Annotated in this window: 780 protein-coding genes, 26 tRNA genes, 9 rRNA genes, 1 other RNA gene, 8 pseudogenes, 4 riboswitches and 1 other annotated feature (1 of these 829 cut by a window edge); of the genes and pseudogenes, 453 read left to right on the forward strand and 371 right to left on the reverse strand. The window is 60.0% G+C overall.

What is annotated here, in order from left to right; all coding sequences use genetic code 11:
• The first annotated feature begins 117 nt into the window (after positions 1–117).
• The 4 genes from L1P05_RS00550 to L1P05_RS00565 all read left to right on the forward strand — a co-directional run bounded on the left by L1P05_RS00550 (position 118) and on the right by L1P05_RS00565 (position 530).
• A tRNA-Arg gene (locus tag L1P05_RS00550) sits at positions 118–194 on the forward strand.
• A 58-nt stretch (positions 195–252) separates the two neighbouring features.
• Positions 253–328, forward strand: a tRNA-His gene (locus tag L1P05_RS00555).
• A gap of 14 nt (positions 329–342) precedes the next feature.
• Positions 343–429 (forward strand) — tRNA-Leu (locus L1P05_RS00560).
• A gap of 24 nt (positions 430–453) precedes the next feature.
• A tRNA-Pro gene (locus tag L1P05_RS00565) sits at positions 454–530 on the forward strand.
• Positions 531–1,136: 606 nt separating this feature from the next.
• Here L1P05_RS00565 and hemY read toward each other — a convergent pair.
• The 4 genes from hemY to hemC are packed head-to-tail and all read right to left on the reverse strand — an operon-like array spanning position 1,137 to position 5,212.
• Positions 1,137–2,336, reverse strand: a complete 1,200-nt coding sequence (gene hemY, locus L1P05_RS00570; RefSeq protein ID WP_012846995.1) for a protoheme IX biogenesis protein HemY — start codon at positions 2,334–2,336, stop codon at positions 1,137–1,139.
• 2 nt (positions 2,337–2,338) lie between these two features.
• Entirely contained in the window at positions 2,339–3,487 is a 1,149-nt protein-coding gene (gene hemX, locus L1P05_RS00575) for a uroporphyrinogen-III C-methyltransferase (protein ID WP_012846996.1), read from the reverse strand.
• A gap of 18 nt (positions 3,488–3,505) precedes the next feature.
• Complete coding sequence (gene hemD, locus L1P05_RS00580; protein WP_012846997.1) at positions 3,506–4,252, reverse strand: uroporphyrinogen-III synthase; 747 nt, start codon at positions 4,250–4,252, stop codon at positions 3,506–3,508.
• Between the two features lie 6 nt (positions 4,253–4,258).
• Complete coding sequence (hemC, locus tag L1P05_RS00585) at positions 4,259–5,212, reverse strand: hydroxymethylbilane synthase (protein ID WP_012846998.1); 954 nt, start codon at positions 5,210–5,212, stop codon at positions 4,259–4,261.
• A 302-nt stretch (positions 5,213–5,514) separates the two neighbouring features.
• Here hemC and L1P05_RS00590 point away from each other — a divergent pair, with 302 nt between their 5' ends.
• Positions 5,515–8,070, forward strand: coding sequence for a class I adenylate cyclase (locus tag L1P05_RS00590; protein ID WP_012846999.1), 2,556 nt, complete (start codon positions 5,515–5,517; stop codon positions 8,068–8,070).
• Between the two features lie 7 nt (positions 8,071–8,077).
• Here L1P05_RS00590 and cyaY read toward each other — a convergent pair whose 3' ends face one another.
• The gene (gene cyaY / locus L1P05_RS00595) at positions 8,078–8,401 is read right to left on the reverse strand and encodes an iron donor protein CyaY (protein ID WP_012847000.1); all 324 of its coding nucleotides are present in this window, start codon (positions 8,399–8,401) and stop codon (positions 8,078–8,080) included.
• Between the two features lie 77 nt (positions 8,402–8,478).
• On the opposite strand from cyaY, the gene lptM reads away from it, so the two are divergent.
• The 8 genes from lptM to L1P05_RS00635 all read left to right on the forward strand — a co-directional run bounded on the left by lptM (position 8,479) and on the right by L1P05_RS00635 (position 16,586).
• Entirely contained in the window at positions 8,479–8,706 is a 228-nt protein-coding gene (lptM, locus tag L1P05_RS00600) for an LPS translocon maturation chaperone LptM (RefSeq protein ID WP_012847001.1), read from the forward strand.
• Positions 8,707–8,763: 57 nt separating this feature from the next.
• Complete coding sequence (dapF, locus tag L1P05_RS00605; protein ID WP_012847002.1) at positions 8,764–9,588, forward strand: diaminopimelate epimerase; 825 nt, start codon at positions 8,764–8,766, stop codon at positions 9,586–9,588.
• Positions 9,589–9,601: 13 nt separating this feature from the next.
• Positions 9,602–10,306 carry a DUF484 domain-containing protein gene (locus L1P05_RS00610; protein WP_012847003.1) on the forward strand — a complete coding sequence of 235 codons (705 nt, stop codon included), beginning with the start codon at positions 9,602–9,604 and terminating at the stop codon, positions 10,304–10,306.
• Entirely contained in the window at positions 10,303–11,214 is a 912-nt protein-coding gene (gene xerC / locus L1P05_RS00615) for a tyrosine recombinase XerC (protein WP_012847004.1), read from the forward strand. Before L1P05_RS00610 ends, xerC begins: the two co-directional genes overlap by 4 nt.
• Entirely contained in the window at positions 11,214–11,930 is a 717-nt protein-coding gene (gene yigB / locus L1P05_RS00620) for a 5-amino-6-(5-phospho-D-ribitylamino)uracil phosphatase YigB (protein WP_012847005.1), read from the forward strand. Before xerC ends, yigB begins: the two co-directional genes overlap by 1 nt.
• A 76-nt stretch (positions 11,931–12,006) precedes the next feature.
• A complete protein-coding gene (uvrD, locus tag L1P05_RS00625) occupies positions 12,007–14,166 on the forward strand; it encodes a DNA helicase II (RefSeq protein ID WP_012847006.1) in 2,160 nt (719 codons plus the stop codon).
• Positions 14,167–14,469: 303 nt separating this feature from the next.
• Positions 14,470–15,420: a magnesium/cobalt transporter CorA gene (corA, locus tag L1P05_RS00630; RefSeq protein WP_015460687.1), complete on the forward strand. Its 951-nt coding sequence runs from the start codon at positions 14,470–14,472 to the stop codon at positions 15,418–15,420.
• A 110-nt stretch (positions 15,421–15,530) separates the two neighbouring features.
• Positions 15,531–16,586, forward strand: a complete 1,056-nt coding sequence (locus tag L1P05_RS00635) for an AbrB family transcriptional regulator (protein WP_012847008.1) — start codon at positions 15,531–15,533, stop codon at positions 16,584–16,586.
• On the opposite strand, the gene rarD is transcribed toward L1P05_RS00635, so the two are convergent.
• The gene (gene rarD / locus L1P05_RS00640; protein WP_012847009.1) at positions 16,575–17,465 is read right to left on the reverse strand and encodes an EamA family transporter RarD; all 891 of its coding nucleotides are present in this window, start codon (positions 17,463–17,465) and stop codon (positions 16,575–16,577) included. The genes L1P05_RS00635 and rarD overlap by 12 nt on opposite strands.
• 207 nt (positions 17,466–17,672) lie before the next feature.
• On the opposite strand from rarD, the gene pldA reads away from it, so the two are divergent.
• Both pldA and recQ read left to right on the forward strand, forming a co-directional pair.
• Positions 17,673–18,560 (forward strand): phospholipase A, encoded by an 888-nt coding sequence (gene pldA, locus L1P05_RS00645; RefSeq protein WP_012847010.1) that lies wholly within the window; start codon positions 17,673–17,675, stop codon positions 18,558–18,560.
• 68 nt (positions 18,561–18,628) lie between these two features.
• Positions 18,629–20,458, forward strand: a complete 1,830-nt coding sequence (gene recQ, locus L1P05_RS00650) for an ATP-dependent DNA helicase RecQ (protein WP_012847011.1) — start codon at positions 18,629–18,631, stop codon at positions 20,456–20,458.
• 6 nt (positions 20,459–20,464) lie between these two features.
• On the opposite strand, the gene L1P05_RS00655 is transcribed toward recQ, so the two are convergent.
• Positions 20,465–21,364, reverse strand: a complete 900-nt coding sequence (locus L1P05_RS00655) for an SAM hydrolase/SAM-dependent halogenase family protein (protein WP_012847012.1) — start codon at positions 21,362–21,364, stop codon at positions 20,465–20,467.
• Between the two features lie 155 nt (positions 21,365–21,519).
• Between L1P05_RS00655 and rhtC the strand changes: the two genes are divergently transcribed.
• Complete coding sequence (gene rhtC / locus L1P05_RS00660; protein WP_012847013.1) at positions 21,520–22,128, forward strand: threonine export protein RhtC; 609 nt, start codon at positions 21,520–21,522, stop codon at positions 22,126–22,128.
• A 73-nt stretch (positions 22,129–22,201) separates the two neighbouring features.
• Here rhtC and gntU read toward each other — a convergent pair whose 3' ends face one another.
• The 3 genes from gntU to gntR form a co-directional block, all read right to left on the reverse strand.
• Positions 22,202–23,539, reverse strand: a complete 1,338-nt coding sequence (gene gntU, locus L1P05_RS00665; protein WP_012847014.1) for a gluconate transporter — start codon at positions 23,537–23,539, stop codon at positions 22,202–22,204.
• 11 nt (positions 23,540–23,550) lie between these two features.
• Positions 23,551–24,081, reverse strand: coding sequence for a gluconokinase (gene gntK, locus L1P05_RS00670; RefSeq protein WP_012847015.1), 531 nt, complete (start codon positions 24,079–24,081; stop codon positions 23,551–23,553).
• Between the two features lie 219 nt (positions 24,082–24,300).
• Positions 24,301–25,299 carry a gluconate operon transcriptional repressor GntR gene (gene gntR / locus L1P05_RS00675; RefSeq protein WP_015460691.1) on the reverse strand — a complete coding sequence of 333 codons (999 nt, stop codon included), beginning with the start codon at positions 25,297–25,299 and terminating at the stop codon, positions 24,301–24,303.
• Positions 25,300–25,522: 223 nt separating this feature from the next.
• Between gntR and L1P05_RS00680 the strand changes: the two genes are divergently transcribed.
• The 5 genes and pseudogenes from L1P05_RS00680 to L1P05_RS00700 form a co-directional block, all read left to right on the forward strand.
• A complete protein-coding gene (locus L1P05_RS00680) occupies positions 25,523–27,829 on the forward strand; it encodes a zinc/cadmium/mercury/lead-transporting ATPase (RefSeq protein ID WP_012847017.1) in 2,307 nt (768 codons plus the stop codon).
• 137 nt (positions 27,830–27,966) lie between these two features.
• On the forward strand, positions 27,967–29,043 hold the full coding sequence (locus L1P05_RS00685) for a hypothetical protein (RefSeq protein WP_041692475.1): 1,077 nt from the start codon (positions 27,967–27,969) through the stop codon (positions 29,041–29,043).
• Positions 29,043–30,176: a BamA/TamA family outer membrane protein gene (locus L1P05_RS00690; RefSeq protein WP_012847019.1), complete on the forward strand. Its 1,134-nt coding sequence runs from the start codon at positions 29,043–29,045 to the stop codon at positions 30,174–30,176. The genes L1P05_RS00685 and L1P05_RS00690 overlap by 1 nt, the downstream gene beginning before the upstream one ends.
• Entirely contained in the window at positions 30,176–31,309 is a 1,134-nt protein-coding gene (locus L1P05_RS00695) for a DUF4056 domain-containing protein (RefSeq protein ID WP_012847020.1), read from the forward strand. The genes L1P05_RS00690 and L1P05_RS00695 overlap by 1 nt, the downstream gene beginning before the upstream one ends.
• 119 nt (positions 31,310–31,428) lie before the next feature.
• Positions 31,429–32,187, forward strand: a pseudogene (locus tag L1P05_RS00700) (carboxylate/amino acid/amine transporter); the annotation flags it as partial.
• A 19-nt stretch (positions 32,188–32,206) separates the two neighbouring features.
• Here L1P05_RS00700 and metR read toward each other — a convergent pair.
• A complete protein-coding gene (metR, locus tag L1P05_RS00705; RefSeq protein WP_014524152.1) occupies positions 32,207–33,169 on the reverse strand; it encodes an HTH-type transcriptional regulator MetR in 963 nt (320 codons plus the stop codon).
• Positions 33,170–33,292: 123 nt separating this feature from the next.
• On the opposite strand from metR, the gene metE reads away from it, so the two are divergent.
• The gene (gene metE, locus L1P05_RS00710) at positions 33,293–35,569 is read left to right on the forward strand and encodes a 5-methyltetrahydropteroyltriglutamate--homocysteine S-methyltransferase (protein WP_012847022.1); all 2,277 of its coding nucleotides are present in this window, start codon (positions 33,293–33,295) and stop codon (positions 35,567–35,569) included.
• 46 nt (positions 35,570–35,615) lie between these two features.
• On the opposite strand, the gene udp is transcribed toward metE, so the two are convergent.
• Positions 35,616–36,383: a uridine phosphorylase gene (gene udp / locus L1P05_RS00715; protein ID WP_012847023.1), complete on the reverse strand. Its 768-nt coding sequence runs from the start codon at positions 36,381–36,383 to the stop codon at positions 35,616–35,618.
• 367 nt (positions 36,384–36,750) lie between these two features.
• On the opposite strand from udp, the gene L1P05_RS00720 reads away from it, so the two are divergent.
• The 11 genes from L1P05_RS00720 (at position 36,751) to hemB (ending at position 47,526) form a co-directional block, all read left to right on the forward strand.
• A complete protein-coding gene (locus L1P05_RS00720; protein ID WP_012847024.1) occupies positions 36,751–38,559 on the forward strand; it encodes a carbon starvation CstA family protein in 1,809 nt (602 codons plus the stop codon).
• A 118-nt stretch (positions 38,560–38,677) separates the two neighbouring features.
• Positions 38,678–39,205, forward strand: a complete 528-nt coding sequence (locus L1P05_RS00725; protein ID WP_012847025.1) for a DedA family protein — start codon at positions 38,678–38,680, stop codon at positions 39,203–39,205.
• Between the two features lie 147 nt (positions 39,206–39,352).
• Entirely contained in the window at positions 39,353–40,717 is a 1,365-nt protein-coding gene (gene rmuC, locus L1P05_RS00730; RefSeq protein WP_071818495.1) for a DNA recombination protein RmuC, read from the forward strand.
• Positions 40,718–40,839: 122 nt separating this feature from the next.
• A complete protein-coding gene (gene ubiE, locus L1P05_RS00735; protein WP_012847027.1) occupies positions 40,840–41,595 on the forward strand; it encodes a bifunctional demethylmenaquinone methyltransferase/2-methoxy-6-polyprenyl-1,4-benzoquinol methylase UbiE in 756 nt (251 codons plus the stop codon).
• 15 nt (positions 41,596–41,610) lie between these two features.
• On the forward strand, positions 41,611–42,216 hold the full coding sequence (gene ubiJ / locus L1P05_RS00740; protein WP_012847028.1) for a ubiquinone biosynthesis protein UbiJ: 606 nt from the start codon (positions 41,611–41,613) through the stop codon (positions 42,214–42,216).
• Positions 42,213–43,844 (forward strand): ubiquinone biosynthesis regulatory protein kinase UbiB, encoded by a 1,632-nt coding sequence (ubiB, locus tag L1P05_RS00745; RefSeq protein WP_012847029.1) that lies wholly within the window; start codon positions 42,213–42,215, stop codon positions 43,842–43,844. Before ubiJ ends, ubiB begins: the two co-directional genes overlap by 4 nt.
• 112 nt (positions 43,845–43,956) lie before the next feature.
• Positions 43,957–44,226: a Sec-independent protein translocase subunit TatA gene (gene tatA, locus L1P05_RS00750; protein ID WP_012847030.1), complete on the forward strand. Its 270-nt coding sequence runs from the start codon at positions 43,957–43,959 to the stop codon at positions 44,224–44,226.
• 3 nt (positions 44,227–44,229) lie between these two features.
• Positions 44,230–44,754 carry a Sec-independent protein translocase protein TatB gene (tatB, locus tag L1P05_RS00755; RefSeq protein ID WP_012847031.1) on the forward strand — a complete coding sequence of 175 codons (525 nt, stop codon included), beginning with the start codon at positions 44,230–44,232 and terminating at the stop codon, positions 44,752–44,754.
• Positions 44,744–45,532, forward strand: a complete 789-nt coding sequence (gene tatC / locus L1P05_RS00760; protein ID WP_012847032.1) for a Sec-independent protein translocase subunit TatC — start codon at positions 44,744–44,746, stop codon at positions 45,530–45,532. The genes tatB and tatC overlap by 11 nt, the downstream gene beginning before the upstream one ends.
• 173 nt (positions 45,533–45,705) lie before the next feature.
• On the forward strand, positions 45,706–46,488 hold the full coding sequence (gene tatD, locus L1P05_RS00765; protein WP_012847033.1) for a 3'-5' ssDNA/RNA exonuclease TatD: 783 nt from the start codon (positions 45,706–45,708) through the stop codon (positions 46,486–46,488).
• Between the two features lie 15 nt (positions 46,489–46,503).
• Positions 46,504–47,526, forward strand: coding sequence for a porphobilinogen synthase (gene hemB, locus L1P05_RS00770; protein ID WP_012847034.1), 1,023 nt, complete (start codon positions 46,504–46,506; stop codon positions 47,524–47,526).
• Positions 47,527–47,597: 71 nt separating this feature from the next.
• Here hemB and rfaH read toward each other — a convergent pair whose 3' ends face one another.
• Positions 47,598–48,089, reverse strand: coding sequence for a transcription/translation regulatory transformer protein RfaH (gene rfaH / locus L1P05_RS00775; protein ID WP_012847035.1), 492 nt, complete (start codon positions 48,087–48,089; stop codon positions 47,598–47,600).
• Between the two features lie 250 nt (positions 48,090–48,339).
• Here rfaH and pepE point away from each other — a divergent pair, with 250 nt between their 5' ends.
• From pepE to rrf (L1P05_RS00830), 11 genes are all read left to right on the forward strand, one after another.
• Positions 48,340–49,065 carry a dipeptidase PepE gene (pepE, locus tag L1P05_RS00780; protein WP_012847036.1) on the forward strand — a complete coding sequence of 242 codons (726 nt, stop codon included), beginning with the start codon at positions 48,340–48,342 and terminating at the stop codon, positions 49,063–49,065.
• A 118-nt stretch (positions 49,066–49,183) separates the two neighbouring features.
• Complete coding sequence (ubiD, locus tag L1P05_RS00785; protein WP_012847037.1) at positions 49,184–50,671, forward strand: 4-hydroxy-3-polyprenylbenzoate decarboxylase; 1,488 nt, start codon at positions 49,184–49,186, stop codon at positions 50,669–50,671.
• Between the two features lie 38 nt (positions 50,672–50,709).
• The gene (fre, locus tag L1P05_RS00790) at positions 50,710–51,411 is read left to right on the forward strand and encodes an NAD(P)H-flavin reductase (RefSeq protein WP_041692476.1); all 702 of its coding nucleotides are present in this window, start codon (positions 50,710–50,712) and stop codon (positions 51,409–51,411) included.
• Between the two features lie 142 nt (positions 51,412–51,553).
• Complete coding sequence (gene pepQ / locus L1P05_RS00795) at positions 51,554–52,885, forward strand: Xaa-Pro dipeptidase (RefSeq protein WP_012847039.1); 1,332 nt, start codon at positions 51,554–51,556, stop codon at positions 52,883–52,885.
• Positions 52,885–53,499, forward strand: coding sequence for an IMPACT family protein (locus L1P05_RS00800; protein ID WP_034168195.1), 615 nt, complete (start codon positions 52,885–52,887; stop codon positions 53,497–53,499). Before pepQ ends, L1P05_RS00800 begins: the two co-directional genes overlap by 1 nt.
• A 52-nt stretch (positions 53,500–53,551) precedes the next feature.
• Positions 53,552–55,003: a Trk system potassium transporter TrkH gene (trkH, locus tag L1P05_RS00805; RefSeq protein WP_012847041.1), complete on the forward strand. Its 1,452-nt coding sequence runs from the start codon at positions 53,552–53,554 to the stop codon at positions 55,001–55,003.
• A gap of 17 nt (positions 55,004–55,020) precedes the next feature.
• On the forward strand, positions 55,021–55,569 hold the full coding sequence (gene hemG, locus L1P05_RS00810; protein ID WP_012847042.1) for a menaquinone-dependent protoporphyrinogen IX dehydrogenase: 549 nt from the start codon (positions 55,021–55,023) through the stop codon (positions 55,567–55,569).
• A gap of 375 nt (positions 55,570–55,944) precedes the next feature.
• A 16S ribosomal RNA gene (locus L1P05_RS00815) occupies positions 55,945–57,488 on the forward strand.
• Between the two features lie 82 nt (positions 57,489–57,570).
• A tRNA-Glu gene (locus L1P05_RS00820) sits at positions 57,571–57,646 on the forward strand.
• 189 nt (positions 57,647–57,835) lie between these two features.
• A 23S ribosomal RNA gene (locus L1P05_RS00825) occupies positions 57,836–60,743 on the forward strand.
• 90 nt (positions 60,744–60,833) lie between these two features.
• Positions 60,834–60,949, forward strand: a 5S ribosomal RNA gene (gene rrf / locus L1P05_RS00830).
• The 16S, 23S and 5S rRNA genes sit together here with 1 tRNA gene alongside, the layout of an rRNA operon.
• A 257-nt stretch (positions 60,950–61,206) precedes the next feature.
• On the opposite strand, the gene L1P05_RS00835 is transcribed toward rrf (L1P05_RS00830), so the two are convergent.
• Positions 61,207–62,372 (reverse strand): IS3 family transposase gene (locus L1P05_RS00835; protein WP_109913384.1). Its coding sequence is split into 2 segments (ribosomal slippage): positions 61,207–62,108 and positions 62,108–62,372, totalling 1,167 coding nucleotides; the frame shifts between segments, so codons are not numbered across the junction.
• A gap of 257 nt (positions 62,373–62,629) precedes the next feature.
• Between L1P05_RS00835 and murB the strand changes: the two genes are divergently transcribed.
• Complete coding sequence (murB, locus tag L1P05_RS00840) at positions 62,630–63,667, forward strand: UDP-N-acetylmuramate dehydrogenase (RefSeq protein ID WP_012847045.1); 1,038 nt, start codon at positions 62,630–62,632, stop codon at positions 63,665–63,667.
• Positions 63,664–64,623, forward strand: a complete 960-nt coding sequence (gene birA / locus L1P05_RS00845) for a bifunctional biotin--[acetyl-CoA-carboxylase] ligase/biotin operon repressor BirA (RefSeq protein WP_012847046.1) — start codon at positions 63,664–63,666, stop codon at positions 64,621–64,623. The genes murB and birA overlap by 4 nt, the downstream gene beginning before the upstream one ends.
• Before the next feature lie 75 nt (positions 64,624–64,698).
• On the opposite strand, the gene coaA is transcribed toward birA, so the two are convergent.
• Positions 64,699–65,646, reverse strand: a complete 948-nt coding sequence (gene coaA / locus L1P05_RS00850; RefSeq protein ID WP_012847047.1) for a type I pantothenate kinase — start codon at positions 65,644–65,646, stop codon at positions 64,699–64,701.
• Between the two features lie 430 nt (positions 65,647–66,076).
• Between coaA and L1P05_RS00855 the strand changes: the two genes are divergently transcribed.
• From L1P05_RS00855 to rpoC, 13 genes are all read left to right on the forward strand, one after another.
• Positions 66,077–66,152, forward strand: a tRNA-Thr gene (locus tag L1P05_RS00855).
• Between the two features lie 21 nt (positions 66,153–66,173).
• Positions 66,174–66,258 (forward strand) — tRNA-Tyr (locus L1P05_RS00860).
• A 124-nt stretch (positions 66,259–66,382) separates the two neighbouring features.
• Positions 66,383–66,457, forward strand: a tRNA-Gly gene (locus L1P05_RS00865).
• Between the two features lie 7 nt (positions 66,458–66,464).
• Positions 66,465–66,540 (forward strand) — tRNA-Thr (locus L1P05_RS00870).
• Between the two features lie 127 nt (positions 66,541–66,667).
• A complete protein-coding gene (gene tuf / locus L1P05_RS00875) occupies positions 66,668–67,852 on the forward strand; it encodes an elongation factor Tu (protein WP_012847048.1) in 1,185 nt (394 codons plus the stop codon).
• 294 nt (positions 67,853–68,146) lie between these two features.
• Positions 68,147–68,530: a preprotein translocase subunit SecE gene (gene secE / locus L1P05_RS00880; protein ID WP_015460707.1), complete on the forward strand. Its 384-nt coding sequence runs from the start codon at positions 68,147–68,149 to the stop codon at positions 68,528–68,530.
• A gap of 1 nt (position 68,531) precedes the next feature.
• Positions 68,532–69,077 carry a transcription termination/antitermination protein NusG gene (gene nusG / locus L1P05_RS00885; protein ID WP_005280494.1) on the forward strand — a complete coding sequence of 182 codons (546 nt, stop codon included), beginning with the start codon at positions 68,532–68,534 and terminating at the stop codon, positions 69,075–69,077.
• 160 nt (positions 69,078–69,237) lie between these two features.
• Entirely contained in the window at positions 69,238–69,666 is a 429-nt protein-coding gene (gene rplK / locus L1P05_RS00890) for a 50S ribosomal protein L11 (RefSeq protein ID WP_012847051.1), read from the forward strand.
• A gap of 3 nt (positions 69,667–69,669) precedes the next feature.
• A complete protein-coding gene (gene rplA / locus L1P05_RS00895) occupies positions 69,670–70,374 on the forward strand; it encodes a 50S ribosomal protein L1 (RefSeq protein ID WP_012847052.1) in 705 nt (234 codons plus the stop codon).
• 316 nt (positions 70,375–70,690) lie between these two features.
• A complete protein-coding gene (gene rplJ / locus L1P05_RS00900; protein WP_005280485.1) occupies positions 70,691–71,188 on the forward strand; it encodes a 50S ribosomal protein L10 in 498 nt (165 codons plus the stop codon).
• A 66-nt stretch (positions 71,189–71,254) separates the two neighbouring features.
• Positions 71,255–71,623 carry a 50S ribosomal protein L7/L12 gene (rplL, locus tag L1P05_RS00905; RefSeq protein WP_014524156.1) on the forward strand — a complete coding sequence of 123 codons (369 nt, stop codon included), beginning with the start codon at positions 71,255–71,257 and terminating at the stop codon, positions 71,621–71,623.
• Positions 71,624–71,954: 331 nt separating this feature from the next.
• Entirely contained in the window at positions 71,955–75,983 is a 4,029-nt protein-coding gene (gene rpoB / locus L1P05_RS00910; protein ID WP_012847053.1) for a DNA-directed RNA polymerase subunit beta, read from the forward strand.
• Between the two features lie 79 nt (positions 75,984–76,062).
• On the forward strand, positions 76,063–80,283 hold the full coding sequence (gene rpoC, locus L1P05_RS00915; RefSeq protein ID WP_012847054.1) for a DNA-directed RNA polymerase subunit beta': 4,221 nt from the start codon (positions 76,063–76,065) through the stop codon (positions 80,281–80,283).
• 111 nt (positions 80,284–80,394) lie between these two features.
• Here rpoC and thiE read toward each other — a convergent pair whose 3' ends face one another.
• Both thiE and thiC read right to left on the reverse strand, forming a co-directional pair.
• A complete protein-coding gene (thiE, locus tag L1P05_RS00920; protein WP_012847055.1) occupies positions 80,395–81,039 on the reverse strand; it encodes a thiamine phosphate synthase in 645 nt (214 codons plus the stop codon).
• A complete protein-coding gene (gene thiC, locus L1P05_RS00925; protein WP_012847056.1) occupies positions 81,039–82,970 on the reverse strand; it encodes a phosphomethylpyrimidine synthase ThiC in 1,932 nt (643 codons plus the stop codon). Before thiC ends, thiE begins: the two co-directional genes overlap by 1 nt.
• A 110-nt stretch (positions 82,971–83,080) precedes the next feature.
• A riboswitch (TPP riboswitch) is annotated at positions 83,081–83,196 on the reverse strand.
• Positions 83,197–83,363: 167 nt separating this feature from the next.
• On the opposite strand from thiC, the gene nudC reads away from it, so the two are divergent.
• From nudC to L1P05_RS00955, 6 genes are all read left to right on the forward strand, one after another.
• Positions 83,364–84,137, forward strand: coding sequence for an NAD(+) diphosphatase (gene nudC, locus L1P05_RS00930; protein WP_012847057.1), 774 nt, complete (start codon positions 83,364–83,366; stop codon positions 84,135–84,137).
• 47 nt (positions 84,138–84,184) lie between these two features.
• Complete coding sequence (gene hemE / locus L1P05_RS00935) at positions 84,185–85,249, forward strand: uroporphyrinogen decarboxylase (RefSeq protein WP_012847058.1); 1,065 nt, start codon at positions 84,185–84,187, stop codon at positions 85,247–85,249.
• Positions 85,250–85,263: 14 nt separating this feature from the next.
• Positions 85,264–85,950, forward strand: coding sequence for a deoxyribonuclease V (gene nfi / locus L1P05_RS00940; RefSeq protein ID WP_012847059.1), 687 nt, complete (start codon positions 85,264–85,266; stop codon positions 85,948–85,950).
• Positions 85,951–86,055: 105 nt separating this feature from the next.
• Positions 86,056–86,646 carry a YjaG family protein gene (locus L1P05_RS00945; RefSeq protein WP_012847060.1) on the forward strand — a complete coding sequence of 197 codons (591 nt, stop codon included), beginning with the start codon at positions 86,056–86,058 and terminating at the stop codon, positions 86,644–86,646.
• A gap of 189 nt (positions 86,647–86,835) precedes the next feature.
• Positions 86,836–87,108, forward strand: coding sequence for a nucleoid-associated protein HU-alpha (hupA, locus tag L1P05_RS00950; protein ID WP_012847061.1), 273 nt, complete (start codon positions 86,836–86,838; stop codon positions 87,106–87,108).
• 43 nt (positions 87,109–87,151) lie between these two features.
• Positions 87,152–87,826, forward strand: coding sequence for a DUF1481 domain-containing protein (locus tag L1P05_RS00955; RefSeq protein ID WP_226064171.1), 675 nt, complete (start codon positions 87,152–87,154; stop codon positions 87,824–87,826).
• A 34-nt stretch (positions 87,827–87,860) separates the two neighbouring features.
• Here the strand turns inward: L1P05_RS00955 and purD are convergent, their stop codons facing one another.
• Positions 87,861–89,138 carry a phosphoribosylamine--glycine ligase gene (purD, locus tag L1P05_RS00960; RefSeq protein WP_012847063.1) on the reverse strand — a complete coding sequence of 426 codons (1,278 nt, stop codon included), beginning with the start codon at positions 89,136–89,138 and terminating at the stop codon, positions 87,861–87,863.
• 41 nt (positions 89,139–89,179) lie between these two features.
• On the reverse strand, positions 89,180–90,769 hold the full coding sequence (purH, locus tag L1P05_RS00965) for a bifunctional phosphoribosylaminoimidazolecarboxamide formyltransferase/IMP cyclohydrolase (protein ID WP_012847064.1): 1,590 nt from the start codon (positions 90,767–90,769) through the stop codon (positions 89,180–89,182).
• 561 nt (positions 90,770–91,330) lie between these two features.
• Here purH and L1P05_RS00970 point away from each other — a divergent pair.
• The 4 genes from L1P05_RS00970 (at position 91,331) to rrf (L1P05_RS00985) (ending at position 96,335) form a co-directional block, all read left to right on the forward strand.
• Positions 91,331–92,874: ribosomal RNA gene (locus L1P05_RS00970) — 16S ribosomal RNA — on the forward strand.
• A gap of 82 nt (positions 92,875–92,956) precedes the next feature.
• Positions 92,957–93,032 (forward strand) — tRNA-Glu (locus L1P05_RS00975).
• Positions 93,033–93,221: 189 nt separating this feature from the next.
• Positions 93,222–96,129, forward strand: a 23S ribosomal RNA gene (locus tag L1P05_RS00980).
• Positions 96,130–96,219: 90 nt separating this feature from the next.
• Positions 96,220–96,335 (forward strand): 5S ribosomal RNA (gene rrf, locus L1P05_RS00985).
• 280 nt (positions 96,336–96,615) lie between these two features.
• On the opposite strand, the gene satP (L1P05_RS00990) is transcribed toward rrf (L1P05_RS00985), so the two are convergent.
• Both satP (L1P05_RS00990) and acs read right to left on the reverse strand, forming a co-directional pair.
• Positions 96,616–97,179, reverse strand: coding sequence for an acetate uptake transporter (gene satP, locus L1P05_RS00990; RefSeq protein WP_012847065.1), 564 nt, complete (start codon positions 97,177–97,179; stop codon positions 96,616–96,618).
• A gap of 85 nt (positions 97,180–97,264) precedes the next feature.
• The gene (gene acs / locus L1P05_RS00995) at positions 97,265–99,220 is read right to left on the reverse strand and encodes an acetate--CoA ligase (RefSeq protein ID WP_012847066.1); all 1,956 of its coding nucleotides are present in this window, start codon (positions 99,218–99,220) and stop codon (positions 97,265–97,267) included.
• Between the two features lie 500 nt (positions 99,221–99,720).
• Between acs and gltP the strand changes: the two genes are divergently transcribed.
• Positions 99,721–101,040, forward strand: a complete 1,320-nt coding sequence (gene gltP, locus L1P05_RS01000; RefSeq protein ID WP_015460712.1) for a glutamate/aspartate:proton symporter GltP — start codon at positions 99,721–99,723, stop codon at positions 101,038–101,040.
• A gap of 74 nt (positions 101,041–101,114) precedes the next feature.
• On the opposite strand, the gene tolC is transcribed toward gltP, so the two are convergent.
• Positions 101,115–102,542: an outer membrane channel protein TolC gene (tolC, locus tag L1P05_RS01005; RefSeq protein WP_012847069.1), complete on the reverse strand. Its 1,428-nt coding sequence runs from the start codon at positions 102,540–102,542 to the stop codon at positions 101,115–101,117.
• A 215-nt stretch (positions 102,543–102,757) separates the two neighbouring features.
• On the opposite strand from tolC, the gene nudF reads away from it, so the two are divergent.
• From nudF to metH, 9 genes and pseudogenes are all read left to right on the forward strand, one after another.
• Positions 102,758–103,387 carry an ADP-ribose diphosphatase gene (gene nudF / locus L1P05_RS01010; protein ID WP_012847070.1) on the forward strand — a complete coding sequence of 210 codons (630 nt, stop codon included), beginning with the start codon at positions 102,758–102,760 and terminating at the stop codon, positions 103,385–103,387.
• Positions 103,388–103,564: 177 nt separating this feature from the next.
• Positions 103,565–103,615, forward strand: a pseudogene (locus L1P05_RS17540) (DUF1249 domain-containing protein); the annotation flags it as partial.
• A 198-nt stretch (positions 103,616–103,813) separates the two neighbouring features.
• Positions 103,814–104,641: a 3',5'-cyclic-AMP phosphodiesterase gene (gene cpdA / locus L1P05_RS01015; RefSeq protein WP_012847071.1), complete on the forward strand. Its 828-nt coding sequence runs from the start codon at positions 103,814–103,816 to the stop codon at positions 104,639–104,641.
• 2 nt (positions 104,642–104,643) lie between these two features.
• The gene (gene yqiA / locus L1P05_RS01020) at positions 104,644–105,225 is read left to right on the forward strand and encodes an esterase YqiA (protein WP_012847072.1); all 582 of its coding nucleotides are present in this window, start codon (positions 104,644–104,646) and stop codon (positions 105,223–105,225) included.
• Positions 105,226–105,331: 106 nt separating this feature from the next.
• Positions 105,332–107,227 (forward strand): DNA topoisomerase IV subunit B, encoded by a 1,896-nt coding sequence (parE, locus tag L1P05_RS01025; RefSeq protein ID WP_012847074.1) that lies wholly within the window; start codon positions 105,332–105,334, stop codon positions 107,225–107,227.
• 185 nt (positions 107,228–107,412) lie between these two features.
• Positions 107,413–109,689, forward strand: a complete 2,277-nt coding sequence (gene parC, locus L1P05_RS01030) for a DNA topoisomerase IV subunit A (RefSeq protein WP_012847075.1) — start codon at positions 107,413–107,415, stop codon at positions 109,687–109,689.
• Between the two features lie 90 nt (positions 109,690–109,779).
• Positions 109,780–110,523, forward strand: a complete 744-nt coding sequence (locus tag L1P05_RS01035) for a 1-acylglycerol-3-phosphate O-acyltransferase (protein WP_012847076.1) — start codon at positions 109,780–109,782, stop codon at positions 110,521–110,523.
• A gap of 48 nt (positions 110,524–110,571) precedes the next feature.
• Positions 110,572–111,990: a cell division protein FtsP gene (gene ftsP / locus L1P05_RS01040; RefSeq protein WP_012847077.1), complete on the forward strand. Its 1,419-nt coding sequence runs from the start codon at positions 110,572–110,574 to the stop codon at positions 111,988–111,990.
• A 262-nt stretch (positions 111,991–112,252) separates the two neighbouring features.
• A complete protein-coding gene (metH, locus tag L1P05_RS01045) occupies positions 112,253–115,957 on the forward strand; it encodes a methionine synthase (protein ID WP_041692477.1) in 3,705 nt (1,234 codons plus the stop codon).
• Between the two features lie 47 nt (positions 115,958–116,004).
• Here the strand turns inward: metH and lysC are convergent, their stop codons facing one another.
• Entirely contained in the window at positions 116,005–117,354 is a 1,350-nt protein-coding gene (lysC, locus tag L1P05_RS01050) for a lysine-sensitive aspartokinase 3 (RefSeq protein WP_012847079.1), read from the reverse strand.
• An 823-nt stretch (positions 117,355–118,177) separates the two neighbouring features.
• On the opposite strand from lysC, the gene pgi reads away from it, so the two are divergent.
• Entirely contained in the window at positions 118,178–119,827 is a 1,650-nt protein-coding gene (gene pgi, locus L1P05_RS01055; protein WP_012847082.1) for a glucose-6-phosphate isomerase, read from the forward strand.
• A 60-nt stretch (positions 119,828–119,887) separates the two neighbouring features.
• Here pgi and L1P05_RS01060 read toward each other — a convergent pair whose 3' ends face one another.
• Entirely contained in the window at positions 119,888–121,135 is a 1,248-nt protein-coding gene (locus L1P05_RS01060; protein ID WP_012847083.1) for a dicarboxylate/amino acid:cation symporter, read from the reverse strand.
• A 233-nt stretch (positions 121,136–121,368) separates the two neighbouring features.
• Between L1P05_RS01060 and psiE the strand changes: the two genes are divergently transcribed.
• Complete coding sequence (psiE, locus tag L1P05_RS01065) at positions 121,369–121,776, forward strand: phosphate-starvation-inducible protein PsiE (protein ID WP_012847085.1); 408 nt, start codon at positions 121,369–121,371, stop codon at positions 121,774–121,776.
• A gap of 88 nt (positions 121,777–121,864) precedes the next feature.
• Here psiE and malG read toward each other — a convergent pair whose 3' ends face one another.
• The 3 genes from malG to malE form a co-directional block, all read right to left on the reverse strand.
• Complete coding sequence (gene malG / locus L1P05_RS01070; RefSeq protein WP_012847086.1) at positions 121,865–122,755, reverse strand: maltose ABC transporter permease MalG; 891 nt, start codon at positions 122,753–122,755, stop codon at positions 121,865–121,867.
• A gap of 14 nt (positions 122,756–122,769) precedes the next feature.
• Positions 122,770–124,341 (reverse strand): maltose ABC transporter permease MalF, encoded by a 1,572-nt coding sequence (malF, locus tag L1P05_RS01075; RefSeq protein ID WP_012847087.1) that lies wholly within the window; start codon positions 124,339–124,341, stop codon positions 122,770–122,772.
• 137 nt (positions 124,342–124,478) lie between these two features.
• The gene (gene malE, locus L1P05_RS01080; protein WP_012847088.1) at positions 124,479–125,672 is read right to left on the reverse strand and encodes a maltose/maltodextrin ABC transporter substrate-binding protein MalE; all 1,194 of its coding nucleotides are present in this window, start codon (positions 125,670–125,672) and stop codon (positions 124,479–124,481) included.
• Between the two features lie 483 nt (positions 125,673–126,155).
• Here malE and malK point away from each other — a divergent pair, with 483 nt between their 5' ends.
• From malK to L1P05_RS01110, 6 genes are all read left to right on the forward strand, one after another.
• Positions 126,156–127,265 (forward strand): maltose/maltodextrin ABC transporter ATP-binding protein MalK, encoded by a 1,110-nt coding sequence (gene malK / locus L1P05_RS01085; RefSeq protein ID WP_012847091.1) that lies wholly within the window; start codon positions 126,156–126,158, stop codon positions 127,263–127,265.
• A gap of 64 nt (positions 127,266–127,329) precedes the next feature.
• Positions 127,330–128,610, forward strand: a complete 1,281-nt coding sequence (locus L1P05_RS01090; RefSeq protein WP_015460724.1) for a maltoporin — start codon at positions 127,330–127,332, stop codon at positions 128,608–128,610.
• Between the two features lie 99 nt (positions 128,611–128,709).
• Positions 128,710–129,612: a maltose operon protein MalM gene (gene malM / locus L1P05_RS01095; RefSeq protein WP_041692478.1), complete on the forward strand. Its 903-nt coding sequence runs from the start codon at positions 128,710–128,712 to the stop codon at positions 129,610–129,612.
• 265 nt (positions 129,613–129,877) lie between these two features.
• Positions 129,878–130,381, forward strand: a complete 504-nt coding sequence (gene ubiC, locus L1P05_RS01100; RefSeq protein ID WP_034168365.1) for a chorismate lyase — start codon at positions 129,878–129,880, stop codon at positions 130,379–130,381.
• Positions 130,374–131,270, forward strand: a complete 897-nt coding sequence (gene ubiA / locus L1P05_RS01105; protein WP_172454885.1) for a 4-hydroxybenzoate octaprenyltransferase — start codon at positions 130,374–130,376, stop codon at positions 131,268–131,270. The genes ubiC and ubiA overlap by 8 nt, the downstream gene beginning before the upstream one ends.
• A 288-nt stretch (positions 131,271–131,558) precedes the next feature.
• Complete coding sequence (locus L1P05_RS01110; RefSeq protein WP_012847096.1) at positions 131,559–133,235, forward strand: OFA family MFS transporter; 1,677 nt, start codon at positions 131,559–131,561, stop codon at positions 133,233–133,235.
• A gap of 57 nt (positions 133,236–133,292) precedes the next feature.
• Here the strand turns inward: L1P05_RS01110 and plsB are convergent, their stop codons facing one another.
• Complete coding sequence (gene plsB / locus L1P05_RS01115; RefSeq protein WP_012847097.1) at positions 133,293–135,749, reverse strand: glycerol-3-phosphate 1-O-acyltransferase PlsB; 2,457 nt, start codon at positions 135,747–135,749, stop codon at positions 133,293–133,295.
• A gap of 125 nt (positions 135,750–135,874) precedes the next feature.
• Between plsB and L1P05_RS01120 the strand changes: the two genes are divergently transcribed.
• Complete coding sequence (locus L1P05_RS01120; protein ID WP_015460730.1) at positions 135,875–136,237, forward strand: diacylglycerol kinase; 363 nt, start codon at positions 135,875–135,877, stop codon at positions 136,235–136,237.
• A 122-nt stretch (positions 136,238–136,359) separates the two neighbouring features.
• On the opposite strand, the gene L1P05_RS01125 is transcribed toward L1P05_RS01120, so the two are convergent.
• Genes L1P05_RS01125 through citC form a run of 7 tightly spaced genes read right to left on the reverse strand, consistent with a single transcriptional unit; the run spans position 136,360 to position 143,087 of the window.
• Positions 136,360–137,817: an anion permease gene (locus L1P05_RS01125; protein WP_012847099.1), complete on the reverse strand. Its 1,458-nt coding sequence runs from the start codon at positions 137,815–137,817 to the stop codon at positions 136,360–136,362.
• 29 nt (positions 137,818–137,846) lie between these two features.
• Positions 137,847–138,758 (reverse strand): triphosphoribosyl-dephospho-CoA synthase CitG, encoded by a 912-nt coding sequence (gene citG, locus L1P05_RS01130; protein WP_012847100.1) that lies wholly within the window; start codon positions 138,756–138,758, stop codon positions 137,847–137,849.
• Positions 138,736–139,284: a citrate lyase holo-[acyl-carrier protein] synthase gene (citX, locus tag L1P05_RS01135; RefSeq protein WP_226064226.1), complete on the reverse strand. Its 549-nt coding sequence runs from the start codon at positions 139,282–139,284 to the stop codon at positions 138,736–138,738. The genes citG and citX overlap by 23 nt, the downstream gene beginning before the upstream one ends.
• A 6-nt stretch (positions 139,285–139,290) precedes the next feature.
• Positions 139,291–140,811 carry a citrate lyase subunit alpha gene (citF, locus tag L1P05_RS01140; protein ID WP_012847102.1) on the reverse strand — a complete coding sequence of 507 codons (1,521 nt, stop codon included), beginning with the start codon at positions 140,809–140,811 and terminating at the stop codon, positions 139,291–139,293.
• A 10-nt stretch (positions 140,812–140,821) separates the two neighbouring features.
• Positions 140,822–141,718: a citrate (pro-3S)-lyase subunit beta gene (citE, locus tag L1P05_RS01145; protein ID WP_012847103.1), complete on the reverse strand. Its 897-nt coding sequence runs from the start codon at positions 141,716–141,718 to the stop codon at positions 140,822–140,824.
• Positions 141,715–142,014: a citrate lyase acyl carrier protein gene (gene citD, locus L1P05_RS01150; RefSeq protein WP_012847104.1), complete on the reverse strand. Its 300-nt coding sequence runs from the start codon at positions 142,012–142,014 to the stop codon at positions 141,715–141,717. The genes citE and citD overlap by 4 nt, the downstream gene beginning before the upstream one ends.
• Entirely contained in the window at positions 142,011–143,087 is a 1,077-nt protein-coding gene (gene citC, locus L1P05_RS01155) for a [citrate (pro-3S)-lyase] ligase (RefSeq protein ID WP_012847105.1), read from the reverse strand. Before citC ends, citD begins: the two co-directional genes overlap by 4 nt.
• 387 nt (positions 143,088–143,474) lie before the next feature.
• On the opposite strand from citC, the gene dpiB reads away from it, so the two are divergent.
• From dpiB to dinF, 4 genes are all read left to right on the forward strand, one after another.
• The gene (dpiB, locus tag L1P05_RS01160; RefSeq protein WP_012847106.1) at positions 143,475–145,118 is read left to right on the forward strand and encodes a sensor histidine kinase DpiB; all 1,644 of its coding nucleotides are present in this window, start codon (positions 143,475–143,477) and stop codon (positions 145,116–145,118) included.
• Entirely contained in the window at positions 145,111–145,797 is a 687-nt protein-coding gene (dpiA, locus tag L1P05_RS01165; protein ID WP_012847107.1) for a two-component response regulator DpiA, read from the forward strand. Before dpiB ends, dpiA begins: the two co-directional genes overlap by 8 nt.
• 120 nt (positions 145,798–145,917) lie before the next feature.
• Entirely contained in the window at positions 145,918–146,526 is a 609-nt protein-coding gene (gene lexA / locus L1P05_RS01170) for a transcriptional repressor LexA (RefSeq protein WP_012847108.1), read from the forward strand.
• A gap of 155 nt (positions 146,527–146,681) precedes the next feature.
• Complete coding sequence (dinF, locus tag L1P05_RS01175) at positions 146,682–148,013, forward strand: MATE family efflux transporter DinF (RefSeq protein WP_012847109.1); 1,332 nt, start codon at positions 146,682–146,684, stop codon at positions 148,011–148,013.
• Between the two features lie 16 nt (positions 148,014–148,029).
• Here dinF and zur read toward each other — a convergent pair whose 3' ends face one another.
• Positions 148,030–148,503, reverse strand: a complete 474-nt coding sequence (gene zur / locus L1P05_RS01180; protein ID WP_012847110.1) for a zinc uptake transcriptional repressor Zur — start codon at positions 148,501–148,503, stop codon at positions 148,030–148,032.
• A gap of 441 nt (positions 148,504–148,944) precedes the next feature.
• Between zur and L1P05_RS01185 the strand changes: the two genes are divergently transcribed.
• From L1P05_RS01185 to alr, 6 genes are all read left to right on the forward strand, one after another.
• Complete coding sequence (locus L1P05_RS01185; RefSeq protein ID WP_012847111.1) at positions 148,945–149,616, forward strand: hypothetical protein; 672 nt, start codon at positions 148,945–148,947, stop codon at positions 149,614–149,616.
• Between the two features lie 138 nt (positions 149,617–149,754).
• Positions 149,755–150,792 carry a tRNA dihydrouridine(20/20a) synthase DusA gene (dusA, locus tag L1P05_RS01190; protein ID WP_045474796.1) on the forward strand — a complete coding sequence of 346 codons (1,038 nt, stop codon included), beginning with the start codon at positions 149,755–149,757 and terminating at the stop codon, positions 150,790–150,792.
• Positions 150,793–150,955: 163 nt separating this feature from the next.
• Complete coding sequence (gene pspG, locus L1P05_RS01195) at positions 150,956–151,168, forward strand: envelope stress response protein PspG (protein WP_012847113.1); 213 nt, start codon at positions 150,956–150,958, stop codon at positions 151,166–151,168.
• Between the two features lie 88 nt (positions 151,169–151,256).
• Entirely contained in the window at positions 151,257–151,640 is a 384-nt protein-coding gene (locus L1P05_RS01200; protein WP_012847114.1) for a NirD/YgiW/YdeI family stress tolerance protein, read from the forward strand.
• A 181-nt stretch (positions 151,641–151,821) separates the two neighbouring features.
• Entirely contained in the window at positions 151,822–153,234 is a 1,413-nt protein-coding gene (dnaB, locus tag L1P05_RS01205; protein WP_012847115.1) for a replicative DNA helicase, read from the forward strand.
• Positions 153,235–153,375: 141 nt separating this feature from the next.
• Complete coding sequence (gene alr, locus L1P05_RS01210; RefSeq protein WP_012847117.1) at positions 153,376–154,467, forward strand: alanine racemase; 1,092 nt, start codon at positions 153,376–153,378, stop codon at positions 154,465–154,467.
• 72 nt (positions 154,468–154,539) lie between these two features.
• Here alr and yqhD read toward each other — a convergent pair whose 3' ends face one another.
• Positions 154,540–155,697 (reverse strand): alcohol dehydrogenase, encoded by a 1,158-nt coding sequence (gene yqhD, locus L1P05_RS01215; RefSeq protein ID WP_012847118.1) that lies wholly within the window; start codon positions 155,695–155,697, stop codon positions 154,540–154,542.
• A gap of 209 nt (positions 155,698–155,906) precedes the next feature.
• Between yqhD and L1P05_RS01220 the strand changes: the two genes are divergently transcribed.
• Together L1P05_RS01220 and L1P05_RS01225 are read left to right on the forward strand one after the other, a co-directional pair.
• A complete protein-coding gene (locus L1P05_RS01220) occupies positions 155,907–156,818 on the forward strand; it encodes an AraC family transcriptional regulator (RefSeq protein WP_015460740.1) in 912 nt (303 codons plus the stop codon).
• A gap of 58 nt (positions 156,819–156,876) precedes the next feature.
• Positions 156,877–158,166 (forward strand): alpha/beta fold hydrolase, encoded by a 1,290-nt coding sequence (locus L1P05_RS01225; protein WP_012847122.1) that lies wholly within the window; start codon positions 156,877–156,879, stop codon positions 158,164–158,166.
• A gap of 46 nt (positions 158,167–158,212) precedes the next feature.
• On the opposite strand, the gene L1P05_RS01230 is transcribed toward L1P05_RS01225, so the two are convergent.
• A complete protein-coding gene (locus L1P05_RS01230) occupies positions 158,213–158,845 on the reverse strand; it encodes an outer membrane protein (RefSeq protein ID WP_012847123.1) in 633 nt (210 codons plus the stop codon).
• A gap of 935 nt (positions 158,846–159,780) precedes the next feature.
• Here L1P05_RS01230 and sodC point away from each other — a divergent pair.
• Complete coding sequence (gene sodC, locus L1P05_RS01235) at positions 159,781–160,308, forward strand: superoxide dismutase family protein (RefSeq protein WP_012847125.1); 528 nt, start codon at positions 159,781–159,783, stop codon at positions 160,306–160,308.
• 59 nt (positions 160,309–160,367) lie between these two features.
• Here the strand turns inward: sodC and narI are convergent, their stop codons facing one another.
• Genes narI through L1P05_RS01260 form a run of 5 tightly spaced genes read right to left on the reverse strand, consistent with a single transcriptional unit; the run spans position 160,368 to position 168,338 of the window.
• Complete coding sequence (gene narI / locus L1P05_RS01240; protein ID WP_012847126.1) at positions 160,368–161,048, reverse strand: respiratory nitrate reductase subunit gamma; 681 nt, start codon at positions 161,046–161,048, stop codon at positions 160,368–160,370.
• Positions 161,049–161,058: 10 nt separating this feature from the next.
• Entirely contained in the window at positions 161,059–161,715 is a 657-nt protein-coding gene (narJ, locus tag L1P05_RS01245; protein WP_012847127.1) for a nitrate reductase molybdenum cofactor assembly chaperone, read from the reverse strand.
• Positions 161,716–161,718: 3 nt separating this feature from the next.
• Complete coding sequence (gene narH / locus L1P05_RS01250) at positions 161,719–163,239, reverse strand: nitrate reductase subunit beta (RefSeq protein ID WP_012847128.1); 1,521 nt, start codon at positions 163,237–163,239, stop codon at positions 161,719–161,721.
• Positions 163,240–163,265: 26 nt separating this feature from the next.
• Positions 163,266–166,937 carry a nitrate reductase subunit alpha gene (locus L1P05_RS01255; RefSeq protein WP_012847129.1) on the reverse strand — a complete coding sequence of 1,224 codons (3,672 nt, stop codon included), beginning with the start codon at positions 166,935–166,937 and terminating at the stop codon, positions 163,266–163,268.
• 18 nt (positions 166,938–166,955) lie between these two features.
• Positions 166,956–168,338, reverse strand: a complete 1,383-nt coding sequence (locus L1P05_RS01260; RefSeq protein ID WP_014524159.1) for a NarK family nitrate/nitrite MFS transporter — start codon at positions 168,336–168,338, stop codon at positions 166,956–166,958.
• 347 nt (positions 168,339–168,685) lie between these two features.
• Between L1P05_RS01260 and L1P05_RS01265 the strand changes: the two genes are divergently transcribed.
• Positions 168,686–168,847 carry a hypothetical protein gene (locus tag L1P05_RS01265; RefSeq protein ID WP_162467507.1) on the forward strand — a complete coding sequence of 54 codons (162 nt, stop codon included), beginning with the start codon at positions 168,686–168,688 and terminating at the stop codon, positions 168,845–168,847.
• Positions 168,848–169,368: 521 nt separating this feature from the next.
• Positions 169,369–170,823 carry an anion permease gene (locus L1P05_RS01270; protein WP_012847132.1) on the forward strand — a complete coding sequence of 485 codons (1,455 nt, stop codon included), beginning with the start codon at positions 169,369–169,371 and terminating at the stop codon, positions 170,821–170,823.
• 1,053 nt (positions 170,824–171,876) lie between these two features.
• Here L1P05_RS01270 and L1P05_RS01275 read toward each other — a convergent pair.
• The 4 genes from L1P05_RS01275 to L1P05_RS01290 all read right to left on the reverse strand — a co-directional run bounded on the left by L1P05_RS01275 (position 171,877) and on the right by L1P05_RS01290 (position 175,169).
• The gene (locus L1P05_RS01275) at positions 171,877–172,821 is read right to left on the reverse strand and encodes a hypothetical protein (protein ID WP_109913382.1); all 945 of its coding nucleotides are present in this window, start codon (positions 172,819–172,821) and stop codon (positions 171,877–171,879) included.
• A 112-nt stretch (positions 172,822–172,933) separates the two neighbouring features.
• Positions 172,934–173,830 (reverse strand): hypothetical protein, encoded by an 897-nt coding sequence (locus L1P05_RS01280; RefSeq protein WP_146203341.1) that lies wholly within the window; start codon positions 173,828–173,830, stop codon positions 172,934–172,936.
• An 868-nt stretch (positions 173,831–174,698) separates the two neighbouring features.
• Positions 174,699–174,774: transfer RNA gene (locus L1P05_RS01285), tRNA-Phe, on the reverse strand.
• Between the two features lie 68 nt (positions 174,775–174,842).
• Positions 174,843–175,169 carry a hypothetical protein gene (locus L1P05_RS01290; protein WP_146203340.1) on the reverse strand — a complete coding sequence of 109 codons (327 nt, stop codon included), beginning with the start codon at positions 175,167–175,169 and terminating at the stop codon, positions 174,843–174,845.
• A gap of 122 nt (positions 175,170–175,291) precedes the next feature.
• Here L1P05_RS01290 and speFL point away from each other — a divergent pair, with 122 nt between their 5' ends.
• From speFL to nikR, 4 genes are all read left to right on the forward strand, one after another.
• Positions 175,292–175,396, forward strand: coding sequence for a leader peptide SpeFL (gene speFL / locus L1P05_RS01295; protein ID WP_015460746.1), 105 nt, complete (start codon positions 175,292–175,294; stop codon positions 175,394–175,396).
• Between the two features lie 306 nt (positions 175,397–175,702).
• Complete coding sequence (speF, locus tag L1P05_RS01300; RefSeq protein WP_109745950.1) at positions 175,703–177,865, forward strand: ornithine decarboxylase SpeF; 2,163 nt, start codon at positions 175,703–175,705, stop codon at positions 177,863–177,865.
• Between the two features lie 88 nt (positions 177,866–177,953).
• Positions 177,954–179,273 carry a putrescine-ornithine antiporter gene (gene potE / locus L1P05_RS01305; RefSeq protein WP_034168124.1) on the forward strand — a complete coding sequence of 440 codons (1,320 nt, stop codon included), beginning with the start codon at positions 177,954–177,956 and terminating at the stop codon, positions 179,271–179,273.
• Between the two features lie 121 nt (positions 179,274–179,394).
• Positions 179,395–179,838 carry a nickel-responsive transcriptional regulator NikR gene (gene nikR / locus L1P05_RS01310; RefSeq protein WP_172454874.1) on the forward strand — a complete coding sequence of 148 codons (444 nt, stop codon included), beginning with the start codon at positions 179,395–179,397 and terminating at the stop codon, positions 179,836–179,838.
• A 15-nt stretch (positions 179,839–179,853) separates the two neighbouring features.
• On the opposite strand, the gene mltC is transcribed toward nikR, so the two are convergent.
• Genes mltC through mutY form a run of 3 tightly spaced genes read right to left on the reverse strand, consistent with a single transcriptional unit; the run spans position 179,854 to position 182,344 of the window.
• Positions 179,854–180,933, reverse strand: a complete 1,080-nt coding sequence (gene mltC, locus L1P05_RS01315; protein WP_012847141.1) for a membrane-bound lytic murein transglycosylase MltC — start codon at positions 180,931–180,933, stop codon at positions 179,854–179,856.
• A gap of 47 nt (positions 180,934–180,980) precedes the next feature.
• Positions 180,981–181,253, reverse strand: coding sequence for an oxidative damage protection protein (locus tag L1P05_RS01320; protein WP_012847142.1), 273 nt, complete (start codon positions 181,251–181,253; stop codon positions 180,981–180,983).
• Between the two features lie 2 nt (positions 181,254–181,255).
• The gene (gene mutY, locus L1P05_RS01325; protein WP_012847143.1) at positions 181,256–182,344 is read right to left on the reverse strand and encodes an A/G-specific adenine glycosylase; all 1,089 of its coding nucleotides are present in this window, start codon (positions 182,342–182,344) and stop codon (positions 181,256–181,258) included.
• 289 nt (positions 182,345–182,633) lie between these two features.
• Between mutY and trmB the strand changes: the two genes are divergently transcribed.
• From trmB to L1P05_RS01350, 5 genes are all read left to right on the forward strand, one after another.
• Positions 182,634–183,350, forward strand: a complete 717-nt coding sequence (gene trmB, locus L1P05_RS01330; protein ID WP_012847144.1) for a tRNA (guanosine(46)-N7)-methyltransferase TrmB — start codon at positions 182,634–182,636, stop codon at positions 183,348–183,350.
• Entirely contained in the window at positions 183,350–183,676 is a 327-nt protein-coding gene (locus L1P05_RS01335; protein ID WP_012847145.1) for a YggL family protein, read from the forward strand. Before trmB ends, L1P05_RS01335 begins: the two co-directional genes overlap by 1 nt.
• A gap of 198 nt (positions 183,677–183,874) precedes the next feature.
• Positions 183,875–184,801, forward strand: a complete 927-nt coding sequence (gene glsB, locus L1P05_RS01340) for a glutaminase B (protein ID WP_012847146.1) — start codon at positions 183,875–183,877, stop codon at positions 184,799–184,801.
• A gap of 10 nt (positions 184,802–184,811) precedes the next feature.
• Positions 184,812–185,540 carry a YggN family protein gene (locus L1P05_RS01345; protein WP_014524161.1) on the forward strand — a complete coding sequence of 243 codons (729 nt, stop codon included), beginning with the start codon at positions 184,812–184,814 and terminating at the stop codon, positions 185,538–185,540.
• Positions 185,541–185,632: 92 nt separating this feature from the next.
• A complete protein-coding gene (locus L1P05_RS01350; protein ID WP_014524162.1) occupies positions 185,633–187,282 on the forward strand; it encodes an ABC transporter substrate-binding protein in 1,650 nt (549 codons plus the stop codon).
• A gap of 45 nt (positions 187,283–187,327) precedes the next feature.
• Here L1P05_RS01350 and hemW read toward each other — a convergent pair whose 3' ends face one another.
• The 11 genes from hemW to L1P05_RS01405 all read right to left on the reverse strand — a co-directional run bounded on the left by hemW (position 187,328) and on the right by L1P05_RS01405 (position 195,328).
• Positions 187,328–188,458, reverse strand: a complete 1,131-nt coding sequence (hemW, locus tag L1P05_RS01355) for a radical SAM family heme chaperone HemW (RefSeq protein WP_012847149.1) — start codon at positions 188,456–188,458, stop codon at positions 187,328–187,330.
• A complete protein-coding gene (locus tag L1P05_RS01360; protein ID WP_012847150.1) occupies positions 188,451–189,044 on the reverse strand; it encodes an XTP/dITP diphosphatase in 594 nt (197 codons plus the stop codon). Before L1P05_RS01360 ends, hemW begins: the two co-directional genes overlap by 8 nt.
• 81 nt (positions 189,045–189,125) lie before the next feature.
• Positions 189,126–189,416 carry a DUF167 family protein YggU gene (gene yggU, locus L1P05_RS01365; protein WP_012847151.1) on the reverse strand — a complete coding sequence of 97 codons (291 nt, stop codon included), beginning with the start codon at positions 189,414–189,416 and terminating at the stop codon, positions 189,126–189,128.
• Positions 189,413–189,967 (reverse strand): YggT family protein, encoded by a 555-nt coding sequence (locus L1P05_RS01370; protein ID WP_005296070.1) that lies wholly within the window; start codon positions 189,965–189,967, stop codon positions 189,413–189,415. The genes yggU and L1P05_RS01370 overlap by 4 nt, the downstream gene beginning before the upstream one ends.
• A 105-nt stretch (positions 189,968–190,072) precedes the next feature.
• The gene (locus L1P05_RS01375; RefSeq protein ID WP_012847152.1) at positions 190,073–190,783 is read right to left on the reverse strand and encodes a YggS family pyridoxal phosphate-dependent enzyme; all 711 of its coding nucleotides are present in this window, start codon (positions 190,781–190,783) and stop codon (positions 190,073–190,075) included.
• A 170-nt stretch (positions 190,784–190,953) separates the two neighbouring features.
• Positions 190,954–191,376, reverse strand: coding sequence for a Holliday junction resolvase RuvX (ruvX, locus tag L1P05_RS01380; protein WP_012847153.1), 423 nt, complete (start codon positions 191,374–191,376; stop codon positions 190,954–190,956).
• The gene (locus tag L1P05_RS01385; RefSeq protein WP_012847154.1) at positions 191,376–191,939 is read right to left on the reverse strand and encodes a YqgE/AlgH family protein; all 564 of its coding nucleotides are present in this window, start codon (positions 191,937–191,939) and stop codon (positions 191,376–191,378) included. The genes ruvX and L1P05_RS01385 overlap by 1 nt, the downstream gene beginning before the upstream one ends.
• A 227-nt stretch (positions 191,940–192,166) precedes the next feature.
• Positions 192,167–193,117 carry a glutathione synthase gene (gene gshB / locus L1P05_RS01390; RefSeq protein ID WP_012847155.1) on the reverse strand — a complete coding sequence of 317 codons (951 nt, stop codon included), beginning with the start codon at positions 193,115–193,117 and terminating at the stop codon, positions 192,167–192,169.
• A gap of 32 nt (positions 193,118–193,149) precedes the next feature.
• A complete protein-coding gene (gene rsmE, locus L1P05_RS01395; protein WP_012847156.1) occupies positions 193,150–193,881 on the reverse strand; it encodes a 16S rRNA (uracil(1498)-N(3))-methyltransferase in 732 nt (243 codons plus the stop codon).
• Between the two features lie 103 nt (positions 193,882–193,984).
• Positions 193,985–194,698: a deoxyribonuclease I gene (endA, locus tag L1P05_RS01400; RefSeq protein WP_012847157.1), complete on the reverse strand. Its 714-nt coding sequence runs from the start codon at positions 194,696–194,698 to the stop codon at positions 193,985–193,987.
• Positions 194,699–194,812: 114 nt separating this feature from the next.
• Complete coding sequence (locus tag L1P05_RS01405; protein ID WP_015460760.1) at positions 194,813–195,328, reverse strand: SprT family zinc-dependent metalloprotease; 516 nt, start codon at positions 195,326–195,328, stop codon at positions 194,813–194,815.
• 373 nt (positions 195,329–195,701) lie between these two features.
• Here L1P05_RS01405 and cadB (L1P05_RS01410) point away from each other — a divergent pair, with 373 nt between their 5' ends.
• Both cadB (L1P05_RS01410) and L1P05_RS01415 read left to right on the forward strand, forming a co-directional pair.
• Positions 195,702–197,021: a cadaverine/lysine antiporter gene (cadB, locus tag L1P05_RS01410; RefSeq protein ID WP_012847160.1), complete on the forward strand. Its 1,320-nt coding sequence runs from the start codon at positions 195,702–195,704 to the stop codon at positions 197,019–197,021.
• 73 nt (positions 197,022–197,094) lie between these two features.
• Positions 197,095–199,245: a lysine decarboxylase CadA gene (locus L1P05_RS01415; RefSeq protein WP_012847161.1), complete on the forward strand. Its 2,151-nt coding sequence runs from the start codon at positions 197,095–197,097 to the stop codon at positions 199,243–199,245.
• A gap of 73 nt (positions 199,246–199,318) precedes the next feature.
• On the opposite strand, the gene L1P05_RS01420 is transcribed toward L1P05_RS01415, so the two are convergent.
• The 8 genes from L1P05_RS01420 to L1P05_RS01455 form a co-directional block, all read right to left on the reverse strand.
• Positions 199,319–200,479 carry a glutathionylspermidine synthase family protein gene (locus L1P05_RS01420; RefSeq protein ID WP_012847162.1) on the reverse strand — a complete coding sequence of 387 codons (1,161 nt, stop codon included), beginning with the start codon at positions 200,477–200,479 and terminating at the stop codon, positions 199,319–199,321.
• A 3-nt stretch (positions 200,480–200,482) separates the two neighbouring features.
• On the reverse strand, positions 200,483–201,160 hold the full coding sequence (locus L1P05_RS01425) for a DUF1190 family protein (protein WP_012847163.1): 678 nt from the start codon (positions 201,158–201,160) through the stop codon (positions 200,483–200,485).
• A gap of 169 nt (positions 201,161–201,329) precedes the next feature.
• Entirely contained in the window at positions 201,330–202,067 is a 738-nt protein-coding gene (gene fucR, locus L1P05_RS01430; RefSeq protein WP_012847164.1) for an L-fucose operon activator, read from the reverse strand.
• A gap of 54 nt (positions 202,068–202,121) precedes the next feature.
• On the reverse strand, positions 202,122–202,544 hold the full coding sequence (gene fucU, locus L1P05_RS01435; RefSeq protein ID WP_012847165.1) for an L-fucose mutarotase: 423 nt from the start codon (positions 202,542–202,544) through the stop codon (positions 202,122–202,124).
• A complete protein-coding gene (gene fucK / locus L1P05_RS01440) occupies positions 202,538–204,001 on the reverse strand; it encodes an L-fuculokinase (RefSeq protein ID WP_012847166.1) in 1,464 nt (487 codons plus the stop codon). The genes fucU and fucK overlap by 7 nt, the downstream gene beginning before the upstream one ends.
• Before the next feature lie 48 nt (positions 204,002–204,049).
• Positions 204,050–205,831 carry an L-fucose isomerase gene (locus L1P05_RS01445; protein WP_012847167.1) on the reverse strand — a complete coding sequence of 594 codons (1,782 nt, stop codon included), beginning with the start codon at positions 205,829–205,831 and terminating at the stop codon, positions 204,050–204,052.
• Positions 205,832–205,919: 88 nt separating this feature from the next.
• Positions 205,920–207,224 (reverse strand): L-fucose:H+ symporter permease, encoded by a 1,305-nt coding sequence (gene fucP, locus L1P05_RS01450; protein ID WP_012847168.1) that lies wholly within the window; start codon positions 207,222–207,224, stop codon positions 205,920–205,922.
• A gap of 59 nt (positions 207,225–207,283) precedes the next feature.
• Entirely contained in the window at positions 207,284–207,664 is a 381-nt protein-coding gene (locus tag L1P05_RS01455) for a hypothetical protein (RefSeq protein ID WP_155278331.1), read from the reverse strand.
• A 578-nt stretch (positions 207,665–208,242) separates the two neighbouring features.
• Between L1P05_RS01455 and fucA the strand changes: the two genes are divergently transcribed.
• A complete protein-coding gene (gene fucA / locus L1P05_RS01460) occupies positions 208,243–208,890 on the forward strand; it encodes an L-fuculose-phosphate aldolase (protein WP_012847170.1) in 648 nt (215 codons plus the stop codon).
• 12 nt (positions 208,891–208,902) lie between these two features.
• The gene (fucO, locus tag L1P05_RS01465; RefSeq protein WP_012847171.1) at positions 208,903–210,051 is read left to right on the forward strand and encodes a lactaldehyde reductase; all 1,149 of its coding nucleotides are present in this window, start codon (positions 208,903–208,905) and stop codon (positions 210,049–210,051) included.
• Positions 210,052–210,113: 62 nt separating this feature from the next.
• On the opposite strand, the gene L1P05_RS01470 is transcribed toward fucO, so the two are convergent.
• Positions 210,114–210,683 carry an HdeD family acid-resistance protein gene (locus L1P05_RS01470; protein WP_012847172.1) on the reverse strand — a complete coding sequence of 190 codons (570 nt, stop codon included), beginning with the start codon at positions 210,681–210,683 and terminating at the stop codon, positions 210,114–210,116.
• 401 nt (positions 210,684–211,084) lie between these two features.
• Here L1P05_RS01470 and L1P05_RS01475 point away from each other — a divergent pair, with 401 nt between their 5' ends.
• On the forward strand, positions 211,085–212,002 hold the full coding sequence (locus L1P05_RS01475) for a bestrophin family protein (protein WP_034168123.1): 918 nt from the start codon (positions 211,085–211,087) through the stop codon (positions 212,000–212,002).
• A gap of 68 nt (positions 212,003–212,070) precedes the next feature.
• Here the strand turns inward: L1P05_RS01475 and torD are convergent, their stop codons facing one another.
• From torD to torC, 3 genes are read right to left on the reverse strand one after another with little or no spacing between them, the layout of a single operon-like run.
• Complete coding sequence (gene torD / locus L1P05_RS01480) at positions 212,071–212,754, reverse strand: molecular chaperone TorD (protein ID WP_012847174.1); 684 nt, start codon at positions 212,752–212,754, stop codon at positions 212,071–212,073.
• Complete coding sequence (gene torA, locus L1P05_RS01485; protein WP_012847175.1) at positions 212,751–215,300, reverse strand: trimethylamine-N-oxide reductase TorA; 2,550 nt, start codon at positions 215,298–215,300, stop codon at positions 212,751–212,753. The genes torD and torA overlap by 4 nt, the downstream gene beginning before the upstream one ends.
• 14 nt (positions 215,301–215,314) lie before the next feature.
• Positions 215,315–216,472 (reverse strand): pentaheme c-type cytochrome TorC, encoded by a 1,158-nt coding sequence (gene torC, locus L1P05_RS01490; RefSeq protein ID WP_012847176.1) that lies wholly within the window; start codon positions 216,470–216,472, stop codon positions 215,315–215,317.
• A gap of 137 nt (positions 216,473–216,609) precedes the next feature.
• On the opposite strand from torC, the gene torR reads away from it, so the two are divergent.
• Positions 216,610–217,299 carry a two-component system response regulator TorR gene (torR, locus tag L1P05_RS01495; RefSeq protein WP_015460770.1) on the forward strand — a complete coding sequence of 230 codons (690 nt, stop codon included), beginning with the start codon at positions 216,610–216,612 and terminating at the stop codon, positions 217,297–217,299.
• Positions 217,300–217,306: 7 nt separating this feature from the next.
• On the opposite strand, the gene torT is transcribed toward torR, so the two are convergent.
• The gene (gene torT, locus L1P05_RS01500; protein ID WP_012847178.1) at positions 217,307–218,341 is read right to left on the reverse strand and encodes a TMAO reductase system periplasmic protein TorT; all 1,035 of its coding nucleotides are present in this window, start codon (positions 218,339–218,341) and stop codon (positions 217,307–217,309) included.
• A gap of 79 nt (positions 218,342–218,420) precedes the next feature.
• Here torT and torS point away from each other — a divergent pair, with 79 nt between their 5' ends.
• Both torS and L1P05_RS01510 read left to right on the forward strand, forming a co-directional pair.
• The gene (gene torS / locus L1P05_RS01505) at positions 218,421–221,213 is read left to right on the forward strand and encodes a TMAO reductase system sensor histidine kinase/response regulator TorS (protein ID WP_012847179.1); all 2,793 of its coding nucleotides are present in this window, start codon (positions 218,421–218,423) and stop codon (positions 221,211–221,213) included.
• 99 nt (positions 221,214–221,312) lie between these two features.
• Positions 221,313–221,453, forward strand: a complete 141-nt coding sequence (locus L1P05_RS01510; protein ID WP_012847180.1) for a hypothetical protein — start codon at positions 221,313–221,315, stop codon at positions 221,451–221,453.
• Positions 221,454–221,800: 347 nt separating this feature from the next.
• Here L1P05_RS01510 and L1P05_RS01515 read toward each other — a convergent pair.
• Positions 221,801–221,876: transfer RNA gene (locus tag L1P05_RS01515), tRNA-Phe, on the reverse strand.
• 559 nt (positions 221,877–222,435) lie between these two features.
• Here L1P05_RS01515 and L1P05_RS01520 point away from each other — a divergent pair.
• Complete coding sequence (locus tag L1P05_RS01520; RefSeq protein WP_012847183.1) at positions 222,436–223,077, forward strand: YfdX family protein; 642 nt, start codon at positions 222,436–222,438, stop codon at positions 223,075–223,077.
• A 107-nt stretch (positions 223,078–223,184) separates the two neighbouring features.
• Here L1P05_RS01520 and dicD read toward each other — a convergent pair whose 3' ends face one another.
• From dicD to aspA, 5 genes are all read right to left on the reverse strand, one after another.
• Positions 223,185–223,760, reverse strand: coding sequence for a division control transcriptional repressor DicD (gene dicD, locus L1P05_RS01525; protein WP_012847184.1), 576 nt, complete (start codon positions 223,758–223,760; stop codon positions 223,185–223,187).
• Between the two features lie 32 nt (positions 223,761–223,792).
• Positions 223,793–225,511, reverse strand: coding sequence for a protein-disulfide reductase DsbD (locus L1P05_RS01530; RefSeq protein ID WP_012847185.1), 1,719 nt, complete (start codon positions 225,509–225,511; stop codon positions 223,793–223,795).
• Positions 225,487–225,855 (reverse strand): divalent cation tolerance protein CutA, encoded by a 369-nt coding sequence (gene cutA / locus L1P05_RS01535; RefSeq protein ID WP_012847186.1) that lies wholly within the window; start codon positions 225,853–225,855, stop codon positions 225,487–225,489. Before cutA ends, L1P05_RS01530 begins: the two co-directional genes overlap by 25 nt.
• Positions 225,856–225,991: 136 nt before the next feature.
• Positions 225,992–227,293 (reverse strand): anaerobic C4-dicarboxylate transporter, encoded by a 1,302-nt coding sequence (locus tag L1P05_RS01540; RefSeq protein ID WP_012847187.1) that lies wholly within the window; start codon positions 227,291–227,293, stop codon positions 225,992–225,994.
• A gap of 115 nt (positions 227,294–227,408) precedes the next feature.
• The gene (gene aspA / locus L1P05_RS01545; protein WP_012847188.1) at positions 227,409–228,845 is read right to left on the reverse strand and encodes an aspartate ammonia-lyase; all 1,437 of its coding nucleotides are present in this window, start codon (positions 228,843–228,845) and stop codon (positions 227,409–227,411) included.
• 364 nt (positions 228,846–229,209) lie between these two features.
• On the opposite strand from aspA, the gene L1P05_RS01550 reads away from it, so the two are divergent.
• The 3 genes from L1P05_RS01550 to groL all read left to right on the forward strand — a co-directional run bounded on the left by L1P05_RS01550 (position 229,210) and on the right by groL (position 231,899).
• The gene (locus L1P05_RS01550) at positions 229,210–229,686 is read left to right on the forward strand and encodes an FxsA family protein (RefSeq protein WP_012847189.1); all 477 of its coding nucleotides are present in this window, start codon (positions 229,210–229,212) and stop codon (positions 229,684–229,686) included.
• A gap of 216 nt (positions 229,687–229,902) precedes the next feature.
• Entirely contained in the window at positions 229,903–230,196 is a 294-nt protein-coding gene (locus L1P05_RS01555; RefSeq protein WP_005296032.1) for a co-chaperone GroES, read from the forward strand.
• Positions 230,197–230,255: 59 nt separating this feature from the next.
• Positions 230,256–231,899, forward strand: a complete 1,644-nt coding sequence (groL, locus tag L1P05_RS01560; RefSeq protein ID WP_012847190.1) for a chaperonin GroEL — start codon at positions 230,256–230,258, stop codon at positions 231,897–231,899.
• Between the two features lie 296 nt (positions 231,900–232,195).
• Here the strand turns inward: groL and L1P05_RS01565 are convergent, their stop codons facing one another.
• Positions 232,196–240,283 (reverse strand): Ig-like domain-containing protein, encoded by an 8,088-nt coding sequence (locus L1P05_RS01565; RefSeq protein WP_012847191.1) that lies wholly within the window; start codon positions 240,281–240,283, stop codon positions 232,196–232,198.
• A 222-nt stretch (positions 240,284–240,505) separates the two neighbouring features.
• On the opposite strand from L1P05_RS01565, the gene L1P05_RS01570 reads away from it, so the two are divergent.
• From L1P05_RS01570 to L1P05_RS01595, 6 genes are read left to right on the forward strand one after another with little or no spacing between them, the layout of a single operon-like run.
• Positions 240,506–240,949, forward strand: a complete 444-nt coding sequence (locus tag L1P05_RS01570) for a hypothetical protein (protein ID WP_034168126.1) — start codon at positions 240,506–240,508, stop codon at positions 240,947–240,949.
• Positions 240,950–242,050, forward strand: a complete 1,101-nt coding sequence (locus L1P05_RS01575) for a hypothetical protein (protein ID WP_012847193.1) — start codon at positions 240,950–240,952, stop codon at positions 242,048–242,050.
• The gene (locus L1P05_RS01580; RefSeq protein ID WP_012847194.1) at positions 242,040–243,263 is read left to right on the forward strand and encodes a TolC family protein; all 1,224 of its coding nucleotides are present in this window, start codon (positions 242,040–242,042) and stop codon (positions 243,261–243,263) included. Before L1P05_RS01575 ends, L1P05_RS01580 begins: the two co-directional genes overlap by 11 nt.
• A gap of 2 nt (positions 243,264–243,265) precedes the next feature.
• On the forward strand, positions 243,266–244,501 hold the full coding sequence (locus L1P05_RS01585) for an HlyD family secretion protein (protein WP_014524164.1): 1,236 nt from the start codon (positions 243,266–243,268) through the stop codon (positions 244,499–244,501).
• A gap of 8 nt (positions 244,502–244,509) precedes the next feature.
• Positions 244,510–244,920, forward strand: a complete 411-nt coding sequence (locus L1P05_RS01590; protein ID WP_226079118.1) for a hypothetical protein — start codon at positions 244,510–244,512, stop codon at positions 244,918–244,920.
• Complete coding sequence (locus L1P05_RS01595; RefSeq protein WP_012847198.1) at positions 244,910–246,877, forward strand: ATP-binding cassette domain-containing protein; 1,968 nt, start codon at positions 244,910–244,912, stop codon at positions 246,875–246,877. The genes L1P05_RS01590 and L1P05_RS01595 overlap by 11 nt, the downstream gene beginning before the upstream one ends.
• A 1,211-nt stretch (positions 246,878–248,088) precedes the next feature.
• Here the strand turns inward: L1P05_RS01595 and L1P05_RS01600 are convergent.
• Positions 248,089–255,168, reverse strand: coding sequence for an invasin domain 3-containing protein (locus tag L1P05_RS01600; RefSeq protein WP_012847199.1), 7,080 nt, complete (start codon positions 255,166–255,168; stop codon positions 248,089–248,091).
• Between the two features lie 467 nt (positions 255,169–255,635).
• On the opposite strand from L1P05_RS01600, the gene L1P05_RS01605 reads away from it, so the two are divergent.
• From L1P05_RS01605 to L1P05_RS01615, 4 genes are all read left to right on the forward strand, one after another.
• A complete protein-coding gene (locus L1P05_RS01605) occupies positions 255,636–255,926 on the forward strand; it encodes a hypothetical protein (protein WP_146203335.1) in 291 nt (96 codons plus the stop codon).
• Between the two features lie 32 nt (positions 255,927–255,958).
• Positions 255,959–256,204 carry a hypothetical protein gene (locus L1P05_RS01610; RefSeq protein WP_012847201.1) on the forward strand — a complete coding sequence of 82 codons (246 nt, stop codon included), beginning with the start codon at positions 255,959–255,961 and terminating at the stop codon, positions 256,202–256,204.
• A gap of 77 nt (positions 256,205–256,281) precedes the next feature.
• A complete protein-coding gene (locus L1P05_RS17545; RefSeq protein ID WP_109579745.1) occupies positions 256,282–256,500 on the forward strand; it encodes a helix-turn-helix domain-containing protein in 219 nt (72 codons plus the stop codon).
• A 736-nt stretch (positions 256,501–257,236) separates the two neighbouring features.
• Positions 257,237–257,584, forward strand: a complete 348-nt coding sequence (locus tag L1P05_RS01615; protein WP_012847203.1) for a DUF4156 domain-containing protein — start codon at positions 257,237–257,239, stop codon at positions 257,582–257,584.
• An 83-nt stretch (positions 257,585–257,667) separates the two neighbouring features.
• Here the strand turns inward: L1P05_RS01615 and L1P05_RS01620 are convergent, their stop codons facing one another.
• From L1P05_RS01620 to epmB, 5 genes are all read right to left on the reverse strand, one after another.
• Entirely contained in the window at positions 257,668–258,363 is a 696-nt protein-coding gene (locus tag L1P05_RS01620; RefSeq protein WP_012847204.1) for a LutC/YkgG family protein, read from the reverse strand.
• Complete coding sequence (locus L1P05_RS01625; protein ID WP_012847205.1) at positions 258,363–259,784, reverse strand: LutB/LldF family L-lactate oxidation iron-sulfur protein; 1,422 nt, start codon at positions 259,782–259,784, stop codon at positions 258,363–258,365. The genes L1P05_RS01620 and L1P05_RS01625 overlap by 1 nt, the downstream gene beginning before the upstream one ends.
• A gap of 10 nt (positions 259,785–259,794) precedes the next feature.
• Positions 259,795–260,514, reverse strand: a complete 720-nt coding sequence (locus L1P05_RS01630; RefSeq protein ID WP_012847206.1) for a (Fe-S)-binding protein — start codon at positions 260,512–260,514, stop codon at positions 259,795–259,797.
• A gap of 49 nt (positions 260,515–260,563) precedes the next feature.
• A complete protein-coding gene (locus L1P05_RS01635; protein ID WP_012847207.1) occupies positions 260,564–262,117 on the reverse strand; it encodes an L-lactate permease in 1,554 nt (517 codons plus the stop codon).
• A 238-nt stretch (positions 262,118–262,355) separates the two neighbouring features.
• Positions 262,356–263,384 (reverse strand): EF-P beta-lysylation protein EpmB, encoded by a 1,029-nt coding sequence (gene epmB / locus L1P05_RS01640; RefSeq protein WP_012847209.1) that lies wholly within the window; start codon positions 263,382–263,384, stop codon positions 262,356–262,358.
• A 42-nt stretch (positions 263,385–263,426) separates the two neighbouring features.
• Between epmB and efp the strand changes: the two genes are divergently transcribed.
• Both efp and sugE read left to right on the forward strand, forming a co-directional pair.
• A complete protein-coding gene (gene efp, locus L1P05_RS01645; RefSeq protein ID WP_012847208.1) occupies positions 263,427–263,993 on the forward strand; it encodes an elongation factor P in 567 nt (188 codons plus the stop codon).
• A 193-nt stretch (positions 263,994–264,186) separates the two neighbouring features.
• Positions 264,187–264,504 (forward strand): quaternary ammonium compound efflux SMR transporter SugE, encoded by a 318-nt coding sequence (gene sugE / locus L1P05_RS01650; protein WP_034168764.1) that lies wholly within the window; start codon positions 264,187–264,189, stop codon positions 264,502–264,504.
• 68 nt (positions 264,505–264,572) lie between these two features.
• On the opposite strand, the gene frdD is transcribed toward sugE, so the two are convergent.
• From frdD to frdA, 4 genes are read right to left on the reverse strand one after another with little or no spacing between them, the layout of a single operon-like run.
• A complete protein-coding gene (frdD, locus tag L1P05_RS01655; RefSeq protein WP_015460788.1) occupies positions 264,573–264,929 on the reverse strand; it encodes a fumarate reductase subunit FrdD in 357 nt (118 codons plus the stop codon).
• Between the two features lie 16 nt (positions 264,930–264,945).
• Positions 264,946–265,344, reverse strand: coding sequence for a fumarate reductase subunit FrdC (gene frdC, locus L1P05_RS01660; protein WP_014524167.1), 399 nt, complete (start codon positions 265,342–265,344; stop codon positions 264,946–264,948).
• Positions 265,345–265,360: 16 nt separating this feature from the next.
• Positions 265,361–266,095 (reverse strand): succinate dehydrogenase/fumarate reductase iron-sulfur subunit, encoded by a 735-nt coding sequence (locus L1P05_RS01665; RefSeq protein WP_012847213.1) that lies wholly within the window; start codon positions 266,093–266,095, stop codon positions 265,361–265,363.
• Positions 266,088–267,887 (reverse strand): fumarate reductase (quinol) flavoprotein subunit, encoded by a 1,800-nt coding sequence (gene frdA / locus L1P05_RS01670; protein ID WP_034168765.1) that lies wholly within the window; start codon positions 267,885–267,887, stop codon positions 266,088–266,090. Before frdA ends, L1P05_RS01665 begins: the two co-directional genes overlap by 8 nt.
• A 468-nt stretch (positions 267,888–268,355) precedes the next feature.
• On the opposite strand from frdA, the gene epmA reads away from it, so the two are divergent.
• Positions 268,356–269,333 carry an elongation factor P--(R)-beta-lysine ligase gene (gene epmA, locus L1P05_RS01675; RefSeq protein ID WP_012847216.1) on the forward strand — a complete coding sequence of 326 codons (978 nt, stop codon included), beginning with the start codon at positions 268,356–268,358 and terminating at the stop codon, positions 269,331–269,333.
• 55 nt (positions 269,334–269,388) lie between these two features.
• Here the strand turns inward: epmA and mscM are convergent, their stop codons facing one another.
• The 3 genes from mscM to rsgA form a co-directional block, all read right to left on the reverse strand.
• Complete coding sequence (gene mscM / locus L1P05_RS01680; protein ID WP_012847217.1) at positions 269,389–272,712, reverse strand: miniconductance mechanosensitive channel MscM; 3,324 nt, start codon at positions 272,710–272,712, stop codon at positions 269,389–269,391.
• A gap of 56 nt (positions 272,713–272,768) precedes the next feature.
• Positions 272,769–273,668 (reverse strand): archaetidylserine decarboxylase, encoded by a 900-nt coding sequence (gene asd, locus L1P05_RS01685; protein ID WP_045474227.1) that lies wholly within the window; start codon positions 273,666–273,668, stop codon positions 272,769–272,771.
• A 124-nt stretch (positions 273,669–273,792) separates the two neighbouring features.
• Positions 273,793–274,836 (reverse strand): small ribosomal subunit biogenesis GTPase RsgA, encoded by a 1,044-nt coding sequence (gene rsgA / locus L1P05_RS01690; protein WP_034168767.1) that lies wholly within the window; start codon positions 274,834–274,836, stop codon positions 273,793–273,795.
• Between the two features lie 149 nt (positions 274,837–274,985).
• Here rsgA and orn point away from each other — a divergent pair, with 149 nt between their 5' ends.
• The 4 genes from orn to L1P05_RS01710 all read left to right on the forward strand — a co-directional run bounded on the left by orn (position 274,986) and on the right by L1P05_RS01710 (position 276,038).
• Complete coding sequence (orn, locus tag L1P05_RS01695; RefSeq protein ID WP_012847220.1) at positions 274,986–275,531, forward strand: oligoribonuclease; 546 nt, start codon at positions 274,986–274,988, stop codon at positions 275,529–275,531.
• Positions 275,532–275,712: 181 nt separating this feature from the next.
• Positions 275,713–275,788: transfer RNA gene (locus L1P05_RS01700), tRNA-Gly, on the forward strand.
• A gap of 47 nt (positions 275,789–275,835) precedes the next feature.
• Positions 275,836–275,911: transfer RNA gene (locus L1P05_RS01705), tRNA-Gly, on the forward strand.
• A gap of 51 nt (positions 275,912–275,962) precedes the next feature.
• Positions 275,963–276,038, forward strand: a tRNA-Gly gene (locus L1P05_RS01710).
• 290 nt (positions 276,039–276,328) lie between these two features.
• Here L1P05_RS01710 and queG read toward each other — a convergent pair.
• On the reverse strand, positions 276,329–277,468 hold the full coding sequence (gene queG / locus L1P05_RS01715; protein WP_012847222.1) for a tRNA epoxyqueuosine(34) reductase QueG: 1,140 nt from the start codon (positions 277,466–277,468) through the stop codon (positions 276,329–276,331).
• Here queG and nnr point away from each other — a divergent pair.
• The 9 genes from nnr to hflC all read left to right on the forward strand — a co-directional run bounded on the left by nnr (position 277,467) and on the right by hflC (position 288,185).
• Positions 277,467–278,963, forward strand: a complete 1,497-nt coding sequence (gene nnr, locus L1P05_RS01720; protein ID WP_012847223.1) for a bifunctional ADP-dependent NAD(P)H-hydrate dehydratase/NAD(P)H-hydrate epimerase — start codon at positions 277,467–277,469, stop codon at positions 278,961–278,963. The two genes, queG and nnr, sit on opposite strands and share 2 nt — an antisense overlap.
• A 30-nt stretch (positions 278,964–278,993) precedes the next feature.
• Positions 278,994–279,458: a tRNA (adenosine(37)-N6)-threonylcarbamoyltransferase complex ATPase subunit type 1 TsaE gene (gene tsaE / locus L1P05_RS01725; RefSeq protein ID WP_012847224.1), complete on the forward strand. Its 465-nt coding sequence runs from the start codon at positions 278,994–278,996 to the stop codon at positions 279,456–279,458.
• 13 nt (positions 279,459–279,471) lie between these two features.
• Positions 279,472–281,130, forward strand: coding sequence for an N-acetylmuramoyl-L-alanine amidase AmiB (amiB, locus tag L1P05_RS01730; RefSeq protein WP_034168774.1), 1,659 nt, complete (start codon positions 279,472–279,474; stop codon positions 281,128–281,130).
• Between the two features lie 17 nt (positions 281,131–281,147).
• Entirely contained in the window at positions 281,148–283,067 is a 1,920-nt protein-coding gene (gene mutL, locus L1P05_RS01735; RefSeq protein ID WP_012847226.1) for a DNA mismatch repair endonuclease MutL, read from the forward strand.
• On the forward strand, positions 283,060–284,013 hold the full coding sequence (gene miaA / locus L1P05_RS01740; protein ID WP_012847227.1) for a tRNA (adenosine(37)-N6)-dimethylallyltransferase MiaA: 954 nt from the start codon (positions 283,060–283,062) through the stop codon (positions 284,011–284,013). The genes mutL and miaA overlap by 8 nt, the downstream gene beginning before the upstream one ends.
• 162 nt (positions 284,014–284,175) lie before the next feature.
• Entirely contained in the window at positions 284,176–284,484 is a 309-nt protein-coding gene (gene hfq / locus L1P05_RS01745; protein WP_014524170.1) for an RNA chaperone Hfq, read from the forward strand.
• 98 nt (positions 284,485–284,582) lie between these two features.
• Entirely contained in the window at positions 284,583–285,863 is a 1,281-nt protein-coding gene (gene hflX / locus L1P05_RS01750) for a ribosome rescue GTPase HflX (protein WP_012847229.1), read from the forward strand.
• 58 nt (positions 285,864–285,921) lie between these two features.
• The gene (hflK, locus tag L1P05_RS01755; RefSeq protein ID WP_015460797.1) at positions 285,922–287,181 is read left to right on the forward strand and encodes an FtsH protease activity modulator HflK; all 1,260 of its coding nucleotides are present in this window, start codon (positions 285,922–285,924) and stop codon (positions 287,179–287,181) included.
• Positions 287,181–288,185: a protease modulator HflC gene (hflC, locus tag L1P05_RS01760; protein WP_012847231.1), complete on the forward strand. Its 1,005-nt coding sequence runs from the start codon at positions 287,181–287,183 to the stop codon at positions 288,183–288,185. Before hflK ends, hflC begins: the two co-directional genes overlap by 1 nt.
• A gap of 403 nt (positions 288,186–288,588) precedes the next feature.
• Here hflC and L1P05_RS01765 read toward each other — a convergent pair whose 3' ends face one another.
• Entirely contained in the window at positions 288,589–289,701 is a 1,113-nt protein-coding gene (locus L1P05_RS01765) for an acyltransferase family protein (RefSeq protein WP_012847232.1), read from the reverse strand.
• Positions 289,702–289,892: 191 nt separating this feature from the next.
• Here L1P05_RS01765 and L1P05_RS01770 point away from each other — a divergent pair, with 191 nt between their 5' ends.
• From L1P05_RS01770 to rlmB, 5 genes are all read left to right on the forward strand, one after another.
• The gene (locus L1P05_RS01770) at positions 289,893–290,093 is read left to right on the forward strand and encodes a DUF2065 domain-containing protein (RefSeq protein WP_015460798.1); all 201 of its coding nucleotides are present in this window, start codon (positions 289,893–289,895) and stop codon (positions 290,091–290,093) included.
• 98 nt (positions 290,094–290,191) lie between these two features.
• On the forward strand, positions 290,192–291,490 hold the full coding sequence (locus tag L1P05_RS01775) for an adenylosuccinate synthase (protein WP_012847234.1): 1,299 nt from the start codon (positions 290,192–290,194) through the stop codon (positions 291,488–291,490).
• A 305-nt stretch (positions 291,491–291,795) separates the two neighbouring features.
• On the forward strand, positions 291,796–292,218 hold the full coding sequence (gene nsrR / locus L1P05_RS01780) for a nitric oxide-sensing transcriptional repressor NsrR (RefSeq protein ID WP_015460799.1): 423 nt from the start codon (positions 291,796–291,798) through the stop codon (positions 292,216–292,218).
• Between the two features lie 39 nt (positions 292,219–292,257).
• On the forward strand, positions 292,258–294,708 hold the full coding sequence (rnr, locus tag L1P05_RS01785) for a ribonuclease R (protein ID WP_012847236.1): 2,451 nt from the start codon (positions 292,258–292,260) through the stop codon (positions 294,706–294,708).
• A 90-nt stretch (positions 294,709–294,798) separates the two neighbouring features.
• Complete coding sequence (rlmB, locus tag L1P05_RS01790; RefSeq protein WP_012847237.1) at positions 294,799–295,542, forward strand: 23S rRNA (guanosine(2251)-2'-O)-methyltransferase RlmB; 744 nt, start codon at positions 294,799–294,801, stop codon at positions 295,540–295,542.
• 27 nt (positions 295,543–295,569) lie between these two features.
• Here rlmB and L1P05_RS01795 read toward each other — a convergent pair whose 3' ends face one another.
• Both L1P05_RS01795 and bsmA read right to left on the reverse strand, forming a co-directional pair.
• Positions 295,570–295,845: a YdgH/BhsA/McbA family protein gene (locus L1P05_RS01795; RefSeq protein ID WP_012847238.1), complete on the reverse strand. Its 276-nt coding sequence runs from the start codon at positions 295,843–295,845 to the stop codon at positions 295,570–295,572.
• 176 nt (positions 295,846–296,021) lie between these two features.
• Positions 296,022–296,333, reverse strand: a complete 312-nt coding sequence (bsmA, locus tag L1P05_RS01800; RefSeq protein WP_012847239.1) for a biofilm peroxide resistance protein BsmA — start codon at positions 296,331–296,333, stop codon at positions 296,022–296,024.
• Between the two features lie 168 nt (positions 296,334–296,501).
• Between bsmA and yjfP the strand changes: the two genes are divergently transcribed.
• Positions 296,502–297,251, forward strand: coding sequence for an esterase (yjfP, locus tag L1P05_RS01805; protein ID WP_012847240.1), 750 nt, complete (start codon positions 296,502–296,504; stop codon positions 297,249–297,251).
• Positions 297,252–297,289: 38 nt separating this feature from the next.
• On the opposite strand, the gene L1P05_RS01810 is transcribed toward yjfP, so the two are convergent.
• Positions 297,290–297,559: a YdgH/BhsA/McbA family protein gene (locus L1P05_RS01810; RefSeq protein ID WP_012847241.1), complete on the reverse strand. Its 270-nt coding sequence runs from the start codon at positions 297,557–297,559 to the stop codon at positions 297,290–297,292.
• A 301-nt stretch (positions 297,560–297,860) separates the two neighbouring features.
• On the opposite strand from L1P05_RS01810, the gene rpsF reads away from it, so the two are divergent.
• The 5 genes from rpsF (at position 297,861) to L1P05_RS01835 (ending at position 299,890) form a co-directional block, all read left to right on the forward strand.
• Positions 297,861–298,256, forward strand: coding sequence for a 30S ribosomal protein S6 (rpsF, locus tag L1P05_RS01815; RefSeq protein ID WP_012847242.1), 396 nt, complete (start codon positions 297,861–297,863; stop codon positions 298,254–298,256).
• A gap of 8 nt (positions 298,257–298,264) precedes the next feature.
• Complete coding sequence (priB, locus tag L1P05_RS01820; protein WP_014524173.1) at positions 298,265–298,582, forward strand: primosomal replication protein N; 318 nt, start codon at positions 298,265–298,267, stop codon at positions 298,580–298,582.
• Between the two features lie 4 nt (positions 298,583–298,586).
• Positions 298,587–298,814 (forward strand): 30S ribosomal protein S18, encoded by a 228-nt coding sequence (gene rpsR, locus L1P05_RS01825; protein WP_000135199.1) that lies wholly within the window; start codon positions 298,587–298,589, stop codon positions 298,812–298,814.
• Between the two features lie 42 nt (positions 298,815–298,856).
• Positions 298,857–299,306 carry a 50S ribosomal protein L9 gene (gene rplI, locus L1P05_RS01830; protein WP_012847243.1) on the forward strand — a complete coding sequence of 150 codons (450 nt, stop codon included), beginning with the start codon at positions 298,857–298,859 and terminating at the stop codon, positions 299,304–299,306.
• A gap of 215 nt (positions 299,307–299,521) precedes the next feature.
• Positions 299,522–299,890, forward strand: a complete 369-nt coding sequence (locus L1P05_RS01835) for a DUF488 domain-containing protein (RefSeq protein WP_012847244.1) — start codon at positions 299,522–299,524, stop codon at positions 299,888–299,890.
• Here L1P05_RS01835 and L1P05_RS01840 read toward each other — a convergent pair.
• Positions 299,874–300,518, reverse strand: a complete 645-nt coding sequence (locus tag L1P05_RS01840) for a LysM-like peptidoglycan-binding domain-containing protein (RefSeq protein ID WP_012847245.1) — start codon at positions 300,516–300,518, stop codon at positions 299,874–299,876. The two genes, L1P05_RS01835 and L1P05_RS01840, sit on opposite strands and share 17 nt — an antisense overlap.
• A 248-nt stretch (positions 300,519–300,766) precedes the next feature.
• Between L1P05_RS01840 and L1P05_RS01845 the strand changes: the two genes are divergently transcribed.
• The gene (locus tag L1P05_RS01845) at positions 300,767–301,387 is read left to right on the forward strand and encodes a BamJ family beta-barrel-assembly machinery protein (RefSeq protein WP_012847246.1); all 621 of its coding nucleotides are present in this window, start codon (positions 300,767–300,769) and stop codon (positions 301,385–301,387) included.
• A gap of 54 nt (positions 301,388–301,441) precedes the next feature.
• On the opposite strand, the gene ytfE is transcribed toward L1P05_RS01845, so the two are convergent.
• Positions 301,442–302,107, reverse strand: a complete 666-nt coding sequence (gene ytfE / locus L1P05_RS01850; protein WP_012847247.1) for an iron-sulfur cluster repair protein YtfE — start codon at positions 302,105–302,107, stop codon at positions 301,442–301,444.
• 242 nt (positions 302,108–302,349) lie between these two features.
• On the opposite strand from ytfE, the gene cysQ reads away from it, so the two are divergent.
• Entirely contained in the window at positions 302,350–303,090 is a 741-nt protein-coding gene (cysQ, locus tag L1P05_RS01855) for a 3'(2'),5'-bisphosphate nucleotidase CysQ (protein ID WP_012847248.1), read from the forward strand.
• 313 nt (positions 303,091–303,403) lie between these two features.
• The gene (locus L1P05_RS01860; RefSeq protein WP_012847249.1) at positions 303,404–303,610 is read left to right on the forward strand and encodes a DUF1107 domain-containing protein; all 207 of its coding nucleotides are present in this window, start codon (positions 303,404–303,406) and stop codon (positions 303,608–303,610) included.
• Between the two features lie 48 nt (positions 303,611–303,658).
• Here L1P05_RS01860 and paeA read toward each other — a convergent pair whose 3' ends face one another.
• Both paeA and msrA read right to left on the reverse strand, forming a co-directional pair.
• Positions 303,659–305,005 carry a polyamine export protein PaeA gene (paeA, locus tag L1P05_RS01865; RefSeq protein ID WP_012847250.1) on the reverse strand — a complete coding sequence of 449 codons (1,347 nt, stop codon included), beginning with the start codon at positions 305,003–305,005 and terminating at the stop codon, positions 303,659–303,661.
• 273 nt (positions 305,006–305,278) lie between these two features.
• Positions 305,279–305,845: a peptide-methionine (S)-S-oxide reductase MsrA gene (gene msrA / locus L1P05_RS01870; RefSeq protein WP_012847251.1), complete on the reverse strand. Its 567-nt coding sequence runs from the start codon at positions 305,843–305,845 to the stop codon at positions 305,279–305,281.
• A 352-nt stretch (positions 305,846–306,197) separates the two neighbouring features.
• Between msrA and tamA the strand changes: the two genes are divergently transcribed.
• The 3 genes from tamA to L1P05_RS01885 are packed head-to-tail and all read left to right on the forward strand — an operon-like array spanning position 306,198 to position 312,045.
• A complete protein-coding gene (tamA, locus tag L1P05_RS01875) occupies positions 306,198–307,934 on the forward strand; it encodes an autotransporter assembly complex protein TamA (RefSeq protein ID WP_012847252.1) in 1,737 nt (578 codons plus the stop codon).
• Positions 307,931–311,698 (forward strand): autotransporter assembly complex protein TamB, encoded by a 3,768-nt coding sequence (gene tamB, locus L1P05_RS01880; protein ID WP_012847253.1) that lies wholly within the window; start codon positions 307,931–307,933, stop codon positions 311,696–311,698. The genes tamA and tamB overlap by 4 nt, the downstream gene beginning before the upstream one ends.
• Positions 311,699–311,700: 2 nt before the next feature.
• Entirely contained in the window at positions 311,701–312,045 is a 345-nt protein-coding gene (locus tag L1P05_RS01885; RefSeq protein WP_012847254.1) for a gamma-glutamylcyclotransferase family protein, read from the forward strand.
• Positions 312,046–312,093: 48 nt separating this feature from the next.
• On the opposite strand, the gene ppa is transcribed toward L1P05_RS01885, so the two are convergent.
• Together ppa and fbp are read right to left on the reverse strand one after the other, a co-directional pair.
• Positions 312,094–312,624 (reverse strand): inorganic diphosphatase, encoded by a 531-nt coding sequence (ppa, locus tag L1P05_RS01890; RefSeq protein WP_012847255.1) that lies wholly within the window; start codon positions 312,622–312,624, stop codon positions 312,094–312,096.
• A 104-nt stretch (positions 312,625–312,728) separates the two neighbouring features.
• Positions 312,729–313,733, reverse strand: coding sequence for a class 1 fructose-bisphosphatase (fbp, locus tag L1P05_RS01895; RefSeq protein WP_012847256.1), 1,005 nt, complete (start codon positions 313,731–313,733; stop codon positions 312,729–312,731).
• Positions 313,734–313,899: 166 nt separating this feature from the next.
• On the opposite strand from fbp, the gene mpl reads away from it, so the two are divergent.
• Positions 313,900–315,276 carry a UDP-N-acetylmuramate:L-alanyl-gamma-D-glutamyl-meso-diaminopimelate ligase gene (gene mpl / locus L1P05_RS01900; protein ID WP_012847257.1) on the forward strand — a complete coding sequence of 459 codons (1,377 nt, stop codon included), beginning with the start codon at positions 313,900–313,902 and terminating at the stop codon, positions 315,274–315,276.
• A 111-nt stretch (positions 315,277–315,387) separates the two neighbouring features.
• Here mpl and L1P05_RS01905 read toward each other — a convergent pair whose 3' ends face one another.
• Together L1P05_RS01905 and argR are read right to left on the reverse strand one after the other, a co-directional pair.
• Positions 315,388–315,663 carry a YdgH/BhsA/McbA-like domain containing protein gene (locus tag L1P05_RS01905; protein ID WP_012847258.1) on the reverse strand — a complete coding sequence of 92 codons (276 nt, stop codon included), beginning with the start codon at positions 315,661–315,663 and terminating at the stop codon, positions 315,388–315,390.
• A gap of 344 nt (positions 315,664–316,007) precedes the next feature.
• The gene (argR, locus tag L1P05_RS01910) at positions 316,008–316,478 is read right to left on the reverse strand and encodes a transcriptional regulator ArgR (RefSeq protein ID WP_012847259.1); all 471 of its coding nucleotides are present in this window, start codon (positions 316,476–316,478) and stop codon (positions 316,008–316,010) included.
• A 463-nt stretch (positions 316,479–316,941) separates the two neighbouring features.
• Here argR and mdh point away from each other — a divergent pair, with 463 nt between their 5' ends.
• Complete coding sequence (mdh, locus tag L1P05_RS01915) at positions 316,942–317,880, forward strand: malate dehydrogenase (protein WP_012847261.1); 939 nt, start codon at positions 316,942–316,944, stop codon at positions 317,878–317,880.
• Between the two features lie 105 nt (positions 317,881–317,985).
• On the opposite strand, the gene L1P05_RS01920 is transcribed toward mdh, so the two are convergent.
• Together L1P05_RS01920 and ispB are read right to left on the reverse strand one after the other, a co-directional pair.
• Positions 317,986–318,270 carry a helix-turn-helix domain-containing protein gene (locus L1P05_RS01920; protein WP_012847262.1) on the reverse strand — a complete coding sequence of 95 codons (285 nt, stop codon included), beginning with the start codon at positions 318,268–318,270 and terminating at the stop codon, positions 317,986–317,988.
• 196 nt (positions 318,271–318,466) lie between these two features.
• Entirely contained in the window at positions 318,467–319,438 is a 972-nt protein-coding gene (ispB, locus tag L1P05_RS01925) for an octaprenyl diphosphate synthase (protein ID WP_012847263.1), read from the reverse strand.
• Positions 319,439–319,697: 259 nt separating this feature from the next.
• Here ispB and rplU point away from each other — a divergent pair, with 259 nt between their 5' ends.
• From rplU to cgtA, 4 genes are all read left to right on the forward strand, one after another.
• A complete protein-coding gene (gene rplU, locus L1P05_RS01930) occupies positions 319,698–320,009 on the forward strand; it encodes a 50S ribosomal protein L21 (RefSeq protein WP_005281302.1) in 312 nt (103 codons plus the stop codon).
• A gap of 18 nt (positions 320,010–320,027) precedes the next feature.
• Entirely contained in the window at positions 320,028–320,285 is a 258-nt protein-coding gene (gene rpmA, locus L1P05_RS01935; protein WP_012847264.1) for a 50S ribosomal protein L27, read from the forward strand.
• Positions 320,286–320,372: 87 nt separating this feature from the next.
• Positions 320,373–321,308, forward strand: coding sequence for a DMT family transporter (locus tag L1P05_RS01940; RefSeq protein ID WP_012847265.1), 936 nt, complete (start codon positions 320,373–320,375; stop codon positions 321,306–321,308).
• A 48-nt stretch (positions 321,309–321,356) separates the two neighbouring features.
• A complete protein-coding gene (gene cgtA / locus L1P05_RS01945; protein ID WP_012847266.1) occupies positions 321,357–322,535 on the forward strand; it encodes an Obg family GTPase CgtA in 1,179 nt (392 codons plus the stop codon).
• Between the two features lie 45 nt (positions 322,536–322,580).
• Here cgtA and pmrB read toward each other — a convergent pair whose 3' ends face one another.
• From pmrB to dacB, 3 genes are read right to left on the reverse strand one after another with little or no spacing between them, the layout of a single operon-like run.
• Positions 322,581–323,654: a two-component system sensor histidine kinase PmrB gene (pmrB, locus tag L1P05_RS01950; protein ID WP_012847267.1), complete on the reverse strand. Its 1,074-nt coding sequence runs from the start codon at positions 323,652–323,654 to the stop codon at positions 322,581–322,583.
• Complete coding sequence (pmrA, locus tag L1P05_RS01955; protein ID WP_012847268.1) at positions 323,651–324,313, reverse strand: two-component system response regulator PmrA; 663 nt, start codon at positions 324,311–324,313, stop codon at positions 323,651–323,653. Before pmrA ends, pmrB begins: the two co-directional genes overlap by 4 nt.
• A gap of 9 nt (positions 324,314–324,322) precedes the next feature.
• On the reverse strand, positions 324,323–325,756 hold the full coding sequence (gene dacB / locus L1P05_RS01960; RefSeq protein WP_034168262.1) for a serine-type D-Ala-D-Ala carboxypeptidase: 1,434 nt from the start codon (positions 325,754–325,756) through the stop codon (positions 324,323–324,325).
• Between the two features lie 248 nt (positions 325,757–326,004).
• Between dacB and greA the strand changes: the two genes are divergently transcribed.
• On the forward strand, positions 326,005–326,481 hold the full coding sequence (greA, locus tag L1P05_RS01965; protein ID WP_012847270.1) for a transcription elongation factor GreA: 477 nt from the start codon (positions 326,005–326,007) through the stop codon (positions 326,479–326,481).
• A 142-nt stretch (positions 326,482–326,623) separates the two neighbouring features.
• On the opposite strand, the gene yhbY is transcribed toward greA, so the two are convergent.
• Positions 326,624–326,917 (reverse strand): ribosome assembly RNA-binding protein YhbY, encoded by a 294-nt coding sequence (gene yhbY, locus L1P05_RS01970; RefSeq protein WP_012847271.1) that lies wholly within the window; start codon positions 326,915–326,917, stop codon positions 326,624–326,626.
• Between the two features lie 130 nt (positions 326,918–327,047).
• Between yhbY and rlmE the strand changes: the two genes are divergently transcribed.
• The 19 genes from rlmE (at position 327,048) to L1P05_RS02060 (ending at position 348,258) form a co-directional block, all read left to right on the forward strand.
• Positions 327,048–327,674 carry a 23S rRNA (uridine(2552)-2'-O)-methyltransferase RlmE gene (rlmE, locus tag L1P05_RS01975; protein ID WP_012847272.1) on the forward strand — a complete coding sequence of 209 codons (627 nt, stop codon included), beginning with the start codon at positions 327,048–327,050 and terminating at the stop codon, positions 327,672–327,674.
• Between the two features lie 56 nt (positions 327,675–327,730).
• Positions 327,731–329,671: an ATP-dependent zinc metalloprotease FtsH gene (gene ftsH / locus L1P05_RS01980; protein WP_012847273.1), complete on the forward strand. Its 1,941-nt coding sequence runs from the start codon at positions 327,731–327,733 to the stop codon at positions 329,669–329,671.
• Positions 329,672–329,762: 91 nt separating this feature from the next.
• Positions 329,763–330,596 (forward strand): dihydropteroate synthase, encoded by an 834-nt coding sequence (gene folP / locus L1P05_RS01985; RefSeq protein ID WP_012847274.1) that lies wholly within the window; start codon positions 329,763–329,765, stop codon positions 330,594–330,596.
• Between the two features lie 7 nt (positions 330,597–330,603).
• Positions 330,604–331,941 (forward strand): phosphoglucosamine mutase, encoded by a 1,338-nt coding sequence (gene glmM / locus L1P05_RS01990; protein WP_012847275.1) that lies wholly within the window; start codon positions 330,604–330,606, stop codon positions 331,939–331,941.
• A 186-nt stretch (positions 331,942–332,127) separates the two neighbouring features.
• Complete coding sequence (gene secG, locus L1P05_RS01995; protein WP_012847276.1) at positions 332,128–332,463, forward strand: preprotein translocase subunit SecG; 336 nt, start codon at positions 332,128–332,130, stop codon at positions 332,461–332,463.
• Positions 332,464–332,516: 53 nt separating this feature from the next.
• Positions 332,517–332,603: transfer RNA gene (locus L1P05_RS02000), tRNA-Leu, on the forward strand.
• Between the two features lie 56 nt (positions 332,604–332,659).
• Positions 332,660–332,736, forward strand: a tRNA-Met gene (locus L1P05_RS02005).
• Positions 332,737–332,951: 215 nt separating this feature from the next.
• Positions 332,952–333,404 (forward strand): ribosome maturation factor RimP, encoded by a 453-nt coding sequence (gene rimP, locus L1P05_RS02010; RefSeq protein WP_015460817.1) that lies wholly within the window; start codon positions 332,952–332,954, stop codon positions 333,402–333,404.
• Between the two features lie 21 nt (positions 333,405–333,425).
• Positions 333,426–334,913, forward strand: a complete 1,488-nt coding sequence (nusA, locus tag L1P05_RS02015) for a transcription termination factor NusA (RefSeq protein ID WP_012847278.1) — start codon at positions 333,426–333,428, stop codon at positions 334,911–334,913.
• A 24-nt stretch (positions 334,914–334,937) separates the two neighbouring features.
• Entirely contained in the window at positions 334,938–337,643 is a 2,706-nt protein-coding gene (infB, locus tag L1P05_RS02020; RefSeq protein ID WP_012847279.1) for a translation initiation factor IF-2, read from the forward strand.
• A 96-nt stretch (positions 337,644–337,739) separates the two neighbouring features.
• Positions 337,740–338,138: a 30S ribosome-binding factor RbfA gene (gene rbfA, locus L1P05_RS02025; protein ID WP_012847280.1), complete on the forward strand. Its 399-nt coding sequence runs from the start codon at positions 337,740–337,742 to the stop codon at positions 338,136–338,138.
• Positions 338,138–339,100, forward strand: coding sequence for a tRNA pseudouridine(55) synthase TruB (gene truB, locus L1P05_RS02030; RefSeq protein WP_012847281.1), 963 nt, complete (start codon positions 338,138–338,140; stop codon positions 339,098–339,100). Before rbfA ends, truB begins: the two co-directional genes overlap by 1 nt.
• A gap of 148 nt (positions 339,101–339,248) precedes the next feature.
• Positions 339,249–339,518 (forward strand): 30S ribosomal protein S15, encoded by a 270-nt coding sequence (gene rpsO, locus L1P05_RS02035; protein WP_005281373.1) that lies wholly within the window; start codon positions 339,249–339,251, stop codon positions 339,516–339,518.
• A gap of 255 nt (positions 339,519–339,773) precedes the next feature.
• Positions 339,774–341,897: a polyribonucleotide nucleotidyltransferase gene (gene pnp / locus L1P05_RS02040; protein ID WP_012847282.1), complete on the forward strand. Its 2,124-nt coding sequence runs from the start codon at positions 339,774–339,776 to the stop codon at positions 341,895–341,897.
• Positions 341,898–342,016: 119 nt separating this feature from the next.
• Positions 342,017–342,901: a lipoprotein NlpI gene (gene nlpI, locus L1P05_RS02045; protein ID WP_012847283.1), complete on the forward strand. Its 885-nt coding sequence runs from the start codon at positions 342,017–342,019 to the stop codon at positions 342,899–342,901.
• Between the two features lie 103 nt (positions 342,902–343,004).
• Positions 343,005–343,082, forward strand: coding sequence for a protein YrbN (gene yrbN, locus L1P05_RS17550; RefSeq protein WP_109579756.1), 78 nt, complete (start codon positions 343,005–343,007; stop codon positions 343,080–343,082).
• Positions 343,075–344,979: a DEAD/DEAH family ATP-dependent RNA helicase gene (locus L1P05_RS02050; protein ID WP_012847284.1), complete on the forward strand. Its 1,905-nt coding sequence runs from the start codon at positions 343,075–343,077 to the stop codon at positions 344,977–344,979. Before yrbN ends, L1P05_RS02050 begins: the two co-directional genes overlap by 8 nt.
• Before the next feature lie 586 nt (positions 344,980–345,565).
• Entirely contained in the window at positions 345,566–346,897 is a 1,332-nt protein-coding gene (locus L1P05_RS02055) for an SLC5/6 family protein (protein WP_041692481.1), read from the forward strand.
• A gap of 44 nt (positions 346,898–346,941) precedes the next feature.
• Positions 346,942–348,258, forward strand: a complete 1,317-nt coding sequence (locus tag L1P05_RS02060) for an L-cysteine desulfidase family protein (protein ID WP_012847287.1) — start codon at positions 346,942–346,944, stop codon at positions 348,256–348,258.
• Positions 348,259–348,318: 60 nt separating this feature from the next.
• Here the strand turns inward: L1P05_RS02060 and L1P05_RS02065 are convergent, their stop codons facing one another.
• Together L1P05_RS02065 and ubiU are read right to left on the reverse strand one after the other, a co-directional pair.
• The gene (locus L1P05_RS02065; protein ID WP_012847288.1) at positions 348,319–349,197 is read right to left on the reverse strand and encodes a U32 family peptidase; all 879 of its coding nucleotides are present in this window, start codon (positions 349,195–349,197) and stop codon (positions 348,319–348,321) included.
• A gap of 11 nt (positions 349,198–349,208) precedes the next feature.
• A complete protein-coding gene (ubiU, locus tag L1P05_RS02070) occupies positions 349,209–350,204 on the reverse strand; it encodes a ubiquinone anaerobic biosynthesis protein UbiU (RefSeq protein WP_012847289.1) in 996 nt (331 codons plus the stop codon).
• Between the two features lie 303 nt (positions 350,205–350,507).
• On the opposite strand from ubiU, the gene ubiT reads away from it, so the two are divergent.
• From ubiT to putP, 3 genes are all read left to right on the forward strand, one after another.
• Positions 350,508–351,029, forward strand: coding sequence for a ubiquinone anaerobic biosynthesis accessory factor UbiT (gene ubiT / locus L1P05_RS02075; protein ID WP_012847290.1), 522 nt, complete (start codon positions 350,508–350,510; stop codon positions 351,027–351,029).
• Positions 351,023–351,526 (forward strand): GNAT family N-acetyltransferase, encoded by a 504-nt coding sequence (locus tag L1P05_RS02080; protein WP_012847291.1) that lies wholly within the window; start codon positions 351,023–351,025, stop codon positions 351,524–351,526. The genes ubiT and L1P05_RS02080 overlap by 7 nt, the downstream gene beginning before the upstream one ends.
• Before the next feature lie 329 nt (positions 351,527–351,855).
• Positions 351,856–353,340: a sodium/proline symporter PutP gene (gene putP, locus L1P05_RS02085; RefSeq protein WP_012847292.1), complete on the forward strand. Its 1,485-nt coding sequence runs from the start codon at positions 351,856–351,858 to the stop codon at positions 353,338–353,340.
• On the opposite strand, the gene L1P05_RS02090 is transcribed toward putP, so the two are convergent.
• Positions 353,261–353,755, reverse strand: coding sequence for a GIY-YIG nuclease family protein (locus tag L1P05_RS02090; protein ID WP_370686069.1), 495 nt, complete (start codon positions 353,753–353,755; stop codon positions 353,261–353,263). The genes putP and L1P05_RS02090 overlap by 80 nt on opposite strands.
• Between L1P05_RS02090 and L1P05_RS02095 the strand changes: the two genes are divergently transcribed.
• Both L1P05_RS02095 and L1P05_RS02100 read left to right on the forward strand, forming a co-directional pair.
• Complete coding sequence (locus L1P05_RS02095; protein ID WP_012847293.1) at positions 353,727–354,182, forward strand: YhbP family protein; 456 nt, start codon at positions 353,727–353,729, stop codon at positions 354,180–354,182. The two genes, L1P05_RS02090 and L1P05_RS02095, sit on opposite strands and share 29 nt — an antisense overlap.
• Before the next feature lie 107 nt (positions 354,183–354,289).
• Complete coding sequence (locus tag L1P05_RS02100) at positions 354,290–354,964, forward strand: NAD(P)H-binding protein (RefSeq protein WP_012847294.1); 675 nt, start codon at positions 354,290–354,292, stop codon at positions 354,962–354,964.
• On the opposite strand, the gene nrdG is transcribed toward L1P05_RS02100, so the two are convergent.
• The 11 genes from nrdG to L1P05_RS02155 form a co-directional block, all read right to left on the reverse strand.
• Complete coding sequence (gene nrdG, locus L1P05_RS02105; protein ID WP_012847295.1) at positions 354,952–355,416, reverse strand: anaerobic ribonucleoside-triphosphate reductase-activating protein; 465 nt, start codon at positions 355,414–355,416, stop codon at positions 354,952–354,954. The genes L1P05_RS02100 and nrdG overlap by 13 nt on opposite strands.
• An 83-nt stretch (positions 355,417–355,499) precedes the next feature.
• On the reverse strand, positions 355,500–357,638 hold the full coding sequence (gene nrdD / locus L1P05_RS02110; protein WP_012847296.1) for an anaerobic ribonucleoside-triphosphate reductase: 2,139 nt from the start codon (positions 357,636–357,638) through the stop codon (positions 355,500–355,502).
• 409 nt (positions 357,639–358,047) lie between these two features.
• On the reverse strand, positions 358,048–358,335 hold the full coding sequence (locus tag L1P05_RS02115; RefSeq protein ID WP_012847299.1) for a YqjK family protein: 288 nt from the start codon (positions 358,333–358,335) through the stop codon (positions 358,048–358,050).
• Entirely contained in the window at positions 358,332–358,736 is a 405-nt protein-coding gene (locus tag L1P05_RS02120; protein WP_012847300.1) for a phage holin family protein, read from the reverse strand. Before L1P05_RS02120 ends, L1P05_RS02115 begins: the two co-directional genes overlap by 4 nt.
• Positions 358,736–359,041, reverse strand: a complete 306-nt coding sequence (locus L1P05_RS02125; protein WP_012847301.1) for an ElaB/YgaM/YqjD family protein — start codon at positions 359,039–359,041, stop codon at positions 358,736–358,738. The genes L1P05_RS02120 and L1P05_RS02125 overlap by 1 nt, the downstream gene beginning before the upstream one ends.
• 272 nt (positions 359,042–359,313) lie before the next feature.
• Positions 359,314–359,676 (reverse strand): EnvZ/OmpR regulon moderator MzrA, encoded by a 363-nt coding sequence (gene mzrA / locus L1P05_RS02130; RefSeq protein WP_015683225.1) that lies wholly within the window; start codon positions 359,674–359,676, stop codon positions 359,314–359,316.
• A gap of 52 nt (positions 359,677–359,728) precedes the next feature.
• Positions 359,729–360,409, reverse strand: coding sequence for a DedA family protein (locus tag L1P05_RS02135; RefSeq protein WP_012847303.1), 681 nt, complete (start codon positions 360,407–360,409; stop codon positions 359,729–359,731).
• A gap of 100 nt (positions 360,410–360,509) precedes the next feature.
• Positions 360,510–360,974, reverse strand: a complete 465-nt coding sequence (locus tag L1P05_RS02140) for a hypothetical protein (RefSeq protein WP_012847304.1) — start codon at positions 360,972–360,974, stop codon at positions 360,510–360,512.
• A 190-nt stretch (positions 360,975–361,164) separates the two neighbouring features.
• Positions 361,165–361,554 carry a fluoride efflux transporter CrcB gene (crcB, locus tag L1P05_RS02145; protein ID WP_012847305.1) on the reverse strand — a complete coding sequence of 130 codons (390 nt, stop codon included), beginning with the start codon at positions 361,552–361,554 and terminating at the stop codon, positions 361,165–361,167.
• Positions 361,555–361,656: 102 nt separating this feature from the next.
• A riboswitch (Fluoride riboswitch) is annotated at positions 361,657–361,804 on the reverse strand.
• A 34-nt stretch (positions 361,805–361,838) separates the two neighbouring features.
• Entirely contained in the window at positions 361,839–362,606 is a 768-nt protein-coding gene (exuR, locus tag L1P05_RS02150) for a transcriptional regulator ExuR (protein ID WP_012847307.1), read from the reverse strand.
• 172 nt (positions 362,607–362,778) lie between these two features.
• The gene (locus L1P05_RS02155) at positions 362,779–364,074 is read right to left on the reverse strand and encodes an MFS transporter (protein ID WP_012847308.1); all 1,296 of its coding nucleotides are present in this window, start codon (positions 364,072–364,074) and stop codon (positions 362,779–362,781) included.
• A gap of 511 nt (positions 364,075–364,585) precedes the next feature.
• On the opposite strand from L1P05_RS02155, the gene uxaC reads away from it, so the two are divergent.
• The 4 genes from uxaC (at position 364,586) to L1P05_RS02175 (ending at position 369,672) form a co-directional block, all read left to right on the forward strand.
• The gene (uxaC, locus tag L1P05_RS02160; RefSeq protein ID WP_012847309.1) at positions 364,586–365,995 is read left to right on the forward strand and encodes a glucuronate isomerase; all 1,410 of its coding nucleotides are present in this window, start codon (positions 364,586–364,588) and stop codon (positions 365,993–365,995) included.
• A gap of 106 nt (positions 365,996–366,101) precedes the next feature.
• Entirely contained in the window at positions 366,102–367,580 is a 1,479-nt protein-coding gene (locus L1P05_RS02165; RefSeq protein WP_012847310.1) for a tagaturonate reductase, read from the forward strand.
• Positions 367,581–367,598: 18 nt separating this feature from the next.
• Complete coding sequence (locus L1P05_RS02170; protein ID WP_012847311.1) at positions 367,599–369,089, forward strand: UxaA family hydrolase; 1,491 nt, start codon at positions 367,599–367,601, stop codon at positions 369,087–369,089.
• Between the two features lie 61 nt (positions 369,090–369,150).
• Positions 369,151–369,672 carry a YgjV family protein gene (locus tag L1P05_RS02175; RefSeq protein ID WP_012847312.1) on the forward strand — a complete coding sequence of 174 codons (522 nt, stop codon included), beginning with the start codon at positions 369,151–369,153 and terminating at the stop codon, positions 369,670–369,672.
• A gap of 109 nt (positions 369,673–369,781) precedes the next feature.
• Here the strand turns inward: L1P05_RS02175 and sstT are convergent, their stop codons facing one another.
• On the reverse strand, positions 369,782–371,023 hold the full coding sequence (sstT, locus tag L1P05_RS02180) for a serine/threonine transporter SstT (protein WP_034168227.1): 1,242 nt from the start codon (positions 371,021–371,023) through the stop codon (positions 369,782–369,784).
• Between the two features lie 351 nt (positions 371,024–371,374).
• Positions 371,375–372,343 carry a TerC family protein gene (locus L1P05_RS02185; RefSeq protein ID WP_012847314.1) on the reverse strand — a complete coding sequence of 323 codons (969 nt, stop codon included), beginning with the start codon at positions 372,341–372,343 and terminating at the stop codon, positions 371,375–371,377.
• 384 nt (positions 372,344–372,727) lie between these two features.
• On the opposite strand from L1P05_RS02185, the gene L1P05_RS02190 reads away from it, so the two are divergent.
• Entirely contained in the window at positions 372,728–373,636 is a 909-nt protein-coding gene (locus L1P05_RS02190; RefSeq protein ID WP_012847315.1) for a DMT family transporter, read from the forward strand.
• 34 nt (positions 373,637–373,670) lie between these two features.
• Here L1P05_RS02190 and L1P05_RS02195 read toward each other — a convergent pair whose 3' ends face one another.
• Entirely contained in the window at positions 373,671–374,651 is a 981-nt protein-coding gene (locus L1P05_RS02195) for a Gfo/Idh/MocA family protein (protein WP_012847316.1), read from the reverse strand.
• A 55-nt stretch (positions 374,652–374,706) separates the two neighbouring features.
• Positions 374,707–375,210, reverse strand: coding sequence for a M48 metallopeptidase family protein (locus tag L1P05_RS02200; protein WP_012847317.1), 504 nt, complete (start codon positions 375,208–375,210; stop codon positions 374,707–374,709).
• 77 nt (positions 375,211–375,287) lie between these two features.
• Here L1P05_RS02200 and rlmG point away from each other — a divergent pair, with 77 nt between their 5' ends.
• Both rlmG and L1P05_RS02210 read left to right on the forward strand, forming a co-directional pair.
• Positions 375,288–376,433 carry a 23S rRNA (guanine(1835)-N(2))-methyltransferase RlmG gene (gene rlmG, locus L1P05_RS02205; RefSeq protein ID WP_012847318.1) on the forward strand — a complete coding sequence of 382 codons (1,146 nt, stop codon included), beginning with the start codon at positions 375,288–375,290 and terminating at the stop codon, positions 376,431–376,433.
• A gap of 182 nt (positions 376,434–376,615) precedes the next feature.
• Positions 376,616–377,773: a pyridoxal phosphate-dependent aminotransferase gene (locus tag L1P05_RS02210; protein ID WP_012847319.1), complete on the forward strand. Its 1,158-nt coding sequence runs from the start codon at positions 376,616–376,618 to the stop codon at positions 377,771–377,773.
• A gap of 27 nt (positions 377,774–377,800) precedes the next feature.
• Here the strand turns inward: L1P05_RS02210 and qseC are convergent, their stop codons facing one another.
• Together qseC and qseB are read right to left on the reverse strand one after the other, a co-directional pair.
• The gene (qseC, locus tag L1P05_RS02215) at positions 377,801–379,165 is read right to left on the reverse strand and encodes a quorum sensing histidine kinase QseC (RefSeq protein WP_012847320.1); all 1,365 of its coding nucleotides are present in this window, start codon (positions 379,163–379,165) and stop codon (positions 377,801–377,803) included.
• Positions 379,165–379,824 (reverse strand): quorum sensing response regulator transcription factor QseB, encoded by a 660-nt coding sequence (gene qseB, locus L1P05_RS02220; RefSeq protein ID WP_012847321.1) that lies wholly within the window; start codon positions 379,822–379,824, stop codon positions 379,165–379,167. Before qseB ends, qseC begins: the two co-directional genes overlap by 1 nt.
• Positions 379,825–380,037: 213 nt before the next feature.
• On the opposite strand from qseB, the gene L1P05_RS02225 reads away from it, so the two are divergent.
• On the forward strand, positions 380,038–380,439 hold the full coding sequence (locus tag L1P05_RS02225) for a YgiW/YdeI family stress tolerance OB fold protein (RefSeq protein WP_015460839.1): 402 nt from the start codon (positions 380,038–380,040) through the stop codon (positions 380,437–380,439).
• A gap of 58 nt (positions 380,440–380,497) precedes the next feature.
• Here L1P05_RS02225 and L1P05_RS02230 read toward each other — a convergent pair whose 3' ends face one another.
• Both L1P05_RS02230 and L1P05_RS02235 read right to left on the reverse strand, forming a co-directional pair.
• The gene (locus L1P05_RS02230; protein WP_012847323.1) at positions 380,498–382,930 is read right to left on the reverse strand and encodes a formate C-acetyltransferase/glycerol dehydratase family glycyl radical enzyme; all 2,433 of its coding nucleotides are present in this window, start codon (positions 382,928–382,930) and stop codon (positions 380,498–380,500) included.
• Positions 382,931–382,934: 4 nt separating this feature from the next.
• Positions 382,935–383,834 carry a glycyl-radical enzyme activating protein gene (locus L1P05_RS02235; RefSeq protein WP_012847324.1) on the reverse strand — a complete coding sequence of 300 codons (900 nt, stop codon included), beginning with the start codon at positions 383,832–383,834 and terminating at the stop codon, positions 382,935–382,937.
• Positions 383,835–383,977: 143 nt separating this feature from the next.
• Here L1P05_RS02235 and fsa point away from each other — a divergent pair, with 143 nt between their 5' ends.
• Positions 383,978–384,640 carry a fructose-6-phosphate aldolase gene (fsa, locus tag L1P05_RS02240; RefSeq protein ID WP_012847325.1) on the forward strand — a complete coding sequence of 221 codons (663 nt, stop codon included), beginning with the start codon at positions 383,978–383,980 and terminating at the stop codon, positions 384,638–384,640.
• A gap of 229 nt (positions 384,641–384,869) precedes the next feature.
• Here fsa and L1P05_RS02245 read toward each other — a convergent pair.
• Positions 384,870–384,945, reverse strand: a tRNA-Ile gene (locus L1P05_RS02245).
• 135 nt (positions 384,946–385,080) lie between these two features.
• Here L1P05_RS02245 and mug point away from each other — a divergent pair.
• A complete protein-coding gene (mug, locus tag L1P05_RS02250) occupies positions 385,081–385,593 on the forward strand; it encodes a G/U mismatch-specific DNA glycosylase (RefSeq protein WP_012847326.1) in 513 nt (170 codons plus the stop codon).
• A 102-nt stretch (positions 385,594–385,695) separates the two neighbouring features.
• On the opposite strand, the gene rpoD is transcribed toward mug, so the two are convergent.
• The 3 genes from rpoD to rpsU all read right to left on the reverse strand — a co-directional run bounded on the left by rpoD (position 385,696) and on the right by rpsU (position 389,918).
• Positions 385,696–387,531, reverse strand: a complete 1,836-nt coding sequence (gene rpoD, locus L1P05_RS02255; protein WP_012847327.1) for an RNA polymerase sigma factor RpoD — start codon at positions 387,529–387,531, stop codon at positions 385,696–385,698.
• Positions 387,532–387,766: 235 nt separating this feature from the next.
• Positions 387,767–389,515 carry a DNA primase gene (gene dnaG, locus L1P05_RS02260; RefSeq protein ID WP_012847328.1) on the reverse strand — a complete coding sequence of 583 codons (1,749 nt, stop codon included), beginning with the start codon at positions 389,513–389,515 and terminating at the stop codon, positions 387,767–387,769.
• 187 nt (positions 389,516–389,702) lie between these two features.
• Complete coding sequence (rpsU, locus tag L1P05_RS02265) at positions 389,703–389,918, reverse strand: 30S ribosomal protein S21 (protein WP_005295814.1); 216 nt, start codon at positions 389,916–389,918, stop codon at positions 389,703–389,705.
• Positions 389,919–390,131: 213 nt separating this feature from the next.
• Here rpsU and tsaD point away from each other — a divergent pair, with 213 nt between their 5' ends.
• The gene (gene tsaD / locus L1P05_RS02270; RefSeq protein WP_012847329.1) at positions 390,132–391,157 is read left to right on the forward strand and encodes a tRNA (adenosine(37)-N6)-threonylcarbamoyltransferase complex transferase subunit TsaD; all 1,026 of its coding nucleotides are present in this window, start codon (positions 390,132–390,134) and stop codon (positions 391,155–391,157) included.
• A gap of 21 nt (positions 391,158–391,178) precedes the next feature.
• On the opposite strand, the gene plsY is transcribed toward tsaD, so the two are convergent.
• Positions 391,179–391,841, reverse strand: a complete 663-nt coding sequence (gene plsY / locus L1P05_RS02275) for a glycerol-3-phosphate 1-O-acyltransferase PlsY (RefSeq protein ID WP_012847330.1) — start codon at positions 391,839–391,841, stop codon at positions 391,179–391,181.
• Between the two features lie 178 nt (positions 391,842–392,019).
• Between plsY and folB the strand changes: the two genes are divergently transcribed.
• Together folB and bacA are read left to right on the forward strand one after the other, a co-directional pair.
• Positions 392,020–392,385 (forward strand): bifunctional dihydroneopterin aldolase/7,8-dihydroneopterin epimerase, encoded by a 366-nt coding sequence (gene folB, locus L1P05_RS02280; protein WP_012847331.1) that lies wholly within the window; start codon positions 392,020–392,022, stop codon positions 392,383–392,385.
• 48 nt (positions 392,386–392,433) lie between these two features.
• Positions 392,434–393,252, forward strand: coding sequence for an undecaprenyl-diphosphate phosphatase (gene bacA / locus L1P05_RS02285; protein ID WP_012847332.1), 819 nt, complete (start codon positions 392,434–392,436; stop codon positions 393,250–393,252).
• A 34-nt stretch (positions 393,253–393,286) separates the two neighbouring features.
• Here the strand turns inward: bacA and L1P05_RS02290 are convergent, their stop codons facing one another.
• The 4 genes from L1P05_RS02290 to L1P05_RS02305 form a co-directional block, all read right to left on the reverse strand.
• Positions 393,287–394,531, reverse strand: coding sequence for a multifunctional CCA addition/repair protein (locus tag L1P05_RS02290; protein ID WP_012847333.1), 1,245 nt, complete (start codon positions 394,529–394,531; stop codon positions 393,287–393,289).
• 121 nt (positions 394,532–394,652) lie between these two features.
• Entirely contained in the window at positions 394,653–395,270 is a 618-nt protein-coding gene (locus tag L1P05_RS02295; RefSeq protein ID WP_012847334.1) for a TIGR04211 family SH3 domain-containing protein, read from the reverse strand.
• Positions 395,271–395,479: 209 nt separating this feature from the next.
• Positions 395,480–396,745 carry an inorganic phosphate transporter gene (locus L1P05_RS02300; protein ID WP_012847335.1) on the reverse strand — a complete coding sequence of 422 codons (1,266 nt, stop codon included), beginning with the start codon at positions 396,743–396,745 and terminating at the stop codon, positions 395,480–395,482.
• Positions 396,746–396,767: 22 nt separating this feature from the next.
• On the reverse strand, positions 396,768–397,448 hold the full coding sequence (locus L1P05_RS02305; RefSeq protein ID WP_012847336.1) for a TIGR00153 family protein: 681 nt from the start codon (positions 397,446–397,448) through the stop codon (positions 396,768–396,770).
• Positions 397,449–397,598: 150 nt separating this feature from the next.
• Between L1P05_RS02305 and L1P05_RS02310 the strand changes: the two genes are divergently transcribed.
• Both L1P05_RS02310 and glnE read left to right on the forward strand, forming a co-directional pair.
• On the forward strand, positions 397,599–398,903 hold the full coding sequence (locus L1P05_RS02310; RefSeq protein ID WP_109913374.1) for a CYTH domain-containing protein: 1,305 nt from the start codon (positions 397,599–397,601) through the stop codon (positions 398,901–398,903).
• A gap of 79 nt (positions 398,904–398,982) precedes the next feature.
• Entirely contained in the window at positions 398,983–401,820 is a 2,838-nt protein-coding gene (gene glnE, locus L1P05_RS02315; protein ID WP_012847339.1) for a bifunctional [glutamate--ammonia ligase]-adenylyl-L-tyrosine phosphorylase/[glutamate--ammonia-ligase] adenylyltransferase, read from the forward strand.
• A gap of 10 nt (positions 401,821–401,830) precedes the next feature.
• Here glnE and L1P05_RS02320 read toward each other — a convergent pair whose 3' ends face one another.
• Positions 401,831–402,760 (reverse strand): Kdo(2)-lipid IV(A) acyltransferase, encoded by a 930-nt coding sequence (locus L1P05_RS02320; RefSeq protein ID WP_012847340.1) that lies wholly within the window; start codon positions 402,758–402,760, stop codon positions 401,831–401,833.
• Between the two features lie 106 nt (positions 402,761–402,866).
• Here L1P05_RS02320 and hldE point away from each other — a divergent pair, with 106 nt between their 5' ends.
• On the forward strand, positions 402,867–404,300 hold the full coding sequence (hldE, locus tag L1P05_RS02325) for a bifunctional D-glycero-beta-D-manno-heptose-7-phosphate kinase/D-glycero-beta-D-manno-heptose 1-phosphate adenylyltransferase HldE (protein ID WP_012847341.1): 1,434 nt from the start codon (positions 402,867–402,869) through the stop codon (positions 404,298–404,300).
• Between the two features lie 31 nt (positions 404,301–404,331).
• Entirely contained in the window at positions 404,332–405,579 is a 1,248-nt protein-coding gene (yjeH, locus tag L1P05_RS02330) for an L-methionine/branched-chain amino acid transporter (protein ID WP_034168197.1), read from the forward strand.
• A gap of 20 nt (positions 405,580–405,599) precedes the next feature.
• Here the strand turns inward: yjeH and ubiK are convergent, their stop codons facing one another.
• Positions 405,600–405,866, reverse strand: a complete 267-nt coding sequence (gene ubiK, locus L1P05_RS02335) for a ubiquinone biosynthesis accessory factor UbiK (RefSeq protein ID WP_012847343.1) — start codon at positions 405,864–405,866, stop codon at positions 405,600–405,602.
• A gap of 215 nt (positions 405,867–406,081) precedes the next feature.
• Positions 406,082–406,238, forward strand: a riboswitch (FMN riboswitch).
• Between the two features lie 113 nt (positions 406,239–406,351).
• Between ubiK and ribB the strand changes: the two genes are divergently transcribed.
• Positions 406,352–407,011 carry a 3,4-dihydroxy-2-butanone-4-phosphate synthase gene (gene ribB / locus L1P05_RS02340; protein ID WP_015460883.1) on the forward strand — a complete coding sequence of 220 codons (660 nt, stop codon included), beginning with the start codon at positions 406,352–406,354 and terminating at the stop codon, positions 407,009–407,011.
• Between the two features lie 66 nt (positions 407,012–407,077).
• Here the strand turns inward: ribB and zupT are convergent, their stop codons facing one another.
• Entirely contained in the window at positions 407,078–407,845 is a 768-nt protein-coding gene (gene zupT, locus L1P05_RS02345; protein ID WP_012847345.1) for a zinc transporter ZupT, read from the reverse strand.
• Between the two features lie 217 nt (positions 407,846–408,062).
• Between zupT and ygiD the strand changes: the two genes are divergently transcribed.
• Positions 408,063–408,848: a 4,5-DOPA-extradiol-dioxygenase gene (gene ygiD, locus L1P05_RS02350; protein ID WP_012847346.1), complete on the forward strand. Its 786-nt coding sequence runs from the start codon at positions 408,063–408,065 to the stop codon at positions 408,846–408,848.
• Between the two features lie 177 nt (positions 408,849–409,025).
• Here the strand turns inward: ygiD and L1P05_RS02355 are convergent.
• The 4 genes from L1P05_RS02355 to rsmC form a co-directional block, all read right to left on the reverse strand.
• Positions 409,026–409,112: transfer RNA gene (locus L1P05_RS02355), tRNA-Leu, on the reverse strand.
• Between the two features lie 33 nt (positions 409,113–409,145).
• Positions 409,146–409,232 (reverse strand) — tRNA-Leu (locus L1P05_RS02360).
• A gap of 35 nt (positions 409,233–409,267) precedes the next feature.
• Positions 409,268–409,354, reverse strand: a tRNA-Leu gene (locus tag L1P05_RS02365).
• Between the two features lie 176 nt (positions 409,355–409,530).
• Entirely contained in the window at positions 409,531–410,571 is a 1,041-nt protein-coding gene (rsmC, locus tag L1P05_RS02370) for a 16S rRNA (guanine(1207)-N(2))-methyltransferase RsmC (RefSeq protein WP_034168858.1), read from the reverse strand.
• Positions 410,572–410,766: 195 nt separating this feature from the next.
• Here rsmC and L1P05_RS02375 point away from each other — a divergent pair, with 195 nt between their 5' ends.
• From L1P05_RS02375 to L1P05_RS02400, 6 genes are all read left to right on the forward strand, one after another.
• Positions 410,767–411,177, forward strand: coding sequence for a DNA polymerase III subunit psi (locus L1P05_RS02375; RefSeq protein ID WP_012847348.1), 411 nt, complete (start codon positions 410,767–410,769; stop codon positions 411,175–411,177).
• A complete protein-coding gene (gene rimI, locus L1P05_RS02380) occupies positions 411,137–411,583 on the forward strand; it encodes a ribosomal protein S18-alanine N-acetyltransferase (RefSeq protein ID WP_012847349.1) in 447 nt (148 codons plus the stop codon). The genes L1P05_RS02375 and rimI overlap by 41 nt, the downstream gene beginning before the upstream one ends.
• Positions 411,584–411,778: 195 nt before the next feature.
• Complete coding sequence (prfC, locus tag L1P05_RS02385; RefSeq protein WP_012847351.1) at positions 411,779–413,368, forward strand: peptide chain release factor 3; 1,590 nt, start codon at positions 411,779–411,781, stop codon at positions 413,366–413,368.
• Positions 413,369–413,592: 224 nt separating this feature from the next.
• Entirely contained in the window at positions 413,593–414,594 is a 1,002-nt protein-coding gene (locus L1P05_RS02390) for a patatin-like phospholipase family protein (protein WP_012847352.1), read from the forward strand.
• Positions 414,594–415,382, forward strand: coding sequence for a TatD family hydrolase (locus L1P05_RS02395; RefSeq protein ID WP_034168833.1), 789 nt, complete (start codon positions 414,594–414,596; stop codon positions 415,380–415,382). Before L1P05_RS02390 ends, L1P05_RS02395 begins: the two co-directional genes overlap by 1 nt.
• A gap of 255 nt (positions 415,383–415,637) precedes the next feature.
• On the forward strand, positions 415,638–416,903 hold the full coding sequence (locus L1P05_RS02400) for a NupC/NupG family nucleoside CNT transporter (protein WP_172454876.1): 1,266 nt from the start codon (positions 415,638–415,640) through the stop codon (positions 416,901–416,903).
• A 60-nt stretch (positions 416,904–416,963) separates the two neighbouring features.
• Here the strand turns inward: L1P05_RS02400 and L1P05_RS02405 are convergent, their stop codons facing one another.
• Positions 416,964–417,827, reverse strand: a complete 864-nt coding sequence (locus L1P05_RS02405; protein WP_012847355.1) for a YjjW family glycine radical enzyme activase — start codon at positions 417,825–417,827, stop codon at positions 416,964–416,966.
• Complete coding sequence (locus L1P05_RS02410) at positions 417,799–419,349, reverse strand: YjjI family glycine radical enzyme (RefSeq protein ID WP_012847356.1); 1,551 nt, start codon at positions 419,347–419,349, stop codon at positions 417,799–417,801. The genes L1P05_RS02405 and L1P05_RS02410 overlap by 29 nt, the downstream gene beginning before the upstream one ends.
• Before the next feature lie 473 nt (positions 419,350–419,822).
• On the opposite strand from L1P05_RS02410, the gene deoC reads away from it, so the two are divergent.
• From deoC to L1P05_RS02440, 6 genes are all read left to right on the forward strand, one after another.
• Positions 419,823–420,602, forward strand: a complete 780-nt coding sequence (gene deoC / locus L1P05_RS02415) for a deoxyribose-phosphate aldolase (RefSeq protein WP_034168340.1) — start codon at positions 419,823–419,825, stop codon at positions 420,600–420,602.
• A gap of 108 nt (positions 420,603–420,710) precedes the next feature.
• Positions 420,711–422,033, forward strand: coding sequence for a thymidine phosphorylase (deoA, locus tag L1P05_RS02420; RefSeq protein ID WP_012847359.1), 1,323 nt, complete (start codon positions 420,711–420,713; stop codon positions 422,031–422,033).
• Positions 422,034–422,133: 100 nt separating this feature from the next.
• Positions 422,134–423,357, forward strand: a complete 1,224-nt coding sequence (gene deoB / locus L1P05_RS02425; protein WP_012847360.1) for a phosphopentomutase — start codon at positions 422,134–422,136, stop codon at positions 423,355–423,357.
• Positions 423,358–423,423: 66 nt separating this feature from the next.
• On the forward strand, positions 423,424–424,149 hold the full coding sequence (deoD, locus tag L1P05_RS02430) for a purine-nucleoside phosphorylase (protein WP_012847361.1): 726 nt from the start codon (positions 423,424–423,426) through the stop codon (positions 424,147–424,149).
• A gap of 172 nt (positions 424,150–424,321) precedes the next feature.
• Positions 424,322–424,708 carry a cytochrome b562 gene (cybC, locus tag L1P05_RS02435; RefSeq protein ID WP_012847362.1) on the forward strand — a complete coding sequence of 129 codons (387 nt, stop codon included), beginning with the start codon at positions 424,322–424,324 and terminating at the stop codon, positions 424,706–424,708.
• A gap of 6 nt (positions 424,709–424,714) precedes the next feature.
• Complete coding sequence (locus L1P05_RS02440) at positions 424,715–425,224, forward strand: cytochrome b/b6 domain-containing protein (protein WP_034168338.1); 510 nt, start codon at positions 424,715–424,717, stop codon at positions 425,222–425,224.
• 35 nt (positions 425,225–425,259) lie between these two features.
• Here the strand turns inward: L1P05_RS02440 and rnk are convergent, their stop codons facing one another.
• From rnk to L1P05_RS02500, 12 genes are all read right to left on the reverse strand, one after another.
• Positions 425,260–425,670, reverse strand: coding sequence for a nucleoside diphosphate kinase regulator (gene rnk, locus L1P05_RS02445; RefSeq protein ID WP_012847364.1), 411 nt, complete (start codon positions 425,668–425,670; stop codon positions 425,260–425,262).
• Between the two features lie 169 nt (positions 425,671–425,839).
• Entirely contained in the window at positions 425,840–426,112 is a 273-nt protein-coding gene (gene npr, locus L1P05_RS02450; protein ID WP_012847365.1) for a PTS phosphocarrier protein NPr, read from the reverse strand.
• A 7-nt stretch (positions 426,113–426,119) separates the two neighbouring features.
• Positions 426,120–426,971 (reverse strand): RNase adapter RapZ, encoded by an 852-nt coding sequence (gene rapZ, locus L1P05_RS02455; protein WP_012847366.1) that lies wholly within the window; start codon positions 426,969–426,971, stop codon positions 426,120–426,122.
• Between the two features lie 108 nt (positions 426,972–427,079).
• Complete coding sequence (ptsN, locus tag L1P05_RS02460; RefSeq protein ID WP_071818497.1) at positions 427,080–427,544, reverse strand: PTS IIA-like nitrogen regulatory protein PtsN; 465 nt, start codon at positions 427,542–427,544, stop codon at positions 427,080–427,082.
• A 119-nt stretch (positions 427,545–427,663) separates the two neighbouring features.
• The gene (hpf, locus tag L1P05_RS02465; RefSeq protein WP_012847368.1) at positions 427,664–427,951 is read right to left on the reverse strand and encodes a ribosome hibernation promoting factor; all 288 of its coding nucleotides are present in this window, start codon (positions 427,949–427,951) and stop codon (positions 427,664–427,666) included.
• A 21-nt stretch (positions 427,952–427,972) separates the two neighbouring features.
• Positions 427,973–429,442 carry an RNA polymerase factor sigma-54 gene (gene rpoN / locus L1P05_RS02470; protein ID WP_034168337.1) on the reverse strand — a complete coding sequence of 490 codons (1,470 nt, stop codon included), beginning with the start codon at positions 429,440–429,442 and terminating at the stop codon, positions 427,973–427,975.
• Between the two features lie 124 nt (positions 429,443–429,566).
• Positions 429,567–430,292: an LPS export ABC transporter ATP-binding protein gene (gene lptB, locus L1P05_RS02475; RefSeq protein ID WP_012847370.1), complete on the reverse strand. Its 726-nt coding sequence runs from the start codon at positions 430,290–430,292 to the stop codon at positions 429,567–429,569.
• Positions 430,293–430,298: 6 nt separating this feature from the next.
• A complete protein-coding gene (gene lptA / locus L1P05_RS02480; RefSeq protein WP_012847371.1) occupies positions 430,299–430,856 on the reverse strand; it encodes a lipopolysaccharide ABC transporter substrate-binding protein LptA in 558 nt (185 codons plus the stop codon).
• Positions 430,831–431,403, reverse strand: coding sequence for an LPS export ABC transporter periplasmic protein LptC (gene lptC, locus L1P05_RS02485; RefSeq protein WP_015460892.1), 573 nt, complete (start codon positions 431,401–431,403; stop codon positions 430,831–430,833). Before lptC ends, lptA begins: the two co-directional genes overlap by 26 nt.
• Positions 431,400–431,966: a 3-deoxy-manno-octulosonate-8-phosphatase KdsC gene (kdsC, locus tag L1P05_RS02490; protein WP_012847373.1), complete on the reverse strand. Its 567-nt coding sequence runs from the start codon at positions 431,964–431,966 to the stop codon at positions 431,400–431,402. Before kdsC ends, lptC begins: the two co-directional genes overlap by 4 nt.
• A gap of 15 nt (positions 431,967–431,981) precedes the next feature.
• Complete coding sequence (kdsD, locus tag L1P05_RS02495) at positions 431,982–432,968, reverse strand: arabinose-5-phosphate isomerase KdsD (protein WP_012847374.1); 987 nt, start codon at positions 432,966–432,968, stop codon at positions 431,982–431,984.
• Between the two features lie 54 nt (positions 432,969–433,022).
• Positions 433,023–434,012, reverse strand: a complete 990-nt coding sequence (locus L1P05_RS02500) for a calcium/sodium antiporter (RefSeq protein WP_012847375.1) — start codon at positions 434,010–434,012, stop codon at positions 433,023–433,025.
• Positions 434,013–434,292: 280 nt separating this feature from the next.
• On the opposite strand from L1P05_RS02500, the gene mlaF reads away from it, so the two are divergent.
• The 7 genes from mlaF (at position 434,293) to murA (ending at position 439,130) form a co-directional block, all read left to right on the forward strand.
• Positions 434,293–435,123, forward strand: coding sequence for a phospholipid ABC transporter ATP-binding protein MlaF (mlaF, locus tag L1P05_RS02505; protein ID WP_012847376.1), 831 nt, complete (start codon positions 434,293–434,295; stop codon positions 435,121–435,123).
• Positions 435,113–435,895 carry a lipid asymmetry maintenance ABC transporter permease subunit MlaE gene (mlaE, locus tag L1P05_RS02510; RefSeq protein WP_012847377.1) on the forward strand — a complete coding sequence of 261 codons (783 nt, stop codon included), beginning with the start codon at positions 435,113–435,115 and terminating at the stop codon, positions 435,893–435,895. Before mlaF ends, mlaE begins: the two co-directional genes overlap by 11 nt.
• A gap of 4 nt (positions 435,896–435,899) precedes the next feature.
• The gene (gene mlaD / locus L1P05_RS02515) at positions 435,900–436,433 is read left to right on the forward strand and encodes an outer membrane lipid asymmetry maintenance protein MlaD (RefSeq protein WP_012847378.1); all 534 of its coding nucleotides are present in this window, start codon (positions 435,900–435,902) and stop codon (positions 436,431–436,433) included.
• Positions 436,434–436,453: 20 nt separating this feature from the next.
• Positions 436,454–437,104 carry a phospholipid-binding protein MlaC gene (gene mlaC, locus L1P05_RS02520; protein WP_012847379.1) on the forward strand — a complete coding sequence of 217 codons (651 nt, stop codon included), beginning with the start codon at positions 436,454–436,456 and terminating at the stop codon, positions 437,102–437,104.
• Positions 437,101–437,415, forward strand: a complete 315-nt coding sequence (gene mlaB, locus L1P05_RS02525; RefSeq protein WP_012847380.1) for a lipid asymmetry maintenance protein MlaB — start codon at positions 437,101–437,103, stop codon at positions 437,413–437,415. The genes mlaC and mlaB overlap by 4 nt, the downstream gene beginning before the upstream one ends.
• Positions 437,416–437,555: 140 nt before the next feature.
• Positions 437,556–437,810 carry a BolA family iron metabolism protein IbaG gene (ibaG, locus tag L1P05_RS02530; RefSeq protein WP_012847381.1) on the forward strand — a complete coding sequence of 85 codons (255 nt, stop codon included), beginning with the start codon at positions 437,556–437,558 and terminating at the stop codon, positions 437,808–437,810.
• A 63-nt stretch (positions 437,811–437,873) separates the two neighbouring features.
• Entirely contained in the window at positions 437,874–439,130 is a 1,257-nt protein-coding gene (gene murA / locus L1P05_RS02535; protein WP_012847382.1) for a UDP-N-acetylglucosamine 1-carboxyvinyltransferase, read from the forward strand.
• 362 nt (positions 439,131–439,492) lie between these two features.
• On the opposite strand, the gene degS is transcribed toward murA, so the two are convergent.
• From degS to zapG, 3 genes are all read right to left on the reverse strand, one after another.
• Positions 439,493–440,554, reverse strand: coding sequence for an outer membrane-stress sensor serine endopeptidase DegS (degS, locus tag L1P05_RS02540; RefSeq protein ID WP_012847383.1), 1,062 nt, complete (start codon positions 440,552–440,554; stop codon positions 439,493–439,495).
• 91 nt (positions 440,555–440,645) lie between these two features.
• On the reverse strand, positions 440,646–441,941 hold the full coding sequence (locus tag L1P05_RS02545; protein WP_012847384.1) for a Do family serine endopeptidase: 1,296 nt from the start codon (positions 441,939–441,941) through the stop codon (positions 440,646–440,648).
• A gap of 155 nt (positions 441,942–442,096) precedes the next feature.
• A complete protein-coding gene (gene zapG, locus L1P05_RS02550) occupies positions 442,097–442,489 on the reverse strand; it encodes a Z-ring associated protein ZapG (RefSeq protein ID WP_012847385.1) in 393 nt (130 codons plus the stop codon).
• A gap of 197 nt (positions 442,490–442,686) precedes the next feature.
• Here zapG and zapE point away from each other — a divergent pair, with 197 nt between their 5' ends.
• From zapE to sspB, 5 genes are all read left to right on the forward strand, one after another.
• Complete coding sequence (zapE, locus tag L1P05_RS02555; RefSeq protein WP_392439942.1) at positions 442,687–443,820, forward strand: cell division protein ZapE; 1,134 nt, start codon at positions 442,687–442,689, stop codon at positions 443,818–443,820.
• 256 nt (positions 443,821–444,076) lie between these two features.
• Positions 444,077–444,505: a 50S ribosomal protein L13 gene (rplM, locus tag L1P05_RS02560; RefSeq protein ID WP_012847387.1), complete on the forward strand. Its 429-nt coding sequence runs from the start codon at positions 444,077–444,079 to the stop codon at positions 444,503–444,505.
• 14 nt (positions 444,506–444,519) lie between these two features.
• A complete protein-coding gene (gene rpsI / locus L1P05_RS02565; RefSeq protein WP_005281735.1) occupies positions 444,520–444,912 on the forward strand; it encodes a 30S ribosomal protein S9 in 393 nt (130 codons plus the stop codon).
• A gap of 335 nt (positions 444,913–445,247) precedes the next feature.
• Positions 445,248–445,889 carry a stringent starvation protein SspA gene (gene sspA, locus L1P05_RS02570; protein ID WP_012847388.1) on the forward strand — a complete coding sequence of 214 codons (642 nt, stop codon included), beginning with the start codon at positions 445,248–445,250 and terminating at the stop codon, positions 445,887–445,889.
• Positions 445,890–445,891: 2 nt separating this feature from the next.
• A complete protein-coding gene (gene sspB, locus L1P05_RS02575; protein WP_012847389.1) occupies positions 445,892–446,383 on the forward strand; it encodes a ClpXP protease specificity-enhancing factor in 492 nt (163 codons plus the stop codon).
• A gap of 218 nt (positions 446,384–446,601) precedes the next feature.
• Here sspB and nanQ read toward each other — a convergent pair whose 3' ends face one another.
• The 6 genes from nanQ to L1P05_RS02605 all read right to left on the reverse strand — a co-directional run bounded on the left by nanQ (position 446,602) and on the right by L1P05_RS02605 (position 452,053).
• Positions 446,602–447,078, reverse strand: a complete 477-nt coding sequence (gene nanQ / locus L1P05_RS02580; RefSeq protein WP_012847390.1) for an N-acetylneuraminate anomerase — start codon at positions 447,076–447,078, stop codon at positions 446,602–446,604.
• Positions 447,075–447,950 carry an N-acetylmannosamine kinase gene (gene nanK, locus L1P05_RS02585; RefSeq protein WP_012847391.1) on the reverse strand — a complete coding sequence of 292 codons (876 nt, stop codon included), beginning with the start codon at positions 447,948–447,950 and terminating at the stop codon, positions 447,075–447,077. The genes nanQ and nanK overlap by 4 nt, the downstream gene beginning before the upstream one ends.
• Entirely contained in the window at positions 447,931–448,638 is a 708-nt protein-coding gene (locus L1P05_RS02590) for an N-acetylmannosamine-6-phosphate 2-epimerase (protein WP_012847392.1), read from the reverse strand. Before L1P05_RS02590 ends, nanK begins: the two co-directional genes overlap by 20 nt.
• 165 nt (positions 448,639–448,803) lie before the next feature.
• Complete coding sequence (gene dsbI / locus L1P05_RS02595; protein ID WP_012847393.1) at positions 448,804–449,505, reverse strand: protein-disulfide oxidoreductase DsbI; 702 nt, start codon at positions 449,503–449,505, stop codon at positions 448,804–448,806.
• 16 nt (positions 449,506–449,521) lie between these two features.
• Complete coding sequence (locus L1P05_RS02600) at positions 449,522–450,193, reverse strand: thiol:disulfide interchange protein DsbA/DsbL (RefSeq protein ID WP_012847394.1); 672 nt, start codon at positions 450,191–450,193, stop codon at positions 449,522–449,524.
• A gap of 63 nt (positions 450,194–450,256) precedes the next feature.
• The gene (locus tag L1P05_RS02605; RefSeq protein WP_034168334.1) at positions 450,257–452,053 is read right to left on the reverse strand and encodes an aryl-sulfate sulfotransferase; all 1,797 of its coding nucleotides are present in this window, start codon (positions 452,051–452,053) and stop codon (positions 450,257–450,259) included.
• 395 nt (positions 452,054–452,448) lie between these two features.
• Between L1P05_RS02605 and L1P05_RS02610 the strand changes: the two genes are divergently transcribed.
• On the forward strand, positions 452,449–453,450 hold the full coding sequence (locus tag L1P05_RS02610; RefSeq protein ID WP_012847396.1) for a LysR family transcriptional regulator: 1,002 nt from the start codon (positions 452,449–452,451) through the stop codon (positions 453,448–453,450).
• Here the strand turns inward: L1P05_RS02610 and L1P05_RS02615 are convergent.
• Together L1P05_RS02615 and gltB are read right to left on the reverse strand one after the other, a co-directional pair.
• Positions 453,435–454,853, reverse strand: a complete 1,419-nt coding sequence (locus L1P05_RS02615) for an FAD-dependent oxidoreductase (protein WP_012847397.1) — start codon at positions 454,851–454,853, stop codon at positions 453,435–453,437. The genes L1P05_RS02610 and L1P05_RS02615 overlap by 16 nt on opposite strands.
• A 15-nt stretch (positions 454,854–454,868) precedes the next feature.
• On the reverse strand, positions 454,869–459,326 hold the full coding sequence (gene gltB, locus L1P05_RS02620) for a glutamate synthase large subunit (protein WP_012847398.1): 4,458 nt from the start codon (positions 459,324–459,326) through the stop codon (positions 454,869–454,871).
• 680 nt (positions 459,327–460,006) lie between these two features.
• On the opposite strand from gltB, the gene mnmL reads away from it, so the two are divergent.
• The 4 genes from mnmL to mtgA all read left to right on the forward strand — a co-directional run bounded on the left by mnmL (position 460,007) and on the right by mtgA (position 465,197).
• Positions 460,007–460,912, forward strand: a complete 906-nt coding sequence (gene mnmL / locus L1P05_RS02625) for a tRNA modification radical SAM protein MnmL/YtqA (RefSeq protein WP_015460901.1) — start codon at positions 460,007–460,009, stop codon at positions 460,910–460,912.
• A gap of 188 nt (positions 460,913–461,100) precedes the next feature.
• Complete coding sequence (gene arcB / locus L1P05_RS02630) at positions 461,101–463,437, forward strand: aerobic respiration two-component sensor histidine kinase ArcB (RefSeq protein ID WP_012847400.1); 2,337 nt, start codon at positions 461,101–461,103, stop codon at positions 463,435–463,437.
• Between the two features lie 375 nt (positions 463,438–463,812).
• Complete coding sequence (elbB, locus tag L1P05_RS02635; protein WP_012847402.1) at positions 463,813–464,466, forward strand: isoprenoid biosynthesis glyoxalase ElbB; 654 nt, start codon at positions 463,813–463,815, stop codon at positions 464,464–464,466.
• Entirely contained in the window at positions 464,463–465,197 is a 735-nt protein-coding gene (mtgA, locus tag L1P05_RS02640; protein WP_012847403.1) for a monofunctional biosynthetic peptidoglycan transglycosylase, read from the forward strand. The genes elbB and mtgA overlap by 4 nt, the downstream gene beginning before the upstream one ends.
• Positions 465,198–465,258: 61 nt before the next feature.
• Here mtgA and dolP read toward each other — a convergent pair whose 3' ends face one another.
• Genes dolP through L1P05_RS02660 form a run of 4 tightly spaced genes read right to left on the reverse strand, consistent with a single transcriptional unit; the run spans position 465,259 to position 468,919 of the window.
• Complete coding sequence (dolP, locus tag L1P05_RS02645; protein WP_012847404.1) at positions 465,259–465,849, reverse strand: division/outer membrane stress-associated lipid-binding lipoprotein; 591 nt, start codon at positions 465,847–465,849, stop codon at positions 465,259–465,261.
• A gap of 10 nt (positions 465,850–465,859) precedes the next feature.
• Positions 465,860–466,450 (reverse strand): DnaA initiator-associating protein DiaA, encoded by a 591-nt coding sequence (gene diaA, locus L1P05_RS02650; protein ID WP_012847405.1) that lies wholly within the window; start codon positions 466,448–466,450, stop codon positions 465,860–465,862.
• Positions 466,451–466,496: 46 nt separating this feature from the next.
• Positions 466,497–466,883, reverse strand: a complete 387-nt coding sequence (locus L1P05_RS02655; RefSeq protein WP_012847406.1) for a YraN family protein — start codon at positions 466,881–466,883, stop codon at positions 466,497–466,499.
• Positions 466,841–468,919 (reverse strand): penicillin-binding protein activator, encoded by a 2,079-nt coding sequence (locus L1P05_RS02660; RefSeq protein ID WP_012847407.1) that lies wholly within the window; start codon positions 468,917–468,919, stop codon positions 466,841–466,843. The genes L1P05_RS02655 and L1P05_RS02660 overlap by 43 nt, the downstream gene beginning before the upstream one ends.
• Positions 468,920–468,979: 60 nt before the next feature.
• Between L1P05_RS02660 and rsmI the strand changes: the two genes are divergently transcribed.
• Both rsmI and rnpB read left to right on the forward strand, forming a co-directional pair.
• Positions 468,980–469,849 carry a 16S rRNA (cytidine(1402)-2'-O)-methyltransferase gene (rsmI, locus tag L1P05_RS02665; protein WP_012847408.1) on the forward strand — a complete coding sequence of 290 codons (870 nt, stop codon included), beginning with the start codon at positions 468,980–468,982 and terminating at the stop codon, positions 469,847–469,849.
• 25 nt (positions 469,850–469,874) lie between these two features.
• Positions 469,875–470,253, forward strand: an RNA gene (gene rnpB / locus L1P05_RS02670) — RNase P RNA component class A.
• Between the two features lie 34 nt (positions 470,254–470,287).
• Here rnpB and L1P05_RS02675 read toward each other — a convergent pair.
• A complete protein-coding gene (locus L1P05_RS02675; protein ID WP_015460906.1) occupies positions 470,288–470,968 on the reverse strand; it encodes a YtjB family periplasmic protein in 681 nt (226 codons plus the stop codon).
• A gap of 106 nt (positions 470,969–471,074) precedes the next feature.
• Between L1P05_RS02675 and serB the strand changes: the two genes are divergently transcribed.
• Both serB and radA read left to right on the forward strand, forming a co-directional pair.
• Positions 471,075–472,052: a phosphoserine phosphatase gene (serB, locus tag L1P05_RS02680; protein ID WP_012847410.1), complete on the forward strand. Its 978-nt coding sequence runs from the start codon at positions 471,075–471,077 to the stop codon at positions 472,050–472,052.
• Positions 472,053–472,106: 54 nt separating this feature from the next.
• Positions 472,107–473,495: a DNA repair protein RadA gene (gene radA / locus L1P05_RS02685; protein WP_012847411.1), complete on the forward strand. Its 1,389-nt coding sequence runs from the start codon at positions 472,107–472,109 to the stop codon at positions 473,493–473,495.
• Positions 473,496–473,557: 62 nt separating this feature from the next.
• Here radA and ettA read toward each other — a convergent pair whose 3' ends face one another.
• On the reverse strand, positions 473,558–475,225 hold the full coding sequence (gene ettA / locus L1P05_RS02690; protein ID WP_012847412.1) for an energy-dependent translational throttle protein EttA: 1,668 nt from the start codon (positions 475,223–475,225) through the stop codon (positions 473,558–473,560).
• A gap of 395 nt (positions 475,226–475,620) precedes the next feature.
• Between ettA and sltY the strand changes: the two genes are divergently transcribed.
• Both sltY and trpR read left to right on the forward strand, forming a co-directional pair.
• A complete protein-coding gene (sltY, locus tag L1P05_RS02695; protein WP_172454878.1) occupies positions 475,621–477,540 on the forward strand; it encodes a murein transglycosylase in 1,920 nt (639 codons plus the stop codon).
• 91 nt (positions 477,541–477,631) lie between these two features.
• Positions 477,632–477,964, forward strand: a complete 333-nt coding sequence (gene trpR, locus L1P05_RS02700) for a trp operon repressor (protein WP_012847414.1) — start codon at positions 477,632–477,634, stop codon at positions 477,962–477,964.
• Here trpR and yjjX read toward each other — a convergent pair.
• On the reverse strand, positions 477,955–478,491 hold the full coding sequence (yjjX, locus tag L1P05_RS02705; protein ID WP_012847415.1) for an inosine/xanthosine triphosphatase: 537 nt from the start codon (positions 478,489–478,491) through the stop codon (positions 477,955–477,957). The two genes, trpR and yjjX, sit on opposite strands and share 10 nt — an antisense overlap.
• Positions 478,492–478,654: 163 nt before the next feature.
• Here yjjX and gpmB point away from each other — a divergent pair, with 163 nt between their 5' ends.
• On the forward strand, positions 478,655–479,302 hold the full coding sequence (gene gpmB, locus L1P05_RS02710; RefSeq protein ID WP_012847416.1) for a 2,3-diphosphoglycerate-dependent phosphoglycerate mutase GpmB: 648 nt from the start codon (positions 478,655–478,657) through the stop codon (positions 479,300–479,302).
• Here gpmB and robA read toward each other — a convergent pair.
• Positions 479,299–480,189 carry an MDR efflux pump AcrAB transcriptional activator RobA gene (robA, locus tag L1P05_RS02715; RefSeq protein WP_012847417.1) on the reverse strand — a complete coding sequence of 297 codons (891 nt, stop codon included), beginning with the start codon at positions 480,187–480,189 and terminating at the stop codon, positions 479,299–479,301. The genes gpmB and robA overlap by 4 nt on opposite strands.
• A 194-nt stretch (positions 480,190–480,383) precedes the next feature.
• Here robA and creA point away from each other — a divergent pair, with 194 nt between their 5' ends.
• Entirely contained in the window at positions 480,384–480,872 is a 489-nt protein-coding gene (gene creA / locus L1P05_RS02720) for a protein CreA (RefSeq protein ID WP_012847418.1), read from the forward strand.
• A 70-nt stretch (positions 480,873–480,942) separates the two neighbouring features.
• Here creA and proS read toward each other — a convergent pair whose 3' ends face one another.
• From proS to metN, 6 genes are all read right to left on the reverse strand, one after another.
• Positions 480,943–482,661 carry a proline--tRNA ligase gene (proS, locus tag L1P05_RS02725; RefSeq protein WP_012847419.1) on the reverse strand — a complete coding sequence of 573 codons (1,719 nt, stop codon included), beginning with the start codon at positions 482,659–482,661 and terminating at the stop codon, positions 480,943–480,945.
• A 118-nt stretch (positions 482,662–482,779) separates the two neighbouring features.
• Positions 482,780–483,484: a tRNA (N6-threonylcarbamoyladenosine(37)-N6)-methyltransferase TrmO gene (gene tsaA / locus L1P05_RS02730; RefSeq protein WP_012847420.1), complete on the reverse strand. Its 705-nt coding sequence runs from the start codon at positions 483,482–483,484 to the stop codon at positions 482,780–482,782.
• The gene (gene rcsF, locus L1P05_RS02735) at positions 483,481–483,903 is read right to left on the reverse strand and encodes an Rcs stress response system protein RcsF (protein ID WP_012847421.1); all 423 of its coding nucleotides are present in this window, start codon (positions 483,901–483,903) and stop codon (positions 483,481–483,483) included. The genes tsaA and rcsF overlap by 4 nt, the downstream gene beginning before the upstream one ends.
• 110 nt (positions 483,904–484,013) lie before the next feature.
• Positions 484,014–484,829: a MetQ/NlpA family lipoprotein gene (locus L1P05_RS02740; protein WP_012847422.1), complete on the reverse strand. Its 816-nt coding sequence runs from the start codon at positions 484,827–484,829 to the stop codon at positions 484,014–484,016.
• Positions 484,830–484,891: 62 nt separating this feature from the next.
• Positions 484,892–485,545, reverse strand: a complete 654-nt coding sequence (locus L1P05_RS02745) for a methionine ABC transporter permease MetI (RefSeq protein WP_034168685.1) — start codon at positions 485,543–485,545, stop codon at positions 484,892–484,894.
• On the reverse strand, positions 485,538–486,569 hold the full coding sequence (gene metN, locus L1P05_RS02750; RefSeq protein ID WP_012847424.1) for a methionine ABC transporter ATP-binding protein MetN: 1,032 nt from the start codon (positions 486,567–486,569) through the stop codon (positions 485,538–485,540). Before metN ends, L1P05_RS02745 begins: the two co-directional genes overlap by 8 nt.
• 191 nt (positions 486,570–486,760) lie before the next feature.
• Between metN and gmhB the strand changes: the two genes are divergently transcribed.
• The 5 genes from gmhB to rrf (L1P05_RS02775) all read left to right on the forward strand — a co-directional run bounded on the left by gmhB (position 486,761) and on the right by rrf (L1P05_RS02775) (position 492,712).
• On the forward strand, positions 486,761–487,324 hold the full coding sequence (gene gmhB / locus L1P05_RS02755; protein WP_012847425.1) for a D-glycero-beta-D-manno-heptose 1,7-bisphosphate 7-phosphatase: 564 nt from the start codon (positions 486,761–486,763) through the stop codon (positions 487,322–487,324).
• 383 nt (positions 487,325–487,707) lie between these two features.
• A 16S ribosomal RNA gene (locus tag L1P05_RS02760) occupies positions 487,708–489,251 on the forward strand.
• An 82-nt stretch (positions 489,252–489,333) separates the two neighbouring features.
• A tRNA-Glu gene (locus L1P05_RS02765) sits at positions 489,334–489,409 on the forward strand.
• A 189-nt stretch (positions 489,410–489,598) separates the two neighbouring features.
• Positions 489,599–492,506 (forward strand): 23S ribosomal RNA (locus tag L1P05_RS02770).
• Positions 492,507–492,596: 90 nt separating this feature from the next.
• Positions 492,597–492,712 (forward strand): 5S ribosomal RNA (gene rrf / locus L1P05_RS02775).
• 136 nt (positions 492,713–492,848) lie between these two features.
• Here rrf (L1P05_RS02775) and L1P05_RS02780 read toward each other — a convergent pair.
• The 5 genes from L1P05_RS02780 to trxC all read right to left on the reverse strand — a co-directional run bounded on the left by L1P05_RS02780 (position 492,849) and on the right by trxC (position 500,060).
• Positions 492,849–494,495 carry a mechanosensitive ion channel family protein gene (locus tag L1P05_RS02780; protein WP_012847426.1) on the reverse strand — a complete coding sequence of 549 codons (1,647 nt, stop codon included), beginning with the start codon at positions 494,493–494,495 and terminating at the stop codon, positions 492,849–492,851.
• Between the two features lie 109 nt (positions 494,496–494,604).
• Positions 494,605–495,960: a CDP-diacylglycerol--serine O-phosphatidyltransferase gene (pssA, locus tag L1P05_RS02785; RefSeq protein ID WP_012847427.1), complete on the reverse strand. Its 1,356-nt coding sequence runs from the start codon at positions 495,958–495,960 to the stop codon at positions 494,605–494,607.
• Between the two features lie 134 nt (positions 495,961–496,094).
• Complete coding sequence (locus L1P05_RS02790; RefSeq protein ID WP_012847428.1) at positions 496,095–498,767, reverse strand: bifunctional acetate--CoA ligase family protein/GNAT family N-acetyltransferase; 2,673 nt, start codon at positions 498,765–498,767, stop codon at positions 496,095–496,097.
• 73 nt (positions 498,768–498,840) lie between these two features.
• Positions 498,841–499,530, reverse strand: a complete 690-nt coding sequence (locus L1P05_RS02795) for a tRNA-uridine aminocarboxypropyltransferase (protein WP_015460915.1) — start codon at positions 499,528–499,530, stop codon at positions 498,841–498,843.
• Positions 499,531–499,628: 98 nt separating this feature from the next.
• Positions 499,629–500,060, reverse strand: coding sequence for a thioredoxin TrxC (gene trxC, locus L1P05_RS02800; protein ID WP_012847430.1), 432 nt, complete (start codon positions 500,058–500,060; stop codon positions 499,629–499,631).
• Between the two features lie 206 nt (positions 500,061–500,266).
• Between trxC and L1P05_RS02805 the strand changes: the two genes are divergently transcribed.
• The gene (locus L1P05_RS02805; RefSeq protein WP_012847431.1) at positions 500,267–501,448 is read left to right on the forward strand and encodes a tRNA/rRNA methyltransferase; all 1,182 of its coding nucleotides are present in this window, start codon (positions 500,267–500,269) and stop codon (positions 501,446–501,448) included.
• 73 nt (positions 501,449–501,521) lie between these two features.
• On the opposite strand, the gene arcA is transcribed toward L1P05_RS02805, so the two are convergent.
• Positions 501,522–502,238 carry a two-component system response regulator ArcA gene (gene arcA, locus L1P05_RS02810; RefSeq protein WP_012847432.1) on the reverse strand — a complete coding sequence of 239 codons (717 nt, stop codon included), beginning with the start codon at positions 502,236–502,238 and terminating at the stop codon, positions 501,522–501,524.
• Positions 502,239–502,340: 102 nt separating this feature from the next.
• Between arcA and yjjY the strand changes: the two are divergent.
• The 6 genes and pseudogenes from yjjY (at position 502,341) to thrC (ending at position 508,646) form a co-directional block, all read left to right on the forward strand.
• Positions 502,341–502,483: pseudogene (gene yjjY / locus L1P05_RS02815) on the forward strand (YjjY family protein).
• A 403-nt stretch (positions 502,484–502,886) separates the two neighbouring features.
• Positions 502,887–503,594, forward strand: a complete 708-nt coding sequence (locus L1P05_RS02820) for a tRNA/rRNA methyltransferase (RefSeq protein WP_012847434.1) — start codon at positions 502,887–502,889, stop codon at positions 503,592–503,594.
• Positions 503,595–503,810: 216 nt separating this feature from the next.
• Complete coding sequence (gene thrL / locus L1P05_RS17555; RefSeq protein ID WP_071818548.1) at positions 503,811–503,882, forward strand: thr operon leader peptide; 72 nt, start codon at positions 503,811–503,813, stop codon at positions 503,880–503,882.
• Positions 503,824–503,940: a sequence feature (Thr leader region), on the forward strand. It overlaps the preceding gene by 59 nt.
• A 22-nt stretch (positions 503,941–503,962) precedes the next feature.
• Positions 503,963–506,425: a bifunctional aspartate kinase/homoserine dehydrogenase I gene (thrA, locus tag L1P05_RS02825; RefSeq protein WP_012847436.1), complete on the forward strand. Its 2,463-nt coding sequence runs from the start codon at positions 503,963–503,965 to the stop codon at positions 506,423–506,425.
• A 1-nt stretch (position 506,426) separates the two neighbouring features.
• The gene (gene thrB, locus L1P05_RS02830; protein WP_041692482.1) at positions 506,427–507,356 is read left to right on the forward strand and encodes a homoserine kinase; all 930 of its coding nucleotides are present in this window, start codon (positions 506,427–506,429) and stop codon (positions 507,354–507,356) included.
• A 3-nt stretch (positions 507,357–507,359) separates the two neighbouring features.
• The gene (gene thrC, locus L1P05_RS02835) at positions 507,360–508,646 is read left to right on the forward strand and encodes a threonine synthase (protein WP_012847438.1); all 1,287 of its coding nucleotides are present in this window, start codon (positions 507,360–507,362) and stop codon (positions 508,644–508,646) included.
• Positions 508,647–508,703: 57 nt separating this feature from the next.
• Here thrC and yaaA read toward each other — a convergent pair whose 3' ends face one another.
• Together yaaA and L1P05_RS02845 are read right to left on the reverse strand one after the other, a co-directional pair.
• Positions 508,704–509,501 carry a peroxide stress protein YaaA gene (yaaA, locus tag L1P05_RS02840; RefSeq protein WP_012847439.1) on the reverse strand — a complete coding sequence of 266 codons (798 nt, stop codon included), beginning with the start codon at positions 509,499–509,501 and terminating at the stop codon, positions 508,704–508,706.
• A gap of 111 nt (positions 509,502–509,612) precedes the next feature.
• On the reverse strand, positions 509,613–511,046 hold the full coding sequence (locus L1P05_RS02845; protein WP_012847440.1) for an alanine/glycine:cation symporter family protein: 1,434 nt from the start codon (positions 511,044–511,046) through the stop codon (positions 509,613–509,615).
• Between the two features lie 430 nt (positions 511,047–511,476).
• On the opposite strand from L1P05_RS02845, the gene tal reads away from it, so the two are divergent.
• From tal to L1P05_RS02870, 5 genes are all read left to right on the forward strand, one after another.
• Positions 511,477–512,430 carry a transaldolase gene (gene tal, locus L1P05_RS02850; protein WP_012847441.1) on the forward strand — a complete coding sequence of 318 codons (954 nt, stop codon included), beginning with the start codon at positions 511,477–511,479 and terminating at the stop codon, positions 512,428–512,430.
• Positions 512,431–512,562: 132 nt separating this feature from the next.
• On the forward strand, positions 512,563–514,011 hold the full coding sequence (gene gabD, locus L1P05_RS02855; protein ID WP_034168352.1) for an NADP-dependent succinate-semialdehyde dehydrogenase: 1,449 nt from the start codon (positions 512,563–512,565) through the stop codon (positions 514,009–514,011).
• Positions 514,012–514,181: 170 nt separating this feature from the next.
• Positions 514,182–514,838 carry an HAD family hydrolase gene (locus tag L1P05_RS02860; RefSeq protein ID WP_012847443.1) on the forward strand — a complete coding sequence of 219 codons (657 nt, stop codon included), beginning with the start codon at positions 514,182–514,184 and terminating at the stop codon, positions 514,836–514,838.
• A complete protein-coding gene (mog, locus tag L1P05_RS02865; RefSeq protein WP_012847444.1) occupies positions 514,835–515,422 on the forward strand; it encodes a molybdopterin adenylyltransferase in 588 nt (195 codons plus the stop codon). The genes L1P05_RS02860 and mog overlap by 4 nt, the downstream gene beginning before the upstream one ends.
• Positions 515,423–515,543: 121 nt before the next feature.
• Entirely contained in the window at positions 515,544–516,854 is a 1,311-nt protein-coding gene (locus L1P05_RS02870) for an MFS transporter (RefSeq protein ID WP_012847445.1), read from the forward strand.
• An 84-nt stretch (positions 516,855–516,938) separates the two neighbouring features.
• Here the strand turns inward: L1P05_RS02870 and satP (L1P05_RS02875) are convergent, their stop codons facing one another.
• Positions 516,939–517,508, reverse strand: a complete 570-nt coding sequence (gene satP / locus L1P05_RS02875; RefSeq protein ID WP_034168347.1) for an acetate uptake transporter — start codon at positions 517,506–517,508, stop codon at positions 516,939–516,941.
• Between the two features lie 316 nt (positions 517,509–517,824).
• Between satP (L1P05_RS02875) and dnaK the strand changes: the two genes are divergently transcribed.
• The 4 genes from dnaK to nhaR all read left to right on the forward strand — a co-directional run bounded on the left by dnaK (position 517,825) and on the right by nhaR (position 523,523).
• Positions 517,825–519,732 carry a molecular chaperone DnaK gene (gene dnaK / locus L1P05_RS02880; RefSeq protein ID WP_012847447.1) on the forward strand — a complete coding sequence of 636 codons (1,908 nt, stop codon included), beginning with the start codon at positions 517,825–517,827 and terminating at the stop codon, positions 519,730–519,732.
• A 110-nt stretch (positions 519,733–519,842) separates the two neighbouring features.
• Complete coding sequence (gene dnaJ / locus L1P05_RS02885; protein WP_012847448.1) at positions 519,843–520,979, forward strand: molecular chaperone DnaJ; 1,137 nt, start codon at positions 519,843–519,845, stop codon at positions 520,977–520,979.
• Between the two features lie 247 nt (positions 520,980–521,226).
• On the forward strand, positions 521,227–522,405 hold the full coding sequence (gene nhaA / locus L1P05_RS02890; protein ID WP_012847449.1) for a Na+/H+ antiporter NhaA: 1,179 nt from the start codon (positions 521,227–521,229) through the stop codon (positions 522,403–522,405).
• 215 nt (positions 522,406–522,620) lie between these two features.
• On the forward strand, positions 522,621–523,523 hold the full coding sequence (nhaR, locus tag L1P05_RS02895) for a transcriptional activator NhaR (protein ID WP_012847450.1): 903 nt from the start codon (positions 522,621–522,623) through the stop codon (positions 523,521–523,523).
• A 69-nt stretch (positions 523,524–523,592) separates the two neighbouring features.
• Here the strand turns inward: nhaR and rpsT are convergent, their stop codons facing one another.
• Positions 523,593–523,856: a 30S ribosomal protein S20 gene (gene rpsT, locus L1P05_RS02900; RefSeq protein ID WP_015460922.1), complete on the reverse strand. Its 264-nt coding sequence runs from the start codon at positions 523,854–523,856 to the stop codon at positions 523,593–523,595.
• Between the two features lie 411 nt (positions 523,857–524,267).
• On the opposite strand from rpsT, the gene ribF reads away from it, so the two are divergent.
• The 5 genes from ribF to ispH are packed head-to-tail and all read left to right on the forward strand — an operon-like array spanning position 524,268 to position 529,999.
• Positions 524,268–525,230 carry a bifunctional riboflavin kinase/FAD synthetase gene (gene ribF, locus L1P05_RS02905; RefSeq protein WP_012847452.1) on the forward strand — a complete coding sequence of 321 codons (963 nt, stop codon included), beginning with the start codon at positions 524,268–524,270 and terminating at the stop codon, positions 525,228–525,230.
• Positions 525,231–525,254: 24 nt separating this feature from the next.
• Positions 525,255–528,101: an isoleucine--tRNA ligase gene (ileS, locus tag L1P05_RS02910; protein ID WP_012847453.1), complete on the forward strand. Its 2,847-nt coding sequence runs from the start codon at positions 525,255–525,257 to the stop codon at positions 528,099–528,101.
• Positions 528,101–528,598 (forward strand): signal peptidase II, encoded by a 498-nt coding sequence (gene lspA / locus L1P05_RS02915; RefSeq protein WP_015460924.1) that lies wholly within the window; start codon positions 528,101–528,103, stop codon positions 528,596–528,598. The genes ileS and lspA overlap by 1 nt, the downstream gene beginning before the upstream one ends.
• Positions 528,598–529,065 (forward strand): FKBP-type peptidyl-prolyl cis-trans isomerase, encoded by a 468-nt coding sequence (gene fkpB, locus L1P05_RS02920; protein WP_012847455.1) that lies wholly within the window; start codon positions 528,598–528,600, stop codon positions 529,063–529,065. Before lspA ends, fkpB begins: the two co-directional genes overlap by 1 nt.
• Positions 529,046–529,999: a 4-hydroxy-3-methylbut-2-enyl diphosphate reductase gene (gene ispH, locus L1P05_RS02925; protein WP_012847456.1), complete on the forward strand. Its 954-nt coding sequence runs from the start codon at positions 529,046–529,048 to the stop codon at positions 529,997–529,999. Before fkpB ends, ispH begins: the two co-directional genes overlap by 20 nt.
• A 95-nt stretch (positions 530,000–530,094) precedes the next feature.
• Here the strand turns inward: ispH and L1P05_RS02930 are convergent, their stop codons facing one another.
• The 4 genes from L1P05_RS02930 to xdhA all read right to left on the reverse strand — a co-directional run bounded on the left by L1P05_RS02930 (position 530,095) and on the right by xdhA (position 534,500).
• On the reverse strand, positions 530,095–530,649 hold the full coding sequence (locus L1P05_RS02930) for a YbhB/YbcL family Raf kinase inhibitor-like protein (protein ID WP_012847457.1): 555 nt from the start codon (positions 530,647–530,649) through the stop codon (positions 530,095–530,097).
• 192 nt (positions 530,650–530,841) lie between these two features.
• Positions 530,842–531,327, reverse strand: a complete 486-nt coding sequence (gene xdhC / locus L1P05_RS02935; RefSeq protein ID WP_012847458.1) for a xanthine dehydrogenase iron sulfur-binding subunit XdhC — start codon at positions 531,325–531,327, stop codon at positions 530,842–530,844.
• On the reverse strand, positions 531,324–532,202 hold the full coding sequence (xdhB, locus tag L1P05_RS02940) for a xanthine dehydrogenase FAD-binding subunit XdhB (protein ID WP_012847459.1): 879 nt from the start codon (positions 532,200–532,202) through the stop codon (positions 531,324–531,326). The genes xdhC and xdhB overlap by 4 nt, the downstream gene beginning before the upstream one ends.
• Positions 532,203–532,208: 6 nt before the next feature.
• Positions 532,209–534,500, reverse strand: coding sequence for a xanthine dehydrogenase molybdenum-binding subunit XdhA (gene xdhA / locus L1P05_RS02945; RefSeq protein WP_012847460.1), 2,292 nt, complete (start codon positions 534,498–534,500; stop codon positions 532,209–532,211).
• A gap of 447 nt (positions 534,501–534,947) precedes the next feature.
• Between xdhA and dapB the strand changes: the two genes are divergently transcribed.
• The 6 genes from dapB to folA all read left to right on the forward strand — a co-directional run bounded on the left by dapB (position 534,948) and on the right by folA (position 542,698).
• The gene (dapB, locus tag L1P05_RS02950; RefSeq protein ID WP_012847462.1) at positions 534,948–535,766 is read left to right on the forward strand and encodes a 4-hydroxy-tetrahydrodipicolinate reductase; all 819 of its coding nucleotides are present in this window, start codon (positions 534,948–534,950) and stop codon (positions 535,764–535,766) included.
• A gap of 465 nt (positions 535,767–536,231) precedes the next feature.
• The gene (gene carA, locus L1P05_RS02955; RefSeq protein ID WP_034168344.1) at positions 536,232–537,389 is read left to right on the forward strand and encodes a glutamine-hydrolyzing carbamoyl-phosphate synthase small subunit; all 1,158 of its coding nucleotides are present in this window, start codon (positions 536,232–536,234) and stop codon (positions 537,387–537,389) included.
• 19 nt (positions 537,390–537,408) lie between these two features.
• Positions 537,409–540,630 carry a carbamoyl-phosphate synthase large subunit gene (gene carB / locus L1P05_RS02960; protein ID WP_012847465.1) on the forward strand — a complete coding sequence of 1,074 codons (3,222 nt, stop codon included), beginning with the start codon at positions 537,409–537,411 and terminating at the stop codon, positions 540,628–540,630.
• 222 nt (positions 540,631–540,852) lie between these two features.
• Positions 540,853–541,623, forward strand: coding sequence for a threonine/serine exporter family protein (locus L1P05_RS02965; RefSeq protein ID WP_012847466.1), 771 nt, complete (start codon positions 540,853–540,855; stop codon positions 541,621–541,623).
• On the forward strand, positions 541,623–542,087 hold the full coding sequence (locus tag L1P05_RS02970) for a threonine/serine exporter (RefSeq protein ID WP_034168342.1): 465 nt from the start codon (positions 541,623–541,625) through the stop codon (positions 542,085–542,087). Before L1P05_RS02965 ends, L1P05_RS02970 begins: the two co-directional genes overlap by 1 nt.
• A 128-nt stretch (positions 542,088–542,215) precedes the next feature.
• Positions 542,216–542,698 carry a type 3 dihydrofolate reductase gene (folA, locus tag L1P05_RS02975; protein WP_012847468.1) on the forward strand — a complete coding sequence of 161 codons (483 nt, stop codon included), beginning with the start codon at positions 542,216–542,218 and terminating at the stop codon, positions 542,696–542,698.
• A gap of 248 nt (positions 542,699–542,946) precedes the next feature.
• Here the strand turns inward: folA and apaH are convergent, their stop codons facing one another.
• From apaH to lptD, 6 genes are all read right to left on the reverse strand, one after another.
• Positions 542,947–543,786: a bis(5'-nucleosyl)-tetraphosphatase (symmetrical) ApaH gene (gene apaH / locus L1P05_RS02980; protein ID WP_012847469.1), complete on the reverse strand. Its 840-nt coding sequence runs from the start codon at positions 543,784–543,786 to the stop codon at positions 542,947–542,949.
• A gap of 4 nt (positions 543,787–543,790) precedes the next feature.
• Complete coding sequence (apaG, locus tag L1P05_RS02985; RefSeq protein WP_012847470.1) at positions 543,791–544,168, reverse strand: Co2+/Mg2+ efflux protein ApaG; 378 nt, start codon at positions 544,166–544,168, stop codon at positions 543,791–543,793.
• A gap of 24 nt (positions 544,169–544,192) precedes the next feature.
• Positions 544,193–545,008, reverse strand: coding sequence for a 16S rRNA (adenine(1518)-N(6)/adenine(1519)-N(6))-dimethyltransferase RsmA (gene rsmA, locus L1P05_RS02990; protein ID WP_015460934.1), 816 nt, complete (start codon positions 545,006–545,008; stop codon positions 544,193–544,195).
• Positions 545,001–545,993 carry a 4-hydroxythreonine-4-phosphate dehydrogenase PdxA gene (gene pdxA, locus L1P05_RS02995; RefSeq protein WP_012847472.1) on the reverse strand — a complete coding sequence of 331 codons (993 nt, stop codon included), beginning with the start codon at positions 545,991–545,993 and terminating at the stop codon, positions 545,001–545,003. The genes rsmA and pdxA overlap by 8 nt, the downstream gene beginning before the upstream one ends.
• A gap of 4 nt (positions 545,994–545,997) precedes the next feature.
• Positions 545,998–547,305, reverse strand: a complete 1,308-nt coding sequence (gene surA, locus L1P05_RS03000) for a peptidylprolyl isomerase SurA (RefSeq protein WP_012847473.1) — start codon at positions 547,303–547,305, stop codon at positions 545,998–546,000.
• 120 nt (positions 547,306–547,425) lie between these two features.
• Positions 547,426–549,813, reverse strand: a complete 2,388-nt coding sequence (gene lptD, locus L1P05_RS03005; RefSeq protein ID WP_012847474.1) for an LPS assembly protein LptD — start codon at positions 549,811–549,813, stop codon at positions 547,426–547,428.
• A 157-nt stretch (positions 549,814–549,970) separates the two neighbouring features.
• Here lptD and djlA point away from each other — a divergent pair, with 157 nt between their 5' ends.
• Complete coding sequence (gene djlA, locus L1P05_RS03010; RefSeq protein ID WP_012847475.1) at positions 549,971–550,807, forward strand: co-chaperone DjlA; 837 nt, start codon at positions 549,971–549,973, stop codon at positions 550,805–550,807.
• A gap of 76 nt (positions 550,808–550,883) precedes the next feature.
• Here the strand turns inward: djlA and rluA are convergent, their stop codons facing one another.
• The 7 genes from rluA to sgrR all read right to left on the reverse strand — a co-directional run bounded on the left by rluA (position 550,884) and on the right by sgrR (position 562,376).
• Entirely contained in the window at positions 550,884–551,591 is a 708-nt protein-coding gene (gene rluA, locus L1P05_RS03015) for a bifunctional tRNA pseudouridine(32) synthase/23S rRNA pseudouridine(746) synthase RluA (protein WP_012847476.1), read from the reverse strand.
• Positions 551,591–554,497, reverse strand: coding sequence for an RNA polymerase-associated protein RapA (gene rapA / locus L1P05_RS03020; protein ID WP_012847477.1), 2,907 nt, complete (start codon positions 554,495–554,497; stop codon positions 551,591–551,593). Before rapA ends, rluA begins: the two co-directional genes overlap by 1 nt.
• Before the next feature lie 263 nt (positions 554,498–554,760).
• Positions 554,761–557,100, reverse strand: a complete 2,340-nt coding sequence (locus L1P05_RS03025) for a DNA polymerase II (protein ID WP_012847478.1) — start codon at positions 557,098–557,100, stop codon at positions 554,761–554,763.
• A 126-nt stretch (positions 557,101–557,226) separates the two neighbouring features.
• Positions 557,227–557,940 (reverse strand): thiamine ABC transporter ATP-binding protein ThiQ, encoded by a 714-nt coding sequence (thiQ, locus tag L1P05_RS03030; protein WP_012847479.1) that lies wholly within the window; start codon positions 557,938–557,940, stop codon positions 557,227–557,229.
• A complete protein-coding gene (gene thiP, locus L1P05_RS03035) occupies positions 557,937–559,544 on the reverse strand; it encodes a thiamine/thiamine pyrophosphate ABC transporter permease ThiP (protein WP_012847480.1) in 1,608 nt (535 codons plus the stop codon). Before thiP ends, thiQ begins: the two co-directional genes overlap by 4 nt.
• Complete coding sequence (thiB, locus tag L1P05_RS03040) at positions 559,520–560,515, reverse strand: thiamine ABC transporter substrate binding subunit (RefSeq protein WP_012847481.1); 996 nt, start codon at positions 560,513–560,515, stop codon at positions 559,520–559,522. Before thiB ends, thiP begins: the two co-directional genes overlap by 25 nt.
• A 40-nt stretch (positions 560,516–560,555) precedes the next feature.
• A riboswitch (TPP riboswitch) is annotated at positions 560,556–560,655 on the reverse strand.
• Between the two features lie 41 nt (positions 560,656–560,696).
• The gene (gene sgrR / locus L1P05_RS03045) at positions 560,697–562,376 is read right to left on the reverse strand and encodes an HTH-type transcriptional regulator SgrR (protein ID WP_012847482.1); all 1,680 of its coding nucleotides are present in this window, start codon (positions 562,374–562,376) and stop codon (positions 560,697–560,699) included.
• A gap of 334 nt (positions 562,377–562,710) precedes the next feature.
• Here sgrR and L1P05_RS03050 point away from each other — a divergent pair, with 334 nt between their 5' ends.
• Positions 562,711–564,183 (forward strand): DASS family sodium-coupled anion symporter, encoded by a 1,473-nt coding sequence (locus L1P05_RS03050; RefSeq protein WP_012847483.1) that lies wholly within the window; start codon positions 562,711–562,713, stop codon positions 564,181–564,183.
• A 42-nt stretch (positions 564,184–564,225) separates the two neighbouring features.
• Here the strand turns inward: L1P05_RS03050 and L1P05_RS03055 are convergent, their stop codons facing one another.
• Positions 564,226–566,055 (reverse strand): ABC transporter ATP-binding protein, encoded by a 1,830-nt coding sequence (locus tag L1P05_RS03055; RefSeq protein ID WP_012847484.1) that lies wholly within the window; start codon positions 566,053–566,055, stop codon positions 564,226–564,228.
• 111 nt (positions 566,056–566,166) lie between these two features.
• On the opposite strand from L1P05_RS03055, the gene L1P05_RS03060 reads away from it, so the two are divergent.
• From L1P05_RS03060 to L1P05_RS03075, 4 genes are all read left to right on the forward strand, one after another.
• On the forward strand, positions 566,167–566,940 hold the full coding sequence (locus tag L1P05_RS03060; protein ID WP_012847485.1) for an ABC transporter ATP-binding protein: 774 nt from the start codon (positions 566,167–566,169) through the stop codon (positions 566,938–566,940).
• The gene (locus L1P05_RS03065; protein WP_012847486.1) at positions 566,940–567,863 is read left to right on the forward strand and encodes an ABC transporter substrate-binding protein; all 924 of its coding nucleotides are present in this window, start codon (positions 566,940–566,942) and stop codon (positions 567,861–567,863) included. The genes L1P05_RS03060 and L1P05_RS03065 overlap by 1 nt, the downstream gene beginning before the upstream one ends.
• Positions 567,860–569,854, forward strand: coding sequence for a Fe(3+)-hydroxamate ABC transporter permease FhuB (gene fhuB / locus L1P05_RS03070; protein WP_012847487.1), 1,995 nt, complete (start codon positions 567,860–567,862; stop codon positions 569,852–569,854). Before L1P05_RS03065 ends, fhuB begins: the two co-directional genes overlap by 4 nt.
• A gap of 111 nt (positions 569,855–569,965) precedes the next feature.
• The gene (locus tag L1P05_RS03075) at positions 569,966–572,131 is read left to right on the forward strand and encodes a TonB-dependent receptor (protein ID WP_041692484.1); all 2,166 of its coding nucleotides are present in this window, start codon (positions 569,966–569,968) and stop codon (positions 572,129–572,131) included.
• A gap of 39 nt (positions 572,132–572,170) precedes the next feature.
• On the opposite strand, the gene leuD is transcribed toward L1P05_RS03075, so the two are convergent.
• Genes leuD through leuA form a run of 4 tightly spaced genes read right to left on the reverse strand, consistent with a single transcriptional unit; the run spans position 572,171 to position 576,871 of the window.
• A complete protein-coding gene (leuD, locus tag L1P05_RS03080) occupies positions 572,171–572,773 on the reverse strand; it encodes a 3-isopropylmalate dehydratase small subunit (protein ID WP_012847489.1) in 603 nt (200 codons plus the stop codon).
• The gene (gene leuC / locus L1P05_RS03085) at positions 572,766–574,181 is read right to left on the reverse strand and encodes a 3-isopropylmalate dehydratase large subunit (RefSeq protein ID WP_012847490.1); all 1,416 of its coding nucleotides are present in this window, start codon (positions 574,179–574,181) and stop codon (positions 572,766–572,768) included. Before leuC ends, leuD begins: the two co-directional genes overlap by 8 nt.
• A 2-nt stretch (positions 574,182–574,183) precedes the next feature.
• Positions 574,184–575,275, reverse strand: coding sequence for a 3-isopropylmalate dehydrogenase (leuB, locus tag L1P05_RS03090; protein ID WP_012847491.1), 1,092 nt, complete (start codon positions 575,273–575,275; stop codon positions 574,184–574,186).
• A gap of 15 nt (positions 575,276–575,290) precedes the next feature.
• Entirely contained in the window at positions 575,291–576,871 is a 1,581-nt protein-coding gene (leuA, locus tag L1P05_RS03095; protein WP_012847492.1) for a 2-isopropylmalate synthase, read from the reverse strand.
• Positions 576,872–577,508: 637 nt separating this feature from the next.
• Here leuA and leuO point away from each other — a divergent pair.
• The 21 genes from leuO (at position 577,509) to lpxC (ending at position 603,169) form a co-directional block, all read left to right on the forward strand.
• On the forward strand, positions 577,509–578,468 hold the full coding sequence (gene leuO, locus L1P05_RS03100) for a transcriptional regulator LeuO (protein WP_015683230.1): 960 nt from the start codon (positions 577,509–577,511) through the stop codon (positions 578,466–578,468).
• A 261-nt stretch (positions 578,469–578,729) separates the two neighbouring features.
• Complete coding sequence (locus L1P05_RS03105) at positions 578,730–580,532, forward strand: AMP-dependent synthetase/ligase (RefSeq protein ID WP_012847495.1); 1,803 nt, start codon at positions 578,730–578,732, stop codon at positions 580,530–580,532.
• Between the two features lie 324 nt (positions 580,533–580,856).
• The gene (gene ilvI / locus L1P05_RS03110; RefSeq protein WP_012847496.1) at positions 580,857–582,575 is read left to right on the forward strand and encodes an acetolactate synthase 3 large subunit; all 1,719 of its coding nucleotides are present in this window, start codon (positions 580,857–580,859) and stop codon (positions 582,573–582,575) included.
• 2 nt (positions 582,576–582,577) lie between these two features.
• Positions 582,578–583,069: an acetolactate synthase small subunit gene (ilvN, locus tag L1P05_RS03115; protein ID WP_012847497.1), complete on the forward strand. Its 492-nt coding sequence runs from the start codon at positions 582,578–582,580 to the stop codon at positions 583,067–583,069.
• 201 nt (positions 583,070–583,270) lie between these two features.
• Positions 583,271–584,275: a catabolite repressor/activator gene (cra, locus tag L1P05_RS03120; protein ID WP_012847498.1), complete on the forward strand. Its 1,005-nt coding sequence runs from the start codon at positions 583,271–583,273 to the stop codon at positions 584,273–584,275.
• A 974-nt stretch (positions 584,276–585,249) separates the two neighbouring features.
• Entirely contained in the window at positions 585,250–585,708 is a 459-nt protein-coding gene (gene mraZ, locus L1P05_RS03125) for a division/cell wall cluster transcriptional repressor MraZ (RefSeq protein WP_015460947.1), read from the forward strand.
• Positions 585,709–585,710: 2 nt separating this feature from the next.
• Positions 585,711–586,652 carry a 16S rRNA (cytosine(1402)-N(4))-methyltransferase RsmH gene (gene rsmH / locus L1P05_RS03130; protein WP_012847500.1) on the forward strand — a complete coding sequence of 314 codons (942 nt, stop codon included), beginning with the start codon at positions 585,711–585,713 and terminating at the stop codon, positions 586,650–586,652.
• Entirely contained in the window at positions 586,649–586,969 is a 321-nt protein-coding gene (ftsL, locus tag L1P05_RS03135) for a cell division protein FtsL (RefSeq protein WP_012847501.1), read from the forward strand. Before rsmH ends, ftsL begins: the two co-directional genes overlap by 4 nt.
• 38 nt (positions 586,970–587,007) lie before the next feature.
• Positions 587,008–588,771 carry a peptidoglycan glycosyltransferase FtsI gene (locus L1P05_RS03140; RefSeq protein ID WP_012847502.1) on the forward strand — a complete coding sequence of 588 codons (1,764 nt, stop codon included), beginning with the start codon at positions 587,008–587,010 and terminating at the stop codon, positions 588,769–588,771.
• Positions 588,758–590,245: a UDP-N-acetylmuramoyl-L-alanyl-D-glutamate--2,6-diaminopimelate ligase gene (gene murE, locus L1P05_RS03145; protein WP_041692485.1), complete on the forward strand. Its 1,488-nt coding sequence runs from the start codon at positions 588,758–588,760 to the stop codon at positions 590,243–590,245. Before L1P05_RS03140 ends, murE begins: the two co-directional genes overlap by 14 nt.
• A complete protein-coding gene (murF, locus tag L1P05_RS03150; protein WP_012847504.1) occupies positions 590,242–591,618 on the forward strand; it encodes a UDP-N-acetylmuramoyl-tripeptide--D-alanyl-D-alanine ligase in 1,377 nt (458 codons plus the stop codon). Before murE ends, murF begins: the two co-directional genes overlap by 4 nt.
• A complete protein-coding gene (gene mraY, locus L1P05_RS03155) occupies positions 591,612–592,694 on the forward strand; it encodes a phospho-N-acetylmuramoyl-pentapeptide-transferase (protein WP_012847505.1) in 1,083 nt (360 codons plus the stop codon). The genes murF and mraY overlap by 7 nt, the downstream gene beginning before the upstream one ends.
• 1 nt (position 592,695) lies before the next feature.
• Positions 592,696–594,012 carry a UDP-N-acetylmuramoyl-L-alanine--D-glutamate ligase gene (gene murD / locus L1P05_RS03160; RefSeq protein WP_012847506.1) on the forward strand — a complete coding sequence of 439 codons (1,317 nt, stop codon included), beginning with the start codon at positions 592,696–592,698 and terminating at the stop codon, positions 594,010–594,012.
• Between the two features lie 71 nt (positions 594,013–594,083).
• On the forward strand, positions 594,084–595,271 hold the full coding sequence (ftsW, locus tag L1P05_RS03165; RefSeq protein WP_034168165.1) for a cell division protein FtsW: 1,188 nt from the start codon (positions 594,084–594,086) through the stop codon (positions 595,269–595,271).
• Positions 595,268–596,347, forward strand: coding sequence for an undecaprenyldiphospho-muramoylpentapeptide beta-N-acetylglucosaminyltransferase (murG, locus tag L1P05_RS03170; RefSeq protein ID WP_012847508.1), 1,080 nt, complete (start codon positions 595,268–595,270; stop codon positions 596,345–596,347). The genes ftsW and murG overlap by 4 nt, the downstream gene beginning before the upstream one ends.
• A 60-nt stretch (positions 596,348–596,407) precedes the next feature.
• A complete protein-coding gene (gene murC, locus L1P05_RS03175) occupies positions 596,408–597,871 on the forward strand; it encodes a UDP-N-acetylmuramate--L-alanine ligase (protein ID WP_015683232.1) in 1,464 nt (487 codons plus the stop codon).
• A 6-nt stretch (positions 597,872–597,877) separates the two neighbouring features.
• Positions 597,878–598,798 (forward strand): D-alanine--D-alanine ligase, encoded by a 921-nt coding sequence (locus L1P05_RS03180; protein ID WP_012847510.1) that lies wholly within the window; start codon positions 597,878–597,880, stop codon positions 598,796–598,798.
• A 1-nt stretch (position 598,799) separates the two neighbouring features.
• Positions 598,800–599,663 (forward strand): cell division protein FtsQ, encoded by an 864-nt coding sequence (gene ftsQ, locus L1P05_RS03185; RefSeq protein WP_015460953.1) that lies wholly within the window; start codon positions 598,800–598,802, stop codon positions 599,661–599,663.
• On the forward strand, positions 599,660–600,916 hold the full coding sequence (ftsA, locus tag L1P05_RS03190) for a cell division protein FtsA (protein ID WP_012847512.1): 1,257 nt from the start codon (positions 599,660–599,662) through the stop codon (positions 600,914–600,916). The genes ftsQ and ftsA overlap by 4 nt, the downstream gene beginning before the upstream one ends.
• A 69-nt stretch (positions 600,917–600,985) precedes the next feature.
• Positions 600,986–602,146, forward strand: a complete 1,161-nt coding sequence (gene ftsZ / locus L1P05_RS03195; RefSeq protein ID WP_012847513.1) for a cell division protein FtsZ — start codon at positions 600,986–600,988, stop codon at positions 602,144–602,146.
• A 105-nt stretch (positions 602,147–602,251) separates the two neighbouring features.
• Complete coding sequence (lpxC, locus tag L1P05_RS03200; RefSeq protein ID WP_012847514.1) at positions 602,252–603,169, forward strand: UDP-3-O-acyl-N-acetylglucosamine deacetylase; 918 nt, start codon at positions 602,252–602,254, stop codon at positions 603,167–603,169.
• 9 nt (positions 603,170–603,178) lie between these two features.
• Here lpxC and L1P05_RS03205 read toward each other — a convergent pair whose 3' ends face one another.
• Positions 603,179–603,715 carry a DUF721 domain-containing protein gene (locus L1P05_RS03205; RefSeq protein WP_012847515.1) on the reverse strand — a complete coding sequence of 179 codons (537 nt, stop codon included), beginning with the start codon at positions 603,713–603,715 and terminating at the stop codon, positions 603,179–603,181.
• 45 nt (positions 603,716–603,760) lie between these two features.
• Between L1P05_RS03205 and secM the strand changes: the two genes are divergently transcribed.
• The 3 genes from secM to mutT all read left to right on the forward strand — a co-directional run bounded on the left by secM (position 603,761) and on the right by mutT (position 607,545).
• Positions 603,761–604,261, forward strand: coding sequence for a secA translation cis-regulator SecM (gene secM, locus L1P05_RS03210; RefSeq protein ID WP_012847516.1), 501 nt, complete (start codon positions 603,761–603,763; stop codon positions 604,259–604,261).
• A 71-nt stretch (positions 604,262–604,332) separates the two neighbouring features.
• Entirely contained in the window at positions 604,333–607,041 is a 2,709-nt protein-coding gene (gene secA, locus L1P05_RS03215) for a preprotein translocase subunit SecA (RefSeq protein WP_012847517.1), read from the forward strand.
• Positions 607,042–607,134: 93 nt separating this feature from the next.
• Positions 607,135–607,545: an 8-oxo-dGTP diphosphatase MutT gene (gene mutT, locus L1P05_RS03220; RefSeq protein WP_012847518.1), complete on the forward strand. Its 411-nt coding sequence runs from the start codon at positions 607,135–607,137 to the stop codon at positions 607,543–607,545.
• Positions 607,546–607,602: 57 nt separating this feature from the next.
• On the opposite strand, the gene yacG is transcribed toward mutT, so the two are convergent.
• The 3 genes from yacG to coaE are packed head-to-tail and all read right to left on the reverse strand — an operon-like array spanning position 607,603 to position 609,202.
• Positions 607,603–607,803, reverse strand: a complete 201-nt coding sequence (yacG, locus tag L1P05_RS03225) for a DNA gyrase inhibitor YacG (RefSeq protein ID WP_012847519.1) — start codon at positions 607,801–607,803, stop codon at positions 607,603–607,605.
• Between the two features lie 23 nt (positions 607,804–607,826).
• Positions 607,827–608,579 carry a cell division protein ZapD gene (gene zapD / locus L1P05_RS03230; RefSeq protein WP_012847520.1) on the reverse strand — a complete coding sequence of 251 codons (753 nt, stop codon included), beginning with the start codon at positions 608,577–608,579 and terminating at the stop codon, positions 607,827–607,829.
• Positions 608,576–609,202 (reverse strand): dephospho-CoA kinase, encoded by a 627-nt coding sequence (coaE, locus tag L1P05_RS03235; RefSeq protein WP_012847521.1) that lies wholly within the window; start codon positions 609,200–609,202, stop codon positions 608,576–608,578. Before coaE ends, zapD begins: the two co-directional genes overlap by 4 nt.
• Before the next feature lie 309 nt (positions 609,203–609,511).
• On the opposite strand from coaE, the gene L1P05_RS03240 reads away from it, so the two are divergent.
• A complete protein-coding gene (locus L1P05_RS03240) occupies positions 609,512–610,558 on the forward strand; it encodes a GMP reductase (protein WP_012847522.1) in 1,047 nt (348 codons plus the stop codon).
• Between the two features lie 53 nt (positions 610,559–610,611).
• Here the strand turns inward: L1P05_RS03240 and L1P05_RS03245 are convergent, their stop codons facing one another.
• Genes L1P05_RS03245 through ppdD form a run of 3 tightly spaced genes read right to left on the reverse strand, consistent with a single transcriptional unit; the run spans position 610,612 to position 613,576 of the window.
• The gene (locus L1P05_RS03245; protein WP_012847523.1) at positions 610,612–611,754 is read right to left on the reverse strand and encodes a type II secretion system F family protein; all 1,143 of its coding nucleotides are present in this window, start codon (positions 611,752–611,754) and stop codon (positions 610,612–610,614) included.
• A gap of 50 nt (positions 611,755–611,804) precedes the next feature.
• The gene (locus L1P05_RS03250; protein WP_012847524.1) at positions 611,805–613,127 is read right to left on the reverse strand and encodes a GspE/PulE family protein; all 1,323 of its coding nucleotides are present in this window, start codon (positions 613,125–613,127) and stop codon (positions 611,805–611,807) included.
• The gene (ppdD, locus tag L1P05_RS03255) at positions 613,124–613,576 is read right to left on the reverse strand and encodes a prepilin peptidase-dependent pilin (protein ID WP_012847525.1); all 453 of its coding nucleotides are present in this window, start codon (positions 613,574–613,576) and stop codon (positions 613,124–613,126) included. Before ppdD ends, L1P05_RS03250 begins: the two co-directional genes overlap by 4 nt.
• A 247-nt stretch (positions 613,577–613,823) precedes the next feature.
• On the opposite strand from ppdD, the gene ampD reads away from it, so the two are divergent.
• Together ampD and ampE are read left to right on the forward strand one after the other, a co-directional pair.
• Positions 613,824–614,402 (forward strand): 1,6-anhydro-N-acetylmuramyl-L-alanine amidase AmpD, encoded by a 579-nt coding sequence (ampD, locus tag L1P05_RS03260; RefSeq protein WP_041692486.1) that lies wholly within the window; start codon positions 613,824–613,826, stop codon positions 614,400–614,402.
• A gap of 17 nt (positions 614,403–614,419) precedes the next feature.
• A complete protein-coding gene (gene ampE, locus L1P05_RS03265; protein ID WP_012847527.1) occupies positions 614,420–615,274 on the forward strand; it encodes a beta-lactamase regulator AmpE in 855 nt (284 codons plus the stop codon).
• A gap of 82 nt (positions 615,275–615,356) precedes the next feature.
• Here ampE and L1P05_RS03270 read toward each other — a convergent pair whose 3' ends face one another.
• Positions 615,357–616,730, reverse strand: a complete 1,374-nt coding sequence (locus L1P05_RS03270) for an amino acid permease (protein ID WP_012847528.1) — start codon at positions 616,728–616,730, stop codon at positions 615,357–615,359.
• A gap of 619 nt (positions 616,731–617,349) precedes the next feature.
• Between L1P05_RS03270 and pdhR the strand changes: the two genes are divergently transcribed.
• The 4 genes from pdhR to lpdA all read left to right on the forward strand — a co-directional run bounded on the left by pdhR (position 617,350) and on the right by lpdA (position 624,511).
• Entirely contained in the window at positions 617,350–618,114 is a 765-nt protein-coding gene (gene pdhR, locus L1P05_RS03275) for a pyruvate dehydrogenase complex transcriptional repressor PdhR (RefSeq protein WP_012847529.1), read from the forward strand.
• Between the two features lie 149 nt (positions 618,115–618,263).
• Positions 618,264–620,927, forward strand: a complete 2,664-nt coding sequence (gene aceE, locus L1P05_RS03280) for a pyruvate dehydrogenase (acetyl-transferring), homodimeric type (RefSeq protein WP_012847530.1) — start codon at positions 618,264–618,266, stop codon at positions 620,925–620,927.
• 13 nt (positions 620,928–620,940) lie between these two features.
• On the forward strand, positions 620,941–622,815 hold the full coding sequence (aceF, locus tag L1P05_RS03285; RefSeq protein ID WP_012847531.1) for a pyruvate dehydrogenase complex dihydrolipoyllysine-residue acetyltransferase: 1,875 nt from the start codon (positions 620,941–620,943) through the stop codon (positions 622,813–622,815).
• Positions 622,816–623,080: 265 nt separating this feature from the next.
• Positions 623,081–624,511, forward strand: a complete 1,431-nt coding sequence (gene lpdA, locus L1P05_RS03290) for a dihydrolipoyl dehydrogenase (RefSeq protein WP_015460964.1) — start codon at positions 623,081–623,083, stop codon at positions 624,509–624,511.
• Positions 624,512–624,573: 62 nt separating this feature from the next.
• On the opposite strand, the gene L1P05_RS03295 is transcribed toward lpdA, so the two are convergent.
• The gene (locus L1P05_RS03295) at positions 624,574–624,831 is read right to left on the reverse strand and encodes a hypothetical protein (protein WP_012847534.1); all 258 of its coding nucleotides are present in this window, start codon (positions 624,829–624,831) and stop codon (positions 624,574–624,576) included.
• A 284-nt stretch (positions 624,832–625,115) separates the two neighbouring features.
• Between L1P05_RS03295 and acnB the strand changes: the two genes are divergently transcribed.
• The 3 genes from acnB to yacL all read left to right on the forward strand — a co-directional run bounded on the left by acnB (position 625,116) and on the right by yacL (position 629,046).
• Positions 625,116–627,713 carry a bifunctional aconitate hydratase 2/2-methylisocitrate dehydratase gene (gene acnB, locus L1P05_RS03300; protein WP_012847536.1) on the forward strand — a complete coding sequence of 866 codons (2,598 nt, stop codon included), beginning with the start codon at positions 625,116–625,118 and terminating at the stop codon, positions 627,711–627,713.
• 145 nt (positions 627,714–627,858) lie between these two features.
• Positions 627,859–628,500 (forward strand): tellurite resistance TerB family protein, encoded by a 642-nt coding sequence (locus L1P05_RS03305; RefSeq protein WP_012847537.1) that lies wholly within the window; start codon positions 627,859–627,861, stop codon positions 628,498–628,500.
• Between the two features lie 183 nt (positions 628,501–628,683).
• Positions 628,684–629,046 carry a protein YacL gene (gene yacL, locus L1P05_RS03310; protein ID WP_012847538.1) on the forward strand — a complete coding sequence of 121 codons (363 nt, stop codon included), beginning with the start codon at positions 628,684–628,686 and terminating at the stop codon, positions 629,044–629,046.
• On the opposite strand, the gene yddG is transcribed toward yacL, so the two are convergent.
• Both yddG and L1P05_RS03320 read right to left on the reverse strand, forming a co-directional pair.
• Positions 629,043–629,942 carry an aromatic amino acid DMT transporter YddG gene (gene yddG / locus L1P05_RS03315; RefSeq protein ID WP_012847539.1) on the reverse strand — a complete coding sequence of 300 codons (900 nt, stop codon included), beginning with the start codon at positions 629,940–629,942 and terminating at the stop codon, positions 629,043–629,045. The two genes, yacL and yddG, sit on opposite strands and share 4 nt — an antisense overlap.
• A gap of 138 nt (positions 629,943–630,080) precedes the next feature.
• Positions 630,081–630,428 (reverse strand): YacC family pilotin-like protein, encoded by a 348-nt coding sequence (locus tag L1P05_RS03320; protein WP_015460968.1) that lies wholly within the window; start codon positions 630,426–630,428, stop codon positions 630,081–630,083.
• 305 nt (positions 630,429–630,733) lie between these two features.
• Between L1P05_RS03320 and hpt the strand changes: the two genes are divergently transcribed.
• Complete coding sequence (gene hpt, locus L1P05_RS03325) at positions 630,734–631,270, forward strand: hypoxanthine phosphoribosyltransferase (protein WP_012847541.1); 537 nt, start codon at positions 630,734–630,736, stop codon at positions 631,268–631,270.
• A 133-nt stretch (positions 631,271–631,403) separates the two neighbouring features.
• Here the strand turns inward: hpt and can are convergent, their stop codons facing one another.
• Together can and L1P05_RS03335 are read right to left on the reverse strand one after the other, a co-directional pair.
• Positions 631,404–632,066 (reverse strand): carbonate dehydratase, encoded by a 663-nt coding sequence (gene can, locus L1P05_RS03330; protein ID WP_012847542.1) that lies wholly within the window; start codon positions 632,064–632,066, stop codon positions 631,404–631,406.
• Between the two features lie 87 nt (positions 632,067–632,153).
• A complete protein-coding gene (locus L1P05_RS03335) occupies positions 632,154–632,837 on the reverse strand; it encodes a winged helix-turn-helix domain-containing protein (protein ID WP_012847543.1) in 684 nt (227 codons plus the stop codon).
• Positions 632,838–633,045: 208 nt separating this feature from the next.
• On the opposite strand from L1P05_RS03335, the gene L1P05_RS03340 reads away from it, so the two are divergent.
• The 9 genes from L1P05_RS03340 to L1P05_RS03380 all read left to right on the forward strand — a co-directional run bounded on the left by L1P05_RS03340 (position 633,046) and on the right by L1P05_RS03380 (position 641,865).
• Positions 633,046–633,972, forward strand: coding sequence for an ABC transporter ATP-binding protein (locus L1P05_RS03340; RefSeq protein WP_012847544.1), 927 nt, complete (start codon positions 633,046–633,048; stop codon positions 633,970–633,972).
• Positions 633,969–634,739 (forward strand): ABC transporter permease, encoded by a 771-nt coding sequence (locus L1P05_RS03345; RefSeq protein WP_015683236.1) that lies wholly within the window; start codon positions 633,969–633,971, stop codon positions 634,737–634,739. The genes L1P05_RS03340 and L1P05_RS03345 overlap by 4 nt, the downstream gene beginning before the upstream one ends.
• 199 nt (positions 634,740–634,938) lie before the next feature.
• Positions 634,939–635,379, forward strand: coding sequence for a PTS sugar transporter subunit IIA (locus tag L1P05_RS03350; RefSeq protein ID WP_012847546.1), 441 nt, complete (start codon positions 634,939–634,941; stop codon positions 635,377–635,379).
• Positions 635,380–635,778: 399 nt separating this feature from the next.
• Positions 635,779–636,552 carry a transcriptional repressor AgaR gene (agaR, locus tag L1P05_RS03355; RefSeq protein WP_012847548.1) on the forward strand — a complete coding sequence of 258 codons (774 nt, stop codon included), beginning with the start codon at positions 635,779–635,781 and terminating at the stop codon, positions 636,550–636,552.
• 122 nt (positions 636,553–636,674) lie between these two features.
• Positions 636,675–637,853 (forward strand): SIS domain-containing protein, encoded by a 1,179-nt coding sequence (locus L1P05_RS03360; RefSeq protein WP_012847549.1) that lies wholly within the window; start codon positions 636,675–636,677, stop codon positions 637,851–637,853.
• A gap of 3 nt (positions 637,854–637,856) precedes the next feature.
• On the forward strand, positions 637,857–638,339 hold the full coding sequence (gene agaV, locus L1P05_RS03365) for a PTS N-acetylgalactosamine transporter subunit IIB (RefSeq protein WP_012847550.1): 483 nt from the start codon (positions 637,857–637,859) through the stop codon (positions 638,337–638,339).
• 16 nt (positions 638,340–638,355) lie between these two features.
• The gene (gene agaW, locus L1P05_RS03370; protein ID WP_012847551.1) at positions 638,356–639,144 is read left to right on the forward strand and encodes a PTS N-acetylgalactosamine transporter subunit IIC; all 789 of its coding nucleotides are present in this window, start codon (positions 638,356–638,358) and stop codon (positions 639,142–639,144) included.
• Complete coding sequence (locus L1P05_RS03375; RefSeq protein ID WP_012847552.1) at positions 639,134–640,027, forward strand: PTS system mannose/fructose/sorbose family transporter subunit IID; 894 nt, start codon at positions 639,134–639,136, stop codon at positions 640,025–640,027. The genes agaW and L1P05_RS03375 overlap by 11 nt, the downstream gene beginning before the upstream one ends.
• 521 nt (positions 640,028–640,548) lie before the next feature.
• Positions 640,549–641,865, forward strand: coding sequence for a polysaccharide deacetylase family protein (locus L1P05_RS03380; protein ID WP_012847554.1), 1,317 nt, complete (start codon positions 640,549–640,551; stop codon positions 641,863–641,865).
• Here L1P05_RS03380 and L1P05_RS03385 read toward each other — a convergent pair.
• The 10 genes from L1P05_RS03385 to thpR form a co-directional block, all read right to left on the reverse strand.
• Positions 641,836–643,344, reverse strand: coding sequence for a glycosyltransferase family 39 protein (locus tag L1P05_RS03385; protein WP_012847555.1), 1,509 nt, complete (start codon positions 643,342–643,344; stop codon positions 641,836–641,838). The two genes, L1P05_RS03380 and L1P05_RS03385, sit on opposite strands and share 30 nt — an antisense overlap.
• A 156-nt stretch (positions 643,345–643,500) precedes the next feature.
• Entirely contained in the window at positions 643,501–643,881 is a 381-nt protein-coding gene (gene panD / locus L1P05_RS03390) for an aspartate 1-decarboxylase (protein ID WP_015460975.1), read from the reverse strand.
• Positions 643,882–644,014: 133 nt separating this feature from the next.
• Positions 644,015–644,875 carry a pantoate--beta-alanine ligase gene (gene panC / locus L1P05_RS03395; protein WP_012847557.1) on the reverse strand — a complete coding sequence of 287 codons (861 nt, stop codon included), beginning with the start codon at positions 644,873–644,875 and terminating at the stop codon, positions 644,015–644,017.
• Positions 644,876–644,934: 59 nt separating this feature from the next.
• Complete coding sequence (gene panB / locus L1P05_RS03400; protein ID WP_012847558.1) at positions 644,935–645,729, reverse strand: 3-methyl-2-oxobutanoate hydroxymethyltransferase; 795 nt, start codon at positions 645,727–645,729, stop codon at positions 644,935–644,937.
• A 192-nt stretch (positions 645,730–645,921) separates the two neighbouring features.
• Complete coding sequence (folK, locus tag L1P05_RS03405; RefSeq protein ID WP_012847559.1) at positions 645,922–646,425, reverse strand: 2-amino-4-hydroxy-6-hydroxymethyldihydropteridine diphosphokinase; 504 nt, start codon at positions 646,423–646,425, stop codon at positions 645,922–645,924.
• Positions 646,422–647,825, reverse strand: coding sequence for a polynucleotide adenylyltransferase PcnB (pcnB, locus tag L1P05_RS03410; protein ID WP_071818498.1), 1,404 nt, complete (start codon positions 647,823–647,825; stop codon positions 646,422–646,424). The genes folK and pcnB overlap by 4 nt, the downstream gene beginning before the upstream one ends.
• Before the next feature lie 118 nt (positions 647,826–647,943).
• Entirely contained in the window at positions 647,944–648,870 is a 927-nt protein-coding gene (gene gluQRS / locus L1P05_RS03415; protein WP_012847561.1) for a tRNA glutamyl-Q(34) synthetase GluQRS, read from the reverse strand.
• A gap of 127 nt (positions 648,871–648,997) precedes the next feature.
• Entirely contained in the window at positions 648,998–649,453 is a 456-nt protein-coding gene (gene dksA, locus L1P05_RS03420; protein WP_012847562.1) for an RNA polymerase-binding protein DksA, read from the reverse strand.
• A gap of 195 nt (positions 649,454–649,648) precedes the next feature.
• Complete coding sequence (gene sfsA / locus L1P05_RS03425; RefSeq protein ID WP_012847563.1) at positions 649,649–650,353, reverse strand: DNA/RNA nuclease SfsA; 705 nt, start codon at positions 650,351–650,353, stop codon at positions 649,649–649,651.
• Positions 650,354–650,370: 17 nt separating this feature from the next.
• A complete protein-coding gene (gene thpR, locus L1P05_RS03430; protein ID WP_012847564.1) occupies positions 650,371–650,901 on the reverse strand; it encodes an RNA 2',3'-cyclic phosphodiesterase in 531 nt (176 codons plus the stop codon).
• Positions 650,902–650,971: 70 nt separating this feature from the next.
• On the opposite strand from thpR, the gene hrpB reads away from it, so the two are divergent.
• Positions 650,972–653,455, forward strand: a complete 2,484-nt coding sequence (gene hrpB / locus L1P05_RS03435; protein ID WP_226081916.1) for an ATP-dependent helicase HrpB — start codon at positions 650,972–650,974, stop codon at positions 653,453–653,455.
• A gap of 85 nt (positions 653,456–653,540) precedes the next feature.
• Positions 653,541–656,024 (forward strand): bifunctional glycosyl transferase/transpeptidase, encoded by a 2,484-nt coding sequence (mrcB, locus tag L1P05_RS03440; RefSeq protein ID WP_012847566.1) that lies wholly within the window; start codon positions 653,541–653,543, stop codon positions 656,022–656,024.
• 67 nt (positions 656,025–656,091) lie between these two features.
• On the opposite strand, the gene L1P05_RS03445 is transcribed toward mrcB, so the two are convergent.
• The 3 genes from L1P05_RS03445 to L1P05_RS03455 form a co-directional block, all read right to left on the reverse strand.
• Positions 656,092–657,219, reverse strand: coding sequence for a porin (locus L1P05_RS03445; RefSeq protein WP_012847567.1), 1,128 nt, complete (start codon positions 657,217–657,219; stop codon positions 656,092–656,094).
• Positions 657,220–657,816: 597 nt separating this feature from the next.
• Positions 657,817–658,608, reverse strand: a complete 792-nt coding sequence (locus L1P05_RS03450; RefSeq protein ID WP_012847569.1) for a DUF2076 domain-containing protein — start codon at positions 658,606–658,608, stop codon at positions 657,817–657,819.
• 255 nt (positions 658,609–658,863) lie between these two features.
• The gene (locus L1P05_RS03455; RefSeq protein ID WP_012847570.1) at positions 658,864–659,880 is read right to left on the reverse strand and encodes an aminopeptidase; all 1,017 of its coding nucleotides are present in this window, start codon (positions 659,878–659,880) and stop codon (positions 658,864–658,866) included.
• Between the two features lie 443 nt (positions 659,881–660,323).
• Here L1P05_RS03455 and L1P05_RS03460 point away from each other — a divergent pair, with 443 nt between their 5' ends.
• The 12 genes from L1P05_RS03460 to recD all read left to right on the forward strand — a co-directional run bounded on the left by L1P05_RS03460 (position 660,324) and on the right by recD (position 676,853).
• Positions 660,324–660,650: a DUF3561 family protein gene (locus L1P05_RS03460; RefSeq protein ID WP_034168753.1), complete on the forward strand. Its 327-nt coding sequence runs from the start codon at positions 660,324–660,326 to the stop codon at positions 660,648–660,650.
• Positions 660,651–660,770: 120 nt separating this feature from the next.
• Entirely contained in the window at positions 660,771–661,139 is a 369-nt protein-coding gene (locus L1P05_RS03465; RefSeq protein WP_012847572.1) for a FlxA-like family protein, read from the forward strand.
• Positions 661,140–661,366: 227 nt separating this feature from the next.
• Positions 661,367–662,236, forward strand: coding sequence for a prolipoprotein diacylglyceryl transferase (lgt, locus tag L1P05_RS03470; RefSeq protein ID WP_012847573.1), 870 nt, complete (start codon positions 661,367–661,369; stop codon positions 662,234–662,236).
• Positions 662,237–662,264: 28 nt separating this feature from the next.
• Positions 662,265–663,059 (forward strand): thymidylate synthase, encoded by a 795-nt coding sequence (gene thyA, locus L1P05_RS03475; RefSeq protein WP_012847574.1) that lies wholly within the window; start codon positions 662,265–662,267, stop codon positions 663,057–663,059.
• Between the two features lie 166 nt (positions 663,060–663,225).
• Positions 663,226–663,711, forward strand: a complete 486-nt coding sequence (locus L1P05_RS03480) for a prepilin-type N-terminal cleavage/methylation domain-containing protein (RefSeq protein ID WP_012847575.1) — start codon at positions 663,226–663,228, stop codon at positions 663,709–663,711.
• On the forward strand, positions 663,657–664,259 hold the full coding sequence (locus tag L1P05_RS03485) for a peptidase (RefSeq protein WP_226079122.1): 603 nt from the start codon (positions 663,657–663,659) through the stop codon (positions 664,257–664,259). The genes L1P05_RS03480 and L1P05_RS03485 overlap by 55 nt, the downstream gene beginning before the upstream one ends.
• On the forward strand, positions 664,256–664,699 hold the full coding sequence (locus L1P05_RS03490; protein WP_012847577.1) for a DUF2509 family protein: 444 nt from the start codon (positions 664,256–664,258) through the stop codon (positions 664,697–664,699). The genes L1P05_RS03485 and L1P05_RS03490 overlap by 4 nt, the downstream gene beginning before the upstream one ends.
• 4 nt (positions 664,700–664,703) lie before the next feature.
• Complete coding sequence (locus L1P05_RS03495) at positions 664,704–664,994, forward strand: prepilin-type N-terminal cleavage/methylation domain-containing protein (protein WP_015460988.1); 291 nt, start codon at positions 664,704–664,706, stop codon at positions 664,992–664,994.
• A 70-nt stretch (positions 664,995–665,064) separates the two neighbouring features.
• The gene (gene recC, locus L1P05_RS03500) at positions 665,065–668,451 is read left to right on the forward strand and encodes an exodeoxyribonuclease V subunit gamma (RefSeq protein ID WP_012847579.1); all 3,387 of its coding nucleotides are present in this window, start codon (positions 665,065–665,067) and stop codon (positions 668,449–668,451) included.
• An 80-nt stretch (positions 668,452–668,531) separates the two neighbouring features.
• Entirely contained in the window at positions 668,532–671,414 is a 2,883-nt protein-coding gene (gene ptrA, locus L1P05_RS03505; RefSeq protein WP_041692572.1) for a pitrilysin, read from the forward strand.
• Positions 671,414–675,007: an exodeoxyribonuclease V subunit beta gene (recB, locus tag L1P05_RS03510; protein WP_045474447.1), complete on the forward strand. Its 3,594-nt coding sequence runs from the start codon at positions 671,414–671,416 to the stop codon at positions 675,005–675,007. Before ptrA ends, recB begins: the two co-directional genes overlap by 1 nt.
• On the forward strand, positions 675,000–676,853 hold the full coding sequence (recD, locus tag L1P05_RS03515; protein WP_012847581.1) for an exodeoxyribonuclease V subunit alpha: 1,854 nt from the start codon (positions 675,000–675,002) through the stop codon (positions 676,851–676,853). Before recB ends, recD begins: the two co-directional genes overlap by 8 nt.
• Positions 676,854–676,874: 21 nt before the next feature.
• On the opposite strand, the gene argA is transcribed toward recD, so the two are convergent.
• On the reverse strand, positions 676,875–678,200 hold the full coding sequence (gene argA / locus L1P05_RS03520; RefSeq protein ID WP_015683239.1) for an amino-acid N-acetyltransferase: 1,326 nt from the start codon (positions 678,198–678,200) through the stop codon (positions 676,875–676,877).
• Between the two features lie 238 nt (positions 678,201–678,438).
• Between argA and amiC the strand changes: the two genes are divergently transcribed.
• Positions 678,439–679,701 (forward strand): N-acetylmuramoyl-L-alanine amidase AmiC, encoded by a 1,263-nt coding sequence (gene amiC, locus L1P05_RS03525; RefSeq protein WP_015460994.1) that lies wholly within the window; start codon positions 678,439–678,441, stop codon positions 679,699–679,701.
• 105 nt (positions 679,702–679,806) lie between these two features.
• Here amiC and L1P05_RS03530 read toward each other — a convergent pair.
• From L1P05_RS03530 to L1P05_RS03540, 3 genes are all read right to left on the reverse strand, one after another.
• Positions 679,807–679,883 (reverse strand) — tRNA-Met (locus L1P05_RS03530).
• Positions 679,884–679,921: 38 nt separating this feature from the next.
• Positions 679,922–679,998 (reverse strand) — tRNA-Met (locus L1P05_RS03535).
• 40 nt (positions 679,999–680,038) lie between these two features.
• Positions 680,039–680,115, reverse strand: a tRNA-Met gene (locus tag L1P05_RS03540).
• A gap of 220 nt (positions 680,116–680,335) precedes the next feature.
• Between L1P05_RS03540 and mltA the strand changes: the two genes are divergently transcribed.
• Positions 680,336–681,487, forward strand: a complete 1,152-nt coding sequence (mltA, locus tag L1P05_RS03545; RefSeq protein ID WP_012847584.1) for a murein transglycosylase A — start codon at positions 680,336–680,338, stop codon at positions 681,485–681,487.
• A 102-nt stretch (positions 681,488–681,589) separates the two neighbouring features.
• A complete protein-coding gene (gene tcdA, locus L1P05_RS03550) occupies positions 681,590–682,405 on the forward strand; it encodes a tRNA cyclic N6-threonylcarbamoyladenosine(37) synthase TcdA (protein WP_012847585.1) in 816 nt (271 codons plus the stop codon).
• Here tcdA and csdE read toward each other — a convergent pair.
• A complete protein-coding gene (gene csdE, locus L1P05_RS03555; protein ID WP_012847586.1) occupies positions 682,384–682,830 on the reverse strand; it encodes a cysteine desulfurase sulfur acceptor subunit CsdE in 447 nt (148 codons plus the stop codon). The genes tcdA and csdE overlap by 22 nt on opposite strands.
• On the reverse strand, positions 682,827–684,035 hold the full coding sequence (gene csdA, locus L1P05_RS03560; protein ID WP_012847587.1) for a cysteine desulfurase CsdA: 1,209 nt from the start codon (positions 684,033–684,035) through the stop codon (positions 682,827–682,829). The genes csdE and csdA overlap by 4 nt, the downstream gene beginning before the upstream one ends.
• A gap of 527 nt (positions 684,036–684,562) precedes the next feature.
• Here csdA and L1P05_RS03565 point away from each other — a divergent pair.
• Genes L1P05_RS03565 through rlmM form a run of 3 tightly spaced genes read left to right on the forward strand, consistent with a single transcriptional unit; the run spans position 684,563 to position 687,035 of the window.
• On the forward strand, positions 684,563–685,510 hold the full coding sequence (locus tag L1P05_RS03565) for a transcriptional regulator GcvA (RefSeq protein ID WP_012847588.1): 948 nt from the start codon (positions 684,563–684,565) through the stop codon (positions 685,508–685,510).
• Between the two features lie 12 nt (positions 685,511–685,522).
• Positions 685,523–685,918, forward strand: a complete 396-nt coding sequence (locus L1P05_RS03570) for a DUF423 domain-containing protein (protein ID WP_015460996.1) — start codon at positions 685,523–685,525, stop codon at positions 685,916–685,918.
• Positions 685,911–687,035 (forward strand): 23S rRNA (cytidine(2498)-2'-O)-methyltransferase RlmM, encoded by a 1,125-nt coding sequence (gene rlmM / locus L1P05_RS03575; protein WP_034168545.1) that lies wholly within the window; start codon positions 685,911–685,913, stop codon positions 687,033–687,035. The genes L1P05_RS03570 and rlmM overlap by 8 nt, the downstream gene beginning before the upstream one ends.
• Positions 687,036–687,063: 28 nt before the next feature.
• On the opposite strand, the gene xni is transcribed toward rlmM, so the two are convergent.
• The 3 genes from xni to queF form a co-directional block, all read right to left on the reverse strand.
• Positions 687,064–687,825, reverse strand: a complete 762-nt coding sequence (xni, locus tag L1P05_RS03580) for a flap endonuclease Xni (RefSeq protein ID WP_012847591.1) — start codon at positions 687,823–687,825, stop codon at positions 687,064–687,066.
• A 49-nt stretch (positions 687,826–687,874) separates the two neighbouring features.
• Positions 687,875–689,239: a nucleotide 5'-monophosphate nucleosidase PpnN gene (gene ppnN / locus L1P05_RS03585; RefSeq protein WP_012847592.1), complete on the reverse strand. Its 1,365-nt coding sequence runs from the start codon at positions 689,237–689,239 to the stop codon at positions 687,875–687,877.
• Between the two features lie 183 nt (positions 689,240–689,422).
• Complete coding sequence (gene queF, locus L1P05_RS03590; RefSeq protein ID WP_012847593.1) at positions 689,423–690,268, reverse strand: NADPH-dependent 7-cyano-7-deazaguanine reductase QueF; 846 nt, start codon at positions 690,266–690,268, stop codon at positions 689,423–689,425.
• A gap of 198 nt (positions 690,269–690,466) precedes the next feature.
• On the opposite strand from queF, the gene syd reads away from it, so the two are divergent.
• The 4 genes from syd (at position 690,467) to L1P05_RS03610 (ending at position 693,339) form a co-directional block, all read left to right on the forward strand.
• Entirely contained in the window at positions 690,467–691,021 is a 555-nt protein-coding gene (syd, locus tag L1P05_RS03595; protein ID WP_012847594.1) for a SecY-interacting protein, read from the forward strand.
• Between the two features lie 632 nt (positions 691,022–691,653).
• Positions 691,654–691,983 carry a YqcC family protein gene (locus L1P05_RS03600; protein WP_012847595.1) on the forward strand — a complete coding sequence of 110 codons (330 nt, stop codon included), beginning with the start codon at positions 691,654–691,656 and terminating at the stop codon, positions 691,981–691,983.
• A 90-nt stretch (positions 691,984–692,073) separates the two neighbouring features.
• Entirely contained in the window at positions 692,074–692,871 is a 798-nt protein-coding gene (gene truC / locus L1P05_RS03605; RefSeq protein WP_041692573.1) for a tRNA pseudouridine(65) synthase TruC, read from the forward strand.
• A 15-nt stretch (positions 692,872–692,886) separates the two neighbouring features.
• Positions 692,887–693,339, forward strand: coding sequence for a flavodoxin (locus tag L1P05_RS03610; RefSeq protein ID WP_012847597.1), 453 nt, complete (start codon positions 692,887–692,889; stop codon positions 693,337–693,339).
• Positions 693,340–693,371: 32 nt separating this feature from the next.
• Here the strand turns inward: L1P05_RS03610 and L1P05_RS03615 are convergent, their stop codons facing one another.
• From L1P05_RS03615 to map, 7 genes are all read right to left on the reverse strand, one after another.
• Positions 693,372–693,758 (reverse strand): DUF3461 family protein, encoded by a 387-nt coding sequence (locus L1P05_RS03615; RefSeq protein WP_012847598.1) that lies wholly within the window; start codon positions 693,756–693,758, stop codon positions 693,372–693,374.
• Between the two features lie 232 nt (positions 693,759–693,990).
• A complete protein-coding gene (locus tag L1P05_RS03620) occupies positions 693,991–695,052 on the reverse strand; it encodes a YncE family protein (RefSeq protein ID WP_012847599.1) in 1,062 nt (353 codons plus the stop codon).
• Entirely contained in the window at positions 695,042–695,431 is a 390-nt protein-coding gene (locus tag L1P05_RS03625) for a DUF305 domain-containing protein (protein ID WP_012847600.1), read from the reverse strand. Before L1P05_RS03625 ends, L1P05_RS03620 begins: the two co-directional genes overlap by 11 nt.
• A 56-nt stretch (positions 695,432–695,487) precedes the next feature.
• Positions 695,488–695,700, reverse strand: coding sequence for a hypothetical protein (locus tag L1P05_RS03630; protein ID WP_012847601.1), 213 nt, complete (start codon positions 695,698–695,700; stop codon positions 695,488–695,490).
• A gap of 432 nt (positions 695,701–696,132) precedes the next feature.
• Positions 696,133–696,957 (reverse strand): 2,3,4,5-tetrahydropyridine-2,6-dicarboxylate N-succinyltransferase, encoded by an 825-nt coding sequence (gene dapD, locus L1P05_RS03635; RefSeq protein WP_012847603.1) that lies wholly within the window; start codon positions 696,955–696,957, stop codon positions 696,133–696,135.
• A 74-nt stretch (positions 696,958–697,031) separates the two neighbouring features.
• Complete coding sequence (gene glnD / locus L1P05_RS03640) at positions 697,032–699,686, reverse strand: bifunctional uridylyltransferase/uridylyl-removing protein GlnD (RefSeq protein WP_012847604.1); 2,655 nt, start codon at positions 699,684–699,686, stop codon at positions 697,032–697,034.
• 89 nt (positions 699,687–699,775) lie between these two features.
• Positions 699,776–700,582, reverse strand: coding sequence for a type I methionyl aminopeptidase (map, locus tag L1P05_RS03645; RefSeq protein WP_012847605.1), 807 nt, complete (start codon positions 700,580–700,582; stop codon positions 699,776–699,778).
• Between the two features lie 336 nt (positions 700,583–700,918).
• Between map and rpsB the strand changes: the two genes are divergently transcribed.
• The 24 genes from rpsB (at position 700,919) to L1P05_RS03765 (ending at position 730,506) form a co-directional block, all read left to right on the forward strand.
• Positions 700,919–701,644, forward strand: coding sequence for a 30S ribosomal protein S2 (gene rpsB / locus L1P05_RS03650; protein ID WP_015461006.1), 726 nt, complete (start codon positions 700,919–700,921; stop codon positions 701,642–701,644).
• A 162-nt stretch (positions 701,645–701,806) separates the two neighbouring features.
• Positions 701,807–702,664: a translation elongation factor Ts gene (gene tsf, locus L1P05_RS03655; protein WP_012847607.1), complete on the forward strand. Its 858-nt coding sequence runs from the start codon at positions 701,807–701,809 to the stop codon at positions 702,662–702,664.
• 139 nt (positions 702,665–702,803) lie between these two features.
• Complete coding sequence (gene pyrH, locus L1P05_RS03660; RefSeq protein WP_012847608.1) at positions 702,804–703,529, forward strand: UMP kinase; 726 nt, start codon at positions 702,804–702,806, stop codon at positions 703,527–703,529.
• A gap of 130 nt (positions 703,530–703,659) precedes the next feature.
• Positions 703,660–704,217, forward strand: coding sequence for a ribosome recycling factor (frr, locus tag L1P05_RS03665; protein WP_012847609.1), 558 nt, complete (start codon positions 703,660–703,662; stop codon positions 704,215–704,217).
• A gap of 235 nt (positions 704,218–704,452) precedes the next feature.
• Positions 704,453–705,652 carry a 1-deoxy-D-xylulose-5-phosphate reductoisomerase gene (gene ispC, locus L1P05_RS03670; RefSeq protein WP_012847610.1) on the forward strand — a complete coding sequence of 400 codons (1,200 nt, stop codon included), beginning with the start codon at positions 704,453–704,455 and terminating at the stop codon, positions 705,650–705,652.
• 285 nt (positions 705,653–705,937) lie between these two features.
• Positions 705,938–706,699 carry a (2E,6E)-farnesyl-diphosphate-specific ditrans,polycis-undecaprenyl-diphosphate synthase gene (gene ispU / locus L1P05_RS03675; RefSeq protein WP_015461007.1) on the forward strand — a complete coding sequence of 254 codons (762 nt, stop codon included), beginning with the start codon at positions 705,938–705,940 and terminating at the stop codon, positions 706,697–706,699.
• Between the two features lie 9 nt (positions 706,700–706,708).
• The gene (cdsA, locus tag L1P05_RS03680) at positions 706,709–707,566 is read left to right on the forward strand and encodes a phosphatidate cytidylyltransferase (protein WP_236888276.1); all 858 of its coding nucleotides are present in this window, start codon (positions 706,709–706,711) and stop codon (positions 707,564–707,566) included.
• An 18-nt stretch (positions 707,567–707,584) separates the two neighbouring features.
• Positions 707,585–708,940: a sigma E protease regulator RseP gene (rseP, locus tag L1P05_RS03685; protein ID WP_012847613.1), complete on the forward strand. Its 1,356-nt coding sequence runs from the start codon at positions 707,585–707,587 to the stop codon at positions 708,938–708,940.
• 34 nt (positions 708,941–708,974) lie between these two features.
• Positions 708,975–711,362 (forward strand): outer membrane protein assembly factor BamA, encoded by a 2,388-nt coding sequence (bamA, locus tag L1P05_RS03690; RefSeq protein WP_012847614.1) that lies wholly within the window; start codon positions 708,975–708,977, stop codon positions 711,360–711,362.
• A 210-nt stretch (positions 711,363–711,572) separates the two neighbouring features.
• The gene (skp, locus tag L1P05_RS03695; RefSeq protein WP_015461009.1) at positions 711,573–712,070 is read left to right on the forward strand and encodes a molecular chaperone Skp; all 498 of its coding nucleotides are present in this window, start codon (positions 711,573–711,575) and stop codon (positions 712,068–712,070) included.
• A 3-nt stretch (positions 712,071–712,073) separates the two neighbouring features.
• On the forward strand, positions 712,074–713,096 hold the full coding sequence (gene lpxD / locus L1P05_RS03700) for a UDP-3-O-(3-hydroxymyristoyl)glucosamine N-acyltransferase (RefSeq protein ID WP_012847616.1): 1,023 nt from the start codon (positions 712,074–712,076) through the stop codon (positions 713,094–713,096).
• A 106-nt stretch (positions 713,097–713,202) separates the two neighbouring features.
• Positions 713,203–713,658: a 3-hydroxyacyl-ACP dehydratase FabZ gene (gene fabZ, locus L1P05_RS03705; RefSeq protein ID WP_005282947.1), complete on the forward strand. Its 456-nt coding sequence runs from the start codon at positions 713,203–713,205 to the stop codon at positions 713,656–713,658.
• Positions 713,659–713,661: 3 nt separating this feature from the next.
• Entirely contained in the window at positions 713,662–714,450 is a 789-nt protein-coding gene (gene lpxA, locus L1P05_RS03710; protein ID WP_012847617.1) for an acyl-ACP--UDP-N-acetylglucosamine O-acyltransferase, read from the forward strand.
• A 3-nt stretch (positions 714,451–714,453) separates the two neighbouring features.
• Positions 714,454–715,638: a lipid-A-disaccharide synthase gene (lpxB, locus tag L1P05_RS03715; RefSeq protein WP_012847618.1), complete on the forward strand. Its 1,185-nt coding sequence runs from the start codon at positions 714,454–714,456 to the stop codon at positions 715,636–715,638.
• The gene (gene rnhB / locus L1P05_RS03720) at positions 715,631–716,224 is read left to right on the forward strand and encodes a ribonuclease HII (protein WP_012847619.1); all 594 of its coding nucleotides are present in this window, start codon (positions 715,631–715,633) and stop codon (positions 716,222–716,224) included. The genes lpxB and rnhB overlap by 8 nt, the downstream gene beginning before the upstream one ends.
• Positions 716,225–716,280: 56 nt before the next feature.
• A complete protein-coding gene (dnaE, locus tag L1P05_RS03725) occupies positions 716,281–719,769 on the forward strand; it encodes a DNA polymerase III subunit alpha (protein ID WP_012847620.1) in 3,489 nt (1,162 codons plus the stop codon).
• 12 nt (positions 719,770–719,781) lie between these two features.
• Positions 719,782–720,741 carry an acetyl-CoA carboxylase carboxyl transferase subunit alpha gene (gene accA / locus L1P05_RS03730; protein ID WP_012847621.1) on the forward strand — a complete coding sequence of 320 codons (960 nt, stop codon included), beginning with the start codon at positions 719,782–719,784 and terminating at the stop codon, positions 720,739–720,741.
• Between the two features lie 146 nt (positions 720,742–720,887).
• The gene (locus tag L1P05_RS03735; protein ID WP_012847622.1) at positions 720,888–721,274 is read left to right on the forward strand and encodes a VOC family protein; all 387 of its coding nucleotides are present in this window, start codon (positions 720,888–720,890) and stop codon (positions 721,272–721,274) included.
• Between the two features lie 114 nt (positions 721,275–721,388).
• The gene (cadC, locus tag L1P05_RS03740) at positions 721,389–723,041 is read left to right on the forward strand and encodes a lysine decarboxylation/transport transcriptional activator CadC (RefSeq protein ID WP_012847623.1); all 1,653 of its coding nucleotides are present in this window, start codon (positions 721,389–721,391) and stop codon (positions 723,039–723,041) included.
• A 418-nt stretch (positions 723,042–723,459) separates the two neighbouring features.
• Positions 723,460–724,791, forward strand: a complete 1,332-nt coding sequence (gene cadB, locus L1P05_RS03745) for a cadaverine/lysine antiporter (protein ID WP_012847624.1) — start codon at positions 723,460–723,462, stop codon at positions 724,789–724,791.
• 148 nt (positions 724,792–724,939) lie between these two features.
• Positions 724,940–727,084: a lysine decarboxylase CadA gene (locus tag L1P05_RS03750; RefSeq protein WP_012847625.1), complete on the forward strand. Its 2,145-nt coding sequence runs from the start codon at positions 724,940–724,942 to the stop codon at positions 727,082–727,084.
• A 78-nt stretch (positions 727,085–727,162) separates the two neighbouring features.
• Positions 727,163–728,644: a dipeptide permease DtpD gene (gene dtpD, locus L1P05_RS03755; RefSeq protein ID WP_012847626.1), complete on the forward strand. Its 1,482-nt coding sequence runs from the start codon at positions 727,163–727,165 to the stop codon at positions 728,642–728,644.
• 180 nt (positions 728,645–728,824) lie between these two features.
• Entirely contained in the window at positions 728,825–730,144 is a 1,320-nt protein-coding gene (gene tilS, locus L1P05_RS03760) for a tRNA lysidine(34) synthetase TilS (protein ID WP_012847627.1), read from the forward strand.
• A gap of 32 nt (positions 730,145–730,176) precedes the next feature.
• Positions 730,177–730,506 (forward strand): c-type cytochrome, encoded by a 330-nt coding sequence (locus L1P05_RS03765; protein ID WP_012847628.1) that lies wholly within the window; start codon positions 730,177–730,179, stop codon positions 730,504–730,506.
• A gap of 57 nt (positions 730,507–730,563) precedes the next feature.
• Here the strand turns inward: L1P05_RS03765 and rof are convergent, their stop codons facing one another.
• Together rof and L1P05_RS03775 are read right to left on the reverse strand one after the other, a co-directional pair.
• Positions 730,564–730,824, reverse strand: coding sequence for a Rho-binding antiterminator (rof, locus tag L1P05_RS03770; RefSeq protein WP_012847629.1), 261 nt, complete (start codon positions 730,822–730,824; stop codon positions 730,564–730,566).
• Positions 730,811–731,011 (reverse strand): YaeP family protein, encoded by a 201-nt coding sequence (locus L1P05_RS03775; RefSeq protein ID WP_012847630.1) that lies wholly within the window; start codon positions 731,009–731,011, stop codon positions 730,811–730,813. The genes rof and L1P05_RS03775 overlap by 14 nt, the downstream gene beginning before the upstream one ends.
• 219 nt (positions 731,012–731,230) lie before the next feature.
• On the opposite strand from L1P05_RS03775, the gene L1P05_RS03780 reads away from it, so the two are divergent.
• The 3 genes from L1P05_RS03780 to nlpE all read left to right on the forward strand — a co-directional run bounded on the left by L1P05_RS03780 (position 731,231) and on the right by nlpE (position 732,976).
• Positions 731,231–731,779, forward strand: coding sequence for a YaeQ family protein (locus L1P05_RS03780; protein ID WP_012847632.1), 549 nt, complete (start codon positions 731,231–731,233; stop codon positions 731,777–731,779).
• Between the two features lies 1 nt (position 731,780).
• Complete coding sequence (gene arfB, locus L1P05_RS03785) at positions 731,781–732,197, forward strand: alternative ribosome rescue aminoacyl-tRNA hydrolase ArfB (RefSeq protein WP_012847633.1); 417 nt, start codon at positions 731,781–731,783, stop codon at positions 732,195–732,197.
• 101 nt (positions 732,198–732,298) lie between these two features.
• A complete protein-coding gene (gene nlpE / locus L1P05_RS03790) occupies positions 732,299–732,976 on the forward strand; it encodes an envelope stress response activation lipoprotein NlpE (RefSeq protein ID WP_012847634.1) in 678 nt (225 codons plus the stop codon).
• Positions 732,977–732,997: 21 nt separating this feature from the next.
• On the opposite strand, the gene L1P05_RS03795 is transcribed toward nlpE, so the two are convergent.
• Both L1P05_RS03795 and L1P05_RS03800 read right to left on the reverse strand, forming a co-directional pair.
• Positions 732,998–733,258, reverse strand: coding sequence for a YfhL family 4Fe-4S dicluster ferredoxin (locus L1P05_RS03795; RefSeq protein ID WP_012847635.1), 261 nt, complete (start codon positions 733,256–733,258; stop codon positions 732,998–733,000).
• Between the two features lie 125 nt (positions 733,259–733,383).
• Positions 733,384–734,235 carry a MurR/RpiR family transcriptional regulator gene (locus L1P05_RS03800; protein WP_015461014.1) on the reverse strand — a complete coding sequence of 284 codons (852 nt, stop codon included), beginning with the start codon at positions 734,233–734,235 and terminating at the stop codon, positions 733,384–733,386.
• Positions 734,236–734,411: 176 nt separating this feature from the next.
• Between L1P05_RS03800 and yfhb the strand changes: the two genes are divergently transcribed.
• The gene (gene yfhb / locus L1P05_RS03805) at positions 734,412–735,035 is read left to right on the forward strand and encodes a phosphatidylglycerophosphatase C (protein WP_012847637.1); all 624 of its coding nucleotides are present in this window, start codon (positions 734,412–734,414) and stop codon (positions 735,033–735,035) included.
• 31 nt (positions 735,036–735,066) lie between these two features.
• On the opposite strand, the gene yiaY is transcribed toward yfhb, so the two are convergent.
• Positions 735,067–736,218 (reverse strand): L-threonine dehydrogenase, encoded by a 1,152-nt coding sequence (gene yiaY / locus L1P05_RS03810; RefSeq protein WP_012847638.1) that lies wholly within the window; start codon positions 736,216–736,218, stop codon positions 735,067–735,069.
• Positions 736,219–736,488: 270 nt separating this feature from the next.
• Complete coding sequence (gene pspE / locus L1P05_RS03815) at positions 736,489–736,827, reverse strand: thiosulfate sulfurtransferase PspE (RefSeq protein ID WP_012847639.1); 339 nt, start codon at positions 736,825–736,827, stop codon at positions 736,489–736,491.
• 196 nt (positions 736,828–737,023) lie between these two features.
• On the opposite strand from pspE, the gene tadA reads away from it, so the two are divergent.
• Entirely contained in the window at positions 737,024–737,536 is a 513-nt protein-coding gene (tadA, locus tag L1P05_RS03820; RefSeq protein WP_015683243.1) for a tRNA adenosine(34) deaminase TadA, read from the forward strand.
• Between the two features lie 16 nt (positions 737,537–737,552).
• Here tadA and mltF read toward each other — a convergent pair whose 3' ends face one another.
• Positions 737,553–738,977: a membrane-bound lytic murein transglycosylase MltF gene (gene mltF, locus L1P05_RS03825; RefSeq protein ID WP_012847641.1), complete on the reverse strand. Its 1,425-nt coding sequence runs from the start codon at positions 738,975–738,977 to the stop codon at positions 737,553–737,555.
• Positions 738,978–739,257: 280 nt separating this feature from the next.
• Here mltF and purL point away from each other — a divergent pair, with 280 nt between their 5' ends.
• The 8 genes from purL to L1P05_RS03865 all read left to right on the forward strand — a co-directional run bounded on the left by purL (position 739,258) and on the right by L1P05_RS03865 (position 750,885).
• On the forward strand, positions 739,258–743,148 hold the full coding sequence (purL, locus tag L1P05_RS03830; RefSeq protein WP_109745732.1) for a phosphoribosylformylglycinamidine synthase: 3,891 nt from the start codon (positions 739,258–739,260) through the stop codon (positions 743,146–743,148).
• Positions 743,149–743,633: 485 nt separating this feature from the next.
• Complete coding sequence (locus tag L1P05_RS03835; protein ID WP_015461017.1) at positions 743,634–745,049, forward strand: sensor histidine kinase; 1,416 nt, start codon at positions 743,634–743,636, stop codon at positions 745,047–745,049.
• 74 nt (positions 745,050–745,123) lie between these two features.
• Positions 745,124–745,783, forward strand: coding sequence for a two-component system QseEF-associated lipoprotein QseG (gene qseG, locus L1P05_RS03840; protein ID WP_012847644.1), 660 nt, complete (start codon positions 745,124–745,126; stop codon positions 745,781–745,783).
• A 3-nt stretch (positions 745,784–745,786) separates the two neighbouring features.
• Positions 745,787–747,127, forward strand: coding sequence for a two-component system response regulator GlrR (gene glrR / locus L1P05_RS03845; RefSeq protein WP_012847645.1), 1,341 nt, complete (start codon positions 745,787–745,789; stop codon positions 747,125–747,127).
• 150 nt (positions 747,128–747,277) lie between these two features.
• Entirely contained in the window at positions 747,278–748,900 is a 1,623-nt protein-coding gene (locus L1P05_RS03850; protein WP_012847646.1) for an NAD+ synthase, read from the forward strand.
• Between the two features lie 13 nt (positions 748,901–748,913).
• On the forward strand, positions 748,914–749,252 hold the full coding sequence (gene glnB / locus L1P05_RS03855) for a nitrogen regulatory protein P-II (RefSeq protein WP_005283058.1): 339 nt from the start codon (positions 748,914–748,916) through the stop codon (positions 749,250–749,252).
• A 239-nt stretch (positions 749,253–749,491) separates the two neighbouring features.
• The gene (lpcA, locus tag L1P05_RS03860) at positions 749,492–750,073 is read left to right on the forward strand and encodes a D-sedoheptulose 7-phosphate isomerase (protein WP_012847647.1); all 582 of its coding nucleotides are present in this window, start codon (positions 749,492–749,494) and stop codon (positions 750,071–750,073) included.
• Positions 750,074–750,117: 44 nt separating this feature from the next.
• Positions 750,118–750,885 (forward strand): class II glutamine amidotransferase, encoded by a 768-nt coding sequence (locus tag L1P05_RS03865; RefSeq protein WP_012847648.1) that lies wholly within the window; start codon positions 750,118–750,120, stop codon positions 750,883–750,885.
• Here L1P05_RS03865 and dpaA read toward each other — a convergent pair.
• On the reverse strand, positions 750,856–751,578 hold the full coding sequence (gene dpaA / locus L1P05_RS03870; RefSeq protein WP_012847649.1) for a peptidoglycan meso-diaminopimelic acid protein amidase: 723 nt from the start codon (positions 751,576–751,578) through the stop codon (positions 750,856–750,858). The genes L1P05_RS03865 and dpaA overlap by 30 nt on opposite strands.
• A 307-nt stretch (positions 751,579–751,885) precedes the next feature.
• Between dpaA and L1P05_RS03875 the strand changes: the two genes are divergently transcribed.
• On the forward strand, positions 751,886–752,932 hold the full coding sequence (locus L1P05_RS03875) for an FAD:protein FMN transferase (RefSeq protein WP_012847650.1): 1,047 nt from the start codon (positions 751,886–751,888) through the stop codon (positions 752,930–752,932).
• A gap of 66 nt (positions 752,933–752,998) precedes the next feature.
• On the opposite strand, the gene L1P05_RS03880 is transcribed toward L1P05_RS03875, so the two are convergent.
• The 3 genes from L1P05_RS03880 to L1P05_RS03890 all read right to left on the reverse strand — a co-directional run bounded on the left by L1P05_RS03880 (position 752,999) and on the right by L1P05_RS03890 (position 757,838).
• Positions 752,999–754,453 carry an amino acid permease gene (locus L1P05_RS03880; RefSeq protein WP_012847651.1) on the reverse strand — a complete coding sequence of 485 codons (1,455 nt, stop codon included), beginning with the start codon at positions 754,451–754,453 and terminating at the stop codon, positions 752,999–753,001.
• A gap of 51 nt (positions 754,454–754,504) precedes the next feature.
• Positions 754,505–755,956: a glutamine/gamma-aminobutyrate antiporter GadC gene (gene gadC / locus L1P05_RS03885; RefSeq protein ID WP_012847652.1), complete on the reverse strand. Its 1,452-nt coding sequence runs from the start codon at positions 755,954–755,956 to the stop codon at positions 754,505–754,507.
• Between the two features lie 169 nt (positions 755,957–756,125).
• Positions 756,126–757,838 (reverse strand): pyridoxal phosphate-dependent decarboxylase family protein, encoded by a 1,713-nt coding sequence (locus tag L1P05_RS03890; protein ID WP_012847653.1) that lies wholly within the window; start codon positions 757,836–757,838, stop codon positions 756,126–756,128.
• A 723-nt stretch (positions 757,839–758,561) separates the two neighbouring features.
• On the opposite strand from L1P05_RS03890, the gene dinB reads away from it, so the two are divergent.
• The 4 genes from dinB to blc all read left to right on the forward strand — a co-directional run bounded on the left by dinB (position 758,562) and on the right by blc (position 762,998).
• The gene (gene dinB / locus L1P05_RS03895; RefSeq protein ID WP_012847655.1) at positions 758,562–759,620 is read left to right on the forward strand and encodes a DNA polymerase IV; all 1,059 of its coding nucleotides are present in this window, start codon (positions 758,562–758,564) and stop codon (positions 759,618–759,620) included.
• Positions 759,621–759,719: 99 nt separating this feature from the next.
• A complete protein-coding gene (pepT, locus tag L1P05_RS03900; protein ID WP_012847656.1) occupies positions 759,720–760,973 on the forward strand; it encodes a peptidase T in 1,254 nt (417 codons plus the stop codon).
• Positions 760,970–762,331 (forward strand): C4-dicarboxylate transporter DcuC, encoded by a 1,362-nt coding sequence (gene dcuC, locus L1P05_RS03905; RefSeq protein WP_012847657.1) that lies wholly within the window; start codon positions 760,970–760,972, stop codon positions 762,329–762,331. The genes pepT and dcuC overlap by 4 nt, the downstream gene beginning before the upstream one ends.
• A 133-nt stretch (positions 762,332–762,464) precedes the next feature.
• Positions 762,465–762,998 carry an outer membrane lipoprotein Blc gene (gene blc, locus L1P05_RS03910; RefSeq protein WP_012847658.1) on the forward strand — a complete coding sequence of 178 codons (534 nt, stop codon included), beginning with the start codon at positions 762,465–762,467 and terminating at the stop codon, positions 762,996–762,998.
• An 88-nt stretch (positions 762,999–763,086) separates the two neighbouring features.
• Here blc and pepD read toward each other — a convergent pair whose 3' ends face one another.
• Entirely contained in the window at positions 763,087–764,547 is a 1,461-nt protein-coding gene (pepD, locus tag L1P05_RS03915) for a beta-Ala-His dipeptidase (RefSeq protein ID WP_012847659.1), read from the reverse strand.
• A 393-nt stretch (positions 764,548–764,940) separates the two neighbouring features.
• On the opposite strand from pepD, the gene gpt reads away from it, so the two are divergent.
• From gpt to proA, 5 genes are all read left to right on the forward strand, one after another.
• Positions 764,941–765,399, forward strand: coding sequence for a xanthine phosphoribosyltransferase (gpt, locus tag L1P05_RS03920; protein ID WP_012847660.1), 459 nt, complete (start codon positions 764,941–764,943; stop codon positions 765,397–765,399).
• A 184-nt stretch (positions 765,400–765,583) separates the two neighbouring features.
• A complete protein-coding gene (frsA, locus tag L1P05_RS03925) occupies positions 765,584–766,849 on the forward strand; it encodes an esterase FrsA (RefSeq protein ID WP_012847661.1) in 1,266 nt (421 codons plus the stop codon).
• Positions 766,850–766,910: 61 nt separating this feature from the next.
• Positions 766,911–767,312 (forward strand): sigma factor-binding protein Crl, encoded by a 402-nt coding sequence (gene crl, locus L1P05_RS03930; protein WP_012847662.1) that lies wholly within the window; start codon positions 766,911–766,913, stop codon positions 767,310–767,312.
• Between the two features lie 194 nt (positions 767,313–767,506).
• A complete protein-coding gene (gene proB, locus L1P05_RS03935; protein WP_012847663.1) occupies positions 767,507–768,613 on the forward strand; it encodes a glutamate 5-kinase in 1,107 nt (368 codons plus the stop codon).
• A gap of 9 nt (positions 768,614–768,622) precedes the next feature.
• Entirely contained in the window at positions 768,623–769,876 is a 1,254-nt protein-coding gene (gene proA / locus L1P05_RS03940) for a glutamate-5-semialdehyde dehydrogenase (RefSeq protein WP_012847664.1), read from the forward strand.
• A gap of 70 nt (positions 769,877–769,946) precedes the next feature.
• Here proA and L1P05_RS03945 read toward each other — a convergent pair whose 3' ends face one another.
• Complete coding sequence (locus tag L1P05_RS03945) at positions 769,947–770,978, reverse strand: NADP-dependent oxidoreductase (protein ID WP_012847665.1); 1,032 nt, start codon at positions 770,976–770,978, stop codon at positions 769,947–769,949.
• Positions 770,979–771,194: 216 nt separating this feature from the next.
• On the opposite strand from L1P05_RS03945, the gene L1P05_RS03950 reads away from it, so the two are divergent.
• From L1P05_RS03950 to L1P05_RS03965, 4 genes are all read left to right on the forward strand, one after another.
• A tRNA-Thr gene (locus L1P05_RS03950) sits at positions 771,195–771,270 on the forward strand.
• Positions 771,271–771,432: 162 nt separating this feature from the next.
• Positions 771,433–772,605: a tyrosine-type recombinase/integrase gene (locus tag L1P05_RS03955; protein ID WP_041692487.1), complete on the forward strand. Its 1,173-nt coding sequence runs from the start codon at positions 771,433–771,435 to the stop codon at positions 772,603–772,605.
• A gap of 36 nt (positions 772,606–772,641) precedes the next feature.
• Complete coding sequence (locus L1P05_RS03960) at positions 772,642–774,297, forward strand: AAA family ATPase (protein ID WP_012847667.1); 1,656 nt, start codon at positions 772,642–772,644, stop codon at positions 774,295–774,297.
• Positions 774,294–775,202: an HNH endonuclease gene (locus L1P05_RS03965; protein WP_012847668.1), complete on the forward strand. Its 909-nt coding sequence runs from the start codon at positions 774,294–774,296 to the stop codon at positions 775,200–775,202. Before L1P05_RS03960 ends, L1P05_RS03965 begins: the two co-directional genes overlap by 4 nt.
• A gap of 208 nt (positions 775,203–775,410) precedes the next feature.
• Here the strand turns inward: L1P05_RS03965 and L1P05_RS03975 are convergent, their stop codons facing one another.
• Both L1P05_RS03975 and L1P05_RS03980 read right to left on the reverse strand, forming a co-directional pair.
• On the reverse strand, positions 775,411–775,671 hold the full coding sequence (locus tag L1P05_RS03975; protein ID WP_231941981.1) for a phage polarity suppression protein: 261 nt from the start codon (positions 775,669–775,671) through the stop codon (positions 775,411–775,413).
• 25 nt (positions 775,672–775,696) lie between these two features.
• A pseudogene (locus L1P05_RS03980) lies at positions 775,697–776,356 on the reverse strand (recombination-associated protein RdgC); the annotation flags it as partial.
• A gap of 379 nt (positions 776,357–776,735) precedes the next feature.
• Between L1P05_RS03980 and L1P05_RS03985 the strand changes: the two are divergent.
• Positions 776,736–777,245 (forward strand): DUF2975 domain-containing protein, encoded by a 510-nt coding sequence (locus tag L1P05_RS03985; RefSeq protein ID WP_012847671.1) that lies wholly within the window; start codon positions 776,736–776,738, stop codon positions 777,243–777,245.
• A gap of 12 nt (positions 777,246–777,257) precedes the next feature.
• On the forward strand, positions 777,258–777,485 hold the full coding sequence (locus tag L1P05_RS03990) for a helix-turn-helix domain-containing protein (RefSeq protein WP_005285579.1): 228 nt from the start codon (positions 777,258–777,260) through the stop codon (positions 777,483–777,485).
• Between the two features lie 217 nt (positions 777,486–777,702).
• Here the strand turns inward: L1P05_RS03990 and istB are convergent, their stop codons facing one another.
• From istB to L1P05_RS04005, 3 genes and pseudogenes are all read right to left on the reverse strand, one after another.
• The gene (gene istB / locus L1P05_RS03995) at positions 777,703–778,485 is read right to left on the reverse strand and encodes an IS21-like element ISSen3 family helper ATPase IstB (RefSeq protein WP_012846920.1); all 783 of its coding nucleotides are present in this window, start codon (positions 778,483–778,485) and stop codon (positions 777,703–777,705) included.
• Complete coding sequence (istA, locus tag L1P05_RS04000) at positions 778,482–779,504, reverse strand: IS21 family transposase (RefSeq protein ID WP_012846921.1); 1,023 nt, start codon at positions 779,502–779,504, stop codon at positions 778,482–778,484. Before istA ends, istB begins: the two co-directional genes overlap by 4 nt.
• Positions 779,505–779,590: 86 nt before the next feature.
• Positions 779,591–780,109: pseudogene (locus L1P05_RS04005) on the reverse strand (tyrosine-type recombinase/integrase); the annotation flags it as partial.
• A 7-nt stretch (positions 780,110–780,116) separates the two neighbouring features.
• Between L1P05_RS04005 and L1P05_RS04010 the strand changes: the two are divergent.
• Positions 780,117–780,359, forward strand: a pseudogene (locus L1P05_RS04010) (integrase core domain-containing protein); the annotation flags it as partial.
• A 334-nt stretch (positions 780,360–780,693) separates the two neighbouring features.
• On the opposite strand, the gene L1P05_RS04015 reads toward L1P05_RS04010, so the two are convergent.
• On the reverse strand, positions 780,694–781,758 hold the full coding sequence (locus L1P05_RS04015; protein WP_012847674.1) for an IS110 family RNA-guided transposase: 1,065 nt from the start codon (positions 781,756–781,758) through the stop codon (positions 780,694–780,696).
• Positions 781,759–781,980: 222 nt separating this feature from the next.
• Here L1P05_RS04015 and L1P05_RS04025 point away from each other — a divergent pair.
• A pseudogene (locus tag L1P05_RS04025) lies at positions 781,981–782,106 on the forward strand (IS3 family transposase); the annotation flags it as partial.
• A gap of 25 nt (positions 782,107–782,131) precedes the next feature.
• Here the strand turns inward: L1P05_RS04025 and L1P05_RS04030 are convergent.
• The 33 genes and pseudogenes from L1P05_RS04030 to dsdC all read right to left on the reverse strand — a co-directional run bounded on the left by L1P05_RS04030 (position 782,132) and on the right by dsdC (position 818,818).
• Positions 782,132–782,647, reverse strand: coding sequence for a hypothetical protein (locus L1P05_RS04030; RefSeq protein ID WP_129985700.1), 516 nt, complete (start codon positions 782,645–782,647; stop codon positions 782,132–782,134).
• A 72-nt stretch (positions 782,648–782,719) separates the two neighbouring features.
• A pseudogene (locus tag L1P05_RS04035) lies at positions 782,720–783,163 on the reverse strand (transposase); the annotation flags it as partial.
• Positions 783,100–783,666: a hemagglutinin repeat-containing protein gene (locus L1P05_RS04040; RefSeq protein ID WP_306304638.1), complete on the reverse strand. Its 567-nt coding sequence runs from the start codon at positions 783,664–783,666 to the stop codon at positions 783,100–783,102. The gene L1P05_RS04040 and the pseudogene L1P05_RS04035, both read right to left, overlap by 64 nt.
• Before the next feature lie 338 nt (positions 783,667–784,004).
• The gene (locus L1P05_RS04045) at positions 784,005–784,271 is read right to left on the reverse strand and encodes a hypothetical protein (protein WP_071818503.1); all 267 of its coding nucleotides are present in this window, start codon (positions 784,269–784,271) and stop codon (positions 784,005–784,007) included.
• Positions 784,268–784,528: a glycine zipper 2TM domain-containing protein gene (locus L1P05_RS04050; protein WP_012847679.1), complete on the reverse strand. Its 261-nt coding sequence runs from the start codon at positions 784,526–784,528 to the stop codon at positions 784,268–784,270. Before L1P05_RS04050 ends, L1P05_RS04045 begins: the two co-directional genes overlap by 4 nt.
• A gap of 77 nt (positions 784,529–784,605) precedes the next feature.
• The gene (locus L1P05_RS04055) at positions 784,606–784,833 is read right to left on the reverse strand and encodes a hemagglutinin repeat-containing protein (RefSeq protein ID WP_012847680.1); all 228 of its coding nucleotides are present in this window, start codon (positions 784,831–784,833) and stop codon (positions 784,606–784,608) included.
• A 99-nt stretch (positions 784,834–784,932) separates the two neighbouring features.
• Positions 784,933–785,166, reverse strand: coding sequence for a hypothetical protein (locus L1P05_RS04060; RefSeq protein ID WP_012847681.1), 234 nt, complete (start codon positions 785,164–785,166; stop codon positions 784,933–784,935).
• Entirely contained in the window at positions 785,163–787,160 is a 1,998-nt protein-coding gene (locus L1P05_RS04065) for a VENN motif pre-toxin domain-containing protein (RefSeq protein WP_336886335.1), read from the reverse strand. The genes L1P05_RS04060 and L1P05_RS04065 overlap by 4 nt, the downstream gene beginning before the upstream one ends.
• Before the next feature lie 340 nt (positions 787,161–787,500).
• Positions 787,501–788,181, reverse strand: a complete 681-nt coding sequence (locus tag L1P05_RS04070; protein ID WP_012847683.1) for a hypothetical protein — start codon at positions 788,179–788,181, stop codon at positions 787,501–787,503.
• Entirely contained in the window at positions 788,171–788,458 is a 288-nt protein-coding gene (locus L1P05_RS04075) for a hypothetical protein (RefSeq protein ID WP_012847684.1), read from the reverse strand. Before L1P05_RS04075 ends, L1P05_RS04070 begins: the two co-directional genes overlap by 11 nt.
• Positions 788,445–796,046, reverse strand: a complete 7,602-nt coding sequence (locus L1P05_RS04080) for a two-partner secretion domain-containing protein (RefSeq protein ID WP_080783500.1) — start codon at positions 796,044–796,046, stop codon at positions 788,445–788,447. Before L1P05_RS04080 ends, L1P05_RS04075 begins: the two co-directional genes overlap by 14 nt.
• Positions 796,047–796,101: 55 nt before the next feature.
• Positions 796,102–797,865 carry a ShlB/FhaC/HecB family hemolysin secretion/activation protein gene (locus L1P05_RS04085; protein ID WP_012847686.1) on the reverse strand — a complete coding sequence of 588 codons (1,764 nt, stop codon included), beginning with the start codon at positions 797,863–797,865 and terminating at the stop codon, positions 796,102–796,104.
• Positions 797,866–798,572: 707 nt separating this feature from the next.
• Entirely contained in the window at positions 798,573–799,802 is a 1,230-nt protein-coding gene (locus L1P05_RS04090) for a beta-ketoacyl-ACP synthase (RefSeq protein WP_012847688.1), read from the reverse strand.
• Entirely contained in the window at positions 799,799–800,530 is a 732-nt protein-coding gene (locus L1P05_RS04095) for a 3-ketoacyl-ACP reductase FabG2 (protein WP_012847689.1), read from the reverse strand. Before L1P05_RS04095 ends, L1P05_RS04090 begins: the two co-directional genes overlap by 4 nt.
• Positions 800,527–801,003 carry a hotdog family protein gene (locus tag L1P05_RS04100; RefSeq protein ID WP_012847690.1) on the reverse strand — a complete coding sequence of 159 codons (477 nt, stop codon included), beginning with the start codon at positions 801,001–801,003 and terminating at the stop codon, positions 800,527–800,529. The genes L1P05_RS04095 and L1P05_RS04100 overlap by 4 nt, the downstream gene beginning before the upstream one ends.
• Positions 801,000–802,169, reverse strand: a complete 1,170-nt coding sequence (locus tag L1P05_RS04105; RefSeq protein ID WP_012847691.1) for a beta-ketoacyl-[acyl-carrier-protein] synthase family protein — start codon at positions 802,167–802,169, stop codon at positions 801,000–801,002. The genes L1P05_RS04100 and L1P05_RS04105 overlap by 4 nt, the downstream gene beginning before the upstream one ends.
• Position 802,170: 1 nt before the next feature.
• Positions 802,171–802,755 (reverse strand): DUF3261 domain-containing protein, encoded by a 585-nt coding sequence (locus L1P05_RS04110; RefSeq protein ID WP_012847692.1) that lies wholly within the window; start codon positions 802,753–802,755, stop codon positions 802,171–802,173.
• Positions 802,752–805,073, reverse strand: a complete 2,322-nt coding sequence (locus L1P05_RS04115) for an MMPL family transporter (protein WP_041692491.1) — start codon at positions 805,071–805,073, stop codon at positions 802,752–802,754. The genes L1P05_RS04110 and L1P05_RS04115 overlap by 4 nt, the downstream gene beginning before the upstream one ends.
• Positions 805,042–805,647 carry an outer membrane lipoprotein carrier protein LolA gene (locus L1P05_RS04120; RefSeq protein ID WP_012847694.1) on the reverse strand — a complete coding sequence of 202 codons (606 nt, stop codon included), beginning with the start codon at positions 805,645–805,647 and terminating at the stop codon, positions 805,042–805,044. The genes L1P05_RS04115 and L1P05_RS04120 overlap by 32 nt, the downstream gene beginning before the upstream one ends.
• Positions 805,644–806,066 carry an acyl-CoA thioesterase gene (locus L1P05_RS04125; protein ID WP_012847695.1) on the reverse strand — a complete coding sequence of 141 codons (423 nt, stop codon included), beginning with the start codon at positions 806,064–806,066 and terminating at the stop codon, positions 805,644–805,646. Before L1P05_RS04125 ends, L1P05_RS04120 begins: the two co-directional genes overlap by 4 nt.
• 3 nt (positions 806,067–806,069) lie before the next feature.
• On the reverse strand, positions 806,070–807,761 hold the full coding sequence (locus L1P05_RS04130) for a glycosyltransferase family 2 protein (RefSeq protein WP_015461049.1): 1,692 nt from the start codon (positions 807,759–807,761) through the stop codon (positions 806,070–806,072).
• On the reverse strand, positions 807,752–808,105 hold the full coding sequence (locus L1P05_RS04135) for an ApeI family dehydratase (RefSeq protein ID WP_012847697.1): 354 nt from the start codon (positions 808,103–808,105) through the stop codon (positions 807,752–807,754). The genes L1P05_RS04130 and L1P05_RS04135 overlap by 10 nt, the downstream gene beginning before the upstream one ends.
• Positions 808,092–809,453 carry an AMP-binding protein gene (locus L1P05_RS04140; protein WP_012847698.1) on the reverse strand — a complete coding sequence of 454 codons (1,362 nt, stop codon included), beginning with the start codon at positions 809,451–809,453 and terminating at the stop codon, positions 808,092–808,094. The genes L1P05_RS04135 and L1P05_RS04140 overlap by 14 nt, the downstream gene beginning before the upstream one ends.
• On the reverse strand, positions 809,450–810,031 hold the full coding sequence (locus tag L1P05_RS04145; RefSeq protein WP_012847699.1) for a COG4648 family protein: 582 nt from the start codon (positions 810,029–810,031) through the stop codon (positions 809,450–809,452). The genes L1P05_RS04140 and L1P05_RS04145 overlap by 4 nt, the downstream gene beginning before the upstream one ends.
• A gap of 4 nt (positions 810,032–810,035) precedes the next feature.
• The gene (locus L1P05_RS04150) at positions 810,036–810,287 is read right to left on the reverse strand and encodes an acyl carrier protein (RefSeq protein WP_012847700.1); all 252 of its coding nucleotides are present in this window, start codon (positions 810,285–810,287) and stop codon (positions 810,036–810,038) included.
• 13 nt (positions 810,288–810,300) lie between these two features.
• Positions 810,301–810,558 carry a phosphopantetheine-binding protein gene (locus L1P05_RS04155; RefSeq protein WP_012847701.1) on the reverse strand — a complete coding sequence of 86 codons (258 nt, stop codon included), beginning with the start codon at positions 810,556–810,558 and terminating at the stop codon, positions 810,301–810,303.
• Positions 810,539–811,351: a lysophospholipid acyltransferase family protein gene (locus L1P05_RS04160; RefSeq protein WP_012847702.1), complete on the reverse strand. Its 813-nt coding sequence runs from the start codon at positions 811,349–811,351 to the stop codon at positions 810,539–810,541. The genes L1P05_RS04155 and L1P05_RS04160 overlap by 20 nt, the downstream gene beginning before the upstream one ends.
• Entirely contained in the window at positions 811,348–812,073 is a 726-nt protein-coding gene (locus L1P05_RS04165) for a beta-ketoacyl synthase chain length factor (RefSeq protein ID WP_012847703.1), read from the reverse strand. The genes L1P05_RS04160 and L1P05_RS04165 overlap by 4 nt, the downstream gene beginning before the upstream one ends.
• Positions 812,074–812,139: 66 nt before the next feature.
• Entirely contained in the window at positions 812,140–813,198 is a 1,059-nt protein-coding gene (locus tag L1P05_RS04170; RefSeq protein WP_012847704.1) for a class I SAM-dependent methyltransferase, read from the reverse strand.
• Between the two features lie 65 nt (positions 813,199–813,263).
• Positions 813,264–813,653, reverse strand: a complete 390-nt coding sequence (locus tag L1P05_RS04175) for a hypothetical protein (RefSeq protein ID WP_012847705.1) — start codon at positions 813,651–813,653, stop codon at positions 813,264–813,266.
• Between the two features lie 779 nt (positions 813,654–814,432).
• On the reverse strand, positions 814,433–815,683 hold the full coding sequence (tnaB, locus tag L1P05_RS04180) for a low affinity tryptophan permease TnaB (RefSeq protein ID WP_012847707.1): 1,251 nt from the start codon (positions 815,681–815,683) through the stop codon (positions 814,433–814,435).
• Between the two features lie 84 nt (positions 815,684–815,767).
• A complete protein-coding gene (tnaA, locus tag L1P05_RS04185; protein WP_012847708.1) occupies positions 815,768–817,183 on the reverse strand; it encodes a tryptophanase in 1,416 nt (471 codons plus the stop codon).
• Between the two features lie 693 nt (positions 817,184–817,876).
• A complete protein-coding gene (gene dsdC / locus L1P05_RS04190; protein ID WP_012847710.1) occupies positions 817,877–818,818 on the reverse strand; it encodes a DNA-binding transcriptional regulator DsdC in 942 nt (313 codons plus the stop codon).
• 226 nt (positions 818,819–819,044) lie between these two features.
• Between dsdC and dsdX the strand changes: the two genes are divergently transcribed.
• Complete coding sequence (gene dsdX, locus L1P05_RS04195) at positions 819,045–820,382, forward strand: D-serine transporter DsdX (RefSeq protein WP_012847712.1); 1,338 nt, start codon at positions 819,045–819,047, stop codon at positions 820,380–820,382.
• Between the two features lie 17 nt (positions 820,383–820,399).
• Positions 820,400–821,728 (forward strand): D-serine ammonia-lyase, encoded by a 1,329-nt coding sequence (gene dsdA / locus L1P05_RS04200; protein ID WP_041692578.1) that lies wholly within the window; start codon positions 820,400–820,402, stop codon positions 821,726–821,728.
• A 123-nt stretch (positions 821,729–821,851) separates the two neighbouring features.
• Here dsdA and L1P05_RS04205 read toward each other — a convergent pair whose 3' ends face one another.
• Positions 821,852–822,028 carry a hypothetical protein gene (locus L1P05_RS04205; protein ID WP_012847714.1) on the reverse strand — a complete coding sequence of 59 codons (177 nt, stop codon included), beginning with the start codon at positions 822,026–822,028 and terminating at the stop codon, positions 821,852–821,854.
• Between the two features lie 425 nt (positions 822,029–822,453).
• Between L1P05_RS04205 and L1P05_RS04210 the strand changes: the two genes are divergently transcribed.
• Genes L1P05_RS04210 through L1P05_RS04220 form a run of 3 tightly spaced genes read left to right on the forward strand, consistent with a single transcriptional unit; the run spans position 822,454 to position 824,203 of the window.
• Complete coding sequence (locus L1P05_RS04210; protein ID WP_012847715.1) at positions 822,454–823,053, forward strand: cytochrome b/b6 domain-containing protein; 600 nt, start codon at positions 822,454–822,456, stop codon at positions 823,051–823,053.
• 9 nt (positions 823,054–823,062) lie between these two features.
• The gene (locus L1P05_RS04215; RefSeq protein WP_012847716.1) at positions 823,063–823,851 is read left to right on the forward strand and encodes a molybdopterin-dependent oxidoreductase; all 789 of its coding nucleotides are present in this window, start codon (positions 823,063–823,065) and stop codon (positions 823,849–823,851) included.
• A 43-nt stretch (positions 823,852–823,894) separates the two neighbouring features.
• Positions 823,895–824,203: a pentapeptide MXKDX repeat protein gene (locus L1P05_RS04220; RefSeq protein WP_012847717.1), complete on the forward strand. Its 309-nt coding sequence runs from the start codon at positions 823,895–823,897 to the stop codon at positions 824,201–824,203.
• Between the two features lie 138 nt (positions 824,204–824,341).
• Here the strand turns inward: L1P05_RS04220 and guaD are convergent, their stop codons facing one another.
• From guaD to L1P05_RS04355, 27 genes are all read right to left on the reverse strand, one after another.
• Positions 824,342–825,691 carry a guanine deaminase gene (gene guaD, locus L1P05_RS04225; protein ID WP_012847718.1) on the reverse strand — a complete coding sequence of 450 codons (1,350 nt, stop codon included), beginning with the start codon at positions 825,689–825,691 and terminating at the stop codon, positions 824,342–824,344.
• A gap of 177 nt (positions 825,692–825,868) precedes the next feature.
• Positions 825,869–826,897: a TyeA family type III secretion system gatekeeper subunit gene (locus L1P05_RS04230; RefSeq protein ID WP_012847719.1), complete on the reverse strand. Its 1,029-nt coding sequence runs from the start codon at positions 826,895–826,897 to the stop codon at positions 825,869–825,871.
• Entirely contained in the window at positions 826,890–827,555 is a 666-nt protein-coding gene (locus L1P05_RS04235) for a type III secretion protein (protein WP_012847720.1), read from the reverse strand. The genes L1P05_RS04230 and L1P05_RS04235 overlap by 8 nt, the downstream gene beginning before the upstream one ends.
• Positions 827,552–828,106: a type III secretion system domain-containing protein gene (locus L1P05_RS04240; protein WP_012847721.1), complete on the reverse strand. Its 555-nt coding sequence runs from the start codon at positions 828,104–828,106 to the stop codon at positions 827,552–827,554. The genes L1P05_RS04235 and L1P05_RS04240 overlap by 4 nt, the downstream gene beginning before the upstream one ends.
• On the reverse strand, positions 828,103–828,834 hold the full coding sequence (sctJ, locus tag L1P05_RS04245; RefSeq protein WP_012847722.1) for a type III secretion system inner membrane ring lipoprotein SctJ: 732 nt from the start codon (positions 828,832–828,834) through the stop codon (positions 828,103–828,105). The genes L1P05_RS04240 and sctJ overlap by 4 nt, the downstream gene beginning before the upstream one ends.
• Positions 828,831–829,082 carry a type III secretion system inner rod subunit SctI gene (gene sctI, locus L1P05_RS04250; protein ID WP_012847723.1) on the reverse strand — a complete coding sequence of 84 codons (252 nt, stop codon included), beginning with the start codon at positions 829,080–829,082 and terminating at the stop codon, positions 828,831–828,833. Before sctI ends, sctJ begins: the two co-directional genes overlap by 4 nt.
• The gene (locus L1P05_RS04255) at positions 829,079–829,345 is read right to left on the reverse strand and encodes an EscG/YscG/SsaH family type III secretion system needle protein co-chaperone (protein WP_015461061.1); all 267 of its coding nucleotides are present in this window, start codon (positions 829,343–829,345) and stop codon (positions 829,079–829,081) included. Before L1P05_RS04255 ends, sctI begins: the two co-directional genes overlap by 4 nt.
• Positions 829,346–829,349: 4 nt before the next feature.
• Positions 829,350–829,571 carry a type III secretion system needle filament subunit SctF gene (gene sctF, locus L1P05_RS04260; RefSeq protein WP_012847725.1) on the reverse strand — a complete coding sequence of 74 codons (222 nt, stop codon included), beginning with the start codon at positions 829,569–829,571 and terminating at the stop codon, positions 829,350–829,352.
• A gap of 18 nt (positions 829,572–829,589) precedes the next feature.
• Positions 829,590–830,282, reverse strand: coding sequence for a helix-turn-helix domain-containing protein (locus tag L1P05_RS04265; protein WP_012847726.1), 693 nt, complete (start codon positions 830,280–830,282; stop codon positions 829,590–829,592).
• An 84-nt stretch (positions 830,283–830,366) separates the two neighbouring features.
• On the reverse strand, positions 830,367–830,591 hold the full coding sequence (locus L1P05_RS04270) for an EscE/YscE/SsaE family type III secretion system needle protein co-chaperone (RefSeq protein WP_012847727.1): 225 nt from the start codon (positions 830,589–830,591) through the stop codon (positions 830,367–830,369).
• Between the two features lie 10 nt (positions 830,592–830,601).
• Complete coding sequence (gene sctD, locus L1P05_RS04275) at positions 830,602–831,792, reverse strand: type III secretion system inner membrane ring subunit SctD (protein ID WP_012847728.1); 1,191 nt, start codon at positions 831,790–831,792, stop codon at positions 830,602–830,604.
• A gap of 7 nt (positions 831,793–831,799) precedes the next feature.
• On the reverse strand, positions 831,800–833,284 hold the full coding sequence (locus L1P05_RS04280) for an EscC/YscC/HrcC family type III secretion system outer membrane ring protein (RefSeq protein WP_012847729.1): 1,485 nt from the start codon (positions 833,282–833,284) through the stop codon (positions 831,800–831,802).
• Positions 833,281–833,682, reverse strand: a complete 402-nt coding sequence (locus L1P05_RS04285; protein ID WP_034168276.1) for a hypothetical protein — start codon at positions 833,680–833,682, stop codon at positions 833,281–833,283. The genes L1P05_RS04280 and L1P05_RS04285 overlap by 4 nt, the downstream gene beginning before the upstream one ends.
• 116 nt (positions 833,683–833,798) lie before the next feature.
• Positions 833,799–834,695, reverse strand: coding sequence for a hypothetical protein (locus L1P05_RS04290; RefSeq protein WP_012847731.1), 897 nt, complete (start codon positions 834,693–834,695; stop codon positions 833,799–833,801).
• A gap of 10 nt (positions 834,696–834,705) precedes the next feature.
• Positions 834,706–835,197, reverse strand: coding sequence for a tetratricopeptide repeat protein (locus L1P05_RS04295; RefSeq protein ID WP_012847732.1), 492 nt, complete (start codon positions 835,195–835,197; stop codon positions 834,706–834,708).
• Between the two features lie 155 nt (positions 835,198–835,352).
• A complete protein-coding gene (sseE, locus tag L1P05_RS04300) occupies positions 835,353–835,736 on the reverse strand; it encodes a type III secretion system effector protein SseE (RefSeq protein WP_012847733.1) in 384 nt (127 codons plus the stop codon).
• Between the two features lie 10 nt (positions 835,737–835,746).
• Entirely contained in the window at positions 835,747–836,328 is a 582-nt protein-coding gene (gene sseD / locus L1P05_RS04305) for a type III secretion system translocon protein SseD (protein ID WP_012847734.1), read from the reverse strand.
• Positions 836,329–836,343: 15 nt separating this feature from the next.
• Positions 836,344–837,780: a type III secretion system translocon protein gene (locus L1P05_RS04310; RefSeq protein WP_012847735.1), complete on the reverse strand. Its 1,437-nt coding sequence runs from the start codon at positions 837,778–837,780 to the stop codon at positions 836,344–836,346.
• Positions 837,777–838,244, reverse strand: coding sequence for a SycD/LcrH family type III secretion system chaperone (locus L1P05_RS04315; protein ID WP_012847736.1), 468 nt, complete (start codon positions 838,242–838,244; stop codon positions 837,777–837,779). The genes L1P05_RS04310 and L1P05_RS04315 overlap by 4 nt, the downstream gene beginning before the upstream one ends.
• A 10-nt stretch (positions 838,245–838,254) precedes the next feature.
• Complete coding sequence (sseB, locus tag L1P05_RS04320; protein ID WP_012847737.1) at positions 838,255–838,851, reverse strand: type III secretion system translocon protein SseB; 597 nt, start codon at positions 838,849–838,851, stop codon at positions 838,255–838,257.
• Between the two features lie 24 nt (positions 838,852–838,875).
• Positions 838,876–839,223 carry a hypothetical protein gene (locus tag L1P05_RS04325; protein WP_012847738.1) on the reverse strand — a complete coding sequence of 116 codons (348 nt, stop codon included), beginning with the start codon at positions 839,221–839,223 and terminating at the stop codon, positions 838,876–838,878.
• A 303-nt stretch (positions 839,224–839,526) separates the two neighbouring features.
• Complete coding sequence (locus L1P05_RS04330) at positions 839,527–840,441, reverse strand: translocation protein in type III secretion (RefSeq protein ID WP_012847739.1); 915 nt, start codon at positions 840,439–840,441, stop codon at positions 839,527–839,529.
• Positions 840,419–840,892, reverse strand: a complete 474-nt coding sequence (locus L1P05_RS04335; RefSeq protein ID WP_012847740.1) for a hypothetical protein — start codon at positions 840,890–840,892, stop codon at positions 840,419–840,421. The genes L1P05_RS04330 and L1P05_RS04335 overlap by 23 nt, the downstream gene beginning before the upstream one ends.
• Positions 840,889–841,257, reverse strand: coding sequence for a hypothetical protein (locus L1P05_RS04340; RefSeq protein WP_012847741.1), 369 nt, complete (start codon positions 841,255–841,257; stop codon positions 840,889–840,891). The genes L1P05_RS04335 and L1P05_RS04340 overlap by 4 nt, the downstream gene beginning before the upstream one ends.
• Positions 841,251–842,567, reverse strand: coding sequence for a FliI/YscN family ATPase (locus L1P05_RS04345; RefSeq protein ID WP_012847742.1), 1,317 nt, complete (start codon positions 842,565–842,567; stop codon positions 841,251–841,253). Before L1P05_RS04345 ends, L1P05_RS04340 begins: the two co-directional genes overlap by 7 nt.
• Entirely contained in the window at positions 842,554–844,611 is a 2,058-nt protein-coding gene (locus tag L1P05_RS04350) for an EscV/YscV/HrcV family type III secretion system export apparatus protein (protein ID WP_012847743.1), read from the reverse strand. The genes L1P05_RS04345 and L1P05_RS04350 overlap by 14 nt, the downstream gene beginning before the upstream one ends.
• Positions 844,595–844,975 carry a type III secretion protein gene (locus L1P05_RS04355; RefSeq protein ID WP_012847744.1) on the reverse strand — a complete coding sequence of 127 codons (381 nt, stop codon included), beginning with the start codon at positions 844,973–844,975 and terminating at the stop codon, positions 844,595–844,597. Before L1P05_RS04355 ends, L1P05_RS04350 begins: the two co-directional genes overlap by 17 nt.
• A gap of 179 nt (positions 844,976–845,154) precedes the next feature.
• On the opposite strand from L1P05_RS04355, the gene sctR reads away from it, so the two are divergent.
• Genes sctR through L1P05_RS04385 form a run of 6 tightly spaced genes read left to right on the forward strand, consistent with a single transcriptional unit; the run spans position 845,155 to position 851,317 of the window.
• Positions 845,155–845,802, forward strand: a complete 648-nt coding sequence (gene sctR / locus L1P05_RS04360; RefSeq protein WP_012847745.1) for a type III secretion system export apparatus subunit SctR — start codon at positions 845,155–845,157, stop codon at positions 845,800–845,802.
• Between the two features lie 18 nt (positions 845,803–845,820).
• Positions 845,821–846,090 carry a type III secretion system export apparatus subunit SctS gene (gene sctS, locus L1P05_RS04365; RefSeq protein ID WP_012847746.1) on the forward strand — a complete coding sequence of 90 codons (270 nt, stop codon included), beginning with the start codon at positions 845,821–845,823 and terminating at the stop codon, positions 846,088–846,090.
• Positions 846,090–846,872, forward strand: coding sequence for a type III secretion system export apparatus subunit SctT (gene sctT / locus L1P05_RS04370; protein ID WP_012847747.1), 783 nt, complete (start codon positions 846,090–846,092; stop codon positions 846,870–846,872). The genes sctS and sctT overlap by 1 nt, the downstream gene beginning before the upstream one ends.
• Entirely contained in the window at positions 846,869–847,927 is a 1,059-nt protein-coding gene (locus tag L1P05_RS04375; RefSeq protein WP_012847748.1) for an EscU/YscU/HrcU family type III secretion system export apparatus switch protein, read from the forward strand. The genes sctT and L1P05_RS04375 overlap by 4 nt, the downstream gene beginning before the upstream one ends.
• A complete protein-coding gene (locus L1P05_RS04380; protein ID WP_012847749.1) occupies positions 847,920–848,570 on the forward strand; it encodes a lytic transglycosylase domain-containing protein in 651 nt (216 codons plus the stop codon). The genes L1P05_RS04375 and L1P05_RS04380 overlap by 8 nt, the downstream gene beginning before the upstream one ends.
• Positions 848,571–848,581: 11 nt before the next feature.
• Complete coding sequence (locus tag L1P05_RS04385; protein WP_012847750.1) at positions 848,582–851,317, forward strand: two component system sensor kinase; 2,736 nt, start codon at positions 848,582–848,584, stop codon at positions 851,315–851,317.
• Here the strand turns inward: L1P05_RS04385 and L1P05_RS04390 are convergent.
• Positions 851,314–851,943: a two component system response regulator gene (locus L1P05_RS04390; protein ID WP_196796971.1), complete on the reverse strand. Its 630-nt coding sequence runs from the start codon at positions 851,941–851,943 to the stop codon at positions 851,314–851,316. The genes L1P05_RS04385 and L1P05_RS04390 overlap by 4 nt on opposite strands.
• A 625-nt stretch (positions 851,944–852,568) precedes the next feature.
• On the opposite strand from L1P05_RS04390, the gene eseJ reads away from it, so the two are divergent.
• Complete coding sequence (gene eseJ, locus L1P05_RS04395) at positions 852,569–856,645, forward strand: type III secretion system effector EseJ (protein ID WP_012847753.1); 4,077 nt, start codon at positions 852,569–852,571, stop codon at positions 856,643–856,645.
• 129 nt (positions 856,646–856,774) lie between these two features.
• Here the strand turns inward: eseJ and katG are convergent, their stop codons facing one another.
• On the reverse strand, positions 856,775–858,949 hold the full coding sequence (gene katG / locus L1P05_RS04400; RefSeq protein WP_012847754.1) for a catalase/peroxidase HPI: 2,175 nt from the start codon (positions 858,947–858,949) through the stop codon (positions 856,775–856,777).
• A gap of 903 nt (positions 858,950–859,852) precedes the next feature.
• Here katG and tdcA point away from each other — a divergent pair.
• The 5 genes from tdcA to pflB all read left to right on the forward strand — a co-directional run bounded on the left by tdcA (position 859,853) and on the right by pflB (position 866,798).
• Positions 859,853–860,794, forward strand: a complete 942-nt coding sequence (gene tdcA, locus L1P05_RS04405; RefSeq protein WP_015461074.1) for a transcriptional regulator TdcA — start codon at positions 859,853–859,855, stop codon at positions 860,792–860,794.
• 96 nt (positions 860,795–860,890) lie between these two features.
• Positions 860,891–861,880, forward strand: coding sequence for a bifunctional threonine ammonia-lyase/L-serine ammonia-lyase TdcB (gene tdcB / locus L1P05_RS04410; protein ID WP_012847759.1), 990 nt, complete (start codon positions 860,891–860,893; stop codon positions 861,878–861,880).
• Between the two features lie 21 nt (positions 861,881–861,901).
• Entirely contained in the window at positions 861,902–863,233 is a 1,332-nt protein-coding gene (gene tdcC, locus L1P05_RS04415) for a threonine/serine transporter TdcC (protein ID WP_041692492.1), read from the forward strand.
• 29 nt (positions 863,234–863,262) lie between these two features.
• Complete coding sequence (tdcD, locus tag L1P05_RS04420; RefSeq protein WP_012847761.1) at positions 863,263–864,471, forward strand: propionate kinase; 1,209 nt, start codon at positions 863,263–863,265, stop codon at positions 864,469–864,471.
• Positions 864,472–864,503: 32 nt separating this feature from the next.
• Positions 864,504–866,798 (forward strand): formate C-acetyltransferase, encoded by a 2,295-nt coding sequence (pflB, locus tag L1P05_RS04425; protein ID WP_012847762.1) that lies wholly within the window; start codon positions 864,504–864,506, stop codon positions 866,796–866,798.
• A gap of 34 nt (positions 866,799–866,832) precedes the next feature.
• Here pflB and L1P05_RS04430 read toward each other — a convergent pair whose 3' ends face one another.
• The 3 genes from L1P05_RS04430 to L1P05_RS04440 all read right to left on the reverse strand — a co-directional run bounded on the left by L1P05_RS04430 (position 866,833) and on the right by L1P05_RS04440 (position 870,212).
• Positions 866,833–867,468, reverse strand: coding sequence for a hypothetical protein (locus L1P05_RS04430; RefSeq protein WP_012847763.1), 636 nt, complete (start codon positions 867,466–867,468; stop codon positions 866,833–866,835).
• 349 nt (positions 867,469–867,817) lie between these two features.
• Positions 867,818–868,918, reverse strand: a complete 1,101-nt coding sequence (locus L1P05_RS04435) for a glycerol dehydrogenase (protein ID WP_012847764.1) — start codon at positions 868,916–868,918, stop codon at positions 867,818–867,820.
• 532 nt (positions 868,919–869,450) lie between these two features.
• Positions 869,451–870,212, reverse strand: coding sequence for a substrate-binding domain-containing protein (locus tag L1P05_RS04440; RefSeq protein WP_012847765.1), 762 nt, complete (start codon positions 870,210–870,212; stop codon positions 869,451–869,453).
• Between the two features lie 949 nt (positions 870,213–871,161).
• Here L1P05_RS04440 and traT point away from each other — a divergent pair.
• Positions 871,162–871,899, forward strand: coding sequence for a complement resistance protein TraT (gene traT / locus L1P05_RS04445; RefSeq protein ID WP_012847767.1), 738 nt, complete (start codon positions 871,162–871,164; stop codon positions 871,897–871,899).
• 174 nt (positions 871,900–872,073) lie between these two features.
• Here traT and L1P05_RS04450 read toward each other — a convergent pair whose 3' ends face one another.
• The 6 genes from L1P05_RS04450 to L1P05_RS04475 form a co-directional block, all read right to left on the reverse strand.
• A complete protein-coding gene (locus L1P05_RS04450) occupies positions 872,074–872,988 on the reverse strand; it encodes a metallophosphoesterase (protein WP_012847768.1) in 915 nt (304 codons plus the stop codon).
• Positions 872,988–873,836, reverse strand: coding sequence for a carbohydrate ABC transporter permease (locus L1P05_RS04455; RefSeq protein WP_012847769.1), 849 nt, complete (start codon positions 873,834–873,836; stop codon positions 872,988–872,990). The genes L1P05_RS04450 and L1P05_RS04455 overlap by 1 nt, the downstream gene beginning before the upstream one ends.
• Positions 873,833–874,726 (reverse strand): carbohydrate ABC transporter permease, encoded by an 894-nt coding sequence (locus tag L1P05_RS04460; RefSeq protein ID WP_012847770.1) that lies wholly within the window; start codon positions 874,724–874,726, stop codon positions 873,833–873,835. The genes L1P05_RS04455 and L1P05_RS04460 overlap by 4 nt, the downstream gene beginning before the upstream one ends.
• Positions 874,727–874,738: 12 nt before the next feature.
• Complete coding sequence (locus tag L1P05_RS04465; RefSeq protein WP_012847771.1) at positions 874,739–876,013, reverse strand: ABC transporter substrate-binding protein; 1,275 nt, start codon at positions 876,011–876,013, stop codon at positions 874,739–874,741.
• 30 nt (positions 876,014–876,043) lie between these two features.
• Positions 876,044–877,141, reverse strand: a complete 1,098-nt coding sequence (locus L1P05_RS04470; protein WP_012847772.1) for an ABC transporter ATP-binding protein — start codon at positions 877,139–877,141, stop codon at positions 876,044–876,046.
• A gap of 156 nt (positions 877,142–877,297) precedes the next feature.
• Positions 877,298–877,708, reverse strand: a complete 411-nt coding sequence (locus L1P05_RS04475; RefSeq protein WP_012847773.1) for a hypothetical protein — start codon at positions 877,706–877,708, stop codon at positions 877,298–877,300.
• 560 nt (positions 877,709–878,268) lie between these two features.
• On the opposite strand from L1P05_RS04475, the gene L1P05_RS04480 reads away from it, so the two are divergent.
• The 5 genes from L1P05_RS04480 to L1P05_RS04500 all read left to right on the forward strand — a co-directional run bounded on the left by L1P05_RS04480 (position 878,269) and on the right by L1P05_RS04500 (position 889,701).
• The gene (locus L1P05_RS04480; RefSeq protein WP_012847775.1) at positions 878,269–879,948 is read left to right on the forward strand and encodes a ShlB/FhaC/HecB family hemolysin secretion/activation protein; all 1,680 of its coding nucleotides are present in this window, start codon (positions 878,269–878,271) and stop codon (positions 879,946–879,948) included.
• 42 nt (positions 879,949–879,990) lie between these two features.
• A complete protein-coding gene (locus L1P05_RS04485; protein WP_012847776.1) occupies positions 879,991–884,832 on the forward strand; it encodes a hemagglutinin repeat-containing protein in 4,842 nt (1,613 codons plus the stop codon).
• A gap of 337 nt (positions 884,833–885,169) precedes the next feature.
• Positions 885,170–886,333, forward strand: a complete 1,164-nt coding sequence (locus L1P05_RS04490) for a serine hydrolase (RefSeq protein WP_012847777.1) — start codon at positions 885,170–885,172, stop codon at positions 886,331–886,333.
• 229 nt (positions 886,334–886,562) lie between these two features.
• Entirely contained in the window at positions 886,563–888,860 is a 2,298-nt protein-coding gene (locus L1P05_RS04495) for a formate C-acetyltransferase (RefSeq protein WP_012847778.1), read from the forward strand.
• Complete coding sequence (locus L1P05_RS04500) at positions 888,826–889,701, forward strand: [formate-C-acetyltransferase]-activating enzyme (RefSeq protein WP_015683278.1); 876 nt, start codon at positions 888,826–888,828, stop codon at positions 889,699–889,701. The genes L1P05_RS04495 and L1P05_RS04500 overlap by 35 nt, the downstream gene beginning before the upstream one ends.
• A 17-nt stretch (positions 889,702–889,718) precedes the next feature.
• Here the strand turns inward: L1P05_RS04500 and L1P05_RS04505 are convergent, their stop codons facing one another.
• On the reverse strand, positions 889,719–890,546 hold the full coding sequence (locus L1P05_RS04505) for a helix-turn-helix transcriptional regulator (protein WP_012847780.1): 828 nt from the start codon (positions 890,544–890,546) through the stop codon (positions 889,719–889,721).
• 220 nt (positions 890,547–890,766) lie between these two features.
• On the opposite strand from L1P05_RS04505, the gene nfsB reads away from it, so the two are divergent.
• Both nfsB and L1P05_RS04515 read left to right on the forward strand, forming a co-directional pair.
• On the forward strand, positions 890,767–891,420 hold the full coding sequence (nfsB, locus tag L1P05_RS04510) for an oxygen-insensitive NAD(P)H nitroreductase (RefSeq protein WP_012847781.1): 654 nt from the start codon (positions 890,767–890,769) through the stop codon (positions 891,418–891,420).
• Between the two features lie 173 nt (positions 891,421–891,593).
• A complete protein-coding gene (locus L1P05_RS04515; RefSeq protein ID WP_012847782.1) occupies positions 891,594–892,082 on the forward strand; it encodes a hypothetical protein in 489 nt (162 codons plus the stop codon).
• 45 nt (positions 892,083–892,127) lie between these two features.
• Here L1P05_RS04515 and murQ read toward each other — a convergent pair whose 3' ends face one another.
• Positions 892,128–893,036: an N-acetylmuramic acid 6-phosphate etherase gene (murQ, locus tag L1P05_RS04520; protein ID WP_041692579.1), complete on the reverse strand. Its 909-nt coding sequence runs from the start codon at positions 893,034–893,036 to the stop codon at positions 892,128–892,130.
• Between the two features lie 193 nt (positions 893,037–893,229).
• Between murQ and hypT the strand changes: the two genes are divergently transcribed.
• Entirely contained in the window at positions 893,230–894,156 is a 927-nt protein-coding gene (gene hypT, locus L1P05_RS04525) for a hypochlorite stress DNA-binding transcriptional regulator HypT (protein ID WP_012847784.1), read from the forward strand.
• A 42-nt stretch (positions 894,157–894,198) separates the two neighbouring features.
• Here the strand turns inward: hypT and L1P05_RS04530 are convergent, their stop codons facing one another.
• Both L1P05_RS04530 and cuyB read right to left on the reverse strand, forming a co-directional pair.
• Positions 894,199–895,500: an anaerobic C4-dicarboxylate transporter gene (locus L1P05_RS04530; protein ID WP_012847785.1), complete on the reverse strand. Its 1,302-nt coding sequence runs from the start codon at positions 895,498–895,500 to the stop codon at positions 894,199–894,201.
• Between the two features lie 76 nt (positions 895,501–895,576).
• Positions 895,577–896,296 carry a cysteate racemase gene (cuyB, locus tag L1P05_RS04535; RefSeq protein ID WP_012847786.1) on the reverse strand — a complete coding sequence of 240 codons (720 nt, stop codon included), beginning with the start codon at positions 896,294–896,296 and terminating at the stop codon, positions 895,577–895,579.
• A gap of 457 nt (positions 896,297–896,753) precedes the next feature.
• On the opposite strand from cuyB, the gene L1P05_RS04540 reads away from it, so the two are divergent.
• The 5 genes from L1P05_RS04540 to L1P05_RS04560 all read left to right on the forward strand — a co-directional run bounded on the left by L1P05_RS04540 (position 896,754) and on the right by L1P05_RS04560 (position 900,104).
• Complete coding sequence (locus L1P05_RS04540; RefSeq protein WP_012847788.1) at positions 896,754–896,999, forward strand: DinI-like family protein; 246 nt, start codon at positions 896,754–896,756, stop codon at positions 896,997–896,999.
• Between the two features lie 230 nt (positions 897,000–897,229).
• A complete protein-coding gene (gene modA / locus L1P05_RS04545; RefSeq protein ID WP_041692493.1) occupies positions 897,230–897,976 on the forward strand; it encodes a molybdate ABC transporter substrate-binding protein in 747 nt (248 codons plus the stop codon).
• 6 nt (positions 897,977–897,982) lie between these two features.
• Positions 897,983–898,771, forward strand: coding sequence for an ABC transporter permease (locus L1P05_RS04550; protein ID WP_012847790.1), 789 nt, complete (start codon positions 897,983–897,985; stop codon positions 898,769–898,771).
• Entirely contained in the window at positions 898,758–899,378 is a 621-nt protein-coding gene (locus L1P05_RS04555; protein ID WP_012847791.1) for an ABC transporter ATP-binding protein, read from the forward strand. Before L1P05_RS04550 ends, L1P05_RS04555 begins: the two co-directional genes overlap by 14 nt.
• An 81-nt stretch (positions 899,379–899,459) precedes the next feature.
• Positions 899,460–900,104, forward strand: coding sequence for a YoaK family protein (locus tag L1P05_RS04560; RefSeq protein WP_034168422.1), 645 nt, complete (start codon positions 899,460–899,462; stop codon positions 900,102–900,104).
• A 12-nt stretch (positions 900,105–900,116) separates the two neighbouring features.
• Here the strand turns inward: L1P05_RS04560 and L1P05_RS04565 are convergent, their stop codons facing one another.
• The 5 genes from L1P05_RS04565 to L1P05_RS04585 form a co-directional block, all read right to left on the reverse strand.
• Entirely contained in the window at positions 900,117–901,007 is an 891-nt protein-coding gene (locus L1P05_RS04565; protein ID WP_012847793.1) for a dihydrodipicolinate synthase family protein, read from the reverse strand.
• A 170-nt stretch (positions 901,008–901,177) separates the two neighbouring features.
• On the reverse strand, positions 901,178–902,068 hold the full coding sequence (locus L1P05_RS04570) for a MurR/RpiR family transcriptional regulator (RefSeq protein WP_012847794.1): 891 nt from the start codon (positions 902,066–902,068) through the stop codon (positions 901,178–901,180).
• A 143-nt stretch (positions 902,069–902,211) separates the two neighbouring features.
• Positions 902,212–903,693: a sodium:solute symporter family protein gene (locus tag L1P05_RS04575; RefSeq protein ID WP_012847795.1), complete on the reverse strand. Its 1,482-nt coding sequence runs from the start codon at positions 903,691–903,693 to the stop codon at positions 902,212–902,214.
• A 357-nt stretch (positions 903,694–904,050) separates the two neighbouring features.
• Entirely contained in the window at positions 904,051–904,746 is a 696-nt protein-coding gene (locus L1P05_RS04580; protein ID WP_012847796.1) for an oligogalacturonate-specific porin KdgM family protein, read from the reverse strand.
• A 112-nt stretch (positions 904,747–904,858) separates the two neighbouring features.
• Positions 904,859–906,016: an N-acetylneuraminate epimerase gene (locus tag L1P05_RS04585; RefSeq protein WP_012847797.1), complete on the reverse strand. Its 1,158-nt coding sequence runs from the start codon at positions 906,014–906,016 to the stop codon at positions 904,859–904,861.
• A 314-nt stretch (positions 906,017–906,330) separates the two neighbouring features.
• Between L1P05_RS04585 and L1P05_RS04590 the strand changes: the two genes are divergently transcribed.
• The 3 genes from L1P05_RS04590 to L1P05_RS04600 are packed head-to-tail and all read left to right on the forward strand — an operon-like array spanning position 906,331 to position 909,449.
• Positions 906,331–906,570, forward strand: a complete 240-nt coding sequence (locus tag L1P05_RS04590; RefSeq protein WP_015461094.1) for a DUF1656 domain-containing protein — start codon at positions 906,331–906,333, stop codon at positions 906,568–906,570.
• A gap of 6 nt (positions 906,571–906,576) precedes the next feature.
• Complete coding sequence (locus L1P05_RS04595) at positions 906,577–907,434, forward strand: efflux RND transporter periplasmic adaptor subunit (protein WP_012847800.1); 858 nt, start codon at positions 906,577–906,579, stop codon at positions 907,432–907,434.
• A gap of 14 nt (positions 907,435–907,448) precedes the next feature.
• A complete protein-coding gene (locus L1P05_RS04600; RefSeq protein WP_012847801.1) occupies positions 907,449–909,449 on the forward strand; it encodes an FUSC family protein in 2,001 nt (666 codons plus the stop codon).
• Here L1P05_RS04600 and L1P05_RS04605 read toward each other — a convergent pair.
• Positions 909,446–909,760, reverse strand: coding sequence for a hypothetical protein (locus tag L1P05_RS04605; RefSeq protein WP_012847802.1), 315 nt, complete (start codon positions 909,758–909,760; stop codon positions 909,446–909,448). The two genes, L1P05_RS04600 and L1P05_RS04605, sit on opposite strands and share 4 nt — an antisense overlap.
• Before the next feature lie 607 nt (positions 909,761–910,367).
• On the opposite strand from L1P05_RS04605, the gene yjjG reads away from it, so the two are divergent.
• A complete protein-coding gene (yjjG, locus tag L1P05_RS04610; protein WP_012847804.1) occupies positions 910,368–911,042 on the forward strand; it encodes a pyrimidine 5'-nucleotidase in 675 nt (224 codons plus the stop codon).
• Between the two features lie 216 nt (positions 911,043–911,258).
• Here yjjG and L1P05_RS04615 read toward each other — a convergent pair whose 3' ends face one another.
• Positions 911,259–911,462 carry a hypothetical protein gene (locus L1P05_RS04615; protein ID WP_005296746.1) on the reverse strand — a complete coding sequence of 68 codons (204 nt, stop codon included), beginning with the start codon at positions 911,460–911,462 and terminating at the stop codon, positions 911,259–911,261.
• A 176-nt stretch (positions 911,463–911,638) separates the two neighbouring features.
• Between L1P05_RS04615 and L1P05_RS04620 the strand changes: the two genes are divergently transcribed.
• Both L1P05_RS04620 and L1P05_RS04625 read left to right on the forward strand, forming a co-directional pair.
• Positions 911,639–911,926 carry a DUF2623 family protein gene (locus L1P05_RS04620; protein ID WP_012847805.1) on the forward strand — a complete coding sequence of 96 codons (288 nt, stop codon included), beginning with the start codon at positions 911,639–911,641 and terminating at the stop codon, positions 911,924–911,926.
• Between the two features lie 103 nt (positions 911,927–912,029).
• The gene (locus tag L1P05_RS04625; RefSeq protein ID WP_012847806.1) at positions 912,030–912,458 is read left to right on the forward strand and encodes a TOBE domain-containing protein; all 429 of its coding nucleotides are present in this window, start codon (positions 912,030–912,032) and stop codon (positions 912,456–912,458) included.
• Positions 912,459–912,570: 112 nt separating this feature from the next.
• Here L1P05_RS04625 and L1P05_RS04630 read toward each other — a convergent pair whose 3' ends face one another.
• The 5 genes from L1P05_RS04630 to L1P05_RS04650 form a co-directional block, all read right to left on the reverse strand.
• Entirely contained in the window at positions 912,571–913,938 is a 1,368-nt protein-coding gene (locus L1P05_RS04630; RefSeq protein ID WP_012847807.1) for an APC family permease, read from the reverse strand.
• A gap of 611 nt (positions 913,939–914,549) precedes the next feature.
• Positions 914,550–915,902, reverse strand: a complete 1,353-nt coding sequence (yegD, locus tag L1P05_RS04635) for a molecular chaperone (protein ID WP_012847809.1) — start codon at positions 915,900–915,902, stop codon at positions 914,550–914,552.
• Positions 915,903–915,935: 33 nt separating this feature from the next.
• Positions 915,936–918,965 (reverse strand): diguanylate cyclase domain-containing protein, encoded by a 3,030-nt coding sequence (locus L1P05_RS04640; protein ID WP_041692494.1) that lies wholly within the window; start codon positions 918,963–918,965, stop codon positions 915,936–915,938.
• A gap of 177 nt (positions 918,966–919,142) precedes the next feature.
• On the reverse strand, positions 919,143–920,594 hold the full coding sequence (locus L1P05_RS04645; RefSeq protein WP_012847811.1) for a magnesium transporter MgtE N-terminal domain-containing protein: 1,452 nt from the start codon (positions 920,592–920,594) through the stop codon (positions 919,143–919,145).
• A gap of 128 nt (positions 920,595–920,722) precedes the next feature.
• Positions 920,723–920,902 carry a YfgG family protein gene (locus tag L1P05_RS04650; RefSeq protein ID WP_225857575.1) on the reverse strand — a complete coding sequence of 60 codons (180 nt, stop codon included), beginning with the start codon at positions 920,900–920,902 and terminating at the stop codon, positions 920,723–920,725.
• Between the two features lie 361 nt (positions 920,903–921,263).
• Here L1P05_RS04650 and L1P05_RS04655 point away from each other — a divergent pair, with 361 nt between their 5' ends.
• Positions 921,264–922,746: the 5' portion of an EAL domain-containing protein gene (locus tag L1P05_RS04655; RefSeq protein WP_045474895.1), read on the forward strand. Its footprint extends 743 nt past the window's final position; only the first 1,483 of its 2,226 coding nucleotides appear in the window; the start codon lies at positions 921,264–921,266; its stop codon lies beyond the right edge, outside the window.

A 922,746-nucleotide genomic window follows, 5' to 3' on the forward strand; every position in this document is an offset into this window, starting at 1 on the left:
GCGGCGTGTGCTTTTACAGCAGAGTGCGCAAAGTGTAGCCAAACGCGATATTTCTGCAAAAAAGCGCTGGACAGCATGGCCTTAAGCCCGTAGTATCCACCCCCGCAACGGCGCTGAGCGCCCGTAGCTCAGCTGGATAGAGCGCTGCCCTCCGGAGGCAGAGGTCTCAGGTTCGAATCCTGTCGGGCGCGCCATTATTGCTTAAGGCGCAAGAGCTGCGGTGGTATCATTACCGCGTTAAGAAGTACATTGGTGGCTATAGCTCAGTTGGTAGAGCCCTGGATTGTGATTCCAGTTGTCGTGGGTTCGAGTCCCATTAGCCACCCCAGATTTAAGTGGCATGCGAAGGTGGCGGAATTGGTAGACGCGCTAGCTTCAGGTGTTAGTGTCCTAACGGACGTGAGGGTTCAAGTCCCTCTCTTCGCACCACACCCTACTGGGACTAAAATGAATCGGCGAGTAGCGCAGCTTGGTAGCGCAACTGGTTTGGGACCAGTGGGTCGGAGGTTCGAATCCTCTCTCGCCGACCACCCCATCTCCTCGCATCGCGAGGTTTTTTTGTATCTCAATTTCCGTTAGTCCCACCGGCTCCCTGCCGCGCACCTTCTCTCTCGCTCCCGTATCTCTCGCCCTCACCGTATTGCGGCGGATCTTTACCCCTGTCTTTTTCCCGTCGCCTTTTCCCGACGGCGCCCGCTCGGGATGTCGCTATAAAGAGACATTTAACTCTATGTTTTAAAACAATAAAAAATAAATCGCCAGATCGGCGTCTCCGAAAGGCGACATCGCCGCGCCGCGCGCGCGCAACAGGGGCGGTGGGCGGCGGGTTTTAATGTTGGCATGGTTTATGCAATACTTGCGTCGTAGATGCTCATTCGCCCCCTTATGTTTGCGTAAGCTTCATAAATCTGAGAATGATGCAGAGCCGACTTGTGGTGCCTATCGTCCGAATCGTGCTGTCCTTAACGCCAGCATGCCACGGACACGTCGTTGAGTGAGGCACCGATCAGTTGTCTTAAGATCTGATTGTCCTTTTTCAACACTTGCCTGTCGGCAGGTGTTTTTTTTGCCAAAAAAAGGCCCGCGGTGAGCGGGCCTGATGATGATGTTGGCGCTCTCCTGAGCGCGGGGAGGACTCAGGTGGTCGGCTGATCCTGGTGTAGGGTGAGCAGCAGGCCGTCGCGCCGCATCTGTGCGGCCTCCTCCGGGCGGTGTAGCTTGTCCAGCGTATCGGCGAGCCAGGCGTAGTCATAGGCATCTGGACGCTGCTTGAGCGCGGCGCGCAGCGCCTCTGCCGCCTGTTGCCACTCCCCGTGGCGCATTAGCAGCTGTCCCAGGGTGCTGTTGAGCAGCGCGCTGGCGCCATGCTGACGGATCTGCTGCTGCAGCAGCTTCTCCAGCTGTTCGGGATTACCGGACTTCAGTCGCGGCATCAGCTGTACCAGGCGCTCATCAAAGCGGCGTTTCAGCCCATCGACGACGATTTGCTGCGCGGCCCCGTGATCGTCACACTCGATCAGGTGTTCGGCCAAGGCGACCTGCAGCGCGGTTTCATGACGCGTTTTACGCGCCTGCGCTTTCCACCACTGTTTCAGCCCCTCGCTGCCGCCGTTGGCCATCGCCTGATCCATCAGGCCGATATAGGCTCGGATCTGCAGTTTCTCAATATCATCATCGCTGTGCAGCCCCTGTTTGGCCAATGTGGGCAGGATCTCCAACAGCGGGCCGAAGGCATCGGTACGCAGGTAGGCCTGTTCTGCCAGACGCAGGACTTCGGGATGGCGCGGCGCATAGTTGAGCAGGGCATCCACCCCATGGCGGGCGGCATGATTCTCCCCGCGCGCCAGCTGCAGACGTACGCGGGTGATATCGACCGGCAGCGGATCGCTTCCGGCGACCTCGGCGGCGCGCTCCAGATATTGATTGGCGCGCAGCTCATCGCCGCGCTGCTGTGCGGCTTCGGCCGCCAGCAGGTAGTTCACCAGCGGCTGATCGGCGTGATCGGCATTACGCGCCAGCAGCTTTTCAACCTGGCCGTAGTCGCCCTCCGTCAGCTTGAGCAATCCTGCGCGGGTTTGGCGGCGCGCGCGGGTGCGCTTACGTCCCATAAACCAGCCGCGGGTACGGGCACCGGTGCGCAGCAGCCGGCGCAGCAGCCACTCCAGGGCAAACAGCACGAGCATCAGCAGGATCAGCATGATCACCAGCGAGGTTACGCTGGTCTCAATATTGTAGCTGTCGGTCTGGATCAGCACATACCCTTGATGGCCGGCCAGCATCGGGCCGAGCACGATGCCGGCGATCAGAATGATAAACAGCAGTAGGACCTTGAGCATGGTCATTCCCCCTGCGTCGCGGGCGCGGCCGGCGCGGCGGTCAGCGCGTTGCTCCGGGCGTGCAGCAGTTTATCCAGCAGCGGCTGACTCTTCAGGGCATCGGGCAATATCATGCTGACGGACTGCTGGCTAAGGGCGTCAATCTGGTTTAAAAACGCCTTGGTGCTCGGATCGTTGACGTCAAAATAGGCGCGAACCCAGGCTGAGACGCTTTCCAGCGACTGCTGGTAGATTTGATTCTGGTGGCGCGGTACCGCCTGAGCGGCGATCAGCAGGCGAGAGCGGATATTCTCACGCAGGTATACGTCCTGGCTGGGCGCCAGCAGGGGCTCAGCGCTGCTATCGCGACGACGGATGGTGATAAATTCAGAGATGAAGCTGTGCCAGCTTTTGGCCAGGTTCTGTCGCCATTGACTCAGCGAGGCGCTCAGCTCACCGTCGTCCTGATCCATCGGCGCTTCGTCGCTGTCGTTATCCGCCAGCCGCAGATCGTCCACCTGATTGGCCAGCTGATTCAGCTGGAGGATGATGCCGTCAAAGTCGATCTGGTTGAGCGTGGAGAGAGTGGAGATATCCTCCGTCAGCGCGCGGCGTACGCCCAGCAGACTGGGGTCATCCAGGCCGGCCAGGGTGGCGTCGGCACTCTTCAGCAGGGCGATGGCGGTGGTGACGTCCTGATCGCTCCACAGCTTACGCTCGGCCAGCTTCACCATAAAATCGGCCTGCGCCAGCTTCCAGGTGTTGGCGTCATTGCCGGAGATCGCCGCGACCTTTTGCTCCAGCTCCTTGAGCTGCTGTGACTGGCTGGCCTGCAGCTGCGTCGCGACATCCAGCGCCTTCGCCTGTTTATTCAGCAGCGCCTCCATCCGCAGTTTTTCCTGTGCCTGCGCGGTATGCAGCGCGCTGAGCTGCTCCTGCAGGCTTTGTTCGCTGGCTTGCTGCCTCTGTGCCTGTTGATGCCCGTGGTAATAAAGGCCGGCACCGAGGGCGATCACCAGTACGATGGCAATGGCGCCGAGCGCCGGGCCACCGGCGGCGGATTTTTTCACGATCTGCTTATCCTGTTTGTGAGCGCGCTCCAGCGGCTGCGCCTGCTCGGTAGTCGTTTCGGCGGCGGCCGCCTTGTCTGGCGGGGTAGTGGGTTCCGTCATCGTGGCATTATCCCATGGTCAGTTGATCTGTAGCGTACGCAATAGCGCATCATTGTTGGCGCTTTCCGCCACCCGGATCTCCTGCCATCCCAGATCCCGGGCGCGCTGTGCCAGACGTTCGCTGACGACGATCAGCCGGCAGCTGAGGAGCCAACGTTGCCGATCGTATTCAGGAACTAAATCATAGAGCTGTTGCAGCATTTCACCACTGGTCACTACCAGTGTCGAGACTTTCTGTTGCCGCCAGCGCGCGCAGAGCTCGTCACCGGGGTAGGCGATGGCGACCCGGCGATAGCATTCGCATAGGGTGACCGAAACGCCGCGCGCGCGCAGGGCATCGGCGATCAGGTCGCGCCCGCCGTTACCGCGCAGGATCAGGGCCCGCCGGGCCCGCAGCTGCCGTATGGCGGGCAGCGCCAGCAGCGCCTCCGAGGTTTCCGGCGCTGGCGGAAAGATCACCGACTGGTGACAGGCGGCCCCTAGCGACTGTGCGGTACTGTGCCCGATAGCGGCGTAGCGCGGGGTCGTGGGCCAGCCGCGACCGGCCAGTCGCAGCGCCTCTGCGGCGTAGAGGACGGCGTGGCGAGAGACGGCCAGCAGCAGATCGCCCCGCTGCAGCGCGGCCACGGCCTCCGGCAGCAGCGCCAGCTGCCGACCGGGGGCAACGTCGATCAGCGGCGTATGCCACGCCTCCATCCCCAGCGCTCGCAGGCGCTCGACCAGCTGTTCACCGGCGGGGGAGGGGCGGGTCACCAGAATGCTCATGGTCGCTTACGCTTTCTGGCAGTAGACGGCGTCGAGGATCGTGCGCGCGCCGCGCGCCAGCAGCTCATCGGCCAGCGCGGTGCCCATCGCCTCCGCCTGCGTCAGCGGACCGCGCCGTTCGCCGCGAATGATCCGCGAACCGTCCGGCGCGCCGACCAGCGCGCGCAGCCACAGCTGATCGCCGTCGATTTCGGCATAGCTGCCGATAGGAACCTGGCAGCCGCCCTCCAGACGCGTGTTCATCGCTCGCTCGGCGCAGACGCGCAGCGCGGTATCGGCATGGTTGAGCGGAGCCAGCAGGCGGCGGGTGGCGTCGTCCGCCAACCGGCACTCGATACCGACCGCGCCCTGGCCAACGGCGGGCAGCGACTGCTCCGGCGTCAGCGGCGTACGGATGCGATCGTCCAGCTGCAGGCGCTTCAGACCGGCGGCGGCCAGAATAATGGCGTCATAGTCACCGGCATCCAGTTTAGCCAGGCGGGTACCGACGTTGCCGCGCAGATCGCGAATCTGCAAATCCGGACGCGCCGCGCGCAGCTGACACTGGCGGCGCAGGCTGGAGGTGCCGACGACGCTGCCGGGCGGCAGCTGCTCTAGCGAGGCAAAGCGCGGTGAGACAAAGGCATCGCGCGGATCTTCGCGCTGGCAGATGGTCACTAGCCCCAGGCCATCGGGGAAGGCGACCGGCACATCTTTCATGGAGTGCACGGCGATATCGGCCCGTCCCTCCAGCAGCGCCAGCTCCAGCTCTTTCACGAACAGCCCCTTGCCGCCGACTTTGGCCAGCGGGGTATCCAGCAGAACGTCGCCCCGGGTGACCATCGGCACCAGTTCTATCGTCAGCTGCGGCCAGTGGGTCAGCAGCTGATCCCGGACATAGTGTGCCTGCCACAGTGCCAGCGGGCTCTGGCGCGTTGCGATACGCAGCGTGGGCTGCGTTGCCGTTGTCATTGATTGCATGTGAATATCCCTTATTTGCCTAGGCATCATCCTACCATGTTGTCGCATAGGCATGCAGCGTGCGCGCACTGAAGGTGAGCATGGAAGGGGGCGGGAAAATGCGTTGGAAAAGCCGGAAAGATCAATGATAAGAGGAGCGCAATATTAAGTGTGTGGTTTTTGTATCTTTACGGTCAATCGGCAAGGTGTTAAATTGATCACGTTTCCAGCAATTTCCCATCTATCATTACTATTAATAAAACCATCGTTGGGGCGTGGAAACAAGTCTCCCTTCGTACACCGGAAAAATCAGGCGAAACGTCTTGTACCTCTATATCGAGACACTGAAGCAACGACTGGACGCGATTAACCAACTGCGGGTTGATCGGGCGCTGTCGGCGATGGGCCCCGCGTTTCAGCAGGTATATACGCTGCTGCCTACCTTATTGCATTTTCACCATCCGCTGATGCCGGGCTACCTGGAGGGCAACGTTCCTCACGGGATCTGTTTCTTTACGCCGGATGAGCCGCAGCAGAACTACTTGCTGCACCTGGAGCAGCGTGCGCCGGGCAGTATTCCACCGGTGACGGGGTCGGATCAGATGCCGATTACCGGACTGTACACTATGGGCAGCACCTCCTCTATCGGCCAGAGCTGTAGCTCTGACTTGGATATCTGGGTCTGTCACCACTCTTGGCTCGACGCCAGCGAGCGTAGTCAGCTGCAGCAGAAGTGCACGCTGCTGGAGGAGTGGGCGGCGTCGCTGGGCGTGGAGGTCAGCTTTTTCCTGATCGACGAGAATCGGTTTCGTCACAACGAAAGCGGTAGCCTGGGGGGAGAGGACTGCGGCTCAACTCAGCATATTCTGCTGCTAGACGAGTTCTACCGCACCGCTGTTCGCCTGGCCGGCAAGCGCATTCTGTGGAGCATGGTGCCCGGAGAAGAAGAGGAGCACTACGATGAGTATGTGCTGTCGCTCTACGCGCAGGGGGCGCTGACGCCCAACGAGTGGCTCGATCTCGGCGGGCTGAGCTCGCTGTCGGCGGAGGAGTACTTTGGCGCCAGCCTGTGGCAGCTGTATAAAAGTATCGACTCCCCCTATAAGGCAGTGCTGAAGACCCTGCTGCTGGAGGCCTACTCTTGGGAGTATCCCAATACCGAGCTGCTGGCGATGGACATTAAGCAGCGCCTGCATAAAGGGGAGATCGTCTCTTTCGGCCTCGATCCCTACTGTATGATGCTGGATCGGGTGACCCATTATCTGGAGCAGATCGGCGATCACGCCCGACTCGACCTGGCGCGACGCTGTTTTTATCTCAAGGTGTGCGAAAAGATGTCGCGCGCCCGCGCCTGCGTCGGCTGGCGTCGGGAGATCCTCAGTCAGCTGGTCGCTCACTGGGGCTGGGATGAGGCGCTGATCCGTTCGCTCGACAACCGTGCCAACTGGAAGATCGGTCAGGTGCGCGAGGCACACAATGAGCTGCTGGATGCGATGATGCAAAGCTACCGCAACCTGATCCGCTTTGCGCGCCGCAATAACCTGAGCGTCAGCGCCAGTCCGCAGGATATCGGGGTGCTGACCCGTAAGCTGTACGCCGCCTTTGAGGCGCTGCCGGGCAAGGTGACGCTGGTGAATCCGCAGATCTCGCCGGATCTGTCCGAACGCGATCTGACCTTTATCTATGTGCCGGTTGGCCGCGCCAATCGCAGCGGCTGGTACCTGTACAACCAGGCGCCGACCATCGACAGCATCGTCAGCCATCAGCCGCTGGAGTATAACCGCTACCTGAATAAGCTGGTGGCGTGGGCCTATTTTAACGGTTTGCTGACGGAAGAGACCCGTCTGCATATCAAGGCGAACAGCAGCCAGTGCGATCTGAACAAGCTGCGCGAGCTGGTGCGCGATGTCTCTAACCATTTCCCGCTGCGCCTCTCTGCGCCGACGCCTAAGGCGCTGTATAGCCCGTGCGAGATCCGCCATTTGGCGATCATTGTTAACCTGGAGCACGACCCTACCGCCACCTTCAGCAATCAGGTGGTGCACTTTGACTTCCGTCAGCTGGATGTCTTTAGCTTTGGCGAGCAGCAGCAGTGCCTGGTCGGCAGCGTCGATCTGCTGTACCGCAACTCGTGGAATGAGGTGCGAACCCTGCACTTTAGCGGCGAGCAGGCGGTGCTGGAGGCGCTGAAGACTATCCTGGGTAAGATGCACCAGGACGCCGCGCCGCCGGAGGCCGTCGAGGTGTTCTGCTATAGCCGCCACTTGCGCGGGCTGATCCGCACCCGGCTACAGCAGCTGGTTTCGGAATGTATCGATCTGCGCCTCTCCAGCAGCCGCCAGGAGCCGGGGCGCTTCAAGGCGGTGCGGGTGGCTGGCCAGACCTGGGGGCTGTTCTTCGAACGGCTGAGCGTGTCGGTGCAAAAGCTGGAAAATGCGGTCGAATTTTATGGCGCGATCTCCAACAACAAGCTGCACGGCCTGTCGATGCAGGTGGAGACCGATCAGGCACACCTGCCGGCGGTGGTCGATGGCTATGCCAGCGAGGGGATCATTCAGTTCTTTTTTGAGGACGGCGAGCGCGACGGCTTTAATATCTACATTCTGGATGAGTCCAACCGCGTCGAGGTGTACCACCACTGCGAAGGCAGCAAAGAGGAGTTGGTGCGCGACGTCAGCCGCTTCTATTCGTCATCCCACGATCGCTTTACCTATGGATCCAGCTTTATCAACTTCAACCTGCCGCAGTTTTACCAGATCGTCACGGTAGAGGGACGGGCGCAGGTGATCCCGTTCCGCAGCAAGGCGGTGACGCCGCCCGGCGCAGAGACGGAAGGCGACGGCGACGCCGCGCCGCGCCAGCAGTTCAAGGTGTATTAACCCCCGTTTAGCGATCCAGCGTTACCGGCACACCGGCCTGTGCGCTGCATGCCTCATTCAGTACCTGATGCAGGGGCGCGCCGCTGCGCGAGCAGCGCCATTGTCCGTCTCGGTAGTCAAAGTGATAGCCACCGGCGCGCGTCGCCAGCCAGATCTGGTGCAGGGGCTCTTGGCGATTAATCACAATTTTACTGCCGTTCTCAAAGCTCAGCGTCATGACGCCGCCGTTGGTCTCACAGTCAATATCCGCGTCGCTCTGGCAGGCGTCCAGGGCTTCTTCCAGCGCCTGCATCAGCCCGTCGGCCAACAGATGAAACTCGCTGTCATTCATAATCATTTCCTATTGCTTTTCAGTATCCAACTGCGATTATAGAAAGCTTGAACCGAGGAATCACAGGCATTAATACAATGAACAGACAATTCCGTAGTGCGCTGTTGGTGCTGTGCGCCGCGACGCTGGGCGGATGCGGGCTGAAAGGGCCGCTGTACTTCCCGCCTGCGCAGCAGGCTCCGGCGGCGCAAAAGGCGCCGGACGCCTATAGCGTGCAGGCGCCGTCTCATGAGCCGGTCGCCCAGACGCCGAATACGCAGACGCCTAACACGGCACCCGCCGCCGAGGCCGGGAAAGCCCACTGAGTTGCGCACCGTGTGCCAAGGGTAGACGTTTGCAGGTATTCATCAAGGGGTAGGGACATGCAGTTTGCCAAGATGCACGGGCTGGGTAATGATTTTATGGTGGTGGATGCCGTCACCCAGAACGTTTACTTTTCACCGGAGTTGATCCGCCGCCTGGCCGACAGGCATACCGGCGTCGGCTTCGATCAGCTGTTGGTGGTGGAACCGCCCTACGATCCCGATCTGGACTTTCACTATCGCATCTTTAACGCCGACGGCAGCGAGGTTGCGCAGTGCGGCAATGGCGCGCGCTGCTTTGCCCGTTTTGTTCGGATCAAGGGGCTGACCAACCGGCGCGATATCCGCGTCAGCACCCAGAATGGCCGCATGACGCTGCACGTAGGCGAGGACGATCGGGTGACGGTCAATATGGGAGAGCCGCAGTTTGAGCCGGGGCGTATCCCTTTCAAAGCCGCCAAGGCGGAGAAAACCTATATTTTACGCGTGGCGCAGCAGACGGTGCTGTGCGGCGCGGTCTCGATGGGAAACCCTCACTGTGTCCTGCAGGTTGAGGACGTCAGCCGGGCTCAGGTTGAGCTGCTGGGACCGGTGCTGGAGAGCCATGAGCGCTTTCCTGAGCGGGTAAACGTTGGCTTTATGCAGGTGGTCGAGCGTGACCATATCCGGCTACGGGTATATGAGCGCGGCGCCGGCGAGACGCAGGCCTGCGGCAGCGGCGCCTGTGCGGCGGTCGCCGTGGGGATCCAGCAGGGGCTGCTGGATGAGCAGGTGCAGGTGGATCTGCCCGGCGGTACTCTGCACATCCGTTGGCCGGGGCCGGGAACGCCGCTGTTGATGACCGGACCTGCCGCCCACGTCTATGATGGATTCATCCATTTGTAAACGGTAGGTAGCTATGAGCGAGAGGGATAGCCGCGACCTCCTTCAGCCGTCGCTGGCGGATGAGCAGGTTGTGGCCTATTTGCAGCAGCATCCTGATTTTTTTATTCGTAATGCCCGCCAGGTGGAGCAGATGATGATCCCGCACCCGGTGCGGGGGGCCGTCTCTTTGCTGGAGTGGCAGCTGGGCCGCCAGCGCCGGCAGATCGCCGCGCTGGATCAGGAGATCGAACAGCTCATCACGCTGGCGCGAGATAACGAGCGGCTGTTCGGCAGCCTGCTGGCGCTGCAGAGCCATTTGGCCTCGGCGCAAGACATGGACGACTTTCTGCAGCGCCTACAGCGCTGGGCCCGTTCGCTGGGGCTGTCCGGTGCCTATATTCGGCTGTTCGCCGATCGCTGGCGCCTTGGCGCGCCGTCGCGCTTTTCCCACCTGGCGATCGCCCGGTCAGACGTAGAGCTGCTGCGCATTCAGCGCCTGGGCGATGCCAACCACTATCTGGGTAGCCTGAATGGCCAGGAGCTGCTGCTGCTGCTGCCGCAGGCGCGCCACGTGGGGTCGGTCGCCCTCTCGCTGATGGGGGATTTCGCCGATCTGGGGCTGCTGGTGTTTACCAGCGCTGATGCGCAGCACTATCAGCAGGGAATGGGAACAGCGCTGCTGGAGCAGCTGGCGCGGCTGATCCCGCCGATGCTGACCCGCTGGATTGAGCGGCAATGACGTCCCTGCCCGAGGCGCTGAGTACGCCCGTCGCCGCGTTTCTACAGATGATGCGCGTTGAGCGTCAGCTCAGCCCGCGCACGGTTGAAACCTATCGTCGCCAGCTGGCGGCGAGCGCGGCGCTGCTGCTCGAAGGCGGTCTCTGCGACTGGGCGGCGCTGGATACGACGCGGGTGCGTTCGCTGGTGGCGCGCAGCCGCCGTCAGGGACTGGAGCCGGCCAGCCTGGCGCTGCGTCTGTCGGCGCTGCGCAGCTTTCTGGACTGGCAGGTCAGCCGTGGCGCTCTGACGGCCAATCCGGCCAAAGGCGTCGCTGCGCCGCGTCAGGGGCGCCACCTGCCCAAGAACCTGGATGTGGACGATGTTAATCGGCTGCTGGATATCGATGAGGGCGATACGCTGGCCGTACGCGATCGCGCGATGCTGGAGGTGATGTACGGCGGCGGTCTGCGTCTGTCGGAGCTGGTCGGTTTGGACTGTCGCCACGTCGATCTGACGACGGGTGAGGTCTGGGTGCTGGGGAAGGGCAGCAAAGAGCGTCGGCTGCCGGTGGGGCGAGAGGCGGTGCGCTGGCTGCAGACGTGGCTGTCGCTGCGTTTGTCGCTGCAGCCGCAGGATGATGCGCTGTTTGTCTCGCGTCTCGGCGGGCGTATCTCACCGCGCAGCGTGCAGAAGCGTTTTGCGGAGTGGGGCGTGAAGCAGGGGGTGACCAGCCATATTCACCCCCATAAACTGCGTCACTCCTTTGCCACCCATATGCTGGAGTCCAGCGGCGATCTGCGCGCGGTGCAGGAGCTGTTAGGACACGCCAACCTCTCGACGACGCAAATCTATACCCATCTCGATTTTCAGCATTTGGCTACCGTGTATGATGCCGCGCATCCGCGCGCCAAAAGAGGGAAAACGTGATGCACTTTTATCGCCCGTTACAGCGTCCTGCCGCGCTGACCTTTGATTTGGATGATACGCTGTACGATAACCATCCGGTGATCGTCCGCAGCGAGCAGGCCGCGTTGGATTTTTTACGCCGCCGCTTCCCCGCCCTGCAGGATTTCCAGAGCGCTGACTGGCAGCGCCTGCGCGCTGAACTGCGTGCCAGCGATCCGGAAATCTACCATGACGTGACTCAGTGGCGCTGGCGTACGGTGTACGAGGCGCTGTGGCGCGCCGGGCTGAGCCCGACGTACTGCCACGACGGCGCCGATGAGGCGATGGCCCACTTTGCCCAATGGCGCAGCCGTATCACGGTCTCCACCGAAACGCACCAGATACTGGCGGCGCTGGCGGCGCGCCTGCCGCTGGCGGCGATCACTAACGGCAACGCCGATCCGGCGCGCTGCGGTCTGGGCGCGTACTTTCGCTTCGTGCTGCGCGCCGGGCCGGACGGGCGCGCCAAGCCCTACAGTGACATGTACCTGGCCGCCGCCCGGCACTTCAACCTGGCGCCCGGGCAGATCCTGCACGTGGGCGACGACCTGACGACCGACGTCGCCGGCGCCGTGCGCAGCGGTATGCAGGCCTGTTGGGTGAACGATCGCGGTCGCTCGCTGCTGTGCGCCGCCGATGGGCGTCTGCTGCCCCACGTCGAGATTTCGCGGTTGGATTCGCTGCTCGCACTGATATAATTCCCGACAGCTTCTGTATAAATCTCCAGTAAAATGGTGCCGACGGCGCCATTTTCCCAGCCAAAAGACGGTGCCTATGGACGTATCTGACCTGCTTGACAGCCTGAACGATAAACAGCGCGAGGCGGTAGCCGCGCCGCGCAGCAACCTGCTGGTGCTGGCCGGCGCAGGCAGCGGTAAGACCCGCGTTCTGGTGCACCGTATCGCCTGGCTATTGGCGGTAGAAAACTGTTCGCCGTTCTCCATCATGGCGGTCACCTTTACCAATAAGGCGGCGGCGGAAATGCGGCACCGTATTGAGGCGCTGATCGGCACCAGCCAGGGGGGGATGTGGATCGGTACCTTCCACGGCCTGGCGCACCGCCTGCTGCGCGCCCACCATTTGGACGCCGGTCTGCCGCAGGACTTTCAAATCCTCGATAGCGAAGATCAGCTGCGTTTGCTGAAGCGCCTGATCAAGGCCATGAATCTGGATGAGAAACAGTGGCCCGCGCGTCAGGGCATGTGGTACATCAACGGCAAGAAAGATGATGGGCTGCGTCCGCAGCACATTGAAAGCTATGGTAACCCGGTGGAGCAAACCTGGCTGCGTATCTATCAGGCCTATCAGGAAGCCTGCGATCGCGCGGGTCTGGTAGACTTTGCCGAGCTGCTGCTGCGCGCGCACGAGCTGTGGCTGCACAAGCCCCAGATCCTGGAGCACTACCGCGCCCGCTTTAACAATATCCTGGTGGATGAGTTCCAGGATACCAACCGTATTCAGTATGCCTGGATCCGCATGCTGGCCGGTGACAGCGGCAGGGTGATGATCGTCGGCGATGACGATCAGTCGATCTATGGCTGGCGCGGTGCCCAGGTAGAGAACATTCAGAAATTCCTCGATGATTTCCCCGGCGCGCAGACGATCCGCCTGGAGCAGAACTATCGCTCCAGCGGCAATATCCTGCGCGCGGCCAACGCGCTGATCGAAAACAACGATGGTCGCCTGGGTAAAAAGCTGTGGACGGAGGACGGTGAAGGGGAGCCGATCTCCCTGTATTGCGCGTTCAACGAGCTGGATGAGGCGCGCTTCGTGGTTAACCGAATCAAGGCCTGGCAGGATAACGGCGGTGCCTTGAAAGAGTGTGCCATCCTGTACCGCAGTAACGCCCAGTCCCGCGTGCTGGAGGAGGCGCTGCTGCAGGCGGCGACGCCCTATCGGATTTACGGGGGAATGCGTTTCTTCGAGCGCCAGGAGATCAAGGATGCGCTGGCCTATCTGCGCCTGCTGTCCAACCGTAACGATGACGCCGCCTTTGAGCGGGTGGTGAATACGCCGGTGCGCGGTATCGGCGATCGGACGCTGGACGTGGTGCGTCAGACGGCCCGCGATCGCCAGCTTACCCTGTGGCAGGCGACCCGCGCACTGCTGCAGGAGCAGGTGTTTCCGGGGCGCGCCGCCAACGCGCTGCGCCGCTTTCTGGAGCTGATTGAGGCGCTGGCGCAAGACAGCGACGATCTCCCGCTGCACGTGCAGACCGATCGGGTGATCCGTGACTCCGGGCTGCGTCAGATGTATGAGCAGGAGAAAGGCGAGAAAGGGCAGACGCGCATCGAAAACCTGGAGGAGCTGGTGACGGCGACGCGCCAGTTCAGCTATGAGGACGACGATGATCTGTCGCCGCTGCAGGCGTTTCTGTCTCATGCCGCCTTGGAGTCCGGCGAGGGGCAGGCCGACGCCTATCAGGATGCGGTACAGCTGATGACCCTGCACTCTGCCAAGGGACTGGAGTTTCCCCAAGTTTTCATCGTTGGGATGGAGGAGGGGATGTTCCCCAGCCAGATGTCGCTGGATGAAGGCGGGCGACTGGAAGAGGAGCGGCGTCTGGCCTACGTCGGCGTGACCCGGGCGATGCGTAAGCTGACCCTGACCTATGCGGAAAGCCGACGCCTGTACGGCAAAGAGGTGTATCACCGTCCGTCGCGCTTTGTCGGCGAACTGCCGGAGACGTGCGTAGAAGAGGTGCGCCTGCGCGCCAGCGTGACGCGCCCCGTCAGCCATGCGCGTATGGGGACGCCGTTAAGCCAGAGTGACAGCGGCTATCGCCTGGGGCAGCGCGTCGCCCATGCCAAATTCGGCGAGGGGACGATTATCAACCTGGAGGGCAGCGGGGAGCATACCCGCTTACAGATCGCCTTTAAGGGCGAGGGGATTAAGTGGCTGGTCGCCGCGTATGCCCGCCTTGAGGTGCTGTAGGGACGGCGCCGAGTTGTGCAAGCCTGTTGACAGGCTTTTTCCTGTCGGCGTAACATGCGCGCACGATTAATCTGTGAGGACATACGCCTTGGACACACCCAGTAGATGCTGGCTCATTGGACCCGTACGCGGGTACAACTTCTAAGGCTATCCACCGATGCTGATGGCCTTAGTGGTTGTCAGCGACCTTTAATGCGTCGCAGAGTCAGATCTTATATGGTCTGAAACAGGCAGGTGACGTATCCCCGGTTTGTTTCCCGTGCTCCATGCGTGATCCTGAAGTCACCGCAACGGAGTTAAAGCATGCTAAGTGCATTTCGTTTAGACCACGGTCGCTTATCCCGTATGGAGCTGGATGACACGGACCATCTCACGGCGTCGCTGTGGGTGGATCTGGTCGAGCCCGAAGAGGATGAGCGCCGGCGCGTACAGAGTGAACTGGGGCAGAGTCTGGCCACCCGCCCGGAGCTGGATGATATCGAGGCCTCCGCGCGCTTCTTCGAAGATGAGGATGGCCTGCATATTCACTCCTTCTTCTATTACGAAGATGCGGAAGATCACGCCGGTAACTCCACCGTCGCCTTTACCATCCGTGAAGGGCGCCTGTTTACCCTGCGTGAGCGCGAGCTGCCGGCGTTTCGTCTGTACCGGATGCGAGCGCGCAATCAGATGCTGGTGGACGGCAACGCCTATGAGCTGTTGCTGGATCTGTTTGAAACCAAAATCGAGCAGCTGGCCGACGAGATCGAAAACATCTACAGCGATCTGGAGAAGCTGAGCCGAGTGATCATGGAGGGGCAGCAGGGCGATGAGTATGACGATGCGCTCTCGACGCTGGCCGAGCTGGAGGATATCGGCTGGAAGGTTCGCCTGTGCCTGATGGATACCCAGCGCGCGCTAAACTTCCTGGTGCGTAAGGCGCGTCTGCCCGCCAGCCAGCTGGAGCAGGCCCGTGAGGTGCTGCGCGATATCGAATCCCTGCTGCCGCACAATGAATCCCTGTTTCAGAAGGTCAACTTCTTGATGCAGGCGGCGATGGGCTTTATCAATATCGAGCAGAACCGCATCATCAAGATCTTCTCGGTGGTCTCTGTGGTCTTCCTGCCGCCGACGCTGGTCGCCTCCAGCTATGGGATGAACTTTGAGTTTATGCCGGAGCTGAAGTGGTCGTTTGGCTATCCCGGCGCCATCCTGCTGATGATCCTGGCGGGCCTTGCGCCCTATCTCTACTTTAAGCGTAAAAAATGGCTCTGAGCCCGCGCGCCTGTTGGTGAGTAACGGCCCCGCTGGGGCCGTTATTTTTTGTACATCTTCACGGGGAAAAATGCTTATCATAGCGTGAGGTGATCGGGGCAGGAGGCGCGGTGGAGCGTTTGGCGCACGCTGAACAGTGGAGCATATTGGCGGTCCTGTCGCTGGGGCTGGGGGGGCTATTCCTGTGGCTGCGTCTGCCCGCGGCGCTGCTGCTGGGGCCCATGCTGGCCGCCGTCGCGCTGGGGCTGCGGGGGGCGACCATTCGGGTGCACCGGCTGGCAATGCCGATAGCCCAGGCGATCCTCGGCTGTATGATCGCTCGCGCGCTGTCGCTGTCGCTTCTGTCGCCGCTGCTGGATGACTGGCCCGTGGTTCTGCTGGTGCTGCTGTGCACTCAGCTGTGCAGTGCGATCACCGGTTGGCTGCTGGTGCGCCTGAGCGATCTGCCCGGTCCCACCGGCGCCTGGGGATCGTCGCCCGGTGGGGCATCGGCGATGGTGGCGATGGCGGGGGAGTTTGGCGCCGACGTGCGGCTGGTGGCCTTTATGCAATACCTGCGGGTTTTGTTTGTCGCCGCGGCGGCGGCGCTGGTGGTCCGGGTGGGTTTGGGCGATGCGCCGCAGGGGGTGCCGCTGGCTCCCCCTTGGTTTCCCGCGCTGGGGTGGGCGTTTGTTGCCACGCTGCTCCTCGCAGGCGGCGGTGCCTGGCTGGGACGCCGCCTGCGTATTCCCGCAGGGGCCCTGCTGCTGCCGATGCTGATCGGCGCTCTGTGTAATACCACCGGTGTCATGACGCCGCAAACCCCGGAGTGGCTGCTGGCCATCGCCTATGCCCTGATCGGTTGGCAGGTCGGTCTGCTGTTTACCCGTACTCTCTTTGTCTTGGCGCTGCGCGCCCTGCCGCAGATCATTTTGTCAATTGCGGCTCTGATGCTGTGTTGCGCGTTGATGGCCTGGGGGCTGACGCAGGTGCTGCCGATCGATCCGCTCAGCGCCTATCTGGCAACCAGCCCCGGCGGGCTGGACACCATTGCCATTATCGCCGCCGGTAGCCAGGTGAATTTGGCCTTTGTCATGGCCCTGCAGATGCTACGCCTGTTTACCATTCTGCTGATGGGGCCGGCCGTTGCGCGCTGGATCTCGCGTCACGCCGCTTCAGCGCCGTAGGCGGCGCTGGGTGTAGAGCGCATCGATAATAAACAGCAGCAGCGCGCTCCAGATAAAGCCAAAGGCGATGAGCTTGTCGCGCGTCATCTGCTCGCCATAGCAGAGGGTCGCCAGCAGGAACATCAGCGTAGGGCCGAGGTATTGGAAAAAACCCAGGGTAGAGAGACGCAGACGGGTCGCTGCCGCGGTGAAACAGAGCAGTGGAACGGTGGTGACGACACCGGCGGCGATCAGCAGCAGGTTTAGCGACAGCGGATTAGCACTGAGGTGGCTGGTGGGCGAGTCGGCGGCGACGAACAGGTAGTACAGCGCCAGCGGCAGCAGCCATAGGGTTTCCATCAGCATGCCGCTCTGCGCATCGATGGCGATCTTTTTGCGCAGCAGGCCGTAGAAGGCGAAGCTGAAGGCCAGCCCCAGCGCGATCACCGGAACGGAGCCGAACTGCCATAGCTGAACCATGACGCCGACGATGGCCAATGCGACCGCCAGCCACTGCATCCGGCGAAAGCGTTCGCCGAGAAACAGCATCCCCAGCAACACATTGACCAAGGGATTGATAAAATATCCCAGGCTGGCTTCCAGCATGTGGTTATGATTGACGGCCCAGATATACAGCAGCCAGTTGCCCCCGATCAGGCAGGCGCTCAGCGCCAGCAGGGCAATTTTGTAGGGCGTATGGCGCAGGGCGTAAAGTTGACGCCAGCTGCGGCCAATGGCCAGCAGGATCAGCATAAAGAAAAATGACCAGATGACGCGGTGGGTCAGGATTTCCGTTGCGGGAACCTGCTGCAGCAGTTTGAAGTAGATGGGGGCGATGCCCCAGATTAAATAGGCCGTCAGTGCCAGAATGACTCCCTGGCGGGTGTGCTGTGTATCCATATTATTTTTCCGCGCTTCCCGCTGAATGTAGCGAGGGAGTGTACTGTATTTTTCATTTTATGCTCAGGGCTAAAATGGCGGTGCCGCGATGTCGGCAGGGCGGTGGCGAACGGCGTCATGGTCAGGCGTGTTAATGGTACCACCTGGGATGTGCGCGGCAGATCAGCTGCCCGCGGTGGACAGAGTATTTCAGAGAGCGATGTAGTGATGAATGCGTGTAAAAAATATTTAATGGCCGGAGTGGCGGCGTTGCCACTGGTGGCGCAGGCGGCGCCGAGTGCGAGTGAAAGCGGTGCGGCTCCCGCGCTGAGTGATAATGAGGGGGTGATCGCCAACATGCTGCGGCATTACGATAACCCGTTTACGCTCTATCCTTACTCCACCAACTATGTGCTGTATACCCAGACCAGCGATATCAATAAAGAGGCCATCAGCTCTTACGACTGGGGCGATCAGGCTAAAAAGAACGAGATTAAGTTTCAGATTAGCCTGGCATTCCCCATCTGGCGCGGTATCGCCGGCGATAACTCGGTGCTCGGCGCAGCCTACACTCAGCAGTCCTGGTGGCAGGCCTTTAACCGCAGCGAATCTTCTCCGTTTCGCGAAACCAACTATGAGCCGCGCCTGTTTTTAGGCTGGGCGACCGACTATCCCTTGTTCGGCGGCTGGGTGCTGCGCGATATTGAGGCGGGCGGAGTGCACCAGTCTAATGGCCGGTCGGATCCGACCTCGCGCAGCTGGAACCGCGTCTATACCCGTTTTCTGGCGCAGAACGGGAATTTTCAGGTTCAGCTGATGCCGTGGTATCGCATTCCGGAGAGTCCGAACAAGGACGATAACCCCGATATCACCAAGTACATGGGCTACTACGAAGCGGAGATGGGCTATCGCCTGGGCGAGAGCGTCTTCAGCCTACGTGGGCGCTACAACTGGAACAGCGGCTATGGCGCGGCCGAGCTGGGCTGGAGCTATCCGCTGACCCGCCACGTCCGTTTCTATACCCAGCTGTTCAGCGGCTACGGCGAGTCGTTAATCGACTATAACTTCCGCCAGACCCGCTTCGGCGTCGGCGTCATGCTGAACGATATCCTGTAACGCGGGACAAAATCGGCGCGTACGCCTAAAATAGCGCCGGTGTTTTTTTATGGTTTACGGGGAGCAGCGTGGCAACGGCAGCGGTTATTAATACAGAGAGGCTGGCAGAGGGGGTGCTTAAAGACACCTTCGGCTATCAGCAGTTCCGCCCGGGACAACAGGCCATCGTCGAGGCGGCGATAGCCGGGCGCGACTGTCTGGTGGTAATGCCAACCGGGGGCGGAAAATCCCTGTGTTATCAAATACCGGCGTTAGTGCGGGATGGGTTGACCATCGTCGTTTCTCCGCTGATTTCCCTGATGAAGGATCAGGTCGATCAGCTGCAGGCTAACGGGGTAAACGCCGCCTGCCTGAACTCGACCCTGAACCGTGAGCAGCAGCAGGCGGTCTACGCCGGCTGCCGCAGCGGGGAGATCCGTCTGCTGTACATCGCCCCAGAGCGGCTGATGATGGATAACCTGCTGGATACGCTGCCGCAGTGGAATCCTACGCTGCTGGCGGTTGATGAGGCGCACTGTATCTCCCAGTGGGGGCACGATTTCCGGCCGGAATACAGCGCGCTGGGGCAGATTAAGCGCCGTTTCCCGCAGATGCCGGTGATCGCGCTGACGGCAACCGCCGATGACGCGACCCGCCAGGATATCCTGGGCCTGCTCGATCTGCGCGATCCGCTGGTACAGGTCAGCAGCTTTGACCGCCCCAATATCCGCTATACCCTGATCGAAAAATTTAAGCCGCTGGATCAGCTGTGGCACTTTGTGCAGTCGCAGCGCGGGAAGTCAGGCATCATCTACTGCAACAGCCGCGCCAAAGTAGAGGACACCGCCGCGCGCCTGCAAAGCCGTGGCCTGAGCGTCGGTGCGTATCACGCGGGGCTGGACAATGGTCGCCGCGCCGAGGTGCAAGAGGCGTTTCAGCGCGATGATTTGCAGATTGTGGTGGCGACGGTGGCCTTTGGCATGGGGATCAACAAGCCCAACGTTCGCTTCGTGGTGCACTTCGATATTCCGCGCAATATCGAATCCTACTATCAGGAGACCGGGCGTGCCGGGCGCGACGGGCTGCCGGCGGAGGCGCTGCTGTTTTACGATCCGGCCGATATGGCCTGGCTGCGCCGCTGTCTGGAGGAGAAGCCAGAGGGCGCACAGAAGGAGATCGAGCGTCACAAGCTGAATGCGATGAATGCCTTTGCCGAGGCGCAAACCTGTCGTCGTCTGGTGCTGCTGAACTACTTTGGCGAGGGGCGACAGGAGAGCTGCGATAACTGCGATATCTGCCTGGATCCGCCCAAGCGCTACGATGGCCTGCTCGATGCGCAGAAGGCGCTGTCGACCGTGGCTCGCGTCGGGCAGCGTTTTGGCATTGGCTATGTGGTCGAGGTGCTGCGCGGCGCCAACAGCGCCCGTATCCGCGAATGGGGGCACGATAAGCTGTCGGTCTACGGCATTGGCCGCGAGCACAGCACCGAGCACTGGGTGAGCATTCTACGCCAGCTGATCCACCTGGGGCTGGTGACGCAGAATATTGCCCTGCACTCGGCGCTGCAGCTGACGGAGGCGGCGCGCCCGGTCCTGCGGGGAGAGGTCGCCCTCCCGCTGGCGGTTCCCCGGGTCATCAACCTCAAGGCGCGCAGCAGCGCACAGAAGAGCTATGGCGGCAACTATGACCGCAAGCTATTTGCCAAGCTGCGCAAGCTGCGCAAGGCGATCGCCGACGAAGAGAATATCCCGCCCTACGTCGTGTTTAACGACGCGACGCTGCTGGAGATGGCGGAGCAGATGCCGCTGCGGGCGGGCGATCTGCTCAGCATCAACGGCGTTGGCCAGCGTAAGCTGGAGCGCTTTGGCGCGCCGTTTATGACCCTGATCCGCGAACATCTGGATGAGGGGCAGGACTAGAGACGATCAGCGGCACTTTTGCAGCGTTATCTGCCACTCCGCGCCGGCGGCGATGCGCTGCTTTTCGGCAAAGCTGTCCATATTTAGCGCGACGGCGACGTTGAGCAGGCTGTTGAGATAGACTAGCGGTTGCCCCGGCGGCACATCGGCGAAGCTGTGCACATAGGGCGCGTGCCCCTGATAGCGCGTCTGACCCTGTTGGGCTATCGTGATGCACAGTCGATCGTTGAGCGCGATCCCCGCCTTTTCCAGCATCTCATCCCCGATATTGCTCCATAGATTGCCATACTGAACGTCCAGAATGGCAATGGTGCCGCTGACTTTCCCCGGCTGCCACTGCGCCTGCTGATAGGGAATTTCGGTTATCTGGTTCGGCAAGCGTGGGCCAACCTGCTCGAAACGGATAGTGCCCGAGGCCAGCCGAGCACCGGTATAGGCGTACACATCACGGCCGTGGAAGGTATATGACTTTTCCGACCCCTGCAGCCGGTTGGTCTGCTCATCGATCTCGCGCACGCTGTCGATCCCCAGCGTCTGGGCGACCAGCGTCAGCGTGCCATTATCCGGCGAGACGAAAAACTGGCCGTTTTTGGTCTTCAGCACTACGGAGCGCCGCTCGCTGCCGACGCCCGGATCGACCACGCTGACAAAAACGGTGCCTGCCGGCCAGTAACGGGCGGTCTGATGTAGCCGGTAGGCCGCCTGCCAGATGTCGTAGGGGGGGATCTCATGGGTCAGGTCAAAGAGGTGAATCTGGCTATCGACGCCGAAGGCGACCCCTTTCATCGCGGAGACGGCGCCATCTCGCAGGCTGAAATCGGTCTGCAGTACCAGCGCCTGCGCCGCCAGCGCGCCATGGATATAGAGCGTGCCGAGCAGCAGCAGGGTGAGTCGGATGATGCGCATGATTTTTTCCTCATTCCTTGAGTGACGTGGTAGCCCGCGCGGTGAGGGGCGGACTCGCGCTGTCCAAATAATGGACAGATCGGTTATTAATCAGTGCGCACATTATTTGTCAACGATGTTAGCATGGAGAAACCTTAATTCATGAGTTACCTCACATGATGCTGTTTCTAACCGTCGCGGTAGTCCACCTGCTGGCGTTAATGACGCCGGGACCTGACTTTTTCTTTGTTTCACAGACGGCGCTGAGCCGCTCCCGGGCCGAGGCGCTACGCGGCGTTGCCGGTATTTCGCTGGGGATCGTCATTTGGGCCGGCGTGGCGCTGATGGGGCTGCATCTTCTGTTAATGAAGATGGCCTGGCTGCACAGCATCATCACCGTCGGCGGTGGACTGTATCTGTGCTGGATGGGGCTGCAAATGCTTCGCGCCGCCCGCCGTCCTCAGGGCGATGCCCCGCAGGGGGTGACATCGCTGCACGGCGGCGCCTTCTGGCGCGGTTTCCTGACCAACCTCTCCAACCCCAAGGCGGTGATCTATTTTGGCTCGGTCTTCTCCCTGTTCGTCGGAGATGAGGTCACCGGCGCTCAACGCATCGGGCTGTTTATTCTGATCGTCAGCGAAACCTTTATCTGGTTCAGTCTGGTGGCGTCGGTATTTGCGCTGCCGGTCATGCGGCGTGGCTATCAGCGCATGGCGCGCTGGATCGACGGCGTGGCGGGGACGCTGTTCGCCGCGTTTGGCCTGCACCTGATCCTGAGTCGCTAATACGCGAGGGGTTACTGCATCAATAAAAAAACGGGGCGCGAATATCGCGCCCCGCTGTCATCGGTCGTCGGCGTTACAGCGCCATGAAGAACAGCATACCGACGATGGCGCCGGTGGTGCCGAGGATGGTTTCCATGACAGACCAGGTTTTCAGGGTCTGGGCTTCGGTGGCGCCGGTGAACTTACCGTACAGCCAGAAGCCGGAGTCGTTAACGTGGCTCAGGACGATGGAGCCGCCGGCGATGCAGACGGACAGGGCCGCCAGCTGTGCGCCGCTGTAGCCCAGCTCGCCGATGACCGGCAGAACCAGGCCGACGGTGGTCAGACAGGCTACCGTTGCGGAGCCCTGGATGACGCGTACGGCGGCGGCCAGCACGAAGCAGGCGACGGCGATGGGCAGGCCCGCGCCAATCAGCGAGTTCCCCAGGGCTGGGCCTACGCCGGAATCCACCAGAACCTGCTTAAACACGCCACCGGCACCGGTGACCAGCAGAATGATACCGGCGGGTTGGATGGCCGCGGAGCAGATATCCATCACCTTCTCTTTGCTCATGCCGCGGCGGATAGCCAGGCCATAGGTGGCCACCAGGCAGGCCAGCAGGATAGCGGTGAACGGATGGCCGATGAACTCCAGCCACTTGTACAGCTCGGACCCCTGCTCAACGAAGCGGGCGCCGATGGTTTTCAGGCCGACCAGTACCAGCGGGAACAGCACCAGCGCCAGGCTGAAGCTAAAGGAGGGCAGCTGCCCTTTGCCCAGGCTCGGCTCCTGAATATCTTTCGGCAGCGCCAGGGTGACGTGCTTGCTGATGAAGTTACCGTACAGCGGACCGGCCAGAATCATACCCGGGATGGCGGCGCACAGTCCGATCAGGATCATCCAGCCATAGTCGGCGCCCATCTGGGAGGCCAGCAGCATCGGGGTCGGCCCCGGCAGCAGGAAGGCGGCAGCCCCGGCTACGCCGGCAAACAGCGGAATGGCCAGCTTGACCACGTTGCCACCGGTGCGGCGCGCGACGGCGAACACGACGCCGATCAGCAGTACGATAGCGACGTCAAAGAACAGCGGCAGGGCGCACACCAGACCGGCGATGCCCAGCGCGTAGTGGGCACGCTTTTCACCAAAGCTCTTCAGCAGGCGGGCGGCGATCTGATCCAGTGCACCGGTTTCGTGCAGGATTTTACCGAACATGGCGCCCAGTGCGACCACGATAGAGAGGAAGCCCAGCGTGCCGCCCATCCCGTTTTGCATGGTCTGGGCAATTTTATCGATGGGCATACCGGAGAAGATACCGGCGCCGATAGAGACCAGCATCAGGGCCACAAAGGCGTGCATGCGCGCCTTCATGACCAGGAACAGCAGCAGCAGCACGGAGCCGACTGCGGTCATTACGAGGGTTAACGTACTCATCGTCGGTGCTCCTAGGCAATGATGGATTTAATGGTATTCAGGGTATCGGCCACCACGCTGTCCAGCGGCTGGCTGATGTCGATGGCGTATACGTCGCGCTCTTCGGTCGTCGGCTCTTCCAGGGCCGCAAACTGGGAAACCAGCATCTGCGGTTTGAAGAAGTGTCCTTTGCGCGCCAGCAGGCGGCTTTCGATCAGGGCGAAGTCACCCTGCAGGTAGATGAATGAGAGGTTGGTGTTACCGTCGCGCAGCATGTCGCGGTAACGCTTTTTCAGCGCCGAGCAGACGATCAGCGAGACGTCGTTGGTGCGCTGCATGGCGAAGACCGCATCGTTGAGGGCCTGGAGCCACGGCGTGCGATCGTCATCGTTCAGCGCGTGGCCGTCGGCCATCTTGCTGATGTTGGCGCGCGGGTGTAGGAAGTCGCCGTCCAGAAAGGCGGCGCCCAGCCGTTGGGCGACGGCGTTGGCGACGGCGGACTTGCCGCTGCCGGAAACGCCCATCAGAACAAAGACGTGTTTTTGCTGTTGGCTTTCGCTCATGCTGTATTCCCCGGTGGGCGGCACGTCGCCGCGCAATGCAATGTTACTGGTAACTGTTATGGGTAACATTCTCTGGTGCGCTGGAGAAATTAGCAACGAATGTTAAATGGTATGATTAATAACTGTGATGCTACTCGCAGTTGTTAGGGAGATGTAGGCAGGGCGCGCCGCGTAGCGGCAACCGCGATCGCGCCGGAGCGCAGCGGTGCGCGCGGGGGGTTAAATGCTGCCGCCGTGCAGCAGGGTAAAGCCGACATCGATGGCGGCGGCCTCGACGCTGCGCTCACCGCGCAGGCGCGCCAGCAGACGCTCGGCGGCCAGCTGGCCCATGCGCTGACGTGGGGTGAGCACGCTGGCGAGCTGCGGCTCCATCACTTGGCCAATATCGTGTCCATGGAAGCCGGCGATGGCCATATCCTGCGGGATGCGCAGTCCCAGGCGTTGGCATTCAAAGGCCGCGCCAACGGCCAGGTCATCGTTGGTACAGAAGATGCTGTCCATATCGGGGTAGCGCTTCAGCGCTTCGCGCAGCAGCTCGCCGCCGACGGAGTAGGAGGAGCTGCGCGGGATCATGACACTGCGCGGCGTCAGATCGGCGGCGCGCATTGCTGCTTCATAGCCCCGCTGCTTCATCACCGTACGCTCATCGAGCCGGGCGCCAAAGTAGACGGTGCGGCGGTGGCCGCGCGCGATGATGGCCTGGGTCATTGCTCGCGCGGCCTCCACGTTGTCGAAGCCCACGGCCATATCCAGGCAGGGGGAGACGCTGTCCATCAGCTCGACCACCGGGATGCCGGCGACCTCGATCATCTTCAGGGTGCGCGGGGTATGGTCGCGCTCGGCCAGGATCAGCCCGTCGATGTTGTAGGAGAGCAGGGAGGTGAGACGCTCCTCCTCTTTTTCTTTGCGGTAGCCGTAGTGGGCCAGCATGGTCTGGTAGTGGTGCTGGTCGGTGACGCTTTCGATACCGCGCAAAACCTCAGCGAAAACCTGGTTGGTTAGCGAAGGCAGCAGCACGCCGATAGCGCGGCTGGTCGCGTTAGAGAGAATATCGGGCGCCCGGTTGGGTATATAGCCTAGCTCATCCAGCGCCGCGGCGATTTTGCCGCGCAGAGGCAGCGAAACCAGCTCGGGGTTGCGCAAGTAGCGGCTGACGGTCATTTTGGTGACGCCGACGCGATCGGCTATATCCTGCAATACGGGGCGCTTTTTCTTCATTTTCAATGAAATATATACTCTTTATCGGAGGGCATCAGTGTAGCAAAAAATCAGTCGCCGGGCATGGGTCGCGCATGGTTTTCTACCCGAGGTTCCTGGACGCGCGACGGCGTAGGTGCGAGTAAAAAGGAATGGATCTCATTTGTGGCTTGACTCTGGAGTCGACTCCAACGTGTAAAGTCATCAGTAATAGCAAGATGAGTAATGATGCGAGGAGGAACCGATGACCCATAAACATATTCACTCCGGCGGGCCCGATGCCGCCTGTGGCTGCGGCCATCAGCATGCGGCGATGCAGCATGGCTGTAGCCGTCCGGCGCACGGTGCGCTGAAGATCAGTATGGCGTCGCCGTTGACGCCGGCCGCCGACGGTGCCTGCTGTATGGCGATCCACGATCATGATGGCGTCGAGGAGGACGCCGATCCCCACCCCTTGCCTCCCCTGGCGTCTGGGCGCCAGCGCTTCAGCTGGCGGGTGGAGGGGATGGATTGTCCCAGCTGCGCCCGCAAGATAGAAACGGCGGTCGCCCAGATTAGCGGCGTGGAGCGCGCTGCGGTCCTGTTTGCGACCCAAAAGCTGGTGGTGGATGCTCAGCAGGATCTCTCCCCGACAATTGAGCGGGCGGTACGCCAGGCGGGCTTTAGCCTGCAGGCCGTGGGCGCCAAGCGTGCGGAGAGCGCCGCGCTGCGTTGGCATGAGGTGATGCCGCCGATCGCGCTGGCGCTGCTGATGCTACTGAGCTATGGGCTGACGTTGATGGACCCGTCGCTGGGCCGGGTGGCCTTTATCGCCACAACGCTGGTCGGGCTGGCGCCGATCATGCTAAAAGCCATGCGCCTGATGCGCAGCGGCAGCTATTTCGCTATTGAAACCCTGATGAGCATTGCCGCGTTGGGGGCGCTGTTTATCGGGGCGACGCAGGAAGCGGCGATGGTCTTGCTGCTGTTTATGCTGGGCGAGCGCCTGGAATCCTATGCGGCTAACCGGGCTCGCAAAGGGGTCAGCGCCCTGATGGCGCTGGTGCCCGATGACGCGGTGGTGATTGAGCAGGAGCGGCGGCGCACCCTGGCCGTCTCTGCGCTGCGCCCCGGCATGGAGATCGAGGTCGCGCCGGGCGGTCGTTTGCCCGCCGATGCCGAGCTGCTGCAGGAGAGCGTGAGCTTTGACGAGAGTGCGTTGACCGGCGAATCGCTGCCGGTCGATCGTCAGCCGGGGGCGCGGGTTCCGGCCGGCGCGCTGGTCGTCGATCGGGTGTGCCGACTGCGGGTGATCTCACAGCCCGGACAAAATGCCATCGATCGCATTCTGCAGCTGATCGAAGAGGCCGAGGAGCGTCGGGCGCCGATCGAGCGGTTCCTGGATCGCTTTAGCCGTTACTATACGCCGGCGATCATGGCGCTGGCGCTGCTGGTGATCCTGATCCCGCCGCTGGCCTTTGCCCAGCCCTGGGACACGTGGATTTACCGGGGACTCACGCTGCTGTTGATCGGCTGTCCCTGTGCGCTGGTGATTTCAACGCCGGCGGCGATCACCTCCGGTCTGGCGGCGGCGTCACGTCACGGTGCGCTGATTAAGGGCGGGGCGGCGCTGGAGCAACTGGGGCGCGTGCGCACCATCGCGTTCGATAAAACCGGGACCCTGACGCAGGGGACGCCGCAGGTGAGCGGCGTATTCGGCGTGGAGGGCGTGTCGGCTGAGCGACTGCTGACGCTGGCGGCGGCGGTGGAGGTGGGCTCTCACCACCCCTTGGCCAAGGCGGTGATCCTTGCCTGTGAGCAGCGCGGCCTGCCGGTGGTGCAGGCTCAGGCCCGTCAGGCACAGGCCGGCATTGGCGTCGCGGGAGAGGTCGATGGCGTGGCGGTACAGGTCGCGGCGCCGAGTCGCCTGGCGCCAGAGACGCTGTCTGAGGCCTTGCTGACGCAGATCGCGGCGTGGGAGGCGCTGGGGCAGACGGTCGTGGCGGTCTTGTTGGATGGCGTAGCCATCGGGGCGATCGCCATGAGCGATACGCTGCGCCCGGACGCCGCGGAGGCGCTGGATGCGCTGCGGGCGCTGGGCATTGAGGCCGTGATGTTAACGGGGGACAACCCGCGCGCGGCGGCGGCCATTGCCGGCTCGCTGGGGATCGATTTTCGGGCCGGGCTGCTGCCGCAGGATAAGGTGCATCAGGTGGAGGCACTCAGCCGCCGGGCGGATACCGCGATGGTCGGTGACGGGATCAATGACGCGCCGGCGATGAAGGCGGCCAGTATCGGTATCGCCATGGGCGGGGGGACGGACGTCGCGCTGGAGACGGCGGATGCGGCGCTGACCCATAATCGACTGATCGGACTCGCGCAGATGATCGCCTTATCTCGGGCGACCCACGCCAATATTCGCCAGAATATTACGCTGGCACTGGGGCTAAAAGGGGTCTTCCTGATCACCAGCCTGCTGGGGATAACCGGGCTGTGGCTGGCGGTGTTGGCTGACTCTGGCGCCACGGCGCTGGTGACGGCGAATGCGCTGCGCCTGTTGCGCCGCCGTTAAGGCTGCCTGAGCAATAATTAACGTGCGTATCGTTACCGGAGAATGATACGCACGTTATGTTGCACGAAGTTACACTCATTTACTGCTATACTCCGCACCCTGCTTTTATTTCCACTCACTTTATAACACTTAACAATATGAATAATCGTGCATTGCTGTCCTGTCTGTCCGGCGTGCTGATGAGCGGTGTTACCCATGCGGCCACTCAGGATAATACCACCGAGCTCAGCAGCACCCTTCCCACCTACTATGGCTTGCCCCAGTCGCAGGCCCATGCGGCGGACAGCGTGCCAACGGCCCAGACGTCGGCGCCAGAAGCGCAAAAGGGCTCGATTCTGCCGATTTGGGGCGACGAGGCGCGCGCGCGCGGCTACGATCTGCCAGAGCCCTTCGGTATTAATGTTAACTATATGAATATGCGCCAAAATATTGTGGTGGATAGCATTAGTTTTAGCGGGTTGGGCTGGGACAGCTATTCGCTGCCGACGGATCTGTTCAACATTAAGGTGGGGAGTACCCGTCAGCGTAGCGTGACTCAAACGATTAAGCTGGATGCGTGGGTACTGCCTTTCATGAACGTCTACGGCATCGTAGGCAAGACGCGCGGCAGCTCGTTGTCCAAGGTCTCTGTCGATGCCGATCCCAGCCAATATCCGCTGGGCAGCATGGATTGGATCATCGCCACTGTCGTTAAGGGAATGAATAAGAGCGGACAGCTGCGCGATCTGGATTTCCAGCTGAACTTTAAGGGTACCACCTACGGCGCCGGTACGGTGCTGGCCGGCGGCTATGGCAACTGGTTCGGCCTGGTGGATATGAACTATACCCAGACCCGCTTCGATATTCTCGACGGTAGCATCGACGCCTTTACCCTGTCGCCGCGCGTCGGCTACCGTTTCACCACCCCCGGCATCGACGCCGTCGGCCTGCCGGACGGCAAGCTCAGCCTGTGGGTCGGCTCTATGTATCAGGATGTGCAGCAGGAGTTTAAGGGCAGCCTCAGCGATCTGTCGATGCCGGGCGGATTATCTGCGCTGATGGAGATTGCCAACAAGCAAGGTCAGGGCCGTTTCGATGTGCGCCAGCATCTGTCGTCGCCGTGGAACGTGCTGATCGGCGCACAGTATGAGATCACCCGTAACTTTAACCTGACCACAGAAGTGGGCTTTGCCGAGCGCAATAGCTTCTTTATCGCCGGGGAGTACCGCTTCTGATGCGCCGCCCCCTGATGACGCTGGCGCTGGTCTGCGCGCTCTCGCCGCTGGCGGGACAGGCGGCGCTGTTGCCGACGCGCGCGCAGATCGATGAGTGGCTGGGGCATCTGGGCGGCGACGATCGCTTCGATCCGGACAAGGGGATCGACTGGGGGATACTGCCGGGGCCGTTTTTCAATCCTGAGCTGGGGCTGGGGATCGGCGCCGCGGTGGCCGGGCTGTATCGCCCGGATCCCTCGGATACCACCAGTCAGAACTCCAGTATCACGCTGAGCGGCTACCTTAGCTCTACCGGCGCCTTTGGGCTGGGAGTCCGCAGCTACAGCTTTTTTGACAACGATCGCTGGCGTATCTTTGTCACCGGAGGGATCAGCGATACGCCGACCTACTACTGGGGACAGGGCTTCCGCGCCGGGGCCGACGACGACGGTCGGCAGAAATACACGGCGCAGTCGCTGCGGCTACAGCCAGAGGTGCTGTACCGGGTAGCATCTCAGACATACCTTGGCGTCGGCTGGTCGCTGTCGGCGATGCATGCCGCCGATGTGAAGCAAACGGATCGCCTGGCGCAGATTCACTATGGGCGTTCGGTATTCAGCTCCGGCCCCAGCCTATCGCTGCAGTATGACAGCCGGGACTTTGTACCCAATCCGCGCCGGGGGATGCTGGCGAGCCTACGCTACACCCACTATACGCCGGAAACGGGCAGCGATACCCGCTTTGATAACCTGACGACCCGCTTCAGTACCTACCACGCGCTGGATGAGACCCGCGTGCTGGCGTGGGAGATCGACGGTGAGTTCACCCAGGGGGCGGTGCCGTGGAATATGCTGCCGTCGCTCGGCGGCGATCAGCGGATGCGGGGTTACTACCAGGGGCGCTACCGCGATCGTAATCTGATTAGCTCACAGCTGGAGTACCGGCAGAAGCTGAGCTGGCGCCACGGCGTGGTGGCCTGGGCCGGCGCCGGCACGATGGGGCCAAACGTCAGGGAACTGGGCAGCAGTCGCTGGCTGCCCACCGTGGGGGTCGGCTACCGCTTCGCCTTTAAGCCCGGAATTAATATTCGTTTGGACTATGGCATTGGTCGCGGCAGCAGCGGTTTCTATTTTCAGGTAGGAGAGGCATTTTGATGGCGGTGGTTCGGGGATGCTGTGTAGCGCTGCTGGCCTGGTGCGGTTTGGCCGGGGCGTTTGGCCTGCCGATGAGCCTTGATCTGGCGCAGCTGCAGCCCCTGCAGGCGGCTCATGCCTGGCCGGTGAGCGCGCCTTTGCCGCCGCCGGATGGGCTGCGTCCCTGCTGCGCCTTCGGTTATGACCTGAACGCTGAGGCGCTGGGCGTCCCCATTCCCTTTTACCGTTTGAACAATGTGGTTGAGGCGGATGCGCTGGGTGGCCATCGCTACAACGATAGCCTGTTTGGCGCACTGGCCAGCCTGGCCGGCCTGGGCAGCGAGCGCAATGGCCTGGTATATACGCGTCGCGGGGGATTCCTGGATCTGGCGCACGTGCGCGATAGCGCGGATATGACGGTATACATCTTCAGCCATCTGTATCCGCGGCTGGGGCAGCCTTTTCACCTTGCGCTGGGCGATGAGCTCGCGCAGCGTCAGCTGGTGTTCTCTGCCTTTACGCCTCCGTCTGCGGCGCGGGAGCGCTACACCCTCGCGGCCTATTTAGCCGCCCGCCTGGCGTTTGAGGTAGCGGCCTGGCATGAGATTGCCCAGTGGTATGGCTATGAGTCTATCCCCGGCTTTTCGGAAGGGGTCTCGGCGTTTTCTCCGGAGGATCTCTATTCTAATCTGCTGGGAACGCGACTGGCCCTGACGCTGATCTTGAATGGGCATGCGGCCTCGCTGGGGCAGTACAGCGCGGCGCTGACGACGCTGCTGCCGCAGGCGCTGTGCCAGCTGCAGGCGCAGCCCGCCGTATTGACGCGTTTTCAGTTTGATATGCTGGACGGTAAATGGTGGGACAGTCGTCAGGCCGTACCGCAGAAGTTTCTGGTGCTTAAGCGCAACTATGATACCCGCGACGATCGCCTGCCCACCCCGGTTTCCGGGGAGCTGACGCCGCCGCTGCGCCTGATGCTGCCGGGGCAGGTGTACCGTTACGATCTGGCCACGCTGGCGGAGCTGCGCCTGCTGCCGGGCACGTCAATGAAGCGTCTACCCGCCCCGCCGCACTATTACACCTGGCGTGACTTCGCGCATTTAGCGGCATTCGCCGGTACACAGGATGCGCTGCAGCTTTCGCGTAAGCGTTAGAGGCGATGTCGATGTCTGTTTGTGCTTTGTTTGACCAGATGTAAACTCACTCCGGGCGGCGGTCGGCGTCGCCCTTGGGTAGAATAGCGCCCATCAACTGTATCGAATGGATATCTGCCGTGTTTCTACTGCTGGCGACCACGCTGCTGTGGGCCTTTTCGTTTAGTCTGATCGGCGTGTACTTGGCCGGTCAGGTCGATAGCTGGTTTGCCGTGCTGGTGCGGGTTGCGCTGGCGACGCTGGTCTTTCTCCCGTTTCTGCGCTGGCGCGGGGTGCGTCCGCGTCAGGCGCTGGCTTACATGCTGGTGGGCGCTTTTCAGTTGGGGCTGATGTACCTGTTCTACTATCCTGCGTTTCTGTATCTGACGGTGCCCGAGGTGCTGCTGTTTACCATTTTGACGCCGCTGTATGTCACGCTGATTTACGATCTGCTACAGGGGCGACGCCTGCGCCCAGGCTATTTGGGCAGCGCGCTGTTGGCGGTGCTGGGGGCGCTGATCATCCGCTATAACCCACTCAGCTCTCAGTTTTTACTGGGCTTTGCCCTGATCCAGGGGGCCAATCTCTGCTTTGCGCTGGGGCAGGTGGGATACAAGCGCCTGATGGAGGTGATGCCGCTGCCGCAGTATCGCGCCTTCTCCTGGTTTTATCTGGGAGCGCTGACGGTTGCACTTCCGGCCTGGTGGCTGTATGGCAATCCGCAGATGCTGCCGACCACCTCGCTACAGTGGGGCATTTTGCTGTGGCTGGGCGTCGGTGCTTCGGGGCTGGGGTATTTCATGTGGAACTATGGCGCGACGCAGGTGGATGCCGGTACGCTGGCCATCATGAACAATGCGCTGATCCCGGCGGGGCTGCTGGTGAATCTGGCCATCTGGCAGCAGCATCCTGACTGGTTCAGGCTGACGCTGGGTGGGACAGTGATCGCCCTGTCGCTTTGGGTGCACCGGCGTTGGATCGTACCACATCACGGACAAACGGCAGGGCGTCGCAGGCGTGGCGGCGCGCCAGCTGAATAAAGCCGTCCATCACCGACTGGCGCTGTTCTCCCGTGCGCAGCGCCGCATACAGTCGACGCCATAGCCCCTCACCCAGCGGTCGGGTAGTCAGCGCGCCCTGGCGCTCGGCGCTCTCCGCGACCCAGTGCGGCAGCGCGGCGATGCCCATTCCCGCGGCCGCCATCTGCAGCAGCAGCAGCGTATTGTCGACCTGTTTTAGCCGGGGGGCGATGCCGGCGGGCTGGAGAAAGTGGTTCCAGACATCCAGACGCTGCCGGGCCACCGGATAAATTAACAGCGTCTCCTGCGCCAGATCCTGTGGCCGAACCGCACCTCTGCGGGCCAACGGGTGCCCGGGGGCCATCACTAAACGCACTTCATAATCGAACAGCGGCGCATAGTACAGCGTGTCGCGCGGCAAAATATCCGAAGTCAGCACCAGATCCAGCTCCCCCTGCTGCAGCGCAGGCTGGGGATCGAAGGTGACGCCGGAGCGAAAATCGAGCGTGACCTGGGGAAACTGCGCCTGAAACTGGGTCAACGCCGGGGTCAGCCACTGAATACAGCTGTGACACTCAATGGCCAGACGCAGCGTCTGCTGCGGCGGTACCTGGCATGTCTGTAGGGCCTGCTGCACCTGGGGCAGCACCTGCTCAGCCAGCGCCAGCAGGATCTCCCCCTGGGGGGTAAAGCGCAGGGGCTGGCTCTTCCGAACAAACAGACGGTATCCCAGACGCTGCTCCAGTTCACTGAACTGATGGGAGAGGGCCGACTGGGTTTGGTGTAGCCGGGCGGCGGCGGCGGCCAGTGAACCGCCGCCGCGCAGAGCCTGCAGCGTTCTTAGGTGCTTCAGCTCGATCATGAGAAACCCTCAGTTAACAGGTGAACAGATTGCGCTTGAGTCCCCTACCTTACCCGCTGATTATAGATGTGTAAACATCTGGACATCTAAACATCCATAATCAGCATTGCGAGGTAAAAGAGGATGCAGGTAATCAGTCATACCCTGGGGTTTCCACGCATAGGGCTGCAGCGTGAGTTGAAAAAGGCACTGGAGGCCTATTGGTCGGGCAGTGCGCCCCAGAGCGCGCTACTGGCCTGCGGTGCCGAGCTGCGCGCCCGCCATTGGCGGCAGCAGCATCAGGCGGGAATCGATCTGCTGCCGGTGGGCGATTTTGCCTGGTATGACCATGTGTTGGCGACCAGTCTGATGCTGGGGAATGTCCCAGCCCGCCACCGGCGCGCCGATGGCGTGATCGATCTGGATACGCTGTTTGGGATTGCGCGTGGCCGGGCGCCCGGAGGAAAGCCCGCGGCGGCGGCGGAGATGACAAAATGGTTTAACACCAACTATCACTATATCGTGCCTGAGTTTACCCGGGGGCAGCGCTTTTCCTTTGGCTGGCGCCAGCTGCTAGAGGAGGTGGATGAGGCGCTGGCGCTGGGATACCGGGTAAAACCGGTGCTGCTGGGGCCGCTGACCTACCTGTGGCTCGGCAAGGTAAAAGGGGCGCCTTTCGATCGTCTCAGCCTGCTGGAGGAGGTACTGGCGGTATACCGTCAGGTGCTGGCCGCGCTGGCCGAACGCGGGGTTGAATGGGTGCAGGTGGATGAGCCGGCGCTGGTGCTGACGCTGCCGCCGGCGTGGCGCGATGCCTATCAGCATGCGTATCAGGCGCTGCGGGGGCCGGTGAAGCTGCTGCTGACCACCTACTTTGGCGATATCGGCCACCACCTGCCGACGATCTGCGCTCTGCCGGTGCAGGGGCTACACGTCGATCTGGTTCAGGGCGCGGGCGATGCGCTGGCGCTCCACCGTCAGCTGCCCGCCGACTGGGTGCTATCGCTGGGCGCGATCGGCGGCCGTAACGTCTGGCGCGCCGATCTGGCCGACTGGCAGACGCGTCTGCAGCCGCTGGTCGGTCAGCGGCCCGTCTGGCTGGGCAGTTCCTGCTCCCTGCTGCATACGCCTATCGATCTGAGCGCCGAAACCCAGCTGGATGAGGAGGTGAAAAGCTGGTTTGCCTTTGCCCTGCAGAAGTGCAGTGAGCTGGCGCTGCTGACCCAGGCCCTGAACGATCCGGCGTCGCGGCGGGAGGCGCTGCTGAGCTACAGTGCGCCGCTATACCTGCGACGTCGCTCGGAACGGGTTCATAACCCGGCGGTGACCGAGCGCCTGGCCGCACTAAGCGACGCGGATACGCAGCGTACCAGCGCATACCCCCAGCGCGCTCGGCGTCAGCGCCAGCGTTTTGCTCTGCCGCTCTGGCCGACGACGACCATCGGTTCATTCCCGCAGACGCCGGCTATCCGCACCCTGCGCCTCGACTTTCGCCGCGGTCAGCTGACCCCGCAGCACTACCATCGGGGGATCGCTGAACATATCCGTCAGGCGATTCGCGAGCAGGAGCGACTGGGGCTGGACGTACTGGTGCACGGCGAGGCCGAACGTAATGATATGGTGGAGTATTTCGGTGAGCAGCTGGCGGGGTTTGTGTTTACCTGTAACGGTTGGGTACAGAGCTATGGCTCACGCTGCGTGAAGCCGCCGGTGATCGTTGGGGATATCAGTCGGCCCGCGCCGCTAACCGTCGAATGGACCACCTTTGCTCAGGCTCAGACCTCCCGGCCGGTGAAGGGCATGCTGACCGGTCCGATAACGATGCTGTGCTGGTCGTTTGCTCGTGAAGATGTGCCGCGAGAGGTGATCGCTCGTCAGCTGGCGCTGGCGCTGCGCGACGAGGTAGACGACCTGCAGCGCGCGGGGATCGGCATCATTCAAATCGACGAGCCCGCGCTGCGCGAGGGCCTGCCGCTGCGTCAGGATGAGTGGCAGGCGTACCTGGCGTGGGCCGTGGCGGCGTTTCGCCTAACGGCGGCGGTGGCGTACGATGATACCCAGATCCATACCCATATGTGCTACTGCGAGTTCAATGACATCATGGCGGCGATTGCGGCGCTGGATGCCGACGTGATCACCATTGAAACGGCGCGATCGGATATGGAGCTGCTGGAGGCCTTTTCTCGCTTCGACTATCCCAATGAGGTCGGCCCCGGGGTGTACGATATCCACTCACCGAACGTGCCGACGCAGGCGGCGATGGTCTCGCTGCTGCGTCGGGCGGCACAGCATATTCCCGCCGAGAGGCTGTGGGTGAATCCGGACTGTGGTTTAAAGACGCGCGGCTGGGAGGAGACCCGTCGTGCGCTGAGTAACATGGTGGCGGCGGCGCGTTTGCTGCGCGCGCAGACGCAGGCGTAAAAACGGGCGGGAGCGACGGCTCTCGCCCGCAATACCGTGGAGATACTTAGTCCTGCAGCAGACGGCGTGCGGCATCGACGACGATTTTTACCGCGTGCGATTCGGTCTGCTTCATGGTTTCCGCGTTAGGGATCTCTTGCTGGGTGCGGTTGACGATGACCCCGGCGACCATCCCGGCGCGCAGCCCCTGGCTGGAGCACATGGTCAGCAGCGTGGCGGACTCCATCTCGAAGTTCATCACGCCCATCTCTTGCCACTCTTTCATCGAGCCGCGGAAACGGCGGGTGACGCGGCCTGAGAAGGTGTCATAGCGCTCCTGACCCGGGTAGAAGGTGTCGGAGGAGGCGGTGATCCCGACGTGGGTCGCGGCGCCGACGGCGCGGGCGGCATCGACCAGCGCGGTGGTGCAGGTGAAGTCGGCAACGGCCGGGAACTCCATCGGCGCGAAGTGCAGGCTGGCGCCGTCAAGGCGTACGGAGGCGGTGGTGACCAGCACGTCGCCGACGTTGATGTGCGGCTGAATGGCGCCGGTGGTCCCGACGCGCAGGAAGGTACGGATACCCAGCTGTGCCAGCTCTTCCACGGCGATGGAGGTCGACGGACCGCCGATACCGGTGGAGCAGACGATGACAGCCTTACCGTCCAGCTCGGCGCGCCAGCTGGTGAATTCACGATGGGAGGCCAGCTTGACCGGGTTCTCCATCAGTTTGGCAATTTTTTCCACGCGCTCCGGGTCGCCGGGCACGATGGCCAGCGTAGCACCGTGCAGATCGCTTTTGGCCAGTCCGAGGTGGAATACTTCAGGTTTAGACATCGCTGCTGACTCCTGTGTCATCGTTATCCTCCGCTGAGGAACAAGGGATCACTCTACTGAAATTCGTAGGATAAATGCGTGACTCAAGTCACTTGGTGTGAAGAAACGGTATCATGATCGACAAAAAACTGTGATTATTTTCACAATATATGGCTATAACGTAGGAATTTTAGACAGATTCCTGTGATGAGCATGGCAGATCTTTCGCCTCTGCGCCGCTCCGCGCGTCGCCTTCCCGCGGCTGCCGCTCGGGGGCGTTTTTCGACCGTTTAATTCGCCCGGTTGCCGCTGGGCGATCTGCGATGACGCTGGCGGCGCCAAAGTGGTTAGGGTGATCCCTGAAAAATCCTCAGGGGAGATAATAACCATGCAACATGCGATTACCTTCGTGCTGGCAACGCTGTGTATTCTTGCTATTTGCTACCGTCTGTACGGCCTGTTCTTCGTGCGAAAGGTGCTGCGTGCCGACGATAGTGAAGTCACACCCTCACATACCTATGAAGACGGCAAAGACTATGTACCGACCAAGAAGTGGGTCAACTTCGGCAGCCATTTTGCCGCTATTGCCGCCGCGGGGCCGCTGGTCGGGCCGGTGCTGGCCGCGCAGTTTGGCTATCTGCCGGGCTTCCTGTGGCTGCTGATCGGCTGCGTCATCGGTGGGGCGGTACACGATACGGTGGTGCTGTTCGCGTCGATGAAGCATCAGGGCAAGTCACTGTCCGAGGTGGCTAAATCGGAGCTGGGGCCGATTGCCGGCTGGTGTACCGGTTTGGCGATGCTGTTTATCATCACCATTACCATGGCCGGCCTGTCCATGGTGGTGGTTCATGCCCTGGAGCGTAACCCGTGGGGGACCTTCGCCGTCTTTATGACTATCCCGATCGCCATCTGCGTCGGGCTGTGGGAACGCATTACCGGCAGCATGAAAGGGGCGACCTATGCCGGGATTGCCGCAATTATTCTGTGCGTTTTTGCCGGACCCTACATTCAGCACACGACCTTCGGTGAGTGGCTGACCTGGAAGTCCTCAACCGTAAGCCTGCTGCTGCCGGCCTATGCTTTCTTTGCGACGGCGCTGCCGGTCTGGATGCTGCTGACGCCGCGCGGCTACCTGTCTAGCTTTATGAAGATTGGGGTCTTCGGCGCGCTGGTGGTCGGGGTGGTCTTTATCAACCCCGAAATTCAGTTTCCGGCGATCACCCAGTTTATTCACGGCGGAGGCCCGGTACTGTCTGGGCCGGTATGGCCGTTTATCTCCATCACCATCGCCTGTGGCGCTATCTCCGGTTTTCACGCCTTTATCGGCTCCGGCACCACGCCGAAGCAGATCGACAAATGGAGCGACATTCTGCCGGTGGGCTTTGGCGCGATGCTGGCGGAGTGCGTCGTTGGGGTGATGGCGCTGATCGCCGCCACCTCGCTGCACCCGGCGGACTACTTTGCCATTAACTCCAGCGCGCAGGCCTGGGCCGGGCTGGGGATGGAGGTCGTCCACCTGCCGCAGCTGAGCCAGGAGATTGGCCTGGATCTGTACGGGCGGACCGGCGGGGCGGTGACCCTGGCGGTCGGGATGACGGATATCTTTATTCGGGTGCCGTGGTTTAGTAGCCTGGCTTCCTACTTCTTCCAGTTTGTCATCATGTTCGAAGCGGTCTTTATTCTGACGGCCGTCGATTCCGGTACCCGCGTGGCGCGCTACCTGCTGCAGGACTTCTTGGGCGATCTGTGGGCGCCGCTGAAGCGTACCGACTGGCTGCCCGGCTCGATTTTCTGCTCTGTCGTTGCCTGCCTGCTGTGGGGGTATCTGCTCAACTCCGGCGATATCAACTCGGTATGGGCGCTGTTTGGCGTCTCTAACCAGCTGATGGCCTCCGTTGGCCTGATCATCGGTGCCACCATCATTCTGCGTCTGGCGACCAAGCGTATTTACATGCTGACCTGTATCATTCCGCTGGTTTATCTGTTTATTACGGTGAACTACGCCGGTTACTGGATGGTGAAGCACGTGTACTTTAACCCGCAGGCGGCGGGCTATAACCTGTTCAACGGGACGATCTCGATCATCATGCTGGTGCTGGGCATGGTGATCCTGCTGTCGGCCCTGCGCAAATGGCGTGAGCTGTGGATTAAACGCGGCGATGAGCTGGCCGCGGCGCAGGCGGAGGCAACGGCCTGATCTCGCGCTGCCATACGCGCTTTGATAACAACCGACGGTCGATTTAACGGCCGTTGGTTTTTTATCGGGGTGACTACGGGTAAGCTGGACGCTTGACCGTCGTAGGAGGAATGAGGGCGTGCTAGACAGCATTATTCAAGGGACCATCGAGTTTGTCCGCCTGCATCAGGGCTGGGCGGTACCGCTGGTATTTTTCCTGGCCTTTGGCGAATCGCTGGCCTTTATCTCCCTTTTACTGCCGGCGACGGTGATCCTCTTTGCGCTGAGCGCCCTGCTGGGCGAGGGCGGCGTTCCGTTTGTCCCTGTCTGGCTGGCGGCCGCAGGCGGCGCCTTTCTCGGCGACTGGCTTTCCTATTGGCTTGGCTACCACTATCAGCATCAGATCGGCCATATGTGGCCGCTGTCGCGCAGCCCGCAGATACTGCAGCGTGGCCACCGTTACTTTGCGCGCTGGGGATTTTGGGGCGTCTTCTTTGGCCGTTTCCTGGGGCCCCTACGGGCCGCCGTGCCGCTGGTCGCCGGGATCTGCGCCATGCGGCAGCGCTATTTTCAGCTGGCCAATCTGCTTTCTGCGCTGATCTGGGGCGCGGGGATTCTGGCGCCGGGCATGCTGGGCATACGCTGGCTGGGCCAGTGGATAGGGTAGCATTTTGCTGTGCGCCGTTTCGCATTCTGAACGGGTAATCTCTGGACATCCATACAGTTGCTGATTACCGTGTCGGGCAGGGATCTCACGGGGAGAGGCAGGGTGGAGAACGTAACGCTTTGGATACTGGCGGCATCGCTAGCCGGGATGGCCATCGGTTGGTTGGCGGCGGCCCTGCGGGCGCAGCAGGCGCGGGTTGCCCATGAGCAGGCGCTGGGTGCGCTGGATAGCCAGCTCGCCGCCGCCCAAGAGCGGATAGCCCAGCAGCGGCTGTGGCACGAGGAGTGCGAGCGTCTCAACCAGGAGCTGCGCGCTCAGCGTGACGTCAATAGCGCCCAAGAGGCCGAGCTGCGCGAGGTGACGATCCGGCTGGAGGAGACGCGCATGGGCGCAGAAGAGAAGCAGCGTCTGCTGCTGAACGCGGAGCAGCGCCTGAACGTCCAGTTTGAGAATCTGGCTAACCGTATTTTTGAGCACAGCGGTCGGCGGGTAGAGGAACAAAATAGGCAGAGCCTCGATGCCCTGCTGACGCCGCTGCGCGAACAGCTCGATGGCTTTCGTCGCCAGATCAACGATAGCTTTGGCCAAGAGGCCCGCGAGCGCCACACCTTGACCCACGAGATCCGCAGCCTGCAGCAGATGAACGCCCAGATGGCGCGCGAGGCGCTTAACCTGACGCGTGCACTGAAGGGGGACAACAAGATGCAGGGCAACTGGGGCGAGGTGGTGCTGAGCCGGGTGCTGGAGTCCTCCGGCCTGCGCGAAGGGCATGAATACCGCACTCAGGTCAGCGTGCAAACGGAAGAGAGCGGGCGCATGCAGCCGGATGTGGTGGTACACCTGCCCCAGGGAAAAGATGTGGTGGTGGATGCCAAAATGTCGCTGGTGGCCTATGAACGCTTTTTTAACGCGGAGGATGAGCGTGAGCGTGAGCTGGCGCTGCAGCAGCATATTCTGTCGCTGCGGGCCCATATTCGCCAGCTGGGGCGAAAGGATTATCAGCGGCTACCCGGCCTACGCACCCTGGACTATGTGCTGATGTTTATTCCCCTCGAGCCCGCCTTTTTGGCGGCGATCGAGCGCGATCCCGAGCTGATTAGTGAGGCGCTACGTCACAATATTATGTTGGTAAGTCCGACAACATTGCTGGTGGCTTTGCGCACCATCAATAATTTGTGGCGCTACGAGTACCAAAGTCAAAATGCGCAAAAAATCGCTGATCGTGCAGCCAAGCTATACGATAAAGTGCGCTTGTTCGTCGATGATATGTCCACGCTTGGGCAAAGTCTGGAGCGAGCTCAGTCAAGTTATCGCCAGGCGATGAACAAACTGAGCCACGGGCGTGGTAATCTGATAGGCCAAGTGGAAAGTTTTCGCGGGCTGGGCGTGGAGGTGAAACGTCCGATCAGCCCGGCGCTGGTACAAGAAGCCTGCCAGCTGCCACAGGACGGAGATCCCGCAGCGGTATCCGGCGAGGTGGTGGCGCATCACGGGACTCCCTCTGTGCAGTAAGGGCCCGCGCCGTCCGCGCTCCACCCTATCGTTGACACTGTGTTGCCCGCAGAGGGCGACGTTGAGGCTTCCGCGCCGCATGCGGAGGCCATGCGACCACCAATTTTAGGCTAAGGAAAGAAATGGTAGATCAAACGCCGGAAACCACTCACTTTGGTTACAAGACCGTCGCCGCCGCTGATAAGGCGGGGAAAGTAGCGCAGGTGTTTCACTCCGTGGCGGGCAAGTACGACCTGATGAATGATCTGATGTCATTCGGTATTCACCGCCTGTGGAAACGCTTTACCATCGACTGCAGCGGCGTACGCCAGGGGCAGCGCGTTCTCGATCTGGCCGGGGGTACCGGCGATCTGGCCGCCAAGTTCTCGCGTATGGTCGGCGAGCAGGGGGAGGTGGTACTGGCCGATATCAATGATTCGATGCTGAAAATCGGGCGCGAAAAGCTGCGCAATATGGGGATCGCCGGCAACCTGAACTACGTGCAGGCCAACGCCGAGGCGCTGCCGTTCCCAGAGAACTATTTCGACTGCATTACCATCGCCTTTGGCCTGCGTAACGTAACGGACAAAGACAAGGCGCTGCGCTCCATGTTCCGGGTACTGAAGCCGGGTGGACGCCTGCTGGTGCTGGAGTTCTCCAAGCCCCAGTTCGCCGCGTTGAGCAAGGCCTATGACGCCTACTCTTTCCATATTCTGCCGCGCATCGGTGAAATGGTGGCGCACGATGGCGACAGCTACCGCTATCTGGCGGAGTCCATTCGTATGCATCCGGATCAGGAGACCCTGAAAGGGATGATGGCGTCGGCCGGGTTTGAAAACACCACCTACGATAACCTGACCGGCGGTATCGTTGCGCTGCATCGTGGCTACAAATTTTAATCTGAAGGAATCGGCATGCTGACCCCTTTGTGCACAGCGCTGCTGGAAACGGCGCTGAACGCTGCGCTGTATCGGGATCGCGCGCTTCAGTCTGCCCGCCAGCGTCTGGCTGGCCGGGTGCTGCAGATTTCGCTGGCGGAGCTAGAGGATCCTTTTTTCCTGATCTTTAGTCAGCGTCAGGTCGATGTGTTGGCCCAGTGGGAGGGCGCCGTCGATTGTCAGGTGACGACGCGGCTGTCCGTGCTGCCCCAGCTGCGCGCACGCCGCCAGCTGGCGGCATTGATGCAGTGCGGTGATCTGCGCGTCGATGGCGATATTCAGGTCGTGCAGCAGCTGGTTGCTCTGCTGGATTTGGCCGAGTGGGCGCCGGCTGAGCTGCTGGCACCCTATACCGGTGATATTGTGGCACAGGGGCTGTGCTCTGTGGCTCAGCGGAGCGGGCATGCGCTGCTGGGGTCCCTGCGGCGCCAGCGCCACTACGCGCGCGATGCGCTGATCGAAGAGTGGCGTTTAGCACCCGGTACGCTGGAGTTTACCTGGTTTCAGGAGGAGGCCGCTGCCCTGCAGCGCCAGGCATCGGCGCTTGAACAGCGTCTTGCCCGACTGGAGAAATGCGTATGACGCCCAGTGAACTGCGCCGACTTTGCCTGATTATTCGGGTCTTTCTCGCCTATGGTCTGGATGAGCTGATCCCCCCAATGCGGATTACCCTGCCGCTGCGTATCGGGCGTCGCTGCCTATTCTGGATGCGTAACCGTCACGGGGACAAGCCGCTGGGAGAGCGGCTGCGCCTAGCGCTGCAAACGCTGGGGCCGGTGTGGATCAAGTTTGGTCAGATGCTGTCGACCCGGCGCGATCTGTTTGCGCCAGCCATCGCCGATCAGCTCGCGCTGCTGCAGGATCGGGTCGCGCCGTTTGACGGTGCGCTGGCGCGGCGGCAGATTGAGGCCGCGCTGGGGGGGCCGCTGGAGCAATGGTTTGACGATTTTGACAGCCAGGCGCTGGCGTCGGCCTCTATTGCGCAGGTGCATACCGCGACGCTGCGTGAGAATGGCCGAGAGGTGGTGCTTAAGGTGATCCGTCCTGATATTCAGCCGATTATCCGGGCGGATGTACGCCTGATGTACCGGCTGGCGGGATGGGTGCCCAAGCTGTTGCCTGACGGGCGCCGCCTGCGTCCGCGGGAGGTCGTCCGTGAGTACGAAAAGACCCTGCTGGATGAGCTGAATCTGCTGCGCGAGGCGGCGAATGCGATCCAGCTGCGGCGCAACTTCGATGCCAGCCCGATGCTGTATGTGCCGGAGGTGTTTTCCGACTATTGCCGTGAGTCGGTACTGGTGATGGAGCGGATTTACGGGGTGCCGGTATCCGACATTGCAGCGCTGCGTGCGCAGAACACCAATATGAAGCTGTTGGCTGAGCGTGGGGTGCAGGTCTTTTTTACCCAGGTGTTCCGCGACAGCTTCTTCCATGCCGATATGCATCCGGGCAATATCTTTGTTAGCTATGAACACCCGCAGGATCCGCAGTATATCGGGATCGACTGCGGCATTGTCGGCAGTCTGAACAAGGCGGACAAGCGCTATCTGGCTGAAAACTTTATTGCTTTCTTCAATCGGGATTACCGTAAGGTTGCAGAGCTGCACGTCGACTCGGGCTGGGTGCCGCCGGATACCAATGTCGAAGAGTTTGAGTTTGCTATCCGCACCGTATGTGAGCCGATCTTTGAGAAGCCGCTGGATCAGATTTCGTTTGGTCACGTGCTGCTCAACCTGTTCAATACCGCACGGCGTTTTAATATGGAGGTTCAGCCTCAGCTGGTGCTCCTGCAGAAAACGCTGCTGTACGTCGAAGGGCTGGGGCGTCAGCTGTATCCGCAGCTGGATCTGTGGACCACCGCCAAGCCCTTCTTGGAAAACTGGCTGCACGATCAGGTCGGACTGCCGGCGCTGATGCGGGCGCTGAAGGCTAAGGCGCCCTACTGGAGCGAGAAGCTGCCGGAGCTGCCGGAGCTGCTGTATGACAGCCTGCAGCAGCAGCGTCGTCTACAGCACAGCATGGATAGCATGACGCACCGCCTGGGGCAGCAGGGCAACAGACAGGGCCGCGCGCGCTATCTGTTCGGCATTGGCGCAACCCTGTTGCTCAGTGGTACCATCCTGACCATGGCGAATATTGCGCTCTGGCCGATAGGGCTGTATGTTGCTGGAGTCGTGATCTGGCTCGCAGGCTGGCGTTATACCCGGTGATCCATACCCCGAATTAGGGAGATGTCGAAGGCCGAAAGGCGTTCAAAATGACGATGTGTACCGTATAATGCGGCGTCACGAATATAACCCCTTGCGATAGAGGTGAGTAAAAATGGGCGGTATCAGCATTTGGCAGTTGTTGATTATTGCAGTGATCGTGGTGTTGCTGTTTGGCACCAATAAGCTGCGTACTCTGGGTTCGGATCTGGGCGCATCGATCAAAGGCTTTAAGAAAGCCATTGGCGATGAAGAAAAAACGCCTCCCTCCACCAATGCAAACAGCAGTGCGGCACCTCAGGATGCAGATTTCAAATCGATCGTTGAGCAGCAGCCTGAAGTGAAGAAAGAAGAGTCCAAGAGTCAGAATAAAGAGCAGGTGTAAACCGTGTTTGACATCGGATTTAGTGAACTGCTGCTGGTAATGGTCATCGGCCTGGTGGTGCTTGGGCCGGAGCGGTTGCCGGTAGCGGTGCGTACGGTTGCGGGATGGATCAGGGCGCTGCGTTCGTTGGCAACGTCGGTTCAGAACGAACTGTCGCAGGAATTGAAGCTGCAGGAGTTGCAGGACAGTCTCAAGAAGGCCGAATCGGCCGGCTTGCAGAATTTGACGCCGGAGCTGAAGGCCTCCATGGATGAACTGAAGCAGGCGGCCGAATCAATGAAACGCAGTTATCATTCAGAGATCACTGGATCCGATACGGAAAAGGAGCCTTCGGCGGCGGAAACGATCCCACATGCGGATATGCCCAAGCCGGAGGCTGACGCAGCGCTCGCGCCGCGTCAGAGCGCGGTGCAGGAAGCACCGGCTGCGCAGGCCGCCCCCGCCACCCACGCCGATGCCGTGACTGCCAGTGCGCAGCCCGCATCTTCTCCTTCCACCTCACACGATAGTTCGCAGCATGGCCGTTGAAGATACCCAGCCGTTGATTAGTCATTTGATCGAGCTGCGTAAGCGGCTGTTGAATGCAATTATTTGTATCCTGGTGGTATTCCTGGCACTGGTCTACTTTGCCAATGATATCTACCACCTGGTTTCTGCCCCGTTGATCAATCAGCTGCCGCATGGCGCCAGCATGATCGCGACCGACGTGGCGTCCCCCTTCTTTACGCCGATTAAGCTGACCATGATTGTGTCAGTTTTCGTCTCCGCGCCGTTTATCCTGTATCAGGTCTGGGCCTTTGTGGCGCCGGCGCTGTACAAGCATGAGCGCCGGATGCTGACGCCGCTGCTGGTCTCCAGTACGCTGCTGTTCTATATCGGCATGGCGTTTGCCTATTTTGTGGTCTTTCCGCTGGCGTTTGGCTTTTTTGCCAAAACCGCGCCGGCCGGGGTGACGATTGCTACCGACATCAATAACTACCTCGACTTTGTCATGGCGCTGTTTATGGCGTTTGGCGTCTCGTTCGAGGTGCCGGTTGCTATTATTCTGCTGTGCTGGACTGGCGTTACCACCCCGGCAGAGCTGAAGAAAAAGCGGCCCTACGTTGTCGTCGGCGCCTTCGTTGTTGGCATGCTGCTGACGCCGCCGGACGTCTTTTCGCAGACGCTGCTGGCGATCCCGATGTGTCTGCTGTTTGAAGTCGGCGTCTTCTTCGCGCGTTTCTATGTCGGCAAGCGCCGTCGCGATCCGGAAGAAGAGGATGAAGACGAGGCGTCACACGATGAAGAACAGCCCAAAGCGAGCTGATTCTCCCTTTACTTCACAGGCCGCCCTTAGGGCGGCCTGTGTGCTTTGGTCGGGACGCAGGCGATGGCGCTTGTTGTCCCGGTGCCGATGCGCAGCTACGCTGCCGGAATGAGCCGTCGTGGATGCCACTCCCGTGGCGAAGTGGCGCTCTTAGCACTAGGAGGAGTAGACCGATGCTGGATATCGGTGTCAATCTAACCAACGGCCAGTTTAGCGGCGATGTGCCGCAGGTGGTTGCTCGAGCGCGTCAGGCGGGATTAAATGGTATGATAATTACCGGTACTAACCTGACGGAAAGCGCGCAGGCTCTGCATCTGGCGCAGGCATACCCTGACTTTTGCTGGGCGACGGCCGGCGTGCATCCCCACGATGCCCATCGCTGGAATGAAAATAGCGCCGCCGATCTTGAACCGCTGCTGCGTTCACCGGCGGTCGTTGCCGTCGGCGAGTGCGGGTTGGATTTTGCCCGTAACTTCTCGACGCCGGCGCAGCAGGAGGCGGCCTTTGAGGCGCAGTTAGCGCTGGCGGCCCAGATCGGGAAACCCGTATTCCTGCACTGCCGAGAGGCTCACGCGCGGTTTATCGCGCTCTTGCGTCCCTGGCTGAGCCGTCTTCCCGGTGCGGTACTGCACTGTTTTACCGGTACCCGCGACGAGCTGGATGCATGCCTGTCGCTGGGGCTGTATATTGGCATTACCGGCTGGATCTGCGATGAACGGCGAGGCATGCCTCTGCGGGCGCTGCTGCCGCACATTCCCGCTGAACGATTGCTGCTGGAGACGGATGCCCCTTATTTATTGCCGCGCGATATACAACCCAAACCGAAGTCGCGGCGTAATGAACCCTGCTTTTTGCCCCACATCGCGGAGCAGGCGGCTCGCTGGCGTCAACAGGATGCCAACTGGCTGAAGCAGGTGACTGAAAACAATGCCCGCCAACTGTTTAGGCTGGCATAAGTAGAGGAGATTACCGTGAGCTATGCATTTCCAGGCGCCTTTCCGGGGCGTCGCCTGCGCCGTCTGCGCCGGCATGATTTTAGTCGCCGTCTGTGTGCCGAAAACGTGCTGACGGTTGACGATCTGATCTATCCGGTGTTTGTGATGGAGGGGAACAACCATCAGGAGGCGGTCTCCTCCATGCCGGGGGTTCAGCGCATGACCATCGATGTCCTGGTTCGTGAGGCCGAGGCCGTCGCTAAGCTGGGCGTGCCGGTGCTGTCGCTGTTCCCGGTGGTCGGTACGGATAAAAAATCGCTGTATGCCGAAGAGGCGTACAGCAGCGATGGTCTGGTGCAGCGCGCGGTGCGGGCTCTGAAGGATGCGGTGCCTGAGCTTGGCATCTTAACCGACGTCGCGCTGGATCCGTATACGACGCACGGCCAGGATGGCGTGATCGATGAGGACGGCTACGTCGTCAACGATATCACGAAAGAGATCCTGGTGCGTCAGGCCTTATCCCATGCCGAGGCCGGTGCCGATATCGTGGCGCCGAGCGATATGATGGATGGCCGCATTGGCGCTATCCGCAGCATGCTGGAGAGCCAAAAGCTGGTCAATACCCAGATCATGGCTTACTCCGCGAAGTATGCCTCTTGCTACTACGGTCCGTTCCGCGATGCGCTGGGCTCCTCTGGGAACCTGAAGGGCGGCAACAAGAAAACCTATCAGATGGACCCGGCTAACGGGGATGAGGCGCTGCAGGAGGTGGCTCAGGATCTGCAGGAGGGGGCCGATATGGTGATGGTTAAACCAGGTATGCCGTATCTGGACGTATTACGCCGAGTGAAAGATACCTTTGGCGTGCCGACCTTCGCCTATCAGGTCTCCGGTGAGTATGCCATGCATATGGCTGCGATCCAGAACGGTTGGCTGCAGGAGAAGCCGGCGATCATGGAGTCCCTGATTTGCTTCAAGCGGGCGGGCGCCGATGGCGTGCTGACCTATTTTGCCAAGCGTGTGGCACAGTGGCTGCATGATGCAGAGATGACGCGCTGACTCTTTTCTGACGGTGATAAAGTAAAAAGCCCGCGGATGCGGGCTTTTTGTTACCGGTATATTCGGTCAGCTCAGAGGATCTTTTCAAACGCGCTGTTACTTAGCGTATGGCTCACCTCTTGATTCAGCAGGTTAAGCAGTAAGATCGCGCGTTTTTCCCCGTCGCTTTCGCGGTAAATCGCCTCCATGCCGCTGAAGGCACCCTGGGTAATGCGCACCCGATCGCCGGGGATCGGCGTTTGCGGCGCGATCGCGGTAGGCGTGGGCGCCATCATCAGCTGCTTAACGATGCTAAAGGGCACGGTGGCGGGTAACTTGCCAAAGCGGACAAAGTGGCTAACGCCGCGGGTCGACTGTACCGTGGTGGTATGGATCCGCTCGGGATCCAGCTCAATAAACATGTAGTTGGGGAACATGGGTTCCTGCACCTGCGTACGTTTGCCCCGCACTACCTTTTCCAGGGTGATCATGGGCGTAACGCAGGGGATCTCCTGACGCGTCAGGTGCTCACGCGCCCGGGTTAACTGGCCCCGTTTGCAATATAACAAATACCAGGATTCCATACGCTCATACTCCTCTTATACCGCGCAGCCTATCATATTCACGGCTGCCCGCAGAAGCGACCTGCGTCGGCATGTGCGCATTTGCTCACCAACTGCGTGTTTTGACCTGCTTTTTTACTAAGGGCTGGCATAAGATCACATCAATAAGCCGGATGTTTAGTTATAAAGGCCGGGAAAAATGACCGCGTATCGCCGGAGGGCGCCATAGGGTGGCGTTCGACGGCGGCTACGCACTACCTCGGGGGAGATCATGGAGTTATTTTTACTGAGTAATGGCAAAGTATCCGGTGAGTCTGAGCTGCTGGGCTATGCCAAAGGGATGATCCAGTCAATGCTGCTGGAGAAGAAGATCCGCCGGGCTCTGCTTATCCCATATGCCCTGATCCGCAGCAGCTATGATGCCCGTGCCGCTGAGCTGGAGCATTCGCTGGGGATTACCGTGGAGAGCATTCATCACCACGCCGATCCGGTCAAGGCGCTGGAGGAGGCGGAGTGTATCCTGATCAGCGGTGGTAATACCTGGGTACTGAATCAGATGCTGCATGAGCATGGCCTGATCGTGCCGATCCAGCGGGCGGTGCGTGAGCGCGGCATTCCCTATATTGGCTGGAGCGCCGGCTGTAACGTGGCTACGCCAAGCATCCGTACCACTAACGATATGCCGGTGCGTAACAGCGTGGTGCTGCCATCGCTGGGACTGTTTCCGGTGCAGATTAACCCGCACTATATCGATGCTCACCTCAGCGGACATATGGGGGAAACGCGCGATGAACGCATCGCCGAGTTCTGCGCGGTGAACCCCAGCGAGTCCGTGATCGCCCTGCGCGAAGGCAGCCTGCTGCACGTCAGTGGTGAAACCCTGCAGTATTACAGCGCTAAGGCGCAGGGCTACAAGGTCTTTCGCCACGGCGAGGAGACCCACGAGTACCATGATACGCAGGCGTTAGCCGCGCTGGTGCCGTTCCACTGCCGTTAAACGGGCGCCGCGAGCGACGCGTTTCTTGCCGTATGGGTTACTCGATTGTAACAAAAGTACAGCAAGTCGGGTGAAGAACGCTTATAATGGGCTCTTCACCCGAATCGATAAGAATGCTATGAAATACCGTGACTTGCGTGAATTCATTGCCTTGCTTGAACAGCGGGGTGAATTAAAGCGTATCCAACAGTCCATCGATCCCTATCTGGAAATGACCGAGATCGCCGATCGCACTCTGCGCGCCGGTGGCCCGGCGCTGCTGTTCGAAAACCCCAAAGGCTACGATATTCCGGTGCTGTGTAACCTGTTCGGTACGCCACAGCGGGTGGCCCTGGGCATGGGGCAGGAGGAGGTGGGTGCGCTGCGTGATGTCGGTAAGCTGCTGGCCTTTCTGAAGGAGCCGGATCCGCCGAAAGGGTTTCGCGACCTGGTGGAGAAGCTGCCGCAGTTTAAGCAGATCTTAAATATGCCGACCAAGCGTCTGTCCAAGGCACCCTGTCAGGCGCGGGTATTCCAGGGCGACGATGTCGATCTGGCCACGCTGCCGGTGATGCACTGCTGGCCGCAGGATGTCGCTCCGCTGGTCTCCTGGGGGTTAACGGTGACCCGGGGCCCCTGTAAGTCGCGTCAAAACCTGGGGATCTATCGCCAGCAGGTGCTGGGTAAAAATAAGCTTATCATGCGTTGGCTGTCCCATCGCGGCGGCGCACTCGATTTCCAGGAGTGGTGTCAGGCGCATCCCGGTGAGCGTTTCCCGGTGGCGGTGGCGCTCGGCGCCGATCCGGCAACGCTGCTTGCGGCGGTTACGCCGGTGCCGGACTCGCTGTCGGAATACGCCTTTGCCGGCCTGCTGCGTGGCCATAAAAGCGAGGTCGTCAAATGCCTATCCTGCGATTTAGAGGTTCCGGCCAGCGCCGAGATCGTCCTGGAAGGCTACATTGAGCCGGGGGAGACGGCGCCAGAGGGGCCCTATGGCGACCATACCGGATACTATAATGAAGTGGAGCGTTTCCCGGTATTTACCGTGACCCACCTGACGCAACGCGATCGGCCGATTTATCATTCGACCTATACCGGCCGTCCTCCCGATGAGCCAGCGGTGTTGGGGCTGGCGCTGAATGAGGTGTTTGTTCCCCTGTTGCAGAAGCAGTTTCCGGAGATCGTGGACTTTTATCTGCCGCCGGAGGGGTGCTCCTACCGTATGGCGGTGGTGACGATGAAGAAGCAGTATCCGGGGCACGCCAAGCGAGTGATGATGGGCGTGTGGTCATTTCTGCGTCAATTTATGTACACCAAGTTTGTGATTGTCTGTGACGATGATATCAATGCCCGTGATTGGCAGGATGTGATCTGGGCGCTGACGACGCGAATGGACCCCGCGCGTGATACGCTGTTGATCGAGAATACCCCGATAGACTATCTGGACTTTGCCTCGCCGGTGTCCGGCCTAGGATCGAAGATGGGGCTGGATGCCACGAACAAGTGGCCGGGCGAAACCCAGCGGGAGTGGGGACATCCTATCGTGATGGATGAGGCCGTACGCGTGCGGGTAGATACCCTGTGGAATGAATTGGACATTTTTGCTAACGACAAGGATGCGCAGTGAGCCTGAGTGCTGCGCTAATGACCCAATAGAGTAATCACATGACAACGTTGAGCTGTAAAGTTACTTCAGTAGATGCCATCACGGATACCGTGTACCGCGTACGTCTGGTGCCGGGGCGTGCCGTCGATTTTCGCGCTGGTCAATACCTGATGGTCGTGATGGATGAGCGGGATAAGCGCCCGTTCTCTATGGCATCCACGCCGCTGCAGAGCGATTGCATTGAACTGCACATCGGCGCTTCGGAGCTTAATCTCTACGCCATGGCCGTCATGGATCGCATCCTGCAGGATCGCACGCTGTGCGTCGATATGCCTCACGGCGATGCCTGGCTGCGCGAAGACAGCCTGCGCCCGCTGGTGCTGATCGCCGGCGGCACCGGTTTCTCCTATACCCGCTCGATTCTGCTGATGGCGCTGTCTCAGCAGCCGCAGCGTGAGATCTCTCTCTATTGGGGCGGACGCGAGCTGAAGCATCTGTATGATCTCAATGAGCTGTATGCGCTGAGTGCGCGTTATCCCCAGCTGAAGGTAATCCCGACCGTAGAGCAGCCGGATGCCGATTGGCAAGGGCGAAGCGGCACGGTGATCAGCGCCGTGATGCAGGACTTTGGCTCATTGGCCCAGCACGATATCTATATCGCCGGGCGTTTCGAGATGGCTAAGATTGCTCGGGAGCGTTTCTGTGCCGAGCGTGAGGCCAATCCAGATCATATTTACGGCGATGCCTTTGCCTTTATCTGATGCGCGAGGGCGCGGCGTCGTATCGTTTGTATCGGGACGGCGCCTCGCACTTTACCCCCCAGACCGCCCTGCGGTCAGGGGGAGTTTTGTGCAATACCCTGTGCTAAGATGACGCCAATCGACGTCTGTAAAGGGTAATGACATGGACACTCTGGCCTCACTCTATACGAAGCACCTCGCCACGCTGCAGCAGCGCGCGCGTACCATTCTGGAACGCCATCAGCTGGATGCGCTGCTGATTCACTCCGGCGAACCTATCGCGCGTTTCTTGGACGATCAGGATTACCCTTTCAAGATCAACCCGCATTTTAAAGCCTGGGTACCGGTGACCCAGGTGCCGAACTGCTGGCTGTGGATCGATGGTGTCAACAAGCCCAAGCTGTGGTTTTACGCTCCCCAGGATTACTGGCACAGCGTTTCGCCGCTGCCGCAGGCATTTTGGACCGAGCAGGTAGAGATGACGGCGCTGCGTCATGCCGATGATATCGCCGCTCTGCTGCCCGCCGCGCGCGGCAACGTCGCGTATATCGGGCCGAACGCGGATCGGGCGCGCAGCCTTGGCATCGATGAGGCGCATCAGAACCCGCAGGCCGTGCTGAATTTCCTGCACTATCACCGCGCGTACAAGAGCGAGTATGAGCAGGCCTGCATGCGTGAGGCGCAGAAAATCGCCGTGGATGGCCACCAGGCTGCACTGGAGGCCTTCCGCGCAGGCATGAGCGAATTTGATATCAATCTCGCCTATCTGAGCGCGACCGGGCAGGGAGAGAATGACGTACCGTACGACAATATCATCGCCCTGAACCGGCATGCCGCGGTGCTGCACTATACGCACCTAGAGCGGCGAGCGCCGTCTGAGATGCACAGTTTTCTGATCGATGCGGGTGCGGAGTTTCATGGCTATGCCGCCGATCTAACGCGCACCTATGCGGCCAACGGACAGAGTGACTTTGCCGCGCTGGTCGCAGAGGTGAATCAGGCTCAGCAGGCGTTAATTGCCACGCTGCAAACCGGCGTGCGTTATACCGATTATAATTTGCAGTTCCATCAGCGTTTGGCCGCGATCCTTCGTCATCATCATATCCTGACCGGTATCAGCGATGAGGCGGCCGTCGCCCAAGGGCTGACCACGCCGTTCCTGCCGCATGGGCTGGGGCACCCGCTCGGTCTGCAGGTACATGATGTGGCAGGTTTTATGCAGGACGAGCTGGGGACGCAGATGGCGGCGCCGGATCGGTACCCCTATTTGCGCTGCACCCGAATCATGGAGCCAGGCATGGTAATGACCATTGAGCCGGGCCTCTATTTTATCGATACGCTGCTTGCTCCTTGGCTCGAGGGGGAGTTTGGCCAGCACTTTAACCGTAGTCGCATCGACGCCCTGCGCCCCTATGGCGGCATTCGCATTGAGGATAATGTGATCTTCCATGCGCACGGCGTAGAAAATATGACGCGCGACCTGCATCTCGCCTGATGCCACATTCGTACCCCGTGCCTGCGCAGCCGGTCAGCGTCTGTGAGGAGATAAAGAAAAGCCGCTTCATTACGTTACTGGCTCACACGCCGGGGGTTGACGCGGCGAAGGCGTTCGTCCAGGAGACGCGGCGAGCGCACCCTGATGCGCGCCATCACTGCTGGGCATTCGTGGCCGGTGCGCCGGGGGATACTCAGCGGCTGGGTTTTTCAGATGACGGTGAGCCGTCTGGTACGGCGGGAAAGCCTATGCTGGCCCAGCTGATGGGCAGCGGCGTAGGCGAGGTGTGTGCGGTCGTCGTGCGTTACTACGGTGGGATCAAGCTGGGCACCGGTGGATTGGTCAGGGCCTATGGCAGCGGAGTTCAGCAGGCGCTACAGGCGCTGGTCCGTCGGCAAAAGGTGCCTATGGCAGCGTATACGCTGTGCTGTGACTATGCCCAACTGACGCTGGTGGAGGGGATTGTGGCGCAGGCGGGCGGCAGCGTGCTTGACAGTGCGTTTTCCGCTCAGGTGATGCTGCGGCTGAGCCTGCCGCTTGGCAGTCAGGATGAAGTGGATGAAAAATTGCGCAACGCCAGCCGTGGAGCATTGCAATTACAGGCGACTTCGTAATAATCCGCGCTCTCCCGTTATTTAGTGCTTATTGAGCAAGGAATGTGTCCGGATGCATTTTCGCGCCATCATTCGAATCGTCGGCCTGCTGGTCATCCTGTTTTCCGGCACCATGTTTGTCCCCGGACTGGTGGCGCTGATCTACCGCGATGGCGCCGGACGTGCGTTTGTCGAAACGTTTTTTGTCGCCCTCGGCATCGGTATGCTGCTGTGGTGGCCCCAGCGTAAGCAGAAGCATGAGCTGAAGCCGCGCGAGGGGTTTCTGATCGTCGTGCTGTTTTGGACCGTGCTGGGCAGCGTCGGTGCGCTGCCGTTTCTGTTTTCAGAGCGTCCGAATCTCAGCGTCACCGATGCGTTCTTCGAGTCGTTTTCCGGTTTGACCACGACCGGTGCCACAACGCTGGTCGGGCTAGATGCGCTGCCGAAGGCGATTCTGTTCTATCGGCAGATGCTACAGTGGCTCGGCGGTATGGGGATCATTGTGCTGGCGGTGGCCATTCTGCCTATTCTTGGCGTTGGTGGCCTGCAGCTATACCGGGCCGAGATGCCGGGCCCCCTTAAAGATAACAAGATGCGCCCGCGTATTGCCGAAACGGCCAAAACGCTGTGGCTTATCTATGTCATGCTGACCATTGCCTGCGCCATCGCCCTGTGGGGGGCGGGAATGGATGTGTTTGACGCTATTTCTCACAGCTTTTCGACTATCGCCATCGGCGGGTTCTCAACCCATGACGCCAGCATCGGCTACTTCAACAGTCCGACCATTAATACCATCATCGCCGTTTTTCTGCTGATTTCCGGGTGTAACTTTAGCCTGCACTTTGCTTTTCTCAGTGGACGCAGTCCCCGGGTGTATTGGCGCGATCCGGAGTTCAGGATGTTCATCGCCGTGCAGCTGACGCTGGTCAGCGTCTGTACGCTGGTTTTGTGGCTGCATAATGTGTACGCCAGCGGATGGCAAACGCTCAATCAGGCCTTTTTTCAGGTGGTCTCGATGGCGACTACCGCCGGTTTCACCACCGACAGCATTGCCAAATGGCCGCTGTTTTTACCCGTGCTGCTGCTGTGCTCCGCGTTTATCGGGGGCTGCGCTGGCTCTACCGGCGGTGGGCTTAAGGTGATCCGCATTCTGCTGCTGTTCCTACAGGGGTCACGTGAGCTCAAGCGGCTGGTACACCCCAATGCGGTATATACCATCAAGCTGGGAAACCGCGCCCTGCCGGAGCGGATTCTGGAGGCTGTCTGGGGATTCTTTTCAGCCTATGCCCTAGTGTTTATCATCAGTATGCTGGCGATCATTGCGACCGGTGTCGATGATTTCTCCGCCTTTGCAGCGGTGGTCGCAACCTTAAATAACCTTGGCCCCGGGCTGGGGGTCGTGGCGGATAACTTCACCTCAATGAATGATGTCGCTAAATGGATCTTGGTGGTGACCATGCTGTTTGGCCGTCTGGAGGTGTTTACATTATTGGTGCTGTTTACGCCAACGTTTTGGCGTAACTGACGGAATAGGGATCAACGATGAAAACGTTAGTGCTGTATTCAAGCCACGATGGACAAACTAAAGCGATCGCCACCGCGATTGCGACGGCGATGTCTGAGACGTTGGACTGTGAGCTGAGGGATTTAGAACAGGCGGGCGATATTGACCTGAACGCTTACCAGGCGGTGGCGATTGGCGCCGCGGTACGCTATGGCCACTTTCCCCGCGCGCTGTACCGCTTTGCCAGTGACCATACTTCGCAGCTGAATACGATGCCGAGCGCATTTTTTGCCATTAACCTGACGGCGCGCAAGCCAGAGAAGCGAACCCCGCAGACTAACGGCTATACGCGTAAATTTTTGCTGTCGACGCCGTGGAAGCCCGCCCAGTGCGTGGTGTTTGCCGGCGCGCTGCGCTATCCCCGCTATGGCTGGCTGGATCGCACCATGATTAAGATGATTATGAAGATGACCGGCGGCGAGACCGATACGACAAAAGAGGTCGAGTATACGGACTGGCAGCAGGTCGACCGCTTTGCCCGTGATTTTGCGCGCTTCGTGAGCACATTAGCTAAAGAAACTGCATGAAATCCAGGTTTTGTTGAAAAAAAAACCGAACGATATAAATTTTAAAATTAAGACTTGTCACGTCGCGAGAAGTCCCTATAATGCGCCTCCACTGACCGGGAACAACGACCGATACGTCGCCCAGTCAGGCAGAGAAAGCGAAAATAAACGCTTGACTCTGCGGGCGAAAAGCGTAATATACGCAGCCCACGCCGGTGATAACTCAACGGGTTTTCACGGCGACGCTCTTTAACAAATTATCAGACAATCTGTGTGGGCACTCGCAAGATTCGTATTACGCATTCCTCGGAATGCGAAAATATTTAAAGTCTTGAAGAGTGACAGCAGTTAATTCATTACGAATAAACAGTTTAATTTCTTTGAGCATCAAGCTTTTAATTGAAGAGTTTGATCATGGCTCAGATTGAACGCTGGCGGCAGGCTTAACACATGCAAGTCGAGCGGTAGCAGGGAGAAAGCTTGCTTTCTCCGCTGACGAGCGGCGGACGGGTGAGTAATGTCTGGGGATCTGCCTGATGGAGGGGGATAACTACTGGAAACGGTAGCTAATACCGCATAACGTCGCAAGACCAAAGTGGGGGACCTTCGGGCCTCATGCCATCAGATGAACCCAGATGGGATTAGCTAGTAGGTGGGGTAATGGCTCACCTAGGCGACGATCCCTAGCTGGTCTGAGAGGATGACCAGCCACACTGGAACTGAGACACGGTCCAGACTCCTACGGGAGGCAGCAGTGGGGAATATTGCACAATGGGCGCAAGCCTGATGCAGCCATGCCGCGTGTATGAAGAAGGCCTTCGGGTTGTAAAGTACTTTCAGTAGGGAGGAAGGTGTGAACGTTAATAGCGCTCACAATTGACGTTACCTACAGAAGAAGCACCGGCTAACTCCGTGCCAGCAGCCGCGGTAATACGGAGGGTGCAAGCGTTAATCGGAATTACTGGGCGTAAAGCGCACGCAGGCGGTTTGTTAAGTTGGATGTGAAATCCCCGGGCTTAACCTGGGAACTGCATCCAAGACTGGCAAGCTAGAGTCTCGTAGAGGGAGGTAGAATTCCAGGTGTAGCGGTGAAATGCGTAGAGATCTGGAGGAATACCGGTGGCGAAGGCGGCCTCCTGGACGAAGACTGACGCTCAGGTGCGAAAGCGTGGGGAGCAAACAGGATTAGATACCCTGGTAGTCCACGCTGTAAACGATGTCGATTTGGAGGTTGTGCCCTTGAGGCGTGGCTTCCGAAGCTAACGCGTTAAATCGACCGCCTGGGGAGTACGGCCGCAAGGTTAAAACTCAAATGAATTGACGGGGGCCCGCACAAGCGGTGGAGCATGTGGTTTAATTCGATGCAACGCGAAGAACCTTACCTACTCTTGACATCCAGCGAATCCTGTAGAGATACGGGAGTGCCTTCGGGAACGCTGAGACAGGTGCTGCATGGCTGTCGTCAGCTCGTGTTGTGAAATGTTGGGTTAAGTCCCGCAACGAGCGCAACCCTTATCCTTTGTTGCCAGCGGTTCGGCCGGGAACTCAAAGGAGACTGCCAGTGATAAACTGGAGGAAGGTGGGGATGACGTCAAGTCATCATGGCCCTTACGAGTAGGGCTACACACGTGCTACAATGGCGTATACAAAGAGAAGCGAACTCGCGAGAGCAAGCGGACCTCATAAAGTACGTCGTAGTCCGGATTGGAGTCTGCAACTCGACTCCATGAAGTCGGAATCGCTAGTAATCGTGGATCAGAATGCCACGGTGAATACGTTCCCGGGCCTTGTACACACCGCCCGTCACACCATGGGAGTGGGTTGCAAAAGAAGTAGGTAGCTTAACCTTCGGGAGGGCGCTTACCACTTTGTGATTCATGACTGGGGTGAAGTCGTAACAAGGTAACCGTAGGGGAACCTGCGGTTGGATCACCTCCTTACCTGAAGATACGAAATTGTGTAGTGCTCACACAGATTGTCTGATAGATGTTCGAGCAAACGCGTCTGCGAAGCCGACCCTGTGTCCCCTTCGTCTAGAGGCCTAGGACACCGCCCTTTCACGGCGGTAACAGGGGTTCGAATCCCCTAGGGGACGCCATTTGCGGTATCGGGTGAAAGACGATGCCAACTGTATTGCAAAACGGACTTACGAGTCATGTTTGCAATATTTGCTCTTTAACAATCTGGAACAAGCTGAAAATTCGAAAACAATCGAATTGCTTTTAATAAGTGATTCGAGAGTCTCTCAAATGCTTACAGCACGAAGTGAAACACCTTCGGGTTGTGAGGTTAAGTGACTAAGCGTACACGGTGGATGCCTAGGCAGTCAGAGGCGATGAAGGACGTGCTAATCTGCGATAAGCGTCGGTGAGCTGATATGAAGCGTTATTAGCCGGCGATGTCCGAATGGGGAAACCCAGTGCAATCCGTTGCACTATCGTTAAGTGAATACATAGCTTAACGAGGCGAACCAGGGGAACTGAAACATCTAAGTACCCTGAGGAAAAGAAATCAACCGAGATTCCCCTAGTAGCGGCGAGCGAACGGGGAAGAGCCCAGAACCTGAATCAGTTTGTGCATTAGTGGAAGCGTCTGGAAAGTCGCGCGATACAGGGTGATAGCCCCGTACACGAAGGTGCACAGCTGTGAGTTCGATGAGTAGGGCGGGACACGTGTTATCCTGTCTGAATATGGGGGGACCATCCTCCAAGGCTAAATACTCCTGACTGACCGATAGTGAACCAGTACCGTGAGGGAAAGGCGAAAAGAACCCCGGCGAGGGGAGTGAAATAGAACCTGAAACCGTGTACGTACAAGCAGTGGGAGCATCCTTCGGGGTGTGACTGCGTACCTTTTGTATAATGGGTCAGCGACTTATATTTTGTAGCAAGGTTAACCGAATAGGGGAGCCGTAGGGAAACCGAGTCTTAACTGGGCGTCTAGTTGCAAGGTATAGACCCGAAACCCGGTGATCTAGCCATGGGCAGGTTGAAGGTTGGGTAACACTAACTGGAGGACCGAACCGACTAATGTTGAAAAATTAGCGGATGACTTGTGGCTGGGGGTGAAAGGCCAATCAAACCGGGAGATAGCTGGTTCTCCCCGAAAGCTATTTAGGTAGCGCCTCGTGAACTCATCTTCGGGGGTAGAGCACTGTTTCGGCTAGGGGGTCATCCCGACTTACCAACCCGATGCAAACTACGAATACCGAAGAATGTTATCACGGGAGACACACGGCGGGTGCTAACGTCCGTCGTGAAGAGGGAAACAACCCAGACCGCCAGCTAAGGTCCCAAAGTCATGGTTAAGTGGGAAACGATGTGGGAAGGCATAGACAGCCAGGATGTTGGCTTAGAAGCAGCCATCATTTAAAGAAAGCGTAATAGCTCACTGGTCGAGTCGGCCTGCGCGGAAGATGTAACGGGGCTAAACCATGCACCGAAGCTGCGGCAGCGACGCTTAGGCGTTGTTGGGTAGGGGAGCGTTCTGTAAGCCTGCGAAGGTGGCCTGTGAGGGCTGCTGGAGGTATCAGAAGTGCGAATGCTGACATAAGTAACGATAAAGCGGGTGAAAAGCCCGCTCGCCGGAAGACCAAGGGTTCCTGTCCAACGTTAATCGGGGCAGGGTAAGTCGACCCCTAAGGCGAGGCTGAAAAGCGTAGTCGATGGGAAACAGGTTAATATTCCTGTACTTGGTGTTATTGCGAAGGGGGGACGGAGAAGGCTAGACCGGCCGGGCGACGGTTGTCCCGGTTTAAGCGTGTAGGTGGGGTAACTTGGCAAATCCGGTTACCTTTAACACTGAGGCGTGATGACGAGGCACTACGGTGCTGAAGTGGTTAATGCCCTGCTTCCAGGAAAAGCCTCTAAGCTCCAGATAACACTGAATCGTACCCCAAACCGACACAGGTGGTCAGGTAGAGAATACCAAGGCGCTTGAGAGAACTCGGGTGAAGGAACTAGGCAAAATGGTGCCGTAACTTCGGGAGAAGGCACGCTGGCACGTAGGTGAAGTCCCTCGCGGATGGAGCCGAAGCCAGTCGAAGATACCAGCTGGCTGCAACTGTTTAATAAAAACACAGCACTCTGCAAACACGAAAGTGGACGTATAGGGTGTGACGCCTGCCCGGTGCTGGAAGGTTAATTGATGGGGTCAGCCGCAAGGCGAAGCTCTTGATCGAAGCCCCAGTAAACGGCGGCCGTAACTATAACGGTCCTAAGGTAGCGAAATTCCTTGTCGGGTAAGTTCCGACCTGCACGAATGGCGTAATGATGGCCAGGCTGTCTCCACCCGAGACTCAGTGAAATTGAACTCGCTGTGAAGATGCAGTGTACCCGCGGCAAGACGGAAAGACCCCGTGAACCTTTACTATAGCTTGACACTGAACATTGAACCTTGATGTGTAGGATAGGTGGGAGGCTTTGAAGTGTGGACGCCAGTCTGCATGGAGCCGACCTTGAAATACCACCCTTTAATGTTTGATGTTCTAACCTGGTCCCGTGATCCGGGATAGGGACAGTGTCTGGTGGGTAGTTTGACTGGGGCGGTCTCCTCCCAAAGAGTAACGGAGGAGCACGAAGGTTAGCTAATCCTGGTCGGACATCAGGAGGTTAGTGCAAAGGCATAAGCTAGCTTGACTGCGAGAGTGACGGCTCGAGCAGGTGCGAAAGCAGGTCTTAGTGATCCGGTGGTTCTGAATGGAAGGGCCATCGCTCAACGGATAAAAGGTACTCCGGGGATAACAGGCTGATACCGCCCAAGAGTTCATATCGACGGCGGTGTTTGGCACCTCGATGTCGGCTCATCACATCCTGGGGCTGAAGTAGGTCCCAAGGGTATGGCTGTTCGCCATTTAAAGTGGTACGCGAGCTGGGTTTAGAACGTCGTGAGACAGTTCGGTCCCTATCTGCCGTGGGCGTTGGAAGATTGAGAGGGGCTGCTCCTAGTACGAGAGGACCGGAGTGGACGCACCGCTGGTGTTCGGGTTGTGATGCCAATTGCATTGCCCGGTAGCTACGTGCGGAAAAGATAAGCGCTGAAAGCATCTAAGCGCGAAACTTGCCTCGAGATGAGTCTTCCCTTGGACCTTGAGTCCACTGAAGGAACGTTTAAGACTAAGACGTTGATAGGCTGGGTGTGTAAGCGTAGCGATACGTTGAGCTAACCAGTACTAATGATCCGTGAGACTTAACCTTACAACACCGAAGGTGTTTTAGAGAGACGAATGAAGCTTGTTCAAGATTGATACCGATGGCCAGTGATGGCGGTTGGTAAAACAGAATTTGCCTGGCGGCGATAGCGCGGTGGTCCCACCTGACCCCATGCCGAACTCAGAAGTGAAACGCCGTAGCGCCGATGGTAGTGTGGGGTCTCCCCATGCGAGAGTAGGGAACTGCCAGGCATCAAACAAACAAAAAGACCTCATGCGAAAGCATGGGGTCTTTTTGTTTATCGGCGTGTTGCCGGGAAGCGGATGACTCTCGAGGCGAACCGCGACGCCGGCGGCGCATCTGAACGTCGCGAGAACGTCGCGAGAAGGCCGCGCGCGATAGCCTGAAGGGCGCCGACGGACAGGATCCCCACCGTCAACGGCCGTGGAACAGGACGGGGCGTCGAGGAAGCGACGTCTGAAAGCCGGGGCTGTAGTGGATCACAAAATCAGGACACTGTAATAACCTGTTTCCACTTTTCTTCATGCAAGCAAGGCGATAAACCACCATTGTTTGTATGAGGTCGATAAACGTTGTAATAACCATTTATCCACTGGTTTATATCGCGTACTGCATGGCTAAAATCACCATAGCCACCTTTCGGAAGCCATTCACTTTTAAAGCTGCGAAAGACTCTTTCCATCGGCGAATTATCTAGGCAATTCCCTCTGCGACTCATACTTTGCATTACCCCATAACGCCAGAGTAACCTTCTGTATTTATTGCTTTTATATTGAACACCTTGATCTGAATGAAACAGCAGACGGCCATCACGCGATCGTGTTTCCAGAGCATTACGCAAAGCCCTGCACGCCAGATCAGCATCAGCGGTTAATGAAAGGGCTGAACCGATAATTCGACGTGAATATAGATCAACAACAAGCGCGAGATGACACCGTCTGTCCCGCAGGCGAATAAAGCTGATGTCGCCGCACCAGACGCGGTTTGGTGCGGTGGGGTTAAACTGCCGGTTCAGTAAGTTTGGCAATGGCGGACTGTTGTCTTCGTTTACCCGGTAGCGATGTTTAACCGGCTGTCGACTTGTCAGCCCGCATTCCCGCATCAGTTGTCGTGCCAGCCACCGGACTGCATTAACACCACTCTGGCGCAACATCTGGCTGATTGCCCGGCTACCGGCAGCGCCACGACTGAGAGCATGGAAAGCCCTCACCCGGCTTCGTAATTCAATTCTTTGCACATTAACAGGACGCTTCACCAGCGCGTAATAAACGCTACGGTGAATACCGAATAAATGACAAAGAATCCGCACTGGCCACTTTGCTTTCTGCCGTGTGATTAGCGCGACAGCTTGCCGGGGATTTCGCTCATCAGCACGGCAGCCTGCTTTAGGATTTCTTTTTCCATCTCAAGACGCTTTATCTGCGCTTTAAGCTGCTGAATTTCTCGCTGTTCAGGGGTAATGGCATTACCAGTGGGCTCAATACCCTGAAGTTCTTGCTTATACAGACGTATCCATTTGCGCAAATGGTCAGGGTTGAGCTCAAGTGCCAGAGCGACTTCTCTGACATCGCGCTGGTATTTAACCACTTGCTCGATAGCTTCGAGCTGGAACTCCGGGGAAAAGGTGCGTTTAGTTCGACGAGTTTTGAGCATGCATCACCTCATGTTCACTGTTTTAACATTAACAGGATTTCGAGGTGTCCTGAATTACCGATCCACTACAGGCCTTGGGTTTATCCGCCCGGCGGCTTTTTGCCTTACCGTGGGATATCCAGTGTATCTATCCCTGGCGTCCTGCTGTGGACTGACCCGTCCGCTGAAATTCCGCTATCCATACTGATTTATCCACGGTATAGCGCAGATAATCGGGTAGACTAGAGACTGTTTAGTCAGGATGAGATAGCCGTTTCATGTCCAAGCACCTTACATCACTTACCGAATTTACCACCTTCGGTCTTCCTGCTCGGGCCGAGCAGATCCTTACTGCGGACAGTAGCGCAGCGCTTCTGTCCCATTGGCAGGCTGCGACGGCGCGCCGACAGCCGGTTCTGATTCTGGGCGGCGGCAGTAATGTCCTGTTCATGGAGGATTTTGCCGGCAGCGTGATCCTTAATCGTATTCCCGGGATCCAGGTTGATGAGGATGAGGAGAGCTGGCATTTACACGTGGGGGCCGGTGAAAACTGGCACGATCTGGTGCGCTATACCCTGGATCACGGAATGGCGGGTCTAGAGAATCTGGCGTTGATCCCAGGCTGCGTAGGCTCTGCTCCCATCCAGAATATCGGTGCCTACGGCGTAGAGCTACAGCATGTCTGTGACTACGTCGACGCGATGGATCTGCGCAATGGCACTCTGCAGCGTCTGCCCGCCGCCGCGTGTGGCTTTGGCTATCGAGAGAGCATTTTTAAACATCGCTATCGCGATGGGTATGCGATCGTCGCCGTGGGATTGCGCCTGAGCAAACGCTGGCAGCCGATGCTTAGCTACGGTGATTTGACTCGTCTTGATGCGATGACCGCGACACCGCGGGCCGTATTTGACGCGGTCTGCCATATGCGTAGAACCAAGTTGCCCGATCCGGCGCAGCAGGGTAACGCGGGGAGCTTCTTCAAGAATCCGGTGGTGAGCGCAGAGGCCGCCGAGGCTATCCGTGCGCGCTATCCACAGGCGCCCTGCTACCCGCAGGAAAATGGCGAGGTGAAGCTGGCGGCAGGCTGGCTCATCGATCGCTGTGAGCTTAAGGGATATCAGATCGGCGGTGCGGCGGTGCACCGTCAGCAGGCGCTAGTGCTGATTAATCAGCATCAGGCTAGCGCCCAGGATGTTATCGCGCTGGCGCGCTATGTGCGTCGTCGGGTTGGCGAGGCGTTTTCTGTGTGGCTAGAGCCCGAGGTCCGCTTTATCGCCGCTCAGGGCGAGGTTAACGCCGTTGAGGTACTGTCATGAAAGATATTACGGTTCCACTGAAACTGATTTCGCAGCTGGCCGATGGCGATTTTCACTCCGGTGAGCATTTAGGTGAGTCGTTGGGCATGAGCCGAGCGGGGATCAATAAGCATATTCAGACCCTGCGCGACTGGGGTATTGATGTATTTACCGTTCCCGGGAAAGGCTACTGTCTGCCGACGCCCATGCAGCTGCTGAATGCGGATACGATCGGCACCTTGCTGCCCCAGGGGCGGGTAACGGTACTGCCGGTGGTGGATTCCACCAATCAGTACCTGCTGGAGCGAATTGGCGAGTTGGCTTCCGGCGACGCCTGCGTTGCCGAGTATCAGCAGGCTGGACGCGGGCGCCGCGGCCGTCACTGGTTCTCACCCTTCGGCGCTAATCTGTATCTCTCCATGTACTGGAAGCTGGAGCAGGGGCCGGCCGCCGCAATGGGGCTGAGCCTGGTGATCGGGATCGTCATGGCGGAGGTCTTGCAGGCGCTGGGTGCCGCCGGTGTTAAGGTCAAGTGGCCGAATGACCTCTACCTTAACGATCGTAAGTTGGCCGGTATTCTGGTTGAGCTGACGGGAAAAACGGGCGATGCGGCGAATATTGTGGTCGGCGCCGGGATCAACCTGATGATGCGCAATCCGGATACCAGCGTCGTGGATCAGCAGTGGATCAATCTGCAGGAGGCCGGGGTCAACATCGATCGAAATCAGCTGGTAGCCTGCCTGCTGAGCCGCCTGCGCAGTACGCTGGCCGATTTTGAGGTGCGCGGTTTATCACCGTTTATCGCTCGCTGGCGGGCGCTGGATAACTTTATTGACCGTCCGGTACGGCTGATCATCGGGGAGCAGGTGATTCACGGTATTGCACGAGGCATCGATGCTCAGGGCGCGCTACTGCTGGAGCGCGACGGCGTTATCACCCCTTTTATCGGTGGTGAGATCTCCTTACGCGCAGGCTGAGCGGGCGTATCTGCCGAAGGCGGGGGAGCGCTGGCTCCCCCCGACGATTTTTGCCGCCGCGCGCCGTGGGGCTACCTATTTGCGCAGACGGACGCTCTCAATGGCGTGATTGCTGCCCTTGGTCATGATGAGGCTGGCCCGCTCGCGGGTTGGCAGAATATTTTGGCGCAGGTTTAATCCGTTAATTTCATTCCATAGCCCGGTGGCAATCGCGATGGCCTCAGACTCCGGCAGCTGTGAGTAATGATGGAAGTAAGAGTCCGGGTTGGAGAAGGCCCCTTCGCGGAACTTGAGAAAGCGGTTGATATACCAGGCCTGCAGCTGATGCTCATCAGCATCAACATAGATGGAGAAGTCGACAAAGTCGGATACGAATACCCGGTGCGGATCGTGTGGATAGTCCATCCCGCTTTGCAGCACGTTCAATCCTTCCAAGATCAGAATATCGGGTTGCTCAATCACCTTACGGCTGTCCGGGATCACATCGTAAATCAGGTGAGAGTATTGGGGGGCGGTCACCCGCGGCACGCCTGATTTTATATCTGAGACAAACTTCACCAGACGGTGCATATCGTAGGATTGGGGAAAGCCTTTCTTTTTCATCAGCCCCCGCTCCTGCAGTACTTTATTGGGATGCAGGAATCCGTCGGTGGTGATCAGTTCGACCCGGCGGTGCTCTGGCCACTGGCTAAGCAGCGCCTGCAATACGCGGGCCGTCGTGCTCTTGCCGACCGCGACGCTGCCTGCAATGCCGATAATATAGGGGATGCGTGGGCTATGGGTGCCGAGGAACTTTTCCAGCACGGCCTGTCGACTGACGCTGGAGCTGAAATAGAAATTCAGTAAGCGTGAAAGGGGCAAATAGATCTGGGCAACCTCATCCAGCGAGAGATCTTCATTTATCCCTTTGAGACGGGCAATCTCTTCTTCGGTGAGAGTTAACGGGACGGAATTACGCAATGCCGCCCACTGGTGGCGATCAAACTGCAGATAGGGGGTCGCCAGGGATTGCTCTTTCTTCATATGCCTGTGTCTGCCTGTCAGCGCGGGATGGAAACGGCGCGGACGCCAACTCCAGAGAAAACGAGTCGCTTATTATAGACAGCTTCGGTTGGGGCGCAGCGCTTTTTTCCAAAAGTTGTTTCAATCTACGTGATGGTTTGTATGCGATCAAGCCATCTGTCGTCGCGAGGCGCGTTATCTACATCGGAGCGTCAGTTTCCGTGGCGTTACGCGTTGCGGGGAAAAGTTGGCACAATGGACTTTCTTCTGGCGGTGGATTGGATTATTCTTTAGCGCGATGTGCTGCGGCGAACGGAAATCAGTCGCTTCTTGATCGAGGCGCAGAGGCGTGAATTCGTCTGTTCTGCGTGTTTTATGAGCGAAGAAGCGTAAAATCGAATTTTTTTGTTGCATAGCTGACGATCACTACCTAGAATGCGCGCTACTTGATGCCGGCTTAGCTCAGTAGGTAGAGCAACTGACTTGTAATCAGTAGGTCGCCAGTTCGATTCCGGCAGCCGGCACCATCAAGTAAGACAATCCGGTGTGGTGGGGTTCCCGAGCGGCCAAAGGGAGCAGACTGTAAATCTGCCGTCTCAGACTTCGAAGGTTCGAATCCTTCCCCCACCACCATTTATTCAGCCTTAGCAATAGGGCTTGGGGTGTAAGCAGTCGGTACATTCCAGAATACAGCGGCACGCGCAGCAACGGCGTCCGGTGTAAACTCTACAGAACAATCAGGTAGCCGGGTTCAGGTGCGGGCATCGTATAATGGCTATTACCTCAGCCTTCCAAGCTGATGATGCGGGTTCGATTCCCGCTGCCCGCTCCAAACATGTGCTGATATGGCTCAGTCGGTAGAGCGCACCCTTGGTAAGGGTGAGGTCCCCAGTTCGATTCTGGGTATCAGCACCATCTCTCTTTTCCCCCTTCTGGTTTCTCTGTAATAAATTTCAGCAAGCATATAAACAGCCATTTAGCGTTATTTGCTTGGTTGATGTGGTGATATCACCGATTTATCCGTGTATTAGAGGGACAATTAATGTCTAAAGAAAAGTTTGAACGTTCAAAACCGCACGTTAACGTCGGTACTATCGGCCACGTTGACCACGGTAAAACTACCCTGACCGCTGCTATCACCACCGTTCTGGCTAAAACCTACGGCGGTAGCGCTCGCGCATTCGATCAGATCGATAACGCGCCGGAAGAAAAAGCACGTGGTATCACCATCAACACCTCTCACGTTGAATACGATACCCCGACCCGTCACTACGCTCACGTAGACTGCCCGGGGCACGCCGACTATGTTAAAAACATGATCACGGGTGCTGCGCAGATGGACGGCGCAATCCTGGTTGTTGCTGCGACTGACGGCCCGATGCCGCAGACCCGTGAGCACATCCTGCTGGGTCGCCAGGTAGGCGTTCCGTACATCATCGTGTTCCTGAACAAGTGCGACATGGTTGATGACGAAGAGCTGCTGGAACTGGTTGAGATGGAAGTTCGTGAGCTGCTGTCTCAGTACGACTTCCCGGGCGACGATACGCCGGTAATCCGCGGTTCTGCGCTGAAAGCGCTGGAAGGCGAAGCCGAGTGGGAAGCTAAGATCATCGAACTGGCTGAAACTCTGGACTCCTACATCCCGGAACCTGAGCGTGACATCGACAAGCCGTTCCTGCTGCCGATCGAAGACGTATTCTCTATCTCTGGCCGTGGTACCGTTGTTACCGGTCGTGTAGAGCGCGGTATCATCAAGGTAGGTGACGAAGTTGAAATCGTTGGTATCAAAGCGACGACCAAAACTACCTGTACCGGCGTGGAAATGTTCCGCAAACTGCTGGACGAAGGCCGTGCTGGTGAGAACGTTGGCGTACTGCTGCGTGGTACCAAGCGTGACGAAATCGAACGTGGTCAGGTACTGGCTAAGCCGGGCTCCATCACTCCGCACACCAAGTTCGAATCAGAAGTGTACATCCTGAGCAAGGATGAAGGCGGCCGTCATACTCCGTTCTTCAAAGGCTACCGTCCGCAGTTCTACTTCCGTACTACTGACGTAACGGGCACCATCGAACTGCCGGAAGGCGTAGAGATGGTCATGCCGGGCGACAACATCAAGATGGTTGTTACCCTGATCCACCCGATCGCCATGGACGATGGTCTGCGCTTCGCAATCCGCGAAGGCGGCCGTACCGTTGGTGCGGGCGTTGTTGCTAAAGTTATCGAATAAGATTTGACGCAGCACGTGATAAAAGGGCATCATTTGATGCCCTTTTTCTACGCGGTTTGACAAGAACCTATCTCATCAGTGGTTTTTTCTACATAATTACTGGTGAGATAGGCTCTGGCGATACGGCGTATGGTGCCGAACTGTGGATTGCCGCGCAAACACGCGAGCAACATCGCTTTTTGCAGATATAAATGTGATATCCACATTGGTATCTCGTAAGATTCTCATTCGGTTTGGTTTGCCTCGCATTGCGGGGCAAAGTTGTTTTTCTGGAATCTAGTGACAGGTTGGTTTATGAGTGCGAATACCGATGCTCAAGGGAGCGGGCGTGGCCTGGAAGTCATGAAGTGGCTGGTCGTCGCCGTTCTGCTGATCGTAGCCATCGTCGGTAACTATATTTACCGTGATGTGAGTCTGCCACTGCGTGCTCTGGCCGTTGTGGTTATCATCGCTGCCGCGGGCGGCATCGCCTTGATGACAGCGCAGGGTAAGGCGACCGTGGCATTTGCCCGCGAAGCGCGTACCGAAATGCGTAAAGTGATTTGGCCGACACGCCAGGAAGCGCTGCATACGACTTTGATCGTCGCCGCAGTGACCGCCGTTATGGCACTGATTCTGTGGGGACTGGATGGTATTCTAGTCCGTCTGGTTTCCTTTATTACTGGCCTGAGGTTCTAAAATGTCTGAAGCACCGAAGAAGCGTTGGTACGTCGTTCAGGCGTTTTCCGGTTTTGAGGGTCGCGTAGCACAGTCGCTGCGCGAGCATATCAAACTGCACAATATGGAAGAGCTGTTTGGTGAAGTCATGGTGCCGACCGAGGAAGTGGTTGAAATCCGTGGCGGCCAGCGCCGCAAGAGTGAGCGTAAGTTCTTCCCGGGCTATGTCCTGGTGCAAATGGTAATGAACGACGCCAGCTGGCATCTGGTGCGCAGTGTACCGCGTGTGATGGGCTTTATCGGTGGGACGTCCGATCGTCCTGCGCCGATCAGCGATAAAGAAGTGGATGCGATTATGAACCGCCTGCAGCAGGTGGGTGATAAGCCGCGTCCGAAGACGCTGTTCGAGCCGGGTGAAATGGTTCGCGTCAACGAAGGGCCGTTTGCCGACTTCAACGGCGTGGTCGAAGAGGTGGATTACGAGAAGAGCCGCCTGAAGGTATCTGTCTCTATCTTTGGCCGTGCTACGCCGGTAGAGCTGGACTTCAGCCAGGTCGAAAAAGCGTAATAACGCACGCGATAGCAAAATCTGCATTGCCATAGGCGCGAAATTGAACTACAATTTCGCGCCTTTTGTATTTATGGGCTGATGCTTTTTTCAGCCCATAAACGTTTTACCATCGCGGGGAGCCTCTCTGAGGCGATATTACCCAACTGAGGATATTTACATGGCCAAGAAAGTCCAAGCCTACGTGAAGCTGCAGGTTGCAGCTGGTATGGCTAACCCGAGCCCGCCGGTCGGTCCGGCTCTGGGTCAGCAGGGTGTTAACATCATGGAATTCTGTAAGGCGTTCAATGCTAAGACTGACAGCATTGAAAAAGGTCTGCCGATTCCGGTTGTTATTACCGTTTACTCTGACCGTTCCTTCACTTTCGTTACCAAGACTCCGCCGGCTGCCGTTCTGCTGAAGAAAGCGGCTGGTGTTAAGTCTGGTTCCGGTAAGCCGAACAAAGACAAGGTCGGTAAAGTGACCCGTGCTCAGGTACGTGAAATCGCAGAAACTAAAGCTGCGGACATGACTGGTTCTGACGTTGAAGCGATGGCTCGCTCAATCGAAGGTACCGCTCGTTCCATGGGCCTGGTAGTGGAGGACTAATAGATGGCTAAGCTGACCAAGCGCATGCGCGTGATCCGTGAGAAAGTTGATGCGACTAAACAGTACGACATCAACGAAGCCGTTGCTCTGTTACAAGAGCTGGCCACCGCTAAATTCGTTGAAAGCGTAGACGTTGCCGTTAACCTCGGCATCGACGCGCGTAAATCTGACCAGAACGTACGTGGTGCAACCGTCCTGCCGCACGGCACCGGCCGCACCGTACGCGTTGCCGTATTTACCCAGGGTCCGAACGCTGAAGCGGCTAAAGCTGCTGGCGCTGACCTGGTAGGTATGGAAGACCTGGCCGATCAGATCAAGAAAGGCGAGATGAACTTCGACGTTGTTATTGCTTCTCCGGATGCAATGCGCGTTGTAGGTCAACTGGGCCAGATCCTGGGGCCGCGTGGCCTGATGCCGAACCCGAAAGTGGGTACCGTTACGCCGAACGTAGCCGAAGCGGTTAAGAACGCTAAAGCTGGCCAGGTTCGTTATCGTAACGACAAGAATGGTATCATTCACAGCACCATCGGTAAGGCGAGCTTCTCTGCTGAGCAGCTGAAGGAAAACCTGGAAGCACTGATGGTTGCCCTGAAGAAGGCGAAGCCGGCAACTGCCAAAGGCGTCTACATCAAGAAAGTTTGCCTGTCCACCACCATGGGCGCTGGCGTAACGATTGATCAGGCTACCCTGAGCGCAGTGGCTAACTAATCCTGCGGGATTAGTCTTGCCTTTTCGCTTTACGCGGGCGTCGGTTTTGTCTAAAATCTAACGCCCGCGCATTCTCGGAATGTAAAGCGAACGAATTTTCGGTTGGAGTCTGGCCTTTTCCAGACCTCCGTCCAAGACCGCAGGTGTTTCGTAAGAGACTTAATTTCCCTGCGTAGACGGTGACAGAGCCCGAAGAAATCTTTTTAGATGTCTGGATTCTGCTCACCGTGTTTCTATGCTCGCCGCGGCCTCGGCCGTAAGCGAGTGAAGTGAGTTCCGGAGTCATTCTCCGGCAAAAATCCAGGAGCACAAGCTAATGGCATTAAATCTTCAAGACAAACAAGCGATTGTTGCTGAAGTCACCGAAGTAGCCAAAGGCGCGCTGTCTGCTGTCGTTGCGGATTCCCGTGGCGTAACCGTAGACAAAATGACCGAACTGCGTAAAGCAGGTCGTGAAGCTGGCGTATACATGCGTGTTGTTCGCAACACGCTGATGCGCCGCGTCGTTGAAGGTTCTCAGTTCGAGTGCCTGAAAGACACGTTTGTTGGTCCGACCCTGATTGCATTCTCTATGGAACACCCGGGCGCTGCTGCTCGTCTGTTCAAGGCTTTTGCCAAAGACAATGCAAAATTTGAGGTCAAAGCTGCAGCCTTTGAAGGTGAGCTGATCCCGGCGGCCCAGATCGACCGTCTGGCAACTCTGCCGACTTACGAAGAAGCAATCGCACGCCTGATGGCGACCATGAAAGAAGCCGCTGCCGGCAAATTGGTCCGTACTCTGGCTGCTCTGCGCGATCAGAAAGAAGCTGCTTAATCGCTGCTTTGCTACTGTCGCACTTGCTAACGTATAAACTATTTCTGATTTTTAGGAACAATTGTCATGTCTATCACTAAAGAACAAATTCTGGATGCAGTTGCAGAAATGTCCGTAATGGACGTTGTTGAACTGATCTCCATGATGGAAGAAAAATTCGGTGTTTCTGCTGCTGCTGCTGTAGCTGTTGCCGCTGGCGGCGCTGCTGAAGCCGTTGAAGAAAAAACTGAATTCGACGTAGTTCTGACCGCTGCTGGCGGCAACAAAGTTGCTGTCATCAAAGCTGTCCGCGGCGCAACCGGTCTGGGCCTGAAAGAAGCCAAAGACCTGGTAGAATCTGCTCCGGCAGTTCTGAAAGAAGCGATCAGCAAAGACGACGCTGAAGCTCTGAAGAAAACTCTGGAAGAAGCTGGCGCTTCTGTTGAAGTTAAATAAGTTTAACTTCCTGGAGTACAGTCTGTGCTAACAGACTGATGGCTGGTGACTTTTTGGTCACCAGCCTTTTTGCGCTGTAAAGGATGCCGGTGGTGTTTCACACTGTTTAGCCAGCGGTTATCCCCAATACTTGTTTCTATCGACGCCTTAATATACTGCGTCAGGGCCGTGAGTTACGGCGCCTGTGTAAAGCGCAATGAAATGGTTTAAGAGTGATAGAAACAAGTATTGCGAAGGGGGTCTCACCCTTTCGGTCACAAAACGGTGTCGCATGAACTGTCCTATCAGGACGGACAGAATGGGTCGACTATTCAGCGAGCTGAGGAACCCTATGGTTTACTCCTATACCGAGAAAAAACGTATTCGTAAGGACTTTGGTAAGCGTCCCCAAGTGCTGGACGTACCATACCTCCTTTCTATCCAGCTTGACTCGTTCCAGAAGTTTATCGAGCAAGATCCGGAAGGTCAGTACGGTCTGGAAGCGGCTTTCCGTTCCGTATTCCCGATCCAGAGCTACAGCGGCAACTCCGAGCTGCAGTATGTCAGCTATCGCCTGGGTGAGCCGGTATTTGACGTCAAAGAGTGTCAGATCCGCGGCGTAACCTATTCCGCTCCGCTGCGCGTTAAGCTGCGTCTGGTGATCTACGAGCGTGAGGCGCCGGAAGGCACCGTTAAAGACATCAAAGAACAAGAAGTTTACATGGGTGAAATCCCGCTGATGACCGAAAACGGCACCTTCGTCATCAACGGCACCGAGCGTGTTATCGTGTCTCAGCTGCACCGCAGCCCGGGCGTATTCTTCGACAGCGACAAGGGTAAAACCCACTCTTCAGGTAAGGTGCTGTATAACGCACGCATCATTCCTTACCGCGGTTCCTGGCTGGACTTTGAGTTCGACCCGAAAGACAACCTGTTTGTCCGTATTGACCGCCGCCGTAAGCTGCCGGCTACCATCATCCTGCGCGCGCTGGATTTCACCACCGAGCAGATCCTCGATCTGTTCTTCGATAAGGTGATCTTTGAAATCCGCGACAATAAGCTGCAGATGGAGCTGGTGCCGGAGCGTCTGCGCGGTGAGACCGCCTCTTTTGATATTGAGGCCAACGGTAAGGTCTACGTTGAGAAAGGCCGCCGTATTACCGCCCGCCACATCCGTCAGCTGGAAAAAGATGACGTTAAGCTGATCGAAGTACCGGTTGAGTACATCGTCGGTAAAGTGGCCGCCAAAGATTACATCGACGAGAGCACCGGTGAGCTGATTTGCGCCGCCAACATGGAGCTGTCGTTGGATCTGCTGGCCAAGCTGAGCCAGTCTGGTTACAAGCGTATCGAAACGCTGTTCACCAACGACCTGGATCACGGTCCGTACATGTCCGAGACCCTGCGCGTCGATCCGACCAACGACCGTCTGAGCGCGCTGGTAGAAATCTACCGCATGATGCGCCCGGGCGAGCCGCCGACCCGCGAAGCCGCCGAAAACCTGTTCGAGAACCTGTTCTTCTCTGAAGATCGCTACGATCTGTCTGCGGTTGGCCGCATGAAGTTCAACCGTTCTCTGATGCGTGACGAGATCGAAGGTTCCGGTATCCTGAGCAAAGACGACATCATCGAGGTGATGAAGAAGCTCATCGATATCCGTAACGGTAAAGGCGAAGTCGATGATATCGACCACCTGGGTAACCGTCGCATCCGCTCCGTGGGCGAGATGGCGGAGAACCAGTTCCGCGTTGGCCTGGTGCGCGTTGAGCGTGCGGTGAAAGAGCGTCTGTCTCTGGGCGATCTGGATATGCTGATGCCGCAGGACATGATCAACGCCAAGCCGATTTCGGCGGCGGTGAAAGAGTTCTTCGGCTCCAGCCAGCTGTCCCAGTTTATGGACCAGAACAACCCGCTGTCTGAGATCACCCACAAGCGTCGTATCTCTGCGTTGGGCCCGGGCGGTCTGACCCGTGAGCGCGCCGGCTTTGAAGTTCGAGACGTACACCCGACCCACTATGGTCGCGTATGCCCTATCGAAACGCCGGAAGGTCCGAACATCGGTCTGATCAACTCCCTGTCCGTGTACGCACAGACTAACGAGTATGGTTTCCTGGAAACCCCGTACCGCCGCGTGCGTGACGGTATCGTGACCGACGAAATTCACTACCTGTCTGCTATTGAAGAAGGCAACTTCGTTATCGCCCAGGCGAACTCCAACCTGGATGAAGAAGGCCGCTTCGTAGAAGATCTGGTTACCTGTCGTAGCAAGGGCGAATCCAGCCTGTTCAGCCGTGACCAGGTCGACTACATGGACGTTTCCACCCAGCAGGTGGTTTCCGTCGGTGCGTCCCTGATCCCGTTCCTGGAACACGATGACGCCAACCGTGCTCTGATGGGTGCGAACATGCAGCGTCAGGCCGTGCCGACCCTGCGCGCTGACAAACCGCTGGTAGGTACCGGTATGGAGCGCGCCGTTGCGGTTGACTCAGGTGTAACCTCCGTAGCCAAGCGCGGCGGTATGGTGCAGTACGTGGATGCGTCCCGTATCGTCATCAAGGTTAATGAAGATGAGATGTTCCCGGGCGAAGCCGGCATCGATATCTACAACCTGACCAAATACACCCGTTCCAACCAGAACACCTGCATCAGCCAGATGCCGTGTGTTTCTCTGGGTGAGCCGATTGAGCGCGGCGACGTGCTGGCCGACGGCCCGTCCACCGATCTGGGTGAGCTGGCGCTGGGTCAGAACATGCGCGTCGCGTTCATGCCGTGGAACGGCTACAACTTCGAAGACTCCATCTTGGTCTCCGAGCGCGTGGTACAGGAAGATCGCTTCACCTCTATCCATATCCAGGAGCTGGCCTGTGTGTCTCGTGACACCAAGCTGGGGCCGGAAGAGATCACTGCCGACATCCCGAACGTCGGTGAAGCAGCGCTCTCCAAGCTCGACGAATCCGGTATCGTGTATATCGGCGCCGAAGTGAAGGGTGGCGACATTCTGGTCGGTAAGGTAACGCCGAAGGGCGAAACCCAGCTGACGCCGGAAGAGAAGCTGCTGCGCGCGATCTTCGGTGAGAAAGCGTCTGACGTTAAAGACTCTTCTCTGCGCGTACCGAACAGCGTTTCCGGTACCGTTATCGACGTTCAGGTCTTTACCCGCGATGGCGTGGAAAAAGACAAGCGTGCGCTGGAAATCGAAGAGATGCAGCTGAAGCAGGCCAAAAAAGACCTGACTGAAGAGCTGCAGATCCTGGAAGCCGGTCTGTTTGCCCGTATTCACGATGTGCTGGTTGCCGGCGGCGTGGAAGCGGAGAAGCTGGAAAAACTGCCGCGTGACCGTTGGCTTGAGCTGGGCCTGGCCGATGAAGCCAAGCAGAATCAGCTGGAGCAGCTGGCTGAGCAGTATGACGAGCTGAAGGCCGAGTTCGAGAAGAAGCTGGAAGCGAAACGCCGTAAGATCACCCAGGGCGACGATCTGGCGCCGGGCGTGCTGAAGATCGTTAAGGTGTACCTGGCGGTGAAACGTCAGATCCAGCCGGGCGATAAGATGGCAGGTCGTCACGGTAACAAGGGTGTTATCTCTAAGATCAACCCGATCGAAGATATGCCTTACGATGAGAACGGGACTCCGGTCGACATCGTACTGAACCCGCTGGGCGTACCGTCGCGTATGAACATTGGTCAGATCCTGGAAACCCATCTGGGTATGGCGGCGAAAGGTATCGGCGATAAGATCAACGCCATGCTTAAGCAGCAGCAGGAAGTGGCCAAGCTGCGTGAGTTTATCCAGAAAGCCTACGATCTGGGTGATCACACCCGTCAGCAGGTGGATCTGAACACCTTCACCGACGAAGAAGTCCTGCGTCTGGCCGAAAACCTGAAGAAAGGTCTGCCGGTTGCAACGCCGGTGTTCGACGGTGCTAAAGAGCGCGAAATCAAGGGCCTGCTGGAGCTGGGTGGTATCCCGACCTCCGGTCAGATCACCCTGTATGATGGTCGTACCGGTGAGCGTTTCGAGCGTCAGGTAACCGTGGGTTACATGTACATGCTGAAGCTGAACCACTTGGTCGACGACAAGATGCATGCGCGTTCCACCGGCTCCTACAGCCTGGTTACCCAGCAGCCGCTGGGTGGTAAGGCGCAGTTCGGTGGTCAGCGCTTCGGGGAGATGGAAGTGTGGGCGCTGGAAGCCTACGGCGCCGCCTACACCCTGCAGGAAATGCTCACCGTTAAGTCTGATGACGTGAACGGCCGTACCAAGATGTATAAGAACATCGTGGATGGCAGCCATCAGATGGAACCAGGCATGCCGGAATCCTTCAACGTACTGTTGAAAGAAATCCGCTCGCTGGGCATCAACATCGAGCTGGAAGACGAGTAAGCACTCGAATCCGTACCGATCACAGGGCGCCCGTTACGGCGGGCGCCTTAAGAGTTCTCACTCCGACGGGAGCTAATCCGTGAAAGACTTACTGAAGTTTCTGAAAGCGCAAACTAAGACCGAAGAGTTTGACGCGATCAAAATTGCGCTGGCTTCGCCAGACATGATCCGTTCCTGGTCTTTCGGCGAAGTTAAGAAGCCGGAAACCATCAACTACCGTACGTTCAAGCCGGAACGTGACGGTCTTTTCTGCGCCCGTATCTTCGGGCCGGTGAAAGATTACGAGTGCCTGTGCGGTAAGTACAAGCGCTTGAAACACCGTGGCGTCATCTGTGAAAAATGCGGCGTTGAAGTGACCCAAACCAAGGTGCGCCGTGAGCGCATGGGTCACATCGAGCTGGCTTCCCCGACCGCGCACATCTGGTTCCTGAAGTCCCTGCCGTCCCGTATCGGCCTGCTGCTGGATATGCCGCTGCGCGATATCGAACGTGTTCTGTACTTTGAATCTTATGTCGTCGTCGAAGGCGGGATGACCAACCTGGAGCGTCGTCAGATCCTGACCGAAGAGCAGTATCTGGACGCACTGGAAGAGTTCGGTGACGAATTCGATGCCAAGATGGGCGCCGAGGCGATCCAGGCTCTGCTGAAAGGGATGGATCTGGAAGCCGAGTGCGAGCAGCTGCGTGAAGAGCTGGGTGAGACCAACTCTGAAACCAAGCGTAAGAAGCTGACCAAGCGTATCAAGCTGCTGGAAGCGTTCATTCTGTCCGGTAACAAGCCGGAGTGGATGATCCTGACTGTGCTGCCGGTACTGCCGCCGGATCTGCGTCCGCTGGTTCCGCTGGACGGCGGCCGTTTCGCGACCTCCGATCTGAACGATCTGTACCGTCGCGTGATCAACCGTAACAACCGTCTGAAGCGCCTGCTGGATCTGGCTGCGCCGGATATCATCGTACGCAACGAAAAGCGTATGCTGCAGGAAGCGGTCGATGCCCTGCTGGATAACGGCCGTCGCGGTCGTGCCATCACGGGCTCTAACAAGCGTCCGCTGAAGTCTCTGGCCGACATGATCAAAGGTAAGCAGGGTCGTTTCCGTCAGAACCTGCTGGGTAAACGCGTCGACTACTCCGGTCGTTCCGTTATCACCGTAGGCCCGTACCTGCGTCTGCATCAGTGCGGCCTGCCGAAGAAGATGGCGCTGGAGCTGTTCAAGCCGTTCATCTATGGCAAGCTGGAGCTGCGTGGTCTTGCTACCACCATCAAAGCAGCCAAGAAGATGGTTGAGCGTGAAGAAGCCGTGGTATGGGATATCCTCGACGAGGTGATCCGCGAGCACCCGGTAATGCTGAACCGTGCGCCGACCCTGCACCGTCTGGGTATCCAGGCGTTCGAACCGCTGCTGATCGAAGGTAAAGCGATTCAGCTGCACCCGCTGGTGTGTGCGGCATACAACGCCGACTTCGACGGTGACCAGATGGCGGTACACGTACCGTTGACCCTGGAAGCCCAGCTGGAAGCGCGTGCGCTGATGATGTCCACCAACAACATCCTCTCTCCGGCGAACGGCGATCCGATCATCGTTCCGTCTCAGGACGTTGTATTGGGTCTGTACTACATGACCCGTGACTGCGTGAACGCCAAAGGCGAAGGCATGGTGCTGAGCGGCCCGAAAGAGGCCGAGCGTATTTATCGCGCCGGTCTGGCGTCGCTGCATGCCCGCGTTAAAGTGCGTATCACCCAGTACAGCAAAAGCGCCGATGGTGAGATGGTTCCGAACACCGGGCTTATCGACACCACCGTTGGCCGCGCCATCCTGTGGATGATCGTACCGAAAGGTCTGCCGTACACTATCGTTAACCAGCCGCTGGGCAAGAAAGCCATCTCCAAGATGCTGAACGCCTGCTACCGTGCGCTGGGTCTGAAGCCGACCGTTATCTTCGCTGACCAGATCATGTATACCGGTTTCGCCTATGCGGCGCGCTCCGGTGCGTCTGTCGGCATCGACGACATGGTGATCCCGGAGAAGAAAGCGGGGATCATCGCCGAGGCCGAAGCCGAAGTGGCCGAGATCCAGGAGCAGTTCCAGTCTGGTCTGGTAACCGCCGGCGAACGTTATAACAAGGTCATCGATATCTGGGCCGCTGCGAACGAGCGCGTGGCCAAGGCGATGATGGAAAACCTGTCGACTGAAACCGTTATCAACCGCGATGGCGAAGAAGAGCGTCAGGTCTCCTTTAACAGCATCTTTATGATGGCCGACTCCGGTGCGCGTGGTTCTGCCGCCCAGATTCGTCAGCTGGCCGGTATGCGTGGCCTGATGGCGAAGCCGGATGGCTCCATCATCGAAACGCCGATCACCGCAAACTTCCGTGAGGGTCTGAACGTACTGCAGTACTTCATCTCAACGCACGGTGCGCGTAAAGGTCTGGCGGATACCGCACTGAAGACGGCGAACTCCGGTTACCTGACCCGTCGTCTGGTTGACGTGGCCCAGGATCTGGTGGTTATCGAGGACGACTGTGGTACCCACAACGGCATCGTGATGACCCCGGTTATCGAAGGTGGCGACGTTAAAGAGCCGCTGCGCGATCGCGTTCTGGGTCGTGTGACGGCAGAAGAAGTGCTGAAGCCGGGTACGGCGGACATTCTGGTGCCGCGTAACACCCTGCTGAACGAAAAATGGTGTGACCTGCTGGAAGAGCACTCTGTCGACAGCGTGAAAGTGCGCTCCGTCGTAAGCTGTGAAACTGACTTCGGCGTGTGCGCCCACTGCTACGGTCGCGATCTGGCCCGTGGTCACCTGGTGAACAAAGGCGAAGCCATCGGCGTTATCGCGGCACAGTCCATCGGTGAACCGGGTACCCAGCTGACCATGCGTACCTTCCACATCGGTGGTGCGGCATCGCGTGCGGCGGCTGAGTCCAGCATCCAGGTGAAGAACAAGGGTAACCTGAAGCTGACCAACGCTAAGTTCGTGGTGAACACTGACGGTAAGCTGGTTATCACTTCACGTAATACCGAACTGAAGCTGATCGACGAGTTTGGCCGTACCAAGGAAAGCTACAAGGTGCCTTACGGTGCCACGCTGGCCAAGGGTGACGGTGCCGAGGTGAACGGCGGTGAGACAGTGGCTAACTGGGATCCGCATACCATGCCGGTTATCACCGAGGTTAGCGGCTTCATCCGCTTCGCCGATATGATCGACGGCCAGACGGTAACCCGTCAGACCGACGAGCTGACCGGTCTCTCCTCTCAGGTGGTTCTGGATTCTGCAGAGCGTACCGGTAGCGGTAAAGATCTGCGTCCGGCGCTGAAGATCGTCGACGCCAACGGTGATGACGTGCTGCTGCCGGGTACCGATATGCCGGCCCAGTACTTCCTGCCGGGTAAAGCGATCGTACAGCTGGAGGATGGCATTGCCATCAGCGCCGGTGACACCCTGGCGCGTATTCCGCAGGAATCCGGCGGTACCAAGGATATCACCGGTGGTCTGCCGCGCGTTGCCGACCTGTTCGAAGCCCGTCGTCCGAAAGAGCCGGCAATCCTGGCCGAGATCAGCGGCGTTGTTTCCTTCGGTAAAGAGACCAAGGGCAAACGTCGCCTGGTGATCACGCCGCTGGATGGCAGCGATGCCTACGAAGAGATGATTCCGAAGTGGCGTCAGCTCAACGTGTTCGAAGGCGAACGCGTGGAACGCGGCGACGTGATCTCCGACGGTCCGGAGTCTCCGCATGACATCCTGCGCCTGCGCGGCGTGAACGCGGTAACGCGCTATATCGTTAACGAAGTCCAGGACGTATACCGTCTGCAGGGCGTTAAAATTAACGATAAGCACATCGAAGTTATCGTGCGTCAGATGCTGCGTAAGGCGACCATCGCCAATGCCGGTAGCTCCGAGTTCCTGGAAGGCGAGCAGGTGGAAGTGTCCCGCGTCAAGATTGCCAACCGCCTGTTGGAGTCTGACGGTAAGATTGCCGCGACCTATATGCGCGATCTGCTGGGTATCACCAAAGCCTCTCTGGCGACCGAGTCCTTCATCTCCGCGGCCTCCTTCCAGGAGACCACCCGCGTGCTGACTGAAGCGGCCGTTGCCGGTAAGCGTGATGAGCTGCGTGGCCTGAAGGAGAACGTCATCGTTGGTCGTCTGATCCCGGCGGGTACGGGTTATGCCTACCACCAGGATCGCATGCGCCGTCGCGCTGCCGATACCTCTAGCGCCCCGCAGGTGAGCGCGGAAGAAGCCAGCGCCAACTTGGCCGAGCTGCTGAACGCCGGTCTGCTGGGTGGCAATGACGAATAACTCGTCCGTGTAACAGCATGAAAAACCGCTCTTCGGAGCGGTTTTTTTTTGCCTATTTACCCCCCTGCGACGCTGGGGGCGTCGGTGAGGCGGGGGAGGGGCTGTGGGACGTTAGGCGTCGTTTGCGTGCCGTCCCTCGATCAGCTGCAGCAGGGTATCGGTCGCCGCCAGCCAGTCCGGCGCCCGGGTAATGGCGCTGACCAGCGCGATGCTGCCAACGCCGCAGGCCAGAACATCCGGGACGCGGGCGATGCTGATCCCGCCGATGGCGACGCTGGGATAGGTGCCCAGGCGCGCCACCTGGCGCCGCAGGTCGCTCAGTCCCTGTGGCGCCGTCGCCATCTGTTTGCTGTCGGTGGGAAAGACGTGGCCGAGCGCAACGTAGGAGGGCCCTGCTGCGAGCGCGCGATCCATCTCGGCATCGTCGTGCGTGGAGAGGCCCAGGCGCAGCCCGGCGCGGCGAATGGCGGCCAGATCAGCCCGATCAAGATCCTCCTGGCCCAGGTGTACGCCGTAGGCGCCGAGGCGGATCGCCTGGCGCCAGTAGTCATTGATAAACAGCCGTGCCTGATAGTGGTGCCCTAGGGCAATCGCCTGGGCAAGCTCATCGCCGATCTGATCCTCGCGACAATCTTTGATGCGTAGCTGCAGGGTGCGAACTCCGGCGCGCAGAAGGCGCTCGATCCATTCAACGCTGTCGACGACCGGATACAGCCCCAGGCGCGTCGGAACCGGAGCAAAGAGAGGCTGACGCATTACGACTCCTTACGCGACGGTGCGCTGTCGGTGACGTCCGCCAGATAGATTTCGCCGCCCTGATCTCGGAACTGCTGCGCCATTTGTGCCATGCCGGGGTCGGCCGCCTGCTGGCGCGCGGCGTGCTCACGAACCTCTCGAGAGATCTTCATGGAGCAGAACTTTGGCCCGCACATCGAGCAGAAGTGAGCGAGCTTGCCGGATGCCTGCGGTAGGGTGGCATCGTGATAGGCGCGCGCCGTCACCGGATCGAGCGCCAGATTGAACTGATCCTCCCAGCGGAATTCGAAGCGGGCCTTGGACATGGCGTTATCGCGAATCTGTGCGCCGGGATGTCCCTTGGCCAGATCGGCGGCGTGGGCCGCGATCTTATAGGTGATGAGTCCCTGCTTGACGTCATCCTTATCGGGCAGCCCCAGATGCTCCTTGGGCGTGACATAGCACAGCATCGCGCAGCCGAACCAGCCGATCATGGCGGCGCCGATGCCGGAGGTGAAATGGTCGTAGCCGGGGGCGATGTCGGTCGTTAACGGCCCCAGCGTATAGAAGGGAGCCTCGTGGCAGTGGCTGAGCTCCTCCTCCATATTTCGCTGAATCATGTGCATGGGGACGTGGCCCGGACCTTCGATCATCACCTGCACATCGTATTCCCAGGCGATTCGGGTCAGCTCGCCAAGGGTATGCAGCTCGGCGAACTGTGCCGGATCGTTGGCATCCTGGATCGATCCGGGCCGCAGGCCGTCGCCGAGTGACAGCGCGATGTCATAGGCGCTACAGATCTCGCAGATCTCGCGGAAGTGCGTATAGAGGAAGTTCTCCTGGTGGTGCGACAGGCACCATTTGGCCATGATGGCGCCGCCGCGCGATACGATGCCGGTCAGGCGCTCGGCGGTCATCGGAATGAAGCGCAGCAGCAGGCCCGCGTGCAGGGTGAAATAGTCCACGCCCTGCTCCGCCTGTTCTAACAGCGTATCCCGGACCAGCGGCCAGTCAAGGTTCTCGGCGATGCCGTTGACCTTCTCCAGCGCCTGGTAGATGGGGACGGTACCGATAGGCACCGGGCTGTTGCGGAGGATCCACTCGCGCGTCTCGTGAATATAGCGGCCGGTAGAGAGATCCATCACGGTATCGGCGCCCCAGCGGGTGGCCCACACCAGCTTTTCGACCTCTTCCTCTATCGAGGAGGTGACAGATGAGCTGCCGATGTTCGCATTGACCTTTACCAGAAAGTTACGCCCGATAATCATGGGCTCTGACTCGGGGTGGTTAATGTTGGCCGGAATGATGGCGCGCCCGGCGGCGACCTCGTCCCGGACAAACGCTGGCGTGATATTGTCCGGCAGGTGGGCGCCGAAGGCGATCCCCGGGTGCTGCTGACGTAAGACGGCACTGCGAATGCGCTCGCGCCCCATATTTTCACGCAGCGCGATAAACTCCATCTCTGGGGTGATGATACCCTGTCTGGCATAGTATAGCTGCGTGACGCGATGTCCCGGTCGCGCGCGCCGCGCGGATGAGCGCTGTTCAAAACGCAGCGTCTCCAGATCCCGATCGGCCTGGCGGCGGCGAGTATAGTCTGAGCTGCGCCCCGGCAGGATCTCGCTGTCGTTGCGCTCCGCGATCCAGGCGCTGCGTATGGCCGGCAGTCCGCGGCGTAGATCGATCTCCGCCTGCGGATCGCCATAGGCGCCGGAGGTGTCATACACCGCAATCGCTTCATTATCACGCCACTGCGGCTGCTCTGGCGTTCCGCCGATCAGGGTTGGACTTAAGCTAATTTCGCGCAGGGGGACGCGGATATCCGCTCGCGAGCCCTGCAGGTAGATGCGTTGGGAGCTGGGATAGGCTTGCGCCTGGAGATTATCGATAAAGGCCTGAGCCTGGGCCCGGCGCTGGCGACGCGGCGCGTCGCGGTGAGTAAGGGTAGACATAGCAAATTCCTGCCATCAACGGTGTTACAGGGAAAAATTGCTTGTCTGGAGCTCGGAGAGGAGTAATGAATAGTGGTGAACGTTTCAAAAGGGCCTGAGCCCGGTTCAGCGTGATAATTACTCTTGTTCCCTTCGTGGGTATTAGCCCAATCAGGTTCCGCGGATCCCGAATCAACGGTCTCAGCCTGTGATACGGCGTATCAGCTAGGCACTCCGACAAGATAGCGCGCAGCGCAGGCTGCGCCTACGATGCGGGAGCCAGTGTAAGGAGCGGCCTGCGAAACTGCAAGCATTGTTAATAATATGTTTAGTAATGACGTAGACTTGATGCGCGCTGCCTGCGCGGGGGAAGCCGGGCGCGTCCATCGAGCGTAAGGGGTTTATACGGTGACAGTGGCACAGCAATTGAGTGACAGCGATAGCGGCTGGTGGGTGGTCAGCGATCGGGGACGTATCTGGCTGCCGGAGGGCGAGCTGCCCTACGGTAGCGCCGCTCAGTGGCATTTGGTCGGCGAGACGGCGTATCGCATCGGTGAGTGGCAAGGCATGCCGGTATGGCTGCTGTGTCTGACGTATCCGCAGGACATGACGTCGGTTCGCCAGCTGATCGATGCCGATCGCGGCCTGTTTCAGCTGGCCGGGCGCGGCGTGCAGCTGGCGGAGTTTTTTCAGTCCCACCGTTTCTGCGGCTCCTGCGGGCACCCGATGCACGCGAGCCAGCAGGAGTGGGCGCGTCTATGCGCTCATTGTCAGCAGCGCTATTACCCACAGATCGCCCCCTGCATCATCGTTGCCATTCGCCGTGATGATCACATTCTGCTGGCGCGGCATAATCGCCACCGTAACGGAATCTATACCGTATTGGCGGGCTTTGTCGAAGTGGGGGAGACCCTGGAGCAGGCGGCGGCGCGGGAGATTTTTGAGGAGAGCCGACTGCAGGTGAAGAACCTGCGCTACGTGACCTCGCAGCCGTGGCCGTTTCCCCATTCGCTGATGATGGCCTTTCTGGCCGACTATGCCGCCGGCGACCTGTGCCACGATCCTAAAGAGCTGCAGGAGGCCGATTGGTATCGCTATGATCGTTTGCCGCAGCTCCCCCCGGCCGGCACCGTAGCCCGCCGTCTGATCGAAGACACCGTCGCGCTGTGCCGGGCGCAGCATGAATAAGCAGACCGCATGTTACAATGCCATCAAATAATAATGGGAGCCGAAGGATGACCGAACTGAAAAACGATCGCTACCTGCGCGCGCTGCTGCGCCAGCCGGTCGATGTGACCCCGGTATGGATGATGCGTCAGGCGGGGCGCTATCTGCCGGAGTACAACGCCACCCGCGCGCAGGCCGGTAACTTTATCGCCCTGTGTAAAAATGCCGAGCTGGCCTGCGAGGTGACGCTGCAGCCGCTGCGTCGTTTCCCGCTGGATGCGGCTATTCTGTTTTCTGACATACTGACCGTGCCAGATGCCATGGGGCTGGGCCTCTATTTCGAGGCCGGCGAGGGGCCGCGTTTTACCCATCCGGTGACCTGTCACGCCGATATCCAACGGCTCCCGATCCCCGATCCTGAACAGGAACTGGGCTATGTTATGGACGCGGTGCGTACCATTCGTCGCGATCTGCGCGGCGACGTGCCGCTGATCGGCTTCTCCGGCAGCCCCTGGACGCTGGCGACCTATATGGTAGAGGGCGGCAGCAGCAAGGCCTTTACTAAAATCAAGAAGATGATGTACTCCGATCCGGCGGCGCTGCATCTGCTGCTGGATAAGCTGGCGCAAAGCGTCATTCTGTATCTGAATGCGCAGATCCGCGCCGGGGCGCAGGCGGTCATGATCTTTGATACCTGGGGAGGCGTGCTGACCGGGCGCGACTATCGCGAGTTCTCTTTGCGCTACATGCACCAGATTGTCGATGGCCTACAGCGCGAGAGCGAAGGCCGCCGGGTGCCGGTGACCCTGTTTACCAAGGGCGGGGGGCAGTGGCTGGAGGCGATGGCTGATACGGGCTGCGATGCTCTGGGACTGGACTGGACCTGCGATATTGCGGACGCCCGCCGCCGGGTTGGCGATCGGGTGGCGCTGCAGGGCAATATGGATCCTTCGCTGCTGTATGCGCCGCCGGCGCGCATTGAGCAAGAGGTCGCGACGATCCTGGCCGGCTTTGGCCAGGGCGAGGGACACGTGTGTAATCTGGGTCACGGCATTCATCCGGATGTCCCTCCCGAGCACGCCGGCGTGTTTGTCGATGCGGTGCACCGACTGTCTGTACCTTATCATCGCTGATGGGACATTAACCGATGGATTTGCAGGCGTTACGCAGTGAGCAGCGGGCCCGGGCTGTACAGGTGGAGCGGGCGGATCGCTGGGAGGCCCCGGTATTGATCGCCGGCGCCGACGTGGGGTTTGAGCAGGATGGCGCGGTGACCCGCGCCGCGCTGGCCGTACTGTGCTACCCCGAGCTGACGCTGGTGGAGTATCAGGTCGCCCGCATTGAGACCCAGATGCCCTATATTCCCGGCTTTCTCTCGTTTCGTGAGTATCCGGCCCTGCTGCAGTCGTGGGGGCAGCTACGGCATCGCCCCCAGCTGGTGATGGTGGACGGTCACGGGATCGCCCACCCGCGTCGCCTTGGGATCGCCAGCCATTTTGGCCTGCTGGTCGATGTGCCCACCATCGGGGTTGCCAAACGGCGTCTATGCGGGCAGTTTGCGCCGCTGGATGAGACGCCGGGGTCGACGGTGGCGCTCATGGATGGGGGCGAGCAGCTTGGCTGGGTGCTGCGTAGCAAGGCTCGCTGTAATCCGCTGTTTATCTCCGGCGGCCATCGCGTGAGTACGGACAGCGCACTGGCGTGGGTACAGCGCTGCCTGCGCGGATACCGTCTCCCAGAGCCGACCCGCTGGGCCGATGCCATCGCCTCGCGACGGCCGGCCTTTCTGCGTTGGCAGTCTGCTCAGCCGCGATCGGCGGTTCAGGTGGAATGAATATAAACGGGCGATGGATAAAGATTCCTATAATCAGGCGCAGCCGTAGGGTTTTTCCCGCAATTCGGTTAGACTGCGCCGCAGATAATCGAGAGAGACTTCAGCATGCTGCGTAATCCCATTCATAAACGTCTGGAAAAGTTGGAAAGCTGGCAACAGCTGACCTTTATGGCTTGCCTTACTGAGCGGATGTACCCCAACTACCAGGCTTTTTGCCAGCAGAGCGCCTTTGGCGAGGCGGCGGTGTATCGCCGTATTCTGGATCTGGTCTGGGAGCTTTTGACGGTTAAAGACGTCAAAATTAACTTCGACAGCCAGTTGGAGAAGTTAGAGGCGGCGATCCCCGATGCTGATGCCTACGATATGTACGGCGTCTATCCGGCGATCGATGCCTGCGTTGCGCTGAGTGAGATCCTGCACGCGCAGCTGGGCGGCGAGATGCTGGCGCACGCCATTGCCGTGAGCGAAACCTCTCTGTATACCGTTTCCATGCTGGAAATGACGCAGTCTGGGCGTGAAATGAGCGACGACGAACTGAAGGCATTACCGGCAATCCAGGATGAATTAGACATTCAGTGGGAGATTTATCGCCTGCTGAGCGAAGCGGAAGAGCGCGATCTGGAACTGATAAAAGGGCTGCGTGCAGACCTGCGTGAGGCAGGTGTGAGCAATATTGGTATTGAATTAGCGCAATAAGACGGCAAAACGTGATTTAACACCTGATTTGTCGCCCTATAAGGCTTCACATTCGCCCCCCGCTTGTTCTACATTTGGGGGGCGTAAAAGAAGTGGCTATCGGTGCGTGTATGCAGGAGAGTGCTGTCAATCGGCATATCCGTCGCACTCGATGCTTTGCAAACGATAAACACACTGTAAGGATAACTTATGAATAAGACTCAGCTGATTGATGTAATTGCAGACAAGGCCGATCTGTCTAAGACCCAGGCGAAAGCCGCTCTGGAGTCTACCCTGGCTGCCATTACTGAGTCTCTGAAAGCAGGCGATGCTGTACAATTGGTTGGTTTCGGTACTTTTAAAGTGAATCATCGTAACGAGCGCACTGGCCGTAACCCGCAGACCGGCAACGAGATCAAAATTGCCGCCGCCAACGTACCGGCGTTCGTTTCTGGCAAGGCATTGAAAGACGCGGTTAAGTAATAAGCCACGCGTGGTAAGCGCAGAATATGTAGTTGAGGGGGCGATGACGCCCCTTTTGTCTATGTGCCGTCGGGTACGTGGGCTGCTGCCGGTCGCACTGCTGCTGACCGGCTGCCATTCCACGGCGCCGGTTGCGCCGTTTACCGCGACGGGCTATATCGCGGACGGTGGGATCGTTCGACTCTGGCGTCTGGAGGGGGCAGGGCATCAGCCCCAGGCGATGATGCGGGTATTCACCCCGCTGGATGGCACCGAGACGCAGATCGATCGCTATACCTACCGCGATGGACATCTGTACCAGATCCGGCAGCAGACGGGGCAGGGTAACGACGATGTGCTGCAGCTGCGCTTCGATATGCAGGGTTCGCTGAGCTATATGCAGCGCCTGCGCAACGGGAGCAAGGAGATGCCGGGGAGCGACGAGGTCGCTAAAGCCCAGTACCAGGCCCGTCATGCGCAGGAGATGGCGACGACGCTGGCAGCCGGTGGGGTTAACCTCATTCAGGGGCGTTGGCAGGGGGGAATATTTACGCGCTGCGATGGTCAGGTCGCGCCGCTGCCGCTCTCCGGCTGGCAGGCGGCACAGCTGGCGCGGCGAGAGGCCAATAGCCGTGGTCCGCTATGGGTGGCCTGGCTGTCGGCTCCGGAGGGGGCACAGCTACTGCAGGTTGCTAATCATAATATCTGCGCCTGGGCCCCGACGGAAAAAACGGTGTAAAAGCCGGCCTTGCGCCGGCTTGATAGTCTGAGCGCTAGCGCTGTAGCGCCCGGTAGCCGATATCGCGGCGGCAGAACCCGCCCTCCCAGCTCAATGCATCGGCCAGACGGTAGGCATTGCGCTGCGCTTCGGCAATGTCCTCGCCCAGCGCTGTCGCACACAGCACCCGTCCGCCGCAGGTTTCGACCTCACCCTGAGCATTCAGCCGGGTTCCGGCGTGAAACACTTTGGCCTGCGCGGTTCCCTGGGTGAGACCGTGAATGACGTCGCCTTGACGATAGTCGCCCGGGTATCCACCTGCGGCTAATACGACGCCCAGCGCGGGGCGTGGATCCCATGCCGATGACTGCTGGTCCAGGGTGCCGTTGGCACCGGCCAGACACAGCGCGACCAGATCGGACTGCATGCGCATCATGATGGGCTGGGTCTCCGGATCGCCAAAGCGACAGTTAAACTCAATGACCTTGGGCGCGCCGTCGGCCGAGATCATCAGGCCGGCATACAGGAAACCAGTATAGGGGGCGCCCTCCTGTGCCATACCGCGTACGGTTGGCCAAATCACCTGCTCCATTACCCGCTGATGCACCGCATCGCTGACCACCGGCGCCGGGGAATAGGCCCCCATTCCGCCGGTATTGGGGCCGCTGTCGCCATCGCCAACTCGCTTATGATCCTGGCTGGTGGCCATCGGTAGCACGTGTTCGCCGTCGACCATAACGATAAAGCTGGCCTCTTCTCCCTCCAGAAACTCTTCAATGACAATGCGATGCCCGGCGTCGCCAAAGGCGTTACCGGCCAGCATATCGTGGACGGCCGCTTCGGCCTCCTCCCGCGTCATTGCGACGATCACCCCTTTACCTGCGGCCAGGCCATCGGCCTTGATCACGATCGGTGCCCCCTGCTCACGCACGTAGGCCAGCGCCGGCTCGACCTCGGTGAAATTGCGGTAGGCGGCGGTAGGGATGCGCTGACGCGCCAGGAAGTCTTTGCTGAACGCTTTGGAACCTTCGAGGCGGGCGGCGCTTTGGCTCGGGCCAAAGATCGGCAGCCCCGCCGCGCGGAATGCATCGACCACCCCGAGCACCAGCGGCGCCTCTGGACCGACGATCGTGAGCCCGACCTGATGGCGCAAAGCAAATGCAACTAACGCATCGATATCGGTCGCGGCGATATCGATATTCTCTAGCGCGGGTTCCAGCGCAGTGCCGGCGTTACCCGGCGCGACAAATACGCGTTCGGCCAGCGGAGATTGGGCCGCTTTCCACGCCAGGGCATGTTCACGCCCGCCGCTGCCGATAATCAAAATATTCATGATGGTCACCTGTGAGCCGCGGGAGGCCCGCGGCGATTAGCTTAGTGGCGGAAGTGGCGCATGCCGGTAAAGATCATGGCGATGCCGTGTTCGTTGGCGGCGGCGATGACCTCGTCATCACGAATGGAGCCCCCCGGTTGGATGACGCAGCGGATGCCGACGGCGGCGGCGGCATCGATACCGTCACGGAACGGGAAGAAGGCATCGGATGCCATCACGGAGCCGGCGACCGGTAGACCCTCGTCCGCGGCTTTGATACCGGCAATTTTGGCTGAATAGACCCGGCTCATCTGTCCGGCGCCGATGCCAACGGTCATGTTATCCCGTGCGTAGACGATGGCGTTGGACTTCACAAACTTGGCGACCTTCCAGCAGAACAAGGCATCGCGCAGCTCCTGCTCACTGGGCTGGCGTTCGGTGACCACGCGCAGATCGGCGACATCCACCATTCCGAGATCGCGATCCTGCACCAATAGCCCGCCGTTGACCCGTTTGAAGTCCAGACCGGGGATGCGTGCATCCCACTCGCCGCAGGCCAGAACGCGCACGTTTTGCTTAGCGCTGAGGAGATCCAAGGCATCCTCGGTCACATGGGGGGCGATGATCACCTCAACGAACTGGCGCGCGATGATGGCCTGAGCGGTCTTGGCATCCAGCGTACGGTTAAAGGCGATGATGCCGCCAAAGGCGGAGGTGGGATCGGTCTGGTAAGCGCGCTCATAGGCATCGAGCGGATCGTCGCCGAGCGCAACGCCGCAGGGGTTCGCATGCTTAACGATGACGCAGGCCGGTTCGGCAAAGCTCTTGACGCACTCCAGCGCGGCGTCGGTATCGGCAATGTTATTGTAGGACAGCGCTTTCCCCTGAAGCTGCTGGGCTGTCGCGATGCAGGCTTCAACCTGTGGCTCCTCTATATAGAAGGCCGCCTGCTGGTGGCCGTTCTCGCCGTAGCGCATATCCTGTTTTTTTATTAGGTTAAGGTTTAGCGTCCGCGGGAAACGACCGCTTGGGCTCTGGGTATCGCCGTGGTAAGGCGCGACCAGCGTACCAAAGTAGTTGGCGATCATACTGTCGTAGGCGGCCGTATGCTCAAAGGCCTTAATGGCCAGGTCGAAGCGGGTGGCCTGCGTCAGGGCACCGTGGTGGGCGTCCATTTCGGCAATGATGTTATCAAAATCGCCGTTGTTAACCACGATAGCGACATCGTTATGGTTCTTTGCCGCGGAGCGCACCATGGTTGGTCCCCCGATATCGATATTCTCCACCGCCTCTTCCAGCGTGCAGTCGGGACGCGCAACGGTTTGAGCAAAGGGATAGAGGTTGACGACCACCATATCGATGGGCTGAATACCATGCTGCTGCATAACGGCAGCGTCGCGATCGCGGCGTCCGAGGATCCCACCGTGAACTTTGGGATGCAGGGTCTTGACGCGTCCGTCCATCATCTCAGGAAAGCCTGTGTAGTCGGAAACCTCGGTAACCGGCAGACCGGCCTGTGACAGAAGGCGGGCGGTACCGCCGGTGGAGAGCAGCTCAACGCCGCGCAGGTGTAACGCCTGGGCGAATTCGACGATACCGGATTTATCGGAGACACTCAGCAGTGCGCGGCGAACAGGACGACTGTGTTGCATGGTGGTTATATCCCTCGGCAATGGATCGCAGTAAACCCTACTTATATACCTATTAGAATTTGCTACGAATGAAGCGGAATGTTGATGCGCGATGATTTTAACGAAAACGTTTGCGTAAAGCTCGACAAATTTTTGCCGGCGCGGTCTTTGTGGATAACTCTGTGCGTAATGGGGTATAAGCAGTTCAATTGCTGTGTAATGCATCATTCGGTTCATTTGGGGCAAAATAGCGGTTGCGCCCGGTAAAACAGGCCCTATAATGCGCCTCCATCGACACGGCATATGTGAACAACATCACAGGATGAGCCGGGGAGAGTGAGAGAGAAACGGCAAATTAAACGTTGACTCTCACCGAGGAAAGCGTAATATACGCCACCTCGACTTGGTAAGGAAAACTTGCTAAGTCACTGCTCTTTAACAAATTATCAGACAATCTGTGTGGGCACTCGCAAGATTCGTATTACGCATTCCTCGGAATGCGAAAATATTTAAAGTCTTGAAGAGTGACAGCAGTTAATTCATTACGAATAAACAGTTTAATTTCTTTGAGCATCAAGCTTTTAATTGAAGAGTTTGATCATGGCTCAGATTGAACGCTGGCGGCAGGCTTAACACATGCAAGTCGAGCGGTAGCAGGGAGAAAGCTTGCTTTCTCCGCTGACGAGCGGCGGACGGGTGAGTAATGTCTGGGGATCTGCCTGATGGAGGGGGATAACTACTGGAAACGGTAGCTAATACCGCATAACGTCGCAAGACCAAAGTGGGGGACCTTCGGGCCTCATGCCATCAGATGAACCCAGATGGGATTAGCTAGTAGGTGGGGTAATGGCTCACCTAGGCGACGATCCCTAGCTGGTCTGAGAGGATGACCAGCCACACTGGAACTGAGACACGGTCCAGACTCCTACGGGAGGCAGCAGTGGGGAATATTGCACAATGGGCGCAAGCCTGATGCAGCCATGCCGCGTGTATGAAGAAGGCCTTCGGGTTGTAAAGTACTTTCAGTAGGGAGGAAGGTGTGAACGTTAATAGCGCTCACAATTGACGTTACCTACAGAAGAAGCACCGGCTAACTCCGTGCCAGCAGCCGCGGTAATACGGAGGGTGCAAGCGTTAATCGGAATTACTGGGCGTAAAGCGCACGCAGGCGGTTTGTTAAGTTGGATGTGAAATCCCCGGGCTTAACCTGGGAACTGCATCCAAGACTGGCAAGCTAGAGTCTCGTAGAGGGAGGTAGAATTCCAGGTGTAGCGGTGAAATGCGTAGAGATCTGGAGGAATACCGGTGGCGAAGGCGGCCTCCTGGACGAAGACTGACGCTCAGGTGCGAAAGCGTGGGGAGCAAACAGGATTAGATACCCTGGTAGTCCACGCTGTAAACGATGTCGATTTGGAGGTTGTGCCCTTGAGGCGTGGCTTCCGAAGCTAACGCGTTAAATCGACCGCCTGGGGAGTACGGCCGCAAGGTTAAAACTCAAATGAATTGACGGGGGCCCGCACAAGCGGTGGAGCATGTGGTTTAATTCGATGCAACGCGAAGAACCTTACCTACTCTTGACATCCAGCGAATCCTGTAGAGATACGGGAGTGCCTTCGGGAACGCTGAGACAGGTGCTGCATGGCTGTCGTCAGCTCGTGTTGTGAAATGTTGGGTTAAGTCCCGCAACGAGCGCAACCCTTATCCTTTGTTGCCAGCGGTTCGGCCGGGAACTCAAAGGAGACTGCCAGTGATAAACTGGAGGAAGGTGGGGATGACGTCAAGTCATCATGGCCCTTACGAGTAGGGCTACACACGTGCTACAATGGCGTATACAAAGAGAAGCGAACTCGCGAGAGCAAGCGGACCTCATAAAGTACGTCGTAGTCCGGATTGGAGTCTGCAACTCGACTCCATGAAGTCGGAATCGCTAGTAATCGTGGATCAGAATGCCACGGTGAATACGTTCCCGGGCCTTGTACACACCGCCCGTCACACCATGGGAGTGGGTTGCAAAAGAAGTAGGTAGCTTAACCTTCGGGAGGGCGCTTACCACTTTGTGATTCATGACTGGGGTGAAGTCGTAACAAGGTAACCGTAGGGGAACCTGCGGTTGGATCACCTCCTTACCTGAAGATACGAAATTGTGTAGTGCTCACACAGATTGTCTGATAGATGTTCGAGCAAACGCGTCTGCGAAGCCGACCCTGTGTCCCCTTCGTCTAGAGGCCTAGGACACCGCCCTTTCACGGCGGTAACAGGGGTTCGAATCCCCTAGGGGACGCCATTTGCGGTATCGGGTGAAAGACGATGCCAACTGTATTGCAAAACGGACTTACGAGTCATGTTTGCAATATTTGCTCTTTAACAATCTGGAACAAGCTGAAAATTCGAAAACAATCGAATTGCTTTTAATAAGTGATTCGAGAGTCTCTCAAATGCTTACAGCACGAAGTGAAACACCTTCGGGTTGTGAGGTTAAGTGACTAAGCGTACACGGTGGATGCCTAGGCAGTCAGAGGCGATGAAGGACGTGCTAATCTGCGATAAGCGTCGGTGAGCTGATATGAAGCGTTATTAGCCGGCGATGTCCGAATGGGGAAACCCAGTGCAATCCGTTGCACTATCGTTAAGTGAATACATAGCTTAACGAGGCGAACCAGGGGAACTGAAACATCTAAGTACCCTGAGGAAAAGAAATCAACCGAGATTCCCCTAGTAGCGGCGAGCGAACGGGGAAGAGCCCAGAACCTGAATCAGTTTGTGCATTAGTGGAAGCGTCTGGAAAGTCGCGCGATACAGGGTGATAGCCCCGTACACGAAGGTGCACAGCTGTGAGTTCGATGAGTAGGGCGGGACACGTGTTATCCTGTCTGAATATGGGGGGACCATCCTCCAAGGCTAAATACTCCTGACTGACCGATAGTGAACCAGTACCGTGAGGGAAAGGCGAAAAGAACCCCGGCGAGGGGAGTGAAATAGAACCTGAAACCGTGTACGTACAAGCAGTGGGAGCATCCTTCGGGGTGTGACTGCGTACCTTTTGTATAATGGGTCAGCGACTTATATTTTGTAGCAAGGTTAACCGAATAGGGGAGCCGTAGGGAAACCGAGTCTTAACTGGGCGTCTAGTTGCAAGGTATAGACCCGAAACCCGGTGATCTAGCCATGGGCAGGTTGAAGGTTGGGTAACACTAACTGGAGGACCGAACCGACTAATGTTGAAAAATTAGCGGATGACTTGTGGCTGGGGGTGAAAGGCCAATCAAACCGGGAGATAGCTGGTTCTCCCCGAAAGCTATTTAGGTAGCGCCTCGTGAACTCATCTTCGGGGGTAGAGCACTGTTTCGGCTAGGGGGTCATCCCGACTTACCAACCCGATGCAAACTACGAATACCGAAGAATGTTATCACGGGAGACACACGGCGGGTGCTAACGTCCGTCGTGAAGAGGGAAACAACCCAGACCGCCAGCTAAGGTCCCAAAGTCATGGTTAAGTGGGAAACGATGTGGGAAGGCATAGACAGCCAGGATGTTGGCTTAGAAGCAGCCATCATTTAAAGAAAGCGTAATAGCTCACTGGTCGAGTCGGCCTGCGCGGAAGATGTAACGGGGCTAAACCATGCACCGAAGCTGCGGCAGCGACGCTTAGGCGTTGTTGGGTAGGGGAGCGTTCTGTAAGCCTGCGAAGGTGGCCTGTGAGGGCTGCTGGAGGTATCAGAAGTGCGAATGCTGACATAAGTAACGATAAAGCGGGTGAAAAGCCCGCTCGCCGGAAGACCAAGGGTTCCTGTCCAACGTTAATCGGGGCAGGGTAAGTCGACCCCTAAGGCGAGGCTGAAAAGCGTAGTCGATGGGAAACAGGTTAATATTCCTGTACTTGGTGTTATTGCGAAGGGGGGACGGAGAAGGCTAGACCGGCCGGGCGACGGTTGTCCCGGTTTAAGCGTGTAGGTGGGGTAACTTGGCAAATCCGGTTACCTTTAACACTGAGGCGTGATGACGAGGCACTACGGTGCTGAAGTGGTTAATGCCCTGCTTCCAGGAAAAGCCTCTAAGCTCCAGATAACACTGAATCGTACCCCAAACCGACACAGGTGGTCAGGTAGAGAATACCAAGGCGCTTGAGAGAACTCGGGTGAAGGAACTAGGCAAAATGGTGCCGTAACTTCGGGAGAAGGCACGCTGGCACGTAGGTGAAGTCCCTCGCGGATGGAGCCGAAGCCAGTCGAAGATACCAGCTGGCTGCAACTGTTTAATAAAAACACAGCACTCTGCAAACACGAAAGTGGACGTATAGGGTGTGACGCCTGCCCGGTGCTGGAAGGTTAATTGATGGGGTCAGCCGCAAGGCGAAGCTCTTGATCGAAGCCCCAGTAAACGGCGGCCGTAACTATAACGGTCCTAAGGTAGCGAAATTCCTTGTCGGGTAAGTTCCGACCTGCACGAATGGCGTAATGATGGCCAGGCTGTCTCCACCCGAGACTCAGTGAAATTGAACTCGCTGTGAAGATGCAGTGTACCCGCGGCAAGACGGAAAGACCCCGTGAACCTTTACTATAGCTTGACACTGAACATTGAACCTTGATGTGTAGGATAGGTGGGAGGCTTTGAAGTGTGGACGCCAGTCTGCATGGAGCCGACCTTGAAATACCACCCTTTAATGTTTGATGTTCTAACCTGGTCCCGTGATCCGGGATAGGGACAGTGTCTGGTGGGTAGTTTGACTGGGGCGGTCTCCTCCCAAAGAGTAACGGAGGAGCACGAAGGTTAGCTAATCCTGGTCGGACATCAGGAGGTTAGTGCAAAGGCATAAGCTAGCTTGACTGCGAGAGTGACGGCTCGAGCAGGTGCGAAAGCAGGTCTTAGTGATCCGGTGGTTCTGAATGGAAGGGCCATCGCTCAACGGATAAAAGGTACTCCGGGGATAACAGGCTGATACCGCCCAAGAGTTCATATCGACGGCGGTGTTTGGCACCTCGATGTCGGCTCATCACATCCTGGGGCTGAAGTAGGTCCCAAGGGTATGGCTGTTCGCCATTTAAAGTGGTACGCGAGCTGGGTTTAGAACGTCGTGAGACAGTTCGGTCCCTATCTGCCGTGGGCGTTGGAAGATTGAGAGGGGCTGCTCCTAGTACGAGAGGACCGGAGTGGACGCACCGCTGGTGTTCGGGTTGTGATGCCAATTGCATTGCCCGGTAGCTACGTGCGGAAAAGATAAGCGCTGAAAGCATCTAAGCGCGAAACTTGCCTCGAGATGAGTCTTCCCTTGGACCTTGAGTCCACTGAAGGAACGTTTAAGACTAAGACGTTGATAGGCTGGGTGTGTAAGCGTAGCGATACGTTGAGCTAACCAGTACTAATGATCCGTGAGACTTAACCTTACAACACCGAAGGTGTTTTAGAGAGACGAATGAAGCTTGTTCAAGATTGATACCGATGGCCAGTGATGGCGGTTGGTAAAACAGAATTTGCCTGGCGGCGATAGCGCGGTGGTCCCACCTGACCCCATGCCGAACTCAGAAGTGAAACGCCGTAGCGCCGATGGTAGTGTGGGGTCTCCCCATGCGAGAGTAGGGAACTGCCAGGCATCAAACAAACAAAAAGACCTCATGCGAAAGCATGGGGTCTTTTTGTTTATCGGCGTGTTGCCGGGAAGCGGATGACTCTCGAGGAAAACCGCGGCGCCGGCGGCGCATCTGAACGTCGCGAGAAGGCCGCGCGCGATAGCCTGAAGGGCGCCGACGGACAGGATCCCCACCGTCAACGGCCGTGGAACAGGACGGAGCGTCGAGGAAGCGACGTCTGAAAGCCGGGGGCCTTGGGTTTATCCGCCCGGCGGCTTTTGATCTTTGGCGCACCCACGCGCGTTATCGGGGCTCTCCGATGGGCAGCACGCAGCGGCCGAGCTGGCCATTGATCACCTCGGCCATGGCCAGGTAGATGGCGCTGGCGCCACAGATAATCCCTTCAACGCCGGCGATATGGAGCAAACCCGCATTACCGGTCAGATTGCCGTAGGCCAGCATAAAAAACAGGAGGGTGAGGCTGGCAAAGACAAACTGCAGTGCCCGGTTAGCGCGCAGGGTGCCAAAGAACATGAAGAGCGTGAAGATCCCCCATAGCGCCAGATAGGCCGCCAGCGACGGCGGCGTGACGGCATCCGCCAGCCCCATTTTAGGCAATAACAGTAGGGTAACCAGCGTGAGCCAGAATGCGCCGTAGGCGGTAAAGGCGGTCAGCCCGAAGGTATTGCCCTTGCGAAACTCCAGCAGTCCGGCGAAGATCTGCGCTAGCCCGCCAAAAAAGATCCCCATTGCGAGGATCATCGCATCCAGTGCGAATATGCCTGCATTGTGCATATTGAGCAGCACCGTGGTCATTCCGAATCCCATTAGCCCCAGCGGCGCGGGATTAGCCAGTTCGTTGTGCATAAAGACTCCTCGTACCGTAGCCGATAGTATTGGCCTGTGCGGTGTTATGAATGAGGCGGAGCGCGCTTCCCCGCCGTAAGCGACGTTAACGCGGCTGCATAGCCTGTTTCTCCTCCAGCAGTTTTTCTACGACGCCAGGATCGGCCAGCGTAGAGGTATCGCCCAGATTGCTGATATCGCCGCTGGCAATTTTGCGCAGGATGCGGCGCATGATCTTGCCGGAGCGAGTTTTGGGCAGCGCATCGGTCCAGTGCAGGATATCCGGTGTGGCGATGGGACCGATCTCTTTACGTACCCAGTCTCGGACCTCGGCGTACAGCGCGGGCGATGGTTCCTCGCCTACGTTCAGCGTGATATAGGCATAGATTGCCTGCCCTTTAATGCTGTGGGGGATCCCGACGACGGCCGCCTCGGCGATCTTCGGGTGCGCGACCAGCGCAGATTCGATCTCCGCTGTGCCCAGGCGGTGTCCTGAGACGTTGAGTACATCGTCGACGCGACCGGTTATCCAGTAATAGCCGTCTTCGTCACGTCGGGCACCGTCGCCGCTGAAATACATCCCCTTAAAGGTGGAGAAGTAGGTCTGTTCAAAGCGTTCATGGGCGCCAAACAGCGTACGTGCCTGCCCGGGCCAAGAGTCCAGGATCACCAGATTGCCTTCACTGGCGCCCTCCAGGATCTCCCCGCTGTTATCGACCAGGGCGGGCTGTACGCCAAAAAAGGGGCGGGTGGCCGATCCGGCTTTAAGCTCGGTGGCTCCGGGCAGCGGGGTGATCATAAAGCCGCCGGTTTCGGTCTGCCACCAGGTATCCATGATCGGGCAGTGGCCGTTGCCGATGGTATGGTAATACCACTCCCAGGCCTCGGGGTTGATCGGCTCACCGACCGATCCCATTATGCGCAGCGAGGTCCGCTGGGTGTCGGCGACGGCGCGCTGTCCCTCTGCCATCAGCGCGCGGATCGCCGTCGGCGCGGTATACAGAATATTGACCTGATGCTTGTCTACGATCTGGCTGAGGCGATTAATGCCGGGATAGTTGGGGACCCCCTCAAACATCAGCGTTATGGCGCCGTTGGCCAAGGGGCCATACAGCAGATAGCTGTGGCCGGTGACCCAGCCGACGTCCGCCGTACACCAGTAAATATCGCCGGGATGGTAGTCAAACACATACTTAAAGGTGGTCGCCGCGTATACCAGATAGCCGCCGGTACTGTGCAGTACGCCCTTCGGTTTACCGGTCGATCCGGAGGTATACAGAATAAACAGCGGATCTTCGGCGTTCATCTCCACCGCGGGGCAGTGTTCATCGGCCTGGGCCATCAGCTCATGCCACCAACGATCGCGGCCGCTGTCCCATTCGCCGGCGCCGCCGGTACGGCGGAATACCACGACATGGTGCACGCTGTTGACCTGAGGATGCTGCAGCGCTTCGTCGACGTTGCGCTTGAGTGGAATGGTTCGCCCGGCGCGAACCCCTTCATCTGCCGTGATCACCAGTTTGGCTCCGGAGTCGATAATGCGCCCGGCAACCGCCTCTGGGGAGAAGCCACCGAAGATCACCGAGTGTACGGCGCCAATTCGCGCGCAGGCCAGCATGGCAACCGCCGCCTCGACCACCATGGGCATATAGATCGCGACGACGTCGCCCTTTTCTACCTGCAGTGATTTCAGCACGTTGGCGAAGCGGCACACCTCACCGTGCAGCTGACGATAGGTTACTCTGCGGCTCTCCTGCGGATCGTCGCCCTCCCAGATGATGGCCGTCTGTTCGCCGCGTTCGGCCAGATGGCGATCCAGGCAGTTGGCCGCCAGGTTGAGGGTGCCATCCTCAAACCAACGGATATTGATATGGCCTGGATCGAAGGAGGTATTCTTAACCCGGCTATAGGGGGTTATCCAGCTGATGATCTGTCCCTGCTCCGCCCAGAACGCCTCGGGGTCCTCGACAGAGGCCAGATACATTTCACGATACATTTCCGCATTGATAAAGGCATGCCGGGCAATATCCGCCGGAACAGGGTAGGTATGGATCTGGCTCATGCTGCGTCTCCGCGCCGATGTTAATGATATGTCAATATAGAGTTAATTTTAGCCTCGGTTAGCGAGTTGTGCATTTTTTGCGCGCACGATCACGTAATAAAGCGCAGCGCGGCAGCGCACCACGGAGAATGCCCGGATGAAGCGAGCGCGTGCTGAACGACAGTGCACTGCACCAACTTAGCGCCCTAAATTAGTGCGTGTGAGATACCGCGTCGAGGAGAGAAGGGCCATCGGGGGTCATGGCGCGTTGCGCTATCGTTAAGATTGCCTCTGGTTTTATTCACCGGCGAATTATTGGCTATATAACAGCATATTGTTCTTTTATTCAGGTTGAATTATCGCCATCTGGAGTGATATGCCGTTTGGTGGCATAAATTATGCTTATCCCTCTATGTGTGCGACGTACAGCGGGACAGGCTGTGGCGGGTAATCGCCGTCGGGAAGTGGCAAGAGATAAAAAAGGGCGCTGCGGCGCCCAATAAGAATGAGGTTATAGCGTGATGAAGCGATTTACATTGACCCTGGCGTGGCAGATTGTCATTGCACTGATTTTAGGGATTGCGGTGGGTGCGGCGCTGCATGATCAAACCGAGTCGCGCCAGTGGCTGGTCAGCAACGTGCTGGGGCCCGCAGGCGATATTTTTATTCGCCTGATTAAGATGATTGTTATCCCGATTGTTATCTCGACGCTGATCGTCGGGATTGCCGGCGTCGGCGATGCGAAAAAGCTGGGACGCATTGGCCTGAAGACAATCCTCTATTTCGAGCTGATCACCACGGTGGCCATCGTCGTGGGCATTACGCTGGCTAACCTGTTTCAGCCGGGCCTGGGCGTCGATATGAGCCATCTGGCGGCGGTCGATATTTCACAGTATGAGCGGACCACTGAGCAGGTGCAGAGCGGGGCACACAGCCTGGTCGGTACGCTGCTGGCCCTGATACCGGCAAACCTGTTCTCTGCCATGGCAAAGGGCGAGATCCTGCCGATTATTTTTTTCTCGGTGCTGTTTGGCCTGGGGCTCTCTTCTCTGCCGGCAGATCATAAGGAGCCGCTGCTGCGGGTGTTCCGTGCGGTTTCCGAAAGCATGTTTAAAGTAACCCATATGATCATGCGCTATGCCCCGATCGGGGTCTTTGGCCTGATCTCGGTAACGGTGGCTAACTTTGGCTTTGCTTCGCTGATCCCGCTGGCCAAGCTGGTGCTGCTGGTCTACGCGGCGATCCTGTTTTTTGCCCTGGTGGTGTTAGGCACCGTAGCTCGCCTGTGCCACCTGCGTATCTGGACGCTAATCGTGATATTGAAAGATGAGCTGATCCTCGCCTACTCCACCGCCAGCTCCGAAACCGTGCTGCCGCGCATTATGGAAAAGATGGAGGCCTATGGCGCGCCGAAGTCGATCACCAGCTTTGTGGTGCCGACGGGCTATTCGTTTAATCTGGATGGCTCGACGCTATACCAAAGCATCGCCGCGATCTTTATCGCCCAGCTGTACGGTATTCAGCTGTCGCTCGGTCAGGAGATCATCCTGGTGCTGACCCTGATGGTGACCTCGAAAGGCATCGCTGGCGTCCCCGGCGTTTCGTTTGTGGTGCTGCTGGCGACGCTGGGCAGCGTCGGTATCCCGCTGGAGGGACTGGCCTTTATTGCCGGGGTCGATCGGATTCTGGATATGGCGCGCACGGCGCTGAATGTGGTGGGCAACGCATTGGCCGTACTGGTGGTAGCCAAGTGGGAGCATCAGTTCGATCGTACGAAGGCGCACGCCTATGAGGCGCGAATGCATACTCCGCAGGGCGTTGCCCAGCAGGATTTATTGTAATCACGCGGCGACGTTGAAAAAAAAGGGCGGAAAATCCGCCCTTTTTTATCTTTTGTCGTTTGCGCCGCCGCTATTTAGCGTACGCCGCCGCCGGGGATCGGTCCATTGGCTTTGGCGGCCTGGGCCGCATCGTCAGGGGCAATGCTGTCGGCCGCCGTCGGGACTGGTTTACTCAGATCGCCGTTGAGCGCCAGCAGATCGTTCTGGTTGAGCGTGCCCAGCGCATACTTGATGTTCAGCTGGCTGATCAGGTAGTCATAGCGCGCGTTGGCCAGGTTCTGCTTGGCGTTGTACAGCGCCGTGGTGGCGTTCAACACATCAACGATGGTGCGGGTACCCACCTGATAGCCGGCCTGGGTGGCGTCCAAAGAGCTTTGGGCTGAGACCACGGCCTGCTTATAGGCCGATACGCCGCTGATGGCGGCAGAGATGTTGTTGAAGGAGGAGCGGACATTCTGCACCACGCTGCGGTGGGCGCTGTCCAGGGCCTCGCTGGCGCCGACAAAGTTGTACTGCGCCTGTTTCACCTGTGAGTTGGTGGCGCCGCCGGAGTACAGCGGCAGGTTAAAGCTCAGGCCCACGGTGTTCTGTCCCTGATAGCTGCTACCGTTGCCACCCCGCAGCGTTTCTTTCTGCGCGTTGGAGAGGGAGTTATAGTCGGTATTGCTGACGCCGGTGGAGGCCGTCAGGTTCAGGGTCGGCATATAGCCGGTTTCGGCATACTTGATCTGCTGACGCGCCAGGTCCTGGCTCAGACGGGCGCTTAACAGCTGCAGGTTGCGCTTCTCTGCCTCTTGCAGCAGCGCTTTCACATCGTCAGGGCGCTTGGTGCTGAAGCGATCGATATTCAGGGCGGAGAGCTGTGGATAGTACTGACCGGTGATCTGGCGCAGGGCCTCCAGCGAGTTATCCAGATTGTTGCGTGCGCTGACCTCTTGGGCCAGCACCTGATCGTACTGCGCGCGGGCGTTCTGTACGTCGGTAATGGCCACCAGGCCGACGTTGAAGCGCTGGGTTGTCTGATCGAGCTGATTGTAAATCGCCTGTTTGTTGGCTTCGGTATACGTCAGCTGATCGATGGCGCGCAGCACGTTAAAGTAGGCGGTGGCAGTATTCAGCATCAGCGTCTGTTCAGAGGACTGATAGGAGACATCCTGAATCCCGGCCTGCTTTTCAGTCAGCGAGAGCTGACGCCATTTGGACATATCGAAGATTGTCTGCGTCAGCGCCAGGCTCGCCCCGTAATTATTTGAGTTCAGGCCGCTGCTGTCGCGAAAGCCGTTGGTATAGGTATAGTCAGCGCCCAGCCCCAGCTGCGGCAGCAGCGGGCTGCGGGACTCATTGATCTTTTCAAACGCAGCGTCGCGGTTAGCGGCGGCCTGACGGAGATCCGGGTTGCTTTCTTTGGCCTGCTGATATACCTGCATCAGGTTTTCTGCCTGACTTAATGCACTGAAGCCACTGAGGCTTAGGCCAATAAGAAGAGGGAGCAGTTTCTTCATTTGCATTCCTTGTTATGCAGAAAATATGGTTAGCGTGGCACAGACCTAACGTCTTAGACTGCTAATTTTACCAGAGAGCGTCCTCTGGGACGGGTGGCCGAATGTGCCATTCTTGCTAAATCATCCAAGTTTAAGAGCGCTAACCGTCTCGTTAAAGTGTACGACTTACTTAGGTTCAGGTCCGGTGCTCTTTCAATCAGTAAGGATATTACGTTATGTGTGTCGACAAACCCAGCCCCGTCACCTTCGGTAAAGATGATGTGGAAATTATTGCACGGGAAACCTGCTACCGTGGTTTTTTTTCACTCGATCGCTACCGTTTCCGTCACCGTCTGTTTAACGGCGAAATGAGCGGCGAAGTGGTGCGCGAGGTCTTTGAGCGCGGTCATGCGGCGGTGCTGCTGCCTTATGATCCGCGCCGCGATGAAGTGGTATTGATTGAACAGCTGCGGATGCCCGCCTACACCAGCAGCCGCACACCCTGGCTGTTGGAAATGGTCGCGGGGATGATTGAGGTGGGTGAAAGCGTAGAGCAGGTGGCCCGACGTGAAGCGCAGGAGGAGGCCGGGATCACCGTGGGGCGCTGTCAGCCGGTGCTGAGCTATTTGGCCAGCCCGGGAGGCACCAGCGAGCGGTTGTCCATTGTGGTCGGTGAGGTTGATGCGGCCACGGCATCCGGGGTGCATGGACTGGCGGAGGAGCATGAGGATATTCGCGTCCACGTGGTCAGCCGTGAGCAGGCATACCGCTGGGTCGAACAGGGGGTCATCGACAACGCGGCGTCGGTGATCGCCCTGCAGTGGCTGGCGCTGAATCATTCGCGTTTGCGGGCGCAGTGGGCCTGAGCGGACGGCGAGCGTACGGATCTGTAAAAATTCAGACTCTCGGGGGATTGCCGGATTGGCGCGAGAGCCGATACCATTAACGCGACTCTCTGCCGTGGCCGGGCACCTCGCGGGGCCGTGGCCGACAGCCTCTGTCCCGGCGCGTTGCCGGCGACGCAATGGCGCGCATACCGTGTTATGGAATTGTGTGCAATACAGCAGATCTCCCGATTTAAAGCACGTTATGATAACCCGAATAAAAAGTTGCATCAGTGCGATGAAAAGCATCAAATTAACTGGATTTCGGCAAACGGATGCTCCGCAGGGGGGGGGCGCAGACGCCGGGGTGGCGCTTATGCCGAGCGTTTTTTTAACTGTTCATTTCGATTTAGCCGTGTAACCACTGTTTTGCAGGTTCTGACAGACTCAAGTCATAAAGGACGTTATTTGGAAAGCCTGTTTCATCTGGCCGTAGCGAGTGGGGCGCCGGTCAGAATATTGCAAATTACTGATACCCACCTATTTGCAGGGCAGCAAGAGACCCTGCTGGGGGTCAATACCTACCGCAGCTATCAGGCCGTGCTGGCGGCGATCCGCGCCGAGGCGCATCCGTTCGATCTTATCGTCGCGACGGGAGACCTCGCGCAGGATCACTCCGCTGCCGCCTATCAGCATTTCGCCGCGGGTGTTGCCGCGCTGCACAGGCCCTGCCTGTGGCTGCCGGGGAATCATGATTTTCAGCCAGCGATGGTCGACGCGTTGGCGCAGGCCGGTGTACACGCAAACAAGCGGGCTCTGCTGGGGGACCGCTGGCAGATCGTATTGCTGGACAGCCAGGTCGTTGGCGTGCCGCACGGCGAGCTGAGCGATTATCAGCTCGAGTGGCTGGAGCAGACGCTGGCCAGTGAACCGCAGCGCCACACGATGCTGCTGCTGCATCATCATCCGCTCCCCTCAGGCTGTACCTGGCTGGATCAGCACAGTCTGCGCAATGCGCACGCGTTGGATGAGATCCTGCGGCGCTATCCCCAGGTCAACACGCTGGTGTGCGGCCACATTCATCAGGAGCTGGATCTGGACTGGAACGGCTGTCGCCTGCTGGCGACGCCGTCGACCTGCGTTCAGTTCAAACCGCTGTGCACTAATTTTACCATTGATACCATTTCTCCGGGCTGGCGCTATCTGACCCTGTATCCTGACGGGCGTGTGACCACGGCGGTGCATCGCCTGGCCAGCAGTGAGTTCAGGCCGGATTTGGACGCAGACGGCTATTGATAATGCCTACTCTTCTCTATCTTCACGGTTTTAACAGTTCTCCCCGCTCTGCCAAAGCGACGGCGCTGCAGCGCTGGCTGGCCGAGTACCACCCACAGATAACCATGCTGATCCCGCAGCTGCCGCCGTACCCCGCCGATGCGGCGCAGATGCTGGAGGAGCTGGTGATGGAGCGCGCGGGGCGTCCCCTAGGGCTGGTAGGCTCCTCTCTTGGGGGGTACTATGCCACCTGGCTTTCCCAGTGCTTCACCCTGCCGGCGGTGGTCATTAACCCGGCGGTAAAGCCCTTTGAGCTGTTGCTGGACTTTTTGGGGCAGAATGAGAACCCCTACACCGGGCAACAATATGTGCTAGAGTCACGCCACGTCTTTGATTTGAAGGTGATGCAGGTGGACCCTCTGGAGTCACCGGATCTGATCTGGCTGCTGCAGCAGACCGGTGACGAAGTACTGGATTACCGCCAGGCCGTGACCTACTACACGCCATGCCGCCAGACCATTGAAGAGGGTGGCAATCACGCCTTCGTCGGGATTGAGCGCTTTTTCCCGCAAATCATAGACTTTTTGGGGCTGAGCGCGGAATAGCGCGCCACCGGCCGATACCGACGGGTGGGTAAAGCAGGGGATGCGCTAACGGTCTCCCCTGCTTTTCCCATCTGATTGATAAACATCTACTTTTACGAATCATAAGATGACGCAATCCAGCTATAACGCTGACGCCATTGAGGTGCTCAGCGGTCTTGAACCCGTGCGCCGCCGTCCGGGAATGTATACCGATACCACCCGCCCCAACCATTTGGGACAGGAAGTGATCGATAACAGCGTTGATGAGGCGCTGGCCGGTCACGCGACGCGTATTGAGGTGATCCTGCACCCCGATCAGTCGCTCGAGGTGATCGATAACGGGCGCGGGATGCCGGTCGACATCCACCCGGAGGAGGGCGTTCCAGCCATTGAGCTGATCCTGTGCCGCCTGCACGCCGGGGGAAAATTCTCCAACAAGAACTACCAGTTTTCCGGCGGCCTGCACGGCGTGGGGATTTCGGTAGTCAACGCCCTGTCCCGCCGGGTCGAAGTGAGCGTACGCCGCGATGGTCAGATCTATCAGATGGCGTTTGAAAACGGTGAAAAGGTGGAGGATCTGCACGTCAGCGGCACGGTGGGGCGGCGTAATACCGGCACCAGCGTACACTTCTGGCCCGATGCGCAGTTCTTTGACTCCGCCCGCTTCTCGGTTTCGCGTCTGACCCATTTGCTGAAGGCGAAAGCGGTGCTGTGTCCCGGCGTGGAGATCCTGTTCCGCGATCTGGTCAACGGCAGCGAACAGCGCTGGTGCTATCAGGATGGTCTGACCGACTATCTGATGGAGTCGGTCAATGGGCTGGTGACGCTGCCGGAGCAGCCGTTTACCGGTACCTTTGCCTCCGATACCGAGGCGGTCGACTGGGCGCTGCTGTGGCTGCCGGAGGGCGGGGAGCTGCTGACGGAGAGCTACGTTAACCTGATACCGACCCCGCAGGGCGGAACCCACGTTAACGGCCTGCGTCAGGGGCTGCTGGATGCGATGCGTGAATTCTGCGAGTTCCGTAACCTGCTGCCGCGCGGCGTCAAGCTGACCGCCGACGACATCTGGGAGCGCTGCGCCTATGTGCTGTCGGTTAAAATGCAGGATCCGCAGTTTGCCGGGCAGACCAAAGAGCGTCTCTCCTCACGCCAATGCGCTGCCTTCGTCTCCGGGGTGGTCAAGGATGCCTTTAGCCTGTGGCTGAACCAAAACGTGCAGTCGGCCGAGCTGCTGGCCGAGCTGGCGATCAACAGCGCCCAGCGCCGCATGCGCGCGGCAAAGAAGGTGGTGCGTAAGAAGCTGACCAGCGGGCCCGCGTTGCCGGGTAAGCTGGCGGACTGCAGCGCTCAGGATCTGAACCGCACCGAGCTGTTCCTGGTCGAAGGGGATTCGGCGGGCGGCTCGGCTAAGCAGGCGCGCGATCGTGAATATCAGGCGATCATGCCGCTGAAGGGAAAGATCCTGAATACCTGGGAGGTCTCTTCCGATGAGGTGCTGGCGTCGCAGGAGGTGCACGATATTTCGGTCGCTATCGGTATCGATCCGGACAGCGATGACCTCAGCCAGCTGCGCTACGGCAAAATCTGTATCCTGGCCGATGCGGATTCGGATGGACTGCATATCGCCACGCTGCTGTGCGCGCTGTTCGTTCGCCATTTCCGCCCGCTGGTGCAGGCGGGCCACGTCTATGTCGCGATGCCGCCGCTGTACCGTATCGATCTCGGCAAAGAGGTGTTCTACGCCCTGAGCGAGGAAGAGAAGGCCGGGGTGCTGGAGCAGCTGAAACGCAAGAAAGGCAAACCCAACGTACAGCGCTTTAAAGGGCTGGGCGAGATGAACCCGCTGCAGCTGCGTGAAACCACGCTGGATCCCAATACTCGCCGTCTGGTACAGCTGACCATTGAGGATGAGGATATGGAGCGTACCGTTGCCGTCATGGATATGCTGCTGGCCAAAAAGCGCGCCGAAGATCGCCGCAACTGGCTGCAGGAAAACGGCAATCTGGCTGAGCTGGACGTGTGACGCATCCCGCCATACATCCGACAGGCTGCCCGCGGGTGGCCTGTTCTGTTTTCTCCTTAAACGGCGCCGCCCTGCGCGACGCGCTGTGACAGTCGGACAAAAAATACGTTACTATCGCGGCCATTGCATGATTTTACTGCGATCGTCTGTCCTGCGGGACAGCGGCCGCGTCCAGAGGATGACCAATGAGCGATCTGACTCATGACAACAGTGAGCGTGTAGCGCTCCATGCGTTTACTGAAGACGCCTATCTGCAATACTCCATGTACGTCATCATGGATCGCGCGTTGCCCTTTATCGGCGACGGGCTGAAGCCGGTTCAGCGCCGCATCGTGTATGCGATGTCTGAGCTGGGGCTATCCGCCAGCGCAAAATTTAAAAAGTCGGCGCGCACCGTCGGTGACGTGCTGGGTAAGTACCACCCCCACGGCGACAGCGCCTGCTATGAGGCGATGGTGCTGATGGCGCAGCCCTTCTCCTATCGCTATCCGCTGGTGGATGGGCAGGGGAACTGGGGGGCGCCGGACGATCCGAAATCGTTCGCGGCGATGCGTTATACCGAGTCACGTCTGTCGCGCTACGCGGAGATTTTGCTCAGCGAACTGGGTCAGGGCACGGTGGACTATGTCGCCAACTTCGACGGCACGCTGCAGGAGCCGAAATTCCTGCCGGCGCGGCTGCCCAACATCCTGCTGAACGGCACGACCGGCATCGCGGTCGGCATGGCGACGGATATTCCGCCGCACAACGCGCGTGAGGTCGCGGCGGCGCTGGTGGCTCTGCTGGACAATCCGCAGAGCTCGCTGGACGATCTGCTGACGCACATTCAGGGGCCGGATTTCCCGACCGAGGCAGAAATCATCACGCCGCGTGACGAGATCCGTAAGATCTACCGCACCGGTCGCGGATCGGTACGCATGCGGGCGGTATGGCGCAAAGAAGAGAGCGAGATCGTGATCAGCGCGCTGCCGCATCAGACCTCCGGCGCCAAGGTGCTGGAGCAGATAGCCAGCCAGATGCGCGCGAAGAAGCTGCCGATGGTCGACGATTTGCGCGATGAGTCGGATCATGAAAACCCGACCCGTCTGGTGATCGTACCGCGCTCGAACCGAGTCGATCTCGATCAGCTGATGAATCACCTGTTCGCCACCACCGATCTGGAAAAAAGCTACCGTATCAACATGAACATGATCGGTCTGGATCGGCGTCCGGCGGTGAAAGATCTGCGTGAGATCCTCAGCGAGTGGCTGAGCTACCGCCGTGAGACGGTGCGTCGCCGCCTGAACTACCGTCTGGAGAAGGTGCTGAAGCGCCTGCATATTCTAGAGGGTCTGCTGTGCGCGTTTTTGAATATCGACGAGGTGATCCACATCATCCGCAGCGAGGATGAGCCCAAGCCGGTGCTGGTGGCGCGCTTTGGCCTCAGCGATACCCAGGCTGAGGCGATTCTGGAGCTCAAGCTGCGTCACCTGGCCCGTCTGGAAGAGGTGAAGATCCGGGGCGAACAGGACGCGCTGGCGCAGGAGCGGGATCGCCTGCAGACGCTGCTGGCCTCCGAGCGTAAGCTGGGCACGCTGATCAAGAAAGAGATCATGGCGGATGCCGAAACGTACGGCGACGCACGGCGTTCGCCGCTGCAAGAGCGTTCTGAAGCGCGGGCGATGAGCGAGCACGACTTTGTCCCGAGCGAACCGGTGACCATCGTCCTGTCCGAAGGGGGCTGGGTGCGCAGCGCCAAGGGGCATGATATTGATCCGAGCGGGCTGAACTATAAGGCCGGCGACGCTTTCCGCGCCGCCGCGCGCGGCAAGAGCAACCAGCCGGTGGTCTTTATCGACTCCAGCGGACGCAGCTATGCCCTCGATCCGCTGACGCTGCCGTCGGCGCGCGGGCAGGGTGAGCCGCTGACCGGTAAGCTGACGCCGCCGCCGGGGGCAACCATCGAACACGTACTGATGGCTGCGGACAATCAGAAGCTGCTGATGGCCTCCGACGCCGGCTATGGCTTTGTCTGCACCTTTAGCGATCTGGTCGCGCGCAACCGCGCAGGCAAGGCCATGCTGACGCTGCCGGAAAATGCCAAGGTGCTGACGCCGCTGGAGATTAACGGTGACGATGACATGCTATTGGCCATTACCGAGGCCGGACGGATGCTGATGTTCCCGGTGCACGATCTGCCGCAGCTCTCCAAGGGCAAGGGGAATAAGATCGTCTCCATCCCCGCGGCACAGGCCGCCGCCGGTGAGGATACGCTGAAATGGCTGCTGGTGCTGGCGCCGCAGACATCGCTGACGCTGCATGTCGGTAAGCGTAAACTGGTGATGAAGCCGCAGGATTTGCAGAAGTTCCGCGCCGAACGCGGGCGTAAGGGAACCCTGCTGCCGCGGGGGCTGCAGCGCATTGAGCGGGTGGATGTGGATGCGCCGCAGTCGCTGCGTCTGGACGCCGACGGCGACGCGTAATTCCAAGGCCGCCCAGCGGCGGCCGAAGAGGGCCTGCGCCGCGGCGACCGCGCCGGGCGTGTGGCCCGCTATTCTGTTTATGAGGTTGTTATGCTATTCATTTTCCGGGTCATACTGATCACGCTGCTGTGTCTCGTCATCTGCATTGTCGGCTCGCTGTATTGCCTGTTCAGCCCGCGCAACCCGCGCCACGTCGCGCGCTTTGGCCACTGGTTCGGCCGCTTATCGCCGCTGTTTGGCCTGAAGGTTGAAACGCGTCTGCCGCCGGACGCCGCGACCTATGGCAACGCTATCTATATCGCCAACCATCAGAACAACTACGACATGGTGACCGCCTCGAATGCGGTGCAGCCGAACACGGTGACCGTCGGTAAAAAGAGCCTGGCCTGGATCCCTTTCTTTGGGCAGCTGTACTGGCTGACCGGTAACCTGCTGATCGACCGTAAGAACCGTACCAAGGCGCACAATACCATCGCCGCCGTAGTGGAGCAGTTCCGTACCCGTCGCATCTCATTCTGGATGTTTCCCGAGGGGACCCGCAGCCGCGGGCGCGGCCTGATGCCGTTTAAAACCGGGGCATTCCACGCGGCGCTGGCCGCCGGGGTGCCTATCGTGCCGATCTGCGTCTCCAGCACCCACGATAAGGTGAAGCTCAATCGCTGGAATAATGGCGTGGTGATCGTGGAGATGCTGCCGCCGATCGATACCAGCCGCTGGGGTAAAGATCAGGTGCGTGAGCTGGCTGAACACTGTCGTACCCTGATGGCCAAAAAGATAGAGCAGCTGGATGCCGAAGTCGCGGCGCGCGAGGCGCAGGCGGGTAAACGCGCCTGACGTCGGCGTGGTCTGGCCGGACGCTATTTTTGATTTACGGGAGAAGTTATGTCACTCAGTCGACGTCGGTTTATTCAGGCCTCCGGGCTGGCGCTGTGCGCCGGCGGACTGCCGCTACAGGCTCGGGCGAGTGGGGCGCAGGCCGTGCTGCCGGTGCCGCCGTTGTTGGAATCACGCCGCGGTCAGCCGCTGTTTCTGTCGCTGGAGCGTACGCATTGGGCCTTCATGGGGGGGCGCAAAGTGGGCACCTGGGGCGTGAACGGCGTATATCTGGGGCCGACGGTCAGGGTGCACAGCGGTGACGATGTGAAGCTGATCTACAGCAACCGGTTGAGCGAGTCCGTAGCGATGGAGGTCGCCGGTCTGCTGGTGCCCGGCCCTCTGGCCGGGGGGCCCGCGCGCCAGATGTCGCCCGGGGTCGATTGGTCTCCGGTTCTGCCCATTCGCCAGGCGGCGGCGACGCTGTGGTATCACGCGGATACGCCGCGGCATATGGCGCCCCAGGTCTATAGTGGCCTGGCCGGCCTATGGCTGGTGGAGGATCAGTACAGCAAGAATGCACCGCTGCCGAATCACTATGGGGTGGATGATTTTCCGCTGATCCTGCAGGACAAGCGTCTGGATAACTTTGGGGTTCCCGAATACGATCCCCCCTCTTCCGGCGGTTTTCTGGGCGATACCCTGCTGGTCAATGGCGTACAGGACCCTTATGTTGAGGTATCGCGCGGATGGGTACGCCTACGCCTGCTCAACGCCTCCAACGCGCGCCGCTACCTGCTGCAGCTCTCCGATGGGCGACCCTTCTTCGTGATCGCCAGCGATCAGGGGCTGCTGCCGGCGCCGCTGCAGGCCGACACCCTGCCGCTGGCGCCGGGCGAGCGCCGGGAGGTGCTGATCGACATGAGCAAAGGCGAGGAGATCTCTATCACGGCCGGCGAGGCCGCCGGGATAATGGATCGCCTGCGCGGGCTGTTTGAACCGTCGTCGATGCTGGTGTCTACCCGGGTGTTGACCCTGCGTCCTACCGGGCTGCTGCCGCTGATGACCGATACCCTGCCGGCGCGTCTGGCCGCCGATCCGCTGCCGGAGGGGGACGTCGTCAATAACCGCAGCATCATGCTGGGCAGTGCCTCCAGTCCGGGGATTAACGGGGCGCTGTGGGATCCGGGGCGTATCGATGTACAGGCGCGCCAAGGTACCTGGGAGCGTTGGACGGTGCGCGCCGATACGCCGCAGTCTTTCTACATTCAAGGGGCCCAGTTCCTGGTGAAAAGCGTCAACAACGCGCCGCCGCTGGTGGAGGATCGCGGCTGGAAAGACAGCGTCTGGGTTGACGGCGAAGTCTCGCTGCTGGTCTATTTCCCGCAGCCCTCATCCGAACACTTTCCGTTTCTGTTCTACAGTGGAACCCTGGAGCTGGCCGATCGCGGTAGCGTCGGCCAGATGGTGGTTCAGCCCGCCCAATAGCGGTCGATCTCCCCCGCGGGCGCAGTGCGCCGTTCGCGGGGGTGTCCATTGCGGCGCGCGCTTTAGCGCCTACGCGCCGGATCCTTCCCCTACGTCGTCGCGCGATGCTGACGATCTCCCCCGCCATTCCTCCGCCCTCCGCTACATGAAAAAGCCTCAACTGCCGCGCCGTCGCTATCCACTTCAGCTGTGCTAGGATGGAAAAAACGGCGGTTTTGCGGGTAAAACCGTCAGCGGGCTTATCGGGCAGCGTGCTGCCGACATGACGGGACAAGGAGTGAGTGTGAATACGACGCTTGAACGGTTGCGCCGCCGGCTGGAGAAACGGATTTTGGTGTTGGATGGCGGCATGGGAACCATGATCCAGCGTTACGGGCTGAGCGAACAGGATTTCCGCGCCGAACGCTTTGCCGATTGGCCCTGCGATCTGAAGGGAAACAACGATCTGCTGGCGCTGACCCGCCCCGATATCATCAGCGCGATTCATTATGCCTACCTGGAGGCGGGCGCCGACATTCTGGAAACCAACACCTTTAACGCAACGCGCATCGCCATGGCGGACTACCGCATGGAGGCGCTGGCGCCGGAGATAAATTATCGGGCCGCCTGCCTTGCGCGGGCCTGTGCCGACGAGTGGACGGCGCGCACGCCGCACCAGCCGCGCTTCGTGGCGGGCGTGCTGGGGCCGACCAACCGTACGGCGTCGATCTCGCCGGAGGTCAACGATCCCGCCTGTCGCAATATTACCTTCGATCAGCTGGTGGCGGCCTATCGCGAGTCGGCGCGGGCGCTGATTGAGGGCGGCGTCGATCTGCTGATGATCGAAACCGTCTTTGATACTCTGAATGCCAAGGCGGCGGTTTATGCGCTGGAGTGCGAGTTTGCCGCGCTGGGCGTCACGCTGCCGGTGATGATCTCCGGCACCATTACCGATGCCTCCGGGCGTACCCTGTCGGGGCAGACGACCGAGGCGTTTTATAACGCCCTGCGCCACGCCCGTCCGCTCTCTTTCGGTCTGAACTGCGCTCTGGGCCCGGAGGATCTGCGCCAGTACGTGGCGGAGCTGTCCCGGGTCGCCGAGTGCCACGTCAGCGCCCACCCCAACGCCGGGCTGCCCAATGCCTTTGGCGAGTATGATCTCTCGCCGCAGGCGATGGCGCAGCAGATTGCCGAATGGGCCCGCGCGGGCTACCTGAATATCGTCGGCGGCTGCTGCGGTACCACGCCGGAGCACATTGCCGCCATCAGCCGGGCGGTGCAGGGCATCACACCGCGCGCCCTTCCCACGCTGCCGGTGGCCTGCCGTCTGTCCGGTCTGGAGCCGCTGACGATCGATGAAACGAGTCTGTTCGTCAACGTGGGCGAACGCACCAACGTGACCGGCTCTGCTAAATTTAAGCGACTGATTAAAGAGAATAAATATGATGAGGCGCTGGACGTGGCACGTCAGCAGGTGGCGAGCGGCGCGCAGATCATCGATATCAATATGGATGAGGGCATGCTGGATGCCGAGGCGGCGATGGTCCGCTTCCTCAACCTGATTGCCGGCGAGCCGGATATCGCCCGGGTGCCCCTGATGATCGACTCCTCCCGCTGGTCGGTGATCGAGGCGGGGCTGAAGTGCATCCAGGGGAAAGGCATCGTCAACTCGCTCTCTCTTAAAGAGGGAGAGGCGAACTTTCTGGAGCACGCCCGTCAGGTTCGCCGCTTTGGCGCCGCGCTGGTGGTGATGGCCTTCGATGAGCAGGGGCAGGCGGATACCCGAGAGCGTAAGGTGGCCATCTGCCGTCGCGCCTATCAGCTGCTGACCGAGCGCATCGGTTTCCCGCCTGAAGACATCATCTTTGACCCCAATATTTTTGCCGTGGCCACCGGCATTGAGGAGCACAGTAACTATGCCGTCGATTTTATCGCATCCTGCGCGGAGATTAAGGCGCAATTACCCCACGCCCTGATCTCCGGCGGGGTGTCGAACGTCTCTTTTTCCTTCCGCGGTAACGAGGCGGTGCGAGAGGCGATCCACGCGGTCTTTCTGTATCACGCGATTCGCCACGGCATGGACATGGGGATCGTTAACGCCGGACAGCTGGCTATCTATGACGACCTGCCGGACGATCTGCGTACGGCGGCCGAGGCGGTGATCCTGAACCAGAGCCCCGACGCCACCGATCGCCTGCTGGCGCTGGCGGAGCGCTACCGCGACACGCAGGGCAGCGCGCAGGCGGAGGCGCAGCAGGCCGAGTGGCGCAGCTGGCCGGTGGCCCAGCGCCTGGAGTATGCCTTGGTCAAGGGCATCGGCGAGTTCATTGCGCAGGATACCGAGGCGGCGCGTCTGGAGGCCGACAGGCCGATTGCGGTGATCGAAGGGCCGCTGATGGCGGGGATGAACCGGGTCGGCGATCTGTTTGGCGACGGTAAGATGTTTCTGCCGCAGGTGGTGAAGTCGGCGCGAGTGATGAAGCAGGCGGTGGCCTATCTGTCGCCGTTTATCGAGGCCAGCAAGCAGCGCGGCAGCAGCGCCGGTAAGGTGCTGCTGGCGACGGTGAAGGGCGACGTGCACGATATCGGCAAGAATATCGTCGGCGTAGTGCTGCAGTGCAATAACTATGAAATTATCGATCTGGGGGTGATGGTGCCCGCCGAGCGAATCCTGCGGGTGGCGCGCGAGGAGCGGGTCGATATCATCGGGCTGTCGGGGCTGATCACCCCCTCGCTGGATGAAATGGTCAACGTGGCCAGCGAAATGGAGCGGCAGGGGTTCACGCTGCCGCTGCTGATCGGTGGGGCGACGACCTCCAAGGCGCATACGGCGGTGAAGATTGCGCCCGCCTACGGCGGGCCGACGGTCTATGTGCAGAACGCGTCGCGCACCGTCGGCGTGGTGGCCGCCCTCCTGTCGGAGGCGCAGCGGGGTCCGTTTATCGACCGGACGCGCCGGGAGTATGAGGCGGCTCGTGCCCAGCATGGTCGCCAGACGCCGCGCACGCCGCCGGTGACGCTGGCGCAGGCGCGCGCCAATGGCGTCGTCACCGACTGGTCAGCCTGTCCGCCGCCGGTGCCGCTGCGCTTAGGGGTACAGACGGTGCAGCCGGGGATTGCGCGTCTGCGCGACTATATCGACTGGACGCCGTTTTTCCTCACCTGGTCATTGGCCGGGAAATACCCGCGGATCCTGCAGGATGAGGTGGTCGGCGAGGAGGCGCGGCGCCTGCTCGCGGATGCCAATGGGTTACTGGATAGGCTGGAGGCGTCCGGTAGTCTGACGCCGCGCGGGGTGTTCGGCCTGTTCGCGGCGAACCGGCGGGGGGACGATGTGCTGATTTACCGCGACGAGAGCCGCCGCGAGGTGCTGGCCGTCAGCCACCATCTGCGCCAGCAGAGCGATAAACGCGTGGGGCCCAACTACTGCCTGGCTGACTTTGTCGCCGCCGCGGATGAGGGGATCGCTGACTATATCGGCGCCTTTGCCGTGACCGGCGGGCTGGAGGAGGAGGCGCTGGCGCAGGCCTTTGATGCGCAGCACGATGACTACCATAAAATCATGGTGAAGGCGTTAGCGGATCGTCTGGCGGAGGCCTTTGCCGAATACCTGCATCAGCAGGTGCGCAAAGTGCACTGGGGCTATGCCGCCGATGAGGCGCTGGACAACGAGCAGTTGATCCGCGAAAACTATCGCGGCATTCGCCCGGCGCCGGGCTATCCGGCCTGTCCGGAGCACAGTGAAAAGGCCACGCTGTGGCGTCTTTTAGACGTCGAACGCCACACCGGCATGCGGCTGACGGAGTCTTACGCGATGTGGCCGGGCGCCTCGGTGTCCGGCTGGTACTTCAGCCACCCTCACAGCAAGTACTTTGCCGTCGCGCGCGTGCAGCGCGATCAGGTGGCGGACTATGCCGCGCGTAAAGGGATGACGCTGGCGGAGGCCGAGCGTTGGCTAGCGCCCAATCTGGGCTATGAGGTGGCGTAAGCTCTCGCGTATCCGGCCCAAGAGGGCCGGATGACCGCCCCGCCGGGCTATTCGAACAGCCGCGCGTGCAGGGTGCGCACCACCGCATCGGCGTCGTTGCCCGGCACCAGGAAGCACAGGTTATGGCTGCTGGCACCGTAGCAGATCATGCGGATATTGAACGGCTCCATCGCGCCGAATACCTGGCGACCCACGCCGCAGGCGCTGCTGAGCTGGTTACCGATCAGCGCCACCAGCGCCAAATCCTCTTCAACCTCTACCCGGCACTGGGCGGAAAGCTCGGTCAGCAGGGCGCTGGTCAGCAGGCTGGCGCCGCCGGTGCAAGAGCCGGTGGTATCCAGCGTTAGCGCGATACTGACCTCTGAGGTGGTGATCAGATCCACGGAGATGCGGTGGCGGGCCAGAATACCGAACACCTCGGCCAGAAAGCCGCGGGCGTGCAGCATATTCAGGCTGTGCAGCGTCAGCAGCGTTTGGCTGCGCCGCAGCGCCAGCGCGCGGAACAGCGGCGGCTGCGCACTTTTGTTGCATACCAGGGTGCCGCCGGCGCCGGGATCGCGGCTGGAGCCGACGAAAACCGGGATATCGCTGCGTACCGCCGGCAGCAGGGTGGCCGGGTGCAGCACCTTCGCGCCGAAGGTCGCCATTTCGGCCGCCTCGGAAAAGGCGATCTCATCGATGCGCCGGGCGGCGGGGACGATGCGCGGATCGGTGGTATAGATCCCCGGCACATCGGTCCAGATATCGACGCGCGCCGCGTCCAGCGCCTCGGCCAGCAGGGCGGCGGTGTAGTCGCTGCCGCCCCGTCCCAGGGTCGTGGTGCGACCTTTGCGTTCGCTGCCGATAAACCCCTGGGTAATGATCAGGTGCGTGGTCAGGCGCGGCGCCAGAGACTGCTGCGCCAGCGCCTGCAGCTGCTCCCGATCCGGCTCAGCTTTGCCAAAGCGGTCATCGGTGCGCATGATCCTGCGGATATCAAACCACTCCACGCTGACGCCGCGGACGCGCAGCAGCTCGCTGAACAGCAGCGTCGACATCAGTTCGCCGTGGCTGACCAGCTCATCGGTCAGCGCCGCAGAGGTGGCCAGCGCCGCGGCTTCGGCCAGCATGGCGATATTTTCCAGCATGCGTTCAATTTCACTGCGTACCACGACGCCGTCGGGGAGCGCCGCCAGGATCGCATCGTGAATTCGGCGAACCTCGCCTATCAGGCGCAGCCGTTCCGCGGCCTCTTGCCCCTCGGCCAGCGCGATGAGGTGGTTGGTGACGCCCGCGGCGGCGGAAAGCACCACCACGCGTACGGCGGGATTGGAGAGAATGATGTCAGCGCAGCGCAGCATGGCGTCGGCGTCGGCTACGCTGGTGCCGCCAAACTTTGCAATGATTGTCTGTTGCATATGATGCCTCGTGTCAGGGGCCGGTGTCCGTGTTGTCCGGCGGGTCAGTCCATTAGCCCGGCGCCGGGCGCGCTAAACGGTACGGGGCGGCGTATGCGCGCTCCGCAGGTACTCCACCTTACCGTTCCTTCCACCGAGGCAGGGGGACGAGGTGACAGCCCAAGGGGGTGCCCAGAAGGCCGCTGCGCGCTGGCCCGGCGATCCGGGGCCGCGTTGCTGAAGGGCGATGCCGGGGGCGGCGTGCCGCCACGATTTGCGCAGACGGGCCTGTACACGGGATGTACAGGGCATTTTTAGAAATAACGGCTTATGCCGGGTGTGTCAATGGCATTGGGATGAGTGATTTTCAATTTGACCCGCGCAGTATTACCGTTACTGATTATTGTTTTTATCGCATTGAAATATATGAAATAAAAATAATTACTTGGTAATTAGGTCGCGCGGGATCGCGGCGTATAGACATCGTATTCGCTAATGCTGCCGCCTAAAAAATCACCGCCGCCTCTTGGCGTTCCGACCGTTCACACCCGCGGACTCTCGCGGATGACGCCGTGATTTTCCGCGCGGGAAACAAAGGTTGCTGAATGGAGTCAGTATCAGGCAGTATCAGGGGTGAGAGTTTTAGTCGATCGCAATAAAAGGGATCGCAACACGGCGTGAAATGGATACAATTTAACGCACGTAGGAAAAGATGAACCGGTACCCTATGCCGTCATCCCTGTCGTTCCCGGGAGCGGCGATTATCCGGAATGTGCGGGGCGCGTTCAGCCGCTGAACGGCGCCTCGGAAACCACCGACCGTTACTCAAGCATAAGGCGTCGCTATGAAAAATATCAACCCGACCCGTACTGCTGCCTGGCAAGCGCTGCAGCAGCATTTCGAGCAGATGAAGTCCGTGCAGATGCGCGATCTGTTCGCCGCGGATGCCGACCGTTTCTCTAAGTTCTCTGCTACCTTCGACGATCAGATGCTGGTCGATTACTCCAAGAACCGGATTAACGCAGAGACCCTGGAAAAGCTGCAGGCGCTGGCCCGTGAAACCGATCTGCAGGGCGCTATCGCCGCCATGTTCGCCGGTGAAAAAATCAACCGTACCGAGGATCGCGCCGTGCTGCACATCGCACTGCGCAACCGTAGCAATACGCCGATCTACGTCGACGGTAAAGACGTGATGCCGGAGGTTAACGCCGTACTGGCTAAGATGAAGCAGTTCTGTGTGCGGGTGATCGACGGCGAGTGGCGGGGTTACACCGGTAAGACGATTACCGACGTGGTGAATATTGGTATCGGCGGCTCCGATCTCGGCCCTTACATGGTGACCGAGGCGCTGCGCCCTTACAAAAATCACCTGGCTATGCACTTTGTCTCCAACGTCGACGGCACGCACATCGCCGAGACGCTGCAGCGCCTGAACCCGGAGACGACCCTGTTCCTGGTGGCCTCGAAGACCTTCACCACCCAGGAGACCATGACCAATGCCCACAGCGCTCGCGACTGGTTCCTGCAGGCGGCCGGCGATGAGCGCCACGTAGCCAAGCATTTTGCCGCGCTCTCCACCAATGCGCAGGCGGTGGCGGCGTTCGGTATCGATACCGCCAACATGTTTGAGTTCTGGGACTGGGTCGGCGGCCGCTACAGCCTGTGGTCAGCCATCGGGCTCTCTATCGCTCTGAGCATCGGCTACGATAACTTTGAGCAGCTGCTGGCCGGCGCCCACGCCATGGACCGCCACTTTGCCAGCGCGCCGCTGCAGCAGAACCTACCGGTACTGCTGGCGCTGATCGGCATCTGGTATAACAACTTCTTCGGTGCCGAAACCGAAGCTATTCTGCCCTACGATCAGTATATGCACCGCTTCCCGGCCTATTTCCAGCAGGGTAATATGGAGTCGAACGGGAAATATGTCGATCGCAACGGTCAGGCCGTGGATTACCAGACCGGCCCCATCATCTGGGGCGAGCCGGGCACCAACGGCCAGCACGCGTTCTATCAGCTGATCCACCAGGGTACTAAGCTGATTCCCTGCGACTTTATCGCGCCGGCCATCAGCCATAACCCGCTGGGCGATCATCACAGCAAGCTGCTGTCCAACTTCTTTGCCCAGACCGAGGCGCTGGCGTTCGGTAAATCTCGTGAGGCGGTCGAAGAGGAGTTTGCCAAGGCGGGCAAGAGCGCGGCAGAGGTGCAGCATATCGTGCCGTTTAAGGTGTTTGAGGGGAACCGCCCGACCAACTCCATCCTGCTGCGTGAAATCACGCCGTACAGCTTGGGGATGCTGATTGCGCTGTATGAGCATAAGATCTTCACCCAGGGCGCCATTCTGAACATCTTCTCCTTCGATCAGTGGGGGGTTGAGCTGGGTAAACAGCTGGCTAACCGTATCCTGCCGGAGCTGGAGGATGCGCAGCCGGTACGCAGCCACGATAGTTCGACCAATGCCCTGATCAACCGTTTCAAGGCCTGGCGGGCATAACGACGCGCAGCCAAAGAAAAACCCGGACTTGTCCGGGTTTTTTTACGTCTGGTGCCGGCGTTACTCCGCCGTTTCCCATTGGCGCTGTAGCCACGCCTTACCCTCAACAAAGCGGGTGACCAGCATGGCGCAGACCGTATTGCCGGTGGAGTTCAGTAGGGTGGCCGGAATATCGATGATGGTGCTGATGATCATGATGGTGCCGACCAACTCCGGCGAAAAGCCGAACACGGCGCAGATCATCAGTTCGCCGGTCATGCCGCCGCTGGGAATAGCCCCCATGACGGCGCCGACCAGGAACGCCACGCTGATGATGGCCGCGATGCTCATCGGATCGCTCATGTCGCGGCCGAACAGCGTGAACAGAAAGACGATCTTGATGATGCCGCCGATAACCGAGCCGTCCTTATGGGTGTTGGCACCCAGCGGGATCACCGTCTCGGCGATATCCGCCGGTACGCCCATCTTCTTGCTGGCCACCAGATTGACCGGAATGCAGGCGGCGCTGGAAGCGGTGGCGATGGCGGTGATGGCCGGTGTAAATACGTTGCCCCAGAAGAGACGGACGGCGGGGCGCCCTCCGGCGATAAAGGCGTACAGCGTATTGGCACCGAAGAAGTAGATCACCGTCAGGACCACGTACAGCAAGAAGGCATTCAGATAGCCGTGGATGATTTGCGGCCCCAGCGCGCCGACCGTGGCGGCAAAGTAGCAGCCCAGTCCCAGCGGCGCCGCGTACATAATGATCTTGACCATCCTCAGGATCACCGTGGTTCCGGCGCTGAGAAACTGGGCGACGGGACGGCCCTGCTCACCGCTGAAGGCCGTGGCCAGGCCGAACAGGATAGAGAAGACGATCAGCGGCAGCAGGTTGGACTTGGTAAACAGCTGTAGAAAATCGGGTACGGTGAAGGTGGAGACGATCACCTCGCCCAGCCCTTTGCTCTGCTCCTGCGGCGCCGGAGGCAGGTGGGCTATCAGCGATTGGGTATCCACGTTGTGGAACGGATTAAACAGGTGGGTGGCGACAAAGCCGATCAGCGCGGCGAACAGGGCGGTGGCGATAAAGACCGAGAAGACCGTTCCCATGATTTTGCCCAGGCGCGACATCTGCCGCATGTCGGCGATAGAGGAGGCGATGCTGAGGAACACCAGCGGAACGATCACTACGAACATCAGGTTCAGGAACAGTTCGCCGATGGGTTGAACTAGGGTCGCCCGTTCGCCAAACAGGATGCCGGCCAGCCCGCCGAGGATAATGCCCAGTAGCAGGCAGAGGGTAAACGTATAGTGTCGGAGTATATGCATTGTGTGGGTATCCCAGTCGAGCCCTTTCTTGCCACCGCGCGGCGGCGGAGGGTGTGTTGATCCTGGCGGATTATGCTAATTATCTGCCCTTGTCGCCGCCGGCGCCAAATTTGTGTGACGCTCGCCGCGCCGCATGCGACGTCGGCGGTTTTTTGGCGCCGGGGGATAGACGGCAAAACGGCAATATTGTTAACTAGCTCACATTATAAAGCTATTACGCAAGGAGTTACTTTATGCCGGGAACCGAGCGCGCAAACCGTGTCGCCACGGTATTGCAGTGGATACTGAACATCGGCCTGATGGCGCTGGCGGCGATTCTGGTGATTTTTCTGGCGAAGGAGACGTTCACGCTGGCCGGGGTGCTGTTTGACGCCAACCAGAATGCGTCGACCTATATGCTGGTGGAAGGGATCGTGATCTATTTTCTGTATTTCGAGTTTATTGCATTGATTGTTAAATATTTTCAATCAGGCTATCACTTTCCGCTGCGCTACTTTATCTACATCGGCATCACGGCGATCATCCGGTTGATTATCGTCGATCACGAAAGCCCCAACGATACGCTGATCTACTCTTTCGCCATCCTGGTACTGGTGATCGCGCTGTACCTGGCTAACACCGATCGCCTGAAGCGCGAATAGACGCCGTAGGATACGGACATAAAAAGGGCGGCCCGTAGGCCGCCAGTTACGCACACAGGTTACTGCTTTTTTAAGGGTAACGCATAAACTAGCCTTTCACGCCGCCGGCGGTCAGACCGCCCACCAGCCAACGCTGCGCCAGCAGGAAGACGGCGGTTATCGGCATCGCCGACAGCACCGCCGCCGCGGCAAAATCCCCCCACAGGTAGTTCTGCGGATTGAGATACTGCTGCATGCCGACCGCCAGCGTATAGGTGTTGACGTCGCGCAGCAGCAGCGAGGCGACCGGCACCTCGGTGATGGCGGCGATAAAGGAGAGGATGAACACCACCGCCAGTATCGGTACGGAAAGCGGCAGCAGTACCAGTCGGAACGCCTGCCACGGCGTGGCGCCATCCAGCGCCGCCGCCTCCTCCAGCGAGCCGTCGATGGTTTCAAAGTAGCCCTTGATGGTCCAAACGTGCAGGGCGATACCGCCCATATAGGCGAAGATGACGCCCCCCAGGGTATTCAGGCCAAGGAACGGCACATACTGGCCGATCCGATCGAACAGGGCATACAGCGCGACCAGCGACAGTACCGCCGGGAACATCTGGAAAATCAGCATCCCTTTCAGCAGCGAGGATTTGCCGCGGAATCGCATGCGGGCGAAGGCATAGGCGCAGGTGGTGGAGAGCGTCAGGATACCCAGCGCGGTGGTGACAGCGACCTTGATCGAGTTCCACAGCCACAGCAGCACGGGAAACGGCGGCGGGGTCACGCGGCCGTCCGGCGCCGTCACGCTGATGCCCAGCGCCAGCTTCCAGTGCTCCCAGGAGATCTGGTCCGGGATCAGGCTACCGGTGGCAAAGTTGCCGGCGCGCAGCGAAATGGCGATCACCATCAGCAGGGGGAACATGATCAGCGCGATAAACAGAATCATCAGCAAATGGGTGAGCCATAGGCGATAGCGCAGGGATTGGGGTTGAACCATGGCCATAGTCAGGCGTCTCCTTAGTCAAAATTCATTTTGCTGGCTTTCAGATTGAGGATCGCCAGCGCCCCGACCAGCAGGAAGATCAGGGTCGCGATGGCGGCAGCCAGGCCAAAGTCTTGTCCGCCGCCGCCCTCGAAGGCGATGCGGTAGGTATAGCTGACCAGCAGGTCGGTATAGCCGGCCGGCGTCGAGGTTCCCAGCATATCCGGCCCCCCGTTGGTTAACAGCTGGATCAGCACAAAGTTATTAAAGTTGAAGGCGAAGCTGGCGATCATCAGCGGCGTCAGCGGCTTGATCAGCATCGGCAGCGTAATCCGGAAGAAGTTTTGCAGCGGCCCGGCGCCGTCCATGGCCGAGGCCTCATACAGATCCTCGGGGATCGCCTTCAGCAGCCCCATGCACAGGATCATCATGTAGGGATAGCCGAGCCAGGTGTTGACGATCAGGATCATGCACTTGGCGGTGAGCGGATCGCTGAACCAGGCCGGGCGAATGCCGAACAGCTGGCTGAGCATCATGTTGATCTCGCCGAAGCTCTGGTTGAACAGCCCCTTGAAGATCAGGATGGAGATAAACGCCGGCACCGCATAGGGCAAGATCAGCAGCACCCGATAGGCGGCGCGTCCGCGCAGCGCCTCCCACTGTACCACGCAGGCCAGCACCATCCCGACGGCCACGGTGAAGATGACGGTCAGCACCGAGAAGACGAGGGTCCAGATAAAGATGCTGATGAAGGGCTGGCGGATTCCTTCATCGTCGAGCACCCGCAGAAAGTTTTTCCAGCCGGTGGTCACGGTAAACCCCGGGCTCAGGCGCTCGCTGCGCCAGTTGCCGTCGGCGTTGACCGCCTGATAGAAGCCGCTTTGCATATTGGGGCGGTAGGCGATGCCGCTTTGGTTGTCCGTCAGGGTGCGGCCATCGTCGCCCAAGGTGTAGAGCGGGCGGCTGGCGGCAAACTGGCGCAGTGAGCTCATGCGCAGCGCGGCGCCGTCGGGCAGCAGGGCGACCAGGCTGTTCAGCGTCTGCCGGTGCTGGGTCACGGTGCGCAGCGTGGCAGCGCTGCCCTGTGGCGCGCCGTCTGCCGGCGCCATCGAAATCTGTAGGTCGGACTGGCTCAGCGTAAAGGGGCCGGAAAGGTAGCGTTGACCGTTCTGGGCATCGGTGAGCTGCAGGCGCCACTGGTCGCCGTCTGGATACAGGCTGAACGCGTAGGTCTGGCCGCTGGTGAACATGCGCTGCAGCAGGACCGACTGGGCGCGCTCCTGGCTGAGCTGGTTGGTGCTGCTGTAGTTGGTAAAGGCGATGGCGATGGTGCAGATCAGCGGAAACAGGACGAACAGCCCCATGCCGGCCAGCCCCGGATAGACATAGCGCCAAGCGTAGGCGCGCCGATTGGCGAAGATATACAGTCCGCCCCCCAGCAGGATCAGGGTTAGCATCGCGAATAGGTATTCGCCTTGGGCATACATGACGATAGTCAGATAGCCGGTCAGCAGCGTCAGCAGGCCGACCGCCAGCCATTTTAGCCCGGTGCGCGGGCAGAGCCGACGCGGCTCGCTGGCCGGATATTCAGTTTGAGATAGTGACATGGACACGCCCTCGTTTTACTTGCCACACCGGTGACGGCGCGCCGTTCGGGCGCGGTTGGCATCAGGTTAATACGGTGATGAGCCCGCCGCGTCCGTCTGCGGGGGAACAGACGGGCAGGCGGCGGGTCAGCCGGAGATTATTTTTTGAGGATCCGCTCCTTGGCGCTTTCCAACGCCTGCGTCACGCTCTGACGGCCGTTGATCGCGTTGATGATCGCGGCGCGCTCGGCGTACCAGAAGGCGCTCATCTGCGGGATATTCGGCATGATCTCACCGTTTTGCGAGTTCTGCATGGTGGCGGCGATGCGCGGATCCTTCTCCAGGATCTCCTGATACGACTTCAGCGCCACGGCGCCCAGCGGCTTGTCTTGGTTGACCATCGCCAGGCCGCTGTCGGTCAGCAGGTAGTTCTCAATGAACTCGGTCGCCAGCTCTTTGTTCGGGCTGGCCGCGTTGATCCCCGCGCTCAGCACGCCGACGAAGGGCTTGGAAGGATGTCCCTTGAAGGTCGGCAGCAGGGTGATACCGTAGTTGATGCCGCTCTTGTCGATATTGGACCAGGCCCAGGGGCCGTTGATGGTCATGGCGGTCTGCCCTTTGTTAAAGGCCGCCTCGGCGATGGAGTAGTCGGTATCGGCGTTGATATGCTTGTTTTTCACCATATCGACCAGGAACTGCAGACCGGCGCGCGATCCGGCGTTGTCGACGCCGACGTTATTGGTCTCGTAGCGGCCGTTGGCATACTTGAAAGCGTAGCCACCGTCGGCGGCGATCAGCGGCCAGGTGAAGTAGGGCTCCTGCAGGTTCCACATGATGGCGCTCTTGCCCTGGGCGCGCAGCTTGCTGTCCAGTGCCGGGATTTCTTCCCAGCTCTTGGGCGGGTTGGGCAGCAGATCTTTGTTATAAATCAGCGACAGCGCCTCGACGGCGATGGGGTAGGCGATCAGCTTGCCGTTGTAGCGCACGGCGTCCCAGGTAAAGGGGTAGAGCTTCTCCTGAAACGCTTTGGACGGATGGATTTCGGCCAGCAGGCCGGACTGGGCATAGCCGCCAAAGCGGTCATGGGCCCAGAAGATAATGTCTGGTCCGTCACCGGTGGCCGCAACCTGGGGGAATTTCTCCTCCAGCTTGTCCGGGTGCTCTACGGTGACCTTGATACCGGTCTCCTGCTCGAACTTCTTGCCCACGTCCGCCAGACCGTTATACCCCTTGTCACCGTTGATCCAGATGACCAGTTTACCCTCTTCGATCTTGGCCAGCGCCGGCGCAGAGATGACCAGTGCGGCCAGTGCGCTAAGAGCGATGGTTTTTATAGCGGATGTCTTTGTCATAGTGCAGTCCTTGTAGTCCTGTCGGGGGAGTTTACGAACGCGGGTCGGGGGTCGATGGCCGCGTATCGTACGCTGCGTTCATGGGGCTATCGCCGTGTTCCGGCCGGTCGCCGGGGGCAGGAGCGCCGATGTTGTGTCATAGTCCGCGAGAGCCGCCCGATTCTCATCCTCCCCCGCTCTACGCCCTGTGGGGCTTTCTTGTGATCTGCTTAACACAACTTGGCAATATGTGGTGAATGGCACGAAATCTCTGGGTCGATTTTGCAGCCACGATCACGATTCTTCCACCGCCGCGGCGTCCTTCGCCCCGATCCGGCGCGCGCTATCCTCCCGCCTCCTCCGCCAGCAAAAAAGCGCCGATGGATGATCCGCGGGTGCGGGTTTTTCGCGCACTATCATGTCCATTCATTGAGGCGCAGCGCCCTTTCCCCCGCCGTCTGCGGCGCGCTGCGGCCATCCCATGACAACGGACAGGAGCGGCGCATGGCGAACGTATCACTGCGTAATGTGTATAAGGCGTACGGTGAGGCCGTGATCTCCCGGGATATTAACCTGGACATTGAGGATGGCGAGTTTGTGGTGTTCGTTGGCCCCTCGGGCTGCGGTAAATCGACGCTGCTGCGCATGATCGCCGGCCTGGAGGACATTACCTCCGGCGAGCTGCAGATCGCCGGGGTGCGGATGAACGATGTGCCACCGGCGAAGCGCGGCATCGGCATGGTGTTTCAGTCCTACGCCCTGTATCCGCACCTGTCGGTCGCGGACAACATGTCGTTTGGCCTCAAGCTGGCCGGCGTCAACAAGGCGGAGATCCAGCGGCGGGTGAATCAGGTCGCGGAGATCCTGCAGCTGGCGCATCTGCTGGATAGGCGCCCCAAGGCGCTCTCCGGCGGCCAGCGTCAGCGGGTGGCCATTGGCCGTACCCTGGTGGCGGAGCCGGATGTCTTCCTGCTGGATGAGCCGCTCTCTAACCTGGATGCCGCGCTGCGGGTGCAGATGCGCATCGAGATCTCCCGCCTGCATAAGCGCCTGCAGCGCACCATGATTTATGTCACCCACGATCAGGTTGAGGCGATGACCCTGGCAGACAAGATTGTGGTGCTGGACGCCGGGCGCATTGCTCAGGTTGGTAAGCCGCTGGCGCTGTATCACTATCCCGCCGATCGGTTTGTCGCCGGTTTTATCGGCTCCCCCAAAATGAACTTCCTGCCGGTCAAAGTGAGCGAGGCGCAGCCGCAGCGCGTACGGGTTGAGCTCCCCAACGGCCAGCATATCTGGCTGCCGGTGGCGGGAGAGGGACTGCGTCCCGGCAGCAACCTGTCGCTGGGGATCCGCCCCGAACATCTGGTGCCCAGCGCCGCGGCCGATGTGACGCTGTCGGGCGAGGTTCAGGTTGTCGAACAGCTGGGTAACGAAACCCAGATCCATATCCAAATCCCGGCCCTGCGTCAAAACCTGGTGTACCGCCAGAACGACGTGGTGTTGGTCGATGAAGGCGCCACGCTGGCCATCGGCCTGCCTGCGGAACGTTGCCACCTGTTTCGAGAGGACGGCAGCGCCTGTCAGCGGTTGTATCAGGAGCCGGGAGTGTAGCTCCTACCCTGTGACAACGCATTGAAAAGCAATAATAACGCCGTTAGGCACCCCTAACAGGAGATTGATGATGAATATGCGCAAACTTCCGCTGGCGCTGGCCGTTGCCAGCGTCGTGCTGTCGGCTCAGGCCATGGCGGTCGACTTTCACGGCTACGCCCGTTCCGGCATCGGCTGGAGCTCAAAGGGCGGCGATCAGAAGTGTTTTCAGGCTGATGGCGCCGGTTCCAAATACCGTCTTGGCAACGAGTGTGATACCTACGCCGAACTGAAGCTGGGCCAAGAGCTGTGGAAGAGCGGCGATCAGAGCTTCTACCTGGATACCAACGTGGCCTACGGTATCGATCAGGCCAACGACTGGGAGTCCACCTCTCCGGCGTTTCGTGAGATCAACGTGCAGGGCAAGAACGTGATTACCTGGCTGCCCGGCTCGACCCTGTGGGCCGGTAAGCGTTACTACCAGCGTCATGACGTTCATATGATCGACTTCTACTACTGGGATATCTCCGGTCCGGGCGCCGGTCTGGAAAATATCGACCTCGGCTTCGGTAAGCTCTCTCTGGCGGTGACCCGTAACACCGAATCCGGCGGCTCTTACTCCTACTTTGTGAATCAGAGCAACGAGAAATATATCCGCAATACGGCTAACGATGTGTATGACATCCGCCTGGCCGGGCTGCAGACCAACCCGGGCGGCTCGCTGGAGCTGGGTTTCGACTATGGCCGCGCCAATCTGGACGACGGTTATCACCTGGCACCGGGCGCGACCAAAGATGGCTACATGTTCACCGCCGAGCATACCCAGTCGCTGTGGGGCGGCTTTAACAAGTTTGTCGTGCAGTATGCGACCGACGCGATGAGCAACACCAACAATGCGGGCCACTCCAGCGGCTCTAGCGTTAACAACGACGGTCACCTGATCCGCGTACTCGACCACGGTGCGATGGATTTCAACGATAAGTGGGGCCTGATGTATGTCGCGATGTATCAGGATGTCGATCACGATGTTCAGAACGGTTCGACCTGGTATACCGCCGGCGTGCGTCCGATGTACAAGTGGACGCCGACGATGAGCACCCTGTTTGAAGCGGGCTATGACAATGTGAAATCGCAGAAAACCGGCGCGCGCAACGAGCTGTACAAGCTGACGCTGGCGCAGCAGTGGCAGGCGGGCGACAGCGTGTGGTCGCGCCCCGCTATCCGTATCTTCGCCACCTATGCGAACGGTAAGAACAACTGGAATACCGATAAAGACGGTATCCAGGTCAATACTCAGCCGGGCGATATTCGCGCTGAGGGGGTTCCAGGGTGGTCGTTCGGCGCCCAGATGGAAGCCTGGTGGTAAGGGCCTGAGGCGGTGCCTGCACCGCCCGGATTGCACGCCGGCGTCCCTTGCCTGACGCCGGCTGTGCCGTATGAAAGAAGGATAATAAGGATAATAATGATGAAAACCGCCTTAAACCGTCTCTCCCGCGGTGTACTGCTGGCCTGTGCACTCTGCAGCGCGCCGCAGGCGTTCGCCGATACGCTGCTTCCAACGGATGTGGCCGCCGCGCCAGAACTGAGCCATACCGCTCTGCAGGCGCTACGCTGGCAGCCGCTGACGCCGCCGGTGGATACCACTATCACCCTGGGCCCCGACAGCCAGACGCTGGCGCAGGGGGATATTCAGGGCGCCGTCGCCGCGCTGGCTCTGCCGGCGAATCGGGGCTCGCTCGAGATAACCTTAAGCAGCCGACTGCACAATAAACGGCTGTATGTTCCCAATGTGCTGGTGCTCGATCAGCATCTGCGCCCGGCGGCCTACTACCCCGGCAGCTACTTTACCTACCGCCAGCCCGGCGTGATGAGCGGCGATCGGCTAGAGGGAACGCTGAAGCTGACGCCGGTGCTGGGTCAGCAGCAGATTTATCTGCTGATTTATACGACCCGTCAGGATCTGGCCACGACGACCCGCATGGTTAACCCCGCCAAGGCCTATGCCGCCGGCGTCGGTAACGCGGTGCCGGATATCCCCGATCCGCAGGCGGCGCACGCGTCACAGGGGGGGCTGAGCATTCAGGCCAGGGTTGAACGGCAAAGCGGCAATGTGATGATCGGCGGGCTGTTGCCGGGTGGCGATACGCCGGCCGACGTGGCGGTCGGCAGTCCGGCGAGTGCGGCCGCCGTCGCCGCCCCTGCGACGCCGATGCTGGATGACACCGCTGCCTATTTCGATCGCAGCATCCGCAGCGCGGTACGCCAAGGCGATATCGATAAAGCGCTGCGCCTGATGAATGAGGCGCAGCGACTGGGGTCGACGACGGCCCGGGAAACCTTTATCCGCAGCGTAAAAGGCAAGGGTTAAGCGGCGGGGCGCAAAGGCGCCCCGCCGTACTGCGTTACGGATGTGGCTTGATGACTGGTGCGCAGCGGCGCACCTTTTTTTTATTTATTCCCGCCCGCGCAGGCGTTTGCGCGCTTGTTGTGGTTTCCACTTTCTTTTGTTAGCCAAATGCTCATGGATTGCTGCGAGAGTGCCCCAGACGGTGAATCTGCGGTACACTGAAACGTAATAAGGCGCGCCGCGGATAGCGCAGCGACGCAGGAATTGAGACGATGGGGTGTATGGCATGGCAGAACATTCTGCTGCGCTGGCGAATATCGACTGGCAGCCGTTGGCTGACGCGGCGGCGCCGGCGGACTACGGCAGCTGGCTGGCGGAGCAGGGATCGATGACCCGCCGCCTGGAGCAGCGGTGCGACAGGCTACAGGTGACGGTGCTGCGCGAAGGGCCGGTGGACGCTACGCAGCTGAGCGACGATGAGCGCGGGCAGCTGTCGCCCTGTGCGCAGTATTGGCTGCGAGAGGTGATCCTGCTCGGCGATGGTATCCCTTGGCTGTTTGGCCGAACCCTGACGCCTTCCAGCACGCTGCAGGGCGAAGGCGAGGCGCTGCGGCGGCTGGGGAATACCCCGCTGGGGCGCTATCTGTTCAGCGGGGTCGCCCTGGAGCGCGAGTCGCTGCGGGTTGGCTGTCTGGGCCCGCTCTGGGCCCGTCGCAGCCGACTGCGCGTCGCCGGTCAGCCGCTGTTGCTGACGGAGCTGTTCTTGGCCGATGCCCCTATCTATGGATAACGCACGTAAGCGGAGAGAGCAAGGCGTGGAGGGATGTGTGACCCAAAGCAAGTGGCTGGCGTATTGCCGCCTGATGCGGATCGACAAGCCCATCGGTTCGCTGCTGTTGCTGTGGCCGACCTATTGGGCGCTGTGGCTGGCAGGCGGCGCGGCGCCGGGGGGAAAGCTGCTGCTGGTTTTCACCTGCGGGGTGTTTTTTATGCGCGCCGCAGGCTGCGTGATTAATGATTTTGCCGATCGTCACTTCGACGGTCATGTCAAACGTACCTGTCAGCGCCCGTTACCCTGCGGTGCGCTGTCCGAGCGCGAGGCCAAAACGCTGTTCGTGCTGCTGGTGGCGCTCTCTTTTGCCCTGGTGCTGACGCTGAATGCGATGACGATCTGGCTGTCGGTGGCGGCGCTGACGCTGGCCTGGCTCTACCCCTTTATGAAGCGGTTCTCCCATTTGCCGCAGGTGATCCTGGGCATGGCCTTCGGCTGGTCGATACCGATGGCCTATGCGGCCGTCGGCGAGAGTCTGCCGCTCAGCTGCTGGCTGCTGTTTGTGGCCAATATCTGTTGGACGGTCGCCTATGATACCCAGTACGCCATGGTGGATCGCGACGACGATCTGCGGATCGGCATCAAGTCGACGGCGATCCTGTTTGGCCGTTACGATCGTCTGATGATCGGCCTACTGCAGTTCGCTACGCTGCTGCTGCTGCTGTGGGTCGGCGATCTGAATCAGCTACAGGGCGCCTACTACTGGGGCGTACTGCTGGCCGCGGCGCTGTTCGTTTACCAGCAGCGGCTGATTGCCCGGCGGGCGCGCACCTCCTGTTTTCGGGCGTTTATGAACAATAACTACGTCGGGCTGATCCTGTTTCTGGGGATCCTGCTGGCGCTGTAAACGAGATGGCGGGCATGATGCCCGCCATTTTTCTCATAATCGCCACGCAATTATCATTTTTCCATCCATTTTGACCCACATTGATAGTCTCATCCTCGTCGAGTAGCGCGAAAGTCGAACGCTAAAATGAAACTGTAATTTAACATTTCACCTTTCTTTGTTACCTGTCACAAAGCCAGGATGAATTTTGTCGTCGCACAAATTTTGACCAGTCATGGTACGCCTTCTGCTATGTCAGGATGCGCCGCTCACCATAGCGGCAACGCATTCAGGATCAGGAGAAGCATAATGAGTGTCGATAATTCAGTGCCGACGCCGCGGGACGGTGAGCGGAGGGCGGCTGACGTCCGTCCCGGTTTTTTCAGTAAGGCGCGTATCATTGCCCGCCCGGGGTTTAACCGTTGGCTGGTTCCGCCGGCGGCGCTGGCGATCCACCTGTGCATTGGCATGGCCTATGGCTTTTCCGTCTTCTGGCTGCCGCTGTCGCAGGCGCTGGGGGACGGCGCGGCGCGCGCCTGTCCGGCGCCGATGTCCGCCTGGCAAGAGCTCTTTACCACCCAGTGCGACTGGCGCATCTCCATGCTGGGCTGGACCTATACTCTCTTCTTTATCTTTCTGGGCTGCTCGGCGGCGCTGTGGGGAAGCTGGCTAGAGAAGGCGGGGCCGCGTAAGGTCGGGGTCGTCGCGGCCTGCTGCTGGTGCGGTGGCCTGATGTTTTCCGCGCTGGGGGTCTACCTGCATCAGCTGTGGATGCTGTGGCTGGGGTCTGGGGTTATCGGTGGTATTGGCCTGGGGCTCGGCTATATTTCACCGGTATCGACGCTGATCCGCTGGTTTCCCGATCGGCGCGGCATGGCGACGGGGCTGGCGATAATGGGCTTTGGCGGCGGCGCGATGGTGGGGGCGCCCCTGGCGAACAGCCTGATGCATTTCTACGCCGCAGCCGGGGGCGTCGGCGTATGGCAGACCTTTCTGACGCTGGCGCTGATCTACTGGGTGTTCATGCTGTCCGGCGCGTTGGCCTATCGCATTCCACCCATCGGCTGGCGTCCTCAGGGGATGGCGGCAGCGACGGCGACGCCCGCGGCGCGGGGCTTCACGCACGTGGAGGTGCACGTCAGCGTGGCCTGCCGTACGCCGCAGTTTTGGCTGGTGTGGGCGGTGCTGTGTCTCAACGTCTCCGCGGGTATCGGCATTATCGGCATGGCCTCCCCGCTGCTGCAGGAGGTCTTTGCCGGGCGACTGCTGGGGGGCTCGCAGACCTTTGCCGAGCTGTCCAGCGCCCAGCTGGCGCAGATCGCCGCCATCGCCGCCGGGTTCACTGGCCTGCTGAGCCTGTTCAATATCGGCGGGCGTTTTTTCTGGGCCTCGCTGTCCGATCGCATCGGGCGTAAGAGGACGTTTTTTCTCTTTTTTACCCTCGGCGTGGCGCTGTATAGCCTGCTGCCGACGCTGGGTGCGCTGGGTAGCGTAACGCTGTTTGTTCTGGCGTTTTGCCTGATCGTGTCGATGTACGGCGGTGGCTTTGCGACGGTGCCGGCCTATCTGGCGGATCTCTTCGGTACCCAGATGGTGGGGGCGATCCATGGTCGCCTGCTGACCGCCTGGTCGGCGGCGGGGATCCTGGGGCCGGTGCTGGTCAACTATCTGCGTGAGTATCAGCTCAGCCGCGGCGTCGCCCGCGCGCAGGCCTATTCCGAGACGCTGTACATCCTGGCGGGTCTACTGCTGGTCGGCCTGGTGTGTAATCTGCTGATCCGCCCGGTCGATCGACGCCATTCGATGAGCGAGGCTCAGCTGGCGCAGGCGCGCTCTCTGTATAAGGTGAACCCGAATGCCCAGCTAAGCTGGGCGGCGGACGCCGGCAGCCGGCCGTGGGTCGCGCTCTCCTGGCTGGCCGTGGGGCTGCCGCTGCTGTGGGGATGCTGGATTACGCTGCTGCAGGCCGGACAGCTGTTTGGGTAGGCGAAGATAAAAACGCCCGGCGCAGGCCGGGCGTTGTCGAGGGGATCGTCGCGTGCGTTACGCCGCGCCGTCGCTCGCGCCGCTGGCATCCTCCAGCGCAGCGATGCTGACGCTTTCGATGGTCAGGCGGATCTCCGGGGTCAGCAGATCGGCAAGCAGGTTATAGATCTCCAGCGTCTGCTCGCGCACCGCATCGCCGACGTCGTTGATATAGCCCTCCGCGCGCAGCGTCGTCACCAGGGTGGCGAAGACCGCCTTGTCGAAGAACTCCGGCGCATTGATACCGTGCAGCACCGACAGACGCTGGGCCAGGATCCGACTCTCTTTCTCCAGGGCACCGCGGCTGATGCTGGGGTTGGCGCTCAGCAGCGAGAACGTGATGGCATAGCGCTGCAGGGTTTCACGCACCCCGGCGGCCAGCAGCTGCAGGGCGCGGATACGCGGCGGGTTAATGCTCAGGGTGTCATCCTGCAGGCTGATCAGCTGCTGGCGACACAGTTCATCGATGACCGGGCTCAGCACCTGCGGCAGCGTTTCCGGCGCGTAGTGCATGAACAGCTCCTGCTTCAGCATCGGGTAGATCACCGCCGCCTGGCGCAGCAGCTCGCCGCGTGAGATTTGGCGATGGTGGATAACCATGCTGGCAACCAGCGATGGCAGCACCAGCATATGCTGAATGTTATTGCGGTAGTAGGTCATCAGCACCGCCTGCTCGCGCGGCAGAATGATCAGATCGCCGATGTTATCCTTTTCAACCTCAAACTTGTTCATCTGCAGGGCGTGGTCCAACAGCTCCTGCGGCGTGCGCTGCGGCAGCGTCGCATCCGGTGCGTAGGGCACGTTTCGCAGCAGCTGCAGATAGCACTCCAGCTGCTCCAGCAGCTGCTCGCGAGTCAGCGCGCGCTGACGCGAGGCCAGCAGCGCCGTGGCGCACAGGTTCATGGCGTTAGCGGCGGCGGCCTTATTGATGTTGACCATCACTTCGCCGGCGATGCTGTTGACGCTGGGCGTGAGCCAGTGCGGGCGCTGGGCCTCGATAGGATCGATAGCCTCACGCCACTCCGGTACGTGCTGGTTGAGCCAGACGTTCAGGGAGATTGGCTCGCCAAAGTTGACGTAGCCCTGACCCAGATTGCGCAGCTTACGCAGCCCGCGCACCATCTGCGGCAGGCTCTCTTTCTCTTTCGTCGCCCCGCGCAGCTCTTTGGCGTAGGTGGCGACCTCCATCACGTGCTCGTAGCCGATATAGACCGGTACCAGAGTGATCGGACGCTTACCGCCGCGCAGCATGGCCTGCAGCGTCATGGCCAGGGTGCCGGTTTTCGGCTCCAGCAGGCGGCCGGTACGTGAGCGCCCACCCTCCATAAAGTATTCGACGGAGTAGCCGCGGCTGAACAGCTCGCCGAGGTATTCGCGGAACACCGTGGAGTAGAGCTTATTGCCCTTAAAGGTCCGGCGGATGAAGAAGGCGCCCAGCCGACGGAAGATCGGCCCGGCCGGCCAAAAGTTCAGGTTGATGCCGGCGGCGATATGCGGCGGCACCAGCCCCTGGTGGTAGAGCACATAGGAGAGCAGCAGATAGTCCATGTGGCTGCGGTGGCAGGGAACATAGACTATCTCGTGACCGTCCTGGGCCAGTTGGCGCACGCGCTCGGCGTTATGGACGTTAATCCCTTGGTACAGGCGGTTCCAGGTCCAACTGAGTACGCGGTCGGAGAGACGCACCGCCTCATAGGTAAAGTCAGCCGCAATCTCTTCCATCAGCGCGACCGCATTCTGCTGGGCCTTCTCGCGGGAGATTTTCTTGCTGCGGGCTTCGTCTTCAACGGCCTTTTCAATGGCCTTGGAGCCGAGCAGCTTATTGAACAGCGCCTGTCTGTCCGGCAGGCGCGGGCCGACGGCGGCCAAGCGCAGGCGAGAGAAGTGCATACGCGCCACGCGCGCCAGCTTCTGGGCGATGGTTTTGTCGGTGCCGTGCTCATCGGCCATGTAGCGCAGTGAGACGGTATTGGAGAAGCGCACAAAGCTGTCGCGTCCCAGCCACAGCACGGCGAAGAATTTCTGAATACCGTTGAGCAGGCGCAGCTGCGGGGCGCCCTTGTGGTCCTCGCGGCCCGGCGCGCGGCCAAACATCACGGAGACCGGTATCATCTGAATATCCAGCGCCGGGTTACCGCGGTGCAGATCCAGATAGTCGAGGAACAGTTTGACCGACGCCTGCTTGGGCGCGTAGTAGCGGAAGACCCGCGGGCCATCGTCTATAAAAACATAGCGCGGCAGGATGACGCCGTCGATTTCATTGTCATCCAGCGGGTCGGGCAGATCCAGCGCCAGACAGCGATCGCGTAGGGTCAGTAAGTCCGCCTTAGAGTTGTAGGGCAGAACATAGAAGACCGGCCGGGTGGTGTCCAAACGCAGTTCGGCCACCGGATCGGTGGGGATAACTTTACTTTTTACAAGTAATTTAAGCGGTAAATTCAACAGCTTATAATATATTTTACGCCATCCAGACATAAAAGTATCAGCCTCTTGTTAGCAATGCGCGGCAAGAATACCAGAAAGCGGCCCTGAGATCTGTGGTGCCGGGATCTCGGGAAGCAGCTAAAATGCCCGCCAATGCTCATCGTTATGGATTATCTATGAATAGTACTACAGGTTTGACTCGAATCATTAAAGCGGCCGGTTACTCGATCAAAGGACTGCAGGCGGCATGGCGCCATGAGGCGGCGTTCCGTCAGGAGAGTCTGCTGCTGGCTGCCGCGGTGGCGCTGGCCTGCTGGCTTGACGTCACGGCGGTCGAGCGCATTTTGCTGATCGGCAGCGTGACGCTGGTGGTGATCCTGGAAATCCTCAACAGCGCCATAGAGGCGGTGGTGGATCGGATTGGCAGCGAGCGCCATGAGCTGTCCGGCCGCGCCAAAGATATGGGATCGGCGGCGGTATTCGTGGCGCTGTGGCTGGCGCTGTTTGTTTGGGTCAGCATTCTGTGGACGCATTGGTAACCGAGGTGTCGTTTAGAGGGGGGCCCATGGATTTATGCTCAGTTGCCCGCGTCGGAAAATATAACCCCCCGCGCTGATGCGCAGGGGGTTATGACATAACACAATGGGCGTTAGGCGAGTGGTTAGTTCCACATGGCCATGATAGGCCAACCGATGCCCAGCAGCGCGGCGATATAGATAACCCCAAAGATGGCGCCAAGTCGCCAGTAATCCTGAGATTTCACATAGCCACAGCCGTAGATGATGATCCCCGGGCCGGTGGCGTAAGGGGTCAGACAGCCCATCAGGCCGATAGAGAGCACCAGCAGCAGACACAGTTGGTCCATCGGAACCCCCGGAATGCTTTGGGCGACGGCCAGGATCACCGGCAGCATGGTGGCGGTGTGGGCGGTCAGGCTGGCGAACAGGTAGTGGGCGAAGTAGAACACCAGCACCAGGGCGATGACCGTCGCGGTCGGTGAGAAACCGGCCAGATGGGTGCTCATGGTTTTGGCGAACCATTCGATAAAGCCGGAGCGGGTCAGCCCGTTGGCCATCACCACCAGGGTAGACAGGTTGACCAGGGTATTCCAGGCGCCGCTGTACTTGGTGACATCCTTCCACGGCACCACGTGCAGCGCCAGCATCAGGGCAACCGCCAGCAGGGCGACGGCGGTGGCGTTGATGAAATCATCACCAAAGACCCACAGCGCCAGGCTCAGCAGCACCAGGCAGATCAGGGTGATTTCACGGCGGGTCAGGGCGCCCATCTCTTTCAGCGCGCTACCGGCCCAGGTGGCGACCTGCTCGCTGTGGGTCACGGTCGGCTTGTACAGCACGTAGGAGAGCCACGGGGCGACGATCAGCAGCAGCAGCCCCACCGGCAGGAAGCCGAGGAACCACTGCATCCAGGAGATCTGGATACCGGCGATTTTACTGACAAACTCCAGGCCCAGTACGTTCGGCGCGGCGCCGGTGACGAACATGGAGGAGCTGATGCTGGTACTGATCACCATCATCCACATCAGATAGCTACCGATGCGGCGTGAAGAGGGATCGTTGGGATGGGAGTCGAACAGCGGCGGCAGGTTTTTGATCACCGGAAAGACGGTGCCGCCGGTACGCGCGGTGTTAGACGGTGTAAAGGGCGCCAGCAGAATATCAATGATGACGATGGCGTAGCCGAGAGTGAGCGTTCGCTTACCCATGAACTTGACCAGCAGCAGGGCGATACGCCGACCCAGTCCGCTGACCTCATAGCCCAGGGCAAAGATAAAGGCGCCGAACACCAACCACACGGTGGTGCTGGAGAAGCCGGCCAGGCCCCACTTCAGCGCCTGTTTACTGGCGTTGAAGGCGGGATCGGCCAGCTCTTTGGCGTCAAACAGCAGGAACTGGTTACCGATAACGACGATGGTCACGGCGATAAAGCTGATGGCGGTGGCCGGGATGGGCTCAAGGATCATCCCGACGATCATGGCGACAAACACGGCAAAATAGTGCCAGGCCTGCGGCGGCATGCCATCGGGGACTGGGATCATAAACATAATCCCCATCACCACGAGGGGCGCGAGTAGTTTCCCTATTTTCTCTTTGGACATAACTGATGACTCCGGTAAGGATGATATTTTTAATGTTCAGCTTGCAAAATCGGGTAACAGAGGTGAGCCAGAAACCAGGTGAGGATCAGCAGATCCGCGCTGCCGCCCGGGCTCAGGTGACGGTCAATACACTCGGCGTCAAAGCGGTGTAGCGCCTGCAGATCGGCCGGGGTGCGGATGCCGCCGGTTGCCAGTAGCGCGGCGGCGCGCTGCTGCATCCAGCGCAGCCCGCCCTCGCCGCCGCGCGCCGCGACATTGGTATCCTGGTTATGCGCCATCAGCTGCACCAGGGTATCGAGCAGCGCCAGCTCCGGATCGCGTCCGGCGGCCAGCGTCCGCTGGTAATGGGGAAGCGCCAGATTCAGCACCAGGGGGTAGCCGGCCTCCGCCTCGCCGCGGGCGCCGGTAATGCCCAGCGTCATAAACAGACGCTGTCCGGCCGTGGACGCCTGCGCCGGGCGCAGGGGAGCCAGCTCGCGCGCGACCAGCCCGCGGCAAAACTGAGCCGCATAGCCGCACAGCCGCGCGGGGGTAATGGGGTGGCCGCGCTGGTGGCTGCGCCCGGCGGCGGCGCACAGCAGGCCGAGAGAAAAGATGCTGCCCTTATGGGTATTGACGCCGGCGGTCGCGCGAAACATGTCCGCCTCGCAGGCGATGCCGAGCGCGCGCAGGCCGGGCAATACGCTGCCGCCGTCCAGCGCGGCGCTGTCGGCGCCGTATTCGACAAAGCGAGCCAGCCAGGGGGCGATGGCATCGGCGCTACGCACAAAGTCGCTGTGGGCCATGTCGCGGTGGGCGCCGCTGTTGTGGCGATCGACCAGCCCTGGCTTGGGCGTCAGATTGACCTCGGCCAGCATGGCGCGCCAGCCCAGCGTGGCATAGTGGCGACAGGCCTGGCTCAGGGAAAGGCGATGCGGACTATACGTTGTCGGGTGTTGCATCGTGAACCAGTGCCTCCATATGGGCGAGAAGTTGGGCCACGTCGTGGCGGCGCTCGCGGGCGCACAGCACGGCGGGGCGTTGGCAAATCAGGCAGCGGCGGGCCGGCAGCTGATAATCGCTGCGCGACAGGATCTGTCCGTCGCTGGCCAAGACATCCATATCCCAGAGCCGACCCAGGGGGTGGGCCTGCTCCAGTGCGATGGCCGCCCGTTTGACCTGCTCGGCCGGCGCATCGATGGCCATCAGCCCTTCCGGGCCGGTGGCTAACTCCAGTGAACGCTGCTCCCGCAGGGGCCATTCCTGACGCTGTGCTAGCTGGTTCAGCGCCGCGATGCCCGCATTGAAGATGCGGCGCGTCAGCGGGCTATCCTTGACCGGGCCGGGGGCGACCACGGTAAAGGAGATCAGCGTACAGGTATGGCGGGTCAGCCATGCCGCCTGCCGGGACTGCCTGCATTCACGGCTGAGGAGCAGTTCCGGTAGGGTGACGGTATGGCTGGCCGCCAAATGGGGGAGCAGGGTCATCATCGCTTATTCCTTGACCTGGCGAACCACGTCAATAACGCTGCCATCGCGGTAGCGCACCACGGCCACAACCTTGTCGGTAAAGGCGATCGGCTTCGGCTCGCCGGTTAGGGAGAGCGCGCGATCGCGCAGCCACTCGATGCTGACCAACGGCAGGCCGGCGTCGCGCAGACGCTGCGCCAGCTCCGGGCGCGCCGGGTTGACGGCGATGCCGTGGTCGGTGACCAGGATGTCGATACTGGAGCCGGGGGTGACGCAGGTCAGCACGCTATCGACGATGGTCGGTATGCGTCCGCGCACCAGCGGCGCCACGATGATGGAGAGCGCGGAGCCGATGGCGGTGTCGCAGTGGCCGCCGGAGGCACCGCGCAGAACGCCGTCGGAGCCGGTCAGGACGTTAACGTTGAAGTGAGTGTCCACTTCCAGCGCGCTCAGCACCACCACGTCAAGACGGTCGACCGATGCGCCTTTGGAGCTCCAGTTGGCGTATTGGTTGGCGCTGATTTCGATGTGGTTCGGGTTGCGTGCCAGGGAGCCCGCGGCGGCGCGGTCGAAGCTCTGCACATCGAGCAGCTTACGGATGTATCCCTTCTCGTGCAGATCGACGATGGTGGAGGTAATGCCGCCCAGGGCAAAGTCGGCGCGAATATCGGCGCGACGCATCTTGTCTTCCAAGAAGCGGGTCACGGCCAGTGAGGCGCCGCCGGTGCCGGTCTGCAGCGAGAAGCCCTCGTTAAAGTAACCGGAGTGAGCGATTACTTCTGCTGCGCTGCGGGCGATCAGCAGCTCACGCGGGTTAGAGGTCATGCGGGTGGCATCAGCGCCGATCTTGCTGGCGTCGCCGACGTGATCGATCTGGACGATCAGATCGACCTGGTCTTGCGTCAGGCTGGCCGGGTTGTGCGGGTAAGGCAGAATCTCCTCGGTCAGCAGGACGACGCTGTTGGCCGCTTCGGCATCGGCGCGGGCGTAGCCCAGCGACCCGCAGCAGGCGTTGCCGGTATAGCCGTTGGCGTTACCGAAGGCGTCGCAGGCCGGCACCCCGAGAAAGGCGACGTCGATGCTCAGCTCGCCGCTGTCGATCAGGTGCACTCGGCCACCGTGGGAGTGGATCTGCACCGGTTCGTCGAGCAGGCCGTGGGAGACGGCGTCAGCCAGCGGGCCGCGCAGGCCAGAGGTGTAGATCTTGCGTACCACGCCATTGCGAATATGGCCGACCAGCGGCGCATGGCAGTCGCTCAGGGAGCTGGAGGCCAGGGTCAGATCTTTGAAGCCCATGGCGGCGATGGCGTCCATCACCTGATTCAGGGTCAGATCGCCGCCGCGGAAGGCGTGGTGGAAGGAGATGGTCATGCCGTCGCGCAGGCCGCTGCGACGGATGGCCTCTTCCAGAGAGGTGCACAGCTTGCGATCGCGCGCGCGACCGTCGTGGTACTGCGCCTTGCTGACGTCGTTGAAGGCCGGCAGCGCGCCGTCCCGTTGGCTAAAGGCGGCTACGCGGGCGTTTCGTTGGGTATCTTGTGTCATCTTTATCGCCTTATTCTTCACGGATGCCGGACAGGGCCGCGCGGGAAAGTACCAGACGCGCGCGCTCGATCACCGGGCTGTCAACCATCTTGCCGTTCAGGGAAACCACGCCGCGTCCTTCGCGGGCGGAGGCTTCGGCGGCGTCGACCACCAGACGGGCGTGATCGACCTCTTTCTGCGTCGGCGCGTACAGGTTGTGCAGCAGCTCGATCTGACGCGGGTTGATCAGCGATTTACCGTCAAAGCCCAGCTGTTTGATATGGGACGCTTCGCGCAGGAAGCCCTCATCGTTGTTGGCATCGGAGTAGACGGTGTCAAAGGCCTGGATGCCGGCGGAGCGGGCCGCCTGCAGGATGCTGCAGCGGGCGAACAGCAGTTCGATGCCCTCTGCCGAGCGCTCCGTGCGCAGATTGCGCACATAGTCTTCGGCGCCGAGCGCAATCCCGATCAGGCGCGGGGAGGCGTGGGCGATGGCCACGGCCTGGGTGATCCCCTGGGCTGACTCGATGGCGGCCAGCAGGCCGGTGCTGCCCACCTCGCGTCCGCAGGCACGTTCGATGCGGGCGATTTCGTTTTCGATAGCGATGACGTCGTCGGCCGAGTCGGTTTTCGGCAGGCGCACGACGTCAACGCCGGCGCGCACGACGGCCTCGAGATCGGCGACGCCGTACGCGGAGTCCAGGGCATTCACGCGCACGATGGTTTCGATATCGTGGTACAGAGGATGCTGCAGCGCGTGGTAGACCAGACGGCGGGCGGCGTCTTTTTCACGCAGCACCACGGAGTCCTCCAGGTCAAACATCAGCGCATCGGCTTTATAGATAAAGGCGTTGCTCAGCATGGCGGCGTTGGAGCCGGGAACAAACAGCATGCTGCGACGGGTGCGGGTTTTCTGTTGCGGTGTCATGCGCGATCCTCCCAAGGCAGGCTGACCAGATCGGCGGCGCGCGCCAGCAGGGTTTCCAGACGTGCGCGCAGGACACAGTCGAGCGCGCCTTTATCGTCAACGATCAGCTGTACGCCGCGAACCTGGTAGCGGTTGAGGACGTCCAGCACGGTGGCGCGGATGGCGTCGCCAAACTGTTTTTCGACGCTGCTGCTAATTTGCAGATCGAGAGCCTGGTCGTCTTCAATGGGCGCGATGCGCACCATCACGTCGCTCGACTCTAGGGTGCCGGCGACGGCTGCGTGGTTTATTTTCATTTGTCACCTGTAACTAAGACGGATTCCTGGGGCCGGCGCTCCGCACCCGCCGGCATCGATGCGATCAGCCGGGCCAGATAGGCCCGCGTCGCGTCGGGTACCAGTGGGGTGATTGCCGGAAGATCTTTGCGTACCAGCAGCTTGCGTACCCAAGAGGCTGAAATGGGGGTGTTGTGATAGGTCAGCCTGGCCACTTCAACCAGATGGATCGGCGGAGAGGGCAGCGCCGGAGTTTCCAGCCAGTAACGCATATCCTGATTGTATTTGGCGGTGACCGGGCAGAAGGGCTCCGTCCCGACGAAGCGGTGGGTAATGCCCAGTGCCGGCGCCAGATACTGCCGGAATATCTTGATATCGATTTCGGTGTAGCAGTTGTCGGCTACCCCCTGCTCTTTAATGAAATAGCAGGGGAAGGTGGCGCGGGAGATGATGTATTCAGAGCCCGGGTGCAGCGTGATATTGGCGATATCACTAACGCCGGAGCGTACCAGCGCCAGCCGATCTTCATAAGGAAAGCGTGAGGTATCCTCACGGACTAAAAACAGGTGTAGCCAGTCGCATTGACTGGCGGCCTGTCGGACGAGGTAACGGTGTCCGTTGGTGAACGGGTTAGCGTTCATCACGATGGCACCGATTTTTTTCCCTGGGTGGCGCAGCGTCGCTAATGTTTCGGCATAGCGTTGAAGACGTACTTTACTGTTTTCCATCAGAACCATAATCCCGGGAACCCGGGTAATGGTAGAGAAACCGCACTGGTGGAACATCTCTTCGTTTTCTTCTTTTGTATAGATGAAAAGATTATTCCGTCCTAATTCATAGGCCAGGTTGACCAATTCGGTGGCCAGCGTCAGGGCTAATCCTTCGCCGCGGGCGGTGGCGCTGATGGCGACACACTTTATGATATCGCCGGCGATACCGCCGCAGGCGATGATTTTGTTATCCCGCTGTGCGCAAATAAATATTTCTACTGATGTATCAATGTTGAGGCCATTTTCACGCAGAAAATGAGTGATGTCGGCAATCCTTTTTTGCTCAGAGCGCTTAATCTGGGTGAAAACAGTATTGCTGAACATAAGGATTCCTGCTCTGCGTCGCGATGGTTACGTTAAATAAATGTATCTTTTATCAACTCAATAACTTTTCATTTTCAATCAAAGGTAATAAAACTTTTCTGCCTATTTTTATTCCCCTTGGCTGTTGTTAAATTAATCCTAAATAGGAATCGGGTGGGAATTTTTGACCTGATTCACAAACGGAAAGCAGTTTTAAATCGCCTTAATAGTTTTTATCTTCGTAATTTAAAATAAAGATTTTTATAGACTGGTTTTTATTTGCTTAATTAGTTTAATAGCGATAATCTGCAAAAGTAGAAAAGCATTATGGCCAGAGTGTCAGGAAACAAAACGATTACATTTGAGTCGTTCAAAGGTAAGCGAAACGTATTAAAAGGTGAGGTAACGATGGTAAGAATGCCGAATAACAGTGCGGTGAATTTCTTTCGCCGTATGGCGTTCCCCCTGCGTATTTTTTTACTGTTACTGCTGGTTTCCTGCTGCCTGTTTGCCGCGCTGGGGAAGTACCTGTCAGCCAGCTTTGAAGACTACATGATGAGGCAGGTGCGTGATATGGCGATGAACCAGGCCAAGATCATCGCATCGATGGACAGCATCGTGGATGGGGTGAAGGATCGCGATACCCACCGTCTAGCGTTGATTGCCGATCGTCTGGGAACCGGGACTGACTTTGACTATGTGGTCATCGGCGATCGGAACGCTATTCGTCTGTATCACCCCAATCCGGCTAAAATCGGCCACAAGATGCAGTTCAATAAGCCGGGCGCCATTGAAAAGGGCGAGAGCTACTTTATCTCAGGCAAAGGCTCTCTGGGCCAGGCGCTGCGCGCGAAAACGCCCATTTTCGATCATCAGGGGCAGGTGATCGGGGTCGTTTCCCTGGGCTATCTGGTCAGCAAGATCGATAGCTGGCGCCTGGACTTTCTGCTGCCCATGGCCGGGGTCTTCGTGTGCGTGCTGCTGCTGCTGATGCTGCTCTCCTGGCTATTTGCCGCGCATATCCGACGACAGATGATGGGGATGGAGCCGCGCCAGATAGCCCGGGTGGTGCGTCAGATGGAGGCCCTGTTCGGCGCGGTCTTTGAGGGCCTGATTGCGGTCGATCCTGACGGACAGATCACGGCAATAAATCGCAATGCTCGCAAAATGCTGGGGCTAAGCGCGCCGGGTCGCCAGTGGCTGGGGCAGCCGATAAGCCAGGTGGTTTCGCCGTCGGGCTTTTTCACCGATCGCATCAATGAAGATCGGCGCGATGCCATTCTCACCTTTAACGGGCTGAGCGTGATAGCCAACCGGGCGACCATCCGCTCCGACGACGGCGATACGCTGCTCGGCGCGATTATCAGCTTCCGTAGCAAGGATGATATCAATACGCTTAACGCCCAGCTGACCCAGATCCGTCAGTATGTCGACAGCCTGCGCACCGTGCGCCATGAGCACCTCAACTGGATGTCGACGCTAAGCGGGCTGCTGCAGATGAAGGAGTACGATCGGGCGCTGGAGATGGTGCGCGGTGCATCGCAGGCGCAGCAGCAGCTGATCGACCGTCTGCGCGATGCGTTCAGCGACAAGGTGGTCGCCGGGCTGCTGTTTGGTAAAGTGCATCGGGCGCGCGAGCTGGGGCTGACGCTGACCATCGTCGACGGCAGCCAGCTGCATGCGCTGCCGGCGGGGCTGGACAGCACGGAGTTTGCGGCGGTATTGGGCAATCTATTGGATAATGCCTTCGATGCCAGTTTGAAGAACCCACAGGGGGGCGGCTGCGTGGAGGTCTATCTGTCGGATGAGGGCAGCGAGGTCATCATTGAAGTGGCCGATCAGGGCTGCGGCGTCCCGGATACCCTGAAAGACAAAATTTTTGAGCAGGGCGTGAGCACCAAGGCGGAAGAGCCGGGGGAGCACGGCATTGGCCTGTACCTTATTGCCCGCTATGTCGGGCGTTGCGGAGGCACCATTACGCTGGAGGACAACCAGCCCTATGGCACTCTATTTTCTGTTTTTATCCCGAAGGTGAAGAGTGAACATGAATAAAATCAATATATTAATCGTCGAGGATGAAACGCCGCTGGCTGAGATGCACGCGGAGTTTATCCGCAATCATCCCTGCTGCGGCCAGCTGTGGCTGGCCGGCAATCTGGCTCAGGCCCGGGCGATGATTAAAAGTTTTCACCCGGATTTGGTGCTGTTGGATAACTATTTACCGGATGGCGTCGGGGTGCATCTGCTGCATGAGCTGACCCAGCAGCGCTATCCGGGCGGGGTGGTGCTGACCACCGCCGCCAGCGACATGGACACCGTCTCCGAGGCGGTACGCAGCGGCGCCTTCGACTACCTGATCAAACCCATCGCCTACGAGCGCCTGGGGCAGACGCTGGAGCGCTATCAGCAGCGCAACAGCATGCTCAGCGGGCATCAGAATGCTAGCCAGCGTCAGATAGACAGCATGTATAACGCCTATGCGCGCGGCGACAGCAAAGAGGATCTGCCGGTCGGCATCGATGCCCTGACGCTGGAGAAGGTGCAGGGGTTGTTTGTGGACGATACGGTACGCCATACCGCCGAAAGCGTGGCGCAGAGCCTGATGCTGAGCCGTACGACGGCGCGGCGCTACCTGGAGTTCTGTGCGGCGCGTCAGCAGATTGTGGCGGAAATCGTCTATGGCAAGGTGGGCCGTCCGCAGCGTATTTACCGAGCGCAGGGGAAAAGCTGAGCGCCGTCTGGCGGCGGCGGAAAGCACGCCGGGGCCGGCGTTTTGTGTATTTCGCGGTTTTAAATTATCCGCTACCTGTATATACTCACAGCAAAACTGTATAAACGAACAGGGGGCGGAATGAAAGCACTTACGGCCAGGCAGCAGCAGGTCTACGATCTGATTCGCGATCATATCGAACAAACCGGCATGCCGCCGACGCGTGCCGAGATTGCCCAGCGCCTCGGTTTCCGTTCACCCAACGCCGCCGAGGAGCACCTGAAGGCGCTGCAGCGCAAAGGGGTGATCGAGATTGTCTCCGGCGCGTCGCGCGGTATCCGCCTGCTGATGGAAGATGAGACGGGGCTGCCGCTGATTGGCCAGGTGGCCGCCGGCGAGCCGCTGTTGGCGCAGCAGCATATCGAAGGATTTTACCAGGTCGACCCGTCGCTGTTTAAGCCCAGCGCCGACTTCCTGCTGCGGGTCAACGGCATGTCGATGCGCGATATCGGTATCCTGGACGGCGACCTGCTGGCGGTGCACAAGACCCAGGATGTCCGCAACGGTCAGGTGGTCGTCGCGCGCATTGAGGATGAGGTGACCGTTAAGCGCCTTAAAAAACAAGGGAATATGGTGCAGCTGCTGCCGGAAAATAGCGACTTCCAGCCTATCGTCGTCGATCTGCGCGAGCAGAACTTCACCATTGAGGGGCTGGCCGTCGGCGTGATCCGCAACGGCGACTGGATCTAGGCTGTACCCCGCCCCGGAGCGTAGCGCCTCTGCGCCTCCAGGCCAGCGCGTTACCCCGGCCCCCACCCCGCGATCCTTCGGCTCGCGGGGTCTTTTTTTTTGCGGCGTCAGCGCGCCGCGCCGGCGCGATCCGGCCCAACGATGAGAGCGATGTGATGCGAGGCTTTTTCCAGGAAGACAAGGCGCTGTGGCGCCTGGCGCTGCCGATGATTCTGTCGAATGTCTCCGTTCCCCTGCTGGGTATCGTCGACACGGCGGTGATCGGCCATTTGGACTCGCCGGTTTATCTGGGCGGCGTGGCGGTGGGCAGCATGGCCACCACCTTTTTGTTTATGCTGCTGCTATTTTTGCGCATGAGCACCACCGGGCTGTGTGCCCAGGCGTTTGGCGCCGCCGATCGCCCGGCGCTGGCGCGGGCGTTGGTGCAGCCGCTGATCATGGCCCTGCTGGCCGGGGTGGGCATCATCCTGCTGCGTCAGCCGCTGAGCGCGCTGATGCTGCAGATCGTCGGCGCCGAGGCCGCGATACAGACGCAGGCGCAGCTGTTTATGCAGATTCGCTGGCTGAGCGCGCCGGCGACCCTGGCCAACCTGGTGATTCTGGGCTGGCTGCTGGGGGTGCAGTACGCCCGGGCGCCGGTGCTGCTGCTGATCGTCGGCAACGCGGTGAATATCGCGCTGGATCTGTGGCTGGTGGTGGGACTGGGCTGGAAGGTGGCCGGTGCCGCCTGGGCGACGGTGATTGCCGACTATGTCACGCTGCTGATGGGGGTCGCGCTGCTGCTGCATGTGATGCGCCTGCGCGGGCTACGTCGGGCGCATTTCCGGCGCGCCTGGCGTGGAAACCTGCGCCGCCTGCTGGCGCTGAACCGCGATATCATGCTGCGCTCCCTGCTGCTGCAGCTGTGTTTTGCCTCGCTGACGGTGATCGGCGCGCGGATGGGGGCCGACGTCGTGGCCGTCAACGCGGTGTTGATGAATCTGCTGACCTTTACCGCCTATGCGCTGGATGGTTTTGCCTATGCCGTCGAGGCTTACTCCGGTCAGGCCTATGGCGCCCGCGACGCCTCGGCGCTGCGTCGGGTATGGCGCGCCGCCTGCCGCCAGGCGGGGGCGGTTGCACTGCTGTTTGCGCTGGCCTACGGCCTGTTTGGGCGCGATATCGTCAATCTGTTGACCTCTTTGCCGCAGGTACAGTCTCTGGCGCTCGACTACCTGCCTTGGCAGGTCGTGCTGCCGCTGCTGGGGGTGTGGTGTTACCTGTTGGACGGCATGTTTATCGGTGCGACGCGCGGGGCCGATATGCGTAACAGCATGGCGGTAGCGGCCCTGGGATACGGTATGACGCTGCTGAGCATACCGTGGTTGGGTAATCACGGGCTGTGGCTGGCGCTGGCGGTGTTTTTGACGCTGCGCGGCCTGTCCCTGTGGCTGATCTGGCGCCGCTGCTGGCGCGCGCAGCGCTGGTTCCCCGCCGGGGCGGCGTAGTCCGCCGCCGATGGCGTTAGCGGGCCGACGTTTCGCCGTCGGGCGCCTGGGCACAGGCGTGACACAGGCCATGGGCCTCGATGACGCTGTGCTGCAGGGTAAAACCGGCCTGCTGTGCCAGCGTTTCCAGCTGCTGCTGCAGGAGGTCGGCCGAACGCTCATGAACCTGGCCGCAGCGGTGGCAGATAAACAGGGCTGAGGTGTGACACGGCTCATCGAGATGGTGGCACATCACATAGCTGTTGGTTGATTCGACCTTGTGGATAAAACCCTGCTCCAGCAGGAAATCCAGCGCCCGATAGATGGTCGGGGGCTTAGCCTGGGGCTCGGATACCCGTAGCAAATCCAGCAGATCGTAGGCGCTGATGGCGCCCTGCTGAGCGGCCATCAGGCGCAGCACCTCCATCCTCTGGGGCGTCAGGCGGACATTGCGCTGCCGACAGATCTGTTCTGCCTGGGCCAGCAGTCGCTGCAAAGTGGGGGTGGTCATGGTCGCGGTTCCCTGCCAATAGTGTGACGCCATTTTACCACAGTTAGCGCGATGCCCCGAAGCGCCTCGCGGCCGCTTCGGCGTCGGTCCGTTGTTTAAACCTTGTTATTTTATCATCTGAAATACATATCGACGGCAGACGCTGACGTACGGAGCGGGTAATTTAGCCCTGCGCTGCTCACCGTTGGCAATGGATCAGGCTGTGACGCGAACGCGCCCATTCGATAATTACATTATTCGTATATCTCTAAGCGAGATAATAAAAATAACTAATATTTAAAAGTAATAATGATTCACCGGTCCGTAGAAATAAAAATATAAACAACAAAAATATATAATGCCGCGCTTTTATAAAAATAACTTTTATATCAACGCCGTCGTAGGGACGCTGCGTAAAACTGAGCGCGCGCGATATCGGTCTCAGGGAAGGGTAAAGTAGACATGGATCTTATTTTAGCGATCGAACACTGGCCGCTGCGTCAGGCGATAGTGGCGCTGTACCGGCGGCAGTTCACCATTATTTCGCTGCCGGACGCGGTTCCGTTTTCCCCCCGCATACTCAGTGCGCTGCAGCGGACCGGCAGTCTGCTGGTGACGGATCGGCAGCGTAATCATTTGCTGCAGACCGTGGAGAGGGTGCGCCGTCATAGCCTGACGCCGGTGATCATCATTAATCGGCGGGAGAGCTATCTGACTCAGCTGATTGCCCGTTTTTTTAATAACGCCCACGCGCTGAGCTACGATGGGTTTTACCGCCATATTCAGCGGCGGACGTTTCATCCGCTGGATCTCTATTTTCTGCCCTATTCGCGCGGCGCGCCGGACGCCTGCTGGGGCGCCGGCGAGACGGTGCACGCCCGGCTAAATGCCTTTGGCCTGATGACGCTCTACCAGCGCGGGGTCACCCTGCGCGAAGCCGCGGTGCTGCTCAGCCTCTCTTACCATAACAGTACGGCCATGACCGCTCGCCTGCTGGGGATCCATGAGCAGGCGGTGGTGTACTGCAAGCGAACGCTGGGAAATAAGCTGGGGCTGGACCATAACCGGCCCGACTTTATCAGCCACATTTTCCTCTCGCCGGGCGCGCGGCAGGGGGCGCGTGCGACGGAGTAGGGCGTAGCGCGGGGGAAGGGCCCGATGTGCGCTTTTTGCGCGCAGGGCAGGTATGCTAGAATCGCCGCCCCGTGCGCTACCCGGCGCGACGGTGGGTAAATGAGGCACATCTATCATATGGGATACGGCGAACAAGCAATGACTCAGGCAGCACATATTGAACAAGCGACGGGCGCCCGCGGGCGGGATCAGGCGGGTGTATTCCCCTCACAGCGGTTCTCCATCGCCCCGATGCTGGATTGGACCGATCGCCATTGCCGCTATTTTCACCGATTGCTGAGCCGTCAAACCCTGCTGTATACCGAAATGGTGACCACCGGCGCGATTATCCACGGTAAGGGTGACTATCTGGCCTACAGCGAAGAGGAGCACCCGCTGGCGCTGCAGCTGGGCGGCAGCAACCCGGCCGATCTGGCCCGCTGCGCCCACCTTGCCGAAGCGCGCGGCTACGATGAGATCAACCTGAACGTAGGCTGTCCGTCGGATCGGGTGCAAAACGGCCGCTTTGGCGCCTGCCTGATGGGCGAGGCGCAGCTGGTGGCCGACTGCGTGAAGGCGATGCGCGATGTCGTTTCGATCCCGGTGACCGTAAAGACCCGCATCGGGATCGATGCGCAGGATAGCTACCCGTTTCTGTGCGATTTTATCGGCACCGTGGCCGGTCAGGGGGAGTGCGATACCTTTATCGTCCACGCCCGCAAGGCGTGGCTGTCGGGGCTGAGTCCCAAGGAGAATCGCGAGGTGCCGCCGCTGGACTATCCGCGGGTGTATCGCCTCAAGCAGGATTTTCCGCAGTTCACCATCGCCCTTAACGGCGGCGTAAAGCGTCTGGATGAGGCGCTGACGCACCTGCAGCACGTCGACGGGGTGATGATGGGGCGCGAGGCCTACCATAATCCGGGCATCCTGGCCCAGGTCGATCGTCAGCTGTTCGATGCCGACGCGGCGGTGCCGGACAGCGTGGCGGTGGTGCGGGCGCTCTATCCCTATATCGAGCGAGAGCTGGCGCAGGGGACCTACCTGGGCCATATCACGCGTCATATTCTGGGGCTCTTTCAGGGGATCCCCGGCGCGCGCCAGTGGCGCCGTCACCTGAGCGAGAACGCCCATCGCCCGGGCGCCGGTATCGACGTCGTGGAGCAGGCGCTGCGCTTCGTGGATCGCCGCGCTGAGTAATTTGACCAACAGTTGGTGATTTTCATCACAATCGATACCCCTCTGCCAGCGCGATGTCGCTGGCATTTTTATTGAATCAATGGGTTAACGCTGTTTTAAACATTGGCATGGATTTTGGATATTCTCGGAGAGACCGTCGTCGTGACGGAATGGAGAGAAGTCGATGCTGGAAGTGATGTTTGTCCTGGCTTTTTTTATGATGCTGCTGCTGACCGGCATATCGCTGTTGGGGGTGATTGCCGCGCTGGCCGTCGCGGCGCTGTTGCTGGTATTTGGCGGGCTGTTTGTCCTGGTCATCAAGCTGCTGCCGTGGCTGGCCTTGGCGATCGTGGTGGTCTGGCTGTACCGCGCGCTGCGAAAACCTGCGTCTTATTAACCACATTTCCTCATGATTTAATTAATAATTTCTTAAGATCTTATTGTAAAAATAGCGGCTCAATACCACGGAGAGTAAGGAGCCATATATGTATAAAAAAGGTGCTGTATTATTGGTCTTATTATTGAGCGTGCATGCTTATGCTGGATTCAACGGGAGCGCCGCAGGCTATGGCTCCGGGGGATTCTCTGGGCCGGCGGCGGGGGCCGTGAGCACCGCAGAGATTAATGGGTATACGTGGATGCAGGACGATAAGCCGGTCGTGTTAGAGGGGAAGATCGTCCGTAGCCTAGGCGGAGAGCATTACGTATTCAGCGATGCGAAGGGTGAAACCATGGTTGAAATTGATAACGATGAGTGGCGGGGGATTCAGGTCACGCCGCAAAATCGCCTGCGTTTGTATGGAACGGTGGATAAGGAGATGGCCGAACAGAGCAGCGTCGATGTCGATCGGATCGAGATCCTGCGCTAAGCCTTTGGAGCCATGGTCACACGGGCTCCCGTTTTAATTTTATCGCCCCATATGCCATATGGGGTGGTATATCCCCCCCTGTTCCTCCCGATGAACGCCTATGACTTATCCATGCGCCGGGCGTCGGCATTGGTTATACTGTCGCGCGTCACAGGCTCACAACAGGTAAAGCATTTCCACTATGGCAGGAAACAATCCCGGCAGTAAATCCCGCGAGGCACCCCGCGATCGCCAGATGGAGGGGCTTAAGCTGCCCCCGCACTCTCTGGAGGCTGAACAGTCCGTTCTCGGCGGCCTGATGCTGGATAACGAACGCTGGGATCATGTGGCCGAGCGGGTGGTCTCCAATGACTTTTACAGTCGCCCCCATCGCCTGATCTTCGGCGAGATGCAGCGCCTGCTGGAGCAGGGGCGCCCAATCGATCTGATCACCCTGTCGGAGTCGCTGGAGCAGCAGGGACACCTGGATAGCGTCGGCGGCTTCGCCTATCTGGCCGAGCTGTCCAAGAATACCCCCAGCGCCGCCAACATCAACGCCTATGCCGATATCGTACGCGAGCGCGCGGTGGTGCGGGAGATGATCGCCGTTGCCAATGAGATCGCCGACGCCGGCTACGATCCGCAGGGGCGCAGCAGCGAAGATCTGCTGGATCTGGCCGAGTCTCGGGTGTTTCAGATCGCGGAAAACCGCGCCAGTAAGGATGAGGGACCGAAGAGCATCGACCGCATCTTGGAAGATACGGTGTCGCGTATTGAGCAGCTGTACCAGCGTCCTCACGACGGGGTGACGGGGGTATCGACCGGCTACCAGGATCTGGACAAAAAGACCGCCGGGCTGCAGAAGTCTGATTTAATCATCGTGGCGGCGCGTCCGTCGATGGGTAAGACCACCTTCGCGATGAACCTGTGTGAAAACGCGGCGATGACGCAGGAAAAGCCGGTGCTGATCTTCAGCCTGGAGATGCCCGGCGAACAGATCATGATGCGTATGCTGGCGTCGCTCTCCCGCGTCGATCAGACCCGTATCCGTACCGGGCAGCTGGACGATGAGGACTGGGCGCGGATCTCCAGCACCATGGGGCTGCTGCTAGAGAAGCGCAATATGTATATTGACGACTCCTCTGGCCTGACCCCGACGGAGGTGCGTTCGCGCGCGCGGCGCATCTTCCGCGAACATGACGGCTTAAGCCTGATCATGATCGACTACCTGCAGCTGATGCGAGTGCCGTCGCTGTCGGATAACCGTACGCTGGAGATCGCTGAGATCTCCCGCTCGCTCAAGGCGTTGGCCAAAGAGCTGCAGGTGCCGGTGGTGGCCCTGTCGCAGCTGAACCGTTCATTGGAGCAGCGCGCCGATAAGCGCCCGGTCAACTCCGACCTGCGCGAGTCCGGCTCTATCGAACAGGACGCCGACCTGATCATGTTCATCTATCGCGATGAGGTCTATCACGAAAACAGCGATCTGAAGGGCATTGCCGAGATCATCCTTGGCAAGCAGCGTAACGGCCCTATCGGGACGGTGCGTCTGACCTTTAACGGTCAGTGGTCGCGTTTTGATAACTACGCGGGCCCGGCCTATAACGATGAAGACTAAGCGCCCGATGCGCGCGGCGCCACGGGACGCATGCGCCCAAGGCGGATCGCACGCTCGGCCCGTGGGACAATTTCATGAGCCGGGCGCCGTGCGCCCGACCCGATATCCAACCAAGCTCATTAATGGAACCAAGGAAGCAACATGAAAGCGGCAACCGCCATCATTGATCGCCGCGCTCTGCGACATAACTTTCAGCAGATTCGTAAGTTTGCGCCGCACAGTCGCCTTATTGCCGTGGTGAAGGCCAACGCCTACGGGCATGGCCTGCTGGAGACCGCCAAAATCCTCCACCAGGCCGACTGCTACGGCGTGGCGCGCATCGGCGAAGCGCTGATGCTGCGCTCCGGCGGGATCGTCAAGCCGATCCTGCTGCTGGAGGGCTTTTTCTCCGCCAGCGATCTGCCGGTGCTGGTGGCCAATAACATCGAAACGGCGGTACACAGCGAAGAACAGCTGCAGGCGTTGGAGAATGCCCGTCTGGAGCGCCCGATTAAGGTATGGATGAAGCTGGACACCGGCATGCATCGCCTTGGGGTGCGCCCGGAGCAGGCCGAGGCGTTTTATCGTCGCCTGTGCACCTGTCCTAACGTGGCCCAGCCGGTAAACTTTATGAGCCACTTCAGCCGCGCCGATGAGCCGGAGTGCGGGCGCACCGAGCAGCAGCTGGCCTGTTTCGACGATTTTGTGCAGGGGAAAGCGGGCGAGCAGTCTATCGCCGCCTCCGGCGGGATCCTGCTGTGGCCGCAGTCGCACCGTGACATGGTGCGGCCGGGAATTATTATGTACGGCGTCTCGCCGCAGGCGGATCTGTCGCTGGCGGCCGATCACTACGGGCTGCAGCCGGCGATGACCCTTCAGTCTAGCCTGATCGCGGTGCGCGAACATAAGGCCGGCGAGCCGGTGGGCTACGGCGGCGCCTGGGTGGCGCAGCGTGATACCCGTCTCGGGGTGGTGGCGATAGGCTACGGCGACGGCTATCCGCGCAGCGCACCGTCGGGCACGCCGGTGCTGATCAATGGCCGAGAGGTGCCGATCGTGGGGCGGGTCTCCATGGATATGATCTCGGTCGATCTGGGGCCGCAGGCGGCGGATCGCGTGGGTGATAATGTGATCATGTGGGGACCGGGGCTGCCGGTTGAAAAAGTGGCCGCCTGTACCGGTATCAGCGCCTATGAGCTGATCACCAAGCTGACCTCACGCGTTGCGATGGAATATATCGGCGAAGAGGCGTAGCGCGCGTCGCTGACGCCTCAACGATAGAGCGGGCCGGCATTTGCCGGCCCGCTCTGTTTGTTGCGCGCGGGATCAGCGGGCCGCGTGATAGATCTGGCGGCTCTGCTCCAGCGTGATGTCGCCGTGCTCGCCCAGGGCGGTCATGCGGTGCTCCTGCAGCTTATCGAGCAGCGCCGGAATGGTGCTGCCGTCCAGGCCGTAGTCGCTCAGGCGAGTTTTTACCCCCATCTGCTCAAAGAAGGCTCGCGTCGCGTCGATGGCGGCGTCAATGCGCTGCTCGTCGCTGCCGCTGTGGATATTCCAGACCCGCTCGGCGTACTGCAGCAGCTTGGTGTGTTTTTTATCGCGCTTCAGCTGCAGCACGTTGGGCAGCACGATGGCCAGGGTCTGGGCATGATCCAGCCCGTGCATGGCAGTCAGCTCATGGCCGAGCATATGGGTAGACCAATCCTGCGGAACCCCGGCGCCGATCAGCCCGTTGAGCGCCATGGTGGCACACCACATGATATTGGCGCGCACCCCATAGTTTTCCGGCTCCTGCAGCGCTCGCGGACCCTCTTCGATCAGGGTCTGCAGCAGTCCTTCCGCGAAGCGATCCTGCACGCGGGCATCGACCGGATAGGTCAGATACTGTTCCACGATGTGTACAAAGGCATCCACGACCCCGTTGGCGATCTGACGTGGCGGCAGGGTGTAGGTGACCTGTGGATCCAGCACGGCAAAGCGCGGCATGACAAAGGGGGACATAAAGTGCAGCTTATCACCGGTTGCGCTGCGGGTGATCACGGCGCCCATATTCATTTCAGATCCGGTGGCCGGCAGGGTGAGAACCACCCCCATAGGAATGGCGCGGGTGACGTCGCTGCCGACGGTTTCCATGATGTGCCAGGGATCGCCGACGTAGTCTGCGGCGGCGGCGATAAACTTGGTACCGTCAATGACCGAGCCGCCGCCGACGGCGAGCAGGTAGTCGATCTTCTCGTTATGCACCATCTCCACCGCCTGCATCAGGGTTTCGTAGTGGGGATTCGGCTCAATGCCGCCAAACTCGAAGACGTGACGGCCGTGCAGGGCGGCGTGCACCTGATCCAGTACGCCGTTACGTTTAATGCTGCCGCCGCCGTAGGTGATCAGGACGCGCGCCTGCGGCGGAATTTCATCGCGCAGGTTGGCAATCTGATCTCGGCCGAACAGAATTTTGGTCGGGGTGTGAAGAACAAAGTTTTCCATGATGCAACCCTCACTCATATACCTAAAAAGCATGAATATGTCCGGCGTCAGCGCCGGTATGAAATTTGAGTGCTATTGTGGGCGCATTGCGCCATCGGCTCAATGCACATTTCTGTAGGTTGTTTGCCTATTCCTGCAAAAAACTGTAGAAAAATATGTTAAACAGGCAGAATAATTGCCAATTAAGTTGGTTGTATGGAGACCACCGCATGGTTATCGACGATAGATGGAAACAGTTGGCCGCACAGGTTCAGCGCCTGCATCAACAGCCGGGGGTCAAGCCCTCGCCGGTCGAGCATGTTAACCTCATCTATGTCAACGCACATCAACCCCGCACGCCGGTCATGTATCAACCCAGTCTGATCATTATATTGCAGGGGCGCAAAGTCGGGTATCTGGGGGAGCGGGTGTTTCACTATGACCCGAGCAATTATTTGCTGATGACGCTGCCGTTGCCCTGCGAATGTGAGACCTTTGCCTCGCCGCAGGAGCCGTTGATCGGCCTGGCGCTGCGGGTTGACGTGCAGATGCTGCAGGATCTGCTGATGGATATCGGCGATGGGATGCGTACGGCGGTGCGTCCGCACGCCGATGGGGTACGCTCGGTCGCGCTGGACGATGCCATGCTGTGCGCCTGCGAGCGCCTGGTGGAGGCGATGGAGGATCCCCTACATGCGCGGGTGCTCGGCCCGCAGATCGTTCGCGAGATGCTGTTCCACGCCCTGTGCGGGGCGGGCGGCGACGCCCTGCTGGCGCTGGCCAGCCGCCATAGCCACTTTAGTCAGATAGCCAAGGCGCTGCGCCTGATTGAGCAGAACTATGCCAGCAGCCTGAACGTCGACAGGCTGGCGCAGTCGGTCAATATGAGCATCTCGTCGTTTCACCACAACTTTAAGGCGGTGACGGCGACCTCGCCGCTGCAGTACATTAAATCGTATCGGCTACATAAGGCGCGCATGATGATCCTGCACGATGGGCTAAAGGCCAGCACGGCGGCGAGTCGGGTCGGCTATGAGAGTCCGTCGCAGTTTAGCCGTGAATACAAACGGTTTTTTGGCAATACCCCCAGCGATCAGGCCAGCCGCTACCGCAGCGGTGGACTGCGCATCGCGGAACTGTGAGTCTGGACAGACCGATACCCGTCGGGAGAGTGGTCTGCATGCCAAGGAGTGTCGACAGATGATTGAACGAGCGTTTTTAGTACCGGGGATGGCGGTGCGGGAGTTCCGTACCGAGGTGCCGTTGAACTGGCGCGACCCCAGCGACGGGCGGCGGCTGACGCTGTTTGCCCGCGAGCTGTGCGCCCCGGGCCGCGAGGCGGATGAGATGCCCTGTCTGCTGTTCCTGCAGGGAGGTCCCGGCGGCAAATGCCCGCGCCCGACCTCCCACAGCGGCTGGCTGGCGGAGGCGCTGCGCGATTACCGGGTGATCCTGATGGATCAGCGCGGCACCGGCAACAGTAGCCGGATCGAGGCCAGCGTCCTGCGCGATATGACCCCAGAGCAGGCGGCGGACTACCTGAGCCACTTCCGCGCCGATGCCATTGTGCGCGACGCGGAGCATCTGCGACTGCGCCACTTTGGCGGTCGGCGCTGGACGACGCTGGGGCAAAGCTACGGCGGTTTTATTACGCTGACCTACCTATCCCAGGCGCCGCAGGGGCTGCATGCCTGCTATATCACCGGCGGTCTGCCGGCGATAGCGCCGGATGCCACTCGGCTGTACGAGGCGACCTATCGTCTCGTGGCGCAGCGCAATCAGCACTTTTTCACCCGTTATCCGCAGGCGCGCGAGCAGCTCGATCGTATCGTGGCCCTGCTGCGTGAGCAGGCGGTATATCTACCCGACGGCGATCTGCTCAGCGTAGAGCGTCTGCTGACGCTGGGGCTGGATATGGGCATGAGCGAGGGCTATGAACGCCTGCTGTGGCTGCTGGATGAGGCCTTTAACCAGGAGGGGGAGCTGAGTGATACCTTCCTGAATCAGGTGATGCAGCGCAGCGGTTTTGCCGACAATCCGCTGTACGCGGTGCTGCATGAGAGTATCTATGCCGATGCGGACAGCGGTGCGACCCGCTGGGTCGCTCAGCGGGTGCGTGACGACCTACCGGCGTTCTCTCCGGAGCGGAGTTCGCCGCTGCTGACCGGCGAGATGATCTACCCGTGGATGTTTGATCAGATGCAGTCGCTGCGTCCGTTTCGCGCGGCGGTAGAGCTGCTGGCCCGGCGTGAGACGTGGCCGGTGCTGTACGATGCCGCGCGTCTGCGCGACAACGACATACCGGTGATGGCGGCGGTGTATTATCACGACATGTATGTCGACGTCGGTCTATCGCTGGAGAGCGCGGCGCAGATCGGCAATCTCCAGACCTGGATCACCAGCGAATACGATCATAACGGCCTGCGCGTAGCGCCGGTGTTTCGGCGCCTGCGGGACATGATGGCCGAGCGCGGCGTCGCGACCGAATAGCAAAACGGCTCCCATTGGGAGCCGTTGGTTTTCGCGACCGAACCACTTAGAAGTAGTAGTTCACACCCAGCGTAACGTCATGGGTCGTCACTTTGGCCTGGGAGTTACCGGCGCTGGCTTTGCCTGCGTCCAGGTATTTGTAGCCCAGATCCAGATCCAGACGCTCGTTAACGTTGTAGATCACACCGGTGCCGACGCTCCAGGCAAAGTTGTTGCTGTTGCTCTGGACGTTGTCGCCGTTCATGTCGTTTTTCAGGCTGACGTTAGCATAACCGATACCGGCGCCGACGTAAGGGGTGAACGGGGTACCGGTTTTAATGTCATAGTAACCGTTAACCATCAGCGTCTGCAGACCCAGACGGCTGTCGTTGGTCTCTGCGGCATCGTTGGTATGGCTAGAGGTGGCGTTAGCGCGGAAGGTGTAGTCCAGCTCGGCGCGAACCGGCAGGCTGAATTGGTTTTCGAAGTTATAGCCAAAAACCAGACCGGCGTTACCAACGCCTTTGTTATCGTTGCTCATGCCATTGCCGTTAACATCTTTCTGATCGAACAGATGCTCGGCGCTGATACCCATTTTGGCACCGGCATAGTAACCTGTGTTGTTGATGCCTGCGGCGTTGGCCAGAGTAGCGCCGGAGACCAGACCTACGAACAGGGCCAGTTTAGTGAATGCTTTCATGATGGATTCCTGATTATCAACTATCGCGTGACAGAGGACCTATCGGGTGACCTGTGTCACAAAAAAAGAACACGCGGCATAATGATAGCCAGCAATGAAGAAAATTTGAATTTATTTAATATGAATAAAATCAAAGGGAAAAATAAAATTGTATCGAATGTTTTCCATTCGTTGAAAATAACATGAGAAGCGCGGGAGAGAACGCGATAAAAACGGTTTACGGGCGCTCACTATTTACCCTGCTGGTTGCGTTGCCAAGGCGTAGAAATATGCACTGGTTAGCTTCTTAGAGAATTAAAATAAATCCCGATATAACTTATAAAGCTGAGTTAGTCCATCTTATCGCCAGGCTAACGTTTATTTTTGGCGGTGATGGGGGGCATTCCTCTTATTTTCTCTGTCGGCGCGGTGCCTCAGCGCGCAGCGGCAGAGCGTCTCAGCACTCCCGCGAAGGGAGCTGATGCCAACCTCGGCGAACGTACGGCTTGCCGATCAGATAGGTGCGCTTTGCTCGGCCGGTCTATTGCCGTCGCTGAGCACGAGTAGCCATGCGTTTATTTTTCATTTGTCCAATACCTATTTCTTTCTGTTTTAAGCAAGTATAGAAAAATAATTTCTTGTGTCTCGCGGCGTGGACCCCGATTCCATTTTTCCTCACCTGATAGCGCAGTAAGGGGGTATGGGCGTGCGCCGAGTAAAGCAACTCATATTCGGAATATTCTTGGCGTTGGGCCGAAAAAATAACGACGCGGCTCTTTTTTATCTGTCATTTCATAGCGTCACATTGACCGGCGTCGCGTGAGGGTGGACACGGGTAGAGTGACTTTTGTCACCCTTATGTCAATACGGCCTGTTTTTTGTTAGTAAACGGTTTTTTTTTTGTTAGCATGAAAATGGACTGCAGAGATTACATGAGACAATATGGAGATAACGATATGAAAAAAATGAAAATATTGGTACTGGCCACCGCGTTGATGAGCGGGGCTGCCTACAGCGCCTCTGAGTCGATAACGCTGTATGAAGCGGGGCCGCAGGGGGCGGGGCCGGCGATCGGTGAGGTGACGGTCAGCGAAACGCCCTATGGTCTGCTGTTTACGCCCAGCCTGCACGGTCTTCCGCAGGGGATCCACGGTTTTCATGTCCATGAAAACGCCAGCTGCCTGCCGGGCGTCAAAGAGGGTAAACCGGTGCCGGCCCTGATGGCCGGTGGCCACTGGGATCCCGAGAAGCGCGGTAAGCATATGGGGCCCTACAGCGATGCCGGGCACCTGGGCGATCTGCCGGGACTGGTGGTCAATGCGGACGGTACGGCAAACTATGCCGTGCTGGCGCCGCGTTTGAAATCGCTCTCCCAGCTGAAGGGACATGCGCTGATGGTGCACGTCGGCGGCGATAACTATGACGATCATCCGCACGCGCTGGGCGGCGGCGGGGCGCGTATGGCCTGCGGCGTTATTCAGTAATGCGGACGGCGGCGTCAGTGGGTTGAGGGCTGGCGCCGCGTCGGGGCGGAGAAGCGCGTTTAGCGCAGGGTTTTAACGACCTGGCGTCGCCGCAGGAGATAGCCCAGCGGCAGGCTGCAGATATGCACCAGGCGAGTAAAGGGGAAGATCAGGAAAATGGTCAGCCCCAGCACCATATGCACCTTGAACAGCCAATTGACCTCTTGCAGATACTGGGCCGGATCGGGACGGAAGGTCACGATCCCCTGGCTCCAGCTGATCAGGTTTTGCAGCGTGGCGCCGGAGGGGTGCAGCAGATCGACCGGGATCGTCAGCATGCCCAGGCAGATCTGGATCGTCAGCAGGATCAGGATCAGCTTGTCGGAAAACGACGAGGTGGCGGCGACCCGGGCGCAGAAGAGGCGGCGGGCCAAGAGCATCAGCGCGCCGATCAGTAGCAGGGTGCCGAAGAAGCTGCCGGCGATCAGCTCCAGGATCTGATGCGTCTGGCTGGAGATATAGGCATCATACCAAGAGCGTGGCGTCAGCAGTCCGGCCACGTGGCCGAAGAAAACCCCCAGCATGCCGACGTGAAACAGGTTAAGCGCATAGCGGCTATAGCGCCCGTTGGCCATCAGCAGCGAAGAGCCGCTTTTCCACGTGTATTGGCCATAGTCGAACCGATAGAGGCACCCCAGCAACAGCACCGTGATGGCGATATAGGGGTAGATGTTGAATAAAAAATAGGACAGTGCGGACATTCAATCCTCCTTATCGCTCAAGATCCAGGTAGTGAACCGGCGCCGGGCGACCCTGGGGTATATCGGGGAGCTCAACGCGGGCCGGAGCGTGTGCGCGATCCCACTCCGCATCGATCGCCGCCGTCGGCGTGCCGTCGGCCTCTGGCACCAGGCCATCGGTCTCTCTGCCGGCCAGCTGCAGTAGCAGCTGAAACAGCACGCCGTACATACCGTCGTGGGTGCGGCGATACAGAATCTCCGCCACCTCGGCAATCTGCGTCAGGATACGCCGGCCCTCCTCAGGCTGCTGCTGTGACCGCAGATAGGCAAACTCCAGCACCATCGGCAGATAGTCGGGCAGCTCCCGCGGCGCGGGCTCCAGCGCGGCCTGGCGATAGTGGCTCAGGATATTAACCATCGCCTGCCCGCGGTTTTTAGACTCGGCCAGCTGGTGCTCACACAGATACAGGGCGCAGCGGCGGGTATGATCGAACTGCGCAATGTAATCGCTTTGACGGCTTGCCAGCGGGGCCTCCCAGTAATGGGCGATAAACGCCTGCAGGCGCTTCTGCTGCGCCGCCGTCATTTCGCGACACTGCGGCAGCGCGGCCTCCAGCTCACCGCGCGCCTGCCACAGCGCCTCATCGGGGTAGTCCAGCAGGCGGGCCAACATTAACAGGCTCAGCATGGCTTACTCCTTGCTATGGGTGTTGATCACCAGGCGATCGTCGGGGCGATAGCCGGTGAGGTTGGTACCGTCGGTATCGTGGGGCGTATTGAAGCTGAAGCCGCAGCTACCGTGCTCAATATATTCGCGATCGCTTCCCGGGCGATGCATCCCGGTGGGGATCACGAAGCGTTCATGGTACGGCGCCAGCGCCAGAAGGCGGTACATGGCCTCGGCCTGTGGAGCGCTGAGATCGGCCTGCTGCAGCCACTGCGGCGCCTGTGGACTGAGCAGGCTGCGGCGGTAGTGACGCAGGGCGATCAGGCGGGTCAACGCCGCCTCTACCGGCTTACGGTTACCGGCGCACAGCAGGTTGGCCAGGTAGTCGATCGGAATACGCATCTGCGCGAGCTCCGCCAGGCGGATATCGTGGGGCTCGGCCAGGCTGGCGTCATCGAAGCGGATCGGCGACAGGGGCGGCACGTACCACACCATCGGCAGCGTACGGAACTCCGGATGCAGCGGCAGCGCTAGGCGCCACTCTTTAATCAGGCGGTAGACCGGCGAACGCTGGGCATGCGCCAGGATCTCATCGCTGATGCCGTCGCGGCGGGCCTGTGCCAGGATGTCCGGATCGTTGGGATCGAGGAAGATCTTCATCTGCGCGTCGTACAGCGCCTGCGGATCCTCTTCTGCTGCCGCGGCGGGGATCGCCTCGGCATCGTACAGCATGACGCCGATATAGCGGATACGTCCGACGCAGCTCTCGGAGCACAGGGTTGGCAGTCCGGCCTCGATACGCGGGTAGCAGAAGATACACTTCTCCGATTTCCCGCTTTTCCAGTTGTAGTAGATCTTCTTGTAGGGGCAGGCGCTGACGCACATGCGCCAGCCGCGGCACTGATCCTGATTGATCAGCACCACGCCGTCTTCGGCCCGTTTATAGATGGCGCCGCTGGGGCAAGAGGCGACGCAGGCCGGGTTAAGGCAGTGCTCGCACAGCCGCGGTAGGTACATCATGAAGGTCTGCTCAAACTGGGCATACAGCTGCTTGTCCAGCCCATCAAGATTGCGGTCGCCCTGACGGACGCGGGCTTCGCCGCCCAGGTCATCCTCCCAGTTGGCGCTGCCCTCAATTTTCTCCAGCGTCTTACCGGTGAGCAGCGAATAGGGGCGCGCCGTCGGCTGGTGGCGTGCGCCGGCGGGGGCGTTGTGCAAATGCGCATAGTCGAAGGAGTAGGGTTCATAGTAGTCCCCTACCGCCGGCATATGCGGATTGGCGAAGATTTTGGCCAGCAGGCTGAGCTTGCCGCCCATGCGCGGCGTCAGCTGGCCGTTGACTCGCTGCCAGCCGCCGTGCCACTTATCCTGATCCTCCCAGTCGCGGGGAAAGCCGCGCCCCGGCTTGGTCTCAACGTTGTTGAACCAGCCGTACTCAATGCCCTCGCGGCTGGTCCAGACGTTTTTGCACACCACCGAGCAGGTGTGGCAACCGATGCACTTATCGAGGTTTAGCACCATGGAAACCTGTGCACGAATTTTCATTTTTTTCTCCCTCTTCCCGATCGGTTTCAGTCCCACTCCACCCGGTTAAGCCTGCGAATAATCACAGTTTCATCCCGGTTGGAGCCGATGGTGCCGTAATAGTTGTAGCCCCATGACAGGTGGGCATAGCCGCCGATCATGTGGATCGGGTTGGGACAAATCCGGGTAATGGAGTTGTGGATCCCACCGCGCTCCCCGGTGACCTCCGACAGGGGCATGTTCAACGTACGCTCCTGGGCGTGGTACATCAGCGCCAGCCCGGCGGGAATGCGCTGGCTGACCACCGCGCGCGCCACCATGGCGCCGTTGCCGTTAAACAGCTCGACCCAGTCGTTGTCGGCGATGGCGCCGCGCTGCGCATCGTGCTCGCTGATCCAGATGAGCGGGCCGCCGCGCGACAGGGTCTGCATGATCTGGTTGTCGGTATAGGTGGAGTGGATCCCCCATTTCTGGTGGGCGGTGCCAAAGTTCAGCACCAGCTCCGGCTGCCCGTTGGCCGTATGTTCGCGTACGCTGCGGCAGCTTTGGGTATCCAGCGGGGGTTTATAGCAGGCGAAGCCTTCGCCGAAGGCCTGCATCCAGGCGTGATCCTGATAGGCCTGCTGACGGCCGGTCAGGGTGCGCCAGGGGACGGCGTGGGTGATGTTCAGGCTGCCGGCGGTGTAGGCGTGCCGATCGCTGTCAATGCCCGACCACAGCGGGCTGGCGATCACCCGTCCCGGCTGGCGCTGAATATCGGCGAAACGGTAGTGCACGCCTTTCTTGTCGGCGGCTAGGTCGGCTATCTCTTGCTGACCGGTTTTGGCGGCCAGATCGCGCCAGGCGCGATCGGCGACCTGGCCGTTGGTTTCCGGCGCCAGGGTGAGAATGGTCTCCAGCGCCTGGGTGGCATCCTGCATGTTGGCACAGGGGCCGACGCCGTCCAGCGTCTCGCTGCCGTGACGCGCGCACAGGCTGTCGATCTCGGGGCGGGTGTCCCAGTGAACGCCCTTGCCGCCGTTGCCGTGGGCCGCCAGCGCCGGGCCGAGGTGGGTATATTTAAAATAGGTCTGCGGATAGTCGCGCTCCACGACGGCGATGGCGGGCGCGGTTTTCCCGGCGACAAAGGTCTGCGGATCGTTTTTCCAATCGCTGACGCCGCAGGCCTGGCCCAGCTCTGCCGGCGAGTCATGCAGCAGCGGCGTGAGCATGACGTCGCGCTCTTTGCCCAGGTGCCCCGCGCACAGAGCGGAGAACTGCCGGGCGATCCCTTTGAAAATCTCCCAGTCCGAGCGCGCCTCCCACATGGGATCGATGGCGCGGGTAAAGGGGTGAACGTAGGGGTGCATGTCGGTACTGCTGAGGTCCTCCTTCTCATACCAGGTGGCCGACGGCAGGATCACGTCTGAATAGAGACAGGTCGTGGACATCCGGAAGTCGAGCGTCACCAGCAGGTCAAGCTTGCCCTCGACGCTGTCGCGCCAGGCGACCTGCTGCGGCAGCGGCAGCCCCTTTTGCTGCAGATCCTGCTCCATGACGCCGTGGCGGGTGCCCAGCAGGTGTTTCAGAAAGTATTCATGCCCTTTACTGGAGGAGCCGAGCAGGTTGGCGCGCCAGACAAACAGTACGCGCGGATAGTTTCCCGGCGCGTCGGGATCTTCGCTGGCGATGCGTAGGGTGCCCTGTTTCAGCGCCTGCGCGACCTCGGCCTTGACGTCGCCGTCCGCCGCCTCGGCGGCCAGCGTGAGCGGGTTGCGATCCAGCTGGGGAGAAGAGGGCAGCCAGCCCAGGCGTTCGGCGATGACGTTGAAGTCGATCAGGCTATGGGGGAACTGGTCACGCTCGGCCAGCGGCGACAGCAGCGTATGGGCATCCACGTTTTCATAGCGCCACTGGCTGGTGTGATTGTAGAAGAACGAGGTGCCGTTCATCAGGCGCGCCGGGCTTTGCCAGTCTCCCGCCAGGGCGACCGGCGCCCATCCGGCCAGCGGCCGCAGCTTTTCCTGACCGACATAGTGCGCCCAGCCGCCGCCGTTGACGCCGATGGTGCCGCACATCATCAGCACGTTGATGATGCTGCGATAGGTCATATCGCTATGGAACCAGTGGTTGATCCCGGCTCCGACGATGATCAGCGAGCGGCCATGGGTTATGCGGGCGTTGGTAGCAAACTCCTGCGCCAGACGGATGATCTGCTGGCGCGGTACGCCGGTAATGGCCTCGGCCCAGGCCGGAGAGCAGGGCGCATCTTCCGCGGGGATCTCTCCCGCGCGCGGGCGCAGGCCGTAGTGGGCCAGCATCAGATCGAAGACGGTGGCGACGGCGACGCGCTCGCCGCGGGTCGTGGTGATCCAGTGCACCGGTACCTGACCGAGGGTATAGCGGTCGTTGGCGTTGTCATGGCTGAAGTCAGGCTGAACGACGCAGACCTCGTCTTCTCCCAGCGTCTGCAGGCTAAGCAGCGGATCGATGGCGGCGCCGCTGAGGGCATCCTGCTGTACGGTGTTCCACTGTCCCCCCTGATCCCAGCGAAATCCCGCCGAGCCGCGGGGAATGACTATCTGCTGTGAATCTTGGTCGAATGCCAGGGTTTTCCACTGGGCCAGCGGCTGGTCTTGCCACGTCGCCAGATCGGCGGCGCGCAGGTAGCGTCCTGATTGATAGGTGTTTTCTTGGCCGGCGCAGGGCGTCAGCATCACCAGCATTGGGAAGTCGGTAAAGCGTTTGGCATAGCGGATAAAGTAGTCGCAGGGCTGCTGTAGGTAAAACTGCTGCAGAATAACCTGGCCTAATGCCAGCGCTAGCGCGGCATCGGTGCCGGCCCGCGGCGCGAGCCACTCATCGGCGAACTTGCAGTTTTCCGCATAGTCGGCGCTGACGGCCACTACCTTGGTGCCGTTGTAGCGTGCCTCGGTCATAAAGTGGGCGTCCGGCGTGCGGGTTTGCGGCACGTTAGATCCCCACATCACTAAATACTGTGCGTTATACCAGTCGGCGGACTCCGGCACGTCGGTCTGTTCGCCCCAGGTTTGCGGCGAGGAGGGCGGCAGATCGCAATACCAGTCGTAGAAGCTCAGGCAGGTGCCGCCGATCAGCGACAGGTAGCGGGAGCCGGAGGCGAACGAGAGCATGGCGTGAGCCGGGATCGGCGAAAACCCGGCGACGCGATCGGGGCCAAAGCGTTTGACGGTGGCGACATTGGACGCCGCGATCAGCTCGTTGGCCTCTTGCCAGGAGACGCGGACTAGGCCGCCCATACCGCGCTCGCGCTTATAGCGCTGGCTCAGCTCGGGGTTGTCCAGAATGGCCTGCCAGGCGTCAACGGCGTCGGGGTGCTGCGCTCTTTGCTCACGCCACAGATCCAGCAGCGCCCTGCGCATCAGCGGGTATTTAATCCGGTTGGCGCTATAGATATACCAGGAGTAGCTGGCGCCGCGCGGGCAGCCGCGCGGCTCGTGATTTGGCAGATCGATGGGCGTTTCCGGGTAGTCGGTATACTGCGTCTCCCAGGTAATCAGCCCGCTTTTCACGTAGATTTTCCAGCTGCAGGAGCCGGTACAGTTCACCCCATGGGTGGATCGCACCACCTTATCGTACTGCCAGCGGCTGCGGTAGCTCTGCTCCCAGTCGGAGCTGTCCTGCAGGTAGAGCTCATGGGCATTGGCGGCCATGGGCTTGCCTGCGGTGAAGTAGCGGATCTTTTTCAGAAAGGTACTCATGTCCGTTTCTCCCGACGATTAATGGTGCCTTCCATAGGACAGCCAGGTGACGCCCATGCACAGCAGGTAAAAGACGCTGAAGCAAACCAGCGGCAACAGCACGGAGTGGGTCAGGGTAATCGCGCTGCCGAAGGTTTTGGGAATGATAAAGCCGCCGAAGGCGCCGATGGCAGAGGTAAAGCCGAGCGCCGCAGAGCTCATCACATCGGCATACTGATCGACATGTTTCCCCTGCATCCCCTGTTGCTGCGCCTCCTGCGCGGATTTCTGATGGAAAATCTGCGAAATAAGCTGGAAGCTGGAGCCGCTGCCGAGGTTGGTAAAGATAAACAGCCCCATGAAGACGATGTAGAACAGAATAAAGGAGCCGCTGCTGTGCTCGCTCGGCAGGGTCGGGACGATCAGCAGGCTGAAGATAATCATGAAGAAAAAAGCCACCTGCGTGATGCGATAGCCGCTAAATTTATCGGAAAGCCGACCGCCGATGGGACGGGCGATGGCGCCCAGCAGCGGGCCGACAAACGCGTAGTCGATGATGTCGATATCCGGAAACTGGGTCTTGGTCAGCAGGGCAAATCCCGCGGAGAAACCGACAAAAGAACCGAAGGTGGCCAGGTAAATCAGGCTGGTTATCCAGGTATCTTTCTTACCCAAAATGACGAACTGGGAAGAGAGCGATGACTGCATACCCGCAATGTCGTTCATCATGAACCAAGAGAGCAGGCAGGCGATAATAATAAAGGGAACCCAGAGGAAGGCCGCATTTTGTAGCCAAATCATCGTATTATAATCAACATGCTGCGGCGCGCCGCCCAGGCTACCGAACAGGCCGATGCCGATGACCAGCGGGACGCACAGCTGCACGACGCCGATCCCGCCATCGCCCAGCCCGCCGTTGATCCCCAGGCCATAGCCCTGCAGGCGTTTAGGGAAAAAGAAGCTGATATTCGCCATGCTTGAGGCAAAGTTACCGCCCCCGATACCGCACAGGATGGCGATACAGGCAAACGAATAGAACGACGTCTGCGGATCTTGAATTGCGAAGCCCAGCCAAATGCTGGGGATCAGCAGTAGCGCGGTGCTGATCGTGGTCCAGCGGCGTCCGCCAAAAATGGGAACGACGAAAGAGAACGGAATACGCAGAAGGGCACCGGAGATCGAGGGTAAGGCCGCCAGCCAGAAGAGTTGATTGGTCGTAAAATCAAATCCGATGTGATTAAGCTTGATAACGACAGAACTGAATACCATCCAAATACAGAACGCCAGTACTAGACAGAATACGGAGACCCATAGATTTCTTTTTGCAATGCTGTTTCCCGTTGCGTTCCAAAAGGTTTCATCTTCAGGATCCCAATTTTTTAATACGCGCGCGTTTTGGCTCTCTAACGGTTGATTACTCATATCGACACCTTTTTTTTGCATATCGATGATGCTTTTAGTCTGTGAAGCCGCGTAACAACCTGTTTAGCTGCGAGCAGACCTGCCCACGCTCAGCGCCGCCCATTTATGTTTCCCCGACTTATCCGTTTCACAATATCGCGTTATACCGATGATTACAAAGTGACACCCATTTATGAAATAGCATAGATAGCGGAATTAGCCAGTGAGAAAAACAGTTATAATTTCAGTATGTTGATTGAGGGTAATAGGGTTCTACTCCAGCGTATAATTCGCATGGGCTAACTGAGTGATTATATTAGGGTAAAATCATTGCCGCTGGATAAGCAAAGCAAATGCTTGGTTATTCAGTGGCTGATATCGATATAGTACGGCGCGATATGGCAGCTTTTCTTTCCGCACAGATTGATCAGAACAGCGCCGTGACTCTGAATAAAAGAGATATTAATGAAAATAAGAATTATTATTTTTTTGCCATAGATGAGTGTGGCGTCATCAGCGATATCCAATGAATCCGAGCGATCATCGGGGAACGGGGTACAGATAGGGTACCGCCTTTGTATTTCGCTACCCACGGTAGCGCCCTCCTTCCGTAATCTCTGTGACCCCTTTCACAGGATCTCCGCAGAGTAGGTGAATTGCGCCGTCATGATGAATCAGATACAGATAGCGCGATTAGTTTACAAATAGTTTCGGATTGTCACTGTCGCCAAGAGTAGGGTTAATAAATAACTATGCAGTCGATGTGCGTTTAATTAGCATTTTATTGTTTTAACGTATGGAAATACGCTTCTATCTATTTCAGCAGAGCCATAGACGAAGGGGGTGAATGCCCTCTGTATTCATGCCTATTCTGCGGCACCTTATCGCGCTGCCCGTTATTGATCTCAACGAATAGGGTGAATATATATTGATTAGTACTTGAGTAAATAGCTCAAGTATTGTGTAGGGACGACAGGAAGCGTGGTCCGTCAGGGAGGTTAGGGAGGTATTTGGCAAGTGGTGTTATTAAATTATATTTTCTGAGGTTAGTATGAAAAAGGGTTATTCGATCCTAATACCTTTTATCGTGGGCGGCGCATTGGCCTGTCTGCCCGCTCCGGCGGGGCTTAGCCACCATGCATGGCTCTATTTTTCTATTTTTATCGGCTCAATTGTCGGGTTGATTATAGAACCCTTACCGGGCGCGGTTATTGGTCTGATCGCCATCGTTATTATCGCCGGGCTGGGACGCTGGGTGCTATTCTCTCCGGAGCAGGTGGCGCTGCCGCATTTTCACGCGGCGTCGGCGGCATTTAAGTGGGCGGTTTCCGGCTTCTCCAATTCAACGGTATGGCTGATCTTCAGCGCCTTCATGTTTGCATTGGGGTATGAAAAGACCGGGCTAGGCCGACGTATTTCGCTGCTGCTGGTAAAATCCCTGGGACGGCGCTCGCTGACCCTGGGATATGCTATCGCCATTGCCGATTTGGTACTGGCCCCCTTTACGCCGTCGAATACGGCGCGCAGCGCCGGAACCATCTACCCGGTGATCAGTAATCTGCCGCCGCTGTATGACTCGAAACCCAACGATCCCAGCGCCCGTCGGATCGGCTCCTATCTGATGTGGGTTTCCATTTCGATCACCTGCGTTACCAGTTCAATGTTTCTTTCCGCCCTGGCACCCAATCTGCTGTCCAGCGCATTGATTAACCAGATGACGGGGCTACAGATTTCCTGGGGTAGCTGGTTCATTGCCTTTTTACCGTGCGGGATTGTTCTGTGGCTGCTGACGCCGCTGCTGGGCTACTGGCTGTATACGCCAGAGGTAAAAATAAATGATGAGGTTCCGAAATGGGCCAAACAGGAGCTGGAGAATTTAGGGGGGCTGTCGCGCCGTGAGAAATTGCTGCTGCTGTTCGTCGCGCTTGCGCTGCTGCTGTGGGTATTTGGCGGGGGATTAATCAACTCAGCCATCGCGGCGCTATTGGTTATTGCGCTGATGTTGATAACTAATGTGATTAGCTGGGATGATGTTATCGGCAATAAGGCGGCGTGGAATACGCTATTCTGGTTCGGCACGCTGGTCTCTCTGGCCTCCGGGCTGTCCACCGTCGGCTTCGTTCATTGGTTCGGGCTCGTTATCTCTCATTATCTCAATGGGATGTCCGTGGCGGTTGCCAGCGTATCGCTGCTTCTGTGTTTTTATCTATTGCACTACTTCTTTGCCAGTACGACGGCTCACGCCACGGCGCTGATCCCGGTGATGATCGCAGCCGCTATGGATATTCATGGGATTAATATGATGGAGTTTTCTCTGGCTATCTCTCTGTCATTGGGGATCATGGGGATTATCACGCCCTATGGAACGGGGCCAAGCCCAATCTATTTCGGCAGCGGCTATCTTCCCTCTAAAGACTTTTGGCGGCTGGGTGCCATATTTGGCCTGGTCAATCTGTTGGCATATCTATTTATCTGTTTACCCTGGATTAACTACCTTTATCGTTAATTTATGTCTCTCGCTTAAAAAGCGGCGATAGATGCGAAGCGGCCACCCTAAAGGATGGCCGCTTGAGTCACCTGAGGCTGATTCCTGGTAACGATAAAAGTAAAAAAAACCATCAGGATGGTGGTTCTGAGTCACCTTGGCGCCATTGGCTTGTGTATTACCCTTAATTCCAATGGCCCAGTCTACGGGGGCTTTCTGCGATGCATTACACGTCACTGCATGATTTGTCATGTTAATACTGGCTATCTACAGCCGTTTCGATGGGTGGCAATGGGCGTTGATGCGGGCATCCGGCCAGTGACATGATGGCCATACCGGCCAGAATAGAAAAGATAGAACGCTTTATATAATTCGCCTTGCGGGTTGAATGGGAATACTTAAAGAGGGCGTTATCAGTAATTGAATATCCATGCCTTTACATCGTTGCAAACATCGATAGCGCGCTAAATGCCCGGTCCTGCCGGGCGTAGTTGGTCAGTGATACGCGGCATATCGTGCTCTGGTAGTGTAATTATTCAAAAAATGTGATTTTTCACGCGGATGGGAGGGCGACTATCGCTCAGCGGTTTATTCGGATTTGCGGAAACGGAATAATTTGTGCAGAGGGGTGGGTGAAAAATAACATTATTCTAATCACGTGGGAAATCGCCTTGACATCATTGATGGTGAGGTGTATCGGTGGTGCACGCTTTACCCATCGGTAGGTGATACGAGTTGTGACGTTTAATTATGCCATACATTATTACAATCTCTGGTAACACCGATTGTATCGGCAGTTAGTGTAATATATCGAAAGTTGAAAAATCAATTCGTGTAGTGTTGTTTATATCCTCGCTAGGATCAGAATTTCCTGTGAATTGAAAGATGTAATACCTATAATAGGTGGCGCGATGTTTTTTCTACATGCTTATCAGCATGCCATCTCTGCTAATTAGAACTATCCTGTGATATTTTTAAAAATCACGCAAGGACTCGAATATTGCGACTGATTAAATATGGCATCTTATATCCTTACTAATATGGATATAAGATGCGTTAAGTAAAATATTCAAATTAGAATGACAGCTTAGTTAATGTTAATGCCGGGTGTATCCTTTTTGACGGAATTTCAGAGAGTAAGTGTTTGTTATAAACAGAGTAGTAACTAATGCTACCATCCCCCATACCATCATTCATTACGGCATATTTAACGCTGAGCGGGTAGGTATAGTCAAAAGAAAGTGACATTCCACATGATAGCAGGAAATCAATAACTGGTTCTTTTTCATACATCTCATCATCCCGCGCTCCCTGTTTTACAGCAATATAGTCGAGACATATATTGATGCTGAAAGGGAAGTCGTCAAGAACTTTATTATCTAGCAGTAAATCAAATCCTTTGCTTGAGTCATGTTCACTAATAAATGATGATTGATTTAATACTTCAATCGTTAAGTTCTTGGCGATCGTGAAGATAAAGCCATTATCAGTTATTTTGTCTTTAACGCCATAATCAATATGAGATGTTGCTCTTTTTGGCCAAACTGATTTCTCAAAGCGACCATCTTGTGTTTTCTTGAAGTTATTGGAGATTAAGCAATAATTAAGCGATTCAAATAATTCGCTATCATCAATCTCAGTCAGCACCGCAAGAGTTCCGGCTAACAAGACTATTTTACCAAATTGACTTTCTGGAAGGTTGAGCATGATAAACTCTTGCGCATCAGAAAGTTTTTCGAGCATATGGTCAGTCAAAAAATATAGTTCATCCTTACTCCTTAACACGTTGAGTCTTACGTTCCAAAAAAACTCAGGTAAGGTAAAAAACAATGGAATATTTTTATCCTTATTCCTTGTCGCCTCTATTACCTGTTCTATAACATAATTTGCTCTAAAGTTTATCTCTTTAGATACATAATCTTGAATACTTTGATCTTTGGCTCTCTCACTAGATAATTCTGAGTGAAAGGTTCCTTGCCGTAGAGAAGCAATATAAACTTCTTTATTCTTTTTATCCATCGTTTTGGTGCCCTCAATAGTATGATGCATATATGAAGTTAAAATATAGTAAGTTATGCTTTAATAAGTTAAATAGCTAACGTGAAATAATGAGTGGGTTATCTAACACTTATTAGAAATAAAAATTATTTAGTCTGTTTTTTGTTCTCTCTATCGCAATGTTAAATACAGGCCCCATTTTTTCAAGTTTTTCAACGGCTGCATTTGCAACTAGAGATGCCTCTGAAGGACTTTGCTGCAGCAACGTATTAGACCCGCCAAGCAAAGGTGGTTTTCCCTTGAATTTATGAGCATCAAGACGCTCTTGTAATCGCTGGATAGCTGCTGAATATGCTGTATCTTTCGCTGTCCAAACGTTGATATCAATAGAGCCATCTGAGAGCTCATCAATTAATGCTGCCTGAAGTGTTTTCATATGAATTAGTGACTGTGCATCAATAAGCGCTGAGTTAAACTCAGCCTGACTTTTAATATCATCAATGCTCTGTATAAAACAATAGTAAACAGCGGTTGAGCATACTGCTTCAGTACCATATGTATCCTCATCTAAAATATTTACAGTGGTCGCATACAGAAATGAAAACATCCCCGGAGAAAGGCGAGTCATTGAAAATGATAAACTTGCAGCAGCTTTTGATGATGATTTTGCTGCTTCAGCGACTGAGTTAACTAAATCTCCATAAGCAGCTAATGCATCAGGTGACGTGGCTGGATTTGGAACTAATGGGTCGGTGGCTTTTGCCACAGCATCGAGAGCTTTAATAACGACATTAGCTATCTTGTCTAGACTGAACTCACTCGTGTACTCAGTTTTTATATCTGAGTTAGATGATATTTGACGGCCATCAAGAATATTTGCTTGTGCTAAATTATCGTTAACTAACGCTATAAACTTCTCTTTATGAGCGGCATCCTGTGACGATAACATATCTTGTAACTTCTCAATTTGTTGGCGCGCAGCCACAGATTTATCTGCAACGCTTTCTACGGAACCTGAGCAACAAGTCATAAACCACTCTCCTATGAATTAATATATTAAAATATCCTTGCTTCATTTTAAGGGTAGCACAGCATTTACGTAACACGACATGGTAACCTGGAAAGAAAAGTCTTAAAGTTTTTAGTTTGATTATTGCCAAGTTAATTTATGGCTCGTTTTATATAACAAAATCAGAGTGCTGTGTTACCTGTTTGCAATTTAATGTATATATAAGCAAAATGATAAATCTAGTAATGGCTACCTATGTGTTAGGTTATATGACGTGCTGTATAGTAAAAATGGAGCTTTAAATAAATTCAAATTTTACAATATGATAGAGTAAGAATATACAGGTATGCCGAGGATAAGTCGGTGGGGTAATCGGTGGGGTAATGTGGTTGGTCAGTTCGCTGAAAAAGAGCGCATCAGAATATGTGTCTATCAAATCCAGGAACGTGTCCGGGTGGATATCTTCGATGACATTGACGTCTCCTACAACCGATCCGCTACCACTGTCACCCGGGAGGCGTCAGTCTATTTAGCTGGAAGTGAGCAGATCATTTGCGAACAGCGCTCGGGTAAAATGAAGTCATACCAGGCGCAGTTACGCACATGCTCTGGAGCGAAGCAATTAGGTTTCGCCAGACCGGACAAAGGCCGGATTCTGTCTTACTGTTATGACGTCACCAGCCAGGTATGCATGCTGAAAATATTATTTATTAGCAGGTTGGAAACCAGTAGGCGCTGGCACTGTAATCGGAAGGCTGGAGTCGCTAAAGGGGAATGCTCGCGCTGGATAGAAGAGTTGAGTTGTGGCGGATGCGTTCAGCAACGACCAGAAGTTAACTTGAACTCAAAAAGCAAAAACCCCGCCATAAGGCAGGGTTTTCAGAAGAAGTGGTGCCCGGACTCGGAATCGAACCAAGGACACGGGGATTTTCAATCCCCTGCTCTACCGACTGAGCTATCCGGGCAACGAGGCGCATTAAACCTGATTCTGGCCTCGGCGTCAACGTTATTTCCCGCCGTGCCGTGCGAGTGCCTATTTATTGCGCTGGCGCTGGCGCTGGCGGTGCGTGGCGGCTGCGTTTGCCAGCGACGCGCGGCGCACTGACGTCGTAATGGCTATTTCTACGATCTTTATCACAGAATAGAATAGTATATAAAATAATAAGCATGAATATTTATTCATTAAAAATGGTTTGTTATCAATGGTGTCGGCGTTGATTTTCGGTGTGGGTTTTGTTGTTGTGCGGTGATGTTTGGTAGTGGTTTGCTGTTCCGTGCGTGGGTGGCATGGCGCATACTTATGTTGCAAAATAGATCTATTGGCTGATGAGTGGCTATTTTTAAGTGAATTTGTATTCATTGTGGCTTGTTTTTTAGATCGATATATCGCCACGGTGGCAATCTCTTAGTGATATGTATCACAGCAGTCCACTCGCCGTTGGTTACAATAGAGCCAGTTTCCAGGTAAAAGAGGAAATTAAAATGGAGAATAACAATCGATTTTGGCCACATATCCGGCGGGTGACCCACATCATGATGATGGCGCACCGCAGCTGTTTTGATTTTCATCTGTTCAACGCAAGATAATTCTCTTCATGTCATGACATCCGTTGTCGCGGAGTGTCATGTCTCTTCTTCCGTTTACGTATTTCTGCGCGTGAGCCGTAGGGTACTTATGCGGACAGGTCTCTATTGACACACCACGATAAACGCTTGTCGTCACGGTAGCTGCTTGCTGCCTGGCATGGCATATTTCCATTAATAACAATGATTTAATTATATTAATCGTTGCGGGAAAGTCTTGCCGTGAGAAAATGCTGTGGATTATGGATTTAATTAAATTTAAATCCACGGGATTGTTTTGCTCAAAATAAATACATGAGAGTGAGTGATATGAATAGCTTAAAAATTGCAGTAAGTCTAAATGTCATTGCGTATTTTAATACCTCACGTACAACGGTAGATATTAATGATAGCGACCTTACCGACGTTGCCGCCGTGGTACTGTCGGTACAGGATGCGCTGGGCGGTGCGCTGGATAAGGTCGAGCAGAGCGCCTTTGGCCTGCCTGTCTTTGTCGCCGAGGCGTGCGATCAGCGCCTACCGGCCGAGTATCTGCCGCGTCTGACCGGCGTATTTGCCTGCGGCGATGGCAATCAGGATTTTTATGGCAAGCAGCTGGAAAGCGCGGCGCAGAAATATGAGGCCGAGCTGCTGCCGCCGTTTTTCGGCAGCCTACAGGCCTATGTCCAGCAGGGCAACGCCGCCTTTGACTGCCCGGGGCATCAGGGCGGTCAGTTCTTCCGCCGCCACCCCACCGGCCGCCAGTTCTTCGACTACTTCGGCGAGGCCCTGTTCCGCGCCGATCTGTGCAACGCCGACGTCTCCATGGGCGATCTGCTGATCCACGAAGGCGCCCCCTGTGCCGCCCAGCAGCACGCGGCCAAGGTGTTCAACGCCGACAAGACCTACTTTGTGCTCAACGGCACCTCCTCTTCCAATAAAGTGGTGCTCAACGCACTGCTGGCGCCCGGTGATCTGGTCCTCTTCGACCGTAATAATCATAAATCTAACCACCACGGCGCATTGATTCAGGCCGGCGCTACGCCGGTCTACCTGGAAACCGCGCGTAACCCGTTCGGTTTCATCGGGGGCATCGACGCACACTGCTTTGAGGAAAAATACCTGCGTGACCTGGTGCGTGACGTCGCCCCGGCGCGCGCCGGGGAGCGGCGGCCGTTCCGCCTGGCGGTTATCCAGCTGGGCACCTATGACGGCACCATCTACAACGCCCGTCAGGTGGTGGACAAGATAGGTCACCTGTGCGACTACATCCTGTTCGACTCCGCCTGGGTCGGCTATGAGCAGTTCATCCCGATGATGAAAGAGTGCTCGCCGCTGCTGCTGGAGCTGAACGAGAACGATCCGGGGATCCTGGTGACCCAGTCGGTGCACAAACAGCAGGCCGGCTTCTCCCAGACCTCGCAGATCCACAAAAAGGACCGGCATATCAAGGGGCAGGCGCGCTATGTCAACCATAAGCGCCTAAACAACGCCTTTATGATGCACGCCTCCACCAGCCCGTTCTACCCGCTGTTCGCCGCCCTGGACGTCAACGCCCGCATGCACACCGGCGACAGCGGTAAGCGCATGTGGATGGAGTGCGTCCGGGTGGGCATTGAAACCCGCAAGCTGCTGCTGCAGACCTGCCAACACATCCGCCCCTTCGTTCCGGAGACCGTGGACGGCCGCCCGTGGGGCGCCTTCGACACCGAAGAGATGGCCAACGATCTGCGCTTCTTTAACTTTATCCCCGGCGAGCGCTGGCACGCCTTTGAGGGCTATGCCGAGCACCAGTACTTTGTCGATCCGTGCAAACTGATGCTGACCACCCCGGGCATCGACGCCAAGAGCGGCGAGTACCAGTCCTTTGGGGTGCCGGCGACCATTCTGGCCAACTTCCTGCGCGAAAACGGCATCGTGCCGGAGAAATGCGACCTGAACTCGATCCTGTTCCTGCTGACCCCGGCGGAGGACATGGCCAAGATGCAGCACCTGGTGGCCCAGATCGCCCGCTTCGAGCGGCTGCTGGAGCAGGACGCCCCGCTGGCCGAGGTGCTGCCGTCCATCTACCGCGCCAACGAGGCGCGCTACCGCGGCTACACCCTGCGCCAGCTGTGTCAGGAGATGCACGACCTGTACGTCAGCCACGACGTGAAGCAGCTGCAGAAGGAGATGTTCCGCAAGGCGCACTTCCCGCGGGTGGCGATGAACCCGCAGCAGGCCAACATCGAGTTCGTGCGCGGCAACGTCGAGCTGGTCTCCCTGGCGCGGGCCGAAGGGCGCATCGCGGCGGAGGGGGCGCTGCCGTACCCGCCGGGGGTGCTGTGCGTGGTGCCGGGAGAGATCTGGGGCGGCTCGGTGCAGCGCTACTTCCTGGCGCTGGAAGAGGGCATCAACCGGCTACCGGGCTTCGCGCCGGAGCTGCAGGGGGTCTACATCCAGCAGGATGAGGATGGCCGCAAGCGCGCCTATGGCTACGTGATCAAGCAATAAGCGGAACGCGATGAACTGGGCAAAGTGGTTTTTCCGCTAATAAGCATCGCGGGGGGCTTGGCTCCCCGCGTACAGAGAGGGACGGATTATGAGTACTTCAGGCAAGAATAAAATGGGCGTGGTGCAGCTCACCATACTGACGGCGGTGAACATGATGGGCTCCGGCATCATCATGCTGCCGACCAAGCTGGCGGAGGTGGGCACCATCTCCATCGTCTCGTGGCTGGTGACCGCCGTGGGCTCGATGGCGCTGGCCTACGCCTTCGCCAAGTGCGGAATGTATAGCCGCAAGTCCGGCGGGATGGGCGGCTACGCCGAGTATGCCTTCGGCAAGTCCGGCAACTTTATGGCCAACTATACCTACGGTGTGTCGCTGCTGATCGCCAACGTGGCTATCGCCATCTCCGCCGTCGGCTACGGCACGGAGCTTATCGGCGCCTCGCTGAGCCCGATGGGGATCTGTCTGGCGACCATCGGGGTACTGTGGCTGTGTACCGCCGCCAACTTCGGCGGGGCGCGCATTACCGGGCGTATCAGCAGCGTGACGGTCTGGGGGGTGATCATCCCGGTGGTCGGTATCTCGGTGATCGGCTGGTTCTGGTTCAGCCCCACGCTGTACGTCGACTCCTGGAACCCGCATCACCTGCCGACCTTTGAGGCCATCGGCTCCTCTATCGCCATGACTCTGTGGGCGTTTCTGGGGCTGGAGTCCGCCTGTGCCAATACCGACGTGGTAGAGAATCCGGAGCGCAACGTCCCGATCGCCGTACTCGGCGGCACCCTGGGCGCGGCGGTGATCTACATTGTCTCTACCAACGTGATCGCCGGTATCGTACCGAATATGGATCTGGCCAACTCGACCGCGCCGTTCGGCATGGCGTTTGCCCAGATGTTTGATCCGACGGTGGGTAAGATCATCATGGCGCTGATGGTGATGTCCTGCTGCGGCTCCCTGCTGGGCTGGCAGTTCACCATCGCGCAGGTGTTTAAATCCTCCGCCGATGAGGGCTATTTCCCGGCGATTTTCCGCAGGGTCACCCAGTCCGGTGCACCGGTGAAAGGGATGTTGGCCATCGTCGCGATCCAGAGCGTGCTGTCGCTGATGACCATCAGCCCGTCGCTCAATGCGCAGTTTAACGTGCTGGTTAACTTGGCGGTGGTCACCAACCTGATCCCTTACATCCTCTCCATGGCGGCGGTGCTGATCATCCAGCGCGTCGCGGGGATCGATCCGGCCAAGGCGCGTCTGCCCAATATCCTGGCCTTTGTCGGCGCGATGTACAGCTTCTATGCGCTCTACTCCTCCGGTGAACAGGCGATGATGTGGGGGGCGATCGCCACCTTCCTCGGCTGGACGCTGTACGGTTTTGTCTCCCCGCGCTTTGAGATGCGTGACAGGCAGGTCTGAGCCGCGGCGTACGCGCCGTGAGATTGTCCTTTCCGACCGGCGTTGCGCGCTGCGCGCGCCGGTTTTTTCGCGCATGGATCTTTGTCATACTGCGGCATCAAACTGTGATAGGAGCCGAATGATGCAACGCGTAACCCTTTCTCTCGATGACGATCTGATGGCGGAAATCGATGCCATCATGAAAGCGCGCAACTACCAGAACCGCTCCGAGGCCATCCGCGATCTGGCGCGGGCCGGGCTACAGAGCATGACGGAGGCACCGTCACAGAGCAGTCACTGCGTGGCGGCGCTGTTCTATGTTTACGATCATGAATCGCGCGAACTCTCCAAGCGCCTGACGCGCACCTTCCACGATCATCACGATCTTTCGCTGGCCAGCCTGCATGTGCATCTGGATCACGGCCGCTGCCTGGAGGTTTCGCTGCTGAAGGGGGCGGGGGGCGAGGTGACGCGCTTTGCCGAGCAGGTGATCGCCGAACGCGGGGTGCGTCACGGTAAGCTGGTGGTGGTGCCGGGGGACGACGGGGAGGCGCATGCACATCCCCATCTCCACGCGCATGACTGAGGCGCCGCCGCGCCCTTAGCGGATGCGGCGGTAGTTTTTCTGGGTGCTGTTGACCTTATACAGATAGCGGCGCGACTCGGCGGAGGGGTGACGCTGGGTCAGCGCCTCATACACATCGCCGGGCGACATCTGGTTGATGATGCTGACCGCCTGCCCTTTATCGCTGGAGAAGACGCGCAGCACGCTGCCGGCGCCGCCGTTGTAGGCGGTGATCACCGCGTAGCGGCGTGAGGTGGCGTTCTGGATCCCCCCCAGGTAGGTGTTCTGCAGGATAGCCAGGTAGGCGGTGCCGGTATCGATGTTTTTCTCTGGGTCAAACAGATAGCTGCGGCTAGGGGTGCCCCACTTACCTTTGGAGACGAACACGTCCTTACCGGCGGTGTGCTGCATCACCTGCATTAGCCCCAGCGCGTCGGAGCGGCTGACGGCGTAAGGGTTAAAGCTGGACTCCGTCTGCATGATAGCCAGGATCAGCGACTCGTCGACGCCATAGCGCTCCGAGGCGCGCCGCACCATCCCCAGATATTTGTGCGCCCGCTTATCCAGATGGTTGGGTACCAGCTGAATGGTGACGGAGTAGATGACATGCAGCCCAGAGGTGCGCTTCATCAGCTTGTTTTGCAGCAGATAGCTGGCGAAGCTGTTGGCGCGTCCAGACCAGCGGATCGGCTGGCCGGTGTTGTCCAGCACCTGGCCGTAGAGGAAGGGCTCTCGGCTGGGCTTGATGTCGTTGGCATCGGAGTAGAGATCGATCGCGCCGGGGTCGTCGCCCATCAGCAGGGTGGTGACGATGGCCTGACGCAGGCTTTCCGCCGGGTCAAGGGTGGCGATGGTCTCGATGGTGATCTGCCCGGTCTCAAAGTTGATATGGCTACGGGTCAGATAGCGATCGCTGTATTTTACATAGTCCTTGGGCCCGGCGATCAGAACCTCGTTAATCCCCCAAATATTCTCAATATTGTGGGCAAACTGCCCCATGAGAATATCGAACCCGTTGGTATCTTTTATATATTCTTCACCGTTGCTATCGGGCTTCTTGCCGGAGCAGGAGATCAACAACGGGGCGATTAACGCCAGCGCAAGGACTTTCTTCATTGTAACAGCCATATCTGAATGACATCAGGGCGCGGCTGCGCCCGCTTTTACTGACTCGGCGGCGTATAGCCTTCGATGTGGACGTCGTGGCCTTCGAACAGAAACTTCTCCATCTCCAGGGCCAGCAGGCTACGGTCATCCGGGTTCATCATATTCAGTTTCTTTTCGTTGATCAGCATGGTTTGCTTGGCCATCCACTGACCCCAGGCCTCTTTAGAGATGTGGTCATAGATGCGCTTGCCCAGATCGCCGGGGTAGCTTTGAAAGTCCAGCCCCTCGGCCTCACGGTTTAGGAACGTACAAAACACGGTTCTGCTCATGCTTACTCCTTCTCTGTCGCATCGCCGGCCGTCGCGCTGGCCGGTGGCTGCTTGCGCAGCTGCTGTAAAAGACGCTCGGTTGGCGCCGCCAGCCCTACGGAGGGCGGCTGCGCTAAGTTATACCAGAGTCCGTCACCTTCATCCATGCAGGCCGACGCCGTCGTGTAGGCTGACCATACCGGGATGATATCCAAATGAAAATGGCTAAACGTGTGGCGGAACGCCGTCAGGGTTTGGGCCGCGTCAGGATCCTGCCCCAGGCGGTACAGCTGAGCGCGCAGCGCCGCCTCGCTGTCATACTGGGGAAAGCAGAACAGACCGCCCCACAGGCCGCTGGCGGGTCGCTGCTGTAGCCATACCGTCTCACCGTGCTGCAGCAGCAGCAGGTAGGCCTGGCGCTCGGGCAATGTCTGCTTAGGTTTCTTGCCCGGGAAGTCAGCCCAGCTGCCGTCGGCATAGGCGAGGCAGCCCGCGTTGAGCGGACACAGCTCGCACTTGGGGCGGCTGCGGGTGCACACCAGCGCGCCGAGATCCATCATCGCCTGGTTAAACTGGCTGACGCCGTCGGCCGGGGTAACCTCGCCGCTCAGCTGCCACAGACGCGTTTCGACCTCTTTACGCCCCGGCCAGCCGGGGATGGCGTAGCAGCGGGCCAATACCCGTTTGACGTTGCCGTCCAGGATCGGGTGATGCTGCCCCAGCGACAGCGAGAGAATGGCGCCGGCCGTCGAACGACCAATCCCCGGCAGCGCCGCAACCTGCTCAAAGTCTTGCGGAAACTCGCCGTGATGCTGCGAGACGATGAGCTGGGCAGCCTTATGCAGGTTACGCGCCCGGGCGTAGTAGCCCAGTCCGGTCCACAGGTGCAGCACTTCATCCAGGGGCGCCGCCGCCAGCGCCTGCACATCGGGAAAGCGTTGGGTAAAACGCTGGAAATAGGGCAGCACCGTGGCGACCTGGGTCTGCTGCAGCATCACCTCGGAGAGCCATACCCGATAGGGGGTCTTGGGGTGTTGCCACGGCAGCGTTTTGCGCCCGAAGCGCGCGTACCAGGCCAGCACGGCGTGGGCGAACTGTTGCGCCTGCATCATAAGCCAGTCATATCCTCAGTGTGGAGCGCCGAAAACGGGACAGGATTGCAGCACAGCCTGTCCGGCCTGTAAACCGGATCTTGCCCGTGTTACGCGCTGGCGGCACGGAGAGGGCGCTACGGCGCGCGGGTTTCCACGCTCAGTGGGGGCAGCGCGGCACAAAATGTGGGGGCGACGGCATGGATTTTCCCCGCTGCATTAGCGTTGCTGGTAAAATCAGCGCTTGTGTAAACGGGGTAACTTTGCATAATGCCCTGACCTTGATTATCCAGACAGATGAAAACGCGACATGAATGATGTGATCACAGCGGAATTTGATGAAAACGGCCGGGCTATTCGCCGTATTCGCAGCTTTGTACGCCGTCAGGGGCGCCTGACCAAAGGGCAGCAGCTGGCGCTGGAGCAGCACTGGCCGCTGATGGGTGTCGAGTTTACGCCCGAGGCGCTGGATCTGCCGGCGCTGTTTGGTCGCCAGGCGCCGGTAGTGCTGGAGATCGGCTTCGGCATGGGGGCCTCGCTGGTCGCCATGGCGCAGCAGCACCCGGAGCGTGATTTCCTGGGGATCGAAGTGCACTCGCCGGGCGTCGGCGCCTGCCTCTCCTCTGCCCATGAGGCTGGAGTAAACAACCTGCGCGTGATGTGTCACGACGCGGTAGAGGTGTTGGAGCGAATGATCCCGGACGGGTCGCTGGATATGGTGCAGCTGTTTTTCCCCGATCCCTGGCATAAGGCGCGTCACCATAAGCGCCGTATCGTGCAGCCGGCGTTTGCCGAGCGGATCCGCGGTAAGCTGAAGATCGGCGGCGTCTTCCATATGGCGACCGACTGGGAAAACTACGCCGAGCATATGCTGGAAGTAATGAATCATGCGCCGGGCTACAGAAATCTGTCCGACGATAATACCTATGTCCCGCGTCCTGACTCGCGTCCGGTCACCAAGTTTGAGCTGCGCGGTCAGCGTCTGGGGCATGGCAACTGGGACCTGATGTTTGAGAGGGTAGAGTAATGGCGAAAAATCGTAGTCGTCGTCTGCGCAAAAAGCTGCATATTGACGAGTTTCAGGAAGTGGGCTTCAGCGCCAGCTGGCGTTTTGCCGATGGTACGCCGGTAGAGACGGTGGATACGCTGCTCGATCGTCTGATCGATGAAGTGATTGAGCCGAATGGCCTGGCGTTTGACGGCAGCGGCTACCTGCGCTGGGAAGGGCTGATCTGCCTGCAGCAGATTGGCCGCTGCACCGATGAGCAGCGTCAGCTGGTGAAAGGCTGGCTGGAAAGCCAGGGTATGCTGGACGTTGTGGTCAGCGACCTGTTTGATGTGTGGTGGGAGTAACCCCCGCCTTTGGCGCCGCCGCACCGGCGGCGCTGTTCTCCCTCCGCTGTTCCGTACTCCCTCATTGTCTCTCCTGCGTCTGGCTCTCTGCGTCGGGAGACGCCGCGTCGGGAAAATAGGGGACCTCAGCCGGACGGCGTTTGTCGTAACCCTAGCGTAATGGCGCCCCGGGCGTCGCGTGGAGTCAATGGCCTTGCCATGCAAACTGAATTAAGCGATCAACTGTTAGACGAGATCTTGGATCAGGTTCGTCCGCTGCTCGGGCAGGGGCGGGTCGCCAACTATATTCCGGCGCTGGCCGAGGTTGCGCCGGACAGGCTGGGTATCGCGGTCTGCACCGTCGACGGACGGATGTTCAGCGCCGGCGACGCCGGCGAACGCTTCTCCATCCAGTCGATCTCCAAGGTGCTAAGCCTGACGCTGGCGATGCATCGCTACAGCGAGGCCGAGATCTGGCAGCGGGTCGGCAAGGAACCCTCGGGACAGCCGTTTAACTCGCTGGTGCAGCTGGAGCTGGAGCAGGGTAAGCCGCGTAACCCCTTTATTAACGCCGGCGCGCTGGTGGTGTGCGATATGCTGCAGTCGCGTCTGAGCGCGCCGCGTCAGCGCATGCTGGAGGTGGTGCGGGCGCTGAGCGGCAGCGCGGACATTTGCTATGATGCCCGGGTGGCGCGCTCCGAGTTTGAGCATTCGGATCGCAATGCGGCGATCGCCTATCTGATGAAGTCGTTTGGCAACTTCGATAACGACGTGATTACCGTCCTGCATAACTATTTCCACTACTGCGCTTTAAGAATGAACTGTATGGAACTGGCGCGCACTTTTGTTTATCTTGCCAATCGGGGGCGCGCGTTGGCGCTGGATGAGCCGGTGATCGGCGAGCGTCAGGCGCGCCAGATCAATGCGCTGATGGTGACCAGCGGCCTGTATGACGGCGCGGGCGAGTTCGCCTATCGCGTCGGGATGCCGGGGAAGTCCGGCGTCGGCGGCGGCGTGGTGGCCGTGGTGCCTCAGGAGATGATCATCGCCGTTTGGAGTCCGCAGCTGGATAGCTGCGGTAATTCACTGGCCGGAATTGCGGCGCTGGAGCTGTTGGCTCAGCGCATTGGCCGCTCAATATTTTAACGAGGTCATGATGGGTAAATGGGGATGTTCCCTGCTGTTGCTGCTGACTGCCGCACAGGCGCAGGCCGCCTGGCAATGCCAGGTTAAACCGCAGGACGATATCATTATCAGCGCGCAGCAGGTACAGATCGTCGGCGCCAGCGGCAATCTGCAGATATCCCGTGACGGCGCGGTGACGCGGGACGGTCATCCGCTGGCGCTGAGCGCCGACGTCCGCCGTCAGGCCGAGACGCTGCAGCGGGATCTGCGGCGCGACGTGCCGTGGATCGACCAAGGGGTGCAGACGCGGCTGGATCGCGCGCGCGGCGCGCTCGACAATATCATCGTCGAGCAGCTGGGCAGCGACAGCAACGTACGTCATCGTCTGAGTACGCTGGATACCCAGCTTAAGGCGCAGATGAACCGGGTGCTGGAGAAACGCAGCGACGGTTACGCCTTCCACCATCAGGCGATCGCTCAGGTCGAGAAAGAGGGCCAGACGCTGGTCAATCAGACGCTGGGCGGCGTGCTGCAGGACAGCATCAACGAGATGGGGGCCAAAGGGCTGCTGAAAGCCGGTCAGTCAGAGAACCCGCTGCAGGCGGTGTTGGGCAACCTCGGCGGTCTGCAGCAGTCTATCCGCACGGAGTGGGATAAGCAGGATAATGATTTACGCGCTTTCGGCCAGCAGGCCTGTGAGCGGGTGCAGGCGCTGGACACGCAGCGTAAGGCGCTGCTGAAGGCGCTGCCCGCCTCCTGAGAGAGACATCCCGAGCACACCCGGCCCGCCCGCGCGCGCCGGGTTTTTTTGTGCCACTTTTTGCCCTGTGCATGGCGAGCTTTGCTGTTTTAATGTCATCGACGCTGGTCATGGAGGGTAACGATATGAAAATTAAATATAATTTATTTTTTGGATTCGGTGTTTTTATGTTTTCGCTCGGCGCACCGCTCGCCGCCGAGGTGCCGCCGGGCGTGTCGCTGGCGGCAGCCCAGACGCTGACGCGCAATAACGGCAGCGAGCCGGCCTCTCTCGATCCGCACCGGTCGGAAAGCGATGTCGAATTCAACATCCTTCGCGACTTCTTCGAGGGGCTGCTGACGCTCGACGGCGAGGGGCATCTGCGCCCGGGGCTGGCGGCGCGCTGGCAGCATAGTGAGGCGGGGCGGGTATGGACCTTCTCGTTGCGCCCCGATTTGCGTTGGTCTAACGGCGAGGCGCTGACGGCACAGGATCTGGTCTTTAGCTGGCGGCGGCTGATCGACCCGGCGACCGCCTCACCCTACGCCACCTTCCTGGTCAACATGGGAATAAAGAACGCCGCCGCGATCCAAGAGGGCGCGCTGCCGCCCAGCGCGTTGGGCGTCGCGGCGCCGGATGCGCGTACATTACGCGTCACGCTGGATCAGCCCCTGTCGACCTTCCTGCCGATGATGGTGCATCCGACATTGGTGCCGCTCAACCCACGGGTACTCGCCCGCTACGGCGACAAATGGACTCAACCGGGCCACTTTGTCGGTAACGGAGCCTATACGCTGAAGCAGTGGGTGATCAACGAGCGCCTGGTTGGTGAGCGCAATCCGCACTACTGGGACGACGCGCACACGGTGATCCATCAGGTGGTCTATTTACCGATTGTCTCTGAAACGGCCGGGGTGAACCGCTATCGCGCGGGAGAGCTGGATATGACCCCCCTTCCCAGTGCGCTGTTCGCGTCGCTGAAGCAGTCACTGGGCGAGCAGGTTCAGATCTTCCCTAAGCTCGGGACATACTACTATCACTTCAACACCCGCAGGGCGCCCTTCGACGATGTGCGGGTGCGTCAGGCGCTTAACCTGGGGCTGGATAAAGAGATCATTGCGCAGAAGGTGCTGGGGCAGGGGCAACGTCCGGCCTGGCTGTTCGGCTCGGATGATATCGGGGGGATGGCGCTACGGGCGCCGGACTACGCCCGCTGGCCGCGTGAGACGCGCCTCGCGCGCGCAAAGGCGCTGCTGGCCGAGGCTGGGTTTGGGCCCGGAAACCCGCTGCGTTTTACGCTGCTGTATAACACCTCTGAGGGGCACCAGCGTATTGCCATCGCCGCCGCCTCCATGTGGAAGAAGAACCTGGGCGTGGAGGCGACGCTGAATAACCAGGAGTGGAAGAGCATGCTGGATACCATGCGCAGCGGCCACTTCGACGTGGTGCGTAACGCCTGGGTCGCCGACTATGACGATCCGGCGGCGATGCTGAATACCTTTCGCAGCGGCGACAGCAATAATACCCCGCAGTACAGCAACCCCCGCTTCGACGCCGTGCTGGCGCAGGCGTCGGCCAGTCAGGATCCGGCGGCGCGCCAGCGGCTGTTCCAGCAGGCAGAGGCGCTGCTGGCCGAGGATGTGCCGACCATTCCGCTATACCACTACGTCAGCGTGCGGCTGGTGAAGCCCTATGTCGGCGGGTACCAGCCCGGCAACATGGACTACCTCTATAGCAAGGACATGTATATCCGCGCTCACTGACGCGCTCAGGCGCGGCCCGATCGCGGGGGCCGCGCGGCGCGACGTCTACAGAAACAGCTCCAGCAGGGAGTTGAGGAACAGCTTGCCGTGGGGGGTGACCTGCCAGTGGCTGGGGGTCTCGCTGATGTAGCCCTGCGCCAGCGCCGCCTCCAGCTGCGGGCGAATCGTGGCTTCGTCCACGCCGGTATAGGCGCTGAAGTCGGCGCGCGGCGCCGGTTCCAGCAGACGGAAGCGGTTCATAAAGAACTCAAACGGCCTCTCCGCCATGGCCACCTGCTGCCGTTGATCCAGGTAGTTGCCCTGCATATAGCCGCGCGGGTGGCGGGTTTTGGCGCGTCGCTCAATGCGTCCGTCGGCGAAGGTCAGCTTGCCATGCGCGCTGCAGCCGATCCCCAGATAGTCGCCGAAGCGCCAGTAGTTGAGGTTGTGCTGGCACTGACGTCCCGGCAGGGCATAGGCGGAGGTTTCATACTGCTGGTAGCCCGACGCGCGCAGCAGACGATCGCCCTGCTCAAAGATCTCCCACAGCGCATCGTCGTCCGGCAGGCGCGGCGGGCGCGAGCCGAACAGGGTATTGGGCTCGATGGTGAGCTGATACCACGACAGGTGCGGTGGGTTCAGGGCGATGGCCTGGCGCAGATCGTCCAGCGCCTCCTCCTGGCTCTGCTGCGGCAGGCCGTGCATTAAGTCCAGATTAAAGCTGCGCAGCCCCAGCGCAGTGGCCAGGCGGGCGGCGGCGATGGCCTCCTGCGGCCCGTGAATCCGCCCCAGGCGCTGTAGCTTGTCGGCGCTGAAGCTTTGTACTCCGATGGAGATGCGGTTGACCCCGGCGCGCTGGTAGGCGCTGAAGCGCTCGGCCTCCACGGTGCCCGGGTTGGCCTCCAGGGTTATCTCGGCGTCGGCGGCCAGCGGCAGGCGGGCGCGTACGCCGTCCAGCAGGCGCTGCAGCGCTTCGCCGCTGAGCAGGCTGGGCGTTCCGCCGCCGATGAACAGGGTGCTCAGCGGCCGTCCGGCGACCCGCGGCAGCTCCTGATCCAGATCGGCCAGCAGGTGATCGACATAGGCCTGCTGGGGGATTTCGCCCTTCTGCGCGTGGGAGTTAAAGTCGCAGTAGGGGCATTTCTGCACGCACCACGGGATGTGGATATACAGGCTGAGCGGCGGCAGCTTAAGCATGGCGCATCCGATCCAGCAGCTGCTGTAGGGCCTGACCACGGTGGGAAATGGCGCGCTTTTGCTCCCGGCTCAGCTGCGCCGCGGTGCAGCCCAGCGCCGGAACGAAGAAGATGGGATCATAGCCAAAGCCACCGTCGCCGCTGGGCGCATCGGCGATCTCGCCCTCCCAGACGCCGTGGCAGACCAGCGGGGTCGGGTCGTCGGCATGACGCAGGTAGACCAGCACGCAGTGGAAGCGCGCCTGGCGCTGACCGGCCGGAACATCGCGCAGCGCGTGCAGCAGCTTTTCCAGATTGGCGCGATCGCTGGCGTCCTCTCCTGCGTAGCGCGCGGAGTAGATCCCCGGCGCTCCGCCCAGCGCGTCCACCGCCAGGCCCGAGTCGTCGGCGATCGCCGGCAGCCCGCTGAGGCGCGCGGCGTGGCGGGCTTTGAGGATGGCATTTTCGATAAAGGTCAGCCCGGTCTCCTCGGCGCCCTCGATGCCCAGCGAGCTCTGGGCGACGATATCCAGGCCAAAATCGGTCAGCAGGGAGGCGAGCTCTCGAACTTTACCGGCGTTACCGGTGGCGAGTACGACGTGTTGCATGATGTGGGTCCTATTGATGGCAACGGCAGGCCGTCGTGGCCTGCCGCTGTGTCGTGTCAGTGTGTGGCGAGCGCGTCCCGCTTATTCGAGCGCTGCCGCTACCGCGTCGGGGATCTGCTGCGGCTGGCTGATGCGCAGCTGTTTATGGCGTCCCAGCTCGCCCTTTTCCAGCGTGATGCGACTTTTGGCGACGCGAAACTGTTTGGCGATGAATTTTAGCAGGTGGGCGTTAGCCTGACCATCGACCGGCGGCGCGGTGATGGCGACCTTCAGCTCATCGCCGTGCAGCCCGATGATGAGGTCCCGACTGGCCTTCGGCTGAATATACAGTCGCAGGATCCAGTCGTCGCCCTCTCGGCTGACTGCGCTCACAGCAGGAACCACAGCTGGCCGAACAGATCGATGCCCAGGTAGTTGAGCAGGTACAGCACCAGGATCACCACCATGGCGGAGAAATCCAGTCCGCCCATCGCCGGGATGATGCGACGGATCGGCGCCATCATCGGCTCGGTCAGCTGATAGAGCACGTAGTCCATCGGGCTGCGTCCCTGGCTAATCCAGCTCATGATCGAACGGATGATGATCACCCAGAACACCAGGTAGCCGGCAGACTTGACCACCGATATCAGACCAAACAGCAGGTTATAGGGGCTAAGGGAGAGGGAGCCGCTCTGGATCAGCAGTAGCAGCGGGTATTTGACGGTCATCAGGATGAACGCCAGCAGCAGCGAGGCTGAGTCGATAGGCCCCAGGGGCGGCAGAATGCGGCGCAGCGGCGCCACCACCGGCTGGGTCAGCTTCACGATAAACTGCGAAAGCGGGTTGTAGAAATCGCTGCGCGCCCACTGCATCCAGATGCGCAGCAGCAGCACCATGACATACAGATCGAGCAGCGTTTTGACCAAAAACGTCAGTGTTAGCATGAAAAGCCCTTTTTCCGTCGGTAGTAAAGCTTACCCGCCCGCGATCTGGCGCCGGGGGTAAGTAAAAAGCGCTGCCAGCGGCAGCCGTGGGTAGCCGCGCCGCGTTTAGGCTGTGCCGTAGTCGCGGGCGCCGAAAATGGCGGTACCGATGCGTACCAGGGTACTGCCGGCCGTAATGGCGGCCTCCATATCATGGGTCATCCCCAGCGACAGGGTATCCAGCTGGGGGTAGCGCCGCTGCAGGGCAGACAGCGCCTGCGCCATGCGGGTACAGACCGCCAGCTGGCGGGCCGGATCGTCCTCCGGCGCCGGAATGGCCATCAGGCCGCGCAGGCGCAGGCGGGGCAGCTGACTGATGGCGTCGGCCAGCGCGTCGATCTGCTCCAGCGTGATGCCGGACTTGCTCTGCTCATCGCTGATATTTACTTGAATCAATACGTTAAGCGGCTCAAGCTCCGCAGGACGCTGTTCGTTTAAACGCTGGGCGATTTTCACACGATCGACGGTGTGGATCCAATCAAAATGCTCGGCCACCGGGCGGCTTTTATTGGACTGCAGCGGTCCGATAAAGTGCCATTCCAGCGCGTCGCCCTGCGGCTGCTGGCGGTAGTGCTGGATTTTACTGACGCCCTCCTGCACATAGTTTTCGCCAAAGGCGCGCTGTCCTGCGGCGATGGCGGCGTCGATGTCCTCAATGGGTTTGGTCTTGCTGACGGCCAGCAGGGTGATGTCCCGCGGGTCGCGTCCGCACTGTTCGGCCGCGCGGACAAGGTGCTGCCGGACCGCGTCGAGATTGTGTTTAATGGTGGTATTCATGGTGCCTCGTCCCGGGGAGTGGGAAAAACGTCGCGGCCAGCGTCGTGGCCGCGAACCGTGCTGTGTAGTGTAAAGCAAAACGGCGCCGCGCTGCACCTTTGCCGCCGGCGCCGCCCTGTGCAGTGTACATGGGGGCAATTATGGCGGAGTCAATCCGTGCCCGGCGCGCATCAGTATGTCTGATGCTCGAACCAGCTCTCCAGGATCAGCGCGGCAGAGGCGGCGTCGACGCGGCCTTTCTCCAGCGCGCGGTAGCCGCCGCCGGCAAACAGGTGGGCACGGGCCTCCACGGTGCTCAGGCGCTCATCCTGCAGGGCTATCTGCACGCCAAAGCGGCCATGCAGGCGATTGGCGAACTTACGCGCCATCTGCGTCAGGGGCTGCTCGCTGCCGTCCATGTTCAGCGGCAGGCCGACCACCACCAGATCCGGCTGCCATTCGCGCAGTACCTTTTCAATCTGCTGCCAGTCCGGGGCGCCGTCGTTGGCCTTGAAGGACTGCAGCGGGCGGGCGCTGCCGGTGAGCTCCTGTCCGATGGCGCAGCCGATGCTGCGGGTGCCGAAGTCGAAGGCGAGAATAGTACGGGGATTCATCAGGCGTGTCCTGCGTTACAAGGCATATTACGGATATCGACCCCCAGCTTTTTCGCCGCGCAAATCCAGCGGTCGGCCAGCGGGGTATGAAATAGGATCTGGCTGTCGGCCTCTACCGTGAGCCAGGCGTTGTCCAGCAGCTCCTGCTCCAGCTGCCCCTTGCTCCAGCTGCAGTAGCCCAGGGTGACCAAAATCTCCTGCGGCTGGCGGTCGGTGCCCAAGGTTTCCAGTACATCGCGCGAGGTGGTCAGCATACAGCCCGGACCAATGTCGGCGCTGGAGCCAAAGGTATCCGTCGGGCTGTGCAGGACAAAACCGCGATCCTCCGCCAGCGGACCACCGGCTAGCACCGGCTTGTCCAGGCGGATGGCGGCATCGCGCGGGGAGGGGGTAATGTCGAGCTTTTCCAGCAGGCTGGACAGCGTGAGCTGCTCCAGGGGTTTATTGATGATCATGCCCATGGCGCCATCCTCATTGTGTTCGCACACATAGATGACGGTGCGTTTGAAGCGACTGTCCTGCATGGCGGGCATGGCAATCAGAAAATGGTGCGCTAGTTTCATGGTGATATTTTCAACTCGCTGTTTTTGTAGGTATCAGTATGCGAATTTTTCCTGCTCAAGTCACGGGGGGCACGGCGGCTATTCGACCTTGCGCATGTCTTGGCCGTCGGATGGCCCAGGCGGCCGCGCCGCTGATAACGCGATAGGCGACGGTGCGCCGGAAAAGCGGAGAGGATAACGCGGGGCACGCGGATACGCGCCCCGCCGGTCGGCGAATGCCGCGGGGATCAGCGAGCGGCCAGACGCGCCTCAATGGCGTCCATCAGCATGCCGGTGATGGAGACCGGGAAGGCCGCCTCGATCTCGCGGGCGCAGGTCGGGCTGGTGACGTTGATCTCGGTCAGGCGATCGCCAATGATGTCGAGCCCGACGAAGATCAGCCCCTTCTCTTTGAGCATCGGGGCCACCTTACGTGCGATGGCCCAGTCGCTCTCGCTCAGGGGGCGCGCCTCGCCGCGGCCGCCGGCCGCCAGGTTGCCGCGGGTTTCGCCGCTTTTGGGAATGCGCGCCAGGCAGTAGGGCACCGGTTCGCCGTCGATGACCAGAACGCGCTTATCGCCGTCGACGATCGCCGGCAGGTAGTTCTGCGCCATACAGAAGCGTTTACCGTGCTCGGTGAGGGTTTCGATGATCACCGACAGGTTGGGGTCATCCTGCTGGATGCGGAAGATGGAGGCGCCGCCCATGCCGTCCAGCGGCTTGAGGATCACGTCGCCGTGGCGGGCGTGAAAGTCGCGCAGGTGCGCGGCGCTGCGGGTGACCAGGGTGTCCGGCGTCAGGTCGGCGAACCAGGCGGTAAACAGCTTTTCATTGCAGTCGCGCAGGCTTTGCGGTTTGTTGACGATCAGGGTGCCGCGGGCCTCCGCGCGCTCCAGAATGTAGGTGGCGTAGATAAACTCGGTGTCGAACGGCGGGTCCTTACGCATCAGGATCACGTCGAGATCGGCCAGGGCAATATCCTGTTCGCCGTCGAAGCGGTACCAACTGGCCTTGTCATCGCTGACGCTGAGCAGGCGGGTCTGCGCGCGCGCCTCTCCCTGCTGCAGATAGAGTGAGTCCATCTCCATATAATGCAGCTGGTAGCCCCGACGCTGGGCCTCCAGCAGCATGGCAAAACTGGTGTCTTTCTTGATGTTAATGGAGGCGATGGGGTCCATTACAATACCGAGCTTAATCATACTATTCTCCTGTCTCTTTCGCGGATTCTGCCTCAGCCCAAATCGCCAAAGCGGACCTGAAGTGCGGTGATGGCGGTAAGCGCCGTCGTCTCGGTGCGCAGTACGCGCGGTCCCAATAGGATATCAGTAAAGCGGTAGTCGGCGGTCATGGCAATCTCTGCCGCCGACAGGCCGCCTTCGGGGCCGATCAATAGCCGAACGCGGGTCAGGGGCTGTGGCAGGGTGTTGATGCTGGCGCTGGCGCGCGGGTGCAGGTTCAGGCGCAGGCAGTCGTCCTCTTCGGCACACCAGGCCTCCAGATCCATCGCCGGACGGATCTGGGGAATGCGGTTGCGCCCGCACTGTTCGCAGGCGGCGATGGCGATTTTCTGCCACTGCTGCTGCTTTTTGGCCATCCGTTCGGCATCCAGACGCACCCCACAGCGCTCGGAGATCAGCGGCGTAATGACGCTGACGCCCAGCTCGATCGACTTCTGAATGGTGAACTCCATTTTTTCGCCGCGCGACATCACCTGGCCTAGATGCAGGTGAAGAGGGGACTCGCGATCCGCCTCTTGCACGTGATTAAGACGTACGCGCACGCTTTTTTTGTCTGCGCTAATGATCTCGGCGTCGAAGACCCGGTTGCTGCCATCGAACAGCTGCAGGGCCTGGCCGGGCCCCATGCGCAGTACCCGGCCAACGTGGTTGGCGGCATCGTCGCACAGGCTGACTTCGCCGGGAATGCTCAGGGGCTGTGGGTGGTAAATACGGGGAATTCGCATGGGGGATCCTCAGGCAGGGTGAAAGGCGTACGCCGGTACGCCGATAGATACAGGGTGCGATTATATACCCGCCCTGCGCCGAGTGGCAGCGGCGGGATCGGGGCTACGGTTTACGCGCGGCGCAGGCCTGCTGCACATAGGGGTTATGGTTTCCCTGCACCGCGGCGACGCGCGCTTCGCGCTGGCACTCCCAGTCGCTGACCGGATACTGGCGATCCCAAACCTCAAACAGGCGGGTCTGCTGCGGGGAGAGGCGGATGTGGTAGCGATCGCGCATATAGAAGTAAGTGCGGGCGATGGCGCCGCGCGCGCGCTCCGGCGGTTCGGCCTGCTTGTTTTTGAAATCGACCTTCATGGTGCACTGGCCATACTGACCCTCGCCGCCGCGCCACTGGCTAAAGGCGAAGTTATTGCGATCGCCGTTGACCTCGCCGATGGCCGGCTGCAGGTTGTGCAGATCGGTCTCGATGCGCACATAGTTGGGGTTCTTGGCGCAGTTTTTCCGACCGCCCTCCTGCCAGCACTGCAGCTGGTGGCCGAATTGCCAGGCCGGCATGACGTGCTCCCACTCGATACGCTCGGCGCGGTGGGCGTTTTTACGCACCTGATAGCCGCAGCTGGCCAGATCGGGGGTGCCTTTTTTCCCCTGCCAGTCGATGCGGCAGCCGCAGTAAAAGGTGCCGGGGGCATCGCGGTTGATTTTGACCGCGGCGGCCTTGGCCTGGGAAAAATTATGGATGGTTTCTGCCTGGGCGCCTGACGTCAGCAGCAGGCTGCCCAGCAGGGTGGAGAGAGCGATGAAGGATTTGGGCGACATATTCTAAAACGGTGTTGGAATGAGAAAGTCAGCAGGGTAGACAATACGCGGTCTGCGGGCAACCTTTTGCGCCCGGCGCGCTTAATTTTTAGAAAACGTGGGAAAGCGTCGCGCCTACGCCGGCGTCGCGTCGGGGGTGAAGCTCAGCGCGGCGCCGCACTGACGGCAGCGGTAGCTGGACTCGCCGCGCTGAACGCGGTTATGGCGGCGCAGGGTCAGCTGGTGCTGCTGGCAGGCGCAGCGGTAGGTGAAGGTGCGTCCGCGCACCGAATCAACGCTGAAGCGGTGGGTTCGCTGCGGCTCCACGCCCAGTATCTCCGCCATCATCCAGCGCCACTCTCTGCCGTGGGGCGCGACGCGGCCAAAGCGGCGGTAGACCAGCAGATGCGCCAGCTCATGGGGGATGACGCTGTCGATAAACGCCTGCCCGTTCTCCTGCAGCAGCACCGGGTTCAGCCGGATTTGCCACTGCTGTGGCCAGGCGGTGCCCGCGACGGTGCCGCGCTGGCGGTAGTCAATCTGGGGCAGCGGGAGGGGTTGATTCAGTCGCTGTTCGGCCAGGCTAAGGCAACGACGCAGGGTGTGCATGACGGCCTGCTGCAGGGCGATGGGGAGTCGTGGCGTGTTCATGGCGGCCAGCATAGCGGTGACGGGGAGGATGTTCAAGGGGCGACGCGCCGTCAAAAAATCGATTAATTAATTTACACAGTTCAGCGTCTCCGCGCGTATCGACGGGAAAAAGGGGGCGTCGTCTGGCGTGCGTCGTCGGGGGAAATAATTATCTTGATGATTATATTGTATATTTATTTCCGTTTATTTTGTGCGGGAATGTGTCTGTGCAATGTGTTGAATTTAAAGGTGAAAAATGATTGTAAAAATATTGTTTATCACGGGAAAAGATTACTTTCTTTTCTATAATTATCTGCGGAGCCTGCCCGTTTACTGACATGCGCTCCAGTGGGCCTGCGTCATGGCCAGTCATCATCATAGGGGAGCGCAGACTATGGCTTCTGTAAAAAAAATCGGGCTTATCGCCTGTACCGGGGTGGTTGCCGGGAACATGATGGGCAGCGGTATCGCGCTGCTGCCCGCCAACCTGGCAAGCCTAGGGTCAATTGCCGTATGGGGCTGGCTGATCGCGCTGGTGGGCGCCGTTTCTCTGGCCTATGTGTATGCCCGACTGGCCACCAAAAACCCCCAGGAGGGTGGTCCGGTTGCCTACGCCGGTGAGGTCGGTGCCGCCTTCGGGTTCCAGACCGGGGTGCTGTACTACCACGCCAACTGGATCGGTAACCTGGCTATCGGTATTACCGCCGTCTCTTATTTATCGACCTTCTTCCCGGTGCTTAACAGCCCGGTACCGGCGGGTATCGCCTGTATCGCTATCGTGTGGATTTTCACCTTCGTTAACATGCTGGGGGGCGCCTGGGTCAGCCGCCTGACCACCTTGGGGCTGGTGTTGGTACTGATCCCGGTTATCGGGACCGGGATCGCCGGCTGGTTCTGGTTTGAGCCAACGACCTATATGGCGAACTGGAACACCTCCGGCGGCACGGATTATCACGCTATTATTAAAAGTATTCTGCTCTGCCTGTGGGCGTTTATCGGGGTGGAGTCTGCGTCCGTCAGTACCGGGATGGTGAAGGATCCGCAGCGTAACGTCCCGCTGGCAACCATGATGGGGACTTTCCTGGCCGGTATCGTCTATATTGCGGCGACGCAGGCTATCGCCGGGATGTATCCGGCCCATCAGATGGCCGCCTCCGGCGCGCCGTTCGCCATCAGCGCCTCGACCATGGTGGGCAGCTGGGCTGGCCCGGTAGTGTCCGCCTTCACCGCCTTCGCCTGTCTGACGTCGTTGGGCTCCTGGATGATGCTGGTCGGTCAGGCCGGCGCGCGTGCGGCCCATGACGGTAACTTCCCGAAAATCTACGGTGAGCTGGACAAGAATGGCCTGCCGAAGAAAGGGCTGTTCCTGGCCGCGCTCAAGATGACCGTTCTGATGGTGCTGATCACCGTGATGAACGCCAGCGGCGGTAAGGCCTCTGACCTGTTCGGCGAACTGACCGGCATCGCGGTGCTGTTGACCATGCTGCCTTACTTCTACTCCTGTATTGACCTGATCCGCTTTGATGGAGCCAACATCAAGAACGTACTGAGTCTGCTGGCGTCCATTCTCGGCTGTGTGTTCTGCTTTATCGCTTTGATGGGGGCCAACTCGATCGAGCTGTCCGGTACCTTTATCGTCAGCCTGATCATTCTGATGTTCTACTCACGTAAGCTGGGCTCCGCACAGGATAAAGGCAGCGCCCCGCGTACTTAACCTCAACCGTGGTTAACCCACCGGCGGCCCCTGCGCCGCCGATGAAGCCAGTGAATTGGTCTGGAGTGTTCGCATGAATATCATTGCCATAATGAATGACATGAGCGCGTATTTTAAGGAAGAGCCGCTGCGCGAGCTGCAACAGGAGCTGGAGAAGGCGGGCTTTCGCATCGCCTATCCGCACGATCGCAACGACCTGCTCAAGCTGATAGAGAACAACGCCCGCCTGTGCGGGGTGATCTTTGACTGGGATAAGTACAACCTGGCGCTGTGTGAGGAGATCAGCGCCCTGAACAAGATGCTGCCGATCTACGCCTTCGCCAATACCTACTCCACGCTGGACGTGAGCATGAGCGATCTGCGTCTGAACGTGCGCTTCTTTGAGTACACCTTAGGCAGCGCGCAGGACATCGCCCTGAAGATCCGCCAGAGCACCGATCAGTATATCGATGCCATAATGCCGCCCCTGACCAAGGCGCTGTTTAAGTATGTTCATGAGGAGAAATACACCTTCTGTACCCCGGGGCACATGGGGGGGACCGCCTTTGAGAAAAGCCCGGTCGGCACCCTGTTTTATGATTTCTACGGCGAGAATACCCTGCGCTCCGACATCTCTATCTCGGTCGCCGAGCTGGGATCGTTGCTGGATCACAGCGGCCCGCACCGCGAGGCGGAAGAGTATATCGCCCGCACCTTTAACGCCGATCGCAGCTATATCGTCACCAACGGGACCTCGACGGCCAACAAGATCGTCGGGATGTATTCGTCGCCGGCGGGCGCCTCGATCCTCATCGATCGTAACTGCCATAAGTCGCTGACCCATCTGATGATGATGAGCAGCGTGGTGCCGCTGTATCTGCGTCCGACCCGTAACGCCTACGGCATTCTGGGCGGGATCCCGCGCCAGGAGTTCACCCGTGAGGCCATCGAGGAGAAGGTGCGTAATACCCCGAACGCCACCTGGCCGGTGCATGCGGTCGTCACCAACTCGACCTATGACGGGCTGTTTTATAACACCGACTATATCAAGCAGACCCTGGACGTGAAGTCGATCCACTTCGACTCCGCCTGGGTTCCCTATACCAACTTCCACCCCATCTATCAGGGTAAGGCGGGGATGAGCGGTGAGCGGGTGCCGGGTAAAGTGATCTATGAAACGCAGTCGACCCATAAGCTGCTGGCGGCGTTCTCTCAGGCATCCATGATTCATGTGAAAGGGATCATCAATGAGGAGACCTTTAACGAAGCCTATATGATGCACACCTCCACCTCGCCTCACTATGGCATTGTGGCGTCGGCCGAGATGTCGGCGGCGATGATGAAGGGCAATACGGGTAAGCGACTGATCGCGAACTCGATCGAGCGTGCGATCCGCTTCCGTAAGGAGATCAAGCGTCTGCGTACCGAGTCGGAGGGATGGTTCTTTGATGTCTGGCAGCCGGACAATATCGATGAGGTGGCCTGCTGGCCGCTGAATTCGCGCAACGACTGGCACGGCTTCAAGAACATCGACGACGATCATATGTACCTGGATCCGATCAAGGTGACGCTGCTGACGCCGGGGATGAAGGCCGACGGCACCATGGACAGCTGGGGGATCCCGGCATCGATCGTTTCCAAGTATCTGGATGAGCACGGGATCATCGTAGAGAAGACCGGGCCGTATAACCTGCTGTTCCTGTTCAGTATCGGGATCGATAAGACCAAGGCGCTCAGTCTGCTGCGCGCTCTGACGGACTTTAAGCGGGTGTACGATCTCAACCTGCGGGTGAAGAATGTGCTGCCGTCGCTGTATCAGGAGGCGCCGGAGTTCTATGAGAACATGCGCATTCAGGAGCTGGCGCAGGGGATCCATACGCTGACCAGCGAGTCTCGCCTGCCGGATCTGATGTACAGCGCATTTGACGTGCTGCCGACGCTGGTATTGACGCCGCACGACGCCTTCCAGGAGGAGGTGCGCGGCAATATTGAAAGCTGTCCGCTGCAGCAGATGATCGGTCGGGTCAGCGCCAATATGATCCTGCCCTATCCTCCGGGCGTTCCGCTGATCATGCCGGGCGAGATGATCACCGAGGCCAGTAAGCCGGTGTTGGACTTCCTGCAGCTGCTGTGCGACATCGGCGCCCACTATCCGGGCTTTGAAACCGATATTCACGGGGTGCAGTGTAACGGGAAAGGCGAATATGAGGTGGTGGTGCTGAAGAATCACGGCGCGCAGGGATAACCCGACGTCGCTGTAGCGAAAAAGGCACTGCCCGTTAGGGCGGTGCCTTTTTTATCGGCCGCGGTTCGCGGCGCTAGTCCAGAATGATGTGCGGGTAGTAGCGCGACAGATCCTGGGTGATGCGGCTGCGATCCTCGCGCAGGCCGATGCCGGCCGGGCTGTCGTTGACCAGCCAGCTGCCGATCAGGGTGTAGCTGTCGCCAAACTGGGGCAGCGGGTGGTACTGCTGCACAATCATGCCCTCTTCGCCGTAGGGGCCGTCGACCCGCTCGATCTCCTGACCGTTTTCGACGATGCGGATGTTGGCGCCCTCGCGGGAGAACAGCGGTTTCACCACATAGCGATCCAGCGGCGGCTGGCTGCCGTCGGCAAAGTAGGCCGGCAGCAGGTTGGGGTGATTGGGGAACATCTCCCACAGCATCGGCAGCAGGGCCTTGTTGGACAGAATGCTCTTCCAGGCCGGCTCCAGCCAGCGCACCCCGGCGTCCTCCAGCTTGGTGGAGAAGATCTCGCGCAGCATAAACTCCCAGGGATAGAGCTTGAACAGGTTGCTGATCACCTGATCCTGGGGGTCGGTAAACTGTCCCTTCTCGCCCAGGCCTATCTCGTCCATGTACAGGAATTCCGTGGCCAGACCGGCCTCTGCGGCGCAGTCCTGCAGGTACTGTACCGTACCGCGATCCTCGTCGCTGTCCTGGCAGCAAGCCATGTGCAGCAGCTGGAAGCCGTGGTTAGCCTTCAGCTCGGCGAAGCGGGCGATCAGCTGCTCCTGCAGGCTGTTGAACTGATCCGCCGCCGCGGGCAGCTTACCGGCGCGCACCTGATCCTCTAGCCAGATCCACTGGAAAAACGCGGACTCATACAGCGAGGTCGGCGTATCGGCGTTATTCTCCAGCAGCTTGGCCGGCCCCTGACCGTCGTAGGCCAGATCGAGGCGCGAATAGAGCGACGGCTGGCCGGAGCGCCAGGAGGCGCGCACAAAGTCCCAGGTATGTTTGGGGATCTGGAAGCGGCTCAGCAGCGCTTCGCTGTCGACGACCTTCTCTACCACCTGCAGACACATCTGGTGCAGTTCGGCGGTGGTCTGCTCCAGGGCTTCTACCTGCGCCATGGAAAACTGATAGTAGGCATCCTCACACCAGTAGGGCTCGCCGTACATGGTATGAAACTGGAAGCCGAACTCGCTGGCTTTGGCGCGCCAGTCCGGGCGCTCGCTGATGGCAATACGTTTCATTGCTTAGCCGCCCATGCTGCGTGAGCCGGTGCCCGTGCCGGACGCGCTGCTGCGCTGCAGGCTGTTCTGCTTGGCGACCGTTTCGCCAAAGCCGCCGCGGGTGACCGTGGTGGTGGTCGCCGGCTTGGGCGCCATCGCTGTTTTAGGCACGTTCATGGTACGGCCGCCGGCGGTAGCCGGGCCGTAGCTCTTGCCGCTGGCGTCGACGAACTGGCCGTTGGCTGGGCTAGCGGCGCCGCGCGGGGTAAACAGCGGCTGCTGGTTAAAACCGCCGCCCATCAGACGCCCCATCATGTAGCCGGCCATCAGCGGCATCCAGAAGCTGCCGCCGCTCTGGGCGGCCTCGGCATTGGTGTTGCCCGTTGTCGGCGCCATGCCCGCCTGCGCCGGCGTCTGAGTGCACTGGCCCTCGCCGAATTCGGCGATGCAGTCCTCGCGCGTGGCGTACTTGGGCGCGGTTTTCGCCGCCTCTTTCAGCGCGTCGTCGTAAGAGGTCTTGCACTGTGCGCTCATGGAGGGGTTCGCTTTGCTGCAGTCGTCGGCGTTTTGATACAGCGATACCGTTTCATCGCTCTTTTCACAGCCGGCCAGCAGGAATACCGCGCTGACGGCCAGCGCCAGCGGTGCCATCTGCCAGCGCTTGCGGAATGCGCTGCGATTAATGTGTTTGGTCCGTTTCATGATGAGGTTCCCCGTTGCGAGCCAAGCAAAAGCCGTGCCCGTCTTTCCCAGATTGCCGATAGCATAGGGGAAAGCTGGTTACATTTAAAGCGCGCCGGGGCGGCGGCGGCGGGATTTACATACGCTGAAGCGGGAATGTGCCGCAGCTCTCTCTTTCGCCCCGTCGCCGTTAGACGCCGCCGTCGGGCAGCGACGCGTCGTCGTCGTGCATATCGGAGATCACCTGCGCGACGTCGTCCAGCGTGCCGATTTGGATTTCGCCGGCGCGGTTGAACTTGCTCTTGTCGATCAGCAGCAGGGACTGCGCGGCGCGCTTGAGCAGCAGCGCCTTGAAGTCGGCGTTATAGGCATTGGACTCCCATAGCCCGCCGCGTCCATCGATCCCCTCACAGGAGAAGATGAACAGATCGATCTCCAGCGCCTTGAGCTGGGAGAGGATTGCCGGGTTGACGTAGCAGGCGTATTTGCGCTGCAGCAGGCCGCCGGAGCTGATCAGCTGAATACGCTGGCGTTTGGCCAGCGCCTGACAGATACGCAGGCTGTTGGTGAATACGGTGATCTCCACGTCGGGGAGCTGTTTGGCCAGGTAGTAGCAGGTGGAGCTGGCATCGAGGGCGAGGGTCATGCCGCTGTCTATCCACTCCAGCGCCTGACGGGCGATCTCCGCCTTGCCGGAGAGGTGGCTCTTGAGCCGGGCGTTGAACGGGTCGCCGCTGTCCTGGGTTTCCCCCCCAAGGCCCGTGGCGCGCCCGTGACGACGCACGATTTTCCCCTGCTTTTGCAGGGTATTCAGATCGCGGCGAATGGTTTCACGGCTGACGTCCAGGCGCTGCGCCAGGGCCTCGGTGCTTAGCGTTCCGTGCTCGGCCACCAGTTGGACGATGGCCTGATGACGATCGTGTTTCATCTTCTGCTCCCGGGAGAGGCCGCCCGCGTCATGGCGGGCGGCGACGGGGAGAGATTACGGGGTCACGCCTTTTTTTAACAGGATATTGCCATACTTGGCACGCTCTCCTGTGATAACGATCGCAAAGGCCTGCTGCGCGCGCTGGTAGAAGGCGAAGCGGTCGATGCGGGTCACCGGCTGCGCCGGCGCGTCGGCAAACAGGGCCGTGAGGTAGCGCGCCTCGACGGCCGGATCGAGCGTGTCGCCCTCGACCGCCGCCATCATCACCAGCGGCGGCGCATAGCTGTCCAGCTCGAACAGCGGGATGATCGCCGCCAGCAGATCGCTGACGCTCAGGCCGTCGGCGCGGATCACCTGCGGTCCCATGGCGTGGGCTGGAAAGTGGGCGTCGGCGAAGATGATTTCATCGCCGTGGCCCATCTCGGCCAGGGTTTTCAGCAGCTGAGGGGAGATCAGCGGGGAGATATTTTTCAGCATGTGTGGCTCCTGATGGGCGCCGTGGGCTGCAGCGCCTGATACTGCGCCCGCTGTTCGCCCGGGATGTAGTCGTGATAGGTAAAGGTGACGGCTTCGCGCGCCCGATCGGCCGAGGCGTAATAACCGGCGCCGCTCCAGGCGAACAGCGCCGCGCCCAGCACGGTGGTTTCCGCGTTGGCCAGCACGCGCACCGGAATGCCGAGAATATCGGCCTTAATCTGGTTCCACAGGGCGTTGCGACTGCCACCGCCCACCAGCAGCAGGCTCTGAGCCTGAAAGCCCCCCAGGGTCTGTAGGGTGTGCAGGTTGTGGCGTAGCTGCCAGCCCAGGCTTTCCAGCGCGGAGCGGTAGAAGTGGCCGCGCCCGCTGTTGAGGGTGACCCCCTGCCAGCCGGCGCGTCCGTCGGACAGCAGCAGCTGGCTGTTCATCCGCAGTCCATCACAGCCCGGGGCGACGGCGGCGGCTTCGGCGATCATGCTACGGTAGGCCTCCTGGCGCGCCGCGTCGGGCCAGTAGAGCTGGCGGATCCACTCCAGGACGCCGGAGGCCAGCCACTGCAGTCCGGGGTTAAACAGCCCTTGGCAGCTGTCCAGCTCACAGGTGGAGCCGCGGTGCTGCGGCAGCAGGGCGGTGTTGACCTGCGGGGTGCGCACCATCAGGATCTCCCAGGTACCGGAGGAGAGCACCGGCTGCTCCAGCCCGGCGCCGGAGCCGAACAGGGCGAACTGGGTGTCGTGGCCGGCGGCGATCACCGGGATCCCCGTCGGCAGGCCGAGGAACTGCGCCATCGTCGGCAGCAGGTGGCCGATGTGCTCTCCGGCGGCGACCATGCGCGGAAACAGGTCGCTGCGCAGGCCGGTGCTGCGCAGGATAGTATCGCTAAAGAGTTCGTTGCGTACGTCCAGCAGTTGGCTGGTTCCGGCCATGGTGCGGTCGGTGGTGAACTCGCCGGTCAGGCGCTGGTTGATCAGCGAGGAGATGAATAGCCAGGCGTGCGCCTTCTCCAGCAGCTCCGGGTGGTGGTGTTTGAACCACAGCAGTTTGTACAGGGTATTAAAGCTGAACTGCCCGATCCCCGACAGGGTCTGCAGCGTTTCGGCGGAGATATAGCGTTCGATCCCCTCCATTTCGGCGGTGGTGCGCGGGCATTTCCAGCTGATGACCGGGTAAAGCAGCTCACCGTGCCGATCCACCAGGGCGCCGTCGACGCCAAAGGTGGTGACCGTCAGCGCATGTATGCGCGCGTTGGCGAGCTGCGGTGCAATCTGGCGGCAGCAGTCGGCGAAGCGCTGCAGAATGGCCTCCAGCGACCAGACATGCCAGCGGGCGTCTTCGGCTCCGGCCTGGCTGGCGTTGGCCTGCGCGGCCTGGGCGACGACGTTGCCGTGCGCATCGACGGCGATGGCGCGCACGTTGGTTGCGCCGCAGTCCAGAACCAAAACAACATCATGAGTCATACCGCCTCCTTGGCAAAAAAGCGGGCGGCGTAGCGCCGCCCGGCAGCATCAGGCGCGCTTGTACAGCGGGCCGTAGTTCTGGCAGGCGCGGTAGTCCTGACCTTCGCTGTCCATCCCGTGGGCGGCCCAAGCGGAGGGACGGTAGATGGCGTCATCGGTGACGTTGTGCATGCATACCGGAATGCGCAGCATGGAGGCCAGGGTAATCAGGTCCGCGCCGACGTGGCCGATGGTCAGAACCCCGTGGTTGGCGCCCCAGTTGGCCATCACCGAGTAGACATCCTTGAACGGGCCATTGCCGGTCAGGCGCGGCACGAACCAGGTGGTCGGCCAGGTGGCGTTGGTGCGGTTGTCGAGGATATCGTGCATCTCCTCCGGCAGCTCGACGCTCCAGCCTTCGGCGATCTGCAGCACCGGCCCGACGCCCTTGATCAGGTTGACGCGGCTCATGGTGAAGGGGACGCCGCCGCGGGTCAGGAAGCGGGAGGAGAAGCCGCCGCCGCGGAAGTATTCGTGGATGGCCGGGCACCACTCCGTCGCGGCCAGGCAGGCGTCGGCCTCCTGCTGGCTGATCTGCCAGTGTGGCTTGATGGTCGGGTGCCCCTCGGCGTCCTGCTGACGGCAGGTGCCGTCCAGCGCGGCGGAGCCGGAGTTGATCAGGTGGATGATGCCGTGCTCGGCCAGCCCCTCCAGCCTCTGGCCGGTGACGCGCTCGACCGCCTGCGGCGACCAGTAGGTGCGGACGTCGGCAAAGATCTGGGCGGTGCCGGTGAGCATGTGGCCGAACAGCATGGCGACGCCGTTGAGGCTGTCATTTTCGGTCGCCACCACCAGCGGACGGCGTACGCCGTGCCAGTCAAAGGCGCTGTTGAGCAGCGCTTCGGCGGTGTCGCCGTTGGGGTATTGATCGGTCCAGTGGCGCTGCCCTTGGAACCCGGCGGCCACGGCGTTATAGCCCAGCGCCTCCTCCTCCCAGCCCCGTTCGGCCAGCTTCGGGTTGCCCTGCATCATGTCGCGGATGCAGATCGCCATCAGCAGGCTTTCGCGCAGCACGCGGCGGTTCTCCTCCGGCGAGCGACGATACTGCTCGGCGTTGAGATCCGGGCCGTAGCGGAAGTGAGCATCAGCCCACTCAAGGGCCAGGGCCAGCTCGTCTTGGTCATAGATTTGGTTATCGATGCGGCGGCGCAGCTCGGTCATATCGACGGCCTGCACCTTCATGCCCAGCCAGGACTCAAAGAAGTCGTGATCGACGATGGAGCCGGCGATGCCCATCGACACGCCGCCCAGCGACAGGTAGCTTTTCCCTTTGATTCCGGCCACCGCCAGCCCGGCGCGGGTAAAGCGCAGCAGCTTCTGCTGCACGTCGGCCGGGATGCTGTCATCGCCGGAGTCCTGCACGTCATGGCCATAGATGGAGAAGGCCGGGATCCCTTTCTGGCTGTGGGCGGCCAGCGCGGCGGCCAGATAGACTGCGCCGGGGCGCTCGGTGCCGTTGAAGCCCCAGATGGCCTTGGGACGCAGCGGATCCATGTCGATGGTTTCGCTGCCGTAGCACCAGCAGGGGGTCACGGTAATGGTCAGACCCACGTTGCTGCGGCTGAATTTCTCTTCGCAGGCGGCGGCTTCGGCCATGCCGGCGATGCAGGTATCGGCGATCACGCATTCGACGGGGGCGCCGCAGGGGTGGCGCAGCTGTTCGCTGATCAGGCGGGCGGTCGCCTGCGCCATCTCCATGGTCTGTGCCTCCAGCGATTCGCGAACGCCCATACGGCGGCCATCGATGGCCGGACGGATACCTACTTTCGGCAGGCTGTGTTGCTTGTTCATGCTGTTACCTCGTCGTAATCGGTGAGTGCTAATCAGGGTCGGCATCGCGGCGCGGGGCGGGGATGCCGACAGCGTCGGTGTTGGGGCGTTATGCCCGGTGGCCTTTAAAGCCAAAGTGAATCAGATAGACGAATCCCAGCAGCGGGATAAGGAAAGCCATGCGGATCCCGGCCATATCGGAGATTTGGCCCATCAGGGCGGTCAGCACCGCGCCGCCGAGGATCGCCATGATCAGGCAGCTGCCGCCGAACTGGGTGTCTTTACCCAGTCCGTGCACCGACAGACCGAAGATGGTCGGGAACATCAGGGACATACAGGCCGATACGGCCACCAGACCATAGACCCCGGCGATGCCGCCGACGAACATCACCAGCAGCAGGCTGGCGGAGGCCAGGCTGGCCAACAGGCCCAGCAGGATGGCCGGAGAGACGAATTTCATCAGGGCGGTACAGACGAAGCGGAAGGCCGAGAACAGCACGATAGAGAGCAGCAGGTAGGTGGAGGCTTCGGCCTCGTTGCCGCCCATCTCCGCCATAACGTAGCGGATGGTATAGGACCAGCAGCCGATCTGGGCGCCGACGTAGAAGAACTGCCCCACGACGCCGCGGACGAAGTACCCCTTGCTGAGCAGGCGACTAAAGCTTTGTTTCAGCGTACTTTCTGCGCTGCTGCTGTCGTGGGCGACCGGCATACGGGTAAAGGCGATGGCCAGCCAGACCATGATGATCACCAGGGCGACGACAACGTAGGGCCCCATCACCGCGGAGAGTTCGGCGGACTGGATAGAGGCCAGCGCATCGGGATCCATGACGGTACGCTCGGCGTCGGTGGCCGGGTTCAGCTGGGCCAAAATATAGAATTTGCCGATCAGTACGCCGGTGATCGAGCCGATGGGGTTAAAGGACTGCGCCAGGTTAAGGCGGCGGGTCGCGGTCTCCTGGGGGCCCATCGCGATGATATAGGGGTTGGCGCTGGTCTCCAGAATGGACAGACCGCCGGCCAGGATAAACAGGGCCAGCAGGAAGGGACCATAGGCCATGATCTGGCTGGCCGGGTAAAACAGCAGGGCGCCGCTGCAAAACAGCCCCAGCCCCAGCAGAACGCCGGCCTTGTAGCTGAAGCGTTTGATAAACAGCGCCGCCGGCAGCGCCAGGCAAAAATAGGCGCCATAGAATGCGGTCTGTACCAGGCCTGACTGCATGTCCGTCAGGGTGAAGACCTTACGGAACTGGGCAATCAGCACATCCGTCATATTATTGGCCAGCCCCCACAGGGCAAAGCAGCTGGTTAATAAGACAAAGGGGATTAAAATATTTTTAGGAACGACGGCGATTCGCTGTGCCGCCGAGGCAATGTTTCCTGCGCTAGTACTCTTGCTCGTTATATCGGACATGACTAACACTCCACATTTGTATCGGGTAGGGTGGGTCTAATTATTTTGCGGAGATAGGATTAATCGTCCGCTTCAGTATAATCGGTATGGCTGCTAATGATTTGGCCAACAGGTGCGACGTTTGTTAAGCTGGGCTTACCTATTTTTCGCCTATTCGATGTCAGCATGTCGTTATCCTTGACATCAATAAGCGACGGCGTGGTTTTTGCGCAAAATACATTCGATAAAAAAGAGAATATATTTAATAAATTAATACGCGATACCCTGCCGTGTAGCCTGAGGCGCACCTCTGCCGCGATAGCGGTGCCTTGGTCGACGCGACGTAGAATAATGAGCAGGCTTATCAGCGCTATGTTCGGCATCGTCCGCGGCGAATTTTCGCCGTCGCCGCTGACGGATGTGTTTGCATAACATATTGATGATAATGCGCTTGCTCTCATTCTTCCCTCATCTCTTTTGGCCTGGGAAACGCGAGATTTCTTTGGCCAGCACCGTTTATGGGTATGCGGCATCCATCCGCTGACAAATGCGCCTACATCATGCCCTGTTGCCGTAACGCAGAGCTATTTTCAAAATAAAAAAGGTTCGAAAATATGAATCAAATCACATTTGATCCTCGCGGGTGGGGAAGTGTGAAGGGAGTCACTCTATGTCGATTAAATAGATGACCGTTTTCGTCGCTATTTAATTTAAATACACACATTGAATGACCGAATAGGCATTTTTTATTTTAAACGGTCAATTGTTAACAGCGCACAAATAATTGCCCGTTTAGTCGCTCTTTGACTGAAACGGACATTTTTTACGGCGGAAATTGGTCTGTTTTTAATTAAGGTGGCAAATAGTCTTGATGACGGTCACAAAATAATGCGCTGTAGTTTCCTCTTTCGTTATTCAGGCGAAATATGTGCACAGACAAATAGCGAACTTACCGCGATAGGTCTCTGCCGATCGCCCTGCGCCCACCGCAGGCGTGGGCAGGCAGACGTGTCCGGTATCACCCTGAGAGAGGTTAACCATGGAAAGAGAAACACTGGCGCGCGCCATTATTGATACCTGCCTGGAGATGACGCGTCTTGGGCTGAATCAGGGCACGGCAGGCAACGTCAGCGTGCGTTACCGCGACGGCATGCTGATTACCCCGACCGGTATCCCCTATGAGCAGCTGCGCTGCGATCAAATCGTCTATGTGGATGGCGAGGGGCAGCATGAAGAGGGCAAGCTGCCCTCCAGCGAATGGCGTTTTCATCTGGCCGCCTATCAGGCCCGCCCTGATGCCAATGCGGTGGTCCATAATCACGCGATTCACTGTACCGCCGTGTCGATCCTGAACCGACCGATCCCGGCGATCCACTACATGATCGCCGCCGCCGGCGGCAACACGATCCCCTGTGCCCCCTACGCGACGTTTGGTACCCGTACCCTGTCGGATTACGTGACTGAGGCGCTGAAATACCGCAGGGCGACGCTGCTGCAGCACCACGGCCTGATCGCCTGTGGAGAAAACCTGCAGAAGGCGCTGTGGCTGGCGCACGAGGTCGAGGTGCTGGCCCAGCTGTACCTCGCCACCCTGGCGATCGTCGATCCGGTGCCGGTGCTCTCCGATGAGGAGATCGCGGTGGTGCTGGAGAAATTCAAAACCTATGGCCTGCGTATTGAAGAGTGAGGGGGAGTGACCATGGCACATCGCATGATCCTGAACGAAACGGCCTGGTTTGGCCGCGGCGCCATCGCCGAGCTGCCTGCGGAGATCCAGCGGCGCGGCTACCGTAAGGCGCTGATCGTCACCGACGCCACGCTGGTCGCCTGCGGCGCCGTCGCCCGGGTGACAAAGCACCTGGATAGCGCCGGCCTGGCCTACGCCCTGTTCGACGGGGTGGTGCCCAACCCGACGATCCGGGTGGTACAGCAGGGGTTGGCGGTATTCCGCGACAGCGGGGCCGACTACCTGATCGCCATCGGCGGCGGTTCGCCGCAGGATACCTGCAAGGCGATCGGGATCATCAGTAATAATCCGGCGTTCGAGGATGTACGCAGCCTGGAAGGGTTGTCGCCGACCACGCGTCCGAGCGTGCCGATTCTGGCGGTGCCGACCACCGCGGGAACTGCGGCGGAAGTGACCATTAACTATGTGATCACCGATGAAGAGCAGCGGCGTAAGTTTGTCTGCGTCGATCCGCATGACATTCCCCAGGCGGCCTTTATCGATGCCGATATGATGGACGGTATGCCGCCGGCGCTGAAGGCGGCCACCGGCGTCGATGCGCTGACCCATGCGATAGAGGGCTATATCACCCGCGGCGCCTGGGCGCTGACCGACGCGCTGCACCTGAAGGCTATCGAGATGATCGGCGGTGCGCTGCGCGCATCGGTGAACGGCGATGCCGAGGCGGGCGCGACGATGGCGCTGGGGCAGTACGTCGCCGGCATGGGCTTTTCCAACGTGGGGCTGGGGCTGGTACACGGCATGGCGCATCCGCTGGGCGCGTTTTATAACACGCCGCACGGCGTGGCCAATGCCATTTTGCTGCCCCACGTAATGCGCTATAACGCCGGCGCCTGCGGCGAGAAGTTCCGCGATATCGCCCGCGCGCTGGGGGTCGCCTGCGACGATCTTAGCCTGGATCAGGCCGCGGCGGCGGCGATCGCCGCGGTCGAGGCGTTAAACCGGGACGTAGGGATCCCGCCGAGCCTGCGTGAGGTCGGGGTATGTGAAGAGGATATCGTGCGTCTGGCGGAGGCCGCGCTGGCGGACGTCTGCACCGGCGGTAACCCGCGCAGCGCGACGCTGCGGGATATCGAGCAGCTTTACCGTCAGGCTTACTGAGTCGGCGTGTTTAAAAGCAACGGGGCGCCCTATCGCGCCCCGTTAGTCATGGGAGAGGGCGCTTAGCGTTGCTTCAGCAGCTGGGCGACCTGGAACAGGCTGAAAGAGCTGAACAGCATTTCGATACCGACGATCATGGTGACCAGCAGTATGGAGCCCTGTGGTCCGGCGCTTATCAGCATCCAGGCGATCAGGAGATCCAGCAGGCCGATGATGACCTGCAGCCAGCCGCCGTGGGCGCCCTTGAGCTTAACGCCGGCCATCAGGCGGGCGATCCCCCCCAGCGCAAACAGGGTCGCGACCAGGACCGCGACGGTGAACAGGCCGACCTCTGGGCTGCGGATGAAGATAAAGCCCATCACCAGATAGGCAGCGCCCATTAATATCCCACCGATCATCGGCCAGAGGTTATTGGCCCGATTGGCAATCATGCCGATGATAAGCCCTACGCCGCTGAGCAGCAGCAGAATGCCGACCACGGCGCTCAGGGCGTTGCCGGAGGCCAGCGGACGGAACAGGCAGAACAGGCCGCCGAGCAGCAGCAGCAGCGACAGGATCAGCAGTGAGACGCGCTGTTGCTTAAGGAAGCGCGGATCCAGCTGCAGCAGACGGTTGCGATCGAAGTAAATCATGGTGACTCCCTAACCCGCCAAACGGGCGTTCCTGACAGGGGACCCGGTGCCCCGCTGTCCCGTTAGATGGTGCATCACACCGTCGCATACGTTAACGGTATGTTTGCTATTAATAATCCATGATCGGCCAGGCTGCAAAAAAAGAGTGCAGTCGCAGGAGAATGGCCCTGGCAACGGTGACTTCCAGCGCGTAACCGTGAAGCGACAGTATTTTCTGCCGGGAGTATAGGCAGTATGGCGTTTTTTTCCTCACCCGTTCGCCGCGGAGGGATCTGCCTGTTGCCGCTGCGCGCGACACAGGCGTACACTGGCGCGCCGCCGCCCCGTACCGCGCAGGGACGGCCGTCGTAGGGATGTTCCCCCAGTCATGTGCGCGGTGTCGTTTTTCCGAGTAATTCAGTATGATCGTTAGACCCCCCCAGCACTGGTTCCGGCGCCTGTTCGTCTGGCACGGTTCGGTGTTGCCGAATATTCTTTTTCGTCTCAGCCTTAATTTCATGGTCTCTTGCCTGGCGGTGATGTGCTACCTGTGGCATGAGGATTTTAACGTTAACCTGACGCTGGGCCCCTTCAGCCTGCTGGGGGTGGCCATCGCCATCTTCCTCGGCTTTCGCAATAACGCCAGCTATGCCCGCTTTATTGAGGCGCGGGTGCTGTGGGGATCGCTGCTGATCACCACCCGCTCTCTGATGCGCCAGGCCATCAGTCTGATGCCGCATCCGGGCGGCGAGCATCGGCGCTTCGCCATGCTGCTGACCGCGTTCTCCTATGCGCTGAAGCACCATCTGCGCCATGAACCGATGGCCATGGAGCTGACCCGTCTGCTGCCCTCGCAGGATAAGGCGGCGGTGCTGGGGAGCTGCTCCCCCTGTAACCGGCTGCTGCAGCTGATGGGGCAGTGGCTGGGCGAGCAGCGTCGGCGCGGCTACCTGAGCGATATCGACTTCCAGACCATCGACACTAACCTGAACCAGCTGTCGGTGATCCTGGGGGGCTGTGAGCGCATCTCCAATACGCCGATCCCGTTCGCCTATAGCCTGATAGTCCATCGCACGGTGTATGTGTTCTGCGCGCTGCTGCCCTTTGCTCTGGTCTCCGATCTGCACTATATGACGCCGCTGGTTTCGGTGTTTATCTCGTATACCTTCATCGCCCTGGATGCCCTGGCGGAGGAGCTAGAGGACCCGTTTGGCATCGAGGCCAACGACCTGCCCCTGAACGCGATGGCCCATACGATCGAGGCGAACCTGCGCGATATGATCAACGATCATACCCACCTGGCGCGTATCTGCCCCGACAGCCACTGTCGGCTGGACTGAGTCTCTCCCGCGCAAAAAAAAACGGGCGGATAATTCCGCCCGAAATCGATTTTCGTCTGTTTTTATTGTTATCCGGCAATGGGCCCTGGTGTGGCGGCCGGTGATACGCGCTCGACGGCGTTGAGGTCGGCATCCTGCTGAACCAGCGCCAGCAGCAGCTGGCTCAGGGCGCCGTAGAAACCAAACGGATCGTAGCGGACACAGCGTGCGCTGAACGCCGGCAGCCAGCCGAGCAGCAGGTTCAGGGTGGTACGGCGTAGCTGCATCCGTTCGCTCTCCTGGTGCTCCGGCTGCTCTGCGCTGGCGAAGCTCAGATGGCTGAGCAGCTCCAGGAAGATGGACAGGTGATCCTCCGGCTCGTGAAAGTCGGCGTTCAGCTGCATGCCGGCCTGGCGCAGCAGGGACTGCATCTCCACGCAGATCGCCTGGCGAAAGCGCGGCGTCTCTCCCTGATAGCAGGAGGCATAGGGCAGCGCCGCCCGCTTCTGCGACAGCAAAAACAGACCGGCGAAGTCTGCCGCCAGCTCCAGACGGGCGTCCGGGCGCGTCTCCAGCGCGGCGAGCGCCGCCTGCAGGTGCTGCAGCGCCGGGCGCAGGGGCGCCTGCTGGCAGAGCAGGTCGAGCCAGGCCTGCGTATCGGGCGAGCGCAGACGGGCCAGCTGCGCCTCGTCCGCTTCGTGGGCGAACAGCCCGGCCAGCCAGGCGTACAGGCAGGCATAGTGCTGCGCCGTCAACGGGCCGGCGGTGCTCATGGCGTCTCCTCCGTCTGCAGTGGTACGTACTGACACTGCGCCACCATCTCCTGCGGGCCATTGAAGGCGGTGACCGGATCCAGCGGGCCGCGGTACTTCTCCACCTCAACGATGGCGGTATGGGCGCTGGTGGCCTGGGCCAGCCGCGAAGAGCCGATATCCAGCGTCAGGACATTGGGGTTGCCGTATTTACACAGGGCCCCCGCCACGCCGCCGCGGTCCGGGTCGTACCATGCGCCTTCGTGGATGCGGATCACCCCGGGCACATAGCGATCGGAGACCACGGCCCCGGCCAGAACCTGGCCGCGATCGTTGAATACCCGGACGATATCGCCGTTGCGGATCCCGCGCGCGTCGGCGTCCTGCGGACTGATAAAGACCGGCTCGCGTCCACCGACGCTGTAGTGCGCCCGCAGCGTCGGCGATTCGCACAGCTGCGAGTGCAGACGGAAGTCCGGGTGCACCGACTGCAGGTGCAGCGGAAAGCGCGCCGAGCCGGGGCCGCCGTGGGAGCGTTCGGCCTTTTCGAACCACATCGGGTGGCCCTGGCAGTCGCCGTAGTGCATATCGGCAATGCTCTTGGAGTAGATCTCGATCAGGCCGCTCGGGGTGCCCAGCGGCTCCAGATCCGGATCGTCGCGGAAGGCCTGATGACGCACGAACAGCTGCGGATCGTCAAACTCGATATAGCCGCTGCCGTTCCAGAAGGCGTCAAACGTCGGCAGGTGGATCCCGCGGCCTTTGCCCTGCTGCGCGCCCTCTTGATAGATCCGCTTGATCCAGCCCATTTCGTCCAGCCCTTCGGTGAAGGCCTGCTCACGGTTAAAGCGTCGGCACAGCTCGCGGAAGATATCGAAGTCGCTACGCGCCTCAAACTGGGGCGGTACCAGCTGTTTCATCGCCAGAATGCCGCGGTTGGAGTGGTTGCCGTACTGATCCAGATCGTTGCGCTCAAACTGGGTGGTGGCCGGCAGGACGATGTCGGCGAAGCGGCAGGTGGAGGTCCACTGGTTGTCGATGGCGACGACGGTCTCCAGCGTCTGCCAGCCGGCGATCATGCGGTTGATCTGCTGGTGACGGTGGAACGGGTTGGTGCCGGCGAAGACGCACATTTTCAGCGCCGGTAGGGTCACCTGTTTACCGTTCCAGTCGATTTTTTTGCCCGGCTCCAGCATGGCATCGATAAAGCGGGCGATGGGAATGGTGCTGCTGGCGCCGCGGTAGTCGCTGCTGTTGTGCAGCGGCGGGATGGTGGTGGCGCCGGAGAAGCCGCTGAGGATGATCCCTTTGCGGCTCGGGGTGCCCGCGCCGTTGTAGTGCCAGCCAAAGCCAAAGCCGCCGCCCGGCAGGCCGATTTGTCCCAGCATGGCGGCCAGCACCACGATCATCCACGACCACTGCTCGCCGTGCTGCATACGCTGTACGCACCAGCCGGCGATGATCTGAGTCCGTCCGGCGGCCATCTGGCGCGCCAGGGCACGGATGGTTTCGGCGTCGATGCCGGTCAGTTTGGCGGCCCACTCGGCATCCTTCGGCTGGCCGTCCTGCGTGCCCAGCAGATAGGGCAGGAACTGGTCGAAGCCGACGGTGTAGTTGTCCAGGAAGTGGGCGTCGTACAGCTTCTCGCTGTACAGGGTATGAGCCAGCGCCAGCTGCAGCGGCACATCGGTCTGGGGATTGACGGCGATATGCTGCACCTTGTCGCGCCCCAGGTAGTCATGGGTAGAGGAGACCACGGTATCGATGCTGACGACGCGGATCTCACCGTTTGCGACCTTCTCTTTCAGTTGGGCATAGTACTGATAGACATCGTGATCTGGGCACCACCAGTTGGCCTGCTGGTTCTTCAGCAGATCGGAGCCCCACAGAATAATGGTCTTGCTGTTTTTCAGCACCAGCGGCCAGGAGGTCTGCTGCTCATAGACCTCCATGGAGCCGACGACCCGCGGCAGGATCACCTGGGCGGCGCCGGTTGAGTAGTCACCGCCGGTGCCCACGCTGTTACCGTGCAGCGCCAGCGCCCGTCCCATCATGCCGGCGGCGTTGTGGAACATGCCGGTCGACTGCCAGCCGCTGCCGCTCAGCAGGGCGCTGGGGCCATAGGTGGTCTGGATGCGCTCCAGCTCCTGGTAGAACAGATCCAGCGCCTCGTCCCAGCTAACGCGGACGAAGCGGTTATCGCCGCGCTGGCGCGTATCGCTGAGGTGGCGCTTGCGCATCCAGTCGATCCGTACCATCGGGTAGCGGATACGGGCCGTATTGTGTACATGATCCGGCAGACCGGCCACCATCTTGGAGGGGTAGCTGTCCTTCTCAAAGGGTTTGGCGGCGACAAAGCGGCCATCCACCACCGTGGCGCGGATGGCGCCCCAGTGTGAACCGGTCAGGATCCCTTCCTGTACGCCGCCCGCGGCGGCCGTACCGGCCTGTGCCTGCGCGTCGCGGCTGACCAGCAGGGAGGGGCCAAACATGCCCAGGGCGGTGAGTCCGCCGAGCTGTGACAGAAAACGGCGGCGTGATATGCGGACACTTTCGTTATGGTTCATCGATTGTCTCTCCCTTAGTGTTTCTGATCGGCGCCGCCGGTGTCTGAGGCGTTCATTTGCAGATATTTGAGCAGGGTGCGCTCTTCCCGCTTGTCCAGGCTGGTGAAGCCGATCATGCCGTTGAGGGTGCCAATCCAGCCGTTGGCGTCAAAGTGTGCTTTCTCCGGCGCGCCGTGGCACTGGTTGCAGGTGCCGTTGTACAGCGCATCGGCATAGGCCCAGATCGGCTTGATGTTATTGACCAGGTCGCCTTTTTGTACCCAGGCGGTGGTCTGCAGCTTGCTCCACTCTACGCCGGTGGCGGCGACGGTGGTTTTCTCCAGCGTCTTGGCGTTCTGCTGTACCTGGTCACGGATAGAGGAGACGAAGATACGTTTGCCCGGCAGCAGGGACAGCACGCGCTGGCGGCCATTGGTCTCCGTCCAGCCTTCGATCTGCACCTGCAGCCAGTCGCCGTCGCGCTTCAGCACGGTGACTTCGGAGGCGGGCAGCAGGGAACCGGCCGGCTCTTTGTCGCCTTTGGCGGCGTAGATCGGCTTCATATCCAGGGTGTACAGGGTGTTGCCGTCATCGCTGGCCGTCTGACGTAGCTCGGCAAACTGCTTGCGGAAGCCGCTGCTCATGTCCGGCAGCTGATGCGCAATGCCCTTATGACAGTCGATGCAGGACTGATTATCCTTGGCGGCGATGGCCATCTGCTTGGCGGCCTCTGGATGCTGCTTGGCGTGATCCATCGCATCATAGTTATGACAGGAGCGGCAGGTCGCCGAGTTATTCTCTTTCATCCGCTTCCACTCCCGCTCGGCCAGCTCGGCGCGCTTGGCCTCGAACTTCTCCGGGGTGTCGATCGAATGGGCGATGAAGGTCTGGTAGATATCATTACTGGCTTCCAGTTTACGTTTCACCATGCCCGGCACATCGGGGGGAATGTGGCAGTCATGGCACTCGGCGCGCACGCCGGAGGCGTTTTTGAAATGTACCGACTGCTTATACTCTTGGTAGACCGGCTGCATGCTGTGGCAGCTGACGCAGAACTCGGTGCTGCTGGTCAGCTTGATGCCGACGTGCGGCAGAACGATCAGCGCCAGGCCGATGACGATGCCCAGCGCCAACAGCGCCAGTACCGACCAGCGCGCGCTGGGGCGATTCAGCCTGTTCCATAGATTTTTCATCGCAAGATCCTGTCATGATGAGGGAATTGGGGTTATACGCGATCTTATTGTTTAAATATGAACAGGGTCACTGGTCAGCGTGAACACGATACGTCAGAATATGAACAGATATGAACAGCTAACGGTGGGCCGTGGCCATGACGCACCACATTGTGATTGTGGAAGATGAGCCGGTGACGCAGGCGCGTTTGCGCGACTACTTTGTCCAAGAGGGATACCAGGTCTCGGTGACCGCCAGCGGCGCTGGGCTGCGCGAGCTGATGCTGCTGCAGCCGGTCGATGTGATCCTGCTGGATATCAATCTGCCCGATGAGAACGGACTGATGCTGACGCGTGCGCTGCGCGAGCGCTCGACGGTGGGGATCATCCTGGTCACCGGCCGCTGCGATCGCATCGACCGTATCGTCGGTCTGGAGATGGGGGCGGATGATTACGTCACCAAGCCGCTGGAGCTGCGCGAGCTGGTGGTTCGGGTGAAGAACCTGCTGTGGCGCATCGATCTGGCGCGCCAGGCGCAGCCCGCGGCGGATAACTGCTATCTGTTCGCCGGCTACTGCCTGAACGTGTCGCGCCATACGCTGACGCTGGACGACGAGCCGATCCGGCTGACGCGCGCCGAGTATGAAATGCTGCTGGCCTTTGTGACCAATCCCGGCGCAATTTTAAGCCGAGAGCGGCTGCTGCGCATGCTTTCATCGCACCGGGTCGACAGCCCCGATGTGCGCACGGTGGATGTCTTAATCCGCCGTCTGCGCGCCAAGCTGCGCCCCGATCTGTTCGTGACCCAGCACGGCGAGGGCTATTTTCTGGCGGCCGAGGTCGCCTGACCGCGTCTTACTCTGCCTTCGGCGCGGGCTGATAGAGGTAGACCGGGCGAAAGCCCAGGGGAGAGAGCGAGCGGCGAACCAGCGCGCTGCTGACGTTGCGCTGGGTGAGCACCAGGATCGGCGGGCTGACGTTGTCCGGCACGCGCTCTCCCTGCAGCGTGCGCAGGGCTTGTTCGACGGCCAGCTCGCCCTGCCACACCATCTGGTCGCTGGCGGCGGCCAGAATGCGTCCGCGCTTCAGGCCGCGGTAAACCTGGTGCGAGAGATAGAATGAGACGATGGTCAGCGGCGTGGCGCGGTTACGCCCCTCGCCCATGGCGACTTCGGCGGCGATCGCGGTACCGGCCACCACATCGATATCCGGGTGGCGCTCCAGCATGTCCTGCAGCAGATTGCGCTGCACCTCGATGTCATTGTCGCCGTAGGCGACGTCCACGATCTGCAGGCGGCTGCCGCTCAGCGCCGCCTTAAAGCCATCGCTCATCTCCCGGCTGCCGCCGGCGTCGCGCGGGCCGGGCATCAGCAGAACCTTGAGCGGGCGCTGGCCGAGGCGCTGCGCCAGATAGCGTCCCGGCTGATAGCCCATCTGGAACCACGGGACGCCGATCCGGGTGCGGATGGCGGGATCGTGCAGGGCGTTGACGACCTCGATCAGCGGGATCCCTGCGGCCAGCGTCGCCAGCGCCGGGAAGCGGGCCGTGCTGCTGCCGATCAGTATGGCATCGGCCCCCCAGTCGCGACACAGGGCCATCTGCTCGCGCTGGGTCGCCTGCTGACGATAGCCGCCGGCCTCGAATACCTTCAGCGTCACGCCCAGTCGGTCGGCGGCCCGGATCATTCCATCGTTGATCGAGAGCCAGTAGGCATCTTTTAGGCTGGGGTAGAGGGCGCACAGCTTCCAGCGCTTAACCGCGTGCAGCGGGGGTTGGCGCAGCTGAACGGACTGACGATCCGACGGCCAGCGCAGCAGCGGAGCATCGGCGTGCGCCGTCGCGGTGGACAGCCAAAGCAGACATAGGAACAGGGTGTGCCGTCGGTACATAATAGCCTCGTGATGGGTAAGCCTTTATGCTAGTGCCTTATCACGGATTAACTCAACGTTTTTACGACGCGGGAGCGCTATGGGGACGCCTTCTCTGACTCGCCGGCTATGGCTGGCTTTTGCGCTGATGGCGGCGTTAACCTTGGGCAGCGTGCTGGTGGGCTGGTTTAGCCTGCACTACGTGGGCCGGGTGGAGCAGGCCAATACGCAGGCCCTGCTGCCGACCATGAACATGGCGCGCCAGCTGAGCGAGGCCGGTGCCTATGAGCTGTTTTCGGCCCAGAGCCTGAGCAATGCGGACAGCGAACGGGAGTGGCTGGCTCAGGGGCAGATGTTGACGGCGCAGAGCCTGAAGATCAGCCGTCTGCTGGATGAGCTGCGCCGCCAGGGATTCGATATCGATACCATCGCCCAGCAGGAGACGGAGATCACCCGTTCGCTGGGAGAGCAGGGGGCGCTGGTGGGTCAGCGTCTGCAGCTGCGTATGCGTGCGCGGGCGCTCAGCGCGCAGGTGGCGGCGGCGGCAGAGCAGATTGCCGAGCTGGCCAAAGGGCAGGCCAGCAACGCGGCGACGGCCGCCGGTGCGACCCAGGCGGGTATCTATGATCTGATTGAGCAGCGACGGGCAGCGGCGGCGGAGCAGGCGCTGGATCGGCTGATCGATATCGATCTGGAGTACCTGAATCAGATGAGCGAGCTACGCCTGAGCGCGCTGCGGGTCCAGCAGATGATCATGGCGCTGGAGAGCGACAGCGGCCGTCTGGCGCTGAGCGAACAGGAGGAGCGCTTGGCACAGGCGCTGCGCATCCTGCAGCGCCGCCAGCAGCGGGTTGAGGATCCGCGCATTCGCGCCCAGATAGCGCAGGCGCTGGGGCAGGTTGCGCAGTACCGTACGCTGGTCGATCTGTACCGCCAGGATAATGATATTTACGCCCGGCTACAGGCGCTGTCACAGAACAATCTGGATCTCTTTACCCGCTTTAGCGCGGAGATAAGCCGCCAGGTGAGCGATATTGAGCTGCGCAATGCCGCCGCACTAGAGCACCTGCAGCAGGCGCGTCGTCTGGGGTTGACCTGGCTGACGCTGCTGGGGGGCGCCGGGCTGCTGGCGCTGTGCCTGATCCTGTGGCGCGTGGTTTACCGCTCGCTCTCTCAGCCGCTGGCCCATCAGACGGCCGCGCTGCAGCGCCTGCTGGACGGCGACTTCGACTCCCCCTTTCCCGATCGCGCCGGGGTGCGCGAGCTGGATACTATCGGACGTCTTATGGAGGCATTTCGCACCAGCGTACGCGCCCTGCGTCATCAGCGTCAGCATCTGGCCGATCTGGTACAGATGCGCACCGCCGAGCTGCAGGCGCTGGTGGTTGAGCACCGTCAGGCCCGCGCAGAGGCGGAGAACGCCGATCGGGCCAAGTCGGCGTTTCTGGCGGCGATGAGCCACGAGATCCGTACGCCGCTGCACGGCATTCTGGGCACCGCCCAGCTGCTGGCAGAGCAGCCGATCTCTCCCCAGAGCCGGGGCTATGTCCAGGCGATCAACGACTCCGGTGAGTCGCTGCTGGCGGTGTTGAACGATGTGCTGGACTATTCGGCTATCGAAGCCGGCAGCAGTAGCGTGGTGCTAAACGATGAGCCGTTTTCACCGCGCCAGCTGCTGGACAGTCTGCTGCGTCTGGCGGAGGGGCGGCTGCGCGAGCGTCCGCTTCGCCTGGCGCATGACTACGCTGATGCGTTACCGGCCTGGCTGCAGGGCGATCCGCGCCGGATTCGCCAGATCGTCATGAACCTGCTGAACAACGCCCTGCGTTTTACCGAGCGCGGGGTGATTTGCGTGAGCTGCGGCTGCGATGAGACGCACTGGTGGATAGCGGTTCAGGACAGCGGCTGCGGCATCGACCCGGCGCAGCAGGCGGCCATATTTCAGCCATTTGTGCAGCTGAGCGCCCGACGCGGCGGTACGGGGCTGGGGTTGGCCATCTGCCGCGGCCTGGCGCAGGCCATGGCGGGAAGTCTGGAGCTGAGCAGTACCCCGGGCAAGGGGAGCCGCTTTTGCCTGCGTTTACCGCTGCGTCGGGCGGCGCTGCCGCCGCCGGAGGCGCCTGCGCAGGCATGGTCGCTGGTCGGTCGCCGTCTGCTGCTGATCGAGGATAATCCGCTTAGCCAGCGTATCAGCGCAGAGATGCTGCAGAGCGCGGGCGTTCAGGTTCATATCGCCGGTAGCGCCGCGGAGGCGCAGGCCTTACTGGCGCGGGATACGGCGTTCGATGCGGCGCTGGTGGATTTTGATCTGCCGGACAGCGACGGACCTACGCTGGCGCGCCAGATGGCAGAGGCCTACCCGCAGCTGAAGCGCATCGGTTTTAGCGCGCATGTGCTGGATGAGGCTCAGCATCGACGGATCCGTCCACTGTTTTGCGGCATGATCCAAAAGCCGGTGCCGCGGGCAGAGCTGTGTCGCTTGATTGCCCATGCGCTGGCCGACGGTGAGCACAGTACTGTGCGACCGACCCGCATAGTGCGGCAGATCGCAGCACCGCTGGATGACGAACAGCTAGCGGAGGATGTGGCGACCTTTGGCCAGCCGTGCCTGACGGAGTGGCTGGCGCTGTTTCGTCAGCACTCGCTACCGCTGCTGGCTGAGATTGCAGCGGCCCGCGCCGCGGGAGACGCCGACCAGGTGAAGGGGCTTGCGCACCGCCTGAAGAGCAGCTGTGCTAGCCTGGGAATGCGCGGCGTAGCGGATGCCTGCCTGGCGCTGGAGCGAGCCCCGCTGACGGCGGCGGCGCTTGACGAGCCGATCCGGGAGGGACTGGCGGCGCTGGAGGCATGGCTGGCGAAAGTCTCAGAATCGGATGACGGCAAGATAACGTGATTACCAGTATGATGAGAGGAGATATCATGGTATTGGTGCCCGGCGTCGAGGTGCCGTCACGGAGCGATGGCGAAGCGTCTACGGGATAAGGAGCAAAGGATGTGGCAGTTAAAGCGGCAGGCGCCGGCGTTGCATAAAAAAACGCGGCGGATAAATCTCGGCTGGGCGATCGCCCTGCTGCTGCTGGGAGGCAGCATGGCGCTAGCCGCCGTGATCTACCTGATTATCAGCGCGCTATAGCGTCTGTGGGCCCTTGCCCTACCACGAGGTCGGGGCATGGGCCAACAGCCGGAGACTCGCACGATCTTCATGACGAGGCTCCCGGGGATTTTGCCTCTTCAAGGTGTTCCGTTTCACGGTCACGCTTAAGCTCGCCTTTGCCGATAGTGGGGTATCGCGCCTGGAAAACCACGCTTCAGATGTCATCTGCTGCCGTTTCGGTCTTTGCTGGGCTTTATCGTGAGGCTTATTCGGTACTGCTGGGACGTGGGACTGGAGAAGGGTGAAGATGCTAACGACAGGGATGCCAGCAATCTCCCGATTCAAAAAGCAAAAACCCCGCCATAAGGCAGGGTTTTTAGAAGAAGTGGTGCCCGGACTCGGAATCGAACCAAGGACACGGGGATTTTCAATCCCCTGCTCTACCGACTGAGCTATCCGGGCAACGGGGCGCATTAAACCGTATTGCGCCCGGCGCGTCAACGATTTTATCGGCCTGGCAGTTCATCTGGAGATAAAATCAGCGTTTCCCCCACGGCCAGGCGAGAGCCGCGGCGCCTCGTTGTCAGCGCCTTATCGGGGGCTTGGCTACGGGCGTCGTACATTGTGCTCGCCGCCGTTTTGTCAGCTTTTGTCTCTGGGGTATCTGGAATCGCTGTTTTTCAGGCTAATGGCGATATCAACGCAGATGTTGAACGCGGTGCTAGCGCCGCAGGGGTAGCTAAGCGTGCTATTCTGTTAACGCTAGAAATAAATAATATGATTTAAAACATTAGGTTATTTATCTATGTAATGAAGATTAAATTTTGGACCCGCGCTGTACGCGGTGCAGGCCGGGGAGTGTGCGCTTTTTTTGCCGCTGAATGGCAGGGGAGGTGATGCAATTGACATGACTTGGTCGGCGTCTATAACTAAATGGGTCAGCGGGAGGAAAGTGTATAGCGCCTCCGCTGCAACGAGCGAGTTAACGATTTAACCAGTATGGGATAAACGGGCCAAGATTATGAAACGTATTTTGACAGCAACTGCTCTTTCTCTGGCGATGTTTTCTACCTTTACCTGGGCGGCCGACGCCGCGCCGACCGCGCCAGCGAGCGCCGCTGCAGCCGCCGCCGGTTTGTCTGCCCAACAGGTGCAGGATGTGGCTAAAGTGGCTCAGCAGGGCTTTACGGCAATGCGTGATATGCAGTATGCGCGCGTTGCGCTGTTCCGCGGCTATCCGGATGTTGCGACCAAGCTGACCGATCAGTCTGCGGGTCTGCTGGCCGACGATAGCACCGACTGGAAGTCCTTTATCAAGTCGGATAAAAAGGCGCCGCTGGCCGGTGATAACTATGTGATCATCAACGCGTCGATTGCGCTGTCTGAAGACTTTGTGGCGACGCCGGAGAAACAGAAGGCGATCGCCAAGGCGAACGAAAAGCTGAGCAAGGGCGATCGTAAGGGCGCGCTGGAAGAGCTGCGCTTAGCCGGCGTGGGGATTACCGAAACGCAGTATCTGATGCCGCTGAAGCAGACCCGTCAGGCCGTCGCTCATGCGCAGAGCCTGCTGAAGGCGGGCAAGTACTATGAGGCTAACCTGGCGCTGAAGGGCGCTGAAGAAGGGATTATTACCGACAGCGTAACGCTGGTCGACGGCAAATAATCGCCCGCGGTTTCCGTAGTGTGTTGTGTATGCCACCTCCTAGAGAGGTGGCTTTTTTGTGTCGTGAACCCCCGACTGTGCCGGGGGATATTTATGTTTTACGCGGCTTAGCTCAGGGCGTCATGCCGTCGGCAGTGGGCGATGTGCAGGATGTCCTGCGCCAGATGCAGCGCGATATCGACATCCTCACGTCGGCGGCTGACCAGCAGCCGGTTCAGACATCCCTCCTGCACCAGCTCCATCTGGTGTGCGACCAGTGAGGCATCGCCAATCTCACTCTCCTGCAGCAGGTGCAGCGTAAAATCAAACGACGCCTGCTTTTGCCGAGACGCCAGCTGATGGATCGGGTGGTCGGCGGCGGGGTACTGGATGCAGGCCGAAATAAACAGACAGCCGGGGAAACGCCCCTGCTCGACATGCTCTGCCAGCACCGGATAGCGGGCCAGGATTTTGTCATCGTGGCTCAGGGTGTCATTTAGCAGGAGCTGTCGGCGCCAGGTATCGATCTGCTGGCCGTGAAAACGCAGACAGTCGTACAGCAGGGCCTCGCTGTCTGGCCAGTAGCGGCGCGCCTGATCAAGGGGCAGCGTTTCGCTATCGATCAGGGCGGGCAGCGTGGCGTCGGCCAGACCATGTTGCTCCAGGCGCCGCAGCGCCTGCGTCAGGATGTGCTCCCGTTGCATTCGGTTCTCCTCATGATGAAGGGCGTCGCCCGTCACTGCGCCTGCGGCAGCTGCCGCAGGTGCGCCAGAAAACGCTCGGCGTCCATAAAACCGGTGACGCGTGCGTTGTCTAACGGCTGCCCATCGGGAGTGAAAAACAGGATCGACGGCAGTCCCAGTACGTTAAGCTGCTGCAGCAGCTGGGCGTGCTGCTCGGTATTGGCGGTCACGTTTGCCTGCAATAGCAGGGTGCCCGCCAGCTGGCTACGCACAGCATCATTGCTGAAGGTATATTTCTCAAACTCTTTGCAGGCGGTGCACCAGTCGGCATAGAAGTCCAGCATCACCGGCTGCCTGCGGGCCTTGGCCTGCGCCAGCGCCTGAGCCAGCTGCTGTGGGGAGTCGATAGGCTGGAACGCCAGGGTTTCATTGACGCCGGTGCTGGCGCGCGGCGCACCGTCGAAGACCCAATCCTGCAGCGGGCGGGCGCAGATCAGCGCGGCGCCCAGCAGCAGGATCTGCCAAAGGCGGGTACCGCGGCGGCGTGCGTGCAGGGAGAGGCTGAATCCCCACAGGAAGAAGGCGATGCCAAGCAGGCTCCACAGTCTCATGCCCCAGGCTTCGCCCAGTATACGCTCCAGCAGAAAGACCGGCAGCGCCAGGATCACAAAGCCAAATCCCTCTTTCACATGCTGCATCCACGGCCCGCTGCGCGGCAGCAGCCGGTTACCAAACAGCGTGACTGCGATAAGCGGGATCCCCATGCCCAGCGCGTAGAGGTAGAGCGTACCGCCGCCGACCCACAGGTTACCGCTTTGGGCGATATACAGCAGAATGGCGCTGAGGGGCGCGGTGGTGCAGGGAGAGCAGATCAGGCCGGCGAGGGCGCCCATCACGAAGACGCCGAGCAGCGACCCGCTGCGCTGGCGGTTGCTCCATAGCGTCAGCCGGGTTTGCAGCGAAGCGGGCAGCTGCAGGGTGAACGCCCCGAACATGGAGAGCGCCAGCAGGATAAACAGCAGCGAGAGGCCGATCAGCACGTAGGGGTGCTGAAACGCGGCCTGGAAGCGCAGCCCGGCGGCGGCCACCACCATGCCCAGCACGGTGTAGGTAATGGCCATTCCCTGTACATAGACCAGCGCCAGCAGGGCGGTATGCCCCCAGCCGTGGCGCTGTTTCTGGCCCAGGATCAGCGCGGATATCAAGGGGTACATCGGCAGGACGCAGGGGGTAAAGGCGATGCCGATGCCGATCAGCAGCGCCCACAGCGCCGGAAAGGGCAGCGTTGGCGCGTGCTCCGTGTTCGCCGTCGCCGCGCCGGGGGACGGTAAGGCGCCGGCGGTCGCGGTTATCGCCTCAAGGGGAATGCGCCGCGTCTCCGGCGGGTAGCAGAAGCCCGCGGCGGCGCAGCCCTGGTAGGTGACGCTTATCTCGCCCCCCGCCGCGGCGCTGAGCAGGGGCAGCGTCAGGCTGAGGCCGTCGCGGAAGATGGCGGTCTCCCCCTGAAACTCGTCGTGATGGGGGATCCCCGGCGGTAGCTGCCAAGGACCTAGCTGGGCCTGATGGGGCGTAATCCGGATCTGTTGACGGTACAGGTAATAGCCGGGCTGGATCTGCCAGCGCAGCGTCAGATGCTCGCCCCGTTGCTGAAAGTCAAAGGCAAAGGCCTGATTGACCGGAACAAAGCGAGGCTGCTCGCCGAACAGGGAGGCCTGGGCGGGCAGCAGGGTCGTAATAAACAGCGCAATCAGCGCAAAGATGCGTTGAGCCATGATAGGTAGTCTTGATCTCCTGCCTGCACCGGAATGACCAGTAGCTCCGGCGTTTGGTAAGGATGCTGATGTTTCAGATAGGCGAGCAGGGCCTGCTGATGGCGCCGTTCGCTTTTGATGATCATCTGTACTTCATACTCCTGCTCAAGCTTTCCTTCCCAGTAGTAGAGGGAGGTGGCGCCGGGGATCAGGGTCACGCAGGCCGCCAGCTTTTCGCCGAGCAGGGCGGCGGCAAGCTCCTGCGCGCAGGCTTCGTCCGGCGCAGTGCACAGAACCACGACGGCATCGCTGTGGTCAACGGGAACCGCCGCAGCGGCGGTAAAGGGAGTCACGGTCTGGGACATAGTGGACCTCGCGGCGTTGCCAGTGTTGATGATGATTTCGACACTATACCGTGAGGGGGGCGGGCTTGTCAGGCGCAAACGGGCGCAAAAATGACAACGGGGCGCAGTGCGCCCCGTTAACGTGATGTGTGCGAGATTACAGCATAACGCTGCCCAGCAGGAAGCCGAAGCAAACTGACAGGGCCACACCCAGGGTACCCGGGATGAAGAACGGGTGGTTAAAGACCAGTTTACCGATGCGGGTTGTACCGGTGTCATCCATCTGTACTGCGGCGACCAGCGTCGGGTAGGTCGGTAGGATGAACAGGCCAGACACCGCGGCGAAGGAGGCAACGGCGGTCAGCGGAGAGACGTTCAGGGCCAGGGCCATCGGCATCAGCGCCTTCGCGGTAGCGGCCTGAGAGTACAGCAGGGCAGAGGCGAAGAAGAAGATGACGGCCAGCAGCCACGGATGATTCTGGATAACGGTACCGGCGGTTTCTTTGATCCAGTCGATGTTGGCAGAAACGAAGGTATCGCCCAGCCAAGCCACGCCCAAGATACAGATACAGGCGCTCATACCGGCTTTGAACGTGCTGGAGTTCAGTACGTTATCGGTATCGACACGGCAGATGATGGTGGTCAGGGTGGCCACGCTCAGCATGATGATCAGGATGGCGTTGGTGGTGTTCATCAGCGGTTTGGCAACCAGGCCCAGGCTCGGGCTGTTGATGATGGCATAGGCCACCACGGCAACAACGCCCAGCAGGAACAGCCATACAGAGGTCTGTGCGCCTTTTTTGATTTCAATCTGCTTGTCGCCGCGCAGCGTGATCAGACCCTCTTCCAGACGCTTGCGGTATACCGGATCGTTGGACAGTTTGGAGTCAAAGCACCAGGAGACGATCAGAGACATCACCAGGACCGCCAGGAAGGTGGACGGCAGCACAACCATCAGCAGATGGAGGTAGCTGATACCGTGGCCTTCCATCACGGAAGACATGTAAACCACGGCGGCAGAGATCGGTGATGCGGTAATGGCGATCTGTGCGGATACCACGGCGGTGGAGAGCGGACGGCATGGTTTGATACCCTGCTCTTTAGCGACTTCGGCGATAACCGGCAGCGCAGACAGGGAGATGTTGCCGGTACCGGCGAAGATGGTCAGGAGGTAGGTGACGATCGGCGCCAGAATGGTGATGTATTTCGGGTTCTTACGCAGAACTTTTTCAGTCTGGTGAACCAGGTAGTCCATACCACCGGCAACCTGCATTGCAGAGATAGCGGCGATAACGGCCATGATGATAGAGATTACGTCGAACGGAATTTTACCCGGTGCAACGCCGATGGCGGCCAGCACCAATACCCCGAGACCACCGGCGAAGCCGATCCCGATCCCGCCCAGTCTGGCCCCCAAGAAAATCGCCAGCAGAACAATTACCAGTTCTAGAACTAGCATAGTGTTTCTCCTTAAAATGTAATGATAATAATTCTTGTTTTACTCTCAACTCTGTCAATAAAAAGGCACGGCTGACCATGGGACCAGACGTGCCTTTAACAATCCGATGCGTTAATTATTTTTCGCTTTCATCGGTATAGCGTTTAGCTTTGTAAGCCGGGTGCATCAGGTTTTCAACAGAGAAAATGTCGTCCAGCTGCGCTTCAGTCAGCAGGCCGCGCTCCAGCACAACTTCGCGTACGCTCTTACCGGTTTCAGCACAGATTTTACCTACGATATCACCATTGTGGTGACCGATGAACGGGTTCAGGTAGGTAACGATACCGATAGAGTTGAAGACGAATTTTTCGCAGGTTTCTTTGTTGGCAGTGATGCCGTCGATGCATTTCTCACGCAGGTTGTAGCAACCGTTGGTCAGCAGAGAGATGGATTCGAACATAGCCTGGCCGATAACCGGCTCCATAACGTTCAGCTGCAGCTGACCGGCTTCTGCTGCCATGGTGACGCAGGTGTCGTTACCGATGACTTTGAAGCACAGCTGGTTAACCACTTCCGGCACAACCGGGTTAACTTTAGCCGGCATGATGGAGGAACCCGCCTGCAGCTCCGGCAGGTTGATTTCGTTCAGGCCAGCGCGCGGACCAGAGGAGAGCAGACGCAGGTCATTACAGATTTTGGACAGTTTAACCGCGGTGCGTTTCAGCGCGCCGTGAACCATCACGTAGGAACCGCAGTCAGAGGTGGCTTCGATCAGGTCTTCAGCCGGTACGCACGGCAGGCCGCTGACTTCAGCCAGCTTCTGCACGGCCAGTTTCTGGTAGCCTTCCGGCGTGTTCAGACCGGTACCGATAGCGGTAGCGCCCAGGTTGACTTCCAGCAGCAGTTCAGCGGTGCGCTGCAGGTTTTTCACTTCTTCGTTCAGCAGTACGCTGAATGCGTGGAATTCCTGGCCCAGGGTCATCGGTACGGCGTCCTGCAGCTGGGTACGGCCCATCTTCAGGATGTTTTTGAATTCGTCAGCTTTACGGTCAACGCCTTCACGCAGGTTTTTGATCGCGTCGATCAGCTTCATGATGGAAGCGTAAACGGCGATGCGGAAACCGGTCGGGTAAGCGTCGTTGGTAGACTGGCATTTGTTCAGGTGGTCGTTCGGGTTCAGGTACTGGTATTCACCTTTTTTGTGACCCAGCAGCTCCAGACCGATGTTGGCCAGCACTTCGTTGGTGTTCATGTTAACGGAGGTACCGGCGCCGCCCTGGAAAACATCTACCGGGAACTGGTCCATGCATTTGCCGTTGTTCAGGACTTCGTCGCAGGCCAGGATGATGGTATCAGCAATTTTACGCGGGATAGTCTGCAGTTCACGGTTAGCCAGCGCTGCCGCTTTTTTAACCATAACCATGCCGCGAACAAATTCAGGAATATCGCTGATTTTGTCGTTGCTGATGTAGAAGTTTTCCATCGCACGCAGGGTGTGAACGCCATAATAAGCGTCTGCGGGAACTTCACGAGTGCCTAATAGATCTTCTTCAATACGGATGTTATTTGACATGAGAACCTTCTTTCATTGATGCCGAATAGTAAATTAGCTAATAAATTAATTTTCTTTAAGGAACAACAGAGAGAATTCACCGTTCTCTCTTTTATGGACACGATCATATGCTGCTAGGAGGGAAAAGTATGAACCTAGATCACTATATGGTGTATCTTATCCCTTTGATTCTCATATCTGTGATAATACTCACAGATAATGTAAATAACTAACAAGAGTTAGCGAAAAAACAGCGATTAAAATAACACCATACGAATTATATGGACGTTTTTTTTGACTCCAATATAATTTTATTTTTAAAGTACTCGTTTTTTATTTACATTCGTGTAAACAATGAAACAGTCGTTTAAATAGGAGACACCGTTTGCGCTGGTTGCCCTTTATCCTGATATTTTTTTATGTCTATATTGAAATATCGATCTTTATCAAAGTCGCTGCCGTTTTAGGCGTTGCATTGACGCTGCTGCTGGTGATCTTGACCTCCTGCCTCGGTGCATCGCTGGTGCGTAATCAGGGAATGAAGACGCTGATGCAGATGCAGCAGAAGCTGGCGATGGGGGAGAGCCCCGCCGCAGAGATGATTAAAAGCGTGTCGCTGGTGATGGCGGGTCTGCTGCTGCTGCTGCCGGGGTTCTTTACGGACTTCCTCGGCCTGCTGCTGATGCTGCCGCCGGTGCAGAAGCGCTTGGCGCTGAAGCTGCTTCCTTATTTCCGTATCTACCGCAGCGGTGGTCCGGGCGATGGCGGCGGACCGGGCGGTGGACCGGGCGGCGGCGGCCATACCTTTGACGGTGAGTTTGAGCGCAAGGATGACGATCGTCAGCGTCTGGATAATAAATGAATCCCCTCGGCCCGCCTTTCCGGCGGGCCGCTGTCATTTCTGGGTTGCATCTTCGGCTTTCGCAGGTTAAAAAAAAGCGAATTTTTTTGTCGCGCCCCCTTGAAGGTGGGAAGCGGCGCCCCAATCTAGCAAAGCATGAGTCCGGAGCGTGGCGTCATCGCCCGTGTCTGGCTTTCAACCCTAAACGATATGGACTTTCTCAAAGGAGAGCTATCAATGAAAATTCGTCCATTGCATGACCGTGTGATCGTCAAGCGCAAAGAAGTTGAGTCCAAGTCTGCTGGCGGCATCGTTCTGACCGGTTCCGCAGCGGGCAAATCCACGCGTGGTGAAGTCATCGCCGTGGGTCATGGTCGCATTCTGGAGAATGGCGACGTGAAACCGCTGGACGTGAAGGTCGGTGACACCGTGATTTTCAACGATGGTTATGGCGTGAAAGCCGAGAAGATCGACAATGAAGAAGTGTTGATCATGTCCGAAAGCGACATTCTGGCCATCGTTGAGGCGTAATCGCCGCATCCGCATAGCGCTCGCAATATCCAATTGAACGAATTTAAGGGACAAAGATAATGGCAGCTAAAGACGTAAAATTTGGTAATGACGCCCGCGTAAAAATGCTGCGCGGCGTGAACGTTCTGGCAGACGCAGTGAAAGTGACCCTGGGTCCGAAAGGCCGTAATGTGGTCCTGGATAAATCCTTCGGGTCTCCGACCATCACCAAAGACGGCGTGTCCGTTGCGCGTGAAATCGAACTGGAAGACAAGTTCGAGAACATGGGCGCGCAGATGGTGAAAGAAGTCGCCTCCAAGGCGAATGACGCCGCCGGTGACGGCACCACCACCGCAACCGTACTGGCACAGGCTATCGTTAACGAAGGTCTGAAAGCCGTGGCTGCGGGTATGAACCCGATGGATCTGAAGCGCGGCATCGACAAAGCCGTGACCGCCGCCGTTGAAGAGCTGAAGGCGCTGTCTGTACCGTGCTCTGACTCTAAAGCCATTGCGCAGGTAGGGACCATCTCCGCCAACGCCGACGACACCGTGGGCCAGCTGATCGCTGAAGCCATGGAAAAAGTGGGTAAAGAAGGCGTTATCACCGTTGAAGAAGGCACCGGTCTGCAGGACGAGCTGGACGTGGTTGAAGGTATGCAGTTCGATCGCGGCTACCTGTCTCCGTACTTCATCAACAAGCCGGAAACCGGCGCCGTTGAGCTGGAAAGCCCGTTCATTCTGCTGGCTGACAAGAAGATCTCCAACATCCGCGAAATGCTGCCGGTGCTGGAAGCCGTTGCTAAAGCCGGTAAGCCGCTGCTGATCATCGCCGAAGACGTTGAAGGCGAAGCGCTGGCGACCCTGGTGGTCAACAACATGCGCGGTATCGTGAAAGTGGCTGCGGTGAAAGCGCCGGGCTTCGGCGATCGTCGTAAGGCGATGCTGCAGGATATCGCTACCCTGACCGCCGGTACCGTTATCTCTGAAGAGATCGGTATGGAGTTGGAAAAAGCGACGCTGGAAGATCTGGGCCAGGCTAAACGCGTGGTCATCAACAAAGACACCACCATTATCATCGATGGCGTGGGCGAAGAGTCTGCCATTCAGGGTCGTGTTACTCAGATCCGTCAGCAGATCGAAGAAGCGACCTCTGACTACGATCGTGAAAAACTGCAGGAGCGCGTGGCTAAACTGGCGGGCGGCGTAGCCGTTATCAAGGTTGGCGCGGCAACTGAAGTTGAAATGAAAGAGAAGAAAGCACGCGTAGAAGACGCCCTGCACGCAACCCGTGCTGCGGTGGAAGAAGGCGTGGTGGCCGGCGGCGGCGTGGCGCTGGTTCGCGTAGCGGCCAAGCTGGTTGATCTGAAAGGCATCAACGAAGAGCAGAACGTCGGTATCAAGGTTGCGCTGCGCGCGATGGAAGCGCCGCTGCGTCAGATCGTGGCCAACGCCGGTGAAGAGCCGTCAGTGGTCACCAACAACGTGAAGGCCGGCGAAGGTAACTACGGCTATAACGCGGCGACCGAAGAGTACGGCGACATGATCGATATGGGTATCCTGGATCCGACCAAGGTAACCCGCTCTGCGCTGCAGTACGCTTCCTCTGTTGCCGGTCTGATGATCACCACCGAGTGCATGGTGACCGATCTGCCGAAGGAAGAGAAAGCTGACCTGGGTGCTGCCGGTATGGGTGGCATGGGCGGTATGGGCGGCATGATGTAATGCGCCGCGCGCCGCTGCTAGCCTAGCGGGCAGCGCATCGTGACCATGTCCCTCACCGGCCGTGGTCACGGCGTTGCCGCGGAAGCAGCACGAGAAAAAACGAATCCGGGCCTGAATACAGGCCCGGATTTTTTTTGCCATGTTGGCGCCCCCTGGCCTTAAGGCCCGTCGCCGAGGGCGATGAGATGAGAGACCGAGCGCTTGGCATGGGGAGGTCGATATACCCACATCAAACGCTCTGTCCGTCACACGCAGGCGGCGTTTACGCCGCTTGCGCCCGGGGCGTGACGGCGGTTCTATAGCTCATAATGCTCCGCCTCAACGTTAATGTGATCCGTCACAATTGCGCTCAGCGCCGCCATATCCTGCGCCTGATAATCGGTATGCGGCGGCGTGTCGCTGGTGCTTGCCTGGGTGAAGGTGCCGCTGGCGGTCGCCGTATTGCCCGCCGCGTCGGTCGCGGTGATGGTGTAAGGATTCTCGCCCGGTTTGACCTCCTGCGATGGCAGAGCGACCTGCCAGTTTTCACCGTCGATGCTGGCCTGATAGTCATGGCCATTCAGCGTCACCGTGATCTGTACGCTCTCCTGAGCGTCCACGGTACCTTTTAGGGTCACCGAGTCATCGAGGGTGTTGGCCTCAGCGTGCGCATTGGGCTGCGTGGGGGGAAAGGTATCGACGGTTAACTGATGGTGCAGCTGACTTGCGTTACCTGCCGCATCTTTAGCCGTAATCGTATAGTCATAGGTGGCATCGGTAAGGGGATGATCGACCGTCAGTTGCCACTTCCCGGCATCATCTGCCGTCGTGACATACTCTTTATGGTCAATGGACAGGGATATTTCAGCATGGGCTTCCGCGCTCCCGGAAAACGTCGGCGTATTCTGCTGGGTGATACCCTCGCTAAGCGCTCCGCCGTCGGCGTCGGGCACCAGCGCTCCCTGCAGAGGCTCAGGGGGACGGGTATCAATGGTGAGAGTGTGGGTGGTAAGCGCGGAGGTATTCCCCGCGACATCGCTGGCCTGCAGCGTGTAGTGGTAGGTGCCGTCGCTCAGCGACGCGCTCTCGGGCAGCGTAAAATACCATGCGCCGCGGTTGTCTGACGGGATCAGATAGGTCTTCTGGTTGAGCGTCAGCATGATCATGGCATTCGGCTCCGTGGTTCCATTAAATACCGGCGTGGCCACCGCGATGATATTGTCACCGTCCGGATCCACCAATGCGCCGCCGTCAGGCGCCGCCGGTGCCTGGGTGTCAATGGTGATGCTGCCCTGGGTCTGCGCGGATACATTCCCCGCCTTATCGCTGGCCTGCAGCGTATAGTGGTAGGTGCCATCGCTCAGCGCCGCGCTCTCGGGCAGGGTAAAGCGCCAGGTTCCATCATCCGCGGCAGAGAAGCGATAGGTCTGATTATTGAGCGTCAGCGCGATCGTGGCATTCGGCTCGGTGGTTCCATTAAACATCGGCGTGGTGACCGTTGTAATATTGTCGCCAACGGTGCCGCTATCCGACGTTGATGACAATCCTCCGCCCGGCGCCGATGGTGCCTGGGTATCAATGGTCACCTGCGCGGTGGACGAGCTGGTGTTGCCGGCGTTATCGGTAGCGACCACGTGGTAGTCGTGGCTCCCCTCGTCCAGAGGACGGGTAAGGGGAATGCGCCATTGGCCACTGGCGTCGGCCGTCGTCGTATACAGATTGCCGGCGATGGTCAGCGTAATCGTCGCATGGGCGCTGCTAAGCCCGATCAGCGTTGGCGTGGTGTTGTTGGTGATACCATCTCCCACCGTGCCACTGTCGCTCTCGCTGGCCAATCCTCCGCCCGGCGCCGATGGTGCCTGGGTATCAATGGTCACCTGCGCGGTGGACGAGCTGGTGTTGCCGGCGCTATCGGTGGCGACCACGTGGTAGTCGTGGTTCCCCTCGCCCAGGGGATGGGTAAGGGGAATGCGCCATTGGCCGCTGGCGTCGGCCGTCGTCGTATACAGATTGCCGGCGATGGTCAGCGTAATCGTCGCATGGGCGTCGCTCAGTCCGATCAGCGTTGGCGTGGTGGTGTTGGTGATGCCATCCCCCACCGTGCCACTGTCGCTCTCGCTGGCTAATCCTTGTACCTGCAGATGACAGGCACGGTCCAGGGTGAGACTGCCGGTAAGCGGCGCGGACTGATTACCGGCGACATCTTTAATCACGATCTGGTAGGGATGGTCGCCTTCACTCAGGGGCGTCGTCACGGCAAGCTTCCAGTGGCCGCTCTGATCGGCAACGGTACGGTAGGTTTTCCCATCGATGGTGACAATAACGGTGACCCCGGCGGGCGCGGAGCCCGAGAAATTGGGGGTGGCGTTGTTGGTGATGCTGTCCTCCAGAGTGCCTGAGTCACTGTCTCGATCCAGCCCCCCGGTCACTTGGCCGATCAACGCCTCGGTTTTTATTGTGAGCGCCCCCTCGACGGGGGTACTGCTGTTCTCTGACCGATCCGTGACCGATACCCTGTAGTCGTGCTCTCCCTCGCCCAGCGGGGTGGTTACGGTGATTTGCCAGTTTCCGGCATGATCGGCGACCGTCGTATAGTCGTGACCGTCGATGTGCAGGGTGACGGTGGCACCAGGCTTGGTCTGTCCGATAAAGGTGGGTTTGTCTACATTGGTGATCGCGTCACCGGATACGCCGCTGTCTGACGCCGCACTGAGCCGTACCGTGGTCGTCGGCGGAAGATCGTCGATGGTGAACTGTCCATTGATCGCGGCGGTGGTGCCTGCCGTATTGGTGGCGGTAATGGTATAGGCATAGTGGCCATTCGGCAGATCCGGTAAGTCCAGCGTCCATTCCCCCGTGGCCGACACGACCGGCGTATAGGAAATGCCATTCAGGACGATCGCGATGACGGCGCCAGGCTCGGTGATGCCCTTGAGCGTCTGATGATGATTATTGGTCCATCCATCAACCACATTGGGATCGGCCTGACTATCCAACCCACCATTTAAGACGAGGCTGGCGCTGTCTATCGTTACACTGCCCGATATCGTTGCACTGTTGCCCGCTTTATCGACGGTGGTGATCTGGTAATCGTAGGTACCATCGGCGAGGGCGCGTGGAACCGTAAACTGCCATTGCCCTGAGTCATCGGCGTTCACGGTATAGGATTGACCCGCTAGCGTGATGGTGACTTTCAAGCCGGGTTCCGTGGTGCCTTTTAACGTGGGGCGGTCTACGTTGGTAATCCCATCGCCCGCGATCCCACTGTCGCTCAGGGGATCCAGTTCGCCGGTTAAGGACGGCGGCGTGACATCGGGGATCATATTGATAACATAGGTGTTTTGAATACCATAGCTATCAGTGACGGTCAGCGACCAGTGCGTCGCTCCCAGCGCGGGGATGCCGGAGGGAAAGAGCTCCGGCGGCAGGTCTATCTTCCATGTGCCGTCGGCGTTAACGGTGGCCGTATAGGCCTGGCCATGCTCGGTGAGGGCGGAAAGGGTAATGGTATCGCCTGGCGTCCCATGGCCGATAAGGGGGGGGGAGGACGTGTTATAGAACACCTCGTTGACTTTATCGCTCTCGCCTCCTAAGTAATCTTCGTGGGTACCGAAGCTGACGAGCGGCGGCTGGACATGGCCGTTGCTGATGGTGCCGGTATATTGCCCGGTGTTCCCCGCGCTATCCGTGGAGGTAATGGTGTACTCATAGGATTGTCCCGGCTGCAGGTTGCTATCCAGGGTGATCGACCAAAAGCCATTGGCATCCGCGGTGGTGGTAAAGCGTTTACCATCAATGAGCACGGTCACTTCGCGGTGAGGCTCGACGTGCCCCTGCAGCGTCGGGTTAGGGTTGGTGGAGGCGCTGGGATCGTTCGGGGCCTGATCCTGCGTCGATAATCCTCCGCTCACCTCCGGTGGGGTGAGGTCGACGGTAAAGGTGCCGTTGAAGGTGGTGGTGTTTTGCCCCGCGCTCTCCGTCAGCTTGTAGGTGTACTCCCCCTCTGCCAGCGGGGCGCCGGGGAGCGGGAATGTCCATATTCCGTTGGCATTCACCGGGATATCGTATTCGCGTCCGGCAAACTCGATGCGCAGCGTCGATCCGATCGTCGCCTTGCCACTCAGCGCCGGGGCGGTATTGTTGGTGATATTATCGCCGGCAATACCGCTATCATCATTGAAATCCAGGTTCCCCGAGAGCATGGTGCGCGTAATGGTGGCCGTGTGGGTGGTTTCCGTGCCGAATTTATCCACCAATGTCAGGGTGTACTCGTGAACCCCAAAGCTCAGCGCTGCGTCGGCCGGCAGGGAGAAAGACCAATGGGTTCCGCCATCGGTAATGGTCAATGGATAGGTTTTGCCGCCGATCGTGATGGTGCCGTGGAGATTGTCCGAGGCGGCACCACCGCTGATGGTTCCCTGCAGCGTGGGGTTGGTGACCGAGGTCAGCTTATCGCCTTTGGTATCCGAGTCCGTCTCTTCGGAGAGTCCATCGGTAATGGTTAGCTTACGCTTGGCGATAAAAATGGCATCGACGGTGCCGGCGCTGTTGCCGGCGCTATCGGTCGCGGTGACCCAATATTTAATCTCCTGCTCTAGACCATTATCCAGGGCGATGCCATGCGGTAGCTGGAATCGCCAGGTGCCATCACTCGAGATATCCGTAATATCGTATATATTTCCATTGATACTGATGGTGAGTTTTACACCCGGTTCGGCCCAGCCTTTAATCGTTGGCGTAAGCAGATTCGTCCAGTATCTATCCTGTACCCCGGTATCATCGATCTCGTTCAGGGCGGCGTTGTTCATCCGCGGCGTGGAGCTATCAATGGTGATGTTTCCCTGGGTGGTGTTTTGATTCCCCGCGATATCCGTCATGATCACGGTGTAGCCTAGCGTGCCGTTAGGGAGCGTATGTGAAGGGCCTAAAAGCCAGTTGCCGTTTTGATCGGCCGTCGTCGTGAAGGTCACACCATCAATGATGAGGGAGACGGTGGCTCCCGGCTCGGTTTTACCGGTAAACTGGGGACGTCTATCCGAGGTGATCATATCCCCTTTAATATAACTGTCGCTTGCATCGGTTAATACAACCGTGGCACCGGGCGCGAGTGAGTCAATAAAGATATTGTTATTGATAGTGGATGATAATCCACTGTTGGGATCGGTGGCGACGACCGTATATCCATTGTGGCCTTCGTTTAACGGCTGTGAAATATCGATAGACCATGAGCCATCGGCCGCCGCAATCGTCGTATAGCTGTTGCCGGCAATGGTGAGTAATATCGTAACGCCGGGCGTTGCCTGACCCACGATTGTGGGTTTTTTGACATTGGTGATGCTATCGCCCTGGATCCCGCTGTCGCTATCGGGATCCAGTTGGGCTGAAACCTTAGGGGGCTGGTTGCCGGAGGGAATATAGGTAAACTGGCCTGTCACGGTCGATATATTCCCGGCGAGATCCTCCGCGGTTACCGTGTAGCTATTGGTGCCCGGTACGGCATCGCTCGGCAGCGTCAGCTGCCAGTTACCCAGCTCATCAACGGAGGCACTATAGCTGTGACCATTGAACTCCACGGTGACCAGGCTACCGGGTTCGGCTTTCCCGCTTAGCTTCGGCCTTATTTGGTCTGTGGTACTGTCATTATCCCCGGGGATCGCGCTGGTGAAATCAAGCCGTGCATCGACGTGTGACAGCGTATCGATAGTAAAATGATGTTCGGCAGTCGAGGTATTGCCTGCACTATCCGTCGTTTTTACCGTGTAGGTATAGGTACCGTCGCTCAGCGAATCCTTCAGGCTGATACTCCACATCCCATCAGCGTCGCTAGTTTGGCTATAGAGAGTATCGTTAAAGGTGATTTCAACTCGGGCGCCGGGTTCGCTATGTCCCGTCAATGTCGGCTTGACCACATTGGTAATGCCGTCCTGCGGGTCTCGACCGCTGTCAGATGCCTCATCCAGACCGGCGTCAGCCGGCGGCGGTGTGGTATCAATGACGAGGGTACCGTCGATCGTGGTCGTGCTTCCGGCGGCATTTTCAACGGTTATGGTGTAGTGATAGCTATCATCCGCCAAGGGTTCATCGATCGGTAAACGCCACTGGCCATCGGCCCCGACCTCAATACGGTATGCGTGATTATTGATGGTGAAGAGCAGCGTGGTATTCGGCGTAGCGCTGCCATGAAACGTTGGCTGATTGACGGCGGTAATTCCGTCACTCTGGCTGCTGCCGCTATCATCGCCCTCGGCGAGCGTCACCGTGACCTCAGGCGTGCGGGTATCAATGACTAACGTCATTTCTCCCGACGGTTTGCTGATATTACCGGCCTGATCTTCTGCGGAAACGGTGATGGTGTGGGTGCCATCGCTGAGGGTATCTAGGAGTAAATGCCATTCTCCCGTTTCATTGGCCTGCGTCTGATATGTCTTCCCATCGATGGTTACGTGGATAATCGCCAAGGGTTCGGACTGGCCGACCAATGTTGGGGTGGCCACATTGGTTATCATGTCATCGAGGCTGCCTGAGTTACTCTCATCGCTCAGGGTTGCCGTTGGCGGCTCTGGCGGCTCTGGCGGACTGGTGTCTAGCGTAAACTCGCCCTGATAAGGCGTGGAGAGTTTATTTCCGGCCGTATCGGAGACCGTCAGTTGATAGGGGTGCGTGCCATCGGCCAATGATAGGTTTTCGGGGATGGCCCAGGACCAGTGTCCATTTTCATCGGCCTTAACGGAATAGTGCTCACCGGCAAAGGTAATGGTGATCACGGCCAGAGGCTTAGTGTATCCAGTTAATACCGGATGGGCGTTATTGGTTATATTATCTGTCTGGCTGCTGCCGGAATCGCTGTCTGATGAGAGAGATGCCGTTATCGTCGGCGCTTGTGTATCAATGGTCAGGTTTCCGCTTTGACTGGATACGTTACCTGCAATATCGGTAATCTGAACAGTAAATTCATGATTTCCATCACCCAGTGCCGGGTTAATGGTTAACTCCCAGTTTCCCTGTGGATCGGCGATGATCTCATAGGCGTTCCCCCACAAGCGCACGATAATCGTCGCGCCGGGCTCCGTCGATCCGGTCAGCACCGGCTGAGTTATATTGGTCGTAAAATCACCGGCAATGCCGGAGTCCGTCGCCGCTGAAAGGGAAAATACGATGCCTGGGGCCGTAGTATCGATCGTTAATGTATTCTGTGTGGTGGTGCTATTGCCGGCCTCATCGGTGGCTGTAACGATATAGTCATAGCTACCGTCAGGCAGGTTGCTCGACGGTGAAACAGACCAGTTTCCCTCGGCGTCGGTAATGGTCGTCAGCGTGAGGCTGCCGATGACAACCTTAATGATTGCGCCGGGCTCCGCTGTGCCTAAAAGGATTGGCTTGGAATTATTGGTGATTGCGTCATTGGCTACCCCGCTATCGCTATCAGGATCTAACATGGCGGTCAATTCATCAATTTGACTATCGATGGTAATTTTTATCGTCGTGGTGGCGGTCTTGCCATTGCCATCGACGATATTGAGCGTCACATCATAGGCCCCGTCGGGAAGCCCCGGTTGAATTTGTAGTGCCCATTTCCCTTCACTATCAACCGTCAGTGGATAGGGGGTCCCATTAATCGTCAGCGTTGCCGTTGCGCCCGGCGTAGCATTACCGATGAAGGTCGGCGTAGTTAAATTGGTCAGCCCATCACCGATTTTGCCCGAGTCAGACTTTTCATCGAGTGCGCCAGAGATGAAGAGCGGAAGATCGGATAGCGCAGGTTTGGCCTCTACGTCATTTTGTTTACCCGATGCGTTCTCTGATGCAGAAGAGGAGGAGGACGAAAGCGGCGCCGGCGGGATAGGCGGTTTCGGCGGTGCTTCCTGGACATCCATCTCATGCGGCTTTAAATTTGTAGACAGCGTTGATTTCACCTTTTTATCAATGATTTCCTTTTGCTGTTCTACCTTATCCTTTTCTTTGACTATTTCGCGTAACGCATCCTCTTGTTTTTTGAGAAGCTCGTCATATTCACTGATCTTCTTTTGCAGGTTCTCCTGCTGAATTTTTTCTATCGCGGGTTCATCTACACCGGGAAGTTCTGAGAATTGTGCAGGGGTTTCACTCTCGGTGCTTTTGTCTTTATCTTCAATTTTATCAGCAAGGTATACGGTATCTAACCCTAGCTGTATGGTATTGATGGATGAAATAACCTGACTTTGGGTGATCTCACTCCCTGTAGTATCACTCAGCTTGATATTTCCAAGCACTAAATCAGTCAGCCCATCCTTTACCGTTGAAACACGGCCGTCGGCAAAGGTGATGACTAAATCAAAGCCACTTACTGTAAATGCTTTAACATTATCGATATGATTATTTGCAGTAGGGTTATTGTTTAATGTCGCACTCTTGCTATCTGTTGTCATGGACAACGCTCCCAGTGTCAGTGTGTTTTCAATATGTTATGGAGATAAACTGAGTCATATTTATCTAAAGGGGAATAATTCTACAGCCTATCAACAATTAAATGAATTGCACCAACCAACAATGAGCCAATAGTATTGTTAGCCAAGCCTATTATACTCACCCTGTTTTTATTTTATTGTTATTTTATGTCCATAGATTATTTTCATTGTTTGGATTTGGTGATGGAAGACAGTAGCGTTGATGACGATTTAGCACCGATGGTGGATGGATTGAGTGGCGCGCTATGTGCACTTATTTTAGTCTGTGTTGTCTTTATTATATCTGCTACTGATGTAATTACTGCATCCCGTAGTAATAATCTGAGTTTCCGTGACTCCACCGTGGACTTTAGTAAAAAGACTATTTTCTACAGCGGAGCTCTCTCTCTTTCTGACACCGATGTTTTAGATATTCGCGATGACTTCCTCTCTCAAAAGTATAGTGTGATAACATTTTACGGAGCTATATCTGATAAAATTTCAAGTCATTCTGAGAAGAATACATATAATCTTCTGAAATTATATGCGAAGTTGGAATTGCCTAAGGATATCGAGGTTAAATTTAAGCAGGGCGACGTTTCCTTGTGTGGGAATAGCTTGGCGTGTATCTATTGGAGTGCTAATTAAATGTATTGGTTAGGTTTGTTGTTTTATATCTTATCTGGTCTGAGCTATGTGGCTTTTCCTGCTGTAAAAAACATGGTCAATCAGGCTCTCCTTCTGGCACCACAGATTTCTTATGCGTGCGCCGTATTGTTTATTTATCCACTGGCTATTTTTCTCTGTCATCTGATTTTTAGGATAAAAAGTAAAAAATATTATTTGTTATTGGCAACACAGACAAAGCTTGCCGCGTCAATCGCTGTCTCATTAGGTCTTATTGGTACATTTATAGGACTTACCGATATGATATTGGCGATCTCCAGTTCACTGGGGGGCGATGGTAACCTCGCGACAAAAATGAATGCGATGATTTCATCGATATCAACAGCGTTAGGCGCGATGTCTTATGCCTTTCTTACCTCTATCGTGGGCGTATCTATTTCAGTCTTGCTGTTGATTAGCTTGAGCTTTTGGGCTTTCTATTATAAGTCGGAAAAGGAAGATGACAGTAAACCGGAGAGAGAGCGCTCTCTAGAGTTGCAGGAGCTATTGAAACGAATATCAGTTATTGAGTCTGTGAATGTCAATATTGCCAATAAATTAATCGCTATCCCAGAAAATACGCAACTGACTGAGATGTTAGCTAAAAATAGTGCGGATATGGTGATGCATCTGGGAAAAATTGAAGAAGGCCTACAAACCATTGGCCATTCGATAAAAAAAGTTGGTGAAGAGAATATCGAAAAATCGAGTCATATGTTAGAGATCTTATCGGGTATTGAAGGTAATGGCATTTCTACCGGTAATAAACTTGAACGCTGCATTGAGCGCCTGAGTGAATTTAACATACAAATGAATGTTCAGCGGATTATGTTTAAAGAGCATTTTGAGAATGTTTGTGATTCAGGGATAAGTAATGCTAAGAGTATCAATGAAATGCTTGCTGCCCAAGCAACTCAGACAAACCTGTTTAAGGAACATTTTGAATTTGTTCAGAAAATGAGTCATGCAAATCATGAACAACTTAAAAACATTATCGACTCTCAAGCCAACTATATTAATGAACAGGGAAGATTTAAAAATAAGTTAAAAGATGTATTGAAGGTAATTGCAAATGAAAATTAAATCTCTAGCTATTATCCTATGCGCTATTATTGCGAGCCCATTTGCTCAGGCAAAGCAGGCGACTGAGAATTACGTTGATTTTATTAATAGCGTCTATGACCAGTCTGATATGATTCATATTAAAATATTAGAGCTAGAGTCTGAGTTGCTGCGCTCTAAACAAACTAATTTTTATTATTCACCCAAGGTTTCGGCAGAAAGTAAGTATAAAACAGATAACTCGCGCGGGGAGATATTTGACTCTAAGGTGATGGTGAATTCACTTATTTATAGCTCATCGCTTCCTGAACGCTTTAAAGAGAAGGATAGCCGGATCCGCAGCGCCGAGCTTGGATTGTTAAAAGAAAAAGAGAATTTATACAAGTCAACAATGGAGAATCTTGTTGGCATTAAATATTATAGTGATTTAGATCTCAAGGCACAAAAGCTAGAGAGAGAGGCGATTAGTTTATATAACCAAATAGAGGGGCGGTATCTTTCAGGCATTGCCAAGGCCAGCGACGTAGAGCAAGCCAAGTTGCTTATTCAGAGAATAAAAACAGAGTCGGAGGGCATTAACAAAGAGATTGAACTGCTGAAGGCAAACATAGAGCTGTCTACGGGGATTCAATACCCCGCGCAGGGAGTTTATTTGCCAGACACTATTCTGAATAAAATTAATAGCTATAAGGCGGATGAAAAGAAAATATATAACAATCTTGATTATCAGCTTATTGGTGAACAAGCTGAATCGGCAAAGTTTAACGCTCAGCAGCAAGATAATTTAATGCAGCTTAGTTTGGTTGCTGAAGAGCGTTATAATAACCGGCGGCGCGTTGATAATGATTCTTATGCTGGTATCCAAGTATCGGTAAATGTGTTTGATCTTGATCGGAAAGTGGCTAAGCAGACGGGCATGAAATCATATGAAGTGCTGAAAAGACGCATGGACTTTAAATATAAAGAGTCGATGGCGAAGATCAGGACACTGCAGCTGACGTCAAACTCCAATCAAAAAGAAATAAAAGGAATGGAGGATCAGCTTAATACGACAAGTATTATTATTGCCAATCAAAAGCAAGAGTATAACATATCACAATCTTCATATTATGAAATGCTTAATACCCAGTATGATTATTTTTCGTTAGAACGAAGGATTACGGATATGAAGATTAGTGAGACGATCAATAAAATATCTTTATTGCAGGTTACTGGAAATCTATTAAGCCTATAAAAATGAGTGATAGCATAATTTCTCGTAAGCTTATGATTTTATTGGGTGTAATGCTGGTGCTTGTTTTTTATATCTGCATTGCCAAAATAGACATTGTAACGCCTGGCACCGGTGTTATTACTGGCGCCGCTGATAAGCTTGTTATCGTGAGTCCTGACTCAGGGTTTATTAATAAGTTCGATCTCAAAACGGGGTCTTTAGTTAAACAAGGAGATATTTTATTTTCTTATACCAATCTTGAGGTGTTTCATCAAGAGAAGACCCTGAATGAATTAGTCTTGTTTGCTGATACGCGCATCCATAATCTAGAAGAGGATCAGCGATTACTCAAGATGATATTAGATGGCAATGTCTCTAAAGAGAAAGGATTTTCATCCCAGAATACCTCTATTCCAGTACAGGAGTTAAGTGCGTTTAAGTTGCTTAATGAATATTTTTCCCTTAAGAATGAAGAGGATAATCTAAAACTTCGCGAGCAAAAAATGTTGGAGGAAAAGGATGATCTTAATCATCGAGTTCTTCTTCTGAAGAGGAAGGGAGGCCTGTTGAGATCGGCAAAGGCTCCTGAGATCGAGATTATAAATAATCAATCGGAAGTTAGTCAGATTATCTCTCAGATAACATCTGGAGACATTAGCTTGCTCTCATTGCAGAATGATATGAAGGCGGCCAGCAACAGGTTTCGCAGCAGCGTTCTTGAGCAGCTAAATAATAATTCTGATCAGCTTCAGGTGCTGCGTAGAGAGCGCCTTGAAAATATTGGCCGCCTTGAGTTGTTAAGAAGTAAAATCATAGCAAATAGCGTTGTATCACCGATTAATGGCGTCGTTCTGAGTATTGAGCGGAATTTTGATAAAGGATCCTATGTTGAAAATTCACAGCCTGTAATGACGATCAAGAAAAATAATGAAAATAAGGTGATTGATGCAAAAATTTTATCAAAATACAGGCCGTTTATATATGCAGATGCCTCGGTGAAGATTGTTATAAACTCACCAGGGTATAAAAATAATATAAATGGTCACATTGCTAAAATTAGCGCCGATTCTTTTTCTGATGATGAGGCGAGAGGCGGTGAGCGCTATTATAAAGTAGAGATTAAACCTGATGATAAGGCCGTGGTTCCTCCTGAGCTTGAAGGCGTTCAGGTTAATGTTTATGCATTAAGCAAAAAGATAACTCTGCTGAATTATATGACGGCATTGGTCGGTGATAACATAACCTTTAATGTTTGGTGATATTGATTATGTTGGGATTTGTTTCTGCTTTATCATCTGCAGTCGCGATAATGATATTGTTAATGTCAATATTGCTAGCTAATACTATTGCCATTCTTTTAGAGAATGAAAATGAAATTAATGTAGCGAACTTAATATATGACAATCCGGAACAGTCTGTCGCTATAATTGGCGCAGAGCAAGGCTATTCAATATCAGCTAAAGATATCTTGCCATTAGCGGACAAAGATTCATCGGTGAAGTTGTATTGTACCTACGGTTATAACTTGAATATGGAAATGGCAAGGAAATACCTTACATATAATTATCTTGTGCTTAAGGTGGCATTAAAAGATAAAACTATAATAGTTGAGCAGCCTATTTATAAACCGCTCAGTAAAAATAATTGTGTTGTGGAAGAGTTGAGCGATGAAAAATAATTTTTTTGATATCATGCGTAAATATTGTTTCATCGAAGGTGAGCGCTTTAATACGAAAAATAAAAGCACCGAAATGCAGGATGTTATCATTAATATTAATGAGTATATTGTTAATTATTTTTTTGAGTTCACTGTTACCTCTGTCTCATATCAGAATAACATGTCACTGCCAAAAACATTTGTGGTCGAGTGGGGCGAGTCCAACTATATTATTTTGCAGAGGGAGAGTAATAGGCTAATTAACTTAACATCATCCATCACCATTGCAAACGATGACTTAATCAACAAGAGAGTGTTCTTTTTATCGAAAGAGCTAAAAAAAATAGATGATAATGATGCTTTCTCTGCCATAAAAAAAATGACACCGAGAGCTAGTTATTTTTCATTGGGGTTGATATTTTTTGCATTAATCACCCCGCTGTACTCCAACTTGTTTAACACACGATTGATTTACAGTGATTCATACAATTCGATATTTTTTGTGACGGGAGTGTTCATCCTTTTTGTCATACTGGAGTTGTTGCTTAAAAGTATTGTGTATGCGAAAACGGCCCAGCAAGTTAAAACAAACAACATCACATGCAATGCGTTCTATTTATATTTGTTGAAGCTATCTAACTGTCGTAATGCAGCGGTAAAAATTAGAACAATAGACTCATCTGCCACCGCCCTATGGGAGTCATATCCATTGATTCCCGTTGATTTTTCTTTGGCTCTTTTGTTTCTTGTTTGCCTGTTTTCCATGATGAGCATATATGCCTTTCCGCTTTTTATTTACTATATCATATTGACTTTTTTATGTGTTTACGTGCGTTTTTCTGCATATAAGAAAACGTTGCAAACGAACACCTCTAGCTATGAAAAAATGTCCACATTGATTTCTTTGGAAGAGAAAAGGAAAGAGCTGAAGTTTTTACGCGGAAATTTCTGTGAGAAGTTGTTAATGGATAAGACCACTAAAGATGAATATACCAAGATGGAGATGAATATTGATAATCACCACTGGGCTGAGTTGATAAAGTCCAATTCGTTTGTCTCCATGGTGGTTATGTTCATTTGCTCTTATTTTGCAGTGGTCAATGGTGCGCTAACTACCGCATCTATTATTGCTATCATGATAATCAATTCTCGCCTATCTGGTGCGTTAGTTGGTGGTATCAATAAGATGTATTTATCTAAACTCCATGCCTTTCATATCAAGAGTAGTTTGGGGGAGTTATTAAAGGATCGAGATCAATGTATTTCCCATAATGGTATCGCCATCTCTCACATAGAAAACTTTTCCGTTAGTCATCTAACCATTCCATTTCTTGATAGCGCTCTGGTTAACGGGTTGTCTTTAAGTGCGGTGCCGGGCGATATCATTGGTATCACCGGGGCCTCAGGGACAGGTAAGTCATCATTAATAAAAGCATTGTCGAACTCATTTAATGATTACTCTGGTACGATTAAATTAAATAATGTCGATATAAAGAATGTGTCCGCGGACTATATTAATAACTGTATATCCTATCACTCGACAAATAGCCGCTTTATCAAGGGAACGTTGCGTGAAAACTTTATGGTCTATGGCATTGTTAACGATCAGGATATCATCGACATCTTATCGTTGTGCTGTAAGAAACTCACGCTTTCTCGAGAAAATATAGATGAGAAATATGTGGATGAGCTTAACTTGTCCAACGGTGAAAGGCAGAAGGTCTTGCTGTGCATGGCATTGTTTAAAAAACCAGAGGTTATCTTCTTAGATGAGTCGACATCTTTTTTATCATCCGCTGATGCTATCACCTTTCTTGAGGAGATCAAGAGTTGCTATGCGCACGCCATTGTATTTTTTGCGACGCATGATATCGCGTTGAAAAATATGTTTACCCAGATAGTGACATTGCCATATGGCGAGGTGATGAGTCACAATGATTCTGTAATCAATATACCCATGCTAAAAATTAAACGCTAGGGATGTAGGCTGCGCTGTTAGCGGCGCGCCTCCCTGTTTTGCTGCGTGGTGACATCAGCGGAATGCACTTTTTTACAGACTTCGGATACGTTGCTCCGGCGTCTGGTTCTTTTCCGGCGCATCAGGGCTATGTCGGGTATCCTCCCGTTATGATTCCGCGATATTTACCGATGTAGCCCCCTACGGCAGACGCCAAATTACGCTCGGCTCATCGCGAAAACCGCCGTTAAATGACGCGAGCGGGGCATTCTCTGCTGACTTTCCCGGGCGGTGAATCGTCTTAAGGGGGAGCCGGTGTGTAGACAGAATGACCACCGTGACCCCTTCGAAACCCTTCCTGTATTCTCCGTGATGACCCTTCTTAGCGCGATGATACTCCCCTTTGACGCGGGGGTAGGCATTCGCGATTAACGCTATCGACGGCGGCTAACGTGGACGGCAACGTTCGGAACGGATTACCGGCAATAACGTTGGTGCTCTGCTCAGCCCCACGCCGGTATCTCTGGATGCACGCAGCGTGAATGACCCTCATGGCCCATCGAGGGAAACGCTGTGCGCTGGCATATCCCTTCGTGGCAAATAAATACGGCGTGTTTGCTTATGGCGCATCTAACCAGTCTCTCCTCAAGAGAGGGCATATGCATGCGTTGAACCGCGTGGCGAATATGGGTTTGCGCTATTTTTCTTATTCACTATCGCTATGACGACGGCGACAGTGGTACGGCGTACGGTTTTATATCATCCGACGACGGCCATGACGTGTGCCAATAGGATAGGCTACCGGCCATCGGGCGATGGGATTGCGCTTTTGCGCTGGACGCCATAAATACGCTTGGTCCGGGATGACATCAGCCCGGCCGAGGTTCTAGGGACGGATTTTGGCGTCCAAGTCTGACGACGGCAGTATCGCGCTATCTCGTCTGAGGGTTCCCATTTCCGCCTGATCGCCTGTCAACGTCGACTGGATTTAGAGTGAAGTCGTCCACTCGTGGGTATCTCGCGACGTTGTTCTGCCTGGTACCGTTGTCTTGCCGGGGAAGGGCAGGCCGAAGGCTCGGTGGGACACTGGCTATGAAGCAAAAGGTGGGGGGGTAATCAGCCTGGTCTATCAGACGATGAGTCGCGGCGTATTTCTCTAATAAAGAAACCCCAGGGGGCGAACCATCGCAACCCCTGAGGTTTATGTTTACTGCTTTAATGTATAGCCTGTTTTATAGGCAGGTTTTCACTATGGAGCAGTCGAGGCTAGCCATGGTCGGCACTGGATAATCGACAGATGTCGTGTTATTCCACAGGCGTGTCCCTACGTCATAATGTCGGGCTGTATTATCCAATAATGTATTCCACCCCACCAACGCCTCGGCATAGTTCCTCTTAAGTTGATATTTGTAGATTGCCCATCGATAGGCTCCCGCGCCATTTGAGGCTAAGACACTGTACTCATCGCTATCAGAGAGTCCGTTACCTATATCGAATGCCCCCCACTCACTGCTGTTGACGCCATAGCGTGCCGCTAATACCTTGTTGTCACTGTTCCTCAGCAGATAAAGATTGGTTGCGGTCGGTCTAGAACCCTCCGTTCCGGGATTAACTGACAGCTGATTATTTTGGGTTTTTGTATCTGAAATCACTACGTTCATTGCGGTAAATGTCGCCTTTTCAGTGAGCGTAGCAAGCGCTGTGCCATTCACTTCGACTGAAATATCGATACTTCCCGGAATGATATTAGATACCGTCGCCGTATAGACGCCGTTTCCATCATCTCTCACCGCCCCGAACGTGGAGTACTCCGGTGCGCTACTGATAAATTTCACGCGCTGTCCGCTTACCGGATTACCATGTGTATCCTTCAATGTCAGGGTTAATGCGATGGGTGAATTCGCCTCCGCGGTAGCGTTATCGAGTGCCAGGGTTGACTGTGCACTATCCAGGTGATCCTTATTGCCATTCAGCGTTACCGTAGTATGCAGCGATGCATTCATCGGATTGCCATTCACCGTCACGGTGATGGTGGTTGTGAACGCTTCGGTCCCCGCGAGAGTTGCATGGTAGGTACCGTCATTCAGGGGTGTCGTGGAGCTGATAGTAATACCATTGGTTTTACTGCTGATAAATTTCACATCCTGACTCGAGATAGGATTTAGGTGTGCATCCCTCAAGGTCAATTTTAATGCGGATGTCTCTACGCCGTTGGCCACGATCAGGTTTGGCGTTGCTTCGAAGCTCGATTTGCTGGGGTCTGGCGCGGAGCTATCGCCATTGATGGGAACCTCCAGATTGAGCGGGAATGCGCTGCCATTTAGCTGGGTGGTCACATGGGCGATCCCCGCCGCGGTGCCGGCATAGATCGTCGCCGTATAGGTACCGTCGGCATGGCCGGTCGTCCTACCCCCATCGCTGATGGAGCCTAAATCGGTGGACAGAACGACCTCTTGTCCGGCGATAGGATTACCATGCACATCTTTCAGGGTCAGGGTCAATGTTGCTCTCCCCGAGGCTCCCGTCGTTGCCTCAAGGTTATACGGATTAGCCTCCAGGGTGGATAGCGTGGCGTCGGGTTTACTGCTGTCGGCGATGAGCGTCACCGTCGCCGCATGCACGGCCAGCGCTTTGCCGCCGACGGTAACGGTTATCTCGGTCGTGCCCGCGCGGGTACCGGTCAGGGTCGCGCTATAGCTACCGTTACCTTTTTCCGCGGTGGCCGTGAGATGAATACCGTCCTTTTCACTGCTGATAAACGCGACATCCTGCCCACTAATCGGGTTGTCGTTGATATCCTTCAGCATCAGCATCAGCGTCAGCGTCGAGGCCTGGGTGCTGTCGGTCACGATCTGCGTTGGCGCAGCTACCAATGTCGATCTGGCGCTATCGGGGTGGCTGCTGTCGGCGGTCAGGGTCACCGTCGCCGCGCTCACCGCGAGCGGCTGGCCATTCACCGTTACCGTTATCTGCGTGCCGATGGCGCGGGTTCCCTGCAGCGTCGCGCTGTAGTCGCCATTCCCGTTATCGGTCGTACCGCTTACCGTGATGCCGTCGTGCTCGCTGCTGATAAAGGCGACCGTCTGACCGCTAATCAGGTTGCCGTTGACGTCCTTAAGCGTCAGCGTCAGCGTCGAGGCATCGCTCCCGTTGGCCACGATAGTCTTGGGGGTGGCCTTAAGGCTGGACTTGGCGGCATCGGGATTGCTGCTATCCGCCGTCAGATTGACGGTCTTCGCATCGATAGCCAAGGCGACCCCATTAACCGTTACCGTAATCTGGGTACTGACGGCGTGGGTACCGCTCAGGGTGGCGCTATAATTACCGCTACCGTCATCCGTGGTACTGCTGACGGTGATACCGGTATTCTCGCTGCTGATAAAGGCCACGCGCTGCCCGCTGATCGGGTTATCGTGGATATCCTTCAGCGCCAGCGTCAGCGTGGAGGCCTCTATCCCATTGGCCACGATCTGCTCAGGCTTGGCCGTCAGGGTCGACAGAGCGGCGTCGGGCTTACTGCTGTCGGCGGTCAGGGTCACCGTCACGGCGTTCACCGCCAGCGGATTGCCATCGATCGTCACCGTCACCTGGGTCATACCGGCTCGGGTGCCGCTCAGCGCGGCGCGATAACGGCCGTTACCCTCGTCGCTGGTATTGCCGACGCTAATTCCGCTCTTTTCGCTGCTGACAAATTTCACGTTCTGCCCGCTGATCGGGTTGCCGTTGATATCCTTCAGCGTCAGCGTTAGCGCCGCGGCCTCAGTCCCGTTAGCTACGATCTGATCGGGCTTCGCTGCCAGGGTCGACTTGGTGGCATCGGGCTGGCTGCTATCGGCGGTCAGGGTCAGGCTGGGCGCATTCAGCCGCAATTCATTGCCGTTGACCGTGGTGAGGATGCGTGCACTACCCGCGGTGATACCGGCGGTGAGTACGGCGCTATAGGTACCATCGCCATGATCCACCGTGCGTCCAACGACGATACCCAGATCGCCGCTGAATGCGACCGTTTGTCCGGCCAGCAGGTTACCGTTCACGTCCTTCAGCGTGAGCGTCAAGGTGGCGTTATCCTTACCATTGGCAACGATACGCGACGGATCGACAACCAGTGCGGATTGCCCCGCATCCGGATTGCTGCTGTCCGCCTTCAGGCGGACGGTCTCTGCCGCGACGCCCAGCGTGACGCCATTGACCTTCACGGTAATCTGGGTGCTGACGGCGCGGGTGCCGGTCAGCGTCGCGCTATAGCGACCGTTCCCCTCATCGGCGGTGGTAGTGATGCTAACACCGTTCGTTTCGCTGCTGATAAACGCCAGGTTCTGAGCCGCCAGTGGATTATCGTTGATATCCTTCAGCAGTAGCGTCAGCGTGGCGGCATCGCTCCCATTGGCGACGATCTCATGTGGATTAACCGCGAAGCTGGACAGGCTGGCGTCGGGTTTACTGCTGTCGGCATGCAGCGTTACCGTTACGGCACTCACCGCCAGCGGTTTGCCATCGACGGTCACCGTTACCTGGGTCATACCGGCACGGGTGCCGCTCAGGGTGGCGCTATAGCGGCCGTTGTCCTCGTCGGTGGTCTGGCTGATGCGAACGCCGTTCTTTTCGCTGCTGATAAAAGCTACGCTCTGCCCGCTAATCGGGTTGCCGTTGATATCCTTCAGGATCAGCGCCAGCGCGGCGCTATCGGCTCCGTTAGCCACGATCTGGTTGGGGGTCACCGCCAGGGTCGATAGAGTGGCATCCGGCTTACTGCTGTCGGCGGTCAGGGTTACCGTCGCGGCGCTCACCGCCAGCGGCTTGCCATCGACCGTCACCGTTATCTGTGTCGCGCCAGCCCGGGTACCCTTTAGGGTGGCGCTATAGCGACCGTTGCCCTCATCCGTCGCGCCGCTGATGACGATGCCGGTGTTTTCGCTGCTGATAAAGGCGATGCGTTGTCCGCTAATCGGGTTGCCGTTGACATCTTTCAGCATCAGCGCCAGTGCGGCGGCCTCCGTTCCGTTAGCCACGATCTGGTTGGGTTTAGCCTCCAGGGTGGACAGGGCGGCATCCGGTTTACTGCTGTCGGCGGTCAGGGTCACCGTCGCGGCGCTCACCGCCAGCGGATTACCATCGACCGCCACCGTTACCTGAGTGATACCGGCACGGGTGCCGCTCAGGGTGGCGCGATAGCGACCGTTGCCCTCGTCGGTGGTATTGCTGATGTGAACGCCGTTCTTTTCGCTGCTGATAAAGGCCACGCTCTGCCCGCTAATCAGATTATCGTTGATATCCTTCAGCGTCAGCGTCAGCGTGGCGGCATCGACGCCATTGGCCACGATCCGGCTGGGGTTGGCCTCGAGGATCGATTTGTCGGCATTCGGGTTGCTGCTGTCCGCCGTCAGGGTCACCCGCGCGGCGTGTACCGCCAGCGGTGTGCCATCGATCGTCACCGACACCTGGGTGATGCCCGCGCGGGTACCGCGCAGGGTGGCCGTGTAGCGGCCGTTGCCCTCATCCGTCGCGCTGCTGACGGTGATGCCGGTATTTTCGCTGCTGATAAAGGCGATGCGCTGCCCGCTAATCAGGTTGCCGTTGACATCTTTCAGCGTCAGCATCAGCGCGGCGGCCTCTGTCCCGTTAGCCACGATCTGGCTGGGCTTGGCTTCCAAGAGTGAACGGGTTGCATCAGGCCTGCTGCCGTCGGCGCTCAGAGTGACCGCTGCGGCGCTCACCGCCAGCGGTTTGCCATCGACTGTCACCGTCACCTGGGTTGTGCCCGCGCGGGTACCGTTCAGGGTGGCGCTGTAGCTGCCGTTGCCATGGTCGGTGGTGTGGCTGATAGCGACGCCGTCACGCTCGCTGCTAATGAACGCCACCTTCTGCCCGTCGATCGGATTGTCATTGATATCCTTTAGCGTCAGCGTCAGCGTTGCGGCGTCTGTCCCGTTGGCCACGATATGATCGGGCGTGGCTGTCAGGGTTGACTTGGCGGCGTCGGGCTGGCTGCTGTCGGCTGTCAGGGTTACTGGCGCGGAGCGCCCTAGCAGCGGCTTGCCATCGATCGCGACCGTTATCTGGAGGGGACCCGCGCGGGTTCCGCTCAGGGTGGCGCTGTAGTTGCCGTTACCGCTGTCGGTGGTGCTGCTGACCGTGATGCCGCTGCTTTCGCTGCTGATAAAGGTCACGCTCTGCCCACTAATCGGGTTGCCATAGGCATCCTTCAGCTGCAGCGTCAGCGCCGTGGCGTCTTTACCGTTGGCGACGATGCTCTTGGGGCTGGCCAGGAGTATCGACTTATTAGCATCGGGATGTGCGCTGTCCGCGATAAAATTCACTGACTGCGTTTGGCTTACGCCATTCACGGTTGCCGTGATAAGCGTCGCGCCCGCCGCCGTATTCGTGACATTCAGGCGCGCTACGCCATGCTGATCCGTATTTATCTCAGCATTGCTTGGTTTAGCGCCATTATTGGTCGTCATCAGGATCGTTTTATTCGCGACGCGGCCCCCGCTCTCATCGGTGAGGATGTAATCCACGCTGATGGCGTCGCTGCCATTCGCTACGGCGTTATCATGCTGAACTTCGAACTTACCCTGAAAAACGGTCGGTGGCTCAACGGTAACCGTCAGATTGATGGTGTTGGATTGATTTCCTTTCGTATCAAATGCCGTGGCGCTCAGGTGATAAGTATTGGCCGCGATTTCAGCTTGCGCTGTCGCGTGGCTGCCGCTGCGCCTTGCCGTAGCGCTATAGCGATAAGAGGGTAGGGTTAGGTTGAAGTGGGTTTTGTCCTGGCGCTGTAGCTTTCCGCCCGCTGAAATAAACTCAGCGTCCTGCCAAACAATATCCTGCAAGCCATATTTAGTTTGCAATATGGCACTGATCATATGCTCCGAGCCCGGCTGCCCACTGAGGGTGTCGCTGGGCAGGGATAAATGCATAATATTCTGTTTTTGGTACTCTAAGACGATATTGTTGTTACGCTCAACCAGATTATAGCGGCTCTCGGAAATCAGACGAGAATGGGGAACGGCGGAGGGATCAACCTGAGCTCGCCAGTCATCGCCAATACGATAGTTTAGCTGTACATTGAATTGGGTATCATGCTCGCTATTTTTACCCAAACGCTGGTCAACACCCAACGTTAATAGGGGGAAGGGGGTATAGTTTACACCTACGGTAAAGGCGTAAGGGTTACGCTGTAAGTTATCCTTACCAAATAGCCCTACCGCATCCCCGAAGTATTGCTCATACATTAACTTCCCGCCTAACTGTGGCAATGTAGGCATCCAGGCATTGGCTCTGACATCGAAGCCATTTGCCGGGCGTTCATTATAATCAGCCAGATCACGTGACTGATGCCAGTCGCTCAGGCGTAGGTAACCATTAAGTGAGAGTTGTAAATAGTCGGTCCATGCCTCGCTCCCTAGGCCAAGGCGTGAGTTTTTTCCGCTCAGGTCATGATCGTAAAAGGCATTTACCCCGAATAACCAATTGTTGGATAAGGTACGAGTACCAATACCGATATTTAGCGTATTGCGATGATCTCTATTGCGAAAGCCTAACTGGGTAAAGGTTGTTGTTGTCGGTGTGTCGTAAAACGGCAATAGCCAGTCAAGTGCGCTTCCATCAAGCGAAAAGTTTTTATCGATATTAAGTTGAAGTTGCGCGGTGCCGTATTTACTTAACCATTTGACGATTTCATCATTGGCGGCAGCCGTGGCCCAAGATCGCGCCATTTCCGATGCAGCATTGGATGACTGGGGCGATGCCAGTACGCGCCCTACGCCCATCAGTTGGCCTGCAACTCGGCTCTCTCTTTCCGATGTATCGGCGTGCGGAGAGAGCGGCGTTGCGGCAGCAGGTGAGCCCGGCTTGGTCAGCGAGGAGCCTGAGTGGGGAATATCAATTTCATCGCCGGCACCGATCTTGTCGATACCGTGGGCGAACTTACGAAACTGGTTTATTTTTTTTAGTTGGCTAACCGTTACGCCCAGTTTTTTCGCGACGCTGCCTACCGTTTCACCCTTTTTTAAAATATAGGGTTCAGTTGATTGTGCGTGTATTTGCATCGAACTGCGCTGCGCGGCCGCAAGACTCATACTTGGCGAAAATGAAATCGCGATAGGGAATAGTATCTGAGTGATAATATTACACCACGCCATCACCTTAATCTTGATGGGCTGTGGTGGCGTCGCCATTTTACGTGCGATGGGTTTATTCGACGATGTGCTGTTGGACTTTCTGGGACGTCCATTGATTAATGGCAGTATGGAACTTAGCCTTTTCTTGCTTATTAAGTTCAATATGTCATATGTATATTTAAACATACTCGTTTACACCTGTTCCATTCGTAATAAACAACCATGCGGCTATGCGAAGACATGGCTAAAGTAACAATGTCAAGATAAAAATTGTTTTTCTAGGGTAGCGTAATGGTCTGAAAACGGTGAGCGTGATTGGATTGATCTCTGAACCATTTGGCTCATTTTTGTGTTTTTTGAAATTTAACCATAGATATATCAGGTTTTTTTATCGATTCGTGGTGTGTTGAGCTAATGATTTTGATTGTTTAGCCAAAAATACAAGGTTAATGTCATTTTGCTAATATATAGTGTGCCAAAAAGAATCATTAACTAATGAGATAGAATTGTAATTATATATTTTAATCTATTATATTTATGGCGCATTATTTATGACTCATTGTCACACAGGTGTAATTGGACTCGTTATCGGCAATAACAAAAACATGACCGATATGTAACTATTTGATAGTAGTGGATTTTATGGAGTAACCATGATGACGTGTGATGAACAAGAAATAACTATTTCTCAAGGAGTGAAAAGCAGTGATGCTTATCTTTGTGTGCCCATGGATAGATATAAAAATAGAGTGAATGTTTTATCATCTCTCTTTAGTCTAAAGATATTTAAATCTATCTTGATACGGCTAACTGAGGGCGAAATGACAATTTATAGTGAAAACGCTAAGGAGAAAACGGTATCTGGCACATCGTTACTTTTTTTGGCTAAAAACCAAACGGTCATCATCGCATTGAAGGCGGATGAAAAAAAAACCACTGTATGATATTTTAGAGTTGGATACCGAGACGATAAAAAATGCATACCGATATTTTTTTTGATGTCGAGAATGAGTTGGCCTTAAGAAAGCGTGTGATGGTTAATTTCTTATCTACCAAGATGGATAGAGAAGCCCTGATAGCCTTTCAGCTTTTTAAAAAAAAGACACAAACTCAATCCTTATCGAAGGAAAAAAAGCAGCCTATCTTTTTTTTCTACTCTCTTACTTTGTTAGAGAGGCAGATGCGCTATCTCTCTTTAGAGGGGCGTCCTCTTACTTACTAAGAGATAAGGTGTATGACATTATCATAACGAACATTAGCTATAAATGGTCGCAGCAGGATATAGCGGATAGGCTCTTCATGAGTAGAGCTACGCTAAAAAGAAAGCTATTGTCGGAAAAAACAACGTTTAGTGATATTTATCTTAATGCAAGAATGAACCAGGCGATAAAGCTTTTGCGCATTGGCGAGTATAATATATCGCAAGTGGCAAACATGTGTGGTTATGAAAGCATCTCTTATTTTGCCAGGGTATTTAAATCATTCTTTAACAGAAAACCATCTGAATATATGTTGTAATTTAATTTTTCTTTACGCCTTCCATCATATTCATGGTCAAGTATCGCTATAATATGAAGGCTGATAGCGTGTCTTGTTGCATTAAGCTTTCCCGATAGCTTAATTTGGCCTGATTTAGGCTGCCGAGACACGCTTTTCGTCTTACCGCGTTAACCATTAAGATAAATAGTAATGGAATGGCAAGGCAGCGAATGAACGCTGGCGTTCATGTCTCCTGACGGGCGAGTATATTGCCGAGGGAGTTTGTCTGCGTGAGGTCGTCAGTGATGCTCCTAGGGGCGCCGAGGTGTATAGCGCGGCGGCTGAGGAGGTCATGCAGTATTAAAGCCGATATGGCCGAGATAGGGGCCATGTTGAAGCCCGTACGTATATCGGCAACGGTGGATTTTCAGGGCCATCCTCTGTGGTGTCGCGGGGGTGAGCGCTGGTATTTGAGGCGAGTTTCCATTGGCGTCATGACGCTGTATGGTTGAAAAGGGGCGCACGCCGAGCACCTGACGGCATTGTGACGCAATGGGCGTGGCTTACGTTTTTATGTCCGGCGTATGATGTCGCGCGAAATTTTGTCATCGCATTGTGGCCTCGCGGGTTTCAGATACACTAGTATGCGGTGATATACCGGGATCGGCCGGAGGGCTCCCGAGCCGTCTGTGCGCCAGTACGCCACATTTATTCAGTGTTACCAACGGATTCTGGTATTATTCGGATAACATTTACACATCAAATGGGGAATAAGATGCGGATTAAAGGGTTACTGGGTCTGGCAGCCGTCATGCTGCTGGCAGGGTGCAGTACCATGACTCAGCTGTCTTCCGCCGGGCAGCAGGTGAAGTTTACCGATACGAAGCCGGGCACCGAATGCCAACTGCTGGGCGAAGCGGTGGGGACCCAGAGCAACTGGCTATCGGGTCAGGGCGGTGAAACCAGCTCCATGCGCGCCGCCGCTAACGATCTGCGCAACAAGGCTGCCGCAATGGGGGGCAACGTGGTCTACGGCGCCGTCAGCCCGAGCGAAAGCTTCTGGTCCAGCTTTGCTCCGCTGGATAGCAAGATGAGCGGACAGGTTTATAAATGCCCGAACTGAGTGATGGTGACAGGGAGCGTCGGTTCAAAAAAGCCGCGGCCTGAGGGCCGCGGCTTTTTTAGTGAGGGCGCCGACGTCGCCGTTTAGCAGTCTTCAACGATCAGATAGGCGGCGTTTACCGGTCCGTGCACCCCGACGACCTTAATCAGCTCGATATCTGCGGTCGAACTGGGTCCTCCGATCAGGTTGATGCAGGATGGCATCCGCTCCCCCCGCTGCGCGCGCTGGTGCAGCAGGCTGGCCAGCTGCGCCACCCGCGGTAGAATGGTGCTCTTACGCAGCACAAAGACGGAGGACTCCGGCAGCAGGCTTAGCGCCCGCCCGCGCAGCGCCGAAGAGAACAGCACCACGCCGCCGGACTCGGTTAGCCCATATTCGGCGTAGACTACGCCAACCTTGGCCTGCTCCGCCATACGCAGATTCTCTGCGCCGAGCGCCGGATCCCATACCGTCGCCGGACACTCTCTCACCAGCGTTTCGGTGATCCCCAGCTGCGCCAGGCGTTGATCCCCGCTGACGAGGGTTGGCGTCTGGCCATAGCGCTGGCACAGGCGCAGCGCCGCTTGGGCGGCCTCGGCCTCGCTGCAGCGCTCACAGTGCGCCAGCATCACGTTGCTAGCGACGTCGATAAAGGCGTCGCAGCGCTGCTGTGGGCTGAGCTCTGTCAGACGGGTTTGGGCATAGTCATTGATGGGCTGGGGCCGAGGCTGTGGAGTATGACGGACTTCGCGCCCCAGTTGGCGGGCGATCGTGGCCAGAAATTCATCGCGATTATTCATTATTTATTCCCCTGCGCCTTGTGCTGTTTAAACCAACTGCGGAAGCTCTCGCCATCGGCCTGCGGCAGATCGCGCGCGGCGGTCCACTCCGCCAGCGCCCCAGCGTTGATGGGCGCCTTGCCGCCTTTAATGAACCAGCTGGCGGCCCTGGCGCCGGCGATCATGCCGACCTTCCACAGCCCAGGGTGGCTGTTGGCATAGGTAAACAGCCGGGTCGCGCGCTGCTCCGCCTTCGGCGGCAGGCCGGCTTCGACCATGGCCTGACGATGACGCAGGATCAGTTTGGAGAGCGGGATATTGACCGGGCAGACGCTGTCGCAGGCGGTACACAGCGAGCAGGCGTAGGGAAGATCCTTAAAGTTCGCATAACCGCCCAGCAGCGGTGAGATCACCGCCCCAATCGGCCCCGGATAGATGGAGCCGTAGCCGTGACCGCCAATGTGACGATAGGCCGGACAGGTGTTCATGCAGGCGCCACAGCGGATACAGCGTAGAACGGCGCGGAACGGCGAGCCGAGAATGCTGGAGCGGCCATTATCGACGATCACCAGGTGGAACTCCTGTGGACCGTCAAGGTTGTCCGCCTCGCGCGGGCCGGTCAGCCAAGTGTTGTAGCCGGTCAGTCTGGCGCCGACCGCGCTGCGCGCCAGCATGGTGATCAGCACATCCACCTCTTCGAAGGTGGGGGCAATGCGCTCCATCCCCATTACGGCGATATGGGTCGGCGGCAGGGTCGTGCACATCCTGGCGTTGCCTTCGTTGGTCACCAGACAGACCGAGCCGGTTTCGGCGACGGCAAAGTTACAGCCGGTGACGCCGATGTCGGCGCTGAGGAAGTCCTGGCGGATCTTCTGGCGGATAAACAGGGTCATTGCCTCCGGCGTCTCTGGCCCGTCGTATCCCAGAGTCTCATGCAGTACCCGACGGATCTGGGTGCGATCCTTGTGGATCGCGGGCACCACCACGTGGGAGGGCGGATCTTGATCCAGCTGCAGAATGTATTCGCCCAGATCGGTCTCCACCACCTGGATTCCCGCCTGCTGCAGCGCGTGGTTCATGCCGATCTCTTCGGTGACCATCGACTTGGCTTTCACCACCTTTTTGGCGTTTTTGGCCTGAGCAACCTGCAGAATGTAGCGGGTGGCGTCTTCTTTGGTCTTGGCAAAGTAGACCTTTCCGCCGTTCTCCGTCACCTTTTCCGCCAGCTGGTACAGGTAGGCGTCCAGGTTATCGAGCACGTGATCGCGGATCTGTTCGGCGCGTTCGCGCCACTCATCCCAGTGCCCCAGCTCATCCACCATTTTTTGTCGGTTGGCGCCGATGCGCTCCTGGGCGTTGGCTACCGCCTTACGCATGACCGCATCATCCAGCTGGAGCCGAATGCGATCCTTAAATTTTACGTCGCTGGTTTTCAATGACATGACATCCCCCTTAACGGCTCATCAGCACTTCGGCGATGTGCATCACCTTGACCGGTAGCCCTTCGCGCTGCAGGCGGCCGCCAATGTTGATCAGGCAGCTGATATCGGCGCCGATCAGATACTCCGGCTGGACCTCCATCATGTGGCTGACCTTCTCCTTCACCATCTCACCGGAGATCTCGGCCATTTTTATGGAGAAGGTGCCGCCAAAGCCGCAGCAGGTTTCGGCGGCGGGGAACGGCAGCAGCTCTAGCCCGCGGACGTGGCTCAGCAGCGTCAGGGGCTCCTCGCGGACCTTCATTTTGCGCAGCAGGCTGCAGGAGGGGTGGTAGACCGCCCGTCCCGGCAGACGGGCGCCCACGTCCTGAACGCCGAGGGTATTGACGATAAAGGAGGTGAGGTCGACCATCCGGTTGGCGACGCGCTCGGCGCGCAGCGCCCACTCAGGCTCGTCGCTCAGGTAGCTGGGATAGCTCTTGACCGCATAGGTGCAGGAGCCCGCCGGCGAGATGATCGGGTCGTCGTTCTCCTCCAGCGCGCGGATCAGGGTCTTCATTCCCGGAATAGCATCCTTAACGTAGCCGCCGTTGATGGCCGGCTGGCCGCAGCATCCCTGCTTTTCCGGGAAGTGGACCGTACAGCCCAGCTGCTCCAGCAGCAGTACGCTGTCGCGCGCCATACGCGACTTAAGGGCGTCTCCAAGACAGGTGACGAAAAAGTTGACGTTCACGACAGAAAATCTCCATTGCAGAAAATAAAATATTATTTAATTCAATTGATTAAGACATAAATAGGTAATAGACCAGACCGACCTTCAGCCCCAGAATAACGATATAGGCGCAGCAGTACTTCAGGGTTCCGGACATGATGGCGCTGCCCTGGCCATCCATGCGGGTCGCCGAGACGGCAATGGCGATGCTCTGCGGCGAAATCATCTTGCCGCCGGTGGCTCCCGAGGTATTGGCGGCCGCCAGCCACAGCGGATCGACGTGCAGCTTTTCCGCCGCCATGGTCTGCAGCTTGCCAAACAGCACGTTGGAGTTGGTGTCGCTGCCGGTGACAAAGGTCCCCAGCGCGCCGATGATCGGGGCGATAAACAGATAGCCGCCGCCGGTGACGTTAACCAGAGTCTGTGCCAGGGTGGCGATCAGCCCGCTGACGTCCATGACCGTCGCCATGGCGACGATAGCGCTGATGGCGATGATGGAGTTTTTCAGCTGCTTCACCGTGGCGACGAAAACCTGCAGCATCTGGCGCAGGGCGGCGCCCTGAATCACCCCGCCTATCAGGGTGGCGATGATGATCAGAACGCCTGGCGTCGCGATCCAGTCGATCTTCAGCTTCAGCACCTGGCCGTTGGCCAGCGGGAAGGGCAGAACGCTGGCGACCTGGGCGACGGTCGAGCGGATCGCCGGAAACAGCGGTGAGCACAGCAGAATGAAAATAAAGATCAGTAGGTAGATTGCGCAGGCGCGCAGCAGCTGTGGGGCGGAATAGCGGACGTTGCCCTTGAGATGGGCGCCGTCAATACGGTATTCGGCGGCGGTCTCGCCGCGCCGCGCCTTGGCCATCAGGGTGACAACGATCAGACTGACCAGGCTACCGGCAAAGGCGGGCAGCTCGGCGCCCAGCTTGATAGCGACCAGGTACTGCGGAATCAGGGTCGAGATGCCGCACAGCAGGGTCAGCGTGAAGACGCCGCGCAGGGCTTTGACACCGCCGCCGATGATGGCGACGATGACAAACGGCAGCAGAATATTAAACAGGGCCAGCTGGGAGATGATGGTTCCGCTCAGCGCGGTGACCGGCAGATTGACCTGCTCAGCCAGAATCGAGACCGGGATGCCGACGGCGCCAAAGGCGGTCGGTACGGTATTGGCAACCAGCGAGGCGATGGCGGCCTTGAGTGGGTTAAAGCCCAGCGCGATCAGGATCCCGATGGGGATAGCCACCGCCGTACCGTAGCCGGCGGCCGCCTCCAGGAAGCCGCCGAAGCACCAGGCGATCAGCAGAACCTGAATGCGCTTATCGTCGCTGACGGCGGCCAGTACGTCGCGCAGGATGTCCATGCTGCCGGTCTTTAGCATCAGGTTATAGCTGTAGATAGCGCCCAGGATCACGATGACGATCGGCCACAGTCCTTTTAAGGCTCCATAGATCAGCGCAGATCCCAGGGTTTGCAGCGGCGTATGCCAATACAGGCCGGTGACCGCCAGCGTCAGCGCCAGCGTGATCAGTACGGCGAGATGGATCGGGGTTTTCAGTTTCAGGATCAGGATGATCATGACAGCAAGCGGCAGGATACCCAGAAAAAATGGTAAGTATGCAGGCATAAATTTCCCTAACAAACACAGATTAACATTATTGGTATGATGAATTATCGCGGTGTATTTATAACGTAAATGGTCGGTTAAAGCATATGGCTGGATCGCTTCAGTTTAACAAATAGTTAAAATTTATGGTTATTAGCACTATTTTGTTTCTGAAGTGTGATGTTTGTTGCCGCTTGCGTGGCTATGGAGAGGCGGCCTGCCCGCCGAAGGCGCAGGCCGATACAGCGTTTGCGGGGAATTATTGCTGGCGCAGATGCAGATCCAGCTGGGTTTTGCTCGGTTCGCCGCCGATTTCGCGGGTTAGGCGCGGTACCAGATAACCGGAGACCTGGGCCAGCAGCCCATGCATCAGGCGACGCGCCTCATCATCCGGCACCATAAAGTGGGCACCGCCCTGCACCTTGTCTAGAACGTGCAGATAGTAGGGCAGAATGCCGGCGTCAAACAGCGCATTGCTCAGGGCCGCCAGCGTATCGGCGCTGTCGTTAACGCCGCGCAGCAGTACGCTCTGATTCAGCAGGGTCACGCCGGCCTGCTTCAGTCGCCCCATGGCCTCGCTCAGCGCTTCATCAATCTCATTGGCGTGGTTAATATGGGTGACCAGCACCATCTGCAGACGGGAGTCCGCCATACGTTGGCACAGCGCATCGGTCACGCGTGCCGGGATCACCACCGGCAGACGGCTGTGGATACGCAGGCGCCGGAGGTGCGGCAGCTGCTCCAGCTGGGTGAACAGCCAGTCCAGCTCGTGATCTTTGGCCATCAGCGGATCGCCGCCGGAGAAAATGATCTCATCCAGCTCCGGGTGTTCATGCAGATACGCCACCGCTCGCTGCCAATTGGCGCGGGTTCCCTGGTTTTCTTGATAGGGAAAGTGGCGGCGGAAGCAGTAACGGCAGTTGACCGCACAGCCGCCTTTGACCAACAGCAGCGCACGATTTTGGTACTTGTGCAGCAGACCGGGAACGACGCTGTGCTGTTCCTCCAGCGGATCGGTGGAGAAACCGGGGGTTTCAATAAACTCGGCGGCGTCACTCATCACCTGGCGCAGCAGGGGATCGTTAGGATCGCCGCGGCGGATCCGGCTGATGAAGGCGCGCGGTACCCGCAGAGGAAACAGGCGACGAGCCTCGCAGCCTGCCAGCCACTGTGGATGGTCAGAAAGGCCCAGCTGGGCCAGTAAGTCGGCGGGGTCGGTGACAACGTCGGCAAGTTGTTGCAGCCAATCTTCTCTCGGCTGCCCTTTTTGGGTTACAATATGTGCCATTTTTTTGGCTAAGCTACCAAGTAAATTATTCAGAGGGCCTTTATGGCAACGTATTCTAGCAACGATTTCCGCTCCGGTCTTAAAATCATGATGGACGGTGAACCTTACGCCGTTGAATCCAGTGAATTCGTCAAACCGGGTAAAGGCCAGGCCTTTGCCCGCGTTAAGCTGCGCCGTCTGCTGACCGGCAAGCTGATCGAAAAGACCTTCAAGTCGACCGATAGCGCCGAAGGCGCCGACGTGATGGATGTGAACCTGACTTACCTGTACAACGACGGTGAGTTCTGGCACTTCATGAACAACGAGACCTTTGAGCAGCTGGCTGCCGATGCCAAAGCCGTTGGCGACAACGCTAAGTGGCTGCTGGATCAGGCCGAGTGCGTGGTTACCCTGTGGAACGGCCAGCCTATCGCGGTTACCCCGCCGAACTTCGTTGAGCTGGAAATCGTTGAGACCGATCCGGGCCTGAAAGGGGATACCGCCGGTACCGGCGGCAAGCCGGCAACCCTGACCACCGGCGCCGTGGTTAAGGTTCCGCTGTTCGTTCAGATCGGCGAAGTCATCAAGGTGGATACCCGCTCTGGCGAATATGTCTCCCGCGTGAAGTAATCCCTCTCGCTGAAGAAAACCGCGCCTGGCGCGGTTTTTTTTTGCTCATCGCGGCGCATGGCGTTCCCATCATCGGCCGGGAAGGGTATGGTAGAGAAACACCTGGGGATGCCGCCTACGGCTCCTCCTGTGCGGGACGACCCGCACATGCCGCTTTTTTCAGGGACGCCCCTGCCCGTCGTTGGACACCATCATGTCTTGGATTGTATTGCTGATAGCCGGCCTGCTCGAAGTGGTCTGGGCCATCAGTTTAAAGTATTCCCATGGATTTACCCGTCTGTGGCCCAGCGTGGTTACGCTGCTGGCGATGGCCGCTAGCGTGCTGCTGCTGGCCCATGCGATGAAAACCCTGCCAGCCGGTACCGCCTATGCGGTCTGGACCGGCATTGGCGCCGTCGGCGCCGCGATCATGGGGATTATCCTGCTGGGCGAGTCGGCCAGCCCTCTGCGTCTGTTGAGCCTGGGGCTTATCCTCTGCGGGATACTGGGGCTTAAGTTTAGCCACACCTAGCGCCCGCCGCGCGGATGCGGCCCCATAAAAAAAGCCTCCCGCAGGAGGCTTTTTCGTCACAGGGCGGATTACAGGGTAAAGATCCCGATCAGCGCCACTACGCTCAGAATGGCCGCCAGGCCATAGAATACCCAGCTGGCTGCCGGCACGTGGATCTTCAGATCGTGCATCATGTGATGCAGACGGTGCAGACCACACCACAGCGGCAGAATGATCATCAGCAGCCAGAAGATACGGCCAATGATGCTCTGGCTGAAGCTCAGGGCGCGCTCAAAGGTCAGCGCATCCGGGAACATCCCCAGCGGCAGCAGAATGCCGACGATCAGGATCACGGCCGGCGCGAAGATAGCTCCCCACATACCGCCTGCGCCAAACAGACCCCAAAAAACCGGCTCGTCAGAACGTTTGTAGACTTTATTGTTCATCATGCATTCTCCTCGGTTACAGCAGGGCCAGGCCCAGAACCACCACGGTAGCGACGATAGTGACAACCCACAGCGCCTTGATAATCGGTGCCGGGCCCATCTTCTCATCGTTTACCACGATGTTGGCCGCCTTCGGCGCCAGCTCAAACCAGGTCTTGGTATGCAGCACGGCCAGCAGCAGGGAGATGATATTGAGGACCAGTACCAGCGGGTTTTGCAGGAAGGCAACGAAGCTTTCCCAGCCTGCGGCACCGTCTTTCAGCGAGAATACGCCGTAGATCAGCACAATGCTGAACCAGACGTTTTCCAGCGCCGAACTTTCGCGCAGCATGTAGAACTTATAGAAACCCAGCTTTTGCCACCAGTTGGATGACATACCCCGCACATAGGGTTTGCGTTTGGTTGAAGTCGTCATTGCAATCGAGTCTCCCTTATTGCGGTTTCAGCATTGCGATCATGAAGTCTTTGGCACTTTCTACCTTGCCCTGCTGGATGGCCGCAGCCGGATCCACGTGTTTCGGGCAGACTTCAGAGCAATAACCGACGAAGGTACAGCTCCAAACACCGTTTTGGGTGTTCAGTACCGGCATACGCTCTTTCTTACCGTGGTCGCGGTTGTCCAGGTTGTAGCGGTGAGCCAGGGTGATCGCGGCCGGGCCGATGAACTCCGGATTCAGACCAAACTGCGGGCAGGCGGCATAGCACAGGCCACAGTTGATGCAGCCGGAGAACTGATGGTATTTCTCCATCTCCGCCGGGGTCTGCTTGTTGGTACCGTCTTCCGGTTTGCGATCGTTGCCGATGACGTACGGTTTGATCGCTTCCAGGCTCTCGATAAAGTGGGTCATATCGACCACCAGATCGCGCTCAACCGGGAAGTTGGCCAGCGCCTCAACGCGCATCCCGTTCGGGTGGTCGCGCAGGAAGGTCTTACAGGCCAGTTTCGGTACGTTATCGACCATCATCCCGCAGGAGCCACAGATAGCCATGCGGCAGGACCAGCGGAAGGAGAGGTCCGGCGCCAGATTGTCCTTCACATACAGCAGGGCATCCAGCAGGGAAGTGGTGTCATCATACGGCACCTCGTAAGTCACAAAGCGCGGCTCGGCATCCTGTTCCGGGTTGTAGCGCATGACTTCCATTTTCAGGTTTTTCATCTCAGCCATTCGCTTTTTCCTCTTTCTTCTTGGCTTCCTGAGCTTCTGCTTCGGCACCGTATACACGTTTGGCCGGCGGCAGCTTGGTGATCTTCACATCGCTGTACTCAATGCGCGGGGCGCCGCTTTCATTGAAGTAGGTCAGCGTATGCTTCAGGAAGTTTACGTCATCACGCTCGGTGCAGCCTTCATCCAGGCGCTGGTGAGCACCGCGGGATTCGCGACGGTTAATGGCGGAGTGCGCCATACATTCGGCGACGTTCAGACCGTGCTCCAGCTCGATGGCATACAGCAGTTCGGTGTTGAATACGCTGGAGGTATCGGTGATCTTGACGCGTTTGAAGCGCTCTTTCAGCTCGGCCAGTTTGTCGACCGTCTTCTGCATCAGATCGGTGGTACGGTAGATACCGCAGCCTTCTTCCATGGAGGTGCCCATTTCATCGCGCAGGGTCGCCCAGTTTTCGTTGCCTTCCTGGTTAACCAGCGCTTTGAGGTTGCCCTCGATGTCTTTCACCTGTGCGTCCAGCGCCGTGCCGTTCGCCGGGGTGACATTCTGCAGATGCTGCAGGGCGCTTTCACCGGCGACGCGGCCAAAGACCACCAGCTCAGCCAGGGAGTTGGAGCCCAGGCGGTTGGCGCCGTGCAGACCGACAGAGGAACATTCGCCGACGGCGAACAGGCCCTTGATGCGGGTTTCGCAGCTCTGGTCGGTTTCGATACCGCCCATGGTGTAGTGCGCGGTCGGACGTACCGGGATCGGCTCATTGACCGGATCGACGCCGACGTAGGCCTTGGCTAGTTCACAGATGAACGGCAGACGCTCGTGCAGCTTCTTGGCGCCGAGGTGACGCAGATCCAGATAGACTACATCGCCACGCGGGGTAGAGATGGTGCGGCCTGCGCGCCATTCGTGCCAGAAAGCCTGAGACACTTTGTCGCGTGGCCCCAGCTCCATGTACTTGTTCTTCGGCTCGCCCAGCGGGGTTTCCGGCCCGAGGCCATAATCCTGCAGGTAACGGTAGCCGTCTTTGTTGACCAGAATACCGCCTTCGCCGCGGCAGCCTTCGGTCATCAGGATACCTGAGCCCGGCAGACCGGTCGGGTGATACTGAACGAACTCCATGTCACGCAGCGGAATGCCGTGTTTGAAGGCCATGCCCATACCGTCGCCGGTGACGATGCCGCCGTTGGTGTTGTAGCGGTATACGCGGCCTGCGCCGCCGGTCGCCAGGATAACGGCGTTGGCGCGGATCTGCACCATGGTGCCTTCCATCATATTGATGGCGACGACGCCGCGGGCCTGACCGTCATCCACCAGGATATCCAGCACGAAGTGCTCATCGAAACGCTGGATCTGCGGATACTTCAGTGAGGTCTGGAACAGGGTGTGCAGCATGTGGAAGCCGGTCTTATCCGCGGCAAACCAGGTGCGTTCAATCTTCATGCCACCGAAACGACGTACGTTGACCGAACCGTCAGGTTTACGGCTCCACGGACAGCCCCACAGCTCCAGCTGGGTCATTTCGCGCGGGCAGTTATGTACGAAGTGATCGACGACGTCCTGCTCACACAGCCAGTCACCACCGGCAACGGTATCGTGGAAGTGGAAATCGAAAGAGTCATGAGCCTGAGTGACGGCCGCGGAACCGCCTTCCGCCGCCACGGTATGGCTGCGCATCGGGTACACTTTTGAGATTAAGGCAATCTTCAGTTGAGGGTTGGCCTCGGCGGCGGCAATCGCTGCTCGTAAGCCAGCACCCCCAGCCCCGACGATGGCAAGGTCTGCGTTAAAGGTTTGCACTGCATTCCTCCGGGTGTTCAATGGTAAAGTAACGTTTAAAAACGAATAACCATTCCAGAATACGTATTAAAGAAAGGTAGCATAGATGTAGCCGCTGTCCTTATTACGCATGGGAATGGTTATGTTTTATAAGTTCGAATCCGAAAATTATACCCATATTGAAGTAGTAGAAAATTGACGTGGTTGGGTGTTTTATCCTTTTTAGGGCGGGAAAATATAGTAAAACGTGATCTTAATAATGTTTCTGTCGTTATATTCTATTTTTTAATATGTTTTATTTGCTTTTTAGAACAATGTAAATAATTTGCGGATACATCTATTAGGAAGCTAGTCGCTATCCATCGCCGTTGACGGTGCGCCGTGGGCGATGAGACGGGAGTGGGCCCGGCGCACCCCGGCGACGAAAACTGTCATCTGCGCTGAGAAGCGGGTAGACTGCCCATCCTGTTTTATTTCGGAGTTATCATCATGAGCGATACGGCAAGCTGGCAGCCCAGTGCACCTGTGGCCAATTTGTTGAAGCGCGCCAGCATCCTGTCCACCATCCGGCGGTTTTTCTCAGATCGCGGCGTGCTGGAGGTCGACACCCCGTCGATGAGCCAGGCCACGGTAACGGATGTTCACCTGGTTCCCTTTCAGACCCACTTTGTCGGTCCCGGGGTAGCGCAGGGGATGACGCTGTATCTGATGACCAGCCCGGAGTATCACATGAAGCGGCTGCTGGCCGCCGGCAGCGGCCCCATCTATCAGCTGTGCCGCAGCTTCCGCAATGAAGAGTCCGGACGCTATCACAATCCGGAATTTACTATGCTGGAGTGGTATCGTCCGCATTACGATATGTATCGGTTGATGAATGAAGTGGATGATTTGTTGCAGCAGGTGCTCGAATGTGAAAGTGCCGAAACGCTCTCTTATCAGCAGGCCTTTATTCGTCACCTGGACGTCGATCCGCTCTCTGCCGATAAAACGCAGCTGCGTGAGGCGGCGGCAAAACTGGATTTAAGCAATGTCGCCGATAATGAAGAGGATCGCGACACGCTGCTGCAGCTGTTATTTGCCTTTGGCGTCGAGCCCCATATTGGTAAAGAGCGTCCGGCGTTCGTCTACCATTTCCCGGCCAGCCAGGCATCGCTGGCGCAGATCAGTACCGAGGACCACCGCGTCGCGGAGCGCTTTGAGGTTTACTACCGCGGCGTAGAGCTGGCCAACGGTTTCCATGAGCTGACCGACGCGGCGGAGCAGCGCCTGCGCTTTGAGCAGGATAATCGCAAACGGGCGGCGGCGGGGCTGCCGCAGCAGCCGATCGACGAACACCTGCTGGCGGCGCTGGAGCACGGGATGCCGGACAGCTCCGGGGTCGCGCTGGGCGTCGATCGCCTGATCATGCTGGCGCTGTCGGCCGAGCGCCTCAGCGAGGTGATCGCCTTCTCCGTCGATCGCGCCTGAGCCGAATCACGGCAGCCTTCCAGACCCGCGCTCGGCGCGGGTTTTTTTATGTCCGTCATACGCCGCCGGCGCTAAAGCCGCGCCGTTGACCGCCGCGGACCTGGCGCAGCGAGTCGCTGCCGATTTGGATCGGCGGGAACGGCAGCACCAGATCGTGCTGGCGGTAGGCGGCCAAGATCAGCTGGTGCAGCTCGTGGCGCAGCGGCATACGGTGCGCCATCTCCGAGGCGTAGATGCGCAGTTCGAAGATCTGGATCCCCTGCTGAATATCGACCAGATAGACCTCCGGCGCCGGGGTCGCCAGCACCAGTGAACACTGTCCGGCCGCCTGCAGCAGCAGCTCGGTTACCCGCTGGCTGTTGGCGCTGGCCTCCGCGGGCACCGTCAGCACCACGCGGGTGATGGGATCGCTTAAGGACCAGTTGATAAACTGCTCCATGATAAAGGCCTTGTTGGGCACGATGATCTCTTTACGATCCCAGTCAGAGATGGTGGTGGCCCGGGTATTGATACGGGTGATGGTCCCGGTCAGATCGCGAATGGTTACCGTATCGCCGATGCGGATCGGTTTTTCAAACAGGATGATCAGGCCCGAGATAAAGTTGCCGAAGATCTCCCCAAGGCCGAAGCCCAGGCCGACGGTCAGCGCCGCCACCAGCCACTGCAGCTTAGACCACTCGATCCCCAGCAGCGAAAAGCCGATCAGGCCGCCGACGATCATCAGCAGGTATTTGGTGATGGTGGTGATGGCATAGCCGGTGCCGGGGCTCAGCTCTAAGTGCTGCAGTAGCCCCAGCTCCAGCAGGGCCGGCAGATTTTTGACCAGCTGAATGGTGACCAGGATCACCAGAATGGCGATCAGCACGGCGCCCAGGGTGATCGGCTGCAGGGTCTCGCCGCCGACGCCGCTGGCGGTGACGTCCCACAGGCGAATGTTCTCTAGGAAGGCGAAGGCTGAATGCAGCTCTGACCATAGCCAGATCAGCGAAACCAGCGCGATCATCGTCAGGATCGATCGCACCAGCCGCAGGGAGCGCTCGCTGATGGCGTCCAGATCCACCACGCTCTCGTCGACCTCTTGGCTGCCTTCGACGCCGGCGGGATGTAGGCCATCCTCATCATGGCGGCTGCGCTTCTCCAACCGCTCGGCGCGCCGCTGCTTGGCCCGTTCGAAGGCGATGCGCCGGCGTTGGATTAACATCCAGCGTCGGATCACCGAATAGACCATCAGCAGGCAGAACCAGATGGCGACGGAGGTCTCCAAGCGCGCCAGCAGTACCTGCGCCGCGCCGAGGTAGCCGAGCAGCGCGGCCAGGATCGCCGCCGCCGGCGCGCATAGCAGTCCTCCCCACAGCAGGTGATTCAGCAGATTTTCACCGGAGCCTGCGCGATTGAGGTAGAGCGGAATGCCGGCGCGGCGCAGGCTGGTGGTCAGCAGCAGCAGAGCCAGGCACAGCATGATGAAGCAGGCGCGGCCGAGGGTCGCGGTAAAGCTGCGATCGGCCAGATTGTTGAAGGTCACCACGGCCATCAGCAGCGGTACGATAAGCCAGATAGACATGCGGTAATAGCGCATGGCGCGCCGCACCTGACGTTCGCCCCAGCCGAAGTGGACAATGAACAGCCCACTGTCGCGGGAGAAGGCGGCGCTGATCATAAAGGCCCACAGCACCGGCAACGCTGCGCTGACCCCTTCGCCGATGGCGACGGCCACCGGATAGGGCCAGGCGTTGCTCAGCCCGTAGCCTACGGCGGCCCACAGCACCGGCAGCGGCAGCGCGACCAGTATCGACCACAGCAGGGTACGCAGGGTCAGCGAGATGTGATCCTGATTGACCTTGCCGACGCGCCCGGCGGCGCGCGCCAGAAACGCGCTGTAGTAGCGGCGCGAATAGACGCTGAACCCGACGAGCAGCAGGGCCGCACACAGCGGCAGCAGAGTGGTGCGGTCGGTCAGCATCATCATGGTGGCCTGGCTGAGCTGGGACAGGGTGTCCAGCGACAGCAGACGATCCAGCGCCCGCAGGGTGGTCAGCAGGTAGCCCAGCCCGACCGGATCGATGTCCGCCGCCCAGAACAGGTAACGGTGGGTTGCCTCGCGCACCTCCGTCAGGGCCTCGATGAGCTGGGTATTGGCGACCTTGAGCTTGGTCAGCTCCAGAATTTGGCTATCGCAGCCTGACAGCAGGGAGTTGAGCAGCTCGCGCTGGGTCGCCAACTGGGGGGCCAGCAGGCGCTGCTGTGCGCCGCTGAGCGGCTCGCCGTCGTTTTGGCGATAGTCGCTGGCGGGGGCGAGTTTATCCAGCAGCGCCTCATAGCGTAGGCGCTGAACGCGCAGGCGCGCCATGTCGCTGTCCAGCTGCTGCGGCTTGGGCATCTCCGGCAGCCGCGCCAGGCGATCGCGCAGCGTCTCACCCAGCGCTGGCGAGACGCTCAGCCACTGCGCCTGCTCACGCAGCGTGTTGAGGGCCAGGCGAACCTGCTGGGTCTGCCCGGCGATAGTGCGCTGGCGCCCGGCGATATCGTCCAGCCGCTGCGCCTGGTGGTTGAGATCGCGCGACAGGGTCTGGTTGATGGTGAGCTGCTCAACGATCGAGCGCGGCAGGTTGTCGCTTTGCTCGACTAGGCGACGGGTGCGCTCCAGCGCCTCCTCGGCATCGCGCTGGCGCTGGCTGTTGAGGCTGTTGCGTAGCCCCTGCAGCTGCAGATCGAGGCGCTCATGACGCCGGCTGAGCACTTCGCTCTGCAGGCGGATCAGCTCCTGGCGATTGTTGGCCGATAGCTGCTCCAGCTCTAGCTCATCGACCTGCGCCTTGCGGGCGGCGACTTCGGCCTGCAGCTGGGCGGACTGGGCCTGGGAGAGCGCCGTCTCCGTGACGGTCAGCGCCTGCAGGCGGCGCTCTGCCTCGCTCAGCGCTTTACGCGTCGCGGCCTGTTTTTGCGCCACCTGGCTCAGGGAGTCGCTGATGTCGCGCGCGCGATCCTGCTCCTGCTGGAGCTGGCGGGCGACCTCCAGCAGCTGGCTGCTGATCTGTAGCATGCGCTGCTCCGCGTCGCTGGCGGGCGGCAGGGCGGCTGGGGCGGGCGGCTGGCTTTCATCGCTGAGCTGCTGACGCAGTTCGCGGGTCAGGCGTGGAAAATCACTGATGGCGCGGCGGTATTGCTGGGTGCGCTGGGCGGAGGCCTTGGCCTCGTCTATCCATCCGAGGGCGCTTTGCAAGGCGTCGACGGTTTCGGCCTGTGCGGGCGCGCTTTTGGCCGCCTCGGCTTGCTTGAGATCCAACGCCAGCTGGCGTTCATTCAGCGTCGCCTGCGCCAGCCCCGGTAGCAGTAGCAGCAACAGGCCGCTCAGCAGAATACGTTGGAGGATCTGGCGCATGGTCGGCCCTCGCCGTTGCTGGGTACGGGCGCGGCGATAGGCGCCGCGCCGGGGGATTATGCGGACTCTGGGTCGGCAGCGGATTCCTGCGCGGCGGCCGGTGCATGGCCCAGTTCACGCCCCATCCGGGTGATGCTGCCGGCGCTCAGGGCGCGGTCAAACTGGATGCGGCCGGGGGCGAATAGGTTGATCACCGTTGAGCCCAGCTTGAAGCGGCCCATCTCCTGGCCCTTCTTCAGCGCGACGGCGTGCTCGCCTTCGGCCGGATAGGTCCAGCGGCGGATAATACCGGCACGCTCGCTGTTTACGCAGCCGCCCCAGACGGTTTCGATGCTGCCGACGATGGTTGCGCCGACCAGGATCTGTGCCAGAGGGCCGAAGGCGGTATCAAAGATACAGATCAGCCGCTCGTTGCGGGCGAACAGATTGGGCACGTTGGCGGCGGTCAGCGGGTTGACGGAGAACAGATCGCCCGGGACATAAATCATTTCGCGCAGCTGACCATCGCAGGGCATATGCACCCGGTGATAATCGCGCGGTGACAGGTAGGTGGTGACGAACTGACCGCCGCGGAAGGTGTCCGCCAGCGGATACTGTCCGGCCAGCAGCGCCTCCAGCGTATAGTCATGGCCCTTGGCCTGCAGGATGCGATCCGCGTCAATGGGACCCAGCTGGCTGATGGCTCCGTCGGCGGGCAGCACGACGCCATCGTCAAACTCGGCGAGGGGGCGTACCCCGTCGCGCAGCGGGCGGACGAAGAAGTCGTTGAAGGTCTTGTAGTGCGCCGGATCAGGGTAAAGCGCTTCCTGCATATTGATGCCGTAATAGCGGGCAAAGCCCTTGATGGCGCTCTGGGTCAGCCAGCCGGCCTGTTTATCGGCGGCCCAGCCGGCCAGGCGCGTCAGCCCCTGTTTCGGCAGTAGATATTGCAGTCTGATTTTAATGCTATCGAGCACGTTAGCCTCTTTATCCAACAGAAGAATCTACCGGCTATGCGTAGCATAGCCGGATAATACATTGTTCACGCCCGCGCGGGGCACCTGTGACGTCATGTCGGCCACCGCGGGCCGGGCAGCGGCGTTAGCTGTCGCCGTTGCCGAAGTTCTTACGCAGTTTAACCTGCGCCATCCCCTCAAGAATACGATGATAGTTGTCAAAGCGCGTTTCTGCGATATCGTCGCGCGCGACCGCCTCTCGCAGGGCACAGCCCGGATCGTTGCCGTGTTTACAGTCGCGGAACTTGCAGCTGCCCAGGTAGTCACGGAACTCAATGAATCCTTGGGTTATCTGCTCCGCATCCAGATGCCACAGACCAAATTCACGGACGCCGGGCGAGTCGATCACGTCACCGCCGTGCGGAAAGTGATACAGGCGGGCCGCGGTGGTGGTGTGCTGGCCCAAACCGGAGTTATCGGAGACGGCGCCGACCTCGATCTGGCTCTCCAGCGCCGGCAGCAGCGCGTTGAGCAGGCTGGATTTGCCCACGCCGGATTGGCCGGCGAAGATGCTGATGCGCTGGGTGAGCAGCGCCTGCAGCTGCGCCATGCCTTCGCCGCTGTGGCTGGAGACCAGTACGACCCGGTAGCCGATGTGGCGGTAGATCGCCATCGCCTGTTCGACAAACTCGCGCCCCTCGTCGTCCAGCAGATCGACCTTGTTCAGCACGATCAGCGGCTCGACGCAGAGGGTTTCACAGGCGACCAGATAGCGATCGATGATGTTCAGCGACAGCTCCGGCAGGATAGCCGAGACGATGACGATCTGATCGATATTGGCGGCGATGGGCTTTACCCCATCGTAGTAGTCCGGGCGCGTCAGTACCGAGCTGCGCGGATGAACGGCCTCGACGATCCCTTTGCTGCCGGCCTGCAGCGCGGCGCGCCAGACCACCCGATCGCCGGTCACCAGCGATGGCAGGGTACGGCGGATGTTGCAGCGCTGCTGAGTGCCATCGGCGGCCTCAACGTCGGCATGTTTGCCGAAACGGCTGACGACAATCCCGTCCTGGGCGTCACCGAACAGGCTGTCGTCCATCTCTGCGCTATTGTCCGTCTGCTGCAGACGACGCTGGTGATTGGCATGCACCCGTCGCTGCTGGCCGTGCGATAGTCTTTTCTTACTCAACTGCGCCTCACTCTGTTTTTGATGCGCTGCGGCGATCGCCCGCAGCGCGTAAAGTGTCTATGATACACGCTGGGCTGTGTCCCGCAATTGAGCGTCATCGCGATCGCGCGGACACGCCGTGCCATTGAATACTATTTGCCGGGGGAGCTATGAGTGCAAGTGAAACGCGTTTGATTTGGATCGATCTGGAAATGACCGGACTGGATCCGCAGCGCGACCGGATCATCGAGATCGCGACGCTGGTGACGGATGCCGATCTGAACGTGCTGGCGGAGGGGCCGGTGATTGCGCTGCATCAGGATGACGCCCAGCTGGCGCTAATGGATGAGTGGAATGTGCGTACCCACACCGCCAGCGGGCTGGTGGCGCGGGTGAAGGCCAGTCAGTACGATGACGCGGCGGCGGAACAGGCGACCCTCGACTTTTTGCGTCAGTGGGTACCCGCCGGTGTCTCTCCGATCTGTGGCAACAGCGTCGGTCAGGATCGTCGCTTTCTGTTCCGCTATATGCCGGAGCTGGAGCGCTATTTCCACTATCGCTATCTGGACGTGAGTACCCTGAAAGAGCTGGCGCGTCGTTGGAAGCCGGAGATCCTGGAGGGGTTCAAGAAGAAGAATACCCATCAGGCGCTGGACGACATTCGTGAATCGGTGGCTGAACTGGCGTATTACCGTACGCATTTTATCCAGCTATAGCGCCGTGGCACGCCCGGGCGTCGATAATCTGCGCATCCGGGCGTTTTTATCGTCAGTCAGTCGATTTATACGATTTTTTCGCGAAAGGGGCTTGCGGGGGACGAAAATCTCCGTATAATGCGCTCCCCGTACCGAGACGGAATTGTGAAGTTTTTCAAACGCACACCGTCCGCTATGCGACGCGGGAATAGCTCAGTTGGTAGAGCACAACCTTGCCAAGGTTGGGGTCGCGAGTTCGAGTCTCGTTTCCCGCTCCAAATTTAGAAGGCCGCCGTGCGGCTGGATGAAAAAAAGCAGTACCATTGCGGGAATAGCTCAGTTGGTAGAGCACAACCTTGCCAAGGTTGGGGTCGCGAGTTCGAGTCTCGTTTCCCGCTCCAAACTTCTAAACACCGTTACTGTTATGGTGTCGATGCCAGAAGCATCACTCTGCGGGAATAGCTCAGTTGGTAGAGCACAACCTTGCCAAGGTTGGGGTCGCGAGTTCGAGTCTCGTTTCCCGCTCCAATTTTCTTCTTTTGTTTTCCTCATCTGATTTATCAACAGCGTCGAGAGACGGTGCCCGCCGTGACTGTTCACACTTTCATAAACAGACTTATCCACAGCTTATGCGCTTTCCCTCACCGTGCACGTCGGCGTACAAAAAACGCACCGCAATATAAGTCATTGATATAAAATAATAAATTGAAATGAAAATAGCGATGTGGAACGTTTGCGTCCGCAGTGTGGATTGAATAACAAAAGAATTCTATTTTTATGCACAGCGCTGCGCCAACCGGCCCAGCGCTTTTTTGTCATTAGGCGTCGCGCGGCAGCCCTTTATCTACCGCACGAATAAGCCGGCGCTGCTGACTGCTGATGACCTCTACCGCTTGCGCCGCGCGTTTTTGCCGCTGCTGCGCCAGCGCCCAGTGAATATGCTCATCCAACAGCGCGCTGATGCCCAGGCGCTGCTGTAGCAGGGTGACGATATGGGCATCATAGGGCGCGTTGCCCAGGGCGACGCTCAGGTTGCGCAGCCAGCGCTGATAGCCGATGCGTCGAATGGGCGAGCCTTCGGTCATCCGCAGAAAGGTCGACTCATCCCAGGCGAACAGGGTGGTTAGCGCCGGTGCGTGCAGCGCCGCCCGCGGCAGAAAGTCGGCCTCCTCGCTCAGCGGAGCCAGGCGGTTCCACGGGCAAATCATCTGGCAGTCATCGCAGCCGTAGATGCGATTACCGAGCAGGGGTCGCAGCGCCTCGGGGATGGGACCCTCCAGCTCGATCGTCAGGTAGGAGATGCAGCGGCGCGCGTCGACCTTATAGGGGGCGACGATGGCGTCGGTCGGGCAGGTGGTGATACAGGCGACGCAGCGGCCGCACTGCGCCGTCTGCGGCGTATCGACGGGCAGCGGCAGATCGATTAACAGTTCGCCAAGAAAGAACCAGGAGCCGGCCTGCGGGTTGAGCAGCAGCGAATGTTTTCCTGTCCAGCCCAGTCCCGCCTTGGCGGCCAGCGGGCGCTCCAGCAGCGGCGCCGAGTCCACGAAGGGGCGGAAATGGAGCTCACCGCAGTACGCCTGGATCATCTCACCCAGCTTTTTGAGCCGAGCGCGCAGCACCTTATGGTAGTCGCGGCCCAGCGCATAGCGGCTGATGTAGCCCAGCGTCGGATCTTTCAGGGTCGAGGCAAAGGCGGCGCTGGGCGGCAGGTAGTTCATGCGTACGCTGATCACCCGCAGCGTGCCGGGCAGCAGCTCGTCCGGCCGGGCGCGCATCATACCGTGGCGCGCCATCCACTCCATCTCTCCATGGTAGCCGCTGTCCAGCCACGCCTGTAGCGGCGCCTCTTCGGCGCGGAGATCCGTGTCGCTGATCCCGACCTGCTGGAAGCCTAGCGATAGACCCCATTGCTTGATATGTTGGGCTAACTGATGCAGATCGAGGGGATGAGTCATGATGGGCCATTCTTGCAACCGGAACGCCGACAGTTTATCACACTATGTGGCGCCCGCGGACTGGGTTCGCAACGCCGAGGCGCGCGCGGCCGCGGCGCAGGGGATCACGCTGGCGACGCTGATGCAGCGCGCTGGCCTGGCTGCTTTTAACCGTGGGCGCCAGTGCTACCCCACCTCCCGCCGCTGGCTGATCCTGTGCGGTCACGGTAATAACGGCGGCGATGGCTATGTGATCGCACGCCTGGCGCGCGCCAGCGGCCTGCAGGTCACGCTGATGGCGGTGGCGGGACACTCTCCCCTGCCGCCGGAGGCGCAGCAGGCCCGTGCGCAGTGGCTGCAGTGCGGCGGCAGTGAGATCGCGGCATCGCTGCCCCTGCCGGCGGCAGAGGTGATCGTGGATGCGCTGCTGGGCATCGGTCTGTCGGCCGCACCGCGGGCCCCCTATGACGGGCTGATTACCGCGATAAACGCCCACCCTGCGCCGGTGCTCTCCGTCGATCTGCCCTCCGGGCTGAATGCCGATACGGGCGCGGCGGCCGGAGCCGTGGTGCGGGCCGATCATACCCAGAGCTTTATCTGTCTCAAGCCGGGGCTGTTGACCGGGCTGGCGCGGGCGGTCGTCGGGCAGCTGCACTGCGATCCGTTGGGGTTGACGCCGTGGCTGGCGCAGCAGGACTGGCCGCTGCAGCGCTTGGATGGACACTGTCTGCCGCGTTGGCTGGCACCGCGATCGCCGCTGGCGCATAAGGGGGACAACGGTCGACTGCTGCTGATCGGCGGCGACAGCGGTATGGGCGGCGCGATTCGTCTGGCCGGGCAGGCCGCGCTGCGCAGCGGTGCCGGGCTGGTCCGGGTATTGACCCGGGCGGAGCACGTCGCCCCGCTGCTGGCCGCGGCGCCGGAGCTGATGGTGAAAGCGCTGAGCCCGGATACGCTGAAGGAGGCGCTGAGCTGGGCCGAGGTGGTGGTGGTGGGCCCGGGGCTGGGGCAGGGCGAGTGGGGGCAGAGGGCCTTGGCTGCGCTGGCGTCGGTGCGTAAGCCGATGCTGTGGGATGCCGACGCCCTGAACCTGTTGTCCGGTGCGCCCAGCGTCTGTGAATGGCGAGTGATGACGCCGCACCCCGGCGAGGCGGCGCGTCTGCTCGGCTGCGGTATTGCCGATGTGGAAAACGATCGGCCCGCGGCGGTACGGGCGCTGCAGCGACGCTATGGCGGGGTGGCGCTTCTCAAGGGCGCCGGTACGCTGATCGCGGATGACGCGCGCTGCGCAATTGCTGATATCGGTAATCCTGGGATGGCAAGCGGCGGTATGGGTGACATACTCTCTGGTATCATTGGCGGTTTGCTGGCGCAAAAGCTCACGCTGTATGATGCAGCCTGCGCCGGCGCCGTGTTACACGGCGTGGCTGCCGACGCCGCTGCGCGGCGCGACGGCGAGCGGGGTATGCTGGCCAGTGACCTACTGCCTGAGATCAGGCGTTGGGCTAATCCTTGAATTTGAACTACCAGAACGCACAACACAACTATGACAAGTATCGTACTGCAACTGCCGGATGAAGCGGCAACCATTGCCCTGGGCGGCGCGCTGGCGCGGGCCTGCCAGCGCGCCACTGTAATTTATCTGTACGGCGATCTGGGGGCGGGTAAAACCACCTTCAGCCGCGGTTTCCTGCAGGCCATGGGGCATCAGGGAACGGTGAAAAGCCCGACCTATACGCTGGTGGAGCCCTATCTGCTCGCGCCGCGTCCGGTGTATCACTTTGATCTGTATCGCTTGGCCGATCCCGAAGAGCTGGAGTTTATGGGGATCCGCGACTACTTTGCCCAAGATGCGCTGCTGCTGGTGGAGTGGCCGCAGCAGGGCATGGGCTTTTTACCGGAGCCTGATATCACCCTGCATCTGACCTATACCGGCGGCGGCCGCCAGGCGGTGATTGAAGCGCACAGCGTACACGGCCAGAGCGTTTTGGCCGCATTGAACGGGCAATAAGGGACGGGCACGGATGAGGGTGTTGCAGCGGTTTTTGCGCATTACGTTACCCCTGGCGCTGGGATGGTGTCTGGCTACGATGGCCGGAGCCGCCCAGCTGACCAATATTCAGGTGAGCAACGGTGATCGTCAGGCGGTGGTGACGCTGACCTTTAATGCCCCCCCTGAGCTGAGTCATCGTATCGAGCGTAACCCGGATCGGGTGCTGGTCGAGATCGCCGACAGCAAGCGGATCACCGGCGGACTGCCGATGCAGTTCAGCGGAGAGAATATGCTCAGCCGCATCCGGGATGGCGGCGAGCAGCGCGCCGGCAAGGTGCTACTGGTGCTGGACACGACGCAGCGTCCCCGGGTTTCGGTGGCGCGCAGCGGTAATCGCGCCGTGCTGACGCTGCGGGCGGAAAGTCGGGCGGCCGTGGCTCCCGCCTCTCCTCCCGCCTCGACGGGCAAAAACCCATTCCACTCTCGTCCGCGTCAGGCGGCGGCACCCGCGCTTGCGCCCGCCGCGGCGCCGCTGCCATCGGTACCGGTGAGCGCGGTAAAAAAATCCGGGCGCTATGACGGCTCGAAGATCGTCGTGGCGATCGATGCCGGACACGGGGGACAGGATCCCGGCGCCATCGGCCAGGATGGACTGCGGGAAAAAGAGGTGACGCTGGCGATCGCGCGACGCCTGCGGGGGCTGATGGATGACGATCCGATGTTTCAGCCGGTGCTGACTCGCAGCGGCGACTACTTCATCTCCGTGATGGGGCGTTCGGACGTCGCCCGTCGCCAGAAGGCGAACCTGCTGATTTCGATCCATGCCGATGCGGCGCCCAATCGCAGCGCGAACGGCGCCTCCGTCTGGGTGCTCTCGAACCGACGAGCCAATAGCGAGATGGCCGGGTGGCTGGAGCAGCATGAGAAACAGTCCGAGCTGCTGGGCGGCGCCGGCGACGTGCTGGCGAACAGTAATCAGGATAAATACCTGAGCCAGACGGTGCTCGATCTGCAGTTCGGCCACTCGCAGCGGGTCGGCTATGACGTGGCGGTGCAGGTGCTGCGCCAAATGCAAAGCGTGGTGCGCCTGCATAAGCGCCATCCGGAGCATGCCAGCCTTGGGGTGCTCCGTTCGCCGGATATTCCCTCCCTGCTGGTGGAGACCGGATTTATCAGCAACAGCGAAGGGGAGCGCCAGCTGGGAAATGGCCAGCATCAGGAGCGGATTGCCCGGGCGATCTATCTGGGGGTGCGCAGCTACTTCCTGGCGCATCCGTTGCAAAGCGGCCCAAAGGTGGAAAACCGGCCGCAGCCAGCCAGCGCGGCCGGTAACGTCGCGGCGGCCGCGGCGGTAGCCCCTTCCGCCAGCGAGATCCACGTGGTGAAGCGCGGGGAGACGCTGCTGGGGATCGCCAATCGCTATGGCTCGACCCTGAGCGGGATGATGCGGCTCAATAACCTGAAAAAAGAGGGGGTCTGGGTCGGGCAGCGCCTCAAGGTGCCGAGCGCCGGCGGTAGTGCCCAGCCCGCCGCGGCCAGCGCCCCGCGTATCCATCTGGTGAAGCGCGGCGATACCCTGACGCGCATTGCGGCCCACTATGGGGTCAGCATGGATGCCCTGCGTCAGGCCAACAAGATGAAGAGTGACGAGGTGCAGCTGGGGCAACGGCTGCGCATTCCGTCGCGTTAACCCCGAAGGAGATCCCTATGCCGATTCAGATCCTGCCGCCGCAGCTGGCGAACCAAATTGCCGCCGGCGAGGTGGTGGAGCGTCCGGCATCGGTGGTCAAAGAGCTGGTCGAGAACAGCCTGGATGCCGGTGCGACGCGCATCGATATCGACATTGAGCGCGGCGGCGCCAAGCTGATCCGTATCCGGGATAACGGCAGCGGCATCGGCAAGGCGGAGTTGGCGCTGGCGCTGGCTCGGCATGCTACCAGTAAGATCAGTACGTTGGATGATCTTGAGGCGATCGTCAGCCTGGGATTTCGCGGTGAGGCGCTGGCTAGCATCAGCTCGGTATCCCGTTTGACGATGACCTCGCGCCCTGAAGGGCAGGCGGAGGCCTGGCAGGCCTATGCCGAAGGGCGAGAGATGGCGGTGACGGTCAAACCGGCGGCGCACCCGGTTGGCACCACGCTAGAGGTGCTGGATCTGTTTTATAACACCCCGGCCCGGCGCAAGTTCCTGCGCACCGAGAAGACCGAGTTTGCCCATATCGACGAGGTGGTGCGGCGGATTGCCCTGGCCCGCTTTGACATAACCCTGACGCTGCAGCATAACGGTAAGACGGTGCGCCAGTACCGTGCGGTCAGGGAGGGCGATGCGCGGGAGCGTCGTCTGGGGGCGATCTGCGGGACGGCGTTTGTGCAGCATGCGCTGGCGCTGGCGTGGCGCCATGACGATCTGGCCATTCACGGCTGGGTGGCCGCGCCGCAGGCTATCCGCCAGATAGGCGAGCTGCAGTATTGCTATGTTAACGGACGGATGATGCGCGATCGGCTGATCACCCATGCCATCCGTCAGGCTTACCAAGATCGCCTGAGCGATGAGCTGCCGCCCGCCTACGTGCTGTATCTGGAGATCGACCCCCGCCAGGTGGATGTCAACGTCCACCCGGCCAAGCACGAGGTGCGCTTTCATCAGGCGCGTCTGGTGCACGATTTTATCTATCAAGCCGTCGTCGACGTGCTGCAGCAGGCGCAGGTTGCCAGCGCTCAGGATGACCCGACGCTAGCCACCCCAGGAGCGGCGTTGGACGAGGGGCCGCGGGGCGTCGAAAACCGGGCCTCTGCGGGGGAAAACCGGTTTAACCGCCCGGCCTCTTCGCCGATCGCGTCAGCGCCGCGCCCGGCGCATGCGGCCGCGCCGCGTATGCCCGCCGGCGATATTTTCCGCCGCCGGGAGGGCGAACTGTACCAGCGTCTGCTGGCGGCAAGCCCGACCCCGGCGGGGGAGACGGATAGCGCGTTTGTCGCCGCGCCCAGCGCGCCGCTGCCGGCGGCCGAGCCGCCCGCAGTGGCGGTCTCTACCGCCGCGGAGCGCGCGGCGCCGGGCGACAGCCTGGGGCGGGTGCTGACGCTGTGCGCCGATGGGGTCGCCTTGACCGAGTGTCGCCGCGGCGTGGCGCTGGTCAGCCTGTCCTATGCGCGGCGCTGCCTGCTGCGCGCCCAGCTGCAGCCCTCGGATGAGGGGCTGAAGGCGCAGCCTCTGCTGGTACCGCTGCGTCTGACCCTTGAGGCCGCGGAGCGGCAGGCGCTGCAGGCGCAGCAGCCGCTGCTGCAGCAGATGGGGATCCGTCTGCAGCCTGAGCGCCAGCATGCGCAGCTGCACGCGGTGCCGCTGCCGCTGCGGCAGCAAAATCTGCCGCGTCTGATCCCGCAGATGCTGCGCTATCTGGCGACGGCTCCTGCGTGCGACGCCGCATCGCTGGCGGACTGGCTCGCTGTGCATTGGCACAGCGCTGACGAGGCACCTTGGACGGTGGCGCAGGCGGTGCAGCTGTTGGCCGATCTTGAACGACTCTGTCCCCAGCTGGTACAGTCGCCGCCCCGCGCGCTGCTGCAGCCGCTGAATTTACAGCCCGGCGTCGAGCGATTGCGCCAGGAAGAACAACTGAATGAGTAACGACAAGCAGATGCAAAAACTCCCCCCGGCTATTTTCATCATGGGGCCGACCGCCTCGGGCAAGACCGCGCTGGCCATGGCGCTGCGCGAGCGTTTCCCGGTGGAGATCATTAGCGTGGACTCGGCGCTGATCTACCGCGGCATGGATATCGGCACCGCCAAACCCAGCGCCGAAGAGCTGGCGCGGGCGCCGCACCGACTGATCGACATTCGCTCTCCGACGCAGAGCTACTCCGCCGCCGATTTTCGCGCCGATGCGCTGCGCGAGATGGCGCAGATCAGCGCTCAGGGGCGCATTCCGCTGCTGGTGGGCGGCACCATGCTCTACTATAAGGCGCTGCTGGAGGGGCTGTCGCCGCTGCCGCCGGCGGATGCCGCGGTGCGGGCACGCATTGAACAGCAGGCTCGCGAGCAGGGCTGGGAGGCGCTGCACCGTGAGCTCGCGCGGATTGATCCGGTCGCCGCCGCCCGTATTCATCCGAATGATCCGCAGAGACTGAGTCGCGCACTGGAAGTTTTTTTCGTTTCGGGTAACACTTTAACTGAACTGACCCGCGTGAGTGGGGAGGCGTTGCCCTACGCCGTCAGCCAGTTTGCCATCGCGCCGTCGAGCCGTGAACTGTTGCATCAGCGTATTGCGCTGCGCTTTCAGCAGATGCTGGAGGCCGGGTTTGAGCAGGAGGCCCGCAGGCTGTTTGCCCGCGGCGATCTGCATCCGGATCTGCCTTCGGTACGCTGCGTCGGCTACCGCCAGATGTGGTCCTATCTGGCCGGTGAAATTGATTATGATGAGATGGTTTATCGTGGCGTATGCGCCACTCGTCAGTTGGCGAAGCGGCAGATGACCTGGCTGCGCGGATGGGAGTCAGTGCAATGGCTGGACAGCGACAAGCCCGCTGAGGCGCTGGATTGCGTGGCACAGGTTGTTAGTGCATCGCTTGACTGATTGTGTACAATTGGGCTATGGCTGTGCGTTTGCCCGGCCTTGTGAACCCATTAGTACACCGTGCGCATTTTTTACGCAGTTTTTTTGATTAGAACCATCGGGTTCTTAGTACTGAACGATTGTTATATACAACAAGCAACTAGCAAATAAGGAAAAGATAGAATGGCTAAGGGGCAATCTTTACAAGACCCGTTCTTGAACGCGCTGCGTCGTGAACGTGTCCCAGTTTCGATCTATTTGGTGAATGGTATTAAGCTGCAAGGCCAGATTGAGTCTTTTGATCAGTTTGTCATTCTGTTGAAGAACACGGTCAGCCAGATGGTCTACAAACACGCGATCTCTACCGTTGTTCCGTCCCGCCCGGTTTCCCACCACAGTGGCAATGCGGGTACGGGCAGCGCAGGCAGCAGCTACCATCACGGTGGTCAGGCCGCGTCTCAGCCCACTCAGGGCAGTGATGACGCTGAATAAGGCGTATTGTTGGTCAGTCCCGTCGGGGAGCCGTGATGGCGTGCCGTCATCTGTGCTCTCCGTTCTCATCGGACTATGCCGTTTGAGAGGTTCCTCCTTTGTTTGACCGTTACGAAGCCGGTGAACAGGCCGTATTGGTTCATATCTATTTTTCTCAGGAAAAAGATAGCGAAGACCTGAGCGAGTTTGAATCGCTGGTCTCCTCCGCCGGCGTACAGGCGCTGCGCGTAATTACCGGTAGCCGCAAGGCGCCCCATCCCAAATATTTTGTCGGCGAAGGCAAGGCGCAGGAAATTGCCCAGGCCGTCGCCGAAACCCAGGCCTCCGTCGTGCTGTTCGACCACCCGCTGTCGCCAGCGCAGGAGCGCAACCTGGAACGTTTGTGCCAGTGCCGCGTCATCGATCGCACCGGACTGATTCTGGATATCTTCGCCCAGCGGGCGCGTACCCATGAAGGTAAGCTGCAGGTTGAGCTGGCGCAGCTGCGTCATCTGGCGACTCGCCTGGTGCGCGGCTGGACGCACCTGGAGCGCCAGAAAGGGGGGATCGGCCTGCGCGGTCCGGGTGAGACCCAGTTGGAGACCGACCGTCGCCTGCTGCGCGATCGCATCCATTTGATCATCGGGCGTCTGGAGAAGGTAGAGAAACAGCGAGAGCAGGGGCGTCGAGCGCGCGTACGCGCCGAGATCCCGACGGTGTCGCTGGTGGGCTATACCAACGCGGGGAAGTCGACGCTGTTCAATACGCTGACGTCGGCGACCGTCTATGCCGCCGATCAGCTGTTCGCGACCCTCGATCCTACCCTGCGCCGCGTCGAGGTTAATGACGTGGGGCCGACGGTGCTGGCCGATACGGTCGGCTTTATTCGCCACTTGCCGCACGATTTGGTCGCGGCATTTAAGGCAACGCTATTGGAAACCCGTCAGGCTTCACTTTTATTACACGTAGTGGATGCATCGGACACGCGGGTCGATGAGAATATTGACGCGGTCAATACCGTACTGGCGGATATCGGAGCCGATGAGATTCCGGTACTGCTGGTGATGAACAAGATCGACATGCTGCAGGACTTTGTCCCGCGCATCGATCGCGATGAAGAAAACCGTCCGCTGCGGGTCTGGGTTTCTGCCCAGCAGGCCAGCGGGATGGATTTGTTATTCCAGGCGTTAAGCGAACGTCTGGGCGGCGAGATTGCCAGCTATACGCTGCGTCTGCCGCCGGCGGCGGGGCGTTTGCGCAGCCGTTTTTACCAGCTTCAGGCAATCGAAAAGGAATGGATTGAAGAGGATGGCAGCATCGGACTACAGGTCCGTATGCCGGTCGTTGACTGGCGTCGTCTCTGCAAGCAGCAGCAGGAATTGATAAACTTTATCGTTTAGCAATTGCCTGATAGATTGAGTCCTGGGGAACACCAATCAATGAAGAATGGAGCGAAGCATGGCGTGGAATCAGCCCGGTAATAACGGACAGAACCGCGACCCGTGGGGGAGCAGCAATAACAATGGCGGCAACTCCGGCGGCAACAATAATAAAGGGGGGCGCGATCAGGGGCCTCCGGATCTGGATGATCTGTTCCGTAAAGTGAGTAAGAAGCTGGGCGGACTGGGCGGCGGCAAAAGCGGCGGCTCGGGCTCGGCAGGAACCCCGCGTTCGTCTATCGGCGGTAAAAAAGTGGTGGGGCTGGCCGTCGCGGCGGTGGTGGTTATCTGGGCCGCCAGCGGCTTCTACACCATCAAGGAAGCGGAGCGTGGCGTCGTGACCCGCTTTGGCAAGTTCAGCCACCTGGTTCAGCCGGGTCTGAACTGGAAGCCGACCTTTATCGATGACGTCATTCCGGTTAACGTCGAGTCGGTGCGTGAGCTGGCCGCCTCCGGGGTCATGTTGACCTCTGACGAAAACGTCGTGCGCGTTGAGATGAACGTGCAGTACCGGGTGACCAATCCGGAAGAGTACCTGTTTAACGTGACCAATGCCGACGACAGCCTGCGTCAGGCTACGGACAGCGCCCTGCGCGCGGTGATCGGCAAGTACACCATGGACACCATCCTGACGGAAGGGCGTACCGTTATTCGTAACGATACCCAGAAGGTGCTGGAGGAGATCATCCGTCCGTACCACATGGGGATCACCATTCTGGACGTGAACTTCCAGGCGGCCCGTCCGCCGGAAGAGGTGAAGGCTGCCTTTGACGATGCCATTGCCGCGCGTGAAAACGAACAGCAGTACATCCGTGAGGCTGAAGCCTACGCTAACGAAGTCCAGCCGCGCGCCAACGGTCAGGCTCAGCGTATCTTGGAAGATGCGAAGGCATATAAAGATCGTACCGTGCTAGAGGCTCAGGGTGAGGTGGGTCGCTTCTCCCGTCTGCTGCCGGAATACAAGGCATCGCCGGAGATCACCCGCGAGCGTCTGTATCTGGAGACCATGGAGCGCGTGCTGGGGCATACCCGCAAGGTGCTGGTGGATGACAAGAGCAACAACCTGATGGTGCTGCCGCTGGATCAAATCATGCGCTCGGGCGATAAAGGCGCCAGCCAGGCCGGAGACAGTAAAGATACCAGCCTAATCCGGCTCAATCCGCCGCAGGCCAGCAGCAAGCCGGCCAGCGCGGGCAGCAGCACGGACAGCAGCGTGATGGACCAGCGTCGCGTCAACGCACAGCGTAACGATACCACTCGACTGGGGAGAGATTATTAATGCGTAAGTCTTTGTTAGTGATTCTCATCGTCGTGCTGGTGGCGCTGTACGCTTCACTGTTTGTGGTTCAGGAGGGACAGCGCGGCATCGTGCTGCGTTTCGGTAAGGTACTGCGTGATGATGAAAACAAGCCGCTGGTGTATGCGCCGGGCCTGCATCTCAAGATACCTTTTATCGAATCGGTTAAGACGCTGGATGCCCGTATCCAGACGATGGACAACCAGGCCGACCGCTTCGTGACCAAAGAGAAGAAAGACCTGATCGTTGACTCCTACATCAAGTGGCGCATCAGCGATTTCAGCCGCTACTACCTGGCGACCGGCGGCGGCGATGTGTCGCAGGCAGAGGTGCTGCTGAAGCGTAAGTTCAGCGACCGTCTGCGCTCCGAGATCGGCCGTCTGGATATCAAGGATATCGTGACGGACTCGCGCGGTAAGCTGATGGAAGACGTGCGTAATGCCCTGAACACCGGTACGGTGGACGATGCGGCGGCGCCGACGGAGGCCGATGACGCCATCGCTAGCGCGGCGGCGCGCGTGGCGCGGGAGACCAACGGCAAGCAGCCGGCGGTGAACCCCAACAGTATGGCGGCCCTGGGGATCCAGGTAGTGGACGTGCGTATCAAGCAGATCAACCTGCCGACCGAGGTGTCCGACGCTATCTATCAGCGTATGCGCGCCGAGCGTGAAGCGGTAGCCCGTCGTCACCGTTCACAGGGGCAGGAAGAGGCTGAGAAGCTGCGCGCGACCGCAGACTATGAGGTGACCCGTACCCTGGCGGGCGCGGAGCGTGAAGGACGCATCATTCGCGGTGAGGGTGATGCCGAGGCGGCGAAGCTGTTTGCCAATGCCTTCAGTAAGGATCCGGATTTCTTTGCCTTTATCCGCAGCCTGAAAGCCTATGAGAATAGCTTTAAGGGGGGGCAGGATGTGATGGTACTGCGCCCGGACAGCGACTTCTTCAAGTATATGAGGTCGCCGGACGGCGGCAAAAGCGCAAAGTAAGCGCGGGTTAAGCGTTAGGTGAGAAGGGATGCCGGTGCGGCATCCCTTTTTTTGTCTGTTGAAAACTGCGGCTATGCCGGGGGAATTTTGTCTCTTAAAAACCCACGGCGAGATGGGGCGCTTCTCGGCATCGCCCCTGCCTGCGTAATCTGGGCGGCGTAATGCGGTGCGCGGGGCTGGTGTTCCGGAGCCTGGGCGACGCGAGGGATGGGCGGTCGCTGCTGGCGCTTAACCCTAACCCTAACCCTAACCCTAACCCTAACCCTAACCCTAACCCTAACCCTAACCCTAACCCTAACCCATGCGCGTTGCACCCGTGCTCTGGCGGGGGGCATCGCTGCCTCAATGAAAAAAGGGATACCCTAGGGTATCCCTCTTGCATGCAGGCGGCCTAGCCTTCCTGTCAGGCGGCCGGCATGTGCCCGGCGCTGCGCCGCAGTGTCTTGTTCATCAGTAGCCGTTCAGTTTTCACCGCCAGCGGTTTGAACAGGACCGACAGCCGTTCAATAGTGACCAGCACGATCAGGTACAGGGCGATGGCCTGGGTGGCGTTGAGCACCGACATGTCCATATTGACGCTGAGGAAGATGACGATCACGTGCTGCAACAGCATGATGATATAGGCGCGGGAGGCCAGGCTGAGCAGTATCTGGCTGACCCGCGGCCGACTGAGCCACGGATGCAGCAGCTGATAGGCGCCTTGAACGATAAAGAAGAAGGCGACGGCAAACAGCAGGCTTACCGGCGCCAGCGGGAACAGCACCTCGCGCACCGGCTGGTGGCTGATATGGGCCCAGCTGACGCCGGCGACGATCAGCAGGGCGCCGATCAGCGCCAGCGGCCGCACATAGCGGGTGAACTGCGCCTGCAGGTGGATAAACAGCATCCCGAAGGTAAAGTCGCTGATCCGCACCTGGGCAGACCAGTAAGGGTTGGTGACGCGGGTGTCATAGGCCATCAGTGTGATAGCGACGGTAGCCAGCATGGTCCACATCGGGTAGCGTACAATGGCGCGGTAGATCAGTGGTGAAATGACATACAGCAGGATGATGCAGCCGATAAACCACTCTCCGGTAAAGTACACCGTCTTAATTTCATAAACGCCGTGCAGATAGTGGTCGAAGCCGAGTACTGAGGGCAGCATATCCAGCACCGAGCGGGTGCCGTTGGGGCCAACCTCGACCAGCGGATTACCGGGATAGGTAAAGAAAACCCCCAGCGCCAGCAGCAGCAGAGCCATACCAAAGTAGGCGATGTTATAGGGGATCAGCACCGAGTAGACGCGGCGCAGATAGTATTCGGGGGCCGCGTATTTGCGCAGCGACAGATAGGCGAGCGCGCCGGAGATCATAAAGAAAAACGAGACGCCCAGGCGGCCGATGCCCGCCGTCAGGTATTCGCGTGGGAACGTCAGAACGGTGCTGCTATCGAACATATAGCTGTAGTGCGAGGTGATCACAAAGAGCACCGATACGACGCGCAGAATGTCAAAGAAGTGGTTGCGCCCAGGTTTCATATCGCCTCCAAAAAAAAGTTGGCGGATTATAGCGGATGTCGCGCGAGATTGGCTAAGGAGTGTTCTTAAAATTCCACCCTATTGCGACATGCTGCGGATAGCGCAGGTTTTATTTTTGCATTCCATCGTGTCGATTATAGAATCGCGCTTTTATTCAGACACTCGGTCTGTGCGACCGTTCGCGGGGAAAAATGAATTCGACGATTTGGATGGCATTGGCGCTGGTTTTGGTCGTTGAAGGGCTGGGGCCGATGCTATTTCCACAGGCCTGGCGGCGGATGATCGCCACGATGGCGCAGCTGCCTGATGGTTTATTGCGCCGCTACGGCGGAGGTCTAGTGGTTGCAGGGCTGGTTATCTACTACATGTTGCGTAGTCGCCTCGGCGGCTGATATGTCAGACAAAATTTGCGCAATCGTGTGCGAAAAATGCTGAAAGCTGAAAAATGAGGTGGTAGAATCCATTTTTAACAACGTGGTGAATAGCTAAAATGGGCAAGAACGTCGTCGTACTGGGCACCCAATGGGGTGACGAAGGTAAAGGTAAGGTCGTAGACCTCTTAACTGAACGGGCCAAGTATGTTGTACGCTATCAGGGCGGGCACAACGCGGGCCATACGCTAGTCATTAACGGTGAAAAAACCGTTCTGCATCTGATTCCCTCAGGTATTCTGCGCGAAAATGTCGTCAGTATTATTGCCAACGGCGTTGTTCTGGCGCCGGATGCGCTGCTGCGCGAAATGACCGAGCTGGAAGCGCGCGGTGTACCGGTGCGCGAGCGCCTGCTGCTCTCTGAAGCCTGTCCGCTGATCCTGCCGTATCACGTTGCGCTGGACAATGCGCGAGAGAAAGCGCGCGGTGCCAAGGCTATCGGCACCACCGGTCGCGGCATCGGCCCGGCCTATGAAGACAAAGTCGCTCGCCGCGGCCTGCGCGTCGGCGACCTGTTTGATAAAGAAAGCTTCGCCGTTAAGCTGAAAGAGATTATGGAATACCATAACTTCCAGCTGGTGAACTACTACCACGTCGATGCCGTTGATTACCAGCGCGTGCTGGACGAAGTGATGGCGGTTGCCGACCTGCTGACCAGCATGGTGGTTGACGTTGCCGATCTGCTGAACAAGGCCTATCGCAACGGCGAATATGTGATGTTCGAAGGTGCCCAGGGCACTCTGCTGGATATCGACCACGGTACCTATCCGTACGTGACCTCCTCCAACACCACCGCCGGTGGCGTGGCGACGGGTTCCGGCGTCGGTCCGCGCTGTGTGGACTATGTGCTGGGTATCGTGAAAGCGTACTCTACCCGCGTGGGCGCGGGTCCGTTCCCGACGGAGCTGTTCGATAGCGTCGGCGAATTCCTGTGCGAGAAGGGCAACGAGTTTGGTGCCACCACCGGCCGTCGCCGTCGCACCGGCTGGCTGGACGCCGTTGCCGTGCGCCGCGCCGTCGAGCTGAACTCGCTGTCTGGCTTCTGCCTGACCAAGCTGGATGTGCTGGATGGTCTGGATGAAGTGAAAATCTGCGTAGGCTATCGCCTGCCGGATGGCCGCGAAGTCGACGTAACGCCGCTGGCTGCCGAGGGCTGGGAAGGCATTGAGCCGATCTACGAAGTGCTGCCGGGCTGGAAAGAGAGCACCTTCGGCGTGAAGCAGCGTGACGGTCTGCCGCAGGCGGCGCTGAACTACATCAAACGCATTGAAGAGGTTACCGGTGTACCGGTCGATATTATCTCTACCGGTCCCGACCGCGAAGAGACGATCGTTCTGCGTCACCCGTTCGACGCGTAATGACCCGATGCGTTATCCAACAAACCGGCCTTATGGCCGGTTTGTTGTTTTGAGCGACTCCCCACCGTTGCGATATCCACCGTTCTTATTAAATAAATTAGTCGCTTTCATCCGGCTGGTTTATTATCCAGTATAGGGTGTGCCTCGCCGCAGCGCCCGCCGCACGCAGCGCCCGCCGCATGCGGTGATCGTGGGCAGACCGGGCGGGGTGCGTTTCCCGCATTGACGGACGAGGTGAGCGGGCCTGCGCGCCGCTCCCCTCTTCGTTACCGGCCGGTAACGCGGCGTGATGAATAGAGGTATTCGTGCAGTTAACCAGTTTTACCGATTTTGGATTGCGCGCCTTGGTATACATGGCGGCGCTGCCGGAAGGGCAGATGACCAGCATCACTCAGGTGACGGAGGTCTATGGGGTGTCGCGCAATCATATGGTCAAGATAATCAACCAGCTGAGTCGGGCCGGCTTCGTGACCGCGGTGCGCGGTAAACATGGCGGGATCCGCCTGGGGCGGCCGGCGAGCGAGATCCGCATCGGCGACGTGGTGCGGGAGCTGGAGCCGCTGACGCTGGTTAACTGTTCGCAGGCGTTTTGCCATATTACCCCGGCGTGCCGTCTGAAGCAGGTGCTGCATCGGGCTACGGACGCCTTTCTGGCGGAGCTGGATCAATGCACCCTGGCCGATCTGATCGAGCACAACCCACCGCTTTATAAACTGTTGCTGGTATAGCGCCGGCGGCAGAATGCTGATGACAACGGAGGAACCCCAATGTCACAAGATCCCTATCTGGAACGTGAAGCTGAAAAGTACGCCTCCCCGATCCCCAGCCGTGAATTTATCCTGATGCACCTGGCCAAGCGCAAGACGCCCGCCAGCCGAGAAGAGCTGGCCCAGGAGCTGGCGCTGAGCAGCGAGGAGGATCTGGAGGCATTGCGTCGTCGCCTGCGCGCCATGGAGCGCGACGGGCAGCTGATTTTTACCCGCCGCCAGTGCTATGCGCTGCCGGAGCGTCTTGATCTGATTAAAGGAACGGTGATTGGTCACCGCGATGGCTTCGGCTTCCTGCGCAGCGAGGGGCAGAAAGACGATCTCTATCTGTCGCCGGAGCAGATGAAGATGTGCATGCACGGCGACGTGATCTTGGCGCAGGTGACCGGCACCGATCGGCGCGGGCGCAAAGAGGTGCGCGTGGTGCGCGTGGTGGAGCCGCGCACCGGGCTGATCGTCGGGCGCTACTTTACCGACGCCGGTACCGGCTTTGTGGTGCCGGACGATGGCCGTCTGAGCTTTGATATCCTGATCCCGTCGGATGCCATCGCCGGCGCCCGCATGGGCTATGTGGTGGTGGTCGAGCTGACCCAGCGTCCGACGCGGCGCACCAAGGCCGTCGGCAAGATCGTTGAGGTGCTCGGTGACAATATGGGCACCGGCATGGCGGTCGATATCGCCCTGCGCAGCCATGATATTCCCCACTCTTGGCCGGAGCAGGTCGAGCGTCAGGTGGCCGATCTGAGCGAAGATGTTCCCGAGGCCGCGAAGGTGGGACGTATCGATTTGCGCGATCTGCCGCTGGTCACCATTGACGGTGAGGATGCGCGTGACTTCGACGATGCGGTGTACTGCGAGAAGAAACGCGGCGGCGGCTGGCGCCTGTGGGTTGCCATTGCCGACGTCAGCTACTATGTGCGACCCAATACCGCGCTGGACCACGAGGCGCGCAGCCGCGGTAACTCGGTGTACTTTCCCTCTCAGGTCGTACCGATGCTGCCGGAGGTGCTCTCCAACGGGCTGTGCTCGCTGAACCCGCAGGTCGATCGTCTGTGTATGGTGTGTGAAATGACCATCGCGGCCAGCGGACGCCTCTCCTCCTATAAGTTTTATGAGGCGGTCATGAGCTCCCACGCGCGTCTGACCTACACCAAGGTGGCGCATATCCTGGCCGGCGATCCGGATCTGCGCGCGCAGTACCATGCGCTGGTCAAGCCGCTGGAGGAGCTGCACGCGCTGTATAAGGCGCTGGATCACGCCCGCGAAGAGCGCGGCGGCATCTCCTTTGAAACCGAAGAAGCTAAGTTTATCTTCAACGCTGAGCGGCGCATCGAGCGTATCGAGCCCACGGTGCGTAACGATGCCCATAAGCTGATCGAAGAGTGTATGATCCTGGCCAATATCTCGGCGGCGCGCTTTATGGAGAAAAACCACGAGCCGGCGCTGTTCCGTATTCATGACAAGCCCAGCGAAGACCATGTGATGGCGCTGCGCAGCGTCCTGGCGGAGCTGGGGCTCTCCCTGGGGGGCGGAACTCAGCCGGAGCCGAAGGACTACGCTCTGCTGATGGATAAGGTGGCGGATCGTCCCGACCATGAGATGCTGCAAACGATGCTGCTGCGCTCCATGAAGCAGGCCGTATACGATCCGGAAAACCGCGGTCACTTTGGTCTGGCGCTGCAGGCCTATGCCCACTTTACTTCGCCTATCCGGCGCTATCCCGACCTGTCGCTGCACCGTGGCATTAAGTACCTGCTGGCGCGCGAGCATGGCCACGCCGAGCGCTGGACGCCGAGCGGCGGCTGGCATTACCACACGGAAGACATGCTGCAGCTGGGGGAACACTGCTCCATGACGGAGCGGCGCGCCGATGAGGCGACGCGCGATGTCTCCGACTGGCTGAAGTGCGACTTTATGCAGGATCACGTCGGTCAGACCTACGGCGGTATCATCACCAGCGTTACCGGCTTTGGCTTCTTTGTCCGCCTCGACGATCTGTTTATCGATGGGCTGGTGCATGTATCGACCCTGGATAACGACTATTACCGCTTTGATCAGATCGGCCAGCGCCTGATCGGGGAGTCCTCCGGCCAGGTATATCGGCTGGGCGATAAGGTGGAGGTGAAGGTCGATGCGGTACATCTGGATGAGCGCAAGATCGACTTCGCCCTGATCTCGACGGCGCGCGGCGTGCGCGGCGCGGGTAAGACGGCTCGGAACAAGGCGCGTCAGGCGAACGGTGGGGCGGAGAATAAGCCGTCGCGCAGCGCTCGGCGCGGTGGTAAGATGCCGGCCAATTTTGCGCCGGATAGCGTCCAGCGCCGCGGCGATGAGGCCGCCCCTGCCCAGAAAGGCAAGGGAAAAGGCAAAGGTAAAAAGCCGTCGGCTCAGACGCGTAAAATCGCCGCGTCGACCAAGGCCAAGCGGGCGCGGAAGAAAACGACCGACTAATGCGCGATACGGACGATATCCCTATTGTCCATTAACCCATCATAACGCCGGCCCCGTGGGGGTCGGCGATGAGCAATAAACCAAATAATTATGAGTGAAATCATTTACGGTATTCATGCCGTTAAGGCCCTGCTGGAGCAGGATCCGCAGCGCTTCCTCGACGTATTCGTGATGAAGGGGCGTGAAGACCGCCGGCTGCTGCCGCTGCTGCAGCAGCTGGAGGAGTGCGGTATCCGGGTACAGGTCGCCCAGCGCCAGTGGCTGGATGAGAAGGTCGAAGGGGCCGTGCATCAGGGGATCGTGGCGCGAGTGAAGCCGGGACGACAGTATCAGGAAAACGATCTGCCGGACCTGCTGGCCGGGCTCGATCATCCGCCGTTCCTGCTGATCCTGGATGGCGTCACGGACCCGCATAATCTGGGCGCCTGCCTGCGCAGCGCCGACGCCGCCGGCGTGGATGCGGTGATTGTGCCGCGCGACCGCTCCGCTCAGCTGAATGCGACCGCCAAAAAGGTTGCCTGCGGCGCGGCGGAAAACGTGCCGCTGATCCGGGTCACCAATCTGGCGCGCACGATGCGTCTGCTGCAGCAGGAGAGCATCTGGATCGTCGGCACCGCCGGCGAGGCAGATCACAGCCTGTATCAAAGCCGAATGACCGGCGCGATGGCGCTGGTGATGGGGGCGGAGGGTGACGGTATGCGCCGCTTAACCCGTGAGCACTGCGATGAGCTGATCAGCATTCCGATGGCGGGCAGCGTCTCGTCGCTTAACGTCTCGGTGGCGACCGGTATCTGCCTGTTTGAAGCGGTGCGTCAGCGTAGCGCCAAGGCCTAACGACGCGCGTCGTGAGCGGCGTGCGGCTCAGCGGTAGAGCGCGGCCGTCGCCTGCCACCCTTGCTGACCATCGCTTTCCCACATGTGTAGAATGCGGTAATAGCGGGCACCGCGCTGGTCTGCCTGGTGGGCAATGCGCCGTTCGACATCCTGGGGATTGCCCACGATCCCCCTTAGGGAGATCATCCCCATCCTGCTGAGATCGGTGACGAGGTCGGCGCGGGCATATTCGGCCGACTGCGCCGAGGTGCCGATCAGGCCAATAGAGAAAAGCAGCGATGTGAGTAGCGGGGAACGGCTCATGGCAGCCTCCAGGTAAGGGTCCGTTATGGACGTGGACTTTGGCTGCGCCGTCCCTCCTCATTGCTTCACCGTGACGCGGTGAACGCGCGGCCAAAAAATCTACACAGCCGTTTTATAATGAAACAGTGGGTGTAGACTTTTATTGGCAGTATGTAAATTTTGTTAAAAACAGCAGGTTAGCGGTACAGCGTCGCCACGCTATACCACTGCCCCGGCACCCCGGTCTCCTGCAGCATCACAATATAGTAATAGCGGGCGCCGGCGGCATCCGCCCTCTGCTGAATAACCTCCTGAACATTCATCGGGCTGCCATAGACACTGGCGCTAATATTCCACATTTTGCTTAGCCCTTCGGTCTGGTTACGGCGCAGCTCCTGCGCGTGGCCTGCGATCGGCGGCGGCGGCGGCATCGGCTTGCCATCCATTACGCTGCAGGCTCCCAGCAGCAGGGTCAACAGCAGGGTCAGGGTCAGTTTGCAGGTTTTCATCGGGCGGTCCGTTGGCTGGGAAAAGGATAGTGATGATTATCTTAGCGCTGTCTGACGCGGATTTCCTGGAGAAACGCCGCATTGCGCGCGCAGAAGCGTCGGGGGCTTGTCTGCGTGCGCTCGCCGGGCGATGATGCGCTTTTGCCGATGTGTATCGAGAGGCTGTCGATGGTTGAAATGTTCGAACAGACGGTAGGCGGGATCCCGCTGCTGCACGCCGTACCCGCGGGTCAGCGCGACAGCGCTTTGCCAACGATCTTTTTTTATCATGGGTTTACCTCCTCTAAGGAGATGTACTCCTATTTTGGCTATGCCTTTGCCGCCGCGGGATTTCGCGTACTGCTGCCGGAGGCGGATATGCATGGCAGCCGCTATGACGGCGATGAGCGTCGCCGTCTGGCCCATTTCTGGGACATCCTAAAATCGAATATCGATGAGCTGCCGTCGCTGTATGACCATTTCCTGCGCGCGGGGCTGATTCTGGACGGGCGGGTGGGGGTTGCGGGCGCCTCGCTGGGCGGAATGACGGCGCTGGGCGCCAAGGCTCGCTATCCCTGGCTACGCGCCACCGCCAGCTTTATGGGGTCGGGCTTTTATCTGTCCCTGTCGCAGCGCCTGTTTCCGCGTCAGCATCAGCCAACGGAGGATGAGCGGGCGTGGGTTCGCCAGCGGGTGAGTGCGCTGGCCGACTATGACGTCAGCGGGTGTCTGGCGCAGCTGGCGGATCGGCCGCTGCTGATTTGGCACGGTTTGGCGGATGATCTGGTGCCCGCGGCGGAGAGTCAGCGTCTGGCGCAGGCCCTGGCGTCGCAGCATCTGATGGATAACGTCAGCGTGGTGACCGAGCCGGGGATTGCCCATAAGATCACGGCGTCGGCGCTGGACTGCGGTACGGCGTTTTTCAGCCGCTGTCTGTAAAATAGCGCCGCGCCCTACGGCGCGGCGGTAAGGGGGCGTCAGTGGTAGAGTACGGCGCTGACGTGGATTTGCCCGTGAGAGAGCGGTTCATGAATCGCGATGATCTGGTAGTAGGCGGCGCCGTCGGCGTCGGCCTGCGCCCGAATATCGCTCATGGCATCCTGCACGTTAATGACATCGTGATTGACGCTGATGACGGCAAACTCGCTGGCCGGCATCGCGTTTCCCTGGCTGGCGCTGATTTCAGTGGCCGCCGCGGCGCTGCCGCACAGCAGACACAGTGTGATGAAAGCGAAGGCAGGTTTCATCGGAGGCTCCTTACGGATGGGGTCCGCATTGTCTGATGAGCATCGTCCTGATGATATGTGATTTGCATCACGGTTTAACCCTCTACCTTAACTGTAGCAGCCTCCCGACGGGTGTCCGTTCGTCTTTTGTATCCAATTGTCTCCGGCGGCGCAGAATTAATTTGCGCGATGGCTTGAGTTTCCTCCCCAGCATCAGTATTATGACGCGTCATTTTTCAGCCGCCCACAAATACGTTCCTTGCCTCCATGGGCTGCGGCTGACCCCGACAGGAGGCTGAATAATCCGTAAGGAGCAATTTCGATGCGTCATTACGAAATCGTTTTTATGGTTCATCCTGACCAGAGCGAACAAGTTCCGGGCATGATCGAGCGTTACACTGGTGCCATCACTGGCGCAGAAGGCAAGATCCACCGTCTGGAAGATTGGGGCCGCCGTCAGCTGGCTTACCCGATCAATAAACTGCACAAAGCCCACTACGTTCTGATGAACGTTGAAGCTTCGCAGGAAGTGATCGATGAGCTGGAAACTAACTTCCGCTATAACGACGCCGTTATCCGCAGCATGGTTATGCGTACTAAGCACGCCGTAACCGAAGCTTCTCCGATGGTTAAAGCGAAAGACGAGCGCCGTGAGCGTCGCGAAGATTTCGCTAACGAAACCAGCGAAGAAACTGAAGCTGGGGATTCTGAAGAGTAATTGTCGCAATGACCGTAAATCGTTTGGTGTTGGCTGGCACGGTGTGCAAGGCACCCATACGAAAGGTCAGTCCCTCCGGCATTCCTCACTGTCAGTTTGTGCTTGAGCACAGATCGCAACAGCAGGAAGCCGGATTCAGCCGACAAGCATGGTGCAGAATGCCCGTGATTGTCAGCGGAGCGGGGCTCGAGGCAATGACCCACAGATTAACGGTCGGCAGCGCACTGCGAGTGCATGGCTTCGTCAGTTGCCATATGGGTCGAAATGGCCTGAACAAGTTAGTGCTGCATGCCGAGCAGATTGAATTGATTGATTCTGGAGACTAGCCAAATGGCACGTTATTTCCGTCGTCGCAAGTTCTGCCGTTTCACCGCGGAAGGCGTTCAAGAGATCGACTATAAAGACATCGCTACGCTGAAAAACTACATCACCGAAAGCGGTAAGATCGTACCGAGCCGTATCACCGGTACCCGTGCAAAATACCAGCGTCAGCTGGCTCGTGCTATCAAGCGCGCACGCTACCTGTCCCTGCTGCCGTACACTGATCGCCATCAGTAATCGGCCGCGTTGTCAATTAACGACTTTTGAGAGGATAAGGTAATGCAAGTTATTCTGCTTGATAAGGTAGCAAACCTGGGTAGCCTGGGTGATCAGGTTAACGTTAAAGCAGGTTACGCTCGTAACTTCCTGGTTCCGACGGGCAAAGCTGTCCCGGCAACCAAGAAAAACGTCGAGTTCTTTGAAGCACGTCGCGCAGATCTGGAAGCCAAACTGGCTGAAACCCTGTCTGTTGCTGAAGCACGCGCTGTCAAGATCAATGAACTGGCCACCGTTACCATCGCGTCCAAAGCGGGCGACGAAGGTAAACTGTTCGGTTCTATCGGTACCCGTGACATCGCCGATGCAGTGACCGCTGCCGGTGTTGCAGTCGCGAAAAGCGAAGTTCGCCTGCCGAATGGCGTGCTGCGTACCCTGGGTGATCACGAAGTTCACTTCCAGGTTCACAGCGACGTATTCGCACAGCTGAACGTCGTTGTTGTTGCTGAGTAATTTACTCGCGCAATAACCCAAAACGCCGGCCCTGCGCCGGCGTTTTGCTTTTCTGGCCGTCCTGCGGCATGTACCATGGTAACTTCTGACGGCTGTCTCAGCGGCAGGGCGCGTCGCGACGGTACGTCAGCGCGTATCCCTGGCCATCGGCGCCGGCGCCCCCGAGCGTCTGCGCGGCGGCGGGACACCGGTATCTCATCTGCGGAGGCAATATCATGGCATCGATCGCGCTGCAGCGGGTGTATGACGTGCGGGCACCCTTTTCTCCCCATACCTTTCTTACCGATCGCCTGTGGCCGCGCGGCATCGCCAAGGCGCGCCTGGACGGCGTCAACTGGCTGAAAGAGGTCGCTCCGTCGACGGCGCTGCGTCAGGCGTTTCATCATGCGCATCTAGACTGGCCCACCTTCGTCGCTCGCTACCGAGACGAGCTGGCGGCCAATCCGCAGGCCTGGCAGCCGCTGGTGCAGCTGCTGCGTCAAGGTGAGTCGCTGACCCTGCTGTACGGCAGCCGCGATAGCCAGTGCAATCAGGCCGTGGCGCTACGCGACTGGCTGCTGGCGCAGCTTAGCGCAGGCGAATAAAGCTGCCGTCGCTTTCTCGACGGAAGGCGATCTGCCGATCGTCCGTGGTCTCGAGTTTCAGGGCGAGCATTTGCCCCTGGGGGCCGCGGCGGATCATGACGTGCTGTCCGGCCTTGAGGTTGCTCAGCGGGCGATCATCGCCTTCGACCCGCGCCATGGCAAAGGCATCGGTGACGTCAAGGTTATGCTCCCGCAGCAGCTGGGCTAGGGTCTGTCCCGGCAGGATCGGGTAGGCTTGCCAGTCGTTGGCATCCGAGGGGGTTGGCGCTTCGCGCTGCGGCTGCAGCGTGGCTTGCATCGGCGATGCCGTCGTTTGGAGCGCGGGAGACGGTCTGGGCGGGGCCGCGTCATCGCTGGGCCACAGTAGCGCCAGCAGTAGCACGGCGCAGGCGACGGTGAGCCAGCGACGGTGAAGGGCGGGCAGCGGCGCCATCCAATCGATGTGATCCGGCCAGTGCCAGAGCGTGCGCAGCGCCGTCCGGCACCGCCGTGGTATACGGCGTAGATCCGCTTTCCGCAGCCGCACGGCGGACAGGGCGATCCCCTGGCGCAGACGCCGCCATATATCCTGGATCGCTACGCCGCTATAGGCGGGTACCTTGTGCTTTTTGGGCGCAATTCTGCCCATGTTAACCTCTCTACCATGACAGGCCGCTATCTCCGTGACCACGCTCAGCCTATACGCTTTGGGACGACAGAAACAGGATAACAATCCGAAAGATCCGACCGCATTAGGGGCGGCGGGCGCCGGCGGTATGTTTACGGCTATTGTTTCTTTTTCGCTGACAAAAGTCACCCTTACGGCGACAAGATTTTACCCACTGCGGCCGCGCTGTTATGCTGCGCGTTCTACTTTCAGTGACTAAAGGAAACATCATGTCGACCCCTGCTTTTGACAGTATAGAAGCGCAAGCAAGTTATGGTATTGGCCTCCAGGTCGGTCAGCAGCTTAATGAGTCCGGTCTGCAGGGCCTGCAGCCGGAAGCGCTGCTGGCGGGGCTGCGCGATGCGATGGAAGGCAATGCGCCGGCGGTACCGGTAGAGACGGTTCACCGCGCGCTGCGTGAGATCCATGAGCGTGCTGACGCGGTGCGCCGCGAGCAGCAGAAAGCGCTGGCGGAAGCCGGTGAGCGCTTCCTGGCGGAGAATGCGCAGCAGGATGACGTGACCGTTACGGAGTCAGGGCTGCAGTTTAAAGTGCTGAAGCAGGGTGAAGGCGCGATTCCGTCTCGTCAGGATAAAGTTCGGGTGCACTACACCGGCCGTCTGGTCGACGGTACGGTGTTTGACAGCTCTGAGCAGCGCGGTGAGCCGGCAGAGTTTCCGGTGGGCGGCGTTATCGCCGGATGGATTGAGGCGCTGAGCATGATGCCGGTCGGCTCACGCTGGCAGCTGTATATTCCGCATCAGCTGGCCTACGGCGAGCGCGGTGCCGGTGCCGCTATCGCACCGTACAGCGCGCTGGTGTTTGACGTCGAACTGCTGGATATCCTGTAATTCGGCTCTATTGCGGAGTCGCACGCCGTGCGGCCCCGTTTTTTTAGGTCGCCTTCAGGTGTCGTTGAGCGCGCGTGGAAACAGCAGATTATTTTCCAGGCTGATGTGCTCCATGAGATCGTTAATCAGCTCGCTAATGCCGGCATACAGCGCGCGCCAGGTTGTACAGGCCCCCGCCGGCGGTGTCATGTTATCCGTCAGGAAGCGGATGACCTCCAGCCGTTCTCCCGCGTCGCGATGCTCATGTTCCATTACCGAGATGGGTCCCTGGCAGCGGGCACCCTCCCCCTGTTCGATCAGCGGAAACAGGATACGCTCTTCCTTCATCATATGGCCGTCCAGCTCCTGGCGTAGCGAGTCGAGCTGTTTAGCGAGCCCCCGTGGGCAGCCCACCTTGTCGGTATGCACGCGCTCGACCTTCTGTGCCATCAATACCAGTTCGGGCAGCTGCTCGCGGTGACGCTGATGATAGCGGGTGACGATAAAGGCGGTTAGCTCAGCCAGGGGCGCCTGTTGCCAGTCCCGATGCGGCTGTGGTGCGCTGTCCAGCTCGGCCAGCTGACTTTCCAGCATGGCCAGGTCCAGCGATTGGCGGGCCGCCGCGCGCTGGAGCGTCTGCTTACCGCCGCAGCAAAAATCTAACGCGTGGTGGCGGAATAGACGCGTGGCGCGTGGAATGCTGATGGCCAGTTCACCGAGCGGGCGATCGCGGTATGTCATGATGTGCTCCTTAACGTGTGCTCTATAAGGTGTATTTTAAATGCAATTTATATTGTGCGCCATCCCTTTTGTGGCGTGCAGCGGAATTGCCGTATTTCCCGGGGAAAATTATCGCTTGCGCTGGCGTTTATCGGTGGCAAAACCCATGATGAGCACAGTGGGGTACGCCTACGCATTCTGCGAGCGTCGCATGGTGCAATGACGCAGGTGTATCCGTATCCGAACCAGGGGGAGGAGAGCGTATGTTAGAGCAGATTTGTCAGCTGGCGCGCGATGCGGGGGCGGCGATAATGACGGTATATCAGGGCGATCAGCCGCTGGCGCTGGCCTATAAGGGCGATCAGTCCCCGGTCACGGCCGCCGATCTGGCGGCGCATGAGATAATCAAGGCAGGATTACTGCGCATTACCCCGGCGATCCCGCTGCTGTCGGAGGAGGCGCCGCCGGCCTGGCCGCAGCGGCGCGACTGGCAGCGTTATTGGCTGGTCGATCCGCTGGATGGCACCAAGGAGTTTTTGCAGCGCAACGGTGAGTTTACCGTCAATATTGCGCTGATCGAACAGGGGGTACCCACGCTGGGAGTCGTCTACGTGCCGACCAGCGGTGTGCTGTACTGTGCCTGCGACGGTAAGGCCTGGAAAGAGCAGGATGGGGTGCGCATGGAGATCGGGGTACGTAACGCGATCCCCCCGCTGGTGGTGATCAGCCGTTCACACGGCGACGCGGAGCTGACGGACTATCTGCAGCAGCTGGGCGAACACCAGACGATGATGGTGGGATCATCGCTGAAGTTTTGTTTGGTGGCGGAGGGGATCGCGCAGCTTTATCCGCGCTTTGGGCCGACCCATATCTGGGATACGGCGGCCGGTCATGCCATCGCTTTCGCCGCGGGAGCTCAGGTGCGAGACTGGCAGGGTAAAACGCTAAGCTATATCCCCGCGGAATCATTGTTGAATCCGGGGTTCCGGGTATCGCTGTATTAAGCCCTCGGCGGCGTTCGCGCGGGCGCCGCCGCACGCCGTCATTCTATCGTGCACTGGCGCGCGCCCTCTCCACAGATAAATCTTCCGATTTTTCACGATAAAACCTTACTAATTGCATATAAATTTTACGAATGCTATTACTTTTTGCATACCATTCTGTCAGCTAAGGTAAATTTAGAGAAATATTCGGTATCGGTTGCACTAACGGAAGGTAAAGCTGTCTATAGTTATCGTTCATCGTGCGCTACGTTCGCATGCCGGTTTGGCCGGGGGAAAGTTGCCCCGCTGCGAATGTCACTGAGGGAGAGGTAAAATGAAAATTTTTCAGCGGTATAACCCGCTGCTGGTGGCCAAATACGTGAAGACGCTGTTTCGCGGCCGCCTGTATATTCAGGGGGTCGGGGCGTTTGAGTTTGATATGGGGCGTATTTTACTGCCCAAGGTGAGGGATAAACGCCATCTCAGCGTCATGTCGGAGATCAATCGTCAGGTGCTGCGCCTGCAGGCAGAGATGGCCTGAGGCGCAGAATGGGCATGGCGGCTTGGCGTTAGCGTCACCGCCCGCCGATTATTTGTCCGCCTGCTGCGACGCCTCTGCGTCGCCGTCTGCGTCCGGCGACATCGGCGGTAGCCGTTCGGCGAGACGCGTCACCAGCAGCTGATCGATCTTGTAGCTATCGATATCCACCACCTCAAATTTGTAGCCGGCGTATTTCACCGCATCGGTACGTTTGGGGATCTTCCGCAGCATATACATCATAAAGCCGCCGATGGTTTCATAGTTGCTGGACTGGGGAAACTCTTCGATATCCAGCACCCGCATCACATCGTCGATGGGCGTCACGCCCTCGACCAGCCAAGAGTTTTCATCACGAGCGATGATTTGCTCCTCCTGTCCCTGGCCGACCAAGTCCCCCATCAGCGTGGTCATTACGTCGTTCAGGGTGATCACCCCGACGACCAGCGCATACTCGTTGAGGATGACGGCGAAATCTTCACCTGCGTTTTTGAAGCTCTCCAGCGCTTCGGACAGCGTCAGCGTATCCGGGACGATCAGCACGTTACGGATCTGTACTCCGCTGCTGAGCACCAGGCTCTGGTTACCCAGCACCCGGTTGAGCAGATCTTTGGAGTCGACATAGCCAACGACATGATCGATGGCGCCGTCGCAGACCAGAAACTTGGAGTGGGGGTGGGTGGAGACCTTCTCTTTAATGCTATCTTCCGTTTCACCCAGGTCGAAATAGACGATGCTTTCACGCGGCGTCATTGAGGAGGGAACGGTGCGGGACTCCAGTTCGAACACATTCTCAATGATCTCATGCTCCTGCTTACGCAGTACGCCGGCCAGCGCGCCGGCCTCGACCACGGCATAGATATCGTCCGGGGTTATATCGTCCTTACGCACCATCGGGATCTTGAACAGGTGAAAGATCAGGTTGGCCAAGCCGTTAAAGAACCAGACCAGCGGACGGAACAGCAGCAGGCAGAAACGCATCGGGTTGACAATCCGTACGGCAACCGCTTCGGGGGCTATCATACCGATGCGCTTCGGCGTCAGGTCGGCAAACAGAATAAAGCAGCCGGTGACCAGTACGAAGGAGCATATAAAGCTAGCCTGCTGGGAGACCTCCAGCGGCATAAAGCGGTCGAACAGCAGACGGAACGCCGGTGAGAATGCCGCGTCGCCGACGATACCGCCGAGGATGGCGACGGCGTTGAGGCCGATCTGAACGACGGTAAAGAAATAGCCTGGCTGATCCTGCAGCGCCATGACGCGCGCTGCATTTATATCGCCCTCATCTGCCATGGTTTTCAGCTTTATTTTCCGCGAGGCTGCCAGGGATATTTCCGAGATCGAGAAAAAGGCACTGATCGCTATCAGTAAAATAATCAGTAATATACTGTTTAACATAATCTATCCGTATTAACCGGGAACAGTCCGGGAGGCCGGAGAGGCGGTATGACGCCATCGGGAGTATATCGGGGCCGGTAGAAGATCCCCCCGGAGTCTACCGGGCCGTCTTGGCTGGCCCGGGTCAGGCGCTGCGCCGAGCCGGACAGGGTGGCGAGGCAGCGCACAACCCGGTTAGTATAGCAGGAGCAACAAGCAACCAGCTAGTGGTGAAAATGTGCACGCCACGTCGCTAACCCTTTGCTATGCCGCCAGTTAGCGGCGATAGCGCGCTTAATCGGGCAGACAGACGCCTATCCCGCCCAGCCCACAGTACCCGTGCGGGTGCTTGTGCAGATACTGCTGGTGCTCCTCTTCGGCATAGTAAAATGGCCCGGCAGCGCAGATCTCCGTGCTGATCGGGCGCAGGTCGCCGGCCTGACGCATGGCCTGGGCAAAGCGGGCTTGGCTGGCCTGCGCGGCCTGCATCTGCTGGGGCGTCACGGGGAACAGCGCAGAGCGATACTGGGTGCCGATGTCGTTGCCCTGACGCATCCCCTGCGCCGGATCGTGGTGCTGCCAGAACAGGCGTAGCAGATCGTCATAGCGGATAAGGGCGGGGTCAAACACCACCCGCACCGTTTCGGCGTGTCCGGTCTGCCCGCTGCACACTTCGCGATAGGTTGGATTGGGGGTCAGACCGCCGCTGTAGCCTGCCGCGGTGCTGTAGATCCCCGGCTGCTGCCAGAACAGGCGCTCTACGCCCCAGAAGCAGCCCATGGCGAACAGGGCCTCCTCCATACCGGCAGGGAGGGCATACATATCGTGGCCGTTAAGCGCATGTATTCCTGAGAGGCTCATGGCCTGCGTGCGTCCAGGAAGCGCCTGCGCAGGCGTGAGCGGTGCAGGGGTACTGTCGTTGTGATGGTGCAAAATACCCTCCAATCGTTAATAAATGAGCAGTTGATGGGTGAAAAATCTGAAAACGCAGACGCAGATGTCATACGCTATATGTGAATCGTTATAGTGTGAGACACAGTCTAACGTCGAATAATTGTTATTTTCCTGTTTCGTTGTATCCCACGCAGGCTTTACGCACAATATGTCCGTGTTGTGCGGCCGCAGTAGGAGAAAGCATTCGGCCTGGCGGGTCACGCTGGGATGATGCACTGCGGCGGAAAGTGTTACCGATAAGTTTAATGCGGGAGTTTGCATGCCACGATTGCGTAGGATAGGCCTGCTGTGTCTATTATTGGCGGCGCCGCTGGCGCATGCCGCTCAGGTCAGATTGGTGGTAGAGGGGTTGAGCGGACAGCTGCAGCAGAATGTGCGGGCCACGCTGTCGACCATCGACGAAGATGAAATCAGTAACGATGGACGTTTTCGAGTGCGTGCGGCGGATGCCATTCGCCAAGGGCTGCGGGCGCTGGGCTATTTTCAGCCGACCATTGAATTTGAGTACCGGCCCGGATCGACCTTTTCCCGTCCTCAGCTGATCGCTAACGTAACGCCCGGTGAGCCGGTGCGTATCGCCGGGCTCAATGTGCGTATTCGCGGGGCGGCGAAGGACGATCCAGCCTATCAGGCGCTGCTGGCCAAGTCGCTGCCGCCGATCGGCAGCGTGCTCGATCAGGGCGACTATGACAATCTGAAAAATGCCTTGAACTCGCTGGCGCTGCAGCGTGGCTACTTTGGTGCCACCATGCCGGTGCATCAGCTCGGGGTTATCGAGGATCAGCACAAGGCATTCTGGGATATCGAATTCGACAGCGGGCCTCGCTATCGCTTTGGCGACGTGCGGTTCAGCGGCTCGCAGATCCAGACCGCCTATTTACAAAACCTGCGCCCGTTTAAGTCCGGGGAGTATTACAGCGCCGATGACTTGGCCAAGTTCAGCGGCAACCTGTCGGCGACCAACTGGTTTAACTCGGTGGTGGTGTCGCCCGATTTTAAGGCGCTGGGGGCGGATCAGACGCTGCCGCTCCAGGCGGTGGTGACGCCGCGCAGCCAGAATATGGTCGATCTGGGGGGCGGCTATGCGACGGACGTCGGTCCGCGGATGAAGGTCAGCTGGAAGCGCCCCTGGATGAACTCCTATGGCCACAGCCTGGATACCTCGCTGAATCTCTCCATGCCGGAGCAGACGGCGGACTTCAGCTATAAAATTCCGCTGCTGAAGGCCCCGCTGGAGCAGTACTATCTGGTGCAGGGCGGTTTTCAGCGCACCGATCTGAACGACACCCAGTCCGACTCGACCACCCTGAATCTGGCGCGTTACTGGGAGCTCTCCAGCGGCTGGCAGCGCGGCATTAATATGCGCTGGAGCCTCGACCACTTTACGCAGGGGAATCTCACCGAGACCGCCATGCTGCTGTATCCCGGCGTCAGCGTAAACCGCACGCGCTCGCGCGGCGGGCTGATGCCGACCTGGGGAGATACCCAGCGCTACTCGGTGGACGTGTCCAACCGCTATTGGGGGTCATCGGTCGACTTTGCGGTGTTTCAGGCGCAGAACGTCTGGATCCGCACGCTGGCGGAGCGGCACCGTTTCGTGGTGCGCGGCAATCTGGGCTGGATAGAAACCAACGATTTCAATAAGGTGCCGCCATCCCTGCGCTTCTTTGCCGGGGGCGATCGCAGTATCCGCGGCTATAAATATAAATCGATCTCGCCTAAGGGCAGCGACGGTAAGCTGACCGGCGCCTCGCGTCTGGTGACCGGCTCGCTGGAGTACCAGTACAACCTGAGCGGCAAGTGGTGGGGCGGCGTGTTTATCGACTCCGGTGAGGCCGTGAACGATTTTACCAAGAGTGACTTTCACACCGGGACCGGTGTTGGGGTGATCTGGGTGTCGCCGGTCGGCCCCATTCGCCTCAACCTTGGTGTGCCGGTAGGGCGTGAAGATAAGCACGATGTACAGATTTATATCGGACTGGGGCCTGAGCTATGAGGTGGTATAACATCCGGCGCTATGCGCTGATGCTCCTGCTGGGGCTGTTCCTGCTGCTGGCGCTGCTGCTGGGGGGGATGATGACTCAAAGCGGGCTGCATCTGGCGCTCAATGCCGCCGCCCGCTGGGTCCCTGGGCTGGAGATTGGTCGGGTGGAGGGGGGCTGGCGCGATCTGACCTTGCGCGATGTCGGCTACCGGATGCCTGGGGTTGATGTCGCCGTGGGGCAGTTTCATCTCTCGTTGGATATCAGCTGCCTGAAGCGCAGCGAGCTGTGTCTGAACGTGCTGAGCGCCCAGCGGGTGCGGGTGAATGTCGATACCCAGGCGCTGCCGCCGAGTGAGCCGCAGGCGACGCCATCAGCCCCGCTGGGGCGCTTGAGTACCCCCTATCCCTTAGTGCTGCGCCTGCTGCGCCTTAACGACGTGCAGGTGACGGTAGACGGCACGGCGATCACGCTGGATGCCTTGCGTAGCGGGGCGGAGTGGCGCGGATCGCAGCTGCGTTTACAGCCCAGCGATATTCAGGGGCTACGGGTGTCGCTGCCGCCTTCGCCGGCCGCCTCTTCGTCAGCGGAGAGCGCCGTGCCGACGGTCCCGTCCACGCCGCTGGGGGAGACGCTGACGGCGCTGTTTTCTCGGCCGCTGCTGCCAGCGGCGATGAGGCTGGATCTGCCGCTGGATCTGCAGGTGAGCCGTATTTCCGCGCGCCAGGTGCAGATCCGGGCGGCGACCGATCTGGATATCACGTCTCTTGAACTGCGCGCGGCGTTGGATCAACAGCGCCTGGCGCTGCATACCCTGAAGGTCCAGGCGCAGCAGGGGAGCCTGTCGGCGCGCGGCAGTGCGACGTTCAGCGGCCGTTGGCCGCTGGATCTGCAGCTGAACGCCAGCGTGAATCAGGCGCCGCTGAAGGGCGAAAAGCTGCGCCTGGCGCTGAAGGGGGCGATGTACGACACGCTGGCTCTCGATGCCAACCTGTCCGGTCCACTGAGGGCGACCCTGAAAGGGGATACTCGCCTGGCCGACGCCGGCCTGCCGCTGTCGCTGTCGCTTGATAGCCCCAGCCTGCGGTGGCCGCTGGGGGGAACGCCCGACTATCAGGTGAACAATATGGCGCTGCGCCTGACGGGAAGCGCCCATGATTACCGACTGCAGCTGCGCGGCGCGTTTAGCGGCCAGGGGCTGCCGGATGCGGCGCTGGATCTCGCGGGAAAGGGTAACGAGCGTCAGTTTACCCTGAGCCAACTGCAGCTGGCGACGCTGGGCGGCAAGGCCGATATGCAGGCGCTGGTCGACTGGAGCAAAGCGATAAGCTGGCGCAGCAGCCTGACGCTGACGGGGATCGATACCGGGCGTCAGTGGCCGGCGTGGCCGTCGAGCCTGAACGGTAAAATCGAGACCCGCGGTAGCCTGTATGGCGGCAGCTGGCAGCTGCAGGTACCGCAGCTGAAGCTGACGGGGCGAATCAAACAGAATGCGTTGGATGTTGGCGGTCAGCTGCGCGGCAATCAGGCCGGGCAGTGGCAGATCCCCCAACTGCACATCGCGCTGGGGCGTAACCGGATTGAGGTGAACGGCGATCTGGCGCAGAAGCAATGGTCTCTGGACGCGCGTATCGATGCCCCGCGCCTGGATGGAACGCTGCCGGGGCTGGCGGGGACCGCGCGCGGGACGCTGAAGCTGCGCGGTGATCGTCAGGCGCCCCAGCTGCTGGCCGATCTGCAGGCCCGCGGGCTACGTTGGCAGGCGTTGACCATTCAGCGCGTCGCGCTGCTGGGGGATATTCGCTCGGATCAACAGATTCAGGGGTCGCTGGATCTGCGTGTGGACAGCCTAAAGCAAGGCGATATTGATATCAGCCAGCTGACCTTGCGTGCCGCCGGTAATGAACGTAAGCACCGGCTGCAGCTGGTGATGCAGGGGACGCCGCTGGCTGGCCGTTTGACCCTCAACGGCAGTTTGGCGCAGGATCGGGCGCGCTGGAGCGGCACGCTGACGGATACCGACTTTACGACGCCGGTCGGCGAGTGGCGCCTTACCCGCCCCATCGCGCTGGACTATGGCGTCGACAAACAGCAGATGGCCATCGGTCCCCACTGCTGGGAGAACCCCAACGCACGTCTGTGCGTTCCGCAGACCATCGAGGTGGGGGAGAGCGGCAATGTCAGCGTGGTGCTGGAGCGGTTTGATCTGGCGATGCTACAGCCGTTTCTGGGGCCGGATACCCAGCTGCACGGACGCTTCAGCGGACGGGCTCAGGCCCGCTGGCAGGCGGGAGAAGGGCTGCCGCAGGCGCGGATTACGCTCAGCGGCGACGGCGTTAAGCTAGCGCAGCAGGTACAGGGAAATACGCTGCCGGTGGCCCTGAGCACGGTCACGCTAGAGGCCAGCCTGGCCCAGGGGCAAGCTCGCCTTAACTGGCTGATCGGCATCGAGGGCAACGGCCAGCTGCGCGGCGATGTGCGCGTCGCAAACCTGCAGGGGGCGCGTAATCTCTCCGGCAATGTGGATATTCAGCGCCTTTCGCTGGCGCTGCTCAATCCGGCGCTGATGAAGGGGGAGAAGGCGCAGGGTATGCTCAATGCGTCGCTGCGCCTGGGCGGCACGACGCTGCACCCGCAGCTGTATGGCCGTCTGGCGCTGGATGGCGTGGACATCGACGGGCAGTTCATGCCGTTCGATGTCACCGATGCGAACCTCGCGATCAACTTTGACGGCATGAGCTCGGTGCTGCAGGGGGTGATCAAGACCTCGCAGGGACAGCTGAATCTGTCCGGTAATGCGGACTGGCGTAATATGAATGCCTGGCGCGCCCGCATCGCCGCCAGCGGTACGCGCCTGCGGGTGACGGTGCCGCCGATGGTTCGGCTGGATGTCTCGCCGAATATCGTGTTCGATGCCTCCCCAAGCCAGCTGGCGCTGAGCGGGCGGGTGGATATTCCCTGGGCGCGTATCACGGTGCAGGATCTGCCGGAGAGCGCGGTCGGCGTATCCTCCGACGAGGTGATGCTGAACAATGCGCATCAGCCGATCAGGCCGGTCTCCGCCTCGATCCCGCTGCATACCGATCTGACCATTGCCATCGGCAACAACGTTCGCCTCTCCGCCTTTGGTCTCAAGGCCGCGCTAAAAGGCGAGCTGAAGGTGAGCCAGAATCAGAACGGCCTGGGACTGAACGGGCAGATCATGATCCCGCAGGGGCGTTTTGCCGCGTATGGACAGGATCTGTTGATTCGTCAGGGCGAGCTGGTCTTCGCCGGGCCGCCGGGGAATCCACTGCTGAATATTGAAGCGATACGCAATCCGGAGTCGACGGCGAACGATGTTACTGTGGGTGTTCGCGTTACAGGACTTGCCGAGCAGCCGAAACTGGAAGTATTCTCAGATCCGGCAATGTCACAACAAGAAGCCCTTTCCTACCTATTGCGCGGTCAGGGGCTGGACAGCAGCGGCGCAGACAGTAATGCGATGACGTCGATGCTGATCGGCCTGGGCGTCGCGCAGAGTGGTAAACTGGTAGGTAAAATCGGCGAAACCTTCGGCGTCAGCAATCTAACGCTGGATTCGCAGGGGGTTGGTGACAGTTCTCAGGTGGTAGTCAGCGGCTATGTCTTGCCGGGGCTGCAGGTGAAGTATGGCGTGGGGATCTTCGATTCGCTGGCCACGCTGACGCTGCGTTACCGTCTGATGCCGAATCTGTATCTGGAAGCGGTGTCTGGCGTAAATCAGGCACTTGATCTGCTCTATCAGTTTGAGTTTTAACCATGCGAGTGATTGTCTACGGAAGTCTGCGCCGTAAGCAGGGCAACAGCCATTGGATGACCAATGCCACCTGGCTGGGCGATTATGTGCTGGAAGGCTATGATCTGTACGATCTTGGCCATTATCCGGCGGTGGTTCCGGGAGAGGGAAGGGTTTACTGCGAAGTGTACCGGATTACCTCGTCGATCCTGGCGGAGCTGGATGAGCTAAAGAGCAACAGCAAGGATTATCGCCGCGAACTGATCAAAACGCCCTATGGCTGTGCCTGGATCTACATCTATCTCAACGGGGTAGAGGGGCTGCCGCGCATTGCCAGCGGGGACTGGCTAAAGCGTGAGGAAGACTGAAAGAAAAACACCGCCATGAGGCGGTGTTTTTTTATCTGCGTCAAGGTATTACTTGTTCTTGGCGCGTTCGAAAGAGGCGATGATTTCCGCTTTGGCCGCGGCGGCGTCAGCCCAACCCTCGACTTTGACCCACTTGCCCTTCTCCAGATCTTTGTAGTGCTCAAAGAAATGGGCGATCTGGGCGCGCAGCAGCTCAGGCAGGTCGTTAACGTCCTGAATGTGATCGTACTCTTTGGTCAGCTTGCTGTGGGGAACGGCAACCAGCTTAGCATCTTCACCGGCTTCGTCGGTCATCTTCAGTACGCCGACCGGACGGCAGCGGATCACGGAGCCCGGCTGCAGCGGATACGGCGTCGGGACCAGCACGTCTACCGGATCGCCGTCCAGAGACAGGGTGTGGTTGATGTAGCCGTAGTTGCATGGATAGAACATAGCGGTAGACATAAAGCGGTCTACAAACAGGGCGCCAGTGTCTTTATCGATTTCATATTTGATCGGATCGGCGTTGGCCGGAATTTCGATCACTACATAGATATCTTCCGGCATATCTTTACCGGCCGGGACGTTGATCAAGCTCATGTCGGTTTCCTTTCATCAAACCAGAAATGGAGTGACGGCTATTATAGCCGCCACTCCAAAAATGAACAGCGCGCGACGCGCAATGCCGCGCGCCGATGCGGGGATTATGCGTCGGGGAACTGATGCATGAAACGTTCGGCGTCTTCTACCATGGCGCAGCTGCCGACAAAGAACGGGCAGCGCTGATGCAGTGCATCCGGCACGATATCCAGGATGCGGCGGAAGCCGTCGGTGGCCTTGCCTCCGGCCTGCTCTGCCAGGAATGACATCGGGTTGCACTCATACAGCAGGCGCAGCTTACCCTGCGGATGGCTGGCGGTGCTCGGATAGATATAGATGCCGCCCTTCAGCAGGTTGCGGTGGAAGTCCGCCACCAGGGAGCCAATATAGCGGGAGGTATAGGGGCGCTGCGTGGCGCTGTCCTGCTCCTGACAATACTTGATGTACTTCTTCACGCCCAGCGGGAACTTGATGTAGTTGCCTTCGTTGATGGAGTACATGTTGCCGCTGTGCGGGAAACGCAGCCGCTCGTGGGACAGGCAGAAGACCCCAAGGGAGGGATCGTAGGTAAACGCGTGTACGCCGTTGCCGGTCGTGTAGACCAGCATGGTGGAGGAGCCGTAGACCACATAGCCGGCGGCGACCTGGCGATTGCCCGGCTGCAGGAAGTCTTTGCGGGTGACCGGTGTGCCAAGCGGGGTAATCCGGCGATAGATGGAGAAGATGGTACCGACGGAGACGTTAACGTCGATATTGGACGAACCGTCCAGGGGATCCATCAGCACCACGTACTTGGCGTTATTGGCGCGATCGCCTTCGAAGATGACGATGTCATCCTCCTCCTCTGAGGCGATGCCGGCCACTTCACCGCGCGCTTTCAGCGCTGCCTTGAGCTTCTCGTTGGCGTACAGATCCAGCTTCATCTGCACTTCACCCTGAATATTTTCCGCACCGCTGGCGCCGATGATATCGACCAGCCCCGCCTTGTTGATATCGCGGTGGATAATTTTGGCACCCAGCTTGATTGCGGAGAGAAGAGCGGTAAGCTCACCGGTAGCGTGAGGAAAATCCTGCTGTTTTTCGACGATAAACTCGCCTAGCGTTTTCATGACACATTCCCTGATTGTGAGGAGCAGCGGTTTTTTTACAAACCGCCAACGTTTTCGCAGCGCATTTTAGCTAATGTATCGGGGCATTCCTAGGCAATTTCCTTTCGTCTGCGCTGAACTCAGCGTTAGAATGTGAACTAAATCAATGCAATCTACTGGAAGTATTATGCGCATTCATATTCTTGGAGTCTGCGGCACGTTTATGGGGGGGCTGGCGTTATTGGCTCGCCAGCTGGGGCATGACGTTACCGGGTCGGATGCCAATGTCTATCCGCCGATGAGTACGCTACTGCAGCAGCAGGGAATTACGCTGCTGGAGGGCTATGATCCTGCCCACCTAGAGCCCCAGCCGGATCTGGTCATCATTGGCAATGCGATGGCGCGCGGTAACCCGTGCGTCGAGGCGATTCTGGAGCGTAATATCCCCTACGTTTCCGGGCCGCAGTGGTTACATGATGAGGTTTTGCGTCACCGCTGGGTGATCGCCGTTGCCGGCACCCACGGGAAGACCACGACCGCCGGGATGGTGAACTGGATCCTAGAGTCCTGCGGCTATGAGCCTGGTTTTGTGATTGGCGGCGTACCGGGGAACTTCAGCGTATCGGCGCGCCTGGGTAAGAGTCCGTTCTTCGTTATCGAGGCGGATGAGTATGACTGCGCCTTTTTCGATAAGCGCTCTAAGTTCGTCCACTACTGCCCCCGCACCCTGATCCTGAACAATCTGGAGTTTGATCATGCGGATATCTTCGACGATCTGCGGGCGATCCAGCGGCAGTTCCACCATCTGGTGCGACTGGTTCCGGGCCAAGGGCGGATTATTTTACCGGCCGGCGACGCCAACCTGAAGCAGGTGATGGCGATGGGCTGCTGGAGCGAGCAGGAGCTGTGCGGCGATGAGGCCGCCTGGAGCGCGACGCGTCTGTCGACGGATGCCAGCCGCTTCAGCGTCTCTCTGGACGGTGAGTGCGTCGGCGAGGTCGAGTGGGCGCTGGTAGGGGAGCACAACATGCACAACGGGCTGATGGCGATCGCCGCGGCGCGTCATGTCGGCGTTCCTCCCGCAGAGGCCTGCCGGGCGCTAGGGAGCTTTATTAACGCACGCCGTCGCCTAGAGCTGCGCGGGCAGGCCTATGGCGTCAGCGTGTACGACGATTTCGCTCACCACCCGACGGCGATACTGGCGACGCTGGCGGCGCTGCGCGGTAAGGTAGGCGGCACCGCCCGTATTCTGGCCGTGCTGGAGCCGCGATCCAATACCATGAAGATGGGGGTGTGCAAGAATGAGCTGGCGCCTGCGCTGGGTCGGGCCGATGAGGTATTTCTTTATCAGCCACAGCATATTCCCTGGCAGGTGGCAGAGGTGGCAGAGGCCTGTGTACAGCCCGCGCACTGGAGCGCCGATCTCGGTACGCTAGTGGAGATGATCGTGAAAAACGCGCAGCCGGGCGATCACATTCTGGTGATGAGCAACGGGGGCTTTGGCGATATTCACGACCGTTTGCTGCAGGCGCTGGCGCAAAAGTCCGCTGCGCATCAGGCGTGACTCGCGCAACGTCGAGCGCCGCTATCGGATAAACAAAACCGCAGCTCAGGCTGCGGTTTTGCTTTTTGGGGAATGAGCCCTGACGGGCTCGCTCGCGCCTCAGAGAGAGAATCAGCGGTAGATCAGCGCCGTAGCGTGATAGTTGCCGTCGATACGCTCCTCGATAATACGGAAGGCGCTGGCGCCCTGGGACTGGGCCTTGGTCGCCAGCTGCTGATCGATATCGGCGATGGAACCGTCCAGTCCGCTGACCGTGATAACGCCCATCGGCTGCATGTCGCAGGCCTGAGCCGTCGTGATTTCCTGGGCCGGGGGCTGGGCGGCAGCGGCGCCGAATGAAAGGGCGCAAAGGGTAGCTAACGTGGCGATAGTCGCTTTAATTTTCATTGTGTTATGCCTCTGTTGTGACGGGATGTCGTCGTAAAAATGTGATTTGCATCTCATTGTCGAGTATAACGCAATAACTCAATGAATTAATATCACGCTAATTATTTGTTATGTTATTTTAACGTCGCGTAGGGCGTAGATAGATCTTAATGCGCTAAAAACGGTGTAAAAAAGATACAGGAATATAAAAACCGAATACATAACAGAGAATTATATGATTTTGGCGAAAAGTGCGATTCCCTCGCGAAGGGCGGCGATGCTCGGTAGGGATTCTGAGAAAAAAGCCCGCGGGCGGGCTTTATCATGGCGTAGGGCTGAACGGTTGCCGCTGCCTGCGGCGGTGATTACAGCTCTTGCTCAAACAGCGCCAGAATGGCCGCATAAAGCTGTTCGACGGCAAATCCTTTGGCGGGCGTGGTGAAAATGGTGTCATCGCCGGCGATGGTGCCCAGAATCCCCTCGGATTTCCCCAGCGAATCGAGCAGGCGAGCGATCAGCTGCGCCGCGCCGGGGCTGGTATGGATAACCACGATGGCGTCGTTGTGATCGACGTCGAGCACCAGATTCTTCAGCGGGCTGCTAGTGGTTGGCACCCCGAGTTCGGCCGGCAGGCAATAGACCATTTCCATTTTGGCATTACGCGTCCGTACGGCGCCAAATTTGGTCAGCATACGCGATACTTTGGACTGGTTGATATTGTCGAAGCCCAGCTCCTGCAGCGCCTGTACGATCTCTCCCTGAGAGCTGAATTTTTCTTCCTTGAGCAGCGCTTTGAATGCCTTAGTCAGGTCTTCTTGTTTGGTCGTGTTTCGCATTCTTCACCGTAAGGTAGCTATAGACCTGGTTATTATGCGTATTCGTGAATTTTTATGCAATTTAGTCTGTAAATATCCGTGTCATTCGCGCATGAGCGGCGCAAACGGCGTAAAGCGGACGGATCATAAAGCCGTCACCGCGCGTGGATCGGGAAAAAGAGAGCAAACGCACGGAAAAGGTAAATGAAATGTTATTAATATGATGTTGTTGTAATGTAAAACACAGCGTGGATGTAACGCAGGCGTAATCCGACGTAAAGCATGTGCGGATTTTGCGCACAAATTATTGCTATATCTTTCATCGATAAGTCATTTTTTCTAGAAACCTTGCAGCAGAGCATGGAATTAGTGTGTCAGCTCGCAATCTGAGTGTTAACAGATTGTTTTTTATAAAGTGATCTACTAATGTGCGTAGTAATGCATTCACGGCATTCTCCATTTAAATAGTAACAAGGAGTATAGAATGAAAGTTGCGGTTCTCGGCGCAGCGGGTGGCATCGGCCAGGCGCTCGCTCTTCTGCTTAAGACTCAGCTGCCTTCAGGTTCAGAACTCTCCCTTTACGATATCGCCCCGGTAACGCCGGGCGTCGCCGTTGATCTCAGCCATATACCTACGGCGGTCACGGTGCGCGGTTTCGGCGGTGAGGATGCCTCCCCCGCCCTAGAGGGCGCGGATATCGTGCTGATTTCTGCCGGTGTGGCCCGTAAGCCGGGGATGGATCGTTCCGATCTGTTCAACATTAACGCCGGCATCATCCGTAACCTGATCGGACAGGTTGCGCGTACCAGCCCGAACGCCTGCATCGGTATCATCACCAACCCGGTGAATACCATGGTGCCGATTGCGGCTGAGGTGCTGAAGAAGGCGGGGGTATATAACCCGAACAAACTGTTCGGCGTGACGACGCTGGATATCATCCGCTCCAACACCTTCGTCGGTGAGCTGAAGCACCTGGATCCGACAACGCTGGATATTCCGGTGATTGGCGGTCACTCCGGCGTAACGATTCTGCCGCTGCTCTCGCAGATCCCGGGTGTCAGCCTCAGCGAACAAGAGGTGGCTGATCTGACCAAGCGTATTCAGAACGCTGGCACCGAGGTGGTAGAGGCTAAGGCCGGCGGCGGATCGGCAACCTTGGCCATGGGCCAGGCGGCGGCGCGCTTCGCACTGTCGCTGGTGCGGGCGATGCAGGGCGATGAAAACGTCGTGGAGTGCGGCTACGTCGAGAGCGACGGCGAATATGCCCGCTTCTTTGCTCAACCGCTGCTGCTGGGTAAAGAGGGGCTGGTACAGCGCCTGAATATCGGCACGCTGAGCGCCTTTGAACAGCATGCGTTGGAGAGCATGCTGGAGGTGCTGCGTAAAGATATCGCGCTGGGCGAAGACTTTATCAATAAGTAAGTCTGAGCACGAACCCTTGAAAACCGCAGGCATTGCCTGCGGTTTTTTTGTATCGGCAAGAGTGCCGTGCGCGGCGGGGCTGCGGTGTGGACGACCGGGCGTGGCTCAGATCTTTTTGATCGCGGCGGCGTCGCGGATCAGGCGCTTGCGATCCAGCAGCTCATGGGTGACGGGATCGTAGTAACGGCTGGGCCAGATCTCGCTGGGATGGATACTGAGGGCCTCGGCGATTAGCCATTCGCCTTTGGGCCAGGGACGCGTCAAGGCGTTGGCCAGCGTCGAGCTGGACAGACCGGCGTTACGCGATACCTGAGTGAGCGTCAGCCTGCGCTTATGCAGTGCGGCAATGATCTCTGCCGGGTGCCAGTCTTCCGGGAGCGTTTTTTTCATCGGTGGTTTCCTTATCACTGAAAGTACCTTCATGGCGCCTGCTTAAAAAACTCCTCGGTACTATCTGAAAACCCCTTCTTCTTTTCAATTACTTTCTAACTAATGCGATTAATAGAAAGTTAAAACTGTGATGATGGCTGCAGCGCCACATGCAAAAAAAAAGCGCCCGCAGGCGCTTAGACTCGATGGGAGCCGCTTAGAAACTGCGGTTGACGGCCAGGTTCGCCAGTCCAATCAGGGCCTGTTTATGGGGGCTGTCCGGCAGCGGCGCCAGGGCGGCGATGGCTTTGTCGGCCTCTTCTTCTGCTCGGCTGCGGGTGTAGTCCAGCGAGCCGGCCTGTTGCATGGTTTCCAGCACCGGTTCCAGCAGATGACGGCCATTGCCCTGCTCGATCGCCTGGCGGATCATCGCGGATCGCTCGGCGGATCCGTGGTGCATGGCGTGCAGCAGCGGCAGGGTCGGTTTGCCCTCGTTGAGATCGTCACCGGTATTCTTGCCCAGCGTCTTGCCATCGGCATCGTAGTCCAGCAAATCATCGATCAGTTGAAATGCGGTGCCCAGATAGCGTCCGTAATCCTGTAGCGCTTGCTCCTGCGCGGTATCTGCTCCGGCGAGGATCGCCGAACACTGCGCGGCCGCCTCGAACAGACGGGCGGTTTTGCTGTAGATCACCTGCATGTAGTTTTCTTCGCTGATGTCGGGATCATTGACGTTCATCAGCTGCTGTACCTCGCCCTCTGCGATGACGTTGGTGGCCTCCGACATCAGCGCCAGGATGCGCAGCGACTCTAGGCTGGTCATCATCTGAAAGGCGCGGGTATAGATAAAGTCGCCGACCAGTACGCTGGCGGCATTGCCGAAGGCTGCGTTGGCGGTGGCCTTACCGCGGCGCATATCCGACTCATCCACCACGTCGTCATGCAGCAGCGTCGCGGTGTGGATAAATTCGATCAGCGCGGCGATGGTGACGTGGCGATCGCCCTGATAACCGAGCGCGCGTGCGGCCAGTACGGCGATCATCGGGCGGATCCGTTTGCCGCCGCCGCTGATGATGTAGTAGCCAAGCTGGTTGATAAGCGCGACGTCTGAATTTAACTGGTGAAGAATTCTCGCGTTCACATCCGCCATATCCTGCGCGGTTAACTCAGTAATTTGTTCTAAATTCATTGTTTTATTTCAACTGTGTATGGATGTCCCGCCAGGCGGCAGCCCTTGCCAGGCTGCCATGGGCAGCCAACTATAGTATGATTGTACTTGAAAAATGATTTAGATAAACGGCGGGGAGAAAACTGTGCTTTTTTTCTTCTTTTCTCCTGATTCTACCCTTGTCTTCTGAATGATTTTTGCGTAGAATTCGCGCCCTATTGTGAATATTTATAGCGCGTATCGGACTATGAGCCATGCGTGCGGAAATGCGGAGTTTTATATGTACGCGGTTTTCCAAAGTGGTGGTAAACAACACCGAGTAAGCGAAGGCCAGACCGTTCGCTTGGAAAAGCTGGACATCGCAACTGGTGAAACTGTTGAGTTTGACCAGATTCTGATGGTCGCTAACGGCGAAGACATCAAGATTGGCGTTCCTTTTGTAGCTGGCGGTAAAGTTAAGGCTGAAGTTGTTGCTCACGGTCGTGGCGAGAAAGTGAAGATCGTCAAGTTCCGTCGTCGTAAGCATCATCGTAAACAGCAGGGTCACCGTCAGTGGTTCACTGACGTGAAGATCACTGGTATCAGCGCTTAATTTTAGGAGAGCGGATTAATGGCACATAAAAAGGCTGGCGGCTCCAGTCGCAACGGTCGCGATTCCGAAAGCAAACGCCTGGGCGTAAAACGCTTCGGCGGTGAATCAGTTCTGGCAGGCAGCATCATCGTTCGTCAGCGCGGCACCAAGTTCCACGCTGGTAGCAACGTAGGTTGCGGTCGTGACCACACTCTGTTCGCTTTGGCTGACGGTAAAGTTAAGTTCGAAGTTAAAGGCCCGAAAAACCGTAAATTTATCAGCATCGTTGCTGAATAAGTTTTTCGCGTCCTGAATGATGTAAGGCCCCGCAATACTTTGCGGGGCTTTTTTGCGTTATGAAGACAGAGAGGGACAGGGGCGTCCATGGAGAGTAAACAGAGTGCGGCGCTGGGCATCTCGCTGGCGCTGACGACGGCGATTTTCTGGGGCGCGCTGCCGATCGCGATGAAGCAGGTTCTGCCTGACATGGCGCCTGAGACCATCGTTTGGTACCGTTTCTCCATGGCGGCATTAGGGCTGGGCAGCGTGCTGTGCCTGCGTGGTCAGCTGCCGCCGCTGCGCGTATTTCGACAGCGACGCTGGCTGTTGCTGCTGTCCGTGGCGACGGCGGGGCTGCTGGGGAACTTTATCCTGTTTAGCACCTCGCTACAGTATTTGAGCCCAACCACCTCGCAGGTGATTGGACAGCTTTCTCCGGTCGGTCTGATGTTCGCCAGCGTACTGGTGCTGAAAGAGCGGATGCGGCCAGCGCAGGTGATTGGCGCGGCGCTGCTGATCGGTGGGCTGCTCCTGTTTTTTAATACCAGCCTGGCGGAGATTTTTACCCGTCTAACGGACTACACGCTGGGCGTGTTACTCGGGATGGCGGCGGCCGGGGTCTGGGTATGCTATGGCATCGCCCAGAAAGTATTATTGCGTCGCCTGGCCTCGCAGCAGATCCTGTGTCTGTTGTATGCTTTATGTGCGATCTGCCTGTGGCCGTTAGCGCAGCCGGGCCAGATTTATCAGCTGAGCGGCTGGCAGCTGCTGTGCCTGCTGTTCTGTGGGGTCAATACGCTGGTCGGTTACGGCGCGCTGGCCGAGGCCATGGTGCGCTGGCAGGTGGCGAAAGTGGGGGCGATAGTGACGCTGACCCCGCTGTTTACCCTGATGTTTTCTGACGTTTTAGCGCTAGCCTGGCCGGAAACCTTTATGACGCCCAGCCTGAATACGGTGGGGTATATCGGCGCTTTTGTGGTGGTTGCCGGCGCCATGTTTTCTGCGATTGGTCACCGTTGGTGGCCGCGCCAGCGCGCATAAACCGGATTGCCAGCGGGCGGTCCGGTCACTGATTTACGGAGACAGTAAATGAAATTTGTAGATGAAGCCGTGATCCACATCGAAGCAGGTGATGGTGGCAATGGCTGCGTCAGCTTCCGCCGCGAGAAGTATATCCCGAAAGGGGGACCGGACGGCGGCGACGGCGGCGACGGCGGTGACGTATACCTGCTGGCCGATGAAAACCTGAACACGCTGATCGACTATCGCTTTGAAAAGTCTTTCCGCGCCGAACGCGGCCAGAATGGCCAGAGCCGTGACTGCACCGGTAAACGTGGTCAGGATGTAACGATTAAGGTCCCGGTCGGCACCCGGATAACGGACGTCGATACCGGCGAGGTGCTGGGCGATATGACGCGTCACCAGCAGAAGCTGATGGTCGGCAAAGGGGGATGGCATGGCCTGGGCAACACCCGCTTTAAATCCTCTGTTAACCGTACGCCGCGCCAGAAAACCAACGGAACGCCGGGGGATAAACGCGATCTGAGCCTGGAGCTGCTGCTGCTGGCCGACGTCGGCATGCTGGGGCTGCCCAACGCCGGTAAGTCCACCTTTATCCGCGCGGTCTCTGCCGCCAAGCCGAAGGTGGCCGACTATCCGTTTACCACGCTGGTGCCAAGCCTGGGCGTCGTACGCATGGACAGTGAGAAGAGCTTCGTGGTGGCAGATATTCCGGGGCTGATCGAAGGCGCATCAGAAGGCGCTGGCCTGGGGATCCGTTTCCTGCGTCATCTGGAGCGCTGCCGCGTGTTGCTGCACCTGATCGATCTCGCGCCGATCGATGAGTCCGATCCGGTCGAGAATGCCCGGGTGATCATCGGTGAGCTGGAGAAGTACAGCGAGAAGCTGGCTCAGAAGCCGCGCTGGCTGGTGTTCAATAAGACGGACCTGCTGGCGCCGGAGGAGGCGAAGGCGCGCGCTCAGGCGATCGCCGATGCGCTGGGCTGGGAAGGCGAACACTATCTGATCTCTGCGGCCAACCGCGAAGGGGTGAACGCCCTGTGCTGGGATGTGATGAACTTCTTGGAAGCCCATCCGCGCGAAGCGGAAGTGGAAGAAGAGAAAGAGAAGGCCAAGAAAGCCGAGTTCATGTGGGATGACTACCATCGTGAACAGCTGGAGCAGGCCGAAGCCGAGTGGGAAGAGGAAGAGGATGACGACTGGGATGAAGACGACGACGAAGGCGTCGAAATCATCTATCAGCGTTAATCAATCCGCGCGGAATCTGGGGCTGCCTGTAGGGCAGCCCTTTTTTTAACCGAAATCCTGCGGCGTCAGCGGCAGACGGCAGCAGGCGTTGAGCCCCGGCCCCGGGCGGTTATTACGCAGGGTGAGCTGCCCCTTGTGCAGCTGTAGGATGCGCACCACGATATTCAGCCCCAGGCCGCTGCCGCCGAAGCGCCGATCAAGGCGGTGAAAGGGCTCGGTCAGCTCGCTGGCCCGCGATTCATCGATACCGGGCCCGCTGTCGATGACCTGCAGGATACAGCCGTGTTCGTCCGCGCTCAGCGTGACCCGCAGGAGAATATCGCTGCCTTCTGGGCTGTAGCGGTGGGCATTCTCCACCAAATTACGCAGCATCAGGCGGAGCAGCATCGCATCGCCGTGCATCGCTAGCTGTGACGGCGTCTCCAGCCGAAGGTGCTGTCCACGCAGCGCCAGCATCTCGCACAGCTCGCTGCGCTGGGCGAGCACCACCTCGCTTATCAGCTCCAGCTGCAGGTAATGGCCGCTGGCAAAATTCTGTCCGACGCGCGACAGCATCAGCAGCTGCTCGACCGTGTGCATCAGCTGATCGATGCGCTGCACCAGCGTAGTGGCCTCCGGCACGCCGCTCTGCTCCATCAGCTCAAGGTGTAGGCGTACGCCGGCGAGGGGGGTGCGTAGCTCGTGTGCGGCGTCCGCCGTGAACAGACGCTCCTGGCGCAGGGTGTGCTGCAGGCGGCTAAACAGGTGGTTGAGGGTACGGGTGATCGAGGTGATCTCCGTCATACTGCTGTCGATATCGATGGGCGTCAGGTTACTGGGCGAACGTTTCTCTAGCCGCGCCTGTAGCTGGTTAAGCGGGCGGACTATCCAGCTGACGGCCAGCCAGGAGAGCAGCAGCGTGACGGCCATCATCACCAGGGAGGGGATCAGCAGGGCGGCAATGGCCTCGCGGATCTCTTTATCAACCTGCTCCGTGCGCACCTTGGCGCTGAGGGTTTCGTTAACCAGAAAGCTTATCTGCTCCCGGCTTTCGTGCCATAGCCACAGCGCGCTGACCAACTGGGTGACCAGCAGGATCAGCGCCAGCATAATGAGCAGCGTACGGCGCAGGCTGATCACGGCGTTTTCTCCAGCCGATAGCCGACGCCGCGCAGGGTTTTGATCCGGTTTTTCCCCAGCTTGCGCCGCAGGTTATGGATATGTACCTCCAGCGAGTTGGAGCTGAGCTCATCCTGCCAGGAGTAGAGATCCTGCTGGAGAACTTCGCGGCTGATGGTCTGCCCGGCGCGCATCATCAGGCGCGTCAGGATAGCGAACTCTTTGGGGGTGATCTCCAGCGGCAGGCCGCCGCAGCTGACCTGCTGGCTGGAGAGATCCAGATGGATATCGTCGACCTGCAGAGCGTTGTTGCACAGTCCCTGCATGCGACGGATCAGGGCACGGACGCGCGCCAGCAGCTCGGCCAGCGCGAAGGGTTTTACCAGATAGTCATCGGCGCCGGCGTCCAGCCCGCCGACCCGATCGCTGACGGTATCCCGGGCGGTCAGGATCAGCACCGGCGCGTCGATGCCCTCGCGTCGCCACTGACGCAGCGCGCTGGCACCGTCCATACCGGGCAGCCCCAGATCGAGGATGATCAGGCTGTAGTGACCGCTCTGCAGCAGCGCGCTGGCGCTCGCCGCGTTGCCCGCACAGTCACAGGCGTAGTTCTCCCGCGCCATCGCCTGGGCCAGTCCCTGCTGGATCAGGGTATCGTCTTCCACGATCAGAATTTTCATAGCGGCCCGTTAGTTATTGCGGTAAATATCGCGGTACAGGCGGCTTTCAAAGCGCACCAGCGGCTGACGGCGGGTGCGCTGATCCTGCGGTGGAACCGCATAGCCGGATAGGTACTGCACAAAGGCCATACGCTGTCCGCTGGCGGTGGTGATGAAACCGGCCAGGTTATACACCCCCTGCAAGGAGCCGGTCTTGGCGGAGACCTTGCCGTCAACGCCCGCCTCATGTAGACCGCCGCGGTACTGTAGCGTTCCATCGTAGCCGGCCAGCGGCAGCATGCTGATGAAGTTCAGCTGGCTGTCATTTTGGGCGATGTACTGCAGGACCTCCATCATGGTCGCCGGGGAGATCAGGTTATGGCGCGACAGGCCAGAGCCGTCGACCACCACGGAGTTGCCCAGGTTGACCCCCGCCTTTTTGCGCAGGATCTGACGCACCGCATCGGAGCCGGCGCGCCAGGTGCCGGGAACGTTAAAATAGCTGTGGCCAATGGTGCGGAAGACGGTATCGGCAATCATATTGTCCGATTTTTTCAACATCACGCGCAGCAGATCGTGCAGCGGCGCCGACTGGGTCTGTGCAAGTATGGTGCCCTGCGGGGTGACCTGGGTTTCTCGGCGCAGATGGCCGGCAATATCGATGTTGGCCTGCTGTAGCTCGTCTTTGACGATGGCGCCGGCGTAGGCGGCGCCGTCCTGTACGGCGAAGGCCAGCGGCAGCGGGTCGGCGCGCTGGGTCAGGCAGCCGGTCAGGGTGTAGCGGTTGAGTTCGCCGGGGACGACGTCCAGCTCGCAATAGGGGGCCTCAGCAGAACCGCGAGCCAGGGTTTTCACCTCGCTGAACATGTGCACCGGATAATAGGAGGCGACGCGGATAAACGCGCGATCGCCGGCTTTCGGGGCGCTGTACAGCGAGATGGAGAAGCAGTTGCGATCGACGATGGCGGCGGCCGGCGGTGCGCTGAAGCACTGGGTCAGATCGTTCCAGGGCCAGCCGGGGGCTTTGTCATGGCTGGCAAACACCGAGGTATCGATGAGAATATCGCCGCTGATGCGCGTGACGCCCTGTTTCTTCAGGGCGGCGACCATGTTGCGGATATTCTGGCGGCGCAGCGTCGGATCGCCGTCGAAGCGCACGATAAGGTCGCCGTTTAGGGCGCCTGCGCTGATCTGTCCACGGGTCTCAAAGGTGGTATTAAAGCGGAAGTCCGGCCCCAGCTGTAGCAGCGCCGCCAGCGCCGTGATCACCTTCTGGGTGCTGGCGGGCAGCGCCATCTGCTGACCGTGATAGTCGATGGTCGGCGTGGTTGAGCCGACTTTTTGCACCATCAGCGCCAGATTGGTGCCTTCTGGCAGATATTGGGCATAGTCTTGCACCGGTGTTGCTTGGACGCTGAACACCAGTGCACAGGCCAGTCCACTCAATAATCGTGAAAATCGCATAGTCCCGCGGAAGCCGATAAGTGAATCGAATAAGTGATGTGCCTGTCATACTAAGGCGCAATGTGGGTCAAAGTAAACGATGATACTTCGCTGACTCTAGGCTAGAATGGCCGACAAAAGACAGCATAGTGCCTGACCGGGATCGCCGTTCTGGTCAGGTTTCTTTTGTATGGCGCCGGGCCGGATGGGCGCTACCCGTGCCGTGGCTTCCGGGCGCCGACAAAGCAGATTTCGAGGTGACTAAAACAATGAATCAGATTCCGATGACGTTGCGTGGTGCAGAGAAACTGCGTGAAGAGTTAGATTTTCTGAAGGGAACCCGTCGTCCACAGATTATTGCGGCCATCGCCGAAGCGCGTGAGCACGGCGACCTGAAAGAGAATGCGGAGTATCACGCCGCGCGTGAGCAGCAGGGTTTCTGCGAAGGCCGCATTCAGGAGATCGAAGCCAAACTGTCCAATGCCCAGGTGATTGACGTGACCAAGATGCCCAACAATGGCCGGGTTATCTTTGGATCAACCGTCAGCGTGGAGAATCTGGATACGGAAGACCAGCAGACCTACCGCATCGTGGGCGACGATGAGGCGGATTTCAAACACAATCTGATTTCGGTCAACTCGCCGATTGCGCGTGGTCTGATCGGGAAAGAAGAGGGTGACGTGGTGACGATCAAAACGCCGGGCGGTGAGGTTGAGTACGAAATCCTTAAGGTTGAGTATCTCTGATCTTTTACCCGCTCTGCGCCCCTCGTCCGTGCAGCAGCGTGTCCGCTAGTGTAAAGATAGGAAAAGGCCGCGTTGCGGCCTTTGCGTTATGCTGAGAAAGCACGTCTTTCTGTGTTATATCTTTTCTTTATACGAAAAGAGATTAACGGGGTAAACTGATCTTGCGTTCTTCGCTCGGGCGGTAAATCACCAGGATGTTACCGATCAGCTGAACGTTGCACGCACCGGTTTCACGGACGATGGCGTTGGCGATCAGGGTTTTGGTTTCGCGCTCTTCAGCGGCGATCTTCACCTTGATCAGCTCATGGTGCGCCAGCGCCTGTTCAATTTCTGCGAGCACCCCTTCGGTAAGGCCGTTCGCGCCGAGTTGCACAACAGGCTTCAGCGAATGGGCCAAGCTTTTCAGGTGCTGTTTTTGCTTGTTAGTCAGATTCATCGTCTTTTTTGCTTAGGTTGGGATTGAAAACGGTACATTCTAGCGCCATCTCAGCATTATCACCAAATCGGTCTTGCGCCGCCTCGGTGTTTTCAAAGCAGATGAACCTGTGATTTAGTGAGTATTCAAGATGGGTAAAAAACGTTCGGCCAGTTCGAGTCGCTGGTTACAGGAACATTTTAGCGATAAATATGTGCAGCAGGCACAGAAAAAGGGGCTGCGTTCGCGCGCCTGGTTTAAACTGGACGAGATCCAGGGCTCGGATAAGATCTTCCGACCAGGCATGACCGTGGTAGATTTGGGCGCCGCTCCCGGGGGATGGTCACAGTATGTGGTCACACAAATCGGCGATAAAGGCAGGATAATTGCATGTGATCTTTTGCCTATGGATCCTATCGTCGGCGTCGATTTCCTCCAGGGGGATTTTCGTGATGAATTGGTGCTGGGCGCACTGATGGAGCGAGTTGGCGATGCTAAGGTTCAGGTGGTGATGTCGGATATGGCGCCGAACATGAGCGGCACGCCGTCTGTGGATATCCCGCGCTCCATGTACCTGGTTGAGCTGGCGCTGGAGATGGCCAAGGATGTTCTGGCGCCCGGCGGTAGTTTTGTGGTGAAAGTCTTTCAGGGAGAGGGGTTTGACGAGTATCTGGGCCAGATCCGCTCCCTGTTTACGAAGGTTAAGATTCGTAAGCCGGATGCTTCGCGCGCGCGTTCGCGGGAAGTATACATCGTAGCGACAGGGCGGAAACTGTAGTACCCTAACGCTGTTTGTTAACACAGTTGTAAAAAGAGGTTAATCCCTTGAGTGACATGGCGAAAAACCTAATTCTCTGGCTGGTCATCGCGGTCGTGCTGATGTCGGTTTTCCAGAGCTTTGGGCCCAGCGAATCAAATAGCCGTAGGGTGGACTATTCGACGTTCCTGACCGAGGTTAACCAGGATCAGGTACGCGAGGTCAGTATCGACGGGCGTGCGATTAACGTTACCAAGAAGGATGGTAACCGTTATACAACCTATATCCCGATTAACGATCCTAAACTGTTGGATTCCCTGTTAACCAAGAATGTAAAAGTGATCGGTGAGCCGCCGGAAGAGCCGAGCCTGCTGACCTCCATCTTTATCTCCTGGTTCCCGATGCTGTTGCTGATCGGGGTGTGGATCTTCTTCATGCGCCAGATGCAGGGCGGCGGCGGGAAAGGCGCCATGTCGTTCGGTAAGAGCAAGGCGCGCATGCTGACGGAAGACCAGATTAAAACCACCTTTGCCGATGTGGCCGGCTGCGATGAGGCCAAAGAGGAAGTGGGTGAGCTGGTGGAGTACCTGCGCGATCCGAGCCGTTTCCAGAAACTCGGCGGCAAGATCCCCAAGGGTATCCTGATGGTGGGGCCGCCGGGGACCGGTAAGACCCTGCTGGCTAAAGCCATTGCTGGTGAGGCCAAGGTTCCATTCTTTACCATTTCCGGCTCTGACTTTGTGGAGATGTTCGTTGGCGTCGGCGCCTCGCGCGTACGCGATATGTTCGAACAGGCCAAGAAGGCGGCACCGTGCATTATCTTTATCGATGAGATCGACGCCGTGGGTCGCCAGCGTGGCGCAGGCCTGGGCGGCGGCCACGATGAGCGTGAGCAGACCCTGAACCAGATGCTGGTCGAGATGGATGGTTTTGAGGGTAACGAGGGTATCATCGTTATCGCAGCAACCAACCGTCCGGATGTGCTGGACCCGGCGCTGCTGCGTCCCGGCCGTTTTGACCGTCAGGTGGTGGTAGGCCTGCCGGACGTGCGTGGCCGTGAGCAGATCCTGAAGGTGCATATGCGCCGCGTTCCGCTGGCGACCGATATCGACGCGTCGGTTATCGCGCGTGGTACGCCGGGCTTCTCCGGTGCCGATCTGGCTAACCTGGTCAACGAAGCGGCGCTGTTTGCCGCCCGTAACAACAAGCGCGTGGTGTCGATGGTCGAGTTCGAGAAGGCCAAAGACAAGATCATGATGGGGGCCGAGCGCCGTTCCATGGTGATGACCGAAGCGCAGAAAGAGTCGACGGCGTACCACGAGGCCGGGCATGCGATCATCGGCCGCCTGGTGCCTGAGCACGATCCGGTGCATAAGGTCACCATCATCCCGCGTGGTCGTGCGCTGGGGGTAACCTTCTTCCTGCCGCAGGGCGACTCTATCAGCTACAGTCGTCAGAAGCTGGAGAGCATGATCTCCGTGGCCTACGGCGGTCGTCTGGCTGAAGAGCTGATTTACGGCACTGAGCACGTTTCTACCGGCGCCTCGCAGGACATCAAGCAGGCGACGACGATCGCCCGTAACATGGTGACCCAATGGGGCTTCTCCGAGAAGCTGGGGCCGCTGCTGTATGCGGAAGAAGAGGGCGAGGTGTTCCTCGGTCGCTCTGTCGCCAAGACGAAGCATATGTCCGATGAGACGGCCCGCATTATCGATCAGGAAGTCAAGGCACTGATCGAGCGTAACTATCAGCGTGCCCGCCAGCTGCTGGCCGACAATATGGATATCATGCATGCTATGAAGGATGCACTGATGAAGTATGAGACTATCGATGCACCGCAGGTCGACGATCTGATGGCGCGCCGCGAAGTTCGCCCGCCGGCCGGTTGGCTGGACGAGCAGGCTAATCGCCAGGCGCAGGCCCAGCAACCGGCAGCTCAGCCTGCCGCTGCGGAGCAGGCCGCGGATAGCGACGCCGCGCGTAGCGATGACGATCGGCATAACGACGGCGAAAAGTAATTACGCCGTCGCGCATGGAAACCCCGGCTTGCCCGGGGTTTTTTTTTGCGTTCCAATAACGCATGATTTTTCTTTTGCACAGGTGTCATCGATGCTGCTTAGGTCACGTGAACTCACCCTGAATCTCAACTATCCCCAGGTGATGGGGATCCTGAACGTCACCCCCGACTCGTTTTCTGACGGAGGGCGTCATAACGCGCTGGATGCCGCGCTGCGACACGCGGAGTCGATGATCGTTGCCGGGGCGACCATCATCGATGTGGGCGGGGAGTCGACTCGGCCGGGTGCCGCCGAGGTGAGCGAGGCTGAGGAGCTGGCGCGGGTGGTGCCGGTAGTGGAGGCGCTGACGCAGCGTTTTGAGGTCTGGGTGTCGGTCGATACCTCCAAGGCGGCGGTGATCCGCGCCTGCAGCGCCGCCGGGGCCGATATGATTAACGACGTCCGTTCACTGAGCGAGCCGGGGGCGCTGGCGGCGGCGGCGGAGAGCGGCCTGCCGGTCTGTCTGATGCATATGCAGGGCGAGCCGAAGGGCATGCAGCATAGCCCCCACTACAGCGATGTGGTGGCGGAAGTGGACGCTTACCTCAGTGCGCAGATCGCGCGCTGCGTGGCCGCCGGGATCGCCCGGGAGCGGCTGTTGCTCGATCCCGGCTTTGGCTTCGGTAAGAACTTGACGCATAATTACCGCCTTCTGGCTAACCTGGCGCACTTTCATCACCACGGTCTGCCGCTATTGGTGGGAATGTCGCGTAAGTCTATGGTCGGACAGCTGCTGAATGTGCCTCCCGCGCAGCGGGTGGCGGGCAGCGTCGCCTGTGCCGTGATCGCCGCCATGCAGGGGGCGCAGATTATCCGGGTACACGACGTACGTGAAACGGTTGATGCCATGCGCGTGGTGGAAGCCACGCTTTCAGCAAAGGAATAATAAAGAGATGAGCGAACGTAAATATTTTGGTACCGATGGTATTCGCGGCAAAGTGGGCAGCAGCCCGATCACCCCGGATTTTGTTCTGAAGCTGGGCTGGGCCGCAGGTAAGGTGCTGGCGCGTCACGGCTCACGCAAGATCATCATCGGTAAGGATACCCGTATCTCCGGCTATATGCTGGAGTCCGCGCTGGAGGCTGGATTGGCGGCGGCCGGTCTGTCTGCCGCCTTTACCGGGCCGATGCCGACTCCGGCGGTGGCTTACCTGACGCGCACCTTCCGCGCCGAGGCCGGTATCGTTATTTCGGCCTCCCATAACCCGTACTACGATAACGGGATCAAGTTTTTTTCCATCGACGGTACCAAGCTGCCGGATGAGGTCGAGGCCGCGATCGAGGCCGAGCTGGATAAACCCCTGACCTGCGTGGAATCCGCTGAGCTGGGCAAGGCGAGCCGTATCGTTGACGCCGCCGGGCGCTACATCGAATTCTGCAAGAGCACCTTCCCTAACGCGCTGAGCCTGAGCGGCCTGAAGATCGTCGCCGACTGCGCCAACGGCGCCACCTATCATATTGCGCCGAACGTGCTGCGCGAGCTGGGGGCGGAGGTGATCACCATCGGCACCTCGCCGGACGGGATGAATATCAATAAAGAGTGCGGGGCGACGGATGTCCGCGCGCTGCAGGCCCGCGTCGTGGCGGAAAACGCCGATCTGGGCATGGCCTTCGATGGCGACGGCGATCGCCTGATCATGGTCGATCACCGCGGCGACAAGGTCGACGGCGATCAGATCCTGTATATCGTGGCGCGCGAGGCGCTGCGCCAGGGTAAGCTGCACGGCGGCGTGGTCGGCACCCTGATGAGCAATATGGGGCTGGAGCTAGCGCTGAAGCAGCTGGGGATCCCCTTTGCGCGCGCTAAGGTGGGCGACCGCTATGTGCTGGAGACGATGCAAGAGAAGGGATGGCGCATGGGGGCTGAAAACTCGGGCCATGTCATCATCCTCGATCAGACCACGACCGGCGATGGGATCGTCGCTGGCCTGCAGGTGCTGGCGGCGATGGCGCGTAACCATATGAGCCTGGCCGATCTGTGCAGCGGCATGACCCTGCTGCCGCAGGTGCTGATCAACGTCCGCTTTGCCGGGCAGTGCGATCCGCTGCAGGATGCCGCGGTGCAGCAGGCCTGCGCCGAGGTCGAGCGGCAGTTGGCCGGGCGAGGCCGCGTGCTGCTGCGTAAATCCGGTACCGAACCGCTGATCCGCGTCATGGTGGAGGGCGAGGATTTGCAACAGGTTACCGATCTGGCGAACGTCATTGCCGATGCGGTGAAGGCGGCCAGCTAAGGGCGAGTCGACCGGCGAAAGCTCGCTTTTGCCGGTTTTTTCTCCAATCACGTCGGCGTGGAAAATTTACCCTTGCGCCCTATGACGGCATTGGGTAGTATTCACACCCGCTTCAGTGGATGTTTTATCCATGGGTTCGATAGAAGCTTTTGACTGCGGATGGGCCGCAAGGAATCAGGTACGACTATGTATGAAGCTCTTTTGGTAATTTTCCTGCTGGTGTCTGTGGCGCTGATCGCCCTGATTATGCTGCAGCAGGGTAAAGGTGCTGACATGGGCGCTTCATTTGGCGCAGGCGCCTCAGCGACGCTGTTTGGCTCCAGCGGTACCGGTAACTTTATGACCCGTACTACGGGCATCCTGGCCACGCTGTTTTTCGTGCTGAGCCTGGTGCTGGGCAACCTGAGCGGTCATCAGAGCAAGCAAGGCAGTGAGTGGGATAACCTGGGTCAGCCTGTGAAGACTGAACAGCCTGCGACTCCGGCAGCGCCGGCTACGCCGAGCAGCGATATTCCGAACTGATCGTACCCACAGAGAGTTTTGCCATGATGCGTCAGGCGTCATGGTGCCAAAATGCCGAGGTGGTGGAATTGGTAGACACGCTACCTTGAGGTGGTAGTGCCCAATAGGGCTTACGGGTTCAAGTCCCGTCCTCGGTACCAATCCTAGATATGTTGTTTTTTCTACGCTGTTAGAGTAGAATTCGCCACGATTCGGACGCGGGGTGGAGCAGCCTGGTAGCTCGTCGGGCTCATAACCCGAAGGTCGTCGGTTCAAATCCGGCCCCCGCAACCAATTTCCTTCAGTATCTGTTTTCAAATATACTGTTAGCGCAGAGCCTCGGGCCGCGAAGTATCATTTGAAAAATATACTTGCGAGACTGGCTTCGAATCCCGCTTGGCGGTATATAGGGTCCAGTTGCATAAAGCCCCGATTATTCGGGGTTTTTTGTTATCTGACAACAGAATCACTGGGCTATAAGGCCCTTTTTTTATGTCTTGGGGGTGGGCTTGTCCACATTAGAGCAAAAGTTAACAGAGATGATTACGGCGCCGGTAGAAGCCTTGGGCTTTGAGCTGGTTGGCATTGAGTTCATCCGTGGTCGCCATTCAACGCTGCGAATCTATATCGATAGTGAAGAAGGCATCACTGTTGATAATTGTGCTGATGTTAGCCACCAGGTCAGCGCTGTTCTTGACGTAGAGGATCCAATTTCGGTCGCCTATTACCTGGAAGTCTCCTCACCGGGGATGGATCGCCCCCTGTTTACCGCCGAACATTACACCCATTTTCTGAATGAGGAAGTGACGCTGGTACTGCGGATGGCGATGCAGAACCGCCGGAAGTGGCAGGGTATCATCAAGGCGGTAGACGGCGAGATGATTACGGTCACGGTTGATGGCAAAGATGAAGTGTTCGCGCTGAGCAATGTCCAGAAAGCGAACCTGGTACCCCACTTTTAACGTTCGGATGAGGCAACTAGGATGAATAAAGAGATTCTGGCTGTTGTGGAGGCCGTTTCCAACGAAAAGGCGCTGCCGCGCGAGAAGATTTTTGAGGCGCTGGAAACCGCGCTGGCCACGGCCACCAAGAAAAAATATGAGCAAGAAATCGATGTGCGTGTCGCCATCGATCGTAAATCCGGTGACTTCGACACCTTCCGCCGCTGGCTGATCGTTGACGAAGTGACCCAGCCGACCCGTGAAATCACGCTGGATGCGGCGCGTTTTGAAGATCCGGCGCTGGATCTGGGCGACTATGTAGAAGATCAGATTGAATCAGTGACCTTCGACCGTATCACCACCCAGACCGCCAAGCAGGTTATCGTACAGAAAGTACGCGAGGCCGAGCGTGCGATGGTGGTTGATGCGTTTCGTGAGCACGAAGGCGAAATCGTCACCGGCGTAGTCAAGAAAGTTAACCGTGACAGCATCTCCCTGGATCTGGGCAACAACGCGGAAGCGGTGATTGGCCGTGAAGACATGCTGCCGCGCGAAAACTTCCGTCCGGGCGACCGCATTCGCGGCGTACTGTATGCCGTGCGTCCGGAGGCCCGTGGTGCGCAGCTGTTCGTCACCCGCTCCCGTCCGGAGATGCTGATTGAACTGTTCCGCATCGAAGTGCCGGAGATCGGCGAAGAAGTGATCGAAATCAAGGGCGCCGCGCGCGATCCGGGCTCCCGAGCCAAGATTGCCGTGAAGACCAATGATAAGCGTATCGATCCGGTCGGCGCCTGCGTTGGTATGCGCGGTGCGCGCGTGCAGGCCGTTTCCAGCGAGCTGGGCGGCGAGCGTATCGATATCGTGCTGTGGGATGATAATCCGGCGCAGTTCGTCATTAACGCCATGGCGCCTGCCGACGTTGCATCCATCGTGGTGGACGAAGACAAGCACACCATGGATATCGCTGTAGAGGCCTCCAACCTGGCTCAGGCCATCGGCCGTAACGGTCAGAACGTTCGTCTGGCGTCTCAGCTGAGCGGCTGGGAGCTGAACGTGATGACGGCGGAGGATCTGCAGGCTAAGCACCAGGCGGAAGCCCATGCGGCCATTGATACCTTCACCAAGCATCTGGATATCGATGAAGAGTTCGCTACGCTGCTGGTCGAGGAAGGCTTCTCCACGCTGGAAGAGCTGGCCTACGTACCGGAGCGCGAGCTGCTGTCCATCGATGGTCTGGATGAAGAGACCGTCGAGGCGCTGCGCACCCGTGCCAAGAACGCGCTGACGACGCTGGCGCTGGCGCAGGAAGAGAGCCTGGGCGACAACAAACCGGCGGACGATCTGCTCAATCTGCCGGGGATGGAACGCAGCGTGGCCTTTAAGCTGGCCGCACGCGGTGTATGCACGCTGGAAGATCTTGCCGAGCAGGGTGTCGACGACCTGACCGATATTGAAGGCCTGAACAATGAACAGGCGGGCGAGCTGATTATGGCTGCGCGTAATATCTGTTGGTTTGGCGATAGTGAATAATGAACTGTAGCAGGAAGGAACAGCATGGCAGAAGTAACGGTAAAATCACTGGCAGCAGAGATCCAAACTTCGGTTGAGCGCCTGGTACAGCAGCTGGCTGACGCAGGCATTAATAAATCACCCGACGACTCTGTGAGCCCCCAGGAACGCGAAGCGCTGCTGGCTCATTTAAACCGTGAGCACGGCGGATCTTCCGGTAAACTGACGCTGCAGCGTAAAACCCGCAGCACGCTGAGTGTCCCGGGCACCGGCGGCAAAAGCAAGTCAGTGCAGATTGAAGTCCGTAAAAAGCGCACCTATGTGAAGAGCGACGCGGCGGCCCAGCAGGCGGAAGCCGAGGCATTGGCGAAGCGCGAAGCGGAAGAACAGGCGAAACGCGAGGCAGAAGAGCAGACACAGCGCGAGATGGCCGAACAGGCCAAGCGTGAAGCTGCAGAGCAGGCCAAGCGTCAACAAGAAGAACAAGCCAAACGTGAGGCCGCTGAAAAAGCTAAGCGTGAAGCAGCGGAAAAAGAAAAAGTGACTAACCAACATATCGACGAAAAAACTAAAGCTGCGCAGGCGGAAAAGGCCAAGCGCGAAGCTGAAGCCGCTGAACTGAAACGCAAGGCTGAAGAAGAAGCGCGCCGCAAGCTGGAAGAAGACGCCCGTAAGGTGGCTGAAGAAGCCCGCCGTATGGCCGAAGCTAACGAAGGCAAGTGGACCGAAAACGCCAGCGAAGAAGATAACAGCGATTACCACGTGACCACCTCTCATCACGCGCGCGAAGCGGAAGATGAGAACGATCGCCAGGTTGAAGGCGATCGTCGTGCACGCGGTCGCGGTGGCAAAGCGGCTAAGCAGAAGAAAGGCAGCAAGCTGTCTGAGTCTAAGGCCGATCGCGAAGAGGCCCGTGCGGTCAACCGCGGCGGTAAAGGCGGTAAGCGCAAGCCGAGCTCGCTGCAGCAGGGCTTTACCAAACCGGCCCAGGCGGTTAACCGCGACGTGGTGATCGGTGAAACCATCACCGTGGCCGAACTGGCCAACAAGATGGCGGTGAAGGGTTCCCAGGTTATCAAGTCGATGATGAAGATGGGCGCAATGGCGACCATCAACCAGGTTATCGATCAGGAAACCGCTCAGATGGTCGCTGAAGAGATGGGCCACAAGGTAATCCTGCGTCGTGAGAACGAGCTGGAAGAGGCGGTGCTGAACGATCGTGATACCGGCGCAGCGGCTGAGCCGCGTGCACCGGTCGTGACCATCATGGGCCACGTTGACCACGGTAAAACCTCTCTGCTGGACTACATCCGCTCCACCAAGGTGGCGGCAGGCGAAGCCGGCGGTATTACCCAGCACATCGGTGCGTATCACGTACAGACCGATAACGGCATGATCACCTTCCTGGATACCCCGGGGCACGCCGCGTTTACCGCAATGCGTGCGCGTGGCGCCCAGGCGACCGACATCGTCGTGCTGGTAGTGGCTGCCGATGACGGCGTGATGCCGCAGACCATCGAAGCGATCCAGCATGCCAAAGCCGCCGGCGTTCCGCTGGTGGTGGCGGTGAACAAGATCGATAAGCCGGAAGCCGATCCGGATCGCGTGAAGAATGAGCTGTCCCAGTACGGCGTTATGCCGGAAGATTGGGGCGGTGAAGCTCAGTTCGTCCACGTATCTGCCAAGGCCGGTACCGGGATCGATGACCTGCTGGACGCCATCCTGCTGCAGGCTGAAGTACTGGAGCTGAAAGCGGTACGTAACGGCATGGCCAGCGGCGTGGTGATCGAGTCCTTCCTGGATAAGGGCCGTGGTCCGGTCGCGACGGTGCTGGTACGTGAAGGTACCCTGCACAAGGGCGATATCGTTCTGTGTGGCTTTGAGTATGGCCGCGTGCGCGCCATGCGTGACGAACTGGGCCGTGAAATCACGGAAGCCGGTCCGTCCATTCCGGTTGAGATCCTCGGGATGTCCGGTGTGCCGGCGGCCGGTGATGAAGCGACCGTGGTGCGTGACGAGAAGAAAGCCCGTGAAGTGGCGCTGTACCGTCAGGGCAAGTTCCGCGAAGTGAAGCTGGCGCGTCAGCAGAAAGCCAAGCTGGAGAACATGTTCTCCAACATGGTGGAAGGCGAAGTGTCCGAGCTGAATATCGTGCTGAAAGCCGACGTTCAGGGCTCTGTCGAGGCGATTGCCGACTCTCTGCGCAAGCTGTCTACCGACGAAGTGAAGGTGAAGATCGTGGGCTCTGGCGTAGGTGGTATCACCGAAACCGATGCGACCTTGGCCGCGGCGTCCAACGCCATTCTGCTGGGCTTCAACGTCCGTGCCGACGCCTCTGCCCGCCGCGTGGTGGAAGCCGAGAACCTGGATCTGCGCTACTACTCCGTGATCTATGATCTGATCGACGAAGTTAAGCAGGCGATGAGCGGTATGCTGGCGCCGGAGTACAAGCAGGAGATCATTGGCCTGGCGGAAGTTCGCGATGTGTTCAAGTCACCGAAGTTTGGCGCTATCGCCGGCTGTATGGTGACCGAGGGCGTAGTCAAACGTCACAGCCCGATCCGTGTTCTGCGCGAGAACGTGGTTATCTACGAAGGCGAGCTGGAATCCCTGCGTCGCTTCAAGGATGACGTCAACGAAGTGCGTAACGGCATGGAGTGTGGTATCGGCGTGAAGAACTACAACGACGTCCGTCCGGGCGACGTGATCGAAGTCTTCGAGACCATCGAAGTGAAACGCTCTATCGACTAAGTCTGTCGCACCGCCCGCGTCGGGCGGTGATATGCGTTACAACAGCATAAGCTAATCGGGGGGCTCTGGCCCCCCTGTTTGTCTGGAGAAACTATCATGGCAAGAGAATTTAGCCGTACTCAGCGCGTGGCGCAGGAAATGCAGAAAGAGATCGCCATTATCCTGCAGCGTGAGGTCAAAGATCCGCGGGTTGGCATGGCGACGGTATCCGGCGTCGAAGTCTCACGCGATCTGGCCTATACCAAGGTGTTTGTCACCTTTTTGAACGACGGTGAGCCGGAGACGGTAAAAGCCGGTCTGAAGGCGCTGCAGGATGCGTCCGGTTTTATCCGTATGCTGCTGGGCAAAGCGATGCGTCTGCGCGTGGTGCCGGAGCTGACGTTTGCCTATGACGCCTCGCTGGTTGAGGGGATGCGCATGTCCAATCTGGTGAGCAACGTGGTGAAAGACGATGAGGCGCGCCGCACCGCCGCCGATCGTGATGAGGAGGCGTAATGTCTCGACCCCGTCGCCGCGGCCGCGATATTAACGGCGTCCTGCTGCTGGATAAAGGGCAGGGGATGTCCTCTAACGATGTGCTGCAGAAGGTAAAGCGCATCTATAACGCCAACAAGGCGGGGCATACCGGTGCGCTGGATCCGCTGGCGACCGGGATGCTGCCGATTTGCCTGGGCGAAGCGACCAAGTTTTCTCAGTTTTTGCTGGATGCCGACAAGCGCTATCGTGTCATCGCCCGCCTGGGGCAGCGTACCGATACCTCTGACGCCGATGGTCAGGTGGTGTGTGAGCGACCGCTGAGCTTTAGCGAGGCCGAGCTGGCGCAGGCGCTGGAAGGGTTCCGCGGCCCTGGCCGCCAGGTGCCCTCCATGTACTCGGCGCTCAAGTACCAGGGGCGCCCGCTGTACGAATATGCCCGCCAGGGGATCGACGTGCCGCGCGAATCGCGTGAGATCACGGTGTTTGAGCTGCGCTTTATCCGCTGGGAAGGGGATGAGCTGGAGCTGGAGATCCACTGCTCCAAGGGCACCTATATTCGCACTATCATCGACGATCTGGGCGAAGTGCTCGGCTGCGGCGCGCACGTTATCTATCTGCGGCGTCTGCAGGTTTCCGGCTATCCGAGCGAGCGGATGGTTACGCTGGAGCAGCTGCAGGCGCTGTTGGCGCAGGCGCAGCAGCAAGAGCGCGATCCTCGCCTGCTGCTCGATCCGCTGCTGCTGCCGATGGATACGGCCGCCGCGCACCTGCCGGAGGTGAATCTGTCGGAGATCGTCGCTGGCTATGTACAGCTGGGGCAGCCGGTACAGACGCCGGACCTGCCGCAAAGCGGAATGGTGCGCATCAGCGTCGGGGCTGCGCACCGCTTTATCGGCGTCGGCGAAGTGGACGATCAGGGGCGCCTGGCGCCGCGTCGTATGGTGGTGGAGTCGCGCCTCTCCGAGGACGATCCGACCTGAGATTTTCGGCGTGCCAACCGCGCTCAGAATCGGCTGATTTCTTGCCAATGAGCGGGGTGCAGAGTAGAATGGCGCGGCTTATACATTGGGTTGCTGAATTAGAGATCGGCGCCCGTTTTTTTAAACTTTTCAAATTTGGAGTTCTATAATGTCTCTAAGCGTTGAAGCGAAAGCTAAAATCGTTGCTGAGTTCGGTCGTGATGCCAACGACAGCGGTTCCACCGAAGTGCAGGTTGCACTGCTGACCGCGCAGATTAACCATCTGCAGGGCCACTTTGCTGAGCACAAAAAAGATCACCACAGCCGTCGTGGTCTGCTGCGCATGGTTTCCCAGCGTCGTAAGCTGCTGGACTACCTGAAGCGTAAAGATGTAGCACGTTACTCCAGCCTGATCGAGCGTCTGGGTCTGCGTCGCTAATCTAACGATTTTCTGAAGCAAAGGGGCCAACGTTGGCCCCTTTCTTCTAGGAAGCAATGGCAAATCAGGTTAATGTATTGTCGTTGCAGATAAAAAGGGTGTAGCCGGCGTCTTGTTACAGAGGTTCGCGCGGCTAATGCAAGCCGCCGTCTGGGACGGCGCTTTGCATTAGTCGCGAGAATGTGGCAACGCCTCCGGTTATATGAAGGCACCGTTCCGCAGGGGCGGTGCGCGATTGATACAAGGAAAATGACTTTGTTAACGCCAACCGTTCGCAAATTCCAATACGGCCAGCATACCGTTACGCTGGAAACCGGCATGATGGCCCGCCAGGCCACCGCAGCCGTGATGGTTACCATGGATGACACCGCGGTATTCGTTACCGTGGTGGGGGCGAAAAAAGCCCGTGAAGGTCAGGACTTCTTCCCGCTGACCGTTAACTACCAGGAGCGCGCCTACGCGGCCGGTCGTTTCCCCGGCGGCTTCTTCCGCCGTGAAGGCCGTCCGGGTGAAGGTGAGACCCTGACCGCGCGTCTGATCGACCGTCCGATCCGTCCGCTGTTCCCGGAAGGCTTCCTCAATGAGGTGCAGGTCGTTGCGACCGTGGTTTCCGTGAACCCGCAGGTCAGCCCGGATATCGTGGCGATGATCGGCGCATCCGCCGCGCTGAGCCTGTCTGGGATCCCGTTCAACGGCCCGATCGGCGCCGCTCGCGTAGGTTACATCAACGATCAGTACGTGCTGAACCCGACCATGGATGAGCTTAAGCAGAGCCGTCTGGACCTGGTGGTAGCCGGTACTGATAACGCCGTGCTGATGGTGGAATCTGAAGCCGATCTGCTCAGCGAAGATCAGATGCTGGGCGCGGTGGTCTTCGGCCACGATCAGCAGCAGGTTGTGATTGAAAATATTAAGGCGCTGGCGGCTGAAGTCGGTAAACCGCGCTGGGAATGGCATGCGCCGGAAGTGAACGTTGCGCTGCAGCACCGCGTGGCCGAGATGGCCGAAGCCCGCCTGGGTGAAGCCTATCACATCACTGAAAAGCAGGCCCGCTACGCGAAAGTTGACGAGATCAAAGAATCCGTCATCGTCGATCTGCTGGCAGAAGACGATGCGCTGGATGCCGGTGAGATCAGCGACATCCTGGGTGCGCTGGAGAAAGCCGTGGTGCGTGGCCGCGTTCTGCGCGGTGAGCCGCGTATCGATGGCCGTGAGAAGGACATGATCCGTGCGCTGGACGTACGTACCGGCGTGCTGCCGCGTACCCACGGCTCTGCGCTGTTTACCCGCGGTGAAACGCAGGCGCTGGTGACGGCGACCCTGGGTACCGAGCGCGACGCACAGAACATCGATGAGCTGACCGGCGAGCGTACTGACCGTTTCCTGCTACACTATAACTTCCCGCCGTACTCCGTCGGTGAAACCGGGATGATGGGCTCACCGAAGCGCCGTGAAATCGGCCATGGCCGTCTGGCTAAGCGCGGTGTGCTGGCGGTAATGCCGTCTCAGGATGCGTTCCCGTACACGGTGCGTGTGGTCTCTGAAATCACTGAATCCAACGGTTCCTCTTCTATGGCCTCTGTCTGCGGTGCCTCTCTGGCGCTGATGGACGCCGGTGTGCCGATCAAAGCCGCCGTGGCTGGTATCGCCATGGGTCTGGTGAAAGAGCAGGATAACTTTGTCGTTCTGTCTGACATCCTGGGTGACGAAGACCACCTGGGTGATATGGACTTTAAAGTGGCCGGTAGCCGCGACGGCGTGACCGCGCTGCAGATGGATATTAAGATCGAAGGCATCACCCGCGAGATCATGCAGGTTGCCCTGAACCAGGCCAAGGGTGCGCGTCTGCATATCCTGGGTGTGATGGAGCAGGCGATCAATGCACCGCGCGGCGATATCTCCGAGTTCGCACCGCGTATCCATACCATTAAGATCAATCCTGAGAAAATCAAGGACGTGATCGGTAAGGGCGGCTCTGTGATCCGTGCGCTGACGGAAGAGACCGGCACCACCATCGAAATCGAAGATGACGGTACCGTTAAGATCGCAGCGACCGACGGTGATAAGGCAAAACACGCCATTCGCCGTATCGAAGAGATCACCGCCGAGATCGAAGTTGGCCGTATCTATCAGGGTAAAGTGACCCGTATCGTTGACTTTGGCGCCTTTGTGGCCATTGGCGGCGGTAAAGAAGGTCTGGTTCATATTTCTCAGATCGCCGACAAGCGCGTAGAGAAAGTGACCGACTACCTGCAGATGGGTCAGGAAGTGGCTGTTAAGGTGCTGGAAGTCGACCGTCAGGGTCGCGTACGTCTGAGCATCAAGGAAGCCAACGCCAGCGCAGCTGCGGGTCAGGACGCACCGGCTGACGCAGAGTAATCTCGTTGGTATTACGGCTTCCCGTTTTCGGGAAGCCGTTTGTTACGCTATCGCCGGATGTGGTGGCACGTTGATGGATGATAGGATGTTTATCCGTGTTGGTCTTCGGGAGTTGGGAAATGAAGCCTATCTTGCGCTGGTGTTATGTTGCGACAGCAATTCTGTTGGCAGGATGCAGCAACGCTGATTGGCGCCAAAACGAAGTACTGGCCATTCCTTTGCAGCCGTCGCTGCAGCAGGAAGTAATGCTTGCGCGCATGGAGCAGATCCTTGCCAGCCGAGCATTAACGGATGATGAACGCGCACAGCTTCTCTATGAGCGCGGAGTACTGTATGATAGTCTCGGACTGAGGGCATTAGCGCGTAATGATTTTTCGCAGGCGCTGGCCATTCGTCCTGATATGCCAGAGGTTTTTAACTATCTGGGTATTTATTTAACGCAGGCGGGCAACTTTGATGCCGCCTATGAAGCGTTTGATTCTGTACTAGAGCTTGATCCAACTTACAGCTATGCGCGTTTAAATCGCGGTATTGCCCTCTATTACGGCGGGCGGTATTCGCTAGCGCAAGATGATCTGCAGGCGTTTTATCAAGACGATCCCAACGATCCGTTCCGGTCGTTATGGCTTTACCTGGCTGAGCGTGAGCTTAACCAGGAGCAGGCGCTTACGGCGCTGAGCCAGCGCTACAATAAAGCGAACCGGAGTCAATGGGGATGGAATATTGTCGAATTCTACCTGGGCAAAATCAGCGAGAAAACGCTGATGGAACGTTTACAGGCAGATGCAACGGATAACACTTCGCTCGCTGAGCATCTCAGTGAAACTGACTTCTATTTAGGTAAACATTACCTGAGTCTGGGGGAAAAGAGCAGTGCTTCTGCATTGTTCAAACTGACGGTGGCCAACAACGTTCATAACTTTGTTGAGAACCGTTACGCACTGTTGGAATTGGCCCGCTTGGGTCAAGAGCAAGACGACATACCAGAATCGGACCAGCAATAAGCTGACGGGCATTTATATCCTTAAATCATTGATTTAATCGTCCTAACGGGCGAGGTTTTTTTGTTCGTCATTTCATCTAATTTGAGCCGGTTCACACTTTTCAATGAAAAATGTTGTTCGTTTTCTAGACGAGTTATGCAGACTGGCCGCCATTGCATATGAGGCACGTTTACATGGCTGAGTTCGAAACTACTTTTGCTGACCTGGGGTTAGCTGCACCTATTATTGAAGCCCTGAATGATTTGGGCTATGAGAAGCCGTCACCGATTCAGGCGGCCTGTATTCCTCACCTGCTGAACGGGCGCGACGTGCTGGGCATGGCGCAGACCGGCAGCGGTAAAACGGCGGCGTTCTCTCTGCCGCTGCTGAACAATATCGATCCGTCGTTGAAAGCACCGCAGGTACTGGTGCTGGCGCCGACCCGTGAGCTGGCGGTACAGGTTGCTGAAGCTATGGCGGATTTTTCTAAGCATATGCACGGCATCAACGTGGTCGCCCTGTACGGTGGCCAGCGCTATGACGTTCAGCTGCGCGCCCTGCGTCAGGGGCCGCAGATCGTGGTCGGTACGCCGGGCCGTCTGCTGGATCACCTGAAGCGCGGTACGCTGAGCCTGACCAGCCTGCGTGGCCTGGTGCTGGATGAAGCCGACGAAATGCTGCGTATGGGCTTTATTGAAGACGTTGAGACCATCATGGCGCAGATCCCGGCGGAGCATCAGACCGCTCTGTTTTCTGCCACCATGCCGGAGGCTATCCGTCGTATTACTCGTCGCTTTATGAATGAGCCGCAGGAAGTGCGCATTCAGTCCAGCGTGACGACCCGCCCAGACATCAGCCAGAGCTACTGGACGGTGTATGGGATGCGTAAAAACGAAGCGCTGGTGCGTTTCCTGGAAGCGGAAGACTTTGATGCGGCGATCATCTTCGTGCGCACCAAGAATGCCACCCTGGAAGTGGCCGAAGCGCTGGAGCGTAACGGCTACAGCAGCGCGGCGCTGAACGGCGACATGAACCAGGCGCTGCGTGAGCAGACCCTGGAGCGTCTGAAAGACGGTCGTCTGGATATCCTGATTGCGACCGACGTGGCTGCCCGTGGCCTGGACGTCGATCGCATCAGCCTGGTCGTTAACTACGATATCCCGATGGATGCCGAATCCTACGTGCACCGTATCGGTCGTACCGGCCGCGCCGGCCGTGCCGGTCGTGCGCTGCTGTTCGTTGATAACCGTGAGCGTCGTCTGCTGCGCAACATTGAGCGCACCATGAAGCTGACCATTCCGGAAGTCGAACTGCCGAACGCCGAGCTGCTCAGCACTCGCCGTCTGGCCAAGTTTGCCGCCCGTGTTCAGCAGCAGCTGGAGAGCAGCGATCTGGATCAGTACCGTGCGTTGCTGGCTAAGCTGCAGCCGGAAGACGAGCAGGATATGGAAACGCTGGCCGCTGCGCTGCTGAAGATGGCGCAGGGCGAACGTCCGCTGATCCTGCCGCCGGACCCGGTTGTTGAGCGTCGTCCGCGTCGTGAATTCCGCGAGCGTGATGAGCGCGGTGGCGATCGCTTCGCCCGTCGCGAGCGCGATGAGCGCGGCGGCGATCGTCCGCGTCGCGAGCGTCGCGAAGTCGGTGATATGGAGCTGTATCGCATCGAAGTGGGTCGTGACGATGGCGTTGAAGTTCGTCATATCGTGGGTGCTATCGCTAACGAAGGCGATATCAGCAGCCGCTATATTGGCAACATTCGTCTGTTCGGTTCGCACTCCACCATCGAGCTGCCGAAAGGCATGCCGGGCGATCTGCTGACGCACTTTACCCGTACCCGCATCCTGAACAAGCCGATGAACATGCAGCTGATCGGTGATGCGCCGGCGCGTGAGCAGCGTCGCGAGCGCAGCGGCGAACGTGGTGGTGAGCGTCGCAGCTTCGGTGGCCGCGACGGCGGTCGTGATGGCGATCGCCGCAGCTTTGGCGGTCAGCGTCGTTTCTCTGACGATCGCCGCGGCGATCGCGGGTTCAATCGCGATAGTCGTAGCACCCGCTCAGACGACAACGGCCACAGCCGTCGCCGTTTTAACGATGCGTAATCGGCAGCGATAAGCGCGTAACAGGCCAGCCCTCGGGCTGGCCTTTTTTATGGTCCAGCCGCAGGCATGTTGATAGTGTTTTATTTTGAAATTTAGTTAAATAATAAAAAAAACAGCACAATCAACTAAAATGTGCGCTATATCTATAAAAAACTGGGATCGCCGGCACACTTTTTTTTCCCGATGCATTTTTTCTCGTTCACCCCCTCCGCCTTCGCTTCGATAGAAAAAGAAGCAAGATATCAATAAATTATTAATATATTTCTTATTCATATAAAAAATAATTTTACCTTTACCTCTTTCTGTAGGTAAATATTCAAAATATTCCCCTTTTTAGAGAAAATTTTTTATGTAACCCCCGATAGCAGAGCGATGAGTTGAAAAAATTTTCTCCCGCGACAGCGCTATGATCACATCACAATAATAACGCCTGCACCTACTGATGTTATTGCGCCATCGCTCTGCTGCGCGGCATCCGACTCTGTAAATCATAACGATGATAATTCCCTACAGGCGGCTCCGGCACGGTAGAGACAGACTCCTATTGGCCACGGATCCCGCCGTTGAATGGCAAGTGAGAGCGACGATGGAAACGACACAAATGAGCAGTGTGGCACTGACGGATCACCCCGCCGTCACCCGGGACGGTATGAGCGACAGCGAGTGGCGGGAGGCCACCCGTTTTGACAGTACCGATGTGGGATGGGTGATTATGAGCATCGGGATGGCGATCGGGGCCGGTATCGTCTTTTTGCCGGTTCAGGTTGGGCTGATGGGACTGTGGGTTTTCCTGCTGTCGTCCGTCGTGGGCTACCCGGCGATGTATTTGTTTCAGCGCCTGTTTATCAACACGTTGGCTGAGTCGCCGGAGTGTCGCGATTATCCCAGCGTGATCAGCGGTTACCTGGGGAAAAACTGGGGGATCTTGCTGGGGGCGCTCTACTTCGTGATGCTGGTGATTTGGATGTTCGTCTATTCCACCGCCATTACCAATGACAGCGCCTCTTACCTGCACACCTTCGGCGTGACGGAGGGGCTGCTCTCGGAGAACCCCTTTTACGGGCTGGCGCTGATCTGTGTCTTGGTGGCCATCTCATCGCGCGGTGAGCTGCTGTTGTTTAAGCTGTCCAGTTTTATGGTGCTGACCAAACTGCTGGTGGTGGCCGCGCTGGGGATTGCCATGGTCGGAGTGTGGCATCTGTATAACGTGGGCGCGCTGCCGCCGCTGGGGCTGCTGGTGAAAAATGCGGTGATCACGCTGCCGTTTACCCTGACGTCGATCCTGTTCATTCAGACGCTCAGCCCGATGGTTATCTCATACCGGGCGCACTGCAAATCGCGCGAGGTGGCACGCTATAAGGCGCTGCGCGCGATGAACATCGCCTTTGGCGTTCTGTTTGTGACGGTCTTCTTTTATGCGGTCTCCTTCACGCTGGCGATGGGGCATGATGAGGCGGTGAAGGCCTATCAGCAGAATATTTCCGCGCTGGCCATCGCCGCGCAGTTCATCGACGGCGGAGCCGGCAACTGGGTCACCGTGGTGAGCGTCATCCTGAATATCTTCGCGGTGATGACGGCATTCTTTGGGGTGTATCTGGGCTTTCGCGAAGCCACTCAGGGAATCGTGATGAACCTGCTGCGGCGCATGATGCCGCCGGAGCGAATCAAGGCGCGTTGGGTTCAAAACGGCATCATGGTGTTTGCCGTCCTGCTGGCCTGGGGCGCGATTATCCTTAATGCGCCGGTGCTGAGCTTTACCTCCATCTGCAGCCCGATCTTCGGCATGGTGGGATGCCTGATCCCCGCCTATCTGGTGTACCGGGTTCCGGCGCTGCATAAGTATAAGGGCGTATCCCTGCTGGTGATTATTATCACCGGGCTGCTGCTGTGTATCTCACCGCTGCTGGCCTTTTCCTGAGGGATAACGTGCAACGATAGCGGTAATAACCAAAGGTTTGAAGCATGAATACGATACAAAACGCCTGTGATACTGACGCGCTGTGGGCGGAGTTTATTCGCGCCGTGCGTCAGGAGGTCAAGCCGGCCGTCGGCTGTACCGAACCGGTCTCTCTGGCCCTGGCCGCCGCCATCGCGGCGCGTCAGCTGGCAGCGCCGGTGGATCGCATTGTCTGCCGCGTGTCGCCGAACCTGATGAAGAACGGTATGGGCGTCACGGTGCCGGGGACCGGGATGGTCGGCCTGCCGATCGCGGCGGCGCTGGGGGCGCTCGGGGGTGACGCGGACGCCGGACTGGAGGTGATTAAAAACGCCTCCGCCGCGTCGGTGGCGGCCGCCCGTGCGCTGCTGGCAGAGGGCCGGGTCAGCGTCGGTATGGAGCAGCCCTGCGAGCAGGTGCTGCTCTCCTGCGCTCGGGTTTACGCCGGTGAGGCGTGGGCGGAGGTGACCATCGCCGGCGATCATACCCGCGTGGTGCGTATCGTGCATAACGATCGCGAGATCTTTCGCGCTGCCGATGTGGCGAACGCCGCGACGGAGGCGGGATACTGTTTGGCCCAGGCCTCGCTGGCGCAGGTCTACCGTTTTGCCTGCGATGTCCCGCTGGAGCGTATCTCCTTTATTCTGGATGCGGCGGAGCTGAACGGCGCGCTGTCGCGAGAAGGGCTGCGCAGTCGCTATGGTCTGCACATCGGCGCTACGCTGGCCCAGCAGCGTGAGCGTGGCCTGCTCTCTCACGATCTGCTCAGCGAGATCATGATCCGCACCTCCGCCGCCTCCGATGCGCGTATGGGGGGGGCGGTGTTGCCGGCCATGAGTAACTCCGGCTCGGGCAATCAGGGGATCACCGCGACGATGCCGGTGGTGGTGGTCGCCGAGCATATGCAGGCTTCGCAGGAGCAGCTGGCGCGAGCGCTGATGCTGTCGCATCTGACGGCGATCTACATCCACAGTAAGCTGCCGACGCTGTCAGCCCTGTGCGCCGCCACGACGGCGGCGATGGGCGCGGCGGCCGGCATCGCTTGGCTGATCGACGGTCGCTATGAGGCGGTCGCCATGGCGATCGGCAGCATGATCGGTGACGTGAGCGGAATGATCTGCGATGGGGCTTCCAACAGCTGTGCGATGAAGGTCTCCACCAGCGCCAGCGCCGCGTTTAAGGCGGTGCTGATGGCGCTGGACGACAGCGCGGTGAGCGGTAACGAGGGGATCGTGGCGCACGACGTGGATCAGTCGATCGCCAACCTGTGCGCGCTGGCCAGCGGCGCGATGCGCCAGACGGATACCCAGATTATTGAGATCATGGCGCGCAAGGCCTCGTGAGCCACGGCGGTGACGCAAAAATTAAACGGGCGCCCTGTGCGCCCGTTTTTCCAGGCCGCCTCAGCTTGACAGGGTCAGCCCGGCCAGCTGGTTCCAGTAGCCGTTGCATTCAGCCTGACGCGCCAGCGTCAGCGGCGCTTCTCCCTGCTGGTTCGCCCGGAAGCGGCTCAGCATCTCCAGCGTCTCTTCTCCCTGCGGTGAGAGGCGTACGATATCGACCAATCCCTGCATTTCCCGCAGCTGGTTGCCCAGATTGTAGCAATAGCCGCTCAGGGTCTGGATCCCGTTGAGGACGAAAACCTGCTGCTGCTCCTGCGACAGGACCCGTCGCCCTTGGGGATAGCGGATGCAGCAGGTGTCGCACTCATCCTTGGGCAGGTTTTCAGCGCGGGCGGTAAAGCAGCGGGCGGAGTAGGCCAGCGGCAGATGGCCGTAGGCGAAGACTTCGGTCTCAAACTGCCCGAGGATCCCCAGTTCATCGCACTGTTGGCGAATGTTGCGCAGCCAGTCGCGCGACAGCTCCACCGGCATGCACCAGCGTACCATCCCTTGTCGCAGCAGCAGCCGCAGCGTGACGGCGTTATAGCAGTTGAGCGCCGGGCCGGCGACAAACGGCAGGTGCCGCTCGGCGGCCAGGTTGACCGCGGCCAGATCGTTGGCCTCGATCAGAAACTCTCCGTTCTCGATATAGCGGCGTAGCTCGCTCAGTTCCGAGGGGGCCTGCAGCAGCGCCAGGGTTGACAGGACCACCTGTTTGCCGCTGTCAGCCAGCGTCCGGGCCAGAGCCAGCCAGTCGCTGGACTTGATGACCCGCCGTTTGCTGCAGACCGTTTCGCCCAGATAGACGATGTCGGCCTCGCTGGCGGCGGCGGCCCGATAGAATGCCTCTAGGCGGGCCTGTGGCCAGCAGTACAGTACTGCGCCGAGTGCGAATTGCATGGTCGGACTCCTTACTGCCATCGGCGATGATAGGCGCCGAGGGTGGTCTGCGCGCCTTCTGAAACGGCGTCGAGCGCCTCCATCCAGGCGGCGTCGGGGGTGAAGTGTTCAGGATCACGACGGCAGCGATCGATAGCCTGTCGCCACACCCGCGTTACCTGGCTGACGTAGGCCGGGCTGCGCTGGCGCCCCTCGATTTTGACTGAGGCGATATTGGCCTCCATCAGCGCCGGCAGCAGCGCGAGCGTATTCAGGCTGGTCGGCTCCTCCAGCGTATGGTAGCGCACGCCGTCGACCAGGTAGCGCCCCTTGCACAGCGTGGGATAGCCCGCATTTTCGTCATTGGCATAGCGATCGATCAGGACGTCGTTGAGGCGGGACTCCATGCCCTGCGGGGTCTGCTGCCAGCGTACGAAGCGGGCGGGCGAACAGGCGCCGACGGTGTTGGGAGACTCTCCGGTCAGGTAGGAAGAGAGGTAGCAGCGCCCCTCGGACATGATGCACAGGCTGCCGAAGGCGAAGACCTCCAGCGGCACCGGACTGCAGCGCGCCAGCTGTTTTACCTGATGCAGCGAAAGAACGCGCGGCAGCACCACGCGCGCGACCGCAAAGTGACGCTGGTAGAAGCGGATCGCCTCTTCGTTCGTCACCGATGCCTGTACCGAAACGTGGCGCTCAATGTGAGGGTAGCGTTCGGCGGCGTACTCCAGCATGGCCAAATCGGCGAGGATCAGCGCGTCAGCGCCCAGCTGGGCGGCCATATCTACCGCCCGTTGCCAGCGGCTATAGCCGTCGGGGTGGGCAAAGGTGTTGATAGCGATATGCAGCTTACGGCCGCGTTGGTGCACATATTCCAGCGCCTCCTGCAGCTTTTTTTCATTAAAATTGAGGCCGGCGAAATGGCGGGCGTTGGTATCGTCTTTCAGTCCAATATAGACAGCGTCGGCACCATTCTCTACGGCCGCTTTGAGGGCGGGCAGGTTACCGGCGGGGCACAGCAGCTCCATATGTGAATTCCTGAGTTTGGCCACGGATAACGCCGGGCGTGGCGTGTTAGGGGATGGATATCGACACCGCGGCCCGGGCGGTGTTCTGTCCGCTAGGGTGTCATTCTAGATAAGACGTTATGTAATTGTTTTGATTTCAGGCAGTTTCCGGCGTGTTGAATCACTGTTACCAGATGGCCTGCGCAACGGCGGCGGCGGCGTATTAATCCGTGACAATGACGGGCCTTTTTGTTGATATAAGACGCAGTCTGCATGGGCGGTTGTGGCAGAATAGACGCTGTCTGATCAGAAGGAGTCACTGCGGTGTTGGAACAATTGCGAGCACGCATCGTGCGTCAGGGGCCGGCATTCTTGAGCCTGCCGTTAAAAGTTACGCCGTTTGTCCTGCAGCGGCATGTGTTGGAGCAGCTGCTGGCCTGGCAGTTTCGCCAGGCGCTGGCTGAGGGCGAGCTGGCGTTTCTCGACGGGCGCTGGCTGCAGGTTGACGTGCGCGATCTCGGTCTGCGCTGGTTTGTCACCGTGCAACAGGGGACGCTGCGCGTGGGGCGTCAGCAGCAGGCGGATGTCAGCTTCAGCGCGGACGCTAACGATCTGATCCTGATCGCCGCCCGCAAAGAGGATCCCGATACGCTTTTCTTCCAGCGTCGTCTGCGTATTGAGGGCGATACCGAGCTGGGGCTGCAGGTTAAAAATCTGATGGATGCCATCGATCCTGAGCTGATGCCGGCGCCGCTGCGCCTGGCGCTGATGCAGCTGGCTGATTTTGTCGAGGCCGGTCTGCGGGAGGGCACGCCGATCGATGCGCGTGCGGTAACGTCATGCTGATCCGGGCGGAGATCCCCGTCGATGCGCCGGGCATTGATCGGCTGCTGCGCCGCTGTTTTCCGGGCGCGGACGAGGCCGAGCTGGTTTCTTGCCTGCGCGAGGATGGGCTGCTGACCCTCGGGATCGTTGCCACGGATGATGAGGGGGGCGTGGTCGGCTATGCCGCCTTCAGCCCGGTGACGGTCGACGGTGAGGAGTGCCAGTGGGTTGGCCTGGCGCCGCTGGCGGTGGATGAAGCCTACCGCCGTCAGGGGATCGCGGAGCGGCTGGTTTATGAGGGGCTGGATACCCTGAATGAGTTCGGCTATGCCGGCGTGGCGGTGCTGGGTGACCCGCGCTACTATCAGCGCTTTGGCTTTGTTAACGCGGCGCAGAACGATCTGCACTGTCGCTGGCCGGAATGCGATACGCTCTTTCAGGTGTACGCGCTGGCGCCGCAGGCGCTGGAGCAGGCCCGTGGGCGTATCGAGTACGCCGAACCGTTTAACCGTTTTTAAGCCTGTGCGGCGGGTGACGATCCCGCCGCTTATCTTCTGAACGCTTGTCGTTCTTCCCCGCTGGGTCTATCATGCTTCCCCCCCGTTCGCCTGCCGGCGGGCGGGGGAGTAAGTCTGCCTGCTCCACGCATTTATCGCCATCGTCTGCGCCTCTCGCCGCGCCTGATCGCGTATTGGGCGTTTCACTGCCGTACTGCCGTACGCATCCGGGCCATAGCCCAGACAGCGGCGGTATCATCTGTGTTTCGCCCGCAGCTCCGCGCCGTGGACAGTGCCTCCTTTAACAACAAAAAAAACGGTGCGTGACACCGTGATGACAGGGGTACAGGATGAGTGTTAATACACCGACACTAATCACGTTTCTAATCTATATCTTCGGCATGATCTTGATTGGTCTGCTGGCCTATCGCGCCACCAATAACTTCTCTGACTATATCTTGGGAGGACGCCGTTTGGGCAGCGTGGTGACCGCGCTCTCCGCCGGTGCGTCGGACATGAGCGGCTGGCTGCTGATGGGGCTGCCGGGCGCGATCTTTGTCGCTGGTCTGTCGGAGAGCTGGATCGCCATCGGGCTGGTGCTAGGGGCCTACCTCAACTGGCGTATCGTGGCCGGGCGCCTGCGGGTGCACACCGAGCTGAACAATAATGCGCTGACGCTGCCGGACTACTTTACCCAGCGTTTTGAGGATAAGCAGCGCATTCTGCGTCTGATTTCAGCGTTGATTATTCTGGTCTTTTTCACCGTGTACTGCGCCTCCGGCGTCGTCGCCGGGGCTCGTCTGTTTGAAAGTACCTTTGGTATGAGCTACGAAAGCGCGCTGTGGGCCGGCGCGGCGGCGACGATTGCCTATACCTTTATCGGTGGTTTCCTGGCCATCAGCTGGACGGATACCGTGCAGGCGACCCTGATGATTTTTGCCCTGATCCTGACGCCGGTGATGGTGGTGGTCAGCGTCGGCGGCTTTGACGATGCCATGAACGCCATTGCGCAGCGCAGTCCGGCCTATCTGGACCTGTTCCGCGGGCTGGACTGGGTGGCGATCGTCTCCCTGATGGGATGGGGCCTGGGCTATTTTGGGCAGCCGCATATCCTGGCGCGATTTATGGCGGCGGACTCCCACCATACGATCCGTAAGGCACGCCGAATCAGCATTGTGTGGATGATCTTCTGTCTGGGGGGCGCGGTTGCGGTTGGCTTCTTCGGGATCGCGTTCTTCTCTACGCATCCCGAGCTGGCGCTGGAGGTGCACGAAAACAAAGAGCGAGTCTTTATCTCCCTCTCCAAGCTGCTGTTTAATCCATGGATTGCCGGGATCCTGCTGTCGGCTATTCTGGCGGCGGTGATGAGCACCCTGAGCTGCCAGCTGCTGGTGAGCGCCAGCGCGGTGACCGAAGATCTGTATAAGGCGTTTTTGCGCAAGCATGCCAACCAGCGGGAGCTGGTGATCGTCAGCCGTACCATGGTGATGCTGATCGCGCTGATCGCCATCGGCCTGGCGGCCAACCCGCACAACTATGTGCTCGATCTGGTGAGCTATGCCTGGGCTGGCTTTGGCGCCGCCTTTGGCCCGGTGATTATTATCTCCCTGCTGTGGCCGGGCATGACGCGTAACGGCGCGCTGGCCGGTATGCTGGTGGGGGCGGCCACCGTGGTCGTGTGGAAGCAATACGCCTGGTTCCACCTGTATGAGATCATTCCCGGCTTTATTTTGGCCTCGTTGGCTATCGTGCTGGTCAGCCTGGTGGGCAAAGGGCCGTCGCCGCAGATGCGGGAGCGTTTTGCGCAGGCGAATACGATTTACCTGACGAAGTAAGGTAGCCGCCGTCGGCTAACCACTGCAACAGACAGAGAGGCTGGTCGGCGACCAGCCTCTCTTTTTGTTTCTTGCTTAGCTGCTTAACGCGATACTCCAGCCGAGCGGCCAGCTCATGCGAGAGCGCGCACTGGTACGCCAGCGTCAGCGGTCCTTTACCGCGCAGCGCCTTGGCTCCCCGACCAGACTGATGCTGGTGGAGGCGACGTGCGACGTCGGTGGTGATACCGGTATACAGCGCACCACCGGCGGTACGCAGCATGTATAGATACCACGCATTATGCGCTACAGTATCCTGCATTGGGATCTCTCGGTGGGAAACGGTGGGATCAGTGTACGCGACGACGGCGCTGGGGACGAGTCCCGGCGCGGCGGTAGGAGAGGGAATGAGCAACGACGATACGCTGGCGGCCATCCGGCGTTTCCTGGCCCGTCAGCACGTTGTGACGCTGGCCGTCGGGCAAGGGGAGGCGCTGTGGTGCGCCGACTGTTTTTATGCGCTGGATGCGCCGACGATGACGCTGTACCTGCTGACCTCGCCGACCTCCCATCACGGACGGCTGATGTCGGTCAACCCACGGGTCGCCGGGACGGTGGCTCACCAGACGCGCAGCGTGGCGAAGATCCAGGGGATACAGTTTCACGGCCGGGTTGCGTGCCTTGAAGGAGAGGCGGCGGCGGCGGCGTATGCGCTCTACTACCGCCGTTTCCCGCTGGCGAGGGCCAGGCCATCGCCGGTCTGGGGGCTGCGCCTGATGCGGGTGAAGATGACCGACAATACCTGCGGCTTTGGCCATAAGCGTCACTGGGCCCGCCAGGGCGAGCCAGTGGGGGTATACTAAGAGAAGCTATCGCTGTGCGAGACGTCGGCGCGGAACGGGCGACCCCTTCCGGCGTTGACGGTGTATACCGTGGCGGAAGGCGCCAAAAAAATAGGGAGGAGTCACCGATGAACGTATTGCTTCTTGGGGCGACCGGTCTTATCGGGCGTGCGCTATTGACGCGGTTGACGTCGGAGCCCCGTGTTACCCAGATCTATGCGCCGACGCGTACGGCGCTGCCGGCGTCGGCCAAGCTGATTAACCCCGTCGGCGCAGATATCTGCCGGGCGATGCTGGAGTGGGATACCCCCTGTGACGTGGCCTTTTGCTGCCTGGGAACCACCCGCAAAGCGGCCGGCAGCGACAGCGACTTTCGCTATGTGGACTACTCGCTGGTGGTCGAGTGCGGTGCGGTCGCGCTGCAGCACGGCTGCCGCCACTATGTGGTGGTCAGCGCGCTGGGAGCCAACGCCCAGTCGCCGTTTTTGTACAGCCGCACCAAGGGGGAGATGGAGCAGGCGTTAGAGCTGCAGGCCTGGCGACGGCTCTCTCTGCTGCGTCCCTCACTGCTGCAGGGAGAGCGGGCTAAGCCGCGCCTGCTGGAGCAGATCTCCGAGCCGCTATTTCGTCTGCTGCCGGAGAAATGGAAGGCGATCGAGGCAGACAGCGTGGCGCGTGCCATGCTGCACTGTGCGCTGTATCCGGCGGAGTATCGTCTGCAGATCCTGGAGTCTGAGCAGGTGCAGCGTCTGGGCGAGACGGCGACGGGAGGGGCTGATACCGGCGCGGATCAGCGCAGGTAGTGGACGATTTGATTGCTGCTGCCGCGCCAGATCAGCATGGGATCTTTGAGATCCTGTACAAACTTGCCGTCCACCAAGACATTGATCAGCGCCACCACGGCCTGCTGCTCCGCCGTGAGCTCCTCTAGGCGATAGCCCGTCCACAGCCAGATGTCTTTGCCGCGGCACTCGGTGCGAACCCGCTGTACCAGGTGCAGGATCGTTGCCACGTTGTGCGGGTGCAGCGGGTCACCGCCCGAGAGGGAGAGTCCCTGATGGTTAATCCGGGTATCGTTGAGATCGGCAATGATGCGATCCTCCAGCGCCGTCGTAAAGGGTACGCCGGAGTCCAGGCGCCAGGTGGCTTTGTTATAGCAGCCGGGGCACTGGTGGACGCAGCCCGCAACGAACAGCGTGCAGCGGGTGCCCGGGCCGTTGACGACATCGACCGGATAATACTGATGGTAATTCATTATGTTTGTCCTGCGGGGCGCCCCCCGCAAAAGCAACCGGGCAGCGGGCTGCCCGGGATGGGATGACGATCGCCTAGGCGCGTTTAGCCTATCTGACCGTTGTTCAGATGCTTGATGCGGCGCTTCACTTCTTCCTGCTTACCGGCGTTGAACGGACGCGCGTCCGGGCTGCCCAGATAACCGCAGACGCGGCGGATAACCGACACCTTGGTGGAGTCATGGTTACCGCATTTCGGGCAGGTAAAGCCTTTGCTGGTACACTCAAACTCACCGGTATAGCCACACTCATAGCACTCATCGATCGGCGTGTTGGTTCCGTAGTAGGGGACTCGGCTATAGCTGTAGTCCCAGACATCCTCCAGCGCCTTCAGGTTGTGCTGCAGGTTAGGATATTCGCCGTAGCAGATGAATCCACCGTTAGCCAGCGGCGGATACGGCGCCTCAAAGTCCAGCTTGTCGTAGGGGTTGACCTGCTTTTCCACGTCCAGATGGAAGCTGTTGGTGTAATAGCCCTTGTCGGTGACCCCCTCAACGAGGCCAAACTCGGCGGTATCCAGTCGGCAGAAACGGTCGCACAGGTTTTCACTCGGCGTGCTGTACAGGCTGAAGGCATAGCCGGTCTCCTGTTTCCAGGTATCGGTAGCCTGACGCAGACGCTCGACGATGGCGATCGCCTTGGCGCGCAGCGCCGCGTCGTCAAAAACGTGCGTCTGGGTGCCAAACAGGGCGTTGATGGTCTCATGGATCCCGATATAGCCCAGCGATACGGAGGCGCGGCCATTTTTAAAGATGTCGGCGATGGCGTCATCCGCTTTCAGGCGCACGCCGCAGGCCCCTTCCATATACAGGATCGGCGCAACGCGGGCCTTCACCCCTTCCAGACGCGCGATGCGGGTCATCAGCGCCTTGCGAGCCAGCGCCAAACGGCGGTCGAGCAGTTTCCAGAAGGCCGCCTCATCACCCTGCGCCTCCAGTGCAATGCGCGGCAGGTTAAGGCTGATGACCCCCAGGTTATTACGCCCGTCGTGGATCATCTCGCCGTTCTCTTCGTAGACGCCAAGGAAGCTGCGGCAGCCCATCGGGGTCTTGAAGGAGCCGGTGACGTTGACGACCTGATCGTAGTTGAGAATGTCCGGATACATGCGTTTGCTGGCGCACTCAAGGGCCAGCTGCTTGATATCGTAGTTCGGGTCGCCGAATTTGTGATTGAGTCCGTCGCGAATAGCGAATACCAGCTTGGGGAATACCGCGGTCTTGCGGTTTTTACCCAGGCCAGCGATACGGTTCTTCAGGATCGACTGCTGGATCATCCGCGACTCCCAGCTGGTGCCCAGCCCGAAGCCAAAGGTGACAAACGGAGTCTGCCCGTTGGCGGTATGCAGGGTATTTACCTCATACTCCAGCGACTGGAACGCATCGTAGCACTCTTTCTCGGTACGCGCGTGGGCATAGCCTTCTACGTCGGGGATATTCCACTGCTCGGCGATTTGGCGATGCTTGGCGAAGCTGGCGCTGACGAAGGGAGCCAGCACCTCATCGATGCGGTTGATGGTCGTTCCGCCATAGATATGGCTGGCAACCTGCGCGATGATCTGTGCGGTAACGGCGGTGGCGGTAGAGATGGATTTCGGCCGCTCGATTTCTGCGTTACCCATCTTAAAGCCGTTGGTCAGCATGCCTTTCAGATCGATCAGCATACAGTTGAACATGGGAAAGAACGGCGAATAGTCGAGATCGTGGTAGTGGATCTCTCCGCGCTCATGGGCCTGCACCACGTCACGCGGCAGCAAATGCTGTTTGGCATAGTGTTTGGCGACGATCCCCGCCAGCAGATCGCGCTGGGTTGGGATAACCTTACTGTCTTTGTTGGCGTTCTCATTGAGCAGGGCCGCGTTGCTCTGTTCGATCAGTCCGCGAATATCCTGATTAAGACGGCCACGCTGCTCACGGGCAACGTCACGATCGTGACGGTACTCGATATAGGCGCGCGCAAGCTGCTTATAGTTGCCCGCCATCAGTTGGTTTTCTACGGCGTGCTGGATGTCGTTGATATCCACACGCTCGCGATCGGCCATCTGCATAGCGACTACGCGGGCAACGGTTGCGCAGTAATCGGCATCATCCACGTCAGCGGCCAGCGCTGCACGCAGCACCGCTTCCTTGATACGCTGTTCGTTGAAGGGTACCTGACAACCGTCCCGTTTAATCACTATAGGTTTCACCGTTTTCTCGCTCCTGTGATTGTGGTGTGCATCCATCTACCGGTTATCCACAGCACAAAGCCGCGTGAAATCAGGCTTTACGCGCGTTGTGTGGATGCTTTGTGGATAACTACTATATATAGGTGTTCGTTTACGTCAGAGACACTATATATGGGAATGGCGATTTGATAAAGTAAATTTTATTGACCTGAATCAATGATTTTTAGCATCGGTAGAATCGTTATACAGAGGGTGATCAGCACCGTTTTTTAATAATGTAATAATGATTTTTTGTATAAAAAATGCGCTAATGGTCACGTGGGGTAGGCTATGGGCGCGTATGTACCCCCGCATCAGCGCGGGAACGCGTGGTGGGTAAGGGGGCATCAGCGACGCGCAGCGGGTCCGTACGCGAAGATGCCGGCGGCGATCATGGGTAGAAGGTGCGGCGTGCCAAACGCAGGGTGCTCCACAGGCCTACGGCCCGTTTTATACCGCTTAGCAGACGGGAGGGATGACGGGCGGCGTAAACGGCGGCCAGGCCAGCGGCCAGCGACAGGGTACGCCGCAGACGCCACAGCGTGGTCAGGGTGCGGTCCACGTTGATACACAGCTGCTCGGCGCGCAGCGATTCGGTATGCAGATCCACGCGCTGCTGCGCGATTTTTTGCAGCAGCCGCGCTTTTTCAGCGGCCAAGGACTGACGTTGGCGGTTCATGGCTTCTCCCGACGCTCCAGCAGCTGACGATCGATCTCAAGCTGTTTGCGGGTGGCCAGCAAAAAGGTAGAGCGGCGCGCTTTTGTCAGCGTCCAGATCGCGCCGACGCAGGCCAGCAGCAGCAGCAGAGCGGTGGCTATCCCTAAGGCCATCAGGCGATAGGCTGGTTCGACGGCCCAAAACAGCAGTACCAGCAGGCACATCAAACCGAAGGCGGTAAACAAGAGCGTGACGCCAGCCATCAGCAGCAGCTGAATGAGGTTGGCTTTCTCCTCTTCCAGCTCGACAACCGCCAGGCGTAAACGGGTTTCCGTCATACCGACCAGCAGGGTGACGATGCGTCGGGCTGTACCCAGGATCCCGGCGGCGGAATCCTGGGTGGGGGAGGTGTCGCCTGCCATTAGCGACGGGCCAGCAGCACGCCAAGCACGACGCCGACGGCGGCGCCGATGCCAACGCCGGTCCAGGGATTATCCCGGACATAGTCATCGGCTCGCCCGGCCATTTCCCGGGTCTGGGTCGCCACGTTTTCACCGGCCTGGCTCAGGCGTTCACGGCTGTTGTGCAGCGCGTCATGGGCGCGGGCGCGCAGTTTTTCCAGTTCGGCCTTGGGCTTATCGGTGGATGAGTTGAGCACATCTTCCAGCGCGTCAGCCAGGGACTTCAGCTCGGCACGCAGATGTTCAGCGGTGGAATCGTTAGTCATTCTTACGCTCCTTCACGTTACTGATTAGGACTTTCAACATAGCGGGCTTTTACAGAGAGTGCAAAGGGTATATCTAGATAACATTCTGTAATAACTTAGCTTTGTCGTCATATATTGTAGACGGTCAGCGTCGCGCCGCAGGGATTCTGCCAGGCAGAGATCGCCCCTCCATCCTCTATCATAGTTGTTCTTGGGCACCCTATGGGCGGAAATAATCTCACTTTTAGCCCAAGCGGGAGGAGCGGTGCGGGAAAGTCTCTTCCCGCCGGGGATTAGCTGTTGCGGCCAGCGCTGTAAGAAAGGGCGGCGGCGGGGCGTTCGCTCTTATGAAACAGCGAGCGATGCAGGATTTTATCAGCGATGCTATAGCCGGGCGGCAGCTCACGCTGCAGCACCTGCAGCGCCAGCGCCTGCTGTTCGGGGTGCGCCAGACGTACCACCAGCCCCTCCCTGTCCGGGGTGATGCTGGTGATGCTGACGCCGTTCTCGTCCAGCTTTTGATAGACAAAAAAGCCGTCGGGCGTGGCCAGGCCGCTGTGGGTCGCCCGGATCTGCAGGGAGACCTCTTTATGGCCCAGCTGCGGTAAGATCACCGCCGTGAGGGCGGCGACGATGAACAGTAGTAGGCCCAACATGCGTTTCCAACCCTGCCGACGGGTAAATGGCTGTGAGTTTGCCTGGTTCACGTCATTTCCTCGGGCTTTTACCGGTGGCATGGGCGTGTTTTTTCCGCCACAGCACCAGCAGGGAACCGCACAGGCCAAAGACCAGCAGCACCAGCGGCAGCAGCATCAGCAGGTTCATCAGCTGATCCTCATAGCGTAGGAACAGCGGCGTTTTGCCCAGCACATAGCCCAGGGAGCTTAGGATCAACACCCACAGCAGGCCGCTTATCCAGTTGAAGAACTGAAAGCGCGGACCGTTCAGCCCGGAGAGGCCGGCAATCAGCGGCAGAAGGGTGCGAACGAAGGCGAGAAAGCGCCCAATCAATAGCGCGGCCAGGCCATGGCGATGGAACAGCTGGTGAGCACGCTGATGGTAGTGGGCGGGCAGATGTGAAAGCCATTTCTGGACTAAGTGGGTATTGCCCAGCCAGCGTCCCTGTAGGTAGCCCACCCAGCAGCCGAGGCTGGCGGCGGAGGTCAGCACCAGCAGCGTCAGCGGAAAATCCATGGTATCGCGGGCGATCAGCACCCCGACCAAAATAAGCAGACTGTCTCCGGGCAGGAAAGCCGCTGGCAGCAGGCCGTTTTCCAGAAAAAGGATCACGAACAGAATGCCGTAAATCGTCCAGACCAGCGAAGGGTTCGCCAGCGTCTCATAGTCCTGATGCCACAGGGCAGTGATTAATTCTCTAATAATATCCATCGCGAATTCCTAGCAGAAACCTCGGAGATCGTTTGCCGGTCTGGCGCTGTGATAGCGCCGGGCGATCCGCTAACGTATCACCTGATACAACACCGTCAGTTTAGGCGAGCGCTGGGTGATAGGTGACCTGACCGCGGTAAAGGATATTACTCTCTTTCCATCCCCCCAGCCGATTTTGGTGGGGCGGTAGCTGCAGCGTTCGCAGCAGAATGCGCGATAGGCGCGCATAGTGGCCGTCGTTGCCCGGCGCCTGGGGGCGATAGGGCTGACGGGTCTCCGGCGGCGGGACGTCCGGTGGGATAAGGCCGTTGCGCACCACCTCGCTGCCGCCGCAGATATGCAGTCGGATCAGCGCGGTGATCTTACGATTGTGCGGTATCCGGCTCAGGCAGTGGCTGCCCGCCGGATCGCGGTAGTTTTCGCTGAAGACCGCCGTATTGCAGGGAAACTGGCTCAGCGGAAGCGTGGTGACGGCCTGAGAATGCCATGCGCCTATTTTGCCGATGGCCGTGGCGGCCCAGCAACACAGTAACAGCAGCAGAGAGGCAGAGGTTACACGCTTCAATATTTTGTCGTTTCCGGATACAGACAGAAAAACAGGCGCTCACTTTAGCAAAATCGCCCACCTGGAGACAGCACAAAATGGGGGTTTCCTGGCCAAATCAGGTGAAATCCGATGTTTTTTCTCCGGCGGTTTTGTCCTACAAAATCGCCGGAATGGACTGATATGGCGCGGATTATCCGCTACCAGCGCGTCAGGCGCTGCGGGACAGTAACAGATAGTAACCTGCGCTCACGGCCGCCATACACAGGATCAGATTGAGTACGACGTTTAGCATCGCCTTCATCCAGAAACCTTCGCTAAACAGGGCGAATGTATCAAATGAGAAGGTGGAAAAGGTGGTCAGCGCACCGAGAAAGCCAACGCCAATCAGCGGGCGCCAGTGCGGCGCGATCAGGGTACCGCTGTTCAGCATTGAGACCAACGCCCCCATGATGAAGCAGCCAATGACGTTGACCGTGAGCGTGGCGTAGGGAAAACCGCTGCCAAACCACGCGCTGAACCAGTTGGTGATTTGAAAACGGCTAATGGCGCCGAGCGCGCCGCCGCAGGCGACGACCAGCAGCGTGAGGCCATAATTCATGGCAGACTCCTTTACAAACCTAAGCTGGGGGAATGCGCAGGCCACGGAAAACGATCTCGCCGGGCAAACGCAGGCCACCCATTAATTAATGGGAAACACACCGTTTTGCCAGGCGTCATCAGCACAGGATTAGGCGAGGTTGCTCGCTACGACGGCAGTGCGACCCATATCGGCTCGCGCTGCCGGCTATCCCCGGCGGTTTTTAATTCATTTTTTGAATTAAAGGTGGAACACCATCACCGGTAGATATTATAGGAGCCTATTTATCTCAGATACAATGGGGATTACTTACCGCCGTTGGCCACCGCGTCAAGATGCACGACGGGGTTCTCGGCAAACAGGTAGCGATCGACGTTGAACTCAAAGTCGTCGGTCGTGGCGTGGAACAGCATCTGCTTGGTGTTCTCCAGGTGCTGCCACATGGCGATTTTGGCGCCATAGGGATCTTTACGGATCAGCGCCTTAAGAATTTTATCGTGATCCTCGCACCAGCTTTCGATCGATTTGTCATCGATATGCTCGTGCAGCTTTAGCCAGTAGGGATTATGGGTACGCTGGCTCCACATCTTTTCTACGATGGTGGCCATGGCGCTGTTCTGGGTCGCCAAAGCCACCTGGACGTGGAACTTGAGATCCCACTCCGAGTCGCGGAAGCGATCTTCCTGGCGCGCCCGCTCCTGGATCTCCATCAGCGCGACGATATCCTGCTTGGTAACCTGGGTCGCGGCAAATTCGGCGATATTGCTTTCAATAAGCTGGCGCGCCTGCAGCAGTTCGAACGGTCCGGCGCTGGCAAACTCAATGGCGTTGTCCGGCTGAATCAGCGACTTGGGCTGATTATTGATGACATGAATGCCGGAGCCTTTACGCACCTCAACATAGCCTTCGACCTCCAGCATGATGATGGCCTCCCGCACGACGGTACGGCTGACGTCCATCTCTTCGGCGATAAAACGCTCGGCGGGCAACTTATCGCCGACGGGATAAACGCCGCCTTCAACGCGCTGTTTCAGTTCGGCGGCAAGCTGTTGGTAGAGTCTCGTGCATTCCATATTCGTGCTCGGCTAGGGTTGGTAACGCGGGTGGCTCAGGGCCACGGTGCGAGTTGTTATACCACTTTCATCGGGCAGTCACCAGCGGCAAGCATACAGAGTGTGAGCCTTCGTGGACAAAATCCGTGCGGAAAAGGGTCCGCCCGCGGGGGGACCCTTTGACATGAATAGGTTAGGCGTTTGCGTTAGCCGGGCGAGGGATCGGCTGCGGATCGTTGGCGGTACGGTTTTGCAGTACGGTCCAGATGATCAGGGCGCCCAACAGATCAAAGACGGCCAGGGCGGCGAACAGCGGGCTGAAGCCCAGGGTATCGGCCAACGCGCCGACCACTAAGGCAAACAGGGTACTGGCGGTCCAGGCTGCCATGCCGGTTAGGCCGTTGGCCGTGGCGACCTCATTGCGGCCAAAGACATCGGAAGAGAGCGTGATCAGCGAGCCGGAGAGCGCCTGATGGGCAAATCCGCCGATGCACAGAAGGGCGATGGCGATATACGGGCTGCTGAACAGACCGATCATGCCGGGGCCAATCATCAGTACGGCACCCAGTGTGACGACCAGCTTACGGGAGACGATCAGGTTGACGTTGAAGTACTTCTGAAACAGCGGCGGCAGGTAGCCGCCGATGACGCAGCCCAGATCGGCGAACAGCATCGGCATCCAGGCGAACATGGCGATCTCTTTCAGATTGAAACCGTAGGCCTTAAACATAAATAGTGGGATCCAGGCGTTAAAGGTGCCCCAGGCCGGCTCTGCGAGGAAGCGCGGCAGGGCGATACCCCAAAACTGGCGGTTACGCAAAATCTGCCAGGCCGACATGCGGGTGGCGTTATCGCCCTTATGCTGCGCCTCTTGACCGCTCAGAATGTACTGGCGTTCTTCGTCGCTCAGGCGCTTTTGATCCTGGGGCTGCTTGTAGAAGATAAGCCAGCCGATCGCCCACAGCAGGCTCAGGGCACCGGTAATGATAAAGGCCATTTCCCAGCTGTGGACCATGATGGCCCAGACCACCAGCGGTGGTGCAATCATGCCGCCGATAGAGGAGCCTACGTTGAAATAGCCGACGGCGATCGAGCGTTCTTTGGCCGGGAACCACTCTGACGAGGCTTTCAGACCCGCCGGGATCATGGCGGCCTCGGCCATCCCTACCGCGCCGCGGGCGATAGCCAGGCCACCCCAGCTGTTGGCCAGCGCCGTTCCCATGCAGAACAGCGCCCAGAGTACAGCAAAGACCGCATAGCCGACTTTGGTACCCAATAGATCCAGCACGTACCCGGCCACGGGTTGCATGATGGTATAGCAGGCAGAGTAGGTCGCGATGATATAGGAGTACTGTTGGGTTGTGATGTGCAGGGTGTCTTCCAGCGCGGGTGCGGCCACGGCAATGGCGTTGCGCGTCAGATAGCCTAGCACCGTACCAATGGTGACCAGGCCGATCATGTACCAGCGTAATCCTTTAATTTTACGCATTTAAACTCTCTCCCCGTTTAAGGTATTACCGATAGTGCACGCGTGACGGATACGGGGCGGCCAAGACCCATATCCGCGTCGGCGGGTGCTCGTTCACTTTCCTGCTGGAAAGACATGGTTGGCGTATACCGAGCGCTCCCGTGGCCCTGACAGTGGCTGGGGGGCGTGCGGAGATCGCCGCGACGGTACGCCGATGGATGATTGGCCAAACCACAATGGGCTAAATTGGTTGACCTACAGCCGGGTTAGTGCGACGGCTAAGATAACTTGTCATACAGATTCAAAGGTTGAGAGCTATCACAAAAACCATAATTGGATTGCTGAATAATAATTGGGATGACCAACGGTCGTGAAAGTGAGCTGAATGGCGCTTTTAGCACCGTGACGCGACGTTTTTTGTCATGCAGTCCGCAAACCTGGATAAAGTTCTGGACTAACTTTTAAATTGGTGTGATAACTTCCGCTAGCGCCCCCGTGCGAGCGCATCAACCGCATCTGAGGAACCCCGATTATGTCTCCGTTTTTGACCGAAGATTTTTTGCTTGATACCGAATTTGCCCGCCGTTTGTACCACGATTATGCGGCAGAACAGCCTATTTTCGATTATCACTGCCACCTTCCGCCGGAGCAGATCGCCGAAAACTATCGTTTCAAAAACCTGTATGACATCTGGCTAAAGGGTGACCACTATAAGTGGCGTGCGATGCGCACCAACGGGGTAGCGGAGCGTTTTTGCACCGGAGAGGCCAGCGATCGCGAGAAGTTTCAGGCGTGGGCCGAGACGGTGCCGCACACCATCGGTAATCCGCTGTACCACTGGACCCATCTGGAGCTGCGTCGTCCCTTCGGCATCACCGATACGCTGCTGTCTGCCGCGACGGCCGAGGATATTTGGACCCGCTGCAACCGAATGCTGGCGGAGGATAGCTTTACGGCGCGCGGCATCATGGGCCAGATGAATGTGAAGATGGTGGGCACCACCGACGATCCGATCGACGATCTGCGCCATCATCGGACGATCGCCGCCGACAGCAGCTTTACGACCAAAGTGCTGCCAAGCTGGCGCCCAGATAAAGCGTTTAATATCGATGCCGCGCTGTTCTCTGACTATATCGCGAAGCTGGGCGCCGTGGCCGACGTCGATATCACCCGCTTTGCCGATCTGTGTCAGGCGCTGAAGGTGCGCATGGATTACTTTGCCGCCCACGGTTGTAAGGTCTCTGACCACGCGCTGGATGTGGTGGTCTACGGCGAGGCGGATGATGCGACCCTGGATGGGATCCTGGCCCGCCGTCTGAGCGGCGGTACGCCGAGCGAGACCGAGGTCGCTCAGTTCAAGACGGCCGTGCTGCTGTTCTTGGGCCGCGAATATCAGCAGCGCGGCTGGGTACAGCAGTACCACATCGGCGCGCTGCGCAACAACAATACGCCGATGTTTGCGCGTCTGGGAGCGGATATCGGCTTTGATTCGATTAACGATGCGCCGGTCGCGCAGCCGCTGTCGCGTCTGTTGGATGCCCAGAGCCGCAACGGCGGACTGGCGAAAACCATTCTGTACTGCCTGAATCCGCGCGATAACGAAGTGCTGGGAACCATGATCGGCAACTTCCAGGGCGAGGGAATGCCGGGCAAGATGCAGTTTGGCTCAGGCTGGTGGTTTAACGATCAGAAAGACGGTATGCAGCGCCAGATGACGCAGCTGGCGCAGCTGGGGCTGCTGAGCCGCTTTGTGGGAATGCTGACCGATAGCCGCAGCTTCCTCTCCTATACCCGTCATGAGTATTTCCGCCGCATCCTGTGCCAGATGATCGGGCGCTGGGTCGCGCAGGGTGAGGCGCCCGCCGATATTGCCCTGCTGGGGAGCATGGTGAAGAACATCTGCTTCGACAACGCGAAAAGCTACTTCGCCATTGAGCTGTAATCGCTGACCTACGGCAGCCGGCGTTCGCCGCCCGCTGCCGCTAAATCCAAATTTGACTGTGACGGGCCGCCGCAGGGCGGAGGGCCCGCTATTGAGGTGGATCCTGATGCAAACCCTGAACCGTCGTGATTTTCCTGGCCGCCAGCACCCGGATAAAGTGATCCAGTTTGGCGAGGGTAACTTCCTGCGCGCCTTCGTCGACTGGCAGCTGGATCTGTTGAATGAACATACCGATCTGGATGCCGGGATCGTGGTGGTCCGCCCGATCGACAGCGATTTCCCGCCGTCGCTGAACTGCCAGGACGGTCTGTATACCACCATCGTGCGCGGGTTGAACGAACGGGGAGAGGCGGTATCGACCAGTCGGGTGATCCGCAGCGTTAACCGTGAGTTGAACGTCTATCGCGAGTTTGATGCATTTCTGGCGCTGGCGCGCGATCCGAACATTCGTTTTGTCTTCTCCAATACCACGGAGGCGGGGATCAGCTATGCGCCGCAGGATCGCCTGAGCGACGCCCCGCCTTCTAGCTTTCCGGCCAAGCTGACGCGCCTGCTGTATGAGCGCTTTTGTCACTTTGACGGCGCCGCGGATAAAGGCTGGGTGCTGCTGCCCTGTGAACTGATCGATTACAACGGTGAGGCCTTGCGCGAGCTGGTGCTGCGCTACGCCGAACAGTGGGATCTGCCGCCGGCGTTCACCGTCTGGCTGACCGAGCACACGACGTTTTGCGCAACCCTGGTTGACCGCATTGTCACCGGCTATCCGCGCGATGAGGCCACGTCACTGTGCGATGCGCTCGGCTACCAGGATAGCTTCCTGGATACCGCAGAATACTTCTATCTGTTTGTGATTCAGGGACCGCAGTGGCTGGCGCAGGCGCTGCGCCTGGATGCCTATGCCGCCACGCAGGGGCCGTTGAATATCCGTATCGTTGAGGATATTCGCCCTTATAAAGAGCGTAAGGTGGCGATTCTGAACGGCGCACATACGGCGCTGGTGCCGGTAGCCTACCTGGCCGGTCTGGATACCGTGGGTCAGAGCATGGACGATGCCCAGGTGGCTGCATTCGTCGAGCAGACGATCGCCCAGGAGATTATCCCGCAGCTGGATCTGCCCATCGAGGAGCTCAACGCTTTTTCCGCGGCGGTAATTGCCCGCTTCCGTAATCCCTATATTCAGCACCAGCTGCTGTCGATAGCGCTTAACGGGATGACCAAATTCCGGACCCGGATCCTGCCTCAGCTACTCTCTTACCGCGCCCGCCAGAACGCGGTGCCGCTACGCCTGAGCTTTGCGCTGGCGGCGCTGATCGCCTTTTACCGCGGAGAACGCGACGGCCTGCGCTATCCGCTGCAGGATGATGCCCATTGGCTGGCGTTTTACGCCGCGGGCTGGGAGGCGGTGCGCGCAGGGGAGCAGACGCTGGAGCAACTGGTCAGCGCGGTGTTGGCGCAGTCGGCGCACTGGGGCGAGGATCTCAACGGTGTCCCCGGGCTGACGCAGCAGGTGAGCCGCGCGCTGCAGGCCATTGAACAGCAGGGAATGCGCGCCGCGCTGGGCGCGCTGCTGGCATCATCTTATTAACGGAGCGGGTCGAGTCATATGCAAAGTATCATTAAGATCCACCCTCAGGATAACGTGGCGGTCGCCCTGCGCGATCTTGCGGCCGGAGAGACGATAGCGCTGGACGACGGTGCGCTGACGCTGCGCGACGCGGTGCCGCGCGGGCACAAGGTCGCGCTGTGCCACCTGGCGCCGCAGGCGATGGTGATAAAGTATGGTTTGCCGATTGGCCATGCGTTGACGCCCATCGCCGCCGGCGATCACGTGCATGCCCAGAACCTGCGTACCAACCTCAGCGATCTGGACAGCTACCAGTATCAGCCGGACTTCGCCGCGCCGACGGCGCAGCCGGCGGATCGCGCGATCTCCCTGTATCGGCGCGCCAGCGGCGAGGTGGCCATTCGCAATGAGCTGTGGATCCTGCCGACCGTCGGCTGCGTCAACGGCATGGCTCGTCAGATGCTGCAGCGCTTTCTGCGTGAAAGCGACGGAGCATCGGCGATCGATGGCGTCCATCTGTTTACCCATCCGTTCGGCTGTTCACAGTTGGGCGATGATCACCAGAATACCCGTACCCTGCTGCAGAATATGGTGCACCACCCGAACGCCGGCGGCGTGCTGGTGGTCGGGCTCGGCTGTGAGAATAACCAGATCGCAGCGTTTCGCGAGACGCTGGGCGACTATGATCCGGCGCGGGTGCGCTTTCTGGTGTGCCAGCAGCAGGATGATGAGGTGGAGGCCGGAACTGAGGCGCTGCATGAGCTGTATGGCGCCATGCGCGGCGATCGTCGGGAGCCAGGCCGTCTCAGTGAGCTGAAGTTTGGCCTGGAGTGCGGCGGTTCGGACGGCTTCTCCGGCATCAGCGCCAACCCGCTGCTGGGGCGTTTTTCCGACTATGTGATCGCCCACGGTGGCACCAGCGTACTGACCGAGGTCCCGGAGATGTTCGGCGCTGAGCGGATCCTGATGAGCCGCTGCCGCGATGGGGAAACCTTTGAAAAGACGGTCGCGATGGTCAACGATTTCAAACGCTACTTCATCGATCATCAGCAGCCGATCTATGAGAACCCCTCGCCGGGCAATAAGGCCGGCGGCATCACAACCCTGGAGGAGAAATCCCTCGGCTGTACGCAAAAGGCCGGGCAGAGCCAGGTGATGGATGTACTGCGCTACGGCGAGCGTCTGCATACGCCGGGGCTGAACCTGCTCAGCGCGCCGGGAAACGATGCGGTCGCCACCAGCGCGCTGGCCGCCGCCGGGTGCCATATGGTGCTGTTTAGCACCGGCCGCGGTACGCCCTACGGCGGCTTTGTACCGACGGTGAAGCTGGCGACCAACACGCCGCTGGCGGCGAAGAAACCGCACTGGATAGATTTTGACGCCGGTCAGCTGCTGCAGGGCAAGCCGATGGCGCTGCTGCTGAGTGAGTTTATCGATCTGATCGTGGCGATCGCCGACGGCAGACAGACCTGTAACGAGAAGAATGACTTTCGTGAGCTGGCCATCTTTAAAAGCGGCGTAACGCTGTAACCGCCGTCGGATCGCGGGGGCCGCCGCGGGGCGAGCTCCCGCCCCTTAAGGGATTAACGCTATGAGCGGTGAGCTTCTGTTTGCCCAGGGGGTAGGCATCGTCGCCTTTCTGGTCGGGATTACGACGTTTTTCAACCGCGATGAGCGCCGTTTCCGTCTGCAGCTGGCGCTGTACAGCGCGATCATCGGCGCCCATTTTTTTCTGATGGGCGCCAGCGCCGCCGGGATGAGCGCCGAGCTGAACGCGATCCGTTCGGTGGTGGCGACGCGTACGCGCAATGTCTGGATTATGGCGCTGTTTATTGCGCTGACCCTCGGGCTGGGCGGCTGGGAGCTGAAGCACCCGGTTGAGGTTCTGCCTATCGTGGGTACGATTGCCAGCACCTGGGCGCTGTTCCGCTGCCGCGGCTTGACCACCCGCTGCGTCATGTGGTGCTCCACCGCCTGCTGGGTGATCCACAATCTGTGGCTGGGCTCGCTGGGGGGCTCGCTGATCGAGGGCAGTTTCCTGCTGATCAATGGCTATAACATCGTCCGCTTTTACCGCATGCAGCGGCGCGGCATCGATCCCTTCCGCTCGTAGCCTCCGGCGAGGCGTCGTCAGGCGAAACATCGCTATCCCCCGCATCGTCGGGAGCATTCAACCGACAAAAAACGGGCGCCGCGGCGCCCGTTATGCCATGTCATGGGGGTTAGCCCAGCTCTGCGGCGCTATCGCCGGTGCTCTCCTCTGCTGCCACGCAGGCGGCCGCGGTGAACAGAACGTCCGTTGAGGAGTTGAGGGCGGTTTCACAGGAGTCCTGCAGGACGCCGATGATAAAGCCGACCGCGACGACCTGCATGGCGATATCACTACTGATACCAAACAGGCTGCAGGCCAGCGGGATCAGCAGCAGGGAGCCGCCGGCGACCCCGGAGGCGCCGCAGGCGCAGACCGCCGCCACCAGGCTGAGCAGCAGCGCCGTCGGCAGGTCGACGCTGATCCCCAGGGTATGCGCCGCCGCCAGCGTCAGCACGGTGATGGTGATGGCCGCACCGGCCATATTGATGGTGGCGCCCAACGGAATGGAGACCGCATAGGTATCCTCATTGAGCTTCAGCTTCTTACACAGCTCCATGTTTACCGGGATGTTGGCGGCCGAGCTACGGGTAAAGAACGCCGTCAGACCGCTTTCACGCAGGCAGGTGAACACCAGCGGATAGGGATTACGTCGGATTTTCCAAAACACGATTAAGGGGTTGAGAACCAGGGCGACCAGCAGCATGGCGCCGATCAGCACCATCAGCAGGTGGGCATAGCCCCACAGGGCGTCGAACCCGGTTTCAGCCAGCGTCGAGGAGACCAGCCCGAAGATACCCAGCGGCGCAAAGCGGATGACCACGCGAACGATAAAGGTGACGCCGTAGGAGAGGTCGCCCACCACGCGTTTGGTGGTATCAGAGGCATGGCGAAGGGCGACGCCCAGACCGATGGCCCAGGCCAGAATACCGATGAAGTTGCCGTTGGCCAGAGCGCGGAACGGGTTATCCACGACGTTCATCAGCAGGGACTGCAGCACCTCGACGATCCCGCCCGGCGGGGTGATATCGTTGGTGTGGCTGACGAGCGCCAGCTGTGACGGGAAGGCGAAGCTGACCACCACGGCCACCAGTGCGGCGGCGAAGGTGCCAAGCAAATACAGCAGCACGATAGGCCGCATGTTGGTTTTTTGTCCCTGACGGTGGTTGGCGATGGAGGCCGCCACCAGAATGAAGACCAGCACCGGCGCGACGGCTTTCAGGGCGCTGACGAACAGTGTACCCAGCAGCCCGGCGGCGATGGCGCCGGATTGGGAGAACGAAGCCAGCGCGATCCCCAGTACCAGCCCTACCAGGATCTGGCCGACTAGGCTACCGCGCGTAATGAAACGCACGAATCCAGATTGTCTTTCCATAATCGATTACCCACTTGTTATATTTTTGGATTACATGTCATGCATGCAATCTGTAACTAAATGTGTTTGCCACCCCAGTATAGGGAAATCGACTCAATTGGGAACGCTGAATTTATAAAATTCTGTCGCCACGCTATAAATTTAACTCTAATTTAACTTTTTATTGCATTTATTAACGATAGCGTCGAAATGTAGGGAAAAAAGCCAACTGTGCTCACATGGCAAACCGTGCCTCTAGAATAATTTACTGAAAAAGTGTCTATATCAAAGAATTATTCCAAATAGATTTCGGGGGTTTCTGACGTTTTGTCAGGTAAAACTCCCCGGTATTAGCATACCGGGGAAGGGGCGTTATCGGGGGGCGCGCGATGCCCGGCGATGGTTGACCCCGGCGTTAATCAGCAGGGTCAGCGCCAGAATCCCGGCGACGATGCCCAGGGAGAAGGCGATGGGAATATGGTAGAAATCGACGATCAGCATCTTGATGCCGATGAAGGTCAGAATGGCTGCCAGCCCGTACTTTAACAGCGTAAAGCGCTCGGCTACGCCGGCCAGCAGGAAGTACATGGCGCGCAGCCCCAGAATGGCGAACAGGTTGGAGGTCAATACCAGGAACGGATCGGTGGTCACGGCAAAGATCGCCGGAATGCTGTCGACGGCAAAGATCACGTCGCTCAGTTCGACCAGGATCAGCACCAGCAGCAGCGGGGTGGCGAACAGCGTACCGCTGCGGCGGGTAAAGAAGTGCTCGCTTTCAATGCAGTCGGTCATCCGCAGGTGGCGGCGCAGCCAACGCACCAGCGGGCGATCGCCGAGATCGCCGTCATCGTCGTGGGCCATGGCCATCTTAATACCGGTAAACAGCAGGAAAGCGCCAAACAGGTAGAGGATCCACTGGAACTGGGTCACCAGCCAGCTACCGGCGAAGATCATGATCGTACGCAGAATGATCGCCCCCAGCACGCCGTAGACCAGCACCCGGCGCTGCATGTTGGCCGGCACGGAGAAATAGCTGAACAGCATCAGCCAGACAAAGACGTTATCTACCGCCAGCGCCTTTTCGATCAAATAGCCGGTGAGGAATGCCAGCGCCTGCTGATCGGCCGCCGCGCGTCCCAGGGTTTCACTCAGATAGAGCCAAAGACCGGCGTTGAACAGCAGCGCCAGGCTGACCCAGACCAGCGACCAGACGGCGGCCTGGCGCATGGTCATCGCCTGGGCGCCGCGCCGCCCCTGCAGCAGTAGATCGATAGCCAGCATAATCAGGATGATCAGGGCGAAGCTCCCCCATAGCCAGGGGGTGCCAACAGAGTTGAGCATGGAAGTCTCCAGTAAGGTTAATCAATAACGGGTGTCGGAGGGCGAACACCGTGCGTGCATTTATTAACCACGCGTTGCCTGTACCTCGCCTTCCGGCAAGGTCTCACTTACAACGCATCCACGGGCGGGAGCCCGCGAGGTTGCCCGGTAACCGGGTGCTGCGCACCGTAATGACGATTAACCGGCAAATAAGAAGTTACTCCCCTTTGCTGCGCAGAAAATAATGCAAAATGTGTCATTGGTCAATCCCTGTTCGCTGTTCAGGATAGGCATGAACCGCCGTTCTCTCAGATCGAGATGGCATAAGCAATCCGGGGGCTATCCATGCATCGTCGGGCGGAAGCCGCTATAGTGCCTGTGGGATAAGAGAAGGGTGGCAATGTCATGGCAGTTGCAAGAAAAACCAATCCACTGGCGATAGCGGGTCTGATCGCCTTGACGCTGATCTGGAGCTACAGCTGGATTGCGATGAAACAGGTAACGCAGTATATCGGGGCGTTCGACTTTACCGCGCTGCGCTGCGTCTGCGGCGCGCTGCTGCTGCTGGTGGTGCTGCATCTGCGCGGACGCGGTATGCGGCCGACACCGTTTGGCTATACGCTGGCCATCGCGCTGCTGCAGACCTGCGGTATGGTCGGCTTGGCCCAGTGGGCGCTCATGAGCGGCGGCGCTGGCAAGGTGGCTATTTTAAGCTATACTATGCCGTTTTGGGTGGTGATCATGGCCGCCCTGTTTCTCGGCGAGCGGATGCGGCGCCTGCAGTATGTCGCGATTGCGGCGGCGGCCCTGGGATTGCTGCTGGTGCTGCAGCCGTGGAAGCTGGATCTCTCCTCGCTGCAAAGTGCGCTGCTGGCGGTGCTCTCCGGCATCAGCTGGGGGGCGAGCGCCATCGTGGCCAAGCGAATGTATGCTCGCTATCCGGGCATTGATTTGCTGGGGCTCACGACCTGGCAGATGCTGTATGCCGCCGTGGTGATGAGCGTGGTGGCTTGGCTGGTACCGCAGCGCAGCGTGGACTGGCAGCCCTACGTGTTCTGGGCGTTGGCCTACAGTGCGATTCTGGCGACGGCGCTGGCCTGGAGTCTGTGGCTGTTCGTGTTGAAAAATCTGCCGGCCGGGATCGCCAGTCTGAGCACCCTGGCGGTCCCGGTCTGCGGGGTACTGTTTTCCTGGTGGCTGCTGGGCGAGAACCCCGGCCCGGTGGAGGGGTGCGGTATTGTGCTGATCGCGCTGGCGCTGGCGGTGATTAGCATCAAGAGGCAGGGACCCCAGGCGCAGAGCACCCGTCGATAGCGCTGGGCCGGCCGCGTCGGCGGCCGGCGCGGTATCAGGCGCGATCGGCGGGAAAGACCACCCCGGTTTGGCGGCGTATCTCGTCCAGCAGGCGGGCCGTGCTGAGCGCGCGCGCCACCCCGGCGTGGGCCACCCGGCCCTCTCGTATCAGGCGGGCGAAGGCCTGCGCTTCATACTCCATGGTATTTTCACGCTGAACGACGCCAATCTCTTGCGCCACGCCGCCGCGCGGGATCAGGGTTACCCGCTGGCATTGGGAGAGGTGCTCGATCACCAGGCTGCCCTCCTCGCCCTGGATCTCGCTGGGCAGCGCTGAATCGCTGACCTTGGAGTGAAACAGCAAGACCTCAAGGCCGGGATAGCGCATGGCGACGTGGCCATGGGCGTCAACGCCGGAGTCCAGCAGTACCGCCTCGGCGCTCACCCGCTGCGGCTCGCCGAACAGCGCGACGCCGCTGGCCAGACAGTAAAAACCGATATCCATGATAGATCCGTTGGAAAAGGCCGGATTAAAGGTATTGGGGTTTTCACCGTTGAGATAGCGAGGATAGCGGGAGGAGTATTGGCAATAGTTGAGAAAGGCCTTACGCAGGCGCCCAAGGCGCGGCAGCGCGCTGCGGATGACGTCAAAGTTGGGCAGATAGGCGGTTTTAAAGGCTTCGAATAGAACGACGCCGTTGGCGCGGGCGCAGTCGAACGCGCGCTGGGCCTCCGCGTGGGTCGAGGCCAGCGGTTTCTCACAGATGACGTGCTTACCATGGCGCAGCATCAGCAGCGTCTGGGCGCAGTGCAGGGCGTTGGGGCTGGCGATATAGACCGCGTCGACCTCTGGGCTGCAGGCCAGCGCGTCAAGGCTGTCAAAGCAGTGTACTGCCCCGTAGGGCGCGGCAAAATCGGCGGCCTGTTCCAGGCGGCGTGAATAGACGGCGCTGAGGCGATATTGGCCGCAGGCCAGCGCGGCATCGACAAAGCGCCGGGTAATCCAGTTGGTTCCGATGATAGCGAGGCGGATCATGGCAGTCTCCCTGAGGATAAAAATTACCCGTCAGGCTAACACACTCGCTGTACGATCAATATACGCTGCCCTCAACATCCAGGCAGGTCAGGTAGAGCCGGGCATCAAACTCCAGCTGGTGATAGTCGGGCTCCATATGGCAGCACAGACTGTAGAAAGCCTTGTCGTGATTTTTTTCGCGCAGGTGGGCCAGTTCGTGCACCACGATCATCCGCAGCAGGGCCTCTGGCCCCTGACGGAACAGGCTAGCGATACGGATTTCCGCTTTGGCCTTCAGCCGGTTGCCCTGAACGCGGGATACGACGCTGTGCAGGCCGAGCGCCTGCTGGATCACCTGAATGCGGCTATCGTACTGTACCCGGCTAAGGGGCGGGGTATTGCGCATATAGAGATTTTTCAGGCTGTGCGCATAGTCATACAAGGCCCGGTCCGTGGTGATCGTATGGCGCTCGGGGTAGCGGCGGCGCAGCGTATCGCCCAGGCGCCTTTGCGCCAACAGGGTACGAACCTGCGCCAGCAGGGGCTCCGGATAGCCGGCAAGGTAACTCAGGTGCGTCATTTGGCCCTCCTTCAGGTACAATGGCGGGCTATTGTACTTTATGCCCGCCTACGGCGGGGCACTTTTGCGGAGGGGCGATGAGCCAACTCGAATCCAGCGCCGGTTGTCCGGCTATCACCGGCCTGACGCTGGCGCGTTTTCCCCGTCAGTCTGACGATCCTTCCCTGCAGGCCTGGGAGGCCGCGGACGAATATCTGCTGCAGCAGATCGATCTGACCCAGGCGCAGGGACGCCCGACCATCATCTTTAACGATGCCTTTGGCGCGCTGGCCTGTGCTCTGCACGAGCTGCGTCCCTACTCGGTGAGCGACTCCTACGTCAGCCAGCTGGCGACGCGCCATAATCTGCAGCTTAACGATCTGGACGAGGATGCCGTTACCCTGCTGGACAGCCTGAGCCCGCTGCCGGAGGCGCCCGCGCTGGTGGTGATTAAGCTGCCTAAAATGCTGGCGCTGCTGGAGCAACAGCTGCACGCGCTGCGGGCGGTGGTCGCGCCGGATACCCGCATTATCGCCGCGGCCAAGGCGCGCGATATTCATACCTCGACCCTACAGCTGTTTGAGTCGATCCTGGGGGAGACGCATACCTCTCTGGCGTGGAAAAAGGCCCGCTTGATTTACTGTCAGGTGGGCGAGCGCGCGGTGACGCCGGCGCCGGCTACGACCGTTTGGCCGCTGGAGGGTACACCTTACACTATGCATAATCATGCAGGAGTATTCTCCCGCGGCAGCCTGGATATCGGTGCGCGTTTTTTCCTGCAGCACCTGCCGGAGGGGATACAGGGTGAGGTGGCCGATCTGGGCTGCGGCAACGGCGTCCTGGGACTGGCGGCGCTGAGCAGCAGCCCGCAGGCTCGGGTGCTGTTTGCCGATGAGTCCTATATGGCGGTGGCCTCGGCGCGCCTGAACGTGCAGCATAACCGTCCGCAGGATTTGGCGCGCTGCGAGTTCTGGGTCGGTAACGGGCTGGCGGGGCGCGAAGGCGGCACGCTGGACGCGGTGCTGTGTAACCCGCCGTTTCATCAGCAGCATTCGATTACCGATCAGGTGGCGTGGGACATGTTCGTCGCCGCGCGGCGCTGTTTGAAGCGCAACGGGGCGCTGTATATCGTCGGCAACCGTCACCTGGACTATTATCCGAAGCTGCGTCGTCTGTTTGGCAACTGCGCTACCCTGGGAATGAACCGCAAATTTGTGGTGCTCAAGGCGGTGAAAACGGCCTGAACGCCGCGCTATATTGAAATAAATACGCATGGAAAGTGAATAAATATTGGTCATGGCATGATTTTTGGTTATGCTGAACGCGGTTATCCTCGCTCAACCGTTATCCCAATATTGTCTTCCGACGCCGACCGAACCGGGGCTCCCCCGCGTCGGTCGAGCCGGAAAAAGAAAAGGACTTTGCCATGGATCGTCGCACCCTGCTTAAATCCTCTGTCGCCCTGCTGGGCGCGCTATCGCTCTCAGGCCCGGGCTCGCTGGCCCGGGCGCAGTTTGTCGCCCAACGGCCCGCCGCGCCCGATGCTGACCATCCGCTGGCGCTGAATTTTAACGAGAATGCTCTCGGTATGTCGGCGCAGGCGCACCAGGCTATCGCCGCCGCGCTGCCCGGCGCCTTTCGTTACCCCGATGCGGCGCGGGAGGCGCTGATTGCCGCGCTGGCCAGCGAGATGGCGCTGACGCCGGCTCACCTGTCGTTAGGCAATGGCTCCTCGGAGTGTATTCGCGCCATTCTGCAGGCGCAGGCGATCGCCGCACAGCGCCAGGGAAAGGCGGTGCAGCTGGTGGTGCCGGATCCCACCTTTAACTACGCAGAGCTGTATCTGCAGCCGCTGGGTGTTGAGGTGGTCAAGGTGCCGCTGGATGCGCAGCTGGGGTTCCCGCTGGCGGAGATGCAGCGCCGCACTCGCGCCTTTAACGGCCTGTCGCTGGTCTATCTGTGTAATCCGAATAACCCGACGGCGACCCTTACTCCGACCGATGCGCTGGCGGCGTGGATCACCCAGGCGCCGCCGGATACCTTCTTTGTCATCGATGAGGCCTATGCCGAGTTCGTCAACGATCCGGCCTTTCGCAGCGCCGTGGCGCTGGTGCAGGCGGGGCATGAGAACCTATTGGTGACGCGCACCTTCTCTAAGCTGTATGCGCTGGCCGGGCTGCGGGTGGGCTATGGGGTCGCGGCGCCGTCGGTGGCCGCGCAGAGCGAGGCGCTGATGTCGCTGGATAATACCAACAGCGCGGGCGCCGCTGCGGCGCTGGCCTCTCTGCAGGACCGCGCTTTTGTAGAGCACAGCCGTAAGACGACGGATCTCTCGCGGCAGATCGTGTGCGCGGCGCTGGATGAGCTGCAGCTGGCCTATCTGCCGTCGCAGGCCAACTTTATTTTTCACCAGGTTAACGGTGATGCCGCGCGCTACCAGGCGCGAATGAAGCAGCACCATATCCTGGTCGGCCGCCCATTCCCTCCGTTAAATAACTGGAACCGCCTGACGCTGGGGACGCCGCAGGAGATGCAGCTGTTTGTCGCGCAGCTGCACGCGTTCCGCCGTCAGGGGTGGGTCTGAGCCACGGAGAGCCTTAGCGCGCGTCGCTTACCAGCGCAGTGTGGCCTGAAATCCCCCGCCCGGCGCGTGGTCAAACTGCACCTGCATCCCATGCAGGGAGGCTATTTGACGGACGATAGAAAGTCCCAGTCCACTGCCGGTTTTCTCCTGGCCCGGCGGGCGATAAAAGCGCTCGCCCAAGCGCTGTAGCACGGCATCGCTGACGCCTGCGCCGTTATCGGTGATCTGCAGACGATGGCTGGTCAGCCGCAGGGTGACCTGGCTGCCCGTCGGGCTGTAGCGGATCGCGTTATCCAGCAGGTTGCGGATCAGCAGGGAGAACAGCAGCGGCTGGATACGTCGGCATACCTTGGGATCGTCCACCGACAGCGCCAGGGCAACCCCTGCGGCATGGGCCTTTGCGTCCATGTCGATCACCGCTGTCTGTAGGAGTTCGGCCAGCGCTCGCGGCTGCACATCGTCCAGCTGGGAGAGTGAATCAAGGCGCGACAGGGTCAACAGCTGATCCACCAGTCGGGTCGCGCGATCGATCCCCTGCTCCAGCTGGCCCAGCGCGCGCTGACGCAGGGCGAGATCATCCTGCGCCAGCTGTACCACTTCGGCCTGAACCCGCAGCGCCGCCAGCGGGGTTCGCAGCTCATGGGCGGCGTCAGAGGTAAAGCGCCGCTCGCGCACCATCTGCGCGTTGGTACGGGCAAATAGGGTGTTGAGCGAGGCGACTACCGGCCAGACCTCGCTGGGAATGGCCTCGCGGGGTAACGGGGTGGCATCGTCCGGGCGGCGTCGTCTCAGCGCCGCCGCCAGGCGGTGCAAGGGCGCCAGTCCGCGGCTGACCACCAGCAGTAGCAGGATCACCATGACCGGCAGCGCCACCAGCCAGGGCACCATCTGCGCCCCGACGATGCTCAGCGCCATGTCGTTGCGATAGTCCCACTCCTGGCCGACTAAAATCCGGTAGCGTCCGTCCGGGGTGGTGAGCCACAGCAGCCGCCAGCTGTCATCGTCGTTATCCAGATAGCCATCGGTAAAGCCGTCCCCCTGGTAGCGGTACACCAGATTATCGCCGTTGTCTCCGTCGTTGAGCAGCATACGTCCATCGGCGTTGAAGATGGCGAACGCCAGCGCGTCCTTGTCCTGATCTCCGCGGTGTTTACGTAGTAAATCATGGCTTTGCGGTAGCTGCAGCGGGTGCTTTAGCTGGCTGAGATCGAAGGCCAACAGGCGCTTGGCAAACAGCATCTGCTGGGTGTCGAACAGCTCGTTGAGCGCATCGCGCGTTTGATACCAGGTCAGGGCGCTGGCGCTGCTCCAGACCAGCAGTACCAGGATCAAAAAGCCGCCGGTCAGCCTGGCGCGCAGGCTGTGGGTCAGCTGGCGGGACAGATGGCGCATCAGGAGTCTCCCAGCGTGTAGCCGACGCCGTGCACGGTGCGGATAAAGTGGCTGCCCAGCTTGCGGCGCAGGTGGTGGATGTGGACCTCGACGGCGTTGCTGGAGACATCGTCATCCCAGCTGTAGAGCTTTTCCTCGATCAGCGAGCGCGGCAGCACGCGCCCGGCGTTGCGCAGCAGCAGCTCCAGCAGGGCGAACTCCTTGGGCTTTAGCGGCAGCGATGCACCGTCGAGGGTCGCGGTGAGGCTCAGGGGATCGAGGCTCACCGCGCCGTGGCTGAGCAGGGTCTGGGCCTGGCCGTGGTTGCGCCGGATCAGCGCCTGCAGGCGCGCGGCGACCTCGATCAGGGCGAAGGGCTTACACAGATAGTCATCTGCGCCCTGCTGTAGCCCGGTCACTCGCTGCTCCAGGGCATCGCGGGCGGTCAGGATCAGAACCGGCTCCGCGTGCCCGGCTTCGCGCCAGCGGCGCAGAATTTCCAGCCCGTCGATGCCCGGCAGGCTCAGGTCGAGGATCACGGCGTCATAGGGCGCGCTCTCCAGCGCCGTCATGCCTAGCTGCCCGTCGGTAAACCAGTCCAAGGTAAATCCCATCTTACTCAATCCGGCTTTAATACCGTCGCCGATCAGGCGATCGTCTTCAATTAACAGTACGCGCATATGCTCATTTTCCCTTGGCTATTGCGCCTGATTTAACCGTGTGGCAAGCCTTTTGTACAGCGTTAGCGCTGCGTAATCGCCTCCTATCGGCGGTGATAAAAAAAATTGAGCGCTATGATACATACTTAAGATCTTGTTAAGGACTGTTTGGTGTAATGCACTCATCGGCAGTCAGTGAGGCTGCTTTCTGAATTCCATAACGGGAGAACAATGATGAAAAAAAGTGCTGCTATTTTCGCTATTCTGGCCCTGTGCAGTGCACCGGTTCTGGCTCAGACAGGTGGATTCTCTGGCCCGGGTGCGACGCAACAGGTTCAGAATACCCAGCAGAGCGGCGGCTTTGTCGGCGGTCAGCAGGCGGTAACCACCGTGGCGAAGGCGAAAGATCTCAACGATAACAGCTGGGTTGTGCTGCAGGGCAACATTGAACAGCGCGTGCGCGGCGACCACTACACGTTCCGCGATGCCACTGGCACCATTGAAGTTGAGATCGACCACAAGTACTGGAACGGGCAGACCATAACGCCGAAAGACAAGGTGGAGATCCAGGGTGAGGTCGACAAAGATTGGAACACCACCAAGATTGATGTTAAGCGCCTGCATAAGATGAACTGATTAATGCAGCGAAGGTGAGTATGGCGGCGCCGTCCCGGTTGGACGGCGCCGTTTTTTATTACAGCACGTGTTCGGTGCGGGCGATGATATCGTCCTGGGTATCCGGCGACAGCGCGGTAAAGAATGCCGAATAGCCGGCGACGCGCACCACCAGATCGCGGTAGCGTTCAGGGTGCGCCTTGGCATCGAGCAGGGTATCGCGTGAGACGATGTTGTACTGGATATGCCACCCCTTATGGACCTCAAAGAAGGTGCGCAGCAGCAGCATCAGCTTTTGGCGATCGCGCTCATTCTCCAGCGTGGCAGGGTTGAGCTTCTGGTTCAGCAGTACTCCGCCCAGAATGGCCCGGGTCGGCAGCTTGCCGACCGATCCCATCACCGCCGTCGGTCCGATGCGGTCGGTGCCGGAGGCGGGGCTGGCGCCCTCCGCCAGCGGCGTATGGGCCTTGCGGCCGTCCGGCGTGGCCAGCGTGGCGGCGCCGAAGGGGACGTTGGCCGAGATCGATGAGGTGCCGGCGTAGTAGCCGCCGCCGACCGGCCCGCGACCGTGACGTGGGTTGCGGTAGTGGGAGAGCTCATCAATATAGCTGTCATAGGCCCGCACCAGCAGTGCGTCCACGCTGTCATCGTCGTTGCCGTACTTGGGCGCGCCGTTGAGCAGGCGCTGGCGCAGCAGTTCATACTGCGGGCCGTTAAAGTCCTGCGCCAGCGCGTCGGCCAGATCCTGCTGGCTGATGCTGCCCTGTTCAAAGACAAGCTTTTTCACCGCGGCCAGACTGTTGCCCAGGTTGGCGATACCGACCTGCAGACCGGAAACCCAGTCATATTTGGCGCCACCCTGTTTGATGCTCTTGGCACGCTCAATGCAGTCATCCACCAGCGCCGAGCAGAGAATGTCGTGGGCGTTCTCCTCCAGCGCCGTATCAACCACGTATTCGATCTCGATAGATTTGCGCGTGTAGTAGCGGATCTGGCGCTCCCAGGCGGCCATGACCTGTTCGAAGTCCGCGAAGTTCCCCAGCGACAGCGCCTGCGGCTGCGGTAGGAAAACGTCGCCGCTGGTGGCATCGCGTCCCCCCTCCAGCGCCGCCAGCATGACGCGAGCAACGTTGATAAAGCTCATCCCGGTGCAGCGGTAGCCCCATTTGCCCGCCACGGCGGTCTCAATGCAGCCGATAGCGGCGTACTGATAGGCGTCCTGTGGCGCGACGCCAAGGTCGATAAAGGCGGGAATGACGATCTCATCGTTATTGAACGCCGGCATACCAAAGCCGCAGCGGATCACCTGAGTGCAGGCCTCGAGGAAGTCGTCGCTGATCCCGGCATGGTAGCGTACGCTCAGATTGGGCTGGGTGGAGCGCAGGCGTCCGCAGGACTCTAGAATGGCGTAGGAGAGCGGATTAACCGCATCCTGCGGCGTGCCGTCCACCAGATTCTGGCCGCCGATGGTGACGTTCTGGTAGAGCGGGCTGCCCGCTGAGGCCTTGGAGTGGGTGCCGGAGCGGATCTTGTTGACTTCCAGCAGCTTCAGCCAGCAGCTTTGCAGTAGCTCAATGGCCTGCTCGCGGCTGAGGCGCTGCTCCAGCTCGACATCGCGGCGATACCAGGGGTAGAGATACTGATCCATGCGGCCAAAGGAGACGGAGTGGCCGTTCGATTCGATCTGCAGCAGCAGCTGAATAAAGTAGCACAGCTGCAGCGCCTGCCAGAAAGTCTGCGGTGGGCGGTGGGCGATGTGTTCACAGCCGTCGGCGATGGTGAGCAGTTCGCTGCGCCGTTCGGCCCGGGGCTCATCGACGACCATGCGTCGGGCCAGGGCGGCGAAACGCAGACAGTGCTGGCTAACCGCCTCAAGCGTGATATCGACAGCCTTGAGGAACTGTTCGCCGTGCAGATCGTCCAGCTGTGTCAGATCGATGCGGCGCCGGCGCGCGGCAACCCGCTCGCGTAGCCCATCCAGCCCGAGATCCAGCAGCAGCGGATAGTTGACCGCCAGGTGGGCGTCGCCGGAGGTCATGTTGCCCTCCGCCTTGATGATGCCGCTGGCCAGCAGCGCCTTCTGTTCATCGGTAAACATACCGTAGCAACGATCCTGTACGGTTTGCCCGCGCCACCATGGGCAGACGCGGTGCAGAACCGCTTTATCCTCTTCCGTGACGCTGAAGCCGGCGCCGGGGCGATCGGCCAGATCGTCGATCTCCTTCTCGATCCAGCTGACCGTATACTCGGGGAAGATCGGCGCCGCGCGTACTCGGCTGGCCTGATTACCTACGATCAGCTCATCATGGTTAATCCAAATGGTGCGACGGGCCAGGTGCTCCGCCAGCGCCAGCGCGCGGCGTACCGGCACCGGCTTGTCCAGATGACGCTGGTAGGCCTCGGTGTAGTGAACCGCCCGCTCGGTGCAGATCGGCGGCGTGACGATATGGATCAGCGCCTCTTTATGCGCCCGGATACGTTCACTCAGGGTGTTCAGCTGCAGTATGGTCATCGTATTATCCTCCCAGAATCACGCTCAGACCGCGCTGGCACGCATAGTCGCGCGCCGCATCGAGCAAAGCGGGATCGTTTAGTGGCTGCGCCGGCGCCAGATAAGGCTGACCGAGCAGACGGTATTTATTGCGCCCCAGGGTGTGGTAGGGCAGAAAATGGATCTCGCGGACGGTGAGCGCGACGGCGGCAAAGTCGACTATCCGGCGGATATCATCGAGGTTGGCATTAAAGCCAGGGATCAGCGGTACGCGCAGGATCAGCGTCGCCCCTGCGGCGGCCAGGCGCGTCAGATTATCCATAACTCGCCGCGCGCTGCCGCCGGTCCACTCGCGAAAGCGCGCCTCGTCTACGTGCTTGAGATCCGCCAGGAACAGATCGGTATAGGGCAGCGCCGGGGCGATATAGCGCCAGGGCACATGCAGACAGGTCTCAACGGCGGTGTGGATCCCCGACTGATGACAGCGCCGGAGCAGCGTTTCGGCCAGCGTCGGCTGCATAAAGGGCTCGCCGCCGGAGAGCGTGATGCCGCCGCCGCTGCGTTGATAGAAAGGGCGATCGCGTTCAGCCTGGCGTAGGATCTCCTCGACGGCGAGCGCCTCACCGCAGACCGTGAGCGCCTGGCTGGGGCAGCAGTCGCGCAGACGCTCAAGGGTATCGGCATCGGCCCGTTGGCGTAGCAGAGTAAGGCCCTGGCCAGTGCGTATCGCGACCGCGGGTGCGGCCTGCTGACACAGTGAGCACCCCGTCAGACAGCTGCGCTCGTCATACAGCAGCTGGGGCGTCCGGGTCAGACTCTCCGGGTTCTGACACCAGCGGCATGCCAGGGAGCAGCCTTTGAGGAAGATCACCGTGCGGATCCCCGGGCCATCGTGAGTGGAGTAACGCTGGATGTTGAAGATCATCGTCAAGGCTCCATTTTCTTCTTATGAAGATTAAATAACTTTCGAACGAAAGTTGATTTGATTTTGATCAATAATTGGAGCGCTTTTCGCCGCTATACTGAACAAAAATTAGCCCTGCGTCACCGTTGATTAAGGACATAAGCATGGAACTCTATCTCGACACAGCCGACTGCGCGGCCGTTCAGCGCCTGGCCCGTATCCTGCCGCTGGCGGGCGTCACCACCAACCCCAGCATTCTTGCCCGCAGTGGCTTGTCGCCCGCGCAGGCGCTACCGCGCCTGTACGATGCGCTGGGGGGCCACGGCCGTCTGTTTGCCCAGGTGATGGCGAACGATGCGCAGGGCATGGTGAGCGAGGCGCGTGCGCTGCGCGCCATCGTGGACAATCTGGTGGTGAAGGTGCCGGTGACGTCGGAAGGGTTAGCGGCAATTAAATTGTTGAAACAGGAAGGGATACCTACGCTTGGCACCGCGGTATACGGCGCCGGACAAGGACTGCTGGCGGCGCTGGCCGGCGCCGACTATATCGCGCCCTACGTTAACCGCCTGGATGCGCAGGGGGGTGATGGGATTAAGACCGTAGAGGCGCTGCAGCGCCTGCTGACCCTGCATGCGCCGCAGGCCTCGGTGCTGGCCGCCAGCTTTAAGAATGCCCGTCAGGCGCTGGACTGCCTATTGGCGGGCTGCGGCGCGATTACGCTACCGATAGAGGTCGCCGAGCAGTTTATCAGCGCCCCTGCCGTCACGGCCGCGGTTGCCCAGTTTGAGCAGGATTGGCAGGATGCCTTTGGCCGTCGTACGCTGTAATCATCCCTTTCCGCGCGTATTCTCACTCGGCGGCGCCGCGCCGCCGGCGTCTCGTTCTTTCGAATCGTTATTTTCCTTTCCCGCCGCGTAGATAATAGGGGCTATGCCGTTATACGCATCGCTTGCGCGCGTGGTGGGAGGCGGGGGCGAAAAGGGGACTGCGCGGTTTACCAACAAAAAAGTCACCCCGTTGATGATGGCTTAATTGATTGAATCTAAAGCTAAAATTTGGTGGCCCCTGTTGGGTTTGAACCAACGACCAAGCGATTATGAGTCGCCTGCTCTAACCACTGAGCTAAGGGGCCGAATGGCGAGGATTATAGAGTAAATCAAGGGGGAAGATCCAGTGCTCGCGCAGCGGACGCCGCTTTTTTGAACATGGCTAGCCCGTTGTTATTACGGTAAGATTTCAGGTACGACGAGAATGCAAAGGCGACGTGATGAGCGTGGACATTTTGGCACCCGGGCTACGGGTGGTGTTTTGCGGTATCAACCCAGGATTGAGCTCGGCCCATACGGGCTACCATTTTGCCAATCCGCGTAATCGTTTCTGGTCGGTGATCCACCTGGCGGGCTTTACCGATCGCCAGCTGGCGCCTCAGGAGGAGCGTCATCTATTGGATACCGGCTGTGGGATCACCGCGCTGGTACAGCGCCCGACGGTGACGGCCGCTGAGCTAACGGCGGCGGAGCTGCGCGCCGGGGGCGATGCGCTGCAGGCGAAGATCGCGCGCTATCAGCCGCGGGCGCTGGCGGTGTTGGGTAAGCAGGCCTTTACCCAGGCGTTTGGGATTCGCCGCCCCGCCTGGGGACGCCAGGCGCTGCGTATCGGCGATACGATGCTGTGGGTGCTGCCAAACCCCAGTGGCCTGAACCGGGCGACGCTGGCCGCGCTGGTAGAGAGCTACCGGGCGCTCTATCTGGCGCTGACGCCGCAGGAGCGCGGGGCATAGCCTGCGGCTTGGCGATACCTTGACGGACGCGCCGCGGCGCTGAAAAAGAAAAACCCCGGCCAGTAGGCCGGGGTGGGTATGCGTAGCGAGGTCGAGACGGCTTTAGTCGTCCAGGAAGCTGCGCAGGACTTCAGAGCGGCTCGGGTGGCGCAGCTTACGCAGCGCCTTGGCTTCGATCTGGCGGATACGCTCGCGGGTAACGTCGAACTGCTTGCCGACCTCTTCCAGGGTGTGGTCGGTATTCATATCGATACCAAAGCGCATGCGCAGGACTTTCGCCTCGCGGGCGGTCAGCCCGGCCAGCACGTCGCGGGTAGCGGAGCGCAGGCTTTCCGAGGTCGCGGAGTCCAGCGGCAGCTCCAGAGTGGTATCTTCGATAAAGTCACCCAGATGCGAATCTTCATCGTCACCGATCGGCGTTTCCATGGAGATCGGCTCTTTGGCAATCTTCAGCACCTTGCGGATCTTGTCTTCCGGCATCATCATGCGCTCGGCCAGCTCCTCCGGCGTCGGCTCACGCCCCATCTCCTGCAGCATCTGACGTGAAATACGGTTGAGCTTATTGATAGTCTCAATCATATGCACCGGGATACGGATGGTGCGTGCCTGATCGGCGATAGAGCGGGTGATCGCCTGACGGATCCACCAGGTCGCGTAGGTGGAGAACTTGTAGCCGCGACGGTACTCAAACTTATCGACCGCCTTCATCAGACCGATGTTGCCCTCCTGGATCAGATCCAGGAACTGCAGGCCGCGGTTGGTGTACTTCTTGGCGATGGAGATAACCAGACGCAGGTTAGCCTCAACCATCTCTTTCTTCGCGCGACGCGCTTTGGCCTCGCCGATGGACATACGACGGTTGATGTCTTTGACCTGCTCGATGGTCAGACCGGTCTCTTCTTCAATCTGGTGCAGCTTCTGCAGGCTGCGCTCCACGTCTTCACGCATATCCTTGAGCTTTTCGCCCCAGGGTTTGCCCATGGCCAGCGCGGCGTCAAACCAGGTGATGCTGGTTTCGTTGCCGGTAAACAGGGTGATGAAGTTTTTCTTCGGCATCTTGCTCTGCTCAACGCACAGCTTCATGATCAGGCGCTCCTGACCACGTACGCGATCCATCATTTCGCGCATGTTGCTGACCAGATAGTCAAACTGCTTCGGCACCAGGCGGAACTGCTTGAAGATTTCAGACAGATTCTGGATCTCTTCCTGCGCCTTACCGCTGCTGCGCCCTTCGGCCTTGATAGCCAGACGGGTTTTTTCGTACTGTTCGCGCAGCTCAACGAACTTCTGACGCGCCAGCTCCGGATCGATGCTGTTGTCATCGTCGCTGTCGTCGTCTTCGTCTTCGTCCTCATCCTCGTCGTCGTCCAGCTCCTCTTCCGGCAGCTCGGAGCCCACGTGGGTTGCGGTCGGGGCCATATCCTCTTCGGCGTTAGGATCGACAAAACCGGTGATCAGGTCGGACAGACGCGCTTCGCTGGCTTCGACGCGGTCATACTGCTCCAGCAGGTAGGTGATGGCCTCAGGGTATTCGGCAACGGAGCACTGAACCTGGTTGATACCGTCCTCGATACGCTTGGCGATATCGATTTCCCCTTCGCGGGTCAGCAGCTCAACGGTGCCCATTTCACGCATGTACATGCGTACCGGGTCGGTGGTACGGCCAATTTCGGATTCGACGCTGGACAGAACCTGTACCGCCGCCTCTGCGGCGTCTTCGTCGGCAATGTTCTCCGCCAGCATCAGGTCATCGGCATCCGGTGCTTCTTCCATCACCTGGATGCCCATGTCATTAATCATTTGGATGATGTCTTCGATCTGATCGGAGTCGACGATATCTTCCGGCAGATGGTCATTGACCTCAGCATAGGTCAGGTAGCCTTGCTCCTTGCCCTTGGTAACAAGAAGTTTGAGCTGTGACTGCGGGTTTTGCTCCATAAGACGGTATCCACACTTCAGAGTTTGAATTGGTGTTGGTCGGATTATCTATGACCGCCAACGATGCTTAAGGCCCGGATTATCAGGGCCGTACGCGGGTTACTTTCATTCGTCGCCGCTCCCCGGTATTGCGGCATGCAGGGGCTACATCCTGCGTGGTATCGGCAATCAAGCCGCTAAATTTATTATTAAGTTTAGTCACCGCCCTATTAATACCGACGGTGTTTATTATGCGTTAGTTCTTTTTGGCCAGCGCCTCATTCAGTGAGCGCACCTCTTCGCGCTCCGCAGGCGTCAGCCCGTCGGTTCTGGCTCGGGCGATGAGCTGCTCCAGGCGCTGCTCCAGCACGGCGTCGTACAGACTGCCGAGGGTATCCACGAAGGTTTCGAGCACCATGGGCTCAATAATCATGTGGTTCCACGTTGCCAGCGTTTCAAGCTGCGACGCATATTTATTATCGCGATACAGCTCCAGCAATTGCCCGGTAGTCAGTCCCGGCTGCGCCAGACAGGTTTCTACCAGCTCGATAAACAGCGGTAGGCCCGGTAACGGGTGCTGGCGTAATCCGTCCAGCGTCGGTACTTCGGCGGCTAACGCCGGGTTTTGTACCAACAATGCTATAAGTATACGCATAGTCGTTGGTTTTAACCGCGGCGGCTGATAATTCTTTACCGCTTCGCTGCGCCGAGGCAGCAGTTTTTCCAGCTGGCTATCGTCGAGTATTCCCAGCTTCTGTCCCAGCGACTGGCGCAGATACAGACGCAGCGTCTCGCCGGGCACCTGGCCGATGAGCGGCAGCGCCAGCGCACTCAGCTTGGCTCGGCCATCCGGGGTACTCAAATCGACCTGCGGCAGCAGGCTGTCGAACAGAAAGGCGGACAGGGGATGCGCATCGTTCATTCGCCGTTCGAAGGCCTCGGCCCCCTCTTGGCGGATCAGCGTATCCGGGTCTTCCCCCTCGGGTAAAAACATAAACTTCAGCTGACGGCCGTCGCTCAGGTAGGGCAGTGCGGTCTCCAGCGCGCGCCAGGCGGCCTCGCGCCCGGCGTTATCGCCATCGTAACAGCACACAACGCTGTCGGTATGGCGGAACAACAGTTGGATATGCTCAGCGGTCGTGGAGGTTCCCAGCGAGGCCACCGCATAATTGACGCCATACTGCGCCAGCGCGATGACGTCCATGTAGCCTTCGACGACCAGCAGACGCTCCGGCTGCGCAGCGTGCTGCAGCGCCTCATACAGGCCAAACAGCTGGCGGCCTTTATGAAAAATTTCTGTCTCGGGCGAGTTCAGGTATTTAGGCGTGCCGTTGCCCAGAACCCGCCCGCCAAAGGCGATCACCCGCCCGCGTTTGTCACGGATAGGGATCATGATGCGGTCTCGGAAACGATCGTAGCTACGGCCGTTCTCGTTATTCACCAGCATCCCGGCGTCGTTGAGCGCCGTGCGACCGCCCGCGTCGCGGCCAAAGCGTTTGAGGGCGTTGTCCCAGCCCTGCGGCGCGTAGCCGATGGCAAAGCGATCCATAATGGCCTGGCTCATGCCGCGCCCGGTCAGGTATTGCTGCGCCTGCGTCGCGCCCGGCTGGCGCAGGGACTGCTGATAGTAGCCGCACAGACTATCCATCAGCTGATACAGATTCTGGCGCTGATGCCGCTCCATCTGGCTCGGCCCGCTGCCGGACTCATAGGGCACTTCCAGCCCCGCCATGGTCGCCAGCTCTTCTATGCTTTCGACAAACTCAAGCCGGTCATAGTTCATCAAAAAATCAATGGCGTTGCCGTGGGCACCGCAGCCGAAGCAGTGGTAAAACTGTTTGTCCGCGTTAACGGTAAACGAGGGCGTTTTTTCCGAGTGGAATGGACAGCAGGCGTGGTAGTTCTTCCCCTGCTTCTTAAGTTTCACACGCGCATCGACCAGCTCGACAATATCGGTGCGAGCCAACAGATCGTTGATAAATACGCGTGGGATTCGTCCAGCCATAAGCCCTTTACAGTGGTTGTCCGCCGTCGACCCTGAGCGGGCGACAGGCAAACAGTTTTACAGCCTCTAAACGAGAACAAGCCGCGCATTCCTTTCGGAAGGCACGGCCTTCGTATGTCATTGCCCGTGCGATACAAACAACGACATGGTCTGTGACCTGGATTCGGCGGGGAAAACCCCGGTCAAATTAGTACAGACGAGTGCGGCGTGCGTTTTCGCGAGCCAGTTTCTTGGCGTGACGTTTAACAGCAGACGCTTTAGCGCGCTTACGTTCGGTGGTCGGTTTTTCATAGAATTCACGACGACGAACTTCGGCCAGGATGCCTGCTTTCTCGCAGGAACGTTTGAAGCGACGCAGAGCTACGTCGAACGGCTCGTTTTCACGTACTTTAATTACCGGCATGTGCCTCTCACCTCGATAAAAATCGGTATTTTCGCTGGCCATGCGCCAGCTGTTCAAAAATGGTGCGGAATTTTAATCCGAACAGCACCCGCTTGTAAAGCGCTGTCTCATCCTTCAACGGCGATGAGCCGCAGTAAGAAAGCGAAGTAGTATAGCAGAATTGTGCTATTATGCGCCACTTTGAGTTGTACTGAACGTGTTGTTGGAGCCGCCATGCGTATTCTGGGGATCGAAACCTCCTGTGATGAAACCGGTATCGCCATTTACGACGATGAAAAAGGGATCCTGGCCAATCAGCTGTATAGCCAGATTAAGCTGCACGCTGACTATGGCGGTGTGGTTCCCGAGTTGGCGTCGCGTGACCATGTGCGCAAGACCGTACCGCTGATTCAGGCGGCGCTGCGTGAGGCGGATCTGACCCCGGCGGATTTGGACGGCGTGGCCTATACCGCCGGTCCGGGGCTGGTTGGGGCGCTGCTGGTCGGGGCGACCGTCGGGCGGTCGCTGGCGTTTGCCTGGGGCGTGCCGGCGGTCCCGGTTCACCACATGGAAGGGCATCTGCTGGCGCCGATGCTGGAGGAGAATCCTCCGGCGTTTCCGTTTGTCGCGCTGCTGGTCTCCGGCGGCCATACTCAGCTTATCAGCGTCACCGGCATCGGCGAATATCGCCTGCTGGGCGAGTCGATTGACGACGCCGCGGGGGAGGCCTTTGACAAGACGGCCAAGCTGCTGGGGCTGGATTATCCCGGTGGGCCGGTTCTCTCCAAGATGGCGCAGCAGGGCGTGGCGGGACGCTTCGTGTTCCCGCGTCCGATGACCGATCGCCCAGGGCTGGACCTCAGCTTTTCCGGCCTGAAGACCTTTGCCGCCAATACGATTCACGCCAACGGTGATGATGCGCAAACCCGCGCCGATATTGCGCGCGCCTTTGAAGATGCGGTGGTGGATACGCTGGCGATCAAGTGCCGTCGTGCGCTGGATCAGACCGGGTTTACGCGTCTGGTGATGGCCGGCGGCGTGAGCGCAAACCGTGCGCTGCGCGCGCGTTTGGCGCAGATGATGCAGCAGCGCGGCGGCGCGGTGTTCTACGCCCGTCCGGAGTTCTGCACCGATAACGGCGCGATGATCGCCTATGCCGGCATGGTGCGTCTGAAGAGCGGCGTCGATGCCGACCTGTCTATCAGCGTACGCCCGCGCTGGCCGCTGGCGGAGCTGCCGCCGGTGGCGGCCGACCGTTAACGCTTCGCGACGTACGCCTATTTAGCGCGGCGTCGGCGGTTCGTCATCGCGGGGAGGCGTGGCCTGTCTCTCGCTATCCTGGGCGCCTTTGGCGCCCTTTTTCTTCCAGATTTTCCCCTCTTTTCCACGCCACAGACGCTGGATGTTGTCGTGGTGACGCACCAGGATCAGGCAGGAGAGCATCGCCACCGGGAAGGTAAACTGCGGCTTAAACCACCAGACGTAGAAGGGGGCGATCAGCGCGCTGACGATGGCGCCAAGGGAGGAGTACCCGCTCAGCAGCACGGTCAGCAGCCAGGTGCCGACCATCAGCCCGGTCAGATCCCAGCCGATGGGGGCGATGGCGCCAAAGGCGGTGGCGACGCCTTTACCGCCGCGGAAGCGAAAGAATACCGGGTAAATATGGCCCAGGCAGGCCGCGATGGCCGTCAGACCGAGATAAAAGGGGGACACCTCGAGCTTATAGGCCAGCCAGACCGGGATCATTCCCTTAAGCACATCGAAGATCAGCACGGCGGCGGCGGCTAAGCGGCCGCCGATGCGCAGCACGTTGGTTGCTCCGGGATTACCAGAACCATTTTCCCTTGGGTCGGGGAGTCCGGCCGCTTTGCAAACCAGAATGGCGCTGGAGATGGAGCCGCACAGGTAGGCGAAAATGATCATGCCTAACGCAGTCGCACTCATGGATTCATCTCCGTCTTGAGTAAAAGAGAAATCAGGGTGTTGAGCCGCCGTACGCCCGCTGACCGGTCACCCATGCCGCAGCATGGATTAGTGCGCGACAGCGTCGGATATCTGTGGATAATACGCACATTCTACAAGAAGTGGTATCCGAAGCAGGCTAAAAAACGGGAATCGCGTGATGGACATCGTATTTATCGAAGGGTTGACCGTCGTCACCACGATCGGGGTATTTGAGTGGGAGCAGACGATCCGTCAGAGGCTGGTGTTTGATGTCGAGCTGGGCTGGGACAACCGCCGCGCCGCGCAGAGCGACGATGTGGCGCACTGCCTGAGCTATGCTGAGGTGAGCGAGGCTATCCTACAGCACGTAGAGCCGAATCGCTTTGCCCTGGTCGAGCGGGTGGCCGAAGAGGTTGCTGCCCTATTGATGGCGCGCTTTAACACCCCCTGGGTTCGCCTGCGGGTGAGCAAGCCGGGCGCGGTCGCCCAGGCACACAGCGTTGGGGTGGTGATTGAGCGCGGTTGCCGCACGGCAGACGTTTAACGTTTTACGGCCCACAGGCCGTCTGTACTAAGAAGAGAATGAGAGTATATGGATCTGCATACGCTGCTTAATGCGTTTATTCTGGGCGTTGTCGAGGGATTGACGGAGTTTTTACCGGTTTCTTCCACCGGCCATATGATTATTGTTGGCCACTGGCTGGGCTTTGAAGGGGATAAGGCGAAAACGTTTGAGGTGATTATCCAGCTGGGCTCGATCCTGGCGGTGGTGGTGATGTTCTGGCGCCGTCTGTTTGGACTTATCGGCATCCACTTTGGTCGCCCGGTGGCGCGCGAAGGGTGCGGTCAGGGGCAGCTGAAGCTGGGCCATATTGTGCTGGCGATGATCCCGGCGGTAGTGCTGGGGCTGCTGTTCCATGATTTTATCAAGAGCCTGTTTACCCCGCTGACGGTGGCCTACGCCCTGGTGGTGGGCGGTTTGCTGCTGCTGGCCGCTGAGTGGCTCAAGCCGACGCAGGCACGGGCGGTCGGGCTGGATGATATCACCTACCGTCAGGCTTTTATGATCGGTTGCTTTCAGTGCCTGGCGCTGTGGCCGGGCTTCTCCCGCTCAGGGGCGACGATCTCCGGCGGTATGCTGATGGGCGTGAGCCGCTACGCCGCGTCAGAGTTCTCCTTTCTTTTAGCGGTGCCGATGATGATGGGCGCCAGCGCGCTGGAGCTGTACAAAAGCCTGCCCTATCTGTCGCTGGGCGATCTGCCGATGTTCAGCGTGGGCTTTGTTACCGCGTTTGTCGTGGCGCTGATCGCGATCAAGACCTTCCTGAACGTGATCAAGCGGATCTCCTTTGTGCCTTTCGCCATTTATCGCTTTATTGTGGCGGCGGCGGTCTACCTGGTCTTCTGCTGATCGGGCGGGCGGATGCCCGCTGCCGTTTTCTCCGCTATTCCGCGTTTAAGGCCGCCTCTTGGGCGGCTTTCCATCGTTTGAGCACCTGTAGACGCCGCGTCTGCAGCTCTTCGCGGATCGCAGCCCCCTGAAAACCGTCGGCGATAACCTCGCGTACGGCAACCTGTGCGACCTGGTGGTAGGCGGCGCGCAGATAGTCAGCCTGTGGGTAGGGTTGCTCCTCCAGACCGGTGCGCCCGCGGGCGTCGGCCTCGCTGCACAGGATCATGTGCTGCAGGCGCTGGGGACGGCGCCAGACGTCAATGGTGTCGAGCAGCTTGAGCAGCGTCGCGGGGCGAAGGCGCTCCACCGTGTGGATCAGATCGTGATATTCGGCGACCAGCAGCGCCAGATCGCGCACCGGGTTTGGCGTGCGTAGGCGCTGGCACATCTCCCGCACCAGGCGTACACCTGCCGGCCCATGGCCGTGATGGTGGGGCCAAAAATTGGGGTTAGTCAGCCCCTTGCCCACATCGTGGGTCAGCGCGGCAAAGCGCACGGCGACGTCGTCGCTCAGATGGCTGGCCATGGCCAGGGTAAGCAGGGTATGGATGCCGGTGTCGATCTCCGGGTGCCACTGGGCGGGGGCCGGCACCCCGAACAGCCGATCGATCTCGGGGAACAGCACCGCCAATGCGCCGCAGTCGCGCAGCACCTGGAAATAAACCTGCGGCGCGGGGCCGGACAACGCTTTCTCCGTCTCTAGCCAGACCCGCTCCGGCGTCAGGTGGGCCAGCTCGCCGCGCTGGCTCATTCGCTGCATCAGCGCCAGCGTCGGCGCGGCGACCTGAAAACCCAGCGGAGCGAAGCGGGCGGCAAAGCGGGCGACGCGCAGCACGCGCAGCGGGTCTTCGACAAAGGCCTCCGAGACGTGGCGCAGCTGACGCTGCCGCAGATCCTGCAGGCCGCCGTAGGGATCGATCAGCTGACCTTCATCGTCTTCCGCCATCGCATTGATGGTCAGATCGCGCCGCAGCAGATCCTGCTCCAGGGTAACGTCTGGGGCGAAATAGGTGCTAAAGCCGGTGTAGCCCTGGCCCGCCTTGCGTTCGGTACGCGCCAGGGCGTACTCCTCTTTGCTGCGCGGATGCAGAAATACCGGGAAATCCTTGCCGACTTGCTGGTAGCCCTGTGCCAACAGCGCCTGCGGCGTCGCGCCGACGACGACCCAGTCACGATCCTGGGTAGGAAGCTGTAGATACTTGTCGCGCACGGCGCCACCGACCAGATATGTCTTCACGTGCCAACCTCGGTAGAGAGCCGATTAAATGTTAACCTCATGTTACTGCAAGCGTTCATGGACGGCAATCGGCCGCCCCAGAGAAAAGAAAAAACGCCGCGGGCGGCGGCGTTGTGGGGGATCAGTTCATCCAGCGCGCTTTTTGGCGCCGGGGCAGCAGGCGCGGGAGCAGCAGGCCCAGCAGCAGGCCAGCGCCGGCGACGCCGCCGCCGTACAGGAACCACTGCAGGATAATGGCCCGCTTTTTGTCATCCAGCTGCGAGTTGAGGGCGCCGAGGCTTTTTTGCGCGCTGCTCAGCTGTTGACGCAGCTGCTGATTCTCCGCCTGCAGGCGGGCGATCGCATCGTCGCTGCCGGCGACTTTGCTCTGCATCTCTGCGGTTTTCTGCTGCCATTCGCCGTCGATATGGCTGAGCTTGGCCGTCAGGGCTGAGAGCTGCGCCTCCAGCGCCGGTACGCGCGTGCGCAGGCTGGGCTGGTTACTGAGCTGATCGAGGGGAAGCCAGACGCTGCGCCCTTTGGCGTCGCGGATCTGGGCAAACTGGCTCTGTTGATTAATGCCCAGCAGCGTGACCGGATCGCCTGCGTTGATCGTGCCGACGATGCGGTATTGGTTACCCGGCCCGCTGTGTACATAGGTACTGAGCGCATCGGAAATAAAGCGCTGTTCTTCGGCGTGGCTCTGAAAGGCCAGACAGAGGCTGAGCAGGGGCAGGAGTAACCGGCGGAATAGGTGCATGGCGATAATCGGTTCGTTGGTTGAGGGAATTGGGCTGATAGTAAGGGGAAGTATACAGTGAGGCAATGAAAAATCTTAAAATGAGAACTGTCCGAGCTATTTATCGCGTAGCTCCGGCGTCTGGCGCGGTAGCGGTTATAAAAAAAACGGCCGCAGAGGGAGACTCTGCGACCGGTTTATTGCTACTTATTGGCGCCATAGGCAGATAATTAGCCGAAGACCGCCTGCAGCAGATAAAATAGGGCAATGGAGAGCGCGGCTCCCGCGGGCAGGGTCACAATCCATGACGCGACAATGTTACGTACCACGTTAAGGTTCAGGGCCGCAATGCCGCGGGCAAAGCCGACGCCTAGCACGGCGCCGACTAGCGTCTGGGTGGTGGAGATCGGCAGGCCGGTGCCGGAGGCGATCACCACCGTTGAGGCGGTGGCGAACTGAGCGGCAAAGCCACGGCTCGGGGTCAGATCGGTAATACCGGTTCCCACGGTTTCCATGACGCGACGGCCCATCAGCGCCAGACCCACGACGATACCGATACCGCCCAGCGGCAGGATCCACCAGACGATGGGGGAGGTGCCGGCCAGTACGCTCGGATCGCGTACGATGGCGACGATGGCAGATAGCGGACCAATGGCATTGGCGACGTCGTTAGAGCCGTGGGCAAAGGCCATGGCACAGGCGGTGATGACCATCAGCAGGCTGAATACCCGCTCAACGCCGCGGAAGTGATCCTGCTCGTCTGCGTCATCGGTAAAGGATTTGCGCGACAGATACAGATAGCCGCCGAGCATGACCAGCAGGGACACCAGCAGTGAAACCAGCCAGGTCTCGCCGTCCGTCAGGTGCAGGCCGACGTGCTTTAACCCTTTCTTGATGGTGACCAGTGAGATAACCAGCGCGGTCAGGAACATATACACCGGGCCAAAGCGGCGGGCGTTAGCGAACGGGTTCTCGGTGTTAAAGATCAGCCGCTGGGCGCTGAGGAAGATGCCATAGGCCACCACCCCGGAGATCAGCGGTGTGATGATCCAGCTGCCGACGATACCCTTCACGCCGCCCCATTCGACCGCTTCAGGGCCGACCGAGACGCAGGCAAAGCCGATGATGGCACCGATGATAGAGTGGGTGGTGGAGACCGGCCAGCCCATCAGCGAGGCGACGATCAGCCAGATGCCGGCGGCCAGCAGCGAGGCCATCATCCCGAAGACCAGCGTCTGGGGATGACCGGCGAAGGCACTGGTATCGATGATGCCGCTGCGGATAGTTTGGGTGACTTCACCGCCGGCCAGGTAGGCGCCGGCGAACTCGAAGATCATGGCGATGACGATCGCCTGACGGATGGTAACGGCGCGGGCGCCTACGGAGGTTCCCATCGCGTTGGCGACGTCGTTGGCGCCGATGCCGATAGCCATCAGCAGGCCAAAGAAGGCCGCCACTATGATCAGTAATGAGCCGTGATTGGCAATGATTTCCATCTATTGTGTCCGGGTGTGGTGATTAACTACGGGCCAGCATCAGTTCCAGTCGGGAACCCACGCGCAGCGCTTTATCGGCAAGGCCGCCGACCCACTCAATGATTTGATAGAGAAACATAATGTCGACGGGGTTGAGCTGATGTTCAAGGGAGAGCAGGGTCTGGCGTAACAGGATCTGCTGATGGTCGGTATCATCCTCAATATGATCCAGCTCCATCACCATCTGCTCGACCAGATCGGCTTCGCGGCCGCGAAAGCCGGTCTCCAGCAGCTCGTCCATTTCGTGAATAACCTTGCTGGAGAGCGCGGTCGCATCCAGGCAGCGCTGCAGGTAGCTCACAAAGTCAGCCTGCATGACGGCGGGGATTTGCAACCGGCGGCCGATGACCCGACCGGCGATGTCTTTGGCGCGGTTGGCCAGACGATCCTGTTGGGTAACCAGCTCCAGCATATCGCCGCGATCGACCGGCAGAAAAAGACCACGTGGTAATTTCAGTCGGATTTCGCGCTTCAGCGTGTCGGCCTGTTTTTCCAGATTGGAGATCTGTTCACGGATCTCCTGTGCCTGATCCCACTGCTGCTGCGCGGTGGCGGCAAAGAAGGGAACCAGCAGGCTACAGCATTCGTGCACGCGGCTAGCGTGCTCTTGAAGCGGTTTGAGCGGAGACTTGGCAAACAAGCCTAAAATAGTATTTACTGGCATCACTCATGCACCTTAAATTGATGGTTTTCTGCGCATAGTTCGTCAGAAAGGTGCGCATGGTAACTGATGTGCCCGGCATTGGACACCGTTTTTACATTTTTTACCGAGCAATGCTGAACACCTCGGTAAAACCTTAATATGACAGAAAAAATGACCGTGGAAATTGAACTGAAATTCATCGCCCTCCCGTCCGCTGTACACGCATTGCCCGCGAGCCTGGCCCGTTGGCCTCTTCAGCATACGCCCGCCCAGACACTGAGCAATATCTATTATGAGACGGCGAGCCAGACTTTGCGTCGCCATGATATGGGGCTGCGGATCCGCGGCTGCGACGGCGCCTATGAGATGACGCTGAAGACCGCCGGCAGCGACGTCGGCGGCCTGCATCAGCGCCCGGAGTACAACGTCGCGCTGGATGCCCCGCAGCTGGATCTCCGCCGCTTTCCGGCGCAGGCGTGGCCGGAGGGCTGCGACGTCGATGCGCTGCAGACGGCGCTGCAGCCGCTGTTCTCGACCGACTTTCAGCGGGAGCGGTGGGAGGTGACCTACCGTGAAAGTCAGATTGAAGTGGCGCTTGACCGGGGCGACATTCGCGCCGCGGGGGAGAGCGAGGGGCTGCATGAGATCGAGCTGGAGCTGCTGCGGGGCGAGCGGGACGATCTGTTCGCTTTTGCCGAACAGTTGCTGACGCTGGAGGGGATCCGGATGGGGGCCATGAGTAAGGCCGCCCGCGGCTACCGCCTGGCGGCGGGCAATGCCGCGCTGCGGCGGCGGGCGTTTCCGCTGCTGCGGCCCGCGGCCCGCGCCAGCGTCGAACAGGGGATGTCTGCCGCGCTGGCGCAGATCCTGGCGCACTGGCAATACCATGAGGAGGCCTGGCTGCGGGGCGACGCGGCGTCCCGGGGCGGAATCCAGGAGGCGCTGACGGCGCTGCGGCAGAGTTTGACCCTCTTCGGCGGTATCGTGCCGCGTAAGGCCAGCGCGACGCTGCGCGCCGGTCTGAGCGCGCTGGAGGAGCAGATACAGCAGCCGACGTGCGTAGCGCAGACGCTGTGCTATGGCCGGGAATCCCTGACCACCCAGTGGGCGCTCACTCGCTGGTTAGCCGAGTCCGGCTGGCGAGCCTATCTCGATGCGGCGGGAAGCGCCAAGCTGTCCGGCTCGTTCAAGCGCTTTGCCGACATCATGTTGGGACGCTGCGGCGCTGAACTGAAGGCGCTGTTCGCTCAGGTTCGTCACCCCCAGGAGTATCAGGATAAACTACCGCGTCTGCAGCACCAGATTCTGGCGATCCGCCTGCTGGGCGGCGCATATGGCGAGGCGGCGGTAGAGGACTATCTGGCGCCGTGGCAGACGCTGGCGCAGGCCATTGTCCATCCCGCCGCGGTGACAGCGGAGGCCGCCTGCGCGCAGGCGCTGCATCAGCCGGCCTTTTGGCGCAACGGCGCGCATTAATGCGGTGATATCCCGCCGCGCGCGGGCGACGGTCTAATCCAGGCGGCGTTGGCGCCGCCGCATTCAGCAGGGAGTGAATATGTCTGAGACTCGGGCGCTGCCGGCGCTGCTGCACAGTCAGGGAGCGCGTCAGGCCGCGCGGCTGCGGGACGCGACGTCGGCGGCGCTGCCGGCGCTGGCGCTGAGCGACTTTGTCGCCGACAGTCTGGCCGCGTATCCCGCATGGTGGCAGCAGCTGCAGCAGCTGCCGCCGCAGGTGCAGGAGTGGCAGCAGTATGCCGGATGGCTGGCGGAGCGCCTGGCGCAGGTGCAGGATGAGTCGACGTTGATGCAAGCGCTGCGCCTGTTTCGTCGCCACATGCTGACGCGGATTGCCTGGATGCAAGCCCGCGCCCAGGCCGACTGTCAGCAGACCCTGCTCCAGCTGAGCGCGCTGGCGGAGACGCTGGTTATCGGCGCGCGCGACTGGCTATATCATCGCGCCTGTCAGGAGTGGGGCGTTCCCTGCAACGCCGCCGGTGAAGCCCAGCCGCTGCTGATCCTGGGTATGGGCAAGCTGGGCGGCGGCGAGCTGAATTTCTCCTCGGATATCGATCTTATCTTTGTCTATCCGCAGTCCGGAGCCACCCGCGGCGGCCGCCGCGAGCTGGATAATGCCCAGTTTTTCACCCGCCTCGGCCAGCGCCTGATTAAGGCCCTGGATCAGCCGACGGAGGATGGCTTTGTCTATCGGGTCGACATGCGTCTGCGCCCCTTCGGCGACAGCGGTCCTCTGGTGCTGAGTTTCTCCGCGCTGGAAGACTATTACCAAGAGCAGGGGCGCGACTGGGAGCGTTACGCCATGGTGAAGGCGCGTCTGCTGGGCGAAGGACAGGATCGCTATGGGCAAGAGCTGTACCGTCTGCTGCGCCCGTTTGTGTTTCGCCGCTATATCGATTTCAGCGTGATCCAGTCGCTGCGCAATATGAAGGGCATGATAGCCCGAGAGGTGCGCCGCCGCGGGCTGAAGGAGAATATCAAGCTTGGCGCTGGCGGGATCCGCGAGATCGAGTTTATCACGCAGGTGTTCCAACTGATCCGCGGCGGGCGCGAGCGCAGCCTACAGCAGCGTGCGCTGCTGCCCGCGCTGGCGGCGATCGGCGAGCTGGGGCTGCTGACGGCGGCGCAGGTGGCGGCGCTGCGCGACGCCTATCTCTTTTTACGCCGTCTGGAGAATCTGCTGCAGGCGATCGACGATCAGCAGACGCAGACCCTGCCGTCGGACGATCTCAACCGAGCCCGTCTGGCCTATGGTATGGGCCTGGCGGACTGGGCCGCGCTGAGTCGGGCGCTTCAGGAGCATATGGCGGCGGTGCGCGCGATCTTCAATGCGCTGATCGGCGATGACGATCAGGATGAAGAGGAGCGCGGCGACGACGCGGCGCTGCGCTTTGCGCCCCTGTGGCAAGAGCGTTTGGACGAGAGCGAGCTGGCCGCGCTGATGCCGCAGCTCGACCCGGCGCAGCGCCTCCGGCTGCAGCAGACGCTGGAGGCGTTTCACCGCGACGTGGACAAACGCACCATCGGCCCGCGTGGGCGAGAGGTGCTGGCGACGCTGATGCCGACGCTGCTGGCGCAGGTGTGCGTGCGCGATGACGCGCTGGTGCTGCAGCAGCGCCTGATGCCGCTGCTGCTCAACATCGTGACCCGCACGACCTATCTGGAGCTGCTGATGGAGTTCCCGGCGGCGCTGCATCAGCTGATCCGTCTGTGCGCGGCCTCGCCGATGCTGGCCGAACAGCTGGCTCGCTATCCGCTGCTGCTCGATGAGCTGCTCGATCCTGTCACGCTGTATCGCCCGGTGGATCAGGGCGCCTACCGCGACGAGCTGCGTCAGTATCTGCTGCGCATTCCGGATGATGAGGAGCAGCGCCTGGAGGCGCTGCGTCAGTTTAAGCACGCGCAGCAGCTGCGCATCGCCGCCAGCGATATCGCCGGCGCGCTGCCGGTGATGAAGGTGAGCGATCACCTGACCTACCTGGCCGAGGCGGTGATCGAGGCGGTGGTGCAGCAGGCCTGGGAGCAAATGGTGGCGCGCTACGGCCAGCCGACGCATCTGGTTGACCACGGGCAGCGTGGGTTTGCGGTGATCGGCTACGGTAAGCTGGGGGGTTGGGAGCTGGGCTATGGCTCGGATCTGGATCTGGTGTTTCTGTTGGACTGCCCGGCGGAGGTGATGACAGACGGGCCTCGCTGTATCGATGGGCGCCAGTTTTACCTGCGTCTGGCGCAGCGCATTATGCACCTGTTTAGCGCCCGTACCGCCTCCGGCATCCTGTACGAGGTGGACGCGCGCCTGCGGCCCTCCGGCGCCGCCGGTATGCTGGTCAGCACCCTGACCGCCTTCGGCGACTATCAGCGCAGCGAGGCTTGGACCTGGGAGCATCAGGCGCTGGTGCGGGCGCGTCCGGTTTACGGCGACGTGCAGATGCACCGCCAGTTTGACGCCATTCGCCGCGAGATCCTGTGTCGCGAGCGCGATGCGGCGACGCTGCGGTGCGAGGTGGCTGAGATGCGTGAGAAGATGCGAACCCATCAGGGCAGCCGTGACGCGGCACAGTTTGACATCAAGGCCGATCGCGGCGGTATCGTGGATATCGAATTCATCGCGCAGTATCTGGTACTGCGCTACGGCGCCGAACAGCCGGACCTGACCCGCTGGTCAGACAATGTGCGCATCTTTGAACTGATGGCGCAGTACGCGGTGATGCCACAGGCTGAGGCCGATGCGCTGACCCATGCCTATGTGACGCTGCGTAATACGCTGCACCATTTGGCGCTGCAGGCGCAGCCGGGGGTGGTGGAGAGCACCCGCTTTGCCGATGCGCGGGCGCGGGTCTGCGAGAGCTGGCAGCGCTGGCTGGGGACGGCGCGCTGAGCGCCTGGCCTCAGTAGCGGGAGGCGACGCCCGGCGGACAGGTTTTGAAGCGGCGATGTAGCCACATGTACTGGGTCGGTGCCAGCATGATTTCACGCTCCACCACCCGATTCATATAGGCCGCCGTCGTCGTTTGGTCGTCCAGCGGAACGTCCTGCAGCATCGGTTGAATACGCAGGGTATAGCCGCTGCCGTCCGCGTTGCGCAGCGGTATAAAGGGGAGGAGCGTCGGTTGGCCCATGCGGGCCAGGATATAGGTCCCGGTGGTGGTCGCCGCCTGCGCTACGGCAAACAGTGGGACGAATACGCTGCTGCGCGGGCCGTAGTCATGATCCGGCGCGTACCAGACGATTTCGCCCTCTTTCAACGCTCGGATCATCCCCTTCACATCGCGGCGATCGAGCATATATTTGTTGGATCGCAGCCGGCCCCAGGTCTGTAGCCAGTCGAGAACCGGGTTATCGTTAGGGCGGTAGACGCCGACGCCTGGGTTGTGCATTCCGAAGATGCGCGCGCCCAGCTCCAGCGTAAGAAAATGCATTCCAATCAATAAAATGCCTTTTCCTGTCTGCTTGGCCTGGCGCAGGTTTTCTTCGCCTTCGACCCGGCACCAGCGGCGGATGCGCCAGTCGGGCCAGAACCAGGCCATGCCGGTCTCGACCAGCGCCATGCCGACAGACTCAAAGTTCTGCCTGACCCACGCTTCGCGCTGCGCCGCCGGCATCTGTGGGAAGCAGAGCGCCAGATTGCGTCGGGTCACCTCTACACGCTTTTTCATGAAGCGCATCGCCGTTTTCCCCAGCATCTTGCCCAGGCGATAGAGCCAGGGATAGGGCAGCAGCATCACCAGGTAAAAGATCCCGATGCCCAGCCAGGTCAACCAATAGCGGGGGTGCAGCATGCTGCGCTGAAACTGCGGGTAAACGTGATTGTCAGACATGGCTATCGTTAATGTATTCTCGTAAATAGATTTAGATTGCTAGTGTAATTGATATCAGGACGATTGTGATAACATTGCGCCCATCTTGATATGTAGGAGTCTGGGGATGAAAGTAACCCTGCCTGATTTTCGCCGCGCCCAGGTATTGGTGGTGGGCGATGTGATGCTGGACCGCTATTGGTATGGGCCGACCAGCCGGATCTCACCGGAAGCGCCAGTGCCGGTGGTGAAAGTGGAAACCATCGAAGAGCGCCCCGGCGGCGCGGCCAACGTGGCGATGAACATTGCCTCCCTGGGCGCCAACGCGCGCCTGGTCGGTCTGACCGGCGTTGATGACGCCGCCCGCGCGCTGAGCGCGCGTCTGGATGAGGTGCATGTCGAGTGCGACTTCGTTGCGATCCCAACCCAGCCCACCATCACCAAGCTGCGCGTTCTGTCGCGTAATCAGCAGCTGATCCGCCTGGACTTTGAAGAGGGGTTCGGCGGTGTCGATCCCGAACCGATCCTGGCGCGTATTCGCCAGGCGCTGCCGCAGCTGGGGGCGATGATCCTCTCTGACTATGCCAAGGGGGCGCTGGCGTCGGTGCAGGCGATGATCCGTCTGGCACGCGATGCCGGCGTGCCGGTGCTGATCGATCCGAAAGGCACCGACTTTGAGCGCTATCGCGGCGCGACCCTGCTGACCCCCAACCTGTCTGAGTTTGAAGCCGTGGTCGGGCGTTGTCACAGCGAACAGGAGATCGTGGATCGCGGCCTGGCGCTGATGGATCGCTTCGATCTGACGGCGTTGCTGGTGACGCGCTCTGAGCAGGGAATGACGCTGCTGCAGCGCGGCATTGCGCCGCTGCATATGCCGACGCAGGCGCAGGAGGTCTATGACGTAACCGGCGCCGGCGATACGGTGATCGGGATGCTGGCGACGTCGATTGCCGCCGGGACGTCGCTGGAAGAGGCCTGTTTCCTGGCCAACGCCGCCGCCGGCGTCGTCGTGGGTAAGCTGGGAACCTCGACCGTCTCTCCCATCGAGCTGGAGAATGCCATTCGCGGCCGCGCCGATACCGGCTTTGGTGTGATGACCCAAGAGGAGCTGAAAACGGCGGTTCTTCAGGCGCGTCAGCGCGGCGAGAAGGTGGTGATGACCAACGGGGTCTTCGATATTCTGCACGCCGGTCACGTCTCCTACCTGGCCAATGCCCGCAGGCTGGGCGATCGCCTGATCGTGGCGGTGAACAGCGATGCCTCTACCCGCCGCCTCAAGGGGCCGGAGCGTCCGGTTAACCCGTTGACTCAGCGTATGCTGGTGCTGGCGGCGCTGGAGTCGGTCGACTGGGTGATCCCGTTTGAGGAGGATACGCCGCAGCGAATTATCGCGGAGATCCTGCCTGACCTGCTGGTTAAAGGGGGAGACTATCGGCCAGAGGAGATCGCCGGGGGCAAAGAGGTGATCGCCGCCGGCGGTGACGTGCGGGTCCTGAACTTCGAGGATGGCTGCTCGACGACCAATATCATTAATACCATCCGTCAGGGTCAGAACGACTGAGCCGCCTATCGCGTCTTGGCAGGATAGGGCAGTGGCTACGTTAAAACAGGAGTTAGGGCTAGTGCAGGGGGTGGGGATGCTGTCCACCTCCCTGCTGGGAACCGGGGTTTTTGCGGTTCCGGCGCTGGCCGCCCAGGTCGCAGGCGACGATAGCCTGTGGGCCTGGCCATTATTGATCGTTCTGGTTTTTCCCATCGCTATCGGCTTCGCCGCACTGGGGCGTCATTTCCCCAGCGCCGGTGGCGCCGCGCATTTCGTCGGTAAGGCCTTTGGCCCGCACATGGCGCGGGTTACCGGCTGGCTTTTTCTGTCGGTGATCCCGGTGGGACTGCCCGCGTCGCTGCAGATCGCCGCCGGCTTCTGGCAGGCGCTGTTCGGCTGGCAGGGCGCGCCCCTGCTGGCGGTTGAGCTGATTACGCTGCTGGCCGTGTGGCTGCTGGGGACGCGGGGGGCGGGCTCCAGCGCCAATCTGCAGACCCTGATCGCGCTGTTGGTGGTGCTGCTGATTGCCGCCGTTTGGTGGCGCGGCGGGATCTCGCCGACGCAGATCCCGTGGCCGGTGCCGTCGCAGCTGTCGCTCTCGCCCCTGACGGGGGCGCTGGCGGTGATGTTTTGGTGCTTTGTCGGGCTCGAGGCCTTTGCCCATCTGGCGTCGGAGTTTCGTCATCCGCAGCGTGATTTCCCGCGGGCGCTGCTGCTGGGGCTACTGTTAGCCGGGGCGGTCTACTGGGCCTGCAGCGTGGCGGTGCTCCACTTTCACGCCTTCGGCGATGGACGGGCGGCGGCGGCGTCATTGCCGGGGATTGTGGTGCAGCTGTTTGGCCGCCATGCGCTGTGGATAGCCTGCGTCATCGGTTATTTGGCCTGCTTTGCCAGCCTGAACGTTTATATCCAGAGCTTCGCCCGGCTGGTGTGGTCGCAGGCGCAGCGCCGACCGCAGAGCCGTCTGGCGCAGCTCTCTGCCCGTCAGGCGCCGGTCAATGCGCTGACGTCGGTGATGCTGTGCTGTTTACTGTGCTCGCTGCTGATTTACCTCAGCGGTCTGTCGCTGGATGCGCTGATCGTGTATGCCAACGGCGTATTCATCATGATCTATCTGCTGTGCATGCTGGCCGGATGCCGTCTGCTGCGCGGTCACGCCCGGCTGATGGCGCTGACGGGCAGCGTGCTGTGTCTGCTGCTGCTGGCGATGGTGGGGGTGAAGAGCCTGTATGCGCTAGGGATGCTGCTGGTCTTGTATCTCCTGCTGCCGCGCCGCGCGGCGTCGCACGGCGGGTGATCGTCACGGGGATGGCGGGACTAGGCCTGCCCGTCCTCGGCATCGTTCAGGCGCGCCTCAAGGGCGGCGACGCGCTGCTCCAGCAGCGCCAGCTTTTCGCGGGTGCGCAGTAGAACCTGCGTCTGGATCTCAAAATCTTCCCGGTTGACCAAATCCAGTCGGCTGAGCTGCTGTTGGAGGATTTGGCGCACGCGCTTCTCCATATCATCGCCGAACTCGCGCAGTCCTTTTGGCATGGATTGATGCACCTGACGGGCAATCTGTTCAATTTTCTTGGGATCAATCATGGAGCGTTCCTTGGGCTTCAGAGCAGTTATGCGGTAGCCGATACGTTACCGTAGTGTCATGGCGGATGCCAGAGCGGGTCGTAATTATCCCCCCAGGCCGCGGCATAAGGATAAAAAATGCGCGATAACGAGCCTGTATTACGCTGTTTGTGAGCGAACGCCAATAATCGGCAATGGTGATTGCCCGCTACTGGCTTTGGCGCTATAGTCGGTTTGCTTATTCTCAGGGCGGGGTGAAAGTCCCTACCGGCGGTAAATTGGTACGCTTCGGCGTCACTGAAAGCCCGCGAGCGCTCGCACGACCATGCGGGGTCAGCAGATCCGGTGTAATTCCGGGGCCGACGGTTACAGTCCGGATGGGAGAGAGTAACGATATCTGCCGGGATTCACCCGCTCGCGTTATTTTGGCCGCGCCGCTGCGTGTGCCGCTCCTCAAATTTGCCCTGGTTCTGGTAATTCATACGATTATTGATGAGGTTTTTACCATGAATCAGATTCTGCTTTCCGATTTCGGTACCCCGATGGAGCGCGTTGAGCGCGCCTTGTCCGCACTGCGCGATGGCCGTGGCGTCATGGTGTTGGATGATGAAAACCGTGAAAATGAAGGCGACATGATCTTTGCCGCCGAGAAGATGACCGTGGAGCAGATGGCGCTGACCATCCGCCACGGCAGCGGTATTGTCTGCCTGTGTATCACCGAAGCGCGTCGCCAGCAGCTGGATCTGCCGATGATGGTGAGCAATAACACCAGCCACTACGGCACCGCCTTCACCGTGACGATTGAAGCGGCGGAAGGGGTGACCACCGGGGTCTCCGCGCAGGATCGCCTGACCACGGTACGCGCGGCCATCGCCGACGGTGCCAAGCCGAGCGATCTCCATCGTCCCGGGCATGTTTTCCCGCTGCGCGCTCGCCCCGGCGGCGTACTGGCGCGTCGGGGTCATACCGAGGCGACGATCGATCTGGTTTCGCTGGCGGGATTCCGCCCTGCCGGCGTGCTGTGTGAACTGACCAATGATGACGGCACGATGGCGCGCGCTCCGCAGGTGATGGCCTTTGCGCGCCAGCATGGGATGCCGGTGGTGACCATTGAGGATCTGGTGGCCTATCGTCAGGCGCATGAGCCGCAGGAGCAAGCCTGCTAATTCGGCCGCATCGTTAACGCGATCGCAGATATATCAAGGGATAGCCAGCGGCTATCCCTTGCGCTTTTATAGCGGCGTCGCCTGCAGCAGGGCCAGACTCAGCCCCATGACGGTCATGCCGCACAACACCCCGCGGCTGGGATTGCTGTGCGGATCGATCTCCCGCGCCAGCGGCATAAGCTCATCCACCGACAGCGCGACCATGATCCCGGCCACCAGCGCCATGATCGCCGCCATCCCGACCGGCGATACCGTCGGCCCCAGCAGGGTAAAGGCCAGCAGCCCACCGAGGATCTCTGCCACGCCCGACAGGCTGGCCCACCACAGCGCGCGCAGGCGCGAGCCGCTGGCAGCATACACGGGACCCGCGACGGCCAGCCCCTCGGGAATATTATGAATGGCTACCGCCAGGGCGATGCCCATCCCCAGCTCCAGATCGGCGCTGGCGGTGACGTAGGTGGCGATACCCTCGGGAAAATTGTGCAGACTGATGCCCAGCGTAAGCAGCAGCGCGGTGCGTTTTAGACTCCGCGGCGTTCGATTCCCCAGCGGGACCATATCGTGGGCGTGCTGGTGGGGCAGCAGGCGATCCAGTAGAAAGTATCCGACCAGACCGAGGATAAACATCGCGTAGCCGAGCAGCGGCGGCATCTTCGGCGTATTCAGCGCCGCGGGCAGCATCTCCATCAGCGAAATAAGCAGCATGATCCCGGCGGCGAAGCCGAGCGAAAAGGCCAGCACGCGATTGGAGGGCCTTTGCCCGATGATGGCCAGCAGAGCCCCAACGGCGGTGGCGCCGCCGGCAAGCAGCGTCAGAAGCAGGGGAATGGACATGGACACGCCTCGTAGTTGATGATAATGATTTTCATTATTTATTAAGTGTGAGCAGAAGTAAATAAATGTGAGCGTGTTATATACAATTCCACCGATTGTCTGTGCCTATTCTATGCTTCTGGCTATCGAGCGAGGGGCTGTCGCGTACTCCGTGCGCGGAGCCGTTTTTTATGACCGGCGCTGCAAGCGACGGGCGAGCAGGGTGAGGCAATACACTATGAGCGAGGCGACGATGCCGGCGCTGTTTCTGGCGCACGGGAGTCCGATGAACGCCATCGAGGATAATCCGTTCAGCGCCCTATGGCAGCGTCTGGGGCGTGAGTTGCCGCGGCCAAAGGCCATTGTGGTGATTTCCGCCCACTGGTGTACCCAGGGGCTCTGGGCCACGGCGATGGCGCAGCCGCGTACCCTGCATGACTTTGGCGGCTTTCCGCCGGCGCTCTCTGCGCTGCGCTATCCGGCGCCCGGCAGTCCGGCGTTGGCCCGGGAACTGCAGTCTTTACTGGCGCCGCAGTATACGCTGTCGCTGGATGAGGGCGGCTGGGGGCTGGATCATGGGGCGTGGAGCCTGCTGGTTCACCTGTATCCCCAGGCCGATATTCCGGTGATACAGCTCAGCCTCGATCCGCGTCAGCCGGCGGCGTATCACTATCAATTGGGGCAGGCGCTCGCCCCGCTGCGGCAGCGCGGTGTCCTGATGTTGGGCAGCGGTAACGTGGTGCATAACCTGCGTACGCTGCGCTGGGAGGCTGAGGCCGAACCTTATCCCTGGGCGCGGCGCTTTGAAGACGTTGTCCGCCAGGGGCTGCGTGAACGCGGTGAGGATGCCGCATTGCTGCGGTTTGCCGATAATCCGGATGCTACGCTGGCCAATCCGACACCGGAGCACTTTCTGCCGCTGCTGCCTGTGCTGGGCTGCTGGGATGGCGCGGAGCCGCTGCGGGTGTTTGAGCAGGGGATCGTCATGGGGTCGCTGAGCATGCTGTCGCTGCAGGTAGGCTAAGCGCAGCGTTGGGTCGGGATGAGGCGGTACGGTCGAGACGTTATCGGCGATGAGCGACGAGCGCGATATATCGACGGCGTTGAGTCTCTGTCTGGATAGCGATAGCAGGATAGGTCAACTGCGGGAATCAAGCGTAAAACAGGGAGAGGATGACGAGATGCAGAAGAAAAACAAGAGTGGTGCGAAGAGAGGGACTTGAACCCTCACGTCCGTTAGGACACTAACACCTGAAGCTAGCGCGTCTACCAATTCCGCCACCTTCGCACACGGGTGTTGCTGATTGTCGCTCGTCGGCTTTGGTGCGAAGAGAGGGACTTGAACCCTCACGTCCGTTAAGACACTAACACCTGAAGCTAGCGCGTCTACCAATTCCGCCACCTTCGCAAGGTGCCGTCAAAGCGCAATCAATCGTGGTTATGTGGTGCGAAGAGAGGGACTTGAACCCTCACGTCCGTTAAGACACTAACACCTGAAGCTAGCGCGTCTACCAATTCCGCCACCTTCGCATACCGTTGCGTTACTGCTGGAGTAACGTAACCACGGAGGCGAATTCTAGAGATTTTCGTCGCGGCGTCAACAGTTATTTCCTGAATTTTCTGCGATCGGTGCAAATTTGGGCGCGTGAGGCGTAATTTGACCGTTTTGCGCTGAAAAAAAGGCCGACGTACGCCGGCCCCGGGGTCTATCGACGGCTGTGCTCCAGCGCCGCCCGATCGAGAATGGCGGAGTACACCTTGAATTTCCCGGTCTGGGCCACGACCTCATGGCGACCGAATACGGCATCCAGCACCTGCGGATAGGGCAGGAAGGCGTTGGCGACGATCCGCAGCTCACCGCCCAGCTGCAGGTGGCTGACGGCGCCGCGGATCAGGGTCTGTGCGGCCAGCAGGCTGGTCTGTACACCATCATGGAACGGCGGGTTAGAGATGATCAGATCGAAGCGACCGCTGATATCGGAGAAGACGTTACTGGCGAGCACCTCGCCGTCGATCGCATTCTGCGCCAGCGTTTGCCGGCTGGCGGTCAGGGCAGCGGCGTTCACATCGCTCAGGGTGAGACGGGTCTCCGGCGACATGCGGGCGATGGCGGCGGATAACACCCCGGCGCCGCAGCCGACGTCCAGGACGTTCCCTTTTAGGCCGTGGGGCAGCGAAGAGAGCAGCAGATGACTGCCGATGTCTAGCCCGTCGCGGCTGAATACGCCCGGCAGCGTGGCGATGCGCAGACTGCCGGTGTCATAGGACATCCACCAGTCGTTCAGATCGAAGCGGGGCGGCTGGGCCAGCTGACCGTGATACAGGCCGCAGCGGCGGGCGCTGTCTATCTTGTTCAGCGTCAGCATGTCGGACGCCAGCTCTTCGGCGCTGCGGACGCCGGCGCGGTTTTCACCGACGATAAACACATCGCAGCCGACCGGCAGCTGCGAGAGTAGCTGAGTCAGCTGGAACAGCGCCTCTGGCTTGCTCTTGGGCCAGAAGTAGATCAGGGTATCGATGCCGGCGGCGAACTCTGCCGTGATGGTCAGAGAGAACAGGCAGCGCTCGCCCATGGCGGGATGCAGCGCCTGCCAGTGATGGTACTGGGTGGTGTGGGCGCGGACTTCAACGGCGTTAAACTGCGCGGGCAGCGTATCCTGCAGATCGCCGGCGAACAGGACGCGGCGGGGCTCAAACTCTTCGCCGTGGCGAAGCACGACTTCGCTGGCCGGGGTAAAAGCGGACATGGCACAAAACTCCTCAATAGGCTGACCGGTGATTATAGAGCTTTCACCGGCGTTCTGAAACGCGCCATTCATCGCGGCGGTGGCGATCCGCTGCACGGTGCGATGGTGCCGTCGCGACGGGTTTGTTAGCATAGTAGCGCAGACAGGTATCACGGGATTTCGGCGCCGCGGCGGCGCATAACAGACAGGGGCAGTATGACTTCGCGACGCGATCAACTTTTACAGCAGCTGGGGATAACCCAATGGGTCCTGCGTCGCCCGGCGCTTCTGCGCGGCGAGGTCGCCATTACGCTGTCGGCGCAGACACGGCTGCTTATCGTGTCTGAGGCTCCCCTGTCGCCGGATGATCTGTTACTGTGCGATATTCTACGCGCGCTGTCGCTGACGGCGGAGCAGGCGGTGATCCTGACGCCGGAGCAGTATGAGATGCTCAGCGATCGCCAGCGTTACCTGTGTTGGTGGCTGGGGGAGTCCGCCTCCTCTGAGGCTTGCCTCCGCTCTCCGGCGCTCGGTGCGCTTTACCATAACCCCGGCGCCAAGCGCGCCCTGTGGCAGCAAATTTGTCATGAGCAACATCATTTCTTCCCTGACCCCGGCGGACACTGATGCCGCCTATGCCGTGGAGTGCGCCAGTCACGCATTTCCTTGGACTCACAGCACCTTTCTCAGCAATCAGGGCGAGCGTTACTATAACCTGAAGCTGGAGTCACAGGGGCAGCTGGCCGCCTTTGCCATTACGCAGGTGGTGCTGGATGAGGCGACGCTGTTCAACGTTGCCGTCGCCCCCGCCTATCAGCGTCAGGGGCTGGGGCGTACGCTGCTGCTGCGTCTGATTGACGATCTGACCGAGCGCGGCGTGGTGACGCTGTGGCTGGAGGTGCGAGACTCCAATCGGGCCGCCATCGCGCTGTATCATGCGCTGGGGTTCAATGAGGTGTCGCTGCGGCGCAACTACTATCCGACCGCGGACGGACGTGAGGATGCCCGCATCATGGCGCTGCCGCTGGGGTAGCCGTCGTTTTCGCGCGCCCGCGGCGCGATAGTATTCCCCCTGCCTGCGGCAGGGCGCCTGAAATTGCGCGTTGTCTAACCTGAATAAATCAGGGAAAATAGCGCGCTGATTACCCATTTACGCCTGTGTTGCCCGCCGATGGCCGCCGTTTGCGCGCGTTCGCGGGCAGGGCAGCTCAATACAGAATAGAAAATCATGTCGCCAAGTGAATACGCCCGCGAAGTCGCCAAACGGCGCACCTTTGCCATTATTTCTCACCCGGATGCCGGTAAAACCACCATCACCGAAAAGGTGCTGCTGTTCGGACAGGCGATCCAGGTCGCCGGGACGGTAAAAGGCCGCGGCTCCAGCCAGCATGCCAAGTCAGACTGGATGGAGATGGAGAAACAGCGCGGTATCTCCATTACCACCTCGGTGATGCAGTTTCCGTATCATGACTCCCTGGTCAACCTGCTGGATACCCCGGGGCACGAGGATTTCTCCGAGGATACCTACCGAACCCTGACGGCGGTGGACTGCTGCCTGATGGTGATCGATGCGGCTAAAGGGGTCGAGGATCGCACCCGTAAGCTGATGGAGGTCACCCGTCTGCGCGATACGCCGATCCTGACCTTTATGAACAAACTCGACCGTGACATCCGCGATCCGATGGAGCTGCTGGACGAGGTGGAGAGCGAGCTGCGGATCGCCTGTGCGCCGATCACCTGGCCTATCGGCTGCGGTAAGCTGTTCAAGGGGGTCTACCACCTGTACAAGGATGAAACCTACCTGTACCAAAGCGGCAAGGGGCATACCATCCAAGAGGTTCGGGTGATTAAGGGGCTGGATAACCCGCAGCTGGATGCCGCGGTGGGCGAGGACTTGGCGGTCCAGCTGCGCGAGGAGCTGGAGCTGGTGCAGGGGGCGTCTACCGAGTTTGAAGAGGAGGCCTTCCTCAACGGTCAGCTGACGCCGGTCTTCTTCGGGACTGCGCTGGGTAACTTTGGCGTGGATCATATGCTGGACGGTCTGGTGGCCTGGGCGCCGGCGCCGATGCCGCGGATGACCGATGTGCGCAAGGTCAGCGCCGACGAAGAGAAATTCAGCGGCTTTGTGTTTAAGATCCAGGCGAACATGGATCCGAAGCACCGCGATCGCGTCGCCTTCATGCGCGTGGTCTCCGGTCGCTATGACAAGGGGATGAAGCTGCGCCAGGTTCGCACCGGTAAGGATGTGGTGATCGCCGACGCGCTGACCTTTATGGCCGGCGACCGCGCCCACGTAGAGGAGGCCTACCCGGGCGATATCATCGGTCTGCATAACCATGGCACCATCCAGATCGGCGATACCTTTACCCAGGGCGAAGAGATGAAGTTCACCGGGATCCCCAACTTTGCCCCGGAACTGTTCCGCCGCATCCGTCTGCGCGACCCGCTGAAGCAGAAGCAGCTGCTGAAGGGGCTGGTTCAGCTGTCGGAAGAGGGAGCGGTACAGGTGTTCCGTCCGGTGGCCAATAACGATCTGATCGTCGGTGCGGTCGGCGTGCTGCAGTTTGACGTGGTGGTGGCTCGCCTGAAGAGCGAATATAACGTTGAGGCGATCTACGAGTCGGTTAACGTTTCTACCGCGCGCTGGGTCGAATGTGATGACGCGAAGAAGTTCGACGAGTTTCAGCGTAAGAACGAACTGCACCTGGCGCTGGACGGCGGCGATAACCTGGCCTATATCGCCCCGACTATGGTGAACCTGAACCTGACCCAGGAGCGTTATCCTGAGGTGCGCTTCCGTAAGACGCGCGAACACTGATCGGCCTAGCCCTTTTTTGGGGCGTTGGCGGGACGATCGCGGCGGGCCTTGTGGCCCGCCGTCTTATTTGCGCCGCGTCGTCCGTTAAAGCGGACAGAATGATAATATTTCCCCCCTGCGCTGGACTTATCCCGAGGCCTTATCCAAGGTATGCTTAATCTATGTGAGTCGCCTCGTTTGTCGGGGCGGCAGACCGGCTGAGCGTGTTGTCATGAGGTTGTAGAGTGGGATACAGAATACCGATTACGCTGGGCAACATTGAGCCCCTGGCCTATAAACCCTACCATCCGGGCCGCATTGCGCTGGTGTGCGAGGGCGGCGGACAGCGGGGTATTTTTACCGCCGGGGTGCTGGATGAGTTTCTGCGTGCGCGCTTCAACCCCTTCGATCTCTATTTGGGTACCTCCGCCGGCGCCCAGAACCTGTCGTCCTTTGTCTGTGGTCAGGCGGGATATGCCCGACGCGTGATTACGCGCTATACCACCCGCAGCGAGTTTTTTAACCCGCTGCGCTTTGTCCGCGGCGGCCATCTCATTGATCTGGATTGGCTGGTGGATTGTACCCACCGCGAGATGCCGCTGGCCTTCGATCGCGCCGAGCGTATGCTGGGACAGCAGCGCCAGTTCTATATGGTCGCCAGCCGTAGCGATGACTTTAGCGCGGCCTATTTTCCGGCGCAGCGCGATAGCTGGCTGCAGGTGATCAAGGCCAGCAGCGCCATCCCCGGCTTTTACCGCAGCGGGGTGGAGCTGGACGGCGTGGTCTACCAGGACGGCGGCATCGCCGACGCCGTGCCGGTGCGCGAGGCGTACCGACTGGGCGCTGATACCATCGTGGTGATACGCACCGTGCCGTCTCAGATGTTCTATACGCCCCGCTGGGTGAAACGCATGGAGTCTCTGCTCAGCGAGAGCAGCCTGCAGCAGATGGTGCGGATGATGCAGCGCCATGAGAAGAGCTACCGTCGCACCCAACGTTTTATTGAGCAACCGCCGGGCCGTCTGCGTATCTTTGAAATTTACCCCCCCAAGCCGCTGGCGAGCCATGCCTTGGGCAGTACGGTGGCATCGCTGAACACGGATTACCATCTGGGACGGCGCTGTGCCCGCTATTTTCTGGCGGCCGTTGGGCACTGGCTGCTACCGCGTGACCTGCCGGCGCATGCCCATGGCCCGGCGAGGCTGACCCACCAAGCCGCGCGTCAGCCTGCAGGGGAAACGCTGTGATTGCCGCGGCGCTGATCGACACCCACTGCCATTTTGACTTTGCCCCCTTCTGTGGCGATGAGGCGGCAAGCCTGCATCGCGCCCGGGCGGCGGGGATCGGCGATATCATTGTGCCCAGCATCGAGGCCTCCCGTTTTGCGTCGGTGCTGGCGCTGGCCCATCGCTATCCGATGCTGCATGCGGCGCTGGGGCTGCATCCCCTGTACATCGAACATCATCGGGATACGGATATTGCGGCGCTGGATACGCTGCTGGCCCAGGCCGACCCGGCGGTGGTCGCGCTGGGTGAGATCGGGCTGGATCACTACGGTGACGTCCGCCAGCCGGCGCGTCAGCTGAGCCTGCTGCAGGATCAGCTGGCCCTGGCCCAGCGCTACGATCTGCCGGTGATCCTGCATTCACGCCGCAGCCACGATCTGCTGGCGAAGATACTGCGCCAGCGGCGGCTGATGCGCACCGGCGTGGTGCACGGTTTTTCCGGCAGCCTGGCTCAGGCGCAGGCCTTCGTGCGTTTGGGGTATGCGATTGGCGTCGGCGGCACGATTACCTACGCACGGGCGAACAAGACCCGTGCCGCGGTGGCGGCGCTGCCGCTGGAGGCGCTGCTGCTGGAGACCGATGCGCCGGATATGCCGCTGTTCGGTTACCAGGGCGCGCCCAATCGTCCGGAGCAGCTGACGCGGGTCTTTGCGGCCCTGTGTGCGCTGCGCAGTGAAACGCCTGCGCAGATAGCCCAGGCGCTGTATGACAACACGCACCGTCTATTTCACTTCCCCCCGCGTTCCTGACGCGTTCCGCCGGTTTTTTGCGCGCGTAAACGATTAAATGATGTGATATGCATCACTTTTTAACAATTTAACTTGCTTCAAGTTGTATAAATTTGTGAGCAATACGCGCAAACATCGCGGATGCCCCGTTATAATCCGCCCGCCGGCGATGGACCCCTCCTGTTTTTTGCCTGGCACCAGGAGACGGCTTGCGCCATTGGGCGTGTAAGCCTTATTAAGACTCACACAACAGGGATAATAACCATGCAACTTTTAATGGGTGTTGTGGGAATGGTCACGCTGATCCTGCTCGGCGTACTGCTTTCCAACAACCGCCGCGCCATTAGGGTGCGTACCGTGGCCGGCGCCTTCGCCGTTCAGGTATGCCTTGGCGCCTTTGTGCTGTATGTGCCCGCTGGGCGCGATATGCTGGGCGCGATGTCTACCGGTGTAGCAAACGTTATCGCCTATGGTAATCAGGGCATTTCGTTTATGTTCGGTGGGCTGGTATCCGACAAGATGTTTGAGCTGTTCGGCGGCGGCGGGTTTGTCTTTGCCCTGCGCGTACTGCCGGTGATCGTCTTCTTCTCGTCGCTGATTGCCGTGCTCTATTATCTGGGGATCATGCAGCTGGTGATCCGCGTGCTGGGCGGTGCGCTGCACAAGCTGCTGGGCACCTCCCGTACCGAGTCGCTGTCGGCGACGGCCAATATCTTCGTCGGTCAGACCGAAGCGCCGCTGGTGGTACGCCCCTATATCGCCACCATGACCCAGTCCGAACTGTTCGCGGTCATGTGCGGTGGCCTGGCCTCCGTTGCCGGCTCGGTGCTGGCCGGCTATGCCCAGATGGGCGTGCCGCTGGAGTATCTGATCGCTGCGTCCTTTATGGCGGCGCCGGGCGGCCTGCTGTTTGCCAAGCTGATCGTACCGGAAACCGAGCAGACCCACGATCGTGAAGATGCTACCGCGCTGGTGGCGGCAGAGGATCGTCCGGCCAACGTGATTGACGCCGCCGCCTCCGGTGCGGCCTCGGGTCTGCAGCTGGCGTTGAACGTCGGCGCGATGCTGCTGGCGTTTATCGCCCTGATCGCTCTGCTGAATGGCATGTTGGGCGGGATTGGCGGGTGGTTTAACTACCCGCAGCTGTCGATGGAGCTGATCCTGGGCTGGGTATTCTCTCCGCTCGCCTTCCTGATCGGCGTGCCCTGGAACGAGGCGCAGATCGCCGGCTCTTTCATCGGGCAGAAGCTGATCGTTAACGAGTTCGTCGCCTATATGAACTTTGGCGAATACCTGAAGGCGGATGCCGAGGTCGCGGCGGCCGGTCTGCAGGTGCTTTCCGGCCATACCAAGGCGATCATCTCTTTCGCGCTGTGCGGCTTTGCCAACCTTTCGTCGGTGGCGATCCTGCTGGGCGGACTGGGCAGTATGGCGCCGAAGCGTCGCCATGAGATTGCCCGCTTCGGCCTGCGTGCCGTCGCTGCAGGTACCCTCTCCAACCTGATGAGCGCCACCATCGCCGGGTTCTTCCTGGCGCTGTAATCCTGCGCTGTGCAAGGTGGTCACGCGCCTTCGCCGTCACTGGCCGGGGCGCGTTTTTATTTATAGGTAGAGCGCCGGGCGGATCACCGCGCCGACGCCGCGGGTCTCCAGCGCCTGAGCCAGTCGTTCGACATCGTCCTTTGCGGCGGGCTGCCACGCTGACGCCGGACCATAGACGCCGTGATGATGGAAGGCATTGAGGCGTACGGGCACATCGCCCAGCGACAGGATAAACTCGGCCAGTGCATCGATGTGGGTCAGGTAGTCGCTGTGCTGCGGGATCACCAGCAGGCGCAGCTCCGCCAGGCGTCGCCGCTGCGCCAGCCAGCGAATGCTGTGCAGGATGCGCCGATTGCCGCGCCCGGTCAGCCAGCGGTGGCGCTCGTCGTCCCAGGCTTTGAGATCGACCATGACGCCGTCGCACCACGGTATTAGCCGTGTCCAGCCGGGCTCTGACAGTTCACCGTTGCTGTCGACCAGACAGTCAAGCGCCTGCAATCCCGGATCGCGGCGTATCGCCTGAAACAGCGCCAGCAGGAAAGGCAGCTGCAGCGTCGCCTCTCCACCGCTGACGGTGATTCCCTTGATAAACGCCGCCTGGCGGCGCAGCTGCATCAGCACATCGTCGACGCTGAGGGAGAGCGCCATGGGGCTCGCCTGACGTGGGCAGCCCTGCAGACAGGTATCGCACTGCTGGCAGGCGAGCGCATCCCAGAGCACTTTTCCCGCCTGCAGCGACAGCGCCTGATGCGGGCACGTCGCCACGCACTGGGCACACTCGTCGCAGCGGCCAATGGTGTAGGGGTTATGGCAGCTGCGGCAGCGCAGGTTGCAGCCCTGCAGAAACAGAACCAGGCGACTGCCCGGCCCATCCACGCAGGAGAAGGGCAGCAGCTTACTGACTAAAGCGCGTCTGTTGTTCATGGCTTATCACGCGCGCCTGGCGCTCTAGCATCCCCGTATTGCGCGCCGCCTCTTCCGCCAGCCAGGTGGTGTTCAGCCGCGACCCTTCCTGCTCATAGCGCGCCAGATCGGACAGGCGCACCATATAGCCGGTCACCCGCACCAGATCGTTGCCGCTGACGTTGGCCGTGAATTCACGCATCCCGGCGGAGAACGCGCCGAGGCACAGCTGCATCAGGGCCTGCGGGTTGCTTTTTACCGTGGGATCCAGGGTCAGAATGTCGCTGATCCCGGCGGGATAATAGGCGTGGTGCGGCGCGACGGCCATCAGATGGCCGATCGGATCCGGCTCGCTGCCGTAGGGAAGGCGGGCGCCGGGCGTCGTGCCCCGATCGCTGCTGATCCCGGATTGGGCATGCAGCAGCGCGCGCTGCTGCCAAGCATGGGGGAGCGGGGTCGCGCGGACAAACGCGTCCAGCCAGGCGCTGATCCGATAGCCTAAGGCGTTGGCCGCCTCATCCTGACCGTAGCGGGCGGCGACGCCGCTCTGCTGACACAGAATATCGACCGCCTCCGCCAGGGCAAAGATGCCGAACATCGGCACAAAACGCTGGGCGTCGATCAGCCCCTCATGCACCAGGAAGCTCTGGCTGAAGAAATGGGAGCGGGTGAACAGAAAGTCGCTGCGGGCGCGGAGAATCTCGGTCTGGCGCTGGCAATAGTCAGGCAGGGTGCGGGTAAAGAAGTCCTCCTCTCCCCGGCTGCGCAGGGCCACCTCTTTCAGGTTCATCCGAACCAGGGTGCTGCCGCCGCCGCCCAGCGGCAGCGCGTTGTAGCAGCTGACAATGCCGTAGCCGCCCGCTGTGAAAATATTATCATGCAGCGGCGCGTTGGCGATGTGCGGTTTACTGCAGGCGCAGATGTTTTCAATGGCCTGCTGCAGACGCTCTGCGGGCGTGATCTCAGGGTGGTAGAGGAAGGTCAGGTTGGGGACGACCTGAGCTAGCTCCGCGTCCGCGCGTAAAAATAGACGCGTCAGGATGTTATCGGACGGTCCCAGGTTCGCGTGCATAAAGGCATCGGGAAAAGTGCGATCCAGATAACGCCAAAAGCGTTTTATGCGGATATATAATTCGTTCTCTGTTAAAATTCCAACATATGGAAGCAATAGTTGATCTAAATGCCCCAAAAATACCGGCATAGATGTGACGGATGGGACATGGTGATACAGGATGGTCAACATGGAGAGCGCGTCGTCAAAGTCCTGCGCCGGCTCCAGCTCCAGCCACTCAGAGCCGTTGGCCAAGAAGCGGGCGTAGTCCGGCAGTACGTAGCGGGGCTTATAGGGCGCATGGCCTTCAAACATATCGCAGATGACGCCTTCGTCCAGCGCCTGGCGAGCCGCTTCCGGTAGGGCGGGGTAGGGCAGATCGTTTTCGGCCTCCAGCGCAAGGAAGTGGCGTTTTTGCAGGGCAGAGAGATGGGGATCGCAGGCGATAGCCATACAGCGCGAGTGCAGTGCGTTGGCAGAGGTTTCAGGCATGATCGTTGTCCATGGCGATGAGAGCGATGATCAGGATGAGCGTAGGGCTGTGTCCTGTAACGGTATGAAATCCCGGCGTCGCGCCTGCGGGGTTCACCGGCGGACGGCGGAGCGTGGTCAGTGTAAGGCCGTGGGCTGCGCGCGTTCGCACGTTAGCATCGGTTTTGACGATAGTTATGATTTATATGTGATATTGATCATATATCGCGATCCTATGTTACATTCTGATTTTCATCTAATGTGACAGTGAACACAAATATGACGGAGGTTTTGTGTTCAAATAATCACACCAGAAGGGCTGTGTGCGGTGAGATGGATCTCAATGACATACCGGTGTGGCCGGGTGTCTCTTCAGGGAACCAAGTCCGCTCGCCAACGTGTGGGATCGCTTTACGGCGCAGGCCGTTAAAACCTTCGTCCCGTTTTTTTTGATTGAACCGGCATGGGCCGCGTTCAGCCAGTTGGAGAGTATTATGACCGAGTTACAAACTGCCGCTCAGCGCGCACTGCGCCTGATGGATCTGACAACCCTGAATGACAACGATACCGACGAGAAAGTGATCGCGCTGTGTCATCAGGCCAAAAGCCCGGCGGGCAATACCGCTGCGGTGTGCATTTATCCCCGTTTTATCCCCATCGCCCGTAAAACCCTGCGTGAACAGGGTACGCCGGACGTACGCATTGCAACGGTGACCAACTTCCCGCACGGTAACGATGATATCGAGATCGCGCTGGTGGAAACCCGTGCGGCGATCGCCTACGGGGCGGATGAAGTGGATGTGGTCTTCCCGTACCGTGCCCTGATGGCGGGCAACGAGCAGGTGGGCTTCGATTTGGTGAAAGCCTGTAAAGAGACCTGCGCCGCCGCCAATGTCTTGCTGAAAGTGATTATTGAAACCGGCGAGCTGAAAGACGCTGCGCTGATCCGTAAAGCGTCTGAAATTTCAATTAAGGCCGGGGCGGACTTTATTAAGACCTCCACCGGTAAGGTGCCGGTTAACGCCACGCTGGAGAGCGCTGAAATCATGATGAGCGTGATCCGCGATATGGGCGTGGCGAAGAGCGTGGGCTTCAAGCCGGCCGGCGGCGTGCGTACGGCGGAGGATGCGGCGCAGTATCTGGCGCTGGCCGATCGTCTGCTGGGTGAAGGGTGGGCCGATAGCCGCCACTTCCGCTTCGGCGCTTCCAGCCTGTTGGCTAGCCTGCTGCAGACCTTAGGCTATGATGCCAAGGGCACCGGCAGCAGCTACTGATGCGGGAACAGGCCGCCTGCGGGCGGCCTGACTGACGTCAAGGGCATTTACCTCTCACGGATCGCGCAGACGATCCTAGCCTAATAATCAGTCTAACAGGGGGTTACCTTGTTTCTGGCTCAAGAAATTATCCGCAAAAAGCGCGACGGCCATGCGCTGAGCGAAGAAGAAATTCGCTTTTTCATCAACGGGATCCGGGATAACACGATCTCCGAGGGACAGATCGCCGCGCTGGCGATGACGATCTTTTTCCACGATATGGCCATGCCGGAGCGCGTGGCGCTGACCATGGCGATGCGGGACTCCGGCACCGTGCTGGACTGGAAGTCCCTGAATCTGAACGGGCCGATTGTCGATAAGCATTCGACCGGTGGCGTGGGGGACGTGACCTCACTGATGCTGGGGCCGATGGTCGCCGCCTGCGGTGGCTATGTGCCGATGATCTCCGGTCGCGGCCTCGGGCATACCGGCGGCACGCTGGATAAGCTAGAATCGATCCCAGGGTTCGACATTTTCCCGGACGACAGCCGTTTCCGCAGCATTATCGCCGATGTCGGCGTCGCCATTATCGGGCAGACCAGCTCGCTGGCGCCGGCGGATAAGCGTTTTTATGCGACGCGCGATATCACCGCGACGGTCGACTCTATCCCGCTGATCACTGCCTCTATTCTGGCCAAGAAGCTGGCCGAGGGGCTGGATGCGCTGGTGATGGATGTGAAGGTTGGCTCCGGCGCCTTTATGCCGACGTTCGCGCTGTCTGAGGCGCTGGCGCAGGCGATCGTTGGCGTGGCCAACGGCGCAGGCTGCCGCACCACGGCGCTGCTGACCGACATGAATCAGGTGCTGGCCTCCAGCGCCGGTAACGCGTTGGAAGTGCGCGAGGCGGTGCAGTTCCTGACGGGCGAGGCGCGCAATCCGCGTCTGTTCGAGGTCACCATGGCGCTGTGCGTTGAGATGCTGATCTCCGGCAAACTGGCCGCAGATCAGACGGAGGCCCGCAATAAGCTGCAGGCGGTACTCGACAACGGTAAGGCGGCAGAGATCTTTGGCCGAATGGTGGCGGCGCAGAGCGGTCCGTGTGACTTCGTTGAGCGCTATGACCACTATTTGCCACAGGCAGTGCTGTGCAAACCGGTATTTGCCGAACAAGCTGGTATTATCACAGCAATGGACACCCGTGCGCTGGGGATGTCCGTTGTCGGGCTGGGCGGCGGTCGCCGTCAGGCCAGCGATAGCATTGATTACAGCGTAGGGCTAACCGAGATGGTTCGTCTGGGTGATTCGGTCGATGGGCAGCGCCCGCTGGCCGTGGTTCATGCCCGCGATGAAGCGAGCTGGCAGCAGGCCGCCGAGGCGGTGCGCGCCGCGGTGACGCTGGGAGAGCGTGCGCCTGAGCCGACGCCGGTGGTGTATCGCCGTATCACGCAGTAAGGGTTACGCCAATACCAAACCGAGTCTGATGATTTTGGCCCGTTCGCGCCGTCCCCGTGACGCCGTTCGGGCGCTTGGCGCGCAAGCGCGGGAGAGTAAGATGAAACGTGCATTTATCATGGTACTGGATTCCTTTGGCATCGGTGAGGCCAAGGATGCAAAAAGCTTTGGCGACGAAGGCGCCGATACCCTGGGCCACATTGCCCGTGCCTGTGCACGCGGTGAGGCTGATATCGGGCGCCAGGGGCCGCTGCATCTACCGAACCTGTGCCGTCTGGGGCTGGGTAAAGCTGCGTTGGCGTCAACCGGCCGTTTCCCGGAAGGGTTGGATGAAAACGCTGAGATTATCGGTGCCTATGGTTATGCCAACGAACTCTCCTCTGGTAAAGATACGCCGTCAGGCCACTGGGAAATCGCCGGTGTCCCGGTGCTGTTTGACTGGGGGTATTTCCACGAGCATCAGAACAGTTTCCCGCAGGCGCTGCTGGATACGCTGGTCGAGCGCGCCAATCTGCCGGGTTACCTGGGCAACTGCCACTCGTCCGGTACGGTGATCCTCGATCAGCTGGGCGAGGAGCACATGAAGAGCGGTAAGCCGATTTTTTACACCTCCGCAGACTCGGTGTTCCAGATCGCCTGCCACGAAGAGACATTCGGGCTGGAAAGACTGTATGAATTGTGCGAGATTGCGCGCGATGAACTGAACAAGGGCGGCTATAACATCGGGCGCGTTATCGCCCGGCCGTTCGTCGGCGACAAAGCCGGTCATTTCCAGCGCACCGGCAACCGCCATGATCTCGCGGTAGAGCCGCCGGCACCGACCATGCTGAAGAAGTTGGTGGATGAAAAGCAGGGCGAAGTGGTATCCATCGGTAAAATTGCCGATATCTATGCCAACGTCGGTATCACCAAGAAAGTGAAGGCGACCGGTATCGATGCGCTGTTTGACGCCACGCTGCAGGAGATGCGTCAGGCGGGGAATGACACCATTGTCTTTACTAACTTCGTCGACTTCGACTCCTCGTATGGTCACCGTCGCGATGTGGCTGGCTATGCCGCCGCGCTGGAGCTGTTCGACCGCCGTTTGCCGGAGATGCTGGCGCTGGTGAAAGAGGATGATATCCTGATCCTCACCGCGGACCACGGCTGCGATCCGACCTGGCATGGCAGCGATCATACCCGCGAACACATTCCGGTGCTGGTCTACGGGCCGAAGGTGAAGCCGGGCTCCCTGGGTGAGCGCGATACTTTCGCCGATATCGGCCAGACCGTCGCCCACTATTTCGGGCTGTCGCCGATGGCTTACGGTAAGCCGATGTTCTGATTGTCAGCGCCATCCATGAGGATGGCGCTTTCTTGTCTATTGCGTTAAGAGAGAAGGATTAAAGTTATGGCTACGCCGCATATTAATGCCGAAATGGGTGATTTTGCCGATGTCGTTCTGATGCCGGGCGATCCGCTGCGTGCGAAACACATTGCAGAAACCTTTTTGCAGGATGTCCGCCAGGTCAACAACGTGCGCGGTATGCTGGGGTTCACCGGGACCTATAAGGGCCGTAAGATCTCCGTTATGGGCCATGGCATGGGGATCCCCTCCTGCTCCATCTATGCCAAAGAGCTGATCACCGACTTCGGCGTGAAGAAAATCATCCGTGTAGGCTCCTGCGGCGCCGTCCGTATGGACGTGAAGCTGCGCGACGTCGTGATCGGTATGGGCGCCTGCACCGACTCCAAGGTGAACCGTCTGCGCTTTAAAGACAACGACTTTGCCGCCATCGCTGACTTCGACATGGTGCGTAATGCGGCCGATGCCGCCAAGGCGAAGGGGATCGATGTCCGCGTGGGCAACCTGTTCTCCGCCGATCTGTTCTACTCTCCGGATCCGACCATGTTCGACGTGATGGAGAAATATGGCATTCTGGGCGTAGAGATGGAAGCCGCCGGGATCTACGGCGTAGCCGCGGAGTTTGGCGCGAAAGCGCTGACCATCTGCACCGTTTCTGACCATATCCGTACCCACGAGCAGACCACGGCCGCGGAGCGTCAGACGACGTTCAACGACATGATCGAAATCGCGCTGGAGTCTGTGCTGCTGGGTGACCAGGAGCAGGCATAACGCGCAGCGCGTTCGCCGCGAGCGTAAGGGGACCCTAGGGGTCCCCTTTTTGTTTTTGTGCAGCGATAGGTAATACCATCATCGTTGCTTCTGTCAGAGGCTTGCCTATTTCCCCTAGACTCTTTATGTTTATTAGCGTGATTAAATGTTAATAAAACGTGAGGGTGTAAGCATGCGTAAGAGCGTATTGGCATTGGCGGGTTTGGCGATGATGGCGGGCAGTGCCCTGGCACAGGCGGCCAGCGTAAGCGAAGATATGGATGTCATCAATCAAAGCTATCGACAGGCGCAGCAGGCAACGACGGCGCAGGACTTTAAGCAGGCGCTGACGGCGATGCGTGCGGCGGCGACGGCGGCGAAGTCAGAGGCACCCAGCAAGCTGCAGGGACAGGCGTCTGACAGTGCGGACATGAAGGATTATCGTCACGGTCTGGATCTGCTGATCGGTCAGATAGACAAGGCGGAGAAGCTGGCGGACGCTGGCCAGCTGGATCAGGCGAAGACCGAGGCGCAGCAGATGCTGCAGACGCGCAACGTCTACCATAAAAAGTACCGTTAAGCCTCGATGCATTGGGATGCCGTCGTGCGCCTGACGCACTGGAGCGTGGCGCTGGGCTTTCTGTGTAACCGCCTGTATCTGACGGTGCCCGGTAGTACGCCGCACCAGCTCATTGGCCTGACGGTTGCCGGGCTGGTGCTGCTGCGCCTGCTGTGGGGCGTGACGGGGGCGCGTGGGGCGGCGCGTCTGTCGGCGTTCATTCCAACGCCGAGTGCGCTGATCCACCATCTGCATGAGCTGCGCACCCGTACGGTGCCGCAGGCGCCGCACCACAACCCATTGGGCGCAATCGGTATCTGGGCAACCTGGCTGCTGCTGTTACTGATTGCGCTGACGGGCTGGGGGCAGGGGAACGACCTGGCTTTTCGCTGGCCGCTGGACGTATGGCATGTTTGGTTGGTCGATGCGTTGACGCTGGTGGTTTGCGTGCACATCGCGGCGGTATTTGCGATGTCGTTTTGGCTGCGGCGGAATCTGATCGGCGCGATGCTGCCGGGGCGCCGCGGCGGGGAGTAGGTCGTCGTAAACGCCCACCGCGGCGGGCGTGAGCCTTAGCGCAGCAGCTCGCCGGCCGCCTCCGGCTGGTACAGCAGCGCCAGCACTTCAATATGGGTCTGATTGCCGTTGGGCAGCGTCCAGCGAATCGCGTCGCCGACGCGCAGCCCCAGCAGCGCGGCGCCGATCGGCGCCATCACGGACAGACCGTCTTCAGCGCTATCCTGCAGATGGGGATACACCAGGGTGCGGACATGCTCTTCATTGGTATTCAGATCGCGGAAGCGTACGCGGCTGTTCATGGTCACGACGTCGGCGGGCATCGCCGCCGGTGCCAGCAGCTGGGCGCGATCGAGCTCTTCATTCAGCGCCTGGGCGACGGGCTGAGCGGCAAAGGCCGGCCGCTCCAGCAGCCTGTCGAGGCGTTCAGCGTCCAATTCATTGATGATAATGGCTGGTCGGGACATTGTTCTCTCCATGGTATGACGCATGGCTGCGTCCTGTCTCGTCACAAAAGAAAACCCTCACCGTTCCGACATGGGCGGCGAGGGCTATTCATGATGCGATCATAGTAAGCCGATAGGGCTTTTAAAAGAGAGCTGGCTCACAAATTGGGGAGTCCCCGGCCGGCCGGGGCTACTCTTCGTCGAAGCCGGCGTTGAACAGCGAGACGACGGCGTCCAGCGCCTGGCGCTCGTCTGGGCCGGTGGCCTGAATCTCTATCTGCCCCCCCTGCGCGGAGTCGAGCATCAGTAGGGCTATCACGCTGTTGGCTTCGGCCTCGATGCCGTTTTCATTGCGCAGAATGACGTCGGCATCGAAGGTTTGCACCAGCTCGAACAGCTTCATGGCCGGGCGGGCATGCATACCCAGGCGGTTTTTGATCTCTACGGTTTGCGTCACGCTCATGGTCGGCCTACCTGCGTTTTTCCAGGGTGCGGTGACGGGACTGCACGTTCTTGCCGCGCGAGCGGAAGTAGTCCGCCAGCTGCTCGGCGACGTAGACCGAGCGGTGCTTACCGCCGGTGCAGCCGATGGCTACCGTCAGGTAGCTACGGTTATTGTTCTCCAGCGCTGGCAGCCACTGTTCAAGGTAGCTGCGGGTCTGGTAGATAAAGTTGTGTACCTCGGTGTGGCGATCGAGGAACGCCGCCACCGGTTTATCTAGCCCGGTCATCGGCCGCAGCTTGGGATCCCAGTGGGGGTTAGGCAGGAAACGGACATCGAAAACATAGTCGGCGTCGATGGGAATACCGTGTTTAAAGCCGAAGGATTCGAATACCATGGTCAGCTCGCGCTCGCGCTTGCCCAGCAGACGGGCGCGCAGCATCTCCGCCAGCTCATGCACCGACATTTCCGACGTGTCGATGATGAGATCGGCGCGGGAACGCAGCGGCTCCAGCAGCTCGTTCTCCTGATCGATGGCGTTTTCCAACGACAGGTTTTTGCTGGACAGAGGGTGTAGGCGCCGGGTATCGCTGTAGCGGCGGATCAGCGTATTGCGATCGGCATCAAGGAACAGCAGCTGCGGCGTAAAGCTCTCCGGCAGATGGTCCATCGCCGTTTCCAGCACCTCCGGCGATTCGGGCATGTTACGTACGTCAATGCTGACCGCCGCGGAGGTATCCCGGGTGGCCAGCGTGCGCGCCAGCTCCGGCAGTAGCTCGACCGGTAGGTTATCGACGCAGTAGAATCCCATATCTTCCAAGGCGCGTAAGGCCACGGATTTCCCTGAACCGGAACGGCCGCTGACAATCATCAGCACCATATCACCACTCCCCTGTTGTTATTGTTACGCGGGTCGGTATTGCCTGCCCACTCATCATACTATCAAGCCCGGATCGTCAGCGATAGCCTCGGATCGCGCGGGCGAGGATCATTCGGTGATGATCTGGTACAGATCTTCATCGCTTTGCGCCGCGCGCAGGCGGCGGCAAACGCCCTTATCCGAGAGCTTTTGTGCCATCAGCGATAGGGTTTGCAGGTGTGTTTTGCACTGATCTGCCGGCACCAGCAGGGCAAACAGCAGGTCGACCGGCTGATTGTCAATGGCGTCGAAGTTGATAGGCTGATCGAGGTGAATAAAGACGGCGATGGCGCGCAGGGTATCCTCTTCCAGCTTGCCGTGGGGGATAGCGATCCCGTTGCCGATCCCGGTACTGCCCATGCGCTCCCGGGTCAGGATGGCGTCGAAGACGACCTGAGTCGGCAGGTTGAGCTGGGCGGCAGCCAGTTCGCTGATGATTTCCAATACGCGCTTCTTGCTGGCGCAGTGGACGGCGTTGCGCGTGCATTCAGGAGTCAGCACGACGCTTAAGGGCATAGTTAAGTCATTACTCATGGTGTTTTTTCAAAAAGGCTGCTGTGTGCCGGCGACGCGGAGCCCCTAAGGCTTAAACGGCCCACCCTTGCAGGGTAGGCCGCCGGTCGGTAGGCTGGCGTGCCAGCCATAAGGCAGTGTTAATGTTGTTTCAGTTTGTCTTTATGCTTGTTTAACTGGCGGGCCAGTTTGTCTATCAGGATATCGATAGCGGCGTACATGTCTTCCTGCTGGGCCGAGGCGTGCAGCTCTCCCCCGTTGATAAACACCGTTGCTTCGGCGATATGATCGACCTTTTCAATACTGAGAGTGACGTTGACCTGATTGATCCGGTCAAAATACTGCTCAAGTTTGGCAAATTTCTCGCTGACAAACTGACGGATAGCGTCAGTAATTTCAAGATGGTGTCCAGTAATGTTGAGCTGCATCATGTCTTCCTTCTCGGTGTGTCACACCAGCTGCTTACGCTGGTTAGACGGTGGAATGGACAAAGACTCTCGGTATTTTGCAACGGTACGCCGGGCGACCATGATACCCTGATCCGCCAGCAGGGTGGTAAGTTTGCTGTCGCTCAGAGGCTTCGCCGGATTTTCCGCCGCTATCAGTTTCTTCACCAGTGCCCGGATCGCCGTGGAGGAGGCTTCGCCACCATCCTCGGTATTGACGTGGCTGGAGAAGAAATACTTCAGTTCAAAGATCCCCCGCGGGCTGTGCAGGAACTTCTGCGTCGTCACGCGGGAAATCGTCGACTCATGCATCTCTACCTGCTGCGCGATGTCGGCCAGCACCATGGGCTTCATCGACTCTGCGCCGTGCTCGAAAAATGCCTGCTGCTGTTCGACGATACAGCGGGATACCTTCAGCAGGGTATCGTTACGGCTTTCCAGGCTCTTAATCAGCCACTTGGCCTCCTGCAGATTGCTGCGGATAAACTGGCTATCGCTGTCGCTGCGTGCCTGGGCGCCCAGCGCCGCGTAGCGCTGGTTAATGTGCAGGCGCGGGACGCTGTCCTGATTGAGCTCGACTACCCAGCGTCCCTGGTGCTTATGGACCAGCACGTCGGGGATAACGTAGTCGGACTCGCCGGTATTAATCGAGAGCCCTGGCCGCGGGTCGAGGCTCTGAATGAGCTGCATCGCCTCCTTGAGCACCTCTTCCTTTAGCTTAGTCGAACGCATCAGATTTCGGAAATCGTGATTGCCCAGCAGATCGAGATGGCGATCGACAATGCTGCGCGCCTCGTTTAAATAGGGGGTATCTGGCGCAAACTGGGAGAGCTGCACCAGCAGGCAGTCTCGCAGGTCGCGGGCGGCAACCCCGACGGGATCGAAACGCTGAATGCGCTTTAGGACGGCTTCGACCTCCTCCGGCAGCGCGTGCTCATCGCCGAGGCTCTCCAGGATCTCCTCCAGCGAGGCCGTGAGGTAGCCGGTGTCATCGACGGCATCCACGATGGCGGTCGCAATGGCCAGATCCGTTTCGCTGAAGGGGGTAAGCTCGACCTGCCACATCAGGTAATCCTGCAGGGTCTGGGTCGTTTCCCCCTGAAACACCGGCAGTTCGTCGTCGTGGTAGTCGGTTCCTGTTCCTGAGGGGGTGCCGGCGGTGTAAATTTCATCCCAGCTGGCGTCCAGCGGCAGCTCATCCGGCATTTCGCGCTGTTCTAGCGCATCGCGGGTATCAAGCGGGTCGTCGTCATCGCGTGCGTCGGCATCATCCTGCACGCGCTCGTCGTCGGCGCTATCGCCGTCGGCTTCGTCATTCGGCTCCAGTTGCTCCAGCAGCGGGTTACTTTCCAGCGCCTGCTGGATCTCTTGCTGTAGCTCCAGCGTAGAGAGCTGCAGCAGGCGGATAGCCTGTTGCAGCTGTGGCGTCATGGCCAGCTGCTGGCTGAGTCTGAGTTGCAAGCCTTGCTTCATAATCGCGCGTTCTGTTCCTTGATTGCTGACAGTGGTGGCCGGTGGTGCGCAGCGGCGCTCGCCGGCGAAAAAACAAAGAGTCGGCATGGCAAGGCGCCCCTAGCGGATATGACGCCTCGCCAATTTACAGCCGGAACTCTTCACCCAGATAGACGCGTTTGACCTGTTCGTCGGCCAGGATCTCGTCGGGAGAGCCGTAGGCTATCAGATTACCCTGGCTGACGATGTAGGCCCGCTCGCACACGTCCAGCGTTTCACGCACGTTGTGGTCGGTGATCAGCACCCCGAGGCCGCGATCGCGGAGGTGTTCGATAATTTTTTTGATATCGATAACGGAGATGGGATCCACCCCGGCAAAGGGTTCGTCCAGCAGAATAAACTTGGGGTTGGCGGCCAGCGCGCGGGCTATCTCCACCCGGCGCCGTTCGCCGCCGGAGAGGGATTGCCCCAGGTTATCGCGCAGATGGGCGATATGAAACTCTTCCAGCAGCTCATCGGCCCGATCGGCGCGCTGCTCTGCGTTGAGATCGTCGCGGATCTCCAGCACGGCCATCAGGTTATCGTAAACGCTCAGGCGGCGGAAAATGGAGGCCTCCTGCGGCAGATAGCCGATGCCGCGACGGGCGCGGGCGTGCAGCGGCAGCAGGCTGATGTCATCGTCATCGATGATGATGCGCCCGGCATCGCGCGGCACGATACCGACCACCATGTAGAAGGTGGTGGTCTTTCCGGCGCCGTTCGGGCCGAGCAGGCCGACGATCTCGCCGGAGTTTACCGTCAGACTGACGTTCTCTACGACCCTGCGCCCTTTATAGGACTTGGCCAGGTTTTCCGCAATTAATCTTGCCATAACGAATCAGTTACTCTTCTTCTGAGGCGCCGGTTTGGCGTTGCCTTTATCTTGCAGCTGGGACGGCAGCAGCACGGTCGTTACGCGCTTGCCTTTATCGCTGAAGGCCTCCATCTGCTGCTGCTTCACCAGATAGGTAATCCGATCGCCCTCGATGTTGCTGTCGAGCTGCTTCAGAAAGGCCTTTCCGGTCAGAATGACATAGTCTTTGGCCAGTTCATAGCGCAGCTGTTGGCTGTGACCCTCGACCGGCTTGCCGTTATCCTGCATCTGATAGAAGGTGACCGGGTTACCGTAGGCCTCAACGATTTCGCTACCCTGCTGTCCGTTAGGGCGGGTGACGACCACCTTATCGGCGGTGATCTTGATGGTGCCTTGGGTCACGATCACGTCGCCGGTGAAGGTGGCGACGTTGCCCTGCATATCCAGCGACTGCTGCATCGAGTTGATGTGGATCGGCTGATCGGTATCACCGGTAACGGCCAGCGCAGAGGCACTGGCGCTCAGCAGGGCGCCGGCAAGGATCAGATCACGCAGTTTAAGGGTGCTTGCTTTGAATTTCATAATAGGTGTTTACCTTGTCAATCAACCGTGCGGTTTTATCCCGCATATTTCCGCGCATCTTCAACCCATGAGAGGTGAAATTGCTGCCGTACAGCGTGACCTCATCATCCGAGCTTATGTCCTGAGTAACCAGATTCACCTGCGCATTATCGGTGGTAATCCTTTCCAGTTGCGAGGTCGGCGTCAAACTATTGACCTCTACATTTCCATAGAGATACAACATGTTATCGTTCGTTAGCTTGGCCTTGTCAGCGCGAACGGACCAGGTCGCTGCGGCCTGGGGATCGAAGGTCGTCAGCACCGGCCGGGTAAACCAGGTCACGCCCTGTTCGCTGTAGTGCTGTACATCCTGCGCCACCAGCTTATAGCTCAGCTTGCCGCTGGGATCGTAGACGACGGTCAGGGTGTGCTGGCTCTGGTAGTTCGGCGTATTGGGATCCAGCGTCGTCGGCGCGCCGTCGGGCGAGTTATCCGCCAGATTCCAGCCAATCAGCGCCAGCGCGATCAGGGTCAGCAGGATGATCACCCAGCGTTTGCTCGTACTCATATCGACAGCCCTTTGGCTTGATCCAGGTTGCCCTGGGCCTGCAGGATAATGTCGCACAGCTCGCGCACCGCACCGCGGCCGCCGGCGATGCGGGTGGTGTAGTGCGCGTTGGGCAACAGCAGCGGGTGAGCGTCGGCGACGGCGACGGACAGTCCGACGCGTGCCATCACCGGCCAGTCGATCAGGTCATCGCCGATATAGGCCGCCTGATGGGGGGCCAGCTGCAGATCGGCCAAGATGCGCTCAAAGGCGATAAGCTTGTCGGACTGCCCCTGATACAGGTGCCGGATACCCAGCGTGGCGGCCCGATCGGCCACCAGCTGCGAACTGCGACCGGTGATGATCGCCACGTCAATCCCCTGGGTGACCAGGCAGCGAATGCCATAGCCATCGCGGACGTTAAACGCCTTCAGCTCTTCACCCTGGTTGCCCATGTAGATCAGCCCGTCGGATAAGACGCCGTCCACGTCGCAGATCAGCAGGCGGATCTGCGCGGCGCGCGCCATGACATCGGCGGAAACCGGTCCATAGCAGGTGGCAATCGGGGAGGTATTCTGTTGCATGCAAGCTCCGTTTCTTCAGACTACGCCGGCGCGCAGCATATCATGCATATGCACCACGCCGATCAGCCGATCGTTTTCGGCGACCAGCAGCGAGGTGATGTGGCGATCCTGCATGAGGTTCAGGGCATCGACCGCCAGCGCCGTGGGACGAATGCGGATCCCCCCGCGGGTCATGACGTCGGCGATTTTGGCATTATTTAAATCAATGCCCATATCGAATATACGGCGCAGATCACCGTCGGTAAAGATCCCGTCAATATGTGCATCGGGGCCGCAGATGACCGTCAGCCCCAGGTTTTTGCGGGTGATCTCCAGCAGGGCGTCGCGCAGCGAGGCCGTTGGCGAGACCGTCGGCACCTCGTCTCCGCTGTGCATAATATCGCTGACGCGCAGCAGCAGCTTGCGGCCCAGCGCGCCGCCGGGGTGAGACAGGGCAAAATCTTCCGCGGTGAAGCCGCGCGCCTGCAGCAGCGCCACGGCCAGGGCATCGCCCATCACCAGGGTGGCGGTGGTGCTGGTGGTCGGGGCCAGGCCCAGCGGGCAGGCTTCCTGCGGAACCCGGATGCACAGGTGGATATCGGCCGCGCGGCCCATGGCGCTGTCCGGATTGTTGGTCATGCAGATCAGCGTGACGCTCTGGCGCTTAAGGACCGGAATGAGCGCCTGGATCTCTTGGGATTCACCGGAGTTGGAGATAGCCAGCACGACGTCGCGCGGCTCTACCATGCCCAGGTCGCCATGGCTGGCTTCGCCCGGATGGACAAAAAAGGCGGAGGTGCCGGTACTGGCGAGGGTGGCGGCAATCTTACGCCCGATATGGCCCGATTTGCCCATCCCCATGACCACTACCTTACCGCTGCAGCGCAGCATGGCCTCACAGGCGCGGCTGAAGTCCTGGTTGATGAAATGGTCCAGCTGCGCCAGTCCTTCTCGCTCGATACGTAGGACATCTTTCCCTGCCTGCTGAAAATCAAAATCCGGCTGAAATTCCATATGTGACATTTTGTTTTCTCACGTCTCGCAAAACCACTGACTCGGCGGATCCTGCCCGGGGAGTCAATCCCAATACAACATCAGCGAAGGCTGCGTATACAGCAGCCCGATATAGGCGATAAACGCACACAATAGCAGCGCGCCCGCGAGGCGGCCGATGCTGTGCCTACGCCGTAGGCACAGCAGGGTCAGCACCAGCGTAAAGGCCAGCATAACCCAGTAGTCGCGGGCGAACGCGGCGCCGTCGATGAGGGGATTGCGCGGGCCGATTAATGCCGGTATCCCCAGTACCACCAGAATATTGAAGGTGTTGGAGCCAATGATATTCCCCAGTACAATATCATGCTCGCCCTTTATGGCGCCGGCGCAGGCCGTTGCCAGCTCCGGGAGGCTGGTGCCGACGGCGATCACCGTCAGGCCGATGATCAGTTCGCTGACGCCCAGATAGCGGGCCAGCACCGTGGCATTGTCGATCACCATGCGAGAGGCCAAGGGCAGGATAATGAACCCGAGCGCCATCCACAGCAGGGCGACCGGTAGACCGGTATCCCGCGGCAGCTCCGCGATCTGCTCTCGGGCATAGCTATCCTGACCGCCCGGCATTACCCTGTGGGCCATTTTAAGCATTAGCCATAAGAATGCGCCGAAAAAGGTCATTAAAATAGCACCATCAATACGATTAAGCTGATTGTCATACAGCAAAAAACCGCACAAGATAGTGGCCCCCAGGGTCAGGGGCAGTTCGCGACGCAGGATATCGGAGCGTACGGACAGTGGGCGGATCAATGCCGCACAGCCAAGGATTAGCAAGATATTGGTGATGTTCGACCCCAGAACGTTACCAACGGCCGTATCTATTTGATTATGCAGAGTTGCAGTCAAGGATACGGTCAATTCGGGCAGGGATGTTCCCATACTGACGATGGTCATGCCGATGACCAGCGGAGCCACGCCCAGCGCATGCGCAACGGCCGCTGCGCCGTACACCACACGGTCTGCGCCATACACTAAAAGTAGTAAACCGATGAGCATTAGCAGGGTGGCGAGCAGCATGCAGGATCCTTGGGTGAATGAAGTCCGGACCTCAGTGTCCGGCGACACAGTTTCTAACGTCTAACTGAACGCGGTCAGTCGGCCACCGATACCGCTGGCAGTAAGTAATTCACTTAATTTTGACGGTAGGCGGGATAAAAGTAAAACTTATGCTGCTATCAAGGCGGGAAATTCACTGTCTGAATGTCATAGTGACGAAAAAATAGCATTAATAACCTAGAAAAAGCACGTGGCTGTGTTTTGCTTGAGTTAGCTGATCAATAACCAGGAATAATTGTGGATGAATCATCAGGAAAATAATCTGGTGGATATCCGTGGAATGAGCTTTAGCCGCGGAAATCGCCAGATTTTTACCGACATTAATCTGACCGTTCCGCGCGGGAAGGTGACGGCGATCATGGGGCCATCGGGGATCGGTAAAACCACCCTGCTGCGTCTGATCGGCGGCCAGCTGCGTCCGGACCGCGGGGAGATTTGGTTCGACGGAGAGAATATTCCGGCGCTCTCCCGCGGCCGACTGTTTGAAGCGCGTAAGAAGATGAGCATGCTGTTTCAGTCCGGCGCGCTGTTTACCGATCTCAGCGTGTTTGACAACGTGGCCTTTCCGCTGCGGGAGCATACGCGGCTGCCGGAGAGCCTGCTGCGCACCACCGTACTGATGAAGCTGGAGGCCGTGGGGCTGCGCGGTGCCGCCGACCTCATGCCCTCCGAGCTGTCCGGCGGCATGGCGCGCCGGGCGGCGCTGGCCAGGGCTATCGCGCTCGATCCGCAGATGATCCTGTTCGATGAGCCCTTCGTCGGCCAGGACCCGATCACCATGGGGGTGCTGGTGAAGCTGATCGACGAGCTGAATCACGCGCTGGGCATCACCTGCGTAGTGGTATCGCACGATGTCCCCGAGGTGCTGAGTATCGCCGACCATGCCTATATCGTGGCGGAGCAGCGCGTCATCGCGCACGGCGATCGGCAGGCGCTGCGTGCGAATCAGGATCCGCGGGTGCGCCAGTTCCTTGACGGCATCGCCGATGGGCCGGTGCCTTTCCGTTACCCGGCGGGTGACTATCGCCATGCGCTGCTGGCATCGGGAGAGGGCTCATCACATGTTGCTTAATGGACTGGCGGCCTTTGGACGCCGTGGCATTCGGGTCTGCGCCGCCTTCGGTCGCGCGGGACTGATGCTCTTCAGCGCGCTGGTTGGTCGGCCAGAGCCAGGCAAGCAGTGGCCGCTGCTGCGCCGCCAGCTGTACAGCGTCGGGGTTCAGTCTCTGCTGATCATCATCGTCTCAGGGCTGTTTATCGGCATGGTGCTGGGGCTACAGGGGTATCTGGTGCTGACGACCTACAGCGCCGAGGCCAGCCTGGGCATGATGGTGGCGCTGTCGCTGCTGCGCGAACTGGGGCCGGTGGTGACCGCCCTGCTGTTCGCCGGACGCGCCGGTTCGGCGCTGACCGCGGAAATCGGCCTGATGAAGGCGACGGAGCAGCTCTCTAGCCTAGAAATGATGGCGGTTGATCCGCTGCGGCGCGTGGTCGCGCCGCGCTTTTGGGCTGGGGTGATCAGCATGCCGCTGCTGACGGTGATCTTTGTCGCCGTGGGGATCTGGGGCGGCTCGGTGGTCGGCGTAGATTGGAAAGGCATCGACGCGGGTTTCTTCTGGTCGGCGATGCAGGGGGCGGTGGACTACCGCACCGATCTGCTGAACTGTCTGATCAAGAGCCTGGTATTCGCCATTACGGTCATGTGGATCGCGCTGTTCAACGGCTATGATGCGGTCCCCACCTCGGCTGGGATCAGTCGAGCGACGACGCGTACCGTCGTGCATGCGTCGCTGGCGGTGTTAGGGTTGGATTTTGTGCTGACGGCACTGATGTTTGGGAATTGATGCAATGCAAACGAAAAAAGCTGAAGTGTGGGTCGGTCTGTTTATGCTGATCGCCCTGTGTGCCGCCGTTTTCCTCTGTCTACAGGTGGCCAACGTGAAATCGCTGGGGAGCGAGCCGACGTATCGCCTGTACGCTACGTTTGATAACGTCGGCGGCCTGAAGGCGCGCTCTCCGGTGAAAATCGGCGGCGTCGTGATTGGCCGGGTGGCGGAGATTTCGCTGGATCCTCAGACCTATCTGCCGCGGGTGGCGATGGACATCGACCAGCGCTACAACCATATTCCCGACACCAGTTCCCTGGCGATCCGGACCTCTGGCCTGCTGGGAGAGCAGTATCTGGCCCTCAACGTCGGGTTTGAAGATCCGGAGATGGGCACGGCGATTCTGAAAGACGGTGGCACTATTCAGGATACCAAGTCAGCCATCGTGCTGGAGGATTTGATCGGGCAGTTCCTGTATAAGAGCGGCGGCGAGAACGGTAACGCCTCCGCCAGTACCGCTCCCGCCGGCAATACGCCGGCGCCTGTCGCACATTAATCACAGCGAGGATGTTGAACATGTTGAAACGTATTGTGATGGCCGCGCTGCTGTGCGTGGCGCCCTGGTTCTCCGCGCAGGCCAGCGCCGCGCCGACGCTGGACCAAAGCAACCCTTATACCCTGATGAATCAGGCCGCCGCCGCGACCTTTAGCCGCCTGAAGAGCGAGCAGCCGCGTATCAAGCAGGACCCCGACTATCTGCGCACGATCGTGCGTGAAGAGCTGATGCCCTATGTGCAGGTGAAGTACGCCGGGGCACTGGTGCTGGGCCAGTATTACCGCGGCGCGACGCCGGCGCAGCGCGATGCCTACTTTAAGGCTTTCCAGAGCTATCTGGAGCAGGTGTATGGCCAGGCCCTGGCGCTGTATCATGGCCAGCGCTATGAGGTGGCCGCAGAGCGTCCGCTGGGCGATGCCACTATCGTGACTATCCGGGTCACGATCTTTGACAATCAGGGGCGCCCGCCGGTGCGTCTGGATTTCCAATGGCGTAAAAATACCCAGACCGGCCATTGGCAGGCGTTTGACATGATTGCCGAGGGGGTCAGCATGATCACCACCAAACAGAACGAATGGGCCGCCATTCTGCGCGAGAAAGGGGTCGATGGCCTGACGCAGCAGCTGATCGTCGCGGCCAAACAGCCCATTACGCTGGACACCAAGCAGTGACAGCGCGGGGTGAACTGCGCTGGCGGCGCGTCGACGCGACCCTGTACCTGCAGGGGGCGCTGGAGTGCGATTCGCTGGATGCGCTCTGGCAGCAGCGCCAGACGCTGCTGACGGACATCACGTGTGTGGATATCAGCGAGCTGTCGCGGGTGGATTCGGCGGGGCTGGCCCTGCTGCTGCATGTGCAAAACCTGCGTCCGGAGACGCCGATACCGCTGCGGGGCGTCAGTGAGCGCCTGCGTACCCTGATAACCCTGTATAACCTGCAGGATATCGTAGTGTGCGCGGCGCCCTCGGCTAACCTTGCGTAATCCCTCGTAATAATCATCAAGCCCCCGTCAGCGGCGCCGATGGGGGCTTTTCACTGTTTAAGCCGACGCCACTTTCCTCTAATATGTACAGCCTATTCGCCTATTGCATAGGCTTGGTAACCCGAAAAGAATCGAACGCCATGAATAATGATCAAATCAAAGACGTGCTGATGAAGGCATTGGCCCTGCAAGAGGTCCATGTCACCGGTGACGGTAGCCATTTTCAGGTTATCGTAGTGGGTGAGCTGTTTGCCGGGATGAGCCGGGTTAAGCAGCAGCAGGCGGTTTACGCCCCGCTGATGGAGTACATTGCGGACAACCGTATTCATGCGCTGACCATCAAAGCCTATACGCCCGACGAGTGGCAGCGCGACCGCAAGTTGAGCGGTCTGTGATTTTGCGCCGTCGGCCAACGGGCGGGCGGCGGTAGATAACTGATTAAGCGAGAACGCAATTAAATGGATAAATTTCGTTTGCAGGGGCCGACCCGTCTCGACGGTGAGGTGACAATTTCCGGCGCCAAGAACGCTGCCCTGCCGATCCTGTTTGCCGCGCTGCTGGCTGAAGAGCCGGTAGAGATCCAAAATGTACCCAAGCTGCGCGACATTGACACCACCATGAAGCTGCTCAGTCAGCTGGGGGCCAAGGTTGAGCGTAACGGCTCGGTGCACGTCGACGCCAGCGGCGTCAACGAACTGTGTGCGCCCTATGAACTGGTGAAGACCATGCGTGCCTCGATTTGGGCGCTGGGGCCGCTGGTGGCGCGCTTTGGCCGCGGCCAGGTCTCGCTGCCGGGCGGCTGCGCCATCGGGGCTCGCCCGGTGGATCTGCACATCTCCGGCCTCGAGCAGCTGGGGGCGGAGATCCGCCTGGAGGAGGGCTACGTGAAAGCCTCCGTGCAGGGGCGTCTGCAGGGGGCACATATCGTGATGGACAAGGTCAGCGTTGGCGCAACCGTGACCATCATGAGCGCCGCCACGCTGGCGCAGGGCACCACTGTGATTGAAAATGCCGCTCGCGAGCCGGAGATCGTCGATACCGCTGGCTTCCTGAATACGCTGGGCGCGAAGATCAGCGGGGCCGGAACCGATCGCATTACCATTGAAGGGGTCGAGCGTCTGGGCGGTGGGGTTTACCGAGTGCTGCCGGATCGCATCGAAACCGGGACGTTCCTGGTGGCCGCCGCGGTCTCACGCGGGCGCGTCGTCTGCCGTCACACCCGCCCGGACACCCTGGATGCGGTGCTGGCCAAGCTGCGTGAGGCCGGGGCGGATATCGAGGTGGGCGAAGACTGGATATCGCTGGATATGCACGGCCAGCGCCCGAAGGCGGTCACGGTGCGCACCGCGCCCCATCCGGGGTTCCCGACCGATATGCAGGCGCAGTTCAGCCTGCTGAACCTGGTGGCGGAAGGCACCGGCGTGATTACGGAAACCATCTTTGAAAACCGCTTTATGCACATCCCTGAGCTGATTCGCATGGGCGCGCACGCGGAGATCGAAGGCAACACCGCTATCTGTCACGGCGTTGAAACGCTCTCCGGCGCGCAGGTGATGGCGACGGATCTGCGCGCCTCCGCCAGCCTGGTGATCGCCGGGTGTATCGCGCAGGGCACCACGCTGGTAGACCGGATTTATCATATCGATCGCGGCTATGAGCGGATCGAAGACAAGCTGAGCGCCATGGGCGCCCGGATTGAGCGCGTGGGCGAATAATCGCCGCCGCTGAATGAAACAGCCCCCGCCGTCAGGCCGGGGGCTTTTTTATGCGCTGAACGGCGCCGCGGACGCCGGTGCGCGGTGCTTCAGCGGCAAGGAGAGATCAGGACGTATCCGGTAACGTTGCTGGCGGTTATTTTGCCCAGGACAAGGCGCGAGCGGCGAGCTTTGGCGGGCCTAAATACACCGTGAGTAACGCCGTACGGGGCTAAAATAGCCCCAGCCCTGCGGGGCGCGTGTCAGAAGCACGAACGCTGCGTTGTCAGACTTGAACATAGTCCCACGATGTCCTGCGCTCGCCGCCTTGATTACGCGCGTCTGACCCCGCGCCGACGACGCGCACCGTTACGGGATGCGCCCTAGTCTACATTGGGAAACTCGGCGATGGTCACGTTCAGCTTCAGGCGCTCGCCGTTACGCATGATGATGACCGGCACCTCGCTGCCCGGGCGGATTTCCGCTACCTGATCCATCGTTTCCGTGGCGCTGATCGCCGGCTTCCCGTTGACGTTGAGGACGATATCGCCAGGGTGGATCCCCGCCAGGGCCGCAGGCCCGTTTGCGGCGACGCTATTGACGATAATCCCCTGAATACGCTCGGCGCTGGCCGGCTGATTACGCACCGGCACGATCTCCCGCCCGCCGATGCCGATGAAGCCGCGGATCACCCGGCCATCGCGGATCAGCTTGTTCATGATCTTGGTGGCGAGGGCGGTGGGAATGGCGAACCCGATGCCCTCCGGCGTCTCGCCGTCGTTGCTTTTATCCAGGGAGAGGGTATTGATACCGACCAGCTCGCCGAGGGAGTTGACCAGCGCCCCGCCGGAGTTGCCGTGGTTAATGGAGGCATCGGTCTGTAGGAAGTTCTGATGGCCGTAGGTGCTCAGGCCGACACGTCCGGTGGCGCTGATGATCCCCTGCGTCGTGGTCTGCCCGATGTTATAGGGGTTGCCGATGGCCAGCACCACGTCACCGATATGCGGTACCCGCTTGGGATTAATGGTGATCACCGGCAGGTTACTGGCCTGGATCTTGAGCACCGCCAGATCCGTCAGGGTATCGGAGCCGACCAGCATCGCCTCGAACCAGCGGCCATCCTGCAGGGCGACCACGATCTGATCGGCGGCGCTGACCACATGCTTGTTGGTCAGGATATAGCCTTTCTCATCCATGATTACCCCGGAGCCCAGGGTTTTGATCGCCAGCCCGCTGTTGCTGCCGCTCATGCTGCCGTTATACACGTTGACCACCGCCGGCGCGGCGCGTCTGACCGCCGCATTATAGCTTACCGGCTGCTCTTCGAAGCTCGCCTCGCTGAACAGCGGCATCAGGCCGTGGGGGCGCAGAGAGGGAAGAGCAATCATCAATACGATTGCCACGGCCAGACCGAGCAGAGTGGAGCGCAGCAGTTTTACCAGCATGGTTATCAACGTAGAGCGGAAAGGGTAATCGCAAGAATAACAGAGAAACGGGGAGTGGGGCAGCGCCCGCCCCCCGATTTTGTGCAGGCCATCAACGCAGCAGGAGGTACATGCCTTCGCCGCCGCGGATCAGATGCAGCGCGATAACCGGCGGGTCGCCGGCCAGCGCGCGGCGCAGGGCGGTGATATCGCGGGTGCGCAGGCGGTTGACGCCGATGATCAGATCCGCCTTATGCAGACCGATCTGCGCCGCCGGTGACCCTTTTTCTACCGTATCGATACGGATCCCCGGCGCTCCCTGGGCCTCTCCGGGGCTGAGGCTCGCCCCGGCAAGCGCCGGCGTCAGCGTCTCTCCCTGCACGCTGGCCAGCGCATGGTTTTCCAATGTCACGGTGACGTTCATCGGCTTGCCGTTGCGCAGCAGCCCAATCTGCAGCGCGGTGCCGGGCGCGACGGATCCCACCTTGGCCCGTAGCTCGGCGAAGCTGGTGATCGGGGTACCATTGAGGGAGATCAGCACATCGCCGGCCCGGATCCCGGCGCGCGCCGCGGCAGATTTGGGTAAGACCTCATTGACGAAGGTGCCGCGCGGGCTGTCCAGCTTGAAGGCGTTGGCCAGATCGGCGGTCATATCACGGCCCCGGATCCCCAGCACGCCGCGCTTGACCTCGCCGTATTTGATCAGCTGATCGCTCAGGCTGCGCGCCATATTGCTGGGGATCGCAAAGCCGATACCGATGTTGCCGCCGGCGGGGGCCAGGATCGCGGTATTGATCCCGATCAGCTCGCCCTTGAGGTTGACCAGCGCCCCGCCGGAGTTGCCGCTGTTGATGGCGGCGTCGGTCTGAATAAAGTTTTCCGGCCCCTCCAGATTGAGCCCGCTGCGCCCCAGCGCAGAGACGATGCCGGCGGTGGCCGTCTGCCCTAGCCCAAAGGGATTGCCGACGGCCACGGCAAAGTCACCGACGCGCAGTTTATCGGAGTCGGCCAGGGGAATGGCCGTCAGATGACGGGCATCGATCAGCTGGAGCAGCGCGATATCAGAGGCGGCATCGCGGCCAATCAGTCGGGCTGAGTACTCCCGCCCATCCTCCAGCTGTACCCGGATCGATTGGGCATCGCGGATGACGTGGTTATTGGTCAGCACGTAGCCTTTATCCGCGTTAATGATAACGCCGGAGCCGAGCCCCTCCATGCGGCGGTGGCGCGGCGTCTGCTTGCCCTCGACATAGACGCTGACCACGGCCGGCAGAACCTTGGCCAGCATAGGCGCCAGGCTGGGCAGCGCCTGGCCGTTCAGGGTCGCCGGCAGCGATGCCTGGGCGGTGGGCAGCGCGCCGAGCGACAGGCTCAGGGCAAGAAGAAGGGGAAGCGATCTGCGGGTCATGGCACCATCCTACAATCTGTGGCGCAAGGGCTGCGACGGAGTAAGGGAAAAAAGATGAAGCGGCGGCGCCGCGCGCGATGACGCGTACCGCCGGACGACGGGCTATCCAGGGTACGCGCAGGGCGCATCAGCGCCGTCGGGCGGCGCTGATGCGGTTAATCGTGGCGGTCGGCGCGCAGCAGGCCGGAGGCGCCCTCGGAATAGTCGCGCGGCGGGATCTCGACCGGCGCCTGATCGTTATCCGCTTCCGTCAGACGGTAGCGGAACGGATTATCATGCGCAGGCATATCCGGCAGCAGATTATTTGAGCTGGTCGCCATGTGCTGATACAGCTGACGGTAATCTTTCGCCATATTGTCGAGCAACTCGGCGCTGCGGGCAAAATGGTTGACCAGCTCCTGGCGGTACTGATCCAGATCGGTTTTACTTTTCTCCAGCTCATCCTGCAGCGTTTTCTGCTGGCGCAGTTTCCGGTTACCAAAGCGCATCGCCAGCGCACCGATGATGATGCCGACAACCAAACCAATAAGCGCATACTCCCAAGTCATGGTGACTCCTATTGTCTGAACAATCCTGCTCGTGTGATTACGCAGTTACGGGACATTCCCTAATACCCACACTATAACCGCTAACCGAGCCAGAGTGGAATCCCGTCGCTATTTTGCATATGGTTATGACTCACTGAAGGGGATGACGCAGGCGTTTAGCGCGTCGTCCATAATGCAGAATAAGGATACCCGCGCCGATGTCCTCGCCCTATGCTCTGACGCCCGATACGCCGCTGGCCCGCTACCGCGCGGCCCTGGCCGCCGGTGACTATCAGCCGGACGCCGCTCAGCAGAGAGCGGTGGAGGCGCTGGATGAGATCCATCGTCAGTGGGCGGTGCGCTGGCATACCGCCGGGCCGGCCGCGTGGCGGACGCGGCTGCCTCACTGGCTCGGTGGGCGGCGTACCGCGGAGCCCATCGTTGGGCTATATCTGTGGGGGGGCGTTGGCCGGGGAAAAACCTGGCTGATGGATCTGTTTTTTGACACCCTGCCAGGACAGCGCAAGCAGCGTCTGCACTTTCACCGATTCATGCTGTGGGTGCATGAGTCGCTGGCGGATAAACAGGGACAGGCCGATCCGCTGTCGGCGCTGGCGGATGCGCTGAAGGCGCAGGCGGATGTGCTGTGCTTCGACGAATTTTTTGTGACGGACATCGGCGACGCCATGCTGTTAGGTACCCTGCTGCCGGCGCTGTTCACGCGCGGGGTGACGCTGGTCGCCACGTCCAATATTCCCCCGGCGCAGCTCTACCCCAACGGCCTGCAGCGCAGCCGCTTTCTGCCCGCCATCGCCCAAATCCAGACGCACTGCCAGGTGCTGAACGTCGACGGGGGCACCGATTACCGCCTGCGCACCCTGACCCAGGCGCACCTGTACCTGACGCCGCTGGGGGCGCGCACAGAACAGGCCATGGAGGCGTTGTTTCTACGCTTGGCCGGTCAGACGGGGCAGATCGGCGGTACGCTGGCGATCAACCACCGCCAGATGCCGGTGCTACGGCGCGCAGAGGCGGTGGTGGCGCTGCATTTCTCCGCGCTGTGCGAGGCGCCCTGCAGCTCACGGGATTACATTGCGCTGGCTCAGCACTATCATACGGTGCTGTTGCACGGGGTCAGCGCGATGGGGGCCGACCGTGAAGCGTGCGCACGGCGTTTTCTGGCGCTGGTGGATGAGTTCTATGAGCGCCGGGTGACGCTGATTATCAGCGCGACCTGCGATATGTTTGGTCTTTATCGCGGCGAGCGCCTGGCGTTTGAATATCAGCGCTGCCTGTCCCGCCTGCAGGAGATGCAGAGCGAAGCCTACCTGAGCCTGCCGCATCGGCCATGAGTGCGCACGGGAGGTATCGCCGCGCGCGGGCAATAAATTCCATCGCCGTGCGAAAAAGCGATCGATCTTTGAGGCCGACTTCTCTATAATCTCGCGACCCCACGTTACAACAAAGTTTTTTTCCCAAAAACTTTATGTGCCGGCATGGCTCTATTCGAAGGGGTAGGTTTGCTGGACGATGGTCGTGTGAACCTCAACACTGAAAATCGAAGCGTTGTGTTCACCAACGTGTAACTAAAAATTGGGTAAGCTTTTAATGAAAACTTTTACAGCTAAACCAGAAACCGTAAAACGCGACTGGTATGTTGTTGATGCTACCGGCAAAACTTTAGGCCGTTTGGCAACTGAACTGGCTCGTCGCCTGCGCGGCAAGCACAAGGCGGAGTATACCCCGCATGTGGATACTGGTGATTACATCATCGTTCTGAACGCAGAAAAAGTTGCCGTAACGGGTAACAAGCGTCTGGACAAGAAGTATTTCCACCATACTGGCCACATCGGCGGTATCAAAGAAGCGACCTTTGAAGAGATGATTGCTCGCCGTCCTGAGCGTGTAATTGAAATCGCGGTTAAAGGCATGCTGCCGAAAGGCCCGCTGGGTCGTGCAATGTTCCGTAAACTGAAAGTTTACGCGGGCAACGAGCACAATCACGCGGCGCAGCAACCGCAGGTTCTGGACATTTAATCGGGATATAGGCAATGGCTGAAAATCAATACTACGGCACTGGTCGCCGCAAAAGCTCCGCCGCTCGCGTATTTATCAAACCGGGTAGCGGTAAAATCGTTATCAACCAGCGTTCTCTGGAACAGTACTTCGGTCGCGAAACTGCCCGCATGGTAGTTCGTCAGCCGCTGGAACTGGTCGACATGGTTGAAAAACTGGATCTGTACATCACTGTTAAAGGTGGTGGTATCTCTGGTCAGGCAGGTGCGATCCGTCACGGTATCACCCGCGCTCTGATGGAGTACGATGAAACTCTGCGCTCTGAACTGCGTAAAGCTGGCTTCGTCACTCGTGACGCTCGTCAGGTTGAACGTAAGAAAGTCGGTCTGCGCAAAGCACGTCGTCGTCCGCAGTTCTCCAAGCGTTAATGGGTTTCTGCTTCGGCAGATCCTTAATGCTAAAAAACCCGGCCTGGCCGGGTTTTTTTATTTCCGTACGGCGTTGGTTTATTCGCTGTAAAGGATTTTATCCATGAAATCATTATCTGCCCCCCACAAGTACGCCAATTTCTGGTAAACTAGCATTCACTTTTGTCTCCTGTTGCAACGTATAAAATTTGAGCGCCGCAGGTCGGGATAAGTCAATGTTTCCGTTGTCTTGCCTTTTTGCGCCCGTAACTGTGCAACAGGCGCTGCGCGTCTCTCTATGTAGAGCCTGACGGGCACCTGTTCATACCGTTTTCTAGATAAACTTGGAGGTTTTCATGGCTGTCGCTGCCAACAAACGTTCGGTAATGACGCTGTTTTCCGGGCCGACCGACATCTTTAGCCATCAAGTACGCATTGTCCTGGCTGAGAAGGGTGTCAGCGTCGAGATCGAGCAGGTGGATATGGACAATCTGCCGCAGGATCTGATCGACCTCAATCCCTACCGCACGGTGCCGACGCTGGTTGACCGCGAGCTGACGCTGTATGAATCTCGCATCATCATGGAATACCTTGATGAGCGCTTTCCGCATCCGCCGCTGATGCCGGTCTACCCGGTTGCTCGCGGTGAGAGCCGCCTGTTTATGCACCAGATCGAGCGCGACTGGTACTCTCTGCTGTACAAGATCGAAAAAGGCAGCGCTCAGGAGGCGGACGCCGCCCGTAAACAGCTGCGTGAAGAGCTGCTGGCGATCGCGCCGGTCTTCGCCCAGAAACCGTACTTTATGAGCGATGAGTTCAGCCTGGTGGACTGCTATCTGGCGCCGCTGCTGTGGCGTTTGCCGGTGCTGGGCATCGAGCTGAGCGGCGCTGGTGCCAAAGAGCTGAAGGGCTATATGACGCGCGTCTTTGAGCGCGATGCTTTCTTGGCCTCGCTGACCGAGGCTGAGCGTGAAATGCGTCTGCATACCCGAGGCTGATGATGGAGCTGTCGCAAATGTCACCGCGCCGCCCTTTCCTGCTGCGCGCTTTCTATGACTGGCTGCTGGATAATCAGCTGACGCCGCATCTGGTGGTGGATGTACACTGCGCCGACGTGATGGTGCCGATGGAGTACGCGCGCGATGGGCAGATTGTCCTGAATATCGCGCCGCGCGCCGTGGGTGGGCTGGAGCTGGCCGATGATGCGGTGCGCTTTAACGCCCGCTTTGGCGGCGTACCGCGTCAGGTATATGTGCCCATGGCGGCGGTGATGGCTATCTATGCGCGTGAAAACGGCGCCGGTACGATGTTTGAGCCAGAGGCTGCCTATGAGCAGGATGGCGATGAGACGCGCGCCGAGACGGAGAGCGACGAGCCGGCCATGACGCTGATCGACGGCGATCGTTCGCCGGATAACGAAGCGCCCGCTGATGATGACGGCGGCGATGAGCCTCCGCCGCGCGGCCGTCCGGCCCTGCGCGTGGTTAAATAACGTAAACGTTAATAGAAACCGGGAGCCGAACCCGGTTTTTTTTTGTCTGTTGAAAATCCCCTGCTAGGCAGGGGGTTTTGTTTTGTTTTCGCGTAGCCCGCGGGGAAAAGGAGAAAAAAGTGTGATGCCCCACATAGGGGGAGCAGGGCGATCACACGTCAAAGAGGATGGCGGACATCGCCGGCAGGGGTATGCCGAGAGCCATATCCAGACTGCTGTTATTTCTCTTCCTTAAGACAGTCGCGGTGCAGTTTTACGACGACTTTCCGAATGGGGTCTGACGTCCGGCTGATACAGCCGGGCTTATGGGGTTCTCCGGGGAGAAAGACCGCAAACATCCCCGGCGTCATGATCAGGCGCTGCGGCTGCGCCATGGCGGCACACAGCTGATAGTCTCCCTCCTGCTGGTAGGGTTGGCATTCGCGCGCCTGGCCTGCCAAGGTAAAGTCGATACGCTCTTCGCCCTCCAGCACCAGCTGAATATCCAGATAGTCGCGGTGTATCTCGCCCTGTTTCTCCTCCGCACGCTGTGGCGTTAGCGTCATGACATTCATATACAGCCGCTCGCCGTCGATGGGGTGCGTACCGTTTTCCAGCTGCGCTGCGCCGGCCTCCAGCGCGCGCTGCAGCGCTCGGCGAATGGGGGTAGGCAGGTCGCCGCGCTGGGCTAAATCATCAATATGTCCAAGTATCATGCCGTTTCTCTCCGACTCCAGAGTGCCGCACCGATCAGGCCGGCATCGCGTTGATGGCGGGCTGAATACAGCGTGGCGTGGTAAGCGTGCGGCATCTGCCGCAGAAAATGCTGAACCTGATCCAGATAGCCTGGTGCCAGGCCGACGCTGCCGCCGATCACCGCGCACTGAATATCCAACGTCGCCCGCAGATCGGCGATCAGCTGAGCGATCGCCTGAGCCGAGCGAGCGATGAGCCGCTGTGCCTGGGCATCGCCCGCGGCGGCCCGTTGAAAAATAGCGCGGGCATCGAGACCGACCAGATCGTCCTGCGCCGCCGCGGCGATGGCCCGCCCTGAGGCAATGGACTCGACGCAGCCGCTGCGACCGCAGCCGCAGCGTGGCCCCGCCGGATCGGCCAGGGTATGGCCAATGTGGCCAGCGAAGGCACCGCGCCCGATCTGAAGGCGGCCGTTGAGCACCAGCCCGCCGCCTACGCCGGTCGATACCGTAATGAACGCCATATCCTGACCGCTGGGCGTCAGGGCAAGGTACTCAGCCCAGGCCGCGGCCTGGGCGTCATTGAGAAGATGGCAGGGCAGCGCGCTGAGCCTCTCAATGCACTCCTGCAGCGGAAAACGGTTTAGTCCGCCCAGGTTATCGGGGTTCAGGGCGCTGAGGATCCCCTGATGAATAATGCCGGTAGAGGCGACGGCAACCCTATCAGCCATTCCGCGATAGCGCGTGATTAGCTGGGCGAGCGCCTGCGTTAGAGCCTCCGGGTCACCGCTGGCCGGCGTGGCAGCCTCGACGCGTTGGCTCAGCTGGCCATCGACGTCGACCAGCGCCGCCGCCAGCTTGGTTCCGCCCAGATCAATGGCCAGCGTATTCATGATGCGCCTCCGCCTGGAGAGCCTGGCAATACCATTGACAGATGTGCTCAATGCGGGTGATAGCCGAGCCGACGGTGACGGCCCAGGCCCCTTGGGAGAGCGCCTGCGCCGCCTGCGCCGGCGTGTTGTAGCGCCCTTCGGCGATCACCCGGCATCCGGCGCTGCTCAGCGCGTGCACCAGCGCCAAATCTGGCTCGCAGGGCGTCTCTCCGTTGGTGTAGCCGGAGAGCGTGGTGCCGATAAAATCGCAGCCGAGATGCTGACAGTACAGCCCATCCTCCAGCGAGGAGCAGTCGGCCATCGCCAGACGTCCATGGTGCTGTATTCGCGCCAGCAGGGCCTCTCGCTGCTCCGGGCGGGGGCGCAGGGTGCCGTCAAAGGCGATGATATCGGCACCGGCCTGAACCAGATCGTCAACATCGCGCAGGAAAGGAGTAATGCGTACCGGCGAGTCATCCAGATCGCGTTTGATGATCCCGATAATCGGCAGGGTGACGCGCGGGCGCACCGCCTGCAGGTTGGCCACGCCTTCGATACGCAGCGCGGCGGCTCCCGCCTGGGCAGCGGCCGCGGCCATCGCGGCGACGATCTCCGGGCTATCCATCGGGCTATCCGGCACCGGTTGGCAGGAGACGATCAGGGCACCGTTGCGTTGAATATGCTGTTGTAGAGTGGTGAATACAGACATGGCACCTCACCTTGATTACGCTTTAGAATTGAACTCCATATGAATTTATATTATGGAGCAATACTCCATCAAGGTAAAATGCAGCAAAGCGTGAGTAGGGTCAAACTATCGTCCGTGAGCGTGTGACGAGGGAGGGCGGTGGCGGAGTTAAACTCCGCCAGTGGTTTAGCGGGGGGTAGAGGCGGTAGGGTCTGCGGGCATCGCGCGGCGGCGCAGCAGGTGGATAGCCCAGGCTACGCTCATGATCACCAGGATCGCAAAGCACAGCGCAAAGGCCAGGAAACAGGCCTGCGCCATATTCATAAACTGCATGGAGGGGATCAGATACCAGCCCTCAGCCTGCACGTACATGTCGATAAACCACTGCTGTACGCTGTCCAGCGCCACGCCCTGTGGCACCATCGGCGCATCGTAGCCGCAGTCGCCGGTCGGCTTAAACCAAGAGGGGGCCCACTCGGCCAGGGGCAGCCCGAAGGGAAAGCTGGGATCGGTGGAGCATCCCTGCACGCCAAACAGCGCGTCTGGACTGTGCACCGCATGGTGGATCCCATTCAATTTGATGGAGTACCCCATGCCGATGATGGCGCCATAAAAGGCGGCGATACAGCCGAACAGCTTCAGCGCCAGATTGCGGGGGTTGATCGCCGCGACCAGTCCGCCGATGACCATGACAAACATGGCAAAGCGGATATAGACGCACTGTTCGCAGGGGGCCATGTACAGGTAGATCTGAAAAAAGGCGTGCGCCAGGACGATCAGCCCGCCCATGGCCAGGGCCATCAGCAGCCAGAGAAAGCGCTGCTCCTGCCAGCGAACCAGCGTTTCGACCGGATTTTGGCGTAGGTCACTCCACATTTTTGCAAACATAGCGATCATCCTTAGGCTACTTGGCAGCCAGTTCTTTGACTAAATCGGCCATGGAGTCAACGGATTTGATGCTCTTGGTCATGATCAGGTATTTACCGTTGACCACATAGGCCGGTACGCCCTGGATCTTGGCGACGTCGTAGGCGGAAGCCTTCCATTCACCCAGGGTCTTTTGCACCGCGGGATCTTTCAGCCCCCCCTCCAGATCGGCTTGGCTTAGGCCTGCGGCGTCCAGCCCGGTTTGGGTAAAGGCAGCCGGATCCTTGCCATCCTTCCAGCGCTCTTTTTTATCATGGTAGGCCGCGTAGTAGGCAAACTTGGCCTTTTTGAACTGAGAAGCGTCATCGAAGATGGAGACGCCGGCGGCGCGATCCTTATTGAGCAGTACGGCGAGAATTTCACTGCCCTGTGGCCCATAGACCCCCTTGGTATCCAGGTGGTACGGCTCGAAGCGTACGATATCCTTAACCTTGTCGCTGACGGGGCCGGTGACCGCTTTGTCATACTTGTAGCAGAAGGGGCAGTCGTAGCTGAAGACCTTGATCAGGGTCTTCTGGGCATTGGGAATCGGCTTTTCCAGCACCACGTAGTCCGTGCCTTCGCTGAAGGCGGCGGCGCCGAAGGCGCAGGTCAGCAGCGTGGCGCCCAGCAGGGCTTTAAGGTGTGTTTTACCCAGGGTTAAATGCATAGTGGAGACTCCTTTCCTAAAGCGATACGGAATGGGCGTACCCAGGGGGCACGCCCATGGACGTTACAGGAACAGCCCCTGCGGTCGGATCAGCGCCGCACGGTAATGGGTTTGGTTAGCCTTATCGGACAGGACGTCCAGCTCGACCTTGACCTCTTTGGTCTTATAGTCGATCTCGTTCAGGCGACCGGTGGTCGGCTGGCCCGGCTCAAACAGATTGGTCGAGCCGCCGAAGCTGAACATGGTGTCGCGATCCGGCTGGTATTCGACGATCGAGGTGATCGGGTTGTACCATTCATAGCCGCGATCCTTGCCATACTCCCAGAGCTGCTGCACGGTCATATTCTTTTCATCGATCTTGTACTCCACGATGCGCGAATATTTCATGGTGGGCAGCGCCGGCTGCTCCAGGTGGCGGCCATCGCCGTTGTCGAAGACCGTCAGGGTGCCCTTGGGCGACAGCCAGGCGGTGTGCTGGGTATAGGAGAAGTCGAAGTCGCTGTTCTCGCAGACGCCCTTGGCGCTGCAGTTCAGCGGTTTATTCTGCGCATCAACCGGCTTGAGCAGCTTGGCGGAGAGCTTCTCATTCCAGCCCTCAGCCGGTGCCAGGATCCACTTCACCTGCTTGTCGCGGCCAATTTTGATGACGCCCTGGTGACGGGAGGAGAGGATGATGCTGTCATCTTTGGGATCGTAGGCGATGGAGTTGACGTGGGCCCAGTTACGGCCTGGGCCGACGCCCAGCGCATCGCCAAACGGTGTATCCGGCTCCAGCTTGGCCTGCTTGCCCGCGTGATCCAGATCGACGTTAACGCAGACGGCGCCGGCATCGAGCGCGCCGAGCAGGCTGTCGCGCAGCGGATCGAGGATCAGGTTAAGATCCCAGACGTCGACCACCCGTCCCGCTTTGTCCACTTCTAGAATATGGTCGCGGATGGTGTGTACGCGCTGCCCATCGTCGCGCAGGTAGTTGCGCTTGCCGACGCGCAGCATTACGTTGCCGTTGGGGATCTCGATCGACTCATGGGTGGCGTCGAGGTAGCCACGCGGTAGGCGGTGATTATTCAGTACCTGACCCATCATGTCGAACTCGTACCAGTGCTGCCCCTGAACGGCGGTAAAGGTTCCGCGTGGCGTCTCCCGGATCCCCATCAGGTAACCGCGCTGGTTGATGTCAACATCATGGCCGTTATAGAGCGTATCTTGATTCAGCCACCAGCGATATTCACCCTGGGTGTCGACAATAAAGGTAAAGGGCGCGATATCGAATGGCAGGGATCCGGTCGCTGGGCTCGCATCCAGCAGACCGGCATTTTTATCTTTTTCGCCGCTCCAGTGCAGGTCAGATCCCTGTGGGGTAAAGGTATGGGTATTGACTAAATAGAGACGGTCCTCAAACCCCTTGGCGACTTTAACCGGTTTCACCGGCTGTAAATCGGTGAGTGAGCGGTTATCCATATATTTATTGACGATGGCAGAGGTTCGGATGGTATAGGCATCTTTTTTGAGTTTGCCGCCCTCTTTATATTCAACTGTGACCTGGTTATCATGTTTTTGATACAGACCAAAAATGGGAATGCCATCATAGGTTAACAGGGACTGTTTACCGACGGGATAACTGACGGCAACGCCATTTTTCCCTTTCCCTTGCACGGTAACGTTGACGTCGGAGATGGCGTGTCCATTCAGATTGATTAATGCCGTGAGCGGTGAATTGCCATAGGGGTCAACGACGACGGCGCCGAGATTACCGACGGCCGGCGCTGCCGGCATACCGGCGGCGTGAACTGCGGGAGAGACGGCGCCGATGGCGAATGCAATGGCACCTGCGACCAGCGTTTTTCTGGTTGTGCTGAGCATGGTATTCTCCTGACTTTGCAATAAATCCATTTTTATCATCAGTGGACAGCCCACGTTGGGTTGCATGCCGTCCGCGCTATCCCAAAAGGGGAATTCGGTATCTTCTACGCCGCGGGGCGCAGGATAAATAGGGCGATGATGAGCAATGATGGATGGCTATCATTGTCGTGATAAACAGGGCTATTACGCAGGCGAATATATTTCGTTAAATTTAATCTTACTTGAATTATTTTTATTTGTTATTAATTAATCTGCTTGGTGATATGTATATGTTGGCGGCGCCATAGTATTATTGTTTGATACATATCACGTAATTAACCGCAGGCTTTATTTCTTTTATACCGATATTAGGTTATCTCTATTCGGAGATAAATGCTTATTTCCGGATAACGATCATGCGTAAAGTGGATAATGTTGCCGTAGACAGCGAGCTATTGGCCCTATTCCGTGCACTGGCGGAAACCGGCTCTTTGACGCAGGCCGCCGGCCGGGTTGGCCTGAGCCAAGCGGCGGCGAGCCGGGCGCTGAGTAAGCTGCGCGCCGTCTTTCAGGATCAGCTGTTTGTGAAGGGGGGCTATGGCATGCAGGCGACGCCGCGTGCCCGAGAGCTGATGCCGCGGGTCACCGCGGTGCTGCAGGCGCTGGATCATTTGACGATGCCCTATGAGTTCGATCCGCAGGCGCTGCGGCGAACCCTGTACCTGGGGGCGGTGGACAACGGTGTCTGGATGATCTTTTCACGGGTCGTTAAGTCATTGTTCCAGCAAGCGCCTAATGCGCGAATTGAGATCCTGCCCATCGGTGACGATCTGTTTTCCAGCCTGAAGTTCGGCCGTATGGATCTGGCCATTTATCCGCTGATCGATATTCCGCCCGATTTTCACGAGGCCAACCTGTTTAAGACCACCTTTTCCTGCCTGGTGCGTCAGGGGCACCCGCTGGCGCGTCAGATGCTGCGCGGTGAGACGCCGACCTTAGCGCAGATCAACGCCTATCGTCGGCTGCAGGTGAGCCTGCACGACGGTCAGCCTGGCGCTACGGTGGGGAACGCCGTCCATCGTCAGGGAAAAGACTATGATGTCGCGATGTCAGTGCCCTACTTTTTGGCGGCGCCGATGCTTCTATCGCAGACTGACTTTGTTCTGACCCTGCCCACCCAGACCGCTCGCCACTTTTCCCAGATGGCCAACCTGGCAATCCTCCCCTACCCAGATGGCGAGACCACCTTCTATACTCGGCTGATCTGGCATCATCGGGTACACCATGATCCGGTGATCCAGTGGCTGCGGACGCTATTTTTGCGCTTCGCTTCAGAGGAGGCGGCGCTGGAGAGCGCGCGGGATAACGCCGACGCCGCGGGATGCCGCGTCGGCGCTGAGCGCTACACGCAGAGATAGTTCAGGATGCCCTGAGCCGCTCGGCGTCCCTCTGCGATGGCGGTCACCACCAGATCGGAGCCGCGTACCGCATCGCCGCCGGCGAAAATCTGCGGGTTACTGGTCTGATGGGGGTAGTCGCCGTGGTCTGCGGCGACGATGCGTCCTTGGGCATCGAGATCCACGCCGTGCTCCGCCAGCCATGTCATGGCGTGCGGGCGGAAGCCGAACGCCAGTATCACCGCATCGGCCGCCAGCGTGACCTCGGCGTCGGGTACGAGGCGCACGGCGCGTCGGCCGGCGGCGTCCGGATCCGTCAGCGTCGTCTGTGCCATGCGAACGCCGCACACCCGCCCGGCGGCGTTGGTTTCAATGGCCAGCGGCTGCAGGTTGAAACGAAACGCGGCACCCTCTTCGCGGGCGTTTTTCACTTCGCGCCGGGAGCCGGGCATATTGCCCTCATCGCGGCGATAGGCGCAGGTGACCTGGGTCGCCCCCTGGCGCAGGGCGCTGCGTACGCAGTCCATGGCGGTGTCTCCCCCGCCGAGCACCACCACCCGTTTGCCATGCATGGAGACGTAGGGGGTCTGAGGATCCTCGGCATAGCCCATCAGATGGCGGGCGGTGGCGATAAGGTAGGGCAGGGCGGAGTGTACGCCGCTGGCCTCCTCCTGCTCCAGTCCGCCGGGGAGGGCCTGGTAGGTGCCGACGCCGAGAAAGACCGCGTCAAACTGGCTCAGCAGACTCTCCAGCGTGATATCGCGTCCAATCTCGGTATTCAGATGGAAACGGATCCCCATGGCGCTGAAAATCTCGCGCCGACGGACCATAACCTGTTTTTCCAATTTAAACGCGGGAATGCCAAAGGTGAGCAGTCCACCGATCTCCGGGTGGCGATCGAAGAGCTCGGCCTGTACGCCGCTGCGGGCCAGCACGTCGGCACAGGCAAGGCCCGCCGGACCGGCGCCGACGATGGCGACCCGTTTCCCGGTGGGCTGTACGCCGCTGAGATCCGGCATCCATCCCTCGGCCAGCGCTTTGTCGGTAATGTAGCGCTCTACGCTGCCGATAGTGACGGCACCGAACTCATCATGCAGCGTGCAGGCGCCTTCGCACAGGCGATCCTGCGGGCAGACTCGGCCGCACACCTCCGGCAGGCTGTTGGTCTGGTGGCTGAGCGTCGCCGCATCCCAAATACGCCCTTCGTTGGCCAGCTTCAGCCAGTTGGGAATGTAATTGTGCAGCGGGCAGCGCCATTCGCAGTAGGGGTTACCGCAGGAGAGGCAGCGATCGGCCTGCGCCTGCGCCTGGCCGTCGGAGAAGGGTTCATAGATCTCGATAAATTCGCCCTGGCGCTGCTTTAGCGGCTTTTTCGGCGGATCGATACGCTGTAGGTCGATAAACTGATAGACATTCTGACTCATGATTTCTCCGCCTCCTTATTGTGCCTGTACGCGCAGCTCGGCTGCGGAGCGGCTACGGTGTCCCAGCAGCGCTTTCACGTCGCTGGATTTGGGCTTGATTAAGACAAAGCGCGCGGCCCACTGCGGCCAGTCGGCCAGAATGGCCTCTGCGCGCCCGGATCCCGTCAGCCGAACGTGTTCGGTGATCAGCCCGCGCAGGTGCTCCTCGTGGATCGGCAGCGCCGCCATTTCCAGCACCTCAACCAGCTCGGCGTTGACGCGTTGGCGGAATTCGCCGTCCTCATCGAGCACATAGGCAAAGCCACCGGTCATGCCCGCGCCAAAGTTGATACCGGTGCGGCCTAACACGCAGACGATACCGCCGGTCATGTATTCACAACCGTTATCTCCGATCCCCTCAACGACGGTGAGCGCGCCGGAGTTACGCACGGCAAAGCGCTCGCCGGCGCGCCCGGCGGCGAACAGCTTACCGCCGGTGGCGCCGTACAGACAGGTGTTGCCGATGATGCTGGCCTCATGGCTGCGGAAGGCGGAGCCGACCGGCGGGCGGATGACGATACGGCCGCCCGCCATGCCTTTTCCAACATAGTCGTTGGCATCACCGGTCAGGGTCAGCTCAAGGCCCGCGGCATTCCACACGCCAAAGCTCTGGCCTGCGGTACCGCTAAACTGGATTTTCAGCGGCGAGGCGGCCATTCCCTGCTCACCGTAGCGTTCGGCGATGGCGCCGGAAAGCGCGGCGCCCACCGAGCGATCCGTGTTATGGATATCACAGAATAGCGCGCGTCCCTGACGGGTCGCGATATTGTCCTGTAGCTGAGACAGCAGGCTCTGGTTGAGCTGTCCCGGATCGAAGGGGGGGTTACCTTCGCTGCAGTACAGCCCCTTGCCCGGATGCGGCGTGGCCGTATGGAGCAGAGGTGCCAGGTCCAGGCGGCTTTGCTTGGCGGTCACTCCCTCCAGCACCGTCAGCAGATCGGTGCGGCCGATCAGATCCACCAGGCGGCTGACGCCCAGCTGCGCCATCAGCTCGCGGGTTTCCCGCGCAATAAAGTGGAAGTAGTGGGTCACGCGCAGCGGCAGGCCGTGGAAGTGGTCGCGGCGCAGCTTTTCATCCTGGGTGGCGACGCCGGTAGCGCAGTTATTGAGGTGGCAGATACGCAGATATTTGCAGCCCAGCGCCACCATGGGACCGGTGCCGAAGCCGAAGCTTTCCGCGCCGAGGATCGCGGCCTTGATGATATCGGCGCCGCTCTTCAGGCCGCCGTCCACCTGCAGGCGGATCTTATGGCGCAGTCCGTTGGCCACCAGCGCCTGCTGGGTCTCCACCAGGCCGAGCTCCCAGGGGCACCCCGCGTGTTTCACGGAGGAGAGCGGGCTGGCGCCGGTGCCGCCGTCATAGCCCGCGATGGTGATCAGATCGGCATAGGCCTTGGCGACTCCGGTCGCGATGGTGCCCACTCCCGGTTCAGAGACCAGCTTAACGGAGATCAGCGCCCGCGGATTGACCTGTTTGAGATCGAAGATCAGTTGTGCCAGATCTTCGATGGAATAGATATCGTGGTGCGGCGGGGGAGAGATCAGCGTGACGCCGGGCACCGAATAGCGCAGTCGGGCAATGTACGGCGTCACCTTATCGCCGGGCAGTTGCCCCCCTTCGCCCGGCTTGGCGCCCTGCGCCACTTTAATCTGGATCACATCGGCGTTGACCAGATAGGCGGGCGTGACGCCGAAGCGTCCAGAGGCGACCTGCTTGATACGTGAGGCTTTATCGGTGTTGTAGCGCGCCGGATCCTCGCCGCCCTCGCCGGAGTTAGAGAAGCCGCCCAGGCCGTTCATCGCCTGGGCTAGCGCCTCGTGGGCCTCGGGGCTCAGCGCGCCGATGGACATAGCCGCCGTATCGAAGCGTTGGAACAGGGCGCTTTCCGCCTCAACCTGCTCCAGCGCCAGGGGCTGCGCGACGGGGCGCAGCGCTAACAGATCGCGCAGGGTGGTGATCGGGCGCTGATTGACCAGGCTAGCGTAACGCTGGTAGTCGCGATAGTCGCCGCTCTGCACCGCCTGCTGCAGGGCCTGCACCACGTCGGGGTTGTAAGCGTGATACTCACCGTCGTGGACATACTTCAGCAGTCCCCCCTGCTCCAAGGGCTGGCGCGCCAGCCAGGCCCGGCGGGACAGATTATGCAGATCCTGCTGGAAGTCGCTGAAGGTCGCTCCACCGATGCGGCTGATGACCCCGGGGAAGCACAGATCGCAGATCGCGGGGTGAAGGCCGACGGCCTCAAACAGCTTGGAGCAGCGGTAAGAGGCCACCGTTGAGATGCCCATTTTGGACATGATCTTGTACAGCCCTTTATTGATCCCGTTGCGGTAGTTCAGCATGACCTGGCGATAGCTGCGCGCGATGGCTCCGCTGTCCACCAGTTTGGCCAAGGTTTCATAGGCCAGGTAGGGGTAGATTGCGGTGGCGCCAAAGCCAAGCAGCACGGCAAAGTGATGCGGATCGCGCGCGCCGGCGGTTTCGACGATGATGTTGGCGTCGCAGCGTAGGCTCTGTTCGACTAAGCGCCGCTGCACCGCCCCGACGGCCATCGGCGCAGGGATCGGCAAACGCCGGGCGCTGATGGCGCGATCGGACAGAACCAGCAGCACCGCGCCGCGGCGGACCTGGGCCTCGGCCTCGTCGCACAGGGCGGCGAGGGCCTGTTGCAGATCCTGTTGCTCGGGATCGAAGGTGATATCCAGGGTTTCGGCGCGATAGTGCTCTTTCTCCTGCCCGATCAGCTGGGCGAAGTCAGAGTAGAGCAGCACCGGCGACTTAAAGTTAAGGCGATGCGCCTGTCCCTCGGCTTCGCAGAAGACGTTCATTTCGCGCCCGATGCTGGTAGAGAGCGACATGACGTGGGCTTCGCGCAGCGGATCGATCGGCGGATTGGTGACCTGGGCGAACTGCTGACGGAAGTAATCATAGATGAGGCGCGGGCGGCTGGAGAGGACGGCAAAGGGCGTATCATCGCCCATTGAGCCCGTCGCCTCCTGGCCGTTTTCCCCCAGCACCCGCAGGATCTGGTCGATCTCTTCCTGACTGTAGGCAAACTGTTTTTGGTAAGTGAGCAGCGCCGCATCGTCCAGCGTGCGGCTGCCGACTCGCTCATCGGGCAGATCCTCAAAGGGGATTAGACGTCGGACGTTTTTCTCCATCCATTCGCGATAGGGATGGCGGCTTTTCAGATCGTCGTCGGTTTCCCGCGAGTGCAGGATCTGCCCGGCACGGGTGTCGATCACCATCAGCTCGCCGGGGCCGACGCGCCCTTTCTCCACCACTTCATCCGGCTGATAGTCCCAGATGCCCACCTCTGAGGCGCAGGTGATCAGCCTGTCTTTGGTTATTACATAGCGCGCCGGACGCAGGCCGTTGCGATCTAAGTTACAGGCGGCGAAGCGTCCGTCTGACATCACGATGCCGGCCGGGCCATCCCAGGGCTCCATATGCATCGAGTTAAAGTCGAAGAAGGCGCGTAGATCGGGGTCCATGTCCGGGTTGTTCTGCCAGGCCGGCGGCACCAGCAGACGCATGGCGCGCACAATGTCCATCCCTCCGCTTAACAGCAGCTCCAGCATGTTATCGAGGGAGCTGGAGTCGGAGCCGGTTTCGTTGACAAAGGGGGCTGCGTCCTGCAGATCGGGGATCAGCGGCGTCTTAAATTTGTAGGTACGCGCCCGAGCCCACTGACGATTACCGGTAATGGTGTTAATTTCGCCGTTGTGCGCCAGATAGCGAAACGGCTGCGCCAGCGGCCAGCGTGGCACGGTGTTGGTCGAGAAACGTTGGTGGAACAGGCAGATAGCCGACTCCATGCGCAGGTCGGCCAAGTCGTGGTAAAAGCGCGGCAGATCGGCCGGCATGCACAGCCCTTTGTAGATGGTGACCAGATTCGAGAGGCTGCAGACATAGAAATCCGGATCGTCGATGCGCTTTTCTATGCGTCGGCGGGCGATAAACAGCCGGCGCTCCAGATCCCGCGGGCGCCATCCGGCCGGAGCATTGATGAAGATTTGCGCGATATGCGGCATGGAAGAGAGTGCGATCTCACCCAGCACCTCTTGATTGACGGGGACGTCGCGCCACCCCACGATGGAGAGAGTCTCGTTTTGTAGCTCCTCCTCAACGATGCGCCGGGCGGCGCTGGCCCGCTCTTCGTCGCGGCTGAGGAACAGCATGCCGACGGCATAGTTCTTGGCCAGTCGCCAGCCACGCTCTTCTGCCACCATGCGCAGGAAGCGATCGGGCTTTTGTAACAGCAGGCCGCAGCCGTCGCCGGTTTTGCCGTCGGCCAGGATGGCACCGCGGTGCTGCATGCGCGCCAGCGCATGGATGGCGGTACGCACGACCTTATGACTCGGTTCGCCTTCTATATGGGCAATCAGGCCGAAGCCGCAGTTGTCCCGTTCATGGGATGCATCGTACAACATATTCAGTGAACCTCCCCAAGCTCTGCGCGGCCCCCCATCGCCGGGCGCAGCGGCCTGTGGCTGGCAGGTTCTCGGTCGTTTGACCGGGGGCGCCCGTCGGGCAGCCGCCTGCATCAGTATTCACAAGCACACTGTCACGCGTTGCGAGGGGATCGTAACTAACTGGATAACTATGATGTGATGTTGTGTCCATCCGGAAGGGTGTTATTTTTATTTCCGGCGGCATTTCAACTTATCGGGAAAGATTTCGCAGGTCAAATGTGGGCTGCATCACAGTTTATTGGGGGCCATTATGTGATATGGAGTTGATTTTTAATGAAAATATATAAAAAAGTGCCCTAATGTATCGCGGGAAGCGGTCCGAACGCGGCTACCGGGTAACACTGTCAAATGAGCCTGTTTGTTATTTTATATGCTATTTAAATAAATTACTTAAGATTAATATATCGCATATAGAGAAGATGTTGATGATTAATTTTGTTTTTACATCACGGACTTATTCCGGCGCGGATGGGCGCAGATCGCGGCGCTGCTCCGTGCGTAAAAATGAATTTAAAGTCACTTAAAGTGAATTTTGATACAGATATGGCGCAGGGGGATCTCCGTTGGCGCGTAAAAAAGCGGCATGGAGTATAATGGCGAAACTTGCCAGCGGGTTATATAAGGCCTCTTTTACTATTATGCAGTTGCAGCAATTGGTCAATATGTTCGGCGCCGACCTACAGCGCCGCTATGGGGAAAAAATTCATAAGCTCACGCTGCACGGCGGATTTAGCTGCCCTAATCGCGATGGAACGCTGGGCCGCGGCGGCTGTACGTTTTGCAACGTGGCCTCCTTTGCCGATGAACAGATGCAGCGGCGCAGCATCGCCGAACAGCTGGAGGCTCAGGCGCGCAAAGTCAATCGAGCGCGACGCTACCTGGCCTATTTTCAGGCCTATACCAGCACCTATGCCGAGGTCTGTATCCTACGAGATATGTATCGGGAGGCCCTGCAGCAGGCCGATATGGTCGGTCTGTGCGTCGGGACCCGTCCTGACTGCGTACCGGAGAGCGTGCTTGATCTGCTGGCGGAGTACCGTGAGCAGGGCTACGAGGTGTGGCTGGAGCTAGGGCTGCAGAGCGCTAATGATAAGACGCTGCGCCGGATTAACCGCGGGCATGATTTCGCCTGCTATCAGCGTACGACCCGCGCCGCCCGGGCACGCGGGCTGAAGGTATGCAGCCATCTGATCGTGGGTCTGCCTGGCGAGAGCCACGCGGACTGTCTCGACACGCTGCAGCGGGTGGTGGAGACCGGCGTCGAGGGGATCAAGCTGCATCCGCTGCATATTGTGACCGGCAGCGTACTGGCCAAGGCCTGGCAGGCCGGGCGCCTGCAGGATCTGACGTTAGAGCGCTATGTCCACACCGCTGGCGAGATGATCCGCCACACGCCGCCAGAGGTTATCTATCACCGTATTTCCGCCAGCGCCCGTCGCCCCACGCTGCTGGCTCCCCAGTGGTGCGAGAACCGCTGGACCGGGATGGTCGCCATTAATAACTATCTGCTAGAGTGCGGCGGGCAGGCTTCCGCGCTGTCGTAGCCTGCCCGCCTGCGCGGATTTTACGGTATGATTAATGACTTATCCTATTAGGCGACCGGCGTCGTCATATGGAGCCTATACAGGCGTATCGGCCCCGGTGGCATCGTTCGGCGCGCGCCGCCATCGGCTCCCGTCATGGCGTTCGCCGGGATAGGTTTACACCGAGACAATTGCCGGGGGAGTGCAAGATGAAACAAATTCGGGTATTGGCCCAGTATTACGTTGATTTAATGGTAAAACTTGGGCTGGTGCGCTTCTCCATCCTATTGGCATCGGCGCTGGTGCTGCTGGCCATGGTGGTGCAGATGGCGGTGACCATGCTCCTGCGTGGTCAGGTGGACAGCATCGACGTGGTGCGCTCGGTCTTCTTTGGCCTGCTGATCACCCCCTGGGCCGTCTATTTCCTGTCGGTGGTGGTGGAGCAGCTGGAGGAGTCGCGTCAGCGCCTGAGTAAGCTGGTGAATAAGCTGGAGGAGATGCGCCACCGCGATCTGAAGCTGAACCAGCAGCTCAAGGACAATATTAGCCAGCTTAACCAAGAGATTGCCGATCGCGTCAAGGCCGAAGAGGCCCGTCTGCAGGTGCTGGATACCCTGCAGCACGAGATCGATCAGCGCGAGCTGGCGCAGGTAGAGCTGGAGCAGCAGTCGGCGCTGCTGCGCTCATTCCTCGACTCCTCTCCGGATCTGGTCTACTACCGCAATGAAGACGGTGAGTTTTCCGGCTGCAATCGGGCGATGGAGCTGCTGACCGGTAAGAGTGAAAAGCAGCTGATCGGACTGACGCCGCGCGACGTGTACGATCCGGACATCGCCCAGAAGGTCATCGAGACCGATGAGAAGGTCTTCCGCCATAATGTTTCCCTCACCTACGAGCAGTGGCTGGTCTATCCCGACGGGCGTAAGGCCTGCTTCGAGCTGCGCAAGGTGCCCTTCTATGATCGGGTGGGTAAGCGCCACGGCCTGATGGGCTTTGGGCGCGATATTACGGAGCGCAAGCGCTATCAGGATGCCCTGGAGAACGCAAGCCGTGAAAAAACCACCTTTATCTCGACCATTAGCCATGAGCTGCGCACCCCGCTGAACGGGATCGTCGGCCTCAGCCGTATTCTGCTGGATACCGAGCTGAATGAGGAGCAGCTGAAATACCTGAAGACCATCCACGTCAGCGCGATAGCGCTGGGGAATATTTTCAATGACATCATTGAGATGGATAAACTTGAGCGGCGCAAGGTACAGCTGGATAACCAGGCTATCGATTTTACCGGCTTTCTGACGGATCTGGAGAATCTGTCCGGGCTCTTGGTTCAGCCGAAGGGGCTGAGCTTTACGCTGACGCCGGATCCCGCGCTGCCGCATAAGGTGATGGCAGACGGAACGCGCCTGCGCCAGATCCTGTGGAACCTGATCGGCAACGCGGTCAAGTTCACTCAGCGCGGCGGCGTCAGCGTTCGCGTCTGGCGTGAGCAGCAGGATAAGCTGCTGTTTGAGGTGCGCGATACCGGCATCGGTATTCCTCCGGAGGAGCAGGATAAGATCTTTGCCATGTACTATCAGGTGAAAGATATGCACGGCGGCAAACCGGCCACCGGCACCGGCATTGGCCTGGCGGTCTCCAAGCGTCTGGCGCAGACCATGGGCGGCGATATCGTGGTGAGCAGCGTGGCGGGCGAGGGGGCCTGCTTTACCCTGAGCATCCGTGCGCCGGTCGTCGAAGAGGCGCTGAGCGAGCCACCCGCGGAAGAGGAGATGCCGCTGCCGGCGCTGCACGTCCTGCTGGTTGAGGATATTGAGCTGAATGTGATCGTCGCGCGCTCGGTGCTGGAGAAGATGGGGAACAGCGTCGATGTGGCGATGAGCGGCGCCGAGGCGCTGGCCATGTTTGTGCCGCAGGAGTATGACCTGGTGCTGCTGGATATTCAACTGCCGGATATGACCGGCCTGGATATCGCCCGCACGCTGTGCCAGCGCTATGGAAAACCGGCGCTGCCGCCGCTGGTGGCGTTGACGGCGAATGTCTTGAAAGATAAGAAAGAGTACCTGGACGCCGGGATGGATGATGTGCTGAGCAAGCCGCTGGCGGTACCGGCGCTGACGGCGGTGATCCGCCGCTTCTGGGACAGTGCCCCGGCGACGACGCTCGAGGCGGGTGAGCCCCATGCGCACGATCTCTGTGAGCTGCTGGATACCGAGATGCTGCAGCAGTATCTGGATCTGGTCGGGCCGCAGCTGATCGATCAGAGCTTGGCGGTATTCGAGAAGATGATGCCGGGCTATCTGTCGGTGCTGGAGTCCAATATGACCGCGCGCGATCAGAAAGGGATTACCGAAGAGGGACACAAGATTAAAGGCGCCGCAGGCTCCGTGGGACTGCGTCATTTACAGCAGCTGGCGCAGCAGATTCAGACGCCGACGCTGCCGGCCTGGTGGGACAATGTGCAGGAGTGGATCGACGAACTGAAGCAGGAGTGGCGCCACGACGTGCAGGTTCTACGCGACTGGGTTGCGCAGGCTAATAAAAAATGACCCCGACGGAGTCGGGGTGCGCAACGACTGCGCCAACACCAGGGAAAACGAACATTTACGCATAGTTGATGAAAGAAATTATCAAGAAAAAGTTTGCGTAAATGGAGCTAATCGGTTCGACGCACAGCGTCATCAACATACCAATAAGTTGGTTATGGATGTTAGTTCATTCATTTAAATGTGTGATGTGTTCGTTTCTTTGCCAATACAAAGCCGTAGGGTGTTGACTTCCCCTAAAGTAGTTACTAATGCACAGGGCGCTGAAATAGCACCGATGCAGCGTAAAAAACGAATAGTTAAGTGTGGTTAATTCTTTGGCGTTCTCCTTGCCGCACGCGGGGCGGGGAGCCCATTCACCGATAATGAGGAGAGGCGATGAAACGAGTCGGCGTAGTACTCAGCGGCTGCGGGGTATTTGATGGGAGTGAAATCCACGAGGCGGTATTAACGCTGCTGGCGCTGTCCCGCGCCGGGGCGCAGGCGGTGTGTTTGGCTCCGGATCGGGAGCAGGCGCAGGTGATCGATCACCTGCGCGGAGAGCCGACGGCGGAGCGGCGTAACGTGTTGGTGGAGGCGGCGCGCATTGCCCGCGGCGATGTGACGTCGCTGGCGCAGGCGGACGCCAGCCAACTGGATGCGCTGATCGTACCCGGTGGATTCGGTGCGGCTAAAAATCTCAGCAGCTTTGCTACGGACGGCGCGGCGTGCAGCATCGATCCGGCGCTGCAGCATCTGGTCACGCGTCTACATCGCGACGGTAAGCCGCTGGGGTTCATTTGCATTGCGCCGGCGCTGCTGCCCAAGCTGCTGGGCGTCCCGGTGCGAGTGACCATCGGTAATGATGCCGCCACGGCTGACGCGATTGCGGCGATGGGCGGGGAGCACGTGGCCTGCGCGGTGAATGATATTGTGGTCGACGAGGCGCAGCGGGTCGTGACGACGCCGGCCTATATGCTGGCCAACACTATCGCCGAGGCGGCGGAGGGGATCGATAAGCTGGTCGCACAGGTGCTGGATATGACCCGATGAGCCAAACGGCAGCGTCGCGTCGGGTGCTTCAGCGCATCAGGCGCTGGGGGAGCCGCCTGGTGATCGCGCTGCTGGGCGCGTGGATTGCCGCGCTGCTGATTTTCGCCGTGCTGCCGGTGCCCTATTCCACGGTGATGGTACAGCGGCAAGTCGGAGCCTGGTTGCACGGTGATTTTAGCTATGTTGCCCACCAGACTTGGCGGCCAATGTCGCAGATAGCGCCACCGATGGCGCTGGCTGTGATCGCCGCGGAGGATCAGAAGTTTCCCCAGCACTGGGGATTTGATCTCACGGCGATCGGGCAGGCGCTGGACAGCGCGGATGAGGGGGGACGCCCGCTGCGCGGCGCCTCGACGCTGTCGCAGCAGACCATGAAGAACCTGCTGCTGTGGGACGGTCGCAGCTGGCTACGCAAAGGGCTTGAGGCGCCGCTGACGCTGGCGGAAGAGCTGGTGTGGAGCAAGCGACGTATTTTAACGGTGTACCTGAATATCGCGGAGTTTGGCCCCGGGGTCTTTGGGGTTGAAGAGGCCGCCCAGCGCTATTTCCACAAGCCGGCCAGCCGGCTGACGGCGGGAGAGGCGGCGCTGCTGGCGGCGGTGTTACCTAACCCACATCGCTTCAGCGTGCGGGCGCCCTCGCGCTATGTGCTGCAGCGTCAGCGCTGGATCCTGCGCCAGATGCGTCAGCTGGGTGGCGAGGCCTTTTTACAGCGCTACGATCTGCGTTAGCCGCGGATAAACATAAAAAATCCCCGCCGCGGCGGGGATTTTTGGCTATTGCGTTGCGGCTTTACTTCAGCAGCGAGAACGCGGTAGTGACATGTTTTACCCCGCTGACTTTACTGGCCGTTTGCGCGGCGGCCTGTCCCTCTTTGGGCGTCACCAGCCCCAGCAGGAAGACCTCGCCATTTTCGGTGGTCACCTTCACGTTGGTGGATTTCACCTGGTCGCTGGCCAGCAGCTGGGAGCGGACCTTGGTGGTGATCCAGGCATCGGCCGAGGCAGTGCCCAGGCTGACCGGCTGGCCTAAACGGATCTCATTATAGACCGCCTTGGTGCCTTCAACGCCCATCGCGATCTGCTTGGCGCGGCTAATCAGCGCCTGGCTTGGCGCCTGACCGGTCAGCAGCACCTGCCCCTGATAGGCGGTTACCACGACGCGCGCCTCTTTCTTCAGCTGTGCGTCTTTGCTCAGGGCGTTGGAGATGCGGGCCTCCAGCGTACCATCGTCGACCTGGGTACCCACGCTGCGGGGATCGCTGGCCGCCTGGGTTGCCATGGTCGCACTGCCGATCACGGCGGCGACGCAGCCTTGCAGCAGCAGGGCGCTGAGGACAACCAGCGCGGGAAAACATCGGGTTAAGGGAAAACGCATCGTCATGACGACTCCTTCAGTCAGCCTGGTGAGGAAACAGGGTATTATCAATTAAATCGCACAGGCAGTTGACGGTCAGCATATGCATCTCTTGGATACGGGTGCTGCGGTGCGACGGGATGCGGATCTCCACATCCTGCTGTCCCAGCAGACCGGCCAGCTCGCCGCCGTCATAGCCGGTCAGCGCCACGATCGTCATATCGCGGGTGACCGCCGCCTCGACCGCCTTGACGATATCACGGCTATTGCCTCGGGTTGAGATAGCCAGCAGTACGTCTCCCGCATGGCCCAGGGCACGTACCTGCTTGGCGTAGATCTCATCGTGCAGGCGATCGTTGCCTATGGCGGTTAAGACCACGCTATCGGCATTTAGTGCGATGGCCGGCAGGCTTGGACGCTCGGTTTCAAAGCGATTGATCAGCGTCGCGGCGAAATGCTGGGCATTAGCGCCGGAGGCGCCGTTGCCACAGCTCAGAATTTTATTGCCGTTCAGCAGTGACTGCACCAGCGTCATTGCCGCGCGGGAAATGGCATCGGGCAGGGCTTCCGCTGCGGCAATTTGCGTTTGTATGCTTTCAGTAAAACAGCCTTTAATTCTTTCCAGCACGGTAAGTGTCCATTTATTTGGAAAAGCCTGAACAGCGTTATGCGCTTCAGACAAATGCATTGGGCAGCCATTGTAACTGGCTGCCGGTGATTGCCAAAACGTCAAAACGACAATCGGCCGTTTCTATGCTCTGATTTTGCGCCGCCAGCCAATAGGCCGCGCAGCGCTGTAGACGCTGACGCTTACGGCTATCAATACTGGCGGCCGCACCGCCGTAGCAGGCGGTTTTCCGGTAGCGTACCTCGACAAAGACCCAGGTGGCACCGTCGCGCATAATCAGATCGATCTCACCGCCGCGTAGGCGTACGTTTGCGGCGTGAAAACGCAGCCCAGCCCGCTCCAGATAGCGGCGCGCCCGCTGTTCATAGTGCGCGCCGATCTGGTGAGCGGTTATTGCACCGGGACGATGCTGCCTTTCTGGTACTGCAGCCACGGCAGTTTCCGCTGGATGACGCAGTTGTCGTTGGCGCTTAGCGTACCGGTCGCGCCCTGAACCTGGAAGCCGGGGATCTGACGCAGCTGGGCGAAGTGGTTGGCCAGCGTCCAGGCGTCAGCGCCCATGGCATACAGGCGCATCAGCGAATAGTCGTTGCGGTACTGGGCCGGTGCCTGCTGCAGAATGGCCGGATCGCTACCGGCCAGCAGCGGAATATCGCTGAACTGAACGCCCTCCATTTCCAAGCGGAAATCGGGACCGGCGCCCGCTTGATAGCTGCGTGAGCTAGCATACAGACCGATGCCGTTATGGGTCCCGTTGGCCAGATCGATCATCGGCTTGATCAGGGTGATCTCGGCCGGCGTCGCAATGATATAGACGGCGTCCACGCCGCCGCCGCTGGCTACCGGCGGCTGCACCGGCGCCGGGATGGTCAGGCCGGCAATCGTCACCGAGGCCGGCTGGGCCGGTGCGATGCTGACCGGCTGACCGGTCAGACGGATCCCGGTGCCGCCGTTGATGGTGCTGCGCAGCTCAGCGCTGGAGCCGAAGGTTTGCTGCAGCACGCTGCCGCCGCCCAACGACTGCCATTCGGTGGCAAAGGCCTTCGCGACGCGATCGCCCAGCGGGCTGCGCGGGATCAGCAGCAGCGGGGTGCGCTTACCCTGAGCCCAGATATGCCGCGCGGCATCGCGCGCTTCATCTTCCGGTGACAGCGCGAAATAGCAGATGTTGGGATGGTTCTGCACCTGCTCGGGCTGGTTGAGCGCCAGAATATTCAGCGGCGTAGAAAGGGTATTGAGTTGATCCACGTTGTTTTTCAGCAGCGGACCGACGACCAGGCTAGCGCCAGCCTGCTGCGCCTGGCTCAGCAGCGCGGGCAGCGGTTGGCTGCTGGTGTCATAGACCTGAATATGCGCGTCGGGATTGCCCGGGCTGACGCTGGGGGCGATCGGATCGCCTGCGGCATCCAGCGGCGGCAGGGCAGCGCTATCGTTAGGGGCCGCAGGCGCCGCGGCGTCCGTTCCCTGGGCGCTGGGGCTGACGGCGCCGGCGGCGTTAACGTCCGCCGGCGCAGACGGGGTCGTTGCTGCTGCCAGCGTACCGCTGGACGCCGGCGCGCCGTTGTCTGTCGCCGCCGCCGCTGTCGGGGCGCTATTCTGACTAAATGCGCCGTTTTTCGCGGCGTTGAAGCCGGCCTCAATGGCGTCAGAGAAGACCTTAGCCTGACCGTTTAGGGGCAGCAGCAGCGCAATGCTGGCGGTAGAGGCCGACTGCAGGTGCAGGATATTGTCCAGCGCGCTGGGCAGCAGGGTCGCCGCCGGGTTATTGGGATAGCGGGTCTGCCAGTCTTTGATCGCCGCTTTGAGCAGCGCCGGATCCTGGCGGTTATCCTGATACAGCCGCAGCAGATCCAGCCAGCCGCGCAGAATATCCTCGTTGGCGTTGATCACCATGCCGTTGAGATCGGCCGGGGTCAGGGTGCTCAGCGCGGCCCAGGTGGCGTCAATATTGGCCTTACGCTGCTTCTCCTGCGTCAGCAGCGGCTGCAGCGCGATATAGGCGCGGATCTGCGCCAGGGTGGTTTTCCCCTGTGCGGCGGCGATCACCGCCTGATAGTAGCGCAGCTGCTGTGCCTGACTGAGCTGGGCGACATCCAGCTTGGTCAGGATGGCCTGCGCCTGCTGGGGCGCGTGCCGTGCGATCTCCAGCTCGGCGCTGACCAGGCGTTGCTCCAGCTGCTGCGCCTCGCTTAGCTGCGACGGCAGCTGGCCGAGCAGGTCGGCCGCCTGAGGTAGCTTTCCCTCCCGCAGCAGTGCACGAATGGCAAGTAATTGCCAGTCAGCCTTGCTATCATCGCTACTTTGCTGCATCTGCTGCAGATAGTAGTCGGCAGAGGCGGTGGCTTCGCTCTGAACGGGGGCCGGTGGCGTGGTAGATACGCGCCCGGAACAGGCGGCCAGCAGTGTGGCGGCCAAAACCAGCGGGATGAGGCGTCCGGACTTGGTGCGGACAGTGATTGAGGAAAGCATACTGTACCCAGTAAATTTTTTCAGAATGCTCAATATTAAATCGACAAACCGGATGAAACAATGAATCAAAACGATCATGCTGCCATTTCTGCGGCGACGCTGTACGTGGTGCCGACGCCTATCGGTAACCTCGGAGACATTACCCAGCGGGCGTTGGAGACGCTGAAAGCGGTCGATTTGATAGCGGCGGAAGATACCCGTCATACGGGAATGCTGTTACAACATTTTGCCATAAATGCGCGCTTCTTTGCATTGCATGACCACAATGAGCAGCAAAAAGCGGATCAGCTACTGGCGAAACTGCGCGAGGGACAGAGTATTGCGCTGGTCTCCGACGCCGGTACGCCGCTGATTAACGATCCCGGCTATCACCTGGTGCGCCGCTGTCGCGAGGCCGGTATTCGCGTGGTCCCGCTGCCGGGGGCCTGTGCGGCGATCACTGCGCTGTGCGCGGCGGGCGTGGCGTCGGATCGCTTCTGCTACGAGGGCTTTTTACCCGCCAAAGGGAAGGCGCGGCGCGATCGGCTGCGCGATCTGCAGCAGGAGGCCCGTACGCTGATCTTTTACGAGTCGACCCATCGCCTGCTGGAGAGTTTGGCAGATATGGTCAGCGAACTGGGCGCCGAGCGCTATGTGGTGCTGGCGCGCGAGCTGACCAAAACGTGGGAGAATATTCACGGCGCGCCGGTGGCTGAGCTGCTGGCCTGGGTGCAGCAGGATGAGAATCGTCGTAAGGGCGAGATGGTGCTGATCGTCGAGGGATACCAGGCGGATGACGAGGCGCTGTCGCCCGAGGCGCTGCGTACCCTGGCGCTGCTGCAGGCGGAGCTACCGCTGAAAAAGGCGGCGGCGCTGGCGGCGGAAATTCACGGTGTGAAGAAGAATACGCTGTATAAATACGCACTCGCGCAGCAATCAGGTGACAAGTGAGGCGGAATAGCCTATTATCCGCAGCGGAGTTGACTAGACAGTCGCCGCTGTGTCGTCGTCCTTTCGGGGAGACGGGCGCAGGGGAGGAAAGTCCGGGCTCCATAGGGCAGGGTGCCAGGTAACGCCTGGGGGGCGTAAGCCCACGACAAGTGCAACAGAGAGCAAACCGCCGATGGCCCGCTGCAAAGTGGGATCAGGTAAGGGTGAAAGGGTGCGGTAAGAGCGCACCGCGCGGCTGGCAACAGACCGTGGCACGGTAAACTCCACCCGGAGCAAGGCCAAATAGGGGTTCACAAGGTACGGCCCGTACTGAACCCGGGTAGGCTGCTTGAGCCAGTGAGCGATTGCTGGCCTAGACGAATGACTGTCCACGACAGAACCCGGCTTACCGGTCAACTCCCTTCATCTAAAAACCCCGCTTCGGCGGGGTTTTGCTTTTTAGGACGTTGGCGGCGTAGTCGACGCGGCATTCTCCTGCGTCGGCGCATCGCGTTCGCTCTCCTCCTCCAGCGGAACATTGGCGGTCAGCAGATAGGAGGATTGTTGCCAGCGACTGCGCCGTGCCTGCAGCAGCGTGCGTGCCAGAATGATGCCAATCGCCAGCGCCAGCAGCATCATCAGGCGCAGCAGGTTAGTGGTGTTGTCAACCTGCTGAGATTCGGTCGCCAAAACGTGGGTGTCTAGCGTCAGGCGCAGGAAGCCGAGGGGGCCATCGCGGCCGTCGATCGGCTGGACTATCTGGTGGTTAAAATAGCTGCCGGCGCGCTGGCCATCCAGCGCCAGCCGATCGCGCACCTCCACCCGCTCGCCGGCCTGGGCAATCAGCGACCCATCCAGCGCATAGACGCTGGCATCCAGGATACGGCTGTGGCGGGTCAGCGCTTCCAAGATGGGGGCGATTTTTTTGGTGTCCGGCGTATCGTCATTGATGAGCGGAGAGAGGCGGGCGGCAACCTGCTGAGCCAGGGTTTGCGCCAGCTCGCCGACCTGATCGAGCCGCGCCCGCTGGTGGCTGAGGCTAAAATAGGACGCCCCCTGCATCAGGATGACCAATAATGCCAAACATATCAGCACGATGGCTGTTCTGTGCAGGCGGAAGCGAAGCGTAGCCTTAACCATGGGAGATCCTTTGCGCCGGTAATGACTTTATGTTGCCAGAAGCCTTGGCGATAGGATAGCTTGAGGCACAGTTTTGACGCCGGGATGGTGTTTTTAAGGAGTGGTTATGCCCAACAGTCTTACCTTTTGCGATCTGCCCGCGGAGATTTATCGCTGGCCCGGCCTGCCGCTGTCGCTGAGCGGTGATGAGGTAATGCCTTTGGACTATCGCGCCGGTCACACCGGCTGGCTGCTGTACGGACGTCATCTGGATAAGGCGGCGCTGCAGGCGTTCCAGCGCCGTCTGGCGGCGCCGCTGGTGGTGGTGGCCGCGTGGTGCATCGAGGACTATCAGGTGGTGCGCCTGGCCGGCGGTATGCCTGCCAGGGCCGCCAAGCTTGCCAATGAGCAGGGTATCGACACCGCGGTTTTGGGGCGTCTGCCGCACCTGCGCTCGCCGGGGCTGCTGGTGATGGATATGGACTCAACGGCCATTACCATCGAGTGTATCGACGAGATCGCGCGTCTGGCCGGGGTCGGCGGAGAGGTGGCCGCCGTGACCGAGCGCGCCATGCGCGGCGAGCTGGACTTTGCCGCCAGCCTGCGCCAGCGCGTTGCGGCGCTGGAGGGGGCCGACGCCGCCATCCTGCAGCAGGTCAGGGATGACCTGCCGCTGATGCCGGGACTGACCAGCCTGGTGCGTAAGCTGCAGGCGTTTGACTGGCATGTGGCGATTGCCTCCGGTGGCTTTACCTATTTTGCCGATCACCTGCGTACGCGTTTGAATTTGAGCGCCGCGGTGGCCAACGCGCTGGAGGTGCACAACGGGCGCCTGACCGGTCGGGTTACGGGGCGGATCGTGGATGCGCAGTGCAAAGAGGATACCCTGTGCGAGCTGGCGCAGCGGCTGAATATCCCGTTAACCCAGACCGTCGCCATCGGCGATGGTGCGAACGATCTGAAGATGATCCAGCGTGCAGGGTTGGGGATCGCATTCCATGCCAAGCCCTGCGTCTACGATCGGGCGCCGTTGGCGATTCGTCATGCGGATCTCATCGGTGTCCTGTGCGTTCTGAGCGCGACGTTAAAGCATGAAGAGCGTTAGGGCGTATCCGCGCAGCGCGGAGGCGCCGGGCAGTTATCAGAAAGGAGAGCGGCAGTGGCAAAGGCGGTAAAACGGGCGTTTGTCTGTAATGAGTGCGGGGCGGACTATCCGCGCTGGCAGGGGCAGTGCTCGGCCTGCCAGGCCTGGAATAGCATCAGCGAGGTACGCCTGGCGGCGGCGCCGGCGGCGGGGCGCAGCGCGCGTCTGTCTGGCTATGCCGGGGATGCCGGAAGCCTGAGCAAGGTACAGAAGCTGTCGGAGATAAGCCTGGAGGCGCTGCCGCGTTTTTCGACCGGTTTTACCGAGTTTGACCGGGTGCTGGGCGGCGGCGTGGTGCCCGGCAGCGCCATTTTGATCGGCGGGAATCCCGGCGCAGGCAAGAGTACGCTGCTGCTGCAGACCCTGTGTCGCCTGTCACAGCAGATGAAGACCCTGTATGTGACCGGTGAGGAGTCGCTGCAGCAGGTGGCGATGCGTGCCCATCGCCTCGGCCTGCCGACGGAGGGGCTGAATATGCTGTCGGAGACCAGCATCGAGCAGATTTGTCTGATCGCCGAGCAGGAGCAGCCGAAGCTGATGGTTATCGACTCGATCCAGGTGATGCATATGGCCGATATTCAGTCTTCGCCCGGCAGCGTGGCACAGGTGCGTGAAACGGCGGCCTATCTGACGCGCTTTGCCAAGACGCGCGGCGTGGCGATCGTCATGGTCGGTCACGTCACCAAGGATGGCTCTCTGGCCGGTCCCAAGGTGCTGGAACACTGTATCGACTGCTCTGTGCTGCTCGACGGCGACGCCGACTCGCGCTTTCGCACCCTGCGCAGCCATAAAAATCGCTTCGGCGCGGTCAATGAGCTGGGGGTTTTCGCCATGACCGAGCAGGGACTGCGCGAGGTCAGTAACCCGTCGGCGATCTTCCTCAGCCGCGGCGAGGAGATCACCGCCGGCAGTTCGGTGATGGTGGTGTGGGAAGGGACCCGCCCGCTGCTGGTGGAGATCCAGGCGCTGGTGGATACCTCGATGATGTCCAATCCGCGGCGGGTTGCCGTGGGGCTGGAGCAGAACCGTCTGGCGATTCTGCTGGCGGTGCTGCATCGCCACGGTGGGCTGCAGATGGCCGATCAGGATGTGTTCGTCAACGTGGTTGGCGGGGTAAAGGTAAGCGAGACCAGCGCGGATCTGGCGCTGCTGATGTCGCTGGTGTCCAGCCTGCGCGACCGGCCGCTGCCGCAGGATCTGGTGATCTTTGGCGAGGTGGGGCTGGCGGGCGAGGTGCGTCCGGTCGCCAGCGGTCAGGAGCGTATTATTGAGGCGGCCAAGCACGGTTTCCGGCGGGCGATCGTCCCCCATGCCAACGTGCCGAAGAAGGCGATCCCCAATATGACGGTGTACGGCGTGAAGAAGCTGTCGGACGCGCTGGATATTCTGCAGGATCTGGCATGATGCGGGTACCCATCGCGCAGTAAAAAGGCTCCCTCGGGAGCCTTTTTCGTAGCATGACGCGCTTATTTGGCGATCTTCTTGTACTTGATACGGTGCGGCTGCAGGGCTTCGGCGCCCTGGGTGCGCTTCTTGTACTCTTCGTACTCGCTGAAGTTACCTTCGAAGAATTCGACGCGCCCCTCATCCTGATAGTCGAGGATATGGGTTGCGATACGGTCGAGGAACCAGCGGTCATGGGAGATGACCATAGCGCAGCCCGGGAACTCCAGCAGGGCGTTTTCCAGCGCGCGCAGGGTTTCAACGTCCAGATCGTTGGTCGGTTCGTCGAGCAGCAGCATATTGCCGCCGACCTGCAGCAGCTTGGCCAGATGCAGACGGCCACGCTCCCCACCGGAGAGTTCGCCGACGCGTTTGCCCTGATCGGTGCCTTTAAAGTTGAAGCGACCGACATAGGCGCGGCTGGCGATCTCAAAGTTACCGATACGCATGATGTCCTGCCCACCGGAGATCTCTTCCCAGACGCTTTTCTTATCGTCCATGGCGTCGCGGAACTGATCGACGGAGGCCAGGGTCACGGTGTCGCCCAGCGTGATGCTGCCGCTATCCGCCTGTTCTTGCCCGGAGATCATGCGGAACAGGGTGGACTTACCGGCGCCGTTCGGGCCGATGATGCCGACGATAGCCCCTTTCGGGATGCTGAATGAGAGCGCATCGATCAGCAGGCGATCGCCGTAGGATTTGGACAGGTTGCTGACCTCCAGCACTTTGTCGCCCAGGCGCGGTCCCGGCGGAATGAACAGCTCGCTGGTTTCGTTACGCTTTTGATAGTCGGTATTGTTGAGCTCTTCAAAGCGGGCCAGACGGGCTTTGCCCTTTGACTGACGGCCCTTGGCGCCCTGACGCACCCACTCCAGCTCTTTCTCAATGGATTTACGGCGGGCGGCTTCTGCAGAGGCCTCCTGCGCCAGACGCTGATCCTTTTGCTCAAGCCAGGAGGAATAGTTGCCCTCCCACGGGATCCCCTCGCCGCGGTCCAGTTCGAGGATCCAGCCGGCGACGTTGTCCAGGAAGTAGCGGTCGTGGGTGATGGCGACGACGGTGCCTTCATAGTCGTGGAGGAAGCGCTCCAGCCAGGCGACGGATTCGGCGTCCAAGTGGTTGGTCGGCTCGTCGAGCAGCAGCATATCCGGTTTTTCCAGCAGCAGACGGCAGATAGCCACACGGCGACGCTCACCGCCGGAAAGATTGGCGATCTTGGCATCCCAGGCCGGCAGGCGCAGCGCGTCGGCGGCGCGCTCCAGCTGGTTATCCAGATTGTGGCCATCGTGAGACTGAATGATCGCCTCCAGCTCACCCTGCTCTTTGGCCAGCTTGTCAAAGTCGGCGTCCGGATCGGCGTACAGGGCGTACACCTCATCCAGGCGAGTCAGCGCCTGCTTAACGTCGCCCACGGCCTCTTCCACCGCCTCGCGGACGGTCTGCTCCAGATTGAGCTTCGGCTCCTGCGGCAGGTAGCCGATCTTAATCCCCGGCTGCGGGCGCGCCTCGCCTTCGATATCGGTGTCAACGCCGGCCATAATGCGCAGCAGGGTGGATTTCCCCGCGCCGTTTAAACCCAGCACGCCGATTTTGGCACCCGGGAAGAAACTGAGGGAAATATCTTTCAGGATGTGACGCTTCGGCGGGACGATTTTGCCGACGCGGTTCATGGTATAGACGTATTGAGCCACGTTGCTCTGAGCCTCTTGTTATCGGATGAATATGCTGCGGATCGATAGTGGATGCGGAGTGTAGCCCGTTCATCCACGGATAACAACGACCCGCGGGCAGGGTGTAGACAAAGCGCGAGTATAGCGTGCCGTCGTTCTTTTTCCTTGCGATCTCTGTCGGTTCCAGGCGAATTCTCCCCGATTGAGCGCGTAAAGGGGAAAAGGGATGGCGACAGGCCGTGGGCAACGTGTACGTGTAAATGAGTGCAAGAAAAGCAGGAGGCGGGGAATGCTTTGCTAAAATCACTGTCATAGAATTTCAGACGGTTAGCCAACGCTCCACGCGGAGCGATGGCGATCATTCGGTAGACGCGCAGGGCGCGAGGGTCAGCAAAGGAAAGAGAAACATGGTCATGGTGGGCAAATGGCGCTATTGGAGCGTCGGGCTATGCCTCGCGCTGAGCGCGGCGGCGGCCTCGGCAGATTCGCTCGATGCGCAGCGCGCGCGCTATCAACAGATTAAGCAGGCGTGGGACGGCAACCGGATGGACAGCGTCAATCAGCTGATGCCGACGCTGCGCGACTATCCGCTCTACCCCTATCTGGCTTATCGGGCTCTGACGCAGGATATGTCCCAGGTTAATGCTCAGCAGATTAAGGCCTTTTTGCAGCAGTATCCGACGCTGCCGCCGGCGCGCAGCCTGACGTCGCGCTATGTCAATGAGCTGGCGCGGCGCGAGGATTGGATAGGCCTGCTCGCCTTCAGTCCCCAGCCGCCGCAGCCGGTGGCGGCGCGCTGTAACTATTATTACGCCCAGTATGCCACGGGGCATGCGGAGGCGGCGTGGCGCGGCGCGCAGACGGTCTGGATGAGCGGTCAGTCACTGCCCTCCAGCTGCGACAAGCTGTTCGATGCCTGGAAGGGGGCCGGTGGGCTACGGGATCAGGCGATACTGGCTCGTCTGCGTCTGGCGCTGGAAAAAGGCAACGCGGGGCTGGTGAAATACCTGCAGCAGCAGCTGCCGGCGAATTACCAGACCCTGAATACCGCGCTGACGGCGCTGCAGGCCAATCCGCGCAGCGTAGAGGCCTTTGCCCGCAGCGTTGCGCCGAGCGATTTTACCCGCGATATCGTGGGGGTCGCCTTTGCCTCGCTGGCGCGTCAGGATGCGGACGCCGCGCGGGCGATGCTGCCCACGCTGGTGCGTCTGCAGCATATTCCGTCGAGTCAGCGGCAGGCGATGGAGGAGACCATTGCCTGGCGACTGATGGGCAGCGACGCCAGCGCCGACGATCGCCGCTGGCGCGACGGCGTGATCCGCCGCAGCCATAATGCGGCGTTGCTGGAGCGACGTCTGCGTATGGCGCTGGGCGAGGGCAATCCGGCGCAGGTGCGCGAATGGCTGGGGCGTTTACCGCAGTCGGTGCGTGATAAGGATGAATGGCGCTATTGGCAAGCGGTGGCGCTGATAGATGAGGGTAAGCGCAGCGAGGGGCAGGCGATTCTGCGGGCGCTGATCAAGCAGCGCGGCTTTTATCCGATGGTGGCCGCCCAGCGGCTGGGTATTCCCTATCCGCTGCAGGTGATGCGCGCGGTACGCCCGGATGCCGCCCTGGCGCAGGAGCCAGCGATCGCCCGCGTGCGTGAGCTGATGTACTGGAATATGGATAATACCGCGCGCAGTGAGTGGAGCGCGCTGGTCGCCAGCAAGCCTCGTCCCCAGCAGGAGGCGCTGGCGCGCTATGCCCTGGATCAGGGCTGGGCCGATCTGAGCGTGCAGGCGACGATTGTGGCGAAGCTGTGGGATCATCTGCAGGAGCGATTCCCGCTGGCCTGGCCGCAGGAGTTTCGCAGCGCAACCGAGGATAAGGGGATCACCCAAAGCTATGCCATGGCCATCGCCCGCCAGGAGAGCGCCTGGAACCCAGAGGCGCGTTCCTCGGTCGGCGCCAGCGGTCTGATGCAGCTGATGCCGAAGACCGCTGAGCACACGGCCAAGATGTTCAGCCTGAGTCACTATCAAAACAGCAGCCAGCTGTTCGATCCAAAAATCAATATCGATATTGGTACCCGTTACCTGGAGTACGTCTACCAGAGCCTGGGGCGTAACCGTATTCTGGCGAGCGCCGCCTACAACGCGGGGCCGTCGCGGGTGAATACCTGGCTCGGCAACAGCGACGGGCGGGTAGATGCGGTGGCGTTTATCGAGAGCATTCCGTTTTCGGAGACGCGTGGCTACGTGAAGAACGTATTAGCCTATGATGCCTACTATCGCTATTTCATGCATCGACCGGATCAGATACTGACGGACGCCGAGTGGGCGCGTCGCTACTAGCCCGGCGCGCTGGCGGCCTACATCCTGCGCGGGGTCTATGGTATGCTTGTACTCGTTGAATAGTTCAGCCGTAGGCAAGGTAGATCAGACGATGCAAAAGACAACGCCCGCGCCGGATCAGGCTCCCGCAGAGCCTGATGACTGGCAACGCTTCATTCAGCTCTTACAGCAGGCCTACCAAGAGGGGTGCCAGGAGCCGATGCTACAGCTGTTTCTAACGCCGGATGAGCGCGATGCGCTGGCAACCCGGGTGCGCATCATTGAAGAGCTGTTGAAGGGGGAGATGAGCCAGCGTGAGCTGAAGAGTCAGCTGGGCGCCGGTATCGCCACGATTACCCGGGGCTCCAACAGCCTAAAAATGGCGTCGCCGGACTTCAAGCGCTGGCTGGTGCGCCAGCTGTTGCCATCGACGCCTCAGGCGTAATGGGGCGGCGGCTCGCGGTGATAGCCAGGCTCCAGCGCCGCCAGGGCTAGCAGCAGTGCCTGGTAATAAACGCTGGTGCGGCTGAGCCGTCCCTGGGTAAAGATGCCGATGGCGCCCTCTCGCCGGTTTATATCATCGATGCCGCTCAGGCGGCGCATCTCATGCCCCAGCGTCTGTCCCTGCCGGATGCCGTCCATGACGCTATCCGGCAGCGTCAGGCTGGCGGAGCGGGATTCGCCGCGGTGGCAGTGGTTTTCCACCGACATCCAGGCAAAGGTCATATTATCTTCAATTCCCGCCTCAATGCCGACCCAAAAGTCTGCCTCTGGCCGCAGCTGACGGGCGCAGATAACGCGATGACGCGCTCCGCTGCGCGTTTGCGTGCTCCCCAAGGGCTGCTCCGGCACGCCGCTATCGACGTCTATCCCTTCAATGCGGTATTGTCCGGCGCCAAAGGCGGCGTCAAATGCCAGCGTAATGGCCTGAATTTTTGCCGGATTGGTGGTCGCGGCGACAACATGGTACATACGGTTCCGGTTTCCTTTAAACGAGTGAGTGCCGCGATGGTCCGGGGCGCAGCCGACGGCTGTGCGTGCGCGGCAGCGGGACTCCGTGTAGCGATTCGGCCGGGAAAGTCCGGTCAGTAAGCGTAGCAGTGGCTGAAGACAGCCCAGTATAGGTAAAAAAGAGATGAGACAGGTATATCTTATTCGTCACGGCGAAACGGAGTGGAACGTACAGCGGCGTATTCAGGGACAGTCGAACAGCCCGCTGACCGTGATGGGCGAACAGCAGGCGCGGCAGGTCGGCGCGCGCTTAGGGCAGATGGGCATTACCCACGTGATCGCCAGCGATCTGGGGCGCACTCAGCAGACGGGGGAGATCATCGCCGCGGCCTGTCGCTGTCCGCTGACGCTGGATGCCCGTCTGCGCGAGCTGAGCATGGGGGTGCTGGAGTCGCGTCTGTTGGCCTCGCTGTCGCCGCAGGAGGAGCAGTGGCGCCTGAGCATGCTGGATGGTTCGCCGCAGGGCTGTATTCCGCAGGGGGAGACCATGGCGCAGCTGGCTGAGCGCATGCAGCAGGCGCTGAACGATTGCCTGGCGCTACCGCAGGGGAGCCGTCCGGTGCTGGTGAGCCATGGCATTGCCCTGGGCTGCCTGCTCTCCACGGTGCTGGGACTGCCGCCGTACGCTGAGCGCCGCCTGCGCCTGCGCAACTGCTCGCTGTCGCGGGTGGACTATCAGCAGAGCGCATGGCTGGCGAGCGGATGGGTGGTCGAAACGGCGGGGGATGTACAGCATCTGGCCCAGCCGTCGATGGATGAAGTGTTACGTTAGGACGACGGCGTGTGTCGGATGGGGATCAGGTACTCACAGCGCAGATTTTTAGGCGGTCGCTGCGTGGAGTCCACGAGGGGATAGAAACGCTCCACATCATAGCCGCGGCGACGGGTTAGATTCAGGGTCGGCAGGGCGCTGTTGTACAGGCTCATAATGAATGCCTGGAAGTGCTCGGTCGGGCCCTGATAGCTGAATTTGGCATATTCGCCGCCGGCCAGCTCGATAGACTGCACTTCGCGGGTGACCTGCTTGGGTAGCAGGTGTGGCTCCAGGGCCGTGGTATACATGATCGACTGCTCATCATCCTTGTCCGGGTTCGGATGCGAGTGGTGCAGCCCATACAGCACCGGCGGAATATCGCGGATATCCTGCACCGCGTGCAAAAAATCGCGCCAGAACTGCGTGCGCAGCTCGGTGCGTACGCGGCAGATCTGCTCTAAGGTGCAGGTATAGCTCTGGGTGACGCCGACCAGGGATAGGCTGGGCAGCGTGATGAACTCGGGCGTAGGGATAGCGTAATCCCCCAAACGGATCGGTGGGCGCATACCGTAGGCATGCCACTCCTCCTCCCTGCGATACAGCGCCGGTGTTTTGTTAAACTGTTTTTTGAAGGCGCGGGTGAACGTCTGCTGAGAGTCAAAGCGGTACTGCAGCGCGATATCCAGAATAGGCCGGCTGGTCAGGCGCAGCGCCGCCGCCGCGTTAGAGAGGCGACGGGCGCGAATATAGGCGCCGATGGCTTGTCCGGTGACATCTTTGAACATGCGCTGTAAATGCCATTTGGAATAGCCTGCCTTGGCCGCGACGTTGTCGAGGGTAAGAGGGTGATCGAGGTGTCCTTCTAACCAATTTAGCAGGTCATGAATAATATCGGCCTGATCCATAAAGCGTCCTTAATGCGGTGGTATACATAGGCTGCATATAGTGTGCAGGGAAGCAACCATGATCCGACGAAACGTGCTGATTGCAATACGAACTTAAGGGCAAGCAGTATAATAAAAAAATGGCTTGTTATCTTTTCTATTCAACGTCGGCAAAGTAATAACGACTGTTATTATAAATTTTCAGAGGTAAAGTAGTGAATAAATATTTTGTTGGCTTATGTGTCGCGCTGACGACCCTGTGGGGAGCCTCGGTCCACGCCGAGGAGATCGGCTCTGTCGACACGGTATTTAAGCTGTTTGGCCCAGATCATAAGATTGTGGTAGAGGCCTTTGACGATCCTGACGTGGAAAATGTGACCTGCTACGTCAGCCGAGCGAAAACCGGCGGAATCAAAGGCGGTTTGGGGCTGGCTGAGGATACCTCGGATGCGGCGATCTCCTGTCAGCAGGTGGGGCCGATCGCGCTGAGTGAAAAAATTCGTAACAAAAAAGCGGATGGCGAGGTGGTATTTCGCAAACGCACATCGCTGGTCTTTAAGAAGCTACAGGTCGTGCGCTTTTATGACAGCAAGCGTAATGTGCTGATCTATCTCTCCTATTCTGATCGGGTTGTGGAGGGATCGCCGAAGAACGCGATCAGCGCGGTGCCGGTGATGCCGTGGAGCGCGGCGCCGCAGGGATAACCTTGCATTCAAGCAAAAAAAACCAGGCCAACAGCGTCGGCCTGGTTTTTAACGATCACGCGCGGCGCGATCAGCGCGCGATCTGCGCCTGCAGGAAGGCTGCAATCTCATCGACGCTGATCATCAGCTTCTCACCGCTGCGGCGATACTTGTACTCGATCTCGTTGTTATCGAGGTTACGATCGCCAATGACGACGGTATGCGGAATACCGATCAGCTCCATATCGGCAAACATGACGCCAGGACGCTCTTTACGATCGTCCAGCAGGACCTCAATGCCCTTGGCGCGCAGCTCGTCGTACAGACGCTCGGCCACCTCTTTCACCCGGAATGACTTGTGCATGTTCATCGGCAGGATGGCGACCTGGAACGGCGCGATGGCGTCCGGCCAGATGATACCGCGCTCATCGTGGTTCTGCTCGATGGCCGCGGCGACAACGCGAGTTACCCCGATACCGTAGCAGCCCATGGTCATCAGCTGATTGCGGCCATCTTCGCCCTGTACGGTCGCATTGAGCGCTTCGGTGTACTTGGTGCCCAGCTGGAAGATATGCCCCACTTCGATGCCGCGTTTGATGAGCAGCGTACCCTTACCATCCGGGCTGGGATCGCCTTCGACCACGTTACGAATATCGGCAATCTGCGGCAGCGCGACGTCACGCTCCCAGTTGATGCCAAAATAATGTTTGCCATCGATATTCGCGCCGGCGCCAAAATCGCTCATCGCCGCAACGGCGCGGTCGGCCACGACCGGCAGCGGCAGATTGACCGGTCCCAGAGAGCCCGGCCCGGCGTTGACCAGCGCGCGGATTTCCGCCTCGTTGGCGAAGGTCAGCGGGCTGGCAACCAGCGCCAGTTTCTCCGCCTTCACTTCGTTCAGTTCGTGATCGCCGCGCACCAGCAGGGCAACCAGCGTATGGCCGCTCTCTTCGCTGGCGTGAACCAGCAGCGTCTTCACGGTTTTTTCGATCGGCAGACCATGCTGTTCAACCAGCTCCGCGATGGTCTTGGCATTCGGGGTGTCTACCAGCTGCATCGGCTGGGTTGCCGCTGCACGCTCGGCGGTCGGCGCCAGGGCCTCGGCCAGCTCAATGTTGGCGGCATAGTCAGAGGCGGTAGAGAAGACGATGTCGTCTTCCCCGCTCTGGGCCAGCACCTGGAACTCATGGGAGGCGTTACCGCCGATGGAGCCGGTGTCGGCCTGTACGGCGCGGAAGTCCAGACCCATGCGGCTAAAGATGCGACCGTAGGCGGCATACATGGCGTCATAGGTCTCCTGCAGGGACGCCTGAGTGGTGTGGAAGGAGTAGGCATCCTTCATCAGGAATTCGCGGGAGCGCATGACGCCGAAGCGCGGGCGTACTTCATCGCGGAATTTGGTCTGGATCTGGTAGAAGTTCAGCGGCAGCTGCTTATAAGAGCTGATTTCGTTGCGTACCAGATCGGTAATGACCTCTTCATGGGTCGGGCCGAGCACAAACGGGCGATCGCCGCGGTCGACAAAGCGCAGCAGCTCGGGACCGTACTGTTCCCAGCGCCCGCTCTCCTGCCACAGATCGGCCGGCTGCACCACGGGCATGGATACCTCGATCGCACCGGCGTAGTTCATCTCCTCGCGCACGATGTTTTCGACTTTGTTCAGAACACGCAGGCCGGTCGGCAGCCAGGTATACAGGCCGGACGCCAGTTTGCGGATCATCCCGGCGCGCAGCATCAGCTGGTGGCTGACGACCTCCGCGTCGGCGGGTGTCTCCTTGAGGGTGGAGAGCAGATATTGGCTAGTACGCATGAGTATGGTTCCGTTCGAACGAGCAAAAAAAGTAGTCTAGTTTACCAGTGCCTGCGGGGCGTCAAAAGAGAGCCGCATGATTTTTTAGGCGCGATGCCGTTACGGCCGCTGGTGCGGCCTAGCGCGGATCGAGTCCCAGCACGTCGCAGACGCCGTTTTTTACCTGCCAGCGCAGGTTGAAATCCAGCAGGTGTACCGCATAAACCCGGTCGTCCTCTTCCGCATGGCGGTAGGCCGGACGAGGATCCTGCGTCAGCACCTGACGGATAAAGCGCGCCAGGTGCGGATAGTCCCGCTGCCGCTGGGCGATTTGCGCCTGTGCGTCGGGGCTGAAGACGACGGGCATATCGGCCGGCGGCGCCTGCTGGGCAAACCCTGCGCGCGCCTGCGGTTGGCTTTCGGCGAAGGGCAGATAGGGCTTAATGTCCAGTACCGGAGTCCCGTCCACCAGATCCAGGCTGCCGAGCTGGAGTCGCACACCGTTGCGCGTCTCAATGCCGTGCAGCTCAACCAGAGACATTCCGATCGGGTTGGGGCGGAAGGTCGAGCGGGTGGCGAAGACGCCTACGCGCGCGTTGCCACCGAGGCGCGGCGGACGCACCGTGGGGCGCCAGCCGCCGTCCATGGTTTGGTGAAAGACAAAGATGACCCACAGATGGCTAAAGCCCTCGAGCCCGCGTACGGCATCCGGCTGATTATAGGGGGGCAATAGCTCCAGCGCCCCGCCGCCGTCGCAGATCAGCCCCGGCTGACGCGGAATGGCGAATTTTTCCTTATAGGGCGAGCGGATGACGCCTATCGGTGCAAACTGAAACTGGCTCATTGGGCTGGGGTGGCAATGCTGAGGGCGGAGCCGGTACAGGTGGCTTGGCGATAGCAGCCATGGCTCTGGCTAAGGATCTGGCAGCTGTGCAGCAGCACGGCGTTTGCCTTTAGCTGAGCAGCCTTATATAGCATGCGTTTACGCGCAGTAGTCAGGCTCGGGGCGCTATGGTGGGGGCGGGTCTGACAAACGCTGCCGCTGACTTCGCCGAGATCGCGAAAGGGTTTGCCGATCAGATCTTCAGCGCTCTCATACAGCGTAATCGGCGTCTGACGCGGCGTAACGGCGCGTGGCTTGGCGACGGTTTCCGGCGTTCTGTCTGCGGCCAGGGGCTTGATCGGGGCGGCCGGGCGTGACAGCAGAGAGCAGCCGCTTAGCGCAAGACTGGCCGTAAGCAGGCATAACGGTAATGCACGCATGGAAAATGTCCTGGTATTGATGGAATTGAGGAGTATTGAAACAATCTATAGCGCAAATGACAAGATGGGCAGGACGCCCATCTGGTCAAGCGGAGGGAAACTGCGAGAAATTACCAGCCTTTTACTGCCCCGCCGTTAAAGATTTTGTTTGCTGCGTTATACACTTCATCAGATTGATAGGCCTGAACGAATTTTTTCACGTTCTCAGCATCTTTATTGTCTTCACGCGCGACGATCAGGTTAACGTAGGGGGAGTCTTTCCCTTCGACGAAGATCCCGTCCTTTGCCGGCGTCAGACCAATCTGGCTGGCATAGGTGGTGTTAATGACGGCCAGCGCGATCTGATTGTCGTCCAGGGAGCGCGGCAGCTGGGGGGCTTCCAGTTCAACCAGCTTCAGATGCTTCGGGTTTTCCGTGATATCCAGCACCGTCGGCAGCAGGCCGATGCCATCTTTCAGCTTAATCAATCCTACGCTTTGCAGCAGCAGCAGGGAGCGACCCAGGTTGGTCGGATCGTTCGGAATGGCGATTTGAGCGCCGTCCTGCAGCTCGTTCAGTGACTTAATCTTTTTAGAGTAGCCTGCGATCGGGTAAACGAAGGTATTTCCAACCGCGACCAGCTTATAGCCTCGATCTTTAATCTGCTGATCGAGGTAGGGTTTATGCTGGAAGGCGTTGGCATCAATGTCGCCTTTGTTCAGCGCTTCGTTGGGCAGGACGTAGTCGTTAAAGGTCACCAGTTCGACGTTCAAACCGTATTTGTCTTTGGCCACCTTCTGAGCGACTTCGGCAACCTGCTGCTCCGCGCCGACGATAACGCCGACCTTGATATGGTTAGGATCTTTCTCTTCCTGTCCACAGCCAGCCAGTGCCAGCGTGCCGAGTAATGTGCCGACCAGTGCCAGGGACGTGAATTTCGTTGACATAGCATATCCTTCTGTATGTGATGTTGTGCTCTGCACGCTTGATTATTTATTGTTTCCGTTGCTTATTTACGGCTGATCGCCTTGACGATGCGGTCACCGCTGAACTGAATCAAATACACTAAAACGACCAGCAATACTAATACCGTATTCATTACCGTCGCGTTGTAACCGATATAACCGTACTGGTAGCCGATCTGTCCGAGACCACCGGCACCGACCGCCCCCCCCATCGCTGAGTAGCCTACCAGCGTGATCAGCGTAATGGTCGCCGCGTTAATCAACCCCGGCAGCGCCTCCGGCAGCAGGATCTTATTGACGATCTGCATCGGGGTCGCTCCCATTGCCCGCGCCGCTTCAATCAGGCCGCTTGGGATCTCCAGCAGGCTGTTTTCCACCATTCGGGCAATGAAGGGCGCCGCGCCGATGGTCAGGGGAACCAGCGCCGCCTGCAGACCGATAGAGGTGCCAACGATCAGGCGAGTAAACGGGATCATCCAGACCAGCAGGATGATGAATGGGATGGAGCGAAAGATATTAACCAGTGCGGACAGCAGATTATACAGCCGCGCATTTTCCAGAATTTGTCCTGGGCGCGAGGTGTACAGCAGCACGCCGACCGGCAGCCCGATGACAAAGCCAAAGAAACCGGAGACCAGGGTCATGACGACGGTTTCCCAGATGCCGCGGACCATTAACCACATCATTGCCTCAGACATAACCCAGTACCTCAACTTTCACGTGATGCTGCTCAAAAAAGGCGATAGCGGCTTGGGCATCGGCATCGTCGCCGTGGACTTCGGCCAACATAACGCCAAACTTCACTCCGCCGGCATAATCCATCTGGGAGCTGAGAATGCTGATGTCGACATTAAAACGCCGCACCGCCTGTGAAATCAGCGGCGCATCGACCGACTGGCCGGTGAACTCCAGGCGTAGCAGCGGCTGGCTATCGGCGCTGCGGGTGGGCGTCATCCGCTCTGCAAAGTCATCCGGGATATCCAGATGCAGCGTGGCGTGGATAAACTGCTGGGCCAGCGGCGTCTTGGGATGAGAGAACACCTCGCCGACGCTGCCCTGTTCGATCAGCTTTCCCTGACTGATAACGGCGACCTGATCGCAGATACGTTTGACCACGTCCATCTCATGGGTGATCAGCAGAATGGTCAGCCCCAGACGGCGGTTGATATCTTTTAACAGCTCCAGAATCGCGCGCGTGGTGGCCGGATCCAGCGCGCTGGTGGCTTCGTCGCACAGCAGCACTTTGGGGTTGCTGGCCAACGCACGGGCGATCGCCACGCGCTGTTTCTGACCGCCGGAGAGGTTGGCGGGGTAAGCATCGCGCTTGTCGGCGAGACCGACCAACGCCAGCAGCTCGGTAACCCGGCGCGTGATCTCGTCGCGCGGCACGCGATCCAGCTCCAGCGGCAGGGCGATGTTGCCATAGACCGTCCGCGAGGAGAGTAAATTGAAGTGTTGGAAAATCATGCCGATTTGGCGGCGCGTACGCGTTAGCTGTCCGGTGCTCATCGCCGTCAGATCCTGCCCGTCGACGAATACCTGTCCCTGCGTTGGACGCTCGAGTAAATTGACGCAGCGGATCAGGGTGCTTTTACCCGCGCCGGACGAACCGATTACGCCGTAAATCTGTCCGGCGGGCACGTGCAGCGACACGTCGTCCAGCGCGCTGATACGGCGCTGCCCCTGCTGGAATACCTTGGTGATATGAGTGAGTTTGATCATTTTTATATTTTTTCTTCGCCGTGGCCTGGGCCGTCATCATCAGTGATTTGAGTCACGTTATACGCTGAAGTGGATGTTAAGGCGTCTAGACGTCTAAGTCAACCAGTGAACGGTCAGTATGGCACGCTCTTTTTTCCGTGGAAACGTGCGATACTGTGCGCCGATTTTTCGTTTTAAGGAGTAACAGGTAAATGGCCCAGCAGATTCCTGCCATTTTTCTCGATCGTGACGGCACGATGAACGTCGATCACGGCTATGTACACGACAGCGACGACTTTCAGTTTATTGATGGCGTCATTGACGCCATGCGTGAGCTGAAGGCGATGGGTTTTGCTCTGGTGATGGTGACCAACCAGTCCGGCATCGCCCGCGGGATGTTTACAGAAGATCAGTTTATGCATCTGACGGAGTGGATGGACTGGTCGCTGGCCGATCGCGGCGTGGATCTGGACGGTATCTACTATTGTCCGCATCACCCGCAGGGGTCGGTCCCCGAATACACGCAGGCGTGCGACTGCCGTAAGCCCCAGCCAGGCATGCTGCTGGAGGCGCAGCGTTTCCTGAATATCGATATGGCGGCCTCTTATATGGTCGGCGATAAGCGGGAGGATTTACAGGCAGCGCAGGCGGCCGGCGTTGGAACTAAGGTTCTGGTGCGCAGCGGTAAGCCCCTGAGTGCCGAGGGCGAGGCGTTGGCGGATATCGTGCTGGATAGCCTGGCGCAGCTACCGCAGGCGATAAAAGCCCGCGGCTAAGCGTCTATTTTCCCCGTATTGGGTGAAAATAGTGCAAGTGACAAAAAAAATGAAATTAAGACTTGTCACGTCGCGAGAAGTCCCTATAATGCGCCTCCACTGACCGGGAACAACGACCGATACGTCGCCCAGTCAGGCAGAGAAAGCGAAAATAAACGCTTGACTCTGCGGGCGAAAAGCGTAATATACGCAGCCCACGCCGGTGATAACTCAACGGGTTTTCACGGCGACGCTCTTTAACAAATTATCAGACAATCTGTGTGGGCACTCGCAAGATTCGTATTACGCATTCCTCGGAATGCGAAAATATTTAAAGTCTTGAAGAGTGACAGCAGTTAATTCATTACGAATAAACAGTTTAATTTCTTTGAGCATCAAGCTTTTAATTGAAGAGTTTGATCATGGCTCAGATTGAACGCTGGCGGCAGGCTTAACACATGCAAGTCGAGCGGTAGCAGGGAGAAAGCTTGCTTTCTCCGCTGACGAGCGGCGGACGGGTGAGTAATGTCTGGGGATCTGCCTGATGGAGGGGGATAACTACTGGAAACGGTAGCTAATACCGCATAACGTCGCAAGACCAAAGTGGGGGACCTTCGGGCCTCATGCCATCAGATGAACCCAGATGGGATTAGCTAGTAGGTGGGGTAATGGCTCACCTAGGCGACGATCCCTAGCTGGTCTGAGAGGATGACCAGCCACACTGGAACTGAGACACGGTCCAGACTCCTACGGGAGGCAGCAGTGGGGAATATTGCACAATGGGCGCAAGCCTGATGCAGCCATGCCGCGTGTATGAAGAAGGCCTTCGGGTTGTAAAGTACTTTCAGTAGGGAGGAAGGTGTGAACGTTAATAGCGCTCACAATTGACGTTACCTACAGAAGAAGCACCGGCTAACTCCGTGCCAGCAGCCGCGGTAATACGGAGGGTGCAAGCGTTAATCGGAATTACTGGGCGTAAAGCGCACGCAGGCGGTTTGTTAAGTTGGATGTGAAATCCCCGGGCTTAACCTGGGAACTGCATCCAAGACTGGCAAGCTAGAGTCTCGTAGAGGGAGGTAGAATTCCAGGTGTAGCGGTGAAATGCGTAGAGATCTGGAGGAATACCGGTGGCGAAGGCGGCCTCCTGGACGAAGACTGACGCTCAGGTGCGAAAGCGTGGGGAGCAAACAGGATTAGATACCCTGGTAGTCCACGCTGTAAACGATGTCGATTTGGAGGTTGTGCCCTTGAGGCGTGGCTTCCGAAGCTAACGCGTTAAATCGACCGCCTGGGGAGTACGGCCGCAAGGTTAAAACTCAAATGAATTGACGGGGGCCCGCACAAGCGGTGGAGCATGTGGTTTAATTCGATGCAACGCGAAGAACCTTACCTACTCTTGACATCCAGCGAATCCTGTAGAGATACGGGAGTGCCTTCGGGAACGCTGAGACAGGTGCTGCATGGCTGTCGTCAGCTCGTGTTGTGAAATGTTGGGTTAAGTCCCGCAACGAGCGCAACCCTTATCCTTTGTTGCCAGCGGTTCGGCCGGGAACTCAAAGGAGACTGCCAGTGATAAACTGGAGGAAGGTGGGGATGACGTCAAGTCATCATGGCCCTTACGAGTAGGGCTACACACGTGCTACAATGGCGTATACAAAGAGAAGCGAACTCGCGAGAGCAAGCGGACCTCATAAAGTACGTCGTAGTCCGGATTGGAGTCTGCAACTCGACTCCATGAAGTCGGAATCGCTAGTAATCGTGGATCAGAATGCCACGGTGAATACGTTCCCGGGCCTTGTACACACCGCCCGTCACACCATGGGAGTGGGTTGCAAAAGAAGTAGGTAGCTTAACCTTCGGGAGGGCGCTTACCACTTTGTGATTCATGACTGGGGTGAAGTCGTAACAAGGTAACCGTAGGGGAACCTGCGGTTGGATCACCTCCTTACCTGAAGATACGAAATTGTGTAGTGCTCACACAGATTGTCTGATAGATGTTCGAGCAAACGCGTCTGCGAAGCCGACCCTGTGTCCCCTTCGTCTAGAGGCCTAGGACACCGCCCTTTCACGGCGGTAACAGGGGTTCGAATCCCCTAGGGGACGCCATTTGCGGTATCGGGTGAAAGACGATGCCAACTGTATTGCAAAACGGACTTACGAGTCATGTTTGCAATATTTGCTCTTTAACAATCTGGAACAAGCTGAAAATTCGAAAACAATCGAATTGCTTTTAATAAGTGATTCGAGAGTCTCTCAAATGCTTACAGCACGAAGTGAAACACCTTCGGGTTGTGAGGTTAAGTGACTAAGCGTACACGGTGGATGCCTAGGCAGTCAGAGGCGATGAAGGACGTGCTAATCTGCGATAAGCGTCGGTGAGCTGATATGAAGCGTTATTAGCCGGCGATGTCCGAATGGGGAAACCCAGTGCAATCCGTTGCACTATCGTTAAGTGAATACATAGCTTAACGAGGCGAACCAGGGGAACTGAAACATCTAAGTACCCTGAGGAAAAGAAATCAACCGAGATTCCCCTAGTAGCGGCGAGCGAACGGGGAAGAGCCCAGAACCTGAATCAGTTTGTGCATTAGTGGAAGCGTCTGGAAAGTCGCGCGATACAGGGTGATAGCCCCGTACACGAAGGTGCACAGCTGTGAGTTCGATGAGTAGGGCGGGACACGTGTTATCCTGTCTGAATATGGGGGGACCATCCTCCAAGGCTAAATACTCCTGACTGACCGATAGTGAACCAGTACCGTGAGGGAAAGGCGAAAAGAACCCCGGCGAGGGGAGTGAAATAGAACCTGAAACCGTGTACGTACAAGCAGTGGGAGCATCCTTCGGGGTGTGACTGCGTACCTTTTGTATAATGGGTCAGCGACTTATATTTTGTAGCAAGGTTAACCGAATAGGGGAGCCGTAGGGAAACCGAGTCTTAACTGGGCGTCTAGTTGCAAGGTATAGACCCGAAACCCGGTGATCTAGCCATGGGCAGGTTGAAGGTTGGGTAACACTAACTGGAGGACCGAACCGACTAATGTTGAAAAATTAGCGGATGACTTGTGGCTGGGGGTGAAAGGCCAATCAAACCGGGAGATAGCTGGTTCTCCCCGAAAGCTATTTAGGTAGCGCCTCGTGAACTCATCTTCGGGGGTAGAGCACTGTTTCGGCTAGGGGGTCATCCCGACTTACCAACCCGATGCAAACTACGAATACCGAAGAATGTTATCACGGGAGACACACGGCGGGTGCTAACGTCCGTCGTGAAGAGGGAAACAACCCAGACCGCCAGCTAAGGTCCCAAAGTCATGGTTAAGTGGGAAACGATGTGGGAAGGCATAGACAGCCAGGATGTTGGCTTAGAAGCAGCCATCATTTAAAGAAAGCGTAATAGCTCACTGGTCGAGTCGGCCTGCGCGGAAGATGTAACGGGGCTAAACCATGCACCGAAGCTGCGGCAGCGACGCTTAGGCGTTGTTGGGTAGGGGAGCGTTCTGTAAGCCTGCGAAGGTGGCCTGTGAGGGCTGCTGGAGGTATCAGAAGTGCGAATGCTGACATAAGTAACGATAAAGCGGGTGAAAAGCCCGCTCGCCGGAAGACCAAGGGTTCCTGTCCAACGTTAATCGGGGCAGGGTAAGTCGACCCCTAAGGCGAGGCTGAAAAGCGTAGTCGATGGGAAACAGGTTAATATTCCTGTACTTGGTGTTATTGCGAAGGGGGGACGGAGAAGGCTAGACCGGCCGGGCGACGGTTGTCCCGGTTTAAGCGTGTAGGTGGGGTAACTTGGCAAATCCGGTTACCTTTAACACTGAGGCGTGATGACGAGGCACTACGGTGCTGAAGTGGTTAATGCCCTGCTTCCAGGAAAAGCCTCTAAGCTCCAGATAACACTGAATCGTACCCCAAACCGACACAGGTGGTCAGGTAGAGAATACCAAGGCGCTTGAGAGAACTCGGGTGAAGGAACTAGGCAAAATGGTGCCGTAACTTCGGGAGAAGGCACGCTGGCACGTAGGTGAAGTCCCTCGCGGATGGAGCCGAAGCCAGTCGAAGATACCAGCTGGCTGCAACTGTTTAATAAAAACACAGCACTCTGCAAACACGAAAGTGGACGTATAGGGTGTGACGCCTGCCCGGTGCTGGAAGGTTAATTGATGGGGTCAGCCGCAAGGCGAAGCTCTTGATCGAAGCCCCAGTAAACGGCGGCCGTAACTATAACGGTCCTAAGGTAGCGAAATTCCTTGTCGGGTAAGTTCCGACCTGCACGAATGGCGTAATGATGGCCAGGCTGTCTCCACCCGAGACTCAGTGAAATTGAACTCGCTGTGAAGATGCAGTGTACCCGCGGCAAGACGGAAAGACCCCGTGAACCTTTACTATAGCTTGACACTGAACATTGAACCTTGATGTGTAGGATAGGTGGGAGGCTTTGAAGTGTGGACGCCAGTCTGCATGGAGCCGACCTTGAAATACCACCCTTTAATGTTTGATGTTCTAACCTGGTCCCGTGATCCGGGATAGGGACAGTGTCTGGTGGGTAGTTTGACTGGGGCGGTCTCCTCCCAAAGAGTAACGGAGGAGCACGAAGGTTAGCTAATCCTGGTCGGACATCAGGAGGTTAGTGCAAAGGCATAAGCTAGCTTGACTGCGAGAGTGACGGCTCGAGCAGGTGCGAAAGCAGGTCTTAGTGATCCGGTGGTTCTGAATGGAAGGGCCATCGCTCAACGGATAAAAGGTACTCCGGGGATAACAGGCTGATACCGCCCAAGAGTTCATATCGACGGCGGTGTTTGGCACCTCGATGTCGGCTCATCACATCCTGGGGCTGAAGTAGGTCCCAAGGGTATGGCTGTTCGCCATTTAAAGTGGTACGCGAGCTGGGTTTAGAACGTCGTGAGACAGTTCGGTCCCTATCTGCCGTGGGCGTTGGAAGATTGAGAGGGGCTGCTCCTAGTACGAGAGGACCGGAGTGGACGCACCGCTGGTGTTCGGGTTGTGATGCCAATTGCATTGCCCGGTAGCTACGTGCGGAAAAGATAAGCGCTGAAAGCATCTAAGCGCGAAACTTGCCTCGAGATGAGTCTTCCCTTGGACCTTGAGTCCACTGAAGGAACGTTTAAGACTAAGACGTTGATAGGCTGGGTGTGTAAGCGTAGCGATACGTTGAGCTAACCAGTACTAATGATCCGTGAGACTTAACCTTACAACACCGAAGGTGTTTTAGAGAGACGAATGAAGCTTGTTCAAGATTGATACCGATGGCCAGTGATGGCGGTTGGTAAAACAGAATTTGCCTGGCGGCGATAGCGCGGTGGTCCCACCTGACCCCATGCCGAACTCAGAAGTGAAACGCCGTAGCGCCGATGGTAGTGTGGGGTCTCCCCATGCGAGAGTAGGGAACTGCCAGGCATCAAACAAACGAAAAGACCTCATGCGAAAGCATGGGGTCTTTTTGTTTATCGGCGTGTTGCCGGGAAGCGGATGACTCTCGAGGAAAACCGCGGCGCCGGCGGCGCATCTGCACGTCGCGAGAAGGCCGCGCGCCCTAAGGGCCCGCCTTATCGCCGCGGTTTTCTTCAGCTGCAGAAGGGGCGGGAGGCTGTGCCGGAGGACTAAACCATTTCTCCTGGCTGACCCATATCGCCTCCTTCGGCTGCATGACAAAATGCGGCGACATAATTTGGACGCCAAAGCGGTTAAATACGTCCAAAATGTGGCCGTGCAGCGCGCTTTTTACCTGCGCCGGCGCGGCTCCCGCGACAATCTCTGCCCGTAGCTCATAGCTGACATACCAGTCCTGCAATTCGTTCTGACGGATCGTGGGTTCGAGGTCGTGCTGTATCCCCTCGGTTTGCTGCAGCGCCAGCAGTAGCATGGCGTGAACCTGACGCCAGGGAACATCATAGCCGATGGTGACTCCGGTGCTGATAATGATCCCACCGTGAGCGGCGTGGGTACTGAGATTGACAATCTTACCGCTGGCGACGACGGCGTTGGGGATCGTGACGTCAAAGCCTTCGCGGGTTTTCAGCTTGGTAGCCAGTATCCCAATATCATCAACAAAGCCGTCATACTCCCCTATGCGCACATAGTCCCCCTGGTGCAGGGCGCGTGAATAGATCAGGACCAGGCCGCTCATGGCATGGCTGACCAGACCCGCCGAGCCCAGCGTGATCATCAGTCCAAAAAAGACGCTGACGCCCTTAAACGCCAGGGTATCGGCGCCGGGGAAGAACGGATAGGCCATCGACAGGGCGAACATCCAGATGATGACGCTGAGTAGGCGGCGGGTAGCCTTGATAGTATCCGGGTAGAGTCCCGGTAGCTTTAGGCGGCCACTCTCCACCTGGCGGAACAGCAGGCGCAGGAGGCGCTGGATCAGCAGCGCGACCGCGGCGATCGCGGCGAGACTCAGCAGATCCGGCAGCGCGGCGATCAGATCCTGCAGCAGCTGCGTCGCCGCGGCTAGGCTATAGCGATGCAGCGAGTAGCCCCAGTAGCGCGTGGCGGGAAACAGCTTTAAGGCCCATACCAGCCAAATATAGCCAGCGATAGCGCACCCCAGCAGCAGGAGTACCGCCGATATGCGGCGCTCAAGGCCGCCAACGTAGCTGCGTAGGCGATAGGGGACCCAGCCGCGATGCTGCATGATGAGGATATCGAAATGGCTACGGATCCGTTTTTGCACTCGCCGCGCTAGCCACAGCAGGGCGAATAGCAGCGCGGTGCCGCCGGCGAATCGCAGCGCCGCGAGCGCCAGATAGTGCGTCGAATGCTGCTCTATCAATGCCCCGCGCAGGTTTTCCAGTCGCTGCTGTATACGCTCTGCCGCCTGATCCAACGACAGGTCGTCGCCAACGTCCAGATCCTGCTGGGCCAGCAGCAGCAGCGGTTTTCCATTGATAGAGAACAGGCGCACCGGCTGACCATAGCGTTGAGTCGGCGTGATCTGTACCGGCGACTGAAGATCGCCCGGCGCGATATTTTGCAGATCCTGCGCCGCCTGTTTGACCCGCTCCTCCGGCGTCGCTAGACCGAAGTGGGCCTGCAGCATCACGATCGGCTGCTGCAGGATGGTGACGGTGCGTGCCTGCTCAGCTTCGTCCGGCGCCAGACGCGGCTCGGCGGCGCTCAGGGCGGCGCTCCACAGTAGCGACAACAGCGGTAGGATAACGCGCAGAAGACGAACCATCGCATCTATCTCGGTGAGGTTCAGATGCTATTGAGTATAAGCGTAGCCTGTGCAAAGCGTGTGGCGAGAGATAAAAAGGCCTCCGGAGCGGAGGCCATGCGCGGGGGCGTTACAGAATGCGGCTGATCAGGCGATCGACCCGAATGCGCCGCAGGCGGCGGATCAGCTTGCGCACTTTCAGCGGATATTGCTGAAGAGTTTCCAGATCCTCATAGCTCCGCACGACCTGGGTATGACGGCGGATACACTCCAGCTCGTGCTGACGCTGATGCTGGATTTCGCCGCGCGGATCGTGGATTAAAATCGCATTCTCCAAATCCAGGCGCCAGGCGCGCGGATTGAGATTGTTGCCGGTGATCAGCTGCCAGCGATCGTCTACCCACATACCTTTCAGATGATAGGTATTGTCATCGTCGCGCCACAGGCGCACGGTCAATTGCCCGTTATCGAGGTAGGGCTGGAGCCGACTGATAAAGCGACGCAGGTTGATCTCATACAGATAGGGCAGTGCGCCGATGATCTTGAATGGCTCCTCTTCCGGAATAAAGAAGTCATTGGCCTTCTTGTCCCCGACGATGATTTCAACCTGTTTTCCCTGGCGCAGCAGGAAGATGATATCGCGTACCAGCGGAGCTGGCAGGTTGAAATAGGGAGTACACAGCGTGAGCGTCCTCTCGGTGCTGCAGATAAGGTGGTGAATAGTCTTATTCAGGATATTTTGCTTACCCAGACCGGCCAGCGGCGTCACCGCCAGCTCTTCGTTCCCCGCCTCTGCCGGCACCTGATAGCCGCTATCGCGCAGCGCATGGCGGAACTGGCGGGTTTCATTACGAATTTCCGGGTTTTTGGGCCGATCGCAGCGGTCCAGACGCTGCACCGCGGGGTTGCTCAGCAAGGTGGACTGAACAAATTGGCACATAACCCCGGCCAGGCGCGGATTCTGGATAAAGTGGTAGCGATCGTAGCGGTACTTGTCATGACGGTGCAGGTAGACATCGTTCAGGCTGGCACCGCTGTAGATCACCCGATCGTCGATGATAAAACCTTTTAGATGCAGTACTCCCAGCGCCTCGCGCGTGTTGACCGGCACGCCATAGATCGGCACGATAACATCTGGGTATTCGCTGGCCATCCGGCAGTACCAGTCGGCATTGGTGTTGCTGGCCTCTGCGCCGATGCGACCGCGCTGTGCCCGGTGCCAATCGACCAGAACGAAAATTTCCAGCTGCGGACGCTGCCGTTTAGCCTGATAGAGCGCATTTAACACGTCCCGGCCGCCATCGTCATTTTCCAGGTACAGCGCTACCAGGTAGATCCGCTGTGTTGCCTGGCCGATGGCCTCCAGCAGCGCCTGACGGAATGCCGCCGGCGAAAACAGCGTCTCTACCTCACCGACCTGTTGCGGGAGTTTGGGCAGTTGAGCAAGGTGTTGTTGATGTTTGGCTCGCTTAAATTTGGACAACATCACAGTGCGCTTCTTCTCTTGTCGTAGTGCAGCGCGGGCGGTTGCACACGCTCAGTTTAACCAACGGAATCGGACGATAATAACACTAGTTTTATCCCGTTGCGTATGTTTTGCCACGATTTGTCGAAATTGTCTCAGCATTTTTCGCTGTCTGGCAGCGTGCTGTCCGACAGCGATAGTGAAAGATTGACTATCCCGTCCTCCAGCAGAATTTCCACCTGAAAGCCGATTTTACGCGCCAGCGCGATCATGCCGCGGTTGGTGGGCATGGTGATGCCCAGCAGACGCCGTAGCTGGCGCTGACGCGCATAGCGGATCAGTTTATCCAGCAGGATCGAGCCTAAGCCCAGGCCGTGACGATCGCTGCGCACCAGCACGGCGAACTCTGCGTCGGTATTATCGGGGTCGATCAGCGCGCGGGTGACGCCGAGGATCTCCTCGCCCTGCGGGGTGGACTGTACCGCGACGAATGCCATCTCTCGCTCGTAGTCTATCTGGGTCATCTTGGCGAGATCTTCATGGGTAAACTCATTGATCTCACTGAAGTAACGATAGTAGAGATCCTCTTTACTCACGCGCTGGATAAACTGCTGAAGCAGGGGCTCATCCTCCGGGAGGATCGGGCGCAGCAGCGCGTCGCCGCCGTTTTTTAGCCGGATGGACTCCTTAAGCTGGTGCGGATAGGGACAGATGGCCAGCCGGGTTGGCGCCGCGTGCCGATCGAGCAGCTGCAGTGAGACATCCAGTAGGGTGAAGGTGCTCCCGCAGGCCAGCAGCGGATGGATCTCCAGACGCTGGATCGTCGGACAGTCGACGATCAGGTGGGATACCTGCACCAGCACCTGACTGAGCCCGGCGATATCCAGATCGGCCAGCGGCGCACGCCGGCGGATATGGCCGCGTTTTTGCGCCTGGACTATCAGGTAACGGGCCAGATTCATATTCAGCGGGGGAAGCGCCGCCGCGGCATCCCGCTGGGCATCCCATTCGGCGCCGCCCTCACCCAGCAAAATCAGCGGGCCGAAGACGGCGTCGTTCTCCACGCAGATACGCAGCTCCTGTGCCCCGATACGGTTGGCCGTGCTCTGTACCAGCAGCCCTAAGATCCGCGCCTGGGGGTAGGCCTGACGGGCCCGGTCAAAGATCGCATTGGCGGCCTGTTCGACCTCACGCGCGTTGCGCAGATAGAGCATGACGCCCTGAACATCCGAGTTATGGGCGATATCGGGGGAGCGCAGCTTCAGGGCGACGGGATAACCGATGCGCTCGGCGATATGCACCGCTTCGGTACTGTCGTTGGCTATCCAGCTCGGCAGGGTATCCAGGCCATAGCAGGCCAGAATATCGCGAACCTCATGGGTATCGAGGCGGGTGACGCCGTCGGCCTGCGCCTGTGCCAGCAGACGATGGGCCAGCGCGGCGTTGGCCGGTAGACTGGCCGGCAGGGCCGGGGTCTCCATCAGCTGCCGCTGGTTGCGTCGGTATTCAACCATGTGCATAAAGGCGGTGACCGCCCCTTCGGGGGTGCGATAGGTCGGAATTCCCGCTTCGCTGAAGAGGCGGCGGGCCTCTTGGGAGGTGTTCTCTCCGCTCCAGTTGGTCATCAGCGTCACATGGCGGGCTCGCGGGTGTGCGCTCAGCGTTTCGATCAGGGCGCGGGCGGTTTCCGTTGCCGGCGCTGTCGCGCTGGGCGCGTGCTGGATCAGCAACGCATCGTAGCAGCGGCTGTCGAGCAGGTGCTGCAGCGTAGCCTGGTAGCGGGCCGGAGTGGCATCATCGCGCAGATCGATAGGTCCCTGTAGGTAGGTCTCTGCGGGCAGCGCCGTGCACAGCGCGCTGTGCAGCGCATCATCGCACGGGGCGGGATGGCCGCCGCGGCGCTGCAGCTCATCCAGCGCCATGGCGAGCGGCGCGGCGCCGTTGCCGACGATCAGCAGCCGCTCTCCGCGCAGGGGATGCATATGGCTGAGGGTTTCTACCGCGGAAAACAGTTCGTGAGTATTTTGAACCCGCAGCAGCCCGGCGCGCTGAATGGCGGCATCGTAGGCGATATCGAGTCCCGCTGCCTCGCCTAACACGCGTCGCGCCTGTGGGCTACGCCCGCTTTTAATCACCAGGATCGGCTTGTTGCGCGCCGCGCTGCGCGCGGCCGACAGGAAGCGCCGCGCATCGTGCAGGTGTTCGAGATAGAGCAGGATCGCGCTGGTTTTAGCATCCCGCGCCAGATAATCCAGCAGATCGTCGACGTCGGTGTCCAGGCTATCCCCTAGCGCCACAAATAGAGAGAAGCCGATCTCACGCTGGCGTGCCCAGTCGAGAATGGTGTTGGAGACCGCCGCTGACTGAGAGATAAAGGCCAGGCGCCCCGGCAGGATCGGTACCGGGGAAAAGCTGGCGTTAAGCTTTTGCCAGGGGGCTAGCAGGCCTAGACTGTTGGGCCCCAGCAGGCGTACGCCGTGGCGTAAGGCGAGGCTGCGCAGCGCGTCGGCCTGTGAGGCCGGCGCGGCGATGACAATGGCGGCCCGACAGCCTTTCGCGCCCAGTTCGGCGATCAGGGCCGGGGTTCGCTGGGCGTTGGTACACAGGATAGCCAAATCCGGGACACAGGGTAAGTCGGCGATCGTCGGATAGGCCAGCACGCCGCAGACGGCCTGATAGCGCGGCGTCACCGGCATGATCGGGCCGGGGAATCCTCCGTTTAGCAGATTTAACATAACCAGATGGCCGCTGCGGCTCGGCTGATTGGAGGCGCCGATGACGGCGATGGATTTGGGGCGTAACAGGGATTCGAGACTGCGTTGGCTCATGCCACCCTCCTGTGCGGGTTTGCCCTGCGGCTGATCGCGGCGAAACGCGCGAGATGGCATGATTCTAGAGGCTTTATTCCACGGCTGCAGCGACGGGCACCTGAGGGTGCGATTTGCCTAGCAAATATTGCTGACGGAAATGGTGAAAGTGCTGAAGCAGTCCCTGCGATGCCTGCCGATCGTCCGCCAGCGCCAGCAGCGCAGCGGCGACTTCGGCGGTGCAGTACTGCTCTGGGCGATGGGCCTCCCGCAGCAGATAGCCGGGCGCCTGTGCCATATTGATGGAGAAGACCGGGAATCTGTCCAGGTAGGGGCTTTTGCGGAACATTTTGCGCGCCTCCGGCCAGGTGCCGTCGAGCATGATAAACAGTGGGCGACGGTCATCGCATCGCACCTCGGTGACGACGCGCTCAGGCTCCGCGTAGCTCCCAGGAAAGACCACGTACGGCTGGTAGGCGGGATCGTCGAGCAGCTGCAGAAGCTGCGGATCCGGCTGCGTTCGAGACCAGCCGTAGGCCAGGGTATCCGGCAGCACATCGGCGATCAGGCGCCCGGTATTGCTGGGCTTCAGCGGCTCGGTATCATACATCATCAGGCAAAAGCGGCTATGGGCCGGGTAGCTGGCCAGCGTATCGCACAGGCAGTGGATCTGCGGCAGCAGGCAGCGTTGGCAGCGCTGTACGCGGCAGCCGCGGGCGTGAAAGGGACGGGTAGACTGGCTCAGGCGCGCGGCGCGCAGGCGCAGTACGGCATTGGCGGACATGGTGTTCTCAGGGGTGAGCAAAACCGCTATTTTAAACAAGCCTCGTCACCGGGTACAGCGTCAAACGGCCCCGCGCGCATGGGCCGTTGATATTGGGATCAGGCCTGCTTGGCCAACTGCTCATCCAGCCAGGCTTCAAACGGTGCCTGGGGCATCGCGCCGTTGAGCATATCTACGCGTTGGCCGTTGCGGTATAGCATGATGGTCGGAATGCTGCGAATGCGGAAGCGGCTGCTCAGCGCCGGCTGATCCTCGGTATTCACCTTGATGCAGCGTACTTCGCCAGCCCGTGCCGCGGCGACGGCGGCGAAGACGGGGGCGAATCCTTGACAGGGACCGCACCACGGCGCCCAGAAGTCGATCAGTACCGGCAGGTCATCCTGTAGCAGTTTATCCAGCGTCTCTTCGCTGGCGTTGACGATGGCGCCGTCAAACAGGGCATGGCTGCAGCGGCCACACGTTGCCTGCTCGCTGCGGCGATCGTCGGGAATACGGTTGGTGGTATGACAGGCGGGACAGACAGTGTTCATGATTATCCTCAGACATAAAACGGCGAAACTACAGTCGGGACATCCTCTGGCGTTTCAGCTAGGTTAAACATTATTGTGCTGTATGATGGGGACCACAATCAGATTTACCCAATGACTATAATAGATAGCAGCTTTTATGCTTGGCATATGGCAACGCGTACTCACATCAGGTAATCTTCGCGCCTTGCGCGTAGGTGGAGAAAGTAATGAGCGACTCTTTGAATGGTAAAAACGGTAAAGTAAAAGTGATGTATGTCCGCGACTCGGACGCTGCCGATGAGCGTCAGTCGCGTGCGCCCGCGAAGGGTCGTCCGGGTGCGCGCGGCGACCGCAGCCGCAGCGATCGTAATGACCGCGGCGACCGCAGCCGCAGCGATCGTAATGACCGTGGCGACCGCAGCCGCAGCGATCGTAATGACCGCGGTGACCGCAGCCGCAGCGATCGTAATGACCGCGGCGACCGCAGCCGTAGCGATCGCAGTGACCGCGGCGATCGCGCAGCCCGTCCGGCGCGCAGTGAGCAGGGCGTCGGTGAGCGTTCACCGTGGCGCACGGTTTCTCTGGGCGATAACGGTGGCGTAGGCGGTGAAAGCGATCACGGTGGTATCAGCGGTAAAAGCTTTATCGATCCGGAACAACTGCGTCGTCAGCGCGCCGAAGAGACGCGAGTATACGGTGAGAATGCCTGCCAGGCGCTATTTGCGAGCCGTCCGGAGGCCATCGTTCGCGCCTGGTTCCTGCAGGCCGTAACGCCGCGCTTCCGGGAGGCCCTGCGCTGGATGGCGGCTAACCGTAAGGCTTACCATGTGGTGGACGATGCCGAGCTGACCAAGGCGTCGGGAACCGATCATCACGGCGGCGTATGTTTCCTGATTAAAAAGCGTCGCTCTCTTGATGCGCAGCAGTATCTGGCCAATCAGGCAGAGGATGCGGTGGACTGCGTGCTGGCGTTGGAGAATGTGGCCAACCCCCATAACCTGGGCGGCATTATGCGCACCTGTGCGCACTTTGGCATCCGCGGGATCATCGCCCCGGAGAGCGCCGCGCTGGAGTCTGGCGCCGCCGTTCGTACCGCCGAAGGCGGCGCGGAGCACGTACAGGCGATCGATGCGGAAGATTTTTCCGCGGCGCTGGATACCTTCCGTCGCGCCGGCTATACCATTGTGACGACCTCCAGCCACAAGGGGACGACGCAGCTGCACCGTGCGACGCTGCCGGCGAAAATCGTGCTGGTGGTCGGGCATGAAGGCGATGGCCTGTCTGACGGTACGCTGCAGCAGGGCGATCTGAGCGTCTCTATCGGTGGTACCGGCAGCGTTGAAAGCCTGAATGTGTCGGTTGCTACGGGGATTATGTTGGCCGAATGGTGGCGACAGAATGCGCGTTAATTGACGTGACCCGCGTAAAAAAGGCCGGATATTCCGGCCTTTTTTATTGGGTAGCGATAATTCGCCGCGGCGCTTACTCCTCCAGATCGCCGCAGAAGCGGTAGCCTTCGCCGTGGATAGTGGCGATGATCTCCGGCGTGTCCGGCGTGGATTCAAAGTGCTTGCGAATGCGGCGGATCGTGACATCGACCGTACGATCGTGCGGCTTCAGCTCACGGCCGGTCATCTTCTTCAGCAGCTCGGCGCGTGACTGAATCTTGCCCGGGTTCTCGCAGAAGTGCAGCATGGCGCGGAACTCGCTGCGCGGCAGCTTGTACTGCTCGCCGTCGGGGCTGACCAGCGAGCGGCTGTTGATGTCCAGCTCCCAACCGTTAAAGCGATAGTGCTCAACGCTTTTACGCTCCTCGGTTCCGCTGCCCAGGTTCATGGTGCGGGAGAGCAGGTTACGGGCACGGATGGTCAGTTCACGGGGGTTAAACGGTTTGGTGATGTAGTCGTCGGCGCCGATTTCCAGACCGAGGATTTTGTCCACTTCGTTATCGCGACCGGTCAGGAACATCAGCGCGACATTTGCCTGTTCACGCAGTTCGCGCGCCAGTAACAGGCCGTTTTTCCCAGGCAGGTTGATGTCCATGATGACCAGATTGATGTCGAACTCAGACAGAATCTGATGCATCTCGGCACCATCATTGGCTTCATGAACGATATAACCTTCCGCTTCGAAAATACTTTTTAACGTATTACGAGTGACGAGTTCGTCCTCGACGATCAGAATGTGCGGGGTCTGCATGTTTTGCTACCTAAAATTGCCAACAAATAGAAAAATAGGGGGTGTACAGCAGTCCGGGAACCCAGAACACCAAATTATGGGCGGATTAACCGCGGGGCTCTAGTGACTACGGTACGTAAACTCGTTCTTGATGCACTTTCCATCAACGTCAACAACATCGCTAGGTTGGTCAGGGGGTGTCACTCCCTACAGCCCCGGTGGTGCCAAAAGCGGCGCACATCCTAACCCTATTAACAGCAATATAACAGCGCATGCGTCAAATGCCACCTAACAAAACTATCCTTTGTTGACATATATCAAGTCCAATTGTAGCACGTTAACAGATTTGTGAAAAACACTTACAAGTTTGCGTGCTTAATGACTATCTTCCGGAGATCTTCTCCCCTTGCCGCCCGCACGGCGACGATAGCATATTCGCGGCCATTTTTAATTTTTATTGTAGATTAACTGTATGAATATAATGATAATGCTGCGGCGTTTTCTGCGAAATTTACGTTTGGCCATCAATTGCTGGAAATTTTTAAGAAGAACGTTATTTAACAAACTGAAACGTTATTTTTTGTTAAAAATGTGTAACCAAAGGCGGCGTGGAAAAATGATGTCTCGCGGGGTAGAGTGTGCGCCTAAGTAACAAAATGGGCTCTAAGCATGCAAATTCATATCGTCCTGGTCGCTCCGGCCAGAGCTGAAAACGTGGGGGCTGCGGCGCGCGCGATGAAAACCATGGGGTTTACCTCGCTGCGCATCGTGGACAGTAAGGCGGACGGCGAACCGGCAGCGCGCTGGGTTGCGCACGGCGCCGGTGACATTCTGGACGGTGCCCGTCACTTTGATACCTTGGCGCAGGCGTTGGCGGATGTTGACTTTAGCGTCGCGTCGACGGCCCGCAGCCGCGCTCGCTTTCACTACTACTGCACGCCGCAGGAGCTCTGCGCGGTATTGCAGGAAAAGCAGCGCTGGATGGCCAGCTGCGCGCTGGTGTTTGGCCGCGAGGACTCCGGCCTGACCAACGATGAGCTGGCGCTGGTGGACTTGCTGACCGGAGTGCCGATGGCGGCGGATTATCCGTCGCTCAATCTGGGGCAGGCGGTGATGGTGTTTTGCTATCAGCTCTCCTCGCTGATGCAGGTACAGGCGGCCCAGGCTCCTGCGGCGCAGGGGGAGCAGCTGGCCGCGCTGCGTGCCCGTACCGATCGTTTGCTGACGACGCTGGGCGTCGACGGGGATACCAAGCTGAGCGACTGGCTGGATCAGCGCATCGGTCTGTTGGCCCAGCGCGATACCGCGATGCTGCATCGTCTGCTGCATGACATCGAATCCGCGCTGGAAACGTCCGCGTCAGGTAAGAAAATGTAAAAAGGGTAATAATGGGAAGTTATGGCCATTTGTTATTGTTATATCGCGATGCTCTGCCAGTTCCCCATTGTTTTATTCTTTAAATTTCTATTATCCAGATATTCATGCTGTATAAAGTTGGCTGAGATTGGTGTCACAAAATAGAAAACGGTTGACTCCACGTTGGCTTTGCTTTAACCAATATAGGGCAGACACAGGAATTTAATTGGACAGACGATGCGTAACTTCAGCCTGAATATCACCACAACAATTACCACCACCGGAACCACAGGTAACGGGGCGGGCTGACGCATACAGAAAAGTGAAAACGAAAAAGCCCGCACCTCACAGTGCGGGCTTTTTTTTCGGCCAAATTCGGAGAGAGTCAGATGAGAGTATTAAAATTCGGTGGCACGTCGGTCGCCAACGCGGAGCGGGTCTTCAGCGTTGCCGATATTTTGGAGAGTAACGCCGCACAGGGACAGGTCGCCGCCGTGCTTTCCGCCCCGGCCCGCATCACCAACCATCTGGTGGCGCTGATTGAACGCACCATCGCAGGGCAAGATATCCAACCGATACTCGGCGACGCCGAGAAGATTTTTACCGATCTGATCGATGGCTTAGCCCAGGCGCAGCCGGGCTTCGACGCCGCACCGCTGCGTCTGCGCGTGTCTCAGGAGTTTGGCCAGATCCGCCAGGTGCTGCACGGCATCGCCCTGCTGGGACAGTGTCCAGATAGCGTTAATGCGGCGCTGATTTGCCGCGGAGAGGCGCTCTCCATCGCGATCATGGCGGCGCTGCTGCGCGCGCGCGGACGTCAGGTTACCGTTATCGATCCGGTCAGCAGTCTGCTGGCTCGCGGCGGCTATCTGGAGTCCAGCGTCGATATCGCGGAGTCCGCCCGCCGTATCGCCGCCCAGGCGATCCCGGCCGACAGTCTGATCCTGATGGCGGGGTTCACCGCCGGTAACGAGCGCGGCGAGCTGGTGGTACTGGGACGCAACGGCTCAGACTATTCGGCGGCGGTGCTGGCCGCCTGCCTGCGCGCAGCGTGCTGCGAGATCTGGACGGACGTTGACGGCGTGTATACCTGCGATCCGCGTCTGGTTCCGGACGCACGTCTACTGGAGTCGATGTCCTACCAAGAGGCGATGGAGCTCTCCTACTTTGGCGCCAAGGTGCTGCACCCGCGCACCATTTCACCGATTGCGCAGTTTCAAATTCCCTGCCTGATCAAAAATACCGCCAACCCGCAGGCGCCCGGTACCCTGATCGGCGCGCAGCGCCGCGGTGATGACGCGCTGCCGGTGAAGGGGATCACCCATCTGAACCATATGGCGATGCTCAATGTCTCTGGGCCGGGGATGAAAGGGATGGTCGGCATGGCGGCGCGGGTCTTCGCCGTGATGTCGCGTAGCGGTATTTCCGTGGTGTTGATAACCCAGTCCTCCTCTGAATACAGCATCAGCTTTTGCGTGCCGCAGGGGGAGCTGGCGCGGGCCTGCCAGGCGCTGCAGGATGAGTTCTTCCTGGAGCTGAAGGATGGCCTGCTGGAGCCGCTGGATGTTATCGAGCATCTGGCGATCATCTCGGTGGTCGGCGACGGTATGCGGACCCAGCGCGGCATTTCGGCCAAGTTTTTCTCGGCTCTGGCGCGGGCGAACATCAACATTGTCGCGATTGCGCAGGGCTCCTCTGAGCGCTCGATCTCCGTCGTGGTGAACAATGATGCGGCGACGACCGCCGTGCGTGTGACGCACCAGATGCTATTCAACACCGATCAGGTGATCGAGGTGTTTGTTATCGGCGTAGGCGGCGTGGGGGGCGCGCTGTTGGCGCAGATTGAGCGTCAGCAGGCCTGGCTGAAAAGTAAGCATATCGATCTGCGGGTGTGCGGCATCGCGAACTCCCGTGCGCTGCTGACCCATGTACACGGTATCGATATGGCGAACTGGCGTGGGGCGCTGGAGCAGGCCTCGCAGCCGTTTAACCTGGGGCGCCTGATGCGTCTGGTGAACGAGTATCACCTGCTGAATCCGGTGATCGTCGACTGTACCTCCAGCCAGGCGTTGGCCGATCAGTACGCTGACTTCCTCGGTAACGGTTTTCACGTGGTGACGCCGAATAAAAAGGCCAATACGGCTTCCCTGGATTATTACCGCCTGCTGCGTCAGAAGGCGGCGGGCAGCCAGCGCAAGTTTCTCTACGATACCAACGTCGGGGCCGGGCTGCCGGTGATCGAAAACCTGCAAAATCTGCTGAGCGCTGGCGATGAGCTGCAGCGGTTCTGCGGCATTCTCTCCGGTTCGCTGTCGTTTATCTTTGGCCGCTTGGAGGAGGGGGCGACCTTCTCACAGGCAACCCGTGAAGCGCGTCAGCTGGGCTATACCGAACCGGATCCGCGTGATGATCTCTCCGGCATGGACGTGGCGCGCAAGCTGCTGATCCTGGCGCGTGAGGCGGGATATGCCCTGGAGCTGGACGATATCTGCGTCGAGCCGGTGCTGCCGGCGGCGTTCGATGCCCGCGGTGACGTCGATACGTTCCTCGCCAATCTGGCGCAGGCGGATGACGCGTTTAGCGCGAGGGTCGCCGCTGCGCAAGCGCGTGGCTGCGTGCTGCGCTACGTCGGCGAGATCGATCAGGGGCGTTGCTCGGTGCGCATTGCGGAGGTGGACAGCGATGATGCGCTGTATAAGGTTAAAAATGGCGAAAACGCCCTGACGTTTTACAGCCGCTACTATCAGCCGCTGCCGATGGTGCTACGCGGCTATGGCGCGGGTAACGATGTCACCGCCGCCGGCGTCTTTGCCGATCTGCTGCGGACCTTGTCATGGAAGCTGGGAGTTTAACATGGTGAAAATATATGCGCCGGCCTCCATCGGCAACGTCAGCGTCGGTTTTGACGTCCTGGGCGCCGCGGTAACGCCGCTGGACGGCACGCTGCTGGGCGACTGCGTCAGCGTGGAGGCCAGCGACCGTTTTGCGCTGCACTGCCGCGGACGCTTCGTCGACAGTCTGCCGGCAGCCGCTCAGGAGAACATTGTCTATCAGTGCTGGCAGCGCTTCTGTGAGGTGACGGGGCGCGAGCTCGCCGTCGAGATGGTGTTGGAAAAGAACATGCCGATAGGTTCAGGCCTCGGCTCGAGCGCCTGCTCCGTGGTGGCGGCGCTGGCGGCGCTGAACCGTTTTGCCGGCGATCCGCTGGATGCCCAGCGGCTGTTGACGCTGATGGGAGAGCTGGAGGGGCGTATTTCCGGCAGCGTCCACTATGACAACGTCGCGCCCTGCTATCTGGGCGGTCTGCAGCTGATGCTGGAGGCGCAGGGGATCATCAGCCAGCCCGTGCCCTGCTTTGACGACTGGCTGTGGGTGATGGCGTATCCCGGGATCAAAGTCTCTACCGCCGAGGCGCGCGCCATCCTACCGCTGCACTACTCACGCGGCGACTGCGTGCGCCACGGCCGCCATTTGGCGGGGTTCATTCATGCCTGCCATACCCGCCAGCCGTCGCTGGCCGCGGCGCTGATGCAGGATGTGATCGCCGAACCCTACCGCTGTGGCCTGCTGCCGGGCTTTGCCGATGCCCGCCGGGCCGCCGGTGAGCTGGGCACGTTGGCCTGCGGGATCTCGGGCTCCGGCCCGACGCTGTTTGCCGTCTGCGATGATCCGGCGGCGGCGCAGGCGGTGGCGCAGTGGCTAACGCAGCACTATCTGCAGAATGAACAGGGCTTTGTTCACATTTGCCGTTTGGACACGGCGGGCGCACGACAACTGGGATAAACCATGAAACTGTACAATTTAAAAGATCACAACGAGCAGGTTAACTTTGCGCAGGCGCTGGTGCAGGGGCTGGGGCGCCAGCAGGGACTGTTCTTTCCCCATGCGCTGCCCGCCCTGGCGCGGGCGCAGATCGATGCCCTGCTGGAGCAGGATTTTGTAACCCGCAGCGCGCATATTCTGGCGGCGTATCTGGGGGATGAGTTCCCCTTTGAGACGCTGCGCGATCGGGTGCAGGCCGCCTTCGACTTCCCTGCGCCGGTGGTGCCGGTCAGCGATGATATCGCTGCGCTGGAGCTGTTTCATGGGCCGACGCTGGCATTCAAGGACTTTGGCGGGCGCTTTATGGCGCAGATGCTGCAGCAGGTCGCAGGGGAGCGGCCGGTGACCATTCTGACCGCCACCTCCGGCGATACCGGCGCCGCGGTCGCCCATGCGTTTTATGGTCTGAAAAACGTCCAGGTGGTGATCCTCTACCCGCGCGGCAAGGTCAGTCCGCTGCAGGAGAAGCTGTTCTGTACCCTGGGCGGCAATATTCGTACGCTGGCGATCGAGGGCGATTTCGATGCCTGCCAGGCGCTGGTCAAACAGGCGTTTGACGATCCGACGCTGTGCCGTGAGCTGGGGCTAAACTCGGCTAACTCTATCAATATCAGCCGGCTGCTGGCGCAGATCTGCTACTACTTTGAGGCGGTAGCCCAGCTGCCGCAGGCGGCGCGCAATCAGCTGGTGATCTCGGTACCGAGCGGCAACTTCGGCGATCTGACCGCCGGGCTGCTGGCCCAGTCGCTGGGGCTGCCGGTGAAGCGTTTTATCGCCGCGACCAATGCCAATGATACCGTGCCGCGTTTCTTATCCAGCGGCGTCTGGCAGCCCCATGAGACCGTCGCGACCCTCTCCAATGCCATGGACGTCAGCCGTCCCAACAACTGGCCGCGGGTGGAAGAGCTGTTCCGGCGTAGAGAGTGGTCGCTGGGCGCGCTGGGCTCCGGGGCGCTGAGCGATGCGCAGACCGCGGCGGCGATGCGTGAGCTGGCGGCGCTCGGGTATGTCAGCGAACCCCATGCTGCTATCGCCTATCGAGCGCTGCGTGACGATCTGCAGCCCGGCGAGTATGGCCTGTTTCTGGGAACCGCCCATCCGGCCAAGTTCCAAGAGTCTGTTGAAGCGATCCTGCAGCGGAGCATCCCGCTACCGCAGGCGTTGGCGGCGCGGGCTGCACTGCCGCTGCTGTCACAGACGCTGCCCGCCGACTTTTCCCGCCTGCGGGCGGCACTGCTGGATCGCCCATAACGCTCATGCCCCCGCCTCTGCGCGGGGGAGAAGGGCGGAGCGGCGTAAGGCGATGGGTCAGCGCGCGGGGGATATCGCCGAGTGGCGACGGGTAAACAGCAGCTCGCGCCCTTGGCGTCCCTGCGTTTCACCGGCAAAGGCATAGCCCTCCAGATCGAACGCCTTGAGCTGCTCCGGATCGCGCAGGCGCGCCTGGATAATAAAGCGGCTCATCAGCCCGCGCGCCTTCTTGGCGTAGAAGCTGATGACCTTCATGCTGCCATTCTTCTCATCCATAAAGATCGGCTTAATCAGCTCGCCCTCCAGCGCCGCCGGCCTGACCGCCTTAAAATATTCGTCTGAGGCCAGATTAACGACGACCCGATCGCCCTGCTGCTGCAGCTGCTGGTTGAGCTGCCGGGTGATGCTGTCGCCCCAGAAGGCGTACAGATCGTTGCCGTACGGGGTGTGCAGACGGGTTCCCATCTCCAAGCGGTAGGGCATCATCAGATCCAGCGGGCGCAGCACGCCGTACAGGCCTGACAGCATGCACAGGTGCCGTTGGGCAAAGTCAAAGTCCTGCTCGCTGAACGTCTCCGCCTGGAGTCCGGTATAGACGTCTCCCTTGAAGGCCAGGATCGCCTGACGGGCATTCTCCGGCGTGAAGCGGGGCTGCCACTCGGTGAAGCGGGCGGCGTTCAGTCCGGCCAGCTTGTCGCTGATTTTCATCAGCGAGCCCAGCTGCGCCGGCGTCAGCGTGCGCACCGTCTGCATCAGGGTTTCGGCCTGCGCCAGCATCTGCGGCTGGGTATAGCGCTGGGTGGCCAGCGGAGAGGTGTAATCCAACGTTTTAGCCGGAGAGATAATCGTCAGCATAGCGGCGTCCTGCAAAAGAAGATGAGTGACCTCGTCTACTGTAGCAAACTGCGCCGGCGGCGGGGAGAATTGCTGTGATAGGGGGAGGCGACGCTCCCCCTTGGCGATCACTTACTGCCGCGGTGGCTTTTCCCAGATACCGGGCTCAACCTGCTGCTGGATCTCGGGATACTTACTGAGGTCCAGCGTCGGCAGTAACCCCAGACGGCGCTGGTGGTTATAGTCACGCGCCAGCTTGAAGGCGACGCCCGACAGCAGCAGGATGGCGATCAGGTTGGTTATCGCCATCAGGGCCATGGAGAGATCGGCCATTTTCCAGACGAGGGGCAGCTCCGCCAGCGCGCCGAACATCACCATGCCCAGCGTACACAGGCGCAGGAAAACCAGGCCGTGCGGATGGTTGTGCTCCAGAAAGATCAGATTGCTCTCCGCATAGGCATAGTTCGCGATGATCGAGGTGAAGGCGAAGAAGAAAATAGCGACGGCGATAAAGATGCCGCCCCAGTCGCCGACGGCGGAGGAGAGCGCCCGCTGGGTCAGCTCAATGCCGCTGATGGTGCCCGGCGCGGCGTCCAGGACGCCGGAGGAGAGAATAATGGCGGCGGTCGCGCTGCAGATAACCAGCGTATCCATAAAGACCCCCAGCATCTGCACGTAGCCCTGTGAGGCGGGGTGCGGCGGATACGGGGTGGCGGAGGCGGCGGCGTTGGGCGCCGATCCCATGCCGGCCTCGTTGGAGAACAGCCCGCGCTGGATCCCTTGGGTCATCGCCTGAGAGATGCCGTAGCCGATGGCGCCGGCGGCGGCCTCCTGCAGGCCAAAGGCGCTTTTAATCACCAGCAGCAGCACCTCTGGCATTCGGGCCAGATTGTGTCCCATCACCCAGAATGCCAGCAGCAGATAGGCAATCGCCATGACCGGCACCACCAGTTCGGCGGTTCGGGCAATCGAGCGCAGGCCGCCAAAGATGACGACGCCGCACATCAGCATCAGCGCGATGCCGACGTACAGCGGCGGAATATGGAAAGCAACGGCCGTCGCCTGCGCGATGGAGTTGGCCTGCACCGCGTTGAAGACCAGCCCAAAGGCAACCAGCAGAAACAGGGAGAACAGGATCCCCATCCAGCGCATGCCGAGCCCCTTTTCCATATAGTAGGCTGGACCGCCGCGGAAGTTGCCCTGATCGTCACGGGTCTTGTACAGCTGTGCCAGGGTGCTCTCAATAAAGGAGGTGGCCATGCCGATCAGGGCGATGATCCACATCCAGAAGATGGCGCCCGGTCCACCGGCGGTCAGCGCGATAGCGACGCCGGTCAGGTTACCCGTGCCGACGCGTGCGGCCAGGCTGGTACACAGCGCCTGAAAGGAGGAGATACCGCCGCTGTCGGCCTTGTTGCTGTTCTTCAGAACAGAAAACATGTGGCCAAAATGGCGAAACTGAATAAAACCGGTGCGGAACGTGAAATACAGGCCAGCGCCGATCAGCAGATAGATCAGTACCGAGCCCCATAAGATGTTGTTGATAAAACTAATGAGATCCGTCAATGCGTGCTCCTCTTTTATTATGTCATCTCCCTGATGATACGGTACGCACCGCCGCCCGTTGCGCAACGCGGCGCGACACCGTGCCGATAAAGGCGGCAAGAATGTAGCATGATTTTTAATAGGCAGGGCAGAATATTCGCGTTAACGCTTGCTCTGCAGTCATTGTCACTGGGTAAACGGTTGCCCGACAATTTACGACCAGAATGTGGAAAAACGGCGTATTTTCCCGCGCTGTTTCCTCCATTGCGCAACGCAAACAGCGTGTTATCATCAGAGCAGGCACGTCACAAGCTCATGCACAATTTGTTAGCGCTTTCGCCTTTGCGCAAGGTGATACCCCTGATAGCGGCGAGGTATTCGGCCGTAAGCGACGGGGGAGATAACAATTGGCGTATCAAGCTGGTTAATACACCAAAATGGGAACGCTAAAATGACCGATAAACTGACCTCCCTGCGTCAACTGACCACCGTTGTCGCTGATACTGGCGATATCGCCGCGATGAAGCAGTATCAGCCTCAGGATGCCACGACTAACCCCTCTCTGATCCTCAACGCCGCGCAAATTCCGGAATACCGTAAACTGATCGACGATGCCATTACCTGGGCTCGTGCCCAGAGCGGCGATCGCGCGCAGCAGATCGTGGATGCCTCAGACAAGCTGGCGGTAAATATCGGTCTGGAGATCCTCAAGCTGATCCCGGGCCGCATCTCCACTGAAGTGGACGCCCGTCTTTCCTATGACACCGAAGCCAGCGTGGCGAAGGCGAAGCGCCTGATCAAGCTGTATAACGATGCCGGTATCAGCAACGATCGTATCCTGATCAAGCTGGCCTCAACCTGGCAGGGCATCCGCGCCGCGGAGCGCCTGGAGAAAGAGGGCATCAACTGTAACCTGACCCTGCTGTTCTCCTTTGCTCAGGCCCGTGCCTGCGCCGAAGCCGGCGTGTTCCTGATTTCACCGTTTGTCGGCCGTATTCTGGACTGGCATAAGGCCAACGGTGACAAGAGCGAGTTCGCCCCGGCAGAAGATCCGGGCGTGATTTCCGTTACTGAAATCTATAACTACTATAAACAGCACGGCTATGAAACCGTGGTGATGGGCGCGAGCTTCCGCAACGTCGGCGAGATCCTGGAGCTGGCCGGCTGCGATCGCCTGACCATCTCGCCATCGCTGCTGAAAACGCTGTCTGAAAGCACCGGTAGCGTTGAGCGTAAGCTGGCTTACCAGGGCGAAGTCAAGGCTCGCCCGGCGCGGATGAGCGAGGCTGAGTTCTACTGGCAGCATAACCAGGATCCGATGGCGGTAGAGAAACTGGCGGACGGTATCCGCAAGTTCGCCGTTGACCAGGGTAAGCTGGAAAGCATGATCGGCGCGCTGCTGTAAGCGCGTTTTGCCGAATATCCCGAACACCCCGGCCGCGCGTGCGCCCGGGGTATTTTTTTTATCTGCCGCATCGCGGCGGTAGGCTCAAGGCGGATAGCGATGCGCTGACGCCGATAAGCGAGGTGAAACATGATGCAGCTCCATGATATGGGCCTGTTTCGTCAACAGGCGCTGATTGACGGGGTGTGGTGCGATGCCGATAGCGGCGACGTCATGACGGTGATTAACCCGGCAAGCGGGGATACGCTGGGCAGCGTACCGAAGATGGGGGCGGCGGAGACCCGACGGGCGATCGAGGCTGCCGCCCACGCGCTGCCGGGCTGGCGCGCCCGCACGGGGAAGGCGCGGGCGCAGATCCTGCGCCGCTGGTTTGATCTGATCCTGGCGCATCAAGAGGATCTGGCTCGGCTGATGACCCTGGAGCAGGGGAAGCCGCTGGCGGAGTCGCGCGGTGAGATAGCCTATGCGGCGTCGTTTATTGAGTGGTTTGCCGAAGAGGCCAAGCGGGTCTACGGCGATACGATCCCCGCTCCGCAGGGAGATAAGCGTCTGCTGGTGATCAAGCAGCCCATCGGCGTAACGGCGGCGATTACGCCGTGGAATTTTCCAGCGGCGATGATCACCCGCAAGGCCGGGCCGGCGCTGGCCGCCGGCTGTACCATGGTGCTGAAGCCCGCCAGCCAGACGCCCTACTCTGCGCTGGCGCTGGCGGAGCTAGCGCTGCGTGCCGGGGTTCCGCAGGGGGTCTTTAGCGTGGTGACCGGTTCGGCCGGGGCGGTGGGAAATGAGCTGACCGCGAATCCGCTGGTGCGCAAGCTGAGCTTCACCGGATCGACGGAGATCGGGCGTCAGCTGATGGCGCAGTGCGCGCACGATATCAAGAAAGTCTCTCTGGAGCTGGGCGGTAATGCGCCGTTTATCGTTTTTGATGATGCCGATCTGGATCAGGCGGTGGCGGGAGCGATGGCCAGTAAGTTTCGTAATGCTGGCCAAACCTGCGTGTGCGCTAATCGCCTGTATGTACAGGAGGGCATTTATGAGCGCTTTGCCGAGAAGCTGTGCAGCGCGGTACAGGCGCTGAAGGTGGGCAATGGGCTGGATGACGGCGTGACGGTCGGTCCGCTGATCGATAGCCGGGCGCGGGCCAAAGTGGAGGCGCATATTGCCGATGCGGTGGCGCGCGGCGCCCGTATCGCCTGCGGCGGTCAGGCTGACGCCCGCGGCGAGAACTTCTTTTGTCCGACCGTTTTGCTGGACGTGCCCGCCGATGCGCAGGTCGCGCGCGAGGAGACGTTTGGTCCGCTGGCGCCGCTGTTTCGTTTCCGTGACGAAGATGAGGTTATCGCCCGGGCCAATGCGACGGAGTTCGGTCTGGCCTCCTACTTCTATACTCGCGACGTGGGGCGGGTATTCCGCGTCGCCGAGGCGCTGGAGTATGGCATCGTCGGTATCAACAGTGGGCTTATCTCCAATGAGATGGCGCCGTTTGGCGGGGTAAAATCCTCTGGACTGGGCCGAGAAGGTGCCAAATACGGCATTGAGGACTATCTGGAAATTAAATATTTGTGCCTCGGTCTGTAGACGCGCGGCGCGCCGTTCACGGCGGCGCGCCAGCGTTCGCTGGCAGTTTTCTGTGCCGTTTCCTGCTCCCCTTCTGCTCGATAAGTTTTGCCTCTTCGCGACGATGGCGCTAACGTTTTTCCAGAGCATCCGTTACGACATCGTAGATTGCCGACAGAGGAGATTGGGTTATGTGGAGAAAACATTTCGCCGCCATCTTTCTGGATATGGACGGCGCGCTGCTCGACAGCGACGACCATGCGGAGCAGGTGTGGGAGCAGTGGGCGCATCAGCGCCAGATAGACCACGCCCTGCTGCGTCCGCGCATTTATAGCCAGCGGGTACAGGAGACCCTGCGCCAACTGGCCCCCCGCTACAGCGATGATGCGGAGTGTCAGCGTCTGGAGCAGGCGCTGCTGGCCGCGGTGCGTCAGCGGCGCAGCCGTCTGCGCCAGGACGCCGCCGCGTGGCTGGCGATGCTGGGTGAAACGCCCTGGGGCGTCGTGACGCAGGCCGGGCAGCCGCGCGCCGCAGAGCAGATTGCCCACAGCGGCATGTGCCCGCCGCCATTGGTGATCGGCGCAGAGCAGGTCAGCTGCGGTCGTCCCGATCCCGAACCGTACCTGCTGGCCGCCAGCCACTATGGACTGGATCCCCGCGACTGCCTGGTTATCGAAAGCGATGAGGCCGGTATCCGTGCGGCTCAGGCCGCGGGAATGACGGTCATCGCCCTGAGCTACCGTCGGCCTCGTCACTCTTTACAGCGTGCGGACGTGGTGATCGGCGGCTGGCGTAGTATCATCCTGCATCCACAGCCGGAAGGCATCGTCGTTGAGGTTATTGCATGAATACACTACGCATCGGTTTAGTCTCGATCTCTGACAGGGCATCCAGCGGTGTCTATCAGGACTTGGGGATCCCGGCGCTGGAGGCCTGGCTGGCCAGCGCGTTGGCCACCCCTTATACCCTGGAGACCCGATTGATCCCGGACGAACAGCCGCTGATCGAACAGACCCTGTGTGAGCTGGTGGATGAGCGCGGCTGCCATCTGGTGCTGACCACCGGCGGCACTGGCCCGGCGCGGCGCGACGTGACGCCGGATGCCACGCTGGCGGTCGCCGATCGTGAGATGCCGGGGTTTGGCGAGCAGATGCGTCAGATCAGCCTGCGCTTTGTGCCGACGGCGATCCTGTCGCGTCAGGTGGGGGTGATCCGCAAACAGGCGCTGATCATCAATCTGCCGGGGCAGCCGAAGTCGATCCGTGAAACGCTGGAGGGGCTGAAGGATGCCAGCGGCGCGCCGCTGGTACACGGGATTTTTGCCAGCGTCCCGTACTGTATTCAGCTGCTGGAGGGACCCTATGTGGAAACCCATTCGGCGGTAATAGCAGCATTTAGGCCAAAAAGTGCCCAGCGCGAAACAATCAACTGAAGTTAGCGCCATTGCAAGATAAGATTCAGAATGACTGGTATGTCTGTGACTAACGTTATATTTCTATTTTTGCAACACAACATGAACAATAAGTGTCACAAAAATAGGGCCGTCAAGACATATGGAATTGCACAATCATCGTCGCCTGAACCATCAGGACTATAAAACGCTGGCGCTGGCCGCTCTGGGCGGGGCGCTGGAGTTTTATGACTTCATCATCTTCGTGTTTTTCGCCGCCGTGGTCGGTGCGCTGTTTTTCCCGCCGGACATGCCGGAGTGGCTGCGCCTGGTGCAGACCTTCGGCATTTTCGCCGCGGGGTATCTGGCGCGTCCGCTCGGCGGAATTATCATGGCGCACTTCGGCGATCGCGTTGGCCGCAAGCGCATGTTCTCGCTAAGTATTCTGTTAATGGCGCTGCCGACGCTGGTGATGGGGATGCTGCCGACCTACCAAAGCATCGGTATCGCCGCGCCGCTGCTACTGCTGTTGATGCGGGTGCTGCAGGGGGCCGCGATCGGCGGTGAGGTCCCGGGCGCCTGGGTTTTTGTGGCGGAGCATGTCCCGCCGCAGCGCATCGGCTTTGCCTGCGGGATCCTGACCTCTGGGCTGACCTCCGGGATTCTGCTCGGTTCGCTGGTGGCAACCTGGCTGAATAGCTGGCTTACGCCGCAGGAGGTATTGGCCGGCGGCTGGCGTATCCCGTTCTTCTTGGGCGGGCTGTTTGGGCTGATGGCGATGTACCTGCGGCGCTGGCTGCATGAGACGCCGGTATTTTTGGCGATGCAGGCTCGTCGGGCGCTGGCGGCGGAGCTGCCGCTGAAGCAGGTGGTGCGCGATCACCGCCGTGCGGTGGCGGTATCGATGCTGTTGACCTGGCTGCTGTCGGCCTGCATCGTCGTGGTGATCCTGATGACGCCGAGCCTGCTGCAGACGCAGTATGGCCTGCCCGCGGCGCTGACCCTGCAGGCTAACAGCGTGGCGATTGTGACGATGAGTCTGGGCTGTGTATTGGCCGGTGGGCTGGTGGATCGCGTGGGGGCGGGGCGACTGTTTATCGGCGGAGGCCTACTGCTGGCGCTGTGTACCTGGCAGTTCTTCAGCAGCCTGTCGCCGCAGATCGAACCGGCCCAGCTGTTCTGGCGCTATGGACTGGCCGGCTTTAGCATCGGCACCATCGGCGCGGTGCCCTTTGTGATGGTCTGCGCGTTTCCTGCCGAAGTGCGTTTCAGCGGGATCTCCTTTTCTTACAATCTGGCCTATGCGGTTTTCGGTGGCCTGACGCCGATCGCGGTGACCCTGCTGCTGACCCTGACGCCGCTGGCGGCGGGGGGGTATGTGCTGGCGCTCTCGCTGCTGGGCGTGGCGCTGGGGTTCTATTTTCAGCGCGCTCCGCTGCGGGCGGCGCAGGGGGAAGCGCGGCTGTCGCGTTAGTCGGTGCGCGTTTTGCTACGCGTGGTGCCAAACCAGCTACAAAAAAGGCTTCCTGCAGGAAGCCTTTTGCGTGATGGCGCGCGGTTAGGCGTGCTTAGCGCCGATCGGCAATACGTCGCGGCCATACTGCTCGTTAATCACCTCGGCCATCGCCAGATAGATAGCGCTGGCGCCGCAGATAATCCCCTCAATGCCGGCGATGTGCAGCACGGCGGCATTCGCCGTGATGTTGCCATAAGCCAACAGGAAGAACAGTACGGTCAGGCTGGCGAAGACAAACTGCAGGACGCGGTTGCTGCGCAGGGTGCCAAAGAACATAAACAGGGTAAAGATGCCCCACAGTGCCAGGTAGGCACCCAGCGACAGGGCGTCGGTGGCCTCGGCCAGCCCCATCTTGGGCAGCGTCAGCAGCGCCACTAGGGTCAGCCAGAAGGAGCCGTAGGCGGTAAACGCGGTCAGCCCAAAGGTATTGCCCTTCTTATACTCCAGCAGTCCAGCCAGGATCTGGGCGATACCGCCAAAGAAGATCCCCATCGCCAGAATAACGGAAGTCAGCGGAAAGAGCCCTGCGTTGTGCAGGTTCAGCAAGACGGTAGTCATCCCAAAACCCATCAGACCCAGGGGGCCGGGATTTGCCAACTTGTTGGTGTGCATAAAGCCTCTGTAATAATAGAATGTAGAAACGGGCTTGGGCCCGTAGGTACGTGCGCCGGGCCGCCACAACGGCCGCTGTTCCCGAGCGCGCGGCATAATAAAGAGGCATCGCACAAGAAACAATCTCTGGTAATAAAAAATCCGTTTTTTTTTGCATCTTCCCCCTTGATGCCCGCGCGGACGACCCCATCTTAGTAACATCGAAGTTGTTACCCTGTTCGGCAAATGTGGTGAGAACGGTGGTTGAAATGCGAAAACTCGCCCCCACCTAAGGTAACAACGAGCTTGAAAACCGAATTTTTAGTGGAGACGTTCGATGGGTAAAATCATTGGTATCGACCTGGGTACAACTAACTCTTGTGTAGCTGTTATGGATGGCGGCAAGGCCCGCGTGCTGGAGAATGCTGAGGGCGATCGCACCACGCCTTCCATCATCGCCTATACACAGGATGGCGAAGTTCTGGTCGGCCAGCCGGCAAAACGCCAGGCGGTCACCAACCCGCAAAACACGCTGTTTGCGATCAAACGTTTGATCGGCCGTCGTTTTGAAGATGCCGAAGCACAGCGCGATAAAGACATCATGCCCTATCAGATCGTGGCCGCCGATAACGGCGACGCATGGGTAGAAGTGAAAGGCCAGAAGATCGCACCGCCGCAGATCTCGGCTGAAGTTCTGAAGAAAATGAAGAAAACGGCGGAAGATTTCCTGGGTGAGCCGGTGACTGAGGCGGTCATTACCGTTCCGGCTTACTTTAACGACGCGCAGCGCCAGGCGACCAAAGACGCCGGCCGTATCGCCGGTCTGGATGTGAAGCGTATCATCAACGAGCCGACCGCGGCTGCGCTGGCCTACGGCATGGACAAAGGGGTGGGTAACCGCACTATCGCGGTCTACGACCTGGGCGGCGGTACCTTCGATATCTCCATCATCGAAATCGATGATGTCGACGGCGAGAAGACCTTCGAAGTTCTGGCGACCAATGGTGATACCCATCTGGGCGGGGAAGACTTTGATAGCCGTCTGATCAACTACCTGGTTGATGAGTTTAAGAAAGAGCAGGGTATCGACCTGCGCAACGATCCGCTGGCGATGCAGCGCCTGAAAGAGGCCGCAGAAAAGGCGAAGATCGAGCTTTCTTCCGCTCAGCAGACCGACGTGAATCTGCCGTATATCACCGCAGATGCTACCGGTCCGAAGCACATGAACATCAAGGTAACCCGCGCTAAACTGGAATCTCTGGTTGAAGATCTGGTTGCTCGCTCCATGGAGCCGCTGAAGGTGGCCCTGAAGGATGCCGGTCTGTCCGTCTCTGACATCGACGACGTGATCCTGGTCGGCGGTCAGACTCGTATGCCGATGGTGCAGAAGCAGGTTGCTGATTTCTTCGGTAAAGAGCCGCGTAAGGACGTTAACCCGGATGAAGCGGTGGCCATCGGCGCGGCCGTTCAGGGCGGCGTGCTGGCGGGCGATGTGAAAGACGTACTGCTGCTGGACGTTACCCCACTGTCTCTGGGTATCGAAACCATGGGTGGCGTCATGACGGCGCTGATCTCTAAGAACACCACCATTCCGACCAAGCACAGCCAGGTGTTCTCGACCGCTGAAGACAACCAGTCTGCCGTGACCATTCATGTCCTGCAGGGTGAGCGTAAGCGTGCGGCGGATAACAAGTCTCTGGGTCAGTTTAACCTGGATGGCATTCAGCCGGCGCCGCGCGGTATGCCGCAGATCGAAGTCACCTTCGACATCGACGCCGACGGCATCCTGCACGTTTCCGCTAAGGATAAGAACAGCGGTCGCGAGCAGAACATCACCATCAAGGCCTCTTCGGGTCTGAGCGAAGATGAGATCAAGCAGATGGTGCGCGACGCCGAGGCCAATGCCGAAGCGGATCGCAAGTTCGAAGAGCTGGTTCAGGTGCGTAACCAGGCTGATCAGCTGGTGCACGGTACTCGCAAGCTGGTGGAAGAAGCAGGCGACAAACTGCCGGCGACCGACAAGAGCGCGATCGAAGACGCTGTGAAGGCGCTGGAAGCGGCCAGTAAGGGTGAGGATAAGGCGGATATCGAAGCTAAAATCCAGGCGCTGGTACAGTCTTCTGCCAAGCTGCAGGAGCTGGCGCAGCAGCAGGCCCAGGCCGGTGAAGCGCAGGCGGACACCAGCGCGAAGAAAGATGACGACGTGGTTGACGCCGAATTCGAAGAAGTGAAAGATAAAAAATAATCGCCCTTAAGCGGGCATGGTAACGGCGACATCAGCCGCCGTTATTCACCGGCACGGGCGTCGAGGCAACTCAACGCCCGTGCCTCTATGTTAGGGGCAAAGCAACCGAAATGGCGAAGAAAGACTACTATGAGATTTTGGGCGTATCCCGTGAAGCGGATGAGCGCGAAATCAAAAAAGCCTATAAACGCCTGGCCATGAAGTATCACCCTGACCGTAATCAGGGCGATAAAGAGGCTGAGGACAAGTTTAAGGAAATCAAAGAAGCCTATGAAATCCTGACCGATGCGCAGAAGCGCGCGGCCTACGATCAGTACGGTCATGCGGCGTTTGAGCAGGGCGGTATGGGCGGTGGCGGCGCCGGTGGTTTCGGCGGCGGTGCGGATTTCAGTGACATCTTCGGTGACGTGTTCGGCGATATCTTCGGCGGCGGTCGTCGTCAGCGCGCGGCGCGCGGCGCGGATCTGCGTTACAACATGGATCTGACGCTGGAAGAGGCGGTACGCGGCGTCACCAAAGAGATCCGGATTCCGACCCTGGTTGAGTGCGATGTCTGCCACGGCAGCGGCGCCAAGAAGGGCAGCGAGCCGATTACCTGTCCGACCTGCCATGGCGCCGGTCAGGTGCAGATGCGCCAGGGCTTCTTCACCGTACAGCAGCCTTGTCCGCATTGCCACGGGCGCGGCACCATCATTAAAGATCCGTGCAACAAGTGTCACGGCCACGGTCGGATTGAAAAATCCAAAACCCTGTCGGTGAAAATCCCTGCCGGGGTCGATACCGGCGATCGGATTCGTCTGGCGGGCGAGGGCGAGGCCGGGGAGAACGGGGCGCCGGCCGGCGATCTGTATGTACAGGTGCAGGTGAAGGCTCACCCGATTTTTGAGCGGGAAGATAATAACCTGTTCTGCGAGGTGCCGATCAACTTTGCGATGGCGGCGCTGGGCGGTGAGATTGAGGTGCCGACCCTGGATGGACGGGTTAAGCTGAAGATTCCGGCCGAGACGCAGACCGGTAAGATGTTCCGTATGCGCGGCCGGGGCGTGAAGTCGGTGCGCGGTGGGGCGCAGGGTGACCTGCTGTGCCGCGTAGTGGTCGAGACGCCGGTGAACCTGAATGACAAGCAGAAACAGCTGCTGCGTGAGCTGGAGGAGAGCTTTGGCGGCCCCGCCAGCGATAAGAACAGTCCTCGTTCCAAGCGTTTCTTCGACGGGGTGAAGAAGTTCTTTGATGATCTGACGCGCTGATACTCCGTTCGTTCTGCGTATTCAATCCCCGGGCAGCGCGCTGCGCCGGGGATTTTTTATTGCGCGCGCTGAGCTCAATTTTGTGCGTGCCGAGCTCAGTTCGTTAATGGTGCCTGTTTTATAAAAAATAGCTCTATTTTTCCGAATTATATGCGAAAAATAAATTACTTTTTTCGAGCTATAAGAGGGAGTATGCTGATAATAAGAGTTTCCTATCTTCTTTGTTTCAGTAGCTTGGATGAGTGCAATGATAAAGAGTTTGCAGCGTTTCGTCGGCAGTGATGCCTTTGGCGGCGTGATTTTGATCATCGCCGCCGCGCTGGCCATGATCCTGGCCAATACGGACTGGACTAGCCATATCTATCAGGCCTTCCTCAACACGCCGGTTGAGGTACGCGTAGGCAGCCTGCACATCAATAAAAATATGTTGCTGTGGGTTAACGATGCCCTGATGGCAATATTCTTCCTGATGATTGGTCTGGAAGTGAAGCGCGAGCTGGTGTGTGGTTCGCTGGCCAGCGCCCGTCAGGCGGCTTTCCCGGTGATCGCCGCCCTGGGTGGGATGGTGGTGCCGGCGCTGATCTATCTGCTGTTTAACGGTCAGGATGCCGTTGCCAGCACCGGCTGGGCTATCCCGGCTGCGACCGATATTGCCTTTGCCCTGGGAGTACTGGCGCTGCTGGGGAACCGGGTGCCGCTGGCGCTGAAGGTGTTCCTGCTGGCGCTGGCCATCATCGACGACCTGGGCGCTATCATCATCATCGCGCTGTTTTACACCAGCGATCTGTCGATCCTGTCGCTGGCGGTGGCCGGTGCGGCGATCGTGGCGCTGGCGCTGTTGAATCTGTTTAACGTGCGTCGCGTCGGGCTGTATATTTTGGTCGGCGTGGTGCTGTGGACCGCGGTGCTGAAGTCCGGCGTCCATGCGACGCTGGCGGGTGTGGTGATCGGCTTCTTCGTTCCGTTGAAAGAGCAGGATGGCAAATCGCCGGCGCGTTCGCTGGAGCATGCGCTGCATCCGTGGGTGGCTTATATGATCCTGCCGCTGTTTGCCTTTGCCAACGCCGGGGTCTCTCTGGATGGCGTGACGCTGTCGGGTTTGTTCTCTCTGCTGCCGCTGGGGGTGATTGCCGGTCTGTTTATTGGCAAGCCGCTGGGGATCAGCCTGTTCTGCTGGCTGGCCGTTAAGCTGAAGCTGGCCACGCTGCCGCAGGGGACCACCTTCAAGGAGATTATTGCCATCGGCGTGCTGTGCGGCATCGGCTTTACCATGTCCATCTTCATCGCCTCGCTGGCCTTTGGCGATGCGGATCCGGCGCTGGCCGTCTTCTCGCGGCTGGGGATACTGCTGGGCTCCTCCCTGGCGGCAATCGTGGGCTATCTGCTGCTACGGCGGGTGCTGCCGGCGCAGAAAGCGGCGGCGTAACAACGGTCGCGTGATTCGGTACATGTCCTCCGCGGGGTCGCTTTTGCGACCCCGCTCTCGTATAGGGGGGGATGGCGTGCCGTTACAGATCTATTGATGGCATGATATCTATCGGTCTAACTGCTATCTTATTACTTAGTTAAGGCTCCCTTGCTGCCGTCAGACGGGGTTCGTCTGAGGGGACTGCGGCGGTAACTCACTAGGAGTGCGCATAAGTGCGTCTGTCACATATAAATTTCAATCATCTCTATTACTTCTGGCAAGTGTGTAAAGAGGGGTCGGTGGTCGGGGCCGCAGAGGCGCTGTTTCTGACGCCGCAGACCATTACCGGGCAGATTAAGGCGCTGGAAGAGCGCTTAGGCGGTAAGCTGTTTAAGCGCCAGGGACGCGGCCTGGTGCCTTCGGAGCTGGGGCAGCTGGTGTTCCGCTATGCCGATCGTATGTTTATGCTCAGCCAAGAGATGCTGGATATTGTGAATTATCGCAAAGAGTCCAGCATGCTGTTTGACGTCGGCGTAGCCGATGCGCTCTCTAAACGGCTGGTGAGCCAGGTGCTGGAGACCGCGGTAGCCGATCATGAGCAGATCCACCTGCGCTGCTTTGAGTCGACTCACGAGCTGCTGTTGGAGCAGCTGAGCCAGCATAAGCTGGATATGATCCTGTCGGATTGCCCGGTGGACTCCAGTCAGCAGGAGGGGCTGTTTTCCGTCAAGCTCGGCGAGTGCGGCGTCAGCTTCTTCTGCCGTCAGCCGCTGCCTGAGATGCCGTTCCCGACCTGCCTGGAGCAGCGTAAGCTGTTAATTCCAGGGCGGCGCTCTATGCTGGGGCGCAAGCTGCTGAACTGGTTTAACAGCCAGGGGCTACAGGTGCAGATCCTCGGCGAGTTTGATGACGCCGCGCTGATGAAGGCATTTGGCCTGTATCACGATGCCATTTTTGTTGCGCCGTCGATTTATGCGCAGGATATGTACGCCAACGTGCAGGACAATATCCGCGAGGTGGGGCGTATCGACAATGTGCAGGAAGAGTATTACGTGATTTTTGCCGAGCGGATGATTCAGCATCCGGCGGTGCAGCGGGTATGCAACAAGGATTTTTCAGCGCTGTTCAGCCGTTAGGCATGCCGCGATAGAGACAAAAAAACCGGCCGAGGCCGGTTTTTTATAAAGCTTACAACGTAAGGCAGATTACTGCATTGCGTTGATCTGAGCGGTCAGATTTGCTTTATGACGAGCAGCTTTATTCTTGTGGATCAGGCCTTTGTTTGCCTGACGGTCAACGATCGGCTGCATGTCGTTGTACGCTGCCTGAGCAGCTGCTTTGTCGCCAGTAGCGATAGCTGCGTATACTTTCTTGATGAAAGTACGCATCATGGAACGACGGCTAGCATTGTGCTTGCGACGCTTTTCAGACTGAACGGCGCGTTTCTTAGCTGACTTGATATTAGCCAAGGTCCAACTCCCAAAATATTCTATAGAGGACAATTCAAAGGCCGAGGAATATGCCCTTTCAGCCTTCTTTTGTCAATGGATTTGTGCAAATAAGCGCCGCTTGTAGTTGCGACACCCGTGCGTTTCAATGGCGCCGAATTCTACCAGCTTTGTTGTGTGGAATACAGCGTTTCACGCGATTTTTCCCATCATGTCCGTTGGACGATGGTGAGCGGGGGCTAAATGGCCGTCGCCGGCGCGCAGGCGGCGGCGATGTCGCGCCGGGCGGGCGAGAAATCCGCATTCATGTATTTAATCGTAGGCTTAACTCCGGTATGGTGAATCAATCCCGTTAAACACCCGACAATCGCCGGTTAACCTTAGTCGCTGTACAAGGTATAATCCGTCGATTTCCACTGTTTTGAGCCTGATATGGAGCTAATTCGCGGCATTCATAACCTACGCGCGCGGCATCGTGGCTGCGTGCTGACCATCGGCAACTTTGACGGCGTGCACCGGGGACATCGGGCGCTGCTGGCGCGCCTGCGTCAGGAGGGCGAGCGTCTTGGGTTGCCGGTGATGGTGATGATCTTTGAACCCCAGCCGCTGGAGATGTTCGCGCCGCAGAATGCGCCCGCGCGCTTGACGCGCCTGCGGGATAAGTGCCGCTATCTGGCCGACGCCGGGGTGGATGCCGTGCTGTGCGTGCGTTTTGACCGCCAGTTCGCCAGCCATTCGGCTCAAGATTTTGTGAAACACCTGCTGGTCGAGCGCCTTGGGGTGAAGTTTTTGATGATTGGCGATGATTTTCGCTTTGGCGCCGAGCGTGAGGGGGATTACCACATGCTGCAGGCCGCCGGTAAAGCCTATGGGTTTACCGTCACCAACAGCCTCAGCTTCTGCGTCGGCGATCGGCGGGTCAGCAGTACCGCGGTGCGACACGCGCTGCGCCACGACGACCTGGCGCTCGCGGAAAGCCTGCTGGGCCACCCCTATCGCATTGCCGGGCGGGTGGTGCATGGCGATGCGCTGGGGCGTACCATCGGTTTCCCCACCGCCAATCTACCGCTAAAACGGCTGGTAGCGCCGGTAAAAGGCGTTTATGCCGTTGATGTTTATGGACTGGGTCTCACGCCTTTGCCGGGTGTGGCCAATATCGGTACCCGTCCGACCGTCGCTGGCATACGCCAGCAGCTGGAGGTCCATCTGCTTGATGTGACGATGGATCTCTATGGGCGCCATATTGATGTGGTGCTCCGCGCAAAACTGCGCAATGAACAGCGTTTTGATTCGCTTGATGCACTGAAGCGGCAAATCGCCCAAGATGTGGTGGCTGCCCGCGAATTTTTTGGGCTGACAACACCGGTCCAGAGCCTGATGGCTCAATCCCAATAGCCGAAAACGGAACCGAAATCGAAGATGAGTGACTACAAGAATACCCTGAATTTGCCGGAAACAGGGTTCCCGATGCGCGGCGATCTGGCCAAGCGCGAGCCTGGCATGCTGCAACACTGGTATGAGCAGGATCTGTACGGGATTATCCGTAATGCTAAGAAAGGCAAGAAAAGCTTCATTCTGCATGATGGCCCTCCGTATGCGAACGGCAGCATTCATATTGGTCACTCAGTCAACAAAATTCTGAAAGATATTATTATCAAGTCCAAGGGGCTCTCCGGCTACGATTCGCCCTATATCCCCGGCTGGGATTGCCACGGCCTGCCGATTGAACTGAAGGTAGAGCAGCTGATCGGCAAACCGGGCGAAAAGTACAGCGCGGCTGAATTCCGTGAGCAGTGCCGCGCCTATGCCGCTGAGCAGGTCGCCGGGCAGAAAGCCGACTTTATCCGTCTTGGCGTGCTGGGCGACTGGGAACACCCCTACCTGACTATGGACTATGGTACCGAGGCCAATATCATCCGTGCGCTGGCGCGCATTGTGGATAACGGCCACCTGATGAAAGGGGCCAAGCCGGTGCACTGGTGTCCGGACTGCGGCTCTTCGCTCGCCGAAGCGGAAGTGGAGTATTACGACAAGGTCTCGCCGTCCATCGACGTTCGCTTTGCCGCCGTCGATAAAGCGCAGGTGCTGGCAAAATTCGGCGTCAGCGAGGCGAAGGGCGATGTGAACGTGGTTATCTGGACCACCACCCCTTGGACGCTGCCGGCCAACCGCGCCGTGGCGCTGCATCCGGAGCTGGAGTACCAGCTGGTGCAGGTGGAGGGCGAATGCCTGATCCTGGCCGCCGAGCTGGTCGAGAGCGTGATGAAGCGCGCGGGTATCGACCACTGGCAGGTGCTGGGCAGCTGCAAAGGGGAAGACCTGGAGCTGCTGCGTTTCCGCCATCCTTTCATGAGCTTTGACGTGCCGATCATCATGGGCGACCACGTTACTCTGGACGCCGGTACCGGTGCGGTGCACACCGCGCCGGGCCACGGCCCGGACGACTACGTCGTCGGTCAGAAATACGGCCTGGAGATCGCCAACCCGGTCGGCAGCAACGGCTGCTATCTGCCGGGTACCCATCCGGCGCTGGACGGGCTGTTTGTCTTTAAGGCCAACGATGTCGTCATCGACCTGCTCAAGAGCAGCGGCGCGCTGCTGCACGTAGAGAAGCTGACCCACAGCTACCCCTGCTGCTGGCGTCATAAGACCCCGATTATTTTCCGTGCGACGCCGCAGTGGTTTATCAGCATGGATCGTCAGGGGCTGCGCAGTCAGTCGCTGGCTGAAATCGAGCGCATTGAACGGCAGGGGCTGGATGAGCAGAATCTCAGCGGCTGGATCCCGGCCTGGGGCAAAGCGCGCATCGAGTCGATGGTCGCGAACCGCCCGGACTGGTGTATCTCTCGCCAGCGTACCTGGGGCGTGCCGATGGCCATGCTGGTCCATAAAGAGACGCAGGCGCTGCATCCGCGTACCACGGAGCTGATGGAGACGGTCGCCAAGCGCGTAGAGCAGGCGGGCATTCAGGCCTGGTGGGATCTGGACATTCGCGATCTGCTGGGCGACGAAGCCGATCAGTATGAGAAGGTGCCGGATACGCTGGATGTGTGGTTTGACTCTGGCTCTACCAGCTACTCGGTGGTGGACGCCCGTCCTGAGTTCGGCGGCCACAGCCCGGATATGTATCTGGAAGGCTCCGATCAGCATCGCGGCTGGTTTATGTCCTCGCTGATGATCTCCGTCGCCATGAAAGGCAAGGCGCCGTATCGCCAGGTGCTGACCCACGGTTTCACCGTGGATGGGCAGGGGCGTAAGATGTCCAAGTCCGTCGGTAACGTCGTCAGCCCGCAGCAGGTGATGAACAAGCTGGGCGGCGACATTCTGCGCCTGTGGGTCGCCTCGACCGACTATACCGGCGAAATGGCGGTGTCGGACGAGATCCTTAAGCGCTCTGCCGATGCCTACCGCCGCATCCGTAATACGGCCCGCTTCCTGCTGGCTAACCTGAACGGTTTCGATCCGCGTAAGGATATGGTGAAGCCGGAGGATATGGTGGTGCTGGATCGCTGGGCGGTCGGCTGCGCCAAGCAGGCGCAGGATGAGATCATCGCCGCCTACGAAAACTATGACTTCCACGAAGTCGTACAGCGTCTGATGCAGTTCTGCTCCGTCGAGATGGGCTCTTTCTATCTGGATATCATCAAGGATCGCCAGTACACCGCCAAGGCTGACTCCGTGGCTCGCCGCAGCTGCCAGACCGCGCTGTACCATATCGCAGAGGCGCTGGTGCGCTGGATGGCGCCGATCCTCTCCTTTACGGCCGATGAGATCTGGGGCTATCTGCCGGGCGAGCGCGCACAGTTCGTGTTTACCGAAGAGTGGTACCAGGGACTGTTTGGTCTGGATACCGCGGAGTCGATGAACGATGCCTTCTGGGCTGAGCTGCTGAAGGTGCGCGGCGAGGTGAACAAGGTCATCGAGCAGGCGCGCAACGACAAGAAGGTGGGGGGCTCGCTGGAGGCCGCCATCACGCTGTATGCGGATGAGGCGCTGGCGACGCAGCTGGATAGCCTGCAGGACGAGCTGCGCTTTGTGCTGATCACCTCGGCGGCGCGCGTACAGCCATTGGCCCAGGCCTCTGCTGATGCGGTTGCCAGCGAACTGGCCGGGCTGAAGGTGGGCTTGAGCAAGGCCGCCGGCAGCAAGTGCCCGCGCTGCTGGCATTACTCGACCGCCATCGGTCAGGATGCCGCGCATCCTCAGCTGTGTCCGCGCTGCGTCACGAACGTGGCCGGCCAGGGCGAAGAGCGTAAGTTTGCATGATGCGCAGGCCTCTTCTTTCAACCGGACTGCGCTGGCTGTGGATCGTCGTCGCCGTACTGATTGTTGATTTGGGTAGCAAGCAGCTGATCCTCCAGCATTTTATGCTGGGGGAGACCCTGCCGCTGTTCCCATCGCTCAATCTGCACTACGCACGGAACTATGGCGCCGCCTTTAGCTTCCTGGCCGACAGCGGCGGCTGGCAGCGCTGGTTCTTTGCCGGCATTGCCATTGCCATTTGCGTAGCCTTGCTGGTCATGATGTACCGCAGCGCGGCTTCGCAGCGTCTGAACAACATTGCCTATGCGCTGATCATCGGTGGGGCGCTGGGTAATCTGTTCGATCGTCTGTGGCATGGCTTCGTCGTCGATATGATCGACTTTTACGTCGGTAGCTGGCACTTCGCCACCTTTAACCTGGCGGATACCGCTATCTGTATCGGGGCCGCGCTGGTGGTGCTTGAGGGCTTTTTGCCGCAGCGTGACAAGGAGAAAATGTAATGCCTCAGGCTCAGGCAACAAGCGCGGTGCTGGTGCATTTTACGCTGACGCTGGAGGACGGCTCCCTGGCGGAGTCGTCACGCGAGCGCGGTCAGCCGGCGCTGTTTCGGCTAGGCGACGGCAGCCTCTCTCCGGCGCTGGAGGCTCAGCTGCTGGGCTGTAGGCGCGGCGATCGGCGGGCGTTCACCCTAGCGCCTGCCGATGCGTTCGGCGAGCGCAGCGATGATCTGGTGCAGTTTTTCCCACTGGGACAGTTTCGCGACAGCGGGGAGCCGCAGGCCGGCGCGGTGATTCTGTTCACCGCCGCCGACGGCGCCCAGATGCCGGGGCTGGTTCGTGAGATCGTCGGTGAGTCGGTCACGGTCGATTTTAACCACCCGTTGGCGGGGATGCCGGTGACCTTTGACCTTGAGGTGCTGGCGATCGATCCACCGCAGGGAGATGAACATGCGCATTCTGCTGGCTAATCCGCGCGGTTTCTGTGCCGGGGTCGATAGGGCGATCAGCATCGTCGATCGCGCCTTGGCTATCTATGGCGCGCCGATCTACGTACGTCATGAGGTGGTGCATAACCGTTTCGTGGTGAACGATCTGCGTGAGCGCGGTGCGGTGTTTATCGAGGAGATCGGCGAAGTCCCCGACGGGGCGATTCTGATTTTCTCGGCGCACGGGGTGTCCCAGGCGGTGCGCGCAGAAGCGAAGGCGCGTCACCTTACCATGCTGTTCGATGCCACCTGTCCACTGGTGACCAAGGTCCATATGGAGGTGGCGCGCGCCAGTCGTCGCGGGACGGAGGCCATCCTGATCGGCCATGCCGGCCACCCGGAGGTGGAGGGCACCATGGGGCAGTACAGCAATCCGCTGGGGGGCATGTACCTGGTTGAGTCGCCGCAGGATGTCTGGCAGCTGCAGGTGAAAGACGAACGTAACCTCTGCTTTATGACCCAGACGACGCTGTCAGTCGATGACACCTCTGAGGTGATAGACGCCCTGCGGGCGCGCTTCCCGGCGATCGTCGGGCCGCGTAAAGACGATATCTGCTACGCCACCACCAACCGCCAGGAGGCGGTGCGTAGTCTGGCAGCGCAGGCGGACGTGGTGCTGGTGGTCGGCTCGAAAAACTCCTCCAACTCCAACCGTCTCGCTGAGCTGGCGCGTCGGGCAGGAAAGCCGGCTTACCTTATCGACAGCGCGTCGGACATCAACGATGCCTGGCTGAGCGGCGTGGGCTGCGTGGGGGTGACGGCCGGGGCATCGGCGCCGGACGTGCTGGTGCGTGAGGTCATCGACCGTCTGCAGGCGCTGGGCGGTTCGGCGGCGCAGGAGATGCAGGGGCGGGAAGAGAATATTGTGTTCGAGGTGCCGCGCGAGCTGCGTATTGAGGTACAGCAGGCCGACTGAGTCGCGGGGCTAGAGGTAAAACAAACGGGGTGCCTGATGGGCGCCCCGTTTTTCGTGGTCCTATGTCTTCATCGGGCGAGCCGGGGACGTGGGACTCAGCGCATGTTGGTCGGCGCCGTTAGGCGGGCTTCGCCGATCTTATGCTGCAAGATGAAGTAGCCAGCATAGGCGGGGGAGGCGTGGGCCGGAATATCTAACTTCGCGACATTCAGCGCATATACGGTGATTTGGTAGTTATGGGGCTTGGCGCCCGGAGGCGGGCAGGCGCCGCCAAAGCCGTTATAGCCAAAGTCATTGCGCAGCTGGATTGCGCCCTTGGGCAGATCGCGGCTCTCTTTCTCTCCGACGTTTTGCGCCAGGCTATGCACCGAGGCGGGAATGTCGATCATCATCCAGTGCCACCATCCGCTGCCCGTCGGTGCATCGGGATCATACATGGTGACGGCAAAACTCTTCGTGCCGGCCGGCACATCGCTCCAGGCCAGCGCCGGTGATTTATTCTGTCCGGTACAGCCCCAGCCATTAAAAATCTGCACGTTTTGTAGCGACTTACCATTGTCAACCGTTGGGCTGCTGAGCGTCATGGCCTGGGCGCTGAGGCTAAGACCCCCGGCAACCAGCAGGCATGCGAGTGCTTTCTTGGTAAACATAATATGATCTCCTAGGGAGGCGAGTGGAAACGCAGTGAATGCGTTTGATCATAGTCCCCCGCGGAGAAATTGCCAGTCATGTTGGAATATTTTCATTACTTTCAAGTTGTTATGTAATATTGGCTCCATAGGTGTAACCCGATATTACCGCAGCAATACCGAGTTACGCCGGCGCGCGCTGCTGCGGTGCCCTTACTGCTCTTCTTCGCGCTGGCAGAGATCGACGGCGCGTACGATGGCCTGATAGCCGGTGCAGCGGCACAGGTTACCGGAGAGGCCGCGGCGGATCTCTTCGTGCGTCAGCGGGCGGCTGCGCGGTTTCGCCAGCAGGGCATGGGTCGCGACCACCAGTCCCGGGGTACAGAAGCCGCACTGCACGGCACCGGCGTCGACATAGGCCTGCTGGATCGGTGAAAGGCTGTCGGTTCGCCCCAGCCCTTCGGCCGTGACGATCTGCTTACCGTCGGCCCACAGCGCCAGATACAGGCAGCTGTCGGTTGCCACGCCATCGATCAATACGCTGCAGGCGCCGCATTCGCCGACGCAGCAGCCCTGCTTCACGCTGGTTAGCCCGTGCTCGCGCAGCATTTCCAGCAGTGACATCGCCGGCGATACGCAAAACTGATAGTTTTTCCCATTGATCTGGCAGCTGATTTCACCCCACTCTTTGACATTCATAGTATCTCTCCTCCCGCACGCTGCACGGCCAGGGTAATGGCTCGCTGCGCCAGGGTGCGGATCAGGTGTAAACGGAATTCCTTTTCTGCGCGCCAGGATGAGCGCGGTGAAACGTCACCGGCGACGGCGGCGGCGACGGCGGCCAGCGTCTGGCGGCTCAGCGGCTGGCCGTTGGCGCAGGCCTCGGCCTGCGGGCAGCGGATCGGCGTCGGCGCCGCGACACCGTAGGCCAGACGCAGCTCGCTGAAGCGCCCAGACTCAATGCGACACAGCGCCGCGCAGCCGATGGTAGCGATATCCATCGCACCGCGCATGGCATACTTGATATAGGCGCTGCCGGCGCGGCGGTGATCGTCGGGGTGAAAGCGGAAGGCCAGCAGGATCTCGCCGGGGCTCAGCGCAACCTTGCCCGGTCCGGTATGAAAGCCGTCGATCGGGCGGATCGTCACGCCGTCGGGCGTCAGGATCTCCAGCTGAGCCTTGAGCGCGACGCTGGGGGCGGCGGAGTCTGCGCTGGTGGCGCCGTTGCAGATGTTACCGCCGTAGGTGGCGACGTTGCGGATTTGCGGACCGGCGATGGTAGCGGCGGCTTCGGCCAGCATCGGCAGGTGCGTCTGGATCAGCGGGTGCTCGATGATCTGAGTAAAGGTGGTGCCGGAGCCGATGCGTAGGGTGCCATCGTCTAACGTTGTAATACCGCACAGCTCAGGCAGCCCGTGGATATCCACGATATGGGCGTACTGCGCGTTATGGTGGTGCAGCTGGATCAGCACGTCGGTACCGCCCGCCAGCAGCCGGCTGTCCGGGTGGGCCAGCATCAGCTCGCTGGCATGACGCGCGCTGGTGGCGCGCAGATAGCGTTTAATATCATACATGTCGCATTACTCCCTGATCAGTCCGGCCTGCACAAATTCGCGATACAGCGTTTTGGGGGTGATCGGCAGCGCATTGATCGCGACCCCCGTTGCCATGCGAATGGCGTTGCGGATCGCCGGTCCAGGCGAAATGATCGGCGGCTCACCCAGCGCCTTGTGGCCATAGGCCGACTGCGGCTCCACGGTCTCGACAAAGGCGCACTCCAGATCCGGCAGATCGACACAGGTGGGGAATTTGTAGTCGAGCAGATTCGGGTTGCGTACCACGCCGCTCTTCTCATCGATGATCATCTCTTCGAACAGCGCCCAGCCGATCCCCATTCCCATGCCGCCGTGCACCTGCCCCTCCGCCAGCTGCGGGTTGAGGATCCGCCCGGAGTCATGCAGATTCAGGATGCGGTTAATGGTGACTTGGCACAGCGCGATATCGATGCTGAGATCGACAAAGGTGCAGCCGAAGGCCGGGGGATTGGTGGTGGTTTTATGGGAGACCTCGGCCAGGATCTGCGCGCCGATCTCCTGATGGTAGTAAGCCTGCATGGCGACATCGGCGACGCTCATCAGCACCTGATCCGGCTGCATCGCCATCACGACGTTACCGTCGCACAGGGTCAATCCCCACTCCGGCTGGTGGCTTATCAGCGCCGCGTGCGCCAGGATCTTCTGGCGCATGATCTCCGCCGCTCGGCGGATCGCCGGGGCGGCGACGTAGCTTTGCCGTGAGGCAAAGGCGCCGGGATCGAAGGCGGTGATATCGGTATCCTGAGTTGAGATCACCCGGATCTGTTTAAAGGGGATCCCCAGCGTCTCCGATGCCATCTGGGCAAAGACGGTGTCGGATCCCTGGCCGATTTCGGTGGCGCCAATCTGCAGGTTTACCGTCCCGTCCTGATTGAGCAGCAGGCGGGCGCCGGCGATCTCCACCCCAACCGGATAGGTATTGGAGCCATAGCTGAAACAGGCGACGCCGACGCCGCGCCGCACCGGCGCATCGGCCGGCTGGGCCAGACATTCGGCGCGGCGCTGATCCCACTCAAACAGGCGGCGGCCTTTTTCCAGGCACTCGGTGAGCCCGGCGCTGTAGATGGTCTTGCCGTTAACCGGGTTGCGGTCCCCCTGACGCGCGACGTTGCGCAGACGAACCTCGAGGGGGTCGAGATCGAGACGGGCGGCGGCGTCGTCCATCAGGCATTCCAGGGCAAAGTCGACCTGCGGCGCGCCGTAGCCGCGCATCGCACCGGCGGCGGGCAGGTTGGTATATACCGTATCGGCGCAGTAGCCAAAGGCGCTGCGGGGATAGAGATAGCTGATTTTATTGGCGCCGGCGGCGGCGATCGAGTGGCCGTGAGAGGCATAGGCGCCGGTGTTGGACAGCACCGTAAGCCGGTAGCCCTCCAGTTGTCCATCCCGACGCATGCCCAGCCGGGCATCGATGCTGAAGGCATGGCGAGTGCGGGTGGCGACGAAGCACTCCTCGCGGCTCAGGCTGACCTTGACCGGTTTACCGCCGAGGCGCTGGGTTAAAAAGGCGGCCATGGGCTCTTCTAGCACATCCTGCTTATTGCCGAATCCGCCGCCGACGTAGGGCTTGATCACTCGGACGTGCGACCAGGGGAGACCGAGGGCCTGGGCGACGGTGCGGCGGACAATCTGGGGAATTTGGGTGCTGGAGACAATGACGATGTGATCGGGCTGCTCCATATAGGCATAGCAGGTCACGCCCTCCATGTGGCAGTGCTGCACCACCGGCGTCTCGTAGTGTCCCTCCAGCTGCAGATCGGCGGCGGCCATGCGAGCATCGGGCTCTCCGGCGTCGATCTCGCTGTGACGCAGTAAATTGCCGCCGGGGTGAATGGCCGGCGCATTATCGGCCAGGGCCGCCAGTGGTCGGGTGATCACCGGCAACGCCTCATAGCTGACCTGTACCCGCTCCGCGGCGCGCTCGGCGCTGAGCAGATCGCGGGCGACGACGATGGCGACGCCATCGCCAAAGTGGCGTACGTGGCCGGTCAGCAGATGGCGATCGGCGATATCCCGTTTGCCCGGCTCCAGTGACCAGGCATGGCCGGCGGTAGGGAAGGGGGCTGAGGGGACATCGTGAAAGGTGAAGACGGCTTCTACGCCGGGCATGGACTCCGCTTCCCGGGTATCGATGGCGGTGACGTTACCGTGGGCGATACGGCTGCGCACGTAGCAGGCATGGAGCATGCCGGGCATCATCATATCATCGGTATAACGTGCCTGTCCGGTGACCTTGGCTTCGGCATCAACCCGCCGCAGCGGCGATCCTAAAGACATAGTATTCTCCTGTGGGGAAATAAGCCTGGGGGATAGCTTAAGGCAGCAAGATATGCGCCACACTCATAGAGTGGAGGAGATATATCCTCATAAGTGTGAGTCGGATCGAGATATCCCAAGGAAATTATGACGCTATAAGACAGGAAAAAACTGGCTGTATATCACTTTGAGAGCATGACGGGCATTTTTGATAGTTTTTCTCTCAAAGTGATAGGGCGTATCGTGGGGGCGATAGCCGTGATAATTGCATATTCATGCAGTTAGCGGCGCGGCGGCCGCGGCGGACGGCCATCGCCGGTGAATTTTTGCATTATTACCGATTTTTTCTGGCTCAGGGCTGAGACAGCCGTTAACCTGAAAAGCAACCAAACAGAAGAGCCGTGCGGTACGCCGCGAGCTACGCGACGCCGACGGACAGCGAAGAAAGCATCATAAGGGAGACGGAAGATGGCAGAACAGATTCGGGTCGCGATCGCCGGTGCCGGCGGTCGAATGGGGCGTCAGCTGATTGCGGCGACCGCGGCGATCCCCGGCGTGACGCTGGGGGCGGCGCTGGAGCGGGAGGGCTCCAGCCTGCTGGGCTGCGACGCCGGCGAACTGGCGGGCTGTGGCATAACCGGTGTGACGGTCGAGTCATCGCTGGAGCGGGTTGCGGGGCAGTTTGATGTCCTGATCGACTTTACCCGTCCCGAGGGAACGATGGCGCATCTGGCCTTTTGTCAGGCGCACGGTAAAGCGATGGTCATTGGGACGACCGGCTTCAGCGAGCAGGAAAAGGCGACGATTGAGGCGGCTTCACAGCATATCGCTATCGTTTTGGCCGCCAACTTCAGCGTGGGGGTGAACGTGATGTTGCGTCTGCTGGAAAAGGCGGCGCAGGTGATGGGGAGCTACTGCGATATTGAAATTCTTGAAGCGCACCATCGCCATAAAGTCGATGCGCCATCGGGGACGGCGCTGGCGATGGGCGAGGCGATCGCCGGTGCGTTGGGCCGCCGCCTGGAAAGCTGTGCGGTCTATACTCGCCAGGGACACACCGGGGAGCGAGTTCCTGGCAGCATCGGTTTCGCAACGCTGCGCGCCGGCGATATCGTGGGCGAGCATACCGCCCTGTTCGCCGATGTTGGCGAGCGTCTGGAGATTACCCATAAGGCGTCGAGCCGCATGACGTTTGCCAGCGGCGCAATGCGAGCGGCGCTGTGGCTCGGCGCGCAGCAGCCGGGGATGTACGATATGTGTGATGTTTTGGCTCTCGACACCCTATAAAAGGCCATTTATCCGATAGATGGCATGGTTGTTTTGTTATTTAATGTGATGAAAACAATGTGTTTTTCATCACATTTTTTATTTATGGTGCAGATTTAAATTTAAGTTTGTCAGCATGGTGATTTTTACGGTTTTCAGTTTATTTGCCCCCGCCGCTCCGCCCGCGTCTTGATTTTTTCAGGGAAAAAACGCATTATAGCGTCATTGCCTTTGATATCTGTGCCCGGCAACCGTTTTCTCCTTTCCTAAAATTGGTGTTTTTAGTCGTTTGGCATCAAAAGCACGCTAAGATTTGTAAAAAACATAAAAAACTCCCCTTTCATCTGGACAATGAGCGGATGCATCATTAGAATGCGCGCAATTTGTCAGAAATTCGCCGCAGTGGCAGTTTTTGCGATTGATTCACGATGCAATATCTGAATTAATATGCATATATTGTGACTGAGTATTCCTTTGGAGGGTGTTTTGATTAAGTCAGCGCTTTTGGTTCTGGAAGACGGAACCCAGTTTCACGGCAGGTCGATCGGGGCAGATGGATCGGCCGTGGGGGAAGTGGTCTTCAATACCTCGATGACCGGCTACCAAGAAATTCTCACCGACCCCTCCTATTCCCGTCAGATCGTCACGCTTACCTATCCCCATATTGGCAATGTCGGCACCAACGCCGCCGATGAAGAATCTTCCGCCGTACATGCACAGGGGCTGATCGTGCGCGATCTGCCGCCGATCGCCAGCAACTTTCGCTGCCAAGAGACGCTGCCGGACTATCTGCGCCGTCACCGCGTGGTCGCTATCGCCGATATCGATACCCGTAAACTGACCCGCCTGCTGCGCGAGAAAGGGGCGATGAACGGCTGCATCATCACCGCAGAGAGCGGGTGTGAGCCAGATGCCGCGCTGGCGCTGGAGAAGGCGCGCGCGTTCCCCGGCCTGAAGGGGATGGATCTGGCGAAAGAGGTGACGACCCAGGAACCCTACGAGTGGCGCCAGGGCAGCTGGACGCTGAAGGATGGGCTGCCGGCGCCCAGTGAGGACGCGGCGCTGCCCTACCACGTGGTGGCCTATGACTTCGGCGTGAAGCGCAATATCCTGCGGATGCTGGTGGACCGCGGCTGCCGTCTGACGGTGGTGCCGGCCCAGACGTCCGCGCAGGATGTGCTGGCGCTGAATCCGGACGGTATTTTCCTGTCCAACGGTCCCGGCGATCCGGCCCCCTGTGACTATGCCATCGAGGCTATCGCGACCTTCCTGCGCGGAGAGATCCCGCTGTTTGGTATCTGCCTGGGGCACCAGCTGCTGGCGCTGGCCAGCGGCGCGCAGACGGTAAAAATGAAGTTTGGCCATCACGGCGGCAACCATCCGGTGAAGGATTTGGATCATGACCGAGTGATGATCACCGCACAGAACCACGGCTTTGCCGTGGATGAAGCGACGCTGCCGGCGACGCTGCGGGCGACCCATAAGTCGCTGTTCGACGGTTCGCTGCAGGGCATTCATCGCACCGATCGCCCGGCGTTCAGTTTCCAGGGGCACCCAGAGGCCAGCCCCGGGCCACACGATGCTGCACCGCTGTTCGACCATTTTATGACGCTGATTGAAAACTACCGCCGTACCGCCAAGTAATCAGGGAGCCTGAACAACCATGCCAAAACGTACTGATATTAAAAGCATCCTGATCCTGGGCGCCGGGCCGATCGTCATCGGCCAGGCGTGCGAGTTCGACTACTCCGGCGCTCAGGCCTGTAAGGCACTGCGCGAAGAGGGCTACCGCGTCATCCTGGTTAACTCCAACCCGGCCACTATTATGACCGACCCGGAGATGGCCGACGCGACCTATATTGAGCCGATTCACTGGGAAGTCGTGCGGAAGATCATCGAAAAAGAGCGTCCCGATGCGGTGCTGCCGACGATGGGTGGCCAGACGGCGCTGAACTGTGCCCTGGAGCTGGAGCGCCAGGGGGTGTTGGCCGAGTTTGGCGTGACCATGATCGGCGCGACGGCCGACGCCATCGATAAGGCTGAGGATCGTCGACGCTTCGACCAGGCGATGAAGAAGATCGGCCTGGATACCGCGCGCTCTGGCATCGCTCACAGTCTGGAAGAGTCGCTGGCGGTGGCGGAGCAGGTCGGTTTCCCCTGCATTATCCGCCCGTCGTTTACGATGGGTGGCACCGGCGGCGGTATCGCGTACAACCGCGAAGAGTTTGAAGAGATCTGCGCGCGCGGTCTGGATCTTTCACCGACCAATGAGCTGCTGATCGATGAGTCGCTGATCGGCTGGAAAGAGTATGAGATGGAGGTGGTGCGCGATAAGAACGACAACTGCATTATCGTCTGCGCTATCGAAAACATTGATCCGATGGGGATCCACACCGGTGATTCGATTACCGTCGCGCCGGCGCAGACCCTGACCGATAAAGAGTATCAAATCATGCGTAACGCCTCGATGGCGGTACTGCGTGAGATAGGCGTGGAGACCGGTGGCTCCAACGTACAGTTTGCGGTTAACCCGAAAAACGGCCGTCTGATCGTTATCGAGATGAACCCGCGCGTATCGCGTTCTTCTGCGCTGGCCTCTAAGGCGACCGGTTTCCCGATCGCCAAAGTCGCGGCCAAGCTGGCGGTGGGCTACACCCTGGACGAGCTGATGAACGACATCACCGGGGGGCGTACGCCGGCGTCGTTTGAGCCCTCTATCGACTACGTGGTGACCAAGATCCCGCGCTTCAACTTTGAAAAGTTTGCCGGTGCTAACGATCGCCTGACCACGCAGATGAAGTCGGTGGGTGAGGTGATGGCGATTGGCCGTACCCAGCAGGAGTCGCTGCAGAAGGCGCTGCGCGGGCTGGAGGTCGGCGCGAGCGGCTTCGATCCTAAGGTGAACTTAGACGATCCGCAGGCGTTGACCAAGATCCGTCGCGAGCTGAAAGATGCCGGCGCCGAGCGTATCTGGTATGTCGCGGATGCCTTCCGCGCCGGCCTGTCGGTGGATGGGGTATTTAACCTGACCAACATCGATCGCTGGTTCCTGGTGCAGATCGAGGAGCTGGTGCGCCTGGAGGAGCGGGTTGCCGACGTGGGCATCAATGGCCTGACGCCGGATTTCCTGCGTCAGCTGAAGCGTAAAGGGTTTGCCGATGCACGCCTGGCCCGTCTGGCCGGCGTGGCAGAGAGCGAGATTCGCAAGCTGCGCCATAAGCAGGGGCTGCATCCGGTGTATAAGCGCGTGGACACCTGCGCGGCTGAATTCGCGACCGACACGGCCTACCTTTACTCCACCTATGAAGAGGAGTGCGAGGCTAACCCGACGCACGATCGCCCGAAGATCATGGTGCTGGGCGGTGGCCCGAACCGTATCGGCCAGGGGATTGAGTTTGACTACTGCTGCGTGCATGCGTCGCTGGCGCTGCGTGAGGATGGCTATGAAACCATCATGGTCAACTGTAACCCCGAAACGGTCTCTACGGATTATGATACCTCTGACCGCCTCTACTTTGAGCCGGTCACGCTGGAGGATGTGCTGGAGATCGTCGCCGTCGAGCGCCCGCAGGGGGTGATCGTACAGTACGGCGGCCAGACGCCGCTGAAGCTGGCCCGGGCATTAGAGGCCGCCGGCGTGCCGGTTATCGGCACCAGCCCGGACGCGATTGACCGCGCCGAGGATCGCGAGCGCTTCCAGCAGGCGGTGAATCGCCTGGGGCTGAAGCAGCCGGCCAACGCCACCGTCACGGCCATTGAGCAGGCGGTGGAGAAGGGGGCTCAGATAGGCTATCCGCTGGTGGTGCGCCCCTCTTATGTCCTCGGCGGTCGAGCGATGGAGATCGTCTACGACGAGAGCGATCTGCGGCGCTACTTCCAGACGGCGGTCAGCGTCTCCAACGATGCGCCGGTGCTGCTGGATCACTTCCTGGACGATGCGGTCGAAGTGGACGTCGATGCCATCTGTGACGGTGAGCGCGTGCTGATCGGCGGCATTATGGAGCACATTGAGCAGGCGGGGGTGCACTCCGGTGACTCCGCCTGTTCGCTGCCGGCCTACACCCTGAGTGCGGAGATCCAGGACGAGCTGCGCCGCCAGGCGGAGAAGCTGGCGATGGAGCTGTGCGTGCGGGGTCTGATGAACGTGCAGTTTGCCGTCAAAGATAACCAGGTGTACCTAATTGAGGTCAACCCACGCGCCGCCCGTACCGTGCCCTTCGTCTCCAAGGCGACCGGCGTCCCCTTGGCCAAGGTGGCCGCCCGGGTGATGGTGGGGCAGACGCTGGCGCAGCAGGGAATGACGGAAGAGGTGATCCCGCCCTATTACTCCGTCAAAGAGGTGGTGCTGCCGTTTGCCAAGTTCCCCGGCGTCGACCCGATTCTGGGGCCGGAGATGCGCTCTACCGGTGAGGTGATGGGCGTGGGCCGGACCTTTGCCGAGGCCTTTGCCAAGGCGATGCTCGGCAGTCAGTCACAGGTGAAGACCCCGGGCCGCGCCCTGCTGTCAGTCCGCGAGGGCGATAAGCACCGGGTGGTGGATCTGGCGGCCAAGCTGCTCAAGCAGGGCTTTGAGCTGGATGCGACCCACGGCACCGCGGTGGTGCTGGGGGAGGCCGGTATCAACCCGCGTCTGGTCAACAAAGTGCATGAGGGGCGCCCGCACATTCAGGATCGCATCAAGAATGGCGAGTACACCTATATTGTGAACACCACCGCCGGGCGTCAGGCGATCGAGGACTCTAAGCTGATCCGTCGCAGCGCGCTGCGCTACAAGGTGCACTATGACACCACCTTGAACGGCGGCTTTGCTACGGCGATGGCGCTGAACGCGGATCCGACCGAGCAGGTGATTTCGGTACAGGAGATGCATGCCCGCCTGAAGTAACGGCGCGGCGTGGAGCAAGGCCCGGCGACGCCGGGCCTTTTTGTTGCCGGCTGGGCGGTGCGGAAACTTGCCGCCGTGGGATGGGGGCGGCAGGTTACGCGACGTGCGGCGTTGTGGCACAATAAATCACCGCGGTGCGGGTGGTCTGCGCTGCGGGACCGTTGCCATCGGCGCTGGAGTCGCGGCGACGGGATGACGGGATCACCCTGACAGGAGTCGATTGTGGAGTCTGATCGCCAGCGGGAGATAACCCGCCTGTGTATTCACTGTGCCCTTTTTCTGCTGCAGCACGGCGCCGAGAGCATGTTGGTCGAACAGCTTTCTACCCGGCTGGGGCTGGCGCTGGGCGTAGACAGCGTAGAGAGCTCTATTTCCGCCAATGCGGTGGTGTTGACCACCATTAAAGGTGGCCGCTGTCTGACGTCGACGCGTAAGAATGTCGATCGCGGCATCAATATGCACGTGGTGACCGAGGTGCAGCATATTGTGATTATGGCGGAGCACCGCCTGCTGGACATGAGCGATGTGCGCCGACGGTTGGAGCATATCCGCCCGCTGCGCTATCCGCGCGCGCTGGTGGTGCTGATGGTCGGCCTCTCCTGCGCCTGTTTCTGCAAACTGAACGGCGGCGGCTGGGACGGTGCGCTGGTGGCCTTTTTTGCCAGCGCGGTGGCCATGTACGCCCGGCAGCTCATGACGCATCGCCAGCTTAATCCGCTGATTAACTTTTGTATTACGGCCTTTATTGCCACCTCGGTCTCCGGCGCCCTGCTGCAGCTGAGCGCGTTTGCCGAGACATCGCTGATTGCCATGGCGGCCAGCATTCTGCTGCTGGTCCCGGGGTTCCCGCTGATCAATGCGGTGGCGGATATGTTTAAAGGGCATGTCAACACCGGACTGGCCCGCTGGGCCATGGCGACACTGCTGACGCTGGCTACCTGTCTCGGCGTTGTGATGGCGCTGTCGCTGTGGGGGCTACAGGGATGGGCATGATGACGCTACTCTTACAATTATTACAGGATATGCTGCTGGCGGCCATCCCTGCGCTGGGGTTTGCCATGGTGTTCAACGTGCCAAACCGGGCCTTGCGCTACTGCGCGCTGCTGGGGGCGATCGGCCACGGTTCCCGTCTGCTGCTGATCACGCTAGGGCTGAATATCGAGTGGGCGTCGCTGATGGCGGCGATCCTGATCGGTATCATCGGTATTCAGTGGTCGCGCTGGCTGCTGGCGCACCCCAAGGTGTTTACCGTCGCGGCGGTGATCCCGATGTTTCCCGGCATCTACGCCTATCGGGCGATGATCGCCGTGGTCGAGATCTCCCGCAGCGGCTATTCCGAGCCGCTGTTCGCCAGCATGGTCACCAACTTTCTCAAGGCCTCGTTTATCGTGGGCGCCCTCTCCATCGGCCTGTCATTACCGGGAATATGGCTATATCGTAAGCGTCCCGGCGTCTAATTGACTGCTGTTAAGCTTTACTGCGGAATTTTACTTTGCATATAGATTTACCCGCCGCAGGCTATCGACGCCTGCGCGGCCATTCCGTATAGTGTGCGCACTTTTTCTCCCAGACAGGACAGACAAGCATGATTATCAGCCTGATCGCCGCACTGAGCGCGGATCGTGTGATCGGTTTAGACAATGCGATGCCGTGGCATTTGCCGGCCGATCTTGCGTGGTTTAAGCGTAATACTCTGGCAAAACCAGTGATCATGGGGCGTAAAACCTATGAGTCCATCGGGCGTCCGCTGCCGGGGCGTCATAACATCGTGATCAGCCGCCGGGCGGGCTGCGACGATCGCGTCACCTGGGTGACGACGCCTCAGGCCGCGCTGGAGGCCGCAGCGGAGGCGCAAGAGGTGATGATCATCGGCGGAGGCAGCATTTACAGCCAGTTTTTGCCGCAGGCGAGCCGACTGTATCTGACCCATGTGGACGCTGACGTCGCCGGGGACACCTATTTTCCCGACTATGCGCCGGATGAGTGGCAGACGTGCTTCAGCGAGTTTCATGACGCCGATAGCGACAATTCACACGCCTACTGTTTTGAGATCCTGGATCGCCGTTAACCGGCGCCGCGCCCTTTCTCTGTACGCTCTCCGCGCTTTCCACCACGCCGTCATCGCGTCTTAACCCTACGCAATCCTACCGCGGTATGGGGGCGATGAGGCCGCTGCGGCGGGAAAATACTGCCTGAATCGTGCCCCTAGCCCGCACTCCCCGTCGTCAGCGCGCCGCTACGCCGTCGCCAGCGGCTGGGCCGCGCTGGCGTGAGCGGCATGACGCCGTTGCGCGGCGGCGGGGAAGGGGGACCGGGCTATTCCGCTTTGGCGTGGCGCGATGCGCGGCGAGAGGGCACGCTGAAGCTGCGGCGATCCTCCCAGCGCAGGGCCGTCAGGGTGCCGCCCCAGCAGCAGCCGGTATCCAGGGCGTAGACCTGCGGCGGCGTGCCGCGCCCCTCCAGCGAGGCCCAGTGACCGAAGGCGATGCTGTAGCCAGACCCGCGCACCGGGCTGTCGAGATCGAACCAGGGGCGCAGCGGCGCCGGCGCATCGTCCGGGGCATCCTTACAGATCATGTCCAGCTCGCCGCCGGGAAAGCAGTAGCGCATCCGGGTCAGGGCATTGGTGGTAAAGCGCAGGCGCGCCAGACCGCTGAGCGACTCGCTCCAGTTATTCGGCATATCGCCGTACATGGCATTGAGAAAGAAGGGGTAGCTGTCGCTGGCCAGCATGGCTTCGACCTCGCGCGCGCAGCGCTGCGCGGTGGCCAGATCCCACTGTGGGCTGATGCCCGCGTGTGCCATCACCAGGTGCAGATCGCTATCGACCTGCAGCACCGGCTGGCGGCGCAGCCAGTTGATCAGGCTGTCCGCATCCGGCGCCTCCAGCAGCGGCGTCAGTTTATCCTTGGGCTTATTCCGACTGATGCCGGCATAAACGGCCAGCAGGTGCAGGTCATGGTTACCAAGCACCAGACGTACGCTGTCGCCAAGGGATTTGACATAGCGCAGTACCGCCAGAGAATCGGGGCCGCGGGCGACCAGATCGCCGGTCAGCCACAGCGTGTCGCGGGCGGGATCGAAGCCCGCCAGAGAAAGCAGGTCGCGCAGTTCATGGTAGCAGCCATGAACGTCGCCAATAAGCAGTGTCGACATAGAATCAGTTAATCAGGCTGGGAATGGCCAGGCGGAAGACCGGAATGGCGATACGAAAGGTATGTCCCTGATGGTCAACCATTTCGTAGTGCCCCTCCATGGTACCGCAGGGCGTTTCGATGATGGCGCCGCTGGTGTACTGAAACTCGCCGCTGGGCAGGATCAGCGGCTGTTCGCCGATGACCCCTTCGCCCTGGACTTCAGTCTGGCGGCCGTTGCCGTTGGTTATTAGCCAGTAGCGACGCAGGAGCTGTACGTTAAAGCGGCCCAGATTACGCAGAGTGACGGTATAGGCAAAGACGAAGCGCGCCTCTTCAGGCAGCGACTGCGACTCGGCATAAACACTCTGTACCTGAACGATGATACGGGGTGCATCGAGCATAACGTAAGGCTCCTGTTTGCACGGTTACTGAGCCTGTGGGTGTTCACACAGCCAGTTGGCCAGTCTGCAGTAGTCTGCCACGGACAGCGTTTCTGCTCTGCGTGCCGGATCGATTCCCAGCGCGCTGAGCTGGTCGGCGCTGAACAGATGGCCAAGACTGTTGCGGACGGTCTTGCGCCGTTGGTTAAAGGCTTCTGTCGTGATGCGGCTCAACACGCGCACGTCGCTGACCGGATAGGGCAGCTCACGGTGTGGGATCAGGCGAACCACGGCAGAATCCACCTTAGGTGCCGGGCGGAAAGCGCTGGGCGGCACTTCCAGAACCGGGATCACCTGACAGTAGTATTGCGCCATAACGCTCAGACGGCCATAGGTTTTGCTGTCCGGTCCGGCGACAAGGCGGTTAACAACTTCTTTCTGCAGCATAAAATGCATATCGCCGATGGCGGATGCGTAGCTGAACAGATGAAACATCAGCGGGGTGGAGATGTTATACGGCAGGTTGCCGAACACGCGCAGCGGCTGGCCCGCCTCACGCGCCATCTCGCTGAAGTCGACGGTCATGGCATCCTGCTGACGAATGGTCAGCTTACGGCTGATAAACGGATGGGTAGACAGACGCTCGGCCAGATCCCTGTCCAGCTCGATGACGGTCATTTTGTCCATGCGGTCGGCGACCGGCTCGGTCAGCGCGCCGAGGCCCGGGCCGATTTCGACCACGGCCTGACCCGGCAGGGGATTGATGGCGGACACGATGCTGTCGATCACGAATTGATCGGTCAGGAAGTTCTGTCCAAAGCGTTTACGGGCCAAATGCCCCTGGTGCACTCTACTATTCATTGCTGTGGTTGGTCATCTCTATGGCAAGATTTAATGCGGTGATAAAGCTGCCGGGCTGCGCCTGACCGCTGGCGGCCAGATCCAGCGCGGTGCCGTGATCTACCGAGGTGCGGATAAACGGCAGCCCCAGCGTAATGTTGACCGCGTGGCCAAATCCCTGGTATTTGAGTACCGGCAGTCCCTGATCGTGATACATCGCCAGCACCGCGTCGGCGTCGTCCAGGTATTTCGGCTGGAACAGCGTGTCGGCGGGCAGCGGGCCGGTAAGGCGAATACCGCTGGCGCGCAGGGCATCGAGGGTCGGGATGATAATATCCAGCTCCTCTCGCCCCATATGCCCGCCTTCACCGGCGTGTGGGTTGAGTCCGCAGACGTAGATATGCGGCTGGTGAAGACCGAATCGGCGGCGCAGATCGGCGTCCAGAATGGTGATTACCTCGCGCAGCGTCTGCGGCGTAATCGCTGCGGGAACCTCCTGCAGCGGTAAGTGAGTGGTCGCCAGTGCGACGCGCAGGTGCTCGCTGGCCAGCATCATCACGACGCGCGGGCAGCCGCTGCGATCGGCGAAGAACTCGGTATGCCCGGTGAAGGGGACGCCGGCATCGTTAATGATCCCTTTGTGCACCGGGCCGGTCACCAGCGCGGCAAACTCGCCGCTCAGGCAGCCGTCGCAGGCGCGCGCCAGCGTAGCGACCACATAGTTTCCGTTGGCGACGTTGAGTTCGCCGGGGATAACGTCGGCCTCCAGCGGGATCGGCAACACCGTCAGGGTAGCCGCCTGCTGCGCCTGGGCCGGCAGCGCCGGATCGTAGCGGCGCAGCGTTAGCGGTAGCCCCAGCGCGCGGGCACGCACCTCTAGCAGGCTCGGATCGGCGCACACCACCAGCTCGGCAGGCCAGGGCCGCTGCGCCAGCTGGACGATCAGCTCCGGTCCTACCCCGGCCGGCTCGCCGGGGGTGATGACAATGCGACGAATCGGTGCCATGGGATTACTGGGCTCCGTTTGCGCTGTTGTTGCCCAGGATCTTCACATAGGCCGCCGCGCGTTGCTCCTGCAGCCAGGTCTGTGCTTCTTCGGCAAATTTACGGTTAAACAGCATGCGATAGGCGCGCTCTTTCTGGGCCTCATCGGTGCGATCGACCTGACGGGTCCCCAGCAGCTGGATCAGGTGCCAGCCAAAGTTGGAGTGCACCGGCTGACTTATCTCACCCTTGTTCAGCTTCATCAGTGCATCGCGGAAGGCCGGATCGTACATGGACGGTACCGCCCATCCCAGATCACCGCCTTTCTGCGCGCTGCCCGGATCCTGTGAATACTCTTTCGCCGCCTGTTCAAAGGTGATCTTGCCGGACGTGATCTGGGCGGAGAGCGCCTCTAGCTTGGCACGCGCCTGGGCATCGCTCATGACCGGCGAGGTGCGCAGCAGAATATGACGCGCGTGCACTTCGGTGACGGAGACGTTGGCCTGATCGCCGCGCAGATCGTTGACCCGCAGAATATGGAAACCGACGCCGGAGCGGATAGGCCCGACGATATCCCCTTTCTTGGCGCTCTGCAGGGCCTCAGCGAACAGGGTCGGCAGCTCTTGCAGGCGCCCCCAGCCCATCTCGCCGCCTTTCAGCGCCTGAGGATCGGCGGAGTAGGCCGCCGCCAGCTTGGCAAAGCTGGCGCCCTGGTGCAGCTGCTGGATCAGCGACTCTGCCTGCTGCTGGGCCTCGCTGACCTGCTGCTGGGTCGGATTCTCCGGCAGCGGGATCAGGATGTGGCTCAGGTTAACGGCGGTTTCGCCGCTGTTCTGGCTGCCGATTTGCTTGGCCAGCGCATCGACCTCCTGCGGCAGAATGGTAACGCGGCGGCGCACCTCGTTATTACGGACTTCGCTGATCAGCATCTCTTTGCGGATCTGGGCGCGGTAGGTCTTGTAGTCGAGACCGTCGGCCGCGAGGCGGCTGCGCAGCTGCTGCATGCTGATGTGGTTCTGCTGGGCGATGCCGTTAATGGCGTTATCCAGCTCGCTGTCAGAGATCTCCAGCCCCATGCGCTTGGCCATCTGCAGCTGCACGTTGTCCATGATCAGTCGCTCGAGGATCTGATGGCGCAGAGTGGCATTGTCCGGCAGCTGTTGATCAGCCTGTTGGGCGTTGAGCTTTACCGATTTCATCATGCCGTCGACGTCGCTTTCCAGCACGACGCCGTTGTCTACGATAGCCACGACTTTATCGACGACTTGGGGGGCCGCAAAGGCGGTATTGGCGCACAGCGCCACGCCGAGGATCAGCGTTCTCCAGTTCTTCATAACTATCCCATTGTATTAATCCGCCCACGGCGGGTTTAGGTTTTACCTGACTGCCGACAGCCTGTGGCTAACGGTATTATCTGCATTTTTGTACCGTTAGACCACGCATTGCGCCAAATGTTAGAAAGCGCGTTGATAAGGCAGAATGCCGGAGCGCAGCATCTCTGCCGTGCCTAGGCTGTAGTTCTGGTTCATCCCGCGCAGGGCAAACTTGAACGAGAACTTGTTGTCATACTTGCTGTTCTGGGTCGCGCTGTCCCAGCTGTTGATCTTGCGCTCATAGGTGACGCCCACCGACCAGCAGCAGGTATTGTACTGCAGACCGGCGATGGCATCGGCGGACTGCTTCGCCTTGGTGTCATAGTAGTAGCCGGCGACCATCGCCCAGCGATCGGCCAACGGCAGGCTGCCGATGATCCCGGCCTGGCTGATGCCCTGGTTGTAGATGGCATTGTTGGCGTAGCTTGGCAGCATGGAGGTGATGTACTCCGGGCTGGCGTAGCGATAGCTGAGCTGCAGTACGCTCTCGGCGTCCTTACGATACTCCATCACCGCGTTGCCCAGCGCCACGCTGTTCAGGCGGGTATCATACTGCAGACCGCCGCGCAGACCCCAGTTATCGGTCAGCTTAAGGTAGCTGTCCCCGGCCCATACCAGGCTGCCGGTGTTATCGTGGCGATCGATATTGGTGGTTTCATCGCCGGTACGCGACGGTGAGAAGTAGTAGATCTGCCCGATAGAGGCGTTGAAGCGTTCGTTCTGCTCGTCATCGTACAGGCGGGTCGTCAGGCCGGTCGTGACCTGATTGGCCGAGGCGATGCGGTCCAGACCGCTGTAGCTGCGGTCGCGGAACAGGCCGGTATAGTCGGTCTGCAGCAGGGTGGAGTCGTAAGAGTAAATGTCGCTCTGGTTACGGTACGGAATGTACAGATACTGGGCGCGCGGCTCCAGCGTCTGGGTATAGCCGTTTAGCAGCGTGGCGTCGCGCTCAAAGACCATCTTGCCGTCGATCTTAAACTCCGGCATCACGCGGTTGACGTTGTCCTTCAGCTGCGTCAGGTTGCCTTGGGTGGGGACATCCTGCTGATAGTGGGTCGCCATCAGCTTCGCTTCGGTATTGATACTCCCCCAGCGGTTGGACAGCGGCAGCGACAGGACCGGCTCGACGTGGTAGCGGTCGGCCTCGGGCAGGTAGACGTTGTCGTTGGTGAACTTGACCGCCTGACCGTACAGGGTGAAGTCGAACGGCCCCAGATCGTTTTTGTAGTAGTTCAAATCCAGCTGCGGTGCGGTGCGGTAGGCGTTGACGTCCCCCGCGTTGGCGAACACCTGGAACTGGGTGGTCGAGAGCGTCGCATTCCAGTTGGTCTCGGCATAGCCCAGGGTAAATTTCTGCGTAGCGTAGCCGCTGGTGCTGGAGCCGTAGGCGGAGTTCAGGTCGGTGAAGTAGTAGGGATCGCTGACCTTGGTGTAATCGACGCCGAAGCGCCAGTGGTCGAGCACGCCAAAGTGGCGCCAGTAGAACAGCCAGCGATCGCGGTTCTTCAGGTCGTCCAGCGCCTGCCCAGTAATGCCCTGATTTTGACGATCCTGCTGGAACTGCCGATCGTTGCCCAGCCAGTCAAACTCGACCAGACCCATGCCGAATTCGCTCAGATAGCGGAATTCGTTTTGCAGCTGCAGACCGCGTTTTTCCATGTAGTGCGGAGTAAAGGTGGCGTCGGCCTGCGGGGCGATGTTCCAGTACCAGGGCAGGGTAAACTCGATCCCATCGCCGTTGGAGTAGTTTATGGTGGGGATCAAAAAGCCGGAGCGGCGCGTGCTGCCGGTCGGAAACTGCAGATACGGGCTATAGAAGACCGGAACCGGCCCGATCTTGAAGCGGGCGTTCCAGATCTCGGCCACCTGCTCCTGGCGATCCTGAATGATCTCGGAGCCGGCGATGCTCCAGCTGTTGTCGCCCGGCAGACAGGAGGTAAAGGTCCCGTTATCCAGGATGGTGTAGCGGTTGGCGTCGCGGGTCTTCATCAGATCGGCATCGCCGCGCCCCTGGCGACCGACGAACTGGTAGTCGCCGCGCCAGACGTTGGTATCTTTGTTATTCAGGTTGGACCAGGCGCTGGGGCCCTGCAGGCGGATCTGACTGTCCGCGTAGTGTACATTGCCGATCGCGGTCACGGTGCGCAGCGGATCGGGATGCCCCTGGATCGCTTTCTGATCCAGCTGAACCTTGTCGGCGGTCAGGGTGCTATTGCCCTGCTGAATATCGACGTTGCCGTGGAACAGGGCGTTGTTCGGGTAGTTGGCTTCGCTCTTATCGGCGGTAATGTGTACCGGAAGGCTATTGATATCGCCGGAAACCAACGGTTTGTCATACACGGGAACGCCGATCAGGCACTGTTCGGCGAGGGAGGCCAGCGCATGCTGACTGTAAAGCGCTGACCAGACGAGGGTGGCTATCAGCGTGGGTATACTTTTTTTCATACGCGGTGTCAGGGATTCCGTCATCAGAGGCGTCTTGCCGCAATCGGTCAGAGACTATCTTACCCGTCAGCGTGGCGCTAGTGTTAAATTGTGGCTCAGCGTCGCTGCCATTAGGTGTCAGAATAAATGACAGGTATGATAAAGCAAATTATGTCCCACGACATGATGAATTGAGGACGATATGCGCTATTGGGGTAAATTAGTAGGGGTGCTGCTGGGCCTGATGGCCGGGATCGGTTTCTGGGGCGTAGTGCTGGGCTTTTTGATTGGTCATATGTTTGATAAGTCGCGCGCGATTAAGCGTCAGGGCTATTTTGCCAATCAGCAGCAGCGTCAGGGGCTGTTTTTCCGCACCACCTTTCAGGTCATGGGACATCTGACAAAGTCGAAAGGGCGGGTGACGGAGGCCGATATTCAGGTCGCCTCCATGTTTATGGATCGCCTGAATCTGCACGGCGATGCTCGGCTGATGGCGCAGCAGGCCTTCCGCGAAGGCAAGGAGCCCGGCTACCCGCTGCGAGAGCGTCTGCGCGAACTGCGCAGCGTCTGCTTTGGCCGTATCGATCTGATCCGTATCTTTTTGGAGATCCAGCTGCAGGCGGCGTTCGCCGATGGGCAGCTGCACCCGAATGAGCGGGCGGTGCTGTATGTGATCGCCGAAGAGCTGGGTTTTTCTCGTGCGCAGTTCGATCAGTTTCTGGGCATGATGGAGGGCGGGCGCCAGTTTGGCGGCGGCTATCATCAGGCGGGGGGACAGCAAGGGGGTTACCAGCAGGGGGGATTCTATACGCCGCCCCAGGGGCCGACGCTGGAGGATGCCTGTAAGGTACTGGGGGTTGCGCCGAGCGCCGATGCGACCACGATCAAGCGTGCGTATCGTAAGCTGATGAGCGAGCACCACCCCGATAAGCTGGTGGCTAAAGGGCTGCCGCCGGAGATGATGGAGCTGGCCAAGCAGAAGGCGCAGGAGATCCAGGCCGCGTACGATCTGATTAAGAAAGAGAAGGGATTCAAGTAGCGCAGAGGACGTCGCGCTTGCTGTCTACCCACGATGATACGGCCCGCGAACGCGGGCCGTATTGTTTTGTGCGCGGCTAAAAATCCGCCTCGCAGCGGAAGTGCATCGGGGTGGCGAAGGCCGGATGCACGATGCGCAGCTCTTGGGCGTGCAGCAGCAGGCGGGAGGCTAACGCCAGCGCCTGCGGCGGCGCATAGAAGCCGTCGCCGAGGATCGGATGGCCGAGAGCCAGCAGGTGGACGCGCAGCTGATGCGAACGGCCGGTGATCGGCGTTAGCAGAACTCGCGCGGTACCGTCGGCGTCGCGCGCCAGCACCTGATACTCCGTTTGCGCCGGTTTGCCCTGTTCAAAGCAGACCTTCTGCTTGGGGCGGTTGGGCCAGTCGCAGATCAGCGGCAGGTCGATCACTCCCTCGTCCTGCTGCGGGTGTCCCCAGACCCGGGCGACGTAGTTCTTTTTCGGCTCACGCTCGCGAAACTGGCGTTTCAGCTCCCGCTCGGCGTCCTTGGTCAGCGCGACCACCAGCACCCCGCTGGTGGCCATATCCAGACGGTGTACCGATTCGGCGCCGGGAAACTGCGCCTGAATTCGGGTCAGGATGCTGTCCTGGTGCTCAGGCAAACGGCCCGGAACGGACAGCAGCCCGCTGGGCTTATTTACCACTATGATGTGTGCATCCTGGTACAGCACGTGCAGCCAGGGTTCACGCGGCGGATCATAGTGCTCCAGCGCCGGGGTAGCGCTGGGCGGCAGCGCGCCGCCCGCGGGAGTACGCCGTCCCATTACTGGTGCGACACCACGATGAGACGCAGGGCATCCAGACGCCAGCCGGCCTGGTCCAGCGTCTCCAATACCTTCCGACGGGTGAACTCCAGGGTCTCCAGCTCATCGTCACGGATATTGGGGTTCACCGCCTTGAGCGACTCCAGACGCGCCAGCTCGGCGCTCAGCGCTTCATCGGCCTCGCGCTTGGCGGCGTCGATCAGCGCCTGCGCCTGATCTGCTATCAGCGCCTCTCCAGACTGCAGCATGGCGTGCACGTTGGGCTGTACCGCATTGACCAGCTTGCTGGCGGTATGGCGATTGACGGCGTTGAGCTGACGGTTGAAGCTTTCGAACTCCACCTGGGCCGCCAGGTTGTTCCCCTTGGCATCCAGCAGCATACGCACCGGCGTCGGCGGCAGGAAGCGGGTCAGCTGCAGCTGCTTCGGCGCCTGGGCCTCGACCACGTACACCGCCTCCAGCAGCAGCGTACCGACCGGCAGCGCTTTGTTCTTCAGCAGAGATACCGCGCTGGAGCCGGTATCGCCGGAGAGGATCAGGTCCAGGCCGTTGCGCATCAGCGGGTGTTCCCAACTGATGAACTGGGCATCTTCGCGCGACAGCGCCTGTTCGCGATCGAAGGTGACGGTGCAGCCATCCTGCGGCAGACCCGGGAAGTCAGGCACCAGCATGTGATCCGACGGGGTTAGCACGATCAGGCTGTCGCTGCGATCCTCCTGATTAATGCCGACGATATCGAACAGGTTCAGCGCAAAGTTGACCAGATTGACGTCGTTATCCTGCGCCGCGATGCTTTCGGCCAGCGCCAGAGCCGCCTCGCCGCCGTTGGAGTGCATCTCCAGCAGACGATCGCGCCCCTTCTCGAGCTGACTTTTCAGCGTATCGTGATCGGCGCGGCAGGTTTTGATGAAGTCGTCAAAGCCATCCAGCTGGGTCGGTTTGGCCAGGAACTCCAGCAGGGTGTCATAGTAGCGGTCGTAGATGGTCCGGCCGGTGGGGCAGGTGTGTTCAAAGGCGTCCAGCCCCTGATGGTACCAGCGGATCAGCACGGATTGCGCGGTGCCCTCGAGGCAGGGAACGTAGATCTGAATGTCGCGCGCCTGGCCGATGCGGTCCAGACGGCCAATGCGCTGCTCCAGCAGATCCGGGTTAAACGGCAGATCGAACATCACCAGGCGGTTGGCAAACTGGAAGTTACGGCCTTCGGAGCCGATCTCCGAGCACAGCAGCACCTGTGCGCCCTCTTCCTGCGAGGCAAAGTAGGCCGCGGCGCGGTCGCGCTCAATCAGCGACATCCCCTCATGGAAGACGGCGGCGCGGATCCCCTCACGCTCGCGCAGCAGCTGTTCCAGATGGATAGCGGTGGCCGCCTGGGCGCAGATGACCAGCACCTTCTCGTCCCGCTGGGTCAGCAGGAAGTCGAGCAACCACTCGGCGCGCGGGTCAAAGTTCCACCAGGTGGCATTTTCCCCTTCGAACTCCTGGTAGATCCGCTCCGGATAGAGCATATCGTTGGCCTGCGCCTCGACGCTCTTCTTGCTGCCCATGATACCGGAGACTTTGATTGCCGTCTGGTACTGCGCCGGCAGCGGCAGAGTGATCTGGTGCAGGGTGCGCTGCGGAAAGCCTTTAACCCCCTGACGGGTATTGCGGAACAGCACGCGGCTGGTGCCGTGGCGATCCATCAGCATGCGCACCAGCTCGGCGCGGGCCTGCTGGCTGTCCTCACCGCCGGCGTTGGCGGCTTTCAGCAGCGGCTCGATATCCTGTTCGGCGACCATCTCGCTGAGCATGTTGAGCTCATCCTGCTGCAGATGACCGTCGTTCAGCAGCAGGGTAACGGCGTCCGCCACCGGGCGGTAGCGCTGCTGCTCGGCGATGAACTGTGCGTAGTCGTGAAAACGGTTGGGATCCAGCAGGCGCAGGCGGGCAAAGTGGCTCTCCTGACCCAGCTGTTCGGGGGTGGCGGTCAGCAGCAGCACCCCGGGGATCTGTTCGGCCAGCTGTTCGATGACCTGGTATTCACGGCTGGGCGCCTGTTCGCTCCAGGCCAGGTGGTGAGCCTCGTCGACCACCAGCAGATCCCAGCTGGCGTCGGCCAGCTGCTCCAGACGCTGCCTGCTGCGGCGGACGAAGTCGAGGGAGCAGATAACCAGCTGTTCGGTTTCAAACGGGTTGCTGCTGTCCTGCGCGGCCTCTGCATAGCGTTCATCGTCGAACAGCGCCACGCGCAGGTTAAAGCGGCGCAGCATTTCGACCAGCCACTGGTGCTGCAGGGTTTCCGGTACCACGATCAGCACGCGCTCGGCGCGGCCGGAGAGCAGCTGCTGATGAATGATCATGCCGGCTTCGATGGTCTTACCCAGGCCGACCTCATCCGCCAACAGGACGCGCGGCGCATGGCGCTGGCCGACGTCGCGGGCGATATGCAGCTGGTGCGGGATCAGGCTGGCGCGCATGCCGCGCAGCCCGCTGCAGGGCAGGCGGAACTGCTCGCTCTGGTATTTACGCGCGCGATAGCGCAGGGCGAAGCGATCCATACGATCGATCTGGCCGGCAAACAGGCGATCCTGCGGTTTACTGAAGGTCAGGCGGCTGTCGAGCAGCACCTCGCGCACCGCCACCGGGCTTTCGCCGCTGTCGCTGCGGCTGCCGATATAGGTCAGCAGCCCCTCCTGCTCCTGTACCTCTTCAACGCACAGCTGCCACCCCTCGTGGGTGGTGATGGTGTCTCCCGGGTTAAACATCACGCGGGTGATGGGGGAGTCATTGCGGGCATACAGACGGTTTTCGCCGGTCGCGGGAAACAGCAGCGTCACCATGCGCGCATCCAGCGCCACCACGGTACCCAATCCAAGTTCGCTTTCCGTATCGCTGATCCAGCGTTGACCTAAGGTAAAAGGCATAGATTATCGACTCAACTCTTTGTTCTTGTTTACATAGTGATCTGGAGGCTATCTCAATGGGCGGTGTTGTCGCCCTGGCCGATTGGGATAGGTTCCGTGACGACCGCCGCGCAGCGGACGCCTGCATAATTTGGGCATAAATCAACCGCATCACGGCCTGTCGGCAGTGAAGTCGGCGTTGTATGGGGGAAAGGGCGATATGGTAATAGATGGCGATGCATTCGTCACCCCCTGAGTGGGAAGATTCTTATATTCCCCCGGCGTTAAAACAGCCCCAGTTGACCGGTTAGCAGAGTCTCAAAGTCATCGCCGAGAAAGGGCAGAATGGCGTCGGCGACCGGCTGCAGCTGGCGTTCCAGATAGTGCTGATAGTCCGCCGGCGCATCGACACACTCCAGCGGCTGTGGGCCGCTGCGGGTAATGATATAGCTTATCCAGCCGCCGTTTTGATACTGCAGCGGGCGTCCAAGACGGTGATTGTAGTCGTCGGCCAGACGCGCGGCGCGGACGTGCGGCGGGACGTTGCGCTGGTACTCGGCCAGCGGGCGTCGCAGGCGCTTGCGGTAGATCAGTTGGTCGTCAAATTCCCCCGCGAGCAGGCCGTCGGCGTAGCGACGAATCACGTCGCGGTAGCTCTGGCCGAGAAACACCCGGCGATAGAGCTCCTGTTGAAACCGCTGCGCCAGCGGCGTCCAGTCGCTGCGCACCGTCTCCAGCCCTTTAAACACCAGCCGATCGCCGCACAGCCCGGCATAGCGCTTTTTGCTGCCGAGATCGGCGCCGCGCAGGGTGGGCATCAGAAAGCGGCGATAGTGGCACTCATACTCCAGCTCCAGCGCGCTCTCGAGCCCATATTGCTGTGACAGATGCTCGCGGCACCAGGCGTTGACCCGCTCGGCCAGCGCCTGGCCAATGGCTTCGGCCTGGGCCTCATCGTGCGGCTTACCCAGCCAGACAAAGGTAGAGTCCGTATCGCCGTAGATCACCGCATAGCCCTGCGCTTCGATCAGGCTACGGGTCTGGCGCATGATCTCATGGCCGCGCAGGGTAATAGAGGAGGCCAGGCGGGGATCGAAGAAGCGACAGGCGCTGGTGCCCAGTACGCCGTAGAAGGCGTTCATCAGGATCTTCAGCGCCTGCGACAGCGGCGCATTGTCCTGACGTTTGGCCGCCTCGCGTCCCTGCCACAGCTGGCGCACGATCTCCGGCAGGGCGTGGCGGGTGCGCGAGAAGCGGGCGCCGAGAAATCCGGGGACGCTGTGGGTGTCATCCGGCTGCTCTCCGCCGACGGCCAGTCCGACGGGGTCGATCAGAAAGGAGCGGATGATCGCCGGATACAGACTCTTGTAGTCCAACACCAACACGGAGTCATACAGCCCTGGGCGCGAGGCCATGACAAAGCCGCCGGGGCTGGCCTGCGGCGCCACCTCGCCGAGGGAGGGGGCGACATACCCCAGCCGGTGCATGCGCGGTAGGTACAGGTGGCAGAATGCGGCGACGGAGCCGCCGCTGCGATCGGGGGCCAGCCCGGTAACGCTGGCCCGCTCCAGCAGGAACGGCATCAGGGCGGTGTGCGCGAAGATGCGCGTCACCAGCTCGCAGTCCTTGAGGTTATAGTGCGCTAGCGCCGGTTTATCCTGACGAAAGCGCCGCGCGATCTCTGCCATCCGCCGGTAGGGATCGTCCAGCACCTTGCCTTCGCCTAGCAGGGTCTGCGCCACGCTGTCCAGGCTGTAGGAGGGAAAGTGCCAGAAGGCGCTTTTCAGCGCCTCGATACCGTCGATGATCAGCCGGCCGGGGGCGCTGGCAAAAAAATGGCCGGCGCGAAAGCCGTGCTCTCGCCACTCCAGCGGCGTCGCCGCGCGCCCCAGCAGCAGGGGAACGCCTTCGCGCTCGGCGTGGCGCTGCAGGATCCGCAGATCGAACTGCACCAGATTCCAGCCGATGATGGCGTCGGGATCGTGGCGCGCTATCCAGCGATTGAGGGCGTCGAGCAGCGCGGCGCGGCTGGCGACGTACTCCAGCGTGAAGTCCAGCGCCTGCGCATCGCCGTTGGCGGGGCCTAGCATATAGACGATGCGTTGATCGCAGCCGTGCAGGCCGATCGAGTAGATCTCTCCCTGGGGGCTGGTTTCAATATCCAGCGACACCGTACGCAGCGTTGGGCGGTAGTGGGGGTGGGGTTTAATCCGGGCTTCGGTGCCCGCTGCGTCGCCGCAGAACCACAGCGGCGCATTGATAAAGCGCTCCATCAGGTAGCGATCCGCGGGCCTGATATCGGTCTCCAGCAGGGGGATCCCCTGCTCCCCGAGGCGCCTTTCGATCTGCTGAAGCTGGCGGTAGCCGCGGCAGTACAGCGCCAGTACCGGCCGGTGGTGGAAATCGCGCAGCGCCACCGGACGTAGCTCGACGTCGGGAAAACCGCGCAGGAGGCGCAGCGCGGCATTACGCTGTGCGGCGTCCATAAAGGCTACCGCCGGCTCCGGCGGTAGGGTCAGGCAGCGGGGACCGTGCTCCGTGGCCAGCCACAGCGTAACGCAGACGCCCTGCGGCGTATCGCGCCAGTGACGGGTAAGGATAAAACCAGCGTGGGGCGTATTCACTCGGCAGGCTCCCGGAGCAAAGGGCTGGCGGTGGTAAGGCCGCGATTCGTGCGGCGTTCCGCGACGCGCCGCACACCGTCGGGTTATTGTGCAGGGGATGGCGTTCGCTGTCCAACGCCGGGCGAGCTATTCGGCCTGCTCTGGCACCTTGCGTCCCAGCAGACGCGCCGCCGCGACCGACCCGGTCAGTAGGGCGGCGGTGGGGCCGTCGTATGCGATATGGCCATCGTCAATCACCAGGGTACGCGGTGCGATGCGCGCCGCATCGTCCAGGTTGTGCGATACCATCAGCAGGGTCAGCTGTCGCTGACGGCAGACATCATCCAGCAGCGTGAGCATTTCGGCCCGCAGGGCGGGATCCAGGGCAGAGAAGGGCTCATCCAGCAGCAAAATCGGCTGACGGCGCAGCAGGCAGCGCGCCAGCGCGGCCCGCTGACGTTGGCCGCCGGAGAGCTGGCCGGGGAGCCGCGGCAGGTAGTCGTGAATACCGACCAGTTCGGCGATATCCGCGAGCCGACGGCGCTGGTCGTCGTCAAGCCGCAGTCCGGGATCCAGCCCCAGCCCCAGATTTTGGGCGATGGTCAAGTGGGCGAACAGGTTATGCTCCTGGAACAGCATCGATACCGGGCGCTGAGACGGGGGTGCGCAGCGGCAATCGATGCTGTTGAGGTACAGATCGCCGCTGCTCGGCGCCAAAAATCCAGCGATGAGGCTCAATAGGGTACTTTTCCCTGCGCCGCTTGGCCCCAGGATGGCGATGCGCTCGCCGGCGGCGGCGTGCAGGCTAAAGCTCAGGGTCTGTTGCTGATAGCGGTAGAGCAGATTATCCAGGCGGATCATGGCGATTTTCTCCCGGCGGGCAGACGCTCCAGCAGGCTGAAGAGGGTCAGACAAAACAGCAGCAGCAGCAGGGCGGTGACTGCGCCGTCGGCGCTGCGATAGGCGCCGAGCTGTTGATAAAGGTAAAAGGGTAGGGTGCGGAACTGTTCGCTACCAAACAGGGCGACGACGCCAAAATCACCCAGCGAGAGGACGCAGGCAAAGGCCAGCGCCTGCGCCAGCGGGCGACGCAGCGCGCGCAGCTCAATCCAGCGCAGGCGATTGAGACCGCCGATGCGCAGCGACAGACACAGCGGATCATAGCGTTCGGCCAGATCGCGCATGGGGTATTCGAGTACCTTCATCGCGTAGGGGATCGCCATCAGCGCGTTGGTCACCATCACTAATAGCCCTGGCGATGTGGGCAGGCCGATCGTGGCGTTGAGCAGCAGGAAAAAACCGGTCGCCAGCACGATTCCCGGCATGGCCAGGATCAGCATGCCGCACAGCTCCATTCCCTGCGCACGCCAGCGCTGGCCGCGCAGGCTCAGCTCGCGGCTGCTCCACAGCAGCATCATGGTCAGCGTGACCGCCAGCGCGCCGGCGCCCAGCGCGATATACAGCGAGGTTCCCAGAGCCTGCCACAGGGCCGGCTGCCGCAGGACGCTGCCGAGCGCCTGGTTGAGTCCATCGACGATCACCGCCAGCAGCGGCGGCAGCAGCAGCAGTAGGGCGAGGCCTATTGTCAGCGTATCGCTGAGCTTTAGCCGCAGCGAGTCGCGCGTATCGCGCCACCGCATACGCCGGGTGTGTCCGACCGGCAGGATGCCGGAAAGCCGCTGGCTGAGCAGCACCAGGCCGAGGCAGCATCCCAGCTGTAGCAGGGCTAGCTGAGCGGCGCGCGCCGGGTCATAGTCGTAGCTGAGCGCCTGATAGATGGCCAGCTCGATGGTGGTGGCCTGGGGCCCGCTGCCCAGCGAGAGCACCGTGGCAAAGCTGGAGAAGCACAGCATGAAGATCAGCGCCCCGGCGGGCGGCAGCTGGCGGCGCAGGTAAGGCCATTCGACGAAGCGCAGGATCTGGCGGGGCGACATGCCCAGCTGGGCGGCGAGCTGACGCTGTTCAACCGGGATAGACTCCAGCGCCTGCAGCAGCAGGCGGGTGGCCAGCGGCAGGTTGAAGAACACATGGGCCAGCAGGATCCCCTGCAGCCCGTAGGGGCTGAAGCGGTAGTCAATGCCCAGCGTCTGGCACAGTAGCGCCAGCCATCCCTGGCGACCATACACGCTCAGCAGCCCGAAGACGGCCACCAGCACCGGCAGCACCAGGGTCATGGCGCACAGGCGCAGCAGTAGCGTCCGCCCGGGAAAGCGGCGGCGGAACAGCGCGATGGCCAGCGCGATGGCCGGCAGCAGCGACAGCAGCGTCGAGAGCAGCGCCTGCCAGAAGCTGAAGCGAACGACATGCCACAGATAGCCATCCCGCCACAGCGCTGCTGGCGCGGCGGCGGGGGCGCTATACCACAGCGCGCCGAACGCCAGCAGGGCGATCCCCAGCAGCAGCGAGGCGGCCAGCGCGCCCGGCCATAGCCAGCGGGGGATCAGCGGCTCAGGGCGCTTTGCCATGCGCGGATCCACTCAGCTCGGTGCTGTGCGACGTCGTCGGCGGTAAAGCTGAGCGTCTTCTGCGGCTTGGGCAGGGCGGCGAAGGCCGGCGGTAGCGCCACCGCTGTCGTCGGATACATCCAGTTGCCGGTCGGGATGGCATTTTGGAACGCCGGGGTGGTAATGAACTGCATAAACTGGTGCGCCAGCGCCGGCTGGGGGCTGTGCTTCAGTACGCCGGCGACCTCGACCTGCAAGTAGTGGCCTTCGTCAAACATCGCCGCGGCATAGCGATCGCTGTGCTCTTCGATCTGGTGGTAGGCCGGCGAGGTGGTATAGCTGAGGACCATGTCCGCTTCGCCTTTGAGGAACAGGCCATAGGCTTCGCTCCACCCTTTGGTGACGGTGACGGTCTTTTGCGCCAGCTTCTGCCAGGCGGCTGGCGCCTGATCCCCGTAGACCTTCTGCATCCATAGCAGCAGGCCAAGCCCCGGGGTGCTGGTGCGCGGGTCCTGATAGATGACGCGCCACTTTTCCGGGCCCTCAACCAGCTGTTTCAGGCTGGTCGGCGGATTGTTAACTCGCTGGCGGTCATAGACAAAGGCGAAATAACCGTAGTCATAGGGGACAAAGTTGGCGTCGTGCCAGCCGCCGGGGATCTGCAGTCCGCGGGTGTCCGTCTGGCTGGGGCTGAATAGCCCGCTGTGCCGGGCGGCGGTCAGCAGGTTGTTATCCAGCCCCAGCACGACGTCGGCCGGGCTGTTTTTCCCCTCCATCCGCAGGCGGTTAAGGATGGCGACGCCGTCCTCCAGCGGGACCAGCTTGAGCTCACAGTGGCAGGATTGTTCGAAGGCCTGCTTGATCTTGGGCCCGGGTCCCCAGTCGGCGGCGAAAGAGTCATAGGTGTAGACGGTCAGAACGGGCTTGTCGGCCGCCTGCGCCAGCAGCGAGGCCGTCAGTAGGGCCAGAGTCGAAAACAGTTTTTTTAACACTTTGCACTCCCTTGGTGGCGGTGGCAAAGGTCTTTGAGCAGCAGCGGGCTCTCTCAAATCCCTCCGCCGGTATTAACCGGATCAGGTTCGACGGGTATGCTCTCAGCCCGACGATCCGCCGGGCACCCCGTTGAGACGGCGCTTATTGTAAAGAGCGCGTGCGTGATTAGAAAGACGTTTGTTAACGGGAGGCGGCCGGAGGATGCTCCGGCGGGGCAAACCAGGCCGACTTGAAGTCAAACCAGCCCAGCGTATTCATGCGCACCCCGCGCATGCTGTGCTGGCCGTGCAGCTTGAGCCAGTGGTGAAACAGCGGATGCAGCTGATGTCGCTGCACTAGCTGCTGACTCCACTCCGCCACCGGCAGACGCTGCTCACGCCAGCGGCAGGCCTCGCTGGCCAGATCCAGCCCGGTGCAATGGCTCAGCAGCGGCAGTTCGTACAGCATGGCAAAAATGGAGAACTCCAGCGGTAGATAAAAGTTGGCGCTGCCCAGCCACAGATCGCTCTCGGCGGCGCCGTCGTGCCAGCGGGTATAGTCGATCTCCTGCATTTCCAGCGTGACGCCGTGCGTCGCCAGCAGCGGCTGTAGCGCCTGATAGAGGGCGTGGAACTCCGAATGCTCGCTGTAGAAGGTGATTCGCAGGTGAGTCAGCTGCGGGGGCTTAGGGCGATCGCTGAGCATCTTATTGTGGTGCCAGCGCGGCAGCAGGCCGTAGGCGGGAGACCAGTAGCGCTGGTGCAGGTGGCTGGCGTTGTTCAATAGGGCGATGGGATTGATCGTCTGACACAGCCAGGCGCGCACCGCCGGATCGTGCATCTGTGCGCTGCGCTGGTCGAACAGCATAAAATAGCAGCCCTCCTCCAGGCGACTCTCCAGCTCGTCACCGCCGCTGCCGTCGGCCTGCAGCTGCACGCCGGCGTGAACCAGCGCCTCGGAGATTTCCGGCAGTACCCAGATATTGACCTCATCGATCAGCGCCCGGTAGCCAAAGTAGCCGTCAAAGGCGCGGATCTTCAGCTGGCTTTGCGTATTGCGAACGACCTGATAGGGGCCGGTGCCGACGGGGAGACGGGCAAAGTCGCGCATCTCCTGCCACTCCTGCGGCAGGATCATGGCCGGGACGCTGCCGAGCAGCCAGGGGAGCCAGGCATCCTCCGCCAGCAGATGGATATCGATGACGTGCGGGGTGGGGGAGGCGACCTGCGCGATATGGCGGAACAGCGGCAGCGTGCGCAGGCGCTCCAGCGAGGCGATCACGTCGGTCATCGTCAGCTCGCGCCCGTGGTGAAAGTGGATCGCCGGGCGCAGATAGAAACGCCAGTGCAGCGGGGTCAGCGGCTGCCAGTGGTGGGCCAGATCCGATTCCAGTTCCCCGTTTTCCTCATTTATGCGGGTGAGGCCGCTGAAGATCTGTCGGGCCAGATGGGTCTCCGAGCGGCGTAGCGGCGAGGCGGGCTGTAGCCCGAGCAGCGGGCGGTAATAGAGGATTCGCAGGATATGGCGCCCCTGGCGGAAGCTACGCCCCAGCTGCGCCAGCAGCATCTGGCGCGCGCTGTCGCGATCGCCGACCAGCTGCACCAGCTGCTCAAAGTGATCCTGCTCCATCAGCTCTTCGGCGCGCAGCTGCTGCACCTCAAGGGCGCTACAGAGAAAGGCGAGGCGCGAACGTTTTCCACGTCCGCTGACGGCCTGCCAGCTCAGCCAGCCTTGCTGCTGCATGGCGTTGAGCAGGGTACGAACGTGGCGACGTGAGCAGTTTAGCGCCGCGGCCAACTCGGCCAGCGTGGTATCACAGCCGTTGCCCTGACAGTGCTGCCACAGGCGAATAAATTGATGCTGCAGGCGCGGGGTAGCCATAAATGGGGATCTCTTGTCTGAAAGGCATCTATTTTTCTTTCCCTATATTACGCAGATACTGTCGGCAGATGAAAGAGGGTATCTCTCCGACATCGAAGAGTGTTTCTGAGTAAAGGTGCTTTTCACCGGCCAGCGATCGTCGATCGCTGGCTTTTTTCTGTTTTCAGTCGGTTGCGGTGGGAAAACAGGGTACTCTGTGGCGGCGTTGATGTGATAGCGCCAGCGCGGTGCTTCGGCTACGGCGTCGGCGTTCGCGCAGCGCGCGCGACCTGCGCCGGGCCGACGCGGCGTGGGCGGATTCCCACAGAGTAAGAGAAGAAAAGGATGGCACCCTATGGATAAACTGACGCCGTTAAAGCCCCTGCCCGCCCTGATTGCGCTGGCGATTACCCTGACCCTCTGGTTTATTATCCCGGCGCCGGCCGGCGTGAGCGCCAATGCCTGGCAGCTTCTGGCGCTGTTCGTGGGCACCATTGCCGCCATTATCGGTAAAGCGCTACCCATCGGCGCGGTTTCGGTGGTGGCGATTGCGCTGGTGGCCCTGACCGGGGTGACCGCACCCGGAAAACCGGCGGCGGCGCTGAACGACGCCCTGAGCGGCTTTTCCAACGCCCTGATCTGGCTTATCGGCATTTCAATCATGGTCTCGCAAAGCCTGAACAAAACCGGGCTGGGGGAGCGGATCGGCTACTGGTTTATCGCGCTGTGCGGCAAACGCACGCTGGGGATCGCCTATGGCCTGGCGCTGGCAGAGACCTCGCTGGCGCCGGTGACGCCGAGCAACACCGCCCGCGGCGGCGGGATCATTCACCCGATCATGCGCTCGATCGCCGATAGTTTTGGCTCGCATCCGCAGCCGGGATCAACGGAGAAAATCGGCCGCTATTTGTCGCTGGTCAACTACAACATCAACCCGATCACCTCGGCGATGTTCATCACGGCAACGGCACCCAACCCATTGATTGTCAACCTTATCGCGAAAGGCACCGGCCATGAGTTTGAGCTGACCTGGGGTGCCTGGGCGCTGGCAGCGCTGTTGCCAGCGCTACTCTCACTGCTGTTGATGCCGCTGGTGGTCTACTGGCTTTATCCGCCGCAGATCCGCCATACCCCGGATGCCCCGCGCTTTGCCCGCGAACGCCTACGGGCGCTGGGGCCGATTTCTCTGGCAGAGAAGATCACGCTGGCGGTATTCCTGCTGTTGTTAGTGCTGTGGGCGGATATTCCGGCCTGGCTATTGGGCGATGGCTGGTCGGTCAATGCCACCACGGCGGCCTTTATCGGCCTGGCTATTCTGCTGTGCAGCGGGGTGCTCAGCTGGGATGACCTGCTGAAGTGCAAAGGGGCGTGGGATACGGTGATGTGGTTCGCCGCGCTGGTGATGATGGCGACCTTCCTCGGCAAGCTGGGGCTGATAGCCTGGCTTTCCCAGAGCGTTAGCGCGCTGATCGATGGCATGGGGATGCACTGGGTCGGCGGTATGCTGCTGCTGACGCTGGTGTATGTCTACGCGCACTACTTCTTTGCCAGCACCACGGCACACATCACCGCCATGTTTGCCGCCTTCTTTGCCGCCGGCCTCGCGCTGGGCGTGCCGCCGGCGCTGTTTGCGCTGGTGCTGGCCTTCTCCTCCTCGCTGATGATGTCGCTGACCCACTACGGCACCGGCACCGCGCCGATTATCTTTGGCTCCGGCTATGTCACGCTCGGGGAGTGGTGGAAGACCGGGTTTATCCTCAGCGCCGTGAACCTGGCGCTGTGGCTCAGCGTCGGCAGCCTGTGGTGGCACTGGCTGGGCTATTGGTGATGCGGTGGCCGTCGCCGGTCTGCGACGGGCGGCGTTGCCATACTAGTCGCTGCCGATAAAACCGCCGGTCTGGTGAGCCCACAGCCGGGCATAGATGCCGTTTTGCCGCAGCAGCTCCCGATGGCTGCCCTGAGCGACTATCCGCCCGTGGTCCATGACGATAAGGCGATCCATGGCGGCGATAGTCGAGAGGCGGTGCGCGATGGCGATCACCGTTTTTCCGGCCATCATCTGCGCCAGATTGTCCTGAATGGCGGCCTCGGCTTCGGAGTCGAGCGCGGAGGTCGCCTCGTCCATGATGAGAATGGGCGCATCCTTGAGCAAGACCCGGGCGATGGCGATACGCTGGCGCTGTCCACCGGACAGCTTGACCCCGCGCTCGCCGACCTGGGTGTCATAACCGCGCTGGCCCGTATCGTCAGCCAGTTGGCAAATAAAGTCATGCGCCTCCGCCCGCCGGCAGGCCGCGATCATCTCCGCCTCGCTGGCCTGCGGATTGCCATACAGCAGGTTTTCGCGGATTGAGCGGTGCAGCAGGGCGGTATCCTGGGTGATCATGCCTATCTGTCGGCGCAAAGAGGTCTGCGTAACCTCTGCGATGTTCTGGGCATCAAGGGTAATGCTGCCCGATTGCAGGTCATAAAAGCGCAACAGCAGATGCATCAAACTGGACTTTCCGGCTCCGGAGCGGCCGACAATGGCGACCTTTTCACCGGGGCGGATGTGCAGATCCAGCCTATCGAACAGCGTCCGTCCGCCGGGGTAACCAAAGCCGACGGCGTTAAAACGAATCTCGCCGCGCGTCAGGCGCAGCGGTACAGCCCCCGGTTTATCGGCGACGTCGATGTCGTTGGCGACGGTATGGATGCTGTCGATGACCTGCCCGATGCTTTCAAACAGCGCGCGCACCTCCCACATAATCCACTTGGACATGCCCTGTAGACGCAGGGCAAGACTGATGCCGACGGCGATGACGCCGACGCTGACCGCCTGCTGCTGCCACAGGGCGATAGACAGCGCCGCCAGGGAGAACAGCAGCAGATAGTTGATGATATCCACGCTGAACAGCAGCCCGGTCAGGGTACGCATCTGACGGTATACCGTGGCCAGATAGCGCTGCATGGCGTGTCGGGCATAGTCGCTTTCGCGCTGGTCATGGGAAAACAGTTTGACGGTGGTGATGTGGGTATAGGTGTCCACGATAGTGCCGCTCATCACGGACTGCGCGTTGGCCTGCTCGCTGGCGATACGCCGCAGACGCGGCAGGAGACGGATCTGAATCAGGATATAGGTCGCCAGCCACAGCAGTAAGGGGATCAGCAGCAGCGTATCGACGCTGGCGATCATGACCAGCACCGAGATCAGATACACCAGAATATAGATCAGCAGGTCGACCATTTTCATGACCACTTCGCGCACCGATTGGGCGCTTTGCATCACTTTTGTCGCCACTCGCCCGGCGAAATCACGCTGAAAAAATGCGATGCTCTGGCCGAGGAGATAGCGGTGTACCTGCCAACGGACGGCCATGGGGTAGTTTCCCAGAATACTTTGGTGCAGCAGGTTCGAATGCAGCCAGGCCAGTAAGGGCATGACCGCCAGCACCAGAATCGCCATGCCGATCAGGCTGGGGCGTTGATCGGTCCAGAACGTGGCGCGTTCGGCGTGACTAAGCAGGTCGACCAGCTCGCCCAGGTAGCGTAACAGCATGACTTCGCAGACGGCGACGGCCGCGCTGAGCAGCGCCATGGCGCCGAGCGGACGTTCAAAACCGCGGGTGTAGTGGCGACAGAAGCCGAACAGCGTCGCCGGCGGCTTTTGGGGATCCGGTGACGGAAACGGCTCCGTCAGTCGTTCGAACCAATGAAACATGGATAAACCCTGGATGGCACGCAGAGTTGCCAAGTGGAAAAGGTGAATATAGAATGCAAATGATAATAAAAATGGTTATCAATTGGTATCAATTCATCACAAGGGAATGCCATGTTTTCGCTAACCAACCTAGAGGTTGTGCGCGGGGGACGCGAGGTCCTGGCTATCGAACATTTGACGATCCCAACGGATCGTCTGACGGTGATTCTGGGACATAACGGGTCCGGTAAATCGACGCTGGTCAGCCTGCTGGCCGGTCAGCTGCGCCCCGACGGCGGCCAGATCGCTCTGGATGGGCAGGCGCTGTCATCCCTCTCCGCCGGCGCACTGGCGCGGCGGGTGGCATTTTTACCGCAGAAGCTGCCCGCCAGCGCCGGGCTGACCGTGAGAGAGCTGGTGCGCCTGGGCCGCTTTCCCTGGCGTGGCATGCTGGGACGCTGGCGCCGGGAAGATCGGCAGCTCATTGACGCGGCGATGGCTGAGACTGGGGTGGCCCCCTTTGCCGATACGCTGGTGGATACGCTGTCCGGCGGGGAACGCCAGCGGGCGTGGGTCGCCATGCTGTTGGCGCAGGCCTCCCCGTTGCTGATCCTCGATGAGCCGACCTCGGCGCTGGATATCCAGCACCAGTACCAACTCATGGCGCTGCTATCGGCGCTGCCGCGCGGCGTCTTGGTCATTCTGCACGACCTGAATCTGGCGCTGCGCTATGCCGATCACGTGATCGCCCTGAAGCAGGGGCGCGTGGCCTTTGCTGGCTCGGCGGCGGCGTTGGCCGACGAGCAGCGACTGTCCGATCTGTACCAAACCCCGATCCGCCTGACGGATCACCCGCATCCTACCCCCGGGGCGCCGCCTCATAAAGTTGCTATCATATGTGCTTGATGTTTAATTTTATTTTTAGATTTTTTGCGCCATTGGCGCTGCTGATCTCCCTGTTCTCGTTCAGCGCGCAAGCGCTGACGGTCAGCGACAGCCGCGGTACTCATCAGCTACCGGCCGTGCCGACGCGGGCCGTGGTGCTGGACTGGGATCTGCTGGAGCAGACCATCGAGCTGGGGGTGACGCCGCTGGCCGCCACCGATCTGGACAGCTACCGCGAATGGGTGGCACAGCCGCTGATCCCGGCGCAGACGCAGAGCGTCGGCAGCCGAGAAGAGCCGAATCTGGAGCGCATCGCGGCGCTGAAACCCGATGTGATCCTCGCGAGCGAAATGCAGCAGGCGCTGCTGCCGCGCCTGACGCAGATTGCACCGGTGCTGTACTACACCAATTTTTCCGCCGCGGACGATCACGCCGCGGTGGCGATAATGCAGTTCCGCCAGCTGGCGCAGGTGTTTGGTCGTGAGGCGATTGCGGAACAGAAGCTGGCCGCGATGCAGGCTCGCTTTCAGCATTTATCACGGGCGCTGCGCGAGGCGTTTCATGGCCAGCTCCCCGCCGTCACGGTGATGCGCTTTGCCAGCACGACCTCAACCTACCTGTACACCTCCAACGCTATGCCGGTCTATGTCCTGCGCCAGCTGGGGATCACGCCCGCTCTGGCGCCGCCGCCGGCGCGCTGGGGGATTGTCCAGCAGCCGATCGCTGGGCTACAGCGGGTCGGTCAAGGCTACGTGCTTTACTTTCTGCCTTTTCATGACGCTGCGCGCCTGGACGCGACGCGACTATGGCAGGCGATGCCGTTTGTTCGCGGGCAGCGGGTGAGCGCCGTCCGTCCGGTCTGGAGCTATGGCGGCGCGATGTCATTACAGTATGCCGCAGAGGCGATGGCGGAAAGCCTGATGGCGCTGGCGGCGCAGAAATGAGCGGCGGAGTAAGGCTGGCGGCGCCGCTGCTGCTGCTGGCGCTGGCCGTGGCATCGCTGCAGTGGGCGCAGCCGCTGACGCTGCTACAGCAATGGCAGCTTCTGCTGGCCCCGCAGCAGGCGCAGAGCCTTGACGACATTCTGTGGCTGTATTCGCAGCTACCGCGTCTGGCGATCACGCTGTTGGTGGGGGCTACGCTGGGTCTGGCCGGCAGCGTGATGCAGCAGCTGACCCAGAATGAGCTGATGTCGCCGCTGACGATGGGCACCTCGTCGGGAGCATGGCTGGCATTGGTCCTGTTGGCGGCATTCTGGCCTGCGCAGCAGGCGCAGTGGGGGGCCCTTGCTGCGATGGGGGGGGCTTTGCTGGCCTTTGCCCTGATTGTGCTGATCGTTGGACTGGACAACATGACCGGCCTGCCGATGGTCATCGCCGGCATGGTGATTAACATTTTGCTCGGTGCGCTGGCGTCGGCGGTGCTGCTGCTACAGCACCCCTATGCGCAGAACATTTTCCTCTGGGGCAGCGGCGAATTGGCGCAAAGCGACTGGGGGTGGGTGCGCTGGTTATTACCCCGTTTGGCGCCGGCTCTCCTGTTGCTACTGTTCGCCCCGCGGGTGCTACAGCTGCTGCGCCTGGGGCACCAGGGGGCGCAGGCGCGCGGCGTGGCGGTGGTTCCGCTCTTTTTTGCGTTGATGCTGTTGACCATCTGGCTGGTCTCTGCGGCGGTGACGGCCGTCGGGCTGATCGGTTTTATCGGCCTGCTGACGCCCAACATCGTGCGGGCGCTGGGGGTGCGGACGCCGCGGGGCGAGCTGTATGCCAGTCTGCTGGGCGGAGCGCTGCTGTTACTGCTGACCGATGCGCTGGCGCAGGGGGCGTCGCTGTGGCTGGGGCAGCTCTTGCCGACCGGCGTGGTGGCCGCCGCTATCGGTGCTCCGGCGCTGATCCTGTTCAGCCGGCGTCGCCTGAGCGCGCCGGATGGCCTGGGGGCACCGCTGATATCGGCCCGCGGACGGGTTTCAAGGTGGGTCAGCGCGGCGTTGGCGGCGCTTTTTGCGTTGGCGTTGCTCGGCTATCTGACCTACCAGCCGGAGGCGGCGGGCTGGCCCTTTGCCTGGCCACAGGCGTATCAGTGGGCGCTGCGCTGGCCGCGGGCGCTGGCGGCGTTGAGCTGTGGCGTGGCGCTGGCGCTGGCGGGCGTTCTGTTACAGCGTCTGATTTATAACCCGTTGGCCAGCCCCGATCTGCTGGGCGTCTCTTCCGGCGCCACGCTGACGCTGGTTTTGGCGATGCTGTGGTGTGGCCAGACGCTAACGGCCTTGTTGCAGTGGGGCGTCGGCCTGGCGGGCAGTCTGGCGGTACTGGCGGCATTGATGGCGCTGGGGCGTCGCCAGCGTTACGCCCCGGCCAGCGTGATCCTGACCGGTATCGCGATGACGGCGCTGCTGCAGGCGCTGGTGCAGTTTTGCCTGGCGCAGGGGAGCCAGGACAGCTACCGTATTTTGCAGTGGCTGGCGGGCTCTACCTACCGGGTGACGGCCGCGCAGGCGCTGCTGCTCTCTGCGCTGACGGCGCTGCTGCTGCTGTTGGCGCTGTCTGTCGCGCGCGCCCTGACGCTGCTTTCCATCGGTCGCGCCTTTTCCCAGGCCCGTGGATTGAACAGCGCGAGGGCCGCGGCGCTGCTGTTGGTGCTGGTGGCGCTGCTGTGCGCCATTGCGACGGCGGCGATTGGCCCGGTGGCCTTTGTCGGCCTGATGGCGCCGCACCTGGCACAGATGCTGGGCGCGCGGACGGCCAAGGCGCAGATGGGGCTGGCCGCGTTGCTGGGGGCTGCGACGCTGCTGTGGGCAGACTGGCTGGGGCAGGCCTTACTGTACCCCCGTGCGATGGCGGCCGGGACGCTGGTTGCCATCATCGGGGCCGCCTATTTCCTGCTGCTGCTGATCGTTGGGCGCCTGACGCGACGCCGTCTTCAGCGCGTCGCGTAGCGGTACGATCCGCGGCGCGGAGCCACGCAGCGCGTACGGCGTTTTGGGTTGTTTTTGCGTAATTATTATAAAAATCATTTTTATTTTTGTTTTATTTATATAAGGGAAATTATGTCATCACTGCGTTTATCCCGCATGGGCGTGGGGCTGTTTGGCGCAATCTCGGTAGGCTGCACGTCTGTTGCGATGGCGGAGGAGAGCGCTCGCCCGGCGGATGAGATCACGGTCAGCGGCTCGCAGGTCGCGCTGGGCGACAGCTATGAGGGCGGTCAGGTCGCGCGCACCGGGCGGCTGGGCATGCTGGGCAACAGTGACTTTATGGATGCCCCCTTTACCCTGACCAGCTACACCTCGGCGCTGATTGAGCAGCAGCAGGCGGCCAGCGTGGCCGATGTGTTGCAAAACGATTCCACCGTGCGGGTGGCCAAGGGATTCGGCAACTTCCAAGAGCTGTATATGATCCGCGGTTTTCCGGTGTACTCCGATGATATGACCCTAAACGGGGTCTACGGAATTTTACCGCGTCAGTTTGTCGCCGCCGAAATGCTGGAGCGGGTTGAAGTGCTGCGCGGTGCCAACACCTTCCTGAACGGCGCGGCGCCCGGCGGCAGCGCCGTCGGGGGGATGGTGAATCTGGTGCCGAAGCGGGCAGGGCATGCGCCGCTGACGCGGGTCACCGGCGGTGTGCAGGGCGATGGTCAGGGCTACGCGGCGTTGGATGTGGCCCGACGCTTTGGTGACGATGAGGCCAACGGTATTCGGGTTAATCTGGTCGGCCGGGACGGCAAGAGCGCGGTTGCTCGCGAGAAACAGCGCCTCGGTGCGCTCTCCGTCGGTTTCGACCACCGCCGTGACCGGCTGCAGCTGTCGGCGGATATCGGTTATCAGGATCACCATATCGATGCGCCGCGCCCCAGCGTCACGCCGGGGGGGCCGACGCTGCCCGCGGCGCCGTCGGCCAATAAAAACTATGCCCAGGACTGGACATATACCGATGAGAAGCAGCTGTTTGGCGTCGTGCGCGGTGAGTATTTACTGAATGACAGCACCCGTGTCTGGCTGGGGGCGGGGGCGCGACAGGGTAAAGAGCATAACCTGTTGGCTAATCCCACGGCCGATGGCGATGGGGTGCTCTCGGCCTACCTGTTCGAAAACGTCAGGCAGGATAACGTATTGTCTGCCGATGTCGGCGTACGTCACGATCTGACCACCGGCCGCGTCAACCATACGCTGGTGCTCTCCGCGGCGGCGTATCAGCTGCGCTCCAAGAATGGGTGGGCCATGTCGCCTACGTTCAGCGGCTTCGGGACGCTGAATGACATGAGTTCGGTGGCTCGCCCGGAGGCCAGTTTCTTCGGTGGGTCGCTCAGCGATGCGCGGGAGACGGAGCGTAACAGCAGCCACAGCGTGGCGCTGGCCGATACCCTGGGCCTGCTGGAGGATAAGATCAAGCTGACGCTCGGCGGCCGCTGGCAGCGTCTGGAAACCCGCTCTTATGACTATGATAGCGGCGCCCTCAGCGGTCGCTATGGGAAAAACGCGCTGACACCGTTCGTCGGTGCGCTGTATCAGCCATCGCTGGACGTGGCGCTGTTCGCCAACTACGCCGAGGCGCTGCTGCCCAGCGGGGTGGCGCCGGCAACCAGCAATGGCGTAACGGTAAGCAATGCCGGCCAGGTCTTTGCGCCGTTCCGCGCCCGGCAGATCGAGGCGGGGGCCAAATATGACAATGGCACGTTGGGGGCATCGGTCAGCCTGTTCCAGATTACCCGCCCAGAGTTTCGCCTGGACGGTACCACCTATACCGATAACGGCGAGCAGCGTAACCGCGGGATTGAGCTGACGCTGTTTGGTAAACCCCATGAGCGCGTCACGATGCTAGGGGGGGTAACGCTGCTGGATGCCCGGCAGCAAAAGAGCTCGCTCGGCGGTCAGGATGGGAAGCGGGCGATTGGCGTGCCGGCCGTTCAGGCAAACCTGAATCTGGGCTGGGAGACGCCGTTTATCGACGGACTGGCGCTGGAGGGGCGCGCGGTCTATACCGCCTCTCAGTATGCGGATGCCGCCAATACCCTGTCTATTCCGGCGTGGGTACGGGTCGATCTGGGGGCGCGCTATGCGCTGAAGCTCGACGGTCATGACGTGACGCTGCGCGCGCGGGTAGAGAACCTGAGCGATAAGCGCTACTGGTCATCCGTCGGCGGTTATCCGGGCAGTAACTATCTGGTGCAGGGCAACCCGCGCACCTTCATCCTTTCTGCCAGCTACGACTTCTAACCTAACGGCGGCCGGGTGATACCCGCGCCGCCGCGGTCGTTAACGCAGAAACGCGGGCCGACGCGCTTCGTAGTCGGCGATGGCCGATGCCTGCCGCAGCGTCAGGCCGATGCCGTCCAGACCGTGGATCAGGCAATGGCGGCGGAACGGGTCCAGCGTAAAGGTATAGCACGCGTCGCCCGCCTGCAGCGTTTGCTGCTCCACGTCCACGTTAAACGCGATGCCGGGCGATGCGCCGACCAGGGCAAACAGCGTCGCTATCTGCGCCTCGTCGAGGATGATGGGCAGCAGCTGGCTGTTAAACGCATTACCGTAAAAGATATCGGCAAAGCTGGGGGCGATAACCACGCGAAACCCGTAGTCGGTCAGCGCCCAGGGCGCGTGCTCGCGCGATGATCCGCAGCCAAAGTTTTCCCGCGCCAGCAGAATACTGCCCTGCTGAAACGGGGGCTGATTCAGCACGAACGCCGGGTTGGGCTGCTCCCCCGCCGCGTCCAGAAAGCGCCAGTCGTGAAACAGGTGGCGTCCAAAGCCACTGCGGGTCACCTTCTGCAGAAACTGCTTGGGAATAATGGCATCGGTATCCACGTTGGCGGCGTCCAGCGGGACGACGATGCCGGTATGGCGGGTGAACTCAGTCATGGTCATGCTCCTGAAGCTGGCGAATATCGGCAAAGTGGCCGCAGACGGCGGCGGCGGCGGCCATGGCCGGGCTGACCAGATGAGTCCGCCCGCCGCGCCCCTGGCGCCCTTCAAAATTGCGGTTGCTGGTTGAGGCGCAGCGTTCACCGCTGCCCAGGCGGTCATTGTTCATCGCCAGGCACATGGAACAGCCCGGCAGGCGCCATTCAAAACCGGCCTCGGTAAAGATTTTGTCCAGCCCTTCGGCCTCGGCCTGCGCCTTGACGGGCCCAGAGCCGGGGACCACCATGGCCTGCACGCCCGGCGCGACCCGGCGTCCGCGGGCGATGGCGGCGGCGGCCCGCAGATCTTCAATGCGGGAGTTGGTACAGGAGCCGATAAAGACCCGATCGATGGCGACGTCGCTCATGCGCGTCCCCGGCTGCAGATCCATATAGGCCAGCGCTTTGTGGGCCGAGGCGCGGGCGATGGGGTCGGCCAGCGACGCCGGCGAGGGAATGGGCGTATCGATGGCGATGACCTGGCCGGGATTGGTTCCCCAGGTGACCTGGGGGGCAATGTCATCGGCCTGCAGGGTCACGACGCGATCGTACTGCGCATCCGCATCAGAGCGCAGGGTGCGCCAATGGTCGACGGCCTGCTGCCACAGTGCGCCCTGCGGGGCAAACGGCCTCCCCTGAAGGTAGGCAAAGGTCGTGTCGTCCGGTGCGACAAGGCCGGCCTTGGCGCCCAGTTCGATAGCCATATTGCACAGCGTCATGCGTCCCTCCATCGACAGGGCCTGCACCGCCGGGCCGCAAAACTCCACCACATATCCGGTGCCGCCGGCGTGGCCGAGGTGCCCGATGACCGCCAGCACGATGTCCTTGGCGCTGATCCCCGCGGCGCATCTCCCCTGGATGGCTATCTGCATCGTACGGGCGCGATCCTGCTTCAGGGTCTGGGTTGCCAGCACATGCTCCACCTCGGAGGTGCCGATGCCGAAGGCCAGCGCGCCGAAGGCGCCGTGGGTGGAGGTATGGGAGTCGCCGCAGACGATGGTGGTTCCCGGCAGGGTCATGCCTTGCTCTGGGCCGATGACGTGGACTATCCCTTGGTGAGGATGGTGCAGATCGTACAGCTGGACGCCGAACTCACGGCAGTTAGCCATCAGGGTTTCCATCTGAATTTGGGCCATCTCGCCGCAGGCGCGGATGTCGCGGCTCTGGGTGGAGACATTATGATCCATGGTGGCAAAGGTATGCTCCGGCCGGCGCACCCGACGCCCCTGGGCGCGCAGCCCGTCGAAGGCCTGCGGTGAGGTGACCTCATGCACCAGGTGGCGATCGATATACAGCAGCGGGGTCTCGCCGGGCGTCTGATGGACGATATGGGCGTCATACAGCTTTTGGTACAGTGTCTTGCCCATGCTTAGGCCTCCTGTGTAATCAGTCGGGCGATGGCATCACCCATTTCGTCGGTGGAGACCGCCTGCGCGTCGGCGGCCAAATCCGCGGTCTTAACGCCTTGGGTCAGCGCCTGGTTGACGGCGCGCTCAATCGCCGCGGCGGCCGCCTCGGCGGACAGGCTGTGGCGCAGCAGCAGCGCCAGCGACAGGATCTGGGCTATCGGGTTGGCCAGATTCTGCCCAGCGATGTCCGGCGCGGAGCCGCCCGCCGGTTCATACAGGCCAAAGCCGTGTTCATTCAGGCTGGCGGAGGGCAGCATCCCCATGGAGCCGGTCAGCATGGCGCACTCGTCGGAGAGAATATCGCCGAAGAGGTTGCTGCACAGCAGCACATCAAACTGCGCCGGATCCTTGATCAGCTGCATGGTGGCGTTGTCGATATACATATGGTTCAGCGCCACCTGGGGGTAGTCTTGCGCTATTTCGTTGACCACCTCGCGCCACAGCAGCGAACTTTGCAATACGTTGGCCTTGTCGATGGAGGTCACCCGCGCGCGGCGAGAGGCTGCCGCCTCGAAGGCCAGGCGGGCAATGCGCTCGATCTCAAAGCGGTAGTAGACTTCGGTGTCGAAGGCGCGCTGATGCATGCCCTGTCCCTCGCGTCCTTTGGGCTGGCCGAAGTAGATGCCGCCGGTCAGTTCGCGAACGCACAGAATGTCGAAGCCGCGGGCGGCGATATCGGCGCGCAGTGGGCACAGGGACTCCAGCCCCGGGTAGAGGCGCGCCGGCCGCAGGTTGCTGAACAGCTTAAAGTGTTTACGCAGCGGCAGCAGGGCACCCCGCTCCGGTTGGCTGGCCGGCGGCAGGTGCTCCCAGCGCGGCCCGCCGACGGAGCCGAACAGAATCGCGTCGGCCTGCTCGCAGCCGCGCAGGGTCGCCTCCGGCAGCGGGGTGCCGTGGCGATCGATGGCGATGCCGCCGATGTCGTATTCGCTGGTGGTGATACGCAGCCCAAAGCGGCTGCGAACGGCGTCCATGACCTTATTGGCCTGCGCCATGATTTCCGGGCCGATGCCGTCGCCGGGCAGTACGGCAATGTGATGGGAATGGCTCATCGTAACAGGGCTTCCTTAATGGGTAGACGAAGTTGAGATTGACGGGGCGGGCGAGTGCAGCCGCTGGCGCTCCTGCTCGACCTGACGGGCGCGCCAGATATGGTTCAGCACATGGATCAGCGCCTGGGCGGAGGATTCGACGATATCGGTCGTCAGCCCGACGCCGTGAAAACGCCGGCCCTGGTGCTCGGCGACGATATCCACCTGACCCAGGGCATCGCGCCCCTGGCCTTTGGCCGACAGCTGATACTTCACGATATCGACCGAAATGTCGGTGATGCGGTTGATGGCCTGATAGACCGCGTCGACCGGGCCGTTGCCGGTCGCAGCCTCGGCGCGGGTTTCAGCCCCGCAGATCAGCCGCACGGAGGCGGTGGCCATGACGCTGCTGCCGGACTGCACGCTGAAGTACTCCAGACGGAAATGGTCCGCCTCTTCCTGCTGGCGATCGATAAAGGCCAGCGCCTCCAGGTCGTAGTCAAACACCTGACCTTTTTTATCTGCCAGGCGTAAAAAGGCCTGGTACAGACGCTCCAGATCAAAGTCGTTGCCCTCGCGGTAGCCCATCTCCTCCATGCGGTGTTTCACCGCGGCGCGCCCGGAGCGGGAGGTCAGGTTCAGCTGGGTCTGCGGCAGGCCGATGGACTCCGGCGTCATGATTTCGTAGTTTTCGCGGTTTTTCAGCACGCCATCCTGGTGAATCCCCGACGAGTGGGCAAAGGCATTGGCGCCGACCACCGCCTTATTGGCCGGTATCGGCATATTGCACAGCTGGCTGACCAACTGGCTGGTGCGGTAGATCTCCTGGTGGCGAATGCCGGTGTGCACCTGCAGCAGATCCTGCCGGGTACGGATTGCCATGATCACCTCCTCCAGCGCACAGTTACCGGCGCGTTCGCCGATGCCGTTCAGGGTTCCCTCCACCTGACGGGCGCCAGCCTGGACGGCGCTGATTGAGTTGGCGCAGGCCATGCCCAGGTCATCGTGGCAGTGTACGGAGATAACGGCCTGGTCGATATTGGGTACCCGCTCAAACAGGGTGTGGATAATGCCGCCGAACTGATAAGGGGTGGTATAGCCCACCGTATCCGGGATGTTGACGGTCTTGGCGCCGGCGTCGATGGCGGCTTCGACGATGCGACACAGATTATCGATGGGGGTGCGCCCGGCGTCCTCGCAGGAGAACTCGACGTCGTCGGTATAGCGACGGGCGCGCAGAATCGCGTGCCGGGCCATCGCGATAGCGTCATCGAATGAGCGGCGCAGCTTGGACTCCAGATGCAGCGTAGAGGTGGCCAGAAAGGTGTGAATGCGGAAGGCGTCGGCCGCGCGCAGCGCCTCGGCCGCGGCGTCGATATCGGCATCGACACAGCGGGCCAGTGCACACACTCGGCTCTGTTTCACCCGTTGGGCGATGGCGCGCACCGAGGCGAAGTCGCCGGGGGAGGAGATAGGGAATCCCACCTCCATTACATCGACGCCCATGCGCTCCAGCGCCAGGGCGATCTGCAGTTTTTCCTTCACGCTCAGGCTGGCCTGCAGGGCCTGCTCCCCGTCGCGCAGCGTCGTATCGAAAATAATTACCTGTTGGCTCATCGTTCCGTTCCTCGGCGTCGTTCCCTGTGTGATGCGCTGCGCGGTATTTTGCTAAAAAAAAGCCCGCGCTATTGCGCGGGCTTGTGGAGTCTGTGGGTGAATTCTAGCGGTAACCTCCGCCCACACGCCATCCGCGCAGTGCCTCTGCGAGAATAATAAGTAGTAGGTTCTGGCGCATGAACATCATGGAAGTATCCGTCATATAATCACCGTTGGTTATAAAGTGATACTGGATAGCCTTTAGCTTGTCAACAGGTAATGACGCGCGGTGTGGTAATACCCGTCGCCGCAATTTGGAAGTATATATTGAATAATGTGTCAAAGTTGGAATTATCCATCGCCATATGCAATTGTGTACTCATAAAGGGGTATGCATTGATGAGAATATTTAAAAATAATGGAAGCATATCATCTTATTGCCCTTAATTATTTAATTAAACTTCTTTAAAAATTAAGTACAGCTACATTATTAACCTGTAAAATATTTTTATTATGAGGCATTATGGCTATTTCTTTTATGTTACAAGTTTATATTTATAAATTCATATAATGAAGTTTTACTTTTGATGATTTCAGAGAATGTATTTACCGACTGTCAACGCTGACAGGATCAGGCTAAACACGCAGGGAGGTTATAATGACAGAGCGGCATGAACATCCGATGATACCGGCGGAGCCCCAAAGCAGCGCGGAAAATAGCCTGCGTAACGTCGATCTTAACCTGCTGACGGTCTTTGATGCCGTCATGCAGGTGCAGAGTATTACCCGCGCGGCGCGTTCGCTGAATATGACGCAGCCGGCGGTGAGCAATGCGGTGGCGCGTTTAAAGCTGATGTTTAACGACGAGCTGTTTATGCGCTATGGGCGCGGTATTCGCCCGACCAATCGCGCCTATCAGCTGTTTGGGCCGGTACGCCAGGCGCTGCAGATTGTGCGCAATGAGCTGCCCGGCGCCCGCTTTAAACCGGAAAGCAGCGAGCGCGTGTTTAATATTGCGATTACCAGCCCGCTGGATATATTGCTGACGGCGAAGCTGCTGCAGCGGATAAAGTCGTATGCGCTGCATGTTCAGGTGAGCTTCGACTCGCTGGTCAATGAACAGATAACGCGGAAATTGCGCTATCAGGAGAGCGATTTTCTCATCGACTATCAAGATCTCAGCGGCGATGAGTTTTGTTGCGAAGCGCTGTTTGACGATGAGTTTGTTCTGGCGGTCGCGGGACAGCATCCGCGTATCGGCGAGACGTGTTCACTGCGCGGACTATTGCTGGAGTCCCATGCGGTGGTCAGTATTAATCAGTTCTCCAGCGTCAGCCGCTTTTTTTATTCCCACTCGGATCTGATCCGCCAAATAGCCTATCAGGGAACGGACTTAAGCAGCGTATTAAGCATGGTGTCGAAAACCGAGATGGTCGCCATCGCGCCGCGCTGGATGGTGGAGCAATATGCCGACTACCTGCAGCTGCGAGCCGTGACGCTGCTGGATCTGGAGAGTCAGCGTACCTGTTTTTTCAACTGGCATCGGGCTTCTGAGCGCGATAGCGCCCACGTATGGCTACGTAAGCTGCTGAGCGAGTTTGCCCAGCAGGGGCGTTAAGGCGAGGCGGCAGCTATCGCTGCCGTTTTCTGATTATGCAGTGGATTATTTCATCCGCTTGGCGGCCTGCTCATCGGGGTGGCGAACGAGAATATCGCGAAAATCTACGGTAGCGCACACTTTTACCCTCAATAACGGTTGATTCATGCACAGGAAACGGTAGACTGCGCGCGAAAATCAGTGCACAGCTGTACGCTGAAAATGGGTGTACGGGTGGGCAAATGTCGCGGCAGATACCGCGTTCTTGCGATGAATGGACGAATGATCAAAGCGTTAGATAATTATCATCTGGTAGCTCGTATTCAGGGACAGATTGCCAATTCACCCAACCGCGTAGCGCTGCGCGACTGGTCGCCGACGGCGGACGTCGCTTACCGCTGGCGCGAAGTCGGGGAGCAGGTCTCCCGGCTGGCCTGCGCGCTGCTGGCGCTGGGCGTAGAGGTACAGGAGCGGGTGGCCATCTTTGCCCATAACTCGGTGGCCTGGTCGCTGGCCGATCTGGCGATCCTGCATCTGCGGGCGGTTACGGTGCCGGTCTATGCGACCAATACGGCGGCGCAGGCGGCCTATATTCTCAATGATGCCAGCGTTCGTATCCTGTTTGTCGACGGTCAGGCCCAGTATGACGCCGCGTTGGCTCTGCGCGAGTGCTGTCCGCAGCTGACCCGTATCATTGCGCTGTCGGATGGCATCGATCTGCGCGGCTGCGCGATCGCCTGTCATCTGCACGCGTTCGCGCCTGGCGGCGATAGCGCCAGCCTCGCACGGCTGGCGCAGCGTATCGACGCGGCCTCTCTCGACGATCTGTTTACGCTCATCTACACCTCTGGCACCACCGGTGAGCCGAAAGGGGTGATGCTGGACTACCGGAGTCTGGCCGCTCAGCTGTATCTGCACGATGCCCGTCTGAACGTCGGTGAGCAGGATGTCTCTCTGTGCTTCCTGCCGCTCTCTCATGTTTTTGAGCGCGCCTGGAGCTTTTATGTGATGCACAGCGGTGCGCAAAACGTCTATCTGCACGACACAAACCTGGTGCGAGAGGCGATGCAGGCGGTGCGTCCCACCATGATGTGTGCGGTTCCTCGCTTTTATGAAAAGATTTTCAGCGCGGTGCAGGCCAAGGTCGCCCAGGCACCGTGGCTGCGTCGTCAGCTGTTTCGCTGGGCGGTGTGGTGCGGCGAGCAGCGCTTTTTACGCGAACGCGCGGCGCGTCCCCAGGGGCGCTTGATGACGGCGATGCACCGTTTGGCCGATCGGCTGGTGCTGGCGAAGCTGCGCGCGATTTTAGGCGGTCGGGTGCGCTTTTTACCGGCGGCTGGTGCCAAGCTGGATGACCATGTGATCCTGTTTTTCCAGGCGCTGGGACTGAATATCAAGTATGGCTATGGCATGACGGAAACCTGCGCGACGGTCTCCTGCTGGGAAGAGCAGGACTTCCGCTTTGGGTCTATTGGCCGTCCGTTGCCCGGGGTCGAGGTGCGCATCGGTGAAGAGAATGAGATCCAGGTGCGCGGGCCTATCGTGATGCGCGGCTATTTCAATAAGCCGCAGGAGACGGCGCAGACCTTTACCGCCGACGGCTGGCTGAAGACCGGTGACGCCGGTGCGCTGGATGCGCAGGGCCACCTGTTTATTACCGAGCGGCTGAAGGATCTGATGAAGACCTCCAACGGCAAGTACATTGCCCCTCAGCTGGTGGAGGGGACGCTGGCGCGCGATCGCTTTATCGAGCAGGTGGCGGTGATTGCCGATGCGCGTAAGTTTGTTTCTGCGCTGATCGTTCCCTGCTTCGACTCGCTGGAGGAGTATGCGCGCTCTATCAACCTCAAGTATCACGATCGACTGGATCTGCTGCGCCATAGCCATATCGTTGCGCTGTTTGAGCAGCGTTTGATGGAGATGCAAAAGGAGCTGGCCAAGTTTGAGCAGGTCAAGCGGTTTACTCTGCTGCCGCAGGCGTTTTCGATGGAGCTGGGCGAGCTGACGCCGACGCTGAAGCTGCGCCGTAAGATTATCCTGAGCCGCTATCATCAGGAGATCGAGTCCATGTATCTGGATCGCTAGGGCCGACGTCGTCGCGCAGCGCCGTGGTTTCACGCACCGCGCTGCGCGCGCCTGATCCCGCGGGCGCCGCGCTCATGATTAACCTCTGAATTTTTCCTGCTTCCAATCATAAGCTGGCGATACTTAGGCCAGCTTTCAGTTTTTTATCCGCCGGATATTGTCAGCCGCAGTTTTCTCTCCACCGCAGCGCTTTTCTCTCCTCGCCGGCGGTTTGCTCCATAGGAAAAGTGACGTTAATGTAACCAGACGGCGGGACGATCTCCTGCCGTTCCGCGCGGCCCTGGCGCCGCCTTGGTTGAGCCACGTATGAGGGAGACAAAGGCTATGGAGATGTTATCAGGCGCAGAGATGGTGGTGCGATCGCTGATCGATCAGGGCGTCAAACACCTTTTTGGCTATCCGGGCGGTACCGTGCTGGATATTTATGACGCCCTGCATACGGTAGGGGGGATTGAGCACATTCTGGTTCGTCATGAGCAGGGGGCGGTGCACATGGCCGACGGCTATGCGCGGGCCACCGGGCAGGTGGGCGTCGTTCTGGTGACCTCCGGGCCGGGGGCGACCAACGCCATTACCGGTATCGCAACGGCCTATATGGACTCCGTCCCGCTGGTGGTGCTGTCGGGCCAGGTCCCCACCTCGCTGATTGGCAATGATGCCTTTCAGGAGTGCGACATGGTGGGGATCTCCCGTCCGGTGGTCAAGCACAGCTTCCTGGTGAAGCAGAGCGAAGAGATCCCCGCGGTGCTGAAGAAGGCATTTTATCTGGCCAGCAGCGGGCGTCCCGGCCCCGTGGTGGTCGATCTGCCCAAGGATATCCTTAACCCCGCGCAGAAATACCCCTACGCCTATCCGCAGCAGGTGAGCATGCGCTCTTATAATCCGACCTGTCAGGGGCACCGGGGGCAGATTAAACGTGGCCTGCAGGTGCTGCTGGCCGCCCGGCGCCCGGTGATCTATGCCGGGGGCGGGGTGATCGGCGCCGGCTGCCACGAGGCGCTGCGCGCGCTGGCGCAGCAGCTTAATCTGCCGGTGACCACCTCGCTGATGGGGCTGGGCGCCTTTCCGGCGTCACACCCGCAGAGCCTGGGGATGCTGGGGATGCACGGCACCTACGAAGCCAATCTGGCGATGCACCATGCCGATGTCATTTTTGCCGTCGGCGTCCGCTTTGACGATCGCACCACCAACAATCTGGCCAAGTACTGCCCCGATGCGACGGTGGTGCATATCGATATCGATCCCAGCTCGATCTCCAAGACCGTCACGGCGGATGTCCCCATCGTCGGCGACGCCGGCGACGTCTTGGGGGCGCTGCTCACCCTGCTGGCGCAGGGCGACTGTCGGCAGGATTTCGATAGCCTGCGCGACTGGTGGCAGCGTATTGAGGTCTGGCGCGATCGCCAGTGTCTGCGCTACGTCAGCGACGGTCAGCGGATCAAGCCACAGCAGGTGATTGAAACCCTGCACCGCCTGACGGCGGGCGAGGCCTATGTGGCCTCCGACGTCGGTCAGCATCAGATGTTCGCCGCGCTGTATTACGGCTTCGACCAACCGCGCCGCTGGATCAACTCCGGCGGGCTCGGCACCATGGGCTTTGGCTTGCCGGCGGCGCTCGGCGTACGCCTGGCGCTGCCGCAGGCCACGGTGCTGTGCATCACCGGCGACGGCAGCATTCAGATGAATATCCAGGAGCTGTCGACGGCGCTGCAGTACGATCTGCCCATCGTAGTGGTCAATCTGAACAACCGGTTTTTGGGCATGGTGAAGCAGTGGCAGGACATTATCTATGCCGGGCGTCACTCTCAGTCCTATATGCAGTCCCTGCCGGATTTTGTGCGGCTGGCCGAGGCGTACGGTCACGTCGGTATCGCGATTCGCAGCGTCGATGAACTGGAGACGAAGCTGCGCGAGGCGTTGAGCATCCGTGACCGGCTGGTGTTTGTCGACGTGACGGTAGATGAGACGGAGCACGTGTACCCGATGCAGATCCGCGGCGGGGCAATGAATGAAATGTGGCTGAGTAAAACCCAGAGGAGCTGATCATGCGGCGGATTTTATCGGTGTTACTGGAAAATGAATCCGGCGCGCTGTCGCGGGTCGTCGGGCTGTTTTCCCAGCGTGGTTACAATATTGAAAGTTTGACGGTGGCGCCGACGGAGGACGCCACGCTATCGCGGATGACGATCCAGACCAAGGGCGATGCCAAGGTGCTGGAGCAGATAGAGAAGCAGCTGCACAAGCTGGTGGATGTCCTACGCGTCAGCGAGCTGGTGCCGGGGGCGCATGTGGAGCGTGAGATCATGCTGGTCAAGCTGCGCGCCAGCGGCTACGGGCGGGAGGAGGTCAAGCGCAGCACCGACATTTTCCGTGGCCAGATCGTCGATGTGACGGCGTCGCTGTATACGGTGCAGCTGGCCGGTACCAGCGATAAGCTGGACGCCTTTTTGGCGGCGGTTCGCGAGGTTGCTGAAATTGTTGAAGTCGCCCGCTCGGGGGTGGTCGGCGTGGCCCGCGGCGATAAAATCATGCGCTGACCGACGTTGAGCATAGGCGGCGTGACCGCGCTGGGGCCTGGCTATGTGTCGGGCCTCTTATTTTTCCGTTTTTGCTGACGCCTTTCAGCTAAATCGGTTGCTCCATCGCCGTTTATGCGCTTAGATCGCACAATACAGCCTGGACAGCCAGGTCGACGCATTGGTTGTCACCGTAAGGCGATTGCCTGTAAGGGGGAGAATGTGAAACTGGATGAAATCGCGCGTCTTGCAGGTGTCTCGCGGACTACCGCCAGCTATGTGATCAACGGTAAAGCCAAGCAGTACCGCGTCAGCGATAAGACGGTTGAGAAAGTGATGGCCGTCGTGCGCGAGCACAACTACCATCCCAACGCGGTAGCCGCCGGGCTGCGCGCGGGGCGAACCCGCTCCATTGGCCTGGTGATCCCGGATCTGGAGAATACCAGCTATACCCGCATCGCTAACTATCTGGAGCGCCAGGCGCGCCAGCGCGGCTATCAGCTGCTGATCGCTTGTTCTGAGGATCAGCCGGACAACGAGATGCGCTGTATCGAGCATCTGCTGCAGCGTCAGGTCGATGCGATTATCGTGTCGACGGCACTGCCGCCGGAGCACCCTTTTTATCAGCGCTGGGCCAACGATCCGCTGCCGATTATCGCGCTGGATCGCGCGCTCGATCCGGAGCACTTTATCAGCGTGGTCGGCGCCGATATGGATGATGCCGAGATGCTGGCCGCCGAACTGCGGCGTTTTCCAGCCCAGTCGGTCCTGTATCTGGGGGCGCTGCCGGAGCTCTCCGTCAGCTTCCTGCGCGAGCAGGGATTCCGCAAGGCGTGGCAGGGTGACGAGCGCCCGGTGAACTATCTGTATACGAACAGCTATGAGCGAGAGGCGGCAGGGGCGGCGTTTAGTCAGTGGTTGCAGCATAATGAGATGCCGCAGGCGCTGTTTACCACCTCGTTCCCCCTGCTGCAGGGGGTGCTGGATGTCACGCTGAAAAAGCACGGCCACCTGCCGAGCGATCTGGCCATTGCGACCTTTGGCGATAACGAGCTGCTGGATTTCTTGGACTGTCCGGTATTGTCCGTCGGTCAGCGACATCGCGATATTGCCGAACGGGTGCTAGAGCTGGTATTGGCCAGCCTGGATGAGCCGAGAAAGCCGAAGCCGGGGTTAAGTCGGATGCGGCGAATTTTGCTGCAGCGCGGGCGTCTAAACCGTCAGTAAACAAGATAAAAAAACCGGGGAAACCCGGTTTTTTTATCTTTAGATACGTGGCGTAGCCTGGCTTGGCGTAAAGGATCAGGCATTGTTTTAACATTGCATTGGTAGTGAAAGTACCTGCTTTATATGTTGGTTGTGGTTTTTATTGCTGCATTTTTCGCCGATCATAGGCTATATCACTTGGCTTCTGCTATTCTATGGTGTTGAATTTGGCGGTAACTTAAGGCGATTTGCCCGGTATCCGCGCCTCTTAGCGCCAAGCGCCGCCGTGCGGATAACGAGGATTATCTTATTTTTCAGGATATTTCAGGAATAGTCTTAAAAAGTAGCACTCTTGCTCAAAAGTAGAGCTAATGCGTTTTTTAGGTAAATTCTGCTTTTAGTAAAACGGTGTAAGCCAAGACGAGGAATGTATCGCTAGCGAAGGCGATATCACGACGTTATGTTATTAATCAACGGAGAAAAAGAGGCCTGAAAAATTCAGCAAAATATTTGACCGAGAAAGCGATTATTATTCCGTATAAAGTAAGATAAAATGTACATCAATAAGATCGCCAAGCCATAATAAGAAATTAACATATTGAAATTTGTGAAAATTTTTAATTATCTTGCGCTGAGTTTTTAGTCAGATTGTTCTGCTGTTATAGCCGTTTACAGGTGATTTATTTGTGTTCGCGTTGGTTAAAATGAGAGCTGTATTGCAAAAAATGAGCAAAGTTTAACGTTTGGTTATGTCGGAGTTTTTTCTGTTATTTGGTATGACGGATTTAAATTTCCTCTAATTTATCATGGTGTTAATTTCCGTTTTTAGTGCTCGGAATTTTCTTGCCTATTTTGTTAAAACCCCGCGTTGATAAAAATATTGCCAAACCGCGCCCGCTCTGGCTTGACAAGGTTTTCCTCCCCTCCGTAAACTTCTTAGCGTGGGAATTTGTGGGATAAAGTGGTGATATGGGGCATCAGGGAGTCACTCCAGCATGTTTCGAGGCGCAACAACCATCAATCTCGACAGTAAGGGACGTCTGGCGGTACCTATCCGCTACCGGGACTTATTGATTGAGGAAGCGCAAGGTCACATGGTATGCACCATCGATCTCCATCACCCCTGTCTGCTGCTTTATCCTCTGTCACAGTGGGAAGTGATCGAACAGAAATTATCCCGTCTGTCGAGTATGAATCCTGCCGAGCGTCGGGTGCAGCGTCTGCTGCTGGGTCACGCCAGCGAATGTCAGATGGACGGCGCCGGACGCCTGCTGATTGCCGCAACGCTGCGGCAGCATGCGGGACTCCACAAACAAGTGATGCTGGTGGGCCAGTTCAATAAGTTTGAGCTGTGGGATGAAGAGACCTGGTATCAACAGGTCAGGGAAGATATTGAGGCTGAACAGTCCGCAACGGAGATCCTCTCCGAGCGCTTACAGGATTTGTCGTTATAGTCATGTCGGAAAATTTTCAACACAAAACCGTGTTGCTTGATGAGGCGGTAGCAGGCCTTAATCTGCGCAGTGACGGTATTTACATTGATGGCACCTTTGGTCGCGGTGGTCATTCCCGTCTCATTCTCTCCCAGCTGGGGGCGGAGGGACGCCTTATTGCCATCGATCGCGATCCGCAGGCCATCGCCGCCGCTGCGCAGATTGACGATCCGCGCTTCTCCATCGTTCACGGCCCGTTTTCAGCGCTGGCAGACTACGTGCAGGAGATGGGGCTGAGCGGCAGAATTGACGGCATACTGCTCGATCTGGGGGTCTCCTCGCCCCAGCTCGACGATCCCGAGCGGGGATTCTCCTTTATGCGCGATGGGCCGCTGGATATGCGGATGGATCCGTCGCGCGGCCTCTCCGCGGCACAGTGGCTGATGCAGGCGGAAGAAGAGGATATCGCCTGGGTGCTGAAGACCTTCGGTGAGGAGCGCTTCGCCAAGCGTATCGCCCGCGCCATCGTGGAGCGAAACCGCACGGAGCCGCTGACCCGTACCCGTGAGCTGGCGGCGCTGATTAGCGAAGCCAGCCCGTTTAAAGAGAAACATAAGCATCCGGCAACGCGCAGTTTTCAGGCCATTCGCATTTACATCAACAGCGAACTGGACGAGATTGAGCGGGCGCTGGAGGGCGCGCTGGTTGCGCTGGCGCCCCAGGGGCGCCTGTCGGTGATCAGCTTCCACTCACTGGAGGATCGCCTGGTTAAACGCTTTATGCGCCAGTACAGCCGTGGACCGCAGGTACCCAAAGGGCTGCCGCTGACAGAGGCGCAGCTGCAGGCGCAGGGCGGTCCGCAGCTGAAGGCGCTGGGGAAACGGATGCCGGGTGAGCGCGAAGTGGCCGATAACCCGCGGGCGCGTAGCTCGGTGCTGCGGGTGGCGGAAAGGATCTCGAGATGATTGGCAATGAGCGCCACTCGCTGATTTCCATCATCGGTGGCGATCTGCTGCGTCATGGTAAATTGCCGGTGCTGCTGTTTATCGCCGTGCTGCTCTCCGCGCTGTCGGTGGTGACGACGACCCATAAAACGCGCCTGCTGACCGCAGAGCGCGAACAGCTGGTTCTGGAGCGGGATGCGCTGGATATCGAGTGGCGCAACCTGATCCTAGAGGAGAATGCGCTGGGCGATCACAGCCGCGTTGAGCGCATCGCGACGGAAAAGCTACAGATGCAGCACGTGGATCCCTCTCAGGAAAATATTGTGGTCCAACAGTAAGATAACTGACCGATGACGAGCAGGTAATCAAGGAATCAATGAAAGCAGTGCGATCGGGGAAGATACGGCGTCAAGAAGAACAGGCCAGCTTTGTCAGCTGGCGTTTTGCGTTGCTGTGCGGCTGTATCCTATTGGCGCTGCTTGGGCTGCTGGCGCGCGCCGCTTACCTGCAGGTGATCAGTCCTGAACACCTGGTGCGCGAGGGGGATGCCCGCTCCCTGCGTACGCAAGCGATCCCGACCGCGCGCGGCATGATCAAGGATCGCGCCGGGCGTCCGCTGGCGGTCAGCGTGCCGGTGAATGCCATCTGGGCCGACCCGAAAGAGGTGAACGAGCACGGTGGCATCACGCTGGACACGCGCTGGCAGGCGCTGGCCGATGCGCTGGAAACCCCGCTGGATAAAATGGCCGCGCGGATTAACGCCAACCCGCGCGGGCGCTTTGTCTATCTGGCCCGTCAGGTGAATCCGGCGATGGGCGAGTACATTCACAAGCTTCGTCTGCCGGGGATCTACCTGAAGCAGGAATCGCGGCGCTACTACCCTGCGGGGCAAGTGACCGCTCACATCATCGGCGTGACCAATATCGACGGTCAGGGGATCGAAGGGGTTGAAAAGAGTTTCGATCGCTGGCTGACCGGGCAACCCGGCGAGCGTACCGTGCGCAAGGATCGCTTTGGGCGGGTCATCGAGGATATCTCCTCGATCGATAGCCTGGCGGCCCACAACCTGTCGCTGAGCATCGATGAGCGCCTGCAGGCGTTGGTATATCGCGAGCTTACCAATGCGGTGGCGTTCAACAAGGCCGAATCAGGCACCGCGGTGTTAGTGGACGTTAACACCGGTGAAGTGCTGGCGATGGCCAATAGCCCCTCCTATAACCCGAACAACCTGACCGATACGCCTCAGGAAGCGATGCGTAACCGCGCTATCACCGATATCTTTGAGCCGGGATCGACCGTGAAGCCCATGGTGGTGATGACCGCCCTGCAGCGCGGTATCGTGCGGGAAAACAGCGTGCTGAATACGCTGCCTTACTATGTCAACGGGCATGAGATTAAGGACGTGGCGCGCTACGCCGAGCTGTCCATTACCGGTATTTTACAGAAGTCGAGTAACGTCGGCGTTTCCAAGCTGGCGTTGGCGATGCCGTCCTCGGCGCTGGTGGAGACTTACTCCGGCTTCGGGTTCGGAAAACCGACCAATTTGGGGCTGGTCGGGGAAAGCAGTGGCATATACCCAAAAAAACAACGGTGGTCCGACATTGAGAGGGCCACCTTCTCTTTCGGATATGGGCTAATGGTAACGCCGTTACAGTTAGCGCGTGTCTATGCAACCATCGGCAGCATGGGGATTTATCGCCCGCTGTCGATTACCAAGGTGGATCCGCCGGTGCCCGGCGAGCGGGTATTCCCCGTCGCGCTGGTGCGTAGCGTGGTACACATGATGGAAAGCGTGGCGCTGCCCGGAGGCGGCGGTGTCAAAGCGGCAGTAAAAGGTTACCGGGTCGCCGTTAAGACCGGTACGGCCAAGAAAGTTGGGCCCGACGGGCGCTATGTGAATAAATACATCGCCTACACGGCCGGTATTGCACCGGCCAGCAATCCCCGATTTGCCCTGGTTGTGGTGATTAACGATCCACAGGCGGGGAAATATTACGGTGGTGCGGTATCTGCACCGGTCTTTGGCGCCATCATGGGCGGCGTACTGCGCACCATGAACGTTGAGCCGGATGCGTTGCCCACGGGTGATAAGAGCGAATTGGTGAACAATAAAAAAGAGGGTTCAGGTGGCAGATCGTAATTTGCGCGCGCTTTTGGCTCCTTGGGTTGCACAGGCCCCGGAGCGCGCTTTGCGGGACATGACATTGGACAGCCGCGTGGCGGCTGCAGGCGATCTGTTCGTGGCCGTCGTTGGCCACGCGGCGGACGGACGCCGTTTTATTCCGCAGGCCATTGCGCAGGGCGTCGCCGCCGTTATCGCTGAGGCCGAGGGCGAGGCCGAGGACGGCAGCGTACGCGAGCTGCACGGCGTGCCGGTCGTGTATCTCAGCCATCTCAACGAGCGTCTTTCCGCGCTGGCGGGGCGTTTCTACGGTCAGCCGGGCGCCGATCTGCGTCTGGTGGGCGTGACCGGGACCAACGGTAAAACGACGACCACCCAGCTGCTGGCGCAGTGGGCTCAGCTGCTGGGCGAAACCGGCGCCGTGATGGGCACCGTCGGCAACGGCCTGCTGGGGCATGTCTATCCCAGCGAAAACACCACCGGCTCGGCCGTCGACGTACAGCACATGCTGCGCACGCTGGCCGATGACGGCGCAACCCTGGTCGCGATGGAGGTCTCTTCGCACGGTCTGGTGCAAAATCGCGTGCTGGCGCTGCCGTTTGCCGCGTCGGCCTTTACCAACCTGAGCCGCGATCACCTGGATTATCATGGTGATATGGAGCACTACGCCCAGGCGAAATGGCGCCTGTTCTCGACCCATCACAGCGGTGAGAAGATCATCAACGCTGACGATGAAACGGGGCGACGCTGGCTGGATAAGCTACCGGATGCGGTGGCGGTGACCGTCAGCGGCGCGCTGCCCGCAGGTTGGGCGGGGCGCTGGTTGGCCGCGCGCTCTGTGGCGTATCACGACGGCGGCGCGACGATCGCGTTCGACTCCTGCTGGGGGGCGGGCACGCTGAACAGTCGCCTAATGGGCGAATTTAACGTCAGTAACCTGTTAGTGGCGCTGGCGACGCTGCTGGCGCTCGGCTATCCGTTGGCGGCGCTGTGCGCCGCGTCTGGCCAGCTGCAGCCGGTCTGTGGGCGAATGGAGGTCTTCCAGGCGCCCGGTAAGCCTACGGTGGTGGTCGACTATGCCCATACCCCAGACGCGCTGGAGAAAGCGCTGCTGGCTGCGCGTCTGCACTGCCAGGGGCTGCTGTGGTGCCTGTTCGGCTGCGGCGGGGATCGCGACACGGGCAAACGTCCGCTGATGGGGGCGATTGCCGAACAGTATGCCGATCGGGTGGTGGTGACAGACGATAACCCGCGCAGTGAAGAGCCGCGGGCGATCATCAACGAAATTCTCAGCGGTATGCTGGATCCGGGACTGGCGATGGCTATCCCCGGGCGTGCCGAGGCGGTGACCGCCGCCGTGATGCAGGCGGCGCCGCAGGATGTGATCCTGGTGGCCGGCAAGGGGCATGAGGATTATCAGCTGGTCGGCAACCGCCGTCTGGACTACTCCGATCGGGTGACGGTAGCCCGTCTGCTGGGGGTGGTAGCATGATCGCCACGACGCTGCAGACCCTCGCCGACGCCATCGGCGCGACGCTGATCGGCGCAGACAGCCCCGTGACGGCGGTGACAACCGATACCCGTAAGCTAACGCCGGGGTGCCTGTTTGTCGCGCTGCAGGGCGACAACTTTGACGGACATGACTTTGCTGCCCAGGCGCGGGAAGGGGGCGCCGGCGCGCTGCTGGTTAACCGCCGTCTGGCGCTGGATGTCCCGCAGCTGTTGGTGGCGGACACCCGTTTGGCGCTGGGACAGCTGGGCGCATGGGTGCGTCGTCAGGTTCCAGCCCGGGTGGTGGCGCTGACCGGATCGTCGGGCAAAACCTCGGTAAAAGAGATGAGCGCGGCGATCCTCGGCCTGTGTGGCAACGTGCTGTACACCGCCGGTAACTTGAATAACGACATCGGCGTGCCGCTGACCCTGCTGCGCCTTGAGCCGCAGCATGACTTTGCGGTGATCGAGCTGGGTGCCAATCACGTCGGCGAAATCGCCTACAGCGTAGCGCTGACGCGTCCGCACAGCGCGCTGGTCAATAATCTGGCGGCGGCGCACCTCGAAGGGTTCGGCTCATTGTCCGGGGTCGCCCAGGCCAAAGGCGAGATTTTTGCCGGTCTGCCGCCGCAGGGAACGGCGATCGTGAACGCCGATAGTAACGATTGGGAAAACTGGCAACATGCGCTGACAGAGCAGCGCGTGTGGCGTTTTTCCCCGCAGGCGGGCGCGGGGGTAGACTTCTACGCCAGCGCCGTGCGCAGCGATGCGGCGGGAACCCACTTTACCCTGCATACCCCCGCGGGGCAGTGTGATGTGCTGCTGCCGCTGCCAGGCCGCCATAACATCGCCAATGCCCTGGCGGCCGCGGCGCTGACCATGTCGGTTGGCGCCACGTTGACGCAGGTACAGCAAGGGCTGGCCGGGCTACAGGCGGTACCGGGACGGCTGTTTCCCATCCGTCTGGGTGAACACCAGCTGCTGCTGGATGACAGCTACAATGCCAACGTCGGCTCAATGAGCGCCGCCGCCGAGGTGCTGGGCCATATGCCCGGTTATCGGGTGATGGTGGTCGGGGACATGGCCGAGCTGGGCGCGGAGGCAGAGGCGTGCCATCGCCGCGTCGGCCAGGCGGCCCGCGCGGCGGGGATCGATAAGGTGCTGAGCGTCGGCGGACTAAGCCGACTGATCGGCGAGGCCAGTGGTTGTGGCGAACATTTCATGGATAAAACAGCGCTGATTGAGCGCCTGAAACACCTGTTATGCGAACATGCGGCGATCACCATTCTAGTAAAAGGCTCACGTAGTGCCGCAATGGAGCAGGTAGTACGAGGCGTATCTGTGCAGGAAATGCAGGAGAATCAATCATGTTAGTCTGGCTGGCCGAACATTTGGTCAAATACTTTTCTGGCTTTAACGTCTTCTCCTATCTGACGTTTCGCGCCATCGTCAGCTTGCTGACCGCCCTGTTTATCTCCCTGTGGATGGGGCCGCACCTGATCGCCTGGCTGCAGAAGCTGCAGATTGGCCAGGTAGTGCGTAATGATGGGCCGGAGTCGCACTTTAGCAAGCGCGGCACGCCGACCATGGGCGGTCTGATGATCCTGACATCGATTACCATTTCGGTTCTGATGTGGGCCTATCCCTCCAACCCCTATGTCTGGTGCGTGCTGTTCGTGCTGCTGGGCTACGGCGTCGTGGGCTTTGTCGATGACTACCGTAAGGTGGTACGCAAGAATACCGATGGGCTGATCGCCCGCTGGAAATACTTCTGGCAGTCCGTGATCGCGCTGGTGGTGGCGTTCACCATGTACAGCATCGGTAAGGATACGCCAGCTACCCAGCTGGTGGTTCCGTTCTTTAAGGACATCATGCCGCAGCTGGGGCTGCTGTACATCCTGCTGAGCTATTTCGTGATCGTCGGCACCAGCAACGCCGTCAACCTGACGGACGGCCTGGATGGCCTGGCGATTATGCCCACGGTGTTTGTGGCCGCGGGAATGGGCCTGGTGGCCTGGGCGACCGGTAACGTCAACTTCGCCGCCTACCTGCATATCCCCTACATTCGTCACGCCGGTGAGCTGGTGATCGTCTGTACCGCGATCGTCGGCGCCGGGTTGGGATTTCTGTGGTTTAACACCTATCCGGCGCAGGTCTTTATGGGCGACGTCGGTTCCCTGGCGCTGGGCGGCGCGCTGGGCACTATCGCCGTGCTGCTGCGCCAGGAGTTCCTGCTGGTGATCATGGGCGGTGTGTTCGTGATGGAGACCCTGTCGGTGATCCTGCAGGTGGGGAGCTTTAAGCTGCGCGGTCAGCGCATTTTCCGCATGGCGCCCATCCATCACCACTACGAGCTGAAGGGCTGGCCGGAGCCGCGGGTGATCGTGCGCTTCTGGATCATTTCGTTGATGCTGGTGCTTATCGGACTGGCAACCTTGAAGGTACGTTAATATGGCTGACTATCAGGGGAAGAGGGTCGTAATCATCGGGCTGGGGCTGACGGGCCTCTCCTGCGTCGATTTCTTTATGGATCGCGGCGTGGTACCGCGGGTGATTGATACCCGCGCAACGCCGCCGGGGCTGGATAAGCTGCCGGCGAGCGTCGAGCGTCATCTGGGCAGCATTGAGCAGTCATGGCTGATGGACGCCGATCTGATCGTCGCCAGCCCAGGGATCCCCCTCTCGTCGCCGGCGCTGGATCGGGCGGCGCAGGCGGGTGTGGAGATCGTCGGCGATATCGAGCTGTTTTGCCGCGAGGCGCAGGCGCCGATCGTGGCGATCACCGGCTCTAACGGTAAAAGCACCGTGACGACGCTGGTCGGCGAGATGGCCCGTGCCGCAGGCTGGCAGGTCGGGGTCGGCGGTAATATCGGGGTGCCCGCCCTGTCGCTGCTGAAGCATGAGTGCCGCCTGTATGTCCTGGAGCTCTCCAGCTTTCAGCTGGAGACCACGTCGAGCCTAAGGGCGGCGGCAGCGACCATCCTGAACGTCAGCGAAGATCACATGAACCGCTACCCGCTGGGGCTGCAGCAGTATCGGGCGGCCAAGCTGCGCATCTATGAAAACGCGCGGACCTGCGTGGTCAACGCGGACGATGCGCTGACCATGCCGATCCACGGCGCCGATACGCGCTGCGTCAGCTTTGGCGTCGACGTGGGCGATTACCATCTCAACCGCCAGCAGGGCGAGATCTGGCTGCGCGTTCGCGGTGAAAAGATTTTGAATACCAAAGAGATGCAGCTTACCGGCATGCATAATTACACCAATGCCCTAGCGGCGCTGGCGCTGGCGGACGCCGTCGGCCTGCCGCGTGCGTCCAGCCTGCGGGCGCTGACGACGTTCCGCGGCTTGGCGCACCGTTTCCAGCTGGTGCTGGAGCACAGCGGCGTACGCTGGATTAACGATTCTAAGGCGACCAACGTCGGCAGCACCGAGGCGGCGCTGAAGGGGCTTCATCTGGATGGCACGCTGCACCTGCTGCTGGGCGGCGATGGTAAGGATGCGGACTTTACGCCGCTGCTGCCTTATCTGCAGGGCGATCGTATCCGCCTGTACTGCTTTGGCCGCGACGCCGAGCCGCTGATGCGGCTGCGACCGGAGGTGTCCCGACGCTTTGATACCCTGGAGCAGGCGATACGCGCTCTGGCGCCGCTGACGCGTGGGGGAGATATGGTACTGCTTTCACCGGCCTGCGCCAGCCTGGATCAGTTTAAAAACTTCGAACAGCGCGGTGATGAGTTTGCCCGTCTGGCGCGGGAGTTCGGCTGATGCGTTTGCGTCTCGCGCTGCCTCGCCCCCGTCTGCCGCACCTGCGTCTGCCGCGTTTTTCCCTGCCGCTGATGGGGGGCGCGCTGCGCCTGCGCGACTGGGTGATGGGCGCCGGCGAAGCCGACAGCGCCGGGGTGGTTCTGTATGACCGGACGCTGCTGTGGCTGACCTTTGGGCTCGCGGCGATGGGCTTTATCATGGTGACCTCGGCGTCGATGCCTATTGGACAGCGTCTGGCGGACGATCCCTTTCTGTTTGCCAAGCGCGACGCGCTTTACCTGACGCTGGCCTTCGGCCTCGCCATGGTGACCCTGCGCATTCCGATGGAGTTTTGGCAGCGCTGGAGCAATGCGATGCTGCTGCTGTCGGTCGCGATGCTGCTCGTGGTGCTGGTGGTCGGCAGCTCGGTTAACGGCGCCTCGCGCTGGATCGCGTTGGGACCGCTGCGCATTCAGCCGGCGGAGTTCTCTAAGCTGTCTCTGTTTTGCTATCTCGCCAGCTATCTGGTGCGCAAGGTCGATGAGGTGCGTAATAACTTCTGGGGCTTCTGCAAGCCGATGGGGGTGATGGTGGTGCTGGCGGTGCTGCTGCTGGCGCAGCCGGATCTGGGAACCGTGGTGGTGCTGTTTGTGACGACGCTGGGGCTGCTGTTCCTGGCGGGGGCGAAGCTGTGGCAGTTCCTGGCGATCATCGGGTCGGGGATCTTCGCGGTGATCCTGCTGATTATCGCCGAGCCCTACCGTATGCGACGCGTAACGTCGTTCTGGAATCCGTGGGCCGATCCGTTCGGCAGCGGCTACCAGCTGACCCAGTCGCTGATGGCGTTTGGCCGCGGCGAGTTTTGGGGGCAGGGGCTGGGAAACTCGGTTCAGAAGCTGGAGTATTTGCCGGAGGCGCACACTGACTTTATTTTCTCCATCCTCGGCGAAGAGCTGGGCTATTTCGGTGTGGTTCTTACGCTGTTAATGGTATTCTTCGTCGCTTTTCGCGCGATGTCTATCGGGCGGCGCGCGCTGGAGGCCGATCAGCGTTTTTCCGGTTTTCTGGCCTGTGCCATCGGCGTCTGGTTCAGCTTTCAGGCGTTGGTTAACGTCGGCGCGGCGGCCGGCATGCTGCCGACCAAAGGGCTGACGCTGCCGCTGATAAGCTACGGCGGCTCCAGCCTGATTATTATGTCTACGGCGCTGGTATTTTTGCTGCGCATTGATTATGAAACCCGTCAGGCGAACGCCCAGGCGGTGGTTAAGGGGTCACGATGAGCGGCGCGGCGAATCATCAAGGAAACAAACGGCTGATGGTCATGGCCGGCGGCACCGGGGGACACGTGTTCCCAGGGCTGGCGGTGGCGCACTATCTGCAGGCGCAGGGATGGCAGATCCGCTGGTTGGGTACCGCGGATCGCATGGAGGCGCAGCTGGTTCCACAGCACGGCATCGAGATCGACTTTATTCAGATTTCGGGCCTGCGCGGCAAAGGGCTTAAGGCGCTGCTCGGCGCCCCGTTCCGCATCGCGCGCGCGGTGCTGCAGGCGCGGCGAATTATCAAGGCCTATCGTCCCGATGCGGTGCTGGGGATGGGGGGCTATGTCTCCGGTCCGGGCGGCCTGGCCGCCTGGCTGTGCGGCGTTCCGGTGGTACTGCACGAGCAGAACGGGATCGCCGGTTTGACCAACCGCTGGCTGTCCAAGATCGCTAAGCGGGTACTGCAGGCGTTTCCCGGCGCCTTTCCCCATGCTCCGGTAGTGGGAAATCCGGTGCGTGAAGATGTGCTGGCGCTGCCGGCGCCGGCGCAGCGTATGGCCGGACGCACCGGCCCCGTTCGGGTGCTGGTGGTCGGCGGCAGCCAGGGCGCCCGGATCCTGAACCAGACGCTGCCCGCGGTGGCGGCGCGTCTTGGGGAGCGGGTGACCCTGTGGCATCAGACCGGGAAAGGGGCCCAGTCGTCGGTCGAGGCGGAGTATCAGCGCCTGGGGCTGTCGGAACATCGGGTGACCGAGTTTATTGACGATATGGCGGCGGCCTATGCCTGGGCCGACGTCGTCGTATGCCGATCCGGCGCATTGACGGTCAGCGAGATCGCCGCCGCCGGTCTCCCGGCGCTGTTTGTGCCCTTTATGCACAAGGATCGTCAGCAGTACTGGAACGCGGCGGCGCTGGCACGTACCGGCGCCGCCAGAATTATTGAACAGCCCGATTTTAGCGTCGATGCGGTGGTAGAGACGCTGGCGGGGTGGGATCGCCCTACGCTGCTACTGATGGCGGAAAAGGCCCGGGCGGCGGCGATCACCGATGCGACCCAGCGGGTCGCCGAGGCGATCTGCGACGTAGCGCGTTAATATCAACCCGGGTGGGGCGACCGACCCGGACAGTGAAAACGGATTAAAGTGAACAAGACAGTGAATACTCAACAGCTCGCTAAACTGCGTACCATGGTGCCGGAGATGCGCCGTGTCCGGCACATTCACTTTGTCGGCATCGGCGGCGCTGGCATGGGCGGTATTGCAGAGGTGCTGGCCAACGAGGGGTATCAGATCAGCGGCTCCGATCTGGCACCCAACGCGGTGACCCAGCAGCTGAGTGAGCTGGGCGCGCAGATCTATTTTAACCATCGCCCGGAAAACGTGCGCGATGCCAGCGTCGTGGTCGTCTCCACCGCGATCGCCGCCGATAATCCGGAGATTATCGCCGCCCGCGAGGCGCGGATTCCGGTGATCCGCCGCGCGGAGATGCTGGCGGAGCTGATGCGTTTCCGCCACGGTATCGCTATTGCTGGAACCCACGGTAAGACCACCACCACGGCGATGGTCTCCAGTATTTATGCAGAGGCCGGGCTGGACCCGACCTTTGTCAACGGCGGTCTGGTGAAGGCGGCCGGCACGCACGCTCGCCTAGGCTCCAGTCGCTATCTGATCGCCGAGGCCGATGAGAGCGATGCCTCGTTCCTGCACCTGCAGCCGATGGTGGCGATCGTTACCAATATCGAAGCCGACCATATGGATACCTATCACGGCGACTTCGAAAACCTGAAGCAGACCTTTATTAACTTTCTGCACAACCTGCCGTTCTATGGTCGGGCGGTGCTGTGCATCGACGATCCGGTGATCCGCGAGCTGCTGCCGCGCGTCGGGCGCCAGGTGACCACCTATGGCTTTAGCCAGGATGCCGATGTCCGCATTGAGGAGTACCGCCAGTGCGGCGCCCAGGGGACCTTCTTCCTGTGCCGCCAGGATCGTCCGCGTCTGGCGGTGACCCTGAATGCGCCGGGGCGCCACAATGCCCTGAATGCGGCCGCCGCTGCGGCGGTAGCCAGCGAAGAGGGGATCGACGATGAGGCTATTCTGCGCGCGCTGGGCGGGTTTCAGGGCACCGGGCGTCGCTTTGACTTCCTGGGCGAGTTTAGCCTGCAGCACGTCAACAATAAGCCGGGCAAGGTGATGCTGGTGGATGACTACGGTCATCATCCGACGGAGGTGGATGCCACCATTAAGGCCGCCCGCGCGGGCTGGCCGGATCGCCGCCTGGTGATGGTTTTCCAGCCGCACCGCTTTACCCGCACCCGCGATCTGTATGATGACTTTGCCAATGTGCTGTCGCAGGTGGATGTACTGCTGATGTTGGATGTGTATCCTGCCGGCGAGCATCCGATCCCCGGCGCAGACAGCCGCTCGCTGTGCCGAACCATTCGCGGGCGCGGCAAGCTGGATCCGGTGCTGGTGTCGGAGCCGGCGACGCTGGCGCAGACGCTGGCGCAGTTCCTGCAAGAGGGCGACCTGATTCTGACTCAGGGCGCCGGTAATATTGGCCGAGTGGCGCGGGTGCTGGCGGAATGCCGCCTGCAGCCGTCCGCGGTAATGGAGTAAACGACGATGGCAGAAAAAGTAGCGGTATTGCTGGGCGGCACCTCTGCCGAGCGCGACGTCTCCCTGCTGTCGGGGCAGGCGGTACTGAATGGTCTGAAAGAGGCCGGTATCGATGCTTATCCGGTTGATACAATGCGGTTTCCTGCAACACAATTACGGGAAGCCGGCTTTGAGCGGGTATTTATCGCCCTGCACGGTCGCGGCGGCGAGGATGGCACCCTGCAGGGGGTGCTGGAGTTTCTGCAGCTGCCCTATACCGGCAGCGGGGTGATGGCATCGGCGCTGACCATGGATAAGCTGCGCTCCAAGCAGGTGTGGCAGGCCGCCGGGCTGCCGGTGGCGCCCTACGTTGCCATCAGTCGCGAGCAGTTTGACGAAGGGTTGACCATGGATACGCTGCGCGAGATTAACGATCTCGGCCTGCCGCTGATCGTGAAGCCCAGCCGCGAGGGCTCCAGCGTCGGCATGAGTAAGGTCAGCGAGCCGTGCGAGTTCGATCCGGCGCTGGTTGAGGCGCTGCGCCATGATGACGAGATCCTGATCGAGAAATGGCTCGCCGGTCCAGAATACACCGTGGCCTTTATCGGCGATGAAATTTTGCCGTCGATCCGTATCCAGGCGGCCGGCGCGTTCTATGATTATGAGGCCAAGTACTTATCGGATAAGACCGAGTACTTCTGCCCCAGCGGCCTGAGCGATGAGCAGGAGCAGGCGCTGGCGGCGCTGGTACGCCGAGCCTATAAGGCGTTGGGATGCAGCGGCTGGGGGCGGGTGGATGTGATGCAGGATGCCGCCGGTGAGTTCTGCCTGCTGGAGGTGAACACGGCGCCGGGGATGACCAGCCACAGCCTGGTTCCGATGGCCGCCCGTCAGGCCGGAATGCGTTTTTCACAGCTGGTGGTGCGGATTTTGGAGTTAGCGGATTGATATGTCTCAGGCAGCCCTGAACTCGCGGGAACCGAGCGGTTCACCCCGTAGCCGCATCCGTCTGCGGCGCAGCAACGGGATGCGTCTGGCAGGGATGTTGTTTCTGCTGTTGGTGTTGGCCGGTATCGGCTGGGGTGGCTGGGTGGTCGTCAACTGGATGAAGGACGCCAGCCGGATGCCGATGTCCAAGCTGGTTGTGACCGGAGAGCGCCACTTTACGCGCAACGACGATATTCGCCAGGCGATCCTGGCGCTGGGTCCGCCGGGGACCTTTATGACCCAGAATGTGGATGTGATCCAGCAGCAGATAGAGCGTTTGCCGTGGATTAAGCAGGCCAGCGTGCGTAAGCAGTGGCCGAATGAGCTGAAGATCCACGTGGTGGAGTATGTCCCCGTGGCGCGCTGGAACGATTTGCGTTTGGTAGACAGCGACGGCAAGTCGTTTAGCGTTCCGGCCGACAGAACCGGCAAACAGCCGTTGCCGCTGCTGTATGGGCCGGAGGGCAGTGAAATGGATGTCCTGGAAGGTTATCGCGCGATGAGCAAGACGCTGGCGAAGGATAACTTTACGCTGAAGATGGTCTCAATGAGTGCCCGTCACTCATGGCAGCTGGGGCTGGATAACGATATCCGCCTGGAGCTGGGGCGCGAGGATGTCGCCGGGCGGCTGGCCCGCTTTGACGAACTCTATCCTGCGCTACAGCAGCAGGCCCAGGCCACGCATCAGCGTGTTAGTTATGTGGATCTGCGTTATGACAGTGGCGCTGCGGTAGGCTGGGCGCCGGCGTATATCGATACGCCGCCGGCTGGCGCGAATCAGCAACAGAATCAGCAACAGAATCAGGCACAGGCTAAACAACAATGATCAAGTCGACGGACAGAAAACTGGTAGTTGGGCTGGAGATCGGTACGGCAAAAGTCGCTGCGCTGGTAGGGGAGGTTCTGCCCGATGGCATGGTCAATATTATCGGCGTGGGCAGCTGCCCGTCGCGCGGCATGGACAAGGGCGGCGTTAACGATTTGGAGTCGGTGGTGAAATGCGTGCAGCGCGCCATCGATCAGGCGGAGCTGATGGCGGACTGTCAGATATCGTCCGTGTATCTGGCGCTGTCTGGCAAGCATATCAGCTGCCAGAACGAGATCGGGATGGTGCCGATCTCGGAGGAAGAAGTGACCCAGGAAGACGTGGAAAATGTGGTGCATACCGCAAAATCGGTGCGCGTTCGCGATGAGCACCGGGTTTTACATGTGATTCCTCAAGAATATGCCATTGATTATCAGGAAGGGATTAAAAATCCGGTGGGACTGTCCGGCGTGCGGATGCAGGCCAAGGTTCACCTGATCACCTGTCATAATGATATGGCGAAGAATATTGTGAAGGCGGTGGAGCGCTGTGGTCTGAAGGTGGATCAGCTGATTTTTGCCGGTCTGGCCTCCAGCTATGCGGTGCTGACGGAAGATGAGCGTGAGCTGGGCGTTTGCGTGGTGGATATCGGCGGCGGCACCATGGACATGGCTGTCTATACCGGCGGTGCGCTGCGTCATACCAAGGTGATCCCCTACGCGGGCAACGTGGTGACCAGCGATATCGCCTACGCCTTCGGCACCCCGCCGACGGACGCCGAAGCGATTAAAGTGCGCTACGGCTGCGCGCTGGGTTCGCTGGTCAGCAAGGATGAAAGCGTTGAGGTGCCGAGCGTGGGGGGACGCCCGCCGCGCAGCCTGCAGCGTCAAACCCTGGCCGAGGTGATCGAGCCGCGCTACGCCGAGCTGCTGAACCTGGTCAACGATGAGCTGCTGCAGCTGCAGGAGCAGCTGCGTCAGCAGGGCGTGAAGCATCACCTGGCGGCAGGCATTGTCCTGACCGGCGGTGCGGCGCAGATCGAGGGGCTTGCCGCCTGCGCCCAGCGCGTGTTCCATACCCAGGTGCGCATCGGGCAGCCGCTGAACATCACCGGCCTGACGGATTATGCCCAGGCGCCGTACTATTCCACGGCGGTTGGGCTGTTGCATTACGGCAAAGAGTCACACCTGAGCGGTGAGGCCGAAGTCGAAAAACGTGCCTCAGTTGGCAATTGGTTTAAGAAAATCAATGGCTGGCTGAGAAAAGAGTTTTAATGTTTGAAAAAAGGGATCATTCTACGCGTTAATGATTCCGTAGCGACAGGCACAAGACGGAGAGAAACTATGTTTGAACCAATGGAATTAACCAATGACGCGGTGATTAAAGTCATCGGCGTCGGCGGCGGCGGCGGCAACGCCGTTGAGCACATGGTGCGTGAACGCATTGAAGGCGTTGAGTTTTTTGCGGTGAACACCGACGCACAGGCCCTGCGTAAGACGGCCGTTGGCCAGACGATACAGATCGGCAGCGGCATTACTAAAGGGCTGGGCGCGGGCGCTAATCCGGAGGTCGGACGCAATGCGGCGGAAGAAGATCGCGAAGCGCTGCGCTCTGCGCTGGATGGCGCCGATATGGTCTTTATCGCTGCCGGCATGGGCGGTGGCACCGGCACCGGCGCGGCGCCGGTCGTGGCGGAAGTGGCAAAAGAGCTGGGCATCCTAACCGTTGCCGTGGTCACCAAGCCGTTTAACTTTGAAGGTAAGCGTCGTATGGCGTTTGCCGAGCAGGGGATCGCCGAGCTGTCCAAGCACGTCGATTCGCTGATCACCATCCCCAACGATAAGCTGCTTAAGGTGCTGGGTCGCGGTATCTCCCTGCTGGATGCCTTCGGCGCGGCCAACGACGTGTTGAAGGGGGCGGTACAGGGTATTGCCGAACTGATCACCCGTCCGGGCCTGATGAACGTCGACTTTGCCGACGTACGTACCGTGATGTCTGAAATGGGCTACGCCATGATGGGCTCCGGCATGGCCAGCGGGGAAGACCGCGCGGAAGAAGCGGCCGAAATGGCGATCTCTTCTCCGCTGCTGGAGGACATCGATCTGTCCGGCGCCCGCGGCGTACTGGTTAACATCACCGCGGGCTTTGACCTGCGTCTGGACGAGTTTGAGACCGTCGGTAACACCATTCGCGCCTTCGCCTCTGACAACGCGACGGTGGTTATCGGTACCTCTCTCGACCCGGATATGAACGATGAGCTGCGCGTAACCGTCGTGGCCACCGGCATTGGCATGGACAAGCGTCCGGAGATCACCCTGGTGTCCAATAAGCAGGGGCAGCAGCCGGTGATCGACCAGCGCTACCAGCAGCACGGCCTGTCGCCGCTGCCGCAGGAGAGCAAGCCGGCCGTGGCCAAAGTGGTTAACGATCAGAGCGTGCCGAGCGGAAAAGAGTCTGACGACTACCTGGATATTCCGGCCTTCCTGCGTAAGCAGGCCGACTGAGTATTGGGGATCTCCGCTCTTTGTGCTAAACTGTCTTGCCGCCTTTAATGTATAGTAATTATCATTTAGAGGTGGTTGGACGGATAAACACTGCGAGATAACACGATGATCAAACAACGGACCATAAAACGTATCGTTCAGGCGACGGGTGTCGGGTTGCATACCGGCAAGAAAGTCACGCTGACCATGCGCCCGGCTGCGGCAAACACCGGGATCATCTATCGTCGCACTGACTTGAATCCTCCGGTCGATTTCCCGGCTGATGCCAAATCGGTGCGTGACACCATGCTCTGTACTTGCCTGGTTAATGAGCATGATGTGCGTATTTCTACCGTAGAGCACCTGAACGCCGCCCTGGCGGGGTTAGGGATCGATAACCTGGTTATCGAGGTCGACGCGGCTGAAATTCCGATCATGGACGGCAGCGCCGCGCCGTTTGTCTTCCTGCTGCTGGATGCCGGAATTGACGAGCTGAACTGCGCCAAGAAATTCCTGCGCCTCAAAGAGGCCGTACGGGTCGAGGACGGTGATAAGTGGGCCGAGCTGGCGCCGTATAACGGCTTTAGCCTGGACTTCACCATCGACTTCAACCATCCGGCCATCGACGCCAGTACGCAGCGCTACAGCCTGGACTTCTCTGCCGATGCGTTCGTGCGTCAGATTAGCCGTGCGCGTACCTTTGGCTTCATGCGCGACATTGAGTACCTGCAGTCCCGTGGCCTGTGCCTGGGCGGCAGCTTTGACTGCGCCATTGTCGTGGATGACTACCGCGTGCTGAACGAAGACGGCCTGCGTTTTGAGGATGAGTTTGTGCGCCACAAGATGCTGGATGCTATCGGTGACCTGTTCATGTGCGGGCACAATATCATCGGCGCCTTTACCGCGTTCAAATCCGGCCATGCGTTGAACAACCGTCTGCTGCAGACCGTGTTGGCGAAGCAGGAAGCGTGGGAGCTGGTGACCTTTGAAGACGGTGAGGAGATGCCGCTGGCATTCCGCGCACCGTCGACCGTTCTGGCCTAATCCACGGGCTCAGGAGCGTCGCTTCTTATCACGACTGGCTGTGTCGGTACTCTCTCCGGCCAGCGCAGCCAGTCGTTCTAGTTTTTTGCGTAATCCCTCCGGACTTTGACTGGCTAGCCAGCGTAGCTGCTGTGCGCTTTCTACGCTCAGCGTGCGCATTACCGTCTCCGCCTGCGCCTCTTCCTGCCTTGCCTGTGCGAACGACTGCGCATTTTTCCCACACTGAGACATCAGGGCGGGATTAATCCTGGTGTCGATCGATGACAATGATGGTAAAATCTCTCCCCTGAGTGCGGAAAGTAGACTGCTCTGCTCATAGCGCAGGCGCATCAGCCAACTGGCGTTGGCGACTTCCAGCACCAGAATGCCCTGACGAAAGTTGGCGACGCGGCAAAACGGTTTCAGCGGCGCTGGCAGCAGGGCCTGTACTGCCCGATCGAGTCGGAGTAATGCCACTGCGCGTTGCTGAACGTTTTTGAGAATGCCGTCAACGGCGGCGTTGTCATCCAGCAGGGTATCCAGGGATTGTGGGCGACTATCACGCATAAATACGGCTCCGCGGCTATTAGGGCTATTGATTCGGTACGGCATGTGATTGGTATTCTAAAGCGTTGGCGACAGTTTGGCAGACGTTATTTTTGGCCGCATCTCCTGTGGGGGATGGTGGCGGCGACGCTTGGCGCTCCGTCGCTGGCCAACGCTGAGCAGCCGCGCCCCTCTGCGCAGACCATTACCCTGCAGCGGCTGATCGCCGCACATCACAGCCATGTCTCCCTGCAGCTGCTGTCCGGCAAGCGCCGGGGACAGGGGGTGGACTACTGGCATCAGTACGCGCTGCGGATCGCTATCCGTCAGCTGAGCAGCCACCTGGCGCCGTCGCACGCCCAATATCGCCTATCTGCAGAGCAGCAGCGCCAGCATCTGGTGCTGCTCAGCTCGCTCAGTTCACTGCTGACGCGTCAGCCTACGCTCTATGTTACGCCGCCGTACTCGCGGCCGTCGCGCTGCGTGCCGTCGTCCCATGGCCACCTCCCTGCGCTATGGCTGGCCCGGGTTCAGGGGATCCGCGCCGGTCCCGCTGTCGCCGCCTGAGTTTACCGTTTCCCTTTTTGTCCGCGTTTTGATCCGGGTGGTTTGGGCCACCCATGAGAGATTGTATAACTATGTTAATTAAATTATTGACCAAGGTTTTTGGCAGCCGTAACGATCGTACCCTGCGCCGCATGCGTAAAGTGGTTGAGCAGATTAACCGCATGGAGCCGGAGATGGAGCAGCTCAGCGATGAGCAGCTGAAGGCGAAGACCGTCGAGTTTCGTGAGCGCCTGGCGCAGGGCGCCGCGTTGGACAGCCTGCTGCCGGAGGCGTTTGCCACCGTCCGTGAGGCCAGCAAGCGCGTGTTTGGCATGCGTCACTTTGACGTGCAGCTGCTGGGCGGCATGGTGCTGAACGAGCGCTGCATCGCAGAGATGCGCACCGGTGAGGGTAAAACCCTGACGGCGACCCTGCCGGCCTACCTGAATGCCCTGACCGGTAAAGGGGTACACGTGGTGACCGTCAACGACTATTTGGCCCAGCGTGACGCCGAAAACAACCGCCCGCTGTTTGAGTTCCTCGGCCTGAGCGTCGGCATCAACCTGCCGGGCATGGCGGCGCCGGCGAAGCGCGCTGCCTATGCGGCCGACATCACCTACGGTACCAACAACGAATACGGTTTTGACTACCTGCGCGACAATATGGCGTTCAGCCCGGAAGAGCGCGTTCAGCGTAAGCTGCACTATGCGCTGGTGGATGAGGTGGACTCCATCCTGATCGATGAGGCGCGTACGCCGCTGATCATCTCCGGTCCGGCAGAGGATAGCTCTGAGCTGTACATCAAGGTCGACAAGCTGATCCCGCACCTGAAGCGTCAGGAGAAAGAGGATTCCGATACGTTCCAGGGCGATGGACACTACTCCCTCGATGAAAAGACCCGCCAGGTTAACCTGACGGAGCGCGGCCTGGTGCTGATTGAAGAGCTGCTGGCCGGCGCCGGCATTATGGATGAGGGTGAATCCCTGTACTCCCCGGCCAACATCATGCTGATGCACCACGTGACCGCGGCGCTGCGCGCCCACGCGCTGTTTACCCGCGATGTGGACTACATCGTGAAAGAGGGCGAGGTCATCATCGTCGATGAGCACACCGGTCGTACCATGCAGGGGCGCCGCTGGTCAGACGGTCTGCATCAGGCGGTGGAGGCTAAGGAAGGGGTTCAGATCCAGAACGAAAACCAGACGCTGGCCTCTATTACCTTCCAGAACTACTTCCGACTGTATGAGAAGCTGGCCGGGATGACCGGTACCGCCGATACCGAAGCCTTCGAATTCAGCTCGATCTATAAGCTGGATACCATCGTGGTGCCGACCAACCGTCCGATGATCCGTAAGGATTTGCCGGATCTGGTGTACATGACCGAGCAGGACAAGATCGCGGCGATCATCGAAGATATCCGTGAGCGTACGGCCAAAGGGCAGCCGGTGCTGGTGGGTACGGTCTCCATCGAAAAATCTGAAACGGTCTCTCATGAGCTGACGAAGGCCGGTATCGCCCACAGCGTGCTGAATGCCAAGTTCCACGCCAAAGAGGCCGATATTGTTGCTCAGGCCGGTCAGCCGGGCGCGGTCACCATCGCCACCAACATGGCCGGCCGCGGTACCGATATCGTGCTGGGCGGCAGCTGGCAGGCGGAGATCGCGCAGCTGGAGTCACCGACCCCAGCGCAGATCGAGGCGATTAAAGCGGAGTGGCAAACGCGTCACGACGCGGTGCTGGCCGCCGGCGGCCTGCACATTATCGGCACCGAGCGCCATGAGTCGCGCCGTATCGATAACCAGCTGCGCGGCCGCTCCGGTCGTCAGGGCGATGCGGGCTCTTCCCGTTTCTATCTGTCGCTGGAAGACTCCCTGATGCGTATCTTCGCCTCTGACCGCGTGGCCAACATGATGCGTAAGCTGGGGATGAAGCCGGGCGAGGCCATTGAGCACCCGTGGGTGACCAAGGCGATCGCCAATGCGCAGCGTAAAGTGGAGAGCCGTAACTTCGATATCCGTAAACAGCTGCTGGAGTACGATGACGTTGCCAACGATCAGCGTCGCGCCATCTATGCTCAGCGTAACGAACTGCTGGACGGCGGCGATGTGCTGGATACCATCAACAGCATCCGTGAGGATGTCTTTAAGGTGGTGATCGACAGCTATATCCCGCCGCAGTCCCTGGAGGAAATGTGGGACGTCGCTGGGTTGGAAGAGCGTCTGCGTAACGATTTCGATCTGGAGCTGCCGATTACGGAGTGGCTGGATAAAGAGCCGGAGCTGCATGAGGAGACGCTGCGCGAGCGTATCCTGACGATGGCGATAGAGCGCTATCAGAGCAAGGAAGAGGTGGTCGGCAGCGAAATGATGCGCAGCTTTGAAAAAGGCATCATGCTGCAGACCCTGGACTCCCTGTGGAAAGAGCATCTGGCGGCGATGGACTACCTGCGTCAGGGTATCCACCTGCGTGGCTATGCGCAGAAGGATCCCAAGCAGGAGTACAAGCGTGAGTCCTTTGCCATGTTTGCGGCGATGCTGGAGTCCCTTAAGTATGAGGTGATCAGCGTGCTGAGCAAGGTGCAGGTGCGGATGCCGGAAGAGGTCGAGGCGCTGGAGCGCCAGCGCCGCGAGGACGCCGAGCGTCTGGCCCGTCAGCAGCAGCTGAGCCATTTGGACGATCAGAGTGCGGCGGCGCAGGAGATGGCGTCTCAGACCGGCGAACGCAAGATCGGGCGCAACGATCCCTGCCCGTGCGGCTCCGGCAAGAAGTATAAGCAGTGCCATGGCCGCCTCAACGCCTGATAGCTTGAGCATCAGGTAATCATCGACAGGGAAGCGCAGTGCGCCTCCCTGTTTTTTATCTTATGGGTATCCCGCGCCCAAGGAGAGGTAGATATGACCCAGTCGGTGCCGACGCTGCAGATTGCCGTCGGGATTATTCGCAACGCGCGGCGGGAGATCTTTATTGCCCGGCGTCAGTCCGGCAGCCACCTGGCCGGTCTGTGGGAGTTTCCCGGCGGTAAAATTGAGCCGGGAGAGCACGCCCAGCAGGCGCTGGCGCGTGAGCTGCAAGAGGAGGTGGGGATCGCGGTAGCACCGGCGTCAGCGCAGCTGCTGCGGCGTATCGAGCATACCTTCAGCGATCGGCGGGTGGTGCTGCACTTCTTTTTAGTCAGCGCCTGGCAGGGGGATCCCTGTGGCCGAGAAGGGCAGGAGACCCGCTGGGCCGCGGTAGCCTCGCTGTGCGCCGACGATTTTCCGGCGCCGAACCGGGCGATTATCGACGCCCTGCGCGCGCAGGGATAGCGTACAAAAAAGGCGCCTCTCAGGCGCCTTTTTTGCGATGGGCGAGGGGCCGAAGCCTCAGCGCTCGTCGCCCTCACTCCACTCTTCGCTGTCGGAGTGGGCCGCGTCGCTGGCGATGCGCTTCTCTTCGTTGGCCCATTCGCCCAGATCGATAAGCTGGCAGCGTTTGCTGCAGAACGGACGGTAAGGACTCCGTTCTCCCCAGATAACCGTGCTGCCGCAGGTTGGGCAGGCGACGGTGATGATCTCGTTTTCCATTGCTAACTCCCTAAGGCCGCCGCTTAGCAGCAGGCCAGATTGAACGACAGGCGATCCGGCACCACGCCCTGCTCGCTGTCCAACGGCAGAAAGCGAATGGCAAAGCGGCTTTTATGGCCGGAAACCTGCGGATAGATTTGCAGCTCCAGCGCCAGCTGAATACGCAGCATGTCGGCGCCGTCGGCATTATCTTGATAGAAGCCGTGTAGGCTGGTCATCGGCTTAAAGGCGGCGGCCTTTCGCAGCAGATCCAGCACCAGCGTCAGGCTGTCCGTCAGCGGTGCCAACGAGGCTATCCAGACGTCGATCTGACGATCGCGCGTGGCCTGATCTTGGCTCAGCCACAGATAGAGCGTCGGCAGATCAAAGCTGCAGCAGCCGCCGGGGATCCCCAGGCGCTGGCGTACTAAGGCGACCAGGCGGTCTTCGCGCAGCGTCTGGCCGATACGCGGTGCCGCCATCAGGACGGCGGCCTGCTGCTTGAGACGCTGGCTCAGCGCATGGATCATCTCCTGATCGACGCCCGGCGCGTTGAGCCACTGCATCAGCTTGCGCTGCTGGCGCTCCAGCTCTTTGAGCAGATCGGTGCGCACCTCGCCCCGCTCCAGCACGTCGAGCAGGTCAGACAGGGTACGAAAGAAGGTGAGGGCACCGCTGGTATCGCGCTGTGGCCGATGCTGCAACAGCTGCTGCAGCAGAAACTCCAGGCGCAGCCAGGTGCGCATTTTTTCATTGAGCGGGTATTCAAACAGTATGGTCGGAGCGGCGTCACTCATGCTTGTGATCCTGTCGAGGCGGCCGCCGCCTGCGCGAGCGCCAGATAGCGGCGATGCAGGACGGCGACCTGTGGGGCCAGCGCATCGGCGGACCCGCTGTTATCAATAATATCATCGGCGCAGGCCAGGCGCTGCTCCCGCGTGGTCTGGGCGGCCAGGATACGCTGCGCCTGTTCAGGGCTGATGCCATCGCGCGCCTGAGTGCGCGTCAGCTGCAGGTCGACGGGCAGATCGACGACCGCGATGCGATCCGCCTGCGCCGTGAGGTGATTTTCGATCAGCAATGGCACCACCCACAGGGCGTAGGGGGCGGCTATCTGCGCCAGCTGGCGCTGGGTCTCCGCCTGGATAAGCGGGTGCAGCAGGGCGTTAAGCCAGGCCTTTTCCTGCGGCTGGGCAAAAACGATATGGCGTAGGGCGGCGCGATCCAGGCTGCCGTCTGCCCGTAAAACCCGCGCGCCGAAGTGGGCCGCAATCTGCGCCAGCGCCGGCTGTCCCCGCGCGACCATCTGGCGAGCGATGACGTCGGCATCGACCAGCGGCACGCCGAGGCGGGCAAAGGCCTCAGCCACGGTGGATTTACCGCTGCCGATACCGCCGGTGAGAGCAACTGTGTATGCCATGAGGAGATCCTGCGAGACTGTGCGCGGGCGTGAGCTGCGCGGAAAAATCGGCGAACCTGCGGATCATAATGGACCTGACGGTAAGTGCAAGTCACGCGTGCGGCAGAAGGCGATACCGAGGGTATGCTAAGGCCGATTATCGTGGGTAAATTCAGATCAGTTTACCTGAAATTTTGTTGAAAAAGCAGACTTGTCGCCGCGTTATTCCTGCGTATGATAACGTCACTGGAACTGGCGTCATACGGCAGCCAATCGTTTGTATGATCACATTTTCTCTAATATTGCCGCCATTAACCAGGAAAGTATCTCATGCGCATTGAAGAAGATCTGAAGCTGGGTTTTAAAGATGTCCTGATCCGTCCGAAGCGTTCTACGCTGAAAAGCCGCTCTGATGTTGAGCTCGCCCGCGAGTATCACTTTAAGCACAGCGGCTGGCAGTGGTCGGGCGTTCCGCTGATTGCCGCCAACATGGACACCGTCGGCACGTTCAGCATGGCGCGCGTGCTGGCCGGTTTTGATGTGCTGACCGCCGTGCACAAGCACTACAGCGTGGAGCAGTGGCAGGCCTTTGTCTCCAGCGTTGGCGAAGAAACGCTGCGCCATGTGATGGTCTCGACCGGGACCTCCGAGGCGGACTTTATCAAGCTGCGTCAGATCCTCGCGCTTTCGCCGTCCCTGAAGTTCATCTGTATCGATGTCGCCAACGGTTACTCCGAACACTTCGTAGATTTTCTGCGCAAGGCGCGCGACGCTTGCCCGGATAAAGTGATCTGCGCCGGCAACGTGGTCACCGGTGAGATGGTGGAGGAGCTGATCCTCTCCGGCGCCGATATTGTTAAGGTGGGAATTGGCCCCGGCTCCGTGTGCACCACCCGGGTCAAGACCGGCGTCGGTTATCCGCAGCTCTCCGCCGTCATTGAGTGCGCCGATGCCGCACACGGGCTGGGCGGGCAGATCGTGTCCGATGGCGGCTGTACCGTGCCGGGTGACGTGGCTAAAGCGTTTGGCGGCGGCGCGGACTTCGTGATGCTGGGCGGTATGCTGGCGGCCCATGAGGAGTGCGAAGGGCGCATTGTTGAAGAGCAGGGGCGTAAGATGATGCTGTTCTACGGTATGAGCTCGGCCTCGGCGATGAACCGCCACGTCGGCGGCGTCGCAGACTATCGCGCCGCGGAGGGGAAGACCGTTAGCCTGCCGCTGCGTGGTCCGGTGGAAAATACCGTGCGTGATATTTTGGGCGGTCTGCGCTCTGCCTGCACCTACGTCGGGGCATCTCGCCTCAAAGAGCTGACCAAGCGTACGACCTTTATCCGAGTGGCCGAGCAGGAGAACCGAGTCTTTGGCCAAGCCGATTGAGCGCTTGCGTAGAGAATTCTGCTCCGTATCAATAACGCCGGCGATTGCCGGCGTTATTGCATAACGTTGCCCAGACGCAGAATGGGCAGGTACATGGCCAGCACCAGCAGGGCTATCAGGGCTGCGCTTATCATGAGCATGGCCGGCTCCGCCAGCGTGGCCAGTGTCTCACCGCGCCGCTGTGCGCTGTGGCGATAGAACTCTCCCAGATGGCGGCTGACGGCGGCGAGGCGCCCCGCGGCCTCTCCCTGGCGGATCAGCTGTCGACACTGGGGCGGGAAAAGGTGCGGATCGCGCAGGGCCGCTGATAACAGCTCTCCCTGACGTAGGCGCAGCACGCCGCTATGCAGGGCGCGGCGATAGGCCGCCAGCGGTAGAGAGCGGCGGCAGCAGTTTAACGCCGCCGGCAGCGTGATCCCGGCCTGTAGCATCAGTGCCAGCATTTGAAACAGCTGCGCGAGGGTGACATCGCGCAGCAGAGCGCCGTAGCCCGGAAGGCGCAGGGCGAGGTGCTGCAGCGTGCGCTGCAGCCGCGGGCCGCGACGGCGCAGCGCGAGCAGAGCGAGTCCGGCCAGCAGGATACCCACGGCCATCCGGCGCCAGCCCTGACGCAGCGCGTCGGCCAACGTTAGGAGCCGCTGGGTCAGCCAGGGCAGCGGCGCATCGAGCGAGGCGTACAGCTGGGCAAACTGCGGCAGCAGGGTTAACAGCATGCCCAGCGCGATCAGTAGCGCGACCGACAGCAGGAACAGTGGATAGCGCAGCGCGCGCAGCAGGCGTTGGCGCAGCGCGTGCGCCTGCTGCTGCTGGCGGGCCAGCTGGCGGCAGACCTCGGCCAACGCGCCGCTTTGCTCCGCCGCCGCCAGGGCTCGACCGTACAGCGGCGGAAAAATGGCGGACTGCCCGCGCAGCGCCTGGGAGAGCGTCAGCCCATCGGCAACCTCGTGGCTCAGTTGGTGGATCAGCGCCCGCCACTCGGCGTGGGGGTGGCCGTTAGCCATCAGATCCAGCGCCGAGAGCAGCGGTACCCCCGCCTCCAGCAGATCGGCCAACTGGGCAATAAAGTCGCTGCAGGCGCCACCATGCCAGCGATAGCGCAGCGGGCGGCGGGCGGTGACGATAGCGAGCGGCAGGACGCCACGCGCCGCAAGCTCGCGGCGCAGATGACGACGGCTGAGCCCGAGCCGCGTTTCCATCCATCCCCGTCCATCCCGATCGATGAGCCGGCAGTGATACAGCCGGGGCTTCACGCCTGCGGTCCCAGCACCCGTAGAACTTCCCCCCAGGAGGTCTTTCCCTGTTCGGCCAGACGTTGGGCCGTGGTGTGTAGCGGGAGCATCCCCTGCGCTTCGGCCAACTGCTGCAGTCGGGCGCTGTCAGCGCCGCTGCGCATGGCCTGGCGTAGGGTGGGCGTCGGCGTCAGAAGCTCAAACAGGGCGCGCCGACCGCGGTAGCCGCCGCTGCAGTGGGCACACTCGCCCGGCAGCCAGCTGGGACGGCCGGCGTCAGGCTCTCGCTGGCGACAGTGGCGGCACAGGCGACGCACCAGTCGCTGGGCGATGACCAACAGCAGGCTATCGGCCAGTAGATAGGGGGCGATGCCCAGCTGTAGCAGGCGGGTCAGGGTTTGGGCGGCGCTATTGGTGTGTAGGGTCGAGAGTACCAGATGCCCGGTTTGGGCGGCGTTAACGGCGATATGCGCGGTGGTTTCATCGCGGATCTCCCCGATCATGATGACGTCGGGATCTTGGCGCAGCAGGGCGCGCAGTACGGTGGCAAACTGCAGCCCGGCGCGCGGGGCTATCGCGGTCTGATTGATGTTTTCCAGCGGTGTTTCAATGGGATCTTCAACGCTGCAAATATTGAGCGTCTGCGCGTTAAGCCGGCGTAGTCCCGCGTAGAGGGTCGCGGTTTTTCCGCTGCCGGTTGGCCCGGTCACTAAAATCAGCCCCTGGGGCTGCGCTAACGCCTGAGCCAGCGTCTGACGCTGTGCGGGGCTCAGCCCCAGTCGGGCTAGGCTTCGGGGCGTTTCCCGCGTGCTGACCTGGCGCAGCACCGCTTTTTCACCGTGCAGCGTCGGAAGCGTAGAGAGGCGAAAGCTGTGCGTTTGCTCGCTCAGGGGGATGCGCAGCTGACCGTCCTGAGGCAGGCGTCGCTCGGCGATATCCAGACCTGCTAATACCTTCAGGCGAGTCACTAAACGGGTGAATTGCAGCGTGGGGTAGTCTGCCAGCGGGTGCAGTACCCCGTCGATACGCAGCCGTACTTGCCCCCGTGTCTCCAGGGGTTCCAGGTGGATGTCAGAGGCGCGTCGCCGCAGCGCATGTAGCAGCAGCTGCTCCAGCTGTGGGGCAGTTTGGGTATCTTCCGTGGCGGGATACAGCGCCTCCTCCTCCTCTGACTGCCGGCGGCTCAGCGGGCGCCACTGGGCATCCAGACCGGTCGCGAAGCGGATGGCCTCCAGCAGCGCGGCGGGCGCCTCGTTCAGCCCGCCGACGATAATGCTGTGCCGATCCTGATGCAGCAGACGGCAGCGATAGCGGCGGCAGAGCCGCTGGAGATCGCTCATGGTCTCTCTCCGTCGTCGGTCTCGCGCAGGACGCTGCGACAGGCCTCCAGCAGCGCGGCGTTATTCTCTTCGCTCTGGCAGCGCTGCTGCCACCGCAGGGTCCCCGCGCGGCGATCCAGCGTTGGCGTTAGCGTCACCCGCAGACCGGCCAGCGTTTGCTGGCCGCTCAGTGAGATAATGCCCGCATCGACGCTCAGGGTGCTGAGGTAGGTCGAGGGCGGAAATGCCGCCAGCCCCAGCTGCGCTTCGCTGCAGGCGGAGAGGCTGCCCTGCTCCAGCGCACAGAGTTCGACCTCGGTGCGGTAGGGGGTGACCGCCTGTAGAACATCCGTCATGGCCGCTTTTTGCAGGTAGCGTTGATAGGCCGGCACGGCGATGGCGCCGAGAATGGCGATGATGGCGATTACGATCATGAGCTCCAGCAGGGTGAAGCCGTGCTGTGATGACATAGACACCTCCACGGGTTGCGTCAGGTGAGTGTGCTTGAGCGAGCCGCGGCCGACGAGTCGCGCCGACGCAGGCTGCGCGCCGCGCCGAGGCTTAGCGGCATCGGTTGCGCCGGTGTCCGTCAGGGGTGCGGCGTATGCTATAGAATGGGGCGTTGCTTTTCAGCGGCTTCTCGCGGAGAGGGGGCGGCGCGAACGACGAATCATGCTACCCTGTAGGCAGTTTGAATCGCGGGAGGTCGCGTTAGTGATGCAATTAGAGCAGGGGTGGCTGACGGGCGCGCGGCGCGTGCCGTCGCCACATTGTGATGCGCGTCCGCAGGGGGAGCTGCCCTCCCTGCTGGTGATCCACAATATCAGTCTGCCTCCGGGAAAGTTCGGCGGTCCCTATATCGACCGCCTGTTCAGCGGTACGCTGGCGTGTGACGATGATCCCTTCTTTGTCGGATTGCAGGGGCTGCGGGTCTCCGCGCACTGCTTGATCCGGCGCGATGGCGAGATTGTCCAGTATGTGCCTTTTGATCGTCGGGCGTGGCATGCCGGCGTATCACGCTATCAAGGGCGCGAGCGCTGTAATGATTTTTCTGTGGGCATTGAGCTGGAGGGGATGGATACGCTGGCGTATACCCCGCCGCAGTATCGGGCGCTGGTAGAGATCAGCGCGCTGTTGATGCGTCACTACCCGATATCACCGACGCGGGTGACCGGCCATAGCGATATCGCCCCCGGGCGTAAAACCGATCCCGGCCCGGCGTTCCGCTGGGATGAGTACCATCGTTTACTGCGGACGGCGTTGGCCGGATCCGTCGCCACCCCCGATCGTCACTGAAGAGAGAGATACCGGAGATGACGTTATTCTCGCTACTGCTGGTTTTGGGCTGGGAGCGGCTGTTTAAGCTGGGGGATCGCTGGCAGCTGGATCGCTGTCTGGTTCCGCTGTTTGCTCGCGTAAAGCGGGTATCGCTGGCCAAAACGCTGCTGCTGCTATTGCTGTGGATGCTGCTGATCGGCGCGCTGCTCCAGGGGATTAAGGGGCTGTTTTTCGGCCTGCCGACGCTGTTGATGTGGGTTTTCATCGGGCTGCTGTGCTTTGGCGCGGGGGCGATTCGCCGCGACTATCGCGCTTATATGAAAGCGGCGCGGCGGGGAGAACAGGATGCGATGACGCAGATGACGGCGGAGCTGGCGCTGATCCCGGGGCTGTCGGCCGATATGCGCCCGGAGATCCGTCTGCGTGAGCTGCAGAGCGTACTGGTGTGGATCAACTATCGCTTCTATCTGGCGCCGCTGTTCTATTTTGTGATAGCCGGGCCCTACGGGCCGGTGGCGCTGGGGGGCTATGCGCTGCTGCGGGCCTATCAGACTTGGCTGAGCCGTCAGGCCGATCCGCTGGCGCGCGCGCAGGCGGGGATCGATCGTCTGCTGCACTGGGTCGACTGGATCCCGGTGCGGCTGGCCGGGATTGCCTACGCTCTGCTGGGGCACGGTGAGCGTGCGCTGCCGGCCTGGCTGGCGTCGCTGGGCGATCTGCGCAGCGGTCAGTACCAGGTATTGACGGGGCTGGCGCAGCTTTCGCTGGCGCGCGATCCGCAGCTGGATGCGTTAAAGACGCCGCTGGCGGCGGTGACGCTGGCGCGGCGCATTACGCTGGTGCTGATCGTGGCGGTGGCGCTGTTGACCATTTATGGCGCGCTGCTCTAGCGGGATTAGTGGCCGCGTGCGATAGGCGAAAAAAAACCGGCGCGAGCGATAGCGCCGGTTTTTTATTTGGAGGCGTCGCGCGTTAGCCGGGGAGGCGTGCGCTGTGCTTCTGCGAACGCTGCTTAATGGCATAGCCGACGGCCAGTACGATCAGCCAGAGCGGGATCAACAGTACCGAAATCTGGATCCCCGGGGTCAGGAACATAATGACCAGGATGGCGGCCATAAACAGCAGGCACAGATAGTTACCCGCCGGGTACCAGAAGGCGCGGAAACGGGGAACCACGCCTTCGCGGTTTTTCTGCGCTCGAAAGCGCAGATGCGCGACGCTGATCATCGCCCAGTTAATCACCAGCGCGGAGACGACCAGCGCCATTAACAGCTCGAAGGCTTTGCCCGGCATCAGGTAGTTAATCAGTACGCACAGCAGGGTGGCCGCCGCCGAGAGGCCGATCGCGACCACCGGGACACCGCGCCCGTCTACCTTGAGCAGCGCCCGCGGGCCATTCCCCTGCTGGGCCAGACCGAACAGCATGCGGCTGTTGCAGTAGACGCAGCTGTTATAGACCGACAGCGCAGCGGTCAGCACCACGATATTGAGGACGGTGGCGACCAGGTTACTGTCCAGCGCATGGAAGATCATGACGAACGGGCTGCCGCCCTCGACCACCTTACCCCAGGGGTAGAGGGAGAGCAGGATAGCCAAAGCGCCGATGTAGAAAATCAGAATACGGTAGATAACCTGATTGGTCGCCTTGGGAATGCTGCGCTGCGGGTCGTCGGCCTCTGCGGCGGTGATCCCAACCAGCTCCAGACCGCCGAAGGAGAACATGATCACCGCCATTGCCATGACCAGCCCCATGACCCCATTGGGGAAGAATCCGCCCTGATCCCACAGGTTACTCACCGAGGCCTCGGGGCCACCGTGCCCGCTGAACAGCAGCCAGCCGCCAAACAGGATCATCCCGATGATGGCGACCACCTTGATGATCGCGAACCAGAACTCCAGCTCGCCGTAGATTTTGACGTTGGCCAGGTTGATGGCGTTGATCAGCAGGAAGAAGACCGCGGCGGATACCCAGGTCGGGATGTCCGGAAACCAGTACTGTACATAGATACCCACGGCCGTTAGCTCGGCCATGGCGACCAGCACATACAGCACCCAGTAGTTCCAGCCGGAGGCAAAACCGGCAAAGTCCCCCCAGTATTTGTAGGCAAAGTGGCTGAATGAGCCGGCCACCGGCTCCTCGACCACCATCTCACCCAGCTGGCGCATGATCAAAAAGGCGATAAATCCGCCGATGGCGTAGCCCAGCAGCACCGATGGCCCGGCCATTTTAATGGTTTGTGCGATCCCCAGAAACAGCCCAGTACCGATGGCGCCGCCTAGGGCGATCAGCTGTATGTGGCGATTCTTCAGGCCACGGTGTAACTGCTCGCCGTGTTGCTCACTCATATCTCTTACCCTCATCCGGCTCTGTTCAGGGGCACTGCCAGCGCCATTCTGTCATTATAATGATACAAAAATCGTAATTTTATTTTTACATCAGGTTCTAATTCAAATCTGTTATTAATCTACCAACGCACTGAGAATAATGGTATGCGCAAAAAAATGCATCCGATTTCTTGTGCCGCTGCGTTTTGGGGCGGAGAAGACGTGCGGGGCCTACGCTGTGGACACTCTGCACATTGGGTGCGCAGAGCGTCCACGCTCGTATCACGATGATGGGCGATATGCGCGTTGACGTATTTCATTTTTATATTCATTTATTTTGCATATAAATGCTTATTATGATTGGCTTTCACGCTTCAGCTCGCGTGAGTCGTCGTGTATAAAACGTTAACTTCGGCCGCGGAAAGGTAAAAAGTAATACCCTTACTTGGTTATCACGCTGGTGTTTTATTGGTTATTGATTGTTAACAAAGACGGCATTTCATGATTTACATCAATAGTTGTATGGACAAGTGGTGAAGATTTTGTTACTTTGAGGTCATGTTTTTGAAATTGGTAATACCAATTTACTTTGCGGTTCTCCGATGAGAACGTCATCTACGCTCAGAGAAGACATTGCCACATGGCCTACAGCAAAATCCGCCAGCCCAAACTATCAGATGTGATCGAACAGCAGTTGGAATATCTGATCCTGGAAGGAACGCTGCGTCCCGGGGAAAAGCTGCCGCCGGAGCGCGAATTGGCGAAGCAGTTCGATGTATCCCGCCCCTCTCTGCGCGAGGCCATTCAGCGTCTCGAAGCCAAAGGGCTGCTGCTGCGCCGTCAGGGCGGTGGCACCTTCGTACAGGCCAATCTCTGGCAAAGCTTTAGCGACCCACTGGCCGAGCTGCTCGCGGCCCACCCGGAATCCCAATACGATCTGTTGGAAACCCGCCATGCCCTGGAGGGGATCGCGGCCTATTATGCTGCGCTGCGCGGCACCGATGAGGATTTTGTTCGTCTGCGCGAGTGTCATCTGGCGATTGAAAGCGCGCAGGCCGCGGGCGATCTGGACGGCGAGGCCGATGCGGTGATGCAGTATCAGGTGGCGGTGACCGAAGCGGCTCATAACGCGGTGCTGCTCCACCTGCTGCGCTGCATGGCGCCGATGCTGGAAAAGAACGTAAAACAGAATTTCGAGCTGCTCTATGCGCGTCGCGAAATGCTGGCCCTGGTCAGCGATCATCGAGCCAGTATCTTTGCGGCCATCATCGCCCGGGAGCCAGAGCGGGCGCGTGAGGCATCACACCGCCATCTGGCCTTTATTGAAGATATTTTGCTGGAGATGAGCCGCGAGCACAGCCGCCGCGAGCGCTCGCTGCGGCTGCTCCAGCAGCGTAAGGATTGAAAATTGGTTCGCGCGTAGCCCTCCGGGGCGCGCGCGCCGATGTTAACACTAGGCAACTCACCGATTGGGCCTGTCTTCGTGCGTTTTGACCGCAGAGCGCAGGAAGACAGGCTCCAGACAACCCATTTAGACAGATAAGGAATACCACCATGTCAGATCGTTTACTTAATGACGTGGATCCGATCGAAACCCGCGATTGGCTGCAGGCGATAGAATCGGTCATCCGTGAAGAAGGCGTAGAGCGCGCGCAGTATCTGATCGATCAGGTACTGAATTCCGCCCGTCAGGGCGGCGTTAATCTGCCTTCCGCTGCGCTGGCCCACAATTACGTGAACACCATTGCTCCGGAAGATGAGCCGGCCTATCCGGGGAATCTGGAGCTGGAGCGTCGTATCCGCATCGCCATGCGTTGGAATGCGGTGATGATCGTCCTGCATGCGTCGAAGAAAGATCTGGAGCTGGGCGGTCACATGGCCTCCTATCAGTCTTCTGCGACGGTGTATGAAGTGTGCTTTAACCATTTCTTCCGCGCCCGTAACCAGAAGGACGGCGGCGATCTGGTCTACTTCCAGGGCCATATCTCTCCGGGGATCTACGCGCGCGCCTTCCTGGAAGGACGCCTGACCGAGGAGCAGCTGAATAACTTCCGTCAGGAGGTTCACGGCACGGGGCTCTCTTCTTACCCGCATCCGAAGCTGATGCCGGAGTTCTGGCAGTTCCCGACCGTTTCCATGGGTCTGGGGCCGTTGGGGGCGATTTATCAGGCTAAGTTCCTGAAATACCTGAATCACCGCGGTCTGAAAGACACCACGGCGCAGCGCGTTTACGCCTTCCTCGGCGACGGTGAGATGGATGAGCCGGAATCCAAGGGCGCCATCACCATCGCTACCCGCGATAAGCTGGACAACCTGTGCTTCGTCATTAACTGCAACCTGCAGCGTCTGGATGGCCCGGTGACGGGGAACGGCAAGATCATCAACGAACTGGAAGGCATCTTCGCCGGTGCGGGCTGGAACGTGATCAAGGTGATTTGGGGCTCCCGCTGGGATGCGCTGCTGCGTAAAGATACCAGCGGTAAGCTGATCCAACTGATGAATGAAACCCTGGACGGCGACTACCAAACCTTCAAGTCAAAGAATGGCGCCTATGTGCGTGAACACTTCTTTGGCCGTTATCCGGAAACCGCGGCGCTGGTCAAGGATATGTCTGACGATGAGATCTGGGCGCTGAACCGCGGCGGCCACGATCCGAAGAAAGTCTACGCCGCCTTTAAGAAAGCCGAAGAGACCAAAGGTCAGCCGACGGTGATCCTGGTGCATACCATCAAGGGCTATGGCATGGGCGACACCGCCGAAGGCAAAAACATCGCTCACCAGGTTAAGAAGATGAACATGGATGGCGTGCGCCATTTCCGCGATCGCTTCAACGTGCCGGTGGCCGATGCCGATCTGGAGAAGCTGCCGTACGTCACCTTTGACGCCGACTCCGAAGAGGCGCGCTATCTGCATGAGCGTCGCGCCGCGCTGCAGGGCTATGTCCCGACCCGTAGCCCGACCTTTAGCGAGCGTCTAGAACTGCCGGCGCTGGAGGACTTCTCCGCCCTGCTGGAAGAGCAGAACAAAGAGATTTCGACCACCATCGCCTTCGTACGTGCGTTGAACGTAATGCTGAAGAACAAGTCCATCAAGGATCGTCTGGTGCCGATCATCGCTGACGAAGCGCGTACCTTCGGTATGGAAGGGCTGTTCCGTCAGATTGGGATCTATAGCCCGAACGGCCAGCGCTACACCCCGCAGGATCGCGAGCAGGTGGCCTACTACAAAGAAGACGAGAAAGGACAGATTCTGCAGGAGGGGATCAACGAGCTGGGCGCCGGGGCCTCTTGGCTGGCGGCAGCGACCTCTTACAGCACTAACGATCTGCCGATGATCCCGTTCTACATCTACTACTCCATGTTCGGCTTCCAGCGCATCGGCGACCTGTGCTGGGCGGCGGGCGACCAGCAGGCGCGCGGTTTCCTGATCGGCGGCACCTCTGGACGCACCACCCTGAACGGGGAAGGTCTGCAGCACGAAGATGGCCACAGCCATATTCAGTCCCTGACTATCCCGAACTGCATCTCCTACGATCCGGCCTATGCCTATGAAGTGGCCGTGATCATGCACGACGGTCTGGAGCGCATGTACGGTGAGAAGCAGGAGAACGTGTACTACTACATCACCACGCTGAACGAAAACTACCACATGCCGGCGATGCCGCAGGGCGTTGAAGAGGGCATCCGCCGCGGGATCTACAAGCTGGATACGCAGTCCGGCGATAAGGGCAAGGTCCAGCTGCTGGGCTCCGGCTCCATGCTGCGCCACGTCCGCGAGGCCGCGCGTATTCTGTCTGAAGAGTATGGCGTTGGCAGCGATGTGTACAGCGTGACCTCCTTCACCGAGCTGGCGCGCGATGGCCAGGACTGCGAGCGTTGGAACATGCTGCATCCGCTGGAGACCCCGCGCGTACCGTACATCGCTCAGGTGATGAACGATGCGCCGGCCGTGGCGTCTACCGACTATATGAAACTGTTTGCCGAGCAGGTACGTACCTATGTTCCGGCCAGCGATTACCGCGTGCTGGGCACCGATGGCTTCGGCCGCTCCGACAGCCGTGAAAACCTGCGTCACCACTTTGAGGTCGATGCCTCCTACGTGGTGGTGGCGGCACTGGGTGAACTGGCAAAACGCGGGGAGATCGCCGCTTCCGTGGTGGCGGACGCCATCGGCAAGTTCAATATCGATCCGGAAAAAGTAAACCCGCGTCTGGCATAAGAGGTACGGAATAATGGCAATTGCAATCAATGTACCGGACATCGGTGCGGATGAAGTAGAAGTCACTGAAATTCTGGTGAAAGTCGGTGACCGGGTTGATGCGGAGCAGTCTCTGATTACCGTTGAAGGCGACAAGGCTTCAATGGAGGTCCCCTCGCCGCAGGCCGGCGTTATCAGCGCTATCAAGGTTGCGGTGGGCGATAAGGTCACGACCGGCTCTCTGATCATGGAGTTCGAGGCGGCCGATGCCGCTGCGGCCCAGCCGGCGGCCCAAGTGCAACCGGCAGCGGCTCCGGCTCAGGCCGCCGCTGCACAGGTGCGTGACGTTCAGGTGCCGGATATCGGTGGCGATGAAGTGGAAGTCACCGAGATCCTGGTGAAGGTCGGCGACAGCGTTAGCGCTGAACAGTCGCTGATCACCGTCGAAGGCGATAAAGCCTCGATGGAGGTGCCGGCGCCGTTCGCCGGGGTGGTTCAATCCATCGCTATCGCCACCGGAGACAAGGTGAAGACCGGTTCGCCGATCATGACCTTTAGCATCGCGGGCGCCGCCTCTCCGGCCCCGACAGCGGCGGCCGTCGCGCCTGCCGCGCCGGTGGCCCAGGCTGCCGCCAGCCAGCCGGTCAGCGTGCCGGATATCGGCGGTGATGAGGTTGAAGTCACCGAAATTCTGGTCAAGGTGGGCGACAGCGTCAGCGCTGAACAGTCGCTGATCACCGTCGAAGGCGATAAGGCTTCGATGGAGGTGCCGGCGCCGTTTGCCGGGGTTGTCAGCGCCATCGCAGTCAGCGTGGGCGATAAGGTGAAAACCGGCTCGCCGATCATGACCTTCAGCGTGGCGGGCAGCGCGCCTGCGCCGTCGGCATCTGCGCCAGCGACCGCGGCGCCGGTAAGTGCGCCAGCCACCTCCGCGGCTGCAGCGCTTGCGGCGGTACAGACGACGAGCGAGTTCACCGAAAACGCCGCCTATGTGCATGCGACGCCGGTGATCCGCCGTCTGGCGCGTGAGTTTGGCGTTAACCTGGCCAAGGTAAAAGGCAGCGGGCGTAAGGGCCGCATTCTGCGCGAAGACGTACAGACCTATGTCAAAGAGCTGATTAAGCGCGCTGAAACCGCGCCAGCGGCGGCAACCGGGGGCTCTTTGCCGGGTCTGCTGCCGTGGCCGAAGGTGGACTTCAGCAAGTTCGGCGAGGTGGAAGAGGTTGAGCTGGGGCGTATTCAGAAGATCTCCGGCGCCAACCTGCACCGCAACTGGGTGATGATCCCGCATGTCACCCAGTTTGATGAGACCGATATCACCGAGGTGGAAGCGTTCCGCAAACAGCAGAACGTGGAGTCCGAGAAGCGCAAGCTGGGGGTTAAAATTACCCCGCTGGTGTTTATCATCAAGGCGGCGGCCAAGGCGTTAGAGGCGATGCCGCGCTTTAACAGCTCCCTGTCTGAGGATGCCCAGCGTCTGACGCTGAAGAAGTACATCAACATCGGCGTCGCGGTCGATACGCCGAACGGCCTGGTGGTTCCGGTGCTGCGCGACGTCAACAAGAAGGGCATCATCGAGCTGTCGCGCGATCTGGCGGAGATCTCAGCCAAGGCGCGCGCCGGCAAGCTGACCGCCGCGGACATGCAGGGCGGCTGCTTCACTATCTCCAGCCTGGGCGGTATCGGCGGCACGGCGTTTACGCCGATCGTCAACGCACCGGAGGTGGCGATCCTGGGGGTATCCAAGTCGTCGATGAAGCCGGTATGGAATGGGAAAGAGTTTGCGCCGCGCCTGATGCTGCCGCTGGCGCTCTCCTATGACCATCGGGTGATCGACGGTGCCGACGGCGCCCGCTTTATCAGCTTCATCAACAGCGTGATGTCCGACATCCGCCGCCTGGTGATGTAAGCCGAGGGCCGGCGCATGCGCCGGCCTTTTTCTTGAATTCGCGGTATGGCGGGCGCTGGCTCGCGTCAGCCATACCGCCAGAGACAGACGTCGGCGGATCATCCCTTTACAGAATTATTAACATTTCTGTAAACTGTGGGACGCGACGGGTGTCCCGGCGGAGGCCGCGGCGCCGCGGTGATATCAGCCCGTGGGGCGGCGGACGGTCGGTCTGGATGCCATAGCGGTGCATCCACGCCGCCGGAAAAACAATAAAGAGGTCATGATGAGTACTGAAATCAAAACTCAGGTCGTGGTACTTGGGGCGGGCCCGGCAGGGTATTCTGCGGCGTTCCGCTGCGCGGATTTAGGGCTGGAAACCGTGATTGTCGAGCGTTACTCCACCCTGGGCGGGGTGTGCCTGAACGTCGGCTGTATCCCCTCCAAGGCCCTGCTGCACGTGGCTAAAGTGATTGAAGAGGCCAAGGCGCTGGCGGAGCACGGTATCGTGTTCGGCGAGCCGAAGACCGACATTGACAAGATCCGCACCTGGAAAGAGAAGGTGATCGGTCAGCTGACCGGCGGCCTGGCCGGTATGGCTAAAGGCCGTAAGGTGCGGGTGGTCAACGGGCTGGGTAAGTTTACCTCGGCCAACACCCTGACTGTTGACGGGGAAGCCGGGCAGACGGTGATCCACTTTGATAATGCGATCATCGCCGCCGGTTCTCGCCCCATCCAACTGCCGTTTATCCCCCATGACGATCCGCGCGTATGGGATTCGACCGACGCGCTGGCCCTGAACAGCGTGCCGCAGCGCCTGCTGGTGATGGGCGGCGGGATTATCGGCCTGGAGATGGGGACGGTATATCATGCGCTGGGTTCCGAGATCGACGTGGTTGAAATGTTCGATCAGGTGATCCCGGCCGCCGATAAGGACGTGGTAAAAGTCTTTACCAAGCGTATCGGCAAACGCTTTAACCTGATGCTGGAGACCAAGGTCACCGCCGTGGAGGCCCGAGAAGACGGGATCTATGTTTCCATGGAAGGCAAGAAGGCTCCGGCAGAGGCACAGCGTTATGACGCTGTGCTGGTGGCCATCGGCCGCGTGCCGAACGGTAAGCTGATCGACGCCGGTCTGGCCGGGGTTGAGGTGGATGAGCGCGGCTTTATTCACGTGGATAAGCAGCTGCGTACCAATGTGCCGCACATCTTCGCCATCGGCGATATCGTCGGTCAGCCGATGCTGGCGCACAAAGGGGTTCACGAGGGGCACGTTGCCGCCGAGGTGATCGCCGGGATGAAGCACTACTTCGATCCGAAGGTGATCCCTTCTATCGCCTATACCGAGCCAGAGGTTGCATGGGTCGGTCTGACGGAAAAAGAGGCGCGCGAGAAAGGGATCAGCTACGAAACCGCCACCTTCCCGTGGGCGGCCTCGGGGCGCGCCATCGCCTCTGACTGTGCCGACGGCATGACCAAGCTTATCTTCGACAAAGAGTCCCACCGCATCATCGGCGGGGCGATTGTCGGCACCAACGGCGGCGAGCTGCTCGGTGAAATCGGTCTGGCGATCGAGATGGGCTGCGATGCGGAGGATATTGCCCTGACGATTCATGCCCACCCGACCCTGCATGAGTCGGTTGGCCTGGCGGCGGAAGTCTACGAAGGTAGCATCACCGACCTGCCGAATCCGAAGGCGAAGAAAGCGTCGCGTTGAGTGAGCGCCAGTAAAAACGGCTCCCTACTGCGGGAGCCGTTTTTTTTTGCCAGTCGCTGCCGTCAGTCATACCGAAAGCCGATAAAAAAGGCGAGGGCCGGTATGCAGATCCCCAGTCCCAGTGAGCAGAGAAAGTAGTTCATTCCCCACAGAAAGCCGTCGTGATCCAGCATTTCCTGCCCGTTAAGGCCGCTGTCCAGCGCCAGCGCGTTTTCGCTGTGGCTGAGGTCGATAAGATAACACAGCGCGCCGACGGCCAGTATTAGGGAGAGGATTTGCAGCAGGGTCAGGCAGCGCGAGTGCGTGGTCGTCAATGACATCGTCGCCTCCCAGGCCGCTGAAAGCGTGGCATGATACAGAAAAATCACCGAGGGTAAACGTAAAACAGGTCAGATCTGTGCGTTAATCGTACGTTTTTGCCCGGCCAAAAGTGGTTTTATGCGCTTATGTTGCTTTTTTGTAAACCGTTTAACACGGTGGCTAAATGCTGATATGCTGAAAAGGCTATCCGGGTATCCGACAGGCGGTCAGGCGATGGGTTAGGGCACGGCACGCTACCGGCATCCCGGTATCTACAATGACAATGAGAGCGAGGAGTCGAGTCGTGCTAAAAGAATACCGTGAGCACGTCGCCGAGCGGGCGGCCCTGGGTGTGGTTCCTAAGCCGCTGGACGCGGCGCAGATGGCAGCGCTGGTTGAGCTGCTTAAGTCACCGCCGGCGGGCGAGGAGGCCCTGCTGCTGGATCTCTTGACCAACCGGGTACCGCCGGGCGTTGATGAGGCGGCCTATGTGAAGGCGGCCTTCTTGGCCGCGCTGGTGAAGGGCGAGGCCCACTCGCCGTTGGTCAGCGCCGCCAAGGCGCTGGAGCTGCTGGGAACAATGCAGGGTGGCTATAACATTCATCCGCTGATTGAGGCGCTGGATAACGCGGCGCTGGCGCCGATCGCCGTCGGCGCACTGTCCCATACTCTGCTGGTCTTCGATAGCTTCCACGACGTTGAGCAGCGCGCGCGCGCCGGGAATGCGTTTGCCCGCCAGGTGCTGCAGTCCTGGGCCGATGCCGAATGGTTCCTGTCCCGTCCGGCGCTGGCGGACACGCTGACGGTGACGGTCTTCAAGGTCAGCGGTGAAACCAATACCGACGACCTGTCCCCGGCGCAGGATGCCTGGTCCCGCCCCGATATTCCGCTGCACGCGCTGGCGCTGCTGAAGAACCCGCGCGACGGCATCATCCCGGATCAGCCCGGCGCCGTGGGGCCGATCCGTCAGCTGCAGACGCTGGCCGAGCAGGGATACCCGCTGGCCTACGTCGGCGATGTGGTGGGCACCGGCTCCTCGCGTAAATCGGCGACCAACTCGGTGCTGTGGCTGATGGGGGAGGACATCCCCTTCGTGCCCAATAAGCGGGCCGGTGGCGTCGTGCTGGGCGGTAAAATCGCGCCGATCTTCTTTAACACCATGGAGGATGCCGGTGCGCTGCCGATCGAGGTGGACGTCAGCCAGCTGCAGACCGGTGAGGTTATCGATATCTACCCCTATCGGGGGGAGATCCGCCGTCATGCCGACGGTGCCCTGCTGGCGACCTTTGCCCTGAAGACCGAGGTATTGCTGGATGAAGTGCGCGCCGGCGGGCGTATTCCGCTGATCATCGGCCGGGCGCTGACGGCGCGCGCGCGCGAGGCGCTGGATCTTCCGCCCAGCGATGTCTTCCGCCAGCCCAAAGCGGTCAGCGACAGCGGCAAGGGATATACCCTGGCGCAAAAAATGGTGGGGCGCGCCTGCGGCGTAGCCGGCGTACGTCCAGGCCAATACTGCGAACCGCGGATGGCCTCCGTCGGCTCGCAGGATACCACTGGCCCGATGACGCGTGATGAGTTGAAGGATCTGGCCTGCCTGGGTTTTTCCGCCGATCTGGTGATGCAGTCCTTCTGTCACACGGCTGCCTATCCCAAGCCTATCGATGTGCAGACGCACCACACGCTGCCTGACTTCATTATGAACCGGGGCGGGGTGGCGCTGCGTCCAGGCGATGGCATCATCCACTCCTGGCTGAACCGAATGCTGCTGCCGGACACCGTGGGTACCGGCGGCGACTCCCATACCCGCTTCCCTATCGGGATCTCGTTCCCGGCAGGATCCGGCCTGGTGGCATTTGCCGCCGCGACCGGGGTGATGCCGCTGGATATGCCGGAGTCCGTTTTGGTGCGTTTTAAAGGGCAGATGCAGCCGGGGATCACCCTGCGCGATCTGGTCCATGCCATCCCCTATCACGCGATCCAGCAGGGGCTGCTGACCGTCGAGAAGCAGGGGAAGAAGAACATCTTCTCTGGACGGATCCTGGAGATCGAAGGGCTGCCGCAGCTGAAGGTCGAGCAGGCCTTTGAGCTGGCCGATGCCTCGGCGGAGCGTTCGGCGGCCGGCTGCACCATTAAGCTGGATCGTGAGCCGATCGTGGAGTATCTGCAGTCCAATATCGTGCTGCTCCGCTGGATGATCGCCGAGGGCTACGGCGATCGCCGTACCCTGGAGCGCCGCATCCGCGCCATGGAGAAGTGGCTGGACGATCCGCAGCTGCTGGAGGCGGACGGTGACGCCGAGTATGCCGCGGTGATCGAGATCGATCTCGACGCGATTAAAGAGCCTATTCTGTGCGCCCCCAACGATCCGGACGATGCGCGTCTGCTGTCACAGGTGGCCGGGGCGAAGATCGATGAGGTCTTTATTGGCTCCTGTATGACCAATATTGGCCACTTCCGCGCCGCCGGTAAGCTGCTTGATAGCCATCAGGGTCAGCTGCCGACGCGGCTGTGGGTGGCGCCGCCGACCCGTATGGACGCCGCGCAGCTGACGGAGGAGGGGTACTACAGCGTGTTCGGCAAGAGCGGCGCGCGCGTTGAGATCCCAGGCTGTTCCCTGTGCATGGGCAACCAGGCGCGGGTGGCCGACGGGGCGACGGTGGTATCGACGTCGACGCGTAACTTCCCGAACCGCCTCGGCACCGGCGCTAACGTCTATTTGGCATCGGCCGAGCTGGCGGCGGTGGCGGCCCTGCTGGGTCAGCTGCCGGACGTCGCGCAGTATCAGCAGTTTATGGCGAAGGTGGGGGCGTCGGCGGCAGACACCTACCGCTATCTCAACTTTAATCGCCTGACGCCATACACCGAGAAGGCCGGGCAGGTGATCTTCCAGACCGCGGTGTAATCGCGCCCCCAGGGCTTTCGCGGGGGAGTCCGTCTGTGCGGACTCCCCCTTTTTATGGGTGTTACATAGCCTTGCATGGGGTCGACATAACTTGACGTTTAACCTCGTAACCTAACGCTATTGTGCCGATCCTGGGGGAGTGGAGATGAAAAAAGGCTGGATGGATCAACTGCAGTCGCTGCTGGGCGACACTAAGCGCGGCAGCGGCGGCGACGGGCTGGGTAAACTGCTGGCACCGGCGGCGCTCGGTGGCTTGGCCGGCGTGCTGCTGGGGAATAAATCCGTGCGTAAGCAGGCGGGCAAGCTGGGTAAGAACGCCCTGCTGCTCGGCGGCGGCGCGGCGATCGGCGCCCTGCTGTGGAATAAATACCGCGAGCGGGTGCGGGAGACTCACCGCGATGAGCCGCAGTACGGCCAGCGGAGCGCGCAGCCCGATGCGCGCGCGCGGCGTCTGGTGCAGGCGTTGGTGTTTGCCGCGAAAAGCGACGGCCACATTGATGCTCGGGAGCAGCAGGCCATCGACGATGCCCTGACGCGCCTGGCGCTGGGCGATGAGGCGCGCGAGTGGGTGCGCCAGGCGTTGGATCGTCCTCTCGATCCGCATCTGCTGTCCCGTGAGGTGCAGGACGAAGAGGAGGCGCTGGAGATTTATGCTGTGAGCTGTACGGTCATCGACATCGACCATTTTATGGAGCGCAGTTACCTGGATGCGCTGGCGCAGGCGCTGGGCATTCCATCGGACGTGGCGCAGGGCCTGGAGCGTAATATTGGCGCCGGGAGCGCATAGCGCAGGGCATCCCGCGCCTATTGACCCTCTGGGGCTTTTTTGCTGAAATCGCTCGCCACACAGCGCGGAGACCCAGTCTCCGCGTTATTTTTTGCAGATTGCGAGCCGGATTTCAGGTCGCATCGTGGCGCTGGGTTACACTGAAAAAGAGTCCCCTGATGGGGCAGAGAGGGAGGGCTGGCTGTGGATTATGAATTTCGCCATGATATTGGAGGCCAGGTGATCGCGCTGTTTTCGATGGGACATGAGGCCGTCGGGCACTGGCTTAACGAAGAGGTCAAAGGGGATTTGGCGCTGCTGTCGCGCATCGAGCAGGAGGCCGCGGCGCTGAAGGGCAGCGAACGGCAGTGGCAGCTAGAGGGGCATGAGTACACCCTGTGGCTGGACAGTGAAGAGGTGATGGTGCGCGCTAACCAGTTGGCGCTGGAGGGCGATGAGCTGGATGACGGCATGCGCTATTACGATGAGGAGAGCCTCTCGCTGTGCGGGCTGGAGGATTTTCTACAGGTGCTGGCGCGCTACCGCAGTTTTATTCAGCAGCGCTAATCGCGGCGGGCCGTCGCGCTCGTCCGGCGGCTGGCGCTCCAGCACAGCAATGATCCCAACACCACCAGCAGCACGCCGGACCACAGGCTGCTCGGGGTCGGCGCCGCCAGCCACAGCGCGGCAATGGCAATGGACAGCAGCGGCGTAAAGTAAGAGAGGGCGGCGACCAGGGTGGCGTTGCCCTTTTTCATGGCCTGATCCCAGCACAGATAGGCGATGGCGGTGCTGCTGCTCATCAGCAGCAGTTCGCCCAGCGCCGCGCGGGTGATGCGCAGCGGAGGCTGCGGCGTCAGCAGCCATAGCAGCCACAGGCACAGGGCCGTCATCAAGAGAAACAGCGGCAGGGCGCCGCGGCTGGGCTGATAGTAGCGCAGCAGGTTGGAGTAGATGGCCCAGGCAAAGGCGGCGCCGAAGGCCAGGGCGTAGGCCAGCGGATTGCCGCTCAGATTGCGGTACAGGGCGACGGGATCGACGCCGGCGTCTCCGCCGACGACCCAGACGACGCCGCTGAAGGCCAGCAGCGCGCCGGGCCAGAGCCACCAGCGTACGCGCAGCCCCAGCAGCGGGACGGCGAACAGCAGCGTCAGGCTAGGCCACAGGTAGTTGATCAGCCCCAGCTCCAGCGTCTGGGCTCGGTTATCCGCCAGGCCGATGGCCAGAGCGAAGGCCACCATATAGAACACAAACAGGGTGCCGCAGCCGAACAGGTATCCCGCTCGCTGGCCGCGTACGGCGGGCTTTCCCGCTGCGCACCATACCAGCAGGCCGCTCAGGGAGTAGATAGCGGCACCCGCGGCGGTCGGGCCCAGGGTCTCCGCCAGGCTGCGCGTCAGGGCGACGCTCATGCTCCACAGCAGAATGGCGCACACGCCCAGTAACGTCGCTCGGTGTTTCATGGCCATCCTCCCTGTTGTGCCCAGGCGCTGACTGTAACATGTTTATGTTATCTGGCGCAGGAGGAGGCGAGGTGAAATGATTTCACATAGGCGGGCGTGCGGTGAACGCCTGGCGGCGTATCGCGCGCCGGCGCGTGATCAGTTAGCGTAGGCTAGCAGGCCCAGCGAATCGCGGGCCAGGTATTTGCACTTGGTTTCCACCGGCATGGCGATGCGGCTTAAATCGTGGTAGCTCTCTTCACCCAGCTTTTTCATCTTCTTGGTGTTGTAATTACTCATATCCCAGCCGTTACGGCTGGCAAAGAAGACAATCGCCCGCTTAATCTGATTGTTGGGGAGGTCGTGGTAGCCACAGTCATTTTTTAAATAGACGAAAATGGCGGTTAAATCAGCCAGATCTTCCGCCTGCATCTCATCCAGCGCCCGACTGGAGGTCGTGATACTCAGTAAGCCCAACAATAGCACTAGCAGAGAGGTTTTTTTCATACCGGAAAACACGATTTGTTATTGTGCTATGACGGTATCATATTTCATCGGTATGACTACAGTCTGATATTCACTTTTAATATGTAATTGGGACGGATTCTATGCCATGCGAGCCGCGGGTATGTCGGAGGGCTTTTCGTACCTTAGGGCGGCAGACCCGTTTAAGTAGCCCCCTCGGCCTGCTATACTCTGCGCCCTTAACAAACCGCGCTGTGTTGTGCCGTGGAGTGGAGTCATCCGCCGGGCGCAGGACAGATTGATTTTGCCGTCCGCCCACGCGACGGCACGCACGCAGGGTAAAAGCGATGAAACATACCGTAGAAGTCATGATCTCTGAACAAGAGATCAAGGCACGCGTAGCTGAACTGGGACGCCAGATCTCCGATCATTACCGTAACAGTGGCAAAGAGCTGGTGCTGGTGGGGCTGCTGCGCGGCTCCTTCATCTTTATGGCCGATTTGTGCCGCCAGATCAGCGTACCGCATGAAGTCGACTTTCTGACGGCCTCCAGCTATGGCAACGCCATGAACAGCTCCCGTGATGTCAAGATCCTCAAGGATCTGGATGAGGATATCCGCGATAAGGATGTCCTGATCGTTGAAGATATCATCGACTCCGGCAATACCCTGAGCAAGGTGCGCGAGCTGTTTAGCCTGCGTGGCCCGAACTCATTGGCTATCTGCACGCTGCTGGACAAACCGAGCCGTCGCGAGGTCGCGGTTCCGGTGGAGTATATCGGCTTCTCGATCCCCGACGAATTCGTGGTGGGCTTTGGTATCGACTACGCTCAGCGCTATCGCTATCTGCCCTATATCGGCAAAGTTACCATGCTGGAAGAGTAACGCCGACGGCGGTGAAAAAGGCGACCTCGGGTCGCCTTTTTGCTGTGCGCACGGTCATCTGTACGGAAATTGCGCCGGCCGGTGAATAATTAATTCGTTGACCGGACAGCGTTTTTTTATTAACCCGCGCGGATTAGCCTTCCTGGTTCTGCTGCTGTAGCAGCTTAGCCATGGCGTTGCGGTAGCGCACTTCCAGACTCTCACGGCTGATGGTGGTAATGTCCAGATCGTGCAAACGCCCGTCCTGCAGACCATAGACCCAGCCATGGATCATCACCTTCTGCCCGCGTTTCCACGCCGACTGCAGAATGGTGGAGTGGCCTAAATTGTAGACCTGCTCAATCACGTTCAGCTCGCACAGCGTATCCATGCGTTTTTCCGGCGGCAGTTCGCCCAGCAGGGTGCTGTGCTTGTACCAGATATCGCGAATATGCAGCAGCCAGTTGTCGATAAGCCCCAGCTCTGGATTGGTGACGGCGGCTTCGACGCCGCCGCAGCCCAGGTGACCACAGATGATGATGTGCTCAACCTGCAGCACGTCGACCGCATACTGCACCACCGAGAGGCAGTTCAGGTCGGTATGGATCACCAGATTGGCGACGTTGCGGTGTACAAATAGCTCCCCCGGCTGTAGACCGGTCAACTGCTCCGCCGGCACCCGGCTATCCGAACAGCCAATCCACAGAAAGCGCGGACGCTGGGACTCTGCCAGCTTGGCGAAGAAGGTCGGATTATCCTCCTTTACCTGCTGTGACCATGCCTGGTTGTTGGCGATCAGTTTCTCGATTTCTTTCATGAAGGTTAATCAGCTGTAACGGGAAAGAGGCCTAATATAGGCCAATCCACGGGCTTTGGAAATCGGAACAGTGGGCCACGCGGGCGTTTACTCGATGCTGAACCCGACGCCGTGGTGCGCATTGAGCGGGATATCGTGGGGCGTGATCCGCTGCAGTTTGGCCCGTAGCGTCTTGATATGGCGCTCGACGCTGCGTTCGCCGCCCTTCTCATTCAGCGGACGCAGCAGATCGTTCAGCTGGCTGCGGGAGAACACCTTTCCCCGTCCCTGGAGCAGCGTTTTCAGCAGCAGGTATTCGCAGTGGTTCAGCTGCAGGGCATGGCCAAAATAGTGGGCGCAGCCGCGGCTATCGTTGAGGGTAAAGTTGCCATAGCACTCCAGGCGGGTCGCCTTGGCACCGATCTTTTCCGGATGCGGCAGCAGCGTACGCATACGCACGCAGATTTCACGGGCGGAAAAGGGGGGGAGAATGACGGCGCTGTGCGGCAGCGCGGCAGCGCTGACCTGCGATGCTTCCTCGGGGGCGCTGGCCAGAAAGAGCAGCGGCAGCGCGGGATGGCGCTCCTGCAGGTGGCGTCCCAACGCCAGACCGCTGCCGTCGGGCAGCGTTAGCTGAATGATAGCCAAATGCGGGGTTTGCTGTTTAAGGGCGTCAAGGGCGGGCTGGATATGGTTAAACCAGCATACGTTAAACCCTTCCGTTTCCAGCGTATAGATCAGCGGGTCAGCGGCGGTGGCCCGATCTTCGATAAGCCAAATTAACGGTGGCACAGGATGTCTTCCACGACAGGATGAATCGTTGCATCATAGCAAAGTCGACCCGCCAGTGGCAGCAGGTGATTTCAGACAACACGCCATGTAACATATAATCATGCAGAGAGAACCCGTGGGGGGAGCCGTTTTGCCGCGCCCTAGGGGTATCTGCGTGCACCGCGCTGCGTCCAAGGCAAAACGCTTGATGTAAGGTTAACCCATCGCCATGACGAATGCTCTTGAGCTATCTCAGCTTACCAAAACCTATGCCGGCGGCGTGCAGGCGCTGCGCGGCATCGATTTAACCGTAGAGGCCGGTGATTTTTATGCGCTGCTGGGGCCAAACGGGGCAGGAAAATCCACCACCATTGGCATTATCAGCTCGCTGGTGAATAAGAGCGGCGGGCAGGTCAGCGTATTTGGCTATGATATTGACCGCGATCTGGTCAATGCTAAACGCCAGCTGGGGCTGGTGCCGCAGGAGTTTAACTTTAACCCGTTTGAGACCGTATTACAGATCGTGGTGAATCAGGCCGGTTACTACGGCGTGACGCGCCGCGAGGCGATGCAGCGCGCCGAGCGCTACCTGAGTCAGCTGGATCTGTGGCAAAAGCGCAATGAACGCGCGCGGATGCTGTCGGGGGGGATGAAGCGCCGCCTGATGATCGCCCGCGCCCTGATGCATCAGCCAAAGCTTTTGATCCTGGATGAGCCGACGGCCGGGGTCGATATTGAGCTGCGCCGGGCGATGTGGGGATTTCTAAAAGAGCTCAACGCCCAGGGAACCACGATTATTTTGACCACCCACTACCTGGAAGAGGCGGAGATGCTGTGCCGTAACATCGGCATCATCCAGCACGGCCTGCTGATAGAGAACACCTCGATGAAGGCGCTGCTGGCGCAGCTGAAGTCGGAGACCTTCATCCTCGACCTGGCGGCCAAAAGTCCGCTGCCCCATCTGGAGGGATATCAGCACCGGCTGTGTGATACCACGACGCTGGAGGTGGAAGTCCTGCGCGAGCAGGGACTTAATGGGGTATTCAGCCAGCTGAGCGCCCAGGGAGTCCAGGTGCTCAGCATGCGCAATAAGGCCAATCGGCTGGAGGAGCTGTTTGTGTCGTTGCTCAACGGTGAACAGGAGAAGCAGTCATGAGGCGTTTGTACTGGGTGGCGCTGTGCAGCATCTGGAGCAAGGAGGTTCACCGTTTCGGCCGCATCTGGGTGCAGACGCTGGTGCCGCCGGTGATCACCATGACGCTGTATTTCATTATTTTTGGAAACCTGATCGGTTCGCGCATCGGTGAGATGCACGGATTCAGCTACATGCAGTTCATCGTGCCCGGGCTTATCATGATGTCGGTGATCACCAACGCCTATGCCAACGTGGCCGCATCGTTCTTCAGCGCCAAGTTTCAGCGCAGCATTGAGGAACTGCTGGTGGCGCCGGTGCCGACCCATGTGATCATCGCCGGTTACGTGGGCGGTGGCGTGGCGCGCGGGGTCTGCGTCGGCTTTCTGGTTACGCTGGTCTCGCTGTTCTTCGTGCCGCTGGTGGTAAACAGCTGGCTGGCGGTGGTGATGACCCTGCTGTGCACGGCGGTGCTGTTCGCCCTTGGCGGGCTGATCAACGCAGTGTATGCGCGCACCTTTGACGATATCAGCCTGGTGCCGACCTTCGTGCTGACGCCGCTGACCTATCTCGGCGGGGTCTTTTACGCCCTGAGTCTGCTGCCGCCGTTCTGGCAGGTGGTCTCCAAGCTTAACCCCATCGTGTATATGATCAGCGGGTTCCGCTACGGCTTTCTGGGCATTCACGATGTGCCGCTGGCGCAGACGTTTGCCGTTCTGTTGGGATTCATTGCGGTGCTGTATCTTATGGCCTGGTACCTGATTGAGCGGGGGCGCGGCCTGCGCAGCTGATCGCGCGGTATCATACGGCACCTACCGTATATCCTGGAGACGGTGCCGTAAAATTCATCATTTCTGTCTAACCTCACACTCCTGAACCGCCGTTATCACCGATTGCTGCCTGCGCTGCCGTTTCCTGTTACACCATCATCATCAAGGGTGCTTATGCTCGACCGGTGCGCCGGTGGGCGGTGATGAGAGGATAGACTGCATGCTGGGGATCGTATTCGCCGGACACAGCGGCTTTAGCAGCGGAATGCTGAAGGCCTTAACCCATCTGCAGGGGGCCCGTCCGCCCCAGTGCGTGGGCGTGGAGTACAGCGACGGCGTGAGCGCCAACATGCTCAGCCGTATGATGTGCGATGCGCTGCATCAGGTGGACAGCGGCGATGGCGTGGTGATCGTGACGGATATTCTCGGCGCCCCGCCGTTTCGCGCCGCGGCGCTAATGTGTCATAAACATCCGCACTGTGAGGTGGTGGTCGGGGTGAGCCTGTCGGCGCTCGCGGCGCTGTGGCCGCAGCGTACGCAGAGCGACGCCGCCGTGTTTCGCGAGGCCCTGCTGGCGCAGACCCAGCGTCACGCCACCAGCCTGTGGCATGAGCAGCGTCGTCAGGCCGCGCTGTTTACGCCCCCGTCCTCCGACGCGTAGGCGCCGCGCGGTCGGCCGTCGGCAATCTCTGCGTCGTTACCGCAGAGATTGCCTTTGCTTGCGTTGCGATAGACAACTCACCTTAATATGCAAAAATGTGACATTGATCGGTCAAACAACACAACTTTCATTCCCTCATTTCTCCCCGCTTTCCTTTCGGTTTCTGCGCAATCGTTCGCTTAACAAAGGCGTCATGCGGGATAACTCACCGCTCAACGCCGCGGCGCGGCCATCGGCCAAGGCTTTCGGTTGGCAATTAACCGAAAGTATTTCTGTCGCTATCTGTTGGAAAAATAAGGTGTAACTGCGATCACACCGGATCGGTGATTCCTTTGCTGTAATTCGATGGTCGCGGTACGAGAAGGTTTATCTCCGACCTTGACCGCACTGGGAGGCAGTATGGGCATCGACACCGTAAGGCGCCGTGAACAGATCATCGACAGGCTATGCCTTGAGGGCAGCGTACGGGTGGAGCAGCTGCGTCACCACTTTGGCGTCTCCAGCGTGACTATCCGTAACGATCTGCGCTACCTGGAGCAGCGGGGGTGTGCGCTGCGCTCCTACGGCGGCGCCATGCTGAATCAGCAGTTTGTCTTCGATCGGCCGCTGCAGGATAAAGGGCGTCTGAACCGCGACGTAAAGTCGCGTATTGCCGCACGGGCGGCGGAGCTGGTGCAGGACGGCGATACGCTGATCCTCGACTCCGGCTCCACCACGGCCCAAATCGCCCCCTTTCTTAAGGCACACCGCCATCTGGTGGTGGTGACCAACGCCCTGAATATCGCCTGTGAGCTGACGGGGTATGAGCAGATTGACGTGCTGGTGCTGGGCGGCAGCGTACGGCCAAACTCCTACTCCCTGTATGGGCAGGCCGCGGAGCAGCAGCTGCGCCAGTACCATTTCGACCGGCTGTTTCTGGGGGTCGACGGCTTTGATCTGCGCTGCGGTATTACCACGCCCCATGCGGGAGAGGCTCAGCTTAACCGGGTCATGTGCGACGTGGCCAGCGAGATCATCGCCGTCGTGGATGCCAGTAAGTTTGGCCGGAAAAGCTTTTGCACCATTCGCGGCGCCGCACAGATCCACCGAGTGATCACCGACAGTCGGATCCCGGAGGGCTATCACCGCGCGCTGTGCGATTTAGGGGTGGAGGTGATCATCGCCGACGGGTGACGACGCCAGCCCCACCGTCTCTGTTTTCGTTATGCAGCGTAGCCGGACGCCGGCTGTGCCGGGGAGACTTTACCCTGGCGAAGCCCGCCGCTGCGCCCTGACTCAATCTGAGGAGTAAACGCATGAGTGATGAGGTACTCGGCTATTCCCCCGCGTGGCTGCAGGCGCACGGCGCCTGGCATACGGCCCGTGAAATCGCGCAGCAGCCGGCGCTGTGGCAGGCGTTACACCGCGAACTGAGCGAGGCTCAGTCGCGTTGGCATCCCTTTCTTCAGGCCGTGCTGGCGCAGCCTGCGCTGCAAATCGTACTGTGCGGAGCCGGTTCCTCTGCCTTTGTCGGGCGGGCGTTGGCCCCTTGGCTGCGAGAGCAGTGCGGCCGCGACGTCGTGGCCTACGCCACGACCGACATTGTGCCATCGCCGCGGCAGTATCTGGACCCCGGGCGTCCCACGCTGCTGGTCTCCTTTGGTCGCTCCGGCAATAGCCCGGAGAGCGTTGCGGCGCTGGCGCTGGCCGATCGTTTACTGCCGCGCTGCCATCATCTGTTGCTGACCTGTAATCCGGACGGCGCCCTGGCGCGCTATGCCGAAGGGCGCGCTAACGCATGCTCGCTGATCATGCCGCCGGGATCCTGCGATCGGAGCTTTGCGATGACCTCCAGCTTCAGCTGCATGATGCTGGCCGGCGCGCTGTTGCTCGGTCCGCTCACGCTGGCCCAAAGCGCGGCGCCGCTGCAGCGGACGGCGGCGCTGTGTCAGCGCGCGCTGCCGCAGTGGCTGCCGACGATCAAGACGTTGGCCAACGGTGGTTTTCAGCGGCTGGTGGTGCTGGGTAGCCGCAGCTTTAACGGCGTGGCGGAGGAGGCGGCGCTGAAGATGCTGGAGCTGACGGCCGGACGCATCGCGACCCGCCATGACTCCACCATGGGGCTGCGTCACGGGCCCAAGTTTATGGTCGGGCCCCAGACGCTGGTGGTCGCGATGCTGAGCGCAGAGCCTTACTGCCGCTGCTATGACCAGGATCTGCTCAAGGAGCTGCAGCGTGACGCGCTGGCCCTGCGCTGCGTTGCGCTGAGCGGCGATGGCACGGGCGCGCTGGCGCTGACGTGCGATCTGGACGATCTGTGGCTGATGTTTCCGTTCCTGCTTTACCTGCAGACGCTGGCGCTAGAGACCGCTCTGGCGCTGGGGATCACGCCGGATAACCCCTGCCCGAGCGGAGAGGTTAATCGGGTGGTGCAGGGCGTCGTCATTTATGAGTATCCCGTAGCGCATTCAACCATAGCCACGATGGAGGTGTGATATATGTCAAACCCGAACATCCTGATGACCCGTATCGATAACCGGCTGGTGCATGGACAGGTCGGGGTGACCTGGACCAATACGCTGGGCGCCAATCTGGTGCTGGTCGCCAACGACGACGCCGCCGCTGACCCCGTCCAACAGAACCTGATGGATATGGTGGTGGCAGAGGGCGTGCAGACCCGCTATTTCACCCTGCAGAAAACCATCGAGGTGATCCACCGGGCCGCGGATCGCCAGAAGATCTTCATCGTCTGCAAAACGCCGCAGGATGTGCTGACGCTGGTGCGCGGCGGGGTGCCCATTCACTTCGTCAACGTCGGCAATATGCACTTTGCGCAGGGAAAGCGCCAGATCCACAAGACGGTGTCGGTGGACGGCGAGGATATCGCGGCGTTCCACGCGCTGGCGCAGCTTGGCATTCCCTGCGAGATCCGCCGGGTGCCGGATGAGGCGGGGGAGTCGATTCACCCGCTGTTGGACTGAACGCAGGAGGTAAACCATGTTAACCGATGCATTGTTGATAGGGCTGTTGGCCGGTATCGCCGGTATCGACCTGTTCGACGGACTGACCCACCTGCACCGTCCGGTGGTGATCGGGCCACTGGTCGGGCTGATCCTGGGCGATATACAGACCGGCCTGCTGGTCGGCGGGACGCTGGAGCTGGTGTGGATGGGAATGGTGCCTCTGGCCGGTGCTCAGCCCCCCAACGTGGTGATCGGCGGCGTCATCGGCACCGCGTTCGCCATTTTGACCCACGCCGATCCCAAGGTTGCCATCGGGGTCGCGGTACCCTTCTCCATCGCGGTGCAGGGCTGCATTACCCTGCTGTTTACCGCCTATTCGCCGATGATGCACCGCTGCGATGAGATGGTGAAGCGGCTGAACTGGCGTGGGGTGGAGTGGGTGAACTACGCCGGGCTGCTGATCCTGTTCTGCTTCTACTTTATCGTCGCCTTTTTGCCGGTCTATTTCGGGGCCGATGCCGCCAGCGCCATGGTGGAAAAGGCGCCGACCTGGCTGCTGGACGGGCTGGCCGTGGCGGGGGGAATGATGCCGGCCATCGGCTTCTCTCTGCTGATGAAGATTATGATGAAGAAGACCTATGTGGCCTATTTTATTCTGGGCTTTATCTCCGTGACATTCCTGAATATGCCGATTATCGCGGTAGCGCTAGGCGCGCTGGCTATCGCCCTGATCGATTTCTTTAACCGTACCCGCAATGAAGCCGCACCGGCGCAGCGTCCTGCCGTGCGCCAGAACAAGGAGATGGAAGAAGATGGCATTTAACGATAGCGATGACGCACTGGTAGCCAAGGCAGAAAAGCGGATGGCGCAGGCGCTGGCCACCAGCCAGGTCGAGAGCGACGAGTATGTGGATAAAACGCCGGGGCAGGCGCTGAGCCGCCGCGATATCAACATTATGGCGCTGCGCTCCCTGCTGCTGCAGGCCTCCTTTAACTATGAACGTATGCAGGCGGGCGGCTGGCTGTATACCCTGATCCCTAGCCTGCGCAAGATCCACCGCAATCCGCAGGATCTTGCCAACTCAATGAAAATGCACATGGAGTTTATCAATGTGCACCCCTTTGACGTCACCTTTTTGTCCGGACTGGTGCTGGCGATGGAGCGCGGCAAAGAGCGTGTCTCGACCATCCGCGCGGTGAAGGTGGCGCTGATGGGGCCCCTGGGCGGCATCGGCGACGCGCTGTTCTGGCTGACGCTGCTGCCTATCTGCGCCGGCATCGGCGCCTCGCTGGCGCTGGAGGGGAGTCTGTTTGGGCCGGTGGTGTTCCTGCTGCTGTTCAACGCGGTGCACTTCGCCCTGCGCTTTGGGCTGGCACACTATGGCTACAGCGCGGGAACCAGCGCGCTGGCGCTATTGAAGACCCATACCAAAAACATCTCTCACGCCGCCTCGATCGTGGGCATGACGGTGATTGGCGCGCTGGTGGCCTCTTATGTTCACCTCTCGACGCCGCTAGTGATGCACGCCGGTAAGGCGACGGTGGCGCTGCAGAAGGATGTCTTGGACAAGCTGATGCCCAACCTGCTGCCCCTGTGCTTCACCCTGCTGGTGTACTGGCTGATGAAGCGCGGCTATTCGCCGATCAAGCTGATCGGTGTGACGGTGGCCGTGGGTATCGTGGGCAAACTGGTGGGCTTTCTGTAAGAGGCGCGTATGCCAGGGAGCGGCCGCGGCGGTGTCGCCCGCGGCCTGCGACAGGGCGTTGCGTCGGGGGTCGGCGCCCTGGCGCAGGGGGCGGCGGTCGATGCTCCCGACGGCATGCGTCCGGAGGGGCGTGCACCGACGTTGGTGCAGATGCCGCGCTGCGGCGATTCGCCTCTGGCCGGAGTCCCTATGCGGATATGCGGCGGGCGGCAGAGCGGGTGCTGGCGCGGGAGATTGTGCTGGCGTGGGAGATTGTGCTGGCGCGGGGTTTCGCCATCGGTCGCGGCGTCGCGGCGTTATGCCGCCGACAACCCAGACGCTAACGATCCGCGGCAATCGATGCGCGGGGGAAACCGGCCGTGCGTGAGGTCGTGGCCCCTGATGTTCTCCGCTGTGCTCGCGCAGGGGGGCTCGCAGCATCTTGATTTGAAAAGGCGTTGTCGCTTTGGCCGCCCGTCGTTGCGCGTGCTATGCTGAAGATATCACCCACCGGGCAACGGATGCCCCGCGCTGATTTTTTCATGTATAAGCACTTATTATTGACGGGTCTGCTGCTGCTGACCACGCTCTCTGTCGCTCGGGGACAGTCCGCGGCAGACGCTGACGCGGCGCGCTATATGGTGACGCTACGTGACAGTGAGATTTACTCTCCGGTTGGCGATCGGATCATTCCGGTAGGGCGCCTGAACCGAGGGCTGCTGCTCAATGTACAGCCCGCTGACAACGGTTATTTCATCTTTCGCTTCGGCAACGCCAGCGGATTTATCGCCAGCGATAGCCTGGCTGCGGCAACGCCGCCGCTGCCGGCGGCCCGTGACGTCGCCCTGCTGCATAAAAAGAGCCCGGACTATTTGCTGACCCTGCACCCGGTCATGGTATATGACCGCCCGGAGAGAACGGCGGCGCCGGTCGCGAGTCTGGCGGAGAATCTACGCTATCCTATCTTGGCCAGAGAGACAGACGCGGCGGGCTGGCGCTGGCTGGTGATCAACCTGGGCGGACGGCTGGCCTATGTGCGCGCCGATCGGGTTGAACTGGACAACGGCATTCCGATCCTTACCTATCACCACATATTGAAAAACGAGGAAAATCACCGTTTTCGCCACACTTCAACCACCACCTCGGTCCAGGCGTTTGATGCGCAGATGGCCTATCTGCGCCAGGCGGGCTACCTGACCATTTCGCTGTACCAGCTGGAGGGGTATCTGCGCGGCAATGAAAATTTGCCGGCGCGTGCGGTCGCGCTGACCTTCGACGACGGGCTGAAGTCGGTCTACCGCTATGCCTATCCGATCCTGAAGAAAAACGGCCAGCGGGCGACCGCATTTATTATCTCGTCGCGGATTAAGCGCCACCCGCAGCCCTGGAATCCCAACGGCCTGCAGTTTATGAGTCTGGCGGAGCTGCGCACGATTCAGTCGGTATTCGATATTCAGTCCCATACCCATTTTCTGCACCGTCTCTCCGCGGATAAACGGCCGATCCTGTTTCGCCGTAGCCAGCATAATATCCTGTTTGATTTCGAGCGTTCGCGCCGAGCGTTGACGCAGTTTACTCCGCGGGTGCGCTATCTTTCCTACCCCTTTGGCGGCTTTAACCGTCAGGCGATCGAGGCCGCTCACCGGGCTGGTTATCACATGGCGGTGACCACGGTGCGCGGCAAGGTGCGGCGCGGCGATAATCCCTACACCCTGAAGCGGCTGTATGTCCTGCGCACCGACTCTGTTCAGACCATGGCGCGCCTGATCGCCAATCAGCCACAGGATGTGCCGCCGGTCGATACGCCGGTGCCGATTCGCCTGCCGCCGCTAATGCAGGCGCTGATCCCGCTGGATTGAGTCCGCGGCATCGGGGGCGATGATGGCCAGACATACGGGCTGCGCCGCCGCGCCGGGCTGGGCGATAAACACCGTCTGATGATAGATCTGCGGCTGCAGCGTCGGCCAGTATTGCCATACGGGCATAAAGGCCTCCCGGGTGCAGCGCATGCCGATCTCGCCTACGAGCAGCACGCCGCTGCGCCGGATCTCCGCCAGGGTCAGCCCGGGGGTATAGACGTTGGGCGGCCGAGGCGTGTCCACCGCCCAAGGCTGAATCGTCCGAGGGCGATCGGTGCCGTAGAGGATCAGCCACTGGTGCAGATAGCCTCCGCCCACCAGGCGCAGCGGCGCCGCGCTGTGCTGATGCCAGAACTGCTGGGCCTGGGCGCTGAACGTCTTGACGCCGCTCCACCGCTCGCGGCAGTCCCGTAGATTGAGGTGATAGACCAGAACGTATCCCAGGAGAACCAGCGGCGCCAGCGCCAGTAAACCGCGGGTCAGCCGGCGCAGAGGCGTCGTCGGCAGCTCGTGGATGGTCGCGCAGAGCAGAGGGATAGCCAGGATCACGAAAGGCTGTAGCCACTCGGTGACCGGCTCGCCGCGATACAGACTGAGCCACAGGTAGATCAGTGCCAGCGGGAGTAGAAAGAGCAGGAGCAGGCTACGAAGAGGGCCCGATGAGGGCCAGCGCAGCCGCCCGCCGCACAGGTAGACCAGAAGGGCTAGCAGGAGACAGGGGTAAAAGACCGACAGCAGCGCGACGGTGGCGCGCAGATTGAGTTCTGGCCGTATCTGCACGCGTACCCAGTGGAACGCGGAGTATTCATGGGTCACCAGCCACAGGACGTTGGGAATAACCAGCAGCAGATAGAGCGCAATGGCCAGCCAGAACGTGGGCTGACGGTAGAGCCGCCGGTGCTCGGCGCAGAGCAGGGTTAGCCAGAACAGCGCGCCCAGCGACGCCAGCGTAGAGTATTTTGCCATGGTCGCCAAGCCAGCAACCAGAGCAAAGAGCGGCCACGCCCAGCGGGGCGGATCGCTATCAAGCGCCCGGGCAAGGATGAAAAACAGCCACGGCCACAGGGCGACTAAGAGGTAGTTATCGTTATAGGGCAGTATGTCGAAGTTAATGATGCCGGAGAGATTGAGCGCCATGAGGGCCAGCCAGGCCAGATCGTCCCGCCCGCTGAGGCGGCGCGCCAGCATCCAGACGCCCAGCATGCCGAAGGTGACGGCGATAAAGTGGGTGGCGTACCAGTAGCCGTCCGGCGCTAGCGTGGAGAAAGAGAGCAGCGGCTTCATCATCACCCCGACGAGCCACGGGTTTTTCGGCGATCCCCACTCGCCGCTTTGTGCCCAATTCACCGCTTCGACGGCATCATAGGGGAGCGCGGGATTCAACCATCGCGCGGCGCAGGTCCAGAGCGCGGCATAGAGGAATAGCCACAGGATCAGCGGTAGCGGAGGGGCGGTATGCGGCCAGCGAGAGGTTGTCATGACGGGCGATCCCTGAATATCCGATGTTGCTCTTTGCGGCGCCGTGGCGTCGCGGGACGGTGCATTCGCGGGGGAAGCAGTCTGTTAATTATGGGTGAGGGGGGCGGGAAAAGCGAAAAACGAACCGCTGCGGACTCATGCCGCAGCGGAGGGGGATCAGGCGACCTGTACCGGAACGGATTTGGCTAGGCGCTTCATCTGATTAGCGCCTTCGAAGTAGGCCACCTTGGGGTGGTGCGTGCGGGCCTGCTCATCGGGCATCTGAACATAGCTGCAGATGATCAGCGTGTCGCCGACGCAGGCGCAGCGGGCGGCGGCGCCGTTGACCGAGATAATCTTGGAGCCGGGTTCGGCGGCGATAGCGTAGGTGGAGAAGCGCTGGCCGTTGTCGACGTTATAAATATCGATAGCCTCATATTGCAGGATACCGGCCGCATCCAGGAAATCCTGATCGATTGCGCAGGAGCCTTCGTAATTCAGGTCGGACTGGGTGACTTTCACGCGGTGCAGCTTACCCTGCAGCATTGTACGTACCATAGTGTAATACCTGTAATCATCGTAATGGAGCCGACGTGCGGCCCGGTAAAATAGCATAACGTCAACCACCACGGGTCTGCGGCGGTTGACATTATGGTTGCGCATTTCGTCGTCGCTGTCTAGCCGCCGGACGCTAGGCGTCGGCGTTAAAGGCAACGCGCACGTTGTCGATGAGCCGTGCCTGCCCAAGCCAGGCCGCGATCAGCACGATCGCCGTACGGGTATCGACGTTGACGTCGCCCAGCGTGTCGGCGTCGCGGATAAACAGCTCATCGGGACGGAAGCCGGCCTGACGCAGACGACTGGCGGTCTGCTCCAGCAGGGCCTCCAGATCGCGCTCGCCGTTCTCCAGCTGACTGGCCAGCTGCATCATGATGTTGTACAGGCGCGGCGCCAGACGGCGCTCATCGCTATCGAGATAGCCATTGCGCGAGCTGAGCGCCAGCCCATCCTCGCCGCGGACGATGGGGACGCCAACGATCTCGATGCCATAGCCCATGTCCGCGACCAGCTTGCGGATCAGCTGCAGCTGCTGATAATCCTTTTCACCAAAGCAGGCCAGATCCGGCTGTACCAGGTTAAACAGCTTGCTGACGATGGTGGCGACCCCGCGGAAGTGACCCGGACGGCTGGCCCCTTCAAGAATGGTCGAGAGCGCGGGAACGTCGACGTAGGTCTGCTGCGATACGCCCTGGGGATAGATCTCCTCGGCGGCCGGGGCAAAGACCAGGTCGACCCCGTGACGGTTCAGCTTTTCACAGTCCTCCTGCAGGGTGCGCGGGTAGCGCGCCAGATCGTCCGGACGATCGAACTGCATCGGGTTGACGAACACCGATACGATCACCACGTCGGCCCGGGCGCGGGCCTCGTTGACCAGGGTCATATGCCCCTCATGCAGGTTGCCCATGGTCGGCACCAGCGCAATACGTTTCCCTTCCTGGCGCCAGCGGCGTACTTCGCGGCGCAGCAGAGGGACAGTCTCAATAATCAGCACAGCTCGTTCTCCAGCAGAAAAGTCGGGCGGCCCGCCCGGGCCGCCGTCCAGAATTCGGGTCAGTTAAAGGTATGTTCGTCGGCGGGGAACAGCCCCTGTTCGACGTCATTGATATAGCGGCGCACCGCCGCGCGGATATCGCCCTCGACCGCGAGGAAATTTTTTACAAAGCTCGGCATGCGTCCGCTGCTGATCCCCAGCGCATCGTGCATGACCAGGATCTGGCCGTCGGTATCTCTGCCGGCGCCGATGCCGATTACCGGAATACGCAGCGCCTCGGTGATCGTCTTGGCGACCTGGGCAGGCACACACTCCAGCACCAGCATCTGGGCACCGGCGCCTTCTAGCGCCAGGGCATCGGAGAGCAGCTGATCCGCCGCATCCTGATCGCGCCCCTGCACCCGATAGCCGCCGAGGATATTGACGGACTGCGGCATCAGCCCCAGATGTCCACACACCGGCACCGCGCGCTCGGTCAGCGTACGCACGCTGTCGCACAGCCAGGCGCCGCCCTCCATTTTGACCAGGTTCGCCCCGGCGCGCATCAGCTCCGCGGCATGGGTACAGGCCAGCTCCGGCGTGGCATAGGACATAAACGGCATATCGGCCATCAGCAGGCAGGCCGGCGCGCCGGCGCGCACCGCGCGGGTATGGTAGGCGATATCCGCTACGGTCACCGGCAGCGTGGTCTCGTGGCCCTGCAGGGTCATCCCCAGCGAGTCTCCGACCAGCATAACGTCGATACCCTGCTCGGCAAACAGCCGGGCGAAGCTGGCATCATATGCGGTGATCGTGGCGAACTTGTGCTTCTCCTGCTTACGTTTGCGCAGGTGTGATAGCGTGGTTGGCGTCATCACTGTCTCCCATTGTCGACCGGCCGCGGGCCGGACTGGTAAGGTTGGGCGGTGCACTGCGGGCACCACTGTGGCGTATTCTACTGCAAGAAAATCGTTTGCGGTGGAGGAAGATCAAGCAAATGCGTTACGCGCGGCGCGCGCAGTGGGAGAGGCGGTGAGAAAGGCGGCCCGCGGTGCGGACCGCGCGGTTCAGGCCGGCGTGTCCTGCGCGGGTAGGACGATCAGGGTATCCGCATCGTGCAGGCGGGCGATGACATCGCGCAGCGCCTCGCCGTCGGGAAAGCGCAGATCGGGGGCGATCTCCGCCAGCGGCACCAGCATAAAGCTGCGGTTTTTCATGTCGTAGTGGGGCACCGTCAGACGCTCGCTGTGGATAACCTGCTCACCAAACAGCATGATATCCACATCCAGCGTACGCGGTCCCCAGCGCTCGGCCTTGCGTTCCCGCCCCTGTAGACGCTCAATGCGCTGGGTGCAGTCCAGCAGGGCCTCGGGCGATAGCGCGGTCTCCAGCGCGACGGCGGCGTTGACGTAGTCAGGCTGATCCTGCGGCCCGAGGGGACGGGTGCGGTACAGGGACGAGGCGGCCAGGAGACGGCACTGCGGCAGCGCCGCCAGCGCATGAATGGCCTGCCGCACCTGACGGTGCGGTTCGGCTAAGTTGCTGCCCAGCGCGAGGTAGACCGGGGTCATGCACCGTTGCCTTCGCGGCGCGGCGTTCTCCGGCGCGGTCTGCGGCGACGGCGGGCGGCGTTACCGTCGCTATCGTCGTCCAGGGTATTAACCATGGCCTTTTGCTGGGAGACGCTGGCGGCCTGGAAGGAGCCCCACCAGTCCGCCAGGCGCTGCAGCTCGGCGCTGTGTTCGGCCTCGGCGCGCAGCGCCAGCAGATCGTAAGCGGCGCGGAACTTGGGCTGCTCCAGCAGCTTATGGGCGCGCTTACCCTGACGGCGCGACAGGCGCAGCTGCAGCGTCCAGATATCGCGGATCAGGGCGGTGATGCGCTTGGGGATCGCCAGAGAGCGGCACTGCTCATCCAGGATATCGTTCATCGCCAGGGCGAACGCATCGTGATAGGTCAGCCCCCCCTCTTGAGTGAGCTTTTGCGCCAGCTCGATCAGCGGATACCACAGCATCGCGGCAAACAGAAACGCCGGGTTGACCCGCATATCGTTCTGAATACGGTGATCGGTGTTCTTCAGCACCTGGGCCAGGATCTTCTCCATCGGGCTATCGCCGTTAGGGGTAAAGTGGCGGCAGATCACCGGGAACAGCGGCTGGAACAGCTGGTATTCGCGCAGCTTCAGATAGGTTTCATAGCCATAGCCCGCCTGCAGCAGCTTCAGCGCCTCTTCAAACAGGCGCGCGGCGGGGATATCGCGCAGCAGCGATGCCAGATGGGCGATGGGCGCCGCCGTTTCCGGGCTGATGGACATCTGCAGCTTGGCGGCGAAGCGTACCGCTCGCAGCATGCGCACCGGATCCTCTCGGTAGCGCGTCTCGGGATCGCCGATCAGCCGGATTTGCCCGGCGCGCAGATCGTTCAGGCCACCGGTATAGTCACGGACGCTGAAGTCGGCCACGCTGTAGTAGAGGCTGTTAATGGTAAAGTCACGCCGCTGGGCGTCTTCTTCAATATTGCCGTAGACGTTATCGCGCAGCAGCATGCCATTTTTGCCCTGCTGGGCAATGTTTTTGCTTTCATCGGCATGTTCGTGATGGCCGCGGAAGGTGGCGACCTCAATGATCTCCGGCCCGAACATGACGTGCGCCAGACGAAAACGGCGTCCGACCAGGCGGCAGTTGCGGAACAGCTTACGCACTTGTTCCGGCGTGGCGTTGGTGGTCACGTCGAAATCTTTCGGGCGTTTGCCCAGCAGCAGATCGCGGACGCCGCCGCCGACCAGATAGGCTTCATAGCCTGATTTATTCAGACGGTACAGAACCTTCAGCGCATTTTCGCTGATTTGCTGGCGCGAGATTGTATGCTGATCACGCGGGATCACGCTCAGATGGGCGGACTCCTGCTCCGGTACGCTGTCCGTCTCGCGATTTAGCACTCTACGGCAAAAGTTGGCGACTCGGGTAAAAATGGTACACCTCGATAGTGTCTAGTAAATAGCTCCGTCATCGCTCAGGCGATCGCGCCAACGTGGGCGCGCTGAGGCCGATGGGGCATGGTGTGCAGAAAAATAAGCGGCTAATCATAGCTCACGCAGGGGAATTTGAGAATGGTGCAGACGGAATCGTTGTCGGCTGAGTGACCTGAAGCGGCACTTTTTCCAGTCGCCACTGGGCGACTGCCTGGGTTAACAGTGCCTCTGTGCTCAGATCGCGCAGCGCCGCGTCGGGCGTCTGCCCTAGAAACGTCAGCGCCTGCAGCAGCAGCGGGCGCGGATCGCCCAGCGGTATCGGCTGAGCATGATTCTGCTTGGAGAGCTTGTTGCCGTCATCGTTGAGCGCCAGCGGCAGGTGCAGATAGGCCGGCGCTTGCCACCCCAGCTGGTGATACAGCGCTATCTGACGCACCGTCGGCGCGATCAGATCGGCGCCGCGGACGATTTCATTGACGCCCTGGAAGTGATCGTCCGCCACCACCGCTAAATTATAGGCAAACAGGCCATCTCTGCGGTGGATGATAAAATCCTCGCGCGCCAGCGCTGCATCGGCGTCGAGCCAGCCGCGCAGGCGATCGTGAAAGCCGTATACCGGCTGCGTCTGGCGCAGGCGCAGCGCCGCACCGGGCGCGCCTCGCCCCAGATCGCGGCAGTGTCCGTCATACAATCCCCCCAGCGCGTGAATGCGTTGGCGGGTACAGGTGCAGTAGTAGGCCAGCCCCTGGCGGTGCAGCTGATCCAGGATGGCGCGATAGGCCTCGTGGCGCTGCGACTGGTATAGCACCGGGCCATCCCAGCGTAGGCCATAGTGATCCAGGGCGCGCAGGATACGGTCGGCGGCGCCGGGGACTTCGCGCGGCGGATCGATATCTTCAATCCGTACCAACCAGCGGCCACCGCAGGCGCGCGCGCGCAGATAGCTGCCGAGGGCGGCAATCAGGGAACCAAAGTGCAGATCGCCGGAGGGGGAGGGCGCAAAGCGGCCGACGTACTCCGGGGGAGTGGGCAGGGAATATGACATGGTTAACTGCGACGTTTACGCCGGAAACGCTCCGGATCGTGGGTGCGCACGCCGCCCGCCGGTGTCCGCTGGCCGGCAGCGTACAAAGGAAACGGGGCCCGGAGATGCGGGCCCCCCCGTTAGGGCTTTAGCCTGCCATCTGCTTTTCGCGGATTTCGGCCAGGGTTTTACAATCGATGCACAGATCGGCGGTCGGACGGGCTTCCAGACGGCGGATGCCGATCTCAACGCCGCAGGATTCGCAGAAACCGAAGTCATCATCTTCGATTTTCTGCAGCGTTTTCTCGATTTTTTTGATCAGCTTGCGCTCGCGATCGCGGTTACGCAGCTCCAGGCTGAACTCTTCTTCCTGGGTCGCGCGGTCGGCGGGATCCGGGAAGTTGGCAGCCTCTTCCTGCATATGGGATACGGTACGATCCACTTCATCCCTGAGCTGGTTACGCCATGCCTCAAGAATTCGCTTAAAGTGCGCCAGCTGGGCGTCGTTCATGTACTCCTCGCCCGGCTTTTCTTGATATGGCTCCACCCCAGCAATGGCGAGAATGCTCAAGGACGACGGTTTACGGTTTTGCCCTTCTTGCATGCTGCTTCTCCTAATAACACGCATTAGCGATCCCCAAACGGGGGAAAAAATCAGGCCGCTATAAATAACAGATGCGGTAGAGGTTGGCAATTATTCCTGTCTACGGCTTGACAAGGGTGTGAAGGGCGGCGTATTTAGCCGCGTTTCATCCTTTCCCACCGCGTAATGCCGACGATTTACCGCCGCGTGGCGCGCCTAAACCGTTACCGGCAGCGGCTGCGTGAGCCGGATGCCGGCGGGGCTTATCTGCGCGCCGTAGCAGAGAATTTCTACCCCGAGATCGCTCGCCTGGGCCAATAGTTGCGCATAGCGGGGATCGATGTGGCGGGCCGCCCGCACATGCGTAATCCCGCTGTGCAGCACGGCGAAAAACAGCACCGCCCGCACACCGCTTTGCACCTGATGCTGCAGTTCACGCAGATGCTTTTGCCCCCGCTCGGTGACCGCATCGGGGAAGTATCCGCACGCCGCCTGCAGCAGCGTGACTGACTTCACCTCAATATAGCAGTCGGGGCGATCTTCTGCCTGTAATAACAAGTCGATGCGGCTATTTTCTGCCCCATAGCGCACTTCGCTGCGTATTTTAGTGTAACCGGATACTTCGCCGATCTGCCGCTGTGCAATCGCCTCGTGCACCAGCGCGTTGGCGCGCAGGGTATTCACGCAGATCCAGTCTCCAGCCTGGGTATGGGTGAGCTCCCAGCTTGACGGATACTTGCGCTTAGGGTTGTCCGAGGTGGAGTACCACACCGTATCGCCCGGCGTGGCGCAGCCGGTCATCGCGCCGGTATTGGCGCAGTGCAGGGTGATGATTTGGCCGTCGGGACGGCGTACGTCGGCCAGAAAACGTTTATAGCGCTTGATCAGGATGGCGCTCTGCAGGGGAGGGGTGAACTGCATGGTGGGGCTCCTGTGGGTTAGTCATCGCGCCGCAGGGGCCAGCTGGCCAGCGGTTGATAGCGGGTGCGTCCCTGGGACTGCTGCGAGCTGAACAGGGAAAAGTGCGTTACGTCAAACGACCAGCGAAAGGTCGCCGCGGGGATCGCGACCGCCTGATAGGCGTGACGCAGCAGCGTGATATGCGGATGAAAGGGGAGCGGGCTCTGGTAGCAGCCGCTGCGCGCCGCCTGCGAGCGGAGCAGCTCCGCCAGCTGGATCAGTCCGCGCGGCGCCCGGCGCATACCCAGCCAGACCACGCCGGGGCGCGGCCACTGACCGGCGTCATCCAGCGTCAGGCTAAAGGGCGCCTGACGGATACGCCCGGCCAGCGTCTGCAGACGCTGCTGCTGTGCGCTGCCGACGTCGCCAAGAAAAGCCAGCGTCAGATGCAGGTTGGCGGCGGCGATCGGTCGTCCTGCCTGGGAAGAAAAGTGCTCGGCTCGCCACTGGATCAGCGTTTGCTGCAGTGGCGGCGGTAGCGGAATGGCAAAAAAAAGGCGTTGCTGCATGGTGGTTTCCCGTTAAGCGCATCGCCCGATGCTACAATGCGCGGCAGAAATTGTTAATACGCTGGGGCGAATGGCGTCGGCGCCGTTTACCCCGTCGCGAAAGAGAGTGGAGTCCACAGTGTCCTTATTACCCGTTGCCGCGGTGCTGCCCGATCTGCTTGCCGCCCTGCAGTCTGCCTCCCGGGTGCTGCTTAACGCCCCGACCGGGGCGGGAAAATCCACCTGGCTGCCGCTGCAGCTGCTGCAGTCTTCCTGCCTGAATGGGCGTATCGTGATGCTGGAGCCGCGGCGTTTGGCCGCGCGGACGGTGGCGCACCGGCTGGCGCAGCAGCTGGGCGAGCCGCTGGGCGCGACGGTTGGCTACCGGATGCGCGGAGAGCATCGGGTCGGTAAACATACCCGTCTGGAGGTCGTGACGGAGGGGGTTTTGACCCGCATGCTGCAGCGCGATCCGATGCTGGAAGGGGTGGCATTGGTGATCCTCGATGAGTTCCATGAGCGCAGCCTGCAGGCGGATCTGGCGCTGGCGCTGCTGCTGGATGTGCAGGCCGGGCTGCGGGACGATCTGCGGCTGCTGATTATGTCGGCGACCCTCGATGATGCCCGTCTGAAGACGCTGTTGCCCGATGCGCCGACCATTGTCTCCGCGGGGCGCAGCTATCCGGTGGTGCGTCACTATCATCCCATCTCCCCCCATGAACGCATTGAGCAGGCCGCCGCCGCCGCGGTGCTGAGCCTGATGAACCGGGAGAGCGGCTCGCTGCTGCTGTTTTTACCCGGAGTGGGCGAAATCCGCCGCTGCGCGGCGCTGCTGCAGGAGAGCGTCGCCGCGGATACCGACATCTGTCCCTTATACGGGGCGCTGTCGCTGGCCGAGCAGCAGCTGGCCATTGCGCCGGCGCCGACGGGGCGGCGCAAAGTGGTGCTGGCGACCAATATTGCGGAAACCAGCCTCACCATCGATGGCATTCGTCTGGTGGTCGATAGCGCGCTGGAGCGCGTCAGCCAGTTTGACGTGCGCAGCGGGCTGACGCGGCTGGTGACCCAGCGGGCGAGTCAGGCGTCGATGACCCAGCGCGCTGGGCGCGCCGGACGTCTGAGCGAGGGGATCTGCTGGCATCTGGTATCGGCTGAGCAGGCCGAGCGGGCCAGCGACTATGCCCAGGCCGAGATCCTGCGCAGCGATCTGAGCGCGCTATGGCTGGAGTTGCTCAGTTGGGGCTGCCGGGATGCCCAGCAGCTGACGTGGCTGGATGTGCCGCCGTCCGCGGCGCTGGGGGCGGCCCAGCGCCTGCTGCAACAGCTGGATGCGCTGGATCCGCAGGGGACGCTGAGTCCGCTGGGGCGAGAGATGGCTCGCACGGGCAGCGATCCGCGCCTGGCGGCGATGCTGTGCGCCGCCCGTGACGCCGGCGATGCGGCGTTGGCCTGTGCCGCCCTGCTAGCGGCGATTGTCGAGGAGCCGCCGCGTCAGGGGAGCGCCGATATGCGCCAGGCGCTCTACCATCCGCAGTCGCACTGGCGTCAGCGTGCGGCGCAGCTGGTTAAGCGTATGGGGGGGCGGACGGCGGAGGCCGATCTGGCGCAGGCGCCGCTGTGGCTGGCGCATGCCTATCCCGACCGGATCGCCGCCGCGCGCGGGCAGGATGGGCGCTATCTCCTGGCCAACGGACTGGGCGCGGCGCTGGAGGCGGACGATGCGCTGGGGCGGATGCCGGGGCTGATCGCCGCCTCGCTGCTGCAGGGAGCCTCCGGCGGCGAGCCGCGGATTCTGCTGGCGCTGCCCTGCGATCTGGCGTCGCTGGCGGCTCAGCTGCCGCACCTGGTCAGCGAAGGCACCGGCGTTGAGTGGGATGAGGCCAAAGGAACTCTGCGCGCCTGGCGTCGCGTCCAGCTGGGGCGTTTGGTGCTGCGTGCGCAGCCGCTGGCCCGTCCCGATGAGGCGACGCTGGCGCAGGCGCTGTTGGAGTGGGTGCGTACGCAGGGGGTGGCCGCGCTGGGGTGGGACGAGGCGGCGACGCAGCTGCGTCTGCGTTTGATCTGTGCCCAGCGCTGGCTGCCCGAATATGCCTGGCCAGCGGTGGATGATGAGAGTCTGCTGGCGTCGCTGGCGCAGTGGCTGCTGCCCGCGCTGCACGGCGTCCGCGATCTGCGGGGGCTGCGTCAGATCGATCTGGCGGGGGCGCTGCTGCGACTGCTCGACTGGAACACGCGTCAGCGGCTGGATAGTGAGCTGCCGACTCATTACACTGTGCCGACCGGATCGCGTCTGGCGATTCGGTACTTTAGCGATAAACCGCCGGCGCTGGCGGTGCGTCTGCAGGAGATGTTCGGTGAGCGGGAGAGCCCGCGTATCGCACAGGGGCGCGTTGCGCTGGTGCTGGAGCTGTTGTCTCCGGCGCAGCGGCCGCTGCAGATCACCCGCGATCTGGCGGGATTCTGGCAGGGCGCCTATCGTGAAGTACAGAAAGAGATGAAGGGGCGCTATCCCAAGCACGTCTGGCCGGACGATCCGGCCAACGCGCAGCCGACCCGGCGCACCAAGCGACATTAATTTTCAGAGCGTTCCCCTGTTGTTAGCGGGGGACACAGGCGCATATTAGGCGGCTTAGGCCGTATTACAGCCGGAGAAACAGGATATGTCTGGGGACGATCGCCAGCCAATCGGGCGTAAAGGTAAAAAACGGGCGGCGCAGCCGCCACGCGGAGAGCCTGCGCGCCGCCGCCGTCGTTATGACGAGGATGACTACGACGAGGATGACCAGGCGCGTGAGGAGAGTGATGATGACGGATATGATGACGATGATGAGGGTGATGTGGCGCGCAAACAGGTAAAACGTTCCCGTCGGCGCCGCGTGCTGTGGCTGCTGTTCCGTCTGGCGCTGGTCGCGCTGATCGTCATCGGCGCCTATGGGGTCTATCTCGATCAGCAGATCCGCAGCCGTATCGACGGTAAAGTCTGGCAGCTGCCGGCCGCCGTGTATGGCCGGATGGTCAGCCTTGAGCCGGGGATGAACTACAGCAAAAAAGAGATGGTCAATCTGCTGGAGGGCATGCAGTACCGCGAGGTGAGCCGCATCACCCGTCCCGGCGAGTTTACCGTTTCGGGCAGCAGTATCGATATGCTGCGTCGTCCCTTTGATTTTCCCGATGGAAAAGAGGGGCAGATCCACGCTCGCCTGGTGTTTGACGCGGATGGCCTGAGCGAAATTGTCAATCTGGAGAATAAGCGCCAGTTTGGCTTTTTCCGCCTCGATCCCCGGCTGATCACGATGCTGCAGTCGCCCAACGGCGAGCAGCGTCTGTTTGTGCCGCGCAACGGCTTCCCGACGCTGCTGGTGGATACCCTGCTGGCGACGGAGGATCGCCACTTCTATCAGCATGACGGCATCAGCTTCTACTCCATTGGTCGTGCGCTGCTGGCCAACCTGACGGCCGGCCGTACGGTGCAGGGGGGCAGTACCCTGACCCAGCAGCTGGTGAAAAACCTGTTCCTGAGCAATGAGCGCTCCCTGTGGCGCAAGCTTAACGAAGCCTATATGGCGCTGATCCTCGACTATCGCTACAGCAAGGATCGCATTCTGGAACTGTACCTCAACGAGGTGTACCTGGGGCAGAGCGGTAACGATCAGATCCGCGGTTTCCCGCTGGCCAGCCTGTATTACTTTGGCCGCCCGGTAGAGGAGCTGAGCCTGGATCAGCAGGCGCTGCTGGTGGGCATGGTCAAGGGGGCATCGCTGTATAACCCGTGGCGCAATCCCAAGCTGGCGCTGGAGCGGCGCAATGTGGTGCTGCACCTGCTGCTGGAGCAGAAGATCATCGATCAGGATCTGTACAACATGCTCAGCGCCCGTCCGCTCGGGGTTCAGCCCAAGGGGGGCGTCATCTCGCCTCAGCCTGCGTTTATGCAGCTGGTGCGTCAGGAGCTGCAGGCTAAGCTGGGCGATAAGGTACAGGACCTCTCCGGGGTGAAGATCTTTACCACCCTCGATCCTGTCTCGCAGGATGCGGCGGAAAAAGCCGTCGAGGCCGGTATTCCGGCGCTGCGCGCTGCGCGCCACCTCGACGATCTGGAGGCCGCCATGGTGGTGGTCGATCGCTTTAGCGGCGAGGTGCGTGCGATGGTGGGCGGCGCGCAGACCCAGTTTGCCGGCTTTAACCGCGCGATGGACGCCCGTCGTCTGATCGGCTCGCTGGCCAAGCCGCCGACCTATCTGACGGCGCTGAGTGAGCCGGTGAGCTACCGTCTGAATACCCCGCTGACGGATCAGCCGGTGTCGATCAAGCTCTCCAACGGCACCTACTGGGAGCCGAAGAACTACGATCGTCAGTACCGTGGGCAGGTGATGCTGATGACCGCGCTGGCGCAGTCGCTCAACGTACCGACGGTGAATTTGGGCATGGCGCTGGGGCTGGATAAGATCAGTGCGACCTGGCAACAGCTGGGCGTCCCGAAAAGCGTCATTGATCCGGTTCCCGCCATGCTGCTGGGCGCGATTAACCTGACGCCGATGGAGGTGGCTCAGGCCTATCAGACCATCGCCGCCGGCGGTAATCGGGCGACGCTGTCGGCGCTGCGTTCGGTGATCGCCGAGGACGGCACCGTACTGTATCAGAGCCTGCCCCAGGCGCAGAGCGTGGTGGCTCCGCAGGCAGCATACCTGACGCTGTATGCCATGCAGCAGGGGGTGGTGAGTGGAACCTCGCGGTCGCTGTCGGGTAAGTTTGGGCGCTACCATCTGGCGGCCAAGACCGGTACCACGAACGATCTGCGCGACAGCTGGTTTGCCGGCATTGACGGGAAGGAGGTCGCGATCACCTGGGTTGGGCGCGATAATAACGGCCCCTCCAAGTTGACCGGGGCCAGCGGTGCCCTGACTCTGTACCGCCGTTATCTGGAGAATCAGACGCCGCTGGCGCTGGATCTGGTGCCGCCGCAGGGGATCAGCATGGTAGGGATCGATGACGCCGGTAATTTCCAGTGCGGCAGCGGGCGTACCCTGCCGGTCTGGACCGACGATCCGCAGTCGCTGTGCAGTGCGCCGCCGCCGGCTGCCGCTGGCCAGGGGCAGGGCAGCGACGGTGTCGCCAGCTGGATCAAGGATATGTTTGGTCGTAACTGAGCCGGATAGCACAAGAGCATAAGAGCACAAGGCCTCCCGCGGGAGGCCTTGTTTATCATGGGCGAGATTAGAAATTATACTGAATGCCGACGCCCAGCTGGTTATCGGTATCAATGTTGTTATAGCCGCTGAACTCGTTATCTTTCAGCAGATTCACCTTATATTCTATATAGGTCACCATGTTTTTGTTCAGTGCAAACTCGGTGCCGATGCTGATGTAGTTGACCAGATCGCCAGACGCATTTTTCTGCGCCGCGTTGTCGCTATCCAGATTGAGGCCGCGCGACAGCACATAGCCCAGAGAGGGGCGCAGGCCGAAGTCGAACTGGTACTGGGCCACCGCCTCAATGTTCTGGGTCTTCTTCGCGATCAGGCTATTTTTGTTGAAGGGGGTCATATTGCGGGTTTCCGCGTACATGGCCGCCAGGTAGATATTATTCGCATCGTATTTGGCCGCGATGGTCCAAGCCTCGGCGTGCTCGCCCCTAGCGCCGCCCTGGGTTCCCGATGCCTGGGCCGTGGTGCGATCGGAGCTGCTATAGCCCGCCGCCAGACCGATGCCGAAGGGCAGTTCATAGGTGGCGGCGATCCCGGCGCCATCGCCGTTGTCGCGCCGCGCAGAGGCGTCGCCGCGGTTGCCGGTGCCGCTCTGAATATCGTTGTCTTTAATCGTCCCCTCGTTCTTGCCCTGGTACTGCAGGGTGATATTCAGCCCCTCGATCTGACCGAAGAAGTCGCGGTTGCGGTAGGTGAGCAGGTTATTGGCGCGCCCGGTCATGTAGTTATCGGTCATGGCATAGGAGTCGCCGCCGTAGACCGGGAATACGTCGGTCAAGTTCTCTACATCTTTGAGTACGCCGTTATTGCGGCCATAGTCCAGCGAGCCAAACTGGGCGATATTCAGTCCCACGAAGCCCAGACGGGTATAGCTTTCGGGTTCGCCTTCGTGGCGGCTGGCTTTCGCCTGGAATTCCCAACGGGCATAGCCCGTCAGCATCGTGTTAATCTGGGTCTCCCCCTTAAAGCCGATACGCGCATAGCTGTCATCTCCCGCGCCGTCACCGGAGTAGAACTCTCCGGCGAGGCGGCCATAGATATCGACCTTATTGCCATTTTTATTATAAACCTCAGCCCCATGGGCCACGCCCGCCGCCAGTAATGCCGGAATAACCACTGCAAGGTATTTATATTTCATATCTTATCCTTGATGAATAATAATTATTTTAAATGGATGGTTAATGAGGGTGTTATAACCAAGGGCAGGATAATCGCCGGACACCAAAAATGGCACGATGACTCACTTCAATCTTATTGCATAATGTAATTTATATGCCTGTGGCTCTGGGGGTATCTATTTATTGTATTGATTTAAATTCGAATGGATTTATTTTATTGATTGTTTTGTCGCGGCGGCGTGGGGGGTGGCCGCCCAGTCGATAGGGATGTTTCGCTGATGGCGCGGCTAAAATAGGGATGGTTATTTTTTGGTGAATGCTATTTTTGAATGAATTGATTATATAAATATTTAAATATAAAAATTAGGTTTTAGTCATTGTGTATATATTGCCATGGTTTTTGCTATTAATGAAAATAATGGATTGCTTGATGATGTTATACTTTATTTTTCCGCATTTTTTGGTGATAAATTTTGAGTAATGCTCAAATGTGGCGTTTATATTTTATCTCTGTCGATGATTAAAATTCTGGTGAATATATTTAAGTTTACATTTTGTTACAATGGTGCGCGAGCGTTCGCCGGGAAGCGGGTGATCTTCCCGGCGGGCGCTATGCCTTAGAAAAAGGAGGAGTCGTCGTCGTCACCGCCGCCAAAGAAGCCGCCGTCCTGCGGATCGGAAAAGCCGTTATCTTGGCCAAAGCCGCCGTTATTATCCTGACGCCAGTCGGCGTTCTGCCAATCGGCATCGTTCTGACCGTTGTCCTGGCCGCTGTCCTGTGCATCGGTGTTCTGAGCGTCATTGTTCTGGGGATCATTGCCCCGATCGGCGTCGCTGTTGGCGGCCTCCGGCGCGGGGTTGTCCTCAATGATATTGACGATCTCTTCCGGACGGCTCTGGTGGAACAGGCCGGTCAGCATATTGGCCATCACCATCCCCCCGGCGACGCCGGCTGCCGTCTGCAGCGCTCCACCCAGGAAACTGCCTGCGCGAGAGGGGGCGGCCGGCGGCTGCTGGCTATAGCCGGGCTGAGCATAGTTGGCTGCGCCAGGGATCGGCTGGCTGCCCAGCGGCGTACGGGCAGGGGCCGGCGCAGCGGATGCCGCCGCATCGCCGCCGCTCTGGCTGCCGCCGCCGAACAGGCCGGCGAGGAAGCCGCCGCTGCTGCGCGGCTGGCTCTGAAGCTGGCTGACCTGCTGCTGCAGCTGTTCAACCTGTTGATTGAGGCGCTTGAGCGCGGCCTCCTGGATCAGCATCGCCTGCGCCATGTAATACGGGGCGGCCGGCTGCTTGGCCAGACAGGCCTGGATCAGCCGCTGTGCGTCGGCGTCGCGGGGACCGCTGCCGGCCTCAGCCTGCTGCAGACGGGAAAAAAGACCTTCAATGATACGTTGTTCTTCAGTTTGCATACTCTGCCTCAACACAGCGCCCGCCGTAGCGGGGTCGATAACGTTGGTGACCGGTAAAGCGGACAGGGGGCGAACAAAAACCTCCCGGCGGATCCGGGCGGTATTGCAGCGCACCGTGCTCAGGGGCGAACGGCCGCCGGCTCTCTGAGTAATGTAATGCCCAGATACAGCAACGCAATCCCTCTTTACCTAAAGCCACACTGCCTGATATTTCTCTACATTAGGATGCCTGCATCGGGTACCGCGGCGGTGAGATCAGCGGGCCAGCTGCTCCAGCAGCGGCAGCAGGATCCGGACCCCCTCGCGGGTACGGGCTCGGATCCGCCCCGGCAGGTGCCGATCCAAATATTTCATATTGTCGTACTGGGGCTGATGCCAGCTGGTGCCCTGCGCAAACAGGCTGCCGCCGTGGCGGGTCTGACGCGTCGGATCTTGGCTATCCGCGGCAGAGAGCAGCAGCAGCGGCAGCCCGGCCTGAGAAAACAGCGCCATCCCCTCGTTCTGGGGCGTAGACTGACCCAGCGCCGCGCTGTCGCCGCGTGCGATGCGGATGCCGTCGCGTTTGGCTAGCTGCAGCAGACGATCGCGGCTGCGCTCGGCCAGCGCCTGGCTGTTGCTGGTGGCGAGCAGCCTATCGCCGCTGATCAGCGAATCTATGCCGATCACCAGCAGGGTATTTTTCTTCTCCTCCGGCGTCATACGGCTAAGGTAGTTTTCGATCCCCTTGCCGCCGAGCTCCTGCGCGCTCAGCGCCAGAAAGCGGATGCCGACCTGGGTTTTTACCGGGCGTAGGCGCTCGGCCAGCTCCAGCATGACGCCGACGCCGGAGGCGTTATCATCGACCCCCTGGAGCGTCAGCCCACCCAAATTATGGTTAACGTCGTCATCGCTCTGCGGGGTAAAGGTATCCAGATGGGCGACGATCAGGATCTGCTTATCGCCGTGGCCCGCTTTTGCGGCGATCACCGAGGTGGCGGTAACGTTGTGCCAGCTGTTTTTACCGTTGCTGTCGCGGTACAGATAGCGGGTCTTAAAGTCACGCAGGTTGCTGTCGTAGCCCATCTGACGGAAGCGCTGGTTGACATAGTCGGCCATCATCAGCTCGGCGGGGCTGCCCGCCATGCGGCCGGGAAAATAGGTGGCGATATGGCGCACTTCCTGATCGGCGATTTTTCCAATGGGCTGGTGGGTCTGGGCGCTGACCGGCGCGACGAGCGCGCAGCCCAGGCAGAGCGCGGCCAGGGAGAGAGAGTTTCTGCAGCGGGAAAGCATGAGTCGGGCGTCCTTTGTATCTGTCTGTCGATGGCGCGTCACACGTCGGCAGGGGCATTCATCTGCCAAATATTATCGCCTGTGGCAGGGGATTAAACAATTTCTTGCGCAGACAAAGAGGGAAAAATCGCGGGCGTCGGGCGGGCGTAAAGGGGAGAGGGCGTTGCCCCCGGGCGCGATGCCTCCGTACGGCACCGTTGAGGCGGCGGAGACCGCCGCCGGGCGCCGCGCGAAGGGGAACAATTGGTAACAAATTTGGCCGTGCAAATGTTAGACGTTTTGGTCTTCGGCGGTATCATCAGCGCATATGCCAGCGTGAGTCTGAGGCCGTACGGCGCTGGCATTCGGTGTTGCGCCTGTCGGCCCTGTTTTGCCCGGCGCGCAGCGGTAAGGCCGATCGCCTTTCCGCGTATGTGAACGCTTTGCTGCCGCAGGATACGGGTATGCTGATTAATGCCGCCAACAGGTCGGCCGATGAACTGACCACCGCCGAACGCGAAGAGCCCTCTTACGCCTTCAGCGGCGGCGTGTTGGGGTTTGTTTTCTACTGGCTGGCGTTCGCGCTGCCCTTTGTCGTTTACGGCACCAATACGCTGCTGTTTATGCTGTACACCTGGCCCTTCTTCCTGGCGCTGCTGCCGGTGTCGGTGCTGGTGGGGATTCTGATCCACCGTCTGCTCTCCGGCCGTCTGCTGTTCAGCGTGCCGCTGTGCGCCCTGCTGGTGGTCACCCTGTTCTGGCAAACCTTTTCTCTGCTGAGCGGCTGGTAAGCGGGGGAGGTTGTCCTACGTTCGCGCCGCTCGCCGGCTATCAAGTTCTCTCGCCGTTTTCCGATAATGCGTTGGGATGGATATATCCCGTGACGATCAAAACACGATAAGGAAGAGAGCATGACGGCCATTACTATGGCGGCCCCTTCGCCTGCGGCGGATACGCAGGGCAGCGGCGCCAGCGCGGCGGCAGGCGGCGGTATTGCGGGACGTATCGCTCAGCTGCAGAAAGCGATAGCGGGGCTACAGAAACAGCTGGGCAAGCTGGCGGACTCACCGCTGCCGCTGGAAGATAAGCGGCGCCAGCAGGAGATGATCCAAGATCAGATCAAGATGCTGCAGGCGGAGATCGCCCGTCTGCGTCAGCAGGCGAGCGAGGCGCAGCAGATGACGGGCAGCCTTTCCGCCGAGAACGGCGCCGATCCTGCGCGGCGCGGCGATGGCGTAAATCGCCCCCGAGCGGGGCGTGCGGTCGACGTATATATCTAGCCTACGCCGAGCGCGACGGCGGATCGCGACCCGGCCGCGCAGACTTTTGCGCCACGGCGTCGGATGATGCGTGGTAAGTCGATCCTTTCGGCCGCGATCCGTCGTGGGGCGATACGCTTTTTTACATAACTTTATCGTTACGCATACACCGGTCACCCCACTTTCCTATGTTATGATGCGCCACTTGAGCATTTTATACGGTTTCTCAGACAGTATTGTGGTGACAGATGACGAACTATCTGCATTTTCCCAGTTTTGACCCGGTGATTTTCTCCATCGGTCCGGTAGCGCTGCACTGGTATGGCTTGATGTATCTGGTGGGCTTTGTCTTTGCCATGTGGCTGGCGGTGCGTCGGGCCAACCGGCCGGGCAGCGGCTGGACCAAAGACGAAGTCGAAAACCTGCTGTACGCCTGTTTCCTCGGGGTATTCCTCGGTGGGCGTATCGGCTATGTCCTGTTCTATAACCTGCCGCTGTTTATTGATAACCCCCTGTATCTGTTTAAGGTCTGGGATGGCGGAATGTCTTTCCACGGCGGTCTGATCGGGGTGATCCTGGCTATGCTGTGGTTTGCCCGTCGTACCAAGCGCACCTTCTTCCAGGTTTCTGACTTTATTGCGCCGCTGGTGCCGTTTGGTCTGGGCGCGGGGCGTCTGGGCAACTTTATTAACGGCGAGCTGTGGGGCCGCGTTACCCTGGATACGCCTTGGGCGATGCTGTTCCCTGGCTCCAGCAGCGAGGATATGCAGCTGGCGGCGACCCACCCGCAGTGGCAGGCGGTGTATAACCACTTTGGCCTGCTGCCGCGCCACCCGTCGCAGCTGTATGAGCTGTTACTGGAAGGGGTCGTGCTGTTTATTATCCTGAACCTGTTTATTCGCAAGCCGCGCCCGATGGGCAGCGTCTCCGGGCTGTTCCTGGTGGGCTACGGCGCCTTCCGTATTATCTGTGAGTTTTTCCGCCAGCCGGATGCGCAGCTCGGCCTGTTTGACGGGGTGATCAGCATGGGGCAGATTCTCTCCATACCGATGATCGTGGTCGGCGTTATCATGATGGTGTGGGCCTATCGTCATTCGCCGCGCGCGCAGGCGTCCTGATTTTTTTACGTAGAGAGTTAGAGGTGACATGAAACAGTATCTGGATTTGATGAGAAAAGTGCTGGCAGAGGGGACACCCAAGGCCGATCGTACCGGCACCGGCACCCTGTCGATTTTTGGCCATCAGATGCGTTTCAATCTGCAGCAGGGTTTTCCCTTGGTGACCACCAAGAAGTGCCACCTGCGCTCGATCATTCATGAGCTGCTGTGGTTCCTTAACGGGGAAACCAACGTCAAGTACCTGCATGAGAATAACGTCACCATTTGGGACGAGTGGGCTGATGAGAACGGCGATCTCGGCCCGGTATATGGCAAACAGTGGCGCGCCTGGGGCTGCGCCGACGGCCGCCAGGTGGATCAGATTCGTCAGGTGATGGAGCAGCTGCGCCAGGATCCCGATTCGCGGCGGATCATCGTGTCGGCCTGGAACGTGGGCGAGCTGGATCAGATGGCGCTGGCGCCTTGCCACGCCTTTTTCCAGTTCTATGTCGCCGACGGCCGCCTCTCGTGCCAGCTGTATCAGCGCTCCTGCGACGTCTTCCTGGGGCTGCCGTTCAATATCGCCAGCTATGCGCTGCTGGTTCATATGATGGCGCAGCAGCTGGATCTGCAGGTGGGCGACTTTGTCTGGACCGGCGGGGATACCCATCTGTACAGCAACCATATGGAGCAGACGGCGCTGCAGTTGACCCGTGAGCCGCGTGCGCTGCCGCGCCTGGTGCTGGCGCGCCGTCCCGCGTCGATTTTCGACTATCGCTTCGAGGACTTCATCATCGAAGGCTATGATCCACACCCGGCGATTAAAGCCCCCGTCGCCGTGTGATGCGCAGCGACGCTCACGCCTCTGTAAACGCCGGCCCTGCGCCGGCGTTTTTTATTGGCGCCTGCCGTATCCCGCCGCAGTAGCGCTTGGTCCGCCGTCGTCGTCGGCTTAGGCTGGATGCCGTCACGGCGAGGGCCGCCGTGCCATCGTGTGAACGGGGGCGGTCATGGGAGAAACGCAGCGGGGATACACCCTGCTGGAGACGATGCTGGTCTGCGGACTGCTGGCGATGCTGGCCGCCGCGGCGCTGCCCTTCTGGCTACCGCGCCGCGATCAGCAGCGGATGCTGGCAGAGGGGCAACGCCTGCAGACGTATCTGCTGACGCTGCGCGAGCAGGCCTTTCGCAGCAATGGGGTGCGTCCTATCCTGTTCCGTCGCGGCCGAGGGGGCGAGGCCTGTCTGGTTGTGCAGCCGCAGGACGACTGTCGCGCCGCCGCGGCCTTTATGCCGATCGCGCCGCTGCGCCTGGAGGCGCAGATGTCTTCAGACGCCGGGTTTTACGGCCTACGCAATACGGCGCGCCCGGGGCACCTCAGCCTGAGCGATGATCGGCGCGCCGTTCGGGTGATCTGGTCGGCGCAGGGGAGGGTGAGACTGTGCGCAGAGTATGGACTGTCGGCGCTGACGGCGTGCGATGCCAGCGGGGAATGAGCCTGCTGTCGATCATGGTGGGGCTGTTTCTCGGCGCGCTGGTGATGTCGGCCGCCCTGCGCCTGGTCAGTGAACTGCGGCGTCAGGGGCTGGTCGCTCAGCGTCAGCTGCAGCGCATGGCGGAGGCCGAGGGGCTGCTGGATCGGCTGGAGAAGGATCTGCGCCGCAGCGGATTTTGCGCATCGCCCTGTCGCCGTCCGGCGCCGCCGGTGCAGATCGCCGCCGTGCGTGGGGAGCCGGGCGGCTCCTGCGTGCTGCTGGCCTACGATCTGGACGGCGATGGCGCCGTCGAGGCGGCCGAGCGCTTTGGCTGGCGTCTGCGACAGGGGGCGCTGGAGGCGCGGCGCGGCGTCACGCACTGTGACGACGGCGGCTGGGAGCGGGTGAGCGATGAGCGGCGCTGGCGGATCGACGCGCTGCATATTGTCCGTCGCGCGGCGACCTTCCACCTGACTCTGAGCCTGGCGGAGCGGCGATACCCCGATGCGCCGCTGGTGCTGCGGCAGTGGCTGCCCGCTCCGAATCTGGCGCGGATCGCTGCCCCGTGAGGCGTCAGCGCGGCGCGGCGCTGTTGGGCACCCTGCTGGCCGCGCTGGCGCTGGCATTGGGCTGGGTGCTGGCGCAGCAGGCGCAGACCACGGCGCTGCTGCAGCGTAGCGCGGCGCAGCAGCGATACTGGTACGCCGAGGCACAGGCCGATCTCTGGCTGGCGCGGGCGCAGCGCCTGCTCTGGCAGGCCAGCCCGCACTGGCAATGCCGGACGCTGGCGCCGTCGTGGCACGCCTGCATTCGCGCGCTGGATGCGCAGCGGGCGCTGCTGTGTGTGTCTGGTCAGCCGTCTCCGCTGACCTATTCGCTGATTCGGGTACGCTATCTAGAGGGAGAGACGCATGAGCGGGCGCAACGATATCGGGCGCTGCCCGACGGCTGGATCGACTTTTTGCCCGCGGGGATCGCCTGTCCTGCAGCGGGGGAGCGCGCTGGTTGAGGTGATGCTGGCGCTGCTGCTGACCAGCGTCGGACTGATGGGGCTGGTGCAGACCCAGCGCACGCTGCTGCATGCGCAGCGGGCGCAGGAGCAGCGTTTGGAGGCCTGGCGCTATGCGCGCGGCGCGCTGGCACAGGCGACGCTGCCGCTGCAGACGCCGTCGGAAGAGGGGGTACCGCCGGGGTGGCGCCGGACGCTGGGGCTGCGCGACGCCGGATCCTGTCGTCTGCTGGTGTGCGATCTCTCCCCGCCGCGGGGGCGCCCTGTCAGCCTGGCAAAGTTGATTTGCCCTTAGCGGGCGATCGCGGTAGCTTTGGCGCACACCCAACTGGCCGCGCAGCAGGGCGGGCCCCACCGGAGAGGCTATGTTTACCGTTTATCACTCCAATCAACTGGATGTTCTGACGCAGCTGATGGCGGCGCTGATGCAGGGGCAGCCGCTGGAGACGCCCTTTGAACGCGAGGTGATCCTGGTGCAAAGCCCGGGGATGTCCCAGTGGCTGCAGATGGAGCTGGCGCGCAGCTTCGGCATCGCCGCCAATATCGACTTTCCGCTGCCGGCCACCTTTATCTGGGATCTGTTTACCCGGGTGCTGCCGGATATTCCGCAGCGCAGCGCCTTTAGCAAAGATGCCATGACCTGGAAGCTGATGTGGCTGCTACCGCAGTTCCTCGATCGCCCGGCGTTTGCCCCGCTGGCGCACTATCTGAGCGACGATACGGATCGGCGCAAGCATTTTCAGCTGGCGGCGCGGATTGCCGACCTGTATGACCAGTATCTGGTCTACCGCCCCGAGTGGCTGCAGCGCTGGGAGCAGGGGGGACTGATAGAGGGGCTGGACAGCGCGCAGCAGTGGCAGGCGCCGCTGTGGGTGGCGCTGCGTGACTATACCGAGCAGCTGGGCCAGCCCCAGTGGCACCGCGCTAACCTGTATCAGCGCTTCATTCAGGCGCTGAAGGTGAGCGATCGCGCCCCGCCGGGGCTACCGCGCCGGGTATTTATCTGCGGGATCTCGGCGCTGCCGCCGGTCTATCTTGAGGCGCTACGCGCGCTGGGTGAGCACATCGATGTGCATTTGATGTTCACTAACCCCTGTCGCTACTACTGGGGCGATATTCAGGATTATGCCTTTCTGGCGCGGCTGCAAAGCCGGCGCCGCCGTGACTATCTGCTGGCGCAGCGCAGCCTGGGCGAAAGCCAGAGCGCGCTGTTTCGCACGCCGGAGCAGGCCGCCGCGCTGTTTAGCGAGGAGGGCGAGCAGGCGCTGAGCAATCCGCTGCTGGCCTCCTGGGGCAAGCTGGGACGCGATCATATGTATCTGCTGGCCCAGCACGGCCCACAGGAGGTCAGCGCCTTTGTCGACCTGGCGCAGGAGACCCTGCTGCAGCGCATCCAGCGAGATATGCTGGAGCTGGAGGACCATGCCTGTATCGCCGCCGCGGGGCAGACGCTGCAGGATAGTCGGCAGAAGCGGCGGCTGGCGTCGGACGATCGCAGCATCAGCGTGCACGTCTGCCACAGCCCGCAGCGCGAGGTTGAGGTGCTGCACGACAGCCTGCTGGATATGTTCGCCGCCGATGCAACGCTGAGCGCCCGCGACGTGATCGTGATGGTGGCCGATATCGACAGCTATGCGCCTTTTATTCAGGCCGTCTTCGGCAATGCGCCGGCCGGGCGCTATCTGCCCTTCGCTATCTCGGACCGCAGCGCCCGCCAGCTGCATCCGGTGGTGCAGGCGCTGCTGGCGCTGCTCGATCTGCCCCATAGCCGCTTTAACGCCGAGCAGGTGTTGGCGCTGCTGGAGGTGCCTGCGCTGGCGGCGCGTTTTGATATCGATGATGACGGTATCCGGCTGCTGCGCCACTGGGTGGAGGAGTCCGGGATCCGCTGGGGGCTGGACGATGACGCGGTGCGCGACTTGGCGCTGCCGGCGACCGGCCAGCATACCTGGCAGTTTGGCCTGACGCGCATGCTGCTGGGCTATGCCATGGACAGCCGCAGCGGTGAGTGGCAGGGGGTGCTGCCCTACGATGAGTCCAGCGGGACGATCGCCGAGCTGGCCGGGCAACTGGCGCAGTTTCTGGCGGCGCTGCGCGAGTGGCGCCAGCGCCTGGGGCAGATGCAGACGCTGGCGCAGTGGCAGCCGCTGTGCCGGGCTCTGCTGGAGGACTTTTTTGTCACCGACGCCGATAGCGAAGCGGTGTGCGCGCTGATCGAGCAGCAGTGGCTTAAGCTGATTGAAGAGGGGCTGGCGTCGGCCTATCCCGAGACGCTGCCGATCACGGTGCTGCGTGACGAGCTGACCGCCCGTCTGGATAATCAGCGCATCAGTCAGCGTTTCCTCGCCGGGCCGATCAACTTCTGCACCCTGATGCCGATGCGCTCCATCCCGTTTAAGGTGGTCTGCCTGCTGGGGATGAACGACGGCGTTTATCCGCGCACCCTGGCGCCGCTGGGGTTTGATCTGATGGCGGGGAAAGCGCAGCGCGGCGATCGCAGCCGGCGTGACGATGACCGCTACCTGTTTCTGGAGGCGCTGCTGTCGGCGCAGCAGCGCCTCTATATCAGCTACATTGGTCGTTCGGTGCAGGATAACAGCGAGCGCTATCCCAGCGTGCTGGTCAGCGAGCTGCTGGAGTATATCGCCCAAAGCCACTGTCTGGCGCAGGATGTGGATCGGGACGTGGACAGCAGCGCCGAACGGGTGATGGCGCACCTGTGCCATACGCACCCGCGGGTGCCGTTTGATGCCGATAACTTCGATCCGCAGGGCGAGTTCCAGAGCTATGCCAGTGAATGGCTGCCGGCCGCCAGCGGGCAGGGGGTAGAGCATCCACCGTTTGCCACCCGGCTGGCGCCGCTGCCGCTGGAGCACCTGACGCTGGATATGCTGATCCGCTTTTACCGTCACCCGGTTCGGGCCTTTTTTCAGCAGCGTCTGGGGGTCAGCTTTATCCGTGAGGAGAGTGAGCTGCCGCAGGAGGAGCCCTTTACGCTGGATGCGCTCAGCCGCTATCAGATCAACCAGCTGCTGCTTAACCGCCTGGTCGGCGGCGATGAGGTCGAGACGCTGTATCGCCAGATCCGCGCCGCCGGAACCCTGCCCTTTGGCGCCTTTGGCGAGCTGTGGTGGCAGGCGCAGCGCGATGAGATGACGCAGCTGGCGCAGCGGGTCGGCGATCTGTTCCAGCCGGGGGAGAGCCTGGAGATTGACCATACGCTGGACGGGTGTCGTCTGACCGGCTGGCTGCCGCAGGCGCAGGCGTCAGGGTTGGTGCGCTGGCGTCCCGCAGAGCTGGGCGCGACGGACGGGATCGTGCTGTGGATAGAGCACTTGCTGTTTTGCCTGGCTCAGGGGGGCGGCGATAGCTGGATGTTTGGGCGCAAGAATACGACATGGCACTTTGCCGGACTCGATGCGGCGCAGGCCGAGCGCGAGCTGGTGCGCCTGATCGAGGGCTACCGCGAGGGGATGCAGGCGCCGCTGCTGCTGACGCGCAGCGGATGGCAATGGCTGAAGTGCTGTTATGATAAGGAAACGGGACAGCTACAGACGACGGACGAGGCCCGGCTCGTCAAGGCGCACGGCAGTCTGCTGCAGGCGTGGAATGGGGATGCCTTCAGCCCCGGCGAGGGGCAGGATGCCTATTTGCAGCGGGTGGTGCGTACGCTGGATGACGCGGCGCAGCGAGAGCTCGAAGCACTGGCGCAGCGCTTTTATTTACCGCTGCTGCGTCATAATTTGGCGTGATCCTCCGCGACGACGGGGAGCGGGTAGGTGGGTGCGTTTTCTGGGGCACCCAGAACAGGGGCAAGAGGGGATTGGACGTGATACGTAGACAAGGTGCGACCATCGTACTGTGGATATTACTGCTGTTTTGGGCGCCGCTCGGCGCTGCCGCGCAGGGCTGGCAACCGCTGGCGCAGAGCATCAACAAGAGCGCCGGTGATCCGCGCGCCTATCAGGCCATCCGTCTGGATAATGGCATGAAGGTGGTGCTGGTCTCCGATCCGCAGGCGCCGAATGCGCTGGCGGCGCTGGCGCTGCCGGTGGGATCGCTGGACGATCCGGACAGTCAACTGGGGCTGGCCCACTATCTGGAGCACATGGTGTTGATGGGGTCAAAACGCTTCCCGCAGCCGGATAATCTGTCGGAGTTTCTGAAAAAGCACGGCGGCAGCTATAACGCCAGCACCGCCGCATACCGCACCGCCTACTATCTGCAGGTAGAGAACGATGCCCTGGCCCCGGCGCTGGACCGCTTGGCGGACGCCATTGCCGAGCCGCTGCTGGACAAAGGGAACGCCGATCGCGAGCGCCACGCGGTGAATGCCGAGCTGACGCTCGCGCGCTCGCGCGACGGCCTGCGCATGGAGCAGGTCTCCGCCGAGACCCTGAACCCGGCCCACCCCAGCGCCCGTTTCTCCGGAGGAAATCTGGAAACCCTGCGCGATAAGCCGGGCAGCAGTCTGCATCAGCAGCTGGTGGCGTTTTATCAGCGCTACTACTCCGCCAACCTGATGGTGGGGGTCATTTACGGTAACCAGCCGCTTCCCGCGCTGGCGTCGCTGGCAGCGTCGAGCTTTGGCCGCATTCCCAATCGACATGCGACGGTCGCGCCGATCGCGGTGCCGGTGGTGACGCCGGCGCAGCAGGGGATCATCATTCACTATGTCCCGGCCCAGCCGCGGCGGATGCTGCGCATTGAGTACCGGATTCCCAACGACAGCGCGGCGTTCCGCAGTAAAACGGATACGTATATCAGCTATCTGATTGGCAACCGCAGCAAGAATACGCTGTCCGACTGGCTGCAGCGCCAGGGGCTGGCGGAGTCCATTAGCGCCGGCGCCGATCCGATGGCGGATCGCAACGGCGGGGTGTTCAATATCAACGTAGCCCTGACCGAGAAAGGGGTGGCCGAACGGGGACGGGTGATCGCGGCCGTCTATGACTATCTGCGCCTGCTGCGCACCCAGGGCATCAAGCAGAGCTATTTCGACGAGATAGCGCATGTGCTGGCGCTCGACTTCCGCTATCCGTCGGTGACGCGCGATATGGGATACGTCGAGTGGATGGTCGATATGATGCTGCGGGTGCCGGTCGAACACGTCTTGGATGCGCCCTATCTGGCCGATCGCTTCGATCCCAAGGCGATCGCTGCCCGTCTGGACAGCATGACGCCGCAGCGTGCGCGCATCTGGTTTATCGGTCCCGATGAGCCGCACAATAAGATGGCCTACTTTGTCGATGCCCCCTATCAGGTTGAGCGCATCACGCCGACCCTGCTGGCGCGCTGGCAGCGCGACGGACGCGATATCTCTCTGTCGCTGCCGGCGCTGAATCCCTATATTCCGGATAACTTTACCCTGATTAAGCCGGTATCGCCGGCGCCAACGTATCCGCAGCCGATCGTCTCTCGTCCGGGGCTGCGCGCGCTGTATATGCCGAGCCGCTATTTTGCCGATGAGCCCAAGGCCGATATCACCCTGGCGCTGCGTAACCCGCTCGACAGCGACGATCCGCGCGGTCAGGTGCTGTTTGCCCTGACGGACTACCTGGCCGGGCTGGCGCTGGATCAGCTCTCTTATCAGGCGTCGGTGGGCGGCATTGGCTTCTCTACCGGCTATAGCGACGGCCTGCTGATCAGCGCCAGCGGCTTTACCCAGCGTTTGCCGCAGCTGCTCAGCGCGCTGTTGGAGGGCTATGCCGGGTTTATGCCGACGGCGGATCAGCTGGCGCAGGCTAAATCCTGGTACAGCCAGCAGCTGGACGCCGCCGACAAGGCCAAGGCCTTTGATATGGCGATGCAGCCGGTGCGCGCGCTCTCCAGCGTGCCCTATGCCGAGCGCGCCGCGCGCCGCGCCATGCTGCCGTCGATAACGTTGGACGATATCCTGGCCTACCGCCAGCGGCTTATCAGCGCAGCGACCCCGGATCTGATGGTGGTCGGTAACCTCTCTGCCGACCAGGTGCGCCTGCTGGCGGATCGCATTAGCACCCAGCTGCGCTGCAGCGGCACCCATTGGTGGTATGGCCGCGACGTGGTGGTCGGCGGCGCATCGCTGGCGACGCTGGATAGGTCGGGCAGCAGCAGCGACTCTGCGCTGGCGGCCGTCTACGTGCCTACCGGCTATGATGAGATTCAGGGCATGGCGCGCAGCCAGCTGCTGAGCCAGATCCTGCAGCCATGGTTTTACGATCGGCTGCGTACCCAGGAGCAGCTGGCCTATGCGCTATTTGTCTTCCCGACGCCGGTTGGCCGTCAGTGGGGGCTGGCCTTCCTGCTGCAGAGCAGCAGCCGGGCGCCCGACTATCTCTATGGCCGCTATCAGGCCTTCTATGCCCAGGCGGAGCAGCGGCTGGCCGCGCTAAGCGAGGCGGACTTTAGCCAATATCGCGGGGCGCTGGTGACCCAGCTGCGTCAGCGGCCGCAAACCTTGTCCGAAGAGGCCGACCGTTTCCAGGGCGACTTTGCCCGCGGCAATCTGACGTTTGATACCCGCGATAAGCTGATCGCCGCGCTGGAGGGGCTGACGCGGGCCGATCTGCAGCGCTTCTTCCGCCAGGCGGTGCTGGCGCCGCAGGGGCTGGCGCTGCTGTCGCAGGTTCTGGGGCAGAGTATCCAGGGACAGTATGCCCAGCCGGCCGGGTGGGTGCGCTACCCGGACGCCAGCGCGCTGCAAAAGACGCTGAAGATTGAGGTGACCCGCTGATGACGCCGTCGACTCCGTCGGCGCCGCGCGCGCCGATGCCGACCCAGACGCTGGATCCGCTGACCCTACCGCTGCGCGGCGCCCGTCTGATCGAGGCCTCCGCTGGTACCGGGAAGACGTTTACTCTGGCCGCGCTATACCTGCGGCTGCTGCTGGGGCTGGGGGAGGAAAACGCCTATCCGCGCCCGCTGGCGGTAGAGGAGATCCTGGTGGTGACCTTTACCGAGGCCGCCACCGAGGAGCTGCGCGGTCGCATCCGCAGCAATATTCACGCGCTGCGGCTGGCCTGCCTGCGCGGCGAGAGCGGCCACCCGCTGTTTGCCAACCTGCTGGCGCAGATAGCCGATCGGGCGCTGGCGGCCTCCCTGCTGCTGGCGGCGGAGCGGCAGATGGATGAGGCCGCCATCTACACCATTCATGGCTTCTGTCAGCGCATGCTCAGCCACAATGCCTTCGAGTCTGGGGTGCTGTTTCAGCAGACCCTGCTGCAGGACGAACTGCCGCTGCGCCGCCAGGCCTGCGCTGACTTCTGGCGTCGCCACTGCTATCCGCTCTCCGCCGATCTGGCCGCGGTGGTCAGTCAGCTGTGGAGCGGTCCAGAGGCGCTGTTGGCCGAGCTGCAGCCCTACCTGTCCGGTGAGATGCCGCGGCTGCGCCCGGTGCCCGATGCACAGGAGACGCTGGCGCAGCGTCATCAGGCCCTGCTGGCCCGTATTGAGCGAGTCAAGGCCGCGTGGCGGGAACATGCCGATCAGGTGGCAGGCCTTATCGCCGCCTCGGGCGTCGACAAGCGCAGCTACAGCAGCCGCTATCTACCCAAGTGGCTGGATGAGATGTCGGCCTGGGCGCAGGCGGAGACCCGTGACTACCAGCTGCCGTCGTCGATCGCGCGCTTTGCGCAGGCGACGCTGCTGGAGAAAACCAGCAAGGGGGCGCCGCCGTGCCATAGCGTGTTCACGGAGATTGAGGCGCTGCTGGCCGAGCCGCTGTCGCTGCGCGATCTCTTGCTGGCGCGGGCGCTCGGTGAAATCCGTGACGGCGTGCAGCTGGAGAAGCGGCGTCGGGCAGAGCTGGGCTTTGACGACCTGCTAACCCGACTGGATCAGGCGCTGGGCGGCGCGGGCGGCGAGGCGCTGGCCGCGGCGATTCGCCAGCGTTATCCGGTAGCGATGATCGATGAGTTCCAGGATACCGACCCCCTGCAGTACCGTATCTTTCAGCGGATTTATGCCGCAGACGACGCTCGGCCATCCGAGACCGCGCTGCTTTTGATCGGCGATCCCAAACAGGCGATTTACGCCTTTCGCGGCGCGGACATCTTCACCTATCTACGCGCGCGTGCGGCGGTGGATGCCTGCTATACCCTGGAGACCAACTGGCGCTCGACGCCCGGCGTAGTGCAGGCCGTCAACGCGCTGTTCTTACGCCTGGAGGCGCCGTTTCTGTTCGCAGAGATCCCCTTTTTACCGGTGGCCTCCGCCGCGGCCAACGCGGGGCGCCGGCTGACGATCGACGGTGAGCCCCAGTCGGCGATGGCGCTGTGGCTGTATGACGTTCCCGGCTGTACAGCGCAGGAGTATCTGCAGACGATGGCGCGCCGCTGTGCGGCGCAGATCCGCGACTGGCTGAGCGCCGGCCAGCGGGGCAGCGCGCGGCTGATCGGCGGCGATGACGGCGAGGCGGGACGCGCGCTGTGCGCCGCCGACATGACCATCCTGGTGCGCAGCCGCCATGAGGCGACGGTGATGCGCGATGCGCTGAGCGCGCTCAATATCCCCTCGGTCTATCTTTCCAACCGCGACAGCGTCTTCTCGACGCCGGAGGCGCGCGACCTGCTGTGGCTGCTGCAGGCGATCCTCACGCCGGCCCAGAGCCGAACCCTGCGCAGCGCGCTGGCCGTAGGCCTGCTGGGGCTGGATGCGGCGGCGCTGGACGCGCTGAGTCAGGATGAGCGGCGCTGGGATGCAGTGGTGGATGAGTTTGACAGCTATCGTCGCCAGTGGCAGCGCCGCGGGGTGCTGCCGATGCTGCGAGAGCTGATAGGGCGCCGCCGCCTGGCGGAGAACCTGCTGGCGACCGCGGGGGGCGAGCGCCGGCTGACCGACGTCCTGCATCTGGGCGAGCTGCTGCAGGAGGCCGCGGCGCAGCTGGACAGTGAACCGGCGCTGGTGCGCTGGCTGGCCCAGCAGATCGACAGCCCGCAGCCGCAGGCGGAAAGCCAGCAGATGCGTCTGGAGAGCGATCGCCATCTGGTGCAGGTGATCACCATTCACAAATCCAAAGGGCTGGAGTTTCCGCTGGTTTTTCTGCCCTTTGTGGCGACGTTCCGCCGCCAGCGGCAGGGGCTGTACCATGACAGGGTCACCCACCAGGCGGTGTTGGATCTGAGTGCGGACGATGATGCGCTGGCGCTGGCGGATCAGGAGCGTCTGGCGGAGGACCTGCGCCTGCTGTATGTCGCCGTGACGCGAGCCGTGTATCACTGTGCGCTGGGTATCGCCCCGTTGGTGTCCGGAAACCGCCGTAAACAGGATGAGAGCGATCTGCATCACGGAGCCATCGGCTACCTACTGCAGCGCGCCGAGCCCTGCGATGCCGCGGGGCTGAAGCAGGCGTTGCAAACGCTGTCGAATGACCAGATTCGTCTGGAGATCCTCTCTCCCGGCGAGGGAACGCCGTGGCAGGCTGAGCCGATACCGCCGCGCGCGCTCTGCGCCCGTCGCTTTACCCGCCGTCTGCAGGATGACTGGCGGGTGACCAGCTACTCCGCGCTGCAGCAGCACGGTGGTAGCACCTATCTGGAGCTGCTGCCGCGCCTGGATATCGACGCCGCCGGCGAGAATCGCACGCCGGCGGCGGCGGTCTTCAGCGCCCACACCTTTCCGCGCGGCGCGGCGCCGGGGACCTTTTTACACAGCCTGCTGGAGACGCTGGACTTCGCCGCGGCGCCGGATCCGGCGTGGCTGGCCGAGCAGTGCCAGGCGCAGGGGATCGATCTGGCGTGGGTGCCGACGCTGGCGCAGTGGCTGACGCAGATCCTGCAGACGCCGCTGGATGAGAGCGGGCTGACCCTGAGCCATCTGGCCCCTTCGCAGCGCCAGCCCGAGCTGCAGTTTTATCTGCCGATTGCCCGCCCGCTGCGGGCAGAGGCGCTGGATGCGCTGATCCGCCGCCATGATGCGCTATCGGCGCAGTGCGACGCGCTGACGTTCAGCCAGGTTGAGGGCATGCTGAAGGGCTTTATCGACCTGGTTTTCTGCCACCAGGGTCGCTACTACCTGCTGGACTATAAGTCCAACTGGCTGGGTGACGATCGGGCGGCCTATAGCCCCCCGGCGATGGCGGCGGCGATGATCGCGCACCGCTATGATCTGCAGTATCAGCTGTATACCCTGGCGCTGCACCGCTATCTGCGCCATCGGCTGGTGGATTATGACTATCAGCGCCATTTCGGCGGCGTCTTTTACTGTTTCCTGCGCGGCATGGCGGGCGCTGAGCCGGGGCAGGGGGTCTTTGCCTGTCGCCCCGAGGAGGCGCTGGTCACGGCGCTGGATGCGTTGTTTGCCGGGGAACAGGAGGATGGCGATGCGTGAGTCTCTACTCTCCCAGATGGCGCAGCAGCGTACGCTGCGCCCGCTGGATCTGCAGTTTGCCACGCTGTTAGCCGGGCCGCAGCAGCCGCACCTGGCGCTGGCCGCGGCGCTGGTCAGCCAAGAGCTGGCCGCCGGGCATGTCTGCCTGCCGCTGACGGCGCTGGATACGGCGACGCTGAGCCAGCGCTTTCCGCAGCAGGCCGATGCGTGGCCAGCGCTGCTCGCCGGGTGGGACGTTGCTCGCTGGCGGGACTACCTGCTGGCGCAGCCCTGCGTCAGCGGTGGCGATAGGGCGACGCCGCTGGTGGTCAGCCACGATTGCCTGTATCTACAGCGACTATGGCGTGATGAGGGCACGGTGGCGGCCTTTTTCGCCGCGGCCTGTGCGCAGCCGCGGCGCGTCGATGGCGCGCTGGCGCCGGTGCTGCACCGTCTGTTCCCAGCCACGGCCCAGCGGCCGGACTGGCAGCAGGTGGCCGCGGCCGTGGCGGTGACGCGCCGGGCGTCGGTGATCTCCGGCGGGCCCGGCACCGGTAAAACCACGACCGTAGCGCGCCTGCTGGCGGCGTTGGTCGCGCTGGCGCCCGGTCGGATGCCGCGTATTCAGTTGGCGGCGCCGACGGGCAAGGCGGCGGCGCGTCTGGGTGAGTCGCTGGGGCAGGCCTTGGCGGCATTGGCGCTGGCGCCGGATCAGCTGCAGGCGATGCCGCGCGAAGCGCTGACGCTGCATCGGCTGCTGGGTGCCCGGGCAGACAGCGCCCGCTTGCGCTATCACCGGGATAATCCGCTGCATCTGGATGTGCTGGTGGTGGATGAGGCTTCAATGGTGGATCTGCCGATGATGGCGCGGCTGATCGAGGCGTTGCCGCCGCAGGCGCAGCTGATCCTGCTGGGGGATCGCGATCAGCTGGCGTCGGTGGAGGCCGGCGCGGTGCTGGGTGAGCTGTGCCGCTTTGCCGAATATGGCTTCAGCGCCGCGCGCGCGGCCGAGCTGAGCCAGCTGTGCGATGCGCCGATCCCCGCCGGAGAGACGCAGCCAGCGGTCGCCCTGCGTGACGCCATCAGCCTGCTGCGTCACAGCTACCGCTTCGACGCCCGTTCAGGGATCGGGCAGCTGGCGCTGGCCGTCAATCGGGGCGATCGCCGGATGGCTATGGCGTGTCTGGCGGACCGCTTTGCCGATCTGCATTGGCACGAAATCGCTCAGGATGAAGACTACCAGACGCTCTTAACGTGCTGTCTGGCGGGGTATCGCCCGATGCTGGAGGGGATCCTGCGCGGGGAGGCCCCGGCGCAGATCCTGGCCAAATTTGCCCGCTTCCGTCCGCTGTGCGCCCTGCGCGAGGGGCCCTTTGGCCTACATGGTCTCAACGAGCGTATCGCTCTGACGCTGCAGCGGGCGGGGCTGATCCGGCGCGCGCATGAGGGGCAAAAGCACTGGTATGCCGGGCGTCCGGTGATGATCACCCGCAACGACGCCAGTCAGGCGCTGTTTAACGGCGATATCGGTATTACGCTGGGCGATGAACAGAGCGGCTGGCAGGTGTGGTTTATGGGCAGCGACGGCGCGCCGCGCGCGGTACAGCCCAACCGTCTACCGCCCCATGAGACGGCCTGGGCGATGACGGTGCACAAGTCGCAGGGATCGGAGTTCGACCATACGCTGCTGGCGCTGCCGACCCAACCGTCGCCGGTGGTGACGCGTGAGCTGGTGTATACCGCCATCACGCGGGCGCGCCAGCAGCTGACGCTCTTTGCGACCCAGCCGGTGCTGGAGCGGGCCATCCGTACGCCGACCGAACGGCGCAGCGGGCTGATGGCCCGTCTGCTGGCCGCCGCCGATTAAGCGACGTGCCGCGCGGCGGGGCTACAGCTCGGTCAGCAGGATTTTGGAGCGGCGCTGGTAGTTATACAGCGCCTGCTTCTGCTGCGGCAGCATATCGACCTCTACCGGCTGGAAGCCGCGCTCTTGAAACCAGTGCAGGCTGCGGGTCGTCAGGACAAACAGCTTCTCCAGCCCCATCTGACGCGCCTGCGCGGTAATTCGCTGCAGCAGCTGCTCTCCGCGCGCAGAGTTGCGGTAGTCTGGATGCACCGCCACGCAGGCCATCTCGCCCATGCGCTCCTGGGGGAAAGGGTAGAGCGCGGCGCAGGCGATAGTCAGGCTATCGCGCTCGATCAGGGTAAAGCGCTCTATCTCTCGCTCCAGCTGTTCGCGCGAGCGACGCACCAGGATCCCCTGCTGCTCCAGCGGGCGGATCAGGGCCAGAATGCCGCCGATATCATTGATGTTAGCGCGGCGGATCTGCTCTGCGCTCTCCATCACGATCTGGGTGCCGATGCCGTCGCGCGAGAACAACTCCTGCAGCAGAGCGCCGTCTTCCAGGTAGCTTATCAGGTGGCTGCGGCCTACGCCGCTGCGACAGGCGGCGATCGCACCGCGCAGAAAGCGCGTGCTGCTCAGGGCCCCCTCACCGGTGGTCTCCAGCGCCGCGACGCGCCGCTCGGCCTCGTTGGGCAGCAGCTCGGCGGCGATGCTGCCGTCGTCGTTGCTGACCCCCTGCGCGGCGCAGAAACCGATCAGCTTCTCCGCCTGCAGCTTGATGGCCAGGTGGGTGGCGATCTCTTCAGTGGTGAGGTTAAAGCTCTCTCCGGTGACTGACACCGCCACCGGACCGAGCAGGACGATAGCGCCGGCGTCCAGCTGACAGCGCAGCGCGGCCTCATCAATGCGGCGAATGCGCCCGCTGTGGCAATAGTCCACGCCGTCATCGACCCCCAGCGGCTGGGCGATGACAAAGTTACCGCTGACCACGTTGATGTGCGCGCCGGCCAGCGGCGTATTGCTCAGGCTCATCGACAGGCGCGCGGTGATATCCAGCTGAACCTGCCCCGCGGCCTGTTTGACCAGCGCCAGCGTACGGGCATCCGTGACCCGGGTCTGCTTGTGGTAGCGAGGATCGCAGCGCTGCTCTCGGAGAAGCGTATCGATCTGTGGGCGGGCGCCGTAGACCACGACCAGACGAATGCCCAGGCTATGCAGCAGCGCGATATCGTTGATGATGCCGACGAAGTTCGCCTCGGCGATGGCCTCGCCGCTTAGCATAATGACAAAGGTCTTGCCGCGGTGGGCATTGATGTACGGCACCGAGTGGCGAAACCCCTGAACCAGTTCTGTGCTGCGCTCCTTCATAATCGTCCCTTTGTGAATATCTATTCGCTCATTCTGTATTTTTATTCTGCTATTGCGCAAAAGGCAAGCGACAAATTGTCCGCGCGGGTTCGCCGCCGCGCGGGTAAGGACATAGATTGTTAAATCTCTATTCAGATTTTCTAATGACATCCCCAGACGGTTTCGCTAAAGTTTTGCCCGTCTTTTCCCGGCGCCGGGGTGCCGGAGCGGGTATTTCAGCGTTGTTCCCTGGGGTTACATGACAGATTCCAACCATAGCCTAACGCGCCGCCGCCTATTGCAGGCTGCCGCGGCCACTTGGTTCCTTAGCGTCAGCCGCGTCGGCTTCGCGGCGTCCGCACAGGTGATCGCCGTGCGTGTATGGCCGTCGTCGACCTATACCCGGGTCACGCTGGAGTCGAGCCATCCGCTCAAATATAAGCAGTTTGCGCTCAGCAGCCCCGATCGTATCGTGGTGGATATTCAGGGGGTGCATCTCAACAGCGTCCTGAAAGGGATCGGCCATCAGGTGCAGGGGGGCGATCCCTATCTGAAGCATGCCCGTGTCGGCCAGTTTGATCAGGATACGGTGCGCCTGGTGCTGGAGCTGAAGCAGAACGTCAGCCCGAAGGTGTTTACCCTGTCGCCGGTCGCCGAATTTAAGAACCGCCTGGTGGTGGATCTCTACCCGGTCGCCGGTTCCCCCACCGCGCGGGCGGACGATGAGGATGACCCGCTGCTGGCGCTGCTGGAAGATTATAACAAGGGGGATCTGGAGCGCTCCCTGCCGAAGGCCGGGCCGCAGAAGGGCAAGGCCGGGCGCGACAGGCCCATCGTCATTATGCTCGATCCCGGCCACGGCGGCGAAGATCCCGGAGCCATCGGTAAAAACCGGACCCGGGAGAAAGACATCGTGCTGAAGATAGCCCATCGCCTCAGCGCGCTGATTAAGCGTCAGCCGAATATGCGGGTGTATATGACCCGCTATGAGGATGTGTTTATTCCGCTTAAGGTGCGGGTGGCCAAGGCGCGCCGTCAGCGCGCCGATCTGTTTATCTCCATTCACGCCGATGCGTTCACCAGCCGGACGGTGCGCGGTTCGTCGGTCTTTGCGCTGTCCACCAAGGGGGCGACCAGCACCGCCGCGCGCTATCTGGCGCAGACGCAGAACGAGTCGGATGAGATTGGCGGGGTGAGCCGCAGCGGCGATCAGTATCTGGACCACACCATATTCGATCTGATGCAGACGGCGACCATCAACGACAGCCTGAAGTTCGGCCGCGAGGTGCTCGACCGTTTGGGGCGGGTCAACAAGCTGCATAAGAATCGCGTCGATCAGGCCGGTTTTGCGGTGCTGAAGGCACCGGATATTCCGTCGATTCTGGTGGAGACGGCGTTTATCAGCAACGTGGAAGAGGAGCGGCGTCTGCGCACCAGCGCATTTCAGCAGCAGGTGGCCGAGTCGATTCTGGCGGGGATTAAGGCCTATTTTGCCAGCGGAGCGCAGCTGGCGAAGCGTTGACGGCGAAGCGGTTGGAACGGGCGTAAGCGCCACCGACCGCGGGCCGGATGCGGACGATAAAAACAAAAAAACACCCGTTAAGGTGTTTATTGTCGATGACGAAATTGGTTGCGGGGGCCGGATTTGAACCGACGACCTTCGGGTTATGAGCCCGACGAGCTACCAGGCTGCTCCACCCCGCGTCCGTCATACTGCTATCATATTGTCTGCTGTACACAATTGGTTGCGGGGGCCGGATTTGAACCGACGACCTTCGGGTTATGAGCCCGACGAGCTACCAGGCTGCTCCACCCCGCGTCCGTCATACTACCATCATATTGTGTACTGCGCATCGGATTGGTTGCGGGGGCCGGATTTGAACCGACGACCTTCGGGTTATGAGCCCGACGAGCTACCAGGCTGCTCCACCCCGCGTCCGATGAGGGCGAATAATACACGCCATCTGGCGGGATGCAAGATTTTTTTGACAAACATCACCGATCCGCAGTGTGTTCGCGGGAATATTCATCATCTTGATTTAATTTTAATCATGATATGGGTGTGGGTGATTTTTTTATTCGCTCTAATTCCTTTCACGATAGGGGTTTGTTATGGTTCGCCGGTGGTAACCGATTGCAAAAGAAGAAGGCGAGAGATGAAAGGGCGTTGGGGAAAATACGCGGTATGTGGGTTATTGGTGGCGCTGATGGCCGGGTGCTCCTCCCGGCCGACGGATCGCGGTCAGCAGTATAAAGATGGCACCCTGAACCAGCCGTTGGCGCTGGTTAACCATCCGAATGCCAAGGGGAAGCCGGTTAACGGCAAAGACTTCGTGGAGCAGGTGGACGCTATCCGTCAGGCCTCGCCGTCGTTGTATGGCCGTCACGTCGGTAATTTTGAGGCGGTGACCGAATGGCTGATGGCCGGGGCCGATACCCGTAAACTCGCGCAGTTTGGCCTGAACGCCTACCAGATGGAGGGCGTAGATAACTTTGGCAACGTGCAGTTTACCGGGTATTACACGCCGGTGGTGGAGGCGCGTAGCCAGCCCCAGGGGGCGTTTCAGTATCCGCTGTACCGCATGCCGCATAAGCGAGGCCGCCTGCCGGCGCGCTCGGCTATCTACGATGGCGCCCTGGATAACCGCGGCCTGGAGATCGCCTACAGTAACTCGCTGATGGACAACTTTATGATGGAGGTGCAGGGCAGCGGCTACGTCGACTTTGGCGACGGCCAGCCCCTGACCTTTTTTGGCTACGCCGGTAAAAATGGCCATGCCTACCACAGCATTGGCAAGGTGCTGATCGATCGCGGCGAAGTGGCCAAGGCGGATATGTCGATGCAGGCGATCCGTCAGTGGGCCGATGGCCACAGCCGCGCAGAGGTGCGTGAGCTGCTGGAGCAGAATCCCTCGTTTGTCTTCTTTAAGCCGGAGCAGTTTGCACCGGTAAAAGGCGCCAGCGGCGTGCCGCTGATCGCCAAGGCCTCCGTGGCGTCGGACCGCTCGCTGATCCCGGCGGGATCGGTGCTGCTGGCCGAAGTACCGCAGCTCAACGCGCAGGGAAAATTCACCGGGCGCTACCAGATGCGCCTGATGGTGGCGCTGGACGTGGGCGGCGCTATCAAGGGACAGCATTTTGACATTTATCAGGGGATCGGCCCGGAGGCCGGGCACTGGGCTGGCTACTACAATCACTATGGCCGGGTCTGGCTGCTGAAAACGCCGCAGAGCGGCGCGCCGCTGTTTAACGCCTATCACCCGCAGCGCGCTAGCCACGACGGCGGGCAGATGCTGGTACGTAACTGAGGCGCGCGGGATAGGGGACACGAGGGGCATGCGTGCCCCTTTTGTTTTTCTCGCTATCCCCTATACTGCCCGGCAGTTTTCACGCTTGATAGGGGACTTCCCATGACTGCACCATTTTCTGACGCCTATTGGCAACGCTTCAGCGGGATTGCGCGCCTGTATGGCCGCCCGGCGCTAGAGGCGTTCGCCGGCGCCCACTTCTGTGTCATTGGCCTGGGCGGCGTTGGCTCCTGGGCCGTAGAGGCGCTGGCGCGTAGCGGGATCGGCGCCCTTACGCTGATCGATATGGATGATGTCTGCGTGACCAATACCAACCGGCAGATTCAGGCCCTGCGCAGCACCGTCGGGCAGCCTAAAGGCGAGGCGCTGGCCGCACGGATCCGGGAGATTAACCCCGAGTGCCGGGTGACCTGCGTGGATGACTTTATTACCCCGGATAACGTGGCCGCGCTGATCGATGGCCGCTTCGACTATGTGATCGATGCTATTGATAGCGTACGACCCAAGGCGGCGCTGCTGGCGCACTGCCGGCGTAATAAGATCCCGCTGGTGACCACCGGCGGCGCCGGGGGGCAGATCGATCCGACGCGCATTGAGGTGGCCGATCTGGCCAAGACTATTCAGGATCCGCTGGCGGCCAAGCTGCGTGAACGCCTGAAGGCGGATCATCGCATCGTGAAGAACAGCCGGGGAAAGCTGGGCATCGACTGTGTCTTCTCCAGCGAGGCGCTGGTCTATCCGCAGCCGGACGGCAGCGTCTGCGCGCAGCGTAGCACCGCCGAGGGGCCGAAGCGCATGGACTGCAGCGCCGGGTTTGGCTCAGTGACGATGGTGACCGCCAGCTTTGGCTTTGTGGCGGTCTCCCATGCGCTGAAGAAACTGCTGGCTCGCCGCGCTCAGCGCGCCGCGTCGGCGTAGCGGCGCGCAATCGCCGTAACGCCCTGCGCCAGGGCCTGTAGCCCACTGCTGCGCGAGGCGCTCAGCTGCGCCATGATGTTGAGTTCGCCAAACAGCGCCAGCGGATCGCTCTCCAGCACCTGAGCGGGCGTTTTCCCTTCGACGGCGGTCAACAGGATCGCCAGCAGTCCCTTGACGATGCGCCCTTCGCTGTCGCCGTACAGATGCAGGGTGCCATCTTCCCGCTGCTCTCCGTCCAGCCAGACCCGGTTTTCACAGCCTGCGAGCTCCGCCTGCGGGCAGCGCAGCGTGTCATCCAGCGGCGGCAGCTCGCGCGCTAGCAGGATAATCTGGCGGTAGCGATCTTCCCACTGCGTCAGTCCGGCAAAGCGCTGACGCAGGGTCTGCGCGGTGATTTGACGGCCAAAGGGGTGCGGTGCCTTCATAGCGGATCCTCGTTAAGCAGTGAAACGGCGCGGCCGACGGCCTGCACCAGCGCCTGGACATCGGCGGGGGTATTGTAGGGGGCGAAGGCGGCGCGCAGCGTGCCGCTGACGCCAAGGGCCTGCATCAGCGGTGCCGCGCAGTGTGCGCCGCTGCGCAGCGCGACGCCCTGCTCGGCGATCAGGGTATTGAGATCGCTGTGGTGGATCCCGGTAAAGTTAAACGCCAGCAGCGCGCTGTCGGGTGCCCGATAGCTGATAAAGCCGGGCAGCAGGCTCAGCGCCGCCTCCGCCTGCTGCGCCAGCGCGACGCAGTGACGCTCGGCGGCGGGGCGGTCGATCTCTGCCAGCCAGTCAAGGGCGGCGGCAAAGCCGAGCACCCCGGCAATGTTGGGGGTACCCGCCTCGAAGCGGTGCGGCACGGCCTGTTCGGCAAAGCCGTTAAAGTCGGCGTGGGTCAACATCTTCCCGCCGCCCTGCCAGGCGTGCATCTCCTCCAGCAGCGCGCGTTTGCCGTACAGCACGCCCAGCCCGCAGGGACCATACAGCTTATGGGCTGAGAAGGCGTAGAAATCGGCGTCGGCGGCGTGCACGTCAAGGGGGTGGTGTACCACCCCCTGCGCACCGTCGACCATAACGACGCAGCCGCAGGCGTGCGCCTGGGCGATCGCCTGCGCCAGATCCGGGCAGCCGCCGGTGACGTTAGACATTTGCCCCAGGGCCAGCAGGCGTGGGCGCGATTCGAGCAGGGCCGGAAGCTGGGCGAGATCCGGCAGGCCGCGCGCATCGACCGGTAGGCGGACGACCTGAGCCTGGCACTGCTCGGCAACCATCAGCCATGGGATCAGATTCGCATGGTGTTCGGCCTCGCTGACCAGGATCCGATCGCCGGGGCGCAGGCGCGGCCGCAGGTAGCTCTGGGCGACCAGGTTGATCGATTCGGTCGCGCCTTTGCTCCAGATAATTTCATGCTCATCGGCCCCGATCAGCGCCGCCGTCTGACGCCGGGCGCTCTCAAAGCGCTCGGTAAGGCGTCGAGCCGCCGCATGCTGGCTGCGGTGCACCGTGGCGCCGTGGCCGGTGTAATAGGCTTGGATGGCCTCCAGCACCGCCCGCGGTTTCAGGGCGGTGGCGGCGCTGTCCAGGTAAACGCTGTCCGCTCCCAGCGCGGGGAAGTCGCGGCGCAGCGCCATAAAGTCAAACGTCATAGGCGGGATCTCTGTAATACGGCGCGGAAACGGGAGGTAAACCGGCTTCAGGATTAATAAGATTAATCCGAGAGCGGGCTCACAATTTACCGCGGCCCGCGTTGAGCGGACCGGCGCGCGGGCCTTAATGGCGGGCATTTTAAACTGGTAACGGGCGATGATGAAGCGATTGTATGGGCTTTTCCGCGCGGCGGCGTCGAAAAAAAAGCACCGCAACGGGCGGTGCTACTAAATCACTATGGACAGACAGGGTAAATGTACAGGAAGTGAAAAACGGCAGGGGCTCACGCCGCTACCACGTCTGAAAGGTGTCAGACAACTTGCAAACACAACATCACAACCACAAAGCCAAAAGCATTCCTGAAAAGAGTCATTCCTGCTTTTTCGTTCCGGCCTGGGAAGTGTCGCCACTATAGGTATTTGCTGGCCTATCCTCAACGGACAAATTATAATGGCTCGGATAAAAAAAACTAATGTGTAAACATCCGGTTAACCGTGGGTAACCATTTGATAATAAGTGACCCGATATGTCGAAACGATTACCGCCTCTGAATGCGCTGCGCGTCTTTGATGCCGCCGCCAGACATCTGAGTTTTACCAAGGCCGCCGAGGAGCTGTTTGTGACGCAGGCGGCGGTCAGCCATCAGATCAAATCGTTGGAGGATTTTCTGGGGCTGAAGCTGTTCCGCCGCCGCAACCGCTCGCTGCTGCTGACGGAGGAAGGGCAGAGCTATTATCTGGATATTAAAGAGATCTTTTCTGCGCTGAACGACGCGACGCGCAAGCTGCAGGCGCGGAGCGCCAAGGGGGCGCTGACCGTTAGCCTGCCGCCGAGCTTCGCTATTCAGTGGCTGGTGCCGCGGCTCTCCGGCTTCAATAGCGCCTATCCCGGCATCGACGTGCGTATTCAGGCGGTGGATCGTGAGGAGGGTAAGCTGGCGGACGACGTCGACGTCGCCATCTTCTATGGCCGCGGCCACTGGCCGGGGCTGCGGGTCGAGCGACTGTATGCCGAATATCTGATGCCGGTCTGTTCGCCGCAGCTGCTGCTGGGGGAACATCCGCTAAAAGATCCGGCCGATCTGGCTTATCATACGCTGCTGCACGACACGTCGCGCCGCGATTGGCTGGCCTATACTCGACAGCTCGGCCTGCAGCACATCAACGTGCAGCAGGGGCCGATCTTCAGCCACAGTGCGATGGTGGTGCAGGCCGCCGTACACGGCCAGGGGATTGCGCTGGTCAATAATGTGATGGCGCAGACGGAGATCGAGGCCGGGCGCCTGGTCTGCCCGTTCAATGACGTCCTGATCAGTAAAAACGCCTTTTATCTGGTTTGCCAAGACGCGCAGGCAGATTTGGGTAAAATAGCCGCTTTTCGCCAGTGGATACTGGCCAGAGCCGCTGGTGAGCAGGAGAAATTCCGCTTCCGCTATGAATCGGATGGCGCCGGCGTGCGTCAGGAAAAAGAGTGAAAAGGTCGCGTAATGAGTAGCCGTTCCATGATTTTGTTCGCCGCGATTAGCGGTTTTATCTTTGTGGCGCTGGGCGCATTTGGCGCCCACGTTTTGAGTAATACGCTGGGGGCCAAAGAGATGGCCTGGCTGCATACCGGTCTGCAGTACCAGGCGGTGCATACGCTGGCGATCCTGGGCCTGGCGGCGCTGATGCTGCGTCGCAGCAATCTGTGGTTTTACTGGAGCAGCGCCCTGCTGGCGCTGGGAACCGTGCTGTTCAGCGGCAGTCTTTACTGTCTGGCGCTATCGCAGCTTAAAATTTGGGTGTATATCACACCGATCGGCGGCACCTGCTTCCTGATTGGCTGGGTATTGATGTTGATTGGCGCGATGCGCATGGGAAAGAGGGCGGAACGCCATGAATAGACTTGCTTTGTATTGCCGTCCTGGCTTTGAGAAAGAGTGTGCGGCGGAGATCACCGATAAGGCGGCGGCCCTTGAGGTGTACGGTTTTGCCCGGGTGAAAGAGAACAGCGGCTACGTGCTGTTCGAGTGCTATCAGCCGGAGGATGCAGACAAACTGGCGCGCAAGCTGCCGTTCCGAGAGCTGATCTTTGCCCGTCAGATGCTGGTGGTCGGCGAGCTGCTGAAGGATTTGCCGCCGGAGGATCGCATCGCGCCGATCTGCGGCATGCTGCTGGGGGTTGTCGATGGCGGCGGTGAGCTGCGCGTCGAGGTGCCGGACACCAACGAAAGCAAAGAGCTGCTGAAGTTCTGCCGCAAGTTCACCGTGCCGCTGCGCGCGGCGCTGCGCGAGCAGCGTACTCTGCTGCGCCAGGAGAACCCCTATCGTCCGGTGGTGCACGTGCTGTTTATTGCGCCGGGCTGCTGCTATGTCGGCTACTCGTATAGCGATAATAACTCGCCGTTTTACATGGGGATCCCGCGCCTGAAATTTCCTGCCGACGCCCCCAGTCGCTCTACCCTCAAGCTGGAGGAGGCATTCCACGTCTTTATTCCCGCCGATGAGTGGGATGAGCGTCTGGGCAGCGGCATGCGCGCCGTCGATCTGGGGGCTTGCCCCGGCGGCTGGACCTATCAGCTGGTGCAGCGCAGCATGATGGTGCAGGCCATCGACAATGGCCCGATGGCGCCGAGCCTGATGGATACCGGGCAGGTGACCCATCACCGCGCCGATGGCTTCCGCTTTACGCCGGAGGGGGATAACGACTGGCTGGTGTGCGATATGGTCGAGAAGCCGGCCAAGGTTTCGGCATTGATGGCGCGCTGGCTGGTCAACGGCTGGTGTCGGGAGGCTATCTTCAACCTGAAGCTACCGATGAAGAAGCGCTACGAAGAGGTGAGCCAGAATTTGGCCACGCTGGCGCAGGTGCTGAAAGAGAACGGCATCAATGCGCAGATTGCGGCCAAGCAGCTGTATCACGATCGCGAAGAGGTGACGGTGCACATTCGACGCATCTGGGGCGCCATTCCCGGTCGCCGCGACGAGCGGGAGTTCCGCCGCCGCGAACAGCGCGATTAATCCCCGCGCCGCCGCCGTTCGGCGGCGGCTACGCTCGGCCGGTCAGGCGCAGCTGCTGCAGATTGCCGTGCAGCGCCAGGTCGGTCTGCAGCGTTGCGACGCGGCGGCAGATCTCCGCCATCTCCCGCTGCTCGGTCAGGCGCTGACGCCAGCGTTCGGGCGCCTGCGCCAGGCGCTGGTAGAGCGTCTCCAGCGATCCGAACTCCTTCAGTAGCGCGGCGGCGGTCTTGGCACCGATGCCGCTGACGCCGGGGATCTTGCTGCTGCCGATCCCCGCCAGCCCCCAGAAGTCCGTCAGCTGCTGCGGCGCTACGCCAAACTCGCGCTGTACAAACGGCAGATCCAGCCAGCGCTTTTGAAAATAGTCGCGGATTTGGATCTGCGGCGAGAGCAGCTGGCAGTAGCCTTTGTCGGTCGAGACGATCGTCACCCGATGTCCGCTCTGCGCCACTTTGTGCGCCAGCGTGGCGGCCAGATCGTCCGCCTCGTTGCCGGGGCTGTGCCAGCAGGCGACGCCCAGGGCGGTAAACGCGGCGCGCAGGCTCTCCATCTCCTGCGCTAGGTCGTCCGGCATCGCCTGACGACCGGCCTTATAGCCGGGGAGCAGCTGATGACGCCAGCTCTCTGCGCGATCGTCGTGGTCAAACACGGCGACGGCGTGGCTGGGCGTGGTATGACCCAACAGCTGGCGCAGCGCCGCGCCGCAGGCGTCGCCGCAGGGAGAGCCCTGCACGGCGTGAATGCGGCGGATTAGATTGAGGGCATCGACGATTAACAGATGGATGGACATAGCGATTTAACCGGATTAGCGGGGCGGCGGCGCGCCCCGGAGTAAAAACTCAGCGGACGATCTGGTAGCAGGGCACATAGGCCGAGCCGGGCAGCTTCATGCGCTGCTGGGCGACAAAGCCCTGCAGCAGACGGTCCATGTGCTGCATCATCTGCGGATCGCCGTGCAGCTTAAACGGCCCGTGCTCGGCGATGGCGCGGATCCCCGCCTCTTTCACGTTGCCGGCAACGATGCCGGAGAAGGCGCGGCGCAGGGCGGCGGCAAGCTGCTCCGGCGACTGATTGGGGTGCAGGTTAAGGTTGGCCATATTGTCGTGGGTCGGCGCAAACGGCATCTGCAGATCGGCGCTGATCTTCAGCGACCAGTTAAAGCTGTAGAAGTCGCCGCTCTGGCGCCGGTTCTCTTTCACCCGCGGCATGGCGAGCTTCATGCGCCGCGCCACTTCGGCCGGATCGTCAATGATAATCTGGTAGTGGCGGCGCGCCTGCTCGCCCAGCGTATTGACGATAAAGTCATCCAGCACGCGGAAATAGTCGGCGCTCTCCTGCGGGCCGGTCAGAATCAGCGGCAGCACCTGGCTACGGTTTTCTGGATCCATCAGGATCCCCAGCAGGTACAGCAGCTCCTCCGCCGTGCCTACGCCGCCGGGGAAGATGATGATGCCGTGACCGAATCGGACAAAGGCCTCCAGCCGTTTTTCAATATCCGGCATGATGATGAGCTCATTGACCAGCGGATTGGGCGGTTCGGCGGCGATGATCGAGGGTTCGGTCATGCCGATGAAGCGTCCCTCGTGGTAGCGCTGCTGGGCGTGGCCGACGGCGGCCCCCTTCATCGGCGCCTCCATGGCGCCGGGTCCGCAGCCGGTGCAGATGTTCAGCTCGCGCAGCCCCAGCTGATTGCCGACCTGGCGCCCATACTGGTATTCGATTTCACTGATCGAGTGGCCGCCCCAGCAGACGATCATGTTAGGTTCATCGCCAACGTGCAGCGAGCGGGCGTTGCGCAGTATCGAAAACACCAGGTTGGTGATGATGGTCGGGTTTTCCAGATCCAGCGCCTGGGCGCGCTGGGCGCTCATCAGTTGGCCGTTAACAAACAGAATATCGCGCAGGACCGCAAACAGGTTAGCCTGCAGGGCCCGGATGATACGCCCGTCGACGAAGGCCTCCTCCGGCGGGTTGACCAGCTCCAGCTTGACGCCGCGTTCACGGCGTAGCACGTTGATATCAAAGGTTTCAAAGCGAGACAGCAGCTCAGTGCTGTTGTCCGTTTTTGCGCCGGAGTTGAGCACGGCAAGGGAGCAGTTACGGAACAGGCGGTACAGGTCGCTGCTGGCGGTGCGCTTCAGCATGTCCACTTCCATCTGTGACAACAGATCCATCGATCCCAACGGGCTGATGTGTGTAATCAAAATCTCTCCTAGGCATCTAAACGATGCGGTTACCGCGTCGCCGTGGGCGTTGCTGCGGCCGGCGTCTTACTCTGGGCGGCGCGCATCGGCGCCGTGTCGTTTTCACCTTACCGTGCGCGCTGGCGTCTTGCCAAGACTATCGGGGAAAAATGCCAAAAATCAACGCCTCTCCGCAACTATTGGCTATTGGCGCGCCAGGCGCCCGCGGGGCGGCTGAAACGGGATGTTGCTGCGCCAGGGGTTGATATCCAGCCCGCCGCGCCGCGTGTAGCGGGCGTACACGCTGAGCGCCTCTGGCCGGCAGAAACGCTGAATATCGTTGAAAATCCGCTCTACGCACTGCTCGTGGAACTCATTGTGGTGGCGGAACGAGACCAGATAGCGCAGCAGCGCCTCGCGGCTGATGGCTGCGCCGCGGTAGCGGATCATCACGGAGCCCCAGTCGGGCTGATGGGTTATCAGGCAGTTGGACTTCAGCAGATGGCTGACCAACGTCTCTTCGACCTGGCGCGCCGGATCGGCGGCGTTTTCCAGCAGGGTGGCGTCGAAGCAGTAGCTGTCGATGCGGATGGGCTGGTCGTCAATGCACTCGCCGGGGAGCGCGGCGATAGGCTGGCCTTCGACCTGCGACAGGCGTAGCAGGGTGACGCTGACCCCCCCCTGGGCACAGTGGGCCAGGTCACGCTGTAGCGTGCGCTGCACCGTTTCCCAGTCGGCGAAACGGGTTTGGTTAAAGCTGTTGAGATAGAGCTTGAAGCTCTTTGATTCGATCAGATTGGCGCCGTAGGCATCCAGCGCGACCTCGGCCAGGGCGACCTGCGGCAGGCCGTTGGCGTTGAGCCAGGAGAGTTCATACAGGGTCCAGATATCGGCGCCGTGGAACGGCAGCGCGTCGGGGTAGAGCCCCAGCGGTTCGCGGTTCATGCTGCGCGGTACGGCCTGCAGCAGCGAGGCATCATACTGGTCGCGGTATTCGGTGGCCTTGCCCAGGGTCAGGGAGGTGAGCGCCGGGTTCTCTTGGTATGACATACGGTTAACCTGTGGTGAAAGCGGCTGTGCGCGGTGCGACAGCAGGGTACAATGGGAAACCGGCGCAGAGGCCGGTCATCGCTTGCCGCAGTTTACCACCGCCAGGCGGTATCCCGTAACTGTGGGCGTGGGTCTTCTGCGCTGCGCCGATGCGACGGCGCGTGATGGGATGCAGCCTCAAGAGACAGAGAGAATATTATGGAGCATCAGGTTTCCGCCGCCCTGCGTGAATTTACTCAGCGCTATGTGGCGCAGTGGCAGCAGCAGCACGGCGACTGGCCGGCCAGCCATGCGCTGTACGGTATTCCGTCCCCCTGCGTGGTTTACAGTCGCGACGACTGCGTGTTCTGGCGTCCCGAGCCGGGGCGCGGGGAGGATCTGGAGGGCATTGGCCGGGCACTGGATATCCAGCTGCACCCGTCGTTGGCGCCGTTTTTTACCACCCAGTACGCCGGCGATATGCGCGCGCGCTGGAACGAGATCGAGATGGATCTGGTGCAGGTTTGGAGCGAGGATGACCTGCAGCGCCTGCAGGAGAACCAGATAGGCCATTTGGTCACTCAGCGTCGTCTGAAGCTGTCGCCGACCCTGTTTCTGGCCAGCACGGCGGATGAGCTGAGCATGGTGACGCTGTGCAACCTGAGCGGTAGCGTCTTGCTTGAGCAGTTTGGCAGCCCGCAGCGGCGGGTGCTGGCGCAGACGCTGACCGAGTTCCTGGCGGAGTTGCAGCCACTGGCGCAGGAAGTAGGGTAACGGCGGCTCGGCGTGTGAGAGATCTCTTACACGCACTGTGAGAGATCTCGTTTTATTATCTGATTATTTTGCGAAGCGCCGTAGTAAATTCGATAGTTATCATGATATTAAAATTCAAAGATTACGTAAGTATCACATATGTAAGACAATATCCCCATTGCTAAACCTGCGAAAATCGGCGAAAGTAAACACATCGAAAGGGATGTCGCCGGATTAAGGACACATCAGGATGATGTAGTCTCAGGATGAGGCGAGGACCCGCCCAGGATGGGCGAAAGGATGTACCGCAGGACGTCGGTCAGGATATTTCAGGATGAAATAAGGGACACCTCCAGGAAGGAGACTGAGAGCCGGTTTGGATGGCCGGTGTGTCAGGATGACTGAGGGATATCGCCCGGATGGCGAACAGGACGCAGGCAATGGAGTGTCCGGAAAAGGAAATCCGCAGGGAAAAGTTTTCACGGATGAGCAGGGAGCACGTTGTGTAGCGGGACTGCTATAAAACGAATCAGGGGGTGCTGCATGGCAGCACCCCCTCTTTTTTGCGTCCGCGTTCTCCCGCCCGGTTTGGGCGCGGTGCCCTCGGTGGTATGCTGGCGCGATTTTCCCATTAGACCGTAAGAGAGTCCGTCATGAGTGATTACGCCATCGTACACGGCCATTTACAGCAGATCGAAGCCCAGATGCGTGCGCTGTCTCTGTGGCAGGTGCAGGCGCCCGCCGCCGACGCCCTGGCAAGCCAGGAGCCGTTCTGCGTCGATACCCTGGAGGCGGCCGAATGGCTGCAGTGGGTCTTTTTACCGCGCATGCACGCTCTGCTGCTCTGCAGAGCACCCCTGCCGCAGCGGATGGCGATCGCCCCCTATATCGAGATGGCTTACCCGCAGGATCTGGCGCGGGTGGCTCCGCTGCTGGCGGCGCTGCAGCGTCTGGATCGGCATCTCGGCGGCGATCCGCAGTAGTCGGGGAAACCGCCGCGCTGCGCGCCAGATTGCGCCACCGGCGGGTTATGCTGTAAGGTGCTGCGTTTTTTCTTTTTGTCGGGTATCGGGATGGAAATTATTTATCAGGATGAGCATCTGGTGGCAATCAATAAGCCTGCCGGGTGGTTGGTTCACCGCAGCTGGCTGGATCGCAAAGAGAAGGTGGTAGTGATGCAGACGGTGCGCGATATGCTCGGGCGCCATGTCTATACCGTTCATCGCCTGGATCGGCCGACCTCCGGGGTGCTGCTGCTGGGGCTGTCGAGCGAGGTGGCGCGCGCGCTGGCCCAGCAGTTCGAACAGCATCAGATCCATAAAGTCTACCATGCGGTGGTCCGCGGCTATCTGCAGGGGGAGGCGCTGCTCGACTACCCGTTGACGCCGGAGCTGGATAAGATCGCCGATCGTTTCCGCTCTCCCGATCGCGCTCCGCAGCCGGCGCAGACCCACTACCGTGGGCTGGCGACGGCGGAGGTGCCGCTGGCCATTGGCCGTTACCCGACGTCACGCTTTAGCCTGGTCGAGCTGATGCCGCAGACCGGGCGCAAGCACCAGCTGCGTCGCCACATGGCGCACCTGCGCCACCCGATCATCGGCGATACCGCACACGGCGACCTGCGCCAGAATCGCGGCGTCGCTGCCCACTTTGGCACGCCCGGTTTAATGCTGCACGCCAGCGAACTGCGCCTGACGCACCCGGTGAGCGGTGAGGCGCTGTGCCTGCGGGCCGGCCTGGATCTGCGCTGGCAGGAGCTGATGGACGGACTGGGTTGGCAAGCCTATCTCCCTGAACTTGATCGGGTTGAGTTTATGCCCGATTGCCCTCAGGATAGAGCGGATGAGACAGAGACCGGCCAAGAGGCCTGACAGAAGGAGTGGGCAATGGCGCAAGTGGGCATTTTTGTGGGAACCGTATACGGTAACGCGCTGATGGTGGCGGAAGAGGCGCAGGCCATTCTGCAGCAGCAGGGGCACCAGGTGACGCTGTTTGAGGAGGGGACGCTGGCCGACTGGCAGCGCTATGCCCAGCAGCATATCCTGGTCGTGACGTCGACCACCGGGCAAGGCGACCTGCCGGATACGCTGGCGCCGCTGTTTACGGCGCTGCGCGATGGGGTAGGGCAGCAGACGGCGCTACGCTATGGGCTGATCGCGCTGGGCGACAGCGGCTTTGCCCATTTCTGCGGCGCCGGACATCAGTTTGATGCGCTGCTGCAGGCGCAGGGGGCGACCCGCCTGGGCGAACTGCTCGAGGTGGATGCCCAGCAGGCGCCGGAGCCGGAAACGGTCACCTCTCCGTGGGTCAGCGCCTGGGCACAGCGCTTAGGCGAGTAAACGCTGTACGCTGTCGCCGCGCGGCGGCGGCGCTATTTACCGGTGAGTTTCTCCAGATCGGCCTCGATCTCGGCGATCTTATTGGCGACCACGCTCTCCAGATGGCGCAGATCGTCCAAGATTTTGCGCTTCAGATCCTCCTCCTGACGATCGCGCAGGCACAGGCGATCCAGCTCCTCGATGACATAGCGCAGATTGGGGCTGATCTCGCTGATCTCCCGCACCCCCTGGCTGTCATTGTCACTCAGAATCGTTTTACGCTGGCGTGGGTATTTAAACTTCACGCTCTTGGCAAAGAATTCGCCCTTATCCTTGCGGAAGTAAATTTTCAGAATGTCGTTGTTAGCCTCCTGACGCAGGCTATAGCGATCGATCTCTTCCGGTTGGGTAATCCCCAGGCTTTTCAGGTTGTCATACATAGTGGCACCTTTCATGCGTTAACGCGTCGACTTCGCCAGCGAAGGTTCCTGGCGGAATGAATACGGCCGCGGCGGTGAGTGGTCGTTTTTTAATAAATAGCAAAGCAGGTAAGGGCGGTGAAAGTATACATGCGGTGAACCATTTTGCCTGTGATACAAGAGGGATTATTGCGCTCTTTTACGCCGTGGGACGGCGGAAGAGAGGGGTGCCCAGGCGCGGGCACCACCGTATTTAGCGGCGAGGGCCGCGAAAGGCAGGCTCCGTGGCGATATTTTGACGGAGGGTTGCGATATTACCCGTGGCGTTGGCGGCGTACACGAGCGCCTGCGGTAGGGCTCCAACGGCCGTTTTAGCGGTAATGGTATCGCTGACGGGATCGATCACCTGCAGGGTATCGCTGACCTCGTTGACGAAGAAGACCTTGTCTCCTTGGGCGCTGGCCCAGATACCATGCGGCAGGGTTTCTGCCGCGATCTTCTTGAGCAGCTTCGCCTTATTGTTACTGTAATCGTAAACGTATACGGCGTTCTCTCCCCCAACCGTCACATACGCCTTACCGTTGGCAAAACCGATGTGATTGCTGATTTTCCCCGTGGCAAAGGTTTCGATGATCTCATGTGTTCGGGTGCTGATACGCGTGATTTTACCAATATCTTTATGGTCGACCCACACTTCGCTCCCGTCGGGGATCGTGTTGATGAAGGGGGAGAAGTGGGACGCCAGCGTGAGCGTTTTGACCACCGCTTTGCTGGCTCTGTCCACGATCCAGAAGTGGTTATCGAAGCTGGAGCTGATATAGGCATAGCGATCGTCGTGGCTGAAGGCGACCATCCCCGGTCCCGACGCCAGCTCGATACGCTGCTTCTCTTTGCCGCTGTCGCTGTCGATGACCGAAATGTGGTTTTCACCGCGCACCGTCACCCAGATCTCTTTTTCATCATAGGTATAGCGAGGCTCATGGGGATTGCGACCGACATAGAGGGTATCGATCCGTCGGCCGCTGTCCGTGTCGATACGAACGACCGAATTCGTGACGGTGGAGACGATGGACAGCTCTTTTCTCTGCGGCGCGTAGGATAAACCGTGTACGTTAATTTCACCATTATACAGCGGGCTGTACAGGCGTTTATCGCCGGCGGGGTATCCTAGCCGAATATCGCCAATTTTCTGTGCGGTATCTGCATCGATCACGGATACCGTATTGTCATTTTGGTTGGCGGAGTAGACTACATCGGCAGCCTGGGCGTTGAACGCCGTGCAGGATAATATCCAGAGCAGAGTGCTAGTGCGCATTTTTCTTTTCCTTGATTAATTGATTCATAATGGCGATTTCATTCTCTTGCTCCGTGATAATGGAGAGCGCCATATTCTGCACTTCTTTATCCTGCGAGGTTTCCAGAATAAGCCTGGACATATCAATGGCTCCCTGGTGATGGGGTATCATCATTATCATGAAGTCAATATCTTTATTGCCCGTCAGTGCAACCTCGCTCATTCCCTGGTGCATCTCGACCATGATTTTATCCATCTTGGTAATAAACGCGGGGTCATCCTGATAATGCGCATGCGGGGTGGCGGTATGGGGATGGCCTCCCGACTGCGCCCAGGCGGCCGGCAGATAAAATAATGGCGTAAATAGGCTCGCAAGAAAGAGGTTATATATATGTTTCATACGGATTCACCGGTGCTGTGTCGATCTGCTTGGCGCAGTGGATGCGAGAGTAACGATTATTTCGCTATCTCTTCCATGAGTGGCATGGCGTCATCTTGCTTCTCGTGAGGATGACAGGGGCAATGGTTATCATCCTGGCCTGCCTTCGGCTGCTCTGCCACTGACGGTGCGCCGTCCGTATGGGAATGTCCTTCGTGGGCCGCGGCGTTTTGCAGAAAAAAGCAGAATGGCATCAGTGCCGTTAATAATATTTTTTTATTATGTTTCATGGCTTCACTCCTGTGATTTATAAATTATCTGTGATGTATTAATGCGTGGAACTTAAACAGCGTGAATAAGGGGAATTAACGCTGTGTTATGTAAATGTAACATGGTGTTTTTGGGCGCAGTGATTATCACAGAAAGTTTATATTATGCGGATGCGCTCTATTTCGGCCGGACGCGCGGAGAGACGATATTGACTTTATGCTGGAGGGGCGATGGGCGATGGGCGATGGGCGATGGGCGATGGCGATGGCGATGGCGTAGCGGCCGGACGTGCGGCGGCGACGTTATTGACCCCGTGCGAGGCGAGCGTTATCACCGGCTCTGCGGTAATGCGGTAATGCGGTAATGCGGTAATGCGGTAATGCGGTAAAGGCGTCGCGGTGCGGTGGCGAGCGGCCGCCCGGCGCTAGGCCGAGCGGCTGGGAGAATGGGGCTTAGTCGATGGTGCGCAGCAGCTCGTTGATGCCGACCTTGCCGAGCGTCTTGGCATCCACTTTCTTGACGATAACCGCGCAGTACAGGCTGTAGTCGCCGCGTTTAGAGGGGAGGTTGCCGGAGACGACCACGGAGCCGGCCGGTACACGACCGTAGTGAACCTCGCCGGTTTCACGGTCATAGATCTTGGTGCTCTGTCCGATAAAGACCCCCATCGAGATAACCGAGCCCTCTTCCACGATAACCCCTTCGACCACTTCAGAGCGGGCGCCGATGAAGCAGTTATCTTCGATGATGGTCGGGTTGGCCTGCAGCGGCTCCAGTACGCCGCCGATGCCGACGCCGCCGGAGAGGTGAACGTTTTTACCGATCTGGGCGCAGGAGCCGACGGTGGCCCAGGTATCGACCATGGTGCCTTCGTCAACGTAGGCGCCAATGTTGACGTAGGAGGGCATCAGTACGGTATTGCGGGCGATGAAGGCCCCCTGGCGAACGGAGGCCGGCGGTACGACGCGGAAGCCCTCGCGCTGGAAGCGGGCTTCGTCATAGTCGGCGAACTTCATCGGCACTTTGTCGTAGAAACGGGTTTCTGCGCCTTCCATCAGGCGGTTGTCGTTAATGCGGAAAGAGAGCAGCACCGCCTTCTTCAGCCACTGGTGGGTGACCCACTCGCCGTTAATTTTTTCTGCAACGCGCAGGGCGCCGCTGTCGAGCAGGGCGATGACCTGGCTGACGGCTTCACGGGTGATGCTGTCGGCGTTGGCCGGGGTGATCTCGGCGCGGCGCTCAAAGGCGTTTTCGATAACTGTCTGTAACTGCTGCATCCTGTCTATATTCCCCTCGTAATATCAACCGTTCCGCCGGCGCCGGATCTGGCGCGGCGGGTGCGTAAAAAAATCTACCCTTTATCGGCGCTAAGCAGGGTTTCTGTCAACCGTTGCGCCAGCTCCCGCTGCATTTCAGGCGTTAATGCGCGCCGTTCGCCGTCGGCCAGAATAAACAGATCCTCGACCCGCTCGCCAATGGTGGTAATGCGGGCGCCGTGCAGCGAGAGGCCCATTTCGGCAAAGATCTCGCCGATATGGGCCAGCAGCCCCGGACGATCGAGCGCGACGAGCTCCATGTAGCTGCGCCGGGCGTTATGGGCTGGCAGAAAGCTGACCTCCGTCGGAACGCTGAAGTGGCGTAGACGCGCCGGCGCGCGGCGCGCACGCGGCGGGTGATAGTGCGGCTGCGTCAGCGCATGCTCCAGCGCCTGGCGGATGGTGTCGTGGCGATCTGGCGCCAGCGGGCTGCCGTCTGGCTCCAGCACCACGAAGGTGTCCATGGCATAGTTATCGCGATTGGTGAAGATCTGGGCGTCGTGTACGCTGAGATTGCGTCGATCCAGCTCACCGGCGACGGCGGCAAACAGGTAAGGCCGATCGGGGCTGTAGATGAAGATTTCGGTACCGCCGCGGGTGGCATGCTGACTGACCAGCACCAGGGGGCCGTCGCCGCGGTGGCGCAGCAGGTGGCGGGCGTGCCACGCCAGTTGGCTGGGCGTATGGCGCAGGAAGTAGTCCGCGCGGCAGCGGCCCCACAGCCGCATCAGCCCCGGTTCGTCGATGTTGTCCATCCGCAGCAGCGCCAGCGCCTGCAGCCGGTGATGGCGTACCCGCTCGCGCATGTCCGGGCTGCTGTGCATACCGCGGCGCAGCTGTTTTTCGCTGGCGAAGAACAGCTCGCGTAGCAGGCTCTGCTTCCAGCTGTTCCACAGGTTTTCGTTGGTCGCGCAGATGTCGGCGACCGTCAGGCAGATCAGATAGCGCAGCCGGGTTTCGCTGTGCACCTCCGCACAGAAGTGGCGAATGACCTCGGGATCCTGAATGTCGCGGCGCTGAGCGGTGACCGACATCAGCAGATGGCAGCGTACCAGCCAGGCCACCAGCTGGGTTTCGCGCGTGTTAAGGCCGTGCAGACGGGCAAACTCCAGCACGTCGTCGGCGCCGAGCAGGGAGTGGTCACCGCCGCGCCCTTTGGCGATATCGTGGAACAGGGCGGCGAGCAGCAGCAGCTCCGGCTGCGGCAGGCGCGGGTAGAGCTCGACGCACAGCGGGTGGCGCCCGTGGTTATCCCGATCGGCAAAGCTCTCCAGCTTGAGCAGAACCCGCATGGTGTGCTCGTCCACGGTGTAGGCGTGGAACAGATCAAACTGCATCTGGCCGACGATCTTCCCCCACTGCGGCATATAGGCCCACAGTACGCTGTGATGGTGCATGGGCAGCAGCGCGCGTCGCACCGCGCCGGGGTGGCGTAGGATCGCCATGAACAGGCTGCGCGCCTCGGGCAGGGCGCACAGCGGCTGCTTCAGATGGCGGCGCGCGTAGCGCAGCTGACGCAGCGTGGTGGAGTAGATGCCCTCGATCTCCGGATTGCGCGCCATGGCGTAGAACAATCGCAGAATAATTACCGGATCGTGGCTGAAGGTGTCCGGATCGCGCAGATCGATCAGGGGGCCGCGCAGCTGGAAGTAGTCGTCGAGAATGCGTGGTTTTTCCCGGGTGTCCAGCGCGAGGATCGCCTCATCGAACAGCTGTAGCAGCATCTGGTTCAGCTCACGCACCCGCCGGGTCATGCGGTAAAACTCTTTCATCATCTTTTCGATAGGCGCGTTGCCTTCGCCCTGATAGCCCAGCAGGTGGGCGACGCTGAGCTGGCGATCGAACAGTAGGCGGTTGTCGTAGCGGTTGACCACCAGATGCAGGGCGAAGCGGATGCGCCACAGGAAGCTGCGGCATTCGTTCAGCTCGTCGCGCTCGGCGCTCGTCAGGTAGCCGAAGCCGACCATCTCATCGAGGGAGGTGGCGCCAAAGTGGCGATGGGCTACCCACAGCAGGGTGTGAATATCACGCAGGCCACCGGGGCTGGCCTTGATGTCTGGCTCCAGATTATAGCTGGTGCCGTGATAGCGCTGGTGGCGCTCGCGCTGTTCGTTCACCTTGGCGTGGTAAAAGCGCGGCGAGGGCCAGAAGTCGTCGCTGAATAGCTGTTTTTGTAACTGGAGAAACAGGGCGACGTCGCCGCTCAGCAGGCGGGATTCGATCAGGTTGGTGGCGACGGTCAGATCGGCCAGCCCCTCGCTCAGGCACTGCGCCAGGGTACGGACGCTGTGGCCGACCTCCAGACGCAGGTCCCATAGCAGGGTTATGAGCGCGCCAAGCTGCGCCTCCTGCGCTGGCGCCAGCGGTTCGGCGCTGAGCAGCAGCAGGTCGATGTCCGATAGCGGGTGCAGCTCCGCGCGGCCATAGCCGCCGACGGCGATCAGCGCCAGGCCGGGCTGGGTGTCGAAGCCGTAGCTGCGCCACAGGCGCACCAGCAGACGGTCGATATAGTGGGTACGGGCGGCAACCAGCGACTCGGCGCTTTCGCCGCGGCGAAAGGCGTGATCCAGCCAGCGACGCAGCTGCTCCATGTGGGGCTTTAGCCCGGCGCAGGTCAGCGCGTCGGCGGGGAGGGTGTCCGGCGATACGGGCGGCAGGGCGTCCGGTTCGCCGTGCGATAACTCGGCCATAGGCAGTCCATTGATAAAAAAGCCGGCATAAGCCGGCCTAGGTTATCTGCGTGCTGCAGTGAGACGCCCCCGCAGGGGCGGGCGCGCACTCACTGGGCGCTCATGTCGTGGGCGATCACCCGCGGTAAATCATGCTCTTCTTCGCGCAGCGTCAGGATCTCGCAGCCATTGTCTGTGACAACGATAGTATGCTCGTACTGCGCGGACAAGCTGCGATCCTTGGTTTTTACCGTCCAGCCGTCCTTCATCAGGCGGATGCGGTAGTCACCGGCGTTGACCATCGGTTCAATGGTGAACGTCATGCCCGCCTGCAGCACCACGCCGCCGTCGTCGGCATCGTAGTGCAGCACCTGCGGCTCTTCGTGGAAGACCTCGCCAATGCCGTGGCCGCAGTACTCGCGCACCACGGAGAAGCCGTTCTCTTCAACGAACTTCTGAATGGCCTTGCCGATGCTGCGCAGGCGGATGCCCGGTTTGACCATCTTCAGCGCCAGATACAGGCTCTCCTGGGTGATGCGGCACAGGCGCTCGCCGAGGATTGTCGGCTTACCGACGATAAACATTTTGGAGGTATCGCCGTGCCAGCCGTCTTTGATCACGGTGACGTCGATATTGACGATATCGCCGTCTTTAAGCGCCTTATCGTCGCTTGGAATACCGTGGCAGACCACCTCATTGACCGAAATGCAGACGGACTTCGGGTAGCCGTGATAGCCCAGGCAGGCGGAGATGGCGTGCTGTTGCTGTGTGATGTACGCATCGCACAGGCGATCCAGCTCGCCGGTGGTGACGCCGGGCACCACGTGCGGGGCGATCATTTCCAGCACCTCGGCGGCCAGGCGGCCAGCGATGCGCATTTTTTCGATGTCTTGTGGTGTTTTCAGTGCAATAGCCATAGGTATTCTGTCCACGGACGTCGCCGCAGCGACAATGAGAAGCAATGTCTTCTATGGTAACAGTCCCGCTACGCCCTGCCAAATGGCAGCAGGGGGGCTGGCTCAAAATGCAACAAAAGGTGGAGTCTATCGCGTGTTTATGGTATAAAGCGCGCCGCAGTTCCCGTATGTCTGCAAGGCGTACGCGGAGGCTGTAAATCTCACTTTGTGTTATTTGCATAAACAACACACACGTATCGGCACATGTGCCGGGGTGCCGTCGGACGCGAATGCGTGCGGTGGTCGGCGTCATGGGATACGTGGAGGCATAACCCCAATTTTTATAGAGGTCTAATCATGGCAACTGTTTCCATGCGCGATATGCTCAAGGCTGGTGTTCACTTCGGTCACCAGACCCGTTACTGGAACCCGAAAATGAAGCCGTTCATCTTCGGTGCTCGTAACAAGGTTCACATCATCAACCTTGAAAAAACCGTACCGATGTTCAACGACGCTCTGGCTGAGCTGAGCAAGATCGCGTCCCGTAAGGGCAAGATCCTGTTCGTTGGTACCAAGCGCGCAGCAAGCGAAGCGGTAAAAGACGCTGCCCTGAACTGCGATCAGTTCTATGTGAACCATCGCTGGCTGGGCGGTATGCTGACCAACTGGAAAACCGTTCGTCAGTCCATCAAGCGTCTGAAAGATCTGGAAACTCAGTCTCAGGATGGCACCTTCGACAAACTGACCAAGAAAGAAGCTCTGATGCGCACCCGCGAGCTGGGCAAGCTGGAAAACAGCCTGGGTGGTATCAAAGATATGGGCGGTCTGCCGGACGCGCTGTTCGTTATCGATGCCGATCACGAACACATCGCCATCAAAGAAGCCAACAACCTGGGTATCCCGGTATTCTCTATCGTTGATACCAACTCCGATCCGGACGGCGTTGACTTCGTTATCCCGGGTAACGATGACGCTATCCGCGCTGTGACCCTGTACCTGAGCGCCGTGGCTGAAGCCGTGCGTGAAGGCCGTTCTCAGGATCTGGTTGCCCAGGCTGAAGAAACCATGGCTGAAGCCGAGTAATAAGGACAGCTCGCAGGAGCCCTTATTAACCGGTATTCATATGTTGGTTAGGGGGCCTATCATGGCCCCCTTTCTTTGTGGTCTATCCCGCAAAGATGTCATCTCTAGAACAATCGTCTTGCGCAGAGGCTCCCTCTGGGCGAGATAACCGAGGAAAATACAATGGCTGAAATTACCGCTTCCCTGGTAAAAGAACTGCGTGAGCGTACCGGCGCAGGCATGATGGAATGTAAAAAGGCACTGGTTGAAGCTAACGGCGACATCGAGCTGGCCATCGACAACATGCGTAAATCCGGCCAGGCCAAAGCGGCCAAGAAAGCCGGCCGTGTTGCCGCTGAAGGCGTGATCCTGACCAAGGTTGCCGCTGACGGTAAATATGGCGTCATCGTTGAGATGAACTGCGAAACCGACTTCGTTGCCAAAGACGCTGGCTTCAAAGCGTTCGCTGATGAAGTTGCCGCCGCAGCCCTGGCTGACAAAATCATCGATATCGACACCCTGAAAGCGAAGTTCGAAGAACAGCGTACTCAGCTGGTTGCCAAAATCGGTGAAAACATCAACATCCGTCGCGTGTCTGAACTGACCGGCGACCTGCTGGGCACCTACAGCCACGGCGCGCGCATCGGCGTTATGGTTGCTGCTACCGGCGCTGACGAAGAGCTGATCAAGCACATCGCCATGCACATCGCCGCCAGCAAGCCGGAATACGTTAAGCCGGAAGACGTACCGGCAGACGTGGTTGCTCACGAGCACCAGATCCAGCTGGACATCGCCATGCAGTCTGGCAAGCCGCGCGAAATCGCTGAGAAGATGGTTGAAGGCCGTATGCGTAAGTTCACCGGTGAAGTCTCTCTGACCGGTCAGAGCTTCGTTATGGATCCGAGCAAGACCGTTGGCCAGCTGCTGAAAGAGCACAACGCTAACGTGACCGGCTTTATCCGCTTCGAAGTAGGCGAAGGCATCGAGAAAGTAGAAACTGACTTCGCAGCAGAAGTTGCCGCGATGTCTAAAGGGGCCTAATCCCCTTTGACTACAGAGCCGCCGCGAGGCGGTTCTGTTTTATCCGGCCAGACTTACTTCAATGAGCGGTCAGGGGCGCAGACCGTACATTGAAATACCTCCGACTAATTAATTGACTGTTTCTTAGGACTCAAACACCATGGCTACCAATTCCAAACCCGTTTACCAGCGTATCCTGCTTAAGCTGAGCGGCGAAGCTCTGCAAGGCTCAGAAGGTTTTGGCATCGATGCGAGCGTGCTGGACCGCATGGCGCAGGAGGTCAAAGAGCTGGTTGAATTAGGCGTGCAGGTGGGCGTGGTGATTGGCGGCGGCAACCTGTTCCGCGGCGCCGGTCTGGCGCAGGCGGGGATGAACCGCGTGGTCGGCGACCACATGGGGATGCTGGCGACGGTGATGAACGGCCTGGCGATGCGCGATGCGCTGCACCGCGCCTATGTCAACGCTCGCCTGATGTCGGCCATTCCGCTGAACGGCGTATGCGACAACTACAGCTGGGCGGAGGCGATCAGCCTGCTGCGCAACAACCGCGTCGTGATTTTCTCCGCCGGCACCGGCAATCCGTTCTTTACCACCGACTCCGCTGCCTGTCTGCGCGGGATCGAGATCGAAGCCGACGTCGTGCTGAAGGCGACGAAGGTGGACGGCGTTTACTCTGCCGATCCGATGAAAAATCCGGACGCCACGCTGTACGAACAGCTGAATTATCAGGATGTTTTGGAGAAAGAGCTGAAGGTGATGGATCTGGCCGCCTTCACTCTGGCGCGCGATCATAACCTACCGATCCGCGTGTTTAACATGAACAAGCCGGGTGCGCTGCGTCGCGTAGTGATGGGCGAACAAGAAGGTACGCTGATCACCAAATAATGCGCTGCGTGCGTGCGGGACAGTCGGCACGTCCGGCTGTCGTATTGCGCAGGCCGCATTGAAAAACGCTTGGCCTTTGGTGCACAATTCACTCTACTAACCACAACCACCGTTTTCAAGGGTTCGCAACGTGATCAACGAAATCAGAAAAGATGCCGAAACGCGCATGGACAAATGCGTCGAGTCATTCAAGGGCAATATCAGCAAAATCCGCACCGGCCGTGCGCATCCTAACCTGCTCGATGGCATTCAGGTTGAGTACTACGGCACCGCTACCCCGCTGCGTCAGCTGGCCAACATCGTTGCGGAAGACTCCCGTACGCTGGCCTTGACCGTATTCGATCGCAGCATGTCTGGGGCGATCGAAAAAGCTATCCTGACCTCCGATCTGGGCCTGAATCCCGCCTCTGCCGGCACCGTGATCCGCGTTCCGCTGCCGCCGTTGACGGAAGAGCGCCGTAAGGATCTGATCAAGCTGGTACGCTCTGAAGCCGAATCTGGCCGCGTTTCCGTGCGTAACGTACGCCGCGACGCCAACGATAAGGTGAAGGCGCTGCTGAAAGACAAAGAGATCAGCGAAGACGAAGATCGCAAGTCTCAGGACGAGATCCAGAAGATCACCGATCTGATGATCAAAAAGATCGATGCGGCGCTGGCTGATAAAGAAAAAGAGCTGATGGATTTCTAATCCAGCTCCGGCAGCGGCATCCCCCCTGGGGCGGCGCGGTACGCGTCGGCCGCTGCACAGCGCCTCTGCGGCGGGCCCTCTCCTCGCCCGTCGTTTCGGTAATAAGCGTCGCTTCGGCGGCGCTTTTGTTTGTGTGCCGCCGGCCTGCCTTGGCCGACGGCGCAAAATTCGCTGGGGAGGTGCGCTGGCTTAGCGTATCCTGTAATGATTTGACCCAGTAATTCAGAGTATCCTCATGAAGACGCTGACCATTTTAGGTTCAACCGGCTCCATCGGCACCAGTACGCTGGCGGTGGTGCGGGCCAATCCCGGCGCGTTCCGCGTGGTAGCACTGGTGGCAGGCAAGAACGTTGATGTCATGCTGCAGCAGTGCCGTGAATTTTCCCCCCGCTATGTCTGTATGGCCGATGAAGGTGCCGCCGCCGCGCTGCGCCAGCGCCTGTTCGAGTGCGGCCTTGGCGCGATTGCCGTGATGAGCGGCGAGCACGCCGCCTGCGAGCTCGCCGCCCTGGATGAGGTCGACCAGGTGATGGCGGCGATCGTCGGCGCCGCGGGCCTGCTGCCGACGCTGGCGGCGATTCGGGCTAACAAGCGGGTGCTGCTGGCCAACAAAGAGGCCCTAGTGACCTGTGGACGTCTGTTTATGGAGGCGCTCTCCCACAGCCAGGCGCAGCTGCTGCCTATCGACAGTGAACACAACGCCATTTTTCAGAGCCTGCCGACGGCGGTACAGCAGCAGCTGGGCTTTGCCAGCCTGCGTGAGCACGGGGTGACCCGTATCGTACTGACCGGCTCCGGCGGGCCGCTGCGTCAGCTGCCGTTGGCGGATTTTGATGCTGTCACGCCGGCGCAGGCCTGCGCGCATCCCAACTGGTCTATGGGGCGTAAGATCTCCGTCGACTCCGCCACCATGATGAATAAAGGGCTGGAGTATATTGAGGCGCGCTGGCTGTTCAATGCCTCGGCGGAGGAGATGGAGGTGATCGTTCACCCGCAGTCGGTGATCCACTCCATGGTGCGCTACCGGGACGGCAGCGTGATTGCCCAGCTGGGTAATCCTGACATGTGTACGCCGATCGCCCACGCCATGGCCTATCCCGACCGCGCGCCGAGCGGCGTTGCGCCGCTGGATTTCTGCCGAATGGGCTCGCTGAGCTTTGAGGCGCCGGATATGGCGCGCTACCCCTGTCTGCAGCTGGCTATCGAGGCGTTTGCCGAGGGGCAGGCGGCGACGACGGCGCTGAATGCGGCGAATGAAATTGCGGTTGCCGCCTTTCTCGATGGGCGTCTACGCTTTACTGACATCGCCCGGCTGAACCGCGGCGTGGTGGAGCAGCTGCGCTGCGCTGAGCCGGACTGCGTTGAGGCGGTGCTGGCGATTGATTGCGCCGCTCGCCAGGCGGCCCAGACGCTGAGCGCGCGTTTTTCCCGCTAAATTCGTCCGGCCGGGTGCGCTGATTTGTGGCGCTAACGGCATGATGATATAGTCTGCGCCAGTTTTTTTGCGCGCACGCCGCGAAAAGAACGGCGTAAGGGCGGGGGGAATGCTCCCCTGCTCGCCGGCGTCGGGTGTGCGCGGCGGTCTGAGTTGAGATGATTGGGGGGCCGTGCTGATTCACGGCCTTATTTACGCAGGAGTGACCGTCGCCGCAGGACTGCGCGCGGCGGGATGGACAGGTTGAGGCCGCCCTGCTGGCTTGTTGAGGAAAAATTTACACGTATGTCATCCACACAACCAACTGTGATGAGCAACGCTGCCTCTGTTCCCCGGCATGTTGCGATTATCATGGACGGCAACGGCCGCTGGGCCAAACGTCAGGGTAAAATGCGTGTATTCGGACATAAGGCCGGCGTTAAGTCGGTGCGCTGTGCGGTGCGTTTCGCGGTCACCCGGGGGATTAGGGCGCTGACGCTGTATGCCTTTAGCAGCGAAAACTGGAATCGGCCGCAGCAGGAAGTATCGGCGCTGATGGAGTTATTTGTCCGTGCACTGGATAGTGAAGTCAAACGACTGCATAAGCATCAGGTGCGGCTGAAGGTGATCGGTGATATCAGCCGCTTTAGTCCGCGCTTGCAGGAGCGTATTCGTCGCTCAGAGCAGATGACCGCCGAGAATACCGGCCTGACGCTGAACATCGCCGCCAACTACGGTGGGCGTTGGGATATCGTTCAGGGGGTGAAAACGCTGGCAGAGCAGGTGCGTCAGGGGACGCTGCTGCCGGAAGCGATCACGGAGTCGATGCTGGGTGAGCAGATCTGCCTGCATGACCAGGATGCCGTGGATTTAGTTATCCGTACCGGAGGCGAGCATAGGGTCAGTAACTTTCTGCTGTGGCAAATTGCCTATTCAGAATTTTATTTTACTGACGTGCTGTGGCCTGATTTTGATGAAACAACCTTTGAAGGTGCACTGAATGCATTTGCACAACGCGAGCGTCGCTTCGGGGGAACGACACCTATCAACGCAACCGATGCGTCATAGGGGGAACTTTTGCTGAAGTCGCGCATTATTACTGCATTAATTTTGGTCCCGGTGGTGATTGCCGCCCTGTTCTTGCTGCCGCCGCTGGGATTCTCGCTGGTGCCGCTCGCCGTCTGTATGCTGGCCGCCTGGGAGTGGGGGCAGCTGGCCGGTTTCGCCAGTCGCAATCAGCGTATCTGGGGCGCCGTGATCTGTGGCCTGGTGCTGGCCGCCATGCTGCTGGGGATGCCCGAGTTCACCCGCAGCGTTCATCTACCGCTGATCGCCGGTTCGCTGTGGACCGCCGCCGGCTGGTGGATTGTGGCGCTGGCGCTGGTGTTCTTTTACCCGCGCTCAGCTGGCTGGTGGCGTCACTCGCGCGCGCTGAAGGTGCTGTTTGGCATCGTCACCATTCTGCCCTTCTTCTGGGGGATGGTGGCGCTGCGTCAGTATGGCTATGAGGCCAATCATTATCGCGGTGCCTGGTGGCTGCTGTATGTCATGTTCCTGGTATGGGGGGCCGACTCGGGCGCCTATATCTTTGGCAAGCTGTTCGGTAAGAACAAGCTGGCGCCGAAGGTGTCACCGGGGAAAACCTGGGAGGGGCTTATCGGCGGACTGATGACCTCTGCGCTGATCTCGTGGCTGTTTGGGCGCTATGCGCCGCTGGATGTCGATGTTCGCGTGCTGTTAGTCTGCTCGGTTATCGCCGCGCTGGCCTCTGTGCTGGGCGATCTGACGGAGAGCATGTTCAAGCGCGAGGCGGGCATTAAGGACAGTAGTCACCTGATCCCCGGCCACGGCGGCGTACTGGATCGCATCGATAGCCTGACGGCGGCGGTGCCGGTATTTGCCTGCCTGATGCTGTTGGTTTTTGGCCAGGCCTAAACGGGTAAGGGAGGAACGATGGGTGGCATCCTGTGGAGTGTACTGGCGTTCTTGGTCGCGCTGGGCGTACTGATCACGGTACATGAGTTTGGCCACTTCTGGGTCGCGCGCCGCTGCGGCGTGCGGGTCGAGCGTTTCTCCATCGGCTTTGGCAAGGCGCTGTGGCGTCGGGTCGATCGCCAGGGGACCGAATACGTGGTCGCGGCGATCCCGCTGGGCGGCTACGTCAAAATGCTGGATGAGCGGGTCGAGAGCGTGGCGCCGGAGTGGCGCCACCAGGCGTTCAATAACAAGAGCGTGCTGCAGCGTGCCGCGATTGTCAGCGCCGGCCCCATCGCCAACTTCGTATTCGCCATCATCGCTTACTGGCTGGTCTTCGTCATCGGGGTGCCCAGCGTGCGTCCGGTGATCGCCGACGTGACCCCAGATTCTATCGCCGCCGCCGCCCATATTACGCCGGGAATGGAACTGAAGTCCGTTGACGGTGTCGATACTCCGGACTGGGAGTCCGTTCGACTGGCGCTGGTTGGTCAGATCGGCGACAACAGCACCACGCTCGGCGTGGGGCCGTTTGGCAGTCAGCTGGTGAGTGAAAAGACCCTGGACCTGCGGCGCTGGCAGTTTGATCCCGAGCGTCAGGACCCGGTCGTATCGCTGGGGATTATCCCGCGCGGCCCGACCATTGAGCCGGTGCTGGCGGAGATACAAAAGGGATCGGCGGCGCAGAAAGCAGGTTTACAAGTAGGGGACAGGATAGTTAAAGTCAATGGCGTCCCGATACGCGGCTGGCGTGATTTCGCGCTGCAGATCCGCGATAATCCCGACCACGCGCTGGCGCTGGATGTCGAGCGGGCGGGACAGTCGATGTCGCTGACGCTGACGCCGGAGAGTCGGCGGGTAGCGCGCGGACAGACCGAAGGCTTTGCCGGCGTGGTTCCGCAGGTGATCCCGCTGCCGGAGGAGTATCAAACCATTCGCCAGTATGGGCCGTTCGTGGCACTGTATCAGGCGACGGACAAGACCTGGCAGCTGATGAAGCTGACGGTCTCCATGCTGGGTAAACTGATTACCGGTGATGTAAAGTTGAACAATCTGGGCGGCCCTATCTCCATAGCACAGGGAGCGGGGGCGTCAGCTGAGTATGGCTTGGTGTATTACCTGATGTTTTTGGCGCTGATCAGCGTCAATCTGGGGATCATCAACCTGTTTCCTTTACCGGTTCTTGATGGGGGACATCTGCTGTTTCTTGCGCTGGAAAAGCTCAAGGGCGGGCCGGTGTCCGAACGGGTTCAGGCTTTCGGCTATCGCATTGGCGTGATTTTGCTGATGCTGTTTATGGGGCTTGCACTTTTCAATGATTTCTCGCGGCTGTAATGGGCGGGATTGTTAGGAAGAACGCATAACAACGATGGCGATGAAAAAGTTGCTCTTAGCGTCGCTGCTGTTTGGCAGCGCAACCGTATACGGTGCAGATGGTTTCGTAGTGAAAAATATTCATTTCGAAGGACTGCAGCGGGTCGCCGTCGGTGCGGCGTTACTTAACATGCCGGTACGCGTAGGCGATACCGTCTCTGATGAGGATCTGAGTAATACCATCCGCGCGCTGTACGCCACCGGTAACTTTGAGGATGTGCGGGTACTGCGTGATGGTAACAATCTGATTGTGCAGGTTAAGGAACGCCCGACGATCGCCAGCATTACCTTCTCTGGCAACAAGTCAGTGAAGGACGAGATGCTAAAGCAGAACCTGGAGGCCTCCGGGGTTCGCGTCGGCGAGGCGCTCGATCGCACCACGTTATCCAGCATTGAAAAAGGGCTGGAGGATTTCTACTACAGCGTCGGTAAATACAACGCCACCGTGAAGGCCGTTGTTACACCGCTGCCGCGCAATCGCGTCGATCTGAAGCTGGTGTTTACCGAGGGTAAATCGGCGCAGATCCAGCAGATTAATATCGTCGGCAACCATGCGTTCAGCAGCGCCGAGCTGCTGGGGCACTTCCAGCTGCGCGACGATGTACCGTGGTGGAACCTGATGGCCGATCGCAAATACCAGAAGCAGAAGCTGGCCGGCGACCTTGAGGCGCTGCGCAGCTACTATCTGGATCGCGGCTACGCGCGTTTCGCCATTAATTCGACGCAGGTGAGCCTGACGCCGGATAAGAAAGGGATCTACATCACCATCAACATCACCGAAGGCGAGCAGTATAAGCTGGAGGGGGTGGACGTCACCGGCAATATGGCCGGCTACAGCGCCGAGATCACCCGCTTGACCAAGGTAGAGCCGGGTGAGCTGTATAACGGCGCCAAGGTCACCAAGATGGAAGATGAGATCAAGCAGCTGCTGGGGCGCTATGGCTATGCCTACCCGCGCGTGCAGACGCAGCCGGAGATCAATGACAAGGACAAGACCGTTGTCCTGCACATGAATATCGATGCCGGTAACCGCTACTATGTGCGTCAGATCCGCTTTGTCGGCAACGACACCAGCAAAGACGCCGTACTGCGCCGTGAGATGCGCCAGATGGAAGGCTCTTGGCTGGGCAGCGACCAGGTCGAGCAGGGGAAAGAGCGTCTGAACCGTACCGGTTACTTTGAGAACGTCGACGTGGAGACCCAGCGCGTACCCGGTACGCCGGATCAGGTTGATGTTATCTATAAGGTGAAAGAGCGTAATACCGGCAGCTTTAACTTCGGTATCGGCTACGGCACCGAAAGCGGCGTCAGCTTCCAGGTCGGGGTGCAGCAGGATAACTGGCTGGGCACCGGCAACGTGGTGGCGATCAACGGCACCAAGAACGACTACCAGACCTACGCCGAGCTGTCGCTGACCGATCCGTACTTTACGGTGAACGGCGTCAGCCTGGGCGGCCGACTGTTCTATAACGACTTTAAGGCCAACGACGCCGATCTGTCTGACTATACCAACAGCAGCTATGGCTTTGACGGCACCCTGGGCTTCCCGATCAACGAGAACAACTCGCTGCGCACCGGCCTGGGCTATGTACACAACGACCTGTCCGACATGCAGCCGCAGGTGGCGATGTGGCGCTATCTGCGCTCCGTGGGTCAGAATCCGAGCGATAGCCAGCGCGCCAGCTACAAGGCCGATGACTATACCTGGACCGCCGGCTGGGCCTACAACAACCTGGACCGCGGCTTCTTCCCGACGGCCGGTAGCAAGGCCTCGCTGAACGGTAAGATCACGCTGCCGGGCTCCGACAACGAATACTACAAGCTGACCTTCGACAGCCAGAGCTATTTCCCGATCAACCAGGATCGTACCTGGGTGGTGCTGGGACGTACCCGCCTGGGCTACGGTAACGGCTTCGGCGGCAAAGAGATGCCGTTCTATGAGAACTTCTACGCCGGTGGCTCTGGTACCGTACGCGGCTTCCAGTCCAATAACATCGGTCCGAAGGCGGTGTACCTGAACGGCGATGGCAGCGTGGATCAGAGCAAGACCGGCGACAACGACGCGGTGGGCGGTAACGCCATGGCGGTCGCCAGCCTGGAGCTGATCACCCCGACGCCGTTCGTCAGCGAGCAGTATGCCAACTCTCTGCGCACCTCCGTCTTTATGGATGCCGGTACCGTATGGGATACCAACTGGGATCAGGCCGCCTACCCGACGCTGCCGGACTACAGCAAGGCGACCAACGTGCGTCTGTCGGCCGGTATCGCGCTGCAGTGGATGTCGCCGCTGGGGCCGCTGGTGTTCTCCTATGCCCAGCCGGTCAAGAAGTATGAGGGCGATAAGGCGGAGCAGTTCCAGTTTAATATCGGTAAAACCTGGTAACCGGAAACGCGATTATCCGCAGGAGGCGCTGTGGTTCGGCGGCGACGCTGGCGCAGGCCTCCGGGTATAAAGGCGCGGGATGTCCCCGCACCCTTTTTGCATATGCTCCGCTCAGCGCGTTCTTTTCTCTGGACGTGGTGAGACACGATGGGTCGGCGCCTGTGCAGTGACGTGTCATTGACACAACTAGGTGATGGTAAGGAGTTCAAAGTGAAAAAGTGGTTATATGCGGCGGGTCTGGGCGTAGCGATGGCTGTTTCCGCCAATGTGCAGGCTGCTGAAAAAATTGCCGTAGTGAACGTTGCCAGCGTTTTCCAACAGCTTCCGCAGCGTGATGCGGTGGCGAAGCAGCTGGAGAGCGAGTTCAAGGGCCGTGCCACCGAGCTTCAGGGCATGGAGCGCGATCTGCAGGGTAAAATGCAGCGTCTGCAGCGCGATGCCTCCACCATGAAGGCCAGTGAGCGCACCAAGATGGAAAAAGAGATCGCCGCACAGCGTGAAACTTTTGCCCGTAAGGCGCAGGCTTTTGAACAGGATAACCGTCGTCGTCAGATGGAAGAGCGCAATAAGCTGCTGAGCCGTATTCAGGATGCCGTGCGCAGCGTAGCGAAAGACAAGGGCTACGATATGGTTATCGATGCCAACGCGGTGGCCTATTCTCAGTCTTCTGACGACATCACTGCTCAAGTATTGAAACAGGTTAAATAAGGCATGGCTTCAATTCGACTGGCTGACCTTGCTCAGCAGTTGAATGCCGAGCTGCACGGTGATGGCGATCTCGTCATCACCGGCGTGGCGTCGATGCATTCAGCACAAGCGAACCAGATTACTTTTCTGTCCAACAGTCGCTACCGTGAACAATTGGCTGCCTGCCAGGCCGGCGCCGTAGTGTTGACGCAAGCGGATCTGGAATTCTGTCCGCAGGCGGCGCTGGTAGTGAAGAACCCCTACCTGACCTACGCCATGATGGCGCAGATCATGGACACGACGCCAGCGCCGGCGAGCGGCATCGCGCCGAGCGCGTCAATAGATCCGACGGCGACGCTGGGCAATAATGTCTCCATCGGCGCCAATGCGGTGATTGAGGCGGGCGTAGCGCTGGGCGATAACGTGATTATCGGCGCGGGCTGTTTCATCGGTAAATTTACCCGGATCGGCGCCGGGACCCGCCTGTGGGCCAACGTTAGCGTTTACCATCAGGTGGAGATCGGGGCGCAGTGCCTGGTGCAGTCCGGCACGGTGATCGGCAGCGATGGCTTTGGCTATGCCAACGATCGCGGCAACTGGGTGAAAATTCCGCAGCTGGGCAGCGTACGAATCGGCGATCGCGTCGAGATCGGCGCCTGCACCACGATCGACCGCGGCGCCCTGGATGATACCGTTATCGGCAACGGCGTGATTATCGACAACCAATGTCAGATTGCGCACAACGTCATGATTGGTGACAATACAGCGGTTGCCGGCGGTGTTATCATGGCCGGCAGTCTCAAGATTGGACGCTATTGCCAGATCGGCGGTGCCAGCGTGATTAATGGTCACATGGAGATTTGCGATCAGGCCGTGGTGACGGGGATGGGCATGGTGATGCGACCGATCACCGAACCCGGTATCTACTCTTCTGGCATTCCGCTTCAGCCAAACAAAACGTGGCGTAAAACGGCTGCGCTGGTGATGAATATTGACGAGATCAATAAGCGTTTGAAGGCCGTAGAAAAGAAAGTCCACAGCGATTAATGCCCGCCGGGCCCGTGGCCCACTTCGATTTGCGGCCTGCATCATGTCCCCTGAAGGAGTGAGGCAGGCCGTGTTGTTTGACATCCGTTTTTACAGGAAGAGTATTTTGACTACTGACACTCATACTCTCAATATTTCAGAGATTTTAGAGCTTCTGCCGCACCGTTTTCCGTTCCTGCTGGTGGATCGTGTGCTGGATTACCAAGAGGGCAAATTCCTGCGTGCAGTGAAGAACGTCTCCTTTAACGAGCCGTTTTTCCAGGGACACTTCCCGGGCAAACCGATTTTCCCCGGGGTGCTGATCCTCGAAGCCATGGCGCAGGCCACCGGTATTCTGGCCTTTAAGAGCGTGGGTAAACTGGAGCCGGGCGAACTGTACTACTTTGCCGGTATCGATGACGCCCGCTTTAAGCGTCCGGTTCATCCGGGTGACCAGATGATCCTGGAAGTGGAGTTTCTGAAAGAGCGCCGCGGCGTGGCTCGCTTTAACGGTGTTGCCAAGGTTGACGGCAAGATCGTGTGCGAGGCGTCCATGATGTGCGCCCGTAACCGTGAGGCCTGATACGTGATTGATCAAACCGCCTTTATCCATCCCAGCGCCATTGTCGAAGACGGTGCGGTGATTGGCGCCGGTGTTCACATTGGCCCGTTCTGCTACATCGGTTCGCAGGTTGAAATCGGTGCGGGCAGCGTGCTGAAGTCCCATGTGGTGGTCAACGGGATCACCAAAATCGGCTGCGACAACCAGATCTATCAGTTCGCCTCTATCGGCGAAGTGAATCAGGATCTGAAGTATGCCGGCGAGCCGACCCGGGTTGAGATCGGCGATCGCAACCGCATTCGCGAGAGCGTCACCGTTCATCGCGGTACGGCACAGGGCGGCGGTCTGACCCGTATCGGCAGCGATAACCTGCTGATGGTCAATACCCACGTTGCCCATGACTGCGTCATTGGCAACCGCTGTATTCTGGCCAACAATGCCACGCTGGGCGGCCACGTCAGCGTGGACGACTTCGCCATCATCGGCGGGATGACGGCCGTACACCAGTTTTGTGTGATCGGCGCGCACGTGATGGTGGGCGGCTGCTCCGGCGTCGCGCAGGACGTACCGCCGTATGTGATTGCCCAGGGTAACCACGCCACGCCGTACGGCCTGAATCTGGAAGGGCTGAAGCGCCGCGGTTTTGAGAAGGATGCTCTGCAGGCGATTCGTAACGCCTACAAGATCCTCTACCGCAGCGGTAAAACCCTGGAAGAGGCAAAGCCGGAGATCGAGGCCCTGGCTCAGCGACAGCCGGCGGTGCAGCTGTTCGTCGATTTCTTTGCCCGCTCCACCCGCGGTATCATCCGTTAATCCATGGTGGCGTCAGCGCGGGGTTCGCGCCCGCTTACCATTGGTCTGGTCGCCGGGGAGACCTCCGGCGATATTCTCGGTGCGGGGCTGATCCGGGCGCTGAGGGCGCGTCACCCCGACGCCCGCTTCGTCGGCGTGGCGGGTCCGCTGATGCAGGCCGAGGGCTGTGAAGCCTGGTTCGAGATGGAAGAGCTGGCGGTGATGGGCATCGTTGAGGTGCTGGAGCGTTTGCCGCGCCTGCTGCGCATTCGCCGCGAGCTGACTCAGCGCTTTACGGCGCTGCGCCCGGACGTGTTTGTCGGTATCGATGCGCCGGACTTCAACCTGACCCTGGAAGGCCGCCTGCACCAGCGCGGCATTCGCACCATCCACTATGTCAGTCCCTCCGTCTGGGCCTGGCGTCAGAAGCGGGTGTTTAAGATTGGCCGCGCTACCGATCTGGTGCTGGCCTTCCTGCCGTTTGAGAAAGCCTTCTACGACCGTTTCAATGTACCGTGCCGCTTTATCGGCCATACCATGGCCGATGCGATGCCGTTGGCGCCGGATCGCGCCGCGGCGCGCCGCGCGCTGGGGATCGCCGCCGATGCGCGCTGTTTGGCGCTGCTGCCCGGCAGTCGCAGCGCCGAAGTCGAGATGCTGAGCGCCGATTTTCTGCGTACTGCGCTGCTGCTGCGGCAGACCTACCCCGATCTGCAGATCGTGGTGCCGCTGGTCAACGCCCGGCGTCGCGCGCAGTTTGAGCGCATCAAGGCGGAGGTGGCGCCGGATCTGCCGGCGCATCTGCTGGACGGTCAGGCGCGTAACGCCATGTACGCCAGCGATGCGGCGCTGCTGGCGTCGGGAACGGCGGCGCTGGAGTGTATGCTGGCCAAGTGCCCGATGGTGGTGGCCTACCGCATGAAACCCTTTACGTTTTGGCTGGCGCAGCGTCTGGTAAAAACCGAGTTTGTCTCTCTGCCCAATCTGTTGGCCGGTCGTCGACTGGTCGACGAGCTGCTGCAGCACGAGTGTCAGCCGCCGCGTCTGGCGCAGGCGCTGGCGCCGCTGCTGGCCGACGGCGCGCAGACTCAGGCGCTGAAGCAGACCTTTTTACAGCTGCACCGCCAGATCCGCTGCGGCGCCGATGAGCAAGCCGCCGAGGCGGTGCTGGCGTTGGCTGCGGATCCTCGGGAGTCTTCCAATGAGTGATATTTTTGTCTACCCCTGCGCCGAGCGTATCGCCGGCGTCGATGAGGTCGGCCGTGGACCGTTGGTGGGCGCGGTGGTGACGGCGGCGGTGATCTTGGATCCCGCGCGTCCGATTGCCGGGCTGGCCGACTCCAAAAAGCTGAGCGAAAAGCGGCGCTGCGCGCTGTATGACGAGATCGTCGAGAAGGCGCTGTGCTGGAGCCTGGGCCGGGCAGAGGCGGAAGAGATCGATCGCCTCAATATTCTGCAGGCCACGATGGTGGCGATGCAGCGGGCGGTGGCCGGGCTGGCGCTGCCGCCGGACTTTGTCCTGATCGACGGCAACCGCTGTCCGGCGCTGCCGATGGCGGCGCAGGCGGTAGTCAAAGGCGATAGCCGGGTGGCGGAGATCAGCGCGGCCTCGATCCTGGCCAAGGTGACGCGCGATCGCGAAATGGCCGAGCTGGATCGGCAGTATCCCGAATATGGCTTTGCCCAGCATAAGGGCTATCCTACCGCACTGCACCTGGAGCGCTTGGCGGCGCTGGGGGCCACCGAACATCACCGCCGCAGCTTTGGGCCGGTGAAGCGGGTACTGGGCCTGTAGTCTGTCATCCCTCTCTGGGATGACATCGTTTTCTGGTATTAAAAGGTAATCGTTCGATGGCGGAACCACGTTTTATACATCTGCATGTGCACAGTGACTATTCGATGATTGACGGGCTGGCTAAAACCGCGCCGTTGGTCAAGAAGGTCGCCGCGCTGGGGATGCCCGCCTTCGCGATCACGGACCATACCAACCTGTGCGGGCTGGTTAAGTTTTATGGCAGCGCGCACGGCGCCGGGATCAAGCCGCTGGTCGGCGCCGATGTCCTGGTTCGCAGCGAGACGATGGGCGATGAGCTGTCGGCGCTGACGATTCTGGCCTGCGATAATGAGGGCTACCAGAATCTGACCCAGCTTATCTCACACGCTTACCAGCGCGGCTATGGCGCCGAGGGGCCTACGATCGATCGCGATTGGCTGATCGCGTACCGCGCAGGGCTGATTTTGCTCTCCGGCGCCCGTCACGGCGACGTGGGTAAGCTGCTGCTGCGCGGTAATCAGACGCTGGTCGGTGAGTGCGTGGATTTTTACCAACAGCACTTTCCGGATAGCTACTTTTTAGAGCTGGTGCGCACCGGGCGCCCCGATGAGGAGAGCTACCTGCACCTGGCGGTGGAGCTGGCGCAGCAGCGTGATTTACCGCTGGTAGCGACCAACGACGTCCGCTTCTTGGAGGCCTCGGACTTTGACGCCCATGAGATCCGCGTGGCGATCCACGACGGCTACACCTTAGACGATCCCAAGCGTCCGCGTAACTATAGCGCTCAGCAATACATGCGCAGCGAGGAGGAGATGTGCGAGCTGTTCGCCGATCTGCCCGAAGCGCTGCAGAACAGCGTAGAGATTGCTAAGCGTTGTAATGTGACCATCCGGCTCGGCCAGTATTTTCTGCCGCAGTTCCCCACCGGGGAGATGTCGACGGAGGATTTCCTGGTGAAGAAGGCGCACGAGGGGCTGGAGGAGCGTCTTTCGTTCCTGTTCCCCGATGAGGCGGACCGCGCACGACTGCGCCCGCCTTACGATGAGCGTCTGGAGATCGAGCTGAAGGTGATCAACCAGATGGGGTTCCCCGGCTACTTCCTGATCGTGATGGAGTTTATCCAGTGGTCTAAGGATAACGGGGTTCCGGTGGGGCCGGGGCGCGGCTCCGGCGCCGGTTCGCTGGTGGCCTATTCGCTGAAGATTACCGACCTCGATCCGCTGGCCTTCGATCTGCTGTTCGAACGTTTCCTCAACCCGGAACGCGTCTCCATGCCCGACTTTGACGTCGACTTCTGCATGGAGAAGCGCGATCGGGTTATCGATCACGTCGCCGATATGTATGGCCGCGAAGCGGTATCGCAGATCATCACCTTCGGTACCATGGCGGCCAAGGCGGTGATCCGCGACGTGGGACGCGTGCTGGGTCATCCCTACGGCTTTGTCGATCGCATCTCCAAGCTGGTGCCGCCGGATCCCGGCATGACCTTGGCCAAGGCCTTTGAGGCGGAGCCGCAGCTGCCGGAGATCTACGAGGCGGATGAAGAGGTGCGGGCGCTGATCGATATGGCGCGCAAGCTGGAGGGGGTCACCCGCAACGCCGGTAAGCACGCCGGCGGGGTGGTTATCTCGCCGACCAAGATCACCGACTTTGCGCCGCTGTACTGCGATGCCGAGGGTAACCACCCGGTCACGCAATTCGACAAGAGCGACGTGGAGTATGCCGGCCTGGTGAAGTTTGACTTCCTGGGCCTGCGTACCCTGACCATCATCAACTGGGCGCTGGAGATGATCAACGCCCGCCGCGCGCGTCAGGGGCTGGATCCGGTGGATATCGCCGCCATTCCGCTCGACGATCAGAAGAGCTTCGATATCCTGCAGCGCGCGGAGACCACGGCGGTATTCCAGCTGGAATCGCGCGGGATGAAGGATCTGATCAAGCGCCTGAAGCCGGACTGCTTCGAAGATATGATCGCGCTGGTGGCGCTGTTCCGCCCCGGCCCGCTGCAGTCGGGGATGGTCGATAACTTTATCGACCGTAAGCACGGTCGTGAAGAGCTCTCTTACCCAGACCGCGAGTGGCAGCATGAGAGTCTGAAGCCGGTGCTGGAGCCGACCTACGGCGTGATCCTGTATCAGGAACAGGTGATGCAGATAGCCCAGGTGCTGGCCGGCTACTCGCTGGGCGGCGCCGACCTGCTGCGCCGTGCGATGGGTAAGAAAAAGCCCGAGGAGATGGCCAAGCAGCGTTCGGTGTTTGAAGAGGGCGCCAGGAACAACGGCGTCAACGGCGAGCTGGCGATGCACATCTTCGACCTGGTGGAGAAGTTCGCCGGGTATGGCTTTAACAAGTCGCACTCCGCTGCCTATGCGCTGGTCTCTTACCAGACGCTGTGGCTGAAAACCCACTATCCGGCCGAGTTTATGGCGGCGGTGATGACCGCCGATATGGATAACACCGATAAGGTGGTCGGGCTGGTGGATGAGTGCTGGCGCATGGGGCTGAAGATCCTGCCGCCGGACATCAACAGCGGGCAGTACCACTTCCACGTCAACGATGAGGGCGAGATCGTCTACGGTATCGGCGCCATCAAAGGGGTGGGGGAGGGGCCTATCGAGGCGATCATCGAGGCGCGCAACAGCGGCGAACAGGGCTATTTTAAGGATCTGTTTGACCTGTGCGCCCGCACCGATACCAAGAAGCTGAACCGTCGAGTGATGGAGAAGCTGATCATGTCCGGTGCCTTCGATCGCCTGGGGCCGCACCGCGCGGCGCTGATGAGCTCGCTTAACGATGCGCTGAAGGCCGCCGAGCAGCACGCCCGCGCCGAGGCCATCGGGCAGGCGGACATGTTTGGCGTGCTGGCGGAAGAACCGGAGCAGGTGGAGCAATCCTATGGCAGCGTGCCGCCTTGGCCAGTCCAGATGGTGCTGGACGGTGAGCGCGAGACCCTGGGGCTGTACCTGACCGGCCATCCGATCACCCAGTATCTGAAAGAGATCGAACGCTATGCCGGCGGCGGTCGTCTGAAGGATATGCACCCGACGGATCGTGGTAAGATGACCACCGCCGTGGGGCTGGTGCTGGGCGCTCGGGTGATGACCACCAAGCGTGGTAACCGCATCGGAATGTGCACTCTGGACGATCGCTCCGGCCGTCTGGAGGTGATGCTGTTCACCGATGCGCTGGAAAAATACCAGCATTTGCTGGAGAAAGACCGTATCCTGATCGCCAGCGGACAGGTCAGCTTTGATGACTTCAGCGGCGGCCTTAAAATGATCGCCCGCGAGTTAATGGATATCAGCGAAGCCCGTGAAAAATATGCACGCGGACTTGCCATCTCGCTGACTGACAGGCAAATTGATGATCAGCTTTTAAACCGTCTCCGTGAAGCGCTGGAACCACATCGTTCGGGGACGATCCCAGTACACCTGTATTATCAGCGTGCGGATGCGCGGGCCCGGGTTCGCTTCGGTGCAGCCTGGCGCGTGACGCCGACGGATCGCCTGCTGCTCGATCTGCGCACGCTGGTGGGATGTGAACAGGTGGAACTGGAATTTGACTAATATAGGAATACTATGAGTCTGAATTTTCTGGATTTTGAACAGCCGATTGCCGAACTTGAAGCGAAGATCGATTCGCTGAACGCTCTCAGCCGTCAAGACGAAAAATTGGATATTAATATCGACGAGGAGGTCCAGCGCCTGCGTGAGAAGAGCGTTGAGCTGACCCGTAAGATTTTTGCCGATCTGGGAGCCTGGCAGATTGCCCAGCTGGCGCGTCATCCGCGTCGCCCCTATACCCTGGATTATATTCAGCATATTTTCACCGACTTCGATGAGCTGGCCGGCGATCGCGCCTACGCCGACGACAAGGCCATTGTCGGTGGTACGGCTCGTCTGGACGGCCGTCCTGTGATGGTGATTGGCCATCAGAAAGGACGCGAGACCAAAGAGAAGATCCGCCGTAACTTCGGCATGCCGGCGCCGGAGGGCTACCGCAAGGCGCTGCGCCTGATGGAGCTGGCGGAGCGCTTTAACCTGCCGATCGTCACCTTTATCGATACGCCGGGCGCCTATCCGGGCGTGGGCGCGGAAGAGCGTGGCCAGTCTGAGGCTATCGCACGTAACCTGCGCGAGATGTCTGGGCTGAAGGTGCCGGTCATCTGTACGGTTATCGGCGAAGGCGGCTCCGGCGGCGCGCTGGCTATCGGCGTTGGTGATAAAGTCAACATGCTGCAGTACAGCACCTACTCCGTGATCTCACCGGAGGGATGCGCATCCATCCTGTGGAAGAGCGCCGACAAGGCACCGCTGGCCGCGGAAGCGATGGGTATCACCGCGCCGCGCTTGCAGGAGCTGAAGCTGATCGACTCGGTGATTCCGGAGCCGCTGGGCGGCGCTCATCGCGATCCGCAGACGATGGCGGCGAGCCTGAAGGCGCAGCTGCTGACCGATCTGGCGGATCTGGATACCCTGGAAAAAGAAGAGCTGCTCGATCGTCGCTATCAGCGTCTGATGAACTACGGTTACTGCTGATCCCCATACCGTGGTATCCCTTTACATCAAGCCCGGAAACGGGCTTGATGCCTTTATTTTCTGTATGTTTTCCCTCGTCAGGCGCTAACGCTTTTGTAGCCTACACGGCATAATCCGCAACACCTTATGGGACCTCGGGAGATATAGTGCAGCTCAATCGTCTTCATCATATCGCCTTGATTGCGTCAGACTATGCACGCAGCAAGGCGTTTTATTGTGATATCCTCGGCTTTTCCTTGGTGCACGAGCATTATCGCGCTGAGCGCGACTCATGGAAGGGCGATCTGGCGCTGAACGGCGTTTATACACTGGAACTGTTTTCCTTTCCGACGCCGCCGCCGCGGGTATCTTCACCGGAGGCCTGCGGTTTGCGCCACCTGGCGTTCAGCGTCACGCATCTGGGGGAGGCCGTTGCGCATCTCGCCCGTTTCGGCGTGACGTGTGAGCCGATACGTCGTGACGAATATACCGGACGCAGCTTTACCTTTTTTCGCGATCCGGATGGATTACCGCTGGAGTTGTATCAGGTGTAGTTAGCGAAGAAAACAGTTTCGGTGGTAAATTAATAGATGGCGTGTAGGTGTTACTTTAAGCACTATGCTAGTATGGCACGCTTCAGACTTTTCTCTCCGGGCAATTAGTACACTATGCAAGAGCAAACTTTCCGCGTAGGCGAGTGGTTAGTACTGGCAGCAGACAATAAAATCACCCGCGAAGGACGCGTGTTGGTACTTGAGCCCAGACTCATCGACATGTTGAGCTATTTTGCTCATCATCCTGATACGGTGTTGAGCAGAGATGAGCTGATTGATAATGTATGGAAACGAAATATCGTTACCAATCATGTTGTTACTCAGTGCATCTCCGAGTTGCGCAAGTACTTGAAGGATGGGCGTCCCGAAGCGCCAGAGTATATCGTGACCGTGCCGAAGCGTGGCTATAAGCTGGTTGAGTCGGTTATCTGGTGTGGAGAGGAGAGTCTCGAACAGCCGGTTGCGGCGGTTTTACCGGCAGAGACGCCGGCTAGCTCCGCGGCGGTAGAGGCGAGTGTGCCGTCGGTGAGTGTCAGCCTCGGGGCCGTCGCGGAGCCTGGCGCCGCACCGCCGCCCCCCGCGTCTGCGCCGACCCCCGTTGCGCAACCTGCGCCGTCGCGCGGTGCGCCGGTGATGCCTTCTGCCTCAGCGCCGGCCGTGGACGCCGCGCAGACGCCGCGGCGCGGCAAGCGCTCCTCCTTCTGGGTCTGGGTGGCCTTTTTGGTAGCGCTGGCGCTGTGCGTGACTTTTGTCGGGCTGGCGGTATTCAGTAACCGGGTGCCGGTGGCGCCCCAGCCGATGCTGCTTAATCCACGCGATATCGATATCCGTATCCAGGGCGGTAACAGCTGCAGTAACTGGACCAATCAGCTCTCCTACGTGATCGGGCTGAGTGAGGATCTCACCCAGGGGCTGAATACCTACTCCACCTTCCTGGTCCACGATCAGACCAACTATAACTATGGCGGCCAGAGCAGCTCAGGCAAGTCGCTGTACATCGAGTTTGTCAATCAGCGCCACTATCGGGCGCAGCAGTGTTTCCTGTCGGTTCGCCTGGTGGACAACGCGGATAACTCGGTGATGCTGGAAAAGCGCTACTTTATTACCCCGGATAACCTGCTCAGCGTTCAGAAGGACTTTATCAATAGTATCTTTACCGTGCTCAAGGTCAGTATGCCCCCCTCGCTGGAGAAGCGTTATGAGGCGCTGATGCCGACGCACAGTCAGATGCTGCAGCAGTATTACCAGGCCCATCAGCTGCTGCTGCAGGGCGACAGCGAATCACTCAATCAGGCCAACCGGCTGTTGACGCAAATTATTAAGCAGGACCCCGACTTTGTGTATGCCAAGGCGGAGAAGGCGCTGGTCGATATTCTGCTTAACTCCTATCAGCCCCTCAACGCTTCGCAGCTGGCGGCGCTGCGCCAAGAGATTAATGACGTAGAGCACAACCCGTTGCTGCAGGGGACACCGATCATTCAGCAGATTTATACCGTCGACTATCTGGGGCAGGGGAAGGTGGATCAGGCCTTCGCCGCGATCAATAAGGGGATTGAGCTGGAGATGTCCTGGATAAACTATGTGTTGCTGGGCAAGGTATATGAATTAAAGGGGCAGAATAACCAGGCCGCCGATGCCTATATCACCGCCTTTAATCTTCGCCCGGGTCATAATACGCTGGACTGGATTAAAAATGGTGTGTTCCAAACTAATATTGAGCGCGTCGCACCTTACCTGCTCAATTATGATGCAGAGAAATCTGAATAGATTTGTATAATGATTGACCACGCCCGCCTTCCGCGATGAAGGCGGGCTTTTTTTTGCCCCAGGATCTTCCAGATAAAACCTCAACATCCCCCGCCGATTTGCTTTTTTGACTCCATTTGTGTGATGAAAGCTCTGAGCATTTTGTTGGTATTTTAGCGTGTTTTTTGCGCTATTTCTTCATGTCAATATTGTGTCAATACGTTGTATTGTAAGGTTTTATATGAATTGTCTTGATGTTTTTTTACCTTCCTCTAAAAAACATCAAGATGTCATTTATTGCGACACGCTGAGAATTTAACTTTACCTTTAGGACTTTGCTTTCCGGGGTCATTACTATGCCTGCCATCAAGTCGGGTACTCGCCAGACATCAGTGAGTAAATTCGACTTATCTGAAAATTAATCAGGAGCAACTTGACCATGTCATCGAGCAAAAAAATCGGGCTTATCGCCTGTACCGGTGTAGTCGCCGGTAATATGATGGGGAGCGGCATTGCACTTCTGCCTGCGAACCTGGCGAGTTTAGGTTCTATCGCCATTTTCGGCTGGATCATTTCTTTGGTTGGCGCCATGTCACTGGCCTATGTCTATGCGCGACTGGCTACCAAAAACCCGCAGCAGGGTGGCCCTATCGCCTATGCCGGTGAGGTTGGTCCTGCTTTTGGTTTCCAGACCGGTGTTCTTTATTACCACGCTAACTGGATCGGTAACCTGGCTATCGGCATTACCGCCGTCTCTTACCTGTCCACCTTCTTCCCGGTGCTGAACAGCCCGATTGCCGCCGGCATCGCCTGTATCGCCATCGTCTGGATCTTCACCTTCGTTAACATGCTGGGTGGTACCTGGGTGAGCCGTCTGACCACTATCGGTCTGGTTCTGGTGCTGATCCCGGTTGTGGGCACCGCCATCGCCGGCTGGGCCTGGTTCGATCCGGCTGTTTATCACGCTAACTGGAACACCTCTGGCGGTACTGATACTCACGCGGTAGTTAAAAGTATCCTGCTGTGCCTGTGGGCGTTCGTCGGTGTTGAATCCGCTGCCGTGAGCACCGGTATGGTGAAAAACCCGCAGCGTACCGTTCCGCTGGCAACCATGATGGGTACCTGCCTGGCTGGTATCGTTTATATCGCCGCAACTCAGGTTATCGCTGGTATGTTCCCGGCCAGTGAAATGGCTGCCTCTGGCGCGCCGTTCGCTGTCTCCGCCTCTGCCATGGTCGGTCACTGGGCTGGTCCGGTTGTTTCCGCCTTCACCGCATTCGCCTGCCTGACCTCTCTGGGTTCTTGGATGATGCTGGTTGGCCAGGCCGGTGTTCGTGCCGCCAACGACGGTAACTTCCCGAAAGTTTACGGTGAGATGGATAAGAACGGCATTCCGAAGAAAGGCCTGCTGCTGGCTTCCGTGAAAATGACCGTACTGATGGTGCTGATCACCATCCTGAACGCCAGCGGCGGTAAAGCCTCTGACTTGTTCGGTATGCTGACCGGTATCGCCGTACTGCTGACCATGCTGCCGTACTTCTACTCTTGCGTTGACCTGATTCGCTTCGAAGGCGCCAACGTTAAGAACGTCGTCAGTCTGGTTGCCGCTGTGCTGGGCTGCTGCTTCTGCTTCATCGCACTGATGGGCGCAGGCAACATGGAGCTGTCCGGTACCTTCATCGTCAGCCTGATCATCCTGATGTTCTATGCACGTAAGATGAATACCCGCAAGGCACAAAATACTGAGAACAACAGTAACGCCGCGGCATAAGTAAATAAGTACAGAAGTAAGACGATTTAGTAATCATAACGATTACACACAGCAAGTAATTTAACGACTTTATCCAGCCTCTCTCTACTGCGACACAGTTCTGCCGAACGGCAGAGAGAGGCCCGCATTTTGCCTGGAGAATTAAAGTATGAATATTATTGCCATCCTGAATCACATGGGTGTTTACTTCAAAGAAGAACCCATTCGTGAACTGCATAAGGCACTGGAAGCGCAGAATTTCCAGATCGTGTATCCGAACGATCGCGAAGACCTGCTGAAGCTGATCGACAACAACGCACGTCTGTGCGGCGTTATCTTCGACTGGGATACCTATAACCTGGATCTGTGCCGCGACATCAGCGAGATGAACGAGCACCTGCCGGTTTACGCTTTCGCTAACACCCACTCTACCCTGGACGTTAGCCTGAGCGATCTGCGCCTGAACGTTGAATTCTTCGAATATGCACTGGGTGCAGCCGAAGACATCGCGCTGAAAATCCGTCAGAGCACCGACGCTTACGTAGACGAAATCCTGCCGCCGCTGACCAAGGCGCTGTTCAACTACGTTAAAGAAGGCAAGTACACCTTCTGTACTCCGGGCCACATGGGCGGCACCGCGTTCCAGAAGAGCCCGGTAGGTAGCCTGTTCTATGATTTCTACGGCGCCAACGCCATGAAATCTGACATCTCTATCTCTGTCTCCGAGCTGGGTTCTCTGCTGGACCACTCCGGCCCGCATAAAGAAGCTGAAGAGTACATCGCACGTACTTTCAACGCTGAACGCAGCTACATGGTGACCAACGGTACGTCTACTGCCAACAAGATCGTCGGTATGTACTCTGCGCCGGCCGGCAGCACCATCATGATCGACCGTAACTGCCATAAGTCTCTGACTCACCTGATGATGATGAGCGACGTTACGCCGATCTACTTCCGTCCGACCCGTAACGCCTACGGTATCCTGGGTGGCATTCCGAAGAGTGAATTCACTCGTGAAACCATCGAAGAGCGCGTGAAGAACACCCCGAACGCGACCTGGCCGGTACACGCCGTGGTGACCAACTCCACCTACGACGGTCTGTTCTACAACGCTGAGTACATCAAGAAGACCCTGGATGTTAAATCCATCCACTTCGACTCAGCTTGGGTTCCTTATACCAACTTCAGCCCGATCTACAAAGGTCTGTGCGGTATGAGCGGTGGTCGTGTAGAAGGCAAGGTTATCTATGAAACCCAGTCTACTCACAAACTGCTGGCGGCCTTCTCTCAGGCGTCCATGATCCACGTTAAAGGTGACATCAACGAAGAAACCTTCAACGAAGCGTTCATGATGCACACCTCTACCTCTCCGCACTACGGTATCGTGGCTTCCATCGAAACCGCCGCGGCGATGATGAAGGGTAACGCTGGTAAGCGTCTGATCAACGGTTCTATCGAACGCGCCGTTCGCTTCCGTAAAGAGATCAAACGTCTGCGTAGCGAATCTGATGGCTGGTTCTTCGACGTATGGCAGCCGGAGCACATCGACGAAGCGAAATGCTGGAACCTGGATCCGAAAGAATCCTGGCACGGCTTCAAAGACATCGATGAAGACCACATGTTCCTGGACCCGATCAAGGTTACTCTGCTGACCCCGGGGATGAAGGAAGATGGCACCATGGCAGAAACCGGTATCCCGGCTTCTATCGTGGCTAAATACCTGGACGAGCACGGCATCATCGTTGAGAAGACCGGCCCGTACAACCTGCTGTTCCTGTTCAGCATCGGTATCGACAAGACCAAGGCAATGAGCCTGCTGCGCGGTCTGACCGACTTCAAACGTGCCTATGACCTGAACCTGCGCGTTAAGAACATGCTGCCTTCACTGTACCGTGAAGATCCGGAGTTCTATGAAAACATGCGTATTCAGGAACTGGCCCAGGGCATCCACGCGCTGATCCAGCATCACAACCTGCCGGATCTGATGTACCGTGCCTTCGAAGTTCTGCCGACCATGGTGATGAACCCGCACAACGCATTCCAGATGGAACTGCGTGGTCAGACCGAAGAGGTTTACCTCGAGGATATGATCGGCAAAGTTAACGCCAACATGATCCTGCCGTACCCGCCGGGAGTTCCGCTGGTAATGCCGGGTGAAATGCTGACCGAAGAAAGCCGTCCGGTTCTGGAGTTCCTGCAGATGCTGTGCGAAATCGGTGCTCACTACCCGGGCTTCGAAACCGACATCCACGGTGCCTATCGCCAGGCTGACGGTCGTTACACTGTGAAAGTGCTCAAAACTGAACAGAAGTAATTGATGACCGAGGGCGTCCCGTCAGGGGGCGCCCTTTATTTTTACCCTCCGTTCTATCCCCCGCGTCAGGGAGAATCTATGAAAACACCCTCACAACCGCGCGCAATCTACTATGTCGTAGCGCTACAAATCTGGGAATATTTCAGCTTTTACGGCATGCGTGCGTTACTGATCCTCTATCTCACCCACCAGCTCGGGTATAACGATACCCACGCATTTAGCCTGTATAGCGCCTATGCATCGCTGGTTTATGTCACGCCTATTCTGGGCGGTATCCTGGCCGATAAGCTGCTGGGCAACCGTGTGGCGGTGGTCACCGGCGCCGCGCTGATGACGCTGGGACACGTCGTTCTGGGACTCAGCGCCGTCTCTCCGTTCTCTCTCTATCTTGCCCTAGCCATCATTGTGTGCGGCTATGGCCTGTTCAAATCGAATATCAGCTGCCTGCTCGGCGAACTCTACTCTGCAGAGGATCCGCGCCGTGACGGGGGCTTCTCCTTACTGTATGCGGCGGGAAATATTGGCTCGATCATAGCGCCGATTGCCTGTGGTCTGGCCGCCGAACAGTACGGTTGGCACGTCGGCTTTGCGCTGGCGGGGATCGGCATGTTTGCCGGTCTGGTGATTTTTATGTGCGGACATCGTCACTTCCGCCATACGAGCGGGGTGAATCGTCAGGCGCTGCAGGCGCGCAGGGCCGTGTTGCCCAACTGGAGCTGGCTGCTGCTGGGACTGCTGCTCTCCCCGCTGCTGGTCGCCGTCCTGTTTTGGCGCGACTGGTCCAGCTATGCGCTGGCGCTGGTCTGCGCGGCGGCGATGATCATCCTGGGCAAAATTTTTCGTCGGGCCACGCCCGAACAGCGTCGTGGGCTAATTCAGATAGTGATCCTGATGGCGCTGGGTACGCTGTTCTGGGCCTTTGCCCAGCAGGGCGGCAGCTCGATCAGCCTGTTTATCGACCGCTTTGTGAATCGTCATCTGCTCTCCTTCACCGTGCCGACGGCGCTGTTCCAGTCCGTGAACGGCTTTGCCGTGATGGCCTGCGGGGTGGTTTTGGCCTGGTTGGTCAGCGAGCGCAGCGGCGGTAACCGTATTTTGCGCATCTGGGGCAAGTTCGCCCTAGGGCTGGCGCTGATCAGCGTCGGCTTCGGCATTTTGACCTTCAACGCCCGCTGGGCGGCGCTGCATGGGCAGGCGTCCATGGGGCTGACCGTGCTGGGGCTGGCGGTGATGGGCTGCGCAGAACTGTTTATCGATCCGGTCGCCATGGCGCAGATCACGCGCCTGACGATCCCCGGAGTGACGGGCGTCCTCACCGGGATCTATATGCTGGCGACCGGATCGGTAGCCAACTATCTGGCCGGGATCATCGCCAATCAGACCGCCGAATCCAGCTTTGCCCACGGCGGCGACGCGCTCACCCACTCGGTGATGGCCTACGCCAACGTCTTTAGCGATATCGCCTGGGGGGCGCTGGGATGCGTCGCGCTGGTGGCCGTGATTTGGCTGGTTAACCTGCTGCTGGTACGGAGCGCTGCGCCGCAGGCGGTGTCAGAGTAAAATCGGATGCCGGGGATGCCGTCCGCGTGGCGGCATCAAACGGCACGGAGACCGACGGCGTTTGCGCCGGGGAACGCTCCCCGGCGCGGCGTGGAGAGCAAGAGGCTTGCTTCTCGCGGAATTGCTGGTTAACGTGCTGATACTTATCGATGCAGGGCGGTGAAAGCCGCAAATACTTCCATGAATACCCTAGATATCCAGAGGCACATCGCCGACAGGCTGGCCGGGCGTCAGCATCTGTTGGTTGCCTTTAGCGGCGGTTTGGACTCCACGGTGCTGCTGCATGCGCTGGTACAGCTGCGCGCCAGCCGTCTTCCCCACTTACGCCTGCGGGTGGTGCATGTGCACCATGGGCTGAGCCATTTCGCCGATCAGTGGGTCGACCACTGTGAGTCGGTGTGCTATCTGTGGCAGGTGCCGCTGCACGTACTGCACGTTCAGGTCGATACCCAGCGCAACAGCGTGGAGGCCGCGGCGCGCGATGCCCGCTACCGGGGGATTGCCGAACTGATCGACAGCCACGAAACTCTGCTGACCGCGCAGCATCTGGACGATCAGTGTGAAACCTTCCTGCTGGCGCTTAAACGCGGCAGCGGCCCGACCGGGCTGTCGGCGATGGCGCAAAGCATGCCGTTTTTCGCCTGCGAACAGCTGCGTCCGCTGCTGGATATCTCCCGTGAACAGCTCACGGCCTATGCGCAGGCGCACCATCTCTCCTGGGTCGAGGATGACAGCAATACCGATGCCCGCTTCGATCGCAACTTCCTGCGTATGCGCATTGTGCCGCTGCTGCGTGAGCGCTGGCCCCATTTTTCAGAGGCTGTGGCGCGCAGCGCCAGCCTGTGCGCCGAACAGGAGCAGCTGCTGGACGAACTGCTGATGGAGTCGCTGCAGGCGCTGATGAGCGAAGATGATGCCCTGAGCATCGACGGCTTGCTGCCGCTGTCCGAGGCCAAACGCTATGCGCTGCTGCGGCGCTGGATCGCCTGCTTTGGCGTGATGATGCCGACGCGCGAGCAGCTGCAGCGCCTATGGCATGAGGTCGCGCTGGCCCGCGAGGACGCCGAGCCGCAGCTGCACCTGGCCAAGTGTCAGGTGCGCCGCTTCCGACGTCGGCTCTACCTGTTGCCGCCGCTGCGCTCGCTGCGTGACGAGGTGCTGCGCTGGGATCCGCGCCAGCCGCTGACGCTGCCCGATGGGCTGGGGGAGCTGCAGCTAGGCAGCCGGGGCGTCAGCGTACGGGCACCGGCGCCCGACGAAGCCGTCACCATCCGTTTTTGTGCGCAGGGTGTGCTGCGCATCGTGGGTCGACGCCACTCTCGGGCGATAAAAAAAATCTGGCAGGAGCTGCATATTCCTCCCTGGGAGCGTGAACGCACCCCGATGCTGTATTATGGTGAGCGCCTGATCGCCGCGCTGGGCGTGTTTGTTACCCAAGAGGGACAGGCGACGGCCGGCGCGACGGCGTGGAATATTCACTGGTCTAAGGACTGGATGTAGCGGTCGACAACGGATTTCTCAGGAGGATGGCGATGAAACGGGGTGTGATGGGGATACTGGCGCTCGCGCTGGCGTTGCCCTTGGCGGCGCAGGCGGGCGGCGATGCTGCCGCTGGACGGCAGAAGTCGGCATCCTGCGCCTCCTGCCACGGGGTTCAGGGGCAGGGGCTGGCGCCGATCTATCCGCCGCTGGCTGGGCTGAGTGCGCAGCGCCTGGTCGAGGCGATGCAGGGATATAAGGCGGGGACGCGCCACGGTGGGCAGGCGGGGATCATGTCGGCCTACGTCGCGCGTCTCAGCGAACAGGATATGAAGGATCTGGCAGCGTACTATGCCAGCCTGACGCCGCCGGCGGCGCCGTAATCGTAATGGAGAGTCGGGGCGCCGTGGGGCCCCGACCGAATGGGAGAGCGCACGCCGCTACGGCATGCTGATGGTGATGGTGCCCAGCGTCGGGTGGCTAAAGCGGGCAATGTGATCCAGACGCAGTTCGCGGTGCTGGCCCTGGCTGGTGACCAGCAGATACTCCACGTGCTTACGGGAGATCAGATCGCTGGCCTGTCCCTCGAGCGTTTCACCGTCGCGCAGAACGATCTGTAGAACCAAATGGTGCTGGCAGGCGAGCTCCAGGCTGTCGTAATCATCGCAGTTGATGGGTTGATACTCTTCAGTCGTCGACATAATCACTCACCAATAAGTTCGCGGCGGCATAGGCCGCCTGTTCCCTAACGGCCGGTGGCAGCTGTTCATCGGCCGCAACCGCATCCAGTGCCTTTAAGGCACACCCTATTGCATCGGGGATATAGCCAAGGTCGCCGCTGGCGATCTCGGCATATCTACGCCGAACCAACGCAGAGTATTGTTGCAACGTCTTCTCCTATAGAGCGTAACCCGCTGGCGTTATCCTGCGGGTGAGGTGCGCTTACCTGCGGATAAATCTCCATTTTGACTATATCACAGGGTTGCGCCGGCGGCAGCGGGGCACAACGGCGCCCGACGATAAAAAGTGCGCTTTTCCCCCGGCATGGATTCGTGCCGGGCGGTAAAAACGGGTAAAATGGCGTAAAGATTCGAAATGGGGAAACGCATGGCACTGAAGGCAACCATTTATAAGGCCAACGTCAATATTGCCGACATGGATCGGCACCACTATCAGGATGCCGCGCTGACGCTGGCGCAGCACCCCTCCGAGACGGAGCAGCGCATGATGCTGCGCCTGCTGGCCTGGTGCTGTCATGCGGATGAGCGGCTGACGTTTACCAAGGGACTCTGCGCAGACGACGAGCCAGAGCTGTGGCTGCGCAACGACTACAACGGCGTGGATCTGTGGATTGAACTGGGCCTGCCGGATGAGAAACGTCTTAAAAAAGCCTGCTCGCTCTCGCGCCAGGTGGTGCTGTACGCCTATAGTGAGCGGGCCGCGCGGGTCTGGTGGCAGCAGAATCAGGCGCGCCTGGCGACGCTGCGCCCGCTGAGCATCTATTTTATCGATGACGAGGCCCTGAGCCAACTGGCGGCGCTGGCGACCAGAACTATGGATTTGCAGGTGACGCGCCAAGAGGGGCAGCTGTGGGTTTCCGATCCCGCGCACAGCGTCGAGATCGCGCTGGATGTCTGGCAGCAGGGTAGCGTCTGAGATGCTGTATATCAACGCCCGCCTAACGATCCCCGAACGGGAGATTTCGCTGAGCGCCATTCGCGCGCAGGGAAACGGCGGGCAGAATGTCAATAAAGTGTCCAGCGCCATTCACCTGCGCTTTGATATTCGCGCCTCCAGCCTGCCGCCGGTTTACCAGCAGCGGCTGCTGGCCATGCAGCACCATTTGATTACGGACGACGGCGTGGTGGTGATCAAGTCCCAGTCGTTCCGTACCCAGGCGCAGAACCGAGACGATGCGCTGGCCCGCCTGGCGGCGCTGATCCGCCAAGCCACAGAGGTGGCGAAGCCGCGCCGGGCCACGGCGCCCAGCCGCAGCGCGCGTCGTCGGCGCACCGACGATAAAACGCGGCGCGGATCGCTGAAGTCGCTGCGCGGCAAGGTCACGCCGGGCTAGATCGTGACGCTTTTTTCGCGCTGCCGCCGCGTCGTCGGCGCCGGGGGACATGCAGGTCGCCCGTTTGATATTGCATTCGTTTGCACAGTAGGAGAGAAACTGTGAAAAAACTGGCTATTTCGCTGTTGTTGGCGGCGGGGGTGATCACCCTGTTTGGGTGTCATGCGCGTACGCAGTACGCTGAACAGCCTCTGGTGCCGATGGCGCAGAGTTTTCAAGGCACGCTGCCGTGTGCCGACTGCGGCGGCATGGAGATGTCGCTGTTCTTGGACAAGGACGGCAGCTTTGTACTGAAGTCGATCTACCGCGCCAGCCGCGATGGCGATCAGAGCTTCGCCGAATACGGGCGCTGGCAGCGCACCGCCGATCGCCTGGTGCTGATCGGCAGCGACGGCGAGAAGCGCTACTTCCGCCCGGTCGGGAATGACATGCGCCTGCTGGACGCCAGCGGTAATGAGATAGACTCGCCGTTCAACTACACGCTGAGGGCAGCCACCTCGCCGCTGCCGGTGACGGCGATGAACGTGAAAGGGATGTACCGCTATATGGCGGATGCCGCCACGTTCCACGACTGCGCGACGGACAACGTATATCCGGTGAGCAACACGATCGAGCTCGAGCAGGCCTATATTAACGCCCGCCCGGCGCCGGGGCAGGCGGTTTACGTGGAGATGAAGGGGCACTTTGCGGTGCTGCCCTCCATGGAAGAGGGGCAGGTGGAGAAAACGCTGGTGCCGGACGGCGAAGCCCGCTTCGACGCCCGCGGCCGCTGCCGCTGAGCAACGCGGGCGGCGGCCCGCTTACAGGACGTCGCTGTGGTACAGTCGCACAAACTTGTCCCACAGCTGCTCTTCGCTTTCGGCGTGCGCCGGATCGCGGATGATGGTGTTATCGATCGGGCAGACCTTCATACAGGTCGGCTCGTCGTAGTGACCGACGCATTCGGTGCAGCGCGCCGGATCGATCTGGTAAATTTGCTCCCCCATCGAGATCGCCTGATTGGGGCACTCCGGTTCGCACATGTCGCAGTTGATGCACTTCTTGGTAATCAGTAACGCCATTCTAGTCACTTAAAAAATATAATTTAAATATCATGCAGATAGCGTGATTAACTTCCTCTGCGCGATCGCGTATGCCGCGTATTTTTGCACACTCCCCCGCACATTGAAAAACCTTTCTGCGCCGCTTACTCCAGCGTTTTGACCAGCGCGCAGCTGTTGCGGATATGCTGGCAGGCGTGCTCCGCGTTCTGCTGGACGATCCCCATATACAGCAGATCCGTCAGGGCGCTTTGCGCAATGCGCGAGGAGATGGCGGTCGTCTGATCGGCGTGGGCATCGATAACGGTGTACAGCGTCAGCGACGCCAGCTCCTGCAGGGGATTGGGGGAGAAGCCGGTCAGGGCCAGCACCTGAGCGCTGCGGCGCCGGGCCGTTGCGGCGGCCATGTTGACCTCTTTTCGTTCGCCGCTGTAAGAGATGGCCATCAGGAGATCCTGCGGCTGCATGGCCTGGGCACAGACTATCTGTACATGGGCATCCGATTCGGCGTAGGCCGCTAGGCCAATCTGCATCAGCTTATTGGCGAAGTCCTTGGCCACCAGACCAGAGGCGCCGAGGCCGGTAATGACGATGCGCCGCGCGCTGAGCAGCATGCGCAGCGCCTGCTGCAGCTGCTCCTCATGGTTGATGGTCAGGGTGGACTGCAGCGCCGCGATCTTTTCTGCCATCAGCTTTTCGCCGACCACCTTGAGCGGATCGTGGCGTAGAATACCGTGTTGGAGCGCGGCCTCGTTAGCCGGCGCCTGATGACGCAGCAGATGGGCCGAGATATCCTGCTTTAGCGCGGGAAAGCCGCGGAAACCCAGCTTTTGGGCGAACTTAACTACGCTGGACTGGCTGATTCCGAGCGTATTGGCCAGCTCTTGAGAGCTCAGCTTGCCCAGCTGCTCCGGCGAGGAGAGGATAAAATCGGCCAGCTTACGCTCGTTTTGTGCCAGCGAATGATAAAGCTGTTTTATTCTCACCAAGCTGCTCATAAATGTCCCCTTTGCATGCGAGGGGATAGTTTGCCATAGTCAGCCCTATGAGGTGAAACCTCGCTTGCGGCATAAACGCCATATCATGACGCCATCGTCATAATTTGTCAGCGCGAGCGACGCAGACTCGACGTGGGTAACGGGAGGCGGTCGTGATACATCAGCGGGAAAATTCGGTGCGCAGACAGGTCTTTTTTGACCTGGACGGTACGCTGCACCGCCAGGATCTGTTTGGCTGCTTTCTGCGCTTTATGCTGCGGCGTCTACCGCTGAACTGGCCGCTGGTGCTGCTGTGCCTGCCGCCGGTGGGGCTGGGGCTGCTCTTCGGCGGGCGGGCGGCGCGGCGTCCGATCAGTCTGCTGCTGTGGAGTATGACCGCCGGTCGCTCGGAAGGGCGCCTGCGGGGGCTGGAGACGCGGTTCGTGGCGCAGTTTCGCCGCCGGGTTCAGCCCTTTCCCCAGGTTCGGGCGCGTCTGGATGACTATTTGGCGTGTCCGATGACGCGGGTCTGGCTGCTGACCGGCTCGCCTGAGCAGCTGGTGGAGCAGGTGTATCGCGACAGCGGTATTCTGATGGGCGTGACGCTGATCGGCACCCAGATGCGCCGTCGTTTCGGCGGTTGGACGCTGACGCGCCGCTGTCTGGGGCGGGAAAAGGTGCGGCAGCTAGAGCGCTGTCTCGGGCGTCCGCTGCAGCTGTACAGCGGCTATAGCGATAGCCGCCAGGATGACGTGGTGCTGAGCCACTGCCGCTTTCGCTATCGGGTCGATAAGGAGGGCGCGCTGCGGCGCCTGCCTTAATCGAGGGCCCCGCCGGCGGCGGGGCCGGGGATCACAGCGCGGCGCGGAAGATCGCCACGATCTCCGCATGGCTAGCCTGGATCGGGTTGGTGAGACCGCAGGCATCCTTCAGGGCGTTGTTGGCCAGGGTGTCCAGATCCTCTTCACGCACCTTCAGCTCGCGCAGCCCAGCTGGGATCTCCACATCGTGGGCCAGGCCGCGGATTGCGGCGATGCAGGCTTCGGCGCCCTGTTCGTCGTCCATCTCCTGAACCGCAACGCCCATCGCCGCCGCGATATCCTTCAGACGCCCCGCGCAGGCGCGGGCGTTGAAGCTCTGAACGTGGGGCAGCAGTATCGCATTGCAGACGCCGTGCGGCAGATCGTAGAAGCCGCCCAGCTGGTGCGCCATCGCATGGACATACCCCAGAGAGGCATTGTTAAAGGCCATCCCCGCCAGAAACTGGGCATAGGCCATGGCTTCGCGCGCCGCCATATCGTCGCCGTTGCGGACGGCGTCGCGCAGATGGGTGCTGATCATCGTGATGGCCTTCAGCGCGCAGGCGTCGGTGATCGGGGTCGCGGCGGTAGAGACATAGGCCTCGACGGCGTGGGTCAGGGCGTCCATCCCGGTGGCGGCGGTCAGCCCCTTAGGCATGCCGCGCATGAGCTGCGGATCGTTGACGGAAAGGATCGGGGTGACATGCTTGTCGACAATGGCCATCTTAATGTGACGCTGCACGTCGGTGATGATGCAAAAGCGGGTCATTTCCGAGGCGGTACCTGCGGTGGTGTTAATGGCGATCAGCGGCAGCTGCGGGTGCTGTGAGCGATCGACCCCCTCATAGTCGCGAATATCCCCGCCGTTGGTCGCCACCAGCGCGATGCCTTTGGCGCAGTCGTGGGGCGAGCCGCCGCCCAGCGAAATCACGCAGTCACAGCCATGTTCGCGCAGCAGCGTCAGCCCTGCGGCGACGTTATCGGTGGTCGGATTGGGATGGGTGCCGTCATACACCGCGCTTTGAATGCCCACCTTGGCCAGCAGCGCCTGCACGTCGCCGACGACGCCCAAACGGCTGAGCACGCTGTCGGTGACGATCAGCGCCTGATGGTAGCCGTACTCTTTCATCGTCGCCGCCGCCTCGTTCAGGCAACCGTGACCAATCATATTTACACTGGGAATGAAAAACGTTGAGGTCGTCATCGACAACTCCTTTGATGTTATTAAATTAACAACCAAGATAGCCTGTCGATGAATTATTACAGCGATCCCGCGCACGTAATGATGAAAATTAAATGTTTAGAAAACTAACAATTAAGGTTTTTTTGTATTAAATTGCCATAATTAGCCGATATCGTTGCTATTTTACGCCGACTTAACGCGATTTTTTTACTGAGCGGATAAAAAGTCGACATCGAACGATGCGGCGGCGCGGCGGCGGCATTGCGGCGGACCGCCGCGCGCAGGGTGTTACTATTTTACCATTTGCTGGTGCGCGGCGACCTGCTCCAGCCCGCCCGCATTGACGGCGTGACGATAGCCCATCTGCTGCAGTAGCGTTTCCGCCTGGCCTGACTGGCGTCCGCTGTTGCAATACAGGTGCAGGGTGTCATTCTTGTCCTGGGTCAGTGCGCCGATGCGCTGGGCCAGGTTTTTGAGCGGAATATTGTGAGCGCCCTTGACGTGCTCCTGCTGGTATTGCTCCGGTACACGGACATCGATCCAGTACTCTGCCGCCCACAGCGGGGCGGATGTCGCCAGCAGGCCTGCCATCAGCAGGCCCTGTTTCATGCGCCGAATTTGTGCAAACATCCAGATATCTCCTGAGAATAATTAGGCTGTGCCCTTTTGCCCCATCGGTACGGCGGGCAGGTGCCGGCGTATCATACGCCTGCGCCGCGGCGGCTGTCCGCCCCCGCGCAGAGAAATTGGGCAATAGCGCCAATTAGGCGCGGCGGGTGAGCAGGGGCTGTGTATAATGCGCGCCGGAAATAGAGAGGGGAAACGTGTGACGCAACGCGATGACAGTGACTGGATGCGCCATGCCCTGCAGCTGGCGGAAAAGGCCCGAGCGCAGGGCGAGGTGCCGGTCGGCGCCGTTTTGGTATTGAACGATCGGGTGATTGGCGAGGGGTGGAACCGGCCGATAACCCGCCACGATCCGACCGCGCATGCCGAGATCATGGCGCTGCAGCAGGGCGGGGCCATCATGCAGAATTATCGTCTGCTGGAGGCGACGCTGTACGTGACGCTGGAGCCCTGTGTGATGTGCGCCGGGGCGATGGTGCACAGCCGCATTCGGCGGCTGGTGTACGGTGCGCCGGATCTCAAGACCGGCGCGGCGGGGTCGCTGCTGGATGTCCTGGGGCACCCGGGGATGAATCACCGGATCGAGGTGTGCGGCGGCGTGTTGGCCGACGCGTGCGCGGCGCAGCTGAGCGATTTCTTTCGCCAGCGGCGGGCGCAGAAGAGGGCCGAGCGCGATGCCCGGCGCCGCGCCGAGCGCGACGACGCAGAATAGCGGAGGCCGGCGCGGCTCAGCGCGGACCGAGCAGCGCCAGCTGGGTCGCCTCTGCCGCCTCTCGCTTCTCTTTCTCCTGCAGGTAGCCGCGCAGGCTGACGGTATAGCGGCGAATGTTTTCGACGTACTGGTAGGCTTCGTGTCCCCGCGCGTAGCCGTAGGTCAGCCGCTGGTAGTATTTCTTTTGGCTCAGCAGCGGCAGGCGCTGTTTGACATCGGCCCAGCTGTCGGGATTGGCTCCCTGTTTTTGGGTCAGCTGGCGGACATCCAGCATGTGCCCATAGCCCATATTGTAGGCGGCCAGGGCGAACCAAATCCGCTCATCCTGCGGAATGCTCTCCGGCAGCCTCTCCATCAGCCGTTCGAGGTACAGCGAGCCGCCGGCGATGCTCTCCTCCGGATCGAGACGATCTTTCACCCCCAGCCCCTCGGCGGTGGCGCGTGTCAGCATCATCAGCCCACGTACGCCGGTCGGCGACGTGGCCTGGGGGTTCCAGTGCGACTCTTGGTAAGCGATCGCGGCCAGCAGCCGCCAGTCCATTTTGCGCGCATGCTGGGTAAAAAAGTCCTGCAGCGACGGCAGTACGCTATCGATCGCGGAGAGGAACGTACGCGTATCGACGTAGTCAAAGCTGCCGACGTGGCCGATATATTTCTCCTCTAGGCGCGCCAGGGTGCCGTCTTCAGCGCTCTGGCTGAAGAAGTCCAGCATCGCCGCGTACAGGCTGTCATCCTCGCTGCGGTTGAGATACCACATGACCGGCTCTTCATCGCTGATATCGAAGGCGACCGCCACCTGCGGGTGGATCCGCTGAAACAGGGAGATGGCCATCGAGTCCGCTACCGTATAGTCCAGCTTGCCCTCGGCGACCTGCTTAAGCAGCTCGGTTGCCGACAGGCTGTCGCTGCTCTGCCACTGCAGACCAGGGTACTTTTGCTGGCGGTAGTGGTCCAGGGTGGTGATATGGGCCGAGCCGGACTGCACCATCAGGGCGCCGCTGAGATCGCCCAGGTTACGCGGGCGCACTTTGCCCTGGCGGTAGACCAGCTGTTGGGAGACGGAGTAATAGGTCGGCCCGGTGCGATAGCGGTGCAGCCGCGCGCTGTTGTACAGCAGTCCGGCGGCGACCATATCAGCATCCTGTCCATCCAGATCGTCAAACAGACCCGGCAGCGTAGGGCGCACGGTGACGCGCAGCTTCACGCCCAGATAGTCGGCGAAGCGTTTGGCCAGCTCATAGTCCAGGCCGGAGATCGCATTGCCCTCACGCTGATAGGTGAGCGGCGAGACGATGGTGCTGACGCGCAGCTCTCCCCGGTCGAGGATCTGCTGTAGCTGGCTTTCATTACCGCTGCGCCACGGAATATTGGGCCACAGCGCCAGCGCCAAAAGCGCGGAGACAATACCGATAAGGTAATAATTATATTTTATACGTTTCAAATAGTTATCCCATGACGGTCTAGCGGGATGCGGTTGCTGGTGTTAAAAGTGGAATAAAGGTAAAGCCAATCAGGCAGGCGCATTTTGCTTAACAAAACGCCAGCGTGCAACTTTAACCGCATTATTGGGCAATAAATGAGCCGATCGCGATCTTTACAAGAAAGGCTACGCAAACGGTTTCGTCGGCGTGGGAGATTCACTATAATGGCGCCCGGTTTCCCCCTGTTTCGCCCATTGAGGCGGCTGTAAACAGCTTCCTCGCAGACGAGAGAATCAAATCATCATGGAAATTCTGCGCGGCTCCCCCGCTTTATCGGCCTTTCGTGTTAACCAGCTGCTGTCTGCCTGCCGCGACGCGTCCCTGCCCGTCGACGCGATTTACGCCGAGTACATTCACTTTGCCGACGTCAGCGCGCCGCTGGATCCGGCGGCGCACGATACGCTGCGCCAGCTGCTGACCTACGGGCCGTCGCAGGCTGTCCGCCCGCAGTCAGGACGGCTGCTGCTGGTCACGCCGCGCCCGGGCACGATCTCCCCCTGGTCATCCAAGGCGACGGATATCGCCCGTCACTGCGGGCTGGCGCAGATCCGTCGGTTGGAGCGCGGTCTGGCTTACTACATTGAGGCCGAGGCGCTGGATCAGGCGCAGTGGCAGACGCTGTGCGATCGGCTGCACGACCGCATGATGGAGCGGGTCTTCACTGCGCTGGAGCAGGCCGAGCAGCTGTTTGAGCAGCATACGCCGCAGCCGGTGCAGTATGTGGATATCCTTGGCGGGGGACGGGCCGCGCTGGAGGAGGCCAACCAGCGGCTGGGGCTGGCGCTGGCGCAGGATGAGATGGACTACCTGCTAAACGCCTTTACCCGCCTGGAGCGCAACCCGAGCGACGTCGAGCTGTATATGTTCGCCCAGGCCAACTCGGAGCACTGCCGCCACAAGATTTTTAACGCCGACTGGGTTATCGACGGGCAGCCGCAGGATAAATCGCTGTTCCAGATGATTAAAAACACCTATCAGCAGACGCCGGAGCATGTGCTGTCCGCCTATAAGGACAACGCGGCGGTCATGGAAGGCTCCGCGGTGGGGCGCTTCTTTGCCGACGCCGATAACGGCTGCTATGACTTCCATCAGGAGCCGGCGCACATTCTGATGAAGGTGGAGACTCACAACCACCCGACGGCGATCTCGCCCTGGCCGGGGGCCGCGACCGGATCCGGCGGGGAGATCCGCGACGAGGGGGCGACGGGGCGCGGCGCCAAGCCAAAGGCGGCGCTGGTCGGCTTCTCCGTCTCCAACCTGCGCATCCCGGGATTCGAACAGCCCTGGGAGCAGGATTTTGGCCGTCCGGCGCGCATCGTTAGCGCGCTGAATATCATGACCGACGGACCGCTGGGCGGCGCGGCGTTTAACAACGAGTTTGGGCGCCCGGCGCTGCTGGGTTACTTCCGCACCTATGAGGAGCGGGTCGACAGCCATAACGGCGCGGAGCTGCGCGGCTACCACAAGCCGATCATGCTGGCGGGCGGCCTCGGCAACATTCGCGCCGAGCACGTGCAGAAGGGGGATATCGCCGCCGGCGACTGCCTGATCGTGCTGGGCGGTCCGGCGATGAATATCGGCCTGGGGGGCGGCGCCGCCTCGTCGATGACCTCCGGTCAGTCCGATGCCGATCTCGACTTCGCCTCGGTACAGCGCGATAACCCGGAGATGGAGCGCCGCTGCCAAGAGGTCATCGACCGCTGCTGGCAGCTGGGCGATGCCAACCCGATCCGCTTTATCCACGATGTGGGCGCCGGCGGCCTCTCCAACGCCATGCCGGAGCTGGTGAGCGACGGCGGCCGCGGCGGCCGCTTTGAGCTGCGCGACATTCCCAATGACGAGGCGGGCATGAGCCCGCTGGCGCTGTGGTGCAACGAATCGCAGGAGCGCTATGTCCTGGCGGTGGCGCCGCAGGATCTGGCGCGCTTTGCCGCCATCTGCGAGCGTGAGCGTGCCCCCTATGCGGTGATCGGCGAGGCGACGGAGGCGCGAGAGTTGACCCTGAGCGATCGCCACTTTGACAATCGCCCCATCGACATGCCTCTCGACGTGCTGCTGGGGAAAACGCCGAAGATGACGCGCACGGTGGAAACCCTGCGGGCCACGGGGCACGCCCTGGATCGCGACGGCATCGTGCTGGCCGAGGCGGTGCGCCGGGTGATGCACCTGCCGGCGGTGGCGGAGAAAACCTTCCTGATCACCATCGGCGATCGCAGCGTGACCGGCATGGTCGCCCGCGACCAGATGGTGGGCCCGTGGCAGGTTCCGGTGGCCGACTGCGCCGTGACCAGCGCCAGTCTGGACAGCTACTACGGCGAGGCGATGTCGCTGGGGGAACGCGCCCCGGTGGCGCTGCTGGACTTCGCCGCCTCGGCCCGCCTGGCGGTGGGAGAGGCGCTGACCAACCTGGCGGCCTGCTACATCGGCGATATTAAGCGGATCAAGCTCTCCGCCAACTGGATGGCGGCGGCGGGGCATCCCGGCGAGGACGCCGGCCTGTATCAGGCGGTGAAGGCGATAGGTGAGGATCTGTGTCCGGCGCTGGGGCTGACTATTCCGGTCGGCAAGGACTCCATGTCCATGAAGACACGTTGGCAGCAGGAGGGCGAGACGCGGGAGATGACTGCGCCGCTGTCGCTGGTGATCACCGCGTTCGCCCGGGTAGAGGATGTGCGGCGTACGGTAACGCCGCAGCTGCAGCCCGCGCAGGATAACGCGCTGCTGCTGATCGATCTGGGCGCCGGTCGCAACGCGCTGGGGGGCAGCGCGCTGGCGCAGGTGTATCGCCAGCTGGGGGATACGCCCGCCGACGTACGCGATGCAGCGCAGCTGGCGGGCTTTTTTAGCGCGATGCAGGCGCTGGTGGCGCAGGGGCTGCTGCTGGCCTACCACGATCGCGGCGACGGCGGACTGCTGGTCACCCTGGCCGAGATGGCCTTTGCCGGCCACTGTGCGCTGGATATCGATATCGCCGCGCTGGGCGACGATGCGATGGCGGCGCTGTTCAGCGAGGAACTGGGGGCGGTGATCCAGGTGGCGCGCCGCGATCTGGCGGCGGCGCAGGCGCTGCTGGCGGAGCACGGCCTGGCGGCGGTCAGCCACGAGATCGGTCGGGCGCTGCCGGGTGACCGCCTGCGGATCCAGCGTGGTGGACAGACGGTGTATGACGAGCCGCGCTCTACGCTGCGCGCCTGGTGGGCAGAAACCACCTGGCAGATGCAGCGCCTGCGCGATAACCCCCTCTGCGCCGATCAGGAGCATCAGGCCAAGCTGGTGGAGGAGGATCCCGGCCTTAACGTGACCCTGAGCTTCGATCCGCAGGAGGATATCGCGGCGCCCTTCATCGCCCGCGGCGCACGTCCGCGCCTGGCGGTGCTGCGAGAGCAGGGGGTGAACTCACACGTCGAGATGGCCGCCGCGTTCCATCGCGCCGGGTTTGAGGCGCAGGATGTGCACATGAGCGACATCCTGTCCGGGCGGACGACGCTAGCGACATTCCAGGGGCTGGTGGCCTGCGGCGGGTTCTCCTACGGGGATGTGCTGGGCGCCGGAGAGGGCTGGGCCAAGTCGATTCTGTTCAACGCCCGCGCTCGCGACCAGTTCAGCGCCTTCTTCCTGCGTCCGGATACGCTGGCGCTGGGGGTGTGTAACGGCTGCCAGATGATGTCTAACCTGCGTTCGCTGATCCCGGGGGCCGAGCTGTGGCCGCGCTTTGTCCGCAACGAGTCCGAGCGCTTTGAGGCCCGCTTCAGCCTGGTCGAGGTCAGCGACAGCCCGTCGCTGTTCCTGCAGGGGATGGCCGGGTCGCGCCTACCGATCGCCGTCTCCCACGGCGAGGGACGGGTCGAGGTGCGCGATGAGGCTCACCTGACGGCGCTGGAGCAGCAGAATCTGGTCGCGCTGCGCTATGTCGACAATTTTGCGCAGGTTACCGAACGCTACCCGGCCAACCCGAACGGCTCCCCCAACGGGATCACCGCCCTGACCACGCAGAGCGGGCGGGCGACGGTGATGATGCCGCACCCGGAGCGGGTATTCCGCACGGTGAGCAACTCCTGGCACCCCGCCGAGTGGGGCGAGGATGGCCCGTGGCTGCGCATGTTCCGCAATGCGCGGCGCGCGCTGGGCTGAGTCGCCCGGGGGATAGCGAGCGGCCTTCGGGCCGCTTTTTTTCTGCCGTTTGCCGCGCGCGGAAAAAACGCGGCGCTGCGGTTGGCGCGGCGCTGGGATTGCTCCTAATATTACAAAATATTAATCGTGACCACTTTTTATTTTGAGTGAGTTATGTAACCATATTAGTGGTTGCTCATTCGGCCCTTTATGTCAGCGCCAGTTATGGCCGGCTCCATAAAACATTGAATGACGCCATTAGCACGGTGCCTACCGTCCGGAAATATCGATAACAGTCGCTTCGGCGCTTTATCAGGCACAGGACGACACGTTGAGTGAGGCGCCACCTATTCTGCCCTGTGCCGATAAGGCGCAGGCCGCGCGACGGGGCCGCTGTCCCGTCGGCACGCCATCAGGCCCGCCGGTTCCCGCCGCCGGGCTTTTCCCGTTATGGCCGTTCGGTTAGCCTGTGGCGACCCCCTTTGACCTTTGGGAGTGATGCCGTCATGCCGTGGCCCCTGTTTCCCCGTTCGCTGCGCCAGCTGGTGCTGTTGGCCTTTCTGCTGGTGCTGCTGCCCCTGCTGGTGCTGGCCTACCAGGCCTACCAGAGTCTGAATCACCTGAGCGCCCAGGCGGCGGATATCAACCATACCACCCTGAGCGACGCCCGCCGCAGCGAGGCGATGGCCGCGCTGGCGCTGGAGATGGAGCGTAGCTATCGTCAGTACTGCGTGCTGGGGGATGAGACGCTGGCGGCGCTGTATCAGCGTCAGCACGCCCAGTACCGTCAGCTGCTGGAGCGCCACGCCGCGCTGCTGCCCGGCGGCAGCGACTACGCGCAGCTGGATAGCCTGCTGCGGCAGCTGGCCGCGCCGCGCTGTGAGAACAGCATGCCGCTGGCGATCGCCGACGGCCAGCTGGCCCAGTTTTCCCGCGCCAACGGCGCGATGGTGCAGGCGACCCGTAACGTGCTGTTTGGCCGAGGCCAGCAGCTGCAGCAGGCGATCGCCGAGCGCGGCCGCTACTTTGGCTGGCAGGCGCTGGTGCTGTTTCTGGTCAGCGTGCTGCTGGTGGCGCTGTTTACTCGCATGATCATCGGCCCGGTGAAGGGGGTAGAGCGCATGATCCGGCGCCTGGGGGAGGGGCTGAGCCTGCAGGCGTGTCCCCCCTTTCGCGGGCCGCGTGAAATTCGTACGCTGGCGCAGCGCATTCTGTGGCTCAGCGATCGGCTGGCCTGGCTGGAGTCCCAGCGCCATGAGTTTTTGCGCCACCTCTCCCATGAGCTAAAGACCCCGCTGGCCAGCCTGCGAGAGGGCACCGAACTGCTGGCGGACGGGGTCGCCGGACCGCTGAGCGCGGATCAGCGCGAGGTGGTGGCGATTCTGGATGACAGCAGCCGCCGCCTGCAGGTGCTGATCGAACAGCTGCTGGACTATAACCGCCGCCTGGCCGATGCGCCGCCGGAGTCCGCCCAGCTGGATCTGGCCGCGCTGCTGGAGCGGGTGGTCGCCGCCCATCGCCTGCCGGCGCGGGCCAAGAATATCCAGACGCGCTACGCGCTGGATGAGACCCACTGCCGCGCGCAGCCGGTGCTGCTGGAGCGGGTGCTGGAGAATCTCTATTCCAATGCGGTGCACTATGGCGCGGAATCCGGTACCATTTGGCTGCGCACTCGCAGGGAAGGGGAGCGTTTGGTGATCGAGGTCGCCAACAGCGGTGCTCCGATCCCGGCCAACGAGCACGCGATGATTTTTGAGCCTTTTTTTCAGGGGAGTCATCAGCGCAAAGGCGCCGTCAAGGGCAGCGGCCTCGGCCTGAGCATCGCCCGCGATTCGCTGCGCCGGATGCACGGCGATCTGCGCCTGGTCGCCGACGCCGATGCCGACGTCTGCTTCCGCATTGAACTCCCGATAGCGAGATAACACCAAGCATGAGTATGTGGTTCTTACCCCTTCCGTCTCCCTCGAACTGCGGCCGTCTGCGGCGGCGACAGCCTGTGCTCCTGTGGCTGATGGCGCTGCTGCTGCTCGGCGGCTGTAGCCGCGGCGGCGATCGCGCCGTGGAGCCCGCCGAGGTGCGAACCTGCGCCGGTACGCCGGTGATGCGCGACTACCAGCACGCCGCCTGCGACACGCTGTGGCAGGAGCAGTCCGCTCAGGCGATGGGGAACGGCCTGTACTGGCTGCGCGCCATGACCTGCGCAGAGCGCCTGAACCGAACTCAGGCGCGGGCGCAGGCGCATCGACTGGGCGGGGAAAGCTGGCAGGCGGCCCTGAAGCAGAGCCTACTGGTGGGACGCGCCGACCCCAGCGTGGCCGAGCGGCGCCAGATCCTCGATCGTCTGGCGAGTCTAGACGGCCAGATCCCACCGGCGCTGCAGCCGCTGGTGCAGCTGTGGCGCGCCCAGCAGGCACAGGCGATCGCCCTGCAGGAGGAGCGGGCCCGCTATCAGCGGCTGCTCTCCGCCAGCGAGACGCAGCTGGAGAGCCTGCGCGATGAGCGCCAGCTGCTGCAGGCGCGTCTGGATGAGACGCAGCGTAAGCTGGAAAACCTAACCGATATTGAACGCCAGCTGTCATCGCGCAAGCAGATGGTCCCGGAGGCGAAGGGAAGCCTCCCGGCGTCGGCCGGTGGCGACACGAGCAAGGAGCCCTAACGGATGACATCCGCCCATTCTGCCAGCCTGCTGCTGGTCGATGATGATCCCAGCCTGCTGAAGCTGCTGGGCATGCGCCTGAGCAGCGAGGGGTTTCGGGTAACGACCGCCGCCAGCGGCCAAGAGGCGCTGCGTCTGTTGGCCCGCGATCCCATCGATTTGGTGATCAGCGATCTGCGCATGGACGAGATGGATGGCCTGGCGCTGTTCAGCGAAATTCAGCGACGTCAGCCGGGGCTACCGGTGATCATTCTGACCGCCCACGGCTCGATACCGGACGCCGTGGCGGCCACCCAGCAGGGGGTCTTCAGCTTCTTGACCAAGCCGGTCGATCGCGACGCCCTGTACCGCGCCATCGACGATGCGCTGGCGCAGTCGATGCCGCAGGGGGGCGATGACGCATGGCGTCAGGCATTTGTGACCCGCAGCCCGCTGATGCTGCGTCTGCTGGAGCAGGCGCGCATGGTGGCCCAATCGGACGTCAGCGTCCTGATCAACGGCCAGAGCGGGACCGGCAAAGAGCTGCTGGCGCGGGCGATCCACCGCGCCAGTCCGCGCGCCGGAAAGGCCTTTATCGCCATCAACTGCGGCGCGCTGCCGGAGCAGCTGCTGGAGTCAGAGCTGTTTGGCCATGCCAAGGGCGCCTTTACCGGCGCCGTCAGCAGCCGTGAAGGGCTGTTTCAGGCCGCCGCCGGCGGCACGCTGTTTCTGGATGAGATCGGCGATATGCCCCTGACGCTGCAGGTGAAGCTGCTGCGGGTGCTGCAGGAGCGTAAGGTACGTCCGCTGGGCAGCAACCGCGACCTCGATATCGACGTGCGCATCATCTCCGCCACCCACCGCAACCTGCCCAAGGCGATGGAGCTAGGGGAGTTTCGCGAGGATCTGTTCTATCGCCTCAACGTGGTCTCCCTGCGCCTGCCGGCGCTGAACCAGCGCCCGGAGGATATTCCGCTGCTGGCGGCCCACCTGCTGCGTCAGGCCGCCGAGCGCCATAAGCCGCTGGTGCGCAGCTTCTCCAGCGGCGCGATGAAGGCGCTGATGAGCGCCAGCTGGCCGGGCAACGTGCGTCAGTTGGTCAATGTCATCGAGCAGTGTGTGGCGCTGACGACGGCGCCGGTGATCGGCGAGGCGCTGGTGGAGCAGGCGCTACAGGGCGAAAATACGGCGCTGCCGACCTTTGTCGAGGCGCGCCACCACTTTGAGCTGCACTACCTGCGTAAGCTGCTGCAGATCACCAAAGGAAACGTGACCCATGCGGCGCGCATGGCCGGGCGCAACCGCACCGAGTTTTATAAGCTGCTGTCGCGTCATGAGCTAGATCCTAATGATTTCAAAGAGTAATCGCCTAATTATCTCTCACGCGGCGGGGATCGCCCGCCGCTGCCGCTAAACAAAGTCGCCGGAATGATTTACACTCCCTGCGGATTTTTATCAGTCAGGCTGCGGTATGCCGCGTGCGGCGCCCTGCGGCATATCGGACAGTGAGTATTTATGAGTCGAACCCTCTCCATCGCACTGGCCCAGCTGAATCTGCTGGTCGGTGACATCGAAGGCAACGCCGAGCGTATGCTGGCCCCCCTGGCGCAGCAGCAGCAGGCGGGCGCCGACGTCGTGATGTTCTCTGAGCTGGCGCTCTGCGGCTACCCGCCGGAGGATCTGCTGTATCGCGATGATTTTCATCAGCGCTGTCAGCGTCAGCTCGCGCGCCTGCAGCAGGCCTCCGCCGAGATCGCCGTGATCGTGGGCCACCCGTGGCGCGACGGCGAGTGCCTGTATAACGCCCTGTCGGTGTTTGCCGAAGGACGCCTGCTGGCCCGCTACTACAAGCAGTGTCTGCCCAACTACGGCGTGTTCGATGAGAAACGCTACTTTAGCGCCGGGGATACCCCGTGCACCGTCACCCTGAAGGGCTACCGCCTGGGGCTGCTGATCTGTGAGGACGTGTGGTTCGATGCGCCGGTCGATGCGCTGGCCGCCGCCGGGGCCGAAGTGCTGCTGACCATTAACGCCTCGCCTTATAACCGCGAAAAGCCTTATATACGCAATACCCTGCTGGCGGATCACTGCCGTCGTACCGGCCTGCCGCTGCTGTACCTCAATCAGGTAGGCGGGCAGGATGAGCTGGTGTTCGACGGCTGCTCCAAGGCCTTTGACGCCCGCGGCGCGCTGACGCACCGTCTGGCCGCCTTCGACGAGCAGGTGACCCAGGTTCGCCTGGACGATGGACGCCTGCTGCCGATGGCCTCGCCGGCGGCGGAGCTGCCGCCGCTGGCGCAGATCTACCAGGCGCTGGTGCTGGCGGTGCGTGACTACGTTGGTAAGAACGGTTTCCAGGGCGCGGTGCTGGGGCTGTCAGGCGGGATCGACTCCGCGCTGACGCTGGCTATCGCGGTGGATGCGCTGGGCAAGGCGCAGGTGCAGGCGGTGATGATGCCGTTTCGCTACACGGCCGACATCAGCGTTGCCGATGCCCAAGCGCAGGCGCTGGCGATGGGGGTCGAGTTTGATATCCTCTCCATCGAGCCGATGTTCGATGCCTTTATGGGGCAGCTGGCGCCGATGTTCGCCGGTACCGAGCGCGATACGACGGAGGAGAACCTCCAGGCGCGCTGCCGCGGCGTGGTGCTGATGGCGCTGTCGAACAAGCGCCGTCGTCTGGTGCTGACCACCGGCAACAAGAGTGAGATGGCGGTCGGCTATGCCACGCTGTACGGCGATATGGCCGGCGGCTTTGACGTGCTGAAAGATGTGCCGAAGACGCTGGTGTTCCAGCTGGCGCGCTACCGCAATACCCTCTCGCCGGCCATCCCGCAGCGGGTCATCGACAGGCCGCCCTCCGCCGAGCTGGCGCCGGATCAGGTCGATCAGGATAGCCTGCCGCCCTATGATATTCTGGATGCTATCCTGCAGGGCTACGTCGAACAGGACAAGTCGGTGGCGCAGCTGGTGGCCGACGGCTTCGATGAGGCGGTGGTGCGTAAGGTGATTCGTCTGGTGGATATCAACGAATACAAGCGCCGCCAGGCCGCCGTGGGGCCGCGCATTACGGCGCGTAACTTTGGCAAAGATCGCCGTTATCCGATTACCTCCGGCTTTGGCCGCAAAAACTGGTGACTGAGGAGCAGTGATGAAAAAAATTGATGCGATTATTAAGCCGTTCAAGCTGGATGACGTGCGTGAAGCGCTGGCCGAAGTCGGCATTACCGGGATGACGGTAACCGAAGTCAAAGGGTTTGGCCGCCAGAAGGGACACACCGAGCTGTACCGCGGCGCAGAGTATATGGTGGATTTCCTGCCCAAGGTGAAGCTGGAGATCGTGGTGGCCGACGATATCGTCGATACCTGCGTTGAGACCATCATGCAAACGGCGCAGACCGGCAAGATCGGCGACGGCAAGATTTTTGTCTACGACGTGGCGCGGGTCGTTCGTATCCGCACCGGCGAGCAGGACGAAGAGGCTATCTGACCCCCGGGGCGCTGCGGCGCCCTCCGCTAGCGGCGTCGCCTTCTGCGGCGCCGTCGACCGTCTCCTTTCTCGCCGCCCCGCTCCCCGCGGGGCGGTATTTTGTTCGAATATAATCATTTTTCGTTCGAAAAAGAAAATAGCGCCGCGGCGGGAAAGCGCGCCCGCCTTGCTTCTCGTCGCCTGGTCAATCCGTTACACTGCAGGGGTATCCGTATTGAACTCATTGACGAGGCGTGCCCATGTATCAAGATCTGATTCGTAGCGAGCTGAACGAAGCGGCGCAGACACTGAATAATTTCCTGGCCGACGAGGCCAACATCCTGGCCATCCAGCGGGCAGCGCAGCTGCTGGCTGCCTCTTTTAAGGCTGGCGGTAAGGTACTCTCCTGCGGCAACGGCGGCTCCCACTGCGATGCGATGCACTTTGCCGAGGAGCTGACCGGGCGCTATCGGGAGAATCGCCCCGGGTATCCGGCGATCGCCATCTCCGATCCCAGCCATCTCTCCTGTGTCAGCAACGACTTCGGCTATGACTATGTCTTTTCGCGCTACGTCGAGGCCGTTGGGCGTGAAGGGGACGTGCTGCTGGGGATCTCGACGTCGGGCAACTCCGGCAACATCATCAAGGCCATCGAGGCCGCGCGCGCCAAGGGGATGCAGGTGATCACCCTGACCGGGAAAGACGGCGGCAAGATGGCCGGCAGCGCCGACGTGGAGATCCGGGTGCCGCACTTCGGCTACGCCGATCGTATCCAGGAGATCCACATCAAGGCGATCCATATTATGATCCAATTGATCGAAAAAGAGATGGCGTCAGCCTGACGGCGATGGGGCAGGCGGCGCCTGTCCCGCGATAAGGAGCGGGAATGTGTGAACTGCTGGGCATGAGCGCCAACGTGCCGACGGATATCTGCTTTAGCTTTACCGCGCTGGCGCTGCGCGGTGGCCGTACCGGTCCACACAAGGATGGCTGGGGGATCACCTTTTACGAGGGGAAAGGCTGTCGGACCTTTAAAGATCCGCAGCCCAGCCACAGCTCACCGATAGCCCGCCTGGTGCGCGAGTACCCGATCAAATCCTGCGCCGTCGTCTCCCATGTGCGTCAGGCTAACCGGGGGGCCGTCTCGTTAGAGAATACCCACCCGTTTACCCGCGAGCTGTGGGGGCGTAACTGGACCTTCGCCCATAACGGACAGCTTGAGGGCTATCTGTCGCTGCCGACGGGGAGGTATTGCCCGGTAGGGCAGACCGATAGCGAATACGCCTTTTGCTGGCTGCTGCATCGATTGCAGGAGCGCTATCCGACGGAGCCCGAGAGTGCCGCGGAATTGTTCCGCTTTATCGCCGACTGCGCTGATGCGCTGCGCGAGCGTGGGGTGTTCAACATGCTGCTGTCGGACGGCCGCTATGTGATGGCCTACTGCAGCACCCATCTGCACTGGATCACCCGGCGCGCGCCGTTTGGCAAGGCGACGCTGGTGGATGAGGATGTGGCGATCGATTTTCAGGCCGAAACGACGCCGAACGACGTCGTTTCGGTGATTGCGACCCAGCCGCTGACCTGCGATGAGTCCTGGCAGCGCATCGCGCCGGGGGAGTATGTCCTATTCTGCCTGGGTGAACGCCAGGCGTGACGGCGCATCGCTGCCCGGCAGCGGGCCGTTGACCACGTAGCGGCCATCCTGCACGTTGACCTGCGGCGGCAGCGCGTGCTGGGCAAAGTACTGATAGCCCGGCTGCAGCTGGCGCCAGAAGCCGATGTAGCTGGAGTTACGGTGGCGCTGCATGTTCTTGTCGGTCATCCGGAACGGATAGATATTGATATTGACCAGCGTCTGGCCGCGGCGGAATGCGCTCTGCACATAGCGGTAAATTTCCGAGATGCCGTCGTTGGTCATGGCATAGCAGCCGACCGACACGCAGTCACCGTGGATCATCAGGTATTTACCGGAATAGCCGTGGGACTGATCGAAGCTGTTCGGATAGCCGATGTTGATGGCCTGATAATAGCGGCTATCGGGCTTCAGATGACGGGCGTCGATTTGGTAGAAGCCCTCCGGGCTCTTAAAGTCCCCTTCGGTGCGCTTGGGGCCCAGACCGCCGGAAAACTTACAGATCGGGAAGCTTTTTACCAGCTGGTATTTGTCCTGTACTTTGGCATACAGCTCCAGCTGACGCTCTTCCTTGAAGATTTGAATATAGACCTGCGATCCCAGCAGACTATTGACGCCGCTGCGCGGCGCAGTACCGGACTCACTGGCGGACGATTTGCACGCCGCCAGCGGCAATGCTAGGCATATCGCCAGCATGGCAACTATCTTACCCATTTAAGACCCTGTCAAAGAGAGTAATACCAAGAATTTTTAGGATAAGGTCGATTGACGCTCCCCAAAGTGGGCACAGTGTAATCCAGAGCCGAAGGGCATCGTGAGCGTTTTTTTTGTTCACGATGAGGAAAGCGATGCGGCGGCGTCTCACGCCCTTTTTTTATAACCAGAGGTGTGAATTCCGCCCGCTGATTATATCTATTTTACAGGATTGGACGCCGACGGGGCCTTGTCCCCATAATGTGCGCCATTGATAAATTGATAAACGGTGCGCCGCGTAGCGCACCCCGTAAGACAGGCAATAGGCATGATGAAACATCAATCAACCGGACGCGGGCTGATGGCCCGCTTTCTCGCGCTGCTGACGGCGGCGCTGCTGCTGAGCGGCTGCGGCCCGACCCAGGTGGATCTCGCCGGGAAAACCATGGGCACCTACTATGCGGTTAAATATGTCGGCGTGGACGGCGCTCCGGCGCCGACGGTGGTTCAGGCGGAGATCGACCGTCGCCTGGAGCGGGTCAACGATCAGATGTCCACCTATCGCCCCGGCTCGGAGCTGAGCCGCTTTAACCAGAGCCGGACGGTGGACGTGCCGTTCCCGGTGTCGGCGGACACGGCGCGGGTGGTGAAAGAGGCGCTGCGTATCAACAAGCTGACGGACGGCGCGCTGGATGTCACCGTGGGGCCGCTGGTCAATCTGTGGGGATTCGGCCCGGAGGGGCGCCCGGATCGTGAGCCTGCGGCGGCGCAGATAGCGCAGCGTCGCGCCTGGGTCGGCATTCAGCACCTGTCGCTGCAGGGCAACGCTCTGGTGAAGGACATTCCCCAGCTGTACGTTGATCTGTCGGCGATCGCCAAGGGGTATGGGGTAGACGTCGTCGCCGAATATCTGCAGTCGTTGCATATTGAGAACTATATGGTCGATATCGGCGGTGAGGTGCGTACCCAAGGGCATAACGGAGAGGGCGTGCCGTGGCGTATCGCCATCGAAAAACCCTCGATCGATGCCCAGCAGCGGGTGCAGACGATCATCCAACCGGGGCAGATGGCGATCGCGACCTCCGGTGACTACCGCAACTATTTTGAGCAGGATGGCCAGCGCTTTTCCCACGAGATTGACCCCAATACCGGACGTCCGGTCACGCACCGTCTGGCCTCGATCACCGTGCTGGCGCCGACCTGTATGACCGCCGATGGCCTGTCCACCGGGCTGTTTGTCATGGGACCGGAGCGTGCCATGGCGCTGGCCAATCAGATGAATATTCCCATCTATATGATCGTCAAGGGTGAACACGGCTTTGAGGAGCGCGCCTCGGCGGCCTTTGACGCCTATCGGGCGCCGAGTAAACCCTAGCCACGGCGTCATATCCACGGGAGCCGACGCCGCGGCGCGGCTCCCCCCGTCGCGCGCGCTGTCCGCCTAGACGCCGGCATGGGGCTGGCCGTGGTGCGCCGCGCCGCGCTGAGCGTAGGCGTGCAGCAGCAGGGGCAGCGCCACAAAGGCGGCGGTGCCGACCAGCAGCAGCAGGACGTAGCGCGCCGGTGAGCCGACCGGGATCTGATCCGGCGGGATAAAGCTCAGCACAAAGGCCAGCAGGGCGGCGACCAGCCCGACGCCGGCCACCAGCCAAACCCCTGCGTTACCGCCGGGGATCCGGTAGGGGCGCGGCGTATTGGGCTGGGTATAGCGCAGGGAGATCACCGCCGCAAACATCAGGATATACATCAGCAGATAGAGAATAGCGGCCAGCTGGCCCAGGATTTGAAACGCCGCCTGCACAGACGGCAGGCAGACCAGCATGATCGCCATCAGGGTAACGATAGCGCCCTGCAGCAGCAGGATATTGCGCTGTACGCCGCGGCGGTTGCTCTGCTGCAGCAGCGACGGCAGATACCCCTCTCGCCCCACCTCGAACAGGCCACGCGATGGCCCGGCGACGATCACCGTGACCTGCCCCAGCACCCCGACGGCGACCATCAGCGCGACCACGTGGCCGAGCCAGGGGACACCGAGCGCGCTAAACAGCAGGTCATAGGCTACCAGCAGGCTCTGCACCAGATTGATCCGATCGGCGGGGATCAGTGCGCTGATGGTCAGCGTACCCAGTACCAGTACCACCACGGTCAGCAGCGCACTGATCCCGATAGCCAGCGGATAGTTACGCGATGCGTTGTTCAGCTCGCGGACGTGGACGGCGTTGATCTCCATCCCGGAGTAAAACAGAAAGACGCTGGCGGCCAGCACCAGGTTATGCAGATGGGTAATGTTGGGGAACAGCGCGTCCCATCCCAGGGTAAAGTGCACCGGATTACCGCGGGCGATGTAGAGTATGCCGCAGCCGATCAGGATCGCCGCCGGGATCAGGGTCCCGATCATCCCGGCGATGGCGCTGATGCGTGACGCCGAGCGGACGCCGTGCAGGTTAATCCAGGTCGCCAGCCAATAGACGACCAGCACGATGGCCAGCGTATAGAATGCGTTGGAGGCCAGATGGGCGTCGGCGCCGGGGAAGGGCAGCGCGTAGGCCAGCGCGACGGCGGTAAAGATCAGCATGGTGGGAAAGCAGATGGTGGTTGCCAGCCACTGTAGAAAGATGGCCAGCAGGCCATAGCGATCGCCAAAGGCCTGGCCTATCCAGCGAAAAACCCCGCCTTTCTGTGGCCAGCCGGTGGCCAGCTCGGCGGCGCACAGGGAGACCGGCACCAGGAAGCACAGGGCGGCAAACAGATAGAGAAAGACGGCGGCCAGCCCGTACTCGGCCTCTGCCGCCAGTCCGCGCAGGCTGACCACGGTGGTAATGTTCATCATGGCGAAGGTGCCAGCCCCTAGGCTCACCGCCGCCAGCGCAGGCTTGCTGCTCGATTGCGAATTCATGATAAGGCACTCACGCGTAAAGGGCCGCACGAGGCGGCCCGGGTGTGGCGGTTACTGCCGATCGGCGTTGGCCGGTTGCCAAGAGGGCTTGCGGCAGGCGTAGACAATCAGCGGAATAACGAAGAAGCAGACCGATCCGATCATCAGGATCAGGATATAGCTGCCCGGATTACCGACCGGGATCTGGGAGGGGGGAATGAAGCTGAGGACGAAAGCCACCAGAGAGCCGATAAAGCCGGCGCCCGCGATGATCCACATCCCCACCGCGCCGCCGGGAACCCGATACGGACGCGGCGTATTGGGCTCTTTATAGCGCAGGTAAATCGCGGCGGCGAACATCATGATGTACATCAGCAGATAGAGAATGGTCGCCAGCTGTCCCAGGATCTGATAGGCGGACTGCACGGAGGGCAGCACCACCAGCAGAACGGAGATGATGCTGACCACGATGCCCTGGAAGATCAGAATGTGCTGCTGCACGCCGTGGCGGTTGGTCTTCTGTAAAAAGGGCGGCAGATAGCCGGAGCGGCCGACCTGCAGCAGACCGGTGGACGGGCCCGCGACGATGGCGGTAATTTGCCCCAGCACCCCGAACGCCAGCATGGCGGCCAGAACCTCGCCCAGCCAGTGCAGACCAAAGTGGTCGAACAGCGCGTTATAGGCGATGAGCAGGCTCTGCACCAGGTTGATTTGCTGCTTGGGGATCAGGGTGGCGATACACAGGGTGCCGAAGACAAAGATAACGACGGTGGCGACCGCGGCGCTGATGATGGCCAGCGGATAGTTGTGCGACGGGTTGTCCACTTCGACCACGTGGACGGCGTTGATCTCCATCCCGCCGAAGAACAGGAAGATACTGGAGGCCAGCACCAGATTGTTCAGGTTGGTCAGATCGGGGAAGAAGTCGGCGGCGCGCGCCACAAAGTGCACCGGATTACCGCTGAGGACGTACACCAGCGTCAGCACCATCAGGATGATGGCCGGGATGATGGTCCCGATAAGTCCGCCCAGCGTCGCCAGCTTGGCGGAGGATTTAATCCCGCGCAGGGCGACCAGGGTGGCCAGCCAGTAGACCAGCAGCAGGATCACCACGGTATACAGCCGGTTGGCGGCCAGGTGGGAGTCGGCGTCGGGGTGCGGCCCGATAAAGGCCAGCGACACGGCGGCGAAGATCAGTACCGTAGGAAACCAAATGGTGGTCGCTACCCACTGTAGATAGATAGCGACAAACCCCCAGCGGTGGCCAAAGGCTTCACCGATCCAGCGGAAGACGCCGCCTTTCTGCGGCCAGCCGGTCGCCAGCTCGGCGGCAACCAGTGAAACGGGAATTAAAAAGAAAACGGCGGCAAAAAGATAATAGAAGGCCGATGTAATACCATACTCAGCTTCGGATGGCAGACCACGTAAACTGACCACCGTGGTGATATTCATTATTGCCAGCGTCACAATGCTGAGCTTGGCGGAAGGTTTCCCTTGCGTCGTGGAGTCCGATGTGGAGGCCATAAATGCTCCTTGATAAAACCTGATTTATGCGTGTTTCATGGGTCAGCTAGGCGAAAATAAAGAGGCATATAGGCCGGGATAACCCGGCCTGTGCATATATTGATGGCGGTGTCCCGCAGCGGGGTATGCGCATCGATGTGATGCCCCGTCACGGGACAGCCGCGTGGCATTATTTAATGCCAAGCACCTCATTACGTGCGGCAGTGACGCAGTCTACAACGTGCTGCATAATTTCATGAGTTAAATGAACATTCATCGGATACACTTTCAGAGCAAATACGGTTGCATCCGGGTCGTGCGCGTCGCGGTTATATTCAGTTACGCGGAAGCCGGTGCTGAAGCTCATATACGGAGTATATTGTCCGTTGATTTTCTTACCGCTGCGGAACCACTCGTAAAGTTTATTACCGACGTCCATGGTCAATTTGTTATTGGCGATCAGCTGAGATTTATAGGCCGGGTCACTCAGCTCATGCTGATATTGTTGATGCGCCATAACACCTTCCGGATAAATACGGAACAGCGTTACCAAGCTGTAGTCATCGGGGTTGACGCAGACGGTCGCGGCATTTTCATGCAGCAGGTTACGCAGGTAATACTGGTTCTCCAGAATCCCGCCCATGATGGCTTGGAAGCCCTCATAGCCAAAGTATTTCATCGTAGCCCAGCCCGCCAGCGCGCCGGTCGCCGCACGGGAGACCTCCAGCGTGTAGTCCAGCGGGTTGTACGGGGAGCGCGGCTGCAGATAGGCGGAGCCCGGACGTTTCAGGATGCTTTCAAACTCTTCCGCGTTGCGGTAGGTGAAGCAGCTGCTGGCGTAGGGGGTAAAGCCGGCTTTATGGAAGTCAAAGCCGATGGCGTCAGCGTATTTCATCTCCTGCAGCGCGCGGCAGTTGGCCTCGATGAACGGCAGCAGCTCTTCGGTGAACTGCAGCGGGTTCTTGGCAAAATCATATTTCTTAAAGGCCAGCCATGACCAGCTGGTAACGGCGTCGCAGTACAGCAGGGCCTTGCCGTAGGGGGCGGCGTTAGGATATTGATCCAGCAGCTTACGTACTCCGCCCACCGGGTCAAAGGCGTTGGCGTCGGTGGTCCCCATGGTACATACCACGGAGGCTACCGGGATTTTCTTGGCCTGCAGCGATTTCAGCACCGCCTCCAGGTCGTTCAGATCCATCGCGTTGGTGTCAGGATCGGTCTTGATGCGGATGATGTTGTCCATCCCTAGGCCCATCCAGTCGGTGCTGTTCAGCATCGTGTAGTGCGCCTGCTGAGAGCACAGCACCTTGGCATCGGTACGAACGCCGCTGTGGCGGGAGTTCGGCAATACGCGGGTCAGCGCATACTTAACATGGTAAGTCCAGCAGCCTGAGCCGCCGTAGGTGTACAGGCAGCCGGCGTGTTTGGCGTCCCAGCCGACCATGTTGGCCAGCATCCCGGCGCTTTCCAACTCGGCGCGGTGAACGTTCCAGGAGTATTCACCTTCCAAAATGTTCGGAGAGAAAATTTCTGACATCACGGCCGCGATAATCGAGGCGGTATTCGCCTGCGGGATCACGTTACACATGGTCAGCGGGTGGCCCCAGTTAGGCAGCCCTTCAAACAGAGCACTGGTCTCAGCAATGACCTGGTCGCTGCTGCTCATTTTATCGGCCATTTCAATGTCTTTGACTTTATCGAAATCGATAGTCAAAGCCGGATTCTGTCCCAAATAGGCGGGGCCGCCGTCGGCAGGACGTAGCTTATTCAGCTGTTCAATGGCTTTGGCTATCGATTTGGTTAAAGGATCATGATCGTCACTGAATGCAGACGGAAATGCAGAACGCATCTCTTCGCGGTATTTTGTCCACTGTTTGTCATTATTACAGTTACACGTTTTCATTTTTAATGTCCTTGATATGGTCTCTATCACGTCAGTGATAAGCCGCAGACCCATTTTCCTGTGGCATGGCATCACAGCGAAAAGGAAAACGACTATGGAAATGTCAGTAAACTCTATATTGCATGTATTAACTCTGTTTTCTGGAAACAAAAATATCGGCTGTATTAAAACAGCATGTAGTAATGTGCTGAACGCGCCGGTTAAAATAAGTCGTGCTTGCTCAGCTAACGTTTTTAATTCTAGCACCGCATATGCAGTCATCATGAAATAAAGAGTGTAAACACGACAAAAAGCCGATTGCGACGTAAAGCGAGCTAATCCTTTCATAATACAAATGGAGCTATGCCGTAAGTGTACTATTGCGTGATGGTCATCCCAATTGTGGCGCAATATCATGACCATGCAAATCCTGTGCCTGAATATTTAAATGCTTTTGATTGCTAATTTCGAATGAAACAGAGTGGGTGACATATGAAACATTATGCAATGGTTGTTTTTGATTATTATGAATGATAATTGCGCAGAGGGTATTTTACGCGCGCTGAATATCACCCCGCTGTAATTAAAACGTGCGTAGAGTTTAACGGCGTCATTATTTACGAACGGACGGGAACGGTTTTCCCGGCGGACTCTGTCCGACGTCGCCGTCGCGATAGCGCGGCGGTTGAATCGCCCTAATTGTGCTGTATACTCATACAGTATAATGGAGGCGTGGGCAGGCTGATGCGTAAGATCATTCACATCGATATGGACTGTTTTTTTGCGGCGGTCGAGATGCGGGATTTTCCGGGGCTGCGCGAGGTGCCGCTGGCCATCGGCGGCAGCGGCGAGCGGCGCGGGGTGATCAGCACTGCCAACTATGCGGCGCGGCGCTACGGTGTCCGCAGCGCCATGCCGACGGCGCAGGCCCTGAAGCTGTGTCCCCATCTGACGCTGCGTCCGGGGCGGATGGCGGTGTATAAGGGCGTTTCTGCCGAGATCCAACGCATCTTTCACCGTTACACCCCGCTGGTCGAGCCGCTGTCGCTGGATGAGGCCTATCTGGACGTCAGCGACTGCCCGCTGCACCACGGTTCGGCCACGCTGATAGCCCGGCAGATCCGCGCCGATATCGCCGCCGAGCTGCGGCTAACGGCCTCGGCCGGCGTCGCTCCGCTGAAGTTTCTGGCGAAAATCGCCTCTGACATCAACAAACCCAACGGCCAATATGTGATCCCGCCGGAGCAGGTCGATGCCTTTGTTCTGGCTCTGCCGCTGGCGAAGATCCCCGGCGTGGGAAAGGTGACCGCCGCGCGCTTGGCCGAGCTGGGGCTGCATACCTGCGCCGACGTGCGCGCCTACGATCTGGCCACGCTGCTGCGCCGCTTCGGCAAGTTTGGCCGCGTGCTGTGGGAGCGCAGCCTGGGGCGCGATGAGCGTGAGATCAATCCCACTCGGCAGCGCAAATCGGTTGGCGTGGAGAAGACGCTGGCGCAGGACATCGACGATTGGGCGGCATGTCGTCAGCTGATCGAACAGCTGTATCCCGAGCTGGAGCGGCGTCTGGCCCGGGTTCAGCCGGATCTGCGCATTGCCCGCCAGGGGGTAAAGCTCAAGTTTGCCGACTTTCAGCTGACTACGCAGGAGCACGTTTACCCCTATCTGGATCGGGACGACCTGCTGGCGGTGGCGCGGCAGGCGTGGGATTTGCGTCGCGCCGGACGCGGCGTGCGCTTGGTGGGGCTGCATGTGATGCTGCCCGACCCCGGGCAGCAGAAGCAGCTGTCGCTGGATATTCTTTGAGCCGGACGTGGCTTTATCACCGTTCTTGCGGGCGCTTCAAACTTTTATGACACCTTTGCTTTTATAATTCCGGCGGTTGACCCTAAAGGAATCTAAGTAATGGATATTATTGACCGTTTTATTAGTTACACCCAAATTAATACCACCACCGATCGTGAAAAAGGGGCCCAGGGCATCATGCCGTCGTCGCCGGGCCAGCGGGTGCTGGCGCAGCGGCTGGGAGAGGAGCTGCGCGCGCTCGGCCTGCAGGAGGTGCAGGTCAGGGAGAATGCCATCGTCACCGCGACGCTACCGGCTAACTGCGATCGCCCGCTGCCGACGGTTGCCTTTTTTGCCCATCTGGACACCAGCGCCGAGCAGAGCGCCGATACCCACGCCCAGGTGCTGCCTTACCACGGCGGCGATCTGTGCCTGAACGCCGAGCGGCAGATCTTTCTGCGCCAGAGCGCGTTTCCCGAGCTGGCCGACTACGTTGGCGATGATCTGATCGTGACCGACGGCACCAGCCTGCTGGGGGCGGACGACAAAGCAGCCATCGCCGCCATCATGAACGCCCTGCAGCACCTGCAGGCCAACCCGCAGATTGCCCACGGCCCGGTCAAGGTGGGCTTTGTCCCGGACGAAGAGCAGGGGCTGCGCGGCGCCAAGGCATTTGATACCGAGTCCTTCGGCGCCGACTTCGCCTATACCCTGGACTGCTGCGGCATCGGTGAGCTGGTGTGTGAAAACTGGAACGCCGGCGATGTCGAAGTGATCTTTACCGGCGCCTCGGCGCACCCGATGTCGGCCAAGGGCAAGCTGAAGAACTCGCTGCTGATGGCCCACAAGTTCATCGCCATGCTGCCGCCGGGCGAGGCGCCGGAGTACACCGAAGGGCGCGAGGGTTACTACTGGGTGAAGCAGCTGTCGGGCAACAGCGCGCGTACCGTGCTCAAGCTGGATATCCGCGATTTTACCGAAGCAGGCTATCGCCAGCGCATGGCATTTATCCGCCAGCTGGCGCAGAGCTGCGAGGCGCTGTGGGGCGAGGGGAGCGTAGTGGCCCACCTCGCTGACCGCTATGCCAACGTGGCTAACAGCCTGCAGGGCGCCGCGAGCTTCCCGGTGGAGATCGCCCTGCGCGCCTACCGGCGCTGCGGTATTACCCCGCGCCCGGTGCCGATGCGCGGCGGCTATGACGGCGCGGTGCTGTCGCAGAAGGGGTTGCCCTGTCCCAACCTGTTTACCGGCGCGCATAACTTTCACTCCATCTATGAGTATCTGCCGGTGAAATCCCTGCGGGCGGCCAGCGAGGTGGTGGTGGCGGCGATCGTTGAGACCCACGCCCACTTCAGCGCAGAGGAGACAGCATGATCCAGGTGATTATCGCGCTGCTGGTGATCGTGGCGGTAGCCCGCCTGATCCTGCGCGGCTATAAGGCGGAGCCGGTGCTGCTGGTGGCCGGCCTGCTGCTGATGTTCTGTACCCAGCTGGCGGGCTGGGGCAGCGTGTTGCCCAAAGGGGTGGCCACGACCGGGATCGCGGCGCTCGACCCCTTTGAGGTGATGCGCGATCTGTTCAGCACCCGGGCGGCGGATCTGGGGCTGATGATCATGGCGCTGATGGGCTTTGCCCACTATATGGATCACATCGGCGCCAACGAGGCGGTGGTACGGGTGGTGACCCGCCCGCTGCGTCGCCTGCAGTCGCCCTATACCCTGCTGTTCTTCTCTTACCTGCTGGCCAGTCTGCTGCAGCTGGCGATTCCGTCGGCCACCGGCCTGGCGGTATTGCTGATGGGCACCATGTTTCCCATCATGCTGGGGCTCGGGCTGTCCGCCGCGTCGGCGGCGGGGGTGATCGCGACGTCGCTCGGGGTAGCCTATACCCCGACGGCGATCGACGCCATCCGCGGCGCCAAGGCCGTTGAGATGGATGTGGTGGAGTATGTGCTGTACCACCAAGGGCCCGCGGCGCTGGCGACGGTGCTGGTGGTGGGCATTTGCCATGTCTTCTGGCAGCGTCACTGCGATCGGCGCGCCGGTACGCTGCCGCAGGCGGCGGTACGGCAGCAGGAGGACACGCCCGCCCGCTCGCCCGCCTTTTACGCGCTGCTGCCGATGCTGCCGATTCTGATGGCGGTCGGCTCCTCCAAGCTGTTTGTCAGCGGTATCAACCTGAATATCGTCACCATCGTGATGATCGCCATGGCGATCTGCATGCTGATCGAACTGCTGCGCCTGCGCGACTTCAAGTCGGTGTGCGATGGGTTTAGCCACTTTCTGAAAGGGATGGGGCAGGCGTTTGCCGGCGTGGTCGGGCTGCTGGTGGCCGCCGGGGTCTTTGCGCACGGCATCAAGGTGATCGGCGCCATCGATCAGGTGATCCTGCTGGCCGAACACGTCGGGCTGCCCCCCTTCGCCATGGCCATTGTCTTTGCGCTGGTGACCTTCGCCGCCGCGATTATCATGGGATCGGGCAATGCGCCTTTCCTGGCTTTTGTGGAGCTGATCCCGCAGATCGCCAGCAGTATGGGCGCCAACGCGGTGGCGATGATCCTGCCGATGCAGCAGGCCTCCCATATGGGGCGCGCGCTGTCGCCGGTCTCCGGGGTGGTGATCGCCGTCTCCAGCGGCGCCAAGCTCTCGCCCTTTGAGGTGGTGCGGCGTACCTCGGTGCCGCTGATTGCGGGCTTTATCTTCCATACGGCGCTGATCGGCCTGTTCTACTGAGTATTGGCGTGATGCGCTAGGCGTGAACACGCTCGGTGCGATGAGGCCGCAGAGTGAAGACTGCGGCCTCTTTTTTTGCCCGCCGTAAAGCGGACTACACTGAGATTATCCGTGAGTGAGGAGGAGAGAGCCGATGAAAGCGTGGCCCGTGCTGTGCGCCGTCCCCCTGGCGCTGTTGTTGGCGGCCTGCCGCTCGCCGACCCCGCCGCGCGGCGTCGAGCCGCTGCGGGGGTTTGATGTCGCGCGTTATCTGGGGACCTGGTATGAGGTCGCCCGTCTGGACAACCGCTTTGAGCGCGGGCTGGAGCAGGTGAGCGCCCACTATGCCTTACGCGAGGATGGCGGCATCAGCGTACTCAACCGCGGTTACGACGCGCAGCGTCGGCGCTGGCGTCAGAGTCAGGGCAAAGCCTACTTTATCGACGCGCCGACGACGGCGGCGCTGAAGGTCTCCTTCTTTGGGCCATTTTACGGCGGCTACAACGTGATCGCGCTGGACGATGACTACCGCTATGCGCTGGTCTGTGGGCCAAACCACCGCTACCTGTGGATCCTGTCGCGAACGCCGACGCTGCCGCCCGCGGTCAGGCAGGCGTATATCCGCTGGGCGACCGCGCTCGGGTTTGCGGTTGAGCAGCTGCGGTGGGCCGATGCGGTAGGCCGATGAATCGATAAAAAAATCCGCGCGCCCGAGGGCGTGCGGATGAGGCGTGATTCGCCGCGTCGTTCGTCGCGCGGCGTTCGTCAGCGCGGGATCAGGCTTTTTCCGGGATCGCCTTCAGCAGGGCGGTCAGCAGCTGCCAGTAGCGGCCAACGCTCGGGATGTTGACCTGCTCGTCCGGCGAGTGCGGCCCGGTGATGGTCGGCCCAATGGAGACCATATCCATCAGCGGATAGGGTTTCTTGAACAGACCACACTCCAGACCGGCGTGGATCACCATGATGTTCGGCAGGGTGCCGAACAGCTTGTGGTAGGTGTCGCGCACCAGGTGCATCACCGGGGAGCTGGCGTCCGGCTCCCAGCCCGGGTAGCTGCCCTTGGCCTCTACGCGGGCGCCGGCCAGCGCGCCCAGCGAGGTCAGCTGGCTTACCACGGCGTCTTTACCGCTTTCGTTCAGGGAGCGGATCAGGCAGATAATCTGCGCCTCGCTCTCCGCCGTGGTGACCACGCCCAGGTTAAGCGAGGTTTCCACCACGCCCTTGACCTCGTCGCTCATGCGGATCACCCCGTTCGGCGTGCTGTTCAGCAGCGCGATAAAGCGGGACTGGCTGGCGGCGTCCAGCGGCAGCAGCGCGCTCTGCGCCGCGTCGACCGTGACGCGCGGGCTCTTCTCAACGGCGCTCAGGTCGTTTGCGACGATCGACTGGAAGTGCTGCGCCAGCGCCTGCAGACGATCGAGGTTTGCCGCCGGCAGCGCCAGGGTGGCGAAGGCTTCACGCGGGATGGCGTTACGCAGGGTGCCGCCGTTGATGTCCAGCACCCGGGCGCCCAGCTCGTCGGCGTGACCGGCCAGGAAGCGGCCCAGCAGCTTGTTGGCGTTGCCCAGCCCTAGGTGGATGTCGCCGCCGGAGTGGCCGCCCTTCAGCCCTTTGATGCCGAGACGAACCACGCTCAGACCGGCCGGCATCGCTTCACGCTGCAGCGTCAGGCTGGTGATCACGTCGATACCGCCGGCGCAGCCCATGTAGACTTCGCCTTCCTCTTCGGAGTCGGTGTTGATCAGGACTTCACCCTGTAGCCAGTTGGGCTGCAGGCCGAAGGCGCCGTCCATGCCGACTTCCTCGGTCATGGTCAGCAGCACTTCCAGCGGGCCGTGAACCACGCTGTCATCGGCCAGCACCGCCAGCGCAGAGGCCATGCCGATGCCGTTATCGGCGCCCAGGGTGGTGCCGCGCGCTTTAACCCAGTCGCCGTCGATATAGGCCTGAATGGGATCGCGGGTAAAATCGTGGTCGGTGTCGTTATTCTTCTGCGGAACCATGTCCAGGTGTGCCTGCAGCACCACCGGAATGCGTTTTTCCATGCCGCGGCTGGCCGGTTTACGCAACAGGATGTTGCCTACCGCGTCGCGCTCGGCGTGGATCCCCTTTTGGCTGGCCCAGGTCATGATGTGGGCGGCCAGCGCTTCTTCGTGGTAGGAGGGGTGCGGAATGGCGCAGATATCGGCAAAGATCTGCCACAGCGGCTGTGGCGACAGTTGAGACACTTCAGACACGTTAAGTCTCCTGATATACGGTTGTGCTGTGAGGGTGCATGCCCGAGTCGGTGTCATGCGATCAAACGCGGGCGTAATAGGTTGCGCACCGCCGCTGGCCGCAGACAATATGCGCGGCACAGCCAGATTTTCAGAGAATACCACCATATTGACCCGGTGGGGCAGGCTTTGACATCAATTTGCCCCCGAGAGGCCGGCTTTGGCATCTATTGGGCAGGCTACGGGGGGCGCACAGGCGCACTCAAGCACAATTAGCGCGAGCGCGGCGGCGCTTTGACATCACGGGACTGGTTTTTATCGTGACAGGTCACTATAATCTCGCGCAACCTTTTTTCCCCCCGACTAATTTATAAGCCATTTAACAGATTGTTATCATTGGCTGGGATACGTTTTATGAGCGAAAAATACGTTGTGACCTGGGACGTGCTGCAGATGCATGCGCGTAAACTGGCTGCCCGCCTGCTGCCCGCCGAACGCTGGACCGGGATCATCGCGGTAAGCCGCGGCGGTCTGGTGCCTGCGGCCCTGCTGGCGCGTGAGCTGGGTATCCGCCACGTGGATACCGTCTGCATCTCCAGCTATGACCATGACAACCAGCGTGAGCTCAAGGTGCTGAAGTGCGCCGAGGGCGACGGTGAAGGGTTTATCGTGGTAGACGATCTGGTCGATACCGGCGGCACCGCCAAGGCCATTCGCGACATGTATCCCAAGGCGCACTTCGTGACCCTTTTCGCTAAACCGGCCGGCCGTCCGCTGGTGGACGACTACGTGGTCGATATCCCGCAGAACACCTGGATCGAGCAGCCGTGGGATATGGGCGTCAGCTTTGTTGAGCCCCTGAGCAGCCGTTAATTCGTCTGCGGTTTTCCCTCCAGCGCCCGGCATGATGCCGGGCGCTGTTGTTTTTGGCGTACGTCCTGCGTTGCCAATTTCCCTTCGGCTCGGCATGATAAATGGTGCTGCCGTACCGCCTATAATGACAGGGCTGCCCGGCAGTTTTCGTTAGCAACCTGTCTATGGAGGCCGTCGTTCCGCTATGAGCGAAATCAACCAACCCCGCGCCAACCTGTCGGAAACGCTGTTTAAACCGCGTTTTAAACACCGCGAAACGTCCACGCTGGTCAATCGCGTCGCCGGCGCGACTCTCCCCGGCATCAACAGCGCGCTGGATGGCCGTTCGCAGGCAAACTGGTATCGCATTATTAACCGGGTGATGTGGGCTTGGCGCGGCGCCGATCCGCTGGAGGTCGAAATGGTGCTGGCGCGCATTGCCGCCAGCGACGCCGAGCGCAGCGATGATCGGCTGCTGGACACCGTGGTGGGCTACCGCAGCGGCAACTGGATCTATGAGTGGTCTCATCAGGCGATGACGTGGCAGCAGCGCGCGCAGCAGGAGCCGCAGGAGCAGCGCGCCGGAGAGATGTGGCTGCAGGCGGCCAATCTGTACAGCATTGCCGCCTACCCGCACCTGAAAGGGGACGATCTGGCCGAGCAGGCCGAGGCGCTGGCCAACCGGGCCTACGGCGAGGCCGCCCGCCTGTTGAAATATGAGCTGAGAGAGCTGACCTTCAGCGTGCCCGGAGGCAAGGCGATTACCGGGTTTCTGCACCTGCCGGACGGCGGCGAGGTGGGGCCCTATCCCACCGTGCTGCTGTGCGGCGGCCTCGATATGCTGCAGAGCGACTGCCACCGCCTGTTTCGTGACTACCTGGCGCCGGCCGGAATGGCCATGCTGACCATCGATATGCCGTCGGTAGGCCTCTCATCCCACTATACCCTGTCACAGGACTCCAGCCGCCTGCACCAGGCGGTGCTGCAGCAGATGGCCGATCTGCCCTGGGTCGACAGCACGCGGATTTCGGCGCTGGGCTTCCGCTTTGGCGCCAACGTGGCGGTGCGCCTGGCCTACCTGGAGCCACGCCGCCTGCGCGCCGTCGCCTGCCTGGGACCGGTGGTGCACCATCTGCTGTGCGACGGCAACCTTCATCAGCGGGTGCCGCCGATGTATATCGACGTGCTGGCCAGCCGCCTGGGCATGGCGTCGGTGTCCGATGCCGCGCTGCTGACGGAGCTGCGCTGCTACTCGCTGAAGACCCAGGGGCTGCTGGGGCGCCGCTGCCCAACGCCGATGCTGGCGGCCTATTGGGATCGCGATCCGTTCTGCCCGCGCCAAGAGGCGCAGCTGATCGCCAACTCCTCCGCGCAGGGGGAGCTGCTGGCGGTCTCCTCGTCGCCGCTGTACCAAGGGTTCGATCGTGCGCTACGTCAGATTTGTGAATGGTTCAAGAAGCACTCATATTAATTTAATTGCTTAATTTGGCGGTTTTGTTAAAAGAGGGTAACCGTAATAAGGAGATTGCTTAATGACATTACCCCAAGGCTACCCCAAAGGACGATTGATCAAAAAATTCATGGCGCTGGGACCTTACCTGCGCGCCGATCAGTGTGCTGACAACCGTTTTTTCTTTGACTGCCTGGCCGTATGCGTCAACGTTAAGCCGGACCCGGAGAAGCGCGAATTCTGGGGCTGGTGGCTGGATCTACAGGCCGAGGGCGAGCGTTTTCACTACCGCTATGCGCTGGGGCTATACGATAAAGCCGGACGCTGGCAGACGCTGGAGATCGCCGACCAACAGGTGAGTGAGCGCCTGCTGCAGACCCTGACCACCTTCCACGGCAATCTGCAGCGCCTGCTGGATACCCTTTCGATGTCGCTGCACCCCGCCGACGACGACTCCCTGCGGCTGAGCCGCGCCGAACGCTGATTTGGATCATACGCAGCGCCTTTTCACCGGCTTTGCGTATGCTTTTACACCCCACCTGTTGGCATAATGGGCTACGCCTGATAAAAATGCAGGCGGGGCAAGGCGGCGCCCGCGGGCGTCCGCCGCCTCCACATTAGCGTGCCGGGAACCACGGTTCCTCTCTTTATTCTGTGAAAACACAACGGTTATAGAACATGACGAGTGGCAGTCAGACCCTGGTGGTAAAACTGGGCACCAGCGTGTTGACCGGCGGCTCCCGCCGCCTCAACCGCGCCCATATCGTAGAATTGGTCCGTCAGTGTGCCCAGCAGCACGCCGCGGGACACCGTATTGTGATAGTGACCTCCGGGGCGATCGCCGCCGGGCGCGAGCACTTGGGCTACCCGGATCTGCCGGCGACCATCGCTTCTAAGCAGCTGCTGGCGGCGGTGGGGCAGAGTAGCCTGATCCAGCTGTGGCAGCAGCTGTTCGCCATCTACGGCATCCATATTGGCCAGGTGCTGCTGACCCGTGCCGATATGGAGGATCGTGAACGCTTTCTTAACGCCCGCGATACCCTGCACGCCCTGATGGACAACCGTATCATTCCGGTGATCAACGAAAACGACGCGGTCGCCACGGCGGAGATCAAGGTGGGCGACAACGACAATCTGTCGGCGCTGGCGGCGATCCTGGCCGGGGCCAACAAACTGCTGCTGCTGACCGATCAGGCCGGGCTATTTACCGCCGATCCGCGCCATAACCCGGCGGCAGAGCTGATCCGCGAAGTGACCGGGATCGATGATGCGCTGCGCGGCATCGCCGGCGACAGCGTCTCTGGGCTGGGCACCGGCGGCATGACCACCAAGCTGCAGGCCGCCGACGTGGCCTGCCGCGCCGGTATCGAGGTGGTTATCGCCGCGGGCAGTCGCCCCGGCGTGATCGGCGAGGTTATCGACGGCGTCTCCGTCGGCACCCGCTTTCATCCCCTGCAGACGCCGCTGGAAAACCGCAAACGCTGGATCTTTGGCGCCCCGCCGGCCGGTGAAATCGTGGTGGACGACGGCGCGCTGGAGGCGATCGTCACCCGCGGCAGCTCGCTGCTGCCCAAGGGGATCCGCGAAGTGAGCGGTGACTTTTCTCGCGGTGAGGTGGTGCGCATCCGCACGCTGGACGGGCGCGATCTGGCGCACGGCGTCTCCCGCTACAACAGCGATGCGCTGCGCATGATTGCCGGCCACCATTCGCTGCAAATCAGTGCGATCCTCGGCTATGAATATGGCCCGGTAGCCGTACATCGTGACGATATGATCGTCAGCTAAGGAGCCATCATGCTAGAAGAGATGGGAAAGGCCGCCAAACGGGCCTCATATCAGCTGGCGCTGCTGAGCAGCGCGCAGAAAAACCGGGCGCTGGCGCTGATCGCCGACTGCCTGCAGCAGGACAGCGCGGCCATTTTACAGGCCAACGCAGAAGACGTCGCCCAGGCGCGCGCAGATGGCCTGAGCGACGCGATGCTGGATCGCCTGCTGCTGACCGAATCCCGCCTGGCGGCGATCGCCGACGACGTCCGTCAGGTATGCAGCCTGCACGATCCGGTCGGCGAGATCATCGATGGCCGCCAGCTGGACAGCGGCCTGACGCTGCAGCGCCGCCGCGTTCCCCTGGGGGTGATCGGGGTTATCTATGAAGCGCGCCCCAACGTCACGGTGGATGTCGCCTCGCTGTGCCTGAAGACCGGTAACGCGGTGATCCTGCGCGGTGGTAAAGAGACCTGGCGCACCAACCGGGCGACGGTGGCGGCGATCCGCCGGGCGCTGGAGCAGGCCTGCCTGCCGCAGGACGCGGTGCAGGTGATCGAGAGCCCGGATCGGGCGCTGGTCAGCGAGCTGCTGCGCCTGGATCGCTATGTCGACATGCTGATTCCGCGCGGCGGCGCCGGGCTGCACCGCCTGTGCCGCGAGCAGGCGACGATCCCGGTGATCACCGGCGGTATCGGCGTTTGCCATATCTATGTCGATCGCGGCATGGAGATCGACGCGGCGCTGACGATTATCACCAACGCCAAGACCCAGCGCCCCAGCACCTGCAATACGGTAGAGACGCTGTTGGTCAACGCCGCCATCGCCCCCGCCTTTATGCCGGCGCTCAGCGCGCAGATGAAGCGCGCCGGCGTGACCCTGCACGCCTGTCCGCGCGCGCTGCCGCTGCTGCAGGACGGCCCGGCGACGACGGTTGCGCTGGATCTGGCCGCGCTGGACGATGAGTGGCTATCGCTGGATCTCAGCGTGGTGCTGGTGGACGACCTTGATGGCGCCATCGATCATATTCGTCTCCACGGCACCCAGCACTCGGACGCCATCCTGACCCGCGATATGCGCGCGGCCGAACGCTTTGTGAATAGCGTGGATTCGGCGGCGGTGTACGTCAACGCCAGCACCCGCTTCACCGACGGCGGCCAGTTTGGCCTGGGGGCAGAAGTCGCGGTGAGCACCCAGAAGCTGCATGCGCGCGGCCCGATGGGGCTGGAGGCGCTGACCACCTATAAGTGGATCGGCTACGGCGACGATCTGGTGCGCGCCTGATCGCGTTGCAACGGCTCGCTATATCGGTGAGCCGTTGCATTCACCGCGGTCTGTCAGCGGGGGGCTCGATTCAATCGGCGACTTTCACTAACAGTTTGCCAAAGTTTTTGCCCGAGAGTAGCCCCTGTAACGCGGTTACGGCATGTTCTAGCCCCTCGATAACATCCTCCCGATACTGGATCTGCCCTTGAGCCAGCCATTGGCTCATCTGTTGATAGAAGGCCGCATAATGCTGGCCGAAGTCTTGGCCGATGATAAATCCGCGGACTAACAGCCGTTTTTTTAAGATGGTGCCCATCAGCATCGGTAAGCGATCGTCGAGGTTATCGCTCGGCACACTATTGTATTGGCTGATCAGGCCACAGAGCGGCACCCGAGCCAGGGTGTTGAGTAACGGGAGCACCGCATCGAAGACGGCACCGCCGACATTCTCATAGTAAACGTCGATCCCGTTCGGGCAGGCCGCACGCAGCTGGGCGGGGAAGTCGGGCGCGCGGTGATCGATACAGGCCGCCAGACCGAGGGTATCGCACACGTAGCGGCACTTCTCAGCGCCCCCGGCGATCCCGACGGCTCGGGCCCCGCGTAGATGGGCCACTTGGCCAACGACCGAACCGACTGCGCCGCTCGCGGCGGAAACCACCACCGTCTCACCGGGCTGCGGATCGCCGATGGCGGTCAGCCCCATATAGCCGGTGAATCCCGGCATTCCCAGCACGCCGAGTAGCCAGGTTGGGTGCGCCATCCCCGCGGGTACTTTCTGCAAGCCATCGCCATCGGAGAGGGCATAATCTTGCCAGCCGCTTTGCGCCAGCACCCATTCCCCAGCTTCATAGTCGGGGTGGCGTGAGCACTCGACCCGACATAGGGTGCTGCCGACCATCACATCACCCAACCGCATGGCGGGAGTATAGGAGGGGCCATCATTCATCCGTCCTCGGATATACGGATCGATCGAGAGGTAGAGGGTACGCAGCAAGAGCTGCCCCTGGGCGGGCCGCGGGATGGCAACCTGCTGCAGCGAGATGTCCTGCTCCGTCGGCATGCCACAGGGCCGCTGGCGTAGCACGAAACGCCGATTCGTCGCTCCTGTCTGTGTCATCATTTGCTCCTTTGTCGCCGAGTTGTAGTGCCTAACAGAGACAGCCTAGAGCAAAATCGAGTAGGGCAACGTGATGGTGTTGACGCTATCACGGCCCATAGCATGAACGGTGTATTGTCGAGTAAATAACCATTCGTTTTGCCAGCTCTTGACGCTCCTTTGGTTTTTCACTATGGTATCTCCCGCACTTCGGGCAACACGCCCAACTCCCTCAGTGCCGATATAGCTCAGTTGGTAGAGCAGCGCATTCGTAATGCGAAGGTCGTAGGTTCGACTCCTATTATCGGCACCATCTCAACTTCCTCAAACGTCCGTATTAGTCCGTAAATAGTCTGATTTATAACGTTTTTTCTTATTTTAAGTCCATAGTAGTCCGTAACCATCCAGTAGAATCCGGTACTGAATGTGTATAGGATTGTGTATATGTTCCTGTTCGGTCTGGATTCCTATACACATGCCTTTAAACGATATGCAGATTCGCCGCGCTAAGCCTGAAGCTAAAGCCTATACACTTGGAGATGGGCAGGGGCTGTCTTTGCTTATAGAACCTAATGGAAGCAAGAGCTGGCGGTTCCGCTATCGTTTTGCCGGTAAACCAAAAATGATCTCGCTGGGTGTGTACCCGACGATCACACTTGCCGATGCGCGTTCTCGTCGCGACGATGCCCGAAAACTGGTAGCCGAAGGAAAGAATCCGAGCGAGGTTCGAAAAGAGCAAAAGATTGCTTTGCAAACGGAATCCGAGAGTGCGTTTGAAAAGATAGCCACAGAATGGCATCAGATGAAGTCTACCAAATGGTCAGAGGGTTATGCCTCAGACATCATGGAAGCTTTTCAGAACGATATTTTTCCTTACGTGGGTACGAGACCAATAGGCGAAATCAAACCGCTAGAACTGCTTAACGTGCTACGTAAAATTGAAAAGCGCGGTGCATTAGAAAAAATGCGCAAAGTTCGGCAGCGATGCTCAGAAGTTTTCCGCTATGCCATTGCTACTGGAAGGGCAGAGTTCAACCCTGCTGCGGATCTTTCAAGCGCCCTCGATGTACACCAATCAAATCACTTCCCGTTCCTTAAAGCTGATGAGATACCCGATTTCCTGCGTGCTTTGGATGGTTACACCGGAAGTAAGCTTGTCCAGATAGCTACGAAATTACTGATGATTACAGGCGTAAGAACCATTGAATTACGTGCTGCATTATGGTCGGAATTTGATCTAGATAACGCTATTTGGGAAATTCCTGCTGAAAGGATGAAAATGCGTAGGGCGCACCTTGTACCATTGTCGACTCAAGCGTTAGATTTACTCAATGAACTCAAGATCATGTCAGGGAACTATCGTTATGTTTTTCCAGGACGGAACGATCCGAACAAACCTATGAGTGAAGCAAGCATTAACCAAGTAATCAAACGTATCGGTTATAGTGGGAGAGTTACAGGGCATGGGTTTAGACATACTTTATCTACGATATTGCATGAAAAAGGTTTTTCCACTGCGTGGGTTGAGATGCAGTTAGCACATACAGATAAGAACAAGATTCGTGGCACGTATAATCATGCTCAGTATCTAGAGGATCGTAGGAATATGATGCAATTCTACGCTAATTACTTCATTCCTCTTAAATGAAATTTAAATTATCAATATAAATGAGAGCGGCTTTTCATGATAACTGTAAAAGATGTTGGCTTTAGTGCTGGAAGAGATTTTAAATGCTCGTTGAGTATTCGTGGGGTAAAACGTATAAATAAAAGCTTTAACGGCAAAAAAATATTTATTGCTGATGCAGTTATTTCAGCTTTAACTCAAGAGGATAATTTTGGTTATCATCTAGATGACGACGAAAAAGTTCCTCTGAGGATTCTTTTTATCGGAAAAACAGATAAAGAAATTGATCTTTTAGAACTGCTTGAAGACAGTGGCGGAATGTCGCTGTATAGAATCAAAAAAGAATTTAAGTTTGACTATGTGACCCAAGTTTCTGAAGACGCATACAGATATATAAATAAAAATCTGAGTGGTGAGGATGCGTTATTACTTCTAAAATCTTTAAACGACATGGGAGTTTATCTTAATATATATAAGTCGCGCTCATTTGCGAACAAATATCTACATGACAGTATTATCAATTTACTTCTTGATAATACATTCAGTACATATGCATTCCAACATGGGTATAAACATATTATGAATAATGAAGGAGTTATATATGAAATAATGCGACCGCAAAATCTTATATATTCTGATGAAACTAATGGTAAGGTTAGTTTTCAATTTACTAATAGCGTTGATATTAACATCCCATTTCATGTTCTCATTGGTAAAAATGGAAGTGGGAAAACACATGTTTTATGTAATTTAATAAAAGATAAGGTCTTTGGTCGGTATGTTCGCGGCTCTGATGAAACTGTTTATAGTAGATTGATTGTGGTTTCGAATACTATTAATGATAAGTGTTATAGACCATCAGCGATTTCTCGCGATAAGAGTAGGCTTAATAATTATCATTTTATCTCATTAACATCTGAAAAATATTTCAATAAATTCTTCCCTCGTGGAAGTAAATTGACATTGCTATCTTTAGTTGAGCGGGTGGTCAAAAGAGATATTACTAAAGAGGGTTTTTTTAGACAAAGTGAGTTATTGGATTCTGTAATTAAAAAAATAATACCAGATTATACTTTTTCTATAAAAAGCAACCTTAACACATATCACTATGATAGTTTCTCCGAATTAATAAGACGTGAGAGGACAACTGGTTTTTCTGCAAATGTTGATCTTCTAACGGGAGTTGAGGTTGAATATTATTTGCCTGACGCTGAGATCGTTTTTTATAAGGATGGTTCTCCTTTTAGCTTTAGCTCAGGCCAGTTATCATTTTTAATTGGTATGTTCTCGATTATATCAACAATTGAGAATAATAGCTTTGTTATTATAGAAGAGCCAGAAAACTATTTGCATCCAAGCCTTTTAACTCATTTTATTAATTCTGTTACTCATATCCTTAGGGATACTAATTCTATTGCTTTAATTTCAACACACTCTCCTCTCGTGCTTAGGGAAACACCTTCAGACCAAATAACTATTCTACATAGAAGTAATGGTAAAACATACTACAAACAAACAAATATTGAAACTTTCGGTGCTGATACACATCAGATTATGATAGATGTATTTGGCGATTTATACTCGAATGCAATTTTTAGGGAAGAAGTTAAACGGATGGCGGATAGTTATTCTATTCAACAAATAATAGATAAATTCTCTAAATTTTCTTCTGATACTCTGAATAAGATTCTAATGGAGAAAAAAGGCAAATGAGAACTTTATCTAAGCCTAAAAATATTGATTCTATTAAGAATGGTATTGATATATCTTCAGCAGTTCGCACATTGCTTTCATTTGATGAGCCAGAAGGTATTTCATCTTTACGTAAAGATGAAGCTAGCCTCATGGCTGAACTAATTAAGTATGATTACGAGATGAAGCAAAATGGTTATTTAAACCATGACTCTGTAAGGAACTTTATTAAGCATAAGACCGCTTTGGAATGGATTTATTCTAGGCCAAGCAAAAAGAGAAAGACTGCTTTCATTGATGCCATTCGTCAGGCTTATGCCGATGAGGGTATTTTATGCCCATATTGCGGGGTATCACCTTGTAGAACGTTGGATCACTACTATAGTAAAGCATTATTGCCACAGTTTTCTTTTTTGCCAGAAAATTTAATACCGTGTTGTGGTGATTGTAATAGAGATAAGGGATCGAAAAAAGCTTTTAGTAAATGGAGACGATTTTACAACCCTTTCTATGATGATTATTCTGTTTTTGAAAGTGATGAGCCTTTATTGATTATCATTTTTAAAGAGAACCCTCATCCTAATGTAGATATGAATTATATAATAACAGCTAACCATAACCTCCCCTATTTGACAAGAAAGCATATTAACTATCATATTAACGCGGCAAATATAGCAAGGGGACATTATGAATCAATATCTAATTCATTCTGGAGAGTGGCGCAAGATTTAATAAATTATCGAAAGCTATTGAATAGCCGGAGTATTTCCGAGCAGATTTACGACTCTCTTCTGAACATGCATATTAAGAGAAATGATAACCTATCATATGATTGGGAATTTATAATTAGATATTCTTTAGTGAAGATACAAGTTAACTCATGGATTTATAGGAGTAATTCACCAAAACTTGATTTGGATAACTAAATGTATTCTACATTTAAGGCGCGCAATGCTCTCCCCGCCACGCCTGCCCGCTTCCCGGGGCGCTTTTAATGCAGGTGCATGAAGGGACTCAGGCCGCGCCAGTGCTGGTGCGGCGGGGTGTGGAAAATGCAGGTTTTTGCATGCAAAGCCATGCAGCGTAGGCATGCATGGCTATTTTTATTAAAAAGACGGGTATTTTCGGGGCGTTTTATGCGGATTTTTTGCGGGTCTGCGCGGCCTGTCGGCGCATGAAAATCTGACTCTGTTCAGGCGTATATTTTGCCCTGTTGTCGTCTCTCGATGCTCTGTCAGGCCGGAAACCGATGGTTGTCAGAATGTCGCGATCTTCCTCTGCATAATCAATATTTCCTCCGCGGGTTACATAAACGGACAGCGCTTCGCGAACACTGGCGGCCGCCCGGTCGAGAGCCCGTTCTCTGACGATGTCAGGTTGTTCGCTGAGATGCATTAATTCCGGTGCCAGTGCGGCGGCCATCCTGTTGTTTCGTGCGGATGATACCGCCGTCTTCCAGGGTGGCTTTTAGCTCTGCCTCATCACCCAGGGTAAATCCTGCGGGTGCCTTACCAGTGCGCACCCATTGGGTTAGCGTTATCTCGATAGGGGTTTTCATGGTGAGCGGCACAACGGGCAGTGAGCCGAGGCTCTTACGCAGCAGAGAGAGAATGTCTTCGGCCTTTTTAGCGTTGGCTGCATCGACCATAACCAGCTTTTTGGCGGTATCGATCCACAGCCAGCTTTGATGCGTCCGGGTAAATGCTCGCGGCAACAGGGAATGCAGAACCTCATCGCGCAGCGCGTCTTTCTCGGTTTTCTTCAGCTTGCGGCATTGTTCTTGCTCCAGCTTTGCGATGCGTTCGCGTAAGTGTTTTTGGATCACCGCAGCCGGGAGTATTTTTTGTTCACGGCGGTAGCGCATCAGGAGGTAGCCATTAGCGGCATGAATTAGGCTGCCAGCCGTAGCGAGCGGCGCTGTCCAGCCAGAGCGAGACATATCCTGGCTTGCGCATGGGGTGAAAGTCATCGGTGTGATAGCGGCCTCGATGGCCTTTGCATCTAAGTCAATGTCTCTGGTGAGGCGGTATATCAGTACGTTTTTCACGTTAAAGGTTTTCACGCATTTATCTCCACACATTTTTTAGGTACGAGTGTCCCCGGCGTTGATTACGGATAATCAATACGATTGGCATATTGGGGATTCACACAGAGAAGGGCTCTAGCCGGATAGACCGAATAACTCACTTCATACTTAAGTTTCAAGGTTAGCGAGAACCTTTCTCTGTGTGTGCTGCGGTGGCAGGTACAGATCTCCGGCTTGGGGGGAGGGAGTCGTTTTTGTTATCTGTTTGGAGCAGTCATCTAAATGCATAAAAAACATACAAATGTAAACCTTTGCGCCTTGTAAAATCAATGATTGATATTATTTTATTAATGTTTTACATTAATTTCTCCGTTAGCAGAACTTGTATGAGGTCAGTATGTCACCACAGAAGCTTTCTAGGATTAGTCAACACATGTCTACAGCATCTCTTTTCATTATCATTTTTATGTTAGGATTCAATAGCCTATTTTGGATATTTCCTTCACTGTTGTCAGATAGTGGTGGATATGGCCTTACAGCACAGATGATGGGCTTAACTAATTTTGAAATGCTACCGTGGTGGAAAATCACTGGCGGAATTATCCTATCAGGCATTCCATTAGTCTCATTATCTTATGGGCTATATCAGTTACGAGTTCTATTCCATACTTATTCTAAAGGGGATTATTTTTCCACTAACGCGGCAAGGTTATTAGGCTCTGTTGGTAAATCAATAATTATTTGGATTCTATTAAATATATTGTGCGAACCTTTGCTTAGTTATTGGTTGACATTTCAAGAACCTATTGGGAATAGAGTTATTTTTGTCAGCATTGATTTTCAATATATTGCCGCTGTTTTTTTCGCATTCTGCGTCATATTAATATCTGAGATATTAAAAAAAGCCAGCGTTATTAATGCTGAAAACCAACAAATAATATGAGGCTATCACATCATGTCTATTATTGTTAGATTAGATGTCTTGTTAGCCGAGCGCAAAATTAAATCAAAAGACCTTGCCTCTGCAATAGGTATCACAGAGCAGAACATATCAATACTAAGACAAGGAAAAGTTAAGGGGATTCGTTTCTCAACATTAGAAGCGATATGCAGATACTTAAATTGCCAACCTGGTGATTTATTAATCTTTAATGACGAAGATGATTCAACCATAACTGGTTAGAATTGTATCAATAATTTATTAATACAAAGTATTTCTTAGATTAGTAAGGCCCATTTCATCTTTAAGTGGGCCTTTGTTGGTAGTAACGCTCTGTAAAATTGTGGTTTTAGCTGAACCATAACGCCCCTCATCCTCACCTCGTTGTAGGTAGTGTCAACGACGGGTAAAAAGTGATCCACTTACATCTCCACCGACGGTCTAATATTGATCCACCATTTTACTCAGGATTAGCTTCAGCGATAACCCCGGCCTTTCGTTTCTGTTTCAGTCGATAACTCTCTCCTTTTATTTGAACAACGTGTGAGTGGTGTAAGATCCGGTCCAGCATCGCGGATGTTAGCGCCGCATCACCGGCGAACGTCTGATCCCACTGCCCGAACGGCAGGTTGGAGGTCAGGATCATCGCGCTCTTTTCATAACGTTTGGCGATGACCTGGAAGAACAGCTTGGCTTCTTCCTGGCTGAACGGCAGGTAGCCTATTTCATCGATGATGAGCAGCTTTGGTGCCATCACGCCACGGTGAAGCGTTGTTTTATAGCGCCCCTGGCGTTGTGCCGTGGACAGCTGAAGCAAGAGATCCGCCGCCGTAGTGAAGCGAACCTTGATACCCGCCCGTACCGCTTCGTAGCCCATTGCTATTGCCAGATGCGTTTTCCCCACGCCGGATGGCCCCAGCAACACGATGTTTTCGTTGCGCTCTATGAAGCTCAGTGAACGCAGCGACTGGATCTGCTTCTGCGGCGCACCGGTGGCGAAGGTAAAGTCGTATTCTTCGAACGTTTTCACTGCCGGGAAGGCCGCCATCCGGGTATACATTGCCTGTTTACGCTGATGTCGGGCCAGTTTCTCTTCGTGAAGCAGATGCTCCAGGAAGTCCATGTAACTCCATTCCTGCTCCACTGCCTGCTGTGACAGGGCTGGCGCTGCGCTGATCAGACTGTCCAGTTGCAGCTGTTCGGCAAGCACCATCAGCCGTTGATGTTGCAGTTCCACCATCATGCGGCTCCTCTGCAGAACGTGTCATAGATGGATAGCGGGTGGTGCAGTGGCTGCCTGTCGAAGGTCACCAGGCTTTCGTCTACCTGCACGTCATACTGTTTTTTCTCCGTCGGTAGAGCCAGCATGGACTGCTGCTCTTCGATCCAGCGATCGCAGGGACGGGTCTGTATTGTTTCGTGCCTGCGCTGGTTAGCGACATCGTGCAACCAGCGCAGGCCGTAGCGGTTGGCTGTTTCAACATCGACGGTGATCCCCAACGGACGCAGGCGAGTCATTAGCGGGATGTAGAAGCTGTTGCGGGTGTACTGCACCATCCGCTCCACCTTGCCTTTAGTCTGTGCTCTGAAGGGGCGGCACAGCCGTGGAGAGAAGCCCATCTCTTTGCCGAACTGCCACAGTGAAGGGTTGAACCGGTGTTGCCCGGCCCGATAAGCATCGCGCTGTAGCACTACCGTTTTCATGTTGTCGTAGAGCACTTCACGCGGTACGCCACCGAAGAAGCTGAACGCATTACGGTGGCATTCTTCCAGGGTGTCGTAGCGCATATTGTCAGTGAACTCGATATACAGCATTCTGCTGAACCCCAGAACGGCAACGAACACATGAAGTGGTGATTTGCCATTACGCATGGTGCCCCAGTCAACCTGCATCTGTCGTCCTGGCTCTGTTTCGAAGCGCACGACAGGCTCCTGTTCCTGAGGAATGGCAAGTGAACGTATGAACTCTCTCAGGATGGTCATGCCACCACGATAACCCTGCTCCGTGATCTCGCGGGCGATGACCGTTGCAGGGATTTTATAAGGATGAGCATCGGCGATGCGTTGCCGAATATAGTCCCGGTATTCATCCAGGAGTGAAGCGGTTGCGGGACGCGGCGTATATTTTGGCGGCTCAGACTGCGCACGCAGATAACGCTTTACGGTGTTACGGGAGATACCCAGTTCCCTGGCGATCGCCCGACTGCTCATACCCTGCTTATGCAGGATTTTAATTTCCATAACTGTCTCAAAAGTGACCATAAGCTCTCCCGAATCAGGAGAGCAGATTAACCCCTGGATCTAATTTCAGGCGTCGGATATGGATCACTTTCGCACCGTTGGTAACACCTTAACGCTGCGCGCCATGCCGTGTTAGCATCAGACCGCATTTTGCGCACCGCTTTTGTTCTCGTTCCATCCGGGCGAACGGATGATTCAGTGTGAACAAAGACCCACCGGTTATGTTTTCCCAGCTGATCCCGCAGCACTTTACAGGCCGATTCGTTCAGGGCGACCCCTATCGCCCTTCCTGCTTTTGCGTCCTCGGGGTGAATCCACGCGACCCTCCGCTGCATATCAATTTGTGACCACTCCAGATCAGTGATGTTCGACCTGCGCAGCCCCGTCGCTAATGCAAAAATAACGACAGACTTCATAGGCTCTGGAAGCTCCCGGATCAGGTTCGCTGCTTCCTCTTTGGTTAGCCAGCGAATACGCTTGTTTTTCGGCACCGGGCATTTGATGTTCGGCGCTTTGGCTATCCATCGCCATTCGTTTGCCGCGCATCGTAACAGTGCCCAGATAAAAGCGAGGTGCGTCGCCTTCGTCGCCAGCGACGCTGGTTTATCCTTAAATTCAGGAACAGGCTATGGGGTAATGCAAAGTATGAGTCGCAGAGGGAATTGCCTAGATAATTCGCCGATGGAAAGAGTCTTTCGCAGCTTTAAAAGTGAATGGCTTCCGAAAGGTGGCTATGGTGATTTTAGCCATGCAGTACGCGATATAAACCAGTGGATAAATGGTTATTACAACGTTTATCGACCACATACAAACAATGGTGGTTTATCGCCTTGCTTGCATGAAGAAAAGTGGAAACAGGTTATTACTGTGTCCTGATTTTGTGATCCACTACAACGCAGCAACGATATCCTGCGGCAGGCCTCTGCTTATTTTGCGAAGGCGGAGTTCGTATATGGACGTCTCCTGTTTTGCCAGGTAATTGTTGCCATTCTGATGCCGACAGTGAAGATCGCAGTCGTATATCCGGGCTCTTTGTGCGTCAGTTTATCGTACGCTGCCCATAATGGAATCTGCTTGCTGGCTCCCAAACGACCGCTAAGTCTTGAACGGAAAGTTCCTGACTATCGAACTCCACGGGATGTTCCAACACCGGTCTGACCTGTCTGTGCCATTATGTCAGTTAATTACCTGTAGCAATCTGGGAAGGGGTTCATTCATCTTTTCTGGCCAACAATCTGCCAGCAAGTTCCTCACGAAACTGTGCGTCATAGGTGCGTTCGTGAACGATAATAGCCCACGCAATCCGGGCGTTCCTGTTTGCCATGGCTACTACAGCCACATTGATATGTTTTCTGCTTAGCCACCCGGTGATGGTCTTATCCCGTTTTCCCTCGTTGCGTTGTGCAACGGAGATAACGGCTCTGGCACCATGCACAAATAGCTGTCTAAGATAACAGTCTCCTCGCTTACTGGTCCCCAGTAACACAGGTTTTCCTCCTGTAGAATGCTGTCTGGGTACGAGACCGAGCCACGCTGCCAAGTGCCGACCTGCCCGAAACTGCCTGGCATTACCTATGCTGGCATCCAGTGCGGAAGCTGTAATCGGACCAATTCCCGGAATGGTCTGCAGACGGTAGGCGACATCAGATTGTCTGGCATGTGCTTCGATCTGATGTGTCACATTGTTAATATGCTGCTCCAACTGTTGCAAATGCACCCATTGCTGGCTGATGCAGGTCACGAGAAATCCGGGCGAGAGTTCACTCAGTTCTTCAAGTAATGTGGGAAGGATTTTGTATAAACCGCTGCGCCCGACGGGGGTTGGGAGCCCGAATTCACTTAATAGCCCCCTGAGCTGGTTAATCGTGGCTGTTCTCTGCCCTATCAGAACTTCGCGAATGCGATGCAGGCTCAATACCGCCTGCTGCTCAACCGTTTTGGCAGGAACAAAATGCATATCTGGCCGAAGCGCCGCCTCGCAGATTGCACGAGCATCGTTACGATCATTTTTGTTTGATTTGACGAAGGGTTTAACAAACTGGGGTGAAACCAACCGTACCTCATGCCCCAGTGACATGCAAAGTCGCCCCCAGAAATGCGAACTGGCGCAGGCTTCCATTGCGACAATAACAGGTTGACTACGGTGTAGATATTCCTCGAGTTTATGACGAGAAAGCTTCAGTGCTTTTATCTGGTTACCTTTATTATCAACAGAATGAATATGAAATACATTTTTAGCCAGATCGATACCAATCAAGGTTGCTGCTTTACACATGGAGGTTTCTCCTTTGATTATGGTGACGACGAACTATCACATATCGTTATACGCCTGAATGCAGGAGGAAGGCGACGTCCATTCCATTGACCGTCTGTGGAAAAAATAATGCCGCTGCTAGATACCCTCTGCGGTAGTCATGGGGTCGGACCGGTATGTCATGAGCTGAATATCGCCCCATCGACGTACTACCGGCACCAAAATTACCGTCAGCACCCTGAAGCTCGTAGCGATATTTTTGATTACATCGAAATGTTTTATAACAGTAGGCGTCGGCATGGTTCGAGTGTTCAGATGTCACCGACAGAATATGAAAACCAATATTATCAACGGCTCAGAAGTGTCTAGATTATCCGTGGCGATTCAGTTCGATTTATTCAGCAAAGCCTCTATCATCACGATAAAATTGAGTGCTTATCTCGGGCATAAGTGATTTTCGTCTTCCGGTGTTAAATATTCTGAAATTTAAATTATCGAACTTATTGCTGGATAACGACATTATATTGTATGCTGGTTGATGTGCATAGATTAACAGGGATTCAATCGCGTTTAGTTCGGTATTATCCTTACTGATAGGATCATAGTTTCTATCACGCATTTCCTTCCAGCTAGTAAATTCTCCAAATGATGCAAGGAAAACCTTGACCTCATCGCACTGATTAGAAAAGCGATTGTAGTGTTCTGACAGTCTTTTCATTATGTCTCTCTCCGTTTTTCCAATGTATAACAATACATCACGGCCATAAGTTGGATGATCGCCATAAATTTGATAAAGGCAATGCCATTCCTTTGCAATATCTCTGTCTTTATCCTGAGTTATTATATCTAACGAGTATGGGCCTTCCCAATATACATCATAAATTTTAGTTTCTAGATTTGAGTTACGCATAAATATTGTTATAGAAAATTAATCAGGTAAATAATATCGGCATGATTTTTAAAAACTTTAGTTATTTATATAATCTACATTAATGCCTAATACCAGAAACACAGACTTATTGATGACGCGACTATCCTGTCGGATGTTCAGAACTAAATGGTTAAGATAAATAGTAAGATAAACAATAAGATAAACGTTATTCAGTAGCTGATTTTGCCATTCGGTAACCTGCTCCATTACGGCATCGGTGACCTTTGAGACCAGCGCCGGTGAGACACCGGCGTCATACAGCTCTTTGAACGTAGCGGTGATCTCGCGAGTGGTCATCCATTTGGCATACAGCGACAGGATTTGGTTATCCATGCCGGTAATGCGGGGCTGGTTTTTCTTCAGCAATTGGAGTTCAAAGGTGGCTTCGCGATAGCGGGGAGTACGTAGTTCAAGCGGGCTATTAACGGTCGCTACGGTCTTTGTTGAGTAGCCGTTGCGGGTATTGGAGCCAGATTTGGGCTGATTTTTATCGTAGCATTGACGCTGGCGTTGACATTGAACCCCACGCCACTGGAGCCGAAGGTTATCCCGACCCCCACGCTGCTACCCTGGCTGCTGTTTTTGCCGTCCACCGTCTGGGTGTTTTGGGCCGATAGCAGGGTGATATCATGCTGGGCATCGAGTGCAATATCGCCACCGGCCTGTAGCGCGCTGCCGGTGACGGCAATATTGCCGCTGTCGGGGGCTTTGCCGGCTTGAGCATTGCCATACTCTGTTGTGACTGAACCTGTTATGTTGCCAGCAACGCCGGGCACTGGATTAATCGGTAGCGGTTTGGATATCCCGATCCCAACACCTGTCCAGATCCAGTCTTTCCATGGTTTCATTGGATTAAGGGTTTTATCAAATGGTAATTCAACAAGTTTACCTGCACTATACCCCAGCCCTGATAGTGCACTACTGATCAAGCCACCTTTCAGCGGATCGCCACCTTTAAGATAATTTGATGTGGCTCCACTGCCTGCGCTCACGACCATAGTACCTCAGAGTTCGGCTCCTGCTGTGAATGCACCAGTCCAGTATCCCAGAATAACGTCATTTGGATTTACTTCACCGTTAATTAGCAGGCCTGCACCAGCATTAGCTCCTGCACCTATCAGGTTGGTTGTTGCTGCTGCTGCTCCCGGTAATAATGGCTATACCATTGCACTACCCATCGCAGCTACTGCCAATTGGCAGGATACGGGAGTGTTTCCACTACAGGGCTCTTTAATTGTGGTCTGAGTTCCCGACTCGTAGTTTTCGACTGTCCTGGCTCCTGCTTATTTACAGCGGAAATAATATCCCCCAAAGCATTACTCTCCACAATAACTCGTTACTCTTTGGATGGGGAGCGCTTTTCTTTGCGTGCTTTTATCCAAGACATAAACCAGATACCTATTCCTGTGGGTATGCCAGTAGCTATTCCTGCTTTAACTGAGTAAAGAACGTCATCTTCCCAACTAAAAATGAATTTACCATTTTTAAGAAAAACCAAGATCGCTGCACATAAACAAGCTAATAGCGCAACTCCGATCAGGATAAGAACACAATAACAAATTAAAACAAAATTTAGTTTTACGCCAACTGTCCGTATTTTCATTTTTCATCTCCAGACTCATTAAGCTTATTCTGAACTTTACCACCAACTATTTCACTAGAAAGCGAACCACCAATGTTACCTATCGTTTCTGCTACACCATTTGAGACGACTGGTTTCAGCTGCTCGGTAACAACCTTACCGGCTACACTACCCACCGCTGAACCAATTCCAGCCCCGATCATCGCATTGGTCGGATCTTCACCTTTGATCATGTTGCCAATATAAGCGCCACCGATGCTGACGCCTTCTGTAAGCACAGGGCCTTTACCCTGAGTTAATGCGCCAGTTCCTATTGCGATGAGTGCATCGGCATAGCTAAAGGGTTTATCACCATTTACGGTGAGTTGTGTGCTGACATTCGCCGCACCTCCAATTCTTCATAGTTATCCATCGCCTGTTCACTGCGTAGGATCAGATTATTACCGACATTCGCCACCACGTTCTCCCCCTGTATCTGCGCCCCTTTCAGGGTGGTGTCATTACCGCTGCTCAGCGTCAGGGTGTTGCCCGCGTTCACTGTGGTATCCGTGGCATAGCGGCTGTTGCCTTTTTCAAACACCATAATTCGTCAGTACGGCAGCTTAAATCCGTCGCCGAGTAAATTATTCTCCACAGAAAAACCCAGTTACTGAACTGGGTTTTGTTATCTGCCCCTATGTATTCAATGTCGTTTCATTGTTCTGGCGTAATAATACATACCGCCAATTCCGCACACACCACCTGTAATGCAGGCTATTTTTAAATAATTAATAACTTCTTTCATAGAAAAGTTGAAAGGTGTTTTGTAAAACAACCAAAAGAACACGTCAATAGCTGTGCCTACTAGCATTAATGTCAAGGCCACTGTCATAAATATAGCAAGAAAATAATATAGAAAGGTAACAATGAATTTCATTTATTATTGCCCCTGTTATTATTTTTCACTTCATCTATCTTGTCATTTACCTTATTGGAAATGTATTCACCACCTGAAGTTCCGCTCGTAGTGCCAGCAACTGAAGGCCATAGGCTTGGTTGAATGGGCTTAGATATTCCCATTCCTATGTCGTCCCATCCTAAATTTTTCCAAACAGGATTGAAAATTTCATCCATAGCAGGTTCAACAAATTTATTTCCTATTCCATAGGCTACTCCGCCTGTGAGACCGCTAACCAGTCCACCTACCCATGGATTCTTGCCATCAAGATAACTTGTTGTAGCTCCTCCCGCGGCATTTATGGCTATTGTCGTTTCCAAGCCAGTACTTCTGGTCAGTGCTCCAACCCAATATGCTGCGATGACATTCTTAGGATCAACTGAACCGTTCATCACATAATCAATGCCACCAACTGCTCCTGCACTGATTGCACCAGAAATAACCATCGCCTCAGGAAGCACACCACCTGACATCACGGTACCCATCGCCGCCACTGCCATCTGGCAAGACATAGGTGTATTTCCGCTACAAGCTTCTTTAATTGCCGCCTGCTGTTCTTCTTTCCATTTGTCCGCAGTACCTGGCTTATTAGCATTGGCAGCCGCCAGAACACTTGCCAGCGAGTTATTCTCCACCGTCGTCTTACCCGACTGTGCGCCGGCGAGTGCGGAAGCACCCGCGTCACCCACCAGGCCGCCGGCCAGTCCGGCGGCAACGGTGGCCAGTGCTGAAACGGTCTGTTTCTCGGTTTCGCTGAGCTCAGCGACCGGTTTCTGGTACATCTCAGTGGCCAGCATGCCGACGATTTCGCCGGTGGCTGCACCTGCGGCTCCGGCAAGGGGATGATTCCCCTGTGCTGCGGTCAGCGCCGCATTTACCACCGCATGGGCCGCCACCCGGCCCGCGCCGTCCGGGGTGCTCTGTTTGATTATCTCACTAATATACGGCGCTGCGCCGCCCGCCAGCGCCGCCTGCAGGTTGCCGCCCGCCAGCCCCTGTACCGCCGCCGTGGCCGCCTGGATCGCCTGCTGGTATGCGCCGCCGGTGCCCAACCCGGAGTCGCGCATGCCAGTGTTATACGCCCGCTGCGCCACATCCTGTTCGGTAAACGGCTTACCGCTGGCCGCCAGCGCGGTACGGGCCTGACTCAGGGCCGTCGGGTCACGCTTGGCTTTCTCCCCGGCGATCTCGGCCTCTGTCCGCGCAATATCGGCCACCTGATTGCCAATCTCACCGATCAGCTGGGCCTGCTGCAGGCGCCGCTGCGCTTTCTCCTTGTCGAAGATAGGGGAGAGAGGCTGGTGCGCCCGCTCCGTGTCGCGCGCTAACCCGGCGACATCCTGCTGCTGGTTGGCCCGATCGCGCACGACGATCGCGCCGTCGGCGATTGCCGATTGGGTGGTGCCGCGGGCGCGCGCCTGATGGTTGGCGCCGGCCAACAGGCTATTGGCCATATTGCCCGCGAACTGGCCGCCAATGCTGCCGCCCGAGCTAAGGCCAAAACCCTGGTGCTGTGCCTTGAACTCAGCCCGGTTGTCGATATCGGCAAAGCCCAGGGTTCCGGTATCGAGGCGATTGCTCTCCTGATTGGCCGCGCTGGCAATGGCCGCGCCGTCCAGCTGGGTATGATTACCCACGGTGATATCAAAGCCGCCTTTACCGGCAAAGATGCCGGTCTGGTTCTCCACCGAGGCATAGTCGCTGTGCATCTTATCGCGGCTGGCGGCGATGTTCAGAGAGCCATTGCCGAAGCCGATGCTCCCCCCGGCGCTGAAGCTGGACTGCTTGGCTTCATAGTTATCCATCGCCTGTTCACTGCGTAGGATCAGATTATTGCCGACATTCGCCACCACGTTCTCCCCCTGTATCTGCGCCCCTTTCAGGGTGGTGTCATTACCGCTGCTCAGCGTCAGGGTGTTGCCCGCGTTCACCGTGGTATCCGTGGCATAGCGGCTGTTGCCTTTTTCAAACACCATAATCCGTCAGCCCTTTTGGCAGGTTAAACCGGTCGCCGAGAAAATTATTCTCCACAACACCCCCAGTTGAAAAAGACTGGGGTTGTTGTTAATTTCAGTCTGGGGCCGAAGGTGGCTTTTTACGGGCGTCAAACTTATCTATCAGATTAAATACTATTGCAGCCAGTGTAATCGCAGAGCCAGTTATACACCCAAGAACAAAAATCCTTTCCACCTGGTAGTCAGGGAAAAAAGTATCCTTTTGTTAGATAGATAAATAATGCCCCCCCTCCAATAAGGAGGAAACCCAGTACAATACAAAAGACACATGAATATATAAGCAACTTAATATATGCAATCATTCCCCCACTTCCTTATTTCTTTCGGAGGATAGTTGTGTGCCATTTACTGCATCTTTTATATATCCACCTAAAATTTCACTACTAAAGGAACCTGTCGTGTTAAATATAAAGCCAGGTACTTTTTTACTAGTTAATGAATTCACAATTCCTGATGCATATTCCCCGAACAGTCCACCGGCCCATGCTCCAGCAGCAGCTCCGCCAATAGATCCAGTATCCGGTCCATCAGTGAAAAATGCACTGCCCATCGCAATTCCGACGTTTTGTCCAATACTCCTTCCCGGTGCAAGTATCCCTGTAATGCCTGCACTGGTACTGCTTTTCCAGTCCCAACTTTTGTTTTCATTACCCGGCTGGCTCAGGTCAAACCACTGGTAACTTCCGTTGGCTATCTCCGCAATTATCCCGCCACCAATCACTTTCCTGACTGATGCTGCTGGTCCCAGATACCACGTTTCGGCAATCATCACACCATCCTGATAACCTTCAACAATAGCTTTGGTGATATTGGTATCCTCCGGCAGATCGCCTTTTGCCAGCCTATCCAGCCCTGCCTGCTTCTGTTCGGGCGTCAGCCCATTTTTTTCAGCATACTGATTCCAGGATTGTGCTGCTGCACCATAATCCGTCAGCCCTTTTGGCAGTTTAAACCCGTCGCCGAGTAAATTATTCTCCACTATCATCTTTGTTATCTGATTTAAATTTTTTTGTCAACTCAGGGATAACTATTCCCCAAATCCATAGGCTAAGACCTAATAACAAACCAATAATTACCCCGGATTTAATTGTATTAAGTATTGTTGATGATGGTATATCTAAAGAGAGGAAACCAGTTTTAAAAAAAGCAACAATACTACCAAGATATATTCCAGCGACACCTAGCACACTGGTTATTACAGGAAAGAAAAGTATCCAGATAAATATCTTCATGTTAAATAATTTATTTTTTTTCATCTTTATTATCCATGGTGATTTTTTGGGATTGGAAGTCAACATTTCTTTCTGCAAATGAACCAATAACATCTCCAGCAACCCCTGATGTGACGGGACCATACCCTTTATCTATTAGTTTATTAGTAACTTTATTTGATGTTGCTCCCCCCAAAAGTGAGCCAAAAATAGAACCAACAACTGAAGCCGTTGGATCTTCATGCTTAACTGAGCTTCCTAAATATGCACCACCGCCATTCACCACTGTGGTAAATATGACACTTTTCCCCTGAGTCAAAGCCCCTGTGCCTATTGCGATCAAAGTATCTGTATAGCTATATGATTCTCCAGAACTCATCGTTATAAATTGCTGTGTCGCATCAGCAGTTCCGCCTAATGCTCCGCCAAACACTAATCCATATGCGACAGTCGCTGGTGCAATAGCCATACTTCCCACAATAATAGGAACGGGTGCCCACGCGATCAGTAAACCACTGGCAGGATCTTGTTTTTCTAAAAGGTTACCCTTTGCATGTTTAGATAATGCGGCGGTAATCTCTTGTGGTGATTTGCCATCCTGTGACATTGATATAGCTAGAGTGGTCGCTGATAATCCATAATCCGTCAGCCCTTTTGGCAGTTTAAATCCGTCGCCTAGAAGATTATTCTCCACCGTCGTCTTACCCGACTGTGCGCCGGCGAGTGCAGAGGCACCCGAGTCACCCACCAGGCCGCCGGCCAGTCCGGCGGCAACGGTGGCCAGTGCTGAAACGGTCTGTTTCTCGGTTTCGCTGAGCTCAGCGACCGGTTTCTGGTACATCTCAGTGGCCAGCATGCCGACGATTTCGCCGGTGGCCGCACCCGCGGCTCCGGCAAGGGGATGATTCCCCTGTGCTGCGGCCAGCGCCGCATTTACCACCGCATGGGCCGCCACCCGGCCCGCGCCGTCCGGGGTGCTCTGTTTGATTATCTCACTAATATACGGCGCCGCGCCGCCCGCCAGCGCCGCCTGCAGGTTGCCGCCCGCCAGCCCCTGTACCGCCGCCGTGGCCGCCTGGATCGCCTGCTGGTATGCGCCGCCGGTACCCAACCCGGAGTCGCGCATGCCAGTGTTATACGCCCGCTGCGCCACATCCTGCTCGGTAAACGGCTTACCGCTGGCCGCCAGCGCGGTACGGGCCTGACTCAGGGCCGTCGGGTCACGCTTGGCTTTCTCCCCGACGATCTCGGCCTCTGTCCGCGCAATATCGGCCACCTGATTGCCAATCTCACCGATCAGCTGGGCCTGCTGCAGGCGCCGCTGCGCTTTCTCCTTGTCGAAGATAGGGGAGAGAGGCTGGTGCGCCCGCTCCGTGTCGCGCGCTAATCCGGCGACATCCTGCTGTTGGTTGGCCCGATCGCGCACGACGATCGCGCCGTCGGCGATTGCCGATTGGGTGGTGCCGCGGGCATGCGCCTGATGGTTGGCGCCGGCCAACAGGCTATTGGCCATATTGCCCGCGAACTGGCCGCCAATGCTGCCGCCCGAGCTAAGGCCAAACCCCTGGTGCTGTGCCTTGAACTCAGCCCGGTTGTCGATTTCGGTAAAGCCCAGGGTTCCGGTATCGAGGCGATTGCTCTCCTGATTGGCCGCGCTGGCAATGGCCGCGCCGTCCAGTTGGGTATGATTACCCACGGTGATATCAAAGCCGCCTTTACCGGCAAAGATGCCGGTCTGGTTCTCCACCGAGGCATAGTCGCTGTGCATCTTATCGCGGCTGGCGGCGATGTTCAGAGAGCCATTGCCGAAGCCGATGCTCCCCCCGGCGCTGAAGCTGGACTGCTTGGCTTCATAGTTATCCATCGCCTGTTCACTGCGTAGGATCAGATTATTGCCGACATTCGCCACCACGTTCTCCCCCTGTATCTGCGCCCCTTTCAGGGTGGTGTCATTACCGCTGCTCAGCGTCAGGGTGTTGCCCGCGTTCACCGTGGTATCCGTGGCATAGCGGCTGTTGCCTTTTTCAAACCCTTTGCCTTTATTGACGCTGGCGTTGACATTGAATCCCACGCCGTTGGAGCCGAAGGTTATCCCGACCCCCACGCTGCTACCCTGGCTGCTGTTTTTGCCGTCCACCGTCTGGGTGTTTTGGGCCGATAGCAGGGTGATATCATGCTGGGCATCGAGTGCAATATCGCCACCGGCCTGTAGCGCGCTGCCGGTGACGGCAATATTGCCGCTGTCGGGGGCTTTGCCTGTCGCGCTGACGGTCAGGTTGTTACCGGCGCTGACGCCGCTGCTCTGCGCCGTGGTCTGGCGCGTTTCGGTTTCGGACTTGGCGGTGCTGCTGCCAAAGGAGAGGTTAATCCCGATGGATGCGCCGCTCTCACCCTGAGAGGCGTCAGCCAGACGCGCGCCTCCAGCCGCCTGAACCGCGGATAGCCCCGCTTTGATCGACTGCAGCGCTTTGATCCGGCTGTCATCCGTCTCTTTTGCCTGATTCGCCGTCTGCACGGCGGCATTCAGCGCGCTGCCTACCGTTCCGCTCAGGGCGAGCGTCAGCCCGCTCTGCTTCTGCTCGGTTTTGGTCAGCTCCGTGTGGGTGTTTTCCGCTGCGCTTATCGTAACGGACTGACCGGTCAGGTTTATATCTTTCTGCGCGATCACATCGCTGCCGTGCAGCGTAAGGTTTTCACCGGCGCTCAGCGTGACATCGCCCCCGGTGCTGCCCAGGGTACTGCCCTGGTGCTGCTGGCTGTGGCTGTCCGTCGTCTGTGTCAGGGAACGTGTTCCGATGGTAAACCCGATGCCCCCGGAGCCCATCAGTCCGCTATTTTTCTCTGCGCGCAGGTGGGCTTCGTTACGCATCTCATCCGCGGTGGTGACGGTGATATTTTTTCCCGCGTGGGCGCTCAGGTCGCCGTCCGCAATCACCTGGCTGCCCTCGGTCGTGAGGTTATCTCCGGCACGCAGGGTAACGGTGTGGCCACTGAGCTGGCTGCTGGCCGCCCGTTGGTGCTGTACCTCGTCATGGGTTTCCAGCGACGACGCCGAAAGGAGACCTTTGCTGTGCTGTCGGCTGTGTTCAACCAGATCGGTCGCCACCGTCCCGGCGTTTAGGGTTATATCGCGTCCCGCCGAGGCCGTCAGGGCGCTATCCGCCGCCACCGTCGCCGCCGTGGCCGTGATATCCCGTCCGGCGTTGAGGGCGATGCTCCCGCCGATAAGCTGTGTACCGACGTCGGCCTGTTCGCTGAGGCGGCGGTAGTTATCCGCGCCCCAGTCGCCGTTTTCGGTACGGGTGGTGGTCACCGTCGCCAGGGTGATGTCGCCGCCGGCGGTAATGGCGGTTTTAGCGTCCTGGCCCCGGTTCTGAATGTCTGACGCCGCCAGCGTGACAGAATCTGTTGCGTTCATCGTCAGTCGGCCCGCATCGTGCTGTATATACACGCCGGCAATACGGTTGAGATGTCGGCTGTCCGCCGCTTCCGTCAGGGTCGTTTCACTGTGGATATTTTCCGCATTCATGGTCAGGGCGCGGCCGCCGATAAGCGTACCGCCGATGTTGCTGAGGCTACGCTGCGCGCTGAGCAGGAGGTCATTGCTGCGGATGGTTCCCAGATTGAGGATATCCCCGGCATTCACCCGCAGCGCCTCTTGGCTGAGCATGCTGCCGCTGTTCATGAGCTGATCGTTAACGGTAAACTGCGTGTTTTTACCGGACAGCAGCGCGCCGTCGGCGCCTAAATCTCCCGGCTTTAGCCGGGCATAAACCTGCGGCACCAGCACCGTTTCGCTGCTGCCGTCCGCCAGTGTCACGGTTTGTTCCACCAGCCAGACGATATCGCTCGTCAGCAGCGTCATCTGCTCTGCGGTCAGCGCCGTGCCCAGGGGCAAATTAAACGTTTGGCCAAAGGTGATACCGTTGTCCATCAGCGCCTGGAACTGCGCTTCGTCACTGCGGTAGTCGCCCAGATAACGCTGCCCGGCCAATTTCACAATCTGCTCAGAGACCAGCCTCTGCTCGTAGTAGCCGTCCCCCAGCCGTTTGTGCGCCTGCTGGTGATCGCCCAGCATGGCCTGCTGCATGTAATCGGTCGCCAGCCATTTTTTGTGGTTGGTGAAGCGCGGATCCGTCTCCACCAGGTATTGGCTGTCACTGCCCGGTTGCACCCTAAACAGGTTATTCTTTGGCAGGGTTAACGGGGGATTCGCGGTACGGATCACCGCCTCCACCGGCGCGCTGTCCGTGGCAGAAACCAGCGGAACCGTAGTGATGGCCAGCGGCGTGCGTCCGGCGCTGTCCCGCGTCTGAACGTCGGTCTGCGCATTGGCCTCCCATTTCTGTACCGCAAGGTCGATAGATGTGGTCTGCGGGGGAGGGGAGTAGTCGCTGCTCTCCTTTCCCTGGGATGTTTTTGTTCCGCCGATGGGGCGCTTTTTCTTTTTGGCCCACCAACGGGTTTGGGTTCCTGCGTCGGTGACAATATGAACGCCCGGCGTCGCGCTATTCTGCAGGTCATTAATCGTTGCTATCAGCAGATCCCCTGCCATAACGCGGCTGTCCTGATTCACCAGCTTGTCACCGTTGATGGTCAGCGTCATCGCGGATTGAATAATCCCGGGCTCCGTCGTGATCACCTGTGTTTCCTGAATAACCCGGGTATAGCGATATTCGTAAAACGCCTCATCACGGCTGCCGTCCGGCATCACTGCGCTATGGACGCCATATTTATTTTTATGGCTGATATCAATATCCTTCCAGTCAAAACGCTGTGTGTGGCCTTTCAGTACCCCCTCGTGGCGCTGCTGACGGCTGATTTCGGCCACCTGGGTGACCAGGTTCGTATTGATATTGTTGATCTCCCCGATGCTCAGGGTCATATTTCCCTGCGATTCGAGGGTGGCGCCCATATTGTTAAAGCGCTCGGCGCTGCCGGTCGCGCGGCCATTGGCATCCAGGCTACGCCCGATATTCAGCGGTCCCTGGCTATAGATCAGGCTCTCTCCGGCGTTATTCAGGGTCGCGCTGCCGATGTTCAGGCTGCTGCGGGCGGCGATCACCGCCGAGCGGGCGTTATCTGCGGCGGCCGTGTTATTAATCAGCGCGGCCTGCAGCGCAATATCATCACCGTAGAGCCGCCCAGAGGCGGTATTGTTCAGGGTGCCGGCGTTAATCTGCGTCTTGATGCCGTCAATCAATCCGGTATTGGTGAGGGTATTGCGTACGTTCAGCGTGGCCTGATCGGCGCTGATTTCGGCGTTGCGAGTATTGATCAGCCATGGGGTTTCAAGGGTTAGCGCGTTTCCCCCTTGGATCCGTGCATCATTTTGAATGCCCTGGTGTGCCGCGATCAGCAGGCTGCCGTCAGCCTGTACATTGTGCTGGTTGATGAACCGATCATTCAGCGTCAGGGCCATATCGCCAGACGAGAGGAGACTCCCGTCACCGCTGAGCGTTCCGCTGGTAATGGCCAGCGCCTGACCGGCCCTCAGCGTGCCCTGCGTATTGGTGAGGTGCTCCGTGGTAAGCCGCGCCTCTTCATCGCCGGCTACGATGCCCTGCGCGTTGTCCAGCGCACGGGTCGAGACGCTCAGCTGCCTGCCCGCGCGGATCTCCCCGCCGTGATTATCCGTTTTCTCGGTCACCGTTAGCTGCGTAGTCGCGCTGCCCTGAATTTTTCCGCGCTGATTGTTCAGTGCGTCGGCGCGGAGCGTGACGTGTTGTCCGGCGATGACCCCCTGCGCGTTGTCCAGGGTGTGCTGTACGGCCAATGTCAGCGCACCGCTGTCGCGCTGTATCAGCGTAGCGGCGCGGTGTGACAGCGACTGGATCTGCGCGCTGATACTGCGGGCGGAGGTTTCACTGTTATCCAGCTGATAGCTCCCGCCTTTCATTATCAGGCTGCCATTGGAGCGTATCGCGCCCTCTTGGCCGCTAAAATCCGCGGTGGCGATGCGGACAGCGCCGTCACCGGCGTGCTGAATGCGCCCGCCGCGGTTATCGATCCTGTCTGCATTCAGCGTGAGATCGCGGCCGTTGGCGGCGATCGTGCCGCCGTTATTGATTATCCCGTTCTCATGCGTCAGCGCCAGATCCTCTGCGCCGAACTGGATAATCTGCCCCTGGGTGTTGTCCAGCCTGCGGCTGCTCAGCGTCAGTGCGCCGGCGCTCAGCCTGCCGCTGTGGTTATTAATGCCGTCCGGCGCCACCGCCGTGAGCGTGTCGGCGGCGGTCACCGTCGCGTTGTGCAGTTCCAGCCGAGTGGCCGCGCGCAGCGTGACGGCGTCGGCGGCGCTGCGGCTGCCCTGCAGCGAGAGATCCTGTGCCGATACCGCTATACGGTCCTGCGCCAGCTGCAGCCCGTTCAGGGCGGCTGCGTTCGCGGCGTTCAGGACAAGGTCGCCGCGCTGCGTGAGTCTGCCGTCGTGATCGACGCCGGCCGCCATAACGGCCCCGCTGGCGTTACTCAGCGCCCGACTGTCAGAGGTGATATGGCGTCCTGCGACGAGCTGTTTCCGGTTATCCATATCCCCGGCCGTTTTCAGCTGAATATCTCGCCCAGCGCTGACGGTGCCCGCGTTGGTGAAGCTATCCGTCAGCGTCACCTTCACGTCCGCGGCGGCGGTAAGAATGCCGCTGTTCTGCAATTGACCGTCGGCGCTCAGGCTCAGTTCGCCAACCTGTGCCCCGATGATGCCCGCATTGCGCACGCCAACCCCATGCTCCGTGCCGACCAGCTTAATTTTGTCGCTATACATGCCGCCGACCGCGGCGACATCCAGCGCAAAGGCGGGCGCATCGCCCGCGCGCTGTTTTTGCCTTACCACGTTGCCTTGCGCATCGGTGATATTATGCCCGGTGGTGATGGTCAACTCCTGGGCATGCAGCTTGGCGTTGACCTCCACCGCGCGGCCGATCAGCCGGGTGTGGTCACTTTGCACATCGTTCATGCCGCCGCCGCCGATGGCAATCTGGCCTCTGTCTACCTCAAACCCCGCGACTCGCCCTTGCTCCAGCAGCGTCTGCGCGGCGGCCATCGTAGTCTGTCCGGCATTGATAAAGCCACAGCCGTTACAGGTGATCCCGGCCGGATTGGCAATAATCACGTCCGCCCGCTTACCCGCCACCTCAATAAAACCGTTGAGCTGGCTCGCGTTGGCGCTGTTGACCTCATTGAGAATGATCTTCGCCTCGCCTTTTGCCAGCCACGGGTTGGCGGTGATCATGCCGCCCAGCTGCGTCTGCGTATGGATTGCGCTGTTATTGAGGATGGCGCCTTTACGATCGATATCGAACTGACGGTACTGATTACGGGATACCCCATCGCGGTTGGGGGTCTGAATATTCACCTGCGGCGTACCGTTGGCGCTGGAGAGCACCGACGGCTGTCGATTGCCGGGCGCCGCGCCGTCCGCCACAATACCGCCAGCGCTGGCGGGCAGGGCAATCCAGCCCAGCAGCAGCATCATGGTCAGACGCAGTGGGGAGATGACGGCGGTCAGCTTTCGGGTATCCACGCGGCGCGGGGCCCGGGCGTTATCCGCGCTATGATTTTTGGCTAACTCGGATACCACCATCATCATCTGACGGGAGTGATTAAAAACGACACGATAACAGCGTTTATTCATGGGTTATTACCTGCATCATCAGTCTGGTCATTAGCACCGCCATCACGCGTCCCCGTCAGTACTGCCAGTTCACCGAAAAATTAACGACCGCATTGTCAGTCTTGAAGCCGTCCGGTTTGGACAGCGGTGTACCGACGGCGAAATCATATGAAAGCCCCGCGGGGTAATAGCCGCCTTTCAGGCCAATCACGCCGCCCGCAAGGGTTCGTCCGATCAGTTCGCTGCGGTTATGGCCGTCTACCCGGCCGTAATCTGCGCCGATATACAGCTGCTGCTGCGGCAGCGGCGTCTGCCAAGATAGCGTGTTACGCAGATACCAACCGTCGTCACTGTTCAGCGTGCGTTCGCCATCAAAACCGCGAACGCTCCAGCGATTACCGATGGAAAACTGATCCTGCGGTGTCAGCGGCGTCGCGCTCAGCTGGCGCAGGTATTCACTGTGTAATTGAAACTGCTGTTCACCCATCGAGAAGGGGAGCGTCAACGACGCGGAGAGCTGTAAAATACGGGAGAGTGCGGTGGCATAGCCTCCGCCGTCACGATCGCGGTACTCCTCAAACGCGGGAATGGCGCCGAACCAGCGGGTGCCGCGCTGATAGCTCCCGCCCACATCCAGAATGGCAGAGGCGAAATACTGTCGGTGCGTCAGCCCAACCCGCCAGCTGCTGGTGCGGCGTTTCTGGTTCTCTATCTCAGTCTCTTGAATAAAGTTGCGGGTCTGGCGCAGATCCACGCCATAGTTCAGGGTCGTTTTGCCCGAGGTATTGCGATACAGCACATTGCTGAGCTGCATCGTGATATTTTCACTGCGCCCTTTATAACGCGCATCGCCATTAAGCAGCGCTACGGTTTGGACGTAGTTATATTTACTCCCGGTGAATACCAGCTGCCAGTAACCGAACGGCACAGAATAGTGCGCGCTGTAGTTGGTCGATGCTTTCGCGTCCGTAAACAGCAGGTCTCGGGTGGCGGTGACATAAAACAGATCGCTGAGGGCGAGTGGATTATCCAGGGCTAACATCATCCCCCCCTGGTTTTTTCCAGCGCTCTCTGTACCGGTATTATCTACCCACAGATTAACCCGCCACATTTTTTCCTGTTTGCGGGTAATGACAATATCGCTTTCCCCCGGATGATTGCCGGGATGCAGCTCCACCGTAGCGTCAACGCTCGGCAAACGCTGTAAATTCTCCAGCCCCTGTTCGATATCCCGCAGATCCAGCACATTCCCTTCGCGGGCAGGCATGGCGCTATAGCGTAAGGCATAGGTATCGGAATCTTCGGTAAAACGCACCTGACGTATGCGACCAGGCACCACGGCCAGCGCAAGCGTACCCTGCGTCAGATCCTGCTGCGGCGCCAGCACGCGGGTCGTCACCCAGCCGTGGTCGATAAGGCGGTTTTGTAGGGTGGACATCAGCAGGTTAATGCCCTGTACGCCAAGGCAATGGCCGATCGCCTGGTTGGCGAGGCGGGCTAAGGGAAGCCAGTGGGGTAATGCCTCGGTGCCGCTGACCTGCACCTGAGAAATAGGGAAGCAGGGCACCTCACGCGGAAACGCACCGTCAAGGGGGGGCAACGCCGGGGGCGCCAGGCGGATATCGGGCGCCACCGGCGTCATTTGCTGTTCGAGCGCCTGTTGACGCTGCTGTTGGTGGATAAAGGGGTGTCCCATCAGCGGCGGTGCGATTGATGCGGCCTGAGATGAAAAGGCGCATGCCAGCGCAATCGCAGAGATAAATAAACTATTTTTTCTGACGGCGATACTCGCGCTGATGCGCGGCGTTGGGTCAGGATAATAGGGATGCGAGTTTTGCATTTATCGTTAGTTATATTTATTGTGGTGATAAGAAAGAACGTTTTACCTTATTATCTGCGCTGGATGGATCTGGGTGGATAATGAAATAAACGCCGCTCGGTTATAAGTCGAATCATTAATAAATAATCGGATTCAAAAAGCAATGGCGCGGCGAATTTTCAGACTTATCCCATATATAAATATATATCCATTGCATTGCTGACATAATCTTTAATTATTATTTGAGGGGCGTTGTCCGGGAATAATGGCGATCGCCGCGGTAATGCGCCGGGTGAATTTAGTGTAAAATGGATATTGCGAAGGCCATATGCTATGAATATATCTGTTTTTCGTCGGATGATGAGCGATAAATATCGCCGCTGTCGCGTTCTGTCATATCTGCGGTGTTCAGGCACGATTGCCACCGGCCATCTATTCGCGATAAACGACCTCTTGCGCGATAAACGACGTCGGAAAAGCGCGGGCGATTGCCGCTCTCGCTTATTCATTGTCGCCGGGGCTAAGGCTACGTCACTGTGTTCTTGCGCTCGCAAACGCCGGTTGGTCGTTTTGATGATGGGGGAGATACGACGGCGGGGCAGGGTAAGGCGCATCGGCGAGAGGCGCGCGCCTGGTCAGCCCGACGGCGCGGGCTTCGACGACGCGCAGCGTGGATCCGCGCCGGCAGCGCTGAGACGCTCCCAGGCGGATCCGCGGCATACGGTATGCTACGCCCAGCGCTTAATGATGATGGAGGTGTTGATCCCGCCGAAGGCAAAGTTGTTGCTCTGCAGGTACTCGCAGTCAATGCGGCGGGCCTCTCCCATGATGTAGTCCAAGGCGCCGCACTGTGCGTCCGGCTGCGTCAGGTTGATGGTCGGTGCAAACCAGCCCTCGCGCATCATCTGCAGGCTCATCCAGGCCTCCAGCGCGCCGCAGGCGCCCAGCGTGTGGCCAAAATAGCTTTTCAGCGAGGAGATCGGCACGCTATCGCCGTAAATCGCCGCGGTGGCCTGGCTTTCCGCAATATCGCCGCGGTCGGTGGCGGTGCCGTGGGCGGAAAGATAGCCAATATCGCGCGCGCTAAGGCCGGCCATGTTCAGCGCCTGCTGCATACACATTTGCATGGTGTCGCGCTGCGGCTGAGTGATGTGTGCGGCGTCGCAGTTGGTGGCAAAGCCGACGATTTCTCCGTAGATGGTCGCGCCTCGCGCTTTAGCGTGCTCTAACGCTTCCAGCACCAGCGTTCCCGCGCCTTCGCCAATCACCAGCCCGTCGCGCCGTTGGTCGAATGGGGAGGGGGTGGTCTTGGGTTCGTCGTTACGCTGGCTGGTGGCGAACAGCGTATCGAACACCGCCGCTTCTGAAGGGCAGAGCTCCTCTGCGCCGCCCGCTACCATCACGGTCTGGTAGCCATGGCGGATGGCTTCCCAGGCGTAGCCGATGGCCTGGCTGCCGGAGGTGCAGGCGCTGGAGGTGGGGATCACTCGTCCGCGCAGGCCGAAGAACAGCCCGGTGTTCACCGCCGTGGTGTGCGGCATCATCTGCACGTAGGTGGTGCCGGTGATGTTGTTGGTGTGCTTTTCGGTCAGCATGGTGGCGAACTCGCTCACCGGGCCGGTGCTGCCGGTGGAGGAGCCATAGGCAATCCCGGTTTCACCGTTGGTTAGCACCGGATCGTCGATCAGCCCGGCCTGCGTCAGCGCCAGTTCGCTGGCGCGGGTCGAGAGCAGCGAAACGCGGCCCATCGAGCGGATGCGCTTGCGGGTATAGTGCTCCGGCGGCGTGAAGTCGTCGATCGGGGCGCCGAGCAGGGTGTGGAGGCCGTCATAGACCTGCCACTCCGGCATTTTACGCACCGCGTTTTCGTAGCCGAGCAGGCGGCGGGAGACGGCGTCCCAGCTCTCGCCAAAGGCGGTTACGCCGCCCATTCCGGTAATCACTACGCGACGTGTCATAGCATCCCTCCGTTGATGGAAATGACCTGTCGGGTCACGTAGCCCGCAATGTCAGACATTAAATAGCGGGCAAGCCCGGCCACTTCGTCGGCCTGGCCCATGCGTTTCATCGGGATCATCGCCATCGCCTCTTTCAGCGCGGTCTCTTCCATCGCGATCATCCCGGTCTCAATCAGCCCGGGCGCAATACAGTTGACGGTGATTTTGCGCTTGGCGAGCTCAATCGCCAGCGCTTTGGTGGCGCCGATGATCCCCGCTTTCGCCGCGCTGTAGTTCACCTGGCCGCGGTTGCCCATCACGCCGGAAACCGACGACAGGGTAATGATACGCCCGCCCTGACGCAGGCCGATCATCGGCATAATGCACGGGTGAATGACGTTGTAAAAGCTGTCGAGGTTGGTATGGATCACGCTGTCCCAGTCGTCTTCACTCAGGGCCGGAAACGCGCCGTCGCGGGTTATGCCCGCGTTGCTGACCACGCCGTACCATGCGCCGTGCTGGGCTATCTCCTGCTCCAGCACCTCGCGACACTGCTCGCGCTGGCCGACGTCAAAGCTGAGCACGCGCCCGCGGCCGCCCGCCTGCTGAATGGCGGCCAGGGTTTCTTGTGCGCCCGCTTCGTCGCGGTGGTAGTGAACGCCCACGGTAAAGCCGTCGGCGGCGAGCTGACGGGCAATCGCACGTCCAATTCCTTTACTGGCCCCGGTGACCAGTACTGAGCGACTCATGCGCTATCCCCTTTATTAAAAAGCGTTATTAATTCTTCAGTCGTCGGCTGGAAGGTGTTGATGCGTCCGCTGGCGAGCGGGACGCCCTCTGCGCTAATGGCGCACTCAAAGCTGCCAAAGCGCTGATCCTGCATCAGCAGCGTTACCTCTATCTCCAGCGCGGTCTCGGCCGGGAAACACCCTGCGGCGCACACCAGCTCGCGCGCGCCGAGCACCATGCCGAGCGCAATGCACGCCTTACCGGCCTGCTGACGGTGCCAGCCCGACCATACGCCGACGGTCTGCGCCATCAGCTCCAGCGCATACCAGCCGGGGAGCTGACCGTGGGTATCGACAAACGGCGCCAGCACGCCGCGGCGACTGACGGTGACCCGGCAGTGCGCCGTGCTGTCTGTGACGCTCAGCACCTCTTCTAGCAGCAGCATCGGCGCGTCGTGCGGCAGATAGTGCGCGGGGGGCAGATAGTGGCTCATGATACGCTCCCCAGCAGAATGCTGGCGTTGTTACCGCCAAAGGCAAACGAGTTGGACAGGATCACCGGCCGGGCCAGTGGCTGTGCTTCGCGCAGGATCCCGCAGGCGGGCAGCGACGGGTCAATCTCGCCGCGGCTGAAGTCCTGCGGCGGCAGCGGCAGTCGCATTTGCAGAATCAGCGCGGCGATCGCCGCCTCGGTGATCCCCGCCGCCCCCAGCGTATGCCCGGTTAAGTGTTTGGTCGAACTGCATGGCGTATGTTCGCCAAACAGGTCGTGCACCACCTGGGCTTCGATCTGATCGTTGAGCGGCGTGGCGGTGCCGTGCAGGTTGATATAGCCCACCGCCTGCGGCGGCAGTCCGGCGTCGTTCAGCGCCTGCGTAATCGCCCGGATCGCCCCTTCGCCCTGCGGATGCGGCGCCGAGATGTGCCAGGCATCGCTGGATTCTCCCACGCCCAGCAGCGCAATCGGCTGGGGCTGGCGCGTTAGCACCATCAGCGCGGCGCCTTCACCGATAGTAATGCCGCCGCGATCGCGGCTAAACGGCTGGCACAGCGTGGGAGAGAGGGATTCCAGGCTGTTAAAGCCGTTGATCGGCATCCGGCTCAGGGTGTCCGCGCCGCCGACGATCGCCACGTCGGCAAGCCCGGCCTCAATCAGGCGGCGTCCGCTGATGATGGCCCTGGCGCTGGACGAGCAGGCGGTGGACAGGGTGAACGCCGGTCCTTCCAGCGCCAGCCAGCGGCTGAGGAAGCGCGACGGATCGCCCAGCTCCTGCTGCGGATACTGCCAGTGCGGGCTCGGCTGCTGGTTCAGCGATAAATTGACGTGCGTGTCGCCCTCGTCAAGCCCCGAGGTGCTGGTGCCCATCACCACGGCGATGCGATCGCGGCCATAGCGCGCGATGGCGTCATCCACCTGCGGCTGGATCTGCGCCAGCGCGGCCAGGAGTAGCTGGTTATTGCGCGAACGGTGCGCGGCAAAGCGATCGGGGATCGGCGGCAGCGCGGCATCGACGCCGCCCAGCACCGCGTCAGGGAAGCCCAGCAGCCAGCCTGCGCGCGGGCGCATGCCCGGGGCGACGCCGCGGGTCAGGTTCGCCGCCGCCTCTGCGGCGTTGCTGCCCAGCGCATTAATCATGCCGATGGCAGAAATGTAGATCATCTCACTCACCCAGATATTGAATGGTAATGTGGTATTTAAAGGCGTGCTGTTCAATGCTGATCGGCTCACGTTTCCCCTTGCGCTGCAGATAGGTGATCTCCGTCACCAGCGCGCCGTGGGCATTGCGCAGCTCACGTTTATCCCCCTTATCGATGAGGGTCCAGCCCGTTGGCAGCAGCGGCTGCCAGTCGCTAATCGGCCAGTGGCTTAGCATCACGTCTGCCAGCACCTGGCTCGCCGGCGGCAGCTGCGGCACGACGATCGACTGTTCGGTGTGCAGCCCTGTCTCATCGTAGGTCAAGAGAAACAGGCGGATGCCCACGGAGGAGAGCCCCGCCAGGGTCAGCCTGTTGTCGTCGGCGTTGAGCATCACCAGCAGCGACTGGGTCTTGCCGTTAACGCGGCCGGTCAGCAGCTGCTGCGCGTTGACCGCCGGGGCGATCCCCGGCTTTGGCAGCGTTACGCGTACGCCCGGCTCAAGCCAGGCCTGGGGGCGCCCCGGGTTTTCCGGAGTGGAGTGGCTACAGCCCGCGAGGGTGAAGGCAGCCAGCAGGGCGACGGTGCGCCAGAAGGGGGAGGTTATCATCGTTTTTCCCGTTTTTTGTCCGGCATCGCTAACGGCGAGAGCAGGTAAGCGGTGAAAATACCGCTCACCAGCACGATGCCGAAGCTGCTGATAGCCTGGGTGGCGCTGAAGATCAGCATGCCAAGGGTGAGTAAGGTGGTCAGCATCGCGAGGGTAATCGCCAGCAGCGAGGTCAGCGGCGTCCCGCGTGGGTTACTGAAGAACAGGGTGTAGTTGATGCCGATGCCGAGCACCAGCACCAGCGCCAGCAGTGAAAACAGGTTTAGCGAATGGCCGCTGAACGACAGCGCGGCCAGCCCACAGCCGAGCGACAGTACCGATGGCACCAGGCTTATCAGCCCCTTGCGTAGGCCCAGGCGCACCACCGCGCCGCAGGCGATCACCGCCAGCGCCACGCCGAGCAGGCCGGTCAGCAGGGTTCGGTACTCGGCAAACAGCGCATCGAAGGTCAGCTTACGATCGACCCAGGCAACGCCGGGCTGCTTCGCCGCCAGCGCCGCCAGCGCAGGGCTGTCGGTGACGCCGTCCACCGGAATGAGCACCCCGCTGGCGCCGCTCGGCAGCGTCAGCCACATCAGGCGCCAGCCTTCGCTGGCCGGGCTTTGCAGCCAGGCGTCAACGCTGACGGGCATCGGACTGAGGTCCGGCGTGGCGGCGCTGAGCCCGGCGCTTTGCAGCGTATGTTCGACCGTCGGCGCCGCCTCACGCAGCAGCCGCAGATCCTGCTGCTGACGCGCCAGCGAGTTCAATGGAACGGTACGGTAGCGCTTCAGCGCCCCGTCTCGTCGCGCCGCCTCCAGCGCCGGGATAAAGGCCTCCATGCGGGTCAGGGTTTGCTCCGGCGTATCGCCGTAAACCACAAACCACTTCTGATCGACGCTTTGTCCGGTCAGGCGGGTGATCGCTTTCTCCTGCGCCTGAATTGACGACGGTAGCGCCTGCAGCTGCGAGATATCGTCATTGACTTTCAGCTGCGCCAGACCGGCGAGGGACAGCAGCGCCAGCGCCGCCGGCACTCCAATGCGCAGTCGGTTGTCGCGCCGCCAGGCCGCCAGCCAGCGCAGCATCGGCACCATGGCGGGGACCGGGCGCACCGGCAAATCGCGGCAGAGCCACGGGTGCCAGAACAGCACCGTCAGGCAGGCGGCGCTCAGGCCGACGGCCGCGAATACCGCCATCTGGCGAATCCCGGGGAAGGGCGCCAGCATCATGATCAGGTAGGCGGCAACGGTGGTGAGCAGCGCCAGCAGCAGGGCGCTGCGTACCTTTAGCAGGCTTTGCCACGGCGTATTCTCCGCGCCGTGGACCATCCGTTCGGTAAGGTAATAGAGCGTATAGTCAGCCGAAATGCCGATGATGCTCATGCTCATCACCAGCGTCATCAGATGCAGCTCACCAAACAGCAGCAGCGTCACGACGCTGCCCGCCAGCGCGCCGATGCCAATGGAGATCAGGCACAGCAGCAGCGGACGCAGGGAGCGGAAGGTGATCACGATCAGCAGGATCACCCCCAGAATGGTCGCGACGCCGAGGGTCGAAATATCGCGTTTGGCCTGCTGGCTGGCATAGTCGCTGTAGAACACCGTCCCGCGGGCGAGCAGCCGCGCCTGGGGATAACGGGCCTGAAGCTCGCGCTCAAGCGTGCTCAGCGTCGTCACCAGGCGGTGAGTTTGCTGCATATCGAAGGAGTTGCCCGCCAGTTCGCCGTGCAGCAGATACCAGTAGCGACCGTCCTCGTCCTGGGTCACCAGCCAGCCGTCCTTCAGCTGCAGGCGCTGGCTGTTCTGCGCCATCGCCAGCTGCGATCCGCGCATCAGCATCAGCGGATCCTGGCTGAGCTCTTTGCCGCTCACGCCGGAAAACGCCGAATAGATCTGGGCCAGGATCCACTGCGCCTGCGCTTCGCCGCCGTTTTGCAGGCGCGCGCGGGTGGCGCTGTCGATCAGCGCGTTGCGGTGACGCCAGAAGAACGCGCCCCAGGCCTGCTGACCGGCCGCATCCAGCGGGCCTTTCACCTCGCTGAGCGCCGGCGATCTTTGCAGCGCGTTCAGCCACGCCTGCGCCACGCGGGGATCGGCGGTTTTTCCAGGGCTGACCAACCATACCAGCTGGCGATCGAGGCGCTGCATAAAGCCGTCGTTGAGCGCCGGGGGAAGCGCCCCCAGCGCGTGTTTGGGCAGCATTGCCAGCACGCTGCTGTTGATGCGCGACTGCGGCAGCAGCATGAGCAGGGTACCCAGCAGCGCCAGGCACAGCATGCCCCACAGCAGCGCCGGGCGGCGATCCTTATTGGGCGGCAAAGCGTTGGCGTTCGTCATGGGTCAGCGTTGCGGGCGTCAGTTGGTGTTGAGAAAGCGCGATATCGGTGCGATCGCCCTGTTTATCGTTCAGCTGAATGGTGTCTAGATAGGTATGTCCCGCCAGATCGATGGTGGCGAAGATCTTATCCAGCGGCGTGGTGATAGGCGTCAGACGCAGCGTCCAGCGGCCCTGGCCCCGATCCTGAAAATCAATGCGGAAGTTCTGCTCCAGCACCGTCCGGTCGGCCTGGAACAGGGCGCGCAGCAGATGGTTAAACTGGAACATCTGTGGGTTATCCTCTGCGGTGATCACCTGCGGCGGCTGGTGGTTGATCACCTGTACCATTCGCGTGTCATCGAGCATCAGTCGCATCGGGAACGGCGTTTTCTGATCCCACAGCAGGCCGGTGTCGCGGGCGATCAGCATCTCGCCCTGCGATCGCAGGGGCTGAGGCAGGCTTTTAATCGTCCGGATCTGCTCGAAATGGGCGCGCACCACCGGTTGTTCGGTAAAACGCTGCTGCAGTTCGTCCAGGGTGACGGCGCTGACGAGCGGGCTCACCAGCAGCAGGATAACGGGCCAGAATCTCATGGTGTGACTCCCATACGTTCAAACAGGATCGCCGGGCTGACGAAGCACATCTCCCGGCTTTGCTCTTCCACCGCCACTTGAATGGTGTAGCCGGTCGTGGTGCGCTTGCCGCTGGCGGCGTCGAAAATCTGATAGCCGATGCGCAGGCGGTTCTCAAACTCCTCCAGCGTTGCGCGCACGCGAAAACGCTGCTCGAAGGTCAGTACGTCGCGGTACTTTACCCGAGTGTCGACCACCGGCCAGACGTAGCCGGAGGCTTTCATCTGCCGATAGCCGTAGTCAAACTGGTTCAGCAGCGCCTCGCGGGCGATTTCAAAGTAGCGAAAATAGTTACCGTGCCATACCACGCCCATCATATCGACGTCGTGAAACGGGACGGTCAGCTCAACTTCGGCGGTAAAGCGGGGATCGCTCAGCACCCTTTACTCCTTATCGGCGGCCTCTGGCAGCTGCCAGAAGTCAAAAAAGTTAAACCAGTCCAGCGGCGACAGCAGCGCGTAGTGTTCGAGGCGCGCCGCGTAGCGGTGGATGGCCTGCTCCAGCGCGGCCTGGCGCTCGGCGCGCGGCAGCAGGAGCGGGTCGGCAAACGCTTCGCAGTGGATATGCAGCTTGCCCTGCTGGTACAGGGCGAACATCAGCAGCACCGGGCAGCGCAGAATCGAGGCGAGAATAAACGGCCCCTGGGCGAAGGGCGCAGGCTGGCCCATAAACGGGCTCCAGGTCACGCGGAAGTCGCCGCCGCGCTGCGGGTTGATCGCCACGCGATCGCCGACGATGGCTACCCATTCGCCGCGATCGAGCTTCTCTTTCAGCATAATGGCGGTTTCCGGGCCAATATCGTTCACCGGCAGCAGATTGACCCCGGCCTCTGGCGCCATCTCCTCCATTATCTGCTTGAAGCGCAGGGCGTTTTCACTGAACACCAGCGCGTTGATGGTGATGTTCCCCTTCAGGCTCGCCAGCGCCCGACAGGCTTCGACATCGCCGAGATGTGAGGCCAGCAGCAGCGTGCCCTGTGGCTTATCGAGCGCCAGCGCGGCTTCGGCGCCGGGGGCAAACACCACGTCGCGCCCAAAGCGCAGCTCGCCGCGCCAGCCGGCGACTTTATCCAGCATCGCGTTGGCGAAGCGCAGAAAGTGGCGGTAGCTGTTAAAGGGTTTGGGGATCGGCATCTGGCGCAGGGCGAGCTGCTGGCGTACGCGCGCCAGCCAGTTCTGCGAAGCGTGACGGGCGCGCGCGGCGCTTAGCCAGTAGACGCCCACCACCGGCCAGAGCAGAACGGTAAAGGCGTTGCGGCCGAGCAGTCGCCAGACGGCGAGCATAAAGCGCATGCCCCACAGGCCCTTAACCTCTTTCTGCTGCGCCCAGTGCGCCGTCCGGCGGCGGCGCAGCAGGGCGGGAATGCGCGGCAGCATGCCGAAGAACAGCCGGGTGTGCATCAGGGAGATGCGCAGGTTGTCTTTCAGGGCGTCAAAATGCGACAGCCCATCTGCGGGATAAGTCACCCGGGTGGGCATAAAATGGCTGGTGTTACCTTGCCAGTAGAGGCGAACCATCACCTCGATATCGAAATCCATGCGCTTGCCGATATTCACCCGGTTTGCCAACTGCAGCGTCGGGGCGACCGGGTAGACGCGAAAGCCGCACATGCTGTCCTTAAGCTGCAGCGAGAGGGTTTCAATCCAGACCCAGACGTGAGTAATCCAGCGGCCATACCGCCGCGAGCGGGGTATCGACCCGTCATAGATCGGCTGGCCGGAGATCAGCGACTGTGGGTGCTGCTGTGCCAGGGCCAGCATGTGGGGAATATCTTCAATGGCGTGCTGACCATCGGCATCGACCTGCACCGCGTGGCTGAAGCCCTGCTGCTGTGCCGCCAGTAGGCCGCGCATCACGGCGACGCCTTTACCTGCGTTTTGCGCGAGGCGCAGCAGCGTCACGTGGGGCTGCTCTGCGGCCAGGGTTTCCAGCGCCGCGCGCGTGGCGTCGTCGCTGCCGTCATCGACAATGATGCAGGGCAGAGAGAACGGCGCGAGACGCGCCAGCACCCTCGGCATCATCGCGCCGTGGTTATAGCAGGGGATCAGCACACAGGGGGAGAACGCTACTGGCATAGTCGGATCTTCCCACTGCTGGCGGTGTGGCGCATCTCGCCCTGATGGCGCTGGAAGCTGAAGCTCAGCATCTGCTTTGCCTGCAGCCAGTTCAGCACCAGGGTGACGGTGGTGCCGGGCAGCAGCGGTGCCTGAAACTTCACGTTCTGAATGCTGTGAAAATGAAAGCCTGGCGCCAGCAGGGTCGTGGCATAGTGCATCACCCACTCCAGCTGGGCGACGCCGGGCAGCAGCGGTTGGATCGCAAAATGGCCCTGAAACCAGAAAAGGGTCGGATCGAGATAGAGTTCGATCGCCATCTCTCCGTTCGGCGTCTGCAGGCGCTTAATTTCATGAGGTTTCATCAAATAACTCCTGTAGCTGGGCATAAACGCGCTTGTTCATACTGTTGACCGGGATCTCGTCCAGTACCCGCCAGTAGCGGGGGATCGCCACCGGCTCAAGCCACGGCAGCAGCGCCCGGCGCCATGACAGCGCCAGCGCTTTGCCGTGGGTCTCCTGCCAGCGCTGACGGAGCGCATCGTCAAGGACCAGCAGTACGCCAATACCCTGGCGGCCACCGCGGGTGATCGGGATGGCCGCCGCCTCGCGAATACCGTCGATGTCGGTCAAGCGCCGCTCTATCTCGCTCAGCGAAATGCGTTTTTCTTCAATTTTCACCACGCGCCCACGGCGTCCGGCAAGGCAGAAGCGTCCGTCGTCGCCAAAGCGCAGCACATCGTCAAGCAGCAGGCCGTCAGGATCGGCGATCAGGGGGGATCTCACGCGGAAGGCGTCGCCCTCCGGCGTGATGTGCACGCCGGGGAAGGGGAGCCATGGGACGCTGTCCCGCTGGCGGTGACGCCAGGCGAGGATCCCGGTTTCGGTGCTGCCGTATATTTCATCCGGCCAGATGCCGAGCCAGCGCTGTGAGCGGGTCACGTCGCACCAGGGCAGCATACCGCCGGCGGAGAGCAGCATCGCGAGCGGCGGCGGCGCCAGCTGGTGATCGAGACGCTTAAGGAACGCTGGGCTGCTGACGAAGAGATAGCGGTGGCGTGGGTTGAGCGCCGCCAGCTGTTCAGCGTAGTGCGTCATCGCGGCGTGCAGCGGCAGCCCCAGCGCCATCGGTAAAAAAATGCGGAAGGTCAGGCCGTAGAGGTGCTGGGGCACCACGGAGGCGACCACCCGGCAGCCGGCGAGGCGTTCGGCAAAGCGGGCGCCGAGCAGCGCGGCCTCAGCATCAAGGGCGGCGATGCGCTTCACCACCCGCTTAGGCTGCCCGGTAGAGCCGGAGGTGAACAGCGTCACCAGGGCATCGGCGGGTATGGGCGGTAGCGCGGCGGCGCAGGTGCGACCGTCGTCAGCCGAGTGAACCTGCAGGTGCGGGCCGCGCCAGTCCAGCGGGCTTTCGCTCAGTACGCCGTCGAACAGCGCGCGCTGTTCGTCCAGCAGCGAGGGGCGGCAGTGGCCGGGGATCACCGGGGTTTTCCCCGCGTGTAGCGTCGCCAGCAGCGCCACGATAAACAGATAGCTGTTCTCAAAGCACAGCGCCCAGCGCTGGCCCTCTTGCTCTCGCAGGGGCGCGAGTAGCGCGGCAACATCGTAGCGCAGCTGGCCCAGCGTCCAGCTGCGATCGCCAAGCCAGGCGATGACGGTTTCGTCACTGCGCGGGGCACTGAGCCACTGCGACAGGGGAAGCGTCTGATTCATGGTGTATCTCGTTTCATGACCCGGCGGCGAACCAGCCATTCGCCGACCATCAGTGTGCCCATCAACAGATAGGAGACCATACCGTTCCAGGTGGTCCACATCCGCATATCGCCATGCAGGGCAGTAAAGAGCGCGATAGTGCCGTTAACGAGGAAGAAGAGGCACCAGACCTGCGTCACGCGGCGAGTGTAGCGGACACCCTGCGGCGGAAGATCGGGGGGGCGCAGACGCGCCAGCCGCTCGACGAGCGGCATGGCGCTCCACAGGGAGCCGGCGAAGACGCTGAGCATTACCGTGTTGACGACCACCGGATAAAACAGCAGCAGCTGGTGGGTTTTCAGCAGCGCGCTGGTTACGCACAGCACAATCCCCGCCAGCGCCACGCTCTGCATGACAAAGCGCATCGGCCCGGCGCTTTGTCGCGCCTGGCGTAGGCGTAAAACCAGCAGCAGTGCCAATATCGGCAGCAGCCAGCGCAGAGCGTTATGCGCCAGCCCAAACCAGATAATAAAGGGCCAGGCCAGCAGCAGCGCGCCGGTCGCTACCTGAACGACAGGTAGCCCTCTGAAGCCTCGCATGGGGTTAGGCGTCTTGCATCAGGCGCTCTACGGCGTCGACGACATCCTGCACCGTACGTACGGCTTTGAACTCTTCCGGCTTGATTTTCTTGCCGGTTTTCTTCTGCAGATGCACTATCATGTCGACGGCATCGATGCTGTCCAGCTCCAGATCCTCATACAGGCGCGCCTCGGGCGTGATGTCCTCCGGGGCGATTTCAAACAGTTTCGTGAGAAGCGTGGAGACTTCTTGGTAGATAGCGTGTTGTTCTGTCATAGCGGGCTCGTTATCAGGCGCGTTGTGAGTGAATAAAAGCGGCCAGCGTCGCCACGGAGTAGAAGTGCTGACGCATCTCTTCACTCTCGGCGGACAAGATGATGCCGTACTGATTTTTCACCGCCAGACCCAGCTCTAATGCGTCGATAGAGTCCAGACCTAATCCATCCCCGAACAGCGCGGCATCGGTGTCGATGTCATCGGTGCTCAGCTCGTCCAGATTTAACGTGTTAATAATGAGATTTTTAATTTCAAGGTAAAGCTCTTGCATCATTAATTCCTGAAAGAGGTGTTTCAACGTTTTGTAATTTATTTAAAAGATGCCGGTTAAGCTGCCTTGCCGCCAGCGCCGGTTCTTGTGTTTTCGCGTCATAATAATCGGTAATGGAGAGCCGTTCACCCACCGTGACGGTAAACCGCGGTTTGGCGGGGGGCACGTTATACCATTTGCTCTGTTTATCGAGTAGGCGCTCACTACAGCGAATCGTCACAATGCGCAGATCGCATTGACAGCGCACGGCGATATTGGCCGCGCCGCGCTGCAGCGACATGCTTTCCCCAGGACGGGTACGGGTGCCCTCCGGGAAAATGAGGAGGGTGTCGCCCTGCGCCAGACGCCGTTGGCTTTGCGGCAGCAGGGCGTCAGCCTGGCTGTTGACCAGGTAGTCCGCGGCGCGGATCACACCGCTGATGAAGGGGTTCTTCAACAGGGCGCTCTTAACCAAACAGTCGGTTTCCGGCATCACGGAGGCGATCAGCACGTAATCGATCAGCGTGGGGTGGTTCGCCACCACCAGACAGCCTTGATCCTGACGCAGCAGCGCGGCTCCCTCGATGTGGTAATCCAGCGCCCCGGTGAGCTTCGCTACCCGCAGAAAGAAGCGGAAACTGAGGGAGATGCTGCGCCGGGCAATGCGTCGACGGGTATTATTGTGGCGCACCGCGAGTAACAGGAGGTTAAACCAGACCAGCGACAGCAGCAAACCGCCCACGCCAAACAGCGCGAAGCACATTCCGGTCATCAGCAGACGCCAGCATTGACTGAGGCGAGCGATGAAACTCATTGCGCGCGGCTCCAGCGCCACTGCCGGTGGTCGCCGGCCAGCGTAAAGTGTGGGGCATCATTTAGCACATGCTGTAAAAACAGCAGGCTTTGCGGCAGCGCCGTCTCTGGGCTTTCGTCTGCGCGCTGCGAACTGCAGCGCAGCGTATCACCGGCTTCAAACACCAGCGCGACGGCGTAGGCCCAGGTCGGCATCGCTTCCGGCAGATGCGGGTGGTAAAACGCCGGTAAATTACCGTCAAAATCGACCATCAGCACGCGCTGATAGCCCGCCTGCAGCAGGCAGATGACCTCGCACAGCCCCTGCTGAAAAGTATCACGCCCCGCCGACAGCGATGAGGAGACCACCGGCTGCTTCGCCGCGATGGTCAGGTTGCCGACCGCGGCGTTGTGTACCGACATGGTGAAATCGGTGGGCGAGACCGCCTGGTCGGTCGCCAGCGCCTGCAGGATTCGGTAGTTGCGCTCCAGCTCCCCATGGCGGCTGGTGTAGAGCACCGCGTCGATGGCATGCCGGCGCAGCATGGCCAGACCGCACTCGACGGCGAGTTTGCTGCCGGAGTTCAGTCGTCGGGCGGTCATCATCGGTAATTCAGTCAGTTTTGCCTGAGTCGCGCGGGGATCGATGGCAAAGGGCTGCCGTGACCACTGCTGCCACTGTGACGTTTCGCTCAGTCCAGGCGCTCTCGCCTGCCAGTCGATAAGGTTTAATGCAAATTTCATCAACGCATGTCCGCGGTAGGTCGCGACCAACGCAGCGTTAACGCTGACGCTGAAAGCCGCCGAATATTAACGTTTCTCGCATATTAATAAAGTATGCCCAACGCCGAGATTATCGAGGCGCTGTTCTACCCGGAAACCGGCTATCTCCAGGTAGTGATAAAACTTTTCAACGCTGTAAAAGCGGCTATTGCCATTGGCCAGGCAGGTAAAATAGAGCGATGAGGCGTTTAGGCTAAACGCGGCCGCTTCAAATCGCTGTGCATCCCAGAAGAGCTCCATGATGCACAGCCGGGCTCCGGGTTTCATCACGGCGGCCATACGCGTCAGCATGGCGATAATCTGTTGCGGAGAGAAGCAGTCGAGGAACTGGCTCATCCACCAGATATCGGCCTCGCCGGGGAGCGGCGCATCGCTAAGCATATCCACGGCGTGAAAGCGAATGCGATGTGATAATCCTGCCTCTTTAACATGCTGGCGGGCAAGCGCAATTTGCGGAGGTAGGTCGAGGATCGTTATCGCGACGTTTTCGTCGTATTGGCAGCAGCGCAGTGCCCACTTACCGGTATTTCCGCCGACATCGTACAGGACTGCGGGCTGACTTGCGAAAATATGCGGTAGGGCAGCGTTAAATGCGACGTCAGAATAGTAGTGATCGAAGGCAAACCAGCTTTCTCGCGCCGGGGACGGTAGCTCCGACAGCACCGGGTAGATGGTCTCCGCGTCGCTGAAGACTTTGAGCCCGGAGGGCTTCTCCGTCTTTAAGGCCTCTTCAAGGAAAAACAGCCCCTGATAGCAGACGTCCTGAGTGAAATCCATATTCACGCGCGTCATGGCGTCGTGCAGCAGGAAATGCCCTACTTTCGACAGATAGTAGCGTTCATCTTTGCTGGTGACGATGCGGCCACTGAGCCCCATATCAAGCAGGACACTCACCGCATATTCGCTCAGCGCGCCGTTAGTCACGATGTCGTCGAGCGTTGCCCCCTGCTTTCCTTGCCGATCAAGATAGGCTAATACCCCGGCATTTCGCAGATTGAGTGCGGTTTGAAATAGCATCGGGGCAAATGCAATGCGCTGCGCTTCCGTGATGGCATCAAGGGCGCTGAGAGAGTCCTTATCGTACATAATATAGGTAGCTTATCCTGGGCAAAAAAATCATTAGGCCATTGCTGGCCCAACGTTAGTGCGCATTATTGAACCGCGCCGGAGGCGAGATTGAGCTGAATATCTTTATTGAGGTTATGCACCCAGCGGTTATAGGTTTTGTGAATTTTACCGCCAGAGGCCTTTAGGTTGAGGCTGCTGTCATATTGGATGCTATAGCCGGTGGCCGAATAGGTGATGCGCACTTCGGCAACGTGACCGCGGTTTTGTTGGCGTGCATTAATTACGCCCGGACCCGCCGCAGTCATGACCCACTGACGCTGTACGCCCGCTTTAAGAATGGCATTTTTAACCTGAGCTTCGGTATGACCGGCGCTGACGGTTGACCGTACGTTATCAATCGGTACGGTGCGCGCGCAGCCGGCCAACGCTCCCACGACCGCGAATGCGGCTAACCACTTAACTATTTTTTTCATATATACTCCGGTTTTGTAATATAAATTCTAATAACATATATTGTATCATTTTAATGTAAATGAAAACAAATATTAATACCAATAAATATCTTATTTTTCAGAATTGGGATTACTCCCAAGGTTATATAGTCATTAATAATGCGTTTCTATAAATGTATTGATGAGATTGCTGTCGGGCCTAATGACGCCTCCGCGGTGGGAGATATTAACCAGATGATATAATTTGATTTCCAGAGGGTTAATGCCGCGTGGATCGTCGATGCTCTCCCCCAAGGTTTTTTATTTTTTTGATATCGGAAAGTGTAATCTCATCGCATATTGCTTTCTGGCTGAAATATAAGGCTTCAAATATTCCCGCATTGCAGAAGGGATCGTTGGCGATAGGTGCGGCGGTGAGGGACCTCAGCACGCGATGGGGAGGGGATTCGATGCATCGGGCTGCACGCCTATAATCCCTGCTGGGAACGGTGGCGTAGTGGCGCGCCTGGAGAGGTTCGTGAAACGCTGGACTACGGCAGCGATCGGGCGTTACTGGGGCATCCTAGCGTCAACACCGGCGGTGTGCTGCGATCCCGACAGCGGGGGATTCGGTACGATGTCGATGCCTTGGTGCATCGTGTCGATGAGATGCTATCTCAGGCGAAGAGTCGTGGCCGTAACGGTCTAAAGCACCGCAGCAGGACGTGACGTCGCTGGCGTTAGAGCGCCTCCATGCGCCCGGTTCGCGAGTGGGCCTCGTTGGCTCGGTATTCTGTTCTCCTTTATTTATTCGCCTTGCGTTAGCTGAATATCGGCAATAGGTTGAGCGCCTTGCCGAACCAGCAGGCGATGACCAGCAGGCCAAACAGGATCACTAGCACGGGGATTACTTTGCCACCCCAGACGGTAAACTGCTGTTGAGGGAATTTCTGGCGTGATTTCAGCCCGAGGATGGCTGGCACGATGACCGCCCAGATGGTGGCGCATAGCCCGGCGCCGCCGATCCCATAGAGGAAGCCGTTGGGGAACAGCAGATAGAGCAGCGCCGGGGGTATGAAGGTCAACAACACCGTCTTGAGGCGGCCGACAGACGAGTTGTCGATGTTAAACAGATCGGCCAGGTAGTCGAACAGCCCCAGGGTGACGCCGAAGAAGGAGCTGGCGACGGCAAGGTTAGAGAACACCAGCAGAAAGAACTCGATCACCCGGCCCGGCGTGGTGCCGATGAAGGATTTCACCAGCGAGTCGACGTTGCCGCCCGCGGCGATGATATCTTTAAACGCCTCGCGCGGGATGTTGCCCATGGTGCAATACAGCCAGAACAGGTAGATCACCAACGCCAGGAGCGAGCCGAAGACCAGGCTTTTGATCAGCTTATCCTTGCGCTTGCCATAGCAGATGATCAGGCTGGGAATATTGCCGTGGAAACCAAACGAGGCGAGGCAGACCGGCAGCGCCATAAAGATATAGGGGAAGTAATCGTTGTGCTGTCCCACTCCGGCGGTCGCGTCGGTGAGGGTGGCGTAGTCGACGCGGAAGAAAAACGAGCCGAAGACGATGACGAAGGCGAGGATCTTGATGCCGAGAAAGAGTGAGGTGATCCGGCTGGCCGCCAATGAGCTGAACCAGAGTACCGCACCAACGAACAACGCCGTGGCGATGCCGACCAGGCGAGGATTAACCTGATGGCCCAGCTGCATGGCGATGGTTTCGCTGAGGATCGCGCCGTTGGCGGAGATATAGGCATAGGTCAGAATATACAGGACGAAGGCAACGGTGATGCCGTTAATGATATTCCAGGTGTTGCCGAGGAGATCTTTGGTGATGGTATTGAAACTGGAGCCGATAGGGTAATTTAAATTCGCCTCGAGTAATAAGAGTCCAGAGTGTAGCATGGAAAACCAGGTGATGATTAAAATAAAGGCGCCCCAAAAAAACCAACTGCCGGCCAAATCGACGGGTAAGGCAAACATTCCGCCGCCGATGACGGTGCCGGCGATAACCATAATGCCCCAAAATGCAGAATGCTTGTTTTTAAACTCCGGCTCCATAAGATTCTCCTCTTATTCAGAGCGTGATGATTTCTTGTTGGCGGAGAAGAGCCTGCGCATGGTGCGCAGGCGCCTATTTTTGGTTTAGACTTCTTTTAATTTGGCGGTGAAGTGGCGGAGTACCTTCGGCTCGTAAATAAATTCCAGTCCTTTAATATTTTTGGCGCTCAGCTTGATCTGTTGGAATGCCTCGATAATAAAGTCCATGTGCGTCTGGGTATAGGTGGCGCGCGGAATGGTCAGGCGCAGCAGCTCGGCGGGGCAGGGCAGCTGTTTACCGGTTTTCGGGTCGCGACCGAGTAAGAAGGAGCCGATTTCGACGGCTCGGATGCCCGCAACCTTATACAGTTCACAGGCCAGTGCCTGGGCCGGGAACTGCTCGGCGGGGATATGCGGTAACAGCTTACCGGCATCGACGAAGGCGGCGTGGCCCCCAGCCTGCTGGCAGGTGATGCCGATCGCCTCCAGCCCATCGACCAGGTATTGCACCTGGGTGATGCGGTAGGCCAGCCAGTCCTGGTTCATGCCATCGTGTAGTCCGACGGCCAGGCGCTCCATGGCGCCGCCCTCCAGGCCGCCATAGGTCGGAAAGCCCTCTTGCACCACACACAGCGTGCGGCATTCGGTGTAGACGTCGAAGAAGCGCTCATCTTTAAAGCACAGCAGGCCGCCCATCGGCACCATGGCGTCTTTCTTCGCCGACATGGCGAGCATATCGGCAAACTTGTAGGTTTCGCGGGTGATCGCTTCAATGCTCCAGTCGCGGTATTCCGCCTCGCGTTGCTGAATGAAGTAGGCGTTTTCGGCGAAGCGGGCGGAGTCCATTACCACCGGAATATCGTATTTCTGCGCGATGGCGTACATCGCCTTTAGGTTAGCGATGGAGACCGGCTGGCCGCCCGCCGAGTTACAGGTGATCGTCGCCACGATATACGGCACGTTGTTGGCCCCGACCTCGCGGATGCTTTGCTCCAGCTTATCGATGTCGAAGTTACCTTTAAAGTCATGGCGTGCGGCGGTATCGAAGGCCTCTTCGATATAGACGTTGCGGATGGTGCAGCCGTTGATCTGGCTATGACCCTGGGTGGTATCGAAGAAATAGTTGGAGAAGGCCACCATCTTGTTTCTATCCAATCCCTTCTCTTGCTCACGCTTCTTGATCAGCACCGGAATATAAATTTGCTCGGCACCGCGCCCCTGATGGGTGGGAATGGTGTATTGATAGCCAAAGATCTGCTTAACGGCGTCGACCAGCGCGTAGTAGCTACGGCTGCCGCTGTATGCCTCGTCGCCGCGCATCATCGCGGCCTGCATATTCTGCGTGACGGCGCCGGTGCCGCTGTCGGTCAGCAGATCGATAAATACGTCTTCGCTATCCAGCAGGAAAGGGTTCATCCCCGATGCGGCGATCGCCTGCTCGCGATGTTCGCGGGTCGTTCTTTTTACCGGCTCAATAACGCGAATACGGAACGGTTCTGGTAAATGTTTAAAGTTATCCATTGTGCTCACCCTTTTAAATATACAGGTAGGGAGTATTCTTTACCGATGGCAAAGAACACTGTAGATAAATAAAATATATGGCGGCGCTGAGCGGGCATAATCAAATAATTATGCCGTGGCGTGCGTTCGCGAACGGTCAATCCCGCAAGGGCGTTATCCTATGCGAGTTTGCCAAAGGTGTAAGTATGGGGGGTTAAGAAAAGAATTCGACGAGGATGATGTCGAGATTAAACCACTTGCTAGGAATATTTGTGTCACATAGTTTTTTCATGATATGCAAACATCCTTAGTGAACGTTGTGACTATAAAATGCACACAGCCGGTTTTTTTGTCTATTGCTATAGTATTTAATTGTGATGGAATTCACGCGTCATAATTTAACTCAATCATTTTCCAGACAAAGCCGCTGCTGTGGCTATCGTTGGCATGACGGGGTAATGCCAGGGATGATAATCATCGGTAGAAAGCGGCGGCGGATATGACGCCGCGTCGCCCACCGCGCGTATCATGTCACGCCAGTTTTTTAACGGTCGGGCACGGCGTGGATCCTGCTGGCGCCGCCGCCGGTATTGCTCCGGGGGAGATCTCGACCACGCGAGCCCACTCGTCGGCGTTGCGCTCGTCTGCTGGCGTGGACGTCGACGCGCATCGTGGTGAGCGCGGCGGCGCTCTGCTTGGCCGCGGCGGCGGGTCTTAGCGCTCCGCTCCCCGCTGCGCCTGCTGCTGTAGCCAGCCGATAAAGGCGTCGATTTTGGGCCACTGGCGGCCCGGTAGGGTGGTGGCATAGTAGTGCTGATGGCACTGCAGCGCCATTTGGCCGAAGGGGGCGATCAGCTCGCCGCTGTCGAGCCGCTTTTGCACCAGCCGCTTACGCCCCATGGCCACCCCAATATGGTTCATCGCGGCGATGACCGCCAGATCTGAACGGTCGAATCCAATGCCGGCGGCGGGCGGCAGGGGGACGGCAAAATGCTGCGCCCAGCCGAACCACTCATCGGTACCGGAGTCGTTGCTCCAGGCCTGCCTGTCGTGCAGCAGCGTACAGTGCTGCAGATGGTGCGGCGCGTTCAGCAGGTTAAAACGGTGGGCGTAGTCGGCGCTGCAGACGGGGAGGATGGCCTCATCCATCAGGATATGGTGGCTGAGCTGTGCCGAGGGGGCATCGTCAAAATAGATGGCGACATCCACCCCCGACCACTGCAGGTTGACGTTGTCATTGCCGGTCAGGATCGTCAGCGAAATCGACGGGTAGCGCTGGGCAAAGTCACCCAGGGCGGGCACCAGCCAACACTGCGCAATGGAGGGGCGGGAGTAGACCGTCAGGGTGCCGGAAAGACGCTGGTTTTTGATGTCCAGAAGCTCCTGATTCAGGACATCCAGCGATGACTTTAGCGCCCAGTATACCCGCTTGCCCTCCGGCGTCAGCTCGACCTTTCGGTGCGAGCGCACGAACAGCAGAATGGCCAGATCGGCCTCCAGCTGGGTGATCTGATGGCTGATAGCGCTGGGGCTCAAGGAGAGCTCGGCGGCGGCCAGGGCGAAGGACTGGTGGCGGGCGGCGACCTCAAAGGTATGGAGCTTGGCAAGCTGCCAGCCGTTAAGGGGGCGGTTTCTGACTTCTCGTAGCGATTCCATGGCGTCATCGGAGTGGGAGTAAGGGGGGAGAGTGTAAAGAAATCCGCTGCATATTTCATCATATTGATGAGAATTTCTGACTTATTTTCTATTCTCGGCGTTTTATTTGATGCCGGTCACGCCATTGCATCTATTTTTCTCATGTGAGTCGCCAATTATATCGTTTGTCAGCCCATGCGGTTTCTTTGTTCAATAGCACTGGGTTAATTACAGGGTAAGGTGAGATATGCACTCGCAAATTTGGGTTGTGGGCACGCTGCTGATCAGCATCGTGTTAATCGTACTGACTATCATAAAATGTAAACTGCACCCGTTTCTGGCCTTGCTGCTGGCCAGTTTCTTTGTCGGCACCATGATGGGAATGGGGCCGCTGGATATGGTTAACGCCATTGAGAGCGGCATTGGCAGCACGCTGGGGTTCCTGGCGGCGGTGATCGGTCTGGGCACCATCCTGGGCAAGATGATGGAGATCTCCGGGGCGGCAGAGCGTATCGGCATCACCCTGCAGCGCTGCCGCTGGCTCTCTACCGATGTCATTATGGTGCTGGTGGGGCTGATCTGCGGCATTACGCTGTTTGTGGAAGTGGGCGTGGTGCTGCTGATCCCGCTGGCGTTCTCCATTGCTAAGAAGACCAACACCTCACTGCTGAAGCTGGCGATCCCGCTGTGTACCGCGCTGATGGCCGTGCACTGCGTGGTACCGCCGCATCCGGCGGCGCTGTTTGTGGTGAATAAGCTGGGCGCGGATATCGGCACGGTGATCGTTTATGGTCTGCTGGTCGGCTTAATCGCCTCGTTAGTCGGCGGGCCGCTGTTCCTGAAGCTGGTCGGCCATCGCCTGCCGTTTAAGGCGATCCCGGCAGAGTTTGCCGATCTGCAGGTACGCGATGAAAAGACGCTGCCTTCGCTGGGCGCCACGCTGTTTACCGTATTACTGCCGATTGCGCTGATGCTGGTAAAAACCCTGGCCGAGCTGAATATGGCGAAGGAGGGCTCGCTGTATACGCTGCTGGAGTTTATCGGTAATCCGATAACCGCCATGTTTATCGCTGTCTTTGTCGCCTATTACATTCTGGGGCTGCGTCAGCATATGGGGATGGGGACGCTGTTGACCCAAACCGAAAATGGCTTCGGCTCTATTGCCAATATCCTGCTGATTATTGGCGCAGGCGGTGCGTTTAACGCTATTTTAAAAAGCAGCGGCTTGGCAGATAGCCTGGCGCTGATCCTCTCTAACCTGCATATGCACCCGATTTTGCTGGCCTGGCTGGTCGCGCTGATCCTGCATGCGGCGGTGGGGTCGGCGACGGTGGCGATGATGGGGGCCACGGCGATTGTCGCGCCGATGCTGCCGCTGTATCCCAATGTCAGCCCTGAAATCATCGCGATCGCCATCGGCTCCGGCGCAATTGGCTGCACTATCGTCACGGACTCGCTGTTCTGGCTGGTGAAGCAGTACTGCGGAGCAACGCTGAACGAGACCTTCAAATACTATACGACCGCAACCTTTATTGCGTCGATTATTGCCCTGGCAAGCACTTTCTTGCTCTCTTTCATTATCTAAGTATCAAGAGACGTATGATGACGAACATTAATATGACCTCATTTATTGCCCAGTATCCGCTGGTGGCCGATCTGGTGAATTTACAGGAAACCGTCTGGTTTAACCCGGCGACGACGACGCTGGCGGAAGGGCTCCCCTATGTTGGTCTGACGGCGCAGGATGTGCAGGATGCCCACGATCGCCTGGCCCGCTTTGCCCCTTATCTGGCCAAGGCGTTTCCGGAGACGGCGGCGACCAACGGTATCATTGAGTCCGAGCTGGCGGCGATCCCGGCCATGCAGCGGCGTTTGGCGCAGGAGTACGGCCAGCCGATCGGCGGTCAGCTGCTGCTGAAAAAAGACAGCCATCTGCCGATCTCCGGCTCCATTAAAGCCCGCGGCGGGATCTATGAGGTGCTGGCGCACGCAGAGAAACTGGCGCTGGAGGCCGGTCTCCTGACGACGGATCAGGACTACAGCGTCCTGCTCACCCCGGAGTTTAAACGCTTCTTTAGCCAGTACAGCATCGCCGTTGGTTCCACCGGTAATCTGGGGATGTCTATCGGTATTATGAGCGCCAGCCTGGGCTTTAAGGTTACCGTTCATATGTCGGCCGATGCCCGTGAGTGGAAGAAGGCCAAGCTGCGCAGCCACGGCGTGACGGTGGTGGAGTATGAAGAGGACTACGGCGTGGCGGTAGAGCAGGGGCGTAAGGCGGCGGAGTCCGATGCCAACTGCTTCTTTATTGACGATGAGAACTCCCGCACCCTGTTTTTGGGCTACGCGGTGGCCGGCGAGCGGCTGAAGGCGCAGTTCGCCGCGCAGGGGCGTACGATCGATGCCGATCACCCGCTGTTCGTCTACCTGCCGTGCGGCGTCGGCGGCGGCCCCGGTGGGGTTGCATTTGGCCTGAAGCTGGCCTTCGGCGACAACGTACACTGCTTCTTTGCCGAGCCGACCCACTCTCCCTGCATGCTGCTGGGGGTGTATACCGGTCTGCACGACGCCATCGCCGTACAGGATCTGGGGATCGATAACCTGACGGCGGCGGATGGACTGGCGGTTGGCCGCGCCTCCGGCTTTGTGGGGCGGGCCATGGAGCGCCTGCTGGACGGCTGCTATACGCTTGACGATCAGAGCCTGTACAACATGCTGGGCTGGCTGGCACAGGAGGAGGGCATTCGCCTGGAGCCCTCGGCGCTGGCCGGTATGGCGGGCCCTGGCCATGTCTGTGCCTCTGCAGAGTACTCGCAGATGCACCGCTTCAGCGAGCAGCAGCTGGCGCAGGCGACCCATCTGGTATGGGCGACCGGCGGCGGCATGGTGCCTGAAAACGAGATGGCGCAGTACCTGGCCAAGGGGCGCTAACGGCGCAGCGGCCGCCCGGGACGTAGCATCACCGGGCGGTCGTTGGCGGGCGCGTTCCCCCGCGCGGGGATCGCATTATGCTCAGGCGCAGGGCATGGAGCCTGCGCCGCTATTCGCTCACGATCAGTGCAGCTGCGGCTCAACGGTGAGCGAGCAGCCATCGTTGGCGCTGGACGCATCTTTATCTGAAACGCTGGTTTCACAGCTCTGTGGGTTACTCTCCCCCTGCATACTGTCCGTGGGCGCAGTGGCGCAGCCGTTGAGGAGTAAAAATAGCGTGGATAGAAGAAGAGATCGCATATTGCTCTTTGCTCCCTTTAGGCGTTTGGATTGACTCCGTTCAGTATAGACGGTGATTATTCCGCTTGCGTAGGCGCGCTGTTTTCACGTGGGGCGCTGACGCCCCGCCTTTTTCTGTGACGGCCTCGTCATGGGCGTTACCTCGACCGGGAATGAGTATGACGATTAACTCCGTGCTCCCCGCACTAATCGGTTCCTTCTCGTCTCGCCTCTTTATTTATCTACTGATCATCCTATCCATAAAGAATAATCATCGGTGTTTTAATTCCTATAGCTAATACGCTAGGGAATAGCGATACCGATTACTCAACGACAATACAACCGACCCCCTTTTTAGGGCGATAACTTATAACGTTTTGTTTAAGGATTTAACTTTTCGCCGTGGGGTAGACTGCCATCATTCCCCTACATGCAGGAGTGACTGGATGAACGGCGCAAAGGTAGTGAATGTCCATCCGCTATGGCTACGGCTGTGCCACTGGATCAATGCCGTCGCCATCTTTTTAATGATCCTGAGCGGCTGGCGGATTTATGACGCCTCGCCGCTGTTTGATTTCTCTTTTCCCAAGCAATACACCCTGGGGGGATGGCTGGGCGGCGCCCTACAGTGGCACTTTGCCGCCATGTGGCTGTTTGCTGTCAATGGCGCGGTGTATCTGGCTATCAACATTATTGGCGGCCGTTTTCGTCGGCGCTTTTGGCCGATATCGCTGCGGCAGCTGGGGCACGATATCGCAGATGCGCTGCGCGGTCGCTTGGCCCATGACGATCCGCACCACTATAACGCGGTGCAGAAGTGCGCCTATCTGTCGGCCATCTGCGCCGCCATCGTGCTGCTGCTTTCCGGTCTGGTGCTGTGGAAGTCGGTGCAGTTTCCGCTGCTGCGAGAGCTGCTGGGCGGCTATGAAGCGGCGCGCTATATCCACTTTTATGCCATGGCATTCGTGTGCGCCTTTCTCGTGGTGCACGTGGTGATGGTGGCGCTGGTGCCTAAAACGTTGCTGGCGATGTTACGCGGACGCTAAGGAGCGACGATGAAGAAGAGCAACATCGACTTATCCACCGGCGATGGTCAGGCGCTGGTGCAGGAGGCGCAGCGTCTGGTTGCCCGTCGCCTGAGCGGCTCGTCGCGCCGCCGTTTTTTACAGCAAGGCCTGACGCTGGGCGGTATCGCCATGCTGACCGGGTGCGATCTCAGCGACAATCCCGACGTGGAGAGCGTACTTAACCGTATGTCTCGGTTTAACGATCGGGTGCAGGGTTGGCTGTTCAGCGGGCAGCGCCTGGCGCCGGAGTATACGCAGCGCGAGATCACGCGCCCCTTTCCCTTTAATGCGTTTTACGGGGAGGAGGATATTCCCGACATCGTGGGAGATGACTATCGGCTCGAGGTTCGCGGGCTGGTGCGGGACACCCGCAGCTGGCGCCTGGCGGAGCTGTATCAGCTGACGCAGCATGAGCAGATTACCCGCCATATCTGCGTTGAGGGGTGGAGCGCCATCGGGCGCTGGGGCGGCGTGCGCTTCGCTGACTTTCTGCGGCTGATCGGCGCCCAGACCCAGGCGAAATACGTTAGCTTTCGCTGCGCTGATGACTATTACACCAGCATTGACATGGCGAGCGCGCTGCACCCACAGACCATTATGGCGCTCTCTTGGGATGGGCAGCGGCTGCCGCCGGAGTATGGCTATCCGATGAAGCTGCGTATTCCGACCAAGCTGGGCTATAAAAATCCAAAGCATATCGTTTCCATAGAAATAACTAACCGATTCCCCGGTGGTTATTGGGAAGATCAGGGCTACAACTGGTTTGGCGGCAGCTGATCTTTTTAATGCAGTACTTTCTCAATAAGATAAGGATGGAAAAATGAAAAAGGTAATCGCAACGGTACTGGCCGGTTCTCTGATGATGGCATTCTCCGCAGCCTACGCCGCAGACAGCATGGCCAAAGATAATATGGGCCATGATGGCATGAAGAAAGAGAGCGCGATGTCCCATGATTCTATGGGGAAAGATGGCATGAAGAAGAAAAAAATGATGACCCATGACGGGATGGCGAAAGAGGGAATGTCCCACGACGCGATGGGTAAGGATGGTATGAAGAAAGATGGCATGAAGAAAGAGGGGATGAAAAAAGATAGCATGGCCAAGGATGAGATGAATAAAGGCATGTAATTCCGCGTCTGCGGCTTTATTTTGTCCTGTGTCTACTACGCCCTATCGCCGCTCCCCCCGGCAATAGGGCGTTTTTTATTGGACTATCTCACTGCGCCGCGGCGCTGGGGGATACCCAGCGCAGTTTGGCGGAGAATATTACGCGCGTTGGTACTGCTGTTGACCGGCAATATAGGTCTCTTTAATATTCTGTTTGCCCCCCATTATCATCAGCGCAAACAGCCTGTCTTCTAATGTGGTGGTATTCTCCATGCGCAGCTTTTGTATCTCATCGGTGTGCCAGTCGATCACCGTAAAGTCGGCGGTTTTCCCGCGGGTAAAATTCCCCACCTGTCCCTCAAGGCTGAGGGCAACGGCGCCACCGAGGGTCGCCAGATAAAATCCCATAAACGCGGACAGGGTGCCCCCCGATAGCTGGGTGATTTTATAGGCCTCGCTCAACGAGTCTAATTGACAGAAGCTGGTTCCTGCGCCGATATCGGTTCCCAACCCCACCCGAATATGATGATGCTGCGCCCGGGCTAGATTGAACAGGCCGCTGCCCAAAAATAGATTGGAGGTCGGGCAGAATGCGATGGCCGAGTCCGTTGCTGCGATGCCGTCCCACTCGGCGTCGCTGAGGTGGATGGCATGAGCGAATACCGACTTTTTCCCGGCGAGTCCATAGTGGCGGTAAACCTGGAAATAATTTTCCTGCTCGGGATACAGTTCGCCAACCCAGGCAATTTCACTGTGGTTTTCACAGAGGTGGGTGTGTACATAGGTATCGGGATATTTTTCTTTTAGCTTTCCGGCCAGGTGCAGCTGTTCGGGCGTAGAGGTCGGGGCAAAGCGCGGCGTAATCGCATACTTCAGTCGGCCTGTGTTATGCCATTTTTTTATCAACCGTTCGCTGTCCTGGTAGGCTGATTCAGCGGTGTCGAGCAGATAGTCGGGGGCGTTTCTATCCATCATGACCTTGCCGGAGATCAGCAGCATATTTTTGCTCAGCGCCTCCTCAAACAGCGCATCTACCGACTGCGGGTGTACGGTGCCAAAGACCAGGGCGGTCGTGGTGCCATTTCCCAGCAGCTCATTGACAAAAATATGCGCAATGCGTTGGGCATAGTCCGGATCGGCAAACTTTTTTTCGGTTGGAAACGTGTATTTCTCTAGCCACTCTAATAATTGTTCGCCATAGGCGCCGATCATTTCGCTCTGTGGATAGTGAATATGGGTATCGATAAACCCCGGGGTAATCAGACAGCCCGTTTTATCATCAATGTTTTTATAATTATGCTCATCGCTATGATGATAGGGACGGCACTCCACGACTTTACCCTCTTTAATAATAAGCAATCCATCCTCGATAAATTCGAATGAATCGCTGAGATTGTCTGTTTTTGCCGGATTACTAAAGAAATGGAGAAAACTAGAACGAATGGCTGATGTTGCTTGGTTCACAAGGATAGTCTCGTTATTGTTGGTAGAAACGTAAAATAATAGCATTGGTGGCAGGTGCGTTTATCTGAATCTATATTGTGTTGGCGTCTGGTTTATCTTTTATCGGTATGGATGGCGCAGGATCTATTTTTAGCGTGCGGCGCGATGATTTTCGATGCGGATATCAACGATGTCGGCGATATTGCCGTGTGGCAGAGTGTCGTCCAGGGAGATAAAAATAGATCAGGAGACGATACTATCGCTAAGGTTATGAATGGCGTCATCGAGCTGCAGACGATGGTCCGCGTCGTTAAAGCATGCGTCCGGCAGCAGCTGTATCAGTTTACCCAGCGATTGCAGGAGGCGATAGCGATCCAGCTCGGCCTGCGGCGGTAACATTTCGGCCAGGGTATCGGCGTTAAGCCAGATCTGCTCGATCAGCTGCACCACGAGCAGCATGAGGCCTTCGCCGCTAATGGCCGGCATGCCCAGCGCCGCGGCGGCGCGATCGCAATAATCCTCCAGGCCGAGCAGACGCAGCAGCTGGCGCAGATCGTCAATGACGGCGGCCAGATGGCTGCCGACGATCGGCTGGCCGCTAGCGGAAAGCGCATAGGCTAAGAGGTGTAGCATGGCGCGTATTTTTTTGTGGCGCTGCTGGCGCTCTCCTAACAGGTTCAGCCACTGGGAGATCTGGCGGCGCGGGGCCAGCGCACGGTGATAGAGCTGGAGCAGCTCTTGGCGCAGGCCCGGCGTTACGGCGCCGAACTCCAGCGTGGCAAACAGCGCGATGGCCGTTTGATCGTCTGCCATCAGGCTGGCCAGCGCCGCCTCCATTCTGCTGCGCAGTCTGGCACCCGGCTGGCGGTGGGCCAGCCAGGCGGCCAGATGCAGGGCGGCCGCGCCGGGCGCCGGATACTGCGCCTGTAGGGCGCTCAGTAGCTGAGGCGCGTGCTGCCAGGCGCTGTCGTCGTTCAGATCGCTGAGATCCTCCTCCGCAATCATGGCCACCTCCGCCACCAGCTTGTGCATGAGCACCCGATCACGGCTGCTTGAGTCATGCTCTTTGCCGTTGCGCAGCTCGCGCAGGCGTCCCCCCAGCGCAAAGCTCAGATCCTCCTGGGTCTCTTCTAAGGCATCGCTCTGACTTTCGCTCAGCTCCACCATCGCCTGTGCGATGACGGATGCGCCGTTCTCCGGGCCTGGCGCGGCGTGCGGTACGATCGTCTGCCGATCGGTGGGGGCCAGCGAGGCGGAGTGAATGTTAAGCATATTGCCTCCCGCAGGCGCTATCCCTGAGCAGCTGCAGCAGGCGCGACTGCTGGGCCTGGCTATCCAAGTGAATGCGCAGCAGCCCGTCATCCAGCCGCGCCTGCCCCTCCTGCAGGGTGGGATCGGCGGTGACGGCGATCCGTGGGCTGTCGGCCCAGGCGGCCTGGGCGTGCGTCATGGCCGAGGGCGGTACGCTCAGGGTGAGGCGTCCCTGGGCGAAGCGATGAATGACGAGCTGATTGATTCTCCGGATGAGCAGCGCATTTTGGTCCTGTTTACCCAAGAGCTCCTCGATGGCCTGCGCCGTCAGCTGACGCCAGCGCTGCGCTAGCTGGTCGGCCAGATGCTGCTCCAGCTCCTGCTCGTGACACAGCCACTGTACGGCGGCGGCGATGGCCTCCTCCTGCTTTTGCTGGGCCGAGCGCTCCCCCTCCCGCTGCGCCTGCTCCCGGATCTGCTGCGCCTGCGCTTTGGCCTGGGTCAGAAGATCGTCGGCCGCGGCCCGTATCGCACTGGCGTGCGCTTCGGCCTGGCGCAGCGATGCGGCGATGGCGCACTGCGCCTCCTCCCGCTCACGCAGGCGCTGGGCCGTGAGGTATCCGTGGCTCGGCAGGGCACCGGGTAGGGTGGTAAACGGAAGGTGCAGCGGATTGTTCATAGCCACCTCGCCAGCTTTTGCAGTATAGGGATGGGCGATCCCGCGGGGGCCGCGCCCTGCGACGGGGGGGCGTAGAGTCGGCAGGCGCGCAGCGCAGGATCCGGCGCCTGACTCAGCCAGGCGATACCGAGCTCCCTCGCCCGCTGACACAGTGACGCGGGCGGTAGGCTCTCTGGCGCGGCGCCATAGGGCAGCAGCACCTGTAGCTGCCCGATGCTGAGCGGATCCAACGCGTCGGAGAGCGTTTCTCGGTACGGCTTGAGCAGCAGCAGTCCCCCGGCCTCCAGGGCCCAGAGCCCCATGGCCAGCAGCAGCGTCGCGCGGCGCTCGGCGCTGGACAGCAGATCGCTGGATAGCGGGGTCAGCGCGGGCGGCAGGCCGTTTTGCCCCAGCCGCTGGCGTAGCAGCGTATCGAGCGCCGGCCGCGCCAGCGGGCTGTCACGGTAGATCGACTGCCAGCAGTGCAGCCCTAGCGCCCCCCACCATGCCGGATCGATGATGTGCCCAGGCTGGTGCCAGATCTGATACAGATGCTGCCGGGCGGGGGTCATGACGTACTCCTCCCTGGACGTCTCAGCCACAGGAACAGGCTAATGAGCAGGCCAAACAGGAGGGTGCAGGCCGCGGCGACCAGCGCCTCTCGGGGCAGCGGGTGGCCATACAGCGTGATTTTATGATCCTCTGCCGCGGCGATGGTCGGGGGCTGATAGCGGTATTCGGCCCGCTGCAGGGTCACGCTGATGCGATCCGGCGCGAGCCCAGGAATACCGTTGTGGATGAGGGCTCGGATCTCCGCCTCTCGGGCGGGGAGATTGATTTCGGGGCTGTATTTAATGAAGACCGCCGCGGAGGCCTGGGGCGGCGCCTCGCCGACGATGACGCGCGGCTCGGCTACCGAGACTTCGGCATTAATGACGCCATCCATGCTACCAAGCATCTTTTCAATTTGCTGGCTTTTAAGGTAGTTGAGTTTGGCTTCCTCCTGCTCGGGGGAGGTAACCAGCTGTCCGCTGGGAAATAGCTCCTGCATGGTGACGGTTTTACGGCGCGGCAGGCCGTTTTGGCGGAGCACCTCGACGGCATCGACAAAGCGCTCCCGCTCGACCAGCAGGGTCACCCCCTCTTTCTCCACCCGCTTATCGGCTGGAATGTTGTTGTAGATCAGCAGGGCCATCATCTGATTCGCCTCTTTTTCATCCAGCTTGCTGTACAGCTCGCTTTTGCATCCGCTCAGCAGGGGCAGCAGGCCGAAGATCAGTATCCAGGGAATAATTTTCATGACAGATTCACCAGCTTATTGATGGATTGGGCCACGGAACCCGCGACCTTGGCGGTCAGGTCGACCCCGACGGCCAGCTCATTCAGGGTGCCCTGGATCGCCAGCAGGGCATCCGGCGAATCGCCGGCCTGCGGCGCGTTCATCAGGGCGGCAAAGCGCTGCTGAGCGGGCAGGGGGACCGGATCGTTCACCTCGGGTGTTCCGCCGGTGAGCGCCTGTCCAATCGCGTTAAGGGCATCAACATTCATCGCGTTTTCTCCTGAGTGGTGGGGGTTAACAGCGCGCGCAGCGGCAGGCAGTCGTCCGGCGGTAACATCGCCAGACGGGCCGCGGCCGCCCGCTGGCGCCCCAGTCCGAAGAGCAGAATGGCTTCGCAGCGGGTAACCTGGTCGGGATCATCGAGCCAGTCGGGCAGCGCATTGAGAATGTCGTGCATTTCGGCCCGCATCCCGCAGTTAACGGCGGCAAAGCCCGCCTCTACGACGAGGCGAGGAACTGACAGCGTATCCATGGCATTACCCTATTTTGCTGATGATGCTCATCATCATGTCTTTGACGGTTTTCATGACCGAGCTTTGGTAGCCGATCATGACGGAGTACTGCTGCATGGCAAACTGGGCTTTCAGCATGGCCTGCGGATCGTTGTTGACATTGCCAGAGGTGATGACCGAGTGCGCATCGTTAGACATGCGGGAAACCTGATTGCCCAGCTGAGAGACGATATCCTCAATGTTCATATAGGCTCCTTACCGTGTTTAGCCGGCGCGGTGGTGAAGGCTGGCCCGACGCACTTCGCTCGGTGACTGACTAAAGTGACGCCGAAAGCAGTCAGAGAAGTGGGCGGCGTTACAGAATCCGGACTCCAGCGCGACGTCGATCACCTTTTTAGAGGTGGTTTCGAGTAGCTGGCGGGCATGGCCCAGACGCTGGCGCAGTAGCCAGCGTTTCGGCGCCATGCCGAACTTGTCGTTGAACAGCTGGTTGAACTTACGCTGCGACAGGCCGAAGAGATCGGCGTAGCGCGCGACCGGCCAGGGTTCGAGCCGATGGCGGTAGAGCGTGTCGAACAGGTCGGCATCGGCGGTTAACAGCGATCGCAGCAGGGTGGAGGTCCGTTGACACTCCAGGGTCAGGCTGTAGGCCAAGACCAGCCTGAGCATGGTTTCATCGTCGGCATCCGCGAGCCGCAGCAGCGTTTTCAGCAGGCCCGGCGCCATGGCGATGGGGAGCGGCTGAGGGGGCGCGACGGGGGCCGGGCCGCTGTACATCAGGTGCTGCAAATCGCGGCATATGCCGTGCAGCAGATTACACGGATAGCTAAATAGCCGAGTATGCCGGGTCGACGCGATGCCGGGAGGACGCGAGTCAGCGATCAGCAGCGCGCCGGGCTCCGGCAGGAGCGCGATGTTGTCTGGACCGGTGACGAGCAGTAGATGCAAATTGGGCATGAGGTGCTCCTGACTGAGGTACTAAGGCCATCATAGCGACCGGGTAAATTTCCCCTATCGGGTCATCACCTGAGTTCGCGGCAATCAGGTGCCTTGGTGCAGCGTCCACAGGGTGTCGATGACGCGTACCGCGGCCAGACACGACTGACGCTGACGCTCCAGGCGGGCGTACTCGTCGGCGCTGTGCGGCTGGCGCAGCTCAAGGGCCAAACGCCGCGCGGCCTCATTCAGGCAGTCGATCAGGCGTTGGCGCTGGTGTCCGCGCGGATCGTGGCGCAGCGAATCTTCAAGATGCGTTAGGGTGGGCATAGGGAGCCTCTCAACGGGAGTGTAGGGGGATAAAAATAAGGCGCAGTCGACCCGCCAGCGAGACGCCGCTGGCCGTAATCTGGACGATGCGCATGCCTTGGCTGAGCGGTGCGCCGGGGAGCAGCCGCATGCCGTTGCTCAGCTGCAGGTACAGGGCGTTGTCGGCGCCGCCGACGCCCGCGATCGGCGCGGGCAGGAGATCCTCGGCGTCGAACGCTCCCGCCATACCGATAAAGCGCAGGGGCAGCGTATCGCCCTCGCCCTGCTGGCCGAGGCGCTGGAGTAAATGGTTCAGGCGCGCCTGCTGCGGCGGCGCAAGGTGTCCCGACAGCAGCCAGGCGTGCTCGGTGCGCCGCGCGCTGATGCCCTCCAGCAGCCCCTCCGCGCGCAGGGCATTGATCAGCCTGGACAGGGTCTGGGCGCCGCTGTCCGTAAACTGCCAGCGTCCCAGCCCCGGCAGCCGATCCAGCGCCTGGGCCAGGGGCGCGCTATTGCCCTGAAAATCGCCGTCGATGGCGGCGTCGCCGTTATCCTGCAGCGTGATGATCATATTTTGGTAGCCATAGCTGTTCAGCAGCGCCCGCAGCGCCTGGCGCAGCGTATCGTTGCAGACGGCCTCCTGCTGCAGATGGATGCCGCTGGCCTGCAGTCGCTGACGCAGCGCCGCCAGCCGCCCGCTCTCCTGACAGTGGCCGCGCAGCAGCAGATCTCCGCTGCTTTGCCAGATGGCCTGTAGCCCCGGCTCATTTTGCAGCGCCTGCGGCAGCCATGCGCGCGGGGAGGGGGGCGTCGGCGCCGCGCTGGGCCAAAGGAGACCGATGATCCCAAGCGTCGGCAGCAGCGCGCCGAGAAGGAGATACAGCAGCGTGGTGCGGCGCCCGGTGCGGCGTTTGGCTATCTGCGGCAGCGGCGTATCGCTAGCGCCGTCGGTCAGCGCAAAGTGGATCCCGGCGAGATCGATCCCCTGATTTAACGGCAGGCGATCGCCGTGCCAGGGGCGGCCGCCAACCCAGCAGGCGGTAGGGGTAGCGAGGCTGACGCCCTGGGCGCTGACCGATAGTGAGGCGCTGCCGCCGCTTTCCAGCGCCAGGTGCAGATCGCTCTCTTCGCGTTCGCCAAGGGTAAACTCGCCTGCGGGCAGCCGCAGCGCCTGTCCCCGCAGGGGGCCATTGAGCAACGTAAGCTTGAAGCAGGTCTCCATAGTTACCTCACATCTGGCGGGGCTCGGCTTTAATCAGGAACAGACGTACAACGCTGTGTACCTTGCTATCGGTGCTGCGGAACAGCCCGCCGATCAGGGGAATGTCGCCCAGCAGCGGAATTTTGCGGACGCCCTGCGTGTTTTCATTCTGTACAAAGCCCCCCAGCAGCAGGGCCTGCCCTAGATTTAGCGTCGCCTGGGTGGCGATCTCCGCGTTTTGCACCTGGGGCAGGGACTCCGCCTGGCTGAGCGGCGCCCCCTGACGTCCATCCTCGATATTGAGGATCAGCAATATCTTATTCCCGCCGCGCTCCCGGATCAGGCGCGGCGTAACGCGCATCAGGGCCCCCGCGGTAATCGCCTCCAGCTTGGGGTTCTTCTCGCTTCTGAGCTTGGTATAGAACGTGATGCTGCGATCCAGCACCGCCTGCACATTGTCCAGCGTGACGACGGAGGGGCGTGAAACGATCTTGGCCTTGGACTGCTGCTCCAGGGCGGAGAGGCGCACCATAAAGCTGCCGGAGTTGGCGATCAGCGAGGAGAAGCTGTCGGCGTTGAGCCCGCCGCTGTTGTTGAAGCTGACCTGACCGCCGCCGATGCGCGCGGAGGCGGACCAGTCAATGCCCAGTTCGTTGATATCCCCGGCATCCACGTCGATGATGGTCACGGAGATCTCAATCAGGGTCGGGCGTTTGTCGAGCTGTTGGATAAGCTGGCGGTAGAGCGCCATATTCTGCTTGCGATCGCGGATTAATACCGCGTTTTGGCGCAGATCAGCCGAGAAGGTGGGCAGGCCGCTGCTATTGCTGGGGGGCGTGCCGCTCTTGCTGTCGGGCAGCGGCATGGCGTGCCCCTGCGCCATCTCACGCAGTACCGATACCAGCCCTGGGACGACGACGCTCTGGTTGCGGTAGGCGTAGCTGGTGTCGCTGGCGTTGGCATACTTGAGCGGGAACACGGCGACGGTTTCACGGTTTTGCTCCAGGTTAAGATCCTGCTCGTCCAGCTGTTTGGCCAGGGTCGTTACCTGGCTGAGACAGGCGGGAACACCGTTGACCTGTAGGGCGTTGGCGCTGGCGACCTGGCGGACCTGGCAGGCATAGCCGTCCAGCAGCCCGCTGCGCTGTAATAGGCGCTTGAGCACGGATCCCGCCAGATAGCTGGGCGCCAGCGTGGCCTGCTCCATCTCCTGCGCCTTATAGATATACAGCGTATTGCCATCGTAGTAGGGCAACAGTTGGTACAGCCGGCTTAGCTCGGCCAGTATCGTGCCGCGCGGCGTATCGCGAAGCTCGCCGGCGTAGGACTCCGTGATGCGGGGGCTCACCACCACCGGCACGCCGGAGTTGGCGCCGAGATCGCGCAGCACCGAGGCCAGCGTGGCGCTCTGGCTGGAGACGAAAAAGGGGGCGCCGCGCCAGGGGATGGGCTGAGCCAGGCTGGGGGCGGAAAACCCACCGCAGAGTAAGAGCAGCAGAACGAGAATTCTCATGCATACCTCCCAATGAACGGGCTTTCGGGATGCGTATCCCGAACCGCGGGCGCCAGTAGCCCCGCCATCGCCAGCTGCTGCTGCAGCAAAAGATCGAGCTCGGCCTCCGTCAGCGCCGGCGGATAGCGGCGCAGGAGCCAGAACTGCTCCTGTTCAACGTAGAGCGCATCGTCCAGCGTTTCCGGGCTCGCCGCCAGCAGCAGGCACGCCTGACTGGCCTGCGCCAGCGGCCACGCGATCGTTATCGCCACGCACATACCGCTGGCAAAATAGCGTCCTTTCAGACGCCGATCCTGCAGGGTGCCGGTGAGGCTCTGCTGCCCCTGGGACCAGTCGGCCTGGTTGAGGTACATTGCCAGCTGCTGCAGCGCCTGGCGGGGATTCAGTTTTCTGTTCATGTCATTAGGGTAAAGCGGCGGCGCCCCGCTGCGTATCGGGTGCATACCTGAATTGATGTGCGAGCGGCGCGCGGGCATACCGGCCGCAGGGGCGCCGCCGGTATGGGAGGAGGGGGTCAGGCAAAGCTGTAGCGTCGCGCCGGTGGCGCAGACTCGACGCCGTTTTGGCGGAGGGTTTGAATGAGAAACGCGCGGGTTTTCTCCAGCGTCGCCAGCTGCGCCGCGATCCGCCGTTCATCGGCATCGCGATCGACCGTCGGTTCGCTCTGGGCTATCTCTACGCGGCCCCAGGCCCTGCCGGCGTTGATCTCATGGCCGCGCTGAACGATGCCATGGTGCGTCTCATTGGTTTTAATCGCGCTCGCGCTGATCTCTATCATCGTTCTGCCCAAGGTCAGCGCCGGGATCGTGGTCTGCAGGGCGAGGGGGGCGGCGACGGGAAGGAATCCGCTGACGGCGACGGTGCTGACGGTAATGGCGCTGCGCGCCAGCAGCGAGCCATAGGCGGCGACCTGGCGGGCCCTTTCGTCGCTGGCGCCGCTGACTTTTCCCAGCCAGTGGATCGCGTTGCCGATAGCGTCGCTGCCCATGGCGAGCCCCTCGCCGCCATTTTTTTTGTGGTTCCAGTCATAGGCCGCGCAGGCGACGTCGCCGACGGCGATGGTGAACCCGATGCTGGCCAGCGCCAGCAGGGGGACGCCGGCGCCGGCGGTGAGCCCGGTGATCAGTGCGGCGGTGATCAGCACGGCGCTGGCCGCGACCAGGGTGAGCACTTTGGCGACAAAGCTGCGTTTCGCCATATCGACGCCGCAGGCCTTGGCCTTTTGCTCGGCCTCCTGCGCCTGTGCCCTGAGCTGGTCCAGGGGCGCTGAGGCCCCCGGCGCTCGGCTGCGCGGCGCCTCTATGCCCAGCAGGTCGCACTGGGTGCCGATCTCCCTGCGGCTTGGCGCGGGGCAAGGCCCCGGCGCCGCGGTGGGTGGCAGCGGTGCATCGGTGAAAACGCCGTTGATCATCATAGGCTCCTTAGGGTTGATTAAGCGTATCCAGCAGATCCTGTGCCCGCTGGCGCAGCAGTGTATAGCCTGGGTTGCCGTCGGCCTGGCCATAGCACAGCGCAATCGTGGCATCCAAGGCATCCATGGCGGCGTCCGGCTCCCTCAGCGCGAACAGGCACTCCGCCATGTGAAACGGGGTAAAGGGATCGTTCGCCCGCAGCGCGAGGGCGTAGCTAAAGAGGGTCAGCGCCTGGCGATACTCCTGCTGCTGCTGCAGCGCGCAGGCAAACGCGAAGGTGAAGCGTCGCTCCAGCGGCTGCTGTAGGGCGAGAAACGCGAATGTGGCCGTCGCCTCGCGAAGATCGCCGTCGTTCAGGGCCTGGCAGCCGCGCGCGTAGCCGGCCTCCATTTCATCCTGACTGGCGCCGCTGAGGGGGCGCTGTGTTTCCCTCCCCTCCAGCAGCGCCAGACAGCGACGCGCCACGTTTTCAGCCTGGGTGGAGAGCGGTGCGGACGTCATGGGGGTCTCCAAATGATATGATATATTATTACATTATCAGGGCGTGCGCCCCGGGGCTTTGGAAAAGCGGGGCGGCTTTGGCTTTTGGCATCGCGCCGTCGGGGCGCCGGCCGAGCGCCTCTGCAACAGCGCGCCGGTCGGCGTTGAGGTGGCGGTTAGCGGCAGCAATAGCGCAGCCACAGCGCATCATCCAGACGTAGGGGCTGTGCGCCTTCCGCCAGCATCACATCCGTCAGGCGTCGTCGCATCCTATCCAGCGCCCGATCGTGGGGCGCGGGCAGGATCATGGCATCGATATAGCGCAGCAGGGGCAGCGCGCCGATGAGGCGGCGCAGGAGTCCCATCAGGGCGATAACGGCCTGTCCATCGTCATTGCGGGCGGTAAAGTCACAGAGGATCAGACGCTCTCCCTCCTGCCGATAGGTGAGGTAAAAACGCGGGGTTTCGATGCGCTGTCCCATGAGAAACTCGCTCTCCAGGAAGTGCGCCGGCGCCGGGCGTAGCCCCTCTGCTATCATGAAACGGCTGACGTCATCCATCGTGCCTCCTTCAGGACATGCGTACGCTGCTGGCGATACGTTCGTGGGCCTGATTCAGGGTGGTCAGTATCTCGCGCAGATCGCCGGAGATCTTGAGCGCCTTTTCCAGCGTTTCATCCGCCCGCTTAAGCTGCTGCTCGGCCAGGCCGTGCTGATATTCGGACAGCGCCTGCTCCTCCTGCGACTGACGCGACATGTCATTGACATAGCCGACGCCGACAATCCCCTGCGTCATGCTGTTAACGCCGTTGCTAATGGTATGCGCCTCTTCTCCGAACGCCCCGCCAACGGTCTGGGCGATGCCGCCGAGGATTTGCGCGATAGCCTGGGCCTGCTTGGCCTGAAAGTCTTTATCGATGGCGTCCACGCGGGTGTCATACGCTGTTTTTTGCATCTTGAACGCGTTGCTTTGCTGTGTCTGTTGATACTGGCGCAGCACATCGCGCAGCTTCCCAAACAGCTCTCCAAGCTGAACCATCAGCTCATTCAGCTGGCCGATGGCGTCGCCGCCGCGATCCTGTGAAACGTAACGATGGCCGTCCGGTGGGGTAATGCCGTTAACACCGTGGCTGCCGCTGTCGATAGTCGTCATAGTCTGCTCCTTGGTTTAGGCGATATTGGCGGCGATGTTGCTGAGCATGGCGCCGCTCTTTTGCTGGGCATCCGCCGCCGCGGAGAGGGCTTTGCCCGCGCCGTCCATTAGGCTGCCGATATCCTCTTTGGCGCGTTTTTTGATTTTTTCAAACTCCTCCAGCATGAACTGCATAAAATCGGTCTCATTGATCAGCTGCTGGATGACCTTCTGGAGATCGGCCCGCTCCTTGGTGATAACGCCCTGGTAGACGCCGTTAACGCCCTGCAGGGTGCTACGGGTGGTCGACTTCGCATTGTTGGCCACGCTGTCGATACAGGCGCCGACGATGGCCTTGATGACCTCGCGCTGCACCTCTTTAACGACCTGCTTGCTCAGCTCCTTGGCCGACATTTCGACGCCGGATTGGAGCGCCTTTTTCGCGGCGGCCTCGACCGCCCGCGTGACCATTTGCTCAATAGCCTGCTTGCTGAACGCCTCCAGGAGATGTCCCTGGCCCAGGAAGCGACCGCTCTGCTCGGCCAGCGTACGGGTGACCTGATCGGCGACCTGTTCGGCAACCTGCTTGCCAATTTCCGAGGCCGCGGTCTTTATCGCGGTCTCGCTGCCCTGGGTCACGGCGGTATGTAGCGCTTCGCCCGCCGCCCCCTCCATGACGGTTTCCGTCGCTTTGGCGATGGACTTGCTCGCCATGACTCCGCGCCCGACGCTGACCAGATCGACGGCCATGCCGGCGATCTCGAAGGCCAGCTGCACCTTTCCGGCGACGTCGGCGATAGACTGGTACTTTTCCGCATTGTCCTTATCGATCAGCGCCAGGGTCTCGCAGGCGGCTTTCACCAGCCCGGCGCATCCCGCCGCCACGTCCATGGCGCCGCCGGCAAAGTCGCCGATTAAGATTTTGCCAATGCCGCTGACCACCTCGGCAATAGAGACGATCCAGTCGACGATGGCGGAGAAAATCCCTGCTTTCTGCGCCTTAGCCTGATCCTCGATGGATTTCTCCACCTGTTTACGCAGATCTTCATTCTGGCGCAGACGCAGATTTTCGGCGCCGTGGGTGCGGATCTCCATGGCCAGCGCTTTGAGATTGGCGTTGTCGCCGAGCGCCTTGACCCCCAGCAGAGAGGCGGCCAGCGTCATCGCCTCCATCGGCGTGCGCTCGATATCGCTGACCGTCAGCGGCTTGCCGTCGACGCGGGGGCCAAAGATGTCCAGAATGCGGTTCAGTGCGCCCTCTGCGAGGCGCAGCGTCACGGGCTGACGGGGCGCAGGCGGGCGATGAAACTCGCGCTTAGGATCGTGATCCTGCTGACGCTGAGGGGGCGGACGCAGCGGATCCAGCGCGCCCGCGCCAATCTGTGGGTGATCGTGCTGCGACTGCACGCTGTCGTTCTGACCGCTGCCGCCCAGCGGCGGCGTGGTATAGCGGGTCTCAGTGATATTGTTCATGGCTGTGTCTCCTCGGTCACCGGTGTGAACTGACGCAGTATTTCCCCCTTGATCGCCTGGTACTGCGGCTTGGCGGCGCACCATTTCAACGCCGCGCTGAAGGCCTTACCTGCCAGCGCCGTCTGACCCATCTGTCGGTAGCTAAGGCCGGCCAGATAGGCCGGCTGGGGGTCGTCCAACCGCAGCAGGCCGGCCTGACCGAAGCAGAAGACGGCCTGATCGTGCTCCTCCAGACGCTGACAGCACAGCCCCAGGGAGAGCCAGTACTCGTATTGCCAGTGGGAGAGGCGGGCCAGCAGCAGGTAAAAGCGTTTGGCGCCGGCGTAGTCCTCTGCGTCGAAGAGCTGGCAGGCATAGCTGTAGACATGGTCGAGATCGTCGGGGGCGATATCCATCAGCGCCTGTAGTGTGCCGCCCTGGTTGAAAAAACCATGCAGCGTAGCGAGATCGTCCTGCTCGGTCATCGTGGCCTCCTTAGCGGATATTCTGGGCGATGGATTTGTTCATCTCGGCCAGCAGCGTCTGCATGCTGTTGATGAGGCTGACGCAGACGTTATAGGACTGCATGGTCTTCTGGATCTGCAGCTGCGCCTGGGTGACAAAGTCGGAGCTGCGCCCCGAGTCGGTCTCCAGCGCGCCCTTAATCACGTCGAGCTCCCCTTTATCCAGCCCCTTGCCATCAGGGTGGCCGATGCTTTTCAGGTATTGGTCGATGTCGCTGGTGGCGTTTTTACCGTCGTCTTGTACCGTGATGTTGATGTTGTGATCGCGCAGGTATTTGAGTACTTCAGGCGGAAGATCGCCCTTATCGCCCGCTTTCTTGAACTTGGCGATGATGGCGTCGATCTGATTAGCCACCTGCTGGGAGTTTCTGGCTCGGTCGGCCTTGGCCTTCATCTGGTCATATTTTCCCTGCGCCAGATCGGTGAATAGCGTCATGAACTGGTACAGCACGCTGATCCCGTCGGACATGATGCTATCGCCCTGACCCGCCATGCGATCCAGGTTGTTGTCGTAGCCGTTGGCGCCGACGTGGTTTACACCGCCGTGGTAGTCTGTATTGACAGTCATAGTGCTCTCCTCTGAGGGATGGAGTTAGATGAAGTCATGCCCGATCGTCGGGGAATGACCGGCGCCGTCGGGGGGCGGCGACGCCTGGCCGCCGCCCTGTCTCAGGGTGGCGCCAAGGGCGGAAAAGTGCGTTTGCAGGCGGCTGATATTGTCGTCGAGCCGCTGACGCAGCGGGGCTATCTCTTCCCGCATCGCGTGACTGAATCGCTCAAGCCGCTGACGGGCCTGCGGGTCGTGGGGGGCGCGCTCGTGGAGCGTGGCGATCTCTTGCTGTAACGTGTGAAAGGCGTCGATCTGCTCGCCCAGCTTGCGCTGGCGCCGCTGCAGGTCTTGCATCAGTTGCAAAAGGGGATGGATGGCGTGTTGGCTCATAGTGAAACCTCCTATTGACTACCGATGAGGTGATGCTAGAACGCCGTTAGCGGGCGAACTTTCGAGAAGCTGCATAACGTTTGCTGTTTGGTTATCGGGAGACGAACTCTTTTTCCCCGGCCCATTCTGGGTGCTGAACCCGCGCGAAAGATATCGGGTAATTACCTGAAGTTACGTTGGTTTTTCTCGGGTGTTCGGGCCATGGCGGGGCCGCGCCGCCGGCCTGGACCGGCGGCTATCGGGTGCTTGCTCGGGCGCCGAGGCGCCGTTTCCCCGCGCGGCGAGGCGTCGCCCGCGCCGGGGTTACTCCTCGCGCGCCACGGGGGAGGCCGGAATCCGGCGGGTGATCCGCACGGCCCAGCCATCGTCCAGCCGCAGTAGCGTCCCCTCTGCCCATGGGGCTCCGCGCAGGGAGAGCTGCAGGCGCGGGTAGGCATAGGCGTTGAGCGGCGTCTCCAGTCCGGGCGCCCATTCTCCGAGGCTCTGCGCGCTGAGGCTGACGCGGCCGGCCTCGGCCAGGAGACAGATCTCGTCGGCGGCCGCGAGCGCGACCGTGGGCAGGGCTGCCCGCACGACGACGCCGCTCTCCGCGTCGTTGAGGCGCAGCTGCTCGGGGCTATCGGGAGAGGAGAGCCAGAAGCAGTCGGGCTGGGGCGCCATCCCCTGCAGCGGCAGCGCATCTCCGGGGGCGATCTTGGCCGCCTCTTCCGCCGCCAGCCAGCACCAGCCGAGGACTAACGGCAGCGTATGCTCCCGCTCTGCCGGCGGCGTCAGCGCGGCCAGCCAGCGCGTCAACAGCGCGGGCGCGATCTGCGTCATATAGAGCGACAGGCGGGCGTCGGCGCGGGTAAAGGTAAGTCGCCAGCAGCACTTTGGCGCCTCGGCCTGATGCAGGGTTGGCGACGCCAATTCGGGGAGCGACGCCGCTTGCAGCCACGCATTCAGCGGTGAAAGCAGCCAGCCCGCCACCGCCGGGTGGAGATCGGGCTCAATGTGCGCCAGGGAGGGGGCCGCCAGCTGCGGCGCCAGCCAGCCACTCCACTCCGCGCCGACCCACAGCGCGATGGCGAGATCGTCACAGCGGCTCTCCAGGCATAGGCCCGATCCCGAGGGCTGGTGCCGATCGGCCTGGATCCGGAGGCCGTTTATCTCCGCGCTGGCGTCGAGGCGGCTGAGAAAAAACAGCGACTCACTGCTAAAGGGGGGGGCAAGGTTCATAGGCTGTCTCCACGGTTACGGGGATCCCCAGCAGGTCGGAGAGCGTGGCGCCGAGCGTATTGTCGGTCTGCGCCAGCCGATCGCGCAGGGCGCCGGAGGGGGCCGACAGGCGCAGGATCAGCCGTCCGCCGTGCCACCCCGCGGTCACCATCAGCCCGGCGAGCGGGCCGCTCGCCGCCCGCAGCTGTAGCCCCTCCGCGGAGAGCGGCAGGGGGACGGGGCGCGGGAGCGCCTGCGGCATGTCGCCGCGCGGCGCGCGATGCTCTGCCCCTTCCGGGGGCGTCGCATCGTCGGCGGCGCAATCGGGGAGGGGCTGGGGCGTTGGCTGCGCCAGCAGCTGACGGAAACGCTCGGCGTCACGATCGGCGTCGACGTCGCGCCGGGGGCGGCGCCCGTCGCGATCCGGGGTCGGGGCGTGGCCGGACGTGGGGCCATACGATGGCGTAATCATTCGCTCTCCTCCAGCAGTTTCAGTTTTTCCTGTTCGCGTAGGTTGAGGCGCAGCTGCGTCTCGTGTTCACCGCGCAGCTGGCTGATGCGTCCCTGCTCCGCGGCCAGCGCGTCCAGCTCATGGCGCAGCCGCTGTGATTCGCTCTCCATGGCCGACTGGGCGCTGCGCAGGCGTCCCAGCGCCACATGATCCAGGCAGCCGCTCTGCTGGTTCAGGGTGTGCCAGCGGATCTGCAGCGCGGATAGCCGCGTTTGGAGCTGCTGCTGTCGTCGCCGTACGCCGTCAGCCTCATCGGCCAGCTGGGCCAGCGTGCTGCGCAGGCCGCGTTCGCGCAGCCGCTTGATATCGCGTAGCTGCGTCAGCATGGCTGGCCTACGGCGCTGTACAGTGCGCTGAGGGTGGCGCTCAGCGGGCAGCGTTCATCGGTCTGCTGGCACAGCAGACTGGCGATGGCCTCCCGGCGGGCCATCGCGTCATCCGCGTCGGCATCCTGTCCCGCTCGGTATTCGCCCACCCGCACCAGCAGCGCGATCTCTTGCCAGGTCGCCAGAAGGTGACGCAGGCGGTTTGCCGCCTGACGGTGCTGCGGCGTGACGACCTGCGACATCACCCGGCTGATGCTGGCCAGAATATCAATGGCGGGGTAGTGGCTGGCTTCGGCCAGGCGGCGGGAGAGTACGATATGCCCGTCAAGCAGCGAGCGGACCTCTTCGGCCAGCGGGTCGCTCTTTTGCTCTACCAGTACGGTATAGAACGCCGTAATGCTGCCGCAGGCGGCGGGCCCCGCCCGCTCCAGCAGCCGGGGCAGGCGGGCGTAGAGGCTGGGGGGATAGCCGCCGCTGACCATCGGCTCGCCGGCGGCCAGCGCGATTTCGCGGATCGCGCGCGCGTAGCGGGTCAGCGAATCGACCAGCAGCAGCACGTGGTGCCCGCGATCGCGAAAATATTCAGCGATGACGGTCGCGGTATCGGCGGCCTTGATCCGCTCCAACGCCGGCCGATCCGAGGTCGCCAGGATGACCACGCTCCGGGCGCGCAGTTCGGGGGACATGATCTGTTCGATAAACTCCCGCACCTCGCGTCCCCGCTCCCCGATCAGCGCCAACACGACGACGTCGACCTGGCTATGGGCGGCCAGCATGCCGAGCAGGGTGCTCTTACCGCAGCCGGCCGGAGAGAAGATGCCCAGGCGCTGGCCGACGCCGACGCTGAGCGCGGCATCGATGGCGCGAACGCCCATCGGCAGCAGGGTATCGATCGGCGCCCGCTGCATGGGGTCCGGCGCGGGGCTTTCCAGCGATCGCCACTGTGCGGCCTGCGGCGGTGCGCACCCGTCCATCGGTTGCCCCAGCGCATCGATGACCCGCCCCAGCAGCGCCTCGCCGACGCCGATGCGGGCCTGCGCGCCGCTGGGCGTCACCAGCATACCGTTGGCGAGACCCAGCGGTGCGTGGTAGGGCGAGAGCAACGCCTGATCGCCCTCAATCGCGACCACCTCCGCCGGGCTCCCGTCGGGCAGGGTGCACTGTTCGCCAAGCCCGACCCCCGGCAGATGGGCGCGCAGTAATGTCGCGCCGACGGTGAGCAGGCGCCCCTCCAGGCGCACGTCCGTCACCGACGGCAGGGTGGGACAGTCGAGCCGATCGAGAATTTTCTGAGCATCAGGCAGCCGCATGGGTGTCTCCTATTAGCTCAATGTGTCCTAACACCTTGAGCTCCGCCTCATCGTCCAGCTCCTGAAACGAGAGCACGGCGGTGGTGAACAGCTCGCGTTCGATCAGCTTACGGATAAAGCGACGGATATCGATCGCGGTCACGATGGCCGTGTTGACGGCGCCGCTGCGCTCCAGCGCCGCGTGGATCTCGGTCAGGATCGCCTGATTCTCCTGCTGCGAGAGCGCGGAGTAGGAGCCCGCAGAGGTCTGGCGGACAGACTCGCGCACCTTCTGCTCAATATGGCTGCCGATAAGCCAGGCCTTGACCCAGGGCTGGCCGTGGCGCTGGCGCCCGATAATGTGGCGGCGTAGGGCCAGCCGAGCATATTCGGCCAACATCACGGGATCTTTTTCCCGCGGCGCCCACTCGACCAGCGCCTCGAAGATGGCGCGCAGATCGCGGATGGAGACGCTCTCCGCGACCAGGCGCTGCAGCACATCGGCGACCCGGGCGACCGGCAGCTGACGCTGCAGCTCTTTGACCAGTTCGCCGTAGCGCTGCTCCATCTGGTCCATGAGGTAGCGGGCCTCCTGGACGCCGATGAACTCGGCGCCGTAGCGATCCAGCGCCAGCGAGACGAGATAGGCAATCCGGGCATTGCCCTGATAGCGGTTGACGCCGATGGCGGCGCTGCCTTCGGCCTGCTCCTGAGCTATCCACTGCAGGGTGATCCCGCCGAAGGGGAGCGTCTCCCGGTGGTCGACCTGGCGCAGCGTCGGCGCGGCAAGATCGAGCAGGGCGAGGTGGGGAAGGGTCATCGAGAGCACCGGCTCTTGATACAGCAGCAGGGTAAACTGATCCGGGCCCAGGCTGCTATCTGGCTGGATCTGAATCTCCGGCAGCGGCAGCCCCGCCAGCTCCAGCTTTTCCGCCCGCAGCGTGGCCAGCGCCTGGGCGAGGGTGGGATCGCGGGCCAGCGCGTCGGGCAGGCGTAGCGCGAGCGGCGTCGCGCCGATGAGCAGCGGCGCGCCCTCCTGTCCGCTCTCGTCGTGGTCGCTCGCGGAGTGGCCGGCGGCGAGCGGGGAGCGCTGCCGCTCTTTGCGCCTCAGCGAGTATGCGATAGCGGCCAGCCCCGCGCCCAGGCCGATGAAGATCAGGGTAGGAAAGCCGGGCAGGGCGGCAAACAGGGCCAGCACCGCGGCAACGATCCACAGCGCCTGGCGCTGGCGCAGGATCTGCTCGGTGAGTTCGCTGGCGAGGTTACGTCGGTTTTCGCCCGGCACCCGGGTGACGATGATCCCGGCGGCGATCGAAATGAGCAGCGCCGGGATCTGGGCAATCAGGCCATCGCCGACGGACAGGATGGCGTAGGTTGCCGCCGCATCGCCCGCGCTCATCTCATGCATAAACACGCCGACGCAGATCCCCCCGACAATATTGACCAGTATGACGATGATCGAGGCGATGGCGTCCCCTTTGACAAACTTCATCGCGCCATCCATCGCGCCATAGAGCTGGCTCTCTTTTTGCACCAGGGCCCGCTGGCGCCGAGCCTCTGTCGCGTCGATGATCCCGGCGCGCATATCGCCGTCGATGCTCATCTGTTTGCCCGGCATCGCGTCGAGGGAGAAGCGGGCGCTGACCTCGGCCACGCGCTCAGAGCCTTTGGTAATCACGATAAACTGCACGACGGTAATGATGGCGAACACGATGAGGCCGACGGCCAGATTGCCCCCGACGGCAAAGTTGCCAAACGTATAGACGATCTCGCCGGCATCGTGCTGCAGCAGAATCAGGCGGCTGGTGCTGATGGTCAGCGCCAGACGATACAGCGTGGTGATGAGCAGGACGGAGGGAAAGGCGGAGAACTCCATGGGTTCCCGAATGTAGACCGCCATCATCAGCAGGGTGATCGACAGCGTGAGGTTGATGGCGATCAGGATGTCTATCAGGGGCGTCGGCAGGGGAATGATCATCATGAAAACGGCCAGCAACAGCATGGCCGCCAGAATGATATCCTGGCGCGCGGTGAGTTTGTGTAGCCAGCTATTGACCGTTTTCATGGGGATTCTCCATCACGCGATCGAGCAGGCGCCGTTGACGGCGCGCCAGCTCACGCCACTGTTCGGCGCCGCTGTCCGGCGGTGCCGCCGCTGAAATCCACAGCGCATCGCCCGCCAGCCAGGCTCGCAGCGGGATCCCGCCGCCGGCCTCGGGCTGCAAGAGCTGCAGCAGGCGTAGCAGCGTCGACTGCCGCTGCGGCACCGGTAGGCGGCGCGCTAGCGTCAGGCGCGCCCGCCCCTGATCCTGCTCCAGAAAGATACGGTCGCGATCCCTGTCCAGGGTCAGGCTGCTCGTCGGCGGCTGTGGGCCGGCGCCCATCAGTCGTAGCCAAAGTTCGGTTTGCCGTTGCCACTGTAGGTCCATGAATATCCTCCGCGATCGTGATGCGTACTCATCATGGCGGAGCCGTGTTCAGGAGGGCATAGGGTGAATACCTGATGTCGCGTTAGCCCTGGGTTTTCCATGCAGGTCAGGTCTTTACCCGATGGGCGTCGGCGTGGAAGTGGGGAACACTGTCGGCAGATCCTAGAGGAGAACCCATCATGTCTCTGACAGAACAACCGGCGGAACTGATCGCGCTTCTGGTTACCCTCTCGCTGTTACCGCTGCTGATCGTAATGGGTACATCGTTTTTAAAGCTGTCCGTTGTGTTTGCCCTGCTGCGTAATGCGCTGGGAATACAGCAGATCCCCCCGAACATTGCGCTGTATGGGCTGGCGCTGATCCTGACGCTGTTCATCATGACGCCGGTCGGCACCGCCGTGCAGGCGCGGCTGGCCGATGCGCCCGCGGAGGCGCAGACCACGCTGCTGGCGCGGCTGTCCGACAATACGCTCGACCCATACCGTCAGTTTCTGCGCCAGCACACCTCCGCGACGCAGCTGCACTTCTTTCGCCAGGTGGCGACAAAGAGCTGGCCCGCCTCCGTTCGGGAGCAGATCAGCGATGACTCGCTGCTATTACTGATGCCGGCGTTTGCCGTCAGCCAGCTGGTGGAGGCGTTTCAGATAGGCCTGCTGCTGTTTTTGCCCTTTATCGCCATCGATCTCATCGTCTCCAATATCCTGCTGGCCATGGGGATGATGATGGTGTCGCCGATGACCATCTCCATGCCGTTCAAGCTGCTGGTCTTTATTCTGGTCGGGGGCTGGGACAAGCTGCTGGGCCAGCTGTTGCTTTCGTATCGCTAAGGCTCCGGGAGGCGCGCTATGGGAAAAGCACAGCTCGTGCAGTTGGCCAGTGAGCTGCTCTGGCTGGTCCTGATCCTCTCGTTACCGGTGGTGCTGGTCGCGTCGTTGGTCGGCGTGCTGGTGGGGCTGGTGCAGGCGCTGACGCAGATCCAGGATCAGACGGTCTCTTTCGCCATTAAGCTGGTGGCCGCCAGCGTTACGCTGGCGTTGACCTACCACTGGATGGGCAGCGCGCTGTTTAGCTATGCCGGAAGAGCGATGGATCTGATCGCGCAGATGGGGGGCTGATGATGGCTGAGCTGAATCACTGGTGGCCGCTGTTGGGCATCGCCATGATGCGCCCGCTGGGCATCATGCTGATCATGCCGCTATTCAACAGCGCGATGCTCGGCGGGGCCCTGATCCGTAATGCGCTGGCGCTGATGGCGGCGCTGCCGGCGCTGCCGCAGCTGGCGGCCTTGGTCCTGCCCAGCCCTCTGCAGGCGCCGCTGCACTATGGGGGGCTGCTGCTGGGGGAGTTAGTCCTGGGCCTGCTGCTGGGGTTTTCGGCGGCGCTGCCGCTGTGGGCCTTGAACATGGCGGGCTTTATTATCGATACCATGCGCGGCGCCTCTATCGCCGTGCTGTTTAACCCGCTGCTGGGCGAGCAGTCCTCGCCGATGGGGGTGCTGTTTTCCCAGCTGGTCGGCGTGCTGTTTATCGTGGGCGGCGGTTTTCACGCGCTGTTGGCCGCCCTGTTTTCATCCTACGGTGATTTGCCGCCGGGGCAGTATTGGCTGTGGGGCCGCGGCTTTATTCCCCTGCTGATGCACCTATGGCACCTGCTGTACACCCTGGCGCTGAGTTTTTCCATGCCGGCGATGGTGATGATGGTGCTCGTCGACCTGGCGCTCGGCTTTATTAACCGCTCGGTGCAGCAGCTAAACGTCTTTACCCTATCGATGCCGATTAAGAGCGCGATGGTGCTGCTGATGCTGATTATCAGTCTGCCTTTTGCCTTGGACGGGGTGCAGGCGCTGTTCACCCGCTTTGACGGCGGGCTGCTGCGCCAGCTAGCGGAGGCGCTATGAGCGAGAAAACGGAACAGCCCACGGCGAAGCGTCTGCGCGATGCGCGCGAGGAGGGGCAGGTCGCCAAGAGCCAGGATATCAGCGCGACCGTACAGCTGGCGGTCATTCTGCTCTGGATGGTGACGGAGGGGCCGACGCTGTATGCGGCCATCGGGGGCTTCATTGATGCGACGCTGGCCACGCTGAACCTCCCGTTGCCCGACGCCATCGCGCTGCTGACCGGCAAGGCCGCCGCGCTGGTGGTTCGCTTTGTCTTCAGTCTGGCCGCGCTGTTGGCCGTGACGCTGATCTTAACCGGGCTGGTGGAGACCGGCTTTTTGTTTGCGCCAAAGGCCATCATGCCCTCCGCCGAGCGGATCAACCCACTGAATAACGCTAAGCAGATGGTCTCCCTGCTCAAGCTGTTCGAGCTGGGCAAGATGGTGCTGAAAATCGTGATCCTCGGCCTGACCTTTACCTATTTTATCCGCGGCTATGCCGCATCATTCGCTCAGCTGGTGCGCGCCGACGCCGAGGCCGGTCTGTGGGTCACCAGCAAAATGACCCTGTGGATGTGGGGGATCTTGCTGCTGCTCACGGCGCTGTTCGCCGTCGTCGACTACAGCATGCAGTATCGCCATCTGCGTAAGCAGCTGATGATGTCGCATGAGGATATTAAGCAGGAGTTTAAAAACGCGGAGGGGAGCCCGGAGATCAAGCAGCGGCGCCGAGAGCTGCACCGGGAGATCCAGAGCGGCAGCCTGGCCGATAGCGTCTCCAGCGCTTCGGTGGTGGTGCGCAACCCGACCCACATTGCCGTTTGCCTGCGCTACTGCGAGGGGGAGACGCCGCTGCCGCAGGTGGTGGAGTATGGGCGCGGGGCGCGGGCGCGGCATATCGTGGCGCTGGCGGAGGCGCGGCGCATTCCCGTGGTGGAGAATATTCCGCTGGCGCGTGCGCTGATCGCGACCACCCGCCCGGGTGATTACGTACCGGAGGCGCTGTTTGTCGCGGTCGCCCAGCTGCTGCGCCTGCTGCGCGACGAGACAGAAGAAGAGGAGGAGGAGGATGCGTAAATGGGTTCTGCTGGGGCTAGCGCTGCTGGCCTGGCGCTGCGTTGGTGCTCCGCTTAAATGGTATCGGGTGAGCGGAGAGGAGCGCGTCGCGTCTACGCTGGCGCCGCCGCCGGTGATATCCCGAGGCGCGGGCTATGCGTCGCTGATTGGGCAGGTGGCGGGGAAGCATGCGCTGGATCCGCGGCTGATCCAGGCGGTGGTGGCCGTTGAATCCTCCTATCGTTATGATACGGTATCGGAAAAAGGGGCGATAGGACTGATGCAGGTGATGCCGGAAACGGCGGCCCGCTTCGGCCACTTCGCGCTGCTGGATCCGCGCGATAATCTGGAGGTCGGTACGCGCTATCTGAGTACGCTGCTGCGTCGCTTCAATGGGCGGCTGGATTTGGCGCTGGCCGGCTACAATGCCGGTGAGGGCGCCGTGCTGCGCTATGGGGGGACGATTCCTCCCTATCCTGAAACGCAGCGCTATGTGCAGCGGGTGTTGGAATACTATCGTCAGCTACGATCGACGGTACCGGCGGCGGCGGTGCCGCAGACGGAAATGGTGGTGCATACGTCCGGAGGAGTCGGTAACCTTGGTCAGCTATGGCGCCTGTTAACCTCTGGATCTCCGGGCTCTTCGGCGTCCTCCCGCACATAAAGGAATCCCCTATGTCCCGTCATATCTGGCGCACCTCCCTCTCGTTCCGCCTGGCGCTGATCCTCAGTGGATTTATTTCCCTGTTCTGGCTGCTGAGTACCGGCGTGACGCTGCTGCTGAACTTTGAGCAGACCAAGTCATCGCTGCAGCGCCGTTTGACGGCGACCGTGGCCGAAACGGTCTATGAGCTGAGCTCTGAGCTGCTGGATGTCAGCCGTGACGTGGATACGCTGATGCGCTGTTGGCACCGCCTGGACGACGGCGTCGCCTCTGGCGCCTACTACCTGACGGCGCGCTACATTCACGATATGACCGCGCCGCCGGATCCGGCGGCGCGCATCAGCCGCGCGAAGGCCTTTGTCGAAGCCTACGGCAGCGGCGGCTTGGGCAATCTGGTGGATACCTTCGTCCTGCTGGACGGCGGCGTGGTGCTGTCCAGCGCCGGCGGTCAGCCGACCGACACCCCGCTGCACATTGAACAGATCCGGGCGCTGCGCGATCAGGCCGTCGGCAATCACATCATCTGGAGTAAGCCTTATCGCAGCGTCGGGGGAAACTGGCGAGTGATTGCGGCGAAGCGGGATTTGCTCACCGGTGCGCTGGTCGGCATGACGGTCAACCTGCATCCCTCCTTTAGCGCCGTAGAGAAAACCCCGGATGGTGAAACGATCGTTTGGCTCGATCGGGAGGGGCAGCCGATCATTCCGCTGTCCGCCGCGCTGAGTCAGAGCCTGCCGACGTGCCAGCGCGAAATGGAGAGTAATTTTGACGAGGTATTCTCCATCTGCCGCGAGGTCGCCCCGGTCGGCTGGAAGCTGCTGCTGTTCACACCGAGCCGCCAGATTACGGACGCGGCGTTCGCCGCATTGCACCGCTATCTGCCGGTGGCGCTGCTGCTGCTGGTCGCGCTGGTGGGGCTCTTGTACCTGGTGCTGCAGCGCACGCTGGGGCGTACGCTGGCCGGCATTATGCAGCGCCTGACGCCCAACGTGGCGGTGGCCGATCTGCCGCCCCTGGTGGTGGCGGGAGAGGATGAGCTGGGGCGCATTGCGCAGGTCTATAATCGCCTGCTGTCGGCGGTCAAGGCGCAGTATGCGCAGCTGGAGGCGCGGGTCGCCGAACGAACGGTAGAGCTGGAGCGGGCGCGGCGCCAGGCCGAGCGCGCCAGCGCCAACAAGAGCGAGCACCTGAACAGCATCAGCCATGAAATTCGCACCCCGTTGAATGGGATTATCGGTGCGCTGACGCTGCTGGAGAACGGTGAGAATACGCCGGAGCAGCGTGATTTGCTGGATACCGGGCTTAAGTGTTCGCGCCATCTGCTGGAGATCATCAATAACCTGCTGGACTTCTCGCGCATTGAGTCGGGACAGATGGTGGTGAACCCGGAGTACCTCGATCCGCTACCGCTGATCGATCAGGCGATGCTGACGGTGCAGGTGCCGGCGCTGGAGAAGGGATTGACCCTGCACTGCCTACTGGCGCCGTCGTTTCCGCAGACGCTGTATACCGACGGGCTGCGCCTGCGCCAGATCTTGATCAACCTGCTGGGCAACGCGGTCAAGTTTACCCCCCATGGCGAGGTGGTGCTACACGGCTGGAGCGAGCAGGATCGACTCTGTTTCCGGGTGCAGGATACCGGCCCGGGCATCGATGACGCGCGGATCAACGATATTTTTACCGCATTTCATCAGGTCGATTGCCACATCGCCGGCAGCGGCCTGGGGCTGCCGATCGCCCGCAGCCTGTCGCGCCTGCTGGGGGGCGAGCTCTCCTGCGAGAAAAGCGCGATCGGCGCCCGTTTCCGCCTGGCGCTGCCGCTGGAGGCGAACGGGAGTGTCCCCATCGCGCCGCCGGAGGATAAGGGCAGCATTGTCGCGCCGCTCAGCCTGCACCCACAGCTGTCGGCCTGGGGATACCACCCCCTGGCGGGCGACAATCCCGATCTGGACGCGCCGGAGCTGAGCTACCTGCCCGGCCGCCTGCGGCAGCATTTGGATGGCGAAACGCAGACGACCGGCGCGCGAGAGCAGATGCCGGTATCGCCCTGGTCGCTGCAGGTACTGGTGGTGGACGATGTCGATACCAATCAGGATATCGTCGGGCGCATGCTGCGCCAGCAGGGGCACAAAGTGTATACCGCCTCCAGCGGCTCTGAAGCGCTGGTGCTGGGGCGCGGGCACGTGTTTGACTTAGTCCTGATGGATATGCGTATGCCGGGGCTCTCCGGCGACGAAACGCTGCATCTGTGGCGGGATAGCGTGAATGGAATGCTCGACCCCGACTGCCCGATCATCGCGCTGACGGCCAATGCGCAGCCCGGCGAACGCAAGCGGCTGCAGGACGCTGGTTTTAATGAGTATCTCACCAAGCCGGTGACCCCCGCGATGCTCTCCAGAGCCCTGGAGTACACGGCCGATATCCAGTTAACCCGGGGGATCGAGCTGTCGCCTAACCGCGCGGGCGAGATACCGCTGCTCGGACAGGATCCCGCGCTGCGGCGGCGTCTGCAGGAGGATGTCTTGCACTATCTGGCGCAGCTGACGCAGGCGGTCGCGCAGCAGGATGCCCCCGCGGTGCGGCAGGCGCTGCATACGCTAAAAGGGCTGGCCGGGCAGGGCGGTCTGACGCTGGTGCATGAGGCGGCGGCGCGTTGGGAGCAGGCGCTGGAGGGCGGGATGCCGATGCCAGACAAGGCGCTGGAAAGCCTATCCCGCCTGGTGCACAGTGAATTCGAGGCGGATTAAAACTCCAGAACCCCCAGGCGGCGGGCCCAGTTGCTCAGCTCCGCCGCGTTGTGGGCATCCAGCTTGCGCATCAGGTTGAGCCGGTGGGTCTCCACGGTTTTCAGGCTGATGGACAGCAGCTCCGCGATATCCCGGTTGCGCTTGCCCTCGGCGACCAGCTTGAGAATTTGCCGTTCGCGCAGGGTCAGCGGCGGCTCCTGAGCCATATCGGACGAGGCTACCAGGGAGTCCAGCCGGAGGGCGGGATCGACAAAGGTTTTCCCCAGCGAGGCATGCTGCATGGCCGCCAGCAGGGTTTGCTGCGGGCTTTGCTTCAGGACGTAGGCGAGCGCGCCGGCGGCGAGGGCTTCGCTGCCGCGCCGTGCCTCAGAGGAGGCGGTGACGACGACGATACGCATATCGCTCCAGCGACGCCGCAGCTGACGGATCACGTCAACGCCGTCCATGCCCGGCAGACCCAGATCGAGTAAGACCAGATCGGGCGAGAGACGCTGGCAGGCCTCATAAACGGCCAGCCCATTCGAGACGGCGCCCACGACCCGGTAGCGGGGCTGGCTGTCCAAGAGATTACGGATGCCATCGGCTAGCAAGGCATGATCTTCAACGATCAGAATGTTCAGAGGCAAAATAGAAATAGTCATATTTAAAGGGTACTCCGAATCAGTGGCACACTGAAAACTTCATATAGCTCGCTCGGGGCATTTGAATAACCAGACCTTCGCTGAACGCCTTTTTTTGGTATCTAGGATTTTTCTACCACTTTTGGCGTATTGAATTCGTCGGTATTCAAATTTCGGAGTGAGATTTTTAATCTATTCATTCCACGGTTTTTCAGCATTATTTTGGATAAACTGCGTTACGGTCAAGCAAAACTGCTGTGTTTGCTGGGATATTCGCAGGTTTCCAGGGAGATGCGCCAATGTTTTTCGCGCCGTAAATGCCCTTTGGAGTATGGATCATCATGTCGAAAATGAGCTAATTGATAGCATTTTGCTGAGGGTAAGTCTGCTATTTTTAATCGTGAATGGTTGTTTTATTCGCGAGGGTAAGTAAAAAAGAAAGTGAATTACAATAATAAATTCATGAGTCTAGGATTTTTCTATTCACGTTATTATTTCAGAATGGAATATTTTTATATGCCGATAACCTCAGGCCAATACCCGAAAGCCTCCCAATAGCGGTTCGGATAAAATCGCACCATGTTCCGGCGAACGACCGGTGCCTTGTGTCATGCGATTGGGAGGTCTCTCCATGGTGAATGCTTTTACGTTATCCCCCGCGCTCAGCGGCAACGCCGCGGGATCTGAGTCAACGGAGAGCCTTTCCCGCGGCGCTAGCCGCGTGGCCGCGCTGTGTTCCGCCGATAGGCGCGCGGCGGCGGAAACGCAGTATCATCAGCTGCTGCATCAGGGGGATGATAGCCTTGCGGCGCTGGAGAGCGCCGCCGCGCTGCGTCAGCTGTGCCGCGCGGATAGCCAATGCGCGGTGGCGGTGGATTATGATGATACGACACAGGATTTCACGCTCAGTATCGATGGGCAGCGGGTTAGCCGCCATCGGGATACCCGCCTGCTCGAACAGCTCAATCTGAGCGATACCTCTCTGCTGGCGCCGCAGCGTCTGGCGCTGTTTAGCGATCCGCTGCGGTTTTTCTGTTGGTTAAAAGAGCAGGGATCACCCCATCAGACGACGGCGCTGGGTGCGCATTTGGCCCCCCATGACGGATCGGCGCTGATCCTGAGTGCCAACGGCCATGAGGCGCTGCGCCTTCCGCTCGAGCAGATTGATGATCGCGCCTGGGCCGACGCGCATCGCCTGTTCCCGACGCTGGCGGATACGCGCCCGTCGGCGGAGCGTCGCATTCCCGATTTGCTGCCGCCGCATGCGACGGTGACGCTACCGCCGCCGGCGCCGCTGCGGGACGACGCACTGGATGACCTGCTGCCCGCGCCGATCGCGATCGGCTCGCTGCTGCAGATGCCGCGCTATGCGTTCAATCTCCTGTTCCGGGTGAAGGACATGCTGGTCGGGGGGCCGACCGAGCCGGCCTACCAGGCGCTGTCCCGCCGCATCGAGACCCTGAATCACGCGCTGGCGACGCTGCGTACGACGCTGACCCAGGTGCAGCAGCAGAGCGAGACGCTGCTCGCCTCTGCGGAGGATCTTGGCAGCGCGATTGCCGAGGCGCAAAGGGCGCAGGAGGCGGCCCACCAAGCGCTGCAGGCGGTGTTGACCGAATGCGCGGGGATCGAGGGTGGCCCGGAGGCGCCGCCGGTGATACAGCGTATCCGCGCGCAGGCGCAGCATGTGGCCGATCGCCTGGCCGCGTTGGCGCTGCGGATGGAGGGGGTCGCGCAGCGTGAATCTCCCACGGGCGAGCGGGGCGTATGGCGGGATCGTCTGGCGCAGGTGAGCGCCCAGCTGGGCGATAGCGCGTCCGACGGCGCTATCAGCGACGACGATCGCCTGTGGCTAGCGCTGGTTCAGCAGGCGCTGGGCGAGGCGGGCGCTCCCGACGCGGCCCGTTTACGCCAGGCGATCGCTCGGGTGATGCAAAGCGGAGTGAGTCTGCCGGATACGGCGGTCGCCCAGCATCTGCTGGCGACCTTTTATCCCCACGTCGCGTCGCTGCGAGACGATGACGCGGCGCTGCCGGCGCCGGATAGCCTGCTTATCGATCGGGGGCGCTATTCTCAGCTGAGTACCCTGCGCCACACCACGCTGCAGGAGCGCGATCGCACCCTGCAGTGCCTGCAGCTGCTCAGCGATGCCAATCAGCAGGCGCAGGAAACCCTACGACGCGATCTGGATGAGATTAAGCGCAATCCGGACTACTTCAGCGCCTTGAAGCAGCGCAGCCAGGCGTTGGACGCCATCGAGGACTATTTTTCCCCGCGCGGGTCGCTCGGCGAGGCCGCCGACGCGGAGGATCGCGCTGGCGCGGCGGTGCCCGTGACCGATGACCCGGCGTTGGAAGGCCTGCTGTATCTCTGTGCCCGCAGCGGCCCGGCCACCGTGAACCGCGATCGCTTGCTGTTGGATAACGATACGTTCGTCGAAGAGGATATCGCGGTGAGCGAGGCCGTGCTGCAGGCGTATCAGCGACTGACCCCCGCCGCGCAGGCCCGGGCCCAGACGATCGCCGCGGAGTGCCTGCAGTGGGAGCATCAAATTGATTATCATAGTGAGTTTCATCAGAACGCGGGGGTTAACGTCCCGCAGGCGCTCGCGCAGGGAACGCTACGGGCGCAGTTTATGGCGGATCCTGAGGGCTATCAGGCCTTCTTCCAGCAGCGAGATAGACTGTTGCAGCGCTACCAGGACAGCGTCGTCGCGCTGGCGTCGCCACTGTCCGACGCCGAGCCTCTTCATGGGGTGCTGAGCCGTGCGCTGACGGAGATTAACGCCGAGCGGCGGGTGATCGCGGCGCTGCTGCACAGCGGGAAGACGCTGGCGGCCGTGGATACGTTGGGGCATACCCTGGCCGCGCAAACGGCCGCGTCTGCCCGGCTGGCGGTGGATGTCTCGGCGGCGGCCCGGCCGTTTGACGGCGCGCTGGCCAGTATCAATCAGCAGGTGTATCAGCTGCGCAGCGCGGCCCTGAGAGCGCTGACGGCGGAGACCGACGAGATGGTGCGCCAGCGCGATGCGCTGCGACAGGGAACGGCGCGCGGGAGCGACGTCGCGTCGCGATTGGCGCAGCTTGAGCAGCGTATCGCCAGCAACAGCGCCGCCTTTCGCGCGGATCTCCTGGCGCTGCAGCAGGAGCGGCAGCGGGCCGATGGGCCCGCTGGCGGTGGCTACCCCAAGGACATTTACTGGAGCAGCTGGCTGCTCGCCCAGATGGGGGACAAGGTCTCCTCGCTGCTGGGGGCGCGCATGGATAAGCCGCGGGATTTACTGCTGCAGTACCAGCTGGCATTGAGCGGAAAAGGTATTGTCGCGGCCTCTCTGGCGTTGATGCAGGCGCTGCGCAAGCTGCCGACCGATCCCGCCCAGGCGTTGACGGAGCTGGGATTTACCCCGAGCCAGCTGCTGGCCTGGGCCAGCGCGTATCCGCAGGAGATGGCGTATCTCTCCAGCAATTTGGATCATACCTATCACGCGCTGGTCGCGACGGGATCGTCTACGCTCCTCGGCGATATGTTTCATACGGCCTGGCAGCGGGGGACGACGACCAGCGTGATACAGGATACGCTGTTTGGCAAGCGTGAGCCGGTGGTGGGCGCGACGGACGCGAAGCCGATGCCGCCGGCCCTGATCATGCTGCTGAGCGTGGCGGACTGGGCCCCCTACGCCGTCGGCGGCGTCAAGGGCGTGCTGAGTCAGAATCTCGGGGGCGTGGTGGCCGGCGGCCTCGGCGGGGCGCTGTTTGGCGGCGGCGTGGCAACGGTGGTGCTGACCTCCATTTTGCAGTTTGCGGTGGGGGCGGCTCAGGCGCAGGCAGAGAAGGGGATCGCGGATAAGGTGGCCGAGCAGCGGCAGACCAACGTGGTCGTCAATGCGGTACTCCGTGGGATGCAGCTGGACTCGTCGGCCAGCATCAATGAGCGTATTCAGCGCGTGACGGCGTATGCCATGCAGCGGGAGGCGCTACGCAGTACGGGAACGATTGGCCGCGATCTCGCGGAGGCGGGGAAGCGGGGAGTGATAGGGCGCATGTTCCAGGATATGTCCCTGACCTGGAAACACGCCAGCGGCGCCCAGAGAGCGCTGCTGGTCGCGGCCAGCGTGGCTGGCCCGCTGCTGATCGGCGGCGTAACGCTGGGCCTTCTGGCGCTGGGGCCGCTGGGACTCCTGCCCGCCGGGATTATCGCCATTGGGGCCGCGCTGCTCAGCGGGGCGCTGACGACCGGCAGCCTGTGGAACTCGATGGTATCCTGGCTGATGCCTGAGCTGGCTCAGCGGACTCAGCGGGAGATGAACGGCGACATCTTGGAGAAGGCCCTGGCAAAGGCGCGCGAGGAGGCGAGGATACAGATGGCGAAAACGCTGGCGCAGATCGACGCACGCGACCCGAGCGCGCGCGACGAGATGCAGCGCCAGGGGCAGCAGCAGCTGACGCAGCGGCTGGATACCTTGGCGAGCGCGCTGCGACAGCAGACGGCGTTCGCTTCGCTGTCGCCTCAGGAGGTCGGTGAGCAGTTTGACCTTGCGCTGCAGCAGGCGGCGTCGGAGTCAGCGCCGCACCTGCCCTTGAACATGAAGGCGGAGGCCATCATACAGGCGGGGCTTAGCGTACAGCAGGCGGAGCAGATCCGCGATGAGATAGAACAGGCGCTGTGGCAGCACAGCCCGCTGAACGGGCATGAGGCGGCGGCGATATAGCGCGCTGGGGATCGACCAGGGCGGTCGCGTCGGCTGAGCGGCGTTGGCGGTATAAAAAAACACCCCCCGGCATCGCCGAGGGGTGTTTCTGGATTTACGCCGCCGCGTCAGGCGGCGTAGCACCGTGACTTAGCACAGATCGTAGCGATCGGCGTTCATGACCTTGGTCCAGGCGGCGACGAAGTCGCGGACAAACTTCTCTTTATTGTCGTCCTGTGCGTAGACTTCGGCATAGGCACGCAGTATAGAGTTAGAGCCAAAGACCAAGTCGACCCGGCTGGCGGTCCACTTCAGCGCACCGTTAGCGCGTTCGCGGATTTCATACAGGTTGCTGGCGGTCGGTTTCCAGGTGTAAGACATATCCGTCAGGTTGACGAAGAAGTCATTGCTCAGGACACCGATGCGGTCGGTGAAGACCCCGACCTTGCTGCCGCCATAGTTGGCGCCCAGCACGCGCATCCCACCGATCAGCACCGTCATTTCACAGGCGGTCAGGCGCATCAGCTGAGCGCGATCCAGCAGCAGCTCTTCGGCCGTGACGACGTAGTCTTTCTTCAGCCAGTTGCGGAAGCCATCGGCCAGCGGCTCCAGAACCTCGAAGGAGGCTTCGTCGGTCATCGCCTGGGTCGCATCGCCGCGTCCCGGCGCAAACGGCACCTCGATAGCGACGCCGGCGGCCTTGGCAGCCTGCTCGATCCCCAGGTTACCGGCGAGGACGATCACATCCGCGACGCTGACGTTAAACTCGGCAGCAATCGGCTCCAGCACGGCCAGTACCTTAGCCAGGCGGGCCGGCTCGTTGCCTTCCCAGGTGTTCTGCGGTGCCAGACGGATACGGGCGCCGTTGGCCCCGCCGCGTTTGTCCGAGCCGCGGAAGGTGCGGGCGCTGTCCCAGGCGGTGCTCACCATGTCGGCGATGCTCAGGCCGCTGGCGGCGATCTTCGCCTTGACGGCGGCAACGTCATACTCGCTGCGGCCGGCGGGAACCGGATCCTGCCAAATCAGCGCTTCCTGCGGCACGTCCGGCCCGAAATAGCGTGACTTCGGCCCCAGATCGCGGTGGGTCAGCTTGAACCAGGCGCGGGCAAAGACGTCGGAGAAGTAGGCGGGATCCTGACGGAAACGCTCGGCGATCTGACGGTAGGCCGGATCGACCTTCATCGCCATATCGGCATCGGTCATGATCGGCAGTAGGCGGATGGACGGGTCTTCCACGTCGACCGGCTTGTCTTCTTCAGCAATCTGGATCGGCACCCACTGCCAGGCGCCCGCCGGGCTCTTGGTCAGGGTCCACTCATGGCCCAGCAGCATGTCGAAGTAGCCGTTATCCCACTGGGTCGGCTTGCTGGTCCATGCCCCTTCGATCCCGCTGCTGACCGTATCACGGCCAATACCGCGGGTGGTGTGGTTGTTCCAGCCGAGCCCTTGCTCCTGCAGATCGGCGCCTTCCGGTGCCGCGCCCAGGTTGGCGGCGCTGCCGTTGCCGTGGCATTTACCCACGGTGTGGCCGCCGGCGGTCAGGGCGACGGTTTCTTCATCGTTCATCGCCATACGGGCGAACGTGACGCGCACGTCGTTGGCGGTTTTCTGCGGATCCGGATGACCGTCAACCCCTTCCGGGTTAACGTAGATCAGGCCCATCATGACCGCGGCCAGCGGGTTTTCCAGATCGCGCTCGCCGGAGTAGCGGCTGCCTTCGCTGCCGCTCGGCGCCAGCCACTCTTTTTCTGAACCCCAGTAGGTATCGATTTCCGGATGCCAGATATCTTCACGGCCAAAGGCGAAGCCAAAGGTTTTCAGCCCCATGGACTCATAGGCCATGGTGCCGGCCAGCACGATCAGATCCGCCCAGCTGATTTTGTTGCCATATTTCTTTTTAATCGGCCACAGCAGGCGACGCGCTTTATCCAGGTTGACGTTATCAGGCCAGGAGTTGAGAGGCGCGAAGCGTTGGTTGCCGGTGCCTGCGCCGCCGCGGCCATCCGCGATGCGGTAGGAGCCGGCGGAGTGCCAGGCCATACGAACCATCAGACCACCGTAGTGACCCCAGTCGGCCGGCCACCAGGGCTGGCTGTCGGTCATCAGCGCACGCAGATCGTCTTTCAGCGCCTGGACATCCAGCTGCTTCAGCGCTTCTCGGTAGTTAAACTGCTGCCCCATTGGGTTTGTTTTGGTATCGTGCTGATGCAGAATGTCCAGATTCAGGGCATTCGGCCACCAATCCTTACTGGCCATGCCCGCGGAGGTCATACCGCCGTGCATGACGGGGCATTTACCGCTAGAAAATTCGTTGTTATTTCCCATTTATCGCACCTTCAGTAAATTTGTGGAGTACTGTTCAGGTCATTACTGCGGATAATGCATTGCGTGATGGATCGCTGCATTCGTTTTAGTCCTTAACGATTATACGTGCTAATGGTTTTTTGTCCGGTCTGCGCGCTCAATTTCTGAAATAGGGACAATCGATTAATCTTCATAAGTTGATTGTTATTTCCTGTTATTTAAGCGCGTCGATGAGCTCCCCTGCGCAATGATTTTTGATTGTTAGCCCCAGCGGGGAGGCGCAGGGACGGGATCGGTGCATCGCCGGCGGCGCGTCGTGCGACGTTGGGCCGATAGGACCGTTTATCCGATGATAGCCATAAAAGCGGCCAGGACGTTGGCGATTTTTAGGACGATCTATGACGTCATGCTGCCTCTGTTGGTGATGATAGGGATAGATTCTGTTATTTGGCGTGTTTTATGGTTTCATTTATGGAATAAATGGTAAAAGAAGGTGTTTTGTGTTTGTTTTATTGATTTTATTAGTGGTAATGATTTTTTTATCCGTGCGGGCTGGGCGGCGCCTGGCGTTCGGCGAGGGGCGCGGACAGAGCATTCCCGCGGGGTTGCTGCCATGGTGTCGATAGCATTCGGATGGAATGTTTTTATTTACCTGCATAAATGCGTTTTTAGCTTCTTTACGGTTTAAAAAATCGCTTTTTTCGTGGTGCTTAAATTATCGCCATAACATAAAGTTATTCTCTCTTTTTTTCTTGACTGCGGTCATGAAAAAATAGGTTATTTTTATTTATCTGTATGAAACACATAGGGTAAATATCAAATGGAAATATTGCTCTTTATAAACTGTGAGCAATAACACATCCCCCCATAACCCTATTTAGTAGAGTTCACTACCACCCGCTGAGAGAATAAGTGCTAATGAATATGAACACGTTTATTCTACCCAAAACGCAACACCTTGTGGTCTTTCAGGAGGTCATCAGAAGCGGCTCAATTGGGGCTGCGGCCAAGCGTTTGGGGATTTCTCAACCGGCGGTAAGCAAGACCATCAGCGAGATGGAAGACTATTTTGGTATCGAGGTTATCATTCGTAAAAATACCGGCGTCACGCTGACCAGCGCGGGGCAGGTGCTGCTGAACTATTCCGAGTCAATCACCCGTGAAATGAAGAATATGGTCAGTGAGATCAATAGTCTGAGCTGTAGTAGCGTCGCCGATGTCGCCTTTGGCTTTCCATCCCTGATCGGCTTTACCTTTCTGTCCCAGATGATTAAGACATTTAAAAGCGTATTCCCTAGCGCGCAGGTGTCGATGTTTGAAGCTCAGCTTTCGTCCTTTTTCCCGGCGATCCGCGATGGGCGTTTGGACTTTGCCATCGGTACGCTGAGTGATGATATGCAGCTGCAGGATCTGCACGTTGAACCGCTGTTTGATTCAGAGTTTGTGGTCGTCGCCAATAAATCGCGAAGCGGCAGTGGCCCGCTGACGCTGGACGCCCTACGGCATGAGCAGTGGGTGCTGCCGCAAACCGATATGGGGTATTATAAACAGCTGCTCAGCATTTTGAATAAGCATCAGATTGACACTGCGAATATCATAAAAACCGACTCAGTCGTTACGATCTATAATCTGGTGCTCAATGCGAATTTCCTTACCGTGATCCCCTGCGATATGACGACCCCCTTCGGCTCAAATCAATTTATGACCCTGGCGATTGAGGATGCGCTGCCGATCGCACACTATGCCGCGATTTGGTCAAAAAACTATAAGATTAAAAAATCCGCGCTGCTGTTGGTAGAGTTGGCTAAGCAGTATTGTCCAAGCCAGTGTGCCAAATATAAACAGCCGGTCGCCGCCGAGCAGTAGCACATGAGATGAGTGAGTGTGGGTAATTAAAAAATACCCGCAGGATCAGTATTGTCGTTGGCTTTGAATATAAATTACTCCTGTAGAGAGGATAGCATGCATATTACATATGATCTTCCCGTTAGTATTGATGATATTCAAGCAGCAAAAAAAAGACTCTCCGGAAAAATATATAAAACAGGGATGCCGCGCTCTAATTATCTTAGCGAACGCTGTAAGGGCGAAATATTTTTGAAGTTTGAAAATATGCAGCGTACCGGTTCGTTTAAAATTCGCGGTGCGTTCAATAAGCTGAGCTCCCTGACGGAGAGCGAACGCCGCAAGGGGGTGGTGGCCTGCTCCGCCGGTAACCATGCCCAGGGAGTTTCACTCTCCTGCGCCATGCTGGGGATCGACGGTAAAGTCGTCATGCCGACCTGTGCGCCCAAATCCAAGGTCGCGGCCACCTGCGACTATTCGGCGGAGGTCGTGCTGTATGGCAATAACTTCAACGACACCATTAGCAAGGTGAGTGAGATCGTCGAGATGGAAGGGCGGATATTTATTCCACCTTACGATGATCCGATGGTGATTGCTGGTCAGGGAACCATCGGTCTGGAGATTTTAGAAGATCTCTATGATGTCGATAATGTTATTGTACCGGTCGGCGGCGGTGGGCTGATTGCCGGTATTGCGATTGCGATTAAATCGATTAACCCGACCATCCGTATCATTGGCGTGCAGTCGGAAAACGTACACGGTATGGCGGCATCCTATTACGCCGGGGAGATCGCGACCCATCGTACGAGCGGTACGCTGGCCGACGGCTGCGATGTTTCGCGTCCAGGAAACCTGACCTTTGAGATTGCCCGCGAGCTGGTTGACGACATGGTTCTGGTCAGCGAAGAGGAGATCCGGGCCAGCATGGTGGCGCTGATCCAGCGTAATAAGGTGATTACCGAAGGGGCCGGTGCCTTAGCCTCTGCCGCACTGCTGAGTGGAAAGCTCGATCAGTATATTAAAGGGCGTAAAAGCGTCAGCATCATCTCCGGTGGGAATATTGACCTCTCCCGTGTTTCGCAAATTACCGGGCTGGTAGACGCCTGATTTTTTATGTGAGGATAAGATATGAGTAGCACTGACAGTGTCGTTGCGGGTCAGGCCAAGGTGACCACTTGGCGCAAAACGGATACACGCTGGGTTTTAGGGTTGTTCGGTACAGCGATCGGGGCCGGCGTTTTGTTCTTCCCGATCAGCGCCGGTATCGGCGGGCTGTTGCCGATCATTTTCATGCTTATTCTTGCCTTTCCCATCGCGTTCTTTTGCCATCGCGCGTTGGCTCGTCTGTGCCTGTCCGGGCGCAGCATATCGGATAATATTACCGATACCGTCGATCAGCACTTCGGCCATGTCGGCGGCGTGGTGATCACCTTCCTGTATTTTTTTGCCATCTGTCCGCTGCTGTGGATCTACGGCGTGACCATCACCAATACGTTTATTGCCTTCTGGCAGCATCAGCTGCTGCTGCCGGCCATTAACCGTGGCGTGGTGGCGTTGGCTATCCTGCTGGTCATGGCGTTTTTTATCTACTTCGGCAAGGATTTAATGGTTAAGGTAATGGGATATCTGGTCTTTCCCTTCATTACCTGCCTGGTGCTGATCTCCCTGTCGCTGATCCCCTACTGGACGGGTGACATCTTTACCAGCTTCGATATGCACAGCCTGAGCCTGTTCGGCAGCCATGGCATTCTGGTAACCGTCTGGCTGGGGATCGCGATTATGGTGTTCTCCTTCAACTTCTCCCCCATTGTTTCGTCGTTTGTAGTCTCCAAACGCGAAGAGTATGAGGCGGACTTTGGCCGGGAATATACCGAGCAAAAGTGTGCGAAGATCATTTCGCGCGCCAGCGTGCTGATGGTGGTGGTGGTGATGTTCTTTGCCTTTAGCTGCCTCTTTACCCTGTCGCCGCAGGATATGGCGCAGGCTAAACAGCAGAACATTCCCATTCTCTCCTATCTGGCCAACCACTTCAGCTCACTGGGCAGCGGTAAATCTACCTATGCCACCGTTCTGGAGTATGGCGCCTCGATTATCGCCCTGGTGGCTATTTTTAAATCGTTCTTTGGTCATTACCTGGGAACCCTGGAGGGGTTGAACGGTTTGATCATTAAATTTGGCTACCATGGAGAGAAGTCGCAGGCGCCGATGAAGAAGCTCAATATGATCAGCATGGTCATCATTATGGGCTCTACCTGGGTGATCGCGTATATCAACCCGAATATTCTGGACCTGATCGGTGCCATGGGTGCGCCTATTATTGCTGCGCTGCTGTGTCTGCTGCCGATGTATGCGGTATGGCGAGTTCCTGCGCTGGCGAAATACAAAGGCAAGGCGTCTAACTATTTCGTCACGATTATCGGCCTGCTGACCATCCTGAATATTGTTTATCAGCTGATGTAATTCGGCGAGCGGACGATGGGAGTCATAAAATGCATGAGTATCCAGTCGTGCTGGTGATAAACAGTGGATCGTCTTCGATTAAGTTTTCCGTGCTGGACGCACAGCGCTGTGAGGTGCTGCTGGCCGGCATCGCCGAAGGCATCAATAGCGGCAGCGCGACGCTGTCGGTGAACGGCGCGGCGCCGGTCGCGCTGGCGCAGCGGGGCTATGAACCTGCGCTGGCCGCCATCTGCGCCGAGCTGGAGAAGCGCAGCCTGATCGACAGCGTGGCCTTAATCGGCCACCGCGTCGCGCACGGCGGCAATCTGTTCCAGCAGTCGGCGATCGTGGATGATGAGGTGATGGAGAAGATTCGCCGGATCTCTCCGCTGGCGCCGCTGCACAACTACGCCAACCTGAGCGGCATGGTCTCCGCCAGACATCTGTTCCCCGGGGTGACCCAGGTTGCGGTGTTTGATACCAGCTTTCATCAGACGCTGGCGCCGGAGGCCTGGCTGTACGCCCTGCCATACCGCTATGCGCAGGAGTATGGCGTGCGGCGCTACGGGTTTCACGGCACCTCGCACCGCTATGTGTCGCAGCGCGCCCATCATCTGCTGGGGCTCTCTGAGGCGGACTCCGGCCTGGTGATTGCGCACCTGGGCAATGGCGCCTCTATCTGCGCGGTGCGCAACGGACGCAGCGTCGATACCTCCATGGGGATGACGCCGCTGGAGGGGCTGATGATGGGCACCCGCAGCGGCGACGTCGACTTTGGGGCACTGGCCTGGATCGCCAGCCAGACCGGCCAGTCGATCGCCGATCTGGAGCAGATGGTGAATACCGAGTCGGGGCTGCTGGGGATCTCCGGGCTGTCGTCGGATCTGCGGGTCTTGGAGCGGGCGCAGCGAGAGGGACATCAGCGGGCCGATTTGGCGATACGCACCTTTGTTCACCGCATTGCGCGCCATATCGGCGGACACGCCGCCTCGCTGCGGCGTTTGGACGGCATTATCTTTACCGGCGGGATCGGCGAGAATTCGGCGCTGATCCGGCGGATGGTGCTGGAACATTTATCCGTATTCGGTATTACGCTGGCGCCGGATAAAAATAATATGCCCGGCAGCGCAGGCGAAAGAATTATATCCGGTGAGGACTCCGCCGTTATTTGCGCAGTGATCCCTACCGATGAGGAGAGAATGATTGCTCTGGACGCACTGCGTCTAGGAAAAATAATGCCATCGATTGAATACGCATAATTTATTCATTGTTATCTAAAGAGAGTATTTCCATGAAGGTTGATATTAATACCGGCGATCGCGCATATGCCGAGGCCTGGTATGGCTTTATAGGTACTGAATGGAAAAACGAAATAAACGTTCGTGACTTTATTCAGAATAACTATACGCCTTATACCGGCGATGAATCTTTTCTGGCGCCGGCGACGCCTGCGACAACGGCGCTATGGCAAAAGGTGATGGAGGGGATCCGCATCGAGAATGCGACCCATGCGCCGGTCGATTTTGATACTAACGTCGCGACGACCATTACGTCTCACGGGCCGGGCTATATCGCGCGGGAGCTGGAGACCATCGTCGGGTTGCAGACGGACGCTCCCCTGAAGCGCGCGCTGCATCCGTTTGGCGGCATCAACATGATCCGCAGCTCGTTTAACGCCTATGGGCGGGAGATGGACCCGGCGTTCGAGTATCTGTTCAGCGACCTGCGCAAAACCCATAACCAGGGGGTCTTCGACGTCTACTCGCCGGAGATGCTGCGCTGCCGCAAGTCGGGGATTTTGACCGGTCTGCCGGACGGCTATGGCCGCGGGCGTATCATCGGCGACTATCGCCGGGTGCCGCTGTACGGTATCGCTTATCTGGTGCGCGAGCGCGAGCTGCAGTTCGCCGATCTGCAGCCGGCGCTGGAGCGCGGCGACGATCTGGAGGGGGTGATCCGCCTGCGTGAGGAGCTGGCAGAACAGCGGCGGGCGCTGCTGCAGATCCAAGAGATGGCCGCCGACTACGGCTACGATATCTCCCGCCCGGCGCGCAGTGCGCAGGAGGCGATACAGTGGCTGTACTTCGCCTATCTGGCCGCCGTGAAGTCACAGAACGGCGGCGCCATGTCGCTGGGGCGCACCGCCACCTTCCTGGATATCTATATCGAACGCGATCTGCAGGCCGGGGCGCTGACGGAGACCCAGGCGCAGGAGCTGATCGACCACTTCATCATGAAGATCCGCATGGTGCGCTTTTTGCGCACGCCGGAGTTCGACTCGCTGTTCTCCGGCGATCCTATCTGGGCGACGGAGGTGATCGGCGGAATGGGGCTGGATGGTCGCACGCTGGTGACCCGCAGTTCATATCGCTATCTGCATACGCTGCATACTATGGGACCGGCGCCGGAGCCGAACCTGACCATCCTGTGGTCAGAGGCGCTGCCGATCAGCTTTAAAAAGTATGCCGCGCATCTCTCTATTCTGACCTCGTCGCTGCAGTATGAAAACGATGATCTGATGCGCCCGGACTTTAACAGCGATGACTATGGCATCGCCTGCTGCGTCAGCCCGATGGTGATCGGCAAACAGATGCAGTTCTTTGGCGCCCGCGCGAACCTGGCCAAGACTCTGCTGTACGCGATCAACGGCGGCGTGGACGAGAAGCTGAAGATCCAGGTGGGGCCGAAAACCGCGCCTCTGATGGACACGGTGCTGGAGTATGAGACGGTGATCGAAAGCCTCGATCGCTTTATGGACTGGCTGGCGGTGCAGTACATCAGCGCGCTGAATCTGATTCACTACATGCACGACAAATACAGCTATGAGGCGGCGCTGATGGCGCTGCATGATCGCGATGTCTACCGCACTATGGCCTGCGGCATCGCGGGGCTGTCGGTGGCGGTGGACTCCCTGTCCGCGATAAAGTACGCGCGGGTGACGCCGATCCGTGACGAGCAGGGGCTGGCCGTGGACTTCGCCATTGAGGGGGACTACCCGCAGTACGGCAACAACGACGATCGGGTAGACCGTATCGCCTGCGATCTGGTCGAGCGCTTTATGAAGAAGATCCGGGCGCTGCCAACCTACCGGCATGCGGTGCCGACCCAGTCGATCCTGACCATCACCTCTAACGTGGTCTACGGGAAAAAGACCGGCAATACGCCGGACGGTCGCCGCGCCGGGACGCCGTTTGCCCCGGGGGCTAACCCGATGCACGGGCGCGACCGTAAGGGGGCCGTGGCCTCGCTGACCTCCGTGGCCAAGCTGCCCTTTACCTATGCCAAAGACGGTATCTCCTATACCTTCTCCATCGTGCCGCAGGCGCTGGGCAAGGAGGAGACGGTGCGTAAGGATAACCTGGTCGGCCTACTGGACGGCTACTTCCACCACCGAGAGGCGGTAGAGGGCGGTCAGCACCTCAATGTGAACGTGATGAACCGCGATATGCTGCTGGATGCGATAGCGCACCCGGAAAACTACCCGAACCTGACCATCCGGGTCTCCGGCTATGCGGTGCGCTTCAATGCGCTCACCCGCGAGCAGCAGCAGGATGTGATTTCCCGCACCTTTACCCGCACGTTTTAACGGGAGCGGGCGTTACCTTCCCACGGGCCGCGCATTAGGGCGGCCCGTTTTTAACCGTTTGGCGCAGCACACGGCGTTCGGCAGCGATCAGGGTGCGGGTTATCTGGAAGAGGCCGAGCATAAACGGGCACTCAAACATCTCTTCGATCAGCTCCTTATAGCGGTTTTCCGGCTGTAAAAAGGCGACATACGCGCGCTGGTGCTCGACGGCGTCGGCGAGGATGAATGCGCCGATCACCGCGCCCAGCGTCCAGAGCGGGACGGGATGGCGTCGGGCCCGTTCGGCGATGGCGCCGCGCAGTGAGCGAAAGCAGAGGGGGATCGCCAGCGCCATGATCAGGAGGAGCGGGATGGCCCGATAGAGCAGCGCCGGGCCCGCGGGAAACGCGATCCGTCCCCAGCTCATGTGGCGGCCAAGCAGGAGCAGCCACCACAGGGCAACCCACAGCCAGAAGTGTCTGTCGGTCGCGCTCAGTGCGTTTTTTTTGCACCACTGCAGGGTAAACAGGGCGCCAAATACCAGCCAAATACCCTGGGTAAACTCAATGCGCTGTATGAGGGCGGCAACCGCGGTTGCATCGTCGGGCAGAAGATTAAGCCGGGAGAGAGTGCCAATCGTTAATATTATAATAAAAAGAAATATATCGACAATTGATGCCTTTAATTTCATCTCGTTCTCTTTTTTATTTAATTCGACGCTGGAGAGAAAAAGATAATGCAGTGTATCGAGCGGCCGGATGGCGCAAAAAAAGCCATGTATATATCTTATGGCTTCTGTATTTTTATTTATTTTAAATATTTGTCTTTGGCGCTTAATCGCGCGTGACGGCGTTATTATTTTATCGATAATCGTCGCGTATGGCGTATGGCGTATGGCGTATGGCGTATGGCGTATGGCGTATGGCGTATGGCGTATGGCGCCTCGGCGGCGCTATCGCCAACGGTATTCGCGGCCGGGGCGGGGGGAGGGCGGTGTTTTGGAAAAGGGCACGGGGCGCAGGACGCCCCGTACCGCGCGGTTAGGCTAGCCAGGCCCGCCCCAGCCGATCGGCGGCCAGGATCGCGGCATACACCTGCGGCGCCGTCACGCTGAACGGCATATTGTGAATGGTCTCCCCCTTGGCGCAGCTGGCCTCGGCTACGGCCATGATCTTATCGTTTAGCTGCGGGCCATCCTTGATACCCAGCTGCGCCAGCGTGACCGGCAGCCCCACCTGGACGCAGAAGTCGAGCACGGTTTCAATCTGCTCACTGCTGCTGTTTTGCAGCACCAGCTGGCACAGAGTGCCAAAGGCCACCTTCTCCCCGTGGTACATCGCGTGGCACTCCTCCAGCACCGTTAGCCCGTTGTGGATGGCATGCGCCGCCGCCAGCCCGGCGCTTTCAAAGCCCAGCCCGCTCAAATAGGTATTGGCTTCGACAATGTTGTCCACCGCCGGCGTCGCGACGCCGGCCTCGACCGCCAGCTTGGCCTTGTATCCCTCCTCCAGCAGCGTCTGATAGCACAGGTGCGCCAGCGCCAGCGCCGCTCGGGTCGACTCTCCGCCGGCCATGCTGATCGCGTGGGCATCCACGCAGGCCTGCGCTTCAAAATAGGTGGAGAGGGCATCGCCCATACCGGCGACCAGCAGGCGTACCGGCGCCTTGGCGATGATCGCCGTATCCATCAGCACCATATCCGGGTTGGTCGGGTAAATCAGATACTCTTCAAACTCGCCCTGGTCGCTGTAGATCACCGACAGCGCGCTGGTCGGCGCGTCCGTAGAGGCAATGGTCGGGACGATCAGCACAGGCAGCGCCTGAGTGTGGGCCAGCGCCTTCGCGGTATCCAGCGTCTTGCCGCCGCCGATGCCGATCACCCCCCGGCAGCCCAGACGCTTCAGCTCACGGCCCAGACGATCGATCTCGCTACGGCTGCACTCGCCGCCAAAGCGGACAAAGTGCCCTTCGACGTCGGCCTGTTTCAGGCTGCTTGCCACCGTCTCGCGGGTCAGCCCCATGACAACGTCGTCGGCGATAACAAACTGGCTGTCGGCCAGCAGTCGGGCATACTGCCCGATGGCGTGCAGCGCGCCGGGCCCCTGAATATACTTGGACGGTGATTGGATGACTTTTAACATCGTTACGCTCCTGTCGAGAAGATAAAGTCTGCTAAAGGCGCTCCGCCGGGCGAAGGCCACGCTGTCGTTGAGTATGGATCAGATAGTCAGGTTACGGCCCCTTTTTTGCGCCAGCAAGCGACGATGTTGTCATGCAACTATCTATCGACCACCGTGGCCAATCAATCGCGTCCGACCTTTCGCCGGCAAGCCCCCATTTTGCCCGAAGCGTTCGACAATCTCAGCATCACGCCACTTCCGGTAAGCGGCGTGGGCCGTGATTGACGGGGCGATACCCGTCGCCTTTCGCGCATGGCATCAGCAACCCGTCCTGAGCACGACGACAATAGCGTTCATTGCCGTGCGCTTACGCTGCGTCTCCAGTGAATACCGGATTCTGTGCCCTGGGCGTCGCGATGCCATCGTTTCCCCAATCTTAGCGCGGATCTGCTCTGTGTAGTTTGCCATACGTCACCCGCAGCAATGACCGTAACGCATGCTATGACAGCGTCTTTGGGGATCGGCGCGACATGCAGACAGGAGGTTGTTCCGCTTAAGACGCGGCGGATCTCAACCAACCGTATTTTATAAATATCGGAAGGGCTTCATCGGAGCGCAGCCAGGCGGCAAATTGGCGAGTTTCTTCATCTGAGTCTTTACGGACTGTAATATTCATATCGCGCCATATTATATAGTCTGGTTCAATCTTAACGACATCACCGATTCCTGGATTACTGATAGCCCAATCCGCCCAGGTTATCCAAACATCGGCTTGAGGCTGCTCTTCCAGAGCTTTACGGGCGCTCCCGCTATTGGGCGCAAAGAGGATAATATTTTGCCGTATGCCGATAACGGTCTTAATATCCCCTTTACGCCCCGCGATATCTTCCCATACACCCGTGCCAGAGGTATTACTCGTACCACCGCCATCGTTTACGATAATCCCAATCCCGGGGCGAGAGAGGTCTTCAACTCCCTTGATATTTTTAGGATTTCCTTTTTTTACCAGCAGGATGCTCTGCCGTAAATACAGCGGCTGAATATCTTTCTCACTGAAGTTATTCTGATGATCGCGCACGATGGCCAAGGCCGATTGCTCTGAGGCACCAAATAGGATATCCGCATTCTTCTTTGCTGCATCATTCCACGTTGCCTGAGGGCCGTAGTGTACGGTAATCGGCACCCCAGTTTTTTGGGTATACTGTGCCGCTGCCGCCTGTAAGGCGACGTGGGGGCCACCGGGTCCATATAAATGAATGTCGGCAAATGCGGCTGAAGAAAATGCAAAAATCATCGTGGCTAGAACTTTTTTCATAAGTATTCCTCTCATTTTTGGCGAGGAGAGATGATAGGTGTTTTAGCCGTATTCTGATGCGTTATCACGAAAACGTTAAGCTTTTAACATTTAATAACTCATAAAAAATAAGTATATAAATGGTTTGTTAGATGGATAAATAGAATGTATATGGGATTATATTTTATATAACTCGCCAGCGGGCTATTGCACGGCGTCAGTCGAATAACGTTCGAGGATAGCCTAAGCCTCCGGCGCCTCGCCGGTAGGTAACCCGTGTTGCCAGAAACGGGCGACAACCTCAGCATCACGCCACGTTGGGACGCGACGCTGGCCGTGATTGACGCGTATATACCTGCCGCCTTTCGCGTATTGCATCAGCAACCCGTCCTGAACACGGAGGCAATGGCGTTCATTACGCGACGATTATCGATGCGCCTACGCGGCGTTGCCCGTCGATGTCGGGGGGGCACTCTGGGCATCGCGGGGCCCTGTTTTCCCTGTACTCCGCGTGCATCTTCCATTGGGGGCCTGCCCGACATTGTCTATTGCCTCTTTCTGATGAGGGCGCCGGGGCTCAGTTGATGACGCGCGTTATTATTTATCAGGGCGGTGAATGGGTATTCGCGATATGTATCCTCTTGTTATACAAAAGACAGGATGATTTGTTTCCATTATATTTGCATGAGATCTACTCCATTCGTGTTAATTACCCCGCGCCGCCGGGGATAATCCGGGCGTCATACCGTGAGGCCTTGCCCCACGTGGCCTGAGCAAGGCGTGGTTATTTCGCGAACACCCCGTTTAGCTGCGATTTAACCTTGCGTAGGAATACTCCTGAATCGCGTTTATAAATAATGTCGCCATTTGCATTAAAATAATCTGCATCGCTATAATCGCCGCACTGTGAAACGCCAGCAACGCGGCGCCGGTTATTTCTCTTTTTCTACCTCTGAATGAGTATATTTATATGAACCGCCATTATAAAAATGCCGCTATTGCCGGCTTGATCTCCTTTTGTCTGCTGCTGTCCGGCTGCGGCGCAGTAAGTACGGCGATTAAGAAGCGTAATCTGGAGGTAAAAACCCAGATGAGCGAAACCATTTGGCTGGAGCCGTCGTCTCAGAAAACCGTATATTTGCAGGTGAAAAATACCTCGGATAAAACGCTGGATAATCTGCAGGCGCAAATTGCCGAAGATATTCGGGCTAAAGGCTATCAGCTGGTCTCCAACCCCGACCAGGCCTACTACTGGGTACAGGCCAACGTGCTGCGGGCCGATCGGATGGATCTGCGCGAGGCGCAGGGGCTGCTGAGCCAGGGGTATCAGGGGGCGGCCACGGGGGCCGCGCTGGGAGCCGGTATCACCGCCTATAATACCGCCTCTGCCGGGGCAACCCTGGGGGTTGGGTTAGCGGCGGGCCTGATCGGGCTGGCGGCGGATGCGATGGTCGAGGATGTCAATTATACCATGGTCACCGACGTGCAGATTGCCGAGCGTACGACGGCCAAGGTGCAGACCGACAATGTGGCGGCCCTGCGTCAGGGAACGTCCGGCGCCAAGGTACAGACCAGCAACATGCAGGGTAACCAGCATCGCTATCAGACGCGTATTGTCTCCAGCGCCAATCAGGTCAATCTGAAGTTTGATCAGGCACGCCCGGCGCTGGAAGCGCAGCTGGCCAAATCCATCGCCAGCATTCTGTAAGCGCGCCGTGGGGCCCGTCGATCCTGCCCGTGCGGATCGGCGGGCCGCCGCGGGCGGCATCTCCCCCCGGGCTTTTCTCTCGTTCGTCTCCCCCTTTCCCAGGCGGCGCCTTGGTTGCCCAATCGCGCCGCTGCCCCCGCTCTCGGCTTACCGCAAGCCCTCGGTAGTCTGTGCTCACAGCGTTAGCCGTCGGCTGGGCTCCGGGCCGAATCCGCGCAGCGTCAGGCGAGTCCCGTTCAGCTCTGCGATGGCGAAAGGCGCGGCGTCGGCGCCGTCGACCATGCCGCACAGGGTGATGAAGTCGGTGTGCTCCCGGCGCAGATAGCCTCCGCGGTGATCGTGCCCGCTGAAGCAGGCGCGCACCCGATAATGGCACAGCAGCTGACTGACGACGGCGTGGTTCCACAGGCTGTGGCGGGTTTCCTGCGCCAGGGGGAAGTGGCAGAAGACCAGAACCGTTTCCGCCCGCCGCCGCGCCGCGTTCAGCTGCCGGTGCAGCCAGGTCAGCTGGGACGCGCCGAGGGCGCCATTCCAGGGCTGCGCCTGCGTCGCCCCGCGCTGGACCAGCTGCGCCAGCAGGCGCTGCGCCCGGCACAGATCGTCGCCCGCGGCGCACAGGCTGAGGTCATTGCCATCCAGGATTAACAGCCGTATGCCCGGCAGCGTCACGGCGTAATAGTGCTTGGGCAGGGCGAGGGGCGGCTGCGCCGCGCTCAGGTGAGCGGCAAGCGCGACGGCGTCATGGTTACCGCTGACGATCAGATGGGGATGGCGCAGGGCGCGGTAGCGGGCCAGCAGCGCGGGATAGTCACGCCAGTGGCGATCGACCAGATCGCCCAGCGTGGCGACAAAGGCCAGCGGCTGTCGGTTAACGCTGGCGATGGCGCGATCAAGCTTATGCAGACTGTGGCGATAATAGCGCTCCCCGTCGGGGGGCGCGTCGGCGTATTGGGGATCGGCCAACAGGCCGAAGCGCAGGGGCTCCCCCGCGCGGAGCTGGATCGATGGCGGTCGGTATAGCGCGGCGGCCAGCCCTAGGCGCCGTCGCTGGGGCTGACTGAGCAGGGGAGGCATCGCATCGCGGCGCATCAGCGGATCCCCGCGCGCATAAAGGATTGCACAAAACGGCGCTGGCACAGCAGGAATAATAGCAGCAGCGGCAGGGTCGTCATCAGGGTTGCGGCGCCGATCAGCGCCCACTGTATGCCCTGCTCGGGAGCGGAAAAGAGCTGCAGGCCGACGGTGAGCGGGCGGGCGTGCAGGGAGTCGGTGATCACCAGAGGCCAGAGAAAGTCATTCCAGTGAAAGCTGACGGACACCAGGGTAAAGGCGACGTAGACCGGCGTCGCCAGCGGGACGTAAATGCGCCACAGAATGCAGGCTCGGCTGGCACCCTCGATGATGGCCGCCTCCTCCAGCGCCAGCGGGATCCCCTTAAAGGTCTGGCGCAGCAGGAAGATCGCGAACGCCGAGGCAAAGTAGGGTAGCGCGATGCCCCACAGGGTATCACGCAGCCCAAGGGCGCTGATGGTCTGGTAGTTGTTCAGGATCAGGACATCCGGACTGATCATCAGCTGTAGCAGGATCAGGGCAAACAGCAGCCCGGCGCCGCGCGGCGCCATCCGCACCAGGGCCCAGGCCGCCAGCGTGGCCAGCAGCAGCTGGACGCTGACGATCAGGGAGACCTGCAGGGCCGTATTGATGAAATAACGGCCAAAGGGGGCCGCGTGCCAGGCGGCGCGAAAGTTCTCCAGCGTCAGGGGGGCGCTCGGCGAGAAACTGCTCTGTTCGGCCGCCGGGTGCAGGGCGACCCAGGCGGCGACCAGCACCGGCAGCAGCCAGAGCAGGGCGCCGATCCAGATCAGCAGCGTGACGGCGCGGCGGCCCAGCGCATATGCCCGCGGGCGGTAGGATAACGGCAGCGTGAGGGTGCTCATTGGTACCAGGCTCTCCTGTCCAGCAGGGTGAATTTCATCAGCGTCAGCGTGGCGAGGATCGCCAGCAGGACGACGGTCATCGCGGCCGCATAGGGCAGATCCCAATAGCTGAACGCGGTGCGGTAGATATAGAACAGCAGTAGGCTGGTGCTATTGTCCGGCCCGCCGTTGGTCATGGCGATCACCTGATCCGCCAGGCGAAAGGCATTCATGGAGGCGTTGATCAGCACAAACAGGGTGGTGGGCATCAGCAGGGGCCACTGCACCCGCCGAAAGAAGGTCAGCCGCGAGGCGCCTTCGATGGCGGCCGCTTCGCTCAGGCGCGGATCGATCTGCTGCAGCGCCGCCAGATAGAAGATCATAAAGAAGCCCGCTTCGCGCCATACCGAAACCGCCATCAGGCAGTACAGGGCGCTATCGGGATCGCCCAGCCAGTTCAGCGGGGCGCAGCCCAGCAGCGCCAGCGCGCGGTTGAGCAGCCCCAGCTGCGGCGTATAGAAAAACAGCCACAGGTTGGCGATAGCGACCATCGGCAGCAGCGACGGCAGAAAAAAGGCCGTGCGGATGAGCGCGCTGCCGCGGGCGCGGCGATTGACCGCCAGCGCCATGGCCAGCGCCAGTCCCACCGCCAGCGGAATGGTCAGCAGGGCGTAGCGCAGGTTGTTGTACAGCGACTGTATAAAGGTATCGTCCTGCCACAGGGCGCGATAGTGCTCTAGCGTGGCGCCGCCGCCGGGGGCGGCGCTGAGCAGGCTATCGCGCAGCGCAGCCAGCGCGGGGTAGTGGGTAAACAGCACCAGCGGCACCAGCGCCGGCAACAGCAGAAGATAGCCGTATACCTGGCGCTGCAGTCCAGCGCGGCGGGCCGGCGAAACGTGGGTATTCATCATCCGCCGCTCCGTTTACGGGTAGCGCTGCAGCAGGCGATCGGCCTGGCGCTGGGCGTCAGCAAGGGCCTGCTGGGGGCTTTTCCCGCCGGTGACGGCGGCTTCGACGGCTCGGTTGAGCAACTCCTGCACCTGTACGCTGCGGTAGGTGGAGAGCTCCGGCTGGGAGTATTGGAGCTGATCGCGGGCGACCGTGGCCTGGGGGAACTGCTGTACATAGCGCTGCATGGCCTCGGTCTGCCAGGCGGCCGGCGAGGTGGCGACATAGCCGGTGGCGATGCTCCAGCGCGCCGCCTGCGCCGGGGCGGAGAGCCAGCGGATAAAGCGCAGGGCCGCCTGGCGCTGCGCCGTGCTTGCCTGGCTGAACAGGTACAGGTTGCCGCCGCCGGTGGGGCTGCCGCGCCCGGTATTGGCCGGCAGCATGGCGACGCCGAAGGGGAATTTGGCGCTATCGCGCACCGTCGCCAGGTTGCCGGTGGTGGTCACCATCATCGCCGTCTTGCCATCGATAAAGTCCTGCGGCGTCGAGCCCCAGTGAATGGCGCCCGGCGGTGAGATGGCGTGCTGTCGCGCCAGATCGTGCAGCCAGCTGAGCGCCTCTCGGTTGGCGGCGGTATCAAAGGTGACGGCGGTGCCGCGGCGGTTGTCCAGCGTCCCCCCGTTGGTGGCGGCGATAGCCTGGAAGGTCCAGTAGCCTATCGGCGTTGACGGGATCTCTATTCCCCACTGGCGCACCTGATTACCTTCGCGCAGGGTCAGGCGGCGGCCAAACGACTCCACCTCTCGCCAGCTCTGGGGCGGGTGCTCGGGATCCAGCCCCGCCTGGGCGAACGCCTGTTTATTCCAATACAGCACGACGGTAGAGCGTTGAAACGGGATGCCGTAGACCTTGCCGTCGATGCGGCGAATAAAGGCCGGATAGAAGCTGTCCAGCCAGGCCTGTCCCGCCGCGTCATCGACCAGATCGCTGATGGGGGCGATGGCGCCGGCCTCCTTCAGCGAGTAGACCTCGATATCGCCGATCACCGCCAGCTGGGGCGGGTTGCCGCCGCGAAAGGCGGTCAGTGCCTTGGTGACCGTGGTGGCATAGTCGCCGGTGTAGACCGGCTGAATGCGGATGTCGGGATGCTGCTGTTCAAAGTCGGCGACCAGGGCGTCGACGGTCTGGCTAACCTTGCCGCCGACGGCGATGGGGTAGTACATCTGGAGGGTCACCGGGGCCGCGCTGGCTACGCAGGCGGTCAGGGCCAGTAGGCTGGCCGCGGCGTACCGGGGCAGAGATCGTCGCATGACATTTTCCTTATGAGAGCAGAGAACGGATTAACGGGCGGCGTGAAGGGCAACCCGGGGTAAAAACGGCTGTTCAGCGTCGCGGCAGCGCGCACCGCTGTCACGGTGAAATAGATACTGGGCCTGGCGCGGCCAGCTTAGGCCGACGGCGCTGCCGGGGCTGACGCGGCGCAGCCCGCTCATGCTGACGGTGAGCTCGCCGCCGCACTCCAGCGCACACTGCAGCCAGGTATCGGCGCCCATATATTCGACGGCGCTGATCCGGGCGTCGGCTTTACCGGCGCCCAGGGCGGTCAGGGTCAGGTTTTCGGCGCGCAGCCCCAGCGTCAGCGCCGTCTGGCCATCATCGGCGCAGATGGGCTGGTGGCCCAGGCAATGCCAGCCGCTGCGGCGGCGCAGGGGCAGCAGATTCATCGGCGGTGCGCCGATAAATCGGGCGGCAAAGCTGCTGGCGGGATCGTGATAGAGGTTTTCCGGACTGTCGTGCTGGACGATGGCCCCCTCGTGCAGCAGGATGACGCGATCGGCCATGCTCATGGCCTCCAGCTGATCGTGGGTGACGTACAGCACCGTCAGCCCCAGGCGCTGCTGCAGGGTACGGATCTCGCGGCGCATGGTCTGGCGCAGCCGGGCGTCCAGATTGGAGAGCGGCTCATCCATCAGACACAGTCGGCGGCGGGCGATGACGGCCCGCCCCAGGGCGACCCGCTGCTGCTGCCCGCCGGAGAGCTGCGCGGGCAGGCGATCGAGCAGGGTATCCAGCTCCAGCAGGGCGCTGACCTCGGCCAGGCGGCTGGCGAAGTGACGTTTCTCCTCATGGCGCGCCCGCAGTCCGAACAGCAGGTTTTCACGGACGCTGAGGTGGGGAAACAGGGCGTAGGATTGGAACACCATCGACAGCTGACGCTGCGCCGGCGGCAGGTGTTCCACCGGCTCGCCGCGCAGGCGGATGGTGCCGCTATCGGCCTGATCCAGGCCGGCCAGGGTGCGCAGCAGGGTGGTTTTTCCACAGCCCGACGGGCCGAGAAGGGCGACAAACTCCCCTTCGCGGACGGAGAAGCTGATGTCGCGTAGGGCGGTTTTATCTCCCCAGGCTTTATGAATATGGTGCAGCGTCAGGTAGCTCATGGCGTTAGCTCGTCAGGAAAGGCGTGGCTTAAGCCTGCCAGCGGAGCATGTCAGTTTCATGAAGGGAATATAACGCGGTGATGACGGTAGAGCGCCCGCACGGGGGCGCTCTGTCGACGCGGGGAGGCGCTCCCCTGGCGCCGGGTGGAGAGGGGATTAGGCGCGAGCCTCCAGCATATCGACCCACTGGGTCAGCGGCACGATGGCGCCGGGGCGGTAGGTAAGCTGCAGGGCGCTCAGCAGGCGCACCAGATGGCTTTGCACCGCCGGCAGGTTTTCGCGGACGTGGGGAACCACCAGAATATACTGCTCCAGCCAGCACTGCAGATTTTCGGCAAAGCCGCTGTTAAAATGCGCCAGCCACTGTTCGATGGCCTGCGGATTACGCTGCAGGGCCCGGCTGACCTGCTCCTGACTTTCGCTGACCGGAAAGACGAGGGTGCGCATCAGATTGAGCGCGTCGTCGCGATCGACCACCCGCAGCACGATAGCCGATGCGGCGTCGGGCAGCGCTTCTCCCGCAGCGGAATAGGCTCCGGGTGCTGACAGCGTAGCTGACTGAACCATGATAACTCTCCTTGAGAATATGAATATACTGGTTGATGACGGTATCCGTCACGGATCTGTTATCAAGATTAGCGCATCCTTTGTAGGGTTACCCGTCGTCATATCACACTGACATAAGGGAATAAGCGGAGAGCGTCTCCCGCACCGCGGACGCTTATTTCTCTGGCGTCGTATTCGGCGCTGCGCCGCCGGGCTAGTGCCCCAAAATATCCCCGTATTTCAGGGCGCAAGCGAGCACGACAAATAGCGCACCAGCCTTCTTTTGATGATATTCAGCCTATTTCGTCTTTCCTAAATCAAATTACTTATGATTCATTCTTTGAACGCAATCCATTGCCTATATCCACGGCGAGCGGCGCAGCACAATGTTTCGCAAAATAGACGGATGGATAGCGATGTAATTATCAATTTGATTAGATTTGTATTGATTTATATTACAAATTGAGATTAATCTTAAAAACAGATTAGAAAGGATTAACTTTACGATGTTTTTTCGCCGTTCCATGCAGGGAAGATAACGATAACTCCACCGACAGTTTGCCGTCGCCCGGGGGAATAATATGAATAAAAAAACGCCTTTCTGCCTGCTATGGGTAACGCTCTGGGGGATGTCGTGCGGCGCGAGCGCCGCGCCGTTCTGGGACAATACGCCGACCGATGAGTCGCGGCGCGCGCTGCAGAACAGCGCACGCGAAGTCAATTCACTGCTGGAGCAGCAGAGCCTTCAGCGTCTGGAGAAGCAGCGCCAGGCGCGCCCCTCCGCCGCCGCGCCGGCCCAACTGCGTGAGGACACCTCCTGTCTGCCGATCGACGGCGTCTATTTAACCGGGATCACGCTGTTATCCCTGCGCGATCTCCGGGCGCTGGACCCTTTGCCGACGCACTGTATCCGCAGCCGCGACGTCAATCATCTCGCGAAACAGCTGACCGCCCTGTATCTGGAGAAGGGCTATATCACCGCCCGGGTCCAGTTTTTACGCCCCAATGCGCGCGGCGAGCTGGGCGTGCGGGTGACCGAAGGGTTTATCGAGCGTATCGAGGGGGGCGATCGGGGGGTGAATCGGCGCTGGCTGTTTCCCGGTGCGGTCGGTAAACCGCTGCGTCTGGCCTCTCTGGATCAGGGGCTGGATCAGGCCAACCGGCTGCGCTCTAACCACGTCAGCATGGATATTCTGCCCGGGGAGCGCGTCGGCGGGTCGGTGATCCGCCTGTACAACCGGCGGGAGCGCCCCTGGCAGGTCAGCGGCTCGCTGGACAACTACGGCCAGCAAAGCACCGGGGAGTGGGTGGCGCGCGGCAGCGCAACGCTGGACAGCCCGCTGGGGCTCTCCGACTTTGTCAGCCTGAGCGCATCGACCACGCTGGCCCAGCCCTCGGCGCGCTACAGCCGTGCCTACATGCTGTTTTACTCACTGCCCTACGGCGATCTGACCTTCAGCGGCTTCGCCAGCTTCTCGGACTATCAGATGCATCAGTCGCTGCCGCATATCCGCATCCTGCTGGACGGACAGGCCAGTCAGTATGGCCTGCGCGGCGATGCGGTGCTGCAGCGCAGTCAGCGTCAAATCAACACGCTGGGCGTTCAGCTGACCTATAAGCGCATCCGCAGCTATCTGCAGGATGATCTGCTGCGGGTCAGCAGCCCGACCCTGAGCGTGGCGGAGCTGGGCCTCAGCCACCTGCATATATTGTCCGGCGGCGTCGCCACGGGCAACCTCAGCGTGGAGCGGGGGCTGTCCATTTTGGGCGCCGATCGCGGGCGCCAGCGCACCGGCGCCGAGGCGCAGTACACCAAGCTGAAGCTCTCCGCCGGTGTGAGTCAGCGGGTTACGCTGGCCGACGATGTCTATCTGTTCAACGCCCAGTGGTATGGGCAATACAGTCGGGATCCGCTGCCGGGCGTTGAGTGGGTCAGCCTCACGGAGCGCAGCGCCGTGCGTGGATTCAAGCGGGGCACGCTGTCGGCGGATAACGGGTGGTATTGGCAGAACACGCTGTCGCGTCCCCTACGCTGGCGGGCGTTCACCGTGACGCCGCGCATCGGTCTGGACGTGGGCCGCGTGCTGTCGAACGCGGGAGATCAGGGATGGCAGAGTGGCGTAGGCGCCGTTGCCGGCGTAACGCTGAGTAGCGCCTCCGCGCAGCTTGATATTGAGGTCGGGCGCGCCAGGGCGATTTCAAATAATAACTTTCCGAGTCAATCGACCCAGCTATTAACACGATTTTCTTATTCCTTTTAACTCGGCTTCGGCGCCCGCGGGCGCTGATATGAGGTAACCTCTATGGCATATCAACATTTTAAACTCTCTTCGGCGGGGCGCTTGGCGACCATCATCGCCATCTCCTTTGTCGCCTGCAGCAGCTTTGCCGGCAATATTGTGCCGGACGGCGGCGCGCTGGGCCCCGGCGTGGCGACGGCGCCCAGCGGTGCCCAAGTAGTCAATATCGTCACGCCGACGGACCGGGGGCTGTCCCATAACCAGTATCAGGATTTTAACGTTAACCGCCCCGGCGCGGTGTTCAACAACGCCCTGACGGGGGGCGAATCTCAGCTGGCCGGCGCGCTGGCGGCCAACCCGAATCTGCACGGACAGAGCGCCAGCGTGATCCTAAACGAGGTGATCAGTCGTAATCCCTCGCTGCTGCTGGGGCAGCAAGAGGTGTTCGGCATGGCGGCGGACTATGTGCTGGCTAACCCCAACGGCATCACCTGCGACGGCTGCGGCTTTATCAATACGACCCGCTCAGCGCTGGTGGTGGGGAATCCGCTGGTGGAAGGCGGGGCGCTCAGCGCCTATTCGACCCTGAACAATGATAACCGTCTGCAGATCGGCACGGGTGGGCTGTCGACGAACAGCGTGCTGGATCTGGTGGCGCCGCGCATTGAGAGCGTCGGTGCGGTCAGCGCCCGCGAGATCAACGCCGTCAGCGGCAATAATCGCCTGACGCGCGATCTCCGCCAGATCGATGCGGGGGTCAATGGCACGGCGCTAGACAGCTACTACCTGGGCAGTATGCAGGCCGGGCGCATCCGCATCATCAACACCGCCGCCGGCAGCGGGGTGAAGCTGGCGGGCACGCTGCACGCGGATCAGGACATTTCGGTCGCGGCGAAGGATCGTCTGACCCTGCAGTCCGCGGAGCTGCGCGGCGGAGATATCTCGCTGCAGGCGGGCGCGCTGCGCGCCGAGGGCACCCTGTCCCAGCGCGATGAGCAGCGGGAGGGGAAGGATAATTACCAGAACTACCGCGGTGGGATCAACGTCAGCGATAGCCGCCGGGAGCAGAGCTATCGGCGCACGGTGCTCAGCGGCAAGAACCTGACCCTGGTGGCGGCGCAGAGCACCCACCTGACCGCCACGGATATCAGCGGCGATGATGTGACGATCGCCGGCGGGGAGGTGCTGCTGGATGGCGCCTCGCTGACGCAGGAGCAGAAGCAGACCGATAACCGCTGGTTCTACTCTTGGCAGCACGATGAAACGCGCAGCGACAGCCAGCAGCGTGCGGTGGCGGGGCGTATCGATGCCCGTCATAACGCCAGCCTCAGTGCGACGCACGGCGATCTGCGGCTGCAGGGCAGCGAGGTCAGCGCCGGCCACGATCTGCGCCTGAAGGCGAAGGGGGACGTGGCGCTGAGCGGTATACAAGAGCGCGATGAGCATCAGCTGACGGGGTATAAGCGCAACGAGGGCGCCGCGCTGAACAGCGGGCGCTGGAGTCAGCGCAGCAGCGAGGAGCGCCTGCATCAGACGCGCCTGCGCGCCGGGCACGATCTGAGCCTGGAGGCCGGCGGCGATCTCAGCGCCCAGGCGGCGCAGATCCGGGCGGATAACGACGCCGGGATCGCGGCGGCCGGGAAGGTTAACCTGACGGTGCAGAACGTCGCCAACCGTAAGACGGAGATCGACAACCACACCTACTGGGGCGGGATCGGCGGCGGCGGTGAGCGAGACAACAATCATAGCCAGGAGCGCAGCCAGGCCAGCGAGGTCGAGAGCGGCGGCCAGCTGACGATCTCCGCCGGGCAGGATGTGACGATCAGCGGCAGCCGAGCGCACGGTGGGCGCGGCGGCGTGGTGCAGTCCCAGCGCGGCGATGTGATCATCGATCGGGTGGTGAACACGACCCATGAGCAGGATAACAGCCGCCGCGGCGGCGCCTTTAACATCACCACCGCCTCGGAGAAGCGCACCGAGAGCCATGACCAGGTGCGCGGCAGTCAGCTGGCGTCGGACGTGAACCTGCGGGTGGAGAGCGCCCGCGATATTCAGGTCAACGGCAGCCGGGTGGAGAGCGACGGCAAGCTGGCGCTGCAGGCCGGGGGCCGGGTCGATGTCGCGGCGGCGGCCGGCGTGGATACGCTGGAGAAAGAGAGTACCTCGCTGCAGGTGACGGCGTACGCCAAGGCGCAGGGGGATAAACAGTATCGCGCCGGGGTAGGCATTGAGCACACCGCTCAGCAGGAGGAGAGCCGCAGCGTGACGCACCGGGGCAGCCAGCTCCGCGGCGGCAGCGTAGAGGTGACGGCGGGAGATGACGTGGTGTTTAGCGGCGCGCACCTGCAGGCCGATGCGGGCGATGCACAGATCAGCGGTAAGAACGTCGCCTTCGTGAGCGCCGAGGAGAGCAAAACCAGCCATACCCGCCAGACGCAGGCGGGGGGCGGAGCGTACTACACCGCCGGCATCGATAAGGCCGGCAGCGGCTATGAGGGACACTACAGCCACAGCGATACGCAAAACGAGCAGGTGCGGGCGCAGGGCAGCAGCAGCAGCGTCAGCGGTAATCTGACCATTACGGCGACGGATAAGCTGACGCAGCAGGGGGCGCACCACCAGGCCGGTGGCGTCTACCGGGAGCAGGCCGCCAGCGTAGAGCATTTGGAGGCCAATAACCGCGATAGCAGCCGCAGCCAACGTACCCAGGTCCACGGCGAAGCGGGCGTTAGCGTCGACTACAGCGCGGTGACCCGCCCGCTGGAAGGGGCGGTGAAGAAAGGCGCCAGCCTGGATGCCAACGGCGTAGTTAATGAGATTGGTACCATCGGCAAGCCGAATCTGGGGATCGATGTCGCCGCCGACGGGGGCACCCATACGCAGAGCAGCAGCGATACCCAGGCGCAGACCACCCAGATCCAGGCGGGTGCCATTCAGGTTACGGCGCGCGACGAGGTGCATGACCGGGGGACGCAGTACCGGGCGACCGACGGCGGGGTCAGCCTGCGGGCAGATAGCCACCGCTTTGACGCCGCCAGCGACAGCCATCGTGGTCAGACGGACGACGTTAACGGCGGTGCGAGCCTGCGCGTCTACACCACGACCGGCAAGGATATCGGCGGTGCTGCCCGTGGACAGGGCGAGAATCGCAGCGGCCAGGAGCAGTCCGTGACGGCACAGGCTGGTAAGGTGCAGGCGGCGAACGGCATTGATATTCAGCTGGGACAGGAGGGGCGCTATCAGGGAACGGCGCTGGACGGCGGTCATGGCAAGGTACAGCTCAACAGCGGCGGCGATCTGCAGCTGGAGCAGGCGACGGACAGCCACAGCGTCAGCCACGCCGGCTATGATGCCCACGCCCGTCTCAGCGGCGATATGAGCGGCAGCAACAGCGGCAGCGCGGCGCTGGGCGGCGGGCAGGATAACGGCCAGCAGAGTGAAACGCAGGCGCATACGGCGCAGGTCCGCGCCGACGGCGGTGTGACCCTGAACAGCGCAGGCTCCCTGACGCTGCAGGGCACAGAGGTCAGCAGCCAAGGGGACGTTACCCTCAAGGCCGGAGAAAAGCTGGATCTGCGTCAGGCGAACTCAGCGCGCAGCCAGCAGGGCAGCGTGTGGTCTGGCGAGCTGAGCGGCGGCGCAAGCAGCGGCAGCAGCGACAGCGCCAATAGCCGGGGAGGCTCGGTGGGGGCCAAAGCCAAGGTGGCGATGCAGCATGAGCAGCAGAGCACGGCGCAAGGCGCGCGCGTCAGCGGTGCCAACGTCACCCTGAGCGCCGGCGCGCAGGATAGCGATGCGCTGCATCTGCAGGGGGCGCAGGTCACGGGGCACGATGTAGCGCTGAACGCGCAGCAGGGTGGGATCGTGCTGGAGTCGGCCAGCAGCGGCCAAGAGAAAAACAATTGGGGCGTCGATGCCTCGGGCGGTCTGTCCGGTCGTCAGAGCGTGAGCAAGGACGCGCAGGGGCAGGCCGATCCGGCCAGCCGGCAGAATCGCCATACCCTGAATACGGGGCTGAAGGTGGCGGTCGATCGGCAGACGCAGACGACGCAGCAAAACAGCCAAATCCATGCCGATAACCAGGTCACGCTATCCAGCCAAGGGGATACGTCGCTGGCCGGCGCGCGGGTCGATGCGCAGCGCATCGGCGGCGAGGTGGGCGGCGATCTGCGTCTGGAGAGCCGTCAGGACAGCGAGCGCAGTACGCAGGTTAACGCCGGGCTGACCTTCAGCCACAGCAATGATGAGGGGGCCAGCAAGACGGCAAAGCTGTCCAAAATCGCGACGCCGCACCTCGCCGGCAAGGTACAGAGTAAGCTGGAGGGCGCCATCGACAAGGTCAGCGATAAGGTGAGCGACGAATATAACGGTGCGGTACGCCGTTTGGATAAACGCCAGGACACCACCGGCAGCGTCGGCTTTAACAAGGCGAACGAGACGGTGACGCTGCCGGAGACGCTGACCGGTGAGAAGCCGCAGGGGGCGCTGTGGGATCGCGCGGCGCGCAGCGCCGGTAACGGGGTGAAATCATCGCTGACCGGTGCACCCGGTGCGCAGGGATCGCTGCAGGCCGAGGGCAAGCGAGTCGATAACCTAGCGGTGACGCAGCAGTCCGGAATCGCCGGCCAGCAGGGGGTTACGCTGCGGGTGAACGGGGAGACCGACCTGACCGGCGCGACGATCGAGAGCGCGGCGGGGAAGGTCGATCTGAGCGGCAGCCGCGTAGTGCAGCGCGATCTGGCGGGACACCGTTATCAGGGCAGCGGTAAAGGCGCGCTTCCGCTGAGCGTCGGTGGATTGACGGAGGTGGCCAACAAGCTGGTCACTCAGAGCGAACTGCCCCTGAGCGTCTCGACGGAGAGCCATCCGGAGAGCAGCCAGAGCGGGGTTCACAGCAAACAGTAAGCCGTCAGCGGCACAGGGTACACCGGATAGCGGCGACGCTATCCGCCATCAGCGGCGGCCTACGGGCCGCCGTTTTTCTTATTCGCGCGGCGTTCGTCCGGCGCGCACACCGCGTGCGCTCCGGACATTATTATTTTTTTGCATTATTAGCATTGCGTACGCCTCTCCGCGGTTTTTATTACAAATATCACCGACTGAATTGTTTTTTTTACATTTATTGACGCTATGGCGAGCGGCTTTTGTTAAGAATAGCCGCGCCCTCCCCCCTCTGCGCGGGCGGGCGGCGCGGCATGACAGATGCCCGCGCGCAACGTCGATATCTGAATGAGGAAACGCTTTGAATACAGTTGCCAAAATCCCGCTGGCCCTCTTACTGCTTGCCGGCGCCGCCCAGGCACAGATGGCCTTTCCTCTGGTGCCGCCCCATATCGATGCCGCATCCTGGGTACTGATGGATGCCCAGACCGGCCAGATCCTGGCCGCCGGCAACCCGGATGCCCGGCGTAACCCGGCCAGCCTGACCAAGCTGATGACCAACTACGTGGTGGAACAGGCGCTGGATCAGGGACGGATCGGGCTAAACGATCGCGTGTCGATCGGCGACGACGCCTGGGCGACCCGCAATCCGCTGTTTAAGGGATCGTCGCTGATGTTCCTCAAGCCGGGGGATCGCGCGACGGTCAGCGATCTGATCCGCGGGATCATCATTGACTCCGGCAACGACGCCTGCGTTGCCCTGTCTGACTATGTCAGCGGGGATCAGGCCGATTTTGTCCGCCAGATGAACGCCGACGTCAGCGCGCTGCACCTGCAGAATACCCACTTTGAAACGGTGCACGGCCTGGATGCGCCCGGGCAGTACAGCAGCGCGCGCGATCTGGCGCTGCTGGCCCGCGCCATCATTACCCATGAGCAGCCCTACTACCATTTTTATGCGGAAAAGAGCCTGAGCTGGAACGGGGTGACCCAGAACAACCGTAACGGGCTGCTGTGGGATCAGGATCTGCACGTGGACGGGATGAAGACCGGCCACACCGCCAGCGCCGGCTTCAATCTGGTGGCCACCAGCGTTGACGCCCGCGGCCAGCGTCTGATCGCCGTGGTGATGGGGGCCGACAGCAGCCGAGGACGAGAGCAGCAGGCAAAGAAACTGCTGCTGTGGGGCGAGCGTAACTTTGAGACCGTGCAGCTGGCGGCCAGCGATAGCGCGGTGACCCGTCAGCAGGTGCGCTATGGCCAGCAGCAGACCGTGGCGCTGGGCAACCCGCAGAATATTTACTACACCCTGCCGAAGGGCGAACTGCGCGACGTGAAGGTGGAGTACACCCTGAGCCATGACTATCTGAAGGCGCCGCTGGCCAAGGGCGAGGTCGTCGGGCAGGTGGACTACCTGTACGGCGGTAGGAAGATCGGCAGCTATGCGCTGCGCACGCTCTCCCCGGTCGCCGAGGCCGGCTGGTTCTCCCGTCTGGAGGACTATATCGCGATTAAGATCGGCTGAAGGGGCATAGACGAGACCACCGTGGTCTGCGCGGCGGTCACCGCCGCCGCTGCCAATGTGCCAATATGCCAATAGTTGAGGCAGATCCCATTTTTACCAGCAGCATACAAAAATCCAGTAAATGAGGCTTTTCTCTCCTGTCGGCGCGCGCGCCGATTGCCTATTGTGAGCGCAGATTGCCCGCACCCGCGGGCGTGCCGTATCTGCATCCGTCTGCAAGGAGATCGCTATGCCAAACCGTATCCCGCGTTTAAAGGCCGCGCTGTTCGCCCAGCCTCGGGCTATCTCTCTGGAGCGGGCGCTGCTGTATACCGCCAGCCACCGGCAGACGGAGGGGGAGCCGGTGATCGTGCGCCGCGCCCTGGCGACCGCCCATATTCTGGATAACGTGGCGATCGCCATCCGCGAGGATGAGATCCTGGTCGGCAACCGCACCGTGCAGCCGCGCGCTGGCATCATCTCCCCGGAGATGGACCCCTACTGGCTGCTGGCGGAGCTGGAGACCTTTTCCCAGCGGCCGCAGGATCGCTTTGAGATCGACGAGCAGGATAAACGCCTGTACCGCGAGACGCTCTATCCTTACTGGGCGGGGCGCTCGATGAAGGACTTTATCAACGCGCAGATGACGGAGGCGGTGCGGCGCGCCGCCGCTAGCCAGATCTTTAGCATCAACCAGACCGATAAAGGGCAGGGGCATATCATTATTGACTACCCGCACCTGCTGCAGCACGGCCTGTCGGCTCTGATCGCCCGCCTGGATGCGCATTGCCGCCGGGCGCCGCACAGCGACTTTTACCGGGCCGCGCTGCTGGTGATGCGGGCGGCGCAGCGCCATATTCTGCGCTATGCGACGCTGGCGGAGGCGATGGCCGCCGCGTGCGGCGACGCGATGCGGCGCGCGGAGCTGCTGCAGATTGCGGCGATATCGCGCCATAATGCCAGCGAGGCACCGCAGGATTTCCGTCAGGCCTGCCAGCTGTTCTGGTTCTTCAACGTGATCCTGCAGTATGAGTCCAACGCCAGCTCGTTGTCCCTGGGGCGCTTTGACCAGTATATGCTGCCGTTTTATCAGGCCTCTCTGGCGCAGGGCGAGAGCGCGTCGCAGCTGCAGACGCTGCTGGCGGCGCTGTGGGTGAAGTGTAACGATGTGGTGCTGCTGCGCTCCAGCGGCAGCGCGCGCTATTTTGCCGGTTTCCCGACCGGCTATACTGCCCTGCTGGGCGGCCTGAGCGCCACCGGGCGCAGCGCGGTCAACCCGCTCTCCTTCGCCTGTCTGGCGGCGTACCAGGATGTTTGCCTGCCGCAGCCCAACCTGGGAGTGCGCATCAACGAGCTGATCGATCGGGCGTTTCTACTCAAGAGTGCCGAAACCATTCGCCTCGGCACCGGTATTCCGCAAATCTTCAACGACGAGGTGGTGGTGCCGGCCTTCCTCAACCGCGGCGTGTCGCTAGAGGATGCCCGGGACTATGCGGTGGTCGGCTGCGTCGAGCTCTCGATTCCCGGCAAGACCTACGGGCTGCACGATATCGCCATGTTTAACCTGCTCAAGGTGATGGAGCTGGTGCTGCTGGATAACGAGGGTAATGCCGCCCTGAGCTACGCGGATTTGCTGGCGCAGATCCGCGAACGCATCCGTCACTATATTCGGCTGATGGTCGAGGGCAGTAATATCTGCGATATCGGCCACCGCGACTGGGCGCCGGTGCCGCTGCTCTCCGCCTTTATCAGCGACTGTCTCGACAAGGGTCGCGATATCACCGACGGCGGCGCCCGCTACAATTTTTCCGGGGTGCAGGGGATCGGTATCGCCAACCTGAGCGATTCGCTGCACGCCCTGCGCGGCATGGTGTTTGAGCAGCGGCGCCTCAGCTTTGATCAGCTGCTGGCGCAGCTGAAGGCCAACTTCGCGACGCCCGACGGCGCGCAGATCCGCGCCCGGCTGATCAACCGCTTCGAGAAATACGGTAACGATATCGATAGTGTGGACGATATCAGCGCCGATCTGCTGCGTTTTTACTGTAAAGAGGTGGAAAAATACCGGAATCCGCGCGGTGGACAGTTTACGCCCGGCTCCTACACTGTCTCTGCGCACATTCCCCTGGGGGCGGTGGTCGGGGCGACGCCGGACGGGCGGCTGGCCGGCGAGCAGCTGGCCGACGGCGGCCTGTCACCGATGCTCGGTCAGGACAGTCAGGGGCCGACGGCGGTGCTCAAGTCGGTCAGTAAACTGGATAACTACCTGCTCTCCAACGGTACGCTGCTGAACGTGAAGTTTACCCCGGCGACGCTGGCGGGCGAGGCGGGGCTGAATAAGCTGGCCGATTTTCTGCACGCCTTCAGCAAACTGAAGCTGCAGCATATCCAGTTTAACGTGGTCAGCGCCGAGACCCTGCGCGCGGCGCAGCGACGCCCGCAGGAGTACGCCGGGCTGGTGGTGCGCGTCGCGGGCTACAGCGCCTTTTTCGTTGAGCTGTCGCAGGAGATCCAGGATGACATCATCCGCCGTACCGCCCACCAGCTGTGAGGCGGCCCGCGCCGCCGGGGAGACGGCGTGCATCTTCAACGTACAGCGCTATTCGCTGAACGACGGGCACGGGATCCGCAGCGTGGTCTTTTTTAAGGGCTGTCCGCACCGCTGTCCGTGGTGCGCCAACCCGGAGTCGATCTCCCCCGCGCCGCAGACGGTGCGCCGCGAGCAGCGGTGTCTGCACTGTACCCCCTGTCTGAACGACGCCGATGAGTGTCCCTCTGGCGCCATGGAGCGTATTGGCCGGACCGTTACCCTGGCGCAGCTGGAGGCGGAGGTGATGAAGGACGTCGTCTTTTTCCGCAGCTCCGGCGGCGGGGTGACGCTCTCCGGCGGCGAGGTGCTGCTGCAGGCGGCCTTTGCCACCCGCTTTCTGACGCGCCTGCGTCGGCTGGGCGTGCACTGCGCGCTGGAGACGGCGGGGGATGGGCCCGCCTCGCGGCTGCTGCCGTTGGCCAGCCTGTGCGATGAGGTGCTGTTCGATCTCAAGATCATGGATGCCGAGCGCTCGGCGCGGCTGCTGCGCCTGAATCTGCCGCGGGCGCTGGATAACCTGCGCCTGCTGCGTCAGCGCGGGATCCGGGGGATCCCGCGGCTGCCGCTGATCCCCGGCTATACCCTATCGCAGGAGAATCTGCGGCGGGCGCTTGAGGCGCTGGCGCCGCTGGGGATCGACGAGCTGCACCTGCTGCCGTTTCACCGCTACGGCGAAGGCAAGTACCGGCTGCTCGGCCAGCGCTGGGCGATGCAGGCGACGCCGGCGCCGACGTCGGCGCAGATAGCCCCGCTGCAGGCCATGGCCGAGGCGGCGGGCTATCGGGTGAAGATCGGCGGCTAATCGGCGCGGCGCCACCGCTATGGTGAAGGGCTCTGGCTGTGGTACTGGCGGCGATATTCGCTCGGCGTGCGTTCGGTACGCTGGCGGAACAGGCGGCAAAAGTAGTTACTGTCGTCGTAGCCGCAGGCGTGGGCGATCGCCTTGATGGTCATCTCATACTCTTTGAGCAGCGTCTTGGCCTGTTCAAGGCGAACGTGATTCAGATAGTGGTTAAAGCCGCCGCCGTCGGCGCGCTGAAACAGCTGTGAGAGGTAGTTGGGCGTAATGTGAAAGCGCCGGGCGACGGCGTCGCGGCTCAGGGCGTCCATGTAGTGGTCGTCGATATAGTCGCGAATGGCGTTTAACAGCGCCTGGCGGTGCGGCGCGGTGCGCAGGTGGCCCGCCAGCAGGTCGCTACAGTGGCTGAGCAGCGCGCTGACGGTCAGGCGCGCGGTCGCCTGGGCGGCGGGCTGCATGGCCTGTTCATTCAGCGCCTGCAGCAGAAAGGTGCCGGTGCGCGGCCCGCGTCGGGCGATCTGGGTCTGCTGCCGACGCTGGAGCTGCGCACCATCCCACTGCCACAGGGTCAGGACGATCCGCTGCTTGGCAAACAGCAGACTCAGCAGCGTAGCCTCCTCGTCGCCCGTGATCTGACGCTGTTCCCCGCTGGGCAGGTAGAGCACATCGCCGCACCGCTGGCGATAGGCGCGCCCGTGCTCATCGCGGCGCAGCAGGCTCCCGGCGATGACGATCTCCAGGCGCGGCGCCTGCGCGGGCGCCGCGAGGGCGCTGGCGAACAGAACCTCTCCCAGCGCCAGGCTTGCCTCCCGCAGGCGGGCAAGCGTCGGGGCTATCTCCAGAGACATCGGCTTTCTCCATGGGCACACGCCGGTGGACGGGGGACCGACCGGATCCTCGCTGATTATCCGTTGCGCCACGGCGGGAGGCAAGCCCGCCGCGGCAGGAGGATGACCGCCAGGATTGTCCTTGCTGGCGGCGGAATAAACAGGATAGTCTGAACGCCATCCCGCGGCGGATCAGGGCGCCAGGGGGGTCATCATTCGTTCAACCAGCAGGAGTCTCTCGATGGATATCATTTCAGCGGCGCTATCGCGCTACTCAACCAAGGTTTTTGACGCCGAGCGGAAAATCAGCCGCGGCGATCTCGACAGCGTCAAGGCGCTGCTGCGCTTGAGCCCCTCCAGCACCAACTCCCAGCCGTGGCACTTTATTCTGGCGGGCAGCGATGCCGGTAAGGCGCGCGTTGCCAACGCGACGGTGGGCACCTATGAGTTCAACCGACGTAAGGTGCTGGAGGCATCGCACGTCGTGGTCTTCTGCGCGAAAACGGAGATAGATGAAGCCTATCTGCAGCGTCTGCTGCTGCAGGAGCAGGCCGATGGCCGCTTTGCGACGCCGCAGGCGATGGAGGCGCAGCATAAAGGACGCGCCTACTTTGCCTCCCTGCACCGCGATACGCTGCAGGATGCCGGGCAGTGGATGGCCAAGCAGGTCTACCTTAACCTGGGGAACTTTTTGCTGGGGCTGGCGGCGCTGAATATCGACGCCGTGCCGATCGAAGGGTTTGACAGCGCCGCGCTGGATGCCGAATTCGACCTGCCGCAGCAGGGGCTGACCAGCGTGGCGCTGGTGGCGCTGGGCTACCGCAGCGCAGAGGACTTTAACGCCGCGCTGCCCAAGTCCCGTCTGCCGCTGTCAGCGATCCTGACCGAGTGCTGAGACGCCTTTCCCCGCCCCTGCCGCCGTGGGGAGCGGGCGCCCCGGGTGACATTTTCGTCGCTGCGCCTTTTTGTCAGACATTTCCCCCACCGAGAGGACAGCGACAGACAATCGCGCTATAACGGAGAGAATAGCGCCTCGTCGAGGCGTCTGATGGGATAAGGGGAAGACCAATGAAAGCGATCGCAATTCCGGGCAAGGTGCCCGCAACCCAAGAGTGGATAGCCGAGGTGGCACACGCGCTGCACGTGCCTGCGCTGGATCTGCAGGTGCACCGTTTCGCCGCCTGGCAGCAGCCACAGGCGGCGTTTGATCTGCAGGCCGAGCTGGCGCATATGCCGCACGGCCAGTGCGACCTGCTGCTGGCCAAGTCTATCGGTACGCTGGCCTGTGTTCTGACGCCGGCGCTGCAGGGGCGCCAGACCGTCTTCATCGGCGTGGCGCTCTCCCTGTATAACGAGGAGCAGCGCCGGGCGCTGCAGGCGCTGACCGCCCGCCAGCGGGTGCTGATTATCCAGCAGGAGGCCGATCCCTTCGGATCCTATGCGGCGTTGGCCCAGCTGGTGGGTGAGACGGCGCAGTGCCGCTGCGTTGCCGGAAACGATCATCTGTATAGCGATATCGAGGCGTTGGGGCGGATTATCCGCGCCTGGCTGCAGTAGTCTCTCGGTCCGCGCCGGCGTCTGCGGCGCGGGCTGCGCGTGGATTCAGGCCGAGCGCTCATTCAGCGCCGGGCGGATAAAGCCCCGGTGTCGGTCGAGCAGCGCCTGCGCCTCGGCGGCCGACAGGCCGGTCAGCACCATTACGATGGCGGTTTTACACTGCCGCTGGCTGTGCTCCAGCGCCGCAACGGCGGTGGCGCGATCGCACTCTCCGGCCTCCATCACAATACGGATTTGGCGCTCGACCAGCTTGGCGTTGGTCGCCTCTACGTCCACCATCAGGTTGCCATAGACCTTTCCACTGCGGATCATCGCCGCGCTGCTCAGCATATTCAGGATCATTTTCTGCGCCGTTCCCGCCTTCATCCGCGAGGATCCGGTAATCACCTCGGGGCCGACGATCGGCGTCAGGAGGATATCGGCCAGCGGCGACATCGGGCTGTCCGGGTTACAGCTCAGCGCAACGGTGGTCGCCCCGACGTCGCGGGCGTAGCGCAGGGCGCCCAGGACATAGGGGGTGCGCCCGCTGGCGGCGATACCGACCACCACGTCGCGGGACGACAGCGCCAGGCGCTGCAGATCGTCCTGCGCCGCCTGCGGGTTGTCCTCCGCATTCTCTACCGCCTGCAAAATAGCCCGCTGTCCGCCGGCGATCACGCCGATCACCTGCTCCGCCGGGGTGCCAAAGGTGGGGGGACACTCGCTGGCGTCCAGGATCCCCAGGCGCCCCGAGGTGCCGGCGCCGCAGTAGATCAGCCGTCCCTGACGCGCAAAGGCGGCGCTGACGGCATCCACCGCCTGGGCTATCTGCGGCAGGATACGCGCAATGGCCGGGGCGACCTTACTGTCCTCGGCGTTGATCAGGGTCAGAATGTCCAGGGTGGACAGGGTATCGATGGCGGCGCTGGCCGGGTTACGGCGTTCGGTCATCATGGCGTCAAGGTTCAGGCTCATGGCATCCTCTTTCTGGCTGTAGGTAGCGCGGCGCAGACGGCCGGCGCCGCGGTGACACAGCATAGCACCGTTGGGAGAGGTCAGCGTTATCGCACATGATAACGCGCCGCGTCGGGTTATAATCGGCGCAGGTTTCGGGGCCGGCGCGCGCGGCGCGGCGGCGGAGCAATCGCGATGGCGGCGGGGAAAGGGCATGGAGCGGGTCGGCAATGGGCAGGGGCATAATATTGAAACCAAATGGCTGTACGATTTTTTAACGCTGGAGGGGTGTCGCAATTTTTCCCAGGCCGCCATGCGGCGCAATGTCTCCCAGTCTGCGTTTAGCCGCCGTATTCAGTCGCTGGAGCAGGCCTGCGGCGTCGTGCTGTTTGACCGCAGCATATCGCCGCTGCAGCTGACCGAGCAGGGGAAAATTTTTCATTCGCAGGTGCGCAGCCTGCTGCAGCAGCTGGAGAGCAATCTGGCCGAACTGCGATCGGGGGGGGATCCGGCCCAGCAGCGGATCGCGATTGCGGCGGCCCACTCCCTGTCGCTGGGGCTGCTGCCCTCGCTGGTGAAGCAGCTGCCGGCGCCGTTCAGCTATACGGTCGAGGCCATCGACGTGGACCGGGCCGTCGATACGCTGCGCGAGGGAAAGAGCGACTTTATCTTTTCCTATCATGACGATAATCTGCTTCAGACGCCGTTTGCTCACATTCATCTCTTCTCCTCTCAGCTGTTTCCGGTGTGCGCCGCCGATCGGGATGGTCAGCCGCTGTACCGGCTGGATCAGGCCGAGGCACCGCTGCTGAATTACACCGCCAACTCCTACATGGGGCGGCAGGTTAACCGGGTGCTGGCGCGCGATACGTCGCTGAATTTTCGTACCGTCTTCGTCTCGTCGATGAGTGAGCTGCTAAAGCAGGTGGCGCTGGATGGCTCGGGGATCGCCTGGCTGCCGGGCTACGGCATTCGTCAGGAGCTGGCGCAGGGGCGTCTGGTAGCCCTCGACAGTCAGGCCCTGCTGATCCCGATCGATGCCTATGCCTACCGCCTGGATACCCGGATGAGTCAGAGCATGGAGCGTTTCTGGCAGCTTCTGGGCGAGCTGTTCAGCGCCAGGGCGGGGGAGATGGAATAGCTCCGCCCTGGGGCGGAGCAGGTGCAGCGTAGCGGGGCGTACTCAGACCACCAGCGGCGCGATGAGGAAGCCGAAGGCGACGCCCGCGGCGATCCCCCCCAGCCCCGGCAGCATAAAGGGATGGTTGACGATGTACTTACCCACCCGCGTGGAGCCGGTGGTGTCAAACTCCATCGCCGCCAGCGAGGTCGGATAGGTCGGCAGCACGAAGACGCCGGTGACGGCGACATAGGATGCCAGTATGGCCCAAATGGGAACGTCGAGCGCGATGGCCAGCGGAATGATCAGCGGCGTGGTGGCGCCCTGCGAATAGAGCAGCGCACAGGTCAGAAACAGCACCAGCGCCAGCAGCATCGGGTAGGCGCGCAGGACGTCGCCGGCGATGAACTTGATCTGATCCATATGGGCGTCGACAAAGGTGGTGCCCAGCGTCACGATCCCCAGGATCACCGCCAGCGAGCTCATGCCGGAGCGAAACGTGGGCGTCATCACTATCGCATCGCCGTTGGTTTTACACAGCGGCACCATAAGGCAGGTGCAGGAGAGCATGCAGATGATGATGATATCGCGGGTGCCCATCGGTTTGCCGATATCAAAGCCGGGACGCAGCTGCGGGAAGGCCGCCAGGATCACGATGGCGACGGTCGCCAGCAGAAACAGGGCGACGGCGCGCTTGGCCTGCGGCGTATCGACGTTCTGCTTCTCCTGGTATTTGCTGACCAGCCCTTTCTGCAGACGCGCCAGGTACACCTCGTCATCCTGCAGTTCACACCCCTGGCGCGAGGCGATCAGCGCGGCGACCATCGCGGCGACGAACGAGGCGGGCAGACAGATCGCCATCACCTGAATAAAGGTGATGCCATTCCCCTCCATGATGGTCAGCATGGCGGCCATGGCGGCGCTGATCGGGGAGCCGGAGATGGCGATCTGCGAGGCGACGACGGAGCCGGCCAGGGTGCGCGAGGGGCGGATACCGGAGTCTTTGGCGACCTCGGCAATGACCGGCAGCGTGGAGAACACGATGAAGCCGGTGCCGGCCATAATGGTCATGGACCAGGTGATGATAGGCGCGATGATATTGATATAGCGCGGATTACGGCGCATGAAGGTGCCAGCCAGGCGCACCAGATAGTCCATTCCCCCCGCGGCCTGCAGCGCCGAGGCGGCAACGACAACGGTCATAATAATCAGGATCACGTCTACCGGCGCAGAGCCGATGGGCAGGCCAAGGCCAAGGGTCAGGATGGCCAGCCCCAGCCCGCCGCACAGGCCGATGCCGATCCCCCCCATGCGGATCCCAAAGAAGATTGCGCCCAGAACAACGATGATTTCTAGCCATACCATAAAGGCCTCCAGAGGCAGTGCAATGCCGTTTAGCGGTAAGAGTGAAGAAGAGGGCGGCGGCCGCCGCCGATGCGGGTTATTGCGTCAGGAGGTCGGTTTTTCCGACGCGTTTTTCATACCAGCGGATGCCGGCCCGCACCAGCGCACCCGTCGATTCGATATAGCGTTCCGGCTGCGCCCTTTGCGCTTCGGCCAGGATCACCGGTACCTCGGTACAGCCCAGTACGATGATCTGCGCCCCGCGGGCGAACAGCGCGTCGGCCTGCCGCTCCATGAGCCTGCGGGCATGCTCGGCATCGCCGGCCTTGAGGGCGTAGATGCTTTCCATTACCTGCTCCTGCCCCTCGCGATCGGGGGCGATGCAGCGCAGGCCGTGCGCCTCGATGGCCTGCTGATACAGACCCATATACAGCGTGGCGTTGGTGGCCAGCAGGCCGATGTGGTGCTGCCCGCTGGCGCACACCTCGTTCAGGGTCGCCTCGACGATGTTGAGCAGTTCGACGTGACAGGACTGGCGCAGCTCATCAAACCAAAAGTGGGCGGTATTACAGGGGATCACGATGCACTCGGCGCCGGCCTGCTCCAGGCGCTGTAAATAGTCGCGCATCGCCGGCAGCGGTGAGTGGCCCTCCTGCATCAGCGCGGCGGTTCTGTCTGGGATATCCGGAATGGAGGAGATCAGCAGCGGAATATGCTGCTGATCGCTGCTCGCGCTGGTAAAAGTGACGAACTTATTGAACATATCTACGGTGGCGGCTGGCCCCATGCCGCCCAATACGCCAATTAACCCTTTCACGCTGTTTCCCCCGATTGACTGAGTACGCTCTCCACGACCAGGGCGTGCCGGGGCACGTCATGGCGTCTTGACTGCATGCTAGGCGGCAAAGCGCCCTCGGTGGAAATGCAATAAAGCGCGGATTAATGCAAATTACGCATATTGTGGTATGCCAATGATGGTGTAATAGGGGGCTTGTTCCTATCAATATGCGGTTTTAATAGGATTTTATTGCTTAATGGGGCGCGGGGGTGCCATGCGAAAAAGGGTTGATATATGCAAATAGTGCATAATTTACGTGCCCTATGCGGGGGCCGTCGCCGGGGCGCGATCGCTGCGCCGCGGCGGACGCGATAGCGGAGAACGGCATAAAATAATGCTTATGGCTCAGCAGGATGAATGCGTTGCATTGTCTTAGGCGAGCTCTTACACTCATGACGGTCCGTTTACCATCCGCCCTTAATGTGAGGAGTCTGTCATGGATATTAAAATCAGTATCGCTGATACCAGCATTGCACACCTTTCCGCCACGGAGTATGACGCCTACGTTGCAGAGCTGGGAGCGCGGGTGAAAGAGGTTTACCCGGAGAGCAGTCTGCTGATCGTGCATGACGGCGATGAAACGACGTTCACGGCAGAGGGCTTTCACGATAATGAGGAAGTGCGTATCGTGCTCCATGAGCTGCAGCAGGATGTGCTGCAGCACGGCCACTGGCGCAGCTGATCGCCCGCGTGATCTCGTAGGGAGCGGCGCTATCGCTCCCAGCGCTGCCGCGCAGCGCCCCCCATCCCCCTCCACTGACCGTCGCCAGGTCGCTCCCATCCGCCCCCTAGCACCTCTCCCAAAATAAAAAGACCGAGTGCGATCACGTTGCCCGCCTTTGGCCGTTGTCGGGCTATCGTAATATATTTATATATATAACGATTGGTGCGACCGAGGATGATGGAGTGAACATGAAGTGGAGTGCGGGGTTAGGGATAGCGTTGCTGTGGGGCTGGGGGGCACTGGCCGCCGCGGCAGAGCTGCATCTGTACGCCGGCGCCGGCCTGCGGGAGCCGGTAGAGGCGGTGGTCAGCGCCTTTGAAAAGCAGAGTGGCCACCGGGTGATGGTGGAGTACGGCGGCTCGGGACAGCTGCTGACGCGAATTAACCTGACGCACGCCGGCGATCTGTTTCTGCCCGGTTCGGCCGACTATGTCGAGCGCCTGCGCGCTCAGGGGCGGGTGAGTTTCTCTGCGCCGCTGGTGCTGCATACGCCGGTGATGGTGGTGCGACGGGATACCGGCGCCCAGGTGGAGACGCTGGCGCAGCTGGCGCAAAGCCCGCTGAGGATCGGGATGGGCGATCCGCACGCCATCGCGCTGGGACGCAGCGGCGATGCGCTGCTGGAGGCCAGCGGATACGGTCAGGCGCTGCGCAGCAGGGTGGTGGTTCAGGCGACGACGATTAAACAGCTGCTGCTGTATGTGCTCAACGGCGACGTGGATGCCGCGGTGATCGGCCGGGCGGATGCCATGCGCCACCGCGATCGGCTGCGCCTACTGCCGACGCCGCCCGGGGTGCCGCAGGAGGTGGCGACGATAGCGGTGCTGCAGGGTAGCGATCAGGCTGCGGCGGCACGGGCGCTGGCGGAGTATTTCGCCTCGCCCCAGGGGATCCGCGCGTTTACCGATCGCGGCTATTTGCCGCTGGCGAAGTAGCGTCCGGTGCGCGCGCTGGCGCTGCTGCCCCTGCTGCTGTTGCTGGCGCTGATCGTCGGTTCGCTGGCCGCTCTGCTGGGGCAGATCGATATTGCCATGCTGGCGGCGCTGCTGCGCGATCCGGAGATCCGTTTCGCGCTGGGGCTCTCCCTGTCGACGGCGCTGCTGTCGCTGGCGCTGGCCTGCCTGATTGCGCTGCCGGCGGCCTGGGCGATGGTGCGGGTCCCGCTGCCGGGAAAACGCTGGCTTAATCTGCTGCTCGATTTGCCGATGGTGACGCCGCCGCTGGTGACCGGCATCGGCCTGCTGCTGCTGCTGGGACATCAGGGGCCGCTGGGGGGCTGGTTGCCTGGACTGGCGCAGCGGCTCTTTTCCCCGCTGGGGATCGTCATCGCCCAGACCTATGTTGCCACGGCCATTTTGCTGCGCAGCGCCGGCGCCGCCTTGGCCAGCATCGATCGCGCCTGGCTGGAGACCGCCCATAATCTGGGGCTGGCGCCGCTGGCGACCTTTCTGCTGGTGGAGATCCCGCTGGTGTGGCGCGCCCTGGTCAGCGGGGCGGTGCTGGCCCTGTCGCGGGCGCTGGGGGAGTTTGGCGCCACGCTGATGCTGGCGGGCGCGACGCGGATGAAAACGGAGACCCTGCCGATCGCCGTGTATCTGAATATCGCCGGCGGCGACTTCTCTGCCGCGGTCGGCTGTGCCCTGCTGTTGATCCTGCTGGCGTTTGCCCTGCTGCTGCTGCTGCACGGCGTGCGCCCGCCGAAGGAAAAGGGAAAATATGCTGCATATTGATGCGCTGCACTGCGCGATCCTGCGCGGCGTCAGCCTGTCCGCCGCCGCCGCGGGCTGTACCGCCGTCTGCGGAGCCTCTGGCAGCGGCAAGACCACCCTGCTGCGGGCGGTCGCCGGCCATCTGCCGTACCGGGGCAGCGTGCGTGTGGCGGGGCGTCCTATCGATGGGCTGCCGCCCTGGCGTCGCCCCTGCCGCCACCTGAATCAGCGGCTGTATCTGTTTCCGTTTCTCAGCGTAGAGCAAAATTTGGCGCTGGCGCAGTTTGCGGCCGGACGGCCGCGCTGCGCAGCGGATCGCCTGTCGCTGCTCCGGGAGCTGGAGGTGGATCATCTGGCGCAGCGCTATCCCCAGCAGCTGTCCGGCGGCGAGCAGCAGCGGGTCGCGCTGGCGCGTGCCCTGGTGAGCGCTCCGCCGCTGCTGCTATTGGATGAACCCTTCTCCAGCCTGGACTGGCCCCTGCGTCGGCGGCTGTGGGGCTGCCTGCGTCGGGTGCAGCGACAGCGTGCCATGACGCTGCTGCTGGTCAGCCACGAGCCGCGCGAGGTCGACGCCCTGGCCGATGCCTGCTATCAGCTACAGGCGGGGCAGCTGCGGCAGCTGACCTAGCGCGTTCGCGATGGCGTCCGGACGCCGATCGGCTATGCTGTGGACGGTGTGGACGGTGTGGACGGTCTGCGGGAGAGCGGGATGGATAATCGGATTCGGGTATTGCTGCTGCTGACGCTGGTCGGCGGGTTTGCCGATGCGGGCGCGTTTGTCCTGCTGGGCACCTTTACCGGCCATATCACCGGGAATGCGGTGCTGGCGATGATCTACCTGGCGCAGGGGCGCTGGCTGACGCTGGGCTACTGCGCCGTGGCGCTGGTCTGCTTCCTGCTGGGCACCTATTGGGGGAGTCGCTGGCGCCTGCGCCGGATGACGGACAGCGATACGCGGCGCATTGCGCCGCTGCTGTCGCTGCAGCTACTGCTGATGCTGTCGGGGGTGGGACTCTGGCGCTGGGGCTGTCCCAGCGGCTTTATTCTGCTGCAGGCGCTGGCGTTGGGGCTGCAGAACGGCGTGATCCAGAGCCTGCATACCACCAAGGTACACTCGACCTACATCACCGGGATGTCGACGTCGCTGATCAATAGCCTGGCGGCGGGGCGGACGGCGCCGGATCGCCCGGCCCGGGCGACGCTGCTCTGCGGAATTCTGGGGTTTGTCGGCGGCGCATTGCTGGGGGGAACGCTGACCGACCGCTTTGGCGCGGTCGGTTTTATCGCGGTGTGTATACCGCTGCTGGCGGCCACCCTACTGAGCCGACGCCTCGGCGGGGCGCCGGAGGGCTGACGACGCGGTGCTTTACAGGAACTCGGCGGCGCGGAATTTGGCCAGCGCATCGGCCTTTTGCTGGGCCGTCATCGGGCGCAGCGGGCGACGCGGATCGCCGACGTCGATACCGTGCAGCTGCATGGCGACCTTGCCCGCGGCGACGCCGCCGTATTCGACCAGAACTCGGATGATGGCGATCACCTTATCCATGCAGCGGGCGACATCCTGCATATCGCCGCGGCGGAAGCTCTCCATCAGGCGCAGATAGAGCGGCGCGGCGTAGTTATAGGTGCTGCCGACCGCGCTGGTGGCGCCACAGGCAAGCCCGGCGGGCATAAACTCATCGACGCCGAACGGAATATCGAAGCGGCCGTTCTCTACCCGCAGGCAGCGCTGGTACTCATACATATCGCTGGCGTTGAACTTCATGCCGCTCAGGTTGGGAATGCGCCCGGAGGCACTTTGCAGGAAGCGCTCCATGTCGATGCTCAGGCCGGACATGCTGGAGTGATAGTAATAAAAACCTTTATCCGGCGCGGCCTCGGCCACCAGGCGGCAGTACTCGACCAGGTCATCTACGCTGCCCGGCTTAAAGAAGCAGGGGCCGATCACGGAGGTCGCCATGATATCCAGGGTGTTGGCATGGCGCGCCAGCGTCACGGCGTCGGCAATGCTCAGCGCGCCGGTATGAACGATCAGATCCAGCTTTCCCTGACTGGCGTCGACCCAGCGTTCGGCGATGCGCATGCGCTCTTCCACCGAACATTGAATACCTTCACCGGTGGTGCCCAAGACATAGGCGCCGGTGACGCCATCGCCGATCAGGTGTTCGGCAATGCGGTCGATGACCGGGTAGTTAACGCTGCCGTCGGCCTTAAACGGGGTATGCGGTGCAGCGATCAAACCGGTTAGCTTTTTCATGCTAGCATCCTTTTGGAGTTATCTTGTTTTTTACTTTGCTTGTATGGAGTTTGGCTCCATTCTAGGGCGTGATACGGCGTGCCGCAACCGTCGTCGCGCGCGACGACGGTAGATTTTCGTCAAACTGTGAGCTTCTGCATTTTTTTGCCCGCCGAGGCGCGGGCGGCCGCTCACGACAGCGATTTAGCGCTCTGCAGCGCGTTCAGCGTCCGCAGCTTTTGCGCGGTAACGCGCTGTGGCTCCGCCTGAACCAGCAGGGTGTACAGCAGATCCAGGACGAACAGCTGGGCGGTCTTGGTGCCGATGGAGTCCCCCTGCAGCTTCCCCTGCTTATTGCCGTTGATCAGGCTGATATCGGCATAACGCATCAGCGCCGAACCCAGATTGTGGGTCAGGGCAATGGTGCGCGCGCCGGCCTCCTGCGCCAGCTTGAGCGCGTGTACCGTCTCCGGCGAGGCGCCGGAGTGGCTGATGGCGATCGCGACGTCCCCCGGCTGCAGCAGCGAGGCTTGCATATACATAAAGTGGTTATTGCTGGTGCCGTTAACCCGATAGCCGATGCGCATCAGCTTGTTTTTCATGTCTTCGGCAGTGATGCCGGAGGAGCCGACGCCGCAGATAAACAGGTAGTTGGCCTGACGAATCGCATCGACCGCCGCCTGTACCTGGGCCATGTCCAGCAGGTTCAGGGTCTCTGACAGGACGCTGTTGATGGCGGACTGCAGCTTGCGGCCAATGGTCGGCACGTCGTCGCTGTCGATGATTTCGGCATCGAGCAGCGGGGTCTCCTCCGCGTCGCTGCGGGCGAGTTCAATCGCCAGGTCCAGCTTGAAATCCTGAAATCCTTTATAGCCGAGGGTGCGGCAAAAGCGGATCACTGTCGCTTCGCCGGACTGCGTGGCCTGAGCGAGCTGGGCGATGGAGAACTGGGTGACCTGCGCCGGGGTGCGCAGGATATAGTCGGCAATCCGTTGAGATACGCGGGTCAGACTGTTCTGCATGGCAGAGAGCGTGTCGAGGATTTTTCCGGGCTGTAAGCGAATCTGCTGAGAGTCCTTCATGAGAGGGCGCCTTGATTGATGAACTGCACCGTCCAGCGGCGCGGCGGCATGGGAATTGGGCTATGGAACGTTAAGCGTAGCAAATAACCACGTTTAAAAAAAGTCAGCCCGGCATGGACCGGGCTGGGAGAGAAGGGGGCGCGTCAGACGCGTTCGCGGTCCAGCGTCACCTGCTTGGCCGGCGCAAACAGCGGAGCGGCGATCACGCCGACCACGACGACCGACATGGCGCCGACGACGCCGTAGAAGAAGAAGTTGAGATCGGAGGCGTAGCGCGTCAGCAGCACGGCGACGATGCTGACCAGGATCCCGCAGAAGGCGCTGCCGGCGTTGGCGCGCTTAAAGAAGATCCCCAGCATAAACAGGCCGGTCATGGGGCCACCCATCAGGCCGATCAGGCTGTTGAAGGCATCCCAAATCTCTGATTCATTAGAGAGCACCAGCCAAATGGTGGCCAGGCTGCTCAACAGGCCGGCGAGGATAATCACCAGACGGGCGATCTTCATCTTCTGCGGCGCGCTGCGCTCCTGACGGCTGAGCCGCACATAGATATCGGAGTTAAAGCAGCTGGAGATGCTGTTCAGGCTGCTGGAGATGCTGGACTGGGCCGCCGCGAAAATGGCCGCGATGATCAGTCCGGCGATGCCGCTGGGCATTTCGGTGACCACGAACAGCGGCAGGATCCCGCCGGTGTTAAAGCCCTTCGGCAGCAGCTGCGGGTTCTGCTGATAGTAGACAAACAGCGCGGAGCCGATGGCGAAGAAGAAAATGGGGATAATCGCCACCAGCTTGGCGTTGGTGATCAGCGTCCGCTTGGTCTCCTCGATGGAGTCGGTCACGATGTAGCGCTGGACGACGTCCTGGCTGGCGGTAAATTGCTGAATGTTGGCAAACAGAAAGCCTATCATCAGCACCGGGATGGTACTGTTGGTCCAGCTCCATTGAAACTGGCTGTCCGGGAAGAATTTATCGGCGGCGGCGGTGACGCTGTAGATCTCGCTAATCCCGCCGTTCACCTTCCAACAGATCATGATGAAGATCAGCACGGCGCCGCCGGAGAGCAGCAGCCCCTGGATCACGTCGGTCCAGATAACGCCTTCAATCCCCCCCATCCAGGTGTAGATGATGCACAGAATGCTGATCAGCAGCACCAGAACCACCGGATCGATGGCCAGGAAGGGACGCAGGGCCAGCACGGTCAGGTAGGTGATGATGGCGATGCGGCCGATGTGGAACAGCATGAACGAGAGGCTGGCGAACAGCCGGCTGCGGACGTCGAAGCGCGCCTCCAGATACTCGTAGGCCGAGGTGATTTTCAGCTTACGGAAAAACGGAATGTAGAAGTAAAACACCAGCGGCAGAATGGCGATAGCCAGATACTGGCCGATGATGAATGTCCAGTCCGAGGTATAGGCCTTGGCCGGAATGGACATAAAGGTGATGGAGCTCAGGGTGGTGGCAAAGACGGAGACGCCGGCGGCCCAGCCGGGAACGCGGCCGCCTCCGCGGAAGTAGTCATCCGCCGTTTTCTGGCGCTTGGCAAAGTACACCCCCACCAGCATCATCGCCAGCAGGTAGCCGAACAGGACGGCATAGTTAAGGAATCCGAAGTCATGAATCTGCATGTTTAATTCCTGCCATGGGTAAGGTAAGAGGGAGGGCGCTGACGGCGATAGCCCGGCGGGTGCGCGCGCCGCGGGGGGATACTGGATAGTGCATCACGCCGTCCTCCGTTAGGGTCGTTGCATCGGCTCTGCGTCCTGGGGCAGAGTCGCGCTTGTTGGTGTTTTGCTCCGTTATGATTATTTTTTCGGAGCGTTGCTTCATCAAGCGAAAAAATAGGGAAGTGTGAGGCGTCGCATAATGTGGTACAAAAATCGCTCTCTTATGTCGTGCAGCGCACACTTTCCCATTGATGAATTTAGATATTGCAGCCCGGTCCACGCCGTGAACGGGGCGCGCGGCGGCGCCCCGCAGAGGCGTTAAAAGTTGTACTGAAGCCCGACGCGATAGCGGGTTTGGCGCGCATCGCTGTTGCTGTTGACGGCGACGTTGCCGACTTCGACATAGGGGGTAAAGGACGGGTTTATTCGGTAAGAGAGGGCGACGTTGTGTTCATAATTGGTCTTTTTATTATTATATTTAAGCGCGTCGCTATACATTTGAGTATAATCATATTCAACGCGCCAATCATTAAAGCGATAGCCAAGATAACCATCCAGACGATTCGTCTGTTCGTCATGCGCGCCGTCCTGCGTTTTCCGCGCATAGTCAAAACGGTAACGTCCGGCGATGTAAATACCGCTGTCAAAGCTGTATTGCGCCCTCAGGTAAGGCTTATAGATAGCGATGTCTGTACCGCTCTCAAAAATAATGCCGGGCTGCAGCGTGATATTATCGGATAGCTTATGGCTATAGCTCAGCCCCATTTCAATGGCGTTGCTTACCAGATCGCTTAAAAATTTATCCTGCTCGCTATTCACGCCACCGGATTTTACGCTGGCATCAACGTAAAACCCTACGCCGCTGGCAAAGTTATGAATGACGGCGATACGATCCTTATTAATGCGTGAGGAGTCGGCGTATTCATGGCGAAAGTCGATGGTCGTGGCCTGCACGTTTATTGCAGAGAAAATGAGAGATAGCGCCAGTGGTATAATAGAGTTGGTCTTTTTCATTTGTCATTCCCAGAGATATTGAGTGGTTTTTGATTATTTATAGGTACAGCTCGCCGTAGCCGCGATAGAGAAGATCGCGGCACGGGTAATCGTTATCGACGTCGGCGGCGCATCAGCGCTCGATGATCAGCTTACCGTCGCGCATGCTGAGCGTGATGACCGAATCGACCGCCTTGCCCTGCAGCGTCTCTCCGCCGATCAGGTAGAGGTGCTGGCCATCGCTGACGGAGACGCCATAGCCCAGCGGGACAGGCAGTTCGCCGATGGCCTGCCAGCGTTCGCCCCGCTGGGCATAGATGGCCTGCTGCCAGTGCTTGTTAAGCCCTTGGTGGGCGTAATAGTGCCGCTGGCGGTAGTTGGCCCGGGCCCCGGGGAAGTTGGCGCCGCCCGCCACCAGCAGGGTTCCGTGGCTGTAGCCTGCGTAGGCGCCGGCCAGCCCCTCCTGGATCGGCTCTCCCGGCGGCGGCGGCAGAGCGCCTTCGCCGGTCCAGCGCAGCCGATCGTGGGACCAGGTGGCATAGTGGATCCGATCCGTACGCAGGCCCGGCTTGATCTCGCCGTTGATCAGCGTGATGCGTTCGCCGCTGCGCACCAGCGCCGATCCCGCCGTTCCGGCAAAGGGGGTAACGCCGAGGGATTGCCAGCGTTGGCCGTCGGCGTCAAACAGCAGCGCCTCCCGACTAAAGAAATAATCATCGCTCGGCTTATCAAAGTAGCGCTGAATAATATGGTCAGAGGCTTGCTTATCATCTTTATTTTGATGAAGGTCTCGGAAGTAACCATCAAATATCTGTTTGTTGACGCCGCCTAAAAATAGCCCCTGAGTGCGGTTGAGGGCGACGGCGGCGTGCCCGACAAAGCCACGCGGCGGATGCGCATCTATTTTTTGCCATTGATTATTCTGCGGTATATAGCGATAGGTATCGGTTAATGCTGAGGGCGTTCCATCGTGCTCAGTGGCTTTGCCGCTGCCGCCAAACACGTACAGGCTGTTATTTAATGCTAGCGTCACCGCCTGATCCCGGGCTGTGCCAGGAAATGTGGCAATAGGCTCCCAGCGCTTTTCTTGGGCACTTAAGTCCAATCGATACCAGGATTTATCGGCGCTGCCCAGCCCGATATAAATCGTGTTGTTGAGAATGGCGCCGGTGCCGCCTTTAAACGGCGTTGGCAGTACGGGTAATATCTCCGCATTTCCGGCAGGAATAATCGAGGCAGATAAAATCACGGCGGCCAGAAGACGGACGACTGGCTGCGTTAACCCAGACATATAAGCTCCTTGCGATTAAAGTATCATGGCGCGGTGGCCGTTCTGCCCGCGAGGTGGACGACGGACATGACAGGACGTTGTTGTAGTATTGCTCCATTATAAAATGATCTTTGGAGTTACACTTCAATCTGGTTTTGTGCGAAGTGTGAGAGAGTTCAAAAACGAATTCGTTGCTTTATTGCGCAGCGCCATCGGGCAGCGCATCCAACGGATTTATCGGCACAGAAAAATCATCACCAATTATACTTCGCGTGCTAATATTGGGTTAATGTTATTAGTCTGTCGATGCCGCGCATCGCAATAGACCCCTGGTGATGCTAACGATCATGCCGATCTTCCCGTTTTCCCCCCTGACCGATCTGGTCGTTGGGGCTTCACTGTACTTTCCTCCGCTGTTTAAGGCGGTGGCGCTGGGATTGCCGCTGTGGCTTATCGTTCACCGCCTGCTGCGCGCCCAGATCTACGGCGGCGATATCTGGCATCCCACGCTGCTGGATCTCTCTCTTCTCGTGATATGCATCACCCTGGCGTTTGCCTTGCTAATCTGCGGATAGTCTTCGATGAAACTGCACTCCTTGAAATATTTTTTGAGCGTGATCGTCTGTGCCGTCGCCCTGTGCGCCGGCGGATGGCTGTGGAACTACTACATGCAGTCGCCCTGGACCCGCGACGGTAAGGTCCGCGCCGAGCTGGTCAGCGTGACGCCGGAGGTCTCGGGGCGCATCACCCGCGTGGCGGTACGCGATAATCAGGCGGTGACCCGGGGGCAGCTGCTGTTCACGCTGGATAGCCAGCCGTTCATTATTGCCCGCGATCGGGCCAGCGCGGCGCTGATGCGGGCGCAGAGCGATCTGGACAAGGCGCAGCACGAGGCCGCGCGGCGACGGCGTCTGCCGGCGGATGCCATCTCCGCCGAGTCGCTGGATACCGCCCAGCTGAATGTTAAGGCGATGCAGGCCGCCTATCAGGTCGCCCGCGAGAGCCTGGCGCAGGCCGAGTGGGATCTGGCCCACGTGCGTATCGAGGCGCCGACGGATGGCTTTATCACCAACCTGCGCACCCGGGCCGGCAACTATGCCCACGCCGGTACGCCGCTGGTGGCGCTGATCGATCGCCATTCGTTCTATGTGATGGGGTACTTTGAAGAGACCAAGCTGCGCCATATTCGGGTCGGCGAGCGGGCCGATATCATGCTGTATGACGGCAATACGCCGCTGCAGGGGCGGGTTGAAAGCATTGGGCGCGCCATCGACGATCAGAGCGCCGAGCCGGGCGCCGATATGTTGCTGAACGTGAAGCCCAACGTGCCCTGGGTGCGTCTGGCGCAGCGTGTGCCGGTGCGTATCGCCCTGGACGGCGTGGCGGCGGATACGCTGCTGGTATCGGGAATGACCTGCACCATTACGATTACACCCTAGGGCGGAGTGAAACGATGACGCGCAACGGCGGTCTGTGGCAGCAGCTGCCCTGGGGAAAGGCGACGGCGGGGCAGTGGCGCTACGCGCTGCGCAATACTCTGGCGATGTGTCTGGCGCTGTGGATCGCGTTCGCCCTGGATCTGGATGAGCCCTACTGGGCTTTTACCTCGGCGGCGGTGGTCAGCTTTCCGACGGTGGGCGGGGTGATCGGCAAGAGCATCGGCCGGATTATCGGTAGCCTGCTGGGGGCGCTGGCCTCGATGATGATCGCCGGGCTGTGCCTGAATGAACCCTGGCTGTTTACCTTTTGCATCGCGGGCTGGATAGCGCTGTGCACGTACGTCTCTAACCACTATCAGAACAACCTCGCCTACGCCTTTGCGCTAGCGGGCTATACGGCGGCGATCATCGCGTTTACTACGCCGAACAGCAGCGATACGATGCAAATATTCGATATCGCTCAGGCGCGGGTGTGCGAGGTGATCACCGGCCTGCTGTGCGGCGCGCTGATGATGATGATCATGCCCAATGACTCGGACGGCGCCACGCTGCTGACGTCGCTGCGGCGCATGCATCAGCGCTTGCTGGAGCATGCGCTGATGCTGTGGGCGCCTGCGCCGGGCAGCGATCTACGCACGGCCCATGAGTCGGTGATCCGCGAGATCCTCACCTTGAATCTGCTGCGTATCCAGGCCTTCTGGAGCCACTACCACTTCCGCCGCAATAATCACGTACTCAACTATCTGCTGCACCAGCAGCTGCGCATGACCAGCGCCATCGCCATTGTCCGCCGTATGCGGCAGCACTGGCCTGATGCGCCGCCCGCGCTGGAGGCGGTGCTGACGCAGATCATCGAGGCCCTGCGGCAGCCGGCGTGCGACCCCTACCGTACGGCGCGCCTGCTGGCGTCGCTGTATGCGAGCCCGACGTCACGAGTGCGCCTGCAGGCCTTTGTCCGTCAGGTACAGCGCTTTGTCCGTCTGTACCTCGGCAGCGAGCGCTGGCTGCAGCGGCTGGCCCAGCGCGACAGCGAGAGCGCGGCGCTGACCCCGCCGGCCACGCCGCCGCTGGCGCTGCATACCGATACGCTGGAGGCGGCCTACAATGCGCTGCGAACCTTCTGTACCCTGGTGCTGGGCTGCGCATTCTGGATTGAGACCCAATGGGACAGCGGCGCCTCGGCGCTGGCGATCGCCGCCGTAACCTGCGTGCTGTACTCCGCATCGGCCTCGCCGATGAGCAGCCTGATGACGCTGTTTAAGGCGATGATCATGCTGTCAATCTTCTGCTTTTTGCTGAAGTTTGGCCTGATTATCCAGATAAATGACTTCTGGGTTTTCTGTCTGATCCTGGCGCCGATCCTGTTGACCATGCAGCTGCTGAAGCTGCAAAGCGTTCGCCACGCGGCGCTGTGGGGGCAGATTATCGTATTTATGGGATCGTTTCTGATGGTGACCAATCCGCCGCAGTACGACTATGCCAGCGTGCTGAACGGCAGCATCGCTAAGATCGGCGGCGTGCTGCTGGCCGCGCTGGCGTTTCAGATCCTTCACCCCAGCTCCGATCGGCGTAAAGGCCAGCGTATTATTCGGGCGATGCGTCGGGACTTTGTTGAGCAGCTGGTGGCCCACCCCCGCAGCAGCGAGGCGCAGTATGAATCGCTGATCTATCACCGTATCAGCCAGCTGAACCAAAGCCGGGATGCCTTGGCGCGCCGCTGGCTGCTGCGCTGGGGCATGGTGCTGCTGAACTGTACGCACGTCGTCTGGCAGCTGCGTAACTGGGAGGCGCGCGGCGACCCGCTGGAGCGCGTGCGGGATCTCTGTCTGCAGGGTCTGCATGGCATTATCAGCGAAGAGGGGGTCCAGCAGGCGCACCTGACGCACACGCTGGCGCAGCTGGCGCGCATGAGTGAGCTGCTCGCCGCCCATCCTAACCCCAGCGCCCGCGATCTGGCCGGGGTGATCTGGCGCTTATACTGTGCGCTGAGTCAGCTGCAGATGGCGATGGACTAAGCCAGATATAGCGCGTTGAGGCACGCCTCCTGCCGCTCCTGCGGCAGGAAACAGCGAATAAGCAGCTGCAGATCGGCTTTTTCACCGACAAACATCACCTGTAGACAGGGGGCATCGCTGATGCTGATGCGGTGCAGGGCGCAAAAGTCGCGCATCTCTTCACTGACGCTGAGCAGCGAAACCAGCAGGCGGTAGCGCGGCGGTGGCGGTACATACCGCTGTTTTTCTGCAATTTGATCGATTAGCGAACGCAGACGTGGCCCGCTGTCCGAGCCCGGGTTTCCGGGCGTGTGCCATCTTCGGGTGGCCATAGATCTATCCTGGTATTGACTGTTTTTGTCCTTAAAGGGCCGCGGTATGCCCGTTGTGGTTGGCCTGCCAGCGGCGACAGACGCGTGGCCAGGGGGCATGCAGCGGTCGTGTTCCACATAACATCGCGATAAAAAGAGCATAGCCCAAAAGGGTGCCGGCGCCTGTATAGCAAGATTGCGGCGGCAGCGTCAAGGCGCTTTTCTAAAGAAAACTCTCAATAAAAACAAATGGCTGTAGAAAAACGTTAGGATTTTTCGCACGACCCGCTATCAGGACCGCGATTGCCAGCATGCCGTGCGGGGATGGCGGCGTTTTTTTGGGGGAACGTGTCGATTTAAACGAAATTAGCCCTATTGGCCGCGCGGCGCGAGGGATGTGCCCATCGCGCCGGCATCGGCGGCGTTTTTTCGCGTTGCGTAAGGCGCTCTGCCCATTCTGTGGCACAATAGCCCGCGTTTTTTGCGCCCGGGTACGCGGGTCGCGGGGGGATGCTGCCTGCGTATCGCGTTACACGACGCCGGGCCAGCGCGTTATTTTCATGCCCTCTTCGCCGTCGCATGCCGCGGCGTGGGGCGCGCAGGTGAAGTTGAGTGGAAAGTGAGCGAGATGAAATACAGTTGGATTTTGTTTGATGCGGATGAAACGCTGTTCCGCTTTGATGCCTATCAAGGGCTACGCCTGATGTTTTCCCGCTTTAACGTCGATTTCAGCGTGGAGGATTACCAGGCCTATGAGGCGGTAAATCAGCCGCTGTGGGTGGATTATCAGGAGGGGCGGATCACCTCGCGTCGGCTGCAGGAGGTTCGGTTTGAGGGATGGGCCCAGCGCCTCAATATGACGGCCTGCGCGATTAACGATGCCTTTGTTCAGGCGATGACCGAGATCTGCGAGCCGCTGCCGGGCGCCCGTGAACTGGTGCTCTCCCTGCGGGGGCGGGTGCGGATGGGCATCATCACCAACGGCTTTACCGCCATGCAGAATGAGCGTCTGCAGCGCACTGGCCTGAGCGATGCCTTCGCGACCCTGGTGGTCTCGGAGGAGGTCGGGGTCGCCAAGCCGGACGTGGCGATCTTCGAACATGCCTTTGCCCTGATGGATAATCCCCCGCGTGAGCAGATCCTGATGGTGGGGGATAATCCGCACTCCGATATTCTGGGCGGGATTAATGCCGGTATCGATACCTGCTGGCTGAATACCCGCGATGAGCCGGCTCCGCAGGGGATCACGCCCAGCTACCAGGTCGGATCGCTGCGCGAGCTGCAGCAGATTTTGCTGGCCTGATGGCGCCCGCGGCGCCGTCTCCGGCGGGAGGCGGCGAGCCATGGGGATGCGCGGACGCCGGCGCGGCAATAGGCAATAGCCGATCGCCGTGCGTATGGCGCGGGGAGTCCCAAACGGGGAGGTGTACGAGCAGCCTGCCGAATGATGCCGCAGGTCAGCGAAGCGGGCGCCGCGATGGGTATCGACGGCGTTGTGCGCGGGAAGATAGTGCGGGAGTTAGCGCTGGCGCTGGGATTTGGCCCACTGCACTTTTTGCCAGTCTTCGCAGCAGTCGCTGTCGCAGAAGTTCCCCGTCGGGATCGGTGCGTGACAGTTGTAGCAATACCCGGTAGGCGCCATGCTGGGTTTGTGACGGTTGGCCAGCGCCAGATCGCGTTCCAGTTCTTCCAGCGCGCTGGCGTTGTCAAATTCGTCTGCCATAGAAATACCTCGTGTTGATGGATAGGTGATAGACCGGCGCCGATTATACCGATTTCTGGGCGCAGCGTGGAGTAGCGATAGTAGTATTCTCGGCTCCTTTTCGGGGATGGCATCCGATCCCTCATTCGTTATATATTTAGGTATATAGCGTATGGTCGCGCGGATCGGGGGAGAGTATGGGAAAGAACCACTTTGGCGATGGGGTAATGGACGGCGTAAAGTGCTACGAGCCCTGCGGCGCCGGCGAGATGCAGCGGCGCTGCTTTGACTACCGGCGTGGCTATGTGTGCGGGTTCGCCTACAGCTTTGCCAAGCGTATCGATAATCGCTATATGGCCGCCTGCCGCGCCGGCGAGCTGGCCCGGCTGTATGGCCTGGATCGCGACGCCATCGCCGAGTTTTTTCTCAGCGGCGAGGATAGCCAGCTGCAGCGCTATTACTACACCGGTTATGAACGAATCTGATCCAGATCGTACTCTGCTGCAATGACGGCGCATCGATACCGGTGACTCTGTTAGGCTATATCGACATTCATTATCGGTATTCACGATCGGATAGGAGAAAAAAATGACCGTATCAGCCCGCAATCAGTTGCAGGGAACCGTTTCAGCCTTGGCGGAAGGGGCGGTGAATGATGAGGTTGAGCTGACGCTGAGCGGCGGGGAAAAGCTGGTGGCGGTCGTCACCAGCGCCAGTCGCGACGCCATGGGGCTGGCGCAGGGTAAAGAGGCCATCGCGCTGATCAAGGCGCCGTGGGTGATGTTGGCTTCGGAAACCTGCGGTCTGACGTTTTCGGCGCGCAATCAGTTCCCCTGCGAGGTCATGGCGCTGCAGCATGGGGCGGTGAATACCACCGTCGAGCTGAAGAGCGACAGCGGTCTGACGCTGGTCTCGATCGTGACCAACGAGAGCGCGGACAGCATGGATCTGCGCGCCGGTAGCCGGGTGATTGCGCTGGTGAAAGCCTCCAGCGTGCTGCTGGCGGTGCGCCAGTAGCGCGGCGTTCGCCGCAGATAAAAAAAGCCAGTCAGTTAAGCAACTGACTGGCATTACGCCCCGAGGGGCGTTTTTTTTACGGTTTACGCAATGATGATGAGCGTAAGCGGCTTTACTGTGCGGCCTCTGCATCCTGATACTGTGGCGGCGGCTGACGGAAGCGACGGGTCAGCACGGCCAGATAGCCGAGGCCGATGGCCGCCCATACCAGGCCCAGCGTCATGGAGCTGGCCTCCAGGTTCATCCACAGCACCCCGACGGTTGCCGCGCCGATCAGCGGCAGAATCAGGTAGGAGAAGGTCTCCTTCAGCGTGCGGTTGCGGCGCTCGCGAATATAGAACTGCGAGATAACCGACAGGTTGACGAAGGTAAAGGCCACCAGCGCACCGAAGTTAATCAGCGCGGTTGCCGTGACCAGGTCAAAGGAGACCGCAGACAGCGCGATGGCCCCGACCAGCAGGACGTTAAAGGCCGGCGTACGCCACTTGGGATGAATGTAGCCGAAGAAACGCTCCGGGAACACCCCGTCGCGGCCCATCACGTACATCAGACGGGACACCCCGGCGTGCGCCGCCATCCCGGAGGCCAGCACCGTCACGCAGGAGAAGACCAGGATGATGGACTGGAAGAATTTACCGGCCACGTACAGCATGATCTCCGGCTGCGAGGCATCCGGATCCTTAAAGCGGGAGATATCCGGGAAGTACAGCTGCAGGAAGTAGGAGACCACGATAAAGATGATGCCGCCGATCAGCGCCGTCAGGAAGATGGCCTTCGGGATAACGCGCCCGGCGTCCGGGGTCTCTTCCGACAGGGAGCTGATGCCGTCGAAGCCGAGGAACGAGAAGCAGAGTATGGTGGCCCCGGTGATCATCGGGATCAGGTGGGCATCCTCTGAGACAAACGGACGGCTGCTGAGCAGGGTGCCTGCGCCTTCGCCCTGCGTGATGCCGTGCACCACCAGGCCGAGGAAGATGATCATGATAGCGACCTGCACGATCACGATGCCGGTGTTCAGGTTGGCGACCAGGTTAATGCCGCGCAGGTTGAACAGCGTCATCATGGTGACCAGCGCCATGACGAAAATCCACGACGGGACGCCGGGGAAAATCGCTTCCAGGTAAATTTTGGCCAGCAGGATATTGATCATCGGCATAAACAGATAATCAAGCAGGGAAGACCAGCCCACCATAAAACCGACGTGCGGGCTGATCGCCTTCTGCGCGTAGGTATAGGCCGAGCCGGCGGACGGGAAGCGTTTAACCAGCTTTCCGTAGCTGATCGCCGTAAACAGGATGGCAATCAGCGCAATAGCATAAGAGGTGGCAACGTGACCGTTGGTCAGTCCACTGACGATACCGAAGGTATCAAAGATCGTCATCGGCTGCAGGTACGCCAGGCCCATCATGACCACCTGTACCAGGGTCAGGGTCTTGCGCAGCTGAACGCGGTTTTGTGAAGCGGCGGAATTAGCAGCCATGACGCAGTCCTCCCATGCTCTCGACGTTTTGATTTGATGAAGCGCAAAGCGGAGAGGTCACAGGAAAACTTCGTGTGAAGCGGTATGCAGGATATTCAAAGAGGGGATGGGATAAAGAAGCGCGTGCGGAAAACGGCGCGCCTGCCCCATAGTCGCTGCTGCTGCAGCGCATACCGGTGAAGCCCGGTGCGAAAGCGAATGATTGCCCCATCTAGATTTCCTCAGTCAACATGCGGGGGAGCCGCATAAATAGCTATTATCATGTCCGGTCGAAGGCCGGCCTCAGTCATCTACTTTGATTTTCTGCGATACAAAAAAATAACCGACGTCCATTGGTCTTTACTTAATGACACAACGTAAAACATCGGCTATTCGCAGGGCGCGTATTTTGCCGCACTCAATCGGGGATGACAAGCGATGAATGCGATTTATTAAATTTATTTTTTGTCCGGCGGGGTTCTTATTAACTTGTTGTTTTATATTTAATTTATTTTATTCGATCGCGCTAAAGGTACGGATGGTCGCGTTTAATCGGTTCATCTGAAACAAATTGACATAAAACACCATTAGCGTGGCGGATTTCCGCCGCCGAGATCGGCGGCGGGAAAGGGTTAGCCGTAGCGCCGCTGCGCCGCGCGCGCCAGCCCGGCGGTCACCGAGCCGAAGTCGTCGCCGCCGGCCAGCGGGATGCCGGGCAGCTGCTGCGCCAGGGCGCGACGGATCAGCGGGGATCGGGCGCTGCCGCCGGTCAGATAGATCACGTCCGGCGTGATGGCGCTGACCGCCAGCGCCGCGCTGACCTGCTCCTGAATCCGCGCCAGCGGCTGGGTAATGGCGGCCGCCAGCGCGTCGTCGTGCAGGGTCGTCTCCAGCCCCGACGCAATGAAATCCAGCGCGACGCGGCAGTGGGGCTGCTGCGACAGGGCGATTTTCCCCTCTTCGGCGCAGCGTACCAGCCGGTAGCTCAGGCGATCGCGATAGACCTGCAGCAGGCGCTCTACCTGCTGCGGCTGGCTGGCGTCGCGCACCAGTTCGCGCAGCAGTCGTCCATTGGCCGCGCTGTAAAAGTCACTCTGCGCCGGAACATCGTTGATGGCGACGGCATTCCAGTAGGGCAGCGACGGCAGGGCGATCCCCTTGAGGGTACTGCTGCCGGCGCCCAGCAGCGGCATCAGCTGACGAAAGGCCAGCATGATGTCGAGATCGTTACCGCCGATGCGGCAGCCGCTGTGGCCCAGCAGGCTCTGGCTGCGATCCTGCATGGCGCGCCAGCGCGGCCCCATCAGCAGGACGGAGCAGTCGGTGGTCCCGCCGCCGATATCGACCACCAGCACCCGCCGCTCGTCGCATAGGGTCGCCTCAAAGTCCAGTCCGGCGGCGACCGGCTCGAACTCAAACGTCACCTCGCGCAGTCCGGCGCGGCGCGCGGCGCGCTCCAGTATTCCCTGGGCCTGCGCGTTGGCGTCATCGCCACCGCTGCCCTGAAAGTTGACCGGGCGGCCGATGACGGCCTGGTCGATGGGGCGCTGCAGCGCGGCTTCGCCCCGGCGTCGAATGTGCGCCATCATGGCGCAGACCAAATCTTCAAACAGGGCTATCTGCTGCTCTTTAAGGCCGTTGGCGCCCAGAAATGACTTCGGCGACTTTACAAAGTACACATCCTGCGGGTCGCGGTTGTAGCTGTGCAGCGCCTGTAGGCCAAACTGCAGGCTGTCCGCATCGACGTGAATATCCTCTTCGCGATTGGCGGCGACGGCGCGCTGCAGTAGGCGCTGATTCTCGTCGCTGCCGGTGGGGATGTGCCAGTGCCGGTGTAAGCATTCGCTGACCGCATCGCGCGTCGGTGCGCACAGCATTGACGGAAGGTAGGGTGAATCTTGCTCCAGCGGCAGCATACGGATCTGCTCGCCGTCCATGACCGCCACAGAACAGTTGGCGGTACCATAGTCAAAACCAATATACATCGTTGTTTCCCATGCCGGTGAAGGGCGGCGACTTTACTGCATTGCGGCGTCCTCGGCAATGGGGGCGCTGTCGTCGGCCGCCGTCGTGGGCGTCGACCCGCCGCTCAGCTGTTTCAGCAGCTGGGGCAGCGTGAGCGTGGGATGTACACTGCTGCCAAACAGCAGATCGATACCCAGCAGGTTCAGGGTGGCCAGCGTCGCCGGCAGCTCGGCGGGGCCGGCGATGGTTTGCAGGCCGCAGCTGCGGGCCTGGGTGTGCAGCAGCGACAGCATGACCTCGTCCATACGGTTGGCGTGGGCCTGCGCAACCAGTTCGTTGCTGGCGAGCAGGTACTCCACCGGGCTGTGCTCCAGGCGGGCGATATTCTCCAGACGGCGTTCGAAGCCTTCGGCAATCAGCCGACAGCCGCAGTGATGCAGGGCGCTCAGCGCCGGGGCGGTTTGTGCCTGGTGTTCGATCAGCGCGCTCTCCTCCAGGCGCAGCAGCAGCTGGCGGGCGGGCAGCGGGGAGCTGCGCAGCGTGTCGCACAGCCAGCTGACAAACGTTGGCTGACACAGGCTGGCGGTGGAGAGCGAAACGGCCAGCGCCAGCGGCTGTTGGCTCAAGGCGCGGGCGTGGCGGATCAGTAGCTGGCTGAACAGCCAGCGCTCGACATCCTGCTGACGTTGATAGCGCAGGCAGGCGGTCGCCAGCGCGGAGGCGCTGAACGGTGAGCCGTCCGGGCGGCGCGCTTCGGGGTCCAGCAGATAAAACAGGATCTGCTGGGGAGCGCTACGTGGACAGACGGCGCGCAGCAGCAGGGTAATGCGCTGCGCCGCCAACAGCTCGCTGAGCTGGGCGGCATCCGGTTCATGTACGCCGAGAGAACCGCTGGGGAGCCGGTCGCCCTGGTGGCAGAACGCCTGCCCGCGTCCGCTGCGCTTGGCCATGTAGCAGGCGGCATCGGCCTGGTTGATCGCCTCATCGGCGAGGGCGTTGCGGTGCCACAGAAGGGTCAGGCCCGCGCTGGCGCCAATACGATACAGCCCCCCCTGCCAGTAAAAGCGATAGGCGGCGATCTCGTGGATCAGCTGATCGACCATGCGCTTTCCCTGGGCGATATCGCAGTCGCTGAGGATCATGGCAAACTCATCGCCCCCCAGGCGGGCCAGAATATCCTGGGGGCGCAGCAGGGAGCGCATCATCTGGGCGATGTTTTGCAGCAGGACATCGCCGGCGGCGTGGCCCGCGCTGTCGTTGATGGCCTTAAAGTAATCGAGGTCGAGGAAGACCAAGACGTGATACCGCTGCGATTCGATGGCGGAGCGCAGCGCGCGGCGCAGGGCCTGTTCGAAGCTGACTCGGTTTGGCAGACCGGTCAACGGGTCGTGCAGCGCGCTGTAGGAGAGCTGGCGCAGCAGGGTTCGCGTCTCGCTGACGTCTTGAAAAACCACGACATAGCCCATCAGTACGCCGTCGCTGTGGCGGAGTTCGGCGACCCGGCTCTGTACCTCGTAGCGTTGCCCACTGCGGCTGACCAGGCGCAGGCAGTCGTTCTCCCCGCCGTCGCCCTCGTTGTTCGGGGGGCGCAGCACCGAGAGGGCGGCGCCGCTGACGCTGTCCTGCAGGGTCACGATCTGTTCAAGAGGGCGTCCGATCGCCCGGGTTGGCGCCCAGCCGGTCATCTTCTCTGCGCTGGGGTTCATGAAGCGGATTATCTGCTGGGGATCGGTGCTGATCACCGCCTCGCCAATGGCGCTCAGCGTGATGTGTAAGCGCTCACGCTCTTGATGCAGGGTATCCAGCAGTCGCTGCTTTTGGCGCTCATTGTTTTTGATGTCGTTAATCTCTTTCATCTGCGCCACGAAGTAGAGCGCCTCCGCCTGCGGCGAACGCACCAGCGAGACGGTCAGCAGCGTCCAGATAATGCGCCCGCTGCGGTGCACGTAGCGCTTTTCCAGGGTATAGCTGTCGAGATGGCCGGCCAACAGGTCGGCCAGCTGGCGTTTATCGCTCAGCCTGTCCGGCGGGTAGATCAGGCTGCGGTAGCGCAGATGCTGCAGGATCGCCGCCTCGTAGCCCAGCATGCGGCACAGCGCCGGGTTGAACTGTATCCAGCGCCCGCGCAGGTCGATCAGGGCCGTACCGATAGCGGAATACTCCATGACGTTGCGCAGCCGGGTTTCGTTCTCCGCCAGACGTTGGCTCTCGCGGCGGTAGGCATGGGTCTGAATGGCGATAGCATGGGCCGGCAGCAGCACCAGCAGGATCGGCATATACAGCAGCAGGGGGCTTTCGCCGGCGATGGCGACGGCGTGACCGTTCATTTGGGCGCACAGCAGCAGCGCCGTGCAGCAAAAAATCAGGAACGCCGGCCACAGCGGCAGCGCGACGGCGGCCCACAGCAGTGGAATAAGAATAAAGGTAAAAGGGTACGGCAGCAGCGGCAGCGCATAGTAACCGCTTACCAATGTTATCAACAGAATAGGGAACGTCTGCAGGGGGATGATGCGCCTCAGTCCACCGGGCGGCCTGGCCAGCAGCCCGAGCGGCGTGAGCGCCAGCATTCCCAGCGCGTCAGACATAAAGGCGAACCCGGCGCCGCTGAGGAAGGCGTCTCGGTACCATAGCGTGGCGACGCCCGCCGCCAGGACTGCGCACAGCAGTGGAATGGCCAGCACGGCGATCAGGATAAAGTAAGCCCACTGAAGCAGGCTGCCCAGGGGGTGGCTTCCGTGTAGGCAGCGGCGCAGCGCCAGCGCGCAGAGCAGCGCCTGCAGCTGATCGATCAGGGCGTGGCAGATTCCATAGTGCAGCGGAGGAAAAGCGGTGGGGAACAGGATCAGCGGCAGCAGGCTGGTGAGCAGGGAAATGCCCACCAGACGGGGCCAGTCTCGTCGCCGGCAGTGAAACAGGATCGCGGCGGTTGCCGCCGTCGGCAGCCACAGCGAGGGCAGCACCGCATCGCTGCGGATCAGCAATAGGCTTACCAGCGCCAGCAGCGCGTTTACGACGGCAAACAGCATCAGCTGCCACGGGGCAGGGTGTACCTCATCGCGGATACACGGAGAATTGCTTGCCATATAACTGCCCCTGATTGCCCAAAAGTGTATCCAACGCACGGCCGGTGGAAGTGTCGCAGCGGAGGCCGTGAAACGATTTTTCTCAGTATAGTGTCGGGCGCTGGCGCCGCGGTAAAACCTAGACCTTAGTCGATTAAAACCGGAGGCGACGCTCTGCCTCTCCCGGCCAGCGTCGCGCTACGCGATGCCCCCTAAAAACAGCCGGGCCAGCAGCAGCAGCAGCAGGCAGGCGAGGCTGCCGCTCAGGGTGCCGATCAGCGCCATGCTGGCCTGCCGCTGTCGCCCCCCTAGCCAGGCCAGCAGGCGCGGCAGCTGAACGCCAAGCAGAGCGGACAGCATCATGGTCACGACGGCGATCAGCACCACCAGGCTGCCTATCTGCGCATCCTGGTAATAGAGCCCGCCGACAACGCCGAGCAGGCTGCCGATGAACAGCCCCTCCAGCAGCGCGACGCCCAGCTCACGCACCACGATCGGCGCCGCGTTGGCGCGCAGCAGGTGTCGCCGGTTGAGGGCCCGTTGGGCAACGGCGGCGCTCTGCCATGCGCCGTTGGCGCACAGGAGCATCAGCAGGGGCAGCAGCAGGGCCAGCATCGGCCAGTGGCCCAGCAGCGGGCTGAGGCCGGCGCTGAGCAGGGCGGCGGGCAGCGCCAGCGCGCAGATCCCCGCCAGCGGGAGCGCTCGGGCGCGCAGGCTGCGGGTGATCGGGGCGAACAGGTCTTCATCTTGATGCAGGCCGGCCAGGCGGAACAGGCGCTGCTCGTGGTGGCGCTGCAGGCACTGCGCCGCCTGGATCAGGTTAAACTGTCCCAGCAGCATGCCCTTATCGTCGGTGACCGGGACGCAGGCGCGCCGCTCGCGTATCAGCACGGCGGCGGCGTCGAGCGCATCGTCGTCGGGATGCAGGCTCTGGGGCGGCGGCAGCATGATATCGGCGACGCGGCCGTCCGGCGCGGCGGCCAGCAGGGTGGTCAGGGGCAATTCGCCGCACAGGCGGCCGTTGCCGTCGGTGACGAACAGCCGATCGCTGCCGCCGGGCAGCGGCGGCCGCTGGCGTAGCCACTGCAGCAGCAGCAGCAGAGCCATATCCTGACGTACGCTGCGGGTGTCCGTATCCAGCGTCATCTGGGCGCCGACGCTGTGCAGCGCGTAGCTCAGCAGGGTGCGCGCGCGGCTACGCTGCTCGCCCTCCATCAGGGTGAGCATGCGTCCGGTCAGGGGCTGCGGCAGCTGGCGACCGAGCGTGATGCGGCGCTCCAGCGGCAGGGACTGCAGGGTTTGCAGTAGGGCCTTGTCGCTCAGGGTGGCCGTCAGCTCTGGCCATAGGCAGGGATCGCCGTTGGCCAGCACCTGCGCCTGTTGGCCTTGGCTCAGCTGCGACCAGAGCGCCAGGCGCCGATCGCAGGGCAGGGCGCAGAGAATATCGCTGAGATCGTCGGCAGGCAGCGTGCGTGCCGCCTGCCGGATCTCGGCGCTGTCATCCAGCAGCTGCGGATCGTTGAGCAGCTGGGGATCGTCCAGACGACCGAGCAGACCATCGCTAACGGCCTGCTCCGTCAGCAGGATCTGCAGAATACGCGTACGCGTCTGCGCACGCTGCTCTGCGCTGAGGGTAACGGTGGCGGACATCGTGGCTCAATCCTTGTGATGGTTTGTCAATGGGGTTAATGGGCGTTCGACGGACGGCGGCGATCCGCCATTATCGGTTCCGCCGCCGGGGGACGCAACGGGGAGATCGCGGGGGCGTGCGGGAACGCTCAGCGGCGGCGGTCGGCGTCGCTCGGGGTCAGGGGCTGCGATTGTTCTACGGAGGTGTTCTGTTGACTGCGGTGATGGTTCAGCGCGCCGATAGAGGCATACAGCAGGCGGCCAAACAGAATGATGAAGCTTATCAGCAATACGATCCGGGTCATGCGTATGTTGGTTCGTCGTTTCATCTTGTGGGTCATCATCATCATTAAAACGTAGGGTCTCTTATTCGGAATTATAGGGTGATTTAGGCACAGTAACGGGCGGGCGTCAATGGCCGAGGATGTCGGTATTTTCTCCCGGCGAGCGCGATCTGGATATGATGATGAGCACTATTACATAAAAAATATTGATGATTCTTGCGCAGACGCCGGGTGCGCGCGGGGTTTCGCCGCTGTCTCCGGGGGCTGCGGGCACATTTTTCTGCCGCGCTTTTCGTGATACCATCGCAGGGTGACTAAATAGGGCGATCGGGGCGTGACAGGGTGCGCTATTCGCGTCTGTCGGCGAGTAGCTATGAGCGATAAGGGCAGTGATTAAGTCGTTTCCATGAAAGCAGATAAGCGTCGCACCATATCGGGCTGGTCCCGCTGGGGAGAACCGTTGCTGTTCGCCCTGCTGGTTATTCCACTCAGTATTTTGTACTCACCGCGGGTGATCCTGCCAAACGGGCAGGCGTACCTTATCGCCCTGCTGCCCGCCGCCGCGCTGGCGCTGAGTTTCCTGTACGGTAGCCGTATGCTGGCGCCGATCGTGATCGTGACGCTGGCGACGCTCTATCTCGCCTATGGCATGACGCCGCTGCTGGCGGTTGGGCTGCCCTTCAGCCTGACGCTGCTGCTCTGCTGGTGGGGATATACCCAGCAGGCCGGGCGCCGCTGGCGCGCCGGGCTGGCCAAACCCCGTCTGATGCTGCCGCGCCTGTTCTGGCTTGCGGGGATGTTTCCTCTGCTGTTCATTCTGTTGACCCAGATAGCGGTCACCATGGGGATGTTTTCTGGGCATCCCTTCTTTGCCGAACGGCTCCCCTTTTCGATGAGTACGCTGACCAACTATCAGGGGATGGTGCTGGGCGCGCTGGTGGGCGCCCCGCTCTATTATCACCTGCTGCGTCTGCTGCGCCGCCCGCGCTACTGGCAGGTGATGCGCCGCCGCTGCCGGCGGGAGCAAACGAGCGACGCCGCGGGGTGGGAGCCCTATCTCTGGGGCGGCGTCGTTGCCGTGATGATCGCCCTGCTGTGCATCCGCGCGCAGGCGCAGGGCAGCATTCTGTTTACCGACTATACGTTGATCCTGCTGCTGCCGGTGATGATTTTTGGCGCCATGCGCTATGGCTATCTGCTGAGTACGCTGGTCTGGTCGGTGGCGGTGATCATCCTGCTGCTCAACTACGAAGGCTATGTCGAACTGGACGATCTGAGCCGCAATATCTGCTTTATTACGGCCATGCTGATCGTGTTTACCCTGACGGTGATCCTGATGGCGGCGATCAATGGCCGGCAGCGCCGTCTGTATCGCCATATGCGCCGGGCGGCGATGATCGATCCGGTGGTGCAGCTGCCCAATGTCGGCTGTCTGGAGCAGGATCTGCAGCGCTATGGCCGCTCGGTGCTGTGCTTCGTCCGCATCGCCAGCCTGGATACCCTGTGCCGAACCTATGGCATGCAGGTCCGCCTGAGCTATAAGCAGCGTCTGGCGGCCGCGTTTCGGGCGGCGCTGCACGCCGATGAGCGGGTGTACCATCTGCCCGGCTATGATCTGCTGATCCGCCTGGAGCCCGAGCGCGCGCAGCAGACGCTGCGCCATCTGGAGCAGGTGGCGCACGCCTTTCGCCTGCAGTGGAATGGGCTGCCGCTGCAGCGGCAGCTGGGGCTGAGCTACTGCGGCGTTCCGGGAACGGTCGAGGCGCTGTATAGCCTGATCGGCGAGCTGAGCGCGATGGCGGAGCAGTCGCTGGACAGCGGGCGGCTGGAGAGCCTAGCGCTGAATCAGCGCCGTCTGCAGCAGGGGATTGGCCGTAAGGCCAGCCTGC

The organism is Edwardsiella piscicida, assembly GCF_021733145.1.
Classification (GTDB): domain Bacteria; phylum Pseudomonadota; class Gammaproteobacteria; order Enterobacterales; family Enterobacteriaceae; genus Edwardsiella; species Edwardsiella piscicida.

Excerpts from the sequence above, each read along its gene's own strand:
- satP (WP_034168347.1), bottom strand. The coding sequence starts at position 517,508 with ATGCACACCAACAAGTTGGCAAATCCCGGCCCCCTGGGTCTGATGGGT.
- folP (WP_012847274.1), top strand. The coding sequence starts at position 329,763 with ATGCTGCTTAGGTCACGTGAACTCACCCTGAATCTCAACTATCCCCAG.
- istA (WP_012846921.1), bottom strand. The coding sequence starts at position 779,504 with ATGGTCACTTTTGAGACAGTTATGGAAATTAAAATCCTGCATAAGCAG.
- L1P05_RS03350 (WP_012847546.1), top strand. The coding sequence starts at position 634,939 with ATGCTGGGGATCGTATTCGCCGGACACAGCGGCTTTAGCAGCGGAATG.
- L1P05_RS04240 (WP_012847721.1), bottom strand. The coding sequence starts at position 828,106 with ATGACCCCCGCCCGGCAGCATCTGTATCAGATCTGGCACCAGCCTGGG.
- dsdA (WP_041692578.1), top strand. The coding sequence starts at position 820,400 with ATGACGAACATTAATATGACCTCATTTATTGCCCAGTATCCGCTGGTG.
- L1P05_RS02615 (WP_012847397.1), bottom strand. The coding sequence starts at position 454,853 with ATGAGTCAGAATGTCTATCAGTTTATCGACCTACAGCGTATCGATCCG.
- tsaA (WP_012847420.1), bottom strand. The coding sequence starts at position 483,484 with ATGAGCCAGTTTCAGTTTGCACCGATAGGCGTCATCCGCTCGCCCTAT.
- L1P05_RS01570 (WP_034168126.1), top strand. The coding sequence starts at position 240,506 with ATGGAAGACAGTAGCGTTGATGACGATTTAGCACCGATGGTGGATGGA.
- L1P05_RS03955 (WP_041692487.1), top strand. The coding sequence starts at position 771,433 with ATGCCTTTAAACGATATGCAGATTCGCCGCGCTAAGCCTGAAGCTAAA.
- dsbI (WP_012847393.1), bottom strand. The coding sequence starts at position 449,505 with ATGTTTGCAAAAATGTGGAGTGACCTACGCCAAAATCCGGTCGAAACG.
- pepT (WP_012847656.1), top strand. The coding sequence starts at position 759,720 with ATGGATATTATTGACCGTTTTATTAGTTACACCCAAATTAATACCACC.
- L1P05_RS04600 (WP_012847801.1), top strand. The coding sequence starts at position 907,449 with ATGACGCGCAACGGCGGTCTGTGGCAGCAGCTGCCCTGGGGAAAGGCG.
- bacA (WP_012847332.1), top strand. The coding sequence starts at position 392,434 with ATGGATCTGCATACGCTGCTTAATGCGTTTATTCTGGGCGTTGTCGAG.
- dolP (WP_012847404.1), bottom strand. The coding sequence starts at position 465,849 with ATGACGATGCGTTTTCCCTTAACCCGATGTTTTCCCGCGCTGGTTGTC.
- L1P05_RS04130 (WP_015461049.1), bottom strand. The coding sequence starts at position 807,761 with ATGCCAGTAGCGTTCTCCCCCTGTGTGCTGATCCCCTGCTATAACCAC.
- leuD (WP_012847489.1), bottom strand. The coding sequence starts at position 572,773 with ATGACTGAGTTCACCCGCCATACCGGCATCGTCGTCCCGCTGGACGCC.
- L1P05_RS01615 (WP_012847203.1), top strand. The coding sequence starts at position 257,237 with ATGCGGATTAAAGGGTTACTGGGTCTGGCAGCCGTCATGCTGCTGGCA.
- pepQ (WP_012847039.1), top strand. The coding sequence starts at position 51,554 with ATGGACACTCTGGCCTCACTCTATACGAAGCACCTCGCCACGCTGCAG.
- L1P05_RS02235 (WP_012847324.1), bottom strand. The coding sequence starts at position 383,834 with ATGATCTTCAACATCCAGCGTTACTCCACTCACGATGGCCCGGGGATC.
- L1P05_RS03835 (WP_015461017.1), top strand. The coding sequence starts at position 743,634 with ATGCCGTGGCCCCTGTTTCCCCGTTCGCTGCGCCAGCTGGTGCTGTTG.
- mltC (WP_012847141.1), bottom strand. The coding sequence starts at position 180,933 with ATGAAGAAAGTCCTTGCGCTGGCGTTAATCGCCCCGTTGTTGATCTCC.
- truC (WP_041692573.1), top strand. The coding sequence starts at position 692,074 with ATGGAAATTATTTATCAGGATGAGCATCTGGTGGCAATCAATAAGCCT.
- L1P05_RS03305 (WP_012847537.1), top strand. The coding sequence starts at position 627,859 with ATGAAAAAAGGCTGGATGGATCAACTGCAGTCGCTGCTGGGCGACACT.
- ubiA (WP_172454885.1), top strand. The coding sequence starts at position 130,374 with ATGGATAACGCACGTAAGCGGAGAGAGCAAGGCGTGGAGGGATGTGTG.
- ileS (WP_012847453.1), top strand. The coding sequence starts at position 525,255 with ATGAGTGACTACAAGAATACCCTGAATTTGCCGGAAACAGGGTTCCCG.
- dnaG (WP_012847328.1), bottom strand. The coding sequence starts at position 389,515 with ATGGCTGGACGAATCCCACGCGTATTTATCAACGATCTGTTGGCTCGC.
- istB (WP_012846920.1), bottom strand. The coding sequence starts at position 778,485 with ATGATGGTGGAACTGCAACATCAACGGCTGATGGTGCTTGCCGAACAG.
- purD (WP_012847063.1), bottom strand. The coding sequence starts at position 89,138 with ATGAATATTTTGATTATCGGCAGCGGCGGGCGTGAACATGCCCTGGCG.
- guaD (WP_012847718.1), bottom strand. The coding sequence starts at position 825,691 with ATGCTATTATTTTACGTTTCTACCAACAATAACGAGACTATCCTTGTG.
- L1P05_RS04215 (WP_012847716.1), top strand. The coding sequence starts at position 823,063 with ATGAAGAAGAGCAACATCGACTTATCCACCGGCGATGGTCAGGCGCTG.
- eseJ (WP_012847753.1), top strand. The coding sequence starts at position 852,569 with ATGGTGAATGCTTTTACGTTATCCCCCGCGCTCAGCGGCAACGCCGCG.
- L1P05_RS01635 (WP_012847207.1), bottom strand. The coding sequence starts at position 262,117 with ATGCCTGCATACTTACCATTTTTTCTGGGTATCCTGCCGCTTGCTGTC.
- L1P05_RS03945 (WP_012847665.1), bottom strand. The coding sequence starts at position 770,978 with ATGACACAGACAGGAGCGACGAATCGGCGTTTCGTGCTACGCCAGCGG.
- L1P05_RS02170 (WP_012847311.1), top strand. The coding sequence starts at position 367,599 with ATGCAAAGTATCATTAAGATCCACCCTCAGGATAACGTGGCGGTCGCC.
- sctI (WP_012847723.1), bottom strand. The coding sequence starts at position 829,082 with ATGAATGTTGATGCCCTTAACGCGATTGGACAGGCGCTCACCGGCGGA.
- dicD (WP_012847184.1), bottom strand. The coding sequence starts at position 223,760 with ATGCAACGGGAGCACATCCTGACGCAGGCGCTGCGGCGCCTGGAGCAA.
- L1P05_RS04270 (WP_012847727.1), bottom strand. The coding sequence starts at position 830,591 with ATGCCCACCCTAACGCATCTTGAAGATTCGCTGCGCCACGATCCGCGC.
- lpdA (WP_015460964.1), top strand. The coding sequence starts at position 623,081 with ATGAGTACTGAAATCAAAACTCAGGTCGTGGTACTTGGGGCGGGCCCG.
- coaA (WP_012847047.1), bottom strand. The coding sequence starts at position 65,646 with ATGAAGAAAGAGCAATCCCTGGCGACCCCCTATCTGCAGTTTGATCGC.
- dacB (WP_034168262.1), bottom strand. The coding sequence starts at position 325,756 with ATGCGATTTTCACGATTATTGAGTGGACTGGCCTGTGCACTGGTGTTC.
- yiaY (WP_012847638.1), bottom strand. The coding sequence starts at position 736,218 with ATGACGACCTCAACGTTTTTCATTCCCAGTGTAAATATGATTGGTCAC.
- L1P05_RS01335 (WP_012847145.1), top strand. The coding sequence starts at position 183,350 with ATGGCGAAAAATCGTAGTCGTCGTCTGCGCAAAAAGCTGCATATTGAC.
- L1P05_RS03630 (WP_012847601.1), bottom strand. The coding sequence starts at position 695,700 with ATGAAACATAATAAAAAAATATTATTAACGGCACTGATGCCATTCTGC.
- thrB (WP_041692482.1), top strand. The coding sequence starts at position 506,427 with ATGGTGAAAATATATGCGCCGGCCTCCATCGGCAACGTCAGCGTCGGT.
- dksA (WP_012847562.1), bottom strand. The coding sequence starts at position 649,453 with ATGCAAGAAGGGCAAAACCGTAAACCGTCGTCCTTGAGCATTCTCGCC.
- ppdD (WP_012847525.1), bottom strand. The coding sequence starts at position 613,576 with ATGTCATCACAGCACGGCTTCACCCTGCTGGAGCTCATGATCGTAATC.
- L1P05_RS01810 (WP_012847241.1), bottom strand. The coding sequence starts at position 297,559 with ATGAAACCTGCCTTCGCTTTCATCACACTGTGTCTGCTGTGCGGCAGC.
- nfi (WP_012847059.1), top strand. The coding sequence starts at position 85,264 with ATGGATTTGCAGGCGTTACGCAGTGAGCAGCGGGCCCGGGCTGTACAG.
- L1P05_RS04255 (WP_015461061.1), bottom strand. The coding sequence starts at position 829,345 with ATGGATACGCTGTCAGTTCCTCGCCTCGTCGTAGAGGCGGGCTTTGCC.
- murD (WP_012847506.1), top strand. The coding sequence starts at position 592,696 with ATGGCTGACTATCAGGGGAAGAGGGTCGTAATCATCGGGCTGGGGCTG.
- sctJ (WP_012847722.1), bottom strand. The coding sequence starts at position 828,834 with ATGAAAATTATTCCCTGGATACTGATCTTCGGCCTGCTGCCCCTGCTG.
- prfC (WP_012847351.1), top strand. The coding sequence starts at position 411,779 with ATGTCGCCAAGTGAATACGCCCGCGAAGTCGCCAAACGGCGCACCTTT.
- nanQ (WP_012847390.1), bottom strand. The coding sequence starts at position 447,078 with ATGATACTTGGACATATTGATGATTTAGCCCAGCGCGGCGACCTGCCT.
- serB (WP_012847410.1), top strand. The coding sequence starts at position 471,075 with ATGCCCAACAGTCTTACCTTTTGCGATCTGCCCGCGGAGATTTATCGC.
- L1P05_RS00610 (WP_012847003.1), top strand. The coding sequence starts at position 9,602 with ATGAGCGAGAGGGATAGCCGCGACCTCCTTCAGCCGTCGCTGGCGGAT.
- rluA (WP_012847476.1), bottom strand. The coding sequence starts at position 551,591 with ATGGGACGGCGTACTCCCGCGGGCGGCGCGCTGCCGCCCAGCGCTACC.
- proS (WP_012847419.1), bottom strand. The coding sequence starts at position 482,661 with ATGCGTACTAGCCAATATCTGCTCTCCACCCTCAAGGAGACACCCGCC.
- L1P05_RS04625 (WP_012847806.1), top strand. The coding sequence starts at position 912,030 with ATGACCGTATCAGCCCGCAATCAGTTGCAGGGAACCGTTTCAGCCTTG.
- L1P05_RS04230 (WP_012847719.1), bottom strand. The coding sequence starts at position 826,897 with ATGCTTAACATTCACTCCGCCTCGCTGGCCCCCACCGATCGGCAGACG.
- glrR (WP_012847645.1), top strand. The coding sequence starts at position 745,787 with ATGACATCCGCCCATTCTGCCAGCCTGCTGCTGGTCGATGATGATCCC.
- L1P05_RS02230 (WP_012847323.1), bottom strand. The coding sequence starts at position 382,930 with ATGACCATACTGCAGCTGAACACCCTGAGTGAACGTATCCGGGCGCAT.
- L1P05_RS00800 (WP_034168195.1), top strand. The coding sequence starts at position 52,885 with ATGCCACATTCGTACCCCGTGCCTGCGCAGCCGGTCAGCGTCTGTGAG.
- L1P05_RS01350 (WP_014524162.1), top strand. The coding sequence starts at position 185,633 with ATGTCATCGACGCTGGTCATGGAGGGTAACGATATGAAAATTAAATAT.
- L1P05_RS04565 (WP_012847793.1), bottom strand. The coding sequence starts at position 901,007 with ATGAAAAAGCTAACCGGTTTGATCGCTGCACCGCATACCCCGTTTAAG.
- glnE (WP_012847339.1), top strand. The coding sequence starts at position 398,983 with ATGTCTGAGACTCGGGCGCTGCCGGCGCTGCTGCACAGTCAGGGAGCG.
- ftsL (WP_012847501.1), top strand. The coding sequence starts at position 586,649 with ATGATTGGCAATGAGCGCCACTCGCTGATTTCCATCATCGGTGGCGAT.
- ubiE (WP_012847027.1), top strand. The coding sequence starts at position 40,840 with ATGGTAGATCAAACGCCGGAAACCACTCACTTTGGTTACAAGACCGTC.
- L1P05_RS03065 (WP_012847486.1), top strand. The coding sequence starts at position 566,940 with ATGTTTAATTTTATTTTTAGATTTTTTGCGCCATTGGCGCTGCTGATC.
- putP (WP_012847292.1), top strand. The coding sequence starts at position 351,856 with ATGAGTGTTAATACACCGACACTAATCACGTTTCTAATCTATATCTTC.
- L1P05_RS04605 (WP_012847802.1), bottom strand. The coding sequence starts at position 909,760 with ATGGCCACCCGAAGATGGCACACGCCCGGAAACCCGGGCTCGGACAGC.
- mlaC (WP_012847379.1), top strand. The coding sequence starts at position 436,454 with ATGTTGAAACGTATTGTGATGGCCGCGCTGCTGTGCGTGGCGCCCTGG.
- fucO (WP_012847171.1), top strand. The coding sequence starts at position 208,903 with ATGGCACATCGCATGATCCTGAACGAAACGGCCTGGTTTGGCCGCGGC.
- L1P05_RS02610 (WP_012847396.1), top strand. The coding sequence starts at position 452,449 with ATGCGTAAAGTGGATAATGTTGCCGTAGACAGCGAGCTATTGGCCCTA.
- deoD (WP_012847361.1), top strand. The coding sequence starts at position 423,424 with ATGGCTACGCCGCATATTAATGCCGAAATGGGTGATTTTGCCGATGTC.
- L1P05_RS03375 (WP_012847552.1), top strand. The coding sequence starts at position 639,134 with ATGGCATTTAACGATAGCGATGACGCACTGGTAGCCAAGGCAGAAAAG.
- ispC (WP_012847610.1), top strand. The coding sequence starts at position 704,453 with ATGAAGACGCTGACCATTTTAGGTTCAACCGGCTCCATCGGCACCAGT.
- L1P05_RS01580 (WP_012847194.1), top strand. The coding sequence starts at position 242,040 with ATGAAAATTAAATCTCTAGCTATTATCCTATGCGCTATTATTGCGAGC.
- L1P05_RS01185 (WP_012847111.1), top strand. The coding sequence starts at position 148,945 with ATGGATCTTATTTTAGCGATCGAACACTGGCCGCTGCGTCAGGCGATA.
- L1P05_RS04280 (WP_012847729.1), bottom strand. The coding sequence starts at position 833,284 with ATGAGAATTCTCGTTCTGCTGCTCTTACTCTGCGGTGGGTTTTCCGCC.
- L1P05_RS01420 (WP_012847162.1), bottom strand. The coding sequence starts at position 200,479 with ATGAAACGTATTGCCATCAGCGAGCGCCCGGACTGGCGCGCCAAAGCC.
- pmrA (WP_012847268.1), bottom strand. The coding sequence starts at position 324,313 with ATGAAAATTCTGATCGTGGAAGACGATACCCTGATCCAGCAGGGACTG.
- robA (WP_012847417.1), bottom strand. The coding sequence starts at position 480,189 with ATGGATCAGGCCGATATTATTCATGACCTGCTAAATTGGTTAGAAGGA.
- lpxB (WP_012847618.1), top strand. The coding sequence starts at position 714,454 with ATGGTGGCGTCAGCGCGGGGTTCGCGCCCGCTTACCATTGGTCTGGTC.
- rplU (WP_005281302.1), top strand. The coding sequence starts at position 319,698 with ATGTACGCGGTTTTCCAAAGTGGTGGTAAACAACACCGAGTAAGCGAA.
- secA (WP_012847517.1), top strand. The coding sequence starts at position 604,333 with ATGTTAATTAAATTATTGACCAAGGTTTTTGGCAGCCGTAACGATCGT.
- L1P05_RS04505 (WP_012847780.1), bottom strand. The coding sequence starts at position 890,546 with ATGTCTCTGGAGATAGCCCCGACGCTTGCCCGCCTGCGGGAGGCAAGC.
- L1P05_RS02410 (WP_012847356.1), bottom strand. The coding sequence starts at position 419,349 with ATGCCTGAAACCTCTGCCAACGCACTGCACTCGCGCTGTATGGCTATC.
- dinB (WP_012847655.1), top strand. The coding sequence starts at position 758,562 with ATGCGTAAGATCATTCACATCGATATGGACTGTTTTTTTGCGGCGGTC.
- panB (WP_012847558.1), bottom strand. The coding sequence starts at position 645,729 with ATGACGCCAACCACGCTATCACACCTGCGCAAACGTAAGCAGGAGAAG.
- modA (WP_041692493.1), top strand. The coding sequence starts at position 897,230 with ATGAAGTGGAGTGCGGGGTTAGGGATAGCGTTGCTGTGGGGCTGGGGG.
- L1P05_RS03140 (WP_012847502.1), top strand. The coding sequence starts at position 587,008 with ATGAAAGCAGTGCGATCGGGGAAGATACGGCGTCAAGAAGAACAGGCC.
- hemW (WP_012847149.1), bottom strand. The coding sequence starts at position 188,458 with ATGCTTAAGCTGCCGCCGCTCAGCCTGTATATCCACATCCCGTGGTGC.
- tatD (WP_012847033.1), top strand. The coding sequence starts at position 45,706 with ATGCTGGATATCGGTGTCAATCTAACCAACGGCCAGTTTAGCGGCGAT.
- L1P05_RS01770 (WP_015460798.1), top strand. The coding sequence starts at position 289,893 with ATGAATTCGACGATTTGGATGGCATTGGCGCTGGTTTTGGTCGTTGAA.
- qseB (WP_012847321.1), bottom strand. The coding sequence starts at position 379,824 with ATGCGCGTACTGTTAATTGAAGACGATCGCCTGATCGGCGACGGTATT.
- citF (WP_012847102.1), bottom strand. The coding sequence starts at position 140,811 with ATGACACAAGATACCCAACGAAACGCCCGCGTAGCCGCCTTTAGCCAA.
- L1P05_RS02375 (WP_012847348.1), top strand. The coding sequence starts at position 410,767 with ATGACTTCGCGACGCGATCAACTTTTACAGCAGCTGGGGATAACCCAA.
- purH (WP_012847064.1), bottom strand. The coding sequence starts at position 90,769 with ATGCAACACAGTCGTCCTGTTCGCCGCGCACTGCTGAGTGTCTCCGAT.
- djlA (WP_012847475.1), top strand. The coding sequence starts at position 549,971 with ATGCGCTATTGGGGTAAATTAGTAGGGGTGCTGCTGGGCCTGATGGCC.
- L1P05_RS01835 (WP_012847244.1), top strand. The coding sequence starts at position 299,522 with ATGGCATCGATCGCGCTGCAGCGGGTGTATGACGTGCGGGCACCCTTT.
- L1P05_RS01275 (WP_109913382.1), bottom strand. The coding sequence starts at position 172,821 with ATGGATAAAAAGAATAAAGAAGTTTATATTGCTTCTCTACGGCAAGGA.
- rmuC (WP_071818495.1), top strand. The coding sequence starts at position 39,353 with ATGGCCATCGGTTGGTTGGCGGCGGCCCTGCGGGCGCAGCAGGCGCGG.
- L1P05_RS01600 (WP_012847199.1), bottom strand. The coding sequence starts at position 255,168 with ATGTTTAAATATACATATGACATATTGAACTTAATAAGCAAGAAAAGG.
- L1P05_RS02305 (WP_012847336.1), bottom strand. The coding sequence starts at position 397,448 with ATGCCAGTAAATACTATTTTAGGCTTGTTTGCCAAGTCTCCGCTCAAA.
- L1P05_RS04075 (WP_012847684.1), bottom strand. The coding sequence starts at position 788,458 with ATGAAAAAAAATAAATTATTTAACATGAAGATATTTATCTGGATACTT.
- L1P05_RS03890 (WP_012847653.1), bottom strand. The coding sequence starts at position 757,838 with ATGAAAACGTGTAACTGTAATAATGACAAACAGTGGACAAAATACCGC.
- paeA (WP_012847250.1), bottom strand. The coding sequence starts at position 305,005 with ATGTTAAACAGTATATTACTGATTATTTTACTGATAGCGATCAGTGCC.
- nudF (WP_012847070.1), top strand. The coding sequence starts at position 102,758 with ATGTGTGTCGACAAACCCAGCCCCGTCACCTTCGGTAAAGATGATGTG.
- L1P05_RS01320 (WP_012847142.1), bottom strand. The coding sequence starts at position 181,253 with ATGAGCAGAACCGTGTTTTGTACGTTCCTAAACCGTGAGGCCGAGGGG.
- ygiD (WP_012847346.1), top strand. The coding sequence starts at position 408,063 with ATGAGCGAGGCGACGATGCCGGCGCTGTTTCTGGCGCACGGGAGTCCG.
- L1P05_RS04040 (WP_306304638.1), bottom strand. The coding sequence starts at position 783,666 with ATGGTCGTGAGCGCAGGCAGTGGAGCCACATCAAATTATCTTAAAGGT.
- L1P05_RS00695 (WP_012847020.1), top strand. The coding sequence starts at position 30,176 with ATGGCGGTGGTTCGGGGATGCTGTGTAGCGCTGCTGGCCTGGTGCGGT.
- miaA (WP_012847227.1), top strand. The coding sequence starts at position 283,060 with ATGAGTAACGACAAGCAGATGCAAAAACTCCCCCCGGCTATTTTCATC.
- ibaG (WP_012847381.1), top strand. The coding sequence starts at position 437,556 with ATGAATAATGATCAAATCAAAGACGTGCTGATGAAGGCATTGGCCCTG.
- ftsA (WP_012847512.1), top strand. The coding sequence starts at position 599,660 with ATGATCAAGTCGACGGACAGAAAACTGGTAGTTGGGCTGGAGATCGGT.
- murQ (WP_041692579.1), bottom strand. The coding sequence starts at position 893,036 with ATGAGCCTGAACCTTGACGCCATGATGACCGAACGCCGTAACCCGGCC.
- L1P05_RS04575 (WP_012847795.1), bottom strand. The coding sequence starts at position 903,693 with ATGCAGATTCATGACTTCGGATTCCTTAACTATGCCGTCCTGTTCGGC.
- zupT (WP_012847345.1), bottom strand. The coding sequence starts at position 407,845 with ATGTCCATTCCCCTGCTTCTGACGCTGCTTGCCGGCGGCGCCACCGCC.
- L1P05_RS04460 (WP_012847770.1), bottom strand. The coding sequence starts at position 874,726 with ATGATGAATACCCACGTTTCGCCGGCCCGCCGCGCTGGACTGCAGCGC.
- rsmA (WP_015460934.1), bottom strand. The coding sequence starts at position 545,008 with ATGAATAGTAGAGTGCACCAGGGGCATTTGGCCCGTAAACGCTTTGGA.
- thyA (WP_012847574.1), top strand. The coding sequence starts at position 662,265 with ATGAAACAGTATCTGGATTTGATGAGAAAAGTGCTGGCAGAGGGGACA.
- L1P05_RS03455 (WP_012847570.1), bottom strand. The coding sequence starts at position 659,880 with ATGCTTTCCCGCTGCAGAAACTCTCTCTCCCTGGCCGCGCTCTGCCTG.
- carB (WP_012847465.1), top strand. The coding sequence starts at position 537,409 with ATGCCAAAACGTACTGATATTAAAAGCATCCTGATCCTGGGCGCCGGG.
- deoB (WP_012847360.1), top strand. The coding sequence starts at position 422,134 with ATGAAACGTGCATTTATCATGGTACTGGATTCCTTTGGCATCGGTGAG.
- L1P05_RS04205 (WP_012847714.1), bottom strand. The coding sequence starts at position 822,028 with ATGCGATCTCTTCTTCTATCCACGCTATTTTTACTCCTCAACGGCTGC.
- rlmB (WP_012847237.1), top strand. The coding sequence starts at position 294,799 with ATGAGTGAAATCATTTACGGTATTCATGCCGTTAAGGCCCTGCTGGAG.
- pldA (WP_012847010.1), top strand. The coding sequence starts at position 17,673 with ATGAATGCGTGTAAAAAATATTTAATGGCCGGAGTGGCGGCGTTGCCA.
- torS (WP_012847179.1), top strand. The coding sequence starts at position 218,421 with ATGGGGACGCCTTCTCTGACTCGCCGGCTATGGCTGGCTTTTGCGCTG.
- torC (WP_012847176.1), bottom strand. The coding sequence starts at position 216,472 with ATGAAAAATCTATGGAACAGGCTGAATCGCCCCAGCGCGCGCTGGTCG.
- priB (WP_014524173.1), top strand. The coding sequence starts at position 298,265 with ATGACCGTAAATCGTTTGGTGTTGGCTGGCACGGTGTGCAAGGCACCC.
- L1P05_RS03990 (WP_005285579.1), top strand. The coding sequence starts at position 777,258 with ATGTCTATTATTGTTAGATTAGATGTCTTGTTAGCCGAGCGCAAAATT.
- L1P05_RS02060 (WP_012847287.1), top strand. The coding sequence starts at position 346,942 with ATGAATACGATACAAAACGCCTGTGATACTGACGCGCTGTGGGCGGAG.
- L1P05_RS01475 (WP_034168123.1), top strand. The coding sequence starts at position 211,085 with ATGATCGTTAGACCCCCCCAGCACTGGTTCCGGCGCCTGTTCGTCTGG.
- ptsN (WP_071818497.1), bottom strand. The coding sequence starts at position 427,544 with ATGAGTAATGACTTAACTATGCCCTTAAGCGTCGTGCTGACTCCTGAA.
- L1P05_RS02795 (WP_015460915.1), bottom strand. The coding sequence starts at position 499,530 with ATGTCCGCCAATGCCGTACTGCGCCTGCGCGCCGCGCGCCTGAGCCAG.
- truB (WP_012847281.1), top strand. The coding sequence starts at position 338,138 with ATGTCTCGACCCCGTCGCCGCGGCCGCGATATTAACGGCGTCCTGCTG.
- uxaC (WP_012847309.1), top strand. The coding sequence starts at position 364,586 with ATGTCTCCGTTTTTGACCGAAGATTTTTTGCTTGATACCGAATTTGCC.
- rplJ (WP_005280485.1), top strand. The coding sequence starts at position 70,691 with ATGGCATTAAATCTTCAAGACAAACAAGCGATTGTTGCTGAAGTCACC.
- aspA (WP_012847188.1), bottom strand. The coding sequence starts at position 228,845 with ATGTCAAATAACATCCGTATTGAAGAAGATCTATTAGGCACTCGTGAA.
- panD (WP_015460975.1), bottom strand. The coding sequence starts at position 643,881 with ATGGTACGTACAATGCTGCAGGGTAAGCTGCACCGCGTGAAAGTCACC.
- L1P05_RS01795 (WP_012847238.1), bottom strand. The coding sequence starts at position 295,845 with ATGAGCCGTTCCCCGCTACTCACATCGCTGCTTTTCTCTATTGGCCTG.
- rnk (WP_012847364.1), bottom strand. The coding sequence starts at position 425,670 with ATGTCCCGACCAGCCATTATCATCAATGAATTGGACGCTGAACGCCTC.
- rcsF (WP_012847421.1), bottom strand. The coding sequence starts at position 483,903 with ATGCGTGCATTACCGTTATGCCTGCTTACGGCCAGTCTTGCGCTAAGC.
- lpxD (WP_012847616.1), top strand. The coding sequence starts at position 712,074 with ATGGCTTCAATTCGACTGGCTGACCTTGCTCAGCAGTTGAATGCCGAG.
- L1P05_RS04650 (WP_225857575.1), bottom strand. The coding sequence starts at position 920,902 with ATGAAACGACGAACCAACATACGCATGACCCGGATCGTATTGCTGATA.
- folA (WP_012847468.1), top strand. The coding sequence starts at position 542,216 with ATGATTATCAGCCTGATCGCCGCACTGAGCGCGGATCGTGTGATCGGT.
- proA (WP_012847664.1), top strand. The coding sequence starts at position 768,623 with ATGCTAGAAGAGATGGGAAAGGCCGCCAAACGGGCCTCATATCAGCTG.
- tal (WP_012847441.1), top strand. The coding sequence starts at position 511,477 with ATGACCGATAAACTGACCTCCCTGCGTCAACTGACCACCGTTGTCGCT.
- citX (WP_226064226.1), bottom strand. The coding sequence starts at position 139,284 with ATGACCCTGCTCCCCCATTTGGCGGCCAGCCATACCGTCACCCTACCG.
- amiB (WP_034168774.1), top strand. The coding sequence starts at position 279,472 with ATGAGGGTGTTGCAGCGGTTTTTGCGCATTACGTTACCCCTGGCGCTG.
- L1P05_RS01455 (WP_155278331.1), bottom strand. The coding sequence starts at position 207,664 with ATGAGAGCAAGCGCATTATCATCAATATGTTATGCAAACACATCCGTC.
- rsmH (WP_012847500.1), top strand. The coding sequence starts at position 585,711 with ATGTCGGAAAATTTTCAACACAAAACCGTGTTGCTTGATGAGGCGGTA.
- nhaA (WP_012847449.1), top strand. The coding sequence starts at position 521,227 with ATGATAAAGAGTTTGCAGCGTTTCGTCGGCAGTGATGCCTTTGGCGGC.
- gabD (WP_034168352.1), top strand. The coding sequence starts at position 512,563 with ATGCAGCTCCATGATATGGGCCTGTTTCGTCAACAGGCGCTGATTGAC.
- L1P05_RS02100 (WP_012847294.1), top strand. The coding sequence starts at position 354,290 with ATGAACGTATTGCTTCTTGGGGCGACCGGTCTTATCGGGCGTGCGCTA.
- L1P05_RS04155 (WP_012847701.1), bottom strand. The coding sequence starts at position 810,558 with ATGCAAGAGCTTTACCTTGAAATTAAAAATCTCATTATTAACACGTTA.
- L1P05_RS01385 (WP_012847154.1), bottom strand. The coding sequence starts at position 191,939 with ATGAAACTAGCGCACCATTTTCTGATTGCCATGCCCGCCATGCAGGAC.
- speFL (WP_015460746.1), top strand. The coding sequence starts at position 175,292 with ATGGAGAATAACAATCGATTTTGGCCACATATCCGGCGGGTGACCCAC.
- gntU (WP_012847014.1), bottom strand. The coding sequence starts at position 23,539 with ATGAGTACGTTAACCCTCGTAATGACCGCAGTCGGCTCCGTGCTGCTG.
- ubiB (WP_012847029.1), top strand. The coding sequence starts at position 42,213 with ATGACGCCCAGTGAACTGCGCCGACTTTGCCTGATTATTCGGGTCTTT.
- L1P05_RS04135 (WP_012847697.1), bottom strand. The coding sequence starts at position 808,105 with ATGAAACCTCATGAAATTAAGCGCCTGCAGACGCCGAACGGAGAGATG.
- metE (WP_012847022.1), top strand. The coding sequence starts at position 33,293 with ATGCAGGTAATCAGTCATACCCTGGGGTTTCCACGCATAGGGCTGCAG.
- hemG (WP_012847042.1), top strand. The coding sequence starts at position 55,021 with ATGAAAACGTTAGTGCTGTATTCAAGCCACGATGGACAAACTAAAGCG.
- fre (WP_041692476.1), top strand. The coding sequence starts at position 50,710 with ATGACAACGTTGAGCTGTAAAGTTACTTCAGTAGATGCCATCACGGAT.
- tatA (WP_012847030.1), top strand. The coding sequence starts at position 43,957 with ATGGGCGGTATCAGCATTTGGCAGTTGTTGATTATTGCAGTGATCGTG.
- fkpB (WP_012847455.1), top strand. The coding sequence starts at position 528,598 with ATGCCTCAGGCTCAGGCAACAAGCGCGGTGCTGGTGCATTTTACGCTG.
- dcuC (WP_012847657.1), top strand. The coding sequence starts at position 760,970 with ATGATCCAGGTGATTATCGCGCTGCTGGTGATCGTGGCGGTAGCCCGC.
- L1P05_RS04170 (WP_012847704.1), bottom strand. The coding sequence starts at position 813,198 with ATGTACGATAAGGACTCTCTCAGCGCCCTTGATGCCATCACGGAAGCG.
- L1P05_RS04350 (WP_012847743.1), bottom strand. The coding sequence starts at position 844,611 with ATGAAAACGGTCAATAGCTGGCTACACAAACTCACCGCGCGCCAGGAT.
- L1P05_RS03985 (WP_012847671.1), top strand. The coding sequence starts at position 776,736 with ATGTCTACAGCATCTCTTTTCATTATCATTTTTATGTTAGGATTCAAT.
- ilvN (WP_012847497.1), top strand. The coding sequence starts at position 582,578 with ATGCGGCGGATTTTATCGGTGTTACTGGAAAATGAATCCGGCGCGCTG.
- bsmA (WP_012847239.1), bottom strand. The coding sequence starts at position 296,333 with ATGAAAACCTGCAAACTGACCCTGACCCTGCTGTTGACCCTGCTGCTG.
- L1P05_RS04585 (WP_012847797.1), bottom strand. The coding sequence starts at position 906,016 with ATGTCTGGGTTAACGCAGCCAGTCGTCCGTCTTCTGGCCGCCGTGATT.
- lptD (WP_012847474.1), bottom strand. The coding sequence starts at position 549,813 with ATGACGGAATCCCTGACACCGCGTATGAAAAAAAGTATACCCACGCTG.
- L1P05_RS02195 (WP_012847316.1), bottom strand. The coding sequence starts at position 374,651 with ATGATCCGCCTCGCTATCATCGGAACCAACTGGATTACCCGGCGCTTT.
- L1P05_RS01555 (WP_005296032.1), top strand. The coding sequence starts at position 229,903 with ATGAAAATTCGTCCATTGCATGACCGTGTGATCGTCAAGCGCAAAGAA.
- qseC (WP_012847320.1), bottom strand. The coding sequence starts at position 379,165 with ATGCGCCATCTGTCCCGCCAGCTGACCCACAGCCTGCGCGCCAGGCTG.
- tamB (WP_012847253.1), top strand. The coding sequence starts at position 307,931 with ATGAGGTGGTATAACATCCGGCGCTATGCGCTGATGCTCCTGCTGGGG.
- L1P05_RS04100 (WP_012847690.1), bottom strand. The coding sequence starts at position 801,003 with ATGAGCCACTATCTGCCCCCCGCGCACTATCTGCCGCACGACGCGCCG.
- arfB (WP_012847633.1), top strand. The coding sequence starts at position 731,781 with ATGCTGTATATCAACGCCCGCCTAACGATCCCCGAACGGGAGATTTCG.
- L1P05_RS01280 (WP_146203341.1), bottom strand. The coding sequence starts at position 173,830 with ATGACTTGTTGCTCAGGTTCCGTAGAAAGCGTTGCAGATAAATCTGTG.
- L1P05_RS01885 (WP_012847254.1), top strand. The coding sequence starts at position 311,701 with ATGCGAGTGATTGTCTACGGAAGTCTGCGCCGTAAGCAGGGCAACAGC.
- xni (WP_012847591.1), bottom strand. The coding sequence starts at position 687,825 with ATGTCCATCCATCTGTTAATCGTCGATGCCCTCAATCTAATCCGCCGC.
- mltA (WP_012847584.1), top strand. The coding sequence starts at position 680,336 with ATGAAAGGGCGTTGGGGAAAATACGCGGTATGTGGGTTATTGGTGGCG.
- pepE (WP_012847036.1), top strand. The coding sequence starts at position 48,340 with ATGGAGTTATTTTTACTGAGTAATGGCAAAGTATCCGGTGAGTCTGAG.
- L1P05_RS03800 (WP_015461014.1), bottom strand. The coding sequence starts at position 734,235 with ATGAGCAGCTTGGTGAGAATAAAACAGCTTTATCATTCGCTGGCACAA.
- hemX (WP_012846996.1), bottom strand. The coding sequence starts at position 3,487 with ATGACGGAACCCACTACCCCGCCAGACAAGGCGGCCGCCGCCGAAACG.
- L1P05_RS01120 (WP_015460730.1), top strand. The coding sequence starts at position 135,875 with ATGAATAGTACTACAGGTTTGACTCGAATCATTAAAGCGGCCGGTTAC.
- hemC (WP_012846998.1), bottom strand. The coding sequence starts at position 5,212 with ATGCAATCAATGACAACGGCAACGCAGCCCACGCTGCGTATCGCAACG.
- secG (WP_012847276.1), top strand. The coding sequence starts at position 332,128 with ATGTATGAAGCTCTTTTGGTAATTTTCCTGCTGGTGTCTGTGGCGCTG.
- corA (WP_015460687.1), top strand. The coding sequence starts at position 14,470 with ATGCTAAGTGCATTTCGTTTAGACCACGGTCGCTTATCCCGTATGGAG.
- nikR (WP_172454874.1), top strand. The coding sequence starts at position 179,395 with ATGCAACGCGTAACCCTTTCTCTCGATGACGATCTGATGGCGGAAATC.
- L1P05_RS01510 (WP_012847180.1), top strand. The coding sequence starts at position 221,313 with ATGTGGCAGTTAAAGCGGCAGGCGCCGGCGTTGCATAAAAAAACGCGG.
- L1P05_RS03875 (WP_012847650.1), top strand. The coding sequence starts at position 751,886 with ATGATGAAACATCAATCAACCGGACGCGGGCTGATGGCCCGCTTTCTC.
- ubiU (WP_012847289.1), bottom strand. The coding sequence starts at position 350,204 with ATGGAGCTGCTGTGCCCCGCCGGTAACCTGCCCGCCCTCAAAGCGGCC.
- elbB (WP_012847402.1), top strand. The coding sequence starts at position 463,813 with ATGAAACGAGTCGGCGTAGTACTCAGCGGCTGCGGGGTATTTGATGGG.
- L1P05_RS04590 (WP_015461094.1), top strand. The coding sequence starts at position 906,331 with ATGCTAACGATCATGCCGATCTTCCCGTTTTCCCCCCTGACCGATCTG.
- L1P05_RS04495 (WP_012847778.1), top strand. The coding sequence starts at position 886,563 with ATGCCAAACCGTATCCCGCGTTTAAAGGCCGCGCTGTTCGCCCAGCCT.
- katG (WP_012847754.1), bottom strand. The coding sequence starts at position 858,949 with ATGGGAAATAACAACGAATTTTCTAGCGGTAAATGCCCCGTCATGCAC.
- lexA (WP_012847108.1), top strand. The coding sequence starts at position 145,918 with ATGAAAGCACTTACGGCCAGGCAGCAGCAGGTCTACGATCTGATTCGC.
- L1P05_RS02745 (WP_034168685.1), bottom strand. The coding sequence starts at position 485,545 with ATGTCTGAGGCAATGATGTGGTTAATGGTCCGCGGCATCTGGGAAACC.
- ampD (WP_041692486.1), top strand. The coding sequence starts at position 613,824 with ATGCAATTAGAGCAGGGGTGGCTGACGGGCGCGCGGCGCGTGCCGTCG.
- frdD (WP_015460788.1), bottom strand. The coding sequence starts at position 264,929 with ATGAACAATAAAGTCTACAAACGTTCTGACGAGCCGGTTTTTTGGGGT.
- L1P05_RS01610 (WP_012847201.1), top strand. The coding sequence starts at position 255,959 with ATGCATACCGATATTTTTTTTGATGTCGAGAATGAGTTGGCCTTAAGA.
- thiE (WP_012847055.1), bottom strand. The coding sequence starts at position 81,039 with ATGCGTCAGCCTCTCTTTGCTCCGGTTCCGACGCGCCTGGGGCTGTAT.
- trxC (WP_012847430.1), bottom strand. The coding sequence starts at position 500,060 with ATGAACACTGTCTGTCCCGCCTGTCATACCACCAACCGTATTCCCGAC.
- fhuB (WP_012847487.1), top strand. The coding sequence starts at position 567,860 with ATGAGCGGCGGAGTAAGGCTGGCGGCGCCGCTGCTGCTGCTGGCGCTG.
- L1P05_RS02405 (WP_012847355.1), bottom strand. The coding sequence starts at position 417,827 with ATGAACAACAGACGCGCTTTAGTCAGTAAGCTGCTGCCCTTCTCCTGC.
- L1P05_RS03320 (WP_015460968.1), bottom strand. The coding sequence starts at position 630,428 with ATGAAAAAAACCTCTCTGCTAGTGCTATTGTTGGGCTTACTGAGTATC.
- recC (WP_012847579.1), top strand. The coding sequence starts at position 665,065 with ATGTTTACCGTTTATCACTCCAATCAACTGGATGTTCTGACGCAGCTG.
- L1P05_RS03965 (WP_012847668.1), top strand. The coding sequence starts at position 774,294 with ATGAGAACTTTATCTAAGCCTAAAAATATTGATTCTATTAAGAATGGT.
- infB (WP_012847279.1), top strand. The coding sequence starts at position 334,938 with ATGGCAGAAGTAACGGTAAAATCACTGGCAGCAGAGATCCAAACTTCG.
- L1P05_RS01125 (WP_012847099.1), bottom strand. The coding sequence starts at position 137,817 with ATGTCCAAAGAGAAAATAGGGAAACTACTCGCGCCCCTCGTGGTGATG.
- rapA (WP_012847477.1), bottom strand. The coding sequence starts at position 554,497 with ATGCCTTTTACCTTAGGTCAACGCTGGATCAGCGATACGGAAAGCGAA.
- L1P05_RS03880 (WP_012847651.1), bottom strand. The coding sequence starts at position 754,453 with ATGAATTCGCAATCGAGCAGCAAGCCTGCGCTGGCGGCGGTGAGCCTA.
- yjfP (WP_012847240.1), top strand. The coding sequence starts at position 296,502 with ATGGTTGAAATGTTCGAACAGACGGTAGGCGGGATCCCGCTGCTGCAC.
- L1P05_RS01590 (WP_226079118.1), top strand. The coding sequence starts at position 244,510 with ATGTTGGGATTTGTTTCTGCTTTATCATCTGCAGTCGCGATAATGATA.
- csdE (WP_012847586.1), bottom strand. The coding sequence starts at position 682,830 with ATGAAGGCACCGCACCCCTTTGGCCGTCAAATCACCGCGCAGACCCTG.
- ftsQ (WP_015460953.1), top strand. The coding sequence starts at position 598,800 with ATGTCTCAGGCAGCCCTGAACTCGCGGGAACCGAGCGGTTCACCCCGT.
- L1P05_RS02805 (WP_012847431.1), top strand. The coding sequence starts at position 500,267 with ATGAGCGACTCTTTGAATGGTAAAAACGGTAAAGTAAAAGTGATGTAT.
- L1P05_RS04440 (WP_012847765.1), bottom strand. The coding sequence starts at position 870,212 with ATGAAAAAAGTTCTAGCCACGATGATTTTTGCATTTTCTTCAGCCGCA.
- citC (WP_012847105.1), bottom strand. The coding sequence starts at position 143,087 with ATGTTCAGCAATACTGTTTTCACCCAGATTAAGCGCTCTGAGCAAAAA.
- L1P05_RS02740 (WP_012847422.1), bottom strand. The coding sequence starts at position 484,829 with ATGTCAACGAAATTCACGTCCCTGGCACTGGTCGGCACATTACTCGGC.
- dsdC (WP_012847710.1), bottom strand. The coding sequence starts at position 818,818 with ATGGAATCGCTACGAGAAGTCAGAAACCGCCCCCTTAACGGCTGGCAG.
- kdsC (WP_012847373.1), bottom strand. The coding sequence starts at position 431,966 with ATGCAACAGAATACCTCCCCGATTGCCACCTGCTATGGACCGGTTTCC.
- tsaE (WP_012847224.1), top strand. The coding sequence starts at position 278,994 with ATGACAAGTATCGTACTGCAACTGCCGGATGAAGCGGCAACCATTGCC.
- L1P05_RS03495 (WP_015460988.1), top strand. The coding sequence starts at position 664,704 with ATGCTGGCGCTGCTGCTGACCAGCGTCGGACTGATGGGGCTGGTGCAG.
- tdcB (WP_012847759.1), top strand. The coding sequence starts at position 860,891 with ATGCATATTACATATGATCTTCCCGTTAGTATTGATGATATTCAAGCA.
- L1P05_RS02125 (WP_012847301.1), bottom strand. The coding sequence starts at position 359,041 with ATGACTAACGATTCCACCGCTGAACATCTGCGTGCCGAGCTGAAGTCC.
- msrA (WP_012847251.1), bottom strand. The coding sequence starts at position 305,845 with ATGAGCCTCTCAGGAATACATGCGCTTAACGGCCACGATATGTATGCC.
- rsmI (WP_012847408.1), top strand. The coding sequence starts at position 468,980 with ATGAATCAAAACGATCATGCTGCCATTTCTGCGGCGACGCTGTACGTG.
- L1P05_RS04345 (WP_012847742.1), bottom strand. The coding sequence starts at position 842,567 with ATGCGGCTGCCTGATGCTCAGAAAATTCTCGATCGGCTCGACTGTCCC.
- zapG (WP_012847385.1), bottom strand. The coding sequence starts at position 442,489 with ATGACTTGGGAGTATGCGCTTATTGGTTTGGTTGTCGGCATCATCATC.
- gluQRS (WP_012847561.1), bottom strand. The coding sequence starts at position 648,870 with ATGTCATATTCCCTGCCCACTCCCCCGGAGTACGTCGGCCGCTTTGCG.
- rpsR (WP_000135199.1), top strand. The coding sequence starts at position 298,587 with ATGGCACGTTATTTCCGTCGTCGCAAGTTCTGCCGTTTCACCGCGGAA.
- pspE (WP_012847639.1), bottom strand. The coding sequence starts at position 736,827 with ATGTTTGCACAAATTCGGCGCATGAAACAGGGCCTGCTGATGGCAGGC.
- L1P05_RS03240 (WP_012847522.1), top strand. The coding sequence starts at position 609,512 with ATGCGCATTGAAGAAGATCTGAAGCTGGGTTTTAAAGATGTCCTGATC.
- csdA (WP_012847587.1), bottom strand. The coding sequence starts at position 684,035 with ATGACGTTTGACTTTATGGCGCTGCGCCGCGACTTCCCCGCGCTGGGA.
- birA (WP_012847046.1), top strand. The coding sequence starts at position 63,664 with ATGAAAGATATTACGGTTCCACTGAAACTGATTTCGCAGCTGGCCGAT.
- L1P05_RS04165 (WP_012847703.1), bottom strand. The coding sequence starts at position 812,073 with ATGAAATTTGCATTAAACCTTATCGACTGGCAGGCGAGAGCGCCTGGA.
- ampE (WP_012847527.1), top strand. The coding sequence starts at position 614,420 with ATGACGTTATTCTCGCTACTGCTGGTTTTGGGCTGGGAGCGGCTGTTT.
- L1P05_RS02190 (WP_012847315.1), top strand. The coding sequence starts at position 372,728 with ATGGCAGTTGCAAGAAAAACCAATCCACTGGCGATAGCGGGTCTGATC.
- pyrH (WP_012847608.1), top strand. The coding sequence starts at position 702,804 with ATGGCTACCAATTCCAAACCCGTTTACCAGCGTATCCTGCTTAAGCTG.
- rbfA (WP_012847280.1), top strand. The coding sequence starts at position 337,740 with ATGGCAAGAGAATTTAGCCGTACTCAGCGCGTGGCGCAGGAAATGCAG.
- nlpI (WP_012847283.1), top strand. The coding sequence starts at position 342,017 with ATGAAGCCTATCTTGCGCTGGTGTTATGTTGCGACAGCAATTCTGTTG.
- fucK (WP_012847166.1), bottom strand. The coding sequence starts at position 204,001 with ATGACTCATGATGTTGTTTTGGTTCTGGACTGCGGCGCAACCAACGTG.
- cutA (WP_012847186.1), bottom strand. The coding sequence starts at position 225,855 with ATGTCCCAGACCGTGACTCCCTTTACCGCCGCTGCGGCGGTTCCCGTT.
- L1P05_RS01940 (WP_012847265.1), top strand. The coding sequence starts at position 320,373 with ATGGAGAGTAAACAGAGTGCGGCGCTGGGCATCTCGCTGGCGCTGACG.
- greA (WP_012847270.1), top strand. The coding sequence starts at position 326,005 with ATGAATCAGATTCCGATGACGTTGCGTGGTGCAGAGAAACTGCGTGAA.
- thrA (WP_012847436.1), top strand. The coding sequence starts at position 503,963 with ATGAGAGTATTAAAATTCGGTGGCACGTCGGTCGCCAACGCGGAGCGG.
- L1P05_RS03480 (WP_012847575.1), top strand. The coding sequence starts at position 663,226 with ATGGGAGAAACGCAGCGGGGATACACCCTGCTGGAGACGATGCTGGTC.
- L1P05_RS04515 (WP_012847782.1), top strand. The coding sequence starts at position 891,594 with ATGAAAGCGATCGCAATTCCGGGCAAGGTGCCCGCAACCCAAGAGTGG.
- pspG (WP_012847113.1), top strand. The coding sequence starts at position 150,956 with ATGCTGGAAGTGATGTTTGTCCTGGCTTTTTTTATGATGCTGCTGCTG.
- fbp (WP_012847256.1), bottom strand. The coding sequence starts at position 313,733 with ATGAAAACGCTAGGCGAGTTTATCGTCGAAAAACAGCAGGATTTTCCT.
- dpiB (WP_012847106.1), top strand. The coding sequence starts at position 143,475 with ATGGTAAGAATGCCGAATAACAGTGCGGTGAATTTCTTTCGCCGTATG.
- L1P05_RS01920 (WP_012847262.1), bottom strand. The coding sequence starts at position 318,270 with ATGAAAAAAACGCTCCCGGAAGACTGGCACCCGGCAGAGATCATTGCC.
- trmB (WP_012847144.1), top strand. The coding sequence starts at position 182,634 with ATGAATGATGTGATCACAGCGGAATTTGATGAAAACGGCCGGGCTATT.
- sstT (WP_034168227.1), bottom strand. The coding sequence starts at position 371,023 with ATGGAAAGACAATCTGGATTCGTGCGTTTCATTACGCGCGGTAGCCTA.
- L1P05_RS03075 (WP_041692484.1), top strand. The coding sequence starts at position 569,966 with ATGTCATCACTGCGTTTATCCCGCATGGGCGTGGGGCTGTTTGGCGCA.
- L1P05_RS01290 (WP_146203340.1), bottom strand. The coding sequence starts at position 175,169 with ATGAATACAAATTCACTTAAAAATAGCCACTCATCAGCCAATAGATCT.
- sgrR (WP_012847482.1), bottom strand. The coding sequence starts at position 562,376 with ATGGCTACCCCGCGCCTGCAGCATCAATTTATTCGCCTGTGGCAGCAC.
- L1P05_RS04450 (WP_012847768.1), bottom strand. The coding sequence starts at position 872,988 with ATGCGCCGCGATGCGATGCCTCCCCTGCTCAGTCAGCCCCAGCGACGG.
- rarD (WP_012847009.1), bottom strand. The coding sequence starts at position 17,465 with ATGGATACACAGCACACCCGCCAGGGAGTCATTCTGGCACTGACGGCC.
- L1P05_RS02055 (WP_041692481.1), top strand. The coding sequence starts at position 345,566 with ATGGAAACGACACAAATGAGCAGTGTGGCACTGACGGATCACCCCGCC.
- mog (WP_012847444.1), top strand. The coding sequence starts at position 514,835 with ATGAATACACTACGCATCGGTTTAGTCTCGATCTCTGACAGGGCATCC.
- L1P05_RS03105 (WP_012847495.1), top strand. The coding sequence starts at position 578,730 with ATGATCAAAGCGTTAGATAATTATCATCTGGTAGCTCGTATTCAGGGA.
- sodC (WP_012847125.1), top strand. The coding sequence starts at position 159,781 with ATGAAAAAAATGAAAATATTGGTACTGGCCACCGCGTTGATGAGCGGG.
- cysQ (WP_012847248.1), top strand. The coding sequence starts at position 302,350 with ATGTTAGAGCAGATTTGTCAGCTGGCGCGCGATGCGGGGGCGGCGATA.
- map (WP_012847605.1), bottom strand. The coding sequence starts at position 700,582 with ATGGCTATTGCACTGAAAACACCACAAGACATCGAAAAAATGCGCATC.
- gpmB (WP_012847416.1), top strand. The coding sequence starts at position 478,655 with ATGAGACAGGTATATCTTATTCGTCACGGCGAAACGGAGTGGAACGTA.
- L1P05_RS04095 (WP_012847689.1), bottom strand. The coding sequence starts at position 800,530 with ATGAGTCGCTCAGTACTGGTCACCGGGGCCAGTAAAGGAATTGGACGT.
- ispB (WP_012847263.1), bottom strand. The coding sequence starts at position 319,438 with ATGAATTTAGAACAAATTACTGAGTTAACCGCGCAGGATATGGCGGAT.
- lysC (WP_012847079.1), bottom strand. The coding sequence starts at position 117,354 with ATGCAACAGACAATCATTGCAAAGTTTGGCGGCACCAGCGTAGCCGAC.
- L1P05_RS04465 (WP_012847771.1), bottom strand. The coding sequence starts at position 876,013 with ATGCGACGATCTCTGCCCCGGTACGCCGCGGCCAGCCTACTGGCCCTG.
- epmA (WP_012847216.1), top strand. The coding sequence starts at position 268,356 with ATGAGCGATACGGCAAGCTGGCAGCCCAGTGCACCTGTGGCCAATTTG.
- orn (WP_012847220.1), top strand. The coding sequence starts at position 274,986 with ATGAGTGCAAGTGAAACGCGTTTGATTTGGATCGATCTGGAAATGACC.
- L1P05_RS04570 (WP_012847794.1), bottom strand. The coding sequence starts at position 902,068 with ATGAAGGACTCTCAGCAGATTCGCTTACAGCCCGGAAAAATCCTCGAC.
- L1P05_RS03380 (WP_012847554.1), top strand. The coding sequence starts at position 640,549 with ATGTATAAGCACTTATTATTGACGGGTCTGCTGCTGCTGACCACGCTC.
- hemD (WP_012846997.1), bottom strand. The coding sequence starts at position 4,252 with ATGAGCATTCTGGTGACCCGCCCCTCCCCCGCCGGTGAACAGCTGGTC.
- L1P05_RS00690 (WP_012847019.1), top strand. The coding sequence starts at position 29,043 with ATGCGCCGCCCCCTGATGACGCTGGCGCTGGTCTGCGCGCTCTCGCCG.
- glnB (WP_005283058.1), top strand. The coding sequence starts at position 748,914 with ATGAAAAAAATTGATGCGATTATTAAGCCGTTCAAGCTGGATGACGTG.
- fucA (WP_012847170.1), top strand. The coding sequence starts at position 208,243 with ATGGAAAGAGAAACACTGGCGCGCGCCATTATTGATACCTGCCTGGAG.
- L1P05_RS03055 (WP_012847484.1), bottom strand. The coding sequence starts at position 566,055 with ATGTTTCATTGGTTCGAACGACTGACGGAGCCGTTTCCGTCACCGGAT.
- L1P05_RS04145 (WP_012847699.1), bottom strand. The coding sequence starts at position 810,031 with ATGCGAGGCTTCAGAGGGCTACCTGTCGTTCAGGTAGCGACCGGCGCG.
- L1P05_RS03975 (WP_231941981.1), bottom strand. The coding sequence starts at position 775,671 with ATGCATCTCAGCGAACAACCTGACATCGTCAGAGAACGGGCTCTCGAC.
- parC (WP_012847075.1), top strand. The coding sequence starts at position 107,413 with ATGAGCGATCTGACTCATGACAACAGTGAGCGTGTAGCGCTCCATGCG.
- malE (WP_012847088.1), bottom strand. The coding sequence starts at position 125,672 with ATGACAAAGACATCCGCTATAAAAACCATCGCTCTTAGCGCACTGGCC.
- L1P05_RS03765 (WP_012847628.1), top strand. The coding sequence starts at position 730,177 with ATGAAACGGGGTGTGATGGGGATACTGGCGCTCGCGCTGGCGTTGCCC.
- L1P05_RS03565 (WP_012847588.1), top strand. The coding sequence starts at position 684,563 with ATGTCGAAACGATTACCGCCTCTGAATGCGCTGCGCGTCTTTGATGCC.
- L1P05_RS01665 (WP_012847213.1), bottom strand. The coding sequence starts at position 266,095 with ATGGCTGAGATGAAAAACCTGAAAATGGAAGTCATGCGCTACAACCCG.
- L1P05_RS02970 (WP_034168342.1), top strand. The coding sequence starts at position 541,623 with ATGACGCTACTCTTACAATTATTACAGGATATGCTGCTGGCGGCCATC.
- ftsZ (WP_012847513.1), top strand. The coding sequence starts at position 600,986 with ATGTTTGAACCAATGGAATTAACCAATGACGCGGTGATTAAAGTCATC.
- L1P05_RS03620 (WP_012847599.1), bottom strand. The coding sequence starts at position 695,052 with ATGCGCACTAGCACTCTGCTCTGGATATTATCCTGCACGGCGTTCAAC.
- dsdX (WP_012847712.1), top strand. The coding sequence starts at position 819,045 with ATGCACTCGCAAATTTGGGTTGTGGGCACGCTGCTGATCAGCATCGTG.
- sfsA (WP_012847563.1), bottom strand. The coding sequence starts at position 650,353 with ATGCAGTTCACCCCTCCCCTGCAGAGCGCCATCCTGATCAAGCGCTAT.
- L1P05_RS17545 (WP_109579745.1), top strand. The coding sequence starts at position 256,282 with ATGAGTAGAGCTACGCTAAAAAGAAAGCTATTGTCGGAAAAAACAACG.
- L1P05_RS00680 (WP_012847017.1), top strand. The coding sequence starts at position 25,523 with ATGACCCATAAACATATTCACTCCGGCGGGCCCGATGCCGCCTGTGGC.
- L1P05_RS02590 (WP_012847392.1), bottom strand. The coding sequence starts at position 448,638 with ATGTCTGTATTCACCACTCTACAACAGCATATTCAACGCAACGGTGCC.
- L1P05_RS01110 (WP_012847096.1), top strand. The coding sequence starts at position 131,559 with ATGAGTGTCGATAATTCAGTGCCGACGCCGCGGGACGGTGAGCGGAGG.
- L1P05_RS03270 (WP_012847528.1), bottom strand. The coding sequence starts at position 616,730 with ATGAGTGAGCAACACGGCGAGCAGTTACACCGTGGCCTGAAGAATCGC.
- agaR (WP_012847548.1), top strand. The coding sequence starts at position 635,779 with ATGGGCATCGACACCGTAAGGCGCCGTGAACAGATCATCGACAGGCTA.
- ispH (WP_012847456.1), top strand. The coding sequence starts at position 529,046 with ATGCGCATTCTGCTGGCTAATCCGCGCGGTTTCTGTGCCGGGGTCGAT.
- L1P05_RS01585 (WP_014524164.1), top strand. The coding sequence starts at position 243,266 with ATGAGTGATAGCATAATTTCTCGTAAGCTTATGATTTTATTGGGTGTA.
- sctF (WP_012847725.1), bottom strand. The coding sequence starts at position 829,571 with ATGAACATTGAGGATATCGTCTCTCAGCTGGGCAATCAGGTTTCCCGC.
- L1P05_RS01060 (WP_012847083.1), bottom strand. The coding sequence starts at position 121,135 with ATGCATATACTCCGACACTATACGTTTACCCTCTGCCTGCTACTGGGC.
- L1P05_RS01345 (WP_014524161.1), top strand. The coding sequence starts at position 184,812 with ATGGGTAAATGGGGATGTTCCCTGCTGTTGCTGCTGACTGCCGCACAG.
- hflC (WP_012847231.1), top strand. The coding sequence starts at position 287,181 with ATGCGTAAGTCTTTGTTAGTGATTCTCATCGTCGTGCTGGTGGCGCTG.
- L1P05_RS00655 (WP_012847012.1), bottom strand. The coding sequence starts at position 21,364 with ATGCGCATCATCCGACTCACCCTGCTGCTGCTCGGCACGCTCTATATC.
- sseE (WP_012847733.1), bottom strand. The coding sequence starts at position 835,736 with ATGGATGACGTCAGCCGTTTCATGATAGCAGAGGGGCTACGCCCGGCG.
- L1P05_RS01415 (WP_012847161.1), top strand. The coding sequence starts at position 197,095 with ATGAATATCATTGCCATAATGAATGACATGAGCGCGTATTTTAAGGAA.
- yegD (WP_012847809.1), bottom strand. The coding sequence starts at position 915,902 with ATGTATATTGGTTTTGACTATGGTACCGCCAACTGTTCTGTGGCGGTC.
- L1P05_RS02320 (WP_012847340.1), bottom strand. The coding sequence starts at position 402,760 with ATGTCTGACAATCACGTTTACCCGCAGTTTCAGCGCAGCATGCTGCAC.
- L1P05_RS04310 (WP_012847735.1), bottom strand. The coding sequence starts at position 837,780 with ATGAACAATATCACTGAGACCCGCTATACCACGCCGCCGCTGGGCGGC.
- L1P05_RS02870 (WP_012847445.1), top strand. The coding sequence starts at position 515,544 with ATGGAATTGCACAATCATCGTCGCCTGAACCATCAGGACTATAAAACG.
- L1P05_RS02930 (WP_012847457.1), bottom strand. The coding sequence starts at position 530,649 with ATGTTTACCAAGAAAGCACTCGCATGCCTGCTGGTTGCCGGGGGTCTT.
- hldE (WP_012847341.1), top strand. The coding sequence starts at position 402,867 with ATGAAAGTAACCCTGCCTGATTTTCGCCGCGCCCAGGTATTGGTGGTG.
- mlaD (WP_012847378.1), top strand. The coding sequence starts at position 435,900 with ATGCAAACGAAAAAAGCTGAAGTGTGGGTCGGTCTGTTTATGCTGATC.
- gltB (WP_012847398.1), bottom strand. The coding sequence starts at position 459,326 with ATGTTGTACGATGCATCCCATGAACGGGACAACTGCGGCTTCGGCCTG.
- L1P05_RS03385 (WP_012847555.1), bottom strand. The coding sequence starts at position 643,344 with ATGACAACCTCTCGCTGGCCGCATACCGCCCCTCCGCTACCGCTGATC.
- mzrA (WP_015683225.1), bottom strand. The coding sequence starts at position 359,676 with ATGTTGGGCCTACTACTGTTCATCGTCGCCGCCCTCACGGCGGTGATC.
- argA (WP_015683239.1), bottom strand. The coding sequence starts at position 678,200 with ATGAAGGAGCGCAGCACAGAACTGGTTCAGGGGTTTCGCCACTCGGTG.
- L1P05_RS04555 (WP_012847791.1), top strand. The coding sequence starts at position 898,758 with ATGCTGCATATTGATGCGCTGCACTGCGCGATCCTGCGCGGCGTCAGC.
- can (WP_012847542.1), bottom strand. The coding sequence starts at position 632,066 with ATGAAAGAAATCGAGAAACTGATCGCCAACAACCAGGCATGGTCACAG.
- L1P05_RS03340 (WP_012847544.1), top strand. The coding sequence starts at position 633,046 with ATGACGAATGCTCTTGAGCTATCTCAGCTTACCAAAACCTATGCCGGC.
- L1P05_RS01625 (WP_012847205.1), bottom strand. The coding sequence starts at position 259,784 with ATGTCATTGAAAACCAGCGACGTAAAATTTAAGGATCGCATTCGGCTC.
- sctS (WP_012847746.1), top strand. The coding sequence starts at position 845,821 with ATGGGAAAAGCACAGCTCGTGCAGTTGGCCAGTGAGCTGCTCTGGCTG.
- aceE (WP_012847530.1), top strand. The coding sequence starts at position 618,264 with ATGTCAGATCGTTTACTTAATGACGTGGATCCGATCGAAACCCGCGAT.
- rplK (WP_012847051.1), top strand. The coding sequence starts at position 69,238 with ATGGCCAAGAAAGTCCAAGCCTACGTGAAGCTGCAGGTTGCAGCTGGT.
- ubiJ (WP_012847028.1), top strand. The coding sequence starts at position 41,611 with ATGCTGACCCCTTTGTGCACAGCGCTGCTGGAAACGGCGCTGAACGCT.
- deoC (WP_034168340.1), top strand. The coding sequence starts at position 419,823 with ATGACCGAGTTACAAACTGCCGCTCAGCGCGCACTGCGCCTGATGGAT.
- L1P05_RS03610 (WP_012847597.1), top strand. The coding sequence starts at position 692,887 with ATGGCGCAAGTGGGCATTTTTGTGGGAACCGTATACGGTAACGCGCTG.
- ilvI (WP_012847496.1), top strand. The coding sequence starts at position 580,857 with ATGGAGATGTTATCAGGCGCAGAGATGGTGGTGCGATCGCTGATCGAT.
- cgtA (WP_012847266.1), top strand. The coding sequence starts at position 321,357 with ATGAAATTTGTAGATGAAGCCGTGATCCACATCGAAGCAGGTGATGGT.
- psiE (WP_012847085.1), top strand. The coding sequence starts at position 121,369 with ATGCCGGGAACCGAGCGCGCAAACCGTGTCGCCACGGTATTGCAGTGG.
- yrbN (WP_109579756.1), top strand. The coding sequence starts at position 343,005 with ATGAAAAATGTTGTTCGTTTTCTAGACGAGTTATGCAGACTGGCCGCC.
- L1P05_RS01270 (WP_012847132.1), top strand. The coding sequence starts at position 169,369 with ATGAAAAAGGGTTATTCGATCCTAATACCTTTTATCGTGGGCGGCGCA.
- mpl (WP_012847257.1), top strand. The coding sequence starts at position 313,900 with ATGCGCATTCATATTCTTGGAGTCTGCGGCACGTTTATGGGGGGGCTG.
- L1P05_RS04620 (WP_012847805.1), top strand. The coding sequence starts at position 911,639 with ATGGGAAAGAACCACTTTGGCGATGGGGTAATGGACGGCGTAAAGTGC.
- L1P05_RS03345 (WP_015683236.1), top strand. The coding sequence starts at position 633,969 with ATGAGGCGTTTGTACTGGGTGGCGCTGTGCAGCATCTGGAGCAAGGAG.
- L1P05_RS04060 (WP_012847681.1), bottom strand. The coding sequence starts at position 785,166 with ATGAAATTCATTGTTACCTTTCTATATTATTTTCTTGCTATATTTATG.
- ftsP (WP_012847077.1), top strand. The coding sequence starts at position 110,572 with ATGTCACTCAGTCGACGTCGGTTTATTCAGGCCTCCGGGCTGGCGCTG.
- hpt (WP_012847541.1), top strand. The coding sequence starts at position 630,734 with ATGAAACATACCGTAGAAGTCATGATCTCTGAACAAGAGATCAAGGCA.
- L1P05_RS02165 (WP_012847310.1), top strand. The coding sequence starts at position 366,102 with ATGCAAACCCTGAACCGTCGTGATTTTCCTGGCCGCCAGCACCCGGAT.
- plsB (WP_012847097.1), bottom strand. The coding sequence starts at position 135,749 with ATGTCTGGATGGCGTAAAATATATTATAAGCTGTTGAATTTACCGCTT.
- L1P05_RS04120 (WP_012847694.1), bottom strand. The coding sequence starts at position 805,647 with ATGAGATTCTGGCCCGTTATCCTGCTGCTGGTGAGCCCGCTCGTCAGC.
- bamA (WP_012847614.1), top strand. The coding sequence starts at position 708,975 with ATGGCGATGAAAAAGTTGCTCTTAGCGTCGCTGCTGTTTGGCAGCGCA.
- ribF (WP_012847452.1), top strand. The coding sequence starts at position 524,268 with ATGGAGCTAATTCGCGGCATTCATAACCTACGCGCGCGGCATCGTGGC.
- hpf (WP_012847368.1), bottom strand. The coding sequence starts at position 427,951 with ATGCAGCTCAACATTACTGGACACCATCTTGAAATTACTGACGCTATC.
- dnaK (WP_012847447.1), top strand. The coding sequence starts at position 517,825 with ATGGGTAAAATCATTGGTATCGACCTGGGTACAACTAACTCTTGTGTA.
- L1P05_RS01035 (WP_012847076.1), top strand. The coding sequence starts at position 109,780 with ATGCTATTCATTTTCCGGGTCATACTGATCACGCTGCTGTGTCTCGTC.
- torT (WP_012847178.1), bottom strand. The coding sequence starts at position 218,341 with ATGTACCGACGGCACACCCTGTTCCTATGTCTGCTTTGGCTGTCCACC.
- sctT (WP_012847747.1), top strand. The coding sequence starts at position 846,090 with ATGATGGCTGAGCTGAATCACTGGTGGCCGCTGTTGGGCATCGCCATG.
- rplM (WP_012847387.1), top strand. The coding sequence starts at position 444,077 with ATGAAAACTTTTACAGCTAAACCAGAAACCGTAAAACGCGACTGGTAT.
- mraZ (WP_015460947.1), top strand. The coding sequence starts at position 585,250 with ATGTTTCGAGGCGCAACAACCATCAATCTCGACAGTAAGGGACGTCTG.
- pgi (WP_012847082.1), top strand. The coding sequence starts at position 118,178 with ATGAAAAATATCAACCCGACCCGTACTGCTGCCTGGCAAGCGCTGCAG.
- dpaA (WP_012847649.1), bottom strand. The coding sequence starts at position 751,578 with ATGGGTAAGATAGTTGCCATGCTGGCGATATGCCTAGCATTGCCGCTG.
- thiQ (WP_012847479.1), bottom strand. The coding sequence starts at position 557,940 with ATGATCCGCCTGGATAATCTGCTCTACCGCTATCAGCAACAGACCCTG.
- L1P05_RS01765 (WP_012847232.1), bottom strand. The coding sequence starts at position 289,701 with ATGAAACCTGGGCGCAACCACTTCTTTGACATTCTGCGCGTCGTATCG.
- L1P05_RS04430 (WP_012847763.1), bottom strand. The coding sequence starts at position 867,468 with ATGAAATTAAAGGCATCAATTGTCGATATATTTCTTTTTATTATAATA.
- murA (WP_012847382.1), top strand. The coding sequence starts at position 437,874 with ATGGATAAATTTCGTTTGCAGGGGCCGACCCGTCTCGACGGTGAGGTG.
- L1P05_RS01425 (WP_012847163.1), bottom strand. The coding sequence starts at position 201,160 with ATGAAACGGACCAAACACATTAATCGCAGCGCATTCCGCAAGCGCTGG.
- L1P05_RS02175 (WP_012847312.1), top strand. The coding sequence starts at position 369,151 with ATGAGCGGTGAGCTTCTGTTTGCCCAGGGGGTAGGCATCGTCGCCTTT.
- tamA (WP_012847252.1), top strand. The coding sequence starts at position 306,198 with ATGCCACGATTGCGTAGGATAGGCCTGCTGTGTCTATTATTGGCGGCG.
- lpxC (WP_012847514.1), top strand. The coding sequence starts at position 602,252 with ATGATCAAACAACGGACCATAAAACGTATCGTTCAGGCGACGGGTGTC.
- L1P05_RS03445 (WP_012847567.1), bottom strand. The coding sequence starts at position 657,219 with ATGAAATATAAATACCTTGCAGTGGTTATTCCGGCATTACTGGCGGCG.
- L1P05_RS01540 (WP_012847187.1), bottom strand. The coding sequence starts at position 227,293 with ATGCTAGTTCTAGAACTGGTAATTGTTCTGCTGGCGATTTTCTTGGGG.
- L1P05_RS01905 (WP_012847258.1), bottom strand. The coding sequence starts at position 315,663 with ATGAAAATTAAAGCGACTATCGCCACGTTAGCTACCCTTTGCGCCCTT.
- kdsD (WP_012847374.1), bottom strand. The coding sequence starts at position 432,968 with ATGTCACATATGGAATTTCAGCCGGATTTTGATTTTCAGCAGGCAGGG.
- uvrD (WP_012847006.1), top strand. The coding sequence starts at position 12,007 with ATGGACGTATCTGACCTGCTTGACAGCCTGAACGATAAACAGCGCGAG.
- pdhR (WP_012847529.1), top strand. The coding sequence starts at position 617,350 with ATGGCCTACAGCAAAATCCGCCAGCCCAAACTATCAGATGTGATCGAA.
- rsmC (WP_034168858.1), bottom strand. The coding sequence starts at position 410,571 with ATGTCCGCTTTTACCCCGGCCAGCGAAGTCGTGCTTCGCCACGGCGAA.
- gntK (WP_012847015.1), bottom strand. The coding sequence starts at position 24,081 with ATGAGCGAAAGCCAACAGCAAAAACACGTCTTTGTTCTGATGGGCGTT.
- mlaF (WP_012847376.1), top strand. The coding sequence starts at position 434,293 with ATGAATCATCAGGAAAATAATCTGGTGGATATCCGTGGAATGAGCTTT.
- L1P05_RS03205 (WP_012847515.1), bottom strand. The coding sequence starts at position 603,715 with ATGCGTGATAGTCGCCCACAATCCCTGGATACCCTGCTGGATGACAAC.
- L1P05_RS04055 (WP_012847680.1), bottom strand. The coding sequence starts at position 784,833 with ATGGTGTTTGAAAAAGGCAACAGCCGCTATGCCACGGATACCACAGTG.
- rhtC (WP_012847013.1), top strand. The coding sequence starts at position 21,520 with ATGATGCTGTTTCTAACCGTCGCGGTAGTCCACCTGCTGGCGTTAATG.
- malK (WP_012847091.1), top strand. The coding sequence starts at position 126,156 with ATGGCGAACGTATCACTGCGTAATGTGTATAAGGCGTACGGTGAGGCC.
- sspB (WP_012847389.1), top strand. The coding sequence starts at position 445,892 with ATGGAGCTGTCGCAAATGTCACCGCGCCGCCCTTTCCTGCTGCGCGCT.
- L1P05_RS02210 (WP_012847319.1), top strand. The coding sequence starts at position 376,616 with ATGGATCGTCGCACCCTGCTTAAATCCTCTGTCGCCCTGCTGGGCGCG.
- L1P05_RS02790 (WP_012847428.1), bottom strand. The coding sequence starts at position 498,767 with ATGAGCCAACGCAGTCTCGAATCCCTGTTACGCCCCAAATCCATCGCC.
- queF (WP_012847593.1), bottom strand. The coding sequence starts at position 690,268 with ATGTCATACCAAGAGAACCCGGCGCTCACCTCCCTGACCCTGGGCAAG.
- L1P05_RS03600 (WP_012847595.1), top strand. The coding sequence starts at position 691,654 with ATGAGTGATTACGCCATCGTACACGGCCATTTACAGCAGATCGAAGCC.
- rsmE (WP_012847156.1), bottom strand. The coding sequence starts at position 193,881 with ATGCGAATTCCCCGTATTTACCACCCACAGCCCCTGAGCATTCCCGGC.
- L1P05_RS01255 (WP_012847129.1), bottom strand. The coding sequence starts at position 166,937 with ATGAGTACCTTTCTGAAAAAGATCCGCTACTTCACCGCAGGCAAGCCC.
- mutT (WP_012847518.1), top strand. The coding sequence starts at position 607,135 with ATGACCCAGTCGGTGCCGACGCTGCAGATTGCCGTCGGGATTATTCGC.
- L1P05_RS03460 (WP_034168753.1), top strand. The coding sequence starts at position 660,324 with ATGCTGATTAATGCCGCCAACAGGTCGGCCGATGAACTGACCACCGCC.
- L1P05_RS03795 (WP_012847635.1), bottom strand. The coding sequence starts at position 733,258 with ATGGCGTTACTGATTACCAAGAAGTGCATCAACTGCGACATGTGCGAA.
- rseP (WP_012847613.1), top strand. The coding sequence starts at position 707,585 with ATGGGTGGCATCCTGTGGAGTGTACTGGCGTTCTTGGTCGCGCTGGGC.
- citE (WP_012847103.1), bottom strand. The coding sequence starts at position 141,718 with ATGACACCGCAACAGAAAACCCGCACCCGTCGCAGCATGCTGTTTGTT.
- rpsB (WP_015461006.1), top strand. The coding sequence starts at position 700,919 with ATGGCAACTGTTTCCATGCGCGATATGCTCAAGGCTGGTGTTCACTTC.
- L1P05_RS01620 (WP_012847204.1), bottom strand. The coding sequence starts at position 258,363 with ATGAATAATCGCGATGAATTTCTGGCCACGATCGCCCGCCAACTGGGG.
- L1P05_RS04375 (WP_012847748.1), top strand. The coding sequence starts at position 846,869 with ATGAGCGAGAAAACGGAACAGCCCACGGCGAAGCGTCTGCGCGATGCG.
- rplI (WP_012847243.1), top strand. The coding sequence starts at position 298,857 with ATGCAAGTTATTCTGCTTGATAAGGTAGCAAACCTGGGTAGCCTGGGT.
- ftsH (WP_012847273.1), top strand. The coding sequence starts at position 327,731 with ATGGCGAAAAACCTAATTCTCTGGCTGGTCATCGCGGTCGTGCTGATG.
- gshB (WP_012847155.1), bottom strand. The coding sequence starts at position 193,117 with ATGATTAAGCTCGGTATTGTAATGGACCCCATCGCCTCCATTAACATC.
- L1P05_RS01375 (WP_012847152.1), bottom strand. The coding sequence starts at position 190,783 with ATGAATACCACCATTAAACACAATCTCGACGCGGTCCGGCAGCACCTT.
- speF (WP_109745950.1), top strand. The coding sequence starts at position 175,703 with ATGAATAGCTTAAAAATTGCAGTAAGTCTAAATGTCATTGCGTATTTT.
- L1P05_RS02135 (WP_012847303.1), bottom strand. The coding sequence starts at position 360,409 with ATGGATATTATTAGAGAATTAATCACTGCCCTGTGGCATCAGGACTAT.
- dusA (WP_045474796.1), top strand. The coding sequence starts at position 149,755 with ATGACTCAGGCAGCACATATTGAACAAGCGACGGGCGCCCGCGGGCGG.
- L1P05_RS03850 (WP_012847646.1), top strand. The coding sequence starts at position 747,278 with ATGAGTCGAACCCTCTCCATCGCACTGGCCCAGCTGAATCTGCTGGTC.
- frsA (WP_012847661.1), top strand. The coding sequence starts at position 765,584 with ATGAGCGAAATCAACCAACCCCGCGCCAACCTGTCGGAAACGCTGTTT.
- cadB (WP_012847160.1), top strand. The coding sequence starts at position 195,702 with ATGGCTTCTGTAAAAAAAATCGGGCTTATCGCCTGTACCGGGGTGGTT.
- L1P05_RS04615 (WP_005296746.1), bottom strand. The coding sequence starts at position 911,462 with ATGGCAGACGAATTTGACAACGCCAGCGCGCTGGAAGAACTGGAACGC.
- L1P05_RS00955 (WP_226064171.1), top strand. The coding sequence starts at position 87,152 with ATGACGCCCCTTTTGTCTATGTGCCGTCGGGTACGTGGGCTGCTGCCG.
- thpR (WP_012847564.1), bottom strand. The coding sequence starts at position 650,901 with ATGCAGCAACGCCTTTTTTTTGCCATTCCGCTACCGCCGCCACTGCAG.
- traT (WP_012847767.1), top strand. The coding sequence starts at position 871,162 with ATGAACCGCCATTATAAAAATGCCGCTATTGCCGGCTTGATCTCCTTT.
- L1P05_RS04045 (WP_071818503.1), bottom strand. The coding sequence starts at position 784,271 with ATGAAAATACGGACAGTTGGCGTAAAACTAAATTTTGTTTTAATTTGT.
- nnr (WP_012847223.1), top strand. The coding sequence starts at position 277,467 with ATGATGGGCCATTCTTGCAACCGGAACGCCGACAGTTTATCACACTAT.
- rimI (WP_012847349.1), top strand. The coding sequence starts at position 411,137 with ATGAGCAACATCATTTCTTCCCTGACCCCGGCGGACACTGATGCCGCC.
- zapD (WP_012847520.1), bottom strand. The coding sequence starts at position 608,579 with ATGAGTGACGCCGCTCCGACCATACTGTTTGAATACCCGCTCAATGAA.
- L1P05_RS01470 (WP_012847172.1), bottom strand. The coding sequence starts at position 210,683 with ATGATTTACTTCGATCGCAACCGTCTGCTGCAGCTGGATCCGCGCTTC.
- ytfE (WP_012847247.1), bottom strand. The coding sequence starts at position 302,107 with ATGACATACCGCGATCGCCCGCTCGGTGAACTGGCCATCAGCATTCCA.
- mlaE (WP_012847377.1), top strand. The coding sequence starts at position 435,113 with ATGTTGCTTAATGGACTGGCGGCCTTTGGACGCCGTGGCATTCGGGTC.
- rpoD (WP_012847327.1), bottom strand. The coding sequence starts at position 387,531 with ATGGAGCAAAACCCGCAGTCACAGCTCAAACTTCTTGTTACCAAGGGC.
- L1P05_RS04210 (WP_012847715.1), top strand. The coding sequence starts at position 822,454 with ATGAACGGCGCAAAGGTAGTGAATGTCCATCCGCTATGGCTACGGCTG.
- murG (WP_012847508.1), top strand. The coding sequence starts at position 595,268 with ATGAGCGGCGCGGCGAATCATCAAGGAAACAAACGGCTGATGGTCATG.
- L1P05_RS01445 (WP_012847167.1), bottom strand. The coding sequence starts at position 205,831 with ATGAACAAGCAACACAGCCTGCCGAAAGTAGGTATCCGTCCGGCCATC.
- mug (WP_012847326.1), top strand. The coding sequence starts at position 385,081 with ATGAGCGTGGACATTTTGGCACCCGGGCTACGGGTGGTGTTTTGCGGT.
- apaG (WP_012847470.1), bottom strand. The coding sequence starts at position 544,168 with ATGCTCGATGCACCCCGTATCATCGTTCAGGTACAGAGTGTTTATGCC.
- leuO (WP_015683230.1), top strand. The coding sequence starts at position 577,509 with ATGACAGAGCGGCATGAACATCCGATGATACCGGCGGAGCCCCAAAGC.
- gadC (WP_012847652.1), bottom strand. The coding sequence starts at position 755,956 with ATGGCCTCCACATCGGACTCCACGACGCAAGGGAAACCTTCCGCCAAG.
- L1P05_RS02120 (WP_012847300.1), bottom strand. The coding sequence starts at position 358,736 with ATGGCAGGCGACACCTCCCCCACCCAGGATTCCGCCGCCGGGATCCTG.
- xdhA (WP_012847460.1), bottom strand. The coding sequence starts at position 534,500 with ATGTCTTTAGGATCGCCGCTGCGGCGGGTTGATGCCGAAGCCAAGGTC.
- satP (WP_012847065.1), bottom strand. The coding sequence starts at position 97,179 with ATGCACAACGAACTGGCTAATCCCGCGCCGCTGGGGCTAATGGGATTC.
- groL (WP_012847190.1), top strand. The coding sequence starts at position 230,256 with ATGGCAGCTAAAGACGTAAAATTTGGTAATGACGCCCGCGTAAAAATG.
- L1P05_RS04220 (WP_012847717.1), top strand. The coding sequence starts at position 823,895 with ATGAAAAAGGTAATCGCAACGGTACTGGCCGGTTCTCTGATGATGGCA.
- hemY (WP_012846995.1), bottom strand. The coding sequence starts at position 2,336 with ATGCTCAAGGTCCTACTGCTGTTTATCATTCTGATCGCCGGCATCGTG.
- argR (WP_012847259.1), bottom strand. The coding sequence starts at position 316,478 with ATGCGAAACACGACCAAACAAGAAGACCTGACTAAGGCATTCAAAGCG.
- rlmE (WP_012847272.1), top strand. The coding sequence starts at position 327,048 with ATGGGTAAAAAACGTTCGGCCAGTTCGAGTCGCTGGTTACAGGAACAT.
- L1P05_RS04175 (WP_012847705.1), bottom strand. The coding sequence starts at position 813,653 with ATGAAAAAAATAGTTAAGTGGTTAGCCGCATTCGCGGTCGTGGGAGCG.
- ppa (WP_012847255.1), bottom strand. The coding sequence starts at position 312,624 with ATGAGCTTGATCAACGTCCCGGCCGGTAAAGATATGCCGGAAGATATC.
- L1P05_RS04285 (WP_034168276.1), bottom strand. The coding sequence starts at position 833,682 with ATGAACAGAAAACTGAATCCCCGCCAGGCGCTGCAGCAGCTGGCAATG.
- malM (WP_041692478.1), top strand. The coding sequence starts at position 128,710 with ATGAAAACCGCCTTAAACCGTCTCTCCCGCGGTGTACTGCTGGCCTGT.
- dnaB (WP_012847115.1), top strand. The coding sequence starts at position 151,822 with ATGGCAGGAAACAATCCCGGCAGTAAATCCCGCGAGGCACCCCGCGAT.
- glnD (WP_012847604.1), bottom strand. The coding sequence starts at position 699,686 with ATGGCCGAGTTATCGCACGGCGAACCGGACGCCCTGCCGCCCGTATCG.
- L1P05_RS02155 (WP_012847308.1), bottom strand. The coding sequence starts at position 364,074 with ATGCGTAAAATTAAAGGATTACGCTGGTACATGATCGGCCTGGTCACC.
- L1P05_RS01605 (WP_146203335.1), top strand. The coding sequence starts at position 255,636 with ATGATGACGTGTGATGAACAAGAAATAACTATTTCTCAAGGAGTGAAA.
- L1P05_RS01775 (WP_012847234.1), top strand. The coding sequence starts at position 290,192 with ATGGGCAAGAACGTCGTCGTACTGGGCACCCAATGGGGTGACGAAGGT.
- rlmM (WP_034168545.1), top strand. The coding sequence starts at position 685,911 with ATGAATAGACTTGCTTTGTATTGCCGTCCTGGCTTTGAGAAAGAGTGT.
- yqhD (WP_012847118.1), bottom strand. The coding sequence starts at position 155,697 with ATGGAAAACTTTGTTCTTCACACCCCGACCAAAATTCTGTTCGGCCGA.
- L1P05_RS04150 (WP_012847700.1), bottom strand. The coding sequence starts at position 810,287 with ATGACAGAACAACACGCTATCTACCAAGAAGTCTCCACGCTTCTCACG.
- nfsB (WP_012847781.1), top strand. The coding sequence starts at position 890,767 with ATGGATATCATTTCAGCGGCGCTATCGCGCTACTCAACCAAGGTTTTT.
- folB (WP_012847331.1), top strand. The coding sequence starts at position 392,020 with ATGGACATCGTATTTATCGAAGGGTTGACCGTCGTCACCACGATCGGG.
- L1P05_RS04470 (WP_012847772.1), bottom strand. The coding sequence starts at position 877,141 with ATGAGCTACCTGACGCTGCACCATATTCATAAAGCCTGGGGAGATAAA.
- fucR (WP_012847164.1), bottom strand. The coding sequence starts at position 202,067 with ATGAAACACGATCGTCATCAGGCCATCGTCCAACTGGTGGCCGAGCAC.
- L1P05_RS02780 (WP_012847426.1), bottom strand. The coding sequence starts at position 494,495 with ATGGTTCGTCTTCTGCGCGTTATCCTACCGCTGTTGTCGCTACTGTGG.
- queG (WP_012847222.1), bottom strand. The coding sequence starts at position 277,468 with ATGACTCATCCCCTCGATCTGCATCAGTTAGCCCAACATATCAAGCAA.
- glsB (WP_012847146.1), top strand. The coding sequence starts at position 183,875 with ATGCAAACTGAATTAAGCGATCAACTGTTAGACGAGATCTTGGATCAG.
- L1P05_RS02310 (WP_109913374.1), top strand. The coding sequence starts at position 397,599 with ATGACCGTGGAAATTGAACTGAAATTCATCGCCCTCCCGTCCGCTGTA.
- tnaA (WP_012847708.1), bottom strand. The coding sequence starts at position 817,183 with ATGGATAACTTTAAACATTTACCAGAACCGTTCCGTATTCGCGTTATT.
- L1P05_RS04355 (WP_012847744.1), bottom strand. The coding sequence starts at position 844,975 with ATGGACCTACAGTGGCAACGGCAAACCGAACTTTGGCTACGACTGATG.
- ubiC (WP_034168365.1), top strand. The coding sequence starts at position 129,878 with ATGGCAGAACATTCTGCTGCGCTGGCGAATATCGACTGGCAGCCGTTG.
- fucU (WP_012847165.1), bottom strand. The coding sequence starts at position 202,544 with ATGCTGAAAAATATCTCCCCGCTGATCTCCCCTCAGCTGCTGAAAACC.
- amiC (WP_015460994.1), top strand. The coding sequence starts at position 678,439 with ATGACAGATTCCAACCATAGCCTAACGCGCCGCCGCCTATTGCAGGCT.
- L1P05_RS04325 (WP_012847738.1), bottom strand. The coding sequence starts at position 839,223 with ATGAGCCAACACGCCATCCATCCCCTTTTGCAACTGATGCAAGACCTG.
- L1P05_RS03245 (WP_012847523.1), bottom strand. The coding sequence starts at position 611,754 with ATGGAAACGCGGCTCGGGCTCAGCCGTCGTCATCTGCGCCGCGAGCTT.
- L1P05_RS03360 (WP_012847549.1), top strand. The coding sequence starts at position 636,675 with ATGAGTGATGAGGTACTCGGCTATTCCCCCGCGTGGCTGCAGGCGCAC.
- tatC (WP_012847032.1), top strand. The coding sequence starts at position 44,744 with ATGGCCGTTGAAGATACCCAGCCGTTGATTAGTCATTTGATCGAGCTG.
- sspA (WP_012847388.1), top strand. The coding sequence starts at position 445,248 with ATGGCTGTCGCTGCCAACAAACGTTCGGTAATGACGCTGTTTTCCGGG.
- gltP (WP_015460712.1), top strand. The coding sequence starts at position 99,721 with ATGAAGCGATTTACATTGACCCTGGCGTGGCAGATTGTCATTGCACTG.
- L1P05_RS04640 (WP_041692494.1), bottom strand. The coding sequence starts at position 918,965 with ATGGCAAGCAATTCTCCGTGTATCCGCGATGAGGTACACCCTGCCCCG.
- L1P05_RS03180 (WP_012847510.1), top strand. The coding sequence starts at position 597,878 with ATGGCAGAAAAAGTAGCGGTATTGCTGGGCGGCACCTCTGCCGAGCGC.
- L1P05_RS02440 (WP_034168338.1), top strand. The coding sequence starts at position 424,715 with ATGCATTGGGATGCCGTCGTGCGCCTGACGCACTGGAGCGTGGCGCTG.
- hrpB (WP_226081916.1), top strand. The coding sequence starts at position 650,972 with ATGGCGTCGGCGCCGTTTACCCCGTCGCGAAAGAGAGTGGAGTCCACA.
- lptM (WP_012847001.1), top strand. The coding sequence starts at position 8,479 with ATGAACAGACAATTCCGTAGTGCGCTGTTGGTGCTGTGCGCCGCGACG.
- L1P05_RS02545 (WP_012847384.1), bottom strand. The coding sequence starts at position 441,941 with ATGACCCGCAGATCGCTTCCCCTTCTTCTTGCCCTGAGCCTGTCGCTC.
- L1P05_RS02605 (WP_034168334.1), bottom strand. The coding sequence starts at position 452,053 with ATGCTCAGCACAACCAGAAAAACGCTGGTCGCAGGTGCCATTGCATTC.
- rlmG (WP_012847318.1), top strand. The coding sequence starts at position 375,288 with ATGAGCCAACTCGAATCCAGCGCCGGTTGTCCGGCTATCACCGGCCTG.
- tsaD (WP_012847329.1), top strand. The coding sequence starts at position 390,132 with ATGCGTATTCTGGGGATCGAAACCTCCTGTGATGAAACCGGTATCGCC.
- tdcA (WP_015461074.1), top strand. The coding sequence starts at position 859,853 with ATGAACACGTTTATTCTACCCAAAACGCAACACCTTGTGGTCTTTCAG.
- glmM (WP_012847275.1), top strand. The coding sequence starts at position 330,604 with ATGAGCGAACGTAAATATTTTGGTACCGATGGTATTCGCGGCAAAGTG.
- L1P05_RS02860 (WP_012847443.1), top strand. The coding sequence starts at position 514,182 with ATGTGGAGAAAACATTTCGCCGCCATCTTTCTGGATATGGACGGCGCG.
- nrdG (WP_012847295.1), bottom strand. The coding sequence starts at position 355,416 with ATGAATTACCATCAGTATTATCCGGTCGATGTCGTCAACGGCCCGGGC.
- cyaY (WP_012847000.1), bottom strand. The coding sequence starts at position 8,401 with ATGAATGACAGCGAGTTTCATCTGTTGGCCGACGGGCTGATGCAGGCG.
- nanK (WP_012847391.1), bottom strand. The coding sequence starts at position 447,950 with ATGAATACGCTGGCCATTGATCTGGGCGGAACCAAGCTGGCGGCGGCG.
- L1P05_RS01225 (WP_012847122.1), top strand. The coding sequence starts at position 156,877 with ATGATTGAACGAGCGTTTTTAGTACCGGGGATGGCGGTGCGGGAGTTC.
- L1P05_RS01575 (WP_012847193.1), top strand. The coding sequence starts at position 240,950 with ATGTATTGGTTAGGTTTGTTGTTTTATATCTTATCTGGTCTGAGCTAT.
- tnaB (WP_012847707.1), bottom strand. The coding sequence starts at position 815,683 with ATGGAGCCGGAGTTTAAAAACAAGCATTCTGCATTTTGGGGCATTATG.
- mrcB (WP_012847566.1), top strand. The coding sequence starts at position 653,541 with ATGTCTGGGGACGATCGCCAGCCAATCGGGCGTAAAGGTAAAAAACGG.
- mtgA (WP_012847403.1), top strand. The coding sequence starts at position 464,463 with ATGAGCCAAACGGCAGCGTCGCGTCGGGTGCTTCAGCGCATCAGGCGC.
- L1P05_RS04030 (WP_129985700.1), bottom strand. The coding sequence starts at position 782,647 with ATGCGTAACTCAAATCTAGAAACTAAAATTTATGATGTATATTGGGAA.
- murF (WP_012847504.1), top strand. The coding sequence starts at position 590,242 with ATGATCGCCACGACGCTGCAGACCCTCGCCGACGCCATCGGCGCGACG.
- mraY (WP_012847505.1), top strand. The coding sequence starts at position 591,612 with ATGTTAGTCTGGCTGGCCGAACATTTGGTCAAATACTTTTCTGGCTTT.
- sctD (WP_012847728.1), bottom strand. The coding sequence starts at position 831,792 with ATGGAGACCTGCTTCAAGCTTACGTTGCTCAATGGCCCCCTGCGGGGA.
- malF (WP_012847087.1), bottom strand. The coding sequence starts at position 124,341 with ATGTCACTATCTCAAACTGAATATCCGGCCAGCGAGCCGCGTCGGCTC.
- lptA (WP_012847371.1), bottom strand. The coding sequence starts at position 430,856 with ATGAAATTCAAAGCAAGCACCCTTAAACTGCGTGATCTGATCCTTGCC.
- L1P05_RS04475 (WP_012847773.1), bottom strand. The coding sequence starts at position 877,708 with ATGGTTCAGTCAGCTACGCTGTCAGCACCCGGAGCCTATTCCGCTGCG.
- zapE (WP_392439942.1), top strand. The coding sequence starts at position 442,687 with ATGTCCTCGCCCTATGCTCTGACGCCCGATACGCCGCTGGCCCGCTAC.
- lptC (WP_015460892.1), bottom strand. The coding sequence starts at position 431,403 with ATGAGTACGAGCAAACGCTGGGTGATCATCCTGCTGACCCTGATCGCG.
- narI (WP_012847126.1), bottom strand. The coding sequence starts at position 161,048 with ATGTCCGCACTGTCCTATTTTTTATTCAACATCTACCCCTATATCGCC.
- yigB (WP_012847005.1), top strand. The coding sequence starts at position 11,214 with ATGCACTTTTATCGCCCGTTACAGCGTCCTGCCGCGCTGACCTTTGAT.
- frdC (WP_014524167.1), bottom strand. The coding sequence starts at position 265,344 with ATGACGACTTCAACCAAACGCAAACCCTATGTGCGGGGTATGTCATCC.
- L1P05_RS01200 (WP_012847114.1), top strand. The coding sequence starts at position 151,257 with ATGTATAAAAAAGGTGCTGTATTATTGGTCTTATTATTGAGCGTGCAT.
- nusA (WP_012847278.1), top strand. The coding sequence starts at position 333,426 with ATGAATAAAGAGATTCTGGCTGTTGTGGAGGCCGTTTCCAACGAAAAG.
- L1P05_RS03450 (WP_012847569.1), bottom strand. The coding sequence starts at position 658,608 with ATGCAAACTGAAGAACAACGTATCATTGAAGGTCTTTTTTCCCGTCTG.
- thrC (WP_012847438.1), top strand. The coding sequence starts at position 507,360 with ATGAAACTGTACAATTTAAAAGATCACAACGAGCAGGTTAACTTTGCG.
- L1P05_RS04455 (WP_012847769.1), bottom strand. The coding sequence starts at position 873,836 with ATGAGCACCCTCACGCTGCCGTTATCCTACCGCCCGCGGGCATATGCG.
- L1P05_RS04105 (WP_012847691.1), bottom strand. The coding sequence starts at position 802,169 with ATGATCTACATTTCTGCCATCGGCATGATTAATGCGCTGGGCAGCAAC.
- recB (WP_045474447.1), top strand. The coding sequence starts at position 671,414 with ATGACGCCGTCGACTCCGTCGGCGCCGCGCGCGCCGATGCCGACCCAG.
- pflB (WP_012847762.1), top strand. The coding sequence starts at position 864,504 with ATGAAGGTTGATATTAATACCGGCGATCGCGCATATGCCGAGGCCTGG.
- L1P05_RS01370 (WP_005296070.1), bottom strand. The coding sequence starts at position 189,967 with ATGCTAACACTGACGTTTTTGGTCAAAACGCTGCTCGATCTGTATGTC.
- L1P05_RS04015 (WP_012847674.1), bottom strand. The coding sequence starts at position 781,758 with ATGTGTAAAGCAGCAACCTTGATTGGTATCGATCTGGCTAAAAATGTA.
- L1P05_RS02095 (WP_012847293.1), top strand. The coding sequence starts at position 353,727 with ATGAGCAACGACGATACGCTGGCGGCCATCCGGCGTTTCCTGGCCCGT.
- crl (WP_012847662.1), top strand. The coding sequence starts at position 766,911 with ATGACATTACCCCAAGGCTACCCCAAAGGACGATTGATCAAAAAATTC.
- L1P05_RS04340 (WP_012847741.1), bottom strand. The coding sequence starts at position 841,257 with ATGCTGACGCAGCTACGCGATATCAAGCGGCTGCGCGAACGCGGCCTG.
- coaE (WP_012847521.1), bottom strand. The coding sequence starts at position 609,202 with ATGGCATACACAGTTGCTCTCACCGGCGGTATCGGCAGCGGTAAATCC.
- mutY (WP_012847143.1), bottom strand. The coding sequence starts at position 182,344 with ATGATGCAGGCGCAACAGTTCGCCCACGCCGTGCTGGCCTGGTACGCG.
- syd (WP_012847594.1), top strand. The coding sequence starts at position 690,467 with ATGGAGCATCAGGTTTCCGCCGCCCTGCGTGAATTTACTCAGCGCTAT.
- L1P05_RS01360 (WP_012847150.1), bottom strand. The coding sequence starts at position 189,044 with ATGCAACACGTCGTACTCGCCACCGGTAACGCCGGTAAAGTTCGAGAG.
- epmB (WP_012847209.1), bottom strand. The coding sequence starts at position 263,384 with ATGGCACATATTGTAACCCAAAAAGGGCAGCCGAGAGAAGATTGGCTG.
- fucP (WP_012847168.1), bottom strand. The coding sequence starts at position 207,224 with ATGTCCGATATAACGAGCAAGAGTACTAGCGCAGGAAACATTGCCTCG.
- dpiA (WP_012847107.1), top strand. The coding sequence starts at position 145,111 with ATGAATAAAATCAATATATTAATCGTCGAGGATGAAACGCCGCTGGCT.
- thiP (WP_012847480.1), bottom strand. The coding sequence starts at position 559,544 with ATGGCAAAGCGCCCTGAGCCGCTGATCCCCCGCTGGCTATGGCCGGGC.
- L1P05_RS02300 (WP_012847335.1), bottom strand. The coding sequence starts at position 396,745 with ATGGAAATCATTGCCAATCACGGCTCATTACTGATCATAGTGGCGGCC.
- recD (WP_012847581.1), top strand. The coding sequence starts at position 675,000 with ATGCGTGAGTCTCTACTCTCCCAGATGGCGCAGCAGCGTACGCTGCGC.
- L1P05_RS03960 (WP_012847667.1), top strand. The coding sequence starts at position 772,642 with ATGATAACTGTAAAAGATGTTGGCTTTAGTGCTGGAAGAGATTTTAAA.
- rpmA (WP_012847264.1), top strand. The coding sequence starts at position 320,028 with ATGGCACATAAAAAGGCTGGCGGCTCCAGTCGCAACGGTCGCGATTCC.
- aceF (WP_012847531.1), top strand. The coding sequence starts at position 620,941 with ATGGCAATTGCAATCAATGTACCGGACATCGGTGCGGATGAAGTAGAA.
- agaV (WP_012847550.1), top strand. The coding sequence starts at position 637,857 with ATGTCAAACCCGAACATCCTGATGACCCGTATCGATAACCGGCTGGTG.
- murB (WP_012847045.1), top strand. The coding sequence starts at position 62,630 with ATGTCCAAGCACCTTACATCACTTACCGAATTTACCACCTTCGGTCTT.
- zur (WP_012847110.1), bottom strand. The coding sequence starts at position 148,503 with ATGACCACCCCCACTTTGCAGCGACTGCTGGCCCAGGCAGAACAGATC.
- gpt (WP_012847660.1), top strand. The coding sequence starts at position 764,941 with ATGAGCGAAAAATACGTTGTGACCTGGGACGTGCTGCAGATGCATGCG.
- npr (WP_012847365.1), bottom strand. The coding sequence starts at position 426,112 with ATGAGCGTGACGCAAACCGTAGAGATCAAAAACCGCCTGGGTATGCAT.
- surA (WP_012847473.1), bottom strand. The coding sequence starts at position 547,305 with ATGAAGAACTGGAGAACGCTGATCCTCGGCGTGGCGCTGTGCGCCAAT.
- thiC (WP_012847056.1), bottom strand. The coding sequence starts at position 82,970 with ATGTCTACCCTTACTCACCGCGACGCGCCGCGTCGCCAGCGCCGGGCC.
- L1P05_RS02675 (WP_015460906.1), bottom strand. The coding sequence starts at position 470,968 with ATGGTTAAGGCTACGCTTCGCTTCCGCCTGCACAGAACAGCCATCGTG.
- yddG (WP_012847539.1), bottom strand. The coding sequence starts at position 629,942 with ATGAAACACCGAGCGACGTTACTGGGCGTGTGCGCCATTCTGCTGTGG.
- rplA (WP_012847052.1), top strand. The coding sequence starts at position 69,670 with ATGGCTAAGCTGACCAAGCGCATGCGCGTGATCCGTGAGAAAGTTGAT.
- ribB (WP_015460883.1), top strand. The coding sequence starts at position 406,352 with ATGAATCAGATTCTGCTTTCCGATTTCGGTACCCCGATGGAGCGCGTT.
- plsY (WP_012847330.1), bottom strand. The coding sequence starts at position 391,841 with ATGAGTGCGACTGCGTTAGGCATGATCATTTTCGCCTACCTGTGCGGC.
- L1P05_RS00685 (WP_041692475.1), top strand. The coding sequence starts at position 27,967 with ATGAATAATCGTGCATTGCTGTCCTGTCTGTCCGGCGTGCTGATGAGC.
- yhbY (WP_012847271.1), bottom strand. The coding sequence starts at position 326,917 with ATGAATCTGACTAACAAGCAAAAACAGCACCTGAAAAGCTTGGCCCAT.
- L1P05_RS04480 (WP_012847775.1), top strand. The coding sequence starts at position 878,269 with ATGAATAAAAAAACGCCTTTCTGCCTGCTATGGGTAACGCTCTGGGGG.
- tilS (WP_012847627.1), top strand. The coding sequence starts at position 728,825 with ATGAATACCCTAGATATCCAGAGGCACATCGCCGACAGGCTGGCCGGG.
- L1P05_RS04500 (WP_015683278.1), top strand. The coding sequence starts at position 888,826 with ATGACATCATCCGCCGTACCGCCCACCAGCTGTGAGGCGGCCCGCGCC.
- L1P05_RS02295 (WP_012847334.1), bottom strand. The coding sequence starts at position 395,270 with ATGCACCTATTCCGCCGGTTACTCCTGCCCCTGCTCAGCCTCTGTCTG.
- cadC (WP_012847623.1), top strand. The coding sequence starts at position 721,389 with ATGCAAGAGCAAACTTTCCGCGTAGGCGAGTGGTTAGTACTGGCAGCA.
- hypT (WP_012847784.1), top strand. The coding sequence starts at position 893,230 with ATGGAGCGGGTCGGCAATGGGCAGGGGCATAATATTGAAACCAAATGG.
- rof (WP_012847629.1), bottom strand. The coding sequence starts at position 730,824 with ATGTCGACGACTGAAGAGTATCAACCCATCAACTGCGATGATTACGAC.
- L1P05_RS01220 (WP_015460740.1), top strand. The coding sequence starts at position 155,907 with ATGGTTATCGACGATAGATGGAAACAGTTGGCCGCACAGGTTCAGCGC.
- L1P05_RS03570 (WP_015460996.1), top strand. The coding sequence starts at position 685,523 with ATGAGTAGCCGTTCCATGATTTTGTTCGCCGCGATTAGCGGTTTTATC.
- leuC (WP_012847490.1), bottom strand. The coding sequence starts at position 574,181 with ATGGGCAAGACACTGTACCAAAAGCTGTATGACGCCCATATCGTCCAT.
- L1P05_RS01595 (WP_012847198.1), top strand. The coding sequence starts at position 244,910 with ATGAAAAATAATTTTTTTGATATCATGCGTAAATATTGTTTCATCGAA.
- rapZ (WP_012847366.1), bottom strand. The coding sequence starts at position 426,971 with ATGGTGCTGATGATTGTCAGCGGCCGTTCCGGTTCAGGGAAATCCGTG.
- L1P05_RS01860 (WP_012847249.1), top strand. The coding sequence starts at position 303,404 with ATGAAAATTTTTCAGCGGTATAACCCGCTGCTGGTGGCCAAATACGTG.
- L1P05_RS02820 (WP_012847434.1), top strand. The coding sequence starts at position 502,887 with ATGCAAATTCATATCGTCCTGGTCGCTCCGGCCAGAGCTGAAAACGTG.
- tdcC (WP_041692492.1), top strand. The coding sequence starts at position 861,902 with ATGAGTAGCACTGACAGTGTCGTTGCGGGTCAGGCCAAGGTGACCACT.
- xdhC (WP_012847458.1), bottom strand. The coding sequence starts at position 531,327 with ATGAATGTCAAAGAGTGGGGTGAAATCAGCTGCCAGATCAATGGGAAA.
- tuf (WP_012847048.1), top strand. The coding sequence starts at position 66,668 with ATGTCTAAAGAAAAGTTTGAACGTTCAAAACCGCACGTTAACGTCGGT.
- L1P05_RS02050 (WP_012847284.1), top strand. The coding sequence starts at position 343,075 with ATGGCTGAGTTCGAAACTACTTTTGCTGACCTGGGGTTAGCTGCACCT.
- L1P05_RS01520 (WP_012847183.1), top strand. The coding sequence starts at position 222,436 with ATGAAACGTATTTTGACAGCAACTGCTCTTTCTCTGGCGATGTTTTCT.
- L1P05_RS03060 (WP_012847485.1), top strand. The coding sequence starts at position 566,167 with ATGTTTTCGCTAACCAACCTAGAGGTTGTGCGCGGGGGACGCGAGGTC.
- degS (WP_012847383.1), bottom strand. The coding sequence starts at position 440,554 with ATGCTGGTAAAACTGCTGCGCTCCACTCTGCTCGGTCTGGCCGTGGCA.
- fsa (WP_012847325.1), top strand. The coding sequence starts at position 383,978 with ATGGAACTCTATCTCGACACAGCCGACTGCGCGGCCGTTCAGCGCCTG.
- tdcD (WP_012847761.1), top strand. The coding sequence starts at position 863,263 with ATGCATGAGTATCCAGTCGTGCTGGTGATAAACAGTGGATCGTCTTCG.
- L1P05_RS02200 (WP_012847317.1), bottom strand. The coding sequence starts at position 375,210 with ATGACGCACCTGAGTTACCTTGCCGGCTATCCGGAGCCCCTGCTGGCG.
- L1P05_RS02185 (WP_012847314.1), bottom strand. The coding sequence starts at position 372,343 with ATGCTCAACTCTGTTGGCACCCCCTGGCTATGGGGGAGCTTCGCCCTG.
- lptB (WP_012847370.1), bottom strand. The coding sequence starts at position 430,292 with ATGGCAAGATTAATTGCGGAAAACCTGGCCAAGTCCTATAAAGGGCGC.
- L1P05_RS03250 (WP_012847524.1), bottom strand. The coding sequence starts at position 613,127 with ATGAGCGATCTCCAGCGGCTCTGCCGCCGCTATCGCTGCCGTCTGCTG.
- ispU (WP_015461007.1), top strand. The coding sequence starts at position 705,938 with ATGTCATCCACACAACCAACTGTGATGAGCAACGCTGCCTCTGTTCCC.
- crcB (WP_012847305.1), bottom strand. The coding sequence starts at position 361,554 with ATGAATTATGGCCTCACGCTGCTGGTCGTCGCCTGCGGCGGCGCGCTC.
- rpsF (WP_012847242.1), top strand. The coding sequence starts at position 297,861 with ATGCGTCATTACGAAATCGTTTTTATGGTTCATCCTGACCAGAGCGAA.
- L1P05_RS03865 (WP_012847648.1), top strand. The coding sequence starts at position 750,118 with ATGTGTGAACTGCTGGGCATGAGCGCCAACGTGCCGACGGATATCTGC.
- malG (WP_012847086.1), bottom strand. The coding sequence starts at position 122,755 with ATGGCCATGGTTCAACCCCAATCCCTGCGCTATCGCCTATGGCTCACC.
- arcB (WP_012847400.1), top strand. The coding sequence starts at position 461,101 with ATGAAACAAATTCGGGTATTGGCCCAGTATTACGTTGATTTAATGGTA.
- gntR (WP_015460691.1), bottom strand. The coding sequence starts at position 25,299 with ATGAAGAAAAAGCGCCCCGTATTGCAGGATATAGCCGATCGCGTCGGC.
- ftsW (WP_034168165.1), top strand. The coding sequence starts at position 594,084 with ATGGGGGGCGCGCTGCGCCTGCGCGACTGGGTGATGGGCGCCGGCGAA.
- L1P05_RS04140 (WP_012847698.1), bottom strand. The coding sequence starts at position 809,453 with ATGAATCAGACGCTTCCCCTGTCGCAGTGGCTCAGTGCCCCGCGCAGT.
- rpsO (WP_005281373.1), top strand. The coding sequence starts at position 339,249 with ATGTCTCTAAGCGTTGAAGCGAAAGCTAAAATCGTTGCTGAGTTCGGT.
- apaH (WP_012847469.1), bottom strand. The coding sequence starts at position 543,786 with ATGTCGACACTGCTTATTGGCGACGTTCATGGCTGCTACCATGAACTG.
- rpoB (WP_012847053.1), top strand. The coding sequence starts at position 71,955 with ATGGTTTACTCCTATACCGAGAAAAAACGTATTCGTAAGGACTTTGGT.
- L1P05_RS01530 (WP_012847185.1), bottom strand. The coding sequence starts at position 225,511 with ATGGCTCAACGCATCTTTGCGCTGATTGCGCTGTTTATTACGACCCTG.
- dapF (WP_012847002.1), top strand. The coding sequence starts at position 8,764 with ATGCAGTTTGCCAAGATGCACGGGCTGGGTAATGATTTTATGGTGGTG.
- L1P05_RS03625 (WP_012847600.1), bottom strand. The coding sequence starts at position 695,431 with ATGAAACATATATATAACCTCTTTCTTGCGAGCCTATTTACGCCATTA.
- L1P05_RS02600 (WP_012847394.1), bottom strand. The coding sequence starts at position 450,193 with ATGCATTTAACCCTGGGTAAAACACACCTTAAAGCCCTGCTGGGCGCC.
- xerC (WP_012847004.1), top strand. The coding sequence starts at position 10,303 with ATGACGTCCCTGCCCGAGGCGCTGAGTACGCCCGTCGCCGCGTTTCTA.
- leuA (WP_012847492.1), bottom strand. The coding sequence starts at position 576,871 with ATGAGCCAACAGGTAATTATTTTCGATACGACGCTGCGCGACGGGGAG.
- blc (WP_012847658.1), top strand. The coding sequence starts at position 762,465 with ATGAAAGCGTGGCCCGTGCTGTGCGCCGTCCCCCTGGCGCTGTTGTTG.
- lgt (WP_012847573.1), top strand. The coding sequence starts at position 661,367 with ATGACGAACTATCTGCATTTTCCCAGTTTTGACCCGGTGATTTTCTCC.
- cadB (WP_012847624.1), top strand. The coding sequence starts at position 723,460 with ATGTCATCGAGCAAAAAAATCGGGCTTATCGCCTGTACCGGTGTAGTC.
- acs (WP_012847066.1), bottom strand. The coding sequence starts at position 99,220 with ATGAGCCAGATCCATACCTACCCTGTTCCGGCGGATATTGCCCGGCAT.
- L1P05_RS04385 (WP_012847750.1), top strand. The coding sequence starts at position 848,582 with ATGTCCCGTCATATCTGGCGCACCTCCCTCTCGTTCCGCCTGGCGCTG.
- L1P05_RS01230 (WP_012847123.1), bottom strand. The coding sequence starts at position 158,845 with ATGAAAGCATTCACTAAACTGGCCCTGTTCGTAGGTCTGGTCTCCGGC.
- sctR (WP_012847745.1), top strand. The coding sequence starts at position 845,155 with ATGTCTCTGACAGAACAACCGGCGGAACTGATCGCGCTTCTGGTTACC.
- L1P05_RS03465 (WP_012847572.1), top strand. The coding sequence starts at position 660,771 with ATGACGGCCATTACTATGGCGGCCCCTTCGCCTGCGGCGGATACGCAG.
- L1P05_RS04645 (WP_012847811.1), bottom strand. The coding sequence starts at position 920,594 with ATGTCCGCCACCGTTACCCTCAGCGCAGAGCAGCGTGCGCAGACGCGT.
- dnaE (WP_012847620.1), top strand. The coding sequence starts at position 716,281 with ATGGCGGAACCACGTTTTATACATCTGCATGTGCACAGTGACTATTCG.
- L1P05_RS04540 (WP_012847788.1), top strand. The coding sequence starts at position 896,754 with ATGGATATTAAAATCAGTATCGCTGATACCAGCATTGCACACCTTTCC.
- L1P05_RS04080 (WP_080783500.1), bottom strand. The coding sequence starts at position 796,046 with ATGAATAAACGCTGTTATCGTGTCGTTTTTAATCACTCCCGTCAGATG.
- L1P05_RS03050 (WP_012847483.1), top strand. The coding sequence starts at position 562,711 with ATGGATAAACTGACGCCGTTAAAGCCCCTGCCCGCCCTGATTGCGCTG.
- L1P05_RS01260 (WP_014524159.1), bottom strand. The coding sequence starts at position 168,338 with ATGAGTAATCAACCGTTAGAGAGCCAAAACGCGCGCGTATTAAAAAAT.
- gmhB (WP_012847425.1), top strand. The coding sequence starts at position 486,761 with ATGGCCCAGCAGATTCCTGCCATTTTTCTCGATCGTGACGGCACGATG.
- alr (WP_012847117.1), top strand. The coding sequence starts at position 153,376 with ATGAAAGCGGCAACCGCCATCATTGATCGCCGCGCTCTGCGACATAAC.
- metR (WP_014524152.1), bottom strand. The coding sequence starts at position 33,169 with ATGATCGAGCTGAAGCACCTAAGAACGCTGCAGGCTCTGCGCGGCGGC.
- L1P05_RS03780 (WP_012847632.1), top strand. The coding sequence starts at position 731,231 with ATGGCACTGAAGGCAACCATTTATAAGGCCAACGTCAATATTGCCGAC.
- L1P05_RS01565 (WP_012847191.1), bottom strand. The coding sequence starts at position 240,283 with ATGACAACAGATAGCAAGAGTGCGACATTAAACAATAACCCTACTGCA.
- L1P05_RS02400 (WP_172454876.1), top strand. The coding sequence starts at position 415,638 with ATGGGTGTTGTGGGAATGGTCACGCTGATCCTGCTCGGCGTACTGCTT.
- ruvX (WP_012847153.1), bottom strand. The coding sequence starts at position 191,376 with ATGAATCCCCGTACTATTCTCGCCTTCGACTTCGGCACCCGCAGCATC.
- L1P05_RS00720 (WP_012847024.1), top strand. The coding sequence starts at position 36,751 with ATGCAACATGCGATTACCTTCGTGCTGGCAACGCTGTGTATTCTTGCT.
- metH (WP_041692477.1), top strand. The coding sequence starts at position 112,253 with ATGACGGGACAAGGAGTGAGTGTGAATACGACGCTTGAACGGTTGCGC.
- narJ (WP_012847127.1), bottom strand. The coding sequence starts at position 161,715 with ATGCTGAGCCTGTTAATGTTGGCCCGCCTGCTGGACTACCCCGATGAG.
- accA (WP_012847621.1), top strand. The coding sequence starts at position 719,782 with ATGAGTCTGAATTTTCTGGATTTTGAACAGCCGATTGCCGAACTTGAA.
- trpR (WP_012847414.1), top strand. The coding sequence starts at position 477,632 with ATGCAAAAGACAACGCCCGCGCCGGATCAGGCTCCCGCAGAGCCTGAT.
- L1P05_RS04090 (WP_012847688.1), bottom strand. The coding sequence starts at position 799,802 with ATGACACGTCGCGTAGTGATTACCGGAATGGGCGGCGTAACCGCCTTT.
- L1P05_RS04595 (WP_012847800.1), top strand. The coding sequence starts at position 906,577 with ATGAAACTGCACTCCTTGAAATATTTTTTGAGCGTGATCGTCTGTGCC.
- L1P05_RS01405 (WP_015460760.1), bottom strand. The coding sequence starts at position 195,328 with ATGAACACGCCACGACTCCCCATCGCCCTGCAGCAGGCCGTCATGCAC.
- dnaJ (WP_012847448.1), top strand. The coding sequence starts at position 519,843 with ATGGCGAAGAAAGACTACTATGAGATTTTGGGCGTATCCCGTGAAGCG.
- L1P05_RS03750 (WP_012847625.1), top strand. The coding sequence starts at position 724,940 with ATGAATATTATTGCCATCCTGAATCACATGGGTGTTTACTTCAAAGAA.
- torR (WP_015460770.1), top strand. The coding sequence starts at position 216,610 with ATGACGCACCACATTGTGATTGTGGAAGATGAGCCGGTGACGCAGGCG.
- L1P05_RS04435 (WP_012847764.1), bottom strand. The coding sequence starts at position 868,918 with ATGTTAAAAGTCATCCAATCACCGTCCAAGTATATTCAGGGGCCCGGC.
- secE (WP_015460707.1), top strand. The coding sequence starts at position 68,147 with ATGAGTGCGAATACCGATGCTCAAGGGAGCGGGCGTGGCCTGGAAGTC.
- L1P05_RS02660 (WP_012847407.1), bottom strand. The coding sequence starts at position 468,919 with ATGCTTTCCTCAATCACTGTCCGCACCAAGTCCGGACGCCTCATCCCG.
- exuR (WP_012847307.1), bottom strand. The coding sequence starts at position 362,606 with ATGGAATGCACGAGACTCTACCAACAGCTTGCCGCCGAACTGAAACAG.
- cybC (WP_012847362.1), top strand. The coding sequence starts at position 424,322 with ATGCGTAAGAGCGTATTGGCATTGGCGGGTTTGGCGATGATGGCGGGC.
- dtpD (WP_012847626.1), top strand. The coding sequence starts at position 727,163 with ATGAAAACACCCTCACAACCGCGCGCAATCTACTATGTCGTAGCGCTA.
- ubiD (WP_012847037.1), top strand. The coding sequence starts at position 49,184 with ATGAAATACCGTGACTTGCGTGAATTCATTGCCTTGCTTGAACAGCGG.
- L1P05_RS04085 (WP_012847686.1), bottom strand. The coding sequence starts at position 797,865 with ATGCAAAACTCGCATCCCTATTATCCTGACCCAACGCCGCGCATCAGC.
- L1P05_RS04290 (WP_012847731.1), bottom strand. The coding sequence starts at position 834,695 with ATGATCAACGGCGTTTTCACCGATGCACCGCTGCCACCCACCGCGGCG.
- leuB (WP_012847491.1), bottom strand. The coding sequence starts at position 575,275 with ATGAGCCATTCCCATCACATTGCCGTACTGCCCGGCGACGGCATCGGC.
- mdh (WP_012847261.1), top strand. The coding sequence starts at position 316,942 with ATGAAAGTTGCGGTTCTCGGCGCAGCGGGTGGCATCGGCCAGGCGCTC.
- L1P05_RS02080 (WP_012847291.1), top strand. The coding sequence starts at position 351,023 with ATGCTGATCCGGGCGGAGATCCCCGTCGATGCGCCGGGCATTGATCGG.
- L1P05_RS00945 (WP_012847060.1), top strand. The coding sequence starts at position 86,056 with ATGCTGCGTAATCCCATTCATAAACGTCTGGAAAAGTTGGAAAGCTGG.
- L1P05_RS01845 (WP_012847246.1), top strand. The coding sequence starts at position 300,767 with ATGTCGACCCCTGCTTTTGACAGTATAGAAGCGCAAGCAAGTTATGGT.
- dinF (WP_012847109.1), top strand. The coding sequence starts at position 146,682 with ATGCGAGGCTTTTTCCAGGAAGACAAGGCGCTGTGGCGCCTGGCGCTG.
- L1P05_RS04235 (WP_012847720.1), bottom strand. The coding sequence starts at position 827,555 with ATGAACAATCCGCTGCACCTTCCGTTTACCACCCTACCCGGTGCCCTG.
- L1P05_RS04530 (WP_012847785.1), bottom strand. The coding sequence starts at position 895,500 with ATGGTATGGCTAGAAATCATCGTTGTTCTGGGCGCAATCTTCTTTGGG.
- hupA (WP_012847061.1), top strand. The coding sequence starts at position 86,836 with ATGAATAAGACTCAGCTGATTGATGTAATTGCAGACAAGGCCGATCTG.
- L1P05_RS01840 (WP_012847245.1), bottom strand. The coding sequence starts at position 300,518 with ATGGGCAGAATTGCGCCCAAAAAGCACAAGGTACCCGCCTATAGCGGC.
- tolC (WP_012847069.1), bottom strand. The coding sequence starts at position 102,542 with ATGAAGAAACTGCTCCCTCTTCTTATTGGCCTAAGCCTCAGTGGCTTC.
- lspA (WP_015460924.1), top strand. The coding sequence starts at position 528,101 with ATGCGCAGGCCTCTTCTTTCAACCGGACTGCGCTGGCTGTGGATCGTC.
- L1P05_RS04110 (WP_012847692.1), bottom strand. The coding sequence starts at position 802,755 with ATGATAACCTCCCCCTTCTGGCGCACCGTCGCCCTGCTGGCTGCCTTC.
- narH (WP_012847128.1), bottom strand. The coding sequence starts at position 163,239 with ATGAAAATTCGTGCACAGGTTTCCATGGTGCTAAACCTCGATAAGTGC.
- L1P05_RS04330 (WP_012847739.1), bottom strand. The coding sequence starts at position 840,441 with ATGAACCTTGCCCCCCCCTTTAGCAGTGAGTCGCTGTTTTTTCTCAGC.
- yjjG (WP_012847804.1), top strand. The coding sequence starts at position 910,368 with ATGAAATACAGTTGGATTTTGTTTGATGCGGATGAAACGCTGTTCCGC.
- pssA (WP_012847427.1), bottom strand. The coding sequence starts at position 495,960 with ATGTTGTCCAAATTTAAGCGAGCCAAACATCAACAACACCTTGCTCAA.
- L1P05_RS04160 (WP_012847702.1), bottom strand. The coding sequence starts at position 811,351 with ATGAGTTTCATCGCTCGCCTCAGTCAATGCTGGCGTCTGCTGATGACC.
- L1P05_RS02225 (WP_015460839.1), top strand. The coding sequence starts at position 380,038 with ATGAAAAAAAGTGCTGCTATTTTCGCTATTCTGGCCCTGTGCAGTGCA.
- tsf (WP_012847607.1), top strand. The coding sequence starts at position 701,807 with ATGGCTGAAATTACCGCTTCCCTGGTAAAAGAACTGCGTGAGCGTACC.
- hflK (WP_015460797.1), top strand. The coding sequence starts at position 285,922 with ATGGCGTGGAATCAGCCCGGTAATAACGGACAGAACCGCGACCCGTGG.
- L1P05_RS04115 (WP_041692491.1), bottom strand. The coding sequence starts at position 805,073 with ATGACGAACGCCAACGCTTTGCCGCCCAATAAGGATCGCCGCCCGGCG.
- L1P05_RS02500 (WP_012847375.1), bottom strand. The coding sequence starts at position 434,012 with ATGCTGCTCGCCACCCTGCTAATGCTCATCGGTTTACTACTTTTAGTG.
- rpsU (WP_005295814.1), bottom strand. The coding sequence starts at position 389,918 with ATGCCGGTAATTAAAGTACGTGAAAACGAGCCGTTCGACGTAGCTCTG.
- mscM (WP_012847217.1), bottom strand. The coding sequence starts at position 272,712 with ATGCGCCAGATCCTCCAACGTATTCTGCTGAGCGGCCTGTTGCTGCTA.
- hemE (WP_012847058.1), top strand. The coding sequence starts at position 84,185 with ATGACCGAACTGAAAAACGATCGCTACCTGCGCGCGCTGCTGCGCCAG.
- pdxA (WP_012847472.1), bottom strand. The coding sequence starts at position 545,993 with ATGGCACCGATTCGTCGCATTGTCATCACCCCCGGCGAGCCGGCCGGG.
- L1P05_RS04265 (WP_012847726.1), bottom strand. The coding sequence starts at position 830,282 with ATGCCCAATTTGCATCTACTGCTCGTCACCGGTCCAGACAACATCGCG.
- rplL (WP_014524156.1), top strand. The coding sequence starts at position 71,255 with ATGTCTATCACTAAAGAACAAATTCTGGATGCAGTTGCAGAAATGTCC.
- citG (WP_012847100.1), bottom strand. The coding sequence starts at position 138,758 with ATGCAACACCCGACAACGTATAGTCCGCATCGCCTTTCCCTGAGCCAG.
- nusG (WP_005280494.1), top strand. The coding sequence starts at position 68,532 with ATGTCTGAAGCACCGAAGAAGCGTTGGTACGTCGTTCAGGCGTTTTCC.
- agaW (WP_012847551.1), top strand. The coding sequence starts at position 638,356 with ATGTTAACCGATGCATTGTTGATAGGGCTGTTGGCCGGTATCGCCGGT.
- rfaH (WP_012847035.1), bottom strand. The coding sequence starts at position 48,089 with ATGGAATCCTGGTATTTGTTATATTGCAAACGGGGCCAGTTAACCCGG.
- sugE (WP_034168764.1), top strand. The coding sequence starts at position 264,187 with ATGTCTTGGATTGTATTGCTGATAGCCGGCCTGCTCGAAGTGGTCTGG.
- L1P05_RS04315 (WP_012847736.1), bottom strand. The coding sequence starts at position 838,244 with ATGACCGAGCAGGACGATCTCGCTACGCTGCATGGTTTTTTCAACCAG.
- mutL (WP_012847226.1), top strand. The coding sequence starts at position 281,148 with ATGCCGATTCAGATCCTGCCGCCGCAGCTGGCGAACCAAATTGCCGCC.
- L1P05_RS04630 (WP_012847807.1), bottom strand. The coding sequence starts at position 913,938 with ATGGCTGCTAATTCCGCCGCTTCACAAAACCGCGTTCAGCTGCGCAAG.
- proB (WP_012847663.1), top strand. The coding sequence starts at position 767,507 with ATGACGAGTGGCAGTCAGACCCTGGTGGTAAAACTGGGCACCAGCGTG.
- yaaA (WP_012847439.1), bottom strand. The coding sequence starts at position 509,501 with ATGCTGACGATTATCTCTCCGGCTAAAACGTTGGATTACACCTCTCCG.
- L1P05_RS03295 (WP_012847534.1), bottom strand. The coding sequence starts at position 624,831 with ATGTCATTGACGACCACGCACTCGCGCTGCCTGACCCTGCTGCAAATC.
- sseB (WP_012847737.1), bottom strand. The coding sequence starts at position 838,851 with ATGACTGTCAATACAGACTACCACGGCGGTGTAAACCACGTCGGCGCC.
- citD (WP_012847104.1), bottom strand. The coding sequence starts at position 142,014 with ATGAAAATAAACCACGCAGCCGTCGCCGGCACCCTAGAGTCGAGCGAC.
- potE (WP_034168124.1), top strand. The coding sequence starts at position 177,954 with ATGAGTACTTCAGGCAAGAATAAAATGGGCGTGGTGCAGCTCACCATA.
- sseD (WP_012847734.1), bottom strand. The coding sequence starts at position 836,328 with ATGACGACTATCGACAGCGGCAGCCACGGTGTTAACGGCATTACCCCA.
- yqiA (WP_012847072.1), top strand. The coding sequence starts at position 104,644 with ATGCCTACTCTTCTCTATCTTCACGGTTTTAACAGTTCTCCCCGCTCT.
- ubiK (WP_012847343.1), bottom strand. The coding sequence starts at position 405,866 with ATGATTGATCCCAAGAAAATTGAACAGATTGCCCGTCAGGTGCATCAA.
- torD (WP_012847174.1), bottom strand. The coding sequence starts at position 212,754 with ATGAGCACCGCCGGCCCGTTGACGGCGCAGCACTATGCCTGCCTGTAC.
- mnmL (WP_015460901.1), top strand. The coding sequence starts at position 460,007 with ATGCAGTTGCAGCAATTGGTCAATATGTTCGGCGCCGACCTACAGCGC.
- efp (WP_012847208.1), top strand. The coding sequence starts at position 263,427 with ATGGCAACGTATTCTAGCAACGATTTCCGCTCCGGTCTTAAAATCATG.
- L1P05_RS04560 (WP_034168422.1), top strand. The coding sequence starts at position 899,460 with ATGGATAATCGGATTCGGGTATTGCTGCTGCTGACGCTGGTCGGCGGG.
- L1P05_RS02115 (WP_012847299.1), bottom strand. The coding sequence starts at position 358,335 with ATGAACCGCCAACGTCAGTCCTTGGCCGCTGAAAAAGCGCGGCTGCTG.
- hfq (WP_014524170.1), top strand. The coding sequence starts at position 284,176 with ATGGCTAAGGGGCAATCTTTACAAGACCCGTTCTTGAACGCGCTGCGT.
- dapD (WP_012847603.1), bottom strand. The coding sequence starts at position 696,957 with ATGCAGCAGTTACAGACAGTTATCGAAAACGCCTTTGAGCGCCGCGCC.
- endA (WP_012847157.1), bottom strand. The coding sequence starts at position 194,698 with ATGTCGCCCAAATCCTTCATCGCTCTCTCCACCCTGCTGGGCAGCCTG.
- trkH (WP_012847041.1), top strand. The coding sequence starts at position 53,552 with ATGCATTTTCGCGCCATCATTCGAATCGTCGGCCTGCTGGTCATCCTG.
- folK (WP_012847559.1), bottom strand. The coding sequence starts at position 646,425 with ATGACCCCGGTCTACCTCGCGCTGGGCAGCAACTTAGCCGAACCGCAC.
- L1P05_RS04335 (WP_012847740.1), bottom strand. The coding sequence starts at position 840,892 with ATGATTACGCCATCGTATGGCCCCACGTCCGGCCACGCCCCGACCCCG.
- L1P05_RS04380 (WP_012847749.1), top strand. The coding sequence starts at position 847,920 with ATGCGTAAATGGGTTCTGCTGGGGCTAGCGCTGCTGGCCTGGCGCTGC.
- tcdA (WP_012847585.1), top strand. The coding sequence starts at position 681,590 with ATGACTGCACCATTTTCTGACGCCTATTGGCAACGCTTCAGCGGGATT.
- xdhB (WP_012847459.1), bottom strand. The coding sequence starts at position 532,202 with ATGTATGATATTAAACGCTATCTGCGCGCCACCAGCGCGCGTCATGCC.
- rpsI (WP_005281735.1), top strand. The coding sequence starts at position 444,520 with ATGGCTGAAAATCAATACTACGGCACTGGTCGCCGCAAAAGCTCCGCC.
- parE (WP_012847074.1), top strand. The coding sequence starts at position 105,332 with ATGACGCAATCCAGCTATAACGCTGACGCCATTGAGGTGCTCAGCGGT.
- rnr (WP_012847236.1), top strand. The coding sequence starts at position 292,258 with ATGTCACAAGATCCCTATCTGGAACGTGAAGCTGAAAAGTACGCCTCC.
- L1P05_RS04580 (WP_012847796.1), bottom strand. The coding sequence starts at position 904,746 with ATGAAAAAGACCAACTCTATTATACCACTGGCGCTATCTCTCATTTTC.
- L1P05_RS02065 (WP_012847288.1), bottom strand. The coding sequence starts at position 349,197 with ATGCAATTCGCACTCGGCGCAGTACTGTACTGCTGGCCACAGGCCCGC.
- rnhB (WP_012847619.1), top strand. The coding sequence starts at position 715,631 with ATGAGTGATATTTTTGTCTACCCCTGCGCCGAGCGTATCGCCGGCGTC.
- udp (WP_012847023.1), bottom strand. The coding sequence starts at position 36,383 with ATGTCTAAACCTGAAGTATTCCACCTCGGACTGGCCAAAAGCGATCTG.
- L1P05_RS02090 (WP_370686069.1), bottom strand. The coding sequence starts at position 353,755 with ATGGCCGCCAGCGTATCGTCGTTGCTCATTCCCTCTCCTACCGCCGCG.
- L1P05_RS03615 (WP_012847598.1), bottom strand. The coding sequence starts at position 693,758 with ATGTATGACAACCTGAAAAGCCTGGGGATTACCCAACCGGAAGAGATC.
- rpoN (WP_034168337.1), bottom strand. The coding sequence starts at position 429,442 with ATGAAGCAAGGCTTGCAACTCAGACTCAGCCAGCAGCTGGCCATGACG.
- L1P05_RS04485 (WP_012847776.1), top strand. The coding sequence starts at position 879,991 with ATGGCATATCAACATTTTAAACTCTCTTCGGCGGGGCGCTTGGCGACC.
- yacG (WP_012847519.1), bottom strand. The coding sequence starts at position 607,803 with ATGGAAAACGAGATCATCACCGTCGCCTGCCCAACCTGCGGCAGCACG.
- lpcA (WP_012847647.1), top strand. The coding sequence starts at position 749,492 with ATGTATCAAGATCTGATTCGTAGCGAGCTGAACGAAGCGGCGCAGACA.
- metN (WP_012847424.1), bottom strand. The coding sequence starts at position 486,569 with ATGATCAAACTCACTCATATCACCAAGGTATTCCAGCAGGGGCAGCGC.
- torA (WP_012847175.1), bottom strand. The coding sequence starts at position 215,300 with ATGAACCATAACGAAAGTGTCCGCATATCACGCCGCCGTTTTCTGTCA.
- yjjX (WP_012847415.1), bottom strand. The coding sequence starts at position 478,491 with ATGTACCATGTTGTCGCCGCGACCACCAATCCGGCAAAAATTCAGGCC.
- arcA (WP_012847432.1), bottom strand. The coding sequence starts at position 502,238 with ATGCAGACCCCGCACATTCTGATCGTCGAGGACGAACTCGTCACTCGT.
- dapB (WP_012847462.1), top strand. The coding sequence starts at position 534,948 with ATGGCAGAACAGATTCGGGTCGCGATCGCCGGTGCCGGCGGTCGAATG.
- L1P05_RS04295 (WP_012847732.1), bottom strand. The coding sequence starts at position 835,197 with ATGACGTCCGCACCGCTCTCCACCCAGGCTGAAAACGTGGCGCGTCGC.